Genomic DNA, 920,795 nt, shown 5'->3' with positions numbered 1-920,795 from the left:
TTCCGCATGGCCATCCACCGTCCGGCCAGCAGGTCCTGCAGGGCCTTGCGCAGCTCGTTGTCGGCCCCGGCCGGGTGGATCACCACCTGCTCGGCATCGTGGGCGGCCGTCTCGTCGAGGCTCATCGGAGGTCCGTCGAAGAGCGCGCGTGCATGGTGTCGGTGGGGCGTAAGGGTACGGCTGTGGTCACCCCGTCACTATGTGTATGGCAACCGGCACCGCGCAAGCGATTCCGGCCCGGAGGTACGAAAGTTGGCGGGTCCTCGCCACCACGGACCCGAAACGCGGACTCGTCGGGTCACGACGTGCGCACCCACGCGGTGACGGTTCTCGTCGCCCGGTGCCGCCGGGCTTCTCGCCCGCGCCGTCCGGCGGTTTCATGGTCTTCCGGCCTCACTCCGTCCGGAGGTGTCATGCGCTCGAGACCCGCCCTCAGCCGCCGTGCCCGCCGCCGCCTGGCCGCCGATGTCGCGCTGCTGGTGACGGCCGGGGCGTTCGCGCTCCCGCTGGTCTGGCTGCTGCTGGCGTCCGTGGACGCGGAGGCGACGCTGCGGGTGGCCGCGCCCGGCTCGCCCACGCTCGACAACTTCTCGGCGGTGTGGACGGACGAGATCACGTTCACCCCCATGGTCAACAGCCTGCTGCTGTGCGGGGGCGCCGCGGTGGTGACCGTCGGCTGCGCGGCGCTGGCCGCCTACCCGCTGTCGCGGTTCCGCTCGCGCCTGGTGCGACCGTATCTGCTGACGATCGTGTTCAGCACCTGTCTGCCGATCACAGCGCTCATGGTTCCGGTCTACGGGCTGTTCGTCCAGACGGACCTGATCGACACGCTGTACGGAACGGCGCTGTTCCTGGCCGCGACCCAACTGCCCTTCGCGATCTGGCTGATGAAGAACTTCATGGACGGGGTGCCGGTCGCGCTGGAGGAGGCGGCGTGGACGGACGGGGCGTCCTGGGCGCAGTCGCTGGCGCGGGTGATCCTGCCGCTGATGGGGCCCGGGGTCGCGGTGGTGACGATCTACAGCTTCATCATGATGTGGGGCAATTTCTTCGTGCCGTTCATGCTGCTCCTGACGCCTGATCAACTGCCCGCCTCGGTCAGCGTCTTCACCTTCTTCGGCAACCACGGCTCGGTCGCCTACGGGCAGCTCGCCGCCTTCTCGATCCTCTACTCCACGCCGGTGGTGCTGCTGTACGTGCTGATCGCCCGGCGGCTGGGCAGCGGCTTCGCGCTCGGGGGCGCCGTCAAGGGTTGAGGCCGGGAACCCATCACCCCGGTCGACTTCAGTCAGTTGCCGAAACGACTGGATACCAACTCAGTCATTTGTCATGCATGTGTAACCCTCTGCCGCTACGGTGCGCTTGTGCATCCGTCCATACCGGAAGAGCCCAGAAGTACGTCGTTTGATCCAACAGCCGCCCGTCGGCTGCGCGAGGCGTTGGGGATGACGCACGCGCACGTCTCGTACGGCATCCAGGCCGCCTACGGGCTACGGGTGTCACCGGCGACCGTCGCCGCCTGGGAGTTGGGGGAGGCGTTCCCCGACGAGAACGAGCTGATGGCACTGGCGGGGGCGCTGTGGTGCGCGCCCGGAGACCTCCTCGGAGCACCCGGCACGCTGCGCGAGCACCGGGTGGCCCAGGGCATCGCACCGGCCGACCTGGCCATGCGCATCGGCATGGACCCGTACGAGTACGAGCGGATGGAGAGCTCCGGGGTCTGGACCGGGAACGACGGCCAGGCCGCCAACCTCGCCGAGGTGCTCAAGCTTCCGCTGCGCGCCTTCTTCCAGGTCACCGGGCGCGACGAGGCGCTCGCCGGGCTGCTCCGCTCGGCGGTGGACACCCGTTGGCAGGCTTATGTGCGCAAGGTCGCCAAGCTGGTACCGCTCCCCAAGCCACGCATCGAGCAGGCCCTGAAGTCCCTGCACGGCGACTACCAGGCCCGGATGGCGGCCACCCTGGTGCGCGGCGCCACCGCCGACAACGCCGCCGCCGACGCGCGGGCCTTCCTCGACCACATCGTGGAACACTTCTGGGACCGGATCGACGCCGCCGGCTGACCGTGCGGGATCCGATCCGTGGGCCCGGTACGTACGTTCCTACGAAGCTCCTAGAACACAGACTCCGCCTCGTGCATCCGGTCCGCCGGCACCCGCTTGAGCTCGGTCACCGCGTCCCCGATCGGCACCATCACGATGTCCGTGCCGCGCAGCGCCGTCATCATGCCGAACTCGCCGCGGTGCGCGGCCTCCACGGCGTGCCAGCCGAAGCGGGTCGCGAGCACCCGGTCGTACGCGGTCGGGGTGCCGCCGCGCTGGACGTGGCCGAGGATGACCGGGCGGGCCTCCTTGCCCAGGCGCCGCTCCAGCTCGACCGCGAGCCGGTTGCCGATGCCGGCGAAGCGCTCGTGGCCGTACTGGTCGATCTCGCCCTTCTGGTAGTCCATCGTCCCCTCGGCGGGGTGCGCGCCCTCGGCGACGCAGATGACGGCGAACTTCTTGCCGCGGGCGAACCGCTCCTCGACCATCTTGCACAGGTCGGCCGGGTCGAACGGGCGCTCCGGCAGGCAGATCGCGTGCGCGCCGGCGGCCATGCCGGACTCCAGGGCGATCCAGCCCGCGTGCCGGCCCATGACCTCGACGACCATGACCCGCTGGTGCGACTCGGCGGTGGTCTTGAGCCGGTCGATGGCGTCGGTGGCCACGCCGACCGCGGTGTCGAAGCCGAAGGTGCGGTCGGTGGCCGAGATGTCGTTGTCGATGGTCTTCGGCACGCCGACGATCGGCAGGCCGGAGGCCGCGAGCATGCTGGCGGCGGTCAGCGTGCCCTCACCGCCGATGGGGATGAGCACGTCGATGCCGTAGTCGCGGGCGAGCTCCTTGGAGGTCTCGCACGCCTCGCGCAGTCGGGCGCGCTCCAGGCGGGAGGAGCCGAGGATGGTGCCGCCGCGGGCCAGGATGCCGCTGACCGCGTCGAGGTCGAGCTTGCGGTGCCGCCCCTCCAGGAGCCCCTTGAAGCCGTCCTCGAAGCCGATGACCTCGTCCCCGTGACCGGCTACCGCGCGGTGCACGACCGACCGGATCACAGCGTTGAGGCCGGGGCAGTCGCCGCCTGCGGTGAGGACTCCGATGCGCATCGTGCTCTGTCTCCTGCTGCCGACTGGTACGGACTGATCCAGTCCGATTGTTTCACGGGCCGGGCCGTGCCGCGTCCCCCTGACCTGGCGAGCGCTCTATCTACGGGCGCAGGTATTGTCAAGAGGGCAGGGCCCATCCATCGTGGTTTTTTCAGGCATCTTCCTGAGTTGCGGCCATCCACCGTGGCCGCGCCACCCGGACCTGCCCGCAGTGGAAGCAGACAGACGGATCGGAGAGCACGCGTGACGCGCAGCGTGTACGTGACCGGGATCGACCGTGGCGACGGGCGCCAGGTCGTGGAGCTGGGAGTCATGGAGCTCCTCACCCGCCATGTGGACAGGGTCGGTGTCTTCCGCCCCCTCGTCCACGACAACCCCGACCGCCTGTTCGACCTGCTGCGGGCGCGCTACCGGCTGAGCCAGGCCCCGGAGAGCGCGTACGGCATGAGCTACGAGGAGGCCGCCGCGCTCCAGGCCGAGCGCGGCACCGACGAGCTGGTCGCCCAGCTCGTCGGCCGCTTCCACGAGGTGGCCCGCGACTACGAGTACGTACTGGTGCTGGGCAGCGACTACGCCGCCACCAGCCTCCCCGACGAGCTGGGCCTCAACGCCCGACTGGCCAACGAGTTCGGCGCCTCGGTGATCGCCGTCGTCGGCGGCCAGGACCAGAGCGCGGAGTCGGTGCGGGCCGAGGCGCGCAACGCCTACCGCGCCTACGAGGCCCAGGGCTGCGACGTGGTGGCGCTGGTGGTCAACCGGGTCGTCCCCGCCGACCGCACCGCCATCGCCGAGCGGCTGGCCGCGCGGCTGCCCGTGCCCTGCTACGTGCTTCCCGAGGACGCGTCGCTCTCCGCGCCCACCGTCTCCCAGGTGGTGCGCACCCTCGGCGCCGAGGTGCTGCTGGGCGACGACGCCGGGCTCTCCCGCGACGTGCGCGACTTCGTCTTCGGCGGCGCCATGCTGCCCACCTTCCTGCCCGCGCTGACCGACGGCTGCCTGGTGGTGACCCCCGGCGACCGCGCTGACCTGATCGTCGGCGCGCTCGCCGCGCACAGCGCCGGCGCCCCGCCGATCGCCGGCGTGCTGCTGACCCTGGACGAGCGGCCGGGCGCCGACATCCTGGCGCTCGCCTCGCGGCTCGCCCCCGGCACCCCGGTGGTGTCGGTGCCCGGGAAGAGCTTCCCCACCGCCGAGCAGCTGTTCGCCCTGGAGGGCAAGCTGCACGCCGGCACGCCGCGCAAGGCGGAGACCGCGCTGGGTCTGTTCGAACGGCATGTGGACACCGCCGAGCTGACCAACCGCATCTCCGTCGCCCGGTCCAGCCGGGTCACGCCGATGATGTTCGAACACGAGCTGATCGAGCGCTCCCGCTCCGGCCGGCGCCGGGTGGTGCTGCCCGAGGGCTCCGAGGAGCGGGTGCTGCGCGCCGCCGATGTGCTGCTGCGCCGCGACGTGTGCGACCTGACGCTGCTGGGCGACCAGGACGCGATCCGCAAGCGCGCCGGCGAGCTGGGCATCGAGCTGGCCGAGGCGCAGATCATCGACCCGCAGACCTCCCCGCTGCGCGAGCGGTTCGCCGAGCTCTACGCCAAGCTGCGCGCCCACAAGGGCGTCTCCTACGAGCTGGCGTACGACATCGTCGCCGACGTCTCCTACTTCGGCACCCTGATGGTGCAGGAGGGCCTGGCCGACGGCATGGTCTCCGGCGCGGTGCACTCCACCGCCGCCACCATCCGGCCCGCCTTCGAGATCATCAAGACGGCGCCGGGCGCGCAGATCGTCTCCTCGGTCTTCTTCATGTGCCTGGCCGACCGGGTGCTGGTCTACGGCGACTGCGCGGTCAACCCGGACCCGAACGCCGAGCAGCTCGCCGACATCGCCATCCAGTCGGCGACCACCGCGGCCCAGTTCGGCGTCGAGCCGCGGATCGCGATGCTGTCGTACTCCACCGGCACCTCCGGCTCCGGCGCGGACGTGGACAAGGTGCGCGCCGCCACCGAGCTGGTGCGGCAGCGCCGCCCGGACCTGCTGGTCGAGGGCCCGATCCAGTACGACGCGGCGGTGGACGCGGCGGTCGCGGCGACCAAGCTGCCCGACTCCGAGGTCGCCGGCAAGGCCACGGTCCTGATCTTCCCGGACCTCAACACCGGCAACAACACCTACAAGGCCGTGCAGCGCTCGGCGGGCGCGGTCGCGGTCGGCCCGGTCCTCCAGGGCCTGCGCAAGCCGGTCAACGACCTGTCCCGCGGCGCCCTCGTCCAGGACATCGTCAACACCGTGGCGATCACCGCCATCCAGGCCCAGACCCCGACGTCCCCCGCCGCCCCGGCGGACCCCGCACAGAAGGCGCAGACCGCGTGAACGGCTCCCGAGTCCTCGTCCTCAACTCCGGCTCCTCCTCGCTGAAGTACCAGCTCCTGGACATGGCCGACGGCTCCCGGCTGGCGTCGGGGCTCGTCGAGCGCATCGGTGAGGGACCGGTCGCCGACCACGAGGCCGCCCTCAAGCAGGTCGCCACCGAGCTCGCGGGCCAGGGCCTCGGCCTCGACTCGCCGGCGCTGGCCGCGGTCGGCCACCGGGTGGTGCACGGCGGCACCCGGTTCACCGAGCCGACGCTGATCACCGACGAGGTGGTCGAGGAGATCGAGAAGCTGGTGCCGCTGGCCCCGCTGCACAACCCGGCCAACATCTCCGGGATCAAGGTGGCCCGCGGGCTCCGCCCCGACCTGCCGCAGGTCGCGGTCTTCGACACCGCCTTCCACTCGACCATGCCGGAGTCGGCCGCGCGGTACGCGATCGACACCGAGACCGCCGACCGGTACGGGGTGCGTCGCTACGGCTTCCACGGCACCTCGCACGCGTATGTCTCGCGGGCCACCGCCCGGCTGCTGGACAAGGACCCGTCCGAGGTCAACACGATCGTGCTGCACCTGGGCAACGGCGCCAGCGCCTCCGCGGTGCGCGGCGGGGAGTGCGTGGACACCTCCATGGGCCTGACCCCGCTGGAGGGCCTGGTCATGGGCACCCGCTCGGGCGACCTGGACCCGGCCGCCATCTTCCATCTGGCGCGGGTCGGCGGGCTGTCCACCGACGAGATCGACGCCCTGCTGAACAAGCGCAGCGGGCTGCTCGGCCTGTGCGGCGACAACGACATGCGGGAGATCGGCCGCCGCATCGGCGAGGGCGACGCCGCCGCCCAGCTGGCCTTCGACATCTACATCCACCGGCTGCGCAAGTACGTCGGCGCCTACGCGGCGGTGCTGGGCCGGGTGGACGCCGTCGCCTTCACCGCGGGCGTCGGCGAGAACTCGGCGGCCGTCCGGGAGGCGGCGCTGCGCGGCCTGGACGCCTTCGGCATCGAGGTGGACCCGGTGCGCAACGCCATCCGGGGCTCCTCGGCGCGGCTGATCTCCGCCGACGAGAGCCGGGTGGCGGTCGCGGTGGTGCCCACCGACGAGGAGCTGGAGATCGCCACTCAGACGTTCCAGCTGGTCACCGAGGCCAGCGCCTGATCATTGGGTTTTCCTACAGCTCGAATATTCCGCCCCGAAACAAACCCGATAGGATCCGCCTCATGCGCCGTTCCAAAATCGTCTGCACCCTGGGCCCCGCCGTCGACTCCTTCGAGCAGCTGAAGACGCTGATCGAGGCCGGCATGAACGTGGCCCGCTTCAACATGAGCCACGGGACCCACTCGGAGCACGAGGAGCGCTACCACCGGCTCCGTAAGGCGTCCGCGGAGACCGGTCACGCGGTCGGCGTGCTCGCCGACCTCCAGGGCCCGAAGATCCGACTGGAGACCTTCGCCGAGGGCCCGGTCGAGCTGGTGCGCGGTGACGAGTTCACCATCACCACCGAGGACGTCCCGGGTGACAAGACGATCTGCGGCACCACCTACAAGGGCCTGCCGGGCGACGTCGCCAAGGGCGACCAGATCCTGATCAACGACGGCAACGTCGAGCTGCGGGTCACCGCGGTCGAGGGCCCGCAGGTGCGGACGATCGTCATCGAGGGCGGGGTGATCTCCGACCACAAGGGCATCAACCTGCCCGGCGCGGCGGTGAACGTCCCGGCGCTGTCCGAGAAGGACGTCGAGGACCTGACCTTCGCCCTGCGGATGGGCTGCGACATGGTCGCGCTCTCCTTCGTGCGGGACGCCGCCGACGTGCGCGACGTGCACCGGGTCATGGACCAGGTGGGCCGCCGGGTGCCGGTGATCGCCAAGGTCGAGAAGCCGCAGGCGGTCGCCAACATGGAGGAGGTCGTCATGGCCTTCGACGGTGTGATGGTGGCCCGCGGCGACCTGGCGGTGGAGTACCCGCTGGAGAAGGTCCCGATGGTGCAGAAGCGGCTCATCGAGCTGTGCCGCCGCAACGCCAAGCCGGTGATCGTGGCGACCCAGATGATGGAGTCGATGATCACCAACTCCCGGCCGACCCGCGCCGAGGCGTCCGACGTGGCCAACGCCATCCTGGACGGCGCGGACGCGGTGATGCTGTCCGCCGAGTCCTCGGTCGGCCAGTACCCGATCGAGACGGTCAAGACCATGTCGAAGATCGTCCAGGCGGCCGAGGAGGAGCTGCTCTCCAAGGGCCTCCAGCCGCTGGTCCCGGGCAAGAAGCCGCGCACCCAGGGCGGCTCGGTGGCCCGCGCGGCCTGCGAGATCGCCGACTTCCTGGGCGCCAAGTCGCTCGTGGCGTTCACCAAGTCCGGTGACACCGCCCGCCGACTGTCCCGCTACCGCGCCCAGCAGCCGATCCTGGCGTTCACCACCGACGAGTCCACCCGCAACCAGCTGACGCTCAGCTGGGGCGTGGAGTCCTTCGTGGTTCCGTATGTGGAGAACACCGACGGCATGGTCGACCTGGTCGACGCCGAGCTGCTCAAGCTCAACCGTTACACCGAGGGCGACACCATGATCATCACCGCCGGCTCGCCCCCCGGCATCCCCGGCACCACCAACATGGTCCGGGTGCACCACCTGGGCGGCGGCCGGTAACCGCCGCGGCACGCCACGGCGTCGGGCCCGTCCCCTCTCACGGGGGACGGGCCCGACGCCTTTCCGCGCGGCTCCCGGACGGACGAGCGGTGGCTCACCCCTCGGTCTGGTAGAGGCGCATTCCCGGAATGGTCAGGTCCCCGCCGAACTGTCCCGCCTGCACCACCGTGACCTCGGTGAAGAACAGCTCGGGGAGGGTCAGCGGCGGCGGAGCCTTGGGCGAGAAGGTGACCGGGATGATCCCCAGCAGCTTGCCGCTCAGCTCCTCGGTGTACATCGTCACCGTGCCGTTGCGGATCGTGGAGGTGCTGCCCTCGCGGCCCGCCACATGCGTGGTGGTCCCGCCCGGGCCCTTCACCAGCTGGTGCAGGTCCTTGATGTCGACGCCCTTGGCGGTGAACTTCAGGACCTTCTTGACCTTCCCGCTGTACGTCTTCACCTCGACGATGCCGTCGTAGGCGAGCCCGTGCAGGCCGAGCCTGGACGTCTTGAGCGTCCACGGCTCGTCCGGCAGCAGGCTGGCGGTCGGCTCCGTCGGCGCGTTCTCGTACGCCTCGGCGTCGTAGGTCGGACAGGGGTACGACTCCTCGCCCTCGTCCTCGGCGCCGTCGCCCGGCTTCGGGGACGGGTCGGGGGTCGGGGTGGAGTCCGAGCTCGGGGTGGTGGTCGGGGACGGGGCGGGCGAGGTCCCGTCGCTCGGTTCGTCGCCCGGGTCCTCGTCCTTCTCGGCCCGGTCCGCCGCCTTGTCCTCGGCCTCGTCCTTCGCCTCGTCGGCGGTGTCCGCGGCCGAGTCCCCGGCCTTGTCGGTCGGGTCCGCGGTGGGGTCGGTGGAGTCCGAGCCTGGCTCGGTGCCGTCCTGTCCCGGCTGACCCGCGTGTTCGTCGTCCTCGCCGTTGAGGGCGTCCTCCAGCGGGTCGCCGAGGCCCAGCGGGTCGAGCGGATCGAGCGGGTCCAACGGGCTCTCGGGGTCGGTCTCGACGGGGTCGGGAGACTCCGTCGCCTCGTCCGCGGGGTCGGTCGGTCCGGTCGGGGCCGGCTTCGGCGTGGTGTCGTCGCCGGTCGGGTCGGGCGCGGGCGTGGTGCCGTCCTGGCCCGTGTCGCCGGTGTCCTCGTCGCCCGGCTTCTCCTCGTCCCGGCCGGTGTCGTCCCGACCCTGGTCGTCCCGGTCGCCGCCGGCGGGGTCCCGGGGCTTCTCGCCGTCGGGGCTCTCCGGAGTCCCGGGCTCCTCGCCCTTGGGGTCCTCGGTGTCCTTGCCCCGGTCCCGGTCCTGGCTCTCGTCCTGGTTCTTGTCCTGGTCCTTGTCCTTGTCCTGCTCGTCCCCCGCCTCGTCCGGCTGGGTCACGCACGGACCCGGCTTGAAGTCCTGCGCCCGGGGGTCGGCGCTGGCGAGCTGGGGGGTCAGCCCCATGCCCATGAGCACGGCCGTCGGCATCGCCGCCAGGGCGATCGCCTTGCCCGCGGGCATCTGCAGCCGGGTGAGGACCGACCTCTTCGGAGCCGCGTGGCGCGGTCCTGTTCTCGTGCGGCGCGGTTTGCCGGCGTCGGCCTCCCGCTCCTCATCACCCCGCACGGTGCCTCCCATTCATGGTCTCCTGCTCCGGCGCGGTCCCGGCCCCGGCCGGTTCCGGCGTGTTCTCACCGTCCTCGGCGCCCTTGTCGTCCACGCCGTCGGTGCCGTTCGGGCCCTCGAATCTCGCCACGCCGTCAGCGTCCTTCGCGTCGTTCGCGTCGCCCACGCCGTCCGCGGTCCCCTTCGGGGCACGCCGCCGTCCCTTGGCCGGCTGCCCACCGGACGCCTCGCCCGGCTCCCAGGCGACGCTCATGCCGCCCCCGAACAGGGCGAAGAGGAAGCCCACGACGAGCCCGCCGAAGTTGGAGACGACCAACGAGACCAGGCCGAGCAGGATCGAGGCGACCCCGGCGAAGACCCGTACGGCGGGTTGGAACCACATGCTGAGGCCCAGCACCACCAGCAGCACACCGATGATCAGTGACGCGGATCCGGTCGTGGTGCCGATCCGGAACTGCAACTGCCCGAAGGTGAGGTTGTGATACGGGAGGTACGCGATCGGCAGCCCGCCCAGGACGGTCAGCACCCCTGCCCAGAACGGGCGCTGCCAGCGCCACTCCCGGAACGACTGACGCCACTGGATCGAGTGGTTACGCGCCCCCGGCGACTCGGCACTCATCGAAAACAGCTCCCTGGGGCTGGCGATCTGGACGGTCGGAAGATGTTCGTGACGGACGATGGCGCGAGCGGGGCAGGGTGAGGGGCGGTGAAGACGACCCCCCACCCGCGCTCAACGCATCAGAAGCACTCGTGCTTGCCCTTGCTGACCTTCAGCGAGAGACCGGAGAGCTTGAAGGTGCCCGCGCTGGTCGCCCAGGCGGTCTGCTTGACGTCGCTCAGCGAGACCTCGTCGGCTTCCTGAGCGAATCCGTTGGGAAGGGCGGCGTCACCCTTGTTGATGCCGGGACCCTTGGTGGAGTCGGCAGCCGCCACACCGATGTTGATGTTCCGGAACGTGGCGTCCGCGTCGAGCTGGTCGAGGTCGATGTAGAGGTTCTTCGCCTCGACCTTCTTGCCGTTGGTGCCGGCCGACAGCTTCAGCGACACATCGCCGAAGAGCGGAACCGGAATGACCACCGACTGGCACAGGTCCCTGATCTCAGCGCTCTTGAACGCGGAGACCGCGACCGGGATCTTCTTGCCGCCGTGCTGCGTCTCCAGCGCTCCGTACTGGACGAAGCCCCGGCCTTCCAGCTGACCGGCGGAGACCTTGAAGTTCTGGCCGGACACGCTGAACGACGCCGCGAGCGCGCCCTGGGCCACGGCGACACCGATCGCGGCCGTCGCCGCAACGCTCGGAACCATGACGACGGCGAACCGCTTCCATCTGGTCCCGCCACGAGCCACGGACTGCATAACTGTCCTCCTTCTCGGACGTACATCTCCGGCCGGGGGCCGCCATGGCCTCCGGCCTGGGATGGGAGAAGTGCTACGTCCTCGGGAAGGAGAGCGCCCGGACCTCGGATGCCCGAACGCACCCGACATCGCCGGCGATCACCCCCGAGCGACAACCACTGGCCACGCTCTCGCGCAACCTGCTGGACAGGCCCTGCCGTCCTGGCAGAGACCCCCCTGTCCAAGGCCGGCGCCACTGCCGCCGGCCTCGCCCGGTGGGGACCCACCGCACCGCCGCGCCGACCGGCTGCCGGGCGTCGGGGATGGACCGAGCTTGGCCGATCGTGGTCCATTCCCGGCTGAGGCACAAGGGGTTCATTACTAGCGAGTAACGAACGGATAACCGGACTCCGTCGGCGCCCTGGAGAGTGGACACACAGGGTCGCCGGAGCAACGCGGGAAAGATGGGGAGATATACCTCAAGAACCCATAAAGAGGAGGCAGTTATTTACTGCCAGTAACAGCGGCCGCGATTACCAAGTTTTGGTAAAGCGCGGCCGCCGTACGGTGTGGAGACGTCGCGGTCAGAACAGGACGCGGGCCAGCGCGCTACGGGCGGTGACCACGCGCGGGTCATCCGCTCCGATCACCTCGAACAGCTCCAGCAGATGCAGCCGCGCCCGCTCGCGGTCCTCGCCCGCGGTGCGCCGCACGGTGTCGACCAACCGCCCGAAGGCGTCCTCCACATGGCCTCCCACCAGGTCGAGGTCGGCGGCGGCGAGCTGCGCCGCCGCGTCGGTCGGACGGTCGGCGGCCGCGGTGCGGACCGCCTGCGGGTCCATCCCCTGCACGCGCTCCAGCAGTTGGGCCTGGGCCAGACCCAACGCGGCCTCGGCATTGCCGGGGTCGTCGACGAGCACGTTCTGGTACGCCCGCACGGCGCCGCTCAGATCACCGGCGTCCAGCGCGTCGTGCGCGGCGGAGAGCGCGCCGTCGTGCGGGCCGGCCGGCCGCGCCGGGGCGGTCGGCTCGGCGCCCTGCGCGTCCGGGTCGACCGGCACTCCGACGATGCCGAACTGCTGCTCGGCGGCGGCGATCAGCTGGTCCAGCACCTGACGGATCTGGCCCTCGGGCGCGGCGCCCTGGAAGAGGGGCAGCGGCTGGCCGGCCACCACCGCGAAGACCGCGGGGATGCCCTGCACGCCGAACTGCTGGAAGAGCATCTGGTTGGCGTCGACGTCGATCTTGGTGAGCACGAACCGCCCGGCGTACTCCTGGGCGAGCCGCTCCAGCACCGGACCGAGCTGCTTGCACGGCTCGCACCACTCCGCCCAGAAGTCGATGACGACCGGGACCTCGGTGGAGCGCTGCAGGACCTCCTGCTGAAAGCTCGCCTCGTCGACGTCGATCACCAGACGGGAGGGGGCGGCGGAGACGCCGTTGCGCGCGGCGGCGGCGCGCGCCTGCTCCGCCTTCTGCTTCGCTTCCCCGGCCGCCTTCACCGCGGCGAGGTCGACCACTCCACTCATGGACATGTTCCGTGGCTGCATGAGTACATCCTCCCCCTTCCGCGCGGTCTTCGGAAAAGTGCGGCAAAAGTGCGGTCGGTACGTCGGTACACGCGATAGGTCCCACGCGGGCGTGCGAGGTCGCTATCCGGGCAAGACGAAGTTGCTGCGCCGGGTCCCCACCCGGCGCCAGTGGCTGTCGCTCTTACGCTACGAGCCGTAGCGTAACTGCAACCCGGCCCCGCGCGCGCCCCCGCCTCGGTGATCTGCCTCACGGATTCCGGCCGGCGGCAGCTGAGCTACTGACGGGTATCGTCACGGCCATGACCCCGTCCGCCCCGCGCCCCGGCTCCGCACGCCCCGGCCGCCCTCGCAGCGCCGAGGCCGACCGGGCCATCCTGGAGGCGACCCGCGCCGCGCTGGTGGAGCTCGGCTGGTCCAAGTTGACCATGGGCGATGTGGCGGCGCGCGCCGGAGTCGCCAAGACCACGCTGTACCGCCGCTGGGCGAGCAAGCACGAGCTGGTGGTGGACGCGGTCGCCGCGGTCTTCGAGGAGAACCTGGACCTGCCCGACCTCGGCAGCCTGCAGGCCGACATCGAGGCCGTGGTGCTGCAGTTCGCCGCGCTGCTGGAGCGCCCGGAGACCGGCATGGCGCTGATGGCGGTGGTGGCCGAGGCCACCCGGGACGAGGACCTGCGGCAGCGGATCCGCACCGCCCTGGTCGAGCGTCAGAAGTGTCTGGTTCTGCTCGGTCGGGAGCGCGCCCAGGCGCGCGGCGAGCTGCCGCGCGAGGAGTCCCCCGAGGTCTCCGCCCGCACCGTCGACCTCATCTTCGATGTGATCGCGGGGGCCGTGGTGCACCGCGCGATGGTCAGCGCGGAGCGGGTGGACGAGGAGTGGGTGCGGGCCTTCGCCACCCTCCTCATCCACGGGCTCGCCGCCGCGGCGGGGGCCGACCCCGCCACGACGGCGAACGACCCCGCCGCGGAGCGCGGGGGCGACGACCCCGCGGCGGGCTGAGCCTCAGAAGCCGGCCGGCTCCGTGTAGCCGCCCCACTCCTCGCGCAGGGCGCCGCAGATCTCGCCGAGCGTGGCCTCGGCGCGGACCGCGTCCAGCATCGGCGCGATCATGTTCGAGCCGTCCCGGGCCGCGGCCACCATGTCCTTCAGCGCGGCCTCCACCCGGGCGTCGTCGCGGGCCGCCTTGCGGGCCGCCAGCACCCGCACCTGCTCCCGCTCCACCTCGTGGCTGACCCGGAGGATCTCCAGGTCGCCGGTGACCGAGCCGTGGTGGCAGTTGACGCCGACGACCTTCTTCTCGCCCTTCTCCAGCGCCTGCTGGTAGCGGAAGGCGGACTCGGCGGTCTCGCCGGTGAACCAGCCGTCCTCGATGCCCTGGAGGATGCCGGAGGTCATCGGGCCGATGGGGTGCTGCCCGTCCGGCACCGCGCGCCGGCCGCGCTCCTTGATCTGGTCGAAGATCTTCTCGGCGTCGGCCTCGATCCGGTCGGTCAGCGCCTCCACGTACCAGGAGCCGCCCAGCGGGTCGGCGACGTTGATGACGCCGGTCTCCTCCATCAGCACCTGCTGGGTGCGCAGCGCGATCTCGGCGGCCTGCTCGCTGGGGAGGGCGAGGGTCTCGTCCAGGGCGTTGGTGTGCAGCGAGTTGGTGCCGCCCAGGACGGCGGCCAGCGCCTCGACGGCGGTGCGGACCACGTTGTTGTACGGCTGCTGCGCGGTGAGCGACACGCCGGCCGTCTGGGTGTGGAAGCGCAGCCACTGGGCCTTCTCGCTCTTCGCGCCGTACACGTCCCGCATCCAGCGGGCCCAGATCCGACGGGCCGCGCGGAACTTGGCGATCTCCTCGAAGAAGTCGACGTGCGCGTCGAAGAAGAAGGACAGGCCGGGGGCGAAGACGTCCACGTCCAGGCCGCGGGAGAGGCCCAGCTCCACATAGCCGAAGCCGTCGGCGAGGGTGTAGGCCAGCTCCTGCGCGGCCGTGGCGCCCGCCTCGCGGATGTGGTAGCCGGAGACCGAGAGCGGCTTGTACGCCGGGATGCCCGCGGCGCAGTGCTCCATCAGGTCGCCGATCAGGCGCAGGTGCGGCTCGGGCGGGAAGAGCCACTCCTTCTGCGCGATGTACTCCTTGAAGATGTCGGTCTGGAGGGTGCCGTTGAGCACGGAGGGGTCCACACCCTGCCGCTCGGCGGCGACCAGGTACATGCAGAACACCGGCACCGCCGGCCCGGAGATCGTCATCGAGGTGGTGACGTCGCCCAGCGGGATGTCCTTGAACAGGACCTCCATGTCGGCGGCCGAGTCGATGGCGACGCCGCAGTGGCCGACCTCGCCCAGCGAGCGGGGGTCGTCGGAGTCCCGGCCCATGAGGGACGGCATGTCGAAGGCCACCGAGAGGCCGCCGCCGCCCGCGGCCAGGATCATCTTGTAGCGCTCGTTGGTCTGCTCGGCGTTGCCGAAGCCGGCGAACTGGCGGATGGTCCAGGTCCGGCCCCGGTAGCCGGTCGGATACAGGCCACGGGTGTACGGGAACTCACCGGGCCAGCCGATCCGCTCGAAGCCCTCGACGGAGTCACCCGGCGGGGGGCCGTAGACGGGCTCGACGGGATCTCCGGAGAGCGTAGTGAAGTCGGCGTCGCGCTTGCGCGCGGAGTCATACCGAGCCTGCCAGCGCCGGCGGCCCTCTTCGATCGCGTGAGCGTCCATACCTTCGAATTTACTAGGACGTCCTAGTAAATGTCGATGGCTGACCGCCGTACGTGTGTACGGCGGTGTGGCGCGAGCCGCGGTCAGGCCTTGGCGACCAGGGGGGAATCGGTCTCGATCAGCGGCTTGACCTCGCGGGTCACCCGCGGCTCGACGAAGAAGGCGGCGACCGGGATACAGCCGACGAGCAGCACCCAGAGCAGCTTGCCCATCGGCCACTTCGCCTTGGAGCCCAGATCGAAGGCGAAGATCACGTAGATGATGAAGAGCACGCCGTGGATCTGCGAGATCACCATGGTGTCGCCGGTCTCGAAGCCGTACTTCAAGATGATCGCGCCGGTGAACACCAGCAGCCACACGGCGGTGACGTACGCCATCACGCGGTAGCGAGTCAGCACATTCTGCTTCATGCCGATGAGCGTAACGACCCGAATTGCGCGATCTTCGAGCGGGTCGCCCCCGCTCATCGCTCGGTGAAGTCCTCGGCCGCGATCCGCAGTGGCCGCAGCATCGAGAAGATCTCCACGCACTCCTCGTCGTCGTACACCCCGAGCCCGAAGTTCATCTCCATCAGGTCACGGGTGGCCGCCTCGACGACCTCACGCCCCTTCTCGGTGATCGAGGCGAGCGTGCCGCGGCCGTCGTTGGGGTTGGGCCGCTTATCCACCAGGCCCGACTTCACCAGCCGGTCGACGGTGTTGGTGACCGAGGTCGGGTGCACCATCAACCGCTCGCCGATCTTGGACATCGGAAGCTCCCCGGCCTTGGAGAAGGTGAGCAGCACCAGCGCCTCATACCGGGGGAAGGTCAGCCCGTACGGCTTGACCACCGCGTCCACCTGCGCCAGCAGGATCTGCTGCGCCCGCATGATCGAGGTGATGGCGGCCATGGACGGCACGGCACCCCAGCGCTGCTTCCAGAGCTCGTCGGCGCGGGCGATGGGATCGAAGGGCAGACTCAGCGGTTTGGCCACGGATACGACCCTACCGGCCGGTCATATGCCGGGCGGCTGAGTCTCGCTAAATGGACGGGACTCGGCCCGCCCGGGAAGGACCGTGGCGAGATGCCGCCCCTCCCGCGCGGGCGGTGACCTCAGTCCGCGTCGCAGAAGAGATCCTCAACCGTGGAGACGGTGAGCGCGCGGTCCAGCCAGCGCCCCAGACGCTCCAGGTCGGGGCAGTCGGCGATGGTCCTGCGCTGTTCGGGGGTGGTGAGGATCCCCCGATGGTCCAGCACCCGCTGGATCGCCTGCGCGCGCTCCTCCTTCCGCCCCTTGGCCCATCCCTCGGCCTTGCCCTCCAGGAAGGTCTGCTCGATGAGTGTGCCCCTGCCAGGGAAGTACGTACGCGGCATCAGCTTCCTCCAGGTGTCTCCCGCCTGGATATCGCCAGGCCACGAGGGAACGACCGTAGGACCGGAAAAGCACCGAACGGGTGGCCGCCGGGGGCGGCCACCCGTTCGAGTGAGGGTGGTTGGACGCGCGGCGCGTCCGTCGGCTACGTGGCCTGCGGCGGCTACGCGGACAGGTGTCGTTCGACCGTTTCGACCTTGGAGGTCAGACCGTCGGTGACGCCCGGCCGGATGTCGGCCTTCAGGACGACCGAGACACGCGGGGCGCGGGCCTCCACGGCGGCGACGGCGCGCTTGACGACGTCCATGACCTCGTCCCACTCGCCCTCGATGGAGGTGAACATCGCGTCGGTGCGGTTCGGCAGCCCGGACTCGCGGACGACGCGCACCGCGTCGGCGACGTACTCCCCCACGTCCTCGCCGACGCCCAGCGGGGTGACCGAGAACGCGACGATCATGCGTTGACGATCCCTTCCTTGCGGGCGCGGGCGGCGATCACGCTGGCCTCGGCCTCGCGCTTCAGCATGCGCTCGGCGAAGAAGCCGCCGGCGGGCAGGACGGCGAGCGCGAAGTAGATCGCGGCGGTCTTCAGCGACCACTTGGTGCGGTTCCAGGCGTCCAGCCAGAAGAGCACGTAGAGGACGAACAGCACGGCGTGCACCCAGCCCATCGGCCTCACCGCGTTGAACTCGGTGGTGCGCTTGAGCACCGAGCAGACGAGCAGCAGCAGGAAGGACACGGCCTCGGGCGCGGAGACCAGTCGGAGCCGACGCAGCGCGGTGGCGGTGTTGAAGTCCATGGAGCAGGCACCTTCGGTGGCGGGGGGCGAGGGACGGGAGCTTGTGCTTGGGTTCACAAGCTCGGTCCATTGTCGCAGCCACCCCGACGATCACCGCCCGGGGGTCTACCGTCGGATCCGTGGCTCAGTTTCGGCTCCAGGGGAGCAAGGTGCTCGCCGTCGACATGACCGGGGACTCCGTGCGGGCGAAGAACGGATCCATGGTCGCGTACGAGGGCGAGATGACCTTCAAGAAGAAGACCGGCGGAGGTGAGGGGCTGCGCGGCATGGTCACGCGGCGGCTCACCGGCGAGCAGATGGACGTCATGGAGGTGAGGGGGCATGGCACCTGCTACTTCGCTGACCGCGCGAGCGAGATCAACCTGGTGACGCTGCGCGGGGAGAAGCTCCATGTGGAGGCGAGCAACCTGCTGTGCGCGGACGCGGCGCTGCGCAGCGGCACCACCTTCACCGGGCTGCGCGGTTCCTCCCAGGGCAACGGCCTGTTCACCACCACCGTCGAGGGGACGGGCCAGGCGGCGATCGTCTCCGACGGCACGGCGGTGGTGCTGCGGGTCACCCCGCAGACCCCGCTCCAGGTCGACCCGGGCGCGTACATCGCGCACACCGGGAACCTCAAGCAGCACTTCCAGTCCGGGGTCAACTTCCGCACCGTCATCGGCGAGGGCTCCGGCGAGTCGTTCCAGATCCGCTTCGAAGGGGACGGCCTGGTGTACGTGCAGCCGAGCGAGCGGAACACGATCGGGGGCGAGACCTGATGGCCTTCACCGCGCTCAACTCGCGGATGGTCCAGGCGCGGCTGGCGCCGGGGCAGAAGCTGTTCAGCCAGCGCGGCGCGATGCTGGCCTACCAGGGGGACGTGCGGTTCACCCCCAGCGTCACCGGCGGCCAGGGCGGGGTGCTGGGCATGATCGGGCGGCGGGTCGCGGGCGAGGCGACCCCGCTGATGGTCGTCGAGGGCAGCGGCACGGTGATGTTCGGCCACGGCGGCCACCATGTGCACGTCGTCGACCTGTGGGGCGAGACCCTCTACGTGGAGGCCGACCGACTGCTGGCCTTCGACGGCACGCTGCGCCAGGGCACGGTGTTCCTGGGCGCGCAGGGTGGGGTGATGGGCATGGTGCGCGGTCAGGTCACCGGCCAGGGCCTGTTCACCACCACCCTGGAGGGCAACGGTTCGGTGGCGGTCATGGCGCACGGCGGGGTGATCGAACTGGGGATCACCCCGGGCCACCCGGTCCACGTCGACCCGCAGGCGTACGTCGCGCACCGCGGCGAGGTGCGCAACCGGCTCTCGACCGCGATCGGCTGGCGGGAGATGGTGGGTCGCGGCTCGGGCGAGGGCTTCCAACTGGAGCTGTCCGGCACCGGCACGGTGTACGTCCAGGCATCGGAGGAGAAGCTGTGAGCGGTCCGGCCGTCAGCGGTCCCGTCATCCACGACGCGCACTCGCTCCCGACCAACGACAACGTCAACCCGTACGCCTTCAGCGTGGCGCTGGACGGGCAGTGGTTCCTCCAGAAGGGGAAGATGATCGCCTACTACGGGCAGATCGACTTCCACGGGGTGGGGCTCGGCCGGCTGGACCGGCTGATCGCCGGCAGCTTCCACTCACCGCTGCACGCCGCGGACTGGGTGGTGGCCGAGGGGCGGGGCAAGATGGTGCTCGCGGACCGGGCGTTCGACGTCAACTCCTACGACCTCGACGCCGGCAACCTGACCATCCGCTCCGGCAACCTGCTGGCCTTCCAGACCTCGCTGGCGCTCAAGCAGTCCATCGTGCCGGGCTTCCTCACCCTCATCGGCACCGGCACCTTCGTGGCGGCCTCCAACGGCCCGGTGGTCTTCGTCGAGCCGCCGATCCGGGTGGATCCCCAGGCGCTGGTCGGCTGGGCGGACTGCCCCTCCCCCTGCCACCACTACGACCATCAGTACCTGCGGGGCTTCCTCGGCGGCGTCCGCGCGCACACCGGATGGGGTGGAGCCTCGGGCGAGGAGCACCAGTTCGAGTTCACCGGCGCGGGTACGGTGCTGCTCCAGTCCAGCGAAACGGTGATGCCGGAGCAGCCGACGGGAGCGAGCGGGGGTACCGGTTCGTAAGCGATAGCGTGCGGAGTGTAACGTCGAACGAGTGACCTCTAGTCCGACACATCCATTGGTTCGAAATTCAACTTCTCTAGGTAGAATACATCCTATGGAGACCGAGAACGGCACACGCTGGCTCAGCGACGACGAACAGCGCGCGTGGCGTGCCCATCTGGACGTCAGCAGGCTGTTGATGCACCAGCTCGAACGTGACCTCCAGCCATTCGGTCTGACCAACAACGACTACGAGATCCTGGTCAACCTCTCCGAGTCCGAGGACCACCGGATGCGGATGAGCGACCTCGCCGCGGCCACCCTCCAGTCCAAGAGCCGGCTCTCCCACCAGATCACCCGCATGGAGAACGCCGGTCTGGTGCGCCGCGAGAACTGCGAGTCCGACCGGCGAGGGCTCTACGCCGTGCTGACCGACCACGGCTGGGAGACCATGCGCACGGTCGCGCCGCACCATGTCGCCTCCGTACGCAGGCACTTCATCGACCTGCTGGACCCCGCCGACCTCCAGGCCCTGCGGGCGTCGCTGACGCCGGTGGCGGACCACCTGCGCAACCAGCGGTAGCCGCCTCGCGCCGTGGGCGGCCACGACCGGAACGACCGGTGAGGGGTGCCCCTCGCGCCCCGACGTGAGGGGTGCCCCCTCGGGCTCGTGGTCGCTACGACGGGGCGTTCGGCACCGCCGGGCCCCGACGTCGTGGCCGGTCGCCGTCGCGGCGGGACGCGGGGGCGTGCCCGCCCCGCGACCCTGCGCACCGCTCGGTGGCGCGGCATGAGAGCCAGGGTGCCCCTCGCGCGCCGACGTGAGGGGTGCCCCCTCGGGCTCGTGGTCGCTACGGGGCGTTCGGCACCGCCGGGCCCCGACGTCGTGGCCGGTCGCCGTCGCGGCGGGATACGGGGGCGTGCCCGCCCCGCGACCCTGCGCACCGCTCGGTGGCGCGGCATGAGAGCCCTCGGCTCCCGCGGCCGGCTCCGCCGTCGCCGTCCTCCCCGCGACCGAGGGCGGTGACCGGGCTGGGTCAGGAGGGCTCCTCGGGGAGGCGGAGTTCGAAGAGGGCGCCACCGGTGGGGGACTCGCGCAGCGTGAGGTCTCCGCCGTGGCGGCGGGCGACGTCGCGGGCGATGGCCAGGCCGAGGCCGGCGCCGCCGTCATCGCGGGCGCGCGCGTCGTCCAGCCGGACGAAACGCTCGAAGACGCGCTCGCGGTCGCCGGGCGGCACGCCGTCGCCGTCGTCGGCGACCGACAGCACCACCGCGGGCCGCTCGCCGGCCACCCGCCGCAGCTCCACCCGCACCTCGCCCCGCGCATGCCGCTGGGCGTTGTCCAGCAGGTTGCCCAGCACGCGCGCGAGCTGGCTGTGCGAGCCGGCGACCTCCACCCCGGGCAGCTCGCCGGTGCGTACCGGAACGCGGTCGCCGACACGCTGGGCGAGCTCCTCGCGCACCAGCTGGGCCAGTGCCACCCGGGCGGCCGGCGGCGGGCGCTCGCCGGCGTCCAGCCGGGCCAGCAACAGCAGGTCGGCCGCCAGCCGCTGGAGCCGCACCACGTCCTCCACGGCCCCGTCCACGTCCAGCAGCTCGGGGTGCGCGGCCCCCACCTCCAGCTGGGTGCGCAGGCTCGCGATGGGCGAGCGCAGCTCGTGGGAGGCGTCGGCGACGAACCGCCGCTGCCGCTCCACGGCCGTCTCCAGCGCGGCCAGCGTCTCGTTGGTGGTGCGCGCCAGCGCCGCGACCTCGTCCCGCGCCTCCGGCTCCGGAACCCGACGCGTCAGGTCCGTGCTCGCCGTGATCGCGGCCATCTCGCGCCGGATCCCCTCGACCGGCCGCAGCGCCCGCCGGGTCACCAGCCAGGTCACGGCCGCCACCACCGCCAGCAGCAGCGGCAGCCCGATGAGCATCGCGTCGCGCACCGAGCCGACCGCGTTCCGCTCGGTGGCCAGCGGCGCCCCGGCGTAGACGGTGACCGCCACCCCGTCCGGCGTGGCCGCGCGCACCGCGGCGAAGCGGTAGTCACCCGACTCGCCGTCCACGTCGGCGGAGCCGGTGGTGAAGCGCACGTTCTTGGAGATCTCCCCCGGGCCCGTGGGCGCCTCGTCGTCGTCGGCATCGTCGTCATCGCGGTCGCGGTCATCCCGGTCATCGCGGCCGGTGTTCCCGTCGGCCGGCGACGGCGGCGCGCTCGTGGGCCGTACGGAGGCGCTGCCGGTCCCGTCGATCGTCTGCAGGTCTTCGCTGACCGCCCGTACCCGCCCCGACTCGTCCACCACCTGCACCGGCGGCTCCTCGTCCAGCGAGAGCCGGTCGAAGGCGGTGCCGGTGGCGATCCGCGCGGCGACCTGTCGCGCGTCGACGTGGGCCTGAAGCTGCGTCTGGTCGCGCAGGTTGGCCCGGAGCACCCCGAGCACCGCCAGGCCGGCGGCGACCAGGGCGACGGCGACCACCAGCGTCGCCCCGAGCGCGGCCCGCGCCCGGACGGAGCCGAACCACCTAGCCACCGCTCACCAGCCGGTAGCCGGCGCCGCGCACGGTCTCGATCAGCCCGGCCCCCAACTTTCGGCGCAGGGCGCTGATGTAGACCTCGACGATGTTGGGGTCCCCCTCGTAGGCGAAGTCCCAGACGTGCTCCAGGATCTCGGCCTTGGAGACGACCTCTCCGGGGCGCACCGCCAGCTGCTCCAGGACCGCGAACTCCTTGGCGGTCAGCGGCACGGCCGTCCCGTCCCGCTCCACCCGCCGGGCGCCGCGGTCGACCGCCAGCCGCCCCAGCCGCAGCACGGGCGAGGCGCCGGGCCCGCGGCGGCGCAGCAGCGCGCGCACCCGGGCCAGCAGCACGACGTACGAGAACGGCTTGGTGAGATAGTCGTCGGCCCCGGTGTCCAGCCCCTCGGCCTCGTCGTACTCGCCGTCCTTGGCGGTCAGCATCAGGATCGGCACCTCGTGGCCGGCGGCGCGCAGCGCCGAGCAGACCCGGTAGCCGTTCATGCCGGGCAGCATGATGTCGAGGACGACCAGGTCGTACGTTCCCGTGCCCGCGCGGTGCAGTCCTTCCAGCCCGTCGTGCGCCACGTCCACGGCGAAGCCCTCGGCCGTCAGCCCCCTGGCCAGGGACAGCGCGAGCCGCTTCTCATCCTCCACGATCAGCAAACGCATGCGCCCACGATGCCAAACCCGACCTGAAGAGCCCTTCAGGCTTCTTCAGCCTGGCTTCAGCATCCGCCCGGCACGGTGGTGACACCTCGTTCGGACCACCGGGGTTCGAACGGCTCGGGAGGAGCAACCATGAAGCGCAACATCGTCATCGCCGGCATCGTCGCGGCCGTCCTCGTCGGCGGCGGCACGGCCACGGCCTTCGCCGTCGCGGGGGACGACCCGCACGTCTCCGCGCCGTCCGTCACAGCCGACCGCGACGACGACCGGCGGGACGACCGCGACGACCGGCGGGAGGACCGCGCGGAGGCCACCGCCGAGCTCGCCGCCCTCAAGGACGCGCGGATCGACGCGGCCGAGGCCGCCCGCGCCGCCGCCTCCCACGGCACGGTCACCTCGGTCGACCTCGACGACGAGGGCGCGCGGCACGCCTGGGAGGTCGAGGTCCAGGGCAAGGACCGCAAGGAGCACGAGCTGCGCGTGGACCTGAAGACGGGCAAGGTCACCCAGATCACGGACACCGAGCGCGGCGACGACTCGGACGACTGACCCGTCCGCCCGCCACCGCCGGTACACCCCCTCGGCGGCGGAAGGGGCGCCCCCGGGCCCCGCGGGCCCGGGGCGACCGGCCCACCGGGCCGGCTCAGCCCTGCGTCAGCCCGTCCACCAGCTCGTCGGCCGCCGCGTACGGATCCAGCTCGCCGCCGACGATCCGCTCCGCCAGCGCGTCCAGCCGCCGGTCGCCGTGCAGGTCGCCGATGCGCTGTCGCAGGGCCGTCACGGCGATGGTCTCGACCTCGCCGGAGGCGCGCCGCAGCCGCCGCTCGGCGAGCACACCGCGCTCCTCCATCCAGGCGCGGTGCTTCTCCAGGGCCTCGACGACCTCGTCGATCCCCTCGGCGCGCGCGGCGACGGTCTTGACGATCGGCGGCCGCCAGTCGCCGGGGCCGCGGGACTCGCCGAGGCCGAGCATGTGGTTGAGTTCCCGGGCGGTCGCGTCGGCGCCGTCCCGGTCGGCCTTGTTGACCACGTAGACGTCGCCGATCTCCAGGATGCCGGCCTTGGCGGCCTGGATCCCGTCCCCCATGCCGGGGGCCAACAGCACCACGCTGGTGTCGGCCTGGGCGGCGATCTCCACCTCGGACTGGCCGACGCCCACGGTCTCCACCAGCACCACGTCGCAGCCGGCCGCGTCCAGCACCCGGATGGCCTGGGGGGCGGCCCAGGCGAGGCCGCCGAGGTGGCCCCGGGTGGCCATGGACCGGATGTAGACGCCGGGGTCGGAGGCGTGATCGCTCATCCGCACCCGGTCGCCGAGCAGCGCCCCGCCGGAGAACGGCGAGGAGGGGTCGACGGCCAGCACCCCGACCCGCTTGCCGGCCCGCCGGTAGGCGGTGACCAGGGCGGACGTGGTGGTGGACTTGCCGACGCCGGGCGAGCCGGTCAGCCCGACCACGTAGGCGCCGCCGGTGAGCGGCGCCAACGCGGCCATGACCTCGCGCAGCTGCGGAGACGCCCCCTCCACCAGGGAGATCAGCCGGGCCACGGCTCGCGGCCGCCCCTGGCGTGCCTGCTCCACCAGCTCGGGGACGTCAACCATCAGCGCTCCGTTCCACACACTCGTACGACTGACTACGACCGTTTCAGGACCGACCCTGCTACGTCAGTGCCGCTTCTGGCTACATCTGTGCCCGTTCCGGTCCGCTCTGCTCCGTCAGCGCCCGCCGCGCCGCGCCACCGGAGGCCCCTCGGCGCCGCGCCACCGGAGGCCCCTCGGCGCCGCGCCACCAGAGGCCCCTCGGCGCCGCGCCATCAGAGGCCCCTCGACGCCGGACCGAACCACTCGGCGCCGCGCCGTGTCGCCCGGCACGGCGCCGAGCGCCCGTGTCACTTCTGCGGCACCCGGATGATCAGCGCGTCGCCCTGACCGCCGCCGCCGCAGAGTCCGGCCGCGCCGACCCCGCCGCCGCGCCGCTTCAGCTCCAGCGCCAGGTGGAGCACGATCCGCGCGCCGGACATGCCGATCGGGTGACCCAGGGCGATGGCACCGCCGTTGACGTTCACCTTTTCGGAGGAGACTCCGAGGTCCTTCATTGACTGGACGGTGACCGCCGCGAACGCCTCGTTGATCTCGATGAGGTCGAGGTCCTCGACGCTCAGGCCCTCCTTGCCCAGCGCGTGCAGGATCGCGTTGGAGGGCTGGGACTGGAGCGAGTTGTCCGGGCCGGCCACATTGCCGTGGGCGCCGATCTCGGCGATCCAGTCCAGGCCCAGCTCCTCGGCCTTGGCCTTGCTCATGACCACCACCGCGGCGGCGCCGTCGGAGATCTGCGAGGAGGAGCCGGCGGTGATCGTGCCGTTCTTGTCGAAGGCGGGGCGCAGCTTGGCCAGGGTCTCGACGGTGGTGTCGCCGCGGATGCCCTCGTCCTTCGAGAAGATCACCGGTTCGCCCTTGCGCTGCGGGATCTCCACCGGGGTGATCTCGGCCTCGAACAGGCCGTTCTTCTGCGCCGCGGCGGCCCGCTGCTGGGAGAGCGCGGAGACCTCGTCCTGCTCCTCCCGCTTGATGCCCAGCCGGCTGTTGTGGCGCTCGGTGGACGCGCCCATCGCGATGCCGTCGAAGGGGTCGGTGAGCCCGTCGTACGCCATGGCGTCGATCATCTCGATCGCGCCGTACTTGTAGCCCTCACGCGACTTGGGCAGCAGGTGCGGCGCGTTGGTCATCGACTCCTGGCCGCCGGCCACGATCACGTCGAACTCGCCGGCGCGGATGAGCTGGTCGGCCAGCGCGATGGCGTCCAGACCGGAGAGGCAGACCTTGTTGATGGTCAGCGCGGGCACGTTCATCGGGATGCCCGCCTTGACCGCCGCCTGCCGGGCCGGGATCTGGCCGGCGCCGGCCTGCAGCACCTGCCCCATGATCACATACTGCACCTGGTCGCCGCCGATGCCGGCCCGGTCGAGGGCCGCCTTGATGGCGATGGAGCCGAGGTCCGTCCCGGAGAAGGAGCGCAGGCTGCCGAGCAGGCGGCCCATGGGCGTCCGGGCGCCCGCGACGATCACGGAGGTAGAACCATGGGAACCAGAACCAGAGGTCATGGTGCTGCCCCTTCCACGAGAAGAAGGAAGTTAACGAGGGTTACCGTCAATGTACTGAGCGGTACCCGTCGGGTCACCGGGCCGTAGGTGTGATCGCGCGCACGTTGCGTAATCGGAGTCGCGAGCGGTGGACTGGGACCATGCTGACGCGAATCGACCACATCGGGATCGCCTGCTTCGACCTCGACAAGACCGTCGAGTTCTACCGTGCCACGTACGGCTTCGAGGTGTTCCACAGCGAGGTCAACGAGGAGCAGGGCGTGCGCGAGGCCATGCTGAAGATCAACGAGACGTCCGACGGCGGCGCCTCCTACCTGCAGCTGCTCGAACCGACCCGCGAGGACTCCGCGGTCGGCAAGTGGCTGGCCAAGAACGGCGAGGGCGTGCACCACATCGCCTTCGGCACCGCGGACGTGGACGGGGACGCGGAGGCCATCCGCGAGAAGGGCGTCCGGGTCCTCTACGACCAGCCGCGGCGCGGCTCCATGGACTCCCGCATCACCTTCCTCCACCCCAAGGACTGCCACGGTGTGCTGACGGAACTGGTGACGGCCGCGCCACCCACCGGGGCGGAGCACTGACCTACCCCTTCCCCTGCCGGTAGAGTGCAGGCTCGGCCGGGGTACGGGAACGGGAGACGGGATCAGCTACGGGGCCCGGCCCAAGCTTTGCCGATGATCTGACACCATTTCTTCGGAAGGGCCAGCTCCGTTACGACCTCACGTACGAGAAGTACGCAGGAACGGAGCCGGCTGCCAACGCGACCAGGGGACGGATGGGACCGCGCTGTGCGGGGCTACGACCGCTACGAGCCTGACGACCACCTCGCGAAGTTCGAGGCCGAGATGGAGCGGCTGAAGACGGAGCGGGAGAAGGCCGTCCAGCACGCCGACGACCTCGGCTACCAGGTCGAGGTGTTGCGCGCCAAGCTGCATGAGGCGCGCCGCACCCTGATGACCCGTCCCGCCTACGACAGCGCCGATCTCGGCTACCAGGCCGAGCAGCTGCTGCGTAACGCCCAGGCGCAGGCCGACCAGATCCGCGCGGACGCCGAACGCGAGGTGCGGGAGGCCCGCGCCCAGACCCAGCGGCTGCTCCAGGAGCACGCCGAGCGGCAGGCGCGGCTGGAGTCCGAGCTGCACGCCGAGGCGGTGGCCCGACGGCAGCGGCTGGACGAGGAGCTCGCCGAGCGGCGCTCCACCGTCGAGTCGCACGTCAACGAGAACGTGGCCTGGGCCGAGCAGTTGCGGGCCCGCACCGAGGCGCAGGCCCGCCGACTGATGGACGAGTCGCGGGCCGAGGCCGAGCACGCGCTGGCGACCGCCCGCGCGGAGGCGCAGCGGCTGGCGGAGCAGACCCGGCAGCGGCTGGGCTCCGAGGCGGAGGCGGCGCGCGCCGAGGCGGAGGCGATCCTGCGCCGCGCCCGCAGCGACGCCGAGCGCATGCTCAACGCGGCCGGGGCGCAGGCCCAGGAGGCCACCGACCACGCCGAGCAGCTGCGGTCCGCCACCACCGCCGAGTCCGACCAGGCACGGCAGCAGGCGGCCGAGCTGACCCGGACCGCCGAGACCCGGATGCAGGAGGCCGACGAGGCGCTGCGCCGGGCGCGGGCGGAGGCCGAGAAGGTGCTCGCCGAGGCCAAGGACGCGGCGGCCCAGCGGCTTTCGGCCGCCGAGACCGACAACGAGCAGCGCAGCCGCACCGCCAAGGCGGAGATCGCCCGGCTGGTGGGCGACGCCACCAAGAGCGCCGAGGCGCTCAAGGCCGAGGCCGAGCAGCTGCGCGACGACGCCCGCGCGGAGGCGGAGCGGGTGCTCGCCGAGGCGCAGGAGGCCGCCCGCGCGAAGGCCGCCGAGGACTCGGCGGCGCAGCTGGCCAAGGCCGCCCGTACCGCCGAGGAGGTGCTGACCAAGGCGTCCGAGGACGCCCGCGCCACCACCAGGGCGGCCGCCGAGGAGGCCGAGCGGCTGCGGCGGGAGGCCGAGGCGGAGGCGGACCGGCTGCGCGCCGAGGCGCACGACACCGCCGAGCAGCTCAAGGGCGCCGCTCAGGACGACACCAAGGAGTACCGCGCCAAGACCGTCGAGCTCCAGGAGGAGGCCCGGCGGCTGCGCGGCGAGGCCGAGGCGCTGCGCGCGGAGGCGGCCGAGGAGGGCGAGCGGATCCGCGCCGAGGCGCGCCGCGAGGCCGTCCAGCAGATCGAGGAGGCCGCCGGCACCGCCGAGGAGCTGCTGACCAAGGCCAAGGCGGACGCGGAGGAGACCCGCACCGGCGCCACCGCCGAGAGCGAGCGGGTGCGGGCCGAGGCCGCCGAGCGCGCCTCGGGGCTGCGCAAGCAGGCCGAGGAGGCCCTGGAGCGGGCCCGTGAGGAGGCCGAGGAGCTGGTCTCCACGGCCGAGGAGCAGGCCGGCCGGGTGCGGTCGGAGGCCGCGGACGCCGCGGCGCGGCTGCGCGAGGAGACCGAGGCGGCGCTGACCGAGCGGCGCACCGAGGCCGAGGCCGAGCTGTCCCGGCGGCACCAGGAGGCGGAGGCGCGGGTCGCCGCCGCCGAGGAGGCGCTGCGCGAGGCGCGGGCCGAGGCGGAGCGGCTGCGCCGGGAGGCCGGCGAGGAGACCGAGCGGCTGCGCGGCGAGGCCGCGGAGCGGCTGCGCGCCCTCCAGGAGCAGGCCGAGACGGAGGCCGAGCGGCTGCGTGCCGAGGCCGCCGAGGACGCCTCCACCGCCCGTGCCGAGGGCGAGGCGGCCGCGGGCCGGCTGCGCACCGAGGCGGCCGCGGAGGCCGAGCGGCTGCGCACCGAGGCGCAGGAGAGCGCCGACCGGGTCCGCGCGGAGGCCAAGGCCGCCGCCGAGCGGCTGGGCGCCGAGGCCGCCGAGGCGCTGGGCGCCGCCCAGGAGGAGGCCGCCCGGCGGCGCCGCGAGGCCGAGAAGCTGCTGGGCGACGCGCGCGACGAGGCCCAGCAGGAGCGTGAGCGGGCCCGCGAGCAGAGCGAGGAGCTGCTGGCGACCGCCCGCAAGCGGGTCGCCGACGCACAGGAGGAGGCGCAGCGGCTGGTCGACGAGGCCGAGGAGCGCGCCACCGAGCTGGTCGCCGCGGCCGAGCAGACCGCCCAGCAGGTGCGGGACTCCGTCGCCGGGCTGCACGAGCAGGCCGAGGAGGAGATCGCCGGGCTGCGCTCGGCGGCCGAGCACGCGGCGCAGCGCACCCGTACCGAGGCCCAGGAGGAGGCGGACCGGGTCCGCGCCGACGCGCACGCGGAGCGGGAGCGCGCCGCCGAGGACGCCGTCCGGATGCGCGCCGAGGCCCAGCAGGAGCTCGAAGCCGCCGAGTCGCTGGCGGAGCGTACGGTCACGGAGGCGATCACCGAGGCGGACCGGCTGCGCACCGAGTCCCGCGAGGAGGCCAACAAGCGGCGCACCGACGCCGCCGAGCAGGCGGACCTGCTGGTCACCGAGGCCACGAACGAGGCCGAGCGACTGGTCGCCGACGCCACCGCGGAGGCCGAGCGGCTGCGCGCCGAGGCCGAGCGGCTCACGACCGAGGCACGCGAGGCGGCCAACAAGCGCCGCAGCGAGGCCGCGGAGCAGGCCGACCGGCTCATCGCCGAGGCCACCAACGAGGGCGAGCGGCTGGTCACCGCGGCCACGGCGGAGGCGGAGCGGCTGGTCTCCGAGGCCACCGGCGAGGCCGAGCGGGTGCGGGCCGAGGCCGAGCGGATGGACACCGAGGCGCGCGAGGCCGCCAACAAGCGCCGCAGCGAGGCGGCGGAGCAGGCCGACCGGCTCATCGCCGAGGCCACCAAGGAGGCGGAGAAGCTCACCTCCGAGGCCACGAGCGACGCCAAGCGGATGCGCGCCGAGGCCGAGCGGGTGGTCTCCGACGCCAACGCACGGGCGCAGCAGCTGCGCACCGAGGCCACCGACGCGCGTGCCACCGCCGAGCAGGACGCCGCGCGCACCCGCGCGGACGCGCGCAGCGACGCCAACAACATCCGTTCGGAGGCGGCGCAGCAGGCCGACCGGCTGCTCACGGAGGCCATCAACGAGGCGGAGAAGCTCACCTCCGAGGCGCGCGAGGACGGGAACAAGCGCCGCGCGGACGCCGCCGAGCAGGCCGACCGGCTCATCGCCGAGGCGACGGACGAGGCCGAGCGGCTGCGCAGCGAGGCCGCCGAGGCGGTCAACTCCGCCCAGCAGCACGCCACGCGCACCCGCGCGGAGACCGAGAAGGCCGCCGCCGCGGCGGCCAAGGAGGCCGAGCGACTGGTCAGCGAGGCGCGCGCGGAGGCGGAACGCACCGGCGACGCCGCCCGCGAGGACGCCAACAAGCGCCGCGCGGAGGCCGCCAAGCAGGCCGACCGGCTGGTCAGCGAGGCCAGCAGTGAGGCCGAGCGGCTCGCCAAGGAGGCCCAGGAGGCGGCGCTGCGCACCGCCACCGCCGCCGAGGAGCAGGCGGACACGATGGTCGGCGCCGCCCGCAAGGAGGCCGAGCGCATCGTCACCGAGGCGACCGGCCAGGGCACCGGCATCGTGGAGAAGGCCCGCGCGGACGCCGACACCATGCTGGCCGAGGCCCGCGGGGACGCCACCGCGATAAGGGAGCGCGCCGACGAGCTGCGCGCCCGCGTGGAGTCCGAGGTGGAGGAGCTGCACGAGCGGGCACGCCGCGAGTCGGCCGAGCAGATGAAGGCCACCGGCGAGCGCGTCGACAAGCTGGCCGCGATGGCGACGGCCCAGCTGGTGGAGGCCGAGGAGAAGGCGAAGCAGATCGTCTCGGACGCCGGCAGCGAGGCCAACAAGGTCCGCATCGCCGCCGTCAAGAAGGCGGAGTCGCTGCTCAAGGAGGCCGAGCAGAAGAAGGCCGACGCCACGCGCGACGCCGAGCGGGTGCGCGCCGAGGCGCGCGACGAGGCCCGGCGCATCGTCGAGGAGGGCAAGCACGAGCTGGAACAGCTGGTGCGCCGCCGCGAGGACATCAACGCCGAGATCTCCCGCGTCCAGGACGTGCTGGAGGCCCTGGAGTCCTTCGAGGCCCCCTCCAGCGGGGGCAAGGGCGGCAAGGACAACGGCAACGTGAAGGCGGCCGCGGGCGCGGGCTCCGGCCGCTCGGGCGGCAAGTCGTCGGGCTCCTGACCCGCCGGCCCCGGGACCGACGGTCCCGGGGCCCCGCACCACCGCCGAACGAGCCACCCCGCCCCACCACCGGCGACCGGCGGCCCACCCATCGGGACACCCGGCCCACCGACCGGACGGGCCGAACCACCCACCACGACCGGCGACCACACCCGGCCGGAGCCCCACGACCGGCGACCACCCGCGCGCCGGAGCACCGCACCACCGGTCCCGTAGCCACACACCAGCACCGAACGAACCACCCGACTCACTACAGTGACCGGCGCCCGACCGCACCGGAACGCGCAGCGCCCGGACCACCGCCCGGACGGGCCGACCACCACGGCCCGCGACCACCACGCGCGCCGGAGCACCACAGCCCCCGACCAGACGCGCGCCGGAGCACCACGGCCACCCGACTCCCGAGCTACCCACCGGACGGCCCGAGGCCACCAGCAGCCCGCGGCCACACACGAGCGCCGGAGCGCCGGACCACCCACCCCCGCAGCCACGGGCCACCGGCGGTGTGGCCCCGGGCCACCCGGCCCGCGGACACACGCGCCGACTACCGGCCCGAAGGGGCACGGGACACCGGGCGGTCGGCCCGGGCCACCGGTGGTCGCCACGGGCCCGGCGGGCTTTCTGGCCGCGGGGCGGCCGAGCGCCGGCCCCGGACCGTGGAGCCTCCAGCCGTGGGCGGCCGCCCGGACCGGCGGAGCCTGCCACCACCACCCCGCCGCGACGGCGAACAACCACCGCGGCGGGATCCGGCGGTGCCGAGCCGGCGGCTCCGGCCAGGGGCTACGACCGTCGTGACGGTGGCCAGTAGGGCTCGGGGAGCTCGCACGGCCGGGGATGGCCGCAAGGCCGGGGGCCCGCAAGGCCGGAGTCCCGCGAGCGGGGTGTCTCGTAAGACCGGGGCCAAGCAGGGGCCGCTGAGGCCCACCCGCGCTCAGCCCGCGGGGATCCCGCGTACGACGCGACGTTTCACGTCTCAGGCCCCTTCGGCGCCCGCGCGGCGCCCCTCGCGCGAGCGCCCCTCGCGCGAGGGGACCTCAGGGGGTGCCCCGACGGCGATATCTGGCCACTCGCGGAGCGGTCTCGCCGTCCACCGCTCCGGCGGCGTCACCCGCGCGTGCACCGACCGTCGACAACGCGGGCGGCTCTCCTCTGCTAGGGAGGTGGCTGACCGACCGTTCGGAGGGCGCGGGCGCGGGCCGCGCGGGGCGGTATGCCCGTTCCCGGCCGGGATTTCCCCGCGTATCCGGTGGGAAAATGTCGCCCGGACGGACGCAACAGGTCACCCGCATGGCGAGAATTCGTCACTCGGGCGGACGCGGCCGTTCATCTCCTCATACATGAACGCGCAAGCCGGCATGCGGAATACGGCCCGGCGGCGGAGCGAAGGCCGTCCCGAGGCCGCGGCGGGCGCGTATCGTCCCCGTCATCCCGGAGGGTGACAACTCGCGCGTAAAGCCGCCACTCAAAAGGCTGGACATTCTCCATATCAAACCGGCATTGACTCGATGACACGCCGCTTGGACCCCTAGGATTCCTTCTATCACCTCACCGGTCTCTTTCGACAGGAACCCCATGAGCGACACTTCCTCCCCCTTCGGCTTCGAGCTCGTGCGGCGTGGATACGACCGCGGTCAGGTGGACGACCGCATTACGAAGCTCGTCGCCGACCGAGACAGCGCACTGGCCCGTATCACCGCGCTCGAAAAGCGCATCGAGGAGCTGCACCTCGAAACGCAGAACGCGCAGGCCCAGGTCGCCGACGCCGAGCCGTCCTACGCCGGCCTCGGCGCGCGCGTCGAGAAGATCCTTCGGCTGGCCGAGGAGGAGGCCAAGGACCTGCGCGAGGAGGCTCGCCGCGCCGCCGAGCAGCACCGCGAGCTCGCCGAGTCGGCGGCCCAGCAGGTGCGCAACGACGCGGAGTCGTTCGCCGCCGAGCGCAAGGCGAAGGCCGAGGACGAGGGCGCCCGCATCGTCGAGAAGGCGAAGGCGGACGCGGCCACGCTGCGCGCGGAGGCGCAGAAGGACGCGCAGTCCAAGCGTGAGGAGGCGGACTCGCTCTTCGAGGAGACCCGCGCCAAGGCCGCCCAGGCCGCCGCGGACTTCGAGACCAACCTCGCCAAGCGGCGTGAGCAGTCCGAGCGCGACCTGGCCTCGCGTCAGGCCAAGGCCGAGAAGCGGCTCGCCGAGATCGAGCACCGCGCGGAGCAGCTGCGGCTGGAGGCCGAGAAGCTCCGCACCGACGCCGAGCGCCGCGCCCGGCAGACCGTGGAGACCGCGCAGCGCCAGGCCGAGGACATCGTCGCCGACGCCAACGCGAAGGCGGACCGGGTGCGCAGCGAGTCCGAGCGCGAGCTGGCGGCGCTCACCAACCGCCGCGACAGCATCAACGCCCAGCTGACCAACGTCCGCGAGATGCTGGCGACCCTCACCGGTGCCGCCGTCGCCGCCGCCGGCTCCCCCAGCGACGACGAGACCACCCGCGGGGTCCCGGCCCAGCAGGGTCGCTGACGCCGCCGTACACCCGCCTGGTCGAGGGGCCCCGCCATCACCTCCGATGGCGCGGGCCCCTCGTCGCGGTGAGCGCCCCGGTGCCGCCGCGCGGCCTCAGCCCCTACGGCCGGCCACGACAACGCCCCGCGGACCTGGTCCCCCGTCCGCGTGACACCGGGTGCGATCCGGCACATCCCACGCATAGCGTGGACGCGTGATCGAGCTCGACGGGCTGACCAAGCACTATGGCGAGAAGCTCGCCGTGGACCACCTCACGGTCACCGTCCGACCGGGCGTCGTGACGGGTTTTCTGGGGCCGAACGGGGCCGGGAAGTCGACGACGATGCGGATGATGCTCGACCTCGACAATCCCTCGGCCGGCACGGTCCGCATCGACGGCAGGCACTACCGGCAGCTCTCCGACCCGCTGCGGTCGATCGGCGCGCTGCTGGACGCCAAGGCGATGCACGGCGGCCGCAGCGCCTACAACCATCTGCTCTGCCTGGCGCAGAGCAACGGCATCCCCCGCGCCCGCGTCTCCGAGGTGCTGGACGTCGTGGGCCTCACCCCGGTCGCCGAGAAGCGCACCAAGGGGTTCTCACTGGGTATGGGGCAACGGCTGGGGATCGCCGCCGCGCTGTTGGGCGATCCGCAGGTGCTCCTCTTCGACGAGCCGGTCAACGGCCTCGACCCCGAGGGCATCCACTGGATCCGCAACCTGATGAAGCAGCTGGCGGCCGAGGGCCGCACCGTCTTCGTCTCCAGCCATCTGATGAGCGAGATGGCCCTCACCGCCGAACACCTGGTGGTCATCGGGCAGGGGCGGCTGCTCGCGGACACCTCCATGGCCGACTTCATCGCGCGCAACGCGCGAGCCTATGTGCGGCTCCGGTCACCGGAGCCGGAGCGGCTGCGCGAGGCGTTGGCCTCGGCCGGGTACGCCGCGGTGACGGTGGCGGACGGCAGCCTGGAGGTGGCGGGCGACGAGGCGGCCCGGCTGGGGGACCTGGCCGCCGCGCAGGGGATCACGCTGCACGAGCTGAGCCCGCAGCGCGCGTCCCTGGAGGAGGCGTTCATGAGGCTGACCGCCGAGTCGGTGGAGTACCACGCGCACGCCGCGGGCGAGGGCCCGGCGCGCGGCTGGGGCAGCGACTGGCCGCCGCGGTCCGCCCCTCGGCGGGAGCGGTGAGGCGATGGCCGGGGTCGTCGGACAGGTGCTGCGGTCGGAGTGGACCAAGATCAGGTCGGTGCGCTCCACGGTGTGGACGCTGGGCGTGGCGGCGGTGGTCACCATCGCGCTCGGCGCGCTGATCAGCGGGCTGGTCAGGAACGACTACGCCACCATGCCCGCGCGCGACCGGCTCGCCTTCGACCCCACCTACGTCAGCTTCGCCGGGATGGGACTCGGCCAGCTGGCGATGATCGTCTTCGGGGTGCTGGTGGTCTCCAACGAGTACAGCACCGGCATGATCCGCACCTCGCTGGCCGCCGTGCCGCAGCGCGGCACCTTCCTGTTCTCCAAGGTGACGGTCGCCGGACTGCTGGCGCTGGTCGTGTCCATGGTGACGAGCTTCATCACCTTCTTCGTCGGTCAGGCGATGTTGGGCCCGTACGCGGCGCAGCCGCGCGACCCCGGGGTGCTGCGCGCGGTCGTCGGCGGCGGCCTGTACATGACGCTGATCACGGTCTTCTCCATGGGCGTGGCCACCATGCTGCGCAGTCCGATGCTCTCCCTCGGCGTGCTGATGCCCTTCTTCTTCCTGGTCTCCAACATCCTCGGCAACGTCTCGGCGACCAGGGAGGTCGGCGCCTACCTCCCGGACCAGGCGGGCCAGAAGATCATGCAGGTGGTCACGGTCGAGGACGACGCCCCGTACGGGCCGTGGGGCGGGTTCGCGATCATGGCGCTGTGGGTGGTGGCGGCGCTCGCGGCGGGATTCGCGCTGCTGCGGAAGCGGGACGCCTAGCGGCGCTAGGGTCGTATGTCGTGACCGACCGCACCCTGGAGGCGCTCGGCTTCGCCGAGCTGCCGTACGAGCGGCCGCTGACCTACCCCGGCCGCACCATCGTGGAGCCCGTGCTGCTGTACGGGAACGAGCTGTGGCCGCTCCGGCCGACCCCGGGCCGGCTGGGGAGCTGGCGGGTGCTGTGCCCCGCCGGTGCGCCGGACGCCCCACCGGACAGGCTCCCGGACGCCGCACCGGGTAGGAGATCGGCCGGGGCCTCGGACGCGACACCGGACAGGACGTCGGACGGGGCACCGGGCGGGACATCGGACGGGGCGCCGGGCGGGGCCTCGGACGGGGTGGAGGAGCCGCTGGACGCGGTGCTGACCCGGCTCGGCCAGCCGCCCACCGGCGCCCGTCATCCGCTGCTGACCGTCGGCTCCAACGGCTCCCCCGCGCAACTGCGCGCCAAGCTCGCCCGGCTCGGCGGGGCCACCGCGCTGCCCATGCTGCGGGCCCGGGTGCGCGGCATCGGCGTCGGGGTGACCGGGCACATCAGCATCTCGGGGTATGTGGCGGCCGCGCCGTACGCGGATCCGCGGGTGGTGAGCGACCTCGTGCTGTGCTGGCCCGACACCGCGCAGCTCCAGGCCGTGGACGCCAGCGAGAGCGCCGCCAACTACCGACGGCTGCTGCTGCCGGGAACGGACTTCCCCATGGCGCTGCCCGGCGGCGAGCGGCTCGGCGGGGCGTATCTCTACGCCAGCGTGCGCGGAGTGCTCGCGGGGCCCGACGGAAGGCCGCGGCACGGCGGCGGGGAACAGCACGCCCTGCTGACCGCGCTGCTGGCCGACTCGGCGCGACTGCGGGAGCTGCTCGGCCCGGACCCGGAGCGCTGGGTGGCGCGGGTGCGCGGGGACGCGGCGGTGCGGGCCGCGGGGACCCGGATCCTCCGCGAGGAGGGCTGGCTGCTGCCCCAACCGACCCTGGACGACTACGCCGACACCCGGGGTGAGCTCTGGCCTCGTAGTTACGATCTGCTCACGACAGGGCCATGACGGGAACCGTCAACACGGGGCTATCCTCCTAACCCTCACCGGGGCGTCTGCCCTGAGCCATTCGCGAAGGGCGGAGAATGATCGAGGCAGTCGGCCTGACGAAGCGCTACGGCGACAAGACGGCCGTGTACAACCTGTCGTTCCAGGTGCGGCCCGGAGCCGTCACCGGCTTCCTGGGGCCGAACGGCTCCGGCAAGTCGACCACGATGCGCATGATCCTGGGCCTGGACGAGCCGACCTCCGGTCAGGTCACTGTGGGCGGCTATCCGTTCCGTCGGCTGCCGAACGCCCCGCGCCAGGTCGGCGCGCTCCTCGACGCCAAGGCCGTGCACGGCGGCCGCAGCGCGCGCCAGCACCTGGTGTCCCTGGCACAGCTGGCCGGCATCCCGGCCCGCCGGGTGGACGAGGTGCTGGGCGTCGTCGGCCTGCAGAACGTGGCACGCAAGCGCTCCAAGGGCTTCTCGCTGGGCATGGGCCAGCGGCTGGGCATCGCCGCGGCGCTGCTGGGCGACCCGCAGGTGCTGCTGTTCGACGAGCCGGTCAACGGCCTGGACCCCGAGGGCATCCTGTGGGTCCGCAACCTGATGCGGCAGCTGGCGGCCGAGGGGCGCACCGTCTTCGTCTCCAGCCACCTGATGAGCGAGATGGCGCTCACCGCCGACCACCTGATCGTGATCGGCCGCGGGCAGCTGCTCGCCGACATGAGCGTCAAGGACTTCATCTCCCACAACTCGGCGGACTTCGCCCGGGTGCGGGTGCCCGACCAGCAGCCGGAGCAGCGCGAGAAGCTGACCGCGGCGCTGAGCGAGGCGGGCGGCCAGGTGCTTCCGGAGCAGGACGGCGCGCTGCGGGTCACCGGGCTGCCGCTGCCGCGCATCAGCGACCTGGCACACCAGGCGGATGTGCGGCTGTGGGAGCTCTCCCCGCACCAGGCGTCGCTGGAGGAGGCGTACATGCGGATGACGCAGGGCGCCGTCGACTACCGCTCCACCGTCGACCAGCGGGCCGGGCTCCAGCCGCAGCCGGATCCCTACGCCCCCGTCCAGCAGCCCGGGCCGGTGCCGCCGCAGGTGCTCCCCGCGTTCACCCCGCCGCCCCCGCCGGGGCAGGGCGGCTACCCGCCGGCGCCGGGCGGCCAGGCGCCGAACCCCTACGCGGCCGCGCCGGGCCAGGCGCCGCACCCGTACGCGCAGCCGGCCCAGGCCGCGGCGCCCGCCGCTCCCCCGGCCCCGCCTGCGGCCCAGGTCCCCGCCGCGCCGCCGGCACCCGCCCAGGCCGCGCCCGCCGCCCCCGCAGCCCCCGCCGATCTGAACAAGCGCGACAACGAGGACGCCCGATGACGACCCCGTACCAGCAGCAGCCGGCCCAGGCCCCGGCTCCGGTGCCGGCACCGCCCGGAGCGGCGCCGGTGCCCCCGCACGGCACCCCGCCGCAGGGCATGCCGCCGCAGCAGGGCATGCAGGCCATGCCGCCGCAGGGCGCCCCGCAGGCCATGCCGCACGCCATGCCGCAGGGTGCGCCGCAGGCCATGGGGCAGGGCGCGGCGCCGATGGGCGGCTACGTCTCGGCGATCCCGATCCGCCGCGCCCACCTCGGCGACGCCCTCGCCTCCGAGTGGACCAAGATCAAGTCGGTCCGCTCGACCATGTGGACGCTGGGCGTGATGATCCTGCTGGTGGTCGGCGTCGACTTCGCCACCGCGGCGGTCGTCGCCGACAGCGACGCCAATCTGGAGGGAGAGTCGCCGCTGGGCATCGGCTTCGTCGGGGTGCTGCTCGGCCTGCTCTGCGTGATCACGCTCGGGGTGCTGGTGATCGCCTCGGAGTACGGCACCGGGATGATCCGCACCACGCTCACCGCCTGCCCCAGCCGGTCCCGGGTGCTGACCGCCAAGGCGATCGTCTTCTTCCTGGTCGCCTTCTCGATCACCACCGCCACGGCCTTCCTGGCCGCGCTGATCAACGACTCCATGCTCGGCAGCATGGAGGGCGCTGGCGAGTCGACCGGTGAGGACTGGTTCAAGGCGACGGTCGGCATCGGGCTCTACGTGGCCATGCTGGGCCTGCTGGCGCTCGCCGTGGGCGCGCTGATCCGGCACTCCGCCGGCGCGATCACCATCATGATCGGCGTGGTGCTGCTGCCGCTGGTGCTCGCGATCTTCATGCAGGGCGAGGGGCTCACGGACCTCCGGGACGCCATGCTGGAGTACTCGATCCCCAACCAGCTGGGCGTGATGTACGCCAACACCGTCTCCGACACCGGCCCCTCCGGCTGGGATCCGCTGTGGATCATCACCGGGGTGACCGCGGCCGTCATGGCCTGCGCCTACGCGCTGCTGAACAAGCGCGACGTCTGATCCCCGCCGACGCGGCCCGGCACCCTCGGCCGCCGCCCCGGGAGCTCAGTACCTCGGGGCACTTCGAGACCGCTGGAGCCGCGCGCTCCGGCGGTCTCGCGCGTTCCAGCACGCCTTGTGCCAGTGCCGGCGGTCGTCGGCGCCGCCGTCGCCACGCCAGGCCACCACATGCGGCACCCCCGGCGGGATCTCCTGGTCGCAGCCGGGGCAGCGGTAGTACTTGGCCGCGGCGAAGCCGCCGACCTGCCGGACCATCCACTCCTCGCCCTGCCACGTCTCGGTCCGCTCCAGCCCGTAGCGCTCCGTCGGCTCGGACGGCTCGGCGGCGCGGGCGGCGGGCAGGCCGCCGCCCTGCGGGCGATTTCGGCGTGGGGACATGGGATACCTCGGGCGTCGTCGGACGGTGAAGCCACGGACTGTCACCAGGTTACGCGTCACCGTCACGCTGCGGGGTACGCGTTATCCACAGCCACTCTCCGATCATCATCCAAAAATTCTTGCCAGGCCGTGCCTTTGGCACGTGTCAGGCGTTATTGCCGGTGAGGGGTCGAGCATCCGGGGCCAAGCCGAGAACCGCGAGAGAGGCGGAGAGCGACATGCGCGTGGGGGCTTTCATCCTGGCCGCCCAATTCCCCGGCCAGGGACAGGGCGAGGCGCTGCACCGTGCGGTGCGGTCCGCCGAGACCGCCGAGGCGTCCGGCCTGGACGCCGTCTGGCTCGCCGAGCACCACTTCGTTCCCTACGGCGTCTGCCCGTCCGCCGTCACGCTGGCGGCGCTGCTCCTCGGCCGCACCCGGCGGATATCCGTGGGCACCGCGATCAGCGTGCTGCCCACCGCGCACCCCGTCGCCCTGGGCGAACAGGCCGCGCTGCTACACCTGTTGTCCGGCGGCCGCTTCACCCTCGGTGTCGGCCGCGGCGGCCCATGGGTGGACCTTGAGGTCTTCGGCGCCGGACTCGCCGCGTACGAGAAGGACTTCCCGGAGTCGCTCGACCTGCTGCTGCGCTGGCTGCGCGAGCCGTGCGTCGGGGCGGACGGCGAGCGGTTCCGCTTCCGCGAGGTGCCGGTGGTGCCGCGCCCCCGCGAGGGGCTGGACGGGCCCGGCTCCACCGGCCCCGGCGTCGTGGTGGCCTGCACCTCGCCCGGCAGCGTGCGGCTCGCCGCCGAGCGCGGGCTGCCGATGCTGCTGGGGATGCACAGCGGGGACGAGGAGAAGGCGGAGATGGTGGCGCTGTGGCGGGAGTGCGCGCTGGCCGCCGGTCACCCTCCGGAGTCGGTCGGGGCGACGGAGCACATCTCGGCCGGGGTGGCGCAGATCGCGGACGGCCGCCCGGAGGCGGCCGAGGTGCTCCTCAAGGCGATGCCCGGCTGGTTACGCCAGGGGCTGGCCGCGCACCGCACGATCGACGGCCGGCAGCGGCGGATGCGGGATCCGCACGGATACGCCGAACTGCTCTGCCGGCTGCATCCGGTGGGCCCACCCCGGCTGTGCGCCGACCGGCTCGCGGCGACCGCCGAGCGCACCGGAATCCGGCGCTTCGCGCTGTTGGTGGAGGGTTCGGGCGATCTGGCGACCACGGAGGAGAACGTACGGCGGCTGGGGCACGAGGTGCTGCCGCTCCTCGGCTGACGGCGCCCGCCACGGCGCGTCGTGCCGGGCCCCGCGCCGCTGGGACCCGCCCGGTGGGTCTCGGCGCGTGCTGCCGCTCCTGACCTCAAGCACCTCCCCGCTCGCGGAGCGGCAGCCGACGGCTGTCAGCAGTCGCGCAGTTCGGGGGACTGGTTGAGCAGCTGACCTCTGATGGACGTGAAGCGGGCGAGTCTCTCGTCCGCGGACGCGTCCAGGGGGAAGACCGCCACCCGATGGCAGTTCTGGAAGGCCAGTCGTACCCCGAAATGACGCTGCAGCGCGCCCCGGATCGCATCACTCGCCAAGGCCCGCAACAGCTGACCACGCGCCTGCTCGTCCGGCGGCGGCGTCTGGTTGTCGGCGAAGTCACCGCCGTCGACCTTGAGCTGGGCCACCAAAGAGCTGATCATCTCCCATGCGTACGGCAGGGAGGTCCGGACGCAGTCGACGAAGGCGGCTTCGTCGACCTCGCCTCGCTCGGCCTGTTCGAGGAGGGCCGGTGAGACGTCCAGCGACATGGGGTTTCTCCTCTCGCGACCCCAGAGCACAGGGTCTCAGGGACGGGCGGACGGCCGCGACGCAGGGTGCACAGCCGACGACCATCCGCTTCAACCCTAATTCGGCCACCGCACCGGCACCAGGAGAATGCACACACAACCAGCCAGGGCCGAACAGGTCGATCGCTGGACGAATCGCGTCGACCCCCCGCCGTCGAGTAGCGTTGCCCACCATGCGTCTCGTCATCGCCCGTTGCTCCGTGGACTACGCGGGCCGGCTCACCGCCCACCTCCCGTCGGCACCCCGCCTCATCCTGATCAAGGCCGACGGCAGTGTGTCCATTCACGCGGATGACCGGGCCTACAAGCCCCTCAACTGGATGTCGCCGCCGTGCACCCTGAAGGAGGGGGACGGCAGTGTCTGGACGGTGGTGAACAAGGCGGGCGAGAAGCTCATCATCACCATGGAGGAGATCCTTCACGACTCCTCGCATGAGCTCGGGGTGGACCCCGGACTGATCAAAGACGGCGTGGAAGCGCACCTTCAGGAGCTGCTCGCCGATCGGATCGAGACACTTGGCGATGGCTGGACGCTTATTCGGCGTGAATACCCCACTGCCATTGGCCCCGTGGACATTCTCTGCCGGGACGCCGACGGGGCGACCGTCGCCGTCGAGATCAAGCGCCGCGGAGAGATCGACGGCGTCGAGCAGCTCACCCGCTATCTCGAGCTCCTCAACCGCGACCCGCACCTCGCCCCCGTCAAGGGCGTCTTCGCCGCCCAGGAGATCAAGCCCCAGGCCCGCGTCCTCGCGACGGACCGGGGCATCGGGTGCGTCGTCCTCGACTACGACGCGTTGCGCGGCGTGGAAGACGACAAGCTGCGCCTGTTCTGACCCACGGCTTCCCGGCCCGGGGCACCCCTTGAGGGGCCCCGGGCCTTGCCTTTTCCCCTGCGGGGGGCGAGTCGCGCGTGGGGGCCGAGCCCCCTCCATGCCTTGTTCGGCACCGCGCCTTGTTCGGCACCGCGCCTTGTTCGGCACCGCGCCCTGTTCGGCACCGCCGGACTCCGCCGTCACGCGTCCCGCCGTCGCGGCGGAATGAAGCCGCTGGCCGTCGCCGGCGACCGGAGGCCAGCGGACCCCAACCCGCCGCGCCCTGTTCGGCACCGCCGGACTCCGGCGTCACGCGTCCCGCCGTCGCGGCGGAATGAAAGCCCCCGCCCGGGCTTGCGGGGAGGCGTCAGGCCGTCGGGGTTTCCGGGGCCGGCTCGGGGGCGGTGGCGGTGGTGGGGAGGGGGCCGGTGGCGGTGCTGGGCGGGTTGGTGGGCGGCGTCGTCGGCGGGGTGGTCGGCGGCGTCGTGGGGGGAGTCGTCGGCGGGGTGGTCGGCGGCGTCGTCGTCGGGGTGGGGCCGGTGGTCCTGGTCGGCGTCGGGCTCGTGGTCGGCGGGTCGGTCGGCGTGGTCGGCCGGCCGGTCGGGCTCGGCGATCCGCTGGGCTCGTCGGAGCCGGACGGCGAGGGGTCACCGCTCGTCGAGGGGTCGCCGGGTTCGGCGCTGCCGGAGGGCGAGGCACCGGAGGCCGACGGGATCGGGGCGGCACCGCTGACGCCGGGCCGCGGCTGCTGGTCGCCGCCGTCCGGCACCGGCTCGTCGGCGGTGAGCCCGTCGTCCTCGTCCTGCTGGGACGCCGACTGGCCCGGCTTGCCGGGGTTCGCCGGATTGCCCTCGTCCTCGTTCCCGGAGGTGGCGCCCAGGGTGACGACGGTGCCGAGCACCGCCACCAGCAGGGCGCCGGCGCCCGCCGCGACCAGGTTCCGCCGGGCGCCGGTCAGGGCCATCCACGGCAGCGTACGCCGCGGCTTGCCGCCGCTTGGGGGAGCGCCCGCGCCGCCGGCGGCGCTCGCGCCGGCCGTGCCGCTCGCGCCGCCCGGGAGGCCGGTGGGGGCCGCGCTGGGCGGCGGGGGGGCGGAGGTGACCGCCGTGGTCGTGTTGTCCCCGGGCAGTGGTGCCGGGACGCCGCCCGGCGGAGAGGCGGACTGTTCGGTGCGGGCGTCCGGGACCTCCTCGCCCGGCGCGGTGCCTCCGGGCGCTGCCGGGGCCGGTCGCGTCGGGCCGCCGGAACGGTCGGCGACCAGGGCCAGGGCGCGCCGCCCGGCCACCGCGCCGCGCCGGTCGGAGAGCACGCCACGCAGGCCGATGGATGCCTCCAGCTCGGCCCGCGCCCGGTCCAGGTTGCCGCTGCACAGCGCGAGGACGCCCAGCTCGTGGTGGAAGTACGCCTCCTCGGCGACCTCCCCCGCCAGTCGGGCGGCCTCCTGGCCGTGCCGCAGGGTGCGCTCCCAGGCGCCCCAGGCCAGCGCGCCGGCGAAGGCGGGCGCGGCGGTGCGGGCCAGCAGCACGGCGGCGCTGGTCTGCGCGGCCACCCGAGCGGCGATCAGGGCGGACAGGGTGGCGAGGACGGCGTCCGCCTCCAGGGCGACGCGCTCGGCGGCGACCGAGGGGTGGCCGGCCCACCAGGCGTAGTGCTGGGCGACGCCGAGCGCGTGCTCGGGCGCCTCCTCGGCGTACCCGGCGGCGGTCAGCTGGGCGACCACGCCGCCGGCGAGCCGGTAGTGCGGCCCGGTGGCGGTGATCAGGCCGCAGCCCAGCAGTTCGCCGATGGCGGCGTCGGCGTGGGTGTCCCCGGTCAGGGCGGGCAGATGGGACTGGTGGGGCAGCTCGCCGCCGAGGGCGACCGCGAACCGCAGCGCGTGGCGGGCGGCCTCGCTGAGCCGGGAGGCCAGCAGGGCGGCCGGGGCGACGCCCTCGGCCAGGGTGGGCAGCGGTACCGTCTCGCCGCCGTGGGCGTCGTCGGTCTCCGCCGTCTGGGCGGGGACGGGCGCCTTGGTGAGGTCGCCGTAGCTGTCGAAGGAGCCGGGCGCGGCCCGCAGTTCGTCCAGTTGCCGCAGCAGCGCCCCGGCCTGGACGAAGCGCAGCGGCAGGCCCTCGGACTCGAACCACAGGTCGGCGGCCCAGTCGGCCTCCTCCTCGGTGAGCGGGCGTCGGGCGGCCTGCTCCAGCAGTTCCAGGCAACCGTTCTGACTCAGCCCGCTGAGGAACATCTCCTCCAGGTGCGAGCCGGCGGAGGGTGCCGGAACGTCCGGGGTGACGGAGATCAGGAAGGCGCACTCGGGCGTGGCGTCGAGGAACTCGTCCAGGGCCGCGCCGCCGAACTCCAGGTCGTCCAGGACGACGACCGCGCCGATGTCGGCCACCGCGGCCAGCAGCTCCTCGCGGTCGGGGCGGTGGACGGAGCCGCCCGCGCCGTAGACGGCGGCGTACAGCTCGTGCAGCAGGTCGGCGGAGGTGCGGTGGTGGCCGGTCAGTCGCACCACGCCGTCCGGGGCCAGCTCCGCGCAGTCCTCGGCGACGGCGTCCAACAGCACGGTGCGGCCGGCGCCGGAGGGGCCGGTCAGCCGCACCGAGCGGCCGCGGGAGAGCAGTCGTACCAGCCGCTCCCGCTCCTCCTCGCGCTCCAGCGTCGGCAGCTCGGGCAGGCCGCCGGGGCCGGTGGGCGGCTGCGGGGCGGCGGCGCGGCGCAGCTCGGCCCGCTCCTCCTCGGTGTGTCGGCGCGCGCCCGCGGGTCGGCGGCTGGGCGGGCAGGGCTCTATCTCGCTGCCGTCGATCGGGTTGACGGTGACCAGCAGATCGCCGGAGACCAGCTGGGTGGTGCGGGCGGGTCCGGACGGCGGGGTCAGCTCCCGCGGCGGTACGGCGCCGCCGTCGCCGGCGCGGGGCGCCGGGTCCTCGTGACCGTGCTCGTCCGGTCCCGCGGGTCCCATCGTCGTCGGGTCCATGGCCTAAGCCCCCCAGGTGCGTGGTGGCGTGCTGTGTTCCTCCCCGGCTGGTCAGCACTCACTCCCGGTGCCCGCCGAAGGCAGTGGGTGTGCGGTGGAGAACCGAACCCCAGAACTTCCCACAGTATCCACCGAGCGCGACGGGCCGTGTGGCACCCCGGTCGGTCCGTCCGCGGCGTGAGACCGCTCATACCGCCGGTCGGCGGACCCGCTCGACGGCCCCGCCCGGGACCCGGCGGGCCCGAGCGCTCCGGGCTCCGCGGCCGGCCGGCCCGAACACCCCGGGCTCCGAGGACCGTGGCCCGTCGGGTGTCGGGGCACCGGTGAGGGAGGCTCCGTGCTCCCGCTGGTCGGCGGTCCCCCGGGTCGGCGGCCGGGGCGCCGTGGCGGCCCGGCCGTCAGACGCGCGGCAGGGACTCGGCCTCCAGCCCGCCCTCGATGGCCAGGATGCGGTGCAGCCGGGTGGCCACCAGCAGCCGCTGCATCTGGGGCGGCACACCGCGCAGCACGAGTCTGCGGCCCGCCCGGCCGGCCCTGCGGTGCGCACCCATGATCACGCCGAGGCCGGTGGCGTCCCAGGAGTCCAGCTCGGTGAGGTCGAGCACCAGGTCGCCGTGGCCGGCGTCGATGGCCGAGTGCAGGGCCGTACGGGCGTCCGCCGCGCTGCGGACGTCGAGGCGGCCCCCGACGACCAGCTCGGCGTGGTCGCCCCTGATATGCATATGCGCTCCCCTGATGTGGTGCGTGTTGTCAAAAAGTTCTATAGAACTGACTGCCTCTCACACGGCAAAGTTGCCGCCTGTAAGCGAACCGATACCGAATTCACCCACGAGGGTGAAGTTCGGACGCGCCGCTGACCTGATACTGCGTCAGCGTCAGCTGATACGGCCGCGCACCGCGCGCGGCGGGCGCCCACCGGACGCCCGCCACGCGCGGGCCGCGCCCGTCGGTCGGTCAGTGCTGGTAGAAGCCCTGCCCGCTCTTGCGGCCGATATCACCCGCATCGACCATTCGGCGCATGATCTCCGGCGCCGCGAACTTCTCGTCCTGGGACTCGGCGTAGATGTTGTCGGCGGCGTGCAGCAGGATGTCCACGCCGGTCAGGTCGGTGGTGGCCAGCGGGCCCATGGCGTGCCCGAAGCCCAGCTTGCAGGCGATGTCGATGTCCTCGGCGGTGGCCACCCCGGACTCGTACAGCTTGGCCGCCTCGTTGACCAGGGCGATGATCAGTCGGGTGGTGACGAACCCCGCCACGTCGCGGTTGACGACGATGCAGGTCTTGCCGACCTCCTCGGCGAAGGCGCGGGCCCGGGCCAGCGTCTCGTCGCTGGTCTTGTAGCCGCGCACCAGCTCGCAGAGCTGCATCATCGGCACCGGCGAGAAGAAGTGGGTGCCCACCACCCGCTCCGGGCGGCTGGTGGCGGCCGCGATCTTGGTGATCGGGATCGCGGAGGTGTTGGACGCCAGTACGGTGTCGTCCTTGACCAGCCCGTCCAGGGTGCGGAAGATCTCCCGCTTGATCTCGATCTTCTCGAAGACGGCCTCGACCACGATGTCGGCGTCGGCGGCGGCGTCGAGGTCGGTCGTGGTGGTGATGCGGGCCAGGGCCTGGGTGGCGTCCTCGGCGGTCAGCTTGCCCTTGGAGACGAACTTCTCGTAGGACGCCTCGATACCGCTCTTCCCCCGCGCGAGGGCCTCGTCCGTGACATCACGCAGCACGACCTCGTACCCGGCCTGGGCCGAGACCTGAGCGATACCGGACCCCATGAGTCCGGCCCCGATGACGGCGAGCTTCTTCGCCACGACACACACCCTCTCCTCGACGTATGTGCCGGACCCTAGTGCCCGTCCGGGCCCCGTGCAGCCCTAAGTAAGGCGCGTCACGGTGTGTTCTTCACCGCATAGTTGAGGGTGCGCTCGCCCAGCAGCGACTCGACGGTGTCCAGCGTGCCGAGGACGGTGCGGGCCACCTCCTCGGGCTCCCCGCCGGCCGCCACCAGCCGCAGCACCCCGTTGACCACGACGCTGGAGACCCAGGACAGCTGACTGGCGATGAGCATCGGCAGCGGGTCGTCCTCGTCGGCGCCGGTCTCCTCGCGCAGCGTGCGTCCCACGGCCTGGCAGATCAGCTCCTGCATCGTCAGGATCCGGGCGCTCAGCGCGGTGGACTCCCTGATGACCTCCATGAAGCGCCGGAAGCCCGGGTTGAGGCCGTCGGCGGTGCCCTCCTCCAGGCTGGTGCGCAGGGCCCGCAGCACCGCGTGGGCGGCGGACTCGCCGACCTCACGCCCCTCGATGGCCCGCGAGAGCCGGTTGACCTGCTCGTCCTGGCGGTCGAAGAAGAGGTCCTCCTTGGCCGGGAAGTAGTTGTAGACGGTGTTGACCGACACGTCGGCGGCGTCGGCGATCTCGGCGATGGTCACCGCGTCGAAGCCGCGCTCCAGGAACAGCCCCGTGGCCACGTCCGAGATGTGCTGCCGGGTCTGTCGCTTCTTCCGCTCCCGCAGCCCCTCGGTGCGCGGTGCCGCCGCCTGTGCCCTGCCGTCCATGTCCCCATCCTAGCTTCGATGGGCTCGCTCAATTTTTGTAGTCATTGCAATTTTTAAGTGGCTATGTTTTTCTGGCGCCATGCCGAACCGACCCAGCGTCGTCACCACCGGGCTCGCCCGGACCTTCCAGACCAGGCGCGGCCCCGTCGAGGCCGTGCGCTCCGTCGATCTCACCGTCGAGCGCGGCGAGATCCTCGGCTTCCTCGGCCCCAACGGGGCCGGTAAGACCACGACCCTGCGGATGCTCACCACGCTGCTGCCGCCGACCGGCGGCAGCGCCACCGTCGCCGGCTGCGACCTGGCCCGCGATCCGGCCGGCGTCCGCCGGAGGATCGGATACGTCGCCCAGTCCGGGGGCGTGGACCCGGCCGTGTCGGTGCGCGAGGAACTCACCACCCAGGGGCGGCTGTACCGGCTCTCCAAGGCCACGGCCGCCGCCCGCGCCGAGGAGCTCGCCGCCGAGCTGGACCTGACCGGGCTGCTGGACCGGAGGTGCTCCGCCCTCTCCGGCGGCCAGCGCCGCCGGCTGGACATCGCCATGGCCCTCATCCACCGGCCCGAGGTGCTCTTCCTCGACGAACCCACCACCGGCCTGGACCCCGGCAGTCGGGCGGACCTGTGGGACCTGATCCGCCGCGTCCGCGCCGAGCGGGGCACGACCGTCTTCCTCACCACCCACTACCTCGACGAGGCGGACGCCCTCGCCGACCGGCTGGTCGTGGTCGACGGCGGCCGGATCGCCGCCGAGGGCACCGCCGCCGCGCTCAAGGAGGCGTACGGCGGCTCGCCCGACGCCAGCCTGCAGGACACCTTCATCGCCATCACCGGACGCGGTGCCACGCCGGACGCCCCGGCCGCCCCGGTCGCGGTCTGACCGGCCCGGCCCCACGGAGGAACCCACCCATGTCCCCTGTCGTCTCCGACACCGGCCTGATCTTCGGCCGCTATCTGCGGCAGGCCCTGCGGTCCAGGCTGGGCCTGGTCTTCGGGCTGCTGCAACCGCTGCTCTTCCTGGTGCTGTTCGGCCCGCTGCTCAAGCGGGTCGACCTCGGCGGCCGGGGTGACGCCTGGCAGACCCTGGTGCCCGGCCTGCTGGTCCAGCTCGGGCTGTTCAGCGCCGCCTTCGCCGGCTTCGGCATCCTCATCGAGAAGCAGCTCGGGATCATCGAGCGGATGCGGGTCACCCCGGTCAGCCGGCTGGCGCTGCTGCTCGGCCGGGTGCTCAAGGACGTCGTCCAACTCTTCGCGCAGTCCGTGCTGCTGGTGCTGGTCGCGGTCGCGATGGGGCTGCGCGCCCCGCTGCCGGGCGTGCTGATCGGCTTCCTGATCGTCGGCGCGTTGACCGTCTCGCTCGCCGCCCTGTCGTACGCGCTGGCCATGCGGGTCGCCACTCCCCAGGAGTTCGCCCCCGTCGTGAACGCCGTCAACCTGCCCGCGATGCTGCTCTCCGGGCTGCTGCTGCCGATGTCGCTGGCCCCGCACTGGCTCGACGTGGTCTCGCACTTCGTGCCGTTCCGCTACCTGGTGGAGGGCGTGCGTGCCGCCTATGTCGGCGCGTACGGGGACGGGAAGGTCGCCCTGGGCCTGGCGGTGGCCGCGGCGCTCGCGCTGGCCTCCGTGACGCTCGGCACACGGGTGTTCCGCAGAACGGGCGCCTAGTTCGCGCGTACGCTCGGGGCATGGTCAATCTCACCCGCATCTACACGCGAACCGGGGACAAGGGCACCACGGCCCTCGGCGACATGAGCCGCACCGCCAAGACCGACCTGCGGATCTCCGCGTACGCCGACGCGAACGAGGCCAACGCCGCGATCGGGGTGGCCATCGCGCTGGGCGCGCTGCCCGCCGAGGTCGCCGAGGTCCTGACCCGCGTGCAGAACGACCTGTTCGACGTCGGCGCGGACCTGTGCACCCCGGTCGTCGAGAACCCCGAGTACCCGCCGCTGCGGGTCGAGCAGTCCTACATCGACAAGCTGGAGGCGGACTGCGACCGCTTCCTGGCCGACCTGGAGAAGCTGCGCTCCTTCATCCTCCCCGGCGGCACCCCCGGCGCGGCCCTGCTGCACCAGGCGTGCACGGTGGTCCGCCGGGCCGAGCGCTCCACCTGGGCCGCGCTGGAGCGGTACGAGGACTCCATGAACCCGCTCACCGCCACCTACCTCAACCGCCTCTCCGACCTGCTGTTCATCCTGGCCCGGACGGCGAACAAGGAGGTCGGGGACGTGCTCTGGGTGCCCGGCGAGAACCGCTGAGCGGGATCCCACCGGCTGCCGGGCACCGGACGGCCGGGCGGCCCCGTCCACCCGGCCGTCCCGCCCGCCGCGGGCGGCGCGTCGTCAGAGGAGCGTCCGGGACCGGTCCTCGGAGCCGGTCGCGGTGGTCACGGAGGGTGGGGCGGACTTGGGCCACAGGGTGTAGCTCAGCGCGATGACCGCGTTGACGCCCATGACGAACAGCATCCGGATCTGCCACTGGCGCAGCGAGCCGGTCTCCCCCTCCCCGCCGACGTACCAGACGGCGGCCTGGAGCAGCGCGATGGCGATGGCGCAGGCGAGCATCCAGCGGCCGGCCTCCCGCCACTCGTACGCCATCCGCTCCCGGCCGTACTTCGGCTTCGCGGCCGGCGGCGGGCCGCCGGCGAAGCGGTGGGCGAAGCGGACGTCGGCCCACTTGATCATGCGATGGCCCATGGCGACGGTGAAGCCGATGTAGACCGCGGCGAGTCCGTGCTTGAAGTCCGGCTCGGCGCCGTTCTTCAGATCGACGGCGGTCACCACCAGCAGCGTCAGCTCCAGCAGCGGCTCGCACAGCAGCACCGCCACGCTCGCCCGGGGCATCTTCGCCAGGTAGCGCAGCGCCAGGCCACCGGCCAGCAGCACCCAGAAGCCGACCTCGCAGATGACGATCAGCGTGACGATCACGACGCCGTCCTCCCACTCTCTCGTCCGTCGTGCACCCCCCAACCGTCTCGCGGCCGACGGCCCGCCGCGTCGTCTCCGTAGAGGAATCCGGACTGCATCCTTCGATGTACCGCCCGCGCCCCACACCCACCCGCGCGGGGAGGTCCGCACCCGTCCGACGTGCTGAGATGGACGCATGCAGCTGCGCCGCCCCGCCCGCCCCCACCGCGACGACGTGCTGATCGCCATTGCCGGGCTGCTCGGCGGGCTGATCCTGCTGGGGCTGGGGCTGACCAACGGTCCGATGCTGCTGGAGCTGCCCGGCTGGACCGTCCTGGTCGCGCTCCTCGCCATGTGCGGCGCCGAGCTGCTGCGCCGCACCGCCCCGCACACCGCGCTGACCATCGGCACGCTCGCGCTGGCCCTGGATCTGTGCACCCGCGGGCTGATCGCGAACATGGTGATGTTCACCGACCTCATGTACGCGGCCGTGCTGTACGGCAGCCCGTCCCTGGCCCGGCGGCTCCCCCGCACCTCCGAGCTGCTCACCGTGCTGGCGGCCGTCGTGCCCCTGGCGATCTTCCGCGAGCCCGAGGCGCTGCTCCTCGGCGTCGGCACCGGGGTGCTCACGGTGGCCCCGGCCTGGACCGGCGCGATCATCCGCAACCACCGCGACGCGGCCGAGGCGGCCAAGCTGCGCGCCGAACAGACGGCGCTGCTGGCCGAGATGGACCGCACCCAGGCGGTCCAGGCCGAACGCGCCCGGATGGCGCGGGAGCTGCACGACATGGTGGCCAACCACCTCTCCGCGATCGCCATCCACTCCACCGCCGCGCTCTCCATCGACGAGCCCACGGCGACCCGGGAGGCGCTCGGGGTCATCCGGGAGAACAGCGTCCAGGGGCTGGCCGAGATGCGTCGGCTGATCGGGCTGCTGCGCGACGCGGGCGCCGAGGCCGAGCCGGCCGCCGCGCCCACTCTGGAGGGGCTGGACGCGCTGCTGGAACGGGCCCGGACCACCGCCGAGGCGGCACGCAGCGCCTCGGGCGGCGTGCGGCGGCCGGGCGAGGCCGCGGGCGGGCTGGAGTTCACCCTGTGTGACGAACGCTCCCCCACGGCGCCCCCGCTGCCGACGCCGGTGGAGCTGGCCGCCTACCGCATCGTGCAGGAGTCGTTGACCAACGCCGTCAAGCACGCGGGGCCCGGCGAGGTGCTGGTGACCCTCGGCCACGCGGACGGAGGGCTGCGGGTCCAGGTCACCAGCGCCTACGGCGACCGGCCCGGCCCCTCGGCGCCCGGTTCGGGCTCCGGGCTGCTCGGCATGGAGGAGCGGGTGGCGCTGCTGGGCGGCGCGTTCACCGCGGGGCCCGTGGCCACCGCGGCGGGGCACAGCAGGAGTTGGCAGGTCACGGCGGTTCTGCCGGTGGATGAGGAGACGACCCCATGATGATGACGGAGCCGGCTGAGACCGCTGAGCCCGCGGCCGGACCGGTGCGCGTGCTGGTCGCCGAGGACCAGTCCGCCGTGCGCGCCGGGCTGGTGCTCATCCTGCGCTCCTCCCCCGGCATCGAGGTGGTGGGCGAGGCCGCCGACGGCGAGGAGGCGGTGCGGTTGGCGCGCGAGCTGCGGCCGGACGTGGTGCTGATGGACATCCAGATGCCTCGGCTGGACGGCGTCTCGGCCACCCGCCAGGTGGTCTCCGAGGGCGTCGCCGATGTGCTGGTGCTGACCACCTTCGACCTGGACGAGTACGTCTTCGGCGCGTTGCGCGCCGGCGCGGCGGGCTTTCTGCTCAAGGACAGCGAGGCGGCCGACCTGGTCCAGGCGGTGCGCACGGTGGCGCGCGGCGAGGGCCTGATCTCCCCGGCCGTGACCCGCCGTCTGATCGCCGAGTTCGCCCGCCCGCGGCCGGCGACGCGGTCCGCGGCCGACCCCGCCGTGTTGGAGGTGCTGACCCGGCGTGAGCGCGAGGTGCTGGTGTGCCTGGGTCAGGGCCTGTCCAACGCCGAGATCGGGCGCCGGTTGGTGATGGCGGAGGCCACCGTCAAGACCCATGTCAGCCGACTGCTGGGCAAGCTGGAGCTGCGCAGTCGGGTGCAGGCGGCGGTGCTGGCACAGGAGTTGGGTCTGTGATCCGCCGCGGCTGACGCCCCGGCAGACCCTTCCGTTTCTCTGGTCCAGACCTCTTGACCGATGGTCCAGACCTTTCTACGCTCCCTGAACACTGCGGTGAGCACCCCACGACACGCTCGCTCACCGGGCGGCGCAGGTTCCCCCGTACTACCCGACCCCCCCGTACGAGGAGCACCCGTGAGTTCAGGAACCTCCATACGCACCACACCCCCACGACCCCCACGGCACAGAGCGACCGCGGCCCTCGCCGCGCTTCTCCTCCCCCTGGCGACCCTCGTCGGCCTGGCCTCGGCAGCCCCCGCGCACGCCGCGGAGTCCGCCACCGCCACCTACACCAAGGCCGCCGACTGGGGTGGCGGCTTCGAGGGGCGCTGGACGGTGAAGAACACCGGCACCACCACCCTCAGCGGCTGGACCGTGGAGTGGGACTTTCCCGCCGGCACCACCGTCACCTCCTCCTGGGACGCCGACGTGACCGGCGGAAGCGGCCACTGGACCGCCAGGAACAAGGGGTGGAACGGCACCCTGGCCCCCGGCGCCTCCGTCACCTTCGGCTTCAACGGCACCGGATCCGGCTCCCCCAGCGGCTGCACGCTCAACGGCGCCTCCTGCGACGGCGGCTCAGCACCCGGCGACGCCCCGCCCTCCGCCCCCGGAGCGCCCACCGCGAGCAGTGTCGCCGACACCTCGGTGAAGCTGAGCTGGACGGCCGCCACCGACGACAAGGGCGTCAAGAACTACGACGTGCTGCGCGACGGCACCAAGGTCGCCACGGTCACCACCACCTCGTACACGGACACCGGGCTGACCGCCGGCACCGACTACAGCTACACCGTCCGGGCCCGCGACACCGTCGACCAGACCGGCCCCGCCAGCGGCGCCACCGCCGTCCGCACCACCGGCGGGGACCCCGGCCCGGGTCCCGGCCCCGGTGACAAGGTGAAGCTCGGCTACTTCACCGAATGGGGCGTCTACGGCCGCGGCTACCACGTGAAGAACCTGGTCAGCAGCGGCACCGCGTCGAAGATCACGCACATCAACTACGCCTTCGGCAACGTCCAGGGCGGCAGGTGCACCATCGGCGACGGCTACGCCGCGTACGACCGGGCGTACAAGGCCGAGGAGAGCGTGGACGGCAAGGCCGACACCTGGGACCAGCCGCTGCGCGGCAACTTCAACCAGCTCAAGAAGCTCAAGGCGAAGTACCCGCACATCAAGGTGCTGTGGTCCTTCGGCGGCTGGACCTGGTCCGGCGGCTTCGGCCAGGCCGCGCAGAACCCGACGGCCTTCGCCCAGTCCTGCTACGACCTGGTCAACGACCCGCGTTGGGCCGGTCTCTTCGACGGCATCGACCTGGACTGGGAGTACCCCAACGCCTGCGGTCTGAGCTGCGACACCAGCGGCCCGGCGGCGTTCCGGAACATGACGCAGGCGATGCGCGCCAAGTTCGGGAACAAGCTGGTCACCGCCGCGATCACCGCGGACGCCTCCTCCGGCGGCAAGATCGACGCGGCCGACTACGCCGGCGCCGCGCGGTACGTCGACTTCTACAACGTGATGACCTACGACTTCTTCGGCGCCTGGGCGGCCAAGGGCCCGACGGCCCCGCACTCGCCGCTCACCTCGTACGACGGCATCCCGCAGCAGGGCTTCACCTCCGACGCGGCGATCCAGAAGCTGAAGGCCAAGGGCGTGCCGGGCGGCAAGCTCAACCTCGGGGTCGGCTTCTACGGTCGCGGCTGGACCGGCGTCACCCAGAAGGAGCCCGGCGGCACGGCCACCGGACCGGCGCCCGGCAGGTACGAGCAGGGCATCGAGGACTACAAGGACCTCAAGGACCGCTGCGCCGCGAGCAGCACCGTCGCCGGCACCGCGTACGCGCACTGCGGCAGCGAGTGGTGGAGCTATGACACCCCGGCCACCATCGCCGGAAAGATGAACTATGTGAAGTCCCAGGGCCTGCGCGGCGCCTTCTACTGGGAGTTCAGCGGCGACACCGCGGGCGGCGAGTTGGCGTCCGCCGTCAGCGACGGTCTCCGGTAACCCGGAAGCCCGGCCATGAAACCGGCCGGGGAGGCGGTGTCGCCCCCGCCTCCCCGGCCTCCATGCGTCTACGCCGGCCGCGGGCCCCTCAGGTCTGAGCCCCACGGGACGTGCGGCGACGGGTCGTCGATCGTCTGCGGGCCCGTGGTGGCCGGTCGCGCAGTTCCCCGCGCCCCCTTCGGGGCCGGTACCCCCACCCAGCGAGGCACTTCTTCTTCAGGCCACATTGACGCGTTGCCCGGGAGGAGCCGCCTCCAGCCAGGCCAGAAAGCCGGTCAGCGCGTCCTCGCTCATCGCCAGCTCCAACCGCGTGCCGCTGTGCATACAGGCGAGGACCACGGCGTCGGACAGCAGTGCGAGCTCTTCCTCGCCCTTGGGCGTACGGCGCTCCAGCACCTCGATGGACGAGCGCTCCAGCACGCGGCGCGGCCGGGGAGCGTAGGAGAAGACGCGGAACCACTCGATCCGGTCACCGCTGTAGCGCGCGACCCCGTACACCCAGCCCTTGCCGCTGGGGTCGGAGTCGGCCTCCGGGGCGTTCCAGCGCAGACTGCAGTCGAACGTCCCGCCGGACCGCTGGATCAGCCGTCGCCGCAGGCCGAAGACGAAGAGTCCCACCAGTACGAGCGCGACGACCACGCCGCTCACGAGCAGAGCGAGGACCATCTTCACCGACCTCCTCGCGTCATCCGGAAAAACCGCACCTGTATATCGCCTCAGCCGCGGACCGCCCTGGAGAATTCCAGCGCGATCCGCGGCTGAGGATCTGGACTGTCAGCGGCGGGCTCAGCGCTCGCCCGTCGCGGCGACCAGGCGAACCTCGGCGCGCCGCTCGGCGGCGGCGTCCGCCTCCGACTTGGCTCGCTCCAGCGCCCGCTCCGCGCGCTCGACATCGATCTCGTCGGACAGCTCCGCGATCTCCGCGAGCAGCGAGAGCTTGTCGTCCGCGAACGAGATGAAGCCACCGTGCACCGCGGCGACGACGGTCCCGCCGTCGCCGGTACGGATGGTCACCGGGCCGGACTCCAGCACACCGAGCAGCGGCTGGTGGCCGGGCATGACGCCGATGTCACCCGATGTGGTGCGCGCGATGACCAAGGTGGCCTCGCCGGACCAGACACTCCGGTCCGCCGCGACCAGCTCGACGTGCAGCTCAGCAGCCAACGTGGCTCCTCGGGTCTCCACCCGCCGGACATGACGGGTGTTGGGTCAAAGAATAACGGGCGTACGGAGAGGGGCGGGACGCGGCCCGCCCCTCTCACGCAGGCTCAGGGCTCCCCGAACACGAGGTCGGGGAGCACCGGACCTTAGGAGACGCCCAGCTCCTTGGCGTTCTTCTTGAGGTCCTCAAGGCCACCGCACATGAAGAAGGCCTGCTCCGGGAAGTGGTCGAACTCACCGTCGCAGATGGCGTTGAACGCCGCGATGGACTCGTCCAGCGGAACGTCCGAACCGTCGACACCGGTGAACTGCTTCGCCGCGTGGGTGTTCTGCGACAGGAAGCGCTCCACACGACGGGCGCGGTGGACGACCAGCTTGTCCTCCTCGCCGAGCTCGTCGATGCCGAGGATGGCGATGATGTCCTGGAGGTCCTTGTACTTCTGCAGGATGCCCTTGACGCGGGAGGCCGCGTCGTAGTGGTCCTGCGAGATGTAGCGCGGGTCCAGGATCCGGGAGGTGGAGTCCAGCGGGTCCACCGCCGGGTAGATGCCCTTCTCCGAGATCGGACGCGACAGAACGGTGGTCGCGTCCAGGTGGGCGAAGGTGGTCGCCGGCGCCGGGTCGGTCAGGTCGTCCGCGGGGACGTAGATCGCCTGCATCGAGGTGATCGAGTGACCACGGGTCGAGGTGATGCGCTCCTGGAGCAGACCCATCTCGTCGGCCAGGTTCGGCTGGTAACCCACCGCGGACGGCATGCGGCCGAGCAGGGTGGACACCTCGGAACCGGCCTGGGTGAAGCGGAAGATGTTGTCGATGAAGAACAGCACGTCCTGCTTCTGCACATCGCGGAAGTACTCCGCCATGGTCAGACCGGCCAGGGCGACGCGCAGACGGGTGCCCGGGGGCTCGTCCATCTGGCCGAAGACCAGCGCGGTCTTGTCGAGAACGCCGGACTCCTCCATCTCCTGGATGAGGTCGTTGCCCTCACGGGTGCGCTCACCGACACCGGCGAACACGGAAACACCCTCGTGCAGCTTGGCCACACGCATGATCATTTCCTGGATGAGGACGGTCTTGCCCACACCCGCGCCACCGAACAGACCGATCTTTCCACCCTTGACGTACGGGGTGAGAAGGTCGACGACCTTCAGGCCGGTCTCGAACATCTCGGTCTTGGACTCGAGGTCCTCGAACTTCGGGGCCTTGCGGTGGATCGCCCAGCGCTCGGACTCCTGGCCGTTCGTCTCCGGGACGTTCAGCACCTCACCGAGGGTGTTGAACACCTTGCCCTTGGTGAAGTCACCGACCGGGACGGTGATGCCGTCGCCGGTGTCGGTCACCACGGCCTGGCGCACCAGACCGTCGGTGGGCTGCATGGAGATGGCGCGGACGACGCCCTCACCGAGGTGCTGCGCGACCTCGAGGGTCAGCGTCTTCTTCTTGCCCTCCTCGGCCGGGTCGGCGACCTCGACGGTCAGGGCGTTGTAGATCTCCGGCATCGCGTCGACGGGGAACTCCACGTCGACGACCGGGCCGATGACCCGGGCGACGCGGCCCGTGGCGACGGCCGTCTCAACAGTGGTGGTCATAACTCTCAGTCACTCCCCGCGGTCGCGTCGGCCAGGGCGCTGGCGCCACCGACGATCTCGCTGATTTCCTGGGTGATGTCGGCCTGGCGGGCCGCGTTGGCAAGCCGCGTGAGCGACTTGATGAGCTCCTCGGCGTTGTCGGTCGCCGACTTCATCGCCCGGCGGCGGGCGGCGTGCTCGGAGGCGGCCGACTGCAGCAGGGCGTTGTAGATGCGGCTTTCGACGTACCGGGGCAGCAGAGCGTCGAGGACGTCCTCGGCCGACGGCTCGAAGTCGAACAGCGGCAGCAGCTCGCCCTTCTTCTCCGTCTCCGTCTCCGCCTTGGACTCGTCGAGGCTGAGCGGCAGCAGCCGACCGTCGGTCGGCGCCTGCGTCAGCATCGAGACGAACTCGGTGAAGACGATGTGCAGCTCGTCGACACCGCCCTCGGCGGTCTCCTTGGTCACGGCCTCGATGAGCGGGGCGCCGATCGCCTTGGCGTCCGCGTACGACGGGTTGTCGGTGAAGCCGGTCCACGACTCCGTGATCGCACGGCCACGGAAGCTGAAGTACGCCACACCCTTGCGCCCGACGACGTAGTTGACGACCTCCTTGCCCTCGGCGACGAGCCGCTCGGTGAGCTGCTCGGCCGCCTTGATGGCGTTGGAGGAGTAGCCGCCGGCCAGACCGCGGTCGCTCGTGATGAGCAGCACCGCGGCCCGGGTCGGGGCCTCCGCCTCAGTGGTCAGCGGGTGCTTGGTGGTGGAACCGGTCGCCACCGCGGTCACCGCGCGGGTCAGCTCGGTCGCGTACGGGGTCGAGGCGGCGACCTTGCGCTGCGCCTTGACGATCCGCGACGCGGCGATCATCTCCATCGCCTTGGTGATCTTCTTGGTGGCGGTGATGGTCTTGATGCGGCGCTTGTAGACCCGAAGCTGGGCGCCCATGCTCAGCCCTCACCCAGCAGCTTGCCGTCCGAGGTCTCGAACTGCCGCTTGAAGGAGGCGATGGCGTCGGCGACGGCCTGCAGGGTGTCGTCCGACATCTTGGCGCCCTCGCGGATGGAGGTCATCAGGCCCTTGTGCTCGCGGTGCAGGTAGTCCAGCAGCTCGCGCTCGAAGCGGCGGATGTCCTCGACCGGAACGTCGTCCATCTTGCCGGTGGTGCCGGCCCAGATGGAGACGACCTGGTCCTCGGTGGAGTACGGGGCGTACTGGCCCTGCTTCAGCAGCTCGACCATGCGCTTACCGCGCTCCAGCGCCGACTTCGAGGCCGCGTCCAGGTCGGAACCGAAGGCGGCGAACGCCTCCAGCTCGCGGTACTGGGCCAGGTCGACACGGAGGCGACCGGAGACCTGACGCATGGCCTTGTGCTGGGCGGAGCCACCGACACGGGAGACCGAGATACCGACGTTCAGCGCCGGGCGCTGGCCCGCGTTGAACAGGTCGGACTCCAGGAAGCACTGGCCGTCGGTGATGGAGATGACGTTGGTCGGGATGAACGCCGAGACGTCGTTCGCCTTGGTCTCGACGATCGGCAGACCGGTCATCGAGCCCTTGCCCATCTCGTCGGAGAGCTTGGCGCAGCGCTCCAGGAGCCGGGAGTGCAGGTAGAAGACGTCACCCGGGTAGGCCTCACGGCCCGGCGGGCGGCGCAGCAGCAGGGACACGGCGCGGTAGGCGTCGGCCTGCTTCGAGAGGTCGTCGAAGACGATCAGAACGTGCTTGCCCTGGTACATCCAGTGCTGGCCGATGGCCGAGCCGGTGTACGGGGCGAGGTACTTGAAGCCGGCCGGGTCGGACGCCGGAGCCGCGACGATCGTCGTGTACTCCAGGGCGCCGGCCTCCTCCAGCGCGCCGCGCACGGACGCGATGGTGGAGCCCTTCTGACCGACGGCGACGTAGATGCAGCGGACCTGCTTGTCCGGGTCGCCGGAACGCCAGTTGTCGCGCTGGTTGATGATCGTGTCGATCGCCAGGGCGGTCTTGCCGGTCTGGCGGTCACCGATGATCAGCTGGCGCTGGCCGCGGCCGATCGGGGTCATCGCGTCGACGGCCTTGAGGCCGGTCTCCATCGGCTCGTGAACCGACTTACGGGCCATGACGCCGGGAGCCTGGAGCTCCAGCGCACGGCGGCCCTCGGTCTCGATCTCGCCGAGGCCGTCGATCGGGTTGCCGAGCGGGTCGACGACGCGACCCAGGTAGCCCTCGCCTACGGCGACGGAGAGGACCTCACCGGTGCGCTGCACCGGCTGACCCTCCTCGATGCCGCTGAACTCGCCGAGGATGATCGCACCGATCTCGCGCTCCTCGAGGTTGAGGGCGAGACCGAGCGTCCCGTCTTCGAACTTCAGCAGCTCGTTCGCCATGGCCGAGGGCAGACCCTCGACCTTCGCGATGCCGTCGCCGGCAACGCTGACCGTACCGACCTCCTCGCGCGAGGCCGCGTCCGGCTTGTACGCCTGGACAAAGTTCTCCAGCGCGTCCCGGATCTCCTCCGGCCGGATCGTGAGCTCCGCCATCTGGGTTCCCTGCTCTCCTTGTTGGGCCCGAAGTGTTTCTGGGGGGTCTGGGGCCTGCCCCCGCGGCGATGCGCCGCGGGCCCCCAGGACTGCGTCGGCCCAACTCGGGCCGCTTACATGCTTGTTGAGTTGGTGGCTGCGTCAGCCGGCCATCCGCCGCGACGCCTCTGCGAGACGGTCCGCGATGGTGCCGTTGATGATCTCGTCGCCGATGCGCACCAGCACTCCGCCGTGGACCTCGGGGTCCACGTCCAGGTTCAGGTGCACCCGACGGCCGTAGATCTTGGCCAGGGCCGCGCCCAGCCGCTCCCGCTGCCGGTCGCTGAGCGGAACCGCCGAGGTGACCACGGCGACCACCCGGTCGCGACGCTCCGCGGCCAGCTTGGAGAGGGCGGTGAGGCCCGCTTCCAGGCTACGGCCACGCGGCTGAGCCACAAGGCGGACCACGAGTCGCTCGGTCACCGGGTTGGCCCGGCCGCCCAGCAGCCTGCGCAGCAGCTCGGCCTTGGCCTCACCGCTCACCGCGCGATCGGTCAGCGCGGCCCGCAGCTCGGTCGAGGAGGCGACGATCCGGGAGAACCGGAACAGCTCGTCCTCGACGTCGTCGAGGGTGCCGCGGCGCTGCGCGGACACCAGGTCGGCGCTGGCCGACAGCTCCTCGAGCGCGTCCACCAGGTCGCGCGACTGCGACCAGCGGGACCGGACCATGCCGGAGACCAGGTCGACGGCCTCGCCGCCCACCTGGGTGCCCAGCAGCCGCGCGACCAGCTCGGCCTTGGCCTCGCCGGTCTGCGCCGGGTCGGTGAGGACCCGGCGCAGCGACACCTCGCGGTCGAGCAGCGTGGTGACGGAGGCCAGCTCCTCGGCGAGCTTCGCCGCGTCGACGGAGGTGTTGTCCGTCAGCGCGTTGAAGCGCTCGCGTGCGGCGGCCAGTGCCTCGCGGCTGGCTCCCATCATCGGGCGGCCTCGACCTTCTCCTCGGCCTTCGCCTCGAGCTCGTCGAGGAATCGGTCGATGACCCGGCCCTGCCGGGCGGAGTCCTCAAGCGCCTCGCCGACGAGCTTGCCGGCCAGGTCGGTGGCGAGCTTGCCCACGTCCTGGCGGAGCGTGGCGGCGGCCTGCTTGCGGTCGGCCTCGATCTGGGCGTGACCGGCGGCGACGATCTCCTCGCGCTGCCGCTGCCCCTCGGCGCGCATCTCGGCGATGAGCGCGGCGCCCTGCTCCTGCGCCTCCTGGCGCATCCGGGCGGCCTCGTGACGGGCGTCGGCGAGCTGGGCCCGGTAGTCCTCGAGAACCTGCTGCGCCTCGGCCTGGGCGGCCTCGGCCTTCTCCATGCCGCCCTCGATCGCCTCACGGCGCTCGTCCAGAACCTTGTTGATGTTCGGGAGGAGCTTCTTGGCGAGGAAGAAGAGGACGATAGCGAAGGCGATCAGGCCGATGACAAGCTCTGGGATCGGCGGGAGGAGGGGGTTCTCGGCCTCCCCCTCGGACGCCAGCTGTACCAGGGCGTTCACATCAGTGCCTTTCGTCGGAATCGGCTGTTCGTACGCCTAGGTCAGTCGACCGGGTAGACGAACGGCATGACCAGACCGATCAGGGCGAGCGCCTCACAGAAGACGAAGCCGAGGATCTGGTTGGCGCGGATCAGACCGGCGGCCTCGGGCTGACGGGCCATGGCCTGGGTGCCGTTACCGAAGATGATGCCGATGCCGACGCCGGGGCCGATCGCCGCAAGGCCGTAGCCGATGGCACCGAGGTTGCCCTGGATGTTGACTGCGGCGAGGGTCTGGAGAGCGGACATGCCGTTTCTTCCTTCTCTTTCACGGACCGGTGGGGGTTGGCCACCGGACGGCTAGTGGGGTCTGGGGGTGGCTGCTCGGGCTCAGTGGTGCTCGGCGAGCGCGCCCTGGAGGTAGCTGCAGGCCAGGAGGACGAAGACGTACGCCTGCAGGGCCTGGATGAACAGCTCCAGCGCGGTCAGCAGGATCACCAGGACGAACGAGACACCGGCGTAGGCGATGCCGATCCCGTTGAGCAGGTACCAGCTGGCGATGGTGAAGATCAGCAGCAGGACGTGGCCTGCGAACATGTTGGCGAAGAGCCGGACCGCGTGGGTGAACGGCCGCACGAACACGTTGGAGAGGAACTCCAGAGCCATGACCAGCGGCAGCACGCCGCCCAGCGACTTGTCGTAACCGGTGATGTTCTTCAGGCCGCCGACGAAGCCGTGGCGCTTGAAGGTCACGCTCATCCAGAGGATGTAGACGATCGCGGCCAGCGCCACCGGGTAGGCGATGATCGAGGACACCGGGAACTGCGCGACCGGGATGATGGACCAGAGGTTCAGGATCCATACGAAGAAGAACAGCGAGACCATGAGGGGGACGTACTTGTCGCCCTCCTTCTTGCCCAGGGCCTCGTAGACGATGCCGCGGCGCACGAAGTCGTAGCCCGCCTCGCCGACCATCTGCAGCTTGCCCGGCACCACCTTGGCGCGGCCGAAGGCCGCCCAGAAGAACCCGACGACGACGATCGTGCCCAGCAGCGCGAGCAGCATCGGCTTGTTGAACTCGAAGCCACCGACGGTGAAGATCGGGTCGAACGTGAACGAGTGAAGCCCTGGGGCCGGGAAGCCGCACCCATCGAAGATGTGGCAATCGGTCTCGAAGGCGAGCGTCTGGTCAGAACTCACCGCGAGCTCCTTCAGCGTGGCGCATGGGTACGGCAACCTCGTTGTGTCGGCGCGGCGGACGGCCACGGAACGGCACTGGACTGGTCTTACGGGTGGGGGTGCGGCTGGTCGGCACGGGGCCGAGGTGCTTGTCGGACATCAGCTGCATGGGCGCCGATTCCGTCCCGGGAAACTGGGGGGTTCGGCTACCTGCGCCCGCTGTGTCTCAGATGGCACCGGACGATAGCAGGTGAGCGCGGACGCCCTTATACCGGCCCTACTGATCACGACGGGGACCCGGCAGGCGAGGCGTTCTTCGCCCCGCCGGAGGTCCGTTCATCCTCGGCTTCCGGCTGCACGTAGAAGATCTTGGCCTTCATATGGGAACGCGCCTGGGCGGCGACCCACACCAGGGTCGCGGCCAGCAGGGAGAAGGCGAAGGCGCGGGTGTTGAACAGCGAGGTGTTCTGGAACACCGACAGCACGACGGCCATCAGCAGGAACTGCACGACGAAGAGGGCCAGCCCCATGGACTGGAACAGGTGCGGAAACCGCTTGGCGGTCTGCTCCAGCACCACCACGCCCATCGCCATGAAAGCGGTCGCGATGGCGGTGCCGAAAGCGGCCCCCACCGCCCCTTCGCCGCCGGCGAGCACCGAGCTGACAGCGACGGCGACACCACCGGTGATGGCGGTGGGCACGGCGCAATTCAGGAGCGTTCGGGCGTCGTTGGACTGCATGAAGGGTTCTCCGGCTGAGAGTCGGATGCAACGAATCGTCGTGGACGAGCGTATCCCCGGGATCGAGAGGGATCTCGCCGCGAAAGACCGCCGCACTACGGTCTTTCGGCTCTAGCACCGGGTTTAGTGAACGGTATCACAAACTATTTGATGAGGTCTTTACCTAGTTGGTGTGCTGCCTATCACACGGGAGAGTTAAAGCGCTGATCAGGACCCTGACGTGCGAAGAGTTCTCTGCTATGCGCCGAGTCCGGACCCGGCGGAGGAGTTCGGGGCGGGCGAACGGTCTGCCGAAGGGTGTTCTACGGGTGACGCTCAGGCACCGATCTTGGGTCCGTGGGAGAACCGCGACCGGTCCCCGACGGCGGTGGCCCCGTGCGCGCCGGCCGGCACCGGCGTCCGCTCCGACGCCTCGGACGACGCTTCCGGTTCGGTAACGATGGGCGCCGGCTCGACCTCGACGGCCTCACGCCGGGCCGACCGGCGGTACCGCGGCGGGACGAACCGCTCGGCCCAGCGCGGCGCCCGCGGGGTGAACCGCGGCAGCAGCAGCAGGACCAGCCCCACCGCGCTGAGCGCCACGATCGTCAGCACGATCCACATGCTGGTGGAGTTCACCGAGAAGGCCACCGCGCCGAAGGCGATCAGCGCCGACCAGAAGTACATGATCAGCACGGCCCGGCTGTGCGAGTGGCCGATCTCCAGCAGGCGGTGGTGCAGATGGCCGCGGTCCGCCGCGAACGGCGACTGCCCGCGCCAGGTGCGCCGCACGATCGCCAGGATCAGGTCGGCGACCGGCACCGCGATCACGGTGAGCGGCAGCAGCAGCGGGATGTAGACCGGGACGGTGGCGTGCACGGCGGCGCGCTCCGAGCCGTCGTAGTACAGCTTCATCGCGTCCGGGTCCACCTGGCCGGTGATGGAGATGGCGCCCGCGGCCAGCACCAGACCGATCAGCATCGACCCGGAGTCGCCCATGAAGATCCGGGCGGGGTGCATGTTGTGCGGCAGGAAGCCCAGGCACATGCCCATGAGGATGGCGGCGAACAGCGTCGCCGGGGCGGCCGACTCCAGGCCGTAGCCGAACCAGATGCGGTACGCGTACATGAAGAACGCGGCGGCGGCGATGCACACCATTCCGGAGGCCAACCCGTCCAGGCCGTCCACGAAGTTGACCGCGTTGATGGTGATGACCACCAGCGCCACCGTCAGCAGGGTGCCCTGCATGGGGGTGAGCGAGACGGTGCCGATGCCGGGCACCGGGAGCCAGAGGATGGTCAGGCCCTGGAGCACCATCACACCCGCGGCGATCATCTGACCGCCGAGCTTGATCAGCGCGTCCACGCCCCACTTGTCGTCCAGCACGCCCAGCAGCCAGATCAGCCCGGCGCCGGAGAGCAGCGCGCGCGGCTCGTTGGACAGCTCGAAGACCTCGTTGAGGTTGGTCAGATGCGCGGCGACCAGCAGGCCCGCGCACAACCCGCCGAACATGGCGATCCCGCCCAGCCGCGGCGTCGGCTCGCGGTGCACGTCACGGGCGCGGATCTCCGGCATCGCGCCGGCGGCGATGGCGAACTTCCGAACCGGCCCGGTCAGCAGGTAGGTGACCGCGGCCGTGACGCACAGAGTCAGCAGGTATTCACGCACAGGCTGCCCCAGGGGTATCGCTGGCCATCACAGCCCCACACCATATCCTCGCCCGGGCCGTAGCCTCGCGCGCACGTCCTCAGCGTGCACTCATCGAGACACGCCTGCCGGTCGAACGGTTGCCTCCGCGACGGTCGGACCGTCCGGATACGGCGGGAACCCGGACGTCAGCTCGGCCACCTCCTCCCGCACCCGCCCCTCCCGCAGGGCGGCCGCCAGGAGCTTGGCGATCCGCTCCATCTCGGCCTCGCCCATCCCCTGCGTGGTCACCGCGGCGGTGCCCAGCCGGATGCCGATGGCGCAGCCCCCCGGCTCCTCGGGCCCCGGGACCGCGCAGAGGTCCAGCACGATGCCGGCCGCGGCGCAGCGGCCGCGGGCCACGTGCCCGTCCAGGCCCAGCGGCGCGGTGTCCGCGGTGATCAGATGGGTGTCGGTGCCGCCGGTGGTGATCACCAGCCCCTCGTCGGCGAGCGCCTCGGCCAGCGCCCGGGCGTTGGCCACCACCTGGTGGACGTACGTGGCGTAGCCGGCGGTCGCCGCCTCCCCGAAGGCGACCGCCTTGGCCGCCACGGTGTGCATCTGCGCGCCGCCCTGGGTGAAGGGGAAGACGGCGCGGTCCACGCGGTCGGCGAGTTCCGCGCCGCAGAGCAGGAACCCGCCCCGCGGGCCGCGCAGCACCTTGTGGGTGGTGGCGCACACCACGTCCGCGTACGGCACCGGGTTGGGCGCCGCGCCGCCGGCCACCAGGCCGATGGGGTGCGCGGCGTCGGCGATCAGATAGGACCCCACCTCGTCGGCGATGTCGCGGAAGGCGGCGTAGTCCGGGTGCCGGGGGTAGGAGATGGAGCCGCAGACGATCGCCTTGGGGCGGTGCTCGCGGGCCAGCCGGCGCAGCCGGTCGTAGTCGATCAGGCCGGTGATCGGGTCGACGCCGTAGCCGACGAAGTCGAACCAGCGGCCGGAGAAGTTGGCCGGCGAGCCGTGGGTGAGGTGGCCGCCGTGCGGCAGTCCCATCGCCAGCACCGTGTCCCCGGGCCGCAGCAGCGCCGCGTAGGCGGCGAGCACCGCCGAAGAGCCGGAGTGCGGCTGGACGTTGGCGTGCGGGGCGCCGAACAACCCCTGGGCGCGCTCCACCGCGATCCGCTCCGCGAGGTCCACCACCTCGCACCCGCCGTGGTGCCGCGCGCCGGGGTACCCCTCCGCGTACTTGTTGACCAGCGGGGAGCCCAGCGCGGTGAGCACCGCGGGTGAGGTGAAGTTCTCCGCCGCGATCAGCTGGAGCCCGCTGCGCTGTCGCTGCGCCTCGCCCAGGAGCACGTCCGCGACCTCGGGGTCCACCCGGCGCAGCGCGTCCAGATCGGGCACCCAGGAGAGGCGGCCGGTGCCTCCCCTCGCGGGCGCGGGGGTGACGGCCATACGTACTCACAGCCTCTGGGAGGAAGGGGACGGCGTCACCCCCAATGTAGGCCGCTCGCGGCGCGACGGCGCGGCAGAGGGCCGCTCAGGCCCCTTCGACGCGCCACGCCGCGGACTCCGGCCTCCGGCCCCGGACGTCGGCCGCGCGCGTCGGCCGCGCGCGTCGGCCTCGTGACGTCGACCTCATGACGTCGGCCGCGGTTCGGCAGCGCCTGGAGGGGCGCGGGGCCGTGACATGTGCGGCTCCGCCGCGCGGGCGCGACCGGCCATGACGGCCCGCGGACGAGCGGCGGCCCGTCACGGCACCTCCCGCGGAGCGCTCAGGCGCGGGCCGGGACCCCCGTCAGGGCCGTGACCACGGGGTCCAGCGCCTGGTGGATCTCGTCACCGATGGACCGGAAGTACGTGATCGGGGCGCCGTAGGGGTCGTGGACCTCGTCCGCCTCCTCGCTCGGGGCGAGCAGCCAGCCGCGCAGCGCGGCGGCGGCCTGCACCAGGGCGCGGGCACGCGCCACGACGCCGCCGCTGCCCTCCGGGTCCGGGAGGGTGGCGGGGTCTATGGCCCGCACCAGCCGGTTGAACTCCTTGAGCGTGAAGGTACGCAGGCCCGCGGAGTGTCCCATCGAGATGACCTGGGCGCGGTGGTCGCGGGTGGCGGTCAGCACGAGGTCGGCGCGGATGACGTGCTCGTCCAGCAGTTCGCGGCCGATGAAGCCGGCCGGGTCGGCGCCGAAGTCGGAGAGCACGGTCGCGGCGTGGGCCTCCATGGGCGCGCCCTCGTGTCCCCAGGTGCCGGCGCTCTCCACGATCAGCCCGTCGACGGCGGAGGCGCCGAGCCGGTGGGTGAGGGCATGCCGGGTCAGCCGCTCGGTGATGGGCGAGCGGCACACGTTTCCGGTGCTGACGTGGAGGATGCGGAAGGCGTCGTCGCGGCGTGTGCCGTCGTCGTCGGTTCGGGGTCCCGCTATGCCACGCCCCTCGTCAGGGGCTGTCAATTGGCCACCTCGAGGTCGGGTACGACCTCGCGGAGCTGCTCCGCGGAGAGCGCGCCGGCGCGCAGCAGGACCGGCACCTTGCCGGTGACGTCGACGATCGAGGAGGGCACGGCGGCCGGCGTCGGCCCGGCGTCCAGGTAGACGGAGACGGAGTCGCCGAGCATCTCCTGGGCGGCGTCGCAGTCCTGCGGGGACGGGTGCCCGGTGAGGTTGGCGCTGGAGACGGCCATCGGGCCGAACTCGGTCAGCAGCTCGATGGCGACCGGGTGCAGCGGCATCCGCACCGCGACCGTGCCGTGGGTCTCGCCGAGGTCCCAGGTCAGCGACGGCTGGTGCTTGGCGACCAGGGTCAGCGCGCCGGGCCAGAAGGCGTCCACGAGCTCCCACGCCTGCTCGGAGAAGTCGGTGACCAGACCGTGCAGGGTGTTCGGGGAGCCGACCAGGACCGGCGAGGGCATGCCCCGGCCGCGTCCCTTGGCCTCCAGCAGGTCGCCGACGGCCTCGGCGTTGAAGGCGTCCGCGCCGACCCCGTAGACGGTGTCGGTGGGCAGCACGACCAGCTCGCCCCGGCGGACGGCGGACGCGGCCTCGCGCAGACCGGTCTTCCGGTCCGTCGCGTCGCTGCAGTCGTAACGCCGTGCCATTTAGCGGTCCTCCTCGTACGTGGCCATTGTTTCCTCCGCGCGGCGTGACCCGGCCGGCGGTGCTGGGGTCTCCGTCACGGCATGGCCCTCCGCGCCGTGGCGAACCGGGGTCGGTTGTTGAGGTCGGGGTGGTCGGCCGCGTCGGCCCAGCCCCGCTCCTCGGTGAAGATCCAGGGCACCTGCCCGCCCTGGGTGTCGGCATGCTCGATGACGACCACACCGCCGGGGCGCAGCAGCCGGTGGGCGGTGCGCTCCAGGCCGCGGATGGTGTCGAGGCCGTCCTCGCCCGAGAACAGCGCCAGCTCCGGGTCGTGGTCGCGGGCCTCGGGGGCGACGTACTCCCACTCGGTGAGCGGGATGTACGGCGGGTTGCTGATGACCAGGTCGACCTGGCCGTCCAGCTCGGGCAGCGCGCCGAGCGCGTCGCCGTGGTGCAGCTGCACCCGGCTGCCCTCGATGTTCTTCCGGGCCCACTGGAGGGCGCCCTCGTCCAGCTCCACGGCGTGCACCCGGGACCGGGGCACCTCCTGGGCCAGGGCCAGCGCGATCGCGCCGGAGCCGGTGCACAGGTCCACGATGAGCGGCTCCACCACGTCCATGGCGCGCACCGCGTCTATGGCCCAGCCGACCACCGACTCGGTCTCCGGGCGGGGCACGAAGACGCCGGGACCGACCTGGAGCTCCAGATAGCGGAAGAAGGCGCGGCCGGTGATGTGCTGGAGCGGTTCGCGGGCCTCGCGGCGGGCGACGGCCTCCCAGTACCGGGCGTCGAAGTCGGCGTCGGCGACCAGGTGCAGCTCACCCCGCTTGACGCCGTGCACGAAGGCGGCGAGCTCCTCCGCGTCGAAGCGCGGGGAGGGCACGCCGGCGTCGGCCAGCCGCTGGGTGGCCTGGGCCACCTCTGCGAGCAGCAGATTCACGTTGGTCCTCTCCCGTCGTCGTCACGGCCGAGCTCGCCGGTGCCGCCCGGTCCGGGCGGCTTCGTCGAGGCCAAGCCTGTCAGAGCCTGTCTGAGCCTGTGGGCGTGATGCCTCAGCTCGCGTCGCCCGCGGCGGCGAGCTTGGCGGCGGAGTCGGCGTCCACGCACGCCTGGATCACGGCGTCCAGCTCGCCGTCGAGCACCTGGTCCAGGTTGTACGCCTTGAACCCGACCCGGTGGTCCGAGATCCGGTTCTCCGGGAAGTTGTAGGTGCGGATCTTCTCGGAGCGGTCAACCGTGCGGACCTGGCTGCGGCGGGCGTCCGCGGCCTCCCGCTCCGCCTCCTCCTGAGCGGCGGCCAGCAGCCGGGAACGCAGGATGCGCAGCGCCTGCTCCTTGTTCTGGAGCTGGCTCTTCTCATTCTGGCAGGAGGCGACGACGCCGGTGGGCAGGTGCGTGATACGCACCGCCGAGTCGGTGGTGTTGACCGACTGGCCGCCGGGGCCCGACGAGCGGTAGACGTCGATCCGCAGGTCGTTGGGGTTGATCTCCACGTCGACCTCCTCGGCCTCCGGGGTGACCAGCACGCCGGCGGCGGAGGTGTGGATGCGGCCCTGGGACTCGGTGGCGGGCACCCGCTGCACGCGGTGCACCCCGCCCTCGTACTTCAGCCGGGCCCACACGCCCTGGCCGGGCTCCGGGTTGCCCTTGACCTTCACCGCGACCTGCACGTCCTTGTAGCCGCCCAGCTCGGACTCGGTCGCGTCGATGATCTCGGTCTTCCAACCGGCGCGCTCCGCGTACCGCAGGTACATCCGCAGCAGGTCGCCGGCGAACAGCGCCGACTCGTCGCCTCCGGCGCCCGCCTTGACCTCCAGGATGACGTCCTTGTCGTCGCTGGGGTCGCGCGGCACCAGCAGCAGCCGCAGCTTGTCGGTGAGCTCCTCGCGCCGCGCCTCCAGCTCCTTCACCTCGGCGGCGAAGTCGGGGTCGTCGGCCGCGAGCTCGCGCGCGGTCTCGATGTCATCCCCGGTCAGCTTCCAGGAGCGGTAGGTGCCGACGATCGGGGTCAGCTCTGCGTAGCGCTTGTTGAGCTTGCGGGCTGCCGCCTGGTCCGCGTGCACGGCGGGGTCGGCGAGCCGCTTCTCCAGGTCGGCGTGCTCGCCGATCAGTTCTTCGACTGCCTCGAACATCGGGTTTCCTCAGCGTGGAAGGGTCAAGCGGGGGTCGGGTCTGCCGGACGACAAAGCGCCGGTCCGGTCGCCCAGGCAGACCTGGGTGACCGAAGACCGGCGCGATGTGGGTCGCTACTTCTTGGCGGACCCGGCGTTCTTGCCGAAGCGGGCCTCGAACCGCGCCACGCGGCCACCGGTGTCGAGGATCTTCTGCTTGCCCGTGTAGAACGGGTGGCACTCGGAGCAGACCTCGGCACGGATGGTGCCTTCGGCGAGGGTGCTACGGGTGGTGAACGAGGCGCCACAGGTGCAGCTGACCTGCGTCTCGACGTACTCCGGGTGGATGTCGCGCTTCAAGGGTTTCTCCTAGGTTCGGGAGGGCACCGGGTCGCAGCGGCGGGTTGCCGTACGTGAACCGGGGCCGACGTACCAGTCTGCCAGTACTGGCCGCATCCCCCAAAACCGGGGGTGGGCGCCGGGTATTCCCGACCGCCGCCGCCGGGCGGCGACGGGCGGCGACCGGCGGGGTCAGGCGTCCTTGACGACCTTGGCGGCGTCGGTCTCGTCGCCGGCCGAGCCCTTGGTGGCGGACTTCGGGATCGGCTTGTCGGCCCGCAGCGCCTTCCAGACCTGCTGGGCCTTGGCCTCCATGGGCAGCACCCGGTTGGGGTCGTTCGGGTCGTACATCACCGGCAGCGTCACCATCTTCAGGTCCTCCGAGCCGATGCCCTTCAGCCCGCTCGCGAAGCTGAGCAGCTTGTCGACGGAGGCGAGGTCGGAGTCGGTGGTGAGCGCCTTGGTGGAGGTGTCGGCCAGGTCGTAGAGCTTCTTCGGGCTGCTGAACAGCCCCACGCCCTTGATCTGGTCGAGCAGCGCCTTGATGAACGCCTGCTGGAGCTGGATCCGGCCCAGGTCGCTGCCGTCGCCGACGCCCTTGCGGGTGCGCACCAGGCCCAGCGCCTGCTCGCCGTCGAGGGTGTGCTCCCCCGGCTCCAGGTCGAGGTGGCTGTCCTTGTCGTGGATGGGCTCGGTGGTGGTGATGTCCACGCCACCGAGCTCGTCTATGAGGTCCTTGAACCCGGAGAAGTCGACCTCGAGGTAGTGGTCCATGCGGATGCCGGTCATGGACTCCACGGTCTTGACCGCGCAGGCGGGGCCGCCGACCTCGTACGCGGTGTTGAACATGGCGCGCCGCTGGGCCGGGGTGGTGGTCCCGTCCTTGGTGCAGGCGGGGCGCTCGATGAGGGTGTCGCGCGGGATGGAGACGACGCTGGCCGTCTTGTGGCCCTGGTAGACGTGCACCATCATCGCGGTGTCCGAGCGCGAGGAGCCCTCGTCCTGCCCGTACTTGCCGTTCTTGCCGGCGCGGGAGTCGGAGCCCAGGACGAGGATGTCCATCGAGCCGTCGTCGATGTCGGCGGGGCGGTCGGTGCCCAGCTGCGCGTTGATGTCGACGCCGGTGAGGTTGCCGTTGAGCTTGTAGTAGACGTAGCCGGCGCCGGCGCCGCCGACCACCAGCACGCCGGCCAGCGACCAACCGGTGATCATGAATGCCTTGCGGCGGGTGCTGCGGGTCTTGCGGCGGCGGCCGGTGGCGCCCCCGGCACGACGGCGGCCTGCCGCCTGCCCCGTGCTGTTGCTGTCCTCGGCCATGGGCTCCTCTGTTCTTCCTGTTCCGGCTTGCCCCGTGTTGCCCCCTGCCGTTCAGACGACGGGTCGTGCGCAAGGGTTGCACACGGCAGATTTAGGACTTTCTTAGATCGCGCGGGAAGACCCGATCGGGGTCGGCCCACCCCGACGGGCGTCACCTGCGGTTTCGGCCGGGAGCGGCGCCCCGGCCCGCGCCAGGGCCACGGCCACACGCTGTGTCACAGATCTCAGCGATGTCACCGACGGCGGTGGGACCGCGACGGCATGCGAACGGCCGAGGGCCCTCTACGTCGGTGAACGTAGAGGGCCCTCGGCCGTCGAGCGGGGTGCCGATCAGTCGTTGCCGTTGCCCGGGGTGGGCGTGGTCTTGGCGATCTGCATCAGGAACTCGGCGTTGGACTTGGTCTGCTTCATCTTGTCCAGCAGCAGTTCGATGGCCTGCTGCGAGTCCAGCGCGTGCAGCACCCGGCGGAGCTTCCAGACGATGTTCAGCTCCTCCGGAGCCAGCAGGATCTCCTCCTTGCGGGTGCTGGAGGCGTCCACGTCCACGGCCGGGAAGATGCGCTTGTCCGAGAGCTTGCGGTCCAGCCGCAGCTCCATGTTGCCGGTGCCCTTGAACTCCTCGAAGATCACCTCGTCCATCCGCGAGCCGGTCTCCACCAGCGCGGTGGCGAGGATGGTCAGCGAGCCGCCGTCCTCGATGTTGCGCGCCGCACCGAAGAACTTCTTCGGCGGGTAGAGGGCGGTGGAGTCGACACCACCGGACAGGATGCGACCCGAGGCGGGCGCGGCGAGGTTGTACGCACGGCCCAGACGGGTGATCGAGTCCAGCAGGACGACCACGTCGTGACCCAGCTCCACCAGGCGCTTGGCGCGCTCGATGGCCAGCTCGGCGACGGTGGTGTGGTCCTCGGCCGGGCGGTCGAAGGTCGAGGAGATGACCTCGCCCTTGACCGACCGCTGCATGTCGGTGACCTCTTCCGGACGCTCGTCGACGAGGACGACCATCAGGTGGCACTCGGGGCTGTTGCGGGTGATCGCGTTGGCGATCGCCTGCATGATCATGGTCTTACCGGTCTTCGGCGGGGCCACGATCAGACCGCGCTGGCCCTTGCCGATCGGCGAGACCAGGTCGATGATCCGGGTGGTCAGGCCGCCCGGGTCCGACTCCAGACGCAGTCGCTCCTGCGGGTAAAGGGGCGTCAGCTTGCCGAACTCCGGCCGGCCGCGGCCGGATTCGGGCGCCATGCCGTTGACCGAGTCCAGGCGGACCAGCGCGTTGAACTTCTCGCGCCGCTCGCCCTCGCGCGGCTGGCGGACCGCACCGGTGACGTGGTCACCCTTGCGCAGCCCGTTCTTACGGACCTGAGCCAGGGAGACGTAGACGTCGTTGGGGCCCGGCAGGTAGCCGGAGGTGCGGATGAAGGCGTAGTTGTCGAGGATGTCGAGGATGCCCGCGACCGGGATCAGCACATCGTCCTCGGCCACCTGCGGCTCGCCGGCGAACTCCTCGCGCCCGCGGCGGCCCCGCCGGTCGCGGTAGCGGCCACGGCGCCCGCGGCGCCCGCCCGCCTCGTCGTCGTAGTCGTCCTGCTGGCCGCCCTGCGCGCCGCGGTCCTGGCGCTGCTGACGGCCGCCCTGCTGGCCGGCCTCGTCGCCCTTGCCGCCGCGACGGTCGCCGCGCTCACCGCGGTCGCGGTCGCCCCGCTCACCGCGCTCACCCCGCTCACCGCGGTCGCGCTGGCCGCGCTCACGGCGCTCGCCCTTCTGGCCGCGCTCGCCGCGCTCCGCGCGCTCGCCGCCCTTGGCGGGCTTGCCCTCGGCGGTGTCCACCGCGGCCTCGGCCGCGGCACCCGCCCGGACCTCGACCTTGACGTCGGACTTGGCCTCGGTCGCGGCCTCGGCGGCGTCGGGGCTGCCGGAGGGCGCGGTGACCCGACGGCGGCGACGCTCGCCGGCCGGCTGGTCGTCGCTCACCGGCTGGCCGGGGATGTCGATCTGCTGCTGCGCCTCGGCGTCGGCGGCCTTGGCGGCCTTCGCGGCCTTGGCCGCCTTGGGCGCGGCCTCGGCCTCCTCGCCGGTGCGGGCCTTGGAGGTGGCCCGGCGCTTGGGCTTGGCGGCCGGCTCGGCGGCGGGGGCGGCCTCGGCGGCCCCGCCCTGTGCCTGCTTGTCCTTGATGACCTCGATCAGCTGGCTCTTGCGCATCCGCGCGGTACCCCTGATGCCGAGGCTGGAGGCGAGCTGCTGGAGCTCGGCCAGGACCATGGCGTCGAGGCCGGTGCCAGAGCGGCGCCGACGCGGGGCACTACCGGTGGCAGCACCGGTGGCAGGCGCGGCGGGAGCGTCCGTGGCGGGCGCGGCGGCGTTGCCGACAGAGCTGTCGGAGGTGCCGGCGGCGTTCACGCCCATCAGATCGGTGGTGTCGCTCACGAAGGGTCCTTCCCTGGAGCGGGCGTCGGCCTGTCTGGCTCGGCGACCGGTTGTGCTGTCCGGCTGTAGTCCTCATTCGTGCGGACCGGGCCGGGGCGGTGGTCCGCCGCGTACGGCGGAAAGATCAAATTCATGGTTCCGGCGCGACGGAAAGGCTTTCGTAGGAGTCCGTCACACCTGTTCCGGAGCGTGCTCGTCACTGCTCAGGCAGGCTGCTCAGGCAGTCGGGGAAGCTCCCGGAAGAAGGGTGGTCCCTGATGGGGACACTGAGCACTGCGCCTCCGAGGCCATGCACCATCGGTATCGGAAGGCATCCAGTGCAGACTTGAGATTAACACTACCGGATCCAACAAACATTCCCCCTCTCAAACAAGTCCGGCGATCGCGTTTCCGTGTCGCCCCGGGTCTTCCCCGGAACCGCCGCGGGTCAGGTCAGCGGCAGGACACTCGCTCCCCGGGCGTCGAGAGCCAGCCGGTTGGCCGCCCACCCCTCGCCCGCCAATCGTGCGACCTTGTCGGCCGCACCGTCCTCGACCAGCGCGAGGACCGTGGGCCCCGCACCGGAGATCACCGCCGCGACGCCGTCCGCGCGCAACCGGTTGACCAGCGCCATGCTCTCCGGCATCGCGGGAGCACGGTACTCCTGGTGCAGCCGGTCCTCGGTGGCGGCCAGGAGCAGCTCGGGACGCCTGGTCAGGGCCTCCACGAGCAGGGCGGAGCGGCCCGCGTTGACGGCCGCGTCCACATGCGGGACCGTGCGCGGCAGCAGCCCGCGCGCGGTCTCGGTCAGCACCGGCCGGCTGGGCACGAAGACCACCGGAACGATGGAATCCGCCGGATCCATCCGGATCGCCCGGGCGGCTCCGGCGTCCGTCCAGGCCAGGGTGAAGCCGCCGAGCAGACAGGCGGCGACGTTGTCCGGGTGACCCTCGATCTCGGTGGCCAGCTCCAGCAGCGCCGCGTCGTCCAGCTTCTCGGCGCCACCTATCGTCACCGCGCGGGCCGCGACGATCCCCGCGCAGATGGCGGCCGAGGAGGAGCCGAGCCCCCGGCCGTGCGGAATGCGGTTCGCACACACCACTTCCAGCCCTCGCGGCTGCCCGCCGAGCAGGTCGAAGGCGGTGCGCAGGGACCGTACGAGCAGGTGGTCCTCGTCGCGCGGCAGGCTGTCCGCGCCCTCACCGGCGATGTCGATATGCAGCCCGGAGTCGGCGACCCGGACCACGACGTCGTCGTAGAGCCCCAGGGCCAGGCCGAGGGCGTCGAAGCCGGGGCCGAGGTTGGCGCTGGAGGCGGGGACGCGCACCCGGACAGCGGCGGCGCGGAACGCTGGACCGGCCATCGCTCGATGACTCTCCTTGTGTGACTGCGAATTCTCGAATTCGAAGAGGTACGGAACACCGCCAACGGCCGTGACACGGAGGTACGGCAACGCCGCGCAGGAAGACAACAGATGGTGCTCTGCTGGCTCTGCGTCGGGGCGGATTCAGTACAGCCTATCGAAGGAAGGTTCTGTGGCGACATAGGGCGCACAGGAGGCGCACGATGCGTGTCGCACGCCGCCCCGTGCTTCGCCGTGGCGCGGTGGAGTCGGTTGCCTTGCCGCCTCCCGGTACTTCCTCGGTGTCAGCCGCCGTGACCTGCGGTGACGCGGGTCCGCAGCGGGCCGCGAGACGCCCCTTACGGCCGCCGGGGACGCTCCCGCACCCCCGGCCCGCGGACCCGGTGCCGTGCGGGGATGTCGAGCGTTCGACGCCCCCGCACGGACCGGTACGGACATCGGGCCCCGGCCCCCGAGGGGTGCGGCCGGACACCGCACCCGCACTCGCCGGCGCACCGGCGCCGTGTCGACGCCGGACGGGACAGGGGACGGGCCGGCCGAGGGCCGGGCCCGCTCCCGGGCGAGACCTCCTAGGCGAGGCCGAGGCGCTCGGCGGCCGCGGCCGCGTCCACCGGCACCGGAACCGCCTGCGGAGCACCCGCCACCGCCCAGTCCGGGTCCTTGAGACCATTCCCCGTCACGGTGCAGACGATGCGCTGCCCCGGGTCGACCTTGCCCTCCTCGGCCGCCTTCAGCAGCCCCGCCACGCTCGCCGCGGAGGCGGGCTCGACGAAGACGCCCTCCTGGGCGGCGAGCAGGCGGTAGGCGGCGAGGATTTGACGGTCGGTCACCTCGTCGATGAAGCCGCCGGACTCGTCGCGGGCCCGCTCCGCCTGGGTCCAGGAGGCCGGGTTGCCGATGCGGATCGCGGTGGCGATGGTGTGCGGGTCCTTGACCGCCTGGCCGCGCACCAGGGGCGCCGCGCCGGACGCCTGGAAGCCCCACATGCGGGGGGTGTGGGAGGCGATGCCGTCCCCGGCGTACTCCTGGTAGCCCTTCCAGTAGGCCGTGATGTTGCCGGCGTTGCCGACCGGCAGCACATGGATGTCGGGCGCGTCGCCCAGCATGTCGACGATCTCGAAGGAGGCGGTCTTCTGCCCCTCGATGCGCGCCGGGTTGACGGAGTTGACCAGCGCCACCGGGTAGTTCTCGGACAGGCCGCGGGCGAGCGTGAGGCAGTCGTCGAAGTTGCCGTCGACCTGGAGGATGCGGGCGCCGTGCACCAGCGCCTGCCCCATCTTGCCGAGCGCGATCTTGCCCTGCGGGACCAGCACGGCGCACACCATGCCGGCCCGTACGGCGTAGGCGGCCGCGGAGGCGGAGGTGTTGCCGGTGGAGGCGCAGATGACGGCCTGCGCGCCGGCCTCCTTGGCCTTGGTGATGGCCATGGTCATCCCGCGGTCCTTGAAGGAGCCGGTCGGGTTGGCGCCCTCGACCTTCAGATGGACCTCGCAGCCGGTGCGCTCGGAGAGCACCTGCGCCGGCACCAACGGGGTGCCACCCTCACGCAGCGTGACGACCGGGGTGTTCTCGTCGACCGGGAGGCGGTCGCGGTACTCCTCGATGATGCCCCGCCAGCCCTGCCAGCGGGCGCCGCTCACCGACGAGTGATCTGCAATAGCGTTCATGTCTTCCTTGGCTCCCCTAGCTCCGCTGGCTCCCGTGCTGCCCTGAAGGGTCCCCTGAGTCTCCGGTCCGGCGGTCATTCGCCACGCTCGCCTTCGACGCGCATCATGCTGGCGACGTCACGGACGGTGTCCAGACCGCGCAGCGCCTCGACGGTCGCGGAGAGCGCGGCGTCGGCGGCCCGGTGGGTGACGACGACCAGCGAGGCCTCGCCGGCCTTGCCCTGCTGGCGGACGGTGTCGATGGACACGCCGTGCTCGGCGAAGACGGTGGCGACCTGCGCCAGCACACCCGGCTTGTCGGCCACGTCCAGGCTGATGTGGTAGCGCGTGACCACGTCGCCCATCGGGCTCACCGGCAGCCGGGTGTAGGCGGACTCGCCCGGACCGGTGGTGTCCGCCAGCTTGTTGCGGCAGGCCGCGACCAGGTCGCCGAGGACGGCGGAGGCGGTCGGCGAGCCGCCCGCGCCCGGTCCGTAGAACATCAGCTGGCCGGCGGCCTCCGCCTCGACGAAGACGGCGTTGTACGCCTCACGGACCGAGGCCAGCGGGTGCGACAGCGGGATCATGGCGGGGTGCACCCGGGCGGTGACGGACTTGCCGTCCCCGGCCCGCTCGCAGATGGCGAGCAGCTTGACGGTGCAGCCCATGCGCTTGGCCGAGGCGATGTCGGCGGCGGTCACCTCGGTGATGCCCTCGCGGTGCACATCGTCCAGGCGCACCCGGGTGTGGAAGGCGATGCCGGCCAGGATCGCGGCCTTGGCGGCGGCGTCGAAGCCCTCCACGTCGGCGGTCGGGTCGGCCTCGGCGTACCCCAGCGCGGTGGCCTCGTCGAGCGCCTCCTGGTAGCCCGCCCCGGTGGTGTCCATCGCGTCGAGGATGAAGTTGGTGGTGCCGTTGACGATGCCCAGCACCCGGTTGACCTTGTCGCCGGCGAGCGACTCGCGCAGCGGCCGCACCAGCGGGATGGCGCCGGCGACGGCAGCCTCGTAGTACAGGTCCCGGCCGTGCTCCACGGCCGCCGCGTGCAGCGCGGCGCCGTCCTCGGCCAGCAGCGCCTTGTTGGCCGAGACGACGCTGGCGCCGTGCTCGAAGGCGGTGGTGATCAGCGAGCGGGCGGGCTCGATGCCGCCGATCACCTCGATGACGACGTCGAGGTCGCCGCGTTTGACCAGCGCGGTGGCGTCGGTGGTGATCAGCTCGGCCGGGATCCCCTCACGGACCCGGTTGGGCCGGCGCACGGCGACTCCGGCGAGCTCGACCGGCGCGCCGATGCGGGCCGTGAGGTCGTCCGCGTGCGTCGTCATGATGCGCGCCACCTCTGAGCCGACCACTCCACAGCCCAGCAGCGCCACTTTCAGCGGACGCGTACGCATCATCCGACCTCACTTCTCATTCATTCTTGCGACGCGTCTCTTCTTGTGACGCGCCGGGAGCGCCCGAGAGGACGCACCAGTCTTGCTCACGGAGGACGCTTCGCCTCCGTGGATCCATTATCCGAGATTCATTTCTCGGGTACCGACACCGTGCCGTTCACCCGGCGGGCGGCACCGGTTGAACGGCGCGCCCGGGGCCCCGGGGCGAACGACGAACCGAGCCCCGTTCGCACGGGGCCCCGAGCCCCGGGCGAACGGAAGACCGGGCCGATCCGCCCCGCCAGCGCCCGGTCGCGCCCGCTCACCGCCCGGAGCCGCTCACCCCACATCGAGGCGCAGCAGGTCCTCCTCAGTCTCCCGCCGGACGATGACCCGGGCCGCGCCGTCCCGCACCGCGACGACGGGCGGGCGCAGCGCGTGGTTGTAGTTGCTGGCCATGGAGCGGCAGTAGGCGCCGGTGGCGGGCACGGCGATCAGATCGCCGGGCGCGATGTCGGCGGGCAGGAAGGCGTCGCGCACCACGATGTCCCCGGACTCGCAGTGCTTGCCGACGACGCGGACGAGCAGGGGTTCGGCGGTGGAGGTGCGGGAGACCAGCGCGACCGAGTAGTCGGCGTCGTAGAGCGCGGTGCGGATGTTGTCCGACATCCCGCCGTCCACGCTGACATACGTCCGCAGCCCCGGCAGCTCCTTGACCGTGCCCACCTCGTACAGCGTGAACGTGGTCGGCCCGACGATGGCTCGGCCCGGCTCCACGGAGAGCCGGGGCACCGCCAGCCCGGCGGTGCGGCACTCGCGCTCCACGATCTCGCGCAGCGCGCGGGCGATCTCGTGCGGCTCACTCGGGTCGTCATCCGGCGTGTACGCGATGCCGAGTCCGCCGCCCAGGTCGATCTCGGGCAGTTCGACGCCGTGCTCGTCGCGCACCTGCTTCAGCAGCCCGACGACGCGGTGCGCGGCGACCTCGAAACCGGAGGTGTCGAAGATCTGCGAACCGATGTGCGAGTGGATGCCCACCAGTTCCAGCCCGTCGAGCTTCAGCGCCCGCCGGACGGCCTCGGCGGCCTGCCCGTTGGCCAGCGCGATGCCGAACTTCTGGTCCTCGTGCGCCGTGGCGATGAACTCGTGGGTGTGCGCCTCGACGCCGACGGTGACACGGATCTGGACCCGCTGACGCCTGCCGAGCCGCTCGGCGATGTGGGCGACCCGGACGATCTCCTGGAAGGAGTCGAGCACGATGCGCCCGACGCCGGACTCGACGGCGTACCGGATCTCGGCCTCGGTCTTGTTGTTGCCGTGCAGGGCGATCCGCTCGGCCGGCATCCCGGCCGCCAGCGCGGTGGAGAGCTCGCCGGCGGAGCAGACGTCGAGGTTGAGCCCCTCCTCGTGCAGCCACCGCACGATGGCGCGGGAGAGGAACGCCTTGCCGGCGTAGAAGACGTCGGCGGCCTCGCCGAACGCCTCCCGCCAGCTGCGGCAGCGGGCCCGGAAGTCCTCCTCGTCCAGGATGTACGCCGGCGTGCCGAACTCCTCGGCGAGCCGGGTCACGTCCAGCCCGGCGACGGTGGCGACGCCGTCCTCGTTCCGGTCGACCGTACGGGACCAGACCCGGGGTTCCAGGGCGTTCAGATCGGCGGGCGGTGCGAAGTAGTGCCCCTCGGGCAGCACGTCGGCGTGGCGGGGTCCTGCGGGGTGAGCGGAACGACTCATGGTGTCTCTGGACTCCTCAGAGATGTGCGGGTGCGCTGATGCCGAGCAGGTGCAGGCCGTTGGCGAGCACCGTCCCGGCCGCGTCGGCGAGCGCCAGCCGGGAGCGGTGCACGGCCAAGGGTTTCTGCTCGCCGCACGGCAGCGCGGGACACGCGTCGTGACAGCGGAAATAGGCGTCGGCCACGGCTTCGAGGTACCGCGCGACCCGATCGGGCCCCCGGTCCCGGGCGGCGGCCTCGACGATGCGGGGATAGTCCGCGAGCGCCTGAGCGAGACCGGTCTCGGCGGGGTGCTCGTAATCCCCCGCGAGGGGCTCGATCCCCAGGTCGCGCCCGTTCCGGAGCAGGGCACGGGTACGGGAGTGGGCGTACCGGACCCGGAAGAGCGGGTTGCTCTCACGCTGGGCGAGGAGGCGAGCGGGGTCGAGATCGGGAACGTCGTGCGGGGCGGGCCGCAGCAGGGCCCAGCGCAGCGCGTCCTCGCCGAGGAGGGGGAGGAGCTCGTGGAGGGGGGCCGCGACGTCGCGGACGTGGACGTGGACGCGGTGGACGCGGAGGCGGTGCGGGTCGGCGGAGCCGCTCGTGGCGGCGGAGGCGCTGGTGGCGGAGGCGTTGGTGGCGGCGGAGGCGCTGGTGGCGGAGGCGCTGGTGGCGGAGGCGTTGGTGGCGGCGGAGGCGCTGGTGGCGGAGGCGACAGCGGCGCCGTCGACGACGGCGCTGTAGACGACTGCGGTGCTGTCGACGACCGCGGTGCTGTCGACGGCCACGTCGCCCATGCCCCGGTCACCCATGACTGCGTCGCTGTCGGCTGGGTCATCGACACGCGCGCCGGAGGCGAGGGCGAGCCGGCACACGGCCTCACCGACGACAACGGCCCGGGCCCGCCCGTCGTGCGTGATCCTCAGCCGGTGGCCGTCGAGCCCCTGGTTACGCCCGTAGTCGGCGCCCCGCTCGCGGATCAGCTCGACAAGACGGGCGTGGGAGTCCCCGGAGAGGGTGATGTTGAGGAAGCCCGGCCCGGCGATGTCGACGCCGCGGATACCGGGTTCCCGTAGGAGCCGCCGCCGCAGTACCTCGGCCACGTCGCGGGGGGCGAGGCCATCGCCCCGGGCACCGCCGGCGAGCCGGAGGGCCACGTTCGTCGCGTAGTCCCCACACCCGGGCCACGGCGGGCTCTGCACGACGACCCGCTCCGGCACCGCCACCCGCAGCTCGTCGGCCTCGACGGCGCGACGCACTGTGCGCAACACGATGCGGGAGAGCTGGGCGGGGGTCACGGCACAAGCGTATGGGAGGAGGGGGGTGGGGGCGCGAACCGGTTTCGCGTGGTGGGACGGGGTGACGGCGGGGGAAGCCGGAGGGGCGAGGGTCAGGGGGACCAGCGACGGATCACCGGGGCTGGGCTCGATCACCCGGCGCGGGATCACCCTGCGCTGGGCCCGACGGGCTCCGCATCGCCAGGGGCCGCCGCCCCTGGCACCCCCTCCCCTTCCCTCTTCCGCAACAGCTGCCGAACCAGCCGCACCAGCTCCGAGGGCTCGAACGGCTTTGCCAGAAACGCGTCCACCCCGGCCGCGAGGCCCTCCTCGACCTCCAGCTGCGTACACGCGCTGACGAGCGCCACCGGTACGTCGCACGTACGCGCGTCGGCGCGCAGCAGCGCCGCCGTCCGCACTCCCCCGAGCCGCGGCATCACGACATCGAGAGTGATCACATCGGGCCGCACCTGGTGCACGATCTCCAGACATTCGGCACCATCGACCGCGGTCACGACCTCGAAGCCCTCAAGCTCGAGATTGACCCTGATCAGCTGCCGGATGACCTTGTTGTCATCGACAACAAGGACCCGGCCGGTCAAGCCAGGCACATTCGAAGAGTAGGCGCGCCACCGCGGCCGCGTCCGGGTTTTCCCCACTTCCACCACGTGCGGGGGACCTTTTCCCGACCGCCTGCGACAGCCTCCCGCGATGCGCTAGCCCCCACCGCCGACGGCCCCATCCTCACCCACCCGACGCCCGTCCCGGTACTCGTTCCTGATCACCCTCTCGGAGCTGGTAGTGTTCTACCCGTCGCCGCGAGCAGCAGCGACGAAGCCCCCGTAGCTCAGGGGATAGAGCAACGGCCTCCGGAGCCGTGTGCGCAGGTTCGAATCCTGCCGGGGGCACTTCGCATGAAGTGCCAGAAGACCCCGCCACCAGCCAAGACGCTGAGGCGGGGTCTTTGTGTATGTGCAGGCGGGTGCAACCGTGGGCGGCCGTATGTCGGGGGCCGTGGACTATTCGTGGACAGGCCCACTCGGCGGTTTCGCAGGTCAGGCCAGGGAAACGCGAAGACCCCCGGACAGGTCCGGGGGTCCGTTGTGGCGCGAGTGAGGGCCGAGCGGGCTCAGTCGGTGTCGTCGTCCTCCTGGTCGCCCTCGTCCATCAGTTCGGCGCAGGAAGCATGCCCACCAGCCGGGGCGGCATGAGGACGACACGGTCTCGTCCGCAGACCGGTTCTTCAGGCCGCGGTAATCGTGCACAGAGTCGCTTCCGATCCACCGCTTGCCGACGGCGGGGCGGCTCCTCTCCAAGATCAGCGAACCCCATCCTTCTCCGGAAGGGTGCAGTCCTGCCGCCGCAGAGCGACTGCCATACCCGACCCCAAACCGGGCAGGCCACCAGCCAAGGCCGCTCCGCCGACCACGCTCGTCTGTCTGCCGAAAAGTGGACGGATTGACCCACCATCCGGAGTCAGGAAGCCGCCAGGAATACAACGGATAGCAGATAGGGGACAAACAAGACGAGAATCCCATAAATGCACCACATCACTGGCCAGGACTCCCAACTCCTGGAGACCCGCTACCCGCCGAGCCCGGAGGACGCGTTCCGCGCCGTTGATCAACTGTGGCGTGCGGACCTCCACGGCTACGAACCCCTTCTGGCGTCGGAGCCCTCACTAGCGGCGTGGAGTGAGGCGTCACTCCGGTGGCTCGTCGCTCCCGAACCCGCGTTCCCGGCGACGCCCGGCCGGAGCGGCGTGCGCGTGGGTCTGGCTGACGTGGCAATGATCAAGCCCACCAGCGGCATGTTCGCCGAGCTCGATGACCGCTTCGGCGGCGAGCACGCCCGCCATTCAGTTGTGCAGTACCTCAACTGCGATGTCGCGCCCCTGCTTACCGGGCAGTACACGGAGGCCGTGGGGCGCGCTCTGTTCTCCACGGTCGCGGAGTCCACACTGCTGGCAGGCTGGATGTCGTACGACGCCTGCCAACACGGCTTGGCCCAGCGCTACTTCCTCCAGGCCCTACGGCTGGCCCAGGACGGCGACGACCGCCGGCTGGCCGGGAGCATCCTGTCCGCGACGAGCCATCAGGCCACGTTCCTGGGCCACTTCACCGAGGCGGCGACCCTCGCCCGGGCAGCGCGCATGGGTATCGCCGGCGTGGCGACGCCGACGCTCATGGCACAGTTCCACGCCATGGAGGCCCGAGCACTGGCCCGTACCGGCGACACCCGCGCCTGCGAGCTCGCCCTCACCGAGGCGACGAAGGCCCTGGAGAGCCGCAACAGCAGCGACGAACCGGAGTGGATCACCTACTTCGACGAGGCAGAGCTCGCCGCCGAGGCCGCGCACTGCTTCCGCGACGTGAGCAGTGCCCGCCAGGCCGTGGCCCACGCGGAGAACGCCATGAGTGGCCACCACGTACGGAGCGACTTCTTCGCGACGATGGTGCTCGCTGACGCGCGCCTTCGAGCCGGCGAACCGGAGGAGGCTTGCCGCGTGGCGCTGGACGCGCTGGACCTGGGCGAGCAGCTCAGGTCGGCGCGTTGCGTCAGCTACCTCGCGGAGTTCCGCACGCACCTGGCAGCCATTGGGAAGATGCTCACCTCTCGCGACTTCTACGAGCAAGCCGACGAGCACCGCCTCTGGCGAGCAACCGATACCGTCCCCCTGTCCTGGCAACCAGTGAGTTGAAATCTCGCCTCTCTGTCTCGTTTCGAAAATATACAGCCGGGTATTTACTTGCGGCAGACTGCCATCGTTCGAGAACCGGGCTCGGGGGAAGGTATGGGCGAGGTAATTTTGGGGCTCATTTGCGCCCTGCTCGGGTCAGGCGCCACCATGCTGGCACCTGCCATTACTGCACGAATCACGAAGAAGCATGAAAGAGAAGCAGAAGCCGAACAGAGAGAGAAAAGGAAGCGCGACGTTCTATTTGACCGCCTCGTCATCCTGCGCGATTCGACACGGGAAGAAGTACATGAGTTCTATCTCATGCATACCGACTCCAGCTTAGCCAGACACATGTCACAAACTGCATTTGTGCACGCTTCCGTGTACACGGATATTGCACAGAGCGTTGGACGTGAGTACCCCAACGTCGCCTCAAGATACTTTGATTATGTACATTCACTGAAGTCGGCACACAGAAAGCTCGAGGAAGCGCGGGGGCGAAACGGCAGCCTGCCATGGAGGAGGATTACAGATGGCACTTTGCCCTGGATGCGTTGGAGCTCTGATGCGGAAAGACGCCTGACGGAGGCCCATGAAGAACTCAAAGACAAGCGGACCCTGCTTAGACGAGAGTTGCAGCAAGCCGCAAACGACCTTGGGTACGAATTCCTCTTAAGCGAGGAAGCCGATTGGGCATACAGGATGCCTTAGTCGCCCATAACAATGGACACTGGAGTCGCCACGCATTAGTCCACTGGAAGGTCGGAGAAGACGTACGCCGCAGCCGGGGCGGTCGGCTCCACGACTTTAGGCAGCTGCTTTGGCGCGAGCCTCGAAGATCAAGACCTCAAATCTGACACCTCCGGGCAGGTTCACAAGCCTGACAGAACCAGCCGCCCATCGACACTCCGCCGAGCTCACGTGCGCGGTGACACCTGGCCAGCCTTCCGATCAGCCAGGTAAAGCTGCGCCGGATCTCCGCCCCTCGCCCCTAACGAGCGGCGTCGGTCGCACCCAATTATCGCCGCAGCGTCATTCAGCTGGCCCCACTTCCTTGCTCGTGAGCCTCTTTTGCCTGTCTTCGCCCACGTTTAGCCCTGCCCAGGAAACCCCTCTTGCCCTCATCTTCAATATCAAAGATTTCATGCATGCGCGTGCCCGTTGTCAAAATATCTGTCGCGATACGCATCAACAACTTTTCTTTATGTTCATCGCTTAGTTTGCCAGTTACACGCTCAGCGGTGAGAAAGTAGTTGTTCAGAACGGGCTGATTGAAATACTGATTTAGCTGCCTAATTGAACGATCATAAACATCAAGGTAAGTCTTGCTTAGATACCCCGTCAAAGCTGCACTTACAGCAGCCAGGGAGCCGAGGAAGAATCGATCGGCGCTCGAGTCCCTGGCGAACGATGCAACAAACGTCGCCACAATTACACCCAGCCCGATACTCATAGCAGTCAAGGCCGCTCGAAATGATTTGTTCGCCTGCCTGGTTGCAATTTCATGGTATTGCTCCAGCAATACGCGATTAAAGTTAATCAGGCTTGGCAATTCAACTCGCTCCCGCAACAGGTCGGCGGCTGTATCAAGCCTCTTAATCTCTTGCTGCCGTTCACGTTCACGGCGCCTAATCGCCATGATTGTTGTGATGAAACCTGCAGCGACTGCGACTGCAGCCAGACCCAATACGATCTGCCACGCCCATGGAGGCGCCTTGGAGTCTTCCTTATCGCGCCCAAGGGAGAAAAAGATCAGGAGGACTGTAATTCCGCCGGTCCACCCAACGACTTTCAGCCATACCTCGGCGCTGGTGGCGGTATGCTTTTCTTGCTCATTTGCGGTAGGGGGATTTTCTTGCTCAGAGATCGATTGGCCTGATTCTTGGAATTCATCCGCGCGCTCACCCTCATTAGTCTCATCGAGTTTATCGTTCACCAATCCTCCTGTCTTCTAACGTAGGATCCGGAAGCACGATGCCACTCTCGGCGTTCCATGCCAGAAGCGCCAAGGGGGATTAGGCCTTCTGGTCGAAGCATTGGGGCGGCGATCGGTACGATCACCCCTTCAGAGTCTTGTACGAGGGCCGCCCGCCGAACTCCGACGGCGGCGCTCAACGCCGCCGCACAAGCGCACTAAGACGAGCAGGGAACGGCGAGGAATCACCTGGGAAGTGCCTCCGACGTGCGCGGGAACAAGGACCTAGACAATCCTCATTCTCGCTGATCAGAGGCACTTTTCGCTTATTTGATCACTGCCGGACGGCGCAGCCCGTGAAAGCGCGAGGTTAGAAGGGGCGCCAGTCTCGTCGGCTGGCGCCCGTCCTGAGAGCGTTCACCCGCCGCGTGAACTCTTCGGCCGCCTCGGTACTCGTGGTGACCTGGTGGCCGAGCCACACGACCATCATGAGCTCGCGGACGTCGGCAAGGACCGGGTATCCCGGCCAGTTCATCAGGTCGAACCCGTAGTGGTAGACGAACGACTCGTACTCGGCCCGCGTGTGCCAGCCGAAGCGCTCGTAGTAGATCGCGGTGAGGACGAGATCCCACTCCCGCGGCGCCAGGGCGAAGCCGTCCAGGTCGACCAGGATCGCTTGACCAGCGCGGTGGCGGATCACGTTGCCAATGTTCGCGTCCCCGTGGATCATGCCGAAGGGCAGCACGAAGTCCAGGCCGTCGTACGCCTTGTGGAGCTCGCCAGCCCGCTCCTCCAGGAAGGTCCGGTCGTCCTTGCCGACCCCGTCGAGGGCCCTCAGGCCGGCGTCCAGCCGGGCGAACGGATCGAAGTACGGCAGGCCCAGCGACTCTGGCTCTTCCAGCCAGTGCAGCCGCCGCAGCAGGTCCGCGAGCTCATCCAGCCTCGCGTACTCCTCGTCATCCTGAGCGCTCTCCCAGAAGGTGACGACCCTGCCTCCGGCCTCAAGCGGCTGGCGCACCCGCGGCAGCACCCGTGTCGCGGGAAAGTCCTCCGTCTCCAGCCAGCGAGCGACCCGCACGGCCCGGGTCATCTCCCCCAGGCTGCCGGGTTCACGGGCGATGCGGACGACCGCGGAGATGGAGGCGAGCCGGTAGACGGCATTGGAGCCGAGCCTGAGCAGCTCAGCGCCCGCGGGGTCCAGGCCCGCCGTTCGACATGCCTCTTGGAGAACGGCACTCGCGCTACTCCCTGTGAACTTCGTAGCCCCGTTCGGGGACCCTCCATCACCCGAGATCATGCGCCGACGCTATCGCTCGCCGAAGCCACTCCGACAGAGACCCACGTAATCACGACGTAATGATCTTGCGTTGGGAAGTGGATCGGCCTGGCCGCCTCCAGGTCAGGGGCTACCTGCGCTGGCGATCTCCGATGGGCTCCGGAGCCGTGTGCGCAGGTTCGAATCCTGCCGGGGGCACTTCACCGAAGTACCGAAAGACCCCGCCACCAGCCAAGACGCTGAGGCGGGGTCTTTGTGTATGTGCAGCCGGATGCCACCGTGAGCGGCCGTATGTCAGTGGTCGTGGCGTATTCGTGGCGGAGAGATCAGCGTGTTTCCGCAGGTCAGAGCAGCGAAATGGACTTGGCCCCCAAGCAGCCACCCAGAGGACTGCGCGGGGGCACCCGACCCCCACTTACAGACCGTGCTCCGCTTCACCACTCTGCCAGCCCAGGTCCTGGGCGAGCCTTCCCAGGAACTCAGCAGCGGCGCCCGGATGCCTCTCGAAGGGCCCTTCCAGCCGGGCCGCATTGATGTAGGCCCCGATCGGCGACTTCGGCTTGTAGAGCATCACTTGCTCCGACCTTCGAGCGGGCAGCGGCGACGGGAGATGCTCGAGTTCGTGCTTCTGGAGCCAGGCGCTGATTTCTCCAGCGCGATCCCTGCTCAAGCGATTCCATGCAGGCTCGTAGTGATGCAGGAGCCATCCCATGTCCACTGACATGATCCAGTTGCCTTCTTCCAGCATACGCAGGATGACATCGCGCCGATCTTGCAATTTCCCCCCTTGGATCTTGCGGTGGGAGGATTCTGGCACTTCACGCAACCTCTTGCCACGCGTACGACGACAACCGCGTTGAGGTACTTCGGATGCCAGGAGAGGGAGCTGAGGTCTCCCTCACCCAGTGGCAGTCGGCAGCCGTCAGGGGAAGGTCAATTCGCTGAGCTCGATGACCGCTTCGGTGGCGAGCACGCCCGCCATTGAGCGGTGCAGTACCTCAGCCACGATGTCGCGCCCCTGGCCACCGGCCAGTACACGGAGGCCGTGGGGCACGTACTCTTCTCCACGGTCGCGGAGTCCACGCTGCTGACAGGCTGGATGTCGTAGGACGCCTACCAAAACGGCTTGGCCCAAAGCTACTTCCTCCAAGCCCTGCGGCTGGCCCTAGATGGCGACGATCGTCGGCTGGCCGGGAGCATCCTGTCCGCGACGAACCATCAGGCCATGTTCCTGGGGCCACCTCACCGAGGCGGCGACCTTGCCCGGGCCGCGCGCAAGGGCATCGCCGGGGTGGCGACGTCGGCGCTCATGGCCCAGTTCCCCGCCATGGAGGCCCGAGCACTGCCCGTACTGGCGACACCCAGCCTGCGAGTTCGCCCTCACCGAAGGCTTGCCGCGTGGCGTTGGACGCGCTCGACCTTGGCGAGCAGCTCAGGTCCGTGAGCACCTGGCGGCCATCGGGGGCGAAGCCCAGGGGAGCCGTGATGTGCCACAGGCTTTCGTGATCCACTGGATACGGCTCATGGCGACGGAGGCCAGTCGACCAGGGAATCGAAGACTAGGTAAAGGACGATCACGGAGAAGGGCGTAAGCAACGCAAGGGCACTGCGGATGCTGCGATGGCGCTGCTGCCACGGCAAGCACCAACTGCTGAGGAGCAGTCCCAGAGGAAGTAGGAGACCGTAGAAGAACACCTTGCCAGCGTTGAAAGCACTCGCATTGCACTGCCTGATCTCGGCACTGGTTCCTACATCGCATGACATCCCGGCAAATGCGACGCCCATTGAGCTGAGGAGAGCCGCAGGAAGCGTGAGCAGCGTGGAGAGTAGCGGGGCGATCCACGCGCCCCGGTGCGGGGTGTGCGATGTGGTGTCGGTCATGGCACCAGCCAACCTGGTTCTGCGAGGGCATCGCGTGAGTTGTCGTACTCATGTGCCGGCGATATCGGCTCTAGGCCATGCGCTCTCGTGGGGTGGTCAGTCGTGCAGCCTGTAAGGGCCTGTGCACGCGAAGCCGCCCAGGTGCTCGCGGGGTCGCGGGGCGGCAGCGGGACCGGACGGGTATCTTCCTCGGCTCGGTTCTTGAGCCCCTGTCGTCGTCGCGAGCCGGCCGAAGGCCCCTGATCATGTCCGGCCCCAGCCCGGGGAGCTACGGAAATCGCCGGCACCCCGCTGCCACAGCACTGATCGATTGCCTGGCCGCAGGTCGCAGGGGCTCGGGGGCGGGTCACTTCTGCTGTTCGGAGCTCTAGAACGTGATCACCGACACCGAGTTCGAGGCGAAGTTGGTCACGTAGACCCGGCGTCCGTCCGGGGACACCGCCACCCTGTCCGCCGCCTCGCCGACAGGAATGGGGTCGCCCACGGTGCGGTCGGTGGCGGTGTCGATCACCGAGACCGAGTCCGAGGTGTAGTTGGCCACGTAGACCCGGCGCCCGTCCGGGGAGACCGCCACACCTCCCGGCTGAGCGCCTACGGGGATGAGGTCGCCCACGGTGCGGTTGGTGGCGGTGTCGATCACCGACACCGAGCTCGCGTAGTCGTTGGTCACGTAGAGCCGGCGCCCGTCCGGGGACACCGCCACCCCGTTCACCACCTCGTCTAGGGGGATGGGGTCGCCCACGGTGCGGTTGGTGGCGGTGTCGATCACCGACACCGAGAAACTGGTGGTCACGTAGGCCCGGCGCCCGTCGGGGGAGACCGCCACCCCGTCCGGCTTGTCTCCAAGGGGGGTGCGGTTCGTGGCGGTGTCGATCACCGACACCGAGCGGGAGATGCTGTTGGTCACGTAGACCCGGCGCCCGTCCGGGGACACCGCCACCTCCGCCGGATCCGTGCCGACGGGGATGGGGGCACCCACGGTGCGGTCGGTGGCGGTGTCGATCACCGACACCGAGTCCGGGCCGTAGTTGGCCACGTAGGCCCGGCGTCCGTCCGGGGAGACCGCCAAACCTATCGGCAAGTCGCCGACGGGGATGGGATCGCCCACGGTGCGGTCGGTGGCCGTGTCGATCACCGACACCGAGCTCGAGTCGTAGTTGGCCACGTAGACCCGGCGCCCGTCCGGGGACACCGCCACCCCACCGGGGCCGGAGCCGACCCCGATCGAGGACACGGAGGTCGGTGCAGTGGGCAAACCAGTGGTGGGTGCGGCGGTAGGGGTGGGTGCGGTGCCAGCGGGCTCGGGACTCGGCGAGCCGGGCTGGGTCGCGTAGATGATGCCGCCCACCACGACCAGCAGCGCGAGTACCGCCCCCGCAATGAGCCCGACCCGCCGGCGCCAGAGCCTCGACGGGCCTCGCGACAGCCGGCTCGCGCCGCCCGCTCGCGGCAGTTCCGGGGCCCGGCCAGCCGGTTCCTCCGGCTCGGGCGGCCGCGCGGGCTCGGGCGACAGCGCCGGCTCAGTCAGCGGGGTCAGCTCGGTCGGCGGGGTCGGCTCGGGCGGCGGCGCCGGCTCAGTCAGTCGGGTCGGTTCGCGCGGTGGGGTCGGTACTTGGGTTGTTGGTGCCGGGGGCCGGGGTGGTGGCTCGGGTGATGGGGTCGGGAATTGGGTGCGTGTTGGTTCCGGGGTGGGGGGCCGTGGCTCCGGTGGCGGCCGTGCCGGGAGAGTCTGGTTCCGTGCGCTGGGAGGGTGGGGCTCGGCGGCGATGGGAGTGAGCAGCCGTGCGACCTCGGCGCCGTCCATCCGCCGGGCGGGGTCCTTGGCCAGCAGCCCGAGGAGTACCGAGGTCAGGTCCGCTGCCCGCTGCGGCGGCGTGGGGTCTTCGAAGAGCAGGGCGGTCAGCGTGGCGTAATCGGAGCCGCGGTCGAAGGGGCCGGTCCCCTCCACCGCGAAGTACAGGGTGGCGCCGAGCGCGAACAGGTCGGAGGTGGGGGTGGGCTCCTCGCCGCGGGCTCGTTCCGGGGCCATGTAGGGCGGGGTCCCGACGATCCCCGCGGTGCTGGTCAGGCGCGGCTCACCGGAGCTCAGTTCCAGCGCGATGCCGTAGTCGGTCAGCAACACCCGGCCGCACTCAGGGCGATGCCCGGGCTGCGGGCTGGAGCGGGTCAGGAGGATGTTGGACGGTTTGACGTCCCGGTGCAGGACGCCGAGCCGGTGGCCCTCCAGCAGGGCGTCCAGGACCGCCAGCCCGATCCGCGCGACCTCGGGGGGCGGCAGCGGCCCGTGGGCGCGCACCACCGCCTCCAGGTCGCTCGCGCCGGGAACGAACGCCATGACGATCCACGGCAGGCCGCGCTCCTCCACGATGTCGTGCACGGTGACGACGTGGGGATGGTCGCGCAGTCGTGCGGCGTGGCGGGCCTCGCCGCGGGCCCGGGCGATCCGGCTGCTCACCTCGGACTCCGGGATGCCCGGCGGCAGATTGATCCCTTTGAGGGCGACCTCGCACGCCAGTTCCTGGTCGTGGGCGAGCCACACGCGCCCCATGCCTCCGGCCCCGAGCTGACGCAAGAGCCGGTAGCGCCCGGCGATCACGCGCCCAGCGGCCTCGCCCGCTCCTGTCATGGCGCTTCCTCTTCCAGGATGGCCAGCAGGGTTCCGCAGCGATCACAGAAAAGCTCCTTCTCCTGGTATCGCACATGCCCGAAGAACGGGCAAATCGCACAGAACGCGCATCGTCCGAGCCTCAAGGGCCTGCGGTACCGCAGCGAGGTACCGCACCCCCAGCGTCTGTCTCCAGCCGTTGGTGCCCCTCGACAGCCTTGATCTGACCGGTACGACCGCCGCCGACTGATCCCGCTTGAGCCACGGATCGTAGATTGGCCCGATGGGCCTTTTCGACAGACTGACCGGCACCAAGCGTCCCGGCGACGGTGTCGCACCCCTTTCGGCCGAGGAAGTCCGGGTGGCGCTGCTCGGGCTCAACGGGCCGGACGTGCCGTACGTCGTGCGTAACGGCACGCCTGGTGAGGGTGCCGACCTGGTGGCCGAGTTGCGGATTCGGGACCCTGCCTGGCGCACCTTCTTCGCCAGGACCCAGCTGAGCCGGACCATCAAGACCCGTATGCGTCTGGTGCCGGCGGACCACGAGGTCCGTGCCATGGACGAGCAGTTGGAGGTCACGTGGTTCGGGGATACGCCCAGGGTGGCGCCGCCCCGTGAGCACTCCCGCGGGCAGGTGAACACGGTTTCCCGGGACTGGACGATCGAGCGGGGGGCCGACGGCCGCCTGGGGATGTCGGAGGTGTTCCGCTTCGACACCGCGGAGATGAAGGACCCCCTGCGGGACGCGGTGCTCGGCAGTGGGTGGGCATGGCGCGGGGTCGTGTTCAGGCTGTGACCGGCCCCCGTCACCGTCGTCAAAGACTGAGCCCCCCGACCGGCACGCCCCGGCACCCGGAAGGCCGGGTGCCGGGACGGTGTCGGGGGGCGTGAGGCCGTTGTCGTCCGGGCCTCCGTCGGGCGACGTCAGGCCGTTGCCGGTGCCCCTTCCGACGTGGCGGTGGACGCCGGCGTGATCTGGAGGAAGCCCGCCACGCACATGCGCTTGAGGAGGCGGGTCTGGGGCGGGGTGAGCCGGCCGGAGATCTCGCCGTATTTGCGGGGGCCCTGCGTCAGGAGGTCCCAGAGTTCGGTCACCCCGTCCATGCGGACGTCGGCGTCGATGGTGGTGCCGTGTGGGTCCTCGGTGGAGTAGATGCGCTTGCAGGGGACGGTGTCGCGCAGGGGTGACGGGGATGAGGCGTGGTTGGTGACGGGGTTGCGCCAGTAGTCCGTCATCCCCGCCATGATCGGGGGCGGCAGCTGGATGTTGGCGGGCGGGTTGGTGGCCTTGAAGCCCGGTACGAGCAGGGTGACGCTGTCGCGGATGGCCGTGGTGGGGGCCAGGGCGATGAGGGCGTCGTCGGTGAGGTCGGCCGGTTCGGCCAGGGCGGAGGCGGCCAGGTACGGGCCGGTGGCGTCGAGGTCCTCCACCTTGCGGCTGCCGTGGGTCAGGACCTCCAGCAGGGCGGGTTGGAAGGCCGTGTTGAGCAGGGCGTCGAAGGTCTGCTCGCGGATGCCGAGGTCGGCGCCGGTGCCGCGGGTGTTCCAGTAGACGCTGCCCGGGTTGTTCTTGGCGATGGCGTGGTACCACTGGTCGATCATCAGCGCGAAGGTCTCCGCGGTGCCGTGCCACTTGGCGTTGTAGTCGTGCCACAGATGGCGCTGGTCGCTCTCGTCGAGGCTGCCGTCGACCGTCTTCTGGAGCAGCAGGGCGGCCGCCGCGGCCTGGGTGAGGGCGACGGCGACGCCGGAGGAGAAGAGCGGGTCCACGAAGAACGCGGCGTCGCCGACGAGCAGGTGCCGCTCGTCGTAGTCCGCGAACTCCTCGGCGACGCGCGAGTAGTTGGTCGCGGTGAGCATGTCGTCCGCGACCGGCACGGCGTCGGCGATCAGCTCCTTGAGGTACGGGACCTGGCGCACCGTCTCCAGGAACGTCTTCTGGTCGGTGAAGTCGCGGCCCGGCTCCTTGAGGACGGCCGGGTTGGTGACGATGCCGATGGAGTGGGTGAGGACCCGCCTACCGTTGATGATCTTGGGCACCGGGATGTACCAGCACCAGCCGTCGCGGAAGGCGAAGCAGCCGATGGGCGAGAGGTTGTCCGCGGTGAAGATGTTCCAGTCGGCTTCGAGGTTCTGGGTCTGGCCGCAGTGGGTGAAGTGCTGCCAGATGGCGATGTTCTTGAAGTGGGAGAGCCAGCCGCGCTTGTTGCGGGCGGCGGAGACGCTGCTCTGGCGACCGGAGGCGTCGACGAAGTACCCGGCGCGCACCTCGGCCCCCTCGCCGAGGCGGACCACGCCGCCACGCGCGTCGGGCTCGTACGCCGTGACGGCGACGCCCTGGAAGACGTCCACGCCGACGTCGGCCGCGTGGTCCAGCAGGATGTGGTCGAACTCCGCCCGGTTGACATGCATCGTCCAGCGGAACACGCCGTCCTTCTCGTACGGGGCCCGGTCGAACATGGCGATGCTGGGCTGCTCCGGATCCCAGGCGTAGATGCCGCCGAACTTCTTCACCCAGCACGGACTGGCGAGCACCTTGGCCAGCGCCCCGCTCTCCTGGAGTGCCGGGACGACCGGGTGGGCGAAGGACTCGCCGATGTGCTCGCGCGGGAAGACCTCCTTGTCGAAGATGGCGACCCGGAGATCGGTGCGCTGGGCGAGCAGGGCGCCGAGGGTGGAGCCGGCCGGGCCACCGCCCATGATCACGACGTCGTAGTACTCCCTCACGGTGTCTGACCTTTCGTTCGCTGTCGGGTGGATGTGCCGGTGGTGCGTCGGGAGGTCTGGGGAGAGAAGGGGGGCGGCGCTGGACCTGGTCACGCCGGAGGGTGACGTGCCGAGCTGACGTGACGAAACGAACTCGTGCCACGGCCGGGCCGGTCGGGGGGCGCGTGTCGGGTGTGCGGTGACGTCTCGGTGCCCGCGAACGTCCGTGAGTGCTCGGCATCGGCGGTGGGACACCCCGATACGGCCCTCCCGGCCCGTCGGGCGAGGGTGAACGCGACGTGGGGCTGCGGGAAGCGGCGCGGGCCCCTACCGCGTGCGCGGGGTGCGGGCGCCTGACGTGTCGCGCCGGGCGTCGGAGGAGCCGCGCGCGGGGCCGTGGTGGCGACGGCGGCCCTCGCGCGAGCCGTCGCCGAGGCCGGTATGCCGGGTCAGGTCCTCATGAGCCATGATGCGATACCCCCCGCTCCTCGCCCCCTCCCGGGAGGCGACGTCTCGACCGTACGGGGCGCGACGGTCGCCGTCCATGCGCGTTCGCCGATCGGCGCGAGAAATCTCGTACAGGGGTGGGCGGTTGGCCACCGGCGCGCGCGTGACCGGGGCGTACGGGGGCGGATACGGCCTGGTCAGCCTCCCCGTGCGGGACCGCGCCCGCCCCTGCCGTCGGCCCGCGCGCGCCTTCGCCCCCGCCGTCGGGCCGCGGCCCGTCCCGCCCCTCGCGCGCGGGCCGGCGCGGGGCGCGGCGCCAGCCATTCGGTTCAACCGCGCAGGACGTCCCCTACGGCCCGTGCTTGCCTGGAGGTCCCGACGCGCCGCGTCGGGCATCTCAGACGACCCGAAGGGATTCCGGTGGACATAACCCGCTTCTCCGCCGCCGTCGCGACCACCGCCGTCGCCGTTCTCCTCGGCACAGCCGGGGCCACCGGCGCCCACGCCGCGCCCGCCGACGACCCCCCGGCCAAACCGCCCTGCTTCGTCACCGAGAAGCTGGGGCTCGTCAACGAGCCCTGCGATCCGCAGAAGGGACCCAAGGGCGGCTACGTGAACGGCTTCACCGACTGGGAGGTGGTCGCGCAGACCAACCTGCTCGTCGCCCCCGGTGAGGCCGCCCAGACGATCGTGGAGTGCCCGGAGGGCAAGAAGGTCCTCGGCGGCGGATTCTTCGGCAACACGGAGGCGGTGAAGACCATCAGGTCCTTCCCCCAGGGCTCCGAGTACGCCGCGTGGATCGTGTTCGTGGTGAACGAGGGCGATGTCCTCGGCTCGTATGACGCCTACGCGATCTGCGCGGACGTCGACGGCTACGACAACGACTGAGGCCGGCGGCCGAGCCGTGGCGGGGCGGCGGGGTGCCGCTCCGCCACGGGGCCTGCGCGCGCGTCCCGCATCCGGATCGGGCCCAGCGGCCGCGTCCCGTCCCGCGTCGGGCCCGGCGGCCGCGTCCCGTGCCGCGCCGTCCCGCCGGGCGGCTCCCCACAGGGCGGCTCCACACAGGGCGGCTCCACTCCTCCTGGCTCCCCTCCGCGCGGCCGCCCGCGCCGCGGCTACGCCCCCGGGACGCATTCGGCACCCTGGGCGGCCGCGGTGCGCGCCCGCATCGTCGCCAGCACGTCGTCGCGGTCGTAGAGCACCTGGCGGCCGTTCCTGCGGCGCCGCCACCGGTGGGTGTTGGCCAGCCAGTAGACGGTGCCGGAGGCGATGTGCCAGCCGGTGGAGATGTCCCGCGCGGTCAGCCCGACCGCGCGGCCGGGCCGCGGCGGCGCCTCGTGCAGGGTGTGCCACATCTCGGACGACCAGGTGTGGGCGTGGTCGACGGAGCAGGTGATGGACGGCCGGCCCGACGGCGCCGCAGCGTCGAGGTGGGCCACCAGCGTTCCCCCGCAGCCGGGCCGTACGCAGGTGCCGACGGGCACGTTCCGGTCGGTGCGGCCGGACAGCACGGTCCAGGCGGCCCGCACCAGTTCGTCGGTCTCCGCCACGAGGTCCCCCGCCGCCTCGTGATCGGCCAGCCAGCCGGCGTGCTCGGCGAGGAAGGCGAGGAGCGCCGGGGTGTTCCGCGTCGGGGACGGCACCCGGCGCGCCTCACTGACGACCGCCACCCAGCTCGCCAGCACCCCGCAGATGTCGCTCCTGACCTCCAGGGCACCGGTGTTCAGCGGGATGCCCGGCGATCCCCGCTCGCGCACCTTCTCCGCAAGCAGGCGGGGGCGGGAGGAGGTGAGGGAGTGGGTCAGCTCGTCGTGCAATTCGCCGAGGGCGGTCAGGTTGGCGGCGATCCGGCGGCGGGTCGCCTGCGCACTCGAGCTTGAGGCGGGAGAGCCATAGGCGGAAGAGCCGTAGACGGAAGGGCTGGATGTGGAAGGGCTGGATGTGGAAGGGCTGGATGCGGAAGGGCTGGATGCGGAAGGGCGGGAGGCGGAAGGGCTGGATGCGGGAAGAGGGGCATGCGCGTGCGGCATAGGGCGTCCTCGACTAGCGGTACGGCATCGGCACCAACGAGCCTGAGGGGCCGCGCTACCAGGTCGATCCCCATTCGTTCCCCCTCGGACACGGGGAGCGGGAACGCGGGTCCGCCGCGGGCCTTCGCTCACCCCCGCCCGGGCGCGGAGCCGTTGGCGTCGGGCGCGGGCGGGCCGGCCCCACGCGATCGGCCCCATCGCGCCGTACGAGCCGCCCGACCCGGCCTGACCTGGGCCTGGTCGCCTCCCTCGGCGCCCTCTCCCGCCCGCCGCGGAGCGGACCGCGGGGGCCGGGGCCGGTCGGCGGCCGGGGCGGCCGTCACCGCCGACCCCGCCGGCGCCGTCGCGGTGCGGGTGTCCGCAGGGTGGAGGGTGCGGGGGCGCCGCACGCTCAACAGCAGGACGCAGCTCCAGACGGCGGCCGCGGCGAGCGCCAGCGCGTACCGCGCGCCGTCGCGGGAGTCCGCCATCCCCCAGGTCGCCGAGGCCAGTGCGGGGCCGAGGGCGAAGCCGAGGCTGCGGGAGAGCTGCGCCAGGGAGCCGGCGATGCCCATGGCCCCCGGCGGCGCCGCGCTCATCACCAGTGTCTGTGTCGGCCCCCCGTACAGGCCCGTGCCGGCCCCGGCGACGGCCAGCCGCCAGGCGATGTCGCCCTGCGTCCAGCCGTCGCCGCTCCTCAGGGCGAGCAGGGTGAGCCCGGAGGCGGTGACGACCGCGCCGACGACGGCGACGGGTCGGGGACCGTAGCGGTCGGCGAGGCGTCCACCCAGTGGACCCAGGAGGGCCATGGCGAGCGGGAAGGCGAGCACCGTGAGGCCGGTGGAGGTCGCGGAGAGCCCGCTGTCTTCCTGGAGCTTGAGGGCCACGACGTAGTGCATGGCGGTGAAGCCGGCGGCGAGCGCGCAGATCGCCGCATAGCCGCCGAGGACGCCCGACGCCCGCACCGCGTCCACCACGGGTCGCGCGCCGGGGCGGCGCCGCCACCACAGGGCCAGCGGCACCGTGGCGAGTGCCAGCAGCAGCCAGCCGGGGGCGGTCGGGGCGAAGGTGAGGGCGAGGAGGAGGGAGGCCACGGCGCCGCCGAAGAGGGCGGCGTCGGTGAGGGGCCGCCGGCCGGGCGCGGTGACCCGGCCCGGCCCGGGCAGCACGCGGGCCACCACGAGGAGCGCGAACAGGCAGACGGGGAGCTTGACCAGGAGGACGGCGCGCCAGCCGAAGGCGTCCAGGAGCACCCCGCCCAAGGCGGGGCCGGTGACCGCGCCCAGCGGCCCGAGGGTGGCCGGGACGCTCATCGCCCGGCCGCGCCGCTCCGGCGGCACCGCGCGCATCACCAGGACCGGCATGAGCACGAACAGCAGCGCCGCGAAGCAGCCCTGGGCGATGCGGGCGACGGCCAGCCAGGCCATCCAGGGCGCGGCCGCGGAGACCAGGCTGAACAGGGCGAATCCGGAGACCGCCAGCAGCAGGGCGGGGCGCGGCCCGATGCCGCCGTTGTCGCCGCTGCCGCCGTCCAGCCACCGCCCCGCCGGTAGGAGCAGGGCCACGACGGCGAGTTGGTAGCCGAGCACCGCCCACTGGGCCATGGACGCGGACACGTCGAGGTCCGCGGCGATGTCCGCCAGGGCGATGGTGACGATGGTCATGTCGAGCATCGCCACGAACGACAGGGCGCCCGCCAGGGAGACCAGGATCCAGGGGTGGCGGCCCCCGGCGAGGAGTTCGGCCGGCCGGCGGGGAGCCGTTTCGCGCTGTGGCATCGCTTCGTCCCCTCCCTCCCCCTCCCGACCGGGTCGGTGCGGGAGGCTCGCGGCCGGTGGCTACGGAGCGGTAGTCGCGGGCGGGCCGGGGGGAGTTCCCCGCGGACCCCGCCGGGGCGGCTCACCCCGTGCGAACGGCCGGAAAACAGTCGTCTGTCCGGATCGGTGGGGTGGCGCCGCGGTGAGCCACCTCAGGAAGTCGCCCGCCGGGGCGTGTGGGTTCCCGCTCGGCGACGGGAGAATGCTCACGTCGTGATGCGCCCCAACACCACTGGCACCTCTGGGAATTCGTGCCAGCATGGACGTCAGGGCCGCAGAAGGAGACCACATCCTCGCCGCGACACGGGCCCGTGCTCTGACCATCCGTCAGTCGTTGACCTCCGGACATCCCCCGAGCCGGAGTGCGCGTCTGGCGGCCAGGGCACGGCATCGGGTCGCCTCGCGAGGGTGCCTGAACGGCCCTGGAGCGCCCCGACCGCCCCTGCTGGACCCCGACCGGCCGCAACCCCCGTACGGCCAGCCGGATTCCGGTCCTCTCCCCGGGCCTTTCGAAGCCCCGAGGGGCGGTACGGGTGCGCGCTCGCCGGAGCCGGCGGGACCCGCCCCGAGGCGGGCCCGACCGGTCCTCCGCCGCGCCCACGCCGCGCCCCGCCGGCATCCGACATCAACGGCATCCGGCATCCGGCATCCGGCATCCGGCATCCGGCATCCGGCATCACAGGTGTACAGCACCGGAGTTGAGACAGCTCAGCAGCGTGCGCGCCTGCACATTGACGTAATGCCCGTGCGCGGTGAGCGAGTTGAGCTGCCCGACGGTCAGCCAGCGGTAGCCCGGCGGCTCGGCGAGCGGCGCCGTGTCCTCGTCGGCCGCCACGAACAGATAGCGGATGTCGGCGTCGAGGAACCGTCCGCCCTCCTCCGAGTGCACGGCTGCGTAGTGCGCGCTCCCCCGCTCGACCGCCGCCAGCACCGGGTCGAGGAACCGCGGCCGGTCCTCGGGCGGCAGCGGGTCCCAGTTCTCCGGCGTGCACTGGACGGTCGGGGCCAGCTCGATGGTGTCCAGGAAGCCGGCCTCGACCTTGGCGTGGGCCAGCAGGTGCGGCACATCGCCGACGCGGCGGAACAGAAAGGCCGCCACCCCGGTGCCGCGGGGTTCGATCAGCGGCTGGGACCACCCGGTGACCTCGCGGTTCCCCGCCTCGACCGTCACCCCGACGACCCGGAAGAAGCGGCCGTCGGGGCGCTCCAGGCGGCTCGCGCCCCGCGTCCAGCCCGCGACCTCGGCCAGCGGCACTAGGCGGGCCGTGACCTCGTGCCGGGCCCGCTCGGCCGTGAACCAGGACAGCACCTCGGTGTCGGAGTGCAGCGCCCCCGGTTCGACCACCGCCATCGGGAAGCAGGAGAGGACGGTGCGCGCGTCCATGTTGACCACGTGGTCGAGCCGCAGCAGCTCGCCGAGTTGGCCGAGCGTCAGCCAGCGGAAGTCCTCGTCGGGCGGGACCTCGTCGACGGTCTCGACCAGCATGTTCCGGTTGGACTTGCGATAGAACCAGGCGCCGTGCTCCGACTGGAGCGAGTCGGCCAGCACCCGGCCGCGGGCGGGGTCGGTGAAGTGCTCCAGGTGCTTCACCCGGGCCCCGCGGTGCACCCGCTGGTAGTTGCTGCGGGTGGCCTGCACGGTCGGCGACAGCTGGAGCAGGTTGGGGTTGCCCGGCTCCATCTTCGCCTGCATGAGGAAGTGCAGCACCCCGTCGAACTCCTTGGCGAGGATGCCGAGTATCCCCACCTCGGGCTGGTGGATGATCGGCTGCCGCCAGCCGTGGAACGGCCCCTCGTCGACCGTGACGGAGAGGCCCTCGACGGAGAAGTAGCGACCGCTGCGGTGGACGAGGTTGCCGGTGTCGGGCGCGAAGGACCAGCCGTCGAGTCGGTCCAGCGGCACCCCGCGGACGGCGAAGCGGTGGGCGCGCGCCCGTTCCGCCAGCCATCCGACGACGTCCGCGGTCCGCATCTGGTGGCCGTGGCCCGTCGCGGCCGCGGACCGGGCCAGCCGCGCGGGCAGTTCCTGCGCGGTGCGCGGGCGCAGCGCCGCGGCCCAGGTCACCCCCGGCTCCCCGCGGCCCGTTCCTCACCCGCGGGGCCGGGGCGCGCCCGCAGCGCCTCGTCCGCGAGGTGGTCCACCGTGCGGCGCAGCGCCTCGCTGAACGGGGTCTGGGGGGACCAGCCGGTGGCGGAGCGGAAGCCCGACGGGTCGATGATGACGTCGGAGAAGTCGCCGGCCTCGGAGTGGGCGGGCGGTTCCACCGACACGACGGGCACGGGCGGCTTGCCGGTGCGCCACGCGACCAGCGCGGCCAGCTCCTCGAAGACCGGCCCCAGCGGCCGGGCCTCGCCGGTGCCGAGCAGCCAGTGCCGCCCGGTGAGCGCGTCCAGGTGGTCGACGCCGGCGGCCAGGGCGCGGGCCAGGTCGTCGATGTACAGCAGGTCGCGCCGGACGGTGCCGTCGTGCCACATGGTGATCGGGTCCCCGGCGAGGGCTCGGCGGGCCATGGCTGAGACGACGCCCCGGTCCCGGGCGGTGGAGTGCGGGCCGTAGCCGAAGACGGTGGGCAGCCGCACCGAGGTCCCGCGCAGCACCCCGCGGGCGCTCGCGGCGAGCAGCAGCCGCTCGGCGGCGAGCTTCTGCCGGTCGTAGGCGCCGGCCGGGCGGTCCTCCTCGCTGCCGTCGAGCACCGGCTTGTCGGTGGGGCCGACCTGGGAGGCGGCGCCGGTGAACAGCACGCCGGGCGGCGGTCCCGGCTCGCGGTCGGCGAGGGCGGCGACCAGGTCCCGGACCAGGCCCACGTTGACGCGCTCGGCGGCCGGGTCGCCGTCCTCGACGCGCCAGGTGGCGGTGGCCGCGCTGTAGAGGGTCGCGTGCACCACGATGTGGGCGCCGGCCACGGCGGCGGCCATCTCGCCGGGTTCGGTGAGGTCGGCGGCGCGCACCTCGATCTCGGCGCGGGCGTCGGCCGGGACGACGGCGGGGCGCCGGGAGACGGCCCGGACGCGCACCGGACGGCCGGCCAGCTCGCGCAGCAGGGCCGAGCCGACGAAGCCGGTGGCGCCCAGCAGGGTGATCAGCGGCGGGTTCACTGCCACAGCGCGGCCTCCACCCTCCGGCAGGTGTCGTACTCCGGGAGCAGCCCCTGCCGCTCGGCCTCGCTCAGGGTCGGCGCGGCGGCGTCGCGCGGGGACTGGGCGAGCGCGTGGCCCTGGGGAACGGGCAGGCCGAGCTTCGGGTCGAGCGGGGAGACGGCGAGCTCGTGCTCGGGGACGTACCCCTCGGACATCACGTACACGACCATCGAGTCGTCCTGGAGGGAGAGGAAGGCGTGCCCGACGCCGACCGGGATGTACAGGGCGCGTGCCTCCTCGCCGCCGAGTTCGGTGGACTCCCAGCGGCCGAAGGTGGGCGAGCCGAGCCGCAGGTCGACCAGGTAGTCCTGGACCCGCCCGTAGGGGCAGTAGACGTACTTGGCCCGTCCCGGCGGGGTGGTGGTGTAGTGGATGCCGCGGAGCACCCCGCGGGCGGACAGGTTGTGGCTGATGTCCTTCACCGGGAAGAGCGGCCGGCCCTGGCTCTCGGCGAACGCGGCGTCCTGGAAGGGGGAGGTGAACAGTCCGCGGTCGTCCTTGTGGACGGGGGGCGTGAACGCGTAGGCCCCCTCGATCCCCAGCTTCTGCACCTGCATGGTGGCGGTTCCTTCCGCGTACGGCACGACGCCGCGCGCCGGGCGTCGTGGGTCATGGCGCTGACGGGTCTGCGGGCGGGGCGCGGTCAGAGCGCGGCGAGCACCTCGCGCAGCGCGCCGACGACCTTGTGCTGCAGCCCTTCGGGCAGCGAGGGGTACATCGGCAGCGAGAAGATCTCGCCGGCCAGCTTCTCGGTGACCGGCAGGGAGCCCTCGCGATATCCCAGGTGCGCGAAGCCGGACATGGTGTGCACCGGCCAGGGATAGCTGATGTTGAGGTGGATGTCGTACGCCTTGAGGGCCTCGATGATCTCTTCGCGCCGGGGGTGGCGGACCACGTACACGTAGTGGACGTGGGTGTTGCCCGGGTTGGTGGTGGGCAGCAGCAGCCCGCCGGGGCCGGTGAGGTCCGCGAGCTGCTCCTCGTAGCGGCGGGCGACGGCGTCGCGGCCGGCGATGTACGCGTCGAGCCGGCCGAGCTTGCGGCGCAGGATCTCGGCCTGCACCTCGTCCAGCCGGGCGTTGTGCCCGGGGGTGCGGACGACGTAGTAGACCTTGTCCATGCCGTAGTAGCGCAGTTGGCGCAGGGCGCGGTCGGTCTCCTCGTCGCGGGTCAGCACGGCACCGCCGTCGCCGTAGGCGCCCAGCACCTTGGTCGGGTAGAAGGAGTACGCGGCGGCGTCGCCCAGGGTGCCGGCGAGGGCGCCGTGGTGGCGGGCTCCGTGCGCCTGAGCGCAGTCCTCCAGGATTTTCAGCCCGTGCCGCGCGGCGATCCGCCGCAGCGGCTCCATGTCGGCGCACTGCCCGTACAGGTGCACCGGCAGCAGCACCTTGGTGCGCCCGGTGACGGCGGCCTCGACCTGGTCGGTGTCGATGAGGAAGTCCGCCTCGCGGACGTCGACGAAGACCGGGGTGGCGCCGGTGGAGACGATGGCGACGACGGTGGGCGCCGCCGTGTTGGAGACGGTGATCACCTCGTCGCCGGGGCCGACGCCGAGCGCCTCCAGCGCCAGCTTCAGGGCGTTGGTGCCGTTGTCGACGCCGGTGCACAGCCCGCCGCCGTGGTAGCGGGCGAACTCCTCCTCGAAGCCCCGGACGCTCTCGCCGAGCACGAGGCGGCCCGAGGCGAAGACCTTCCCGACGGCGTCGAGGATGTCCTCCTTCTCCCTCTCGTACTCGGGCAGGTAGTCCCAGACATAGGTGACCATGCTTCTCCTCGGGTGCGCGGCGGGGCCGGCGGGGGTGGCGGACGGCGGTCGGGGTCGGGGCGGGCGCGCGGGCAGGTGGCGGACGGAGGTCGGGGTCGGGGCGGGCGGGTGGTGCGGGGCTCACCGGCCCGTGGTCGGCGCCCGGTGCCGGACCGCCTTCCACCACTCGGGGTTGTCGCGGTACCAGGCGACGGTGCGGGCGAGGCCGTCGGCGAGGGTGTGCCGGGGGGCGTAGCCGAGCTCGTCGCGGATCTTGCGGTCGTCGAGCGCGTACCGCAGGTCGTGCCCCTTCCGGTCGGGCACATGGCGGATCATGGAGGCGTCGGCGCCGCACAGGTCCAGGATGCGCTCGGTGAGTTCGAGGTTGGACAGCTCGTCGCCGCCGCCGACGTGGTAGACCTCGCCCGCCCGGCCCCGCTCCAGGACGAGGTGGACGGCCCGGCAGTGGTCCTCGACGTGCAGCCACTCCCGTCGGTGACGGCCGTCGCCGTAGACCGGCACCGGCTCCCCCTCCAGGAGGTTGGTGACGAACCGCGGGATCACCTTCTCCGGGTGCTGGTGGGGGCCGTAGTTGTTGGAGCAGCGGGTGACGGACACGTCCAGGCCGTGGGTGCGTCGGTAGGCGCGCGCGATGAGGTCGGAGCCGGCCTTGGAGGCGGCGTAGGGGGAGTTGGGCAGCAGCGGCGACTCCTCGGTCCACGAGCCGGTGGCGATGGAGCCGTAGACCTCGTCGGTGGAGACGTGCACCACGCGCTGGACGCGGGCGTCGACGGCCGCGTCCAGGAGGGTCTGGGTGCCCAGGACGTTGGTGCGCACGAAGTCGGCCGCCCCGTCGATGGAGCGGTCGACGTGCGACTCGGCGGCGAAGTGCACGACCGCCTCCTGGCCGGGCAGCAGCTCGGCCAGCAGCCGGGCGTCGCAGATGTCGCCGTGCACGAAGGTCAGGCGCCGGTGGGCGGTCGGCAGGTTGTCGCGGTTGCCGGCGTAGGTGAGCTTGTCGAGCACGGTCACGGTGTGCGCGGCGGGCCCGTACGCCCGGCTCAGCAGGGCGCGCACATAGGTCGAGCCGATGAAGCCGGCCCCGCCGGTCACCAGGATCCTCACGAGCCCTCCCCGCGCCGGGCGTTGCCGGTGATCTCCATCAGATACCGCCCGTAGGGCGACTTGGACAGGGCGAGGCCCAGTCGGAAGCAGGTGTCGCGGTCGATGTACCCCATGCGCCAGGCGATCTCCTCGATGCAGCCGATGCGCACGCCCTGGCGGTCCTCCAGGATGTGCACGTACTGGCTGGCGTCGGCGAGCGCCTCGTGGGTGCCGGTGTCCAGCCAGACGAAGCCGCGGCCCAACTGGACGAACTCGACCTTGCCGCGCTCCAGGTAGGTGCGGTTGACGTCGGTGATCTCCAGCTCGCCGCGCTCGGAGGGGCGCAGCGAGCGGGCGATGTCGACCACGTCGTTGTCGTAGAAGTACAGGCCGGTGACGGCCAGGTTGGAGCGGGGCTCCGCGGGCTTCTCCACCAGGCCGATCAGCCGACCCTCGGCGTCGATCTCGCCGACGCCGTAGCGCTCGGGGTCGCGCACCGGGTAGCCGAACAGGACGCAGCCGTCGACGTCGCGCGCGCTGGTGCGCAGGATCTCGCCGAAGCCGGGGCCGTGGAAGAGGTTGTCGCCGAGGACCAGCGCCACGGAGTCGTCTCCGATGTGCTCGGCGCCGAGGATGAAGGCGTCGGCCAGCCCCCGGGGCTTGTCCTGCTCCGCGTAGCTGAGGGTGAGTCCGAGGATGGAGCCGTCCCCGAGGAGCCGCTGGAATCCGGGGACGTCGCCCGGGGCCGAGATGATCTGGATCTCGGTGACTCCGGCGAGCATCAGCACCGACAACGGGTAGTAGATCATGGGCTTGTCGTAGACCGGCAGCAGCTGCTTGGAGACGCCCAGGGTGATGGGGTGCAGCCGGGTTCCATGGCCGCCGGCGAGGATGATTCCCTTCATCGTCCGGTCCTCCCGGTTGGGTTTCCGCGCGGCCGGTCGGGCCTGCCGGGGGCCGTTCCGTGCCGCGCGGGGGCGTACGGGGGCGTGCGCGGTCCGTGGCGACCGCGCGCCGCGCACGTGGACCGCGGACCGCGGGCTGTGGACCGCGGACCGCGGCGACCGTCGCCCGGACGGGGGCGCGCCCGGGCGCGGGTGCGCCTGGGCGCGGGTGCGCCTGGGCGCGGGTGCGCCTGGGCCGGCGTGCGGCCCGAGCGGCCCGCGGAGACGGGCGTCCTGCGCCGCGGCCGTCCTACGCCGCGGCCGCCTCGGACTCCTCGCCGCTGCCGCGGCCGTCGCCGACCGCCTCGTAGTGGCTGGGCCGGCCGTCCTGGTGCACCACCCGACCGAGCTTCTCCGCCTCGCGGCGGTGCATCAGCTCCCAGCTGCCGTCGGGGCGGTGCAGCAACACCGAGTGCCACGGCGTGGTCCAGGCGTCGGCCGCGCCGAGCAGCCGGATGCCGAACTTCACCTCGCCGCGGTTCTGCGGGTGGATGGAGAGGCGCACATTGCCCGGATACGCCTCGGCGATCAGCTCCCCCCAGGCCCGGCTGCGCAGGATGACCTCGTAGGCGCGCCGTCGGCACTCGCGCTGGAGCGCGGAGCGGGTGCCCTCCCAGTCCGCGGTGTCCTCCACCAGGAAGCGGGTGATGCCGCGGTACATGCGCAGGGTGGAGTCGTTGACGCGCACCTCGGCCCGCAGCTCCTCCAGGGAGGGGCCGAGGTTCTCGGCGGCGGTCTTGCGCTTCTCGTCGTAGGAGAGGTCGGGGCCGTAGACATCCCGCAGGTCGAAGGTGTCCAGGTGGTCCCCGAGGCCCTCGGTGCGGATCATCTCGCGCAGTTCGTCGCCGTAGGCGTCGATGTGCTCGTCGGGCACCCCGATGACGTCACCGAAGATATGGCCGTCCGAGCAGACGAGGATCTTCGCGCCGGGGGCGTACACCTCCTCGATCCGGAGGCACAGGGAGTGCAGAAAGCGCAGCGCGAGCCGCTCGCCGTGGTCCGGAAGATGGCTGAACACCTTCTCCGTGTTGGGCGACTTGCACGGGAAGCCGGGCAGGCTGAAGATCACCGGCTGGCCGTTCCGGACGAAGGCGGCTATCTGCCGCAGCTGCTCCGGGAAGTGGTGGGTGGTGTCCAGGTGGGTATCGGTCTCGACGGTGCGCCGATGCGGGAGCAGCAGCGCCAGAATCGCGTGGCTGACGCGCTCGACCTCGGGTAACAGGGCTGCTGAGGTGGGCTGGGACATGGCTGTGTCGGCTCGCTTTCGTGATTCGTCCTGCTGGTGGACGCGCACTCCCCACGGGCGGCTCGGTCCGCCACCGGCGCGCGTGCGTTTCCGGTCGGTGCTGCGCTCCGGTCAGTGCCGTACGGGGCAGCCGGTGCGAGACGGTCCCGTCGGCCCGTAGGCGACGGGAAGCTGGTTGACGCCGCGCGCGAGGACGGCGCCGACCCAGACGAGTCGGTCGTCGGGGACGGCCAGCCGCACCCGTGGCAGCCGGGTGAGCAGCGCGCGCAACGCGATCTGGAGCTCGATGCGGGCCAGGGCGGCACCGGGGCAGAAGTGGACGCCGTGGCCGAAGGCGAGGTGCGGGTTGGGGCTGCGGTCGAGGTCGAGCGTGTCCGCGTCGGGGAAGCCCTCCGGGTCCCGGTTGGCGGCGCACAGCGAGACGATGACCGAGTCCCCGGCGGGGATGCGGGTGCCGAGGAGGTCGGCGTCCTCGGCGAAGAACCGCCAGGTGGTGAGCTCGAAGGCGCTGTCGTAGCGGAGCAGTTCCTCCACGGCGCGCGGCAGCAGGTCCGGGTCGGCGCCCGGCCCCCCGCCAACGGCCCGCTGGAGCCGTCGGAGCTGCTCGGGGTGGCGCAGCAGGGCGATGAGGGCGGTGGTGATCTGGTTGGTCACCGGCTCCTGCCCGGCGACCAGGAGCTGGAAGACGATGGAGTCCTGCTCCTCCTTGGTGATCTCGCCGTTCGCGCAGGCCCGCACGAGCTTGGTGAGCAGGTCGGCGCCGGGGTTGCGGCGCTTGTCCTCGACGACCTCCGTGATGTAGTTCTGCAGGCCGCGCAGGCGTCCCTCGTAGACGGGCCGCTGGGGGTCGGTGGGCCCGACGGGCTGCACCACCTTGCCCCAGTCGCGGTCGAAGCGCGCCGCCAACTCCGGCGGCAGTCCGATCACTTCGCACAGGACGCGGAACGGGAAGTGGGCCGCGAAGGCCCCGACCACGTCGATCACTCCCGCGGCGGAGTCGCCGGCCTCGGTGGAGTCGCCGGCCCCGGCGGAGCGACCAGCAGCCCCGGTCGAGTCGCCGACCTCGGTCGAGTCACCGGCCCCGGTCGAGTCCCCGGCCTCGGCGGTCCCGGGGGAGCCGACGGCGGCGTCGAGGAGTTCGGCGGCGATCTCCTCGAACCGGCCGCGCAGCCGCTCGACGTGGCGGGGCAGGAACGCCTCGGCGACCATCTTCCGCATCACGGTGTGCTTGGGCGGGTCCTGGTGCAGCAGATGGACCTGGAGCTGCGAGTGCTGCGGCTCGGGCATGATCGCGGCGCGCTCGCGCCAGGCGCTGTTGCCGAGGTCGTGGTTCTTCCCCAGGCGGTCGTCGTTGAGCGCCCGGTGGGCCGCCTCGTAGCCGGTGACCAGCCAGGCGTTGACCCCGCTGGGGAAGTTGACCCGGTGCACGGGGCCCTCTTCGCGAAGCCTCCGGTACAGCGGATACGGGTCGGTCTTGTACTCGGGCCCGTGCAGGGGCAGGGGTTCTGGAGCTGTCATGGCGTGCTGCTTCCTTCCTTGGGCGACCGCCCCCGCCGGGGCGGGCCAAGGCGGGAGGACGCGCGGGCGGTCGAGAGCGGGCGGAGGACGCGCGGTCAGGCGGAGGAGGTGCGGAGGAGGTGGGGGCCGGGGTCTGCGGGCACGCCGGGCGCGCCGGGGTCCGTGGATGCGCCGGCGCCCCTGTCCGTACGAGGGCCGGCGGGACGCGTGGTCTCGGCGGGCCGACGGGTCGTGGTGGGCCTACAGCGGGTCGACGGGGTCGTCTCCCCGGGCGGCCGCCGGGATCCGTGTTCCCCGGAGCGGCTGGGGCCCGGAACACCCGGGATGCCGGTGGGGTCGCGGTGGTGTGGCGATTTCGCGGCCCCCTGGGGCGGGGGACGACGTCCGTGACGTTGGAGCCGCGGATCCGGTCCGCGCGGCGTCGGGTCCGGTCCGCGCGGCGCGGATCACGCGTGGAGCGCTCCGTCGCGGTGCTGAACGCCGCCCGATGTCCGCTCGTCGAAATCGCCGCGATCCGCATATCCGCCGCGCCGTGTGCGGCCGCGGCACGTCCTCGGCGGTGGTTCCGGCGCTCCATCAGGGAGCACACGTCACCAACACTGAGCGAGTATTCTTGGCCAATGGCGGTGCGTCAAGCGGGATTTGTTCATTCCGCGCGCCAATCCGTTCCAGCCAGAATTGAACGGCCGACTGGCCAGAATAATCGGCCCTAATCGCCGCGCTCCTCCCATAGAGTTCGCTGCCATGATGGCCTCACGGGGGAGCGCTGTCCGGTTCGGCATTCTCGGCACGTTGACGGCGCGGGTCGGAAGACACCACCTGTCCGTGGGCGGGCCACGGGCGCGCGCACTCCTGGCCGCATTGCTGCTGGAGGCGGATCGGCTGGTGCCGATATCGCATCTGGTGGAGGCGGTATGGGCACAGGACCCACCGGCCACGGCGGAACACCAGATTCGCAAAATAGTCGCCGATCTACGGGCGCGAATTCCGGGCGGCCATCAGATGCTGCTGACCGACGGACCGGGATATCGGCTGGTGATCGCCGAAGACCAGCTCGATGTGATCGCCTTCGACCGGGCGCTGGACCGGGCACGGCGGTGCGACACCGTCGAGGCCGAGGTGGACGCGCTGGAGACCGCCCTCGCCCTGTACCGGGGGCCGGTGCTCCCGGACTGTCGCAGCGCGGTGCTGACGGCCGCGGCGGCCGTACTGGAGGACCGCCACCTCACCGCGCGGGAACGGCTGCTCGAACTGCGGCTGGCCCAGGGGCGCGCCCACGACGTGGCGGGGGAGCTCATCCCCCTGGTGGCGGAGCACCCGCTACGGGAGTCCCTCAGCGCGCTGCTGATGGTGGCCCTGTACCGGGTGGGCCGCCAGGCCGACGCGCTGCGCGTCTACCACACGCTGCGCAACCTCCTCGCCGAGCAGCTCGGCATCGACCCGAGCAGCGAGGTCAACCACCGCTACCGGCAGATCCTGCGCGGCGAAGCCGCCCTCGGTCCGCCGTCGACGCGGCATGAGCGGCCCGCGCTCCGGCCGCGCCCGACCAGGCCGCGCTCGCTCCCCCACGACCTGCCGGACTTCACCGGTCGCGAGGCCGAGTTGAGCCGGCTGCTGTCGTACGCCGCCGACGACGCCCGGGAGACCGTGCGGATCATCGCGATCGACGGGATGGCGGGCAGTGGGAAGAGCACGCTGGCGGTGCGCGCCGGGCACCGCCTCGCCGACCGCTACCCGGATGGTCAACTCTTCCTCCCGCTGCACGGCTTCAGCCTCGACCACGAGCCGGTCGCGCCGCGCGACGCGCTGGGCACGCTGCTGCGGGCGGTCGGTGTGCCGGCCGAGCAGATCCCCGGGGAGACGGCCGACCGGGAGGCGCTGTGGCGGGGGTTGACCGTCGGCCGCCGGTTCCTGCTGCTGCTGGACGACGTCGGTGCCTCGGAGCAGGCGCGCCCGCTGATCCCGGGCGGCGCGGGTTGCCTGGTGCTCCTCACCAGCCGCCCTCGACTGGCCGGGCTGGACGGCGCCACCGCGCTGCCGCTGCCGCTCTTCACGCCCTCCGAGGGGCTGGCGCTGCTGCGCCGGGTGCTCGGCCCCGAGCGGGTGCGGGCCGAACAGCGGGCGGCGGCGGAGCTGGTCGCGCTGTGCGGCCGGCTCCCGCTCGCGCTGCGCGTCGCCGCGTCCCGGCTGGCCAACCGCCCACGCTGGCCCCTGGGCCACCTGGCCGACCGGCTGCGCGACGACCGGACCCGGCTCGACGAGCTGACCGTGGAGGGGCGCGGTGTCCGGGCCTCCCTGGGCCTCTCCTACGCCGCGCTGCCCGCCCGGCACCAGGCGCTCTTCCGGTCTCTGGGCGCCTACCCGGGCCGGGACTTCGACGGCCCCACCGCCGCCGTGCTGGCGGGGTTGCCGCCGGGGACGGCGGAGGCGCTGTTGGAGGAGCTGCTCGACGCCCGGCTGCTCGTCCAGCACACCCCCGGTCGGTACTCCTTCCACGACCTGGTCCGCGCGCTGGCCCGGGCCACGGCGGACGCCGAGCCCGCGACCGCCCGGCAGGCGTCGCACCGGCTGCTCGACCACTACCGGAGGGCGGCCGACGAGGCCGCCGCGTCGCTGCGGCCCGGTCGCGAGCCGTCGCGGGCCACGCCCCGTCGCCCGCCACCCGCATGGGGCGCGGCGGACGCACCCGCCTGGTTCGCGACGGAACGGGCCAATCTGCTGGCCGCGCTGGACCGGGCCGAGGAGGGCGGTTTCGACAGCCACGCCGCCCGCCTGGCCCGCGCCGTCGCCGGCTGCCTGCGGGTCCTGGGCCGTCCCGGGGAGGAAGTGGACCTGCGCCGCCGGGCGGCGGCCGCCGCCCGGCGGCTGGGCGACCCGGCACGAGAGGTGGCCGACCTCGCGGACCTGGCCGGCGCCTACGGGGAGTCGGGGAACCGCGCGGAGGGGGTGCGGACCGCGCGGGCGGCACTGGCCCTCGCCGAACGCGTCGGCGACCGGCTGGGCTCGGCGCTCTGCGTCACCCGACTCGGGCTGCTCGCTCAGGCCGCCCGGCGTCACCGCGGTGACGCCGCCGCCCTGCCACGCGCGCTGGCGCCCCGGGGCCGCGCCGGCCCACGGCGGACACCGGCGTCTTGGGGCCCCGCCGGCCCCCGGCGGGAGGCGGCGCCCCGGGGACGCGCCGGCCCACGGCGGGTGCCGGGCGCCGTGCCGCCCGCCGCCGACGCGGCACGCGCCGCCCGCGGCGGGCGCTCCGATCCGCCGTACGACCGCGCGGCGACCGCCCCTCGCGGAGGGACCGGGGGCGGTCGCGGGGCGCCGCCCGCACCGGCCGTCGGCCCGCCCGCCGCCGCGAGGACGCCCCGGCCCGGTGCGGTCGCGGAACCGCCGGCCGAGGTTCCCGGTCCCGTGCGGCGCGCCGTACGGCCGGGCCGCACGGGCCCGGTCCCCCGCCGCCGCGGCGCCGAGGTCGCCGGGCCCGCGAACCCCGGGGGCGGGCGTGGGCTGCCCGACGTCCGTGCGGCCGACGACGGCACCCGCGGCGGCGCGATCCCGGCGACACCAGGGCCGCCGCGGCGCCTCTCCGGCGGCCCCGGGGTGCTCTCCCCGGCCCCCGGCACCGCGCCCGGCACCGCGCCCGGGACCGACCGGCGTCTGCCCGGCGGCCGTCGGCTCCGGGCCCGCCGGCTCGTCCGCCGGGACGGTCTGCGCGGGGTGCTGGCCCGTGCCCTGGCCGGCACCGCCCCCGCGCGCGCTCGCGACGCGGTCCCCCAGCCGACGGCCGCCGACCCCGCTCACAAGCCACGGCAGCCGCCAGCCCCGTCCCGCACGGAGGACAGCTGCCCGCTCGGGCTCCCGCCCACGTCCCGGCCCGTCGCCGCGGAACCGCCGCCGGCCCCCACACCGAAGCGACTCGTCACCTGAGCGCGCACGCCGTCACCCCACCACGCCCACGACACGGCCGTACGGCGCGGCACCCGGGCCACGCCCCTCGCCACCACCGCGCACGCCGCCCGAAGCCGCGTACCGCCACCCCGCCCGCACGCGGCACCGCCATACGCCGTGCGGGGGAGTCCAATCGGACTCCCCCGCACGGGTTGCCGGGCCGGCGATTGGCGAACTCACAGGTCGGCCGGCTGGCGGGTTGCCGGACCCGTGAGTTGCCGCACCCACGGGCGGCCCCCGGGTTGGCCGGCTCACGAGTTGATGGCCAGGGAGCTGCTGGCCACCCGGGCTGCCCAGCCCACCGATTGCCCGGCCCAAGGGATCCCCGACCCAAGGGTGGTGGGCGGCCCGCGAACCGCCCGGCCCAAGGCTCACAGGTTGCCTGGCCCGCGGGCTGGCCGACCCGGCCCGCCGGTTGCCCGGCCCGCCCGTTGCCGGGCCCGTGGGGCGGCGGGCCCACGGGCCCACAGGGGCGGCCGCGCCGGCGTTCCGGGTCCGCGCCCCGCCGGCGAGGCGCGTCGTGGGATCAGTGGGACGGGGCGAGTACCTCGCCCGTCGTCGCGTCGCGCACGGTGATGGCCTCCATCGGGCAGGTCTCCGCGGCGTCCAGCATGCTCTCGTCCGGTCCGATCACCTCGTCGACGGGGCGTGCCCGCCCGGCGTCCAGCCGCATGCGGCCGTTCGCCGTGCCGAGGCAGAGTCCCGTGCCGGCGCACGAGAGCCGGTCCACTTCGATCCGCCACTGGTCCTGGGACATCTCTTCGCTTCCTTTCGCCGCCCTCCAGTCCGGTACTGCAGGGTCACTGGGCAACAGCGGTCGCGGCCGGGGCCGGGCGGGACGGGCGTCAGCCCTTCGCCGAGCCGGCGAGGTCGACCAGCCGGTCGACGACCGAGTGCGGGGACGGCATGTGCCGGATCTCGTCGCGCACCTCGGCGGCGGCCGTCCGGATCGCGGGGTCGGCGAGGACGGCCTCCAGCACCTCCGGGCCGAGCTCCTCCGGCTGGACGATCCGGCCCACGCCGCGCCGGGCGATCGCCTCCGCGACGACGGGGCGGCCCAGCCCCTTGAAGGCGGGCATCACCTGCGGCACGCCGAGCGCCATGGCCCCCAGGGCCGTGCCCGGTCCGGCGTGGTGGATCACCACGGAGGAGCGGGCCAGCAGCGAGACGTACGGGACCCAGTCGAAGGCGTGGACGTTGCTCGGCAGCGGGCCGAACCGCTCCAGGTCCACGGTCGGCAGCACCACGACGAACTCGGCGTCCATCTTCGGCGCCGTCGTCAGGATCCGCTCCATGATGGTCGCGGCCTCGCCGGGCACCGGGCCGCTGCCCAGGGTGACGGCGATACGGGGGACCTCGGGCCGGCTGTTGAGCAGGTCGTAGACCGGCTTCGGCAGGGCCCCGCTGCCGTTGTAGGGGACGAAGCCCATCGACCACAGGCCGGGGCCGGTCGGGATCAGGCTCGGCGGGGTGAGGTCGAGGGTGGCGCGGACGGCGGGCAGGTCGACGCCGTGTCGCTCGAAGAGGTCGGCGTGCACGTCCCGCAGCATCTCCGCGGGCGGGTTGATGAAGCCGAAGCCGTGCTGCACCGCGGGCACGCCCAGCTTGGCCGCCGCCACCAGCCCGGGCGTGAGCAGCGGCGAGTGCAGCACGAGGTCGGGCTGCCACTCCTCGGCCGTGCGGATGACGGCGTCGACCATGTCCGGCTGGAGCCGGAGCGCCATGGCGACCGCCCCGCCCACCGTCTCCAGATAGCCGGCGCCGGCGGCCTCCTGGGTCAGCTTCGCCGCGACCTCCGGATGGGTGGCCGCCAGCTTGCCCAGCATGGCGCCGAGCGAGAGCCCCGGGGCGACGTCCACGGTGCGGGCGCCGGCCTCGCCCAGCGCCAGTCCGGGGCCGCTGGAGGCCACCAGCACCTCGTGGCCGGCCAGTTGCAGTGCCCAGGCCAGCGGCACCATCGGGTAGGTGTGTCCGGTTCCCGGAGTGATCGTCATCAGAAAGCGCACGGCTGGGACATCTCCGTTCGAGACGGGAAGGGGGCGGAAGGACGGAGCCCGAAGGCGGAAGGACGGAACCCGAAGGGCGGAAGCGCCGAGGGCGGAGGGACGGTCGGCGGAGCGAGGGACACGATCAGCGGAGCGACGGGACGGGAGACTCCGGGCGGAGTCCGATCGCCATGGCGCGCGCCGGTCCGGCCTGGAGCACGGGCAGGCGCTTGAGCAGGCGCAGCACCACCGGGGTGGTGGATCTGCCCTCGCCGCGCACCCACGGTTCGAGGAAGCGCGTCTGGAGGAAGCGCTGGATCCGCTGGGTCTGGGCGGTCGGACGCATCCGACGGCGCTCCACCCGCCCCAGGTGTTCCTCGGTCAGCGTTCCGGACCGCAGCGGCTCGGCCAGGATGTTGGCGGCGGCGACCGCGTCCTGGATGGCGAGGTTGATCCCGACGCCCATGATCGGCGACATGGTGTGGGCGGCGTCCCCGATGCACAGCAGCCCGGGGCGCCACCACCGGCGCAGCCGGTCGATCTGGATGTCGAGCACCTTGACGTCGTCCCAGCTCGCCACCGTGTGGACGCGGTCGGCCAGGAAGGGCGTGAGGGTGACCAGGGTCTCCCGGAACCGGTCCAGGCCCTGCGCCCGGATCTCGTCGTATCCGCCCTTGCGGACCGCGATGGCGGCCTGCCAGTGGGTCTGCCGCTCGATGCGGACGAACAGCTGCCCCTTGGACAGCCGACCCACCATGCCGCCCGGGTCCCCGTCCCTCTTGGGGAGCTTGAACCAGAGGATGTCGATGCCCGAGCCGAAGACCCGGGGCTCCATGCCGGCGCTCTCGCGCAGGGCCGATCGCCGGCCGTCGGCGGCCACCGTGAGCTCCGCCCGGAGCTCGTGCTCCCGCCCCTCGGTGTCCCGGTAGCGAAGGCCGTTGACCCGTCCTTCGGCGGTGGTCACCCCGGTGACCTCGCTGTGGCGCAGCAGTTGGAAGTGGGGGAAGTGACTCGCCTCGTCGAGCAGGAAGGTGAGGAAGTCCCACTGGGGCAGGAAGGTGATGTACGGGAACTCGCCCGGCAGTCTGCGGAAGTCGGCGAGCGTGTACGGCCCGTCGTCGGTGACGACCTGGAGGCAGTGGATCCGCTGGTGCGCGAGCTTGGAGAACTTCTCCTGGAGGCCCAGCTCGCCCATGAGGCGCAGGGTCGAGGCGTGCACGGTGTCCCCCCGGAAGTCCCGGAGGAAGTCCCCGTGCTTCTCCAGGACCACCGTGTCCACGCCGGCCCTGGCGAGCAGCATGCCGAGCATCAGTCCGGCGGGGCCCGCGCCGGCGATCGCGCACGTGGTGTGGCGTACGTCCATGGTCTCCCTCACTCGGTGGCGTACGGGTCGACGGGGCGCGTCACCCGCCGCTCACCACTCGACGAGGAGGGACTCGGGAGCGCGCGCGATCAGTCCGGGCTTCCACGGGACCTCCTCCACCGGGCCGGCCAGCCGCAGTTCGGGGAAGCGGGCCATGACCCCCTCCAGGGCGACGCGCAGTTCGGCCCGGGCCAGGCTCGCCCCGAGGCAGAAGTGCATTCCGTGGCCGAAGCCGAGATGGGGGTTGCTCTCCCGGTCGAAGCGGATGGTCTCGGGGTCCTCGAAGACCCGCTCGTCACGGTCGCCCGCGGCCCGTTGGAAGATCACCGTCTCGTCCTTGCGGATGAGCACCCCGCCGATCTCGACGTCCTCGGACGCCCGGCGCGGGAAGCTGCCCACGGAGCGCAGCGGAATGACGCGCAGCATCTCCTCGATGGCCGCGTCCATCAGTCGCGGCTCCGCGCGGAGCCGCACATAGAGCTCGCGCTGGGCCAGCAGCAGGAAGCAGACGTTGGAGATCATGCTCAGCGAGGTCTCATGGCCGGCCATGAGGATGCCGATACCGGTCCGCACGGCCTCCGTCTCCGAGAGCTCCCCCGCGTCCAGGGCCTGGATCAGCACGGAGATCAGGTCGTCGGAGAGGTCGTCACGACGCTTGGCGATCAACGCGCGGAGGAAGTCCTCCAGCCCGTCGCGGGCCTCGTCGATCTCCTCCTTGGTGTGGGCGGAGGTGGCGACGAACACATCGGAGTAGCGGCGGAACTCCGCCCGCTGCCCGTAGGGGACGCCGAAGAGCTCCACGATCATGCGCACCGGAAGCGGAACGGCCAGGCTCCGTACGAGGTCGCCGGGTGGACCGGCGGCCTCCATGGCGTCGAGTTCCGCCGTCACCAGGTCGCGCATGCGGTCGGCGAGTTGGGAGACCAGCCGGGGACGGAAGGCGTGCGCGACGACCTTCCGGATCCGTCCGTGGTCGGGCGGATCCATGCTCAGCAGGTTGCCCGGCCGCAGCGGCAGGGGCGTCACCCGCGCGGTGTCCGGGGCGGTGGCGGCATGGGAGCTGAAGCGCGGGTCCGCGAGAAACTGTTTGATCTCGTGATATCCGGTGATCAGCCATGCCTCGCCGCCGTAGGGCATCGTCACCCGGGATATCGGTTCGGTGCGGCACAGCTCCAGATAGCGCGGATGCAGGTCCAGTTTGACGACGGGTCCGAAGGGATACCGCGGCGCCCCGTCGGTTTCCGTGACGGTCATGGTTGCCACCTTCTGCTTGGATGTCGGCGCGCCGGGAAATCCACGACGATCGGTCAGCCACGGCGACGTGTACGGAATCCGGCGTTCAGTTCTGAGGGATCATGACGATCGACAGTGAGGAGAACTTCGATGCCCTCACGGGCGGAACTGATCGGTCCTGGACCGCGGTGCGTCGACGCGCGCCGCGACCGGCCTCTGGTAACGGAAATCCTCCCACACGGCCGTGCGGGGCCCCGGTGTTCGTCCGTGAATTCCGGGGGCGAATGATCAACCCCCGGGAGGAATTCGGAGTGGCCGGGTGAACGGGCCGCCGACGCCGGGCGGAGATCGAAATACGAGAAGAGGGCCCCGCTTCCGCGCCGTCGAGACCGTCGAGGCGGAAAGGGGGCCGCTCGGCGTTTCGGCTTCGGTGGACCCCGGCCGGGGAAGCCGTGACGGCGGAACGGGCGCGCGGTGCCCGGGTGAGCGGGCGCGCCCGCTCACCCGGGCGGAACGGCCGATTCAGGCGCGGGTGGAGCGTCGGCTCACTCGGGAATCGCTCTCGACCAGATCGGCGAACCTGGTCCAGACGTCGGCGCACTCCCGCGCCAGCTTCACCACCCCGTCGGCGCAGTGCGGGGGGATGGCGGCGACCACCTTGGCCCAGACCGACGATTCGATGTCGTGCACGGCCAGGCAGCGCAGCAGGAAACGGCCGGACTGGGAGAGACGCACCGCCGGGTCCTTGCGCAGCCGCTCCAGCAGTTGCCCGGAGTCGGACGACTGCGCGTCGGGGAGGTCGAGTCGACGCTCCGGCGTCCGGGCCGGCGCGCTGCGGGCGCGCGGCACCGGGTCACGCCCGACGAGGATGCGCCGCTTGACGTCGTGTGCGGTGCCCAGCGAGATCCCGGCGGCCCGGGCGATCTCCCGCAGGGTGGCGTCGGGGCGCTCCCGCAGCAACTCGCCGGCCCGCTGCCGGCCGTGCGCCACGTCGTCGCGGTGGCGCTTCCCGTCCCGTCCGACTCGGGTGTTCACGTGAGGAATGTCGGCGGTTGAACACCGGATGCGGGCCACCGTGCGGGCCGAGAGGGCGGTGACGGAGGCGACGTACCGGTCCGAGAGCGCCGGGTTCTCCTTCAGGATCCGGTTGGCGGCGGCGACCCGGTCCCGGTAGGTGAGCGGCTTGCCGTGGGAGATGTTGAGACTGACCGCGGTGGCGAAGACCCTCGCCTCCGGCAGGTCCAGAAGGTACGCGCTGATCGTCGCGTCGCCGCGCAGCCGGGCCGCGGCCACCCGGTGCATTCCGTCGATCACCCGCCCGGTGGCGCGGTGCACGACAATGGGAGGCAACTCGGCGCCGAGAGTGCCGAGGAGTTCCACATACTCGCGGTCCAGGCCCGTGGCCCGGGGAGAATCCGCGGGAAGCAACGAATCGATCATCACTTCCGCGCAGGCCGCCGTGGCCGGATCGAGGGATGTGCGCTCACCTTCCCGCGCACCGGCCCCCTCGGGAATTAACGTCCGAATGGAATCTACGCCACCGTTACACATCGCATCCCCCGTGTGTGATCCATGTGGCAACGGTCGCACGTTAGCAAGCACCCCATTCCTTGGCAATGACCTTACTCAGCGTAAAAGCGGCCGGGGAGGCACTCGGCGGACGCGGCGCACACGGCTCACGCCGGGCGCCCGATGAGAAGGCGAACGCCCGTTCCCGCCGGGGAAGTCGCGGCCAGGGCCGGCGTGGAGCGACCGACGGGGCCGGCGTCGATCCGGGCGTTCTCGGCCAGGGCGAACCGACCCCGTTCAGCGCGTCCTTACGGATCACTTCCGGTTGTACAGGCGCACGGTGACCGATCCGAATACCGCGACGAACGCGGCCGACCAGCCCAGCGTCCAGGCCACGTCGACACCCGGCCACGCGCCGTCCATCAATCCCCGTACGGCCGAAGCGACATGCGTGACCGGGCTGTTGTCGACGAATGCCCGCAGCCATCCGGGCATGGTTTCCGGTTTGACGAAGATATCGCTGAGGAAAGTGAGCGGAAAGATCAATGCCATCGACATGCCCATCACCGACTTCTCCTCGCGCAGCAGCATGCCGAACATGGTGCCGAGCCAGGAGAACGCGAACGCGAACAGGATGAGCAGCACGATGCCGGCGACCACGCCCACCACCCCGCCGTCCGGGCGGAAGCCCATGACGAGGCCGACCGCGAGGATCACCGTCGAGGCGACCGTGTAGCGGACGACGTCGCCGAGCAGATAGCCGACCACCGTGGCGGGCCGCCAGATCGGCAGCGTGCGGAAGCGGTCGAAGACGCCCTTGCCGATGTCGGTGTTGATGGCCATGCCCGTGTACATCGTGGTCATCATGACGGACATCACCAGGATGCCCGGGAGCAGATACTGGACGTACTCCCGCGGGGAGCCGGCCAGCGCGCCCCCGAAGAGGTAGGTGTACATCAGCACCAGCATCACCGGGAGCGCGGTGACGTCGAACAGCTGCTCCGGTATGTGCTTGATCTTGAGCATGGCCCGCCAACCGAAGGCCAGGGAGGCCGAGACCGGGCCGACCCGCGGCGGTCTCCCCTCGGCGACCAGCAGTTCGGCCAGGGACCGGGCGGAGACCGGGGCGAGGTCGTCGCCGTGGGCGGTGGGGTCGCCGGTCGTCGCGGTGCTCATGCCGCCTCCCCCGCGACGCCCTCGGACCCCCGGTCCGGCCTGCCGGTGAGCGCGAGGAAGACCTCGTCGAGGCTGGGCTGACCCAGCGAGAAGGTGTCCACGAGGATGCCGCGGCGGGCCAGTTCGGCGAGGACGTGCGCGGCCCTCTCGGCGGCGTCCCGGTCATCGCCGTCGCCGACCCGGGCGGCCAGCGCCAGCGGATCGGGCTCGCGCTGCACCTCGGCGCCGAGCGCCAGCTCCAGGATCCGCGCGGCCTGCGCCCACTGCTCGGGGTCGCGCAGCCGCAGCCGCACCGAGCCCGCGCCGACCGACGCCTTCAGCTCGCCCTTGGTGCCCTCGGCGATCACCCGCCCCCGGTCGATGACGGCGATCCGGGCCGCCAACTGGTCGGCCTCGTCCAGATACTGGGTGGTCAACAGCACCGTCGTGCCCTGCGCGACGATCGCGCGGACGATCTCCCACACCTGGTTGCGGCTGCGGGGGTCCAGGCCCGTGGTGGGCTCGTCCAGGAAGAGCAGGTCGGGGGCGTTGAGGAGGGAGGCGGCGATGTCGAGCCGGCGCCGCATGCCTCCCGAGTAGTTCTTCACCTGCCGGTCCCCGGCCTCGACCAGGCCGAACACCTCCAGCAGCTGCCCGGCCCGCTCCCGCGCCGCCTTCCGGGAGCGGCCCGTCAGCCGGCCCAGCAGTATCAGGTTCTCGGTCCCGGTCAGGTCCTCGTCGAGCGAGGCGTACTGGCCCGTGAGGCTGACCCGGCCGCGCACGGTGTCCGCCTCCCGTACGACGTCATGGCCGAAGATCCGGGCTTCGCCGCCGTCCGGGCGCAGCAGCGTCGCCAGCATCTTCACGCTGGTGGTCTTCCCGGCGCCGTTCGGCCCGAGCACGCCGTAGACCGTGCCCGCGGGAACGGTCAGGTCGACCCCGTCGACGGCGCGGTTGGCGCCGAAGCTCTTGACCAGGCCCACGGCCTCGATCGCCGGGCCCGACGAAGGGGCTCGTCTGCTCATCTTCCGGTCCCTCCCGAGTCGTCCGGGTCTCTCGTGAAGCGCCAGGCCACGCGTCCGGTGGGTCGTGCTCCGCCGCCCGGCCCCGACGCCCACGGTCGGGGCACCGCCCCGAATCCCGTCCTCCGAGGATGGGGCAGGACGGGCGGTCAGGGGATGGAATCGGTCGAACACGCCCGACCCACCGGGGCCGCTCACCCCTGGGGGACGCTCCCGGCGGTGGTCTTGAGGGTCTCGGGGTGACGGTTCAGCTGGTGCAGGACGAGCATGCCGCCGACGCCCGGGACGAAGGCGCGCCAGCGGACGCCCGTCGAGCCGGCGACGGTGGACGCGAAGGTCATCGCGATGACCACCAGGTAGGCGGAGCCGTGCACCGGGCCGCCCAGTGAGGTGATCACCTTGACGTGGGCGGTGAACAGGTTGACGAAGAGGATCAGGATGGAGGCGGCCTCCACCGCCGCCGCGATCCGCAGGGCACGCATGTTCCTCACACTCCCGTCGTGGAGCCGGGGCGAACGATCATCAGGACCACCACGACCGCCCACAGCAGGTTGAAGACCCCGGTGACCATCGCCAGCCGAGCGGCGGCCGCCTGGAGCCCCTCGCCGGCGGCCGCGCCCTGGGCCGTATCCCCGCCCTCGGTCGCACCCTCGCCCCCGGTCCCGGCGCCGGCGCCGACCATCGCGAGCAACCGCTGCTGATGTGGGATCACGGCCACGGCGAGCATCACGGCGGCGACCGCGGTGAGGATCATCGACACGATCAGCCAGGCGTCGCCGAGGACGCCCAGTTGCGCCCCGGTGGCGATGCCGAAGACCGGCACGACGAGCCCGGCGACGGCGTAGCCGCGGCAGACCCGGTGCAGGAACGCCGCGACACCGGCGGCGCGCCGGTCCTCACCGTCCATCACCGACTGCTTCGCGTAGCGCGGGAACAGCGAGGCGGCCAGGGTGATCGACCCCACCGCCACGATCGCGGCTAAGACATGGACGGACAGAAGCAGCTTGGTCACGTGCGTGCCTCCAAGCGAACTCAATAAGTTGACAGCCAATAGGTAGCACACCTACATCTTGGCTGAGTAGGCTTCACGGACATGAAGGCAGACGCGGTACGAGGCCACCTCGACGGACTCCTGCTCGCCGCGCTCGAAGAGGGCCCCCTGCACGGTTACGCGATCATCGCCGCCGTACAGAAGCGCAGCGGCGGGGCGCTCGAGTTGCGCACCGGCACCATCTATCCGGCGCTGAAGCAGTTGGAGCGGCTCGGACTGCTGCGCAGCAGCTGGGACTCGGTGGGCGAGCGTCGGCGACGCTGCTACGAACTCACCGAGGCGGGGCGTCGCAGCCTGGCCCATGAGCGCACCGCCTGGCGGGAGTTCACCACGGCGATCGGCTCGGTGCTGAACCCCGCCCCCGCGTCGCCCGGGCTCGCCACATGAGTGCCGCGCCGAGCACCGACGGCCCCTCCGAGGACCCCATCGAGCGGTATGTCGCGACCCTGTCGGCGGCGCTGCAGGGACCGGCCCGTGACAAGGCCCGGCTGGTCGAGGAGATCCGCGACGGGCTCGACGACGCCGTGGCGGCGCACACCTGCGAGGGGGTCCCCTACGAGCGCGCCGCCCACGCGGCCATCACCGAGTTCGGCTCGCCGGACAATCTGGTGCCCAGCTGCCAGCGGGAACTGACGATCGCCCAGGCCCGGCACACCGCCCGGGCCGCCGCGCTGGCGGTGCCCTTCGCGATCGCCTGCTGGCTGGTGATCCGGACGGCCGGCGACGACCGCGCCTGGGAGCTGAGCCGCGCCACGCAGCTGCTGACGGCGCATCTGGTCGGCGTCGCCGCCACCGCGGCGGCGCTGGCCGGTGCCACCTGGGCGGCCACCGGCCCGCTCGCCCGCTGGCTGCCCACCCCGCCCCGGCTGCCGCTGGCGGTCGCCTGGACCGGCACGGCCGCGAGCGTGGCCATGGCCGTCACGGCGCTGGTGCTCGTCACCCTGTCGGCCGCGGTCACGAACTGGCCGCTGGCCGTGGCCGCCGGTCTGCTCGCGGCGGCGTCGCACGCCGTGGTGGCGGCGTCGGCCCGCACCTGCCGCCAGTGCGCCCGGCTCCGCGCCCCCTCCTAGACGTCCGCCGATTTCCGTTCCCGGGATATCCACCGCCGGGACCGCCGGGCCTTTCCCCGGGAATGGACCCCACTCGGCGATGAGTCGTCAGATTCCGCATTCGTCGCCGATAGCCCCTTCCCGGATCGGGAGGGAACACTCCGCACACCGGCTCACTCCACGGACACGGCGCGTCCGCACCCGATACGGCGATCACGCCGCGCCGCCACGCGAGGCGGCGGTCCAAGCCGTCCACCCGCCCCGCCGCACCACACGTCCGCCACGCCAGCACCTCTTCTGCTTTGCCAGTGCACAGAAAAGAGGCCCCTGACGCGCCCTACGGGGTCCACTCCCTCGCCACCGGGGTGGACACAGGCCAGAAGGCCCCCTGGGACATCTGCCGAAAGTCCCAGGCAACCGGACAGATGGAATCGGACTCTTGGGACTTAGGGCACATAGTTACCCCCGGTGACCGAGGTCACAGGTTTGCTGGCGGGAATGTCACTCAGCGCCCGCCTTCAGCACACTTTCCGTCCACATTGTCACGCCGCGCAGCGCACGGTCGGCATTCCGCAAGATCTTCTTTCGCTCTCGGGAAGAGATCCGGAGCGCAGCGTGACAGAAAACCCCGAAAAGGCCCCGTGTCGATCTTTTCGGGAAATCCCGACGCTTGTGGGCCGCGAAATCCATGTGTTTTGGTTACGGCCGTTCCCTTCGCAATCACTGCGGGGGAACCCAAAGCCGGAACGCCTAGTCCTGCCGCCGGCCGAGGAGTGTCCACGAACACACGACGGCAGGAGCGGGGGACCCAGGTAAGTCGCCGGGTCGCGCCACGAAGCGCGACACGGCTTGGGGTGAAGACGTGCCGCGGCCCATGAGGCCGCTCAGGGCACGGCCGGGCAACTCCAGCCCGAACCCGACAGCTCACCTCGCAGGCGTGGGAGAGGAACACCCCTATGTCTGTCGGTCGTCACCGTCGTATCACCCCTGGTCGCATCGCCAAGCTTTCCCTCGCTCTCGTCGCCGGCGGCGCCGGCATCGCGATGCCGCTCGTGGGTGCCACCACGGCCAGCGCCGCGTCCGTCGAGACCTGGGACAAGGTCGCGATGTGCGAGTCCACCGGCAACTGGAGCATCAACACCGGCAACGGCTTCTACGGCGGTCTGCAGTTCACGCAGTCCACGTGGGAGGAGTTCGGCGGCACCGCATACGCCTCGCGTGCGGACCTCGCCACCAAGGACCAGCAGATCGCCATCGCCGAGAAGGTGCTGGCCGTGCAGGGCCCCGGCGCCTGGCCCGTGTGCTCCGTCAAGGCGGGCCTGACCAAGGGCGGCCCGGCCCCGGCCATCTCGCCCGACGGTGACTCGGCCACCTCCACCCCGGCCCCCTCCACCCCGGCCCCCGCCGCCCCGGCCCCGGCCGCCCCGGCCGCCCCGGCCGAGGACGCCGAGCCCGCCCCGGCCCCGAAGGACGACGTCCCGTCCGAGGCCCCGAAGAACACCGAGTACACCGTCGCCGGCGGCGACTCGCTCTTCTCGATCGCCCAGGCGCACGACGTCGAGGGTGGCTGGGAGGCCGTCTACAAGGCCAACCGCGAGGTCGTGGGTGCCAACCCGAACCTGATCTTCCCGGGCCAGAAGCTCTCCCTCCAGGGCGAGGCCGCGAAGCCCGCCACCGGCGAGGCCGCCCCGGCCGAGGCTCCGGCCGCCCCGGCCCCGGCTGCCCCGGCCCCGGCCGAGGCCCCGGTCGAGGCCCCGGTCGCCTCCGGCTGGACCGCGCCGGTCGCCGGCCCGCTGGGCACCCCGTACCACAAGGCTGGTTCCGCCTGGTCCAGCGGTTACCACACCGGCGTCGACTTCCCCGTCGCCACCGGCACCACCCTCAAGGCCATCGGTGACGGCGAGGTCGTCTCCGCCGGCTGGGGCGGCTCCTACGGCAACGAGGTCGTCATCCGCCACGCCGACGGCAAGTACAGCCAGTACGCCCACCTGTCGCAGCTGTCCGTCTCGGTCGGCCAGACCGTGACCGGCGGCCAGCAGGTCGGCCTCTCCGGCTCCACCGGCAACAGCAGCGGCCCGCACCTGCACTTCGAGGTCCGCACCGCTCCGGGCTACGGCTCCGACATCGACCCGATCGCCTACCTGCGCGCGCACGGCGTCAACATCTGAGTCTGAGCATCACCCGAAGTGCCCGGTCCGCCCCACGCGGACCGGGCACTTCGGCGTTTCCGCGCCGGTAGCCTCTCGGCCATGTCCTTCGAGAGTGCCCGGCCCGCTCCCGTTCCCCCTCACGACAAGGCCCGGGATGGCCGTACGGTCCCCGAACAGGCCGAGGCCACCCCGCCCGGGGAGCCCGCGGCCGCGCCCCGGCCGTCCCCATCGGTCCGGCGCGCGCGGCGGTCCCGGCGCGAGGGACTTCCCCGGGCCGTCCTGGCCTGTCTGCTCTGCGCCTGCGCCGTCAGCACGCTCTTCCTGCCCGTCGCCTTCCACGAGGACCGTGCCGCCCAGGCGTGCGGCTCCGTGCTGTCCCCGCATGTGGCACGGCAGGGCGGCGGCGAGGCGCGCTACGGCCACGAGTGCGCCGCGCTGCGGACCCAGCGCCTGGGGTACGCCGCCCTCTTCCTGGCCGGCGCCGTCGTCACGCTCGCCGTCGCCGGCTCCATGACGGGGCGGGGCCGGGGGCGGAGCGAGCGGCAGCGCCCCGCGGCCCCGCGCCAGCAGGCGCGGCGGCCCTCCGCCGCGCACGCCAACGGCCGGGCGGGGCCCCCTACGGACCCCCGCCCGGCCGTCTCCTAGCGGCTCAGCCCGCGAGCGCCGCCGCGCCCGCGCTCGCGTACTTCTCGTCCAGGTCGCCGCTGGGCGCGCCGGCGACGCCGATGCCCGCGATCGGCGCGCCCTTGGCCGGGGCCTGCACCGGCACCGCGCCCGCCAGGAACAGGGTGCCCGGGATGTCCTTCAGGTTCGGCGCCTGCTGGAGGCGCTTGACCAGCTCCGAGGTGGGGGCGTTCCAGGAGACGGCCGTGTACGCCTTGCGCTGCGCCGACTCGTACGACTGCGGGCCCGCGCCGTCGCCGCGGAGCACCACCACCGTGTTGCCGTTGCGGTCGACGACCGAGACGGTGATCCGCTGGCCGTCCTTCTCCGCCGCGTCGAGCGCCGCCTGGGCGGCCTCGGTCGCGGCGTCCACGGTGAGGTGGGTGGACTGGTAGGTCGCCTTCTTGGCGGCGGCGGCCGGCGCGGCGACCGGGGCCGCCGGCTGGCTCTCCTCGGTGCCCGCCGCGTTCGCTGACACCACGCCCAGCGTTCCGCCGCCCAGCAGCGCCGCCGCCACCGCCACCGTCAGCACCCGCGTGTTCTTCGCCATGAGTCTGCCTCTCCTTTTTCATGCCTGCCTGAGGACTCGCCCCGATCCTCCGGCCGGGCACTCCCCCGCCACATCGCCGTACCCGCCGACCCCGCCATCGGCCGATCGGTTGATGCGCCGGTGATCCGCGCAGGTCACGATGGGGTGATGAGGCACGAGCAGGACCCCGACGCGCGCTGGCTGGCCGCGGTGATGCACGCGGCGTTCTTCCTGTTGCTGGCCGCCTCGCTGACCCGCTTCCTGCTGCGCCACCCCGGCGAGGCCCGCACGCCGTGGATCATCGCGCTCAGCGTCGTGCTCGCGCTGCTGTACGTGCTCGGGCCCGCCCTCGGCTTCCGGCCCACCCCGCGGCGCCTGGCCTGGCTCGGCACGGTGGTCGCCGTCTGGGTGGTGCTGGTGCTGCTGGCGCCGAGCTTCGCCTGGTGCGCGGTCCCCCTCTTCTATACGGGGCTGCGCGCGCTGCCGCCGCGCGCGGCCCTCGCCCTGGTCGCGGTCCTCACCGCCCTGGTCGTCGGGGCGCAGCTGCGGCTGTCCTCGGGCTTCGACCCGAACCTGGTGCTCGCCCCACCCGCGGTCGCCGCCGTGGCCACCGCCGTCTTCGTCCACATGGATCGGCAGGCCGAGCGGCTGGCCGCCACCGAGCGGCGCGAGGGCACGCTCGCGGAGCGGCAGCGGCTGTCCATGGAGATCCACGACACCATCGCGCAGGGGCTGTCCAGCCAGCAGATGCTGCTCCAGGCGGCCGAGCGGGTCTGGGACACCGACCCGGACGCGGCCCGCGCCCATGTGCGCACCGCCGCCGGCGTCGCCGAGCGGGACCTCGCCGAGGCCCGGCGCTTCGTTCGGGGGCTGGGGCCGGCGGACCTGGCCGAAGGCGGCGGGCTCCCGGAGGCGCTGCGCGCGCTGACCCGGCGGGAGTCCGCCCAGCACGGGTCCGCCCGCGGCGGGCCCCATGTGCGCTGTCTCATCGACGGCACTCCGCTCCCGCTGCCCGACCACGTCCAGTCGGCCCTGCTCCGTATCGCCCAGGGAGCCCTGGCCAACGTCCGCGAGCACGCGGAGGCCGAGGCCGCCGTGCTGACCCTCAGCTACCTCGGCGACCAGGTCGTGCTGGACGTGGCGGACAACGGGCGTGGGTTCCGCCCCGGTGCGGCGGCAGCGGCGGGCGGCGCGACGGGCGAGGGGAGCGTGCGCGGGCACGGGCTGCCCGCCATGCGCGCCCGGGCCGCCCAGGTCGGCGGCACCCTGACCGTGGAGTCCGCCCCCGGCGAGGGCACGGTCGTCTCGGCCGCCGTCCCGCTGGGCCAGGCCCCGCCCCCCATGTCCCGCACGCCCCGCGGCGGCCCCGGCACCCAGGAGGAGACATCATGAGCGCGGTCCGGACGATCCGGATTCTGCTCTGCGACGACCATGTGGTGGTGCGCGCCGGGCTGCTCGCGCTGCTGAGCAGCGAGCCGGACATCGAGGTCGTCGGCGAGGCGGGCAGCGGTGAGGCGGCCGTCGCCCTGGCGGCGCGGCTCGGCCCGGACGTCGTGCTGATGGATCTCCAGCTCGGCGCGGGCATCGACGGCGTCGAGGCGACGCGCCGGATCGTCGCGGCCCGGACCGGAGGCGAGGAACCGGCCCGGGACCGGGCCCCCGACGCGCCGGTCCCCGGCTCCGGCCCCCATGTCCTGGTCCTCACCACCTATGACACCGACGCCGACATCAGCCGCGCCATCGACGCCGGCGCCACCGGCTATCTGCTGAAGGCCGAGCGGCCCGAGGCGCTGTTCGCGGCCATCCGGTCCGCCGCGCAGGGGCGCACCGCGCTCTCCCCTCCGGTAGCCAGCCGGATGATGGCCCGCATGCGCCAGCCGCGCCCGGCGCTGACCGGGCGTGAGCTGGACATCCTCGGTCAGCTCGCGCGGGGGCTGAGCAACCGCGAGATCGCCCGGGCGTTGTTCATCAGCGAGGCCACCGTCAAGACCCACCTCGGGCGCGTGTACGACAAGTTGGGCGTCGACACGCGGGCGGGCGCGGTCGCGGTCGCCAAGGAGCAGCGGCTGCTCCCCTGATCCCGACCGCGACGCGGGCCCGACTCCTAGCCGCCGATCCGCCGGCCGTCCACGGTGACCGTCGCCACCGTGTCGTAGAACGACAGACAGCCCTTGATCGGGGCGACCGTCTCGATCGGATCGAGGTAGGACCACACCACGTCCCGGCGGACGACCGCCCCGGCGTCCGCGCCGTCCCCGACATACGACCAGTACGAGGCGACGCCCTTGTACGGGCACACGGTCCGCGAGTCGGTCGGCTCCAGGAGCGTCAGGTCCACGTCGTCCGGGGGGAGGTAGTAGCGGACCGGCAGGCCCGTCTCGTGGACCAGCAGCGGGCGCCGGGACTCGGCGACCAGGCGGCCGTCGATCTCCACCCGTATGTGCTGCGAGCCGGGCGCCACCTCGACGCGGTGGCTGGTCCGGGGGTGCGTGATGTTGCGGTGGTGGGACGGCACGGGAATTCCCCTCCCTGACTCCTGCGGGCTTCCGCGACTGCGGAGGCTCGTTGGTAAGACGCCGGCCCGGTGCCTCCTATTCCTGGATTCCCGGCCCCGTCCGGGGGATCCCTCATTCCTCCGGGAGGCTGTCCCACGCCTCGCCGCCCGGGTGCAGTTCGTACCCCTCCGCCGCCGCGATGGCCTGGGCCTGCGCCCTGCTGCGCAGCGGCACCTCGTGGGTCTCGCTCGTGACCTCGGCGTGGGTGCCCTCGTCGTCGGCGACGGCCTCGATCGAGTGCGTCTCGTAGATGGCACGCCCCGCCTCGGACGTGCTCCAGACCACGTACATGCTCCTTGTCATCGGGCTCACTCCCCGGGCGACCGGACCGGACGGAAGAGTTCCCCCGGTCCCAGGATCCCACCTGCACGGCATTCCTCACCGGCGTTGGCGCCGGATTGCCGCGTGTCGCCCCCGTTGGCCGGTCCCGGTCAGGGGTGTGCCCCAGGTGCCCGACCGCCGGCGGCGATCATCACGGTGAGCCAGGCCAGCACCGCCAGCGCGCCCCCGCACCACATCACACTGGTGACGCCGAAGCCGTCGGCGGCCCGCCCGCCGAGCAGCGCGCCCAGCGAGATCGCCACGTTGAACACCCCGACGAAGAGCGCGGAGGCCGCCTCGCGGGCGCGGGGGGCCGCGGCCAGAACCCAGGTCTGCGCGGTGACCGACACGCCTCCGTAGGCCAGCCCCCACAGCACCAGTAGCGCCGCGGCGCCCACGGCGGTGCCGCCCGCGAGCGGGGTCAGCAGCTCCGCGGCGGCGAGCAGGGCGATGATCACCGCGAAGGTGTGCCGGGGGTCGCGGTGGGCCCGGGCGCCGGCGAGGAAGTTCCCCACGATGCCGGCCAGCCCGTAGGTCAGCAGCAGGGTGCTGACCAGGCCGGCCCCGACCCCGGCCACGTCCTCCAGCACCGGCCGGACATAGGTGTAGGCGCCGAAGTGCCCGGTCACCAGCAGGAGCGTGGTGATCAGCCCCGCTCGCAGCCGGGCGTCGCGAAAGAGTCCGGGCACCTGGCCGAGCCGGATCGGCTCGTCGGCGGCGGGCAGCGGCGGCAGCAGGACCGCCATGGCCACCGCCACCACCAGCGCCAGGGCGGCCATGACGGCGAAGGCCGCCCGCCAGTCGGCGAGGTCGCCGACGAGGGTGCCGGCGGGCACCCCGAGCACGGACGCCACCGCGATCCCGCTGAAGATCAGTGAGGTGGCGTGGCCGACGGACCGTTCCGGCACCAGCCGGGGCGCCAGCCCCGCCGCCAGCGACCAGACCCCGCCGATGCTCACGCCCACCAGCACCCGGGCGACCAGCAGCACGCCGAAGTCGGGCGCCAGCGCCGAGAGCAGATTGGCGGCGGCCAGCAGCGCCATCAGGGCGCACAGCACGATCCGCCGGTCCAGCCGGCCGACGCCGACGGTCAGCAGCGGGGCGGCGACGGCCGCGACGATCCCGGGCACGGTCATGGTCAGGCCGACCGTGCCGGCGGAGACGTCGAGCGTGGAGCCGATGGCGGTGAGCAGACCGACCGGGAGCATCTCGGTGGTGACGACGGAGAAGGTGCCGACCGCCACCGCCAGCACGGCGGGCCAGCGGGGACGATCGACGGCGGTCCGGGCCGGACCCGAAGCGCGCTCGGCAGGCGTGGGGGGAGACATGGGTGGTGCGGACCGGCCCGAGTCGGGCGGGGGCGTGGGGAGTTCTGTTCTGTCGACCATGAATCCAGCGAACAACCGTGCGCTTTCGGGAACAACGGCGAAGCTCTCACCCTTCTATGAGTCAGGCTCATCGATCCGAGGGAGTGGCGGGTGGACATCGGCGGCGGCTTGGCCATACGGGAGCTGGAGTGCTTCCTCGTGCTCAGCGAGGAGCTGCACTTCGGGCGGACCGCCGAGCGGCTGTACGTGTCGCAGGGCAGGGTGAGTCAGCTGCTGCGCTCGCTGGAGCGGCGGATCGGGGCCCGGCTGCTGGAGCGCACCAGCCGCCGGGCGCGGCTGACCCCGCTGGGCGAGCGCCTGCTGGCCGAGCTGACCCCCGCGTACGCCTCGCTGTACGGGGCGGTGGAGTCGGCGCGCGCGGCGGCGCGCGGGCTGGACGGGGTGCTGCGCGTGGGGTTCCTCGGCACCGCCGACGAGGGGGTGATGGGCGCGGTCGCCGACTTCCGGGACCGCCACCCGCGCTGCGAGGTGGAGACGGTGGAGATCCCGCTCGGCGACCCGTTCGGCGCGGTGCGGGGCGGGGCGGTCGACGCGGCCATCGTCAGCCTGCCGGTCGCCGAGCCCGACCTGGCGCTGGGCCCGGTCTTCTCCCGGCAGCCGCAGACCCTGGCGGTCTCGGTCCGGCACCCCTTCGCCGGGCGGGCCTCGCTGAGCGCCGAGGAGCTCGCCGACTGTCGTGTCATCGGCGTCGCCGGCCCGGCGCCGCGCTACTGGCGCGAGTCGATGGCCCCCAGCACCACCCCCGACGGCCGGCCGGTCCCGCGCGGCCCCGAGGTGAGCACGCTTCAGGAGGGGTTGACCTCGGTGGCGGCCGGCCGCGGCGCGATGCTGTTCTGCGCGCCCACCGCCCGGCGACACGGGCGCGGCGATGTGGCCTTCGTGCCGGTGGAGGGGCTGCCGGAATCGGCCCTGGGGCTGGTGTGGCGCCGCACCCACGAGACCGAGCGGGTGCGCGCGTTCAGCCGTGCCCTGGCGGACCGCGTGACGGCCGCCGGCTGACGGTTCGGCTCGACGGGCCGGCCGGCCGGGACGACGACCGACCCCCGGTCGCCCGCGGGACGGGGGACGGGGGAACGGGGGCGGGGACGGGGGGCCATGGACCGGGGACGGCGGACGGGGACGGCCCCGAATGACACCCAGATAACGGGATCTAACGGACATATACCCCACCGCTTGCTACATTCCCCGCCATGAGCGCCACCGTCACCGATGCGCCTCCCACCCCGCCGCCGCCCCCGTCCTCGCCCTCCCTCCGGCCCGCCAAGCGCCGAGGCGTGGAGCTCGCGCTCATCCTCGTCGCCGCCCTGATCTGCGTGTTCGGCTATGTGGTGGTCGGCGTCGCCGTCCGGGGCGGCGTCCCACACGACGCGAGCCGCTACGGCACCGGACTCGGCGTGCTCGCGCTCGCCGCGCACCTGGCGGTCCGCCTCCGCGCCCCGTACGCGGACCCGCTGCTGCTCCCCATCGCCGTGCTGCTCAACGGCCTCGGGCTGGTCCTGATCTACCGGCTGGACCTGGCCACCCCCGGCGACCGGGCCGCCCCCGCCCAGCTGGTGTGGTCCGCCCTGGGCGTGGCGCTCTTCACCGCCGTCGTGCTGCTCCTGCGCGACCACCGGGTGCTCCAGCGCTACGCCTACGTCTTCGTCGCCGCCGCGCTCGCCCTGCTCATCGTGCCGATCTTCTTTCCGCCCATCAACGGCGCGACCCTGTGGGTCCGGGTCGCCGGCTTCTCGATCCAGCCCGGCGAATTCGCCAAGGTCGCGCTCGCCGTCTTCTTCGCCGCCTACCTCGCCGCCAACCACCACGCCCTCGCCTACACCGGGCGCCGGATCTGGCGGCTCCAACTCCCCACCGGCCGGGTCCTCGGCCCGATCCTGGCGATCTGGCTGATCAGCGTCGGGGTGCTGGTGCTGGAGCACGACCTGGGCACGTCGATCCTCTTCTTCGGCCTGTTCGTGATCCTGCTCTACGTGGCCACCGGCCGCACCGGCTGGATCGCGGTCGGCCTGGTGCTGGCCGCCCTCGGCGCCGCCGCGGTCACCTCCTTCGAGCCGCACGTCGCCGCCCGCGTCCACGACTGGCTGCGCCCCTTCGCCAGCATCGAGGCGGGCGACGGCGCCAACCAGCTGGCCGAGTCGCTCTTCGCCTTCGCCGCCGGCGGCGTGCTCGGCACCGGACTGGGCGAGGGCCACTCCGCCCTCATCGGCTTCGCGCTCAAGTCCGACTTCATCCTGGCCACCGTGGGCGAGGAGCTGGGCCTGGCCGGCCTCAGCGCGGTCTTCCTGCTCTACGCGCTGCTGGTGGCCCGCGGCTTCCGCGCCGGTCTCCGCCTCAGCGACCCCTTCGGCCGACTGCTCGCGGTGGCGCTCGCCTCCATCCTGGCGCTCCAGGTCTTCGTCATCTCCGGCGGCGTGACCGGGCTGATCCCGCTCACCGGCATGGCGCTGCCCTTCCTGGCCCAGGGCGGCTCCTCCGTGGTCACCAACTGGATCATCGTCGCGCTGCTCATCCGGGTCAGCGACCGGGCCCGCGGCCCGCAGGGCGGCGACGCGGGCGGACAGGAGGTCCCGGATTGACCCGCTACATCAGGCGCACCTCGGTCTTCTGCCTGCTTCTGCTGCTGGCGCTGCTGGTCAACGCGGGCCGCATCCAGGCTTTCGAGGCGCGGAGTTACGACCACAACCCGGCCAACCGCCGCCCCACCATCGCCCGTTACGACCATCCGCGCGGCGACATCCTCATCGGCCGGACCACGGCCCGCAGGCCCGACGGGCTGCCGGGCCGCCGGACCGAGTGGCAGCCGATCACCGGCTCGCGCGACACCGGCCAGCGACTGCGCTACGAACGCACCTATGTCGACGGCCCGATGTACGCGCCGGTCACCGGCTTCTCCTCGCAGATCTACGGCACCTCGCTGGTCGAGCGGGCCGCCGACGCCGTGCTCTCCGGCGCCGATCCCCGCCTCGCCCCGTTCCCGCTGTGGAGCCGGCTCACCCGGGCCCGGCCGCCCGGCGGCGATGTGCGGACGACCATCGACCCGGCCGTGCAGCGCGCCGCGTTCGCCGCCCTGGGCCGTAAGAAGGGCGCGATCGCCGCCATCGAGCCGGCCACCGGGAGGATCCTCGCCCTCGTCTCCACCCCCTCCTACGACCCCGGCGCGCTCTCCGGCACCGGCGCCGACGTCCTGCGGCACTGGGCGCGGCTGAACGCCGACGCCGACCGACCCATGCTCAACCGCGCCATCCGGCAGACCTATCCGCCCGGCTCCGCCTTCAAGGTGGTCACCGCGGCCGCGGCGCTGGAGTACGAGACCGTCACCGACATCGACGCCCGGACCGACAGCCCCGACCCGTACCGCCTCCCCGGCACCGTCACCCGGCTGGGGAACCACACCGGCGGCTGCGAGGACGCCTCGCTGCGCCGGGCCTTCGCCCGCTCCTGCAACACCGTCTTCGCCCGGGTCGGGGCGCGCACCGGGCTGGACGCGATGGCCACCACGGCGGAGGACTTCGGCTTCAACGACGCCTCGCTCACCATTCCCTCCCGGGTGGCCGAGAGCACCTTCGCCACCGAGATGGACACCGCGCAGCTCGCGCTCTCCTCGATCGGCCAGTACGAGACCCGCGCCACCCCGCTCCAGATGGCCATGGTCGCGGCGGCCGTGGCGGCCGGCGGCGATCTGATGCGGCCCTATCTGGTGGACCGGGTCACCACCGCCGACGGGACCCCCCTCGCCACCGCGCACCCCCGACTGCTGCGCCAGCCGATGAGCCCCCGTACCGCCGCCCAACTGCGCCGGATGATGATCAGCGCGGTCACCGACGGCACCGGGGCGGCGGCCGCGCTGCCCGGCGCCACCGTCGGCGGCAAGACCGGCACCGCGCAGCACGGCGTGGGCAACGCGGGCATGCCGTACGCCTGGTTCATCGGCTGGGCCCGCGCGGACGGCGCGCCGCAGCCCGCCGTGGCCACCGCCGTGGTCGTCGAGGACGCGGCCGCCCGCCGCGACGACATCAGCGGGGCGCGCGCGGCGGCCCCCGTCGCCCGCGCGGTGCTGCGGGCGGCGCTGGGAGACGCGCCGCCCCGCGGCGCGCGCCGCTGAACCCCAGGGCCGTCACAGCTCCCGGCGCATACAGATCCTGGGCCAACGGTCCAGCCCATGGGCGTTCTCCAGCCGGCGGATCTCCCGCAGGCCGGGGGTCAGCTCCGCCTCCCGCAGCGCCCGGAAGCCGCAGCGCGCGGCGTAGTACGGCGCGTTCCAGGCCACCTCGGTGAAGGTGGTCAGGGTGAGGGCGGCCACACCGTCGGCAGCCGCCTCCCGGGCGACGTGTTCGATCAGCGACCGGCCCACGCCCCGCCGCGCGGCGTCCGGATGCACCGACACCTGCTCGACGTGCACATTGCCGTCGACCGGATCGGTGATCAGATACGCCACGGGGACGTCGTGCTCGTCCACCGACACCCAGGCCCGCCCCTCCCGCTGGTAGCGGGCCAACTCCGGAACGGTGAGGGGCTCGTCGTCGGCGATCTCGTCCATGCCGATGTCCCGGAAGCAGCGCCCCGCCGCCCGCTCGATGTCCTGGAGGACCGGGATGTCGTCGAGAGTGCTCGTTCGAATGCGCACCCCGCCATCATGCGCCACGAGCACCCCGGCCCGGGCCGGAGGGGTCAGATCTTGGGAAAGCTGAAACCGTAGCCCTGCTCCTTGAGCCAGGGCAGCGTCTGCTCCAGCGCGGCCACGGTCTGCTCGCGCGGGCCGCCGGCGTCGTGGAAGAGGATGGTCGGACCGTTGGAGATCTCGGTCTTCACCGTCTGCACGATCGCGGCCGTGCCCGGCAGTTCGAAGTCCTTGGTGTCGACGTTCCAGCCCAGCGGCCGCATGCCGTGCTTGGCGGCGATGCGCCGGCTCTCCGGAGTGAAGGCGCCGCCCGGCGCCCGGTAGTAGCGCACCTTGGCGCCGCCCGCCGCGTCCTCGATCAGCTTCTTCGCCTCCAGGATCTCCTTCTCCTGGTAGGAGACCGGCTTCCGGTCCATCGCGGTGTCGTGGCTCATGGAGTGGTTGCACAGCCGGTGCCCGGCGGCGACGACCTGCTTGACCAGGTCGGGGTGGGCCTTGGCCTGCGGGCCGACCATGCAGAAGGTCGCCTTCACCCCGTTGGTCTCCAGGACGCGCAGGACCTTGGGGGTCCACACCGGGTCGGGCCCGTCGTCGATCGTGATGTTCACGGCCTTGCCGCCGCTCTCGGGCGCGTGCTCGATGCTCTCGTCGACCGGCCCGACGCTCTCCTCGCCCCCGCCGGCGCCGGGGCGGCTGCGCTGCTGCTCCGCGGCCCGTGCGTCCTGTCGGCCGCTCTTCTCCGTGTCGCCGCCGGTCAGCGCCATCGTGCCCACCGTCGCGGTGATCATCGTGAGTGCGGCAGCCGCCACCATCGCGATGCGCCGCCGCCGGTCTGCGACTCGTCCCAGTCGTTCCATGAGCCGGTGCCCCCTCCTGGTTCGGTGCGCACCAGTGCGGCAGGACTGAACGCGCGTTTCCCCTCTTATCGCCCTCGTAGACGGGCGGCGGCGGGGCCCGGTTCCGTGTCCCGGACACCGATTGTCTGACTGTGCGCCAGGTCACGACTCGGCAAAGGCGGGCGCCGGGCATGAGTCGGGGGCCCACCGTCGCCGCGGTGGGCCCCCTACCGCGTCCGCCCCAACGGACGCGGAAAGATCCGGATCGGTGATGTTGTGAGCACGACCAGATCGGACTTAACCGAAACTAGTGAGCGAATGTCACCGAATGATCATGACGTGGTCACGGCCGCTCGACCGTGATCACGCACCCGCCGGCGGCGGTCAGCCCTCCCCCGCGGCGCCCTGGGCGATCGCCTCGGAGACCTCCGCCACCCGTTCCGCCTCCTCCGCCGCGAACCGCTCGGCGTCGAGCTTGTCGGCGAGTTCCTCGTCCTGGTTCATCAGCAGGTCGAGGTTGCTGTCGCCGAGCTCCAGGACGCCCATGTCGACATAGGCGCGCTGCAGCCGCTCACCCCACAGCCCGATGTCCTTGACGCAGGGGACGATGCGGCTGAAGAGCAGCTTGCGGAAGAGATGGGTGAACTCGTTCTGCTCGCTGTACTCCATGGCCTCCGCACGGGCGATGCCGAAGTCCTGGAGGACCTCGACGCCGCGCATGCGATTGCGCATCAGATAGCAGCCCTCGATGACGAACTCCTCACGCTCCCGGAGCTCGGCCTCGGACAGCTGGCGGTAGTAGTCGCGCAGGGCCATCCGGCCGAACGCGACATGGCGCGCCTCGTCCTGCATCACATAGGTGAGGATCTGCTTGGGCAGAGGCTTGTCGGTGGTGTCGCGGAGCATGCCGAAGGCGGCGAGCGCGAGGCCCTCGATGAGCACTTGCATGCCGAGGTAGGGCATGTCCCAGCGGGAGTCGCGCAGGGTGTCGTCGAGCAACGACCGGAGCTCGTCGTTGATGGGGTAGAGCAGGCCCAACTTCTCGTGCAGAAAGCGGGAGTAGATCTCGACGTGCCGGGCCTCGTCCATGGTCTGGGTCGCGGAGTAGAACTTGGCGTCCAGATCGGGGACGGCCTCCACGATGCGGGCGGCGCAGACCATGGCGCCCTGTTCGCCGTGCAGGAACTGGCTGAACTGCCAGGCGCCGAAACGCTTCCGCAGCTCACCCTTGTCCTTTTCGGTCATCTTCGACCAGTGGCGCGTTCCATACAGCATCAGTGACTCATCAGGGGTGCCCAGTGGGTCGTGCGGATCCACCTCGAGATCCCAGTCGATGCGGGTGACCGCGTCCCACTGCTTGTCCTTGCCCTTCTGGTAGAGGGCGAGCAGCCGTTCGCGGCCGTCGTCGTATTCCCAGTTCAGGCGGGCGGTGCTGGTAGCCGGGACCGGCCAGATCGGATCCCCGGGCTGCTGTGCGTAGAGTTCCCGCGTCGACATCTCGACGCCTCCTTCGCCTTCGCCTCGCTCCCCCGTTACGGATGGACATTTCGCAGGCTCACACGTTTGTTGTCGGATGGTCAACAACTGCGCCGCGAGGTATTGACGGCCTTGCTGACAGGCAGTCTCATAAGAAGCTCACCACGGGTAGCGACGAGTGAGGTGCTTCTCAGCCATGACGTCCACGATCGAACCCCCCGCCCCGCGGGACGCGCTCGGGCCGCTCAAGGACCGCGAGCAGGTGGCCGAGCGGCTCCTGGAGTCGTCCGCCCGGCACTCCTTCGACCCGGACACCGAGCTGGACTGGGACGCTCCGCTGGCGGAGGGGAAGTGGTTCTGGCCGCCGGAGCTGGTGTCGCTGTACGACACCCCGCTGTGGCGGAGGATGTCGGAGGAGCAGCGGATGGAGTTGGCCCGGCACGAGGCGGCGGCGCTGGCCTCACTGGGCATCTGGTTCGAGATCATCCTGATGCAGCTGCTGGTGCGGCACATCTACGACAAGCCGGTGACCAGCGCGCATGTGCGCTACGCGCTGACCGAGATAGCCGACGAGTGCCGCCACTCCAAGATGTTCGCGCGGATGATCCAGAAGTCCGGCTCGCCGACGTACCCGGTCGCCCCGCTCCACCACAACCTCGCCCGGATCCTGAAGACGGTCTCCACCACGCCCGGCTCGTTCGCGGCCACGCTGCTGGGCGAGGAGATCCTCGACTGGATGCAGCGGCTGACCTTCCCGGACGAGCGGGTGCAGCCGCTGGTCCGCGGGATCACCCGCATCCACGTGGTGGAGGAGGCGCGCCACGTCCGGTACGCACGCGAGGAGCTGCGCCGCCAGATGGTGACCTGCCCGCGCTGGGAGGCGGAGTTGACCCGGCTCAGCTCCGGACAGGCGGCCCGGGTCTTCGCGGTGGCCTTCGTCAACCCGCGGGTGTACGAGAACGTCGGGCTGGACCGGCGCGAGGCGGTGGCGCAGGTCCGGGCGAGCGGACACCGGCGCGAGGTCATGCGGTCCGGCGCCAGGCGACTGACGGACTTCCTGGACGACATCGGTGTGATGCGCGGATTCGGCCGCAGGCTGTGGCGCAGCTCCGGGCTGCTCGCCTGACCGCACGCGGCCGGCACGCCGCCCGGAGCACGCCGGACCGGGCCCGAGGCCACCGGGTTCGACGCCCGGACGGGCGGTTACCCTGCCTGTCATGACGACAGGCAGCGCCCCCGCCGCCGCGCGGCGCGGCGCCTACCGCAGGCTCAGCGTCGAGGAGCGGCGCGCCCAACTGATCGGCGCCGCGCTCGGGCTGTTCGCGCGGCGCACCCCCGAGGACGTCTCCCTGGACGACGTGGCGGCCGCGGCGGGCGCCTCCCGACCGCTGGTCTACCGCTACTTCCCCGGCGGCAAGCAGCAGTTGTACGAGGCCGCGCTGCGCAGCGCGGCCGATGAGCTGGAGCTGTGCTTCGCCGAGCCGCAGAGCGGGCCGCTCACCCGGCGGCTGGGTCACGCGCTGGACCGGTACCTGGCCTTCGTGCAGGAGCACGAGGCGGGGTTCAGCGCGCTGTTGCAGGGCGGCAGTGTGGTCGAGACCTCGCGCACCAACGCCATCGTCGACGAGGTGCGGCGGGCGGCCGCCGAGCAGATCCTGCTGCACCTGGGGGTGGCCGCGCCGGGACCGCGGCTGCGGCTGATGGTGCGGACCTGGATATCGGCGGTCGAGGCGGCCTCGCTGATCTGGCTGGACGAGCAGAAGCAGGTGCCGGTCCGGGAGCTGCGGGACTGGCTGGTCGATCACTTCGTGGCGCTGCTGACGGCCACCGCCGCCGGCGATCGGCAGGCGGCGGACGTCATGCGGGCGGCGCTGGAGCTGGAGCGGGCGGACGGCCCGGCCGGCTCGCTGGCCCGGCGGGTGCTGCCGGTGGTGGGCGGGGCGGTACACCTGTTGGCCGAGGGCGACGCCCCGGCGTAAGACTGGGGGCGTGAGAAGCGAAGAGATGCGGTTCATCGGCGGGCCGATGGACGGGCGGGTGCTGCCGGTGATGGTCGGCGCCACCGGGCAGCCCCCGAAGACGTACGAGATCCCGGTGCCGGGCGAGGACGACCGGCCGGCGGTGGTCCACGTCTACCGACGGGTACCGGCCTCCGTCTCCCCGCGGCTCGGGGTGGTGCGCGGCTGGGCGTACGAGTACGAGCCGGAGGGCAAGCCGCGCGGCGGGCCGAAGTGGCCGTGGTCGAAGCCGGACCCCCGCTAGCCCGCCCGGAGCGCGCCGGCGGACGGCGGCGCACCCCCGAAGTGCCCGGCTTACGCCGTACGGGTGGCCGTATTGGTCTGAGTCGCCCATACTTGTACTGATATACAACCAGCCATGACACGATCTCCTCCTGAGGCGATACGCCGGAGGTGAGGAGATGTCAGGGCGTCTTCGCCGCACGATCCGTGCGGTCTCCCTGGCCGCCACCGTCGCGCTCCTTCCCCCGCCGACGGTGGCGGTCGCCGATCCGCCCGAGGCCGAGGCGTCGGTGGCCGATCTGCTCATCCGGCTGCAGGGCCTCTACCAGAAGGCCGAGGAGGCCACCGAGAAGTTCAACGAGGTCGAGGAGAAGCTGTCCGCCCAGCGGAAGCGGACCTCGGCGGCGACCAGGCGGCTCGCCGGCGCCCGTACCGCGCTGGTTGCCAGCCGTGAGGCGGCCGGGCGGCTGGCGCGGGAGCAGTACCGGGGCAGCGGCGGGCTCGGCCCCACCGTGCAGGCGCTGCTGGCCGGCGACGCGAAGGGGGTCACCGACCGGCGCCATGAGATGCGGCGCGCCTCCACCCGGCAGGCGGCGGTGGTCGAGCGGCTGATCCGCGGCGAGCGGCGGGCGGACCGGCTGGCCCACACGGCCCGCGAGGCCCTCGAGAAGCGGCAGGCGCTGGCCGCCAAGCGCAAGAAGCAGCGCGACAAGGTCACCAGTCGGCTCAAGGAGATCGAGGAGACGCTGAGCTCGCTGACCGACGAGCAGCTGGCCGAGCTGCGGCGGGAGGAGGAGCGGGAGACCGACGAGGCCCAGCGCGAGCTGCTGGAGTCCGGGCTGCTGGGCCCGGTGGGCGGGCCGGCCCGCGCTCCCTCGACGGACGGGCGCCAGGCGCTGCGGTACGCGGTCCGACAGCTCGGCAAGCCGTATGTGTGGGGCGCCGAGGGGCCGGCCTCCTTCGACTGCTCCGGGCTGACCTCACGCGCCTGGGCGCAGGCCGGGCGCCCCATTCCGCGCACCAGCCAGGAGCAGTGGCGGCGGCTCCACCGCGTCCCGCTCCGCGAGCTGCGCCCCGGCGACCTCGTGCTGTACTTCCCCGGCGCCACCCATGTCGCCCTCTACGCCGGTGCCGGCATGGTCGTCCAGGCGCCACGCCCCGGCACCGCCGTCCGCCTCTCCCCCATCGCCGGCAATCCGCTGCTCGGCGCGGTGCGCCCCGACCACACGCCCCGGAAGGCGTCCCGCAAGCCCGCGCCGCGGCCCGCGTGACGCGCCCCCGGGAGGGGCGTCAGCCGGCCGCCGCCGCCACGAAGGCCGCCGTCTTCTCCGGCTCGTAGAGGAAGTGCTCGAAGTCCGACGGGTCGTCGAAGCCGTTGGCGAAGCGGTCGGCGACGGCCTGGTGGGCCATGCCGGCGCCGAGCAGGTTCACCACGTGCTCCGGCGGCGGGGCCAGCATCGTGTTGGTCCACTGGGTGACGTGCCGCGCGGTGGCCCAGAAGCGGTCGAAGGTGGCCCGCATCCAGTCGGCGTCGAACGGCTTGTCACCGTGTTCGAGGATGCTGTCGAGGTAGCCGGCCGCGCACCTGGCCGCGGTGTTGGAACCCTGGCCGGTGATCGGGTCGTTGGCGACGACGACATCGGCGACACCGAGCACCACCCCGCCGCCGGGCAGCTCGCCGACGGGGTGCCGCACGGTGGGGGCGTACCGTCCGGCCAGCGTGCCGCCGGCGTCCGTCAGCTCGACCTCGGTGGCCCGGGCGTACTCCCAGGGCGTGAAGGTCTCCATCAGCTCCAGGGTCCTGGCCAGGTGCTCGGCCGGGTCGTCGAGGGGCTGGAAGACGTCCAGCGGGCCGCCGGGGACGCCCTCCCAGAACAGGATGTCGGCGCGTCCGGAGAGGGTGAGGGTGGGCATGACGAACAGCTCGCCGACGCCGGGCACCAGGTTGCAGCGGACCGCGTCGAACCCCGGGTGCTCCGGGCGCGGCCCGAGACCGTGCACATAGGCGACGGCGAGCGCGCGCTGCGGGGTGGTGTACGGGGAGCGGGCCGGGTCGCGGTCGAAGAGCTCCACCAGCTCCCCCTTGCCCGCCGCCACCAGCGTCAGGTCGTAGGTGCGGGTGAGGAAGTCCAGGTCCGAGACGGTCGCCCCGTGGATGACCAGCTTGCCGCCACGCTGCACGAAGGTGTCCATCCAGCCGGCCATCTTCAGCCGCTGGTCGACGGACTGGGCGTAGCCTTCGAGCCGCCCCACCCAGTCGATCGCGCGCCCGCCGTCGGGGCCCGCCACCGAGATGCCGAGGCCCTCGATGCGCGGCGCCCGGCTCTCCCAGAAGTTCAGCCCCAGGTCCCGCTCGTGCTGGAGGGCGGTGTGGAACATGCACTGGGTGGACATCACCCGGCCGGAGCGGACCTCGTCCGCCGTCCGGTTGGACATCACGGTGACCTCGTAGCCGTGCGACTGCAGGCCGAGGGCGAGCTGGAGACCGGACTGACCGGCTCCGACGATCAGTATCCTGCGCATCACGACTGCCTTTCCACACTCATTCGGGGGTCAGGTCGAGGGCGAAGCCCACCAGCGCCAGCAGCGCGTCGATCACGGTGATCCGCTGGCGGGCGTCCATGATCACTAAGGGTGTCTCCGGGGGCACCGACAGCGCCTCCCGCACGTCCTCCGCCTCGTGCCGCGGCGTCCCCTCGAAGTGGTTGACCGCGACGGCGTACGGCAGCCCGCAGCCTTCGAAGTAGTCCAGCGCCGGGAAACAGTCCTCCAGCCGACGGGTGTCCGCCATCACCACCGCGCCGATGGCGCCGCGCACCAGGTCGTCCCACATGAACCAGAAGCGCCGCTGGCCGGGGGTGCCGAAGAGGTAGAGGACCAGATCGGTGTCGAGGGTGAGGCGGCCGAAGTCCATGGCGACGGTGGTCGTGGTCTTCCCCGGCGTCGCGGCGGTGTCGTCGACCCCCTCACCGGCCCGGGTCATCAGCGCCTCGGTCCGTAACGGGGTGATCTCCGAGACCGAGCCCACGAAGGTCGTCTTGCCGACGCCGAAGCCTCCCGCGATCACGATCTTGGTGGCGACCGGGGCCCGGGAGCGGTCCGTCTGCCAGCTCCGCAGCCCCTCCTCCGCGGCGGGCGGGAGCGTCACCGCCCCGGCCGCGGCTCCCGTCTCAGAGCCTGCGCAGTCCACCGAGCACCCTCTCCAGCAGCGCGCGGTCGGGCTGCCCGGGGCCGCGCCCGGTGCCGTAGACGCGGATCCGGCCCTGGTCGGCCAGGTCGCTCAGCAGCACCCGGACCACCCCGAGCGGGATCTTCAACAGCGCCGCTATCTCCGCCACCGAGCGCATCCTGCGGCACAGCTCCACGATCGCCCCGACCTCGGGCAGCACCCGCGGGCCGCGTCCGGTCGGGGACGCCTCCCGGCGCTCCTCGAACCCCTCCAGGGCGGCCACGAAGGTCTCCACCAGCAGCACATGGCCGAAGCGGGTGCGACCGCCGGTCAGCGAGTACGGGCGCACCCGCTTCGGGCGGCGCCCCGCGCCGCGTATGGGAAGGCCGGGAGCGGCCGCCGTCACTGCGTGGTCTCCATCGACTTCCGCAGCTCGCTGCGGAGTTCGGGGGTGAGCACATGGCCGGCGCGGCCGACGAACAGGGCCATGTGGTAGGCGACCACGGTCATGTCGCAGTCCGGGGCCGCGTGCACGCCGAGCAGCGAGCCGTCGCTGATCGACATGACGAAGAGCATCCCGTCCTCCATCGCCACCATCGTCTGCTTGACGTCGCCGCCGTCCATCAGCCGGGCGGCGCCGAGGGTCAGGCTGCCCAGGCCGGAGACGATGGTGGCCAGGTCGGCCGTGGAGCCCTTGGGGCCGTCCTGCGCCGCCGGATCGCCGGTCGTCACCGTTCGGTACTGGGGGTCGGACGAGAGCAGTAGCAGGCCGTCGGACGAGACGACGGCGACCGAGCGTACGCCCGGCACCTCCTCGACCAGATTGGCGAGCAGCCAGTGCAGATTACGAGCCTCGCTGCTCAGGCCGTACGTGCTGCTCCCACTGGGCGCGTTCAACTCTGTGCCTCCTCAACCGTGCCACTCTCGTCCTGCGCCCCCGTACCTGCCCCGCAGCCGCTTCCTTGAACGTGCTGTCGAGCCGTCCCGTCAGAGATCACGCCGGGGCGGGTCGGTCCGCTCCCCGACCTCGGCCTCCGCGTCCCGCCGTCCCTGGCGCGCGCCCCGCTGGAATCCGCCGAGCCGGCGGCGGAGCTCCTCCGCGTCCACGCCGCCCCGGGCGCGCTCACGGGTGGTGGGCGCCGGCCGGGTCACCGCCTTCGGCGTGCGCTTGGGCAGCCCCTTGGCGGTGACCGGCCGCTCGCCGACCGGCCCGCCGGGCGGCGCGGCCTCCCCCGCCTCCGCACGCCCGGGCTCGGGCCGTGCCGGGAGCCCCGGCGCGAGCCGATCCGCCACGGCGGGCCGGGCGTGCTCGTCGGGCGCCACCAGGGCGGGGGCGGTGGCCGGCGGCGGCGCGGCGTCCTCCGCGGGCGACGGTGCCGCGGCCCACGGCTGCCCGGCGACCGGGGTCCCGCCGCTGGGCGTGCGCTCGGCGCCGGGCGCCGGGACACCGGCGACCGGGGTGTGCTCCGCGCCGTCCGGCGCGGCCGGAACGCCGGCGACCGGGGTCGGTTCGCCGCCCGGCCCCTCCTCCGGCTGCCGGGGCGCCGCCAGGTCGCCCCGGACGGCGGCGAGCTGGATGGTCCGCTCGGCGGCCACCACCAGCGGGTCGGCGCCCGGCTCGACGTCCACCTCGATGTCCGGCACGAACTCCGGCTCCACCTCGACGCCCGGCGCGAACCCCGGCTCCGCCGCGGCGGCGGCCGGCTCCGCGTGCTCCTCCGCGGGGTGCTCCCCGCGGTACGGAAGTCCGGCGCCGTCGACCGCGCGGTGCCGACCGGGCAGCTCGTTGGAGTTCGCCTCGGCGACGGAGCCGGGGAAGGACGGGCCGGAGCCGGGGGCGTCGGTCGGGTCCGGGACCGCCGGCGGGACGGCCGGGTCGGCGGGGACGGCGCCGGCGGGCGGGGCCGCCAGGATCTTCACCGGCAGCACCACCACCGCCGCCACGCCGCCCTGCTTCTGCTCGCGCAGCTGGACCCGCACCCCGTGCTTGGCGGCCAGCCGGGTCACCACGTACAGCCCGAGCCCCAGCGGATCCTCCGCGTCGGGCCCCTGGCAGTAGTCCGGCACGGGCTCGGCCAGCCGGGCGTTGAGCTCGTCGAAGCGCTCCGGCGTCATGCCGATGCCCTCGTCCTGGACGGAGAGCATCAGCTCGCCGGTCTCCAGCAGCCAGCCGGAGACCTGCACATGCGCGTCCGGCGGCGAGAACGCGGTGGCGTTCTCCAGCAGCTCGGCGACCAGGTGGCTGACGCTGTCGGCGGCGAACCCGGCGACGTAGGAGTGCGGCGGCAGGGACTGGATCTGCACCCGGTCGTAGCGCTCGACCTCGCTGATGGAGGCGCGCAGCACATCCAGCAGCGGGACCGGGCCCGGGTGCGTGGCCTTGTGCTCGGAGCCGGCGATGACCAGGAGGTTCTCGCTGTAGCGGCGCATGCCGGTGGCGAGGTGGTCGAGCTGGAAGAGGGTCTCCAGCCGGTCGGGGTCCTGCTCCTTCTCCTCCAGGCCCTCGATGATCGCGAGCTGCCGCTCGATGAGGCCGAGGTTGCGGAGCGCGAGGCTGACGAAGCTGCCGTGCACCCGGGCCCGCAGGCCCTCCAGCCGCGCGGTGACCTCGTCCCGCTCCTGGCGCAGCTCGGTGCGCTCCTCGGCGAGCCGCCGCCGCTCGGCGACCAGCCGGGTGCGGTCGGCCTCCAGCGTCGCGGCCCGCTCGTGCTCGGCGCGTACGGCCTTCAGCAGCGCGTTGACGCTGTGCACGGTGTCCGCGTACTCGTCGTCGCGCCCCTTGAAGGCGATCGGCTCCTCGGTCGTCGGGTCGGCCGCGACCCGCCGGGCGCCCAGCCGCAGCGCGGCCAGCGGGCGGGTCATCGAGCGGGCGCCGGAGATCCCGGCGCCGAGCGCGAGGAGCAGAGACAGCCCGGCCAGCCCGACGCGGATCTCCAGGGCGGTGACATCGTCGTCCCGCAGCCCTTCGAGCCGCGCGACCTCCGCGGTGACCAGCGCGGCCTCCACGCCGCGCATCCGGTCGATGCGGCCGGACAGGGCCGACTCGACGCGGTCCTCACCCAGCAGCAGGTCGGTGCCGGAGAGCCGGGGCTGGTCCAGCAGCCGGGCCAGCAGCCGCTCCGCGCTGGCGACCTCGGTGCCGTTGACGGTGCTGTCGAACCGCTCCCGCGCGGCGGTCGGCGCGAGCTGCTTGAAGTCGGCGAGCGCGGCCTGCTCGCGGAGGTCGGTGCGCTGCGCGGCGGCGGTGAGCGTGGGCTGACCGCCTTCGCCGGTGAGGGCGGCCAGCAGCAGGCCCCGGGTGGCGGACGCCTCCTCGTTGGCCCGCCCCAGTGCGGCCAGCGCCCGCGCGCCGCCGTCGTCGACCCGCTCGGGCATCCGACGGGCGAGACCGTCGGCGAGGGCGTGCAGCGCCTGGACGGTCTCGGTGTAGTCCTCGAACACCTGGAGCGCCGAGCCGCGCCCGGTCAGCGCCTGCTGTCGGGTCTTGGGGAGGTCGTCCAGCAGTCCGCGCAGCGCGGCGGGGGCGTCCGGGCGGACCTCGGCGACCTGACGGTCGACGCGGGCCCGCTGGCTCTCGGAGACGCCGGCGCCGGAGGCGGTGGAGCGGCCGGCGGCGACGAACTCGGTCATGGCGTCGCGCTCGTCCGCGAGCGAGTGGGCCAGGGCCACGGCGGCGCGGTTGGACTCGGCGAGCTCGACGAGCCGCTGGGAGTCGTGCGTGTCGTCGACGGCGGCGAGAACGGCGGGGGCGCCGGCCGCGGCGACGGCGACGGCGACCACCGCGACGGAGACGACCAGACGGTTGCGCACGCGCGCCGAGGGGCGGCGCGACGGCGCGTCAGCGCCCGCGGCCGGGCCGCCCGACGTGTTCTGACCGCCCTGTCCGTTCAGCGTGCTGTGCTCGTCGTTGCTGCCCCGAAGCCGCTTCTTCCGCACCGGTGCTCACAATCTTTTCTCGCCCGACCCGCTGGGGAAACCAGGGGGTGACGACGGTTCAACAACTGCGTGGCCCCGCCCCTGGTACGGATTCCGACCCTTCCAGGACCGCTGTGAGGCGGGCGCGCATCAAATGCCCGGCCACCTGAACGAGTGAACCGCATGCCGAAGTTGACCATCAACTTCCGACTATGGACTACACACGCCGGACCGGCTCGGCAGTTGGAAAACGCTCCCAGGTCCTGGCAGGATTCGCCCCCGCGCCCTCCCGGACGTGTGAATTCCCGCACCAATCCGACATCTGACGGGCATCGAACCCCTGAGCGGGCCCGCGCGTAAGACCTCCCGGACACCTTCCGGGCGGGCCCGACACGCGCGACGGAGCCGCCCTCCCGGCCCGGCACACTGGCCGCATGCGCATAGAACTCGCGACCGCGCCCGGAGACCCTCAACGCCCCAACGAGGACTACGCGTCAGTAGCGCTACCGGCGTCGGGCCACGGCGGGGCGCTGGTCCTGCTGGACGGAGTCACCCCACCGCCCGACGGCGACGACGGCTGCACCCACGGCGTCCCCTGGTTCACGGCCCGGCTGGGCGGGGCGCTCCTCGAACTGTCCGGTTCACGGCGGGACACATCGCTGGCGGACTGCCTCTCGGCCGCGATCGAGCGAACCACCGACACACACGCTCAAACCTGTGAAATTTCTCACGCGCTCACGCCCCAGGCCACGGTGGTCACCGCCCGCTGGGACGCGGAGCGGGTGGAGTACCTGGTGCTGTCGGACTCGGTCCTGCTGATCGAGGCGCCCGACGGCACCGTGACGCCCGTCCTCGACGACCGCATCGACCGGCTGCGGGCCGCCGGCCGTCGGCTGGCCCCGCTGCGCAACATGGAGGGCGGCTTCTTCACCGCCGCAGCCGACCCGGCCGTCGCGGCCCGGGCGGTGACCGGATCGCTGCCGCGCGGCTCCGTGCGCACCCTCGCCGCGCTCACCGACGGGGCCACCCGCTGGGTGGAGGTGTTCGGCGAGGGCGACTGGACCCAGCTGACGGCCCTACTCCGCAAGGAGGGCCCCCAGGCGCTCATCGACCGGGTGCGCGCGGCGGAGGACGCGAACCCGGAGTCGGCGGGCGCCCTCTACGGAAAGGCGCACGACGACGCGGCGGTGATCCTGGCGGAGCTGTGACCAGACCCGGACCGCTGATCTCCTAGGTCGGATCCTCCCCCGCCGCCTGGGCCGCGCTGTTGAGCCGCCGCAGCAGCCGGGCCAGCTCGGCGACCTCGTTCCGCTCCCAGGACGCGAGGCGGTGGGCGTACTTGGCGCGCCGGGCGTTGCGCACGCTGCGGAAGCGCTCCCGACCCTCGCCGGTCATCTGCACCAGGAAGGCCCGACCGTCGGCGGGGTCGGGCGCCCGGGCGACCAGCCCGAGCTGCTCCAGCGCCCGCAGCTGGCGGCTCATGGTCGCCTTGCCCACGCCGAAGTAGGCGGCCAGGTCGGTGGCCCGCTGCTGTCCGGCGTCGTCCAGCCGCAGCAGCAGCCCGTACGCGGCGGGCTCCAGATCCGGATGCACCTCGCGGGCCATCTCCCCGGAGGAGGCGCGGGCGCGGCGAAGGAAGACCGCCAGTTCGCGTTCGAGGGCCAGGAACGCCTGGTCCACTCCTCGTACCTGCTCGGCCGGTGACACGCCCCGCCTGGAGGGGGTGGACCCGGTCTCGGCCCCGGTATTGTGCACGTCAGCGACCTCTCCGGATTTTCAGCTGGATGAAAGTTTCCTTCAGCCGTGGCCGTCGCCCCAGCTCGGCCAGTATTTCGCAGGATTAGACCAACGGCAGCAACCAGGCCCGCTTCGCAAGGGGTTTCTACGCCCGTAGCACGGAGCATGACATGGGCACACCAATGTGACGAGCCGGGGCGGGACCACACTCCCCCACCTCCGTTCACTCCTCCGGTTCACTTCCTCCGCTCACTCCGTCTCTCCCTCTCCCCCCACCTCCCCCCACCGAGGCTTTCGGAGGCATGCCATGCCTGTGCTCAGACCGGGACCGCGCCGCCGCACGTCGACCGCGCTCATCGGAGTCCTGACCGCCCTGGCCACCGCGCTGGCCCTGACCGCGACCCTGCCCGGCACGGCCACGGCCGACGATCGGCGCCCGTCCCCACAGGCCCAGGACCACTGGGCGGGGTCGCAGATCATCAAGCACGAGGGCCGCGCCCCGGCGGACGACGGGGACGGCTCCGGCTGGGAGCTCGCCGGCGTCGAGGGCGTCGACGTCAGCAGCCACCAGGGCAACGTCGACTGGGCGACGCTCTGGAACAGCGGTGTCCGCTTCGCCTATGTGAAGGCGACCGAGGGCACCACGTACAAGAACCCCTACTTCGCCCAGCAGTACAACGGCTCCTACAACGTCGGCATGGTCCGCGGCGCCTACCACTTCGCGCTGCCCAACGTGTCCAGCGGCGCCACCCAGGCGGCCTACTTCGCCGGCGACGGCGGCGGCTGGTCCAAGGACGGCAGGACGCTGCCCGGGGCGCTGGACATCGAGTACAACCCGTACGGAGACGACTGCTACGGCAAGAGCCACAGCGCGATGGTGAGCTGGCTCAAGGACTTCGTGAACACCTACCGGGCCCGCACCGGCCGTGACCCGGTCATCTACACCTCCACCAGCTGGTGGAAGCTGTGCACCGGCAACAACGCCTCGTTCGGCTCCGTCAATCCGCTGTGGATCCCCCGCTACGGCTCCTCGGTCGGCGAGCTCCCGGCGGGCTGGGGCTTCCACACCATCTGGCAGTACACCTCGTCCGGCCCCTACGTGGGCGACCACAACCGCTTCAACGGCGCGTACGAACGGCTCCAGGCGCTGGCGAAGGGGTGACGTTCTCGGGCGCCGCGTCCGGCGGGTTCCCCCGATGGCTCAGTCGCGGGGGAACTCGTCGGTCTGCAGTGTGAGCCCGAGGACCGTGTCCGTCAGGTCGACGGGGGTGCCGAAGTCACGGGTCACCTTGGTCAGGTACTCGCCGTCCTTGGGCGTCAGGAAAAGGTGCCACCTGCCGGTGTACGGGTCCGCGATCAGGTAGACGGGGATCTCGCCTTCGGCGTAGGCGTCCAGCTTCTTGCCGTAGTCGTTGTCGGCGGTCTCGCGCGAGATCACTTCCAGGACGAACTCGACGTCCTGATAGCGCCAGCGACGCCCTTCCTCCTGCTTGGCGTCGTCTGAGAGCTTGAAGAGGTCGGGGCAGAAGCCGTTGCGGTAGCCCGGAAGGTCGAGGCGGACATCCATCTTCAGCTTGCTTCGCCGCCCGAAACAAGCTCCCAGCTGGAACAGCACATCCTTGACGATGTCCGAGTGCGTGTCCCTCTGCGGCGACATGGCAACAGCCCCCTCGACGATCTCCGCCTTGAAACCCTCGGGGATGTCGTCGTACAGAAACTCGAACATCTCGTCCAAGTACTGCCGGTCGCTGTCGCCCATCTCGACCTCGATCCTGCTGTCAATCAGCTCGATGGTCACCGTGCGCTCCTCCCCGCTGCCGCACATCGCAGGCAGCCGCGCAGTACAACGATACGCACGGCGACCGGGTCACGTGCGTAACCCGGGACCCCGCTCGCGCGAGGCCCCGGGCCGCCCGATCGCGTCCGTCACGCCGCGACCGGGAGCTCCGCGGTGGCGGTGGCCGGCGTCAGGGCCAGCTCCAGCACCTGTCGCACGTCGGAGACGGGGTGGACCTCCAGCTTCGCCAGGACCTCGGCGGGGACGTCGTCCAGGTCGGGCTCGTTCCGCTTGGGGATGATCACGGTGGTGACCCCCGCCCGGTGGGCGGCCAGCAGCTTCTGCTTGACGCCGCCGATGGGCAGCACCCGCCCGGTGAGCGAGACCTCGCCGGTCATCGCCACCTCGGGCCGGACCTGACGGCCCGACAGCAGGGAGGCCAACGCCGTGGTCATGGTGATGCCGGCGCTGGGACCGTCCTTGGGAACGGCGCCCGCCGGCACATGGAGGTGGATGCCACGCTCCTTCAGATCGGCGACCGGCAGCTCCAGCTCGGCCCCGTGGGAGCGGAGGAAGGAGAGCGCGATCTGGGCCGACTCCTTCATCACCTCACCCAGTTGGCCGGTGAGGGTCAGCCCGGCGCCGCCGGTCTCCGGGTCGGCCAGGGACGCCTCGACGAAGAGGACGTCGCCGCCGGCGCCGGTGACCGCCAGGCCGGTGGCCACGCCCGGCACGGCGGTGCGGCGCTCGGCCGGGTCCTGGGCGGACTCGGGGGTGTGGTGCGGGCGGCCGATGAGCGGCCGCAGTCCGTCCACGTCGACGGTGACCGGCAGCTCCCGCTCACCGAGCTCGTGCTGGGCCGCCACCTTGCGCAGCAGCCGGGCGATGGAGCGCTCCAGGGTGCGCACGCCCGCCTCGCGGGTGTACTCCCCCGCCAGGCTGCGCAGCGCCTCGTCCGCCACCACGACCTCGCCCGGCTCCAGGCCGGCCCGCTCCAGCTGGCGCGGGAGCAGGTGGTCGCGGGCGATGACGACCTTCTCGTCCTCGGTGTAGCCGTCGAGGCGCACCAGCTCCATGCGGTCGAGCAGCGCCTCCGGGATGGCCTCCAGGACGTTGGCGGTGGCCAGGAAGACCACGTCGGACAGGTCGAGCTCGACCTCCAGGTAGTGGTCCCGGAAGGTGTGGTTCTGCGCCGGGTCCAGGACCTCCAGCAGGGCGGCCGCGGGGTCGCCGCGGAAGTCCGAGCCGACCTTGTCGATCTCGTCCAGGAGGACGACCGGGTTCATCGAGCCGGCCTCCTTGATCGCCCGGACGATCCGACCGGGCAGCGCGCCGACGTAGGTGCGCCGGTGGCCGCGGATCTCCGCCTCGTCGCGGACGCCGCCGAGCGCCACCCGGACGAACGTCCGGCCCATCGCGCGGGCGACGGACTCGCCGAGCGAGGTCTTGCCGACGCCGGGCGGGCCGACCAGCGCCAGCACCGCGCCGCCGCGCCGACCGCCGACGACGCCCAGGCCCCGGTCGGCCCGGCGCTTGCGCACCGCCAGGTACTCCACGATGCGGTCCTTGACGTCCTCCAAACCCGCGTGGTCGGCGTCGAGCACGGCCCTGGCGCCCCGGATGTCGTAGGCGTCCTCGGTCCGCTCGGTCCACGGGAGCTCCAGCACGGTGTCCAGCCAGGTGCGGATCCAGCCGCCCTCGGGGCTCTGGTCGCTGGCCCGCTCCAGCTTGTCGACCTCCTTGAGGGCGGCCTCCCGCACCTTGTCGGGCAGGTCGGCGGCCTCCACCCGCGCCCGGTAGTCGGCAGCCTCGTCAACCTCGGCCCCGGGTCCGCCGTTGAGCTCGGCCAGCTCCTTGCGCACCGCCTCCAACTGACGGCGCAGCAGGAACTCGCGCTGCTGCCTGTCGACGCCCTCCTGGACGTCCTTGGCGATGGACTCGGCGACGTCCTGCTCGGCGAGGTGGTCGCTGAGCCAGCCCACGGCCATCTTCAGCCGGGCCACCGGGTCGGTGGTCTCCAACAGCTCGACGCGCTGGGCGAGGGTGAGGAAGGGTGAGTAGCCGGAGTTGTCGGCGAGCTGGGCGAGGTCGTCGATCTGCTGCACCCGGTCCACCACCTGCCAGGCGCCGCGCTTGCGCAGCCAGCTGGTGGCGAGGGCCTTGTACTGGTTCATCAGCTCGGTGACCGAGCCGGGCAGCGGGTCGGGGACGACCTCCTCGATCGGGGTGCCCTCCACCCACAGCGCGGCGCCCGGCCCGGTGGTGCCGGCGCCGATCCGCACCCGGCGCACGCCGCGGATGAGCGCGCCCGGGTCGCCGTCGGAGAGTCGGCCCACCTGCTCGACCGTGCCCAGCGTGCCCAGCGCGGCGTAGGTGCCGTCGACCCGCGGCACCAGCAGCACGCGCGGCTTGCCGCCCTCGGAGCGGGCGGCGGCCTGGGCGGCCTCCACGGCCGCGCGCACCTCGTTGTCGGACAGGTCCAGGGGCACCACCATGCCGGGAAGCACGACCTCGTCGTCGAGCGGCAGCACAGGCAGGGTGAGCGGTGTGGACAGCGAAGCCATGATCTCCCCTTCGGCAGGCAAGTTGAGCTATGTCGACTCAATGCATGCGCCGCCGCCGATGTTCCCCGGGCGGGCCGAAGTGGTGTTCGCTGTGAGCGATCGACCCCTCAGGCCGCGGGCGTTCGCGGGAAGGCCCGCCGGTAGTCGGTCGGGGTGATGCCCACGTGCTGGGTGAAGTGGCGGCGCAGATTGGCCGCCGTGCCCAGCCCGCTGAGCTCACCGATCCGCTCGACCGGCAGGTCGGTCGTCTCCAGCAGGACCTGCGCCCGGGCCAGACGCTGGTGCAGCAGCCACTGCAGCGGGGTGCTGCCGGTGGCGGCCTGGAGCCGGCGGAAGAGGGTGCGCGGACTCATCGCGGCGCGCCGGGCCAGGTCCTCCACGGTCAGCGGCTCGTCCAGGTGCTCCCTGGCCCACTGCAGGACCGGTCCCAGACCGTCGCCGTCGCTGGTGGGCACCGAGCGGTCGATGAACTGCGCCTGGCCGCCCGGCCGGTGCGCCGGCACCACCATCGACCGCGCCAGCTGGTTGGCGACGTGCGCCCCGAGGTCACGTCGGACCAGGTGCAGGCACAGGTCCAGGCCAGCGGACATCCCGGCGCTGGTGAGCACGTCGCCGTCGTCCACGTAGAGCACCGAGTCGTCGACGCGCACCCCCGGGTAGCGGCGGGCCAGCTCGGCGGTGTGCGCCCAGTGCGCGGTGGCCCGGCGGCCGTCCAGGATGCCGGCGGCGGCCAGCGCGAAGGCCCCGTTGCACAGCGACACCATCCGGGCCCCGGCGGCGGACGCCGCGCGCAGCGCCTCGATCAGCTCCCCGGGCAGCTCGGCGCCCTCGGTGACGCTCGCCTCGGGGACCGAGGTGATGATCACGGTGTCGGCGCGGGCCAGCTCGTCCAGGCCGTACGGGGTGGAGACCCCGAAGCCCGCGCGGGTGGGCGCGGCTCCCGGCCGTGACCCGCACAGCCGCAGCTCGTACCAGCTCTCGGCCAGCTCCGGCTGCGGGCGGCCGAAGACGGCACAGGCGATGCTCAGTTCGTACAGGTCCCAGAGCGGGATGTCGGCGTCCTCGATGACGGCGACCGCCACGGAACCGGGGCCGCTCTTGGGAGGGACGGGGCGCACGGCGCTCGCGGAGTTCATGATCACGAGCGTAGGGCGGCCGGCCGCGGACTGGCAGGAATTTTGCGAGAGCCGTCATCCCCGCCACTGTCGGCGGCCGGAGCGCGGTGCGAGCGTGAAGGGGTGCTTGATCGACAAGCGCCGTCGACCCCTTCGTCGACCTCCTCGTCGACACCTCCGCGTCGACCCCCTTCCCCCTCGCGAACCAGGAGCGCACACCATGAGCCCATCTCCCGCCTCCCCCGCCTCCGTCTCCGTCCTCGGCCTCGGTTCGATGGGCCGGGCCCTGGCCGAGGCCATGCTGCGCGCGGGCCACCGGGTCACCGTCTGGAACCGCACCGCGGGCCGGGCCGACGCGCTGGTCGCCCAGGGCGCCCGGCCGGCCGCCGACGCCGCGGAGGCCGTCGCCGCCGGCGAGCTGGTGATCATCTGCGTCCTCGACTACACCGCGGTGCGCGAGATCCTCGACCCGGTGGGCGCCGGGCTCGCCGGCAAGGTCCTGGTGAACCTCACCTCCGGCTCGCCCGAGCTGGCCCGCGAGACGGAACGCTGGGCGGACGGGCTCGGCGCCACCTACCTCGACGCGGCGGTCATGAACACCCCGCCGGGGGTGGGCAAGCCCGAGTCGATGTTCTTCTACTCCGGCGCGCTGGACGCCTTCGACGCGCACCGCGCCACGCTCTCGGCCCTGGGCGACCCGCTGCACCTCGGCACCGACCCCGGCCTGTCCTCCCTCTACGACACCGCCCTGCTGGGCGTGATGTGGTCGGCGCTCGGCGGCTGGGCGCAGGGCGCGGCGCTGCTGGCCGGGGACGGGGTGACGGCCGAGGCGTTCACCCCGGTCGCGGTGCGCTGGCTGGGTGCCGTCGCCGGGTTCATCACCACCTACGCGCCGCAGGTCGACGCCGGCCGCTACCCCGGCGACGACGCCACGCTGGACGTGCACCGCGTCGCCATCGAGCACTTCGTGCACGCCAACGAGGCGGCGCGGCTGGACACCACGCTGCCCCGACTGCTGCGCGACCAGATCCAGCGCGCCATCGACGCCGGCCACGGCGCCGACAGCTACGCGGCCGTCGTCAAGGGGCTCGCCGAGGAGGGCGCGTGACGACCCCCGCGCGGACCCCGGACCCCGGACAGGCCACGCCCCTCGCGCGGACCGCGGCCCCGGAGCGGCTCGCGGCCCCCGCGCGGGCCGCGACCGCGGGGGCGGCACCGGCCCCGGACTGGCCCGCCCTGGTGTCCGCGGCCGCCATCGAGTGCAGCAAGGTCCTGGCGCGGGGCGCCGCCCAGGACTGGTCCCGTCCCGCCGGCGACGGCGACCTGGAGTGGAGCTGTCGCGCGACGCTCGACCACCTCGCGCTGGGCCTCGTCGCCTATACCGGCCTGCTCATCGCCCAACCCTCCGACCGCTTCGTCACCCTCTTCGCCTCCCTCGACGAGCAGGCGCCGATCCCCGCCTGCCTCGAGGGGATCCGCATCGCGGCCACGGTGCTGGCCTCGACCGTCCGCGACGCGGCTCCGAACGCGCGGGCCTGGCACCCCTGGGGCACCTCCGACGCGCCGGGGTTCGCCGCGATGGCGGTGGTCGAGCTGACCGTCCACACCTACGACATCGCCCGCACCCTCGGGCTGGACTGGCGCCCGCCGGACGCCCTGGCGGCCCCGGCGCTCGCCCGCCTCTTCCCGGAGGCCCCGGCTCCGCCCGAGGGTCCGGGGGCGGCCCTGCTGTGGTGCGCCGGCCGGGCGACCCTGCCCGGGCTGCCCCGACGTACGGAGTGGCGGTGGCAGGGGACCGTGCGGCCGCCGGGGTCGACGGGCTGAGCCCGGCGGGCGCCATTGGCGGCCGGGCCCGAGCCGCCCCGCGGCCCCGCCTCAGGGGGAATCGCGCCGGCGCCGTGGGCGGCCACCCGCCGGGGCGGGTCAGCGGGTGGCGGTGCGGCGCAGGTGGACCTGGCGGACGTACGGCCAGCAGGCCAGCCCGACCAGCAGGGCGATGGCGTGGCCCCAGTCGGTGAGCGGGTCGGTGGAGTCCCACAGCGCGGTGGCCAGCATGCCGCCGACGACGGCCAGCATCGACCAGCGCGGCCGCGGGCGCAGCAGCCCGGCCAGCGCGCCGACGCTCGCCATCAGCCCGTAGCTGATCCCGTAGTCCAGTCGGTTCAGCGAGCTCTCCGGCAGATGCCCGACGGCCACCGACACGGCGACCGGCACCTCGGTGAGCACCGTCGCCGCCACATGCCCGGACAGGAAGATCGCCGCGGTGCGCGGCCCCCCGACGCGACGCTCCAGGGAGGTCAGGACGGACAGGAACACCAGGATGGACGGCGACAGCAGCCCGCCCGCCACCCAGGCGCCGCTCGCCAGCAGCACCAGCAGCGGGCGTTCGGCGAGGTGGGAGACGTCCGTGCTCGATCCGGCGAGCAGCGCCCGCACCGTCTCCGGGTCGCCCAGGTCCGCGAAGACGCTGGTCGCCAGCAACAGCAGCCCGTAGCCGAGGGTGAACGGGGTCCGGGCGGGCGTGGGCACCAGCCGCGCCAGCGCCCGCGCGGCGCGGGCCGGCCGCGCGGCGCCGGGTGTGCGGGGCCGCGCGGGCGCGCCGAGCTGCGGGGTGCTGACGGCGGGAGCGGTGCTCTTCCGGCCCCGGACCGGGCGGGGCAGCACGCCCCGGCGACCACGTGGCGGCGGGGCCGGCGCGGTGCCCGGCAGAGCCGTCCGGCCGTCGCGGCGCGCGTGCGGGGTGGGGGCGACGGGCCTGCGGGGCTTGCGCCCACGCGGCGGACGCGGCCCGAGCGGCGCGGGGGCCCGACGGGCGGCGCTCCGCGGGCCGGGGGCGTCGGCGCCCGCTCCGGCCCGGCCTCGCCCGCCAGCCGGCGACGGGGACGGCGACGGGGACGGGGTCGCGACGGTCGCCCCGGCCGTGCCAGGACCGTCGGACGACGGGGAGTCGGCGGCAGGGGCGGAGGCGGCAGGTCCGCTCCGACCGGACCTCCGGACCCGCGTCCCCCGCTCACGGCCACCGGCCGGCGGCCGCGGCGCGGTGGCACCGGGGGCCGCTGTCGGGGCGCCGGGGGTCGCGCGGGTCGGGGCCGGCGTCTCCGCTCCCGGGGCCGGGTCGGGCGCCGAGTGCGGCCCGCACCCCTCGTCCGGCGAGGGAGACCGGTTCGACCGGGACGGCGAAGCCGGCGAAACCGGCGAGGGTCGTGAAGACGGCGAGCGCGGCGAGGGGCGCGGAGACGGCGAGCTCGACGCGGCCTCGGGGGGCCGGGGAGGTCGACGGCGCGGGGTGCGGCGGGGTGCCGGTCCGGCGGCGAGAGGCGCCGTCGCCCGGGCGCTCACGGGCGGCGCGTCGGTCGTGGCCGGGGCCGGCCGGCCCGCCGGCCGTGTCTCTGAGGCCGACGACTCGAACGCTCGCTCCCGGGTCACTTCGCGCGACTCCTCCCTCACGCACGACTCGGTGACAACAATTGACCATGAAGCCGTGGGACGGCGGCGAGCGCTGATGTGATTGCCATCACATTTCACGGCTCGCGAGCAACCTGACCCGCGTCGAACACATCGCTTCGAACCCTGGAGGCCCGCACATGCCACCGCCCTACGAGGCCAGCCCCGTCGAGCACGCCGCCGACCGGCGGCCGGTGACCCTGGAGCGCAGGACTGGGCCGTTCGGGGAGGTGGTGCTGCGGCGGCGGGACGAGACGTACGAGATCATCGCCAACGGGGTCTTCCTGATGGACACCTCCGACGGGCGCTCCGAGCGGCTGCTGGTGCACGCCGCGCTGGCGGCGCTGCGCACCCCGTCCGACCACCGGGCCCCGCACCTGCTCATCGGCGGCCTCGGGGTCGGCTTCTCACTCGCCGAGGCGGCCGCCGAGCCGCGCTGGGGACGGATCACGGTCGTCGAGCGTGAGGCCGCGGTGATCGACTGGCACCGCGAGGGCCCGTTGGCGGAGATCTCCGCCACGGCGCTGGCCGACCCCCGCACCGAGATCGCCCACACCGACCTGGTGGCCCATGTGCGCGCCGCGACCCCCGGGTCCTACGACGCCCTGTGCCTGGACATCGACAACGGCCCGGACTGGACCGTCACCGAGGACAACGACGGGCTGTACACCCCGACGGGGTTGGCCGCCTGCCGTGCCGCCCTGTCACCCGGCGGAGTGCTCGCGGTCTGGTCCGCGCGGCCGTCGTCCGTTTTCGAAACAGCCTTGCGGAATGCCGGTTTCACAGGCGTACGAACCGAAGAGATCGCCGTTGCCCGTGGTGTCCCCGACGTGGTCCACCTCGCCGTTCGGGGCGCGTAGCCGAGCCCCTCGCGATGCCTTTACGCTCTTGCCTTACGAACGCGACCGGTACGGGCGGTGACCGTCCGGGTACGCGGGTACGAAGGACGACGCAGGGGCGGGCGTATGGAGCAGACACACACGACCCACAACGGCGCCGCCGCGACCACACCGGGCGCGCAGCGCAGAGTGCTGGTCGTCGAGGACGATCCGACGATCGTGGACGCCATCGCGGCCCGGCTGCGCGCCGAGGGGTTCCAGGTGCAGACCGCCGGCGACGGCCCGGCGGCGGTGGACACGGCCGAGGCCTGGCAGCCGGACCTGCTGGTCCTCGATGTGATGCTGCCGGGCTTCGACGGCCTGGAGGTGTGCCGTCGGGTGCAGGCCCGGCGACCGGTGCCGGTGCTGATGCTCACGGCACGCGACGACGAGACGGACATGCTGGTGGGGCTTGGGGTCGGCGCCGACGACTACATGACCAAGCCCTTCTCGATGCGGGAGCTGGCGGCGCGGGTGCACGTCCTGCTGCGCCGGGTGGAGCGGGCGGCGCTGGCAGCGCACACCCCGCGCAGCGGCATCCTGCGGCTGGGCGAGCTGGAGATCGACCACGCCCAGCGCCGGGTGCGGGTTCGTGGCAACGATGTCCACCTCACCCCCACCGAGTTCGACCTGCTGGTGTGCCTGGCCAACACGCCGCGCGCGGTGCTCTCCCGGGAGCAGCTGCTGGCGGAGGTGTGGGACTGGGCGGACGCCTCCGGCACCCGGACCGTGGACAGCCACATCAAGGCGCTGCGCCGGAAGATCGGCGCCGAGCGGATCCGCACCGTGCACGGCGTCGGGTACGCCCTGGAGACCCCCGCGGCATGAGACTCCCGCCGGGACGGGCCGCCTGGAGTCGGGTATGGGAGGCGCTGCGGCCCTTCGACCCCTACCGGTCGGTGAAGGCGGCGCTCGGGGCGCTGGTCATCGGCTCGGTGATCATCACCACCCTGCTGGTGTTCGTGGCCGCGCACTCCGACACCGAGCTCCGCGTCATCACGATCTTCTCGATCATCGCCTCGCTGCTGATCACGCAGTTCGTGGCGCACGGGCTGTCCGCCCCGCTGGACGAGATGACCGAGGTCACCCGGGCGATGGCGCACGGGGACTACACCCGGCGGGTGCGGGCGGCCGAGCGCCGGGACGAGTTCGGCGCCCTGGCCACCGCCTTCAACCGGATGGCCGCCGACCTGGAGGCGGTGGACACCCACCGCAAGGAACTGGTGGCCAACGTCTCGCATGAGCTGCGCACCCCGATCGCCGCCCTGCGGGCCGTGCTGGAGAACGTGGTCGACGGCGTCTCCGAGGCGGATCCGGAGACCATGCGGATCGCGCTGCGGCAGACCGAGCGGCTGAGCCGGCTGGTGGAGCAGCTGCTGGACCTGTCCCGGTTGGACAACGGGGTGGTGCCGCTGCACGCCCGACGCTTCGAGGTGTGGCCGTATCTGGCCGGCATCCTCAAGGAGGCGAGCATGGCCAAGAGCGCCGCCTCCGATCCACGCGCCGGTTCCCACTCCCGCAAGGACGTCCACCTCAACCTGGACGTCTTTCCTCCGGACCTCACCGCGCACGCCGACGGCGAGCGGCTGCACCAGGTGGTCGCCAACCTGATCGACAACGCCGTGAAGCACAGCCCGGCCCACGGCCGGGTCACGGTGCGCGCCCGGCGCGGCGACGGCGCCCAGAGCCTGGAGCTGGAGGTCATCGACGAGGGCCCGGGCATCCCCGAGGCGGAGCGCCATCGGGTGTTCGAGCGCTTCAACCGGGGCGGCCCCAAGGCCGCCGGCCAGGGCCAGGGCTCCGGGGGCGACGGGGGCACCGGCCTGGGGCTGGCCATCGCCCGCTGGGCGGTGGATCTGCACGGTGGCCGCATAGGGGTGGCCGAATCCCCTCGTGGCTGCCGGATCAAGGTCAGCCTTCCGGGTGTCGATCGCGACCCGGGTTGACCTGCCGTGCCGTAGGGTCGAGAGCGGAAGCACACATTCGAGCGGTGTGAGGCGCGCTTTTTGCGTACCCGCGTGCGGACCGTACGGATCAGACAGGGCCGAAATGACGGGTGTTTCCCGCCGTGCCGCGCCCCGAAACCCGTCGATCAATGTGACATGCACGACGATGACCTGTGCGACCTGCACGTAAGGGGCCAAGAGGCGTAGCCTTTATTCCCGCTGTCCACCACCTTAGGAAGCGGAAGAGGGCGGTTGCCGCCGTGTCGCCACAGTCCCCCAACACTTCGAGCGTCTCGACCGACAAGGACGGGCAAGGGAAGACCCCTGCCGACGCCTTCGGTCCCAATGAGTGGCTCGTCGACGAGATCTACCAGCAGTACCTCCAGGACCCGAACTCGGTCGACCGAGCCTGGTGGGACTTCTTCGCCGACTACAAGCCTGGCAAGGACACGAGCTCTGCGGTGGCCGCGCCATCGCAGGCCGTGAGCGGGGGTGCCGCGCCCGTCGTGCCGGCCCCCGCCGCCTCGGGGGCGGCGGGCACCACCGCCGCCGCGCCGGCCACGCCGCCGGCCCCGACCGCCGCGAGCGGCACCGCCGCCGCGGGGGCGGCGGGTGCCGCCCCGGCCGCCGCCAGGCCGGCCGCACCGGCGAAGCCCACCGCGCAGGCCCCGGCCGCGCCGGCGAAGCCCGCCGCCGCCAAGCCCGCGGCCGCCGCCAAGCCGGCCGCCGCCGCGCCCGGCGGTCCGGAGTTCGTGACGCTGCGCGGCCCGTCCGCCGCGGTCGCCAAGAACATGAGCGCGAGCCTCGACCTCCCGACCGCGACCAGCGTGCGGGCCGTCCCGGTCAAGCTGCTCTTCGACAACCGCATCGTCATCAACAACCACCTGAAGCGCGCCCGGGGCGGGAAGATCTCCTTCACCCACCTCATCGGCTACGCGATGGTGCGTGCGATCAAGACGATGCCGTCGATGAACTACTCCTTCGCGGAGAAGGACGGCAAGCCGACGCTGGTCAAGCCGCCGCACGTCAACCTCGGTCTCGCCATCGACCTGGTGAAGCCGAACGGCGACCGCCAGCTGGTCGTCGCGGCGATCAAGAAGGCCGAGACGCTGAACTTCTTCGAGTTCTGGCAGGCCTACGAGGACATCGTCCGCCGCGCCCGCGCGAACAAGCTGACGATGGACGACTTCACCGGCGTCACCGTCTCGCTGACCAACCCGGGCGGCATCGGCACCGTGCACTCCGTGCCCCGCCTGATGCCCGGCCAGTCCGTGATCATGGGCGTCGGCGCGATGGAGTACCCGGCCGAGTTCCAGGGCACCTCCCAGGACACCCTGAACAAGCTGGGCGTCTCCAAGGTGATGACGCTGACCTCGACCTACGACCACCGCGTCATCCAGGGCGCCGCCTCCGGCGAGTTCCTGCGCATCGTCTCGAACCTGCTCCTCGGCGAGGACGGCTTCTACGACGACATCTTCGAGGCGCTGCGGATCCCGTACGAGCCGATCCGCTGGCTGAAGGACATCGACGCCTCGCACGACGACGACGTCACCAAGGCGGCGCGCGTCTTCGAGCTGATCCACTCCTACCGGGTGCGCGGCCACGTCATGGCCGACACCGACCCGCTGGAGTACCGCCAGCGCAAGCACCCGGACCTGGACATCACCGAGCACGGGCTCACCCTGTGGGACCTGGAGCGCGAGTTCGCCGTCGGCGGCTTCGCCGGCAAGTCGATGATGAAGCTGCGCGACATCCTGGGCGTGCTGCGCGACTCGTACTGCCGCACCACCGGCATCGAGTTCATGCACATCCAGGACCCGAAGCAGCGCAAGTGGATCCAGGACCGCGTGGAGCGGCCGCACGCCAAGCCGGAGCGCGAGGAGCAGCTGCGCATCCTGCGCCGGCTGAACTCGGCCGAGGCGTTCGAGACCTTCCTGCAGACGAAGTACGTCGGGCAGAAGCGGTTCTCGCTGGAGGGCGGCGAGTCCGTGATCCCGCTGCTCGACGCGGTGATCGACGCGGCCGCCGAGTCGCGCCTGGACGAGGTCGTCATCGGCATGGCCCACCGTGGCCGGCTCAACGTGCTCGCCAACATCGTGGGCAAGTCCTACGCACAGATCTTCCGCGAGTTCGAGGGCAACCTCGACCCGAAGTCGATGCACGGCTCCGGCGACGTGAAGTACCACCTGGGCGCCGAGGGCACCTTCACCGGCCTGGACGGCGAGCAGATCCAGGTCTCGCTGACCGCCAACCCCTCCCACCTGGAGGCGGTCGACCCGGTCGTGGAGGGCGTCGCGCGCGCCAAGCAGGACATCATCGGCAAGGCGGGCACCGACTTCACCGTGCTGCCGGTGGCGCTGCACGGCGACGCGGCCTTCGCCGGCCAGGGCGTCGTCGCGGAGACGCTGAACATGTCGCAGCTGCGCGGCTACCGCACCGGCGGCACCGTGCACATCGTCATCAACAACCAGGTCGGCTTCACCGCCGCGCCGGAGGCCTCGCGCTCCTCCATGTACGCCACCGACGTGGCCCGCATGATCGAGGCTCCGATCTTCCACGTGAACGGTGACGACCCGGAGGCCGTGGTCCGCGTCGCGCGGCTGGCCTTCGAGTTCCGCCAGGCGTTCAACAAGGACGTCGTCATCGACCTGATCTGCTACCGCCGTCGCGGCCACAACGAGTCGGACAACCCGGCCTTCACCCAGCCGCTGATGTACGACCTGATCGACAAGAAGCGCTCGGTGCGCAAGCTCTACACCGAGTCCCTCATCGGTCGCGGCGACATCACGCTGGAGGAGGCCGAGCAGGCGCTGCAGGACTTCCAGGGCCAGCTGGAGAAGGTCTTCACCGAGGTCCGCGAGGCCACCGCGACCCCGGCCCCGGCCGAGGTCCCCGAGCCGCAGGCGGAGTTCCCGGCGGCGGTGCAGACCGGCGTCTCCCAGGAGGTCGTCAAGCGCATCGCCGAGTCCCAGGTGAACATCCCCGACCACGTCACCGTGCACCCGCGACTGCTCCCGCAGCTCCAGCGGCGCGCGGCCATGGTCGAGGACGGCACCATCGACTGGGGCATGGGCGAGACCCTGGCGATCGGCTCGCTGCTGATGGAGGGCACCCCGGTCCGGCTCGCCGGCCAGGACTCCCGCCGCGGCACCTTCGGCCAGCGCCACGCGGTGCTCATCGACCGTGAGACCGGCGAGGACTACACCCCGCTGCTCTACCTCTCCGACGACCAGGCGCGCTTCACCGTCTACGACTCGCTGCTGAGCGAGTACGCGGCGATGGGCTTCGAGTACGGCTACTCGCTGGCCCGCCCGGACGCGCTGGTGATGTGGGAGGCGCAGTTCGGCGACTTCGTCAACGGCGCGCAGACCGTCGTGGACGAGTTCATCTCCTCCGCCGAGCAGAAGTGGGGCCAGACCTCCGGCGTCACGCTGCTGCTGCCGCACGGCTACGAGGGCCAGGGCCCGGACCACTCCTCGGCCCGTCCCGAGCGCTTCCTCCAGCTGTGCGCCCAGGACAACATGACGGTCGCCATGCCGACGCTGCCGTCGAACTACTTCCACCTGCTGCGCTGGCAGGTGCACAACCCGCACCACAAGCCGCTGGTCGTCTTCACCCCGAAGTCGATGCTCCGGCTCAAGGCGGCCTCCTCGAAGGCGGAGGAGTTCACCAGTGGCGGGTTCCGCCCGGTCATCGGCGATGACTCGGTGGACCCGGCGGCGGTGCGCAAGGTCGTCTTCACCTCCGGCAAGGTCTACTACGACCTGGTGGCGGAGCGGGAGAAGCGCGGCATCACCGACACCGCGCTGATCCGGCTGGAGCGGCTGTACCCGCTGCCGGGTGCGGAGCTCCAGGCGGAGATCTCCAAGTACGCGGGTGCCGAGAAGTTCGTGTGGGCCCAGGAGGAGCCGGCGAACCAGGGTGCCTGGCCGTTCATCGCGCTCAACCTGATCGACCACCTGGACCTGGCGGTGGGTGCCGACCTGCCGCCGGCCGAGCGGCTGCGGCGGGTCTCCCGTCCGCACTCCTCGTCCCCGGCGGTCGGTTCGAACAAGCGCCACCAGGCCGAGCAGCAGGCCCTGGTCAGCGAGGTCTTCGACTGCTGACCGAGGCGCCCGAGCAAGGCGTCGTGCACCGGAAGGCCCGGTCCCCGCACACCGCGGGGACCGGGCCTTCCGGCGTACCGGGCGTACTAGGCTGTTCGCATGTACTTCACCGACCGTGGCATCGAGGAGCTGGAGAAGCGGCGCGGCGAGGAGGAGGTCACCTTCGAGTGGCTCGCCGAGCAGCTGCGCACCTTCGTCGACCTGAACCCGGACTTCGAGGTGCCGGTGGAGCGGCTGGCCACCTGGCTGGCCCGCCTCGACGACGAGGACGACGAGGAGTAAGCGCTGCCGTAGCGGCACGCACGGCGCCGGCGGTCCGCGGCGCCCGCGGTCAGGCCACGGCCGGCCCCCGGCCCGGGGCGGGCGCCGGTGCCTCGTGGTCCAGCCGGGGGTCGCAGCTCAGCACGGCCTGCTGGAGCCGCTGCAACCGCAGCGACGGCTCCAGGCCGAGCTCCTCGGCCATCGCCAGCCGCAGCCGCTGGTAGACGGCGAGCGCCCGGGTGCGCTGGCCGGAGCGGTGCAGGGCGAGCATGTACTGGCCGTGCATCCCCTCGTGGAAGCGGTGCTCGACGATGAGCGCGGCCAGGTCGCACAGCGCCTCCTGGTGGCCGCCGAGTCGCAGCCGGCACTCGATGCTCCGCTCGGTGACGGTGAGTCGGGACTGTTCCAGCCGGGCGACCGCCGCCTGGAGCGGTCGGCCGTGCGCCACATCCATCAGGGCCGGTCCCTGCCAGAGCCGCAGCGCGCGCCGGAACGCGGACTCCGCGGTGCGCTCGTCGCCGCCCTCCAGCGCGCAGTCCCCGGCGGACACCAGGTCGCGGTAGGCGTGCAGATCCAGCTCGCCGGGGCGCAGCAGGAAGGCGTAGCCGCCGGGCCGGGTCTGCAGCACGTCGCGGGCGACGGCCGCGGGCGTGGTGGACAGCGTCTCGGCGAGCAGCTTGCGCAGATGCAGGATGTAGGTCTGGAGCGTGGTCGGCGCGGTGCGGGGTGGTGCGTCGCCCCACAGCTCCGCCATGAGCGCCGACACCGGCACCACCCGGCCGTCGTTCAGCAGCAGCAGCGACAGGACCTTCCGCGGTTTCATCGCGGTCGGGACCGCGGACCTGGTGCCATGGTGCAGCGTCAGCGGTCCGAGAACGTGTCCGAACATGGGTGCCACCTCCTCACACGTCACCTGCGGTACGCGCGGACGAACAGCTCGGCGGCCTGCTCGCAGATGTCCGCGGCCTCACGGCCGGTCAGCGGGCGGGTGCCGTACATGGACTGGTGCAGGCCCTGTTGCACCAGGAGCGCCACGAACTGACGGGCTCCGGTCTCCGGGTCGGGGACGCTCAGCTCACCCCGCGCGTCACGGTGGCGAAGCGTTTCAGCAAGGGCGGACACCAGTTGCCGGGGCTCCCCCTCGGCGCAGGCCGGGCGCAGCCAGGGGTGGCGCGCGACCTCGGCGATGACCAGCCGGCGCAGCGCGGAGGCGCGCTCGTCCAGCAGCACCTGGAGCACTCGGTGGCCGAAGGCGGTCAGCGCCGCGCGGGCGTCCCGCTCCGCGTCGTCGTCGGGCCCCGCGGCGCCGGGCGCGAAGCCCTCCGCCACCCGTCGGCGCTCGCCCTCGACCGCGGCGATGAACAGGGTCTGCTTGTCGCCGAAGTGGTTGTAGACCGTCTGCTTGGACACCCGGGCCTCGTCGGCGATGACGTCGACGCTGGCCCGTGCGTACCCCTCGCGCAGGAAGACCGCGACGGCGGCCTCCAGGATGGCCTGCCGCTTGGCGGGCTGCGGGCCCGCCGGGCGTCCGGGGGCGCCGCGTCGTGGCGACGCCTCCCGCGTCCGTGGCCCGCTGTGCGTGCGCATCGCCCGCCGTCCTCTCGCCGTCCCGGCCACTTCGATTATCTGACTGTCCCTCAGTCTGCCCTTGCCATCAGTGGACTTGCGAGTCTAGCCTTCCAGATCTGGACTGGACCAGACCGTCCAGTCCAGTTAATTCGCCCTCTTACCGCCCCCGAGGAGAGGTCCATGAGCGAACTCATCACGCTGCCGGCCGAGGTGCAGGACCAGCTGTTCCGCACGGCCCGCACCGCCCACACCTTCACCGACGAGCCGGTCACCGACGAGCAGGTGCGGGCCGTCTACGAGTTGGTCAAGTACGGTCCCACCTCGCTGAACCAGCAGCCGCTGCGGGTGGTCCTGGTGCGGTCGCCGGAGGCGCGGGACCGGCTGGTGCCCCTGATGACGGGCCGCAACCAGGAGAAGACCGCCAAGGCGCCGCTGGTGGCGGTGGTCGGGGCGGATCTGGACTTCCACGAGGAGCTGCCGCGGCTGGTGCCCTTCATGGAGAACCCCCAGGCGCTGTTCGCGGACCCGGCCGCGCGGGAGGAGTCGGCGCGGTTCAACACCGCGATCCAGATCGGCTACCTCATCGTGGGGGTGCGCGCCGCGGGGCTGGCCGCCGGGCCGATGATCGGGTTCGACGCGGACGCCGTCAGCGCCGAGTTCTTCCCCGACGGCCGGCACCGGGCGCTGTGCGTGGTCAACATCGGCCGGCCGGGGCCGGACGCCTGGATGGGGCGGCTGCCGCGACTGGCGTACGAGGAGGTCGTCAGCACCGTCTGACGACACGGGGCGGGACGGGGCGGCGGGGAGCGGCACCGGGGCCCGCGGCGCGCCGCCCCGGCAGCGGCTGGAAAACGTCGGTGGGGCCGCCGGGCAGGACCCGGCGGCCCCAGCGGGGAGGCTCAGCTGTCGAGCAGCTCGTTGAAGACGACGGTGTCGAAGATGTCCTCCACGCGGGTCGCCTTGCCGTCCCGCATGGTCCAGGAGTGCACGAAGTCCAGGGTGGCGGTCCTGCCGCTGAGCGAGGTGACCTGGCGGGTGCCGAAGACCACCACCCGGTCGCCCTGCTCGATGAACTCCCGGGGTTCCAGCCGCATCCCGCCGAGCACCGCGGGGACCCGCGCGAGGAAGGCGCGCACCCCGTCATGGCCCAGCTTGGTGCCGCCCAGCCCGTACTTCTCCAGTCCGTCGGGGTGGACCCACTCCACGTCGGGGTGCATGGCCGACAGCAGACCGTCCGGGTCGCCGGTCCGGAATCCGGCGTAGGACCTCTGGATGGCCTCGATGTTCGGGGACGCCACGGTGATCCGGTCTCCTTAGGCTTCGTCGCGCCGCGTCACGTGCTGCGTCGCACGCGGCTTCACATGATCGGGGTGCAGCCCCTCCAGTGTGCGCCGGATGCCCTCCCGCCACGAGACCCGACAGGGGCCGGTCAGCTCCCGGCGCCGGGTCGGGTCGAAGCGGTAGGTCTCGCGGGTGACCTCGCTGGGGACCAGACGGGCCGGCACCCCGGTGAGCTCCTCCAGGTGGCGCACGCAGTCGGTCATGCCCATCGGCTCGTCGCCGCCCCAGTTGACCAGGGTCGCCGGCGTGGTGGCGGCCGCCCACAGGGCCGGGACCTGGTCCACCAGGTCGTCGGTGTGGAGCGGGGAGCACCAGTTCTGCCCCTGGCGCGGCACCGGTATCGGCTCGCCCGCCAGCATCCGCTTGAAGTAGAGCATCGGCACCCCGCCGTAGCCACCCGGGCCGTAGGCGATGTTGAGCCGGGCGATGGTGGTCGGCAGGCCCAGCACCGCGGCGAAGGCGCGCACCGCCCCCTCCGCGGCGATCTTGCCCACCGGGTAGGCCGGCAGCCAGTCCGCGACCCCGTCGACCGGGTCGTCCTCGGTGTAGGCGTGGTCCAGGGACTGCCGCTTGTAGAGGGCCCCGGTGGACACGAACAGGAACGCCTCGGCGGTACGACAGTGGTGCATCAGACGCCCGCAGGCCAGCGAGTTGACCTCGATGGCGGCGTTGACGTCACCGTCCTCGCCGCGGCGGACGGCCGAGTGCAGGACATGGGTGAAGTCGGTGGGCAGTCCCACGTAGTCCGCCCCCTCCAGGTCGTCCATGTCCCAACGGCGGGTCACGATGCCCTGGGCGCGCAGCGCGTCCTCGACGCCCGGGGTGCCGAAGCGGCCCACGCACCACACCTCGTTGCGGCGCGCGAGCGCCTCGGCGACCGGCCGGGCGACCTGCCCGGTGCCGCCCGTGATCAGGATCTTCTTGCCTTCCATCCGCTGCCCGCTCCTTAGCTGATCCGCTGTCGTCACCCGCCGACGTGCTCTCGGTCGGCGTCGCCCAGGGCGCGGTCCAGCTCCCGGCGCAGCACGGCCTGGAAGGTCGCGACGTGGCGCGGTCCCATGAGGGTGTAGTGCTCGCCGGGGACGTCGATGTACCGGTTCGCCCCCGTGGTGTGGTCGTCCCAGCGCCGGATCTCCTTCTCCAGCCAGTCCGCCTTGGTGCCGCGCAGCGGGGTGGCGTAGAAGACCGTCATGGAACGGACCTTTCCGGATGGAGTGTAGGTGCGCCCCAGATCGGTCAGTCCATCGGCCAGCTCGGCCCAGGCGGCGAACTTCTCCTGGTCCAGGTCGAGCTCGGCCAGTCGGCCGGGCGGGGCGAGCTCCATGAAGCGGGCGAGCTGCTCGGCGCGGGGCAGCGGTCGCAGCACGGCGGGCAGCTCCAGCGACTGCTGCTTCCCGATCAGGTCGAGGAAGAAGGCGAGGTTGGTGGCGGTCTCGATGAAGTCGAGCTCGTTCATCCGGTACTTGATGTGCGGGGGCAGGTTGAAGCTGCCGACGAAGTCGACCCGCTCGCCGAGCGCCTCCAGCGCCTTGGCGATCTCGAAGGCGACCGCGCCGCCGTAGGAGTAGCCGGCGACGGCGTAGGGGCCGTGCGGCTGGCGGGCGCGGATGGCGGCCACATACGTGGAGACCATCTCCTCGAAGCTCTCGAAGGGCTTCTCGCCCTCGTTGAAGCCGCGGGCGCGCAGCGCGTAGAACGGCCGGTCGCCGGCGAAGTACTTGGCGAGGTTGACGAAGACGAGCACCTCGCCGACGCCGGGGTGGACACAGAACAGCGGGGTCTTGGCGCCACCGGTCTGCAGCGGCACGACCGGGTCGTACTCGGCCACCCGGCGGCCCCCGTCGGCCCCCGGCCCGGCGTCGACGCGGGCGGCCAGCGCCCGTACGGAGGGGGCGGTCAGCACGGTGATCACCGGCAGGTCGGGCACACCCAGCCGCTGGTCGACGCGGCGGCGCAGCCGCAGGATGTCCAGGGAGGTGCCGCCGAGGTCGAAGAAGCTGGCGGTGGCGCTGATCCGGTCCGGGGTGGTGCCGAACATCTCGGCGTAGATCTCGGCGAGGACCTGCTCGGTGCCGGGACGGGGCGGGGTGTGGCCGCCGAGCCGGCGGCAGGTCAGCTCCGCGACATGGGCGGCGACCTCGGCGTAGCCGCCGCTCTCCAGCGTCTGCCGCATCCGGCGGCGCAGCGTCTTGCCGAGGCTGGTCTTGGGGAAGGCGTCCTTGGGCAGCGGCAGGATCACCGACGGCCGGAAGCCCCAGAGCATGACGGTGGTGGCGCGCACGGCGGTCAGCAGCCGGTGCAGCTCGGCCTCGTCGGCGGCGGTCTGGGGGCGGTCCGGCGCCGGGAGGGCCGCGGCCTCGGCGTGGAAGGCGATCACGAGCTGCTCGGTGTCGCTGCCCGGCGCGCGGGTGGGGAAGGCCGCGACATGGCCGGGCGTGATGCCGTCGAGCTGCTCCAGCGCCGTCTCGATCTCCTGGCTGAAGTAGTTGACGCCGTTGACGATGATGCTGTCCTTGCTGCGCCCCTCGAGGCTGAGCCGGCCGTCGACGACGCGGCCCAGGTCGCCGCTGCGGAACCAGCCATCGGGGGTGAAGGCCGCCGCGGTGGCCTCGGCGTCGTTGTAGTAGCCGCGGGTGATCATCGTGCCGCGCAGCTGGAGCTCGCCGACCTCGCCCTCGGGCAGCGGCCGGTGGTGCTCGTCCGCGACCCGGATCTCCAGGCCCCGGACGGGCCGGCCGAGGTTGGCGAAGGCGGCGCCCGCGTCGGCCGCGGGGAAGTCACGGTTGTAAACGCTGCCGGCGCAGGTCTCGGTCATGCCGAAGGCCGGCCAGAGCGCGGAGCCGCGCAGCCCGTGCGCGGCGTAGCCGGCGAGGAACTCCTCACCGGTGGCGACGACGTTGGCCTCACCGCCGCTGACGATGTGGCGCAGCGCGCCGAGGTCGAGCCGCTCGCCGCTTTCCGTCAGCCCGTGCGCCGCCTCGTTGAGCGAGCCGAGGAGGAAATTCGGCGTGAACGTCATCGTGACCCGGTGCCGGGAGACGATGCGCAGGAATTCCAGCGGGTTTTCCAGAACGGTCCGGGCCGGCGCGTGCCATTGCGTGGCGCCCACCGCGAGCGGCAGCAGGTGCGCTTCGAGGAGCGCGGCGACATGGTCGAAGGAAATCCAGTTGAAGGTGGTGTCCGCGGCGGTGAGACGCTGCGTTTCCGCCTTCCCCGCCATGGAGGCGAGCAGATTTCCATGGGTCAGCATGACCGCCTTGGCATTGCCGGTGGAGCCGGAGGTCAGCACCAGCAGCGCGAGGTCCTCGGGCGCGGCCTGATGGTCCGGGGCCGGCGCGTGGTCGCCCCGCAACTCCTCCAGCAGGGCCGTCCCGCGCCCCGGCACCACGGGCAGCCCGGCGGCCAGCGCCTCGGTGGTGACCAGGAGCGGCCCGTCCAACAGCCGGTCGAGGTGGGTGAGCTGGGCGGCCCAGCGGGTGACGGTGCCGGGCGGTTGTACCAGCGGACAGGGGACGAAGCCGCCCAGCAGGCAGGCCCAGAAGACGGTCACGAACTCCCGCTGGTCGGGCACGAGCAGGGCCACTCTGTCGCCCGGCCGCAAGCCCCGTTCGCGCAGTCCGCCGAGCATTTCCCGCGCCTCGGCGAGGAGTTCCGGATAGGACTGCGATATCGCCCCGCCCGCCGCCTCGGCGGAGATATAGCGGAGGCCGGCGGCCGGGTGGTCCCGCGCCGCCCGAACGAGCAGTTGAATGACGGATCGCCCGTCCCCCGACCCTTCCCGTTCTTCGGGTTCTCCTCGCTCGGAGAATTCCGCGAATACTGTTCCCATCGGCCTCACCGACCCCTTCCCTCCCTTGGGTTGGCCATGAAGGTAACAGTTCGAACATATGCCCTCCACGACCCTCTAGCGGCGCTCTAGCGGGGCTCTACGCCCCGGCGCCTCTTGACGCCCGCTTGACCGCTCCTTGGTCGTCCCTTGGTCGTGATCAAGCCCTCACCCTCCGTTCGGCGACCGCCTTGACTTCCGATATTCGCGATATATCGTGAAGACAGAGATACGCGATATGTTGCGCAGGCGTAGCGGCCCGCCCTGCGGGCGGAGGTGCCGTACCTGGGAAGGTCAGGGATGTCAGCCCGGTCCGAGTGGTCGATCGAGGAGCCGCGCAGGCTCACCTTCGACGAGCCCGCCTCCGCCCTCCAGGTGTGGATCGTCGGCGGCACGGTCAACGTCGTCGGCACCGACGACGGCCCGGCCCGACTGGAGGTCTCCGAGATCGAGGGGCCGCCGCTGGCCGTCACCCACCAGGACGGCACGCTGTCGGTCGGCTATGACGACCTCCCCTGGAAGAGCCCGCTGAAGTGGCTCGACCGGAGGGAGTGGACCCGCACCGCGCACCTCACCCTCGCCGTGCCCAGCGGAACCGCCGTCTCGATCGGCGTCGTCGGCGCCGACGTGGTGCTCTCCGGCCTGTCCGGCCGCGCCGAGCTGCGCGGCGTCTCCGGAGACCTCACCCTGGTCGGGCTGGCCGGCGAGGTCTCCGCCCAGACCGTCTCGGGCCGGGTCGAGGCCCAGTCCGTCACCGGAGAGCTGCGCTTCCACTCCGTCTCCGGCGACCTCACCGTCGTCGAGGGCGCGGCGGTGCACGCCGACTCGGTCAGCGGGAACATGGTGCTCGACCTCGCCCCGCACCGGGCCGCCCGCGGCACCGACCTCCGACTGACCACCGTCTCCGGTGAGATCGCGGTCCGACTGCCGCGGCCCGCCGACGCCCGGGTCGACGCCACCACCACCAGCGGCGCGGTCTCCTGCGCCTTCGAGGACCTGCGGGTCAGCGGCGAGTGGGGAGCCAAGCGCATCACCGGCACGCTGGGTTCGGGCCGCGGCAGTCTCCGGGCCACCAGCGTCTCCGGCGCGATCGCCCTGCTGCGCCGCCCGGACGCTCCGACCAGCCCGGAAGGGAAGCCCCTCTGATGTCCCCCGTCTTCGCCCACGGCCGACTGCGGCTGTACCTCCTCAAGCTGCTGGACGAGGCTCCGCGCCACGGCTACGAGGTCATCCGTCTGCTGGAGGAGCGCTTCCACGGGATGTACGCCCCCTCCGCCGGCACCGTCTACCCCCGGCTGGCCAAGCTGGAGGCCGAGGGACTGGTCAGCCACACCACCGAGGGTGGCCGCAAGGTCTACGCGACCACCGACGCCGGACGCGCCGAACTCGCCGACCGGAGCGGCGAACTCGCCGAGCTGGAGGTGGAGATCCGCGAGTCCGTCGCCGAACTCGCCGCCGAGATCCGGGAGGACGTCCGCGACTCCGCCAGCGACCTGCGGCGGGAGATGCGCGAGGCCGCCCGGCGGACCCGCACCGGCCCCGACGCCGCCGACGTCCCGACCGGGGAGTGGGACCGAGGCGTCCCCGACCACGAGGCGTGGCGGGCCGCCGAGGAGGAGATGCGGCACGCCAAGGACGAATGGCGGGAACAGGCCCGTCGCGCCAAGGAGGAGTCCCGGCGCGCCCGACAGGACGCCCAGCGGGCCCGTCGGCAGGCCAGGGCCGCCGAGGAGCAGGCCCGCGAGGAGCTCCAGGCGTTCGCCCGGCGGCTCCAGGAGCAGACCCAGGAGCACCTCCGCTCGGGCGACTGGCAGCGCGCGGTCCGCGAGGGCCTGGCCGAGGTCTCGCGCGGCCTCGGCCGGCTCTCCCGCCAGGAGCCGGACCCCGCCCCCACCGACCGCGGGCCCGACGGCGGGGAGTCGAGGACGACGGGCCGGGGCCCGAAGGCCGCCGAGGAGCGGGACCGCACGGCCGAGTCCTCGGGGTCGACGGGGCCGGCGGGGTCGGCGGGGTCGAAGAGGGCGGCGGAGCCGGCGGGGGCGGCCGACCCCGAGCGGAGGGTGGAGCCCGAGTGGTCGCGCGAGTTCCGTACCACCGGCGACCCGGCGCGCGACCTGGACCGACTGCTGGACCGCTTCCGCGACGACATCCGCGACACGGCCCGCGACCACACGGTGAGCGAGGACACGGTGGCCGAGGCCCGGCGGCGGCTGGCCGAGACGGCGGCGGGCATCAACGCCCTGCTGCGCCGCGCGGGGCGGGATTGACGGGTTCGGGTTAGGGTCAACTCGTCGGCGATCAAGCGACGTTACCCCGGGAGGCCCGTCATGACAGCAGCCCTCGCCCGCAGGATGTGGCACCAGCTGGAGCCGCTGCACGCCTGTCTGTACTTCTCTCCGCAGGCGAACGAGGAGGCCGCCGCGCTCGGCTACGACCTGTCCTCCCGCTGGCCGAGCTACTTCGCCTGGCGCGCGGCCCCGCTCGGCGCGGCGGGACCCGAGCTGGTCACCGCCACGTTCTTCGGCTTCGCCCCGGGGATGGTCGCCGAGCACGTCCCCGCCGTCTGGCGCACCGCGTCCCCCGAGGCCGTGCTGGACGCCCGGCTCCGCGCGGTGGATCGCACCTTCCGGGCGCTGTTCCCGGAGCGGCTCGCGAGCCCGGAGCTCGCGGAGGCCGCGGAGCTGGCGCGGGAGGCCGCCGAGCACGCCACCACCGCCGCCCGCCCGCTGGCGGCCGCCAACCGCGACCTGGGCTGGTCCGACGAGCCCCACCTCGCCCTCTGGCAGGCCGCCACGGTACTGCGCGAGCACCGTGGCGACGGCCATCTCGTCGCCCTGCTCGCCGCCGACCTCGACCCCTGCGAGTCCCTGGTCTCCTTCGCCGCCGTCGACGCCGCGCCCGAGGCCAACTTCGCCTCCCGGGGCTGGAGTCCGCGCGAGTGGTCGGCCGCCCGCGCCCGGCTCGTCGAGCGCGGCTGGCTGGACGCGTCCGGCAAGGCCACCGCGCGCGGCCGGGAGGGACGGGACGCCGTCGAGCGCCATACCGACGCGCTGGCCACCGCCCCGTGGCGGGCGCTGGGCCCGGCACGCTCCGAACGACTGGCGGAGCTGGTCCTTCCGCTCGTCGGCGCGATCTTCGAGGCGGGGATGCTGCCCACCCAGGGCACGCTGGGGATCGGCCGGATCCAGGTCGCCTACGCGTAAGCGCTCCGCGGAGTGGGTGGACACCGTGCCCGACGCACTGCGGACCGACGCCCAACCCGGGCTGCTGAGCGCCCACTTCCGCCTGCTCGCCGACGGCGCGGAGCACCTCGGCTCCGCCGCCGACCGGGTGGTCAACTACGCCGAAGGGCGGCGGGGTCCGGAGGCCGCGACGGCGGCGGGCCACCGGCGGCGACGGCTCACACCGTCGACCGCCGGCGGCGAGGAATCACACCGTCAGCACGATCTTTCCGAACTGGTCGCCGCCCGCCATCTTCTCGAACCCCTCGCGTGCCCGGTCCAGCGGCAGCACCGAGTCGATGACCGGTCGTACCCCGTGCGCCGCGCAGAAGTTCAGCAGGTCCTCCAGCTCCTCCTTGGTGCCCATGGTCGAGCCGACGACCTTCAGCTCCAGGAAGAAGATCCGGTTCAGCTCGGTGGACTTGGGGTCGGGACCGGAGGTGGCCCCCGAGATCACCAGCGTGCCGCCGGGCCTGAGGGACTTGACGGAGTGCGACCAGGTGGCGGCGCCCACCGTCTCGATGACGGCGTCCACCCGGCGCGGCAGCCGCTCCCCCGGCTCGTACGCGCCCTCGGCGCCCAGGTCCACCGCGCGCTTGCGCTTGGCCTCGTCCCGGCTGGTGGCCAGCACCCGCAGCCCGGCGGCGGCGCCCAGCACGATCGCGGCGGTGGCCACCCCGCCGCCGGCCCCCTGGACCAGCACGGTGTCACCGGGGCGCACCCCGGCGTTGGTGAACAGCATCCGGTAGGCCGTCAGCCAGGCGGTCGGCAGGCAGGCCGCCTCCTCGAAGGAGAGCTCCTTGGGCTTGGGCAGCAGGTTCCAACTGGGCACGGCGACCTGCTCGGCGAAGGTGCCCTGGTAGCGCTCGGTCAGGATGGAGCGCGGCTCGCGCGGGCCGACCCCGTGGCCGGTCTGGCCGATGACGGAGTGCAGGACGACCTCGTTGCCGTTCTCGTCGATCCCGGCCGCGTCGCAGCCGAGGATCATCGGCAGCGACTCCTCACCGAGGCCGACCCCCCGCAGCGACCACAGGTCGTGGTGGTTGAGGGACGCGGCCTTGACGTTGACGATGGTCCATCCGGGACGGCGCTCCGGAGCCGGTCGTTCCCCCAATTCCAGTCCGTTGAGCGGCTGATCGCGGTCGATGCGTGCGGCGTAGGCAGCGAACATGACCTTGACGATAGGCCGCGACGGGGACGCGGCGGAACCTCGCGGGGATGTGACACGCGCCGCGTCCCCCGCCGGCAGCAGGGCCCTTCCGGCGGCATGCCGGGCGCGTCGACCGGCGCGGGCACGGCGGTCGTCCGCCCGTGCCGGCGTGTCCTGGCCGTCGACCACGCCCGCGCGTCACCGGGGGTACGCGAAGGGCCGGGCCCGCCCCCTCCCCGAGGGGCGGCCCCGGCCCGGGCACGCCGTGTCACCGCCTCAGCGTCAGCGCGTCAGCGCGTCAGCCGTGACGGGAAACGCCGTCAGCGACGGGCGACGCCCTCCGCGCGGGCGGCGGCCGCGACGGCCGCGGTGACGGCCGGGGCGACCCGCTCGTCGAACGGCGAGGGGATCACCTTGTCCGCGCTCAGCTCGTCGGCGACCACGGCGGCGAGCGCCTCGGCCGCGGCGAGCTTCATGCCCTCGGTGATCCGCGAGGCGCGGACCTGGAGGGCGCCGGCGAAGATGCCGGGGAAGGCGAGGACGTTGTTGATCTGGTTCGGGAAGTCGCTGCGACCGGTGGCGACGACGGCCGCGTACTTGTGCGCGACGTCCGGGTGGATCTCCGGCGTGGGGTTGGCCATCGCGAAGATGAAGGCGCCCTCGGCCATGGTGGCGACCGCGGACTCCGGAACCGTGCCGCCGCTGACCCCGATGAAGACGTCGGCGCCGTTCAGCGCGGTCTCCAGGGAGCCGCTGAGGCCCGCCTTGTTGGTGAAGCCGGCCAGCTCGCGCTTGACGTCGGTGAGGTCCTCGCGGTCGGCGGAGACGATGCCCTTGCGGTCGCAGACCGCGACATCGCCGAGGCCGGCCTCCACCAGGATCTTGGCGATCGCCACCCCGGCCGCGCCGGCGCCGGAGATGACCGCGCGCAGCTCGCCCAGGGCCCGGCCGGTCAGCCGCGCGGCGTTGCGCAGAGCCGCCAGGGTGACCACGGCCGTGCCGTGCTGGTCGTCGTGGAAGATCGGGATGTCCACGCGCTCCTGGAGCTTGCGCTCGATCTCGAAGCACCGCGGCGCCGAGATGTCCTCCAGGTTGACGCCGCCGAAGGACGGCGCGAGCCGGGCGACGGTCTCCACGATCTCGTCGACCTCGCGGCAGTCGAGCGCGATGGGCACCGCGTCCACGCCGCCGAACTGCTTGAAGAGGATCGCCTTGCCCTCCATGACCGGCAGCGACGCCTCCGGACCGATGTCCCCCAGGCCGAGCACCGCGCTGCCGTCCGTCACCACGGCGACGACCTGGGACTTCCAGGTGTAGTCGTGGACCAGGTCGGGCTGCTCGGCGATCGCCTCGCAGACCTTCGCCACGCCAGGCGTGTAGGCGAGAGACAGATCGTCCTTGTCGCGCACCGGCACGGTGGCCTCGATCGCCATCTTGCCGCCCCGGTGCAACGCGAAGGCCGGGTCGATCAACCCACCGGCCTCGGTGCTCTCGGTGGCGCCGTCGGTGGCGCTGAGAGGATTAACGATCTCCGCTGACATGTATGTGACCCCTTTGTCGTATTGCTGTCGAGGGTAGTCCGCTCCTGCTGTGCGGAACGGGCGGGCACCGCGTTCGCCCTCCCGACGCGGTCGGCTGACCGCGCACGGAGTCGCACGCCGGGCGCATCGCACATGCGCCCTGAGCCCCGGGTGAGGGGTGTGATCGCCTGTTCTACCGGAAGGACACTTCCGGGGACGAGCGGGTTCTGTCGCCTTGCGTCACCGGCCGGTCGCCGATGTGGTGGGGTCGCGGTAGGGATACGCCGCGTTAACGCCGATTCACACTGGAAGCAGGGCAAGCGCAACCAGTCGGGCCCAAACGCGCTGAATGTCCATCTCGTGAGATGAAGTGCGCGTGATGAAACTCTCGATCCGCCTTTTTTCACCACGGTCCGGCCCGGTGTTCCGGCCTGGTGTGCCACGGGGATCACCCGTTATCCGATTTTGACATAGTCAGCCGGTCGATTGCGCCCGTCCGGATGGCAAGATGCCGCAAACGCAAGAGGCCGCGACACTCAAAGGTGTGTGTCAGGCCTTTCGGCTCTCCCTCACTCGCAGGAGGATCCACTCATGACCGCAAGCACCACCCGCCGCTCATCCGGGGCCCACAGGCGACTCGCCTCGGTCGGAGCGACAGCGGTCATCGGCGCCCTGCTGCTGACCGGTTGCGGCGACCAGCGCGACAAGCCGGGCCAGGTGGACTCCACCAACAAGGCCCCGCTCTTCGGCATGCTGCCCAAGGACATCCAGAGCGCCGGTGTGATCGAGGTCGGTTCCGACATCAACTACCCGCCGGTCGAGTTCCGCAAAGCCGGCAAAGTCATGGGCATCGATCCGGACCTCGCCGAGGCGATGGGCAAGCAGCTCGGCGTGGAGATGAAGTTCTCCAACGCCACCTTCGACACCCTCCTCACCGGCATGAAGGCCGGCCGCTACGACATAGCGATGTCCGCGATGACGGACAACAAGAGCCGCCAGGAGGGCACGGACCCGGAGACCGGCAAGAAGGTCGGTGAGGGCGTCGACTTCGTCGACTACATCACCGCCGGCGTCTCGATCTACACCCGCAAGGGCGACGACCAGGGCATCAAGGACTGGGAGGACCTCTGCGGCAAGACCATCGTGGTCCAGCGCGGCACCGTCTCGCACGACCTGGCCAAGAGCCAGTCGAAGAAGTGCGAGGACGACGACGAGAAGAAGATCAAGATCGAGTCCTTCGCCAACGACACCGAGGCCCAGACCCGGCTGCGCGGCGGCGGCGCGGACGCCGGGTCCAGCGACTTCCCGGTCGCCGCCTACGCGGTGAAGACCTCCGGCGGCGGCGACGACTTCGAGATCGTCGGCGAGCAGGTCGAGGCGGCCCCGTACGGCATCGCGGTGAGCAAGGACGACGCCCAGCTGCGTGACGCCCTCAAGGCCGCGCTCGACGCGATCATCCGCACCGGCGAATACGAGAAGATCCTCAGCAAGTGGGGCGTCGCCGACGGCGCGGTCACCGAGGCCAACATCAACAGCGGCAAGTGATCCCGACCGCTCCCCACTTTCCGCTGAAAGGCAATTTCCGTGAGTGTTGACATCGAGAAGTCGGAGCCGCAGGATGCTCCGCCGCCCGCCCCGGAGGACATGAAGGCCATTCCGGTCCGCCATTACGGCCGTTGGGTCTCCGCATTCGTGGTGCTCGCGCTGCTGGTGTCGCTGGTTTACGCCTTCTCCCAGGGCAAGGTCAACTGGGGCGCGATCCCCGACAACTTCTTCAACGACCAGGTTCTCGAAGGTGTCGGGAAGACCATCTGGATCACCATCGCCTCGATGGTGCTCGGTGTGGTCCTGGGCGTCATCCTCGCCGTCATGCGGCTGTCGAAGAACCCGGTGACCTCGGCCATCGCCTGGGGTTACATCTGGTTCTTCCGCGGCACCCCGGTCTATGTGCAGCTGCTGCTCTGGTTCAACCTGGGCCTGATCTTCGAGTACATCAACCTGGGCCCGATCTACCAGGACGAGTGGTCGGACTTCATGACCCCGTTCCTGGCCGCGCTGCTCGGCCTCGGCCTGAACGAGGCCGCGTACATGGCGGAGATCTGCCGTGCCGGTCTGCAGGCGGTCGACGAGGGCCAGACCGAGGCCGCGCACGCGCTCGGCATGAGCCACGCCAAGACGCTGCGCCGCGTGGTGCTGCCGCAGGCGATGCGGGTGATCGTGCCGCCGACCGGCAACGAGTTCATCAACATGCTCAAGACGAGCTCGCTGGTGATCGCCGTGACCTACTGGGACCTGTTGCAGGCGGCCCAGAACCTCGGCCAGATCACCGGTGCCCCGGGCGAGATGCTCTTCCTCGCCGCGGCCTGGTACCTGATCCTGACCTCGGTGCTCAGCGTGGGCCAGTACTACCTTGAGAGGTACTACGCCAAGGGCGCCACCAGGAGCCTGCCGCCCACCCCGCTCCAGCGGATCCGCGCCCAGTTCTCGTCCCGTCGCCCCTCTGGAGGTGCCGCATGACCGCCATGGTGAAGGCCGAAGGCGTCCACAAGTCCTACGGCGCGGTCCAGGTCCTCAAGGGGATCGACCTGGAGGTCGCCCCGCGTGAGGTGTTCTGCCTGATCGGCCCGTCCGGCTCCGGCAAGTCCACCTTCCTGCGCTGCATCAACCACCTGGAGAAGATCAACTCCGGTCGGCTGTACGTCGACGGCGAGCTGGTCGGCTACCGCCAGCAGGGCAACAAGCTCTACGAGCTCAAGGACCGCGAGGTCGCCGCCAAGCGCCGCGACATCGGCATGGTCTTCCAGCGCTTCAACCTCTTCCCGCACATGACGGCGCTGGAGAACGTCATGGAGGCGCCCATCCAGGTCAAGGGCGAGTCCAAGGCGGTGGCGCGGGAGCGCGCGCAGAAGCTGCTGGACCGGGTCGGTCTGGGCACCAAGGGGGGCAACTACCCCTCGCAGCTCTCCGGCGGCCAGCAGCAGCGGGTCGCGATCGCTCGGGCGCTGGCCATGGAGCCCAAGCTGATGCTCTTCGACGAGCCCACCTCCGCGCTCGACCCGGAGCTGGTCGGCGACGTGCTCGACGTGATGCGCGGGCTGGCCGAGGACGGCATGACGATGGTCGTCGTCACGCACGAGATGGGCTTCGCCCGCGAGGTCGGCGACTCCGTCGTCTTCATGGACAACGGCGTGGTGGTCGAGTCGGGCAACCCGCGTGACGTGCTGACCAACCCGCAGCACGAGAGGACGAAGTCGTTCCTGTCGAAGGTCCTTTAAGCAGACGCCGGGGGCGGTGCGGACAGCGGTCCGCACCGCCCTCGCGGCATCGCCGGAACAGCTCCGGTCCCTCCGTCGGCCGCTCCTCCGTGGGCGGCCGGGACGCCGCGGCCCGGCTACTTCAGCGCCAGCACCAGCCCGTCGGTGACCGAGCACCACACGGCCCGCGCCTCGTCGAAGCCGGCCTCGCGCAGCGCGGCCGCGTGCCAGGCGGGCGGGTACATCGGGTCGTCGCCGTGGTCGTCGCCCGCGCTCGGATCGCCGTAGCGGGCGAAGCGCTCGGCGGTCACCTCGGCGAGTGCCGGGTCGGCCGCGAGCGCCCGCCACCAGTCGGCCCAGTCCTGAGCGCCCGCGTCCTTGGCCCGCTGTCGCGCGGCACGCCGGTAGCTCCGCTCCGCCGCGTTCAGCCGTGGGGTGGACTCGTCCGGCATGTGGTCGGCGTTGAGGAACACCCCGCCGTCGGGCAGCAGTCGGGCCAGCTGTCCGTAGAGCGTCCGGAGCGCCGCACCGTCCATCCAGTGCAGGGCGGTCGCGGTGAGCACGGCGTCGTAGGAGGAGTGCGGCAGGGCCTCGGTCCACCGCGGGTCCAGCAGGTCGACGGTGACGAACCGGACCCGCGGCTCCGCGGCGAAGGAGCCGCGCGCGATGGCCAGCAGCGCCGGGTCCCGGTCCACGCCGACGCTGGTGGCGCCCGGGAAGCGGCGCAGCAGTCGGGCGGAGATGGAGCCGGTGCCACAGGCCAGGTCGAGCACCCGGGGCTCGGGGCCGACCAACGCCTCGACGGAGTCCAGCATCACCCGGAACCGCTCCTCGCGATCGGGCAGATACCACTCCTGCTGCCGGTCCCAGCTGTCCTGCCAGGCCGTCCAGTGCGGTGCGGCGGCCACGGTGTCAGCCATGACGCCCCCCTTCCGTAATACCCTCGTTAGTACAGCATCTATTACCGACCATAGACCGCCCTTGTAAGGACCTCAAGTGGAACTGGCTTATTACTCCGATCTCGCCGTGCGGCTGGTCAACACCGAGGAGGCCCAGCGCGGCACCGACTCGCTGACCACGGTCGACGCCGTGCGCACCCTCGTCGGACACACCCAGTCCGCTCTGGCGCGGCGCACCACCGACGCGGACGTGACCCGGCTGCGCGCCGTCCGGGCCCGACTGCGCGCCGTCTTCGAGGCGGCGGCCGAGGGGGACGAGGTACGGGCCGTGGACCTGCTCAACGCGCTGATGTTGGAGTTCCCGGTCAGCCCGCAGATCTCCGGGCACGAGTACCGGGACGAGGACGGCCGCCCCAAGTGGCATATGCACATCGCCGACCACGCGACCAGCGCCGGCGCCGGCTATGCCGCGACCGCCTCCATGGGGCTCGCCTTCCAGCTCACCGAGCTGGGGGTGGACCGGCTCGGAATCTGCGAGGCGGCACCCTGCCGCAAGGTGTATGTCGACACATCGACGAATCGTTCACGGCGCTACTGCTCCGACCGCTGCGCGACCCGGGCGAACGTCGCCGCCTACCGCGCCCGCAAGCGCCTGAACGCCGAACGGCCCGCCCCCGCCGCGCCTCCCGCCCCGCGCGACCAACGGCCGGCGGAGACCAGCCGCACCGCGGAGGGGACCCAGGACAGCGCCCCGACCACCGAGAGCTGACCGCCGCCCGCCCACGGCGGCGGCCGCAGCCGCAGCCACACCCGCGCCACCACCAGGTCGTCCGGCACCATGCCGAACTCCCGGCTGTCGTTCTCCACGTACGGGTTGTCCCCCAAAACCCACCAGCCGCCCTCGCGCCGCTCCACCGCGCGCTTGACGATCAGCAGGTCCTGTCGGAACGGGTGGCGCATCACCACCACGTCGCCCGCCCGCACCACCGCGCCGTACCGCATGACGAGCTGGTCGCCCGGGCTGAGCGTCGGCACCATCGACGGGTTGTGCACCTCGGCGAGCCCGATCCGCAGCAGACCGCGGCGCTCGCGGTCCTGCTCCTGCCCGCGATCGTGCACCTGCTCCTGCATCCCGGCACCTCCGGTCCGATCCTCCACCAGCCCCAGGCTCCCACCGGACTTTTGACCTAAGCCCCCCGGGGCACCCGAGAAAAGCCTTCCCTCACGGAGTAATCTCGCACCTGAGAAGACGATCACGAGGAAGGACAGCTTTTATGCTCTCCCGCCTGTTCGCGCCCAAGGTGAAGGTCAGCGCCCACTGCGACCTTCCCTGCGGCGTCTACGACCCGGCCCAGGCCCGCATCGAGGCCGAGTCGGTCAAGGCCGTCCAGGAGAAGTACCAGGCCAACGAGGACCCGGACTTCCGCACCCGCGCCCTCATCATCAAGGAGCAGCGCGCCGAGCTCGCCAAGCACCACGTCTCGGTGCTGTGGAGCGACTACTTCAAGCCGCCGCACTTCGAGAAGTACCCCGAGCTGCACCAGCTGGTCAACGACACCCTCAAGGCCCTGAGCGCGGCCAAGGCGTCGAACGACCCGGCCACCGGCCAGAAGGCGCTGGACCTCATCGCCCGGATCGACGAGATCTTCTGGGAGACCAAGAAGGCGTGAGGCGCTGACGCGGCGCCACGACACACGGCGCGCGGAGCGTACGAGGGCGTCCGGTCGAGCCACCGACCGGGCGCCCTCGCGTATGCGCGCCGCCTCGGGTGTGCGCCGTCGGGTCAGAAGCGCCAGCGGGTCTGGCCGTAGGTCCCCTTGCGGAAGCCGAAGGCGGTGCCGGGAGCGACCTCGAAGACCAGCGCCGTGCCCGCGTCATGGTGGAAGGCCCCGTCGCGCACCTCGAAGCGCCACCCGCTTCCGTACTTCTCCTCGTACGCCGCCGCCACCCGGCGCAGCCGACCGTCGTCGGTCACCGGCAGCGCGGCGCCCTCGACCACCAGGTCGAGCCCTTCACGCAGCGCGTTGGTGCCGGTGGTGAGCACGCAGTTGGGGTTGGCGGCGAGGTTCCCGGCCTTGCGCTCCTCGGGGCCGGTGCAGAAGAAGAGGGCGCCGTCCAGCCAGACGCACAGCAGCGGGGTGACGTGCGGGCGGCCGTCGGGGCGCACCGTGGAGAGCCAGTACAGCTCGGCGGCCGCCAGCAGGGCGCGGGCCTCCGACCAGTCGGTGGGGACCGCGTCGGGGTCGCTGTAGCGGGGGTCCAGCTCAGTCGTCGGGCGCGGTTCGGCCATGCCCGCCTCCCTCCGGGATCAGCTCTCCGGGCCGAGCCCGCCGAGCGCCTCGCCCACGGTGGGCACCGGGGCGAAGGCGTCGATGAGCCCGCTCGCCCGCAGCGTACGCAGCACCCGCCGGTCCGCGCACACCAGCCGCAGCCGTCCGCCGCGCTCCCCCACCCGGCGGCGGGCGCGACACAGCAGGGAGAGCCCGGAGCAGTCCACGAAGGTGGCGGGGCTCAGATCGATGACGACGGCCGGTGCCGCCGGCGCGGTGGCCAGGTCCAGTTGCCGGCCGATCTCCACGATGCCGTCGAGGTCGACCTCGCCGTGGAACTCGACCACCGTGCAGGTGCGGGTGCGGTAGGTATGGGCATGGGCGTACGAAGGGGACATGAGCGCTTACCTGGGGGGAACGGGCGGCGGCACCGAGGCGGTGGTGGCCTGGCCGCGAGCGTAGGGGTGTGACTCCCGGTTACCACCGTGCAGAAACCATTTTCACGCGACCGAAAGCACACGATCGAGTGATGTGAAGTGCCATGTATTGACACTCACTCGGGGAGGCTTCTCACCCTTCACGCGGCGGAGGCGAGATCTTCCAGGACCTCGAACGCGCCGTCCAACCGGACGACGCGGAGCAGATCCCGCACCCGGGAGTCGCCGATGACCAGACGCAGCCGGCCGCCGCCGGCCAACACCCGGTTCCGGGCCCGGCACAGCACGGACACCCCGGCGCAGTCCATGAAGGTGACCTGCCGCAGATCCAGGATCAGGTCGAGTCGCTCGGCGCCGGTCAGCGCGTCCATGCGCGGCGCTAAGCCCGACGCGGCGAGGATGTCCAGCTCGCCCGAGATCTCCACCAGCGTGACCCCGCCCAGCGTCTGCTCCCGGACGCCGATGTCGGGCCGTTCCTCGACCATGCCGAGCCCCCCTCTCGGGGCAGTGCCTGCAATAGGTGACATACCCATCTAACGGCACGGCACTCAATCCCAGCCCCACAACCTGCACCCGCCCGTCGGCCCCGGATCCACCGACGGCCACCCCACCGAACAGGGGGTACGCTGGAACGGACAATTCCGGCCATTGACCGCACCGGCCTCGGCGTCCGACCGCAGCGACCCGCCGGCCCGCCCCCTCGCGATGCGGCACGGCACGAGATCCACAGGCGCACGGCTCCGCGGACAGGGGAGTGAGAGCGATGGAGAACCTCGTCACGGTGATCGTGATCCTCGCGGTGATCGCCCTGGGCGCCCTGGTGATCCATCGGGCCAACACCCAGAACTCCAACCGGATCTCAGCCCTCCGCTACGACCGCTACGGCCACGCCCAGCCGGGCACCGGCGGCCCGTCCCACAGCGTCATGTACCGCCCCGAGCGCCACCACCACCGACTCCTGGAGTGGTTCCACGCCCGCCGCCGCGCCGCCCGGGGTCGCGACCGGCACGCCTGACCCGCGGCACGTTCCCTCCGTGGGCCCCTTGACTCCTTGCCCCCTTGCCCCCTCGGCAACTTCTCCTGGAACACGGGGGTTTGGGCGTGACGGCCACCCGAAACGTTACTCATCAGTAATTCAATTGCCTCCTTGCGTCCACTCCCGGCCGTGAACATGCCAGGCGGGCGGTGGCACTCCGGCCACCGCCGTTCCGTTGCCGGACCCAAGGAGATCCCCCACATGAGCGCACGCAGCTGGGGACGCCGTCTCGGTGTCACCACGGCCGCCGTGGCCGCCACACTGGGCATGGCCGCGACCACCACCCCCGTCGCCCAGGCCGCCACCGGCTCCGCCACCCCGACGGTCGCCCGGACCGTCACCGGCTCCGCCGGCACCGCCACCGCGCTGCCCACGATCAACCCCAGCGGCGTCGACTACGACACCTGGCAGCGCGATGTGAAGGCCGTCATCGACCCCGCCTTCCCCTACGTCGAGCAGCGCACCGAGAACGCGGCGGGCCAGAAGCAGGCCATCGTCCTCGACATCGACAACACGTCGCTGGAGACGGACTTCCACCTCTTCCTGAAGTACCCCACGCCCGCCGTGCGGCAGGTGCTGCAGCTCGCCCAGTACGCGCACGCGCGCGGCGTGGCGATCTTCTTCGTCACCGCCCGGCCGGACATCCTCGACCTGCCCACCCGGTACAACCTGGAGAAGGTCGGCTTCCCGGTGCAGGGCCTGTACGTGCGCCACCTGCCCGACCTCTTCGACGAGAAGAGCGAGTTCAAGACCGCCAAGCGGGCGGAGATCGAGGCCAAGGGCTACACGATCATCGCCAACATCGGCAACAACACCTCCGACCTGGTGGGCGGGCACGCCGAGCGGACGTACAAGCTCCCCGACTACGGCGGCAAGCTGTCGTAGCCCCGCGCTGGTGACCGTCCGGCCGGCCGCTCACCCCCGAGCACCGGCCGGATTCCGCGCACCGGCCGTACACACCTCTTCTGACCTGCGCGAAAGGGCGAAAGCTCCAGATCTTCCGGCGGAACATTGGCGGATATCCGCCCACCCGGCTTCCGGTCCGCCCCCAAGACTGGATCCACCGCAGGACGGGGTGCGCCGGCACCCGCATCAGAGGGGGACCCACCCGATGACCGGATCACATGTTCTGGCCCTCGGCCACTACCAGCCCGCGAAGGTGCTCACCAACGAGGACCTCGCGGCCATGGTCGACACCAGCGACGAGTGGATCCGCAGCCGGGTCGGCATCCGTACCCGGCACATCGCCCGACCCGACGAGACGGTGGACGAGATGGCCGCGGCCGCGGCCGCCAAGGCGCTCGCGAACAGCGGCGTCGCCCCCGAGGACATCGACCTGGTGCTCGTCGCCACCTCCACGGCCCTGGACCGCAGCCCCAACATGGCCGCCCGGGTCGCGGCCCGACTCGGCCTCGGCTCCCCCGCCGTGCTCGACCTCAACGTCGTCTGCGCCGGCTTCACCCACGCCCTGGCCACGGCCGACCACACCATACGAGCCGGGGCGGCCACCCGCGCGCTCGTCATCGGGGCCGACAAGTTCACCCAGGCCGCCGACTGGACCGACCGCTCCACCTGCGTGCTGCTCGGCGACGGCGCCGGCGCCGCGGTGGTGGCGGCCACCGACGCGGTCCCCTCGCTGGCCGGCCGCGGGCCGGGCATCGGCCCGGTGGTGTGGGGTTCGGTCCCGGAGATGGGGAACGCGGTCCGCATCGAGGGCACGCCGCCGCGCTTCGCCCAGGAGGGCCAGGCCGTCTACCGCTGGGCCACCACCCAGCTGCCGCCGATCGCCCGCCGCGTCTGCGAGCGGGCCGGGATCACGCCCGAGGAGCTCGGCGCGGTCGTGCTGCACCAGGCCAACCTGCGCATCGTCGAGCCCTTCGCCCGCAAGCTGGGCGCGGTGAACGCGGTCATCGCCCGCGACGTCACCGACTCCGGCAACACCTCCGCCGCCAGCATTCCGCTCGCCCTCTCCAAGCTCGTCGAGCGCGGCGAGGTCGAGTCCGGCGCCCCGACGCTCCTCTTCGGCTTCGGCGGCAACCTGTCGTACGCGGGCCAGATCATCCGCTGCCCGTAACACCTCACCGCGCCATCCCGCCCCGCCCCGCCGTGCCGGCGTGCCGTGCGGGGCGCCGCCATGGGGCGTCCGATTCGTTCAAGACCGGGCCACGGCCGGCTTCCTACGCTGCCCGTATGACTCCGCAGATCAACGCCGTCTCCATGGTCGTGGCCGACATGGCCGCGTCCCTCGCCTTCTACCGCCGGCTCGGCCTGGACATCCCGGCCGACGCCGACCGCGAGCCGCATGTCGAGGCGGTGCTGCCGGGCGGGCTGCGCCTGCTGTGGGACACCGAGGAGACCGTCCGTTCGTTCGATCCGGACCGGGACCCGGGCCCGGCCGGCTCCGGACGGCTCGGCCTGGCCTTCGCCTGCGAGGGGCCGGCCGCGGTCGACGCCGCCTACGCCGAGCTGGTGCGGGCGGGCGCCGAGGGGCACAAGGAGCCCTGGGACGCCTTCTGGGGCCAGCGCTACGCGGTGCTCCGCGACCCGGACGGCAACACCGTCGACCTGTTCGCCCCGCTGGCCTGAGCCCTCGCCCCTGCCCAGCCCTGTTCCCGCCCACCCCTGGCCCCGGCGGCCGAGGGCGCTAACCGGCGGCCGAGGGCGGCCGCGGTCGGCCGATCAGCCGTCCCAGCGGCAGCCCGGTGAAGGCCCGCACCTCGCGCGCCAGGTGGGCCTGGTCGGCGTAGCCGACGGCGGCCGCGACCTCGGCGTACGGGGTGCCGCCGCGGGCCGCCTCCAGCGCGCGGTTCAGGCGCAGCACGCGCGCCAGCGTCTTCGGGCCGTACCCGAAGGCGACGAGCGAGCGGCGGTGCAGCTGGCGGGCGCTCAGCCCCACGGCGTCGGCGACGGCGGCCACCGCGCGGCCCCCGCGCAGCCCCGCCACCACGGCGGCCAGCACCGGGTCCGGCGGGTCCGCCGCCCGCAGCCGCTCCGCCGCCACCGCCTCCAGGACCCGGCCCACTCCGGCACCCCCGAGGTCGCTCCCCCGGGCCCCGTCGCCTCCGTCCTCGTGTGCCAGCGCCATCCGCTCCATCAGCCGCCGCACCTCCGCGGCCGACCACAGGGCGTCCAGGGGCACCCGCTGGTCGCGCAGCTCATGGGCCGGCACCCCGAGCACGGCCGGGCCGGTGCCGGGGGCGAAGCGGATGCCGGTGTAGCGGCTGCCGCGCGGGGCGGCGGGCAGGTGGGCACGGGTGTCGGGGCCCGCCACGAAGAGCCGGGCCGTGGGGTCGCCGTCGCTCCAGATCAGATCCGTGCAGCCGTCCGGCAGCACCGGCCGGGACACGTCGTCGGCGGCGACCGTGCGCGTCCACAGCACCGCGCCGGCCGGCAGCACGGCCGGCCACTCCCGGTACGTCACGACTCAGGGGACCTCGCGCAGGTACATCGCGCCACAGGAGTGGCAGAAGGGCACTTCCACCGTGCCCCAGTCGTCCGCGGGCCGTGTCTCGGAGTCGGCGTCGAGCTCGCGGCCGCACATCGCCACGGTGCCGACACCGCGCACCATGTGCCAGATCTTGACCGGCGCGCCGGCCACCCGACCCGAACTCCCCTCCTCGTACTCGGCGCGCATCTCGTGCTCCATGGCGGTACACCTCCTGTACCACCAGATTGCGCACGCGACCGGCCGTTTCGCCACCTCAGCCGGGCGGGCCCGACAGGCGGCGGGCTCAGAAGACCGACCATCCGGTCAGCGTGGTGAAGTGGTCCAGGGCCGAGACGCCGGCCACGGAGTTGCCGCGCGCGTCCAGCCCGGGGCTCCAGACGCACAGCGCGCAGCGACCCGGCACCACCGCGACGATGCCGCCGCCGACGCCGCTCTTGCCGGGCAGACCCACGCGGTAGGCGAAGTCGCCGGCGGCGTCGTAGGTGCCGCAGGTGAGCATCACCGCGTTGATCCGCTTGGCCTCGCTCCGGGTCAGCAGCCGGGAGCCGTCGGAGCTCACCCCGTGCCGGGCCAGGAAGCCGGCCGCCAGCGCCAGGTCACGGCAGCTCATCTCGATCGAGCACTGCCAGAAGTAGTGCTCCAGCAGGGTGGGCACGGGGTTGTCCAGGTTGCCGTAGCTGGCCATGAAGTGGGCCAGGGCCGCGTTGCGGTCGCCGTGCTCGGTCTCGGAGGCGGCGACGGCGGCGTCGAAGGCCAGCTCCGGATTGCCGCTCTCCGCCCGCAGGAAGTCCAGCATGGTGGTGCTGGCGTCGCCGGTCAGGGTCTGCAGCCGGTCGGTGACCACGAGGGCGCCGGCGTTGATGAACGGATTGCGCGGGATGCCGTTCTCGTACTCCAGCTGCACCAGGGAGTTGAAGGGGTTGCCGGACGGCTCCCGGCCGACCCGCCGCCACAGGGTCTCGCCGTCCTGCGCCAGCACCAGCGCCAGGCTGAACGCCTTGGAGATGCTCTGGACGGAGAAGGGGACCTCCCAGTCGCCGACGCCGTAGACGCTGCCGTCGGCGTCCGCGATCGCCATCCCGAACCGGCCCAGCTCCACCGAGGCCAGTGCCGGGATGTACCGGGCCACTTGGCCCCGACCGATCTCCGGTGCCACCCGCTTGGCGACCTCGTCGAGTACTGCCTGGTAGTCCATCGTGCGGTGCTTCTCCTGGGCATGGCGGCGCGTCGTCCGGACGTCGTCGGCCGGATCAGTTCGCACGATATCCGAACGCAACCCGGTCGGAATCCGAACAGTTCACCACTTTCGCCTCATCGGGGATACAGCTGGTCTACCGGCGGCAGCGACGGGCTGTCGCCGCCCAACCAGGAACGGAGGCGGCCATGGCCCCACCCATGTCCGCGCGTCGTCTACTCGAGGCCCTGCGCGACGAGGGCCTGCACGTCGTGGAGGTCGGCGACTGGCGCCACCACAACCGCAACCACATCGGCCCCTGGGGGCCGGTGCACGGCGTGATGATCCATCACACCGTCACCAGCGGCGCGCAGACGACCGTACGGATCTGTCGCGACGGCTACGAGGACCTGCCCGGCCCGCTGTGCCACGGCGTGATCACCAAGGACGGCCGGGTCCACCTGGTCGGCTACGGCCGGGCCAACCACGCCGGAGCGGGCGACGACGACGTGCTGCGCGCCGTCGTCGCCGAAAACCGGCTGCCGTCGGACAACGAGGCCAACACCGACGGCAACCGCCACTTCTACGGCTTCGAGTGCGAGAACCTCGGCGACGGCGTGGATCCCTGGCCCGACGCCCAGCTCACGGCCGTCGAGAAGGCATCGGCCGCGATCTGCCGGGCACACGGCTGGACCGAGCGCTCCGTCATCGGCCATCTGGAGTGGCGACCCGGGAAGTCCGACCCGCGCGGCTTCGCCATGGGCTGGATGCGCGAGCGCATCGGCGCACGACTGAGCTGACCGACACCGGGTCGCGGGCGGTCCTTCCTCCCCCGGCTACCGCTGGGAGCGCCCCCCGGCGGAACGGGCGGGCACGACCCGACCACGACCTGACCACGGCCCGCGACGACCGTACGGCTCCCGGGCCCGAGGCGGGGGCACGGTGCCCGCGTGACAATGGGCGGGTGACCAGCCCCACCGCGCCGATCGACCCCGTCGACCCCGGCGACCTCGCCGACCCCGACGTGCTGCGGCCGCGGCTGCCCTCCCCGCTCCAGGAGATCGAGGACGAGCGCTTCGCACGCCGCGGCGTCCGCCTGCTCCTCAAGCGCGACGACCTCATACATCCGGACATTCCCGGTAACAAGTGGCGGAAGCTGGTTCCGAACCTGCGCGCCGCCGCGGCGGCGGGGCACTCCACGCTGCTCACCTTCGGCGGCGCGTACTCCAACCATCTGCGGGCCACGGCCGCGGCCGGGCGGCTGCTCGGCTTCGCCACGATCGGCGTGGTGCGCGGCGAGGAGCTGGCCGACCGGCCGCTCAACCCGTCCCTGGCGCGCTGCGCGGCCGACGGCATGCGGCTGCACTTCGTCAGCCGCGCGGAGTACCGGCGGCGCACGGACCCGCTGCTGCTGGACGCGCTCCGCGAGCGCTTCGGCGCCTTCGCCCCGCTGCCCGAGGGCGGCAGCAACGCCGCGGCCGTGCACGGGTGCGCCGAGCTCGGGCGCGAGCTGCGCGGGCTGGCCGAGGTGGTGGGCGTGGCCTGCGGCACCGGTGGCACGCTGGCCGGACTCGCCGCCGGACTGGCACCGGGGCAGCGCGCGATCGGCTTTCCCGTCCTCAGGGGCGGCTTCCTCGACGCGGAGGCGGAGCGGCTCCAACGCGCGGCGTTCGGCGCCCGCACCGGCGACTGGCGGCTGGAGGACCGCTTCCACGGGGGCGGCTACGCCCGACAGACCCCGGAACTCGACGCCTTCGCCTCGGACTTCGCCGCCCGGCACGGGCTGTCGCCGGAGCGCGTTTACGTGGCCAAGATGCTGTACGGGCTGACCGTGCTGGCCGAGGAGGGCGCCTTGACGCCGGGCACCACCGTCGCCGCGGTGATCACCGGCGCCCCGGAGCCGGGCCCGCCCGCCTGACCCCCGCACGGCACCCTCACCGGAACGGGTCTCGGTCCCCGCCGACACGTCGACTGGCAGGCCCGGTCGACATGTCGACTGCCCGGTGGTCGACTACTCGGCCACCTCCTCGCGGTGTGCCGCCGCCTCCTCCAGGTCGAGCCGGCGCAGCAGGGTCCGCAGCATCTCGTCGTCGATCCGCCGTTCGTTGCGCAGCTCCACGAAGACCTCCCGCTCCGCCTCGATCGCCTCCCGCGCGAGTCGACGGTAGGTGGCGTCCACCGACTCGCCGGTCTGCTCGTTGACGGCGCCCAACCGCTCCCACACCGAGTTGCGGCGCCGCTCCAGCACCGCGCGGAGCCGCTGGGCGAGCGGCGCCGGCAGAGCGTTGCGCTCGTCGGCCAGCAGCTCGTTCAGGCGTCGCTCGGCGGCGCGCGACGCTTCGCTCTGGGCCTGGGCCTCGGCGAGGGTCTCGGCCCGGCTGTCGCGGACGGGCAGCGGCAGCACGCGGATCAGCGGCGGCAGGGTGAGCCCCTGGACGACCAGGGTGCCGATCACGGTGGTGAAGGTCAGGAACAGGATGAGGTTGCGGGCCGGGAAGTCCCCGCCGCCGTGCACCACCCGCGGAATGGAGAAGGCGATGGCGAGCGAGACCACCCCGCGCATCCCGGCCCAGCCGACGATCAGCGGGGCGGTCCAGTCCACCCCGGGCTCGCGCTCGCGGACGCGGGAGGAGAGGGCGCGGGGGACGAAGGTCGCGGGGAAGACCCAGACGAACCGCACGACGACGACGGCGAGGAAGAGGACCACCGCGTACCAGACCGCCGCCCCCGTCCCGTAGGCGTCCAGGCCGCCGAGGACCACGGGCAACTGCAGACCGATGAGCGCGAACACCGCCGACTCCAACAGGAAGGCGACCATCCGCCACACCGCCGCCTCCTGGAGGCGGGTGGCGAAGTCGACCTGCCAGGCGCGGTGGCCCAGATAGAGCGCGACCACCACCACCGCCAGCACTCCGGAGGCCCCGACCTCCTCGGCGACCGTGTAGGCCACGAAGGGGATGAGGAGGGAGAGGGTGTTCTGGAGCAGCGGATCGGTCAGCCGGGTGCGCAGCCCGTGCAGCGGCACCATCAGGACCAGGCCGACCCCGACCCCGCCGACCGCGGCCAGCGCGAACTCCCGGAGCCCGTCGGCCCAGGTGGCCCCCTCCCCCACCGCCGCCGCCAGCGCGACCTTGTAGGCGGTGATCGCGGTGGCGTCGTTCACCAGGGACTCGCCCTGGAGGATGGTGGTGATCCGGTGCGGCAGCCCCGCGCGGCGGGCGATGGCGGTGGCCGCGACGGCGTCCGGCGGGGCGATCACCGCGCCCAGCACCAGCGCGGCGGTCAGCGGCAGGTCCGGCACCACCAGATAGACGATCCAACCGACGACGAGCGTGGCGAAGAGCACGTAGCCGACCGAGAGCAGCGCGACCGGCCGGAGGTTGGCGCGCAGCGCGAGGTACGAGCTGTCCAGCGCGGCGGTGTGCAGCAGGGGCGGCAGCACCAGCGGCAGTATGACGTGCGGGTCCAGGGTGTACTCCGGCACGCCGGGCAGGTAGGAGGCGGCCAGCCCGGCCGCGACCAGCAGCAGCGGCGCGGAGACGGGGGTGCGGCGGGCCGCGCCCGCGACGGCGGCGCTGCCCGCGACCAGCAGCAGGAGTGGAGTGGCGTCCATCGCTCGGCCCGTCCCCCTGATCGTCTTCGCGGTCGCCCACCGCGTCCCGGTGTCTAACCTGGCCATCATGAGCGAGTGCCCGCACCTGGCCGAACTGCCGCGCCCCGAACCGGAGCCGCTGACGGAGAGCTGCCCGGAGTGCCTGGCCGTCGGCAGCCACCCGGTGCAGCTGCGGCTGTGCCTGACCTGCGGGCACGTCGGATGCTGTGACTCCTCCCCGCACCGGCACGCCACCCGGCACTTCACGGAGACCGGGCATCCGGTGATGCGCAGCTTCGAGCCGGGCGAGAGCTGGCGCTGGTGCTACTCGGATCAGCGGCTGATCTGAGCCGCGCCGACACCTGCCGCGGGGCCGGTGGCGCCGGGTAGCCTTCCCTTACATGATCCGCTCGGCATCAGGGGACGTGGCGGACTGTCCGGCGCGGGGAGGTGCGCGGCGAGCGACCGGCGACGGGGAGGCGGAGGCAACCCCGGCGGTGAACCGCGGCGCGTTCCACGCCGACGAACAAACGATCAACGAAACGACATCGCTTTCGAATTGAGACCCACAACCCCTAGCCACGTTCCGTACTCAGGGTCTTACCATGAGTGACATCGCGGGCTGTCGGGCCGACCTCGCTCACGGCGGGAGCCCTGCTCCGTCCGGGCGACAGCGGGCCGCAGATCGCGATAGCGTCGCAGCCGAACCATGTGCCGCGCTCGACCGTTAATCCCTTGACCATGGGGGCGCAGTCGGCGCTCGTGTCAGCTCGGCTCAACCAGCTTTGCCACCTTGGAGGTGAGGGTGTCCCAGATCGCAGGCGAGCCCGGGACCCAGGACTTCGTGGAAGTCCGGCTGCCCGCTGCGGGTGCCTATCTGTCGGTGCTGCGGACGGCGACAGCCGGCCTCGCGGCCCGCTTGGACTTCACCCTCGACGAGATCGAGGATCTGCGCATCGCCGTCGACGAGGCCTGCGCGATCCTGCTGCAGCAGGCCGTGCCCGGCTCGGTGCTGAGCTGCGTTTTCCGCCTGATCGACGACGCCTTGCAGGTGACCGTCTCGGCTCCGACCACGGACGGTCGCGCCCCCGAGCGCGACACCTTCGCCTGGACGGTGCTCTCCGCACTGGCCGGCAAGGTCGACTCCAGCGTCGCCGAGGACCGCACGGTCAGCATCAGCCTGTACAAGGAGCGCGGCGTCGGCCCCGGACAGCCGTGACGGAAAGGGGGGCTCCGTGAGCACCGCATCATCGCGGGGAGTGCGTACCCCGGCCATCCCGCAGCAGCCCGCCCGGCCGCAACCCGCGGACCAGGAGGAGGCCGCAGGCGACCGACCAGAGCGGGCGGACCACATGGACCAGCACCAGCACGAGACGTGGCAGCAGCAGGACCCGCACGACCGCAGCGGCGCGCGGGCCCTCTTCGTCGAGCTGCGCACACTCCCGGAGGGCTCCGCGGAGCGCGCCGAGCTGCGCAACCACCTGGTGCGGATGCACCTGCCGCTGGTGGAGCACCTGGCCCGCCGCTTCCGCAACCGCGGGGAGCCGCTGGACGACCTCACCCAGGTCGCCACGATCGGTCTGATCAAGTCGGTGGACCGGTTCGACCCGGACCGCGGCGTGGAGTTCTCCACGTACGCGACCCCCACCGTGGTCGGCGAGATCAAGCGCCACTTCCGCGACAAGGGCTGGGCGGTGCGGGTGCCGCGCCGGCTCCAGGAGCTGCGGCTGTCGCTCACCACCGCCACCGCCGAGCTGTCCCAGCGACACGGCCGCGCCCCCACCGTGCACGAGCTGGCCGAGCACCTGAGCATCTCCGAGGAGGAGGTGCTGGAGGGCCTGGAGTCGGCCAACGCGTACAGCACGCTGTCACTGGACGTCCCGGACACCGACGACGAGTCGCCGGCGGTCGCGGACACCCTGGGCGCGGAGGACGAGGCCCTGGAGGGCGTCGAGTACCGGGAGTCCCTCAAGCCGCTGCTGGAGGACCTGCCACCGCGCGAGAAGAAGATCCTGCTGCTGCGCTTCTTCGGGAACATGACCCAGTCGCAGATCGCCCAGGAGGTCGGCATCTCCCAGATGCACGTCTCCCGGCTGCTGGCCCGCACCCTGGCCCAGCTCCGGGAGAAGCTCCTCGTGGAGGAGTGATCCTGGTGCAGGAGTGATCCTCGCGGGCAAGCGATCCTCGTGGCGGAGCGACGGGGGAGAACGAGGTGCGACGGGGCCCCGGGCCGTGCGGCCCCGATGCGTGGAGCGGCCGGCCCCTCAGGCCCGGGGGCCGATGCCCAGGGCCTCGGTGGCCGTCGGGTTGATCAGCAGCGCCAGCACGGCGAGGGCGACCGCGGCGGTCACCACGCCGATGGCGATGAGCAGGCCGCCGTTCTGGACCAGCGTCCAGGCCACCGGGAGCGCCATGATCTGAGTGATCATGGCGGGCCCGCGGCTCCAGCTGCGGCGCCGCCACAGCCCGCGGGCGGCGGCCAGCGGGATCAGCGCGAGGGCGAGCACGGTCAGCGCGAGCATCTCCGCCTGCTGCGGACTCTCCGGATCGCCGATGATCCCCATGATCAGCAGATAGACGCCGAAGCCGATGAGCACCGCGCCCTCGACCGCGGAGAGCAGGGCGGCCGCGGTCACCCGCCGCGGCCGCGGGCCGCTGGGGGCGGAGGCGACGTCCGCGCCGGCCGTACCGGCCGCTTCCTGACGCGGAACCCGGCCGGCCGCCGAGGCTCCGGAGGCGCTCCCACCGGCAGCGGTCTTCGCGGCGGTCTTCGCGGCAGTGGCCTTCGCGCCGGTCTTCACGGCGGTGGACGACGCCGCGCCGGGCTTGCCGGGGGCGGACTTCGCGGGGGCGGACTTCTTCCTGCTCACCTCAGCAGGGTAGCCCGCACCGCGGGGGACGGGGGCCGCCCCGGGGGATTGCCGGTACCGGCAGGTAGGTAGGCTTTTCGCATGCGCGCACTCCTCGTGGTCAATCCGGCAGCAACCACCACCAGTGCACGCACCCGCGACGTGTTGATCCACGCCCTCGCCAGCGATCTGAAGCTGGACGTCGCCACCACCGAGTACCGCGGCCACGCCCGCGACCTCGCCCGCCAGGCGGCCGAGAGCGGCACCTATGAGCTCGTGGTGGCCCTCGGCGGCGACGGCACGGTCAACGAGGTGGTCAACGGTCTGCTCCATGACGGCCCGGCCCCCGACGCGCTGCCGCGCCTCGCCGTGGTCCCCGGCGGCTCCACCAACGTCTTCGCGCGCGCCCTCGGGCTGCCCAACGACGTCGTCGAGGCGACCGGCGCCCTGCTGGACGCGCTGCGCGACGGCAGCGAGCGCACGGTGGGCCTGGGCCTCGCCGGCGGCACGCCGGGCACCCGGGACGAGGCGGTGCCGGCCCGCTGGTTCACCTTCTGCGCCGGGTTCGGGTTCGACGCGGGCGTGGTGGGCCGGGTCGAACAGCACCGCGAGCGCGGCAAGCGGTCGACGCACGCGCTGTATGTGAGACAGGTCGTACGGCAGTACCTCAGCGAGCCCCACCGCCGAAATGGCGTGATCACGCTCAACCGACCGGGCGAGGACCCGGTCGAGGAGCTGGTGCTGTCCATAGTCTGTAACACCTCGCCGTACACCTACCTGGGCAACCGCCCGCTGTACGCGTCGCCGGAGGCGTCCTTCGACACCGCCCTTGACGTGCTCGGACTCACCAAGCTGTCGACGTCCGCGGTGGCCCGCTACGGCACCCAGCTGGTGACCTCCACCCCCGAGCGCGGCCCCCGCGGCAAGCATGTGGTCTCGGGACACGATCTGACGGACTTCACCTTGCAATCGCAGGTTCCACTGCCCTTCCAGATGGACGGTGACCACCTGGGGCTGCGTACGAGTGTGACGTTCACAGGCGTACGCCGTGCACTGCGTGTGATTGTGTGAGCGGTAAGCCCTAAAGTCCTTTTAGTCGAACGTTTAGCCTGCCCTCCACCCCCTGGAAGTACGGCTGTGACTCAACCGACACCAAGGAATCAAAAAAAACTTGCTGGAAGGGGTTGTATCCGCCGCCGAGGTTTGCGAATCTCTTCATGGCGATCGGGACGGCCGCACGAAGCCCCCTTGAGAGCCCGAACCCCCTCCTCTCCCACGGGACCGCACCAGCCCCAAACTGGTTGTTGGCCCTTCCCTTGCGGAGGGATTCGTGAAAGCGTTCACATTCACAAGCAACGTTCAGTAACACGAGGAGATGGAGCAGCCATGGACTGGCGTCACAACGCCGTTTGCCGCGAGGAAGACCCCGAGCTGTTCTTCCCCATCGGCAACACCGGTCCTGCGCTGCTGCAGATCGAGGAAGCCAAGGCCGTCTGCCGCCGCTGCCCCGTGATGGAGCAGTGCCTGCAGTGGGCGCTGGAGTCCGGCCAGGACTCCGGTGTCTGGGGTGGCCTCAGCGAGGATGAGCGCCGTGCGATGAAGCGCCGCGCCGCCCGCAACCGGGCGCGCAACGCCAGCGCCTGACGCAGCCCCTCGGCCCCCGAGCCGCAGCGCGCAGTACCCCGATGCGCAGAACACTCTGAGCTTTGAGCCCCGGAGACGTACGGATAACCGTACGGACCGGGGCTCAGCGCTTTTCCCGACGTGGGGCGTCGGCCTCTCGGACGCCGGGCGGTGACATCACGTGCGGGACGCGGTTCGGTGACGTTCGGGACGCGGGGCGTCGGCCCGGGCGATACGGCCGACGGCGTACGCCGCCCGGTGGGGCGGCCCTTCGCGACACGGCGGGCCGGCGCGCCGGTTCGGCGGACCGGCGCCGCGAGGGCCGGTTCGCCCGCCGGGGAGTTCGCGCCGGGGGTCGACATGTCGATCCGTCAAGGACACGATCCCCGCGTCAGCACTCGTACGCGCGTACGCCGGTCAGCGCTTCTGGACCCGTACCGGAATGTCGAGCACCACACGGGTGCCGCGCTCCGGGGCCGGGAGCATGTCGAAGGTCCCGCCGAGCTCGCCCTCCACCAGCGTCCGGACGATCTGCAACCCGAGGTTGCCCGTGCGGCGCGGGTCGAAGCCCTCGGGCAGACCGCGGCCGTCGTCCTGGACCGTGACCCGCAGCCGGCTGTCGCTGCGGGTGCCGCCGCGCACCGCCGACACCTCGACGGTGCCCTGCTCCCCCGGCCCGAAGCCGTGCTCCAGGGCGTTCTGCAGCACCTCGGTGAGGACCATGGACAGCGGGGTGGCCACCTCGGCGTCGAGGATGCCGAAGCGCCCGTTGCGGCGGCCCGCCACCCGACCGGGGGAGATCTCGGCCACCATGGCCAACACCCGGTCGGCGATCTCGTCGAACTCGACCCGCTCATCCAGGTTCTGGGACAGGGTCTCGTGCACGATGGCGATCGAGCCGACCCTGCGCACCGCCTCGTTGAGCGCCTCGCGGCCCTGCTCGGAGTCCATCCGGCGGGCCTGGAGCCGCAGCAGGGCGGCCACGGTCTGGAGGTTGTTCTTCACCCGGTGGTGGATCTCCCGGATGGTGGCGTCCTTGGTGATCAACTCCCGCTCGCGGCGGCGCAACTCGGTGACGTCGCGCAGCAGGACCAGGGAGCCGATGTGGGTGCCCTTGGGCTTGAGCGGGATGGCGCGGAGTTGGATGACCCCGTCGTTGGCCTCGACCTCGAAGGCGCGCGGCGCCCAGCCGCTGGCCAGCTTGACCAGCGCCTCGTCCACCGGGCCGCGGGCGGGGGCCAGTTCGGCGGTGGTCTCGCCGAGGTGGTGGCCGACCAGGTCGGCGGCGAGGCCCAGCCGGTGGTAGGCGGAGAGGGCGTTGGGGCTGGCGTACTGCACGATCCCGTCCGCGTCGAGCCGGATCAGTCCGTCGCCGACGCGCGGCGAGGCGTCCATGTCGACCTGCTGGTCGGGGAAGGGAAACGATCCGGCAGCGATCATCTGGGCGAGGTCGGAGGCGCTCTGGAGATAGGTCAGCTCCAGCCGGCTGGGGGTGCGCACGGTCAGCAGATTGGTGTTCCGTGCGATCACTCCGAGCACCCGGCCCTCCCGGCGGACCGGGATGGACTCGACCCGGACCGGGACCTCCTCCCGCCACTCCGGATCGCCCTCGCGGACGATCCGGCCCTCGTCGAGGGCGGCGTCGAGCATCGGCCGGCGCCCGCGCGGGACGAGGTGGCCGACCATGTCGTCCTGGTAGGAGGTGGGGCCGGTGTTGGGACGCATCTGCGCGACCGAGACGTAGCGGGTCCCGTCCCGGGTGGGGACCCACAGCACGAGGTCGGCGAAGGACAGGTCGGAGAGCAGCTGCCACTCCGAGACCAGCAGGTGCAGCCATTCGAGGTCGGAGTCGCCGAGTGCGGTGTGCTGGCGTACGAGGTCGTTCATGGAGGGCACACCGCGAGCCTACCGGCGGCGGGGGTTTACTCTTTCTATGGACAATCGTTGGCAGCCCATGGACAGACCAGAGTGGTCTAGTCCAGAATGTTCAACGGCGCAATAGACATGGGCCCCGGATCCGACGGGTTGACCGAGGAGTCGACCGAGGGGTTGGGACGCCCGGCGCACACTGAGTTTCGCAGGACTTCCGCCCTCCCCGCACAGGAGGGTGGATCGAGGCACCGGCGCTCTCTGCCCTGACTGCGCCGCGGGCCTCCGATCGGCCGGCCGACTGGACCGGCCGATGCAACTCCGGGCTGCGGTGCCGGGCGGGTTGAGGGTCCCGTTCTGGCGCCGCGGCCCGCGGGTCGTTTCGGGCCTCTCCCCCTTCGCCCCGCCTCCCCCGGATGTCCCCGATCCGTCCCGGTCAGCCCCGGCCAACGTCCCGATCGGTCTCCCGGTCAGCCCCGGTCAACGCCCCGATCGGTCTCCCGGTCAGCCCCGCTCAACCCCGGTCGACCGGCGCTCGGCGCTCGGCGCTCGACCGGCCCGCGGTCGCGGTCTCCGCGCGCGCCGCGTGGTCCGCGCCGTCCGCCGCGGGCGGGTGCGGCCAGGCCCGCATCGAGAGCTCGGCCACCGCCTCCAACGTCTCCCGGGCCGCGCCGTCCCGGGCCTGCTGGGACATGCCCTGGAGCACGGCCGCGCAGTAGACCGCGAGCAGGTGCGCGTCCGTGTCGGCGGGCAGCTCGCCGACCGCGACGTCGGCCCGGATCCGGCGCTCGATCAGCTCGATGGTGTGGTTCCGCCGCCCCTTCAAGCCCTGAAGGACCTCGGCCGACTGCGGCGTGCAGTTGGTGGCGGCCGTGATGATCATGCAGCCGCGGGGGTGGCCGGGCAGGGTGTGCGAGGCAGCCGCCTCGCGGAGCAGCCGGGCCACACCGCGGCGGGCGGTCGGCTCCTCCGTCAGGGCCGGAGCGAGGTAGCCGCCGAACTCCTGGACGTACGCCTCCACGGCCTCCTCGAAGAGGGTCTTCTTGTCGCCGAACGCGGCGTAGAGGCTGGGCGCCTTGATGTGCATCACGCGGGTGAGGTCCGCGATGGACACCGCCTCGTAGCCACGCTCCCAGAACTCGATGGTCGCGGCCCGGAGCGCGGCGTCACGGTCGAAGGAGCGGGGGCGACCCCGCCGGCCCGTTCGCTCATCCGTTCGCTCGTTCGTGGCATCCATGAGGGCAATTCTATAGCGGTCGCTAGAAAACGTGCTACGGTCTTTCTGTATCGACCACTACACAAAGGGAGGGCGGGCGACCATGGGCGCGCTCACGGGAAAGACGGCACTGGTCACGGGCGGCAGCCGGGGCATCGGGCGGGCGATCGCCGAGCGACTGGGCCGGGACGGCGCCCGCGTGGCGGTGCACTACGGGCGGGATGAGGCGTCGGCCAAGGAGACCGTCGCCGCGATCGAGGCGGCCGGCGGCGAGGCGTTCGCGATCAAGGCGGAGCTGGGCGTCCCGGGCGACGCGCAGGCCCTGTGGGCCGCCTTCGACGCCCACGCCGAGGGGCTGGACATCCTGGTGAACAACGCCGGGATCGACGGCGTGCGGGAGTCCATCACCGGGCTCTCGGAGGCGGACTTCGACCGGGTCTTCGCGGTCAACACCAGGTCGCCGTTCTTCGTGACCCAGCAGGGGCTGGGCCGGCTGCGGGACGGCGGGCGCATCGTCAATGTGTCGACCGGCCTGACCCATGGCGCCGCGATGCCCGAGCTCATCTCGTACTCGATGACCAAGGGCGCGCTCGACGTCTTCACCGCGCACCTCGCCAAGGAGGTCGGCCAGCGCGGCATCACGGTCAACGCGGTGGCGCCCGGCGTCGTGGACACCGACATGAACGCGGGGTGGCTGCGCGGCGAGGAGAACGCCGGGTCGCGTCAGGCCGCCTCGTCGATGTCCCCCTTCAACCGGGTGGGCGAGCCCCGTGACATCGCCGATGTGGTGGCCTTCCTGGCCTCGGACGACAGCCGCTGGGTCACCGGCCAGTGGATCGACACCACCGGTGGCGCGCTGCTGTGACCGCGGTCGCGGGTCCGCCCCCGCGTGCGGGGCGCGGGGGCGGACCTCGGCGGGTCTCCTTCAGCGGGTCTCGGTGACCTTCGCCAGGGCGCGGGGGGCGTCCGGATCCTGGCCGCGCGCGATGGTGACCTCGTAGGCCAGCATCTGGAGCGGCAGGATCTCCAGGATCGGCTGGACCTCCTCGGCGACGCCGGCGGTGGGCAGGGCGAAGCCCGCCGACGCCCTGTCGACCTCGGCCTGAGTCCCGATCACCACCAGGTCGGCACCGCGGCCGCGCAGCCGCTCCAGAACCGGTTGCAGGGCCTGGCCGCCCCTGCCCTCGGTGACGATCGCGATCACCGGGGAGATGTTGTCGACCATGGCCAGCGGGCCGTGCAACAGGTCGGCCCCCGAGTAGGACAGCGCCGGGATGTAGCTGGTCTCCATCAGCTTCAGCGCGGCCTCCTTGGCGCTGGGATAGCCGTAGCCACGGGAGGTCAGCACCATGCGTTCGGCGAAGCGGTAGCGGGCGGCGAGCTGTCTGACCTCGGCCTGGCGGTCGAGGATCTGCCGGGCGAGGCCCGGCAGGCCCTGGGCGGCCGCGCCGTCGCCGCCGCGCAGCCCCTCCACGAAGAGGTACAGCGCCAGGAGTTCGGCGGTGTAGGTCTTGGTCGCGGGCAGCGCCTTCTCCGGGCCGGCCAGGACGTCGATGTGGAACTCGGAGACGGCGGCCAGCGGCGAGTCGGCGTTGTTGGTCACCGCCAGGGTGATCGCGCCGGCTTCCCGGGCGGCCCGGGTGGAGGCCACCAGGTCCGGGGAGCCCCCGGACTGGCTGACCGTGATCACCAGCACATCGGTGAGCTCCTGCCGGGCCTCGTAGGCGGTGGTGGTCGACATGGAGGTGAGGCCGCACGGCTTGCCCAGCCGCACCTCCAGCAGGTACTTCGCGTACAGCGCCGCGTTGTCGGACGTCCCGCGGGCGGTGAGGAGCACGAACCGCGGGGCCCGGGCCGCGATCCGCTCGGCGACCTCACGGATCCTCGGCGCGCCCTCGTCGAGGATGCGCTGGAGCACGGCGGGCTGCTCTGCCATCTCGGCGGACATGTGCCGGCCCGGCTGCTCGCCGCGGCGCTGGTCCAAAGTCATGGCGGACATGCTGTGGCCTCCAGGTGGCTGGGCGGGCTGGGCGCGGGTGCGGGTCCCTCGTTCCGGGTCAGCCGCCGGCTCCGACGATGACCTCCGCCGCGGCCCGTCCACAGACGCGGGCGGCGCCGTGCGTCGCGAGGTGCAGGGCCCCGGCGGGCGGCGCCTGGGGCACGCCCATCTCGACCACGACCGTCTCCGGCCGGGCGGCGAGCAGGCCGTGCAGGGCGTCCGCCATCCAGGGGTGCCGGTGGACGTCGCGTACCACTGCGACGATCCTACGGTCCGCCGCCGCGCCCAGCACGTGTGCGACCACGGCGGACGGCTCCCCGGGTTCCGCCGTCGTTCCACCGGGCTCTCCGTAGGTGGCGGTGGTGGTGCCGGGCAGCAGCCGGGTGAGCTCGGCGGCCACCCCCCAGGGGGTCTCGTCGCCGACCGCGATGTTCGCCATCGGGGTGAAGGCGGCGACATGGGCGGGGCCGGTCAGCGGCTCGTACGGGGCGGCCCCCGCGGTCACCCGCAGCGCGCGGCGGGCGGCCGCGAGCCCCACCTCGGGGTCGGCGGCGGCGAGCGCGGTCCCCTCCGCCGCGCCCGGGCCGCCGGCCTGCCGCGCCCACCGGCCCAGGGCGCGCACCCGGGCCGCGGCCTCCGCCAGCCGCTGCTCGGAGATCTCGCCCGCGCGCACCGCTGCCACCAGCGCGTCGCGCAGCCGGAGCACGGTGGCCTCGTCGGCCAGCCCGCCGCCCACGCAGATCGCGTCGGCCCCGGCGGCGATGGCCAGCACGCTGCCGCGCTCCAGGCCGTGGACGGCGGAGATGGCCCGCATCTCCATGCCATCGGTGACGATCAGTCCGTCGAAGCCGAGGCCGCCCTCGGCGACGGGGCCGCGCAGCAGGCCGTGCAGCGCGGCGGGGCTGAGGGTGGCGGGCAGCTCGGGGTCGAGCGCGGGCAGCAGGATGTGCGCGCTCATCACCGCCTTGGTGCCGGCGGCCACCGCGGCCCGGAAGGGCACCAGTTCGCGCTCGGCCAGGGTCTCCAGGTCCGCGTCGATGTGCGGCAGGGAGTGGTGGGAGTCGACGGCGGTGTCGCCGTGGCCGGGGAAGTGCTTGGCGCAGGCGGCCACGCCCGCGCCCTGGAGGCCCTCGACATAGGCGGCGGTGTGTCGGGCCACCAGGTGCGGGTCGGCGCCGAAGGAGCGGACCCCGATGACCGGGTTGTCGGGGTTGGAGTTGACGTCCGCGGAGGGGGCCCAGTTGAGGTTGACGCCGCACGCGGCGAGCCGTCGTCCCAGCTCGGCGGCGACGGCGCGGGTCAGCTCGGTGTCGTCGACCGCGCCGAGCGCGAGGTTGCCCGGGAAGGAGGAGCCGGTGCGCACCTCCAGTCGGGTGACGTCGCCGCCCTCCTCGTCGATGGCGACCAGCAGGTCGTCGCGTTCGACGCGCAGTCGGGCGGTGAGCGCGGCCAGTTGCTCAGGCGAGTCGATGTTGCGGCCGAACAGCCCGACCGAGACCAGCCCCTCACCGAGGCGGCGCAGCAGCCAGTCGGGGGCGGTGGTGCCGGTGAAACCGGGCTGTAGGACGGCGAGCGCGTCCCGGGTGAGGGTGTCGGTGGAGTGTGCGAGCGTCGTCATGGAGTGGCGTCATCCCTTCACCGCGCCGGAGGTGAGACCGCCGACCGCCTTGCGTTGCAGGAACAGGAAGAGGAGAAGGATCGGGATCGCGAAGAGCGAGGCCGCGGCCATGGTGGCGCCCCAGTCGTCGCCGAAGGCGGTCTGGAACCTGGACAGCCACAGCGGAAGGGTCTGTGCCTCGGCCTGCTTGTTGAGGATGAGGACCAGGGGGAACTCGTTCCAGGCGGTGATGAAGCCGAAGAGCGAGGTCGCCATCAGCCCGGGGGCCAGCAGCGGGAAGATCACCTTGAGGAAGGCCTGGGGGCGGGTGCAGCCGTCGACCATCGCCGACTCCTCCAGCTCCTTGGGCACCGCCGCGACATAGGCGCGCAGCGTCAGCACCGTGAAGGGCAGCACCATGACCATGTAGAAGAGGGTCAGCGGCAGCAGGCTGTTCAGCATGTCGCCATCCCGGACGATCATGTAGATCGCGATCACCATGACCTCCCAGGGGGCCATCTGCGCGATCATGAAGGTGAGGATGAAGCCGCGGCGCCCCCTGAACCGCATCCGGGCGATGGCGAAGGACGCCAGCAGGGCGATCGCCAGCGAGAGCAGCACGGCCGCGAGGGTGACGGTGAGGGAGTTCTGGACCAGGGTCCAGAAGTTCGGCGCGTCCACCGCCGTCCTGAAGTGTTCGAGGGTCGGGTGGGTCGGGAACCAGACCGGGTCCTCGGTGACGATGTCCGACGTCGGCTTGAGGGCCGTGTTGAACATCCAGTAGACGGGGAACGCGAAGACGACGAAGAGGACGACGGCCGTCGCGCCGGGCCAGATCCGCCCGAGCGGGGAGCGCTTCACGACTCGTCCTCCTCTTGCTTGAGCACGATGCGCAGGTAGTAGGCGGTCAGCACCAGCAGGATCAGGATGGTGAGCACGGAGATCGCCGCGCCCATGCCGTAGTGCTGGTTGCCGACGCCCTCGACGAAGGCGTAGACGGGGAGGGTCTCGGTGAGCCGGTCCGGACCGCCCTCGTTGATCGCGAAGACCTGGGCGAAGGACTTGAACACCCAGATGACCTCGAGGAAGGTCGTCGCGAAGAGGAACGGCTTGAGGAAGGGGAAGGTCACCGAGGTGAAGCTCTTCCAGGTGCCGGCGCCGTCCAGCGCGGCGGCCTCGTAGAGCTCCTTGGGGATCGTGGTGGTCGCGGCGTAGAGGTTGATCGCCACGAAGGGGATCGACTGCCACACGATCAGCAGGGTCACCACGAAGAAGGTGGAGAACTGACTGCCGGTCCAGTTGTAGTCCGCCATCGCGTGCCAGCCGAGCCTGTCCAGCACCCAGTTGACCACGCCGAACCGCTGGGCGAAGAGCCACTGGTAGACGGTGGTGGCCGCGACGACCGGCATCGCCCAGGCCAGGACGAGGCCGACCGACAGCAGCAGCCGCATCCGGGTGCCCAGCCGGGCGAGCAGCAGCCCGATCAGGGTGCCCAGCACCATGATCAGGACCACGTTCACGGCGGTGAAGACGACCGAGCGGCCCGTCACCCGCCAGAAGTCCTCGCTGGTGAGCGCCTCGCGGTAGTTGTCGCCCCCGTTCCACTCGGTGAGGTGCTGGATCAGCTGCCGCATATTGAGGTTCTGGAACGACAGCATGCCGTTCTTCACCAGCGGCCAGCCCAGCAGCACCACGGTGGCGGCCACGGCGGGGAGGAGCAGCAGATAGGGCGCGGCGCCGCTCGGTCGCCGCCGTCCGCCGCGCGCGGGACCGGGCCGCGGCCCCGCGCTCTCGCGGACGTCGGCGGGGGGACCGGCGACCACCCGTTCGGTCTGCGCCGACGTGCTCGTCATCGCTTTACTGCTCCTGGCTGAGGCGCTTGTTCAGCTCGTCCTCGACCGACTCGGCGGCTTCCGCGTGCGACTTGCCGTTCAGCACGGCGGTCATATAGGTCTTGATCGGGTTCGGCGGGTTCTCCACCGCGGCCCACTCCGGGATCAGCGGGGTGGTGCCACCGCTCTTGGCGGCCGGCGCGGCGGCCTCGGCCGGGGCGTTGCCCTTGAGGGCGGTCTGCAGCGACTCCTTGTTCGGAATCACCCCGCCCTCCTTGGCCAGCTGGCCCTCGAAGGCGTCGGAGAGAGCGATCTTCAGGAACTCCTTGGCCAGCTCCTGCTTCTCGCTGCCGGCGGCGACGGCGAGGTTGGAGCCGCCGAGGAAGACGCCCTCGGGCTTGTCGGCGGTCTCACCCGGAATGGTGAAGTAGCCGATCTCCTTCTCGATGGCCGGGTTGGCCTTGATGGCGGTGGCCGCCTCCCAGCCCATGCCGATGAAGGCGCCGGTCTTGCCCTTGGCGAAGACCTCGGCCTGCTGCGGGGTGGCCTCGTCCTTGTCCTTGGGCGCCTTGCTGAAGGACTGGTACTGCTTGTAGATGTCCATCGCCTTGCCGACCTTGGGGTCGGCAAGATTGGAGACCCAGGTGTCGCCGTCCTTCTTGACCAGCTCGGCGCCGGCGCCGATGGTGAGGCCGTCGAAGAAGTACCAGTTCTGGCCCGGCATGTAGATCGGCTCGGCGTCCGTCTTCTTCTCGATCGTCTCCAGCGCCTTGAAGAAGTCGGTGCGCGTCTTGGGGGTCTCCTTGATCCCGGCGTCCGCCCAGACCTTCTTGTTGTAGACGACCACCCGGCTGGCCGCGAACCACGGGGCGGCGTACTGCTTGCCGTCGTAGACCGCGGACTCGTTGAGCGACGCGGACCAGTCCGCCCCGATCGTCTTCTTGAGGTCGCCCAGTTCGGCGAGGCCACCGGTCTGCGCGTAGGCGGGGGTGTGGGTGTTGCCGATCTCGATGACGTCCGGCGGGCTCGACTCCGACAGCGCGGTGGTCACCTTCTGCTGGATGCCGTTCCACTGCTGGATCTCGATCTTCAGCTTGGCGCCGGTCTTCTTCTCGAACTCGGCCTGCACGGCCTTGGTCCAGCCCTCGGGCGTGGATCCGTCCATGGCCCAGAGCGTGAGCGTCTCGCCCTTGAAGCCGTCCGCCCCCGACTTCTCGTCCTTGTCGTCGCTGGACCCACAGGCCGCGACGCTCACCAGCATTGCCGCGACACCCGTCGCCGCTATGAGCCCACGCTTCACAGCACTCTCCTCAAAGGACTGGAAGTGGTCTTTAATGGTTTAGACCAGTGTCCGCAGCTTGGCCTAGACCTTTAGGGGTGTCAAGGGTGTATAAGAGTCGCTGTCGGGTCCGTTACCGGACCGACATCTGACGACATCGGAGCTGAGAGGCCGCCTGGGCCCGGGACCGTGCCACCATGTGAGCCGCTGAGGACGGAGGAGCCGGTGACGGCAGCAGGACAGGAGTCGGGAAGGCGCGCGATGGATACCGAAGAGGCGACGACCGAGGGCGGAGCGGGCGCCAACGGGACGGCGCGCACCGCCCGCGTGCCCAAGTACTACCGCCTCAAGCGGCACTTGCTGGAGATGACGGAGACGCTCCCGCCGGGCACTCCGGTCCCACCGGAGCGCACGCTGGCCGCCGAGTTCGACACCTCCCGCACCACGGTGCGCCAGGCCCTGCAGGAGCTGGTGGTGGAGGGGCGCCTGGAGCGCATCCAGGGCAAGGGGACGTTTGTCGCCAAACCAAAGGTCTCCCAGGCGCTGCAGCTGACCTCCTACACGGAGGACATGAAGGCCCAGGGCCTGGAACCCACCTCGCAGTTGCTGGACATCGGCTATGTCACCGCCAACGACCGGCTCGCCGGGCTGCTGGACATCGCCCCGGGCGGCCGGGTGCTGCGCATCGAGCGGCTGCGGCTGGCCAGCGGCGAGCCGATGGCGATCGAGACCACCCATCTGTCCGCCAAGCGCTTCCCGGCGCTGCGGCGCAGCCTGGTGAAGTACTCCTCCCTGTACACGGCGCTCGCCGAGGTGTACGACGTGCGCCTGGCGGAGGCGGAGGAGACCATCGAGACCTCGCTGGCCACGCCCCGCGAGGCCGGGCTGCTGGGTACCGACGTGGGGCTGCCCATGCTGATGCTCTCCCGCCACTCGCTGGACACCGACGGCCAACCGGTGGAGTGGGTGCGCTCGGTCTACCGGGGCGACCGCTACAAGTTCGTGGCCCGGCTGCAGCGCCCCGGCGACTGACCCCGGCGCGCCCTCACCGACGCGAGCCGCGGCGATCCGCCCCGACTCGCCCCTGGTCCAGGCACGGTTGACGCACCGTCGGCGGCACGGTTTGCCATACCGATATGCGGACAGGTAGTGACGGCCACGGTACGGCTGGCCTAGATTTCCTGCGCATTAAGCAGGTGATCAGTCGACGGGACGGAGCGCCGCCATGCCAGCCACCACCGGACCATCCGGGCCACAGGACAAGAGACCGGTCATCACGCCCTCGCGCGTGGTGGCCGGCGTCTGTCTGATCGTGCCGTTCTTCGCGATGCTGTGGGTCGACTCCTACGCCAGGACGGACCCGTCCTTCATCGGCATCCCGTTCTTCTACTGGTACCAGATGCTGTGGGTGCTGATATCGGCCGTGCTCACGACCGTCGCCTACGTCCTGGTCCGCCGGGAGCAGCGGGCGGCGCGGGCCGCGCGTGAGGCGGGGGCGGAGCGATGAGCAACGACGTCAACGGCGTCGCGCTCGCCGTCTTCATCTTCTTCTTCCTCGGCGTCACCGTCATGGGCTTCATGGCCGCGCGCTGGCGGGCCGCCGAGAACTCCGAGAACCTGGACGAATGGGGCCTGGGCGGACGCAGCTTCGGCACCTGGATCACCTGGTTCCTGCTCGGCGGCGACCTCTACACCGCCTACACCTTCGTGGCCGTCCCGGCGGCGGTCTACACGGCGGGCGCGGCCGGCTTCTTCGCCGTCCCGTACACCATTCTCGTCTATCCGCTGATCTTCACCTTCCTGCCCCGGCTGTGGTCGGTGTCGCACAAGCACGGATACGTCACCACCGCCGACTTCGTCCGCGGGCGCTTCGGTTCCAAGGGGCTGTCGCTGGCCGTGGCGGTCACCGGCCTGCTGGCCACCATGCCGTACATCGCGCTCCAGCTCGTCGGCATCCAGGCGGTGCTGGACGTGATGGGGGTCGGCGGCGGGGAGAACACCAACTGGTTCATCAAGGACCTGCCGCTGCTCATCGCCTTCGGCGTGCTCGCCGCGTACACCTACTCCTCGGGGCTGCGCGCCCCCGCGCTCATCGCCTTCGTCAAGGACGCCCTGATCTACCTCGTCATCGCGGTGGCGATCATCTACATCCCGATCAAGCTCGGCGGCTTCGACGACATCTTCGCCAAGGCCGGTGACGCCCTCTCCGAGACCAACGACGCCGGGAAGCCACGCGGCGCGCTGGCCCCGGGGGACGCCTCGCAGTGGGCCTACGCCACCCTGGCGCTCGGCTCGGCGCTGGCGCTGTTCATGTATCCGCACTCGATCACCGCGACGCTCTCCAGCCGCAGCCGCGAGGTGATCCGCCGGAACACCACCATCCTGCCGCTGTACTCGCTGATGCTGGGGCTGTTGGCGCTGCTCGGGTTCATGGCGATCGCGGCGGGCGTGAAGGTGGACAACGCGCAGCTGGCCATCCCGCAGCTGTTCGAGGACATGTTCCCGGACTGGTTCGCGGGAGTGGCCTTCGCCGCGATCGGCATCGGTGCGCTGGTCCCGGCGGCGATCATGTCGATCGCCGCGGCCAACCTCTTCACCCGCAACATCTACAAGGACTTCCTGCGGCCGGACGCCACGCCCGCGCAGGAGACCAAGGTCTCCAAGCTGGTGTCGCTGCTGGTGAAGGTGGGCGCGCTGGCCTTCGTCCTCACCATGGACAAGACCGTCGCGATCAACTTCCAGCTGCTGGGCGGCATCTGGATCCTGCAGACCTTCCCGGCGCTGGTGGGCGGTCTGTTCACACGCTGGTTCCACCGCTGGGCGCTGCTGGCCGGCTGGGCGGTCGGCATGGTCTACGGCACGGTCGCGGCGTACGGCGTGGCCAGCCCCACCCAGAAGCACTTCGGCGGCAGCCAGAAGGAGATTCCGGGCATCGGCGAGATCGGCTACATCGGTCTCACCGCCTTCGTCCTCAATGTCGTCGTCACCGTCGCCCTGACCCTGGTGCTGCGGGCGCTGAAGGCGCCCCAGGGCGTGGACGAGACCTCGCCCGAGGACTACACGGCGGACGTGGGCGACCCGGGCGTCGCCGCCGAGCTGCCGCCGGCGACGGCGGGCGCCCCCGGCGGGCACTGACCCCGTCTCACTCCGTCCGTGTGGGCCGGGCCGGCCCCTCCCCGCCGTCGGCCCGGCCCACACGGCGCCACCGCCCCCGTCGCCGTTCGTCCCCGTTCGTCCCCGTCCCCGTCACCGTTCGCCGTCGTCCCCCTCGTCAAGCCCAACCGTCCACGTCTGCGCATCATTCCCCCAGCCTGGTGAAGGGCCGCGACCGGCCACCCCGCCCCCGGCCCCTCGGCCGCCGCGGCCGAGCACGCCGAGCACGCCGAGCACGCCGAGAGTCGACCACCGGCCCCGGGGCGCGGTCGCCTTCGTGGGTGAGGGCGGGGCGTACGCGAACCTGGCGCGCCCCGGCGAGGCGGAGTTCCGCATGCTGGCCGTGCGGTCCGCCGCGCGCCGCCGGGGCGCGGCGGAGGCGCTGGTGCGCGCCTGTCTGCGGCGCGCCCGCGAGCTGCGGCGGGACCGAGTCGTGATGTCCAGTCAGACCGATATGACGGCCGCCCACCGGCTCTACGAGCGACTCGGCTTCGTTCGCACACCAGAGCGGGACCGGTCCGTAGTGCCCGGTCTCACACTGATCACCTTCGCCCTGGAGCTCTCGCCGGAGGGGTGAGGGCGCGGCGGCGCGGTAGCGTGGAGGGGCAGGGGCGCGGCAGGCTCGCCGCGCCCCCTCTGCATGCCGTGTGCCGACCCCGCGGATGCCCCGTGCCACCGGCGGAACAGCGCGCCCAGGGCCGTGTGCGCCGCGCGCCGGACCCGCCCCCGGCGCGTACGCCAGCGCACTGCCTCACCCACCGGGAGTAGCACGACAGTGCGAAACGCGTAACCGCGGGACACAACATGTGGGGGCGCATGCGAAGGTCAACACAAGATGTATGCTCATCCTCGCTGTCGTCGCAGGGGAATCCGGCGCGAATCCGGAACTGTCCCGCAACGGTGTACGTGTGCCTTTTTGCGTACATGTGAGTCCGACGACCTGCCGACAGCCTCGAAGACGTCCGGGCCTCGTGGGTTGGGCAGGTGGACGCTGCGCGGTGTGCCTTCCGTTCGGTTCGGCATGCCCGCACGCGGCCATCGCGCACCACCCCTCCGCAGGCCCCCAGCCGAGCGAGGGAGAGCATCCCGTGACCATCGCGCCCGCCGATCCGGTCTCAGAGGCAGCGGACCCGAAGGCCGTAGCCGACGCACCGGGCACCGCCCTGCTGCGCACCCTGACGGACCTCACCGCGGACCTGCCCGCCACCGACCCCGGCAAGGTCGCGGCCGCCGCCCTGCGCGGCCGCCACGCCGGTTCCGACGAGGCGGAGCTGCGCACCCTCGCCATCGAGGCGGCCGCCGGTCTGATCGCCGAGGAGCCCGAGTACTCCAGGCTCGCCGCGCGCCTGCTGACCATCGCCATCGCGGAGGAGGCGGCCGGGCAGGGTGCGGTCTCCTTCTCCGCCTCCGTCGAGGTCGGGCACCGCGAGGGCCTGATCGCCGACACCACGGTCGAGTTCGTCCGCGCCCACGCCGCGCGACTGGACGCGCTGGTGGAGAAGACCGTCGCCGACGGCGCCGACGACCGCTTCGGCTACTTCGGCCTGCGCACCCTGCACAGCCGCTACCTGCTGCGCCACCCGATCACCCGTCAGGTGGTCGAGACCCCGCAGCACTTCCTGCTGCGCGTGGCCTGCGGCCTGGCCGAGGACCTCTCCGAGCGGGCGCTGGAGGACGTCTGCGAGCTGTACGGCCTCACCAGCTCGCTCTCCTACCTGCCCAGCTCCCCCACGCTCTTCAACTCCGGCACCCGCCACCCGCAGATGTCCTCCTGCTATCTGCTGGACTCCCCGCTGGACGAGCTGGACTCCATCTACGACCGCTACCACCAGGTGGCGCGGCTGTCGAAGCACGCCGGCGGCATCGGCCTGTCCTACTCCCGGATCCGGGCCCGCGGTTCGCTGATCCGCGGCACCAACGGCCACTCCAACGGCATCGTGCCGTTCCTGCGCACCCTCGACGCCTCCGTCGCCGCCGTCAACCAGGGCGGCCGGCGCAAGGGCGCGGCCTGCGTCTACCTGGAGTCCTGGCACGCGGACATCGAGGAGTTCCTGGAGCTGCGGGACAACACCGGTGAGGAGGCCCGCCGCACCCACAACCTCAACATCGCGCACTGGATCCCGGACGAGTTCATGCGCCGCGTCGAGACCGACGCCGAGTGGTCGCTGTTCTCCCCGGCCGACGTGCCGGAGCTGGTGGACCTGTGGGGCGAGGAGTTCGACGCCGCCTACCGCAAGGCCGAGGCCGAGGGCAAGGCCGTCAAGACCATCGCCGCGCGCGTGCTGTACGCCCGGATGATGCGCACCCTGGCGCAGACCGGCAACGGCTGGATGACGTTCAAGGACGCCGCCAACCGCACCGCCAACCAGACCGCCGAGCCCGGCAAGGTCATCCACTCCTCCAACCTCTGCACGGAGATCCTGGAGGTCACCAACGACGGCGAGACCGCCGTCTGCAACCTCGGCTCGGTCAACCTCTCCGCGCACCTCGGCGCCGACGGGCAGATGGACTGGGAGCGGCTGGACGCCACCGTCCGCACCGCCGTCACCTTCCTCGACCGCGTCGTGGACATCAACTTCTACCCGACCGAGCAGGCCGGGGCGTCCAACAGCCGCTGGCGGCCGGTGGGTCTGGGCCTGATGGGCCTCCAGGACGTGTTCTTCAAGCTGCGGCTGCCGTTCGACTCGGCCGAGGCCAAGGAGCTCTCCACCAGGATCTCCGAGCGCATCATGCTGGCCGCCTACGAGGCCTCCTGCGACCTCGCCGAGCGGCACGGCCCGCACCCGGCCTGGGAGGAGACCCGCACCGCCCGCGGCGTGCTGCACCCGGACCACTACGCCGCCGCGCGGCGCACCTGGCCGGAGCGCTGGGAGGCGCTGCGCACCCGAATGGCGCAGACCGGTATGCGCAACTCGCTGCTGCTGGCGATCGCCCCGACCGCCACCATCGCCTCCATCGCGGGCGTGTACGAGTGCATCGAGCCGCAGGTCTCCAACCTGTTCAAGCGCGAGACGCTCAGCGGCGAGTTCCTCCAGGTGAACTCCTACCTGATCGACGACCTGAAGAAGCTCGGCGTCTGGGACGCGCAGACCCGTGAGGCGCTGCGCGAGTCCAACGGCTCGGTCCAGGACTTCAACTGGGTGCCGCAGGACATCCGGGACCTGTACCGCACCGCCTGGGAGATCCCGCAGCGCGCGCTGATCGACATGGCCGCGGCCCGCACCCCGTTCCTGGACCAGAGCCAGTCGCTCAACCTGTTCATGGCCTCGCCCACCATCGGCAAGCTCAGCTCGATGTACGCGTACGCCTGGAAGCAGGGCATCAAGACCACGTACTACCTGCGCTCGCGTCCGGCCACCCGGATCGCCCAGTCGGCGCGCGCGTCCTCCCCCATCCCCGTCCAGCAGGCGGCCCCCGACGCCGAGGCGATCGCCTGCTCCCTGGAAAACCCCGAGTCCTGCGAGGCCTGCCAGTGAACGCCCAGTCGTCCGACGACCGTCCCAAGAACCTGCTGGACCCGGGGTTCGAGCTGACGCTGCGGCCGATGCGGTACCCGGCGTTCTACGAGCACTACCGCAACGCGATCAAGAACACCTGGACGGTGGAGGAGGTCGACCTCCACTCCGACGTGGCCGACCTCGCCAAGCTCTCCCCGGGTGAGCAGCACCTGATCGGCCGCCTGGTGGCGTTCTTCGCCACCGGCGACTCGATCGTGGCCAACAACCTGGTGCTGACGCTCTACAAGCACATCAACTCCCCCGAGGGCCGGCTGTACCTGTCGCGGCAGCTCTTCGAGGAGGCCGTGCACGTCCAGTTCTATCTGACGCTGCTGGACACCTACCTGCCCGACCCGGACGACCGCGTGGCGGCGTTCGCCGCGGTCGAGAACATCCCCTCGATCCGCGAGAAGGCGCAGTTCTGCTTCAAGTGGATCAACGAGGTCGAGAAGCTGGACCGACTGGAGACCAAGGCGGACCGGCGTCGGTTCCTCCTCAACCTGATCTGCTTCGCGGCGTGCATCGAGGGCCTGTTCTTCTACGGCGCCTTCGCGTACGTCTACTGGTTCCGCTCGCGCGGCCTGCTGCACGGCCTGGCGACCGGCACCAACTGGGTGTTCCGGGACGAGTCCATGCACATGGACTTCGCCTTCCAGGTCGTGGACACGGTCCGCGAGGAGGAGCCGGACCTCTTCGACGACGACATGGGCAAGCAGGTCACCGCGATGCTGGAGGAGGCCGTCGAGGCCGAGCTGCAGTTCGCCCGTGACCTGTGCGGCGACGGCCTGCCGGGCATGAACACCGACTCGATGCGCGAGTACCTGCAGTGCGTCGCCGACCAGCGGCTGGCCCGCCTCGGGCTGCCGGTGCGCTACGGCTCGGAGAACCCGTTCGCCTTCATGGAGCTGCAGAACGTCCAGGAGCTGACCAACTTCTTCGAGCGGCGCGCCTCGGCGTACCAGGTCGCGGTCGAGGGCTCGGTCTCCTTCGACGACGACTTCTAGGAAGTCCCCGGCGGGCGTCCTCCGCGCAGGACGCCCGCCGGAACCCGCCTCCACGAGACGACGGAAGGGGGGCCGCCCACCGGCGGCCCCCCTTCCGTATGCCCTGTCGTCGACGCGTCAGTCGTTGGGCACGGTCTCGTAGCGCGGCGTGCCCTCGGCCATCTGCCGCAGCACGTCCTTGCGGTCGCGCTTGGAGAGCCGGTCGATGTAGAGCCGCCCGTACAGGTGGTCGGTCTCGTGCTGGAGGCAGCGCGCGAAGTAGCCGGTGCCCTGGACCGCGATCGGCTTGCCCTGGGCGTCCTGGCCGCGGACGACCGCGTAGTCGGGGCGGGCCAGCGGGGCGTAGGCGGTCGGCACCGAGAGGCAGCCCTCGTTGGAGTCGTCCAGCAGCCGGCGCTCCGCCGGCACCTCCTCCAGCACCGGGTTGCAGACCACGCCGACGTGCCGGACGCCCTCGTCGTCCATGCAGTCGTAGACGAACACCTTCAGGTCGACGCCGATCTGGTTGGCGGCCAGACCCACGCCCTCGGCGGCCCGCTGACTGGCGAACATGTCGTCGACCAGCGCGGCGAGCGAGTCGTCGAACTCGGTGACGTCCTTGCACTCCCGGTGGAGCACCGGGTTGCCGACGACGGTGATCGGGCGGGCGGTGCCACGCTCGCGGTGCGCCCGCTCGCGCTCCTCCGTGTCCACCGTGTCGTCGATGAACTCGTCGCCGACCTGCTGATCCGTGTCCTGCTGTGCCATGGTCCGCCGCGCGCCTTCCTGAAACCGTCAAACGTCCGCCATACAGGGTACGTGTCGTGGAGCGCGGCGGGGGCGGGCCTCAGCAGACCTCTTCCAGGTCCCGCCATTCGCGCGTATCGGGGCTGTCCGCCACCCACCCGTCCAGCAGACCGCGCACCAGCCCGGCGGGGGCGGCGATGCCGCACTCCCGCTCCGGCGCCCACAGCGAACCCGAGCCGGCAGTGCGGTGTCCCAGCGGCCCGGGATGGCCCGGTTCGCTGTGGTCGTGCGGGTCCAGGTGCTCGCCGTCGCCCTCGTCGCTGGGCATCCGGCTCTCGGAGCAGGAACGACACAGCAGACGGACGGAGGACGACCAGTCCTCGGCGGCGAAGCCGGCGTCCGCGGCCAGCCGCTCCAGCGCGTCCCGGTCGGCCTCGGTGGCCGCCTCCAGCAGCACCACCCAGGTCGGCACCGGCGAGGGCGCCCACAGCTCGATCTCGTCGAAGACCGGATAGGCCCGGGTGGAGCCGTCGGCGCCGGTGATGGTGCGCTCGCCGTGCGGCACGCCGTCGTGCAGCACCACCTCGCCCCAGCGGCGCCCGGAGGACGGCAGCGGGATGGACAGCACCTCGATCCGGGCCGGGTCCAGCCGACGGCCCCAGACCACCTCGGCCTCGCCCTCCGGCGACAGCCGCACCGCGGCGCTCCCCAACTCCATGCCGAGCGGCTCGCCGGCCGCCAGGCCCGCGGCCTCACCCGGCACCTTCAGCCCGTACGCCTGCCAGGCGCGGCGGGCCAGCGGCCAGTCCTGCAGCGCGGTGGCGGCGATGCCCACGTTCCACCAGTCCGGCGCGCCGGTGGCGCGGTCCAGCAGGGCGACGGCGCGCAGCCCGGCGGCGCGGGCCTGCTCCCAGTCGTGCCGGAACTTGTGCAGCAGCGCGAGGTTGAACCACGACTCCGACAGCCACGGCTCCATGTCGGCGGCGCGGGTCAGCAACGCACCCGCGTCCTCATACCGGCCGTCGCCGATGAGGGTGAACGCGCGGTCCGTGGCCTGCCGCCACGACGCGGAGGGCCGGTGCCGTACCTTGCCGAAGATCTTCACGATTCCCGCCTGCCGGTTTCTCCGTAGTCCCGCATCAGATGCCTTAGCGGACGGCTTCGCCCTCCCCTGACGACAACCTGCCACACATTCGCGGACATCTCAGCCCGGCCCCCTAAGATTCGGTGGTCGGGGTCCGACCCCTTCCACGCCTACCTCCTTGCCGCAGGTGAGCGGCCGACACCCCTCATTCGCATCCAACCATGCCCTTTCGGGGACCCGCTCATTACCCACGGGTTCGACTCGGTGCGCGGGTCGTGCGCGGTCACCCGTCCGGGCAACTTCCCGCTCCCCCCGCATAGTCACTTGCCCGGTCCGCCCCGCGCCAGAACCCTGGCCAGAGCCGCCACCACCGCCGGGTCGAAATCACGCGCGGTGCCCAGCCGCAGCCGCTCCAGGGCGCGCAGCGCGGCCCCCGGCTCGCCGCCCGGGCGGCCGGCGGGCGCGGCGTCACAGGTCAGCTCGGCATAGGCGTTGGCCACCCGCACGATGCGGGCGGTGAGCGGCTGTTCGCGGTACGGCTCGGCCTGTCGCTCGACGATCACCGCCACCTGCGCGGGCACGCCCGTCTGTCGTACGACGGCGCCGCCCAGCAGGGCGATGCGCTGCTGCTCGGCGGCGGGAAGCTGCTCGGTGGCGCCGGCCGGCACCGGGTCCACCAGCGACAGCTGTCCGATGTCGTGCATCAGGGCCGCGTACTCCACCATCGTCAGCTCCTCGCCCGGAAGGCCCAGCTCCCGGCCGACGGCCCGGCTGAGCCCGGCCACCCGGCGGGCGTGGCCCGCGGGGGTGTAGCCGGCGATCTCGGTGGCGCGGGCGAGGGAGGCGATGGTCTGGCGGTAGGTGGCCCGCACGTCGGCGTAGCGCCGAAAGGAGTACTGGGTGAGCAGCAGCGGCAGTGAGAAGACCGGCAGCGCCCACAGCCCGGCCACGCGCACCGCCAGCACCATCACCACCGCCGTGGCGCAGATCGCCGATCCCGCCCTGGGGAGTGCGCGCAGCTCGTCGCGGAGCAGCGGCCCGTACCGCCAGCCCGCGCGGGCGCGCGCCAGCGCGGCGGCCAGGACCGCGTCGCACAGCGCGGCGAGTGCCAGCAGCAGGAGCAGACAGAGGAGGTGAAGCAGGTGGTGGAGAGGGGGGAGGTGGGGAGAGCCGCCCCGGGGCGGCGGCCCGGCGGCCAACCGGAGGGCGAGGTCGAGCGGTTGGCAGCAGGTGGCGGCGAAGGCGACGGTCAGCACCCGGCGGGCCAGGTGGTCCAGCCCCGCCGAGCGGCCCCGGGCAAGCCGCGGCACGAGGGCCACCAGCCCGGCGGCGACCACCACGGCCACCGCCTGGAGCACTCCGTGCGGCTGCGGCAGCGCGGCGGGCGGGCGATCCGGTCCCGGCGGTGCGAGGGGCGCGCTCAGCAGCGCGTAGGCGAGCGCCGCGGCTGCGGCCACGGGGGCGGGCTCGCGGACGACGGTCCACGGATCGCGCGGCATCGTTTCTCCGCCGCTCGGGCCCCGGCCGCCGCCCCCGCCGCTCCCGGGGGCGTCCACCCACCGGAACGCCTCCCCTGCCGCGATCATCGCCGCGAAGGCCAGCGCCATCCCCGGCTGGGCCACGCCCTCCCACCGCACCCAGCCCAGGCCCGCCGCCGCGAGCACCCCGGCGGCCCCGTAGACCAGGGCGACCGTCAGCCTGCCGGGGGCCCGCCGCGCCCGAGCGGCCCGCCGGGCGACGCGGTCAGCGCGGGCCTCGCGTCCCGCGTCGACGGCCCCGGCCCGGCCGGCGGCGCCTTCCGCCCGGCGAGCCTTGGCGCCGGCGGTGCGGTCCGCGCGGTACGCGCCTTTCCGTAACGCCCACCGCGCGGGGCGGCACACGGAGCCGAAGGCCGGCGGGGTGCGTCCGGGCATGGCGGTGGTCCCGCCGGCCGGCGTCGGGAGGCCCTGGGCGCGGCCGGCGGGGGGCGTGGGTTCGGGGGGTTCGCTCATCCGCGGCCTCCCGAGGGCGGGGCGCCGAGCCGGCGGTCGGGGACGTCCGCGGGGTGCGGCGGTCGATGTGGCGGGACGTTTCCGCGGGGCACGGAGGCCCCCGCGGTACGCGCCGTGCCGGGCGCGCACGCGGCCCGTTGCCCGGGACCGCGGTCACCGGCGTACGACGGCGCGTCGGGGCCGTACGCCGCCGCCTCGCCCCCGAGGGGGGCGTCGGCGGTGACGGCGACGTGCCAGCCGTGCCGGTCCAGTGCCCTGGCCAGGGCACGGACCATCCGGGGGTCGAACTGGGTGCCGGCGCAGCGGTGGAGCTCCTCGACGGCCTTCGCCACGGGCCGGGCCCGGCTGTACGAGCGGTTGGAGGTCATCGCGTCGAAGGCGTCCGCGACGGCCACCACCCGGGCGCACTCGGGGATGTCCCGCCCGGCGAGACCGTAGGGGTAGCCGCTGCCGTCCAGCCGCTCATGGTGGTGGAGGATGGCCGCGCGGGCCTCCTCCAGGAAGCCGATGCCGCGCACCATCTCGTGGCCGTACTCGGGGTGCAGCTCGATGACACGGCGCTCGTCGGGGGTGAGCGGGCCCTCCTTGCGGAGCAGCCGGGTCGGGACGCCGAGCTTGCCGACGTCGTGCAGGATGCCGGCGATCCGCAGCACCTCCAGTCGGTCGCCGGTCATGCCGAGCTCACGGGCGATCATCACGGACGCCCGGCCCACGCGTTCGCTGTGCCCGCGCGTGTAGCCGTCCTTGATGTCGACGGCCTGGACGAGCGCCCTGATGGTCGCCTGGTGGGCGGTGCGCTCGCGGTGGTAGAGCACGAAGACGGAGGCGGAGACGCCCATCGGGAACAGCACCAGCAGCGCGGCGGCCGGCCCGTACGCGCTGCGCCACAGCACCGCCATGGTCAGCCCGGCCAGTCCGTGGACCAGGTGCGGACCCAGGGAGCGCGGCAGGGCGCCGCACCAGGCCGCGCGCGGTGCGTGGCGCTCGGCGGCGACCAGCACCCCGCCCTCCAGCCCGACGCGGACCAGGCAGAAGACCACGGCGGCCGCGGTGGCGGGCGCCAGCGCGTACGGGAGGTCGGTCCGGGCGAGGGCCGCCGGCCCTCCGGTGAGCCCGAAGGCGTACGCGGCGGCGGCGGAGGCGAGGGCCAGATGGGCGGCGCGCCAGATCCGCCGCACCGCCGCGGGCCGGCGCTCCACCCGGCCCAGCAGCCCGCCGCCGACGGCGACCAGCGCGGCGGCCGGCGGCGGCAGCAGCATGGCCGCGGCGAGCAGCACCGGTCCGCCCCACTCCGCCGGCGGGCCGACGCGGGTCGCGGCGTAGAGCAGGGCGAGCGGGACGAGGGTGACCCAGGGGGTGCCCGCACCGGGTCGGGTGGCGAGGGCCGCGCACCCCACCAGGGTGAGTGCGGCCCCGAGGATATACGCGCGTGCCCCCAACGGAAGTGTCCGCATGGTGCCGCTCTCCTCCCCATCGGCTCAGGATCGGGAGAATATGTGCGCTCCGAGCGGGAGGGCAGGAGCATCGGGGGATTAGGCCGCACGCGCCGAGCTAATGCACCCATGAGGGTGAAATCGGGGGGCGTCCGGAGTGTCCGGGTGGCGTCCGGAGTGTCCCGCGCGGCGGGAATCACCCGGCACACGCCGACGGGCTCGTTCCCTCGCGGACGCGATCACGGGGTCGCCCATCCCGGCGCCGGGATCGGCGGCGGCGGCCGCCGGGGGGGCGTCGCCCCGACGGCTCAGTCCTGCGCCGCCGTCGGACGCTCCGCCTCCGCGGGCGCCACGTCCGGCACCGCGCCCGAGATGTCCATCTCGGGCGCCAACTGTCCGGACCTGATCAGCTCGATGCGCCCCATGACCTTCGATCGCAGGTCGCTGGGCACGTCGTCATGCCCACAGCAGCGCTTGACGAGCTTCTTCACGGCCTGCTCCAAGCCGTACTTCTCCAGGCAGGGCGAGCACTCGTGGAAATGCACCTCGAACTTGGCGCAGTCGCCGTCGGGCATCTCGTGGTCCAGGAACTCGTAGAGGTGGTCGAGAACCTCGGAGCACTCCATCTCGTGCGGCTCTTCGCAGCTCATGAGTCCGAGCCTTTCCGATTGTGCGCGTCGTCAGCCGCGGCGCCGGCGCCCGCCGGAACCAGCCCGCGCCCACGGGCATAGTCCTCCAGCAGACCGCGCAGTTGGCGGCGCCCACGGTGCAGACGAGACATCACCGTACCGATGGGTGTACCCATGATGTCCGCGATCTCCTTGTACGCAAACCCCTCCACGTCCGCGAGGTAGACCGCGATGCGGAACTCCTCCGGGATCGCCTGCAGTGCTTCCTTCACATCGGAGTCGGGCAGGTGGTCCAGCGCCTGCGACTCGGCCGAGCGCAGACCGGTGGACATATGGGACTCGGCGCGCGCCAGCTGCCAGTCCTCGATCTCCTCGGCGGCGCTGCGCTGCGGCTCGCGCTGCTTCTTGCGGTACGAGTTGATGAAGGTGTTGGTCAGGATGCGGTACAGCCACGCCTTGAGGTTCGTGCCATCGCGGAACTGGTGGAAGGACGCGTACGCCTTGGCGTACGTCTCCTGGACGAGGTCCTCGGCGTCGGCCGGATTGCGCGTCATGCGCAGCGCGGCGGAGTACATCTGGTCGAGGAACGTGAGGGCGTCCCGCTCGAAGCGCGCGTTACGCTCCGCGGCCGTCTCGGCGCCGGTGGCGCCGAACGCCCCGGTGGTCTCGGGGCGCGCACCATCGAACCCCGCGCCCGTGCCGTCGGTCCCTGCGTCGGTCCCAGTGACCTGACCCACCTCCTCCAACACCCCGGCGGGGCCGGATGTGGACCCGCTTGAATCGGAGAATAGACGACGATCCGGTCCGCTCGCCGCTTCAATCTTGGCGGCATGAACCGCCTGCAGCTGCGACCAGTCGAGGTCAGCGGCCTGCGGGCGGGCCGGGCAAGCAAGCGAACCCATGCGGGGAACTCCCTCTCCTCGACGTTCCGATGTCGAGAAGAACACCCGTCACCCTCATCTCATTCCCGACCCCGGCCTGTCATCACCCCAGGGTCTCTTCGAGCCACTCGGCGACCGCCTCCGTGATCACCGCGAGCGCCTCCTCCTGGGAGATGCCGGCCGTCTTCGGCACCGCGAAGCCGTGGTCGCCATGGTTCACCGGCACCAGGCGCGGCGGCGGGTCCGCCGACTCCCCGGACGGCGGGAACTCCTCCGGGCGACCGAACGGGTCCCGCGAGCCCTGCACCACCAGTGTCGGCACCCCGGCCGCCAGCAGCTCCTCCGCCCGCGACCGCTCCGGCTTGCCCGGCGGGTGCAGCGGGAAGGCCAGTGCCAGTACCGCGGCCGCCCCCAGCTCCCGCGCGGTGCGACAGGCGACCCGGGCCCCGGCGCTGCGCCCGCCCGCGACGACCGGCAGCCCCGGTGCGGTCAGCGCCGGCCACAGGGCGGTCCACGCCGCGTCCAGCGTCTTGGGCGCCGGCGCGACCTTCTTTCCGGCCACCCGCCACGGCTGCTCCACCAGGGCGACGGTGACGCCCCTGCCCGGCAGGGCGGCGGCCAGCGCGCGCAGGTCGGGCGCCTCGATCCCCCCGCCGGCGCCATGGCCGAGGGCGAGCACGGCGCGCGCCCGCGGCGCGCGATGCCAGGTGACGCGTGCCTCGCCGGCGGGCGTCGGCACGGTCTCGGTGACGGTCCCCACGGTGCTGGTGCTGGTCTTCGCTGCGGTCACGCTCCCCATCCTGCCGCGAGGCCGGCCGAAGCCGAAGCAGGCGGCGTCGGGCTCCCGGGGGCGCCGACCGCCGCGCGGAGTCGCGGAGTACACCGTGTGGGCGTCGGGTCCGCCGCGCGGGAGTCGGCGTCCGCCGCGCGGGGCCTCAGAAGAGGGTGCCCTCTTCCGGCGCCTCCAGTTCCTTCAGCAGCTCCGGGCCGTTGTTGCGCACGTCACTGACGCCGGTGGAGACCGGATAGGCCCGCAGCAGCCCGGCCGGCGGCGCGACCAGCAGCTCCCGGAGGCCGTCGGGGTCGCTACGGGTCGGGTCGAGCCAGGCGCCCCAACGGTCCGGCGGCAGGATCAGCGGCATCCGGGGGTGGATCTCGGCCAGCGAGCGCGGGCCCGGCTCGGACTCCGGCCGTTCGGCGGCGCCCGCGAAGGGCTCCTTGTCCGCCTCGGTGGTTATCACCGTGCACGTCACCCACCAGGCGCGCGGGTGGTCGTCGGGGAGCGTGCGGTCCCGCCAGAACTCGTAGAGCCCGGCCAGCGCCATCACCGAGCCGTCGGCGGGGGTGACGAAGTACGGCTGCTTGCGGGGGCGCTTGCGTCTGCCCTGCTCCTCCAGCTGCCGCTCGGCGGCCGCGGTGACCCACTCGTAGTAGCCGTCCGCGGGCAGCAGGCAGCGCTGGGAGAGAAAGGGACGGCGGAAGGACGCCTTCTCGTGCACCGTCTCCGCCCTGGCGTTGATCATCTTCACACCGACGTCCGGCGACTTCGCCCAGGAGGGCACGAGACCCCAGGTCAGCGAGCGCAGCTGGCGAACCGGACGCCGGTCCTCGGCGTCTTTGAGGGGGCGTTCGAGCACCGCGTACACGTTCTTCGTCGGAGCGACGTTCCAGTCCGGATCCAGCGTCTCCGTCGGCTCCCACTTCTCCACCCCGAAGAGCCCGACGAGATCCTCCGGGCGCCGGCTCGCTGCGTATCGACCGCACATAGGTGCCACACTGCCACGACGCCCGCACCGCGTGGCACCGAACCCGTCACCCGAGGAGCCGCCGACCCATGACCCCGATGGCCACCACCAGCGCAGCCGACCTGTGGGACCGCGTCGTCGGCACCCAGCCCGCCCCCTCGACGCTGCTGGTCCTGGCCACCGGCTCGATAGCCCTGGCCGTCGTCGTCTTCCGCACCACCTGGTTGATCGCCCGCAACGCCGTGACCATCGCGCACGAGGGCGGCCACGGGCTGGTGGCGCTGCTGACCGGCCGCACGCTCCAGGGCATACGGCTGCACTCGGACACCTCGGGGCTGACCGTGTCGCGCGGGAAGCCGACCGGCCTGGGCATGATCCTCACGGCCGCGGCCGGCTATGTCGCCCCCTCCCTGCTCGGCCTCGCCGGCGCCTGGCTGCTCGCCTCGGGCCACATCACCGCACTGCTGTGGGGCGCCACGGCGCTGCTCGCCGCCATGCTGGTGATGATCCGCAACGCCTACGGCATGCTGACCGTGGTGCTGGCCGGTGCCGCCTTCTTCCTGGTGTCCTGGCTGACCGGGCCCGAGGTGCAGGCCGCCTTCGCCTACGCCGTGGTGTGGTTCCTGCTGCTGGGCGGCGTCCGCCCGCCCTTCGAGCTCCAGCGCAAGCGCCGGTACGGGGAGGCGGCGGACTCCGATCCGGACCAGCTGGCCCGGTTGACCCACGTGCCCGCCGTCGTGTGGCTGCTGTTCTTCCACATCGTCACCCTCAGCTCGCTGATCGGCGGCGGCCGCTGGCTGCTGGGACGATGACCGGGGCGCCCGAAGAGGGGCGCGGGGCCCGCCATCCCGCCGAGCGCTCCCCCTACCTCTCCTATCAGCGCTGTGTTTCGACAGGGTTTCGCCACTTTTGATCAGGATTCCCACCCGCGACGAACCACTAAAGTGAAGGCCATGACCGGCACTGAGACTTCCCCGGGCGTCCACCCCGCCCTCTGGCCCGCACCGCTGGCACACGGAGCGGTCGACGCGACCGTGACCGTGCCCGGCTCCAAGTCGGTCACCAACCGCGCCCTGGTGTTGGCCGCGCTGGCCGCCGAGCCCGGCTGGCTGCGCCGTCCCCTCCGCTCCCGCGACACCCTGCTGATGGCCGAGGCGCTGCGCGCCATGGGCGTCGGCATCGAGGAGGGCGTGGGCCCGGACGGCACCGGCGAGGCGTGGCGGGTCATCCCCGCCGGGCTGCACGGCCCGGCCACCGTCAACGTCGGCAACGCCGGCACCGTGATGCGCTTCCTGCCGCCCGTCGCCGCGCTGGCCGACGGCCCGATCCACTTCGACGGCGACCCGCGCTCCCACGAGCGCCCGCTGCACGGCGTGATCGACGCGCTGCGCGCCCTGGGCACCCGGATCGACGACGACGGGCGCGGCTCGCTGCCGATGACCGTGCACGGCGCCGGCGCCCTGGACGGCGGCCCGGTCAGCATTGATGCTTCTTCCTCGTCCCAGTTCGTCAGCGCGCTGCTGCTGTCGGCGCCCCGCTTCAACCAGGGCGTCGAGGTGCGCCATGTGGGCGCGGCCCTCCCGTCGCTGCCGCACATCCGGATGACCGTGGACATGCTGCGCCTGGCGGGCGCCCGCGTGGACACCCCGGAGTCGGGCGGCGAGCCCGACGTCTGGCGGGTCGCGCCCAGCGCGCTGCTGGGCCGGGACCTGACCGTGGAGCCCGACCTGTCCAACGCCGCGCCGTTCCTGGCCGCCGCGCTGGTCACCGGCGGCCGGGTGACCATCCCGGACTGGCCGGAGCACACCACCCAGCCGGGCGACGCGCTGCGTCGGATCTTCACCGACATGGGCGGCTCCTGCGAGCTGACCGAGGCGGGGCTGACCTTCACCGGCACCGGCCGGATCACCGGCATCGACGCCGATCTGCACGAGGTGGGCGAGCTGACCCCGGTGATCGCCGCGGTCGCCGCGCTGGCCGACTCCGAGTCCGTACTGCGCGGCGTCGCCCATCTGCGGCTGCACGAGACCGACCGGCTCGCGGCCCTGGCCAAGGAGATCAACGAGCTGGGCGGCGACGTCACCGAGACGGAGGACGGGCTGCACATCCGCCCGCGCCCGCTGCACGGCGGCACCTTCCACACCTACGAGGACCACCGGCTGGCCACCGCCGCCGCGGTCATCGGTCTGACCGTCGACGGCGTCCTGGTCGAGGACGTCGCCACCACCGCCAAGACCCTGCCGGACTTCCCCGGGCTGTGGACCGGGATGCTGGGAGCCGCCGGCGAGCCCGGGGCCCCCGCGGCCGCCCCGAGAGGCTGAGGGCAGCGCGATGCGCCGGTACGGCAAGCACACCGACGAGGACGACGTCCGGGTCCGCCCCAACCGCAAGGGCAACCGACCCCGGACGAACATCCGTCCCAAGCACGAGGACGCGGCCGACGGCTTCGTGCTGACGATCGACCGCGGCCGGCTCACCGTGCTCGTCGAGGACCGCACGATCACCGCCATGAAGGCCCGTGAGCTGGGGCGCAAGGCGGTGGTGGTCGGGGACCAGGTCTCGGTCGTCGGCGACCTCTCCGGCGCCAAGGACACCCTCGCCCGGATCGTGCGGGTGCAGGACCGCAGCTCCGTGCTGCGCCGCACGGCCGACGACGACGACCCGTACGAGCGGGTGGTGGTCGCCAACGCCGACCAGCTGGCGATCGTCACCGCGCTGGCCGACCCCGAGCCGCGGCCGCGGCTGATCGACCGGTGTCTGGTCGCCGCCTACGACGGGGGCCTGGAACCGCTGCTGGTGCTCACCAAGTGCGACCTGGCGCCGGCCGGGCCGCTGCTGGAGACCTACGAGCCGCTGGGCGTGCCGTACGTGGTCACCAGCCGCGAGGAGCTGGCCGACGGAGAGGCCGCCGAGCGGGTCCGGGAGCGGCTGAAGGACCGGGTCACCGCCTTCGTCGGCCACTCCGGAGTCGGGAAGACGACGCTGGTCAACGCGCTGGTGCCGGAGCGCAAGCGGGCCACCGGGCGGGTGAACGCGGTGACCGGTCGAGGCCGCCACACCACCACGTCGGCGCTGGCGCTGCCGCTGCCCGGCGGCTCGGGCTGGGTGATCGACACCCCGGGCGTGCGCTCCTTCGGGCTGAACCACATCGACCCGTCCCGCGTCATCCACGCGTTCCCGGACCTGGAGCCGGGCACCGAGGGCTGCCCGCGCGCCTGCAGCCACGACGAGAAGGACTGCGCGCTGGACCAGTGGGTGACCGACGGGCACGCCGACCCGGCCCGGCTCTACTCGTTGCGCCGGCTGCTCGCCACCCGGGAGCGCCGCGAGGGCGACTGATCCGCCGCCGCCCGCGCGGAGCGCCGTTCGACCGCGGGGCCGACGCCGGACCGCGCGGGGAGGCCGATCGGGCACGTTTGCGAGGCGCCCACCGAGGTAAATGCATAAGCGCACCAGGCGGGGCAGATCAGGGCGCACCGCCGAGGCGGCGCGGGAGGCGAACCGATGGCGTGGTTGCTGGTCGTGGTCGCCGGTCTGCTGGAGACGGGCTTCGCCGTCTGCCTCAAGCTCTCGCACGGCTTCACCCGAATCTGGCCGACGGTCGCCTTCTGCGTCTTCGCGCTCGGCAGCTTCGGGCTGCTGACGCTGGCTCTGAAGAAGCTCGACGTCGGTCCCGCGTACGCGGTGTGGACGGGCATCGGCGCCGCCGGCACCGCGATCTACGGCATGGTCTTCCTCGGCGACCTGGTCTCCACCCTCAAGATCGTCTCGATCACGCTGGTGATCGTCGGCGTCATCGGGCTCCAGCTCGCGGGCTCGGCCCACTGACCGGCGGCAGCACCCCGCGCACCAGGTCCGCCACCGTCTCCGCTCCGGCGGGGGCGACGACACAGCTCAGCGCCAGCCGGGTGGCGGCCTCGCAGGCCCGCCCCAGCTCGTCCGCGCTCCCCTCGGGCCAGTCGCCCTCCAACAGCGTCACCGCGCGGTCGCGCACCTGGGCGAGCAGCTCCACCGGCGACGGCAGCGCCTCGGCCACGCCGTGGCGCTGCGCCGGAAGGGGGCCCGGCCGGGCCGGGGACGGCAGCCGGTCGCTCCAGCAGCCGGTGAGGGCGGCCCGCACCAGCGGGTTCTCGTGGGCCGCGCGGACCGTCCACAGGGCCGCCGCGGCCAACCGCTCCCCCGGGTCCGCACCGCCCGCGCCGGCGCCGGACAGCGCCCGCTCGACGCCGCACAGGTAGGCGTCGGCCTCGCGCCGCACCAAAGCGCGGGCGAGCCCCTCCTTGCTGCCGAACTCGTTGTAGAGGGTCTGCCGGGAGACCCCGGCGGCCGCGGCCACATCGACCATCCGCACCACCCCCCATGGGCGTCCGGCGAGCGCGGTGAAGGCCGCGTCGAGTAAGGATTCACGCGCTGTAGGCATGGTCGCCTCCCAGGCCATCCGCCCCCTTCGGCGTTCGTGCGCACAGAATTGACGCACCGCCAGACGGTGTCAATAGCTCCCGCGCGCGACGAGCCGACCGCCCCGGAGCGGGAGCAGGTGGCCCCCGAGGGTCCCGGTCGATACTGTTCGGCCATGCCCGACTACCACGATGACCTGCGCCTCGCGCATGTGCTGGCCGACTCCGCCGACGCCGTGACCATGGAGCGGTTCAAGGCGCTCGACCTCAAGGTAGAGACCAAGCCGGATATGACTCCTGTGAGTGAAGCCGATCGGGCGGCCGAGGAGCTGATCCGCGCCCAGCTGCAGCGGGCCCGGCCGCGCGACGCGGTGCTCGGCGAGGAGTTCGGCGGCGAGGGGTCCGGGCCGCGCCGGTGGGTGATCGACCCGATCGACGGCACCAAGAACTATGTGCGCGGCGTCCCGGTGTGGGCCACGCTGATCGCCCTGATGGAGCGCGGCGAGGACGGCGACCGGCCGGTCGTCGGCGTGGTGTCGGCACCGGCCCTCGGGCGCCGCTGGTGGGCGGCGAAGGGGCTCGGCGCGTACACCGGGCGCAGCCTGTCCGCCGCGACCCGGCTGCGGGTGTCCCAGGTGGGAGCGCTGGCCGACGCCTCGTTCGCCTACTCCTCACTCAGCGGCTGGGAGGAGCGGGGGAAGCTCGACGGCTTCCTGGACCTGACCCGGGCGTGCTGGCGGACGCGCGGCTACGGCGACTTCTGGTCGTACATGATGGTCGCCGAGGGCTCGGTGGACATCTGCGCCGAGCCGGAGCTGTCGCTGTGGGACATGGCGGCCAACGTGATCGTGGTGGAGGAGGCCGGCGGCCGCTTCACCGGACTCGACGGGGTGCCGGGGCCACACGGCGGGGACGCGGCGGCCTCCAACGGGCTGCTGCACGAGGAGCTGCTGAACCACCTCGGCTGACGCTCGGGGCAGCGCCCCGAAAGGCGCACCGCGCGGGCGCCGTTCACCGAAAGGGCGCTCCCGCACGCCCTCTTGTCGCGTCCACCCGCCCATGTGAACATGAGACTCCATCGCTTGTGAACTTGTGAATCCCTTCACGGGCAACCCGTTGCCGGGGTGTGCGTCGAAGGGGTCGCCAAGGAGGTGGCTCCATCCATGCCCATGCTCGTCCGTGACGCCATGAGCTCGGTGGTCCTCACCATCGGCCCCGCCCACACGCTCCGCCAGGCCGCGCGGCTGATGTCCGCGCGCCGGGTCGGCGCGGCCGTCGTCCTCGATCCCGACACCAGCGGGCTCGGCATACTCACCGAGCGCGACATACTCAACTCCCTGGGCGCCGGCCAGGACCCCGACCGGGAGACCGCCCACGCCCACACCACGACCGACGTCGTCTTCGCCGCCCCCGAGTGGACCCTCGACGAGGCGGCCGGCGCGATGACCCACGGCGGCTTCCGCCATCTGATCGTGCTCGACGAGCGCGAGCCGGTCGGGGTCGTCTCGGTCCGCGACATCATCCACTGCTGGACCCCGGACCGAGGGCCCGCCGCCGCGCTGGCGGGGCGGGCGTAGAACGTCCGGAGAGGCCGGAGCCCACAGGCGTCCGGCCTCTCCGGCTCATACGGTAAGCCGCCGTCAGCCGCGCAGGGCCTGGACCGCGGTCTCCAGCCGCTTACCGTAGTCGGCGTCCGCCTGGCGGAAGTTGTCGATCGCCCGCTGGACGATGTCGTCGCGCGAGACCTGCGCGATGAACCCGGCGAGGTTGGCGATCAGGCGCTCCTTCTCGTCCTCCGACATCAGGCGGTAGAGGTTGCCCGCCTGGACGAAGTCGTCGTCCTCGGCGTGCGAGGGGGCCACATGGTCCCCGGTGTGACCGGTCACCGCGATCGGCTGCCACAGCGGCCGGTCGGTCTGGGCCGGGCCGCCGAAGCTGTTCGGCTCGTAGTTCTTCCGGCCGCCGTGCCGACCGTCGTACAGGAGGCCGTCCCGGGCGTGGGTGCGCGCCTCCGTGGCGTGCGGGCGGTTCACCGGCAGGTGGTCGGCGTTGATGCCGACGCGGTAGCGGTGGGCGTCGCCGTAGGCGAAGAGACGGCCCTGGAGCATCTTGTCCGGGGACGGCCCGATGCCCGGGACGAAGTGCGCCGGCGAGAAGATCGACTGCTCGACCTCGGCGAAGATGTTCTGCGGGTTGCGGTTGAGCTCCAGCTTGCCGATCTCGATCGGCGGGTAGTCCTCGTGCGGCCACACCTTGGTGAGGTCGAACGGGTTGAAGCGGTAGGTCGCCGCCTCGTCCGCCGGCATGATCTGCACCTGCACGGTCCAGGTCGGGAACTCGCCGCGCTCGATGGCCGTGCGCAGGTCGCGCTGGTGGCTGTCCGGGTCCTGACCCGCCAGCACGGCCGCGTCCTCAGCCGTCAGGTTCCTGATGCCCTGGTCGGTCTTGAAGTGGTACTTGACCCAGAAGACCTCGCCGTCCGCGTTGTTCCACTGGTAGGTGTGCGAGCTGTAGCCGTTCATGTGGCGGTACGAGGCGGGGATGCCCCGGTCGCCGAAGAGCCAGGTCACCTGGTGGGTCGACTCGGGCGACAGGCTCCAGAAGTCCCAGACGTTGTCCGCCTCCTGTGAGCCGGTGTACGGGTCGCGCTTCTGGGTGTGGATGAAGTCGGGGAACTTGATGGCGTCCTTCACGAAGAACACCGGGGTGTTGTTGCCGACGAGGTCGTAGTTGCCCTCCTCGGTGTAGAACTTCAGCGCGAAGCCGCGCGGGTCGCGCACCGCGTCCGCCGAACCGAGGTTGCCCGCCACCGTCGAGAAGCGCAGGAAGGTCTCGGTCTGCTTGCCGACCTCGGACAGGAACGCGGCGCGGGTGTACCGCGTCACGTCGGCGGTCACGGTGAAGGTGCCGTACGCGCCGGCGCCGCGGGCGTGCACGACCCGCTCGGGGATGCGCTCGCGGTTGAAGTGCGCCAGCTTCTCCAGCAGGTGCTGGTCCTGGAGCAGCACCGGGCCGCCGATGCCCGCGGACTCGCTGTTCTGGTTGTCGGCGACCGGAGCCCCGGCCTCCGTGGTGAGCGGTCCGGCGATCTCGCTCTGAGCGGTCACGTGAGCCTCCTGCGTCTCGTCCTGTCCCTTGGCCTGAGCCGAGATCGATCCTACATTGGACTTTGTCTAAGTCAAGAAGATCTGGAAAGTCATACGGGATCCGGCCATGGACGAGCCACTGGTACCCTGGCCTTATCTGACTGATGGGTGAATGGCATGAGTGACCTGCTGGAACGGCTCCGAGGACGCGGCTGGAGGCTGACCGCACAGCGTCGGGTCGTCGCCGAGGTCCTCGACGGGGACCACGTGCACTACACCGCCGACGAAGTCCACGCCCGCGCGGCCGAGCGGCTGCCCGAGATCTCGCGCGCGACCGTCTACAACACGCTGGGCGAGCTGGTGTCGCTCGGCGAGGTTCTCGAGGTCAGCACGGACGGCCGCGCCAAGCGGTACGACCCGAACGCCCACCACGCCCACCAGCACCTGATCTGCTCGCGCTGCGGCACGATCCGCGACGTCCACCCGGCCGGCGACCCCCTCGCCGACCTCCCCACGGAGGAGCGATTCGGCTTCGCGGTCTCCGCGGTCGAGGTCACCTACCGCGGGCTCTGCCCCGACTGCTCCTGAGCCCGTCCTCCGGCCACTCACGGCCGGAGGTCGACGGCGCGGCGCGCGCGGTGGTCCTCCGCTCCGCGCGGGGCGGCGCCGCGGAACGTGACCGCTTCTCCGCGGACGCAAGCGTCTTCCCCGGCGAAACGCGTCTCCGCGCGGCGCGAAACGGCGAGGCGAAACGACGAAGGGCCCGGATCCTGAGGATCCGGGCCCTTCGCCATCAGTAGCGGGGACAGGATTTGAACCTGCGACCTCTGGGTTATGAGCCCAGCGAGCTACCGAGCTGCTCCACCCCGCGTCGGTGAACCAACTTTAACCCGCTTCACGAGAGCAGAGCAAATCGCTTCCACCAGCCCCTCGGGCGCACGGGGTCGGAACGCCGGGGATGCGGGGGTCGACGCCGGCGTGCGCCACCGCGCTCGGGGCGCGGAGGGCGCACGGACCAGTCGGCGCGGGGCGCCCCTCGGGCGGCCGCCGCACCGCCGGGTGAGCGCGGTGCGGCGCGGAGGCGGCGGGTGAGCGCGGTGCGGGCGGGGCGACGGCGGGTGATCGTGCGGCGCGCCGGGGCCCGGGTACGCCGTCGGTGAGGCCACCGCGCGGCCGGAAGGCGTTCCTCAGCGGTCGGGCCGGAACGGAGCGCTCCCAGGTAGGCCGTACGCGCGTGACAGCCGTGCGGCCGCTCCCTCTGTCGGCCCCGGTCTCCTGCGGGAGGACGCGGACACGGACGCGGAATCGGTCGTCAGGTCGTCAAGCAGTCAGGTGGTCAGGCCGTCAGGCCGTGAGCTCCTGCTGGAGGGCGTCCCGGAGGCGAGCGGCTCGCTCGGCGACCTCCGCCGGGCCCAGCTCCACGGCACGGGCGCACCACTGCTGTCCCTCGACGAGGTGTCCGCGGCGGGCCGAGAGAAGGGCCAGGCGGAGGGCTGCCCGGCCGTGGCCGGCCTCGGCGGCGCGCACCCACCACACGGCGGCCTCGGGCTCGCTGCCCTCCCGCGCGAGGAGCAGCCCGAGGTTGAAGGCTCCGTTGCTGCTGCCCGCCTCGGCCGCGGTGCGGTACCAGCGGGCCGCCTCGACGACCTCGCCCCGCGCGGCGGCGAGCATGCCGACGCGCACCTGGGCGCGCCGGTGGCCCTGGCGAGCGGCGCGCTCGTACCACTCCTCGTACTCGGGGCGGGCGTCCTCGGCGTCACCGCCGGTCCCGGCCCCCTTGGCGACCTTGGACCCCTTGGCGCCCTTCCCGCCCTTGTCGGTCCGGACGTCCTTGCTCTTGTCGCTCTTGTCGCCCTTGTCCGCCCTGTCGGACCGGGCCGCCCTGCCGGTGGGCCCGTCGGACGCGTCCGGCTGACCAGCCGCCGCCTTGGCAGCGTTGTCAGAACGGTCGCCCCCGGCCCCCTTCCCCGCGCCGGCGGCTCTGGCCGCCTTCTCCCGGGCCTCCTCGTCGGCCGCCGCGCGGTCCAGCAGCGCACCCAGCCGGAAGGCGGCCTCCGCGCTGCCGCCGCCCGCCGCGCAACGCAGGTGTCGCTCGGCCGCGGCGTCGTCGCCGTCCCGCAGGAGGGCGATGGCGACCTGGAGGGCCGCCTCGGTGTGCCCGGCGGTGGCGGCCCGCTCGTACCACTGGTGCGCCTGCGCGTCCTCGCCGCGACCGGCGTGCAGGATGCCGAGGTTGAAGGCGGCGTCGACGCTGCCCGCCTCGGCCGCCTTGGAGAACCACGGCTCGGCGCCCGCCGCGTCACCGCGCTGGAGGAGCAGTACCGCCAGCGCGTTGGCGGCCTCGCGGTGCCCGGCGTAGGCGGCACGGCGGTACCACTGCTCGGCCTGGGCGGCGCGGCCCTGCTCGGCGCAGAGCAGCCCGAGGTTGTAGGCGCCGTTGGTGTCACCGGCGTCGAGCGCCGCGCGGTACCAGCGCTCGGCGGTCTGGGTCTCGCCGCGGTCGGCGTGCAGCGCACCCAGCGCGTTGGCCGCGTTGCCGTCGCCGTCCTGGGCCGCGCGGTGCCACCAGACGGCCGCGCTGTCGGCGTCACCGGCGTCCCGCAGCAGGAAGCCGAGCGCGCAGGCGGCGCGGGCCTCGCCGTCCTTGGCGGACATCAGATACCAGCGGCCGGCCTCGCGGGTGTCGCCGCGCTCCTCCAGGAGCGTGCCGAGGTGCAGGGCGGCGCGCCGGTGGCCGCGGGCGGCGGCCTGCCGGTACCACTGCTCGGCCTCCGGCTCGCGGGCCCGCGCCAGCGTGTCGTGCGGGGCGCTGGACGGGCCGCGCTCGGGGTCGGGCTCGCGCTGGTCGAGGATGCGGGCGAGGCGGTACGCGGCCTCGCGGTGGCCGCGCTCCGCGGCGGCCCGGAACCAGCGCTCCGCGCCGATGTCGCTGCGGTGCTCCAGCAGGTCGGCGAGGGCGTACGCGCCGAGGGCGTGGCCGGACTCGGCGGACTGGCGGAGCCAGTACTCGGCGGCGGGCTCGTCGCCCTGCTCGCGGTGGTGGCGTCCGAGCGCGTGCGCGGCCGCGGCCGAACCGGCGACGGCGGCGATGCGCCACCAGTTGGCGGCCTCTTCGGTGGAGCCTCGCTGGTGGAGAAGGACCCCGAGGTTGTTGGCGGCGGCGCGGTCGCCCGCGGTGGTGGCGGCGCGCAGGAACGGCTCGGCTCCGTCCAGGTCGCCCCGGCGCAGCAGCAGCGCGCCGAGCACGCTCATGGAGGCGGTGTCACCCGCCTCGGCTCCCGTGCGGTACCGCGTCTCGTCTTCGGCGTCCTCACGCGCGTGCAGATACCGCCCTGTCTCCAACAGACTTGCCCTGTCCCCCATAAATTCCATCGTCGCACCACCCGCAACCCGCGTACACCTGGTATACCGCAGCCAGTGAGGTCACTTCAGCGTTTTGTCGACATGCCCACAGAGAGATAAGTCAAACGCGAGAACCCCCGTTACCTGGTGCACGACACACGACAAGGCCCGGATCCGTTGAGGATCCGGGCCTCGTCCTTTAGTAGCGGGGACAGGATTTGAACCTGCGACCTCTGGGTTATGAGCCCAGCGAGCTACCGAGCTGCTCCACCCCGCGCCGTTGTGTGTTTACCGTACCACGGCGCGAGATGGGGCCTTCAGCTCTCCTCCGACCGGCCCTTCTCCTCGGGCTTCTCGTCCTGTTGACCGTCCGAGCCGCCGTCCGGCTTCTGGTCCTGCTGCGCGTCCGCCGCCTTCTGGGCCTTGTCGGCGCGGTCCAGCGCCGCCTTCAGGTCCTTCTGGGCCTGCTCGTACGCGGACCAGTCCGGGCCGCCCTCCGCCTGGAGCGCCTTCTGGCCGGCCTCGTACGCCTTCTGCGCGTCGTCCAGGGCCTGCTGCACCGACGGGTTGGTGGAGCCCGGCCGCGAACTGTCGCCGCCCGGTGGCTCCTCAGGCGCGTCGGGCGCCTTCGCCTGGTCGAAGACGGCGTCCAGGGCTTCGCCCAGGGTGTTCTCGAACTTCGTCTTGCCGTTGTACGAGACACCCACCCGCTTCAACAGCGGATACGCGTTGCGGCCTTGGGCGTAGACGGGCTCGATGTACAACATCCCGCCTTCGAGTGGCACGGTCAGCATGTTGCCGTAGGCGATGCTGGAGTCGGCGCCCTTGAGGTCGCGGACGAAAGTGGCCACCTTGTTCAGGCTGTTGAGCTTGTTCTGCACCTGCTCCGGGCCGTCCACGTCCTTGGTGACCCGCAACAGCCTTATCTTGCCGTAGTCGTTGCTGGCGGCATCGGCGTCGACCGCCATGAACGCCCCCAGGTTGGGGCGCCCGCTGGGCGTGAAGGTCGTCGTCAGCGAGAACTTCTGCTCGGCCTGCCCGGGCATCTTCATGCTCAGGTAGTACGGCGGAACGGCGCTGTCGCCACGGGTGGTGGTCGGGTCGTTCGGCACCTGCCACGCGTCACTGCCGCTGTAGAACTGCGTCGGGTTGGTGACGTGGTAGCGGGTGAGCAGCTCACGCTGGACCTTGAACAGGTCCTGCGGGTAGCGCAGGTGCTCCATCAGGCTGTCGCTGATCTCGTCCTTGGACTTGACCGTGCCCGGGAACGCCTTCTTCCAGGTCTTGAGGACCGGGTCCTCGGTGTCCCACTCGTAGAGGTTGACCGTGCCGTCGTAGGCGTCGACGGTCGCCTTCACCGAGTTGCGGATGTAGTTGACCTTGTTCTGCTGCGCGACCACCTCACGCTGCCCGTCGGTCAGCGAGTCGGCCGTGGTGTCCCCCAGCGTCGTGCGGGACGCGTACGGGTAGCCGTTGGTGGTGGTGTAGGCGTCGACGATCCACTGGATCCGGCCGTCGATCACCGCCGGGTAGGCGTCGCCGTCGATGGTCAGCCACGGGGCGACCGCCTCGACGCGCTCCTTGGGCGTGCGGTTGTAGAGGATCTTCGAACCCTTGCCGATGGCGCCCGAGTAGAGGATCTGCGGCTCGCCGAAGGTCAGCGCGTACGCCGCGCGGTTGACCGGGTTGGAGAGGTCGACCCCGCCCTTGCCCTTGAAGCTGGTGGTCTTCTCGCCGTTGGCCTCGTAGTCCAGCTCCTTCTGCGGACCGCCGACGATCGAGTACTGCTCGGTCTTCTCGCCGTAGTAGATCCGCTGCTGGTACGTCTTCTGGTCACCCCTGGTCGGCAGCCCGGACTCGGTGAAGTTCGGGGAGCCGTTGGCGTCCGTGGAGGTGCCCTTGGCCGTGATCACGCCAAAGCCGTGGGTGTAGGTGAAGTGGTCGTTGATCCAGTTGTGCTTCGGGATGCCCTTGATGTTGAGCTCGCGCAGACCGACGACCGTGTCCTGGCCGTCGTAGCGGTCGACGTCCAGGGTCGCCGGGAACTGGTAGTACTTCCGCTTCTGCTCCAGCTGCTGGAACGTCGGCGAGATGATGTTCGGGTCGAGCAGCCGGTAACTGGCCGCCGACTCGGCGGCCGCCCGGAGCTTCGTCTTGTCGTCGCTCGTGCCCTGGCCGGCGTAGTCCTTCACCTCGGCGTCGTCGATGCCGTACGCCTTACGGGTGGCCTCGATGTTCTTCTTGATGTACGGCGCTTCCTTGGCCTGCTCGTTCGGCTGGACCTGGAACTTCTGCACGATCGCCGGGTACAGCCCGCCGATCAGCACCGCCGAGAGGACCATCAGCCCGAAGCCGATCACCGGCAGCTGCCAGGTGCGCCGCCACAGGGTCGCGAAGAACAGCCCCGCGCAGATCACCGCGATGCAGAACAGGATCGTCTTGGCCGGCAGATAGGCGTTGGCGTCCACATAGCGGAGGCCGGTCCAGCTGTCGGTGGCCTTGAAGTCGCTCTCCTTGACCGCCAGGCCGTACCGGTCGAGCCAGTACGCGACCGCCTTGAGGGCGACGAAGATGCCCAGCAGCACCGAAAGGTGGCCGGTGGCGGCCCCCGTCGCGCGGGAGCCGGGGCTGGTGATGCGCAGCCCGCCGTAGAGGTAGTGCACCAGGGCGGCGGCGATCAGCGACAGCACCGCGGCGGCGAAGCCGAAGCTCAGCAGGAAGCGGTACCAGGGCAGGTCGAACGCGAAGAAGGACACGTCCTTGTGGAACTGGGGGTCCTTCTCGCCGAACTTGACGCCGTTGGCATACAGCAGCCAGGTGCGCCACTGGCCGGACGCGGACGCGCCGGCGATCAGGCCGACGATCGCGCTGACCGCCACCAGCACCCAGGTCTTGTAGGGCGCGATGCCCATGCGGTAGCGGTCCAGGTTCTGCTGCTCCAGCGACATCGCGCTCAGCGGCGGACGCAGCCGGTGGGCCAACCAGATGTTGAAGCCCACGGCCAGCGCCATCAGCAGGCCGAAGACCGAGAACAAGCCGATCTTGGTCCACAGGGTGGTGGTGAAGACCGACGAGTAGTGGACCGAGCGATACCACAGCCAGTCCGTCCAGAACCCGGCGAACATGACGAAGAGCATCGCCAGCACGGCCAGCACACCCAGGGTCAGGAGCAAGGTCCGGACGCGCCGGGACGGTCGGCCGACTCTGATCCGTGGCCCCGTGGGGCCTCCGCCGCGGTCCGGCATCTGGAAAGCCAAGGTGCGCACCTCGAAGATTCGATGTCGATAGAGCTCAGTCGAGCGAGACCCGAGATAGTAGGGCCCACTGGTGCAACTTACTCAGGCTTTACCCAGTTCCCGTTTTCGGGTCCGATCAAGGCACGATATTGCCCATGTCCAACCTTCCCGACCCCGCGGCATCCTCCGATGCCTCCTCCGAGTCCTCCCCCGGCTCGACGCCGATGGCCGCGAGCCCGCTGACCCGTGCCGTGCTGGAGATCGACGACTACGCCTCCGGCCTGGGCTGGGACCAGCCCGCCCGGCTCTTCGCGCTCGTCGACACCGCCCGGCTGCGCGCGCAGGAACCCGCGCTCGCCGCCCAGCTCGGCCTGGACGAGGAGACGGCGGGCCAGAGCCCCGCCGCCTCGCTCACCCCGATCGAACAGGACGAGTTGCCCGCCGGCGCCCAGCTGGACGAGTTCCTCGCCACCATCGCCTGGCCCGACGCGGTCGTCGGCTGCGCGCTGACCGTGGAGCGGCTGATGCTGCCGCCGACCGCCGAGGGCTCGATGCCCGAGGGCCTGAACCAGGCGCAGCTGGCCCGCTGGGTCGCCAAGCACCCGGAGCGCAAGGAGGTCCGCATGACGGTCGCCGTGCTGCGCGACGGGACCCGCGAGTCGGCCGTGCGGCTGCGGGAGAAGGACTCGCCGACCGAGGTGCTCACCGGACCGGACCTGGTGCCGGGGCTGGCCGAGGCGCTGTCGGCGACGTTCGAGGAGTAGCCGGCCGCCCGGTGCGACGGGCCGACGCGGCGGGCCGACGGCCGGCCGCGTCAGCCCCGCGGGGCTGCTTCCCGGGGCCGCTGCGGGGGCTGTTCCCCACGGGCCGCGGCGGGGGGCTGTTCCCCACGGGCCGCGGCGAGGGCTCGGGACTCAGGGCCTCAGCCCTTGGTGCAGCTCGGGAGCTCCTCGGTGTCGCCCTCGCTGATGTTCCGCAGGGCCTTCACCGCGTCGTCGATGGTGTCGACCTTCACCAGGGTGAGGCCGCCGGGGGTGTCCCTGGCCGCCGCCGCGCAGTTGTCCTTGGGGGTCAGGAAGTACTCGGCGCCCTTGCTCCGCGCGCCCACGGTCTTCATCTCGACGCCGCCGATCGGGCCGACCTTGCCGTCCGGGTCGATGGTGCCGGTGCCCGCGATGAACTTGCCGCCGGTCAGGTCCTCCGGCGTGAGCTTGTCGACGATGCCGAGCGCGAACATCAGACCGGCGCTGGGTCCGCCGACGTCCGCCAGCTTGATGTCGATCCGGAACGGCAGCGTGTAGTCGACCCCGGGGGCGATGCCGACTATCGCGCGGTCGTCACGGTCGTCCTTCGCGGTGGTGAGAGTGACCGAGACCGCGTCCTCGGCGTTCGGCTCCTTGCCGTTCTTCCGCGCCTCGGCGGCCGCCTTGGCCGGGATCACGGAGACGACCACCTTCTCGCCGGGCTTGTGCTCCGCGATCAGCTTGGCGACCTCGTCGCGCCGCCGCACCGGCTTCTCGTCGACGGCCTTGATCAGGTCACCGGCGTGCAGCTTGCCCTCGGCGGGGGTGCCCTTGAACACGGACTGCACCACCACGTGCTCGGTGACCTTGATCTTCAGCTCCCGCAGCGCCGCGACCTTGGCGCTGTCCTGGGACTGGGTGAACTCCTCGGCGTTCTCCTGATCCACCTGCTCCGCTGTCTTGTTCTTCGGGTAGATGGTGTCGCGCGGGACCACCAGGTCCTCGTCCGATGCCCAGCCGTAGAGCGCCTCGAAGAGGTTCATCTTGTAGTCGGCGCCGGTCACGCGGACCGTCGTCATGTTGAGGTTGCCCCGCGACTCGTACGTCTTGCGCCCGTTGATCTGGAGCACCCGCTCGCCGTCGTGCTCACCCAGGGTGTCGTACGTGGGCCCCGGCGACATCTCCGCGTACGGCACGGGGATCAGCAGCCCCGCGCACAGCAGCGCGATCAGCATCAGAAGGGAGGCGAGCATCGTCGCGGTGCGGCGTGGCATGGAACGACAGTACGGGACGGCCATGACGGTCCACCTTCGGGGCCGGTCCGTCCGGGGCCCCCGGGGCAGGGGCGGCGGCGGGTGCCGGCCGCGCGGGGCGTGATCCGTGGAGCCGCCGGCTGAGACGTCGCTTCAGAGGGCGTCGGAACCGGAATGCGTCCGCTGCATCGCCTCGCGGAACCGCTCATAACCGGCCAGCTCGGCGCCGTCCCCGGTCTTCCGGTTGCGCGTGGCCCAGCTCGCGTATACCGCGGCGATCCCCGCGGCCGCGACCGGAATGAGCAACCAGAGAAGCGCAGCCACAGCGGCCTCCCGACCCCTTACCCAAGAGCTCCTGACAGATGAGCAGATTAATCCTCCGCCAGCTCAACGCTCACGCCAGGGTACGTGTTACGCAACCGCACACCACGCCCCTGCTCCCTCACCGGCGGCACCCCCGAAAACGCCCCACGCCGGGCGTGGAACCGCCCCTAAGAAGGCAGTACCACAACGAGGCGCTACGCGCCCACCCGCCCGATCGTCGCGCGCCCCCTAACGAGGCGCTACGCGCCCACGCCGACCCTCGAAGCGCTACGCGCCCACCCGCCCACCCGTCGCCCGACCACCACCCCTCAACGAGGCGCTACGCGCCGACCCGCCCACCCGTCGCCCGACCACCACCCCCCAACGAGGCGCTACGCGCCGACCCGCCCACCCGTCGCCCGACCACCACCCCCCAACGAAGGGCGCTACGCGCCGACCCATTCTTCTGTGCCGTCCGAGAAGTGTTGGTGCTTCCAGATCGGGACCTCGCGCTTGAGGTCGTCGATCAGGCGGCGGCAGGCGGCGAACGCCTCCGCGCGGTGCGGGCAGGAGACCGCCACCACGACCGCCAGATCGCCGATGGTGAGATCGCCGACCCGGTGGACGGCGGCCAGCGCGCGCACCGGGAAGTCGGCCGCCACCTTCTCGGCGACGCGGCGCAGCTCGGCCTCGGCCGTGGGATGGGCGGAGTAGCCGAGCCCGGCGACCCCGGCGCCGCCGTCGTGGTCACGCACGGTCCCGACGAAGAGCGCGGTACCGCCCGCGGCGGCGTCACCGACCGCCCCGAAGACCTCGTCCACCGACAGCGGGGTGTCACGGATCGCGAGGAGCCGTATCGGGTCGTCTGCCGCCCGCTCACCGGGGTGGTCGTACGTGTGTGCCATGGGGTCCATCGTGCCGCACCCGTTCTCGCGATCGGAATACCGTATCGCGGAATCCGACTTTCACCAGGCGCCCCCGGGACGGGCTCGCGCCTCGGAGAGGGGCTAGCGGACCGGACGTCGGCTCGCGGACCGGACGCCGGCTCGCGGATCAGATGCGGCGGCGTGCCTTGCGGGCCCGGCGCACCAGCGCCGCGGTGCCCAGCAGCGCGACGGTCGCTCCGGCGGCCCCCGCGGCGGTGGCGTCCTTGCGACCCAGCCGGCGACCGGCGACCGTGTGTCGTCCGGAGACCTCCTCCAGCAGCTCGGCGAGGACCTCCTCGTTCGTCCACTTGGGCCGCCAGCCCGCCGCGTGCAGGCGGCTGCCGCTGACCGCCCAGGGGTGCATGGTGTACTCGAGGTCGCCGGCCGGTGACGGGGTCAGCCCGAGCCGGTGCAGCCGGGAGGCGGCCCCCAGCGCGACGGCCGACGGCAGCTCCATGCGCCGGATGCCGGAGAGCTCCTCGACCTCCTCCTGCTCCAGCCAGCCGTCGCAGGCCACCGCCAGCTCGCCCTCGACCTTCTCCAGCGCCGCGTACTCCAGGGCGCTGACCAGGTCCTCCACATGGCAGAACTGCCAGGTGGGGCGGGATCCGGCGACGACCAGCAGGCGCGGGGACTCGAAGTAGCGGGTGAGCGCGGTGTCCGTGCCGCCGACGAGGATCGCCGGCCGGAGGATGGTGACGTTCAGCCCCGGGTGCGCACGCGGTGCGCGGCGTCCCAGATGTTCTATCTCCAGCAGGTCCCCGACGCCGGTGGCCTCGGCGGTGGCCCGCAGCTCGGCGTCCTCGGCGAGCGGAACATCGTTGTCGGCCAGCGCGCCGTAGACCATCGCCGAGGTGCACAGCACCACCCGGCGCACCCCGGCGGCCGCGGCGGCCGTCAGCACCGTCTGGGTGCCGCGCACGTTGTACGCGGTCCGCGCGGCCGCGTCGGTCCCCAGATCCAGGTCGACGGCGAGGTGGACCACCACGTCGGCGCCGCGCAGCTTGTCCGCGATGGCCGGGTCGCGCACGTCCAGGACGTGCCAGTGGGCGGTGAGCGCCTCACCGCGCCGCTCGTCGATGGCCAGGACCTGCTTGACCTCCGCGGACTCGGCGAGCCGCTGCGTGAGCAGTGCTCCGACCCCGGACGCGGCTCCGGTCACCGCCACGACGGGACGGCGGGCGGCGTGGGCCGTATCGTTTCGCGCTGCGCGAACTTCTCGGTCTGGGGAACTCACCGGGCGACTCCAGCGGTTGTCTTCAGTACACACGCGATGACGCGTACGTACGAGGTGACGTCCATCCTGCCGCAGGCCATGGATCGGCGGAGCACCGAGCCCGGAAACCGGCGAGGTGTCTACGCTGGGTGGTGATGTCGGGCATTCGCCGCCGGCCGGAGCCGGCGGCCCTACGAGCCGAGGAAACCCGTGAGTGACACCCCATTCGGATTCGGCCTTCCGCCGGAGGAGCCGGAGGACGGCGACAACGGTAAGAAGAAGGACGGCCAGAGCGGCGGCCCGAGCCCGCAGAATCCGTTCGGGTTCGGCGCCGGCGGTGCCGGCGGCGCGGACAACCCCTTCGCCGCGATGTTCGGCTCGCTCAACCCCGGCGACCTGGGCGCCGCCTTCCAGCAGCTGGGCCAGATGCTCTCCTACGAGGGTGGCCCGGTGAACTGGGACATGGCCAAGGACATCGCCCGGCAGACGGTCGCCCAGGGCACCGCCGACGGCTCCAAGGACGCCAGCGTCGGGGCCGCCGAGCGCTCCGCGGTGGAGGAGGCCGTGCGCCTCGCCGACCTGTGGCTGGACGGGGTGACCTCGCTGCCGTCCGGCTCCGGCACGGCGGTGGCCTGGAGCCGCGCGGAGTGGATCGAGGCGACGCTGCCGGTCTGGAAGGACCTGGTGGACCCGGTCGCGGAGCGGGTCGGCTCGGCCATGGGCGATGTGCTGCCCGAGGAGATGCAGGCCATGGCGGGCCCGCTGCTCGGCATGATGCGGTCCATGGGCGGCGCGATGTTCGGCAGCCAGATCGGGCAGGCACTGGGCGTGCTGGCCGGCGAGGTGGTCGGCTCCACGGACGTCGGGCTGCCGCTGGGCCCGGCCGGCAAGGCGGCCCTGCTGCCGGTGAACATCGCCGCCTTCGGGTCCGGTCTGGGCATCCCCGAGGACCAGGTGCGGCTCTATCTGGCGCTGCGCGAGGCCGCCCACCAGCGGCTGTTCGCCCATGTGCCGTGGCTGCGCTCGCACCTGTTCGGCGCCGTCGAGGGCTACGCGCGCGGGATCAAGGTCGACACCGCCAAGCTGGAGGACGCGGTCGGCCAGCTCGACCCGACCCACCCCGAGCAGCTCCAGGAGGCGCTGCAGCAGGGCATGTTCCAGCCGCAGGACACCCCGGAGCAGAAGGCGGCCCTGGCGCGGCTGGAGACCGCCCTGGCGCTGGTGGAGGGCTGGGTCGACGCGGTGGTCCACGCGGCCGCCGCCCCGCACCTGCCCGCCGCCGACGCGCTGCGCGAGACGCTGCGCCGCCGTCGGGCCACCGGTGGCCCCGCCGAGCAGACCTTCGCCACGCTGATCGGCCTGGAGCTGCGGCCGCGACGGCTGCGCGACGCCTCCCGGCTGTGGGCCTCGCTGACCGACGCCCGCGGCATGGAGGGGCGCGACGGGCTCTGGGAGCACCCGGACATGCTGCCGACCGCCCAGGACCTCGACGACCCGGACGGCTTCGTCCACCGCGAGCATCTGGACTTCTCCGAGCTGGACAAGATGCTCGGCGAGGCGGCCCAGAGCGGCGGCACGGCCAAGCCGGCCGCCGACGACTCGGACACCCGTGGCGCCCAGGGCGAGGGCCGGGACGGCGAGGGCGACGACGCCCGGTGAGCCTGCATGAAGACGCCGCCCTGGTGCTCCGCGGGTTCCCGGGCCAGCCAGAGCTGCGCGAGCTCTACCTGGACCACCTGGCCGGCCACGCGGACGGGATGTGGAAGGCCTGTGAGGCGGGGCACATCACCGCCAGCGCGCTGGTGATCGACCCCTCGCGCGGGCGCGTGCTCCTCACCCTGCACCGGAAGCTGCGCATGTGGCTCCAGATGGGCGGGCACTGCGAGCCCGGCGACGCCACCCTGGCGGACGCGGCGCTGCGCGAGGCCACCGAGGAGTCGGGCATCCAGGGCCTCTCCCTGCTGCCCGTCGGGCCGGTGCGGCTGGACCGCCACCCCATCCCGGCGCCCTGCAACTGGCACCTGGACGTGCAGTACGCGGCGGTGGCGCCGCCCGGCGCCGCCGAGGCGATCAGCGATGAGTCCCTCGACCTGCGCTGGTTCGACTACGACGAGGTGGCGGGCGTGGCCGACACGTCGGTCGTCCTGCTGACCGAGGCGGCGCGCGCGGCGCTGTAGCGGCGCCGGCCGCACCGCCCGCCCAGGCATGTGTAAGGGGCGGCCTCCCTGGGAGGCCGCCCCTTACACGTACGCCTCGGGCGTCGGTGGAACGATCAGCTCCAGACGTTGCCCTGGTTCTGGCCCCGGGCGCCCTGCTGGCCCATGCCGAACTGGGCGGCCGCCCCCTGGCCGATCGTCGCGTTCTGCGGCGGGAGCTGCTCGCTGGGCTGGACGAGCGCGTAGCCCTGGCCCAGGAAGCTGAGCTCCCAGCCCTCGCCGGTGTTCCCCCGTCGCCGCCACACGCCCGAGGAGTGCGTCTGGGCCTGCATCTGGACCCGCAGCGAGCTGGACCAGGCGACGATCGCGTCGGCGTCGGCGTTGACGTACTTGTCCGGCGTGACCTGGAGAACCAGCGGTTGACCGGAGGTCATCAGGGCGACCTTGCCCTGCCCGGAGATGTTGAGGTTGTACTTGCCGGAGCCTGAGATGCCGAACTGGCTGTCCACCGCGATCACTTCCCAGTGCAGGGTGGAGTCCAGCGCCAGCACGTAGGCGCTGTCGACGGTCAGCCCGTCCCGGTCGACGTCCACGATGTGGATGTACTGGGCGAGATTGGCGAAGTAGACGCTCCCCTGGCCCGAGCAGCGCATCAGGTCCAGGCCCTCGCCGGTGTTGGCGCGGGCACGCCGCTGCGACTGGGTCTGGAACTCGGCGTCGAACTCGATCAGCCCCTGGTAGGCGACCATGGCCCCCTTGCGAGCCAGGACGTCCTCGTGGCCGCTGAGGGTGACCCGCAGCAGCTGCGGGTTCTGGATCGCGTACCGGTCCTGCGACTGGTTCTCGGTGTGGGCGAAAAGCGGGCTCTGCATGGTGTGGTTCGCTCCCCCTCAGCCCCGGGCCCGGAGCCGGTCGGTACTGTCCTCGCTGGGCTGCACGACGACGAAGCCCTGCCCGGAGAAGCCGAGCTGGTACGCCTCGCCGCTGCCCCGGCCGATCATCGACGAGGCCTTGAAGCTGCGCTTGCCCTTCATCTTGAGGCTGGTGGACCAGGCGACGAGCGCGTCCGGGTCCACGTACGTCTCGTCCTCGCCGCGCCCGCAGTCGACGACGATCGGCGTGCCGCGCGAGGTGAGCGCGACCCAGCCGGTGCCCGAGACGGCCACGTTGAACAGGCCCTGTCCGGCGAACTTGGCCATGCCCTTGACCCGCTGGACGCCCCACTGGAGGTGCGCGTCGAAAGCGAGCAGGTTGGTGCCGTTGACGGAGAGCGAGTCGCCGTTGAGGTTCACGCAGACGACGTCCGCGCCGTAGTCGGCGAGGTAGAGCAGCCCGTCACCGCTGCACTTCATGAGCGGGGCGCCCTCGCCGGTGAGCCACTGGGAGGCCATCTGGCGCACGGCGGGCGGGTTCGGCTCGTACTGGACGAAGCCCTCGTACGCCACCATCGAGCCGGTCCGCGCGAACAGGTCCTGGCCGCTCCGCATGGCGACCTTGAGCATGCTGCTGCCGTGGTTCTCCATGCGGGCGGCCACCGGGGTCGGGGCGTAGCCCGCGATCATTTGCTGGTCCATGACGGGCTCCCTCAGACCTCGTAGGGCTGGACGACGATGAAGTTTCCGGGGGCACCCCGGAACTGGAGGTTCACGGCCTCCCCGGTGTGGCCCGGGTAGGACGTGCGGCGCAGCCTGACCTGGCTGGAGATGATCACCTGCGAGCCGGCGGACCAGGCGACGATGGCGTTGCTGTCCGCGAAGGTGGTCGGGGTGACCGGCAGCACGACCGGGGTGCCCTGGGTCTTGACGACGAGGGTGCCGGTGCCCTGGAACTGCATGGTGAACAGCGCGCCGCCGGGGATGCCGTGGCCCTCGATCCTGCGCACCTCGTACTGGAGCGACTCGTCGAAGGCGAGCACGCTCTCGGCGGAGACGCAGATGGCCTCGCCCTGGAGCTCGATCGGGTGGACTTCCGCGGCGTTCTCGGCGAGGAAGACCTGACCGTAGCCGGAGCAGCGCATCAGCTGCATCTCCTGGCCGGTGGAGTTGCCCACGATCCGGCCGCGGAAGCCCGCGCCCTTGTAGCCGAAGTCGACCTTGCCCTGGTACAGCACCATGGAGCCCTGCCGGGCCAGCACGGGCTGGCCGCCGATGCTCAGGTCGACGCGGACCAACTTGGGGTTCTGCGAGGTCCAGCGCTGGCCGGTGGGCGCCTCGCGGTACTTGGCGAGCGCGGCCTGCACACCGGGCGCGGCGGCGCCCTGCGGGGCCGCCCCCTGCGGGGGCATGCCGGGCGGGGCCATGCCCTGCGGCGGCATCCCGGGCGGGGCCATGCCGGGCTGCTGGCCCGGGAACTGGCCGGGCTGGCCCGGCTGGCCGTACGGGCCGGGCTGGGCCGGGTACTGGCCGGACTGCTGCCCGTACGCCGGCTGGGCGGGCGCGCCGTGGCCGTACTGCGGCGGCTGGCCGGGCTGGCCGGCCGGCGGAACGGTGCCGCCGGGCGGCGTCAGCGGCCCGACGAGGGTCGGCGCCGTGTGCACCTGCTGCGGGGTGCCCTGCTGCGGCGGCGCGGCCGGCGGCGGGGTGCTGCCCGGCGGCGGCGCGAAGCCCTGCGCGGCCGCCGGCTGCGGGGCCGGCGGCACCGGCGGAGCCGGCTGCGGCGCGGTCGCGCCTGGCGGCGGGCCGAAGTCGGGGGTCGGCTGCGGCGGCGGGGCGGGCTGCGGGGGCGCGGCGGCACCCGGCGGCGCGAAGGACGGCGCGGGAGTGGGCTGGCCCGGCGGGGCGAAGCCGGGGGCGCCGGCCGGTTCGGGCGCCGGCGTGGGCTCCTCCTCGGCGACCTCGCCGCCGAAGTTCCGCAGCAGCGCGTCCAGGCCGCCGTCGAAGCCCTGGCCCACGGCGGCGAAGCGCCATACGTCCTTGAGGTAGAAGTCGCCGAGCATCACGGCTCGCTCGGTGCTGAACTCCGCTCCGGTAAAGGAGTACCGCACGACCTCCTCGCCACCCGCGACGACCCGGATGTAGCCGGGGCCGATCTGCGACATCTGGCCCTCGCCGTCCAGCGTCGCCGTGAAGGACAGCTTGTGGATGTGGGACGGGATGCCGTCGAGGGTGACCCGGAACGACTCGGCGTCGCCCGCCTGCGGCCCGAGCTGCTGAATCGCCTCTTCGGGGGACTTGGGCTGGTTGTAGAAGATGAAGTACCGGTCGTCGGAGAGCCGCTCGTCGGCGTCGAGTCCGAAGCAGCTGATGTCGAAGGTGAGCCCGGGCCCGGCGATCTGCACACCGACGTACAGGTCCCTCCCGGCTGTCAGGTCACTGATCTTGGCCTTGTGGCCGCGCTGGAATTCCCTGGCCATACGTTACGACCGTCCCCCATCCCGAACCGGTGAGTGCATTGCGCGCCAGGCTAACCGCTGCCGCCGACTGTGAGCGACGCCGGGGCGAGGGGGCTCGGTTCCTGCCCGTCGAGCCGTGCGCGCCGTCCGCCCACGCCGTAAGCGCCGCTCAGGCGGTCGACGCACGCCGTTCCTTGGCGTGACGCGCCCCCACTGGCGGGGCGCGAGCCACCTCCGGGGCGGGCCGGAGGCGGCAGTCGAGGGGGGCGGGAGCGGCGCCCGGGGCGGGACCGGTGCGGTGGCCGAGATGGGCAGGACCAGCCGCGATGGGCGGGGCGGGCAGGGGCAGCTGGGTTGAGCAGGGCGCGGGCGTCTTCGGGCTCCGCTGGGGAGCGGTACCCCGGCACGAGGCGCGCGGGCGTCTCCGGGACCAGCCGGGCGTCAGCCGGGGCGCCGGGCGCGGGCGTCCTCGGCCCACTGGGGACGGCACCCGGGGCGAGGCGCGCGGGCGTCTCCGGGACCGGCCGGGCGCGGGCACCGGTCCCGGGCGTCCTCGGCCCGCTGGGGGCGGGCGTCTTCGGCCCGCTGGGCGCGGGCGTCCTCGGCCCGCTGGGGACGGCACCCGGCGCGAGGCGCGCGGGCGTCTCCGGGACCAGCCGGGCGTCAGCCGAGGCGCCGGTCCCGGGCGTTGCCAGGGAGCGGCCCCGGCGCCGGCCGTCGGCCCGGGCGGGCGTCCGCCTGGAACGCGCGCGCCGACCGCGCGGGTCGCGTCTCCGCCGCTACTCGCGGCGCGCGGCGGGGAGGTGCGGCAGCCTGCCCGCGGCCACCACGCCCTCCAGATAGCCGCGCGCCCGCTCGGTGCGCGGATAGGGCTCCAGAAGCCGCCAGAAGTCCGGACCGTGACCGGGCACCAGCAGATGCGCGAGTTCGTGGAGGAGCACGTAGTCCACGACGTACTCCGGCATGCCCTGGAGCCGGTGGGAGAGGCGGATGCTGCCCTCGGCCGGAGTGCACGAGCCCCAGCGGGTGTTCTGGTTGGTCACCCAGCGGACGGTGGCGGGCCGGGCCCGACCGCCGAGGTACTGGTCCGACAGCCGCTCGGCGCGGTCGGCCAGCTCCGTGTCGCCCAGCATCCGCTTGCTCTCCTGGGCGGCGAGCTTGTCGAGCATCACGCCCACCCAGCGCCGCTCCTCCGCCTCCGACATGCGGGCCGGGATGAGGACCACGGTGCGGTCGCCCTCGCGGTACGCCGAGACCGTCCGGCGGCGCCGGGAGCTTCTGCGGACCTCGACCGCGCTCGCGCGGGAGCCGCGGGCCTGCGGGCTCGGGGCGCCGGGCGGTGGCGGCGCCGCACGGTCCGGGGGCGTCTCGCCGGCGAGGCGAGGGGAAGGGTCGGCGGGCACGCCCCGACGTTACCCGCTGACGGTGGCGGAAGTCCCGCCCCGCACGCCGTGGCCGGGCCGACCGCCACCCGCCCACGTTCGTACGACTAATGCGCGCGGCTGTGGATAACTCCGGGCGGCGTGGGCGGCGGGGCGCGCATGCTGTGGGCGTGGCGCCGCCGTGGCGCGACGCGGATCCGCTGGGGACACCGGCGGATCCGCCCGAGGGGGACGGGGGATCACGGTCATGCATCCGATGCTCAAGCCCGCGCTGCGGCGCGGCTGGCGAAGCCGGGACACGGTGCGGTTCGGGGTGGCCCCGGCGCACGCCGTGGTGCTGGGGCCGCTGGACACCGCCACCGGCTGTTTCCTCGAACTGCTCGACGGCACCCGCGGGCTGCCGCTGCTGCGGGAGGAGGCACGGGCGATGGGGCTGCCCGAGGGGCGGGCCGACGCGCTGGTGGAGCGGCTGGCCGCGGCCGGGCTGCTCGACGACCCGACGGGCGGCGGGGCGGCGGCGCAGGCGCTGCGGGAGCGGCGCGGCGTGTTGGAGCGGCTGCGCCCCGACCTGGCCTCGCTGTCGGTGCTGCACCCCGTCCCGGGCGCGGCGCTGCGGGCGCTGGCCGCGCGGCGGGAGATGCGGGTGCGGGTCAAGGGCGCCGGCCGGGTCGGCGCGGCGGTCGCGGCGGTCCTCTCGGCCTCCGGCGTGGGCCGGGTCGAGGTGATGGACGGCGGCCGGGTCGAACCCTGGGACGTGGCGCCCGGCGGGCTGACCGCCGAGGACATCGGCGAGCGGCGGGATGCGGCGGCGCGGCGGATGGTGCGTCGGGCCGCCCCCGAGGACCGGGCGCGCCGGACGGTGCCCGCGGCTCGGCGCCGGGACACCGCCGGCGAACCGGGCCTGACGCTGGTGGTGATCGCGCCCCGCGACGGGCTCGCGGCGTACGCGCCGGACCCGGCCGAGGCCGAGCCGCTCATCGCCGCGGGAATCCCGCATCTCTACGCGGGGGTCATCGAGGCGACCGGGGTCGTGGGGCCGCTGGTGCTGCCGGGCAGCACCCCCTGCGCCGGGTGTGTGGCCGCGAGGTCCGCGGAGCGGGAGTCGGACTGGCCCCGGATGGTCGCCCAGTGGCGTTCGGGCCGCCGTCCCGCCGCTCCGGCCTGTGACACGGCGCTGGCGACGGTGGTCGCGGGGTTCGCCGCGGTCCACGCCTTGGGCTTTCTCGACGGTCAGCTTCCTGCCAGCGCCGGTGCCCGGTTGGAGCTGCCGATGCCCGCTGCCGCCTGGCATCCACGCCCGTTCGAGGCCCATCCGGAGTGTGGCTGCGGAGCGGCGATGTCAGGGGATGGGGGATATCCCGCAGGCTCTCGGACGCCGCACGCAACAATGGCCGGGTGACCGGCGTCCGCTGGGTGGGCGACGGGACCCGGGGGTGCCGTTCCCCGGGATGGCTCGGTTGCAGGTAGTTGGAGGGGCGCATGACTGATCTTCCGCGCAAGGCGATCACCCGTACCGCCAAGTTGGCCTCGCTGCCACTCGGCTTCGCCGGGCGTGCCACCTGGGGTCTCGGTAAGCGGATCGGCGGCCGGTCGGCGGAGATCGTCGCCCGAGAGCTGCAACAGCGCACGGCGGAGCAGCTGTTCAAGGTCCTCGGCGAGCTGAAGGGGGGTGCGATGAAGCTGGGCCAGGCGATGTCGGTCTTCGAGTCGGCGCTGCCCGAGGAGATCGCCAGGCCCTACCGCGCCGCTCTGACCAAGCTCCAGGAGGCGGCGCCGCCGATGCCGGCCCGTACGGTGCACACCGCCCTGTCGGAGCGGCTCGGCCCGAACTGGCGCGAGCTGTTCCTGGAGTTCAGCGACAAGCCCGCCGCGGCGGCCTCGATCGGCCAGGTGCATCGCGCGGTGTGGCACGACGGGCGCGAGGTCGCGGTCAAGGTGCAGTACCCGGGAGCGGGCGAGGCGCTGCTGTCGGACCTGAACCAACTGAGTCGCTTCGCCAAGGTGCTGGGGCCGCTGGTGCCCGGCATGGACCTCAAGCCGCTCATCGCCGAGCTCCGCGACCGGGTGTCCGAGGAGCTCGACTACGGCCTGGAGGCGCAGGCCCAGCGGGCCTACGCGGAGGAGTTCGCCGACGACCCCGACGTCCTGGTCCCGGACGTGGTGCACCAGGGCGACCAGGTGCTGATCACCGAGTGGATGGAGGGCACGCCGCTCTCCCAGGTGATAGCCGAGGGCACGCCGGAGGAGCGGAACCGGGCCGGACAGCTGCTGACCCGCTTCCTCTTCTCCGGGGTGTCCCGCACCGGGCTGCTCCACGCCGATCCGCATCCGGGCAACTTCCGGCTGCTGACCTCCGACGCCCCGGACGGTCCGGCCGAGAAGTGGAGGCTGGGCGTCCTGGACTTCGGCACGGTGGACCGGCTTTCCGAGGGGCTTCCCCCGACCATCGGCATCGCCCTGCGGCTGGCGCTCGCCGGCGAGGCCGACGCGGTGTACCGGCTCATGCGGGAGGAGGGGTTCGTCAAGGAGAAGTTCGAGCTCGACCCCGACGCCCTTTTGGCGTACCTGCTGCCCATCATCGAGCCCGCGCAGGTGGAGGAGTTCGCGTTCACGCGCGGCTGGATCCGCGGCCAGGCCGCGCGACTGGCCGACCGCAAGTCCCCCCTGTACGAGCTGGGCAACCAGCTCAACCTGCCGCCGTCCTACCTGCTCATCCATCGGGTCAGCCTCAGCACCATCGGCGTGCTCTGCCAACTCGACGCCACGGTGGGGATGCGGGGAGAGCTGGAGGACTGGGTGCCCGGCTTCCTGGCGGAGGACGACAGCGACGACGGCGTGATGGAGGACGCCGCCGAGGAGATCGGGGAGGACGGCGACGAAGCCGACCCGGAGGGCCCCGCGGAGGACGCGGCGGAGGACGCCGAGCGGGGGGCCACGGCGGACGGCGGGCCGGCGCGGGCCGAGGGGGCATCCGCCTGAGGGCCCCGACCGAGCCGCCCGGGCCTGGGCGTCTCCGCTCACGCACCGGCGGTGCGGTGCGGCTCGCCTCCGGCCTCGGGAGGGTCGGGGGCGCGCCTCACCACCAGGAGGAGTCGAGACGGCCCTCGATCGCCCGGAGGTTGGCGCGGGCGCAGTCTTCGCAGAAGTAGCGGCGCGTGCCGTTCTCCACGGAGCAGGTCCAGGTGAGCGGCGTCCCCTCGGCGACGGCGCCGCAGCGGGCGCACACCGGGTTCTCGGACTCCAACGGCACGGGGTCATGCGTCTTCTGGTCCACCTGGCGACGATATCCCCGCCCGTGGTGGGGACCGTGCTAACGCGCCCTCAATCACCCCCCTTCGGGGGGAGGAGAGGCCGAAGGGCCGGTCACGTGAACCGGCCCTCGGGTATGCGGGTGTGGTGGTGTGCCCACCGGGACTCGACGTCGGTGTCCCGGAGGTCAACGCCCCGGTGGTCAGTGCATGACCGCCATCGCCAGAGCGCGGCGGGCGCGGCGCGAGGCGCGCTCGGCTCGGCGCTGCATCCGACGGGCGGTCACCAGCCGGAGCGCCGTGCGTTGGGAGTCGGCCTCCCGCAGACGATCTTCCATCTGTGCGCGAGCCAGAGCTTCTGGGATGAGTTGCATGGCGCGGGTCCTGTTCTGGCGCGACTCGATCACGCCGGTGGTGGTGCGTGCGGTGGTTTCTGGGGATCGCTCGTCAGTGGACGGCGTCATGATCAGTTCCTGCTTCTTCGGGTCGTGCGCCGCTGGGCGGTCGATCGTGCCGGCGGAGATCATGCCGAGACCGGGTTCTTGCGCGGGCGGCCACGCGGCCGCTTGCGGGCCACGACGACACCCTGGACGAACAGCTCGCCGCCCCAGACGCCCCACGGCTCGCGGCGGTCCTTGGCGCCGGCGAGGCAGGCCTCGCGGAGCGGGCAGGTCTGGCAGAGCGACTTGGCGTACTCCACGTCCTCCGGGGACTCGGCGAAGAAGACCTCCGGGTCGTAGGAACGGCACGGGACGGCTACGCCGAGGTTCTCGATGGCGTCATCGAGATCGGTGAGGGCGGTGAGCGAGGTCAAGGGGTCCTCCGAGGAGTCAGGCGGGGGGATCAGGTCGGTCGATACGGACGGGGTGTGCGCCTTGAGTTGCACGGGTGTGTTCCTCGTCTCTTCGTTCCGGCTGGTGGCCGGGCTGGTGGCAAATCAAAAGGGCCGCGGATCCCGGTAGGGGTTCCGCGGCCCTGGAAGGTGCCGACCTGATCCTGGATCAGGTGCGATAACTCCAGGGTTTGAGCCCACGGAAGGCCCACATCGGGTGCTGCTGCTGAACGGTCGTCAGGGATCCGGCACCATTGGCCGCCACCGCGAAGGCAAAGGCATAGGTGGGCGCCGTCGCCGTGGTCACTGCCTCAGGTGCCTGGGTCGGTCGCTCACTCACGACGGATTCCAGGACGGAGGACAGACCGGTGCCCCGGAAACGCGAAGCGTCGAGCGGGCAGGCGGCGATGACCGGGCGATCGGTCATTTTGATCGTCTTGATGAAGCTGGTCATTGTCTCCGCCTCCTCTCGGCGTCTCGGGGGGCTGGCCGTAGCCAGTCCACGGGGCTTTCAGTACAGCAGTACAGCAGGTTCGAACGCGCCCCGAAAGGCTCGTTCTCTCCTGCTCGGAAGGCTATGGGTACGGCCTCCGCGTGCGCAAACTATTTTTCCAGCGAGTTCTTTTCGTCTGCGCGGGGCGTCTCGCCACTACAGAGCGCGAGGACTTCGGCACCGAACGCGTCGAGCTTCCGCCTCCCCACACCAGAGATGGCGGAAAGCTCCACTTCGGTTCCCGGAACGGCCTCCGCGATCGCGAGCAGTGTCTTGTCGGTGAAGACGCAGTAGGCCGGCTGGCCCAGTTCGCGGGCGCGCGCGGACCGCCACTCGTGCAGCCGCTCATAGAGGCCTTCGTCCAGCTCGCAGGGGCAGTCCTCGCAGCGCATGAGCTTGATCTCGCCGGCGTCGGTCAGCGTCCTGCCGCACACCCGACAGCGCGCCGGCGCCCGGCGCCGGCGCGGCCCGCCGCCCCGCTCCCCGGGGCTGTGGGCCGAGGACGGCGCCCCCGACTCCAGGCTCGCCCCTCGGCCGCCCGCGGAGGCGGCACGGCCGCCCGCCGGCACGGTCCCCGGGCGCAGCCCGTGCAGAAAACGGCTGGGGCGCCGCCCGCCACGGCTGCCCGGGGCCCGTGACAGGGCCCAGGAGAGGGAGAGATGGCGGCGCGCCCGGGTGACCCCTACATAGAGGAGTCGCCGCTCCTCCTCGATCTGCTCGTCGGTCCTGGCGTAGGTGATCGGCATCATGCCCTCGGTGAGGCCGACCAGGAACACCGCGTCCCACTCCAGGCCCTTGGCCGCGTGCAGTGAGGCGAGCGTCACACCCTCCACCGTGGGGGCGTGCTGTGCCGCGGCCCGCTCGTCCAGCTCGGCGACCAGGTCGGCGAGGGTGGCCCGCGGCCTGGACCGGACGAAGTCCTCGGCGAGCCGTACCAGCGCCGCCAGCGACTCCCAGCGGTCCCGGGCCGCGCCGGAGCCCGCCGGCGGCTCGGCCGACCAGCCGCGGGTGCCCAGCACCGCCCGCACCTGCGAGGGGACGTCCACCTCCGTCAGCGTCGGGTCCGCCGCCCCGGCGCGGGCCGCGCCGCGCAGCAGCAACCCGGCCTCGCGCACCTCGGGCCGCTCGAAGAAGCGCTCGGCGCCGCGCAGCTGGTAGGGCACCCCGGCGTCCGCCAGGGCCTGCTCGTAGAGCTCGGACTGGGCGTTGACCCGGAAGAGCACGGCGATCTCGCTGGCCCGGACGCCGGAGTCGAGCAGCGCCCGGATGCGCCGGGCGACGCCCTCGGCCTCGGCGGGCTCGTCCCCGTATTCCGTGTAGCCGGGGGCGGGCCCCGGCTCGCGCTGCGAGACCAGCTCCAGGCGGTGCTCCGCGGCACGGCCGCGCGCCTGGGCCAGCACCCCGTTGGCCAGGTGCACCACCTCGGGGGTGGAGCGATAGTCACGGACCAGCTTGACCACCGTGGCGCCGGGGTGACGCCGGCGGAAGTCCAGCAGATGGTCCGGGGTGGCGCCGGTGAAGGAGTAGATCGTCTGGCTGGCGTCACCGACCACGCACAGGCTGTCCCGGTCGCCCAGCCACAGCTCCAGCAGCCGCTGCTGGAGCGGGCTGACGTCCTGGTACTCGTCCACCACGAAGTGCTGGTACTGGCGGCGCACCTGGTCGGCGATGTCGGGCCGGTCCTGGAGCACCGCCACCGTGAGCAGCAGCACGTCCTCGAAGTCGATCTGGCCGCGCTCGCGCTTGAGCTCCTCATAACCCGCGTACACCCGGGCGATCTCGGCAGGGTCGCGCGGGGCCTCGCGGCCCGCCCTGGCGGCGGCCGCCGGATAGTCCTCGGGGACGGTCTGGGTGACCTTGCACCACTCGATCTCGCCGGTCACATCGCGCAGCTCGGTGCGGTCCAGCCGGAGCCGGCAGCGCGCGGCGGCCTCCGCGACCAGCTGCGCCTTGCGCTCCACCAGCCGGGGCAGCTCGCCGCCGACCGCCTTCGGCCAGAAGTACTGGAGCTGGCGCAGCGCGGCGGAGTGGAAGGTGCGGGCCTGGACGCCGGCGGCGCCGAGTTGACGCAGCCGCCCCCGCATCTCCCCCGCCGCGCGGTTGGTGAAGGTGACGGCGAGCACACTGGCGGGCTGGAGGATTCCCGCCTGCACCCCGTAGGCGATCCGATGGGTGATGGCGCGGGTCTTGCCCGTGCCCGCGCCGGCCAGCACGCACACCGGACCGTGCAGCGCGAGGGCGACCTCGCGCTGCTCCGGGTCGAGCCCCTCCAGCACCGCGTCGGCGTCACGCGGCGTCGCCGCGTACTCGCTCGGCGCGGAGACCGGCGGGAAGAGGGTGGAAGGCGTTGCTGGTGTCACCCCGCCATGCTGCCAGGTCCGCCGGGACACCTGAGCCGGTTGTCCACAGGTGAGTGGTCGCGGTCATACGAATACCGGTCCCCCGCCCGCCATCGGATGTCCATCCGGCGTCTACCGTTGACCCCCGCGGCCGGCGGGCCACGGCGGGGCCGGGCCTCGCCCACGCCTCGCCCGCGGTCCGGCGCCCGGCGACCGACGACCGGTGCGGAATGCGACGTTTCGCACATCGGGTCGGCATTGCGGGGGACGGGCCCGGGAATGGTGCGGTCCGGCCGCACGTTGGACCACTGGAACCGCGCCAAGCGTCCCCTCACCCCTTTAAGGAGCACCGAGACCGATGTCGGGCACTGTGACGATGTACAGCACCACCTGGTGCGGCTACTGCCGCCGTCTGAAGAGCCAGCTGGACCGCGAGGGCATCACCTACCACGAGATCAACATCGAGCAGGACCCCGAGTCGGCCGCCTTCGTGGAGAAGGCCAACGGTGGCAACCAGACGGTTCCGACCGTCCTGTTCGCCGACGGCTCGACGCTGACCAACCCCTCGCTCGCGCAGGTGAAGGCGAAGATCAGCGTCTGACCGGCCGTCGGTGCGGCGCGCCCCGCGGTCCGCGGGTGTCAGCCCTGGCGGCCGACGCCCGACGGCAGGGGCTCGCCGTACCAGCGTTCGATCAGGTGGGCCGCGATCGAGATGCCGGACGGAGGGAGCACCTCCCCGACCTCGAACGCGGCCCGCAGCTCCTCTCGGGAGAACCAGCGCGCCTCGTGTATCTCCTCCCCGTCCACGTCGATCCGGTCGGACGTGGCGCGCGCCATGAAGCCGAGCATCAGGCTGGACGGGAACGGCCAGGGCTGGCTGGCCACGTACTCGACCTCGCCGACGGTCACGCCCGCTTCCTCGGCCACCTCGCGGACGACGGCCTGTTCGATCGACTCCCCCGGCTCGACGAACCCGGCCAGCGTGGAGAAGCGCCCCTCGGGCCAGTGCATCTGGCGGCCCAGCAGCGCCCGGTCGTGCTCGTCGGTCACCAGCATGATCACGGCGGGGTCGGTACGCGGGTAGTGCTCGGCGCCGCAGGCAGGGCAGCGCCGGACGTGGCCCGCGGCCGCGATGACCGTGCGCTCGCCGCAGCGCGAGCAGAAGCGGTGCAGCCGCTGCCAGTTCTCCAGCGCCACGGCATGGGTGAGCAGCGCCGCGTCGCGGTCGGAGAGCAGCGCGCCCGCCTCCCGCAGTCCGGCCGGCCGCGCGGACTGGTCCATCCGTCCCGGCAGGGCGTCCTTCTGCAGCGCGAAGTAGCGCACGCCGTCCTCGTCGGTGCCGAGGAAGTAGCGGTGCGTCTCGGTGAGCGGGGCCTCGAAGGCCGGGGTCATGACCAGCTCGGTGCGGCCGTCCGGGCCGTCGTCGACCAGCGCCTGGCCCCCGGAGACCACGAACACCCGGGTCGTGGGGTGGCTCCAGGCCGCCGCCAGCCATGCCTCGTCCAGGCGATGGTGTGCCGCGCGGTCGATCCCGCTGGCGCTGGTGAGCGCGATCGGACGGTCGACGGTGCGTTCGGTCCAGATGGTCACGACGGTTTCCCACTCCCCCTATGACGGCTCGTTCTCTTGCTCGCCCGCATCACGGCGCGGGCCGTCCGGCCGGTGCGGGGCGCCAGGTGTCCGCGAGGTCCCCCCACAGGTACGCGGTGGTCTCGACGCCCTTCATCAGCAACTCCAGCTCGACCTTCTCGTTCGGCGCGTGCCAGCCGTCCGAGGGCACGGAGATCCCCAGGAAGAGCACCGGCGCGCCGAGCACGTCCTGGAGGTCGGCGGCCGGTCCCGAGCCGCCCTCGCGGGTGAACCGGATCGGCTGCCCGAAGGCCCGCCCCATCGCCCGCACGACGGACTGGAGGGCCGGGTGGTCGAGCGGGGTGAGACAGGGTCGGGTCGCGCCCCAGAAGGTGATCTCGTGCCGGATGCCGGCGGGCAGCCGCTCGGCCACCCAGGCGCGCACGGCGTCCTGGACGCGCTCCGCGTCCTGGCCCGCGACCAGCCGGAAGGACAGCTTCAGCTGGGCGGTGGACGGGACGATGGTCTTGCCGCCCGGGCCCTGGTAGCCGCCGCCGATGCCGTTGACCTCGGCCGTCGGGCGGGCCCAGATCCGCTCCAGGGTGGTGTGGCCCGCCTCGCCCAGTGCGGCGCGCGAGTGGGCGGTGCGCAGCCAGACGTCCTCGTCGAAGGGAAGCTCGGCCAGGAGTTCGCGCTCCCGGTCGGTGAGCTCCACCACTCCGTCGTAGAAGCCGGGGACGGCCACCCGGCGCTCGGAGTCGTGCAGCGCGGCGGCCAGCCGGGCGGCCTCGGTGGCCGGGTTGGGCACGGCGCCGCCGAAGGAGCCGGAGTGGATGTCCTGGTCGGGCCCGTACAGGTCGATCTGGCAGTCGGTGAGGCCGCGCATACCGGTGCACACGGTCGGGGTGTCCTCGGACCACATGCCGGTGTCGGAGACGACCACCGCGTCGCAGGCGAGCCGGGCGGCGTGCGCGCGCACCAGGTCGGGGAAGTGCGGGGAGCCGGACTCCTCCTCGCCCTCGACGAGCAGCTTGAGGTTGACGGCCGGGGCGGTGCGCCCGGTGGCGTGCAGATGGGCCCGCAGCCCCAGGGTGTGGAAGAACACCTGGCCCTTGTCGTCGGCGGCGCCCCGCGCGTACATCCGGCCGTCCCGGACGACCGGTTCGAACGGGTCGGTGTGCCAGCCGTCCTCCCGCGCGGCGGGCTGCACGTCGTGGTGGCCGTAGACCAGCACCGTGGGCGCCTGCGGATCGCCGGAGGGCCACTCGGCGAACACCGCCGGAGCACCCGCGGTCTCCCAGATCTCCACCGTCGGGAAGCCCGTCGCCGTCAGCCGGCCCGCAAGCCACTCGGCACTGCGCCGGACGTCGTCGGCGTGACCGGGATCGGCCGATATGGAAGGAATGCGCAGCCACTCGGCGAGGTCGTCGAGGAAGGCGGCACGGTGGCCTTCGACGTAGGCGCGGACAGCGGCGTCCGGGGTGGTGCTCATGCCGACGAGCCTATCCGGCCCACGCCGCGGGCCGGGCAGCGAGCTCTGAGGCGCTCGTCACCCGACGCCGCCCTCGTCCGCGCCCCCGGCCCCGGCCCCGTCCAGCCCGCCCTCGTCCGCACCCTCGGCCCCGTCCGGGCCGACCCCGGCCGGGCCCCCGGTCTGATCCGCTTCCCCGGTCCGGTCTCTCCGCTCCACGCCCCCGGCCCCGCCGACCTCCGCGGCGCCCTCCGGCACGGCGGGCTCGCCCGTCAGGATGCGTTCCAGCTCCGCGCGGTCGGGCAGCGACCGCGGCCGAACGATCTCGCCGCCGCGCACGTACAGGAACGCCGCCGTGACCGCGGACAGCGGCACGCCGCGCTGCTCGGCCCAGGCGACCCGGTAGACGGCAAGCTGGAGCGGGTCGGCGTCGTGGAACCGCCCGGTCTTCCAGTCGACGATCTCGTAGCTGTCCCCGCGCGGGCCGCGTTCCCGGTAGACCGCGTCGATGCGGCCGCGGATCGTACGGCCGGCGAGCACCAGCTGGAACGGCGCCTCGACGCGATACGGGGTGCGTCGCGCGTACGGGGTGCGGGCGAACGCCTCCTTGAGGGCGGCCAGCTCCCGCTCGTCGGCGATCTCCGCGCCGGCCAGTCCCTCGTCGTCGCCACCGGGCAGCTCGTCGGGACCGAGCATGGGCAGCGGCAGCTCCTCGAAGCGCGACTCCACCCACGCGTGGAAGCGGGTGCCGCGCCGCGCGGCGGGCTGCGGCGGGCGCGGCATCGGCCGGGCCAGCTCCCGCGCGAACCCGTCGGGGTCGGCGGCCAGCCGCAGCAGCTGCGAGGCGCTCAGCACCGGAGGGACGGGGACGTCCCGCACCACCGCGCGGGCGCGCCGCAGCTCGCCGGCGAGCGCCTCCAGGTCGCGGTCCCAGGAGGCGGCCAACCGCGCCTCCTCGGGCAGCAGGCGTTCGCCGCGGCGCCACCGCCCGCCCCCGGGCGCGGCCGTCCCGCGCGGGGCGCCGTCCGCGGGCCGGGGCCGTGCGTGGGGTATGACCGCGCGCGGCCGGCCGCGGTCACCGCCGCTCGGACCGGGGTCGGCGTCGGGGTGCGACGAAGGCTCGGGAGCCCCGCCGGACACGGGCGGCACGGCGTCCGCGATGTCGTCGGCGTCGCCTATGCCGTCGCCGCCCTCGGTGTCGTCGGCGTCCCCCATGCCGTAGGCGTCCCCGGTGTCGTCGATGCCGTCGGTGTCCTTGAGGTGCGCGCGGTCCTCGACCTCGTCGGCGCGGGCGACGTCGGCGGGCGCGCCGGGGGCGGCCTGGGCCGGCAGGCGCACGCCCGCGGCGGGGGCGGGGCGCTCCGTGCTCCAGGCGTCCCAGTCGGCGGGGTCCTCCGCCCCCTCGGCGTACGGGTCGTCCTCGGGCGGCTCGTCGCCATAGGGGGCGCCCCCGTACGCGTCGCCATACGAGCCGTACGGGTCACCGTGGGGCGCGTCCGCGTGGGGGGCGCCGGCGTGGGGCTCGTCGCCGAACGGCCCTCCGTAGGGCTCGTCCTCGGGCTCGTCGTCCGGTGGCGGCGGCCAGTCCGGGTCCGAGGTGGTCGCGGGGTGCTCGACGTCATGGGCGACCGGGCCCCGCGCGGGGGCGGCGGCGTCCTGATCCGCGGCGGCGCCGTCCGCGACGGCCTCATACACGTCGTCCTCGTACCCGCCGCTCTCCTGGGCGGCGCGCGCCGCGGCCTCCAGTCGCCTCAGGTGGCGCAGGACGATGTCGCGGGCACGGCGGCGGCGGGCCAGGGCGTCCGGGTCCAGCGGAAGCGGCCAGGCGCTGTCGGCGGTGTCCGCGCGGAGCGCGGGATTCTCGTCCTCGTCCCCCGGCCGGTCCGCCCACGCCTCCACCTCGCCGTGGGCCGGGTCCGTCTCGCAGTGCGCGCGCAGCGCCTCCAGGAAGGCGGACGGCCCACGCGGGCGCTTCTGGGTGGGGCCCCACCAGTGGCCGGAGCCCAGCAGCAGGGAGCGGGGGCGGGTGAACGTCACATAGCCCAGCCGCAGCTCCTCGGTGTGCTGGTGCTCCTTCATCGCCTCCTTGTAGGCCGATATGCCCTTGCTGTCCCAGGCGTCGACGTCCGGAAGTGTGGCGGCGTCGCCGCGCAGGGCGTGCGGCAGCACCTTGGCGTGCGCCGTCCAGGACTCGCGCCCCTGCTCGCTGGGGAACTGCTTGGCGACCAGGCCCGGCACCGCCACCACGTCCCACTCCAGGCCCTTGGACTTGTGCGCGGTGAGCACCTTGACGGTGTTCTCCCCGCCGGGCAGGGCGTTGTCGAGCCCCTTCTCGTACTGCGCGGCCGTGCGCAGGAAGCCCAGGAAGGCCAGCAGGGTGGTCTCCCCGTCCAGGGCGGCGAAGTTCGCGGCGACGTCGAGGAAGTTGCCGAGCGTCTCGCGGCGGCGGGCGGCGAGGGCGTGCGGCGAGGCGGAGAGCTCGACCTCCAGGCCGGTGACGGCCAGCACCCGGTGCAGCACGTCCATCAGCGGGTCGGCGAGCGAGCGGCGCAGCTCGCGCAGCTCGGCGGCGAGCCGCGCGAAGCGGACCCGGGCCTCGGCCGAGAAGGGCAGCCCGTCCTCGTGGCCGCCGTCGCCCAGGAAGGTGTCGAGCCCGTCGGCGAGCGAGACCACCTCCGCCGGGTCGACCCCCTCGACGGCTTCGGCGAGCCTCCGCTGGGCGTCCCGCGCCGCGTCCCCGCTCGGCTCCTCGCCGGCGCGGCCGTCGCGCACCAGCGCGCGGGCGCGCCGGCCGAGCAGCGCCAGGTCGCGCGGGCCGATGCGCCAGCGCGGGCCGGTGAGCAGCCGGACCAGGGAGGCGTTGGCCGACGGGTCCTGGAGCACCTCGCAGACGGCGACGAGGTCGGCGACCTCCGGCAGGTGCAGCAGACCGGAGAGGCCGACCACCTCCACCGGCACGTCCCGCTCCACCAGGAAGCCCTGGATCTGCGCGAAGTCGGTGGCCGTGCGGCACAGCACGGCGATCTCGCCGGGGGCCGTCCCGGTGCGCACCAGGTGCGCGATCGAGTCGGCGAGCCAGGCCAGCTCCTCGGCGTGGGTGGGCAGCAGGGCGCAGCGCACCACACCGTCCCGCTCGGCGCCCGGGGCCGGGCGCAGCGCCTCGACCCCCTCGTGCATGGCCCGCAGCGGCGCGGCCAGCCCGTTGGCGAGGGACAGCAGCCGGCCGCCGCTGCGCCGGTTCTCGCTGAGCGCGAAGCGCCGGGCCGGCCGGCCGTCGGCGTGCCGGAAGTGCTCGGGGAAGTCGTCCAGGTTGGCGACGGAGGCGCCGCGCCAGCCGTAGATGGCCTGGCACGGATCGCCGACGGCGGTGACCGCGTGTCCGGTGCCGCCGCCGAACAGCCCGGACAGCAGCAGCCGCTGGGCGACGGAGGTGTCCTGGTACTCGTCCAGCAGGACGACCGCGAACTCCTCCCGCAGCATCCGGCCGACCTCCGGGCGGCCGCGGGCCAGGGTCGCCGACAGCGCGATCTGGTCGCCGAAGTCCAGCACGTCGCGGGCGCGCTTCTGGTCGCGGTACGCCTCGACCAGACCGAGCAGCTCGAGCCGGGCGCGGGCGGCCTCGGGCACCCTGCGTAGGTCGGCGTTGCTGAGCCTGGTGCCCTCCAGGGTGCGCAGCAGCTCGGTGTCGTGCGCGCGCAGCCGCTCGGCGGGGACCAGGTGCTCGGCCAGCTCCGCGTCGAGCGCGAGCAGGTCGGTGACGAGGTCCGCGAAGGGGCGGGTGAGCGCCGGGTAGGGGCCGGGCGCGGTGCGCAGCACCCGCGCGGCGAGCTGGAAGCGGGTGGCGTCGGCGAGCAGCCGCGCGGAGGGTTCGAGGCCGACGCGGAGCCCGTGGTCCTTGAGGAGCTGCCCGGCGAAGGCGTGGTACGTGGAGATCCGCGGCTCCCCCGGCGGCTGGTCGGGGTCGATTGGGTCCGGGTCCGTCACGCCCGCCTTGACCAGGGCCTTGCGCACCCGCTCCGCCAGCTCCCCGGCGGCCTTGTTGGTGAAGGTGAGGCCCAGCACCCGCTCCGGGGCGACCTGCCCGGTGCCCACCAGCCAGACCACGCGGGCGGCCATCACCGTCGTCTTCCCCGACCCGGCGCCGGCCACGATCACCTGCGGAGCGGGCGGCGCGGTGATACACGCCATCTGCTCCGGGGTGAACGGGATGCCGAGGAGCTCCTTGAGCTCCTCGGGGTCGCTGAGATGTGGGGACACCCTGCGAGGCTAACGGGTGGCTCCGACATCCCCGACCACCTTCGTCCGGCGGCCCCGGTCACTCCACGATGTGCCGGCCCTCCGGCTGGGCGCTGCACGAGGCCCGGAAGGCGCAGCGGGCGCAGTGGTCGCCGGTGCTGGGGGCGAAGCGCTCGTCCAGCACGCGGCCGGCGGCCGTGGCGAGGAGCTCGCCGACCCACTCTCCGGCCAGCGGCTCCTGGGCCTGCACCTTGGGCAGGCCCTCCCCGCCGTCCCTCTTGGCGGCCCCCTGGCGCAGCTGGACGAGCTCGGCGCCGCCCGGCTCCGGCCTGGTCGCGCCCGTGTCCTCCGCGCGGTCCGCGTCCCCCGCGCGGACCCCGTCCTCCGCGCGGACCGTGCCCTCCGGGCGGACCCCGCCGTCCCCGCCGCCGCCCGCTCCGTCCGCTCCGTCCGCGCGGTCCCCGTCGGCCTTGTCGCCCGAGAAGAGGCCGTCGACGGCGCCCTCCCGCACGGCGAGCTGGTAGACGGCCAGCTGGGGGTGGCGGGCGACCGCGTCGCGCGCGACGGGCTGCTTGCCGGTCTTGAAGTCGACGACGTACGCGCGTCCCGCGCGGTCGGTCTCGACACGGTCCATGCTGCCGCGGATGCGCACCTTGTAGTCGTCGGCCTCCAGGGTGACGTCGAAACCGTGCTCGGTGGCGACGGGGACGCGGCCGCCGCGCTCCATCACGTGCCAGTGCAGGAAGCGCTCCAGGGCGGCCCGCGCGTTCTCCTTCTCCTGCCGCGACTTCCAGGGCGCGTCGAAGGCGAGCGCGTCCCATACCGAGTCCAGCCGCTCCATCAGCACGGAAAGGTCGGCCGGGGTCTGCCCGGAGGCCACCTCGTCGGCCAGCACGTGCACCACGTTGCCGAAGCCCTGGGCGGCGGTGGCCGGCGCGTCCGCCTTCACCTCGCGGCCCAGGAACCACTGCAGGGAGCAGGTGTTCACCAGCTGGTCGAGGGCGCTGCCGGACAGCGCCACCGGCCGCTCGGGGTCGCGCAGCGGCACCGCGCTGCGCGTCGGCTCCTCCAGGCCCCACCAGCGGTACGGGTGGGCCGCCGGCACCAGCGGCTGCCCCTCGTCGTCGCGCAGCGCCGCCAGCCGGGCCAGCCGGAGCGCCGCGGCGTCGCGCAGCGCCTCCGACGCCTCGGGGTCCACGGTGGTCGCCCGCAGTTCGGCCACGAGCGCGGCCACCGACAGCGGGCGGCGCGGCCGGTGGGTGACGTCGACCGCCTCCACGCCCAACTCGCCCAGGAACCGGGACGGCTGGTCCCCGTCCTCCGCGGCCGCCTTCACGGCGGTGACCACCAGGCGCTGCTTCGCGCGGGTCGCCGCCACGTAGAAGAGCCGCCGTTCCTCGGCCAGCAGCGCTCCCTGGGAGAGCGGTTCGGCCAGACCGTCCCGCCCGATCCGGTCGGCCTCCAGCAGCGATCCGCGCCGCCGCAGGTCCGGCCATAGGCCCTCCTGCACGCCCGCGACCACCACCAGCCGCCACTCCAGGCCCTTGGAACGGTGCGCGGTCATCAGCCGCACGGCGTCGGGGCGCACCGCGCGGCGGGTGAGCGTGTCGGCGGCGATGTCCTGCGCGTCGAGCTCTTCGAGGAAGTTGAGCGCGCCCCGGCCGCCGCTGCGCTGCTCCGCGCGGGCGGCGGTTTCGAACAGCGCGCACACCGCGTCGAGGTCGCGGTCGGCGTTGCGCCCCGCGGCCCCGCCCCGGCGGGCGGCCCGCTCCAGCCGGCCCGGCCAGGACGTGCCGTCCCACAGCGTCCACAGGGCCTCTTCGGCGGTCCCGCCGGCGGCCAGCAGCTGTCGCGCCGTGCGCAGCAGCTCCCCCAGCTGCCGTGCGCCGCGCGCGTACGCGGAGTCGTGCGCGACCAGGCGCTCCGGCTCCGCGAGCGCCTGCGCCAACAGCTCGTCCGACGGCGGCGGCACGGCCTGGCCCGCGGCCCGCGCCTCCTCCCGCAGCGCCCGGCCCAACCGGCGCAGGTCGGTGGCGTCCATACCGGCGAGGGGCGAGGCGAGGAGGGTCAGGGCGGTCTCGGTGCCGAGCCAGACGTCTCCCGGCGCGGGGTCGTCGATCTGCTCGTCGCCGGCGGAAGCGGCCCGCGCCCTGGGGGCGTCGTCGCCTCCCGGGGCGGGGTCGTGGGTGTCCTCACCGCTGTGGGCGGGGGTCCGCGCCTCCGACGCGGGGGATTCGTCCGCCCGCCCGACGCCCCCCTCGCGCGAGGGGGCGCCCGTGGGGGTGTCGGTCAGGGCGGCGGTCGCGGCGGCGCGGAGGGCGGTCAGCAGGGGGGCCACGGCGGGTTCGTGGCGAAGCGGGATGTCGTCGCCGTCGATGTCGACGGGGACGCCGGCGGCGGTGAGGGCGCGGCGGAGGGCGGGCAGGGAACGGGCGCCCGCGCGGACCAGGACGGCCATCTCGCTCCAGGGCAGGCCGTCTTCGAGGTGGGCGCGGCGGAGCACGTCGGCGATGTTGTCGAGCTCGGCGCCTGCCGTCGGGTACGTGTACACCTCGACGTGGCCCCCGGGGCGCTCGGCCGTCAGCTCCCGGTGGGCCCGCACCGCGTCCGCCGGGAGGCGGGTGAGGGGCATCCGGCGGGCGATGAGCCGGGTGGCGGCCAGGAGCGCCGCGCCGGAGCGGCGGCTGGTGCCGAGCACCTCGACCGGGGCCGGGTCCCCGTCGGCGCGCTGGAAGGAGTGCGGGAAGTCGAGGATGCCGTTCAGGTCGGCACCGCGGAAGGCGTAGATCGACTGGTCGGGGTCGCCGAAGGCGACGAGGGTGCGGCCACCGCCCGCCAGCGCCCGCAGCAGCCGTGTCTGGGCCGCGTCCGTGTCCTGGTACTCGTCCACGAAGACCGCGTCGTAGCGGCCGGCCAGCCGGCCGGCGACCTCGGGGCGCTCGGCCAGCAGCACCGCGCGGTGCACGAGTTCGGCGTAGTCGAGCACCCCCTGGGCGTCCAGCACGTCGAGGTACTCGGCGAGGAAGGCCGCCGCGGCGCGCCAGTCCGGCCGTCCGGTGCGGGCGGCGAAGGCGTCCAGCGCGTCGGGGCCGAGCCCCAGTTCGCGGCTGCGCGCGAGCACCGCGCGGACCTCGTCGGCGAAGCCGCGGGTGGTCAGGCAGGCGCGCAGCTCGTCCGGCCAACGGACCGCGGCGCGCCCCTCGCGCTCCAGCTCGGTCTGGCCGGCGAGCAGCTCGCGGACGACGACGTCCTGCTCCGGTCCGGACAGCAGCCGCAGCGGATCGGCGAAGAGGTCGGCGTCCTGGTGGGCGCGGACCAGTGCATAGCAATAGGAGTGAAAAGTCGTGGCCTGGGGTGCGTGTGCGCCCCCCAGGCGCGCCGCCATCCGGTCCCGCAGCTCCACCGCCGCCTTCCGGCTGAAGGTGAGCACCAGGACCCGCTCCGGGTCCACGCCCCGCGCGACGCGCGCCGCCACGGCCTCCACCAGCGTGGTCGTCTTGCCGGTGCCCGGCCCCGCCAGCACCAGCAGCGGCCCTCGGGTGTGCTCAACCACGGAGCGCTGTCGGGCGTCCAGGACAGGAGGAGTCACCGGCTCCGGTGGGGTGCGCACCAAGCGGTACGGTCCCTGGGAAGGCTCTCCCCCGCGCGGCTGCCCCATGGATCGCGATCGCGCGGACGACGGACGCGGCTGCCGCGTCTGCCGCGGTTGTCGCTGCCCCGCGAGGGACGAGGAGGAGGAGCTCACGTGGATCGCCGGTCCTGGTGGGTGTGCTGGGTGTGGTCGGGCGGACCCGCCTGCCGTACGGGGCGCACGGCACCCGCGCGCCGGGAGGTGGCCGGGCGGTGACGGGGGCCGGTGTGCCGTGGGCGCCTGGCGCGCCGCGAGCGGCGGAGGTCGCCCCCGACGCTACGCCAGGGAAGGCGCCTCGCGCATACGCCTCCCGACGTACGGACGGTGTCCTCCCGCGCCCCGGCGGAGGCGTCCCGCGCGTCCGAAGTGGTGGGAACGGGAGCCTCCAGCCGCTCGTGGGTGCCGGCGGCCCCTCCGCCGACCGCGTCCGAAAGCCCCCGCCCGTCCCGGCCGCGTCCGCTCGACCGCCGGTCCTCGGCGCCCGGATCGCGCCCGGCGCGCATGGGTGGGCCCGCTCGCGGAAGGTGTCAGGTGTGAGGGATGTCTCCGTGGTGCCCGTCGAGCCCGTCGCGCCCCTGGTGCCGGCGGTCCGTGTCGGACGCCCCGTCCCAGCGCGCCCGGGCGAGGTCCACGCGCGGCAGGTGGCCTTCGGCGGAGCGGGCCGGTCCGCGCAGCGGGGTGCCCTCCTCGCGGTAGTGGGCGAGGGCGCGGAGCTCATGGCCGGGCAGCAGGGTGCCGTCCGCGCGGATCACACGCCACCAGGGGACGGCGCCCCCGTAGAGCGCCAGCACGCGGCCGACCTGGCGCGGGCCGCCCTCCTCCAGCCACTCGGCGATGTCGCCGTAGGTCATCACCCGCCCGGGCGGGATCAGCTCGACGACCTCCAGCACCCGCTCCGCGTACTCGGGCAGCTCCCCGCCGGGCGGCTCGTCGGCGCGGACGGGCCGGTCGCCGGCGGGTCGCTCCCGCCGCTCGTTCCGCGGCCGGCTCCGCGTCTCGTCCCGCGGACCCCTCCGGCCCCTGCTCTTCGGACTCCGGTCGTTGCTCTGCGGACTCATCCGAACCATCCTGCCGCACCCCACCGACACCACAGGCGACACCGGCCCCAAGCCGTCACCGTACGTGCGCCATCCGACCACAGGGCGTACGATCCGAATTTCACGCCCCCGAAATGCACCCTGATGCCCACCTCCGCAGCCCGGGCGTGCCACCATCTTCCGGGCGGTGACTGGTGATACGAGATCGAGAAGAGACGGCCGAGCAACAGGGTGCGCAGCCTCCGGAGGAGGCCCGCGCCCCTGACGCGCTGCCGCGCTCCGACACCCGGAAACCGGCCGAGGCGCTGGCTCCGCGCCTCCCCGGCGCGGGCGAACAGCGGCCCTCCACCGGGGACGCGGACCGCTCGCACGGCGCACCCGACGCAGGCGCCGACCGCCCCACGGGCGCCGGCCCGTCGTCCCCCGCCAACCGACCGGCCGACCCGGACCGACCGTCCCACCCGGACCGATCGTCCGGCCCCGAGCGACCGTCCGGCCCCGACCGGTCGTCCCGTGCCGACCACCCCGCGGGTGCCGGCTCCTCGTCCCCCGCGCGGCGCCCGACCGCCGCGGCGGACCCGCCCGAGGCGGACCCCGCCCCCGGCGCGGACCGTTCCTCCGGGGCGGGCAGGAGCGGCGACGGACCCGAGCCGCCCGGTGTGGACCGGGTCTCCGGGGACGAGCCGCTGCTGCCCGCGCGGGTGCACCGCCCCTCCGACCTGCTCCGGCTACTGCTCGGCATCCTCGGCATCGCGGCCGTCCTGGCCATCGCCGCCTTCGCCCACCGGACCACCCAGGGCCTGGAACAGGACATCGGCCAGAGCACCGACGACGCGCCCCGGCTGCTGATCGACTTCGCCGGCTTCTCGGCCAGCGTGGCGGTGCTCATTCTGCCGGTGGCCTTCGCCATCGAGCGGCTGATCAAACGGGACGGGCTGCGCATCGCGGACGGGGTGCTGGCCGCCGTGCTCGCGCACGGCGTCTCGCTCGCCACCGACCTGTGGGTGGCCGAGGGCGCCCCGCAGTCGATCCGTGAGGCGCTCACCCAGCAGTCGCCGGGCGGCACCCTCAGCGACCCGGTGCACGGCTATCTGGCGCCGGTCATCGCCTATATGACCGCGGTCGGCATGGCCCGCAGGCCACGCTGGCGCGTCGCCATGTGGTGCGTCCTGCTGCTGGACGCGTTCGCCGTCCTGGTCGGCGGCTACACCACCCCGTTCTCCATCATCATCACCGTCCTCATCGGCTGGACGGTGGCCTTCGGCACGCTCTACGCCGTCGGCTCGCCCAATGTGCGCCCCACCGGCCAGCACCTGCTGGCCGGGCTGCGGCGGGTCGGCTTCAACCCGGTCAGCGCGGCCCGCGCGGAGGACGTCCAACCCCCGGCCGGCCAGGCCGACGAACAGACCGGCGGAGCACGGGCGGGCACCGGCCAGCCGGCCGCCGCCAACCATGTGCCGCCCCCCGAGCGCGGCCGCCGCTACCTCGTCACCCTGGAGGACGGCCCGCCGCTCGACGTCACCGTCGTCGACCGCGAGCAGCAGGCGAAGGGCTTCTTCTGGCGGGTGTGGCAGCGGCTGGCGCTGCGCAGCATCACCCAGCCGCGCGGACTCCAGTCGCTGCGCGAGGCGCTCGAACAGGAGGCGCTGCTGGCGTACGCGGCCATCGCCGCCGGGGCCAACGCGCCCAAGCTGATCGCCACCTCCGAGCTGGGCCCTGACGCCGTCATGCTGGTGTACGAGCACACCGGCGGGCGCCCCCTGAACTCGCTGCCCGACGAGGCGGTCACCGACGAGCTGCTGGCCGGCGCCTGGCACCAGGTCAGGGCGCTGCACTCGCGGCGCATCGCGCACCGCAGGCTCGACGGGGAAGCCCTGATGGTGGATCGTTCCGGCACGGTGATGCTCACCGACCTGCGGGGCGGCGAGATCGCGGCGGGCGACCTGGTGCTGCGCATGGACATCGCGCAACTGCTGACCACGCTCGGGCTGCGGGTCGGCGCCGAGCGCTCGGTGGCCGCCGCGGTCGCCGTGCTCGGCCCGGACACCGTCGCCGACAGCCTGCCGCTTCTCCAGCCGCTGGCGCTCAACCGCTCCACCCGCGCGACGCTGCGGCAGCTCGCGCGGGAGCGCGCCGAGCGCGAGCGCGAGGCGGTGCTGGAGGCCTCACGCGCGGCCAAGGAGGCCAGAGAGGCCGAGAAGGCCGACCGCGTGGAGAAGGCGGCTCGCGCCGAGCAGGCCGAGGCGGCCGAGGGCGCCGGGCGAGCCGAGCGGGCGGAGCGGACCGAGAAGGCGGACCGCAAGGCGCTCAAGGCGGAGCGGCAGGCCGAGAAGGCCGAGCAGCAGGCCCAGAAGCGGGCCATAGACGAGGCGCTGGAGGAGGCGCGCGAGGAGGACCTGCTCTCCCAGATCCGGCAGCAGGTGCTGCTGATCCGTCCGCAGGCGCCCATAGAGCCGGTACGGCTGGAGCGCATCAAGCCGCGCACCCTGGTCAGCTTCGTGGCCGGCGCCTTCGCCGCGTACTTCCTGCTGTCCCAGTTCACCCACATCCAGCTGGGCACCGTGGTCGGCGGCGCCAACTACATCTGGGTGGTGATCGCGCTGCTCTTCTCCGCGCTCACCTATGTGGCCGCCGCGATCAGCCTGCTCGGCTTCGTCCCGGAGAAGGTGCCCTTCTGGCGCACCGTGCTGGCGCAGGTCGCCGCCTCGTTCGCCAAGCTGGTGGCGCCGGCCGCGGTGGGCGGCGTGGCGCTCAACGCCCGCTTCCTCCAGCGGGCCGGGGTGCGGCCGGGGCTGGCGGTGGCCAGCGTCGGCGCCTCGCAGCTGTTCGGCCTGGCCAGCCACATCATCCTGCTGATGACCTTCGGCTACATCACCGGCACCGAGCGCACCCCGGCGCTCTCCCCGTCCCGCACGGTGATCGCCGGGCTGCTGACGGCCGCGGTGCTGGCGCTGGTGGTGACCGCGATCCCGGCACTGCGGAAGTTCGTCGCCACCCGGGTGCGGTCGCTGTTCGCCGGCGTCGTGCCGCGCATGCTGGACGTGCTCCAGCGCCCGCAGAAGCTCTTCGCCGGCATCGGCGGGATGCTGCTGCTGACGGCCGCGTTCGTGATGTGCCTGGACGCCTCGGTCCGGGCGTTCGGCGGCGAGCTGAGCTACGCCAGCATCGCGGTCGTCTTCCTCGCGGGCAACGCCCTGGGGTCGGCGGCGCCCACCCCCGGCGGCGTCGGCGCGGTCGAGGCCGCGCTGATCACCGGTCTGACCTTCGCCGGGCTCCCCTACGAGACGGCGACGCCGGCGGTGTTCCTGTTCCGGCTCATGACCTTCTGGCTGCCGGTGCTGCCCGGCTGGCTGTCCTTCTCCCACCTCACCCGCAAGGAAGCGTTGTAGCGGCCCGCGCGGGCCGCCGTCGCCGCAACCGAGCGGCCCGCTGGTGCGTCCACCCCCTACGCCCCCCGTCTTCGACCCGACCAGCCCTGGTAAGGAAACATCCGACATGTCACGCTCCTCACGCACCATACGGACCAGGGCGCTGGTCTCCGCGAGCCTCGTGATCGCCCTCGCCACGCTCACCGGCTGCAACGGCGACGACGGCGACAAGGACAAGAAGGGGGCCGGCTCGGGCTCGGACACCCCGTCCTCCTCCGGGCTCCCGGCCTCGCTCACCGGCCAGAAGCCGGACTGGAAGAAGTGCGCCGCGCCCACCGCGTCGCAGGGCATCGGCGAGGCGCCGGGCAGCGACTGGGAGTGCGCCACGCTCAAGGCCCCGCTGGACTACGCCAAGCCCGACGGCGAGACCATCGACCTGGCGCTGATCCGCGCCAAGGCCACCGAGCCGAAGAAGCGCATCGGCTCGCTGGTCTTCAACTTCGGCGGCCCCGGCGGCTCCGGCGTCTCCTCGCTGCCCAGCTTCGCCCAGGACTACGAGAACCTGCGCTCCCGCTACGACCTCGTGAGCTTCGACCCGCGCGGTGTGGGCGAGAGCGCCGGAGTGACCTGCCTGAGCGACAAGGAGCTCGACGCCTCCCTCGAGATCGACGGCACCCCCGACGACGACGCCGAGCTCAAGACCGCCCTGGCCGAGCACGCCAAGTACGTCGCCGGCTGCAAGGAGAAGTCGGGCAAGGTACTGCCGTACGTGGACACCGTCAGCGCGGCCCGCGACATGGACCTGATGCGCGCGGTGCTCGGCGACAAGAAGCTGCACTACTTCGGCATCTCGTACGGCACCGAACTCGGCGGCGTCTACGCGCACCTGTTCCCGAAGAACGTGGGCCACGCCGTGCTGGACGCGGTCGTCGACCCGACCGAGGACCCGGTGTCGGGCGCCCTGGGTCAGGTCAAGGGCTTCCAGCTGGCGCTGGACAACTACATGAAGGACTGCGCCAAGAAGGGCAGGATGTGCCCGACCGGCAAGGGTGGCGCGGAGGGCAGCGAGAAGATCGCTTCGCTGCTCAAGGAGATCGACGCCAAGCCGCTGCCCACCCGGAGCGGCCGTGAGCTCACCGGCGACCAGGCGCTGAACGGGATCGCCGCCGCGCTCTACTCCGAGGAGGCGTGGGAGTTCCTGTCGATGGGCCTGACCGAGGCGTCGAAGCTGCGCCGGGGCGACATGCTCCAGCTGCTGTCCGACTCGATGACGGGCCGCCACGTCAGCGGCCGGTACAGCAACATCCAGGCCGCGAACACGGCCATCAACTGCGTGGACGACAAGCAGCGCTACACCGTCGAGGACGTGAAGGCGAAGCTGCCGGAGTTCCGCAAGGCCTCGCCGGTCTTCGGCGAGTTCCTCGCCTGGGGCATGCTGGGCTGCACCGACTGGCCGGCGGCGGGCACGACGGACGGCCCGGAGGTCTCCGCCAAGGGCTCGGCGCCCATCCTGGTCATCGGCAACACCGGTGACCCGGCCACCCCGTACGAGGGCGCGCGCAAGATGGCGCGGGAGCTGGGCGACGGCGTGGGCGTAGAACTCACCTTCAAGGGCGAGGGCCACGGCGCCTACAACAGCGGCAACGAGTGCATGACCAAGGTCGTCGACGGCTATCTGCTGGACGGGAAGGTGCCCGCGGAGGGCACCACCTGCTCCTGACGGGCCGATCGACCAACCGACCGAGGGCCGGCCCCCGTGTGGGGGCCGGCCCTCGGCGTTCGTCCTGTCGCCCCGGGCGCGTCGGCGCGTCCCGCGGGCCCGGTGCTAGTAGACCGGCTTCTCGGGCTCGATCTGGTGGACCCAGCCGATCACGCCGCCGCCGACGTGGACGGCGTCCGCGAAGCCCGCGGACTTCAGCACGGCCAGCACCTCGGCCGAGCGCACGCCGGTCTTGCAGTGCAGGACGATCTTCTTGTCCTGCGGCAGGTCCTGGAGGGCGGCGCCCATCAGGAACTCGTTCTTCGGGATCAGCCGGGCGCCCGGAATGGAGACGATCTCGTACTCGTTCGGCTCGCGGACATCGATGATGTCGATGTTCTCGCCGTCGTCGATCCACTCCTTGAGCTGCTTGGGAGTGATGGTGGAGCCGAGGGCGGCCTCCTGGGCCTCCTCGGAGACGACGCCGCAGAACGCCTCGTAGTCGATCAGCTCGGTGACGGTCGGGTTCGGGCCGCAGACCGCGCACTCCGGGTCCTTGCGGACCCTGACCTGGCGGTAGGTCATCTCCAGGGCGTCGTAGATCATCAGACGGCCGACCAGCGGCTCACCGGTGCCGGTGAGCACCTTGATGGCCTCGGTGACCTGGATCGAGCCGATGGAGGCGCACAGCACGCCCAGCACGCCGCCCTCGGCGCAGGAGGGCACCATGCCCGGCGGCGGGGGCTCCGGGTACAGGCAGCGGTAGCAGGGCCCGTGCTCGCTCCAGAAGACCGACGCCTGGCCGTCGAAGCGGTAGATCGAACCCCACACATACGGCTTGTTCAGCAGCACGCAGGCGTCGTTGACCAGATAGCGGGTGGCGAAGTTGTCGGTGCCGTCCACGATCAGGTCGTACTGGGAGAAGATCTCCATGACGTTGTCGGCTTCGAGCCGCTGCTCGTGCAGCACGACGTTCACATACGGGTTGATCCCCAGCACCGAGTCACGCGCGGACTCGGCCTTGGAGCGACCGATGTCCGACTGGCTGTGGATGATCTGCCGCTGCAGGTTCGACTCGTCGACCTCGTCGAACTCCACGATGCCCAGGGTGCCCACGCCGGCCGCGGCGAGGTACATCAGCGCGGGCGAGCCGAGACCGCCCGCGCCCACACACAGCACCTTGGCGTTCTTCAGCCGCTTCTGCCCGTCCATGCCCACATCGGGGATGATCAGGTGGCGGGAGTACCTGCGGACCTCGTCGACGGTGAGCTCGGCAGCCGGCTCGACCAGGGGTGGCAGCGACACGGGGACTCCGTAAGAGGTAGGAGCGTGTTTGTTCTCCTCGTAACACTGCCACGGCCCATCTCATTCCGAGACACCCGGTCCGACTCGCGAGACGATCTCGTCCCAGTAGCCGGGCAGCGCCTCCCAGGGATCGGCGGCCCCGGTGTCCTCGCCCGGCCGGGTGGTGTGATCGGTGAAGTAGATCGTGCCGGCGCCCTGCCAGCGGGCGATGCGCAGCGCCTGCTCCAGGTGTGCGCGCGGAACGCCGTGCACCAGGTGGCAGAAGCGCTCGGGAGCGTGTCGCGCGGTCCACTCCGCGGCCTGGGACCAGCGGTACTCGGCCCAGCGGCCGCGGAAGGTCACGAGCTGCTCGGCGAGGTCCGCGTACCCGGGGTGCGGATGCACGCCGTGGCCCAGCACGAGGTGGGCGCCGGACCGCAGGGCGCGCAGCGTCGTCGTCGTCCGGCGCACCCCGGTCAGGCCCGAGCGCTCCACCGGACAGCGGTCCAGATAGAAGCCGTCGACCCGGTACCAGTCGAGGAAGCGGTGCGCCTCCGCGACCAGTTCGCCGAACGGGCGGGCGCCGAACCGCAGGTCCAGGTGGCCGAGGAGGCACACGCCCGCACCCCGCAGCCGGCTCGCGGCGCTGAGGCAGTGCGGGTCGCGGCGCGCCCCCGGCCCCCGCGCGACGTTGAGCACGGCCCAGTGCAGCGGGGTGCCCGCGCGGGCGAGTTCGGCCCATTCGCGGGGGGCGACGAGGGGGTGGGCACAGCCGGGCACTCCGAATCCCAGGCGACCCGCGGCGGGTATCGGGGCGCGGCGCGGGCCGGTGGAGGTCAGATGCGACACGCCGCCTCCATCCAGATGTCGGCGAGCGACTCCTCCAGGTTGATCCGCGGCCGCCAGCCGAGCCGGTCCCGCGCGGTGCGCACGTCCGCCTGCTGCCAGACGCCGCAGCCGTCCGGGTAGGGGAACGCCGCCGTGGGCGGGGGCGTCGCGGCGCCCCCCTCGGCCGCCGCGCCGAGGCCGACGGCGGCCGGGACGTGCCCATGGGAGTGGCCGTGCCCGTGAGGGTGGCCATGCCCATGGAGGTGGCCGTGGACCGGCCCGTGGCCCGCGGCCGCGAGCTGCTGCGCGGTCGGCTGGTGCAGCGGGTTCCGGGACTGCGGCGGGGCGTCGACCTCGTGCAGCGCGCCGGCGAAGCCGGCCACCCGCGCGAGCACGGCGGCCGCCTCGCGCAGCCGCACCGCGCGCCCGGTACCGATGTTGACCACGCCCTGGGCGGCCGACAGCGAGGCGGCGTGCACCGCGCGGGCCACGTCCCGCACGTCCACGAAGTCCCGCTGCACTCCGAGGCCGCTCAGCTTCAGCTCGCTGTCTCCGCCCTGGATCGCCCGGCGCATCGCCTCCGCCAACCGGCCCAGCGGCGAGCCGGCGGGGGTGCCCGGGCCGACCGGTGAGAAGACCCGCAGCACGATCGCGTCCAGGCCGGAGCCCAGCACCAGCTCGGTCGCCGCCAGCTTGCTCACCCCGTACGGCCCCCCGGGGCGCGGCACGGCGTCCTCCGCCGTCGAGGAGCCGGGCTGTGCGGGTCCGTACTCGGAGGCGCAGCCGATCTGGACCAGCCGCGCGGCGCAGCCGCTGCGGCGCAGCGCCTCGCAGACGGTCGCCACGGCCACGGTGTTGTGCCGGGTCAGCTCGCGGGCGCCGCCGCGGGTCGCCCCGGCGCAGTTGATGACGACTCCGGGGTGGACGGCGTCCAGGAACCGGGTCAGCGCCCCGGGGCTGCCGGTGGACAGGTCGAAGCGGACGTCGGCCTCGTCGCCTCGGCCGAGCGCGGTGAGCTGGACGGACGGGTCGGCGAGCAGGTGGTCGGCGACATAGCGGCCCAGGTAGCCGTTGGCGCCGAGCAGCAGGACCCTCATCGGTCACGCTCCCGCCGTGGTGCGGGGTGGACGGTCATCTTCGTCGCTCTCCTCGTGGGTCGTGGGTCGGTCGTCGCCGGGACGGCGTGGCGGGGCGTGGAGAGCGGCGGCGTCCCGGAGAGGCGTTCGGCCGGCGGGCGTGGGAGCGTGGCCGGACCGCCGGAGGCGGCATGGCGGAGGTCCACCGCCGCAGGCCCGTTCCCCGCCACCCCCGTCGGCCCGCTCCCCGCCGGGCCCGCGGGCCCGGCGCCGTGACCGTCCGCGCCCGGCGCCCGCGGGCCGACATCGCCGCCCCGCGCGGCCCCCGCGTCGCCGCACCGGTCCCGCGAGAGCGGACGCGGCGCGCGCTCCCGCGGCGCGACGGCGGTCAGCGGGTCCGCGGCCCGCGTGAGGCCGACGCCGCCCGGCGCGCCGGGTGTGCGGCAGGTGTCCTCCAGCTCGCGCGGCGTGTGCTCGCAGCGGAGCGCGACGGGCGGCCCGCCGCGCCCGCGGGCGAGTTCGGCAAGGCCCTGGGGAACACTGGCGAGTTCGGCGAGGCCGTGGGGAACGCTGGCGAAACGGTCCGCCTGAGCCCGCTCGCCACCGGCTCCCCGCGCGGTTCCGGCCCCGAAGCCGGCCCGCTCGCCGCCCGTGTCCCCGACGCCCGTCCCGGCCGTCGCCCCCGCCGCGGTCACCGGCGCGATCACCGACGCCCGGACGTACTCGGCGAACCGGCGTCTCTCGCGCCGCCCGCACGCACCACGCGCCCCCCGTGCCCCGTGCACGCCGCCCGTGGGCCGGGCCGGCTCGCCCCCCGCGGGCGCGGTGCGCGCCACGCGTGCGGGGCCGGGGAGGCCGCTCCCTCCCGCATGGCCCCCGGTGTGTCGACGGGCACTCCGCGGCGACACGTGAACCTCGAGATCGTGCTGGTGAGGGCCCCGGAGGAGCCGGTCCCACCACGGCCCGGCCTCGCCGGACGCATACGGACAGCCGCCCTCCGTGAGCAGTGCCACGCGCACGAGCGCACCCCCGATCCTCCCCGGCCGTTCCTGTGGGAAGCCGCCGTGCGGCGGCGGGAGCACGTTATGCGCGCATGCCGGTGGTGCGGCGGACGGTTGTCCGTCGCACCACCGGAAGGGGTGAACACCCGTGACCTTCACCCCGCGCACGCGTTATTGCGCAACGCGCCGGAGGGCCCCGGAGTCAGTGCCTCCGCTACACCGCCGCCGGGGTTCGCTCAAGCAGCGGCACCGCGGCCAGCAGCCGCTGGGTGTACGGGTGTTGGGGATCGTCGTAGACCGCGTCGGCGGTCCCCTCCTCGACGATCCGTCCGGACCGCATCACGGCCACCCGGTCACTCACCTGGCGGACCACCGCGAGGTCGTGCGCGATGAACACCAGGGACAGGCCCAGGTCGCGCTGGAGCTCGCCCAGGAGCCGGACCACCTGCGCCTGGGTGGTGACGTCCAGCGCGGACACCGGCTCGTCGCAGACGATGAGCCTCGGCTCGGGCGCCAGCGCCCGCGCGATGCCCACCCGCTGCCGCTGCCCGCCACTGAACTCGTGCGGGTAGCGGTGGTACCAGGCGGGGTCGAGGCCGACCCGCTCCAGCAGCTCCCGCACGCGCGCGACCACCGCGGCGTCGTCCAGCCCGCCGGCCGCGCGCAGCGGGTCGGCGATGGACTCGCCGATGCTGCGGCGCGGGTTGAGCGAGGAGACGGGGTCCTGGAAGACCATCTGGAGCTCGCCGCGGAAGGGGCGCAGCGCGCGCTCGGGCAGCGTCCCGATGTCCTGCCCCCGGTAGCGCAGCGTGCCGGCGCTGGGCTCCAGGAGCCGTACCAGCATCCGCCCCAGCGTGGTCTTGCCCGAGCCGGACTCGCCGACGACGCCGAGCGTCTCGCCGGGCCGCACCGTCAGGGAGACCCCGTCCACGGCGGCGAACTCGGCCTTCCTCCTGCCGAAGACGCGTCGCAGGTCGACCGCCTCCACCAGCACGTCCTCGTCGGCGACCGCGGCACCCTCCGCCGGCCGGGCCCCCGCCGGGGCGACTGTCGCCGTGGCGGCTGTCGCCGTGGACACCGCCGACGTCGAGACCGCCGGCTTGGGGGCCGTCGCCCGCGCGGTCTCCCCCAGCCCACCGACCGCCCGCGCGGCGTCCACAACCGAGCCGCCCTCCCGCGCGGCGTCCACGCCCGAACCGCCCTCCCGCGCGGCGTCCACGCGCGGGATCGCGTTCAGCAGCGCGCGGGTGTAGGGCTCGGCGGGCGCGGCGAGCACCGCACCCACCGGGCCGTGCTCGACCGCCCGGCCGCCCCGCATGACCAGCAGCTCGTCGACGTTGCCGGAGGCGACCGCCAGGTCGTGGGTGACCAGGATCAGCCCCATGCCGGTCTCCGCCCGCAGCTCGCGCAGCAGGTCGAGGACCTGCGCCTGCACGGTGACGTCCAGCGCCGTGGTCGGCTCGTCGGCGATCAGCAGCCGGGGCCGCAGCGCCAGCGCCATGGCGATCAGGGCGCGCTGTCGCATGCCTCCGCTGAACTCGTGGGGGCGGGACCGCGCGCGGCGCGCCGCGTCCGGGATGCCGACGCGGTCCAGCACCTCCACCGCCCGCGCCCGCGCGGCGCGCCGTGAGGCATCGCGGTGGTGCACCCGGTAGACCTCGGCGATCTGGTCGCCGACGGCCAGGTACGGGTCGAGCGAGGAGAGCGGGTCCTGGAAGACCATGGCCGCCACTCCTCCGCGCACCCGGCGCAGCGCGGCGTCGTCGGCGGCGAGCACGTCGTGCCCGGCCACCCGCACCGCGCCGCCGACCCGCGCCCCGGTCCCCCGGTGCAGGTCGAGCAGCGCGTAGGCGACCGTGCTCTTGCCGGAGCCGGACTCGCCGACGATGCCCAGCGCCTGCCCGGCGCCCAACTCGAACGAGAGCCCGTCCACGGCCCGTACGTCCGCGCCCTCGGTGACCGGGAAGGCCACCGTGAGGTCCCGCACCCGCACCAGCGGATCGGTCATGTCAGGGCCACCCTTCGATCGGTGACGGCGTAGAGGATGTCCGCGACGATGTTGGCGAGCGCCACGGCGGCGCCGGTCACCAGCACCACGCCGACGATCACCGGCAGGTCGATCACCCGGACCGAGTGGACCAGCAGCTGCCCCAGGCCCGGCAGGCCGAACAGCGTCTCCGTCAGCACCGCGTTGCCGAAGATCGTTCCCAGGTCGAGCGCGCTGAGCGCGATGACCGGGGACAGCGCGCCGCGCAGCGCGTGTCGGCCGACGAGGGAGCGCTCGCGCACCCCGTACGCGCGGAACGTGCGGATGTGGTCCTCGGCCAGCGTCTCCAGCACCGCGCTGCGGGTCAGCCGGGCGTACTTGGCCGACTCGATGAGCGCCAGCGCGGTCCACGGCAGCAGCATGTTCCACGCCCACTGCTCGGGGTCCTCGGTCAGCGGCACATAGGACGGGAACGGCAGCCACCGCAGATAGGCGCAGAAGAGCATGAGCAGCAGCAGCCCGATGACGAAGACGGGGGTCGCGGTCCCGGCCAGCGTCAGCGAGGTCAGCACCCGGTCGGTGATCCCGCCCCGGCGCAGCGCCGAGACCAGCCCGGAGCCGACGCCCAGCAGCAGCCACAGCGCCATCGCTCCGAAGGCGAGCGAGGCGGTGACCGGCAGTCGCTGCGTGATCAGCTCGGTGACCTGCCGGTCGTTCTGGTACGAGAGGCCGAAGCAGGGCGCGTCGCAGTGCAGCACCGCGGTGCCGGTGGAGTAGTCGTGGCCGACGAACAGGCCCTGGAGGAAGTGCCAGTACTGCACGTACACCGGCTCGTCGAGGCCGAGCTGCTCGCGCACCTGGGCGATCTGCCGCGGGTCGCAGCGCGGGCCGCAGGCGAGCTTCGCCGGGTCGCCGGGGGCGAGGTAGAAGAACGCGTAGACGAGGACGGACAGCGCGAGGAGCACGAACAGCGCCCCGCCGATCCGCCGCAGCACATAGCCGGTCACGTCAGCTCCTTCTCGACTCCGGCCGCGGATCCGGTCGCCGCGCCGACGGGCGCCACGGTGGCCGCGGAGGCGGTGGCCGCGGAGGCGGCGGACACGGAAGCGGCGGAAACGGAAGCAGCCGACGCGGAAGCCGCGGACGCCGAAGCGCCGCCCGCGCGGTCCGCCTTCCGCTTCGCGCGCCCGGTGCCCACCCGCAGCCGCGAGGCCGCGCGCGGGTCGAGCGCCGCGCGCAGTCCGTCGCCCAGCACGGTGAAGGCGAGCACGGTGAGGAACAGCATCGAGGCCGGCAGCAGCACGTACACGGGGTCCGCGCGGAACCAGGTGGTCGCCGACGACAGCATCTGCCCCCAGGACGGGGTCGGCGGCTTGACGCCGACGCCCAGGAACGACATCGCGGCCTCCACGGTCATGTTGACCGGCACCAGCAGCGCCGCGTAGGTGATCACGGGCGCGGCGAGGGAGGGCAGCAGCTCGCGGCGGGCGACCCGCCATGGCCCCGAGCCGGCGAGCCGGGCGGCCGCCACGAAGTCGAGGTTCTTCAGTGCCAGCGTCTGCGCCCGCACCACGCGTGCGACGTTCACCCAGCCCAGCAGGCCGATGACGATCGCGATCAACAGCGGGCGGGGGAAGTCGGCAGGGGCGATCGCGGTCAGCGAGATGGCGATGACCAGCATCGGCAGCGAGACGAAGATGTCGCCGAGGCGGGTGAGCAGGGAGTCCGCCCACCGGCCGCCGAGCCCGGCGGCCAGCCCCAGCAGCAGCCCGAGCAGCACCTGCACCGCGGTGGCGCCGACGGCGACGGCCAGCGAGACCCGGGCGCCGTACAGCAGTCGGACGAACAGGTCGCGGCCGGTGCCCGGCTCGACGCCCAGCCAGTGGTCGGCGCTGACGCCACCGAAGGCGCCCAGCGGCACCCCGCCGCGCGCGGAGTCGACCAGGTCGTCGTGGTAGGCGTCCGGGTCCTGTCCTTCCAGGGCCGCCAGCAGCGGGGCGGCGAGGGCGAGCAGGAGCAGAAGCGTCAGCACGGCGGCGGCCGACACGGCGGACGGCCGGGCGCGCAGCCGCCGCCACACCTGTCGGGCGCCGGAGGCGGGGGCGGTCACGGCCCCCGCCTCGCGGGTGATGAGCGGATCCTTCATTACTTGACCGCGACCTGCGAGACATCGAGCACACCGGTCCAGTCGCTGACCACGATGTTCTTGACGTCCTTGCCGTAGAGGCGCTTGTAGACCGGGTGGAACAGCGGCACGGTCAGCGCCTGCTCACCGATCCTCTTGTCCAGCGCGCCCCACCGCTCGGCCGCCGCGTCCAGGTCGGTCAGCTTGTTGATCTCGTCGATCTCCTTGTTGACGGCCTTGTCGTTCAGGAAGGCGTGGTTGTAGTTGGAGCCGTCCTGGACGATCTGCCGGCCGTCGAAGACGGGCGCGATGAAGGGGCCGCCGGAGGGCCAGTCGGCACCCCAGTGGGCGAGGAAGAGACCCGGCTCGTCCTTGGCGCTGTGCACCTTCTGGTCGTACTCGTTGTCCTCCAGCCCCTGGAGCTTGACCGTGATCCCGGCCTTCTTCAGCCCGTCCTGGATGGCGGTGGCGATCTCCGGGCTGGTCTCGAAGTCCTTGTCGGTGGAGTGGGTGAGGGTGATGGTCAGCCCGTCCTCGTAACCGGCCTCCATCAGCAGCTCCTTCGCCTTCTCCGGGTCGCCCGCCTTGCCGGCCGGGAAGTGGTCGTACGGGGTGTGGCCGAAGGACTTCTGGTCGGGCAGGAAGGTGGTGGCGGGCTCGGCGAGCGAGGATCCGCCGGCGGCGTTGACGACGCTGGTGCGGTTGATCGCGTAGGAGATCGCCTGGCGCACCTTCGGGTCGTCGAAGGGCTTCACCTTCGGGTTGAAGGCGAGGTAGTTGGTGTAGCCGAAGTGTCCCGTGCCGACCCGGCCGGCCAGTTCCTTGTCGCCGCCGATCTGGGCCAGCTCGGCCGGGCCCAGATTGGTGTCGGTGGTGACGGCGGCCGCGTCCGCGCCACTGCCGGTGGAGAGCCGCTGGTTGATCACGGCGGAGTCCAGGCCGGACCGCACGTCGATCGTGTCCGGATAGGCGTGCCGCTCCTCGTCGGTCTTCTCGGACCAGTGCGGGTTGCGCTCCAGCACCAGGTGCTCGCCGTCTCCGGTGTTCTCGACGACCTTGTACGGGCCGGAGGAGACCGGGTGCTCCTCGTACGTGGTGCCGGTGTCCTTGGCCTTGGGCACCGGGGCGAACTGCGTCTGCGTGGCCAGGTAGGGGAACTCGCCCTCGGGCTTGCGCAGATGGAAGACGATGGTCTTCTCGTCGGGGGTCTCGATCGAGTCCAGGCCCTTCTTCTCCTTGTACGGGCCCTCGTAGGAGTCGCCGCCGACCAGCCAGTCGCGCAGGTAGGGGGCGCCGCCGGAGAGCTCGGCGGCGAAGGAGCGCTCGATGCCGTACTTGATGTCGGCGCTGGTGATCGCCGTCCCGTCCTCGTACTTCAGCCCGTCCTTCAGCGTGTACGTCCACACCGTGGCGTTCTTGCTGGGCTTGCCGAGGTCCGTGGCGAGGTCGGGCACGACCTTGGCGCCCGCCTCGCCGCCCTCGCGGTTGCGCGTGGTGAGGGTGCGGAAGACCAGCGAGGGAACGTTTCCGCCGCCGGAGGTGTACAGCCGCGCCGGGTCGAAGTCCTCCTGCGGCTGGGAGTTGAGGATGGTGAGCGTGCCGCCGCTCGAAGGTCTCCCCCCGCCACCGCTCTTGCTGTCGCCGTTCTTGTCCTCGGGGCCGCAGGCGGCGGCAGCGCCGACGAGGACGACGCTGACGGCGGTGGCGGCGACGCGGCGTGCGGTGACGGACAGACGAGACATGACGGTGGGGCCTTTCGCAGCAGGAAACGCCGACAGAAGGCGGTGTGATGGGCGCACGGGCGAAAGCGAGCGCGAGAGGACCGCCCCCGGCGGACGGGTGGGAACGCGCACGACGGCGCGGGGAACGCGGGGAGTTGGGCGGGTCTCAGCGACAGTCGATGTCGGCGACCGCGTGCGCGGCCACGCCGATCAGCGCCAGCTCAAAGGCGGCGATGTCGGAGGCGTGGCGGTGCGGCATGCGCAGAAGACTGAACGAATTCGCGACCCAAGGCAAAACCGTCTCGCTATCAGAGACATAACGTCTCGCGATGCGGTAAGCAACGGGGAGCGGCCCGCCGCGCCGCGGCCTCCGGGACGCCTCGGCGATGCGGTCCTCAGCCCGACATCCGGAGGGTGGACACCGCCATGGACGTTCGCCGGCGGCGCGAAGGCCGCCGGTCACACCCGACACACGGCTGTGACACGGCCATGGACACGGGGACACCGCTATGGACACGCCACGGACGACTCCGTGGCGTGTCAGGGACGGCCGGCGGTCACGCGAGACACCGGGTGGGCGGCGGGGCGAGCGCCCCGGAACCGGCCCGCGACCCGGCGGGGACGATCAGCCGGCGCCGGCGCCGGAGCCGGTTCCGCCCTCGCCCGCGGCTCCCTTGGGGAACGGCCAGGGGTTGGGTCGGCAGGTGGCGCCGTCCGTGGTCAGGAACTTGGTCTGCTGCATCATCACCGGCGCCAGCGCGCCGTCCTCGGCGCACGTCTCGTGGCCGTGCCCGAGCCGGTGCCCCACCTCGTGGTTGATCAGCATCTGGCGGTACGCGTGCATCGCGCGGTCGCCGAAGGTCTCCGCACCCTGGGCCCAACGGAAGGCATTGATCATGACGCGCTCGGTGGACGCCGAGTCGCAGGAGACGTTCTCCTGAGCGGTGTCCAGGTCCGACTTCGCGCACCACTTCGCGGTGGTCCCCGGGCTCGCCAGGGTGATCACGAAGTCGGCCCGGCCGGAGGAGACCCGCTCGAAGCCGCGTCTGCCGTCGTGGCTCCAACTGCGGTCGTCGTTCAGCGTCTTGTGCACGGCCTCCGCGAACAGCTCACCGTCCAGCGGCAGGCCCTTCTCGACGTCCACGCGGTAGCGCTTCACCTCGCCGCTGATCGCGCGCGGGGGCTTGTCGTGCCCGGCGACGGTCGTGAAGGAGCCGGACCCCCGCAGCTTGGGGTCGAGCGGATACGTCTTGGCCATCTTCTGGTCGTACGTCAGGGCGGCGGCGCGCACGGCCCCGTTCGGCGTGGCCCGCCCCTTGCCGCGCGAGGCGGTGTCGTCGGCGCCGCGCTCCACGTCCTGGCGGGTGCCGGTGTCGCCGGCGCCCTTCTTTCCATCGGCGACCTGCCCCGCCACCACGACCGCCAGCACCGTGGTCACGGCCGCGGCGGCCACTCCGGTGATCGCCCGGGCCTTGCCGCCCCGGCCGGCGGAGGTCGTCCCGCGGGCGCGCCCCGAGACGCCCGTGCCGGAACCGCCGCCCGCGCGGGCGGGCCCGGGAGTCCGCGACCCGTCCTCGGATATGCCTGATGCGCCGGGTATGGAGCCGGCGTCGCCGTGTCCCCCGCCGTGCGAGGCGGGGCCCCGGGTGTCCCAGGCCGGGGCGCCGGGGCCGTCGAACGCGTCCAGGTGCTCCCTGCGCGGCCCGGGAATCCGCACGCCGCCCTGCGGGGCGGTGGGGATCGGCGACTCTCCCAGCGCGCCCCAGCCGCCGCCCGGCTCACGCTGCTCGGGGTGGCCACCCCGCGCGGACGCGCCTCGCGGTGAGCGCGCCGTCCCGTGCGGCGGCGTGCCCCACTCGGCCCCGGCCGCGGGGCCCGCGGGGGAGGTGGCGGCGGGGGTGGATATGGAGGCGCCGGGGATCGCCGGGCCGCCCCGGGCCGCGTCGGCGGCTATGGAGGCGCCGCCGGGAGGGGGCCCGCCGGGAGCGAAGGCGTCCACGGGCAGGGCGTGGCCGCCGGCTTCCTGGACCGCGGCGTATCCGCCGGTGTCCTCGACCGTCGGATACCCCCCGGTGTCAGGCGTCGCGGCGTACCCGCCGGAGCCCTGGGGCGTCGCATACCCGCTGGGGTCGTAGCCCTCCGGGTAGCCGACGGCGTCGTATCCGCCGGAGCCGTAGGCGGCGGGCGACCGGCCCGCGTCGTACCCGAGGGGGTAACCACCGGACTCGTACTCGCCGGTGTCGTACTCCCGGATGCCGTACGCCGCGTCGTACCCCCCGGTGTCGTATCCGGCGGGCGATCCCGCGTCGGGATCGCCGGACCCCTCGCGGCCGTCGCGTCCCTCCCGGCTGCCACGTGCGCTGTGTTTACCCACGTGCCGCACCGCTCCCGTCACGTTCCTCGGCCATGTCGTCCATTTCCGCGCCGGCGCCGGCGCCGCCCCCGCCGACCTCATCGAGCAGCCCGATGACCGCCCGCGCGACCTCTTCGGGGTACTCCATCATCGCGACATGCCCCGCGTCGACCAGGGTCAGCAGCCGGGAGTCCCGGAACGCGGCGCTCGCGCGGTGCGCCATACGGTGCCCGACCAGCCGGTCCCGCAGACCATAGACCAGCAGCGTGGGCGCCAGCACCCGCTCCGCCTGGCGCCACAGGGAGTGCTGGCCGCCCAGGGTGTAGGCGTCCACGACGCCCCGCGCGGAGCGCGCCATCGCGTCCCAGAAGTAGGGGAGCTCGGCCCGGCGCTCCTGCTCGGCCACGGCCGCGGCGAGCGCCTCCGGACTCACTCGGGAGGGGTCGCCGTAACAGAGCGCGAGCACCTCACGGGTGCGCCGCTCCACGGTCCAGTCCTGCGTCGCCCGGACGAAGAGCCGCGCGGCACCGGGGAGCGCCAGCAGGGCGGTGGGCCAGGCGGTGCGCTGGGCGCGCAGCTCGGGCAGGGCCGGGGAGATGAGGGTGAGGGTGCTCACCAGGTCGGGCCGGACCGCGGCGACGCGGGTGACGATCGCGCCGCCCATGGAGTTGCCGAAGAGGTGCACCGGGCCCCGCTGGCTCGCGTCCAGGTAGCGGATGACGGCCCGGGCGTGACCGGTGAGGGAGTAGTCGCCGTCGTCCGGCGGCGGGGAGTCGCCGAAGCCGGGCAGATCGAGAGCCTCGGAGTCGACGCGGTCCGCGAGCAGCTCCATCAACGCGGACCAGTTGAGAGAGGAGCCGCCGAGGCCGTGCACGTACAGCGCCGGCGGCAGGCCCGCGCGGGACGGCGGGCGAGACCGCACGGAGAGCGTCAGCCCAGGCAGACTCGCGGTCCGCAGCGCCTCCCCCGCTCCGACCCGCACGGCCCGCACGGGCGGCACCACGGGCACTACGGTGCCGGCATCCGGCGACTCTGTCGAAGACATGCGGCAATGTTACGAGACGATCACGTAGGCGATTGTGTGTTCGCCGTCACAGACCGCATAGCGTCTGGAACCGACCTCTCCTAGGCTCGTAGACATAAGTGCGACCGCACCCGCAATCCGCCGAGAGGCCGGTGCCCATGCCAGTCGACCCGAACGAACCCGAGAGCTTCGAGGATGAGGCGGACGCCACCCCGATCGACGTCGAGGCCCCCGAGGCCGACGCCGCGGAGCAGCAGGCCGACCTCTCCCCACACCGCGACGATCCGCTGATCGGCGTCGACCGGGAGTCGGCGAACGACGCCGACCGCGCCGAGCAGGCCCGCGTCGTCGAGCTCAACGAGGACGAGTACCGATGACCTGCACCTTTTGTCGGCTTCCTACAGAGTCCGATCCGTGAAATTCTCCGCACGGACCGCGCGCGTCCCAGTTACCCAAAAGTACGATGGCGTGCGCGGTGCACACCGCGCATGAACAATCCATGGGAGGCGGCGTGACAGCCATCGAGCAGACCGAGGTGCGCGCACGAGGCACGCGCCTTCCGCGCCGAGCCCGACGCAATCAACTCCTGGGTGCGGCCCAGGAGGTCTTCGTGGCCCAGGGCTACCACGCGGCGGCGATGGACGACATCGCCGAGCGCGCGGGCGTCAGCAAGCCCGTGCTCTACCAGCACTTCCCCGGCAAGCTGGACCTCTACCTGGCCCTGCTGGACCGGCACTGCGACGCGCTGCTCCAGGCGGTGCGCACGGCGTTGGCGTCCACCTCGGAGAACAAGCTGCGCGTCGCCGCGACGATGGACGCCTACTTCGCGTACGTCGAGGACGAGGGCGGCGCCTTCCGCCTGGTCTTCGAGTCCGACCTGACCAACGAGCCGGCGGTGCGCGAGCGCGTGGACCGCGTCTCGATGGAGTGCGCCGAGGCCATCAGCCAGGTCATCGCCGAGGACACCGGGCTCTCCAAGGACGAGTCGATGCTCCTCGCCGTCGGCCTGGGCGGCGTGTCCCAGGTCGTGGCGCGCTACTGGCTCTCCAGCGAGAGCACGGTGCCGCGCGAGACGGCGGTTCAGCTGCTCACCTCGCTGGCCTGGCGGGGCATCGCCGGCTTCCCGCTGCACGGCAACGAGGCCGCGGAGCGCTGACCCGCCACCGGTGACGTCATAACGCCACCCCGCCCGTGGACCACCGTGCGCCGCGGAACGGCGGGGGCGGACGCGGGGGTGGCGGACGCGGGGGTGGCGGACGCGCGGGACGCTCCGGCCCGCATCGGATCGCGTGTTCGCTGCGGGCGTGCGCCCAAGCGGCTCGGCTGATCCCCACGCCGGGCTAATGTGTGCTCCGTACGGCGCGGTAGGCCGCGCACCTCAACTGACCGTCGGAGGGACATAGCCGTGGAGGTCAAGATCGGCGTGCAGCACGCGCCCCGCGAGATCACCCTGGAGAGCGCGCAGTCTGCCGAGGAGGTCGAGCGCGCGGTGTCCGACGCGCTCTCCGGCAAGGCGCAGCTGCTGAGCCTGGTGGACGACCACGGCCGCAAGGTCCTGGTCCCGGCCGACCGCCTCGCGTATGTCGAGATCGGCGAGCCGACCGCCCGCAAGGTCGGTTTCAGCGCGCTCTGAGCGTCGGCCCGCACGGGCCGGAACGGCGGCGGGGTCCGGTGTACGCACACCGGACCCCGCCGCCGTTTGTGCAGATCGTGTGTGCGCCCAGGGTTGCCCGCCGCGGACCGCGGGTAAGACCTGCCACGACCGGGCGCTCCTGGCGCCCGGCGGCACTCCGGTCAGCTCTGGTCCACGGGAGGGACGCGCCATGATCCTGGTCTGGGAAGCGCTCGGCTCGGTCGTCATCGGCCTCGCCCTGGCGTACGCGGCGCTGCGCCGGCTGCCCCGGCGGCTTCCTCCCCGATCCCTGGTGCTCTCCACCGGCCCGGTGGCCGCCCTGCTCGGCGCGCTGCTCACCCACGCCGTGCTCGGCCCCGGCCACACGCTCGCGACCCTGATCGCGGCCTTCGGCATGACCGCCGCCATGCTCTCGGTGCTCATCCGCACCGATCCGCGCCTTCGCCGATCAGCCACGGCGTGACCCCTCGGGCCCGTGCGGCCCGAGGGACACCTGAGGGCGGTGCGGCGGGCGGTCCGGCCGGCGACCCTAGGCCGCCAGCCCCAGCGCGGCCATCCGCTTGGTGTGGGCCTCGGTGATCCGCGAGAACATCCGGCCGACCTCCGCGAGGTCGAACCCGTCCGCCACACCGCCCACGAGCATCGTCGACAGCGCGTCGCGGTCCGCGACCACCCGCTGGGCCTGCGACAGAGCCTCCCCCATCAGTCGCCGCGCCCACAGCGCCAGCCGCCCGCCGACCCGCGGCTCCGCCTCGATCGCGGCCCGCACCTTCTCCACGGCGAAGCTCGCGTGGCCGGTGTCGTCCAGCACGCTCAGCACCAGCGCGCGGGTGTCGGCGTCCAGCCGTACCGCCACCTCGCGGTAGAAGTCGCTGGCGATCGAGTCGCCGACGTACGCCTTGACCAGGCCCTCCAGCCAGTCGGAGGGGGCGGTCTGGCGGTGGAACTCGTCCAGCGCCGCCGCGAAGGGCTGCATGGCCTCTGTCGGCTCCTCGCCGATCGCGGCCAGCCGGTCCCGCAGCTGCTCGAAGTGGTGGAACTCGGCGGAGGCCATCTTCGCCAGCTCGGCCTTGTCGTCCAGCGTCGGCGCCAGCTTGGCGTCCTCCGCCAGCCGCTCGAAGGCGGCCAGCTCGCCGTAGGTCAGGGCACCGAGCAGGTCCACCACGGCGGCCCGGTACTGCGGGTCGGCGGAAGCCTGCGCCCAGTCCTGGGCGGCGATGCCGGTGGCGGTGGGCTGCCCGGCGTCGGCGGACTTCCCGGCGTCGGCGGTGGTGTTCTCTGGCTTGTCAGGCGTCTCCATACGGCGCACAATAGCCCGCTGGTCGCCGCTGGGAAGGGCCTGGTCAGCCAGCACCCTCCTCCTCTCACGTTCGGCTGCCCGGTCACACATGGGCGTTTCCGGGGTACAGTGGTATAGAGCCCGTCGAGTATCGGCGGGTCGTTCCACGAATGCGGATGCCCGGTCGGTGGCCCGATCGGCTCCAAACCGACCGCCTTCCGCGCGCGCATCGACTGCATGCGCGTAGGAAGGACCCGCTCGTGGCGTGAGTGCTGGAGCGAAGGCAGTGGTCCCGCGCCGACATCGGCCGCCACTTCGCGCGGCCGGCCCACCTGGGCGCGGTGCGACCCCTTTCGCCGCCTCACGCCGCGTCTCACAGAAGAGGCAAACATCCTGACTACTTTCCGAGACCTCGGGATTCTCCCCGAGACCGCCGAGGCCCTGGAAGCCGTCGGCATCACGTCCCCGTTCCCCATTCAGGAGATGACCCTTCCGGTCGCCCTCTCCGGCTCCGACGTCATCGGCCAGGCCAAGACCGGCACCGGCAAGACGCTGGGCTTCGGCCTCCCGCTGCTGGAGCGCGTCACCGTCCCCGCGGACGTCGAGGCGGGTCGGGCCAAGCCCGAGCAGCTGACCGACACCCCGCAGGCGCTCGTGGTCGTCCCCACCCGCGAGCTGTGCCAGCAGGTCACCAACGACCTGCTCACCGCCGGCAAGGTGCGTAACGTCCGGGTCCTCTCGATCTACGGCGGCCGCGCGTACGAGCCCCAGGTCGAGGCCCTCAAGAAGGGCGTCGACGTGGTCGTCGGCACCCCCGGGCGACTGCTCGACCTCGCCGGGCAGAAGAAGCTGACGCTCTCCTCCGTCAAGGCCCTCGTCCTCGACGAGGCCGACGAGATGCTCGACCTGGGCTTCCTGCCCGACGTCGAGAAGATCATCCAGCTGCTGCCGGCCAAGCGGCAGACCATGCTGTTCTCGGCGACCATGCCGGGCCAGGTCATCTCGCTGGCGCGGCGCTACATGTCGCAGCCCACTCACATCCGCGCCACCGCGCCGGACGACGAGGGCGCGACCGTGGCCAACATCACCCAGCATGTCTTCCGGGCACACTCGCTCGACAAGCCGGAGATGGTCGCCCGCATGCTCCAGGCCGATGGCCGCGGGCTGGCGATGATCTTCTGCCGTACCAAGCGCACCGCCGCCGACATCGCCGAGCAGCTGACCCGTCGCGGCTTCGCCGCCGGCGCGGTCCACGGCGACCTCGGCCAGGGCGCCCGCGAGCAGGCGCTGCGCGCCTTCCGCAACGGCAAGGTCGACGTGCTGGTGTGCACCGACGTCGCCGCGCGCGGCATCGACGTCGAGGGTGTGACGCACGTCATCAACTACCAGTCGCCCGAGGAAGAGAAGACGTACCTGCACCGCATCGGCCGCACCGGGCGCGCGGGCGCGTCGGGTACCGCCGTCACGCTGGTCGACTGGGACGACATCCCGCGCTGGCAGCTGATCAACAAGGCGCTGGAGCTCTCCTTCCACGAGCCGGAGGAGACCTACTCCACCTCGCCGCACCTGTACGAGCTGCTGAACATCCCCGAGGGCACCAAGGGCATCCTGCCGCGCGCCGATCGCACCCGCGCCGGGCTGGCCGCCGAGGAGATCGAGGACCTCGGCGAGACCGGCGGCCGCGGAGGCCGCGGCCGTGGTGGCCGTGCGGAATCGTCGTCCAGCGAGGAGCGCCCCAAGCGGACCCGCACCCCGCGCCAGCGGCGTCGCACCCGCGGCGGCGTGGACCTCGACGCGACCGCGACCGGCGCGGAGGCCGCGCAGACCGCCGTCGACACCGCCGAGGGGACCACGGCGGCCGGCGACACCGTCGATGTGCCTCGTCAGCCCCGCCGTCGGCGCCGCACCCGTACCGGTGCGGGCAGGGCGACCACGGAGACCGTGGCCGTCGAGGCTCCCGCCGCCGCGCCGGCCGCCGAGGCCGTCGTCGCCACCGCGGAGGGCCCGGCCGAGGTGATCGCGGAGGCCGGCACGGCCGCCGAGGCCGCCCCCGCCAAGCCCCGCCGCCGCCGTACGCGCGCCGCCGCGGCGACCCCGGCGGAGGCTCCCGCGGCCGCCCGGTGGAGACGGTGGAGGCGCCCGCCGAGGCCGCCGAGGCCCCGGCCAAGCCGCGCCGCCGCACCCGCGCCAAGGCCACCGCCGCGGAGGCCGCCGAGGTCGCCGTGGAGACCGCCGAGGGCAGCACCGAGGCCACCGAGGCCCCGGCCAAGCCCCGTCGCCGCACCACCCGCGCCAAGGCCACCGCCGCGGAGGCCGCCCCGGCGGAGGCCGCGTCCGAGGAGGCCAAGCCGGTGCGCCGGCGACGGACGACGCGCGCCGCGGCAGCGTCGGCCGAGTCGACGGCGAACGCCGAGAGCTGACGCCGGCACAGCGCCCGGAGGAAGGGCCCGATCCGCGATGCGGGTCGGGCCCTTCCGCGTGCCGCCCCCAACCGTCGGGACACGCCCGCCGGACAGGCCCTACCCTCGGGGCCATGAGCACACCGCCCACCCTCACGCTCCCTCCGTGCGCCGGCGCCTACCGGCTGGAGACGGCGCGCGGATCGTTCGCCGTGCACGACGCGCGCCCCGTCCCGGAGGCCGGGCCGGTGCGCGGCACGGCGCTGCTGGTGCCCGGCTTCACCGGGAGCAAAGAGGACTTCATCGCGCTCCTGGAGCCGCTGGCCGCCGCGGGCTTCCGCGCGGTCGCGGTCGACGGGCGCGGCCAGCACGAGAGCGGCGGCCCGCGGGACGAGGCCGCGTACGCACAGGACGAGCTGGCCCAGGACGTCCTGGCGCAGGCCGCCGCGCTCGGCGGCGGTCGGGTGCATGTGCTGGGGCACTCGCTGGGCGGGCTGATCGTGCGCGCCGCCGTGCTGCGCGACCCCGCCCCGTTCGCCTCGGTCACGCTGATGAGCTCGGGGCCGGCCGCCATCTCCACCCCGCAGCAGGCCCGCACGAAGCTGCTGCTGGACGCGCTCGCCGTACTCGACATGGAGTCGGTCTGGCAGGCGATGCGGGAACTCGACCCGCCGGAGGCGGCCGAGTCGGGCACGCCCGCGGACATCCGGGAGTTCCTGCACCGCCGCTGGCTGGGCACCGTGCCCGAGCAACTGATTGCCACCGGGCGGCAGTTGGTGTCCGAGCCGGATCGGGTGGCGGAGCTGGCGGAGACGCCGCCGCCCAAACACGTGCTCTCCGGAGAGGCCGACTACGCCTGGCCGGTGCCGCTGATGGACGCGATGGCCGAGCGGCTGGCGGCGCACCGCACGGTGATCGCGGGTGCGGATCACTCCCCCAACGCGGAGCGGCCGCGCGACACGGCCCAGGCGCTGTCCCGCTTCTGGCAGGGTGTCAGCGTGGACGGTTGATCCGTCGACGGCGGCGCCCCGCGGCCGTCGACGACCGTGACGTCGCACGGCCGGGACCCGCTCCGGCCCACCGCCGGGCACGGCCCTCGCGTGCGGTCGTCCGGCTCAGTACTGCGCCTGGAGGTGCTCCCAGAAGCCGTCGCGCAGCGCGCGCCGCAGGTCGGCGTGGGCGCGCAGGGAGAGCCGCAGCAGCTGCTCGGCCTCGATGAGCAGCTCCTGGTCGACCGAGCCGGGCAGATAGGGCCGGCCCGGGAGCAGGTCGGCGAGCGCCTCGCGACCGCGCGAGGAGAGCCACTGGGCCGCGACCTGGGCGCCGACGAACCGCACCTCGTCTCGGGGCGGCACCGCCCCGCCGCCGGGTTGCTCGCCGTGCGACTCGTAGCCCACCGCGCGGCGGGTGAGGTACGGCTTGCAGAAGTCGAGGTCGAAGATGCGCTGGCTGTCGACCTCCCACAACAGGGGCTCGGCCTGGTTCCGTCCCTCGACGGCCTCGATGCCCCACAGGTGCACCCGCGCGCCGTAGCCCTGCGCGGCCTCGACGGCGGAGACCAGGTCCTCATCCCCGCCGATCAGCACGGCGTCGCCGATGGCGCGGTGCCGGGCGAGGGATTCCAGGTCGTTGCGGATGAGGGAGTCGACGCCCTTCTGCTGGTTGTTGGCGTTGAGGTTGCCGAGCCTCACCTTGACGTCGGGGAGCTCGGCGATGCCCTGCTGCTCGGCGGTGTGGATGCGCCGCCGGGCGCCGTCGTACCAGTAGACCCGCAGCAGTCTGCTGTCCGGGAAGATCATGCGGGCCTTGTCGATGAACGCCTCGATCAGCCCCTCGGCGTCCAGTTCGAAGGCTCTGCGGTCCTCGGTGCCCGCCACCAGCCGACCGGTCGCCGCGTAGACATACCCCGCGTCGACGAATATCGCGTGGGTGGAGGGCGTGGTCGCGACCTCGGCGAGCACCCGTTGCAGCAGCTCGTTGGTGCGGTCGAGCGCGGCGACGATCCCACTGAGGTCCGGCTGCGCGGAGGGCTGCGGCTGGCCCGAAGGCGTGACGTGATTCATACGCGGCTCATTGTCCTGGCGGTTGCGCGGGCCGCACAAGGCGTGCTGCCCGCAACAAATCCTTTACGCATCAGTAATTAGTCTCGCGAAAATTTTCGTTAGCGTAGGGAATGTTTGCAGGGTGCACCCCGTTGTACACCTACGGAGCGCACGGCACGGTAGCCGTACGCGTCCATTCCATCAGTTCTCCGCAGGAGGATCAGACGAAGGGAGAAGCCATGCGCTTCGAGATCATGCGCCTCGACGACACCGACGGCCTCGCCGTGGACAGCACCGTCGTGGACGCCGCCTCCGTCGACCGGATCGTGCAGCAGGCCGCCGCGATAGGCCAGCGCATCTACATCCGCCCAGCCGAATCCGCCGTCCGGTAACCGCCGGGCCGCCACGGCACCCCACGAACGTCGAAGCGCCCCCGTGCCCGTGTGCACGGGGGCGCTTCGTCGCCGCGTTGAACAGCGCAGGTCAGACGGTGGGGCGAGCGGGCGGCGTCAGGACGACTGGATCACCTGGGTGACGCCGTTGATGATCTGCTGCACCGCCAGTGCCGAGAGCATCATGCCCGCCAGACGGGTGACCAGCACCACGCCGCCGTCCTTGATCACCCGAATGATCAGCAGCGAGTAGCGCATGGTCAGCCACAGCACCACGTGCATCGCCACGATCGCCGCCCACACGGAGATCTGACCGCTGACGCCGTCCGCGTTCTGGACGGCGAGGATCACCGAGACGATGGCGCCGGGCCCGGCCAGCAGCGGCATGCCCAGCGGCACCAGCGCGGCGTTCACGTCCTTCGTCTGCGTCGGCTCCTCGGACTTCCCGGTGAGCAGGTCGAGCGCGATGAGCAGGAGCAGCAGTCCGCCGGCGATCATCAGCGCCGGGACCGAGACATGCAGGTAGTCGAGGATCTGCTGGCCCGCCACGCCGAAGACGGCGATGACGCCGAAGGCGACCGAGGCCGCCTGCCAGGCCATCTTGCGCTGCGTCTTGACCGGGCGCCCGGAGGTCAACGCCAGGAAGATCGGCGTGATTCCAGGCGGGTCCATGATGACAAAAAGGGTGAGAAAGAGGGATCCGAAAACGGCGGTGTCGAACACAGTGATGGCCTTGCGAGGTGGTACGAGCAGGGGCGGTGGCGGCCGCGCGGGGGCGCGGGCGCGCCGGCGGCACTGAAGAAGTCGGGAGGGGAAGCAGGCGAACGGGGTCGAGCACGGGGGACGCCGCCGATGCGGGGGCGCGCCGCTTTCGCGCGGGACGCGTCGCTCGAACGGCACAGCCGGTGGTGACGACCGCGCCGGACCCGTCGGCTCCGCTCAGCGGAGGCCCGGGGCGGATCGGCCGCCCGCGCCCGGGACCGGGAACGCCCCGGTCGCGCGGCGCGTGATCTCGCCGTAGATCTCGGGGTCGGTCGTGTACTCCCCGAGTCGACAGGTCTTGCGGCTGCCGTGGTAGTCGCTGGAGCCCGTGGCGAGCAGGTTGAAGTCGGCGGCCAGGCCGCGCAGCCGGGCGCGGGTGGCCTCGTCGTGCTCCATGTGATCGATCTCGATGCCGTCGAGGCCCGCGGCGGCCAGCTCGGCTATCGCGCTCTCGGGCACGCACTGCCCGCGCTTGACGGCCAGCGGGTGCGCGAAGACGGCGACCCCGCCCGCGCCCTTGATCAGCCGGATCGCGTCGAAGGGGTCGAGCTCGTGCTTCTCCACGTACGCCCGGCCGCCGTCCGCGAGCCAGTCGGCGGTGAAGGCGTCCGAGACGCTCGCCACCACGCCCAGCTCCACCATGGCGGTGGCGACGTGCGGACGTCCGACGGCCACACCTTCCGATGTGCCGCTACTCCGCCCGCTCGGGATACCGGCGATCTCGGCGACCCGCTCCCAGGTGATCGGCACCCCCAGCTCCCGCAGCTTGGCGACCATGCCCTGGGCGCGCGGCACCCGGTCGTCGCGCACCAGCTCGCGCTCGCGGGCCAGCTCGGGCTCGTGCGGGTCGAAGAGGTACGCCAGCATGTGCAGGCTCACGCCGTCGAGTCGGCAGGACAGCTCGGCTCCGGTGACCAGGGTCAGCCCGGGCGGCAGCGCGGCCTTGGCCTCGTCGTGGCCGGCGACCGTGTCGTGGTCGGTGAGGGCGACGACGTCCAGCCCGGCCGCGGCGGCGGCGCGCACCAGTTCGGCGGGGGTGTCCGTGCCGTCCGACGCCGTGGAGTGGGTGTGCAGATCGATGCGCACGACGCGTACTCCAAGCTGTGGCAGACGGGGGGACGGGACGCTCTACTCTACCGGGACTTGGGCACGTCCCCGGAACGGCGTCATCCGCCCGGAAGATCCGCGGCGGTGACGCGGCGGCGGCATCGGACGCGCGGTCCTCGGGCGAGGTCGCCGGGACCCGCTCCCGCCCTTCCCGGCGCGCTTAGCCGATGATCCGGGGCGACAGCGCCCCGCACGGCAGCAGATCCGTCTCCGCCCCGGCGTCCCGCAGATCGGTGAGGACCAGTTCGTCATAGAGCATCAGCCCGGACTGCTCGGGCCAGACGACCGCCCACAACCACAGTCCGCGCGCCTCACCCGCGAACACCGCGCGGTCGTCCGGCGTGCCCTCGACATGCCACAGCGGGGTCGGCCGCCCGGCGGCGAGCACCTTGACGTGCGGCGGCCGGTTCACACACATGGACGGGCCCGGGTCCGGGCCGTCGATTCCCGCATAGCGCGCGCCGAGCCCCACGCCGAGCTCCTCGGCGATGAGCAGCAACTCCCCCGGACCGCCCAGCGGGCCGGGGCCGGAGCAGGCCACGGCGGTGGCCCGGCCGCCACTGCGGTCGTCACCCGCGGCGGCCACGCCGGTGAACAGCCAGCCGATCGGCAGTGGCCACGGCATCCATACCGGCACCCGCGCGCGGTTCACCACGACCGCCAGCGCTTCGACGCTCGGCGGCACCACCGGCTGCAGAGGGTGCACGGTGCCGTGCACGCCGCACTGCCAGGAGTCGGCAAAGAGACCGGGCGCCCGCACCCGGCCACCGCACTTCGGGCAACTGGGTTCGCCCCTCATAGGGCCCCACGGTCCTCCGTGGTCGCCGTCACGTCAAGGACGATCACCCGTCCGGAGGGAGTCTCCGCCCATGCGGCCCGCACCCGGACGCCTGACGCCCGCCCGAACGGCGCCCGGTCCGCGCGGCCCGCGCGCACCGCCCCGGTCGCCGCCCCGCCGCCGCGCCCTAGTCGCTCAGCCGCACGCCCTCGCGTAGCGGGTCCCGCAGATCGGTGCCGTGGCGCAGCCAGCGCTCCCGCAGGGCCGCGGCGCCGTGCACCCGCTTCCAGGCGGCCTCGTTGGGCGTCATGGGCAGCAGCGGGAGGAAGCGCACGGGCTCGCGCGGCGGGTCGAGCTCCAGGTCGGGTACCAGACCGCCGGGTTCCGCGACCAGCACCGAGCTGAAGGGCGCTCCCGGCCACAGCGGCTCGCCGAGGTCCAGGGAGTTGCCGGGGGCCACGACCAGGCCCTCGACCTGGGGCGAGGCGGCGAACACGGCCAGCGGGCGGAGCACCTTGTCCAGGGCGGCGCCGGGCACACGGCCGACGCGCACCGACAGCACCAGCTCCGCGCGCGGGCCGCGCAGCGGGTCGGCGACGACGGCGGTGGGGTCGGTCATCGGGCGGTCCGACATCCCGAGCGTGGCGTAGCGGACGATGTCCTCCCCGCCCGTCGCGTCCGCCGGCCCGTCGCCCGGCCCACCGCTGAAGCGGAGCACCTCGATGCGGTCCGTGCCCAGGAAGGTCACCGCCGCGCGGGCGTCCGGCTCACCCAGCGCGGAAAGCAACCGGGCCTCGACCAGCTGAAGAACGTCAGACATGGACTGAGCATAGGTCGCGTATCGAACAAGCAAAGCGGCGAGTAAACGTTCTGTCGGCTGGTAGCCTTGACGCCTGCCCAGGAGAGTACGTCGTCCCCCAGCGGGGACCGGCCGGAGGAGGTGGGGCTGCGGTGGATCCTAGTCGACCGTGCAGTACCGACTGCTCTTCCGTCCTCCCACCTGGTCGCGTTCTCCGGTGCCCTTGATGATCCCAGCCCTTCCGTACCCCACCGCTCAGCGGTGAAACCCAGGAAGTGGCCCGGCGCCCGCAGCACTTGACGGTAGACGACGGTTGAGCGTCTCGCCCCGCTTTACCCCGTTCTTCTGCGTAATTCCGCGAAGTCCCGTCAGTGTCACCGCGCACTGGAGCGCCGCCCGCTTTGCGGGCGTACGGCCGTGATCCTTTCCGTACGTCCACCTTCCGGGCCGCGCTGCGCCCCGCGCGAGACACGCTGACGGCCGGCCCGTGAAGGAGCCCGCCATGTCGATGATCCGCGACCTGCGCGCAGCCGTCCGCCCCGCCCTGCGGCGCGGCCACACCCCGCACGAGTACGACCGGTACGACACCACCCGTGACCCCTCGGCATCGAGCGCGATCGTCGACTGCGCCGTCTACCGCGAGGGGAAGCGGGTCAGCGACCACATCACCCCGTCGGAGGCGATGGCGCGGGTGCGCGCCGAGGGCGGCTTCGCGTGGATCGGGATGCACGAGCCGACGGAGCATGAGTTCGCCGGCATCGCCAAGGAGTTCGGGCTGCACCCGCTCGCCGTGGAGGACGCGGTGCACGCGCACCAGCGCCCCAAGCTGGAGCGGTACGACGACACCCTGTTCACCGTCTTCAAGACGATCCACTACGTGGAGCACGCCGAACTCACCGCCACCAGCGAGGTGGTGGAGACCGGTGAGGTGATGTGCTTCACCGGCAGGGACTTCATCGTGACCGTCCGGCACGGCGGCCAGGGGTCGTTGCGCGCGCTGCGGCACCGACTCCAGGACGACCCGGAGCTGCTCGCCAAGGGCCCCTCGGCGGTGCTGCACGCCATCGCCGACCAGGTGGTCGACGGCTACATCGCGGTCGCGGACGCGGTGCAGGACGACATCGACGAGGTGGAGATCGACGTCTTCAGCTCCGGGCCCAGCGGCGGTGCCGCACGCGGCGGCGACGCCGGCCGGATCTACCAGCTCAAGCGGGAGGTACTGGAGTTCAAGCGCGCCGTCTCCCCGCTGCTGCGGCCGATGCAGCTGCTGAGCGAGCGCCCGATGCGGCTGGTCGACCCGGACATCCAGAAGTACTTCCGCGATGTCGCCGACCACCTGGCGCGCGTCACCGAGCAGGTCGTCTCCTTCGACGAGCTCCTCAACTCCATCCTCCAGGCCAACCTGGCCCAGGCGACGGTCGCCCAGAACGAGGACATGCGCAAGATCACCGCCTGGGCGGCGATCATCGCCGTCCCCACCATGATCTGCGGTGTCTACGGCATGAACTTCGACCACATGCCGGAGACCCACTGGCGGTACGGCTATCCGACGGTGATGACCGCCATCGTCGCCATCTGCTGCGTCATGCACCGCAGTTTCAAGCGGAACGGCTGGCTGTAGCACGTCACGGAGTCCCGGGCGGGGCACGCCGGCCGGCCCCGCTCAGGAGCTCTCCTTGCGGCCCGCCGCGATGACCAGGGCCAGCCCGCCCAGGATCACCACCAGCGCCGGGTAGGCGGCCGCCGGCGGGGTCTGCCCCAGCCACACCGCGGCGATGAGGGCCGCGCCCGGCGTCTCCAGGAGAATCGCGGTCGAGGTCACCGACGGTCCCAGGCCCTTGACCACCCGATTGATCAAGGTGTGGCCGAGCAGCTGCGCGGTGACCGTCAACAGCGCCAACTTCAGCCAGGTCTCTCCGCTGTAGCCGCCCAGCGAGGCACCGGTCAGCAGGCAGGTGACCAGGAGCAGGACCGCGGTCGTCGTATAACAGACGTACGTGTAAGCCGTGGTGCTCGCCGTACGCCGCACCTCGGAGCCCAACAGCACATAGCCGGCCGCCGCCATGCCGCCCGCCAGCGCCAACGCGTCGCCGGCGAGCGCCCGGGGCGACAGCGACAGGTCCACTCCGGTCAGGATGACCACGCCGAGGAAGGCCAGCACCATGCCCGCCCAGGCCAGCGCGTGCGGGCGGTGACCGCGCAGCCGCAGCACCAGGGCCGTCCAGATCGGGGTGGTGGTGGCGAGCGCGGTGGACGAGGCCACGGACGTCATGCGCAGGCTCGGCAGCCACAGCCCGAAGTGCAGCGCCAGCAGCGCGCCGGAGGCGACCGACAGCAGCAGCGCCCGGCGGCCGAGCGTCCGCAGCTCCATCCGGTGCCGGCGGCGCAGCAGCACCAGCGGGCTCAGGGCCCCGACCGCCATGGCGTTCCGCCAGAACGCCACCGCCAGCGCCGGGGCCACCGTGCCCGCGATCAGCGGCGCCGACAGCGAGACTCCGGCGATCGCGACGGCCAGCAGCACGATGTCCAGCCGCACGGCGGCGGCCGACGGTGAGGCGGCGACCTCAGCGGACGGCGCCGAAGCGGGGGTGGTGGCCGCAGCTCGGGTACGGGCGGTATGCACACGCCCAGCGTAAGGGGCATAAGTGCACTATGAAACTGTCGTTTCGCATCGCGGGACGCGGCGGGCCGGGACCGGTGGCGGGGGATGCGGCTGAGGCCGGTGGGTCGGGTCGGTTCCGGTCCGGGGCGCCTCCGGGGCGGCATGATTTACGGGCGACGACTCCGAGCCGAGTCCTCGCCCCCTCTTTGCCCACACATCACGCGTGAGTGCCCCGAAGGCACCCCTCCCCGTCCCCTCCCGTGTCGCGCGGACCGGGCCCACCGCCATCGGGGCGGGAACCGACCGGGGAGGTCAGCCGTGTCGCTTCTTGCCGCGGCGCCGGGCCAGCAGCTTCGGCAGGGCGGCGGGGATGGGACGACGTGTGATCGCCGAGGTCGCCAGCGGGGGCGCGGCCAGGGAGCCGTCGGGCTGCTCGGCCACGGGCCCCTCGGTGGGCTCCAGGCGCAGCACGCGGCACTCGCGGGCCCAGCGGTCGGTGATCCGCTCGGCGTCGGGCGCGTTCAGTCGCTTGCCCTTGAGCTCGTCGACCGCGGCGGTCCACGCCTCGGAGCCGGGTGCCGTCTCGACGACGCGGGCGGTCCAGCCGACCAGGCGGCCGCCCTTGTCCTTGCTGCGCACGGTCACCGTCGCGGTGCCGCCGTCGACCAGGCCGAGGCCCTGGAGCGGCTGCTCGCCGGGGCCGTCGCCGACCAGGCAGGCGGCGCCCTCGTGCCAGACGTGCCACAGGGCCCGCTCGGGCCCCTCGGAGCCGCGCACCCAGATCAGGCCGGACTTCTTGGCGGCCTCCTCGATGAGGGCGCGGTCCATCAGCGTCTGCGTCATGGGCTCACCTTATGTCGGGCGACGGTGCGCCGGGCGACTGCGGGAGGGGACGGGGAGGGGCGCCTCCGGGGCACTCACGCGTGATGTGTGGGCAACACGGGGGCACGATCGCGGTTCGGAGTCGTCGCCCGTCAATCATGCCGCCCCGGAGGCGCCCCGGACCGGAACCGACCCGACCACCCACCCGGGCCCGCCACCCGACCGCCTTGAACAGAGTCCCCGCCGGAGGCGCTACGTACTGGCCGGGATCTGCTGGCCGTAGTCGACGACCTGGGTCTTCTCCGGGGCGGCCAGGGTGAAGTCCCTGTTCCAGTCGTTGAGGGTGATCACGCCGGCGCCTCCGGCGCGGCGCAGTCGGAGCGGGTAGGGGTCGCCCTCGAGGGAGACGTCGAGGGAGCCGCCGGAGCCCGCGCCGCCGCTGATGCGGATGGTGCGGACGCCGCCGACCGAGCCCCGGTTCCCCACGGTGATCTCGCCGTGCAGCCCCAGCAGCCCGTCGAGCAGCAGCCCCTTGTCCGTGAAGCCGCTGAGCTGCTTGTAGGAGGGGTCGCCGACCGGCACCTTGACGTACTTGCCGTCGAGTTTCCGGGCGGCCGCCCCGTCCGCCTCAGACGGCTTACCGGCCTCCTGGTGGGTCCAGAAGCCCGCGTCGGCCTTCAGGTAGAGGTCCTGCCCGACCCGCAGCAGTTCGAAGGTGCCGCCCTGGCTGGAGACCTGGCCGGTGCCGCCGTTCCCCTTCAGCCGCATGTCGAGCGTGAAGGTGCGGCCCTTGCTGACCAGCGTGCCGGACAGATGCACCGAGCCCGCGCCGCCCGCGGCCTTGCGGGCCTTGCTCTCGATCTTCGTGGCGGGGAGTTTGCCGACGCCGTTGGTGCCCGCGTCGGGGTCCTTGCCCCCGTCGCCGCCACATCCCGCGAGCGCCATGGCCAACCCCGCGCACATCGCCCCCACGACAGCCGTGTTCCGGATGCGCACGTCTGCTCTGCCTCCTGATGCCGGTGCAGTAGGGCAGCGTACCCGTGCCGTCTACGCCCACTCTCCCGGCCTCCGGGGCGCGGCCCCCGCACCACCGGAGACGGCCCTCCGCTCCCTCCTGAAGGGCCGCCCGGGGGCATCCGGTGCGACCGGCGGCGGAGTGCCGCGCGGCGCGTTAGCCTGAATCCGACTTGAGCGGATATCAGGGTATTCAGGTGCTCGGGGAGGTGCGGCGTGGGACCAGGCGGGTCCAGGGTGTTCGTCTCGCACCTGGCGGGCGTCGCCGTCTTCGACCCCAACGGCGACCAGGTGGGGCGGGTCCGGGACATCGTCGCGATGCTCCGGCTGCGCGGCCGCCCGCCACGGGTGCTGGGCATGGTCGTCGAGGTGATGAGCCGGCGGCTGATCTTCCTGCCGATGACCCGGGTGACCGGCGTCGAGCACGGCCAGGTCATCACCACCGGCGTGGTCAACATGCGGCGCTTCGAACAGCGCCCCACCGAGACCCTGGTCCTGGGCGAGCTGCTCGACCGGCGGGTGCGGCTGGTGGAGAGCGGTGAGCAGGTCACCGTCCTGGACGTGGCGATGGTGCAGCTGCCCGCCCGGCGCGACTGGGAGGTCGACAAGGTCTTCGTCCGGCGCGGCAAGGGCGGGGCGCTGCGGCGCCGGGGCGAGACCCTGACGGTGGAGTGGTCGGCGGTCAGCGGCTTCTCACTGGAGGAGCATGGCCAGGGCGCGGAGAACCTGCTGGCCACGTTCGAGCAGCTGCGCCCCGCCGACCTCGCCCATGTGCTGCACCACCTGTCCGCCAAGCGCCGCGCGGAGGTCGCGGCCGCGCTGGACGACGACCGGCTCGCGGACGTGCTGGAGGAACTGCCCGACGACGACCAGGTGGAGATCCTGGGCAAGCTCCAGGAGGAGCGGGCGGCCGACGTCCTGGAGGCGATGGACCCGGACGACGCGGCCGATCTGCTGTCCGAGCTGCCGGAGGATGACAAGGAGCGGCTGCTGGCCCTGATGCGGCCGCAGGACGCGGCGGACATGCGCCGGCTGCTGGCGTACGAGGAGCGCACCGCGGGCGGGCTGATGACCACCGAGCCGATCGTGCTGCTGCCGGACGCCACCGTGGCGGACGCGCTCGCGCGGGTGCGCAATCCGGACCTGTCCCCGGCGCTGGCCGCGCAGGTGTACGTGTGCCGGGCGCCGGACGAGACGCCGACCGGCAAGTACCTGGGGACGGTGCACTTCCAGCGGCTGTTGCGGGACCCGCCGTTCACCCTGGTCAGCGCGTTGGTCGACAGCGATCTGCGGCCGCTGCCGCCGGACACCGGGCTGCCCACGGTGACCAGCTATCTGGCCACGTACAACATGGTGGCCGCCCCCGTGGTGGACGAGAGCGGCTCGCTGCTGGGCGCGGTGACCGTCGACGACGTGCTGGACCATCTGCTGCCGGAGGACTGGCGGGAGCGGGAGCTGCAGGCGGGTGAGGAGGTGCCGGGGGCCGCCGTCCCGAAGGGTCCGGGCCGGACCCCGGCCGGAGGGCGTCGATGAGCGCGACCGCGGAGGCCGCCGATGAGCGGTGAGCGCAGCCGTCTGGACCAGCCCAGAGGCCGCCGTCGTGGCTGGTTTCCGCGGTGGGACCCGGAGGCGTTCGGCAAGGCGTCCGAGCACATCGCGCGGTTCCTGGGCACCGGGCGGTTCATCGCCTGGATGACGGTCTTCGTCTTCGTCTGGGTGGTGTGGAACACCACCGCACCCGGCCATCTGCGCTTCGACCCGTTCCCGTTCATCTTCCTGACGCTGATGCTGTCGCTCCAGGCGTCGTACGCGGCCCCGCTGATCCTGCTGGCCCAGTACCGGCAGACGGACCGCGACCGGGTGGTGGTCGAGCAGGACCGGGCCCGGGACGAGCGGTCGATCGCGGACACGGAGTATCTGACCCGCGAGGTCGCGGCGCTGCGGATGGGGCTGGGCGAGGTCGCGACCCGGGACTGGATCCGCTCCGAGTTCCAAGAGCTGATCAAGGAGCTGCGGGACGTGGAGGAGCGGCGCGCGCCGCTGGGGGACGCGCCGCCGGGCGGCCGCGTATTCCCGGTGGACGACCCCTCCGGGAGTGAGGAACGCGACCGCTGACGACCTTTCCCGAGGCCGGCTACCGCGCCGTACCATTTCGGCATGGCTACCGACACTCCCCCATCCGCTCCGTCCGAAGAGGCGGTGCGCGCCGCACTCGCGACGGTCAACGACCCGGAGATCCACAAGCCGATCACCGATCTCGGCATGGTCAAGTCGATCGCGATCGCGGCTGATGGGACGGTCGCGGTGGCCGTCTATCTGACCGTCTCCGGCTGCCCGCTGCGGGACACGATCACCAAGAACGTGACGGAGGCGGTGTCCCGGGTCGCCGGCGTGACCGGCGTCACCGTCGAGCTCGACGTGATGAGCGACGAGCAGCGGCGCGAGCTGGCGACCTCGCTGCGCGGCGGACAGGCCGAGCGCGAGGTGCCGTTCGCCAAGCCCGGCTCGCTGACCCGGGTGTACGCGGTGGCGTCCGGCAAGGGCGGCGTCGGCAAGTCGTCGGTGACCGTCAACCTGGCGGCCGCGATGGCCGCCGACGGGCTGAAGGTCGGCGTCGTGGACGCCGACATCTACGGCCACTCGGTGCCCCGGATGCTGGGCGCGGACGGCCGCCCGACCCAGGTCGAGAACATGATCATGCCGCCGTCGGCGAACGGCGTGAAGGTCATCTCCATCGGCATGTTCACCCCGGGCAACGCGCCGGTGGTGTGGCGCGGCCCCATGCTGCACCGCGCGCTGCAGCAGTTCCTGGCGGACGTCTACTGGGGCGACCTGGACGTGCTGCTGCTGGACCTGCCGCCGGGCACCGGCGACATCGCCATCTCGGTGGCGCAGTTGGTGCCGAACGCCGAGATCCTGGTGGTGACGACCCCGCAGCAGGCCGCCGCCGAGGTCGCGGAGCGGGCGGGCTCCATCGCCGTCCAGACGCACCAGAAGATCGTCGGCGTCGTCGAGAACATGTCCGGGCTGCCGTGCCCGCACTGCGACGAGATGGTCGACGTGTTCGGCACCGGCGGCGGTCAGCTGGTCGCCGACGGGCTGTCCCGGACCACCGGCACCAACGTCCCGGTGCTCGGCTCGATCCCGATCGACGTGCGGCTGCGCGAGGGCGGCGACGAGGGCAAGCCCGTCGTCCTCAGCGACCCGGACTCCCCGGCCGGTAGCGCGCTGCGCGCCATCGCCGGCAAGCTCGGCGGCCGCCAGCGCGGGCTGGCCGGGCTGTCGCTGGGCATCACCCCGCGCAACAAGTTCTGATCGACGCGCGGTCCCGTGTCGCGGCGGGTCACCCGCCGCGACACGGGCCCCCGCCCACGGGTAAGGGGCGGCCTCCCTGGGAGGCCGCCCCTTACCCGTGCGGAGAGCCGCCGTCCGCGGCGCCGCTTCAGGTGTAGCTGGCGATGTCCTTGACCACCGAGAAGCCGAGACCGTAGGCGCTCATGCCACGCCCGTACGCCCCCAGGTGCACGCCCTCGCGCGCGGAGCCGGCCAGCACCCAGCCGTACTCCGACTCGCGGTAGTGGAACGTGGCCGGCTCGCCGTCCACCGGCAGCGACAACTGCGACCAGCCCTCGCCGCCCAGGTCGTCGGCGAGCTCCCAGGCGATCGCGGTCTGCTGCTCCAGCCAGTCCTGGCGCAGCGCCCGCTCCATCCGCGACGGCCAGGTGCACGACAGCAGCCCCGAGCCGGCCAGCCAGGCCGCGGAGGAGACCGAGGTGGCCTCCAGCACGCCGGTGCCGTCGGCGCTGCGCCGCAGCGGGCGGCTGGCGACGGTCACCACCACCACGAAGCGCTGGCGGTCGCGTGCCTCGGCGTCCGTCTCGGCCCGCAGCGACGGCTCGTCGCCATGGCCGGTCGAGCCGTGCTCCACGGTGCCGTCGGCGCTGGCGCCGACCTGCATCAGCCGGCGCGGCCCCGTGAACGCCTCGTCGAGCCCGTACCAGGGGAACGCGGCCATCAGATAGCCGTCGATCGTGCGCCGAGCGTCAGCGGGCATTCCCTGGGCGGCCTGGGCGACCTGCGTGGCCGCCGCGCCCGGTGCACCGGTCGCCACCTCTTGTACCCCTGACCGACCCGTCGTCTCCATCTGCGCGGAGCCTCCTTGCTGCCCTGCCTCGTGGGCGGCCCGCCCCCCTCGGGCGACCTCTCACCCCGGACAAAGGGAGGATAGCCATACGGGTCAACCACGCCCGGCAGGCCAGGGGCTCAGGTGGCGTCCGAGTCGAACGGCGGCCGCTCGACCGCGCCGCCGGAGTCCCGCTTGCGCAGCAGGTCGGAGCCGTTGGAGGAGCTCGCTCCCGAGGCGGGCGCGGGGAGGGCCGGGCCACTCGCCCGGTCGCTCTCCCGACCGTTCACCGCGTCGGCGACCTCGGCCATCTCCTTGCGGAGGTCGAAGCCGTTGCGGATCTCCTTCAGGCCGAGCTCGTCCTTGTCGAGGAGGTGCTTGCGCGCGAACGTCTTGGGGTTCAGGTCCTCGAACTCGAAGTCCTTGAACTCGGGCCCGAGCTCCGAGCGGATGTCCTGCTTGGCGTTGTCGGAGAACTCCCGCACCTTGCGGATGAACCCGGCGACGTCCTGGATCACCTTCGGAAGCTTGTCCGGGCCGAAGACGAGCACCGCAAGGATGATGAGCGCGATCAGCTCTAGGGGTCCTATGTCGAAGAACACCTTGCAGCTCCTTGATACGTCTGTGGCCGCGGATCCAGGCCAATGAACACGGTACCTGTCTCTGTGTGCCTCCCGGGAGACGCCCGGGCCAACACCGGGTGTCCGGAGCCCGGTCCGGCGGGCCGCAAACGGTCCGCACCGCCGGGGGCCCGCGCGGGCGACGGGCGGCTCAGCCGCCGGCCGTACCGAGGATGAGGGAGACCGTCCGTTCCCGGCCGTCCCGCTCCAGCGTCAGCTCCAGCCGGTCACCGGGCCGGTGGCCCCGGATCTTGACGATCAGCTCCCGCCCGCTGTGCACCCGCACCCCGTCCACCTTGGTGATCACATCGCCCGGTCGCACCCCGGCCCGGTCCGCGGGTCCGCCCGGCTTCACGGGCTCGCCGCCGTCGGTCTTGGTCTCGACCCGCGCGCCGTCGCCGGCATAGCCGGTGTCGAGCGTGACACCGATCACGGGATGGGTGGCCCGGCCGGTGTTGATCAGCTCCTCCGCGACCCGCTTGCCCTGGTTGATGGGGATCGCGAAGCCCAGTCCGATGGAGCCGCCCTGGCCGCCGCCCAGCCCGGCGCCGTCGTCGGCCGCGCGGATGGCGCTGTTGATGCCGATCACGCGCGCCTTGGAGTCCATCAGCGGCCCACCGGAGTTGCCCGGATTGATCGGGGCGTCGGTCTGCAGCGCGTCGACGTAGCTGACGTCGCTGCCGTCCGCCTTCTCGCCGCCGGCGGTGATCGGCCGCTCCCGCGCGCTGATGATGCCCGCGGTGACGGTGCCCGCCAGGTTGTACGGAGCGCCGATGGCGACGACCGGGTCGCCGACCCGCACCGAGTCCGAGTTGCCCAGCGGCAGCGGCCGCAGCCCGGAGACGCCGTCGACCTTGATCACCGCAAGGTCGTAGCCGCCGTCCCCGCCGACGATGCTCGCGCGGGCGACCTCGCCCCCGTTGAACGTGACCGATATGTCGCCGTTCGAGCGGGCCCCCTCGACCACGTGGTTGTTGGTGAGGATGTGGCCCTTGGCGTCGAGGACGAAGCCGGTGCCGGTGGCCTCCTCGGAGCCGCCGCCCACGTGGATGGTGACCACGCCCGGCAGCGCTCTTGCGGCGATCCCGGCCACGCTCTCCGGGTCGCGCGCGCCCTCCTCGGCCGGCGGCTGGGACAGCTCCACACCATCGCCGCTGATGCCGCCGTTGCGCTCCATGTAGGCGCCGATGCCACCGCCGACGCCGCCCGCGACCAGGGCGATCAGCAGCGCCCCGGTGACGAGCAGGCCACGGCGGCGGGGCCGGCCGGCCCCCTCGGCCGGTCCGGCCGGCACCGCCATCCGCGGCGCGCTCCACGGGTCGTAGCTCATCCAGCGCGACTGCGCCGCCGTCGGCGCCACCGGGTCGACGACCGCCGGGGCCGGGAGCGGAGCCGGAGCGGGGAGCGGGGCCGGGGCCGGGGCCGGCTGCGGAAGCTGGGTGCCGTGCGCCGGCGTCATGCCCGCGTGCGGGGCCGGCTGCGGCTGGTGCAGCACCGGGGCGGGCGGCGGCAGCTGGGTGCCGTGCGCCGGCGTCATCCCCGGGTGCGGGGCGGGCGCGGGCGCCTGGTGGGCCGCCGGCGGGAGCCGGGTGCCGTGCGCCGGCGTCACACTCGGCCGCTGCACGGGCGGCGCGGGCGCCCACGGCCCCGGGTCCCCGTACGGCGGGGTCCCGTAGGGATCCGGGGCGTGCAGCGGCTTGGGCCGCTGGGCCCGCGGCTCCGCCGGGGTGGAGGGGACGGCGTCGGCGGCCGGGGCCTCAAGCGCGGCGGCCTCCGCCTCGGCCCGCACGGGCTCGGTCGACGCAGGCGCGGTCGACGCAGGCGCGGTCGCCACGGAGTCGGTCGCCACCGCGTCGGTCGCCGAGGAGACGGCCGGCAGGGATTCGGTCGGCACGGCGTCCATGGAGACGGTCGTCCCGGCCGCGGCGGCGTCCGGCACGGCGTCCTCCGGCTCGGCGTCCTCCGGCTCGGCCTCCGCGGCCTCCACGGCGTCCGTCGTCCGCTCGACGGGGCGCGCCCCGGAGACGTCGCTCTCGGGTGCGACGGTCGACGGGAGCGTGTCGCCGGCCGGCGCGTCCTCGAAGGCCCCGGTCACGGGCCGTACGTCGGCGTCCTGGGCCTCGGGGGCGGTGGGCGGGTGCGACGGGCCTCCGGGGGCCGACCGCGGTGCGTGGTCCGATGACGGCGCGGCGGGCCGACCGGCGCTCGGGCGGCTCCACCACTTCGGCTTGGGCCCGGGGGCCTTCCCCTCGTCCATGATCTCCCCAGAGTCTTCCGCGACGCGGCGCGGACTGCACAGCTCGGGACATGCCTTGCGTCCCCGCTACGGGTCGATGGCGCTGCCCCGAAGCGATTCAACCAGGTCTCGCGGGGCTTGCGCAGTGTCCCCGACCGCGCCGGCGGACGGGGACCGAGCGCTACTCGGAGCCCGCGGTGGCCCGGACGGCCTCCGAGGCCCGCGGGGTGGCCGCGGACGGGCCGGCCTGCTGGCGCGGTGCGGCGGGCTCGGCACTGCCGCCGGGACGCAGCTGCTGGCTGGCCGACAGCACCGGCTGAACCACCGGCGGCAGGGCACCGCTGGCCGGCAGCCGGGAGACGTTGTACGGCGGGTGGGCGGGCGAGACGACCCCACCGGCGGTGTTGGTGAGCACCCCGGGACGGGAGCCCCGCTGCCGGGCGTCGGCGGCCGGCGCGGCCACGTCGGCCGGGGACACCGAGCGGTCCGAGCCCCCCGCACGGCCGCGGGAGGGCGCCGGGCCCTCCACCGGCAGCGCGCTGCTCAGCGCGAACGCGGCCAGCGAGACCGCGCCCGCCGCCGCGAAGGCGAACCGGCGGCCACGCGCGGACGAGCGCCCGACCTCATGGATGCGGAAGCCGCCCTGCCGCGCGGTGGGCGCGGCGGCCGGCAGATAGGCGAAGGGCTCCTCCCGCATGCCGAAACCCCCGGAACCGCCGAACGGGCCGTCCGACCCGCCCGGCCCGTCCGCTCCGCCCTCGCCCGGCCCTCGGCCGTCGGCGAGCCCGCCGGCAGGCAGCGCCTGCAGCCGGGCCAGCAGCCCTTCCGATGGCGGCGGTGGCGCCGACCGCGCGAAGACGCTCTTCAACTGCCGCTGTGCATCGGCCTCCGCCTTGCACCGGCAACACGTCGCAAGATGCGCGAGCACCCGCTCGCGCGCATCATGCCCCAACTCGCCGTCGACCAGAGCCGCAAGGCGGTCGCCGAGATGCTGCTCGGCGGGGGACTGACCGCCTGATCGGGTCACGCGATTCCGACCTCCCCGCTGAGCCCGAAGCCACCGGCCCCGGGCGCGACGGCCACGGCCGCGCGCTGCTCGGCGCGGGCCACGGGAGAGCGGTGCTTCAGCGCCTTGCGCAGGTGCGAGCGGCCGCGGTGGATCCGGCTGCGCACGGTGCCGAGCTTCACGCCGAGCGTGGCGGCGATCTCCTCGTACGACAGACCTTCGATGTCGCACAGCACGACGGCCGCCCGGAACTCCGGAGCCAGGGTGTCCAGCGCCTGCTGGATGTCGGCGTCGAAGTGGGTGTCGTTGAAGTGCTGCTGGGGAGAGGGCTCGCGGCTGGGGAGCCGCTCGGCCGCGTCCTCGCCGAGCGCGTCGAAGCGGATGCGCTGACGGCGACGGACCATGTCCAGGAAGAGGTTGGTGGTGATGCGGTGCAGCCAGCCCTCGAAGGTGCCGGGCGTGTAGGTCGACAGCGAGCGGAAGACGCGGACGAAGACCTCCTGGGTGAGGTCCTCGGCGTCGTGCTGGTTGCCGGTCAGGCGGTAGGCGAGGCGGTAGACCCGTGCACTGTGCATGCTGACGATCTCCTCCCACGTGGGAGGGGTCCACGCCGGGGCGTCCGCATCGCTGGCGAAGGTCGCGGTGGTGGCGGAGTCGGCGGAACGGGAACGGTCAGCGTTGTCGGTCACGGATTTCGGCTCGACCGCCGACCCGCGAAAGCGCCACAGCACTCTCCGGTCACCGGCCGCAGCCGCACCTCCCCTGTCGGCTCTGGTGGTGTCCAGTAGAGCCCCTACCATATCCACCTCGCCCGTTAGCTCCGGATAAGCATTTTTGACCTGCATTTGGTCTTGGTCTCCACGGGGAACGACCCGCCGCGCGGCCGCGCCGCACGGCGCCTTTCCGCACCGCTCCCACCCCCGGTACAACGCCCGGTCCCATCTGCGGGTTCCCGCGTTCAGCGGATACAGTCACGGGTGCGTCAACTACGGGGACAGGAGAGGGCCATTACCGGCAACCGGCAGACGAGCTGGGCGTTCGCCGATGCGTTCGTCGCCGAGGACGCAGCCCTGCGCTGGGCCCGTGACCGGGCCCGCGAGGCCGGGCTGCGCTCGGTGTCGTCCGGCACCGGCGCTGCGCTGCGGCTGCTCGCCGCGGCCGCCGACGCCAAGGCCGTCGCCGAAATCGGCACCGGGACCGGGGTCTCCGGCATCCACCTGCTGCACGGGATGCGGCCGGACGGCGTGCTGACGACGGTGGACAGCGAGCCGGAGCGGCAGCAGTTCGCCCGCCAGGCGTTCCGCGCGGCCGGCTTCGCCGGCAACCGCGCCCGCTTCATCCCCGGCCGGGCCCTGGAGGTGCTGCCGCGCCTCGCCGACGGGGGCTACGACCTCGTCTTCTGCGACGGCGACCCGCTGGAGAGCCTGGACTACCTCGCCGAATCGTTGCGCTTGCTGCGGCCGGGCGGACTCGTCTGCTTCGAAGGTGTCTTCGCGGACGGGCGCACGGTGGACTCCGCGGTGCAGCCGGCCGAGGTACTGCGGGTGCGCGAGCTGCTACGCACCGTACGGGAGTCCACGGTCCTCCAGTCCTCGCTGCTGCCGGTGGGCGACGGCCTGCTGTGCGCGGTGAAGCGCGGTTGAGCCTGCCGGCTGGGCTGGTCGGGCCGCATGCGGGGTGCCGCCGAGTGCGGGGTGCCGCCGAGTGCGGGGTGCCGCCGAGTGCGGGGTGCCGCCGAGTGCGGGCTGGCGGCTAGTGCGGGCTGAAGGCTAGTGCGGGCTGGCGGCTGCGGGTCGTGCCGAATGCGGGTTGCTGGCTGCGGGTCGCGCTGACTGCGGGATGGCGACTACGCCGGTCGCGCTGACCGCGCGGTGTCGGCCGCAGGCCGTCGGTGGCTGGGCGCGCAGTTCCCCGCGCCCCTGCGGGGCGCCATCCCGACCGCCGCGTTGGACACCGGCCATACCAGTCGCACCAACCGCACGCTGCCGGCCGCGGGCCGTCGGTGGCTGGGCGCGCAGTTCCCCGCGCCCCTGCGGGGCGCCATCCCGACCGCCACCCCGACCGCCGCGTTGGACACCGGCCATACCAGTCGCACCAACCGCGCGGTGCCGGCCGCAGGCCGTCGGTGGCTGGGCGCGCAGTCCCCGCGCCCCTGTGGCGGGGCCTCGACATACCGCTGCCCCGGCGGCCGGGGCGTCGCGTATTCGCGTACGGACCGGCTGCCGGGGCAGAACTCGCGGTGGAGGTGGCGGGCCAGGCTGTGTCAGCCGACGACCTTCTTCAGGGCCTCACCGAGCTCTTCGGCTTCCTGCGGTGTCAGCTCGACGACGAGTCGACCGCCGCCTTCGAGCGGAACGCGCATGACGATGCCCCGCCCCTCCTTGGTCACCTCGAGCGGGCCATCGCCCGTCCGCGGCTTCATGGCCGCCATGCTCGTTCCCCTTCCTGAAACCAGCTCATCGCAGCCGACAACCCAGGTGTCACCGGCATCGAACACATTGCTCCCCGTCATTATCCCGCATGGCGCGACCCAATGACCAACATCGAGCGGCAACCCCTGAACGACGCGTTCTGGCAAAACCACCCAATTCGGGGAGCGGAGTGTGATCGTCCGAGTTCGCCGGGCCCGAACGACGGGTCGGTTCTTTGACGCAGGTCACATGTCGGGTCACCTGTAGCCGTGAGTGATCTCCGGCATGCTGAGCGCTGACCCGCAGCGCCACCGTGCCCACCGACGGAGAGGGACCCGCCATGGCCGACACCGTGCTCTACGAGCTGACCGACGGACTCGCGACGATCACGCTGAACCGTCCCGACGCCATGAACGCGCTGAACACCGAGGTGAAAGAGGCGCTGCGGGACACCCTGCGGCAGGCGGCCGAGGATCCGGCGGTCCGGGCGGTGCTGCTCACCGGCACCGGCCGGGCGTTCTGCGTCGGCCAGGACCTCAAGGAGCACATCGGGCTGCTGGCCGAGGACCGTGAGCGGGGCGGCGAGGGCCGCACCATGCGGACCGTAGGGGAGCACTACAACCCGATCGTGACGGCGATCGCGACCATGCCCAAGCCCGTCGTCGCGGCCGTCAACGGAGTGGCGGCGGGCGCCGGGGCGGGCTTCGCCTTCGCCGCGGACTACCGCCTGGTCGCCGACACCGCCTCCTTCAACACCTCCTTCGCGGGCGTCGCGCTCACCGCCGACTCCGGGGTGTCCTGGACCCTGCAACGGCTGGTCGGCCCCGCCCGCGCCGCCGATCTGCTGCTCTTCCCCCGCGGCATCAGCGCCCAGGAGGCCCTCGACCTCGGCATCGCCGCCCGGGTCGTGCCCGCGGCCGAGCTGGCCGCGGAGGCTCGGGCCGTCGCCCGCCGGCTGGCCGAGGGCCCCACCGGCGCCTACGCCGCCATCAAGGAGTCCCTCGCCTACTCGGCCGCCCACGGGCTGCTCGACTCCCTCGCCAAGGAGGACGAACTCCAGGGCCGCGCGGGGGCGTCGGAGGACCACCGGATCGCGGTCGAGGCGTTCGTCAAGAAGGAGACGCCGCGCTTCCTCGGCCGCTGACCCGCTCCGGAGGTGACTGCCGCGGCTACGCGCGGCTGTGGCAGTCGGCCAGGTGGTCGTTGACCAGGCCGCAAGCCTGCATCAGGGCGTAGGCGGTGGTGGGGCCGATGAAGCGGAAGCCGTGGGCCTTGAGCGCCCGGGCCAGGGCGGTGGACTCCGGCGTGATGGCCGGGACGTCCGCGGAGGTGCGCGGGACGGGGCGGCCGTCCGGGTCCGGGGCGTGGGACCAGATCAGCGCGTCCAGCTCACCCGGCGCCAGTTCGGCCGCCGCCCGGGCGTTGGCTATCGCCGCCGCGATCTTGGCGCGGTTGCGGATGATGCCCGGGTCGGCGAGCAGCCGCTCCGCGTCCTCGTCCGCGAAGGCCGCGACCTTGGCGATCTCGAAGCCCGCGAAGGCCGCGCGAAAGCCCTCCCGGCGTCGCAGGATGGTCAGCCAGGACAGGCCGGACTGGAACGCCTCCAGGCAGATCCGCTCGTAGAGGGCGTCGTCGCCGTGGACCGGCCGGCCCCACTCGGTGTCGTGGTACGTGCGGTAGTCCGCCATGGAGTCGCCCTCCAGGCCCCACGGGCAGCGCGCCAGCCCGTCCGGTCCGGCGACCACTCCCTTGCCGTCGCTCATGCGTCCTCCCCCTCGCTCCGGTCACTCTCCTCCGCGGCGTCGCGGGGATCGGTCGGCTCCCCGGACTCGCGCAGCGCCCGCGCCCCCGCCAGCGCCATCTCCAGCTCCGCGATACGGGCGTCGCGCTCGGCGAGCTCCGCGCCGAGCCTGCCGAGGACGTCGTCCACGTCGGCCATGCGGTAGCCCCGCACGGTCATCGGCAGCCGCAGCGCCTCGACGTCGGCCCGGCCCAGCGGGCGGTCGTAGGGCAGCGGTACGTCGAGCCGGTCCGGCGGGGCGTCGGCCAACACCGCGCGCTCGCCCCCGCCGACCACGACGAGCGTGACCGCGCCGACCACCGCGACCAGCGCGATGAGCAAGAACCAGAACACGACCACCACTCCCCGACATCAGCTGACGTCTCACGTCTGCACCGATCGTGCCATGCCGCGCCGACAGTGCCGACGACGGCACCGAGCGCCCCGGCCGTCCGGCGGGTCCAAGGCGGCTAAGGTCGCTTGCGGATCGAGGACGAGGAGTACGACGGATGCTGCGGCTGGGACGGCGTGAGTTCGGCGAGCACGATCAGGTGATCATGGCGATCGTGAACCGGACGCCGGATTCCTTCTACGACCAGGGCGCCACCTTCCAGGACGAGCCGGCCCTCGCCCGGGTCGAGCGGGCGGTGGCGGAGGGGGCCGCGATCATCGACATCGGAGGCGTCAAGGCCGGGCCCGGCGAGGAGGTGAGCGCCGCGGAGGAGGCGCGCCGGACGGTCGGCTTCGTCGCCGAGGTGCGCCGGCGCCACCCGGACGTGGTGATCAGCGTCGACACCTGGCGGCACGAGGTCGGCGAGGCGGTCTGCGAGGCGGGCGCGGACCTGCTCAACGACGCCTGGGGTGGGGTGGACCCCAAACTGGCGGAGGTCGCGGCGCGCTACGACGTCGGGCTGGTCTGCACGCACGCGGGCGGGGTGGAGCCGCGCACCCGGCCGCACCGGACCGCGTACGACGACGTCATGGCGGACATCCTGAAGGTCACGGTCGGGCTGGCGGAGCGCGCCGCGGCGCTCGGGGTGCGCCGGGACGCCATCCTGATCGACCCGGGCCACGACTTCGGGAAGAACACCCGCCACTCCCTGGAGGCGACCCGGCGGCTGGACGAGATGGCGGCGACCGGCTGGCCGGTGCTGGTGTCGCTGTCCAACAAGGACTTCGTCGGCGAGAGCCTCGACCGGCCGGTCAAGGAGCGGCTGCTGGGCACCCTGGCGACGACCGCGGTGTCGGCCTGGCTGGGCGCCCGTGTCTACCGCGTGCACGAGGTGGCCGAGACGCGGCAGGTGCTGGACATGGTCTCCGCCATCGCGGGCCACCGCCCGCCGGCGGTCGCCCGCCGCGGCCTGGCGTGACGGGCGCCGACATCGCGGACGGCGGGCGTCCGGGGCACGCCCTGTGCGCCCGCCGTCCGACGCCTCAGATGCCGATCTCCTTCGTCATCAGCGCCACCGCCTCCTCCACGTCGTCGGTGATGTGGAAGAGCTCCAGGTCCGCCGTGGACGCCTTGCCCTGGGCCACCAGGGTGCCCCGCAGCCAGCCCACCAGGCCCTGCCAGTAGTCGCTGCCGAAGAGGACGATCGGGAAGCGGGTGACCTTCTTGGTCTGCACGAGGGTGAGCGCCTCGAAGAGCTCGTCGAGGGTGCCCAGCCCGCCGGGGAGCACGACGAAGCCCTGGGCGTACTTCACGAACATCGTCTTGCGGACGAAGAAGTAGCGGAAGTTGACGCCGATGTCGACGTACGGGTTGAGGCCCTGCTCGAAGGGGAGCTCGATGCCGAGGCCGACGGAGACGCCGCCCGCCTCGCAGGCGCCCTTGTTGGCGGCCTCCATGGCGCCGGGGCCACCGCCGGTGATCACCGCGAAGCCGGCCTCGGCCAGCGCCCGGCCGATGCGCACCCCGGCCTGGTACTCGGGCGCGTCCCTGGGGGTGCGGGCGGATCCGAAGACGCTGATGGCGCGGCCCAGTTCGGCGAGCGCCCCGAAGCCCTCCACGAACTCCGACTGGATGCGCAGCACCCGGAACGGGTCCTCGTGCACCCAGTTGGTGGTCGGCTGGGTGTCCAGCAGATGCTGGTCGGTCGTGCCCGGCTGCACCTGGTCCCGACGGCGCACGATCGGGCCCAGCCGCTGCTCGTGCAGCGTCCGCTCGTCCTCGGCGTTGCCCATGGGGTGCTCCCTCCGCTCGCTCCTCCCCGTCCGTGGACGGGGAGGATCTTTGGTTCAGCGTAGGCCCCCGCCGATGAAGGACAAGGGAATTCTCCCGGGCCGCCCCCTTACGAGATCCTTCGGCCGACGCCCCTTCACCTAGCGGCCGGGGCGGGTCCGGGCGCGCGGGCGTCGGCCCGCGACGACTACGCCGACAGCCAGGCCCGCAGCCGCTCTTCGCAGTGGAGGATGCGCTCGGCGACGACGTGCTCATCGCGCTTGTGGGCGTAGAGCGCGTCGCCGGGGCCGTAGTTGACCGCGGGCACGCCGAGGTCGCCGAAGCGGGAGACGTCGGTCCAGCCGAACTTGGGCCGCGCGGTGCCGCCCACCGCGGCCATGAAGTCGACCGCGGCCGGGTGGCCGAGGCCCGGCAGGGCGGCGCCGGAGTGGTCGTCCACGACGAACTCGGCGATCGGGCAGTCCGCGAAGACCTCGCGCACATGGGTGATCGCCTCCTCCGCGCTCCGGTCGGGGGCGTAGCGGAAGTTGACCGTCACCGTGCAGGCGTCCGGGATGACGTTGCCGGCCACCCCGCCCTCGATGTGCACGGCGTTGAGTCCCTCGCGGTACTCCAGGCCGTCGATGAGCACCCGGCGCGGCTCGTAGGAGGCGAGTCGGGCCAGGATGGGGGCGGCGGAGTGGATGGCGTTGGAGCCCATCCAGCCGCGCGCGGAGTGGGCCCGCTCGCCCGCCGTGCGCAGCAGCACCCGCAGGGTGCCCTGGCAGCCGCCCTCGACCTGGGCGTCGGAAGGCTCCAGGAGCACCGCGAAGTCGCCGGTCAGCCAGTCGGGGTGGGCCTCGGCCACGTGGCCCAGCCCGTTGAGGTGCGCGGCGACCTCTTCGTTGTCGTAGAAGACGAAGGTCAGGTCGCGGTTGGGCGCGGGCACGGTGGCGGCGATGCGCAGCTGCACGGCGACGCCCGACTTCATGTCGCTGGTGCCGCATCCCCAGAGCACCCCGTTCTCGTCGAGCCGGGAGGGGACGTTGTCGGCGATCGGCACGGTGTCGATGTGCCCGGCCAGGATGACGCGCTCGGCGCGGCCCAGCCGGGTGCGGGCGACGACGTTGTTCCCGTGCCGGTCGACGGTGAGGTGCGGCAGGGCGCGCAGGGCCTGCTCGATGGCGTCGGCCAGCGGGCCCTCCTGTCCGCTGACGGAGGGGAAGTCGACGAGCCGGGCGGTCAGCTCGGCGGCGTCCACGCCGAGGTCGAGCGGCGGGTGGGCGGTGGGCCCGGAGCCCGGCTCGGCGGTGGCGTCGGGGGTGGGGTCGGCGGCGTCGCGTTCGGGATGCTCCATGGCTGCGACCCTAGCCCGTCGGTGCCTGGGCGGTCGGGGTCGCTCGTCACTCCAGTAACGTGTGCCGCGTGCCCCCTGCCATCCTCACCAGCCGCGCCCGCCTGCTGCGTGCCGGGGTGGCCTGTGCCGTGCTGCTGGCGCTGGCCGGCTACCTGGTGGCGCACCTGCTGTCGGGCGGCTCGGGTCCGCCGCGCTGCGTCGCGCGCACCGAGGGCGAGACCGTCGCGATCGATCCCGAGCAGGCGGTGAACGCCGCGACGATCGAGGCGGTGGCCGCCGCGCGCGGGCTGCCGGAGCGGGCGGTGACCATCGCGTTGGCCACCGCGCTGCAGGAGTCGGGGCTGCGCAACATCCAGCGCGGCGACCGGGATTCGCTGGGTCTCTTCCAGCAACGCCCTTCTCAGGGCTGGGGCTCGGAAAAGCAGATTCTCGATCCCGTGTATTCCGCAGGCGCGTTCTACGACCAGTTGGTCAAGGTTCCCGGGTATTCGCGGCTGCCGCTGACCGTCGCCGCGCAGCGGGTACAGCGCAGCGGTTTTCCGCAGGCGTACGCGAAGCACGAGACGGAAGCGGTGGTCCTCACCGATGTGCTCACCGGGCGGACGCCGGGCGCGTTCACCTGCCCGGGGCCGCCGGATGACGGGACGCCCGGCGATCCGGTCCGGGTGCGGGCCGAGCTGAAGCGGGAATTCGGCGCGGGCGTGCTGCCGGGCGGAGGCTCCGGCAGGGGTGTGCCGGAGGGCTCGTCGAAGGCGGAGATCGTGCTGCCGGTGCGGGTCGAGGCCGGGGACGAGCCGCGGCGCCGGGGCTGGGAGCTGGCGCACTGGGCGGTGGCCCACTCGGCCGGGCTGCGCATCGAACGCGTCTCGTACGGGGACCTCGTGTGGTCGGCCGCGAAATCCGACAAGGGCTGGCGGAAGTCCGGGGAGAATTCCGGTTCCGAGGTACGGATCACGCTCGCGCAATAGTGCGGCGCATCACCCGTCAGAGGTGTACGGGGAACGCGTCGCTGACGCGGGGTGATGGTCGAGGGCGATATCGACCGATCATGGCGCTCCCCAGCCGACAGGGCGGAAAGACGTTTCTTCAAAGGCAATTCACTACCCGGGAATCGCCCGTTTTGCCCCGAAGCGGATAATGCGATGCATTGCCAATTCTTTACTGCTGTTCACCGCAACTTTCGGGACCGTCGAGCGGTATTCACTGCGTCCGGCCGCCGGACAGCGAACACGCCGATACGGCGCATGCCCGACCGGTGCGGCACACCGCCCGACCGGTACGGCAGATGCCGATACGGCGCATGCCAACGTCCCTCCGTCAAAGGAGCATCATGTCCCTCCCCCTCTCGCGTCGGATCGCCCGAGCCGCGCTGCTGGTCGCCGCGGGTGCCGCCCCCCTCGTGGGCGCCGTCGGCGCCGCGAACGCCGCTGAGATGCCGCAGACCGGGCTGGGTGGGCTGAACTCGGCGCAGGCCCCCGACACCACCGAGGTCGCCAAGGGCGCCGCCGCGGCCGGCGGCCAGGCGCTGGGCAAGACGCTGCCCGCCGCGGGCAAGGCCGCCGGCAAGGTCGTCTCCGACAGCATCTCCACCGACGCGGTGCCGCTCGACGCCGCGACCCGCGCGCTCGGCTGACCCCGCGGCAGACACCGCCGCCCCCGGCGGCGCGTACGCGGCGTCCCGTCACGAAGGGGCCCGGGAAGCACACGCTCCCCGGGCCCCTTCGTGTTGTCCGCGCACGTCCGTCGGGCGGACGGCGCCCTCGTCGCGGGTCGCCGCAGCGGCCGTCAGCCCGCCAGTCGGCGCACCGCGGCCTCGACCCGCTCGTCCGTCGCCGTGAAGGCGACCCGGACGTTCCGCGCGCCCGCCGTGCCGTAGAAGTCGCCGGGGGCGACCAGGATGCCCAGCTCGGCGAGGGCGCCCACGGTGTCCCAGCAGGGCTCGTCGCGGCTCGCCCACAGATAGAGCGACGCCTCGCTGTGCTCGATGCGGAACCCGTACCCCTCCAGCGCCGCGCGCAGCGCCGACCGGCGGCGGGCGTAGCGCTCGCGCTGCTCGGCGACGTGGGTGTCGTCGCCGAGCGCCGCCACCGTCGCGGCCTGCACCGGGGCGGGGACCATCAGCCCGCCGTGCTTGCGCAGCCGCAGCAGCTCGCCGAGAACCTCCGCGTCGCCCGCGAGGAAGGCCGCGCGGTAGCCGGCGAGGTTGGAGCGCTTGGACAGCGAGTGGACCGCGATCAGGCCCGTGAAGTCGCCGCCGCACACCTCCGGGTGCAGCACGGAGACCGGCTCGGCCTCCCAGCCCAGCTCCAGGTAGCACTCGTCGCTGACCAGCAGCACGCCGTGCTCACGCGCCCAGCCGACCGCCGCCCGCAGCTCGTCCTTGCCCAGCACCCGGCCGGTGGGGTTCGAGGGCGAGTTCAGCCACAGCAGCCGCAGCCCGGTCGGGTCCAGCTCGATCCCCGCGGCGCCGGCCGCGAAGGTCCCGGCGTCGTAGACCACCGGCTCCGCGCCCACGAGTCGGGCGCCCACCTCGTACGTCGGGTAGGCCAGCCGAGGGAAGGCGACCCGGTCGCCGGGGCCCAGGCCCAGCTGGGTGGGGAGCGAGGCGACCAGTTCCTTGGAGCCGACCACCGGCAGCACGTTGGCGTGCGACACCGCCGTGGCGCCGAGGCGCCGCTCCACCCAGCCGGCGAGCGCGTCGCGCAGCGCGGGGGTGCCCCACACCGTGGGATAGCCCGGGGAGTCCGCGGCACCCGCCAGCGCCTCGCGGATCAGCGCCGGGACCGGGTCGACCGGGGTGCCGACCGACAGGTCCACGATGCCGTCAGGGTGCGCCGCGGCGGTCGCCTTGTACGGTTCGAGCCGGTCCCAGGGGAAGACCGGAAGCCGGTCGGAGACGCGGGCGGGGACTGCGGGCACGTGCACTCTTCTCTCTTCTCAAACGCCTCGGTCCCGTACGGCGGAGAGGCCATACGGGACCGGGGCGGCGCTTGGGGTAAGCCTGACTGCCGTCCTGGGCGCGTCAGCCGTTCTGCGGCGGGAGCGCGGCGATGAAGGGGTGATCCCGTTCGATCAGGCCGAGCTTGGAGGCGCCGCCGGGCGAACCGAGCTCGTCGAAGAACTCGACGTTCGCCTTGTAGTAGTCCTTCCACTCCTCGGGAGTGTCATCCTCGTAGAAGATCGCCTCGACGGGGCAGACCGGCTCGCAGGCACCGCAGTCGACACATTCGTCCGGGTGGATGTACAAGGACCGGTTGCCCTCGTAGATGCAGTCGACGGGGCACTCCTCGATGCATGCCTTGTCCTTGACGTCGACACAAGGCTGCGCGATGACGTAGGTCACGCTGTCGTTCCTCCTCGATAGGGCTGGCGGACCGATTTGCGGCTCCGCCTTGTGGCGCGCGGGAGCGCGGCGTCGTCGATGCCCGCACCTAGTATCTCCGTTCTTGGGCGACAGACGAACATGAGGGGCGGAGGAAGCTGTGGATTTCACCACCGGCGGACTGCTTGAGGTCCGCATTACCCCCGCTGACGTGGGAAAACGCGTTTCGGTGCGACGACGCTCGGATACCGGGGGAGGGCATCCGACGTTCACCGACACGGTCGGTGTGCTCACATCGTGGACCGCCGGAGTGCTGGAGATCACACGGAGAACCGGAGAGACCGTCCGGATCGCGGAATCCTCGCTGGTCGCGGGCAAGGTGGTGCCCGCCGCTCCGGCCCGGCGCCGGGGCCCCGCGGCCACCGCGCGGGAGCTGGACCGGGTCGCCGCCCGCGGCTGGCCGCCGCTGGAGCGGGAGGCGCTGGGCGACTGGGAGCTGCGGGCCTCCGGCGGATTCACCCGGCGTGCCAACTCGGTGCTGGCGGTCGGCGACCCCGGCCTGCCCCTGGACGCCGCCCTCGATCGGGTGACCGACTGGTATGCACAGCGCGGCCTGCCGGCGTATCTCCAGGTCAGCACGGGTGCCGAGGGGACCCAGGAGCAGCTGGCCGCCGAGTTGGCGCGACGCGGCTGGACCCGTGAGGTGCAGGCGGAGGTCCGGATCGCGGCCCTGGCGCCCCTCGCCGACCTGCCCGGCGACCTCACGCGGGTGACGGTCTCCCGCGACATCGACGACGCCTGGCTGCGGCGCTACCAGCGCTTCACCGAGCCCTCCCCCGCGGTGCGCGGCGTGCTGCTCGGCGGCCCCTCCGTCTGGTTCGCCGCCCTACCCGGCGACGGCGGCGCGCCGGGCGAGGCGGACGAGGCGGGGGGCACTCAGGTGCCGGCCGCCATCGGCCGGTGCGTGGTCGACGGCCGCTGGGCCGGCTTCGCGGCGGTGGAGACCGACCCCGCGCGGCGCCGCCAGGGCCTCGCCTCGCTGGTGATGGCGGCACTCGCCAGGCAGGCCCTGGAGGAGGGCGCCTCGGCTGCGTACCTCCAGGTGGAGACGGACAATGGCGGTGCGCGCGCCCTCTACGACGGGATGGGCTTCACCACCCATCACGCCTACCACCACTGGCGCGCACCCCACGAGGGGCCCCGCTGAGCGGGTACGAGGCACGTATGTCAGGCATGGACGAGATAACGGGCCGGCGGCGCCGCTTCGCCGAAGCAGCGCGCGAGGAGCGCCCCGACCTGGCGCTGCTGTGCCTCCTGGTGGGCGCGGAGGCCGATCCGGAGCTGGACGAGACGGGCATCGACGCGGCGCAGATCGAGCTGGACCGGCTGGCCGGGCTGCTGCCCTACGCTCCCGGCGACCCGGAGGCGTGGGCGACGGCGGTGGCGCGGCTGCTGGGCGAGCGCTGCGACTTCCGGGGCGCGCCCGCGGACTACCGACGGCTGGAGTCCTCGCTGCTCCACCAGGTGCTGCGGCGCCGCCGCGGGCTGCCGATCCTGCTGTCGGTGGTGTGGCTGGAGGTGGCCCGGCGGGCCGGCGCGCCGGTGTACGGGGTGGCGCTCCCCGGCCACTTCGTCGTCGGCTTCGGCGATCCCCACGGGCGGCATGTGCTGGCCGACCCCTTCGACGGTGGCCGCCCGCTGAGCGGTGAGGACGCCGCCTTCCTGGTGGCCGGCGCCACCGGCGCCCCGCTCGACCCCTCGATGATGGCCCCGGCCACCCCGCTGGAGATCGTGCTGCGGGTGTTGAACAACATCCGTGCCTGGGCGGCCGCCCGCCCCGAGCGCACCGACGTCCAGCTCTGGGCCGTGGAGCTCTCCCTGCTGCTGCCCAGCCATCCGGCCCGGCTGCGCTACGAACGCGCCCAGCTCCTGGTCCAGCGCGGCGACTTCACCCATGGCGCCCAGGAGCTGGAGGACTACGCGGAGGTACTGGCGCCCATGGAGCCCAACACCGCGGAGTCCCTCCGCCGCCAGGCCCGCGCCGCCCGCGCGATGCTCAACTGAGAGCCGGCCGCCAGGCCGCCGCCTCGGGGTTCGCCCCGCGATCGATACGGCCGAGCCCCCCGCACCGCGATCGGTACGGGGGGCTCGGCCGCGTCCGCGCGCACCCCGGCGGGGTCCGCGGGCGTCGCCTAGTTGGGGCTGAGCGGAATGACGGCGACCCGCTTGGCCGGGTCCTTCTCCAGCAGCGCCTGCCGCATCGCGCCGACCACGTCCTCCGGCGTGACGGGGGTCTTGCCGCCCGTCCCACGCTCGATGAGCACGCCGTCGAAGGCGTTGCCGTACAGCGCCTTGACCGCCTCCAGGTCGTAGTGCTCCTGGAGCCTGCCGTCGACCACCCGCATGGAGAGGATCTTCGGCAGCGAGCGCTCCGGCCCGAACTGGATGGATCCGGTACCGGCCTTGACCGTGACGATTCCGGACATCGCCGGCTCCGCGAAGGACTTCATCTTCGCGTCGATCTCGGAGTTGGCGATCTTCGGCTCACGGGTGACGACCGGCAGCACGACCGCCTTGTCCTCACCGGTCTCCGCGCGGTGACGGAAGGCGTCGGACACCGCCTTGACGGCCGCGTCGACGTTCAGGCCCTTGCCCGGCTTGCCGTAGACCGCCTGGGCCTTGCCCGGGACGAACTCGATCGTGCCCTCGCTCGAGGTGCCCGACTCGCCCGCCAGCCGCTCCAGGGCGTCGGACAGCTTCTCCTCGTCGACCACGACCGGGTCGCCCGCGGTGCGGGTGGAGCCGACGAGGGAGCCGATGACGTTGACCGGGTTGTAGTCGCGGCCGGAGACGTCCCGGACGGTGCCCTCGGTGTCCAGCGACAGGCCCGCGACGGACGGCTTGAGCTGGTGCTGCTCGCCGTCGACGGTGACCTTGAGCGGCGCCGAGGCCCGCTTGCCCAGGGTGTCGTCCAGTTTCTGGACCGCGTCCTCCTTCGAGGAGCCTCCGATGTCGATGCCCAGCACGGTGGTGCCGTTGGGCACGTCCGCGTGGTTCAGCACCAGGCCCGCGGCGTACGCGACGCCGACCACGCCGACCAGCCCGGCGCCGACCATGACCAGCTTGGAGCGGCCCTTCTTCTTCGCCGGCTTGGTGGACTTCTTGCCCGACGCCGCGGGCGGCGCCGGCGGCGCGGCCGCCGGGGCGGGGGCCGGGCCCGGGGTTGCCGCCGAGGCGGCCGCCGGAGCGGCGGCCCGGCCGCTCGACGCCGTGCTGGGCGCGAAGGTCAGCGGCCCGGCCTGGCCGCCGGAGAAGTCGGGGACCGCCGACGAAGAGGACTTCGACGACGACTTGCCGGACGGCTTCGACCCGGCCCCGGGCTTCGCCGCCCCGTTCTGGGCGGGCTTGGCCGGCGCCTTCTTTTTCTTCTGCGCCGGCGGTGCCGAGGGGATGCCGCTGACCAGCGTCTCGCCGGAGACGTGCGCACCGGGCACCCCCCCGCCGGGCGTGGGATCGGCGTCGCGGAACAGGTCGTTCCCCGCGAACGGCGCGGCACCCGTGGTGGCCCCGAGGCCGCCGGAGAGCGGTGCCCCGCTCGGCGGGGTGGGCGGCTGTCCCGGGAAGCCCCCGTCCATGCCGGGGCCGGTCGCCGGCGGAACCGGCATGTCACCGCCGGCCGGACCGGTGGTCGGGCCGGCCGGACCGGGCGGGAAGGGAGGCAGCGGGTGCTGTCCGGTGGTCCCGGCCGGGCCGCCGAGGCGCAGCTCCGGGGTGATCGCGGTCGGCGCGCCCTGCGTCGGGTCGGCGCCCGCGAAGCCGTCACCCGGGAACCCGCCGCCGGGGTAGCCACCCGGGGCGCCGCCGGAGAAGCCGTCGCCGGCGCCTGCCGGGTAGCCCTCGGCCGGGCCGCCGGGGAAGCCGCCCGCCGGGGCGCCCGCGTAGTCCTGGCCGGCGCCTGGGAAGTCCTGGGGCACACCGGCGAAGTCCTGGGGCGCACCCGGGTAGTCCTGGGGCGCCCCCGCGAAGTCCTGGCCGCTGCCGGGAAAGCCCTGCGCGGTGCCGGGGAAGTCGGTGGTGGAGCCGCCGGCGAAGCCGTTCTGGCCTCCGCCGCCGTAACCGTTCTGGGGAGCGCCGGAGAAGCCGTCCTGAGGCGCGCCGGCGAAACCGTCCTGAGGTGCGCCGGAGAAGCCGTCCGCCCGGCCCTCCGCGTAGCCGTCCGCGAAGTACGGGGGCTCGGACAGGCCGGCGCCCGGCTGCGGGGGCGTGGGGAACGCCTGGGTGGTCTCCGGGCCCGCCGGGTCCACGGCCGGCGCGGGCTGCGGGGGCAGCGGGGTGCTGCCGGTGACCGAGGAGGCCCCGGCGGAGCCGGACCCGCCGCGCGACTTGCGCGGCGCGAACCAGTCGCTGGTCTCGGCTTCCTTCTTCTCCTTCGCCTCCGGCTTCGGCTTCGGCGCGTCCTGCGCCGGCACGCCCGCGGAGACCTGGTCCCCGCCGACGACGGCCATCGCCACGGTGGCGTCCGGGCGCGCCGTGGCGCCGGTCCGCTCGTTGCCGCCCCGCTCGCCGCCCTCGTCGCCTCCGGCGGCGCCGTCGTCGCCGACGGGCTTGCGCATGACGACCGGCGGAATGGGCCGGGAGCCCGGAATGTTGATCCGGATGCGGGTGGTCAGGGTCGTCTCGGTCTTCGGTTCCTCGGGCCTGGCCGCGCCCCGCGCCTCCTCGTCGGCACCGCCGAGCGGGCCGTCCTGCGACGGGTACGGGCGGGATCCGTACGGCGGGGTCCCCGACGGGTAGGCGGCGCCGCCGCGACCCCGAGGCCCGGAAGACGAACTGTCAGATTCACGGCTCAATGCAGGTTCTCCCAGTTAACTCCGCCGCCCGTCAGGACCTCGTTGGGGTTCCTCCTGCCGAAGGCCAGGGGAAAGCTCGGCGGCGCGCACCACCATACTGGGCACCGCGGACGCGCACGTGGCGACCGTCTTATCGCCGAAACCAGCGTGACCGCGACACGGCGCCCAACCCCTTAGGGACGTTACGTCGAAAAGGTCGCGTCACTTACCAAGTCGGACTGCCGACCTGCCCGGTTGCGGCACCTTCGGCATCGTGGCGCACATCACACCGGCGAGCATTCCGCCCAGCAGGAAGACATACGAGCCGATCCCCACACCGAAGACGAAGTCGCCCTCCGGACGGCTGGCGGTGAGCATCAGCACCACGATCACCCAGGTCACGGCCGGGGCGACCCCGCCCAGCCGGGTGCGGGTGAGCTGCACCCCGCCGTAGCACAGCGCCGCGATCCCCAGCAGCGCCAGCAGCAAACCGCCGGGGAACCAGGCGGCTTGCACCAGGGCACCGGCGATCCCGACCAACGCCCCCAGCACCGCCAGCCCCAGATACGCCGACACGCGCAGCGCGACCCCGTCGCGCTCGCCGGTCACTCGGCCACCCCCGCGAACAGGTCGTCCTCACGGTCGGCGGCGGCGGTGCCCCGCACCAGCCGGTAGTACTCGGTCGTCAGCAGCGGCTGCCCCAGCCCGTTGGAGAGCGCGAAGAAGGGTTCGTGGACCTCGATCTGGGTGGCGTGCGCACGCATCGCGGCCGCCTTCTGACCGGCGTACGCGGTTCCGTCGATCACCGCCGTGACCTCCTCGTCCTCGACCACGCCGGGCACGTCGCCCACCGCTCCGACGCCGGGGAAGGGGCCCCGGTCGCCGAGCGCGCGCAGCCGGGCGAAGCCGTCTTCGGCGACGCCGCGCGGCACGCAGTTCCAGTAGATCTTGGCGATGTCATGCGGTTCGCCCAGCTCCGGGCGGTATGCCGGGTCCGCCGCGAGTTCGGCGGCACGCATGGCGACCCGGTGCGCCTTGATGTGGTCGGGGTGTCCGTATCCGCCGTGGTCGTCGTAGGACACCAGCACCTGCGGACGCACCTCGCGGACGACGGGGACCAGCGCGGCCGCGGCCTCGTCCAGGTCCGCCCGCCAGAAGGAGTCCGCGCGGTCGTTGTCCGGCAGCCCCATCATCCCGGAGTCGCGGAACCGGCCCGGCCGTCCCAGGATCCGGTGGTCGGCGACGCCCAGCTCCTTCATCGCCGCCGCGAGTTCGCCGAGGCGATGGGCGCCCAGGCCGTCCTCCCGGTCGGCCACCAGATGGGCCAGCTCCGCCGGGATCACCTCGCCCTGCTCGCCGAGGGTGCAGGTCACCAGCGTGACATGGGCGCCCTCGGCCGCGTACCTGGCCATGGTCACGCCATTGTTGATCGACTCGTCGTCCGGGTGCGCGTGCACCAGCAGCAGACGACGGGCGGGAAGGACGGTCATGAAGGACAGCCTACGAGCCGCGCGCCGGATTCGGTCGACAGGTGAAGATCAGCACGACAGATGGACCGCGGAGGGTCGCGGTTGACCGCGGGGACGATCGGCGGAGTCCGGGCGCGCGGCGGACGGAGGGATCAGATCTTGACGTCGCCGATCATGTCTGCGACGTTCGTGGTGAAGTCGTCAATGGTCGGGGCCACGGACGAACTGGCGAGGTAGAACCCCAGCAGCACGCAGACGACCGCATGGCCCGCCTTCAGCCCTGACTTCTTGACCAGCAAGTAGACGATGATCAGCAGTAGCACCACCGCCGAAATCGAGAGTGCCACAGCGGCTCACCTCCAGGTACGCGCGTTTGACGGTCCACATGTCGATGCCACGTGAGTCATACCCACTATGCGCAAAGGATCATAACTTCGGGTGCGTGCGCATGACTCGGTGCACGGGAGCATGACAGGGGCGCATGCCTGTTCGCACTTGCCAGTTGGGCCTTCGAGCGGTAGCGGAGGCAGCCTCTCGCCGGCGCCGTAGGCTCGGTTCATGACCGGACAACTCTCGTTCCCGCGCCAGTACGCCCGCACTCAGCGCTTCTCCCTCGGCGCGCCCCGCGCGTTCACCGTGGCTCCCGACGACTCGCGTGTCGTCTTCCTGCGCTCCCGTTCCGGCACCGATCGAGCGAACCTGCTGTGGGTGCACGACCTGGAAACGGCCCGGGAGTACCCGGCCGCCGACCCCGCGGCGCTCCTCGGCGGGGTGGACGAGGAGTTGTCGGCGGAGGAGCGGGCGCGCCGGGAGCGCAGCCGTGAGGGCTCCGCCGGCGTGGTCGGCTACGCGGTGGACCAGTCGGTGCAGTTGGCGGCTTTCGCGCTGTCGGGGCGGTTGTTCGCCACCGAGCTGCGCGCCGGTGACACACGCGAACTCCCCGTCGCGGGCCCGGTGGTGGATCCGCGCCCGTCCCCCGACGGGCGCCGGATCGCGTACGTCGCTCAGCGTGCGCTGCGCGTGGTGGAGGCCGACGGCTCCGGCGACCGCGCGCTGGCGGCGCCGGAGTCGGACGAGGGCACGGTCTCCTACGGTCTGGCGGAGTTCATCGCGGCCGAGGAGATGGATCGCGCGCGGGGCTTCTGGTGGTCGCCGGAGAGCGACGCCCTGCTGGTGGCGCGGGTCGACGACGCCTTGGTGCGGCGTTCCTGGATCTCCGATCCGGCGCACCCCGGGCAGCGGCCCGTCGAGGTCGCCTATCCGGCCGCCGGCACCCCCAACGCCGAGGTGACGCTGGTGCTGTTGGGGCTGGACGGGTCGCGCACGGAGGTGGAGTGGGACCGGGAGCGCTTCCCCTATCTGGCGCGGGTCCACTGGTCCGCGTCCGGGCCGCCGCTGCTCCTGGTGCAGTCCCGCGACCAGCGCGGCCAGCGCTGTCTGGCGGTGGACACCGCGACCGGCGGCACCAGCACCGTGCACGCCGACGAGGACCCGGTCTTCCTGGACCTGTTCCCCGGGGTGCCGGCGTGGACCCCGGACGGGCGGCTGGTGCGGATCGCGGACGAGGGCGGCGCGCGGGTGCTGATGGTCGGCGACCGGCGGCTGACCTCCGGGGCCCTGCATGTGCGCGCGGTCCTCGACATCGGCGAGGACGACGTGCTCTTCTCCGCCTCCCCGGACACCGAGGAGGCCGCCGCACGGGGCGGCGACACGGCCGGCGAGCGGACGGGCGAGGTGGTCGTCTACCGGGCGTGGTTCCGGGGCAGCGGAGACCAGGGCGGCTGGGAGGCGGTCGGCGAGCGACCGCGGGCCGTGCACTCCGCGGTGCGCGGCGGCGAGGTGATCGCCCTGACCCGTGCCACGCTCGATCGGCCGGGCGGCACCGTCGAACTGATCCGCCCGGGGTACGACGGCGCCAAGCGGCCGCGGGAGTCCGTGGTGGCGGAGATCTCCTCACACGCCGAGCGTCCGGTGATCACCGCCCGTCCCCGGCTGCTGCCGGCCGGCGAGCGTCGCATCCCCTGCGCGGTGCTGCTCCCCGAGGGGTACCGCGAGGAGGACGGTCCGCTTCCGGTGCTGATGGATCCCTACGGGGGCCCGCACGGCCAGCGCGTCGTGGCCGCGCACAACGCGCACCTGACCTCGCAGTGGTTCGCCAACCACGGCTTCGCGGTGATCGTGGCCGACGGCCGGGGCACCCCCGGCCGCTCCCCCGCCTGGGAGAAGGCCATCCGCGACGACCTCGCGCGAGTGACCCTGGAGGACCAGGTCGACGCGTTGCGGGCGCTCGCCGCCGACCACCCGCTGGACCTGGACCGGGTCGCCATCCGCGGCTGGTCGTACGGCGGTTACCTGGCGGCTCTCGCGGCGCTGCGCCGCCCGGACGTCTTCCACGCCGCCGTCGTCGGCGCCCCGGTCACCGACTGGCGGCTGTACGACACCCACTACACCGAGCGCTATCTGGGCGACCCCGAGCGGCAGCCGGCGGTCTACGCCGCGAACTCGCTGGTCACCGACGAGGGGTTGGCGGAAGCCGCGGAGCCGGCCCGGCCCATGATGATCATCCACGGGCTGGCCGACGACAACGTGGTGGTCGCCCACTCGCTGCGGCTGTCCTCGGCGCTGCTCGCCGCGGGCCGCCCGCACGAGGTGCTCCCGCTCTCCGGCGTCACCCATATGACCCCCCAGGAGCAGGTGGCGGAGAACCTGCTGCTGCTCCAGGTGGACTTCCTCAAGCGGTCGCTGGGCATGGCCTGACGGCCGTCCCCGGCCGGTGACCGCCGTGCCCGCGCGGCGGCCGCCGGCCGGGGCGGCGCGCTACCAGGCCGGCGGTCGGGACGGCGGGGGCGGAGGCGGGGTGGTCGGCGGGGCGGCGGGCGGCGGGCCGTACCCGCCGCCGTCCGGATACCCGCCGTCCGGGTACCCGCCGCCGCCCGCGTAGCCCCCGTCCGCGTACCCGCCGCCACCCGCGTACCCGCCGCCGTAGCCCTCCCCGTAGCCCGGGGCGGAGCCGGGGTAGCCGTAGCCGGGCGCGGGGTCGGGCCGGCCGTACCCGTCGTAGCCGCCGTAGGGCGCGGCGCCCCCGTACGGCGCGGTGTGGGCCCACCCGGTCGACCAAGGCCCGCCCGGGGCCGCCCGCTGGGCCAGCGCGACCAGCGCGACCAGCCCGGCCAGCAGCTCGAAGAAGGAGGTGAGCACGGCGAGCACCTCGCGGGTGCCCAGCTCGCCGAAGTGTTCCAGGTAGTCCGCCTTGGTGAAGGCGGAGACATCGCTGATGCCGTCCGCGAGCAGCAGCGCGCCCGCGATCATCCCCAGCGGCCGGGCGTACCCGGAGCGGGCGCCGGCGGCGACCGCGGCGAAGAGCGCCAGCACCACGAGGACCCACTCCCACCAGGCGAGGGGCGGGGCGAGCAGCGTGGGCAGCAGGGCCTCGCCGCTGAGCAGTCGCTTGTAGGTGTCCCACTCCAGCTCCTGCGCCCAGTAGAGCTGCCAGGCGCCCAGCACCACCCCGGCGGCCACCAGGAAGATCAGGCCGGTGACCGCGCCTCCGGTGGTGGGCGGCGCCGGCGGCTCGTCCCGCGGGTCCGCGCCGGGCGGGCCGTAGCCGCCGCCGTACCCGGGACCGTGGGCAGCGGCGCCGTAGGAGGGCGCGTCAGCCGGCGGGCCGTAGGGCGCGCCGTAGCCGCCCGGTCCGCTCCCCGGTCCCGCCGGGCGGCGTGCGGCGGCGACGGTGAGCAGCAGGGCGGCGCCGAGCAGCACGCCCGCCCAGGCGGTCAGCTGCGCCCGGGACTTGAGCTCCTCGGGGGCGGCGTCCATCCAGTCGGAGTTGAGGTTCCACAGGCTGGGGAGGCGCAGCGCGATGACCACGACGGCGAGCGTGCCGAGGGCGCCCGCGGCCGCGGACGAACGCAGCGCGGTGGCGCCCACGACCAGGCACAGGACCACGATCACCAGGTCGGCGAGTGAGGAGCCGAGGACTCCGTAGCCGTAGCCGACGAACCGGCCGCCCAGCCCGGACCAGGTCCACCACACCTGGCTGGACTTCTCCACCTCGTCCAGGTCCCTGATGATCCAGGCGAGCGATACCAGCCCCAGTACGGCGCAGACGACCGCGCCGAAGACGCGCGCGCCGCGCGTGAGTATGCGTGTCTGCCCCATGACGGTAGGTATCCCCCGCCGGTCCGGGGTGCCAATCACCTTCGACCGGCCGGGACGACATGGCTCGCCCCGGCCGGTACACGGCACCCGCACGGCCGTACGCCCTCCAGCGTGCGGCGTCCGTATATCGGCATCGAGACGGACAAGTTGCCTTCCGGTTAACACCTTTGATGGGATTTCACCTCTTCGCGTCGGGGAAGTCGAGCCCCTGGAGGACATCCGCCACCGCCCGCCCCTTGACGGTGCCTCGCCTCCGTTGCGACAGTCCGCTCAACCCGGAGTGAGGGGCCGGGTACGCAACGCGGGCAGACCGAGCAACGGGGGCGCGCGATGACAGGTCCAGCACAACCCACGGCCGATCCGCCGGCCGACGGGCCGCCGCCCGCGGCCGTCCCGGCGCGGCGCGCGGCCGGGTCGGATCCCCACGCGGCCGGGGCGGAGCGGACCGCGGCGGGGCCGGTGGGGCGATCGCCCGGCCAGTTGATGTGGCGCCGCTTCCGACGCGACCGCACCGGCGTCGTCTCCGCCTACGTCGTGCTGTTCTTCTTCCTCGCGGCGCTGCTGGCCCCGCTCATCGCCCGGCTGTACGGCAAGGATCCGTACACGACCTACGGCCTGGACCGGCCCGGGCTGCTCAACGAGTTCTACTACCCGGTCAAGCCGAACGGCGGCATCGACGGCGAGTTCTGGTTCGGGATCGAACCGCAGCTCGGCCGCGACGTGTTCACCCAACTGCTGTACGGCATCCGCACCTCGTTGCTGATCGCGACCGTGGTGACGGTGCTGTGCGTGCTCACCGGCATCGTGATCGGGGTGACCGCGGGCTATCTCGGGGGCCGGGTCGACAGCGTGCTGGGGCGCTTCATCGACCTGCTGCTGGCCTTCCCCGCGCAGCTCTCCTTCGTGGCCTTCACGCCGGTGGTGTACGCGCTGTTCGTGAGCCCGGAGAAGGAGACCCCGACCTCACTGCGGGTGATCACACTCGTCCTGGTGATGTGGGTGCTGGGCTGGATGGGGCTGGCCCGGCTGCTGCGCGGCCAGGTGCTGAGCCTGCGCGAGCGGGAGTTCATCGAGGCGGCGAAGGTCACCGGGGCCTCTCCGTGGCGGATCATCCGCAAGGAGCTGCTGCCCAACCTGTGGACGCCGATCCTGGTGCAGTCCACGCTGATGCTGCCGAACTTCGTGACCGTCGAGGCGGCACTGTCCTTCCTCGGGGTGGGCATCGTGGAGCCGACCCCCGACTGGGGCCGGATGTTCGCCACCGGCTCGCGCCACTACCAGAACGACATCACCTACATGTTCTTCCCCGGCATCGCCATGGTGATCTTCGTGGTCGCCTTCAACCTGCTCGGGGACTCGGTACGGGACGCGTTCGATCCGAAGACGAAGCGCTAGCGGGCCAGGGGCCCGCCGCTACCAGCCAGGGCAGGTGGAACGATCATGACCTCAGATCCCTCGACCCCCCGGGGCCCACGGCGCGCGCGGCGCGGAGCGCGGCCGGCCGCCGCCGCCCTGACCGCCGCGGTCCTGACGCTCTCCGCGTGCAGCAGCGGCGGCGGAGGCGGCGACCCCGACGACGACCCGAGCCGCAAGACGGACAAGAACCGGGCCGAGAACTACTCGCTCGGCACCAAGGCCGACTCCACCGGGCCCGCCGCGCCGGTCCCCGGCGCCAAGGAGGGCGGCACGGTCAACGTCCTTCAGCGCGACGCCTTCACCCATCTGGACCCGGCGCAGATCTACTACGCCGACCAGCTCAGCGTGCAGATGCTCTACAACCGCTCGCTGACCACGTACAAGATCGACGCGAACGGTCGGGTCAAGGTCGTCGGCGACCTCGCCACCGACACCGGCACCTCCTCCGACGGCGGCCGCACCTGGACCTACACCCTCAAGGACGGCCTGAAGTTCGAGGACGGCTCGCCGATCACCTCCGCGGACGTGCGGCAGAGCGTGGAACGGCTGTACGCGAAGTTCGCCACGGACGGGCCGCAGTACATCCCGCAGTGGCTCTCCGGGGAGGGCCAGTCCTTCCGCAAGGCCCTGCCCGACGGCCCGTACAAGGGCGACCACCTGCCCGACGACGTGCTGGACACCCCGGACGACAAGACGGTCGTCTTCCACTTCCGCGAGCCGCACGCGGACACCCCGTACGCCGTGGCCATGCCCAACATCGGCGCGGTCCCCGCCGAGCCGGGCAAGGACACCAAGGAGCGCTACGACACCCACCCGGTGGCCTCCGGCCCGTACAAGATCGGCACGCTGAAGGCGGGCAAGTCGCTGACGCTGGTGCGCAACGAGCACTGGGACCCGAGGACGGACCCGGTGCGCCACCAGTACCCGGAGCGGTTCGCGGTCAGCTTCGGGGTGCAGGAGCCGGACTCGGCGCGCCGGCTGCTGGCCGAGCGCGGCAGCGACCGGCAGGCGATGTCCTTCACCAACGCGGTCACCATCGAGGCCGGCCCCTCGGTACTGAAGGACGACGCGACCAAGGACCGCACCTTCAACGAGGTGCAGCCGTACGTCGACTACATGGCGATCAACATGGATCGGATCAAGGACAAGAAGGTCCGTCAGGCGCTGGCCTACGCGCTGCCCAACCATCAGATCCTGGGCCAGCTCGGCGGCGCCCGGGCCGGTCAGGTCGCCGGCAACCTGCTCTCCCCGTCGCTGGCCGGCTGGAAGGACATCGACCCCTACGGCAAGAAGAAGTTCCCCGCCGGGGACACCGCCACCGCCAAGAGGCTGCTACGCGAGGCGGGCAAGGAGGGGCAGGAGATCGTCTACGCCTACCCCAACACCACCGAGTACCAGAAGATCTCCGTGGTGGTCACCCAGGCGTTGGAGAAGGCCGGATTCCGGGTGGAGAAGAAGGAGATCGACTCCAACAACTACACCACCGAGATCTCCAAGGTGGACAACGGCTTCGACATCTACCGCGCCTCCTGGGGGGCCGACTGGCCGGTGGGCTCCACGGTCGTCCCGCCGCTGTTCGACGGCCGTAGCGTGGTCGACGGCTCGCAGAACTACTGGCACCTGCGCAACGGCCTGGTGAACGCCGAGATCGACCGCATCAACAAGATCACCGATGTCGAGGCGGCCGCCGACGAGTGGGTGAAGCTGGCGGAGAGGATCCTCACCGAGGACGTCCCGGCGGTCCCGATCTTCTACAACCGCCAGTGGTCCATCTGGGGTTCGGGGATCGGCGGGGTGAAGTACCACCCGGTGTACGGCACGGCCGCGCCGACCGACGTCTACGTCAAGTGACCCCTGCCGATGCTGAGGTTCCTGTGGCGCCGGACGCTCGGCGCGCTCGTCATCGTCCTGGCCATCAGCGCGATCACCTTCTTCCTGTTCTTCGCGCTGCCCACCGAGCCGGCCCAACTGGCCTGCGGCAAGAACTGCGGGCCGGAGGCACTGGCGATCATCGATGAGAACCTGGGGCTCGACGAGCCGGTCCCGGTGCAGTACTGGCACTACCTGGTGGGCATCGTCGCCGGGCGGGACTTCGACATCGGCCACTGCGACGCGCCCTGCCTGGGCTACTCGTTCCGCAACAACCAGCCGGTGTGGGAGACCATCCTGGACCGCTATCCCACCACGCTGTCCCTGGCCTTCGGCGGCGCCGTGGTCTTCCTGCTCGTCGGCGTGTCCATCGGCATGCTCGCCGCCGCCCGGCGCGGCACCGTCGTCGACAAGCTCCTCAGCTCGCTGTCGTTGATCGGCAACTCGCTCCAGGTCTACTTCGTCGGCACCATCGCGCTGTGGCTGCTGGTGGACTCCTGGGACCTGATCGACCGCCCGGCGTACGTGCCGATCACCGACGATCCGGCGGGCTGGTTCGGCGGGATGCTGCTGCCCTGGCTGGTGCTCTCCATCATCTTCATCGCCAACTACAGCCGGATGACCCGCTCGCAGATGATCGAGCAACTGGACGAGGACCATGTGCGCACCGCGCGGGCCAAGGGGCTGCCCGCGCGGACGGTCTTCTTCCGCTACGCCTGGCGGGGCGCGATGGCCCCCATCGTCACGCTCGTCGGCATCGACCTGGGCTCGCTCTTCGGCGGCGCCATGGTCACCGAGTTCACCTTCACCCTGCACGGGCTGGGCCGGCTGGCGGTGGAGTCGGTGACGGAGAAGGACCTCCCCATGCTGATGGGCGTCATGCTCTTCAGCTGCACCGCGATCGTGATCGCCAACATCATCGTGGACGCGCTCTACGCCGTCATCGACCCGCGTGTGCGCCTGGCCTAGGAGTGACGACCCACGTGACCAGCACCCTGACCGAGCGGCCGGGCGGGGGCGGCGACGCCGCCCCGTTCCTCTCCGTGACCGAGCTCTCGGTCCGCTTCGCCACCGAGGACGGCACCGTGAAGGCGGTCGACGGCCTCTCCTTCTCCCTGGAACGCGGCCGCACCCTGGGCATCGTCGGCGAGTCCGGCTCCGGGAAGTCCGTCACCAGCCTGGCCGTGCTGGGGCTGCACGACCCGCGCCGCACCACCGTAGAAGGCGGCATCCGGCTGGCCGGGCAGGAGCTCACCGGCGCCGGTGAGCGCACGCTGGAGCGGCTGCGCGGCAACACCATGGCGATGATCTTCCAGGACTCGCTCACCGCGCTCTCGCCCTACTACACGGTGGGTCGGCAGATCGCCGAGCCCTACCGGCGCCACACCGGGGCCTCCCGGCGCGAGGCCCGGTCGCGCGCCGTCGAGATGCTCGACAAGGTCGGCATCCCCAACCCCCGGCTCCGGGTGGACGACTACCCGCACCAGTTCTCGGGCGGCATGCGCCAGCGCGCGATGATCGCGATGGCGCTGGTCTGCGATCCCGAGCTGCTGATCGCCGACGAGCCGACCACCGCGCTGGACGTGACGGTGCAGGCGCAGATCCTGGACCTGCTGCGCGACCTCCAGCAGGAGACCGGCTCCGCGATCATCCTGATCACCCATGACCTGGGGGTGGTCGCGGGCGCCGCCGACGAGTTGCTGGTGATGTACGCGGGGCGGGCGGTGGAGCGGGGCGCGGTGCGCGAGGTGCTGCGCGACCCGCGCCACCCGTACACCTGGGGGCTGTTGGCCTCGATGCCCCGGCTGGACTCGGCGGTCGACACGCCGCTCACTCCGATCCCCGGCGCCCCGCCCAGCCTGCTCGCCCCGCCGCCGGGCTGCCCCTTCCATCCGCGATGCGGCTTCACCGAAGAGGTGAGCGGGGAGCGCTGCCGAACCGAGCGGCCCACGCTGCCACCGGGGCGGGGGGCCGCCTGTCATCTGACCGAAGGGCAGCGGGGGCGGCTGCGGGGGGCGCCGCGATGAGCGAGGAACTGCTGGTCGCGAAGGGACTGGCCAAGCACTTCCCGGTGCTGGGCGGGTTTCCGTTCCGGCGCCGGGTGGGCGCCGTGCGGGCGGTCGATGGGATCGACCTGACGGTCCGCGCGGGCGAGAGCTTCGGGCTGGTGGGCGAGTCGGGCTGCGGCAAGTCCACCACCGGGCGGCTGCTGACCCGGCTGCTGGAACCCACGGCGGGCCGGATCGCCTACCGAGGCGAGGACATCACCCACGCGCGTCGTCGCGCCCTGGCCCCGATCCGCTCCCAGATCCAGATGATCTTCCAGGATCCGTACTCCTCACTGAACCCCCGACAGACGGTGGGCACGATCATCTCCGGCCCGATGGAGATCAACGGCATCCGCCCACCGAGCGGCCGCGAGGCACGCGTACGCGAGCTGCTCGAAGTGGTCGGCCTCAGCCCGGAGCACTACAACCGCTTCCCCCACGAGTTCTCCGGCGGCCAACGCCAGCGCATCGGCATCGCCCGCGCACTGGCCCTGGAACCGAGCCTCATCGTCGCGGACGAACCCGTCTCGGCGCTGGACGTCTCCATCCAGGCCCAGGTCGTCAACCTGCTCCAGCAACTCCAGCGCGAGCTGGGCATCGCCTTCCTCTTCATCGCCCACGACCTGGCCGTGGTCCGACACTTCTCCCACCGGGTGGCGGTGATGTACCTGGGCAAGATCGTGGAGGTGGGCGCCCGGGACGAGATCTACGGGCGACCCAGGCACCCCTACACACACGCCCTGCTGTCGGCGGTCCCGGAGGCGGACGCCCTGATCGCCGCGGACGAGGACGGCGGGGGGCCCGCCGCCCGTCCCGAACGCATCCGCTTGGAGGGCGACGTCCCCTCCCCCGTCACCCCGCCGTCGGGCTGCCGCTTCCGGACACGCTGCTGGAAGGCACAGGAGAAGTGCGCGCAGGAGGAGCCGCCGCTGGCCCGCGCGGAGGGAAGCGCGGAGGGTCACCTGACGGCTTGCCACTTTCCAGAGGCGCTTACGCTCGCGGGGCGGGGCGAGGATGTGGTACTGGATCCGGCGCTGCGGGCCACCGAGTCGAGGGATGGGACGACACCGGGCTGAGCAGGCTGTTGTCAGTCTGTCCACGACAAATCAGTAGTCGTTCGGATTCACACCTTCAGGGGAGCGATAGCCCGGGGATACAACGGCGAAGTAGATGAGGTCTTCCTGGGAAGCATTCGGAGATTGTTTGGGCTTGGTGCTCCTGATCAATAGTTCAGCGTGCACTGAAAAATCATCCTTCTCATGGATGGCTTTGATCTGCAACTGGCGCGCCTTGGAATTTGCGTGACCATACTTCGTAAGTCGCCATCCCTTCTTCGGCAGCTCGTCATGCAAGCGCTCGAACCCGCGAGTCAACTCTTCCGGGGAGAGCTTCGAGACAGACCAGAAGTGCTGAACGTTGTACTCCCCGTCCTCCCGGTCGTAGGTCGCTACTCCAGGACCACCCGGCGAGACTTTTCCACGAAGTCTGACGGCGTCGAGTAGGTCACTCGACAACTGACTGGCCAATTTTTCCGCCGCTGCGGGGTGAACTTCCTTCAAATCCTCACCAGAACGCCCCATAGAACTACACCCCACGATGTTGAGGAGGACTGCAGTGACAGCGAGAGCCAAGCCAAGGCGACGCATTTTCCGCACCTGAGGAACACTAGTCATCGACGAGCTCCACTTCGTCATAGAGCCCCGCAACGACTCTGGCCTGATTCAGGATACTGAGACTCGGCTCCTTCTTCTCCCGATCGTAGTCCCAGTATCCGCTATGACCCTCCGTATCAGTAGCCATCTGGTTGGCGCCGAAACTGTCGTCACTTGGAATGGCCTTACCGAAAGGGCCCAGCCATCCCTGGAACCAACGGCCCGCTTCCGGTACCGCATCACCGTCGGCATCCTCATTCCACACATGCCCCTTGGGCACGTCCAACCTCTCAGCCTTCTGCACCTCAACAGTCGGACTTCCCGCGAAGACTATGTCGTCCGCGCCCAAGTGCCCCTGACGAGCGGCGGAACCGATGAGCGTGCACCCGTAAGAGTGCCCAATCGCGGTGATACGGCTATCCGCTCCCGAAGTGTTGGCCGCATTGAGACCATCGATGAATTTGTTGAATGCGGGCGCCCCGTCGTCTGCATATTTATAGCTGAGAGCATCACTTTGAACAGTCTGTGGCGCATCATAACCGACCCAGGTGACGGTCGAGAGATTCTTTCCCTCCACTAGCGGGCTAGCCGCCGCATACATTTTGACCATGCGGTTAATGTCCCCTTCGAGATTACCGATCCCCGATTTGGTGCCAGGGACATATACAGCGGCATGGTCAGCGGTGTCGGGATTCCCATTGGCGATGATGGCACGCCCTCCGCCTTCTGTGCTGAAACCCAGCAGATACGCCTCGGGCAGACTCTCCTTGCCTCCTGTTCTATCGAAGCGGCTCTGGATTTGATCCATGCCCTTGATCTGCTCCTCCAATCTCTTACGCTTGGCGTCCCACTCATCCCACTCGTGGCTCGTGATGGTCACGGCCTCCTTGTGCTGAATGGTCTTGGGTCGACCTCCTTTCGGCTCGCTCGCGTTATGGCGAGCCAGAGCTATTTCAATCTCGGCACGTTTCTCGGCCAGCACGGTGCGGTTCGCCTCATTTCGCACTTCTGCTGGAAGGCCGTCGAGGCCACCGATACTGTCGGGCTGCAGAGTGATCAGGGCATCCTGCTGGTCCGGGGACAGACCCTTCCACCACTTGGCGTTATCTGCCGGACTACCGTTCTTGGGCAGGTGCTTGATGTCGCCCAGATAGTGCTTCGCGGCCTTGCGGACGCCCTCCGTGTCCCCCTTCGCGTCGATCCAGTCCTCGTCGGACACCGTCAGATCGTCATCCGCCCTCAGCTGCCGTAGCTTCGGCGCCCACAGCTCGTCCGACTCCGTCGCCTCCTGGATGGCCTGGGCGATGCGGTTGGCGATCTCCGCCGCCTTGCTGTAGTTCGGATTGGGGTTGAAGTTGGCTGCCTGGTCCTGAAGCGACTTCGCCGGGTCGGGTGACTCGTCGATCCCCGCGAAGCCGGTTTTGGATCGCTTCGCGATACCGGCGACGCTGCCGCCCGCCGGAAGCTTGCCGTCCGTTCCCTTCTCGCCTGCCGCCGGATAGCTGACCGAGCCGTCGGAGTTGACGGTGAACTTCTGGGCCTCCGCGTCGTCGACCGCCTTGTCCAGCTTCCGCTTCGCCTCCCGCAGATCCGCGGCCAGCGCGTTGAGACCCGTGCTCACCAGGCCGCACTCGACCTGGACGTAGTGGAAGTTCTTCGAGAGCTCGGACAGCTGTCCCAGAGCCGCCGTCAGAGCCTGCCCCTCGAGATCCTCCCGCATCTTGGCGGTGATCTGCCGCTCCAGAGCCTCCTTGGCGTGCTGCGCCATGTTGCTCGTCGACTGGTAACCGTCGGCCGCGCCCTCGAACTCGGCGGGGTTGAGCTTCTTCAGCGTCGTGTAGTCCACGGCTTCGGATCACCCCTTGCCCTTGCCGCCGAGGGCCGGGGTGTCGTCCTTGCCGACCTGGAGCATGTTGAACCCGGTGGCAACATCCGTCTCGTACTCGGCGAAGTTGTTCGCCGCGTACTGGAGTTGCGACTGAAGCCCCGTGCACCTGCCGGCCACATCGGTCAGGTACGTCTTCCAGGAGTCGTACACGTCCCGCTGAGCCACCGCGCTCTTCACCCCGCCGGCTCCACTGGTGTCCCCCGCGCCTACACCCTTCTGGCCCCCCGCCAGCTTCGTCTTGGCGGTGCTGATGTTCTGTTCGAGCTTGCCGACGCTGCTCGCGGCCGTCGTCCAGGCCGTCTTGCTGGTCTTGAGGTCCTCCGAGCCACCCCCACCGGCCTTCCCCTCCGCACTCGCCAGGTTCATCCCGAAGCTCGCAAGGACCCCGCCCGCCATGCCACCCGTACCCTTCTGCGTTCTGTCACGACACAACCACGGAGAGCGTAGAAAGGATGTCGATCAAGGACATGAGTACGCGTACTCAGTTCGGCGAATGCAGAGGACAAGTCCTGCGCGAGGCCGCAGGCGGCCGGTACCGTGACGATGAAGCCCGCGAAGCGGGCCGCTGTGGGGACGGTGGTGCGCCGTCGCCGGTCTCCGGGGCCAGGACCCACGCCGACTGGTCGGAAGAGGACTCCTCCTCGGACGATCCCCGGCGAGGACGTGAACCATCCCCGGCCCTCACCGGCCGTCGTGCCTCGCGCCTCCTGACTACGGCGGTCCGGGGCTTCGCGGTGCCGTCTCCGGGCCCTCCTCGGCGAAGTGACACGCCGACGGGTGTGCGGCGGGGACGTCCAGGTCGCGGAAGACCGGGGGGACCGCGAGCAGCGGTACCTCCAGTTCGCAGCGCAGTCGCGCCTTCCAGCAGCGGGTGCGGAAGCGACAGCCCGACGGGGGGTTGGCCGGAGAGGGGACCTCGCCCCGGAGCAGGATCCGTTCGCGCCGGTGGCGCGCCTCCGGGTCCGGGACGGGGACGGCGGACAGGAGCGCCTGGGTGTACGGATGGGTGGGGTGTTCGTAGATCTGGGTGTCGGTCCCGATCTCGGCGAACCGGCCCAGGTACATCACCGCGACCCGGTCGGAGATGTGCCGCACCACCGACAGGTCGTGGGCGATGAAGACGTAGGCGAGGTCGAACTCGTCCTGGAGGCGCTCCATCAGGTTGACCACCTGGGCCTGTACGGAGACGTCGAGGGCGGAGACCGGCTCGTCGGCCACGATGACCTCGGGGCGCAGCGCCAGCCCGCGGGCGATGCCGACGCGCTGCCGCTGGCCGCCGGAGAACTGGTGCGGATAGCGGTTGACGTACTCGGGGTTGAGGCCGACGACGTCGAGCAGCTCCTGGACGCGGCGGCGGCGGTCGCCCTTGGGCGCCGCCTCCGGGTGGATCTCGAAGGGCTCGCCGATGATGTCGCCGACCGTCATCCGGGGGTTGAGCGAGGTGTACGGGTCCTGGAAGACCATCTGGATGTTGCGGCGGACCGCCTTGAGGGCCCGGCCGGACAGCTTGGTGATGTCCTCGCCCTTGAAGAGGACCTCGCCCGCGGTGGGTCGCTCCAGCGACGCCAGGAGCTTGGCGACGGTGGACTTGCCGCAGCCGGACTCGCCGACGATGCCCAGCGTCTCCCCTCGGCGCAGCTCGAAGGAGACGCCGTCCACGGCCCTGACCGCGCCCACCGGCTTCCTGACCACGACGCCCCGGGTGAGCGGGTAGTGCTTGACCAGGTCGCGCACGACGAGGACGGGGTCATCGCCGCTCATCGAGGGTCTCCTTCCAGAAGTGGCAGGCGCTGGCCCGGTTCGGGGCGACGTCGGCGAGCGGAGGCGGATCGGTGCGGCAGACGTCCCGGGCGCGGGGGCAGCGCGGGTGGAAGGGGCAGCCCGACGGGAGACGCCCCGGGCCGGGCGGCAGGCCCTTGATGGCGTACAGCTCGCCGCCCCGGCGGTCCAGGCGGGGGACGGAGTCCAGCAGGCCGCGGGTGTACGGGTGGGCGGGTGCCGCGTAGAGCTCGGCCACGGGCGCGGTCTCCACGATCCGCCCCGCGTACATCACCACGATGGTGTCGGCGACGTCCGCCACCACCCCCAGGTCGTGGGTGATCAGGATCAGCCCCATGGCGCGCTCCCGGCGCAGCTCCGCGAGCAGCTCCATCACCTGGGCCTGGACGGTCACGTCCAGCGCGGTGGTGGGCTCGTCCGCGATGATCAGGTCCGGCTCCAGCGCCAGCGCCATCGCGATCATGATGCGCTGTCGCATGCCGCCGGAGAACTGGTGCGGATAGTCCCCCGCCCGGTCCCGGGCGGCCGGGATGCCCACCCGTTCCATCAGCTCCACCGCCCTGGCCCGGGCGTCCCGGCGCGACATGCCCCGGTGCACCCGGTACATCTCGCCGAGCTGGGTGCCCACCGGCACCACCGGGTTGAGCGCGGAGAGCGCGTCCTGGAAGACCATCGCCATCTGGGCGCCGCGCACCCTACGCCGCTCCTCGCGGCCGGCGGTGAGCAGGTCGCGCCCCCGGAAGAGGACTTGACCGCCGGTCACCCGGGCCGGTGGGGAGTCGAGGATGCCCATCACGGCCTGGGCGGTCACCGACTTCCCGGATCCTGACTCGCCGAGCACGGCGAGGGTGCGCCCCGCGTCGACGGCGCAGCTGACGCCGTCGACGGCCCGCACCACGCCCTCTCTCGTGCGGAACTCGACCCGCAGGTCCCGCACCTCCAGCAGCCTGGTCATCGCGCGAACTCCTCAGCGCAGCTTGGGGTCGAGGGCGTCGCGCACCGCGTCGCCGAGCATGATGAACGCCAGCACCGTCAGGCTCAGCGCGCCGGCCGGCCAGAGCAGCATGTGCGGGGCGTTGCGGATGTGGCTGGAGGCGGCGGAGATGTCGATGCCCCAGGAGACGGTGGGCGGCTTGAGCCCCACGCCGAGGAAGGACAGCGTCGCCTCCAGCGCGATGTAGGTGCCCAGCGCGATGGTCGCCACGACGATGACCGGGGCGACGGCGTTGGGGGCGATGTGGCGCAGCAGCAGCCGGGCGTCGCCCGCCCCGAGCGCCCGCGCGGCCTGTACGTAGTCCGTCTCCCGGGCGGTGACCACCGAGCCGCGCGCGATGCGGGCCAGTTGCGGCCAGCCCAGCAGCACGATGAAGCCGACCACCGGCCAGATCGATCCCCCGGTCACCACGGAGAGGAACACCAGCCCGCCCAGCACGATCGGGATGCCGAAGAAGACGTCCGCCACCCGGGACAGCAGCGCGTCCCCCCAGCCGCCGTAGAAGCCGGCCAGCCCGCCGAGCAGACCGCCCAACAACAGGACGCCGGCGGTGGCGCAGACGCCGACGGTCATGGAGGCACGCGCTCCGTACACGGTGCGGGTGTAGACGTCGCAGCCCTGCGCGTCGAAGCCGAAGGGGTGGCCGGGTGAGGCGCCCTCCTGGGCCCGGGCCAGCTCGCAGTGGAGCGGGTCGCCGGTGGCGACGGACTGCGGCCAGACGGCGATGACCAGGAGGAAGAGGATCAGCAGGGCGGAGACCACGAAGACCGGGTTGCGGATCAGGTCGTGCCAGGCGTCCGACCACAGCCCCCGGGGCCGCTCCGACGGGTCGCCGCGCCGCCGTCTCCCGGGCCCGCGCTCCAGCGTCTCGGCCTCGCCGGTGGCCAGGTCCAGCGCGCCGCCGCCGGTGGGCGCGATGGCCTCCCGACCGTCGTACGGGAGCTGCTCAGGCATAGCGGATCCTCGGGTCGAGCACGGCGTACAGGAGGTCGACGAGCAGGTTCGCCAGCAGGAAGATCAGCACCAGGATCGTCACGAAGCCGACCACGGTGGGCGAGTTCTGCCGCAGGATGCCCTGGTAGAGCTGGTAGCCCACGCCGTGGATGTTGAAGATCCGCTCGGTGACGATGGCGCCGCCCATCAGCGCGCCGATGTCGGCGCCGATGAAGGTCACCACCGGGATCAGCGAGGTCCGCAGCAGATGGCGGGTGATGATCCGGCGCCGCGGCAGCCCCTTGGCCACGGCGGTGCGCACATGGTCGGCGCGGGCGTTCTCGACGATCGAGGTGCGGGTGAGCCGGGTGGTGTACGCAAGCGAGGTCAGCGCCAGCACCAGCCCGGGCAGCAGCAGCTCGCCCAGCGGCGCTCCGGGCGGCACCGTGGGGCTCACCCAGCCCCACTCCACGCCGAACAGCAGCTGGAGCACATAGCCGCTGACGAAGGTGGGCACGGAGACCACGACCAGCGTCAGCAGCAGCACCGAACTGTCCAGCGCGCGTCCGCGGCGCAGTCCGGTGAGGACGCCGAGGCTGATGCCGACGAGCAGCTCGATGAAGACGGCGACCAGGGTGAGCCGCAGGGTGACGGGGAAGGAGAGGGCCATCAGCGCGGTGACCTCGTCGCCGTTGAAGGCGGTGCCGAAGTCGCCCCGGAAGATCCGCCCCATGTACAGCAGGTACTGCTGCCACAGCGGCTCGTCGAGGTGGAGCTCGGCGCGGATCCGGGCGGCGGTGGCGGGGTCGGGGGCCCGGTCGCCGAAGAGGGCGGCGACCGGGTCGCCCAGCGCGTAGACCATGAAGAAGATGAGGAAGGTGCTGCCGAAGAACACCGGAATCATCTGGAGCAGTCGCCGGAACACATGGTGGCGCATCGCTCAGCCGACCCTGATCTGGTGGTAGACGGGGACGCTGAACTGGTTGAGGGCGACGTCGCGCAGTCGGCTGGAGTAGCCGGCACTGCCGTTCTGGTACCAGAGCGGGATGGCCGCCATCTGGTCCCGCACCACCTCCTCGGCCCGCTGGAAGACGCGCACCGCGCGGACGGGGTCGGACTCGGCGTTGGCCCGGTCGATCAGCCGGTCGAACTCCGGGTCGCTCCAGTCGCCGTCGTTGGAGGAGGCGTCGGTGTAGTACAGCGGCTGGAGGAAGTTCTGGATCAGGGGGTAGTCCATCTGCCAGCCCGCGCGGAAGGGGCCCTTCATCGACTTGGCGGCCATGCGGTTGCGGAAGTCGGCGAAGGTGCCGACGGGGTTGCCGACGCACGCCCGGTCCCGGCGCAGCGCGTTGTTGACGCTGTGGCACACCGCGTCCACCCACTCCCGGTGCGAGCCGGTGTCCGCGTTGTAGGTGATCGTCATGCGCCCGCCGGGCAGCCCGCCGCCCTCCTCGATCAGCCGGCGGGCCCGCGCGGGGTCGTAGCGGCAGGCGGGCCCGCACAGCCCGGCCCGGTAGCCGCCGTCCGGGCCGAGGACCGGGGAGGTCCAGTCGGTGGCGGGGGTGCGGGTGCGGGCGAAGATCCGCCGGGTGATCTGCTCGCGGTCGATGGCCATCGAGATGCCGGTGCGCACCTTGACCGCGCCCGGCCCGGTCCAGTCCTTGTCGTAGAACGGGAAGGCGAGGGTCTGCAGGATGCCGGCGGGCTGGTTGACGTACCGGCCGCCCAGGTCGCTTCTGACGTTCTTCAGCTGGGCGGCGGGCACGTCGTCGACCAGGTCGAGGTTGCCGGCCTGGAGGTCGGTGTAGGCGGTGTTGCCGTCGGTGTAGACGCGCAGGTCCACGCCGTTGTTGCGGGCCTTGTCGGGGCCGGGGTAGCCGCGCCAGGTGCGCAGCCGCATCGCCCAGCCGCGGTCGTACGAGGCCACCTGGTACGGCCCGTTGCCGATGGGCTTGTCCAGCCATGCCCGGTGGTCGTCGAAGAACGCGCGGGGCAGCGGCGCGTAGGCGTTGTAGCCGAGCGTCTCCGGCCAGGTGGAGAACTTCTGCCGCAGGGTGACGGTGAAGGTCCGGTCGTCCTTGACCGACAGCCCGGACAGGGTGCGGGCGGTGGGGGCGCCGTGGTCCGGGTGGACCTTCTCGTAGCCCTGGATGTACTCGAAGAAGTAGGCGTTGCGCTGCCTGTTGTCGAGCAGCGCGGCGTAGTTCCAGGCGTCCACGAAGGAGCGGGCGGTGACCGGCTCGCCGTTGCTGAAGGTCCAGCCCGGCTTGAGGGTGACGGTGTAGTGCCGCTGGTCGTCGGTGTCGATCCGCTCGGCGAGCATGTTCCGCGCCTCGCCGGTCTTCGGGTCGTAGCTCTTGAGCCCGCGGAAGATCATGTCGAGGACCTTGCCGCCCTGGACCTCGTTGGTGTTGGCCGGCTCCAGCGGGTTGGGCGGGTCGCCCCAGGAGGAGCGCACCACGCCGGGGGCGATGCCGTCGGCCTCGACCCCGCCGCCGCAGCCGGCGACGGCCGGCGCGGCCAGCACGGTCAGCGCGACGCCGGCGGCCCGGGCGACACGGGCGGGTCCGCGCATGGGGTGCCTCCTCGAAGCCGGGACTCCTCCCGACTTAACCCCACATGACCCTTCCGACACGGCGTGTGACGCACCTTACGGGCCGGCCGGCCGGAGGACACGCCATCGACCGGGTGAAAGGCGTCCGCGCCGGGTATGGAGCAGATAGTTCTCCGAAGTACGCAGTACCCCACAGACGCACCTCACCGATGAGCGAACGGGGATACTCCGCGGTGATCGAGGACCTACCCACGATCGGGGTCGAGGAGGAGTTCCTCCTGACGGATCACGGCACTCGGGCGCCGGTGTCCTGTGCCCCGGTGGTCATCAAGCGCGCTCGGGAGAGCCTCGGCGACCAGGTCGGCGACGAGTTCGTGCCCAGCATGCTGGAGACCCGCACCCGACCCGTCGCCACCCTGGACGACCTGCGTCGGGAGCTGCTGCGGCTGCGCGCGGGCGTGGCCGCGGCCGCCGCCGAGGTCGGCTGCCGGGCGGTGGCCTCCGGCACCCCGGTGGTGCCGGCCAGGGGGCGCCCCGAGGTCACCGACAAGGACCGCTATCTGCGGATGGTCGCCGAGTACGGCCCGCTCGCCACCGGCGACCAGGGCCTCGCCGTCTGCGGCTGCCACGTCCACCTCGGCGTCGCCGACCGGGACGACGCGGTGCGGCTCGGCAACCATCTGCGCGGCTGGCTGCCCACCCTCCAGTCGCTGGCCGGGAACTCGCCCTTCTACGCCGGCCAGGACTCCGGGTACGCCAGCTGGCGGACGATGCGCTGGGCGCAGTGGCCCGGCAGCGGCCCGACCCCGCATCTGCCGGACGCCGCGGCCTACGACGCGCTGGTCGACTCCCTGGTCGACTCCGGGATGCTGCTGGACCGCACGATGGTCTACTGGTACGCCCGTCCCTCCGAGCACTTCCCCACGGTCGAGCTGCGGGTCGCCGACGTGAGCGCCGCGCCGGAGACGGTGCTGCTGCTGGCCGCCCTGGCCCGGGCGTTGGCGGCCGTGCTGCTGACCGAGGTCCGGCGTGGGACGCCCGCCCCCGCCATCCCCGATCCGCTGCTGCTCGCCGCGCACTGGCGCGCGGCCCGTGACGGTCTGGCCGGCGCCGGGGTCGACCTCGGCAGCGGCCGGCCGCGCCCCGCCGTCGATCTTGTCGACGCGCTGGTCGAGCGCGCCGCCCCCGGCCTGGAGGCTGCCGGGGACCTGGCGCTGGTCCGCGAGGTGTGGGGCCGGCTGCGCACGGACGGCGACGGGGCCTCCCGGCAGCGGGCGGCCTTCCGCCGCCGCGGCCGGCTGGGCGACGTGGTGGACGAGCTGGCCCTGTCGGTGGAGGGCTGAAGTGGCCCCCCGAGATGCGGCGCCATGGCGCCGGCTGTCAGTGGAAGCCGAGCATGCCGGGTGAGTCGATGTCGACTGTCACGATGCCCGGTGGATAGGCGTTTTCGTGGCCGGTCAGCAGAATCGACATGCCGGTGGACTCGGGACGCGGCAGTGCGCAGTACAGGGCGTGACAGATATCCGGGCCCCCGTAGCCGTCACGGATCATCGTGCCGACGCTCACAGAGGCGACCGTGTCGAGGTTGTCTACGACAACAGAGGAGTAAGCGAGCACACGGCGGGAGATATCTTGTCCGTCTGCTTCGGCTTGCATCAGACACATGGCCGGGACGCTCAGGCGGTCGCTAGGCGTGTGAGCCATGTTGCTCGCGAGCACGTTCAGCGTCTTGTGGCCACCGGCGAGCGCCTTGACCGCACTCGTATCGAGAATGATCACGCCGCGACGCCCCGAGCGGCTCGGACCTTCTCGGCCGCGATCTTGTAGATATTGCCCAGCACGTCGGGCGCCTGATCGAACTCCTCGTCGCTCATGTCGACGCCGATCACACGACGTGCGACCTCCCGGTCGGCTGCCAGCCTCTCGGCGCGTTGCGCGGCGGTCGGCTGCTCGGCTGCCAACGCCTCGACCAACTGGCCGATGGTCAGGCCGCGTTCCTTCGCGAGCTCAGCGAGATGATCACGGGTCTCCCGCGAAACCTGAATCGTCGTCGTTGCCATAGCACCAATGTAGCCCGCCCATGGCGCTGGCCCGCCGTGTCAGAGACGATTGCGCAGATACTCCGAAAGCCCCACGGTCCACGCGGTGAACTCGCCCCGATCGCCCACCCGCCCCTCGCACAGGAAGGCGACCTGGGCGTCGCTGAGCCGGTTGGGGCCGGGCATGTCCAGCATGCGCGCCATCGACTGGAGCACGGTCGCCAGCCGCTCGGCGTCCGCATGGCTCAGCATGACCAGCGCGTGAGTGTGGCCGAGCGTGGTGGAACCGGGCATCGGGGCCTCCTCCCGTCGGACCGCCGGCCCCCGTGTTTCACCGTACGACCGCCCCGGTCGCCGTCGCCACCGGCCCCGGAGGGCGGCGCACACGACGGACGCCCGGGCCGATCGGTCGGTGACCGATCGGCCCGGGCGTCTCGCGGCGCGCGGCCCGCTGAGCGGGCGCACCGCCCCTCAGCGGGGGCGGTCAGGCGTGGACGACGTCCTTCTCCTCCGCGAAGTGGCACGCCGAGGCGTGGGCGGCCAGCGAGTCCGAACCCTTGAAGCGCTCGGGGATCGCCAGCACCGGCACCTCCTTGGCGCACTTGTCCTCGGCCTTCCAGCAGCGGGTGCGGAAGCGGCAGCCCGACGGCGGGTTGGCCGGGGAGGGCACGTCGCCGGTGAGGATGATCCGCTCGCGACCCTCACGGGAGTCGGGGTCCGGGACCGGGACCGCCGACAGCAGCGCCTGGGTGTAGGGGTGCGTCGGGTGGTCGTAGATCTCGGCGTCGGTGCCGATCTCCGCCATCTTGCCCAGGTACATCACGCCGACCCGGTCGGAGATGTGCCGGACGATGGACAGGTCGTGCGCGATGAAGATGTAGGACAGGTTGAACTCGTCCTGGAGCTTCTCCATCAGGTTGATGACCTGCGCCTGCACCGAGACGTCCAGCGCCGAGACCGGCTCGTCGCAGATGATGATCTCCGGGTTGAGCGCGAGGCCGCGGGCGATGCCGATGCGCTGGCGCTGACCGCCGGAGAACTGGTGCGGATAGCGGTTGATGTACTCCGGGTTGAGGCCGACGACCTCCAGGAGCTCCTGGACCTTGCGGCGCCGGTCGCCCTTGGGAGCCACCTCCGGGTGGATCTCGAAGGGCTCGCCGATGATGTCGCCGACCGTCATCCGCGGGTTGAGCGAGGTGTACGGGTCCTGGAAGACCATCTGGATGTTGCGGCGCACGGCCTTCAGGGCCCGACCGGACAGCTTGGTGATGTCCTGGCCCTTGTAGAAGACCTCGCCGGCGGTGGCCCGCTCCAGCGTCATCAGCAGCTTGGCGACGGTGGACTTGCCACAGCCGGACTCGCCGACGATGCCCAGCGTCTCGCCCTGGTAGAGGTCGAAGGAGACGCCGTCGACGGCCTTGACCGCGCCGACCTGCTTCTTGAACAGGATGCCCTGGGTCAGCGGGAAGTGCTTGACCAGGTTGCGGACCTGGAGGATCGGCTCCCCCCGCTCCACCGGCGCCTCGATCGCCGCGACCGCCTCCTCGACGGTCTCGGTCCGCGCCACCTCCACCTCGGAGACGGCGTCCTCGGCGGACTCCTTGGCCACGGCCCCGTCGTTCTTCTTCGGCTCAGCCATGGATCGTCTCCTTCCAGAAATGGCACCCGCTGCCGCGGCCCGGCAGCTCGGCGCCGTCCCGCTCGGTGACCTGGTGCAGCACCGGCACCTCTTCCCGGCAGATGTCCTGCGCCTGGGTGCAGCGCGGGTTGAAGGCGCAGCCCGACGGGATCCGCAGCAGGTTGGGCGGCAGGCCCTTGATCGCGAACAGCTCCTGGCCCTTCTGGTCCAGGCGCGGGATGGAGTCCAGCAGACCCTTGGTGTACGGGTGCGCCGGGCGCTTGTAGAGCTCGTGCACCGGGGCGGTCTCCACGATCCGTCCGGCGTACATCACCGCGATCTTGTCGGCGACGTCCGCGACCACGCCCAGGTCGTGGGTGATCAGGATCAGACCCATGTTGTACTCGCGCTGAAGCTCCGCGAGCAGGTCCATCACCTGGGCCTGGACGGTCACGTCCAGCGCGGTGGTCGGCTCGTCCGCGATGATCAGGTCCGGCTCCAGGGCCAGCGCCATCGCGATCATGATGCGCTGCCGCATACCGCCGGAGAACTGGTGCGGGTAGTCCCCCACCCGCTCCTTGGCGGCCGGGATGCGCACCCGGTCCATCAGCTCGATGGCCTTGACCTTGGCCTCCTTCTTGGAGAGGCCCTGGTGCACCCGGAACATCTCGCCGAGCTGGTAGCCGACGGAGAGCACCGGGTTGAGCGAGGAGAGCGCGTCCTGGAAGATCATCGCGATCTTCTGGCCGCGGAGCTTGCGGCGCTCCTCGGCGGACATCTTGAGCATGTCCTGGCCGCGGAAGAGGATCTCGCCCTGCGGGATCTTCCCCGGCGGCATGTCCAGGATGCCCATGATGGCCTGCGCCGTCACCGACTTGCCGGAGCCGGACTCGCCGAGCACGGCGAGCGTCTCGCCCGAGTCGACGGAGTAGTTGACGCCGTTGACCGCCTTGGCGACGCCGTCACGGGTGTGGAACTCCACATGCAGGTCGCGGACTTCGAGCAGCGGGGTGCCGCCCTCGTCCGCACCGCGCGGGGCGGGCACGGCGTCGGTCTTCTCGATCGTGGTCACGTACGCCTCCCTCAGCGCAGCTTGGGGTCGAGGGCGTCGCGCACCGCGTCGCCGAGCAGGATGAACGCCAGCACGGTCAGGCTCAGGAAGGTCGCGGGGACGAGCAGCACGTGCGGGGCGTCGCGCAGGGTGTTCTGCGCGTCGGAGATGTCCACGCCCCACGACACGGTCGGCGGCTGGAGGCCGATGCCCAGGTACGACAGGGTCGCCTCGGCGGAGACGTATCCGCCCAGCGCGATGGTGGCCACCACGATCACCGGGCCGATGGCGTTCGGCAGGATGTGCCGCAGGAGGATCCGGCTGGTACCCGCGCCGAGCGCACGCGCCGCCGTCACGAAGTCCGCCTGCTTCTGGGTGATGACCGCGCCGCGCATGACGCGGGCGATCTGCATCCAGCCGAAGGCCGCGAGCGCCAACACCACGGTCCACACGGTGCGGCGGGTGAACGCCTGCAGCAGGACCATGCCGCCGAGCAGCAGCGGAATGCCGAAGAAGACGTCGGTGAGGCGCGACAGAAGGGCGTCGACCCAGCCGCCGAAGTAGCCGGCGAACATGCCGAAGAGGCCGCCGAACACCGTCACCGCGAGGGTCACACAGGTGCCGACGATCACCGAGGCGCGGGCGCCGTGGATCGTCCGGGCGTAGACGCTCTGGCCCTGGCCGTTGTAGCCGAACCAGTCGTCCTGGAAGAAGTGCGACCACTGCGGGGAGCCCAGGTAGTGGTTGCGCAGATCGGCGTGGCGCGGGTCGGCGCCGGTGAACAGGCTGGGCACGGCCGCCATGAGGACGAACAGCACCAGCAGCGCGGCGGAGATCCAGAACAGCGGGGAGCGGCGCAGCTCGCGCCAGGCGTCGTCCCACAGGCTGCGGGCCTTCTCGTGCCGCTCCTTGTCCCCCGGACCGGGCACCACGTGCTTGCGGTCCACCTGCTTCTCTTTGTCCAGCGCGGGCTGGGCGGCCGCCACCGCCGCCTGGGTGTGGGCCGTGGAATCGTAGAACTCAGGCATAGCGGATCCTCGGGTCCAGGACGGCGTACAGCAGGTCGACGACCAGGCTGCTCACGAGGTAGACGAGGACGAGCACCGTCACGATGCCGACCACGGTGGGGCCTTCACTGGTCTGGATGGCCCGGAAGAGCGTGTTGCCCACGCCCTGGACGTTGAAGATGCCCTCGGTGACGATCGCGCCGCCCATCAGCATGCCGAGGTCGGTGCCGAGGAAGGTGACGACGGGGATGAGGGAGTTGCGCATCAGGTGCACGCCCAGGATTCGGCGTCGCGGCAGGCCCTTGGCCATGGCGGTGCGCATGTAGTCGGCCCGCAGGTTCTCCACGACGGTGGTGCGGGTCAGCCGGGTGACGTACGCCAGGGAGAGCGCGCCGAGCACCAGGGCCGGCACGAACAACTGCCCCAGGTTCATGGAGTCCTGGACCGTCGGGGTGATGACCCCCCACTTCATCCCCAGGAAGAACTGGGCGAGGAAGCCGATCACGAAGACCGGAATGGAGATCACGACCAGCGTGATCACCAGCACGAACTGGTCGAGGAACTTGCCGCGCTTGAGACCCGTCAGAAGGCCGAGGGCGAGGCCCGCGACCACCTCGATGGCGAAGGCGAGCAGAGCCAGCCGGATGGTCACCGGGAAGGCGTCGGCCATCAGGTCGGCGACGGGACGGCCGGTGAAGCTCTGCCCGAAGTCGCCCTGGAAGAGGCCGGTGAGGTAGTTCCAGTACTGGGTGAGCAGCGGGTCGTCCAGCCCGTACTCATGGCGCAGTCTCTCGACCGTCGCCGGATCGGCCGCCTTGGAGCCGAAGAGGGCCTTGATGGGGTCGCCGGGCAGCGAGTACACCATCAGGAAAATGAGCAGTGTGGTCCCGATGAAGACCGGGATCATCTGGAGCAGTCGCCTCGCGACATAACGCCCCATGTTGTCCTCCTGTCGCCGACGGGCCAGCGGCCGCCCGGCCCAGGGACATGTGTCCGAGGGCAGGCGGCCGCTGAGCCTGCGTCACTGCAAGCGTGTCCCGGTTACTTCTTGACCTCGACCTCGGTCCAGATCGCCTGGCGGAAGGTGTCGAACTTGACGTTCTGCACCTTCGTGGAGTGGCCGGCGTTGGTGTGGTCGAAGAAGAGCGGGATGGAGGGCATCTGCTCGGAGAGCTTCTTCTCCACCTGGTGGTAGAGCTTGTTCGACTCCTCGATGGTCTTGGCCTTGTCGGCCTTGTCCATCAGCTCGTCCAGCTCCTTGTCGCTGAACTCCATGTCGTTCGCACCGGCACCGGTGCGGTACTGCTCGGAGATGAAGTTGGAGATGTTCGGGAAGTCCTGGACCCAGGCCATCCGGAACACGCTGTTCATCTTCCGGTCGGTGATCTCGGTGCGCAGCTGCTGGAAGGTCGACCGGGGGTCGGCGACGCACTCGACACCGGCGTTCTGCCGGATGTCGTTGCAGACCGCCTCCGCCCACTCCTTGTTGCTGCCGTCGGCGTTGTAGGCGAGGGTGAGCTTGTTGCCCGGGACGCCGCCGCCCTCCTTGATGAGCTTCTTGGCCTTCTCGGGGTTGAAGGTGCAGAACTCACCGCAGGAGTTGGGCTGGTAGCCCTCGACGACCTTCGGGGTCCAGCCGTCGGCCGGGTCCTTCGAACCCTTGAGGGCCGTCTTGGCGATGGTCTCGCGGTCGATCGCCATGGAGATGCCCTGGCGGACCTTGGCCTTCTCCGGCTTGCCCCACTCCTTGTCGTAGAGCGGGAACGCGATGTTGGTGTTGCCACCGAACATCTGGTCCGTGGCGCGGTCGCCGAGGTCGTTCTTGTACTGCGCCAGGCTGCCCGGCGGGATCTGGTACATGATGTCCAGCTTGTCGGACACCAGGTCGTTGTAGGCGCTGTCTTCCTTGTTGTAGAACTTGAAGATCACGCCGCCGTTCTTCGGCTTGTCGCTGCCCTTGTAGTTCTTGAACCGCTTGGTCTTGAACTGGACCTTGTGCTCCCAGTCCCCGTCCATCTCGTACGGGCCGTTGCCGATCGGGTGCTCACCGAAGGCCTTGGTGTCCTTGTAGAACGCCTTGGGCAGCGGGTAGAACGCGTCGTAGAACAGCCGGTCCTTGAACGTCGCGACGGGCTGCGACAGTTCGATCGTGAACTCGTGCTCGTTGACGATCTTCAGGCCTGACATCTTGTCAGCCTTGGGGTCACCCTTCTCCGGGTGGACCTCCTCGTAGCCCTTGATCGGCGCGAACCAAGAGGCGTTCAGCTGCGCGTTCTTGGCGTTGGCGCCCCAGTTCCAGGCGTCCACGAAGGAGGCGGCCGTCATCGGCTCGCCGTTGTGGAAGGTCCAGCCCTTCTTCAGCTTGACCGTGAAGAGCTTGTTGTCCTTCGTCTCGACGCTCTCGGCCGCCTGGTTCTGCAGCTTGCCGTCGATGTCGTAGTCGACCAGACCACGGAAGAGGTTCTTGACGATGTAGCCGCCGCCAACCTCGTTCGTGTTGGTCGGGATGAGCGGGTTCTGAGGCTCGACGTTCTGGTACGTGTACGTACCGTTCGGGTCGACCTCCCCCTTCCCGCTGTCGCTGTCACCGCCGCCGCCACAGGCGGTCGCGGCCATGGCCACGATCGACGCCATCGCGACCCACTTGGCGCTCTTGGCTCCGCGCATGGGTATGCCTCCTCAGGAGTCCACTGTCACTACGAGGGAGGGCACCGGGTGCACGCTGACACCCCTGACAGCGACGGAACCTGGAACCCCCCAGTGCGCTCGTAGGCCAGCGCTCCCCACAGCGCGTGACCCATTGACCCGAGCTCGATGGACCCCATGATTGAGCACCCGCGCCTTGTAAACCACACTTAAAGGGTCTCGCTTTGGTCACATCGTCTACGCGCGGAGCCTCGAAATCCGGACAAAGGCACCGCAGACAGACACCCGCGAAACGGACTGTTAACGCATCATCCGGACCCCCGGCTCCGATATCCGAACCAGGGCGTAGCGATATTCCGTTGACGAGCGGGTCCTCAAACAGCAGCAGCCCGGCCCCGCTGAAACGGATTCAGAGGGGCCGGGCCGTTGCCGACAGTGAGCACCGGGCGCCCCCGGCGACGGGGGCGCCGGGGCGTCAGGAGTGCTTGGCGCGCGAGGCGGTGCGGGCCCGCTCCTTCTGGTCCAGGACCACCTTACGGATACGGACCGCCTCCGGGGTCACCTCGACGCACTCGTCGTCGCGGCAGAACTCCAGCGACTGCTCCAGGGAGAGCTTGCGCGGCGGGACGATCGCCTCGAAGGAGTCGGCGGAGGAGGAGCGCATGTTGGTGAGCTTCTTCTCCTTGGTGATGTTCACGTCCATGTCGTCGGAGCGGGAGTTCTCGCCGACGATCATGCCCTCGTACACCTCGGTGCCGGGCTCCGTGAAGAGCACGCCGCGCTCCTGAAGGTTCGTCATCGCGAAGGCGGTGACGGCGCCCGAGCGGTCGGCGACCAGAGACCCGTTGTTACGGGTGGTCAGGGTGCCGAACCACGGTTCGTGGCCCTCGTGGATGGAGTGGGCGATGCCCGTGCCACGGGTGTTCGTCAGGAACTCCGTACGGAAGCCGATGAGGCCGCGGGACGGCACGACGAACTCCATGCGGACCCAGCCCGAGCCGTGGTTGGACATGTTGTCCATACGGCCCTTGCGGACGCCCATGAGCTGCGTGACGGCGCCCATGTGCTCCTCGGGCACGTCGATGGTCATGCGCTCGACGGGCTCGTACGTCTTGCCGTCGACCTCCTTGGTGACGACCTGCGGCTTGCCGATCGTCATCTCGAAGCCCTCGCGGCGCATCTGCTCGACGAGGATGGCCAGCGCCAGCTCACCGCGGCCCTGCACCTCCCAGGCGTCCGGCCGATCGGTGTCCAGGACGCGCAGCGAGACGTTACCGATCAGCTCGCGCTCCAGGCGGTCCTTGACCTGGCGGGCGGTGACCTTGCGGTCCTTGACGGCCGCCTTGGCGTCCGCGCCCTTGCCGGTGCCACCGCGGCCGACCAGCGGCGAGGTGTTCGTGCCGATGGTCATCGAGATCGCCGGCTCGTCGACCTTGATCAGCGGCAGCGCGATCGGGTTCTCCGGGTCGGCGAGGGTCTCGCCGATCATGATGTCGGGGATGCCCGCGACCGCGCAGATGTCGCCCGGTCCCGCCTTCTCGGCGGGCTTGCGGGTGAGCGCCTCGGTCATCATCAGCTCGGTGATGCGGACGTTCGCGATGGAGCCGTCACGCTTGATCCAGGCGACGGTCTGGCCCTTGGCCAGCTCGCCCTGCTCGATGCGGAGCAGCGCGATACGGCCGAGGAAGTTGTCCGCGTCGAGGTTGGTGACGTGGGCCTGGAGCGGCGCGGCCTCGTCGTACGTCGGGGCCGGGACGTGCTCCAGGATGGTGGAGAAGAACGGCTCCAGGTTCTCGCTGTCGGCCGGGACGGTGCCGTCCTCCGGCTTGGTCAGCGAGGCGATGCCGTCACGGCCGCAGGCGTAGACGATCGGGAACTCGATCTGGTCCTCGTCCGCGTCCAGGTCGAGGAAGAGGTCGTACGTCTCGTTGACGACCTCGTCGATGCGGGAGTCCGGACGGTCCGTCTTGTTGATGCACAGGATGACGGGCAGGCGCTGCTGCAGGGCCTTGCGGAGCACGAAGCGGGTCTGCGGCAGCGGGCCCTCGGAGGCGTCCACGAGCAGCACGACCGCGTCCACCATCGACAGGCCGCGCTCGACCTCGCCGCCGAAGTCGGCGTGGCCGGGGGTGTCGATGATGTTGATCGTGATCGGGGCCCCGCCGTCCTTGGGGTGGTACTTCACCGCCGTGTTCTTGGCGAGGATCGTGATGCCCTTCTCACGCTCCAGGTCGTTCGAGTCCATCACTCGGTCGTCGACCTGCTGGTGCGCGGCGAAGGCACCGGCCTGCTTGAGCATGGCGTCGACGATGGTCGTCTTGCCGTGGTCGACGTGGGCGACGATGGCGACGTTACGGATGTCGTGGCGCGTGGGCATACGAGCGGCGCTTCTCCCGGAGTATGTGGATGGCCACGCGTACGGTCCGGCACGCGCGCCCGCCGGGCAGATCACGCCACGGCCTCACCCCATCGTACGGGGCCGCCGGGCACTCGGCGCGCCCGCCGACTGTGAGCTTGGCCGCCTCGGGCGGGGGCGCCTCCCGCGGGGGCCCAGGACAACAGCCGGTTCGGCACCGCCGGGCGCCTCCAGCGGGGGCCCAGAACACGAAACGGCCGGTTCGGCACCGCGGGGCGCCTCCGGCGGGAGCCCAGAACACGAAACGGCCGGTTCGGCACCGCGGGGCGCCTCCGGCGGGAGCCCAGGACACGAACGGTCGGTTCGGCACCGCCGGGCTGCGGCGTCGTGGCCGGTCGCCGTCGCGGCGGGACGGGATGCCGCGACCGCCGCCAGCGAGCCCTACGGCGCGGGGCGCCTCCCGGCGGGAGCCCAGGACACGAACGGTCGGTTCGGCACCGCCGAACTGCGACGTCGTGGCCGGTCGCCGTCGCGGCGGGACGGGATGCCGCGACCGCCGCGAGCAAGCCCTACGGGGGTCACCGGCGGGAGGTGGCGGGGGTGCGGAAGCCGATGTCCTGGTAGCGGGGGGTGGCGAAGCCGAAGGCGCCGGCGTTGACCACGTCCTTGCGGACCGCGACCAGCTCGGGCCGCTGGTAGAGCGGGATCGACCCCGCGGCGGCCCAGATGCGGGCGTCGGCGCGGGTCACCAGGGTCCGGCCGGCGTCGGCGTCGAGCTCCGCGACGGCCTGGTCGAAGAGCTGGTCGATCTGGTCGGTGCCGACCCGGCTGTAGTTCTGCTCCACCACCAGGGAGCCGTCGGCGGCCGCCTGCGGTTTGGCGAAGACGGGGCGGGCGTCGGTGGCCGGGAAGGCGGTGGCGGGCCAGGAGTAGAGGGCCAGGTCGAAGTCGCCGGAGGCGATGTAGTCGCGGAAGTAGCTGTCGTCGGCGACCGTGGTGATCTCGGTGCGCACCCCGATCCCGTCCAGCATCCGGGCGATCCCCTCGCCCGTGGCCCGCAGCTGCGCGGATCCCGGCCCGGACGGCAGCACGAACCGCAGGCTCAGCGGCCTGCCCTTGCGCATCAGGGTGGGGCTCGTGCCGCCGCGGGCGTCGGCCTCGCCGCCGCGGCCGTCGCTGTGGGCCTGGAGCGTCCCGTTCCTGCGGTGCCCGGCGCGACCGCCCGGCCGCCAGCCCGCCTCGGCGAGCAGCGCCTGGGCGGCCTGGGCGTCCCGGACGCCGACCGCGTCGCTGTTGTCCTGGTAGCCCTGCTGGGCGGTCATGAGCAGATGGCTGCCCAGGGGTCGCGCCGGCAGGCCGTGCGGTGCCAGGGCGGCCTCGGCCAGCGCCCCGCGGTCGATGGCGCGGGCCACCGCGCGGCGCACCCGGTCGTCGGCCAGCGGGCCGGAGGCCCCGTTGAGGGCGAGCTGGGTGTACGCGGGTTCCAGGGCGGTGCGCACGGTCAGCCGGCGCAGGGTGCCGCGCTCGGCCAGCTCCCGCCGGTACTCGGCGCGCGCGTCGGGCGGCCCGTACCGCCCCACCCAGGCGCGCAGTGCGGCCGCGGAGCGCTCGCCGTCGCTGAGCGGCCGGCCGGCGCGGCGGACGACGCCCGCGGCGGCCGGGTCGACCCCGGCCAGGTCCAGGTCGCCGGCGGCCAGCGCGGCGGCTCGCTGGTCGCGGGGGACCGCGCGGAAGACCAGCCGGTCCAGTCGGGCGGGCCGCGCCCACCAGCGGGGGTTGCGGACGAGGGTGACCGACCGGTGGTCCCCGGTGGGCGGCCGGCGCATCGCGAAGGGGCCGGCGCCGACCGGCAGCCCCTCCCGGGCGGCGTCGTTGAAGGCGTCGGGGTCGCCCATGACGCTGCGCGGGTACAGCGGCGTGAACAGCGCCCGCCAGTCCGCGTAGGGCTTGGCGAAGGTGACCTTGACCTGGCGCTTTCCCTCCGACTCGATCTTGGCGATGCGGTCGTAGCCGGCGTTGCGGGCGGTCCAGTAGGCGTTGTCGGTGCCGCGCAGCGCCTTCCACTGGGCGGCGAAGTCCTCCGTGCCGATCGGGCGGCCGTCGCTCCAGACGGCGTCGGGATCGAGCTCGTAGACGACGACCTGCCGGGGCTGCCGCCGCACCACCTCCGCCGAGCGGAGGTAGTCGGCGTTGCGGCGGGGCCGGCCCCGCGGGTCCAGGGTGAAGAGCGCGGGCAGCACCGCGCCGGCGATCCGCTCGGTTCCGGCGTCGGCGTCGGCCTGGAAGGCGTTGAAGGTGCTGGGCGGCGCGTCGAGCGCCCAGCGGAGGGCGCCGCCCTGGCGCACCTGGGCCCGGGGAGCGGTGGCCAGGTCCTGGGCTCCGGCGGTCGATCCGGAGTCGCCGTCCGAGCCGCAGCCGGTCAGCACGGGCAGCGGGAGCAGGACCCCCGCGGCGAGCAGCGCGACACCGCGGCGCTTGTCGATGGACATGGCTCGTAACCTCCGGGATGTGACCGGCCAATGACACGCTTTGTCGGCTTTGTCATGTTTTGCCGCTCATCGCATATACTGCTCACACACTGAAATCGATGGTTCACACGACGGCACGCCGACACGGCGACGGCGGGGTCAAGGCCACCTGACCGGACCAACGACTCCGGCGTGCGCATCGGCGCTCGACGGCGCGTTCACGCCGGTAGATCCCCGCAATCGCGAACGGCGTCTTCCCAACCACGTCAGAGACGCGCGACACTCGCTGTCGCATGAGCGTCGCCCGCAACCGCGGAAGTGAGGGCAAGTCATGTCCCTGAAAGACGACTTGACAGCAGCTCAGCGCTGCCTCGACGACCTGGGCCGCGCGGTCGACCGGCTGGAACGGCAGGTCGGCGGGTCCACGGACATCCGGCGCCTCCGCAGCGACACCGACCATCTGCGCGAGGACCTCGACCTGCTGCGCGCGGCCGTCCCCGGCGCCGGCACGCCGAGCGGCTCCGCGCCGGGCGCGGCCGGACGGTCCGCGCCCCCGTCGACGGCGAAGGGCCCGGACATGGTGCAGGTCCCGGACACCCCGTACGACCCGACGATGTGGCGGGACTCCGACGACGAGGGGCTCGGGCTCCACGACCGCCACGCGCCGTAGGGACGCAGGCGCACGCTCAGCGCAGCCGCCCGAACCCCCACCACCGGACCGCGGAGTCCCTCTTGGCCACTGGTACGGACCCCCAAGCCCCTGCGCGAACACGCGGCGTGCACGAGCCGTCGCGTGCCGCGATCCGCGAGCGCCACCTGCGCGGCGACCGCTGGTGGCTGGCCCCGGCGGCCACGACCGCCGGGCTGCTCGCCTTCGTCGTCTACTCGACCTGGCGGGCCTTCGCCGACGCGGACTACTACGCCGCCCCCTACGTCTCGCCGTTCTACTCCCCCTGTCTGGCGGAGCACTGCGAGCCGATGCGCGCCGGCCCCAACTGGGAGATCGTGGGCAACTGGTGGGGGCTCTCCCCCGCGCTGCTGATCCTGATCTTCCCGCTGGGCTTCCGGCTGACCTGCTACTACTACCGCAAGGCGTACTACCGCGGCTTCTGGTCCTCGCCGCCGGCCTGCGCCGTGCCCGAGCCGCGCTCCCGCTACACCGGCGAGACCCGCTTCCCGCTCATCCTGCAGAACAGCCACCGGTACTTCTTCTACGCCGCCGTGCTGGTCGCCGGCATCCTCACCTACGACACCGTGCTGGCCTTCCGCGACGAGCACTACGACTGGGGCCACATGGGCCTGGGCACCGTGGTCTTCCTGGTGAACATCGTGCTCATCTGGGCGTACACCCTCTCCTGCCACTCCTGCCGGCACATCATCGGCGGACGGTTGAAGCACTTCTCCCGACATCCGGTGCGCTACCGCATGTGGGGCTGGGTCAGCGGGCTCAACGCGCGCCACGCGCAGTTGGCGTGGGCGTCCCTGGTCAGCGTCGCCCTCGCCGACCTCTACGTCTACCTCGTGGCCAGCGGCGCCTTCGACGATCCGCGGTTCTTCTAGGAGAGGTGCCCACTGATGACGCACGTCGACCGGCAGGCATGGGACGTGGTGGTGATCGGCGCGGGGGGCGCCGGGCTGCGCGCCGCCATCGAGGCGCGCGAGCAGGGCTGCCGCACCGCCGTGATCTGCAAGTCCCTGTTCGGCAAGGCCCATACGGTGATGGCCGAGGGCGGCATCGCGGCCAGCATGGGCAACGTCAATGAGCACGACAACTGGAAGGTCCACTTCCGCGACACCATGCGCGGTGGGAAGTTCCTCAACGACTGGCGGATGGCCGAGCTGCACGCCCAGGAGGCACCGGACCGGGTCTGGGAGCTGGAGACCTGGGGCGCGCTCTTCGACCGCACCCCCGACGGCCGGATCTCCCAGCGCAACTTCGGCGGCCATGAGTACCCGCGGCTGGCCCACGTCGGCGACCGCACCGGCCTGGAGCTGATCCGCACCCTCCAGCAGAAGATCGTCTCCCTCCAGCAGCAGGACAAGGAGGAGTACGGCGACTACGAGGCGCGCCTGAAGGTCTTCCAGGAGTGCACGGTCACCCGCGTCCTCAAGGACACGGCGCCCGACGGCGGCCCCGGCGCCGGCCGGGTGGCCGGCGTCTTCGGCTATGAGCGCGAGTCCGGCCGCTTCTTCGTGATCGAGGCCCCCGCCGTGGTGCTGGCCACCGGAGGCATCGGCAAGTCCTTCAAGGTGACCTCCAACTCCTGGGAGTACACCGGCGACGGGCACGCGCTGGCGCTGCTGGCCGGGGCGCCGCTGATCAACATGGAGTTCGTACAGTTCCACCCCACCGGCATGGTCTGGCCGCCGTCGGTCAAGGGCATCCTGGTCACCGAGTCCGTGCGCGGCGACGGCGGGGTGCTGCGCGACAGCGACGGCAAGCGGTTCATGTTCGACTACATCCCGGACGTCTTCAAGGAGAAGTACGCGGAGTCCGAGGACGAGGCCGACCGCTGGTACGAGGACCCCGACCACAACCGCCGGCCACCCGAGCTGCTCCCCCGCGACGAGGTGGCCCGCGCCATCAACGCCGAGGTCAAGGCGGGCCGCGGCTCCCCGCACGGCGGGGTCTTCCTCGACGTCTCCACCCGGATGCCGGCCGAGGTGATCAAGCGCCGGCTGCCCTCCATGCACCACCAGTTCAAGGAGCTGGCCGACGTCGACATCACCGCCGAGCCCATGGAGGTCGGGCCCACCTGCCACTACGTGATGGGCGGGGTCTCCGTCGACCCGGACACCGCGGCCGCCACCGGGGTACCGGGGCTCTTCGCCGCCGGCGAGGTGGCCGGCGGCATGCACGGCTCCAACCGGCTCGGCGGCAACTCGCTCTCCGACCTGCTGGTCTTCGGCCGCCGGGCGGGACTGTACGCGGCCCGCCTCGCGGCCGGGCTGCGCGCGGCGGACCGGCCGGTGCCGGACCCGGCCCAGGTGGACATGGCGGCCGCCGAGGCGCTGCGCCCGTTCAGCGCGGAGGGCGGCGCCGCCCAGCCGTCGGGCGACGGGCCCGCAGCCCCGGCCGAGAACCCGTACACCCTCCACCAGGAGCTCCAGCAGTCCATGAACGACCTGGTGGGCATCATCCGGCGGGCCGAGGAGATGACCGAGGCGCTGCACCGGCTGGCCGGGCTGCGGGTGCGCGCCCGGCGGGCCGGCGTCGAGGGCCACCGGCAGTTCAACCCCGGCTGGCACCTGGCCATCGACCTGCGCAACATGCTGCTGGTCAGCGAGTGCGTGGCGCGCGCCGCCCTGGAGCGCACCGAGAGTCGCGGCGGGCACACCCGCGACGACTGTCCGGAGATGGACCGGCTGTGGCGCCGGGTCAACCTGGAGTGCCAGCTCTCCGACCCCACCGCCGGGCTCGCCGCCACCGATCCGCAGCGCGGCCAGATCAGGCTGGCCCGCCGGGAGACCCCGCCCATCAGGCCCGACCTGCTGGAGTTGTTCGAGAAGGACGAGCTGGTGAAGTACCTGACGGACGAGGAGCTGACCCAGTGAGCGGCTATCAGGCGCACTTCAGGGTGTGGCGCGGCGACGCCGACGGCGGGGCGCTGTCGGACTTCCAGGTCGAGGTGCACGAGGGCGAGGTGGTCCTGGACATCGTGCACCGACTCCAGGCCACCCAGGCCCCCGACCTGGCGGTGCGCTGGAACTGCAAGGCCGGCAAGTGCGGCTCGTGCAGCGCGGAGATCAACGGCCGGCCGCGGCTGATGTGCATGACCCGGATGTCGGTGTTCGAGCGCGCCGAGACGATCACCATCACCCCGCTGCGGGCCTTCCCCGTCGTGCGGGACCTGGTCACCGACGTCTCGTTCAACTACACCAAGGCGCGCGAGGTGCCGTCCTTCATCCCGCCGGAGGGGCTGGGACCCGGCGAGTACCGCATGCGGCAGGAGGACGTGGGCCGCTCCCAGGAGTTCCGCAAGTGCATCGAGTGCTTCCTGTGCCAGGACACCTGCCATGTGGTGCGCGACTTCGAGGAGAACAAGGCGCCCTTCTCCGGGCCCCGCTTCCTGATGCGCGTCGCCGAGCTGGACATGCACCCGCTGGACGCCGCCGCCGAGCGCGGCCTGGACCGCAAGCGCACCGCCCAGGACGAGCACGGCCTGGGCTACTGCAACATCACCAAGTGCTGCACCGAGGTCTGCCCCGAGGGCATCAAGATCACCGACAACGCCCTCATCCCCCTCAAGGAGCGCGCCGTCGACCGCAAGTACGACCCGCTGGTGTGGCTGGGCGACAAGATCCGCCGACGTAAGTGACCCTGGTTTTCCGGCAGGGAACTCCGTCCCGCCACAACGGCGAGCCCATCGGGCGGGCCCCGGGAGAGGGCGCCCCCTTCGAACGGCGGCGGGATGAGGGCGCCGTCCTGGCTTGAGATGCCGCCCAGGGGGGTCGCCCGGGGCTGCCCCCGGGGTCAGAACAGGCTGAGCAGGGCTTCCACCTCGCCGGCGCCCGCGGCCTCCCCGCTGGGGAGGGCCAGCTCGAACCAGACGGTCTTGCCGCGGGGGGTGCGGCGGCTGCCCCAGGAGGCGCTGAGCAGGCCGACCAGCTGGAGCCCGCGGCCGCCCTCGTCGGTGTCACGGGCGCGGCGGCGGCGTGGCTGGACCAGACCGCCGTCCCACACCTCGCACACCAGCGTGCGGTCCAACAGCAGCCGCAGCCGGATCTCGCCCTCGCCGTACCGCAGGGCGTTGGTGACCAGCTCGCTGACGAGCAGCTCGGTGGTGTCCACCAGCGCTTCCAGCCCCCAGCTCCGCAGCTGCTCGCAGGCCAGCTCGCGGGCCCGGCCGACCGAGCGCGGCTCGCTGGGCAACCGCCAGTCGCCGACCGAGCCGGCCGGCAGGCCCTGCACCCGGGCCATCAGCAGCGCGATGTCGTCCTCGCCGTGCTGGGTGTTCAGGCGGGTCAGCACGTGGTCGCAGACGTCCTCCAGCGAGCCCTCGGGGCGGCCGAGGACGGCGGCGGCCGAGGCGCGGTCGCTCAGGGCCGTGCGGAACGCCGCCAGCCCCTCGTCCAGCGCGTGGTCACGCGACTCCACCAGCCCGTCGGTGTAGAGCGCGAGCAGGGCGCCGTCGGGCAGCTCGATCTCGGTCTCCTCGAACGGCTCGCCGCCCACGCCCAGCGGCATCCCGGGCGCCACCTCCACCAGCTCCGCGGGCCGCCCGGGGGTGACCATCACCGGCGGCAGATGGCCCGCGTTGGCGAAGGTGCAACGCCGGGTGACCGGGTCGTAGACGGCGTAGACGCAGGTGGCGAGGTAGACCTCGGACAGGTCCGAGGGGCCGTCGAGGTGCGTGCCGCGACCGTGCGGGGAGCGTGAGCCGCGGGGGGCCGCGGACCGGGCTCCGGCGCGGGAGCCGCCGGGGGCGCCCAGGCCGCGGGCGATCTCGTCCAGCGCGGAGAGCACCTCGGCGGGCTCCAGGTCGAGCAGCGCCAGGGTCCGCACGGCGGTGCGCAGTTCGCCCATGGCGACGGCGGCGCGCAGTCCGCGGCCCATCACGTCGCCGACGACCAGTGCGGTGCGGTGCCCGGGCAGCTCGATCACGTCGAACCAGTCGCCGCCCACCTCGGTCGCGGTGTTGCCGGGCAGATAGCGGCAGGCGATGTCCAGGCCGGCCGCCTCCGGGTCGCCGGGGGGCAGCAGGCTGCGCTGGAGGATCAGGGCGCGCTCGTGCTCCCGGCGGTAGAGCCGGGCGTTGTCGATGCACACGGCCGCGCGGGCGGCCAGCTCCACCGCGAGCGCGGTGTCCCGCTCGCCGAACGGCTCGCTCCCCTTCGTGCGGGAGAACTGCGCCAGCCCGACCACCACGTCGCGGGCGACCATCGGCACCACCAGCGTGGACTGCGGGACGGCGGCGCCCAGTTCGGGCTCGGCCCCGTCGCGGCCGGCGACGACCCGGGCCTGGGCGGTGCGCAGGGCGTGCGCGCAGGGCGAGTTGAACGGGTAGCGGTGCACCTCGCCGACCTGGATGGGCTTACGGGTGCCGGTGAGCGCGTCCTCCGGGCGATCCACCCGACAGCGGTCGAAGAGTGCCAACGGGCCGTCGGAGACGGCGCTGGAGAAGGCGACCCGGCGCAGCTCGGCGCTGCCGTCGGCGGCTCCGGGCGGCCGCTCGTCGCCGGTCAACAGGTCCTGGTAGAGGTCGACCGAGGCCAGGTCGCAGAACTGCGGCACGGCCACGTCGAGGAGTTCGCGGGCGGTGGTCTCGAGGTCGAGCGAGGTGCCTATTCGGGCCCCGGCCTCGTTCAGCAGGGCCAGGTTGCGACGGACGCCGGCGGCCTCCAACTCGGCGCGGCGGCGGCCGGTGACGTCGGCGGCCAGACCCGCCACCCCGATCGGCCGGCCGGAGCCGCTGTGCAGCCGGTACAGCGATATCGACCAGCGGCGCCGCTCCGGGCCGGTGGGGACGGTGCCGACCAGCGGCATGTCCGTCACCGTCTGCCCGGTCTCCAGGACTTGGCGTATCGCGGTGCTGAGCCGGTCGGCCTCGCCGCGCGGCAACAGGTCCTCCGGGAGCATGCCCCGGTAGGCGTCGGCGGGGCGGCCGAAGACCGTCGCGAAGCGCTCGTTGACCCGCAGCATCCGCAGATCCGTACCGCAGAAGAAGAAACCCAGGGGAGATTGACCGAAAACGGCCTGCGACGCCGCGAGGTCGGTTTCCAGGCGGCGCAGCGCGCCCACGTCGACGGCGACGCACAGCGCCGAGCGTTGGCCGAGCTCCGCGGCGGCGGGCATCACATAGATCTCCGCCAGACCGTAGCCGCGTGGGCTGTCGGGGTTGCGATAGGGCACCAGGCCCACCCACTCGCGCCCGTCGAGGATCTCGGCGACCTTGCGGTGACCGAGATCACGCAGCTCGGGTGGGACGAACGCCTCCACCGGGTCCTTGCCGATCGCCTGTCGGGCCGTCAGTCCCAGCAGTTCGGCGGCGCGTTCGCTCCAGTGGGCGATGCGGCCGTCCGGCCCCAGCGAGAAGGAGGCCACGCGGATGTAGTCGTAGATCGATCCAGGCGGGCTGCTCTGCCACATGGGTGGTACAGCCTTACCCTCGGGCATCTGCGCCCCCGCTGGCTTCTCGCTCACGCGCCCGTCCCCTCCGGCTCAGGTCTCGGACCGGCCTCAGATAGCTGAGTATCCAGTACGCCGGCTATCCGGAGCACGCCCTTCACGATCACAGCACGGTCTCATCGGCTGGTTCGGTTCCCACGGCCACATTGCGCCCTCCCCCGCGGACCCGTGGATTCGACGGGGTCCGCGACGATCGATCAGTGCTCCCCCTGTCTCCTAACCGGGCAGGGCCAGCTCGAACCACACGGTCTTCCCCGTCTTCCCACACCGGGTCCCCCAGCGGATGGACGCACAGGCCACCAGTTGGAGCCCGCGCCCGCCCTCGTCGTCCGGGGTGGCCACCCGCTCGTGCGGCGGGTCCTCCACCGGGTCGGAGACCTCGACCACCAGCACCCGGCCCTCGACCGGGGTGGCGCGGCTGCGCATGCGCAGGCTGATCGGGCCGCTGGTGTACCGCATGGCGTTGGTGACCAGCTCGCTGACCAGCAGCTCGGTCACGTCGATGACGGCGTGCAGCCCCCAGTCCGACAGCGCCTCGCGGACCAAGGCGCGGGCCGTGCGTACCGACCCCGCTTCCGCGGGAAAGCTCCATTCGGCGAAGACCGGCGTGGATGCCACGGCCCCTGCGGCCTCTGCGCTCTCGCTCACGCCGATCACATCCCCGACCGCCCATGCATTACCCACCGGATTGTCCAGCTTCGAGGCGGTTAATCAGCACATACCCGATAATCCGGGGCAACTATCGTCTGGCCGGGCGCACGGTGACACTTTCGGCACATGTTCTACGCGACGCTTACGCGCCCTTGACGCCACGACGGCCCCCGGCGTGCAGGACCGGGGGCGGGCCTCGACACCCCGCCCGAGAGCGACGACCCGCCTCCACGAGGCGGTGCCACGCGGCTCCGCACGCGGGGCGCGGCGGTGAGCGGGACGGGACCGCGGCGGGGTGCGGCCGCGGGCGGACGGTGCCCCGGAAGCAGGGGTGCCGGTATGGCGCGGCCGCGCCTCGGCTCACGCGGGAGAACGGCACGACAGCCGCCACCGCCCCCGCCGGAGAGCGACACGGCGCCGGCCTCGGCTCACCGGGGAGCACGGCACGGCGCCGGTTGCGGCCCGCACGGGAGCACGGCGCCGGCTTCGGCTGGCACGGGCGTGACCGGCCACCGCCCCGCGGGCGCTTCGGAATCCGGAAGGGCGGGGGCTACCAGGGCGAACGTGCGAGCGCGGCCGCGACCGCCGGGCGGTCCTGGTCCAACCAGTCCACCTCGTGGATCCGCTCCGGGGTCAGCCAGCGCACCTCGTCGTGGTCCTGGAGCGGCCGGGGCTCGCCCGCGCTCAACCGGGCCGTCCAGACGTGGAGCACATAGCCGGGCTTCAGCGGCCACTCCCCGGTCAGCCGCTCCAGCGGCTCGACCTCGATGCCGAGTTCCTCGCGCAGCTCGCGGACGAGGGTCTCCTCCGGTGTCTCCCCGGGCTCGGCCTTACCGCCCGGCAGCTCCCAGCGGCCGGCGAGCTCGGGCGGAGCGCTGCGCCGGGCGGCCAGCAGCCGCCCACGGTCGAACACCGCTCCGCCCACCACCACACGCACCGTCATGCGCGGCACGATACGGCAGGCGCGGTAGCGCGCTCTCTACGACCGCCGTACCGGTCACGGCGCCTATCGGGAGGCCGCCGTGCGCTCGACGACGTACAGCTGCTGGTGCCCGCGGGCCTGCAGCCGGTCGGCGACCTGCTGTGCCTCGTTCTTCGTGGCATAGCGGCCGACGCGATAGCGGTTGCCGCTGTCGTCCTGGCGGATGACGAGCCATGGCAGGACGGCGCCGCTCTCACTCATCGCTAGTGTCCCTCCGCTTCGTACTGCTCGGTACGGCTCCGGCGTACGCCCCCTCGGGCCTGGTGGAAACCCCGATCCGCATATGCCTGAGCGTACGCCCAACCTTTACTCAACGGATACGGAATTTCACAAAGAGGAACGCATCCGGCCAGCCGCAGACGCTCCGCACAACGCGCGGGCCCCGCGCTCCACCCTGAGGTGGGACGCGGGGCCCGGAAGCCGTCGGCCTCGGTCAGACGCCGGCGGGCGCCTTCTCCCGACCGTCCTCGGCCGTGGCGTCGCCCGCCCCGGCCTCCTGCTTCGACGCCAGCATCTCCTGCTCGACCGCCACGAGGGTGGGGTTGCGCCAGGCGCTCTGGACACCCCAGTAGTAGAAGGCCAGCGCGATCAGCGAGACGACGAGGATGTCCCAGCCGGGGGCGAGGTAGCCCTTGCCGCCGAACTCGGTGCCGCCGGCCCACGAGACCAGCGCCATGACCAGCAGGTAGAGCACCATCCAGGCGCCCGCCACGAGGTGCGGCTTGAGCTCGGCCCACGGCTTGCGCAGCTCGTACCAGGCCCAGATCGGCAGGCCGATCGCCATGATGAAGATGACCTTGCCGGTGAGCGGCCAGCGGGCCCAGTACATGACCAGCGAGCCGAAGATCATCGCGATCGGGGCGATCACCGGCATGGCGCGCAGCTTCACCGGGCGCGGCAGGCCCGGGGCCAGCCGGCGCATGGCCATCACGGCGACGGGGCCGGTGATGTACGAGATGACCGTGGCCACACCGACGATCTCGGCGATGGAGCCCCAGCCGCGGAAGACCGCCAGGAAGAGGAAGGCGACCGCCAGGTTGAGCAGCAGCGCCGGGCGCGGCACGCCGGTCTTCGGGTCGACCTTGCCGAAGACGCCCGGCAGGTGGCCGTTCTCCTGCACGCCGTGGATCATGCGCGAGGTGGTGGCGGCGTAGATCATGCCGGTGCCCGAGGGGGACACGAAGGCGTCCGCGTAGAGCAGGATCGCCAGCCAGTTCAGCGACCAGGCGGTGGCCAGGTCGGCGAGCGGGGAGTTGAAGGTCAGTCCGCCCCAACCCTCGCCGCCCGCGAGGGCGTCGGCCGGAACGGCCATCAGGAAGGCGACCTGCAGCGCGATGTAGATGACCAGCGCGATCAGGATGGAGCCGATGACGGCCTTGGGCAGCGACTTGCCCGGGTTGCGGGCCTCGGCGGCCATGTTCAGCGGCGACTGGAAGCCGTTGAAGGCCCAGACGATGCCCGCCACCGCGACGGCGCTGAAGACCGAGCTCCAGCCGTTCGGGGTGAACCCGCCGTGGTCGGTGACGTTGCTGGTGTCGAAGTGAGCCCACATCAGGGCACCCGCCGTCAGGACCGGGACGACCACCTTGAAGACGGTGATCGCGGTGTTGGTCTTGGCGAACAGGGTGATCGCGAACCAGTTCAGGAAGAAGTAGAAGAGCAGCAGCACGGAGGCCAGCGCGAGGCCGGTGCCGGACAACTCCTTGCCGTCGTACAGCTCCTTGGCCCAGCCGAAGTCCCAGGAGCTCATGTACTGGATCGAGGCGGTGGCCTCACCCGGGATCACGGAGACGATCGCGATCCAGTTGGCCCAGGCGGCGAGGTAGCCGGCGAGCGAGCCGTGGGAGTACTGGCCGTAGCGGACCATGCCGCCGGCCTTGGGGAACATCGAGCCGAGCTCGGTGTAGGTCAGAGCGATGGTCAGCGCCACGATGGCACCGATCACCCAGGAGAAGATCGCGGCGGGGCCCGCCAGCGCGGCGGCGCGCTCAGCGCCGAAGAGCCAGCCGGAGCCGATGATCGACCCGAGGCCGACCGCGGTGAGGGCCACCGTGCCAAGTGACCGTCGGTAATTCGAGTGGGAACCCTGTTCGGTGCTGCTCAACGTTCCTGGCACTCCCTTCGCCCCTGCGAGTTGGGACGCGGACGCCCCTGCGAGTTCGGACACAAACCGCAGCATCCTATGAGCGAAAGGGATGATCGTCTTCCGCAAAAAGCCCCTGACCTGGCGTTCTGTGAGGTTTGCAACACTTCTCAACCCCGTCCGGCGCCGATACCCGGACGGGGTCGAGAGGGCCCCGAAGGGCCACCGAAGGGGGCCGCCGAACCCCATCGGAGCCGCGACGACGACCGCACTCCGGCAGGTTATGCGGCGGACATGACAATCGACGGGGTGCGCCGTTGCGCCGCCGTTACGACGCCGGGCGGGGCGTTAACTCCCGGCTACGCCGCGACACCCGCGCGACGCGGGCCTCATGACGCGGAGCCATCACGACAAGGGGAACACGACACCGGGGCACGACAATCGGACGTGACACGGGGCATCACGGGGCGGGCTCGGAGGAGGGTGCGGGACTCCTCACGCACCGCCGTGAGGGCGAGAACCCCGAACCGACCGACCCGGCGGCGCCCACCCTCCTCAAGTCGGCCCACCGAGAGGACGGATGGGCGCCGAAGCGCCGCCCCCACGGCCTATCACCCGTCACCTCACCGGCAGGTGATAGGCGATCCGATACCGCTCCGCCAGCGTCACCACGTCCGCCGTCTCGACCGGCCGCCGGCCCACGAAGAAGGTGCGGGACACGACGAGGACCGCGTGTCCGGGGACGCCGCCGAGAGCCAGGGTCTCCTCGGCGAGGCCGGGGCGAGCGCTGACCTCCTCGGCCACGTTGTCCACCACCAGCCCGATGGCGGCCATCCGGTCGACCACGCCCCGCCCGGCCAGCGGCCCCTCCTCGGGGAGCATCACGGGTGTGCGGCCGGTCACCGCGAGCGGCTCCCAGGAGGTGGAGAGCATGGTGGGCTCCCCCGCCGAGCGGAAGACATAGCGGGTGCGCATGACCTCCTCGCCCGGCTCGATGCGCAGCCGCACGGCGACCTCCGTGGACGCCGCCCCCCGCTCGCTGCTGGACTCCCAGGTCCCGCGGGTCTGCTCGTCGGCCTGCTCCTGCCGGAACGGGGTGCAGCGGGTCGGGCTGCGATAGCCCGTACGGGAGAGCCGGCGCTGCACCGGCTGCTCGCGCACATAGGTGCCGGAGCCGGAACGCCCCTCGACCAGGCCCTCGGCCATCAGCACCTTGCGGGCCTCCAGGGCGACGGTGTCGGAGACCCCGTACACCTCCCGGATACGGGCCTGGGACGGTAGTCGGGCGTGCGGCGGGAGCTCACCCCCGACGATTTTCTTCCGGAGGTCGTCGGCAACTCGGAGGTATGCGGGCTGCTCACCGAAGGCCACGGGCACTCCCAGGGATTTGACAGTCGGCAACAGCTTGGCAACCCAGGGTTGCGAGCCGCAACTGAAGGCCAAAGCATCACCAGATGTGGTGAACCGCAGCTCAGGAAGGTTTAGGCGACGAGTGACATGAATCGGCGGTAAGCAGTTCGACAACGACGGGACGCGCCAGTTGAATTGCAGTCAAGCGATCACGCGTCCGAACCTTCCAAGCCGAGGAGCGCCGTCCGTGCGTCCGTACGTGCCCCGTCGTTCTCCCCTGCGGGCCCTGTGCGGCGCGCTGTTGGTACTCGCCTGCACCGCCACCGGGTGCAGCGGCGACGCCGACTCCAAGGAGGGGGCCGCTGCGGCCCGCCCCGGGGCCGCCGGCGCCGGCGACCCGCTCTTCCCCAAGCTGGGGAACGGCGGCTACGACGTGACGCACTACAAACTGACGCTGGACTACGCACCGGACGACAACCGCCTCAAGGGCACCGCCGAGATCACCGCCCGCGCCACCGAGCCGCTCAGCTCCTTCAACCTCGACCTGGCCGGCCTGACCGTGCGCAAGGCCACCGTGGACGGCATGACCGCGACCTTCACCCGCGGCGGCACCGAACTGACGGTCACGCCCAAGTCGTCGCTGTCCAAGGGACGGATCTTCAAGGCCAGCATCCGCTACGACGGCACGCCGAAGACCATCCACGACCCCGACGGCTCGATCGAGGGCTGGATCGAGACCGACGACGGCGCCGTGGGGCTGGGCCAGCCGACCGGATCCATGGCCTGGTTCCCGGGCAACCACCACCCCTCCGACAAGGCCGCCTACGACGTCGACGTCACCGTGCCCACCGACTACACCGCCGTCTCCAACGGCGAGTTGGAGAGCCGGGAGGCCACCGGCGAGCGCACCACGTACCGCTGGCACACCGGCGAACCCATGGCCAGCTATCTGGCCACCCTCGCCGTCGGCCAGTTCGAGGTCACCGACACCGTCACCGACGGCGACCTGCCGCAGTACAACGCCGTCGACTACGACGAGGTCGACGCCAGCCGGAAGGTCTCCGAACAGGTCTCGGAGATCATCGACTGGCAGAGCCGCCGCTTCGGCCCGTACCCGTTCTCCTCCACCGGCGCGATCGTCGACCGCAACCCGGACGTGGGCTACGCCCTGGAGACCCAGACCAAGCCGTACTTCGGCGCGGCCCCCGACGAGCTGCTGCTCGTCCACGAGCTGGCCCACCAGTGGTTCGGCAACTCCGTCACCCCGCGCTCCTGGCAGGACATGTGGCTCAACGAGGGCTTCGCCACCTATGCGGAGTGGCTCTGGGAGGCGGACCACGACGGCCGCTCGGCCGATGAGATCTTCCAGGACTTCTGGGACGGCACCGACGACCAGAGCGAGGGCATCTGGGCCTTCCCGCCCGGCAGTCCGCCCAGCGCCGAGGCGGTCTCGGACTCCCCCGTCTACGGGCGCGGCGCGATGACGCTGCACAAGGTCCGCGAGGCCGTCGGCGACGACACCTTCTTCTCCATCGTGCGCACCTGGCTGAAGCGGCATCGGCATGGCAACGCCGACACCAGGGCGTTCATCGCCCTGTGCGAGAAGGAGTCGGGCAAGGACCTGAGCGAGATCTTCGACGTCTGGCTCTACGGGAAGGGCAAGCCGGACCGCCCGTAGAGCGGTGGGCACGGCCGGAGCGGCGCCGACGACGGCCGTGTCGCGCCGCCGTGGACCCCCGGTCGCGGGGGTGCGGTCAGGAGCGGGCGCCGGTGTACGCGGTGAGCAGCAGCGCCACGTCGTCGGGGCGGTCCTCGGCGCGACGGGCCTCCTGGACGACGGTGTCGGCCGTGGTCTCCAGGGTGTCGGGCGAGCCGCGGGCGAGGGCGTCGGACAGGGCCTGGATACCGGTTTCGATGTCCTGGCCCGGCTGCTCGACCAGGCCGTCGGTGTAGAGGGCGAGGACCCCACCGCGGGGCAGTTCCAGCGGGGTGACGGGGTAGCCGGCCTCGGCCTGGACGCCGAGCATGACGCCGCCGGGCAGGTCGAGGACGTCGGTGCGGCCGTCGGGGTGGCGCAGCACGGGGGGCGGGTGGCCGGCGCGGACCGCGTGGCCGTGGCCGGTGCTCGGGTCGAGTTCGATGTAGCAGCAGGTGGCGCAGACGCCGGCGTCGAGGTCGGCGAGCAGTCGGTTGGTGCGGCCGACCACCTCCCGCGGGCCGATCGCGCTGGTGGCCAGGGCGTTGACGGCGCTGCGGAGCTGGCCCATGACGGCCGCGGCGGCGACGCTGTGGCCCTCGACGTCGCCGATGACCAGCGCGACGCCGGAACCGGTCTCGATCACGTCGTACCAGTCGCCGCCGATCTCCATGCCCTGGGTGCCCGGCAGGTAGCGGCCGGCGGTGCGCAGCCCGGCGATCGGCGGCAGCCGGTGCGGCAGCAGGGCGTCCTGGAGACCGCGGGCGAGGGTGAACTCCGCGTCGTAGAGCCGGGCCCGCTCCAGGGCCTGGGCGACCAGTCCGCCCAGCGCCGTCAGGGCGGCGCGCTCGTCGGGGGTGAAGGTGTGCGGGGCGACGTAGCCGAGGATGCAGGAGCCGACGGGGTGACCGGAGGCGATCAGCGGCAGGAAGGCCCAGGATTGCATCCGGTCCAGGGCGATGCCGGGGTAGGCGCCGGAGAGCAGCTGGCGCGACTCGAAGAAGATCGGCGCACCGAAGGTGAGGGCCTCCACGCCGGGAAGGTGGGCGTCGAGGGAGACGCCTTCGAAGGGGTCGAGGAAGCCCTCCGGGTAGCCGGACTCCCAGGCCAGGTGCATGCGCCGGTCGCGTACCAGGTACAGCGCCACCTCCTGGCCGCCGAACGCGGGCAGCAGTTGGTCGGCGACTGCCCGGCAGACCTCCCGCACGGTGACGGCCTCGGTGAGCACGCTGGCCATCTGCACGACGTGGTACAGGGCGCCGGGGCGGGTCGGGGTGAGCTGGGCCGTGGCGGCGTCGACGGGGGAGGACGGCTCGTGGGCCGTGGCGGGGGTGTGGCCCTCGTGGGCGGGCGGGGGGTCGCTGGGGAAGACGCGGCCGGTCAGGCCGTGTACGTCGGGGTAGAGGATGAAGCCGAGCCATTCGCCGGCGGGGTGGCGGACCAGGAAGGAGGTGGGCTCCTGGGAGAGCATGGCGGCGCGGTAGCGGTCCTCGTAGGCGGGGTCGGAGAGCCAGGTCAGCACGCGCCACGGGTACCGGCCGAGCAGCTCCTCGCGCGGGCAGCGCAGCAGCTGTTCGCAGCGGTGGTTGGCGTAGACGGTGCGGCCGTCCTGGTCGAGGGAGAAGACCCCGTCCGGCAGCCGCTCGGCGGCCTCCGCGGCGATGGGGCCGGAGACGGCGTCGACGACCAGGGCCAGGACGCGGTGGCTGGGCCGCCCGGCGTCGTCCACTCCCCGTACGCCCCGCCCCCACAGCTCGACGGGCCGGTACCGCCGCTCGCCCTCCCGCGCCTCGCACACCCGAAACCTGCGGCCCCTGATCCACCGCCCCTCCCGGGCGTCGCGCTCGGCGGCCCGCAGCTCGGGCAGGTCGTCGGAGCAGACGCGGCCCTTGAGGTGGTCGATCGTGCCGTCGGAGTCGGCCGGGTCGATGCCGAGGACCGCCCACCCGTCCTCGTCGGCGGTGAAGGCCCCCGAGTCCAGGTCCCAGTCGAACATCCCCATCTCCACGGCCAGCACCTCGGCGGGCAGCCGCACCCCCACCGGATCTCCGTCGTACTCCAGCGGCCGGTCCGCGGGCACCCCGCCGAGCGCGGCCCCCACCTCCTCGGCGGCCGCCCCTAGCCGCATCCGGTCGGCATCGGGCGCCGCCCGCAGGCGGGCCGCCCGCGCGGTGGACCACTTCACGAAGAACACGCCCACGACCTCGCCGTTCGCCCGTACCGGCTGGTACTCGGAGGCGAAGGGGTAGGGCAGCCCCACCGACATCTGCGGGAACCGGCGCATGGTCTCCCCCTCGTCGGCCAGGTGCACCGGTTCCCCCGTCCGGTAGGCGGCCGACATGGGCAGCGCCCCGCTCACCGGCACCCGCCACCACGCCTTCATCAGCGACCGCGGCACCCCCGCCACCACCGTCAGCACCAGCGACCTGCGATCCGGCGAACGCAGATAGACCCCGCCCCCGTATCCGCCCGCCGCCCGCACGGCGTCCACCAGATGGGCCGCCAGCACCTCCCCCACCTCCGCGCGGCCGCCGACACCCGGGCCTTCCACACCCATCTCGCGCCCTCCCGGTACGGACGCATACGCGTCCTACGTACCAGGATGTGCCACGGTGGGGTGATCGGCGCGGCGGGTCGCCGTCATGGACTCTCGCCGCACCCACCCTCCGTAACGGCGTGCGCGCGCGGCGAAGGTGCCGCGGACTCCGGGATGATCACCCTGCGGCCCGTCCTGGAGGTCTACCCCTGGACGGTTTCGCCCTCTGGCCGGTCTCCGCCCCCGAGCCTGCCGCTCCACGGCGCGCTCGGCCCCACCGAGGTCGGCACGGTGGTGATGGGCATCGCCGCCCGCAACGACACCGACCCCGCGACCGACGGCCGCCCGGCACGCCCCGCCGACCCGCCGACCCGCCGACCCGCCGACCCGCTGGAGAGCTTCCTGCACGGGCTGCTCACCATGGACCCCCTCTTCGCCGGCGGCGGCCTCCGCGTCACCGACACCACCACCGGCGCCACCCCGCTGCCGGGCCGCTGCAACGGGCCGGAGGAGCGAGGCGACTGGCTCGCGGTCGTCGACGGCGCCGGCCTGGCTTCCTTCGGCCACGCCCCCTCCCCCATGGCCGAACGTCTCGGCGACGTCGCCCGGTTGACCGTCGACACCGAACAGGACGACAACCCCGTGATCGAGCTGCCCGCCCCCGAACTGCGTCACCTGCCCCGACGCGGAACGCGACCTGCCCGACTTCCTCCACCTGGCCACGGCCTGGACCACCCACCGCCACCGGACCACGCCGCCTTGGTCTCAGCGGCGATCGCCCGCGCTTTGGCCCTGGGCGCGCCGGGTGTACCCCCGAAGGCATAGCCCGCCGCCCACCCGCCGACCCCCTGCGCGCCCCCACCCTCCTGTGAGGTGGGCGCCGGGGTCAGCCCGTCACGAGGCCCGCGGCCTCCCCACTCGTCGCAGTTTGCTGGGACGACCTCTGTCACCATGTAGCGGTGACACCTGCGAGGAAGAGTCAAGGAGTGGCAAAGTCACTCTAGCTCCGCAGGTCAGAAAGAGTGGTCCCCGCGCAGGCGGGGGTGGTCCGCGCGACGGCGGTTCCCGCCCCGGGAGCACCGCGTGGTCCCCGCGCAGGCGGGGGTGTTCCGGCGCTGGAGATCCCGCAGAGCAGCCGGACATGCGCCGATGGAACGGCAGGACAACACGCCTCCGTGCCCGTGCAATCGCTAGGGTTTGTCCCATGACCGCACTGCCCGACTGGATGCGCCCGCCGCGCGCGGAAGGCTGGTTCGCGGAGGATCTCGACCGCCTCCCCGAGGCGCCTCGCCACACCGAGCTGATCGACGGAGCTCTCGTCTTCAGGATGTCGCCGCAGAGGTGGTGGCACGGCCACCTCGTCACCATGCTCACCGTCGCCCTCATGGAGCAGGCGCCTGCCGACGTCAGAGTCGGCCGAGAGATGACCGTCAAGCTCGATGAGCGCAACCGGCCTGAGCCGGATCTGCTGGTGACGACGGCCGACTTCGATGGCGACCGCACCTGGTTCGCACCGGACGAAGTACGACTCGTCGTCGAGGTCGTCTCCCCCGAGTCGGCCCACAGGGACCGCACGGTCAAGCTCCGCAAGTACGCGGAGGCCGGCATCCCCCACTACTGGTGCATCGAGGACGAGGACGGTGCACCCGTCGTCCACATCTACGAACTGGACGAGCCAACCCGCGCCTACGCGCCCGCCGGCATCTTCCGAGGCTCGCTCCAGCGCCCGGTGCCCTTCCAGGTCAGCCTCGACCTGGACAAGCTCAGCCTGCCTCGCCGCACATGACCAGAACGCCGAACGGGTCGGACTCGCCAGAGTCCGACCCGTTCGACCTGCACGCTTCAATGCCGTGGCGAACCAGCACGATCGCGACCCCCCGGCGATCAGTAGTGGTAGCGGGCGGCCAGGATAATGATCTCCCGATCCGTGACCACGTAGACGAGGCGGTGCTCGTCGTCGATCCGCCGCGACCAGGCGCCTGGCAGGTGGTACTTCAGCGGCTCGGGCTTGCCGATTCCGGTGAACGGGTCACGCAGGACGTCCTCGATGAGCTTGTTGATCCGGGCGAGCATCTTGCGGTCGTTTTTGAGCCAGGACGTGTAGTCCTCCCAGCCGCCTTCTTCGAAGACGAGCCTCACGCGTCACCCTTCTCGGCACGCGACGCATCAGGGTCGATGAGTTCTCGCTCGGAGAGCCCCATACCACCAAGCGCGTTCTCGTACGCCTTGAGCAGTCGGCGGGCGTTCGCCGGCGAGCGCAACAGGTAGGAGCCTTCACGCAGGGCGGCGTAGTCCTCAGCCGAGACGAGTACGGCGTTCCCGTGCTTGGAGACGATCTCGATGGCCTCGTGATCGTCGTTGACCTTCTTGATCAACGGGAAGAGAGCCTTGCGCGCCTCGCTGGCAGTGATCGACATCGACTGAACTCCCTCCATGACTGGTACCACATAACGTACCACCGAGCAGACGCCGGGCAGGCCGAAAAGTCAGCACCAGGTCAGCACGGAAAGGAGAACGGGGCTCGCCTCCCTAGAGGCGAGCCCCGTTCGACCTGCACATTTGACAGATCAATCTAGCTCAAGGTAACCGGAAGGTCACAATTGAAGCGGGACGTCAGACGCAATGCTCCGACCTGCGGAAGCGTCGATTCCGAAGCCCATATCCAGCACCGATCCAGCACGGTGCAGGTTCACCCAGTACATCCAGCACGCGCAGCCACGGCGAAGGGGCCCGCCCTCCCCCCGACAGGCGTTGTGTACACATGGGACACTCGGTACGCTTGGGCGCATGACGCAACCACTGCCCATAGAGTCCATCCGCGACGTGCGCGCACATTTGGCGGAGGTCGTGGAGCGCGCCGACCGCGACGACGTACCCACGGTGATCACGCGCCGCGGCAAAGAGGTCGCCGCCGTCGTCTCCATCGAGGTACTACGCAAGTACCAGGAGTGGGAAGAGCGCGAGATCAATCGGATCATCGACGAGCGCATGGCCAACCCCGCACCTGGCATCTCGATCGAGGACGTCATGAGGGAGACGCTGGCGCGCAGTGAGTGAGTACCGAACCGTCTTCCGCCCCGAGGCGCAGGCCGAGCTTCGGAAGATCCCGCGCGAGATGGCGCTGCGCATCCTGGCCAAGCTGACCGAGCTGGAAAGCGATCCACTCGGCTTCAACACCACCGCACTCGTGTCCCAGCCAGACCGTCGACGACTGCGAGTCGGCGACTACCGCGTCGTCTACACGATCGACAACGGGGAACTGGTGGTCTGGGTCGTTCACGTAGGACACCGATCGACCGTCTACGACACCTGATAGCCGCTGACAACACGTCAGAACATCCAGCACCCATCCAGCACGGTGACGACGAAAGGGTCGGACTCGACAGAGTCCGACCCCTTCTGACCTGCACGGACCAGTTAGGTCACGTGCGGTATGCGCGCGACTACACGTTGAAGCGGAACTCCACCACGTCCCCGTCCTGCATCACGTACTCCTTGCCCTCCATGCGCGCCTTGCCCGCCGCGCGGGCGTCGGCGACGGAGCCGGTGTCGACCAGGTCGGCGAAGGAGATGACCTCGGCCTTGATGAAGCCCTTCTGGAAGTCGGTGTGGATGACACCGGCGGCCTCGGGGGCGGTGGCGCCCTTCTTGATGGTCCAGGCGCGGGCTTCCTTGGGGCCGGCGGTCAGGTAGGTCTGGAGGCCCAGGGTGTCGAAGCCGACGCGGGCGAGGGTGGCCAGGCCCGGTTCCTCGGCGCCGACGGACTGGAGGAGCTCCATGGCGTCCTCCTCGTCGAGCTCGGCGAGGTCGGCCTCCAGCTTGGCGTTGAGGAAGATGGCCTCGGCCGGGGCGACCAGGGCGCGCTGCTCGTCCTTGAAGGCGTCGTCGGTCAGCTCGTCCTCGTCCACGTTGAAGACGTAGAGGAACGGCTTGGTGGTGAGCAGGTGCAGGTCGTGGAGGAGCTCCGTGCGCTCGCTGCCCTGGACGATCCCGTGCGCGAAGAGGGTCTCGCCCTTCTCCAGGATCTCCTTCGCCTCCTCGACGGCCTTGACCTTCGGGGCGACGTCCTTCTTGATCCGGGACTCCTTGACCAGGCGCGGCAGCACCTTCTCGATGGTCTGGAGGTCGGCGAGGATCAGCTCGGTGTTGATCGTCTCGATGTCGTCCTTGGGCGACACCTTGCCGTCGACGTGGACGACGTTCTCGTCCTTGAAGGCCCGGATGACCTGGCAGATCGCGTCGGACTCGCGGATGTTCGCCAGGAACTTGTTGCCCAGGCCCTCGCCCTCGCTGGCGCCGCGCACGATACCGGCGATGTCGACGAAGTCGACGGTGGCCGGCAGCACCCGCTGGGAGCTGAAGATCTCGGCCAGCTTGTGCAGGCGGGCGTCGGGGACGCCGACGACGCCCACGTTGGGCTCGATGGTGGCGAACGGGTAGTTGGCCGCCAGCACGTCGTTCTTGGTCAGGGCGTTGAACAGGGTCGACTTGCCGACATTCGGCAGACCGACGATTCCGATCGTGAGCGACACGTGGCGACTTCCCGTAGCGGATAAGAGCGGATATGAAGGCCCGTGCAGGCCGGTCCACCAGTCTACGGGGCCGTCCCGCGACCCCACCCCGTACCGGCGCGCTCACCACGACCGCGCTCTAGCCGACCCTCCCGTCCGGCGTCAAACCCTGAGCCCAAGGTGGCTCAAACCGCGTGTCTGGGGACAGATTCCGCCCGTCCCCCCGCCTACGTTGGTCGAGTGGAGGACTACAGGAGGCGCCCGCAGCGGCCCATCCCCCGGCCCGGGCGGCCCAGGACCGGCGCCGGACCGGGGCCTGGGCCGGGAGCACGGGGACGTACGGCGGCCGCCGGGACCGGCGCGCCTCGACGCCCGGCCGGCCGGCGCCCTCCGCCGTCCCGCCCCGCGGCCGCGGCATCCCCCGCCGCGGCCCTCGCCATCCGGCTCCGGCGGCTGCCCCGGCCACGGCTCACCGGGTTCGGGGCCGGGCTGCTCGCCGTGCTGACCATGGTCACCATCGGCGGCCTCGACGTGCTGCTGTTCTCCGGTTCGCCCGCCGTCTACGGGGTCGTCTACGTCCTGACCTGCATCGGCTGCGGGCTGTGGGTGCGCCCGCTGGACCTGGTCACCGCGCCGGTCGGGATGCCCATCGCCTTCGCCGCCGGCCTGGTGCCGATCAACGACGGCGGTGACGGGCTCGGCGGCCAGGCGGTGGGCGTGTTCACCTCGCTGTCGCTGCACGCCGGCTGGCTCTACGCGGGCACCGTGCTCACCGCGCTGATCGTCCTCGTACGGCAGGTGGCCCGGGTCAGTCGGAGGCGGCGGCGGACGAGGTCGGGCGGGCGCCCGTCTCCGCGGCCGGCGATCCCGCCTTCCCCGCAGCGGCCATCGCGGCTCCGACGATCCCCGCGTTGTTCTGCAGCTGGGCAGGGACGATCTCGGCCCTGACGTGTCCGATCAGCGGCAGGAACTTCTCCGCCTTGCGGCTCACCCCGCCGCCGATCACGAACAACTCGGGCGAGAAGAGCATCTCCACATGCGCGAGGTAGCGCTCCACCCGCCGCGCCCAGTGGTGCCAGCTGAGGTCGTGGTCCTCCTTGGCCCTGGTCGAGGCGCGCTTCTCGGCGTCCACCCCGTCCAGCTCCAGATGGCCCAGCTCGGTGTTGGGCACCAGCCGGCCGTCCGTGAAGACCGCGCTGCCGATGCCGGTGCCGAAGGTCAGCAGGATGACCGTGCCCCGACGGCCGCGTCCCGCGCCGAAGGTCATCTCCGCGATGCCGGCCGCGTCCGCGTCGTTGACCACCGTGACCGGCGACCGCAGCTCTTCGCTCAGCATCCCGGCCGCGTCCACACCGATCCAGCCGTTGTCGACGTTGGCCGCCGTACGCGTCGTGCCGTCGGTCACCACGCCGGGGAACGTCACCCCGACCGGCCGGCCGCGCCAGCCGAAGTGGTCCGCCACCTCGCGCACCGACTCCACGACCGACTCCGGGGTCGCCGGGTGCGGGGTGAGCACCTTGAACCGGTCGTCCGAGAGGTCTCCGCGCGCCAGGTCCACCGGAGCGCCCTTGATGCCCGAACCGCCGATGTCCACGCCGAATACGTTCATGAACTTCAGGCTAGGGCCGTTCGGGGCCGCTCACCGCCTCGGCGGTCGGATCGGGACACCTGGCCGGGCACCCGGCACGGCGCACGTCACCCGAACGCGTCGTCATCCGACGACGACCACCCTCGTCACCCGAACGCCGGCGTCACTCCTCGACCGCTGCCGCCGCCTCCGCGCGCAGGTCGCGCCGCAGCTCCTTCGGCAGCGAGAAGGTGATCGACTCCTGCGCCGCCGTGACCGTCTCCACGTCGTCGTAGCCGCGCTGGGCCAGCCACTCCAGGACGCCCTCGACCAGGATCTCCGGCACGGAGGCGCCCGAGGTGACGCCGACCGTCCGCACGCCCTCCAGCCACGCCTCGTCGATCTCCTCGGCGAAGTCCACCAGGTGCGCGTCGCGCGCGCCGGCGCCGAGGGCGACCTCGACCAGCCGGACGGAGTTGGAGGAGTTCTTGGAGCCGACGACGATCACCAGATCGGCCTCCGCGCCCATCTGCTTCACCGCGGTCTGGCGGTTCTGCGTGGCGTAGCAGATGTCGTCGCTGGGCGGGCTGACGAGCTGCGGGAAGCGCTCCTTGAGCGCGTCGACCGTCTCCATCGTCTCGTCGACGGACAGGGTGGTCTGGGAGAGCCACACCACCCGGGAGGCGTCGCGGACCTCGACGTTCTCCACGTCCTTGGGGCCGTCGACCAGCTGGATGTGGTCCGGCGCCTCGCCGCTGGTGCCGATGACCTCCTCGTGGCCCTCGTGACCGATGAGGAGGATGTCGAAGTCCTCCTTCGCGAAGCGCACGGCCTCCTTGTGGACCTTGGTGACCAGCGGGCAGGTCGCGTCGATCGTCGCCAGCTTGCCGCGCTTGGCCTCGTCGTGCACGACCGGCGCCACACCGTGCGCCGAGAAGATCACGATATTGCCCGGGGGTACCTCCTCCGTCTCGTCGACGAAGATGGCGCCCTTCTTCTCCAGGGTCTTGACCACGTACTTGTTGTGGACGATCTCGTGGCGCACATAGATCGGCGCGCCGTACTGCTCCAGGGCCTTCTCGACGGCGATCACGGCGCGGTCCACGCCCGCGCAGTAGCCACGGGGGGCGGCGAGCAGGACCCGGCGGGAGGGCGTTGCAGTCATGTGCTCCATCGTAAGGCCGTGGCGCAGCCTCCGAAGCGCACGTCGGTGGCACAGACTGGGGCCCGCACGACGAGGCTGGGAGGCGGGCGGGATGGCGGCTGAGGCGGACGGCACCCTGCGGCGCGTCCTCCGCTTCCGCGATCTGGTCGTCTACGGTCTGCTCTTCATCGCCCCCATGGCCCCCGTCGGCGTGTTCGGCACGCTCGACGCGAAGTCGCACGGCGCGGTGGCGCTGGTGTACGTCGTGGCGACGGTGGCGATGGCCTTCACCGCCTACTCGTACGCCCAGATGGTGCGGGTCGCGCCGGTCGCCGGATCGGTGTTCACCTACGCCCGGCTCGGGCTCGGCGAGAGCGCGGGCTTCGTCGCCGGGTGGATGGCGCTGCTGGACTACCTGCTGATCCCGGCCGTCGCGTATCTCTTCTCCGGGATCGCGATAGAGGCGCTGGTGCCGGCGGTGGACCGCTGGGTGTGGACCGCCGTCGCCGTCGTGATCACTACCGGGCTGAACCTGTGGGGAGTGCGGGCCGCCGCGCTCGCCGGCCTCCTGGTGCTGGCCCTGGAGATCGCGGTGCTGATCGTCTTCGTCTCGGCCGCCGTGGTGCAGCTCGCCGCGCACGGCGCGCGCCGCGACTGGGTGTCCCCCTTCACCGGTCAGGGCCCGTTCTCCACCTCCGCGGTGCTCGCCGCGGTGTCGGTCGCGGTCCTCTCCTACCTCGGTTTCGACGCGATCGCCTCCTTCGCGGAGGAGACCACCAGCACCGCCTGGGTGGCGCGGGCCGTGCTGACCTGCCTGGTGGTGGCGGGCCTGCTCTTCGTCGTCCAGACCTATCTGGCCGCCCTGCTCGCGCCGATGTCCGCCGCCGAGCTGGCCGAGGAGCCGGCGCGGCAGGGCTCCGCCTTCTACGACACGGTCGACGCCGCGGTGGGGTCCTGGCTGCACGACCTGGTGGCTCTCAGTAAGGCGGTGGGCGCCGCGTTCGCCGCGCTGGCGGGGCAGGCGGCGGCCGGCCGGCTGCTGTTCGCGATGGGCCGCGACCGGCGGCTGCCCCCCGTTCTGGCCAAGGTCGGCGGGCGCAGCGGGGTGCCGGCGCGGGCCCTGGTGGTGGCGGCGCTGGTCACACTCGTGGCGGCGGTCTGGGCCGCCCGGAGCGACGAGGGTCTGGACCGGCTGGTGTCCATCGTCGACATCGGCGCGCTGTCCGCCTTCACCCTGCTGCACGCCTCCGTGATCGGCTGGTTCTGGGTCCGCCGCCACGCCGACCGCCCGCACGTGGTGCGCCATGTGGTGGTGCCGCTGCTGGGCATGGGGGTGACCGTGGCGGTCATGGTCGCGGCGTCGGGGGTGGCGCAGGTGGTGGGCGCGGTGTGGCTGGCGGTGGGCCTGGTGGTGCTCCTGGCGGAGTTCCGGCGGGGTACGACGGGGTGAGCCATCGGCCCCGGGTCCCACCATCTGACGGCCGCGGTGGCCCGATGGGCCTGACGGCCCTGGCGCCCCCGGCGACGCCGGCGGCCCCGGCCGGCCCCACCGGCGGGAAGCCGGGAACCCGCCCGGGTCCACCGCCGCGCGGGCTACGCTCAGCCGCATGGCCGTGCACACCTCCCCCGACACCCCCATCCCCGTAGGCGAGGTCTCCCGTCTGATCGGCGGCTGGATCGACCGCCTCGGTGCGGTGTGGGTCGAGGGGCAGATCACGCAGCTTTCCCGGCGTCCCGGCGCCGGGGTGGTGTTCCTGACGCTGCGCGACCCCAGCTACGACATCTCCCTCTCGGTGACCTGTTTCCGCTCGGTCTTCGACCGGGTCGCGGACGTGGTCTCCGAGGGCGCCCGCGTCGTGGTGCACGCCAAGCCGGAGTGGTACGCCCCGCGCGGGCAGCTGTCGCTGCGGGCGGTGGAGATCCGGCCGGTCGGGGTGGGCGAGCTGCTGGCGCGGCTGGAGCAGCTGAAGAAGTCGCTGGCGGCGGAGGGGCTCTTCGACGCCGAGCGCAAGCGCCCGCTGCCCTTCCTGCCGCAGCTGGTCGGGCTGGTCTGCGGCCGGGCCTCGGCCGCCGAGCGGGACGTGCTGGAGAACGCCCGACTGCGCTGGCCCGCCGTGCGGTTCGAGGTGCGCAACGTCGCCGTGCAGGGCGTGCACGCGGTGCCCCGGGTGGTGGAGGCGGTCCGCGAGCTGGACGCCCACCCGGAGGTCGACGTGATCGTCGTGGCGCGGGGCGGAGGCAGCGTGGAGGACCTGCTGCCGTTCTCCGACGAGCAGTTGGTGCGGACGGTGGCCGCCTGTCGTACGCCGGTGGTCTCCGCGATCGGGCACGAGCCGGACTCGCCGCTGCTCGACCTGGTCGCGGACCTGCGGGCGTCCACGCCGACGGACGCGGCGAAGAAGGTCGTGCCGGACGTGGGCGAGGAGCTGTCCCGGATCCAGCAGTTGCGCGAGCGCGCGCTGCGCTCGGTCACCGGCTTCCTGGACCGCGAGGAGCGGGGCCTGTCGGCGGCGCTGGCCCGGCCGTCGATACAGCGCCCGCACCGGATGGTGGACGAGCGCGCGGATCAGGTGGCGGCGTTGCTCGACCGCGGCCGCCGCACCCTGGGCCACCTCCTGGACCGCGCCGACTCGGAGCTGGCGCACACCCACGCCCGGGTGGTGGCGCTCTCCCCCGCCGCCACCCTGCGCCGCGGCTACGCGGTGCTCCAGCACGCCGACGGTTCGGTGGTCCGTACGGCGGACGAGGTGACCGCCGAGGAGCCGCTGCGCGCCCGGGTCGCCGAGGGCGAGTTCACGGTCCGCGTCGCCGACCGCGACCCCGCATAGGGTGGGGCGCATGGCGACAACAGACGAGATGGCGGGCGAGTCCGCTCTCGGATACGAGCAGGCACGGGACGAGCTGGTCGAGGTCGTGCGCCGGCTGGAGGCGGGCGGGACCACGCTGGAGGAGTCGCTCGCCCTGTGGGAGCGCGGCGAGGAGCTGGCGCGCGTCTGCCGGCGCTGGCTGGACGGTGCCCGGGCGCGGCTGGACGCGGCGCTGGCGGGACAGCAGGCCGCCGAGGGCGACGGCGAAGTGGACCGCGAGGGCTGCGAGGAGTAGCCGCCGAGCGGGCCGGGAGCCACCGCGCACCGTACGGAGCCCCCGAACCGAACCCGTCGCGCGCGGGGCGACGAGCGGACCTGTCAGGGGTGGGGGGACCGCTCGGTCCCGTCATGGCCGATGAGACGGCGAGGAGCTGTGAGGTTGCCCACCCGGCCGCCGATTTAGTTGAAAGTTAATACATGGCGAGCCATAGTGGTTTTACGTTCAACCACACCCTCAGGGAGCGCCCCATGTCCCTCACCCTCGACGCCGCCGCCCAGGACCTGCTCTTCCGCGAGGCCCGCACGGCCAACACGTTCACCGACGAGCCGGTGACCGAGGAGCAGATGCAGGCGGTCTACGACCTCGTGAAGTACGGCCCCACCGCCTTCAACCAGACGCCGCTGCGCATCGTGCTGGTCCGTTCCGCCGAGGCCCGTGAGCGCCTCGTCGCGCACATGGCCGAGGGCAACCAGGCCAAGACCCGGACCGCGCCGCTGGTGGCGATCCTGGCCGCGGACAACGAGTTCCACCACGAGCTCCCGGAGCTCTTCCCGCACTTCCCGCAGGCCAAGGACGTCTTCTTCACCGAGCGCGCCGCCCGTGAGCGGGCCGCCGGCCTCAACGCCTCGCTCCAGGCCGGCTACTTCATCCTCGGCATCCGCGCGGCCGGTCTCGCCGCCGGCCCGATGACCGGCTTCGACGCCGAGGGTGTGCGGAAGGAGTTCCTGGACGACGACCACACCCCGCTGATGGTCGTCAACATCGGCAAGCCGGGCGAGAACGCCTGGCACCCGCGCTCCCCGCGGCTGGCGTACGACCAGGTCGTCACCACCGTCTGAGCACCCCGAACGGCCCCGCTCCCCCCGGCGGGGTCATCCCGGGCCCTCAACCCCCCGTGGGGCCCGTCGGCCGCCGCGCTCAGCCCTTGCGGGCGTCCAGCGCGGCGGCCATCTTCGTGAGCTGGGCGAACGACGCCGTGCCGGTGACCACCGTGGTCACGCCCTTGCCCTCGCGCACCAGCGCGTCGTACTTAGGCCCCTCGTAGCGCCGCCAGGTCTCCCCGGCGATCCGCTCGGTCTTCTCGGTCTTGCGGGCGGACTGCGTGACCTCGTCGACGAACGGCCCCGGGCGGCCGTCGCTCTGCTCGATCGCGACGTACTCGCGGTCGGGGTCGAGGAAGCCCAGGTGCCAGACGGCGCCGACGTCGCTCTGCGGGGTGTAGCGCACCGAGGTGGCCCGCCAGCCCTTGGGCAGGGCGCCGTCCTTCGGGGCCGCCACCGGGTAGGACGCCGCGCGCCGGACCGTCTTCAGGTCCACCTCGTAGTCGACCGTCTTGATCGGGTCGTTGTTCTCGTCGTGCGGGACGCCGAAGACGTAGATGCCCGCCGCCGCCAGGCTGCTCACCGACAACGAGAGCACCATGTTCCGCACCGACTGCTTGCCACGCATACCTGCCATCCGCCTATCGTCCCCCATACCGGGTCGGAGCCGGACGACACCCCCCGCCCCCGCTCTGACCTCGGCCTTCCCGGAGTGTTGACGCTGCTCATGCGTGGGGCGCTCTGCTCACATTCGCAATCAGCGGATAAAGTCATGAGCACCCTCACCGGCCGTCGCCGTACAGAAAGGTGCGCTCCGATGTCCGAGCACCATCTTCCGTCCCAGCTCGAAGTCAGCCCCGAGGCTCCCGACCGCAACCTCGCTCTCGAGCTGGTGCGGGTGACCGAGGCCGGCGCCATGGCCTCCGGGCGCTGGGTGGGGCGCGGCGACAAGAACGGCGCCGACGGCGCCGCCGTCAAGGCCATGCGCGCCCTGATCCACACCGTCTCCATGAACGGCGTCGTGGTGATCGGCGAGGGGGAGAAGGACAACGCCCCCATGCTCTACAACGGCGAGCGCGTGGGCGACGGGACCGGCCCCGAGTGCGATGTGGCCGTGGACCCGGTGGACGGCACCACCCTCACCGCCAAGGGCATGGCCAACGCCGTCTCCGTGATGGCCGTCGCCGAGCGCGGCTCGATGTTCGACCCCTCCGCGGTCTTCTACATGGACAAGCTCGTCACCGGCCCCGAGGCCGCCGAGTTCGTCGACATCACCGCGCCGGTGGACGTGAACATCCGGCGCGTCGCCAAGGCGAAGAACTCCAGCCCCGAGGACGTCACCGTCGTCATCCTGGACCGCCCCCGCCACGAGGGCATCGTCAAGGAGATCCGGGAGACCGGCGCCCGCATCAAGTTCATCTCGGACGGCGACGTGGCCGGCGCGATCATGGCGGCCCGCGAGGGCACGGGCGTGGACCTGCTGATGGGCATCGGGGGCACCCCCGAGGGCATCATCGCGGCCTGCGCGATCAAGTGCCTGGGCGGCACCATCCAGGGCCGGCTGTGGCCCAAGGACGACGCCGAGCGGCAGCGCGCCCTGGACGCGGGCCACGACCTGGACCGGGTGCTGTCCACCGACGACCTGGTCCGCGGCGACAACGTCTTCTTCGTCGCCACCGGCATCACCGACGGCGAGCTGCTGCGCGGGGTGCGCTACCGCTCGGAGACCGCCACCACGCAGTCGCTGGTCATGCGCTCCAAGTCCGGCACCATCCGGCAGATCGACTCCACGCACCGGCTGTCCAAGCTGCGCGCCTACTCGTCGGTCGACTTCGAGCGCGCGCGCTGACCGCGGGAGCGGCCGAACGGCGCTGAGGAAGGCCCGGCTCCGTACGAGCGGCGCACCGGCGGCCGTCGAACCCCCTGTGGTCGTTCGACGCCGCCGGACTCCTGCCGTCGGGGCGCTCCCCGTCGCGGCGGGACGCATCGTCCGCGGCCCCGCGCCGGTCGCCGTGTGCCGCAGGCGCGGCGTCGCCGGCGCGGCGGCACGCCGCCGGCGTGGGCGGGTCGTCGCCGGCGTGGGCGGGACGTCGCCAGCGTGGGCGCGTCGTCGCCGAAAACGCGTCGGGCCGGGTCCCGCGGTCAGGGGCGGGACCCGGCCCGATGCCTCTTCGGCTCGGTCACCCGGCGGCGGCGATCCGCACCGCGCGCTGCAACTCCGCCTCGCGCCGGCGGCGGCGGGCCAGGACGACGCGGCGCTCCGCCGCGGTCAACCCGCCCCACACCCCGTACGGCTCGGGCTGCAGCAGTGCGTGCTCCCGGCACTCGACCATGACCGGGCAACGGGCACATACGCGCTTCGCGGCTTCTTCCCGCGACAGCCGGGCGGCGGTGGGCTCCTTCGAGGGAGCGAAGAAGAGCCCGGCTTCGTCCCGGCGGCACACCGCCTCTGAGTGCCAGGGGCCGGCCTGGTCCCGAGCGGGGATGCGCTGCGGGGGCAGTGCGGCGTCCTGCAGGGGCTGATGCGGTTGCAGCACGGTCTACTCCTGACGACGGCTCCGGTGGTCACCCTTGCCCGTCTCACGAGGTACGGCCCCCTGTGCACCCCCATCAGCCGTACGAGAGACGACGCACCAAGCCTTACCCGCTGTGCGCGTGCTTATGCACACCGTTGTCTTTCATGTGACCGCAGCTGTTCACGGCCACCCCTCAGGCCCCATGCGCGTCAGGGGTTACGCCGAGGCGGGGTTGCCAAACGGGCCCCGCTTCCTGTCGTCTCCCCGCGCGGACCTCTCCCGGTCAGGTGCGGAGGTTCTTCAGCCGCCGGCCCGGGACGGGGCGGGTCTCGACCCCGCCGAAGAGGGCGAAGCCGGTGACGACGATGACCGGCGCGGAGGGGTCCGGGGACTCGATGGTCTGGACGTCGAAGCCGCCGAAGACGCCGGTTCCGGTGCCACGGAGGGAGACGTTCTCCGGGATCCTGATCTCCACGCCGCCGAAGACCGCGGTCGCGTTGATGACGATCTCCTGCTGCTCGAAGACCGCCTCGGTCAGATCGACCTCGACGCCGCCGAACAACGCGAACGCGTTGGTGCGGCGCCGCACCCGCCACCGCCCCTTGCGCACCGCGGCGCCGAAGACGGCGACCAGGTTGTCGGCCGCGGTGGGGGAGGGAGAGGGCGGCCGTGGGGCGTGGGCGGCGCGCGGGGCGGCGGTACCCGCCCTCGGGGGGAGGTCACCGACCAGCGGTCCCAGCTCGCCCCGGGTCTTGGCCCGGTAGGTGGCGTCGAGCCGCTCGGCGTGCTCCTCGGCGTCCAGCCGGCCCTCGGCGAGCGCCTCGCGGAGGATGTCGGCGACGCCGTCGCGGTCGGCGTCGGAGACACGGAGGTCGGCCTCCGCGACGGGCGCCGCGGCGTCGGGCTTCGTCGCGGCGTCGGGCTTCGTCAGGGGCACCGGCTGCTTCTCGTCCACGCGGCCAGCGTAGCGACACGCGATAGATCGCGATAGCCCGGTGCGCGGGTGGCGACGGGACCGGACCAACTGAGCCTTACCTCACAAGCTCCACCGCCGGCGCGCGTTCTACGCTGGTGGACGCGTTGTCGAAGGTGCCAGCGCGTAGCCGTCTGTCGAGTGAGGAATGGCCGCGATGCCAGAGTTCGCGTATACCGATCTGCTGCCCCTGGGCGAGGACACCACGCCCTACCGGCTGGTGACGTCCGAGGGCGTGAGCACGTTCGAGGCCGACGGACGCACCTTCCTCAAGGTCGAGCCGGAGGCGCTGCGCCGGCTGGCCGCCGAGGCCATGCACGACATCTCGCACTATCTGCGCCCCGCGCACCTCGCCCAGCTGCGCCGCATCCTGGACGACCCCGAGGCCTCCCCGAACGACAAGTTCGTCGCGCTGGACCTGCTGAAGAACGCGAACATCGCGGCGGCCGGGGTGCTGCCGATGTGCCAGGACACCGGCACCGCGATCGTCATGGGCAAGCGCGGACAGAACGTGCTCACCGAGGGTGGCGACGAGGAAGCCCTCTCGCGCGGCGTCTACGACGCGTACACCGAGCTCAACCTGCGCTACTCCCAGATGGCCCCGCTGACCATGTGGGAGGAGAAGAACACCGGCTCCAACCTGCCGGCGCAGATCGAGCTGTACGCGACCGACGGCGGCGCCTACAAGTTCCTCTTCATGGCCAAGGGCGGCGGCTCCGCCAACAAGTCCTTCCTCTTCCAGGAGACGAAGGCCGTGCTCAACGAGGCGAGCATGATGAAGTTCCTGGAGCAGAAGATCCGCTCGCTGGGCACCGCCGCCTGCCCGCCGTACCACCTGGCGATCGTCGTCGGCGGCACCTCCGCCGAGTACGCGCTGAAGACCGCGAAGTACGCCTCCGCGCACTACCTCGACGAGCTGCCCACCGAGGGCTCGCCGCTGGGCAACGGCTTCCGGGACAAGGAGCTGGAGGAGAAGGTCTTCGAGCTCACCCAGAAGATCGGCATCGGCGCGCAGTTCGGCGGCAAGTACTTCTGCCACGATGTGCGCGTGGTGCGCCTGCCGCGGCACGGCGCGTCCTGCCCGGTGGCGATCGCCGTCTCCTGCTCGGCCGACCGCCAGGCGGTGGCGAAGATCACCGCCGAGGGCGTCTTCCTGGAGCAGCTGGAGACCGACCCGGCGAAGTACCTCCCGGACACCACGGACGAGGAGCTGACGAAGGGCGCGGGCGCGGATCTGGACGCGGTCGCCATCGACCTCAACCAGCCGATGGACGCGATCCTCGCCGAGCTGACCAGGCACCCGGTCAAGACCCGGCTCTCGCTGACCGGCACGCTGGTCGTGGCCCGGGACATCGCGCACGCGAAGATCAAGGAGCGGCTGGACGCGGGCGAGGAGATGCCCACCTACCTGCGCGACCACCCGGTCTACTACGCCGGCCCGGCCAAGACCCCCGAGGGGTACGCCTCCGGCTCGTTCGGCCCGACCACCGCCGGCCGGATGGACTCCTACGTCGAGCAGTTCCAGGCCGCCGGCGGCTCCAAGATCATGCTCGCCAAGGGCAACCGCAGCAAGCAGGTCACCGACGCCTGCGCCGCGCACGGCGGCTTCTACCTCGGCTCGATCGGCGGCCCGGCGGCCCGGCTGGCGCAGGACTGCATCAAGAAGGTGGAGGTCCTGGAGTACGCCGAGCTGGGCATGGAGGCCGTCTGGAGGATCGAGGTCGAGGACTTCCCCGCCTTCATCGTCGTCGACGACAAGGGCAACGACTTCTTCACCGACCCCGGCCCCGCCCAGCCCTTGGTGACCAGCATCCCGGTCCGCCCGGGCGGCTGACCGCCCCGCACCGGGGCCTCTCCCCGGTCACCGGCCCCTCTGGACGGGCCCGACGCCCGTCCAGAGGGAGCCGACGCCACGGCCCCGCTACCGCTTTCCGACCTCGCGCCTCAGGTCGTCCACGGTGTCCACACCGGTGAGCCCCTCGGTGGAGACGGCGTGGATCCGGCCCTTGGGGCCGACGGTGTAGAGCCCCTGTTCCGGGTTGATCAGGCCGTATGGAGCGTCGCGGTGCGCGGAGAGCAGCAGCGCGTACTCGGTTCCGTCCTTGGCCAGGGTGGTGGTGTTGACCTCCCGGTAGGTGGTCTCCTTGATCGCCCCTCCCAGCTGGCTGACCTCGATGGTGTCCCCGACTCCGACGTTCCCGGAGACGACCTTGGAGACCCGGACGGTGGAGACGGTGACGATCACCGGTTCCACCTGGCGCGCCTCCTCCTCCGACAGGCCCGCCTGCGGGTTGGTCATCGGATCACCCGAGGTCGAGACCTTCGGCCACGACTTCTCCACCCGAGAACGGACGACCTTCCCGGTGACGATCGCGTCGGCCTCGTCGACGGCCTCGCCCAGCGACCGGTAGGCCGGGTAGTCGGCCTCGTAGGTCACCGTGTCCGTCGCCTTCGACGCGTCGTCGCCCGATGTCGAGTAGACGGCCGCGGTGACTGCCAGGAGCAGCGCCACCGCTCCGCCGCCGAGGGCGTTCCGCCGCGCGCTCATCCGTACATCCTCTTCACCTCGGCCACGTCGTACGGCTGCGGCTTCTGAATTCTCACCCGGTCACGGCCGTGCTTCATCAAGGACGCTTTTCTCGTACCGGGATTGTCGTCGAGATTCAGCGCGTGCCCCAGCTCATGGGTGGCCGTGCTGCGACTCCACTCCCGCATATGCGTGCCCGACTTCCGGGCGAGCTGATACGAGTTGGCCTTGATCGTGAACTGCCGCCAGGGTCCGCTGTATTTCTTGGTGTACAGCGCGAGCCAGTCCTCGTTCTCATAGCGGCCCGCCGTGAACTTGTTGGGCGAGTCGGTGGTGCGTCGTATCTTCGCGCCGGCGCCGCTGGTGTGCCAGTTCGCACGCGCGGTGTCGAACTGCGCGGTCCACCAACTGTTGACGCCGACGGTCTTGACGGTGAACGACCGGCTCGGCATGCCGCAACCACAGGAGTCGGCCTCGGCGGCACCCGCTCCGCCCAGAACGATCCCCATGGTGAGAACGGTGCAGGAACCGGCCGCCAGCGCGGCGCGCCGGAGCGCGCCCCGGACGTGGCGGTGCCTCACGACCGTTCTTTCCCCCGTAAGCGCATTGCTCATGTTTCCCCCTGCCTTAAGGCACATGCTCAGTAGTACAGGTAAAGCGCGTAACCGCTGCCCTGGGTTTTGCAGTTCCACGGCACGCCGGCGGTGTGGCCGTCCGCGACGCACTTCGACTGGGACGCGTAGTAGCCCGCGTAGTGCCAACTCTTCAGGGCGATCGTCGACCCCGACGGCGCGGCGGGTGCGGCGCTCGCCGCGCCCGCCGTCGCGATTCCGGCACCGAAGAGCAGGGCCGCGGTCATCCCCACGGCGGCGACATTCCTTTTCACCTGAGACACGGTTTCCCCTCGACAGGAAATAAAAATGCGTGTGTCGCGCCCCGGTTCAGGAGCGCCACAACGCATCCTGACCCATTCGGAAACCCATTCGGAAGGGCTCATTGATGTGAACGGAGACGTGATTGATAACCTCCCCGCATGGGGGTGGACGGCTGGCCGTCCAGAAGGGGGAATCGTGACGAGCGAACCGAGCCCGCATCAGTTACGGCTGCTGCTCGCGCTGGCGGAGGAGCTGCACTTCGGCCGGGCGGCCAAGCGGGCGTTCATCAGTCAGCCCGCGTTCAGCCGGCAGATCCGCGCCCTCGAGGGCCACCTGGGGGTGACCCTGGTGGAGCGGTCCACACGGCAGGTGCGGCTGACGCCGGCGGGGGAGGCGCTGCTGCCCCACGTGCGGGCCGCCGTCGACGCCGTCGAGGATCTGCGCCGCGCCGCGGAGGAGCTGGCACGCCCGCCGTCGGACCGGGTGGTGCTCGGCTCCTACATTTCGGCCCTGCCCGCCCTGCGCATCCTGCTCGACGAGCTCCGTGGAGGCCGCCCGGGCCCGGAGGTCGAGTGGCGCGCCGTCGACAACATCGAGCAGGTGAGGGCGCCGCTGGACGGAGAGGTCGACGCCGTCATCTGCTACGGGCCCATGCCCGCGGGGTTCGAGACGCTGCGGCTGGGCAGCGACGCGCGGTTCGCCTGCGTCCCCGACGCCCATCCGCTGGCGGGGCGCGCGTCGGTGACCCTCGCGGACCTCGCCGACCTGCCCGTCATCGGCTTCTCCCCGCGGGTGCCGCGGGAGTACCGCGCGTTCTGGGCGGTCGATCCGCGCCCGGACGGCACCCCGGTGCGGTACACCGACCACACGGCGACCACCCTGGAGGACTGCGTCTCGCTGTGCAGCCTGGGGCACGGCACCCGCTTCATCACCGAGAGCAGCCTCGCCCTCATGCCCAGGCCCGGCGTCCGCTTCGTGCCCGTCACCGACCTGTCCCCGTGCACGGCTCTGCTCGCCTGGCCGGCGTCCCGGCCGGTCTCCCCCGCCTTCGGCGCGATCCTGCGCCTGCTGCGCGCCCACGCCCGTACGACGGACGAGGACACCCTCCGCCGCACCGGCCGACGCTGGTGGAACCCGGCCTGATCCGCGGGGGCCGCGCCGAGCGTGGTTCCGCCCCCGACCGTGGAGGCCGGGGGCGGGACCAGCCGTGGCGGACGAGCGGCGGCTACGCGAAGCGCTGCGCCGCCCCGCCGTCGCACTTCTGGAGCCGTACCGGATCCTTCGGCGCGGCCAGGGTCAGGCACAGGTCGGGCGCCGCCGTCGGGCGGAGGGTGCCGGCGGTCCGGGTGAACGTCTGGTTGGCGCCGCCGTGGCAGTTCCACAGGACGAGCGCGGCGCCCGCCGTGTACCTGCCGTCGGGCACGTCCACACAGCGGTCCTGGGTGAGCGCGGTGTGCAGCGAGCCGCGCTTGGCGTCGTGCCACCACTCCTGGTTGCGGCCGCCGTGACAGCCCCAGCCGACGACCTTGGTGCCGTTGGCGCTGCTCGCCGCGGTGGCGTCGACGCAGGAGCCGGTGGCGGCGTTCCTCAGCGGGCGGTAGACGTCGTCCCAGGCGCCCTGGAAGAGCACCGGCCTGTTGCCGGAGGCCACGTCGGCGCAGCTCGCCTCGCGCCACCCGGACGCGTACAGCTGGGTCAGGCAGGACGCGAAGGCGCCGTGGCCCCGGAAGTTGGGGTGGAAGGACTGTCGGACCGAGTTGGAGTCCGGCGGGAAGGGGTTGGTCAGGTCGACGTAGAGACCTCGGGCCCAGGTCTCCTCCATGCACACCTCATGACCGTGGAAGAGCCGCGAGTTGTCCAGGTAGACCGCGCCGGTGCGCTGGGCGACCTGGCGCATGCCGCGCTCGAACAGCGGCACCGCGGTGTCGCGACCCCAGGCGGAGTCCGAGGTGTAGCCGGTGCAGCCGCCCGGCAGCTTGCCCGGGTAGTTCGGGTTGTCCTCGACGTCGGGCCCCACCGGGCTGGGATAGCCCATGACCACCAGGCGGTAGTCGCCGTCGGCGTACCCGGCGTCGCGCATCACGGTGCGCAGGTCCCGCACGGTCGCCTCGACCTTGGGCACCAGGGCGTCGACGCGGGCCCGCCAGCCGGGGTCGTACTTGGGCTCGCAGGTGCCCTGGAAGGTGAACCAGCGCACCACACAGTCCGTCATGACCGGTCCGAACTGCAGGTCGTCGTTGGCCCCGGCGACCAGCAGCACCATCTTGATCCGGGTGTTGCGGGCCTTGATCGCCAGGTTGTCGCTCTGCACCAGTTCGTCGGCGTACTGCTTGCCGCCGCCGATCCTGATGTTGCCGGTGTACGCGCCCGAGCAGGCCACGTTGTAGGTGACGTCCGCCGGAATGCCGGTGCGGTGGATGGCCGCGTCGGGCGAGCGGTGGCACCAGTTGTCGGGGCCGTTGGTGCCCGGCTCGTAGGTGCCGACGCCCTCGCCGGATATCTCGCTGTCGCCCAGCGAGATCAGCGCCGACTTGCGCCCGCTCAGCGGCCGCTCGGCGGAGTCGCCGTAGAGCCTGACCGCCTCGGCGGCGCGGATCTTCTCCAGTTCCGGGGAGAGCGGGGTGGCCGTGGTGGGGGCGGGCCCCGCGGCGGGGACCGTGGTGGGGGTGGCGGCGGCGGGGGTGGCGGCCAGCCCTCCGAGGGCGGCGGCGAGGGCGGTGAGCGCCGCCAGCAGGCCGCGTCGGGTCCGGGCGCGGCGTCTCGGGTGGAGGGGATGGATCGCATGGGCTGTGCGCGTCATTGCGCCTCCCGTGGGGTGGGTGTCGTGGCGGTATTAACCAGCCGGTAGTGCAATTTGGGAACACCGGGAACCGGACAAACGCTGGACTTCACAGGTGCTCTACAGGAGGTGGGTCGACGATGACCGCAGCGGGCGGCGAGAACGGCACGATGGGCGAGCGGGACGGCTCCGGCGGGGCGCACCGCGTCGAGCGCGACTCGATGGGTGAGGTGCGGGTGCCCGCCCACGCCAAGTGGCGTGCGCAGACGCAGCGTGCTGTGGAGAACTTCCCGGTCAGCGGGGAGCGGCTGGAGCGGGCGCACATCGCGGCGCTGGCCCGGATCAAGGGGGCCGCCGCGCGGGTCAACGCCGAACTGGGCGTGCTGGACAAGGACATCGCCGAGGCCATCGCCGACGCGGCGGTCGAGGTCGCCGAGGGCCGCTGGGACGACCACTTCCCGGTGGACGTCTTCCAGACCGGCTCCGGCACCTCCTCGAACATGAACACCAACGAGGTGCTCGCCACCCTCGCCGGCGAGCGGCTGGGCCGGTCGGTCCACCCCAACGACCATGTCAACGCGAGTCAGTCGTCCAATGACGTGTTTCCGTCTTCCATCCACATCGCCGCCACCGCCGCCGTCATCGGCGATCTGATCCCGGCGCTGGACCACCTGGGCGCGGCGTTGGAGCGCAAGGCGGCGGAGTTCGCGGACGTGGTCAAGGCGGGGCGCACCCATCTCATGGACGCCACCCCGGTGACCCTGGGTCAGGAGTTCGGCGGCTACGCGGCGCAGGTGCGGTACGGGGTGGAGCGGCTGCGCGCCTCGCTGCCCCGGCTCGCCGAACTGCCGCTGGGCGGCACCGCCGTCGGCACCGGCATCAACACCCCGCCGGGCTTCTCGGCCGCGGTCATCGCCGAGGTGGCCCGCGCCACCGGTCTGCCGCTGACCGAGGCCCGCGACCACTTCGAGGCGCAGGGGGCGCGGGACGGCCTGGTGGAGACCTCCGGCCAGCTGCGCACCATCGCGGTCGGCCTCACCAAGATCTCCAACGATCTGCGCTGGATGGCCTCGGGACCGCGCACCGGGCTCGCCGAGATCAACCTGCCCGATCTGCAGCCCGGCTCCTCGATCATGCCGGGGAAGGTCAACCCGGTCATCCCGGAGGCGGTCCTGATGGTCGCCGCCCAGGTCGTCGGCAACGACGCCACCGTGGCCACCGCCGGCGCCGCCGGCAACTTCGAGCTGAACGTGATGCTGCCGGTCATCGCCAAGAACCTGCTGGAGTCGGTGCGGCTGCTGGCCAACGCGGCCCGGCTGCTGGCCGACCGCACCGTCGACGGGATCACCGCCAACGTCGACCGCGCCCGGGAGTACGCGGAGTCCTCGCCCTCCGTGGTCACCCCGCTCAACCGCTACATCGGCTACGAGGAGGCCGCCAAGGTCGCCAAGAGGTCGCTGGCGGAGCGGAAGACCATCCGCGAGGTGGTCATCGAATCGGGCTATGTCGAGCGCGGCGCACTGACGCTGGAGCAGCTCGACGAGGCGCTGGACGTGCTGCGGATGACCCGGCCCTAGGCCACGTCGGACCCGGTCCCGGGGGTGTTCGCGCGCCCCGGGACCGGGTCCCTCGCCGCTGCCGGCACCGGGCCCGTACCGGCGGGCTTCACCGACCGCTGCGGCTTACGTCACGGCACCGAAACCACGACCCCCCTAAGATCTGCGCATGACAGCGGACACGGTGGAGACCACGGGCACGGCAGGCGGCACCGCCCCTTGGGCGCCGGGGGACCACATCCTGTGGCGCTACCGCGGCAACGCCACCGACCGCATCCACATCTGCCGTCCCGTCACCGTCGTCCAGGACAGCCCGGAGCTGCTGGCGGTCTGGCTGGCGCCGGGCACCGCCTGCGTCCGGCCGCGGCTGGCGGACGGCACCTCGGTGCACCGCGAGCCGCTGCCCACCCGCTACACCAAGCCGCGCACCACCGCGCGGTCGACCTGGTTCGGCACCGGGGTGCTCAAGCTGGCCCGGCCCGACGAGCCGTGGTCGGTGTGGCTGTTCTGGGAGCACGACTGGCGCTTCAAGAACTGGTACGTGAACCTCGAGGAGCCGCGCCACCGCTGGAGCGGGGGTGTGGACTCCGAGGACCACTTCCTGGACATCGCGGTCTACCCGGACCGCAGCTGGGAATGGAAGGACGAAGACGAGTTCGCGCAGGCGCAGCGGGCCGGGCTGATGGCCGCCGAGCAGGCGGCGCGGGTACGGGCCGCGGGCCGGGCCGCCGTCGAACTCATCTCGTCCTGGGGCGCGCCGTTCCAGGAGGGCTGGGAGGACTGGCGGCCGGACCCGTCCTGGACCGTCCCGGCGCTCCCGGCCGACTGGGACCGCGCCCCGAAGCCGCTCGGGTCATGAGGCGCCGCGAACCGCTTGCTGTACCCCTGTGTTTCAAACGTAGGATCGTCGTCCGGAAGACTGCGCCGGCGACGGCGGAAACAGAGAATGCGAAAAGCGGAAATTGACGCATCGAATGTTCCGGATGCAGCCGCGCGAACGGCGGGTGACGCGGAAGATTTGACGCACCGCCACATAGGCGGCACTCGGCGCATGGTCACAGGAGGGGCGGAGTCGTGAGCGGTGACGGCGGCTACGACGGCATGGGGGAAGGTTACGCGGGCTTCGACCGGTTAGCGCTGGACCGTACCGGCCAGGCGGAGGCGTTCGACGCCATCGGCGACCGGTATGACGTGGCGTTCCCGCACAAGGAGGGCCAGCTCCACACCGGTCACTGGCTCGCCTCGTCCCTCCCCGCCGGCTCTCGGGTGCTGGACGTCGGCTGTGGCACCGGGCTGCCCACGGTCCGTCAGCTGGTGGACGCGGGGCACGAGGTGGTCGGCGTCGACTTCTCCCCCGGCATGCTCAAGCTGGCCCGGGAGAACGTGCCCGCGGCCGCCTTCCATCTGGTGGACCTCGCGGATCTGCGGCCCGGCGGCCGCTTCGGCCCGCGCGGCTCGCACGACCTGGGCACCTTCGACGGGGTCACGGCCTTCTTCTCGCTGCTGATGCTGCCGCGCGCGGAGATTCCGCACGCGCTGCGGACGCTGCACGCCCTGCTGAGACCCGGGGGCCTGCTGGCGCTTTCCATGGTCGAGGCGGACGTGGACGACTTCTCGATCCCGTTCCTGGGGCACACGATCCGGGTATCGGGTTACCTGCGGGACGAACTGCGGCAGGTCGTGCGCGACGCGGGGTTCGAGATCGCCGGGGAGGAAACCCACGCGTACGCCCCGGCCAGTACGGATGTACCGCCCGAGATCCAGCTCTTCCTGCACTGCCGACGCCGTGACTGACACGGTGCGCCCGAGCGAGCAGGGCGCGCGGCCCCGGACGGATGGAAACCCACGCGTGACGGAGCACCCGATCTCCCCCGACGAACGGCAGGCCGCCCCACCTGCCGCGGCTTCGGACGTCCCGAACCCGACGGAGCGCCGGCGGCAGCGTCCACAGGCCGAGGCGTCCGCCCCCCGCACGGCCCAGCGCCCCGCCACGGCGCCGGGCCGCGATGTGTCGCGCGCGGGCACGGGCACGGGCCGGGCGGCCGGCGAGGTCGCCCCGTGTCCCGGCACGGACGCCGGGGGCGACGGCCGCCGGGACCGCGCCGTAGAGGTGACGGTTCTTCAGGACGCGAGCGGAGGTGTGCCTTCCGACCACCGGTCGGAGCACGGGTGGGACACCGGCCGTGAGTCGGGCCCCCGAGGCGCCCTCGGCTCCGCCGCCGCGGCCGGGTCCGGGCGCGGTTCGGGGCCCGGACCCGGTCCCGGCTCGGGGCCCGGCTCCGGCTCCCGGGAGACGCGGGGCGAGCGGCCCGAGGAGCACCCGGGCCGGCCCGACGACGCCACACGGCGCGCCCCGGGCCCCTCCGGTGTGCCCGGCGAGCCGGCTCCGGCGGATCCGGGCCGGCCCTCCCGCCGACGGCCGTCCCGCTCCCCGGAGCGAGCCGAGGCGCCGCGGGACGAGGCGCCCGGCACCCCGACCGAGCCGCTGCCGGTCCCCGGCGCCCGCCGAGGCCGGGGCACCGCCCGCCGCCGGACCGACGACTCCCGCACGCCCCATGGCCACGACCGGGCCGACACCTCCGGCGTCGACGCCTCCGGCCGTGCCCGACGGGCCCCGGGCCGCGAGCCCGCGGCCCAGGACCCGCACACCACCGCCCGCCCCCACGGGCCCGCCGAAGGCGACGCCCCCCGCCGCGACCGGGGGCAGGACCGGGACCGGCGGACCGAGGGCCGCGCCGACGGCCCGAAGGGCCCGCGCGGGCGGACCGCACGCACCGGCGACGCCCCGGAGGACGTCGCCGCGTCCGGGGCCGAGCACGGCACGGCGGGCGGCGGGACGCCGGCCGGAGGCGCGGACGACGCCGCGCACCCGCACGGGCGGAGCGGCGCGGCGCTCGACCATGACCGGCGGGCCGCGGAGCGCGCGCACGACGCCGCCGAGTCCTCCGAAGGGGGCCGGCGGGCGGGCCGTACGCGCGGGCGGACAGGGCGGGACGGCGGTACGGACGGGGCGGCGGACGGTTCGGCCGGCCCCCGCTCGGGGCGGCCGCGGGGTCGCGCCACGGGCTCGGAGGGTGGACGTGAGGGGCAGCAGTCGGCCGGTGTCGGCCAGGGGACCGAGGCGCACGGGCGCCCGGACCAGCGTGGCGCGGCCGGGAAGCGGCCGGCGCGTGACGGGGGCGGCACCGGCGGCGGCGGGTCCGCACCGGGTGCGGTGCCCGGGGCGCGCCGGCGGGCGAGCGGCGGTCGGGCCGGACGAGACCGGGAGGCCGCGACGCACGCGGCGGGGCAAGGACGTGGCGAGATGACAGGCGATGCCGGGCAGGTGGGACAGATGGCGGCTGTGGGCGAGGCCACCCGGGTACCCCCGGCCGACTCCTCGCGGACGGTGCCGCCTCCGGGCGGCAGCGACGTACCGGAGTCGGCGGCGGCCCGGGACCGGGGTGGCGACCGGCTGCGGTTCGTCGGCGCGGCCACCCGCCGCATCGCGCGCGGCATAGACCTCGACGAGATCGTGCTGGGCCTGTGCCGGGCCACCGTGCCGACCTTCGCCGACGCGATCCTGGTCTACCTGCGCGACCCGCTGCCGGTCGGCGACGAGCGCCCGGTGGGCCCGGTGGTGCTGCGGCTGCGCCGTACCGACCGGATCCCGGAGGAGCCGGACACCGAGGGGGTGCGGATGCCGCTGCTGCCCGCCCAGCCGGACCTGTCGCCCTTCATGGCGGGCGGGCCGGCCAGCGAGCTGTGCGAGGTGGAGCCGGGCGGCCCGCTGGCCGAGGTGTTGCGCGGGGTGCGTCCGGTCTTCGGCGACTCGCCCGCCGCCCGCGCCGCGCTCCCCGAACTGCTCGGGGACGGGCGTTCGGTGGCGACGGGCCAGCGCACCGTGCTGGCGCCGTTGCGCGGCCGCCGGCGGGTGATCGGCGCCGCCGTCTTCGTACGGCGTCTGGACCGGCCGCCGTTCGAGAACGACGACCTGCTCGTCGCCGCTCAGTTGGCCACCCACACCGCGCTCGGTGTGGACAAGGCGGTGCTGTACGGCCGCGAGGTCTACATCGCGGACGAGTTGCAGCGCACCATGCTGCCGGACTCCCTGCCGCAGCCCACCGGGGTCCGGCTGGCCAGCCGCTATCTGCCCGCCGCGGAGACGGCGCGGGTCGGCGGCGACTGGTACGACGCGATCCCGCTGCCGGGCAACCGGGTGGCGCTGGTGGTGGGCGACGTCATGGGGCACTCCATGACCTCCGCCGCCATCATGGGGCAGCTGTGCACCACCGCGCAGACCCTGGCCGGGCTGGACCTGCCGCCGCAGGAGGTGCTGCACCACCTCGACGAGCAGGCGCAGCGGCTGGGCACCGACCGCATGGCGACCTGCCTGTACGCGGTCTACGACCCGGTGGCGCACCGCATCGTGGTGGCCAACGCGGGCCATCCGCCGCCGGTTCTGCTGCACCGCGGCGGCCGCGCCGAGGTGCTGCGGGTGCCGCCGGGCGCGCCGATCGGGGTCGGCGGGGTGGACTTCGAGGCGGTGGAGCTGGACGCGCCCGCCGGCGCGACCCTGCTGCTGTACACCGACGGCCTGGTCGAGTCGCGGATGCGGGACGTGTGGACGGGGATCGAGCAGCTGCGGGAGCGGCTGACCGCCACCGCCCGGCTGACCGGCTCCAACCCGCCGCCGCTGGAGCCGCTGTGCGACGAGGTCCTGGACATGCTGGGCCCCGGGGACCGGGACGACGACGTGGCGCTGCTGGCCGCCCGGTTCGAGGGGATCGCGCCCAGCGACGTCGCGTACTGGTTCCTGGACCCCAAGGCCCAGACGGCCGGGCAGGCACGGCGGCTGGCCCGCCGGGCGCTGGCGCGCTGGGGCCTGGACGAGCTCTCCGACTCGGTCGAACTGCTGGTCAGCGAGGTGGTGACCAACGCCGTGCGGTACGCGGAGCGGCCCATCACGCTGCGTCTGTTGCGCACCGACGTGTTGCGCTGCGAGGTGGGCGACGACGTGCCGCAGCTGCCCCGGCTGCGCCAGGCTCGCCCCTCCGACGAGGGCGGGCGTGGGCTCTACCTGGTCAACCGGCTGGCCCGGCGCTGGGGCGCGACCCGGTTGAGCACGGGGAAGGTGGTCTGGTTCGAGCTGGCGCACCCCACGGGGTGAGCGGCGGGGCGGGTGGTCCCGCCCCGCCGACACATTCTGGACGCTCTCGTCGCAGTCCGCGGCGAGCCCCGCGCAGCACCTGACAGACACGACCCGGCCCCGCCGCGTACCGATGGGGTACGGGGCGGGGCCGGGTCGTGTCGCGAGCGGGGGCCGTCAGTCCTGACGGCGGAGTTCGGGCTCCGGGTCTTCCGTGCTCGGCTCGTCCGTGGGTTCCTGCGTCGGCGTCTGCGTGGTCTTCGTGGGCGTCGGCGTCTGCGTGGTCCTCGTCGGCGTCGGAGTCGTCGGAGACTGGGTCTCCTTCGTCTTCGTCGGCGTCGGAGTCTCCGTCTCCTTGGTCTTCGTCGGCGTCGGAGTCTCCGTGGTGGGCTTGGAGGTCGGCGACTGCGTCTGCTGCGACGGCGTGCGCACTGGGGAGGCGGCCGGGCCGAGGTCGGTCTCCAGGTCGAACGTGGCGGCCTCCTTGCCGCTCAGCGCGGCGTTCATATAGGCCGCCCAGATCTTGGCCGGGAAACCGCCGCCGTTGATCCGCTTCTCGCCGGCCACGCCGTACATCGCGACCTGGGCGCCCCGCTTGACCTCACCCTTGTCCTCGGGCTGCTCGCCGAACATGGCGACCGCGGTGACCAGGTTCGGGGTGTAGCCCACGAACCAGGCGGACTTGTTGTCGTCGGAGGTGCCGGTCTTGCCCGCGACCTCCTGGCCCAGGCTCTGCACCTCCTTGCCGGTGCCGTCGTCGACGACGCCGGTCAGCAGCTTGGTGACCGCGTCGGCGCTGTCCCGGCTGATCGCCTGGCCGCCGACCGGCTCGGGCAGCCCCTCGACCTCGGCGTCGCGCTTCACGGCGGACTTCACCACCCGGGGGGTGACCAGCTTCCCGTGGTTGTCGAGGCTGGCGTAGACGCCGGCCATCTCCAGCGGGCTGGCGCCCATGACGCCCAGCGTCATCGAGGGACGCTCGACGAATCCGCTCGCCTTCGGGTCCATGCCGAGCTTGACCGCGGTCTGCTTGACCCGGTCGACGCCGACGTCGGCGCCCATCTGGGCGAAGACGGAGTTGACCGAGTGGGCCATCGCCTCCCGGACGGTGATCGGGCCGAAGTCGACGTTGTCCTCGTTCGGCGGCGCGAAGGGGACGGAGCCGCCGACGACCGGGCGCCGGCTGTCGCCGTCGTAGATCGTGTTGGACCGGATCGCGACGCCGTCGCGGGTCTTGGACCCGTCCTCCAGCGCGGCGGCGTAGACCAGCGGCTTGAAGGTGGAGGCCGCCTGGTAGTCGGTGCGGGTGGCGTTGTTGACGTAGTGCTTGGTGTACCCCGCGCCGCCGTAGAGGGCGAGGACCTCGCCGGTCTTCGGGTCGACGGAGGCGGCGCCGGTCTGTGCGACCGCGTCCACCGGGCGCTTCTTCGGGTCGAGCCGGTCGGTCAGCTGGTCCTGGACCGCGGTCTCCAGCTGCTTCTGCTGGTTCTTGTCGATGTTGAGGGTGATCGTGTAGCCGCCGGCCGCGAGCTCTTTCTCGTCCACCCCGGCCTTGTACAGCTCCTGGTTGGCGGCGTTGACCAGATAGCCCTTGCGGCCTTCGAGGCCGGATATCGGGCGCGGCTCGATGGGTATGGGGAACTTCATCACCTTGCGCCGGCCGGCGTCGAGCCACTCCTTCTCGACCATGTTGTCGAGGACGTAGTGCCAGCGCTCCTTGACCAGCTTCCTGCCGTTGGGCCCGGCCGCGTGCCAGTCGTACTGGCTGGGGGCCTGGAGCACCGCGGCGAGGTAGGCGCCCTGCTCGACGGTGAGCTTCTCGACGGGCTTGTTGTAGTACGCCCGGGCGGCCGCCTGGATGCCGTAGGCGCCGCGGCCGTAGTAGCTGGTGTTGATGTATCCCTCGAGGATGTAGTCCTTGGACTTCTCCTTGTCGACCTTGAGGGAGATGATCAGCTCCTTGACCTTGCGGCTGACCGTCTGTTCCTGGCTCAGGTAGTAGTTCTTGACGTACTGCTGGGTGATGGTCGAACCACCCTGCTTGCCCTTGCCGAGCATGGTGTTGATGATGCCGCGCGCGGTGCCCGAGATGGAGACGCCGGAGTCGGTGTAGAAGTCCTTGTTCTCCGCGGCGACGAAGGTGTGCCGCACCTCCTCGGGCACCTTGGAGAGGGAGACCAGCTCGCGGTTGACGTCACCGGTGCGGGCCAGCGGGGTGCCGTCGCGGTAGGTGTAGACGTTGCCCTGGGCCTTGGCCAGCGCGTTGGCCGGCGGGATCTTGATGATCAGGTAGAGCGTGATGAAGGCGCCGATGACCAGGACGCACACCGTCAGGAAGTAGAGCAGCAGCAACTTCCAGGTGAAGAAGCGGCGTATGCCTTTCTTCTTGGTCTTCCCCTTCGCGGCTCTCTGCGCCGCGCGGGCGCCCTTCTGCCGCGCCCGTCGCTCGTCCGCTCGGCCCATCGTGTCCCGCCGCTCCAGTCCGTTCCTTCTGCCCCCAAGCCAGCTCATGAAGCTAACACCGCTTCTGTCATCAAACGGGGGCCCATCACACCTTTTCCGGGCGTGACAAACAGCACCCGTCCCACGGGAACTGACGCCCGAGTTGCACCCAGGGTTGTGCGGGGCATTAAAGTGATAGCACTTTGCTAGACCAGGCAGATCACTTTGGGGGGACCCTCATGTCCGCGACCGACCTCTCCGCCCCGGAGCCGGCGATCCGGGAGCGCGCCGCGCACAGCGTCCACGGCGGCCTCGCCCTGCTGGCGGGGCTGACCGGCATGCTCGCCGGCTCGGGCGCCATCTACGCGGGCGCGGCGTTCCTCGCCGACGGCAAGGGCGGCGGCCTGGGCGGCGGGCTCATCGCCACGGGGATCGTGCTGGCCCTGGCCGGGATCGTCTCGCTGTGCGGGCTGAACACGGTGGCGCCGGGCGAGGCCCGTGTCGTCCAGCTCTTCGGCCGCTACCGGGGCACCATCCGCGAGGACGGCCTGCGCTGGGTCAACCCCTTCACCAGCCGGGAGAAGATCTCCACTCGGGTGCGCAACCACGAGACCGCGGTGCTCAAGGTGAACGACGCCTACGGCAACCCCATCGAGGTCGCCTCGGTGGTCGTCTGGAAGGTGCGGGACACCGCGCGGGCGCTGTTCGAGGTCGACGACTTCGAGGAGTTCGTGGCGACGCAGACCGAGGCCGCCGTGCGGCACATCGCCATGGAGTACCCGTACGACGCGCACGGCGAGGCCGAGCTGTCGCTCCGGGCCAACGCCGACGAGATCACCGAGAAGCTCGCCGTCGAACTGCACGACCGCGCCGAGGCGGCCGGTGTGCAGATCGTCGAGTCCCGCTTCACCCACCTCGCGTACGCTCCTGAGATCGCCTCGGCGATGCTCCAGCGACAGCAGGCGGGCGCGGTCGTCGCGGCGCGCCAGCAGATCGTGGAGGGCGCGGTCGGTATGGTCGAGCAGGCCCTGGCGCGGATCGCGGAACAGGACATCGTGGAGCTGGACGAGGAGCGCAAGGCGACCATGGTCAGCAATCTGTTGGTGGTGCTGTGCGGCGACCGCACCCCCCAGCCGGTGATCAACACGGGCTCCCTCTACCAGTGACGGCACCCCGGTGACGGATGACGCACGTCCCACGGATCCCGGCCCCGAGAACGGGCCGGGCCCGGGACCGGATGAGCCCTCCACCGAGGGGACGCCGCGGGCACGCCCCGCGCGGCGCGCCCCCCAGCGCAAGCAGATGCTGCTGCGCCTCGACCCCGCGATCCACGACGCCCTCGCCCGCTGGGCCAACGACGAGTTCCGCAGCGCCAACGCGCAGATCGAGTACCTCCTCCGCAAGGCACTGGCCGACGCGGGGCGCCTCCCGAAGACGGCGGGCCCCCTGCCGCGACGGGGCCGGCCCCCCAAGGACTGACGCCCGCCGACACGGCGGGCGTCGTCCGTTTCCGAGACCCAACCCCCACCCGATTCTCACCGAATCCGCTCTGACCTGCGGAAACTCACTACTCTCTCCGTCTATACACTCCACGTATACGCATGATGTAGAGTTCCGGGCATGTCAATCGGCCACACCTTGCTCGGACTCCTGGAGTCCGGTCCGCGCCATGGCTACGACCTGAAGCGGGCCTTCGACGAGCGTTTCGGACACGACCGCCCACTGCACTACGGGCAGGTCTACTCGACCATGTCGCGGCTGCTGAAGCACGGCCTCGTCGAGGTCGACGGGATAGAGCACGGCGGCGGACCCGAGCGGAAGCGCTACGCCATCACCGACGCGGGGATCACCGACGTCGAGCAGTGGCTGGCGCAGCCGGAGAAGCCGGAGCCGTACCTCCAGTCGACGCTGTACACCAAGGTCGTGCTGGCGTTGATGACCGGCCGCGACGCCGCCGACATCCTCGACGTGCAGCGCGCCACCCATCTGCGCCTGATGCGCGACCTCACCCAGCGCAAGCGCGGCGGCGACCTCGCCGACCAGTTGATCTGCGACCACGCCCTGTTCCACCTGGAGGCCGACCTGCGATGGCTGGAGCTGACCGCGGCCCGACTCGACCAGCTCGCGAAGGCGGTGCGCGCATGAACCCCGACGGCTCCCTGCTCGGCGCCGCCAGCCTGGTCAAGGCGTACGGCCCCACCCCCGCGCTCGACGGCGCGAACTTCTCCATCCACGCCGGCGAGGTCGTCGCCGTGATGGGCCCCTCCGGATCCGGCAAGTCCACCCTGCTGCACTGTCTGGCCGGCATCGTCCGCCCGGACGCCGGCGCCGTGCACTACAACGGCCGCGAGCTGTCCGCGATGTCGGACGCCGAGCGCAGCGCGCTGCGCCGCGGCGAGTTCGGCTTCGTCTTCCAGTTCGGCCAGCTCGTCCCGGAGCTGACCTGCGTGGAGAACGTGGCGCTGCCGCTGCGACTGAACGGGGTCAAGCGCAGGGAGGCCGAGAGCCGGGCGGCCACCTGGTTGGCGCGGCTGGAGGTCGACGACGTGGCGGGCAAGCGGCCCGGCGAGATCTCCGGCGGTCAGGGCCAGCGGGTGGCGGTCGCCCGCTCGCTGGTGACCAGTCCGCGGGTGGTCTTCGCCGACGAGCCCACCGGCGCCCTCGACTCGCTCAACGGCGAGCGGGTGATGCAACTGCTCACCGAGGCGGCCCGGGACACCCAGGCGGCCGTCGTCCTGGTCACCCACGAAGCGCGCGTGGCCGCGTACTCCGACCGCGAGGTCGTGGTGCGCGACGGCAAGGCGCGCGACATGGCGGGCGTGGGATGAGCGTCGAGCACGACACCCGGCGGACCGGCCCCAGCGGCCGCATAGGCGTCGCCCGCTGGGCGGCCGACCTCGCGATGGGCGCCCGGTTCGCCCTGACCGGCGGCCGCGAGGGCTGGACCCGCACCATCCTGACCTCGCTCGGCGTCGGCCTCGGCGTCGTCCTGCTGCTGATGGCCGCCTCGGTGCCGAACCTGATCCCGGCCCGGGAGCACCGCGGCGACGCCCGCTCGGTCCTCATGGTGTCGAACGACGCGGAGCCCGCGCGGGGCCCCGACACCCTGATGGTGAGCAGCACCGGCACCCAGTTCCACGACCGGGACATCTCCGGCGTGCGGCTGAGCCCCGACGGCGCCAAGGCCCCCCTCCCCCCAGGCGTTGACCGGATGCCCAGGCCCGGCGAGATGGTGATCTCCCCCGCGCTGAAGGAGTTCCTGGACTCCGAGCCGCTGCTGAAGAAGCGCTTCGCGGAGCGGATCGTCGGCACCATCGGCGACGAGGGCCTGCTGGGCCCGCAAGAGCTCTACTACTACGCCGGGGCCGAGGCCGCCGAGACGACCTTCTCCGACTCGGGGTTCCGCCGCATCGACCACTGGGGCACCACCACCCAGAGCGGCCCGCTGCCGCCGCCGCTGGTGCTGCTGATCATCGTCGGCTGTGTGGTGTTGCTGCTCCCGGTGGCCATCTTCATCGCCACCGCCGTGCGCTTCGGCGGCGAGCGCCGGGACCGGCGGCTGGCCGCGCTGCGCCTGGTCGGCGCCGACAGCCATATGACGCGGCGGATCGCCGCGGGCGAGGCGGTGTTCGGCTCGCTCGTCGGGCTCGCGGTGGGCGGCGTGCTGTTCCTGCTGGTACGCGGGTTCATCGAGGGCGTGGAGATCCAGGGCGTCAGCTTCTTCTCGCACGACGTCCGGCCGTCCGCGCCGCTGGCCACGCTGATCGCCCTGGCGGTGCCGGCCGCGGCCGTGCTGGTCACCCTCTTCGCGCTGCGCGGCATCGCCATCGAGCCGCTGGGCGTCGTCCGCAACACCCGACCCCGGCGCCGCCGGCTGTGGTGGCGGCTGCTGCTCCCGATCCTCGGCTTCGGCCTGCTGGTGCCCCTGATGGGGAACAGCCTCGTCGGAGACCGGGAGACCTACCAGGTCGCCGCGGGCGCCGTGCTGGTGCTGGTCGGTACCACCGCGCTGCTGCCCTGGGTGATCGAGGCCGCGGTCGAGCGCTTCCGCGGTGGTCCGGTGCCCTGGCAGCTGGCCACCCGCCGGCTCCAGCTCAGCAGCGGCACGGCGGCGCGCGCGGTCAGCGGCATCACGGTCGCGGTGGCCGGCGCCATCGCCATCCAGATGCTGTTCGTCAGCGTGCAGGACGAGCAGACTCAGGACACCGGACAGGACACCCGTCGGGCCCAGTTCTCCACCGCGATCCCCGTGCGCGACGGCGCGGACGCCCAAGCGGCGCTGAAGAAGTTCGGCGCCACCCAGGGGGTGCGCGAGGTGCGCGGCCTGGTGTCCGCCAGCGCCGCGGAGCTGTCCGCCGGGAAGAAGCCCGTGAAGGACCCCGCCACCACGGGGCTGTACGTCGGCGACTGCGCCGCGCTGCGGGAGGTCGCGCGGATCGACGGCTGCAAGGACGGTGACGTCTTCTACACCCTGTACCCGGACGACCCGAGCTCCGCCTTCATCAAGCCGGGCGCCAAGCTCAACCTGGAGACGCCGCGCTACTCCTGGGCGGGCGAGCTGGAGCCGCAGCGCACCGCCCGGCCGTGGACCATCCCGGCCTCGGCCCGCGAGGTGCCGACCCGGCCGGACCCGATGGGCTGGGAGACGATCGGCGTCCTGGCCACCCCGGGCGCCGTCGACATCCCCGCGCTCAGCGAGCCAGAGGCCATCGCGTGGCTGACCCTGGACCCCGGCGACGCCGAGGCCGTCGAGCACGTCCGCAACACCGACGCCGAACTGAACCCGCAGATGCGCGGGTGGGCGATGATGTCGACCCAGGAGTCGCGCGAGTTCGCGAGCATCCGCCGCGGGCTGTTCATCGGGGCCACGGCCACGCTCCTGCTGATCGGCGCCAGCATGATCGTCTCCACCCTGGAGCAGCTTCGCGAACGCCGCCGACTGCTGTCGGTCCTGGTCGCCTTCGGCACCCGGCGCTCCACCCTGAGCTGGTCCGTGCTGTGGCAGACCACCGTCCCGGTCGCCATCGGCCTCGCGCTCTCCATCACCGGCGGACTCGCCCTCGGCGCCGTCCTGCTGAAGATGATCGAGCGGCCGATATCCGTGGACTGGGCCGGGGTCCTCATGATGACCGGCATCGGCGCGGGCGTGATCGCCCTGGTCACCCTGGTCACGTTGCCGCCCCTGTGGCGGATGATGCGCCCGGACGGTCTCCGCACGGAGTAGCCGAACGGCGCCGGCCACACGACGGTGGGGGCGGGAGGGGTGACCCTCTCGCCCCCACCCGCACAAGCAAAACCCCGCCGCGACGACGAGCACCCCCACGGCGCAGTCCAGCGGTGCCCCACCCCCCACAACCCACGCGACAAGACAGGCCGGGGAACCCCGCCGCGACGGCGAGCACCCCCACGGCGCAGTCCGGCGGTGCCCCACCCCCCACAACCCACGCGACAAGACGGCCCCAAGCCGGGAGGCTAAACCGTGAAGCGGACCGGCAGCGGCTTCAGCGCTCCCCGTAGCGCGACGGCGAACGCCTCGAACTCCTCCGCGCGCGCGGCGCCCGCGCGCATCGCGAGGCCGATCCGCCGGGACGGGGCGGGGTCGCTGAAGTAGCCCGTGGCGAGTTCGGCGCTGCGGCCGGTCTCCACGGGCACGGCGGTGCGGGGCAGCAGGGTCACCCCGAGCCCGCCGGCGACGAGTTGGACCAGCGTGGAGAGCCCGGCCGCGCTGGTGGTGCCGAGGGCGCCCTCCGGGCGACCGACCTCGCGGCAGATGTCCAGGGCCTGGTCGCGCAGGCAGTGCCCCTCGTCGAGCAGCAGCAGGTCCAGGGACTTCAGCGCCTCGCGGGGGATGTCGCCACGGCCGCCGAGCCAGTGGTCCTTGGGGGTGACGAGGACGAAGTCCTCGTCGAACAGGGGCAGCTCGGTGACGCCGGGGGCGCCGAGCGGGACCGCGAGCAGCAGCAGGTCGAGCCGGCCCTGGGCGAGGCCGTCCAGCAGCGAGGCGGTCTGCTCCTCGTGCACCTGGAGGTCGAGCTCGGGGTAGCGGTCGTGCACCAGCCGCAGCACGGTGGGCAGCAGATACGGGGCGACGGTGGGGATGACGCCGAGCCGCAGCACACCGGTGAACGGCGCCCGGGCGGCCTCGGCCTCCTCCATGAAGTCGCCGACGGCGTCCAGCACCGCCCGCGCGCGCACCGCCAACCGCTCCCCCGCCGCGCTGAGCAGCACCTTGCGGGTCGTACGCTCCAGGAGCTGCACCCCCAGGGTGTCCTCCAGGGCGGAGACCGCGCCCGAGAGGGCGGGCTGGCTCATGCCGATGGCGGCCGCGGCGTCGCGGAAGTGCAGATGTTCGGCGACGGCCACGAAGGCACGCAGCTGGGAGAGGCTGGGCTGACGCGGTTTTCCCACACCGCCGCCCGGGCCGAGAGAGACGCTCACTGATAACTCCTTCCGATCAGCAGCACCCAGTCTAGCTATTTCACTGATCAATGCCTTGTATGGCAGGGTTGTCACGTCCAACCCCAGGAAGGCCCGAACCGGGACTTTCTTCGCTGCAACCTGCACAAGGAGAGCGCGTGCTCACTGTCGGTGACAAGTTCCCCGAGTACGACCTGACCGCCTGCGTGTCGCTGGAGAGCGGCAAGGAGTTCGAGCAGATCAACCACAAGTCCTACGAGGGCAAGTGGCGTGTGGTGTTCTTCTGGCCGAAGGACTTCACCTTTGTCTGCCCGACCGAGATCGCCGCGTTCGGCAAGCTGAACGAGGAGTTCGCGGACCGCGACGCGCAGATCCTGGGTGTCTCCGGCGACTCCGAGTTCGTCCACCACGCCTGGCGCAAGGACCACGCCGACCTGCGTGACCTGCCCTTCCCGATGCTGGCCGACTCCAAGCACGAGCTCATGCAGGGCTGTGGCGTGGAGGGCGAGGACGGCTTCGCGCAGCGCGCCGTGTTCATCGTCGACCCGAACAACGAGATCCAGTTCACCATGGTGACCGCCGGCTCCGTGGGCCGTAACCCCAAGGAGGTCCTGCGGGTCCTCGACGCCCTGCAGACCGACGAGCTGTGCCCCTGCAACTGGAGCAAGGGCGAGGACACCCTCGACGCGGTCAAGCTGCTGGCCGGTGAGTGACCGTGGCTCTCGATGAGCTGAAGTCCGCGGTACCGGACTACGCCAAGGACCTGAAGCTGAACCTCGGCTCGGTCATCGGCAACTCCCCGCTTCCGCAGCAGCAGCTGTGGGGCACCGTGCTGGCCTGCGCGATCGCCTCGCGCTCGGCCCAGGTGCTGCGCGAGCTGGAGCCGGAGGCGAAGGCGAACCTGTCGCCGGAGGCGTACACGGCCGCCAAGTCGGCCGCCGCCGTCATGGCGATGAACAACGTCTACTACCGGACCCGGCACCTGCTGTCGGACCCGGAGTACGGCAACCTGCGTGCGGGCCTGCGGATGAACGTCATCGGCAACCCGGGCGTGGAGAAGGTCGACTTCGAGCTCTGGTCGCTGGCCGTCTCCGCCATCAACGGCTGCGGCATGTGCCTCGACTCGCACGAGCAGGTCCTCCGCAAGGCGGGCGTGGAGCGCGAGACGATCCAGGAAGCGTTCAAGATCGCCGCGGTCCTGCAGGCCGTCGGCGCCACCCTCGACGCCGAGGGCGTGCTCGCCGGCTGACCTGTCCGCCGGCCCGGAGCAGAACGAAGGGGCGGTTCCCCCAGCACCCGCTGGGGGAACCGCCCCTTCCGCGTTCCGTCCGTACCGTGTTCCGCCCGCTCCGCCTTCCGGCCCCTTCCGCCCGCCGAGGTCGGCCGTCGGCCGCGGCCGCGGCAGGCCCCGGCCGGGAAGCGACTACTCCGCCGGCTCGTTCCGCTCGCGCGACGCGATCGGCGGCGGCACCGGGGCGATCGACAGCGCCGAGGCCCCGTGCGGTCCCGGTGTCCCCGCCCTCGCGGCCTCCTTGGAGTACGCGCGCAGATAGCCCACCACCGTGTTGGCGACCGCGACCAGCGGAACGGCGACGACCGCGCCGCCGATGCCGCCGATCAGGGAGCCGGCGGCCACCGAGAGGACCACGGCGAGCGGGTGGACGCTGACGGCGCGGCCGAGGATGAAGGGCTGCAGGATGTGGCCCTCGATCTGCTGCACGGCCAGCACCACCACGAGCACCATGGCCGCCGTGAAGACGTCCTGGGTCACCAGCGCCACCACCACCGCGAGCGCGCCGGAGATCACGGCGCCGACCAGCGGGATGAAGGCGAAGAGGAAGATGAAGACAGCGAGCGGGACGGCCATCGGGACGTCGAGGAAGTAGATGCCGACACCGATGAAGATGGCGTCGATCAGAGCCACTATCACCGTTCCGCGCACATAGGCCGTCAGCGTCCGCCAGGCGCGCGGCCCGGCGCCCGCGACGCCCTCGCGCGCCGCGGCGGGGACCAGCTTGAGCGTCCAGTTCCAGATCTTCGGGCCGTCGTAGAGCAGGAAGAGCGTGCTGAACATCGCCAGCAGAATGCCCGTCAGCACCTCCACGACGACCGTGACGCCCTCCAGACCGGCCGAGGTGATCTCCTCGGTGTTGTCCCCGATCGACTCGCGCAGGTTCTTGGCGATGTCGTTGATCTGGTTGTCGGTCACATGGAACGGGCTGTGCAGCAGCCAGCGCCGCAACTCGTCGATGCCGTCCTGCACCCGCTGGGAGAGGTCGTCCAGGTTCTCCATGACCTGCCACACCACGAACCAGCAGACCAGACCCATGACGACGAAGCCGGAGACGAAGACGATGGCGGTGGCCAGGCCGCGCGGCACCCCGCGGCGGCGCAGCCGGGCCACGGTCGGCTCCAGCAGTGCGGTGATGAGCAGGGAGACGGTGAAGGAGAGCACCACCAGCTCGACGGCGCTGATGACCCGCATCAGCACCCAGACGGTGCCGGCCAGGACCAGCAGCCGCCAGCCGACCTCGGCGGCGACGCGCACTCCGTAGGGCACGGCGGCCACCGGATCGGGGCCGGGCGCCGCGAGCGGGGCGTAACCGGACGGCGTCTGAGCCCGCTCGGACCCGGGCTCGGCGACGCCGGCGGGCGCGCCGGGCCCGTCCGCGCGCGTGGTGCGGTCGTCGGCTCCGGAGGCGCCGGGGGTGTCGTCGGAGGCCGCACCGCGGCCGCTCGACGAGGGACCGCCGGCGCGCGTCTGCTCCAGCGGGGTCCGCTCGCGCTCCCGCACGTCGCGTTCCTCGCGCTCCCGCTCTTCACGTTTGGCTTCGAGCCGGTCAGAGAGCCGCGTCAGGCCGGCCCCCAGCCTGCCGACCCACTTCGGCAATCTGGACATCGTTCTTTCCCTACCCCCGCTCCCCGCAGTCGTCGGGATGACGTTACCGGAGGACGCGCCAAGCCCCCGTTCGGTTGCGAACGGGGGCTCGGTGACGTCTGGTACCGGTGCGCCGCCGGATGCGACGGCCTACCGGGGGCTACGGGCCTAGTACCAGTGGTTGGCCTGCCAGAACGACCAGGCGCCGCAGGGGCTGCCGTAGCGTTCGTCCATGTAGCTGAGGCCCCACTTGATCTGGGTGGCCGGGTTGGTCCGCCAGTCGGCGCCCGCGGAGGACATCTTGGAGCCGGGCAGCGCCTGAACGAGGCCGTACGCGCCCGAGGAGGGGTTCGTGGCCTGGTAGTTCCAGGTGCTCTCGTGGTTCACGATGTTGCTGAAGCACTGGAACTGGCTGGCGGGGACGATCTGCCGGGCCATCGCCTGCACCTCGGCGACCGTGTACGAGCTCTGCTGCGGGAAGGACTCCTGGCGCGGCGCGGAGCGGCTCGCGACCTGCTCCTCCTCCTCGCGCTCCTTGGCTTCGCGCTCGGCCTCGGCCTCGGCCTTCTCCTTGGCCTTACGCTCGGCCTCGGCCTTGTCGGCGGCGGCCTTCTTCGCCTTGGCGTCCTTCGCGGCCTGCTTACGCGCGGCTTCCTCGGCAGCCTTCTTCGCCTCGGCGTCGGCGGCGGTGGACTGGATGTCCGCCTGCGCCGTCAGCGAAGCGGTCTGGACCTGGGCCTGCTGGCCGGCGGGTATCTCTGCGAGGAGCGTCGCATCGGCGGCGGCCGCCTCGACGGGCTCGGCGGAGCTCTTCTGCTCGCCGCCCGCGGCGACGCCGACGACGGCGCCCACAGTGGTGACCGCGGTGGCCGACGCCACTGCGAATCCCCGGACCGAAATCCGGCTCACACGGTTTCCTTCCAGCATCGCCCACTTAGGTGACCTCGCGGGCGCAATCGTGCCCCTTGGCGCTGGCCTCCCCTTGTTCCGACCCCGGTTGGTGACGGGGACCGACTGGTCACGGGAGGCACGGGCCCGGTGGTCCCCCGCTGGGAGGGCCGTGGTGCTTCGGGCGGCATACGGCGGGTGTTGAGTTGTGGTACTGCTGATGCTCCACACCGCTGGGGGTGCTGATGTGCCGTATGCGGGGCCTGACAGGACCCACACCCTGCCGGAAGGCGACACCCGGAGGCAATTCTCTGTTGCGTGTTAAAGCTCACACCCCGTTTACGCCAGCGGTTTCAGGAAATCCTCCGCGCACCAAGGCGCCGCGCGACTAAGCTTCTTGGCTTCTCGCGCGGCGCCTCGATGGCGACAACGTCCCTTTTACGCCCTAGACATGGACATCCTCCAGCATTTCGGTCACCAGGGCGGCGATCGGGGAGCGCTCGGAGCGGTTGAGAGTGACATGGGCGAAGAGCGGGTGGCCCTTGAGCTTCTCGACCACCGCCACCACGCCGTCGTACCGGCCCACCCTCAGATTGTCGCGCTGGGCCACGTCATGGGTCAGTACGACCCGTGAATTGGCACCGATCCGGGACAGAACGGTCAGTAGGACGTTGCGCTCCAGCGACTGCGCCTCGTCGACGATGACGAAGGCGTCGTGCAGCGAGCGGCCGCGGATGTGAGTGAGCGGCAGGACCTCCAGCATGCCGCGCCCCACCACCTCCTCGATCACGTCCGCGGTGGTCACCGCGGAGAGCGTGTCGAAGACCGCCTGCGCCCAGGGGCTCATCTTCTCGGCCTCGGTGCCCGGCAGATAGCCCAGCTCCTGACCGCCCACCGCGTACAGCGGCCGGAAGATCATCACCTTCCGGTGCTGTCGCCGCTCCAGCACCGCCTCCAGCCCGGCGCACAACGCCAGCGCGGACTTGCCGGTGCCGGCCCGGCCGCCCATGGAGACGATGCCCACGTCCGGGTCGAGCAACAGGTCCAGCGCGATGCGCTGCTCGGCGCTGCGGCCCCGGATACCGAACGCCTCCCGGTCGCCGCGCACCAGCCGCACCGTCCCGTCCGCGGTGACCCGGCCCAGCGCCTTGCCCCGCTCGGACTGGAGCACCAGCCCGGTGTGCACGGGCAGCCCCACCGCCTCGGGAACCTGGACGGCGGACTCGGCCGCGTAGAGCTCGTCCACCCGCTCGGCGGTGACGGACAGTTCGGCCATCCCGGTCCAGCCGGAGTCGGTGATGGCCAGCTCCGCGCGGTACTCCTCGGCGAGCAGGCCGACCGAGGACGCCTTGATGCGCAACGGCAGGTCCTTGGAGACGACCGTGACGTCATACCCCTCGGCCTGGAGGTTCCTGGCCACCGCGAGGATCCGTGAGTCGTTGTCCCCGGGCCGTCCGCCATGGTTGAGGAAGGCCGCGGGCAGGACACCCGGATCGGAGTGGTTGAGCTCGACACGCAGGGTGCCTCCCAGCTCGCCGATGGGGATCGGGGCGTCGAGACGGCCGTGCCGGATGCGGTACTCGTCCAGCAGGCGGAGCGCCTGCCGGGCGAAGTAGCCCAGCTCAGGGTGGTGCCGCTTGGCCTCCAACTCCGTGACCACGACGACCGGGAGCACGACCTCATGCTCCTCGAAGCGGGCCATGGCGTTCGGATCGGCCAGCAGGACGCTGGTGTCGAGAACATAGGTGCGCCGGTCGTGCTCGCGGCGCTTCTTGCTGGTCACCACGGGTGGACGAACCCCCTCGGGAGAGGTTGGGGTGCGACGGCGTCGCGGGGGAATGGACCGGGCAGGACCCCACGCGGGGCCGAGCACCGGCCCTCCGCGTCATACGCACGATCCGCACAGTCGTCCGTGAGCAAAGGGCCTCCCGGGCGGACGGCCCCATGCCGCCCGCTGGCAGTTCGACACCCCCATGGACAGTTGGGCAGGGCGTCGACCTGCCAGGGATATTCCCTCGATCGTGCAAACCCATGCAACGGCATATGACGGCAGCCACGTGAACGTTGTGCGACACGGGTGCCAACCGTGTCCCGGGAGACCGCTGAGTCGAACCCCCGCACGCCGCCACCCTCACGGCAGCGCGCGCACTCCGACCCCGCGCGCACCGGCGGCCGAGCCGAGGGGCGCGCGGCGCCCTGAGGCGAACCGAGCCCCGAGGTCAGTTCCCGTAACGCCGGTGCCGCGCGGCGTAGTCCCGCAGCGCGCGCAGGAAGTCCACCTTGCGGAAGGCGGGCCAGAAGACCTCGCAGAAGTAGTACTCGGAGTGCGCGCTCTGCCAGAGCATGAAGCCCGAGAGGCGCTGCTCGCCGCTGGTGCGGATGACCAGGTCGGGGTCGGGCTGGCCGCGCGTGTAGAGGTGCTCGGAGATCATGTCGATGTCGACGATCTCGGCGAGCTCCTCGAAGGTGGTGCCCTTGTGGGCGTGGTCGAGCAGCAGGGACCGCACCGCGTCGGCGATCTCCTGACGGCCGCCGTAGCCGATGGCGACGTTGACCAGTATCCCGTCGACGTGGTCGGTGGCCTGTTCGGCCTGCTTCAGCACGGTCTGGGTGTGCGCCGGCAGCAGGTCCATGGTGCCGACGTGGTGCACCCGCCAGCGGCCGTCGGCCGCCAGGTTGCGCACGGTGTCCTCGATGATGGCCAGGAGCGGGAGAAGCTCCTTCTCCGGGCGGTTGAGGTTGTCGGTGGAGAGCATCCACAGGGTGACCACCTCGACATCGGTCTCGGTGCACCAGCCCAGGAGTTCCTGGATCTTGTTGGCCCCCGCCTTGTGGCCCTGCTCGGGAGAGCCGCCGGAGGCGCGGGCCCAGCGGCGGTTGCCGTCGAGGATGACGCCGATGTGCTTGGGCACCTGCGCATGGTCGAGGCGGCCCTCCACCCGGCGTGCGTAGAGCCCGTACACCAGGTCGCGCAACTTCACGTCTTCCAGCCCCTCCATGCCATGACCTGCGCTGTGCGCCTTGCTGTGCTTCGCGCCATACGCCCTTGCCTCGCGCTCCGCGGCCTCGCGGCGTGCCGGCTTCGGCGGTCCGCGTCTCGTGCTGTCGCGCCGCGCAGCTCGCTCTGCCGCCATGCCGTGGCCCTGGCGGTCCGCACCGAGGGCGCCACCCTACTGCGGGGGTGGCGCGGGTGGCGAACCTGGGGCGGTGCGAGCCTGTAGCGTCCGTGTGACACCCCGCGAACAGGATCATCCATGAGCGACACCACCTCTCCCTACGCGGCCGCCGCCGACCGCTATGCCGCGATGGAGTACCGCCGCAGCGGGCGCAGCGGCCTGAAGCTGCCCGCCGTCTCGCTCGGCCTCTGGCACAACTTCGGCGACGACCGCACGCTGACCTCCCAGCGTGCCATCCTGCGTCGCGCCTTCGACCTCGGCGTCACCCACTTCGATCTGGCCAACAACTACGGGCCGCCGCCGGGCTCCGCCGAGCTCAACTTCGGCAAGCTGCTCGCTCAGGATCTCCGGCCGTACCGTGACGAACTCATCATCTCGACCAAGGCCGGATATGAGATGCACCCCGGGCCGTACGGCGAGTGGGGATCGCGGAAGTACCTGATGTCCTCGCTCGACGCCTCGCTGCGCCGGATGGGCCTCGACTACGTGGACATCTTCTACTCGCACCGCTTCGACCCGGACACCCCGCTGGAGGAGACGATGGGCGCCCTCGCCTCCGCCGTCCAGCAGGGCAAGGCGCTGTACGTGGGGGTGTCCTCGTACGGCGCGAGCCAGACCCGCGAGGCGGCGCGGCTGCTGCGCGAGATGGGCGTGCCGGCGCTGATCCACCAGCCCTCGTACTCGATGATCAACCGCTGGATCGAGGACGACGGGCTGCTGGACACCCTGGAGGCGCAGGGCATGGGCTGCATCGCCTTCGCCCCGCTGGCCCAGGGCCTGCTCACCGACAGGTATCTGGACGGGGTCCCGGCGGGTTCGCGGGCCGCCCAGGGCAAGTCGCTGGACCCGGCGCTGCTGACGGAGGACACGGTCCGGCGGCTGCGCGGGCTGAACGAGATCGCCGCGCGGCGCGGCCAGTCGCTGGCGCAGCTGGCGCTCGCCTGGGTGCTGCGGGACGAGCGGATGACCTCGGCGCTGATCGGGGCGTCGAGCGTGGCGCAGCTGGAGGCGAACGTGGCGGCGCTCGGCTCGCCGAAGCTCACGGCCGAGGAGCTGACCGAGATCGACTCCTATGCGCGGACCACGGAGGGCGTGAACATCTGGGCGCGCCGAGGCTGAGGCCGGAGCCGCGGTAACGGGTGTGTCCGCGGCCGGATCCCTTCGGTCGCGGGCGGCCGGCGGTCGCGGAGCGGGAACAGGGCGGGAACGGGACCGGGCGGCCCGAGATCCGGGGATCCGGGCGTCACGGTGGCGGATCAACCGCGGATGGTGACCCCGTGGCGGGTCCGCATCCGCCGCAGTTCCCAGAGCGAGACGGCCGTCACGGTGAGCGGACCGCCCAGCAGCGAGCACAGCTGGACCTGGACCGGCCCGTTCGGCATGCCCTGGTCGATCAGGTTGAACAGGGCGAGCACCCAGACCAGCACGCCGGTGAGCACCGCGGGCAGCGCGGCGTGCACATGGGCGGTGTTGAAGGCGCTGCGGGCGGCGTGCGCCGAGGCGAAGAAGAGGAACGGCAGCCCCCAGAGCAGTACCGCGATCATGGCCAGGGCGATGGCGATGTCGAGCGCGCCCTGGTAACCCCCCGACTGGGCGGCGAGGCTCCCCGCCCAGATCGACCCGCCGAGGGCGATCACGGTCAGCAGGTACCAGCCGATGGTCTTCAGCGGGACGCCCAGCCGGGAGCGCAGCACCCGGCGCCGGTGCGGCGGCGCGTAGAAGATGAAGGCGAGCATGACCAGCGGCCCGGTGACGATGAGCAGGACCGGGGTCACGAGGAGATTGCCGACGCTGTTCTCGGCCGCCTCGTTCCAGCCGTCCTCGGGCCCGTAGGCGTAGGCGATCCCCAGGGTGGCCAGCAGGCCGAGCAGTGATCGGGTCAGCTGTACGCGGTCCACGACGGGGTCCACGATGCGGCCTTCGCCCTGGTGCTTGAACACCTTCTCGGCCGCCCGGTTGGCCGAGCGGAGCACCGGGACGAGCCAGCCGACGAAGGGCACCCGCCACCACAGACGGCGCCGGCGCGGCGCGGGACCCGGCGGCGGGCCGGGGTAGGGCGTGGGCGGCGGGCCGTACGGATCGGTCACCTGCGGGGGACCGTACGGATCGGTCACCGGCGGAGGTCCATACGGAGCCTGCCGTGCCCTGTGTCCGGAATTGTTCGGCGGACCCCATCCCCCCGTGGCCATGACCCCTCCCCTTCACCTGCGCTGATGGCAACAGCGCGGGAGTCTAGGGCACGGTTTCGGCCGTGCCCCGGGGCTTCGGTGAACGCGGGGCGCGCGGGAGGGCGGCGGGGCCGGGGCGGCGCGGGGCATGAAAAACGGGCCGGTCCGTGGGGGGGATACGGACCGGCCCGAGGGGGGGCTTCCACCATAACCCTTTGTAAGGGGTGCTCGATGCATCGACGGGGGTGACCGGGTGTCGCGCGCTGACGGCCGGCGGTCTCGGACGGGGGCGGAGGCGGGGGTCAGGCCGCCCCCAGGCCGCCCAGGAGCAGCCCCGCACCGGCCCCGATGATCATGAAGGGTCCGAAGGCCATGGCGGTTTTCCGGCCGGCGTGTCGGGTCAACACCAGGGCCATGCCGTAGCCGGACCCCAGCAGCAGCCCGGCGAAGGCGCCGAGGAAGAGGACGGGCCAGCCGTACCACCCCAGAGCGATACCCACGGTCAGCGCCAGCTTGACGTCACCGAAGCCCATCCCGCTCGGGCTGATGACGAAGAGGAGGAGGTAGCCGCCCCCGAGCACGAGCCCGCCGAGCAGCGCCCGCGGCCAGGAGCCCGCCCCGTGCGGCAGCGTTTCCGCCACGGCCAGCAGGGCGGCCGTGGCCGCGGCCATCGGCAGGGTGAGCACGTCCGGCAGCCGGTGGACGGCCCGGTCCACCCCCGCCAGCAGCACGCCCGGTGGGGCGAGGAGCAGCCAGACCGCGAGCTCCGGCCGCGCCCCGACCGCCGCCGCCAGCGCTCCGCAGACCAGCGCGGTCCCGAGCGCGGCCAGCGGCGCGCTCAACCCGTACGCGCGCTCCCCGGGCCGGCAGGCGCCGCACCGCGCGGGGCCGAGCCAGCCCCCGGCGACCCCGGTGATCGGGTGCCCGCGCGGGCACTCGGACCGCCACGGCTCCTCGGCCGGCACCGCCAGCCGGTGCAGCGGGCGGGGCACGAGCAGCCCGGCGGCGGCTCCGTACGCGGTGGCGGCGGCGATCAGCAGGGCGGGCACGGGGCAGAGCCTACGGAAGCGGCGGCTGGTAGAAACAGTGCCAACGAGTCGCGAGGGGGCGGGAGATGGGGCGAGCGTGGCAGGACGGCGCCGGAACGCTGCACGTGCCGACGGGTGCCGTACCGCTGGAGATCGCCGCGTCCTACCGGGCCCGCACCCGGGGCCTGCTGGGTCGCGACGGCCTGGACGGCGCGCTGCTGCTGACCCCGGCGGGCGGGGTCCACACCTTCCGTATGCGCTTCCCCATCGACGTCGCCTATCTCGACCGGGAGCTGACCGTGCTGTCCGTACGGACCATGCGCCCGGGCCGACTCGGCCTGCCACGGCCGCGGGCGCGCCACGTACTGGAGGCGGCGGCGGGGGCGATGGCGGGGTGGGGTGTGCGGAGGGGCGTACGGCTCACGGTCGAGCCGGGCTGACGGCCGGTGCGGTCAGAGGGCCGCGAGGGCGGTCTCCACGGCGCCCTCCAGCCCGGCCCGGTCACAGCCGGCCTGGGCGGAGACACGCAGCCCGCTGATGGTGGCGATCAGAAAGTGCGCCAGCCGGCCCGGGTCGCCGCCCCGGTCGAGGTCGCCGGCGCGCTGCCCGGACTCGATCACGGCGCGAAACGCCTCGAAGCGCGCCTGGTAGTCCCTCTTCAGCAGCTCGGCGATCTCCGGATCACGGCCCGACAGCTCGATCGCGGTGTTGACGAAGAAGCAGCCGCGCCCGGTCGACGCCGCCACCCAGTCGACGTCGCTCTCGCCGTACACCTCGGCGACGATGTCGGTCATCATCGTGCGGATCTTCTCGCGCGCCGACAGGTCGGATCCCAGCAGTTCGGCCTGCTGCTCGGCGCGCAGCTCGACATAGCGGGCGAAGGCCCGGCGGAAGAGGTCGTGCTTGCTCTTGAAGGTGTTGTAGATCGAGCTGCGTCCCAGCCCCGTCGCCTCGCACAGCTCCTGAGTCGACGTCGCCTCGTACCCGGCGGCCCAGAACGCCCCCATCGCGGCGTCGACCGCACGCTGCTCGTCGAACGTCCTCGGTCGTGCCATGCGCCCAGCCTAACACGTTTTAGACCACCCGATCCATTACATCCCGAGCGACCCGCCCCCTGGCTCCATCGGGAGGAGGCTGACGGACTACCCGTCCCGCGAGAAGCTGACCTCCACCCGCCGGTTCTTCCTGCGCCCCTCCTCGGTCGCGTTGTCCGCGATCGGGTACTGCTCGCCGTAGCCGCGGATCTGGTAGTCGACCGTGGAGTCGAGGCTCTTGGACAGTTCCCGCTGGACCGCGTTGGCGCGTTCCTTGGAGAGGTCGTCGCCGTGGGCGGAGGAGCCCAGGTTGTCGGTGAAGCCGAAGACGCGGACGGTGGTGGCGCCCTGCTCCTCGACCTCGTCGGCGATCACCTTGATGCGCGCGCTGGCCTCGCGCGAGAGCCTCGCGCTGTTCTTGTCGAAGAGGACCTCGGCCTGGAGGGCGAACTTCACCCTGGTGTTGGTGTCCTCGCGCCGCTCGTCGCCGGTGGCGGTCTCCACGACGACCTTGATGTCGAGGACACGGCCGGGGGCCAGCTCGGCGCCCTCCTTCAGCCGCAGATCGGCGTCGTCGGCGTCGATCTCCACAGGAGGCGTGGTGTCGGCGGGGGCGCCGGGGCCGCCGTCGGCGTGGGCGGCGGGCGACGGGACGGCGAGCAGGAGCGTGGCGGCGAGGGCGGCGACGGCCGCCTGGGAGCGGATGCGGTTCCTCGACATCAGCGGTTCACCCGGAGATCTCGATGCTGACGGACGGCATGGTGGGGAGTTGGAAGTCGACCGTGCTGACATCGTCCGGCGGGGCGGGGAACTGGGCGAAGATGGGTCGACTTTCGTTGGGCTTGATGTTCATCAAGCCTGTGGTGCACAGGCACTGTCCGTCCGTGTCACGAAGGACCAGATACCGCTTCTTGCCCGCCTGGTCGACGAGAGAGGCTCCCGAAACGGAGGTGGGGGACCTGAGCTCGGTCTCCTTGGACCGCCACATCAGCGCGTCGAAGGGCTTCGTACCGCGGTTGGTCACCGTCCCCTGGACCGTCACGAATCCGCCGCTGTCCCGCGTGGCTGACGCCAACGTGACGGTGACACCGTTCGGCCCCTTCAGCTCTCCGATCGACTCGGTCCCGTCGGACACGGCTTCACCGCCATCGGTCTCCGCGAGCCGGGAGGGCCTCTTGGACTCCGCGCCTTGTTTACCGCCCTTGCCGTCCCCCTCCTCGTCACCACCGCCTCCGCAACCGGTCAGCGCCAGGGCTGCGGTGGTCGCGACCGCCACCATGAACACGCCCCTGAGAGGCTTCGTCGTACGCCGCATACTCATGAGTGCGCAGTCCTTCGCGTATCGATCGACGGTCGGCTGATCAACGGGTCAGTTTCACGGTGAACAGGTCCTTTCCCTCGGGGAAGTCCTCAGGGTGATCAGGGTCGATCTCCACCTCAGCGCCTTCGCACAGGAGGCGAATCGAAGACTCCTCTTCCGTGGGCTCGTCCTTGTCGTCATCCCCGGCGTCCCCGCCGTCCTCGCCATCGCTCTCGCTGGGAGCAGGCTCGGTAGGTGTCTCGGACGGTTCGTGGACACAGCGCGGCTCCACGACCGCCTTGGCGCCGGCCGTCGCCCGCTTGTCCTCGGTGCCGGGGATGACCGACTTCCCTACGGTGTGCAGTGTCTCCACACTGACGGCGAAGGACACCGGCAGGTAGCCCGGGTCGCACGCGCGCAGCCGCGCGTCGTTCTTCCCCGCGAACCACTCGGCGTCGGCGCAGGGATCCTCGGGAACCTCGAACCTGGCGTCCAGGATGTCGTCCCAGGGGGTGTCGCGCGCGATCGCGTCCAGGAGCGCCACCCGCAGCTGGTCGCGGTAGCTCTGCGCGGCCGCCAACGCGGCGGCGTCGGCGGCGGTCTGGCCGCCGTTCCTGGTGGCCCCGGCCTGACCCACCGCGAAGAAGGCGAGGGCGAGGAAGAGTAACCCGGCAACCGCGGTGAGGTAGATGGGGAACGCCTGCCCCGCGTCACGGCCGGGGCGAGCGGTCACCCGGTCGATCAACCGGTGATCTTCCGGATCTCTTCCGAGATCGCGCTGGCGATCATGCTTCCGAAGTCCGTGGTGATCAACACCATGGCGATGGCCACCACCACGGCGATGACGCCCAGATACTCGACCGAGGTCTGGCCCCGGTCCGTCAGGCGGACCGTCAGACGGTTCCGCCACCGGTCGTTCCGCACCGTACGCTTTCCCATCGCATTCCCCTCCACGCGTGGCCGCCCCCCTGTGGGCCGGCGCTCCGCCCCCCGTGGCGCCGCTGGCGACACGAGCAAAGTACGCCCGAACACCGGCCGCGGAACAGGGCACGCGGGGGCATTGCTTTCCGCTCCAGGGATGTTCGAACCGTGGCCGGCGGGCCGGGTCAGCGTGGTCCACCCCTCTCACCCCCTTCCGGGTGTTCCGTAGACGACTGTGCCATACCCCGTTGCATACGCGAAGGTTCTTGTCTCAATGGAAACGGTTTCGAGACCGCCGCCGAAGAGCGCAGCTGATCGTGGTGGGGAGAGGTGTGTTGGGAGGTGTGCGGCGTGGCCTGCGGTGCGACGGGGGGCATCATGGAGTGTTCCTCTCGCTGCGGTGTGCATGCGTCATTCCCCCGTGATGTCGCCGAAGTTGGTGCCGGATCCGATGAAGAAGCCGGCGATCAGCAGGATCACCGTGCCCGGCACCATGAACGTGGTGATGATGACGGTGGCTTTGGGCACCGCGCGGGCGGCGCGGCGGCGGGCGTTCTGCGCGTCGGTGCGGCGCATGTCGTTGGCGATGGCGATCAGCGTGTCGACGATCGGCGCACCGAGGTCCTCGCCCTGCTGGAGCGCCGTCACGAACTGGGCCACCTGCTCGGAGTCGTTGCGTTTGCGTAGTTCCTCGAACGCCTGGCGACGGCTCACGCCCATGTCCATCTGGCGGAGGGTGATCCGCAGCTCGTCGGCCCACGGCCCCTCGTACCGCTCCGCCACCCGATCGAGTGCCTGGCGGAAGCTCAGGCCCGCGCTGACGACCACCGCCAGCACGTCGAGGAAGTCCGGCAGGGTGCGCTCGATCGCGTCCTTCCGCTCCCGCACCGCCGCCCAGATCCCCACCTCGATCCAGAACAGCCCGAAGGCGCACAGCAGCAGCGCCAGCAGGAGCTGACCCTCGGCCAGCATCACCAGGGCGCCGCCGAAGCCGAGTGCCCCGTAGACCGCCCTCCGGGCCGCGTAGCGGTCCACCGTCAGGCCGCCGGGGTTGCCCGCCCGGTCGATGCGACGGCGGACCTTGGCGACCCGGCGCTCGCCCATCAGCCGCAGCACCAGCGGGGCGTAGCGCATGCCCAGCCGGTCCACCGCCGAGCCGACCACCGTGGTCCGCGTCGAGCCGACCTCCAGCGCCACCGCCAGGTCGCTCGGCAGCTTGGCCTCGCCGCGGTAGAGCGCGACCCCGTACGCGACGCCCGCCACCGACAGGGCCATCGCCAGGGCCAGGATCAGTCCCATCGTCTTCGCGCTCCCCCGCTACACATCGATCTTCGACAGGCGGCGGATCAGGAAGAACCCCGTCCCGTACAGCCCGAAGGCGACCACCACGGCCGCCTGGCCCCAGAAGCTGTCGGTCATCCGCTCGATCGACCCGGTCGAGATCCTGTCCATCAGCAGCAGCGTGCCGACGCCCATCAGCGGCACCACATAGGCGGTGGCGGTGACCTGGGACAGCTGGGTGCGCACCTCCCGACGGGTCTCCTTGCGCTCCTCCAGGGTCTGGGTGAGGTTGCGCAGCGAGGTGACGACCGTGCCGCCCGCGCGGTGGGAGAGCACCAGGGTCGTGACCAGTACGACCAGCTCGCGGGAGGGCAGTCGGTCGGCCAGCTCGCCCAGCGCCTCGTCGACGGAGTGCCCGACGGCCAGCTTCGCGGCCACCTTGGCCAGCTCCTCCCCGGCCGGAGCGTCCATCTCGTCGGCCGCCATGCCCAGCGCCGTGCGCAGCGCCAGGCCCGCCTGGGTGGCGTTGGCCAGGATCCGTGCCAGCTCCGGCAGTTGGTTGATGAACCGTTCGATCCGCTTCTGTCGTTGCCAGGTGAGGAAGGCGAACGCCGACCACACGGCGACCAGTGCGGCGATCGGCCCGAAGAAGGCCGCGAGCGCGGTGGCCGCGATCAGCCACAGCCCGGCCGCCGCGCTCGCCGTGTAGACGACGAACTCGGCGGGGCTCGTGGTCAGGCCCGTCGCCGCCAGCCGCCGCTCCAGCCGCCGGCCGACGGCGGTGGCGCGCAGCCTGCGGTCCAGCCGGGCGAAGCGGCGCCGGTGTCCGGCGCGGGGCGCCGGCCCCGCGTCCGAGAGCCGCTCGATCAGCGCCTGCCGCTGGGCCCGCCCGGAGGCGTAGGTCTGGACGCCCACGACGGCCAGCGCACCGCTCAGCAGGGTGCCGCCCACGGTCAGCAGGGCCGGGTCAGCCACGGTGACCCCCCGGCCCGTCGTACGTTCCGCGGCCCGGCGCGGCGCGGGTCGTCAGCTCCGCCGGGAGGGCGGCGACCCCGAAGGCCGCCGGTACCGGCTCGTTGGCCAGCCGCAGTCGGTCGGCGAGGCGCTCGGGCAGCGGGAAGTGGTCGAAGCGGCCGCGGATGGTGCGGTCGGCGCCCATCGGCTCGGGGCGGAAGCGGGCGACGGTGGTGATGCGGTACTCCTCGTGGCCGTGCGAGTCGAGCAGGGCGATCTCGCTCACCTTGCGGGTGCCGTCGGCGTGTCGGGCCAGCTGGACGACGCAGTCGACGGCGCTGTTGATCTGGTCGCGCAGCGCCTCGTACGGGATGGCGACGTCCGACATGGAGGCGAGCGTCTGCAGCCGCATCAGCGCGTCCTCGGCGCTGTTGGCGTGCACCGTCGCCAGCGAGCCGTCGTGGCCGGTGGACATGGCCTGGAGCATGTCGAGCGTCTCCCCGCCGCGCACCTCGCCGACGATGATCCGGTCGGGGCGCATGCGCAGCGAGTTGCGCACCAGGTCGCGGATGGTGATCCGGCCCTTGCCCTCGACGTTCGGGGGACGGGACTCCAGCCGGATGACGTGCGGCTGTTGGAGCTGGAGCTCGGCGGCGTCCTCGACGGTGATGATCCGCTCGCCCTCGGGGATCAGCCCGGAGAGCGCGTTGAGGAGGGTCGTCTTCCCCGCTCCGGTGGGGCCGGAGACGACGATGTTGAAACGGGCCCGCACCAGCGCCGCCAACAGCAGCAGCATCTGCTCGTCCAGGGTGCCCATGCCGATCAGTTCGCGCAGGGTGTAGACGCGGGGGAAACGCCGGATGGTGAGGGTGGCGCCGGTCAGGGAGAGCGGCGGCAGGATGACGTTGACCCGTTCGCCGGACGGCAGTCGGGCGTCCACCATCGGGTTGGACTCGTCGACGCGACGGTTGACGGTGGAGACGATCCGCTCGATGGTCTGCATCAGCTGCTCGGGGGAGGCGAAGCGGACCGGGACCCGCTCCATGCGGCCCGCCCGCTCCACGAAGATCTGGTCCGGGCCGTTGACCATGATCTCGGTGATGGAGGCGTCCTCCAGCAGCGGCTCCAGCACGCCGAGGCCCAGCGCCTCGTCCACCACCCGGCGGATCAGCTGGGCGCGTTCGGCGGTGGACAGCACCGGGCCCTCGCGGCTGATGATGTGCCCCAGCACCCGTTCCAGCCGGGACCGCCGGTCGGCGGCGGCCAGCGAGGACATCTCCGCGAGGTCGATCTCCTCCAGCAGCTTGGTGCGGTAGACGGCGACCAGCCGGCCGTCCTGGCGCCCCTCGGCCGGGCCCTCGGGGGCCGCGATCCTCGACCGCAGGCTCATGCGTCCCCTCCTCCGTCCGACAGCCCACCGTCCGACAGTCCACCGTCCGACGGTCCTGCCTCCGACGGTCCGCCGGCCGTCGACCCCCTGCCCGTCGATCCACCGTCCGCCAGTCCCCCGCCCGTCAGTGCGTCGCCCGTCAGGGCCTCGTCCGCCGGGCAGGGCATGGTGGCCTCCCGTCGTGCCTCGTCGAGCCCGATGCCGGGCAGCAGCCGCGGGATCCGGACCGTGACGGTGGCGTGCGCCTCCGCGCTCCCGTCGCAGGAGCTCCAGTCGATGCTGGTGTCGTCGGCCAGCCAGCCGCTGACCGCCGCCCGGCCCGCCGCGCCCGGACTGCTCACCGGGTCGTCCAGGGAGGCGGTGCGGGCGGCCGCCCGGGCCGCCGTGCCCGCCTGCTGCGCGGCGTAGGCGGCCAGGCCCAGCTGCACCCCGGCGAGCGCGATCACCAACAGCAGCGGCAGGAAGCCGATCAGCTCGATGGAGGCCATGCCCCGGTCCCGCGCGGCGCGGTCCCACCGCCGCGGGAAGCCCGCCGCGCGGGGCGCGCCCCCGCCCTGCCGCGCGCCCGGCCGCCGGGTGCGGGCCTCCCCCCGATCCACCGCCCGCCGAGGCCGTCGTCGCGCCGTCATCGCCCGGCCTCCTCGACCGCGCCGGCGGAGCCCGTGACGTGCCAGGGGAAGTCGACGGCGCCGGGGAAGAGAAGGGGGACCTTCAGGTCGACGGTGACCCTTCGGACGTCGCCGTCCACGGCGCCGCAGGAGACGTCCGCGGTCCAGGCGTCGGGGAGGTCCTCGGTGGCGGCGGCCGCGCAGTCCTCGCCCACCGCGGCGGCGCGGGCGCCCGCGTCGGCGGCGTTGCCGGCCAGGGAGTAGGTGTAGCCGACCAGGACGCACTGCCAGATGGCGATGAGCACGACGAGGATCACCGGCAGTACGCCGATGAACTCGACGGTGACCTGTCCGCGGTCGCCGCCCCGGCGGCGGCCGAAGCGGCCGTTGCCGGGCACCTGGGTGAGGGCCTCGGGACCGGTGCCGGCGCGCGGGTCCGGGGCCGGGGCGCCGCCCGCGCCGGGGCCCGCGCCCAGGGCGCGGCGCCGGCGCAGCCCCGGCAGGGAGCGGTCGGCCGGCCCGGCGTGGCCGCCGCGGTGGCCGCGGCCGCCGCCGGTGGCCGCGGCCGGGTCGACCAGGCCGAGCTCCCCGGCCAGCCCCCACAGCGCCTGTCGGACCGTGGACTTGGCATCGAGGTCGTGCATCCGGCCGGAGTCGACGGCCGGTTGCAGCTCCTTGTAGCCGGCGGGGACGCAGGTGCGGGCGCACCGGGTGCCGGTGGCCCGCTCCACCAGGGCGGGTTGGATCTCGGCGCCGCGGGTGTGCCGGTTGACCAGGGTGAGGGTCTCCTCCGCCTTGCGGATCTGGAGCCGGTCCCAGAGTCGGACCATCCGCTTGGTGGCGCGCACGGCGACCACGTCCGGGGTGGTGACCAGCAGCGCGGTGTCCGCGATCTCGATGGTGGCGGCGCCGGCCGTGGTGATCTGCGTGCCACAGTCCACGACGACGACCTCGAAGCGGGCCCGCAGCGCGCCGATGATCTGGCGGGCCGCGGTCTCGCCGACCTCCTCGCCGCGCTCGCCCTCCCCAGGCGCCAGCAGCAGCCCGAGCCCGGTCTGGTGGGTGAAGACCGCCTCCTGGAGCACGCGCGGAGTGATGTCGGCGATCTGCGCCAGGTCGGCGATGGAGCGGCGGAACTGCACATCGAGGTAGGAGGCGATGTCCCCGGACTGGAGGTCCATGTCGACCAGCGCCACGCTGCGGCCGGCGGACCGGGCGGCGAGGGCCAGTTGGACGGCGGTGACGGTGGTGCCGACGCCGCCCTTGGCGCCGACGACGGCGACCAGCCGCCCGCCCGGTCGGGCCGCGGCCAGCGGGTCGCCGCCGCCTCCCAGATGGCGGCGGACCCCCCGGGCCCACTGGGCCGCGGCGTGCACGCGCGCGGCCAGCTCGTCGTAGGTCAGGGGCAGCGCGGCCAGCCCGCGGGCGCCGGAGTCCATGGCGGCGGAGTAGAGCGCGGGGCCGGCGTCCGCGGTCATCAGCACCACGCCCACGGCCGGGAAGCGCAGCGCCACCTCGCGGATCAGCTCCAGCGCCGGCACCGGTCCGATCCGCTCGTGCACCAGCACGACCTGCGGCAGCTCCTCCACCGAGGCCGCGGCCAGCGAGGCGAGCGTGTCCAGCAGTCGGGTCGAGTCGCCGACCGGGGCGAGCGGCTCGACGTCGGGGAGCTGGCCGAGCAGTCCGCCGACCGCGCGGGCGGCGTCCGGTTCGCCGACAGCCGGAAGGATTGTGATGGTCACCGTGGCCGCCTCCTGCTACTTGTCGGCGTCGAGGGTGTACGTGCGGTCGGCGGGGTCGACGGGGTCGGGGGCGCCTCCGGGGGCGATGAGCGCCAGTCGGACATGGGAGGCGAAGGACTCGGCGTAGGCGACCCGCTGGGCGTCCCGGGTGTCCAGGGCGAAGGTGATGGGCACCGCCTTGTCCAGCCGGCGGCGCTCGTCGCGGTCCGGCTCCAGGGCGGTGAGCTCGCCGACGTCGATGACCCGGGCGGTCGAGACGATGAGCTTGGAGACCGGCTTGTCGTCCTGCTTCCGGCCCTCGAAGGTGGCGTAGATGTTGACCTGGTCCCCCGGCCTGATCTTGCCCGCGACGCCGGTGGCCGCGTCGATCATGATGGCGATCTCCTGCTGGCCCGCTCGGAGGGCGGGGCGATCCACGATCATGTCGGCCTGGAGCAGCGAGCCCTTGCGCAGCGGGGTGACGGCGATCTTCCCGCGGAGCTCGGCGAGGTCGGTGACGGCGGTGTCCGGCAGCCATCGCTCGGGCATGGAGACCTTCTCGAACTCGCCCGCGTCCAGCGTCTCGTAGGCGGGGATGTCCGTCTTGAGCTTGTACGCGGTGGTCTCGGGGCCGACCTTCGACTCCACGTCGTTGATCACGGACAGCACTCCGGCGAACGCGCCGACGGCGCACAGGACCGACAGGAGCAGCAGGATCACTCCGCGGCGCTGGCGAGCATTCATGGACGGGCAACCTCGTTCGGGAACGGGACGTCAGTGGCTGGTCAGGGCGGGTCGGGCGGCCGGGGCGAGGGCGGGCGCCGGGTCGGAGCGGGGCACCGGGCAGGAGCAGAACGCGCAGCGGTCCCCGATGAGTTCGAGGCCGCACCAGTGGCACTCCTCCCGCCGTACGGAGGCCACCAGCTGGTAGAGGACGGACAGGTCGGGAATGGCCGCGGCGAACTCGGTCAGCCGGCCGGTGCCCCACCAGCGGGGCGACTCGCCGGGCAGCTCCACCTCCTGGACACCGGTGACCCGCCAGCCGGAGGCCAGCGTGCCGGTGATCCAGTCGGCGCCGTGGCCGCCGTGCTGTCCGCGGGCGAGCGTCAGCTGGGTGGCGTAGCCGGGGGCGGGCGGCTCGTCCGCCCCGCCGCCCACCGTGACCAGCCGCGGGGTGGGGTGGGCGATCACCCCGAACCGGGTGCCGGGCACCCAGGACCTGACGTGTGAGCCCAGCCCGACGGGCACCCGGTCGAGACGGGCGACCGAGCCGAGTTGGGCGCCCGCGTGGATGTAGTGCGCCAGCAGCCGGGCCGCGCAGCCCAGTACCCCGGGGCTGAAGTCGGCGACGGAGAGCTGGCGCAGTTGTCGGGCGAGCACGCCCACCGCCAGCGGTGGCAGGTCCAGGGCGAGCAGCGCGATGCGGTCGCTCTCCAGCAGGGAGCGCACGGTGTGCAGCCGCCGCACCAGGGGCGCGGGGGACGCGGCGGGGTAGAGCACCACCAGATAGCCCTGCTGGTCGAGGAGGGCGGCGGTCTCGGCGAGCGCGGTGTCCAGGGACTGGGCGTCGGGGTGCGGCAGGACGACGCCGGACGGCGTCTGACCGTCCGGCAGCGCGTGACCGAAGGTCGGTGGCAGCACCAACTCCCGGCTGGTGACGGCAATCGCGGTGGGCACGTCGGCTACCCCGTTCACTTCGGGCGCCGGGGCGAGCGGCGGCCGCAGGTCGATACTGCCCTGTGCTGGTGCAGCAGCACTTTATCCACGAATGCGGCGGGAGAGAACAGGCCAACGGTCTCGTCCACAAGCCTTGACAACCCGATTGGTCTGGACCAACTTTATCGGCCAAACGGTGGCCACCGTAAGCGAGTTCCTCTCCTTCACCCCCCGCATCACCACTCCCCCACGGAGGCAGTCATGGACCGTGCGCCACGCGCCGGATTCCCCGCAGCCGCCCTCGTCCGCCGACGACTGACCCGGGCCCTGGCGGCCGGTGCCGCCGGCACCCTGGCGGTCGCGGGCCTCGTCGCGCTCGGCGGGCCGGCCCGCGCCGCGGCCGACCCCAACCTCGCCCGGAACCCGGGCTTCGAGAACGGCCTGAGCGCCTGGACCTGTTCGGGCGACAGCGGCACCACGGTCGGCAGCCCGGTACACGGCGGCTCGGCCGCGCTGAAGGCGACGCCGGCCGGTACCGACAACGCCCGGTGCTCCCAGACGGTGAGCGTCGAGCCCGGCTCCTCGTACACCCTCAGCGCCTGGGTCCAGGGCTCGTACGTCTATCTGGGCGCCGGCGGCACCGGGACCACCGACGTGTCGACCTGGACCGCCTCCGCGCCCGGCTGGCAGCAGCTGTCCACGTCCTTCACCACCGGCCCGAACACCACCTCGGTGACCGTCTACACCCACGGCTGGTACGGGCAGCCGGCGTACCACGCGGACGACATCAGCCTGAGCGGGCCGGGCGGGGGCGACCCCGGCGAGCCGATACCCGGCGCGCCCACCGGCCTGGCGGCGGGCACCGCCACCGCCACCTCGGTCGACCTGTCCTGGAGCCCGGTCGGCGGGGCCACCGGCTACCACGTCTACCGCGACGGGACGAAGGTGCGGGCGGTGAGCGGGACCTCGGCGACGGTGACCGGACTGACGCCCAAGACCTCGTACCGGTTCGAGGTGACCGCGACCAACGCCGCCGGCGAGTCGCCGAAGTCCGCCCCGGTCACGGCGACGACCACGGAGGGCGGCGGCGGGCCGACCGTGCCCCGGCACGCGGTGACCGGCTACTGGCAGAACTTCGACAACGGCGCCACCGTGCAGCGGCTCAGCGACGTCCAGCCGAACTACGACATCATCGCGGTGGCCTTCGCCGACGCCACCAGCCGGCCCGGGGCCGTCACCTTCAACCTCGACTCGGCCGGGCTCGGCGGCTACACGGTCGCCCAGTTCAAGGCCGACATCAGGGCCAAACAGGCGGCGGGCAAGTCGGTGATCATCTCGGTCGGCGGCGAGCGCGGCACGGTCGGCGTCAACGACGCCGCCTCCGCCGCCAACTTCGCCGACAGCGTCCACGCGCTGATGCGGGAGTACGGCTTCGACGGGGTCGACATCGACCTGGAGAACGGCCTCAACGCCACCTACATGACCCAGGCGCTGCGCTCGCTGTCGCAGAAGGCCGGGCCGAAGCTGGTCATCACCATGGCCCCGCAGACCATCGACATGCAGTCGACGTCCAACGCGTACTTCCGGACCGCGCTCAACATCAAGGACATCCTGACCGTCGTCAACACGCAGTACTACAACAGCGGTTCCATGCTGGGCTGCGACGGCAAGGTCTACTCCCAGGGCACCGTGGACTTCCTCACCGCCCTGGCCTGCGTCCAGCTCGAAGGGGGACTCGACCCGTCCCAGGTCGGGCTCGGCACCCCCGCGTCCACCCGCGCGGCCGGCGGCGGCCACGTCGCCCCGTCGGTGGTGAACAACGCGCTGGACTGCCTCACCCGGGGCACCGGCTGCGGCTCCTTCAAGCCCGCGAAGACCTATCCGGGGCTGCGCGGCGCGATGACCTGGTCCACCAACTGGGACGCCACCGCCGGCAACACCTGGTCGGGCGCGGTCGGCCCGCATGTCCACGGACTGCCGTAGCGGAGGGTCCGCCCCGACGCGCCACGGTGCCCGCCCCGCGAGGGGCGGGCACCTTCGTCAGGCGACGGGTCAGGGCCGGGGCAGCACGCAGCCCGGCCGGTTGAGGTCGATCTTGTTTCCGGTGCCGACGCAGGCGGCGACGAGATAGGTCTGCTGGGCGTAGTTGATGCCCCGGCGGACCGTGACATTGCCGCTCTCGTCGACCTCGCACGGGTTGTTGACCGTGCACCGCTCGCCGTCCTCGTTGCCCGTGTTGTTCACGGCGACGACCTTGCCGGTGGCGGCGTCGACGACGGGCGAGCCGGAGGTGCCGCCGATGGTGTTGCAGGAGGGGGTGTAGCGGACCGAGTCCTTCCAGGTCCACGAGCCCTCACGCATCCGGTACACGAAGCCGTCGATGTCGCAGGTGTAGATCCGCTTCCAGTATCCCGACACCACCTTGATGGCGGTGCCCCGCACCGGGTGGTCGGCGGAGAGGCTCAGCGCGTCGATCTTGTAGCGCTGCTTGATCTGGGCGTAGGTGGAGCTCAGCTGGTACAGCGATATGTCGGTGTCGGTCATGGTGGCGTACGCGACCTTGGTGGCGCGCAGCGTTCCGACGCCGCTTCCGGAGGAGTTGAGCAGGGTGAAGGACCGGCTGGAGGCCCGGTCGACGATGACCTGGCCCGCGGCGGGCATCCCGCCCTCCAGGCAGTGACCGTTGGACAGGACGAGGGCGGGGTCGGTGTCGACGGAGTTCGGCAGCCGCACCACCGAACCGGAACAGTTGCTCAGCGCCACCGTGCCGGCGAAGTCGACGGCCTTGCCCTTGGCCTCCGCGCGCTGGGCGGCCGGGGCCCGGTCGGGGGCGGGGTTCGGGGCGACGGCCTGGGCGGTGCCCGCGCCGACGAGTGAGGCGCCGGCGAGGAGCAGCGTCGCGAGCGCACCGACGAGAGGTCTCTTCATGGGGGGTTCCTCTCCACACCGAAGTGGTTCGGTTTTGACATGCGCATTGTTGGTCTCGGCGGGCCGTGCGGCAATCCAACGCACGGAAGCCGGACGGAAGTTGGCGGATTCCGAGCACCCCGCCACTCTTGACCCTGTCATGCCCATGGCCGAACACTGAGCGCAGTCGCACCTTTCACCCCCCTCAGGAGACCTCATGCGACTTCGCATACGCGGAAGGGCCGGCAGACGCGCCACCGCGCTGGCGGCCGTGCTCGCACTCGCGCTCGGCGCGCCGCTCGTCGCCCAGGCCGACGACTCCGACCCTGCGCCGGCGTCCCCCACGACCCGGGCCGAGGAGACGCAGCGGCAGTACGAGGTGGCGGGCCGGACCACCGCCGCCCAGCGCACCGCCATCGCCTCCACCGGCGTCTCCATCGACGAGGTGGACGCCCGCTCCCTGGTGATCACCGCCGACGCCGCCCAGGCCAGGGCGCTACGGGCGCTCGGCCACCGGCTGACCGCGCTGCCCGGGCCCCCGGCCCGCACCGGCGGCAAGGCCGTACGCCCCTTCGACTTCCCGCCCGCCGACTCGAAGTACCACACCTACGCGGAGATGACCGCCGAGATCGACGCCGCGGTCGCGAAGTACCCGAACATCCTGAGCAAGCGCGTGATCGGCAAGTCGTACCAGGGCCGCGACCTCGTCGCCCTCAAGATCAGCGACAACGTGGGCACCGACGAGGCCGAGCCCGAGGTGCTGTTCACCCACCACCAGCACGCCCGCGAGCACCTCACGGTGGAGATGGCGCTGTACCTGCTCCGCGAGTTCACCCAGGGCTACGGGAAGGACTCCCGGGTCACCGGCGCCGTCAACGGCCGCGAGATCTGGATCGTGCCGGACCTCAACCCGGACGGCGGCGAGTACGACATCGCCACCGGCTCCTACCGCAGCTGGCGCAAGAACCGGCAGCCCAACTCCGGCTCCTCCTCGGTCGGCACCGACATGAACCGCAACTGGAACTTCAAGTGGGGCTGCTGCGGCGGCTCCTCCGGCTCGACCGGCTCCGACACCTACCGCGGCACCGCCGCCGAGTCCGCCCCCGAGGTGAAGGTCGTCGCCGACTTCGTGCGCACCCGGGTGGTCGGCGGGAAGCAGCAGATCAAGGCGGCGATCGACTTCCACACCTACAGCGAACTGGTGCTCTGGCCGTTCGGCTACACGTACAACGACACCGCCCCGGGCCTGACCCAGGACGACCACGACGCCTTCGCCACCGTCGGCCGCAAGATGGCCGCCAGCAACGGCTACACCCCCGAGCAGTCCAGCGACCTCTACATCACCGACGGCACCATCGACGACTGGCTGTGGGGCAACCAGAAGATCTTCGGCTACACCTTCGAGATGTACCCGCGCGGCGGGGGCGGCGGCTTCTACCCGCCCGACGAGGTGATCGAGCGGGAGACCGCCCGGAACCGGGACGCGGTGCTCCAACTGCTGGAGAACGCGGACTGCATGTACCGGTCCATCGGCAAGGAGCAGCAGTACTGCGCGGCGAGGTGACGCACGCTCGTACGTGACAGGGGGGCGGCCCCGCGCTCGGGGCCGCCCTCCTTGGTGGCTGCTGGGGTGGTTCAGCGAGCCGGCGTCTCGCCGCGCCCGACGGCCCCGACGAAGGACGCCCAGGCGGCGGCGCTGAACACGAGGGCCGGGCCGTCTGGGTGCTTGCTGTCGCGGACGGGGACGACACCGGGGATGCCGTCAGCCACCTCGACGCATTCGCCCCCGTTGCCGTAGCTATAGCTGGACTTGCGCCAGGCGGATTCATGTATGCGGGTTGGGCTGGTCATCAGTGCGTGTCCTTCAAGATGGAGTCAATGAGAGGGGCCGACTCGTATGGCGGCAGTGCCGATGCCTGGAGGAGATCGTAGGCGCGGTTCGCCTCGGCGACGTCTTCCGTTTCGACGAGCAGGTAGCCCTTCGGGACGCCATCCACGTGCACGACGTCGGCGCCCTCATCGAACGACAGGACTGTGAGCGGGCCGCACCAACACGAGTAGGCACTCTTCGCTTCCGGCACGATCTGGACCATGTGCGGCGGGGTTTCCGCCAGGTCGCGAAGCCGTTTGAGCTGCTCTCGCATGATGCGGGCATCGCCGATGGTTCGCTTGAGGATCACCTCGTCAAGGATCATCCAGAGCGCGGGCGGGACCTCGCGGGTGAGGACGCGCTGCCGCTCCATGCGCGCTGTCACAAGGTCCTCGACGTTGCTCGCGCGGGCTCCACGGAAGATGGCTCGGGCGTAGTCCTCCGTCTGCGCGATCCCAGGGACAAGTTGGCAGTGGAACATGCGGATGGCCGACGCGTTGCCCTCCAGCTCGACGTACTTGCGGAACCACGGCGGGTACGCGTAGCGCAGCACCAGCGGCGCCAGCCTGGCGAACCGGCCACCCGAGTGCGGGAACAGCCGGTCACATGCCTCGGCGAAGTCCAGCGTGGGCACGCGCTGGCCCGCTTCGATCTTCGCGACGAGCGAGTACCCACAGTGCGCCTCCTTGCCCAGCTCCTGCCGGGACAAGCCGTTCCGCTCGCGCTCCAGGCGTACCTCGGCACCGAAGTGCGCCAGTGGTGAGGAAGTCGGGTCACTCGGGTTTACGTAGTCACTCTCGACGCTCAACGGAACTCCCCTTGCGCTTTGGACGGTTGAGCCAGTCCAGCTTCTCCCTCTAGCGAGCGTACGCGCAGCGCGCAACGCTTGCACTACACACAGTCACACCCGCCTCAATGGGGTGCCGGGACGCAGAAGACCCCGGCGACCGTGCAGCCGGCCCCGGGGCGTGGCCATCAACTTCAAGGGAGTTGACGACGTGAGAGACCATATCCGAACGATCTTCGAACCGCTGCTGGGCTTGCTTCTGCCCCCGCCCGGGCGGCACCGGGCCGGCGGGCCCCGGCACGCCATGCCGCGCCGCATGCGAGTAGCGGCGGTGGTCCGGTGAGCGGGGAGCGACAGGACAGGGACCGGGAGCAGCCCAGCCTCGCCGATCTCGGTCGGCGCGGGGACGATCTGGCCGAGCGGATCCGCCGGCACCTGGGGCCCCAGAGCGGCGCGCGGCGCGTCACGTACCGGTTTCGCGAGCACACCATCGGCCTGGACCGCCGGCCGGAGGCCGAACCACACTCGTTCACCATGCAGTGCGCGGACTGCGGGGACCACAGCGCGCCGCACGGCAGTGGTGAGGGCGGCACGGAGTGGGCCGTGGCGCACCTGAAAGCCCACCCCGGGCACCTCGCCTATCGGGAGATCATCACGCGCCCATACCGGTTCGAGCCGGGGGTGTGGCGATGAGCCTGCCGTCGTCGCGCTGGCGTATCGGGCCCGTGCCCGAACGACGTCCCAGCCGCACCGAAGAGGGCGACGTCACGCTGTCGTTCCCGATCAGCCACGCGGGGAAGCCCGTCGCCGTGGCCCCGCTGACGCTGACGGCCGCCGAGGCGGAGCAGCTCCACGCGGCGCTGTGCCACGCCCTGGCCGGGCACCCGCCGCCCGACGACGCACCCGCCTGCCGCCAGCCGTGCGGGCGGACCGTCGTCCGCTGGCCGTAGCGGCGACCGGCCGCCCGTCTCGCCGCGTGGCGAAGGCGGGCGGCCCCGCACCGGGCCGCTCGGTGTCGCCGAGGGGCCCCGGAACCGCGCTCCCGCGCGGGCGGGACCGCCGTTGACCTGGCACTTGCCGGGATGTTAGACAGCCATAAGCGACACATGCAATGACCGTCGCACATGGTGCAATTCAGCTCTTATGGGAGGCTCCCTTGGCCGCCGCGCACTCCGCCGGGCACTCCGCCGCGCACTCCACCGAGAAGCCCGCGGACGACGGCGACGCGCAGCGCGTCGCCCGGCTGGCCGGCGCCCTGGCCGACACCCGGGTGGACCACCGCTTCAAGGGGCTCCCGCCGAACGCCGACGGGCTGACCGTCGGGGAGCTCGCCGCCGAGCGTCGCTCGCTGTTCAGCGGCGGCTTCACCACCCCCGTGCTGGCCCTGTCCGCCGAGGCGCTGGAGCACAACCTGGCGCTGATGGAGACCTACGCGGAGCGGCACGAGCTCGCCTTCGCCCCGCACGGCAAGACCACCATGGCGCCCGAGCTGTTCGCGCGTCAGCTGGAGCGGGGCGCCTGGGGCATCACCGCCGCCGTCCCGCACCAGGTGCGCGTCTACCGCGCCTTCGGCGTACAGCGGATCTTCCTCGCCAACGAGGTGGTGGACGCGGCGGCCCTGGCCTGGCTGGCGGCGGAGCTCGACGCCGACCCCGACTTCCGCTGCGTCCTCTACGTCGACTCGGTGCGCGGCGTCGAGCTGATGGACGCGGCGCTACGCGAGGCCGCAGCCCGGCGCCCGGTCGAGGTGGTCATCGAGCTGGGAGCGGGCGAGGTCGCGCGCACCGGCGTGCGCACCGAGGCGGAGGGCGCGGCGGTCGCGGCCGCGGTGGCGGCCGCGCCCACGCTGCGGCTGGTGGGCGTCGCCGGATACGAGGCCCAGGTGCCGCAGGCCGACGGCGAGCGGGTGCGGGCCTGGCTGCGCCGGCTGGTCGCGCTCGCCGCCGACCTGGACAAGGCGGGCCACTTCGCGGAGCTGGGCGAGCGGGACGAGATCGTCGTGAGCGCGGGCGGCAGCGAGTGGTTCGACGCGGTCGCGGACGTCTTCGCCGAGATCCCCACCCTGTCCCGCCCGGTCTTCAAGCTGCTGCGGTCCGGCGCGTACATCTCCCATGACGACGGCCACTACGAGGAGCGGACGCCCTTCAACCGGGTCCCCGAGGAGGGCGCCCTGCACCCGGCCTTCCGGCTGTGGGCGCAGGTGATCTCCCGGCCCACCGCGGAGCAGGCGTTCGTCAACGCGGGCAAGCGGGACGTCGCGTACGACCTGCACCTGCCCGCGCCGCGGCTGGTGCGCTCCGCGCGGACCGGCGAGGTGCGGCCGGCCACCGGCATCACCGTCAGCGGCCTCTCGGACCAACACGCGTGGCTGCGCATCGAGGAGGGCGCGGAGGAGGCGGCCGGGGCGGAGCTGGAGGTCGGCGACTGGGTGGCGCTCGGCCTGTCGCACCCGTGCACGACCTTCGAGAAGTGGCCGCTGATCCCGCTGGTGGAGGCGGACGGCACGGTGACGGACTACATCCGCACCTTCTTCTGATTCTTTTGCCGCGCTCCGTGCCCTCCGGGGCGCACCGGCCGCCGCCGGGGCGCCCCGGCGGCCTCCGACCTTCGCGACGGCCTCTCCCATGAGAGGCGTCCGGGAGCCGGGGTGCTGTCCCTGGAGGAGTGCGTGGCGCATCTCACGTCCCGTACGGCGGCCCGGCCGCGGCTGCCGGATCGGGGCCTGATCCGGCGAGAGCCACCGCGCCGACCTGGTGCTCTTCGGTTCCGACGCCGTCGCGACCGGCGCCACTTTCGAAGCTCCTCGGGCCCTTCCAACCGGCATCCCTTATGTCCTGATCGCGGGACGCTTGGTCATCGAAGGCGGACGCCGTACGGATGCGCTCGCGGGGCGCACGGTACGCCGGACCGCGCGGGGGCGGGGAGCGGCGCGCCCGGCGGAATTCTGAGTTCCGCCCACGGCTCCGGGTGGCGAGAAACACCGCGCGGGGCCCGGAGCGCCCCCGTAAGGTGGCCGACATGCAGGTGATCCAGTCCACGAAGCTCGCCAATGTCTGCTACGAGATCCGGGGTCCGGTGCTTGAGGAGGCGATGCGACTGGAAGCGGCAGGTCACCGCATCCTCAAGCTCAACACCGGCAACCCGGCGGCCTTCGGCTTCGACTGCCCGCCGGAGATCCTCGAGGACATGCTGCGCAACCTCGGCGACGCGCACGGCTACGGCGACGCGAAGGGGCTGCTGTCCGCCCGGCGCGCGGTGGTGCAGCACTACGAGACCAAGGGCATCGAGCTGGACGTCGAGGACGTCTACCTCGGCAACGGCGTCTCCGAGCTGATCCAGATGTCGATGCAGGCGCTGCTCGACGACGGCGACGAGGTGCTCGTCCCGGCCCCCGACTATCCGCTGTGGACGGCCTCGGTCTCGCTCGCCGGCGGCACGGCGGTGCACTACCGGTGCGACGAGCAGGCCGACTGGTACCCGGACCTGGCCGACATCGAGCGCAAGGTCACCGACCGCACCAAGGCCATCGTCGTCATCAACCCGAACAACCCCACGGGCGCGGTCTACGACGACGAGCTGCTGCGCGGGATCACCGAGATCGCCCGCCGGCACAACCTGATCGTCTGCTCCGACGAGATCTACGACAAGATCCTCTACGACGACGTCACCCACACCCCCACCGCCGCCATCGCCCCCGACCTGCTGACCCTGACCTTCAACGGCATGTCCAAGGCGTACCGGGTGGCCGGCTACCGCAGCGGCTGGCTGGCGGTCTGCGGCCCCAAGGCGCACGCCGCCAGCTACATCGAGGGCCTGACCATCCTGGCCAACATGCGGCTGTGCGCCAACATGCCGGCCCAGCACGGGATCGCCACCGCCCTCGGCGGCCGGCAGTCGATCCACGACCTGACCCTGCCGGGCGGCCGGCTGCTGGAGCAGCGCGACGTGGCGTACGAGCTGCTCACCCAGATTCCCGGGGTCAGCTGCGTGAAGCCCAAGGGCGCGCTGTACGCCTTCCCCAGGCTCGACCCGGCGGTCTACAAGATCAAGGACGACCGCCAGATGGTGCTGGACCTGCTGCGCGCCGAGAAGATCATGATCGTGCACGGCACCGGCTTCAACTGGCCCGAGCCGGACCACTTCCGCATCGTCACCCTCCCGGCGGCCAAGGACCTGGCCGACGCGGTGACCCGGATCGGTAACTTCCTGGACGGCTACGGCCAGCCGTAGCGTTCCGCGAACGCTCGCGACGATCGAGGCCCGGCCCTTCCGGCCGGGCCTTCGCCGTACCCCGGTGACGCTCCGCAGCCGAAGAGATCGCTGTAGCAGACTCAACTTTAGACAGCGTCTAAGTTAGGATGGCCTCCTGAACCTTTGGAGGCCATCCATGTACGAACCGATCCGCACCAAGTCGGTCCACGCCATGGCCGCCGTGCCCGACTTTCCGCACCGCTCCCGCGAGGAGGAGCTGGAGATCAGGCTCGCCGGGCATCTGACGGCGCTGCTGACCGTGACCGACGAGCTGCGCGCCCTGGCGCCCGACCCGGCCCTCGACGACGCCGCCCGGCGGGTCGCCGCGCAGGTGGCGCGGCTGCGCGCCGGGCGGGCGCCGCTGCGGGCCGCGCCGACGCCCGGCGCCGGGACCGACGCCCCGGCGCGCCTCACCGCGCTCCACCAGCGCGCCCACACCCTGGCCGGCCAGGCCCTGGTCGTCGCCACCTCGCTCGCCGACCACCAGGGCGCGGCCCTGGCGGCGGAGCGCATGACCTCCCACGCCTCGGCGATCGGCCTGGCGGCCTAGGCGCACAGGCTGGGGCGGGGCCCCGCGCGGTGCGCGGGACCCCGCCTCGACCTCACCCGCCCGGCCCGCCCGACCCGGGTCCGGGCGGGTGGCCCGGTGTGGCGTCTAGCCCAGACGCTCGACCAGCGCGCGGTACTCGTCCCACATCTCCTTGGGCGTGTGGTCGCCGAAGGTGTTGAGGTGCTCGGGGACCAGCGCCGCCTCCTCACGCCAGACTTCCTTGTCCACGGTGAGCAGGAAGTCGAGGTCGGCCTCGGCCAGGTCCAGGCCCTCGGTGTCCAGCGCGTCCCGCGTCGGCAGGATGCCGATCGGGGTCTCGACGCCCTCGGCCTTCCCTTCCAGGCGCTCGACGATCCACTTCAGCACCCGGCTGTTCTCGCCGAAGCCGGGCCAGACGAAGCGGCCGGCGTCGTCCTTGCGGAACCAGTTGACGTAGTAGATCTTCGGCAGCTTGGCCGCGTCGGCGTCCTTGCCGACCTTGACCCAGTGGCCCATGTAGTCGCCCATGTTGTAGCCGCAGAACGGCAGCATGGCGAACGGGTCCCGGCGCAGCTCGCCCACCTTGCCCTCGGCGGCGGCGGTCTTCTCGCTGGCGACGTTGGCGCCGAGGAAGACGCCGTGCTGCCAGTCGAAGGACTCGGTGACCAGCGGGACGGCGCTGGCGCGCCGGCCGCCGAAGAGGATGGCCGAGATCGGCACGCCCTTGGGGTCCTCCCACTCGGGCGCGATGATCGGGCACTGCCCGGCCGGGACGGTGAACCGGGCGTTGGGGTGGGCCGCCGGGGTCTCGCTGTCCGGGGTCCAGTCGTTGCCCTTCCAGTCCGTCAGATGAGCGGGCTTCTCCTCGGTCATGCCCTCCCACCACACGTCGCCGTCGTCGGTGAGCGCGACGTTGGTGAAGACCGAGTTGCCCCACAGGGTCTTCATGGCGTTGGCGTTGGTGTGCTCGCCGGTGCCCGGCGCGACGCCGAAGAAGCCCGCCTCGGGGTTGATCGCGTACAGCCGGCCGTCCTCGCCGAAGCGCATCCAGGCGATGTCGTCGCCGATGGTCTCCACGGTCCAGCCGGGGATCGTGGGCTCCAGCATGGCGAGGTTGGTCTTGCCGCAGGCGGAGGGGAAGGCGGCGGCGATGTACTTCGGGCCGGCGGCCTCGCCCTGCGGCGGGGTCAGCTTGAGGATCAGCATGTGCTCGGCGAGCCAGCCCTCGTCCCGCGCCATGACGGAGGCGATGCGCAGCGCGTAGCACTTCTTGCCCAGCAGCGCGTTGCCGCCGTAGCCGGAGCCGTAGGACCAGATCTCGCGGCTCTCGGGGAAGTGCGAGATGTACTTGGTGGTGTTGCACGGCCACGGGACGTCGGCCTGCCCGGGCTCCAGCGGGGCGCCGAGGGTGTGCACCGCGCGGACGAAGAAGCCGTCCTCGCCGAGCTCGTCGAGGACCGGCTGGCCCATCCGGGTCATGGTGCGCATGGAGACGGCGACATACGCCGAGTCGGTGATCTCGACGCCGATGGCGGACAGCGGCGAGCCCAGCGGCCCCATGCAGAAGGGCACGACGTACATCGTGCGGCCGCGCATCGAACCGCGGAAGACGCCCTTCTCGCCGGCGAAGACCTCGCGCATCTCGGCCGGGCTCTTCCAGTGGTTGGTCGGACCGGCGTCCTCCTCCTTCTCGGAGCAGATGAAGGTCCGGTCCTCGACGCGCGCCACATCGCTGGGGTCGGACGCGGCGTAGTACGAGTTGGGGCGCTTGATCGGGTCGAGCCGCTTGAAGGTGCCCTTGGCGACGAGCTCCTCGCACAGGCGCTCGTACTCGGACTCGGACCCGTCACACCACACGATCTCGTCGGGCTGGGTGAGGGCGGCGATCTCCTCGACCCAGGCGATCAGCTCCTGGTGGCGGGTGGGAAGGGTGCCAGGGGTGAGGGGAGCCGCATTGCTGCGCGCCACGATCGCTCCGTTCCGCCGGATGGGTGTTCCGGCGTGATGTCTTGAGGGTTTGGGCGGATATGTGCACGTATATCCGATATGGAGACAGCTACCCCTTGGGGGCTGCGACCCGGATGCACAGCTCATCCGGTGCCGACCGCGCTCATTTGATCATCCGACCCCTCAGCCGATCTGTCCAGAGGGCACCTCCGTGACCATCACCACTCGATACCGGGCCGTAACCTACGGTGGCGTAGGTAGCATTACGCCATGACTGCCACCGCGCCCGACGCCGCCGTGGACTCCCTCCCGGGAGGATCCGAACTGGCCGCCCCCCTAGGGGAGACGGCCCTACCGATGCCGCTCAAGCCGAGACTGCGAGGGTGGCTGCATGCCGGGATGTTTCCGGCCGTCCTGATCTCGGGCGTGATTCTGACCGCCCTCGCCGACAGCCCGCGCGGGCGCCTGGCCTGCGCGATCTTCACCCTGACGGCCTGTGCGCTGTTCGGGGTGAGCGCGCTCTACCACCGGGGCGACTGGGGCCCGCGGGCCTCGGCCGTGCTGCGCCGGCTGGACCACGCGAACATCTTCCTGATCATCGCGGGCACCTACACGCCCTTCACGCTGCTGCTTCTGCCGGAGGGCAAGCAGCAGTTGCTGCTGTGGCTGGTCTGGGCCGGCGCGCTGGCCGGGATAGCCTTCCGGGTCTTCTGGGTCGGCGCCCCGCGCTGGCTCTACACCCCCTGCTACATAGCGCTGGGCTGGGCGGCGGTCTTCTTCCTCCCCGACTTCATGCGCACCGGCGGCATCGCCGTCATGGTCCTGATCATCGTCGGCGGTGTGCTCTACAGCATCGGCGCGGTGATCTACGGGACCAAGCGGCCGAACCCCTCACCGCGCTGGTTCGGCTTCCACGAGGTGTTCCACTCCTTCACCCTCGCGGCCTTCGTCGTGCACTACGTCGGGGTGTCGCTGGTGGCCTACCAGCACGGCTGAGCCAGCGCACCGTCACCCCCTGAGCCGAGCCCCGGCCCGGGCGGAGGTGAGCCTTCGGGCCCGCCCCGCCCGGGCCGCTGTTTTCACGGCCCCCGGGCGGCGCCCCATGGGCCCTGCCAGGACGCGGCGGGGCCTCGTGACAGCCGGTCGGCACCCTGACGGCACCCTGACGGGTCAGGGCAGGCGAGTCAGGCAGGCGGCCAAGGCACGGGGCAGGCGGGTCAATGCACGGGGCAGGCAGGCGGCTCGGGGCGGGCGGGTCAATGCACGGGGCAGGCGGGGCAGGGCGGGCGGGCCGATCTCAGGACCGTCCGACGATCAGTGAGGCCAGCACCTTGGGCTCCCCTGTCGGCGCGTCACACGTGAAGTTGCGGCAGACATAGGCCGCGGGACGCTCCTTGAAGAGCGGACGGTCCGCCAGCAGCGGCAGTTCCTCCGAGCCGGGCGGGCCGACGGCGACCACCGCACCGGGGGCGGTGCCCAGCAGGGCGGTCCGGTGCAGGGCACGGGTGGCCGGGTCCTCCAGCGAGCCGACGACGGCGATCTCACGCGGCCCGTCGAACACCGCCTCGGCCACCGCCAGCCCCCAGCCGATGAACCGGGGCACGCGCGACCCCAGCGCGGTGACCACGCCCAGCGCTCTCTCGGCGGCCTCCCGGTGCCGGCTGGAGCCCGTGAGGGCCGCGTACGAGAGCAGGGCGCCGGCGGCGGCCGTCCAGCCGGAGGGCGCCGCGTTGTCCGTCGGGTCCTGGGGGCGGCGGATCAGCGCCTCGGCGTCGTCGGCGGTGTCGTACAGGGCGCCGTCCGGGGCGGCGAAGTGTCGCAGCACCGTGTCCAGGAGCAGCCCGGCGAACTCCACCCAGACCGCCTCCCCGCTGACGGCCGCGAGCGCCAGGAACCCCTCGGCCACATCGGCGTAGTCCTCCAGGACGCCCGCGTGGGTGCCGGCCTGGCCGTCCAGGGAGGTGCGGGTCAGCCGCCCGTGGTAGTCCATGTGGGTGCGCACCAGCAGATCGGCGGTCTCGGTGGCGGCCTCGATCAGGTCGGGGCGGTCGAAGTACGCGCCCGTCTCGGCCAGCGCGGCCACGGCCAGCCCGTTCCACGCCGCCACGATCTTGTCGTCCCGGCCGGGGCGCGGCCGCCGCTCCCGGGCCTCCAGCAGCCGCTGCCGCACGGAGGCCACCCGAGCGGCGTCGACCAGCGGCTCCCCGTCCGGCAGTTGCAGCACCGACGTGCCGTGCTCGAAGGTGCCGTCCTCGGTCACCCCGAAGTACCCCTCGGCGAACCGCCCGTCCTCCTCGCCCAGGACCTCGCGCAGCCGCTCCGGCGTCCAGACGTAGAAGGCGCCCTCCACATGCGCGCCGCTGCCGTCGTCGCTGTCGGCGTCGAGCGCGGAGGCCAGGCCGCCCTGATCGGTGCGCAGCTCCCGGACCATGAAGTCCGCCGTCTCCAGGGCGATACGACGCGCCAGGTCGGAGCCGGTGGCGCGCCACAGATGGGCGTAGACCCGGCACAGCAGCGCGTTGTCGTAGAGCATCTTCTCGAAGTGCGGCACCGTCCAGCCGCCATCCACCGCGTAGCGCGCGAAGCCGCCGCCGAGCTGGTCGTAGATGCCGCCGCGGGCCATCGCCTCGCAGGTGGCCTGCACCATCTGGAGCGCGCCCTCGGAACCGGTGCGCGCGTGGTGCCGCAGCAGGAACTCCAGCACCATGGACGGCGGGAACTTCGGCGCTCCCCCGAAGCCGCCGCGCACCGCGTCGAACTCTCTGGCCAGCCCCATCAGCGCGGCGTGCAGGTCGTCCTGGCCCGGCGGGTGTGGCGCGTCGAAGGCCAGGGTGCGCCCGGCGAGGTCCCGCACGATCCGCCCGGCGACCTCGGCCACCTCGTCCCGGCGGTCCGCCCATGCCGTCCGCACCCCCTCCAGGACCTGCCGGAAGGACGGCATGCCGTGGCGGGGCTCGGGCGGGAAGTAGGTGCCGAAGTAGAAGGGCTCGGCCTCGGGGGTGAGGAACACCGTCATGGGCCAGCCACCCTGCCCCGTGGCCGCCTGCACCGCCTCCATGTAGACCGCGTCGACGTCCGGCCGCTCCTCCCGGTCGACCTTCACGGACACGAAGTGCTCGTTGAGGTAGGCGGCCGTCTCCTCGTCTTCGAAGCTCTCGTGCGCCATCACATGGCACCAGTGGCAACTCGAATAGCCCACGCTGAGCAGCACCGGCACCGCACGGCGGCGGGCCTCCGCGAACGCCTCGTCGGACCACGGCAGCCAGTCGACCGGGTTCTCGGCGTGCTGGAGGAGGTAGGGGGACGTCTCGTGCGCCAAGCGGTTGGACATGCCTCCATCTTCGCGCATCCGCTCGATCCCGCCCGTGTTGTCCACAGGCGTGGTGCGCGCGTTGTCCACAGCTCCACCGGCTGCCTTGCGCGGAGGTGGGCGGGTCGGTTAAGCGGGCCGCCGCCGGGCCCCGGGCCCGGCGGCGGTGTCCCGTACTCCCTTCGGCCGACGGTCAGCGCAGCGTGCGGAAGAAGCCTCGGACGTCGTCGACGAGGAGGTCGGGGGCCTGGAGCGAGGCGAAGTGGCCGCCGGCGGGGATGTCGGACCAGTGGGTGATGCGGTGCGAGAGGGCGGCGAGGCCCCGGATGGCGTGGTCGCCGAGGAAGTTGGCCACCCCGGTGGGCACCCCCGAGGGCTCCGGGCGCACGCCCCAGCCGTCGGCCCCGGCCTCGCGGTAGAGCCGGGCCGCGGAACCGGCGGTGCCGGTCAGCCAGAGGGCGCTGACGTTGGTCAGCACGGCGTCGCGGTCGGCCGGCGTCTGCTCCGTACGGGTGGGGTCGTGGTCGACGAACCATTCCAGGTTCCACGCCAGTTGCCCGGCCGGCGAGTCGTTGAGGGCGTAGGCCACGGTCTGCGGGCGGGTGCTCATCTGCGTGGCGTAACCGGAGTGGCCGTACCACCACGCTTCGTTGGCCAGCGCCTGCTCCCGTTCGGCGGCGGTCAACAGCTCCAGTTCCTCGGGGCCGGTGGCGATCGCGGCGTCGGCGAGGGCGTTGACGTGCACGCCGATCACCTGCTCGGGGGCGACCCGGCCGAGCTGGGGCGAGACGATGGCGCCGAAGTCGCCGCCCTGGGCGCCGTAGCGCTCGTAGCCGAGACGGCGCATGAGTTCGGCCCAGGCGCGGGCGATGCGCCCGGTGTTCCAGCCCTTCTCCCGGGTGGGTCCGGAGAAGGCGAAGCCGGGGACGGAGGGCGCGACGACATGGAAGGCGTCGGCCGGGTCACCGCCGTGCGCCCGGGGGTCGGTGAGCGGGCCGATGATGTCCACGAAGTCGTTGACGGTGCTGGGCCAGCCATGGGTGATGATCAGCGGGGTGGCGTCGGGCTCCGGGGAGCGGACGTGTAGGAAGTGCACCCGCTGGCCGTCGATGACGGTGGTGAACTGCGGAAAGCCGTTGAGTCGGGCCTCGTGCGCGCGCCAGTCGTAACCATCGGCCCAGTAGCCGACGAGCTCCTTCAGATACGGCAGGGCGACGCCGTAGTCCCAGCCGGCCCCGGGCAGTTCGTCGGGCCAGCGGGTCCGTGCCAGCCGGTCGCGCAGATCATCGAGATCGGCCTGCGGAATGTCGATACGGAAGGGCGTGATCGCCGGGTCCTGTTCCGTGCTGTGGTCCATGTGGATCACGCTAGGAACCGTTGCGGTCAGTCAGTGTCCGCAAGAAGTCGGGGACTGATCGGTGAGACAGCGGAAGCCCGTCGCCGCGGGTGCCCGCCTCGTCGCACCGGGGTGCCCCTTACGCGGACGGGGTGAGGCACCTCGGCGCGGGCTGAGCGGCTGAGCGGAGTGGGGGCGCCGGGGGGCGCGGAGCGGACCGGGGCGGTGGTGCCGGGGTGCCCGGCCGCGCGGAGGGCCGGTGACACGGAAGCCTTCCGGGACAGTGCGCGGAGCCGGCCCGCCGCGCGGGCACGGCTGGAGTGCGTGGGCGTCGCGGGAGCGCGCGGGCGGTCCGCGGCCTGGCGGCGGGTGAACGCCCCGCCGCGCGGGCGCGGGCGCAGCGCGCCGGCAGGTCCACGGCCCGGCGGCGGGTGAACGCCCCGGCGCGCGGACATACGGCTGACGCCCGGGACTACGGCCGAGGTCTGGTGGGAGGTGCGGCCAGGCACGCGACGGCCGGGACGCAGCAGCCAGCCGCATCACCCCGACATGGCCGCCGCCCAGGCAGAGGCACAGCCGTGGCCGCCGCCCCAGGCGCAGGCTTGACCGCCGCTCCCGGCATGGGCGTGGCCCGCCGGGCCCCCGGCACGGGCATGGCCGCCGGGCCCAGGCGCAGGTATGGCCGCCCGGCCCCAGCACCGGCATGGCCGCCACCCCGGGTCACGGCCGCCGGTCTCCGAGCACCACCGCCGAGGGTCTCCGGGCACGGCCGCCGGTCTCCGGCGTCGCCGAAGCGCGGCCGGGCCGTCGGGGCTCGGGGCCCGACGGTTCGACCGCGCCGTTCCGCGATCGGCTCTCGCCGACCGGCGCCGGCTAGGCGCTCTTGTCGTCCGGGGTGGCCTTCGAGGGCTTCGCCGCCGTGGACGCCGCCACGGCGCCCGCGCCCGCGCCGGCCGTGGCCGGCTCCGGGTGCTCCTCGAAGTTCACCTTCCCCATGTGCTTGTTCATCGACTTCATCAGGAACCACACGGCGACGCCGATCACCGCGAACACGATGAAGCCGAGGACGCCCGGCGTCACCTTGTTCTTGTCCAGTTCTTTGGCGAGCTGGAAAGCGGTGGACGCGTGCGTCATGGCCAGGGAGCTGGTCGCGCTCATCATGGGCTCAATTGTTGCGGATGCCCGCGAAGAGGTCGTCCTCGGGGAGGGAGGTATCCACCAGGGACCTGGCCAGCTCGTACTCCTCCGTCGGCCAGACCTCCTTCTGGATCTCCATCGGGACCCGGAACCAGCCGCCGTCGGGGTCGATCTGGGTGCGGTGCGCGATCAGCGCCTTGTCGCGGATCTCGAAGAAGTCCGCGCAGGGGACGTAGGTGGTCAGGGTGCGCTCCCGCTTCTGGAAGGACTTCCAGCGCTCCAGCCACTCCCCGTACGGCGACTCCAGGCCGCGCTCCAGCAGCGCCTCGTGCAGCGCGACGGTGCGCGGCCGGTTGAAGCCCTGGTTGTAGTAGAGCTTCAGCGGCTGCCACGGCTCGCCGGTGCCCGGATACTTCTCCGGGTCACCGGCGGCGTCGAAGGCGACCATCGAGATCTTGTGGGTCATGATGTGGTCGGGGTGCGGATAACCGCCGTTCTCGTCGTACGTGGTGATCACGTGCGGCCGGAACTCGCGGATGAGCTTCACCAGCGCCCCGGCCGCCTCGTCCACGTCCTGGAGCGCGAAGCACCCCTCGGGCAGCGGCGGCAGCGGGTCGCCCTCGGGCAGTCCGGAGTCGACGAAGCCCAGCCACTCCTGCTTGACGCCGAGGATCTCGCGCGCCTCGTCCATCTCCTTCTTGCGCACCTCGTGGATGTGCTCCTCGATGTACGTGTCGCCCTGGAGCTTGGGGTTGAGGATGGAGCCGCGCTCGCCACCCGTGCAGGTCGCGACCAGCACGTCCACCCCCTCGGACACGTACTTCGCCATGGTGGCCGCGCCCTTGCTCGACTCGTCGTCGGGATGGGCGTGCACGGCCATCAGTCGCAGCTGCTCAGTCAAGGCTCGATCCTCATTGATTCGTCGCGGAAGGCGGCTTCTATAGTGACCCAAATCGGGGACGAATAATTCCGGGCCCCATGAGGAGGAACGATCATGGCGACGGTGCCAGCGGGCAAGCCGGAGGGCCGCTACGGCCGGTCCGCCGACGAGCGCGCCGACCGCAAGCTGAAGATCATCGGCGGGGTGCTCGGCACCGCGCTGCTCGGCGTGGTCGTCTGGTCGGGCTACTCCTACATCACAGGCCAGGACGTCAGCGGCCGTCTGATCGGTTTCCAGGTGGTCTCGGACGACGTCGTCAAGGTGCACCTGGAGGTCCGCAAGGGCAAGGACGACACCGGCGTCTGCACCCTGCGCTCCCGCGCCGAGGACGGCACCGAGGTCGGCCGCCGCGACGTCACCTTCGACCAGCGCACCGAGCAGGTGGACGAGATCGTCACCATCCACACCACCGAGCGCGGGACCAACGCCGAGCTGGTCGGCTGCAAGAACACCTCCGACGGCTGACCCCGCCCCCGCGGCCCGTCCCGGCAGGCCATCCGCGCCACGCCACCGGTCCGCCCCCTCGCCGCGCCCCTCCCGCCGTACGCCGCCCTCCCGCCCGTACGCCGCCCGCGCGGCGGCGAACCCGCGTCGGGGGCTCCGCGCGGCCAGCGGCGGAACGGCTGATTCCCTTCCCGTACGCTCCGAACGCTCCCCGCGCCCCCGCCCCTCCATGTCGCCCGCCTCGCCCGCACGGCGGTCGACACGACGCCGCCGGCGACGGCCCGTCCGAAGTCGGGTTTCTCTTCCCGTCCGACATCGGCCTCCGCGCACGGGCGAGTGATTCTCGACACCGCCGCTCTGACCAGGACTGTTGCGTTTCATACGCATTCATTCCGCTGCCCTCCTCCCCCTTTTGCGCCGTAATTGTTAGGCTCGTGGTTTCGCCCGGCTTTGAAGGCGCACCCTTCTGAGTAGGGCGTTGATTTGTATTCCCAGCACCTACGAGGAGCACCTGTGACCCAGACCAGCGAGAGCGTCACCTGGCTGACCCAGGAGGCGTACGACCAGCTCAAGGCCGAGCTGGAGTACCTGTCGGGTCCCGCACGTGTCGAGATCGCGAAGAAGATCGAGGCTGCCCGCGAGGAAGGTGACCTGCGGGAGAACGGCGGGTACCACGCCGCCAAGGAAGAGCAGGGCAAGCAGGAACTCCGCGTGCGGCAGCTGACGCAGCTCCTGGAGAAGGCGAAGGTGGGCGAGGCCCCCGCGGACACCGGTGTGGTGGCCCCCGGCATGGTCGTCACCATCGCCTTCGACGGCGACCCGGACGACACCCTCACCTTCCTGCTGGCGTCGCGCGAGTACGCGAGCACGGAGATCGAGACCTACTCGCCGCAGTCGCCGTTGGGCGCGGGTGTGAATGGCAAGAAGGTCGGCGAGGACGCCGACTACGAGCTGCCGAACGGGAAGACCGCCACCGTGCGGATCCTGGACGCCAAGCCGTACCACGGCTGACACGGGTTCGCGTGACCCCCCGGCCGCCTTGCGCCGGGGGGTTTCTCGCGTCCTGGAGCCGTCAGGAGGCCCCGCGCGCCGCCGGGTGTCCACGGAGCCCCGCGGACACCCGGGACCCGGGACCCCGCCGACGCGCGCCCCGCGCGGCCGTCGACGCGCGCTACGCGGCGGCCGAGCGGTACTTGCGCACCGCCAGGGTCCGGAAGCAGCCGATGATCAGCAGGGACCACAGCAGCGAGGCCTGGATCGGGTGCTGCATCGGCCAGGCGTCCGGCACCGGGTAGCCGGGCGGGAGGTTGCCGAACAGCTCCCGGCACGCCTGCACGGTGGCGCTGAACGGGTTCCACTCGGCGATGTGCCGCAGCACGGTGGGCATGCGGTCGGCGGGCACGAAGGCGTTGGAGACGAAGGTCAGCGGGAAGAGCCAGATCAGGCCACCGGAGGTGGCCGCCTCCGGGGTCCGCACCGACAGCCCGATCAGCGCCCCGATCCACGAGAACGCGTGCCCCAGCAGGAGCAGCAGGCAGAAGCCCGCCAGCGCCTTGAGGAGCCCCTCGTGCACCCGCCAGCCCACGATGACCGCGACGACGGCCAGCACCACCAGCGTGAGCGCCGTCTGCACCAGGTCGGCGAGGGTGCGGCCGGTGAGCACCGCGCCACGGGCCATCGGCAGTGACCGGAAGCGGTCGATGAGGCCCTTGTGCATGTCCTCGGCGATGCCGGCGCCGGCGCCCGCCGTGGCGAAGGTGACGGTTTGCGCGAAGATTCCCGCCATAAGGAATTCGCGGTAGACCGACGGGTCGGTGGAACCGCCGACGGCGATCGAACCGCCGAATACGTAGCTGAACAGCACCACAAACATAATCGGCTGGATAAGTCCGAAAATGACGACTTCGGGGATCCGGGCCATGCGGATGATGTTCCGCTGGGCGATGACGAGCGAGTCGCGCACCGCCTGAACGGGCCCACCGCGCGGGCGCGGGGCCACGATGGCGGTGCCGCCCGAACCGCCGACCCCGCCGACCCCGCCGGAGCCGCCGCGACCGCTCGTACCGGTCTTCCGTACCACGCTCATGGCGCGACCTCCCCGTTCCGCTCGCCCTCGGAGGCGCCGGTCTCGGCGGTGTGCCCGGTCAGCGAGAGGAACACGTCGTCCAGGGTCGGACGGCGCAGCCCGATGTCGTCGATCTCCACACCCCGCGCGTCCAGCTCGCGGATCACCTCGGCGAGGAGCTTGGCCCCGCCGCTGACCGGGACGGTGACCTTCCGGGTGTGCCCCTGGACGGTCGTCTCGCCCTTCCCGAGGGTGCGCAGCACCCCGACGGCGGTGGGGATGTGCTCGCCGTCGTGCACCACCACCTCCACCCGCTCGCCGCCCGTCTGGGCCTTGAGCTGATCGGAGGTGCCGCGGGCGATCACCCGCCCGTGGTCGACCACCGCGATGTCGTCGGCGAGGTGGTCCGCCTCCTCCAGGTACTGCGTGGTCAGCAGCAGCGTGGTGCCCTGTGCCACCAACTCCTGGATGACGTCCCACAGTGCCTGCCGATTGCGCGGGTCGAGCCCGGTGGTCGGCTCGTCCATGAACATCACCGGCGGGCTGACGACCAGGGCGGCCGCCAGGTCGAGTCTGCGGCGCATGCCGCCGGAGTAGGTCTTGGCCGGGCGGTCCGCGGCGTCCGCGAGGTTGAACCGCTCCAGCAGCTCCCCCGCGCGGGCCTTCGCCTCGCGCCCGCTCATCTGATAGAGCTGGCCGACCATTCGCAGGTTCTCGCGGCCGGTCAGATACTCGTCGACGGCGGCGAACTGACCGGAGAGGCCGATGGCGCGGCGCACGTCGTTGGGGTGCTTCAGCACGTCCACCCCCGCGACCCGCGCGGTGCCGCTGTCGGGCCGTAGCAGCGTGGTCAGCACGCGCACCGCGGTGGTCTTGCCCGCCCCGTTCGGGCCGAGCAGTCCGAGCACGGTTCCTTCGGGTACGTCGAGATCGACACCGTCCAGAGCCTTGACGTCACCGAAGGTCTTCACCAGACCCTCGGCATAGATGGCGCCTGGCATGTACTCCCCCAGATTCTTGGGTGACTCAGACAAGAATCGTACGTTTGCCGGATTAATCCCGCCGGTTGGCGGAATGTCGTACGCCCTGGAGAACCCTTTCTGCGCGGTGCGGCCCGCTCGTGGAAACCTCCCGTGTCAGGGCATCACCGTGTAGCCGGCCACGCGCAGTGCTTTGGCGACCGCCCCGCAGTGCTCCGGTCCCTCCGTCTCCAGGTGCAGCTCCACCTCGGCCTCCGTGAGCCCGAGCCGCGGATCGGTTCGTACGTGACTCACGTCGAGGACGTTGGCGTTCGCCTCGGAGAGGACCCCCAGCAGGGTGGCCAGCGCTCCGGGGCGGTCGGTGAGCCGCAGCCGCAGCGACAGGTAGCGCCCCGCCGCGGCCATGCCGTGGCGCAGGATCCGCTGGAGCAGCAGCGGATCCACGTTGCCGCCCGACAGCACCGCCACCACCGGCCCCGCGAACTCCTCGGGATCCGACAGCAGCGCGGCCACCGGGCTGGCTCCAGCCGGCTCCACCACGAGCTTCGCCCGCTCCAGGCACAGCAGCAGCGCGCTGGAGAGTGCGTCCTCGGACACGGTACGGATGTCGTCGACGAGATCACCAATGATTTCGAACGGTATGTCGCCGGGCCGCCCCACCTTGATGCCGTCGGCCATCGTCGTGGGCGCCTCGATGGAGACCGGACGACCGGCGGCCAGCGAGGGCGGGTACGAGGCGGAGCCGGCCGCCTGGACGCCCACCACGCGCACGTCCGGCCGCAGCGCCTTGACGGCCACCGCGACCCCGGCCGCCAGCCCTCCGCCGCCGACGCCCACCAGGACGGTGCGCACCTCCGGGCACTGCTCCAGGATCTCCAGGCCGACCGTGCCCTGCCCGGCGATCACATCGGGGTGGTCGTAGGGGTGGATGAAGACCGCGCCGGTGCTGCGCGCGTACTCCTGAGCGGCGTGCAGCGTCTCGTCGAAGCTCTGGCCGTGCAGCCGCACCCGCGCCCCGTAGTCACGCGTCGCGGCGACCTTCGGCAGCGGCGCGCCCTTCGGCATGAACACCGTGGAGGCCACGCCGAGCAGGGAGGCGGCGAGCGCCACGCCCTGCGCGTGGTTGCCGGCGCTGGCCGCCACCACGCCGGCCCCCCGCTCCTCCGGCGACAGCCCCGCGATCCGCACATAGGCGCCGCGGACCTTGAACGATCCGGTCCGCTGGAGGTTCTCGCACTTGAAGTGGACGGGCGCGCCGAGCAGTCCGGTCAGATAACGGCTGCCCTCCAGCGCCGTCGTCCGAGCCACTCCCGACAGGATCTTCTGGGCCTCACGCACGTCATCGAGCGTGACCGCTGGTGCAACTCGTGCCATGGTGCCAGTCTCGCAGCTCGCCTCGTCGGCGTGACGGCCGCCAGGCGGAGACGACAGGTTTGTGCAGCGCGGGTACGGGGAACGCCGCGGCCGCGTACTCTGTGCCCCATTCCACAGACCACCGCACGAAGTGAGCTCCAGGCCATGCCCACCTCTTCGGACATGACGACTCAACTCGATACGAACGTCACGGAGGTCGCGAACCCCGCGAACGTCCTCGACACCCTGCAGCACCAGGTCGCGCTCTTCGCGCGCCGCGCGGAGCAGACCCGCCTCGGCGGCCTCGGCCAGGCGCGGAACTCCATGGACCGCGCCGCGTACCTGCTGCTCAACCGACTTGACCAGGAAGGCCCGATGGGGGTCAAGGCGCTCGCCGCGGGCATGGGGATCGACTCCTCGACCGTGACCCGGCAGGTCGCCCCGCTGGTCGACTCCGGCATGGTGAAGCGCACCTCGCACCCGGAGGACGGCCGCGCGGTCGTGCTCCAGCTCTCCCAGCGCGGCAAGGCGCGGCTGGAGGAGGTGCGGTCCTCCCGACGCGAACTGATGGCGGTGGTGACCGAGGGGTGGACGGCGGAGGAGCGCGACGCCTTCTGCGAGTTGCTCACCCGGTTCAACACCGCGCTGTCGGCCATCCACACCTCCCTGCCGCAGGCCGCTCCCGCCTCTTGACCGCGCGGGCGGGCCTGGCGTGTGCTCTTAGGGAGGCGCGTTCCTCATGGGCCGGCCGCTTCCGGCCGCGAACCGCACCCCGTGCCCCGGGTGACGCGCCGAGCGGACACGGGAGGCGCTGTTGCGAGAGCGACGGGCGGTGCGCGAGCTCCGTCGGGCCCGGGAGTTCGATTCCTTCGTGGCGGGCGCGGGCGGGCGGCTGCTGCGCGCCGCCGCGCTGCTGACGGGCGGGCCCTTCGGCTCCTGCGAGGCCGCCGAGCGGCTGCTGGCCGCCGCCCTGGCCCGTACGTACGCCTCCTGGGTCGCGGACCGGCCACGCGGCGAGGATCCGTACGACCGCGCCCGCCGGGAGCTCGCCGCCCGCTTCGCCCACACCGCCTGGCAGTACCGCCGCCCGCGCGGTGGCGTGCTGGGTCGCCTCACCCCGCAGGAGCGCCTGGTGCTGGTGCTGCGTCTCCACGAGGGCGTCGCGGAGGAACAGGTCGCCGCCGTACTGGGTCTCTCGCCCGAGCGGGTCCGGGTCGTCTGCGCCCGCGCGGTGAGCGCGGTGCACGGCGGCGTCGCGCGGCCCCCGCGCGGCGCGCGGGCGCCGAGTGGGCCCGGTGGCCGCGACGGCGGACCGGAGGGCGGATCGGGGGACGTCCCGGGGCGGGCGGCCGGGGTGTCGGCGACCGGCGCGGGAGCGGCCCGGTGAACGCGCACGAACGCAGGACGGACCGGGTGCGGCGGCTGCTGGACGCGCCGCCGCACCCCGTCACACCGCCCTGGCTGGCCACCGTGGCGGCCGCGCGGGGCCACCGGATCCTGCGGCGGCGCCGCGCGGTGCGCGCCGTGGGCTGGTGGCTGCTGTGGCTCGCCGTCGTCGCCTTCGCCGTGTGGGCGTCGCTGACCGAGCCGTGGCACGTCGCTCCAGCGGAGACGACGCCTCCGCTGGAGGGCTGGTGAGCGTCCGGTGGGCGGGCGCCGCTCGGCACCCGCCCATCGCGCGGGGGTCAGCCCAGCGCCTGGGTGAGGTCCGCGATCAGGTCGTCCGCGGACTCGATGCCCACCGAGAGACGGACCAGGTCGGCGGGGACCTCCAGGGCGGAGCCCGCGGTCGAGGCGTGGGTCATCCGGCCCGGGTGCTCGATGAGCGACTCGACGCCGCCGAGGGACTCGCCGAGGGTGAAGAGCTTGGCGCGGTTGCAGACCTCGACGGCCGCCTCCTCGCCGCCCGCGACGCGGAAGGAGATCATCCCGCCGAAGCCGCGCATCTGCTTGGCGGCGATCTCGTGGCCCGCGTGCTCGGGCAGCCCCGGGTAGTAGACCTGCGCCACCTTGGGGTGCGAGGTGAGCAGCTCGGCGACGCGGGCGGCGTTGGCGCCGTGCCGGTCCATGCGGACCGCGAGGGTCTTGATGCCCCGCAGCACCAGCCAGGAGTCGAACGGGCCGGCGACCGCGCCCATCGCGTTCTGGTGGTAGGCCAGTTCCTCGCCCAGCTCGGCGTCGGACGTCACCAGGGCGCCGCCGACGACGTCGGAGTGGCCGCCCATGTACTTGGTGGTGGAGTGCACCACGACGTCCGCGCCCAGCGCCAGCGGCTGCTGGAGGTAGGGGCTGGCGAAGGTGTTGTCCACGACGAGGCGGGCCCCGGCGGAGTGCGCGACCTCGGCGAGGACGGCGATGTCGCTGATGCCCAGGAGCGGGTTGGAGGGCGTCTCCACCCAGATCACCTTGGTGCGGGGACGCAGCGCGGCGCGCACCGCGGCCGGGTCGGAGGTGTCGGCGACCGACCACTCCACGCCCCACCGCTCGACGACCTTGGCGAAGAGGCGGAACGTGCCGCCATAGGCGTCGTTCGGGATGACGACGTGGTCGCCGGGGACCAGCAGGGTGCGCAGCAGGCAGTCCTCGGCCGCCAGCCCGGACGCGAAGGCGAGGCCGCGGCGGCCGCCTTCCAACGCTGCCAGGTTCTCCTCCAGGGCGGTACGGGTGGGGTTGGCGGAGCGGCTGTACTCATAGCCGCCGCGCAGGCCGCCCACGCCGTCCTGCTTGTAGGTGGACACCTGGTAGATCGGCGGGACGACGGCGCCGGTGAGCGGGTCCGCCTCCTGGCCCGCGTGGATGGCGAGCGTCTCGAAGCTGTCGAAGTCGGTCATGTATCCGAGCGTAGTCGCCGCCCCGTGGTCGTCGCCCGCCCCGGTCCGCGGCGCGGATGCATACGCTGTAGGAGCGGCTCGCGCGGCACGCGCCCGCAGGGCGTGTCCGCACACCGCGCTCCGCGCGGGCGCACGACACCTCCGACTCTCACGGGACAGGCCATGGAATACCTCCTCATCCTGATCGGCATCGTCATGATCGGCGGGGTGATCGTCGTGCCCGCCCTGCGGAGGATGCGCGGGAACCAGGAGGTCCTTCAGGCGGCGACGCGCGCCGGCGACCCGAACGCGTACGGCTTTCTGCCCCCGGAGCGGCTCGACGTCCGGCTGCCCGGCCCCGACCAGCAGCTCGCCGACGTCCTGGAGGAGATCCGCCGCGGCCGGGACTGGCAGCCGGCGGCGCGGCTGCTGGCGCTCACCGAGGCCGGCTCGGAGCTGCGCTGGCAGCGCGTCCTGACGCTGGCGGGGGCGGCGGCGCACGAGCTGGCGCAGGCGCCGGGCGAGGGCGGCATGTGGCTGCGGACCTGGCGGGTGGAGGCCCCGAAGGACCCGGGCGGCGCGGCCGTGCACGCCCAGTTCCTGGTGGCGCGGGCGCTGCGCGACCCGTCCTCCGACGACTTCCGAATGATCATGGAGGAGGCCCGTACGGTCTGCGCCGAGGCGGCGCTGCTGGCCCCCGGCGACCCGGTCCCGCACATCACCGAACTGGCCGTCGCGCGCGGACTCGCCTACCGTCAGGCCGACTTCGAGGAGCTGTGGGCCAAGGTCACCAAGCTCGCGCCGCAGCACATGGGCGCCCACCTGGCGGCCCTCCCCTACTGGAGCGCGTCCTGGCACGGCTCGCAGGACCAGGCGGAGGGCTGGGCCCGCGCGGCCGCCGGCTCGGCGCCGGAGCGCAGCCTGCTGCCGGCGCTGCCGCTGTTCGCCGTCTTCGAGCACCTGCCGGAGGTCAACCTGGTGCGCGGGCTCTACCAGAGCGCGGTGGTCTCGGAGGCCATCGAGGGCGCCCGGTTCGCGGTGCACCACGCCCCCGCCGACCACCCGGTGCTGCCCCATGTGCGGCACCTGCTGGCCTGGTTCCTGGTGCAGGCGGAGCGCTACGGGGAGGCGATCGAGCAGCTGCGGCGGGTGGACGGACACGTGGGTGCGCTGCCGTGGTCCCTCAACGAGGACCCGGCGGTGGCGTACGTCGCCTACCGCACGGTGGCGGTGTCGGGCTGGGAGTCCCAGGGCGGCACCCCGGCGACGCTGCCGCGCTGACGGCCGGCGTCCCGCACGCGTGGGCGTGAGAGCCGGGACCGGGACGCCGGGTGCGACGAGGTGGCCGGCGTCCCGCACGCGCGGGCGTGAGGTCCGGTCCGGCCGTCACGGCCCGCCCGACGCGATCGCCCGCACGGGAACAGACGCGGGGCCGGCCCGAGGAATGCGGGCGGGCCCCCGGGCGTTCTACGGGTGGCTACGCCCAGCGACCCCGAGGGAGCGCCGAGATGCTGTTCCACCGCCACAAGTCCCACCTGCCCTCCCCCGAGGAGGCTCTGCGCGGTCGCGCGGAGCCGCAGTTCGCGCTGCCCGAGCGCCACACGGTGCTCGGCAACCCGCTGGCCGGCCCCTACCCGGAGGGCCTGGCCGTCGCCGACTTCGGCCTGGGCTGCTTCTGGGGCGCCGAGCGGAAGTTCTGGCAGGCCCCCGGCGTGTGGACCACCCTCGTCGGCTACCAGGGCGGGCACACCCCGAACCCGACCTACGAAGAGGTCTGCAGCGGCCTGACCGGCCACACCGAGGCGGTCCGCGTGGTCTTCGACCCGTCCGTGACCTCCTACGGGTCGCTGCTGAAGGTCTTCTGGGAGGCCCACGACCCCACCCAGGGCTTCCGCCAGGGCAACGACGTCGGCACCCAGTACCGCTCCGCGGTCTACACCCACGGACCCGATCAGCAGCGCGAGGCGGAGGCGTCCCGCGCGGCCTACCAGACCGTCCTCCGACAGTCCGGCTACGGCGACATCACCACCGAGATCCTCCCCGCCGGCCCCTTCCATCCGGCCGAGCCGTACCACCAGCAGTACTTGGACAAGAACCCGGCGGGCTACTGCGGGATCGGCGGCACGGGCGTCTCCTGCCCGGTCGGCGTGGCCCGCGCGGGCGACGCGTGATCCCCCGCGCGGACGACGCGTAGCGCCGCGCCCCAGGGCAGCGAGGGCGGTCGCGACCCCGCGGCCGCCCTCTCGTTTTGCCAAACATTACGTAATTACGTAATCTCAAAGCATGGAGCTGGAGGAGCGGGTCGCCGCACTGGAGCGCCGGCTCGCGGCGCTGGAGGAGGCGACGGGCCGGGGCACCGGCCCGGACGGGGCCGAGCGGGCGCGGGAGGAGGCGGGGGACGCCGAGTTCTGGGCGCTGGAGGGCCTCAAGGCGCAGCTCGCGCGGGAGGACCTGCGAAGCGGTGGGGTGCTGTTCACCGGCGCGGTCCGGCTGCCGCCGGGCGAGCGATACGAGTGGCAGTACGGGCTGCCGACCGAGGCGCTGCTGGAGGAGGACTGGTCGACGGCGGCCGAGTCCTTCGCGGCCCTGGGTCACGCGGTGCGGATGCGGCTGCTGCGCGAGATCCTGGGCGGCCGCCGCACCGTGGCCGAGCTGGCCGAGCTCGACGGGCTCGGGACCACCGGGCAGATCTACCACCACCTGCGCCAACTGACCGCCGCCGGCTGGCTGCACACCACGGGCCGCGGACGGTACGAGGTGCCCGCCGGGCGGGTGGTGCCGCTGCTGGTGGCGCTGGCCGCGGCGCGCCCCTGACGCGGGCTCCGACGGACCGGGCCCACGGCGCCTCCTCGACGGCGTCGCCGGCCCGGCGCCCGCGGCGCTCCCTGAGCGGTCGAGACGACCACCCGACCGCGCGACGCCCTTTCCACACACGACCTCTGGGGGAACTTCCATGCGCAAGGCAGGCATGGTGCTGTACCGGTGCAGCTGGATCGTCTTCATCGGCTACTGCACGGCGGGCTTCTTCTACGACCTCCCGTACCTCTGGGGCTGGATCCCGCTCGGGCTGGCGCTCACCCTGGCCTCCGTGATGAACCGGCGCCCCGGCGAGGGCGCGCAGCCCGCGTCCACGGCCGCCGGCGGGGAACGCCCGACGGGGACGGACCCGGAACCCAGGGCCGAGGACGCCGTCCACGCCGGAAGGCCCGCTCCGGTCGAGGTCGACCCGCCCGTCAGCGGCCGCTGGTCGGCCCTGAACAGCCCGGCCGACTCGGTGCCCAGCCACGGCACCCACGCCTACGGACAGACGTACGCGATCGACATCGTGGCCGAGCCGGCGGACGGCGCCCGCCCAAACTTCGGCTGGTGGCCCCTGGCCCGCCGCAACCGCGCCTTCCCGGCCTTCGGGGCCCCGCTGCTCGCCGTGGCCGACGCGACCGTCGTCCGCGCCACCGACCGACAGCGCGACCACCTCAGCCGCAACTCGTTCCCCGCCCTGCTCTACCTGCTCGTGGAGGGGATGTTCCGCGAGATGGGCGGCCCGAGCCGGATCACCGGCAACCACCTCGTCCTCGACCTGGGCGACGGCACCTACGCCATGTACGCGCATCTGCGGCGCGGTTCGCTGACCGTCCGCGCGGGCGATCGCGTCCGCGCGGGCCAGCGACTCGCCCGCTGCGGCAACTCCGGCAACTCCAGTGAGCCGCATGTGCACTTCCAGCTGATGGACCACCCGGACCTGGACGTGGCCCGTGGAATCCCCTTCACCTGGCGGGGAGTCGGCGTCCCGCGCGGAGGCGAGGTCTTCACGGTCGCCGAGCACGCGACCGTGTGACAGCCCGCCGACCGACGAAGCGACCGCCGCGACTACAGTCCCCCCATGGACTGGGCGGAGCGCATACGGAACCTGCGGCAGTGGTCGCAGAACGGACGGCGTGCCCCACACAAGCCGCTGCTCGTGCTCTACGCGCTGGCGCGGTTCCAGCGCGACCCCGACGCCGCCCTGCGCTTCACCGAGGTGGAGGCCGACCTCCAGCGGCTGTTGGAGGACTTCGGCCCCAACCACCGCACCTCGCCCGCCTATCCCTTCCACCATCTGACGAGCGACGGCGTCTGGGAGGTGCGGACCCACGCCGGCCCCGGCAGCCCCGGCACCACCGTCGGGCTGCTGCGGTCCAGCGGCGCGGCGGGACGACTGGCGCCGGGCCTGCGCACCGAACTGTCGCGGGACCCCGCCCTGCTGGGCCGGCTGGCCCACCTGCTGCTGGAACGGCACTTCCCGCCCTCGCTGCGCACCGACATCGTGGACGCCGTCGGCCTGGACCTGACCGCCGCCGACGGCGCGTGGCCGCCGGCGCCCCCGACCCCCGAGGCGCGGCGGCGCGACGCGGAGATGCGGCGGCGGGTGCTGGTCGCCTACGCGCACCGCTGCGCCTTCTGCGGCTTCGACGGGGTCCTCGGCCGCTCCCCGGTCGGGCTGGAGGCGGCACATGTGCGCTGGTGGGCGCATGCCGGACCGGACGAGGTCTCCAACGGGCTGTGCCTGTGCTCGCTGCACCACAAGCTGTTCGACTCCGGCGTGCTGGGGCTCGACGGCCGCCACCGGATCATGGTCTCTCAGCAGTTCGTCGCCCGGAGCGAGACCGGCCGTACCCAGGTGCTGGACCTCGGCGGGCGTGAACTCATCGGCCCGCGGCCCGGCAGCGAGCCGGTCGCGGCCGCGCACATCGCCTGGCACACGGAGCAGGTCTTCCGCGGCGACGCCCGGGTGCCGGCCTAGCCGACCACGCCGCCCGGACCATGCGACGCCCGGCTACGCGCCGGCCTCCGCGGCCAGGGCCTCCCGGAACACGGCGGCCTTCTCGGCCGGGTCGTAGTCCGGCCCGACGCCGTCCACGATGACGATGTCGCCGACCACATGGTCGGTGCGCAGCGGGAGGATCTCCTGGTAGGCGGGGGACGCGTACCAGCCCTCGGCCTCGGCGCGGCCCGGGAACTCGATCAGCACCACGCTGCCGCGCCACTCCCCCTCGACGACGTCGAGCGCGCCGCCGTGGACGAGGAAGCGCCCCGCGTACGGGTCGAGGGTGGCCTGGATCTTCTCCACGTAGGCGATGAGGTCGGTGTGCGGCCGGCTGTCGCGGAAGTGGGCGAGGGCGTAGGCGGTCATGGCTGCTCCTGGGCATGGGGGCGCGGTGGCGGAGGGACGGACGGGCTTCGGCGAGTGATCGCCGCCGGGGCGGTGGCCCCGGCCGTGGCCCCGGCTGGTGTCTCCACCCTGCCGCGCGCCGCGAGTGGGGTCGATTACCTCCGGCGTAAGGGCGAGGGCTCCGCGGGCGGGAGGCTTCCCCGGGCGGCACGGAAGTCCCCGACGTGAGACGGCCGTCCACGCCCGAGGCGTTGTCAGTGCGCTGCACTAGTCTGCCTGGCATGGGATCAGCGCCTTCGGACTCACGCGCCGACCGCGCCGATGACGTGCTCGCTCTGGCCCGGCTCGCCGCGAAACCGCGGGCCGTGCGCGCCATCCTCGGCTGGCTGACGCGCCGTGCGGGCGGCGTCGTCGTCGCGCTGATCGGCACCGACGGCTCCGTGCTGGCCACGGCGCCGGACGGACCCGCGTCCGACCACGGGCACGGGGACGGCCACCGACACCACCACGGGCCCGCCGCCCACGGCGGCGCGGCGACCGAGCGTGCGCTGGCCGCCGCCGCGACAGCCGTCGTCGACCTGCACCGGCGCGGCACGCCCTCCGCCGTGCTGGCCGGCGGCGAGACCGGCGCGGCCGGGCCGCTGCACCTGGTCGCCCTCGGCCTGGAGGGCGCGCCCGGCGAGGCTCCGTACCTGGCCGTCGTGGGTCCCACCGGCACCCCGCGGCAGCTCAGCGTGGTGCTCGCCGACGCCGCCCGGACGCTCGCGCTGTGCTGGCGGCTGGAGCAGGTCGAGCTCCACCGCCGACGAGTCGAGCTGGCCGAGGGGCATAGCCGCGAGGCCGTGCTGCACCTCCTCATGGTGGGCAGTGTGCCCGCCGCCCAGCGCATCGCCGGAGCGCTCGGTTCCGAGCTGCCCCCGCTCAACCGGGTGTACGTCATCGAGTGCCCGGGCTCGCGCAGGCGGGAGATCGCCCGGTGCATCACCCGCGCCACGCGCGGCCGGACGTGGATCGTCCCCTGTCCGGTGCGCCCCAACCATCTGATCGCGCTGGTCTCCACGGAGGCGGACGCGGAATCGAACCACCGGCCGGACCCGACCCGGTGGCCGGACGCGACCCCGCCGGGGGACGTGACCCGGCCGACGGACGCCCCCGGCGGCCGAGGCGCCGACGGAGCGGGCGCCGCCGAGCCGGGCGCGCCGGACGCGCCCCTCGACCGGCTGATCATCCAGCACATACCCGGCTGCCGGGTCGGGGTCAGCGCCCCGGTCGCGCTGCGGGAGACGCCGGTCGGCTACGAGCAGGCGTTCCACGCCCTGGCGGTGGCGCGCGGCGCGCCCGAGGGGTGCGCGAGCTTCGGCCGGCACACCGACGTCAGCGCGCTGTCCACACCCGAGGGGCGGCTGTGGGCGGCTGAGTTCCTGGCCCCCTGTCTGCGCTACGAGCCGCCGCGCCGCGCCGACCCCGGGCCCCAGGAGCTGCTGGGCACCCTGGGCTCGTGGCTCAGCTTCGGCGGGGCGGCCAGTCGCCACCTCAAGATCCACCGGAACACGCTCGCCGCCCGGGTGCGCCAGCTCGACGAGTTGCTCGGCCGCGACGTCAGCCGGCGGCTCGCCGATCAGTCGGCCGCCTGGCTGGCGCTCCAACTGCACGCCGGCGCGCACTGGCAACTCCCCGCCGGCCGCCCCGGACCGAGCACGCTGGACACCGTGCTGACGACCCCGGCCGCCGCCGTGTGGGCCAAGGCCCAGCTGCTCCCGCTGGAACAGTCCAAGGTCACCGCCGGGCCCGAGACGGTGGGCGCCTGGCTGCGCGCCGACGCCCGCCTCCCCGCCACCGCCGCCAGCCTCGGCATCTCGCTGCCCGGCACCCGCAAGAGGCTGGCCAGGGCGGAGGAGGCCCTGGGGCGCTCCCTGCTGCGCGCCCCGAGCGCGAAGTACGAGCTCTGGCTGGCGATGCGGGCCCTGCGGCGCGTCTGAGCCCGCCGCTCGCCGCTCGCCGCTCGCGCCACGATCCGTTCGGATGCCGCCGGGGTCTCGGCCGGTACGCCGCCGCGGCCCCGGTCGGAACGCCGCCACGACCGCTCGACCAGAAACCCGCCGCGAGCCCGGCCGGAACGCCGCCGCGGTCCGCCACCGGCGCTTCGGTACGGACCGGGTGGCCCCGGCCCCGAGCGCCCTCGCGCCCGCTCCCACACTCGGCGAGGGCGACGTACCACACCGGTCCCGGCGATCACCGTTCGAATGACAACCGATGGCGGGTACCACTGTGCACAGTGTTCCTCGCGGTGCGGGGCCCGGCGGCCTAGCGTCCTGGGTACGCCCCGGCGGGCCGCCGCCCGAGTCGACCTCGCAACCTCCCTTGAGGGCCGTGCTGGATGCCCCCCATTCCGCGCGGCCACGACCAGCCGGCCCGCCGGGCGTCTCGTTCCCACCGCCGGTGCCCGGCGCACCCGGCCCGTGGGCCATGGACGGCCGCGCGATCACGGGGGTATCGCGCGGCGGCTCCCCCTTCCGACCCGCCCGCCCGCGGCCCGCACGACGGGCGGCGGGCGGCGGGCGGCCGGGCCACCAGCCGCCCTCGCGCTCCCGCCCCCGCCCCCGCTCTCGCTCTCGCTACGAACCCACGATCGTGGTCAGGAACTCGCCGGTCCACGCCAGCAGTTCGCGTCCCACCACCGGCTTGCCGCCCACGCGGGCGGTGGTCGGGCGCGGCACCAGGATCTGCTGGGTGGCGGGCTTGAGGACCGAGCGCGGGTGGAGCCGCTTCAGCCGCAGCTCCTGGGACTCGCGCAACTCCACCGGGCCGAAGCGGACGTTGGAGCCCTGGAGGGTGATGTCGGTGACGCCGCAGGCGCGGGCCAGCATCCGCAGCCCCGCCACCAGCAGCAGGTTCTCCACCGGCTCGGGCAGCTTGCCGTAGCGGTCGGTGAGCTCCTCGCGGACCGCCTTGATGTCCTCCTCGCTGGTGGCCGAGGCGATGGCACGGTAGGCCTGGAGGCGGAGCCGCTCGCCGGGCGCGTAGTCGTGCGGGACGTGTGCGTCGACCGGAAGCTCGATCTTGACCTCCAGCGGGGCCTCCTCGGGCTCGCCGCCGGCCTCCAGGGAGGCGCGGTAGTCGGCGACGGCCTCGCCGACCATCCGCACATACAGGTCGAAACCGACGCCCGCGATATGGCCGGACTGCTCGCCGCCGAGCAGGTTGCCGGCGCCGCGGATCTCCAGGTCCTTCATCGCCACGTACATGCCCGCGCCCATCTCGGTGTGCTGGGCGATGGTCGCCAGCCGCTCGTGGGCGGTCTCGGTCAGCGGCTTCTCGGGCGGGTAGAGGAAGTAGGCGTAGCCGCGCTCCCGGCCACGGCCCACCCGGCCGCGCAGCTGGTGGAGCTGGGAGAGGCCGAAGTTGTCGCCACGCTCGACGATGAGGGTGTTGGCGTTGGAGATGTCGATGCCGGACTCGACGATGGTCGTCGACACCAGGACGTCGAACTTCTTCTCCCAGAAGTCGACGACGACCTGTTCCAGGGCGGTCTCCGACATCTGGCCGTGCGCGGTGGCGATCCGCGCCTCGGGCACGACCTCGCGCAGCCGGGCGGCCGCCCGGTCGATGGACTCGACGCGGTTGTGGATGTAGAAGACCTGGCCCTCGCGCAGCAGCTCGCGGCGGATGGCGGCGCCGATCTGCTTCTGCTCGTACGGGCCGACGAAGGTGAGCACCGGGTGGCGCTCCTCCGGCGGGGTGGTGATCGTCGACATCTCGCGGATGCCGGTGACCGCCATCTCCAGGGTGCGCGGGATGGGCGTGGCGGACATGGTCAGCACGTCGACGTTGGCGCGCAGCTTCTTCAGCTGCTCCTTGTGCTCGACGCCGAAGCGCTGCTCCTCGTCGACGATGACCAGGCCCAGGTCCTTGAACCTGGTCTCGGAGGAGAACAGCCGGTGGGTGCCGATGACGACGTCGACGGAGCCCTCGTGCAGCCCCTCCAGCACCGCCTTGGCCTCGGTGTCGGTCTGGAACCGGGAGAGCGCCTTGACCACGACCGGGAACTGGGAGTACCGCTCCGAGAAGGTGCCGAAGTGCTGCTGCACCAGCAGGGTCGTCGGCACCAGCACGGCGACCTGCTTGCCGTCCTGCACCGCCTTGAAGGCCGCGCGGACGGCGATCTCGGTCTTGCCGTAGCCGACGTCGCCGCAGATCAGCCGGTCCATCGGAACCGACTTCTCCATGTCCTCCTTGACCTCGGCGATGGTGGTGAGCTGGTCGGGTGTCTCCACGTACGGGAAGGCGTCCTCCAGCTCGCGCTGCCAGGGGGTGTCCGGGCCGAAGGTGTGGCCGGGGGCGGCCATCCGCGCGGAGTACAGCTTGATCAGATCGGCGGCGATCTCCTTGACCGCCTTCTTGGCGCGCGCCTTGGTCTTGGTCCAGTCGGCGCCGCCGAGCCGGTGCAGGGTGGGCGCCTCGCCGCCGACGTACTTGGTGACCTGCTCCAGCTGGTCGGTGGGGATGTAGAGCCGGTCGCCGGGCTGGCCGCGCTTGGCCGGGGCGTACTCGACCAGCAGATACTCGCGGGTGGCGCCCTGGACGGTGCGCTGCACCATCTCCAGGTAGCGGCCGACGCCGTGCTGCTCGTGGACGATGAAGTCGCCCGCCTGGAGGGTGAGCGGGTCGATGGTCTTGCGGCGCCGGGCCGGCATCCGCGCCGCGTCCTTGCCGGCGGCCTTCTGCCCGGACAGGTCGGTCTCGGTGAGGACGGCGATCTTGCGGACGGGGTCGACGAAGCCGTAGTCGATCGAGCCGCAGGCGACGTGGACGACCGCCTCGGTCAGGTCCTCGGCCCGCGCGACGTCCACGTCCAGCCGGGCCGGGACGCCCTCCCCGCCGAGCACCTCGACGGTGCGGGCCGCGGGGCCGTGGCCCTCGGTGACGTACATGACCCGCCAGCCGTCGGCGAGCCAGCCCTTGGTGTCGGCGACGGCTGCGGCGGTGTCACCGCGGTAGGTGGTGGTCGGCTGCATGCCGAGGGTGAGGGTGTCCCCCGCCGCGTCAGCGGCCGAGGTCAGCGTGAGCTCGGCGTCGGCGGCGAACGGCGAGACCGACCACCACATCATGTCCAGCTCGCGGGCCCGGTCCCGGACGTCGGCGATGCCCCACAGCGAGGCCGCGCCGAGGTCGATCGGGGCCTCGCCGCCGGAGGCCGAGGCCGCCCAGGACGCCTGGAGGAACTCCTGCGAGGTGGCGACGAGGTCGGCGGCGCGGGTGCGGACCCGCTCGGGGTCGCAGACGACGGCCATCGCGCCCTTGGGGAACACGTCCAGCAGCAGCTCCATGTCGTCGACGAGGACGGGGGCGAGGGACTCCATGCCCTCCACCGCGATGCCCTCGGCGATCTTCCCCAGCAGCTCGCCGAGCTCCGGGTGCGCCTCGGCGAGCTCCGCCGCCCGCGCCCGCACGTCCTCGGTCAGCAGCAGCTCGCGGCAGGGCGGCGCCCACAGTCCGTGCTCGGCCACCTCCAGCGAACGCTGGTCGGCGACCTTGAAGTAGCGGATCTCCTCGACGTCGTCGCCCCAGAACTCGACGCGCAGGGGGTGCTCCTCGGTGGGCGGGAAGACGTCGAGGATCCCGCCCCGGACGGCGAACTCGCCGCGCTTCTCGACCAGTTCCACCCGCGCGTACGCGGCGGCCGCGAGCCCGTCCACGACCTCTTCCAGGTCGGCCGTCTGCCCGGTCCGCAGGCTCACCGGCTCCAGCTCGCCCAACCCCTTGACCTGCGGCTGGAGCACGGAGCGCACGGGCGCGACGACCACCGAGACCGGCCCCGCCGTGGGGTCGTCCGGGCTGGGGTGGGCGAGCCGGCGCAGCACGGCCAGTCGCCGACCCACGGTGTCCGAGCGCGGGGAGAGCCGCTCGTGCGGCAGCGTCTCCCAGGCCGGATACTCCACCACCTCGTCGGCCGGCAGCAGCGAGCGCAGCGCCGCCGCCAGGTCCTCGGCCTCCCGCCCGGTCGCCGTCACGGCCAGCACCGGCCGTCCGGCCTCCCGCGCGAGCGCGGCCACCGCGAAGGGCCTCGCGGCGGGCGGGCCGACCAGGTCCACCTGCGTCCGATTGCCGTCTCCGGCGGCCCGCACCGCCTCGGCGAGCGCGGGATCCTTGATGACGGCGTCGAGCAGACCGTGCAGGGTCATGAGGCAGTTTCCGTCCCGGGGTGGACAACGCGAATCACCCGACACGTCACACGGGCCGGGGTATCCCAGACTACGACGCCACACCGCCACCCGCGGCCGGACGCCGATCCGCGCCTCCGGCACCGGGGGTCGGGGTCAGAAGGGCCAGGGAGTGACCTGGACGATGTACAGGCGCTGCTGCCGTACGACGGTCAGGTACTGGAACATCCCACTCGGGAGGACTTCCTCACGCAACCCGGGTGACCGCCCCTGGTACGCGGTACCGTTCAAAAAGAGGGCGGCAGCGGCCCGGACCAGTTCGTCCGCGCGCTCTTCCACCTGGGCGACGAAGGCGAGATTCGGCGTCTCGCCGATGACATGACGGGCGTCCGGGTCGTACTCCCAGCCCCAATCACCCATCGCGGCCCTCGGCACGGGTCACCTCGGCACGGGCGATGTCCATGATCTGCCGGATCTCGTCCATGGCGACCCGCCACCCGGGATTCTCACGTTCGAGGGTCTGGGCGGCGTGCTCGGCGGCGCGCAGGCGCCGGGCGACCTCGGGGAACCGCTCCACCTCGATCACGGTGGCCCACTTCAGCTGGAACATGGCGATCGGCCCGAAGCTGTTGGACTGAGTCGCCATCGTGAAGACGGTGTCGCGCTCCGTCGTCATCTCCGCCAGCCGAGACGGCGCGACCTGCGCGAGCGCGGCGCGCAGCGCGGGAAACGTCTTCTCGGGTCTCGGGATGAGCGCCCCACCGTCGTGCGCCGGCAGTGTGGTCATGAGTCCTCCAAGGGGTCGCCCGATCACCGTACGGCAATCGGACGGGCCCATGAGTCGGATCGCGGTAGCCGACCCGCGGCCGGGGCCGGGCGGGATCAACCGAGAAGCCCGGCCCGGTGCGCTCCCCCGTGGGCGCACCGGGCCGGGCCTGTTTCTCCGGTCGGTGGATCAGTACTCGATGGTCAGTGCTCGATGGATCAGTGCTCGATGGATCCGTACGCGGTGGATCAGTCCGTGGCGATGGCCTTCAGGATGTTCATCCGGCCGGCCCGGAAGGCCGGGGCCAGGGCGGCGACCAGGCCGACCACGGCGGAGCCGAGGAAGACCGTGATGATCGTCGGCCACGGGATCTCGAGGGTCTTCAGACCCTCCAGGGCCAGCAGCTTCTGGGCGGTGGCGCCCCAGGCCATGCCCAGGCCGATGCCGAGCAGGGCACCGAAGAGGGCGATGACGACCGACTCCAGGCGGATCATGCGGCGCATCTGGCGGCGGGAGAGGCCGATGGCGCGCATCAGGCCGATCTCGCGGGTCCGCTCGACCACCGACAGGGCCAGGGTGTTCACCACACCCAGGATGGCGACGATGATCGCGAGGGCCAGCAGGCCGTAGACCAGGTTGAGCATCTGCCCGATCTGGTCCTCCATGAGCTTCTTGTAGTCGGTCTGGTCACGGACGTCGATCTGCGGGTTCTTCTTGAGCGCCTTCTTGAGCGAGGCGTACGCCGCTTCCTCCTGGCCGTCCTTGGCCTGGGCGAACATCATGATGCTGGTCGGTACCAGCTCGGCCGGCAGGTAGCGCTCGACGGTGGTGATGTTGGTGTAGAGCGCGCCCTTGTTGAACGAGGTGTCGTCGGAGGTGATGACGGTGACCTTGAGCTTGGCGGTCCTGCCGCCCTTGAAGGCGACGGTCAGGGTGTCGCCCTTCTTCACCTTGTGGTCCTCGGCGAAGCCCTCGTTGACCGACATGGCGTTCGGGCCGTAGGCGTCGGAGAGCCTGCCCTCGACGACGGGGGTGCGCAGGTCCTCGGCGAACGAGGGGTTGGCGGCGGACAGGTCCTTGGTGCTGGTCTTGCCGTCGGGCGTGGTGATCTTCACGCCCTCGATCTCCTTCAGGCGGGTGACGCTCTTCAGACCCTTCGCCTGCTCCACCGACTTCTCGATCGCCGGCGAGATCGGCTGCTGGAAGTCGCCGGGCTGGATGATGAAGTCCGCACCCACCGACTTGTCCAGCTCGTCGCTGGCCGAGGCGACCATCGAGGAGCCGACCACCGACAGGCAGGCGACCAGCGCGAGGCCGATCATCAGGGCGGAGCCGGTGGCGCCGGTGCGGCGGGGGTTGCGCAGGGCGTTGCGCTCGGCCATGCGGCCGATCGAGCCGAAGGCGCGGAGCACCACCACGGAGACCGCGCGGACCACGACCCCGGCCAGCAGCGGGCCGATGACGATGAAGCCGACGAGGGTGAGCAGAACGCCCAGACCCAGGAACATCGAGCCGTCGGCGGCCTTGTCCGCGCCCGCGGCCATCGCCAGGGCGGCGGCGCCGGCGGCCGTGACCAGCAGACCGATCGCGCCGCGGATGCGGCCGGCCTTGGCGTCGACCGGCATGCCCGCCTCGCGCAGCGCGGCCATCGGCGAGATCTTCCCGGCCCGGCGGGCGGGGATGTAGGCGGCGAACACCGTGACGACGATGCCGATGGTCAGGCCGACGATCGGGGTGGTGGCCTTCACCGTCAGCTCGTCGGTGTCCAGCTCCAGACCCGCGCCGGCCATGAGCTTCATCAGGCCGACGGCCAGGCCGACGCCGCCGAGGACACCCAGGAGGGAGCCGACGACGCCGAGCAGCAGCGCCTCGACGAGCACCGAGCGGTTGATCTGCTTGCGGCTGGAGCCGATGGCGCGCATCAGCCCGATCTCCCGGGTGCGCTGGGCGACCAGCATGGAGAAGGTGTTGACGATGAGGAAGATGCCGACGAGGACGGCGATCCCGGCGAAGCCGAGCATCGCGTACTTCATGATGTCGAGGAACTCACCGACGTCCTCACGGTTCTCGTCGGCCGTCTCCGCCTTCGTCTGCACCTTGAGGCCGGTGCCGAACTCGGCGACGACGTTCTTCTTCAGCTGCTCGTTGCTGACGCCGGGGGCGGCGGTCAGGGAGATGCTGGTGTAGGCGTCCTTGACGCCGAGCACGCGCTCCTGGACGGTCTTGTCGTCCAGCAGGACCAGGGTGGAGCCGGGGTTGGTCACCGTGAAGGTGACGATACCGACGATCTTGGCCTTGAAGTCGCCCGGAACGGCGATGATGCGCAGCTCGTCGCCGATCTTCAGCTTCTTCTTGTCGGCGGTGTCGGAGTCCAGCAGCACCTCGGTCGGACCGCGCGGCGCGTGACCGGAGGTCAGCTCGACGGCCCGCTGCTCCTCCTCGTCCCAGTTGGCGACGATGGTGGGGGCGCCGGAGCTCGGGCCGATCTTCTCGTCGTTCTCGTCGACGACGGTGGCGGAGGTGCTGGTGGCCTCGCCGTGGGCGGACTTCACGCCCTTGACCCGCTGGAGCTCCGCCACCTTGGCGGCGGGCAGGGTCACCGGGACGCGGGTCCGCTGGACCTCGTCCCCGCTCGGCGCGTTCTTCGGGGAGACGGTGACGTCCGGCGAGGTGGCCGCGAAGAGCTTGTCGAAGGTGGCGTTGGTGGTGTCGGTGAAGACGAGCGTGCCGCACACGAACGCCACCGACAGCAGGACGGCGATGGCGGAGAGCGCCATGCGTCCCTTGTGCGCGAGGAAGTTGCGCAGCGAGGTCTTGAGGACGGTCACGACACCCGCCCGCGCGCGTCGAAGCTCTTCATGCGGTCCAGGACCTGGTCGGCGGTCGGGTGGTGCATCTCGTCGACGATCTTCCCGTCGGCCAGGTACAGCACGCGGTTGGCGTAGGAGGCCGCGACCGGGTCGTGGGTGACCATGACGATGGTCTGGCCGAGCTCGTCGACCGAGCGGCGCAGGAAGCCGAGGACCTCGGCGCCGGCGCGCGAGTCCAGGTTTCCGGTCGGCTCGTCACCGAAGATGATCTCGGGCCGGGCGGCCAGGGCACGGGCCACGGCGACGCGCTGCTGCTGACCGCCGGAGAGCTGGTTGGGGCGGTGCTTGAGCCGGCCGCCGAGGCCGACGGTCTCCACCACCCGGTCCAGCCAGGCGCGGTCCGGCTTGCGGCCGGCGATGTCCATCGGGAGCGTGATGTTCTCGATGGCGTTGAGCGTGGGCAGCAGGTTGAACGCCTGGAAGATGAAGCCGATGCGGTCCCGGCGCAGTTGGGTGAGCTTCTTGTCCTTGAGCCCGGTGATCTCGGTCTCGTCGATGTAGATGTGCCCCGAGGTGACGGTGTCCAGGCCGGCGAGGCAGTGCATGAGCGTGGACTTACCGGAGCCGGAGGGACCCATGATGGCGGTGAACTGGCCGCGGGCTATGTCCACGTCCACGCGGTCGAGGGCGACGACCCGGGTCTCCCCGGAGCCGTAGGCCTTCACCACCTGGCGGGCCCGGGCGGCCACAGCCGTATGTCCTCCGCTGCCCCCGGTCTTGGGAATCGATACAGCCGTCGTCACGGTCCTTCTCCTCAGTAGGTCTGCGGCGATCGTCCTACCGTGACGATCACCTACATCAGCGTGCGGTACGGGGGGTCGGTGCCGCGATGGGGCTTGGCTCCGTATTCACGGTGGGGCTAGCCCCACCCCCCAGGTCGTGTCTTCCGTAAGCCCTCCGTAAAGACGCAGGTCCACACTAGGGAGGCTGAACCCCCCTGATCGTCCTCCGCCGGGACGAACCGCGGGTAGGAGCTGAGCCGGTGGATCCCCTAGGGGGTTACGACTTACGGCGTACCTCCGCCTCGGGGTCGACCCTGCACCCTTACGTGACGTCAGGCGCAAGTCGCCGCGGCTCCACGGCGCCGGCCGCGGCGGACGCGCTTCCCTCCACCGACCCCCGCGTGGAATCGTGAGCCCTACATCAATCAACGAAGGGGGCAGGCTCGGTGGGTGGCATCGCAGGGCGTCGGACGGATGCGGACCCGGTACCTCCGATACCCGAGGCGGCCGCCTTACCCCCCTCCTCCGACCCCCGCCGCCCCGTCGTCGCGGCCCTCATGCTGGCGATGGCGCTCGCCGCGCTCGACGCCACGATCATCTCGACCGCGGTCCCCCAGATCGTCGGCGACCTCGGCGGCTTCTCCGTCTTCTCCTGGCTGTTCTCCGGCTATCTGCTCGCCGTGACCGTCACCCTCCCGGTGTACGGCAAGCTCTCCGACACCTTCGGCCGCAAGCCGGTGCTCGTCTTCGGCATCGCGCTCTTCCTCGTCGGCTCGCTGCTCTGCGCCGGCGCCTGGGACATGGCCTCCCTCATCGCCTTCCGCGTCGTCCAGGGGCTGGGCGGCGGCGCCATCCAGGGCACCGTGCAGACCATCGCCGGCGACCTCTACGGCCTCAAAGGACGCCCCAGGATCCAGGCCCGGCTCTCCACCGTGTGGGCGCTGTCCTCGGTGGCGGGCCCGGCCGTCGGCGGCGCCCTGGCCGGCTACACCAGCTGGCGCTGGATCTTCCTGATCAACCTCCCGGTCGGCGCCCTCGCGCTCTGGCTGGTCATGCGTCATCTGCACGAACCCGCCCGGCCGACCCGCGAGCGCCCCCGCGTCGACTGGGCCGGCGCCCTCGCCATCTTCGCCACCGGCGGACTGCTGCTGACCGCGCTGGTCCAGGGCGGGGTGGCCTGGGACTGGCTGTCGGCCCCGTCGCTGGCGATGCTCGGCGGCGCCGCGGTGTGCGCGGCGGCGACCGTGCTCATCGAGCGCCGCGCCGCCGAGCCGATCATTCCGGGCTGGGTCTGGCGCCGCCGCACGATCGTGGCGGCCAACCTCGCGCTCGGGGCACTGGGACTGGTGATCATCGCACCGAGCGTCTTCCTGCCCACCTACGCCCAGTCGGTCCTCGGCCTCGGCCCCGTCGCCGCCGGCCTGGTGCTCTCCGTCATGACGCTGAGCTGGCCGATCTCCGCGGCGCTCAGCAACCGCGTCTACAACCGGATCGGCTTCCGACGCTGCGCCATCCTCGGCATCTCGGGCGCGGCGCTGACCCTCTTCGCCTTCCCGTTCCTCCCCTACCCCGGCGCCGCCTGGCAGCCCGCGCTGCTGATGCTGGTCCTCGGCGCGGCGCTCGGCCTGTTCCAACTGCCGCTGATCGTCGGCGTGCAGTCGTCCGTCGGCTGGGAGGAACGCGGGACGGCGACCGCCTCCATCTTCTTCTGCCGCCAGGTCGGGCAGAGCGTCGGCGCGGCGCTCTTCGGCGCCATCGCCAACGCCACCCTCACCGACCGGCTCGCCGACGCCCCCGCCGAGATCCGCCCCGGCCTCCCGGAGGACCTGGACTCCGTGTCCCACGCCCTGGAGCACCCGGAGGGCCTCACCGACCAGGCCGCGGAGTATCTGCGGCGCGCGGTGGACACCGCCGTCGACCACGTGTACGTGGGCTCCGCGGCCGCCGCCGCGGCGGCGGTGCTGGTGCTCTTCTTCGTGGCCCCACGGGTCTTCCCGATCCGGGAGGACGGCGAAGAAGGCGAGACGGCGGACGAGGAAACCGCGTAGGGCGCGATCCGCGACCGACCGGGCACCCGAACTCGTCCCGGGAGGCGGCCGGCTCCCCTGAGCGGCCGGGCCGAGTCGCCGCGCCGGCCCCGGGCCTACTCGCCGGACGGGCCGCGCTTGGCCGGGCCCGGAACCCGGCCCGTCGGGGGCGCGGTGGGCCGTTCGACCACGACGGTCTCCTCGTTGTCGGGGTCGGGGACGGCGGCGAGCTCGGGATCGGGGGTGGGCGGTCGCCCGGTGAGGGCGGCCAGGCTGTTGCGGACGTGATCCAGATGGGACTTGAGCTCGTCGCGGCGCGCGGTGTGCTCACGCAGCGCGCGCTCCGTGTCGCGCTCCACCCGCTCCTGACGGATCCGCGCCTGGGCGATCAGCTCCGCCCCGCGCGCCTCGGCCTCCTCCTGCTGGTAGCGCGCCGCGTCCCCGGCCGTCGCGTGCGCGCGCTCCGCGTCGGCCAACCGCATCCGCGCGTACTCCTCCAGCTCCGCGATCCTGGTGTCCATCGCCGCCTCCTGCCCGGCGACCTCCCGACTCACCGCCTCCCACCGCTCGTTCAACTCCCGCTCCTGCTCGGCGAGGACCGCCGCGGAGCGCTCCCGCGCCTGCCGCAGCTCCGCCAGCGCCGCACCGCGCCACTCCTTGGCGTCCTGACGCGAGGCCACCCGCAGCTGGTGCACGATCTCCTGCGCCGCCTCCAGGGCCTGCCGCTCCCACTCCTGGGCCTCGGCCCGGACCCGGTCGGCCTCCTCCCGCGCGGCGTCCCGGATGGCGCGGGCGGCCGCCTCGGCCGACTCCCGCGTGCGGTCCGCCACCGCCCGCGCCTGGCCCCGCAGGTCGGCGGTCTCCTGCTCCACCGTCAACAAAATCAGCCGGGCCCGGTCCCCCAACGTCTCGTACGTCTGCGGGCCGAGCTGCGCGACGACCTCACGCAGCCGCTCCGCCTCCGCGGTCATCTCGTTGACCAGGACGGTCAGCCGCGCGGCGCGCTCCCAGGCCGCGTCGCGCACCTCCGACACGGCGGTCACATAGCGGTCGACCTGCTCGGGACGGTAGCCACGGCCCCGCCCGACGGCAGAGAACCCATGAGGTGACACCGACGGACTCATCCTTCGACCCCTTTGGTACGGCCGGCACGGCGGTAGGCGGTACGGCAGCTACAGGTACAGCAGGTACGGCGCACATCTTGGTAGATCACAGCGAACCGCTCATAACGCGACACTCCGCTTATCTCTCCGGTGTCTCTCCACCACCCCTCCGGTCAAGGATGCGTCATTTGATGTCAGAAGTCGGAATCGCAATCCGGACGACCGACCACCGGCGACCGACGACCGACCACACGAGGGCCGACCACACGACAACCGACCGCCGACGACTGACGAGAGACGACCGACGAGAGACCACGGAAGCCGGAAACGACGAGGCGCCCGGCCGAATCCACCGGCCGAGCGCCTCGCACCCTTCACACCCGTCACATCACCGCGTCAGAGCAGGCCGTCCCACATCTGCTCCAGCAGCACCGCCCACCAGTTGTCCGGCGCCGACAGCGCCGCCGGGTCGAGCGCGGCGAGCTGCGCCTGGAAGTCGACGGTCCAACGACCCGCCTGCTCCGGCGTCAACCCGTACCGCAGCCGCCACATCCGCCCGAGCAGCCCCATGCAACGCACGAACTCCGGCAGACCGGTGTTCACGAACTGCGGCGGCACGGGCTGACCACCCGGGCCCGCCTCCAGCGGCACCGCCACGATGTGCGCCGTGCCGTACTGCACGCACAGCTGACGGCCGAAATCGCTCCCCATCACCAGATACGAACCGGCGTCGACCGCGGGCTGCACGCCCCGCTCCGCCGCCAACTCCGCGAGCGTGGGCACCGGGCGGCCCGGCTGCGCCTGCGCCCAGAAGAACGGACCGAAGTCCAGCGGCAGCCCCGCCCACACCAGCGTCTGCGCGACCACGTCAGGGACCCCCATCCGGGAGACCGCCCGCTGGTCGAAGCGGAAGACGCCCTGCGGGCCGAACGCCTGCATCAGCTCCTGCGCCAGCCCCTCCGCCGGGGCGGGAGGCACCCGCTGCACCTGGTTGGGGTGCGGCAGCGGCACCCGGTTCGGCGCCGGCCGCGCCGGCCCGTCCGCGACCTGGTGCAGCTCACCCTGGTGCTCGATGAGATGGCGCACGCCCTGCTGCCGGGTGGCGTGGTCGCGCCCGTACGCGGCGGTGTGGCTGATCCGCACCTGCGGCCAGGTCTCACGGATCATGCGCGCGCAGTAGCCGCCGGGCAGATCACACGACTCCAACTCCGTGTGCAGCTCCAGCACCTGCTGCGGCGGGACGTTCATCGCACGCAGCTCGTGCAGGATCTGCCACTCCGGGTGCGGCGTGCCGGGCGCCGAACGACGGATCACCTGCTGCTCCGAGCCGTCCTGCGCGCGGTAGCGCAGCACCGCCATGTAGCCCGGCCCCACGGTCGGCAGACCGGTCGGCGCCTGCGGGTGGCCGTACGGCGGCTGCCCCGCCCCGCCCCCCGCGGGCGGCGGGGTGGCACCGGGGCCCGGCGGGGCCATGCCCGGTACGCCCGGTCCGCCGGGCCCGCCCGGAACACCGGGCGGGACAGGAGCGCCGGGCGCGCCGGGAGCACCCGGGACCCCGGGAGCGGCGGGAGCGCCGGGCACCCCGGAGGCTCCGGCCAGCATCGTCGCGGCGGCATGCACGCCACCGGGCGCACCGGGCGGCAGCGGACCCGACGGGCCCGGGGCACCGGGGACACCGGGGCCGGCGGCACCGGGCACGCCAGGCGGCAGCGGGCCGGACGGGGCGGGGGCGCCGGGAGCACCCGGAACCCCGGGAGGACCGGGCACACCGGGCTGGCCCGGGACCCCGGGCGCGGCCGGCACGCCGGGGGGCTGGGCACCGTGCGGAGCACCGGGGGCGCCCGGAGCGCCGGGCGGGCCCGCGAGCATCGTGGCGGCCGCGTGGACGACCCCCGGGGCGCCGGGAGCGTTCGGCGCGGGAACGCCGGGCGCGGCAGGGACACCGGGACCGCCGGGGACACCGGGCTGACCGGGCGGCGGCGGCCCCGCCTGGCCCGGCTGACCGGGCACACCGGGCGGCGGCACACCGGGGCCGGGCACGCCCGGCACACCCGGCTGGCCCGGGACGCCCGGGGCACCGGGGCCACCGGGAGCCCCCGGACCGCCGGCGCCCTCCGAGCCGAGCGCCGAGACGAGCTGCGTCGGCACATAACCGCCCCCCGGGGCACCCGGCGCACCCGGGCCCGACGGCGGAGGCACGGGCCCCGCCGACGGCCCCGGCACACCCGGCGGCGCGGGCGGGGGCGGAGGCGGGGTCGGCGCGCCGCCGACGGGCGCCGGGCCGGCCGGGGGAGCGGAGGCGAGGTCGCCGGCGCCATGCTGCGACAGGTCGAGCGCGGGCGCGACGGTGGTGGGCGGCAGCGCGCTGCCGCTGGACATCAGCTGGGTCTTGGCGTCGGAACGGATGCCCGGCGGCGGGGTGTCCTCGTCGTCGGAGCCCGCCAGCGGCGGCGCGAAGACCGTGGCCGGCGGCACCACCGAGAACTCGGCATCATCCGCGACGGAGTTCGCCTGCGCCCACGGCATCCCGCCGGACGACGGCGCCGCGTCGGCCGCCCCCGGTGCGCCGCCGGCCGGCGACGCACCCGGCTGGACGCCCGGGGCGGGCGTGGCCCAGGGGCCACCCGCGGACTGACCGGAGACGGACTGACCGGAAACGGGCTGACCGGACACGGACTGATCGGAGGCGGACTGGCCGCTCGGGGACGACGAGCCGGCTGGGCCGACGCCCGGCTGACCGGACCGCCCGTCGGTGCCCTGCGCGGGCGCCGCCCACACATCGGCCCCCGCGGACTGACCGGTGCCGGCCCCCGCGTCGGCGGGGACGGCGTCCGCCGGCGCCGCCACGGCACCGGACACCGGCCCCGAGCCCGCCGGAGCGGCCGAGCCCGCCCCGCCCGACGTGCTCCCCGACCGCCGGTCCGGAATGCCCATCGCGTCGGCCGCGTCCTGGAGCCACTGCGGCGGGGTCAACAGGAAGGAGGTGGCGTTGAGGTCGACGCGCTGGGGCGGGGTCTCGGCGGGAGCCGGCTCGGCCTCGTCCGCCGTGCCGTACTCCTCCTCGTAGCGCCGGATGACCTCGCCCACCGGCAACGCCGGCCACAGCGTGGTCTCACCGCTGTCGCGGGCGATGACCAACCGGACGCCGTCGGAACCGGAGTCGGAGACCGGCCCGCCCTCACGGTCCTCGGCCCAGGCGACGAAGCCCAGGTCGAACTCGCGGACCCGCACCTCACGTTGCTGGTAACCGGGCACGTCGCCGTTGATCCACAGCTCGGCGCGCTCCTGCGCCTGCGCGAACGTCACCATCGGGGTCACCCCTCCACCGGAACGGCGTACGCGAAACCGCCGTCCACCATCAGATGCGCCACGGTCTCCAGCTCCGGCGGATTGCCCGCGAGCCGCAGCAGGAAGGCGTCGAAGTCGTCCCCACAGGGCAGCAGCAGCCGCTCCACGCGGTCCTGCACCGTCCAGCCGTCCTGGTCACGCGCGTCGTCGTAGGCGCAGAACCACACCGAGCCGATCGCGTCACCCTTCACCTTGACCGCGATCAACCCGCCCTGGACGACGCAGACGCCCAGGAAGTCCTTGGTGAAGTGGTCGCGCAGACACTTGTTGACGTAGACCAGGTCGTTGACGGCCGCCTCGTCGCGGACCGTGAAGAACGGCTGGTCCACCAGCAGCCCCAACTCGGGGTCGAGCGCGGCGCCGACGGGCGCGCAGCCGCCGGCCGCCTTGAGGAAGGCGCGGTAGGGCGCGGGCAGCCGGTAGCCGAGGTCCTCCTCGACGCCCAGCACCTGCTCCTCGGTGACCGACAACCCGCGCTTGGGCAGCCCGAAGTGGACCGGGCGGGTCTCCTGGAGCGGGCGGGTGCCCCGCTTGTCCTGGTCCACGGTGGCGGTCGCGAGCCCGGCATGGTGCCGCAGCAGCGCCTTGATCTCCGCCGGAACCAGCTCCAGCCGGCGGGTGCCGGCGACATGGTGCCAGGTCCAGCCGTGCGGGGTGGCCACGGAGGACAGCCCGTCCCAGAGATCGTGGCCGGCGGCGTGCAGCGCGGCATTGGCCGAGACGAAGTCGGTCAGCCGCAGCTCGTCGACGCCGAACCCCTCGGGCGGTTCGGCGATTTCGGCCGCTGCCCGAGCATAGGGCGAGAAGTCCGGAAAGCCGTCTTCGTCCACCCGGACCCCTCTGGGGTAACGGGCGGCCCGCACCGGGTCCGGGAAGTGCACGACCTGCCCGGCGTAGGCCGTGTTCGGTGGCGCGGCATGCTGCCCGAGCCGACCTGTCGTCATGGCGGTTGCCCCCTGCTGCTGCTGGCTACTACGGACAGACTATGCGGTGCCGTCCACCGGGGAGCCCGGGCCGGTCACCCGCCCGCACCACCCGCACACCGCCGCGTAGCCCCGCGCCGGTCACCCGCCCGCACCACCCGCACGCCGCCGCGTAGCACCGGGCACCCACCATCACCACGCCCCGCGCGAAGACGCGTACGAGACCCACCCGACTTCCACAGCACCCGTCCCATTTGGCAGTCTGACCCCCTCAACAGGGGGATTGCGCGTGGATCGCGTGGATCGCGCGGGGAGGGAACACAACAGCATGGGAATCACGGAGGGTCGCGGCACCGAGGCCGGGCCCACGGCGGCCGTCGAGACGGCCCCGGGGGCCGCGCCGGGCCGGGGCGACACCCCGGCCAGACGGACCGCCACCACGGGACCCGCACGGCCCGTCCCTCCGGGGCGCACGCCCACACCCGCCGCACCGCCCCCGGCCACCGCGCCACCCGCCCCCGGACCCGGACCCGGCGACCCCCGGCTCGCCTGGGGCGGCGGAACCGACCTCGCCACCGGAGTCCCACCCCTGCGGCACCGCCGCGACGGCATCCTGCCCGCCGTCGGCGCCGCACTCTCCGTCCGCGGCGAGACCCTCACCTGCACCGCCGGCAAGTCCGACCAGCCGCCCACCCTGCACCCGCTCGTCCAGGACTTCTTCGACACCCTGCCGACCGGGCAGCGCGAGCGCTTCACCGGACGCTGCCCCGAGGCGATCCTGCTCAGCCGCCACCTGACGACGGCCGAGGGCTCACGCAGTAAACGCGCCTCCCGAAAACCGCTCTCCCCCAACGAGGCCCGCCGCTCCCTCAAACACGCGAAGATCACCGCCCGACACATCCGGGAGGACGGCGACCCCAGGCACGGCAGCTACGCTCCCCCCTGCCGCTCCTGCACGGCGCTGCTGGCCCACTTCGGCGTCCGCGTCATCGCCGGTCCGGCCGCCGCGCCCGACCACGGCAGCGGCAACGGCAACGTCACGGACAGGGGCTGATCGATGCGAGCGTTCGACCGTACGGCGACCACCCGCTTCCCCGCCCCCGTCGACGCCGCCCTGCGCGAGGCGGGCTGGCAACCGGGACGCTGGGACATACGACAGGCCGAGGTGTGGGCCGACGCGCTCCGCGCGCACACCTCACCCGCGGGCCACCGACACACCGTCTTCCCGGCGGCCGTCGAGGCGTGGGCGGAGTTCGGGGCACTGCGCGTCCAGCCACCGGCCGGCGGCCGACAGATCGCGCCCACTCCCTTCCTGATCGACCCCCTCACCGGCCTGCACCTCGCCCGCACCCTCAGCGACCTGGGGCGGGCCCTGGGCACCGAGATGTGCCCCCTGGGCGAGGAGGCGGACGGACAGGCCCTGCTCACCATCGACGCCGAAGGCCGCGTCTACAGCCTCGACCACAGCGGCGACTGGTTCCTGGGCCCGGACCTCGACGCCGCCCTGGCGACCCTGATCACCGGCGTCCAGCCACCCCGACTGCCCCGCGGATAGCCTCCGAGCGGGACCGGCACGCCCGGCGCCCCACCCGATCACCGGCCCCAGGCCCAGCACGGCGACGACGCGGGAACAGCGCGGAACAGCGCGGAATGGCGCGGCCACGCACCGTCGACGCACCGCTCGGCGCCCCGGCGCGGAGACGGCGCGGGCACGACCCGCCGACGGCGCGGCACGACCGCCCGACGGCGCGGGCGACAGCCGAGGCCATCGCACCGCGCCCGCGCTACACCGACCTCGCTGCCTCGTCGGGCTCCACCACCCGCTCCGCGGCCTGGGCGCGCTCCGCGCGGGCCGCACGGTCCGGAATCACGGCCGAGACCCGGAAGCCGCCGGCGTCGGTGGGGCCGGAGACGAAGCCACCACCCAGCGTGGTGACACGTTCCTTCATGCCGACCAGCCCGTTGCCGCCGCTGGGGAGACCCGCGTCGGCGGCCGCGCGGTCCGACGGGCCGTTCTCGACCAGGACGGCGACCTCCGAGACCCGACGGGCGAGCCGCACCCGCGCCTCGGCACCCGGAGCGTGCTTGTGCACGTTGGTGAGCGCCTCCTGGACCACCCGGTAGGCCGTCTGCTCGACCCGCGGCGCGTACCGCCGGTCATCGCCCTCCAGAGACAGCTCGACGACCATCCCCGCCATCCGGGACTGCCCGACCAGCGCCTCCAACCCGTCCAGCCGAGGCCCGCCGGCCGCCTCGTCGGCGGCGGCCGAGGCGGCCGCCGCGACCGAGGCCAGCGGGGCCGGCTCGTCCCGGCGCGCCGCCGAGGACTCGGCCGGCCCCTCGTCGGCACGCAGCACCCCGAGCATGGTGCGCAGCTCCGTGAGGGCCTGCCGGCCCATGTCGCCGACCAGCGCGGCGTTCCTCGACGCCTTCTCGGGATCCTTGAGGGCCACCGCCTGGAGGGCCGCGGCATGCACCACCATCAGGCTGACCCGGTGCGCCACCACGTCGTGCATCTCACGCGCGATGCGGGTGCGCTCCTCCTTGCGGGCCCACTCGGCGCGCTCCGCCGCGCGGTCCGCCAGCAGCGACAGCTCGCGCTCCAGGCCGTCGGCCCGCTCCCGCAGGCTCTCCACCAGCCGGCGCCGGGCGCCCACGTACAGGCCCAGCAGCACCGGCGGGGCGGTCAGGCCCAGCGCCATGAGGACGGAGACCAGCGGCGGCACCCACATCGGCGGGGCGTAGTCCTCGCGCGCCATGTCCCGCTGGAAGCCGACCATCGTGATGATCAGCGTGCCCGTCACGGACATCCCGGCCAGCACCGCCGTGATCTTGCGCGGCACCTCCGAGGCGGCCAGCGTGTACAGGCCCACCACCCCGAGGACGAAGCCCATCTCCGCGGGGGTGATGGCGATGGAGATCAGCACGATCGCTATCGGCCAGCGCCGGCGCAGCACCAACGTCGAGCCGATGACCAGACCGAGCAGGGCGCCCAGCGCGGCCGGCAGCCGGGCCTCGTCCGCGAAGGAGGCGCCCTCGATGGCGCACTCGACCGCCGATATCAGGGCCAACACGACATCGAGCACCACGCTCCGCCGCCGCGACCACCACCACAATCCCCCGGGCGCGCCCCGCGCGTCCGACTCGACGGTTTCCCCCGTTGCGCTCATAGCCACCAGCGTACGGGGGGTCGCCACCGGTTTTCCGGTGCGCGCGCCCGGCCGTGACGGGTGCCGACGCGAGCGAAACCCGAGCCTTCACTCGAACTGGTGAATGGGTCGGATTTTCGATACACGCGTCCGCATAGCGAACAAGGCTGTCTATATGAGCGAAACACCATGCCACACGGACGGCGCCCTGACGGCCCCCGCACCCGCCTGGACCAAGCGCAGCAACGCCAAGGACGCAAGGCGTCTAAAGGCTCGCGAACTGCGCTCGCAGGGCATGACATACGACGAAATCCGAGCGGAGTTGGGGGCATCGAAGAGTTCGATCTCGGCATGGGTCAGGGACCTACCAAAGCCCGCACCTCGCTGGACCGAAGTGGAGCGCATGCAGCGCCTGGACAAGGCCCAGACTGCGTTCCGCAAGGGGCGAGACGACGAGCGCCGCCGCCTGACCCAAGAAGCCACACAGCAGATCGGCAGCATTAGCGATCGCGAACTGTTACTGATTGGCGCCGGTCTGTACTGGGCGGAGGGCTCGAAGGACAAGGACTACGCCCGGCGGGAAAGCCTCACCTTCATCAACAGCGATCCGCGCATGATCCGGATCTACATCCGCTGGCTCAAGCTACTGGGAGTGGAGCGTCATCGCATGCGCTGCAGCCTGCACATCCACGACTCCGCGGACCTGACAGAGGCGACTCGGTTCTGGTCCGAGCTCACCGGCGTCCCTGTTGAAGAGTTCCTCAAGCCATGCATCCGAAAGGACAACCCTGGCACAAACCGACTAAACCGGGGCGAGTCTTACCGAGGATGCTTGAGGATCTACGTCACGAACAGCGCTCGGCTGTACCGACAGGTCGAAGGGTGGTGGCAGGGCATCACGGACTGGGCCAGCGCGCCCTCAGCAGACCCTCCGTCCGGTATGGTCTGACCCACCGGTCCCCCGTGGTGTAACCCGGCAGCACACCAAGTTTTGGTCTTGGCAGGTCAAGGTTCGAATCCTTGCGGGGGAGCCCGAAGTTCGAATGTAGGGGGTCCTGACCATCCAGGTCAGGACCCGCCCGCGTTCCCTCCTCGATACCTGTCGGTATCCTGCGGGTGTCCACCCCCGAAGCCGAAGGGCACACCCGTGAGCGCCAACCGCCCGGCAGCCGTCGTCGTCCTCGCAGCGGGTGAGGGCACCCGCATGAAGTCGTCGACTCCCAAGGTCCTGCACGCCATCTGCGGCCGGTCTCTCGTCGGTCATGTGGTCGCCGCCGCCCGGGCGCTCGACCCCGAGCACCTCGTCGTGGTCGTCGGCCACGCCCGCGAGCAGGTCGCCGGCCACCTCGCCGAGACCGAGGCGGATGTGCGCACCGCCGTCCAGCACGAGCAGAACGGCACCGGTCACGCGGTCCGCATGGGCCTGGAGGAGCTGGGTCGGGACGGCGTCGCCCTCGACGGCACCGTGATCGTCGTCTGCGGCGACACCCCGCTGCTGACCGGCGAGACCCTCACCGTCCTGGCCGCCACGCACGCCGCCGACGGCAACGCCGTGACCGTGCTGACCGCCGAGGTCCCCGACGCCACCGGCTACGGGCGCATCGTCCGGGCCGCCGACGGCGCGGTCACCGCGATCGTGGAGCACAAGGACGCCACCGACGCGCAGCGCGCCATCCGGGAGATCAACTCCGGGGTCTTCGCCTTCGACGGCCGGTTGCTGGTCGACGCCCTCGGCAAGGTGCGCACCGACAACAGCCAGGGTGAGGAGTACCTCACCGATGTGCTGGGCATCCTGCGTGAGGCCGGGCACCGGGTGGGCGCCTCGGTCGCCGGGGACCACCGTGAGATCGCCGGTATCAACAACCGGGTGCAGTTGGCCGAGGCTCGTCGGATGCTGAACGAGCGGCTGCTGCGGCGGGCCATGCTCGACGGCGTGACGGTGGTGGATCCGGCGACCACCTGGGTGGATGTCACCGTCACGTTCGAGCCGGACGCGCTGATCCACCCGGGTACCCAGCTGCTGGGGGCCACCCATGTCGCCGCCCGCGCGGAGGTGGGCCCGAACTCCCGGCTGACCGACACGACGGTCGGTGAGGGTGCCACGGTCGGTTTCTCGGTCACCGACGGGGCCGAGGTGGGTCCGGGCGCGAGTGTCGGCCCGTACGCCTATCTGCGGCCCGGGACGAGGCTCGGCAGCAAGTCCAAGGCCGGCACCTTCGTGGAGATGAAGAAGGCCGATCTCGGCGCCGGCTCGAAGGTGCCGCACCTGTCGTACGTGGGTGACGCGACCATCGGTGAGCAGAGCAACATCGGTGCCGCCAGCGTCTTCGTGAACTATGACGGGGTGGCCAAGCACCACACCACCATCGGCAGTCACTGCCGTACCGGCTCGGACAACATGTTTGTGGCTCCGGTCACGATCGGGGATGGCGCCTACACCGCCGCCGGCTCGGTCATCACCAAGGACGTGCCCCCGGGTTCGCTCGCTGTCGCCCGTGGCCAGCAGCGGAATATCGAGGGCTGGGTGGCTCGCAAGCGTCCCGGCAGCGCCGCCGCCGAGGCCGCTCAGGCCGCCCTTCAGGAGGACGAAGGCGACAAGTGACATGTGCGCGGACACTCCGAGCGGGGCGTACCGTTAAGAGGCGCGTCAAGCACGCATCGATAGCACATGCAGTGAAATCCAAGGAGACTGTGCTGTGACCGGGATCAAGACGACCGGCGAGAAGAAGCTGATGCTCTTCTCCGGCCGCGCCCACCCCGAGCTGGCCGAGGAGGTCGCGCACGAGTTGGGCGTCCACCTGGTCCCGACCAAGGTGTTCGACTTCGCCAACGGCGAGATCTACGTCCGTTACCAGGAGTCGGCGCGTGGCGCGGACTGCTTCCTGATCCAGAGCCACACCACTCCGATCAACAAGTGGATCATGGAGCAGTTGATCATGATCGATGCTCTGAAGCGGGCCTCGGCCCGGAGCATCACCGTGGTCATCCCCTCCTATGGCTACGCCCGTCAGGACAAGAAGCACCGTGGCCGTGAGCCGATCTCGGCCCGTCTGATCGCCGATCTCCTGAAGACCGCGGGTGCGGACCGGATCGTCACGGTGGATCTGCACACCGACCAGATCCAGGGCTTCTTCGACGGCCCGGTGGACCACCTGTTCGCGCTGCCGGTGCTGGCCGACTACGTGGGTTCGAAGGTCGACCGCTCCAAGCTCACCGTCGTGTCTCCGGACGCGGGCCGGGTGCGGGTCGCCGACCGCTGGTGCGACCGTCTGGACGCTCCGCTGGCGATCGTGCACAAGCGTCGCGACAAGGACGTGGCCAACCAGGTGACCGTCCACGAGGTGGTCGGTGATGTGAAGGGCCGCGTCTGCGTCCTGGTCGACGACATGATCGACACCGGTGGCACCATCTGCGCCGCCGCCGAGGCGCTGTTCGAGAACGGTGCCGCGGACGTGATCGTGACCGCCACGCACGGCATCCTCTCCGGTCCGGCCGCGGACCGGCTGAAGAACTCCAAGGTGAGCGAGTTCGTCTTCACCAACACCCTGCCGACGCCGGGTGAGCTGGAGCTGGACAAGATCACCGTGCTGTCGATCGCGCCGACCATCGCCCGCGCGGTGCGCGAGGTCTTCGAGGACGGCTCGGTCACCAGCCTGTTCGACGACTGAGGTCGGCCGCGTGTCCGGTTTACGGATCGCCGCTCGTCTCCCGCTGAGGCCACCCCGGACCCGGGGTGGCCTCAGCCGTTTCGGTGTGTGGGCGGTCTTCGGGGGCTCGAATTGGTCCTTCTCCGGTCGGACGGTAGAATCGCTGAGTTGCTCGGCGAGGGAGGCCGTGGCGGTTGATCCGCTCGGCTGCTCCGTTATCGACGCGCTCTTCGTAGAGGTAGTGGTCTGTCGTGGGTCGGGTGACGGCCACCGTTCCAGCTACTACGAGGAGTGCATCATGGCCGAGGTCAAGATCTCCGCTGAGCTGCGCAAGGAGTTCGGCAAGGGCGCTGCCCGCCGTATCCGTCGTGCCAACAACATCCCGGGCGTCATCTACGGTCACGGCTCCGAGCCGATCCACGTGACGATGCCGGGCCACGCGCTGTTCCTGGCGCTGAAGACCCCGAACGTTCTCATCGGCCTCGACATCGAGGGCAAGAACGAGCTCGTCATCCCCAAGGCCGTGCAGCGCGACCCGCTGAAGGGCTTCATCGAGCACGTGGACCTGCTGCTGGTCAAGCGCGGCGAGAAGGTCACCGTCGAGGTTCCGGTGCAGACCGAGGGCGAGCTGGCCCCGGGCGGCAACCTGCTGGAGCACGTCCTCAACGCGCTGCCGGTCGAGGCCGAGGCCACCCACATCCCGGAGTCGGTCACCGTCTCCATCGCGGGTCTGGACGCCGGTCACTCGATCCTCGCCAAGGACGTCGAGCTGCCGAAGGGCACCGTCCTGGCCATCGAGGAGGACGCCGTCGTGCTGCAGGTCGTCGCCGCGCAGGCCGAGGCCCCGGTTGAGGGTGCCGCCGAGGCCGAGGGCGCCGAGGGCTGATCCCTCCCCCTGTGACACCGCTGGCTGCCGCCCCGCTCCGCTGGAGTGGGGCGGCAGTCGTGTATGCCTGGTAACAACCCCCATCGAGAGGCGAGAGATGGACGACGCAGCGAGCCCCTGGCTCATCGTGGGACTCGGCAATCCGGGTCCCGAGTACGCCGGGAACCGGCACAACGTGGGCTTCATGGTGGCCGATCTGCTCGCCGAGCGCATGGGCGGCCGCTTCAAGGCGCACAAGTCGCGCGCGCAGGTGGTGGAGGGGCGGGTGGGTCCGCCGGGTCCGGCGGGCCGTCGGGTGGTCGTCGCCAAGCCGATGTCCTTCATGAACCTCTCGGGCGGCCCGACCACGGCGTTGCGCGACTTCTACAAGGTGCCGGTGGAGCGGGTGGTCGCGGTCCATGACGAGTTGGACGTCGACTTCGGGGCGTTGCGGCTGAAGCTGGGTGGTGGCGACAACGGTCATAACGGCCTGAAGTCGATCACCAAGTCGGTGGGGCGGGAGTACTACCGGGTCCGCTTCGGTATCGGGCGTCCGCCGGGGCGGATGGATGTGGCGGCGTTCGTGTTGAAGGACTTCTCCGCCGCGGAGCGGAAGGAGTTGGACTACCTGGTGGATCGGGCCGCGGACGCGGTGGAGGCGCTGGTGTTGGAGGGGCTGGAGCGGGCGCAGAGCACGTACAACTCCTGACGGACGTCGAGCAGACAGGGAAACTAGAACACCAGCACGGGAAGCTCACATTCACCGGATTGTTACCGCTGGTAATTGGGGCACTGTCTCCCTTTTGGGGCGCATGGGGCGCAAAGACCGTTGACGGTCTGCCGGGGGCACAGGACAGTGGGCTGGCCCACCCCCCGACTTCCCCACGAGTCAATCCGGAGCTGGTATCCCATGCAGATCATCATCGCCGTCGCCGCCGCCATCGTCCTGGTGGGCGGCATCCTCATCGTCCGTCGGATGTCCCGCGGCTGAGACCGGCTCCCCCACGGCGCTCCGCGGCGCCGGAAAAAGCCCGTCCCCCGGCGGGGCCGCTCCCTGAGCGCGGCTCCGGCGGGGGACGTCGTGCGTCACCGGCCGCGGGTCAGCCGGTGTTGCGCAGCCCGGCCGCCACGCCGTTGACGGTGAGCAGCAGCGCCCGGCCCAGCAGCGGGTCCGCCTCCTCGCCGCGCTCGCGGGCGACGCGCTGGCGGTGCAGCAGGGCGACCTGGAGGTAGGAGATGGGGTCCAGGTAGGCGTCGCGGACGTGGAACGTCTGCTGGAGCACCGGGCTGGCGTCCAGCAGCTCGGCCTCGCCGGTGACCCGCAGCACCTCGCGGACGGTGAGCTCGTGCTCGGCCCGGATGGTGTCGAAGACGTGCTTCAGCTCGTCCGGCACCAGGGTGTCCACGTAGTGCTGGGCGATCCGCAGGTCCGTCTTGGCGAGCGTCATCTCGACGTTGGACAGGAAGTTGCGGAAGAAGTGCCAGTGCTGGTGCATCTCGTCCAGGACGGTGTCCAGGCCGGCCTCGCGGGCCGCCTTGAGCCCGGAGCCGACGCCGAACCAGCCGGGCACGATCTGCCGCGACTGGGTCCAGCCGAAGACCCAGGGGATGGCGCGGAGCCCGTCCAGCCCGGCGCCGGAGTCCGGGCGGCGGGAGGGGCGGGAGCCCAGGTGCAGGTCGGCGAGCTGGTCGACCGGGGTGGAGGCGAAGAAGTAGGCCGGCAGGTCGGGGTCGTCCACCAGTCGCCGGTACGCCGCGTGGGCGGCGTCCGAGACGGTGTCCATGGCCGCGTCCCAGCGGGCCAGGGCCTCCACGGACTGGCGCGGGGCGGTGTGCAGGGCCGACGCCTGGAGGGTGGCGGCGACCGTCAGCTCCAGGTTCTCCCGGGCCAGCGAGGGCACCAGGTACTTGTCGGAGATGACCTCACCCTGCTCGGTCACCTTGATCTCGCCCTCGAGGGTGCCCCAGGGCTGGGCGAGGATCGCGTCGTGGGTGGGGCCGCCGCCGCGGCCGACGGTGCCGCCGCGGCCGTGGAAGAGCCGCAGCCGCACGCCGTGCCGGTGGGCGACGTCGCGCAGCAGCCGCTGGGCGCGGTGGATCTCCCACTGGCTGGTGGTGATGCCGCCGAACTTGGAGGAGTCGGAGTAGCCGAGCATGACCTCCTGGACGTCGCCGCGGAGGGCGACCAGCCGGCGGTAGGAGGGGTCGGAGAGCATCTCGTCGAGCAGCTGGTCGGCGATCCGCAGCTCGTCGGTGGTCTCCAGCAGCGGCACGATGCCGATCTTCGCCCAGCCGGCGTGCAGGTCGATCAGCCCGGCCTCGCGGGCCAGCACCGCGGCGGCGAAGACGTCGTCCGAGCCCTGGCACATGGAGATGATGTACGACTCCATGACCTCGGGGCCGAAGCGTTCGAACGCCTCACGGATGGTGTGGAACACGCCGAGGGTCTTGGCGCCGGCGGCGTCCAGCGGGGCCGGGGTGGGGGCCAGCGGCCGGCGGGAGCGCAGTTCCTTGGCGAGCAGCTTGGCGCGGTAGTCGCGCGGCATGTCGGCGTACCGCCAGGACTCCTCGCCGAGGCGGTCGAAGAGCTGGCCGAGGGCGTGGTGGTGGGCGTCGGCGTGCTCGCGCACGTCCATGGTGGCGAGCTGGAGGCCGAACGTGCCCAGGGTGCGGATGGTGCGCTCCAGCTGGCCGTCGGCGATCAGCTGGCCGCGGTGGGCGCGCAGCGACTCCTGGATGAGCTGGAGGTCGGCGACGAGCTCGGCGGTGCCGAGGTAGTCGCGGCCTTCCTGGTGGGGGGTGCCGGCGGCGAGCCGCTCCCGGGTGTTGAGGAGCTTCTGCCGGACGCAGGTGGCCTTGAGGCGGTAGGGCTCTTCGGCGTTGAGGCGCTTGTAGCGGGGGCTGATCTCGGGCAGCAGCTCCAGGTCGCGCTGGAGGGAGGCGAGGAGCTCCTCGGTGGCGCCGCTGTTGCGGATGGAGTTGGAGAGCGCCTTGCGCAGGTCGTCGACGGCGTCGAGGGCGTCGGTGATGCCGTGCTCGTGCTGGAGGATCAGCACCTCCCAGGTCACCTCGGGGGTGACGTTGGGGTTGCCGTCGCGGTCGCCGCCGATCCAGGTGCCGAAGGTGAGCGGGCGGGTGCCGGCGGGGAGCGGGGCGCCGACCCGGTCCAGTTCGGCGATCAGGTCCTCCAGGACGTCGCCGACGGCGCCGGCGTGCAGCTCGTCCAGGTAGTAGATGGCGTTGCGCGCCTCGTCGGCGGGCTCGGGGCGGGCCACCCGCAGCTCGTCGGTCTGCCACAGCAGGTCGATGTTCTCGGCCAGTCGCAGGTCGGTGCGGCGGGTGTCGCCGTTTCCGGCGTGGGCGTCGAGCAGCTCGGCGACGCGGCGCAGCTTGTTCAGCACGCTGCGGCGGGCGGCCTCGGTGGGGTGGGCGGTGAAGACGGGGCGGACGTTGAGGCGCTCGACGGTCTGCCGCAGGTGCTCGGGGTCGGCTTCCTTGAGCTGGTCGGCGGTGCGGGCGAGGATCGAGCCCTCGGCGTCCCGCTTGGCGCGCAGCTCGCGGCCGCGGTGCACCTGCTCGGTGACGTTGGCCAGGTGGAAGTAGGTGGAGAAGGCCCGTACCAGCTTGGCGGCGGTGGGCAGGTCGGTGGAGCGCAGCAGTTCGGCCGCGGCTTCGCCGTCGCTGCGGGTCAGCGCGCGGACGCGCTCGACCAGTTCGAGGAGTTCGGGGCCCTCCTGGCGGACCAGCGTCTCTCCGAGAAGGTCTCCGAGACGGCGGATGTCGGCACGCAGGGCGGCGTTGGTGTGGTCGGCACTGCTCACAGGTGTCGGCTCCTTGCGATGAATGAGCACGTCTGGCGGGGTGCGGACCGCGCTGTCCGACGCCACCCAGGATAGGCGGCGGACGGCGCGCTGGGTCGCCAGCCCTGTTGCCGCGCTTCCGCGCCCTGCCATACTTACGAGGCCGTAGGTTACGGATCCGTAGCCTCGCCCCGCAGAACCCCCGTCCCCCGAACCCCCGCGAGGGAACTCCATGACTGCAAGCCCCGACGTGGTCGAAGACGCGCCGAAGGCCCAGGAAACCCCGCTCCCGTCCGCCACCCTGGGCGGGGACAGCAAGCGGTCCATCGAGCAGCTCACCCTGCTGCTCTTCATCACCGTGCCCTTCGTGGCCCTGCTCGCGGCGATCCCGCTGGCCTGGGGCTGGGGCGTCAGCTGGCTCGACCTCGGTCTGATGGTGGCGATGTACTACATCGGCTGCCATGGCATCACGATCGGCTTCCACCGCTACTTCACGCACGGCTCCTTCAAGGCCAAGCGCCCGTTGCGGATCGCGTTGGCGATCGCCGGTTCGCTGGCGGTGGAGGGGCCGCTGGTGCGGTGGGTCGCCGACCATCGCAAGCACCACAAGTTCTCCGACGCCGAGGGGGACCCGCACTCCCCCTGGCGGTACGGGGAGACGGTGCCGGCGCTGATGAAGGGCCTGTGGTGGGCGCACATCGGCTGGATGTTCGACCAGGAGCAGACCCCGCAGCAGAAGTACGCGCCGGATCTGGTCAAGGATGACGTGGTCCGGACGATCTCCCGCCAGTTCGTGCTGTGGACCGCGGTCTCGCTGCTCATTCCGCCGCTGGTCGGCGGCCTGGTGACCTGGTCCTGGCAGGGCGCGCTGACCGCGTTCTTCTGGGGGTCGCTCGTCCGGGTGGCGCTGCTGCACCATGTGACCTGGTCGATCAACTCGATCTGCCACGCGGTCGGCAAGCGCCCGTTCAAGTCGCGGGACCGCTCCGGCAACGTGTGGTGGCTGGCGGTGCTGTCCTGCGGCGAGTCCTGGCACAACCTGCACCACGCCGACCCGACCTGCGCCCGGCACGGGGTGCTCCGGGGCCAGCTGGACTCCAGCGCCCGGATCATCCGCTGGTTCGAGAAGGCCGGCTGGGCGTATGACGTGCGCTGGCCGAGCGAGTCGCGGATCGACGCCCGCCGCACGGAAGGTGCCCGAGGCAAGGAAGGTTCCGCGAAGGCGGCATGATTGACGACGTGGCGATCGACAGCAACACCAGCAACAACAAGAACCGGCCCACGGGCTCGGGCCGGCGCGCCCGCCGCGTCCGGATGACCGGCAAGGAGCGCCGGGAGCAGCTGCTGGACATCGGTCGCACGCTCTTCGCGCAGCGCGGCTTCGAGGGCACCTCGGTGGAGGAGATCGCGGCCAAGGCCGGCGTCTCCAAGCCGGTGGTGTACGAGCACTTCGGCGGCAAGGAGGGGCTGTACGCGGTGGTGGTCGACCGCGAGATGCGCCAGCTGCTGGACATGGTGACGGGCGCGCTGACCGGGGGCCATCCGCGTGAGCTGCTGGAGCAGGCCGCCTTCGCGCTGCTGGACTACATCGACCAGTACACCGACGGCTTCCGGATCCTGGTGCGGGACTCTCCGGTGGCCCAGTCCACGGGCACCTTCGCCTCGCTGATCAGCGATATCGCCACTCAGGTGGAGGACATCCTGGGTCTGGAGTTCAAGGCCCGGGGTTTCGACCCGAAGCTGGCCCCGCTGTACGCGCAGGCGCTGGTGGGCATGGTGGCGCTGACCGGTCAGTGGTGGCTGGACGTGCGCAAGCCGAAGAAGGCCGAGGTGGCGGCGCATCTGGTGAATCTGGCCTGGCATGGGCTGGACGGCCTGGAGCCGAAGCCGCGGCTGATAGGTCACCGCAAGAACTGACGGGAAGCAGCCGCCTGGCTGGGGGCCCGCCCCGGGCGCGGGGCGGGCCCCCAGCGCGTATGCCGGTCATCCCGCGGCCACGGGGCTGTCCTACGCGCTCAGCCTGCGGGCGTTGACGAAGATGCGCCGGTGGGGGAACGGCGTCCCGTAGGGCCCGGCCGGATATGCCTTGCGCAGCAGGTCCCGGTACTGGGCGAGGAACTCCTCGGATGCCTCCGGGTCGTCGTGCAGTTCGGTCAGCACGGGTCGCAGGGCGGTGCCCTTGACCCATTCGAGGACCGGGTCCTGGCCGTCCAGCATCGGCACGTAGACGGTCTCCCAGGCGTCCACGGCGCAGCCGAGCGCGGTGAGCCGTTCCAGGTAGTCGACCGGGTCCAGGATGTGGACGAAGCGGCGTCCGAAGCCCTCCAGGCGCTCTCGCCACTGCGGGGCGTCGCAGAGCTCGCCGAGCAGGGCGTGGCTGGGTGAGGTGAAGTTGCCGGGCACCTGGAAGGCGAGGGTGCCGCCCGGGGCGAGGGAGTCGACCCAGCGTTCGAAGGAGCGGGCGTGGTTGGGCACCCACTGGAGGGCCGCGTTGGAGACGATCAGGTCGTAGGTCTCGCCGGGCTCCCAGTCGGCGGCGTCGGCGGACCGGAAGTCGAGGCGGCCGCCGCCGGGGGTCTCGCCGGCGTGACACCGGGCCTCCGCGAGCATCTCGGCGGAGTTGTCGTAGCCGGTGATGTGCGCGCTCGGCCAGCGGTCGGCGAGCAGCGCGGTGACGTTTCCGGGGCCGCACCCGAGGTCGGCGATCCGGATGGGGCGCCCCGAGGCGGCCGGCGGCTCCGCGATGCGGGCGAGCAGGTCGAGGAAGGGACGCGTCCTCAGGCTGGCGTGCCGTAGGTACTGCCGCGGATCCCAGATTGGAGCGACGTGCATGTTCGAGCCCCCTAGCAGGAACGGATGACGCTGAAGCGGAACGGTCCGCTTACCCGCCATTCGATGCCCAGCCGCCCCACAGAGTATCTCTTGACATCAAGAGACTTCATGTCGACAGACCAACTACACTGATCGCCATGGAGGACGAGGTCGATCGGCTGGTCGCGGCGTGGCGCCGGGAGCGCCCTGACCTCGACGTGGAACCGCTGGAGGTGCTCAGCCGGGTGAGCAGGCTGGCCCGCCACCTCGACCGGGCGCGCCGGCTGGCCTTCGCCGAGCACCAGCTGGAGCCGTGGGAGTTCGACGTCCTGACCTCGCTGCGTCGGGCGGGCGCCCCGTACCAGCTCTCACCTGGGCAGTTGCTCACCCAGACGCTGGTGACCTCCGGGACCATGACCAATCGCATCGACAGATTGGCCAAGAAGGGCCTTGTCGAGCGGCTGCCCGACCCCAGTGATCGTCGCGGGGTTCTGGTGCGGCTCACCCGGGAGGGGCGGGACCGGGCGGACCAGGCGCTGGCCGGGCTGCTCGCCCAGGAGCGGGCGATCCTCGCCGAGCTCTCCCGTCAGCAGCGGGGCGAACTGGCCGGGCTGCTACGCCAGCTGACCGCCCCGTTCGACAACATCCCCGGCTAGGTCGACGGGGCCCACACCCGCCCGGCGGGCCAGCGCGACGGCCGCCAGCGTGGAGTGCACCCCGAGCTTGCCCAGCACGTTCTGCATGTGTGTGCGGACCGTGTGCGGGGAGAGGAAGAGCCGCTCGGCGACCGCCTTGCGGCCCAGCCCCGCCACCATGCAGCGCAGCACCTCGCGCTCGCGCGGGGTCAGCGACTCCACCAGCCGCTCGCTCTCGGTGCGGTGTTTGCGGGCCGCGGTCAGCTCCCGGAGCACGCCGGTGAGCAGCGCCGGCGGCAGATGCGTCTCGTCTCGCAGCACTCCGCGGATGACCGCGAGCAGCCGGGAGAGCGAGCAGTCCTTGGCGACCCAGCCGGAGGCCCCGGCCTGCAGCGCCGCGGCCGCGCGGCGCGGGTCGTCGCGCTCGGCGAGCACCACGGTGCGGACGGCGGGGTGCGCGGTGCGCACGGCGCCGACCAGGGAGATCCCGTCCACGCCCGGCCGGCCGCCGACCGCCCGGCCGTTGGTCCCCGCCGGGCCGGCGTCGCCCGCCATGGACGCGGCGGCCGCGTACGCGGGTTGCGTCAGGTCGGCGGTCGCGGTGCCCAGGTCGGAGTCGACCAGCATCACGTCGAAGCGGCGCCCCTCGGTCGCCCCGCGCTCCAGGCAGCGCAGCGCCGCCGGGCCGCTGCCCGCCGCCGCCACGTCCACGTCCTGCTCCGCGGCCAGGGCGGCGGCCAGCGACTCGGCGAAGATGCGGTGATCGTCCACTACGAGAACCCGGATGCGTGCCACAGCCCCACCCCCCATGTCGCCGGATGCGATGAGCCAGTGCGGGTACGGCGCCCGGTGCCGGATCGCTCGACCACACGGCCGCCGCCGTACGGTGATGCCACCCCACCCCGGGCGTCGTACCTGCCTGTCTCGCCCCCTGATGAGCGTCGGCCCCCACCGACGCCTAGCTCAGCGTACGGCCGGGATCCGACATCGGAGGCGAAACCGCAAAACTGCCTGGCCGCCCCCGTTCACGATGGGGTGAGTGTTCCGCAAAGTGGCGGAAGTCAACCGCCCATGACGAAAAATGATCGCCCCAATGCGAGCTCCCCACCGGCCACCGCAGGCGCATCGCAGATCATCACCCGCCCCGCGGCGGTCTCGCTCAGGCCAACCGTCGCGCCCCCGGCGAGGGCAGCGTCGAGAAGACCCGCGGGGCCCGGTGGCCGGCGGCGGCGAAGGCGTCCCGCACCACCCGGCCGATGCGCTCCGCGTCCGCCTCCGTGACCAGCACGATCGCCGAACCGCCGAAGCCGGCTCCGGTCATCCGGGCACCCAACGCGCCCGCCGCGTCGGCCGACTCGACCACCAGGTCCAGCTCCGGGCAGGAGACCTCGAAGTCGTCGCGGCAGGAGGCGTGGCCCGCGGTCAGCAGCGGGCCGACGGCGCGGACCTCGCCGGCGTCCAGCAGCGCGACCGCCTCCTCCACCCGTCGGTTCTCGGTCACCACATGCCGGACACGGCGCCGCAGTGTGTCGTCCTCGCCCAGGTCCGCGAGGGCCGATTTCAGTTGCACGTAGGGGATGTCACGCAGGGCACGCACCCCGAGCGCCCGCGCGGCCGTCTCACAGGAGGCGCGCCGATTCGCGTACGCGCCGTCTGCCAGCTCGTGTCTGGCCCCGGTGTCGACCACCAGAAGACGCAGTCCATGGGCCGCCAAATCGAACGGTACTTGCCGCCGGGTCAGCAAGCGAGTGTCCAGGAACAGCGCGTGCCCCGCGGTGCAGCAGGCGGACGCGGTCTGGTCCATGATCCCGCAGGGGACGCCCACGAACGCGTTCTCCGCCCGCTGGCACAGCCGGGCCAGCCGCTGCGGCGCGAGCCCCAGCTCGTACAGGTCGTTGAGCGCGGCCGCGGTCGCCACCTCCAGCGCGGCCGACGAGGACAGCCCCGCCCCCGTCGGCACCGTGCTGTCGAAGTGCACGTCCGCGCCGCCCACGGCCAGGCCCGCCTCACGCATCGCCCAGGCCACCCCCGCCGGGTAGGCCGCCCAACGGGCCGCCGCCCCGCGCGGCGCGGCGGTCGGCGCCAGCTCCGCGACACGCAGCTCGATCACGCCGGCCGCGGGCACGCCCCCGGAGTGCAGCCGCAAGCGCCCGTCGGCGCGCGGCGCGGCCGCGGCCAACGTGGTGTGCGGCAGCGCCAGCGGCATCACGAAGCCGTCGTTGTAGTCGGTGTGTTCGCCGATCAGGTTGACCCGGCCCGGCGCCGCCCACACCCCGGCCGGCGGGCCGCCGTAGACCGCCGCGAAGGCCGCGGCCGTGCGCTCCGGACCGTGGCCGGCGCCGTGCGGGTCGCTCATGCGCTCTCACCGCGCCGGGCGAACTCCCAGGCGTCCGCGACGATGCCGGCGAGGTCCGCGCGGCGCGGGCGCCAGCCGAGGCGGTCCCTGGCGCGCTCGGCGGAGGCGACCAGGACGGCCGGGTCGCCGCCGCGGCGGGGCGCGACGACCTCGGGGACGGGGTGGCCGGTGACCCGGCGCACGGTCTCGACGACCTCGCGCACCGAGAAGCCGTTGCCGTTGCCGAGGTTGCAGATCAGGTGCTCGCCGGGGCTCACCCGGCGGTCCCCGGCGCCCTCGCGGGCCGCGTCCAGCGCCAGCAGATGGGCGTCGGCGAGGTCGGCGACGTGGATGTAGTCGCGGACACAGGTGCCGTCGGGGGTCGGGTAGTCGTCGCCGAAGACGGAGATCGCCTCCCGGCGGCCCTGGGCCACCTGGAGGACGAGCGGGATCAGGTGCGACTCCGGGTCGTGACGCTCGCCGTAGACGACGCCGTCGGCCGCGCGGTGGGCGCCGGCCACGTTGAAGTAGCGCAGCGACACCGCGGCCAGGCCGTGGGCCGCGCACTCGCCGCTGATCATGTGGTCGACGGCGAGCTTGGTGGCGCCGTACGGGTTGGTCGGCGCGGTCGCGGCGTCCTCGGTGATGGGGGTGGTGGCGGGCTCGCCGTAGGTCGCGGCGGTGGAGGAGAAGACCAGGGTGCGCACGTCCGCGTCGCGCATCGCGGCGAGCAGCGCGGCGGTGCCGCCGACGTTGTTGAGCCAGTACTTCTCGGGGTCCACGACCGACTCCCCGACCTGGGAGAAGGCGGCGAAGTGCAGCACCGCGGCGTAGGAGCGGTCCAGCCACTTCGCGACGTCCTGGACGCGCCCCTCGACGAACTCGGCGCCCGCGGGCACGCCGGCCCGGTGTCCGGTGGAGAGGTCGTCGACCACGGTGACCTGGTGGCCCGCCTCCAGCAGATGCGCGGCGACGACGCTGCCCACATAGCCCGCGCCGCCCGTCACCAGGTACTTGTTGGTCATGTGCTCGCTACCTCTCGCAGTCGCTGCGCCGCGGCCTCCGGCGGCACGTCGTTGATGAACACACTCATGCCGGATTCGGAACCCGCGAGGAACTTGAGCTTGCCGGCAGTGCGGCGAATGGTGAAGAGCTCGAGGTGGAGCGCGAACCGGTCGCGGTCGGCCGCCCGGAACGGCGCCTGGTGCCAGCCGGCGACGTACGGCGTAGGGGGCTCGGCGTCGCCGAAGATCCGGTCGAACCGCCTGAGGAGTTCCAGATACACCTCCGGGAACTCCGCGCGGGCCGCCTCGTCCAGCGCCCGCAGGTCCGGTACCCGGCGCTTCGGGTAGAGGTGCGCCTCGTACGGCCAGTGCGCGGCATACGGCACGAAGGCCAGCCAGTGTTCGCCGTCGAGGACGATCCGCCGGCCGTCCGCCCGCTCGTCGGCCAGCACGTCGTCGAAGAGGTTGCGCCCGCCGGTGCGCTCGCGGTGCGCGGCGAGTGAGCGCAGCATCGCCTCGGTGCGGGGGGTGGCGAAGGGATAGCCGTAGATCTGGCCGTGCGGGTGGCCGAGGGTCACGCCGATCTCCGCGCCCCGGTTCTCGAAGCAGAAGACCTGCTCGACCGCGGGGAGTCGGGCCAGTTCGGCGGTGCGGTCGGTCCAGGCGGCGAGCACCAGTGCGGCCTGCCGCGGGGTGAGGTCGGCGAAGGAGGCGTCGTGCTCGGGGGTGAAGCAGACCACCTCGCACCGCCCGGCATCGCCGACCAGCGACGGGAAGCGGTTCTCGAAGACGACGACGTCGTAGTCGGCGGCCGGGATCTCGCTGGGGCGGCCGGGGCGGGAGGGGCACAGCGGGCACTGGTCGGCGGGCGGGTGATAGGTGCGGCCCTGGCGGTGCGAGGCGATCGCCACCCGGTCGCCGAGCAGCGGGTCGAGGCGGATCTCGGAGGTGGTCGCGGGGGGTTCCGGCGGCCGCCGGTCGACGGCGTCGCGCACCGCGTCGTGGCCTGAGTCGTAGTAGATCAACTCACGCCCGTCCGCCAGCCGGACCGCCGTCTTCCGCACCGGGACTCCTCGCCGCTCCTCAACTACTCAACATAAACAAACACAATGAACCACGACTCAACAGCGGCGTCAATGCGCCCGTGATTCCCGGACATACCGAGATGATTCGGCTACGTTCATCACGATCCAACAAAGAGACTCAACATAACTGTTCAGAAACTGAACAGAGAAGCGTACGTTCCTGTGCGTTCCCGTGCTGGCAGCGGACTCGAAAAGAGTGATTCGATGCAGTACTTGGCTGACGGGCTGCGACTCCCCACCAACGGGCTCGACTACACGATCCTGGGCATCTACTTCGTCGTCGTCCTGGGCATCGGCTACTTCGCCCGGCGCAGCGTGAAGACCAGCCTGGACTTCTTCCTCTCCGGGCGGTCGCTGCCGGCCTGGGTCACCGGCCTGGCCTTCGTCGCCGCCAATCTCGGCGCCACCGAGATCCTCGGCATGGCCGCCAACGGCGCGCAGTACGGCGCCTACACCGTGCACTGGTACTGGGTCGGCGCCATCCCCGCCATGGTCTTCCTGGGCCTGGTGATGATGCCCTTCTACTACGGCTCCAAGGTCAGGTCCGTCCCCGAGTTCCTGCTGCACCGCTTCGGGCCCTCCTCGCACCTGCTCAGCTCCCTGATCTTCGCCGTCTCCTCGGTGCTGATCGCCGGCGTCAACCTCTACGCGATGGCGATCGTGCTGGAGGCGCTGATCGGCTGGCCGCAGTGGGTCGCGATCGTGGTCGCCGGCTTCTTCGTCCTCGCCTACATCACGCTCGGCGGCCTGTCCTCCGCCATCTACAACGAGGTACTGCAGTTCTTCGTCATCCTCGCCGCGCTGATCCCGTTGACCGTCGTCGGTCTCAAGCGGGTCGGCGGCTGGGACGGGCTGTCGGACACCCTCACCGGCAGCCACGGCGACGACTTCCTCTCCGCCTGGGGCGGCACCGGCATCGGCGAACCCAACCCGCTGGGCGCCAACTGGCTGACCATCGTGCTCGGCCTGGGCTTCGTGATGAGCTTCGGCTACTGGACCACCAACTTCGCCGAGGTGCAGCGGGCCCTGTCGGCGCGCAACCTGTCGGCCGCCCAGCGCACCCCGCTGATCGCCGCCTACCCCAAGATCCTCATCCCCATGGTGGTGGTCGTCCCCGGGCTGATCGCCCTGGCCATGGAGCCGACGCTGGGCAAGGAGGGCAGCGACCTCCAGTACAACGACGCCATCCCGCTGCTCATGCGCGACCTGCTCCCCAACGGCGTCCTGGGCGTCGCGGTCACCGGCCTGCTCGCCGCGTTCATGGCCGGCATGGCGGCCAACGTCTCGTCCTTCAACACCGTCTTCACCAACGACATCTGGGCCGCGTACGTGGTCAAGGGGCGGGAGGACCGCTACTACCTGGCGACCGGCCGGGTGGTGACCGCGATCGGCGTGCTGATGGGCATGGGCACGGCCTTCATCGCCTCGTCCTTCAGCAACATCATGAACTATCTGCAGACGCTGTTCTCGTTCTTCAACGTGCCGCTGTTCTGCGTCTTCATCATCGGCATGTTCTGGAAGCGGTCGACGGCCGCGGCCGGCTTCTGGGGCCTGCTGTCCGGCACGGTCGCCGCGATGGTCAACTACTTCTGGTTCTACAAGCAGGGCGTCGTGGACATCCCCAGCGACCAGGGCGCCAACTTCGTCTCCTCGATCGTGGCCTTCGTCGTCGGCGGCGTGGTGATGGTGGCCGTCTCGGCGTTCACCCGGCCCAAGCCGATCGAGCAGCTGGCGGGCCTGGTCTACGGCACCCGCTCCCCCGGCATGGCCGAGCCGCCGGCCGCCGGCGACGACGCCTGGTACCGCAAGCCGGCGCTGCTGGGCTGGGGCGCGATCGTCCTGGCGGCCGCCTGCTACATCCCGTTCTCCATCTGACGCCGCTCCACCGGACGCCGAGGTGCACCCATCATGAGCGAGTACGAGTACCAGCACGACGTCGAGGAACTGGAGCGCAGGTCGGCCACGGCGGCCCGCCTCTTCGACATCCGCCGCATCATCGGCGGCCTCTTCGTCGTCTACGGCATCATCGTCACCATCGCCGGCCTCACCGCCTCCGACGCGGACCTGAAGAAGGCCCAGGACATCAACATCAACCTCTGGACGGGCATCGGCATGCTCGCCCTCGGCGCGTTCTTCCTGGTCTGGGCGTGGCTACGGCCGGTCGTCCACGCCCCGCCCCTCCCGGAGCCGGAGGAGACCCCGGACACCCCCGCGGAGTGACGCGGCGACACCGCTTCCACCGCGACGGCGAGGCCCCCGACAGCCGGCCCGGCGGTGCCGGACCCACCGCCACCGCCGGAACACACGCCGAAGCCGACACCGAGGCCGACCGGAGGGGGAAACGCCTACCGCACCGCGCGCCCCGCGCCCGAGGGGCCGCCCACGCCACCGGCGGCTCCGGCGGCTCCGGCCCGGTCGAGGAGCCCCGTGCGGGCCGCCAGCGCGGCGGCCTCCAGCCGGGAGCCGACGCCGAGCTTCATCAGAACGCGCTGGACATGGGTGCGGGCGGTGCTGGGCGCGATGCCCATGCCGGCGGCGATGAGGCGGGTGTCCTCGCCCTCGGCGACCCGCACCAGCACCTCGACCTCGCGCGGCGTGAGCATCTGGAGCAGCCGGGCGCCCTCGTCGTCCGGCTGCGCGGCCGGATTGAGCAGCTCCGTGAAGGCGCCCTGGAGGAGCTGCGGGGCCACCGCCGCCTCGCCCGCCCGCGCCTTGACCATGGCCCGCTCCACGCCGTCGATGCGCTCGTCGTGCCGCACATAGCCGGACGCGCCGGCGGCGAAGGCGGCGGCGATACCGCGCGGGCTCGGGACCGGCCCGAGCACCACCACCGCGACCTGCGGCCGTTCCCGTTTGATCCGCACCACCGGTTCGAAGGCGCCGGGTTCGGCCGGTGTCGACGTGCCCAGCAGGCACACCTCCGGCGCCCGGCTGACCACCAGTTCGGCGGCCCCGGCGCTCGGCGCCGCCGCCGCGAGCACCCGGTGCCCGCGCAGCTTCAGCGCCGAGGCGAGCGCCTCAGCGAGCAGCCGGTGGTCGTCGACCACCATGAGTCGCACGCCCATGAGCTCCCCCCCATTCGCCCAGGGAAACGAGTCCCTGGGCCCTTGTGGCCCCCTTGCTCTGCCGTTCGCGCTAACGATAACGACCCCGCATCGTCACAGCCCGTGAGCCCTTTGTTCCGGGAAGCTACACGGTTGTTCGACCTCGCGCGCCCCTTACCGGGAAGAAGCCCCCCGGAATGCCGAAATCCCGGCCAATGGCGCCTACTTGACATCACGTCAGCGTCCGAAAGGGATCGTTCCGCTACCGTCGAGCGACCCCTTTATACGGCAGCGGCCCCGCCGGCACAGCAGTGCGGGCGGGGCCACGGCGATCATTGGCCGGCGGCGGAAGATCAGCTGGAGGCGCCGAAGACCATGGCGAGCGGGTCGTCCTTGTCGTACTTGCTGGACGGCTTGTCCGCGTAGACGGCCCCCAGGTAGAGACGACCGTTCCCGTAGACCACCCATTCGTGGTTCGGGGCGAAGTCGCCCTCCAGCTCGGCGCTGGCATCGGGGTTGCGCAGCAGCTGCGACTTCTCGTACTTCGTCGGGTGGATCCGCCAGACGCCGCCGCCCTTGGAGTAGCTGCTCTCCTGGTAGACGATGACGTAGCCGTCCTTGTCCACGCCCAGCGGCACCAGGGTGGCCTCCGCGACGCCGTCGGCCTTGCCGACCGCCTTGCCCGTCTTCAGGCTGAAGGCGACGATCTCGTTCTGCGCCCCGGAGTTGGAGCTGGGGCGCTCCTCCGTGGCCATGAACAGCGTGTCGGCCTCCTTGCTGACGGCGAGCTGGGCGCAGCCCTCCACGTTGACCGACTCGCACTTGGCGGTGTACTGGCCGTTCAGCGTGGCGATCTTGCTGCGCAGCTTGCCGGCCTTCGCGCTGTCGTCGATGACGAGGAAGTCGGAGACCGCCGCGCCCGTGGAGTCACCGGCGTCGAAGCCGATGATCAGCGGGTCGGTGGAGGCCACGTGGACGTACTCGATGCCCGAGGGCACCGTGTAGGAGGACTTCACCGCGCCGGAGGTCGGGTCGACGGTCTGCACCTCGATGCGCGGGTTGCTGTAGTCGCCGCACTGGTGGACCGCGACCAGCTTGTCACTGCCGCCGGCGTAGCCCTGGTCGGCGCAGTCGTCGCCCTCCGTGGGCTTCCACAGCTCCTTGCCGGCCAGCGACCAGGCGGCGCCGCCGCGGGATCCGCCCGCGGCCACGGTGCCGCCGCCGATGGTGACCTCGTCGAAGGTGACGCGGTCGCCCTCCTCGGCGATGTGCTTCTTCCACACCATCTTGCCGGCGTTGAGGTCGATGAGGCCGACCTCGGAGCAGCTCGCGTAGTCGTCCTTGTTCTTGGGCTTGTGGTCCTCGAAGAGCACCGCGGTCTTGCCGTCCTCGGTGACATGGGCCGAGGACCAGCAGATCTCGCCGTCCAGCGGGATCTTCCACTTGCTGCTGCGGCCGTCCGGCGAGAAGCCGAGGATCTCGTTGACGCCGGCCTTGGCGAAGACCGTGTCGGTCGTCCAGACGCCGGGGACCTTGAACAGGTCGTCGACCTTGGGCATGGGCACCTTGGCGAGCAGCTCGGCGTCGACCGTCTCCGCGGGGGGGACGTCCTTGAAGGGGTCCTTGCCGCCGTTCTTGCCGCCCTCGCCGCCCTCGGTCCCGCCCTCGCTGCCGCTCGCGGTGGGGCCGGGCTTGGGCTTGGGCTCGGGGTCGTCCTTGGTGGCGAAGAAGATGCCGACGCCGGCGGCGAGCGCGACCGCGACCACCGCGCTGACGATGACCATCATCCGCTGCTTGGACTTGCCGCTCCCGCCCGGGGTGCCGGGCACCGTGGGGTAGCCGCCGGAGGGGTACGCGCCCGGGGGCGCGGCCTGCGGCGGGTAGCCGTACTGCTGCTGCGGGCCGGTGGCGAACGGGGAGGGCATGCCCACCTGGGTGGGCTGTGCGTGCACGGGCTGGCCCGGGAGGCCGCCCGGCGGCGGGGTCTGCGGCGCCGACGCGGGAGCCTGCGGATAGCCGTAGCCACCGGCGTTCTGCGGCGGAGTCTGCGGCGGCTGGCCCGGGAAGCCGCCCGGCGGCGGGGTCTGTGGCGCCGACGCGGGAGCCTGCGGATAGCCGTAACCACCGGCGTTCTGCGGCGGGGTCTGCGGCGGCTGACCCGGCGCCTGGGCGGGGGCCTGCGGCGGATAGCCGTAGCCGCCCGCGTTCTGCGGCGGGGTCTGCGGCGGCTGACCCGGCGCCTGGCCGGGGGCCTGCGGCGGGTACCCGTAGCCGCCCGCGTTCTGCGGGGGCTGGCCGGGCGGAGGGGTCTGCGGTGCGCCGAAGCCGCCCCCGGGCGAGCCAGGGGGAGGCTGGTTGGGCGGCTGGGGCGGCTGTGACATCGGGTATTTCCTTCTCGCGCGGGCTCAGCGGCCGATCGGTCTCCCCCGCGATCCCGAGGGGCACCTCCCGGCGACAGCTGGGAGAGGATCAAAACCCCTCGGGAAGGAGCGAATCGGACATGAAACCCGCCAGTCAACGGCTGGCAAGCGGGAGTTCTTTGTATCACCCGACCCGTGCGCCCCACGGGCTGGTCTCACCGGGACCGCCGGCCGAGACCCGCCCGTGATGAGGTTGTTGCAGGTGCGGCACCGCACCTCCACGCGCCCCTCACACCTCGTCGGCCAGCTCCAGCCAGCGCAGTTCGAGCTCCTCCCGCTCGCCCGCCAGCTCGCGCAGCTGGGCGTCGAGGCCCGCGACCTTCTCGAAGTCCGTGGCGTGCTCGGCGATCTGCTCGTGCAGCTTCGTCTCCTGCTCGCTGACGCGGTCCAGGCGGCGCTCGATGCGCTGGAGTTCCTTCTTCGTGGCCCGGGTGTCGCCGCCGCCCTTGGGCTTGGCGGGCGCGGCGCCGCCGCCCGAGGCCCCGGCCCCGGGCGTCGCGGCCGCGTTGGCGGCAGCGGCGGCCGCCTCGCGCCGCTCCAGGTACTCGTCGATGCCGCGCGGCAGCATCCGCAGCGTGGCGTCGCCCAGCAGCGCCAGCACCCGGTCCGTGGTGCGCTCGACGAAGTAGCGGTCGTGGCTGATGACCACCAGCGAGCCGGGCCAGCCGTCGAGCAGGTCCTCCAGCTGGGTGAGCGTCTCGATGTCGAGGTCGTTGGTGGGCTCGTCCAGGAACAGCACGTTCGGCTCGTCCATGAGCAGCCGCAGGATCTGCAGCCGGCGCCGCTCACCACCGGAGAGGTCGCCCACCGGAGTCCACTGCTTCTCCTTGGTGAAGCCGAACTTCTCGCACAGCTGGCCCGCCGTCATCTCCCGGCCCTTGCCCAGGTCGACGCGGTCCCGCACCTGCTGGACGGCCTCCAGCACCCGCTTGTCCGGGTCGAGTTCGGCGACGTCCTGGGAGAGGTAGGCGAGCCGCACGGTCTTGCCGACCACGATCCGGCCCGCCGCGGGCTGCTTCTCGCCCTCGGTGCGGGCGGCCTCGGCCAGCGCCCGCAGCAGCGAGGTCTTGCCGGCGCCGTTGACGCCGACCAGACCGATGCGGTCGCCGGGGCCGAGCTGCCAGGTCAGGTGCTTCAGCAGCACCTTCGGGCCGGCCTGGACGGTCACGCTCTCCAGGTCGAAGACGGTCTTGCCCAGACGCGAGCCGGCGAAGCGCATCAGCTCGGAGGAGTCGCGCGGCGGCGGCACGTCCGCGATCAGCTCGTTGGCCGCCTCGATACGGAAGCGCGGCTTGCTGGTGCGGGCCGGGGCGCCGCGGCGCAGCCAGGCCAGCTCCTTGCGCATGAGGTTCTGCCGCTTGGCCTCCTCGGTGGCGGCGATGCGCTCCCGCTCGGCCCGGGCGAAGACGTAGTCGCTGTAGCCGCCCTCGTACTCGTGGACGACGCCGCGCTGCACGTCCCACATGCGGGTGCAGACCTGGTCCAGGAACCACCGGTCGTGGGTGACGCAGACCAGCGCCGAGCGGCGGGCGCTCAGGTGCCGGGCGAGCCAGGAGATGCCCTCCACGTCCAGGTGGTTGGTGGGCTCGTCCAGCACGATCAGGTCCTGCTCGGCGATGAGCAGCTTGGCCAGCGCGATCCGGCGCCGCTCGCCGCCGGAGAGCGGGCCGATCACCGTGTCCAGGCCCTGCGGGAAGGAGGGCAGGTCGAGTCCGCCGAACAGCCCGGTGAGCACGTCGCGGATCTTGGCGTTGCCGGCCCACTCGTGGTCGGCCAGGTCGCCGATCACCTCATGCCGGATGGTGGCCGCCGGGTCGAGGGAGTCGTGCTGGGTGAGCACGGCCAGCCGCAGCCCGCCGGCGTGGGTGACGCGGCCGCTGTCGGCCTCCTCCAGCCGGGCCAGCATCCGGATCAGGGTGGTCTTGCCGTCTCCGTTGCGGCCGACGACGCCGATCCGGTCGCCCTCGTTGACGCCGAGGGAGACGCCGTCGAGCAGCGCACGGGTGCCGTACACCTTGCCGACGGCTTCCAGATTGACGAGGTTGGTGGCCATCTCACTCCTGCTCATGCGGTTCGATCGGGCTTCCGACCGGCATCCCAGGGTAGTCGCCGCGCGCGGTGTACCGAGTACGGCGGCGGAGCCGGCCGGGCACCGGTCTGAGTAGCTCTCCGGGCCACGGGTCTGAGTAGCTCTACGGATGCCGCCCCTCGCCGGGCCCACCTAGCGTCGCGGCATGGACCGCCTCGTCACGGTGGCGCGCCTGCTCGGCCTGATCCTGCTGTGGGCCTTCGCGGCGCTCACCTTCTGCCTCACGCCGTGGATCGCGATGTCCGGCGACAGCTGCCACGACGGCGACCCGCGCTTGGTGTGCACGGCCGTCGGCCGGCAGGCAGCCGTCTACCTCCCGGTGTACACCTCGGTGGGCGCCGCCCTGGTCGGCACCTGGGGCGCCCGCTCGCGCCGCCCCCGGGCCGCGCTCGGCTGGGTGCTGTCGATGGCCGCGCTGGCGGCCGTCTGGGCGGTCCAGCCGGTGTTCGTGTCCTGAGGCGGGGAGCCGGCGACCGGCTCAGCCGGCGACCACCCGGGCTCCCTCGGCCGGGCCGGTGGCCACCCGGGCCGCGCGGCAGCTTCCGGAGGCGAGCAGGGAGGCGGCCACGGCCTCGGCGTCCTGGCCGTCCTTCACCAGGAACGCGCAGGTCGGGCCGGAGCCGGAGACCAGGGAGGCCAGCGCGCCGGCCTCGGTGCCCACCCGGAGCGTCTCGGCGAGGGAGGGGCGCAGCGAGACGGCGGCGGCCTGGAGGTCGTTGTCGACGGCGGCGGCCAGCGCGGCCGCGTCGCCGGTGCGCAGCGCCTCCAGCAGGGCGGCGGACGGCTCGGGGTCGGGGACGGCGGCGTCGCCGCGCAGCCGGTCGCACTCGCGGTAGACCGCGGGCGTGGACAGGCCGCCGTCGGCGACGGCGAAGACCCAGTGGAAGGCGCCGCCGACCTCCAGCGGGGTGAGCAGCTCGCCCCGGCCGCGGCCCAGCGCCGCCCCGCCGATCAGGCTGAACGGCACGTCGCTGCCCAACTCGGCGCAGATCTCCAGGAGTTCCTCGCGGGAGGCACCGGTGCCCCACAGCGCGTCGCAGCCGACCAGGGCGGCCGCCCCGTCGGCGCTGCCGCCGGCCATGCCGCCGGCCACCGGGATGTCCTTGGCGATGTGCAGGTGCACGCGCGCCTCGCGCCCGTGCCGCTCGGCGAGGGCGAGCGCGGCGCGCGCGGCCAGGTTGGTCCGGTCGGTCGGGACCTGGTGCGCGTCGGCCCCGGAGACGGTGATCCGGAGCTCGTCCGCGGGCGTGACGGTGACCTCGTCGTAGAGCCCCACGGCGAGGAAGACGTTGGCCAGGTCGTGGAAGCCGTCGGGGCGCGGGCCGCCGACCGCCAGCTGCACGTTGACCTTGGCCGGGACCCGTACGGTCACGGAGTCGGGCGCGCTCACCGCGCGGCTCCCTTCTGCGCCGCGCTCAGCACGGCCGCGTTCCGCGCCGCGCTCGGGGCGCGGCTGTTCCCTCTGCGCCGCGCTCACCGCGCGGGCACCCGTGACGAACGCCCGGCGCCGCGCTCAGGACGCGGCGTTCTTCTGTTCGGCGATCGCCGCGAACTCCTCGACTGTAAGGGACTCGCCGCGTGCCTGGGGCGAGATGCCGGCGGCGACCAGGGCCGCCTCGGCCGCGGCGGCGGAGCCCGCCCAGCCGGCGAGGGCGGCGCGCAGCGTCTTGCGGCGCTGCGCGAAGGCGGCGTCGACGACCGCGAAGACCTCGTCCCGGGTGGCGCTGGTGGCGAGCGGGGCGGTGCGGCGGACGAGCGAGACCAGGCCGGAGTCGACGTTGGGGGCGGGCCAGAAGACGTTGCGGCCGATGGCGCCGGCCCGCTTCACCTCGGCGTACCAGTTGGCCTTCACCGACGGGACGCCGTAGACCTTGGAGCCGGGGCGGGCGGCGAGCCGGTCGGCGACCTCGGCCTGGACCATGACCAGGGTGCGGTCGATGGTCGGGAAGGTGGCCAGCATGTGCAGCAGCACCGGCACGGCGACGTTGTACGGCAGGTTGGCGACGAGCGCCGTCGGCGCCGGGCCGGGCAGCTCGGTGACCCGCATCGCGTCGGAGTGCACCAGCGCGAAGCGGTCGGCGCGGCCGGGCAGCCGGGCCGCGACCGTGCTCGGCAGCGCGGCGGCGAGCACGTCGTCGATCTCCACCGCCGTCACCCGGTCCGCGACCTCCAGCAGGGCCAGGGTCAGCGAGCCGAGGCCGGGGCCGACCTCCACGACCACGTCGTCGGGGCGGACGTCGGCGGTGCGGACGATCCGACGGACGGTGTTGGCGTCGATGACGAAGTTCTGGCCGCGCTGCTTGGTCGGGCGCACGCCCAGCACGGCGGCCAGCTCCCGGATGTCGGCGGGCCCGAGCAGCGCGTCGGCGCCGTCGGCGTCGGGCGCCCCGGCGGGGGCGTGGCCGGCGCTGGGACCGGTGCTGTCGGCGGGCTCGGGGAGGCCGGCGGGATCGGCGGGATCGGTGGAACTCACTGGTGAAGTCTACGGCCGCAGTGCGGCCAGGCACTCGCGCCCCGTTGCACGTACAGCCGCTTGGCGCGGTAGGTCTGCTCGGCGGCCGGGGCGTCCTGCGGGCGGCCGCGGCCGCCCAGCGACCGCCAGGTGGGCTCGTCGAACTGGTACAGCCCGCCGTAGGTCCCGGAGGCGTCCACCGCGTTCGGCCGGCCGCCGGACTCGCAGACGGCCATGGCCCGCCAGTTGAGCCCGTCGGCGGCGCCGACCGAGGTCGGGATCGGCTTGGTGCCCACCCGGACGATCTGCGCCACCGCCTCCCGCACCGTCTCGACGCCCACCTGCCGCGGCCGCTGCGGCACGCCGTTGACCGTGCGCACCGCGTAGGTGATCCGCCGCACGCCCGGCCGCCCCAGCCGCTCCACGATCTCGGTGCCGCGGAAGACCGTCGGGTCCTCCCGTCGCGCGGTCAGGAAGGGGATCGTCACCTCCCGGGTCTCCTGCCCCGCGGTGATCCGCATGACCGAGATCGTCTGGCCGTCGCGCGGGAAGTCGTCGAGCGGCACCGAGGTGGTGTCCTCGCCGTGCAGCGCCAGGCCCGCCTCCCACACCGCCTCGCGGACGGTCGCGGCGTTGGTGCGGACGGTGTGCTCGCGGCCGTCGGCCACGAAGGTCACGGTGCGTTCGGTGCGCACGTCCAGGGTGAGGCCGCGGCGCGAGATGGCGGCGGAGCGGGAGGCGGACAGGTAGGCCCCCTCGGCCCGCACCCCGAGCTGGCGCAGCGCGCCGTCGACGGTGCGGGCGGTGGTCCACACCTCGCGGCGCTCGCCGTCCAGGGTGAGGGCGACCGGTCGGCCGTAGCGGACGGCGACCTCGTCGCCGCTGCTGAGCGGCCGGTTCGGGGCGGGCGCCACCAGGTCGTGGCGGCCCACCGCCACCCCCTCCTCGGCCAGCAGCTCCCCGACGTCGTCCGCGAAGGTGTGCAGGCTGCGCGGGGCGCCGTCGACGCTGAGCAGGACGGCCTTGTCCTCGGAGACGAAGGCCGAGGTGCCGCCGGCGAGCGCGGCGACGACCAGCGCCTGCGGCAGCAGCCGGCTCATGGGGGCGGGGCGGTCGACGGCGCGCCTGCGGCGGGTGGCGCGGTGGCTGTGGTGCGCATGGCTCACTGCGGGCACTCCACGTTTCCTGGCGGGCGGGTCCGGTGCGGGTCCCGGACCTTAGCGGAGCGACCGTGACTGTCCCAAGCGACACCACTACGCGGCGTGGCCGCCGCCGACCATCACCCCAACGGGTAGCCGAAGGCGCGCGCCGTGTTGGCCCCGACGGCCGCGGCCAGGTCGTCCTCGGGCATTCCCTTGACCGCCGCCATGGCGCGCAGGGTCACGGGGACGAGGTACGGCGCGTTGGGCCGCCCGCGGTACGGGGCGGGGGTCAGGAACGGGGCGTCGGTCTCCACCAGGACCAGCTCGGCGGGGGTGACGGCGAGCGCGTCGCGCAGCGGCTGCGCGTTCTTGAAGGTGACGTTGCCGGCGAAGGACAGGTAGTAGCCCTTGTCGGCGCAGACCTTCGCCATCTCGGCGTCCCCGGAGTAGCAGTGGAAGACGACGGTGTCGGGCGCGCCCTCCTCGTCCAGGACCCGCAGCACGTCCTCGTGCGCCTCCCGGTCGTGGATGACCAGGGCCTTGCCGTGCCGCTTGGCGATGTCGATGTGGCGGCGGAAGGACAGCTGCTGGGCGGCGACGCCCTCCGGGCCGGTGCGGAAGTAGTCCAGCCCGGTCTCGCCGACCGCCCGCACCTGGTCCAGCGCGGCCAGCGCGTCGATCTCGGCGAGGGCCGCGTCGAGCCCGGCGGCGCCGCCGGGCTCGCGCGCGCCCTGCCGTGACCAGCCGTCCGGGTCCCCGTGCACGATCCGGGGCGCCTCGTTGGGGTGCAGCGCGACCGCCGCCCAGACGTCGGGGTGGGCGGCGGCCGTCTCGGCCGCCCAGCGGGACCCCGCGATGTCGCAGCCCACCTGGACCACGGTCGTCACCCCTACGGAGGCGGCCTTGGCCAAAGCCTCCTCGACGGTGCCGTCCTGCATGTCCAGATGGGTGTGCGAGTCGGCGACCGGCACCCGGAGCGGCTCCGGGAGCGGCGGCGCGGCGTCCTTGGCCGCGCCGGAGGGGTCCTGCTTGGTGCTGGGGCTCATGCCCGCGATCCTACGAAGCCGGCCGGGACCCGGGCCAACGGCTTACGCGGCGGCACCCCGCTCGGGGGCGGCCACGCTCGGGGGCGGCCACGCTCGGAGGCGGCCACGCTCGGAGGCGGCCACGCTCGGAGGCGGCCACGCTCGGGAGCGGCCACGCTCGGGAGCGGCCACGCTCGGGAGCGGCCACGCTCGGGAGCGGCCACGCTCGGGAGCGGCCGCCTCCACCCCGGCGTTCGACCGGGCTACTTCCCCTCGCGGTGGTGCTGGAAGGGGTGGAGCAGGTCGGACAGGTGCCAGCCGCGCGCGGCCCCCTCGCCCGGCGCGTCCACGTGCACCGGCCCGGGCGGCTCGTGCCGGACCGGCTCGGGGGCGCGGTGCAGCTCCTCGATGCTGGCGGCGACGGACGAGACCTGGCCGGAGCGCATGATGCGCACGACGTGGGCGCCACAGTTCGCGCAGGTCGGACGGGTCAGCGGGGAGGGGACGCGCTCACCGTCCGCCTTGTAGACGACGAAGGGGTGCCCCTCGGCGTCGATGTGGTGCTCTATCTCGTACGCCTGCTCCCAGCCGTGGCCGCACTTCATACAGGCGAAGGCGTACGCCTCGTGGGCGATCTCCCCGGTCATCGCCGGGCCGGTGGGGTGGGTCGGGGCGTGGGCCGTGGTGTGCGCACCACTCGAAGTGCCCGCGATCTCGCTCATGGCAGCTCCTCTTGTCCGCTGGACAAGTCGTTCCGGGATCGGTCATCCGGTCCCGGTATCCAGTGGACGCCCTCCGAGGCCGGACCGCAGCATCCCTTCCACCTCTTGGGGCAGATTTGGCGAGGCGATGCCAATCCGCCCCGCGGGTGCGGTCCAGGCTTTGCCTTTCACGATAGCCCTTTACCTGATGGTGGGCTTTTCGGCCGCGTGGCAGGGATATTCCAGCCGCGCCCTGGTCCTTCCAGCCACGGCTGAGCGGGCCTTTCGGCCATGGCCCAGCGTCCGCGGACCCCCTCAGCCGCGCGCGTCCCCGGCGCCCGCGTGCCCCGCGCCCGTGCCCCCGGCGCCCGCGTCCTTCTTCGCGGCCACCACCGCGTCGAACACCTCGCGCTTGGGCACCCCGACCTCGACGGCGACCGCCGCGATGGCCTCCTTGCGGCGCTCGCCGGCCTCCTCCCGCACGGCGACCAGCCGGGCCAGCTCGGCGGCGTCCAGCTCCTGGGGCGCGCGCTCGGCGGCCCCTTCGACCACGACGGTGATCTCGCCGCGCACTCCTTCGGCCGCCCACGTGGCCAGCTCCGCCAGCGGGCCGCGGCGGACCTCCTCGTAGGTCTTGGTCAGCTCCCGGCACACGGCCGCGCGCCGGTCGGCGCCGAAGACCTCGACCATCGCGGCGAGGGTCGCGTCCAGGCGGTGCGGCGCCTCGAAGTACACCAGCGTGCGTCGCTCCTCGGCGACCTCGCGCAGCCGGCCCAGCCGCTCGCCCGACTTGCGCGGCAGGAAGCCCTCGAAGCAGAACCGGTCCACGGGCAGCCCGGACACGGCCAGCGCGGTGAGCACCGCGGACGGCCCGGGGACGGCCGTGACCTTGACGCCCTGCTCCACGGCCGCCGCCACCAGCCGGTAACCCGGGTCGGACACCGACGGCATCCCCGCGTCGGTCACCAGCAGCACCCGGGCGCCCCCGGTCAGCGCTTCCACCAGCTCGGGGGTGCGGGCCGCCTCGTTCCCCTCGAAGTACGACACGACCCGGCCGGTCGGCTGCACCTCCAGCGCCTGCGTGAGCCGTCGCAGTCGCCGGGTGTCCTCCGCCGCGATCACATCCGCGGCCGCCAGCTCCGCCGCCAGTCGTGGTGGCGCGTCCGCGGTGTCGCCGATGGGGGTCCCTGCGAGTACGAGTGTTCCGGTCACGCCCCCATCCTCCCAGGCCCCACGGGTCTCTCGCGGCGGCGGTGCCGGTCCGCCCGCCCGGACCGACACCCCTGGCTCTCCTCCACTGCGGCGGGGCCGGTCGCGGACCGGGGCCCGGACAAGGGCGGGTGGGCGGGAAGGGGCGGACACCGGCGGGAGGAATCCGCACACAGCGGACCCCACACAGGCCCGTTCCCTACGATGGCGCGGTGACGAGTGACACCGCGACCATGGCCCAACGCGGCCGCGCCGCAGCTCCGCAGCCCAGCTGGCAGCTCCGGCTGCGCCGCTTCGGGTACGCCGGGCGGCCACACTCCGACGTCCGGGACCGGCTGGTGCCGCCGTACCCGGAGCCGGACAAGCGGCTGTGGGCGACGCTGGGCGCGAGCCCGGCGGCCGCCGACCGGCTGGCGCGGTGGACCGGCTGGGCCGGCCCGCTGCTGGTGGCGCTCTTCGCCGGGCTGCTGCGCTTCTGGAACCTGAGCAGCCCGAACAAGGTCATATTCGACGAGACGTACTACGCCAAGGACGCCTGGTCGCTGCTTCAACTGGGCTACGAGGGCACCTGGCCGGCCAAGGGCGCCAACGAGCAGATCCTGGCGGACCCGCAGCGCATCCCGCTCAGCGACGCCGCCGGATACGTGGTGCACCCGCCCGTCGGCAAGTGGGCCATCGCCGTCGGCGAGCAGCTGTTCGGCCTGACCCCCTTCGGCTGGCGGTTCATGGTCGCGCTGCTCGGCACCCTCTCGGTGCTGATGATCTGTCGCATCGGCCGCCGGCTGTTCCGCTCCACCTTCCTCGGTTGCCTGGCCGGCGCGTTGCTCGCCGTCGACGGCCTGCACTTCGTGATGAGCCGCACCGCCCTGCTCGACCTGGTGCTGATGTTCTTCATCCTGGCGGCCTTCGGCTGTCTGCTGGTGGACCGGGACGCGGCGCGGGCCCGGCTGGCGGCCGCGCTGCCGGTCGGCCCGGACGGGGTGGCGCGCCCGGACGCCGAGGTCGCCGCGCGGTTGAAGCTGGGGCTGCGGCCCTGGCGGATCGCGGCCGGGGTGTGCCTGGGCCTGGCCTGCGGCACCAAGTGGAGCGGGCTCTACGTGCTGGCCGTGTTCGGCCTGATGACGTGGTTGTGGGATGTCGGTGCCCGGCGCACCGCCGGCGCCCGGTCCGGCTACCTCGCCGCCGGCCGGCGCGATCTGCCGTGGGCCTTCCTGTCGCTGGTGCCGGTGGCGATCGGCACCTATGTCGCCTCCTGGGCCGGCTGGTTCGCCAACAGCGGGACGTACAGCGAGAAGACGGGCTGGCGGCAGAGCGGCTACTTCCGCCACTGGGCGGAGTCCCCGAAGCCCGGCGGGGGCGGCTACAGCGACGACGGCGCCTTCTCCTGGCTGCTCAATCCGCTGCGCAGCCTGTGGCACTACGAGCGGGAGGTCTACGACTTCCACGTCGGCCTGGACGACCCGCACATCTACGAGTCCAACCCGTGGAGCTGGCTGGTGCAGTCCCGGCCGGTCTCCTACTTCTACGAGTCGCCGGCGGCCGGCGTCGACGGCTGCCCGGACGGGGCGAAGGGCAAGTGCGCGCGGGAGGTGCTGGCGCTCGGCACCCCGCTGCTGTGGTGGGCGGCCTGCTTCGCGGTGCTGTACCTGCTCTACCGCTGGGCGCTGCGCCGCGACTGGCGGGCGGGGGCGATCCTGGCCGGGATCGTCGGCGGCTATCTGCCGTGGTTCCTGTACCAGGACCGGACCATCTTCTCCTTCTACGCCGTCGCGTTCGTGCCGTTCCTGTGTCTGGCGGTGGCCATGATGGTGGGCGCGCTGCTGGGGCCGCCCCGGGCGACCGAGACCCGGCGGGTGCTGGGGGCGATCGGCGCGGGCTCCCTGGTCCTGCTCATCTTCTGGAACTTCGTCTACTTCTTCCCGATCTACACCGGCCAGGCGATCCCCATGGACGAGTGGCAGTCCCGGATGTGGCTGGACACCTGGGTGTGACGGGAGGGGCGATCTGACCCCTGCCGGGTTTCTCGGTAAGGTGCCCCGCACCGCGCCGCTTCATCAGGTGATGAAGGGCTTTTTGAAGGACTGTGGGGGTTCTCGGATGCGGAGTGGTGCCAGAGCCGCGATCATCGCGGGCGCAGTCAGCGCCGTACTGGTCGGGGTCAGCGGCTGCGGAGGCGGCGAGGACTCGTCGGCGTCCGGGACGCGGAACACACGGGACGGCGGCGCGGACGAGGCCCCCGCCGCCAAGCGGGTGAAGACCGGTCCGCTCAGCGCGGAGGAGGTGACGACCGCCTCCGGTGACTTCCTCGCCGCCTGGGCCGCGGGCGACACCGCCAAGGCCGCCGGGCTGACGGACGACAAGAAGGCGGCGGCCGCGGCGCTGGCCGCGTACCGCAAGGACGCCCACATCGCGAAGGTGACGCTGAAGCCGGTGCCGGGCGGCGGCTCAGGCGCCTCCGTGCCCTTCTCGGTGGCCGCGGAGATCGGCTACGGGAAGCTGCGCGCCCCGCTGGCGTACCGGTCCGCCCTCACCGTGGTGCGGGACGAGGCCACCGGCGAGGCGGTCGTCGACTGGAAGCCCTCGGTGCTCCACCCCAGGCTCGGGGCCGGGGACCGGCTGAGGACGGGCCCGGCGGACGCCCCGCCCATCAAGGCGGTCGACCGCGACGGCAAGGAGCTGCGCGCCGCCGAACACCCGGCGCTCAAGGGCGTGCTGGCGGGGCTGCGCGAGCGGTACGGCAAGAAGGCGGGCGGCACGGCGGGCATCGAGACCTGGATCGCCCGTGGCAAGGGCGCCAAGGGCGCCAACGGCAAGGCGCTGCCGGACGAGACGCTGAAGGTCCTCTCCAAGGGCACCCCCGGCACCCTGAGGACCACCATCGACGCCGGCCTCCAGAAGGCCGCCGAGCGGGCGGTGAACAGGCGGTCCAAGGCCGCGGTGGTGGCGATCAAGCCCAGCACCGGCGAGATCCTGGCGGTCGCCAACTCCCCCGCCGAGGGCTTCAACCTGGCCCTCCAGGGCTCCCTGGCCCCGGGTTCCACGATGAAGGTCATCTCCTCGGCGCTCCTCATCGACAAGGGCCTGGCCTCCTACGGCAAGGCCCACCCGTGCCCCAAGTACTCCTCGTACGGCGGCTGGAAGTTCCAGAACGACAAGAAGTTCGAGATCCGCGGCGGGACCTTCGCGCAGTCCTTCGCCCGCTCCTGCAACACGGCCTTCATCAGCAAGGCGGCCAAGCTCGCCGACGACGACCTGACGAAGGAGGCCCGTGACGTCTTCGGCATCGGCCTCAACTGGCAGACCGGCGTGGCCACCTTCGACGGCGCGGTCCCGGTCCAGAAGGACGCCCCCAAGGCCGCCTCGCTGATCGGCCAGGGCGGTGTGCGGATGAACCCGCTCAACATGGCGTCGGTGGCCGCCACGGTGCGCAGCGGCACCTTCCGGCAGCCGTACTTCGTCTCCCCGAAGCTGGACGGCCGCCCGATCGCCAAGGCCGCCCGCTCCCTGAAGCCGGCCACCGCCAAGCAGTTGCGCGACCTGATGAAGGTCACCGCCACCTCCGGCACCGCCGCGCAGGCGATGGCCGGCGTCGGCGGTGACGCCGGCGCCAAGACCGGCTCGGCCGAGGTGGACGGCCAGGAGAAGCCCAACGGCTGGTTCACCGCCTACCGCGGGGATCTCGCCGCGGCCGCCGTCGTCCCGGCCAGCGGCCACGGCGGCGACACCGCCGGCCCGATCGTGGCCGCGGTGCTGCGGGCGGGCTGACGAGGCGTGACGCGACGGTGCCCCGGACGGGATCTCCCGCCCGGGGCACCGTCGCGTCATGTGCTGGAGCCCGCGTCGTCTGTCGGTGTCCGCATGCCCGGGTCCGCACGCCCGGCGCCACGGGCGGGTCCGCATGGCTCTACCGCGGCGCTCACGCCGCCTTCAGGGCGGCGATCGCCCGGCCGCGCAGCGCCGTCCGCACCGGCAGCCCCGTCGCCAACAGCGTCAGCAGCAGGGTCGCCCCGGCGACGGCCGACGTGAACGGCAGCGGCAGATACGGCCAGGGGGAGCCGAAGGCGGTGTGCAGCATGGGGGCCAGGGTGGCCAGGGCGATGGCGGCGCCGAGCACGAGCGCCGTGAGGGAGACGACGCACGCCTCCCAGGCGGCCATCGCCAGGGCCTGCCGGCGCAGGGTGCCCACCACCCGTAGCAGGGCGATCTCGCGGCGGCGGTCGAAGGAGATCATGGCCAGGGTGTTGGCGGCGGCGATGGCGGCGAAGCCCGCGTACAGCCCCGTGCCCGCGTAGTCGAGCCAGACCTCGCCGGGGGTGCCCGCGGAGCCGGTGTGGTGGGCGGCCGTGGTCCGCATGGCGATCTTGGTGAGGCCGAAGGCGACGACCAGGGTGAGCGGGGTGAGCGCGGCGGCGAAGCGGCGCGGCTGGGAGCGGACGTTGAGCGCCGCGAGACGGGCGCTGCCGCCGAGCCGGCGGGCGGGCGCCGAGACCAGCCGGGCCGCGGGCGCCACCAGGCGCGGGCCCAGCAGCCCGACCCCCGCGCAGAACAGGAGCAGCACCAGGAAGGCGCCCTCGCTCGCCTCGTCCGCCGGTTGGCGCGCCAGCAGCACGGAGAGCGTCACGCCGCCCAGGACCGTCAACAGGCCCAGCGCGCACCGGAACCACCCGAGCCCGGGGCGTCCGGCCGCCGCCTCGGCCGCGGCCCTGGCCGGGCGGAGCAGGGAGAAGCGCAGGGAGCCGAGCGCGGCGGCGAGGGCCGAGGTGACCACGGCGACGGCCAGGCACACCGGCAGGGCCGCCCAGTGGTACCGGAACGCCATCTCGGCCGGGATCAGGCCGTGGTCGCGCATCCCCTGGAACCAGAGCCGTCCCAGGACCGCCCCGAGGCCACAGCCCGCGAGCGCCGCCGGCAGCGTGACCGCGAGCGCCTGGAGCACCACCGCGCGGCGAATCTGCCGGGGGCGGGCGCCGATCGCGCGGACGAGGGCGAACTCCCGGTGCTGCTGCGCCACGGCCGTGCTCATCGTCGACGCGAGCACGAATATCGACATATAGATAGAGCCCACCAGCAGGACGGCCGCCATGTCCCGCACGCCGCTCTCCGCCACCTCCGCGCGGACGCCCGCCGGCAGCCCGTCCCCACTCGTCGCCGTGAGCACGGTGGTGGAGGCGCCCACCACGGTCGCGGCGAACAGCGCCGCGACGGCGGTCCCGGCCAGCGCCGGTCGATGGCCGCGCAGGGCGGAGACGGTCAGTCCTGTGATCATTCCTCAAGCCTGGTAGGCCCGCCGGGGGTTGGCCATGGAGCGAGCCCGCGCTTTCGGGGTGGGGTTGTCCCCACCCCGAAGGCCGGACGGACAGGCCGGAGGCGAAGCCCGCGTGGACGGCCCGGCTCCGGCGGGGCCCGCGCCACCGCCGTGGCGACGCGGGCGGCGGACCGGCCGTCACGCGTCGTCGGCGTGACGAAGATCGCGTCGCGGGGCGGCTCCGGCCGGCGCTAGCGTCGCCCCATGCCCACACCGGACACCGCCGCCCGCCCGTTCGTCCCGGTCGCCCTCCGTCGCATATCCCGGCGGTGACCCCGCTCGTCGCGGCGGCGGTCCTGGTCGCCGCCGTCACCCACGCCTCGTGGAACGCCATCGCGCACGGCATCAAGGACCAGTTGCTCGCCTTCACCCTGGTGAGCGGCGGCGGCGCGCTGTGCGGACTGGCCCTGCTCCCCTTCGTGCCGTTGCCGGACGGCGGCGCCTGGCCGTATCTGATCGCCTCCGCGGTGCTGCACGTCGTCTACTACGCGCTGTTGATGCGCTCCTTCCGACTGGGCGACTTCGGCCAGATGTATCCGATCGCGCGCGGCACCGCGCCGCTGGTCGTCACCGTCCTCGCCGCCGCCTTCGCGGGCGAGCGGCCCGACGGCTGGCAGACGGCCGGAGTCGTCGTCGCCTCGGCGGGGCTGGTGGGCGTCGCCCTGTGGGGCATCCGCGGCTCGGGGGCGCGCCCGCACTGGCCCGCCCTGGCCGCCGCCGTCGCCACGGGGCTGTCGATCGCCGGCTACACCGTCGTCGACGGGCTCGGCGTCCGCGCCTCCGGCAGCTCGATCGGCTACATCGCCTGGCTGATGGCCCTGGAGGGCCTGGCGGTGCCCGCCTACGCCCTGGCCGTACGGCGCGGGTCGCTGCCGCGCCAACTGCGCCCGTTCGCCCGGCGCGGGCTGCTGGGCGGGGCGCTCTCGGTCTTCGCGTACTCCCTGGTGCTGTGGGCTCAGACGCGCGCCCCGCTCGCCCCGATCGCCGCGCTGCGCGAGTCCTCGATCATCGTGGGGGCGGCGATCGGCACGGTCCTCTTCAAGGAGCGCTTCGGCGGGCCGAGGATGGTCGCCGCCGGCCTGCTGGTGGTCGGCATCGGCCTCATGCTGCACGCCGGCTGACGCGGGTCGGCCGGCGTGCGGTGGTGGGGGATGAAGGTGACGTGGACAGGGGAGCCCGGGCGCCTCAGACCTTCAGCCGCTGCACATGCTCGTGCGTGTGCTCCTCGATGTCCTTGACCGCCGCGTGGAGCAGTTGGTGCGACAGGTCCGAGAGCGCCCGCGCGGCCGCGAGCTCGTCCCCGATCGCGGGCACGTTCTCATCGGCCGGGTTGGTGCGCGCCTGTCCCTCGCCGACCAGCGCCCCGGCGCCTTCCTTCCCGGTCAGCCGGGCCTCGCACATGGTCACACGGTCCATGGAGGTGATGCTCAGCTGCACATTCCAGTTCTTGCCCATCATGGTCCGCCTCCTCTCGCCTCCTCTCATGGTCGCGCCACCGGGCCCGGGCGGCGACTCGTGCCGGGGCGGGACACGGGCCACGGGCGCCGCCTTGGGCGGGCGCGCGGCGGGCGCGGATCTCAGACCGCCATCCGCTCCTGCCGGGACTCGCTCTCCTCCAGCAGCCGGGCGGCGATGTGGTCCAGCGCGTGGTCCAGGAGGACGCGATCGGCGGGATCGCCGGCGTCCCAGTCCTCCAGGTGCTCGTCGAGCCAGCCGCGCCAGGCGGCGCTGAGCCGCTGGATCTCGGCACGGCCGGCGCGGGTGAGGGCGAGCCGGCCGTCCGCGGAAAGACGCGCGTAGCGGCCGGCGACGAGCCGGTCGAAGGCGGGCCGCAGCACCTCCGGCGGCATCCGGTGCGCGGCGGCCACGTCGCCGAGCCGGGCCTCCCCGCGCAGATGCTCCCGCCAGTGGATCTGGCCCAACGCCCATGCCTCGGCCGGGCCCAGCGGGGAGCCGGAGCGGGCCAGCAGCTGACGGCTGACGGGCTCCTCGGCGTGGCGCAGCACGTTGGCCACCGCGCGCTCCAGCTGCCGTTCGGGGTCGGGGGTGTCCGGGGCGGAGAAGCCCTCGCCCAGGTCGACGGCGCCCGCGCGGGCGCTGTCGCGCAGCGGGACCTCCTTGAGGAACCAGGCGATGACGAAGCCGGCGGCGGCGACGGGCACCACCCACTGGAAGACGTAGCCGATGGTCTCGGCGTACGCCTCCACGACGGGTCGCCCCTGGGCCGGCGGCAGGGCGGTGAGCGCCTGCGGGTCCCGGACGGCGGCCGGCGGCACGTCGGGGGACTCGGCGAGCGCCGCGCGGAGCTCGGATTCGAGCCGACCGCTGTAGAGGGTGCCGAAGACCGCGGTGCCGAAGGAGCTGCCGAGGGTGCGGAAGAAGGTCACGCCGGAGGTGGCGGTGCCCAGCTCGTGGTACGGGACGGTGTTCTGCACCGCGATCGTGAGCACCTGCATGGCCAGCCCGATGCCGGCGCCCAGCACGAGCATGTACAGCGACTCCAGCCACACCCCGGTGTCCGGGCCCATGGTCGCCATGAGATACAGCCCCAGCGCCATCACGGCGGTGCCCGAGATCGGGAACAGCCGATAGCGGCCGGTGCGGCTGACGACGACGCCGGAGAGCACGGAGGTGCCCAGCAGGCCGACGATCAGCGGCAGGGTGCGGACGCCCGACTCTGTGGCGGAGACCCCGTCGACGAACTGGAGGTACGTCGGCAGGTAGGTGAGCGCGCCCAGCAACGAGAAGCCGACGATGAAGCTGAGCAGCGAGCAGACCGTGAAGACGGGGTTGCGGAACAGGCGCATCGGCAGCATCGGCTCCCGCGCCCGCAGCTCGACCAGGACGAAGGCGGTCAGCAGCACCGCGGAGCCGGCGAGGAGACCGACGACCTCCGCCGATCCCCAGGGGTACCGGGTGCCGCCCCATTCGAGCCCGAGCACCAGCCCGGACGAGCCCAGCGCCACCAGCACGATCCCCAGGTAGTCGATGACCGGGCGGACCGCGGCCCGGACGACGGGGATCTGCCGTGCCGCCATGGCGATCATGACGATGGCGACCGGGACGTTGACGTAGAAGCACCACCGCCAGGAGGCGTGGTCGGTGAAGACACCGCCCAGGGTCGGGCCGACGACGGTGGTCACACCGAAGACCGCGCCGAGCGCGCCCTGGTACTTCCCGCGCTGCCGCAGCGGGATCACGTCCGCGATCAGCGCCATGGCGGTGACCATCAGCCCGCCGCCGCCGACGCCCTGCACGGCGCGGGCGACGATCAGCAGCAGCATGCTGTCGGCGGCGCCGGCCAGGATCGAGCCCGCGATGAAGACGACGGCGCTGACCTGGAAGACGACCTTGCGGCCGAAGAGGTCGCCGAACTTCCCCACCAGCACGCTGGAGACGGTCTCGGCGAGCAGATAGGCGGTCACCACCCAGGCCATGTGCCCGCCGCCGCCCAGATCCGCCACGATCGTCGGCAGCGCCGTGGAGACGATCGTCTGGTCGAGCGCGGCCAGCAGCATGCCGAGCACGATGGTGACGAAGACCAGGTTGGTGTGGCGGCGGTCGAGGGCGGGCGGGGCCGGGGCGGCGGAGGGCTCCTCGGTGGCCGTGGTCATGGAACCTCGCACCTCCCGACGCCCCCGAGGCGGACTGCTCCCCTCAGCATTCGGCGAAATGTCCCCCACTGCCACTTGTGGACCCGCGCGCGGCGCGGCCGGGGTCGCACCGGTGTGCGCCGAGCACCGTCACGCGAGGTGGGCGCTCTTGCAAAGGCTTTGCAGCTGAGCCCATTATCGAACGGATTCAGCCAGCCCGGCTGCATACCGCCCCCTCCTCCCCCGAGCGGAGCCCGCCATGCACGTCCCCGACGGATTCATCGACGCCCCGGTGTCGGTGGCGACCGGCGCGGTCGCCACCGCGGCCGTCGCGGTCTGCCTGCGCGGCGCCCGCCGCGAGCTGGACGAGCGCACCGCCCCGCTGGCCGGGCTGGTCGCCGCCTTCGTCTTCGCCGTGCAGATGCTGAACTTCCCGGTCGCCGCGGGCACCAGCGGCCACCTGCTGGGCGGGGCCCTCGCCGCGATACTCGTCGGCCCCTACACGGGGGTGCTGTGCCTGTCCGTGGTGCTGCTCATGCAGGGCGTGCTGTTCGCGGACGGCGGCCTGACGGCACTGGGCGTCAACATCACCGACATGGGCGTGGTCACCGTCCTCGTGGCCTTCGCGCTCTTCCGCGGTCTGCTGCGGATCCTGCCGCGCACCCGGCGCGGGGTGACCGTCGCGTCGTTCGTCGCCGCCCTGGTCTCCGTCCCGGCCGCCGCCATCGCCTTCACCGCCCTGTACGCCGTCGGCGGCACCACCGACGTCGCCCTCGGCAAGGTCTTCACCGCCATGGTCGGCGTCCACCTGCTCATCGGCGTCGGCGAGGCCGCCATCACCGCCCTCACGGTGGGCGCCGTCGTCGCCGTCCGCCCCGACCTCGTCCACGGCGCGAGCGGCCTGGAGCGGCGGCTCGAACTGCGGGTCTCGCCCCTGTCACCGGCGACGCCGCTGTCACCTTCGACGCCGCGGAGCGCGGAGCCGACCGCGCGGAACGCCGGGCCGACCGTCCCCACCGAGACCGCGCGCCCGGACGGCGCCCCCACCCGGGCGGAGGACGTCCCGGCCCGGTCCGGGCGCCCGGACGGCGCCGCGGACCGCGGCCACCCCGGCCCGGCGCCCGCCGCGAGCGGGTCCGCGGACGCCTCCCGTACGGACCCGGCGGCGGCGCCCGCGCGAGCCGCGGCGCCTGCCACCGCCCCCGCCCCCGCCCCGCGCGGGACGCGGCGGGTGTGGCTGGCCGGGGTGGCCGCGGCCCTCCTCTGCGCCGGCGTGGTCAGCTTCTACGCGTCCAGCAGCCCGGACGGGCTGGAGAAGGTGGCGCAGGACCACGGCATCGACGCGAAGACCGAGGAGCACGCGGCGAAGGACTCGCCGCTGGCCGACTACGGAGTCGAGGACGTCTCCGACGCCCGGCTCTCCGGCGGTCTGGCCGGGGTGATCGGCGTGGCGGCGACGCTCGCCGTGGGCTCGGGGGTCTTCGTCGTGGTGCGCCGTCGCAGGGGCACGACGGCCGCCGCCCCGCGTGCCGACCGCGAGGCCCCGCGTGCCGACCGCGAGACCGAGGCGGTCTGAGATGGGAGCCGGCCACGCCCACCGCCTGTACCGGGCGGGTGACTCGCCGGTGCACGCGCTGCCCCCGCAGTGCAAGATCGCGGCGGTCTTCTGCTTCGTCCTCGTCGTGGTCTCCACCCCGCGCACGGCGCTGTGGGCGTTCGCGCTGTACGCGGCGGCGCTGGCCGCCGTCGCCGCCGTGGCCCGGGTCCCGGCGGGGCTGGTGCTGCGCCGGATGCTGATCGAGGTGCCGTTCGTGGCGTTCGCCGTGCTCCTGCCATTCGTCGCCGAGGGGCCCCGGGTGGAGGTGCTGGGGCTGTCGCTCAGCGAGTCGGGACTGTGGGGCGCCTGGAACGTCCTGGCCAAGGGCACCCTGGGCGTCGCCGCATCCGTGCTGCTCGCCGCCACCACCGAGCTGCGGGCGCTGCTGCTCGGCCTCCAGCGGCTGCGGATGCCCCCGCTGCTGGTCCAGATCGCGTCGTTCATGATCCGCTACGGGGACGTCGTCACCGACGAGATGCGCCGGATGCGCGTCGCGCGGGAGTCGCGCGGCTTCCAGGCCCGCGGAGTCCGCCACTGGAGGGTGCTCGCGCGGTCCGCCGGCGCGCTGTTCATCCGCTCCTACGAGCGCGGGGAACGGGTCCATCTGGCGATGGTCAGCCGGGGCTACACCGGCACCATGCCGGTGATCGACGAGGTGACGGCGACCCGCGCCCAGTGGGCGTGCGCCGCCGCCCTCCCGCTGGCCGCGCTGGCCGTGTGCGTCCCCGCGTGGGCGCTCGCAGGGGGTGGCTGACGACGGACGAGCACCGCGCCCCCGACCTGACCCGGCGGCCGACGCCGCGCCCCACGCCGATCGGATGGACCCGTAGATGACCGCCCCGTCCCCCGCCCCCGCCTCCCTTGAGGTGTCCCGCCTCGCCTATGCCTACCCCGACGGCCACCAGGCCCTGTTCGGCGTGGACCTCGCCCTCGCGCGCGGGGAGCGCGTCGCGCTGCTCGGCCCCAACGGCGCCGGGAAGACCACCCTCGTGCTGCATCTGAACGGCATCCTGAGCGGCGGCACGGGCACCGTGACGGTGGCCGGGCTCCCGGTCGGCAAGCGGCATCTGGCGGAGATCCGGCGCCGGGTCGGCATCGTCTTCCAGGACCCGGACGACCAGCTGTTCATGCCCACGGTGCGCGAGGACGTCGCCTTCGGCCCGGCGGCGGCCGGGATCCGGGGCGCTGAGCTGGCGGATCGGGTCAACCGCGCCCTGGAGCGGGTCGGCATGGCGGAGTTCGCCGACCGCCCGCCGCACCACCTCTCCTTCGGCCAGCGGCGCCGGGTGGCGGTGGCCACGGTGCTGGCCATGGAGCCGGAGATCCTGGTCCTGGACGAGCCGTCCTCCAACCTCGACCCGGCCTCACGCCGCGAACTCGCCGATATCCTGCGCTCGCTGGAGGTCACGGTGCTGATGGTCACCCACGACCTGCCGTACGCGCTGGAGCTGTGCCCCCGCTCGGTGGTGCTCAGCGAGGGGGTCATCGTGGCCGACGGCGCCACCCGCGACCTGCTCTGCGACGAGGAGCTGATGCGCCGGCACCGGCTGGAGCTGCCGTTCGGCTTCGATCCGCGCTCGGTACCCGCCCCGGCATAAGCCCTCCCGCGCGGGCGTTGCACCATGGCAGCACACACGTCAGGCACAGCAGGTACGTCAGGCAGGGCAGGAGTACGCATCAGTGGTGGACGTCCAGGGCACGGTGGCGGACGGCTTCGAACCGGTTCGGGACGCCTTTGCCGAGAACTTCGCGCGGCGGGGTGAGCGGGGCGCGGCCTTCGCGCTCTACGTGGAGGGGCGCAAGGTCGTCGATCTGTGGGGCGGCGTCAGGGACGCGGACTCCGTGGCGCCGAACGCCGACGGCGGGGTCGACACCGGCGGCGGGGACGGCGAGGCCGGGGACGCCGTGGAGCCCGCGCCGTGGACGCGGGAGACCGCGCAGGTGGTCCGTTCCGTCACCAAGGGCGTGGCCGCGGCCGTGCCGCTGCTGCTGCACCAGCGCGGCCAACTGGACCTGGACGCCCGCGTCGGCTCGTACTGGCCCGAGTTCAAGGCCAACGGCAAGGAGCGGGTGCTGGTCCGGCACCTGCTCTCGCACCGGGCCGGGGTGCCGGCCCTGGACACCCCGCTGACCCCCGACGAGGCCGTCGACGGCGTCTCCGGGCCCCGGGCGGTCGCCGCGCAGGCGCCCGCCTGGGAGCCGGGCACCGACCACGGCTACCACGCCCAGACCTACAGCTGGCTGCTGGGCGAGCTGGTGCGCCGGGTCACCGGGCGCACCCTGGGCCGCTGGGTGGCCGAGGAGATCGCCCGGCCGCTCGGCCTGGGGCTGTGGATAGGGCTGCCGGAGTCCGAGCGCGGGCGGGTGGGCCGGATAGCCGGCGTGGAGCCGCCGGCCGCCCCGGCCACCGCCGGTGAGCCGCGGCTGCGCCCCAAGCGGTCGGTCGCGGAGGCGTACCAGGACCCGGAGTCGCTGACCCGGCGCGCCTTCGGCGCCATCGCCCCGGCCCCCGACGAGAACGACGCCGCCTACCGCGCGGCCGAGCTGGCCGCCTCCGGCGGCGTGGCCACCGCCGACGCGCTGGCCCGCTTCTACGCGGCGCTGATCGGGCCGGTCCCCTTCGGTCGCCGGCTCTTCGCCCCCGCCACCGTCACCCTGGCCCGCACCGAGGAGTCGACCGGCCCCGACCGGGTCCTCGTCGTCGGCACCCGCTTCGGCCTCGGCTACATGCTGCACGGCCCGGCCTCCCCGCTGCTGGGCCCCGGCTCCTTCGGCCACCCCGGGCGCGGCGGCTCCCTCGCCTTCGCCGACCCCGCCACCGGGGTCGGCTTCGGCTATGTCACCAACGGCATGCGGCGCGGCGTCACCGCCGACCCCCGAGCCCAGGCCCTCGTCCGGGCGGTCCGCGCGGTCGTCACCGCCTGACGCCCGGCCGGCGGGCGGCTCCGTCGGCCCCTGTTGATGTTGGCGGGCCCGACCGTCACGCCCCACCGCCGGCCGCGCGGCGCGCGCCCGCATCGTGAACCCCGCGTGAAACGGCCGCGGCGGCCCCCGCTCGATGAGCGAGGACCGCCGCGGCGATCTGTCCTGTCGGCCGGTGGCCGAACGGGGTCAGACGCGGGTCAGCTCCGCGTCCGCGTCGCCCTGCCGCTGACCGGCGGCGGGGGACTCGGTGGAGAGCTGCTTCTGGAGCTGCTCACCCTCGACGTCGACGTTGGGCAGGACCTTGTCCAGCCACTTCGGCAGCCACCAGGCGGACTTGCCGAGCAGGGCCATGACGGCCGGGACGATGGTCATACGGACGATGAAGGCGTCGAAGAGGACCGCGATGGCCAGGCCGAAGCCGATCATCTTGACCATCGACTCGGGGGAGCCGATGAAGCCGGCGAAGACGGCGATCATGATGATCGCGGCGGCGGTGACCACGCGGGCGCCGTGCCGGAAGCCGGTGACGATCGCGTCGGACGGGCTCTCCCCGTGGACGAACGCCTCGCGCATCCGGGTGACCAGGAAGACCTCGTAGTCCATCGCCAGACCGAACACCACACCGATCATGAAGATCGGCATCATGCTCATGATCGGGCCGGTCTCCTCGACGGCGAAGAGGCTCGCGCCCCAGCCCCACTGGAAGACCGCGACCACCGCGCCGAGCGCCGCGACCACCGAGAGCAGGAAGCCCAGGGCCGCCTTCAGCGGGACCAGCACCGAGCGGAAGACCGCCATCAGCAGCAGGAAGGCCAGGCCGACGACGAGCGCCAGATACGGCAGCAGCGCGTCCTGCAGCTTCTTGGAGATGTCGATGTTCATCGCGGTGGTGCCGGTGACCAGGACCTCGGCGCCGGTGTCGGCCTGGATCCTGTCCGCCTCGTCGCGGATGTCCGCGACGAGCTCCTCGGTGTCGTGGCTGCTCGGCTTGTACTTGGAGATGACCGTGAGCATCGCCGCGTCGCCGGCCTTGTTGTACGACTGCGGGCCGACCGGGGAGACCATGGCCGCGCCCTTGAGCCCGGAGATGGCCTTGGCGGCCTTCTTGACCGACCCCTCGCGGTCCTTGGCGTCCTTGACGTCGATGGCGACCATCAGCGGGCCGTTGAGACCGGGGCCGAAGCCCTCGGAGACCAGGTCGTACGCCTTGCGCTTGGTGGAGCTGGTGGGCTGGTAGCCGTCGTCCGGCAGGCCGAGCTCCAGGCTTCCCGCCGGGATGGCGGCGGCGCCGAGGCCGATGACGCCCAGCGCCAGGATGGCGATCGGGCGACGCAGGATGAGGCGCGCCCAGCGGGTGCCCGCGTTCGGCTTGTCGGAGCTGGCGTAGGAGCCGGTCTCCTCCTTGCGCCGACGGGCCTTGCGACCCCAGATGCGCTTGCCGGCGAAGCCCAGCAGCGCGGGGATGAGGCTGATGGCGATCAGGACCGCGATGGCGACCGTGCCCGCGGCGGCGAAGCCCATCTTGGACAGCACCGGGATGTTGACCACGGCCAGGCCCGCCAGGGCGATGACGACGGTCAGACCGGCGAAGACCACCGCGGAGCCCGCGGTGCCCACGGCCCGACCGGCCGCCTCCTCGCCTTCCCGACCCTCGGCCAGCTCGGCGCGGTAGCGGGAGACGATGAACAGCGCGTAGTCGATGCCGACCGCGAGGCCGATCATCATCGCCAGCGTCGAGGTGGTGCTGGACAGCCCCAGCGTCGAGGCCAGCGCGGTGATCGAGGAGATGCCGATGCCGACGCCCATGATGGCGGTCAGCAGCGGCATGCCGGCCGCGAGCAGCGAGCCGAAGGTGATGGCGAGCACGACCGCGGAGATGGCGATGCCGATGATCTCCGTGGAGCCCTGCTCGGGCATCTCCTCCAGCGCGTCACCGCCGATCTCCACCTGGAGGCCGCTCTCGCGGGCCTTCTCGCCCGCGTCCTTCAGCGCCTCCTTGGAGTCCTTGTCCATCTCCATGGCGTTGACCTTGTAGGTGGTCAGGATGTACGCCGTGGAGCCGTCCTTGCTGACGGCGTTGCTCTTGAACGGGTCGGCGACCGAGGCGATCTCGTCGGAGCCCTTGGTCAGGTCCTTGATGACCTCGTCGACCTTGGCCTTGTTGGCCTTGTCCGTCATCTTCTGGCCGTCCGGCGCGCGGAAGACCACGCGCGCGGTGGCGCCCTCGGCACTGATGTCGGGGAAGCGCTCTTCCAGGAGGTCGAAGGCCTTCTGGGCCTCGGTGCCGGGCACGGAGAAGTCGTCGTTGCCGGGCGGGCTGGCGGTACCGGCGCCGACTCCCGCGACCACCAGTAGTGCCACCCAGATCAAGGCGACGAATCGTCGCCTTCTGAATGCGAAACGGCCGAGTTTATAGAGGAAGGTGGCCACGAGGAGAGACGCTCCCGTCGTATAGACAAATAGCAGGTTGCGGAGAACCAGCCCGGCGACGAGAGCGGCGCGCCAGGTGGCGTGGGTGTGCGGTTGTCGGTGTGCGGTTGTCGGGGTGCCACTGGGGAGAGGCTCAGGCGCCGAGAGCGGGGAGGATCACGGCGTCGATATAGGTGAGCAGATAGTCGGCGTCCGCCGTCCGGTCGTCGATCAAGGGACGTGCGACGAACGCGCCGCACAGCATGTGCGGCACATAACCGAGGGCGGGCGCGTCCGCGGCGATCTCACCGCGGTCGACGGCGCGCTTCAACAGCGCGTCAAGGGCGGCGACTTCGGGGGCGATCAACAGCTCCCGCAGCGCCTGACTCAGGTCCGGATTCTCATGGGTGGCATGGGCGAGACCCCGCATGAGGGCCGCGTCCTGCTCAGTCCTGTCACTCCCGCAGATCACCACCTCACGCAGGTCGCCGCGGAGCGACCCGGTGTCGATGTTCTCCAGCGGAACCGGCTTGGTGTGCCGCAGTGCGGTGGCCACCAACTGCGGCTTGCTTTCCCACTGTCGATAGAGTGTTGCCTTGCTGGAGCGCGTACGCGCGGCGATGGCGTCCATCGTCAAGGCGGCGTAACCGACCTCCCGGAGGAGCTCGACCACCGCCTCGTACAGCTCGCTCTCCCGCTCAGGGGTGAGCCGGCTGCGGCGTGTACGGGGCTTGGCCCCCTGCACGGTCGGCATGGCGCGCACCCCCTGGCTCCAGCCTCGGATCAAGACATCCGAACGAAACGGTTTCGTACGCTTAAAGTGTACGTCATACCGTCTACCGCCGCGCGCGATTATGTGCTCGTACGCCGGTGTCGTCGGTCACAGAACCGAGTTGCCGTCGTTGCCACGGCCCGAAAGCATGGTGGTGTGAGCGACGCACGCGGGGCCTCCGGCCCGCTCGAAGCGACACCGTCCGCATCCGTGCCCGGTGGACCGGGCGGCGGCGCGCCGGGGGCCCGGGGGACGGACGCGGGCGACGGGGCGTACCTGCGCTATCCGCACCTCCACGGCGATCTGATGTGCTTCGCGACCGAGGACGACCTGTGGCTGGCGCCGCTGGCGGGCCCCGGGGAGCCGGCCGGCCGGGCCTGGCGGCTGACGGTGGACCGGACCCGGGTCGGCCACCCCCGCTTCTCCCCGGACGGGAGCCAGATCGCCTTCACCACCTGGCGCAGCCTCGACCCGGAGATCCATCTGGTCCCGACGGAGGGCGGATCGGCGCGGCGGCTCTCGTACTGGGGCAGCACCGACACGCGGGTGTGCGGGTGGACGCCGCCGGAGAACGGGGTCTCGCACATCCTCGCCGTCAGCTCGCACGGCCAGCCCTTCCCGTACTTCTCCTGGGCCTACAAGGTGCCCACCGACGGCGGCCCCGGCGGCCGGCTGCCCTGGGGACCGGTCTCCGACATCGCGGTCGCGGACGTCGCGGGCGAGCACCGGACGCTGCTGCTCACCGGCAAGCCGCCGCACGAGCCGGCCTCCTGGAAGCGCTACCGCGGCGGCGCGATGGGGCGCATGTGGCTGCACGGCGCCCGGCTCCTGCCGGACCTGTACGGACACCTGGACGCGCCGATGTTCGTCGGCGACCGGATCGCCTTCCTCTCCGACCACGAGGGCGTGGGCAACCTCTACTCCTGCCTTCCCGACGGCACCGACCTGCGCCGCCACACCGACCACGAGGACTTCTACGCCCGGCACGCCGCCACCGACGGCTCGCGGGTGATCTACCAGTGCGCCGGCGACCTGTGGCTGGTGGAGGACCTGACGCCGCGGGCCCGGCCACGCCGGCTGGAGGTGCGGCTGGGCGGGCCGCGCGCGGGGCGGCGCCGCTATCAGGTGCCGGCCGCCGCGCATGTCGACTCGCTGACGGTGGACACCACCGGCCGGGCGAGCGCGGTGTGCGTGCGCGGCAGCCTGTACTGGCTGACCCACCGGGACGGGCCCGCGCGGTCGCTGGTGGACACCCCGGGGGTGCGGGTGCGGATGCCGGAGATGCTGGCGGCCGGCGGACAGGTCGCCTACGTCACCGACGCCGAGGGCGAGGACGCCATCGAGATCGGCCAGCTGCCGCGCGCCGCCGGGCCGGGGCGGCCGCGCCGGCTGGCCGTGGGGCGGCTGGGCCGGGTGCACGAGCTGGTCGCCTCCCCGGACGGCAGGCGGCTGGCGGTGGCCGCGCACGACGGCCGACTGCTGCTGATCACCCTGGCCGACGCGGTCGGCGGCGAGGGCGTGACCGCGGCCACGGCCGAGGAGGGCGGCACCGAAGGCGAGTCCGAGGCGACGACGGCGACGGTGACGACGGCGACGACGGCGGCCACAGCTGGGGACGAGGTCAGCGAGCTGATCCGCTCCGCCAACGGCCCGGTGCGGGACCTCGCCTTCTCCCCCGACTCCGACTGGCTCGCCTGGTCCCACCCCGGCATCGGCCGCACCCTGCGCCAGATCAAGATCGCCAGGCTGCAGGACCGCACCGTCGTGGACGTCACCGACGGGCGCTTCGAGGACGAGAACCCGGTGTTCACCCGCGACGGCCGCTATCTGGCGTTCCTCTCCTGGCGCGGCTTCGACCCCGTCTACGACGTGCACACCGGCGACCTGTCGTTCCCGCTGGGCTGCCGCCCCTATCTGGTGCCGCTGTCCTCGGCCACCCCCTCCCCCTTCGCCCTCTCCCCCGAGGGTCGGCCGGCGGCCGGCGGACTGGATCCGGACGAGGCCGTGCCCGAGGGCGACGGGCATGTGATGGTCGAGGTGGAGGGGCTGGCGAGCCGGGTGACCGTCTTCCCGGTGGCCGCCTCGAAGTACTCGGCGCTGTGCCCGGTGGCCGGCGGCGGGCTGGTCTGGCTGCGCTGGCCGATCTCCGGCGCGCTCGGCGAGACCTTCGCCAACCCCACCGACACCTCCGGCCGCCCCACCCTGGAACACTTCGACCTCGCCAAGGCCAAGCGCGCCGAACTCAGCAGCAGCCTGGACTGGTTCGTCGTCAGCGGCGACGGCTCCCGGATGGTGCTCAACGACGAGGGCGAGCTGCGCGCGGTACCGGCCACCGAGTCCGGCGACAGCGACTCCACCGTCTACATCGACATGCGGCGCATCCAGCACGAGGTCGACCCCGCGGCCGAGTGGCGCCAGGCGTACACGGAGGCTGGCCGCATCGTCCGCTCGTACTTCTGGGACCCGGGGATGTCCGGCGTCGACTGGGACGGGGTGCTGGAGCAGTACCGCCCGCTGGTCGAACGGGTCGCCTCCCCCGACGAGTTCGCCGACCTGCTGCGCGAGGTCCTGGGCGAGCTGGGCACCTCGCACGCCTATGTCGTCCCGGCCCGGCGCAACGAGGGCCCACGCCACTACCAGCGCCCCATCGGGCTGCTCGGCGTCAACTTCGTCCGCACCAAGGAGGGCGCCTGGACGCTGGGTCGGATCCTGCCCGGCGAGTCCTCCGACTCCCGCGCCCGCTCCCCGCTGGCCGGCTCCGGCATACGCGAGGGGGCCGTCCTCACCCATGTCGACGGGCGGCCGGTGGACCCGGTCACCGGCCCCTTCCCGCTGCTGGCCGCCGCCGGCGGCACCACCGTGGAGCTCACCTTCGCCTCGTCCGACGGCGCCGGTCCGCCGCGCCGGGTGGCCATCATGCCGCTGATCGACGACCGGCCGCTGCGCTACCAGCACTGGGTCGCCAAGCGCCGCGCGGTGGTGCGGGAGTTGAGCGGCGGCAAGTGCGGCTACCTCCACATCCCCGACATGGGCGGCTCCGGCTGGGCGCAGTTCAACCGCGATCTGCGCCGCGAGATGTCGCTGCCCACGCTGATCGTCGACGTCCGCGGCAACGCCGGCGGCAACATCAGCGAACTGGTGGTGGAGAAGCTCACCCGCACCATCATGGGCTGGGACCTCACCCGCGACGCCCGGCCGGTCTCGTACACCAGCAACGCCCCGCGCGGCCCGATCGTCGCCGTCGCCGACGAGATGACCTCGTCCGACGGCGACATGATCACCGCGGCCTTCCGGCTGCTCGGCATCGGCCCCGTCGTCGGCCTGCGCACCTGGGGCGGCGTCGTCGGCATGACCGGCCGCCACCGACTGATCGACGGGACGGCGATCACCGTGCCGATGAACGCGGCCTGGTTCGAGGCGTACGGCTGGGATGTGGAGAACCACGGCGTCGAGCCCGACATCGAGGTGGAACGCACCCCGCTGGACTGGGCCGAGGGCCGCCACAAGCAGCTCGACGACGCCGTCCGCGTCGCCCTGGACCTGCTGGACCGCCACGGCTCCGCCGAGCCCCCGGACTACTCGAACGTCCCGGACCGGCGCCGTCCGAAACTGCCGCCGCGGGCGGGCGGTTAGCGGCGCCATCGGGCCATCCGGGTGGGCCCGCGGGCAGACCGGCGACGCCGTCGGGCAGATCCGGTGCCGGCGGGCAGGCAGCGACCAGGGGCGCACCCCGTCACCGGGATGCGCCCCTGAGCAGCACAGGTAGGTAGGTGCACCTGGGGGTGCGCCTCAGTCGGCCGCCGTTACAGCGGCTCGTCCAGGTCGTCCAGGCTCTGCTGCTGTGGCTGCTGGCCGCGCTGGCCCTGGCCGCGCATGTCCTTCTCCTCGGACATGTTCTTGCCCTTGCGCTGCTGGCCCTTCTGCTTGGCCTGCTGTGCCTTCTCGCGCAGCTTGTCTCCGGCCTCCTGGCCGCGCTGCTGCGCCTCCTGGGAGGTCTGCTGCAGCTTTTCCTTGCCCTGCTGCGCCTTGCGGCTTATGTCGTCCTGCATGCCCATCGAAGTCACTCCTCGGTGGCTGGGGGTTGGGCCTCGATCAGCCTGACATGCCGGTACATACGGCGCATTTCGATCAGTCACGCACGGTCACGCATCGGCGGCCGGCGCGGCCGCGTCGCCGGTGCGCTCCGCCTCCGTGATCTCGTCGCGAGGCCGTCCCGCGCGCGGGACGGCCGTCCGCTGCCGGCGGGTCCGCTCGTCCGCCGCGCCACCCGCGCCGACCAGCCCGCCGCGCACCTCGCCCAGCCGCGGTCCGAAGCGCCGCATCTCGCGCCGCCCGCCGATGCCCGTCAGGACCGGCAGCCCGCCACGGAGCGGCTGCATCCCGCGCAGCCACCACTGCGCGTACACCTGCGCGGACCGGCGCTCGATGCCGGCGACGAGCCGGTCGACGGCCGGCCCCAGCGGGTAGGTGCGGTTGACCGGCCACGGCAGCCGGGCGCGCAGCTCGCGCATCACCGGGTCCTGGTCGGCGCCGCGCACCATGTCGGTGTCCGTCCAGCTCAGATAGCCGACGCCGACCCGTACGCCACGGTGGCCGACCTCGGCGCGCAGGCTGTGCGCGAACGCCTCGACGCCCGCCTTGGAGGCGCAGTACGCCGTCATCATCGGGGTGGGCGCGAGCGCGGCCAGCGAGGCGATCTGGAGGAGGTAGCCGCGGCTCTCCAGCAGCGCGGGCAGGAAGGCGCGCGCGGTGGTGGCGCTGCCCAGCAGGTTGACCTCGACCACCCGCCGCCAGGCGGCCTCGTCGGAGTCCAGGAAGGGTCCGGCGACGGCGACTCCGGCGTTGGCGACGACGACGTCCACCCGTCCGAAGCGCTCCCGCACCTCGGCCGCCACGCGGGTCATCGCCTCGTGGTCGGTGACGTCGGCGTGCCAGTGGCCGCACGCGGTGTGCAGCCGGTCGGCCACCTTCTTCAACTCGTCCGGCTCCAGGCCGACGAGGGCCACCGTGGCGCCCCGCGCGGACAGCTTGCGGGCCAGCAGCTCGCCGACGCCGCGCGCCGCGCCGGTCACCACCGCGACCCGCCCCTCCAGAGGTCCCTTGCCGCCGCTCATGCCGTGGGCTCCTTCGTCTCGTCCGTCTCGTCATGCCGATGGGGGCGGAGGTCGTCCGACGCGCCGTCAGCCGTGCCGCCGACGCGGGGCGTGAGGTGGTGCAGGACGAGGTCGCGAATCCGGTCGGCGACCGTCGCCCCGTCCTCCACCGGCGTCATGTGGCCGACCCCCGGCAGCTCGGTGACGCCCACGCAGTGCGGGAGCAGCGCGGCCAGGGCGTACGCGTGGCGCACGGGGGTGAGCCGGTCGGCGGCGCCGTGCACGATCGCCGTCGGCACCGCCACCCGTGTCACCCCGCGGTCCAGGTCCAGCTCGGCCAGCACCCGCCCCCAGTCGGCGCGCACCCCGCGCGGGCAGCCGGCCACGATGCGGGCGCATGCCTCCACCATCTCCGCGGAGGCGTCGCGTCCCAGGGTGATGTAGCGCAGCACCCGGCGGCCCAGCGGCGCCAGCGGGCTGGCCGGGGCGCGGGAGGTGAGGATCGCGCGGTGCAGCGCCGTACGGAGCCGGCCGGCCCGCAGCGGCACCACGTGCGACCGCGCGGGCAGCCGGGAGCTGCCGGTGCTGCACAGCAGCACGGCCGCGGCGTGCGCGCGGAAGTGCGGACGGGCGGAGGCGGCCATCAGGGTCATGCCGCCCATGGAGTGGCCGGCGAGCACCGCGCGTTGGCCGGCGGCGGAGTCCAGGGTGGCCTCCAGCACCGCCTCCAGGTCGTCGGCGAGAGCGTCGGTGGAGCAGCCGCCGGGCCGGGCGACGGGGCTACCGCCGTGCCCGCGCAGGTCGTAGGTGATCACCCGGTGGTCGACGGCCAGCTCGCGGATGACCCGCGCCCAGAAGGCGGTGGAGCACGTCCAGCCGTGGACCAGCACCACCGCGGGGGCGCCCTCGGGCCCGTGCACCTCGACGTGCAGCCGGGCGCCGTCGGCCGAGGTGACGGTGAGCTCGCGGGCGGGGACCGGAGGTGCGAACGGCCCGGAGCGCATATGCGGCGTACGGCGCGGACGGAGGGGGCTCACGCGGCCACCTCCGCGGCGCCGGCACGACCGGCGTCCGTACCACCGGCATCGGCGTCACCGGCGTCCTCACGGCCGGCATCGACATCACCCGCGTCCGCGCGGCCGGCATCGACACGACCGGCATCCGTACGGGCTGCGTCCGCACGACCGGCATCCGTATGGCCGGCATCGGCATCACCGGGAACGGCCCGACCGGCGTCCGCACCACCCGCACCCGCACGACCCGCATCCGCACGGCCGGCAACGGCGCGATCCGCGTCCGTACGAGGGGCGTCCGTACCGTCCCCGCCCCCGGCCCCGCCGCCGTCCCCGGCGGTGGCGTGCCGGGTGGCCGGGACCGTCTCCGTGCGGGACGGGGCCCCGTCCCGGCCGCGCAGCACCTCGTACTCCGCCAGGTCCACCCGTCGCGTCACCCTCCTGAACTCGCCCGTGGTGCCGGGCCAGACCGTCGTGTTGCGGCCCTCGGCGTCGAGGTACCAGCTGGTGCAGCCGCCGGTGTTCCACACCGTGCGGCCCATGCGCCGCTGGAGGCCGGCCGCCCAGGCGTCCACCGCCGACTCGCGCGCGTCCAGCGCCGCCCTGCCACGCGGGCCGCCGCCGAGTCGGTCCAACTGCCGCATGTAGTCGGCGAGGTAGTTCAGCTGCGCCTCGATCATGAGGATCATCGAGCTGTTCCCGAGCCCGGTGTTGGGGCCGATGATCATCATGAAGTTGGGGAAGCCGGCGATCGAGCCGCCGCGCAGCGCCCGCATGCCCGTGTCCCGCCACTCCTCGGCGAGCGTGGTGCCGCGAGCGCCGGTGACGCGCTCGGCGAGCGGCATGTCGGTGATCCGGAATCCGGTGCCGAAGATGAGCGCGTCGGCCTCGGTGGTGGTGCCGTCGGCGGCCACCAGCGTCGAGCCCCGCACCTCGGCGAGGCCGGAGGCGATCAGCCGCACATTGGGCCGGGACAGCGCCGGGTAGTAGTCGTTGGAGAGCAGGATGCGCTTGCAGCCGATCCGGTAGGACGGGGTGAGCCTGGCGCGCAGCTCGGGGTCCTTGATGGACCGGGCCATGTTGCGCTGGGCGAGGCGCTCGACGAAGCCCAGTTGGCGCGGCCGCTTGGTGAAGGCGCTGACCTGGAGTTCGCGCATGCCCCACAGCAGCCCGCGGCGGAGCGTGCCGGTGACCGGCACCTTGGCGTGCAGCCACTGCTCGACCTCGCTGATGCGGCGGTCGGCGCGCGGCAGCACCCAGGCCGGGGTGCGCTGGAAGAGCGCCAGCCGTGCCACCTCCGGCTGGATGGCCGGCACGATCTGGATGGCCGAGGCTCCGGTGCCCACCATCGCGACCCGCTTGCCGCGCAGGTCGACCTCGTGGTCCCAGCGGGCGGAGTGGAAGACCGCGCCGGGGAAGGTGTCCAGGCCCGGGATGTCCGGGATCCTGGGGTCGGAGAGCGGCCCGGCGGCGGAGACGACCATGTCGGCGGTGAGCGTGCCGCGGCTCGTCCCCACCTCCCAGCGCAGCGCCTCGGTGTCCCAGCGCAGCGCGCGCACCTCGGTGTGGAAGCGCAGGTGAGGCCGCAGCCCGAAGGTGTCGGCGACCCGCTCGAGATAGGCCCGGATGTGCGGCTGGCCGGAGAAGTTGCGCGGCCAGCCGGGGTTCGGGGCGAAGGAGAAGGAGTACAGGTGGGAGGGCACGTCACAGGCGCAGCCCGGGTAGGTGTTGTCCCGCCAGGTGCCGCCGACCGACCCGGCCCGCTCCAGCACGACGAAGTCGGTGATGCCCTCGCGGCGCAGTCGCACCGCCGCGCCCAGGCCGCCGAAGCCGGACCCGATCACCGCCACCCGTACGTGTCCCGGCGTCAGCTCGTCCGCGTGTGCCGGCGTCAGCTCGCCCATGCCGCCGCTCCTCCCGAGTCATTCGAGCGAAACCCTAATCGTGCCAGCGATCACTGGCACGATCGGAGCGTAGAGCAGGGAGCTACCCAGCGGTAGTGGGTTGACCGGTCGAGTTACCGCCGGTCTCGGCCGCCCCGACACCACCTGGCCGCCCTTCGCGACCTCCGGCTGCATAGGCTGGCGCCGTGGCGAACAGCGATCCCCAGCGCGCGAGCGGGCGTGAGTACCGGATGGACGAGCTGGCCGAGGCGGCCGGCATCACCGTCCGTACGCTGCGTTTCTACCGGGAGCGCAAGCTGATCCCACCGCCGCGCCGGGAGGGTCGGATCGCCTGGTACAACGAGCACCACCTGGCCCGGCTGCGGACCATCGGCGCGCTACTGGAGCGCGGCCACACCCTGGGCGGCATCGCGGAGCTGTTGACCGCCTTCGAGAGCGGCCGGGACGTCGCCGAGCTGCTGGGACTGGCGGGCGCGGCCATCACCGTCCCGTGGTCCGAGGAGCAGGCCGTCCGGCTGACCCCCGAGGAGCTCGCCGACCGCTTCGCGGGCGAGGTCACCCCGGAGAACCTGGCCGCCGCCCTGGACGTGGGCTATCTCGCGGTGGACGGCGACGAGATCGTCCATGTCAGCCGCCGGCTCCTGGACGCCTCCACGGCCCTGGTCGGCAGCGGTATCCCGCTGGCCGCCGTGCTGGCCGCCGGCCGGGAGCTGCGCGTCCACGTCGACGCCATAGCCGAGACCTTCACCCGTCTGATCACCACCCATGTCCTGGCCGATGTGATCGCCCACACCGCGGACGGCGCCACGCCCACCGCCGCGGAGGTGACACGGATCACCGAGACGGTCGAGCGGCTGCGCCCCACCGCCAAGGCCGTGGTCGACGCCGAGATGTCGATGGCCATGGACCGCCGGATCCGAGCGGAGCTGGACGCGTGGGTCGCGGAGCACCGACCTGAGGCAGGCGACCCGGGCGAACCGGGCGAGTCGTCGGCGGCGCGCTGAAGGGGCGCGGGGCCGTGACGTGTGCGGCTCCGCCGTGTGGGCGCGCGGCCGTGCCGTGAGCGGCTCCACCGCGCGGCGAGACCGGCCCCGGCAGTGCCCGAAGGGGCGCGGGGAACCGCGCGACCGGCCACGACGCACCCGCGGACGGCTTACCGGACGTCCGGCGAAGCGCTCAGCGCGCCGAGCCGTACGAGACCGTCACCGGGGCGTGGTCCGACCAGCGCAGCTCGTGGCTGGCGGCGCGCTCCACGACGGCCTTCAGGGCGCGCCCGGCCAGCCCCTCGGTCGCCACGTGGTAGTCGATGCGCCAGCCGCTGTCGTTGTCGAAGGCGCGGCCACGGTAGGACCACCAGGAGTACGGGCCCTCGGTGTCCGGGTGCAGGGCGCGCACCACGTCCACGTAGGCGGCCTCGTCGAAGACCCGGCCGAGCCACTCCCGCTCCTCGGGCAGGAAGCCGGCGCTCTTCCGGTTGGCCCGCCAGTTCTTCAGGTCGGCCTCGCGGTGGGCGATGTTCCAGTCGCCGCAGACCAGCACCTCGCGACCGCCGGCGGCGGCCCGCTCGCGCAGCCCCTTGAGGTAGGGCAGGAACTCGGCCATGAACCGCTCCTTCTCGTCCTGCCGGGGGGTGCCCACCTCGCCCGAGGGCAGATAGAGGCTGGCCACGGTCACGCCGGGCAGGTCGACCTCGACGTAGCGCCCGCCGCCGTCGAACTCGGCGGACCCGAAGCCGACCCGTACGGCGTCCGGCTCCCGTCGGGAGTAGACGGCGACCCCGGCCCGCCCCTTGGCGGCGGCCGGCGCGTGCACGGTGTGCCAGCCCTCGGGCTGCCGCACCTCGTCCGTCAGCTGGCCCGGCTCGGCCCGCACCTCCTGGAGGCAGACCACATCGGCGGAGGTCGCGGCCAGCCAGGGCAGGAAGCCCTTCTTGGCGGCGGCGCGCAGGCCATTCACATTCACGGACGTCACGGTGAGCATTCCGGCACGATACCGACATCCGATACGTACTCGCGTTCGCACCGGCCCCCGCCGTACGATCCGCGGAATGGACATCCGGCCTATACGCTTCGACCACCCCGACGCCGTCAAGCTGAGCGACCAGGTGCAGCAGGAGTACGCCGAGCGCTACGGCGAGGGCGATCTGACCGCGCTGGACCCGGCGGACTTCGCGCCGCCGCGGGGTCTCTTCCTGATCGCGTACGACGAGCGGGACCGGCCCGTCGCCTCCGGCGGCTGGCGCTCGCAGGACCGGAACGACGAGGGGTTCTCGGACGGCGACGCCGAGCTCAAGCGGATGTTCGTGGTGCGCGGGGCCCGCGGGCAGGGGCTGGCGCGGCGCATCCTGGCCGTCCTGGAGGAGAACGCCCGGGAGGCCGGGCGGGCCCGGATGGTCCTGGAGACCGGCATCAAGCAGCCGGAGGCGATCGCCCTGTACGCGTCGAGCGGCTATGCGCCGGTGCCGAAGTTCGGCTTCTACCGGGAGTACGAGGACAGCCGCTGCATGGGCAAGCCGCTGCCACAGGACGGCTGAGGCCCGGTTGAGCGGGGGTCGAGCGGGGCAGTGAGCAGGGGCGGGCACTTGTCATGCCCACGCCCGCACACCCCCCACTCAGGAGGCCCCCATGTCCTCAGGCAAGACCCTCCGCGCGTTATCCGCCGCCGTGCTGAGCGCGGCCACGCTGGTCGCCGCCCAGACCACGGCCGCGGCGGCCCCGGCCTCGACGCCGACACCGAGCGCCCGGGTCGCCACGTACGACGCCAGCGGCTCCGCGGAGTTCCGCTCCGCGGTGGACCGGGGCGCGGCGATATGGAACGAGAGCGTCACCGCCGTCCAGCTGCGCCCGGCCACGGCGGGCCAGCGCGCCGACATCCGCGTCCTCGCCGACAACGGCTGGCCCCGCGCCATCCCCGCCGGCCTCGGCCGAGGCACCGTCTACATCGGCCGCCAGGCCGTCGACCAGGGCTACGACACCATCCGCATCTCCTCCCACGAGCTCGGCCACATCCTCGGCCTCCCCGACCGCAAGCCGGGCCCCTGCTCCAGCCTGATGTCCGGCTCGACGGCGGGGACCTCCTGCACCAACCCGTATCCGAACGCGGCGGAGAAGGCGGAGGTCGAGGGGGACTTCGGCGGACGTTTCGCGCGGCGCTCGACGGACGTCGCCCGGAACGTTCCGATCAGGGACTGACGTGGGGCGCTCCCCCACCCGCCGGGGCGGGCAGCCGCCCGCCCCGGCTCTCGGCGACCCGCAGGACGTCGGTGAGGGCCTCGGTCAGCCGGCGGGCGAGGAAGCGCGGCTCCCCGGCGTCGACCTTGCGGTCGTCCAGCATGACGCGCGCGTGCCCGAGCAGCTCGCCCGCCATCCGCAACTGCGCCGCCTCCATCTCGTCCGCCACCTTGGTGAGCAGACCACTGCCGTCGGAGTCGAGATAGCAGGGCGTGCCGTTGGGACCGGGCCAGGGCAACAGGCGCAGGGGTGTCGTGGGTTCCTTGGCGGCAGGGTCTGGCATATCGGCGCTCCTTGTGGCGTTGACCATGTCTCGCGCATCTGGTGACTTCATCGAATTACCTCCGTTGTTCTCGGGGAGGGGCCATCTGGGAGGCCAGAGAGGGGCCAGACTGAGGCGAGAGAGGGGGCCAGGATGAGTGGTGATCGACGCCAGCAGTTCGGCGCCTACCTCACGCGACTCCGACGAGCCACGGGCAGAAGCCAACGTCAGTTGGCGGACCGGTTGTGCGCATTGTCGGGTCTGCAGTCGGTGACGAGGAACGAGGTGTCACGTTGGGAGCGCGGCGGGCGCGTGCCCGACGCCTGGCTGACGTTCCTGGCACAGGCCCTGGACACCTCGCCGAGCGAACTGGCCCGAGCCGCCGCCTATGCGCGCGGCGAAACGGATATCGCTCCCCCAGGACCGGACACCACACTGGCCGCCCTGTTGCCGCAGGGCGACCCCTTGGCTCCCCTGACAGCGCGGACGGGGCAACGACTCGGCCACGAGGCGGTGGCTCAGCTGGCGGACCGGGTGCACGCGTTACGGCTCGCCGATGACGTGCTCGCCGGTGGCGACCTGATCGCGCCGGCCTTCCGGCATCTGGGCGCGGCGGTACGGCTCTACCGCGAGAGCACGTACGCGGAGGGAGTCGGGCGCGCGCTGCTCGCACAGATCGGCGAACTGGCCCAAATCACCGGGTGGATCGCGAGCGACGCCGGTCGGCACGAGCAGGCCGAGCGCGCGTACCGCATCGGCATCGCGGCGGCGCGGCAGGCGGGCGATCGCCCGCTGACCGGCCATCTCGCCGGAAGTCTGGCCTACCAGTTCAGCAACACGGGCCGGCTACGGGAGGGTGTCGAGCTGGCTCGCGCAGCCCTCGCGGACGCGGGACCGGAGACCCCCGGGAAAGCACGGGCCCTGTTCCTGGACCGGATCGCATGGGCGCACACTCGCGCGGGCGACGCGCAATCGGCGATGCGCGCCCTGGACGAAGCCCATGAGGCCCTGTCCGAGGACCAGGAACCGGCACCGCTGTGGGCGTACTGGGTGAGCCGCGCAGAGCTGCGGGTGATGGATGCGCGGGTCTACACCGAACTGCGCCGCCCTCTGCGCGCCGTACCGCTGTTGGAGGATGTGCTCACGCAGTACGACGCCACGCACACGCGCGAACTCGCCCTGTACCGCTCGTGGCTTGCCATCGCCCTCGCCGACGCCAACGAGCCCGAGCAGGCGGCGGCGGAGGCCCAGCGCGTGATCTCCCTGTCCGGCGACGTCAGCAGCGAACGGGCCGCAGAGCGCTGCCGCGTCGTATTGCGCCGACTGAGCACCTTCAGGGACGTGCCCGAAGTGCGCGGCCTGCTTGACGAGCACGGGCACCTGCTGAGCGTCTGAGGCGTGACCACGCCGTAGCGGGGATCAGCTCCGGACCGGGGACGGGCAGGGGTTACCCCCTCAGCGATCAGCAGCCCGCGCGGGGGCGTCCGGCAGCACGCCCGCCGCGCGGGCGGCCCGCAGCCAGTGGGGGAACTCGCTTGTCAGGGCCTCGTAGAGGGCCGTGTCCGGCAGGGCGCGGGGGTCAGTCCCGGCGGGGAAGAAGCCCGCGTTGTCCACGGGGCGGCGGGCGGGCACGGGAAGCTCGTCGAGTCCGCGCAGAAAGGCGAACTCCTTGCCGTCCGGGTCGCCGAAGCCGATGAACTGCCAGAAGATCGGCAACCGCGCGGCGACGCACAGCGCGCGCTCGGCGGCCGCGCGCGAGGTGGGTCCGCCGTCGGTCTGGAAGACCACCAGGGCGGGGGCGGTCCCGCCGCGGGAGGTGTGGTGGTCGATGACGGCCCGCATCGCCAGGTGGTAGTTGGTCTGGCCCATGTGCCCGTAGCCCGTGTGCAGCGCGTCGATCCGGCCCGCGTAGTCGTCCAGACCGATGTCCGCGACACCGTCCACGTCGGTGGAGAAGAAGACCACGGGGACCGTCCCGTCGTCGTCCAGGTGCGCCGAGAGTCCGAGCACCCGCTCGGCCAGGTGCTGCACCGTGCCCTGCCGGTAGTGGCGGCGCATGCTGCCGGAGCGGTCGAGGACGAGGTAGACGGCGGCGCGCTGCCCGTCGAGCCCGGACTTCTCCAGCGAGATCCGTGCCGTCTCGTAGAGGTCGACGAGGCCCGGCGCCGCCGTCCGTATCTTCTCCAGGCTGATCGCGGAGGCGGCCGCGTCCAGGCCGGTCGCGGAGCCGGGCGCGGCGGGGCGCGGGCGCTTGGTGTAGTCGATGGTCGCCGTGCGCCGGGGCCGCTTGGTGTAGTCGATGGCCATACCGGTCTCCAGTTGCCGAGGTCGGTCCCCAGACTACGATCGAAATAGGCGCTCATGAGGGCGAATCGGCCCGCGTGAGCGGCGCGTACCAGCCCCGAGAGGCCCCCGGGAAGGGGGCGGGAGGGGGCGAACCCCCATGGCACCGGGTGGGCTTCCGGGCCCCGCCCTGGAGGCGTTGCGTACTCGCATGACCGGCGAGGTGATCGTGCCGGACGACGGCGCCCCGTACGACGAGGCCCGTACGGTCTTCAACGCGATGATCGACCGACATCCGACGGCGATCGCCCAGTGTGAGACGGCCGAGGACGTGGCCGCGGCGATCCGTTGCGGACGTGAGCACGGACTGCCGATCGCGGTCCGCGGCGGCGGACACAGCGTGGCGGGGATGGCGCTCGCCGACGACGGCCTGGTGGTCGATCTGCGCCGTATGCACGCGGTGACGGTCGACCCCGACCGGCGCACCGCGCGGGTCGGCGGCGGTGCCACCATGAGCCACCTGGACCGCGCGACGCAGCCGTACGGGCTGGCGACGACCGGTGGCCGGGTCTCCACCACCGGCGTGGGCGGCTTCGTGCTGGGCGGCGGAACCGGCTGGGCGGACCGGATGTTCGGCCTCGCCTGCGACAACCTGCTCGCCGTCGACCTGGTGACGGCGGAGGGCGACACGGTCCGGGCGAGCGAGGACGAGCACCCGGAGCTGTTCTGGGCGCTGCACGGCGGCGGCGGCAACTTCGGGGTCGCCACCTCCTTCACGCTGCGACTGCACCCGCTGCCCCTGGTCACCCTGATGCTGTTGATGTGGCCGCCCGAGGCCGGCCCGGACGTCCTGCGCGACTACCGCGACTTCCTGGAGTCCGCGCCCGACGAGGTCGGCGGCGGGTTCATCTATCTCACCGCCCCGCCCGAGGAGTTCGTCCCGCCCGAGCTGGTCGACACCCTGGTCTGCGTCGTCCTCGTGACGTACGCGGGCGACGCACCGCGGGCGCGCGAGGCGGCCGCGCCGCTGCTGGGCCTCGGCCACCGCGCCGAGATGGTCGCCGAGCTGCCGTACGCCGACCTCCAGTGTCTGCTCGACGACCCGCCCGGCTACCGCAACTACTGGTCGGCGGAGCACCTCGACTCCCTCCCGGACCAGGCCGCCGGGGTGTTCTGCGCCCGCGCGGCCGACATGATCTGCCCGTCCCCCTCCCAGCACGTGCTGTTCCCGCAGGGCGGCGCGGTGGCCCGCGGCCCCGCCGACTACCCCGTCCCCTGGCGTACCGCGCCCTGGGTGGTGCACCCCTTCGGGCTGTGGTCCGACCCCGCCGACGACGAGCGCGGCAGGCAGTGGGCCCGGCAGACCCGGGCGGACGTCCAACCCTGGTCCAGCGGGGCCGTCTATCTCAACTTCATCGGCCGGGAGGGCGAGCAGCGCGTGGTGGCCGGGCTGGGCCCGGAGAACTACCGACGGCTTGCCGCGGTGAAGGCCACGTACGACCCGGACAACGTCTTCCAGCTCAACCACAACATCAAACCCGCCTGACCTCACCCATTCGAGGGATCCCGGGTATGCCCGGCTGACGCCGCGGCAATGACGGGAGGTATGGCCCTTCGCCGCGCGCCGCGCACCCCCGCGCACCCCACCGCGCTCACCGCCCTGCTCGGCCTCGCGTCCCTGGTGGCGTCGCTGCTCGCGGTGGCGCCCGCCACGGCGTCCGCCACCCCCGGCGCCGGGCCCGCGGACCCGGCGCGCGTGACCACCCGGAGCGGCGTGCTGCGCGGCACGGTCACCGAGTCCGGGCGGAGGTTCCTGGGCGTGCCCTACGCGGCGCCGCCGGTGGGCGCGGCGCGCTGGCGGCCGCCGCGACCGGTGCCGTCCTGGGACGGGGAGCGGGAGGCCACGCGGTACGGGTCCGCCTGCGCGCAGCGGGCCGACGAGGCGCTCGGCGAGCCGGGCACCACGCACGAGGACTGCTTGTATCTGAACGTGTTCACGCCACCCGCCGGCGGGGCGGGCCGACCGGTCCTGGTGTGGTTCCACGGCGGCGGCTTCGACGCGCACTCGGCCACCCCGTACGACGCCTCGCGGCTGGCCCGCACCGGGGACCTGATCGTCGTCACGGTGAACTACCGGCTGGGGCCCTTCGGTTCGCTGGCCCTGCCCGAGCTGACCGCGGAGGAGCCGAACACCGGCTCCGGCAACTACGGCCTGCTGGACCAGCAGGCCGCGCTCCGTTGGGTGCGGGACAACGCGACGGCCTTCGGCGGGTCGCCGGAGCGGGTCACTCTCGCGGGACAGTCCGCCGGCGGGCTGAGCGTCTGCGCCCAGCTCGTCTCACCGGGCGCCCGCGGCCTCGTCCACCGCGCCGCCCTGCACAGCGCCCCCTGCGCGCTCGCCCCCGCCTTCCGTGACGCCCCCGCCGCCGAGGCGGCGGGCCGTGACTTCGCCGCCCGCGCGGGCTGCGGCGGCATGGGAACGGCCTTGGCGAGGAAGAAGCCGTTCTCCGCGCGGCGGACGACGGCCGGCGGGAAGGCCACCGGGGCGAGGGGCGCCGACGTCGTCGGGTGCCTGCGCGCCACTCCGGCCGCCAAGCTGCTGGCCACCCGGCCACCCTCCGGGGTCGCGCCCTGGAACCCGGTCGCCGGCACCCCGGTCCTCCCCGAGCACCCCGCACGGGCCATCGCCGCCGGCCGCTACACGAAGGTGCCGGTGCTCACCGGATCCACCCGCGAGGAGGGAACCGTCTACGCGGCCAACCTGGAGGCCGGCGGCACCAGGCTGAACGCCCTCACCTACCCCCTCGCGCTCGCCGCCGCTTTCGGCACCCACGCCCCGGGCATCGCCCGCCGCTACCCGGCCTCAGCCTATGGAGGCGACCACCGACTGGCCTACGGCGCGGTCCTCACCGACGCCCTCTTCGCCTGCCCCACCCGCAGGGTGGCGCTGTCGTTCGCCGCCTCGGCGCCCCGCACCCACGCCTACGAGTTCGCCGACCCCGCCTCGCCCAACCTCTACGCCCTCACCCCCGACTTCCCGCTCGGCGCCTACCACGGCGCCGAACTCTCCTACCTCTTCGACTACACCCGCCCCGACGGCACCACTCCCACCCCGCACGCCCCGGCCCAGCGCCGCCTCTCCGACACCGTCCTCGCCTACTGGGCCCGCTTCGCCACCACCGGCAACCCCTCCAGCGCCACCTCCGGCGCCTCTGGCGCCCCCTCCGGCTCCCTCGAGACCCCGCCCTGGCGCCCTCTCTCCCCCGCGGCCTACCGCCCGCTCTCCCTGGCCCCGGACGCCATCGCGCCGCGGCCCGACTTCACCTCGGCCCACCACTGCGACTTCTGGGCGACCGTCCCCACGGCGCCGCGCGCCTGGCCGCGGTTCGGCGGCTGACCCCGCCCGCACCCGCTCAGTCCGGCACCGCCAGGCTGTACCGCAGCTTCTCCCTGGCCCGGGCGCCGAGCCGGTCGTAGAAGCGGGCCGCGCCCTCGTTCCAGGTGGGCGTCTGCCACTGGACCTCGGCGAGACCCAGCTCACGCGCCTCGGCCGCCACCGCCTCCACGAGCCGCGCGCCCAGGCCCAGGCCGCGGTTGCCGGAGCGGAGGAAGAGGCAGTCCATGTGCAGGTACTCACGCCCCTCCCAGGTGGAGAGTTCGGGCGCGCATGTGGCGTAGCCCACGATCTCCCCGTCGGACAGCTCCGCGACCAGGCAGCGCAGCCGCGGCTGAGGGGTGTCGAAGAGCAACGCGGCCAGCCGCTCCGCGAGTCCGGGCGCGGGCGGCGCCGCCCGTTCGTACGCGGCGTGCTCCGCGGCCAGTTCGGCGACCCGCGCCAGATCGGCCGGGAGCGCCCGGCGCACCCGCGCGGCCCGCGATTCCTCACGATCATTCATCCGGCCATCATGCAGGCAGCGGACGCGGCGGGAAGAGAACCCCGGAAAAGCGAAGATCCCGCCCGATCTATCAGATCGGGCGGGATCTCACCGTGTTGTGGACCTGAGGGGATTTGAACCCCTGACCCCCTCGATGCGAACGAGGTGCGCTACCAGTCTGCGCCACAGGCCCTTGCAACGAGTGAAACTCTAGCATCCCCATCCGGGTGCTTGGAAATCCGTTCCTCGCTGGTCAGTGGAGCGGGGCCGTCACTCGTTCGCCGCGCGGGGGCGGTCCTCGTCGGCGTACTGGTCGAAGAGCGGGGTGCGGCCGCGCTCGCGGGAGCGGCGGGCCGCGGCGGAGGCGGTGCCCGCGCGGGGCGCGGGGGCGGGCGCCGGGTCCGGGTCGGCGGTGGGCTCGGCGGCGCTGGAGCGGGCCGAGCTCCAGGCGTCGGGCGCGTCCAGGTCGACGCTGCCGGTGGCGCGCGGGGCGACCGGCGCGGTGACGTACGTGGGCAGCGGGACCGGGACCGGCTCCCAGCTCTCCCCCACCGCCGGGCCACGCTCGCGCTCCCGCTGCTGGTCCACCCACTCAGCGTGGTCGGTCTGCTCCACCAGGGCCCGCGCCGAGGCGGAGGGCTCCGGAGGAGCCGCCAGCGGCTCGCGCTCCGGGCGGGACGGGGCGGGGTGGGCGGCGTGCGGCGGGTGCGACTCCTCGCCGACCGCGCGGGCCGCCGGAAGCGTGACGGCGGTCGGGTCGGCCGCCGCGGGGCGCGGGCGCAGCTGGCGCTCCCGCAGCCGCTGGGCTGCCAGCTCGGCGCGGCGCTGGTCCATGGTGAAGGTGAACCGGCGGCGCTCCTGAACGCGCAGATGGGCGATGTAGGCGCTGAGCAGCACGGCCGGCGCCGCGGGAGCCCACAGGAAGGCGAGGCCGCCGACGGCGGCGACCACCGCGCCCAGGGTGAAGGCGAGGAAGAGCATCACCGTCGTCCGGCGACGCCGGGCCAGGACCTTGGCGCGGCGCATGCGCTGGATCGCCGGAGCCTCACCCCGCCGGGCCGCTCTCGCCTCTCGGACCTCGGGCGCCACCGGCTCCGGACCGGTCGCGGTGTCGACCCCCGGCCGGGGCTCGACACCGGGCCGCGGCTCGGCGCCGGGGCGGAGGTCCGCACCAGGGCGGAGGTCCGCGCCGGTTGCGGGGTCGACGAAGGCCCGGACGTCGACCAGGTCGGTCACGGCGTCCGGGTCGGCCACGCTCCGCTCGGGTTCCACGGGATCCGCCCCCGAGTGAGGGGGGTCCGCTTCCTCGGCGGCGCGAGCCTCCAGGTCCTTGGCGTAACGGCGCTCCATCCCCGCCCTACCGGACAAGAGCCGGATGGCGGTGCTGAAGCGTTCCGTCGGACGGGCTTCGTTGAGCTCGTCCTGCCTACGGAGCCACATGGGCACCAGGTAGGCGGCCCAGGCCCCGACGATGACGGCGTAGATGAGGCCACTGCTGCTCACGGTGACACGGTAGAGGGGTCCGCGCGAGCCCATCCGCCAATTGGCGCGGTGTGTCGCACGATCTGGCTGATATCTCGAACATTTTTTGTGATTGTTGAGATGAGCAGACAGGAATTGTGTTCAATTGATGACTCATTTCGAACACATTTTTTATTTCTGCGAGGCCGTGCCGGAAGCCCCAGGCCGGGTCCGGTGCCAGCGCGCCAGCAGCCCCTCCGGCACCTCCTCCGCCGTCAGCGCGAACACCAGGTGGTCGCGCCAGGCCCCGTCGATGTGCAGATAGCGGGGGCGCAGCCCCTCTTCGCGGAATCCGAGTTTCTCCACCACCCGGCGGCTCGGCACGTTCTCCGGCCGGATGCAGACCTCGATGCGGTGCAGCCCGACCGTGCGGAAGCAGTGGTCCACCGCGAGCGCCACCGCCGTCGGCATCACCCCGCGGCCGGCGACCGCCTCGTCCACCCAGTAGCCGACGTGGCCGGAGCACATCGAGCCCCAGGTGATCCCCGCCACGGTCAGCTGTCCGGCCAGCTGCCCCCGGTACTCGATGACGAACGGCAGCATCCGTCCGGCGTGCGCCTCGGCGCGCAGATGGCGCACCATCTGCCGGTAGGTGGGGCGCTGGGTGACCGGGCCGCCCGGCGGAGGCGGCGGGATCGTCGCCTCCCAGGGGCGCAGCCACTCGCGGTTGCGTTGATTGACCTCACGCCAGGCGCGCTGGTCGCGCATCCTTATGGGGCGGAGGACGGTGTCGCCGTCCGCCAGTTCGATCGGCCAGGGGGCGTTCAGCTGGGGCTCCCTGGAAGGTCACCCGAGCCTTCGGGCCCGGCGGGTCCACTCGACGAGCCGGGACCGGAAGACGCGCTCGGCGGCCCGGCGTGACAGGTCCCGCGCGGGGAGCCACCCGGCGATACGGCGTCGGCCGGTCCGCCCGTTGAGCCGGCGTCGGCGGGGCTGGGGTGGTCGCCGCCGTGCAGCTGCTCGACGGCGTGCGTCAGCAGGCGGCCCAGCACCGCGAGCCCGTCCCGCACCCCGCCCGTGGAGCCCGGCAGGTTCACGATCAGGGTGCTCCCGGCGACTCCGGCCAGGCCCCGGGAGAGCGCGGCCGTGGGGACCTTCGCGAGGCCCTCGGCGCGGATCGCCTCCGCGATGCCGGGCACCTCGTAGTCCAGGACGCGGCGGGTGGCCTCGGGAGTGCGGTCGGTGGGCGAGATGCCAGTGCCGCCGGTGGTGACCACCACCGCGTACCCCGCCGCCACCGCCTCGCGCAGCGCCCGCTCCACGGGGTCGCCGTCCGGCACCACCCGCGGGCCGTCCACCGCGAAGCCCAGGTCCGTCAGGCCCGCCGCCAGCAACGGGCCGCCCTTGTCCGGGTAGACGCCCGCGGACGCCCGGTTGGAGGCGGTGACGACCAGAGCCCGCCGGGCCTGCGGGGCGGTGCCGCCCCGCGCGGCCTCGTCATGGACGTCCGTGGCCGCCGCCGGCGCCCCGGGGGCCGGGACCCGCCCCGACTCCGGCGGCGTCGGCACACGCTCCGCCACCGGCCTCCGTACGTCCGGCGCGTCCGAGCCGGACGAGGCGGCTGCGGCGGCCGCGGCGGCCGCGGCGGCGAGGGTGGTGTGCGGGGCGTCCGTCTCCATGGCCTTCATGGCCGTGGCCGCTGTGCCCGGTGGCTTCATGCGCGGTGCCAATCTCCCGACTTTCCGCCGGTCTTCTCCTCGACCCGTACGTCCGTGATCACCGCGGCCTTGTCGACCGCCTTCACCATGTCGACCACGGTGAGCGCCGCCGTGCTGACAGCGGTCAGGGCCTCCATCTCGACTCCCGTGCGGTCGGTGGTCCTCACGGTGGCGGTGATCTCCACGGCATCGTCGGCCACCGACAGGTCCACCGTCACGCCGGACACCGCGAGCGGGTGACACAGCGGGATCAGCTCCGGAGTGCGCTTGGCTCCCATGATGCCCGCGATCCGGGCGGTGGCGAGGGCGTCGCCCTTGGGCACCCCCTCGCCGCGCAGCAGCTCCACCACGCGTGGTGAGACGAGGACCCGGCCGCTGGCGCGGGCGGTGCGCGCGGTGACCTCCTTGGCCGAGACGTCGACCATGCGCGCCGCGCCGGCCTGGTCGAGATGGGTGAGATGGTCCTGGGGGCTGCTCATCGTTCTCCCGGTCCGGGCCCGCCGGCCGGGCCGGGTGGCGGGGGCCATCGGCGGGGCCGTGCGGCTGTCATGGGAGGACACCGTACCCGCAGCGGGGCGGGCCTAGCCGAGCAGGACGACGTCGAGTTCGGTGCCGGGCGCGACCTCGGTCGTGTCCTCCTCGATCACGATCAGAGCGTTGGCGTGCGCGAGCGCCTTCACCAGGTGCGAGCCGGCCCCTCCCACCGGGGTGACCGTGCCCCGCGCGGGGGCGCCCTCCGCGCCCGGCTCCGGCGCGTACCAGCCGCGCAGGAACTGGCGGCGGCCGGCCGGGGAGGAGGCGATGCCCTCGGTGCACACGGCCCGCACCGTGGTGCGGTGCACCGACGGCAGCCCCAGCAGGGTGCGGATCACGGGCCGTACGAACAGCTCGAAGGACACATAGGCGCTGACCGGGTTGCCGGGGAGGGCGAGCAGCGGGATCCCGTCCGGGCCGACCTTGCCGAAGCCCTGCGGCTTGCCGGGCTGCATGGCCAGCTTGCGGAAGTCGACCTCGTCCATCGCCTCCTTGACCACGTCATACGCGCCGACGCTCACCCCGCCGCTGGTGACGATGGCGTCCGCGCGGACCAGCTGGTCGTCGATGGTGGACCGCAGCGTGGCCGCGTCGTCGGCGACCGCGCCCACCCGGTAGGCGATCGCGCCCGCGTCCCGCGCGGCGGCGGTGAGCTGGAAGCTGTTGGAGTCATGGATCAGGCCGGGGGTCAGCTCCTCACCGGGCGGCACCAGCTCACTGCCGGTGGACAGCACCACGACCCGCGGCCGGGGGCGGACGGTGACCGTGGCCCGGCCGATCGCGGCCAGCAGGCCGATCTGGGTGGGCCCCAGGACCGTGCCGGCCGGGAGCGCCAGCTCGCCCGCGCCGACGTCGCTGCCGCGCCTGCGGACATGCCGCCCCGCCTCGGCGCCGCGGTGGACGCGCACCTGCCCGCCGGCGCCCTCGGGGGCCGTGCTGTGCGCCCGCATGCCGGTGACCGGGCCGGCTCCGCCTCCGCCGTCGGTCCACTCCACCGGGATCACCGTCTCGGCGCCCGGCGGCAGCGGCGCGCCGGTCATGATGCGCGCGGCCTGGCCGGGGCCCACCTTGGGCAGCCGACCGCTGCCCGCGGCGACATCGCCGATGACCTTGAGCACCACGGGGTGCCCCTCGGAGGCGCCCGCGACGTCGGCCGCGCGGACCGCGTAGCCGTCCATGGAGCTGTTGTCGAAGGGCGGCAGGGCGCCGGGCACGGTGACGTCCTCGACCAGGACGCAGCCCTGGGCGTCGAGCAGCCTCAGCTCGATCGGCTCCAGCGGGCGCACCCGCTCCAGGATGTCGGCGAGATGCTCGTCCACCGACCACACCCGGTCCGCGGCCTCCGCATCGACGGAGGCGTCAGCCCCGGCTTCGGCCCCGCCTTCGGCGGCCGTCGCCATGCCCTCAGCCCTGTCGACGTCGGCGGGCCGACCCTCGGCAGGGTCGGAGTCCCGTTCGGGGTCCCGGTCGGCGACCCCGGCCGCGCCTCGGTGCTCCGCCGCCCGGCCCTCGGCGCGGTCCCGCGGCGCGCTGTCCCGCTCCGCGGCGCCGGTCCGGTCGTCCGCCCCGCCCGGCGCCCCCGTGCCCGGGGAGCCGGCGTCGGAGTCGGGGCGGGGGTCGTGCTCGGCGGCCTGCGCTGCGGTGCTGCTCAAAGTGCTACATCTCCTCGGTGACGTAACGGCGAAGCCAGTCCCGGAACTCGGGTCCCAGGTCTTCACGTTCGCACGCAAGTCTGACAATGGCACGCAGATAGTCGCCACGGTCGCCGGTGTCGTAACGGCGCCCCTTGAAGACGACGCCGTGCACCGGGCCGCCGAGGCCCGGATCCGCGGCCAGCGCCTGGAGCGCGTCGGTGAGCTGGATCTCGCCGCCGCGGCCCGGTTCGGTGGTGCGCAGCACGTCGAAGACCGCGGGGTCGAGCACGTAACGGCCGATGACGGCGTAGTTGCTGGGCGCCTCGGCGGCGGTGGGCTTCTCGACCAGCCCGGAGACCTGGACCACGCCCTCCTCGAGGGTCGGCTTCACGGCGGCGCAGCCGTAGAGGTGGATCTGGGCCGGCTCGACCTCCATGAGGGCGATGACACTGCCGCCGTGCTGCTCCTGGATGTCCACCATCCGGGACAGCAGCGGGTCGCGGGAGTCGATCAGGTCGTCGCCGAGGAGGACCGCGAAGGGCTGGTCGCCGACGTGCGGGGCGGCACAGAGCACCGCGTGGCCGAGCCCGCGCGGGTCGCCCTGGCGCACGTAGTGCATGGTCGCCAGCTCGCTCGACTCGCGGACGCGGGCGAGCCGGGTGTCGTCGCCCTTGCGGGTCAGCGCCTCTTCGAGTTCGTAGTTGCGGTCGAAGTGGTCCTCGAGCGGACGCTTGTTACGGCCGGTGATCATGAGGACGTCGGAGAGGCCGGCGGTGACGGCCTCCTCCACGACGTACTGGATCGCCGGCTTGTCGACGACCGGCAGCATCTCCTTGGGGGTGGCCTTTGTGGCCGGGAGAAAGCGGGTTCCAAGACCGGCGGCAGGGATGACAGCCTTGCTGATCCGAGTACGCGATTGAGTCATGCCCCGAACCCTATCCGGTGCCTTTGGGCAGATGATGACGGTCCGGAGAATATGACATGAGACAAGGAATTTGTGCACTCACGTGATCACGACTGACGGTAATAAAGCGGAGTTGCGACGACACCTCCTTTCGGTGAGGTCCGGATTGCCAACGGGTGACGTCGAGGCGGCCGAGGCGGCCCTCGCGCGGCGCGCGGCGGAGCTGCCGGAGCTGGCCGACGCGCGGACGGTCGCCGCGTATGTGTCGGTCGGACGCGAGCCGGGCACTCGGGCGCTGCTGGACGCGCTGCTCGCGCGGGGCGTGCGCGTGCTGCTGCCCGTGCTCCTGCCCGACAACGATCTCGACTGGGGCGTCTACCGGGGCGCGGAGGGGCTGCGCCGCGCCTCCAGGGGCCTGCTGGAGCCGGACGGGGGACGACTGGGGCCGGACGCGGTCCTCGACGCCGACGCGGTGCTGCTGCCCGGACTCGCCGTCGACCGGCACGGGATCCGCCTGGGACGCGGGGGTGGCTCCTACGACCGGGTCCTGGCCAGGATCGCCGCGGCGGGCGCCCACCCGGCCCTGGTGGTGCTGCTCTACGACACCGAACTGCTGGAGACGGTGCCTCGCGACCCGCATGACCGACCGGTGCAGGCGGCGGTGACGCCCTCGGCGATCCACAGGTTTACGGAGCCGCCGCGCTGAAATAGGCGCGGGTAACGCGGGTAATGGGTGCCGCGCCTATCCGGGCGGCCGAGGCGTCTTCACCGCCGCTGGAATTACCGGTTCACCCCGGCGGCGGAAAGGGAAACAGCCCCGCCGATCTCGTAAAACGATGATCAGCGGGGCTGTTCGGGTGTCGGCTCCCGACCGCGTCAGACGGTCATGTCCACCGCGCTCGCGGGGTCCCGGTCACGCCGGGTGTCCTGGTCACGCTGGGTGTCCAGCGCCCTTTGGGCGTCCCGGTCACGCCCGGACCCCGGTCGCGTCCAGGGGAGCCCGGTCGCGCTCACGGCGTCAGCGCCAGCTCGTCGTCGGTGCCCTCGTCGACAGCCTTCTTGCTGAACACCCAGGGCAGCAGCTCGCCCTTGGCCCACTTGTCCGTCTGGTCGGTGTAGTGGTCGTGGTAGGCGTGACCGGAGGCGCCGGTCAGGTTGATCCAGCGCGACTTGTCCATGTCCTGGAGGTTGACCACCATCCGCATCGACGGGACCCAGGAGACCTCGTAGCCGCCCGCCGCGTTCCAGCCGGTCGCGTTGACCGCCGCCTCACCGCCGCTGAGGTTCCAGGGGCCGCGGTTGAGCAGCCACTGCACCGCGCCGGGGCCCTCCTTGCCCATGGTCTGGTTCTTGAGGGTGAGCCGGTGCAGCCGGCCCCAGCTCCAGCCGTCGATGTCCTTGCCGAGCTTGGCGGTGAGCTCGTAGCGCGCGTCCTTCATGGCCTTGGCCAGGAGCTCGTCGCGGTTGGTGGCGCCGGGGTCGGCCTTGGTGCCGGAGGTCTTCCACCACTCGTTCTTCTTGTCGTCGAGGATCGAGCGGACCACCTCGTACCAGCGGTCGCCGCCGTCGGGCTGCGCCGAGTCCGCGTCGCGCTGGCCGCACTCGCGGACCGTACGGGTGTTGCCGTCCAGGTCCTCCACCGGGCCGGAGTCGTCGGCCGGGCGGACCCGCAGACACTGGCCCTCGACGCGCATCTCCTTGGGCAGCTTGTTCCCGAAGGCGAGCATCAGGGTGTTGCGCCAGACGGCGTTGAAGTAGGCGGCGGCCGCCGAGTCGGAGTCCTGGGTGTAGTCCCAGCCCTCCAGCAGCTGCTGGGCCTCGCGGACGTACTCGTCCTTGATGTCGATCTTCAGCAGGAGCGGCGTCAGCAGCTCGGCGATCTCGCTGCTGTTGTCCATCTGCATGGACTGCATGTCGTCCATGGAGATCTTGCCGTTGTCCTTGATCTTGGACTTGATGAGGTCGGTGATGCGCTGGCTGCGCGCGCCGTAGCCCCAGTCGTTGGTGAGCAGGTAGGGGTACTTCTCCTGGTCGATCACGGCCTGGTTGGCGGTGACGATGTAGCCGCGCTTGGGGTCGTAGTCCCAGGGCATGGCGTCCTGGGGCACGTAGCCGGTCCACTGGTAGTCGGGGTCCCAGCCGGGCGCCGGGTAGCGGCCGTCGGGCTTGGGGCCGGTGGCCTTGCCGTCGCCGCGGATCGGGATCCGGCCCGGGGCCTGGTAGCCGATGTGGCCCTCGGTGTCGGCGTAGATCAGGTTCTGCGAGGGGACGGCGAAGTCGCGGGCCGCCTTGCGGAAGTCGGAGAAGTTCTTGGCGGTGTTGAGCTGGAAGACCGCGTCCATGGTCTTGGACGGCTCCAGCGCGGTCCAGCGCAGCGCCACCGCGTAGCCGTCGCCGCGGTCCGGGGCGACGTTGCCGACCGGGGCGTTCTCGCCGACCTTGTCCAGCTCGTGGTCGAGCGCGTCGTCACGGTCGGAGACCAGCGGGCCGTTCCGGGTGGAGCGGACCGTGATCGTACGGTCCTTGCCGCCGGCGACCTTGATGGTCTCCTTGCGGATCTTGAACGGCTTCTGCTTGCCGCCGAACAGGTAGGTGTTGGCGGTGACCTTCTCCAGATAGAGGTCGGTCACGTCGGCCCCGAGGTTGGTCATGCCCCAGGAGATGTCCTTGTTGTGGCCGATGACCACGCCCGGCATCCCGGAGAAGGTGAAGCCGGCGACGTCGTACGGGCACGCCTGGCTCACCTTGTTGCAGTGCAGGCCCATCTGGTACCAGACGGACGGCAGCTGAGGGGCCAGGTGCGGGTCGTTGGCGAGCAGCGGCTTACCGGTGGTGGTGTGCGCGCCGGAGACCACCCAGGAGTTGGAGCCGATGCCGCTGCCGTTGGGGCCGAGCAGCGCCGGGACCTCCTCAAGGCTCTTGGAGAGCCCCGCGAGCTGGGTCTGGACGCCCTGGGTGGCCTGGTTGGTCTGGGCGGCCTGGTTGGCGCCCTGGGTGTTCGTGCCCTGGGTGCCGCCCCGCGTGGCCCCCTGGGCGCCGCCCGGGGTGCCGGCGGGCGTGCCGGGGTTGGTGGCGCCCGGGACGTCGGCGCCCGGGGTGCCCTGCGCGTCGCCGGCGGCGCCGGTCGGCGGGGTCCCCTTCGGGTCGAAGTCCCCGGTGATGGTGTCCACCGCGCCGCCGTCGACGATCGGCTTGTTGCGGTCGACCGGGTAGGACGGGTACAGCTGCTCGATCTGCTTGCGGCTGAGGCGGTTGGAGGCGAGCGCGCGGTCGATCTCGTCCTGCATGTTGCCGCGCAGGTCCCAGGCCATCGCCTTGAGCCAGGCGACGGAGTCGATCGGGGTCCACTTCTCCGGCTTGTAGCCCTCGTGCACGAAGTCCAGGGCCGCGTACTCGACCGAGAGCTCCTTGCCCTGATGGTCCTTGAGGTACGCGTTGACTCCGTCGGAGTAGGCCTGGAGGTACTTCTTCGTGGCGGCCGACAGCTTCTTGTCGTACTCCTCCTGCGCGACCCGGTGCCAGCCCAGGGTGCGCAGGAAGGCGTCGGTCTCCACCTGGTCCTCGCCGAACATCTCCGAGAGCCGTCCCGCCGTCATGTGACGGCGCACGTCCATCTCCCAGAAGCGGTCCTGCGCCTGCACGTAGCCCTGGGCGCGGAAGAGGTCCTCGGGGGTGTCGGCGTAGATCTGCGGGATCCCGTAGCCGTCACGCTTGACCTGAACCTTCCCGGAGAGTCCCTTGAGCTGGAGGGTTCCGGTGGTCTCCGGGAAAGAGGCGCGTACGGTGCTGACGCTCCAGTACGTGCCGTAACCGACACCCGCCACGAGAAGCAGCACTACTGCGATCACGAGCAGGCGGACACGGCGGCCCTTCTTCTTTCGAGAGGGGCCGTTTTCGTTGGCGGGCATCGCTGTCCTTCGAGGGGCAGGGTGGTCCTGGAGTGCTGGAGCAACCATAGGCGCAGCGGCCGCGCCGCCCTTCAGCGGATCTGGCCAGAGGTCGCCGAAGGCGGCTCCGCGCGGGGTCGACTAGGGGCCCGACGAGAGGACCGACGAGGAGGCTCGCGTCAAGAACCCGTAAAATGTTAGGTAAGGAAACGAAGTTTCGGTGGCCGCAGCGAAACGTTTCGGCCGAAATGCGCAGAAGGGATCGGCCCCTGACTGTCCAGCACCTCAACCAACTCCTGCTGCTCTGCTCGCTCGTCCTGCTCATCGCCGTCATCGCGGTCCGGGTCTCCTCGCGCAGCGGGCTGCCCACGCTGCTCATCTACCTCGCCATCGGCGTGGTCGTGGGCGAGGACGGCATCGGCGTCACCTTCGACGACGCCCAGCTGACCCAGGTCCTCGGCTATGCCGCGCTGGTCGTCATCCTGGCCGAGGGTGGTCTCGGGACCAAGTGGCGGGAGATCAAACCGGCCCTGCCCTCCGCGATCGCCCTGGCCACGGTCGGCGTGGCGGTGAGCGTGGGCGTCACCGCGACGGCCGCGCACTATGTCGTGGGGCTCGACTGGAAACAGGCGTTGATCATCGGCGCCGTGGTCTCATCCACGGACGCGGCGGCGGTCTTCTCGGTGCTGCGCAGGGTTCCCCTCCCCTCCCGCCTGACGGGTGTTCTGGAAGCCGAGTCGGGGTTCAACGACGCCCCGGTCGTCATCATGGTGGTGGCCTTCTCCGCCCATGGCCCCGTCGACCACTGGTACCAGCTGATCGGCGAGATCACGCTGGAGCTGGCGATCGGCGCGACCATCGGCCTCGCGGTCGGTTGGTTGGGGGCGTACGGGCTGCGCCACATCGCACTGCCCGCCTCGGGTCTGTACCCGATCGCGGTGATGGCCATCGCGGTCGTCGCCTACGCGGCCGGCGCGCTCGCCCACGGCTCCGGCTTCCTCGCCGTCTATCTCGCCTCGCTCGTCCTGGGCAACGCCAAGCTGCCGCACTGGCCGGCCACGCGCGGCTTCGCCGAGGGGCTCGGCTGGATCGCCCAGATCGGCATGTTCGTGCTGCTGGGCCTGCTGGTCACGCCGCACGAGCTGGGCGACGACCTCTGGCCCGCGGTGATGGTCGGACTGGCCCTGACGGTGGTGGCCCGGCCGGTGTCGGTGTTGGTCAGCCTGACCCCGTTCCGCACCTCATGGCGGGAGCAGGCGTTGCTCTCCTGGGCCGGACTGCGCGGCGCGGTGCCGATCATCCTCGCCACCATCCCCATGGTCGCCGAGGTGGCCGACAGCAGGCGGATCTTCAACATGGTCTTCGTGCTGGTGATCGTCTACACCCTCCTCCAGGGCCCGACCCTGCCCTGGGTGGCCACCCGGCTGCGGCTGGGCGAGAAGGACACGACGTCCGACCTCGGCATCGAGTCCGCGCCCCTGGAGCGGCTGCGCGGGCACCTGTTGTCGGTCGCCATCCCCGAGGCATCGAAGATGCACGGCGTGGAGGTCTCCGAGCTGCGCCTGCCCACCGGGGCCGCGGTCACCCTGGTGGTACGGGACGGGACGAGCTTCGTGCCCTCGCCGTCCACGGTGCTGCGGCGCGGTGACGAACTGCTGGTGGTGACCACGGACCCGGTACGGGACGCGGTCGAGTCCCGGCTACGGGCTGTCGGCGCGGGCGGCAAGCTCGCCGGCTGGCTGGGCACCGGCGGACAGGAGACGCTCGACCAGCGCCCCGTATCGCGGGAGCGGGCGGAGCGCCGGAGGCGGGGCGAAGGCCGGGAGCGGGACGGTCGAGGCGGCCGGAACGGCGGACGCGGATAGGACGCCCGGGCCGCCGGCCCGTGGGGTGGCCGGAGAGGCCGGCGGCCGCGCGGAGACGTCGGCGACCGCGCGGAGGCGCCGGGGGCCGCGCGGAGGGCAGGCGTCGTGGGGAAGGCGCGGAGACGCCGGTGGCCGCGCGGAGGGCAGGCGTCGTGGGGAAGGCACAGGTCGTCGCGCGGAGGCGCCGGGGGCCGCGCGGAGGGCAGGCGTCGCGCGGAAGGCGCAGGTCGTCGCGCGGAAGGCGCGGAGACGCGCATCACAGGCGAGGGATCACCCCGAAGCGGAAGCACGGTTGCCAAAACGGAGGCGCCGGTTAGCATATTCGGGCACTAATCACACCAACTCTGTCTGATGCAGAGCTGGCGCGACCGCACGGCGGCCACCGTCCCCCCGTCTGATGGGTGACTGGTCCGGTATCTACCACGGTCCCGCGCGAGAGAGGACAGCTCTCGGCGCGCTCCCTGGGAGATCCGGTCGGGCGTGCTACCAGACGGCAGAAAGGCTCGGCCGTGGCGTCCACGGTCACCCCTCGTAAGGCGTCGTCGCATCCCGACGCGCCCGAACCTTCGGCAGCCGAAGGCAAGCGCCCCGGATACGGGCAGCTGCTGCGCACCCCGGGCGCCTGGACCTTCCTGCTCCCCGGCTTCCTCGCCCGCCAGCCGTTCGCGATGCTCACGATCGGCATCGTGCTGCTCGTCGAGCACACCACGGGCTCCTACGGCACGGCCGGCGCGGTGTCGGCGACCGCCGGTGTCTCCATGGCCCTCTTCGCCCCGCAGAGCGGAAAGCTCGCGGACCGGTTCGGTCAGGCCGCGGTGCTGCTGCCCGGCGTCCTGGTGCACGCCTCCGCGATCGGCCTGCTGATCACCCTGGCGCTGCTGCACGCCCCGCTGTGGGCGCTCTTCGTGGCGGCCGTGCCGGCCGGTGCCTCGGTTCCGCAGGTCGGTCCGATGGTCCGCGCCCGCTGGGCGGCCAAGCTGGACGGCTCGCCCCTGATGGCGACCGCGGCCGCCTTCGAGTCGGTCACGGACGAGTTCACCTTCGTGATCGGCCCGGTGCTGGCGACCGCGCTGTGCGCCGGTGTGCACCCGGCGGCCGGTCTGATCGCCGAGGGTTCGCTGACGGTGATCGGCGGCCTGCTGTTCGCCGCGCAGCGCGGCACCCAGCCGCGGCCGAGCCTCGCGGCGGCCGGCGCGGCCGTCGACGGCGAGGAGCGTCGCTCCGCGCTCTCGGTTCCGGGCGTACGGGTGCTGGCGGCGATCTTCCTGGGCATCGGCGCGGTCTTCGGCGGCATGCAGGTCTCCATGACGGCTTTCACCCAGGAGATCGACCAGCCAGGCATCAACGGCGTCCTGTACGGCGTCTTCGCGGCAGGAAACATGATGGCCGGCATCGCCTGTGGCGCGATTCACTGGCGCCGCGGCCCGCAGCAGCGACTGCTGATCGCCTACCCGCTGCTCACCCTCGCCACCGCGCCCCTGTGGGCGGCGCAGGCGGTGCCGCTGCTGGGCGGCCTCGGCCTGCTGGTCGGCCTCTGCATCGCGCCGGCGCTGATCACCGGCTACACGCTGGTGGAGTCGCTGGTCCCGGCGAGCTCCCGCACGGAGGCGTTCACCTGGCTGACCGGCGCGGTCGCGCTGGGCCAGGCGGCGGCCGCCACGACCGCCGGCCAGCTGGCGGACGGCTTCGGTTCCCACGCCGGCTTCACCGTCCCGCTGATCGGCACCGGGCTGGCCCTGATCGTCCTGCTGTCGCTGCGCGGACAGCTGACCCCCGCGTCGACCGGCCGGGTGGCCGGCTCCTCGGCCGCGGGCGCCGCGAAGGAGCAGTCGGACGGGGATGCGCGGGGTGGGGTCGGTCACCGTGTGACCGTCTCAGTGGACTGAGGCGCAGGAATACTGCACTATGGAACGTCGTTAGCACTCATTGAGTGAGAGTGCCAGGAGGAGTAAGTGCCGACCTATCAGTACCAGTGCACCGAGTGCGGCGAAGGCCTTGAGGCGGTGCAGAAGTTCACCGACGACGCGCTGACCGAGTGCCCGAACTGCAAGGGACGCCTGAAGAAGGTGTTCTCCGCGGTCGGCATCGTCTTCAAGGGCTCCGGCTTCTACCGGAACGACAGCCGTGGTGCCTCGTCGAGCAGCACCCCCGCCAAGTCGTCCACGACCTCGTCGAAGAGCGACAGCAGCTCCAGCGCGTCGTCTGCCTCGTCGACCTCGTCTTCGTCGTCGACCGGGTCGTCGTCCGCCTCGACGTCGACCGGCAGCGGCTCGGCCGCCTGACGCGACTGACACCGCCCGGCACCGCCCGAGTGGCCACACCGGCCATGCCTGGGGCATCGCCTTCCGTCGGCCCCCGTCGTCTCCCCGCGAGACGACGGGGGCCGACGTGCGTGTGCGTGCGGGTATCCGCGGGCGCCAGGGAGCACGTAGGCGGCCAGGCCGCGTTCGGCGCGTGCGTGCGCGTACGCGCGGGCGCCGGCGGCCGCACCCGCGCGGCTAGGGTGTGCGCATGGTCGAGACGAGCAACGCGCGGGCTGAGATAGGGGTCATCGGCGGGTCGGGGTTCTACTCCTTCCTCGATGACGTGACCGAGATCACGGTGGACACTCCGTACGGGCCGCCGAGCGATTCGCTGTTCCTCGGCGAGATCGCGGGCCGGCGGGTCGCCTTCCTCCCCCGCCACGGGCGCAAGCACCACCTGCCGCCGCACCGGATCAACTACCGCGCCAACCTGTGGGCGCTGCGCTCGCTCGGCGTACGGCAGGTGCTCGGCCCCTGCGCCGTCGGCGGACTGCGGCCCGAGTACGGCCCGGGCACGCTGCTCGTTCCGGATCAGCTGGTGGACCGCACGAAGAGCCGCGCACAGAGCTTCTTCGACGGGGAGCCGCTGCCGGACGGTCGGGTTCCGAACGTGGTGCACATGACCTTCGCCGACCCGTACTGCCCGGCCGGACGGAAGGCCGCGCTCGCGGCGGCGCGGGGGCGCGACTGGGAGCCGGTGGACGGCGGCACGATGGTCGTGGTCGAGGGCCCGCGCTTCTCCACCCGCGCGGAGTCGCGCTGGCACGCGGCACAGGGCTGGTCGGTGGTCGGGATGACCGGGCACCCCGAGGCGGTGCTCGCCCGTGAACTCGAGCTCTGCTACACCTCGCTGTCGCTGGTCACGGACCTGGACGCGGGCACCGAGACCGGCGAGGGCGTCTCGCACGGCGAGGTGATGCACGTCTTCGCCCAGAACCTGGAGCGGCTGCGCGAGGTCCTCTTCGACACCGTGCGCGAGCTCCCGGACTCCCGAGGCCGGGACTGCCTGTGCAGCCGCGCGCACGACGGCTGGGACCTGGGGATCGACATCCCGTAGCCCGCGCACGGGGAAGGCACGGGCACGGTACCGGGACGGGGGTAGGGGGCCACGAGGCGAGCGGACCCACAGGGAGCCCGCTGTCCCGCCGAGCGAGCTGAACACGGGGTGGCTCACCCATGCGGATGACCGAGTTGTCCACAGGCGCTCGGTCGTCCACAGGCCGGAGCGGGATCGGTCGGGGACGGGCATCGTGAGGGGACCGAACTCCCTCGCGACAGGCGGTGTCTGCCATGTCCGTCCGGCCCTCCTCCCCTTCCGCCCTCTCGGCCTCCTCCGCCCTCTCAGCCTCCTCCGCCCTCTCGGCGCACCCGGCCTACCCGGCTTCCTCCGCCTCCGCTCTCTCCACGTCCCCCACGTCCTTGAGGTCCTCAGCGTCCTCGGCGTCCTCAACGCTCTTCCCCCGCTCCGCCCCGCCCGTCCGCGAGGTGCCGGAGTTCGGCCCGGTGCGCGTCCGGCGCCGCGGCTGGGCACCTCACCGGCACCGAACGCGGCGGGGCGTGCGACGACGACAGCGGCCGGTGGCGGCGGGTCTGGCGATGACGGCCGCGGCACTCGCGGTCGCCGCCTCGCACGGTGCGGCGCGAAGCGACCCGGCGGACCGCCGTGTGACGTCACACGCCGCCGCGGCGCGGGAGTCGGGAGAAGGACCGGCTCGGCACCGCGCCGACCTGGTGTCGGCACCGGTGCGGATCGCGGACGCGGGGGCGGCGCGGCTGCTGCGCCCGGGCGACCGGGTGGACGTGCTGGCGGCGGCCGGTTCGGCGGAACCCCGTGTGGTCGCGCGTGGCGCGCGGGTGGCCCAGGTGCCCGGGGCGCGGGCCGACGCGGCGGATCGCGCGGCGGACGACGCGGCGGCCTCCGGCGGCCTCGCCGACGGCGATCTCACCGATGGCGGTCTCGCGGGTGAGGTGGGGAGCGGCGTCGGCGAGGGTGCGCTGGTGGTGCTCGCGGTGCCGCGCGCGACCGCCGCTACGCTGGCCGGCGCGTCCGTCACCGCACGGCTGGCGGTGACGCTGTGCTGACCCTTCTCCGTCGGCTGCTCGCTGTTCTCCGGGGTGGGGTGGGCATGTGGAGCGCCAGGTCCTACGCTGCCGTGCAGTGCGGAAGGCCCCGTTCCAGACTTCCTCGCAATCACCTGGAGCGGCGCGAGAACAGAACGAGGGGGCGGGGTGCCCGAGGAGAAGAAGAGCGTGCTGGAAGGCTTCAAGGCCTTCCTGATGCGCGGGAACGTGATCGACCTGGCCGTGGCGGTCGTGATCGGCGCCGCGTTCACCGCGGTCGTCAACAGCCTGGTGAAGGGCGTGATCAACCCGATCGTCGGCGCCTTCGGCACCAAGGACCTGGACAGGTACCGCTCGTGCCTCAAGGGCCCCTGCGAGACGAACGCGGCGGGCGACGTGATCCGCGGCATCCCCATCCTGTGGGGTTCGGTGCTGAGCGCGGTGCTCACGTTCCTGATCACCGCGGCGGTCGTCTACTTCCTGATGGTGCTGCCCATGGCGCGCTATCTGGCGCGCAAGGCCGCCAAGGAGCGACGGGAGGACGAGGCGCACGCGGAAGTGGAGGCCACCGAGATCGAGCTGCTGCGGGAGATCCGCGACGCGCTGGTGGCCCAGCGGAACGACGCCGTCGAGCTGGCGGCCCAGCGGAACGGCGCCGGCGAGACTCCGCGCGTGTCCGAGTCGGAGCGCCGGTAGGGGCGCCCGAGCCCTACAGGTGGTGGGGCGGCTTCTCGTCGAGGAAGCGCGCGAGATCGGCGGCGCTGTCGGCGCCGCCGGGAGCCCGCTCACCCCACCCGTGGTCCGTATCGTCCGAGGACTGCTGGGCGAGAGGATCGTCGAAGATCAACGCTGCGGCCGGATCGCGCGGTCCAGGGGCGGGGGCGGTACTCATACGTCCAGAGTACGACCGCCCGCCCGGGCCGCCCGCATCGCAGCCCGCGCCCACCGGTCCACCCACCGGTCGACCCATCGGTCCACCCGCCGGTCAGCCTGCCGGCCCGCCCTCCGGTCAGCCCAGGGCCTCGTGCCACCACAGGTCGCGACCCGGTGTCCACGACACGGGGCGCGGGGCGCGGTGGACGACCAGGACATTGCGCACATCGGGGCAACCGCCACCGGCCAGCGCGCGGTCGACGACGGGCTTCAGCGGCTGCACCTCGCCGCCGCGCTGCTCGGCGTCGGCCGTGATCAGCACCGCCGCTCCCAACTCGCGGACGCGCTCGCGGAGTTGCTGGGCGGGGACGCCGACCGGGATGCTGGAGCGCACGGCGTCGAGCCGGCCGCAGGCAAGGGTGACGATCACGGACTCGGGGACCAGGGGCAGGTGCACCGCCACCCGGTCCCCCGCCCGGACCCCGAGCCGTTCCAGGGCCGCCGCCGCCCGAGCCGCCTGGTCCAACAGCTCGGCGTGCGTCAGCTCCTCGGCGCCGCCCGGGTCGCTGATCCAGCGGAGCGCGACCCTGGCGGCCTGCCGGGCGGCGGCGGCCAGGGCTGGCTGCTCTTCCGTCCGAGCGAAACGGGACACGGCGTTCTTCCTTCGGGCGGGGGCTATCGGCATGCCGCAGAGCCTTCCGGTCGACGATCAACGTCTGCTCAACGTCCGATATACGTCGCGCCGGATCGCAAGGTATTGGATCATCTTTCGTGTAGCAGACATATCACCGCACTCCGCACGTCGGCAGGGGCATCCGATATGAGCGACGACGACACCGGCAGCGAGCCCCGCGGGCCCGGTGGCCCGGCGGGTGAGCCACCGCCGATCAGCGCCTCCGGCGCTGGTGGGGAGCGGCAGGGCTTCGGCCGCGGCGGCCCCGCCGCGCCGTTGCGCCGGATGACCGCGCGCCGTCGGGACGAGAGCCATCGTGCGGCCACTCCGCTGGAGCTCTTCTTCGACCTGTGTTTCGTGGTGGGCGTCGCGCAGGCGGGTGCCCAACTGGTGCACGCGGTGGCCGAGGGGCATGTCAGCGCCGGCGTCCAGGGCTATCTGATGGTCTTCTTCGCCGTGTGGTGGGCCTGGATGAACTTCACCTGGTTCGCCTCGGCGTACGACATCGACGATGTGCCGTACCGGGTGGTCACACTCATCCAGATCGCGGGTGTGCTCATCCTCTCCGCCGGGGTGCCGCGTGCCTTCAACGACAACGACTTCACGGTCGTCTGGTTCGGCTATCTGGTGATGCGGCTGGCGATGGTCTCGCAGTGGCTACGGGCGGCGCGGTCGACCACGGGGGGCGAGCGGACCACGGCGCTGCGCTACGCGGAGGGGGTGACGCTGTGCCAGGTCGGCTGGCTGGGGCTGCTGTTCCTGCCCGACGCGTCCAAGAAGTGGCTCTTCCTCGCGATGGCGATAGTCGAGCTGAGCGTGCCGCTGTTCGCGGAGCGCGTGCGGCAGACGACCTGGCATCCGCACCACATCGCCGAGCGGTACGGCCTGTTCACCATCATCGTGCTGGGCGAGACCATCTTCGCGGCGACCGTCGCGGTGCAGTCGGCGCTGGACGAGACCGACGAACTGGGCCTGCTGTGGCCGATCACCCTGGGCGGGCTGCTGATCGTCTTCTCCGCCTGGTGGATCTACTTCGCGGTGCCCATCCATGAGCATCTGGCCTCCAATCGGGAGGCGTTCCTGTGGGGGTACGGCCACTATCTGGTCTTCGGCTCGGCGGCGGCCATCGGCGCGGGCATCGAGGTGGCGGTGGAGCAGGCCGTCGACAAGGCGCACATCTCGACGCTCGCCGCCTCGGCGGCCGTCACAGTGCCCACCGCCCTGTATCTGACGACGGTGTGGCTGCTGCACTCCCGGCACTACAAACGGGGCGTCGGGCAGGCGATCCTGCCTCTCACGGCGGTGCTGGTGCTCGCGTGCACCTGGGCGGGGACGCTGGCCGTGCTGGCGGCCGGGCTGGTCTGCGGGGCGTGTGTGGCCGCCGGCGTCACCATCTCCACCCGGCAGCAGCCCGCGCACTGACCGGTCCACGCGCGGCCCCCTCCTCGCGAATCAGGGGGCGGCCCGCGGGCGGGGCCAGGGGATGGCCTGCGGGCGGGGCCAGGGGATGGTGCGCGGGGCACGGGGTACGGATGGGGGCATGGCTGACATGGCTGAAGCTGAGAGCGCCGCCCAGAGCGCGGGTTCCGCCCGCCCGGGGCCGGTCGACGCGCTGACCGATGTGGCCGGTCTGCGCGTGGGTCACGCGCAGCGCACCGGCGACGGCTGGCTGACCGGCACCACGGTGGTGCTCGCCCCCGAGGGCGGCGCGGTGGCCGCGGTGGACGTGCGCGGCGGCGGGCCGGGCACCCGCGAGACCGACGCCCTGGACCCGCGGAACCTCGTGCAGCACATCGACGCCGTCGTGCTGACCGGCGGCAGCGCCTTCGGCCTCGACGCCGCCTCCGGTGTCGCCCGGTGGCTGGAGGAGCGGGGCCGCGGCTTCCGGGTGGGTCCCGACCCGGCGCAGGTGGTGCCCGTCGTCCCCGCGGCGGCGCTGTTCGACCTGGGCCGGGGAGGCGACTGGCGGGCCCGGCCGGACGCGGCCCTCGGGCACGCGGCGGCCGAGGCGGCGGCGCGTACCGGGCCGGGCGCCCCGGTGGCGCAGGGCAACACGGGGGCGGGCACCGGCGCGGTCGCCGGGGACCTGAAGGGCGGCACCGGCTCGGCCAGCGTGGTGCTGCCGTCCGGGGTGACGGTCGCCGCGCTGGCGGTGGTCAACGCGGTGGGCTCGGTGTTCGACCCGCGGACGGGGGTGCTGTACGGCCTGGTGCCGGAGGTGGTGGCCGCCCGGGCGGACGCGGCGCGGGGTGAGCGGGCCACGGCGGTGGACGGCTACGCGTCGTATGTGCCCTCGCCCGAGGCGCACGCCGACGCGGTGCGGCGGCTGGCGGCGACGCGGGCCGAGTCGCTGCGGCGGTTCATCGCGTCGGCGCACCCGCCGTTGAACACGACGCTCGCCGTGGTCGCCACCGACGCCGAGCTGACCCGTGCTCAGGCGCACAAGCTGGCCGGCACGGCCCACGACGGGCTGGCGCGCGCCGTACGGCCGGTCCACATGCTGTCCGACGGGGACACGGTGTTCGCGCTGGCGACGGGGGGCCGGCCGCTGCTGCCGGCGTCGGGGCGGGCGGGCGACCCGGCGTTCGCGGTGCACCGGGAGGCGGGGGCGCTGAACGAGGTGCTGGCGGCGGGGGCGGATGTGCTGGCCCGGGCCGTGGTCAAGGCGTTGTTGGCCGCGGAGGGCGTGGACGGTCCGGGCGGGGTCTTCCCCGCCTACCGCGAGCTCTACGGCCCGCCCCAGTGAACGCGCCGGGCCGTCGCCCGGTTGCCGGCACCCGGGGTCGGCCAGCCGTCGCATGCTTCTTCGTCCGCTCGTGCGCCTCCTGGCGCGCCCCCTGAGCCGCTGGGACCATGCCGACATGACCGATCCCGGCACCTCGGCGGATGCCACGCTGGCCGAGCAGTTCCGGCGCATGGACGCCGACCGCGACGGGCTGATCGGTTACGCCGACTATCTGCGGCTGCCACAGCAGGTCCTGGACGCCGCCGGCGTCAGCGGCGACTCCCTCAAGGGCGAGGCGCTGCTGGACGCCATCGAGCAGCAGTGGAACCGGCTGCTGCGCCTGGCCGACCGGGACGGGGACGGCGCCATCTCCCTCGACGAGTACATGGCCGCCCGCAACGACCCCCGCTTCCGCTCCGCCGACCGCCCCGGCAAGGGCGCCACCCTGCGCGCCCTGTTCGAGATCGCCGACGCCGACGGCGACGGGGCGCTCAGCATGGCGGAGTTCGTCGAGGTGGCCTGCTTCATGGCCCTGCCGAAGCAGGAGGCGGAGAAGGTGTTCATGACGCTGGACACCGACGGGGACGGCCGCGTCGGCTTCGAGGAGTTCGCCCGGGCCGTCAAGGTGCTCCACGGATCCTGAGACGCCCCCTCCCGCCCGGACCACAGAAAAGAGGGCCCCGCCCTGCGCCCGCCCGTCACGGACGCACGGCCACCGCGTCGACCTCGAAGAGCATCCCGGGGAGGGCGAGCGAGGCGACGCCGATCAGCGTCTGCGCCGGCGGGCGGTCGCCCCAGATCTTGCGGATGGGACCCACGAGGGCCTCAAGCTTGTCGGTGTCGTGGTCGACGATGTAGGTGCCCAGCCGCACCACATGACTGAAGTCCAGCCCGACCGCCTCCAGCGCGGTGCCCAGGTGCGTGAAGGCGGTCTCCACCTGCGTGGCGAAGTCCTCGGCGACGACGCCGCCCTGCGCGTCGGAGCCGTACTGGCCGGCGATGTGCACGACCTCGCTCGGGCGGGCGGCGACCACATGGCTGTAGCCGAAGGGGACCGGGTCGTGCAGGGCGGCGGGGTTGGTGATGGTGAGCGACATCGTTCTGCTCCTCCAGGTCATGCGGCGGCCCGCCCCACTCGGCGTGGCGCCGCGGCTCGATATCTAGATACTAGACATCCAGAATGAACCTGGATAGTAGATATCTAGATTCCTGGGACAACGAAGGGCCCGACAGATGAGCGGGGCGGGAGAGAGACGAGAGAGCCCCGGCGCTGGGGGGGAGTTGCGCCGAGGCTCTCGCTCTGGGTGGGTCGCCCCGCCTGGCCGACCCGGATCACTACGGCCGCGCCGCTCGCGGACCGCGCGTTCGGGTCGGACGGCGTGCCCGACGGGACCCGCGGCACAGGGCGGCCGCGGCTCAGGCGGCCGCGTCGAACCCCGTGGCGTGGGCCATCTTCTTCAGCTCCAGCAGCGCGTGCTTCTCGATCTGACGGATCCGCTCCCGGGTGAGGCCGTGCTCCTTGCCGACCTCGGTGAGCGTGCGCTCGCGGCCGTCGTTGATGCCGTACCGCGCCTTGATGATCGAGGCGGTGCGGTCGTCGAGCCGGCCGATGAGGCCCTCCAGCTCCTCGCTGCGCAACAGCGTCATCACCGACTGCTCGGGCGAGACCGCCGAGGTGTCCTCCAGCAGGTCGCCGAACTGCGTCTCGCCCTCGTCGTCCACCGACATGTTCAGACTGACCGGGTCACGGGCCCAGTCGAGCACGTCCGAGACCCGCTCGGTGCTGGAGCCGAGCTCGGCGGCGATCTCCGCGTGGTCCGGCTCACGGCCGTGCTCGCGGTTGAACTCCCGCTGCACACGGCGGATCCGGCCGAGCTCCTCGACCAGGTGCACGGGGAGCCGGATGGTGCGCGACTGGTCCGCGATGGACCGGGTGATCGCCTGGCGGATCCACCAGGTGGCGTACGTCGAGAACTTGAAGCCCTTCGCGTAGTCGAACTTCTCAACCGCGCGAACCAGTCCGGCGTTTCCCTCCTGGATCAGGTCCAGCAGGGGGAGACCGCTGCGCGGATAGCGGCGGGCGACCGCCACCACCAGGCGCAGGTTGGAACGGATGAAGACGTCCTTGGCGCGGTCGCCTTCGGCGGCTATCGCCTCCAGCTCCTCGCGGCTCGCGCCGGCAGCGTTGCCATCGGTTATCTCGCCGTCCAGGATCTGCTGGGCGTAGACACCCACCTCGATGATCTGGGACAGCTCGACCTCCTTCGCCGCGTCGAGCAGCGGGGTGCGGGCGATCTCATCGAGATACATACCGACCAGGTCGCGGTCGGCGATCTCCCCGCCTGCGGCGCGAACACTGCTGGCCGCCCCGTCAGCGCCGCTGTTGGTGGCCTGACGACGGGCGACGGCACGGGTTGCCATGCGGGTTGCTCCCTTGCGGTGAGTCGGTCGCGGGACACTGGACGAAGCACCTTCCGGGCCCCTGACGGACCTCTTCCTGTGCCCCGTCCACTGGAATCAACGAGTGGAATCCGGACAGAATTCCCCTCGGTGCCCACGTTTTTGCGATCATGCAGTACCCTGTCCGGCCACACCGGGCGGCAGCGCGCCAGCGGAGTACGCGGAAGCGCAGGTCAGGACGGGTGTCAAGGTGCCGCCGCGACCCCTTCCGAAGATCGATTTCGCGCCGTCCCCACCGTGCTCTCCCGACCGTGAAGACGGCGCGCACCGGCTTCTGGTTGCTCCACGCCGCACGGCGCGACGCCGCCGCGCCCAGCCGACTTGCCGTGAGTGAGTGCCGGGTGTGCCCTGGATGTCTGGGAGGGGAATTCCGCGAGGGGAGCCGGAGAACCCGACTGAGCCGGGAGAGCGAGGAGCCAGCCATGACCGCACCCACCGCGACCCCGTCGCGACCACGGCACCACCGCCCCCACGCCCATATCCCGCACCTTCGGGTCAGAACCTCCTGGATTGCGCCCCTGACGATCGCCCTCTTCTTCGGCGCGTGGGTGGGCTACCTGGCGCACGAGGGCGCGAACACCACCGGCCCCGGGACCGCGATCCTCGCCCCCGTGATCCACGGCCTGATCGCCGCCGCCGTGATGGGCGGCATCTGCTACGCGATCGGTCGGTACCAGGGCGGGGTCCAGGACGAGACGGCCGCGATCTGGTACGGCTCGGTCCTCGGCTGCGCCATCGGCTACCTGTTCGCGATCAGCGGGGCCACCGTCTACAAGTCCGCGATGATGGGGCTCGGACTCGGAGCGATCATGGGTGTCAGCGCCTTCTACCTCTTCCACACGCGACGGGACACGCCCCTGCCGGGCCAGGGGCGGCGCGCCACCTCGCGGCACGGCTGACCCTCCCCCACGGCACGGCCGCCACGCAGACCCCGGAGCCACACGAGCACGGCCGCCACACCCGGGGCGCGAGGGCCTCCGCCGCCGTCACGCCCCCCTGGCGGCCTACGACGACGGCGAGGCCCGGCCCCGCCACCCGGCGACCGGGCCTCGCCTCGGGGACCGACCGCCCCGGCTCAGCCGAACTGGACCGACCGCTTGGCCAGCCCCATCCAGAAGCCGTCGATCACCGACCGCTGGCCGGACAGGTCGCCGGCCGCGTCCGCGGCGCCCATGGCGACGAACAGCGGGGCGAAGTGCTCGGTCCGCGGGTGCGCCAGCCGGCCCGCCGGAGCGCGGCGTTCGAAGTCGAGGAGGGCGTCGACGTCCTGCTCGCCCAGGGCCCGGCGGCCCCAGTCGTCGAACTCGGCCGACCAGCCCGGCACCGCTCCCCCGGCCGACTGCCGCAGCGCGGCCAGGTTGTGCGTGAAGAATCCGCTGCCGACGATCAGCACACCCTCGTCCCGGAGCGGGGCCAGCTTGCGGCCGATGGCCAGCAGCCGCTGGGGGTCGAGGGTGGGCAGGGAGAGCTGGAGCACGGGGATCTCGGCGGCCGGGAACATCTCGACCAGCGGAACGTACGCGCCGTGGTCCAGGCCCCGGCCGGGGATGTCCTGCACCGGCGTCCCGGCGGCGCGCAGCGTCTTGCGCACACGCTCGGCGAGCCGCGGCGCGCCGGGCGCGGCATAGCGCACCCGGTAGTAGTGCTCGGGGAAGCCCCAGAAGTCGTGGACGAGCGGCACCGTCGTGGTGGCGCCGAGCGCCAGCGGCGCCTCCTCCCAGTGCGCGGAGATCATCAGGATCGCCGCGGGGCGGGGCAGTCCGGCGGCCCAGGCGGCGAGTTCGCCGGGCCATACGGGGTCGTCCGCGAGCGGCGGCGCCCCATGGCTGAGGTAGAGGGCGGGCATCCGGCCGGTCGGCGGCTCCACCGTCGGCTCGGGCACGGAGAGGGACGTCATGGGTACGCCTCCATTTACTTGAACTCTCAAGCTATAAATCCCACTGTAACCTCCAGTTGTTTAATCTTCAAGAATGGGTAGCGGAATGAGATCGTGGGTGCCATGACGACCGAACCATCCGCAGCGGAGCCACGCTGGCTCAGCACCGACGAGCAGCGCACCTGGCAGGCGTACCTGCACGCGACCACGCTCCTGGAAGACCACCTCGACCGTCAGCTGCAACGTGACGCGAGCATGCCGCACATCTACTACGGCCTGCTCGTGCAGCTCTCGGAGGCCCCCCGGCGGCGGCTGCGGATGACGGTGTTGGCCCAGCAATCGAAGATCACCCGGTCGCGGCTCTCCCACGCCATCGCGCGACTGGAGAAGCACGGCTGGGTGCGGCGCGAGGACTGCCCCTCCGACAAGCGCGGTCAGAACGCGGTGCTGACGGACGAGGGGTACGAGGTGCTACGGCGGTCGGCGCCCGGGCATGTCGCCGCCGTCCGCTCGGCGATGTTCGACCGGCTCACCCCGGAGCAGGTGGCGCAGCTCGGCGAGATCTGCGGGATCATCGCCGAGGGCCTCCAGCCGGAGTGCGGGGACCTGCCCTGGCGCCGGTGACGCCGACCTCGGGCCCCGCCCGCCCCACCCCCGACGTCCCGGCCCGCCCCAACGCCACGACCCCGCCTCCGCGGACTGCGGAAGCGGGGCCGTGAAGCCGCACTCAAGCGCTGTGATCAGCGAGGCATGACGCCTCGCCCGGTAGGCCGTGCCACCACCCGATCAGTGCGCCATGACCGGAACCGGAACGTCCTCGACGGCGCCCTCGCCGTCCGCCGAGCCGCCCGCCTGACCGCCCGTGGTGGGCCGTCCGGCGTTGATGAAGGTGATCGCGACCGCCGCGGCCACCAGCAGGATGGCGAAAGCCCACCAGATGGCCACGGAGAAGCCGTGCACCATCGCCTTGAGCTCCAGCAGCTGGGGCGACGTGGCGGTGGCCTTGTGCGAGCTGACGTAGGCCGTGCTGGCGCTGGCGGCGATCGTGTTGAGCAGCGCGGTGCCGATGGCGCCGCCGACCTGCTGCGAGGTGTTGACCATCGCGGAGGCGACACCCGCGTCCTGCGGCTGGACCCCGTACGTGGCCAGGCTCATCGCCGGCATGAAGGCGGTGCCCATGCCCAGACCCAGCAGCAGGAAGGCGGGCAGGATCAGCGCCGGGTAGGAGGTGTCCAGGTCGATCTGAGTCAGCATCAGCATGCCGACGGCGGCGACCAGGAAGCCCGGGCCCATCAGCAGCCGCGGCGCGACCCGGGTCATCAGCCGGGTGCCGATCTGCGTCGAGCCGGTGATCATGCCCGCGATCATCGGGAGGAAGGCCAGACCGGTGGTGACCGGGCTGTAGTCCTTGACGATCTGCAGGTAGTAGGTGAGGAAGAGGAACAGGCCGAACATGCCGATGATGGCGAGGCCCAGCGAGATGTAGACACCCGCGCGGTTGCGCTCGGTGACCACGCGCAGCGGCAGCAGCGGCGCCTTCACCTTGCTCTCCACGACCACGAAGGCGAGCAGCAGCACGGCGGCGGCGATGAACAGACCGATGGTCCAGCCGGCCGTCCAGCCGTCGGACTCGGCGCGGGTGAAGGCGTAGACCAGCGCGACCAGACCGGTGGTGGCCAGGATGACGCCGGGGATGTCGAGCTTGGAGGAGTTGCGGGCCTCGGCCGGCTCATGGATGACGGCGACCGCACCGGCCGCGGCCACCACCGCGAACGGGATGTTGACGAAGAAGGTCCAGCGCCAGTCCATGTACTCGGTCAGCACACCGCCGAGGATCAGACCGACGGCGCCACCACCACCGGCGATGGCACCGAAGATGCCGAACGCCTTGGCGCGCTCCTTGGCTTCGGTGAACATCACGGCGAGCAGCGAGAGCGCTGCCGGGGCCAGCAGCGCGCCGAACACACCCTGCAGCGCGCGGGCGCCGAGCAGCATCCCGGTGTTGACCGCGGCGCCACCGAGCGCCGAGGCGACCGCGAAGCCGATGAGGCCGGTGATGAAGGTGGCCTTACGGCCCCACAGGTCCGCGATCCGGCCGCCGAACAGCAGCAGGCCGCCGAAGGCGAGGGCGTAGGCGGTGATGACCCACTGCTTGTTGCCCTCGGAGATGCCGAGGTCGGCCTGGGCCGAGGGCAGGGCGATGTTCACGATGGTCGCGTCGAGCACGACCATCAGCTGGGCCAGGGCGATGAATATGAGCGCCTTCCAGCGCCGGGGGTCGGGGGTGGGCGTCGCGAGCGACGCGTCTACGGACGGCATGCGTGGGCCTACCTAGCGGTGCGAGGACTAACAAACGGGACGTGTGGGGCACGCGGTGGGCACAACAAGCCGGCGGGGCCTACCACGTGAAGTTCGGTCAGGTATTCGATGCTACGAGGGGGGTCTGACAAGGACGGGCGTCACTGCCTGCGTCGCAGGTCCTCCAAAGTGGCGGCGGAACCGGATAGTTCGGAGCGCGCCGGCGTCATCAGGCCGTCGAGGAACAGCTGGAGATGCCGGTGCACGAATTGATCGAAGTTCACGCAGTCGCCACTGCCGGGCAGCGGGCGCGTGAGCTGGGTCAGCGCGACCATCAGGTCACCGACGCCGATGTCGGTGCGCAGTAGGCCGGCGTCGCGGGCGGCCCCCATGAGCGCCTCGACCCCGGCCTCAAGCCGATCACGGGCCGCCGTCTGCTCGGGGTGGTCCTTGTCGACCCCGTCGGAGAGCAACGGGCAGAGAGCGCCGATCCGTTCGTCCGCCGCCGCGTGCACAAAGCGTCGCAGCGCCTGGAAGGCATCGTGCTCCTCGGTTCGGGCCGCCTCGGCCTGGTCCGCGATGCGGTCCATGACCGAGAGGGTCACATGGTGGATCAGCTCGCGACGGTCCGCGAAGTGCCGATAGATCGTGGCATTGCCGACGCCCGCCCGTCGAGCGATTTCATCGAGCGAGACCTCCGCCCCGTGCTCGACCAGCACTTCGCGGGCCGCCGCGACGATCCGCTCCCGGTTGCGCAGCGCGTCGGCACGCAGTCGCGGGCGCGGCAGCTTCGCCGCGGCGGCGGCGACGGCGGCAGCGGCGACGCACCTGTCGGTCTTGGCAGCCATGCGGCACCCCCCTTTTTCTGATCCCCGTCGCTCGGTCTGTCGCTCCGGCGCTTCCGGTCTTTCTCCCGGACCCCGGTCCGGCGTAGCGGGGAGCGAGTCCCCGTTTCGCTCGGACAGTGGGTTAAACGGGGAGTGGGTCCCCGGATATTTCATGAACACGATGTGACCTGCGGCACACTTGTTCGCCGCCGTCGGTGGCGCGCTCCAGGCGGGCGCCCAGTCACCCCCCGACCCGCCACCGACCCGCCTCCGCGAACACGACCACCGGCCGGCCCGCGCGCCGGACCCACCACACCGCGCGTACCGTCGCAACCCGCCACGCCACCGCCACCCGTTCGGCGGCCCCGCGCGGGCGCCAGATCGCCCGGCGGCGCAGCGTGGTGGGGAGATGACGCCCAAACGCCCCCGGATACCCCCGGGCTTCCGAATACGGCGCAGACGCGCGGGTCCCCACATACGCGCGAGCGGCGACCACGCGACCGGCGACCACCCGACCGGCCACCACCGCCCGCACCGGACCCCGCGTACGCCGTACCAGGGCGGCGCGCCACCCCGTGGCCACACGCCGCCCCGCGGTCACACGCCGCCCCGCGGTCACACGTCGCGCCGGTGCCGCGCGCTCGCGACCGCCGCCGTCCTGCTGCTGGCCGTCGCCGCGCCGGCGGTCGCCCCGCACATCCCCGCCGCCCCGCGGGCGATCCACGCCCCCGCACTGCGCGGCTCCGCCGCCGCGGGGCGGGCGGCCTGCACCCCACCCCGCCCCCATGACGTGGCGATGTCGGAGGGGATGCCCACCGCCCCCGGCTACAGCCGGAGCACCGGCACCGTCCGGGCGCTCACCCTCATGATCGACTTTCCCGACGTGCCGGGCGAGGGCAGCGCGCGGGAGCGCTTCGCCGAGTTCTTCCCGCAGACCGCGCGGTGGTTCGCCCGCGGCTCCTACGGGCGACTCGACTACCGCGCGACGGCCCCGCTGGATCACTGGCTGCGGATGCCCCGGACGTTCCGCTCGTACGGCCTCCGGCGCGGCTCCGGCTTCGAGCCGGGCTACCGCACGCTGGTCCGCGACATCGCCGCGGCCGCCGACCACAAGGTCGACTTCCGCCGGTACGACCTGATCAACGTGCTGCTCACTCCCAACGCCGGGCCGCCGGCCGCGCGCACCGTGCTGTCCGTCACCTTCTCCGGGAACACCGACGCGCCCCGCGCGGACGGCGTCCCGCTGGCGAACGTCTCGTTCGTCTACAGCCGCCAGGACGACGGCAGCGGCTCACTGTCCAGGACCGGATTCCGCGTCCTGCCGCACGAGAACGGCCACAGCTTCGGGCTGCCCGACCTCTACACCGGCGGGGGTGGCGACAGGGTCGGACACTGGGACGTGATGTCCGAGGACTGGGGCGTCGGCAACGACCTGATGGCCTGGCACAAGTGGAAGCTCGGCTGGCTGACCCCGGCCCAGGTGGCGTGCGCCGCGCGTGCCGGCACCTCGACGCACACCCTCAGCCCGCTCGGTCGCCGCGGCGATGGCACCAAGCTGCTCTTCGTGCCCGTCTCGACCGCCGGCGGCTACACCGTCGAGGCCCGCACCAACGAGGGCAACGACGACGGCGTGTGCAAGCCCGGCGTCCTGGTCTCCTGGGTGGACGTCGGCCTGGGTTCCGGAGACGGCCCGATCACGGTGATCGACGCCTCCCCCAAGAGCCGCGGCTGCACCAGGGAACCCAATGTGCACCCCGGTCTGAGCGACGCGACGTTCACGCCCGGCGAGAGCCTGCGCGACGCCACGCACGGCATACGGATCGCCGTCACCACACGCGACGGGCGCGGCGCCTACCGCGTGGAGGTCACCCGCCGACCCCCGGCCGACCGCTGACCCGCCGTCCGACGACTCCGTCACGCGCCGACCCCCGTCTCGGTCATGTCACCCGGTGGGCCAGTGGTGCCGCCCCAGGCTGATCAGGAGGAGCTGCCGCTGGGCGGTACGCGCGATGCGTCGCACCGCCTCGGACTCCATGCCCGCCCCGGCGCCGGACGCGGCACCCGCCGAAGACGCCGCGCCCGTCGCCCCGACCTGGCGCACACCAGGACCCGACGTCACGTCAGTTTCCTTCTCTCCTATAGATACAGACGCCCCGTCAGCCACTCCCGCGACCGCGGGCGGCGTTTCCGCCCCCGCTCCCCCGATGTCCTCACCCGCACCCTCGCCCACGCCCTCTCCCGCGCCCTCCGGCTGCGCCTCCAGGAAGGCCGTCGCCGTCATCACCATGTGGTCGACGTAGAGCTCGGCGAGCATCCGCACGTCCTCCGCGCTCCACCCCTCCGCGGCGAGCTGCGAGGCCAGCGCCTCCGCGACCTCCTCCGCGAACCGGTCGAGCTGGGCGGCGATCGCCTCGCGCACCGGCCGCACCCCGCCGTGGCGTTCGCGGGCGATGAACCGGACATGGGCGGGGTAGCGGCGGACATGCTCGGCGACGGCCCGCACCGAGCCCTCGATCCGCTCCTCGTCCCCGTCCTGCTCGGCGAGGATCGCCCGGATCATGACGTGCAGGCTGCCCAGCGACTCCTCCACCAAGGCCACGCCGAGATCCGCCATGTCGCGGAAGTGCCGGTAGAACGCGGCCGGGGCGATGCCCACCACGCGCGTGACCTCGCGCAGCCCCAGGCTGCTCAGGCTCTGGTCGGCCAGCAGCCGCAGGGCGGCGTCCAACAGCGCCTGTCGGGTCTTCAGTTTCTGGGCCTGCCGGATGCCGAGCGTGTGACTCATGTCATTCAGTAAACAGCCGTTCGCCGACTTTGGCCAGCGTAGGATGGAGATGTCAGTGAACAGTTGTCATCTCAACTGTTCACTGAACCGAAACACGCGCGACACACGGCGCGGAACGCGACGCGCACGCACCCGCGCGCCGAACGCGACGCACAAGGACGCGACGCGCCGGACACACAGCACGCAGAAGCAGACGGTGCGCGGCAGCCGCCGCGCACGACACCGCAGGCCATCCTTACGAGAAAGGCCGCACATGCTCTTCCTGGTCGCAGTGCTCGCCCTCATGGGCATCGTGCTGGGCGCGGCGGCACACACCCCGCTCCCGGTCTTCCTGGCCGCCTCGGCCGCCATCGCCGTCTGGCTGCTGGCCTTCTTCCTCCGCGAACGCCTGACGGCCCGGCACACACCCGACACGCAGAAGGGACGCTGACCGATGGACCACGCCACGCTGACCACGCACACCGGACGTTCCTCGCACCCGGCACCTTCCCCGCGCCCGGCACGTTCCCCGCAACCGGCGCGCCTCGCGCCCAACCGCACGGCGTCGACCCGCGGTTCCGACCCCCGCGCGGACGCCGACGGGATGGCGGTGGCGTCGTTCGTCCTGGGCCTGATCGGGCTGCTGTTGTTCAATCTGGTCTTCGGCCCGTGCGCCATCGTCCTGGCCGGCCTGGCGCTCGCCCGGGGCACCGGGCGCCGCGGCCGGGCGCTGCTCGGGCTGACCCTGGGCATCGCCGACCTGGTCGTACTGGCGGTGCTCGTGACCGTGAACGACGCGGTGTTCTGGCACTTCGGAGGCTGATTCGGAGCCAGGAACGAGGCGTGGCACGGAACCCCAGACTGGACATCCGTTGAAGTTAGGCTAACCTAACCTCGACTTCGGTCCGGCGGGCCGTCCCGTGCCACGCTCCGTCCCCGCTCCACAGAAAGACTCCTCCCCATGCCCAACGCCAGAGCCCTCCCCCTCTCCCGCCGCGGACTGCTCGCCACGGGCGGCGCCGTCGGCCTCGGTGCCCTGGTCACCGCCTGTGGGAGCAAGGACGCCAAGGGATCCGACAAGTCGGGTGGCGCGGCGAAGAAGAGCGGTCCGTGGACCTTCACCGACGACCGCAAGACCAAGATCTCCAAGAAGAGCACCCCGCAGCGCGTCGTCGCGTACATCGGCTCGGCCGCCGCGCTCTACGACTTCGGCGTGGACAAGCAGATCGTCGGCACCTTCGGCCCGACCACGCTCAAGAACGGCGAGCCGGACAAGCAGGCCGGCGACCTCCCGGTCGACCAGGTGACCGTGCTCGGCAACGAGTGGGGCCAGTTCAACGTCGAGAAGTACGCGGCGCTCCGCCCCGAGCTGCTCATCACCAACATGTACGACCCGGGCGCGCTCTTCTACGTGCCGGACGACAGCAAGGACAAGATCCTCGGCCTGGCCGACAGCGTCGCCATCACCAGCGGCCGGGTCTCCATGCTGGACCCCATCAAGCGCTACGCCGAGCTCGCCGAGTCGCTGGGCGCCGACCTGAAGGCCAAGAAGGTCGTCGAGGCGAAGGCCCGCTTCGAGAAGGCCGCCGAGACCCTCCGCAAGACCGCCAAGGGCTCGAAGATCAAGGTCATGGCCTGCTCCGCCAGCGCCGACCTGTTCTACGTCTCCAACCCGAAGGTCAACGCCGACCTCATCTACTTCAGCGAGCTGGGCGTCGAGTTCGTCCAGCCGAAGAAGCTGGACCAGGGCGGCTACTTCGAGAGCCTGAGCTGGGAGAACGCCGACAAGTACGACGCGGACCTGCTCTTCCTCGACGACCGCACCGCGACCCTCCAGCCCAAGGACCTGAAGTCCAAGCCGACCTGGTCCAAGCTGCCCGCCGTCAAGGCCGGCCAGATCACCGGCTGGAGCAGCGAGCCGCGCTTCTCCTACGCCGGTGCCGCCCCGCTCATCGAGGCGCTCACCAAGGCCATGCAGGACGCCAAGAAGGTCAGCTGACGCCGACCCCGACCCACCACCGCACACCCCGGACCCATGGCACCCATGGCGCCCACGGCACTCACGGCGCGTGAAAGGAACACCCCTCTCACATGACCACCGCAGCCACCACCACCGCCGTTCCGTTCCGCTTCTTCGACGCGCGCGTCACCGGAACGCGATCCCTCGGCCGCTCCATGGTCAGGATCACCTTCGGCGGCCCGGAGCTCACCGAGTTCGCCACGGGCGGTCGCGACCAGAGATTCAAGCTCTTCCTTCCGCAACCCGGCCAGGACGCCCCCGTCGTCCCGGTCGAGGCGGGGGAGGAGTGGTTCTCCGTGTGGCGCGCCATGGACCCGGAGACGCGTGGGGTCATGCGCACGTACACCGTGCGCGACCAGCGCCGGGCCGACGACGGATCCGTCGAGCTCGACGTGGACTTCGCACTGCACGGTGCCGACTCCGCCGCCGCGAGCGGCCCGGCCGCCCGCTGGGCCGCTCGCGCCGAACCGGGCGACCGGGCCGTGCTCCTGGGCCCGATCGCCCCGGACAACGCCGGGGTGGACTTCCGCCCGCCGGCCGGCACCGACTGGGTGCTGGTCACCGGCGACGAGACCGCGCTGCCCGCCGTCTCGGGCATCCTCCGCTGGCTGCCCGCCGGCACCCCGGCCCGGGTCTGGATCGAGGTGCCGCACGCCGAGGACATCCAGCGCCTCGACACCGAGGCGGACGCCGAGATCGTCTGGCTGGTGCGGGACGGCGGCGACGGCCGCCCGCGGACCGGCCTGATCCCGGACGCGGTACGCGCCGCGAGCCTTCCCGAGGGCACCGCGTACGCCTGGATCGCCGGCGAGGCCGGCACCGTGCGGACGCTGCGTCGCCACCTGGTCGGCGAGCGCGGTTTCGACCGCGAGGCCGTCATGTTCACCGGCTACTGGCGCCGTGGCGCCACGGAGGAACAGCTCATCGAGGAAGCCGTGACCAACCCGGCCCCCAGCGAGGACTAAACGTTTCTTCGGGCTCCGGTCGGCCGCCGGCCGGGAGCCGCCGTCTCCCCGCACGCCTCCCCTCCCCGTAAGCCGCCCCCGTACGCCCCCGCCCGTACGAGGCCCTCCCTCCGCCCTCCAGACGCCCTCCCCCCGCGAAGCTCGCCGCGCACGGCTCCTCCTCACCCCGCACGGAGCGACCGCGCCGCCCTGTCTCCCGCCTTCCTGCTCTCCTCCACACCCCTCACCGCGTCGCCGGCCCGTCCGCACGACCCTCGACACCCTCCGGACGGGGCCCGGCCAGGGCACCCCCATGCCCGCTTCAGAAAGGACATTCCGTTGAGTCTCCTCGCGAGCACCTCCGAGGACCCGTCGACAGGAACCGCCACCGCACCCGTAGCCGGGGCGGCGGATGCCAGGTCGCACCTGTTCAATGACCGTACGGCGGAGAGCTACCGGCGCTCCGTGGCCGACGGCATCGCGCTGGTGGCCGACACCGTCGCCCGCACCGACCGCCCGTTCTCCGGCGTGACCCCGGACGAACTGGCCCCGCGGATATCCGGGATCGACCTGGACCAGCCGCTCGGCGACGCCGGCGCCGCGCTGGAGGAGCTGCAGGACGTCTACCTCCGCGACGCGATCTACTTCCACCACCCCCGCTACCTCGCCCACCTCAACTGCCCGGTGGTGATCCCGGCGCTGGTCGGCGAGGCGGTGTTGTCCGCCATCAACTCCTCGCTGGACACCTGGGACCAGAGCGCCGGCGGCACCCTCATCGAGCGCCGCCTGGTCGACTGGACCACCGAGCGTCTCGGCCTGGGGCCGGACGCCGACGGCATCTTCACCAGCGGCGGCACCCAGTCCAACTTCCAGGCCCTGCTACTCGCCCGCGAGGAGGCGGTCACCCAGGCCCTGAAGAACGCCGCCGAGCCGCTGACCCAGCACGACGTCCTGCCCCGGCTGCGCATCCTCTCCTCCGAGGTCAGCCACTTCAGCGTGAAGAAGTCCGCGAAGCTGCTCGGGCTCGGCCAGGACGCGGTCATCGCCGTGGAGACCGACCGCGACCGCCGGATGCGGCCCGCCGCGCTCGCCCGCGAGCTGGAGCGCTGCCACCGCGAGGGCCTGGTCGTGATGGCCGTGGTGGCCACCGCGGGCACCACCGACTTCGGCACCATCGACCCGCTGCCGCAGATCGCCGACCTGGCCGCCTGGGCCGGCACCTGGTTCCACGTGGACGCCGCCTACGGCTGCGGGCTGCTCACCTCCCGCACCCGACGCCACCTGCTCGACGGCATCGAGCGCGCCGACTCGGTCACCGTGGACTACCACAAGTCCTTCTTCCAGCCGGTCAGCTCCAGCGCGGTGCTGGTCCGCGACCGGGCCACGCTGCGCCACGCCACCTACCACGCCGACTACCTCAACCCGGAGCGCATGGTCGAGCGGCGCATCCCCAACCAGGTCGACAAGTCCATCCAGACCACCCGCCGCTTCGACGCGCTGAAGCTGTGGATGACCCTGCGCATCATGGGCGCGGACGGCCTCGGCGCCCTCTTCGACGAGGTCTGCGACCGCACGGCCGACGCCTGGACGCTGCTGGACGAGGACCCCCGCTACGAGGTCGTCACCAAGTCCCAGCTCTCCACCCTGGTCTTCCGCTACCTGCCCCCGGAAGGGGCGCTGCGGGAGCTGGCCGACGAGGCCAACCTGTACGCGCGGGACGCGCTGGCCGCCTCCGGCGAGGCGGTCGTGGCCGGCACCACGGTCGACGGGGCGCACTACCTGAAATTCACCCTGCTCAACCCGGAGACCTCGCTCGACGACATCGCGCACGTCCTGGACCTGCTGGCGGAGCACGCCGGCCGCTACCTGAACGAACACGCCGCCGCCCCCGCCCGCCGCGCCAGCTGAACGGAAGAACCATGTCCACCACCTACGACTTCGTCGGCATCGGCCTCGGCCCGTACAACCTGGGTCTGGCCTGCCTCACCGAGCCGCTCGACGAGCTGAACGGCGTGTTCCTGGAGAGCAAGCCGGACTTCGAGTGGCACTCGGGGATGTTCCTGGACGGCGCGCACCTCCAGACCCCGTTCATGTCGGACCTGGTCACGCTGGCCGACCCGACCTCCCCGTACTCCTTCCTGAACTACCTGAAGGAGTCCGGCCGGCTGTACTCCTTCTACATCCGCGAGAACTTCTATCCGCTGCGGACGGAGTACAACGACTACTGCCGCTGGGCGGCGGCGAAGCTCACCAGCGTCCGCTTCAACGAGACGGTGGAGACCGTCGAGTACGACGAGGCCGAGGAGGTGTACGTCGTGCGCACCGTCGACGGCGTCTTCCGCGGCCGCCGCCTGGTGCTGGGCACCGGCACCCCGCCGTACATCCCCGAGTCCTGCCGCGACCTGGGCGGGGACTTCCTGCACAACTCGCGCTACATGGAGCACAAGGCGGCGCTGCAGGCCAAGGAGTCCATCACCCTGGTCGGCAGCGGGCAGAGCGCCGCGGAGATCTACTACGACCTGCTGTCGGAGATCGACGTCCACGGCTACCGGCTCGACTGGGTCACCCGCTCCCCGCGGTTCTTCCCGCTGGAGTACACCAAGCTGACCCTGGAGATGACCTCCCCGGAGTACATCGACTACTTCCACGCGCTGCCCGAGGACACCCGCTACCGGCTGGAGACCGAGCAGAAGGGCCTGTTCAAGGGCATCGACTCGGAGCTGATCAACGCCATCTTCGATCTGCTCTACCAGAAGAACCTCACCGGCCCGGTCCCCACCCGGCTGCTGACCAACTCCGGGCTCCAGTCGGCCTCGTACGACTCGGAGAGTGGGACGTACCGCCTGGACCTGCGCCACGAGGAGCAGGGACGGGACTTCACCCTCACCACCGAGGGTCTGGTCCTGGCGACCGGCTACCGCTACCAGCCGCCGGCCTTCCTGGAGCCGATCCGCGACCGGCTGCGCTGGGACGCCCACGGCCGCTTCGACGTCGCCCGCAACTACAGCGTCGACACCACCGGGAACGGCGTCTTCCTGCAGAACGCCGGCACCCACACGCACAGCATCACCTCCCCCGACCTGGGCATGGGCCCCTACCGCAACTCCTGGATCGTGCGGGAGCTGCTGGGCCGCGAGGTCTACCCGATCGAGAAGGCCATCGCCTTCCAGGAGTTCGGCGCCCCGGAGGTGTCCCTCTGATGTCGGAGATCCTCTTCCGCCGGCACGACGACCGGCTCGGCGAGTTCGCCATCCGCCCCCTGGACCCGGACGCGGACGCGGAGCTGCTGCACGGCTGGGTGACCCACCCCAAGTCCGCGTTCTGGATGATGCAGGACCTGTCGGTGGCCGAGGTCGGCGCCGAGTACCGCAAGATCCACGAGCACCCGCACCACGACGCCTTCATCGGGCTGTACGAGGGCCGCCCGGCGTTCCTCGTCGAGCGGTACGACCCGTCGCGGCTGGAGCTGGTCGGGCTGTACGACGCGCGGCCGGGCGACGTCGGCATGCACTTCCTGTGCGCGCCCACCGACATCCCGCTGCACGGCTTCACCCGCGCGGTCATCACCACCGTCATGGAGCTGCTCTTCTCCGACCCGCGCAACCGGCGCGTGGTCGTCGAGCCGGACATCCGGAACAAGGCCGTCCATGCGCTCAACGCGGTCGTCGGCTTCGAGGTCGTCGGCCCGATCCAGAAGCCGGAGAAGGAGGCGCTGCTGAGCGTCTGCACCCGTGAGCGGTTCCTGGCCAGCCAGGGCCGCGGCGGCTCCAGCCTCACCGGCGCCGTCGCCCACCTCACCCCCGAGCGCTGGGAGCGGGCCGGCCGACTCCTCCTCCGCAAGGCGTTGGCCGAGTTCGCGCACGAGCGGCTGCTGACGCCGGAGCGACTCCCCGACGGCGGCTGGTCGGTGCGCGGCGACGACCGGAGCGTGGAGTACCGCTTCACGGCCTCGGTGCTGACCCTGGACCACTGGCAGGTCGACGCCGACTCCATCACCCGCCACCGGGACGGCGTGGAGCTCCCGCTGGACGCGCTCGACTTCTTCATCGAGCTGCGGGAGACGCTGGGGCTGAGCGACGAGATCCTGCCGGTCTATCTGGAGGAGATCAGCTCCACCCTCTCCGGCACCGCCTACAAGCTGGGCGAGGCGCGGCTGAGCGCCGCCGAGCTGGCCGAGGCCGACTTCCAGACGATCGAGACCGGGATGACCGAGGGCCACCCCTGCTTCGTCGCCAACAACGGGCGGCTGGGCTTCGGCGTGCACGAGTACCACGCGTACGCGCCGGAGGCGGCCAGCCCCCTCCATCTGGTGTGGCTCGCCGCGCACCGCGACCACTCCACGTTCACCTCCTGCGCGGACATCGACTACGACACGCTGATGCGCGAGGAGCTGGGCGAGGCGACCCTGGAGCGGTTCGCGCAGACCATGCGCGAGCTGGGCCTGGACCTGGCCGACTACCAGCTGATCCCGGTCCACCCCTGGCAGTGGTGGAACAAGATGTCGGTCACCTTCGCCGCCGAGATCGCCCAGCGCCGCCTGGTCTGCCTGGGCGAGGGCGACGACGCCTACCTGGCCCAGCAGTCCATCCGGACGTTCTTCAACGTCAGCGCTCCCGAGAAGCACTATGTGAAGACGGCGCTGTCGGTGCTGAACATGGGCTTCATGCGGGGCCTGTCCGCCGCCTACATGGAGGCGACCCCGGCCATCAACGACTGGCTGGCCCAGCTGATCGCCAACGACGTGGTGCTGCGCGCCACCGGCCTGACGATCATCCGGGAGCGGGCCGCCATCGGCTACCGCCACCGGGCGTACGAGGCGGCGACCGACCGCTACTCGCCGTACCGCAAGATGCTGGCCGCGCTGTGGCGGGAGAGCCCGGTGTCCGGCCTGAAGCCGGGCCAGAAGGTGGCCACCATGGCCTCGCTGCTGCACACCGACGCCGAGGGCGGGTCCCTGGCGGGCGCCCTGATCCGGCGCTCGGGGCTGGCGCCGGAGGAGTGGCTGCGCCGCTATCTGCGCGCCTACCTCACCCCGCTGCTGCACAGCTTCTACGCCTACGACCTGGCGTACATGCCGCACGGCGAGAACGTGATCCTGGTCCTGGAGGACGGCGTCGTCCAGCGGGCGATCTTCAAGGACATCGCCGAGGAGATCGTGGTGATGGACCCGGACGCGGCGCTGCCGCCGGCGGTCCAGCGCATCCGCGCGGAGGTCCCCGAGGACGTCAAGCTGCTGTCGATCTTCACGGACGTCTTCGACTGCTTCTTCCGCTTCCTGGGCGCCACGCTGGCCGAGGACGGGGTGGTGGACGAGGAGACGTTCTGGCGGGCGGTCGCCGAGTGCGTCATCGCCTACCAGGAGTCGGCGCCGCACCTGACGGACAAGTTCCGGCAGTACGACATGTTCGCCGAGGAGTTCACGCTGTCCTGCCTCAACCGGCTCCAGCTGCGCAACAACAAGCAGATGGTGGACCTCGCCGACCCGGCGGGCGCCCTGCAGTTCGTGGGCACCCTGCGCAACCCGATCGCGCGTTTCGCCCCCGGGGCCTGACCCCGGGGCCGCGCGCCCAGCCGCCGCCGGGCGGCTCCCACTCGCTCCCGCCTGTCATGCCGCCGCGCGGGGCGCGAGGGGAGCCGCCCGGCGGCCTTTCACGCGCGCCCTCAGCGCGCCTCCTCGCGCTGGTCACGCCTCTCGCGCTTGCCCGGCCCGCGGACGTGGTTCTCGGGGTAGGCGCACACCGAGCAGTACCAGCAGGGCGGGTAGGGGTAGGTGGTGTCCCACCACATGGGGTTGCGGCACGTCCCGCAGGAGGGCGGCGCGGGCTGGGAGCCGCTGGGCGGCGGCGCGGCGCGGCGGAGGCTCATCGCGGGATCGTCCCGCACCGCCGAGGCTCGGACCGCATCCCATGGCCATGGCTCACCCCATCGGGCGAAGGGGGGACGGTGGAATGCGTTCTTCGGTCTAGACCTATTGACGCTTGGTCTAGTCCTTTCTACGCTCCGTCTCACTGCGGGGTGAGCGCGACATCTTCATCTCCGGAGGGGCTCGGGGCGGTTCGGAGCGGGTCTCCGAGGCGACCTCCGAGGTGTGAGCTCCGGGGCGCGCCTCCCCGGGCGGTGCAGGTTCCTCACTCACCGGCCCGTGCGCGCACGCGCGGGCCGTCACACCCCCCGACGCGAGGAGCACCCTTGAGACGCGCACGACGCTCATCACGCTTAGGGACGGCGGCGCTGACCGCCTTCCTGCTGCCCGTCGCCGCACTGGCCGGCCTCGCCACCCCCGCCGCCTCAGCGGTCCCGATGGCCCCAACGGCCCCGACGGAGTCGACGGCGGCCGCGGCGGCCACCGCCACCTTCGCCAAGACCTCCAGCTGGGACGGCGGCTTCCAGGGCCAGTTCACCATCGAGAACACCGGCACCACGACCATCGACTCCTGGACCGTGGAGTGGGACTTCCCCTCCGGAACCTCCGTCGGCGCGTACTGGGACGCGCTGGTCACCGCCTCCGGCGGCCACCACACGGCCCGCAACCGCGAGTACAACGGCACCATCGCGCCCGGCGCCAGCGCCAGCTTCGGCTTCGTCGCCGGCGGCAACGGCGAGCCGTCCGGCTGCAAGCTGGACGGCGGCTCCTGCGACGGCGCGCCACCCGCCGACACCCCGCCGAGCGCCCCCGGAGCCCCCACGTCCACCGGCGTCACGGCCACGTCGATCTCGCTGAGCTGGCCGGCCGCCACCGACGACAAGGGCGTCAAGAACTACGACCTGCTGCGCGACGGGTCCGTCGTCGGCACGACCGGCACGACCTCGTACACGGACACGGGCCTGACCCCGGGCACCGCCTACACCTACACGGTGGTGGCCCGCGACACCGCGGGCCAGACGGGCCCGGCGAGCCCGCCCACCACCCTCCGGACCTCGGGCTCCGGGACCGACGAGCCGCCGGGCGCACCCGGCGCACCCCAGGCGAGCGAGATCACCCAGACGGGCCTCAAGCTGACCTGGACCGCGGCCACCGACGACAAGGGGATCAAGAACTACGACGTGCTGCGCGGCGGCACGGTCGTCGGAACCTCCGCCTCCACCTCGTACACCGACACCGGCCTGACCCCGGGCACCGACTACACGTACACCGTCGTGGCCCGCGACACCGCCGACCAGACAGGCCCGGCGAGCCCGCCCACCACGGTGCGCACCCAGGGCGGGGACACCCCCACCGAACGGGTCAAGGTGGGCTACTTCACCCAGTGGGGCATCTACGGCCGCGCCTTCCCGATCAGGAAGCTCGACACCAACGGCGCCGCCGCCAGGCTCACCCACATCAACTACGCCTTCTCCAACCTCCACCCGACCGAGCTGACCTGCCTCAACGGCGTCACCAAGGCCACCACCCCCAACCCCCAGGACCCCAACCAGGGTGACGGGGCCGGTGACTCCTGGGCCGACTACGAGAAGGGCTTCGCCGCCGGCGAGTCCGTGGACGGCGTCGGAGACACCTGGGACCAGCCGCTGGCCGGCAACTTCAACCAGCTGAAGAAGCTCAAGGCGAAGTACCCGCACCTGAAGACGACGATCTCCCTCGGCGGCTGGACGTACAGCAAGTACTTCTCCGACGCGGCCAGGACCGAGAGCTCACGCCAGAAGTTCGTCAAGTCCTGCGTCGACATGTACATCAAGGGCAACCTCCCGGTGGTCAACGGCCGCGGCGGCACCGGCGTGGCGGCCGGCGTCTTCGACGGCATCGACCTCGACTGGGAGTGGCCCGGCGCCGAGGGCCACCCGGGCAACCACTGGTCGCCCGAGGACAAGGCGAACAACACCCTGCTGTTCGCCGAGTTCCGCAGGCAACTCGACGCGCTCTCCGCGACCACGGGCAAGAAGTACCTGCTCACCGCCTTCACCCCGGCCGACCCGGCCAAGATCGAGGCCGGCTGGGACATCACCACCAGGGACGGCACGCCCAGCGTCTTCGACTACATGGACTTCGCCAACGTCCAGGGCTACGACTTCCACGGCTCGGGCAGCGACAACTCCTGGGAGCCCCACCGCACCGGCCACGCCGGCAACCTCTACCAGGACGCCCAGGACCCGTACACCACCAAGTTCAACGTCGACGACACGGTGAAGGTCTACCTGAACGCCGGCGTCCCGGCCCGCAAGCTCACCGTCGGCCTGGCCTTCTACGGCCGGGGCTGGCAGCAGGTCGAGGACGGCGGCGCCAAGGGCGAGTGGCAGAAGGCGGGCGGCGCCGCCCCCGGCCAGTTCCCCGAGGAGGCCGGCACCCGCGGCTACGACAACCTCATCGCCTCCGTCCCCAACCTGACCGTCCACCACGACGAGCAGTCCGTGGCCACCTACGGCTACACCAGCCCGAACGGCCAGTGGTGGACCTTCGACGACGCCTGGTCCATCGGCAAGAAGACCGCGTACATCAAGAGCAGGGGCCTCCTCGGCGGGATGGTCTGGGAGATGTCCGGCGACAGCGGCACCCTGATGACCGCCCTCGACACCGGCCTCCGCTGACCCTTCCCTTCCCCTCCCAGACCCTCCCCTCCCCCACACACCCGCACTGACCTGCGGAAAGGAGATTCTTGCCAGCGCGGAGGCGGGATCCGCTAGGCTAGTCGCCGGATCCGCGTGATCCCCCCGCCTCCGTAGCTCAGGGGATAGAGCACCGCTCTCCTAAAGCGGGTGTCGCAGGTTCGAATCCTGCCGGGGGCACCAGCGCTAACGCCCCGGAGTGATCATGCTCCGGGGCGTTTGTCATCCACTTCTGGCATCAACGGCAGCGGGCAGCCAGGCTGAGACCAGGGCCGGGCCGCCGCTTGAGCAGCAAGGCGGCCTCACGGTCGCACAGGGGGACGCCGCGCTATGAGGCCGGGTGTCTGTCGCGTTCACTGGCTCTTCGTGGAGATGTCGCGAGTGGCTTCGAGGAGGGGCAGCGGTCGGCGACCGTCTGATGTCGGGCTGTCGGAGGGCTCTCCCTGCGGCTGGATCGACATGACGACGACCACCTGGTAGTCGCCGGGGTGCTTGTCCACGTCGGACCATGTGGTGCCGGGGCAGAGGCTGTCGACCGTCAGAGTCCTGGTGTAGGGGCGCTGGCCGACGGGGTACAGGATGGCCGGCCCGCCGTCCGGACCGGTGTCGGCGTCGGGCTTCTGGCGGCCGACGATGACGCCGCGCTTGATCAGGAGGGCCGTGGGCGGAACATCGGCGATCGGCAGGCTGAGTGCCTGCGTCCGGTCGCGGGCGGTGATCTTGTAGGTGGTCCGCAGCGTGGAGCCTTGGCGTCGCAGGGACGTGACGGTCAGTTGCAGTGATTCGTCGGGGCCGCTGACGACGACTGGGCGTTCGATGGTGCCGCCACAGGGCAGGGAGCGGTCCTGGAGCTTCAGTGGCGGGGAGGTGGTGGTCGGGGCGGGGTGGGCCGGATCACCGGTCGCCGCGTCGGAATCGGCCCCGCATCCGGCGAGGGCGAGCAGCAGGACGGGGACGGCGGGCAGTAAGGAGCGACGCATGAGTTCCTCCATGAGGTGTCGAGAGCCGTGCGAGAGGAGAAGGAGAAGCCGGTCCTGAGGTCGGCCGTTCATCCGGCCAGGGGGGCGCGGGCGACGATCGATGAACCGGGGGCTCGAGTGCCGGAGGGCACGGCATCCTGGGTGACGAGGACGACGGCCACTTCGTAGCCGCCCTTCCACACGGAACTCCAGGAGGTTCCCGCGCACGGCCGGCCCGGCACTGGCGCGAGCCGGGCGCGGTGCGGACGGTCGGGGGTGATGGTCGCCCGGTTCGTGGTGCTCTCGGATGCCGGTCCGGATGGATCCTGACCGGCCACGACCCGGCCTTCCTTCAGGACGAGAATCCGTGGACCGCCGGACAGCACCGCTGGGGCGGTCGAGTTCACCGCGTAGGTGACCTCCGGGGCTCCATCCGGGGCCGTGCGCACCTCGGAGATACGGACGGTCACAGCTCCGCGGCCGGTACTCGCCGGCACTCTCGAGCCGCAGGTGTAATGAGGGAGCTCCGGAGCCGCGCCACTGGTCACCGGAGGCTGCCTGATCAGTGAGTCCGTCGGTGTCTTGATCTCCGGCGTCGAGTCGGACGGCAGCGTGTTCAGCACCATCGCGGCGGCCACGGCCAGGCCCGCCCCGGCCACGGCGGTGTACCGGACGCGTCGGCGCCGACGCACCCGGGCCCGGACGCGCTCGGTGTCGATCTCCATCGACGGGGTGCGTTGCGCGGCGGCCAGCAACTGTTCGCGCAGTTCCTTGGGGTTCATGTCTCCAGCCTTTCCTCCGCGACGTGATGTGTGGGTGGCCGCAACTGGGCGCCCAGCCGTGCCAGCGCGTCGCTCAGATGACGCTTGACCGTCCCCTCACCGCAGCCGAGCCGCGCCGCGATGCCCGCGGTGGACATGTCCTCGTAGTAACGGAGCACCACGCACGCCCGCTGCCTCGGCGACAGTTCACGCATGGCGTCCATAAGGTCGACCCGGTGCATGACGTCCGTGCTGTGGTCGGCAGCCGGCGCCGACGACACGAGCCGCGGAAGCGCGCGGAGCCAACGAGTTCGGCGCCGGTGCAGGTCCAGGTAGCGGTTGAGCATCGTGCGACGCACGTATGCCTCCGCCTCCCCCAGTTCCCACGCACGGCGGGGTCGGGAGAAGACCCGTACCAGTGCCTCCTGTACCAGGTCGGCGCCCTCCGCGCGGTTGCCGCACAGCAGGAAGCCGTACCGGTTCAGCTCCGCGCCGCGCTCCTGCGCGAGCTCGGACAGAAGCCTCGACCATTCGGCCACATCCCCTCCGATCCCCTCACCCGGTATCACGAACAACTCACCCGTCTGGTTGGGGGCCTTGCGGCCGAAGAGTTCGACGGGGCGGTCGCGGGCGGTCCCGCACGCGAGCCGTACGCACGTGCGAGGGGCACCACGGGCTCCGGGTGGGATAGCTCCGTGGTGCCCCTCGCGGTGGCGCCGGGTTACTGGTGATCGATCAGCGCTACTACGACGCGGGCACACGAAGGGCGCGCCGTGGGACGTGGTATTCGTACGGCTCGGGGCGCGCAGCGACGGCAAGCAGGTGCAGGACGTCGTGGGTGGCAACCCCCTTGCCACCGGGCGCGGTTACGCATTCCCCCGAGTCAGGCTGATCGGCTATCCGAACACGGACCGGCAACCGCTGACCTGCACCAACTCCACGACGCGGTTCACGCCTACCGACGGCACGCCCGGCTCGTACCTCCGGATCGCCTGTGACGACTACCGGTCGGGTACCAGTGGCGGCCCGTTCCTGGCGAACTTCAACCCGCACACGGGGAGGGGTGATGTGGTTGGGAGCATAGGCGGCTGGAAGACAGGTGGGCCCACCGCCGACATCTCCTACAGCCCGTGCTTCGGCTCCGACATCCGGCGACTGTACGACGCGGCTGTGGCCGGGTCCCCGCCCGACCGGCCCAGAGTGCTGCCGCGGTGATGGACCGGTGGTGAAGCGCGCCTACCCGGCAGCAGGCGAACACGGAAGGCCGCGGGAAGGGGCTTGGGGGCTCGTGCTAGAGGAAGCGTGCCGGATCGCCAGGACGAACCCGAAGACCGCAGACGCTGCCGCAACGGACCTAATCCGTCCGGTAGGAACAACGCGGCACTACCGATCCACGCGGTAGGGCCGCCGCCTTCCACACCGTCCCGGTACCTGGGCCAGGGCGAGCGCAAGCGCCACCTGGCGTGATGCAGCACCCTCGGTCATGGATTCGATCCCACTCCTCAAGCGGGTGTCGCAGGTTCGAATCCCGCCGGGGGCACCCAGCGCGAAGGCCGCGGACCGGTCATGGTCCGGGGCCTTCACGTGGGTGGCCGCACCGGCCGTGGTGAGGGCTACGGCATCTCCCACGCCGCGTTCGTGAAGGTCTTGCTTCGCATGAGGAACTCGCCGAGGTAGCCGTCATGGGGCAGGCCGGGGACCAGTACGTGGGTGGGGTGGTCGCCGACGTGGAGGTTGCCGATGGTCGGTTCGTCGAGGAGGCGCCGGACCAGGGCCTGGTCCGATGTGAGGGCGGTGAGCACGATCGTGTCGCGCAGCGGGGCCAGGCCGTCGGCGCGGCTCCACGGGGCGATCCACACGCAGGGGAACGGCATCTCCAGGCGGGTCTGCGGGGCGTCGGCGCGGTCGAGCTGGAACACCGCGGGGCGCAGCGCCGCGGCGCCGTCGCCGAGGTCGGCGACGATGGTGTCGCCGCCGAGCCACGGCGTGGCGCCGGCGGCCTCGGTGTGGAGGTGCTTCTCCAGGGCGAGGGCGGTGTCCAACCGCTTGACCGGCAGCACGGCCCGGTCGTCCTCCGGTGGCAGTGAGGGGAGGTCGGCCAGGCGGTCGGCGACGGCCTTGGCCACCGGGGCCGGGTCGCCTTCGACGAAGACCGCCGTGGTGTTGACGCAGCCGGCGCCGGCCTCCTGGCTGATCGAGTCGACGATCGTGTCGAGATGCCGCATGACGTCGGTGTCCGCGGTGATCAGGATCTTGGCCCGGCCCGGTCCGTGCGGCAGCACGGTGGTGCTGGCCCGGTACTTGTCCATCACGGCGTCGCCGCCGTAGACCATGGCCAGGTCGGCGCCTTCGACCAGGTCGTCGGCGACGGCATGGTCGGAGGGCAGGAGGATGACGTGATCCCTGCCGAAGCCGGCCTCGTGCAGGGCGGTGACCAGCCGGTGCGCGCTCAGCGGTTCGCGTCGCGAGGGGCGTACCGCGACGCGGTAGCCGAGTGCCAGCGCCTCCACCCACTGCGCGTGGATCCCCGGGTGGTTGCCGGCGGTGAGCACGGCGAACACATCACCCCGCCGGATCCACACCGCGGTGCCGGCGCCGTTCGACCCGTCGCGGCTGCCGCGCGGTCGGGCCTGGGCGGCGAAGCCGTACGCGCCGGCCAGGCTGGTCGCCGTGTTCCGGGTGGCCTCCCGCACGATCGAGATCGGCAGGCCGCTCACCCGGGCCACGGCGTGCTGGTACGCGTCGACGGACATGCCGTTGACGGTGGCGGTGGCGAACAGCCGGCCCGCCTCGGCCAGTGCCCGTACCCGCTCGTCCAACGGCGCCGTCTCCGCCCGCCGCAGCGCCGCCATGCCGCGCCGCGCGTACAGCCGCGGCACCATGCTCAGCTCCGCGATCGGCCGACCGGTGACGTCGTGGACGACGTCCCTCGCCTGCGCCCGATAGGGGCCCTTGGGGCCGAGGGCGTCGAGGTGGACCGGTGTCGGAGAACCGGCCATCGTCAGTACACCCCCTCGACGACGGTGGTGCCGTCGAACGTCGGGACCGGCTTGATGTCGGCGACCGCGTCGCCGCCGAGGCCCTCGACGGCGGGACGGCGGATCGCGGTGTCCCGTTCGAGGTTGTTCGGGATCAGCATGCTGCGGCTGATGTGGCTCATGACCACCTGACCGCGTTCGCCGTAGGGCACCGTCCTCCCGGTGTCCGGGTCGACGACCCTCATGCTGACGAACGGGTACGGCGGGTCGAAGGTGGACGGCTCGTCCGCGGCCAGCCCCGCTCGCTCGTACATACCGGCGCCGACCATGGTGCTCCCGTAGAAGCCGAGCAGTTGCGCCTCGGGGAACACCTCGTCGCGGAACAGGCTGCGGGTGTCGACGCTCATCGAGGCACCGCCCCAGATGAGGGTGCGGACCTTGCGGTTGATCAGTTCGGCCAGCTCCTCGTCGTCGGCCAACGCCTCCAGCAGCGGCGGCGTGGTGAAGACGACGCCGACGTCCTGGCTCCGCAGGATCCACCCGACCTGGTCGAGGACGTGTGCCAGGTACCTCTTCGTGTCCTCGGAGCGCCCCTCCCCGACGCACTTCTTGACCCACCGCGGGTCGAGGTCCACGGTGAGCGGCACTCCGCCCCGGCGGTGCGCCAGCGTCCGACCCATGGGGGCGAACATGTGCGGTCCGCTCGGGCCGATCGTCAGCCAGTTCACCCCGCGGGGAACACCGCGGTCGTCCAGGACCCCGCTGTGCCACGAGTTCAGCTGCTCGTGGAGGTCGGGAAGCCAGGCGACGCGCTTGGGCGCACCGGTCGTCCCGCCGCTCTCGAAGACGTCCAGCGGGATCGGCGCGTCCCCGTATCCCCGCGGGACGAGGTCTTCCACGCGGACGTCACGCAGCTCGTCGACGATGTTCGGGAACAGCGTCAGATCGGCCTCGGTACGGATGTCCTTGCGCGGGTCGAAGTCCAGGCTCTTCGCCCGCTCCAGCCAGAAGCGGGAGCCCGTCTTCGGGTCGAAGTGCCACTCCATGGCGGCGGCGAGCAGGTCCGGCATCGAAGGCGGCCGTTCCCACGGGGTGTCGAGCACCGGCAGGGGCCGTGCCGGCGCTGCCGCCCTCCTCCTGGGCTTGGTCGCGTGCTCGGTGAGGGCGTCGGCCACCGCCGTCGCCACCCGATCCGCCTCCTCGTGGCTCATCACCAGGGGCGGGCTCATCAGCACGGTGTTCGGGTTGTTGCGGATGATGACCCCGTTGCGCTCCCGGACCAGCGGCGGCACCCACTCGGCCGACAGCGGCTCCCCGGTGTCCGGGTCCTGGGCCAGTTCGATGCCGATCATGAGCCCGATCTGCCGGACCTGGCCGACGGTGGGCAGCTCCTCCAGCCGGCGCAGCCGGGCGCCGAGGTGGTCGCCGACCTCGACGGCGGCCGCCAGCAGGTTCTCCCGCTCCAGGATGTCGAGGTTGGTCAGCGCCACCGCGCAGCCGGTCGCGTGACCGCTGTAGGTGTACCCGCCAATGAACCCCTCGTCGCGGGTGACGACGTCGACCACACGGTCGGCCACCAGCAGGGCGCCCATGGGGAAGTAGCCCGAGGTCAGCCCCTTGGCGGTGACGATGAAGTCGGGCGTGACTCCCATCCGTTCGGCGGCGAACCAGTGCCCGGTCCTGCCGAACCCGGTGATGACCTCGTCGAGGATGAGGAGAATCCCGTGGGCGTCCAGCAGTTCGCGCACCCGCGGCCAGTAGTCGCTCGGCGGTTCGACCACGCCGGCCACGCCGAGGATCGGCTCGCCGATCATGACCGCGATCTTGTCCGCGCCGATCTCCTCGATCGTCTCCCGCAGCTCCCGCAGGCAGAAGTCGGTGGGGTCCTCGCCGCCGTACATCTCCGGGTGGAAGGGCATCGGCGGCGTCAGGTGCCGGACGTGGGGCAGCATCGGGCCGAAGCCCTGGTGGAACATGGGCATACCGGTCGCCGCGCCGCCGCCGTACGTGATGCCGTGGTACCCGAAGTTGCGGGCGAGGATCCACGTCCGCTCCGGCTCGCCACGTCGGTGGTGGTAGAGCCGGGCCATGCGCAGCGCGGCGTCGACCGCTTCCGCGCCACCGCTGGTGAAGTACACCCGCTCCATCGGGGAGGGCGCCAGGTCGATGAGCCGGCTCGCCAGCCTGATCGAGGGTTCGTTGGTGAACTCGTGGAAGCTGCTGAAGTACTCCAGTGTGGACATCTGCCCGGCCGCGGCCTCGACCAACTCGCGCCGCCCGTGCCCGACGTGCGCGAGCATGAGCCCGCCGGTGGCGTCCAGATACTCGCGGCCGTGCGCGTCGCGTAACCGGCAGCCGGAGCCCTCCACCATGATGATGCGATCGGTGACGTCACCGGGCAGGTGTGGATGGATCAGCCGGGATCGGTCTTGTTTCACCAGGACGTCCGCGTCTATGAGCGGTGCCCTCGTCGGGTCCAGTCGCGTCATCGCTTCCCCCATCGACGGTCGGTCGGGAGTTCCATTCCTGGTTCTCCGCGAAGGATCAGTCTGCAAGCCGAGACAGAGGGGAAGCGACAGGCTCGAACGAACCAGGTCATATCGTGGACAAAATCTTCTCCGTCAGTCGTCAGTCCCTCCCGTTCTCCGGCAGGGGCCCGCGCGTTACGAAGAGGGCGGTGCCGACGAGGAACGCGGTCGCGGCGGGGATCCAGGACCAGGGTTGGGCGCCCGGCTGGGCGGCCCAGGCCCACAGGGCGTGGGCGCGGCCGAGGGCGTCGCCGCGGGAGAGGTAGAGCATCGTGAGGTAGACGAGGGTGGGCGCCCAGCTGAGCCGGGCACCGATGACCGTGGCGGCGGCCAGGGCCACGCCCACCCCGCCGAGGAGGTTGCGGAGGAGCCCCCAGGTGCCGATGAAATCCGAGGCGGAGGGGGTCGCGAGCACCAGGGCGAGGCCGGCGATCAGGGTCAGGACGGTGAGGTGAGCCAGCCGGCGGGGCGGCCAGGGGCGGACGGCGGTCGCGTCCAGGGCCGGAGAGTGCTGGTACGTGCTGATGCCGATGGCGCAGGCCGCGAACACGGGGGCGAGCGCCTCGGCGCGGATCCGCTGCGCCGGGTCGAGGTAGACCTCGGGGACCTGGGCGCCGACGGTGGTCAGGGCCGCGACGGCGAGCAGGGCGAGCACGGTGCCGGGCAGGGCCCGCGACCGGGCGTAGAGGACGAGTCCGTGGGCGTGCGGGCGGGCGGTGGAGTGGTGGGTCACAGGGCGGGCACCTTTCCGGAGCAGGCGCGGGTGGCCGCGAAGTAGCGGCCGAGCCAGGCGCGTCGGCGATCCTCGTCCATGGAGGTGAGACGGGACCGCACTCGGGCCTCGGCGCGGGCGTTCTCGAGGGACTGCCGGTCGCCCCCTTCGCGCGCCCGTTGCTCCCAGCTCTCCCGCCTGCTGTCGCTGAGGTCGTTGGAGACCAGCCAGTCCCGCACGGCGTCGTGGAGGTGTTCGTCGGGTCGGTTCTCGCAGTCGGGGAGGAGCATCGAGGCGGCCTCCCAGGCGAACTGCTCGGGTTCGGCCAGCCCGCCCCGTACGACGTTCTGCCCGTAGTAGAGCTGCGGCAGTTGGAAGCGGTCGGGAAGGTGGTCCACGCCCTTCAGCCGGCCGGTGATGCCCGACAGTGCGGCCGACACCTGCGGCAGCAGGTCCTTCTTCTCCGCCTCGACGCACACGCGCGGCCTCGAGTCGTCGCAGACCTGCTCGCGCGCGTGGGCGGGCAGCTGCCACATGTCCTCGCCCGTCCGCGCCATCGGAACCGCCGCGGCGACCGCGGCGGCGAGCGGGACGACGGCGACCCAGGACCATCGGGGGCGCAGGGTGTGGGCGAGGGCCGCGGCGACGGCGAGGCCGCCGATCCACGCCATCATCGCCGGCGGCTGCCACCACACCGGCTCCACGCGGAAGCCGTCGTCGGCGGCCGGGCTGAGGAACCGGGCCGAGGAGTCGACGTCGGCGAGGAAGGCGAGCAGCAGATACGTGGCGGCGGCGAGGGCCGGCGCCGCCAGCCGCCATGGCGCGAGCCGGCCGACGACGGTGCCGATGACCGCCACGCCGGCGAGGAGCACCAGGTCCGCGGCGACCGGAGCGAAGATCGGTCGGCCGCCGGGAGCATACGGCCAGGTGGCCAGGTGCGACCCGGTCACCACCACGGCGTGGCCCACCACGGCCGCGAGCGCCACCGGCACCGCCACCACCAGGAACTGCGCGAACTCGCCTCTGGCCCCGGACGCGCGCAGCTCCGCCATGCGGCTGCGGCGCTCCCGCGCGCCCTGCCAGCATCCGGCGGCGGCCGTGAACGGCCCGAGCAGCAGGACGGCGGTGGTGTGCAGGTACTGGCGGGTCTCGGACCAACTCCCCTGCCAGTAATCCGCCTTGTCCGCCATGTACAGCGCCTCGGCCACGCACACCACCAGAGCGATCCAGCCGGCGGAGCCGCCGCGCACCTCGGAGAAGAGCGGGTGGCGGAGGCGGCGGGGCGGCGTTGTCACGGGGCGCGTCGCCCGGCGGCGGAGGAGGGAGGGGCGCTCATCGAGCCTCATCGGGCCACCCCTCGGGTGGCCGCCGCCCCGGAGCGTGCCAGACGCAGCGCGGCGGTGTAGCCACGCTCGATGGGGCTCCCGGCGGAGTCCCCGTCGTCCGAGCGCTCGCCGAGTGCGGTCAGGTCGTCCGGTCGTTCGCCGAGTGCGGCCAGGGAGTCCGGCGTGCCGCGGTAGGCCACCGTCCCGGACTCGATGAGGGTCACCTCGGTGCACGCCGCGGCCACGTCCTCCACCAGGTGGGTGGAGACGATGACGGTGGTGCCGTCCCGGCCCAGCTCCCGCAGCAGCGCGCGGAACTCGACCCGCTGTTCCGGGTCGAGGCCCGCGGTCGGTTCGTCGAGCAGCAGCAGGGCCGGATCGTTGACGATGGCCTGGGCGATGCCGACGCGCCGCACCATGCCGCCCGACAGGGTCTTCATCCTGGTGTCGAGGCGGTCCGTCAGCCCGACGCGGGCCGCGGCACGCTCGACCGCCGCCCCCGCCTCGGCCGCCGGCACCTCCTTCAGCCACGCGACGTAGGCGACGAAGTCCCGCACGGTGAAGCCCGGGTAGTAGCCGAAGTCCTGCGGCAGATAGCCCAGCCGGCGGCGGGCGGCGGACAGCTCCCGGTGCCCGGACAGCGCGCGGCCGAGGAGCTCGACCCGGCCGGCGGTGGGGCGGGCGACCGTGGCCAGGACCCGGATCAGGGAGGTCTTGCCCGCCCCGTTCGGGCCCAGCAGGCCGTGCACCCCGGGGTCGAAGTCCAGGTCGACGGAGTCGAGGGCGAGGGTTCTGCGGTGCCGGACGGTCAGTCCGCTGATGGTCAGTACGCTCACAAGGGTCTCCAGACGGTTCATACGCGGGGCCGGCCGGGGCCGGGCGCGAGGTCGAACGAGTGGCGGCGGAGGGCGACGAGCGCCGCGCACAGGGCGGCCGCCGCGGCCCAGCCCGCCTGCGCGCCGGCGCCGGACAGGCACCGGGCCAGGTGATCGGTCAGCGCCCTGTCCCAGGGCACGCCGCCTCCCCGCCGGTAGACGAGGAGCGCCGGCGCGAGGACCGCGAGGCCCCAGGCGCCGGCGAGGAGTCCGGCGGCCGCGGTACAGCCCAGGTACGAGCCGAGCGCCAGGCAGCCCAGCGTCAGCGCCAACCCCGGCAGCAGCCAGGCGGCGGCACCCGGCACCCCGGGCCCGTCCGGCACCACGGCGCCCGCCGCCGTCAGCAGCGGCAGGCTCACCGCGAGCACCGCCGCGCTCCGGGTCAGCAGCAGCCGCAGGCCACCGGAGGGGGAGGCGAGGGCGATCTCGTGCGCCGGGTCGGCGGACGGCCCGTAGGACATCGCCACCCCGGCCGGCGGCAGCAGCGGCGCCAGGGCGAGCAGCAGCGGCCGGACGCCGTCGACGTCCGCCCCGTACGCCAACCCCACCGCGCCCGCGCACACCAGCAACACCGCGATCACCCAGGCGCCGCGCAGCGCGGGGCCGGCGGCCCAGAGCACGCGGCCGAGCCGAGGCGTGCGGCCGAGCCGAGGCGTGCGGCCGGGCGGACCGGGGCGGCCGGGCGTGGAGGCGCCGAGTAGGCCCCCGGTGCGGTCGGGCAGACCGGCGCGGTCGGGCAGACCGGGGCGGTCGAACCGACGCGTGCGGCCGAGCAGACGCGTGCGGTCGGGCGGGCCATGGCGGTCGAGCCGCCGGGCGCGCGCCGGGCGGTCGGTGGCATGGGCCTCCCGCCGTGGGTCGGCCACCGTCGCCGGCAGCGCGCCCAGCAGCGTGCCGCGCACGTCCTCCAGCACCCGCGCCGCGTCTCCTCGCGAGCGCACCGCGGCCGACACCGCGGCCGCGCAGCCGCCACAGACCTCCACGTGCTTCTCCAGCGACCACTCCGCCGCCTCGTCGAGCGTCCCCGCCGCGTAGCGCGCGCTCATCACCCCGTCGACGTGCCACGTCCCGGCCGTCGGCCGCGCCCCGGCGGCTTCCGGGGTCTCGTGTCGACTCGTCACGCCAGACCTCCCAGCGGTGCGCGATCCTCGGACAACTGGGCAAGCGCGGCACGCAGTTCGCGGCGGGCCCGCATGGCCCGGGTCTTGACGGTGCCCTCGGGGATGCCGAGCAGTTGGGCGGCCTCCCGGGTGGTGAGCCCGTCCACGACCGTGGCCCTGAGCACCTCGCGCAACTCCGGCGAGATCCGGTTCAGGGCTGCCCCCACGTCGCCGTACTCCAAGCCGTCGAGGACCCGTTCCTCGGCGGAGGGTGCGACCGGTGGCGGCGCGTACTCCACCCGCTCGGCGCGCGCCTGGACCCGCTGCGCGTCCACCAGCCGCCGGGACGCGATCACCCACAGCCAGCCGCCGCACTCCGTGCCGCGGTGGGAGGCGGCGGACCGCCAGACGGTGAGGAAGGTGTCCTGGAGCACCTCGCGCACGGTCTCGGGGTCCGCGCAGCGTCGCGACAGCCGCGCGAACAGCCAGCCGGCGTGCCGGTCGTAGAAGGTGGCCAACGCCGTCTGGTCCCCTCCGGCGACGGCACGCAACAGGGCGGCGTCGTCGTCTCGGTCAGCCCTTCGTGGGCGGAACAGTCTCACGCCCCCTCTATCGCTCGCCGGAACCGGTTCGGTTCACGGGCGGCGTCGCCGGCGAAGACGGCCATGGGAAGGGTGTCGACCGGAGGGGGGTCATACGACGGGTGTCCCGCGAGGGGTGTCATACGAGGGGCGAGTCGGCCGCGACACGGCCGTCAGGACCGGAGGCGCCGGCACCCGCGCGTACCGAGTGAGGAGCGGAGCCTCCGCGTCCCGGGCGAGGGGCAGTGCCTCCCCGCCGTCACACCAGCCGCAGCGTCGCTTGCCCCGGCGGGTTGGCGACCGCGACGCGCATGCCGCAGCAGTCGCACCAGAACTCCCAGCCGTTCGCGTCGACCTCCTCGCTTCCGCACCCCATGCAGGGGTCGGAGACGAAGCACGCCGACTGTCCCAGTCCTGTCTGTCGAGGCCGGGCCAGCCGCTCCGCGGCGTAGCACGCGATGCACAGGCCGCCGCTGAGCCCCGGCAGCTTCATCGGCCTCGCGCGGCAGTGGTCGCAGGCCCGCTTTCCGACGGACTCGGTCGGCAGGGCGCGCAGTCGGTTCTCCTCGCTCACGGCCCTATTGTCACGCTGGCACCGGTCCTCCGCCCCCACATCCGGCGCATTGGCCAGGGCCGTTGGCCCGCGCGGCGCGGCCGGCGGCCGGAATTGGCCAGCGCAACTGAGCATCACGAAACGCGGTCGCGCCACCTGGACGCGAAGGCGCCCGGACGAGCCGGGCGTTCCCCCTCGAATCTCCGACAAGGCAGGCCACGCCAAGGACGCTAGATGTGAGGGGGGTCACATGGATCAAGACAATGGGGCAGACCGCCCCATATGGGCTTTGCATCCACGAACGAATGACCCTTCGCGGCTGTGACCTTCGCCGCGTCGGCGCACCCCGGACATCGGCCGCCACACCGCCCGCCGCGACGTTGTGGCTGATCACGCGCGTAGATACGTGCCGTCACCAACTCTTCGCTAGGAGTGGCGGATTGGCACAGCGGCGAGCGGACGGAAAGTCACCACTTCGGGCGTTACCCGGCGGATGGCGGGCCGAGTAGGGTGTGACTCCGTCACCCCCTCTCAGTGCCCGAACCCAGACACCTGGCCTACGCGCGCGGTCCAGGTTTCCGGGCCGCGCACGTTCACCACGCGAGAGGGATGACATACGCATGGCGTTCTTAGGGAAGAAGCGCAGGTTTGACTGGCGCCGGGCGGCGAAGGCCGCTCGCGCGGCCGCCGGCAGGGGCAGCGGCAAGGTGAAGAAGGGGACGGCGTTCGTCGCCGACCTCACCACGATCCTCGTCGCGATTCTCCACCTGCTGCGGCTGTAGCGCCGTGCCCCCGGCCGGGGTCACCCCCGACCGGAGCCACAGCCTGCGGCCATGAGCGGGAAGTCCGTCCCCGGCGCACTGGAAAGCATCAGGGGGCGGGCTTCCTTCATTTCCACATCCTCGGGCCCGTTCATGTACGTGATCGACATCACTCAACATGTGGGCGCGCTGCCATCATGCCGGTTTGTGCACTGCGCGGTCTACGCCCAGTTGCCACCGTTCACCCGATGGTGCGCAGCGCCATTACAGCCGTGAGTCGGGAGTGAGTGCAACAGCGGACGGACGGTCCAACTGCGCCTCACACCATGCGATATGCAGTGTCGAAACAGCGTTGCACCCGTGGTCACGCGGGTACGGCGGCCCCTGGCGCACCGGTTCGAAGGGGCCGTGCCGAGCCGCCGAGAGTGAGCAAGGTCATGCCCGCCGGTATCGCCCAGTGGACCTCAACCACTCGCCCCAACCTCGTTGTTGGGCGCTCCGTCGCCCGTCTTCGGCAGGTCCCCGCGCTCGACGCCCGCGCCCCCGTCCTCATCATCGCCCATGCCCCGGGGCGACTTGGGGAGTAGGGAGTCGATCTCGGCGTCGTCGGCCTGGTGGGCGGCCTCGGCTGCGGCGCGCAGCGTGTCGCGGTCGATCGAGGCGCGGTCGGCGTGGAGCCGGATGACGCGGTTCTCCTCGTTCCGTACGTACTCGTGCGCCGTCCCCGAGACGCGGTACTCACCCCGACCGTCCCGCTCGCAACGGACCTTCTCGCCGTTCGTCGTGGACCCCGCTATGGCGCAGTCGTCACTCCCGGTCCGCTTCTCGTCGACGGACAGCTGGATCGTCCCGCCGCCCTTCGCGGCGACGTAGGCGCTCTGGAAGCCGTGGTCCCCGTAGACGTTCACCGACTGCTCGGCCACGTCGAAGCCCTTCACCTCGGTCACATAGACCATGTCGAGCTGGATCTCCAACGCCTGTGCCCGCCGCTGGAGTTCGGCCCGGTCCGCGCCTCCCCCGTCGCCCGACTCCGTCCCGCAGGCGGTCAGGGCGAGGGGCAGCAGCAGAAGGGGCACCAGTGCCTGGCGTATGTGTCTCATGGGGGCATGGTGTCGCATCCGTGGGCGGCGAGCCCCCTCATCAGGCCCTCGGGGTCCGTGCCTGTCGCTCCTCCAGGAGCATGCGCAGCGGGCCGGGGCTCAGCGTGATCATCGGTGTGGGCCGGACCGGCGAGCCGCCGGCCGGCCGCAGCCGCCAGCGGGCGGCGACGGTGGCCAGGACGAGCAGCGCCTCCGTCATGCCGAAGCGGTCGCCGATGCACCTGCGGGCGCCGCCGCCGAACGGGAAGCCGGCGCCGCGCGGCAGCGAGGCCGCCCGTGCGGGCAGCCAGCGGTCCGGGTCGAAGCGGTCCGGGTCGGGGAAGACCGCCGGGTCGCGCCCCAGGGCGTAGGGGCTGATCACGAGGGTGGACCCGGCCGGCAGCCGGCGGCCGGCCAGCTCGACCTCGCGCGTCGTGATCCGGTTCAGCAGCCAGAAGGGCGGGTACTGCCGCAGCACTTCGGTCAGGACCCGCCGGGTGTACTCCAGCTCGGGCAGATCGGCGAGGCCCGGCGGGCGGCCGCAGAGCACCTCGTCCACCTCGGCGTGCAGCCGCGCCTCCACCCCGGCCTCCCCGCCGAGGACGTGGAACGTCCAGGCCACCAGGTTGGCCGTGGTCTCCACGCCGCCCAGCAGCAGGGTCATCACCTGGTCGTGGACCTCCCGCCGCGACATCCGCCCACCGGTCTCCTCGTCCTCGGCGTCGATGAGCAGGGACATCAGGTCCTCGCCGCCCCCCTCCCCCGCGCCGGTCGTCCCCTTTCCCGGCCCGCCGGCTGTCCCCTGGCCCGGCCCGCCGGTCGTCCCGTAGCCGGCGATCGTCCGGTCGATGACCCGGCGCAGCCGGGCGAGCGCCCGGTCGAAGCGGCGGTTGGCGGGCGTGGGCAGCCGGTGCAGCGCGTCGACCGGCAGGATGGTGCGGGTGAAGACCCCGCGGGTGATGACGGGCAGGCAGCGACGCAGCTCGGCGACGGCGTCGTCCTCGACGCGGCCGCGGAACATGGCGCGGACCGTGATCCTGGTGGTGAGCTCGTACAGCGCGGCGCCGACGTCGAGGATCCGTCCCGGCCGCCAGCGGCGGAGCACGGCGTCGATCTCCTCGCCCATCACGGCGGCGTATCCGGGCATCCGGTCGGGCTGGAACGCCTGCTGGAGCAGTCGACGCTGCCGCTGGTGGTCCTCCCAGGGGGAGGAGGCCAGTCCGTTCCCGATGATGGGCCGCACCTTGTCGAAGAGCGGGCCGCCCTTGTCGTAGGTGCGGGCGTCCCGGAAGACCTCGTGGGCCACCCCGTGCCCGCAGACCACATGGGCCGGGCGGGCGCCGAGACGTATCTCCACCAGCTCGCCGTGGCGCGCCATCGAGGTCAGGAAGTCCAGCGGTGCCCGGGCCAGCGGGATCGCGTGGCCGAGCAGCGGAAGCGCCCCCGGCGCCGTTCCCGCCCGAGGTCGCTCCACCCGCCGCGTCCATTCCGCCCGCCGCGCCCGTCCCGTACGCCCCGTTCGTCCGGTCTGTTGCGTCATCGCTGCCGCCCTTCGCTCAGCCTGGCGACCGGCGCGGCCAGGCTGATCCAGCCGGAGGTCGCCCCGTCCCAGACGTATCCGTCACCGAAATACCGCGGTGTGAGGTACTCGAACTCCTGGCTGCCGCCGATCAGACGGTCCAGTCCGTCGAGGTAGGTGCGGACGTCGGCGCGTGTCCCCAGCGGTCCGCGGCACACCGCCGCACGCGCGGCGAGGTACGACCTCTCGTGGTACTCGACCAGCCGGCAGACCCGGTTCACGGTCTGCTGGAGCGTGAGCCCCTCGTGCTGGCACAGCACCCGCAGGGCGTTGACGGTGTCCTGCCGACTGTGCTCCGTGCGCCACGAGAGCAGATCGTTGACGAGGATCAACTGCCGGACGCCATGGGCGTGCAGCTCCCTCAGCGACGGCTCGTCGACGAAGGGCGACATGTCGACCCCGATCGCGTACTCGGTGAGCAGCGTCATGAAGTCGAAACCGAAGCTGTGCGGTCGCCAGGTCATATAGCTCGCGTAGTCGGGCACCACGCCCGCCCGGCGGAGGGGGAACTCACCGGCCGTGCCGTCCAGGAAGGTCTTGAGGGCGGCGCCGAACCGATCGGCCTGACGCGGGCTGAGCCCCGGACCGATGCGCCGCCACAGATCGCAGGCGGCGCATCCGTACGGGAAGTCCGGGTCCGGCTCCGCGCCGGCGGAGAAGTCCTCCAGGATGCGGGCGAACTCCTCGCCGAGTCGGCGCCGGCTGGCGCCGAGCGCGGTGGGGTCCATGGCGAGGTCGTCGATGACGGTGACGAACTGGTAGAAGTCGACGACGTTGAGCGCGCGCGCCTCGTCGGCGGTCGGGACGGTGAGCGATCCGTAGAGCCCGTTCCGCTGCCTCAGGTACTTCAGCAACTCCTGCTCGTCGGCGAAGCAGTCCGCCAGGAAGCGGCGCACCCAGCCGTTGGACCGGAACTCGATCTGCGCGGCCTTGGGGTGGTAGGCGTAGGGCAGCAGCCGCGGAAGCTCGGGGAGGTAGAACTGCCCCTCCGCGCGTCGCCGGCCGCCGACCGCCGGGGGCCTGGTTCCGGTCATGAGCTCCTCACCCGGACCGGATGCGCACAGGGGAGCTCCACCGTAGGGATCTTCTCGGTGAGGAACGCGCCCGGAACGGCGTCGACGGTGGTCCGGATCTCCGCCGGATCCAGTGCCGACGCGGGCGGCTGCTGATGGACGAGTGATGCCTGTAACGCTGCGGTACTCATGGTGTTTCCCGCGGGGGAAGAGGAACGAGAAGGTGTCGAAGCGCGGGGCGTGCTCCGACCTCACGGAGCTTTCACCCGCGGATACGGCCGGAAACCCCGTCCGACCTTGACCTCCACCTCATGGCTCACGAAGCGAGGCGAAGAGCGGCGCGCCTTTCGAGCCGCACGCCCCTGGCCTGCGCACGTGTCGCACGACCGGCGCCGCGACCCGGCACATACGGCGACGGCGACGGCGTACGACACGGCACGAACGACCACGGCCGCTCCCCGCACCCGGCGCCACGCTCGCCACCGTCCCCACGGCCGACGGTCAGGCCGCGCTCCGCTGGTCGTACGCGTCAGGGCCCGGACGGGCGGGTGCCCGACCGGCGTGGCGTCCGCACCGCTACGCGCCCCACGTCCCCGCGCGGCGCGGCGGCAGACCGGCGGCCACCAGCTCGTCACTGGCCCGCCGCACCAGCTCCTCGGCGCCGCAGCGCACGGCACCCTGCACGCCCTGGTACAGCTGCGCGGCGGCCTGCGCCGCCCGTCCGTCGCGGCGCAGCGCGGCTCCGAGCTCCACCTGCGCGACCGCGAGCAGATGCGCCGCGGACGACCGCTCAAGGTGGTCGACGGCGCGCCGTAACAGGGCGATGGCCTCCGGGGGCTCCTGCACCCGGGCGGCCACGCACAGCGTGGAGCCGACGGCGGCATCGGTGCCGAAGCGCTCCGCCCGCCGTACCGCCTCCCTCGCCAACTCACGCGCCCGGTCCGGGTCCTCGGCGTGCACGGCGAGGGCCAGCTTGAGCATCCAGGGGCACCAGCTCGGATTGTGCACCCCGCGGGCGTCCAGCCGCCGGCCCACCTCGGTGAGCTCTTCCGCCGCCTCCTTGACCCGGCCCCGCGCGAGCAGCAGCTCGGCGCCGACGGACTGGGCGTCCGGGATGGTGACCGCGGACGGGAAGGGCCTGCCGAAGTCGTGCCGCGCGGCGAGGTCCTCGGCCGCCTCCGTCTTGCCGCGGGCGAGCAGGATCTCGATCAGGCTGCCGACGGCGTACCAGTGCACGGGAGCGCCGGGCGCGGCGCGGCCGGCCAGCCGCAGCCCGAGCCGGGCGAAGTCCTCCGCGTCGGTGAGCCGGCCCGCGCGGAAGTGGATGTAGCCCAGGAAGGAGTAGCCGAAGGCCAGCGGCACGCCGCGCTGGCCCTGTCGCTCGAACTCCGCGACGCCGATGGTGAAGAGCTCCTCCGCGCGGTCGGGCCGGTCGCAGTAGAGGAAGGTCAGCCCGACCAGCGCCGGCACCTCGAAGCCCCACTGCTCGTCGGTCCAGTTCATGCCGTCGGCCAGGGCACGCTCGGCGTAGTCCAGCACCACGGCGGCCGGCTCGCCGCGCAGCATCGCGTCCCAGGCGCGCAGCCCGAAGACGTAGCGCTCGGTCTGGTCGTGTCCGGTCAGCCGCTCGGCGAGCTTGGCCAGCCGACGCGAGTGCGTGGGGGTGTCCTGGTCCTGGGAGCTGAACGCGGCCATCATGAAGTGCTCGGTGTGCAGCCGGAGTCGGGTCGGGGCGTCGGTGGTCGCACGGGCCTCCTCCTCCAGCAGGCCCACCGCCTCGGGCATCCGGTCGCAGTAGGCGAGCGCCCGGGCGAGCCGGATGACGATGCCCTGGCGGAGCGCGCCGTCCGGGCCGGCCTCCTCCAGCGCCGACCGCAGGTTGTTCACGGCGGTCGCCGGGTCGTGCCACAGCGCGGGACAGCCGAGTTCGTAGAGGAGCGTGGCCCGCAGCTCCGGGAGCGGCGGCTCGCGCAGCGCCCGCTCCAGACAGCGGCGGGCGGCGTCGGGCGCTCCGGTGCGCAGATACTCCATGGCGGCCTCGCGGAGCTGGCCGACCACCCAGGGGTCGTCCTCCGGGTGGATCTCCATCAGATGCCGCGCGGCGGCGGCCGCGCCCTGCCCGGACTCGATGAGGTCCCAGGCCGCCTTGCCGTGCAGCGCCACGCGCGTGGCCGCCGGGATCGAGCGGTAGATCGCCGTCGCGATCAGCGGATGGGCCAGCTCCAGGTTGGGGGTGTCCTTCACCAGACGGGCGGCGCAGAGCCGTTCGGCGGCGTCCGCGGCCTCCGCCGGGCCCATGCCGGCTATCGACATCACCAGGCTCGGCGACGCCTCCGCACCGAGCACGGCGGCGGCCCGGGCCAGCCGTACGGCGGAGGAGTCGAGCCGCTCCAGCCGCGCCACCACGCTCTCGTCGGTGGCGGCGGCCATGGACGGCAGCAGGCCGGTGTTCTCGCGGGTCGGGGACAGCTCCTGCCCCTTGGCCTTGGCGATCAGCTCCAGGGTCCGGAAGGGGTTGCCCTCGGTGGCCTGCCACACCCCCTGGCAGAACGCGTCCTCCGCCTCGGCGCCCATATCGGCCCGGACCAGCTCGGCCACCGCGCCGGGGCTCAGCGGGGCCAGTCGGTAGGGGCGGGCGCCGCTGCCCGCGACCAGCTCGTCGAGCTCCGTGACGTCGGCGGTCTCGGCGGCCGCCGTCGGGTGGTCCTCGGTGCGGCAGGCGATCACCATGAGCACCGGAAGCTCATCCAGGCGGGACGTGAAGCCGCCGAGCCAGGCCAGCGACTCCGGGTCCGCCCAGTGCGCGTCGTCCAGCACCAGCACCAACGGGCCGCGCTGCACCGCCACGTTGATCAGCACCCAGTCCAGGCCGTCGCGCACACCCTGCGGGTCCGGGGCCGCACCGTCCTCGACGGGGCACAGCCCCACACAGGGGCCGATGATGTCGTACCAGGCTCCCAGCAACTCCCGGCGTTCGGCCTCGGGGTAGGAGGCCAGCAGGGGTTGCAGCAGCTGCCGCACGACGTGGAAAGCGACCGCGCGCTCCCGCTCGCCGCCCCGGGCGAACAGCGCGACGCACTCGCGCTCGGCGGCGAGCCGCCGCACTTCGGCCAGAACCGTGGTCTTGCCGACCCCGGCCGGGCCGGTGAACACCAGCAGTCCGCCGCGGTCGGCCTTCGGTCGCTGCACACCGGCGGGGGACCAACCGCCCAGGTCATCCAGCCGGGCCCGGACGGCGGCCCACTCGGCCTCCCGCTCCAGTGCCCTCGGAACTCGCCCGTCGGAAGCGGCCGCCGCACGTAGGAATGACGCCATCCACGAAGCGTATCGGCCACATCACACAACGCGAGGGAGAGTGGCAAGACTTCCCTTTCCCCTTGCGGTGCGGCGTGCGCTACTTCTACAATCCCCGGCGGTTTCGACCGTCAGCGGCAGGAGTTGGCGCCGGAACCATCGCCCGGGGAACGGGAGTCGCACGGATCGCCGTTCGACCCCCCGGGATCGGATCCCAACGAGATCCCCCGGCTTGAGCGACGCTCGTATGCCGCCGTATCGCACCCAGGCCACGCGGCCGCCGGCCTAGAGTGCCTCGAAGGACGCGGCCCGGCTCAACGTGGTGTGGAAGCGCCGCCAGTTGGTCGCCACGGTCTCGTCTCCCGCGGTGACGGTGAAGTCCTCCGGCGAGACGAAGGGAAGCCGGTCCCGGGTCTCCGCGTCGATCGCCTCCCAGGCGATGCGGTCCTGCTCATCCGGCAGTGACCGAGCCGCATATGTGGCACTGCCAGTTTCCGTTGTTGAGTCGGTGGCCATCCGTCGAGCCGCAGCTTCCGCACATATCGTGTCTCCTTCAGCGATTGCGCCCACCCCTCATGTCAACTCGCGACCGGTCACCCTCTGTTCCACATCTACGCCGCGGAGATGGGCCGCGGTCGAAATTCGGTCCGGTATCGGTCGCGAGGCGGCTGGACGACGGCACGAGGAGAGGTCGCGCGGCGGCGAGGGAAGGGGTCGCGCGGTGGTACGGGAGGGCTCGCGCGGCGGTCGAGCGCCCCTCGGCGAACGGGTCGCCGAGCGCTCGGCCGCGCGTGCCGGGCGTGCCGGGCGTGCCGGGCGTGCCGGGCGTGCGGCAACGTTCAGCGTGCGGTCGCCTTTCAGCGAGCGGTCACGTTCAGCGGCGGTCGCGTTGACAGGGCGGGTGCCGGCCGGGGATCAGTCGGGGTCAGTCAGGGTCATTCGGGGGTCACTCGGGCGTGCGCAGTCGGATGACCGTGACCGCCGCGTGCCGCGGGGTGGTGTCGGCCCGGACCTCCACGGTCAGTTCGGGCGGGACGGGGCGGTAGGCGACCTCCGCGCCGACCATGTCGTGCGCGATCGCTTCAGGCGCATCGGGCGCCACGGCCACGTCGGTCGCGGCCTCCGCGTCCTCGTCGGCCTCGGCTCCCTCGGCCGCCGACGCTCCGTCCCGCGCGTCCGGCGCGTCCCGCTGCAACCGGCGCAGCGGCTCGGCCAGTCGGGCGCGCAGCGCCGCGTCCAGCGGCGTGGAGACGACCGGGGTGTCGTCGCCGGGGAGGGCGAGCGCGAGGGCGCGGGGGCGGTAGCGCGGCCCCACCACACCGACCACCACCGCGTCCCGGGTGTCGGAGTGGCGGAGCTTGAGCCAGTACCGACCCGCGCGGTACGGCTGCGCCAGGTCCTTGACGACCAGCCCCTCGACGCCCACCGCGCGGAGGCTCTCGTACCACTCCGCGGCCTCGCCGCGGTCGGTGGTCATAGGCACGGGCTGGATCGGCGGGCCGTGCGACTCCAGGAGCGCCACCAGGGCGGCACGCCGCTCACCGTACGGGCGCGGCCGCAGATCCCGTCCCTCCGCCGCCAGCAGGTCGAACGCGGCGTAGGAGGCGGGGCGGCGGCGGGCCAGCCGGGCGGCGCGGGCGGGCGGCGCGGCGGCGCGCTGCTGCACGGCGGCGAAGTCGGTGCGGCCCTCGGTCCAGACGACGACCTCGCCGTCGAGCACCACCCCGGCCGGGAGCCGGAGCGCCGCCGTGACGAGGTCGGGGAAGGCACGGGTGATGATGCGCCCGGACCGCGCCTGCAACAACACCTCCTCCTCGGTCCGGAAGATCAGCACGCGGTGGCCGTCGAACTTCGGTTCGTAGGCCAGCCGCCGGCCGGCTGCCGGGGTCGGGAACGTCTGGATGGGGCGCGCCAGCGCCACCCGCACCGGCGGGGTCACGGCCGGGGCGGCGATCACGGCGCCGGCACCGCGCCCGCGCGGCGGGCGTCCAGCAGCGGGCCCAGCAGGTCGCCGTGGAGCTCCAGGCGCCCGGCCATGTCGTCGATGGTGAACTCCAACCGCTCCGGGCGCCGACAGCCGACCACCTCCTCCCAGGTGACCGGTGCCGAGACGGTGGGCCGCGCGCGGGCCCGCGCGGTGTACGGGGCGGCGGTGGTCTTCGCCGCGGCGTTCTGGCTGAAGTCGACGAAGACCTTCCCCGGCCGCAGCGAGCGCTTCATCTGGTACAGCGCCAGGCCGGGCAGCGCCTGCGACGCCTCGATCGCCAGCCGTTTGGCATAGGCGCTGACCTCCCGTGACGGCGTCGGTCGCAGCGGCGCCAGCAGGTGCAGCCCCTTGGAGCCGCTGGTCTTGGCGCAGGCGTCCAGACCGTCGGCGGCCAGCCGCTCGCGCAGCCACACGGCCACGGCGCAGCAGTCCACGATGGTCGCCGGCGGACCGGGGTCCAGATCGAAGACGATCCGGTCCGCGAGGGCGTGTCCGTCGTCGATCCGCCACATGGGGACGTGCAACTCGACCACCAGGTTGGCCGCCCACATCAGGGTGGGCAGGTCCTGGATGAGCACCTGTCGCGCGGTCTCGCCCTCGGAGCGGGGGACCTCGGCGGTGCGCACCCAGTCGGGGATGCCCGGGGGCGGGTTCTTGGTGAAGAACAGTTGGCCGTCCGGCCCGTCGGGGTAGCGCAGGAACGCCACCGGGCGACCTTGCACATGTGGGAGAAGCACCTCGGCGGTCGCCGCGATGTAGTGCAGCAGCTCGCCCTTGGTGGTGCCGCTGGCCGGATAGATGACCTTGTCGAGATTGCGCAGGACGACCCGTCGCCCCTCCACCTCTGTGATCGGCGACATACGATGAGAATCTCATAAAAGGGACCTGAAGGATTTGAAGGGACCATCTATGCGATCTATCTGGAATGGGGCCATTTCCTTCGGCCTGGTCAGCATCCCGATCAAGATGTACCCGGCCACGGAGGACCACGCGGTCTCCTTCCGGCAGATCCACACCACCGACAACGGCCGCATCCGCTACCGCAAGGTATGCGAACTGGAGGACGAGACCGTCGACTCGGCCGAGATCGGCAAGGCGTACGAGGACGCCGACGGCAGCCTGATCCCGATCACCGACGACGACCTCGCCGCGCTGCCGCTGCCCACCACCCATTCCCTGGAGATCGAGGCGTTCGTCCCGGCGAGCCAGATCGACCCCCTCCAGATGGGTGACGCCTACTACCTCGGCGCCCACGGGACCACGTCGGCCAAGCCCTATGTCCTGCTGCGCGAGGCGCTCAAGCGCAGCGAGAAGGTCGCCATCACCAAGTACGTCCACCGGGGACGGGAGCGGCTGGGCATGCTGCGCGTGGTGGGCGACACCATCGCCATGCACCGGCTGCTGTGGCCGGACGAGATCCGGGACGCCACCGGCCTGGCCCCGCAGGCGAAGGTGACGGTGAAGGACGCGGAACTCGATCTCGCCGACACCCTGATGGACACCCTCGGCGAGGTGGACATGGACTCGCTGCACGACGAGTACCACGAGGCGTTGGAGGAACTCGTCGCGGCGAAGGTCGCGGGGGCCACCCCGGCGGCCGAGCTGGGCGAGGCGCCGGCCCCCACCGGCAAGGTGGTCGACCTCATGGCGGCCCTCCAGGACAGCGTCCGCTCGGCCCGGAAGGCCCGGGGTGAGGAGGGCGAGGAGGTGGCGGGCGAGACCGAGGCGACGGTCACCCCGCTGCGCGGCCGCGGCCGCAAGGAGGCCGCCGCGGAGAAGAAGCCCGCCGCGACGAAGAAGGCGGCGTCCACGGCGAAGAAGGCCACCGGCGGCCGCGCCGCCGGCTCCGCCGCGAAGAAGCGCGCGGCCTCGGGTGGCACGGCCTCGGGCCGCGCGAAGAAGACGGCCGCCGCCAAGAAGACCGCGGCTCGACGCAAGCCGAAGGCGGCGTCCTAGACCACCCCGCTCGGGCGAACCGGGTGACGGCGCCCCGCGCGGACCATCCCAACCGGGCGGACCGCTGGGAGCGGGCGGGCCGATGGGAGCGGGTAGGCCGCTTGGAGCGGCCGACCGACCGGGCGGACCGGCCCGACCAGATGCGCCGGCCGAGCCGAGCGGGCCAGGCGTGCGTGGCATACCGGGCGTACCGAGCGGGCCAGGCGAGCGTGGCGCGCCGGGCCACCCAGGGAGGCCAAGCCCACCGGGCCGATCATGGGCACCGGGCCGGCCATGGGCATCAGGCCGACTGCGGACACCGGGCCGACCAAGGAGGTCGGGCAGACCGACTCGGATGGCCGGACCGAACCGACCGGGCGGACCGGCCAGGCCAGACGCCCCGGCCGAGCCGATCCGGCCCCGTCCACCCGGAGTACGGGGCGGCGACCCTGGCCGACCGAGGGCGCCGGACGCCTGTGGTCCCGGCGTACAGGACGGCGGCCCTGTCCGACAGAGGGCGCCTGGCGAGCCGCACCGGCCAGGCGGACCAGACGGGCCCGGCACACCGCACACGGCGGGCATCTCCGGACGGCCCGGCACGGAGGGACCGGCGGCGGGCCCGCCGCAGGCCGCGACGGGGACCGGCGCCGACCGCCGGGCGGCGGACGGCCGGTCAGGAGAAGTCAGCCGCATGGTCGGCGGCCCACTGAGCGAAGGTGCGCCCCGGGCGGCCCGTGATCCGCTCGGTCTCCGGGGAGATCTCGGCCGGGCGACCGACGGACGCGGCGAACATGGTGAGCAGCGAGTCCGCGATCTCCGCCGACACATGCCCGCCGGTCATCGCCTCGCGGGCGGCCTCCCGACTGAGCTCCTCATAGCGCAGCGGACGCCCGATGGCCTCGCCGATGATGCGGACCTGCTCGGCCTGGGTGATCGACTGGGGCCCGCTGAGGACCGGCGTGCGGCCGACGAGGTCGTCGGCGAGCAGGGCGCGGGCGGCGACCGCCGCGATGTCGGCCTCGTGGATGGGGGCGAGCTGGGCCTCGGCATACGGACCGCGCACCACGTCCCCGGCACGGATCTGGCCCGCCCACTGCCCGGCGTTGGAGGCGAAGGCCCCAGGTCGCAGATGCGTCCACTCCAGGCCGGTGGCCTCGATGGCGACCTCCAACGCGCGATGGTGTTCACCGATCTGGTTCCCCGGCCCGGCCTCCACCACCGCGGCGGAGGAGAGGGTCACGATGCGCCGCACGCCGTGCCAGACGGCCTGGCGGAGGAACTCCTCCGGGCCGCTGCCCCACAGCACGACGGGGTTGAGGAAGACGGCCGTGACGCCGTCGAACGGCAGGTCGCCGGGGCGCGCCACCCGCACCCCGGCGGGCATCCGCGCCACCTCGGGATCGCGGGTCAGCGCGCAGATCTTCGCCCCCGCCTCGACCAGCTCGTCCACCACATACCGGCCGACGTTTCCGGTAGCTCCGGTCACCACGATCACGACGTCACTCCTCGTCTTTCGCTGCTTCGTCTTGCCACGCTCTTGATCCTCCACCAGGTTCAACCATCCGGTTGAACTTGTCAACCAGCCATATGGATAAGAGGGCGGACGCCGGGCTAGTCTGAACCCGTGAGCGAGATGCCCGAGACGCCCAAGCGCCCCCGCCGCGCCCCAGCCCCCGACGCCCGAAAGCTCGACGCCGAGCGCTCCCGGCGGCTGCTGCTGGAGGCCGCCAAGGACGAGTTCGCCTCGAAGGGGTTCGCGGGCGCCCGGGTGCAGGACATCGCCGATCGGGCCGGCCTCAACAAGCAGCTGATCAACTACTACTTCGGCGGCAAGGAGGGGCTCTACGTCGAACTGGGCCGCCAGTGGCTGGCACACGAGGCGACCTTCAACGAGTCCTCCGTTCCCCTGGACGAACTCGTCCTGCGCTACCTCGACGACGCGTTCGCCGATCCACGCGGCACCCGGCTTCACGTCTGGCGGTCGCTCACCGACGAGGCGGGGAGCGAGGGGGGCGAGGACCGCGAGGACCTGTCCGACCTGCGGCGTCGGCAGGCGGCGGGCGAGCTCGCCGACGAGTTCGAGCCCGAGGCCGTGATGCTGATGTGCTACGCCCTGGTCGCGGCCCCCGTCGCGATGCGGCACGCGGTGGGCCGCATCTACGGCCTCGACCCCGACTCCCGCGAGTTCCGGGAGCGCTACGCCGACCAGCTGCGCCGCGTCATCCGCCGCATGGCCGGACCGGGCCCCGACCCGGCCGCGCGTCCCGACCCGGCGGAGTCCGACCCGGCCACGGAGCCCGCACACCACGCCCCCGGCCGCGCCCGTGGGTGACGCGCGGCGCCCCGGGGGCCACCCCGCCCCACCCGGCCCCCGCCACCTCGGGCAAACGCCGGACGCGCTGTCGTACCCCCCTCATAGAATTGCCCGCGTGACTTCCCGCGATCTCGACCCCGTTTCCGAGGCCGTTCCCGAGACCGGCGACGCCGCCCTGCGCGTGCTGCGCCGCGTCTTCGGCTACGACTCGTTCCGAGGCGATCAGCAGGAGATCATCGAGCAGGTGATAGCCGGCGGGGACGCCCTGGTGCTGATGCCGACCGGCGGCGGCAAGTCGCTCTGCTACCAGATCCCCGCCTTGGTGCGCGGCGGCGTCGGCGTCGTCGTCTCCCCGCTCATCGCGCTCATGCAGGACCAGGTGGACGCGCTGCGGGCGCTCGGCGTGCGGGCGGGCTTCCTCAACTCCACCCAGGACCTGGACGAGCGGCGGCTGGTCGAGGCCGAGTTCCTCGCCGGCGAGCTGGACCTGCTCTATCTGGCGCCGGAGCGGCTGCGCGTCGAGTCCACCCTGGCGCTCCTGGACCGGGGCACCATCGCGCTGTTCGCGATCGACGAGGCGCACTGCGTGGCCCAGTGGGGCCACGACTTCCGGCCGGACTACCTGGCGCTGTCCACACTCCACGAGCGCTGGCCGACCGTGCCCCGGATCGCGCTGACCGCGACCGCCACCGAGGCCACCCACGCCGAGATCGCCTCCCGGCTCCAGCTTCAGGACGCGCGCCACTTCGTGGCCAGCTTCGACCGGCCGAACATCCAGTACCACATCACGTCCAAGCAGGAGCCCAAGCGGCAGCTGCTGGAGCTGCTGCGCGCCGAGCACCCCGGCGACGCCGGGATCGTCTACTGCCTCTCCCGCGCGTCGGTGGAGAAGACCGCCGCCTGGCTGGTGGAGCACGGCGTGGAGGCGCTCCCGTACCACGCCGGGCTGGACGCGGCCACGCGCGCCGCGCACCAGGCCCGCTTCCTGCGCGAGGACGGCCTGGTGATGGTCGCCACGATCGCCTTCGGCATGGGCATCGACAAGCCCGATGTGCGTTTCGTCGCCCATCTCGACCTGCCCAAGTCGGTGGAGGGCTACTACCAGGAGACCGGCCGCGCGGGGCGCGACGGACTGCCGTCCACCGCCTGGCTGGCGTACGGGCTCCAGGACGTGGTGCAGCAGCGCAAGATGATCGACACCTCCGAGGGGGACGACGCCCACCGACGCCGTCTCGCCTCGCACCTGGAGGCCATGCTCGCGCTGTGCGAGACGGTGGAGTGCCGCCGCGTCCAACTGCTGGGGTACTTCGGGGAGAAGAGCGAGGTCTGCGGCAACTGCGACACCTGCCTCACCCCGCCCGAGTCCTGGGACGGCACGGTCCCCGCGCAGAAGCTGTTGTCGACCGTGGTCCGGCTCAAGCGGGAGCGGAACCAGAAGTTCGGCGCGGGCCAGATCATCGACATCCTGCTCGGTAAGAAGACCGCCAAGGTCATCCAGTTCGACCATGACGCGCTGAGCGTGTTCGGCATCGGCACCGAGCTGCGCGAGGGCGAGTGGCGCGGCGTCGTGCGCCAGCTACTGGCGGCCGGCCTGCTCGCCGTGGAGGGTGACTACGGCACGCTGGTGCTCACCGACGCCAGTGCCGAGGTGCTGCGCGGCCGGCGCCAGGTGCCGATGCGGCGCGAGCCGGAGAAGGTCGCCCGCGCGGGGCGTGACCGGGCAGACAAGGCGACCAAGGGCCGCAAGGCCGCCCCCGTGGACCTGCCCGAGGAGGCGCTGCCGGTCTTCGAGCAGCTGCGCGCGTGGCGCGCGGCCACGGCCAAGGAGCAGGGCGTCCCCGCGTACGTCATCTTCCATGACGCGACGCTGCGCGAGATCGCGATCGCGGGGCCCTCCTCACTGGCCGAACTGGGCACGGTGAGCGGCGTCGGCGAAAGCAAGTTGACCAAGTACGGGCAGGCGATATTGGACCTGTTGGAGGAGCTCGGCTAGCCCCTCCCGGGCGCGCCGGGCCCCTCGGCCGGCGGCTCCGCCTCGGCCGCCGGCCTTCCCTCGGTTGGCCGACCTCCCCAGACGGCTCTTCGAGGTCACCGGTTCCCTTCGACCGCCGCCCCTCCGAGGTCACCGGCTCCCTTCAACCGCCGACCCTCCGAGGTCACCGGCTCCTTTCCACCGCCGACTCTCCCGCCAGCCCCCTAAGACCGTGTCCTATGTGGTGAGGCGGATCGCGTGACCGAGCCTCTGCCTGCGATCCGGCTATGCGTCCGGTGAGGACCTGCCGGACCGTCCCCAGGTTGCCCGGGATCGACGGAAGGGGATGGGCCTCCATCGGCCCATCCCCCTCTCGCGCGCGGTTACCGGCGCGCGGTCAGCACCGAGCCGGGCCCCACCCACTGCGAGCCCTTGGCCGGGTGATTGCCGGGGATGTCGATGGTCCGGCCCGAGGCCGTGATGTCGTCCCCGCCGAACCGCTCGGCACCACCCGGGAGGTTCATGGGCACCCACTTTCCGCCGGTGCGGCGGAGCACGGTGCTGCCGGCGTGCTTCGTCTTTGCCACCAGGACGACGGGGTCACCCTGGCTGATGGTGACCGATGCAAGTCCCCTGGTCCCCTTCGGCAGCGGGACGTTGGTCCACTTCTTGCCGTCGTAGCGCAGCGCCAGCGCCCGTGAGGAGCCGTCAGGAGCTTGGCTCTTACCCACGGCCCACACCTGACCGTCCGGTCCGGCGGCGACCGTTTTCAGCCCTGCGCGCGCGGCACCGACGCCGGGAACGGCGACCTTGCTCCAGCTCTTGCCGTCGTAGTGCAGCAGCACCGGCTTCTCGGGCTCGGGGAAGCCCGTGCTGCCCACGGCCCACACGTCGTCGTCGGCAAGCACGGCGACGCCGTCCAGTCCCCAGCCGCCCTTGTCCCCCTCACCGATGTCCGGCAGCTTCTGCGCCTTCCAGCGGGTGCCGTCCCAGTGCCAGATCATCCCGTCTTGACGGGGGCCGACCTGCGCCCAGCCCACTCCCCAGGCGTCGCCGGGAGCGCGGGTGCCGACGGAGAGGATCCCGCCGTTGATGGTCCCCCGGGGCACCAGAGCGACAGCGGACTTCCACGCCTTGCCGTTCCAGAGCTGGGTCACCACGCCGCCGGCTTGGTCGGTGTAGTCGCCGCCCAGCACGGCGTTGCGCGGCGAGGAGGCGTCGACGTCGTTGAACCGGACGTCGTAGGACAGGGGCATGGGCGCGGTCCGCACCTGCTTCCAGCCGGGGCCCTTCCGTTCGTCGCGCTCCCACAAGGTGGGCGCGAACACGAAGTCGTTCTCCCCCTTGGGGACGAACCGCATGCCCGCCACCCACGTGGTGTGCGCGTCAGGCCGGGTGGTGGCGCTGAGCGTGGCGTTGCCCGGCGTCACCTTCGACTCGCTCCACCCGGAGGCGTGCGGCGAGGCCCCGGACGGAGTGGACGGGGCCGCGGTCGCGAACGCCGGCGCCGCGCTCGCGGCCAGCGTCAACGCGGCACACGCCGCCATGGCACCGCGGACCCCGCGGGTACGGATCATCTTTTTCACGTTGCTGCCTTTCACGTAGACGTCAGCGGACGGGCCCGTGCGCTCCTCCCCGCGGGGGCGCTGCGGCGCGACCGCTCCGCCATTCCAGCGGCTGTACGGTTGTTCAGCAGCCGTCTTCCGAAGCACTGAACAATGACGAAAGCGCTGGTGGCCGGGGGTGCGAGGGGGAGCAGGGCAACAAGTGAGGGACAAAAGGGGAGAACGGGTGGGCCGCCGTGAGAGGCCGGTGGATCCGAGCGCGGGTCCGGTTCAGCGCTTCGCCTACGAGCCGCGCAAGTTGCGTCAGGAGGCCGGAGGGCCGACCTACCGGGTGATGGCGCACCGACGGACCGGGCGGAGCTGGCGGCGGACGGGACACCGGGGGCCGCGTCGGACGACACGTCGGTGGTGTTGGAGCGGCGCACCCGCCACCGCTAGGAGGACATCCACCGCCTGCTGGAGAAACGCTGGACGGTACGTTCGAATCTAGGTTTAAGGCCCTCGGCTGCTCCGCGACCTCACTCCCCCCGACAGCCTCCCGGCCCCCGAACCGACCCTCGGACTCCTTCCGCACGCCGAGCCCGATCCCCGAGCCCCGACCCCTCGGACGGCTTCCGTCCCGGCCTTCCCCGCAACGGCTTTCGCTTCACTCCTTCCTCCTTGACGGCGGCGCTCCTACACTTCGCCGCGCTTCATGGACATGACCAACGCGACCGTCTCAACGGGCACCAGGGGGCTCCATGGCCATCACCGCAGGCAACCACGAACACACCGACCGCGACGACGCGAGGAGTCGGCGGAGCTTTCTCGCAACGGCAGGAGCGGCAGGGGTGGTCGCGACCGCCGCCCAGGTACCGCTCTCCGCGCCCCGGGCCACGGCCGCCACCCCCCGCGCGGGCCGGTCCCCGCGTACGGTGGCGATCTTCGGGGCCGGCACCGCCGGGCTGACCGCGGCCCATGAACTGGCCGAGCGCGGCTACCGGGTCACCGTCTACGAGCGCAAGAGCGCTCTCGGCGGCAAGGCGCGCAGCATGGATGTGCCCGGCACCGGGCGCGGCGGGCGCCTCCCGCTCCCCGGCGAGCACGGCTTCCGGTTCTTCCCCGGCTTCTACCTGAACCTCCCCGAGACGCTGAGCCGCATTCCCTTCCCCGGGAACCGCAACGGCTGCAAGGACAACCTCGTCGACGTGGCCGAGGAGCTCTTCGCGCGCTCGGGCGGCCGCCCGGACCTGCGGCTCCCCTTCCGCTCGGTGGAGGCTCCGCCCTCCCGGCTCACCCCCGACGCCCTGCTCCAGATGCTCACCGGACTGCTGGACACCACGCTCCGACTGCCCGCCTCCGAGGTCGTCTACTTCGCCCAGCGACTGCTCGTCTACCTGACCAGCAGCGAGCGGCGTCGCGTCGAGCAGTGGGAGCGGACCCGCTGGTGGGAGTACATCAAGGCCGAGCGGATGTCGGCCGACTACCAACGGCTGCTGGCCATCGGGCTGACCCGCAACATCGTGGCCACCAAGGCGGAGGAAGCCAGCACCCACACGGTGGCGCACATCTTCGAGGCGTTCCTCTTCTCCTTCCTCGGCCGCGGCAACGACGGCGAGCCCGACCGGGTGCTCAACGCTCCGACCAACGAGGCGTGGATCGACCCCTGGCTGCGCTACCTGCGCGCGCACGGTGTGCGCTTCGAGACCGGCTCACCCCTGCGCGAACTGCGCTACGAGAGTGGGCAGATCACCGGCGCGGTCGTCGAGGACGCCGCGACCGGCACCCGCCGCACGGTCACCGCCGACTACTACGTGAGCGCCCTGCCGGTGGAGCACGCCCGGGGGACCTGGGGGCCGCGACTACGCGCCGCGGACCCGCAGTTGGGCCGCTGCGACGCGCTGATGACGGACTGGATGACCGGCGTCCAGTTCTATCTGCGCGAGCGCACCCCGATCGTGCACGGGCACGTCAACTACCTGGACTCCCCCTGGGCGATCACCTCCATCAGTCAGGCGCAGATGTGGCCCGGCCGCGACTTCGCCGCCGACTACGGCGACGGCACGGCGGCCGACTGCTTCTCGACCATCGTCTCGGAGTGGGACCAGCCCGGGATCCTGTACGGGAAGACGGCCAAGCAGTGCACCAAGGAGGAGATCGTCAAGGAGGTCTGGGCGCAGATCAAGGCCGCGCTGAACGACAGCGGCCGCGCGGTGCTGCGCGACGACCTGATCCACTCCTGGTTCATGGACCCGGCCGTGGAGGGCCTCGGTGGGCCGCGCCCGACCAATGACGAGCAGTTGCTGGTCCACCCGGCGGGCACCCTGCACAACCGCCCCACCGCGCACACCGCCGTCCCCAACCTCTTCCTCGCCGGCGACTACGTGGTCAACGACATGGACCTGGCCACCATGGAGGGCGCCAACGAGACGGGCCGCGCGGCGGCCAACGCGCTGCTGAAGGCCGACGGGTCCGGCGCCACGCCCTGCACCGTCCAGACCCTGTTCCAGCCCCCGGAGCTGGCCGGGCTCAAGCGACATGACGAGACCCGCTTCCGCCTGGGGCTGCCGAACGCCTTCGACCTCGGCTGAGCGCCCGCAGGCAAAGGCCCGGCAAAGCACCGGAGGCGCTCGAAAAACCCGTGCCACACCAGGCAACCCATCCTCATGTGTCCCCATCTATCAGGGCGAAGTTCGGTTAAACGTGCTGACACGGGAGGAACCACCATGAAGCGCACGCACCGCCTGGCCGTCGCCGCCACCCTCGCCGCCGCCCTCCTCACCGGCGGTGCCGCCACCGCGATGGCGGCCACTTCGGCCCCGGTCAAGACCGCCCCGGCCAAGCCGCAGGCCAAGACGACGATCACCGCCAAGTCGTCGGTGGACATCGTGCGCGCCTGGCAGGAGTTCCGGGTGACCGGCAAGACCACCGGCATCAAGGCGGGCAGCAAGGTCTCCCTCCAGCAGAAGCAGCGCGGCAAGTGGGTCACCCTGCCGGCGAGCACCGTGGTCAACAAGAGCGGCGCCTACAGCCTGCGCGTCAAGCTCGGCGCCAAGGGCAAGAACGAGCTGCGCATGGCGAGCGGCTCCACCTACTCCGCCGCCTTCACCGTGGCGGTGCGCTGACCGCGCTCGGTACGCCCCGCACACCGTCCCCCGCCGGCCGGGCTCGACCACCGTCGAGCTCGGCCGGCGTCATGACCCGCAGAAACGGCACGACGGAGACGGCCACCAGGGCGGCGAAGGCGAGGAACGCCACCCGCGCGCCGAGCCCTTGGGCCAGCAGCCCCACCAGCCCCGCGCCCACCGGCATGGCCCCCCAGCTGAACAGGCGTCCCACCGCGTTGCAGCGGCCGAGCATGACGTCGGGGACGATCCGCTGGCTGATCGTTCGGGCGTTGACCGACCAGAGGGTGCCGCCCAGGCCGCCCGCGAAGGCCGCCGCCGCGACGGCCCACAGTTCGGTGGTCACGGCGGGCACGGCCATCATCGCGAAGGTGCCCACAAGGTCGGCGAACATCACCCGACGACGGCCGAAGAAGCGGTTGATGCGTGTGACGGCGACCGCCCCCACCAGCCCACCCACCCCGAGCGCGCTGAGCAGCATGCCGTACTCGTGCGAGCTCAGCGCCATGGTCTCGGTGGCGTACAGCGGCATCAGCGCCAACCAGGCGCCCCAACAGGCACACAGCGCGGTGAGGATGAGCGACATCGTGCGCAGCAGCCGCTGCCGCCACAGATAGCGCAGCCCCTCGACGATCTGACGATGCACGGTCGCGGTCCCCGTCACCGCCACGGATCCGGCCGCGGTCCCGGTCGTGACCTCGGCTTCGCCACCGGTCTCCACCCCCGACTCGACCGTGCCGCGCGCCGCGCGGAAGCGGCCGGTCAGCAACAGCAGGACGAGCGAGGCGGCGAGGTAGGCCACCCAGGTCGCACCGAGCGCGACCCCCGCGCCCGCGGCCAGCAGAAGACCGCCGACGAACGGGCCGCAGAACTCGTTGCAGACCGTCTCGGCCCCCGCCAGCCACGCGTTGGCCCGCTCCCGCCCGTCCTCCGGCACCAGTGCGGGGACCAGCGCGGCGGCCGCGGTGAGGGCGATGACCTCGGCGACACCGAGTACGACCGCCGCCCCACACAGCGTCCAGATGCCCGGCCGCCCGGTCGCCGCGGCATGGAGCAGCACCCCGATCGCCGACAGCCGCATGCCGTCGGCCAGCCACAGCAGCCGCCTCCGGTCGAACCGGTCGACGAGCACACCGACATGGAGCGCGACCAGCAGCCAGGGCAGCGTCAACGCCAGCGAGACCGCCGTCACCTGGGCCGGCGAGCCGGAGGCACGGGCGGCCAGCAGCGGCAGGGCGATCTTGGTGACGCCGTCCGCGAGGTTGGTGACCGCGGTGAAGAGCAGCAGTACAGCGGCGTTGCGGCGGGCGGACGCCCGCGGCGGGCGCGGCGCGTGGTCACTCATCGAGCGTCGGTTCCCCTCGTCCATCGATAACCAGCTATCGACTTTTACCGGTTAAGGCGCGCAGAGGTGAGTCTGACACGACACCCCCCGCCAGCGCTACCGGCAAAACGAATGACTGGTTAGCCAAGGGCGGTAGGCTGGGGCCGAGGAGGTGGCCATGCTGGAGGCCCCGGCCTCGGCCCTGCTGGTCGAGGCGTTCGCCAACACCGTCGACGTGGAAGAGGGGACCGACGACCTCTCCACGCCCGCACAGCTCGCGGACTGGCTGTGGGAGCGCGGGCTCACCGATCGCCACCGCCGGGTCGGCGCCGAGGACCACGAACTGTGCCTGCGGCTGCGCGCCGGGATCCGCGAGGAGCTCGGGACCCATGTCGGGGACGGCGCGGACGCGGCCGTCCTGGCGGCGGCCGACGCCGCGCTGCGTGAGCTTCCCGTCCTGGTGACGGTGGGCGGCGGCGCCTCCGCGCCCGTCCCCCAGCTGCCGCCGGCGCGACAGGCCCTGGCCCGACTCGCCATCGCCTGGGCCGAGCTGATCGCCACCGGCGAGGCCCATCGCCTCAAGCGCTGTGCCGAGCACAGCTGCGCCTGGGCGTTCTGGGACGTGTCCAAAAATCGCAGCCGCCGCTGGTGCTCCATGCGGGTGTGCGGTAACCGCACCAAGGCCCGCAAGCACGCGGCCAAGCAGGCAGCTGCCGCCGGCGCCGACACCCCGCCGGCGTCCACGCGCGCCGCGACCACGGAGGTACGCCCTTAGCGGCGGGATGCCCACGGGCGGGGCGTCCCGGCCCCGGCCGGCGGTGTACCGACAAGGCCGCCGGGCCCGCCGTACGCGCCCACTCGCGACCGCGCACGTCGACACCGCGTGGGCACCCGCCCGACGGCCCCACACCCACCCGCCAGCGTCCGCGCGACGCCCCACCCGCCAGCGTCCGCGCGACGCCCCGCCCGCACGCGCGCGCGTCGCCGGCCCGCGCACCACGGGCACCACGGGCACCCCCGGAGCCCCGAGCCCCCGCCATAGCCCCGGCCCCCCGGAGCCGCGGTCCCGGCCCGTAGCGGCGGGCTACGCCCGGACCCGCGAGCCCACTCAGCTCGCTCGCACGGGGAGCGCCGTCGGCTCGCTCGCGCGGGGAGCGTCGTCACGCGTCGCACGGATGCGCGCCGCCGCGCGGGGAGCGTCGTCACGCGTCGCACGGATGCGCGCCGCCGCGCGGGGAGCGTCGTCACGCGTCGCACGGATGCGCGCCGCCGCGCGGGACGCCACCGCCACCCCACCGGGCGCCACCGTCCACGCGAAGCCCGTCACCCCGTCCCAGGGTGGCCGACCCCGCGCCGACCTCGCGCCGGCCGGGCGCCGCGGGCACAGCCACGGCCGCCGCCGCGGCACGCCCGCACCACGCGACCGCGCGGCCGCGATGACGGCCCGAGGGGGGCCGAGATCGCGACCGCGCGGGTCGGGATGTCACCAGGCGCCGGCTACTCCACCAGCCCGTCCGGGCAGGGCGTGCCGCGCGGCAGCTCGTAGGGGGCGCCGATGCGGTAGATGCCGGGGCGCGGGGCGTGCAGCACGGTCCACTCGTCCTCCGGCTGCCCCTCCTCGGCCTCCTGGACCTGTCGGGTCAGACAGCCGTTGCGGTTGACGAGCGGGGCGTCGCCCTCACTGCTGGGCGGCTTGATCCGGTCGCCGTCTTCGTCGACCAGGGCCAGCCACGGCGAGTACTGCATGCGGATGAGCACCGGTCCCGGCGACTCGACCGAGATGACCAGCTCCTCAGCACCGGCACGCCGCACGGTCGCCGGCGGGTCGGCGATCGGTGTCGGATTGGCGACCTTGAAGAGCTTCCAGTTGGCGTCGGACCAGACCTCGTCGAGGTACGGCAGCCCGCCCGCGATGAGCTCGGTCTCCTTCCTGGCCGCCGTGTCCGGCTCGTCCGCGGGCAGCACGACGTAGTGCACCGCCATGCGGCCCAGCCACGCCCGGTAGCTGGCGGCCGTGAGCGGGGCGTCCTCATCGTCGTAGAAGATCGGGTTCCGCTTCAGGTCGGCCTGGCGGTTCCAGCCCCGCGCGAGGTTCACGTAGTCGTCGAGCGCGGAGGACTCGCGGTGGCTGCGTACCGGGACCACCTCGACCCGACCGCGATCCGCGTCGACCCGGTCCAGCTGGTCGATCAGCGGCGCCAGCTCCCGGTTCCAGGCCGCGGCGGGCGTGGTGTGGATGATGTCGTCGATGGTCTTCACCAGCTGCCAGGTGGTCACACCGACCACCGCCAGCACCAGCGCGAGCCACTTGCGGCCGTTCACCGTGGTGCGCAGCTCCGCGCGGGCGGGCCTGCGGTAGTAGGGGAGCGCGGCGACCAGCACCACGCCACCGAAGATCATCCCGAGCCGGGTGATGTTGGTACCGATCTGGGAGGGGATCAGCCAGGTGAGAAGGGTGCCCACGACGTAGAGCGCGCCACCCACCCGGACCGTCTGCCAGCCCTTGGGCACCAGCGTGAACACCGCGACGCCGGTGAGCACCGGAAGTATCGTCGACGCGAAGCCCATCGGCTGCGTGCCCGAGAACGGGAACAGCCAGGACGACAGGCCGACCACCAGCGCCGGGGTGACGCCCAGCGCGTACGCGGCGGGGCGCCGCTTGGACAGCCACAGCGCCGCCGCCACCACGCCCACGAACAGGCCCGCCACCGGGCTGGACATGGTCGACAGCGCCGCCAGCACGGCGGCCAACAGGGCCCGAAGTATCTTGTGCGTGTACCTCTGCGAGCGCCACCTGGTGGGCCACGCGAAGATCACGGCGATGGCCCCGAGGCCGAACATCGCGCCCAGCCCGAAGGTCACCCGGCCCGAGATCGCGTTGCAGATCAGCGCGAAGGTCCCGTAGAGCGTGGGCCACATCGGCCGGCGCACCGGGCTGCGCACCATCAGCAGCGCCAGCAGACCCGCCGAGATGGTGCCCGCGATCATCATCGTCGTACGAACGCCGAGGACGGCCATCAGATACGGCGAGATGATGCTGTAGGAGACGGGGTGCATGCCGCCGTACCAGGCGAGGTTGTACGCCGAGTCCGGGTGCTGGAGCGCGAACTCCGCCCAGGCGTCCTGCGCCGCCAGGTCACCGCCGCTGTTGGCGAGCAGCGCGACCCACAGCAGGTGCAGCAGCGCTGCGAGGATCAATGCGGCGGGCACGGGATGGAAGACTACGCGCCGGAGCAGCCCCGCACGGCCGGCGCGCTGGGGTGCGTCCCCGGCGTCGGCGGCGGTGGGAGTCGAGTCGTCGGCCTCCGGCCGGCGCGGCCCGGGTACCCGTATTCGCGCGGCGGCGCCACGCTTGTCGCTATCGCTCTCCTGGGCCCGCGTCGGATCCACGGTCGTCACTGCGGCACTCCCCGTCTACCCCCGAGATCTCCCCCACGCATCCACGTTGTCCCGGTTCGCTCCGGTTCCGCCGCGGCGGGGCGGAGCACGCGCGGAGGCGCTGGCGACGCTAGCACGCGGCGCCGCGCGGGCGCGCCCTCGGGAGAACGCGACCGGGGTGGCGACGGAGGTGAAAGAGGTGAGGGAGGCATAAGACGCGTGTTTCGTGTGAAGGGAAGGACGCCACACAGCCGCGCGGCGTTGAGTCGCACCGTGGTACGTCTCAACGCCGCGCGGCTGCACACCGCTGGGCTCAACGCGGAACGGACGGACCCGGCACGGCTCAGCCGACCCTGGTCAGCTTCGTTCCGAAAGACGGCTCGGACAGATCACTCTTGAGGGCCACCGGCACGCTCGCGCTGCCCGGCCCGCCGCCCGCGGTCAGCTCGCCCACGACGGTGCCCGCCTTGGCCGTGTGCGGCAGCGACCGCCCGCCCGCGGCGAGGGAGAACGTGACCTTGTGGCCGGCCCAGCCGACGCCCTTGAGGTCCTTGGTGGCCACCACCGGGGTACGGCCGCCGAGGCCGTCCTCGACATAGCCCACCACCTGGCCCTTCTTCACCAGGGTGTCCGTGACGAGCGCGCCGCGCGTCGCCGAGATCTGCTTCTGGACCTTGGCCAGGACCACGGCCAGGTGGGCGTTCGGGTCCTTGCTGTTGTGGTTGCGCTGGTCGAGGGTGACGCCGAGGATCAGCTGGTCCTTGCCGCCGACCGTCTTGTAGGCGGCCCACATCAGCGCGCCGCCGGCGGCCGAGCTGGAACCGGTCTTGATGCCGGCGGTGCCGGGCTCCGTGGTCACCAGGGAGTTGTTGTTGAAGATCCGGTCCTTGGTGACCGGGTCGTTGAGGCCGGGGATCCGGATGTTCTCCGTGCGCACGACCTGTCGGAAGGTCCGGTCCTTCATGACCTCCTTGGCCAGCTTGAGCTGGTCAACCGCGGTGCTCTTGGTGGTGGCCGACAGACCGCTGGGGTCGGTGTAGACGGTGTTCTTCATGCCCAGCTTCTTGGCGGTGTCGTTCATCTTCTTGACGAACGCCTTCTCGGAGCCGGCGTCCCACCGGGCCAGCAGCCGGGCGATGTTGTTCCCGGACGGGATCATCAACATCTCCAGCATCTGCCGCTGGCTGTACTCCTGCCCCGCGCTGACGGCGACCCGGGACTCGTCCGTGGCGTCCGACTCGTCGCCCGCCTGGGCGTCGACCTCGATCTTCGGGCCGGGCTTGTCCGCCTTGAGCGGGTGGTTCTGGAGGATGACGTACGCCGTCATCACCTTGGTGACACTGGCGATCGGCACCGGCTTCTGCTCGCCGAAGGTGCCCACCATGCCCGCGCCCTGGACCTCCGCGGCCGCCTGGCCCTCCTCCGGCCAGGGCATGGCGAACGGCGTGCCCTGGAAGGTGAACGCCGCCGAGTCCTTGGCGATCTTCAGCTGCGGAGTCGGCAGCGGGCGCATCGCCTGCACGGTGACGAAGACGATCGCCAGCAGGATGACCAGCGGGGTCCAGATCTTGATCCGCCGCACAATGGTGCGGGTGGGCGTCTCCGGGGGCGGCGGGGTGTTCGTGAGCTGCGCCAGCAGATCCAGCGGCGCCGGCTCGCCGACGCCCGGCGTGGGCGGCAGCGGCTGCTGCTTGGTCCGCTCGAAGTCGGGCAGCGGCGCCGGGGCGCCCTTGCCCGCCCCGGGCTTCGCGGGCGCGGCCGGCTTCGCCGGTGTGGTCGGCTTCGCGGGCGCGGTCGCCTTGGCCGCCGTGTCCGGCGTGGCCTCGGTGGAGCGGGCGGCCGCCGGCTTGGCGGGTGCCTGCCGCGCGGGCGCCGGGGCGTCGGCGGACCTCAGCGGCACGAAGGTGCTGGGCTTGCCACCCGGCGCGGCGGGCGCACCGGTTCCCGCGGCGGCACCGGCCCCGGCGGACGCGGCCGCACCGGCGGCCCGACCGGCTTCCGCGGCCTTGCCGGCCTCGACGCCCCTGCCCGAACCGGCCGCGGGAGCCTGCGGCGCCCGGAACGCGGTGGTCGGCTGGTCGGCGGGCCGACCGGTCGCCTTGCCGGCGCCCGCGCCGGCGGAGCCCGGGGCATCCGTGCCGGCGCCCTTACGGTCGGTGACGCCCCCGGCGCTCGCGCTCTCCTTCTTATCCGCGCTCGTCGCCGCGTCGGCGTCCGCGTCGGCGCCCCTGGCTCGCAGGGTGCCGAACACGGCGGTGGCCCGGTCGACGCCGCCGGAGGAGGCGGGAGAACCGGAGGGGGCGGGAGCGGAAGCGGCGGCCGATCGCGAGGTCGTGGGCTGCTCGCCGCCGCCGGCGGCGGACGCGCCCGCGCGGTCGGCCGCGGCGTCGGCGGCGGTGTCGGGCGACTTCTGGCGGAGTGCGCCGAAGAACGCCGTCGGCTGGTCGACCCGCCGGGCCGACGCCTGCTCGGCGTCCTTCTTGTCTGCCTCGTCGGCGCCCCGCTCCGTGCCCTTGGCCGCGTCCGCGTCGCCGGTCGCGGCGGAACCCGCGCCCGCGCGGGGCGCGGCGGAGTCCTTCGCGTTCTCCGCGCGGTCCGCGGTGCCGGCGCGGCCCGTCGCGGTCCTGCCCGCGTGTGCGTCGGCGTCGCGTGCGGCGGCGTCGGAATCAGCGTCGGAAGCAGAGCCCGCGGTGTCGGCGTCGGCGGGCTCGTTGGCGCTGGAGACCCAGGCCGCGACGGCCGCCCGAAGGCGCGCGTCGCCGCCCTCGACCGTCGCGGAGACGCCCGCGCGGCCGCTGGAGGCGGAAGCGTCCGGGCTCGCGGCCTCGGACGCGGCCTTGGCCGTGTCGCCGCCCCGGCCTCCGGGGCGCACCGGCAGCGGCTCCACGTCGTCGCCGGCGCCGTCCGGCTTTCCGTCCGGCTGGGCCACCGCACGCTCGGCCACCTCGCCTTCACGCTCGCGAACATCCTCCGCGGCGGCCTTGCCGCTCGCTTCGGCCGCGCCGCCCGATCCGCCCACGGGCGAGCCGTCGCCCGCCGGCGAACCGTCACGCGTGGTCGCGCCCTCGTCCGTACGCAGGGTCCTGAGCACCGCGGTCGCGCGGTCGACCGGGGGCTCGCCGGCGTCTGCCGCGCCTTCACCGGCGCCTGTCGCGTCGTCACCGGCGTCTGCCGCGCCGGTGCCGGCCGCACCGTCCGCGGCACCGGTGGCGCGGGTCGCCGCGCCGCGCTCACGCGCGACGGCGAGCCGCGGGTCGCGTTCGCCCTGAGTCGCCTCCCCCGACGACTTCTGCTGCTCCGACGTGTCGGGGGACTCGCCCGCCACCGATACCTCCTTGAAACTCGTCACGCGGCGATTCCCGCCGCCTCATGGCACGGCAATTTCACGCAGCGTTCTATCAAGTGTCCAGCGTCCCCACTACGCGTCAGCGCAGCGGGGCTGTCGTTACCGAACCGGTGCGCATTCACAGCACACCCGGGGCACCGCCGCCCTGCTAGACGAGAACGACATACCTGCTGGTTCCCACCCGAACCCCCCACGCACTCTCGACAGACCAATGTGAGAGGGGTCACCCTGTCATTCATCCACGCGGGGAGGCATGGATGGGCAGGAGCCGCAGAACAATTCCGGAGGAGCTTCTGCTGCTCGCCTTGGACCCGGCCACGGGCACCACGGCGCAGCCGCAGTCGCTCGACCTCGGTCTTGCCGGGGCGCAGCTAGTGGAGCTGGCTCTGGCAGGACGGATAGCCCCTGACGGGGATCGTATCGCCGTGGTGCTGCCACGGCCGACTGGAGATCCGACACTGGACTCCGCGCTTGAGTTGCTGCGTCGTCGTGGCAGCCCGGTGCGGGCGGTCCACTGGATCGGCGGGCCCCGGCTGGGGCTGCGTCAGACCTACCTCACACATCTGGAGCGGTGCGGCATGGTGCATGCCGTGGCGGGCCAGATGTGCGGAGTTCTGCCGACGACTCGCTATCAGGCGACCGACACGGCCATCAGCCGGGAGATCAGGACCCGGCTGGACAGCGCGATCCGCACCGGCGTGCCGCCGGACCCGCGGACCGCGGCACTCGCCGCCCTGGCCCACGCGGTCGGGCTCGGCAAGCACCTCTACCCCGGGAACGAGGGGCGTTCCTCGCGCTCCCGGCTCCGGGACCTGATCCGGCATGACCCGATGGGCGGGCTCGTGGCGCACGCCGTGATGGACGTGCAGAACGGTGTCGCGGCTCAGCCGAGGCGCGCGCCGGCCACGGCGCGACAGCCGGCGGTGCGTGCCACGGCCGGAGTTCCGGCCCAGCCGTCCCGCCGCGGGAGCATGGCCCGCGTGGGGGCCCGTTAGCACGCCGTCCCCAGGGCGTCGCGGGTCGTCGGCACGGCCATCGGCACGGCAGTACCAGCAGTTCGAAGCAATCGGCAGTAATCCGCTCCACCGCGACCCGACCGCGACACAGTCGCCACCGACCCGGTACGGGAGCCGCTGTCAGCGCGCGGGGTGGTGGACCGGCCGCCCCGGACGACGGCCGATCCACCGCCCCGCGCGCACGCGTGCGTACGGTGCCCGCTTTCGTACGTCCTGCTTCGTTACGGCCGTCAGCAACGCACCCGGCGAACACTCTGTGGGGCCGTTTCCCAGCGCGCTCACGACCGTTGGTGGCAGGCTGCTGACCAGCAGAAGGCAGCAGTACGAAGCCGGAGGTGCACGTCCCGTGACGTCCAATGTCGGCCCCACCGTCAGGCGACGCCGGTTGGGTCAAGAACTGCGCAGGCTCCGCCAGGAGAAGGGCATGACGGCGGAAGAGGTCGCCGAGGAGCTGATGGTCTCCCAATCGAAAATCAGCAGACTGGAGAACGGCCGTCGCAGCATCAGTCAGCGCGATGTGCGCGACCTGTGCCGGGTCTACAAGGTCGAGGACAAACACCTCGTCGATTCCCTGATGCAAATGGCCAAGGAGTCGCGCCAGCAAGGCTGGTGGAATGCGTTCGGCGAGGTTCCGTACAGCGTCTACATCGGATTCGAGAACGACGCGGCATCACTGCGGATCTATGAACCACAGGGATTGCCCGGTCTGCTGCAGACCCCGCGATACGCGGAGGCGGCCGTCACCGGCGTGCTGCCGGAAGCCGCTCAGGAACAGATCTCCCAGCGCGTTCAGGTGCGGCTCAAGCGGCAGGAGCGGATCAGCGACCCGCTCAATCCGCTGCGGCTGTGGGCGGTCGTCGACGAGGCGGCGCTGCGGCGCGTGGTCGGCAGCCCGCGCATCATGGCCGAACAACTGGAGCACCTGGTCCAGATGAGCCACGAGCCGCATGTGACCGTGCAGGTGCTGCCCTACGACGTGGGCGCGCACCCGGGAATGAGCGGCCAGTTCGCCATTCTGGAGTTCTCCGACGAGTCCGACACCAGCGTGGTCTACCTCGAAGGCGTCACCAGCGACCTGTACCTGGAGAAGCTCACCGACGTGCAGAGCTACAGCATGATGTACGAGCACCTGCGCGCCCAGGCGTTGAACGTGGAGCAGAGCCGCCGGTTCGTCCTGGAGGCGGCGCGCCAGCACCTGGAAGCCCGGTAAAACCGATCCATAACGTGCCGAACTGCCGAGGGGGGCCGGAGAGTACACCTCCGCGCCTGCCACACGGAAGAGGCCGATGGAATATGCCATCCGGTCGAGTGACTATCCCATTCTCCATCCGAGGCCGCCGAGTAGTGTCGATCACGCCTCCTTAACCGAGGCGGAACACCATCAACGAAACACCTCGAACGCATCGGAGTTGACGTGGCTATTCAGCGTGGAAAGCAGAGCATGTGGACCAAGTCCTCTTACTCGACCACCGGCGCGTGCGTGGAAGTGGCCTCTCCCACCGCGGTTGAGATCGCCGTGCGCGACTCCAAGAACCCGCAGGGGCCGGCGCTCGGCTTCGCCCCCGAGGCGTGGTCCGCATTCGTGACGGACGTCAACCGTGGGGCTTTCGACATCGATTGATACCCGCTGTCGTCTCCCTAGCGACAACCGCGCAGAGCCCTCTCGACCGGCCGCCGTCCCTGCCGAGGGGGCTCATTGCTGCGCTCTTCCGCCCCGCCGGTGGGGTGGGTGCCGAGTTCCGCATTTCCCACCCCACCCCGGCCGGAATTCCCCTCCCTCGGATCGGCGGCCGTTCGCGCCTCGATCCTTCGCCCCCCGCTCCGCCGCTCGGCCTCCGGCGCCCACATCCCGGACGATGTCGTTGCATGGTGAATCCTTCGCCGTAGGCTGCGGCCATCCGAGCCGCGAAGGAGCACCATGCGCACCGCCGTTCCCGATCTCGCCGCCCGCGCCACCTCGGTCGCCGGTTCCCCGGTACGTGACATCCTCGCCCTCACCGCACGCCCCGAGGTGATCTCCTTCGCCGGTGGGCTGCCGGCCCCGGAGCTCTTCGACGCGGACGGCATCGCCGACGCCTTCCGCCATGTCCTCGCGGCCGGCCCGCGCGAGGCCTTGCAGTACTCCACGACCGAGGGCGACCCCGGCCTACGGGCCGTCACCGCCGCCCGGTTGACCTCCCGCGGCCTGCCCACCGGGGCGGACGACCTCCTTGTCACCACCGGCTCGCAGCAGGCCCTGACACTGCTGGCGGCGGCCCTGTTGGAGCCCGGCGACACCGTGCTGGTGGAGAGCCCGACCTACCTCGCCGCGCTCCAGTGCTTCGGCTTCGCCGGCGCGCGCGTCATCCCGGTGCCCTGTGACGAGCAGGGCCTCGACCCGTGGGCGTTGGAGGACCTGACCGCGCGGGAGCGACCGAAGCTGCTCTACACCATCCCCACGTTCCAGAACCCCACCGGGCGCACCCTCCCCGCCGAGCGGCGCCGCGCGGTCGCCGAGGTGGCCCTGCGGCGGGGGCTGTGGCTGGTCGAGGACGACCCGTACGGCGAACTGCGCTTCGCCGGCGCACCGGTGCCCTGGATCGCCGCGGACCCGCGGGTCGCCGACCGCGCGGTGCTGCTCGGCAGCTATTCCAAGATCATGGCTCCCGGGCTGCGGCTCGGCTGGCTGCGGGCCCCCGAAACCCTGCGCCGCGCCTGCGTCGTCGCCAAGCAGGCCGCGGACCTGCACACCTCGACGGTGGACCAACGGGCCGCGGCGCGCTATCTGACCGTCGCCGATCTGGACGCCCACCTCGAACGGGTCCGCGGCGCCTACCGCGAGCGTCGGGACGCGCTGCTCGCCGGGCTGCCCGACGCCCTGCCGGAGGGTTCGCGGTGGAACGAGCCGGAAGGCGGCATGTTCGTCTGGGCCTCGCTGCCGCGCGGGTACGACGCCACGGAGCTGCTGCGCACGGCGGTACGGCACGACGTCGCCTACGTCCCGGGCGCGCCGTTCTTCCCCACCGAGCCGGACCCGGCGGCGCTGCGCCTGTCGTTCGTCACGCACACCCCGGAGGAGATCTCGGAGGGGCTGACCCGCCTGGCGGCGGCGCTGCGCGTCTGAGCCGCGACATCGGGGTGTGGCCTCCCTCGAAGGGCGGCTTCGGGAGGGGCTGAGAGGCACCCCGGGAGAGAGACACGAAGGGGCTTACTCAAGGGCAAAACGGGATCATTCCGCGCTATCCTGCCGCTCGCCACCGCCTCGCCTTCCGGTGACCGGGAGGCGAGGCTCCCCTGTCGGCGGGTCACGGGATGCCGGCGGCCCGCGCGGACCGCCCCGTGTCGCCCCCTGGAGGGTGGAGTCCCCGTGAAAGCCCTCCCGCGCCGCCGCCCCACCCTCTGGGCGGTGGTCTTCTGCCTGCTGTCCTTCACGGGCCTGTGGCTGGCGCAACGGGCCGCGCAGGTCTCGATGGTCGACCTGATGGTCTACCGCGCGGAGGGCTGGGCGGTGCGGACCGGCGCGGACCTGTACGACCTGCGGGCCACCCGCTATGAGCTGCCCACCACCTATCCGCCCTTCGCGGCCCTGCTGTTCACCCCGCTGAGCCTGCCGGCGGTCGGTGTCGTGAAGGTGCTGGCGACGGCGGTCAACCTCGCCCTGGTGGCCGTCCTGGCCCAGTTGTCGCTGCGGCTGGTCGGCGACCGCCTCCCGGTGCCGCGGCCGGCGGCCGCGCTGCTGGTGGCCGCCGTCGCGGTGTGGTGCGAGCCGGTGTGGTCCACCCTGCGGTACGGCCAGATCAATCTCCTGATCGCGGTGCTGGTGCTGTGGGACCTCACCGGGCGGCCCGGCCATCGCTGGGCCGGCGTGGGCATCGGGATCGCGACCGGGATCAAGCTCACCCCGGCGCTGTTCGTGGTGTTCCTGGCGCTGGCGGGGCTCGCGGCGCGTCGGGGGCGCCGGACATGGGGCCGACGGCACGGGGAACCGCGCCTCTCGAGGTCACCGCGGCCCCGGGAGGAGCTGCCACGGGAGGAGCTACGGCACGCGCGACCCGCCGGGCGGGAGGAGCTACGACGGGCGGGGGTGGCGACGGCCGCCTTCGCCGCCACCGTGGCGCTGGCGGGCCTGGTGCTGCCGCGCGACTCGCGACGCTTCTGGACCGACGTGGTGCTCTCCGCGGACCGGCCGGGCGACGTCGAGGAGGCCGGCAACCAGAACCTCCGCGGCGTTCTGGCCCGCGCCCTGCACACCGTCGACCCGGGCCTGTGGTGGCTCCTCGCCGCCGCCCTCGTCGGCTGCGCGGGCATGGCCGTCGCGGTCGGTGCCCACCGCGCGGGCGAGCGGTTGCCGTACGGCCCGGCCTGGTCCGCACTGGCGTGCGCGATCACCGCGCTGCTGGTCAGCCCGGTCTCCTGGTCGCACCACTGGGTGTGGGCGGTGCCCGTGACCCTGCTGCTATGCGCGGAGGCGCGCCGCCGACGCACCGCGCGGTGGGTCGGCGGGGCCGCGCTGACCGGGCTGCTCCTCTGCTCGTACGCGATCTGGTACCCGCCGCACGTCGTGCCCCGCCACGTCGAACTGCGTCTCGACGCGGGCCAGGTGCTGCTGACCGCGGCCTACCCCCTGCTGGGGGTCGCCTTCCTCGCCGTGGCCGGCTGTCTGACCGTACGGGCCCTGCGCACCCCGTCGGACGCGAGTGTCGCGCCGCGCGGGCTGTACGGGCCGCGCGGACCGCGCGCCCGCGCGGAGGGCGTGTCGCGCCGGCGGCCGTCCTACGCCCGCGGGTAGCGGGCCAGCCAGGCGGGCGCGGAGGACGCCGGGCCGTGCAGGGACGGCCCCTGGGTCATCTCCATGGCGAAGTCGTCCGCCAGTTGCAGCACCGTGGCACGCCCCTCCACCTCCGCCACCCACGCCGGCGGCAGCGCCGTGTCGCCGTGCAGCGCGCCCAGCAGGTTGCCGCAGATGGAGCCGGTGGAGTCGCTGTCGCCGCCGTGGTTGACGGCCAACAGCAACCCGTGGCGCACGTCTTCGGCGACCAGCGCGCAGTACACCCCCATGGCCAGGGCTTCTTCGGCGACCCAGCCCTCGCCGAGGGACTCGACCCGCTCGGCGGTCGGCAGCCCCTGCCGCACGGCGCCCAGCGCGTGCTTGAGGGCGTCCGTGGTCTCCTCGTGGTCGGGCCGTGTGGCCAGGTGGACCAGGGCGCGCTGGATGGAGCCGTCGAGGGTCTCGCCGCGGGCCAGGCCGTGCACGATCAGGGCGAAGGCGCCGGCCGACAGATAGCCGGTGGGGTGGCCGTGGGTCTGGGCCGCGCACTCGATCGCGAGTTGGAAGACGAGTTGCGGCTCCCACCCCACCAGCAGCCCGAAGGGCGCCGAGCGCATGACCGCGCCACACCCCTTGGAGTCCGGGTTCTTGGGCCGCTCCAGGGTGCCCATGGTCTCGTCGGCCAGCCCCGTCAGACAGGCCCGTCCGGGGGCCCGCTGCGCGTACAGCCACTCCTCTCGGGCGAGCCAGCCGTCGTCGTCCTTCCGCTCGTCCGGGCCCCAGTCGCGCTGGGTGGCGTACCAGCGGCGGTGGGCGGCGTGGATGTCGGTGGGCGGGTGCCAGGCGCCGGTGTCGCGCCGCACCTGGGCGCGGATCAGACCGTCGACGGTGAAGAGGGACATCTGCGTGTCGTCGGTGACGGTGCCCCGCCTGCCGTAGGCCGGGACGAAGTCGGTGACGCCCGGGGAGCCGTGCCGGCGCCGGATCTCGGCGAGCGAGTCGAACTCGATGCCCGCGCCCAGCGCGTCGCCGATCGCGCCGCCGAGCAGACAGCCGCGCACCCGGCTGCGGAAGTCCTGTTGTTCGGCCCGGCCCCACGCGGCCGCGGCCGCGCCGACGGAAGCGTTCACGGCCCTGCCCCTTTCGTAGCTTTCCGTAGCTTGTCTTCGGCTTTCTGTAGGCATACGTACGGACCCGAACTCGTTCTGCACTGTAATAGACCGCGAACGATCCCTTACCGTCTGGCTCGAAATGTGAAAGACGTCATCGCGGCAGGCTGTGACGGACCGTCCCATTCCGCTGAAGTCGCCGCAATCGCCACGTAGCCTGACCCCATGGCACACGAAATCGCGGTGGCCGACGGGGGCCGAGTACGAGAACTGTCGGCGGTTTTGGCCAGGGCGTTTCACGAAGACCCGGTCATGGCATGGATATTTCCGGATTCCGCCGGGCGGCGTCGCGCCCTCCCCCGGCTCTTCTCCGTGATGCTGCGCTTTCAGCACTTGCGTCACGGAGCGAGTGAATTCATCACCCCCGAGGGCGGCGGCCGGATCGTCGGAGGCACGCTGTGGGACCCGCCCGGTCAGTGGAAGCAGCCCTTCTGGCGGGAGCTGCTGGCGCTGCCGCCCTACGTCTGGGCCTCGCGGACCGGCACCCCGCGAGCCATCACCGTCGTGAACGCCATGGCGGCCGCGCACCCCGCCGAGCCGCACTGGTACCTGTCCATCATCGGTACCGACCCCGACCCGCGGTTCCGCGGCACGGGCGGCGGCACCGCGCTGCTGCGCTCCCGACTCGACCGGTGCGACCGCGCGGACCAGCCCGCCTACCTGGAGTCGACCAACCTGGCCAACGTCCCCTACTACGAGCGTTTTGGCTTCACGGTGGTGCGGGAGATCACCGTTCCGAAGGGCGGCCCGGTGGTCGCCGCGATGTGGCGCAAGCCGGGTGCGTGAGGGCGGTCGCCGGCCGTGACTACTCCATGCGCCGGTAGGTCGGGCAGTCTCCGGTGGTCGACTCACCACCGCACATCCGGAGCGTGTCCTGGTCCACGACCTCGATCGTCACATCGTGCGCCTGGTAGAAGCAGCTTCCGCCGCCCCCGGAGAGGGACACCGAGAGGACCCGCCCCTCGTACCGGCTCCCCTCGCCGGTGACGACGGCCTCCGCCGGATCCGTGTCCGGGCCGGAATTCTGCTCGCAGCCCGAGGGATCGGTACCAAAGGTCTCGACCGTCGTCCAGGTCACGTGGTAGCCACCGCCGTCGGCCGGCGCGACGAAGAGCTGGAAGCCACCCGTCTCGTCCTCGTAGTCGCCGGCGAGCGAGGGCTCCTGGCCGGATGTCGTGGGCGGGGGTGGCGCGGAGGTCTGCGTGTCCTGGCCACCGCCGGCGTCCGGACCGTCACCGCCACCCCCGCCACCCCCGCCACCCCCGCCGCCCCCGGCGCCCAAAGCGACCCCGGCGGCCACTGCCGCCGTGGCGGCGGCCGTCCCCACGAACAGCCCTACCGTGGCGGCGGTCGACAGGCCGCCGGACGGAGGCGTCTCGGCGGCCCGTGGGGCGGCGGCCAGGCGAGCGTCGCTCCAGCCTGCCGGAGCGCCCTGGACCCCCTCCTCCCTCGCGTCGCGGCGCCTCTCGCGGCCCTCGGCCGAGGACGCGGTGACGGCGGTCTTGACGAACAACAGCAGGGTGATCAGCCCCGCGACGATCCTGGCCTGCCACCTCCACAGGGAGAACAGCCAGCCGTATCTCTGCCTGAGCTCCTCGGACGCCGTCTCCAGGCGCTCCTTGAAGTCCGTCAGGCGGGCGGCCGTCGTCCGCGGCAGGGAGGGATCGTCGGCCTGGCATCGGCCCAACACCTCGCTGCCGAACGCGTAGTCGTGCAGACACCGGTGACGCCGGTTCCCCAGCGAGACGAGTGTCCCGAGCCCGAACACGTCGACCACCAGATAGCCGACCGACTGCCGCGCGGTCGCCCAGCCCAGCCCGGCCGGGGTGCGCGCCGGAGCGGCCCCGTCCAGGCGGCGCACCGTCAGGCCCCGCATGGCCTTCCCCACGGTCTGGCCGGTCAGCCACACCTCGGTCGCGAGGAGGCTGATGAACGCCAGCGCGAAGATCAACAGGAAGATCGCGAGGAACCCGAGCGTTCCCCAGCCCGTGCCCCACACCAGCCCTCCGGCCGCGATCACCCCCGGCACCAGCACCGCCATGAGGACGAACAGCACATCGGCGGCGAAGGCCGCCAGCCGTACGGAGTGGGGGGTCACCCGCAGCGCGTCCGCGCCCGGATCCCGCGGGATCGCCATACCGATCACCTCCCGCACCTCCACCATGGCACGGGTCGGTGATCGGCGCAGGCTCAGTCCTCCAGCACGGGGAGCAGCTCCGGCAGGTGTCCGTCCGAGGCCAGCGCCGCCCGCTGCCGCTCCTCCGGGACCTCGCCGTAGGTGGTGGTCCGGGGCCGGGCCGGACGGCCGGCGGCGTCGGCGATGGCGACCAGGTCGCGGATGGAGCGGTAGGAGCCGTAGGAGGAGCCCGCCATACGGGAGATGGTCTCCTCCATGAGCGTGCCGCCCAGGTCGTTGGCTCCGGACCGAAGCATCTCGGCTGCGCCCTCGGTGCCCAACTTCACCCAGCTGGTCTGGATGTTGGTGATGTGCGGGTGGAGCAGCAGGCGGGCCATGGCGGTGACCGCGCGGTTGTCGCGGACGGTGGGGCCGGGGCGGGCGATCCCGGCGAGGTAGACCGGGGCGTTGGTGTGGATGAACGGGAGCGTCACGAACTCCGTGAAGCCGCCCGTCTCCTGCTGGATCTCCGCCAGCAGCCGCAGATGTGACAGCCAGTGGCGCGGCTGGTCCACATGGCCGTACATCATCGTCGAGGAGGAGCGAAGGCCGAGTCGGTGGGCGGTCTTGACGACCTCCACCCAGGTGGCGGTCGGCAGCTTGCCCTTGGTGAGGATCCAGCGCACCTCGTCGTCGAGGATCTCGGCGGCGGTTCCGGGGATGGAGTCCAGGCCCGCCTCCTTCGCCGCGGTCAACCACTCCCGGATGGACAGCCCGGTGCGGCTGGCGCCGTTGACGACCTCCATGGGCGAGAAGGCGTGCACATGCATGCCGGGCACCCGCTCCTTGACCGCGCGGGCGATGTCGAAGTAGGCGGTCCCGGGCAGGTCGGGGTGGATGCCGCCCTGCATGCAGACCTCCACCGCGCCCACCTCCCACGCCTGCTCCGCGCGGTCCGCGACCTGGGACAGCGACAGGGTGTAGGCGTCGGCGTCGGTCCGGCGCTGAGCGAAGGCGCAGAACCGGCAGCCGGTGTAGCAGACGTTGGTGAAGTTGATGTTGCGGGTGACGATGTACGTCACCTCGTCGCCGACGACCGCCCGGCGCAGGTCGTCCGCGATCCGGCACAGGGCGTCCAGCGCCGGGCCGTCCGCGTGCAGCAGCGCCAGCGCCTCCGGGTCGGTGAGCTTGGTGGGGTCGTCGGCGGCCACCGACAGGGCCGCGCGGACGTCCGCGTCGATGCGCTGCGGCACCATGCCCGGCGCCGCCGCCTCGCGCAGCGCCTCCCAGTCGCCGTAGACCTCGTCGAAGTCGTCCCGGCGGTCGGAGGTTCGGCCCTCGGTGTCGATGGTGCGGTGCAGCTCGGTGCGGCCGGAGGCGGTGAACGCCTCCTCAGGCTCCTGCCAGGGCCGGCCCTCCACCACGGCGTCCTCGCGTGCCAGCCCGCTCTCCGGGTCGGCCAGCGCGCGGACGTGCGGCAGCAGCCGCGGGTCCAGCCAGGGCTCGCCGCGCTGGACGAACTCCGGGTAGACACAGAGACGCTCGCGCAGTGCGAAGCCGGCGGCGGCCGACCGCGCGGCGAGTTCCTCGATCTGCGGCCAGGGGCGCTCGGGGTTGACGTGGTCCGGGGTGAGCGGGGAGACGCCGCCCCAGTCGTCGATGCCCGCGCGGATGAGCCGGACGTACTCGGCGTCCACCAGGTTCGGCGGCGCCTGGAGGCAGCCGGAGGGGCCCATGATGTGCCGGGCGACGGCGACGGTGGCGACCAGTTCGTCCAGCTCGGCGTCGGGCATGCCGCGCATCGCCGTGTCCGGCTTGGCGCGGAAGTTCTGCAGGATCAGCTCCTGGATGCCGTGGTACGCGCGGGCGACGCGGCGCAGTGCGAACAGCGACTCCGCCCGCTCCTCGTAGGTCTCCCCGATCCCGATCAGCAGCCCGCTGGTGAACGGGACGGAGCTGCGGCCGGCGTCCTCCAGGACGCGCAGTCGAACGGCCGGCTCCTTGTCCGGGGAGCCGTGGTGCGGCCCGCCGGGCTCACTCCACAGCCGCGTCGCGGTGGTCTCCAGCATCATGCCCATCGAGGGGGCGACCGGCTTGAGCCGCTGGAAGTCGGTCCAGGACATCACGCCGGGGTTCAGGTGCGGCAGCAGCCCGGTCTCCTCCAGGATGCGGATGGAGATCGCGCGGACGTAGGCGATGGTGTCGTCGTACCCCGCGGCCTCCAGCCATTCGCGCGCCTCGGGCCAGCGGTCCTCCGGCTTGTCGCCCAGGGTGATGAGCGCTTCCTTGCAGCCCAGTTCGGCCCCGCGGCGGGCGATGGCCAGCACCTCGTCCGGGGACATGAACATGCCGTGCCCCGCGCGACGCAGCTTTCCGGGCACGGTGGCGAAGGTGCAGTAGTGGCACTTGTCGCGGCACAGCCGGGTGAGCGGGATGAAGACGCTCTTGGAGTACGTGATGACGCCGGGTCGGCCCGCGGCCTCCAGGCCCGCGTCCCGCACCCGCGCGGCGGAGGCGCACAGGTCCTCCAGGTCCGCACCGCGCGCCTGGAGCAGCACCGCCGCCTCGGCGACGTCCAGCGCGACCCCGTCACGGGCGCGCTTGAGCGCGCGTCGCATGGCGTTGGCGGTGGGGGCGGGCGACGGCGTTCCCTGCGCGCTGGTGGTCATCCCCCGAGCATACGAGCGAGCGGCGACAACTCCCGGGTCGCCGTGCGGCGGATGGTGTGGGGCTGGTCACGGCCTGTTTCACCCGGTCGGGGGAAGTCCGCCGCCGACTTCTGTCCCGCGTGCCCCGTCCACCCGGACGAACTCGCCACCGGACCGCCGGCGCGCTCCCTCACAGAAACTGCGCGTAGGCGTCCAGCGTCCGCAGTACCTCCCCCTCCTCGCCCGGCGGAAGCTGGACGACCACCTCCGCGATCCCCAGATCGCGGTAGTGCGCGAGCTTTCCCGCCGAGGGCAGCACGCCGTAGGGGACCACCGTGAGCGCCGCCGGGTCGCGCCCCGCCTCCTCCCACGCCCGGCGCAGCACGGGGAGGTTCTGGGTCAGCCCGCGGCCGCCGGTGGGCAGCCAGCCGTCGGCGTAGCGGGCGATGTGAGCGAAGAGCGTGGGGCCCGCGCCGCCGCCGAGGAGGGTGCGCGGGCCGGTCAGCGGGTCTCCCGCGGGCCGGTCGCGGCCGGGTTTGGGGTGGGCGTGGCTGGCCCGCACCGAGCCGAACTCTCCCTCGTACGCCGTGGGCTCCGGCGACCACAGCGCCCGCATCAGCGCCATCCGGTCGGCGACCAGGCGGCGCCGGGCGGACCAGTCCACACCGTGGTCGGCCGCCTCCTCCCGGTTCCAGCCGAAGCCGACGCCGAGGGTGAGACGGCCGTCGCTGAGGAAGTCGAGGGTGGCGACCCGCTTGGCGAGGGCGATCGGGTCGTGCTGGGCGACCAGGGTGACACCGGTGGCCAGCGCCAGCCGCTCGGTGACGGCGGCGGCCTGGGCGAGGGCGGTGAACGGGTCGAGCATCCGGCCGTACTCGCTCGGCGCGGGCTCGCCGGTGGCCGGTGCGCGGGAGGTCCGGGCGACCGGGATGTGCGTGTGCTCGGGGAGGTAGAGGCCGGCGAAGCCCCGCTGTTCCAGCTCTCGGGCGAGCCGGACGGGCCGAATGGTCCGGTCCGTGAGGAAGATGGTGGTGGCGATACGCAAGGTGGACATGGCGCGTGGCACCTCCCGCGTCGGCGGTGGGACGGCGGCTCTGGTCGCGGGCATGTTCCCGCACCGTCATCGAGTTATCCACAGGCGTTTCGCTTCGCGTCGCACCGGCGTACAACGGTGTCGTGGGGCACTTCCGACTCTCGGCTGATCCGATATCTGTGGGGGGCACCGGATGCGAAGGCGAGACGTACTGAGACTGTCGGCCCTCGCGGGCGCGACGGGCGGGCTGACGCTCGATCCCGTGACGTTCGCGCATGCGCGGGATCCCGGCGGCGCGGGTGAGGGGCCGGGCGCCGAGCGGGACGGCGGGCGCGATGCCGGGCGGGAGCGGAAGCGCACCGTCCGGGGCCATCTGCCCACCGGCGCTCCCGACTTCGTCTATCTGCCGGTCGAAGTGCCCGCCGGGGTGCGCGAGATCGCCGTTTCGTACACGTACGACAAGCCGTCCGTCCCCCCGGGCACCCAGGGGAACGCGTGCGATATCGGCATCTTCGACGAGCGGGGTGTCGAGCTGGGCGGGCGCGGCTTCCGTGGCTGGTCGGGCGGGGCGCGCTCGGAGTTCGCCATCAGCGCGGAGCGGGCGACCCCCGGCTATCTGCCCGGCCCGGTGCGCCAGGGCACCTGGCATGTTGTCCTGGGTCCGTACACGGTGGCGCCGCAGGGCCTGGACTACGAGGTGACGGTGGAGCTGCGGTTCGGGCCGCCCGGCGAGACCCCGGCGCCGGGATATCCGCCGCCGCGGGCCGGGGGTCGCGGCCGGGCCTGGTACCGGGGCGACTGCCATCTGCACACGGTGTACTCCGACGGGCGGCGCACCCCCGCCGAGGTGGCGGCCGCCGCCCGCGCCGCCGGGCTGGACTTCATCGCCACCACCGAGCACAACACCCATGCGGGGCATCGCGCCTGGGACGGCCTGTGGGGCGACGACCTGCTGATCCTCGCCGGGGAGGAGGTCACCACGCGCAACGGACACGTGCTCGCCCTCGGCCTCGACCCCGGCACCTTCATCGACTGGCGCTACCGCGCCCGGGACAACGCCTTCGGGCGCTACGCCCGTGCGATCCGACGGGCGGGCGGCCTGGTCGTCCCGGCGCACCCGCACGGCACCTGCGTCGGCTGCAACTGGAAGTTCGGCTTCAACGAGGCGGACGCGGTGGAGGTCTGGAACGGCGTGTTCGGGCCGGACGACGAGGCGAGCATCGCGGAGTGGGACAACACCCTGGTGGCGGCCGTCCGGGGGGCCGGGCGCTGGCTCCCGGCGATGGGCGACAGCGACGCGCACCGCGAGCCGCAGCCCGTGGGCTCACCGCAGACCGTGGTGCTCGCGGACGAGCTCTCGCGCGACGCCATCCAGGACGGGATTCGAGCGGGGCGCAGTTGGCTGGCCGAGTCCTCCGCGGTCGATCTGCGCTTCTCGGCGGCGGGCGGCCGGGGAAGGCACGCGGGCATCGGCGGCCGGCTGCGGGTCGCCCCCAAGGATCCGGTGACGGTGCGGCTGGAGGTCTCCGGGGCCGGGCCGGGCTGTTCGGCGCGGTTCATCACCGATCAGGGCCCGCTGTACACGACGGCGCTGCCCGAGTCCGGGTCGGGCACGGTGGAGTGGCGGACGACGGCCTCGTACGCGGCGTACGTCCGGGCCGAGATACGCCGCGCCCCGGCGGACGGCGGCGCCTCCGGGCTGCCGGGGCCGATGGTCGCCATGACCAATCCGGTCTTCCTCGGCGAGGACTGAGCGGAGGGCTGAGCTACCGCCGTCCGGCCGGGGGTCGGGGCGTCGGGTCCGCGCCGACCGGCCGGGGTGCCGGAGGCCGAGCTACCGCCACCCGGTCGAGGCGCCGGAGGGCTGAGCTACCGCCCGGCCGAGGCGCCGGGGGCTGGGCCGCCGCGGCCGGCTCGGGGGCTGGGCCGCCGCGGCCGGCTCGGGGCTGAGTGGCCCCGAGCCGGCCCGGGGCCCGGAGGGGGACTGAGCTCCCCCGGGGACCTCCCGGAGGAACTCAGCCGGCGAGGGCCGCACCCCGGGGACCTCCCGGGACACCGGCCCTCGGGTCTAGTCGGCGACGACCAGCGCCGGGGTGCTGCGGGTGAGCACCTCACCGCGGAAGAAGGCGGGGCTGCGGCGCTGCATCACCATCATGATCGCGACACCGACCAGCAGCAGCCCCACGCCGATGACGAAGACGCTGCCGACGCCGAAGACGGAGCTGCCGGTGCCGTAGGCGGGGTCCCACATGTCGTACAGCGTCTTGCCGAAGACGGCGGCCAGCAGCAGTCCGCCGAGGACCGGGAAGACGCCCTTGAACAGCGCCGCGCGGACGGAGGAGCGCAGCTCGCGGCGGAAGTACCAGGCACAGGCGAAGGCGGTGATCGCGTAGTAGAAGCAGATCATGAGGCCCAGTGCGTAGATCGTGTCGATCAGCACGTTCTCGCTCAGGAAGGTCATCACGGCGTAGAAGACACCGGTGGCGACGCCCGCGGCGATGGTGGCCAGACCAGGGGACTTGAAGCGGGGGTGGACCTTGGCGAAGGCCGGCGGCAGCGCCTGGTAGCTGCTCATGGCCAGCACGGTGCGGGCGACCGGGATGAAGGTGGTCTGGAGGCTGGCGGCGGCCGAGGCCAGCACGGCGACGAAGAGCAGCACGCCCAGTGCGGTGCCCATGACCGGGTCGGCCAGCGCGGCGAAGACGTTGTCGGAGGTGTCGGGGTTGCCGAGGCCCAGGCCCTTCTCGCCGACGCCGGAGAACATCTGGGCGGCGACCGCGGTCAGCAGGTAGGAGCCGACCAGCACCACCATGGCGAGCAGCGCGGCCCGACCGGGGGTCTTCTCGCTGCCGGCGGTCTCCTCGTTGACCGTCAGGCAGGCGTCCCAGCCCCAGAACATGAAGATCGACAGAGAGAGGCCGGCGGTGAAGGCGGCGAAGGACTGGACGGCGAAGGGGTTCACCCAGGTCCAGGAGAAGTCGATGGAGCCGGGGAGGTCGCCCGAGCGGGCCTTGCCGATCGCCATCGCGACGAAGACGGCCAGCACCAGGAGTTGGAGGCCGACCAGGGCGTACTGCACACCCTTGGTGGCGGTCATCCCCCGGTAGCTGATCGCGGTGGCGACGCCGATGAAGGCGAGGCAGGTGAGGACGTGGACGGGCTTGCTGTCGTCCAGGGCGGCGATCGATCCGCTGCCGGTGAGCTCGCCGAGCAGCAGGTAGAAGAAGGAGGTGGCGACGCCGGCGAGGTTGGAGAGCACGATGATGGTGGCGATCACCAGGCCCCAGCCGCACATCCAGCCGATGCGGGGGCCGAATGCCTTCACCGTCCAGGTGAAGGACGTGCCGCAGTCGGGGACCGCCTTGTTCAGCTCGCGGTAGGCGAAGGCCACCAGCAGCATCGGCAGAAAGCCGGCCAGGAAGACGGCGGGCATCTGGAGGCCCACCTCGCCGACCGTGGGGCCGAGCGTCGAGGTCAGGCAGTAGACGGGGGCGACGGTGGAGATGCCGATGACGGCGTTTCCCAGCAGCCCTACGGAGTTGCCGCTGAGCCCCTTGGCCCGCACGCCCTCCGCACCGCGTACGCGGGCGGCCGCACCGTCCCCGGCGGCCCCGACCCGCCCGGCCTCCGCGCCGCACCGACCGACTCCGGGTACCGCGCCTCCGGCCTGAGGCCGCGCTTCCACATGAACCATGAACAGGACGTTAAATGCTGCGGTTTCCTCATCCGGAATACTTGATTCCCCCAAGGATTCCTTTAATCAAGGGGCGGAAAACGAACTTCGATCAGGAGATGCAAAGGGAAATCCCTCCTCCGACCGATATTCAGAAGGGATCACTCGACACTTCCGTCATACGAAAACCGCAGCGGTGTCCGATTTACCCCCTGGAAAATTTTCCCGCGGCCGTCTCATCCCTTGGTACGGACGCTCCGCGTGTCCCGTCCGGAGCGCAGCACCCGCCCGGGCACCGCACCCGTCGCCACCTCGTCTCGGACGGTCTCCACCCCACCCACGCGCACGCTCACCACGCCCCGGGGACGCGAGTCCAGCCGGGGGCTGTCGCCGGGCAGGTCGCGCACCAGCGTCGCGGGTCCCGCACCGATCCGTTCCGGATCGAAGAGCACCAGGTCCGCGTGGTGGCCCGGGACGACCCGGCCGCGCTCGCGGAGCCCGAACAGCCGCGCGGGGTCGTCGGTCAGCATCCGCACCGCCCGCTCCAGGCCCACCAGCCGCCGGCCGCGCAGGCAGTCCCCCAGGAACCGGGTGGTGTACGGGGCGCCGCACATCCGGTCCAGGTGCGCCCCGGCGTCCGAGCCGCCCAGCAGCACGTCCGGGTGTTCCCAGGTGCGCCGCCGCAGCTCCCAGCTGGCCGGGTCGTTGTCGGCGGGCATCGGCCACAGCACGGTGCGCAGTTCGTCCGCGGCGCAGATCTCCACCAGGCAGTGGAAGGGGTCCTGCCCGCGCTCGGCCGCGACCTCGCCCACCACGCGCCCGGTCAGGCCCGCGTTGGCCGGTGCGTAGGTGTCGCCGACGACGTACCGGTCGAAGTGGGCCAGCCGTCGGAAGACGCCCGCCTCCGGGCTCGCGGCGCGCCGCAGCAGCTCGGCGCGGACCCGCGCGTCCCGCAGCCGCTCGATGCGCCGCGGCACCGGCAGGGCGAGCACCTCGCCCCACCCCGGGATCAGGTTGAGGGCGCAGAAGCTGCCCAGCGACATGTTCATCGGGGTGAGGATGGGCATGGTCAGCGCCACGATCCGACCGCCCGCGCGGCGGGCCGCCGCGCTGGGCTCCAGCTGCCGCGGGACCCGCTCGGGCGCGGCCGCGTCGATGGTGAGCACGTTCCAGTTCAGCGGGCGGCCCGCGGCGGCGGTCATCGCCACCAGCAGCTCGATCTCCGGGTCCGCGAACCGGTCCAGGCAGCCCGCCACGATCGCCTCGATCTGGGTCCCCTCGTGCTCCCCCACGGCCCGGGCCAGCGCGACGAGCTCCTCCGGCCGGGCGTGCCAGGAGGCGACCGGCCGCCCGTCCCCGTCGGTGTGAGTGCCCGACTGCGTGGTGGACAGCCCCCAGGCACCGGCGTCCATGGCCTCGTGCAGCAGCCGGAGCATCCGCTCCAACTGCGCCTCGGTGGGCTGCCCGCCCACCGCGTCGGCCCCCATCACATGGCGTCGCAGCGCGCAGTGCCCCACCATGAAGCCGGCGTTGACGGCGATCCGCCCCTCCAGGGCGTCCAGGTACTCCCCGAAGGTGTGCCAGTTCCACGGCGCCCCCTCTTCCAGGGCCACCAGCGACATCCCCTCGACCTTGCTCATCATCCGCCGGGTGTAGTCGGCGTCCTCGGGTCGGTCGGGGTGGAGCGGGGCGAGCGTGAAGCCGCAGTTGCCGCCGACGACGCTGGTCACCCCGTGCCCCATCGACGGGGTGGCGTACGGGTCCCAGAACAGTTGCGCGTCGTAGTGCGTGTGCGGGTCGACGAACCCGGGGGTCAGCACCAGCCCGGTGGCGTCCTCGACGCTCCGCGTCGGTTCGTCCGCCTCCCCGGCCGCCGCGACGACCGCGACCCGCCCGTCGCGCAGCCCGACGTCGGCCACCCGCGCGGGCGCCCCGGTGCCGTCCACGAGGGTCGCTCCGCGGATGAGGTGGTCGAGCATGTTCGGCTCCCTTCACGGCGATGGGGCGCGGGTGGGTGCGCGGTCGGGCCGCGACGGCGGGCCGGACGGGCGCGGGTCGCCCGTGCCGGGCCGGATCAGCTGGTCCGGCCGGCTCGGCCGGCTCGGCCGGGCGTCCGTCAGCCGGCGGCCCGGCGGAAGCGGGTGGTGCGGTGCACGGGATCGGTGTCGATCTTGGGGATGACGTGTTCGCCGATGAGGCGGATGGTGTTCAGGGTGTCCTGGTACGGAATGCCCACCGGCAGCCCGAAGGCGAGCTGGTCGGCACCGGCCTGCTCCCACCGCTTGCACTGCCGGAAGACCTCGTCGGGGTCGCCGCAGATCATCAGCTCCTCGGCGATGAGCAGCTCGATGATCTCCTCGGTGTACTCCGGGAGCAGCTGCGGCCACTCGGGGATGCCCTCGGGCCGGGGGAAGGTGTCGTGGTAGCGGAAGAGCAGCGACTGGAGGTAGTGCAGTCCGCCCGCTGCCGCCACCCGCACCGCCTCCTGGTGGGTCTCCGCGCAGACGGCGGTCGAGGTCACCATGACGTTGTCGTTGACGAAGCCGCCGACCGGCCGGGCGCGGGCGATCGCGGTCTTGTACGCCTCCAGGACCCACTCCATGTCGGAGACCTTCTGCACGCTGAAGCCGAGCACCCCGAGCCCCTTGCCGGCCGCCATGGCGTACGAGGACGGGGAGCCGGCGGCGTACCACATGGCCGGGTGCGCCGGGCCGTACGGCTTGGGCAGCACCCGGCGGGGCGGCAGCGACCAGTACCGACCCGAGAACCCCTGGTACTCCTCCTGGAGCCACATCCTGGGGAACTCGGCGATGGTCTCCTCCCAGATCTCCTTGGTGCGGTCCATGTCGGTGATGCCCGGCAGGAAGCCGAGGATCTCGTGGCTGCCGGCGCCGCGCCCGGTGCCGAACTCGAAGCGCCCGCCCGAGAGGTGGTCCAGCATGGCGGCCTTCTCGGCGACCTTGGCCGGGTGGTTGACCTGCGGCAGCGGGTTGAAGATCCCGGAGCCGAGGTGGATGCGATCGGTGGCGTGGGCGAGATAGCCGAGGAAGACGTCGTTGGCGGACAGATGGGAGTACTCGTCGAGGAAGTGGTGCTCACTGGCCCAGGCGTACTTGAAGCCGGACCGGTCGGCCTGGATGACGTACTCGCTCTCCTCAAGCAGCACATGGTGCTCGGCTTCGGGGTCGTCCCGGCGCCGACTCCTGGGGACGTACCCCTGGACAAAGATCCCGAACTCCACGGAGGTTCACCGCCTCGGTCCGCCGAACCACTCGGCCTGACGCAGACACCCCTCGATCTGACGCTGCGTCAGATATCAGATGTCGACCGACTCTGGCACCGGCCCCGGCAGAGGTCAAGACGGCGTACGGGAGGAGGAGGCGGCGTGGTCCACCCCGGCGTCCGTGGCCGTCCCGGCCTCCGTGGCCACCCCGGCGCCCGCGGCCACCCCGGCGCCCGTGACCGCCCCGGCGCCCGCGGTCTCCCCGGGGTCCGTGGCCACCCCGGGCCCCGGCGGCCGCTCCGGCGTCACGGGCTCCTCCAGGGGGCGCAGCAGGAGCCAGCCGAGCGCGGGCAGCGCGATCAGCGGCGCGAGGGCGGCCTGGAGCGAGACGGCGTCGGCGGCGGCGCCGACGAGCGGGCTGGCGAGACCGCCGACGCTCACGGTCAGACCGAGGGTGACGCCGCTGGCGGTCCCCATCCGCCGGGGCAGATAGTCCTGGCCCAGGGTGACGTGGAGGGAGAAGGGCACGTACAGCCCGGCGGAGGTGAGGGCGACGAACAGATAGAGCGGCGGGCCGGGCACGAAGACGACGCCGGCCACGGCGAGGACGGTCAGGGCGTAGGACCAGCGCACGACGGGCAGGCGGCCGAAGCGGGTGGCGAGCCGCCCGCCGGCCACCGTGCCGACCGCGCCCCCGAGGTAGAGGACGAACAGGGCCACGGTTCCGGAGACCTCCCCGCCTCCGGTGCGCTGCCGCACGTACAGCGACACGAACGCGCCCAGGCCGACGAAGACGATCGAGCGGCACACCACGGCGCCGGACAGCCGGGCGAAGGAGGCCCAGTCGTCCCGACCGGCGGCATCCTCCGTGCCCGGCGCGCGAACGGCCGGCGACGCCACGGCGGTCGGGGCGAGTCGGCGCAGCGCGACCACGCACAGCGCCGTGCCGGCGAGGGCGGGGAGGAGAAGCAGTGGGGAGGCGCGCAGGCCGCCGGTGGCGACGACGGCGGAGACCAGCAGCGGCGCCACGGCGAAGCCGAGGTTGCCACCGAGGGAGAACCAGCTCATCGCGGTGTGGCTACCCCGGCCGGCCACCCGCGCCACCCGGGCCGCCTCCGGGTGGTAGGCGGCGACGCCGATCCCGGACACCGCCACGGCCAGCAGGGTGAGGGCGTAGGAGTCGCCGACGCCGGCGAGCGCGACGCCGGAACCGCCGACGAGGACGGCGACCGGCAGCAGCCACGGCATGGGCCATCGATCGGTGAGCACCCCGAACAGCGGCTGCACCACGGACGAGAGCAGCGAGGCCGCCAGCACGATGCCGGACGCGGCGGCGTAGCCGTAGGCCCGCTCGGCGACGAAGTAGGGCACCAGCGCGGCCACCGCGCCCTGGTAGACGTCCACGCAGGCGTGGCCCAGGGACAGCAGCCCGATGGGCCCGAAGCGCGGGGAGGTGCGAGCGCCCCACCACGGGCGCCGCCGCGCCGCCGGTCGCGCGGCCCGGCGGTCGTTCCGCCGCCGGAGCCGCCAGGAGGACGTACCGGAGCGCGCACGGAGGGACGCACCAAGGGACACACGACGGGACGTACGAGAGGACGTGGGGAACTCGGGGATCGGCTCTCGGGAGGTCTGATTCGTCGACACCCGGCCATCGTCGCCACGCCGCACCCTGGCGCGCTTTCGATAAAGTGCCAAAGTATGCCGGTTATCCGCCACACCCCCGAGGCGCCCACCAGCACCCGGACGCTCGCCCCGGGCGAGAGCATCGACGCGCACCGCCACGACGACCACCAGATCATCTACGCCGGCTCCGGCGTCCTGGCCGTCACCACCGACGCGGGCACCTGGTTCGCCCCCGGCACCCGCGCCATCTGGGTGCCCGCCGGCTGCGCGCACGCCCACCGCGCCTACGGCCACCTCGACCTGCGTCTGCTCGGCCTGCCCGCCGACACCAACCCGCTCGGGCTGGAGGCCCCCACCGTCCTCACCGTCAGCCCGCTGCTGCGCGAGCTGATCCTCGCCTACACGCGCGACCCCCACGACGACACTCCCGAGCGGGGGCGGCTGCGCGCGGTCCTCCTCGACCAACTGCGCGCCTCACCACAGCAGCCCGTCCAGCTGCCCGCCCCCGCCGATCCCCGGCTGGCGGCGGTCTGCGAGCTGCTGCACCGCGACCCCGCCGATCCGCGCACGCTGGCGGGGCTGGGCGCCGCCACCGGCACCGGAGAGCGGACCCTGAGCCGTCTCTTCCGCCGGGACCTGGGCATGACGTTCCCGCAGTGGCGCACCCAGCTGCGCCTCTACCACGCCCTGCGTCTGCTCGCCGACGACGTGCCGGTGACCACCGTCGCCCATCGCTGCGGCTGGTCCTCCGCCAGCGCCTTCATCGACGTCTTCCACCGCGCGTTCGGCTACACCCCCGGCACCCACAACCGCCGCCACGGGCCACACGGGCACGGGCCACACGGACCACACGGGAGTGACCACGACGCTCCGGTCGTCCGACTTCGCCGCTGACGCACGTAGGCTGCCCGAACCGACCTTTCGTCACGATTGGGGTTATCCGTGACTTCTCGCCTCAACCCGTACATCAGCTTCTCCGGCGACGCGAAGCAGGCCATGGAGTTCTACCAGGAGGTCTTCGGCGGGGGCCTGGCCGTCAACACCTACGACGCCTTCGGCGCCGAGGCACCCCCCGGATACGCCGACAGGATCATGCACGCCATGTTGGAGACCGCCAGCGGCTTCACGCTGATGGGCGCCGACAGTCCGCCCGGTGCGGAGCACCGCCCCGGGAACAACATCTCGGTGAGCCTGAGCGGCGACGACGCGGCGGAACTGCGTGGCTACTGGGACAAGCTGTCCGATGGCGGCACCGTGTCCGTCCCCCTGGAGAAGCAGATGTGGGGCGACGTGTTCGGCATGTGCACGGACCGATTCGGCATCACGTGGATGGTCAACATCAGCGGACAGCACGGCTGATCCGACGCCCGCGCGCCGACGACCCCCACGGGTCGCCGACGGGTCTCCCACGGTTCTCCGGGGGGTCTCCGACGGGCTTCCGGCGGGTCTCCGGCGGGTCGACGATCGGCCGCCGGACCAGGCCCTACACGACCGAGGCCCCGGCCAGCCAGCCGCCGTCGACGACGAAGGGCTGTCCGGTGATGTAGGAGGAGTCGGCACAGGAGAGGAAGAGGGCGAGGGAGGCGATCTCGCGCGGCTGCCCGATCCGGGCGAGCGGCACCAGCTTGCGGTAGAGCTCGTCCACCGCGCGGGCCGTCTCGGCCGGGTCGGCGTCCGGGTCCAGCAGCGCGGGGTTGGTCATCGGCGTGTCGACGGCCCCCGGGCACATCGCGTTGACCCGGATCCCCCGCCCCGCCAGCTCTATCGCGGCCACCCGCGTCATCGCCACCACGGCGCCCTTGCTCGCCGCGTAGGCCGTGAGCAACGCCATGCCGGAGAGGGCGACGTACGAGGCGGTGTTGACGATCGTTCCGCCGCCGGCCGCGGCCAGCTCGGGCACGACGGCCCGCATCCCCAGGAAGGTGCCGGTCTGGTTGACCCGCACCACCGCCTCGAACTCGGCCAGCGGGGTCTCGGCCAGCTCGTTGAAGCGCAGGATCCCGGCGTTGTTGACCAGCCCGTCGACCTTCCCGAAGGCGTGCTTGGCGAAGGCCACGGCCGCCTCCCAGTCACCCTCCTCCGCCACGTCCAGATGGACGTAGCGCGCCGACTTCTCCCCCAGCTCCTTGGCGAGCGCCTCGCCCTGCCCGTCCAGCACGTCCGTCAGCACCACCCGCGCGCCCTCGGCGACGAACAACCGCGCCTCCTGCTCGCCCTGCCCGCGCGCCGCACCGGTGACGATCACCACGCGCCCGTCCAGCTTGCCCATACCGGCCTCCCGTCGTCGAGGTGCGGCTAGCCCGTCGAGGTGCGGCGGCTAGTCGTTGAGGTGTGGTGCGACCGTCGCGGCGAACGCGGCCATCTGGTCGGTCAGTTCGTGGACGTTCCGGCTGCGGAAGCGCACCTGGATCTGGTCCACGCCGAGCGCGGCGTACCCGCGCAGCGAGTCGGCGATCCGCTCCCCGCCGCCGCACAGCGTCCGCCGTCCGACGCGCCAGGTGGGTTCGCCGATGTAGCAGGGCTCGGTGATGGCCCCGATCTCGGCGGGCTCGGCACAGTCCGGATCGTGCTCGGCGGCCCGCTCCCGCAGCGCCCGCAGCCGCACGATCCGCCCGGCCAGCAGGTCGCGCGGGTCGCCCTGCGGCAGCCAGCCGTCGCCGCGTGCGGCCGCCCGGCGCACGGCGGCCGGGGAGGACCCGCCGACCCACACCGGCGGCCTGGGCCGCTGCGCGGGCCGCGGCGCCTGCCCCAGCCCGTCGAAGGCGAAGCGCTCCCCGGCGAACTCCGGGAACTCCTCCGGCCCGAGCGCCGCCTTGAGCGCGTCGATCGTCTCGTCCAGCAGCGCGCCACGGGCGTGGAAGTCCACCCCGAGGGCCGCGAACTCCTCCGCCACGTGCCCGGCGCCCACCCCCAGGATCAGCCGTCCACCCGAGAGGTGGTCCAGCGTCGCGTACTGCTTGGCGGTCAGCAGCGGGTGGCGCAGCGCCGCGACGGCGACATGGCTGAGCAGCCGCACCCGGGTGGTGGCCGCCGCGAGATACGCGAGGGTGGCCACCGGGTCGTACCAGACCGTGCCCATCGCGGCCGCCAGCCGCCGCGGGATGGCCACGTGGTCGCAGCAGCCGATGTAGGCGAAGCCCAGTCGGTCCGCCGCCCGCGCCACCGCCACCAGCTCGGCCGGCCCCGCCTCGGCCTCCCAGCCCTCCGCGTACAGGGTGCTCTGCGACTGGACGGGCAGCTGCATGCCGTAGCTCAGTCGCCCCTTCGGAAGGACCCGCATGCCGCCTCCCCGCGCCGTCCCGGCCGGACCACCGCCATCGTGATACCTGACGCGCCATCAGACAAGGGGGGTCGAGGAGGCCGACGCGCGGGGAACCGTGTCAGTCCCCCGTGCTGTCCTTGACGCGAGTGACCCCGATACGGAGAGGGCAGAGCACCCCATGAACCGCGAGCAGTGGCGACCGTTCCTGAAGCGCTGGAGCGAGGAGTGGGTCGACGCGCACGACCCCGAGCGGGACCAGCCGCTGGAGGCCGAGGTCGCGCGGGACCGCTGGCTCGGGTTCGCCCCGGCGACGGCCGAGGAGGTCGCGGCCGCCGAGGCCCGCCTGGGCCGCGCGCTGCCGCCCTCGCTCCGCGAGTTCCTGCTGACCACCGACGGGTGGCGGGACGCGGGGGTCTTCATCTACCGCCTCGCGGGCGCCGCCGAGCTCGCCTGGCTGGCCGACGCCGACGAGGACTCCGGCTGGATCGAGGCGTACAGCGACACCGAGTTCTTCGACGAGGAGGAGGACGAGGAGCCGGAGGGCAGGATCCTGGCCCGCTCCCTGCGGCTGTCCCTCGAAGGCGACGCCGCCGTCATGCTCCTCGACCCCGAGGACGTCGACGAGCGCGGCGAGTGGGCCGCCTACTGGCTCGCCTCGTGGTCGGGCAGCGGCCCCGAGCGCTTCGACTCCTTCCACGACCTCATGCACGACCAGTACGTCTCCTTCCACGCCCTCCGCCGCCCGCCGGGCGCCACCCGCGACCACTGGGACGCGGAGGTCGAGCGGGCCCGGCTCGCCGCGCTCGCCGGTGAGGTGGAGGCGCCCCTGGCGGTGCTGGAGGAGGCGTCCCGGTTCGGCAGCGACCGGGCCCGCCTGCTGCGCTTCCAGATCCTCGCCATGCTCGGCGACACGGACACCATCCGCCTGGACAGGGTCGCCGTCGTCAAGGAGGAGCGGGCGGACTTCCTGCACACGCCCCTCTTCACCCGCGAGCTGCTCCCGCTGGTCTACGCGGAGGAGCGGCAGGCCCCGATGTGGGGGAGCACCACTCTGAGCCTCCTCAAGAACGGCGGCCTGGAGGAGGGGCGCGCGATAGCCCTCGCCTTCGACCCCGACGAGTTCGACCCGAACCGCCTGACGTACGGCAATCCGGAGTTCGACGCGGCGGTGCACGACATCCTCGACCGGCTGGACGCCGAGGGGCCCGACGAACGGACCCAGGACGCCCTGTGGCCCGCGCTCCGGGCGGCCATCGCGCTCTGGCGCCCGATCAGCGAGGACCACATCGCGCCGGTCGCGCTCCGGGCGCACCCCGCCCTGGCCGAGATGATCACCGAGGAGCGCGGCCGCGAGATCCTCTCCACGCGCCGGGGCTCCTGAGTCGGAGGCTCACCAGCCCACCTTCACGCAGACGCAGTCGGCGTACCGCAGCAGCGTCGGAAGCACGGCCAGGCACTCCCGCCAGTCGGCTTCCGGCGCGTCGCGCAGACTCCGCACCCGGTCGAGGAACAACCGCAGCGTCTCCCGACCGGGGTCGCCGGGCGCGAGCCCGGTGTAGTACGCCTCGCCGTACGACAGGAGCGTCCGCGTCGACCCGCGCAGCACGCGCAGCACGGAGCGCCAAGTGCGCGGGTCCACCTCCGCGCCCTCCGCGCCCTCCGCGCTCTCCGCGTACGCGATGGCCTCCAGGATGCGGTCCCGGTCGTATGTGCGCAGCGCGCGCTCGATGTGCGCCCAGTCGTAGCTGTCCCGCACCACCGGCACCGTGGACCAGGTCCGCACCCCGCCATGGCTGGTACCCCACGCCCGCGCCACGGCCGCCATGGTGAACACCCCACGGGCCCGCGCCTGCCCCGGCGTACGGTCACCCACCTCGATCAGCAGCTCGCGGTCGCTCTCCGCGTACGTGAGCGTGAGGGTCACCATCTCGCCACGAGGGTGTTCCAGCGTGCTGGTCACTATTTCGCTGATCAGCAGCTCCACCCCGACGACGTCCAGCCGGCGCCGAAGCCCCCAACGCGCCAGGCAGGCCACACCCGTTCGGCGTAGCTCTCGAATGTTTTTCGGATCGGCGGCAACGGAGGCGCTGCTGCGCTTCATGTAACTGCCCTTCTAGCAGCGGACTTGACGGCTGCATGCGACCGGCAACCTGGCGCATCCAGCACAACTACGGTGCTGCAACGGCGATTTAATCGGCAAGCGAATCAGCGACCTACTTAGAATTGGCACGTGCCACAGCAACGGCATGGGCCCTTCTGAGAAGAGCAGGGGGCAGCGCACTCGGCACAGGGGCGCACCGACGCCAGACTGGACATCGTGGAGGGCACACAGGTGGCAGCACGACGAGGGGCAACGTTCCGACGCAGGGAGCTGGGAAAGGAGCTCCGCCGGTTACGCGAGAAGGCCGGGCTCACCGTCCAGGAGGCGGCCGACGGGTTCGGCTTCTCGGAGACCAAACTCAGTCGAGTCGAGACCGGCCACAACACACTTCCGCGCCTGGCGGACATGGAGAAGCTACTCGACCGCTACGGCGTGACAGACGTCGACGACCGGGAAGCCCTGCTGATACTGCACCGCGATTCGCTCAGCAGCGACTGGTGGTCTCCGTACCGGAACGTAATGCCCTCGGGAATGCCTCTGTACGTCGGACTGGAGATGGACGCCCGCGCGATGCGCACCTGGCACTCCCAAGTCGTCTTCGGGTTGCTCCAGACCGAGAGCTACGCGCGGGCCATGTTCCTGACGGCGAAGCCTGTCGAGGAGACGACGACAGAGTTCGTTGAGCATCACGTGCAACTTCGCGTGGCGCGCAAGCAGATCATCACTCGCGAGGACAGCCCCGTCGAGCTTCGGGTCATCCTCGATGAATCGGCACTGCGCCGCATGACGGGCAGCCCGAAGATCATGCGCGAGCAGTACGAGGCGATCGCCGAGATGTGTCAGCTCGACCACGTGACGGTGCAGATCATGCCCTGCTCCCTGGCCACCTACAGGGCTTCAGACAACTTCACGATTCTCGACTTCGACGGCGACGCGGCCTCGGTGGTCCAAGTCGACGTCCAGAACACCATCAGCGTCACCGACAAGCGGCGCGAGGTCTGGAAGCACAATCGCCGTTTCGACGTGATGCGAGAAGGAGCCCTGGCCCCAACTGAGACACCCCGCTTCCTCAGCAACCTAGCACGAGAGTTGGCCTAGCCATGCCCATAAACACCCACTGGTTCAAGTCCTCGTACAGCGGGCCGGAGGGGACCAACTGCATAGAGGTCGCCCTCCTGAACTCTGGTGAGAAGTGGTTCAAGTCTTCCGACAGCGGCCAGCAGGGAGGGGCCTGCGTAGAGATATCCCCCCGCCCCACCGAGATCGCCATCCGCGACTCCAAGGACAAGACCGGCCCCATCCTCGTCGTCCCCGCCCCCGCCTGGGCGGCCTTCGTCCGGGGCCTCCGCGACGACAGCCTCGGCCTACCCTTCAGGTGATCATTAGTCGAGCACGGGAATATTCACGCGCCGACATGGACGCCCGAACGCGCGGCTCCCTACCGTTCTCGGCAGGGCCGGGAGGCTCCCGGCCAGGAGGAGCCACCATGAGCAGTCGCGTGAAGCTCACCCGCCTCACAGGAAGCGGCTCGGGCGAGTGCGGTCAGAACGACTGTCCGAATGTCTACAAAGACGAGGCGGACGGCATGCTCGTCATCCAGGGGTTGACCTATCGCGGCTTTGCGCCGCCGACCGGGGAAGCACTGGTGAAAATCCCCGAGCGGGTTCTTCGGGAGGCCGCCCGTGCTCTTGGCTGGTGACCGCTGGCAGGCCATGTTCCGGGACTTCCGGCACGAGGCATGGCGGCTGGAGACGCTTCCGGTCTACCGAGTACCGCAGGAGGCGGATGAGTTCGCCCGCTTCCTGTCCGGAGAGCCTCTGGTGGCGCCGGAGTCCGACGACTGGACGGCACTCATTCGGCACCACCGGCGGAATGGCGGGACCGTGGGTCGCGTGCACGTCCTCACCCGCCCCCTGTCCGACTACCTGCGCTTCGAGTTCGCGCGCTATTACGCACCCCAGGTTCGCGCCGGAGAAGACATCCGCATCCTCGACGTCACGGATCGGGTCAGCCCACTCGCCGGCGTGCAGGACTTCTGGATGTTCGACCGGCGGACCGTGGTGCTCATGAACTACGAGCCGGACGGAACACAGAGGGACCGCCGGCTGCACGACGGTGACCCGAGCCCGTTCATCGAGTACCAGCGCATCGCCATAGCCGAATCCGTACCCTTCGAGGAGTACGTGAAGGGTTGACGTTCGAGCCGGAGCAGCTGGGCCGGTCGAAGGCGGACCTGGCCGAGACACTGCGGGACCTTCGCAAGCGAGCCGGTCTGAGTGGGGACCGGCTCGCCCGGCGTTGCGCCATGTCGCAATCCAAGATCTCCAAGATCGAGACCGGCAAGACCACTCCCACCCTCGTGGACGTCGAGCGGATCTTGCGGGCACTTGAGGCTTCACCGCAGCTCATCACCGAGGTGACCGCGCTCGCCAGGATCGCCAACACCGCATGGCAGGACGCCAGGGCGCTCCGACGGAAGGGGCTGGAGAAGAAGCAGGCGGAGTTGGCCGACCTGGAAAGGACGTCCACCGAGTTCCGTTTCTTCCTGCTTTCCATGATTACCGGCTTGCTCTCCACGCCGGAGTACGCGCGAGCCAGCCTGGATCATATTCCCGGAGATCACAGCAAGGCGATCGCAAAGAAGATCGCCCGACAGGCCGTTCTCTACGATGAGACGAAGAGATTCACGTTCCTGCTGACGGAGCAGGCGGCGCGGTGGCCCACCCTTCCCGCACCGGCCATGGCCGTGCAGATCGATCGCCTGGCGTCGCTTTCCCATCTGCGCAACGTCAGAATCGGCGTACTCCCCCTGGCGGGCCGCATGCCCGGGTGCCCTCTCAACACCTTCACGGTCTACGACGACCGCATAGCGACCGTGGAGGCGTCCAATGGGGCGTTGGTATTCCGTGACGCGCGGGATGTCTCCGCCTATCTGGAAGAGTTCGCCGCCTACGAGAACCATGCACGATTCGGAGACGAGGCCCGAGAACTCCTCGCCGAGTGGGCCTCCGCCTTCCGTCGTTGATCTTTAGGCGAGAAGGGAAATACCCCTGGGAACACCCTGAGTTCATCGCCATTCTGCGAGTGGCAACGCGGGGAATTCTCCCGCACCGGCAGCGCAGAAGGGGATACGGCGATGCGATTCGACTCCGATGCCACAGCGGCCACCTTCCGGCTGGACCCGGAGGATGACGGGCCCACCGAGGGCGGCCAACAAGGCGGATGCGGTGATGGTCAGGGCTGCGGCCGCCAGTGACCCACCCGAACAGCGACAGGACAGCGCAACGGCAGCCCCTGCCCCACGGCGGGGGCTGTCCCCGCAGCGACGAAGGCGAGACGTTGCACCATCACGGCTACAGCTGGCTCGGGTCGGGCCTCGACCTGCTCATGGACGGCCCCCGGCGGCCCCTTCACCCCGAATTCCGCATGAGCAAGGTCGTCCCGCTGGAGTTGGCTCACTGGCTCCTCAAACCCGCCTCCCTGATCCAGGGGACATGGAACGAACCGATGGAGGCAACCGACTGGTTCAGGGCGCACGTACGTATGTACGCGCCGTCGTTCGCCTCAGAACACCACCGCGACGAGACCCGACTCACTGAGAGAATCAGCCGCGCCGTGGAGGCGATGAGAAACGGGGAGGACGTCGCGGGCGGCTGGTATCTCACGGGGCAGGGGTTCCTGTCCGTATGCCTGATCGCCTGTAGCCCGCATCGGATGCGGCCCGACATCGCCTGCCCCCAGCGGTAGACGAACCACGTACCGCATCGCCGGCCAGCCGATCCCGGAGGAGACCCCGTGCGACGTAGGCAGCTTCTCGTACTGACCGCTCAGGCGGCCGCCGCCACGGCTCTGTATGGGCTCCCTCCGGCGGAGGCCACGGCCGCGTCCGGGGCCGCCGACCCCGAACCGGTGGCGGGCCCGGGCCCGAACCCGGACCCGGTCCCGGAGGATGACGCGTTGCCGCCGCTGCTCGTTCAGCCGGGTGCCGTCACCGTCGAGCAGGCCGTCATAGCCGTCCGGCTCGCCCTGACGGCCTCGCTTCTGGAGTGAGCCGCGCCCCCAGAGCGGTCGTAAACGGTATAAACCAGGCCATGAACGTTGACGGCTACACCCCGCCCGACCTCCACGGCACGACCGTCCTCGTCACCGGGGCCACCCAGGGCATGGGCCGGGCCCTGGCCGAGGCGCTGGCCGGGGCGGGGGCGACCTTGCTGCTGCACGGGCGTCGGCACGTCCGTATGGAGGAGGTCGCCGAGGAGCTGCGGGAGCGCCATCCGGGGGTCACGGTCCGGACGTACCTGGCCGACCTGGCGGACCTGGAGCAGGTGCGGGGGCTGGCCGACTTCGTCCAGGCGGCGGAGCCGCGGCTGCACGTGCTGGTCAACAACGCGGCCGTGGGCGGCGGCAGCGACACCTCGCGGCGGGAGGTGAGCCGGCAGGGGCACGAGCTGCGGTTCGCCGTGAACCATCTGGCACCGCACGTGCTGACCCGCGCGCTGCTGCCGCTGCTGTCCGTGTCCGCGCCCGCGCGGGTGGTCAACGTGGCCTCCCTGGGGCAGGCGCCGATCGACTTCCACGACGTCATGCTGGAGCGCGGCTACGACGGGATGCGGGCGTACTGCCAGAGCAAGCTGGCGCTGATCATGAACACCTTCGAGCTGGCGGCGGAGCTGGCGGACACGGGGGTGACGGTCAACGCGCTGCACCCGGCGACGCTCATGGACACGCGGATGGTCCAGGAGATCGGCCACCCGCCGGAGGCCGGCGTGGAGAAGGGCGTGGGGCCGACGCTGCGGCTGGTCGCCGACCCGGAGCTGGCCGGCGTCACCGGCCGCTACTTCGACCGGTTCGACGTCGGGCGCGCCGACGAGCAGGCGTATGACGCCTCCGCGCGGGCGCGCCTTTCCGAGCTGACCGAACGGCTCACCGCGCGGTACCTCGCCTGAGGTGTCCGGCCAGGCGCCCGCCGATGGACCCGCGGCTCAGCCCCCGGCCGCCCCGGCCCCGGCCGCTCCGGCCCAGAGCCCGTCCTCCGTCAGGCCCAGCAGCTCGATGGCGTTGCCCCGGACGATCCGTTCCACGACGTCCGGCGCCAGGTGGCCCATCTGGGCCTCGCCGACCTCTCGGGATTTGGGCCAGGTGGAGTCGGAGTGCGGGTAGTCGGTCTCGTAGAGGACGTTGCCGACGCCGATCGCGTCCAGGTTGCGCAGGCCGAAGGCGTCGTCGAAGAAGCAGCCGTAGACGTGCTCGGCGAAGAGCTCGGACGGCGGGCGGAGCACCTTGTCGGCGACGCCGCCCCAGCCGCGGTTCTCCCGCCAGACCACGTCGGCGCGCTCCAGGATGTAGGGGATCCAGCCGATCTGCCCCTCGGCGTACATGATCCGCAGATTGGGGAAGCGGTCGAAGGCCCCGGACATCAGCCAGTCGACCAGGGAGAAGCAGCAGTTGGCGAAGGTGATGGTGGAGCCGACCGCCGGGGGCGCGTCCGCGGAGGTGGAGGGCATGCGGGAGGAGGAGCCGATGTGCATGGCGATGACCGTCCCGGTCTCGGCGCAGGCCGCGAAGAACGGGTCCCAGGCGTCCGTGTGCACCGAGGGCAGTCCCAGGTGGGGCGGTATCTCCGAGAAGCAGACGGCGCGCACGCCCCGCGCGGCGTTGCGGCGCACCTCGTCGGCGGCCAGCGTGGCGTCCCACAGCGGGATCAGGGTGAGCGGGATCAGCCGCCCGCGCGCCCGCGGCCCGCACCACTCCTCGACCATCCAGTCGTTGTAGGCACGCAGGGCCAGCAGCCCCAGTTCGCGGTCCTTGGCCTCGGTGAAGGTCTGGCCGCAGAAGCGGGGAAAGGTCGGGAAGCAGAGCGCGGACTGGACGTGGTTGAGGTCCATGTCCGCCAGCCGCTCGGGGACGGAGTACGAGCCGGGGCGCATCTGCTCGTAGGTGATCGCCTCCAGCCTGACCTGGTCCCGGTCGTAGCCGACCGCCGTGTCGAGCCGGGTCAGCGGGCGCCGCAGGTCCTCGTAGACCCACCAGTCCGCCGGCGGTCCGTCGTCGCCGGGCTCCCCCATCCGCGGGGTGAAGCGTCCGCCGACGAAGGTCAGCTCCTTCAACGGCGCCCGGACGACGCGCGGCGCGACGTCCCGGTACTTCGCGGGGAGCCGGTCCCGCCAGACGTGCGGGGGCTCCACCGTGTGGTCGTCCACCGAGATGATCTTCGGGAAGCTCTCCATGGGGGCACCGTAGCGCCGATCTGACGAGGCGTCAGGAACCTGGACGGGGGTTCGGTGTCCGCACTCGTCTTCGCGTGTCGCGCGACCCGACGGCGTCCGCCGGCCGGACGGCCTCCTCCGCCGATCTCCGCTCGCGCGCCCGCGCGGCCCGCCGCGCCGCGGGGTGCGCCCACGGCCCGCCCCGGGGTGTCGTTGTCACCCCCGGAGCAGGGGTGGCCAACCCCCCTGACGCCGGGACGGGAACACGGCAGACTGGCGAGTGCAGCGAGGCACGTACGCGCGGGGGAGTAACACCATGGCCCAGGACGAGGGGCGTAGAGACGGTCGGGAGCACGGGCATCGCCCGCACGCGGTGCTCCGGGGGGAGGTCGGGCCCTGGGACGGTCAGGACCACCTCGCCATCGTCGAGACGCGGCTTGGCCTTGCCCTGGAGCGTGGGCGACACACCGAGTCGATCTCGGAGCTGACCGCGCTCACCGCGGCGCACCCGCTCCGGGAGGGGCTGCGCGAGCAGCTGATGCTGGCCCTGTACCGCAGCGGGCGGCAGGCCGAGGCGCTGGCCGTCTACGCCGACACCCGCCGGCTGCTGGCCGAGGAGCTCGGCGTCACGCCCTCCGCGCGGCTCACCGAGCTCCAACGGCGCATCCTCCAGGAGGACGCGGGGCTGGCGTTGCGCACCGCCGCGGCGGCGCCGGGGATGGCCGGGGCGGCGCCGGTCACTCCGGCGCAGCTGCCCGCCACGGTGGCCGACTTCACCGGGCGTGAGGCGTTCGTGGACGAGCTGTGCGAACAGCTCGCCGGGGCGCGGGACCGCGCGACGGCCGTGGTGGCCATCGCCGGCACCGGCGGGATCGGCAAGACCACCCTGGCCGTGCACGTCGCGCACGCCGCGCGGCACCACTTCCCCGACGGACAGCTCTACGTCGACCTCAGGGGTGCCGGCGGCTCCCCCGCCGACGCCGACGCGGTCCTCGGCGGCTTCCTGCGTGCGCTGGGCACCCCGGACGCGGCCATCCCGGACAGCCCCGAGGAGCGCGCCGCGCTCTACCGCTCCACGCTCGACGGCCGTCGGGTGCTGGCGCTGCTCGACAACGCCCGGGACGCGGCCCAGCTACGGCCGCTGCTGCCCGCCGCGAAGGGCTGCGCCGCGCTGGTGACCAGCCGGGCCCGGATGGCCGATCTGGAGGGCGCCCACCTCGTCGACCTGGACGTGATGAGCCCCGACGAGGCGTTCGCGCTCTTCACCCAGATCGTCGGCGAGGAGCGGGCGGCCATCGAGTACGAACACTCCACGCGGGTGGTGGCGGCCTGCGGGTTCCTGCCGCTGGCGATCCGCATCGCCGCCTCCCGGTTGGCCGCCCGCCGCACCTGGACGGTGACCGTGTTGGCCCGCAAGCTGGCCGACGAGCGGCGCCGCCTGGACGAGCTGCGCGCCGGAGACCTGGCGGTCAAGGCCAGCTTCGAACTCGGCTACGGACAGCTCGAACCCCACCAGGCCCGCGCCTTCCGCCTGCTCGGCCTCGCCGACGGGCCCGACATCTCGCTCGCCGCCGCCGCGGCCGTGCTCGACCTCCCCGTCGGGGAGACGGAGCCGCTGCTGGAGTCCCTGGTGGACATCTCGCTGCTGGAGTCGCCCGTCCCCGGCCGCTACCGCTTCCACGACCTGGTGCGGCTGTACGCGCGCGCCTGCGCCGAGCGCGACGAGCGGCCCCCGGCCGCGCGGGACGCGGCGCTCTCCCGCCTGCTGGACTTCTACCTCGCCACCACCGCGCGGGTGTACGCGATCGAGCGCCCCGGCGACCGCACCGTCGACCACCTCCAGACCACCGCGCGGGCGGGGCTGACCTTCGCCACCCCGGCCGAGGCGGTGGACTGGCTCTTCGCCGAGGGCGACGGCCTGATCGCGTGCGCGCGACAGAGCCTCGGCGGGGGAATGCTGCGCCGGGCCGCCGATCTGCTGGTCGTGGCGCTCGACCTCGCCGAGTCGGGGGCGAAGCTGCGGCCGTACGAGGACGCGGCCAGGGCGGTCTGCGAGGCCGCGCGCGCGGCCGGGGATCTCCGGGCCGAAGGGCGCGCCCTCACCACGCTGGGCGTGCTGAACAACTTCGTCGGCCGGTTCGAGGAGGCCGACCACGAGCTGCGGCGGGCCCTGGAGGCCGGGCGCGGCGCCGCCGACGTCACCGTGCTGTGCCGCGCCTCCAACCAGCGCGGCATCACGGCCCTCTACCAGCGCCGGCACCGCGCCGCCGAGGAGTACCTCACCCAGGCGTTGCGCGCCTTCCGCAGCATCGGGGACGAGGCCGGTGAGGCGAGCGTGCTGGCCAACCTGGCCCGGGTGAATCTGAACCTCTGCCGGACGGAGGCGGGGCTGGAGCTCGCCCAGCAGTCGCTGGCCATCTACCGCAGGCTCGGCGTCTCGCTTCGCCTGGCCAACGGCATGTACGCGCTGGGGATCGCGCTCACCCGCGCGGGTCGCTACGACGAGGCGGTGACCCAACTCAGCCAGGCCCTGGGCATCTTCCACGAGTGCCGGCAGCAGCGCTGGGAGGGCGTGACGCACTTCCGGTTGGCCGAAACCCACCTGGCGGCGGGCCGCCCGGCGCTGTCCGCCGAACACGCCGAGCGGGCGCTGGCGCTGCGCGGACTGGGCGGCGCGTGGCGGCGCGGCGCCTTCCTCACCCTCCTCGGCCGGGCGCTCGACGCGGTCGGGCAGAGCGGGCGCGCCCGCGCATGCTGGTACGAAGCGCTGGCCATCTACGAACAACTGGGATCACCCGAGCGGGACGAGGTGCGGGCGCTGCTTTCGGACGGCCCGCGCGGCGACCGGCTCGGCACCGCTCCGGAAGGCGGTAGCGGCTCTCGGCCCCCGCCACGACTGAGGCTGATAAACAGCACAGAGCTGATATCACGGAACATTTCTGACGACCCGCCAGCTGTCTGACTTCGGACAACTATCGCGGGGCCGACACAGAGAGCAAGCCCCTACTGACGCACGGGGCGTCAACAAGGCAAACTGACCGGTGCGACTAGCAGGCACAGGCAGGGGGAGACCATGACCGGCGACAGGGAGCGCGGGCAGCAGTTCCGCTTCGCCGTGCTCGGACCGGTCCGGGCCTGGCGGGACGGAGAGGCGCTCAACCTCGGCTCACCGCAGCAACGCGCCCTGCTCGCCGCCCTGCTGCTGCGCCGCGGGCGCACCGCCACCGCCCCGGAGTTGGTGGACGCGCTGTGGGCCGATGATCCTCCGCAGGCGGCCATCGCGGCCCTGCGCACCTACGCCTCCCGGCTTCGGAAGGCGTTCGGCCCCGATGCGGAGGTGCTGGTCAGCGAGGCCGGCGGCTATGCGATCCGCGCGGGCACCAGCGCCCTCGACACCGACATCGCCGAGCAGTTGGCGGCCGAGGCCGACAAGGCACGGCACTCCGGCGACCGGGCGCGGTCCCGCGAGTTGATCAACGAAGCGCTGGCGCTCTGGGACGGCGAGCCGCTCGCCGGACTCCCCGGACCGTACGCGGAGACCCAGCGCGCCCGGCTGGAGGAGTGGCACCGCTCCCTCATCGAGACCCGCCTGGACCTCGACCTGGAGGTCGGCCAGCACGCCGAGGCGGTCTCCGAGCTGACGGCGCTCACCGCCGCCTACCCCCTGCGGGAGCGGCTGCGCGAGCTCCTGATGCTGGCGCTCTACCGCAGCGGGCGGCAGGCCGAGGCGCTCGCCGTCTACGCCGACACCCGTCGGCTGCTCGGCGAGGAGCTGGGCGTCGACCCCTGCCCGGAGCTCTCCGAGCTCCACCAGCGCATCCTGCAGGCCGACGCCGACCTGGCGGTGCCCAGCACCGGCGCCGTCGAGCGCGCCGGCAGCGCCGCCCCCTCCTTCGTACGGCCGGCGCAACTGCCCGCCCGCGTGGCCGACTTCACCGGGCGAGCGGCCTTCGTCGACGAGCTCAGCGAGCAGTTGGTCACCGCGGAGGGCCGCGTCATGGCCGTCTCAGCGGTGGCCGGGATCGGGGGCGTCGGCAAGACGACACTGGCCGTGCATGTCGCGCACGCCGCGCGGCACCACTTCCCCGACGGACAGCTCTACGTCGACCTTCAGGGCGCGGGACCGGCCTCCGCCGAGCCGGAGGCCGTACTCGGCGCCTTCCTCCGCGCGCTGGGCACTCCGGAAGCCGCGATTCCGGACGGCGTCGAGGAGCGGGCGGCGCTGTACCGCTCCACCCTCGACGGCCGTCGGGTGCTGGCGCTGCTCGACAACGCCCGGGACGCGGCCCAGGTGCGGCCGCTGCTGCCCGGCACGGAGGGGTGCGCGGCGCTGGTCACCAGCCGGACCCGGATGGTCGGCCTGGAGGGCGCGCACCTGGTCGACCTGGACGTCATGAGTCCCGACGAGGCACTCATGCTCTTCACCCGCATCGTCGGCGAGGATCGGGTGGCGGCGGAGCGCGACGCGGCGATGGACGTCGTGGCGGCCTGCGGGTTCCTGCCGCTGGCGATCCGCATCGCCGCCTCCCGGTTGGCCGCCCGCCGCACCTGGACCGTGACCGTGTTGGCCCGCAAGCTGGCCGACGAGCGGCGCCGCCTGGACGAGCTGCGCGCCGGAGACCTCGCCGTCAAGGCCACCTTCGAACTCGGCTACGGACAGCTCGAACCCCACCAGGCCCGCGCCTTCCGCCTGCTCGGCCTCGCCGACGGGCCCGACATCTCCCTCGCCGCCGCCGCGGCCGTGCTCGACATGGACCTCGACGACACCGAGGAGCTGGTGGAGTCCCTCGTGGACACCAGTCTCCTGGAGTCGGCGGCCCCCGGTCGCTACCGCTTCCACGACCTGGTGCGGCTCTTCGCGCGCGCCTGCGCCGAGCGCGACGAACAGCCGCCCGCCGAGCGGGACGCGGCCATGTCCCGGCTGCTGGACTTCTACCTCGCCAGTGCGACCCAGGTCTACGCCGTGGAGCGGCCGGGCGACCGGCTCGTCCACCACCTGTCCCCCACGCAGCGCCCGGGACTCGCCTTCACGGGCAAGGACGCCGCGCTGGACTGGCTCTTCGCCGAGGCCGAGTGCCTGCTGGCCTGCGCCCACCAGTCGACCTCCAACGGGATGCTGCGGCGCGCGGTGGACCTGCTCCTGGCCGCCAAGGACCTGGCCGAGTCGGGCGCCAGCGCACGGCGGTACGAGCAGGCGGCGGCCCGCATCCGGGACGTCGCGCAAGCCGCGCGTGACCCTCTGCCGGAGGCCCGCGCCCGAACGGTCCTCACCTACGTGCACAGCGTCACCGGGCGGCTGGACCAGGCGGACGTGGAGGCGCAGCACGCGATGCTGCTCGCCGTCGTCACCGAAGACCCGCTGGCGCTGGGCCACGCCCCGATCGAGCGCGGCATCATCGCCATCTACCAGAGCCGATTCCAGGACGCCGAGGCGTACGTCAGCAAGGCGCTGACCGCCTTCCGCGCGGACGGCAACGAGCCGGGCGAGGCGAGCGCGCTGAGCAACCTCTCCCGCGCCTATGTCGGCATGGGCCGCACCCAGCTGGGCGTGGAGCTCGCGGAGCAGGCGCTGGCCATCTACCGCAGGCTCGGTGTCTCGCTGCGACTGGCGAACGGGATGTACGCGCTGGGGGTCGCACTCACCCGCGCGGGGCGCCTGGAGGAGGCACACGCCCATCTCACCGAGGCGCTCGCCATCTTCCACGAGAACCGCCAGCCGCTCTGGCAGGGCATGTCGCACTACCGGCTGGCCGAGGCGCAGCTGGCCGCCAACCGGCCCGCCCGGGCCGCCGAACACGCCGAGCAGGCGCTGGTGCTGCGGGGGCTGGGTGGCGAGTGGCGGCGGGGACAGTTCCTGACCGTCCTGGGTCGGGCGCTGGACGCCATGGGGCAGACGGACCGGGCACGGGCCTGCTGGAGCGAGGCGCTGGCCATCTACGAGCGTCTGGGGACCCCTGCCGAGCGCGATGAGGTCCGTGTGCTGCTGGCCCCGGTCGCGGTCGCTTAGCGGCGCCTATCTTCCGTTCATCGATCGTTTATCGGTGGACGCCATTCTCTATTTATCGATCCGTCGCGTCGGGGGGCAGGCGGGTCGACGTGAGGGCTCACCTCCCGGAGAGATCACTTCCGAAGGGTGAACGCGGCCCTGAGTGCCCGTCCGGCGACCCACGGGGGAGTTGCCGGGCGGGTCTCGCCGACCCCCTTGCACCGCTAGTCATGGAGTTGACGGACATGAGCGACACCAAGAAGCCCGAGACCGACGAGTACACGCCCATGGACAGCCACGCGGGCAGCGTCGGCACGGGCCTGATCACCCCGCAGGACAGTCACGCGGGGCGCCCGGGGAGCGGCGGCAAGCCCTTGCCGAAGGACAGCCACGCCGGCACGCCGGGCAGCGGCATCCTTCCCATGGACAGCCACGCCGGCAGCGTCGGGTCCGACCTGGTCACGCCGAGGGAACAGCAGCCCACCCCGCGGCCCGGGGACACCACCGCGGACGAGGACCAGATCACCACCAAGGACAGTCACGCCGGCAGCATCGACATCGGCGGCGGCGCCAGCCAGGACGGCCACGCGACGGCGCAGGACAGCCACGCGGGCTCCGGGCGGCCGTAGGTCGCCACGTCCGAGACGGCCGTCATCGCGGCCCCGGCCGCGATGACGGGCTACGGGGGAAAACCGGGGATATGCGAGGGGCGGCCCCACGGGGGAGACAGGGGCCGCACGGGGGACGGGCCCACGGGGGAGTCACGGGTCCGCTCCACACCGGCCCCACGGGGGAAGTCGGGGGCCGGACGGGAAGCGGGCCCACGGGGGGAGTCACGGGCCCGCTCCACACCGGCCCCACGGGGGAGAACAGGGGCCGGACGGGAAACGGGGGACGGGGGGGAACACGGGGGACGGGGGAAACACGGGGGACAAGGGGGACCATCGGGGGTGCGCAGGGATCGGCGACGATGGCAAGGAGGGGGAGCCATCGACGTCGATCCCTGCACATGTACCGCCTTCTGCTCGCATGAGGCGCTACGGGGGGATCGTTCCGTTCAGGCCAAGAAGCGGCCAGATTCCGGCCGCTTGGCCAAACACATAGTCCCATGCACCACTCCACTCCCATGATGGACCTCAACATCGTGGCTTTTGCAAAGGAGTTGGAATGACCCGCACCAGGAAGGCCGCAACCGTGTTTGCCATAGCCATAGCCGCCACCGTGGGCGCGACGAGCTCGGCGCTGGCCGACTCGCACCCCGGGAGCCCCGGCTCCAAGTCACCGGGCTCCATCTCGACCGGCCTCGACGGCGTGCTGGACCACCACTTCCCGGGCCCCGTCCCTGTCACCCCGGAGGACCACCACGCCGCCTGAGCCGCACCGCACCCCTCGGGGGCCGGGTCCACAGACCCGGCCCCCGTCGTGTTTCCGGCTCGCTCGCGCGGTGCCGCGATGGTTCGCCGAGGCGTTCGCAGCTTTACCCCTCGCATTGATGTCAGGGTCCAGAAAAGGCCACCCGAAGGTCGACAGCGGCCGCGTGTCCGGCAGTGGCCCCTTGACCGCGCGACGCGAGCTCAGGGCGCGGGTCGCACGCTCGGCCGGGTGAGAGGGCCTCGCGGCGACGCTCGCCCCGCGCGCTCAGTCGGGCACTCAGCCGCGCGCTCAGCGGGCACTCAGCCGGGCACTCGATCGCGCACTCGACCGGCGCTCAGCCGCGCGCCCGCAGCTCGGCCTTGAGCACCTTGCCGTTCGCGTTGCGCGGCAGTTCGGCCACGAAGGAGACATGGCGGGGGACCTTGTAGTTGGCCATCTCCCGGCGGGCCCAGGCGATCAGGTCGTCGGCGGTCAGCCGCGAGCCGGGGCGGCGGACCGCGTACGCCTTGCCGACCTCGCCGAGGCGCGGGTCGGGAACACCGACGACGGCCACGTCCATGAGGTCCGGATGGCGGGCGAGGAGCCGCTCGATCTCCGCGGGATAGGCGTTGAAGCCCCCGACGACGAACATGTCCTTGATCCGGTCGGTGATCCGCAGATTCCCCGCCTCGTCGAGGACGCCGACGTCGCCGGTGCGCAGCCAGCCGTCCGGAGTGACGGCCCGCGCGGTGGCGGCCTCGTCCTCGAAGTAGCCGGACATCACGTGGTAGCCGCGGACCAGGACCTCGCCGGGCACGCCCGGCGGCAGCGGGTTTCCGTCAGCGGAGGCCACCATGACCTCGGTGCCGGGGATCGCCCGCCCGGACGTCCGGGCGACGGTGGCGTCCGGGTCGCCTCGGCGGCACATGGTGACGGTGCCGGACGCCTCCGTCAGGCCGTACGCGGTCAGCACCGTGGGGACGCGCAGCTCCGTGCGGAGCCGTTCGACCAGCTCCAGCGGCACGACGGAGGCACCGGTGACGACCAGGCGCAGCGTCGACAGGTCGTGGGCGGCGCGGCCCGGGTGGTCGAGCAGCGACTGGAGGAGGGTCGGCGGCCCCGGCAGCACGCTGACGCGCTCGGCCGCGATGGCGGCGAGCGCCGCCTCCACGGAGAAGACCGCCTGGGGCACCATCACCGCCCCGCGCGTCAGACAGGCGATGACACCGGCCTTGTAACCGAAGCTGTGGAAGAACGGGTTGACGATCAGATAGCGGTCGCCCGTGCGCAGCCCCGCCAGTTCGCTCCAGGTGTCGTACACCCGCAGGGTCTGCGCGTGGCTGACGACGACCCCCTTCGGATGTCCGGTGGTACCCGAGGTGAAGGTGATGTCCGAGGGGTCGTGGGGGCGTATCGCCTCGGCTCTGTCCCATACGGCGGACGGCGGGATCGACTCCCCCGCCGCCAGGAACTCCCGCCAGCCGCGGAAACCCTGGGGGACGTCCGCGTCGACGCCGGTGTCGGAGGTGGCGACGGCACCGGGGCCGCCCGATCCGGGCAGGACGACGGCGTGGCGTAGATGCGGCAGGCCCGGCAGCGGGCCGCCGCGCCCCGGGCCGCTGGCCGCCGCGCGACGCAGAGCGGCCACATAGGAGGTGCCGAGGAAGGTTCCGGTGACGAAGAGGACCCTGGCACGGGTGCGGTGCAGCGCGTAGGCCGCCTCGACACCCTTGAAGCGCGTGTTGACGGGGACCAGCACGCCGCCGGCCGTCACCGCGCCCAGGGCGCAGACGATCCAGTCCGCGGTGTTGGGCGCCCAGACCGCCACCCGGTCGCCCGGCCGCACCCCGGCCGCCAGACAGCCCGCGGCCGCCCGCTCGACGCGTCGCCCCAGCTCGACGTAGGAGATCCGGGTGCGGCCCTCGACCACCGCGTCCGCCGGTCCGTGGCGCCGGGCGGCGGCCCGCAGCAGCGCGGGGATCGTGTCGGGGCTCCTCCCGGCTCCCGCCCCCTTCTCCGAGCCGGCCGCTGCGCGCATCGCTCCGCCTCCCCGTGTGCCTCGTGGCCCGGCGTGGGGGTTCCGCGGTCGCGCCCACAGCCTCGCCGTCGTCGTTGCCGTCGCCGTCGTCGTCGCCGATGCCACCGAGGTCCCCGCCGCCCCCGCCGTCGCGGTTCGCCGTTCGCCGTTCGCGTTCGCCGTTCGCCGTTCGCCGTTCGCCGTTCGCCGGAACCACCGTAACCACACCGGGCATTGCCGCGCCCACTGTTACTGACTACCCGTCAGATTAGCGCTAGCGTTGACCGCTGTCAGGACCGAGGCCGCCGGCCCGGGCGCCGCGGCCGGCCACGGAGGTGGACGATGGCGGCAACCCTCAAGGACGCGACGGCGATCGTCGGCATCGGCCAGACCGCCTTCGCCCGACACCTTCCGGAGCCCGAGAAGACCCTCGCCTGCCGCGCCGTCCTGGCCGCCCTCGACGACGCCGGGATCCACCCGTCCGAGGTGGACGCCTTCGCCTCGTACACGATGGAGGAGACCGACGAGGTGGAGGTGGCCAAGGCCATCGGGGCCGGCGATGTGACCTTCTTCAGCAAGGTGGGCTACGGCGGCGGGGGCTCCTGCGCCACCGTCGGCCACCTCGCCGCCGCGATCGCCACCGGGCAGGCGGACGTGGGCGTGGCCTGGCGCTCCCGCAAGCGCGGCAGCGGGCCGCGCCCCTGGACGGACACCCGCGCGCAGCTGCCGGTGCCGGCGCAGTGGACCCGGCCCTATGGACTGCTGCGCCCGGCCGACGAGATCGCGCTGCTCGCCCGGCGCTATATGCACGAGTACGGGGCCACCCGGGAACACCTCTTCCACGTCGCGCTGGCCTGCCGCAACCGGGCCAACCAGAACCCCGCCGCGATCATGTTCGAGCGCCCGCTGACCCGCGCGATGTACATGAACGCGCGCTGGATCAGCGAGCCGCTGTGCCTCTTCGACAACTGCCTGGAGACGGACGGCGCTCTCGCCTGCGTCGTCGTCTCCGCACGGCGGGCGCGCGACTGCCGGCACCGGCCGGTGTATGTGCACGCCACCGCGCAGGGCCTGCCCGCGCAGCACCACGGCATGGTCAACTACTGGACCGACGACCCGCTCGCCGGCCCCGCGTGGACCGCCGCCCGCAAGCTGTGGAAGTCCGCCGACCTGGGCCCCCAGGACGTCGACGTGGCGCAGATCTACGACGCGTTCACCCCGCTGATCCCGCTGTCCCTGGAGGGCTACGGCTTCTGCGGGCGCGGCGAGGGCGCCGCCTTCACCGAGGGCGGAGCCCTGGAGATCGGCGGCCGACTCCCGATCAACACCGGCGGCGGCGGGCTGAGCGAGGCGTACGTCCACGGCTTCAACCTCATCACCGAAGGCGTCAAGCAGCTGCGCGGCACCAGCACCGCGCAGGTGCCGGGCGCCGCCACCTGCCTGGTCACGGCCGGCGAAGGTGTCCCCACCTCCGCGCTGTTGCTGAGGAGTTGACCGCTCATGACCCCCAGTGTGAGGGCGACCACTGACAACGGGCTGCTGCTGCCGGTCCCCGATGCCGACGGGGCGCCGTTCTGGGCCTACGCCGCGCGCGGCGAGCTGCGCGTACCGGCGTGCGCGGACTGCGGCGAACCGCGGTTCCCGCCCCGGCCCTGCTGCCCGCACTGCCAGTCCTTCGCCGCCACCTGGCAGCGGATGAGCGGCCGTGGCCGAATCTGGTCGTATGTACTGCCCCACCCCCCGCTGCTCCCCGCCTACGCCGCCCAAGCGCCGTACAACGTGGTCCTGGTGGAGCTCGTGGACGCCCCGCGCATCCGCCTCGTGGGCAACCTCGTCACCGCGGCCGACGCCCCGCTGGGCGGCCTGGACCCCGCGCGGCTGCGCATCGGCGCACCGGTCAAGGTCGTCTTCCACGAGTTGGCGGACGGTGTGACCGTGCCGCGCTGGCTGCTGGAGCGGCCGTGAACGCGGTGCCGGGGCCGACGGAGAGCGGGGCGCGCGCGGAGGACGCGGTGCGCGGGCGGGGCCTTCCGAGCGGCCGGGGCGTGCGCACCGAGCGCCTGGAGGGCGGCGTCGTCGTCGTGACGCTGGACCGGCCCGAGCGGCACAACGCCATCGACCTGGAGACGGCGGCGCGGCTCCGCGCGGTGTGGCGCGAGGTCCGCGGGGACGACGCGGTGCGGGCCGCGGTGCTCGCGGGCGCCGGCGGGCGGGCCTTCTGCACCGGCGTCGACCGGTCGGTACGGGTTCCGCAGCCCTCGTCGCCGTACGCGCTCGACGACCCGCTGCTGGACGTCGGCCCGAAGGCGAACGACCTGTGGAAACCCGTGGTCGCCGCGGTCGAGGGCATGGCCTGCGGCGGGGCCTTCTACCTGCTGGGCGAGGCCGAGTTCATCGTGGCCGGCGCGGACGCGACCTTCTTCGACCCGCACACCTCCTACGGCATGGTCAGCGCCTACGAATCGGTGTTCATGGCGCAGCGCATGCCGCGCGGCGAGGTGGCGCGGATGGCGCTGATGGGCACGGCGGAGCGGATCTCGGCGCGCAGGGCCCATGAGATCGGGCTGGTCAGCGAGGTCACCCCGCGCGGTGAGGCGTTGCCGGCGGCGCTGCGTGCCGCCTCCGTCATCGCGACGTATCCGACGGAGGCGGTGCAGGGGACCGTCCGGGCGGTGTGGGCGGCGGGAGAGGCCGCGCGGGCCCAGGGCCTGGCCCACGCGCCGCAACTGATCGCGCTCGGCAACCTGCCGCCGGAGCGGCAGGCCGAGCTGTTCGCGGGCCGCGACCGCGCGAAGGACGTCAGGGTGCGCTGAGCCGTGGACCGTCGGCTCCCGCTGGGAGAACTCCCTCGGACGAACTCCCGCCGCGCGGGCTCAGCTGACCGAGGACTTCGTGGCCAGGCTGATCTGGCAGGTGAAGTAGGTCCGCTTGCTGAAGGTGTACGGAGACTCGGCCGTGAACGACTGGTTGCTGTTCGGCAGCACCGTGAGGGACTGCGAGTCGTAGCCGAGGAGGCCGCCGGTCGCGTCGTCGGTCCACTTGACGCTGATCGAGTAGCGGAAGCTCCGCGACGGGTCGGTGTTGGTGACCTTGACGTCGTAGACCAGCTTGCCCGACGACTGGTTGTAGTCGCAGTTGGTGGCGCTGGTCTCGCTGGTCGCGTCCGGGTTGTACGTGGGCGGCGCGGAGTAGGTGTAGGAGGGCGTCGGGTCGAGGCTGGGGATGTCGGACGGCCCGCCGGTGAGACCGGTGGAGGACGAGGAGTCGCCGCCCGTGCTGTCGCCGCCGGTGCTGTCGCCGCCACCGGAGGAGACGCCGCCCGAGGTGAAGCCGCCGGAGGAGCTGCCGCCGTCGTTGTCGTCGTCGCAGCCGCCGCCACCCGAGCGCCGAGCTCCGGTCAGCGCCACGAAGACGACCGCGACAGCCGCGACCACGCGTATATGACGGCGTTGCATCGGTTAAACCCCCGTTGTACAGACAGAATCCAGCCAACCAGAGAGCGGTTGACAAGTGCACGCCACCATAGCCAACGGCCCTTGCTACCCCCAAGTCACCTGCTCAGCGGGTGGACAGGCGTAGAAGCCGCAGGAAACACCGCCCACCGGCACACCGCGACGGGCCGCCCACCAGGCGCTCGGCGGCCCTCAGCGGACCGCCGCGGACCGCCGACGGCGGTCCCGCCTGGGGCCACCCCGAGGAGCCTGAAGCAGGCTCAAGCCGATAGAGCCCGGCGGCGACAGAGGTTGGCGAGGGCGCCACAGCGCCCCGTGCGACGCCGGCCACCGCCCCACCCGCCCCGACGGCGGCGGGCGCCGCAGCGACACCCGCGCGGGCGACGGCGACACCGGGTCCACGGCGGCGGCAGGCCCACGACAGCGCCGGGCCCGCGGCGCGAGATCGCGGCCATGCCCGGCCCGGCGGCGGAGGCCCGCGCTACGGCGCGCCGCCGCGCGGAGGCGGACGCCCCCGCTGCCAGCCTGCGTCGACGCCGAGGCGTACGCCCCGTTACCAGCCTGTGGGCGCGTCGAGACGTCCCGCTACCGGCCTTTGGGCGCGTCGAAGGCGGACGTCCCGCTACCGGCCTGCGGCCACGGTCACGCCACGGCGTACGCCCGTGCTACGGGCCCGCGGGCGCGCTACTGGCGGGCCGAGCGGGACTGGCCGGTGCCCTTCACCGCGTCCAGGGCGTACACGCAGCGGTCCTTGCTGCACGCGTACACGACACCCCCGGCGGCCACCGGCGAGCCGGTGATCTCCCCACCGGTCGCCAGCTTCCAGCGCAGCTGGCCGCCGGCCGCGTCCACCGTGTAGAGGCAGTGGTCGGCGGAGCCGAAGTGCACCCGGCCGTCGGCGACGACCGGCGCCCCGATGACCTCGCCGCCCGCCGCGAAGCGCCACTTGGGCGTGCCGGTGACCGCGTCCAGGGTGTAGAGCGCGCTGCCGCTGCCCAGGTGGATGGAGCCGCTGGCGACGAGCACCGGCGCGCTCGACTGGCGCGACTCGGTGGCGATGCGCCACCGGTCGCGGCCGTTGGCCGCGTCCAGGGCGTACACCGTGCCCAGGTAGTCGGCGATGTAGACGCCGCCGCCGGTGACCGCCGGGCCCGGTGCGTACGCGGGCGGGCTCAGGAACACCGCGGGGGCCTCGAACCGCCAGCGCACGTCGCCCCGCGCGATGTCGATGGCCAGCACGCGCGTGCCCGCGGCGACGTACACGACGCCGTCGGGGGCGGACAGCAGCCGGATCGGAACGCCGCCGCAGGAGGCGGCGTCGCCCACCGGGTAGGACCAGCGCTCGGCGCCGGTGCGCGCCTCCAGCGCGCGCAGCCGCGCGTCGGCCCACACGTACACCGTGCCGTCGTGGATGACCGGGCCCGACTCCGGGGTCTCGAAGTCGGTCTGGGCGCCCTGCATCTCCCACAGCAGCTCGCCGTTGGCGGCCTCCCACGCCTGGACGCCGCCACCACGCGTGCCGGTGACCACGGTGCCGCGGTCCACCTTCAGGGAGTACACCCAGCCGTCCGTGGACAGCCGCCAGCGCTCGGCGCCGTCCGTGGCGTCCAGCGCGTACAGCGTCGGGCCGTCGGAGGCGTGGATGCGGCCGTCGGACACGTCCATCGCCCAGGCCACGTCGCGGGTCTTGAACTGGCGGCGGCCGGTGGCCACGTCCAGCGCGTGCACCTCGAAGGAGGTGACGTAGAGCAGCCCGCCGGCGACTGTGGGCGTGCCCCAGACGTCGTTGGACATCCGGAACCGCCACGGGCGCCAGCGCGGCGGGCCCGGCGGCTCCTGGGGCGCGGCGGGTCCGCCCTCGTCCGCTCCCGGCGGAGCGGCCGGCGGCGGGGGCACGGCTCCCAGCGGTGCGCCGTCGGCGCCCGCGCGGGGCCCGGCACCGCCCGACGCGGGGGCGCTGGCGGGCGGCCGCACCCACTGCGTGGACTGGCCGGCGTCCTGCCGCGGCGGGGCGTCGAGCGCGTCGGAGACCCGCGGCCCGGGGCCGATGGGCACCTGTGAGCCGGGCAGCCGCACCTGTCCGTCGGGCCCGGGCGAGCCCCCGGCCGGCTCGCCGCCGTGCAGCGGAGCCCGCGCGGGGGCCTGCTGCGGGACGGGGCCCTGCTGGGCGGCGTGCGCGGGGGCGTGGGCGGCGGCGGCCGGGGCCGCGTGGCGCCCGGGCGGGCTCGCGGAGCTGACCTGGCTGGCCGGGCTCGCGGCCTCGGGCGCGCGCAGCCCGCCACGTGGGTCGCCCGCCGGCGAAGGCTCCCAGCCGGAGCCGCCGGCGGGCGCACCGGCGCCCTGCGGGGCGTATGAGGGCGGCCGCTCGGGTCGCTGCGGCACGGCGGACCGGCCGCCGGGCCCCGCCGGCACGCCCGCTCCGCCGCCGGGCCCGGACGGGCCGCCCGCTACGCCACCGGGCCGCCCACCGCGCCGGCTCTCGATGAGCGCGACCGCGCGGGCGGGCAGCCAGGCGGAGGCGGTGCCGCTGTCGTCACCGCCGGAGGCGAACAGGTGCGGCGCCAGCTGCGACTGGAGGTCGGCGGGGCTCGGGCGGCGGTCGGCCTCCATCTGCATGCAGGACTCGATCAGCGGCCGCAGCTCCTCCGGCAGCCCGGACAGGTCCGGGCCCTCACGGAGCAGCATGAAGACGGTCTCGACCGGGTTGGCGCCGTGGAACGGGGCGTGCCCGGTGGCGGCGAAGGTCAGGGTCGAGCCGAGCGAGAAGATGTCGCTGGCGCCCGTCACGCTGCGGGAGTCGCGCGCCTGCTCGGGCGACATGTACGCCGGCGTGCCCACGGCGACGTTGGTCATCGTCAGCCGGGTGTTGGAGACGCCGGAGGCGATACCGAAGTCGATCACGCGCGGGCCGTCCTCGACGACCAGCACGTTGGACGGCTTGAGGTCACGGTGGACCAGACCCGCGCCGTGGATGGACTGGAGCGCCTCGGCGATGCCGGCCGCCAGCCAGCGCACCGCCTGGGCCGGCAGCGGCCCCGCCTCGTTCACTATCTCCTCGAGGGAGGGCGCCGGCACGTACGCGGTGGCCAGCCAGGGCACGGCGGCGCGCGGATCGGCGTCCACGACCGCGGCCGTGTAGAAACCGCTGACCGCGCGGGCGGCCTCCACCTCGCGGGTGAAGCGCACCCGGAACAGCTGGTCCTCGGCGAGCTCGGTACGCACCGTCTTGATCGCCACCCGCCGGCCGGATGCCGAGCGGGCCAGATAGACCAGCCCCATGCCGCCCGCACCGAGCCGGCCCAGGACCTCGAACGGGCCGATCCGTCTCGGGTCGTGCTGCGTCAGCTGCTCCACCACTTGCCTGCCACCTCCCCGTAGGGGCTCGAAACTAACAGCCCCGTGCAGCGTCTCACCGACAAACCAACCGGCGGCACGCATCCAGCATTGTCCCTGGCGAAGGCGACCGTTGCGAACCCGGGGCCGATTCGTCGTGTCATCGACGGATACGACGAAGCCCGACACACCGCTCCAAGCGGTCCACTTCGTGCTGTTACGCCCCCTTGGTCACCCGGTCTGTGTCGATGACGGCGAACATCGCGCCCTGATTGTCGGCGACGATCGCGAATCTCCCGTACGGCGTGTCTTGCGGCGCGGCCATGGTCCGGCCGCCGAGCCGGGCGGCCGTCTCCACCGCCCCGTCACAGTCGGAGACCCGGAAGTAGACGAGGAAATGGGCCGGCATCTCGACGGGGACGGCCTCGGACAGGACCGCGCGACCCATGACCGCGGCGTCGGGTCCCGGCCGCGTGCCGGCCGGCGACCACACCGCGAAGTCGATGCCCTCCTCGCTCGCGTCCAGGCCCTCGTAGGCGAACACCGCGGAGTAGAAGGCGTCGACGGCCTCTTTGTCGCGATCGCGGACGTACACCTCGGTCCAGACGTAGGTGCCGGGCTCGCCGCTCTCCTGGAAGCCGGTGTGGGTGCCCGCCTGCCAGAGACCGAAGACCGCGCCCCCGGGGTCGGCCGCCGTCGCCAGCACCCCGAACTCCCCCATCGCCGTCGGCGCCGTGATGATCTGACCGCCCGCCGCGGCGATCCGCGCGGCGGTGCCGCTCGCGTCGGGCGTGGCGAAGTAGACGTTCCATACGGTGGGCATCCGACCGTCCGGCTTGGGCGTCAGCGCGGCGACGTTCTCACCGTGGTGGAACGCCTGGATGTACGAGCCGTACCGCTGGCCGCCCACCTGGAAGGTCCAGCCGAACAGCTCGCCGTAGAAGCGCTTGCCCGCCTCGACGTCCGGCAGCAGCGCGTCCACCCAGCAGGGCACGCCTTCCTGGAATGTGGCCATGGGTCCGGTCCCTCCCGTGTGCGGGGCTCACGGCGACCGCGGGTTCGCAGGTGTGCGGGTTCGCAGGTTCGCGGCGAGTGGATGGTTTACATGGTTTGCAGGGTTCGCGAGATACCTAGGGGATTACAGAAAATCACTGAGGATCACAGAGAATGACACGGGATAACAGAGAATGGTGATGAATGCGAGGAGTATCCCCGTCGACACGCTAACGGGGGATCGGCGCCAAAGGGCTCATCTGAGCGCGTGGCGCGCTCGTCCACCATTGTTGTCCACAGGCTGTTGATAAGAACATTCACCCGTATGGCGTAAGCGCTTGCCCACTGCCTGACGTCCGTCCCACACGTAGCGTATGCCCCGACAAAGCGCCTGCTCAGCGCGGTAGCCGCGGAATCACGGGGGCTAACCCCATTTGCACGCAGCCGAATCGCGCTCAGATCACCCCTCGGTAAGCTGACGGCATGACAGGACAAGTACGAACCGTCGACGGCCGAGTGGCCGGACGGCGCGGGCAGGCGACGCGGCAGAAGCTGCTCGACTGCCTCGGCGAAATGCTCAGCTCTTCCCCGTACCGAGACGTCAAGGTCATCGATGTCGCGCGCAAGGCCGGTACGTCACCCGCGACCTTCTATCAGTACTTCCCCGACGTCGAGGGCGCCGTCCTCGAGATCGCCGAGGAGATGGCGAAGGAGGGCGCGGCACTGACCGATCTGGTCGCCGGGCGCTCGTGGGCCGGCAAGGCCGGTTCGCAGGCGGCGGAGGAGCTGGTGGACGGCTTCCTCTCCTTCTGGCGCAGGAACGACGCGATCCTGCGCGTGATCGACCTCGGTGCCGCGGAAGGGGACAAGCGGTTCTACAAGATCCGCATGAAGGTGCTCAACGCGGTCACCAACTCCCTCACGGACGCGGTGAAGGACCTTCAGGCCAAGGGCAGGATCGACAAGGACTACAACCCCGCCGCCATCGCGGGCTCACTGGTCGCGATGTTGGCCGCGGTCGCCGGCCACCAGAAGGGCTTCCAGAGCTGGGGCGTCAAGCAGGCGGAGCTCAAGCCGAGCCTCGCGCTGATCGTGCACCTCGGTATGACCGGCCGAAAGCCGACCAAGTAGGCGCACCCGAGGCCCTATGAGGCGCGCCGATCGCATGCCGATCGAAGCCGTCGACTTATAGGACATTCCGATGAGGGTCTCCCGGCGAGTCCCCCAGCGGACGGGTTCGGCCACCCCCCACCTCCGCACCCCCCGCCCACGTCTCCACGGCCCCGCCGCCCACGCGGGACGGCCCTGACGGGCCCGTCGCCCCGTGTCCTGTCATCGCGGCGCCGGCCCCGGACCGTGCCCCCGACTTCCGCCCGGACCTCCGCCTGGGCTTCCACCCGGGCCTTGTCCCGGGCCCCCGCCTGGGCTTCCACTCGGGCCTCCGCCCGTGAGGCGGCGGCCCGCCCCGCCCGCGCCACTCCGCCCTCCCTCGGGGTTCCACCCGGCCGCGCGGGCGGTGAGTCGGAAGAGCCGTATCCGTCGGCCCGCGCGGGCCTGGTACGTCGCGTAGGGCGGCCAGAAGGCGAGAACCTCCCGCCACACCGCCTCCCGCTCGGCGCCCTCCAGCAGCCGCGCCCGCACCGGGATGTCGCGCCCCCGCCAGCTGATCTCCGCCTCCGGGTGCCTGAGCAGATTCCCCGTCCAGGCCGGTTCGACGGGGCGTCCGAAGTTGCTGCCGATGACGATCCACGAGCCGTCGGCCTTCGGCAGGCAGGCCAGCGGCGTACGACGGGGCAGGCCGCTCCTGGCGCCCGTCGTCGTCAGGATCACCCCCGGCAGCATGGAGGTCAGCGGCAGCACGCGGCCACGGGTCAGCCGGTGCACCGCACGGTCCATGACCGGGATGACACGCGGGGCGAACCTGGCGAACGCCCTGCTCGACGAGACCTTCTGCACCCAACGTCCGGCGCGCGTCGTCACACCGTCACCGCCTCCCGAGCCGAGGCCCTCGCCCCGGCCCTCGTCGTCGGCGCGAACAGCCCCGCCCGCTCCGCCGCGCCCGCCCGCAACCGGTGCACGGGCCCGAAGAGGAGCTCGTCGGAAGCCGCTCGCTTGAAGAACAGATGCGCCTCGTGCTCCCAGGTGAAGCCGATGCCTCCGTGCAGTTGGACGGCCTCCCCCGCCGCGGTCCGCAGCGCCTCCAGCGCCTGGGCGAGAGCCAGTCCGCCGGCCACCGCGCCGACCGCGCGGGTCACCCCGTCGCCGCCGCCGATGCCGTCCCCGAGGCCGTCCTGGATGCCGTCCCGAATGCCGTCCCGAATGCCATGGTCCGCGGCCGCGGCCGCTCGGGCCCGGGGACCGCCGTCGCCGATGCCGGCCCGGGGGCGGTCGGTGGCGGCGTCCGCCCGGGTGCCGTCCGTGGCGGCGCCCGCCCGGCTCCCCTCGGCCGCGCCCTGGGGGTCCTCATCGGCCACGCTCGCCGCCCAGGCCGCGTAGTACGCCGCGGAGCGGGCCGCCTGCACGCGGACGTGGACGTCGGCCAGACGGTGCTTGACCGCCTGAAAGGAGCCGATGGGGCGCCCGAACTGTTCGCGCGTCCGCGCGTAACGCACCGTCCGCTCCAGCACCTGGTCCGCGGCGCCCACCGCCTCCGCCGCCAGCACCGCCGCCGCGATACCGCCCAGCCGCACCAGCTCCGCGGCGCACGCGACCCAGTCGCCGGCGCCCAGCAACGCGGCTGGAGTGTCGCGCAGTTGAATGCGGGCCTGGGCACGGGTCTCGTCCAGCGCGGTACAGCGGGTGCGCACGAGACCGGACGCCGCGCGGGCAGGTCCGGGCGAGGTCTCACCCCGCGCGGGCCGCGATTGAGGGTGACGGCCGGGCCGGTCCTCGGCGTGGACGAGGAACAGCAGGGTGCGACCGCGCGTATAGCCACCGGTGCGGGCGGCGACCAGCAGCAGGTCGGCACGGTGGCCGTCGAGGACCTGGTCCACCTGCCCGTACAGCCGCCATCCGGCCGCCGTCTCGCGGGCCTGGACCCCGCCGGCCCGGCCGCCGCCGGCCCAGTCCCCGGCACCGGGTGTGCCCGTCCCGACCAGGCCGAGCGCCGTCGGGAGCCACTCGCCGGGCACCGCGAGGGCGGCCGTCAGCCGGCCTTCGGCGATGTGCGGCAGCAGGGCGGCGCGCTGGGCGGGGGTACCGAGCCGGGTGATGAGCGGGGCGGCCAGGACGGCGGTGGCCAGCAGGGGCGAGGGCAGCAGGGCGCGGCCGGCCTCCTCGGAGACCAGCGCCAGCTCCAGCGGGCCGCAGCCCACGCCCCCGTACGCGCGCGGTACCGCCAGACCGGCCAGTCCCAGGCGTCCGGCGAGCTGCCGCCACAGCTCGACGTCATGGCCCGGGCCGGCGCGGACCGCGGCCTTGACGTCATCGGGCGTGCAGCGTCGGGACAGCAGCACGCGCAGAGTACGACGCATCGCGTCCTGTTCCCGGGTGAATGCGGAGTCCATGGGCGCACCCCCTCGGATTCTGACGGGGCGTCATACTAGGGAGCTCGTGCGCACTTTCCCAGACCTCCGCCCATCGGAGTGAGCCGCGCGGGAGACGCCGCGCGCCCGCGCGGGGCGGCGGAGCCCGTTTGCCAGCATGAGCGGCGGCAGGCCGGCCACCACGGCTCACCTGAGGCGTCGGCGCCCCGCGCGACGAAGCGTCGAGCGTCCCGCGCGCCACGCGCCGGCACCCCGCGCGGCGCGCTTGCCCGCCCGAGGACGCGACGAGGATCGAGGAACGATGAGCGAGGTCAGCTCGTACGCCCAGGGGACCCCGTGCTGGGTGGACCTGAACGCCTCCGACCACGAGGCGGCGATGGAGTTCTACGGCGGACTGTTCGGCTGGGAGTACGTGGCCGACCCGGCCGAGTTCGGTCACTACACACAGGCCCAACGCGACGGCAAGCCCGTGGCGGGCATCGCGCGGCGCCCGGCCGCGGAGAACGGCGAGCCCCCGGCGGTCGCCTGGACACCCTATCTGGCCTGCGACGACGCCGAGGTGACGCTGTCCGCGATCCGCGCCGACGGCGGCGAGCAGATCACCGAGCTGATGGACGTCAGACCGATGGGCAGGGTGCTGGTGGCCATGGACCCCACGGGGGCGGTCTTCGGCGCCTGGGAGGCGGGGCTCCACATCGGGGCCGCACTCGTCAACGAACCGGGCACGGTGGTGTGGAACGAGCTGGTCACGGGCGACGCCCCACGGGCGCGCCGGTTCTACTCGACGGTCTTCGGCGTGCGGGTGGGCGAACCGGTGCCCGGCAGCCACGACTACACGCCCTTCTGCGTCGACGACCGCGAGGTCGGCGGCATCACGACGATGGGGGAGAAGCATCCGCCCGGGATCCCCCCGCACTGGAGGACCTACTTCGCCGTGACGGACCCCGACGCCACGGCCGCCGAGGCCACGCGCCGCGGGGGCACGGTCCTCCGCGCGCCGAGGGACACCCCGTACGGGCGCACGGCCGCGCTCCGCGACCCGCAGGGTGCCGCCTTCACAGTGATCACGGCCCCCTGAACCCGCCCTGATCCCACCCGCTGCGCCCGATCGCCGCGCCCTCGGCGGGTCGACTCATCTGATGTACCGTCAGATTCATGGCTGACGGCACGGGCGGCACCCACGGCAGCGGCAGCGGCGGTTCCAGCAACGGCAACGGCGGCGACGCGGGGGGCACCGGCCGCGTCGGCGGCGCGATACGGAAGGGCGGGCGGCGCGTCGCCGTCGTGGGGGTCGCGCTCGCGGACTGCGGACGCGTCGCGGACGCCACGCCCTACGCGCTGCACGCCCAGGCGGCCCGCCGCGCCCTCGCGGACAGCGGTCTGGACCGCTCCGTAATCGACGGCTTCGCCTCGGCCGGCCTCGGCACCCTGGCTCCGGCGGAGTTGGCCGGGTACCTGGGGCTGCGGCCCACCTGGGCCGACTCCACCTCCGTCGGCGGCGCCACCTGGGAGGTGATGGCCGCCCACGCGGCCGACGCCATCGCCGCCGGCCAGGCGCGCGCCGTACTCCTCGTCTACGGTTCCACCGCCCGCGCGGACCTGGCCGCGGGCCGTCGCACCGCCAACCTCTCCTTCGGGACGCGCGGGCCGCTGCAGTACGAGGCCCCCTACGGCCACACCCTGATCGCGAAGTACGCGATGGCCGCCCGCCGCCACATGCACCAGTACGGCACCACCCTGGAGCAGCTCGCCGACATCGCCGTCCAGACGCGGGCCAACGCCGCGCACAACCCGGACGCGCTGTTCCGTACGCCGATCACCGTGGACGAGGTGCTCGCCGGCCCGATGATCGCCGACCCCTTCACCAGGCTGCACTGCTGTGTCCGCTCCGACGGCGGCTGCGCGGTCCTGCTCGCGGCGGAGGAGTGCGTACCGGACACCGCCACACCACCGGTGTGGGTGCTGGGCTCGGGGACCTGCGTCTCGCACGGTGCCCTGTCGGAGTGGGAGGACTACACCGTCTCCCCTGCGGCCCGCGCGGGACGGGCCGCCTTCGCGCGGGCGGGCGTAGCGCCCGAGGACATCGAGGTGGCCGAGGTGTACGACGCCTTCACCTACATGACCCTGGTGACCCTTGAGGACCTCGGCTTCTGCGCCAAGGGCGAGGGCGGGGCGTTCGTCGCCCAGGGCCGACTGACCCTCGGTGGAGCCCTGCCCACCAACACCGACGGAGGCGGCCTCTCCGCCTGCCATCCGGGCATGCGCGGACTCTTCCTCCTCGTCGAGGCGGTACGACAACTCCGCGGGGAGGCCGGTCCTCGACAGGTGCGCCGTCCGGACGGCGGACCCCCACGGCTGGCGGTCGCCTCGGGAACGGGTGGCTGGTTCTGTTCCGCCGGGACGGTCGTCCTGGGGCGCGACTAGCGCCGCACGGCGCACGGCGCTCAGGAGGGGCAGGGTCTCCCGGCACCGGCGCACGGGACGCGGCGCGCGGGCCGCGGCAGACGGACCGGGACCACCGGCACAGGGCGCACGGGCACAGGAGCGCACGGGCACGGCGAGTGCCCGTACGGTCGCCCCGGTCGTCGCGCGGCAGGCGCCGACGGCCGCCACGCGGCACGGCGGCACCGTGCTGCACTATGGCGGAGACCACGACAGCTACCCGCGCGGGCGGGCTGCCACGCGGGCGGATGGCAGACGGCGAGCGAGCACGGGCGAAGGGCGGGCCATGGACGCGGAGCAGGGCGGCCGTAGGGATGGGGACGAGGACGAGGAGGGGCGCGCCTTCCGGCAGCTGCTGCACAGCCTCCGCGCGGGCGCCGGCGAACTGCCCGGGTTCGTCCCGGAGGAGGCCCCCGCGGAGCCGCTGCCGCTGTTCCGTCGCTGGCTGCGCGAGGCCGCCGAGGCGGGTGCGCCCGAACCGCACACCATGACCCTCGCCACTGCCGACGCCGACGGCCGCCCCTCCCTGCGCACGGTGATGCTGCACGACGCCGACGAGCGGGGCTGGCACTTCGGCAGCCACCGTACGAGTCGTAAGGGCCGCGAACTGGCACACCGCCCGTACGCCGCACTGGGCTTCTACTGGGCCGCGGTGGGCCGCCAGGTGCGCGTCAGCGGGCCGGTCACGACCGCCGGACCGGAGGAGAGCGCGGCGGATCTGCGTCGCCGCTCCCCCGACGCGCTGGTCGCCGCCCTGGTCGGGCGGCAGAGCGAGGTCCTCGACTCGTACGAGGAGCTGATCCGCGCCTTCGACACCGCGCGGGCGCGCGTGGCGCGGGAGCCCGACGCGGTGGCCCCGACCTGGACGCGGTACCTGCTGATGCCCGACGAGGTCGAGTTCTACCAGGGCGATCGACACCGCCGGCATGTGCGGCTGCGCTACCGCCGCCCGGGGGCCGCGGGTACGGACTGGCGTCGCGAACTGCTCTGGCCCTGAGGCTCGGCGCGCGGGCTCGCGCGGGCGGGGGCGATCGGCGCGGTGCCGATGCCGGCCACGCGGGAGCGGCGAGGAGCCGGCCGGGGGCTCGGTGATGTCAGGTGGGGCGAACGGCAATGCCGGGGAGCCTTGGGAACGGGTCGGTGGCGAGTCGGCCGTGGACGTGGATGTCGCGCGGCACTCCCCCGGTGTCGAACATCGCTCCGCGCAGCTCGCCCTCGTAGCGGTAGCCGCATCGCCCGGCCACCCGACAGGAGGCGTCGTTGCCGACCGCGTGCCCCAGCTCCAGCCGGTGCAGCCGCAGGTCGCCGAAGGCCCAGCGGGTCATCGCCTCCAGGGCGTGGGAGGCGATGCCGCGGCCTCGGGCCTCGGGCAGCACCCAGTAGCCGACGCGCCCGCTGCGGTGCGCGTCGAAGTCGATCATCCCGATGTTGATGTGGCCCAGCACGACGTCGCTGGTGGAGTCGGTGACGGCGAAGGAGGCGCCGACTCCGCGCTCCCAGTTGGCGGTGCGGGACGCCAGGAACTCACGGGCGCCGTCCTCGTCGGGCGGTGGCGAGTCCACGGTGTTCCAGCGCCGGAAGTCCGGGTCGGCCAGTCCGCGTCTGACGGCGTCCAGGTCCCGTCTCTCCCAGGGACGCAGCAGGAGCCCGTACATCTCCAACGCGACCGGCTTGAGCACGCGCCTCTCCTCCCGGCTCCGCCGCGCCCGGGGAGAACCCGACCGCGACCCACCCCGCAGCCCACCCCGCGGCCACCCCCGCGGCCATTCAACACGGCCGGAAGACGGGGACCGTCAACGGGGTTTCGGCCGCCACGCGGCGGAAGGAGACGCGGAGCGGCATGCCGACGCGCAGATCCTCCGCCGCGCAGTCGACGACCTCGGTCGCCAGCCGGGGCCCCTCGGCGAGGTCGACGACGGCGGCGGTGTACGGAACGCGGGCGGCGAACGGCGGCAGGTCGTTCCGGTGCACCACCGACCAGGTGTAGAGGGTGGCCGCGCCGTCGGCGCGCTCCCATCGGACGTCCTCACTCCAGCAGTGCGGACAGAACTCCCGCGGGTAGTGATGTGCCCGCGCGCACCTCGAGCAGCGGCGGATCAGCAGCCGGCCCCGCGCGGCCGCGTCCCAGTACACGCGGCTGAACGCGTCGACGTCGGGCAGGTCGAAGCGCGGCCCGTCACCGATCGGCACGGTGGAGCGCGGTGGCACCCCCTCCGACGGGTCGGAGCCCATGCCAGCACCCCCTTCTCCTGACACTGCGTCAGTTCACCGGAGCGCGCGCACCGGCGCAAGAGGGCGCATGCGCGCCCTGTGACCCATCCGCAACCGATTCGGAATCACTTTGACCGATACTCGTCAATTATCCGACTACGCTCACCTCCCATGGCCGACACAACCACCCACACCCCCTCCACACCCGTGTATGTGATCGGCGCCGGACCCGGCGGACTCGCCACCGCGGCCGCCCTCCAACGGCGGGGCGTACGCACCATCGTGCTGGAGCGGACCCACGCCGTCGCCTCGTCCTGGAGGGGCCACTACGACGAGCTGCGGCTCCACACCACGCGTCGCCTGTCGGCACTCCCCGGCCTGCCGATCCCCCGCGCGTACGGGCGCTGGGTATCGCGCGACGACTTCGTCCGCTACCTGGAGCAGTACGCGGACCACCACCGCCTGGACATCGTCACCGGCGTGGCCGTGTCCCGCATCGACCGGACGGCGGACGGCAAGGGGTGGCTGCTGCGCGCCACCGGCGGACGCGAGCTGACCTCGCGCGCCGCGGTGATCGCCACCGGCTTCAACCACACGCCCCGGATGCCCAAGTGGCTGGGCCGCACCGCCTTCACCGGCCAGCTGCTGCACGCCGGCGAGTACCGCAACGCACGCCCCTACGCGGGCATGGACGTGCTCGTCGTCGGCGCCGGCAACACCGGCGCCGAGATCGCCGTCGACCTCGTCAACGGGGGCGCCGCGCGCGTGCGCCTCGCCGTGCGCACCGTCCCGCACATCGTGCGCCGCTCCACGGCCGGCTGGCCCGCCCAGGCGTCGGGCATCATGATGCGGCGACTGCCGCCCCGCGTGGTGGACCGCGCGGCGCGCACCCTGGCGAAGGCGAGCATCCCGGACCTGGCCGACCGCGGGCTGCCGCGACCGGACACCGGGCTGTACTCCCGAGCCCTCCAGGGCGCGATCCCGGTACAGGACGTCGGGCTGGTCGCCGCGGTGCGCGCGGGCCGGATCGAGATCGTCCCGGCCGTCGACTCCTTCGACGCGGACAAGGTCATCCTGGCCGACGACAGCCGGATCAACCCACAGGTCGTGATCGCGGCGACCGGCTACGAGCGCGGCCTGGACCGCGTCGTCGGGCACCTGGGCGTGCTCGACTCCCGCGGACGCCCGCTCGCCCACGGCCCCCGCACCAGCCCCGCCGCCCCCGGCCTGCACTTCACCGGATACACCAACCCCATCAGCGGCATGCTCCGCGAGCTGGCCATCGACGCTCGCAAGATCGCCAAGGCCATCGCCCGCGGCGACAGCTGACCCGGCCGCCGACGCCAGACCTCAACCGGATCCGGACCCGGGCCCCAACCCGGGTCCCAACCGGGTGAGAACCGGGCCCGAACCGGACGCCGATCGTCACCGTACGTGATATCCACACCACCCCCATTCCTGACGTTACGTCAGTTCAGTAACCTGACATTGCGTCAGCTCTTCCTATTGGGCCAACCAGCAGGAGTGGGGCGAGATCACGATGCTCGGATCGACTCACGGCACCCTCACCACCAACTCCCGTCACGCCCGTGTCGTCGCCTGCGGCGAACACCCCGGGCCCGCCGTCCGCGTGCACGGCGTGGCCGCTCAGGACGGGGACGCGGACGTCAGCGGCCGGCCGCTGCACCGGACCATCCCCGACCTGGACCGCCTCTTCCGCCCCGAGTCGGTGGCGGTGGTCGGGGCGTCCGACGCCGAGGGACGCCCCAACGCCGGCATCACGCGGCAGCTGATCGGCTGGGCCGAGCGGGTGGGCGCCCGGATCCACCCGGTCCACCCCACCCGCTCCAGCGTCTTCGGCCTCCCCTGTGCCGCCTCCGTGGCCGACCTGCCCGGACCGGTCGACCTTGCCGTACTGCTCGTCGCCGACCCGCTTCCGGTGATCGAGCAGCTCGGCGAGGCCAAGGCGACTTTCGCCGTCGTCTTCGCCGCCGGCTTCGCCGAGACCGGCCCGGAGGGCGCCGCCGCGCAGGAGCGACTGGCGGACGCGGCGCACCGCTCCGGGCTACGGCTGCTGGGCCCCAACACCAACCTCAACGCCTTCGAGCGTTTCCGCGACGACCTCGACGGTCCGGCCATCGCCCTGATCACCCAGTCCGGCCACCAGGGGCGCCCCGTCTTCGCCCTCCAGGAGCTCGGCATCCGGCTCAGCCACTGGGCCCCGACCGGCAACGAAGCCGACCTGGAGTGCGCCGACTTCATCTCCTACTTCGCCGCCCGGCCCGAGGTGGGGGCGATCGCGCTGTACGCGGAGGGGCTCAAGGACGGCCGCTCCTTCCTGCTGGCCGCCGACCACGCCGCCCGCGCCAAGGTGCCGGTCGTCGCGGTGAAGGTCGGCAGGACCGAGGCCGGGGCCCGCACGGCCGCCACCCACACCGGAAAGCTGACCGGCGCGGACGCGGTGGTGGACGCGGCCATGCGGCAGTTCGGCGTGGTCCGCGTGGACGGCCTCGACGAGCTTCAGGACACGGCCGCCCTGCTGGCCCGCGCCCGTCCCCCGCGCGCCGAGGGCGTCGTCGTCTACGCGATCTCCGGGGGCACCGGCGCCCATGTCGCCGACCTCGCCGCGACGACGGGGCTCCCCCTCCCCGTGCTCTCCGCCGCGAAGCAGGCCGAACTCCACCAGTGGATACCGGAGTATCTGAGCGTCGCCAATCCGGTCGACAACGGCGGCCACCCGGTGGGCGACTGGCGTGGGCGGAAGATCATCGACGCGATCCTGGCCGACCCGGCGGTGGGGGTGCTGATCTGCCCCATCACCGGACCGTTCCCCCCGATGAGCGACAGGCTGGCGCAGGACCTGGCGGACGCGGCGGAGCAGACCGACAAGCTGGTGTGCGTGGTGTGGGGGTCCCCGGTGGGCACCGAGGACGCCTACCGCACCACCCTGCTCGGCTCGTCCCGCCTGGCCACCTTCCGCACGGTATCCAACTGCCTCACCGCCGTCCGCGCGTATCTCGACCACCATCGCTTCACCGCCGCCTACCGCTCCCCGTTCGAGGAGGTGCCCCGCGCCCTGTCCCCCTCCGCCCGCAAGGCGCGGGCGCTGCTCCGGCCGGGCCAGCAGCTCAGCGAGCACGCCGCGAAGCAGCTGCTGCGCGCGTATGGCATCCGCGTGCCGCGCGAACAGCTGGTCACCAGCGCCGCGGCGGCGGTGCGCGCCGCCGGACTGGTCGGTTACCCGGTGGTCCTGAAGGCGTCGGCCCCGCACCTCGCCCACAAGACCGAGCTGGGCCTGGTCAAGATCGGACTGACCTCCGCCAGCCAGGTCCGCGACGGCTACCGCGAGCTCCTCGACATCGCCCGATACGAGGAGATCCAGCTCGACGGCGTGCTGGTGTGCCAGATGGTGCGGCAGGGAGTGGAGATGATGCTGGGCGTCACCCACGACGACCTCTTCGGGCCCACCGTGACGACCGGGCTCGGCGGCGTGCTGGTCGAGGTGCTGGACGACGCCGCGGTGCGGGTGCCGCCCTTCGGCGAGGACCAGGCGCGCGCCATGCTCGGCGAACTCCGCGGCCATCGGCTGCTGGACGGTGTCCGGGGAGCGCCCCCGGCCGATGTGGACGCCCTCGTGGAGACCATCCTGCGCGTCCAGCGGATGGCCTTGGAACTCGGCGATGACGTGGTCGAACTCGATATCAACCCGCTGATGGTCTTGGAGCGCGGACAGGGCGCGGTGGCTCTCGACGCCCTGGTGATCTGCCGCTGAACCGCCCCACCGGACCCCATGGCGTCCCGACAGACCACGCGCCTGTACACCGCGCCATCCCGACGGACCACGCACCCGTACACCGCGCCATCCCGACGGACCACACACCCGTACACCGCGCCATCCCGACACACCACGCACCCGTACACCAGCCCGGCGGGCCGGGCGCCAGCCCGACAGGACCCACGCCCGTGAACCGCACCACCGATCTCCGCACCACTCCAACAGGCGCCACACCCGTGAACCGTCCCGCCGGAGCCCGCGCACCGACGGACCACGCGCCCTCACGCACCCGGCCACGCCCGGCCCCGCCCGCTGGAAAGGGGACTTCCCCATGTCCATGCACGACTCCCCCGTGTCCGCCGGCGCCTCCCCCGAAGCGCCGCCTGACTCCGTTGTACGGCACGCCACTGACAACGGCGTCTCGTGGCTCACCCTCAACCGCCCCTCGGCGCTCAACGCCATCACCCCTGACCAGCGCGAACTGCTGATCCAGCGACTCGGCGAAGCCTCCGCCGACCCCGCCGTGCGGGCCGTCGTCCTCACCGGCACGGGCAGGGGTTTCTGCGCGGGCGCGGACCTCGGCCGGTCCGCGACGGCCGAGCGCGTCGCGGGAGACGTGGCCCGGACGATCCGCGGTGGCGCGCAGCGCCTCATCGCCGCCGTCCTCGACTGCGAGAAGCCGGTGGTCGCCGCGGTGAACGGCACGGCGGCCGGCCTCGGCGCGCATCTGGCGTTCGCGTGCGACCTGGTCCTGGCGGCCGAATCAGCGGTGTTCATCGAGGTTTTCGTGCGCCGCGGCCTGGTGCCCGACGCCGGCGGCGCGTATCTGCTGCCCCGCCTCGTCGGCCCGCAGCGCGCCAAGGAGCTGATGTTCTTCGGCGAAGCGCTGCCCGCCGCGGAGGCCGAGCGTCTGGGGCTGGTCAACCGGGTCGTTCCGGACGCCGAACTGGCCGACACCGTCCGTACCTGGGCGCTTCGCCTGGCCGACGGCCCGACCCGCTCCCTGGCCCTGACCAAGCAGTTGGTCAACGCCTCGTTGGAGACCGACCGTGCGACCGCGTTCGCCGCCGAGGCGGCCGCGCAGGAGATCAACATGACGACCGCGGACGCGCAGGAGGGCTTACGGGCCTTCGTCGAACGCCGCAGACCCGAGTACCGAGGCCGCTAGGCCACGCCCCGGACCAGCCGGAACACCTTCCGCTCCGGAGCCGCCCCGGACCAGCTCGAACCTCCGAGCACCGCCCGGCCGGGATCCGAGCACCGCCCGGCCCCCGAGCACCGCCCGGGCCCGGGATCCGGGCACCGATCGCCCCGAACGGGCGGCAGCGGCGTACCCGTTGGCGCGCCGCACGCCTTCACATCTGACGACCCATCAGCTTAACTGGCGCCATGATGGGACACGCCGCGATGGCGGTCACCGCGGTCCGCTACCTGCGGTCGGCCGGGGCGCCGATCACGTCCCGGCGGCCGGTCGATCCGCTCCCGCCTCCCGAGCTCCGCGCCGTGCGCGACGACGAACACCCACCGCCGGATCAGCAGGAGTTCCGCCGTGTGCTGGGCCACTTCGCGAGCGGCCTCACGGTGATCACCGCGGAGGACGAGACGGGGCCGACGGGCTTCGTCTGCCAGTCCTTCGCCTCGCTCTCCCTCGATCCGCCACTGGTGGCCTTCATGGTGGGGCGTACGTCCACCACCTGGCCGCGTATCGCCCGCGCGGCGGCGTGCTGCGTGAACATCCTGGGCGCGGGCCAGGAAGCGTTGTGCCGCACGTTCGCGATGAGCTCCGCGCGGCGACCCGACAAGTTCGCGGGAGTGGCGTACCGACCGGCGCCCGTGACCGGCTCCCCCCTCCTCGACGGCGCGCCGGCGTGGCTCGACTGCGTGGTGCGCGCCGTGCACACCGGCGGCGACCATCTCATCGTCGTCTGCCGGGTGTCCGCGCTCGGCACCGACGAGTCCGCGGCGCTCACCGGCCCGCTGCTCTTCCACCGAGGCGGCTACGGGGGGTTCACCCCCCGACCCCAGGACCGCTGACCTCTCGTCCGACCCCGCGCCCACCTCCACGCATCGGCGCGTGTCACCCCTCGTACCTCGGGAAGGTGAGCACCGCGCGGGCCACGCGGCCGCGGCGGGTGTCGTCCACCGCCTTCGCGAAGTCGGCCAAGGGGTAGGTGCGGGTGACGAGTTCGTCCAGCATCAGCCGGCCGGCGCGGTAGAGCCGCGCGTAGAGGGCGATGTCGCGCTGTGGGCGGGACGAGCCGTAGCGGCAGCCGAGGATCGACTTGTCGAGGTACATCGAGGAGACACGGAAGGACGCTTCGGCGGTGGCGGACGGTACGCCCAACAGCACGGCTTGGCCGTGCCGACCGAGCAGGTCGACGGCCTGCCGGACGAGGCGTGCGCTGCCGACGCACTCGAAGGCGTGGTCAGCTCCGTGCGGCAGGATCCGGCGGACCTCGGCGGAGGAGTCCGGGGTGGCGGTGGCATCGATGAAGTGGGTGGCGCCGAAGCGTCGGGCCGGCTCCTCCTTGTGCGGATTGGTGTCGATGGCGACGATCAGCGACGCGCCGGCGAGGCGGGCCGCCTGGAGCACGTTGAGCCCGATGCCGCCGACACCGATGACGATCACGGTCTCGCCGGGGTCGACCCGGGCCCGGTTCAACACCGCCCCGACGCCGGTCAGGACGCCGCAGCCGATGAGCGCGGCCGAGGTGAAGGGGATATCGGAGGGGATCTTCACCGCCTGGACGGCCTTGACGACGGTGTGCTCGGCGAAGGCGGAGCAGGCCGCGAAGGCGTAGAGCGGGGCGCCGCAGGGTCGGGTGAAGGGCTGGCCCGGCCGGCCGATCGTCGCCCGGCACATGGTGGGGCGGCCACGAGCGCAGTCGGCGCAGTGACCGCAGTTGGCGACGGTGGACAGCGCGACGTGATCTCCGGGAGCCACATGTGTGACGTCGGGGCCGACCGCCTCGACCACGCCCGCGCCCTCATGGCCGAGTACGACCGGTACGGGGAAGGGGATGGTGCCGTCGATCACCGACAGGTCGCTGTGGCAGATCCCGGCAGCGGCGAGCGCCACCCGCACCTCGCCGGGGCCGGTGCCCCGTATCTCCAGGTCCTCGGCCACCCGGGCGCGGCGGCCGTCGAAGACGACACCCCTCATGGCTGCTGAGCTCCCCTCGTGTCCTCTCGGCGGCGCGCCGTCTCTCGCTCGGCGTCCTGGACTCTCTCCCCCGATCCGGACCGGGTCATGGTCAGGACGGCCAGACGACGGACTGGAGTTCGCTGTACGCGTGCAGACCGAACGAGCCGCCGTCGCGGCCGACGCCGCTCTCCTTGAAACCCCCGAACGGCGTCTCGGGGTGGCGCTGGACGGTGTTGATGCCGATGTTGCCGCTGCGCAGCCGGGCGGCGAGCTCCCAGGCCCGGCCGGCGTCGGCGCTGTAGATGTAGTCGTAAAGGCCGTAGGGGGTGCCGTTGGCGATCCGGACCGCCTCGTCCTCGTCCCCGAAGGGGAGGACCACCACGACCGGGCCGAAGATCTCTTCCTGCGCCACCGCCATGTCGGGGGTGGCCTCCGTGATGAGGGTCGGCGGTACGGAGAAGCCGGGGCCACGTGGCCCGGACTCGACGCCGCCGGGGGCGCCCCCGTCGCCACCTCGGACACCATTGCCACTTCGGACACCGCCGGCCCCACGGGAACTATCGGCCCCACGGGCACTGTCGCCTCCACAGGCACTGTCGCCCCCGCCGACCCCGCCGTCGCCGACGATCGCGCCGTCGCCGCCGATCGCGCCGTCGCCGCCGAGGGTGCGGCCCCCGCGGATGACCCGGGCGCCCTGTTCTCGGGCTCCGGCGACGTACGCCTCGACCCGGTCCCGCTGGGCGGCGGAGATCAGGGGGCCGACCATCGTGGAGTTATCCACAGGGTCACCGACCGTGAGCGACCCGGCGTAATCTGTGAGTGCGGCGACGAACGGCTCGTACAGCGATCGATGGACGAGTACCCGCGTCGGCGCCGTGCAGATCTGCCCACTGTGGAACGCCCAGGTCGAGCCGACCCCTCGCACCGCCGACAGGATCGTGCTCTCGTCGGCGTCCTCGAGGACGACGGCGGCGCCCTTCCCGCCCAGCTCCATCAGGGTGCGCGTCATCGTCCTTCCCGCGGACTCGGCGATCCGCTTTCCCACGGCGGTGGATCCGGTGAAGCTGACCATGTCCGTGTCCGGGTGGGCGACCAGGGCCGCGCCCACCTCGGCACCCGAGCCGGTGACGACGTTGAAGACGCCGTCCGGAAGCCCCGCCTCCTGGAATATCGGGCCCAGTTCCAGGCAGGCCAGGGGGTCTTGCGGGGCGGGTTTGGCGACGACGGTGTTGCCCATGGCGAGGGCGGGAGCGACCTTGCCCGCGAGATTGACGACAGGGAAGTTATAGGAGGTGATGCACGCGACGACACCTACGGGGCGGCGAACGGCGGCCGCGCCGAGCAGCCCACCGACGGCGAGCGGCGTGGCCCTGACGGGGCGCGGCGCGAGCGGGATGGTGTCGGACTCCACGGCACCGCGCGCATAGCGGCGGAACCGGTCCACGGCGGGAGGAAGTTGCATGGTGGTGGCCACGCGCATCGTCGCGCCGGTCTCCACCTGGAGGAGCGGCACCAGCTCACGGGCACGGTCGAGGAGCAGATCGGCGATCCGATCGAGGATCGCGGCGCGCTCGTTCGGCGCGGTGCGCGACCAGCGCTCCAGCGCCGCGCGGGCGGCTCGCGCCGCCGCGTCCACCTCCGCGGGGTCGCCGTCGGGGGCGTACCCGACGGGCTTCTCCGTCGCCGGGTTGATGATCGGGTAGTGGCCCCTGACGGGCGCCCGCCAGGAGCCGCCGATCCACTGCCCATAGCTCTTCGTCATGCCCGTGAGTCCTTCCGCCCGGGTGGGGGCAGCCGCCGTACGCCCTAGGGGTCGGCGTCCGCGGCGCCCCGTCCACCGCCTGGTCCGGGTCCTCGTTCCTTGGGGAGGTGAAGCACACGCTCGGCGATGATGTTGCGCTGGATCTCGTCCGAGCCGCCGTAGATCGTGTCCGCGCGTGAGAAGAGAAAGAGGCGTTGCAGGGCGTCGAGTTCATAGGGACGATCGGGCTCCCAGTCCGTCGGCCCGAGCGCCGCCGTGGCGCCCCGCACCTGCACGGCCAGCTCGCCGAGCCGCTGGTGCCAGCCGCCCCACAGCAGCTTGGCGACGCTGGGGGCGCCGGGACCCGCGGAGGCGCCGAGCGTGCGCAGGGCGTGCCAGCGCATGGTCTGCAGTTCGGCCCACTGCCGCACCAGCCGATCGCGTATCACGGGGTCGCGCGCGGCACCGGTGGTCAGGGCCAGCCGCACGATCCGGCTCAGCTCCTGGGCGAAGCCGATCTGCTGGGCCAAGGTGGAGACCCCGCGCTCCACGGCGAGCAGGCCCATGGCCACCCGCCAGCCGTTGCCCGGCCCACCGACGAGGTGTTCGGAGCGGGACAGCGCACCGTCGAAGAACACCTCGTTGAACTCGGCCGTCCCGGTCAGCTGGCGGATGGGACGGACCTCGACCCGACCGGGCTGGTCCATCGGAACCAGCAGAAAGGAGAGACCATGGTGGCGTTGTGAACCGGGCTCGGTGCGCGCCAGGACGAAGCACCAGTCGGCCTCCTGGGCCAGCGACGTCCAGACCTTCTGCCCGGTGACGCGGTAGCCGCCGGCCGCGTCGCGGACGGCGGCGGTGCGCAGTCCGGCGAGGTCGGAGCCCGCCCCGGGCTCCGAGTAGCCCTGGCACCACAGCTCCTCGCCCCGCGCGATGGGCGGCAGGAAGCGGTGGCGCTGCGGCTCGTCGCCGAAGGCCAGCAGGGTGGGCGCGAGGAGGTTCTCGCCGATGTGCCCGAGGCGGGCGGGGGCGCCGGCGCGAGCGTACTCCTCGGCCCAGACCACCTGCTGGGTCACGGTGGCGGCGCGGTTCCCGAAGCCGCCGTGGCCGCGGTCCCAGCCGAGGCCGATCCAGCCGCCCTCCCCCAACCGGCGCTCCCAGGCGCGCGGGGTGTCGTCGGCGGGGTGTGCGGCGAGCCAGTCGCGCGCCTCGGCGCGGAACCGCTCGTCCTCCGGTCCGAATGCGAAGTCCACGACGTCACCCGCCCTCTGGTGGTCTCATGCGTTGGGGCGGTGGTCGGCGGCCGCGGCGGCGGCCAGCTCCTCCAAGTGGGCCAGCAGGGGCATCGGGTCGGTTCCCACGGTGCCGGGGAGGAGTTCGGCGATGCGCTCCGGCGTCCAGCCGCCGTCGACGTACGCGGCGCGCAGCTCGCGGGGCTGCGCCCAGACGGCGATCTTGGACCCGGCGACGGTGTAGACCTGCCCGGTGATGCCCTCCCGGCGCGCCGGCTCGCTGAGCAGGTAGACGACCAGCGCGGCGACGTCCTCCGGTTCGCCGATCTCGGTCAGCTCCATCGGCACCTGGGCGGACATGCGGGTGCGGGCCACCGGGGCGACGCAGTTGGCCGTGACGCCGTACCTGTGCAGCCCGAGGGCGGCGCTGCGGACCAGGGAGATGATGCCGCCCTTGGCGGAGGCGTAGTTGGCCTGGGCGACGCTGCCCTGGTGGTTGCCGCTGGTGAAGCCGATCAGGGTGCCGGAGCGCTGGCGGCGCATCACGGCCGACGCGGCACGGAAGACGGTGAAGGTGCCCTTCAGATGGGTGGCGATGACCGGGTCCCACTCCTCCTCGGTCATGTTGAAGAGCATGCGTTCGCGCAGGATTCCGGCGACGCAGACGGCACCGTCGAGCCGGCCGAAGCGCTCCAGCGCGGTGTCCACCACGCGCTGGCCGCCCGCCATGGTCGACACGTCGTCCGTGACGGCCGCCGCCCGGCCGCCGCCCGCCTCGATCTCCTTGACCACCGCGGTGGCGACCTGGCTGGTGGGCTCGCCGCCGGCGAGCGAGACGCCGTAGTCGTTGACGACGACCTTCGCGCCCTCGGCCGCACAGGCCAGGGCCACGGCCCGGCCGATGCCGCGACCGGCGCCGGTCACGGCGACCACCTTCCCCGCCAGGAAGCCGTCCACGCCGCATCCCCTTCCGTCCGCTGCCGCCCCTCCGCTGCCGCCCGTCCGCCACGGTCCGTCCACTGCGGTGCGTCCGACACGGTCCGTCCGCCGCGGTCCGTCCGCCGTGGTGCGTTCCGGCGGTCCCCTCCGGGGATTCCCCTCCCGGAGTTTCTGACGGTCCGTTAGATTTTTGGGCAGACGACAGCCGAGCGCAAGCCCCGAGGAGGCCCCCATGCCCATGCCGGCCGCGTTCCACGAGATCGCCAAGCGCGTCAACAACTGGGGCCGCTGGGGAGCGGAGGACGAGATCGGCACGCTCAATCTGGTCACCGACGCGGTGGTGCGGTCGGCAGTCGCCACCGTGACCACCGGCCGCCGGATCCCGCTCGTCATACCGCTCCAGCACGACGGCCCACAGACCGGGTTGATCCCCGGGCGGATCAACCCGCTGCACACCATGACCGGCGTCAATGTCGAGCTGTTCGGCGCCGGCGCGGTCGCCACCAGCGACGACGCCGTGACGATGGGACTCCAGGCCGGTACCCACTGGGACGCCCTGGCCCATGTCTCGCACTCGGGCGTGCTCTACAACGGACGCCCCGCCGACTCCGTCAGCGCCCACGGCCGGGCGACGTTCGGCGGCATCGGCACCGTCCGGCACCTTGTCTCTCGCGGGGTGCTCCTCGATGTGGCGCGTGCCCACGGCGTGCCGGCGCTCCCCGGCGACCACGCGGTCACACCCGAGGACCTGGAGGCGGCCGAGGAGTTGGGCGGGGTCCGGGTCCGCGCCGGGGACGTCGCGCTCGTGCGGACCGGGCAGATGCGGCGGTATCTGGAGGGCGACAGGCAGGGGTACGCCTTCCCCTCCCCCGGTCTGTCGATCCGCACCCCGGAGTGGTTCCACGCCCGGGACGTCGCCGCCGTCGCGAACGACACGCTGACCTTCGAGATCGTCCCGCCCGAGATCGATGACCTCTGGCTGCCGGTGCACGCGCTCCACCTCGTCGAGATGGGCATGCCACAGGGGCAGAACTGGAATCTGGAGGAGCTGGCGGCGGCCTGCGCGCAGGAGGGACGGTACGCGTTCCTGCTGTCGGCGACGCCCGAGCCGTTCACCGGCGGAACGGGCGCGCCGGTGGCCCCGGTCGCCGTGCTCTAGCCACGCCGACCTCGTCACGAGGGGACGGGCGGATCGGTCGGGCGGCGGTGCGCCCATGCGCACCCCGAGCACGGCACGTCGCACCGCCACCCGTCTCCGGCGCCAACGCCCTGGTATCGCGCCGGGACGCGACCCGCACTCGCCGAGGACCAACCCTGCCGACGCAGGGGCCTCGGCGTCCCCTCGCGACGAATCGCTGCATCCAGGGTGATCACGGCGGCACGCCGCGTCAACACCTGGTCTGGACTTTGTGGGCTACACGCGGTTCGACACGGCGCACGACGGCTCATACGCCCCCGCCAGCACCGGCTCGCAGCGGTCCACTTCGCACCAGATGCGCTTGCCTGCGCCCTCGCGGTGCCAGCCCCAGCGGTCGGCGAGGCCGTCGACGAGCTCCAGCCCGCGCCCGTTGGTCGCCGCCTCGTCGGCGTGCCGCTGCCGGGGCGCGCGGGCGCTGGTGTCGGCGACCTCGACGCGCACGGTGCTCACCGCGGAGGAGCCGACCGGCGGCGCACCCTGGGACTGGCGGGGCAGGTGGATCACCAGCACGGCGGAACAGCCGGTGTGCACGACGGCGTTGGTGACGAGTTCGGAGATCAGGAGGATGAGGGTCTCGGCCAGCGGCTCATCGACGCCTATTCCCGAACCGGCGAGCCGTGAACGGGCCCACCGCCGGGCCCGACCCACTTCTGCGGGGTCAGGCCGGACCTCCATCTGCACCTGAAGCACCTGCACCGTTCACACCATCCGAACCGGCGGACACATGGCGTCACACCTCGAAAGGGTCACGGACTGTGACTCTCCTGCGAGACAGCATGGTTGACGTACAGTCACGCCAACAAGCGCTTCGGGCATATTCCAGCGCCAAGGAGTACGGGTGCTGCATACTGTGCGACGCACACCGCCGGGAGTCGAACAATGGCGCACCACGCGCCCCCGCTGCCCGCAAGCGGCGGGCATCGCATGCTCCGGCGCCGCCCTCCTGGCGACTCCGGGAACATCGCGCCTCGCAACCACTCGCACCCCACGGAGGGTACCCGAGCGGAACGCCGACTCCCCCTTGTGACGAGTCACACCTAGGACACAACCCGATATCAACGCTCGGTAACCTGCCCGGACTGAGAAGTCCAACGGTGTACGACGCCATCCCTCTCGCACCATCAATCCCCTCAAATCCACCCAAAAGCCATATCTCGCTCGTTCGTCAGCAGTGCCCTCGCGAGCTCCTCCTCCGCCTCGGCGGCGGTCGCCCACCGACTCGCCCGCAGCCACGCCCGCTTGAGATGGAGATGGACGTCGGACTCCCAGGTGAAGCCCGTTCCTCCGTGCACCTGGAGGCAGTCGCGGGCGTTGCGCACCGCCGCCTCGTCCGCGAGCAGCTTGGCCGCCGCGACCTCCGTCGGGTCAGCCGTCACCGCGGCGGCGTAGACGGCGGCGCGCGCCAGCTCCACCCGGACGAGCATCCGCGCGCAGCGGTGCTGTACGGCCTGGAAGGCCCCGATGGGCCGGCCGAACTGGCGGCGTCGGCGGGCGTGCTCCACGGCCGTCTCGACGGTACGGGCCGCGCTGCCCAGCTGCTGGGCGGCGGTGAGGAGAACGGCCTCCCGGCGCAGCACGGCCGCCGTCGGCGCGGAACGCCCACCCGCCGCCTCGCCACCGTCCACCGCGTCGGCCCCGGCCCCGGCCCCGGTCCCAGTCCCGGTCTTCCACCCGGCCATGCCCGGTGCGGCGGCCCGGTGCAGCGGCGTGGCCGGATCCAGCGAGCGCAGCGGCCGCGCGGAGCGCGCCAGCTCCTGGGCGGGCAGGACGCGTACCGCGGCGTCGTCGAGCACGAGCACGGCGTCGGAGGCGGTCAGATGCTCGACGAGCCGTCCGCCGGCGGACCCCGGGTCGTACGCCGTGACCACCGTGTCGCCCCGTGCCGCGCCCGGGACCAGAGGCGCCGCCAGATGGGTGGCGACGAGCGGCCCGGGGAGCAGGAAGCGCCCGGTCTCCTCGAAGGCCAGCACCGCCTCCGGCAGCGCAAGGCCGACCCCGCCGTCGGCCTCGGGGAGCCGTAACCCGAAGAAGCCGGCCGCTCCCAGTTCGCGCCACCACCTACCGACCATCCCGAAGGTCTCGCCGACCGCCCCGGAGACCGGCCCGACCGCCCCGGAGACCGGCCCGACCGCCCCGGAGGTCTCGCCGACCGCCCCGGAGGCCGGCCCGACCGCCCCGGAGGCCGGCCCGACCGCCCCGGAGGCAGCGCCCACCGGCCCCTCCGGCTCCGCCGGCCCCGCCCACCCCGCCGCTCCCGGCGGCCGCCCGGCCGCTTCTCCGGGCGGGCCGTCCACATACGCGCGCAGCGCCGCGCGGTCGGCATGACGGGACAGGATGTCCCGCACTCCGGCCCGCAGGGCCCGTTGGTCGTCGGTGAGCTGGAAGTCCATGCTTGGGTTCACCGTCCCCGCGGCAGGCCGAGGACGCGCTCGGCGACGATCGTCCGCTGGATCTCGGAGGTGCCGGCGGCGATGGTGTACGCGAGCGCGGAGAGCCGGGCCGCGACCCATTCCCGGTCGGCGTCGAGGGCGTCCGCGCCCAGCACCTCGGCCGCCGCCTCGAACAGCTCCTGCCGGGCGTCGGCGTAACGGAGCTTGAAGACGGAGGCGCCGGCACCCGGCACACCGCCCGTGCGCTGGGCCGCGGCGACGTTCCACTGGGTGAGCCGCCACAGGGCGGTGAAGTCGGCGTGCAGCCGCCCCAGGCGGCGGCGCAGCACGGCGTCGTCCCAGGTGCCGTTGGCCCGCGCGGCGCGGGCCAACTCCCCCAGTACGCGTCGGCAGGCGACGACCTCCCCCACGAAGGCGGTGCCGCGTTCGAAGGACAGGGTCACCATGCTCACCCGCCAGCCGTCGTTCTCCGCCCCGATCCGGTGGCCGACCGGCACCCGCACCTCGTCCAGGAAGACCTCGGCGAACTCCGCCGTGCCGGCGAGCGTGCGCAGCGGCCGCACCGTCACCCCCGGCGCGTCCATCGGCATCGCCAACCAGGTGATGCCCCGGTGCCTCGGCCCACCCCCGCCCCCGCCCGTACGTCCGCCCCCGCCCACAGCGCCGGCCACGTCCGCGCGCCCGCCCGCGCCACCGCTCCCTCCCGTACGTCCGTCCCCGCCCGCGCCGGCACTCCCGTCTGCCTCCGGCGTGGGGCCCGTCCGCACCAGCAGTTCGCACCAGTCGGCGACCTCCGCGTGCGAGGTCCAGATCTTGGAGCCGGTGATCACGTACGCGTCGCCGTCCCGCACCGCGCGGGTGCGCAGGGCCGCCAGGTCGGACCCGGCCTCCGGCTCGGAGAAGCCCTGGCACCAGACCTCGTCGCCGCGCAGGATCGGCGGCAGCCAGCGCGCCCGCTGCTCGGCCGTGCCCTCGGCGGCGATCGTCGGCCCGGCGTGCAGCAGGCCGACGAAGTTCGCGCCCACATAGGGCGCCCCGGCCAGCTCCGTCTCCTCCAGGAAGATCAGGTGTTGGGTCGGGGTGGCCCCGCGGCCGCCCGCCTCGACCGGCCAGTGCAGCCCGGCGTATCCGGCCTCGTACAGCATCCGCTGCCAGCCGCAGTCGTAGGCCCGCCGAGCGGGCCAGTCGGTCGGGTCGGGCCGGGGCGGCAGCTCGCGCAGCGCCTCGCCCAGCCAGGCGCGCAGCCGCGCCCGGAAGTCGTGTTCCTCCTCGGTGTCCGCCAGCTCCACCCGCGCCTCACCCGTCCAGGTCCCGAGCCACGCCCGGGTCACCAGCCACGCGCGGGTCCCCCACGACGTCCAGCCCCCGTTCCATGTCCCGAGCCACGCCCCGGTCCCTATCCCGGTCCGGATCCCGGTCCAGATCCAGGTCGAGCATCCGGATCGCGTTGCCCCGCATCAGCTTGTGGATCGTCTCCTCGTCCAACCCCCGCACATGCTCCAGCGCGACCTGCTTGGTGTGCGGGAAGGTCGAGTCCACGTGCGGATAGTCGGTCTCGAAGGTGGCGTTGTCGCGTCCCACCACATCGAGTGAGGCGACTCCGTGTTTGTCGCGGAAGAAACAACAGAAGATCTGCCGGTAGTAGTACGTGGACGGCGGCTCGGGGATGAGGTCGCGGACGCCGCCCCACGCGCGGTGCTCCTCCCAGACGTCGTCCATCCGCTCCAGGGCGTAGGGGATCCAGCCCATCTGGCCCTCGCTGTAGGCGAGCTTCAGCCGGGGGAAGCGAACCAGCACCCCGCTGAACAGGAAGTCGGCCATCGACGCCATGGCGTTGTTGAAGGACAGCGACGCCTGCACGGCGGGTGGGGCGTCCGGGGAGGCGGCGGGCATCTGGGAGGACGAGCCGATGTGCATGTTGACGACCGTGCCCGTCTCCTCGCAGGCGGCGAAGAAGGGGTGCCAGTGGCCCGAGTGGATGCTGGGCAGTCCGAGATAGGTGGGGATCTCGCTGAAGGTCACCGCGCGGACCCCGCGCGCCGCGTTCCGGCGGATCTCCGCGACGGCCAGCTCCACGTCCCACAGCGGGATGAGGCAGAGCGGGATCAGCCGCCCCGCGCTGTCGCCGCACCACTCCTCGACCATCCAGTCGTTGTAGGCGCGCACGCAGGCCAGGGCGACCTCCTTGTCGTGCGCCTCGGCGAAGGTCTGCCCGCAGAACCGCGGGAAGGTGGGGAAGCAGAGCGACGCCTCGACGTGGTTGAGATCCATGTCGGCCAGCCGTGCCTTCGGGTCCCAGCAGCCGCGCCGCATCTCCTCGCGGGTGATCCCCTCCAGCGTCATCTCGTCCCGCGAGAAGCCGACGGCCGCGATGATCCGCTTGTACGGGAACAGCTGCCCCTCGTACTCCCACCAGTCGGTCGGTGGACCGTCGGGGTCGGTGGTGATCCGGTACTTCCCGCCGACGTAGGCCAGCTCCCCGATCCCGGCCGTGAGCGGCCTGGGGCCCCGGTCCCGGTACTTCGTCGGCAACCACGTCTCGAAGAGGTGCGCGGGTTCGATGACGTGGTCGTCGACGCTCACGATGCGCGGCAGCTCCATGGCGCCTCCCGTCCGATGGGCTCTCGGATGCCGGCGACCGGGTCCGCACACACCCGAGAATCTGATACACCGTCAGAAATAGGCTAACCGCGCCGCCTCTGGACCAGCAAGGCGTGACGCCCTACCCTCCCCGCAGCGCGCGCATCTGACTAACCGTCAGCCAACGGAGGCGGCCATGCCCGACACCATGGCGGAACTCGGCACGTCAGCGACGCTGTGGGAGTTGCTCGACCGCCGCGCGGAGCTCACCCCCGACGCTCCCGCGCTGCTCCAGGCCGCCGACTCCGCCCGCCACGACCGGCGGATGACCTTCGGCATGCTGCGCGCCCGCGCGGAGCGCGTGGCGGCCGGACTGTTCGAGCTGGGTGTGAGGCCCCGCACCCGGGTGGCCTGGCAGCTGCCCACCCGCATCGAGACCGTCGTCCTGGCCATGGCCCTGGCCCGGCTCGGCGCGGTCCAGAGCCCGCTGATCCCCGCCTACCGCGACCGCGAGGCCGGCTTCGCGCTGCGCGCCGCGCGGGCCGCGTACTTCGCCGTCCCCGCGCGGTGGCGCGGTTTCGACCACATGGCCATGGCGCACCGGCTGGCCCTGCGACTGCCCGACCCCCCGCTGGTCTTCCCCGCCTACGACACCCTCCCCGAGGCCGACCCGGCGTCCGTGGCACTGCCCCCGCCGCCCGCCGACGGGACCGAGGTCCGCTGGATCTACTGGACCTCCGGCACCACCTCCGACCCCAAGGGCGTGCTGCACACCGACCGCGGCCTGATCGCCGCCGGCCGCTGCCTGGCCCGGGCGCTGCGGCTGCGCCCCGACGACGTCGGCTCGATGGCCTTCCCGTACGCGCACGTCGCGGGGCCCGACTACACCGTGCTGCTCCTGCTGACCGGCATCCCGGCCGTGCTGCTGGAGCACTTCGCGCTGCCCGGCTCGCTCGACGCCTACCGCCGCCACCGGGTGACGACCGCGGGCGGTTCCACCGCCTTCTACGCGATGTTCCTGGCCGAGCAGCGCAAGGACCCCGCGCGGCGGCTCCTTCCCAGCCTGCGGCTGCTGGCCGGCGGCGGCGCGCCCAAGCCGCCCGAGCTCTACCACGACGTCGTCCGCGAGCTGGGCTGCCAGCTCACCCACGGCTACGGCATGACCGAGGCCCCGATGATCACCATGGGCGCTCCGGACGACACCGCGGAGCACCTCGCCACGACCGAGGGCCGACCGCCCGAGGACATGGAGATCCGCGTCGTGGACGCCGCCGGTCTACCGCTGCCGGCGGGGGTGGACGGCGAGATACGGCTGCGCGGCGAGGCCGTGTGCGCGGGCTACCTCGATCCGGCGCATACCGCCGCCGCCTTCGACGCGGACGGCTTCCTGCGCACCGGCGACCTCGGCCACCTCACGGCCGACGGCCACCTGGTGCTCACCGGCCGCGCCAAGGACGTCATCATCCGCAAGGGCGAGAACATCTCCGCCAAGGAGATCGAGCACCTGCTGTACACGCACCCCGGCGTCCAGGACGTCGCCGTCATCGGGCTGCCGGCGCCGGACGGGGTGCGGGGCGAGCTGGTGTGCGCCGTCGTGGAACAGCCGCCGGAGGCCCGCCCGCTGACCCTCGACGACGTCACCGCCCATCTCCGCGCCGCGGGGCTGGCCGCGCACAAGCTGCCGGAGCGGCTGGAGGTCGTGGACGCGCTGCCGCGCAACCCCACGCTCCACAAGGTCCTCGCCTACAAGCTACGGGAGCGGTTCACGGCTCAGCCGCCGAAGACTCGGTAGGCGACGCCCCAGCGGTCACGACGCCCGGCCGCGAGCGACGCCCCGACGGTAGGCCACGCCCCGGCGCTGGGCGACCCCCGGCGCTGGGCGACCCCCGGCGCTGGGCGGGGCCTCAGCCGCCCCCGGTGCGGTAGGTCGCCATCGCCTGCTCGAAGAATCGCGCCACCGCGCGGCGTTCGCTGTCGGGGCCGATCACCTGGACGAGGTGGTAGCGGCCGTCGAGCAGCATCGCCAGATTCCGCGCGTACACCTGGCGGCCGCTGCTGTCGCGCCAGCTGAAGGCGCCCTCCGCCATCGCCGTACGACCGACGTCGGTGCGGCGCAGCCGGGACGAGGAGGACCACTCGGACTCCCGGAAGGCCGCCAGCTCGGGCTCCCTGTCCTGCTGGTACGCCATCGGGTCGGCGCCGAACCGCGACGCCTTGTCCCGCCCGGCGACGACCACCAGCTCGAAGTCGCCGCCCCGGTCCACGTAGCGGATCTGGCCGCGCGCGTTCTCCTCCCGGCGCTGCCAGTCCTCGTGCACCGCGATCTGGAAGCCCTTGGGGTCCTTGCGGACCACGAAGCCCTTGGCGAGCCCGTCCGGCGTCGTGGACTGCGGCTGCCGGGCGCTGGAGCCCGCCGGCCCGGCGCCGGTCTCGCCCTCGCCGCCGGCCGTGGTCCGGCTGGGCACCGCGGAGGTCCGGGTGCCCGTGGAGCCGGTGCGGTCCTCGCCCTCGCCCTCCTTCTCGGGCATGAACAGCATCGCGTACAGCACCACGGCAGCGAGCAGCAGCAGTATGGCGGTGAGCAGGATCCGACCCAGATGACGCGGACCGCGCGCGCCGCGCGGTCCGCGGGACCCGCCGCGGCCGCTGCCGAGCCGGGGCTCACGACTGATCCTGGGCTCCCGTTCCCGCCGGGGCTCACGGCCGCGGAGCGACTCGCGGTTACGGAGGGGCTCGCGCGGGCCGCCCGACAGCCGCGCGGTGCGCGGCTCGCGCGGATCGCCGCCCGTCCGGCCCGCCCGGGGCGTCTGCGCCCGCCCCCGCTTGTGCCGCCCGTGCGGGGGCACGCCCGCGGCGGCGTCGCCCCGGCCGCGGCCCCTGCGCACCAGCCAGCCGCGCCGTCGGACGATGGGCAGCCGCTTGGGGTCGACAGGGCCGCCCGCGCCCGTGGAGGGCACGACGACCGTACGGCTGCCGACGTCCGGCTCCGGCGCCGACCGGATCAACGAGCGCAGCCAGCCGCGCAGCTCCTCGACGTCCGGCCGCTCGGAGGGCTCCTGGCGCATCAGCGACTCGACGACGGGGCGCAGCGGACCGCACTCCTCGGCGTACGCGGGTGCCTCGGCGCACACCAGTTGCACCAGCTCGGCGGCGCTCTCCTCCGGGTACGGGGCGTGGCCCTGGACCGCGCGGAAGAGCAGCGCGCCGACGGCCCACAGGTCGGTGGCCGGGCCGACCGGCGGCGCCAGCTGCCAGTTGGCGTGGACCGGGCCCGCCTGCTCGGGCGCCCAGCGCTCGGTGACCGCCCCGACCACCAGGATGCGCGCCTGGCGGGCCCGCTCCGCGGCGAGCGCGCCGGCGGGGCCGTGCCCCTCGGCGCCGGCTCCGGCGGCCGCGCCGGGTGAGCCCGTCGGCTCGGCTCCCGGGAACCCCGTCTCGGGGAACGGCCGCGCGGCGGACGCCTCTCCCGGGAACCGGTCGTCAGGAGCGACCGCCCGCGCGCCCGCGCGATAGGCCGCGATCGCGCCCGCGCGGGGCGCGCGCAGCGGCTCGCGGTCGTCGTCGCCGGCGGACTCCCAGTCGCGCTCGGGCTCCTCGTCCTCGTCCCCCTCGGGCCCCTCCGCCGGATCCGCGGCGGGGCCGCGGTCGGCTTCGAAGGCGAGCGGGCCGTGCCCGGACACCGGGCCGGGGCCGGTGGCGGACTCGGCCCCGGAGCCCTGCCCGGCGGCCACCGCGGCCGCCGGCACCGGGTCGTAGCCGCACAGCGCCTCCTCCGCCGCGCCGGCCGCCAGGCCGGTGAGCATGGCGCGGCCGTCCTCGCAGACGAGGACCGTACGGGCGGTGATGTTGCGGTGGACCCAGCCGTGCGCGTGCAGGGCGCGCAGGGCGGTGAGGACGTCGGCGGCGATCTCGGCCGCGCGATGGGGCGCCAGGGTGCGCTCCGCGAGCAGCGCGGCCAGCGGGCGGCCGACGACGAACTCGCTCACTATCCACAGACTGCCGTCCTCCACGAAGACGTGGAAGACCTGGTCGAGCCTCGGGTGGTCGGGCAGTGCCGCGGCGGCCGTGGCAGCCTCGACGGCGCGTCGCACCAGAGGGTCGTCGACGCTCCGCGCGCCCGACCGCCCCATCCGACCGAGGGGGCCGCCGACGAGCCCACCGGCTCCGGGGCCGGCGCCGAAGCGTCCGTCCGCGCCGGCGCTCAGCACCTCGGCGTCGACGACCTCGGGCAGCGGGATCTGCCGGAGCTGGACCTCCTGGCCGCTGTAGGTGTCGAACGCGCGGGTCTCGACGAGCTCGTACTCGTCGGAGGGCGGCAACGGAAGGCGGTAGCGGTCGGCGAGCACACGTCCCGCGTAGTCGTCCACGACGCCTCCCCCAGCGCGCTCTCCCCGGCCCCCACGCGCAATCCCAGTCGTTTTCCCGCCTGTTGCGGCGTCATACGCCCACCGCCTATCACCATACGTGCCCGGGGCGGGCGCCGGGGGCCGGTCCGCTCAGCCCACCCGCGATTCCCCACCCGCGATTCCCGGTCCGGATGTCCCGGTCCGCGATGTGCCGGTCCGCGATGTGCCGGTCCGCGATGTGCCGGCAGCGCCCCGGATCAGTCGACGGACTTGAAGGACGCGAAAGCGGTCTTGCGGAGCGCCTGGCACTCCTCTTCGTCCCACTTGTCCTTCTCGCAGGTGATCATGATGGCGTAGCCGTGCGAGTCGTCCACCTTGAAGCCCCGGTTGAGCACCCGCACCCGGGTGCCGCCCTGGTCCCGCTCGAACTGCCAGTCGGCCACGGTCGGGAAGCCGCGCCAGTCGACCTCCTTGATGCCCAGCCCGCGGTAGCCGCTCATCGTCTGCCGGGCGCCGGGCTCGGCCGCCCGCCAGGCCGCCGCCGCGTCGTCCTTCGGGTTGGGGTTGAAGTCGATCTGCACCCGCGGGAACTGGTCCGAGGAGCGGTATATGCGACCGCCGCTGTAGTTCGGGACGGGGTGGCCGTCCCATCCCTTGGGCAGACCCATGACGAAGTGGAACGCCTCGTCCTGGAGTCGCTCGTAGCCGCTCGGCAGCGCGTCCTTGCCGGCGTCGCCCTTGTCGGCGTCCTTGTCGGCGTCCTTGTCCGCGTCGTCCTCGGGCTTCTTGTCGTCGGACTCGGCGTCGTCCGAGCCCTCCTCGGCGTCGCTCTGCGGCTCCCCGCCGGCCTGCCCCTGCTGGGAGTCGGCGGACGAGCCCGAGCCGTCCTTGTTCTCCACGCCCTTGTCGCCGGCGTCGCCCCGCTCCTTGTCGGCGCCCGCGCTGGCCCCGGTCGAGGCGGAGGTGTTCTTGGCGCCGCTGTTGTCGCTATCGCCGCCGCTGAGGACGATGGCGAGCACGGTGCCCACGATGGCCAGCGCCACCACCACGGCGATGATCACCAGGGTGCGGCGGGGCACCACATCGGTGATCGATGCGCGCGGCGGCGACGGCGGCGCGGGCGGGGAGACGGACGACGGCTCGGAGCGCCGGACGGAGGACGCCGCGCCACGCCCCGACCGCAGCCCGCCGCGCGTGCGGTCCGGGCGGTCGGCAGCCGTGCGGTCGGTGCGCTCTGGTCGGTCGGCGCGCTCCGCGCGGGGCGCGGCGGTGGGTCGGCGAGGGGCGGTGGGCGGCTGCGCCGGGGGCGGCGGCGTGGGCAGCGCCATCGTCCGGGTCGGTTCGGCGATCGCCGACACGCCCTGGGGCTCCTCCGACGCGTTCATCGCCTCGGTCAGCAGCGCCCGCGCGCCCGCGTCGTCCAGCCGCCGCTGCGGGTCCTTGTCGAGCAGGCCGTAGATGACCTCCTCCAGGGCGCGACCGGCGTTCTTCGGCGGGTCGACCGGCTCGGTCATCACCGCGGTGAGGGTGGCGATCGCGCTGCTCTTGTCGTACGGAGGGACGCCCTCCACCGCGGCGTACAGCAGTCCGCCCAGCGACCAGAGGTCGGCCGGCGGACCGGGCTTGTGGCCGCGGGCCCGCTCCGGGGAGATGTACGAGGGCGCGCCGACGAGCATGCCGGTGGAGGTGACCGACGGGTCGCCCTCCACCTGGGCGATGCCGAAGTCGGTGAGCACGACCCGGCCGTCGTCGGCGATCAGCACGTTGGACGGCTTCACGTCACGGTGCAGGATGCCCTCGCGGTGCGCGGCGCGCAGCACGTCGAGCACGGCCAGACCGACCTCGGCGGCGCGGCGCGAGGCCAGCGGCCCGTCGTCCCGCACCACGTCGGCCAGCGAGCGGCCCTCGATGAGCTCCATGACGATCCACGGCCGGTCGTCCTCGTCGACCACGTCGTAGACGGTGACGGCGCCGCTGCTGCGGATGCGGGCGATCGCCTTCGCCTCGCGCAGCGTGCGGGTGATGAGCCGTCGCTTCTCGTCCTCGTCGACGCTGGACGGGAAGCGCAGCTCCTTGACCGCGACGACACGCCCCAGCGTCTCGTCACGCGCCCGCCAGACCGTGCCCATGCCGCCTCGGCCGAGGACCCCGTCGAGCCGGTACCGCCCTGCGAGGAGGCGCCCGGTCGTGTCCTGCGTCTGCTCCGCCTCCGACATGCGACCCCTCTGGAAATTCTGCTAATCAACCCACCCTGGCAGAGCGACCATTGTCTCTCATCCGAAGAGCGGCGGAAGTCCCGGGTCCGCTCCGCGGCCCGTCAAGGGGGGAACGACCTGGGACGATCGGGTAATTCCGTACGAGACGAAGGGCCGGCGATGCAGAACCGCAACCGAGCGCTCCGCGTGGCGGCCGCGGTACTCGCGCTCGCCCTGGCGGCGACGGCGACCGGTTGCGGGTCGGCCGTGGAGCCGCGCGACGGGCGGCACGGCGACCGGAGCGAGGAGCGCCTCGCGGCCGCGCTGCGGCGGATGGTGGCGGAGGGCCCGGCGCCCGGCGGCGCGGTTCTGGCGGCGGTCGGCGGCCGGACCCGCTTCTCCGCCGCGGGGACGGCGGACCTGCGCACCGGCCGGCCGGTGGGCCGCACGGACCGGTTCCGGGCCGGCAGCCTCACCAAGACCTTCCTCGCCACCGTGGTGCTGCAACTGGCGGCGGAACGGCGGCTCGGGCTGGAGGACACGGTGGAGGCACACCTGCCGGGCCTGGTGCGCGGCCGGGGCAACGACGGCCGACAAGTCACCGTGCGTCAGCTGCTGTCCCACACCAGCGGGCTGTACGACTACACCCGCGACCCCGCCTTCGCGCGGCGCGCGTTCGGGGCGGACTCCGCGGAGCACCGACTCGACACCCACGCGCCGCGCGCCTTGGTACGGACCGCGCTGGCCCATCCGCCGTCCTTCGCCCCGGGCGACGGCTGGCGCTATTCCAACACCAACTACCTGCTCCTCGGCCTGATCGTGGAACAGGTGACCGGGCACCCGTACGCGGCCGAGCTGCGGCGCCGCGTCATCCTCCCTCTCGGGCTGACCGGCACCAGTCTCCCGGGCACCCGCGCGGGGCTGCCCGCGCCGCACGGCCGCGCCTACTCGGCCCGCGCGGGGGCCGGCGCCGGCTCAGCGGCCCCGCGCGACGTCACGGAGCTCAACCCGTCCGTGGCCGGGGCGGCGGGGGAGCTGGTCTCCACCCTCGACGACCTAGCCCGCTTCTTCGGGGCGCTGCTGGACGGACGGCTGCTGCCGGGCCCTCAGCTGCGCGCGATGCGCGACACGGCGGCCTCCGACGGTCGATACGGGCTGGGGCTGTATCCCGTGCGGCTGCCCTGCGGGGTGACGGTGTGGGGGCACAACGGCGTCATCAGCGGCTCGTACGCGCTGGTCGTCGGCGCGCCCGACGGCCGGCGGGTGCTGGCCTACCGGCTGAACGACGACGCGCGACCCGCGCGGGCGAGCGAAGGCGCACTGCTGCGGGCCGAGTTCTGCCCACCCGAGGCATAACGCCACACAAGCCGCAGCACACGGCGGCCAGAACACGGCCGGACCGACTGCACGCCGAACACCGACCGCCGCCCGCGCGGGAGACCGACGGGACACCGGGCGCCGGACACCGCCCCGCGCGGGAGACCGGACACCGGACGCCGCCCCGCGGTGCCAAAGCGCGCCCGGACCGGCTGGACACCGGGCACCGGGCACCGTCCCGCGTGCCTAGACCGGCTGGATGTCCGGTGCCCCCAGTCGCGCCGCGTCCGCCGTCTGGTCGTCGGGCTGCCGCTGCGACTCGCGCTCCGCCTCCACCCGCTTCTCGTAGTGCTCGACCTCCTTGTCGACGTGCTCCCGCTCCCAGCCCAGCACCGGCGCCATCAGCTCGGCGACCTCCCGGGCGCAGCGGGTGCCGCGGTCGAATGTCTCGATGGAGATCCGGGTGCGCCGGGTCAGCACGTCGTCCAGGTGCCGGGCACCCTCGTGCGAGGCGGCGTAGACGGCCTCCGCGCGGAGATAGTCCTCGGCGCCGCCCAGCGGCCGGCCGAGGCCGGGGTCGGCGGCGATGAGCTCCAGGACCTCGTCGGCCAGCGAGCCGTACCGCCGAAGCAGGTGCTCCACGCGGGCGACGTGCAGGCCCGAGCACCGGGCGATGCGGGCGCGGGCGTTCCACAGCGCCGTGTAGCCCTCGGCGCCGGCCAGCGGGACGTCCTCGGTGCAGCACTCGGCCACCCGGCGGTCGAGGCCGTGCACCGCCTCGTCCACGGCGTCCTTGGCCATCACCCGGTAGGTGGTGTACTTGCCGCCCGCGACCACCACCAGGCCCGGCGCCGGATGCGCCACGGTGTGCTCGCGCGAGAGCTTGCTGGTGGCGTCCGACTCCCCGGCCAGCAGCGGGCGCAGCCCGGCGTACACGCCCTGGACGTCCTCACGGCTCAGCGGCACCGCCAGGACGGAGTTGACGTGGTCCAGGAGGTAGTCGATGTCGGCGCTGGAGGCGGCCGGGTGCGCCTTGTCCAGGTCCCAGGGGGTGTCGGTGGTGCCGACGATCCAGTGCCGGCCCCAGGGGATCACGAACAGCACGCTCTTCTCGGTGCGCAGGATCAGCCCGGTGGTGGAGTGGATGCGGTCCTTGGGCACCACCAGGTGGATGCCCTTGGAGGCGCGGACGTGGAACTGTCCGCGTTCCCCGATCATCGCCTGGGTGTCGTCCGTCCACACCCCGGTGGCGTTGACCACCTGTCGGGCGCGGATCTCGAACTCGGCGCCCTCCTCCGCCGCCGGCGCCTCCAGGTCGCGCACCCGCACGCCGACCACTCGCTCGCCCTCGCGCAGAAAGCCGACCGCGCGGGTGCGGTTGGCGACCCGCGCGCCGTAGGAGGCGGCGGTGCGCACCAGGGTGGTGACGAAGCGCGCGTCGTCCATCTGGGCGTCGTAGTACTGCAGGGCGCCGACGAGGGCGTCCTTGCGCAGGCACGGGGCGACGCGCAGCGCGTGCCCGCGGGTGAGGTGGCGGTGGACCGGCAGGCCGCGGCCGTGGCCCGAGGAGACCGACATGGCGTCGTAGAGCGCCACGCCGGAGCCCGCGTAGAGCCGCTCCCAGCCGCGGCGCTGGAGGGGGTAGAGGAACGGTACGGGCCGCACCAGGTGCGGGGCGAGCCGCTCCAGCAGCAGCCCGCGCTCCTTGAGCGCCTCCCGCACCAGCCCGAAGTCCAGCATCTCCAGATAGCGCAGCCCGCCGTGGATGAGCTTGCTGGAGCGGCTGGAGGTGCCCGCGGCCCAGTCCCGCGCCTCGACCAGACCGGTGGACAGCCCCCGGGTGGCCGCGTCCAGCGCGGTGCCCGCGCCGACCACCCCGCCGCCCACGACCAGCACGTCCAGCTCCCGGTCCGCCAGCTGGGCCAGTGCCTCGGCACGCTCGGCCGGTCCCAGAGTCGGTGTCCTCATCGCTGCCTCCCGTTGCGGTGGCGGTGGGTGATCGGAGTCCCGTCCTCTTGTTCCTCTTGCCGTCTTGTCGATTCTGACCGCGGCCCGGGCGGACAGCCAGCCTGTGCGGGCCGCACGGGTCCGACACCCGGCCCGACATCGACGCAATACTGAATACGAGTCATATTTCCGCTTAGTCTGCAATTGAGCCTGTCACTGCGCCATCCGGAACGTCCCCGGGAAGGACCGCACGACGCCATGCCCGCAGATCTCGCCGTCATCGGACTCGGCCACCTCGGCCTCCCGCTCGCCCAGGCCGCCACCGCCGCCGGCCTGCGCACCGTCGGCTTCGACCCCGACCCGGACGCCGTGGCCGAGCTGCGCGCCGGCAGACCCCCGGTCGAGGGCTCGCTGTCCGCCGCCGAGGTGCGCCGGATGGTCTCCCGGGACTTCCAGGCCACCACCGACCCCGCCGCGCTCGGCCGGGTGCGCACCGCGGCGATCTGCGCCCCGACCCCGCTCGGCGAGGACCGGGCGCTGGACCTCACGGCGGTCGGCGAGGCGGCGCGCACCCTGGCCCCCCGGCTCGGCCCGCACACCACCGTTCTCCTGGAGTCCACCGTCTACCCCGGAACGACCGAGGAATTCCTGCGGCCGCTGCTGGAGGAGGGCTCCGGGCTGCGCGCCGGGCGCGACTTCCACCTCGCCTACGCCCCCGGCCGGCTGGACCCCGGCAACCGGACGTACTCCCTCGCCAACACCCCGAAGGTGATCGGCGGCCTCACCCCCGCCTGCACCGAGGCCGCGGCCGCCTTCTACGGACGCCTCGCGGAGAAGGTGGTGCGCGCCCGCGGCCCGCGCGAGGCCGAGATGGTGAAGGTGCTGGAGACCAACTACCGACACGTCAACATCGCGCTGGTGAACGAGATGGCGGTGTTCTGCCACGACCTGGGCATCGACCTGTGGGACGTGATCCGCTGCGCCGAGACCAAGCCCTTCGGCTTCCACGCCTTCCGTCCCGGCCCGGGGGTGGGCGGCCACGGCGTGCCGATCGACCCGAACTACCTCACCTACCAGGGCCGCAGTCTGGGCTACCCGCTGCGCATGGTCGAGCTGGCGCAGGAGGTCAACGGGCGCATGCCGCGGTACGTCACCCAGCGCTGCGCGACCCTGCTCAACGAGCACGGGAAGTCCGCGCGCGGCGCCCGGGTGCTGCTGCTCGGCGTCAGCTACAAGGCGGACGTGGCCGACCAGGAGGGCTCCCCGGCCCGTGAGATCGCCTCCCGGCTGCTGGAGCTGGGCGCCCAGCTGAGCTACCACGACCCGCACGTCCCCCAGTGGCGGGTGCTCGGCCAGCCGGTGCCGCGGGCCGACTCGCTGTACGAGGCCGCGGCCGCCGCCGACCTCACGGTGCTGCTCCAGCCGCACCGCACCTACGACCTCCAGGGGCTGGCGGTCAAGGCACAGCTGCTGCTGGACACGCGCGGCGCGAGCCCGGCGGGCGCGGCACACCGACTGTGAACCGCGCGGGCGCCGATGCCGCCGCGCCCCGCGCCCCGCGCCCGTCACCCGGACCCGACCGTACGGGCCTCACGCCGTCGGCCGCCCCTCGCCGGACCGCTGCCCCCCGCGCGGTGGGCGGGCGCCGCCGGCACCCGCCCACCGCGCGGGGTCAGCCAGGCCCGTCTCCCGTCTCACCCGCCCCCTCGGCCTGCTCCCGGGCCCTCCGACGCCGTCTGCGGCCGAGCTGGAAGAGCACCGCCAGCACGATCAGCAGCAGCCCGCCCAGAACGATGATCACCGCGCCCGAGTCCACCTCGCGGACGTCGGCGGTGAAGCCGATCGGATCGCCCCAGGGGCGGCCGTCGACGGTGGTGTAGAGGCGGGCGGTCATCCGCACCGGGCCGTTGGCATGGGCGCGGACCTCCACCCGTACGGTGCGGCTGGCCGCCCGTGGTACCCGTACCGGCACCGAGCCGTTGTCGACGCTCAGCCGCTCGGGCCGGCCGGAGGTCACCCGCACCTCGACCCCGTCGATCGCCTGCTGGAGGCCGTTCTCCACGGTGACCGGGATGGTGGCGGAGTCGCCGGCCACCGTCACGGTGGACTTGGGCACCAGCCGCACCGACTCCGTGGAGGCGACCAGGAAGCCGGACAGGCCCTCCTCGTACGCACGGGCCCCCGCGCGGTCGCCGCGCCAGCCGACGGAGACCGCGCGGGCGAGCGCGGCCCGCACCGCCCCGGTCGTGGCCTCGGCCTCGGACAGCACCTTGGCCAGCGTGTGCAGCCGCCGCTCGTCCCGGGCGACCGACCGCAGATAGCGGGGCGTCAGCTCGGTGGCGCGCAGCGGGAGCGGATAGTCCGCCGGCGAGCCCGCGGCGCCGGCCGGGGTCGGGTCCGCGAGCGCCGCGTCGAGCCGGGTCGGCTCCAGCCAGCCCGCCCGCTCCCCCTCCGTCAACGCCTCGGCGAGCGCCCGCGCGGGGGTGCCGGCGAGCTCGCGCGGGGGCACGACGACCAGTCCGCGCCGCGCGTTGGGCGCCTCCTCCACGGCCGTCAGGGTCTCGGCCAGCAGCCGCTGCCGGGCGGGCACCCGCCCGGTGCGCCGGCCCAGCAGGCCCCGGAGGGTGGTGTCGTAGGTCAGCGCGGTGAGCGAGCCGCCGAGCGCGACCGGGGTGTCGTCGGTGGCGCCCCACGGGCTGGTCGGCGCGCCGGTCAGCCCCTCCCCCGAGGTGAGGAGCGCGGGCAGACCGAGCCGCCGGGCCAACCCGGTGATCCGGTCGTCCAGCGCGCCGGCCACCGGCCAGCCCAGCCCCCCGCGCACCCGGACGTCCAGCTCGCCCTCGACCAGCGCCGCGCCCTGCCGCACGGAGGGCCAGGACGACGCCGGCAGGGCGCCGTCGTTGTGGGCGAGCGAGGCCAGGTCCAGGTCGGCGTAGGGCAGCACCACCACCTCCCGCCCGCGCACCGCCTCCCGCAGCGCCGCCAGCCACTCGTCCGCCGCCTGGCCGCCCTCGCCGGCCCGAGTGTCCCGTGGGTCGGTGGTGTCCGGCGTACGGGCGACCCGGTAGCCGTCGACCATGGCGCGCGCCTGGGCGATCAGATCGGGGTCGACGACCCAGGTGACGGGCCGGCCGGCGCCGGTCTCCACCAGCCGCCGCAGCCGCCCGCCCGGCCCGAGCGAGGCGGCCAGCGCGTCGTCCCGGAAGACCGGCTCGGCGCGCTCGCCGGTGCCCAGCGCCAGGGCCTGCATGTGCGGGACGTCGGTGAGCGGCCACAGCACGGTGGTGCGCAGCGGCAGCGCCTCGGGCGCGTCCCCCGGGTACCAGGGCAGAAACGTGCGGGCCAGGCCGCGTACGGTCCCCTCGCCGTCGGTCAGCGTCACCGTCAGGGCGTAGGCGCCGGGCTTCTCCAGCCCCAGTTCGTCCACCGGCAGAGTGAGCCGGAACCGGGCCTCGTCCCGGTCCCGGAGGGCGCCGACCCGCGCGGTGTGCCCGGCGACCTCCTCCCCGTCGGCCTCCGTCAGCTCACCCCGGGCGGCCACGGCCGCCAAGTCCCCGCGGGTGCCCAGCGCCCCCGCCGTCCCGATGCGCACCCCCACGTGCGCATCGGTCACGTCCCGGTCCGAGGAGTTGGCGAGCGTGCCGCCGACGGTGAGCTCCCCGCCCTCGCGCGGCACGGCGGGGGTGACGGCGTCGAGCCCGAGCGCCACCGGATAGTCCGCCCGCGCGGACGCCGACGGATGCGGGGCCCACGGCGCGTGCGCCGCCTCGACCAGCAGCGTCAGGAGGCCGAGCAGCGCGGCGCACGCCACCACCCGCGCGTACCCCGCGCCGCCCCGGCCCACCGCCACCACCTCGCCGCCCGCGCGCCCTTTCGCTCCGTACGCAACCGAGCATGGCCAGTCGAGGCCCGACCCGCGCGCCGACTACGTCAAACGCGGCGTGTACGGGCGCCAGGAGCGTGACGCCGCGCGAGGTCTCGCGCGGCGACGGCACGGCCCCCTCCGAGCCGGCCGCGGTCCGGCGGGCCCGGAAGGGGCGCGGGCCGCGGTTCACCGCGGCGGCCGCCGCGTGGGCGCGACCAGCCGCGACGGGCCCGCGGACGATCGACGGCCCGTCACGGCGCTCCCCCGCCGGGCGCCTGGCCGCCAGGCGTCACCGCACGGAGGCGATCCCCGCCGTCCGCGCGTGCGCGTCCAGGACGGTCCGCAGGGCGGCGAAGTTCTCCACACAGCGGCCGGTGCCGACGGCCACGCAGTCGAGCGGGTCGTCGGCGATCAGCACCGGGATGTCCAGCTCGCGGCTGAGCCGCGAGTCCAGGCCCCGGAGCAGGGCGCCGCCGCCGGTCAGCACGATGCCGCGGTCCATGATGTCGCCGGAGAGCTCCGGCGGGGTCTCGTCCAGGGTGGCGCGCACCGCCGCCACGATGGCGTCGACCGGTTCGGTCAGCGCGTGCCGGACCTCGTCGGCGGTGAGTTCGAGCAGCTTGGGCAGCCCGCTGACGTGGTCACGGCCGCGCACCGTGCACCGCTCCGGCGGCTTCAGCGCCTGCGTCTGCTCCGAGTCGCCTTCGCCGTCGGCCTTGGGCAGCTCGATGTGCTTGGTCCCGGACTTGCTCGCCAGCCCGGCGGCGAGCCAGGAGGCGGTGGGCGCGGCCGAGCCGATGTTCATCTTGATTTCCTCGGCGGTGCGTTCGCCGATGGCCATCGCGTACTGCTTCTTGACGTACGTCATGATGGCGGCGTCCATGGCGTCGCCGGCGGTGCGCACGGAGCGGGCGGTGACGATGCCGCCCAGCGAGATGACGGCGACTTCGGTGGTGCCGCCGCCGATGTCGACCACCATGCAGCCGGTGGGCTCGCTGACGGGCAGTCCGGCGCCGATGGCGGCGGCCATCGGCTCCTCGATGAGGTGCACCTGGCGGGCGCCGGCCTGGGTGGCGGCCTCGATGACCGCGCGGCGCTCGACACCGGTGATACCGGAGGGCACGCAGACCACGACGCGGGGCCGCGCGAAAAGCCGATTCCCCGTCACCTTCTTGATGAAGTGCCGCAACATGCGTTCGGCGATTTCGAAGTCCGCTATGACACCGTCGCGTAGCGGACGGACCGCCACGATATTCGACGGGGTGCGGCCTATGGTTTCCTTCGCGTCGGAGCCGACGGAGAGGACACTGCCGTCAATCGCGTCGACCGCCACGACGGACGGCTCGTTGAGCACGACCCCCTTCCCTCGCACATACACCAGCGTGTTCGCGGTGCCGAGGTCGATGCCCATGTCTCGTCCAGTGAACGACTTACTTTGCGCCATAAGTTGACATTATCTCTTATGCCCGATTCTTATCCATCGCCACCCGTGACCCTCGGCCACGGATCCATCCGACCGCTGCTAGCGTGCGTTCATGATCATGTCCGCGACGCGGACCCGCCGCGGAATCGCGGCAGGCGCGGCAGCCGCACTCCTCGGCGCTCTGGTGTTCGGCTTCCTCCAGGGTAAGGCCGGCGACCGCGCACTGGAGCTCAGCTACTGGGCCCTGTGCATCGGGCTGTTGGTCAGCGCCACCCGCCACAAGCCGGACGGCCGCGCCCCGTTGCCGGCGGACCCGTTCAGCGAGACGAGGTAATGGGCCGGAACGACATCACCTTCTACCGCGTTGCAGGGGCAGAGGGTTTCCTCGCCGCCAAGCGGATCGCCGAATAGGACGGCCGAACAGAGCGCCCGTATCCGCATATTGCGGACGGATAGTCACCGGACGTGTATCCGTCCGGTCCCAGGCATGTCACGGACGCCGAATCGACTTGTCTGGTTGTCATGGCCTCCTGTTACGTTGTGGCTCTGTTTTCCGCCGCGCTCCAAGAAGATGCACATCCCCGGAGCGCGGTTCCATCACCTTCATCCCCGGGGGATTTCGTCATGAGCCAGAACTGGCAGCAGCCTGGGCAGCCGCCGCAGCAGCCCCAGCCCGGCTACGGCTACCCGCAGCAGCCCACCGCTCCCCAGCCCCAGTACGGCGCTCCCCAGCCGCAGTACGGCGGCGGCTTCCCGCCGCCCCCGCCGCCGGCCGGCCGCCAGGGCAACCCGGCCGTCGCCATCGGCGCCGCCGTGGTCGCCGCCCTGGTGGGTGGGCTCCTGTACGCGTTCCTGCTGAGCGCCATGGCCGACACCGACGGCCGGGAGCCCGAGATCACGCAGTTCGCGTACGCGGGTGTCGCCGTGGGTGCGCTCGTCGGCGCCGCGGTTGCCAAGTTCGGCGGTCGCAACACGGGCCTGTGGGCGGTCGGCGCGGTTCTGGCGTTCGTGGGCGTCTTCATCGGTGAGCTCTTCGGTTACGCCATGGTCGTCGCCGACTTCCTGGGCAACCACGAGGAAGAGCTCAAGATGATGGGCAAGGAAGCGCCCTCGGCGACCGAGGTCTTCTTCGAGCACTTCAACTCGCCCCTCTTCGGCGGCCCGGGCGACGAGGGCCTCTTCGACGCCTGGAAGGAAGACGCCGACGCCATCACCTGGATCTTCATGGCCCTGGCCCCGGTGGCCGCCTTCGGCGCCGCCAAGAAGATCGCGGACTGATAACGCGACTCGCACCACGAGGGCCTCGACCGCGGCGCGGTCGAGGCCCTCGCGCATGCATTACGCGCTTGCCAGATCGCAAGCGAGCTCTGCGTGACGCTTCTTGACGCCGAGGTCCTTGAGTTCGATCCGGCACAGCATCTTCGGTATGCCCCCGCCCGGCTCACCCTTCTTACAGGCCAACCGCACCTTGGACTTCACGACGTAACCGTGATTCCGCAGGAACCCCTCACAGTCATTGGTACTGGCCTGCGCCGGAGAAGCCAGCGTAAGCATCCCTCCGACCAGCGCAGCAGTACCCACGAACCCGGCGAGCACCCTCTTCATACGGACCCCCGTACGTCACGCGGGACCAAGCCCCGCAGCCTTCAAGATCAACTTGCGGGACCGTACAGAGAAGCCGTTCCGCACACCAGTACGCACGGCGAAAATCAGCCACAACGGACGAAGGGCCCCGACCATCCGAGGTCGGGGCCCTTCGTGCCACTCAGCGCAAACCGGCTACCGCACAGCGCGCGGCGTCACGTCACCGCTGGTCGTGCTGCGACGGCGCCACCGTCACCTCGACCCGCTGGAACTCCTTCAGGTCGCTGTAGCCGGTGGTGGCCATGGCGCGGCGCAGGGCGCCGAAGAAGTTCATGGAGCCGTCCGGGGTGTGGGAGGGGCCGAGGAGGATCTCCTCCGTCGTGCCGACCGCACCCAGGTTCATCCGCTTGCCGCGCGGCACGTCCTCGTGGACGGCCTCCATGCCCCAGTGGTGGCCGCGGCCCGGCGCGTCGGTGGCCCGGGCGAGCGGGGAGCCCATCATGACCGCGTCGGCGCCGCAGGCGATCGCCTTGGGCAGGTCGCCGGACCAGCCCACGCCGCCGTCGGCGATGACGTGGACGTAGCGACCGCCGGACTCGTCCAGGTAGTCGCGACGGGCCGCGGCGACGTCCGCCACCGCCGTGGCCATCGGGACCTGGATGCCCAGGACGTTACGGGTGGTGTGCGCGGCGCCGCCGCCGAAGCCGACCAGGACGCCGGCCGCGCCGGTGCGCATCAGGTGCAGGGCCGCGGTGTAGGTGGCGCAGCCGCCGACGATCACCGGGACGTCGAGCTCGTAGATGAACTGCTTCAGGTTGAGCGGCTCGGCGGCGCCCGAGACGTGCTCGGCGGAGACCGTGGTGCCGCGGATGACGAAGATGTCCACGCCCGCGTCGACGACGGCCTTGGAGAACTGCGCGGTGCGCTGCGGGGAGAGCGCGGCGGCGGTGACGACGCCCGCGTCGCGCACCTCCTTGATCCGCTGTCCGATCAGCTCTTCCTTGATCGGCTCGGCGTAGAGCTCCTGCATCCGGCGGGTCGCGGTGCGCTCGTCCAGCTCGGCGATCTCCGCGAGCAGCGGCTCCGGGTCCTCGTACCGGGTCCACAGGCCCTCGAGGTTCAGCACCCCGAGGCCGCCCAGCTCGCCGATGCGGATCGCGGTCTGCGGCGAGACGACGGAGTCCATGGGAGCGGCGAGGAAGGGCAGCTCGAAGCGGTAGGCGTCAATCTGCCAGGCGATCGAGACCTCCTTCGGGTCCCGGGTACGACGACTCGGCACGACGGCGATGTCGTCGAACGCGTACGCCCTGCGGCCGCGCTTGCCGCGCCCGATCTCGATCTCAGTCACGTTGTGGCCTTTCCCTCTACGTATGCCGTTCCAGTATCCCCGACACGCGTCCGCGACACGGCGGAGCCCGCGGCCTGGCGGTCGCGGGCTCCCTCAAACGCGTTGCGCACTCCTCGCGCCCCGCGCTCCTACCGGCGGGAGTAGTTCGGCGCCTCCACCGTCATCTGGATGTCGTGCGGGTGGCTCTCCTTGAGCCCGGCCGCGGTGATCCGGACGAAGCGGCCCTTCTCCTTCAGCTCCGGGACGGTGGCCGAGCCGACGTAGCCCATGGAGGCGCGCAGGCCGCCGATGAGCTGGTGGGCGACGGAGCCCAGCGGGCCACGGTAGGGCACCTGGCCCTCGATGCCCTCGGGCACCAGCTTGTCCTCGGAGAGGACGTTGTCCTGGAAGTAGCGGTCCTTCGAGAAGGAGCGGGCCTGGCCGCGCGACTGCATCGCGCCCAGCGAGCCCATGCCCCGGTAGGACTTGAACTGCTTGCCGTTGATGAAGACCATCTCGCCCGGCGTCTCCTCACAGCCGGCGAGCAGGCTGCCCAGCATGACCGTGTCGGCGCCGGCGGCGATCGCCTTGGCGATGTCGCCGGAGTACTGGAGGCCGCCGTCGCCGATCAGCGGCACGCCGGCCGCCAGGCACGCCTGCGCGGCCTCGTAGATCGCCGTCACCTGGGGCACGCCGATGCCGGCGACCACGCGGGTGGTGCAGATCGAGCCCGGGCCGACGCCGACCTTGACGCCGTCCACGCCGGCGTCGATCAGCGCCTGGGCGCCGTCGCGGGTGGCGACGTTGCCGCCGACCACATCGACGTTGATGTTGGACTTGACCTTGGCGATCATGTCGAGGATGCCCCGGCTGTGGCCGTGCGCGCTGTCCACGACGAGGAAGTCGGCCCCGGCCTCGACCAGCGCCTGGGCGCGGTCGTACGCCTCGTCGCCGACGCCCACCGCGGCGCCCACGATCAGTCGGCCGTCGGCGTCCTTCGCCGCGTTCGGGTACTTCTCGGCCTTGACGAAGTCCTTGACCGTGATCAGGCCCTTGAGCACGCCGGAGTCGTCGACCAGCGGCAGCTTCTCGATCTTGTGGCGACGGAGCAGCTGCATCGCGTCCTCGCCGGAGATCCCGACCTTGCCGGTGACCAGCGGCATCGGGGTCATGACCTCGCGGACCTGGCGGCCCCGGTCCAGCTCGAAGGCCATGTCGCGGTTGGTGACGATGCCCAGCAGCTTGCCGGACTCGTCGGTCACCGGGACGCCGCTGATGCGGAACTTCGCGCATAGCGCGTCCGCCTCGTGCAGCGTGGCGTCCGGGCGCACCGTGATCGGGTCGCTGACCATGCCGGACTCGGAACGCTTGACCAGGTCCACCTGGTTGGCCTGGTCCTCGATGGACAGATTGCGGTGCAGCACGCCCACGCCGCCCTGCCGGGCCATGGCGATGGCCATGCGGGCCTCGGTGACCTTGTCCATGGCGGCGGACAGCAGCGGGATGTTGACCCGGACGTTGCGGGTGACCTTGGACGAGGTGTCGACCGCGTTCGGCAGCACCTCGGAGGCGCCCGGCAGCAGCAGCACATCGTCGTACGTCAGCCCGAGCATCGCGAACTTCTCAGGCACTCCGTCGACGTTGTCAGTCATGACACCCTTCCCATGCTCTTGCCCCAGCGAGGACTCCCATGCTAACGGGCTTCTCAGGTGTCCCATTCCACGACCACTGAGGGCCGCATCACTTGGAGGTTCGTACGGAACACCCGCACTCCACCGCCTTCACTACTGCTCGGCGAGCGCCCTGAGCCTGCTCAGCGCCCGGTGCTGGGCCACCCGCACCGCGCCCGGGGACATCCCCAGCATCTGCCCGGTCTCCTCGGCGGTCAGCCCGACCGCGACCCGCAGCAGCACCAGCTCGCGCTGGTTCTCCGGCAGGTTCGCCAGCAGCTTCCGGGCCCACTCGGCGTCGCTGCTCAGCAGCGCGCGCTCCTCGGGGCCCAGCGAGTCGTCCGGCTGCTCCGGCATCTCGTCCGAGGGCACGGCGGTGGAGCCGGGGTGGCGCATCGCGGCCCGCTGTAGATCGGCGACCTTGTGCGCGGCGATGGCGACGACGAAGGCGTCGAAGGGGCGGCCGGTGTCGCGGTAGCGCGGCAGCGCGCACAGCACCGCCAGGCAGACCTCCTGCGCGAGATCGTCCACGAAGTGGCGGGCATCGCCCGGCAGCCGCGACAGGCGGGTGCGGCAGTAGCGCTGGGCGAGCGGGTGAACGTGGGCGAGCAGATCGTGCATGGCACGCTCGTCGCCCTCGACGGCGCGTCGTACGAGGGCGCCGATGGCCTGGTTCTCCTCGTCGCGCATCGGTCCATGGTGCCTTGGCGCCACGCGGTCCACGGCACCGCCCTCGTAGTTGTGCACCGAACCGTTACGTGTCGGTGTTTTCGCACTCACGTCCCGTGCCTCCCCCTTTCGGGTATACCCACCCCGCGCCCACGACTCCACCGATGGCCGGTGCACCGACACCGATGACCGGTGCACCGATGGCTCGCGCCCGCGCCTTGGGGCACCTGAGGACACGGCCTGTCCGTCGTGAGGTCTCATCTGACCGAGCGAGGAGCCTCGGTCTCAGCCGGGGAGGAGTCACACCTCTAAGGATGCGGCATCCCGTGAGGTTTCGGCGTCCGGCGCCGGCGCGGTGCCGGCGCCGCACCGCGATCAGCGCACCAGGCCCCAGCGGAAGCCCAGCGCCACCGCGTGCGCCCGGTCCGAGGCGCCGAGCTTCTTGAACAGCCGCCTGGCGTGCGTTTTCACGGTGTCCTCGGAGAGGAAGAGCTCGCGCCCGATCTCCGCGTTCGACCGGCCGTGGCTCATCCCCTCCAGCACCTGGATCTCACGCGCGGTGAGGGTGGGCGCCGCGCCCATCTCCGCCGAGCGCAGCCGGCGCGGGGCCAGTCGCCAGGTCGGGTCGGCCAGCGCCTGGGTCACGGTGGCGCGCAGCTCGGCCCGGGACGCGTCCTTGTGCAGATAGCCGCGGGCGCCGGCGGCGACGGCGAGCGCCACCCCGTCCAGGTCCTCGGCGACCGTGAGCATGATGATCCGGGCGCCGGGGTCGGCGGACAGCAGTCGGCGCACGGTCTCGACGCCGCCGAGGCCGGGCATCCGTACGTCCATCAGAATGAGGTCCGAGCGGTCGGCGCCCCAGCGGCGGAGGACTTCCTCGCCGTTGGCCGCCGTCGTCACACGCTCGACGCCGGGCACGGTCGCGACCGCGCGGCGCAGCGCCTCTCGGGCAAGCGGGGAGTCGTCGCAGACGAGGACGGATGTCATGGCCGTCCTCCGCAGCTGATGCGCGTCACCTTGAGCCTCCAGGCTGGTACGTATCGTCACCTGAGCGATTGACCGCCTCGGACATCCGTCCGAGAGCTTTATTCATCAACCGCCTCCGCCCTCTCAACGACGGTCACCCGAAAGAGTTACGGGTTCGGCGGCCACCTTCGACACTCTACGTGAGGGCGCCGTCACAGAGCAGCTTCATCGCGCGGGCCGTCCTCTTCGGACGTCATGCCCTGTTCGGTGGCATTTGGCGACTTTGCTTCCAATCTGACGCGATGTGTGGCTACATTCGCAATGAGTCATATTTTCATCTGCTTACACATCAGATGTACGGTCATGAGCACTGCGTCCACACGAGATCGCAACGAGGGGATACGAAGCAATGGCCGATTTCTCCCGCCTTCCCGGTCCCAACGCAGACCTGTGGGACTGGCAGCTCCTGGCCGCCTGCCGCGGGGTCGACAGTTCGCTGTTCTTCCACCCCGAAGGTGAGCGCGGCGCGGCCCGCAGCGCTCGCGAAGCGTCGGCCAAGGAGGTCTGCATGCGCTGCCCGGTGCGCGCGCAGTGCGCGGCCCATGCCCTGGCGGTGCGGGAGCCCTACGGCGTGTGGGGCGGACTCACCGAGGACGAGCGTGAAGAGCTGATGGGGCGCGCACGCCACCGCGCCATCGCGGCGTCGGGCACCGCGGCGCACCACTGACGCCGCCCGACGCCGCCTGGTGCCGCCTGACGCCCCTGACGCCCCGACCTGCCGTCACCGCTCCGGAGACCCCGCCCGTACCCGGAAGACCCCGCCCGTACCCGGACACCCGCAGCCGCAGCCGCAGCCGCAGCCGCAGCCCACGATCCGCGCCCACCAGCGGCCACCCGCATCCGGCCCCCGTATGCGGCTACCCGTCCCCAGCGACCCGCCAGCCGCGCGTCCGGCGCCGGAAGCCGGCCGGTCGATCGGCCCCTGCCCGGGGCCGCCATGGCCGCGTACGGCCGAGGCCCAGCGGGGTGCACGGCTCCGCCGCGCGGGCACGACCAGCCACCACGGCCCCGCGGCCCGCTGTGCACGGCTCCGCCGCGCGAGCACGACCCGCCGCAACGGCCCCGCGGCCGGTCGACGGCCGTCACGGCACCTCGCGGGGCGCGCTCGGCGCGCCGGGTCAGCGGCGCGCCGCGTGCTCCAGTCGGTCCAGGGTCGCCACGACCGCCGGCACCCGGGCCAGGTCCGGCAGCGTCAGCGCCACCACCTCGCGCCGCACCGCGGGCTCCACCTGGACGGTGGCGGTCCCCTTCATCCGTACGGATTCCAGCGCCAGCTCGGGCAGCACCGCCACCCCGAGCCCCGCCGCCACCAGGCCGACCACCGCCGGCACGTCGTCCGTCGCGAAGTCGATGCGGGGGGTGAAGCCCGCGCTCTCGCAGATCTTCACCAGGTGGCGCCGGCAGCGCGGGCAGCCCGCGATCCACGGCTCGCTCTCCAGCTCGGGGAAGCCCACGGTCCCCGCCCCGGCCAGCCGGTGGCCCTCCGGGACGACGCCGACCAGCCGGTCGCCGAGCAGCGGGCGCACCGCCAGGTCGTCCCACTCGGCTTCCGCGGCCACCTCGGTTCCGGGGACCGCGCCGGGCAGCGTGGGGTAGCGGAAGGCCAGCGCCACCTCGCAGTCGCCCGCGCGGAGCATCTCCACCGAGCGCGGCGGCTCGGCCTCCACCAGCGAGACCCGGGTGCCGGGGTGGGCCGCGCGCAGCTCGGCCAGCGCGGTGGGCACCAGGGTGGAGCTGCCGCTGGGGAAGGAGACCAGCCGCACCCGGCCGGCGCGCAGCCCGGCGATCGCCGCGACCTCCTCCTCGGCGGCGGTCAGCCCGGCGAGGATGCCGGTCGCATGCCGCACCAGCGCCTCGCCCGCCTCGGTCAGCCGCATCTCACGGCCGGTCCGGATGAGCAGCGGAGTGCCCGCGGACTGCTCCAGAGCCCGCATCTGCTGGCTGACGGCGGGCTGGGTGCAGCCCAGCTCACGCGCGGCGGCCGAGAAGGAACCGGTGACGGCCACGGAGCGCAACACCCGCAGATGACGTGCCTCGATCATGCTTCGAGCATAAGCACCTCTTGGGGCGCTGGGGAAAATACAGCTCGCCGCTTTGGCCCGGTTCGGACTAACGTGCGGGCATGCAGCTGCTTTCGGTGAACCTGGCCCACCCGCGCTCCCCCGACTACACCGACGCCGCCTTCACCGGCATCGACAAGCGTCCGGCGCCCGGCCCGGTGGCGGTCTCGGCCCCGGGCCCCAAGGGGGTCGCGGGCAGCGGGCTCGCGGGGGACGAGATCGGCGACCTGCGCCACCACGGCGGCGACGACCAGGCCGTCTACGCCTTCGCCCGTGAGGACCTGGACACCTGGGAGCGGGAGCTGGGGCGCGAGCTGCCGGGCGGCGTCTTCGGGGAGAACCTCACCACGGCCGGAGTGGACGTGAACGGCGCGCGGATCGGCGAGCGGTGGCGCGTCGGCCGGGAGCTGGTCCTGGAGGTCAGCTCGGCGCGCGTCCCGTGCCGCACCTTCGCCGGCTGGCTGGGCCAGCAGGGGTGGATCAAGCGGTTCACCGAGGCCGCCGCGCCCGGCGCCTACCTGCGGGTGATCCAGCAGGGCGAGATCTCCGCCGGCGATCCGATCGAGATCGTGCACCGGCCGGAGCACGAGGTGACGGTCTCCTTCCTCTTCCGCGCCACCACCACCGAGCGCACGCTGCTGCCGCGCGTGCTGGCGGCCGGCGACGCGCTGCACCCCGAAGCGCGGCGCAAGGCGCTGGCCTACGTGGCCAAACAGGGCTCCTGACACCGCGTCACGTCGACCGGGCTTCCCGCGCCGGTGCCGCCCGAGGCCGATAGCGTGCGGGTATGACGACTGCACTGATTACGGGATCGACGGCCGGGATCGGCGCGGCCTTCGCGCGCCGGCTCGCGGCCGACGGGCACGACGTGGTGCTGGTGGCGCGGGACGAGAAGCGACTGCGCGAGCAGGCCGCCGAACTGCACGACCGGCACGGGGTCGAGGCGGAGGTGCTGCGCGCCGACCTGGCGGAGGACGCGGGCATCGAGGCGGTGGCCGCCCGACTGTCCGACCGCAGGCGCCCCGTCGACGTGCTCATCAACAACGCGGGGTTCGCGCTGCGCGGCCGCTTCCTGGAGGTGCCGGTCGCCGACGAGCTACGGATGATCAAGGTGCATGTCGAAGCGGTGCTCCGGCTCACCACCGCGGCCACCGACGCGATGCGGGAGCGTGGCCGCGGCGGCGTCATCAACGTCGCCTCCGTCGGGGCGTTCTTCCCGCGCGGGACGTACGGGGCCGGCAAGGCGTGGGTGGTGCAGTTCACCCAGGGGGCGGCGCGGGACCTGGCCGTCTCGGGAGTCCGGCTGATGGCCCTGTGCCCCGGCTTCGTGCGGACCGAGTTCCACCAGCGTGCGGGGGTGCCGACCGACAACGTCCCCGGCTGGATGTGGCTCGACGCGGATCGCGTCGTCGCCGCCGCCCTCAAGGACTTCGCCCGCGGCAAGTCCCTCTCCGTTCCCGACCCCCGCTACAAGGCCCTCATGGGGATCGCGAAGATAACGCCCCGTGCCGCGGTGTCCCGCATCTCCAACAACGCGGCCCGCCCCAAGAGGTGAGCCGTACCGGCGGCGCGGCCGGGTGAGTGAGCCCGCCCGGCATATGCCGGGGGGCGCCCGGTTCGGCCCCGCCGAACACCACCATCGGACGCCTCGCGACCCGAATGGCGCAGTCCGGCGGTGCCGAACGCCCCCGGCCACCCGCCGGAAAAACGGGCTTGGCCCGGACCCTCAGCGAGGGTCCGGGCCAAGCCCGTTACGTACGGTCCCTGACCGGGAGGTCAGTGCGCGTGGCCGTGACCGTGGCCGTGGCCACCGTCGGCCTCTTCCTCTTCCTTCTTCTCGACCACGAGGGTCTCGGTGGTGAGGAGGAGGGAGGCGATGGAGGCGGCGTTCTCCAGGGCGGAGCGGGTGACCTTGACCGGGTCGATGACGCCGGACTTCACCAGGTCGCCGTACTCGCCGGTGGCGGCGTTGAAGCCCTCGCCCTTGTCGAGCTCGGCCACCTTGGAGGTGATGACGTAGCCCTCGAGGCCGGCGTTCTCGGCGATCCAGCGCAGCGGCTCGACGGCGGCGCGGCGGACCACGGCGACACCGGTGGCCTCGTCGCCGGACAGGCCGAGGTTGTCCTCCAGCACCTTGACGGCGTGCACGAGCGCGGAGCCACCGCCGGAGACGATGCCCTCCTCGATCGCGGCGCGGGTCGCGGAGATCGCGTCCTCCAGGCGGTGCTTCTTCTCCTTGAGCTCCACCTCGGTGGCGGCACCGACGCGGATCACGGAGACGCCGCCGGCCAGCTTGGCCAGGCGCTCCTGGAGCTTCTCGCGGTCCCAGTCGGAGTCCGTGGCCTCGATCTCGGCCTTGATCTGCGCGACGCGACCGGCCACGTCCTCGGCGTTGCCGGCACCGTCGACGACCGTGGTGTCGTCCTTGGTGACGGTCACGCGGCGGGCGCTGCCCAGCACGTCCAGGCCGACCTGGTCGAGCTTGAGGCCGACCTCCTCGGCGACGACGGTGCCGCCGGTGAGGGTGGCGATGTCGCCCAGGATCGCCTTGCGGCGGTCGCCGAAGCCCGGGGCCTTGACGGCCACCGCGTTGAAGGTGCCGCGGATCTTGTTGACGACCAGGGTGGAGAGCGCCTCGCCGTCCACGTCCTCGGCGATGATCAGCAGCGGCTTGGAGCCACCCGCCTGGATGACCTTCTCCAGCAGCGGCAGCAGGTCCTGGATGGCGGAGATCTTGCCCTGGTGGATCAGGATGTACGGGTCATCCAGGACCGCCTCCAGGCGCTCCTGGTCGGTGACGAAGTACGGCGACAGGTAGCCCTTGTCGAAGGCCATGCCCTCGGTGAAGTCCAGCTCCAGGCCGAAGGTGTTGGACTCCTCGACCGTGATGACGCCGTCCTTGCCGACCTTGTCGATCGCCTCGGCGATCAGGTCGCCGACCTGCTTGTCCTGGGCGGACAGCGCGGCGACGGCGGCGATGTCGGACTTCTCGTCGATCGGGCGGGCGGTGGCCAGCAGGTCGTCGGAGACGGCCTTCACCGCGGCGTCGATGCCCTTCTTCAGGGCGGCCGGGGAGGCGCCGGCGGCGACGTTGCGCAGACCCTCGCGGACCAGCGCCTGGGCCAGCACGGTGGCGGTGGTGGTGCCGTCACCCGCGATGTCGTTGGTCTTGGTCGCCACCTCCTTCACGAGCTGGGCGCCCAGGTTCTCGTACGGGTCCTCGATCTCCACCTCACGGGCGATGGTGACGCCGTCGTTGGTGATGGTCGGGGCGCCGAACTTCTTGTCGATGACGACGTTGCGGCCCTTGGGGCCGATCGTCACCTTCACGGTGTCGGCCAGCTTGTTGACGCCACGCTCAAGGGCGCGACGGGCGTCTTCGTCGAACTTCAGGATCTTCGCCATGGGAGCTCTCAAGTCCTCTCGTTGCGATCCCAGGCCGCTTCGCCAGCGGCCGCCATCGCGTGAAAAAAGAACTGCGCCCCCGCCCCGGCCGTGTCAGACGCGGGAACCAGGGGCGCAGTTCGAAGGCAAAACTCGGTGATTACTTCTCGACGATCGCGAGCACGTCGCGAGCCGAGAGGACGAGGTACTCCTCGCCGTTGTACTTCACCTCGGTGCCGCCGTACTTGCTGTAGAGCACGACGTCGCCGACCTTGACGTCGAGCTCGACGCGCTTGCCGTCCTCGAAGCGGCCCGGGCCGATGGCCAGGACGACGCCCTCCTGGGGCTTCTCCTTGGCGGTGTCCGGAATGACCAGGCCAGAGGCCGTGGTCTGCTCGGCGTCCAGCGGCTGGACCACGATGCGGTCCTCAAGCGGCTTGATGGCAACCTTGGAGCTGGCGGTCGTCACGATCCGACCTCCCCCTTCGGAGATCTCACGGGGTTAACTGTCTGAGGTGGCGACCAGGTGGATCCGTCGTCGCGGGTGCCGGACCTGCCCGTCGCTGTGTTGGCACTCCCCTGTGTGGAGTGCCAGCCCCGAGACTAGGACGCGGTTAGCACTCAGTCAACTAGAGTGCCAATCGCGGGGGCGCGCCCACCCCTTTCACACCACCCCCGACGCCCCCACACGCTGAGGGAACCGCGTGTACGCGGCCCGGGTTCCCGACCGGGAGAATGAGCGTGTGGATGTTGACGTCTTCGACCGGCTGACCCGTTCGGATGAGGGGCAGGCGCTGCTGGCCGCGCTGCGCGACTTCGAGCCGAGGCAGGAGCTCGCGATCGCCACCCGGCTGCGCCGGGACCACCCGGCCGAGCTGGTGTCGGCGGCGTTGGAGCAGGCGCGACTGCGGCAGCGGGCGGAGCCGAAGTTCGGCGCCGACGCCTATCGGATGTACTTCACCCCCCATGGCGTGGAGCAGTCGACGCGGGCGCGGGTGGCGAACTACCGCGCGGAGCGCCTCGCCGCCCTGGGCGTCACCTCCGTGGCCGACCTGTGCTGCGGCATCGGCGGCGACGCGGTGGCGCTGGCCCGCGCGGGGATCGCGGTCCTCGCCGTCGACCGCGACCCGGCCACCTGCGCGGCCACCCGCGCCAACGCCGCGGCGCTGGGGCTGGAGTCGCTGATCGAGGTGGTCTGCGCCGATGTCGCCGAGATCGACACGACCCCGTACGACGCGGTCTTCGTCGACCCCGCGCGGCGCGGCGGCCGGGGCCGGATCTTCGACCCCGAGGCGTACTCCCCGCCGCTGTCCTGGGCGGTCGCCACGGCCCGCGCCGCGCGGTACGCCGCCCTCAAGATCGCCCCCGGGGTGCCGCACGAGGCGATCCCGGACGAGGCCGAGGCAGAGTGGATCTCGGACGGCGGGGAGGTGAAGGAGGCGGTGCTGTGGTTCGGCACCGCGCCGGGCGCCCGGCGCGCCACCCTGCTGCCGCACGGCGCGTCGCTGACCGGCCGTGGCCTGCCCGATCCCCCGGTCCGCCCGGTCGGCCGCTTCCTCTACGAGCCGGACGGCGCCGTCATCCGCGCCCATCTGGTGGCGGAGGTGGCCGAGGAGGTCGGCGGCGGACTGATCGACGAGACGATCGCGTACGTGACCTCCGACGAGCTGCGCCCCACCTCGTACGCCACCGCCTACGAGATCACCGATGTGCTGCCGTTCAACGTCAAGCGACTGCGCGCGCTGCTGCGCGAGCGCGGGGTGGGCGTGGTGACGGTCAAGAAGCGGGGGTCGGCGGTGGAGCCGGAGGAGCTGCGCAAGAAGCTCAAGCTCGACGGGGCACGCGGGGCGGCGTCCTGCACGGTCTTCCTGACCCGGGTCGCCGGGCACCCGAGCATGCTGCTGGGGCACCCGGCCTGACCCGTCGCCTTCTGGCCACCGCCTCAGGCCACCGCCTCAGGCCACCCCGCCCGGCACCTCGCCGGCGCCGCCGGGGGCCTCCGAAGGGCCGCCCGCGCGGGCGGCCGACAGGTCGCCCGTACGGCCCTCCGCGCGGTCGCCCGTACGGCCCCGGGGGCGGGGCTCCGCGCGGTCGCCCCGGAGGAGGAGCCAGGCGACCAGCGCCGCCACGGCCAGGAGCCCGCCCGCCCAGAGGTAGGCCGTGGCATAGCCGTCGACGAGACCGCGCGGGGTGGCGTCGTCGCCGGTGGTGTGGGAGGCGACCGTGGCGAGCACGGCCAGCCCCAGCGAGCCGCCGATCTGCCGGGAGCTGTTGATCAGACCGGAGGCCATGCCGGCCTCCGGCGCGGCGACCCCCGTGGTGGCGGCCGTGCCCATCGGCACCACGCACAGCCCGATCCCGATGCTGGCCGCCAGCGAGGGGCCGAGGACCGAGCCGGCGAAACCGCCGTCGACGCCGACCGCGAGCCCGAACCAGACGAAGCCGGCCGCCCCCAGCAGCCCACCCGCCAGCAGCAGCGTCGCCGCGCCCAGTCGCGCCATCGCGCGGGTGGCGAGCAGCGAGCCGAGCACCACGCCGGCGCTGAAGGGCAGGAAGGCGACGCCGGTGGCGATCTCGCCGTAGCCCAGGATCCGCTGCATGTAGAGCGAGGTGAAGTAGAAGGCGGCGAACTGGCCGGAGAAGAGCAGCAGGGTGAAGAGGTTGGCGGCCAGCACCGGGCGGAGCGTCAGCAGGCCCAGCCGCAGCAGCGGCTGGCGCACCCGCAGCTCGGCGACGGCGAACGCGGCCAGCAGCACCGCCGCCGCCCCCAGGGTGCCCACGGTCCACGCCGAGGCCCAGCCCTCGGTCTCGGTCCGCACCAGCCCCAGCACCAGTGCCGTCATGCCGGTGGTGACCAGCAGCGCCCCGGCGACGTCGAGTCGGGGCGCGGGCCCGTCACGCCGGTCGGACGCCACCGAGCGGACGGCGGCCGCGAGCGCGAAGGCCACGATCGGCACGTTGATCAGCATCACGGCGCGCCAGCCGGTCCACTCGGTGAGCACCCCGCCCACCAGCACCCCGACCGCACCGCCCGCGGCGCCGGCCATGCCCCACAGACCCAGCGCGCGGGACCGGGCCGGCCCCGCCGGGAAGGTGACGGTGATCAGCGCGAAGGCGACGGGCGCGAGCGCGGCGGCGCCCACCCCCTGCAGCGCCCGGGCGGCGACCAGGCCACTCGCCGCATCCACCAGTCCGCCGACCAGGCTGGCTCCGCCGAAGATCACCAGTCCGCCGACCAGGGTGCGGCGACGGCCGATGATGTCCGCCAGCCGCCCGCCGAGCATCAGCAGCCCGCCGAAGGCGAGCGCGTAGGCGTTGACCACCCACAGCAGGCTCTCCTCGCTGAAGCCGAGGTCCGCGCGGATGTCGGGTAGCGCGACGTTCACCACCGACATGTCCAGCGCCACCATGAACTGCACGGTGAGCGCCACCGCCAGCAGCCAACGCGCCTGTTTCGCCTGGTCGTTCATGGGTCTCGCATCCCCTCTTCGCCATTTGTGTACGCGTACACCAAGAAAGTGTACGCGTACACAAACGACAATGGGGCGGTGACGACGAAGAGTGAGGGCGGGCCGGACAGGCGGCGAGGGCGGAGCGGGATGGGCGGCGCGGGCGTGACCGCGGGATCGGGCAGGCCGACGGGCGGGCGACCGGCGCGCCTGGAGCTGGAGACGATCGTCGACACCGCGCGCCGCATCCTCGAAACGGAGGGCGTCGAGGCCCTGAGCATGCGGCGGCTGGCCAAGGAGGTCGGTTCCACGCCGATGGCGCTCTACCGCCACGTCCGCGACAAGGACGAGCTGCTGGCCCGCGTGCTGTCGGGAACGGCGGCCGCGCTGCCCCGCCCCGAACTGCCCCAGGACCCGCGCGAGCGACTGCTCGCGGTCTGCCTGCACATGCACGACCTCCTCAAGGCGCAGCCGTGGGTGGTGCAGGTTCTCAGCCTCGGCGACCTCACCGACCAGGGCGCGCTGTGGATGACGGAGGAGATCATCGACACCTCGATGGCCTGCGGCCTGAGCGAGCGCGACGCGCTGCACGCCTACCGCACCATCTGGCACTACGTGCTCGGCACCCTGATCTACCAGGCCGCCGTGGCCCGCCGCGCCGAGGACCCCGAGCGGCACCGCGCCTACCTGGACATGCTCGCGGGGGTGGACCCGGCCGAGATGCCACGGATGGCCGCGCTCGGCGGCCGCTGGGAGGAGCTGGCCGCGTCCTACGACGTCGCGAGCGGGCTGCGGGCGGTGATCGGGGGACTGCTGGCACAGGGAGGGGCTCTGGCACCGGGTGCCGACACACCGAGGTGAAAGGCCGCACCGAGAGGCCGCCCGTAGTAGTTTCACTCCCCACCGAGAGCCAGCCAACCAGCTTTTCCTATGGGGCAGTTGAGGCCCCGGGATGGGGTGAACGTGTCGTTGGACGCGCGATGGTCCGGCCGTCAGTCCGAATCCGATCCTCGTATGCGCCTCAACCACGCCGACGGGGTGACGACGGGCGGCGGCTCGGAGGGGTTGGTGGTGCACCAGGACGACCTGGGACAGGTCGGCCATGAGGCCCACACGCTGCACACCCGGCTCAGGAAGGCCGGCGACGTCGCCCAGGGATCCGAGGGCGACGGCTCGACGGCGAAGGCGGCGGCGACGCTGACCTCGCACGGCTTCGCGATGGGCGGCGCCCTGACCACCACCGCCTTCGTGTGGCGGCGCCAGGTCGAGACGCTGCTTCAGGCGTGCGCCCACATCTCCAACCACCTGGACTACACGAAGCAGTCGACGGCGCGGGAGGACGCGAAGATCGCCGCCTCCCTTCGCTACCGCGACGGCAGCACCGAGCCCGTCTCCGAGATCCTCGAACACTTTCGCTAAGGGACCGTGCCATGACGGGACTGACCTTCGACAGCCTCTACCACGTCTCCTTATCCAGCCTCGCCTCCTCGGTCCACGACTGGCAGGCGATGGTGAAGCAGCTCGACACCCTCGCGACCGACGCCTTCGAGGGGATGGCGCGGAAGGCGGAGGCCGCCCGCTGGAAGGGCGTGAACTCCGATGTCACCAGGCCCTTCATCCACAAGACGGCCAAGGAGTTCCGCGACGCCCACACCGAGGCGACCAGCATCTGGGCCGTCCTCAGGGATGCGCACGCCGACCTCGCGGCACTCCAGAAGACGCTGAAGAAGCTCACCGACGAGGACGCGAGGACGGCCGGCATCCGCGTGGTCGGCAGGGACGACGGCACCGTGTCGTGCGCCCTGCTGCGCGAGGCCGGGCAGAACGACGACCCCAGCCCGGCGGACCGCGACAAGCTGGCGCAGTGGGAAGGCCGCATCAACCGCCTGATCGCCGAGGCCCAGGAGATCGACGACTCCGTGGTGCGGGCCCTCGGCAAGAGCCATGGCCGCGACAACCACGACTTCGGCCACGCGAGGTACGACTCCCTGGACGACGCCCAGGCGGAGCAGGCGATCCACCTCGCCAGGAAGAGCCTCGCCGCGTACGAGAACGGCGAGAAACTCACCCGGAAGGAGCTCACCCGACTCCGGGACCTGCTCGCCCACAACCACGACGACCCCGAGTTCGCGGTCGCCTTCTACAAGACCCTCGGCCCCGAGGACGCCCTGCTCTTCGAAGCCCAGATCGCCGGCGACGCCTCGGCCCACGGCGACGCGACACGGCTCAGGCTGGCGCGAAGCATCCAGGACGGCATGGGCGAAACACTAGCGACCGCCACCCGGCCGCACGGGGAGGACAAGAACACGCCCTTCCGCGAGAGCCGGGACTACCTCGGCAAGCCCTGGTTGACCGAACTCCAGCGCGTCGGCCGCGAACGCCTCAACCCGGCCGTCTGGCACGGCCAGGCCAGGGTCACGGGCTACCAGGTCCTGGCGACGCTGCTGCGGCACGGCGAGTACGACAAGCGATTCCTGGTCCCCCTCGCCCGGGACATGGTCACGTTCGAACGCGAACAGGACGGCCGATGGCCCGTCCCGGACGGCAACTCCGGCGGCCGGACCCGCTTCGACCTCAACCTCGACAAGACGGGGGGTCCCGGCTGGGACCCGATGACCGGCCTCCTGGAAGCGCTCGGCCACAGCCCCGAGGCGTCGACCGCCTTCTTCCACGGCTCCACCGGCGGAGGTGACAGCGACCTCGAAAAGATCAGCAACCTCGACTACTTCCTGGGCGACGCCGACGGCGAGGGCGGCCGCGACTGGATCTCAGACAAGATCAACGGCCTGCAGCAGCCGGACGAGAAGAGCAAGGTCCCCGCGAAGGACGCGCTGGGGCACGCCCTGGAATCCGCCGTTTCCGGCCGCCCATACGGCAGCGGCGGCCCCCTGCTGAACCACACCGACGAGCAGGCGGAGCTGTTCCGCTCTGTGGTGGAGAGGCTGGGGTCCAACTCCGAGCTCATCAAACCGGACAGCGGTGAGTTCGCGCCGATCGCCGACAGCCTGGGCAATATGTCGGCGGAGTACATGCGGGATATCGACCGGGTGTTGGCGGGTGGCGACGACAATGACTACTTCTGGCATGACGGGGCGATCGCCGACCTGAGCGACCTCAGTGGAAAGGGGGGCGAGCTTCATGAGTTCCTGCACGCGGTCGCCCAGGATCCCAACGCGTACTCGTCCATCACTCACGCCCAGCAGGCTGTAGCCACTGAGGCCATGCAGAAGGCGATCGTCACCCGAGAGGACGTGGATCTCAACGACGTTGCGCCGGTGGCCGGAAAACCGGTCGCAACACTTTATGGAATCGTCGCCGACGGCCGCGCCGACGCGATCGCGGCATCCGATAACAGCGTGGAGAAGATCAGGGAGTACAACGAGAAGCTGGGGGCTGGAAGCGAATGGGCGGCGTTCATCCTGGAGAGGGCGGCGGAGCCTATCGCGCAACGAACACCGATCGTCGGCGAGGCCATGGGGTGGACCATCGGCGTCGTCAAGGATGCGGTCGTCGGACATTACTCCATGGATGAGGAGCAGGCAGCTAAGGAAATCGAGAGGGATCGAGTCAAATTCGTGAACTGGCAGGGCGAGGAGCTTGCAAAGGCCACGAAGCAGGCTTTCCTGCATGCGGCCGAACGGGAAGGTCTTGACCTCGAGAGCCGTGCTGTGGAGACCGCAGCCGGCGACGTGTACCAGGAAGCGCTCGACAGCTACTCGAACGGCAAGGGCCGAGCATGAGGCTTTCATGGATCCGCGGGAGAACCATGGGAACCGGCCTCGCCTTACTCCTCCTCGCCACCGGGACTTGGTGGGCAGCGAACCGGACACTGTCGAACGATGAAGCCATCGAGCTCCCCGAGAAAGTCTGTAACGGCCGCATCTCAGCGAAGAGCCTTGCCCCCCTCGTCCCCACCAAGGGGCAAAAATTCTCGGAAAGCGCATTCACGTTCGACGAGGCCCAGGAGCACGGGTACTGCCTCCTGGAGGCCGGCGGAGAAAGCGCATCGATCACCTACACCGCGGCGCCATCGAATAACTTACCACGCAAATGGATTCAAAAGCGTGGCCGTCCGGCCGCCCTGGGAGATCAGTACGGATACGTATCGGCAGCCGGGGAGGTCTTCATATACTTGCAGTGCACTACCAAATCCCCAGCCGTGGAAGAGAGACTGAAATCGGGCGTTGTCATATCTGTCTCAGCTAGCACCGTGCATGACGATGATCTCGAAGAACCGAATGTACAACTTCGGGCTCTCGCCGCGTTCGTCGCAGAGGCCGCCCGCGACCTCCACGGCTGGTACGGATGCGACGGCCCCACCCTCGCTGACGGCCCCGTGACCATCGACTGGAGCAAGTAGCCCTCGGGAACCCTGCGCGTTCAACGGTCGGCCGCTGTCGACGGTCGTCTGTGCCTGCACCCGCCATAGCGGCGGACGCGGGTCAGCGTCGGAGCCCGTAAGGCGCCGCAGGTCACACAACAGCACCGCCAGGGGGCGTTCACCCGGCCCGGGTACGGCTCCAATGGGTCGTACCCGACCTGACGGATCTCCCACTCGGCCCGCTCGGCGGCGGCCGCCACGTCCCAGCGGGGCGGCCGCCGCTCGCGGGGCGGGAGCGCCTCCGGCGCGGGCACGGCGGCGGAGTGGCCGCCGAGGAGGAGCCCGAGGCTGACCCAACGGCCGGTCACGGGGCCTTGCCCCTGGTCACCCGGCGGTGCGCCCGCACGAGCCGCCGCCCGGCCTCGCACGGCACGGGGGCGGAGCGGCAGGCCGCGCACTCTGTGAGGTGATCGAGGACCGCGCGCCAGGTCCTCTCGGCCACGGAAGGCTTCGCGTCCGCCGTACTCATCAGGCCCGCCCCTCCCGCAGGGCCCGCCGAGTGGCGGCGAGTTCGGCGAGCGGGTCGCGCCGCCGGGGGAAGCACGGGGCGCACGCCGCGCAGGCGTAGAACGTACGGCCCGCCCCGCTGGCCCCGTGCACGTCCCCCACGGCAACGGCGTCGGCGGTCAGCCGCTCGCAGCGCTGGCAATGCTTCACGGTCGTCATAGCGGCCAGCAGCGCGGTGTGCAGCCGGGCGGCGTCGGTGAGGCAGCGGTCAGACGTGAACGGCACACGCCAGTGCGGCCCCGGCCCGAGCGTACGATCCAGCGGCGGCACAGCCACGTACGCGCCCTCGCTCAGCACCCGCTGGAGCGTCCAGTCGGCGGCCGCGCCGAGAGGGACAAGCCAGTACCAGACCGCACCGTAGGTGTCCTCGATGACCGGCCCGCTCTCCCCGCCGAGCAGCGACAGCGCACGTTCGCCGATGAGCGTGGGCACCCGCACGGCGTCCCACCAGCGGCCGGCGGGCTGCGCTTCGATGTCCGACCCAGCGGGCGGCCGCCATACACGCCGCGCTGTGCGGCGGAGCGGAAGGGCACCTTCGATCGCAGGAATCTCCACCATGGGTTCTGCTCCTCATGTGGTGAACGGTCGGACACCTGAGTCCCCACGGACACAAGAGCCGCCATGGCTCGCTTCGAGGGAACAAGGTGACGGCTGACGCAACAGGTCGGCCATCCTGCAATGTCACGAATTCCGCCCCATCCCGAAACCCCGGCCCGATGAACATGGGTTTCCGCGAAAGTCCGGGGTTCTCTCCGCAGAGTGACCGGATGGTCACTACGCTCGCTCCCCACGGGACGCCCACTTGCGGAGGTAAGGGCCATGCCAGCACAGCATCGTCCGTCTTGCGCCAAGAACTGGCGGGAGCGAGCGGTCGCAGGCAAGTGGCCGGTCGAGCAGACCGTTGCGGAGATCCACGCGTGCTGCGGAGTCAGCAAGCTCCGAGCTCAGCGCCTGGCGCGCGGGTGGACCCTGGAGACAGCTGTGGCTGAGTACGCCGCAGAGTGCGCGCACGAACTCTCGAAAGCTCCCAAGTTGAGCCTCGACCAGTTGGCCCAGTGCGAAGTGGGAACGCTCAGCCCCAAGGCGGTCATGGTCGATCTGTTGTGCCGCCTGTACCGAACGGACGCTCAGGGCCTGGGACTGGCTGGTGACTACCGCCAGAGGGCCCACCTCCCCGAGGTCAGCCACCTCTCTCCGGCCGCCGAGTGGGCATACGCCGCACCAGCACCCGATCAGCTCCCCGTACCCGCACGTCAGGACGAGAGCCCGTTCGACCAGCTGATGGAATCCGCCCGCCGCTCCGTGGACCGCACCTTGGCATCCGCCACGGTGAGCGCCGCCCAACTCGATCTCCTCGACGAGCGCATCCTGGGCCTGCGACAGCAGTACCTCTACACACCTCCACGACCGATGTTGACGCTGCTGTTAACCGATCTGAGGGAGGTGCGGGAACTGGCCGCCGAGCGGCAGCCGGCCGCAGCACAGGTTCGGCTGTCAGAAATGACAGCCCTGCTGGCCACGCTCGTGGCCGACGCTCTGATGAAGTTGGGCACCCTTCGCCATGCACGGGCGTGGTACGCCACCGCACGCCTCGCTGCTGACGACAGCGGAAACGTGGAACTGCGCGCACGGGTCCGCGCCCAGGCCGCCATGCTCCCTTACTACTACGGGCCGTTGGAGACCGCGGTCGCCCTGGCTCGTGAGGCCCGCCTGCTACTGCACAACCGTCCTTGTGTCAGCGGCGCCTTCGCCGCGGCCGCCGAGGCCCGAGCCCTCGCCCGTCTCGGGGACGCCGCGGGAGCCGAGAGTGCCATCCGCGCCGCGCTCACCGTCTTCGAGCAGACCGACAATGGGCCGGATGACGACGCGTTCGCCTTTCCCCAGCGTCGTCTGTTGATGTATCTCAGTGGTGCCTTCACGTCTCTCGGTCGCAGCCGCAAGGCCCGTGAAGCGCGGAAGCAGGCACTGAGCCTCTACCCTGGTCGCACGGGTATCGACCCCGCACTCCTCCGGCTGGAAGAAGCCATCTGCCTCGCTCAGGACCGGAGCCCCAGCGAAGCGTGCCAACTCGCCGAATCCGTTTACCTCCAGGTGCCCGAACCTCACCGGACTCCGATCCTCGGAGCCCGGGCGCGGCACGTCATCGGCGTACTGCCACCAGCGATGAGGACCGGGCGCGCGGCCCGGAATCTCAGTGATCTCTTGGCTCTGACGCCGGGAACCATGTGACACACCGCTTCGTGTGGGTCAGCCTTAGTCCATGACGGATTTGGTACAGCTCCATGGCGGATTCGACGAGGCGGAGATGCACCATGTGCTGGACCGAGCCTGCGCGCAGGCCGGCCTCGACAGCGGTGGGGCAACGCTCCTACGCGGTCATACCAACGCCGTGGTGCGCCTGGCCAGCGCGCCGGTGGTGGTGAAGATCGCCCGGCGAGGAGCGGCCCAAGAGGGCGTTCGACGTACCGTCGCATTCGTACGGTGGCTGATGGAGCGGGGCTTCCCCACCGTCCCACTCCATTCGGTGCGGCAGCCCATCGTCGTAGACGGTCACCCCGTGACCTTCTGGACCTATCTGCCCCAGCCCGAGCACCCCGTCTCCGCCGCTCAGCTCGCCGCCCCACTACATGCCTTGCACCACCTTCCCCTTCCGCCAGTGCCGCTCAGGACGCTGGACAACGGCGCGGCGATCCGCACGTCGCTGGGTGCCACGACCTCGCTCGCGAAGGAGACACTGAGGTTCCTCACCCAGCGTGCCGAGGGGCTGGTGGACGAGCTCGGCAAGGTCAGCTTCAAGCTGCCGCACGCCGTAGTGCAGGGCGACCCCCAGCACCGCAACGCGCTCCACGACGGCGACCGCGTCGTGCTGTGCGACTGGGACACCGTCGCCCAAGGGCAGCCCGAATGGGATCTGGTGACCGTTGAGATCCACTGTCGACGCTTCGGCCATGGCCGGGCGCACTACCAACGGTTCGCCGATGCCTACGGCTTCGACGTCACTCAGTGGTCCGGGTACCAGGTCCTGCGCGACCTCCGTGAACTACGCATGATCACCACCAACGCCCGGAAGGCTACGCACACGCCTGGCACGCTGGCCGAAGTGGAACGCCGCATCACCGGCCTGCGGAGCGAAGACGCCGAATTGCGCTGGCACATTCTGTGACCCGCGCCGGAGGCGCCCGGCGATCGCGCGGTGAGCGTCCCGGTTGCGGGCCAGCTACCCCCAAGGCGTCAGCTTCCCGGGCTCCCCTGAACACCCGGGCGTCCCCCGGAACCCACCCCGGACGGGGTCGGCGTCGCGTGGTGGAGTTCGGTGACGGTGATCGCCGTGTCGAAGCCGAGGACCGGGTCTGGGCCGGTCGGAGAGCAGGCTCTCGTAGAGCGGGCGGTAATGGGCGATCTTGCGGGGGGTTCGGCCGTCGCTGCCATGGGTGGCGAGCAGCCTGCCATCCTCGGCGGCGAATCCGGTCATGGCGGTGTGGTCGATCCACATCTCCACGCCGGAGCGACCGAAGCCGAGAACGGTCTCCTTGCTGCTGGAGCCGGTGAGCCAACTGGTGCGGAGCCGGGCCGTGCCCTCGGTGCCACACGAGCGGTAGGCGGCGGTGCACCAGGCGCTCGCGCCGCCGTCCATCTGTTCGATGGAGGTGAGTGCGGTGAGTTCGACGAAGCGGGCGAGGGTGGTGAGCTGGTTCACTCCGGAGTCCATCCAGCTGGAGCCGTAGGAGGCGAACGCCTGCTCGCCGCGCAGGATGTACGGGTCGTAGAACGCCGAGGTGATGCCGGTGACCGGCCCCCATTCAGGGTGCGCGGTGATCTGTGCCGCGGCCCAGCGCACCTCGGGCGAGAACGCGAAGTGGTGCGCGGTGAACACACGGCCCCGGGCGTCGGCGGCCTCGTCCAGGGAGCGCAGCCGGTCGAGAGAGGCGAGATCGTGCACCAACGGCTTCTCCACCAGCACCCGCGCGGTGGAGCGGGTGAGGACCTGGGCGACCAGGTCGGCGTGGGTGTGGGTGGGCGTGGCGATGACGACCAGGTCGGGCTGATGGGCGTCGAGCGCGTCGGCCAGCCTCCGGTGGTGGGGCGGCTCGGTGCCGCGGAAGAGGGGCGGCCCTGCGGCGGGGTCGACGGTGAAGTCCAGCCGGGTATCGGACCGTTCGGCGAGGACTTCGAGATGGGTCTGGGCGATGATGCCGACCCCGACCAGACCGACCCGGACCACGTCACTCATGAAAGCCGTCCTCCTGCGGTGCTGCCGTCCACGTCGTGCGGCACGGTCGGTGCCGGTACGGCGCCCGCGGCGAGGACCGTGGTCGGCGGGATCACGCCGGCGCCACCACCTGGGCCCAGCGGCCGAGCGCCGCGGCCGGGCCGTCCACCCAGTCCACGGCCGGGTGCTGTCCTGCGGCGGCGTCGACGCCGTCGATCCACGAGGTGACGACCGGGACCCAGTAGGTGTTGCCGCCCGAGGTCCGGGTGCGTGCGGCGAGCTCGGTGCGGGTGCGGCGGGCGGCGTCCGGGTCGCCTGTCTGGACGGCGACCAGGATCTGGGCCACGTCCGCGAGGTTGTGGCCGCCCCGGTAGCCGATCCGGTCCGCTAGCCGCCGAGTGTCGGACACCTGCTGCGCGGAAACGGTGGACGCGGTGCCGCTCATGAACGCGGCCCGCAGATTCACTCGCGCCATCCGGTCCCCTCCGGCTCCCTCGTGGACCTGTGCTGGCGGCCCGTCAGGCCCCGGGACGACAGTAGCGCGCCGACACCCGGCCCCCACCGCATTCGGCGGCGTCTCACCGTTCTCGCGACTTCGCGCGCGTGGCCGCGTTCCTGTGCGGTGAGCGTGCCGTCGAGAGCCGGGCGGCTCCCGTCACGCGCGAGAGCCCCCTGGGCGGGAAGGCGCCCGACCGCCACGCGGCCGGGCCACCGTCCCAGGTGGGTTCGGTGGCCCGGTCGGGAGAGCCGTTCAGTCGGCGCAGCCGGGGACGCTGTCCTGTGGGCTGTTCAGTCGACGCAGTCGGGGACGCTGCCCTGTGGGGCGCAGTTGTTCGGCTTGTTGCGTTTGACGTGGGTGGCGTTCAGCGTGACCGTGCCGGACTCCTCGTAGATGCCGCCTCCGTCGCCGGCCCGGTTGCCCGTGACGGTGCCGTTGGTCAGGGTCGTGGAACCGACGGCGTTGAAGAGGCCGCCGCCCAGGGCGGTGCCGCCGCCGGAGGCGCGGGTCGTGTTCTCGCGGAGGTGCGAGCGATCGGCCGTCACGGTGCCGCCGAGACCGTTGATGACGCCGCCGCCCAGGGCGGTGCCCCCCTCCGGGGCACTGGCGGTGTTGCCGAGGACGTACGTGCTGTCGAGGGTGAGCTGCGCGACGGCGCCGAGGCTGATTCCGCCGCCCCTGGCGACGCCTTTCCTGGAGATGGCGTAGTTGTCGATGACGCGGCTGTGGGTCATCGACAGCACGCCTCCGTTCCCGACTCCGCCGCCGAGGACGGTGCCCTCCGGAGCGCTGGAGACGTTGGCGCGGATGACGGTCTCGTTGACGGTCATCGTGTCCGGTAGCGAAGTGGAGTTGGTCAGGGCGCCGCGCACCGTGCCGCCCGGGGCGCTGGTGTGGTTGTGGCTGATGCTGCTGCGGCTGATCTCCGCTCGAACGAAGCTGGTGATGCCGGCGCCGGAGGCGATGCTGTCGGTGCCCGCGGTGACGCGGACGGTGTTGTGGTGCACGCGACTCTTGTCGACCGTCAACGGGCCGTCGTTGGCGATCCCGCCGGCAGCGGCCTCGCTCGGGTCGGTGCCGGTGTACTCGGCGGTGTTGCCGCTGACCTCGGTGTCGTAGACGGTCGCCGTGTCGCCGTCGGTGTCGATGCCGCCCCCTTCGGCGTAGACAGTGGAGCTGGCGACGTTGTCGATCACCCGGCTGTGCTTCACCGCCAGGATGCCCTGGTTGTTGATGCCGCCGCCGCAGACGATGCCAGGAGGGAAGGGAGGGGCGGGGGCACCGGGGCAGTCGATGGCCCGGCCGCCCTTGATCGTGATCTTGTCGAGCGTCAGGCTGCCCGTGCTGTCCACCAGGAGGATGCGGAAGGCCGGGGCCGAGCGGGCGCGCGCGATCGTCGCGCCGTTGCCGTCGATGATGATCTCGCTGGTGATGGCCGGCAGGCCGTTGGCGGGGTTCGCCCCGTCCGGAACCGTCAGCTTGTACGTGCACCCGCGGGCCAGCCGAAGGGTGTCGGCGCCCGGGGAGCCGTTGGCCGTGTCGATCGCCGCGACGAGGTCGGGGACCGAGCACCGGACGTGCACAGCGCCGGCGGACTGGGCCGGCGGGGCCGGAAGCACCAACGCGGCGACGGCCGTCACCCCGGCCACGGCGGACAGCCGGCCCGCGGCCCGGCCCCGGTCACCGGGCCCCCGGCCCCTCGTTCGGCGGCTCCGCCAGGACATCAAGGACATGGGGGGCTCCTCTCCCATCCACGCGAAGGCACCCCGCGGGGCACCCCCGCGAGCACCCTTCGACCAGTGGTCCCGTCCGCCCGACAGAAGTCGGTGGCCCGGCACCGGAACCCCAGCCGATCACGTTCCCCCGCCACCGGCCCCCCGGCGTGGCCCGTACGAGCGAGCCCCGGTCGGCCGCACCGTGGTGGGAACGCCTTGGCGCGGGAGGGGCGGAGGAGGCGGCCGGCTCGGCTCGGCTCGGCTCGAAGAGGTGCGCATCGCGTGCCCGACGTCACCGAAACCCGCGACCTCGGGGTTCAGCGGTGTCCACCGCCGTGCCGGACCTGCGGATCGGCGGGCCGAGAACCGCCTCGACCTCGGTTGCCACGGCGGCCAGGAGTTCCTCGCCGAACAGGCAGATGGACTCTTCCCACGGGTGACCGAAGCTGCCCGTGCGGAAGTCCTCCGACAGGAAGATGGAGTAGTCCCCGTCGGGGCAGGGGCTCAGCGGCCAAGCCGGCCGCCCGGGGCCGCCGACCTCGTGCGGGGCGAAGCGGTACGACGTGTGCTGCCAGTCGAGCGCGAACAGCGTGCCCCGCGGGCCGACGCAGGAGGTCAGCCCCTGCCGGACCACCTCGACCAAGCGGTCCAGACGCGCGTATTCCGGGTCGTCGTCCAGCGCGGCAAGGCTCCAGGTGACCGACGCGACCGGTTCCTTGATGGCCGGCCAGCTGAACGGGCTCACCCCCGGCCGGAAGCGGAAATCCGCGGAGAAGCGATCCCAGACGCGTCGGTGCTCGGCCTCTGCCAGGACGGTCACGGGATCTTCGCTCATCCGTTGACCCTATTCGACGCCGGTACCGACGATCACCGGGCGCGGAACGGGCGGCGCTCGAGCCTCCCCGCGTCCTCCCCGTCCTCCGCGCCATCCGCCGGGCCGAGTTCCCGTCGCACCAGGCGGTAGTAGTCGACCGCCTTGAACATGCCCAGCGCCCCCGCCGCGGCGAGGGTGCCCGCCATGCCGAGGACGGCGGGGTGGCCCGGGCCGTCGGCGTCGGAGAGGGCGGTGGAGCCGCCCAACACCACGCCGGCACAGCCGAGTACCAGGGAGGGCAGCAGCCACAGCAGGGCGCGGCCGGGGGCGTGCCACAGCGGGACGGTCCGCGGGGTGTGTTCGACGGCCGCCCGGTCGTGCAGCTCCTCGCGCAGTTCGATGTCCTGGTGCACGCCGAAGGCGACGGCCAGGGCCGAGGGGACGACGATGACCAGGGCCAGGAACAGGAAGAGCCCGCCGGCCACGCGGTCGAAGAGCTCGTCCGCCGTCACGAAGCGGAAGCCCGGTATGGCCAGGGTCCAGCCGAGCAGCACCAGTCCGGTCAGCAGCCACAGCCACAGCACCCGTCGCAGCGCCAGGTAGCGGCGGGCCAGGCCGCGGAGCGCGGCGGTGCGGGCGTCACCGACGGCGGGGGCGGCAGGGGCGGTGGGGGCGTCATCGACGGCGTGGTCGTCACCGACGGTGGGGGCGTCACCGACTGCGGGGGAGGCACCGACTGCGGGGGCGACAGGGGCGGCGGATATGCCGTCGACGCCGTCGTCACCCGAGGCGGTGGCGGCGGATATGCCGTCGACCCCGTCGTCACCCGAGGCGGAGTCGGCCACACCGTCGGCGGCCGCCTCGGTGGGCTCGGGTATGGCCTCGGTGGGCTCGGATATGTGGGGCCCTGACTCCCGGCTCATCTCATTCCTCGACCGACTCGGACGTGAAGCGCCAGCGATGGACCGCGCGGCGCACCAGGTCGTCCGCCGGTTCGGGGAGTTCGGGCAGCTCCGCCGCGTCTTCCGGGGCGTCCCACCAGGTGATCACCAGGACGCGGTCGCCCGGCGCCCGGAAGGTCTCGCGGCGCAGCGGCCGCGCCGCGAGCTCCTGCCGCCGCGCCCACTCCAGCAGCTCGGCGCCCCGCCCCGCGGCGGCGGCCGCCTCCCACATCAACGCGACGGTCATGAGTACAGGTTGTCCTTGCTCAGCTCATGGAAGTGGTCGTGGTCGTGCCCGTGCCCCTGCCCGTGCGCATGACCGTGACCGTGATCATGATCGTGGCCGTGGGCGTCCTCGGCCCGCTCCACGCCCGGCACATGCGGGTCCGTCACCGGCAGCGAGGAGTCCGCCGAAAGGTCCCAGCTGGAGGCGGGCCGGTTCCGGGCCACCATCTCGGCGCCCAGGGCCGCGACCATGGCGCCGTTGTCCGTGCACAGCTTGGGCCGCGGTACGCGGAGGATGATGCCCGCGTCCGCACACCGCCGCTCGGCCAGCGCGCGCAGCCGGGAGTTGGCCGCCACGCCGCCGCCGATCATCAGGTGGTCGACGCCGTGGTCCTTGCACGCGCGCACCGCCTTGCGGGTCAGCACGTCGACGACCGCCTCCTGGAAGGAGGCCGAGACATCCGCGACCGGGACGTCCTCGCCCGCCGCCCGCTTGGCCTCGATCCAGCGCGCCACGGAGGTCTTGAGGCCGGAGAAGGAGAAGTCGTACGCGGCGTCGCGCGGGCCGGTCAGACCGCGCGGGAAGGCGATCGCGGCCGGGTCGCCCTCGCGCGCGATCCGGTCGATGACCGGCCCGCCGGGAAAGCCCAGGTTGAGCACGCGGGCGATCTTGTCGAACGCCTCACCCGCCGCGTCGTCGATGGTCGAGCCCAGCGGCCGGACGTCCGAGGTGATGTCCGGCGCCAGCAGCAGGGACGAGTGGCCGCCGCTGACCAGCAGCGCCATCGTCGGCTCGGGCAACGCGCCGTGCTCCAACTGGTCGACGCAGATGTGCGAGGCGAGGTGGTTGACGCCGTACAGCGGCTTGCCCAGCGCGTAGGCGTACGCCTTGGCCGCCGAGACGCCGACCAGCAGCGCTCCGGCGAGGCCGGGGCCGGCCGTGACGGCGATGCCGTCCAGGTCGCGGGCGGAGACGCCGGCCTCCTTCAGGGCGCGCTGGATGGTGGGGACCATCGCCTCCAGGTGGGCGCGGCTGGCGACCTCGGGGACGACGCCGCCGAAGCGCGCGTGCTCGTCGACGCTGGACGCGACCGCGTCGGCGAGCAGGGTGTGGCCGCGGACGATGCCGACGCCGGTCTCGTCGCAGGAGGTCTCGATGCCGAGGACGAGAGGTTCGTCAGCCATGGGTCTCAGTTCCTTGTGCGGGTCCCGGTGCCTGTCCCGGCACGCTGGACGGATCGGTCAGGGACGGGTCGGTCAGTCTCATCACGAGGGCGTCGACGTTGCCGGGCTGGTAGTAGCCCTTGCGGAAGCCGAGGGGTTCGAAGCCGAAGCGCTCGTAGAGGCGCTGCGCGCGGGTGTTGTCGACGCGCACCTCCAGCAGCACCTCCCGGCACTCGAAGGCGGTGGCGGCGGCGAGCAGGTCGGTCAGCAGCCGGGCGCCGAGCCCGGTGCCCCACTGGTCGCGGACGACGGCGATGGTCTGCACGTCGCCGGTGCCGTCGATCGCGGCGAGCCCGGCGTAGCCGACCAGCCGGCCGTCCGCCTCGGCCACCACGTAGTGCCGGGTGGCGTGCGGGCCGCGCGCGTGCGCCAGCTCCGACCAGAACATCCCACGCGACCACGCGTCCTCGGGGAACAGTTCACGCTCGAGCTCCAGTACCCGCTCGATGTCCCACCAGCGCATCTCGCGCAAGGCGACGGCGGCGCTCACTTCGGGGTGACCACCTTGTAGTTCTTGGGCACCTGCGCGTCGGGGCGGCGCAGATACAGCGGCCGGTCCGGCAGGAAGCCCCCGGTCTCCACCGACTCGCCGGCGGCGAGCTTCTCGGCGGCGAGCGAGGCCAGCGCGGCGGCCGACTGGTGCTCGGGCATGCCCGGCGGCACCTCCCCGAAGGAGTCGGGGTACAGCAGCGCGCCCGCGCCGACGGCCGGCAGCCCGGCGACCCGCTCCTCGATGTCGGCGGGCCGGTCCACCGCGGCCTCGGTGACCCGGCTACGGGCGTCGTCGTAGCGCGCCCAGTAGACCTCCTTGCGCCGCGCGTCCGTGGCGACGACGAAGGGCCCGGTCAGCCCCGCCTGCCCGGCGGCGTAGGCGAGTCCGTCCAGCGTGCACAGCCCGTACACCGGGATGTCCAGCGTCGCGCCGAAGGTGGCCGCGGTGACCAGGCCGACCCGCAGGCCGGTGTACGGGCCGGGGCCGACGCCGACGACGAGACCGGTGACGGCGTCGAGCCGGTGGCCGGCCTCGGCCAGCACCCGGTCGACGGCGGGCAGCAGCAGTTCGCCGTGGCGGCGCGCGTCGACCTGGTTCGACTCGGCGAGCACTCTCGTGCCGTCGTGCAGGGCGACGGTGACGGCGGGGGTGGCGGTATCAAGGGCGAGCAGCAGCACAACAACAGCGTACGGCGCGCCGCACCGGGCTCCGTCCCCCGGCGGCCGCGGGCGACGGCTCCCGGCCACGGCCGTGCCTCCCCGGCCCGGCCGTCGGGCCGCTCGGCCGGTCAGACGTTCGCCGCACGGGGCGGCGCCACCCGCGTGGAGGCGCGGTGACGACATGGTGACCGTACAAACACACTGTCAGCTTCCCGAGTGCTACGGTCGCCCTAACGGGAGAGATCGGCCGGAAGCACGGTCGTACGAAAGGTGACGCAGCGTGGCGCGCAGTAGCACCGGAACGGCCGTGGCGGCTCTCACCGCCGCGGCGCTCGCCGGGGTCGGCTTCCTCGCGTACCAGGCCGACGCGACCGCTCCCGACCACCCCACCGTCGCCCGCGGGGACGGCAGCGGCGGCCGCGGCAAGGACGACGCCGAGGACAAGCGCAAGGACAAGGCGTCGGCGAAGAAGCTGCCCGCCGACTCGGGCAACGGCCGCCGCGTCGTCTACGACCTCGACGCCAAGCGGGTGTGGCTGGTCGGCGCCGACGAGCGGGTGATGCGCACCTATCAGGTCTCCCCCAGCTCCGTGAACCCGGATCCGGACACCTACGCGGTCAGCTCACGCGCCCAGGGCCTCGTCGGCTCGGACGGGGTGCAGATCGAGCACGTGGTGGTCTTCCATCAGGAGAACGGCGTGGTCTTCGGCTTCAGCGCGGCGGTGGACGGCTCGACGCCCAACCCGGACTCGCCCAAGAAGACGGGCGGCATCCGCGCGGCGCGCGATGACGGCTCGGCGCTGTGGGACTTCGCGGTGACGGAGACCAAGGTGGTCGTCGTCCCGTAGTCCGGCGACGTCGTCCCGTGGTACGGAGGCGCGTGGCTAGTACGGCGGCGTCGTCCCGTAGTACGGCGGCGGCGCGTGGCCCCTGGCGGTCCGGTGACCTGTGATCCCGTGGCCGCGCGGCGCTCCGGCGTCTCGTAACGGTCCCGCGGCTCGTAACGGTCCCGCGCGGGGCGCACGATTCACCGTCGTGGTCACTCACGTTCGCGGTCACCTTCGTGGTCACTCGCGTACGCGGTCATCGTCGTGGTCACGTACGCGGCCTTCGGCGCAGGGCGTTCGCCTCGCACGCGCCGGCGCTCGTGGCATCGCGCGGCGTCTCCCGGCATCTCGCCGCAGCCAGAGCACTCGGCGCACACCCCTGAGCCGCTCGCGCCTTCACACCCCCGAAAACGCTCCCACGCGCCGACGGCCCACGGGTCATGGACGCCCGCTTTGCTGACGTATCGGGTGGGGCCGGCCGACCTACGCCGCGTCCCGTCCCTCACTCCGCTCGCCGTCGTCCGGACGGCGGCGCGCCGAAGCGCCCGACGCGGCCTGCCGCACCAGCTCCGTGGGCTGTTCGGGAGGGGTGGAGACCGCGCTCGCGGCCGCGCAGGACGCCAGCAGATCACTCATCGACGGCCGCTTGTCGCGCCTGGTCGCCACGGCAGGGGGCTCGTGTGTCGGCATGGACGCCTCCTGGGTCCTGGGGCGGACTGCCGGGTTAGGCACACCTAACCAAGGCACTACCCCCCATGTGACCACGCCCGGCGCCAGGCGCGCAACATCTTCCCGACGTCTTGTCGGAATACGGGAACGACGGAACGAACGACGGAACAACGGCGGAACCCAGGAGTCGCCGGGACGTCAGGGGCCGGGAAGTCGAGGCTCGCGGGCGCGCCGGGGAGTCAGCCGGCCAGCCCCGAAAGATCGGCCTGGGCCCAGCGCCGCCCGATCCCGGTCACCGCGACCTCGCGCACGTCGTCGGCGCTCGGGTCGGTCACATGCGCCGCGTCCGCGCCGACCGCGCGGTGGATGACGACGTGCAGCCGGTCGTCCGACAGGTCCTCGACCTTCCCGTCGCCCCACTCCACCGCGACGATGGAGTCCGGCAGCGACACGTCGAGGTCCAGGTCCTCCATCTCGTCCAGTCCGCCGCCCAGCCGGTAGGCGTCCACGTGGACCAGTGGCGGGCCATCGCCCAGGGAGGGGTGGACACGGGCGATGACGAACGTCGGCGAGGTCACCGCGCCGCGCACGCCCAGGCCCTCGCCGAGGCCGCGGGTCAGCGTCGTCTTGCCCGCGCCGAGCTCGCCGCTGAGCAGGAGCAGGTCTCCGGGGCGCAGCAGCTTCGCGAGTCTGCGCCCCAGCTCCCGCATCTCGTCGGCGGTCGTGACGGTCAGCCTGGCCACGGCGTCACCGGGCCCCACGCGCGGGTCGTTCATACCGGCCGATGGTACGCGGCCGCACGCCCCGAGGCCGCCTCGCGCGGGCCCGTCCACCCACGGCCGCGCTCCGCGCGGGGACCGGTATCCGCCCGCGCGCTCCGGACGCCCGCGCGGGGGCGCCGGTACGGCCGCTTCGCAGGATCGCCGCCCGCGCGGAGGTTCGCCCGTTCGTGGGAGGGGGCGATCACGCGTCCGCCGTCCAGGTCGATGCCGGCCCGCTCCGACGCCGGCCCCCACCGCTGGCGCCCCCGTCCGCCGCCGTCCCGTGCGCTACGCGCGGCGGCTCAGCGGGCGGAGCGGCTGCCGGGGGTGGCGTCGGGATCGGTGGCGTCGCCCGTCCGCGGCGGGACGACCGTACGCTTCGGGACCGCCGGGACCGCCGGGATCGGCGAGGCCGCCGGGCCCGCCGGGGCCGCGGCGCGCGAGGGGTCGGGGGCCGGGAGCGCGGCGTCGGCCACCCCCGCCTGGGCCAGCAGCTCGGCCAGGGCTGCGTTGACGGTGTCCGGGTGCTCCATCAGCACCAGATGGCCGGCGTCCGGCACGATGAGCAGCTCCGCGTCGGGGAGGGCCTCCGCGATGGCCTCGCTGTGCTCGGCGGGGGTGATCAGGTCCTTGTCCCCGGCCAGGACCAGCACCGGCAGCCCGTCGAAGGCGGCCAGGGCGTCCGCCGTGTCGTGCTCCACGAAGGCCGGGTAGAACTCGGCGACCACATCGATGGGGGTCGACTCGATGAGCCGCTCCGCGAACCGCGCGACGCCCGGGTCCACGTCCCTGGAGCCGAAGGAGTAGCGCTTCACGAGCCCGGCGAAGAGGTCGGCGGTCGCCCGCCGGCCGCGCTCCACCAGCTCGGCCTGCGCGCCCAGGGCGCGCAGCACCCCGGGCAGGACGCGCCGTACGGCCTTCATCCCGGCCGCGGGGAGGCCGAAGCTGACCTCGTCGAGCCGCCCGGCGGAGGTGGCTATGAGCGCCGTGCCGACGACCCGGTCCCGGATCAGCTCCGGGTACCGCGCGGCCAGCGCCATCACCGTCATGCCGCCCATCGAGTGCCCGACCAGCACCAGCGGCCCCTCGGGCGCGGCGGCGTCGAGCACCGCCTTCAGATCGCGGCCGAGTTGGTCGATGGTGACCGCGGCCCGCTCGTCGAGCTGCGCGTGGCCCCGCGCGGAGCGGCCGTGGCTGCGCTGGTCCCAGTAGACGGCGCGGACGGCGCCGCGCAACGCCGCGCGCTGGAAGTGCCAGGAGTCCTGGGCGAGGCAGTAGCCGTGGCTGAAGACCACGGTGACGGGTGGTGCCGCGGCCGGGGCCGTCGGGCGCCGCCCGAAGAGCCGCGCGGCGAGCGTGGCCGGGGCGGGGTCGGGCGACGGGGCCGCGGCCTCCTCGACCTCGTAGTAGAGCTCCGTACCGTCGTCGGCGACCGCGCGGCCCGGGGTGCCGCGCAGGGTGCCGTACGGGCCCTCGGCGTCCAGGGCGAGCCGCGCCTTACGGCGCACGCCGCGGCCGACCGTCAGCCGCTCGATGGCGACCCCGGCGGCCGCGCCCGCCGCGACCACGCCGATCGCGGCGCCGGCAACCCCGGCCCCGCGGCGCCAGCCGCCGGCCCCCGTCTCGCCCATGCCCGATGTCCCGTCAGTCCGCGTAGGCGCTGTCAGCGCTGGTTGAGATAGACGCGCGGCACCCGCGCGCCGATCCGGGTGACGATCTCGTACGCGATCGTACCGACGGCCTGCGCCCAGTCCTCGGCGGTCGGCTCGCCCCGGTCGCCGGGCCCGAAGAGCACCGCCTCGTCCCCCGCCTCGGCGAGGTCCCCGCCCAGGTCGACGACGAACTGGTCCATGGCCACCCGGCCCGCGACGGTGCGCCACTTGCCGGCGATCAGCACCGGGCCGGTGCCGGAGGCGTGCCGCGGGATGCCGTCCGCGTAGCCGACGGGCACCAGGGCGAGCGTGGTCTCGCCGGGGGTCGTGTAGCGGTGGCCGTAGGAGACGCCATGGCCGCCCGGCGCCCGCTTGACCAGGGCCAGCGAGGCGGTGAGCGTCATGACGGGGCGCAGCCCGAAGTCGTCGGGGGTGCCGAGCTCGGGGCTGGGCGAGATGCCGTAGGCGGCGATGCCGGCGCGCACCAGGTCGAAGTGGGTCTCGGGGAGCGTCAGGGCGGCCGCCGAGTTGGCGATGTGCCGCACCTCCGGGGTGACGCCCTGCTCCTCGGCGTACGCCACGAGCTCGCGGAAGGCCGTCAGCTGGGCCTCGATGGAGGGGTGGCCGGGCTCATCCGCACAGGCGAAGTGCGACCACAGGCCGGTCACCCGAACGGTGCCCTCCGCCTCGGCGGCGCGGGCGGCGGCGACCAACTCGGGCCAGTCGGCGGGCTGACAGCCGCTGCGGCCCAGACCGGTGTCGGCCTTCAGCTGCACCCGCGCGGTGCGGCCGCAGGCGCGCGCGGCGTCGGTGACCTCCCGCAGCGCCCACATGCCGCTGACCGAGACGTCGATGTCGGCCTCGATCGCCTCCCGCCACGGCCCGCCCGGAGTCCACAGCCAGCACATCAGCCGGTCCCGGTCGCCGGCCGCGCGGAGCGCGAGCGCCTCCTGCGGCGTGGCCGTGCCCAGCCAGCCGGCCCCCGCCTCGCGTGCCGCGCGGGCGCACGGTACGGCGCCGTGGCCGTACGCGTCGGACTTCACCACGACCATCAGCTCGGCCCCGGGCGCACGCTCCCGCAGCACGCGCACATTGGCGCGCACCGCGGCCAGATCGATCACGGCGTGGGCGCGAACGGGCCGCGCGGCGGGGCTGGACGCTGTCACTCCGGATTTCTCAGTCACCCCGCCAGTGTCTCAGGGCCCCCTGAGCGCCCCGCTCCCGGCACCGGAGCGCGACGCGGACCGGGGCACGGCCCGGGGCGCCGCGAGCGCCCACGGACGGCCCTGCGGACGCCCTGTGGACCGGCTCGTGGAGGGCTTGGGGATGGGCCTGGGACGTCCCGCGAGCCGGCGTGCGAACGGCCCGTGCGCGGCCCGGAGACCGGCCCGTGGCCGGCTCGGGGATGGCCTGTGGACGACCGCGTGTACCTGCGTGCGGCGGCCGTGGACCGGGGTCGGACGACCCATGAACCCGGCGTGGCGGCGCCCCGTGGACCGGCTCGTGTGGGGCCCTACCGACTCACGCGCGGGCCCCGGCTGGACCCGCCCGTGGCCGAACAGGCGAACGACCGTGGCCGGGCGCCGGACGGGCGTGGACGGGCGTGGACGGGCGACGAACGCCCTGTGGGCCGGCTCGCGGACGGCCGGGGAGCGGCTTGCTGGCGGCCCGGGACCGGCTTGGGGACAGCCTGTGGACGACCCCGCGAACCCCGTGCGGGGGCCCGTGCACCGGGATCATGGACGGTCTGTGGCCAACTCCGCGAACCGGCATGCGGCGGACCGGGGACCGAGGTCTCGGAGGGATGGCCCATGAACCGGCGTGGCGGCGCCCCGTGGACCGGCTCGGGTGCGGGCCGTACCGACCAACGCGCGGGCCCCCGCTGGACCACCCGTGGCCGAGCGGGCGAACGCCCCATGGCCAGGGGCGCCGGACGGGCGCCGGACGGGTGGTGGACGAGGCGTCAGCGGGCGGCGGACGTGGACGAAACCCATGCGGGGCGGGCGGCGAACGACCGCGTGTCAGCGCCGCGCACCGCCGGTTGCCGGGCCGCGAACGACCCCGTTGCCGCGCCGCGGACCACCGCGGCCCGGCGCCTCGCGCTGCCGTCGGACGGCCCCGCGCGGTCGCCCGTGGGTGGCCGTTTCACGCACCCGTTCCCTCTCTCGATGCGCCCCGCGCACGGGCGTTGGGGACACTGGGTCCATGAGGACTGGCTACAGCGTGGAGACCGTACGGGCCGCCGAGAAGGCGTTGATGGCGCGGTTGCCGGAGGGGGCGTTGATGCAGCGGGCGGCCGCCGGACTGGCCGCGGCCTGCTCGGATCTGCTGGGGAAGGTGTACGGGGCGCGGGTCGCGCTGCTGGTGGGCAGCGGGGACAACGGCGGGGACGCGCTGTACGCGGGCGCCCGGCTGGCCCGCCGGGGCGCGGGGGTCACCGCCGTGCTGCTCGCCCCCGAGCGGGCGCACACGGGCGGGCTGGCGGCGCTGCGGGCCGCCGGGGGCCGCGCGGTGGCGGCGGAGCCGGGCACGGCGGGCACGACGGCGCTCGCCCGCGCGGACCTCGTCGTGGACGGCGTCACCGGCATCGGGGGCCGGGGCGGGCTCCGCGCGGAGGCCGAGCGGCTGATCGAGGCGGTCCGCGCGCCGGTCGTCGCCGTCGACCTGCCCAGCGGCGTGGACGCCGACACCGGGGAGGTGCACGGCGCGGCCGTGCGCGCCGACGCGACCGTCACCTTCGGCACGTACAAGCCGGGGCTGTTCATCGACCCCGCGCGGGAGCACGCGGGCGCCCTGCGGCTGGTCGACATCGGGCTGGGGCCGTGGCTGCCGCCCGTGCCCGACGTCGAGGCGCTGCAGCACGCGGACGTGGCGGCGCTGCTGCCGCGGCCGGCGGCGGAGAGCGACAAGTACCGGCGCGGGGTGGTGGGCGTGATCGCCGGCTCCGCCCGCTACCCGGGCGCGGCCGTGCTGGCCGTGGCGGGCGCGCTGCGCGGCGGCGCGGGCGCCGTGCGGTACGTGGGTCCGGCCGCCGACGCCGTCATCGCCCGCTTCCCCGAGACGCTGGTGCACGCCGGCCCGCCCGGCAAGGCGGGCCGGGTGCAGGCGTGGGTGGTGGGCCCCGGGCTCGGCGACGGCGCGGAGGGCCGGCAGGCGCTGGACGAGGTCCTCGGCTCCGACGTCCCGGTGCTGGTGGACGCCGACGGGCTGCGGCTGATGCCCCGCGAACCCCGCCGGGAGGCGCCCACCCTGCTCACCCCGCACGCCGGCGAGGCGGCCGCCCTGCTCGGCACGTCCCGCGAGGAGGTCGAGGGCGCGCGGATGGCGTCCGCGCGGGCCTTGGCCGAGCGCTACGGCGCCACGGTGCTCCTCAAGGGCTCCACGACCCTGGTGACGAACGCCACGGGCCCGGTGCGGGCCAATCCCACCGGCAGCCCCTGGCTCGCCACCGCCGGCAGCGGCGACGTGCTCTCCGGGCTGACCGGCTCGTTGCTCGCCGCGGGCCTCTCCCCCCTCGACGCCGCCTCCGCCGGCGCGTACCTCCACGGCCTGGCGGCCCGCCGGGCCACCGGCCCCACCGGCGCCCCCATCACCTCCTACGAGGTCGCCAACGCCCTCCCCGACGCCTGGGCCGACGTCACCGCCTGACCGCCCCCGCCACCCGCCACCCGCCGCCGCCTCCGGAGGGACCGCCGAGGCCCGGGCGCCGGCCCACCGGTCGCACGACACAGGCCCGCCGAGACCCGGGCGCCGGTCATCCGGTCCTCCGGTCGCACAGGGGTCGCCCAGGCCCGGGCGCCGGCCCACCGGCCCCCACCGCACAAGCCCGCCGAGGCCGGGCCGGGCCGAGTCGACGGGACGCCGACGTGCGCCGGCGGGGCGGTCTGCCGGCGGTGGTCCGCCGACGCAACGCCGACGGTCCCCTCACCGGGACCGGGTCCGGGCTACCCCTCCGCGATGACCACCGCGGAGGCGACCCCGGCGTCATGGCTGAGGGAGATGTGCCAGCCGCGTACACCCAGCTCCGCCGCCTTGGCGGCGACCGTGCCACGGACCGTCAGGCGTGGCTGGCCGCTGTCCTCGGTGACCACCTCGGCATCGGTCCAGCGCAGACCGGGCGGCGCGCCGAGCGCCTTGGCCAGGGCCTCCTTGGCGGCGAAGCGGGCGGCCAGCGAGGCGATGCCGCGCCGCTCGCCGCTGGGGAGGTAGAGCTCCTGCTCCACGAAGAGACGCTCGGCCATGTGCGGCGTGCGTTCCATGGCGTCCGCGAACCGGCTGATCTCGGCGACGTCGATCCCCACCCCGATGATCACGCGCTCACCTCGACGCCGGCCGGACCCGCACCGTGCTCGACGAACCGGCTCATTCCACGGTCACCGACTTCGCCAGGTTCCGCGGCTGGTCCACCTCGTTGCCCCGCGCGGTCGCCAGTTCGCAGGCGAAGACCTGGAGCGGGACGGTGGCGACGAGCGGCTGGAGCAGGGTGGGGGTGGGCGGGATCTCGATGAGGTGGTCGGCGTACGGGGCCACCGCGGTGTCGCCCCGCTCGGCGATGACGATGGTGCGGGCGCCGCGGGCCCGGATCTCCTGGATGTTGGAGACGATCTTGTCGTGCAGCACCGAGCGACCGCGCGGGGACGGCACCACGACCACCACCGGCAGATCGTCCTCGATCAGCGCGATCGGCCCGTGCTTGAGCTCGCCGGCCGCGAAGCCCTCGGCGTGCATGTACGCCAGCTCCTTGAGCTTGAGCGCGCCCTCCAGGGCCACCGGGTAGCCCACATGGCGGCCCAGGAACAGCACGGTGTTCTTGTCCGCGAGGGTGCGGGCCAGCTCCCGTACCGGCTCCATCGTCTCCAGTACCTGCTCCACCTGGGTGCCGATGGCGGACAGCTCCCGGATCACCGAGTGGATCTCGTCGCCCCACTTGGTGCCGCGCACCTGCCCCAGGTACAGCGCCACCAGGTAGCAGGCGACCAGCTGGGTCAGAAACGCCTTGGTGGAGGCGACGGCGACCTCCGGACCGGCGTGCGTGTAGAGCACCGCGTCCGACTCGCGCGGGATCGTGGAGCCGTTGGTGTTGCAGATCGCCAGCACCTTCGCGCCCTGCTCGCGCGCGTGCCGCAGCGCCATCAGGGTGTCCATGGTCTCGCCGGACTGGGAGATCGCGATGACCAGTGTGCGCGGGTCCAGGATCGGGTCCCGGTAGCGGAACTCCGAGGCCAGCTCGGTCTCGCAGGGGATGCGGGTCCAGTGCTCGATCGCGTACTTGGCGATCATCCCGGCGTGGAAGGCGGTCCCGCAGGCCACGATCACGACCTTGTCGATCTCGCGCAGCACCGAGGCGGGGATGCGCACCTCGTCCAGCGACAGCACCCCGCTGGCGTCGATCCGCCCCAGCAGCGTGTCGGCGACCGCCTTGGGCTGCTCGGCGATCTCCTTGAGCATGAAGTAGTCGTAGCCGTCCTTCTCGGCGGCGGAGGCGTCCCAGTCGACGTGGTACGTCCGCACGTCGGCCGGCGCGCCGTCGAAGTCGGTGACGCTCACCCCGTCCCGGCGCAGCTCCACCACCTGGTCCTGGCCCAGCTCGACGGCTTCGCGGGTGTGCGCGATGAAGGCGGCCACGTCGGAGGCGAGGAACGCCTCGTCCTCGCCGACGCCCACCACCAGCGGGGAGTTGCGGCGAGCGCCGACGACCACGTCGGGCGCGTCCGCGTGCACCGCGACGAGGGTGAAGGCGCCCTCCAGCAGGCGGCACACCTGCCGCATCGCCTCGGCCAGGTCGCCGCAGGAGGAGAAGGACTCGGCCAGCAGATGGGCCACGACCTCGGTGTCGGTCTCCGAGGCCAGTTCGTGGCCACGGTCGGTCAGCTCGGCGCGCAGCGTGGCGAAGTTCTCGATGATGCCGTTGTGGACGACCGCGACCCGGCCCGAGTTGTCCAGGTGGGGATGGGCGTTGGCGTCCGTCGGCCCGCCGTGGGTGGCCCAGCGGGTGTGCCCGATGCCGGTGCTGCCGGTGGGCAGCGGACGGTCCGCCAGTTCCTTGTCCAGGTTGGCGAGCTTGCCCGCCTTCTTGGCGGCGGCCAGCCCGCCGTCGGCGAGCACGGCGACCCCGGCCGAGTCATAGCCGCGGTACTCAAGCCGCTTGAGGCCGGCGAGGACGACGTCGAGGGCGGACTGCCCTCCCACATAACCAACGATTCCGCACATGGACGCAGCGTACGACCCGTGTGCCGCGGGCGGACCACCGCCGCTGTGCCATCCGTGGGGCGCACCGGGCGGGTGTGGCACACGAGTGGGTCGCGCCGGGGGCGCTCCGCGGGGCGCACGAGGTGCATAATGCGCCGGAGCGGCCGGGGGGCCGCAGCCGACCGACGTTTCTGGGGGGATCCGTGCTCCGCTCCACCGTCAGCCGCTCAACCATCAGCCGCTCAACCATCAGCCGCTCAACCGTCAGCCGCTCCGCCGCCCGCGCCGCTGCCGCCACCCGCGCCGCCGCCGTAGCCGTCGCCCGCGCCGCCACCGGCGGCGCCACCGCCCGTCGCTCCGCGGTGAGCCGCTCCGTCGCCAAGCGCTCCGCCCGCACCGCGGCCACCGGTGTCCTGCTCGTCACCGCCGTGCTGGCCTCCGCCACCGCCTGCGGCTCCTCGGACCCGGACGACCCCAAGGGCGGCAAGGGCGAGTCCGCCGGGGACGACGGCTGGTTGGAGGTGCCGAAGACGCCGGTGAGCAGGGCCGTGGCGAAGATCGGGGAGACCAGCGCCCGGATCGAGGAGAAGGTCGAGCTCACCGACCGGGGCAAGACCTACCCGATCACCATCTCCGGCTCGTTCGACCTGGGCGGGGACAAGGGCCGGCTGTCGGTCGACTTCCCCAGCGGCGAGATCAAGCACATGGAGGAGGTCTTCGACGGCGACCGGGTCTACCTGACCCCCATCGGCAACGTGAAGAAGGGCCGCTGGGGCCAGGTCGACCGGCGGAAGGCCGAGGCGCACCACCTGCTGCGCGCCCCGGTCAACGACCCGGAACACCTGCTGCTCCAGATATCCACCATGCGGGGGGCGAAGAAGCGCGGCACGGAGACCGTCGACGGCCGCCCCGCCACCCGCTACTCGGGCACGCTCGACCGCGACACGCTCTCGCTGCGGCTGGCGGAGCGCGTCCGCACGGACATGGACGCCCTCATCGCCAAGCTGGGCGAGCTGCCCGTGACCGCGGACGCCTGGGTGGACGGCGAGGGCCGGCTGGTGCGGGCTCGGATCAGCTGCGACATGGGCGGAAACGCCGTGAAGATCACCATGGATCTGTCCGATTTCGGGCGGAAGGTCACCGCTCCGGTGCCTCCCGCCGGCTCCGTGCAGAAGATCGACGTCGCCGCCGGAATCCTCCCCGGCTGACGGGGTTCCCGCGCGGCGCGCCGGCGCCCCGGCGTCGCGGAACCTGTCGGTCCGGCCGCCGAGGCCCTCCTCCCTGGACAAAACCCCAGGTCACCGGGCGTGACCGACCCCACGCTCACCGCACGGCCGGACAGCCCCGACAATGAAGCTGTGATCACGTCTCCAGCGCGCCCCCCGCATCAGCGGCGCACCGAGTCGAGTCCCTACGTGGACCTGTCGCGCGCCGAGTGGAGCGCCCTGCGCGAGAAGACCCCGCTGCCGCTGAGCGCCGAGGAGGTCGAGCGGCTGCGCGGACTCGGCGACGTCATAGACCTCGACGAGGTGCGGGACGTCTACCTGCCGCTGTCTCGGCTGCTGAACCTCTACGTGGCCGCGACCGGCAGTCTGCGCGGCGCACTGAACACCTTCCTCGGCGACACCAAGAACGGCTTCGGGGCCCAGCCCGGCACCCCCTTCGTCATCGGGGTGGCGGGCAGCGTCGCGGTCGGCAAGTCGACCACCGCCCGCCTCCTCCAGGCGCTGCTGGCCCGCTGGCCCGAGCACCCGCGCGTGGAGCTGGTCACCACCGACGGCTTCCTCTACCCCAACGCGGAGCTGCACCGGCGCGGACTGATGTCCCGCAAGGGCTTCCCCGAGTCCTACGACCGCCGGGCCCTGACCCGTTTCGTCGCGGACGTGAAGGCGGGCAAGGAGGAGGTCTCGGCCCCGGTCTACTCCCACCTGATCTACGACATCGTGCCCGGCGAGCGGCTGACCGTGCACCGCCCCGACATCCTGATCGTCGAGGGCCTCAACGTGCTCCAGCCCGCGCTCCCGGGGCAGGACGGCCGCACCCGCGTCGGCCTCGCCGACTTCTTCGACTTCAGCGTCTACGTCGACGCCCGCACCGAGGACATCGAGCGCTGGTACCTCGGCCGCTTCCGCAAGCTGCGCGAGACCGCGTTCCAGAACCCCTTCTCGTACTTCCGCCGGTACACCCAGGTCTCCGAGGAGGAGGCGCTGGACTACGCCCGGATGATCTGGCGCACCGTCAACCGTCCCAACCTGGAGCAGAACGTGGCCCCCACCCGCGGCCGGGCCACCCTGGTGCTGCGCAAGGGCGCGGACCACAAGGTGCAGCGACTGAGCCTGCGCAAGCTCTGACCGGCCACGACACGGCTAGTCTGCGCTCATGCTGCACCTGAGAATGATCACTCCGGCCGACCGTACCGAGGACGTCATACGGATCGTGGAGCAAACGGTCGGAGCGACCCATCTCGCCGTGCTCACCGGTGCCGCGCGCAACCCTCGGGGCGACATCGTGCTCTGCGACGTGGCCCGCGAGGCGGCGGACGGGCTGCTGGAGCGGCTGCGCGAGGCGGGCATCGACAGGACGGGGTCGATCTCCGTGGAGACCATCGACCTGTCGCTGTCCAAGCGCGCCGAGAAGGCCGAGGAGGAGGCGCCCGGCGAGGGCGCCGACGCCGTGCTGTGGGAGCACCTGGCGGAGTCCACGCACGAGGAGTCCACCCTCAGCGTCACCTATGTGGCCTTCCTGACCGTGGCCACCATGCTGGCGGCCTGCGGGGTGATGCTGGACAACGCGATCCTGATCGTGGGCGCGATGGCGGTCGGCCCGGAGTTCGGCCCGCTGGCGGGCATCTCCACCGCGCTGGTGCAGCGCGCCCCCACCCTGGTGTGGCGGTCGCTCAACGCGCTGCTGGTCGGCTTCGCCGCGGCGATGCTGCTCACCGCCGGCTTCGCCTATCTGATGGACGTCTTCGGGCTCTTCGAACGCTCGATGGTCGAGGCGGCCCGCCCCAACACCGCCTTCATCTGGCAGCCGGACTGGATGTCCTTCGTGGTCGCCTTCCTCGCCGGCATCGCCGGAACGCTCTCGCTGACCTCGGCGAAGTCCGGGGCGCTGATCGGCGTGGCGATCTCGGTCACCACCGTGCCGGCGGCCGCCAACGCCGCGGTCGCCCTCAGCTACGGCGACTACGGCCAGACCTGGGGCTCCGCGGGCCAGCTGCTGGCCAACCTGGGTGGCATCGTCCTGGCCGGCACGCTCACCCTGCTCCTCCAGAAGCTGTTCTGGGCGCGCCACCACCAGCGGGTGAAGGTGTACTGACGACCGCCGGCGTGCGAAAGGCCGGCCCCCCGTCCCGGGCGGGGCCCGCCACCGAACCGGCGAGGGCGTCCTCGGGGCCGGACCCCGAGGACGCCCTCGCCGTATCCGCCGGGCTCTAGCCCAGCGCGGACTTCACCGCGTCCGCGAGCCGCCCGGCGACCGCGCGGGCCTGCTCGATGTCGGCGGCCTCGACCATGACCCGCACCAGCGGCTCGGTGCCGGAGGGACGCAGCAGCACCCGGCCGGTGGTGCCCAGCTCGCGCTCCGCCTCCGCGACCGCGGTGGAGACCTCGGCGCTGGAGCCGACCCGCGACTTGTCCACGTCCCGGACGTTGATCAGCACCTGCGGCAGCCGCTCCATGACGCTCGCCAGGTCGGCGAGGGTGCGCCCGGTGGCGGCGACGCGGGCGGCCAGCATCAGGCCGGTGAGGGTGCCGTCGCCGGTGGTGGCGTGGTCCAGCACGATGACGTGGCCGGACTGCTCGCCGCCGAGGGCGTAGCCGTGCTCCTTCATCTCCTCCAGGACGTAGCGGTCGCCGACCGCGGTCTGGACCAGCTGGACGCCCTCGCGCTCCATGGCCAGCTTGAAGCCGAGGTTGGACATGACGGTGCCGACGACGGTGTCCTTGCGCAGGCCGCCCGCCTCGCGCAGGGCGAGCGCCAGCACGGCCAGGATCTGGTCGCCGTCGACCTCCTGACCGGCCGCGTCCACGGCCAGGCAGCGGTCCGCGTCGCCGTCGTGCGCGACGCCCAGGTCGGCGCCGTGCTCGACCACGGCGGCCTTGAGCCGGTCCAGGTGGGTGGAGCCGTAACCGTCGTTGATGTTGAGCCCGTCCGGGTCGGTGCCGATGGTGATCACCTCGGCGCCGGCGCGGGCGAAGGCCTCCGGGGAGACCCGGGCGGCGGCGCCGTGCGCGCCGTCGATGACGACCTTGACGCCGTCCAGGCGGTTCGGGAGCACGCCGATGAGGTGGGCGACGTAGTTGTCGAAGCCCTCGTCGTAGCTGCGCACCCGGCCGACGCCGGCGCCGGTCGGACGGTCCCACGGCTCACCGGAGGCGTGCGCGCGGTAGGTCTCCTCGATGCGGTCCTCCAGCTCGTCGGCGAGCTTGTGGCCGCCGCGGGCGAAGAACTTGACACCGTTGTCCGGCATCGGGTTGTGGCTGGCGCTGAGCATCACGCCCAGGTCGGCGCCGAGCGCGCCGGTCAGGTACGCCACCGCCGGGGTCGGCAGCACGCCGACCCGGAGCACGTCGACGCCCGCGCTGGCGAGCCCCGCCACCACGGCGGCCTCCAGGAACTCCCCGGACGCGCGCGGATCACGGCCGACCACCGCCACCGGCCGATGGCCCTCGAACGTGCCCGCTTCGGCCAGCACATGCGCCGCCGCGACCGACAGGCCGAGCGCCAGCTCCGCCGTCAGGTCCGCGTTGGCGACGCCGCGCACACCGTCCGTACCGAAGAGTCGTCCCACTGGTGTCCTCCGAATTGCCCGGGGCGCGGCTCCGTCGCCCCCTGGAAGAGAAAGGTGTCCTGGAAAAAGCTGTCCAGTTGAAGAAAAGGTAGAGAGCCGGAGTCCAGACGCCGACGTCAGGGTGTACGCCCGACCCCTGGCTCCGATAGCCGAACGCCCCGGCAGCACGGATCGTGCCGCCGGGGCGTCGGCGTGGCGCGTGGAGCGCGCGGCGATACAGCCGGGGCGCGATTAGCGCTTGCTGTACTGCGGCGCCTTGCGGGCCTTCTTCAGACCGGCCTTCTTACGCTCGGTGGCGCGGTCGTCACGGGTCAGGAAGCCGGCCTTCTTCAGCGGGCCGCGGTTGTTGTCCACGTCCGCCTCGTTCAGCGCACGGGCGACACCCAGGCGCAGGGCACCGGCCTGACCGGAGACGCCGCCACCCGAGATGCGGGCGATGACGTCGTAGCGGTCGTCCAGCTCCAGAACCTTGAACGGCTCGTTGACTTCCTGCTGGTGCACCTTGTTCGGGAAGTAGTCCTCAAGCGAGCGACCGTTGATCTTCCACTGGCCGCTGCCCGGCACGATGCGGACGCGGGCCACGGCGTTCTTGCGGCGGCCGGTGCCGGCGGCCGGCTGCGGGTCGCCGAAGCGGGACGCGAGCGACTCGCTGGTGTACTCGGTCTCCTCGGACTCGAAGGTCGCGGTGCCCTCGAAGACCTCGGTCTCCTCGATCGGCGTCTCGGCGGTGGTCTCAGCCACGATTCTCCTCAGATTCTTTTCGTCTTAGGGGGTGGCCGGAACTACTGCGCGACCTGGGTGATCTCGAACGGGGTCGGCTGCTGAGCGCCGTGCGGGTGCTGGTCGCCCGCGTAGACCTTCAGCTTCGAGAGCATCTGACGGCCCAGGGTGTTCTTCGGGAGCATGCCCTTGACGGCCTTCTCGACCGCCTTCTCCGGGTTCTTGGCGAGCAGCTCGTCGTAGCGGACAGAACGCAGACCGCCCGGGAAACCGGAGTGGCGGTAGGCGAGCTTCTGGGTCCGCTTGTTGCCGGACAGGTGCACCTTGTCGGCGTTGATGATGATGACGAAGTCACCAGTGTCAACGTGAGGCGCGTACACCGGCTTGTGCTTGCCCCGCAGGAGGGAAGCGGCCGTGGAGGCCAGACGGCCCAGGACAACGTCCTGCGCGTCAATGACGTGCCACTGGCGCTGAACGTCGCCGGGCTTGGGGCTGTACGTACGCACGGTCGTAGCCTTCGCTTCTTCAGTGAGATGGGTACTGACAAGGCCACCCAGACGATCACGACAGCCCTGGCAACACATCGGTGACGCAAACCGTGTGCTTGCCGCTGGTCATCGGCCCGGTGGACCGGCGTAACGGCCTCTCACGTGAGAACGAGCAAGCCAATACGCATAACGAACCAGCAGAATACCGGGCCGCCGGGGACGGGTCAAAACGGGTGCCGCCGCCGCGGCCGGCTGAGGGCTCTTTCCACCGTACCGAGCCCTCCGGCGCCACGCGCCGGCGACCCGCGCCCCAAGCGGCCTCGCACGCGGGGAAGCCGGTGGTCACGACCGGTGCGACACCGCTCACCGGACGCCACCGACCCGGCCCCGAGGGGCCTGCCGGGGGTCAGCGGGCCCGAGCCACCCGGCCCTCGTCCCACACCGGCTCCGGGACCTCCCGCACCCGCCCGTCCGCGCCGAAGACGAGATAGCGGTCGAAGGAGCGGGCGAACCAGCGGTCGTGGGTGACGGCCAGCACCGTGCCCTCGTAGCGCTCCAGCCCCTCCTGGAGGGCCTCGGCGCTCTCCAGGTCGAGGTTGTCGGTCGGCTCGTCGAGCAGCAGCGCGGTGGTGCCGGCCAGCTCCAGCAGCAGGATCTGGAAGCGGGCCTGCTGCCCACCGGAGAGCTTCTCGAAGGGCTGGTCGCCCTGGCGCTCCAGCTCGTACCGGCGCAGCGCGCTCATCGCGGCGCCCCGGTCCTTGGCGTGCTCGGTCCACAGGATGTCCACCAGGGTGCGGCCGAGCAGCTCCGGGTGGGCGTGGGTCTGCGCGAAGTGACCGGGCACCACGCGGGCGCCGAGCTTCCACTCCCCGGTGTGGGCGACGTCCTCGCCGGCCAGCAGCCGGAGGAAGTGGGACTTGCCGGAGCCGTTGCCGCCCAGGACCGCGACCCGCTCCCCGTAGAAGACCTCCAGGTCGAAGGGGCGCATCAGCCCGGTCAGCTCCAGGCCCCGACAGGTGACCGCCCGCACGCCGGTGCGCCCGCCGCGCAGCCGCATCCGGATGTCCTGCTCCCGCGGCGGCTCCTGCGGCGGCCCGGCCTCCTCGAACTTGCGCAGCCGGGTCTGGGCGGCCTGGTAGCGGGAGGCCATGCCGTCGTTGTAGGCGGCCTTCTGCTTCAGGGTGAGTACCAGCTTCTTCAGCTTGGCGTGCTCCTCGTCCCACCGCCGGCGCAGCTCCTCGAAGCGGGCGAAGCGCTCCTTGCGGGCCTGGTGGTAGGTGCCGAAGCCGCCGCCGTGCACCCATACGTCGCTGCCGGCGGGGCTGGGCTCCACGCTGATGATCTTCTCGGCGGAGCGGGCGAGCAGCTCACGGTCGTGCGAGACGAAGAGCACGGTCTTGCGGGTCTCCCGGAGCCGCTCCTCCAGCCACCGCTTGCCGGGGACGTCGAGATAGTTGTCCGGCTCGTCCAGCAGCAGCACCTCGTCGGTCCCGCGCAGCAGCGACTCCAGGACCAGCCGCTTCTGCTCGCCGCCGGAGAGCGTGCGCACCTGCCGCCACTGGGCCCGCTCGTACGGGACGCCGAGCGCGGCCATGGTGCACATGTCCCAGGTCGTCTCGGCCTCGTACCCCCGGGCCTCGGCCCAGTCGGCGAGCGCCTGCGCGTACTGGAGCTGGGCGGCCTCGTCGTCGACCGTCATGATCGCGTGCTCGGCGCGGTCGACGGCGGCCGCGGCGGCCCGGATCCGCGGCTGGGCCACGGAGACGAGCAGGTCGCGCACGGTCCGCTCGTCCCGTACGGACCCGACGAACTGCGGCATCACCCCCAGCCCGCCGCTGACCGTGACCGAGCCGCCGTGCGGCTGCAGCTCCCCCGCGATGAGCCGCAGCAGGGTGGTCTTGCCTGCGCCGTTCGCCCCGACGAGCGCCACCGCCGCGCCCTCGCCCACCCGGAACGACACGTCTCCGAGCAGCACCCGGCCGTCCGGAAGGTAGTACTCCAGGTGCCCCGCCTCCACATGCCCCATAAAACGGGATTCTGACGGCGCGCCATGGTCCCCACCAACAGGTTTTAAGATGCGCGCCATGAGCTTTGGGCATGGGGGGCCGTACGGGCCTGGAGGTTCTCAGCCGCCTTCGCGACCGCCGGGGATGCCGCCGTCGCCGGGCGCACCGGCACCGGGGACATCGGCACCGGGGACACCGGACTGGGCCGCTCTCGCGGACGACACCGAGCGCCGCGACCGGCGCAGGCGCTGGCTGATGGTCGGCGGGGGCGTCCTGGCGGCGGGCGCGGTGGCGGCGATCGTCGCCACCGCGATCGTGGCCAGCGGCGACGACAAGGACACGGCGGGCTCGTCGGCGGGCCCGACCGCACCCGCCAAGGAGCTCCCCGCCGAATCCCCCACCCCCGAGCCGACCTTCTCCAACGTCGCCCCGCCGGCCCCGCTGGAGCCGCTCGACATCATCTCGGACAAGAAGCTCGACAAGGCGCCGCTCCGCGCGACCTCCCTCTTCCCCGAGAAGAAGGCCGCGTCCAACGGCCGCACCTACACCAGGGGCGCCACGACCGCCACGACGAACTGCGCCTCGGCCACCCGCGGCGGCCTGGGCCCCGCCCTGACGAACAACGGCTGCCGCCAGCTCTTCCGCGCCACCTACGAGAAGGACGGCGTGGCGGTGACGGTCGGCATCGCCGTCTTCGACACCCCGGCCGCCGCCGAGAAGGCCAAGTCCCAGGCGACCCCGGGCGTGATCTCCCTCCCCGGCGAGGGCGTCCCCGCCTTCTGCCGCGGCCCGGCCTGCCGCTCCAGCGCCAACGCCATCGGCCGCTACGCCTACTTCACCACCACGGGCTACACCAACGGCAAACCCGTCACCACCAAGGACCCCCGCCCCCTGGAAGCGGGCCGCGACCTCTCCGACTACGCGTTCCGCCGCATCCTGGCCCGCGGGGAGAGCCAGGCCCGAGCGGCGGCTTCGGCGGGGGCGTAGGGGCTGGCGGGGGCTCATGGTGGGGCTGCGGCGGCGAGCGCGTAGCCGGCGCAGCCCTGCTTTCAGATCGTGACCCACGGGCACGGCAAGTGGGACAGCCTCAACGACGAGTACGAAGAATCCGTGCTTTTGCCGTCGCTACTGCCGTCAGGCGGCGCGAGAGCCTGCTCGTGCTTGTCCGCCTCTGCCACGTCCGACTCTGCCTCCAGCGAGACGCCATCAGTACCCTCAGCACCGCCCTCGACGGCGCAACAAACGCCAAGGCCAGCCGAACTGACAGCGACGAACCATCTTCGCTTACGGCGCTCGTCCACTGACGTTGCCGTCAATTACTAGCGCCAGAAGACACTGAGACCCCGCCAACAGAGTGTTGGCGGGGTCTCAGATTCGCAACTGCGGATCGCAAGGAACCGATCTGGCTACTGGTTCAGTATCGGAGCATCAGCTTCACCAGCACCGTTCGGGCTTGAGCGTCTAGCCCTCGACGAGTTCATCCAATCTTTCCGTCGATTTCGGCGTACCCAGTTCCTGAGCGGCGACCACGAGGCGCTCATAGTAATTCGAGGAGATAGGTAGAGAATCCTCGTAGATCCATGAGCACATCGTATCGAACGCCAATTCCTCTTCGCCCACGTTCATCAAGTGGTGAACGTCAGCAATAACCTCTTCCGAAGTTAGAGGAGATTCCTCAAGGAGTTGCGAGATGAGAGATCGCAGGTACTTATATCGCTCCACGGGCCAGACTCCTTACTTCGGGAAGGCTGTGAGAACTCTGCCGGTTAGTGGTTCATAGCGAACCTCGATGTTAACCCCGCGGACCTCTCCGGTGATCGCCTGGACAGCAGGATCACCCTTCTTTGTTCGGAGAGTTCTCTCAGCATAATTGGCAGAGCCGGTCTTCCAGACACGCGTACTGTTTGGGCTTGTTGCCACATTCGCCACGGCATCCAGAATGTCGTCGTCGCTCCACCCCTTGGGGAACACCGTCTTCCCGGGAAGCCCGGGATAGGCATGCCCGTCAAGGATGTGCTGGGAATCCTTCTCCCCGATCAGCTGTCGACCGATCCCACAGTTGCTGTTGTGAACAAGGACGGGTGTGGCCCCCGCCAGCACATAGTACGTGTGGACGTCACTGACCGTCAGATTGTGCGTACGCTGCCGTTTCTCGAAGTGGCGGATGCCCTTCACCGTGACGGTGTCACCGTCGGGCGTCCGCAGGCTCACGCCTGGCTTGAGATCACCAGCGTCGACCCATGCACCCACCGACGGACTCCAGAACGGATGGTGGTCGGTGGCGATGATGGAGGATTCGCCGGCCTTGCCGGCAATGGTGAGGTCGGTGAACTGCTTATCGTCCTCGGTGATGATGGTCGCGACGATTTCGCGGGTGCTGGTTTCACCCGTTTCAGGATCTGTCGCCGCGACCTTGTCGCCTACCTTGACGTCTTCAATATTCTTCCGAGTGCCGTCAGCCAGAAGAACTGTAGCACCCGGGAGAAAGCTGTCACGGCTACAGGGGGTGACACTGTCTGCCTTCTTTCCGGCTTTCCCGCCCTTCTTCCCCCACTTGAACGGCTTGGCCCACCTGAACCAGGGAAGTTCGGCCGCACTCCAGGCACAGCCAGAGAGCTGTCCACCCTTGCACTTCCTCGGCTCTTCGAAGTCCGGAATGACCACGGCCTGGACGAAACTGAAACCGAAGTCCCAGCCGGCAGATGCACGATAATTTGCCTCTCGTCCCGGACACGTGCTTCCGCCAGTCGTGGAACCGCAACTGGTTTGCGGGTCGCCGGTCCAACCCCCTTGCAGCTGCTCGAGGGTCTTATCGAACGCCGCAGCGCAAGCTCCGCTACAATCAGTGCCCTCTCGGGAGCCAGTGTGCGGAGCCGGAGAAGACCCACCGTTCTTTTCCACCCAGTCGGTGATGTCGATCACTGGGTCATGAAAGAGCATGCCTGACGGGTCCGAGAAAGTCAGCGGGTTGTTGTTGCCGTAGCTGTAGCCGTGAATCTGCTGCGGATCGGTCAGATCCATGATCGGATCCACCGAAATGAACCGGCCGATCGCCGGGTCGTACTCCCGCGCCCCCAGGTGTGTCAGCCCCGTGCTTGTGTCGATCGTTCCGCCGACGAACCCGCGCGTCCCCGGCCACGATTTCGCCTTGTCCCCGCGCGTCGCGCCGAACGGCGCGCTCCTCCACTGCGTCAGCTCGAAGGTCGGTCCATCGACGGCGAGTTGGGCGGTGCCGTGGTGGTCGGCGAGGGTGAGGGAGACCTTGTCGTCGTCGGTGCGGACGGCCTGGTGGCCGCCGCCGAGGTCGGCGTAGCGGGTGGCCTTCGGCTTGGTGGCGCCCTTGGGGAGGGTCACCTCGGTGTGGCCGAGGTAGAGGGTGGTCTCCGTGGGGGTGCGACCGATGAGGCGGTTGCCGTCGGCGTCGTAGAGGTACTCGGTGACCTTGGCAGCACCGCCCTCGACCGGGTCGGTGACCTTCGTGAGTCGGCCTTCGGCGTCCCAGTCGAGCTTCTGCGCCGTGCCGCGGAGCTTGCGTTCCTCGGTGTTGCCGGTGGCGTCGTATGTGTAGGTCTCCTTGGCCGTGCCCGTGGGGCCGGTCGTGTCGACCTGGGTCAGGGTGTGCGGCTGGGCGCTCCCCGGCGACGGGTAGATGTAGCGACGTGTGGTGTCCTTGGCGTCACCGCCCGCAGGGTTGTGCTGCGTCTCGGTGAGACGGTTGCCGACCTTGTCGTAGGTGTAGGACAGCCAGTACGGGGCCGGGCCGCCGATCGCCTCGGCGGACGGGTCGTTCGAACACGACTTCGCGGACTCGGTCCACGCCTCGGTCAGGCGTCGCAGGTGGTCGTAGGCGAAGCACTGGGTGTCGGTGCCCGAGCGGGAAGTGTCGGAGACCGAGGTGACGTTGCCGATCGGGTCGTAGCCGTAGGTGGCGAACTGGTCGACGCCCGGAACGTCCTGGCGGTCCACCCGACTGCTGGACAGGCGCTGGGTGCCCCACTCGTAGGTGTTGGTCACCCACGTCTTCTTGTCACCGGTGGTGCTGCCGCCTATCTCGTACTGCAGGGGCTTGCCGGTCAGGCTGTAGGTGGTGGTGGCTGCCATGCCCCGGTTGTCGGACGCCTTGATCCGGCGCAGCGTGCCGTCCTCGTACTGGTACGTCGCCGAGCCGCTGGGCAGGGAGCCCGCCGGCGAGTACTCGAATCCGGCCACGAGGCCGTTGGCGTGGTAGCGGGTCGCGGACTGGTAGGTGCCCGCGAGCCTGCCTTCACTTTCGGGGATGACGACGGCCGTCATGGTCGGCTGGTACAGCCGGTCGTACTCGGTGACCTGGGTCGTGTACGCCGCGCTGCCCACGTAACGGGTGGACTCGGCGAGCTGTCCCTTGGCGCCGCTGACGGTGTCGTAGGTCCACCGCGCCCGCAGCTTGCCGTCGGCCGCGCCCTCACGCAGCTCGGTGCGGCGGCCGAGGCCGTCGTAGACGCTGACGAGGATGCTGTTCTTGGCGTCCTTGGTCTGGGTCAGCTGACCGTGGTCGTCATACCAGCTGGTCGTGACGCCCTTGTCCGGGTCCTTGTCGTGCGTCTTGCGGCCGAGCTGGTCGTAGCCGTACTGCCACACGTTTCCGGCCGGGTCGGTGACCTTCGCGAGCTGGCCGGCCGGGTGGTACGCGTACGTCGTCCGGTCGACCGGGCCTCGCCCGTCGCGCTGCGTGTGCTGGAGGAGCTCGACGGTGCGGCCGCGACCGTCGATGACCGTGGTGGTGGTCGTGCCGCCTTCCGGCGGGATGACGGTGGTGCGGTCACCGCCGTACTGGGTGCGGGTGACGGCCAGTTCCTTGCCGCCGTCGCCGTTGCCGGCGATCTGCTTGGCCTCGGTCTCCCGGCCCAGGCCGTCGTAGGAGTGGCGGGTCTGGGTCTCGACGCTCAGCGCGTTCTCGGGCTTGAAGAGACCCTTCTGGGGGTTCCCCTCGGTGTAGTAGGGGGCGAAGGTCTTGGCGGTGAGGCCCCGCTCGTCGTAGAAGACGTCGGTGAGCAGGCGACCGCCGTTGGGGCCGGGCGCCTGGGTCTGCCGATCGCGCAGGAATCCGTCGTAGAGCGTGAAGGACGGGATCTGCGCGCCGCCGCCCTGAGTCAGGGTCTGGGTGCGGACCGCGACCGGCTGACCCTCCTCGACGAAGTAGCTGAACTCGTAGCTCGGCAGCATGTCGGTGCGGCGGTTGGCCAGCCACACCTTGGTGGATCGGCCCAGCGCGTCGTACGCGAAGTCGGTGCGCTTGTTGTTGGTGTCGATCTGAGCGGCGGGCTGGCCGCGCAGCGGCTCCAGCTCCGTGGTGGTGGTCTGCTCGGTGGACTCGTCGCCCTTCTTGGCGGGCGGTGTGGTGACCTTGGACTGCGTCGGGAAGCCGGTGGCCGGGCTGTAGGTCGTCGTCGTCGTGCGGCCGTCGGTACGGGCGACCCGCGTCGGAGCCCCGGTTCCGGTCGCGGTGACCGTCGCGGTGATGTCGGTCGCGGTCAGCGAGCGGCCGTAGGAGTCGTACGTGGCGCCTGACTCCAGGTAGGTGGCCTTCGTGCCGTCGTACTCCTTGAGCGTCGCGGTCGCGGTGGCGTCGCCCCTCGTCGGGGCGGCGCCGTAGTCGCCGCCGTCATAGGCGGTGCGGACATCCGAGATGACGTCGTTGAGGCGGTCGGGGGTGCCGTCGCACCTGACCGCGACGGTCTCCACCCGGGAGGGCAGCGTCAGGATGTTGGCACCCGGGTTGTCCGCGTACGTCGTACGCGTGCACTGGTCGTCCTTGGCGGTCGAGTCGTCCCCGAAGTCGTCGACCTGGGTGGCCCGGCCTGCGACCGTGTCGAAACTCGTCGCGGTACCGGTGGTGCGCCAGTCGTCTCCGTTCCCTCCGTCAAGGGAGGTGAAGTTCCTGGTGTGGGCCTTGCCGGTGAAGTTCGCGGTGACCGTGCCCCAGGACCGCTTGCGCTCGGCGGTCTGGTGGTGCCAAGGGCGGTTCACGGTCTTCTCCAGGACCTTTCCGCCCGGCCCGGAGAACGCGGCGGTCTTGTACTCGAAGCCCGCGAGCGCGTCATGGTCGGTGATCGGGTCACCTTCCCCCGTGCTGAGGGAGACCTTCACGGACCTCGTCCCGCCGGACGGGGCCTCTCGGTCCCCGTCCATGCCGCGTAGGAAGTAGTGCTCCTTCTGCGACTTCATCCCGCCGGCCGCCTCCTGGCCGCCGGTCTGCACCCGCACGTGCCCGTAGCCGCGCCACTGCGACCAGGTCTTGTGCTTCTCCTTGGTCAGGCCGTCATCGTCGTCGTAGTGCCAGGCGGCGCCGTCGAGGTAGGTGTAGCGGGTGACCTGGTCCGGAGCCCCGCCGGTACGGTCGGTCTCGGTGACCGAGTCGACCACGTACTTGTTGAACCACTCCTTCTCCGGCTCGTCCGTCGAGTCGCCTCCGGAGAACTGCGGGAAGCAGCGGGTGGTGTTCGTCTGCGGCGTCGGCAGGCTGTCCCGGGAGCAGGCAGGAGCCGAGTAGTCGACGTCGAGCTGACCGCCGACCTCGTCGGCGACCGTGGAGACCCGGGCCTTGATGAAGGGGGCCTTGCCGTCCCCGGTCTTGTCGAGCCGGTTGGCCAGCTGGGTGTAGGCGAACGTCGTCTTCGGAAGGGTGAGGGGAGTGGTCGACGTGTGCCCGGTGCGCTGGACCGAGTCGAGCAGCAGTTGGTAGTCGACGTCGGCCGTGCCCCAGCGATGACCGAGCTTCCAGGAGTCGACCTTGGCGTACGCCCCGTCCTTGAGGACCTGGGTGGTGACCTCGGTCAGCCGCTTGCGGGTCCAGAAGGTCGGTGACAGCCGACCCTGGTCGCACTTGGTGCCCGCCTTGCAGTTCAGGTCCCAGGGCGTGTCGTACCAGTACTGACGCTTGCTGTCGATGGTGTCCGCCGCGCAGGTCACGCCGGACTGGGGAATGCACCGTTCGGTGTTGGCGAAGGTGACCTTCGCCAGCGCCTTGTCCTTGTACAGGTCGGTGTAGTTCAGCCCGTACTCGATGCGGTCCAGGTAGCCGCCGCGCACGTACGGGGTGTCGTCCTCGTCCTTGAGGTTGCGGCCGTAGGAGTTGGACTCCTTCTTGTAGTAGTACGCCAGCGCGTTGCCGTGGGTGTCCACGACGTAGTCGAGATTCCAGCGCCAGGCCTGCTGGCACCAGGCGTCCTTGAACGCGGCGGCGTGGCACGCCTCGCCGGAGTCGTCTCCGTAGACCGGCGTGGTCCACGTCGAGTCGGTGGTCTGCTTGCCGGACGCCCAGCCGTTGAGCTTGTGGTAGCCGAAGTAGTACTTCACGCCGTGCGGGTCGATCAGACGCCAGTACTCGTTGTCGTCGTCGCCGTTGTCACGGGCGGCGCCGGTCAGGCGCTTGATCCTGGTTCCGTCGTCCTGCTTGAGCTTCCACTCGTCCTTGCCGGTCGGCACCAGCTCGCCGCTCTTGCCGTTGAACGAGATGAAGGCGTTGTCATAGCCCCAGCACAGGTCGCCGGGCTTGTTGCCGTCGCTGTTCTTGACGCCGTCCTCGGAGCACGGCTTGTAGCGGCGCTCGATGTAGCCCGGCCACAGGTCGAAGCCGTCGCCGACCCACGAGGACTGGTTGTTGGTGCCTCCGGTCCGGCCGTCGATGGCGCTCGAGGAGTACGAGAGGCCCACGTTCGGCTTCAGCCCGCCCGGCACCTCCGGCACGGGCATGTCGTACGACCAGCCGAAGTTGCCGGTGTTCAGGTCGGTCGACCAGGTCGCGGAGGGAGACAGCGAGGTGGCCTTGTAATCGCCCTTCTCGCTCTTCTCGGCGGCGACCGCGGCCAGCACGGTCGCTCCGCGGGCGCGCAGCGGCACGGCGGAGGCGGTGAGCGTCCGCTTCTCCGTGTCGTTGACGGCCGGCACCGGCTTGCCGGTGCGGCAGCCGGCCTTGTCCGGCGTGGTCAGGGCGCAGGCGGGCAGCTCAAGGAGGCTCAACCGGGAGGCGTAGCCGCCGCCGAACGCCTCGGCGAAGGCGGAGTAGTCCACGCTCACCGCGTGCTTACCGCCGGACGCGGCCGCGGCCTTGCCCTGGGTCTTCGGGGTGAGGCGGAAGAGCAGGCCGTCCACTCCGGCGCGCGCCGTCTGCTTGCGGTCCAGCACCCGCACCTCGACACCAGGGCGGGTGGTGTCCTTCGGGGCCGCGGCCTTGGCGGACCCCGCGGAGCCGGCTGCCGGCGCGAGAGAGATCGGCAGATCGCCGGCGCGGGTGAACCCCGTCGAGCGCTTCAGCGACGTCTCCGGCGCGGGGACCACGGCCGAGCCGCCCTTGGGCCACACCGCCTTCGGTGCCCGCTGTGGCACCTTCGGCCCCTTCTCCAGGGTCCGTGGCTTGCCCGCACCCGCGTCACCGCCCTCGACCGGCTGTTCCGCGACCGGCAGATCAGGACGCCCCTCGTCGTCCGCCACGCTCTGCGGAGCGGTCACGGCCTGCAGCAGCGTGGCGATCATGACGGCGGATATCGCCATCGCCCCTCTGCGACGCAGCACGCCGCGTCTCCGGAGCCTCGGCCTACCCCTCATCCCCTCATCCCTCTTCTCCTTGCAGCGCCGATATGGCAGCGCTGACCGCGCGCCGGAGCTCATGGCTCCGGCGCGACGGTGTTCGTCAACGGCTCAGGCGTCAGTCGCTCGGTACTTCGGTGGGCATCCCGAGCCTGGCCTGTGCCAGCCGCGCGATCTGGCTCTCGGACAGGGATCCCTGGAAGGTCCAGACGTCGTCGACCGATCCCGGCCAGTACTCCCCCCAGGCGCCCGCGGACTTCGCCCGGCCGATCTGCAGGGACTTCGTCGCCTGGAACGTCAGCACGTTCTCCGCCCACGGCACCCGGTCGGCGCACGTCGAGTCGTCCGCCTCCCCGTCGCCGTTGGCATCGCTACAGGCGATCTCCTGCAGTCGGCCGTCCACGTACAGGCGTGCTTCCTTGGCGAAGCCGTCGTAGACCAGGGCCAGATGGGTCCAGTCCGTCACGCTGGAGAACTGGTCGTTGTCCACGTGCGCCAGCGAGGCGTCCGCGGCGTCCTTGTTCGGCAGCGTGATCCGCCAGCGCCCCCGTCCGGTGGCCTGGCCCGCGTCCGGCACGTACCGCACGACGAAGCCGCTGTGATGGCTTCCCTCGGCGCTCACCAGGGCGGCGCTCTTCCTGGGGGTGGCGGCGGCCTGCGCCCAGGCGGTGACCGTGTAGCTGCCGCTGGTGTCGACCGGCACCGTGTCCGAGGCCGCGTAGTCGTTCACCCCGTCCAGTTGGAGCGCGCCCTTCTCGACCCTTCCCCTACCGACAGTCGCGCTGCCGACCAGCTTCATCGGATTGCCGTCCTTGGGGAGATCATCGGGCGAGGTGAGCGGCGTGCCCGAGGCTTCCTCGAAGCGCCAGCGCCCCTTGACCTCCGGGCTTTGTTTGAACAGCTGGCGCACCTCGCCGGATGAGACCGGCCGGGCGAAGAGACGCACGTCGTCGATCTGGCCCTGGAAGAAATTGCCCGGAGTCTGCGCGGAGGCACCCGCGCCGACGAACATGGGTCCGGCCGCGCCCCAGGAGCCGCCGAGCTTCACCGAGCCGGCCGACGTGCCGTTCACGTACAGGGTCAGGGTGTCGGCGATCGTGTCGTGCACGCCGACGAGGTGAGTCCACGAGTTGGCGTACGCCTTGGCGCCGTCCGGCTGCATGACGCGTACGGAGGTGGCGTCCGCGGTGTCCGCCGAGTGCTGGTTGAGCACCCACCGGTCGTACGCGGACGAGTAGTACAGCTCGAAGCCCGCCTTCTGGTTGCCGCTCTGTGCGATGGCGACCGCCGCCCGGTCTGGCTTGGTCTTGGGCAGCTTCGCCCAGAGCGACACCGCGAAGCTGCGCGTGGTGTTGAGGTGGGGTACGCCGACGCGGGCGTAGTCGTCCACTCCGTCGAGCCACAGAGCCTTGCGCGAGATGCCCGGCGTTCCGGCCTTGGCGCCGCCGTGGAACCGGGCGGGCAGGACGTCGCCGTAGCCGTTCACGGTTGCGTCACCGGCCTGCTCGTCCAGGCCGAAGACCGCGACGGCGGGCCGCCCCGGGTCGCCGACGCGCTGCTTGGCGTAAAGCCGCTCGACCTCTTCCGGCGCGATGCCCTTGTCGAAGATCTGCAGCTCGTCGATGGTGCCGGGGAAGAACAGGTCCGGCTTGCCGTCGTAACCGGTCGCGCCGATCTGCAAGCCGCGGCGCGCGTTCCACGCGGTGGTGTGCGCGGTCTCCCCCACCTGTTTGCCGTTGACGAACAGCTTCAGCCGCTGCGCGACGGAGTCGTACGTGCCCACCAGGTGGGTCCACTGGCCGGCCTTCACGCCGCCCGGCTGTGCCGGCATCACGCGGACGATGCGGGCCTGGGGATCGTCCGAGGCCCACTGGTTGAACGCCCACCGTTGGTACGCGGACGAGTAGTACAGCTCAAAGCCCGGCCGGTGGTTGCCCGGCTGCGCGGCGACGACCGCCCCGCGGTCTTTCGGGACTTCGGAGAGGTTCACCCAGGCGGAGACGGTGAAGCCACCATGGGTGTCCACCACCGGGGTGTCCGTGCTGGCGTATCCCGTGGTCCCGTCCAGCTTCAGCGCCGTGCCCATCGCGCCCGGGACGCCCAGCTGCGCTCCGCCGTGCAGTCTCGTGGCACGGGGCGGCGCGGAGCCCGCGGCGGCCGTCGCTCTCGGGTCCTCGTCGAACCGCCAGATCGCGCGCTCCGGTTGCCCGGCCTTGACGCGGAACTGATAGGTACGGATCTCCGAGGCGTTTCCGGCCTTGTCAAAAGCCTGGGCGGTGACGAAGTTCAGTCCGGGCTTCGCCGGCAGGACCTTCACCACCTTGGCGGCGCCGCCGGAGGTCGTGATCTCGTTCTTGGCCGACGGACTCTGGTTGATCCCGTACCGGTACCGGGTGACGTCCGCGGAGGAGGAATCAAGGGTGAAGTCGCCGTACTGGCCCACCCCGTCGAGCCACGGGTCGTCCGGGTTCTCCGGGTCGGAAGCCGGGTACTGGTCCGAGGACACGCCCGGGGCCTTGGGCACACTGGAGTCGTAGGAGAAGTAGCAGCTGGTCGGCGATCCCGCGGACGACCACGGGGAGTACTGGGACCCGTCGTAGGAGCGGACGTACCACGCGATCGTCTTGTTCATCGGGATCGTGGCCGGGAGGTGGGCCCGGAAGTCCGAACCCGACTTCTTCGAATTCGTCCGGCCCGGCTTCCAGCGGGGAATGGTGCCCTTGCCGTCTCCGGAGTCCCACGCGGCCTGGAACTCCACCGAGACCCTGTCGCCGTCCGGGTCGGTGACGTTGTTCGCGTGGAGCCAGCCGTTGCTGCGAACGCGGGGCGCGTCGTCCGGCCCCACGCACCTGCCGCCGTACTCCATGAGGAGCTGGCTCGTCTTGATCTGCCGGGGTGCCCGGTTGTACTTCACCCGCAGGTGCGCCTTGTCGGAGAACCGCTTCCAGGCATAGCGGTCGGACTCACTGGTGGCGCGCAGCCCGAAGGTCATCGTGGGCCACTTCTTGTTCGCCGCCTCCTGAACCGCGCTCTTCACGTCGAACTCGGCGTCACCAGCGGCGCAGCCGTCCCAGCCGTACGCGAAGGACCGTGTCGCCAGTTTGTCCAACCAGAAGTTTGAATGATCCTGCGAGTTCCAGGTGGTCGACGCGTCGATGTCCTTGGTCCGCCACAGTTGCACCTCGCGGTCGGAGCAGGACGCCGACCAGGTGTTGCGGACCACGAACTCAGCGGACAGCACCGTCTTGCCGGCGTATGTGGACGTCGGGATGCGGTAGAAGAGCCGCTTGGTGTCCTGCGGGTTGCAGTAGTGCCACTCGCAGTAGCCCAGGCCCTCGTCGGACTTACCGTTGAACTTCCACTGCGGGGCGTTGGCCCAGTACTTCGACGCCATCGTCCAGGCCGTGGCACGCGGCGTGTGCCACTGCGGGTCGAGGTAGACGGGGTAGACCGTGTCCCGACCCTTGAGGACCTCGTGGTCGGGGGTCAGCACCAGCCGCTCGCCACTGGCGGGCACGTCCACGTCGATGGGCGCCAGCTTCCCCGACTCGCCCGCGCCCGGTTCCCGCGTCGCGTTTCCGGGCTCGGCCGCCTCCCGGGCCTTCCGCGTCTCAGCCTTGGGCGCCACCGCCCTGAGCCCCGACGCCTTGAGCGCCGCCGCGTCGAGCGCCGCCTTCGGTGCCGCGGCACTCGAGTCCCACATCAACGGCGCCGACGCCTCGAACACCGCCGTCTTCGCGCCCTCGTCGATCGCCTCCAGGCCGCCCGTGGCGGTTTTCTGCACCTGCACCCCGTCGGCGGCCATCCTCAGCTGCAGCTTCTCCAGTTCCGGGTTGGCGGCCGCCTCGGCCGACTTCACCACCAGCAGCTGCGAGAAGCCGTCGACCTGCGCCGACAGCCGGAGGTCCACACCTGGCAGCACCTCCGGATACGTCGCGGTCGCACCGTCCAGCGTCGGCGCGGGGAGCTCGGTCGGCCAGGACAGGGACAGCTCGCGGCCGACGCGCTGCAGCTGCACCATCGGGCCTTTGCCGCCGCCGGAGAACGCCACGTCCACCGTCGCGACCTTCGGGGCGACCATCCCGTCGCCGTCCTTCGCCAGGTCCGTGTCGACCGGCTTCCACTCACCGCCGACCCGCGCCCGCACCGGCCGCAGGTACTCGTTTGCTTCGAACTGGCCGTCGGGAGTGGCGAAGACGTCGCGGGTCTCCCCGCGCAACGCCGCTACCTCGACCTTCTCCCCGGTGCGCTTGGCCTGCTCCAGCGCCTCGTCCTCAGGGGACGTCTGAGAGCTCCCCGCGCCGTCCGATCCCGTGTCGTCGACCCCCGGCCCCGACACCGCCGAGGGCCCGGCCCTCACCGCCGTCTCCGCCGCGGCCTCACTCAACCCACCGGGCAGCAAGCCCATCGACAGGCTCACCCCCAGCCCACCGACGGCCATACGAAGCCGGCCGCGTCTGCGCGCATGACGAAACATCCCCCGGGCCCTCCCCAAGCCCATATGGCCACATTGTGAAGACCAAGTGGCCAGGTCAAGGACAGAACGTAGAGCAGCGGTGACGCTCTGGTCTATGTCAGTAAACGAAAAATAAAGGACAGATCATCCTTTATGTCACTCAAGCTCTCATGTGACATACGTCGCCGTTTAGTGCCCAAGGAAACCGATTCAGTCAGTTTTCGCTCATGGGAGCCACGGCGACTCAGAGCCGGATGCGCCCCCTATGACCGTGATCACACTTCGCACCCGCCAAGCAACCACCCCACGCCCACAGCGACTCCCACATACGGGCGCACTCCGTCATAATCGCGGCGCCCCTAGGCGACCACGGCCGTGCGCAAACCCCGCGCAGGCCCCGTGACCTGGGGAAACGACAAGTGAAGATCAGCTTCCTGATTTACAACGCGTATGGGATCGGCGGGACGATCCGATCGACCGTCAACCTCTCCCGCGCGCTGTCCGAACGTCACACGGTCGAGATCGCCAGCGTGTACCAGCCCGCGGACGCGCCCCAGTTGGACATCGCCGAGAACGTGCGTCTGGTGCCGCTCATCGACTGGCGGCCCGAGTCGGCCGGCTACGACGGGGAGGAGCCGGCCGCGAAGGACCCGAGCGCGATGTGGCAGGACACCGGGGTCGCCTTCGGTCCCATGCCGCCGTCGCGGCTCACCGACGAGCGCGTCGCGGCGTATCTGCGATCCACCGACGCCGACGTGGTCATCGCGACGCGGCCCGTCCTCAACGGCTACCTCGCGCGGTACGGCGACGAGCGGCTGGTGCGGATCGGGCAGGAGCATCTGACGTTCAACTCGCACGTGGAGCGGATGCGCGAGGACCAGAACGCCGCGCTCGCCGAGCTCGACGCCTTCGTCACCGTGTCGGAGGCGGACGCCGGGATCTACCGGGACGCGCTGCCGCGGGTGTCGACGCGGATCCTGTGCATACCCAACGGCGTGCCGTCGCCCGCCGTCGAGCCGTCCGACAACGCCTCGAAGGTGATCGTGGCCGCCGGGCGGCTGGTGGAGGTCAAGCGCTACGACCGGCTGATCGACGCCTTCGCCAAGGTGGCGGCGGAGCGCCCGGACTGGAGCCTGCGGATCTACGGGCGGGGCAAGCAGAAGAACGCGCTGCGCAAGCGCATCGACCGGCTGGGGTTGTACAACCGGGTGCGGCTGATGGGGGCCGTCTCCCCCATCGAGACCGAGTGGGCCAAGGGCGCGATCGCCGCCGTCTCCTCGGACGCCGAGTCCTTCGGCATGACGATCGTCGAGGCCATGCACTGCGGGGTGCCGGTGGTCGCCACCGACTGCCCGTACGGCCCCGGCGAGATCATCACGAACGGGGAGGACGGCGTCCTCGTCCCCCTGGACGGCGGCGTCGACGCCTACGCCGCCGCGCTGCTCCGGCTGATCGACGACCGCGACACGCTCCTTCGCATGGCGGCCAAGGCCCGCACGACGGCGGCGACCTACGACCCCGCCGTCATCGCCGGCCGCTACGAGCGCCTCATCGAGGAACTCCGCGCGGGCCGCCGACAGGACCGGGAGCAGCCGCGGCCGGCCGGGTTGCTGCGCCGGATGCGTTCCAGCCTGCGGCGGGCCCTGCCCGACACCACCCCCGCCCCGCAGGTCGAGGAGGCTCCGGAGGCCGCCCCCGCCGCCCCCGCCGTCACCCGCGCGCACGCCCGCGCCACCGCGCAGGGCGGGGTGACCGTGCGGCTGCGCACCGCCGAGCTACCCGACGGGCCGCTCGATTTCGTCACCCGGCTGCGCCGCGACCCGGAGAAGCGCGAGATACGGCTGCCGCTGCTGACGACGGATGAGACGGGCGCCTGGACCACCGTCACGCTGCAGCGCGCCGAGCACGTGCTGCCCGAGGGCCGCTGGGACTGCTACGTCGCGGTGCGCGACACCGACAAGCGGCGCCGGCTCACCGCCGAGTTGGTGGAGCAGGCACGGCTGGTGACGCTGCCGCTGGCCACCGGCTCCCGCGGCGTGTCCGCCCTCATCCCCTACACCACCAGCGACGGCTACCTCGCCCTGCGGGCCTGGCTACGGCCGGCCCACGCGGAGGTGGAGGAGGTGGTGGTCGGTCAGAACGCCTTCACCGCCACCGCGGCGCTGCACCGCGCCACCACCGCGCAGGCGACCGAGCTGACCTCGGAGGCCGTCGTCGTCGCCGCCTCCCGGCAGGACCGCGCGTACGACATCGTCATGCCGGCCCGTCCCCTGGACGCCACCCGCTTCGAGTTCACCCTGCCCTACCCCAACGCCCTCGCCCGACGCAGCGTCGAGCAGGACCTGTGGGACCTGCGGCTGCTCACCGCGCCCGACGCCCGGCCGATCCCCATCGGCCGCATCGCCGGGGACGTGCCGGACCGGAAGTCGACCGACGTCCACCCGGCCACCCTCATGGACCACCCCGAGCGGGGGGCGACCCGGTTTCGGCCGTACTTCAACGCCGGCAACAACCTCACCCTCAGCGCCCGCGACCACGAAACCGAGGACTAGGGGCAACTCTTCTCCGCGGCAACGGAGTTCCGCGGAACCCGACTATCGGGGCCTGATGACAGAACTCCGTCAAAGGTTGCCTCCCATTCCCCCAATGTGGCTCATCCCCCATCACTCCCCCCAAAAGCAACCTTTCCTTCGCTGACCAGTCTTATTCACCAGCCGGTCCGCATCCTGCCCCCGCGGACCGGCTCCCATCACCAGAGGGAAATCCGCGGAGCGTACGGCGGAGGGGAGGGCGCCGCGGCCGCGGGGGCGCCGCGCGCACACCACCATGAGGATTGCGTTTCTGCTGCAGAACGCCTACGGCATCGGCGGCACCATCCGGGCGACCTTCAACGCGGCGAACGCCCTGGCCGCCCGCCATGACGTCGAGATCGTGACCGTGTGGCGCACCCAGGACGAACCCCGGTTGCCGCTCAGCCGGAAGGTCCGGCTGACCCCTCTGATCGACAAGCGCGAGGGGGTCAAGGGCAGCGACGCCGGGCACGAGCTGATCGGCAAGCCGACCTCGCTCGTGCCGCCGGTGGAGGCCAACGGGGCCAGCTTCGACCAGCTCACCGACGAGCGCGTCGCCGAGTATCTGAGGACCACCGACGCGGAGGCCGTGGTCGCCACCCGTCCCGGACTGGTGATGTACCTGGCCGAGTTCGGCATCCCCGGCCGCTATCTGCGGATCGGTCAGGAGCACCGCATCTACGGCACCCACGAGCCGAGGATCCGGGCCGCGCAGGACGCCGCCATCCCCAAGCTGGACGCGCACACCACCGTCTCGGAGGCGGACGCGGTCACCCACCGGGAGCGGTTCCCGCACGCCACGACGCGCATCATGTGCATCCCCAACGCCTCCCCGGCCGCCCCTGTCGAACCCTCCGACGGCAACGCCAAGCTGGTCGTCGCCGCCGGTCGGCTGATCCCGGTGAAGCGGTACGACCTGCTGGTGGACGCCTTCCGCCAGGTGGTCGACGAGCGGCCGGACTGGAAGCTGCGGATCTACGGACGCGGACCGGAGCGCGCCAAGCTGCGCGCCCAGATCGACCGGCTCGGCCTCAGCGACCACGTCTTCCTGATGGGCCCCTACTCCCCCATCGAGCCCGAGTGGGCCAAGGGCTCGATCGCCGCCGTCACCTCCCGCGAGGAGTCCTTCGGCATGACGATCGTGGAGTCCATGCAGTGCGGCACCCCGGTGGTCGCCACCGACTGCCCGCACGGGCCCGGCGAGATCATCGACCACGGCAAGGACGGCCTGCTGGTCCCGGTCGGCGACGTCGACGCCATCGCCAAGGGGCTGCTGACCCTCATCGACGACGACCGGCTGCGCCACGCCATGGGCGCCGCCGCCCAGGTGAACGTGCAGCGGTACGCCCCCCAGAGCATCGCCAAGCTCTACGAGCAGCTGGTCGCCGAGTTGCGTGGGGAGGAGGAGGTCGCCGCCACGCCCACCGTGCAGCGGGTCCGGCCCGCCGCCCCCCGCACCCCGCTCACCCGCCGGCTGCGCCGCACCGCCGGCCGGATCGTGCGACCGCTGCGCCGCCGGATGCACGGCACCCCGGCGCCCCAGAAGCACGGGGCCCAGCCGTCCGCCACCGCCACCGCGCTCGCCGCCGTGGCCCGGCCGCTGCGGGCCAAGCCGCTGCGCCCCAAGGCGACCTGCCGGGTGGACGCCGCCGGCGACCTCGTGGTGCTGCTCAACCGCTCCGGCATGTCCGGAGAGAACCTGCTGCTCACCGCCACCCTGCGCGGCGACGACCCGCGGCAGATCGCCGTGCCCATCCAGCGCCCGGAGAACGACAAGGGCCCCTGGACCGCCCGAATATCCCGCCGCGAGCACCGGCTGGTCGAGGGGCGCTGGGACTTCCATGTGGTCCGGCGCGACGACAACGCCCGCCGTCGGGTCGCCTCCGAGATCGTGGAGCAGCGCGGCCTGGTCGATCTGGCGCCGCTGCCCGACGCCCCGTTCGCCTGGTGGATCCCCTACACCACCGTCAAGAACTGCCTGTCGATCCGCACCTGGCTGCGCCCCGCGCACGCCGAGGCCCGCAGCCTCAGCCTCGACGGCGGCTCGGTCACCGTCGAGGGCACCCTGCACGGCGCCCGGTTCACCGCGGCCGATCTGCCGGTGGTCGCCGCGGTGCCGCGGGTGGCCGCGAACCCCGCCTTCGACACCGACGTCACCGTGGTGGACGAGACCACCTTCCGGTTCACCGTCCCCTACACCGGCACACTGGCCGCCGTGCGCGAGGAGAACGCGGTCTGGGACCTCTCGCTGCGGCTGGCCCCGGGCACCCGGCCGATCCGCATCGGCCGGCTCACCGGCGACATCGTCGAGCGCAACAAGACCGACGTCTATCCGTTCGCCGACGTGCCGTCGACGGACGGGGCGTCAGGAGAGCCGCGACTGGCCCGGGTCCGTCCGTACTTCACCGTCACCAACGACCTGGCCGTCAGCTCCGGGCCGGTGCCGGAGCAGAGCGCGTAGCCCGCCGGCGCACGGCGCCCGCACCGCCACCGGGCGGGTGCCGTCGGCCGGTGATGCGGCGTCAGCAGCAGCCGGCGGCGCCGGATCCGGCGACGACCGGCAGCGACCGCTTGTTCCGCGCCGCCTTGTTACGCTCCGCCAGCTGGTCGTCGGCCGGGTAGCCGACCTCCTCCAGGGTCAGCCCGTGCGGCCGTACGACATGCACCGCCGAGTCGCGCACCCGCGCGGCCAGCACCGTGGCCGGCCAGCGCGGCGGGCGGTGGCCGTCGCCCACGAAGAGCAGGGCGCCCACCAGGGAGCGGACCATGTTGTGACAGAAGGCGTCGGCCCGCACCGTCGCGGTGATGACGCCGTCCGCGTCCCGCTCCCAGCTCAGCTCCTGGAGGGTGCGGATGGTCGTCGCGCCCTCGCGCCGCCGGCAGTACGCGGCGAAGTCGTGCTCGCCCAGCAGCCCGCGCGCCGCCTCGTTCATCGCGTCCACGTCCAGCGGCCAGTCGTGCCACAGCACATGGCCGCGCAGCAGCGGGTCGACCCCACCGGGGTGGTCCACCACCCGGTAGGCGTAGCGGCGCCAGATCGCGGAGAAGCGGGCGTTGAAGCCGGGCGGCGCCTCGGCGACCCGCCACACCCGCACATCATGCGGGAGCCGGCCGGCCAGTCGGCGCAGCAGCTTGTCGCGGTGCTCGGCCCACAGCTCCACGGGCAGATCGACGTGGGCCACCTGGCCGCGGGCGTGCACCCCGGCGTCGGTGCGGCCGGCCACGGTCAGCTCGTACGTCTCGGCGGACCGCGTCACCGTGCGGATCGCGTCCTCCAGCTCGCCCTGGACCGTGCGGGTGCCCTGCCCGCGCTGCTTGGCCCAGCCGGAGAACTCCTTGCCGTCGTAACTCAGGTCCAGCCGGACCCGTACGAAGCCGGGCGCCGCTTCGTCGCTCACGTCACTCTTCCTCTCACAGCGCTCTGCTGAACGGAACGGGCCCGCCCCCAGAAATGGGGGCGGGCCCGCACACCGGCCTCAAGGGGCTCAGGCGTCCTTGTTCTCCTCGGCCGGGGCCTCGGCGGCCTCGTCCTTGGTCAGGTCCGCCTTGGCCTCGGCCTCGTCGGCCTCCTTGACGGCGCGCTTGGTCGCGGCCTCGGCCTCGGCAACGGTCGCCTTCTTGGCGATCTCGCCCTCGACGAGCTCGATCACGGCCATCGGGGCGTTGTCGCCACGACGGTTGCCGATCTTGGTGATACGGGTGTAACCACCCGGACGCTCCGCGAAGCGCGGCGCGATCTCGGTGAACAGCGTGTGCACGATGCTCTTGTCCGTGATCGTCTGCAGCACCAGGCGACGGTTGTGGATGTCGCCCTTCTTCGCCTTGGTGATCAGCTTCTCCGCGACCGGACGCAGGCGGCGGGCCTTGGCCTCGGTCGTGGTGATGCGGCCGTGCTCGAACAGCGCCTTCGCGAGGTTCGCGAGAAGCAGACGCTCGTGCGCGGCGCTGCCGCCCAGACGGGCTCCCTTGGCGGGACGCGGCATGGTGTTTCTCCTCTATCTCTGCACCGGCCGTACCAGGTACCGGTGTCAGTCACCGACGAGCGAATGCCCGCCGGACGTCATGCGAGCCGGATGGCTCAGTACTGCTCGGTCTCGACGAAGCCGGCGTCCGCGTCGTCGTCGGCGCCGAAGGCGTCGGCGGCAGCGGTCGGGTCGAACCCGGGCGGGCTGTCCTTGAGGGCCAGGCCCATGCCGGCCAGCTTGGCCTTGACCTCGTCGATCGACTTCGCACCGAAGTTGCGGATGTCGAGCAGGTCCGCCTCGGAGCGGGCCACGAGCTCACCCACGGAGTGGATGCCCTCGCGCTTGAGGCAGTTGTAGGAGCGGACGGTGAGCTCCAGCTCCTCGATCGGCAGCGCCAGGTCGGCGGCGAGCGCGGCGTCCGTCGGGGACGGACCCATGTCGATGCCCTCGGCGTCGACGTTCAGCTCGCGGGCCAGACCGAACAGCTCGACCAGGGTCTTACCGGCGGACGCCATGGCGTCGCGCGGGCGCATGGCCTGCTTGGTCTCGACGTCGACGATCAGCTTGTCGAAGTCGGTGCGCTGCTCGACACGGGTCGCCTCGACCTTGTAGGTGACCTTGAGCACCGGCGAGTAGATGGAGTCGACCGGGATGCGGCCGATCTCCTGGCCCACCTGCTTGTTCTGGACGGCGGAGACATAGCCGCGACCGCGCTCGACGGTCAGCTCCATCTCCAGCTTGCCCTTGCCGTTCAGGGTGGCGAGGACCAGGTCCGGGTTGTGCACCTCGACACCGGCCGGCGGGGCGATGTCCGCGGCGGTGACCAGGCCGGGGCCCTGCTTGCGCAGGTACATCACGACCGGCTCGTCGTGCTCCGAGGAGACGACCAGCTGCTTGATGTTGAGGATGAGGTCGGTGACGTCCTCCTTGACGCCCGGCACGGTGGTGAACTCGTGCAGGACACCGTCGATGCGGATGGACGTGACCGCCGCACCCGGGATCGAGGAGAGGAGCGTACGACGCAGGGAGTTGCCGAGGGTGTAGCCGAAGCCCGGCTCCAGCGGCTCGATCACGAACCGCGAGCGGTACTCGTCGACGACCTCTTCGGTCAGGGAGGGACGCTGAGCGATCAGCATGTGTGGATCAGATCCTTCAGTCGTGGGCGCCCGCTATTTGACGCCCCTGATACTGACGAGGGTACGGGCGGCACGGCTCGAAGGTGAGCCGTACCGCCCGTATCCGTACTGCGCGGGTGAGCGCGACGCGTCAGACGCGGCGGCGCTTCGGCGGACGGCAGCCGTTGTGCGGGGTGGGGGTGACGTCCTGGATCGAGCCCACCTCGAGGCCGGTGGCCTGGAGGGAGCGGATCGCGGTCTCACGGCCGGAGCCCGGACCCTTGACGAAGACGTCGACCTTGCGCATGCCGTGCTCCTGCGCGCGGCGAGCGGCCGACTCGGCGGCCATCTGCGCGGCGAACGGGGTGGACTTGCGCGAGCCCTTGAAGCCGACGTGGCCGGCGGAGGCCCAGGAGATCACGTTGCCGGTCGGGTCCGTGATGGACACGATCGTGTTGTTGAACGTGCTCTTGATGTGCGCGTGGCCGTGAGCGACGTTCTTCTTTTCCTTGCGGCGCACCTTCTTGGCAGCGCCCTGACGACCCTTGGGGGGCATGTCTTACTCCTGAAGGAGGGAGGTGGTCGGTCCTACAGCGAAGACCGCTGATGAGCGTCCGCTGTGGACTACTTCTTGCCCGGCTTCTTCTTACCGGCGATCGCGCGACGCGGGCCCTTGCGGGTACGAGCGTTCGTGCTGGTGCGCTGGCCGTGGACCGGCAGACCGCGACGGTGGCGGAGGCCCTGGTAGCAGCCGATCTCGACCTTGCGGCGGATGTCGGCCTGGATCTCGCGACGGAGGTCACCCTCGGTCTTGAGGTTGGCGTCCACGTACTCGCGGATCTTGACCAGGTCCTCCTCGGACAGGTCACGAACGCGGGTGTTCGGGTTCACACCGGTGGCGGCGAGAGTCGCCTGCGACTGGGTGCGGCCGATACCGAAGACGTAAGTGAGTGCGACCTCCACGCGCTTGTCGCGCGGGATGTCAACACCGGAAACGCGTGCCATTGACTGGCTCCTGTTGATACTCGGGGGTCTTCCACAGAACCGCTCCTGGCCGCCGTACGAGGTACGGTCCAGGTCTCCGGCCCCCGCCGGAGGTGTCGCCAATCACTGACGTGACCGGGCGGGCTCTGCGTATGAACGTTTGCTATGCGTCGCGCGATGAACTGCGAGGTGCAGGTCGGTGTGCGTCAGCCCTGGCGCTGCTTGTGGCGCAGGTTGTCGCAGATGACCATGACCCGACCGTGGCGGCGGATCACCTTGCACTTGTCGCAGATCTTCTTGACGCTCGGCTTGACCTTCATGGGACTGAGGCTCTCCGGGTCGTGAGATCTACTTGTAGCGGTAGACGATCCGTCCGCGGGTCAGGTCGTACGGAGACAGCTCCACGACGACCCGGTCATCGGGCAGGATGCGGATGTAGTGCATGCGCATCTTGCCGCTGATGTGCGCGAGGACCTTGTGACCGTTCTGGAGCTCCACCTTGAACATCGCGTTCGGCAGAGACTCGATCACGGTGCCCTCGATTTCGATGGCGCCTTGCTTCTTGGCCATGTCCTGCTTTCGGGATCGGCTACCTTGATCGACTTTCGGCATGCCGAAAGACATGCGTGAGCCGACGTGTCAGTCTACGTCAGGCCGGAGAGAAAGACGAATCCGGGGCAGCCTGCCCGGCGGACATGATCGATACGCCGTCGGAGAGTGAAAGATCGTTGCGCCGCGGACACCGCGCGCCCCCACGATCGGCACCCCCGGACCGCTACGCCAGCGGGTCGGGCGCGGCCTCGACGCCGTACTCGGCCAGCTTGGCCTTGCCGCCGTCCACGGCGGTGAGCACCAGCGGGCCCTCCTCGGTCAGCGCGACCGAGTGCTCCCAGTGCGAGGACCAGGAGCCGTCGTCCGTCTTGACGGTCCAGTCGTCGGCGAGCACATGCGTCTTCGCGGTGCCGAGGCTGACCATCGGCTCGATCGCGATGCAGAAGCCGGGCACCAGCTTCGGGCCCTTGCCGCGCTTGCGGGCGACGTAGTTCAGCAGATGCGGGTCCATGTGCATCTCGCTGCCGATGCCGTGCCCGCCGTAGTCCTCGATGATCCCGAACTTGCCGGAGCCGTGCTCACCGGCGGCCGGGCGCGGCTGGCGGCGGATGTACCCCTCGATGGCGCGGGAGATGTCGACCAGGCGGTTGCCCTTGCGGACCGCGGCGATGCCCGCCCACATCGACTCCTCGGTCACCCGGCTGAGCTCGACCAGCTCCGGTGCGTGACCGCTGCCCACGAAGGCGGTGAAGGCCGCGTCCCCGTGCCAGCCGTCCACGATGGCCCCGGCGTCGATGGAGATGATGTCGCCGTCCTTGAGGACGGTCTCGGTGTCCGGGATGCCGTGCACCACGACCTCGTTCACCGAGGTGCAGATGGTGGCGGGGAAGCCGCCGTACCCCAGGAAGTTCGACTTCGCGCCGTGGTCGGCGATGACCTTGCGGGCCACGTCGTCCAGGTCCTTGGTGGTGGCGCCCGGCACCGCCGCCTCCGCGCAGGCCCGGTGGATGGCCGCGACGACCAGCCCCGCCTCGCGCATCTTCACGATCTGCTCGGGGGTCTTGATCTCGACCATTACCGCTGACGCCTTCCTCTACCTGTACGTGTCTGTACGACGACTGCATCCATCTTGCGCCACCCGGCCGCCCACGGCCACGACGGACCCGTCACACCATACGGCGGCCGAAACCCCTCAGGGCTTCGGCCGCCGTACGCACAGGTCTGACGCCGATCGCGGGACCGGTCCCGGTGACGGGAGCCGGCTACGCGTCCTTGTTCGAGGCCCCACCCGGCAGCGCGTCCATCGCGCGCTGGGTGACCTCGGCCACCTTGCCGAGCGCCGAGATGGTCACGACCAGGCCCTGGGCCTTGTAGAAGTCGATGATCGGCTCGGTCTCGCTGTGGTAGACCTCCAGCCGCTTGCGGACCGTGTCCTCGCTGTCGTCATCGCGCTGGTACAGCTCGCCGCCGCACGCGTCGCAGACGCCCTCCGCGGCCGGCGGGCTGTAGCTGACGTGGAAGACGTGGCTGCTGTCGTTGCGGCAGATCCGACGGCCGGCGATCCGCTTGACCACCTCGTCCTCGGGGACCTCGAGGTCCAGGACGGCGTCGAGCTTCTGCTCGTTCTCGGCCAGGATCCGGTCCAGCGCCTCGGCCTGGGCCAGGTTGCGCGGGAAGCCGTCCAGCAGGAAGCCGTCCGCGGCGTCCGACTGGTCCATGCGGTCCTTGGCCATGCCGATGGTGACCTCGTCCGGCACCAGCTGACCGGCACGCATGTACTCCTGCGCCTTCTGGCCCAGCGGCGTGCCCTGGCTGATGTTCGCGCGGAAGAGGTCGCCCGTGGAGATGTGCGGGATAGACAGGTTCTTGGCGAGGTACGCGGCCTGCGTACCCTTGCCAGCCCCAGGAGGCCCGACGAGGACGATTCGCATCAGCGGAGGAACCCTTCGTAGTGTCGCTGCTGAAGCTGGCTCTCGATCTGCTTCACCGTCTCGAGACCCACACCCACGATGATCAGGATGCTGGTGCCACCGAACGGGAAGTTCTGATTTGCTTTGAGCGTCACCAGCGCCACGGTGGGCACCAGAGCGATCAAGCCCAGGTAGAGCGAGCCGGGCCACGTAATGCGGTTCAGCACATAGCTCAGGTACTCCGCGGTGGGGCGACCAGCCCGGACTCCCGGGATGAACCCACCATACTTCTTCATGTTGTCAGCAACTTCTTCGGGGTTGAAGGAGATGGCGACGTAGAAGAAGGCGAAGAAGACGATCAGCAGGAAGTAGGTGACGATGTAGATCGGGTGGTCACCGTTGACGAAGTTGCGCTGAATCCAGACGGCCCAGTCCGCGTTGGAGTTGCTGAACTGGACGATCAGCGCCGGAATGTAGAGCAGCGACGAGGCGAAGATGACGGGGATCACACCCGCCTGGTTCACCTTCATCGGGATGTACGTCGAGGTGCCACCGTAGGAACGGCGACCGATCATGCGCTTCGCGTACTGCACCGGAATGCGGCGCTGCGCCTGCTCGACGAAGACCACCAGGCCCACCATGGCCAGACCGCAGGCGATGACGAGGCCGAACTCCAGCCAGCCGTCCATGATCTTGCCGGACTGCTTGATCTGCCACAGGGAGGCCGGGAAGCCGGAGGCGATGGCGACGAACATCAGGATCGACATGCCGTTGCCGATGCCGCGGTCGGTGATCAGCTCACCGAGCCACATGACGACCGCGGTGCCCGCGGTCATGCAGATGACCATCGTGATGGTGGTGAAGATCGCCTGGTCCGGGACGATCTCGCCGCGGGCGCTGCAGTTCGGGAAGAGCGAGCCGCTGCGGGCGGTGGCCACCAGGCCGGTGCCCTGCAGGATGGCGAGCGCCACGGTCAGGTAGCGGGTGTACTGCGTGATCTTCGCCTGACCGGCCTGGCCCTCCTTCTTGAGGGCTTCGAGGCGCGGGATCACCACCGTCAGCAGCTGCAGGATGATGCTCGCGGTGATGTACGGCATGATGCCGAGCGCGAATACGGTGATCTGCAGCAGTGCGCCACCGCTGAACATGTTCACCAGGCCGAAGAGACCCTGCTGGGCCTTGGCCTCGTCCATGCACGTCTGAACGCTCTGGTAGTCGACACCCGGGACCGGGATGTGTGTCCCGAGCCGGTACAACAGAATGATGCCCAGCGTGAACAGCAGCTTCTTGCGCAGGTCGGGTGTCTTGAACGCCCGGGCGAACGCGGTGAGCACGGTGCCTCCTGCGCCCCCCGCGTGCATAGCGCGAGAGGTGACGGTCTTGAGGGTCGACGAATACGGAAACAGCCGCGCGGACATGCCGCGCGGAAGGTAACAACGCACGCCACCTTACCGGCGAGTGCGCCCCCCTTGGAACGACCAACCGGGGATGCCCCATTTCAGGGGCATCCCCGGCCGATTGTGCATCGGGCTCAGACGAGCTCGGTGACGGTGCCGCCGGCAGCGGCGATCTTCTCCTTGGCGGAGCCGGAGACGGCGTCAACCGTCACCTGCAGCGCCACGGAGATCTCGCCGGTGCCGAGCACCTTGACGAGCTGGTTCTTGCGAACCGCACCCTTGGCGACCAGGTCGGCCACCGTGACCTCGCCACCCTGCGGGTAGAGCGCGGCCAGCTTGTCCAGGTTCACGACCTGGAACTCGGTGCGGAACGGGTTCTTGAAGCCCTTGAGCTTCGGCAGACGCATGTGGAGGGGCATCTGCCCACCCTCGAAGCGCTGCGGAACCTGGTAGCGGGCCTTGGTGCCCTTGGTGCCACGACCGGCGGTCTTACCCTTGGACGCCTCACCACGACCGACACGGGTCTTGGCGGTCTTGGCGCCCGGGGCGGGCCGGAGGTTGTGGACCTTCAGCGGGTTGTTCTCCGCCATGTCAGTCGACCTCCTCGACCGTCACGAGGTGGCGGACGGTGTGCACCATGCCGCGGAACTCGGGGCGGTCCTCCTTGACAACCACGTCGCCCAGCTTCTTCAGGCCGAGCGAACGCAGGGTGTCGCGGTGGTTCTGCTTGCTACCGATGTACGACTTCGTCTGCGTGACCTTCAGGCGAGCCATTACGCACCCACCCCGGCACGCGCCCGCAGCAGAGCGGCGGGAGCGACGTCCTCGAGCGGCAGGCCACGACGGGCGGCGATCTCCTCGGGGCGCTGCAGGCCCTGAAGAGCGGCCACCGTGGCGTGCACGATGTTGATCGGGTTCGACGAACCGAGCGACTTGCTCAGCACGTCGTGGATGCCCGCGCACTCCAGCACGGCGCGCACCGGGCCACCGGCGATCACACCGGTACCGGGGGAAGCCGGCTTCAGCAGCACGACGCCCGCGGCCTCCTCACCCTGGATCGGGTGCGGGATGGTGCCGGCGATCCGGGGGACCTTGAAGAAGTGCTTCTTGGCCTCCTCAACGCCCTTGGCGATGGCGGCCGGCACCTCCTTGGCCTTGCCGTAACCGACACCCACGGTGCCGTCACCGTCGCCCACCACGACCAGCGCGGTGAAGCTGAAGCGACGACCACCCTTCACAACCTTGGCGACGCGGTTGATCGCGACAACGCGCTCGACGTAAGCGGTCTTCTCGGCAGCTGCGCCGCCGTCCCGCCGGTCCTTCCGGTCCCGCCGCTCGCCGCCACCGGCGCCGCCACCGCGGCGCTGGGGTCCAGCCATTGGATTTACCTCTCTCGTTTGTCCGCTAGCTCCGGAACCGGGGCTTAGAACTTCAGCCCGGCCTCGCGGGCGGCGTCCGCCAGGGCGGCGATGCGCCCGGCGTACTGGTTGCCACCACGGTCGAACACGACGGCCTCGACGCCGGCGGCCTTGGCGCGCTCGGCGACCAGGGAACCGACCTGCTTGGCCTGGGCGCTCTTGTCGCCCTCGCCACCGCGGATCGACGCGTCCAGGTGCGACGCCGACGCCAGGGTGTGGCCCTTGATGTCGTCGATGACCTGGGCGGTGATGCCCCGGTTGGAGCGCGTCACGACCAGGCGCGGACGCTCAGCCGTGCCCGAGATCCGCTTGCGGATCCGGATGTGGCGACGCTTGGCGGCAGCACGCTTGTAAGCATCGCCCTTAGCGATCTTCACACCGTATGCCATGGCTTACTTACCAGCCTTTCCGACCTTGCGGCGGATGACCTCGCCCGCGTACTTCACGCCCTTGGCCTTGTACGGGTCGGGCTTGCGCAGCTTGCGGATGTTCGCGGCGACCTCGCCGACCTTCTGCTTGTCGATGCCCTCGACGCTCAGCTTGGTCGGGGACTCCACCTTGAAGGTGATGCCCTCGGGGGCCTCCACCACGATCGGGTGGCTGTAGCCCAGGGAGAACTCCAGGTTGGAGCCCTTGGCCTGGACGCGGTAACCGACACCGCTGATTTCGAGCGCCTTGGTGTAGCCCTGGGTCACGCCGGTGATCATGTTCGCCACCAGCGTGCGGGACAGGCCGTGCAGGGCCTTGTTCTGACGCTCATCGTTCGGGCGGGTGACAACGAGAGTGTTGTCCTCACCCTTGGCGATCTCGATGGGCGCGGCAACGGTGTGCGAGAGGGTGCCCTTGGGGCCCTTCACTGCGACCGTACGGCCATCGATGGTGACGTCCACACCAGCGGGAACCTGGATGGGCAGCCGTCCAATACGCGACATGGCTTTTCCTCCGTTCCCGGGTTACCAGACGTAGGCGAGGACTTCCCCACCCACGCCCTTCTTCTGAGCCTGCTTGTCGGTCAGGAGACCGTGGGACGTGGAGATGATCGCCACGCCCAGGCCGCCGAGGACCTTCGGCAGGTTGGTGGACTTTGCGTAGACCCGCAGGCCCGGCTTCGAGATCCGCTTGATGCCGGCGATCGAGCGCTCGCGGTTCGGGCCGAACTTCAGCTCGAGGACGAGGTTCTTGCCGACCTCGGCGTCCTCGACCTTCCAGCCGGTGATGTAGCCCTCCTGCTGGAGGATCTCCGCGATGTGCGACTTGATCTTGCTGTGCGGCATCACGACGGAGTCGTGGTACGCCGAGTTCGCGTTTCGCAGACGCGTCAGCATGTCTGCGATCGGATCGGTCATGGTCATGATGGCCTTCGGCCTCTCTCGCCGGGGTTTCCTATCTGCGCCATCCCTCTCCCCCAACGAGGTGGGGACGGGTGCGGCGCGGGGACCTACGGCGTAGTAAGACGGTCATGGGCGGCGGGCGCCCAACCCTTCTACTCTACGTGAGCGTCAGGGTCATTCAGGACGAGCGCCCGCCATCCATTTGCTTACCGAGAGCCCGGTACCAACCCAAAAGGGCTGGTTACCAGGAGCTCTTGGTCACGCCCGGCAGCTCGCCACGGTGAGCCATCTCACGAAGGCACACGCGGCAGAGGCCGAACTTGCGGTAGACGGAGTGCGGCCGGCCGCAGCGCTGGCAGCGGGTGTACGCGCGCACGCCGAACTTCGGCTTGCGGGCGGCCTTAGCGATCAGAGCCTTCTTCGCCACGGTCAGTTCTCCTTGAACGGGAAGCCGAGGTGACGAAGCAGGGCCCGGCCCTCGTCGTCGTTGGTCGCCGTGGTCACCACGGTGATGTCCATACCCCGGACCCGGTCGATCTTGTCCTGGTCGATCTCGTGGAACATGACCTGCTCCGTGAGACCGAAGGTGTAGTTGCCCCGGCCGTCGAACTGCTTCGGCGACAGACCACGGAAGTCGCGGATGCGCGGCAGCGCGAGCGACAGCAGGCGGTCCAGGAACTCCCACATGCGGTCACCGCGGAGGGTGACGTGGGCACCGATCGGCTGGCCCTCACGCAGCTTGAACTGCGCGATGGACTTGCGGGCCTTGGTGACGGCCGGCTTCTGACCGGTGATCGTGGTGAGGTCACGGATGGCGCCCTCGATCAGCTTGGAGTCGCGGGCGGCGTCGCCCACACCCATGTTGACCACGATCTTGGTCAGACCCGGGATCTGCATGACGTTCTCGTAGGAGAACTCCTCACGCAGCTTGCCGGCGATCTCTTCGCGGTAGCGCGTCTTCAGACGCGGCGCGTTGGTGGTGGCAGTCATCAGATGTCCTCACCGGTCCGCTTGGCAACGCGGATCTTGTTGCCGTCCTCGTCGAAGCGGTACCCGACGCGGGTGACGACCTTGTTGCCGTCCTTCTCCACCACGAGCTGAACGTTGCTCACGTGGATCGGGGCCTCGACCGTGATGATGCCGCCGGTCTTGGAACCACGGGCGGTCTGGCCGGCCTTGGTGTGCTTCTTGACCCGGTTGACACCCTCGACCAGGACGCGGTCCTCGCGGGGGTAGGCCTCGATGACCTTGCCCTGCTTGCCCTTGTCCTTACCGGTGATGACCTGGACCAGGTCGCCCTTCTTGATCTTCATCGGTTACAGCACCTCCGGCGCGAGCGAGATGATCTTCATGAACTTCTTCTCGCGCAGCTCACGGCCCACGGGGCCGAAGATACGGGTGCCGCGGGGGTCGCCATCGTTCTTGAGGATGACGGCCGCGTTCTCGTCGAAGCGGATGTACGAGCCGTCCGGGCGGCGGCGCTCCTTGACGGTGCGCACGACGACGGCCTTGACGACGTCGCCCTTCTTCACGTTGCCACCGGGGATCGCGTCCTTGACGGTGGCGACGATGACGTCACCGATGCCCGCGTAGCGGCGACCGGAACCGCCGAGAACACGGATGCAAAGGATCTCCTTCGCACCAGTGTTGTCGGCGACGCGCAGTCGCGACTCCTGCTGGATCACGTCTATCTCCTGATCGTCTGCCGGTTCCCGGCAGGGGCTTGGTGTGTCAAGCCCCTGCCGAGCCTGGCGGAACTGTCCAGAAGGCGAATGCCTTCAGGAATTACTTGGCCTTCTCGAGGATCTCGACGACGCGCCAGCGCTTCGTCGCGGACAGCGGCCGGGTCTCCATGAGGAGGACGCGGTCGCCGACACCCGCGGCGTTCTGCTCGTCGTGCGCCTTGAGCTTGTTGGTACGGCGGATGACCTTGCCGTACAGCGCGTGCTTGACGCGGTCCTCGACGGCGACGACGACGGTCTTGTCCATCTTGTCGCTGACGACCAGACCCTCACGGGTCTTGCGGAAACCGCGCTGGGTCTTCTCAGTCACATTCTTCTCGCTCATCAGGCGCTCTCCACCGTCTCGATGCCGAGCTCGCGCTCCCGCATCAGGGTGTAGATCCGGGCGATGTCCTTGCGGACGGCCTTCAGCCGGCCGTGGTTCTCGAGCTGTCCGGTCGCCGCCTGGAAGCGGAGGTTGAACAGCTCCTCCTTGGCCTCACGAAGCTTGGCAACGAGGTCCTCGTTGTTCAGCTCGCGCAGCTCGGACGCCTTGGTACCGGCCGCCATCACGACTCACCTGCCTCGCGCCGAACGATCCGGCACTTCATCGGAAGCTTGTGCGCGGCGCGGGTGAGCGCCTCGCGAGCAGTCTTCTCGTTCGGGTAGGACAGCTCGAACATCACCCGACCGGGCTTGACGTTCGCGATCCACCACTCCGGGGAACCCTTACCGGAACCCATGCGGGTCTCGGCCGGCTTCTTCGTGAGCGGCCGGTCCGGGTAGATGTTGATCCAGACCTTGCCGCCACGCTTGATGTGGCGGGTCATGGCGATACGAGCGGCCTCGATCTGCCGGTTGGTGACGTACGCCGGGGTGACGGCCTGGATGCCGTACTCGCCGAACGCCAGCTCCGTGCCGCCCTTGGCCATACCCGACCGCTTCGGGTGGTGCTGCTTGCGGTGCTTGACCCTACGGGGGATCAGCATGGGGGTCAGGCCTCCGTTCCGGTGCTCTCAGCAGCCGGAGCAGCGGACGCGGCGTCGGCCTTGGGGGCCTCGGCGGCGGCGTTCTGCTGCTGCGGCTTACGGCCACGGCCACCTCGCTCGCCACCACGGCGCTGCGGGCGGTCGCTGCCACCACGCGACGGGCGGTTGCCGGCGCGGGCGGCGGCGTTCTCGGCGCGGACCTCGGCGATGTTCTTCACGTCGCCCTTGTAGATCCACACCTTGACGCCGATGCGGCCGAAGGTGGTCTTGGCCTCGAAGAAGCCGTACTCGACATTCGCGCGGAGGGTGTGCAGCGGCACACGGCCCTCGCGGTAGAACTCCGAGCGGGACATCTCGGCGCCGCCGAGACGGCCACCACACTGGATCTTGATGCCCTTGGCGCCCGCCTTCATGGCCGACTGCATGCTCTTACGCATGGCGCGGCGGAAGGAGACGCGGGAGGAGAGCTGCTCGGCGACGGCCTGCGCGACCAGCTGAGCGTCGACCTCGGGGTTCTTGACCTCGAGGATGTTCAGCTGGACCTGCTTGCCGGTGAGCTTCTCCAGGTCGCCACGGATACGGTCGGCCTCCGCGCCGCGACGGCCGATGACGATGCCCGGCCGGGCGGTGTGGATGTCGACGCGGACGCGGTCACGGGTGCGCTCGATCTCGACCTTGGAGATGCCGGCGCGCTCCATGCCGGACGTCATCATCCGACGGATGGCGACGTCTTCCTTGACGTAGTCCTTGTACAGCTTGTCGGCGTACCACCGGGACTTGAAGTCCGTGGTGATGCCGAGCCGGAACCCGTGCGGGTTAACCTTCTGGCCCATTACCGGGTTCCTTCCTTGCTGCTGACGACCACGGTGATGTGGCTGGTCCGCTTGCGGATCCGGTAGGCACGGCCCTGGGCGCGCGGCCGGAACCGCTTCAGGGTCGGGCCCTCGTCGACGTACGCCTCGCTGATGAACAGCGTGGAGGCGTCGGTGTGGTCGTAGTTGTGCGCGGCGTTGGCAATGGCGCTGTCCAGCACCTTGCCCACCGGCACGCTCGCGGCCTGCGGGGCGAAACGCAGGACCGCCTGAGCCTCCGTGGCATCCATGCCACGGATGAGGTCCACCACGCGGCGGGCCTTCATGGGCGTGACGCGGATGTACCGCGCCTGGGCCCTGGCTTCCATGGTTGTCCCTTCGGTGTCAGTCATAGTCGTCTTCGCTATTCCGCAGATCAGCGACGACGCGACTTGCGGTCGTCCTTCTCATGGCCGCGGAAGGTGCGGGTCGGCGCGAACTCGCCGAGCTTGTGGCCGACCATCGACTCGGTGACGAACACCGGGACGTGCTTGCGGCCGTCGTGCACCGCGATCGTGTGGCCGAGCATGGCCGGGACGATCATCGAGCGGCGGGACCAGGTCTTGATGACGTTCTTGGTGCCGGCTTCGTTCTGGACATCCACCTTCTTGCTCAGGTGGTCGTCGACGAAGGGCCCCTTCTTGAGACTGCGCGGCATCTAAACCCGCTCCTAGCGCTTCTTGTTCGTCTTGCGGCGGCGGACGATGTACTTGTTGCTGGCCTTCTTCGGCGAGCGAGTACGTCCTTCCTTCTTGCCCCAGGGCGAGACCGGGTGGCGACCACCGGAGGTCTTGCCCTCACCACCACCGTGCGGGTGGTCGACGGGGTTCATGACCACACCGCGGACGGTCGGGCGAACGCCCTTCCAGCGCATACGGCCGGCCTTGCCCCAGTTGATGTTCGACTGCTCGGCGTTGCCGACCTCGCCAACGGTGGCGCGGCAGCGGACGTCGACCAGGCGGACCTCACCGGACGGCATACGCAGGTGGGCGTAGGCGCCCTCCTTCGCCAGCAGCTGCACGGACGCACCGGCGGAGCGGGCGAACTTGGCGCCGCCGCCGGGACGCAGCTCGATGGCGTGGATGGTCGTACCGACCGGGATGTTGCGCAGCGGCAGGTTGTTGCCCGGCTTGATGTCGGCCCCGGGGCCGTTCTCGATCCGAGCGCCCTGCACCAGACCGGCCGGCGCGATGATGTAGCGCTTCTCGCCGTCGGCGTAGTGCAGCAGCGCGATGCGCGCGGTGCGGTTCGGGTCGTACTCGATGTGAGCGACCTTCGCCGGGACGCCGTCCTTGTCGTGACGACGGAAGTCGATGACGCGGTACGCGCGCTTGTGACCGCCACCCTGGTGGCGAACAGTGACGCGACCGGCGTTGTTACGACCGCCCTTGCTGTGCAGCGGGCGGACCAGCGACTTCTCCGGCGTGGACCGCGTGATCTCGACGAAGTCGGCGACGCTGGCGCCACGACGGCCCGGAGTCGTCGGCTTGTACTTGCGGATACCCATTTCTCAGTCCTCGTCCGATTCCGGACGACACGGACTCCTAGTTAGGAGACCGGGCCGCCGAAGATGTCGATACGGTCGCCCTCGGCGAGGGTCACGATGGCGCGCTTGGTGTCCTTGCGCTTGCCGAAACCGGTCTTGGTGCGCTTGCGCTTACCCTGGCGGTTGATCGTGTTCACCCCGGTGACCTTGACCGAGAAGACCGTCTCGACGGCCTGCTTGATCTGGGTCTTGTTGGCACGCGGGTCGACGATGAACGTGTACTTGTTCTCGTCCAGCAGCGCGTAGCTCTTCTCGGAGACGACCGGCTTGACCAGGATGTCGCGCGGGTCCGAGAAGGTCTTGCTGGTGATCGTGGCCTCAGACATCAGGCCTCGCTCCCTTCGGTCACAGCGGCCTTGGGGCCAGCGACGAAGGTGTCGAAGGCGGCCTTGGTGAAGACCACGTCGTCGGAGACGAGCACGTCGTACGTGTTCAGCTGGCCCGGCTCCAGGATGTGAACCTGGGGCAGGTTGCGGGCCGACAGCCACGCGACCTCGTCCGAGCGCTCGGCGACCAGGAGCACGTTCTTGCGCTCGCTGATCTTGCCCAGCAGGGCCTTGGCGGCCTTGGTGGACGCCGAACCGTCAACGACGCCGGTCACGACGTGGATACGGTCGTGGCGGGCCCGGTCGGAGAGGGCACCGCGGAGGGCGGCGGCCTTCATCTTCTTCGGGGTGCGCTGCGAGTAGTCACGCGGCACGGGACCGTGCACGACGCCACCACCGGCGAACTGCGGCGCGCGGGTCGAACCCTGACGGGCGCGACCGGTGCCCTTCTGGCGGTAAGGCTTCTTGCCACCACCACGGACCTCGCCGCGGGTCTTGGTCTTGTGCGTGCCCTGGCGGGCAGCGGCCAGCTGCGCGACAACGACCTGGTGGATCAGCGGAACGCTGACCTGCGCGTCGAAGAGCTCAGCGGGGAGCTCGACGGTCCCGGCCTTGTCGCCTGCCGGCGAAAGGATGTCAATGGTGCTCATCGGTTACCTCAGGCCCCCTTGGCCGCGGTACGGACCAGGACGAGGCCGCCGTTCGGACCAGGAACCGCGCCCTTGATGAGCAGCAGGCCCTTCTCCGCGTCAACGGCGTGGACGGTCAGGTTCTGGGTGGTGACCCGCTCATTGCCCATGCGGCCGGCCATGCGCAGGCCCTTGAACACGCGGCCCGGGGTGGCGCAGCCACCGATGGAGCCCGGCGAGCGGTGCTTGCGCTGGGTGCCGTGGCCAGCGCCGAGGCCGGCGAAGCCGTGGCGCTTCATGACACCGGCGGTGCCCTTGCCCTTGCTGGTGCCGGTCACGTCGACCTTGACACCGGACTCGAACACCTCTGCGGTGACCTCCTGGCCGAGCGTGTACTCGCTGGCGTCAGCGGTACGCAGCTCCACCAGGTGGCGGCGCGGGGTGACGTCCGCCTTGGCGAAGTGACCCTTGAGGGGCTTGTTCACCTTGCGCGGGTCGATCTCGCCGAAGGCGATCTGGACGGCGTCGTAGCCGTCCACGTCGTTGGTGCGGACCTGGGTCACGACGCAGGGACCGGCCTTGACGACGGTGACCGGGACGACACGGTTGTTCTCGTCCCACACCTGCGTCATGCCGAGCTTCTCGCCCAGGACGCCCTTGATCTGCTTAGCCATCTCGCGCGTCACCTCAGAGCTTGATCTCGATGTCGACGCCCGCCGGCAGGTCGAGGCGCATCAGCGAGTCAACCGTCTTCGGGGTGGGGTCGAGGATGTCGATGAGGCGCTTGTGCGTGCGCATCTCGAAGTGCTCGCGCGAGTCCTTGTACTTGTGCGGCGACTTGATGACGCAGTACACGTTCTTCTCAGTGGGCAGCGGCACCGGGCCCGCGACCGACGCACCAGTGCGGGTCACCGTCTCGACGATCTTCTTCGCCGAGGAGTCGATGACCTCGTGGTCGTAGGCCTTGAGCCGGATGCGGATCTTCTGTCCCGCCATGGCTACTTCGTAGTCCTGTCTCTCGTAACGCTCTGGGACCCGATGCGTTCGCGTCCTTCTCCGACCCACGCGGTCGGGCGTGTCGCGCCCCTTCCGGCAAATCTCCCTGGGGAGGTTCCCTGCGAAGGGGGCGTGGGGGAAGAACACCCACCGGGCGCCTGGCTGGGGCCCCGCTGACACTTCCCGGAAGATTCCCGTACTTCCGCCCCTGATAAGAGGCGACGAGTACTGCGGGACTCGCTTCCAGTCCTCCCGGCGGGAGGCGCGCAGCATCGGCACTCAACCGAGCAACCTGAACAGTGTGCCATACGGGCAGGAAGGCGCGCCAATCGTGGCCGAAGACCGTACCCGCGCGGAGGCGGTTGTCAAACTCGCCGCAGCGTGACGGTCTTGATCATTTCGTGACCGGCAATATCACGCCACAGAGCAACCTGGGAAGATCCCGGACCGTCCTATATCACGCTGAAGCAGCCGGGGACTGAGTGCTGCACGACGGGACGGGGTCACCCAGATGGCTGCTCTTTCCGGGGAGGACTCCCCGCGATACGCCGCGCCGCGGCACACCCTCTCACGCCGACGCACCCTGGGCGCGCTGGCCGCCGTGACCGCGGCCACGGTCGCCGGATGCAGCTCCGAGGGGCGCAAGGCCGCCACCGCGGCCCCGGTGCGGTCCGTGGACCCCCACTCGGCGGAGCCCTTCCGGTCCGCCAGCGGCAGCGGCGACACCCTCCTGCTCCAGGTACTGGCCCACCCGGACGACGATCTGTACTTCATGAATCCCGACGCGCAGCACATCCTGCGCTCGGGCACGCCCGTCGTCAGCGTCTACGTCACCGCCGGCGAGGCCAAGGGCATCAACCGGGTCTACGGCGGCCCCATCCCGAAGCCGGACAAGCCCGGCTACTCCTCCGCCCGACACCAGGGCCTGCGCCAGGCGTACGCCGAGATGCTGGGCCTGGACCGGTTCACCCGCTGGCGCCGCTCGGTGATGACGCTGCCCGGCGGTCTCCGCGCGGAGAGCAATGTCCTGACCAACGGGCGGCAGAAGGTCCAGCTGGTCTTCCTCAACATCGCCATGCTGTCCGACAACGGCGTCCGCGTCCCCGACCTGTGGGAGGTCCCGGGCACCGAGGCGGACACGCTGGTCGCCACCGGCTCCCCGCTCCAGGACTCCGACACCTACGACCACGAGGCGCTGGTCGACGTGCTCGCCGGGCTGATGGACCGGTTCCGGCCGACGGTGATCCACACCCTGGACCCGGACCCCGACTTCCAGATCCACGACGCCACCCACCCCCGGGACAACGACCAGCCCGGGTGCTCCGACCATCGCGACCACACCCCGGTGGCCCTGTTCACCTGGAAGGCGATCTCCCAGTGGGTGGCCGACGCCTCCCGCCGGGACGGCCGCGCCCCGCGCTTCGTCACCACCGCCTTCCGCGGCTACTACAACCAGCGCTGGCCGCACAACCTGCCGATCGAGATCGTGCGGAACAAGGCCCACGTCGTCTCCACCTACGGCGGCTCCCCCACCTGGCCGTGCGGCAACACCGCGGGCTGCGGCGACTACAGCCAGGGCGGCAACCGCCCGCTGGTCAACCGCAAGGGCTGGGTGCGCTCCACCCACCACCGCTACCCCGGAGCGCTGCCCGCTCCGCAGCTCGACCGCGACGGGCGACTCATCGCCTACGGCGTGTTGGGCACCCAGGCCGTGCGCTGGCGGGAGACCGGCAAGGGCACCGGGCGCTTCGGCGCCCCCGAGAACCTCGGCGGCGGCCCGCTGGCCCCCGCGTTGCACGTGGTCAGGGACACCGCCGGGCGACAGCTGCTCTTCGGGCTGCGCTTCACGGACCTGGCCGGCCAGGGCGGCCCCAACCGACGGGACATCGTGGTGCTGGAGCAGCGCGCCCCCGGTGGCTCCTTCCGCCCCTGGCGGGCGCTGGGCACCCCCGAACTCCTGCCCTCGCGCGGGCGGCGGGTCGGCGCGCCCACCGCCGTCGCCACCCCCGACGGCCGCGTGCACCTGTTCGTCCGCACGGCCGACAAGGGCATCGCCACCCGCGTACGGGAGGCCGACGGCCGCTGGGGGCCCTGGCAGGACCTGGGCGGCGGCGAGATACAGGACGGCCTGAGCGCCCTGGTCGACCGCGAGGGCCGCATCCACGTCTTCGGGGGCGGCCGGGACACCGTCCACCACTGGTCCCAGGACTCCCCCGGCGGTCCGGTCTTCGCCCGACCGCTGACCGGTCTGCCGCGCCCCGGCAACCAGCCCGGGGCGGCGCTGGCCCCCGACGGCTCCGTCGCCGTGGTCTACCGCGCCCCCGCCACCGCCCAGCCCGCCGTGCACACGGTGCTGTCCGCGCACGCCCCGGGCGAGACCCCGCTGCGCTTCTTCGAGGGCTACGGGCCGGTCACCGCGCACACCGTCCGCGCGGGCGGCCGCGACACCCTGCTGCTCCTCAGCCGGGCCATGGACGGCGAGGTGCAGCTGCGCTACGGCACCAAGCCCGGCACCCGTCCCCTGCGCTCCCCCGGCCATCTGGTGCCGGTCGGCGCCCCGACGCTGCTCCCGGGCGACGAGGCCCATGTCGCCGTGGTCGGCATGTCCCCGGCGGCCACCCCCTGGATCTGGCGCCCCCAGGCGACCTCCCGCGCCTGACGGTGCGGCCAGGCCGCGTGCGCGGCCATGAGGCGGCAGGCCCGTCGTGCCGCCCCGTACACGAAAAAGACCTGGGCCCCGCCTGCCGTTTCCGGCGGGCGGGGCCCAGGTGCGGTTGCCTTCAGGCAGCCTCAGGTCACTTGTTGATCTTGGTGACCTGGCCGGCGCCCACGGTCCGGCCACCCTCACGGATGGCGAACTTCAGGCCCTCCTCCATGGCGACCGGCTGGATCAGCTCGACCGACATCTCGGTGTTGTCGCCCGGCATGACCATCTCGGTGCCCTCGGGGAGGGTCACAACGCCGGTCACGTCCGTGGTACGGAAGTAGAACTGCGGGCGGTAGTTGTTGAAGAACGGGGTGTGGCGGCCACCCTCGTCCTTCGACAGGATGTACGCCTGAGCCTCGAACGAGGTGTGCGGCGTGACCGAGCCCGGCTTGATGATGACCTGGCCGCGCTCGACGTCCTCGCGCTTGATGCCACGGAGCAGCAGACCGACGTTCTCACCGGCCTGGCCCTCGTCGAGCAGCTTGCGGAACATCTCGATGCCGGTGACCGTGGTGGTGGTCTTCTCGGTCTTGATGCCGATGATGTCGACGGTCTCGTTGACCTTGAGGACACCACGCTCGATACGACCGGTGACGACGGTGCCACGACCGGTGATCGTGAAGACGTCCTCGATCGGCATCAGGAACGGCTTGTCGACATCGCGCTCCGGCTGCGGGATGGCCTCGTCGACGGCGTTCATGAGCTTGAGGACCGACTCGCCCCACTCGGCGTCGCCCTCGAGCGCCTTGAGCGCCGAGACCTGGACGACCGGAACGTCGTCGCCCGGGAACTCGTACTCGGAGAGGAGCTCACGGACCTCGAGCTCGACGAGCTCCAGGATCTCCTCGTCGTCCACCATGTCGGCCTTGTTCAGGGCGACGACGATGTACGGAACGCCGACCTGGCGGGCCAGGAGCACGTGCTCCTTGGTCTGCGGCATCGGGCCGTCGGTGGCGGCGACCACGAGGATGGCGCCGTCCATCTGCGCGGCACCGGTGATCATGTTCTTGATGTAGTCCGCGTGACCCGGGCAGTCGACGTGCGCGTAGTGACGCGACTCGGTCTGGTACTCGACGTGCGCGATGGAGATGGTGATACCGCGCTGACGCTCCTCAGGAGCCTTGTCGATCTGGTCGAAGGCCGAGGCCTCGTTCAGGTCCGGGTACTTGTCGTGCAGCACCTTGGTAATCGCCGCGGTGAGCGTCGTCTTACCGTGGTCGATGTGACCGATGGTGCCGATGTTGACGTGCGGCTTAGTCCGCTCGAACTTCGCCTTCGCCACTGGGGTCCTCCTGTGGAGTGGTTCTGTAACGCATCCACACTTTGCGGATGGGTTCAGGTGTTCTTACCGAACCGGCCAGGACCCCGAGGGGGATGCCCTTCGCCGTATTCGAATGGTGGGCCGGCGCCCGGGGCCCACCGCAGACCGCCTGAGCGGCGGTCTGCGGCGGTATGCCCCGATGCCTGATAGCTCCAGCCTAAAGGGGTGGGTAACGAGAGGTGTTACTCGCCCTTGGCCTTCGCGATGATCTCCTCGGCGACGTTCTTGGGAACCTCGGCGTAGGAGTCGAACTGCATGGAGTAGCTGGCACGGCCGGAGGTCTTGCTGCGCAGGTCTCCGACGTAGCCGAACATCTCCGAGAGCGGAACCAGGCCGGTGACCAGCTTGGCGCCGGAACGGTCCTCCATGGACTGGATCTGACCGCGACGGGAGTTGATGTCGCCGATCACATCGCCCATGTAGTCCTCGGGCGTGGTGACCTCGACCTTCATCATCGGCTCGAGCAGGGCCGGGCTGGCCTTGCGGGCGGCCTCCTTGAAGGCCATCGAACCGGCGATCTTGAACGCCATCTCCGAGGAGTCGACCTCGTGGTAGGCGCCGTCGAGCAGCGTGACCTTGACACCCGTGAGCGGGTAGCCCGCGAGCACGCCGAACTCCATGGCCTCCTGGCAACCCGCGTCCACGGACGGGATGTACTCCCGCGGGACACGACCACCGGTGACCTTGTTCTCGAACTCGTACCCGTCGCCCTCGAGCGGCTCGAGCGCGATCTGCACCTTCGCGAACTGGCCGGAACCACCAGTCTGCTTCTTGTGCGTGTAGTCGAGGCGCTCGACGGCCTTGCGCAGGGTCTCGCGGTACGCGACCTGCGGCTTACCGACGTTGGCCTCGACCTTGAACTCGCGACGCATACGGTCGACCAGCACGTCCAGGTGCAGCTCGCCCATGCCGGAGATGATGGTCTGGCCGGTCTCCTCGTCAGTCTTGACGCGGAAGGACGGGTCCTCCTCGGCCAGGCGCTGGATGGCGATACCCAGCTTCTCCTGGTCGCCCTTGGACTTCGGCTCGATGGCGACCTCGATCACCGGGGCCGGGAAGTCCATGGACTCCAGGATCACCGGGTTGGTCGGGTCGCACAGCGTCTCACCGGTGGTGGTCTGCTTCAGGCCCATGACGGCGACGATGTCACCGGCGCCCACCGACTCGATCTCCTCACGCTTGTTGGCGTGCATGCGGTAGATCTTGCCGATGCGCTCCTTCTTGCCCTTGACGGAGTTCTGGACCTGCGATCCAGACTCCAGGCGGCCGGAGTACACGCGGACGAAGGTGAGCTTGCCGAGGTGCGGGTCGCTCATGATCTTGAACGCCAGCGCCGACAGCGGCTCCTCGTCGGACGGCTTGCGCTTGACGACCTCGTCCGGGTTGCTGACCGCCTGGCCCTCGATCGCCTCGATGTCGATCGGGGAGGGCAGGTAGCGCACGACCGCGTCGAGCAGGGGCTGGACGCCCTTGTTCTTGAACGCGGTGCCACAGAACACCGGGGTGACGGTGGTGCCGCCGCCCTTGCCGGAGTTGATGGTGATACGGCGGATCGCCGCGTACAGCTGCTCCTCGGTGGGCTCCTGGCCCTCCAGGTACAGCTCCATCATCTCTTCGTCGTTCTCGGCGACGGCCTCGAGCAGCTTGCCGCGCCACTCGTCAGCAGCCTCGACGTGGGTGGCCGGGATGTCGACGACGTCGTACATCTCGCCCTTGGTCGCCTCGGCGGACCAGACCAGGGCCTTCATGCGGACCAGGTCCACGACGCCCTTGAAGTCGGCCTCGGCGCCGATCGGGAGCTGCATGACGATCGGGGTCGCACCGAGCCGGTCGACGATCATGTCGACACAGCGGTGGAACTCCGCGCCGGTGCGGTCCAGCTTGTTGACGAAGCAGATGCGCGGCACGCCGTAGCGGTCGGCCTGACGCCACACGGTCTCGGACTGGGGCTCGACACCCGCCACACCGTCGAACACCGTGACGGCACCGTCGAGCACGCGCAGCGAACGCTCCACCTCGACGGTGAAGTCGACGTGGCCCGGGGTGTCGATGATGTTGATGGTGTGGTCGACGTCCTCCAGCGGCCAGTGGCAGGTGGTCGCGGCGGACGTGATGGTGATGCCGCGCTCCTGCTCCTGCTCCATCCAGTCCATCGTCGCGGCGCCGTCGTGCACCTCGCCGATCTTGTAGGACACGCCGGTGTAGAACAGGATCCGCTCGGTGGTGGTCGTCTTGCCCGCGTCGATGTGGGCCATGATCCCGATGTTGCGGACCTTGGCCAGGTCAAGTGAAGTGGTGGCCATGTGGCTCAGTCTTCTCTCGGTTCTCGATGGGGGTAGCGACTACCAGCGGTAGTGCGCGAAGGCCTTGTTGGACTCGGCCATCTTGTGGGTGTCCTCGCGACGCTTGACGGAGGCGCCCAGACCGTTGCTGGCGTCCAGCAGCTCGTTCATGAGGCGCTCGGTCATGGTCTTCTCGCGACGGGCGCGGGAGTAGCCCACGAGCCAGCGCAGCGCGAGGGTGGAGGCGCGGCCGGGCTTGACCTCGACCGGAACCTGGTAGGTCGCGCCACCGACACGGCGGGACTTGACCTCGAGAGCCGGCTTGACGTTCTCGAGCGCGCGCTTGAGCGTGATGACCGGGTCGTTGCCGGTCTTCTCGCGCAGGCCCTCCATGGCGCCGTACACGATGCGCTCAGCGGTGGAACGCTTGCCGTTCAGCAGGATCTTGTTGATCAGCGAGGTGACAAGAGGAGAGTTGTAGACCGGGTCGATGATGACCGGGCGCTTCGGGGCGGGGCCCTTACGAGGCATTCTTACTTCTCCTTCTTGGCGCCGTAGCGGCTGCGAGCCTGCTTGCGGTTCTTGACGCCCTGCGTGTCGAGCGAACCACGGATGATCTTGTAGCGAACACCCGGAAGGTCCTTCACACGACCGCCACGCACGAGCACGATCGAGTGCTCCTGCAGGTTGTGGCCCTCACCCGGAATGTAAGCGGTGACCTCGATCCCGCTGGTCAGACGCACACGCGCGACCTTACGCAGGGCCGAGTTCGGCTTCTTCGGGGTGGTCGTGAAAACACGCGTGCAGACGCCGCGGCGCTGGGGCGAACCCTCCAGTGCGGGCGTCTTGTTCTTCTCGACCTTGTCCTGCCGGCCCTTGCGGACCAGCTGCTGGATCGTAGGCACCGTTTCTCCGGTTTCTGTGTGCCAGTCTCAGTAAAGCTAACCTGGGGTTTCTCCGACCCACGCGGTCGGGTGTGTCGCGAACCTCATACGCTTCCGCCGAGGCGAAAGGTGCGTATTTGGTAGGCGTCTCGGCCTCGGCATCCCGTGCGGACGAGTGCACGCACAAGGACCCGGGCACACCCCAGGCACAAGGTCTGAGCGTACCTACCTCATCCACTTCGGTCAAAACAAATGCCCCCCGCCGGGACACGCCGGACCTCCACCGATTCGCCGCCGCCTCCCCCCACGGGCGGTCCGACCGGTACGACGGGGTCCGCGCCGAGGAGCCCCTACGAGCCCGCGGGGGCCGCACGGCCCGCCCCGCGGCCACCGCCCGGCACCGACGTCGCACCGGGGCCCGCGACGGCCGGAGAGGCCCCGTAGGACGCGCCCACGGCCGTGTGCCCGCCGGCGGCGGGGCGCGGGCGCCCCGGAAAAGCCGCAGGGCGGCCACCCCCACGGGGGTGGCCGCCCTGCGTCGCCTGTGGCGTCTTACTGGTTGTACGGACCGTAGTCGTAGTCCTCCAGCGGGACGGCCTGGCCGGTGCCGGTGCCGAAGGGCGAGTAGTCGATGTCGTCGTAACCGACGGCCGAGTACATCGCGGCCTTCGCCTCCTCGGTCGGCTCGACCCGGATGTTGCGGTAGCGGGACAGGCCCGTACCGGCCGGGATGAGCTTACCGATGATGACGTTCTCCTTGAGGCCGATCAGGGAGTCCGACTTAGCGTTGATCGCCGCGTCGGTGAGCACCCGGGTCGTCTCCTGGAAGGACGCCGCCGACAGCCAGGACTCCGTCGCCAGCGAGGCCTTGGTGATACCCATCAGCTGCGGACGGCCGGAGGCCGGGTGGCCGCCTTCCTGGACCACGCGACGGTTCTCGGTCTCGAACTTCGAACGCTCGACGAGCTCGCCCGGCAGCAGCTCCGCGTCGCCGGACTCGATGATCGTCACGCGGCGGAGCATCTGCCGGATGATGATCTCGATGTGCTTGTCGTGGATCGACACGCCCTGGCTGTTGTAGACCTTCTGGACCTCGCCGACCAGGTGGACCTGGACGGCCCGCTGGCCGAGGATGCGCAGCACGTCGTGCGGGTTGGTGGCACCCACGGTCAGCGCCTGGCCGACCTCGACGTGGTCACCCTCGCTCACCAGGAGACGGGCTCGCTTGGAGATGCCGAAGGCGGTCTCGTCGGAGCCGTCGTCCGGGGTGACGATGATCTTCTTGGTCTTCTCGGTCTCCTCGATCCGGACGCGGCCGGCCGCCTCCGAGATCGGGGCGACACCCTTGGGCGTACGGGCCTCGAAGAGCTCGACGACACGCGGCAGACCCTGGGTGATGTCGTCACCGGCCACACCACCGGTGTGGAAGGTACGCATCGTCAGCTGGGTACCGGGCTCACCGATGGACTGGGCGGCGATGATGCCGACCGCCTCACCGATGTCGACCAGCTTGCCGGTGGCCAGCGAGCGGCCGTAGCACATGGCGCAGGTGCCGACGGCGGACTCGCAGGTGAGCACCGAGCGGGTCTTGACCTGCTCGACGCCGTGCTTGACGAGCTCCTGGATGAGGACGTCGCCCAGGTCGGTACCGGCCGGGGCCAGCACCTTGCCGTCGACGACGATGTCCTCGGCGAGGCAGCGCGCGTACACGCTGGTCTCCACGTCGTCCGTCTTGCGGAGCGTGCCGTCCGCGCCGCGGGACGCGATGGCCAGCTTGAGGCCGCGCTCGGTGCCGCAGTCCTCCTCGCGGATGATGACGTCCTGCGAGACGTCGACCAGACGACGGGTCAGGTAACCCGAGTCGGCGGTACGGAGGGCGGTGTCCGCGAGACCCTTACGGGCACCGTGGGTGGAGATGAAGTACTCCAGCACGGAGAGACCCTCACGGAACGACGCCTTGATGGGCCGCGGGATGGTCTCGTTCTTCGCGTTCGACACCAGACCACGCATACCGGCGATCTGCCGCATCTGCATCATGTTTCCTCGGGCACCCGAGTCAACCATCATGAAGATGGGGTTCGTCTTGGGGAAGTTCGAGTTCATCGCCTCGGCGACCTCGTTGGTCGCCTTGGTCCAGATCGCGATGAGCTCCTGGGTGCGCTCGTCCTTGGTGATCAGACCGCGCTCGTACTGCTTCTGGACCTTCTCGTCCTGCGCCTCGTAGCCCGCGACGATGGCCTTCTTGGCCTCGGGGACGACGACGTCGGAGATCGCGACGGTGACACCGGAGCGGGTGGCCCAGTGGAAACCGGCCGCCTTCAGGTTGTCCAGGGTCGCCGCGACGATGACCTTCGGGTAGCGCTCGGCGAGGTCGTTGACGATCTCGGAGAGCTGCTTCTTGCCCACCGAGTAGTCGACGAACGGGTAGTCCTCGGGCAGCAGCTCGTTGAAGAGCGCGCGGCCCAGCGTGGTGCGCAGCCGGAAGCTGTCACCCGGCTGCCACGGGGCAGCCTCGACACCCTCGTCGCCCTCCTCCGTGACCGGCGGGGTCCAGCCACGCGGCGGGACGGTGCCGATCGGGAAGCGGATGTCGACCTTCGCCTGGAGCGAGAGCTCCCGGGCGTCGAAGGCCATGATCGCCTCGGCGGTGGAGCCGAAGGACCGGCCCTCGCCCACGACCTCGCGCTCCTCCTCGTCGGTGGTGAGGAAGAACAGACCCAGCACCATGTCCTGGGTCGGCATGGTCACCGGACGGCCGTCGGCCGGCTTGAGGATGTTGTTCGAGGACAGCATCAGGATGCGGGCCTCGGCCTGGGCCTCCGCGGACAGCGGGAGGTGGACGGCCATCTGGTCACCGTCGAAGTCCGCGTTGAACGCGGTGCAGACGAGCGGGTGGATCTGGATGGCCTTGCCCTCGACCAGCTGCGGCTCGAAGGCCTGGATGCCCAGACGGTGCAGGGTGGGCGCACGGTTCAGCAGCACCGGGTGCTCGGCGATGACCTCTTCGAGCACGTCGTACACGACCGTGCGGCCGCGCTCGACCATGCGCTTCGCCGACTTGATGTTCTGCGCGTGGTTGAGGTCCACCAGGCGCTTCATCACGAACGGCTTGAAGAGCTCCAGCGCCATGGCCTTGGGCAGACCACACTGGTGCAGCTTGAGCTGCGGGCCGACGACGATGACGGAACGGGCCGAGTAGTCGACACGCTTACCGAGCAGGTTCTGACGGAATCGACCCTGCTTACCCTTCAGCATGTCGCTGAGGGACTTCAGCGGACGGTTACCGGGGCCGGTCACCGGGCGACCGCGGCGGCCGTTGTCGAACAGCGCGTCGACGGCCTCCTGCAGCATCCGCTTCTCGTTGTTCACGATGATCTCGGGGGCACCGAGGTCGAGGAGACGCTTGAGGCGGTTGTTGCGGTTGATCACACGGCGGTACAGGTCGTTCAGGTCGGAGGTCGCGAAGCGGCCACCGTCCAGCTGCACCATCGGACGCAGGTCCGGCGGGATCACCGGGATGCAGTCCAGCACCATGCCGTTGGGGCTGTTGCGGGTCTGCAGGAAGGCGGAGACGACCTTCAGGCGCTTGAGCGCACGGGTCTTCTTCTGGCCCTTGCCGGTCCGGATGATCTCGCGGAGCCGCTCGGCCTCCTCATCGAGGTCGAAGGACTCCAGGCGCTTCTGCAGCGCCGCGGCGCCCATGCCGCCCATGAAGTAGGTGCCGAACCGGTCCCGCAGCTCGCGGTAGAGCAGCTCGTCGCCCTCGAGGTCCTGGACCTTGAGGTTCTTGAAGCGGTTCCACACCTCGTCGAGGCGGTCGATCTCGCGCTGCGCACGGTCGCGCAGCTGCTTCATCTCACGCTCGGCGCCCTCACGCACCTTGCGGCGCACATCGGCCTTGGCGCCCTCGGCCTCCAGCTCGGCCAGGTCGGACTCGAGCTTCTTGGCGCGGGCCTCCAGGTCGGCGTCGCGGCGCTGCTCGATCTGCTGACGCTCGACGGAGACGTGGGCCTCCAGCGAGGGCAGGTCGCGCGTACGGCGCTCGTCGTCCACCCACGTGATCATGTAGGCGGCGAAGTAGATGACCTTCTCGAGGTCCTTCGGGGCGAGGTCGAGCAGGTAGCCCAGCCGCGACGGGACGCCCTTGAAGTACCAGATGTGGGTGACGGGGGCGGCCAGTTCGATGTGGCCCATCCGCTCACGACGCACCTTGGCGCGGGTCACCTCGACGCCGCAGCGCTCACAGATGATGCCCTTGAAGCGGACACGCTTGTACTTGCCGCAGTAGCACTCCCAGTCCCGGGTCGGACCGAAGATCTTCTCGCAGAAGAGTCCGTCCTTTTCGGGCTTCAGGGTGCGGTAGTTGATGGTCTCCGGCTTCTTGACCTCGCCGTGAGACCACTGCCGGATGTCGTCCGCGGTCGCCAGGCCGATCCGCAGCTCGTCGAAGAAGTTGACGTCGAGCACTTGTCGTCAATCCCTCTTTCAGGGTCGTGCCCCTCGCGCTAGCGAGAAATCTTGTCGGGGCATTGTGGTCTGACTTGGGGGTCCGGGGACGGCCGGGGCTTGAGGGCTCTCAAGCCCCGGCCAGACCCGTCAGACCTCTTCGACGCTGCTCGGCTCGCGCCGGGACAGGTCGATACCGAGCTCCTCCGCAGCGCGGAAGACGTCCTCATCGGTGTCACGCATCTCGATGGACATGCCGTCGCTGGACAACACCTCCACGTTGAGGCACAGGGACTGCATCTCCTTGATGAGCACCTTGAAGGACTCGGGGATGCCGGGCTCCGGGATGTTCTCGCCCTTGACGATGGCCTCGTAGACCTTCACGCGGCCGGTGACGTCGTCGGACTTGATGGTCAGCAGCTCCTGGAGGGCGTATGCGGCGCCGTAAGCCTCAAGCGCCCACACCTCCATCTCACCGAAGCGCTGGCCACCGAACTGAGCCTTACCACCCAGCGGCTGCTGGGTGATCATCGAGTACGGACCGGTGGACCGGGCGTGCAGCTTGTCGTCCACCAGGTGGTGCAGCTTGAGGATGTACATGTAGCCGACCGAGATCGGGTCCGGGAACGGCTCGCCGGAGCGGCCGTCGAACAGCCGGGCCTTACCGGAGGGGAGCACCAGGCGCTCGCCGTCACGGTTGGGCACGGTGTGCTCGAACAGACCCGCCAGCTCGTCCTCGCGGGCACCGTCGAAGACCGGGGTCGCGACGTTGGTGCCGGGAGCGACCTCGTCGGCGCCGATCGCCTGGAGCCGCTGCATCCACTCCTCGCTGCCCTCGACCTTCCAGCCTCGGGAGGCCAGCCAGCCGAGGTGGATCTCCAGGACCTGTCCCGGGTTCATTCGGGACGGGACACCCAGCGGGTTGAGGATGATGTCGACCGGGGTGCCGTCCTCCAGGAACGGCATGTCCTCGACCGGCAGGATCTTGGAGATGACACCCTTGTTGCCGTGGCGGCCGGCGAGCTTGTCACCGTCGGTGATCTTGCGCTTCTGCGCGACGTAGACGCGGACCAGCTGGTTCACGCCCGGCGGCAGCTCGTCGCCCTCCTCGCGGTCGAAGACGCGGACGCCGATGACCTTGCCGGTCTCGCCGTGCGGCACCTTCAGCGAGGTGTCACGGACCTCACGGGCCTTCTCACCGAAGATCGCGCGCAGCAGGCGCTCCTCCGGGGTCAGCTCGGTCTCACCCTTCGGGGTGACCTTGCCGACCAGGATGTCGCCGGCGATGACCTCGGCGCCGATGCGGATGATGCCGCGCTCGTCGAGGTCGGCCAGGACCTCCTCGGAGACGTTCGGGATGTCCCGGGTGATCTCCTCGGGGCCGAGCTTGGTGTCACGGGCGTCGACCTCGTGCTCCTCGATGTGGATCGAGGAGAGGACGTCGTCCTGCACGAGGCGCTGCGACAGGATGATCGCGTCCTCGTAGTTGTGACCCTCCCACGGCATGAACGCGACCAGCAGGTTCTTGCCGAGCGCCATCTCACCGTTCTGGGTGGACGGACCGTCGGCGAGCACCTGGCCCTCGATCACCCGGGCGCCCTCGTCGACGACGACCTTCTGGTTGAAGGAGGTGCCCTGGTTGGAGCGGGAGAACTTGGCCACGCGGTAGGTGGTGTACGTGCCGTCGTCGTTGGCCACCGTCACGTAGTCGGCGGAGACCTCCTGGACGACACCGTCCTTCTCGGCCTTGATGACGTCGCCGGCGTCGACCGCGCAGCGGTACTCCATGCCGGTGCCGACCAGCGGCGACTCCGCCTTGATCAGCGGAACGGCCTGGCGCATCATGTTCGATCCCATGAGCGCGCGGTTGGCGTCGTCGTGCTCGAGGAACGGGATCATGGCGGTCGCGACCGACACCATCTGGCGCGGCGAGACGTCCATGTAGTCCACGTCGGCCGGGGCCACGTAGTCGATCTCGCCACCACGGCGGCGGACCAGGACGCGGGCCTCCTCGAAACGGTTGTCCGCGGTCAGCGGCGCGTTGGCCTGCGCGATGACGAAGCGGTCCTCCTCATCGGCGGTGAGGAAGTGCACCACCTCGGTGACGACACCGTTCTCGTCGACCTTGCGGTAGGGGGTCTCCACGAAACCGAACGCGTTGACCCGGCCGTACGAGGCCAGCGAACCGATCAGACCGATGTTCGGGCCTTCGGGGGTCTCGATCGGGCACATGCGGCCGTAGTGCGACGGGTGGACGTCACGGACCTCGAAGCCGGCCCGCTCACGGGAGAGACCACCCGGGCCCAGCGCCGACAGACGACGCTTGTGGGTCAGACCCGACAGCGGGTTGGTCTGGTCCATGAACTGGGACAGCTGGCTGGTGCCGAAGAACTCCTTGATGGAGGCGACGACCGGCCGGATGTTGATCAGGGTCTGCGGCGTGATCGCCTCGACGTCCTGGGTGGTCATCCGCTCGCGGACGACGCGCTCCATACGAGCCAGACCGGTGCGGACCTGGTTCTGGATGAGCTCGCCGACGTTGCGCAGACGACGGTTGCCGAAGTGGTCGATGTCGTCGGTCTCGACGACGATCGTCTGACCGTTGGCGCCGACCGTCTCGGCCTCGCCCGCGTGCAGCTTCACCAGGTACTTGATCGTCGCGATGATGTCGTCGACGGTCAGCACACCGGCGTCGAGCGGGGCGTCCGCGGCCAGCTTCTTGTTGACCTTGTAGCGGCCGACCTTGGCCAGGTCGTAGCGCTTCGGGTTGAAGTAGAGGTTCTCCAGCAGCGTCTGCGCGGCCTCACGCGTCGGCGGCTCGCCCGGGCGCAGCTTGCGGTAGATGTCGAGCAGCGCGTCGTCCTGGCCCTGGGTGTGGTCCTTCTCCAGGGTGGCGCGCATGGACTCGTACTCGCCGAACTCCTCGAGGATCTGCTCGGTGGTCCAGCCGAGCGCCTTGAGCAGGACGGTCACGGACTGCTTGCGCTTGCGGTCGATGCGGACACCGACCATGTCGCGCTTGTCGACCTCCATCTCCAGCCAGGCACCCCGGGAGGGGATGATCCGGGCGGAGAAGATGTCCTTGTCGGACGTCTTGTCGATGGAGGAGTCGAAGTAGACACCCGGCGAGCGGACCAGCTGCGACACCACGACACGCTCGGTGCCGTTGATGACGAAGGTGCCCTTGTTGGTCATGAGCGGGAAGTCGCCCATGAAGACCGTCTGGGACTTGATCTCGCCGGTCTCGTTGTTGGTGAACTCGGCGGTGACGAAGAGCGGCGCGGCGTAGGTGAAGTCGCGCTCCTTGCACTCGTCGATCGAGTTCTTCGGAGGCTCGAAACGGTGGTCGCGGAAGGTCAGCGACATCGACCCGGAGAAGTCCTCAATCGGGGAGATCTCCTCGAAGATCTCCTCCAGACCGGACTTGGTGGGGACGTCCTGACCGCTGTCCAGCGCTGCCTCGACGCGAGCCTTCCAGGCCGCATTGCCGAGCAGCCAATCGAAGCTCTCGGTCTGCAGCGCGAGGAGGTTCGGAACCTCGAGAGGCTCCTTGATCTTCGCAAAGGAGATGCGCAGCGGGGCGGTGCTGGCGCCGTTGTTCGTATTGGCGGTCGAGGCGTTGCGCGAGGCGGCCAAGAGGGGGTCCTTCCGAGGGCTCGGACTCACTACGCGCGTACCGGTCCCACCGCACACATCGAGACGAAATCCCAGGTCAGGGCACTTCAATCAGCTGTGTTCAACGGTGGGCATGCCCCTGGTGACGGGCAGGGAGCAGCTAACAGGCAGCGCAAAGGGTCAGTGTAGCCACTCGGCACACTGATGTCCAGAGCAGGGTTTCGGAGACCGTCGCTGCTCCCACTCTTCCTCCGGAAGGCAATCTCTCCACCCGGGAGGGTTGCCCCTCATTGTCACTCAACGCCAACCGCGAGCTACGCGCTGAAGGCGCATTTCGATACTGCCCACTCTGGCACCGATCCATGCCTCGAACCTGGATCGGTGCTGACGTCGCGTCCTGAGAATTGCGCGCTGCGTGCCGTTCGTCAAGGCCCCGCACTCCGGTGAGATCGTCACAGGACGTGGCGGTGGGCAACGAAGATCACCATACCTGTCGGGGCGGAGAAGGCAACGCAGCCGTCACGGGAACGCCGAAGGGCGACCACCCAGACGGGTGATCGCCCTTACGGTACGACCGAGTGGGCCCGCGCCGTGCGACGCGGAGCCCCACTAGGCCGTGAGGGTCACTTGACCTCGACGGAGGCGCCGGCGCCCTTGAGGGACTCGGCGGCCTTCTCGGCCTGCTCCTTGTTGACCTTCTCCAGGACCGGCTTCGGGGTGCCGTCCACGAGGTCCTTGGCCTCCTTCAGACCCAGGGAGGTCAGCTCGCGCACGACCTTGATGACCTGGATCTTCTTGTCGCCGGCACCGGTGAGGATGACGTCGAACTCGTCCTTCTCCTCGACGGCCTCGGCGGCAGCGCCACCGGCGGCACCACCGGCGACGACGACCGGCGCGGCAGCGGCGGCGGTGACGTCGAACTTCTCCTCGAACGCCTTCACGAACTCGGAGAGCTCGATGAGGGTCATCTCCTCGAACTGCGCGAGCAGCTCGTCCTGGGTGAGCTTCGCCATGGTGGCGGTCCTTCCACTAAGTCGGCGGGTGCCGGATGTACATGTGAGGCGGGCGTGCGCCTTACGGCGTTACTGCGTCGACGTCTGGCCCGCTGTGACCGCCGCCGCTCAGGCGGCGGTCAATGTGCGAGCCGAGTTACTCGGCACCGCCCTGCTCGGCCTGCTTGGCGCGCAGCGCGTCCACGGTGCGGACGAGCTTCGACGGCAGCGCCTGGAAGACAGAGGCAGCCTGGGACTGCTTGCCCTTCATGGCACCGGCCAGCTTGCTGAGCAGAACCTCGCGGGACTCAAGGTCCGCAAGCTTCTTGATCTCGTCGGCGGACAGCGCCTTACCTTCAAGGACACCGCCCTTGATGACGAGAGCGGGGTTCTCCTTGGCGAAGTCACGAAGACCCTTCGCCGCCTCGACCGGGTCCCCGGTCACGAAGGCAACGGCGGTCGAGCCCTTGAGGTGCTCGTCCAGGGTGATCCCGGCCTCATTGGCCGCGATCTTGGTCAGCGTGTTCTTCACCACACGGTACTGCGCGTTGCCACCGAGCGAACGGCGCAGCTGCTTGAGCTGCGCAACGCTAAGCCCGGTGTACGAGGTCACAACAGCGGCGTTGGAGCTACGGAACTTGTCCGTGATCTCCTCGACAGCTGTGGCCTTGTCGGGCCTCGCCATGAGCCTCGGCCTCCTTCCGGGTGGTAACGGACCGCGTAGCGTCGGGAAGGCGGCTGGGCAAAACGAAACGCCCCGGCGCAGGCGCGCGGGGCGTGACTCAACCGAATGAATCCATAAGGAATCACCCGGGAGTAGCTTCCACAGTCACCTGCGCAGGTCGCCCGCAGCTAGCGGATCCTTCGGCCGCCGCGCCCCATGGAGAGGCACAGCAACGACCAGCGGTCTTTGGCTTCCGTGGAAGCGTACGCGAATGGTGCTTCGGCAGGCAAATCAGCTCTGCGGGAGCGCGTCCTCGAAGTTCATGGTGTCCCCGGCGGGCGGCTCCTCCACCGAGACGTCCGTGCCGTAGTCGGTGTAGTAGACGGTGGAGTCGTACGCGCCGCTGGTGCTGTCGGCCCGCTCGCGCTTCTTGAGCAGCAGGTCGTTCTCGTCGACCCACACGTCGATGGTCTCGGTCTCCATGCCGGCCTGCTGCAACTGCTCCTGGAGGCTCTTCAGGTCCTGCTCGGTGAGGTCCTTGGACTGCATCTTGGCCAGGTCCGCCACCTTCACCGTGCCGGTGTAGTGGGTGGTGTCGATGCCCCGGACCTTCTCCTCGCCCATGCTCTTGACCTTGCCGGTGGCGACGAGCAGCTGGACCGCGCGGGCCGGGTCGGTGTTCTGCATCTGGTCCTGGAGGAACTTGCCGGACGCGCCCGCCTGCTTGGCGAGGGTGGCGTAGTCGTACTTCATCCAGTGCTTGCCGCCGGCCTTGGGGTCGGCCGCCAGGGCGTCACCGAGGTTCACGAACATGGCGTCCGGGGTGTAGCGGGCCTCCATGGGCTTCTTGTCCATGGGAGTGCCGGAGACCGCGCCGCCGGTCTGAATGATGGTCATGGTGGCGCGCATGCCGTCCGACCAGTCCATCTGGCCCTTCATCGAGGTGGTCGCGGGGCCCATCTGGGTCGTCCCCTCGACCTTGGCGGAGTTCTGCTTCCGCGTGTGCTCCGAGACGTTCTGCAGGGCGCTCAGCGCGTTGCCGGCCGCCGGGCCGACCTTGTCGCCGCCGGTGCTGTTGCCGCCGCCGGCCTTGTCCGAGTCGGAGCCGCAGGCGGTCAGGGCTATCGCCAGCACGGCGACGCTCGCGGTCGCCGCGACGCGGCCCTTCAGACGAGTCGTGTGCACAAGTCCCCCTCGTTTTGCTTCTTGCCGTGAACACGCGGGGAAGCAGCCTAGCGGAGATGGGGGACGGCGCAACGCGGCGAGCCCGGTCCCCCGTTGGGGGGACCGGGCTCGCGTCGATTTCGCTGCTACGCGACCGCCGTCAGGCTCAGACGGTCTCGTCCTCGACGAGGAGGTTGCGGGTGCGGTTCGAGTCGACCTGGATGCCGGGGCCCATCGTGGTGGTGATGGTGGCCTTCTTGATGTAACGGCCCTTGGCGGCGGACGGCTTCAGACGCAGGATCTCCTCCAGCGCCGCACCGTAGTTCTCCACGAGCTTGGCGTCGTCGAAGGACACCTTGCCGATGATGAAGTGGAGGTTCGAGTGCTTGTCGACACGGAACTCGATCTTGCCGCCCTTGATCTCGGTGACGGCCTTGGCGACGTCCGGAGTGACGGTGCCGGTCTTCGGGTTCGGCATCAGACCACGCGGACCGAGCACGCGGCCGAGGCGGCCGACCTTGCCCATGAGGTCCGGGGTGGCGACGACGGCGTCGAAGTCCAGGCGGCCCTTGGCGACCTCGTCGATGAGCTCGTCGGCGCCGACGATGTCGGCGCCCGCGGCACGCGCGGCCTCGGCACGGTCGCCGGTCGCGAAGACCAGGACCCGGGCGGTCTTACCGGTGCCGTGCGGAAGGTTCACGGTGCCACGGACCATCTGGTCGGCCTTACGCGGGTCGACGCCCAGACGGAAGGCGACCTCGACGGTGCCGTCGAACTTGGTGGCGGAGGTCTCCTTGGCGAGACGGACGGCCTCGAGCGGGGCGTACAGACGCTCCCGGTCGATCTTCGCGTCCGCGTTGCGAAGAGTCTTGCTGCGCTTCACTGCTGCTCCTGCGGTTCAGGGGTGGAGTCGTGGTCCGGGCCAGCGCCTGGCCCTGCCACTGAAGACGTACGGGGCTGAACTCAGCCTTCGACCGTGATGCCCATGGAGCGGGCGGTGCCGGCGATGATCTTCTCGGCGGCGTCCAGGTCGTTGGCGTTCAGGTCGGGCATCTTGGTGGTGGCGATCTCGCGGACCTGGTCGCGGGTGATCTTGGCGACCTTGGTCTTGTGCGGCTCGCCGGAGCCCTTCTCCACGCCCGCGGCCTTGAGGATCAGCTTCGCGGCCGGCGGAGTCTTGGTCACGAAGGTGAAGGAACGGTCCTCGTAGACCGTGATCTCCACCGGCACGACCATGCCACGCTGCGACTCGGTCGCGGCGTTGTAGGCCTTGCAGAACTCCATGATGTTGACGCCGTGCTGACCCAGCGCGGGGCCGACCGGCGGAGCCGGGTTCGCGGCACCGGCCTGGATCTGGAGCTTGATAAGCCCCGTGACCTTCTTCTTCTTGGGAGGCATGCTCTCTCCGGGTCCTGTATTCCTCGCTCGCCGCCGGACGCTTCGACCCGGTGTCGACGGTCGACCGCGCTCGGGCCCTCACTCGGACCTCCGCGCGCTCTCCCCTTCGACACCGGCGCGCCCTTCGGCTCGCTCGGCGTGTGAGAGGTTTTCCGCCTCCGGTCCGGATCATCCGGATGGAGGCATACCGCACAACGATAACGGGTAAGGCTATGCGGCTAAAAACCGAGCAGGTCAGGCAGTCCCCCGGCTGTCACCGGGAGGCGCCCCGAGGGGCCCGCCTGACCTGTTCGGACGTCTGGTATCCGGAAGGACGATCAGTTCTTCTGGATCTGGTCGAAGCTCAGCTCGACCGGGGTCTCGCGGCCGAAGATCTCGACGAGGCCCTTGACCTTCTTCGAGTCGGCGTTGATCTCGTTGATGGTCGCCTGGAGGGTGGCGAACGGACCGTCGGTGACGGTGACCGAGTCGCCGACCTCGAAGTCCAGCACCTGGACCTCGACCTTGCGGCTGGGCGCCGGGCGGCCCTCGGCCTCGGCGGCCTCCTTGGCGGCCTTCGCCTCGGCCTCCGGGGCGAGCATCTTGACGATCTCGTCCAGGGTCAGCGGGTACGGGTCGTAGGCGTTGCCCACGAAGCCGGTGACACCCGGCGTGTTCCGCACGACGCCCCAGGACTCGTTCGTCAGGTCCATGCGCACCAGCACGTAGCCGGGGAGCTTGTTCTGGCGGACGGTGCGGCGGTCGCCGTTCTTGATCTGGACGACCTCCTCCTGCGGCACCTCGGCCTGGAAGATGTAGTCCTCGACGTTGAGCGAGACGGCGCGCTGCTCGAGGTTGGTCTTCACGCGGTTCTCGTAACCCGCGTAGGTGTGGATGACGTACCACTCGCCGGGGAGGGTGCGCAGCTCCTCGCGGAGGGCGGCGACCGGGTCGACGGCCTCGGCGGCCGGCTCCTCGGTCTCCTCCTCGGCGGGCTCCTCGTCCTCGGCTTCCTCGGCCTCGTCCTCGACGGACTCCTCGTCCTCGACGTGGAGCGCGGCCTCCTCGGCCGCCTGGCCCGCCTCGGCGTCGACAGCCTCGACCTGGTCGTCGTCGGCCGCCTCGACGATGTCGAGCTCGTCCTCCACGGACTCGACGGGCTCGTTCAGGTTCGGGTCAGACACGGTGGCTGCTTCTTCCTGGCTTCAAGAGGGGTGGAACGAGTGAAGGGGCAGCCCGGTGGGGGCCGCCCTCACGTATGAGCTAGCCGAAGACGTACTTGACGGCTTCGCTGAACCCAAAGTCAATCACGGTAACGAGGCCGATCATGATGACGACGAAGACGATCACCACCATGGTGTACGTCGTCAGCTGGCCGCGCGTCGGCCAGACGACCTTGCGGAGCTCGGCGACGACCTGGCGGTAGAACAGCGCGAGGCGACCGAGAGGGCCCTTCTTCCCGCGCTTGCCACCGCGGCGACCCTTCTTGGCCGCCACCTCGTCCTCGGGACGACCGCTCTCAGGCGTCGCGGTGGAGCCAAGGGCTTCCGTCACTCGTCCTCACCTGAATCCGGATCGTGGCCGTGCCGCGTCCGGCCCGGCCGTACAGCGGTGCTTCCCGCATTACGCATGTGATACACGCGCATCCTCATGAAGATGCGTGTAGCAGGGCCGGAGGGACTTGAACCCCCAACCGCCGGTTTTGGAGACCGGTGCTCTACCAATTGAGCTACGACCCTTTGCGGCTTCACCAACCTACCGCATCCGACCGGCTGCACGGAGTGTGCGGGGCGGAAACGATGGCGTGTGTGGCCAACGACGGATGAGTGTACGTGTTCTGCGGCCGGGCGTCGAACGAGATATCCGCCGAGTTCGCCGCGACCCCGGTTCCCGGCCCCGTTTCCGGCCTGCTTCGCGGCCCCCATCCAACCGGGGAAACCCCGTGGTCAGCCGCGGATACGGCCCGGAAATCCCCGGCGGGACACGCCGTGGGACGCGTCCCGAAACCCGTGTGTCCCGGCCGTCGCGAGGATGCGACGATGCATGCATGAGCGCTGCTACTCCTGCCCCGTCCGCACCCACCGACCGCCGGGTCTCGGCCCGCGTCGGGTCGATCTCCGAGTCGGCCACCCTCGCCGTCGACGCCAAGGCCAAGGCCCTCAAGGCCGCCGGCCGCCCGGTGATCGGCTTCGGCGCGGGCGAGCCGGACTTCCCCACCCCCGACTACATCGTCGAGGCCGCGGTGGAGGCCTGCCGTGACCCCAAGAACCACCGCTACACCCCCGCCGGCGGTCTGCCCGAGCTGAAGGCCGCGATCGCCGCCAAGACGCTCCGCGACTCCGGCTACGAGGTCGAGGCGGCGCAGGTGCTCGTCACCAACGGTGGCAAGCAGGCGATCTACGAGGCGTTCGCCGCGATCCTGGACCCGGAGGACGAGGTCATCGTCCCGGCTCCGTACTGGACCACCTACCCCGAGTCCATCCGGCTGGCGGGCGGCGTCCCGGTCGACGTCGTCGCCGACGAGACCACCGGCTACCGGGTCTCGGTGGAGCAGCTGGAGGCGGCGCGCACCGAGCGCACCAAGGTGCTGCTCTTCGTCTCCCCGTCCAACCCGACCGGCGCGGTCTACAGCCGCGCCGAGGTGGAGGCGATCGGCCGCTGGGCGGCCGAGCACGGGCTGTGGGTGCTGACCGACGAGATCTACGAGCACCTGGTCTACGGCGACGCGGAGTTCACCTCGCTGCCGGTGGTCGTGCCCGAGCTGCGCGACAAGTGCATCGTGGTCAACGGCGTCGCCAAGACCTACGCGATGACCGGCTGGCGGGTGGGCTGGGTCATCGGCCCGAAGGACGTCGTCAAGGCCGCGACCAACCTCCAGTCGCACGCCACCTCCAACGTCTCCAACGTCGCCCAGCGCGCGGCGCTCGCGGCGGTCTCCGGCGATCTGACGGCGGTCGACGAGATGAAGGTCGCCTTCGACCGGCGGCGCCGCACCATCGTGCGGATGCTCAACGAGATCGAGGGCGTGTTCTGCCCGGAGCCGGAGGGCGCGTTCTACGCCTACCCGTCGGTCAAGGGGCTGCTGGGCAGGGAGATCCGCGGCAAGCGGCCCGCGACCTCCGTCGAGCTGGCCGAGCTGATCCTTGAGGAGGCCGAGGTCGCGGTGGTCCCGGGTGAGGCCTTCGGTACCCCGGGCTACCTGCGCCTGTCGTACGCGCTCGGCGACGAGGACCTGGTCGAGGGCGTCTCGCGGCTCCAGAAGCTGCTGAGCGAGGCGCGCGCCTAGGCGGACGCTCCCGGCGGGTCCGGGACCGGTTGCGGGGCCCTTCGGGGCCCCGCACGCGCGTTCGGGGATGTGCTCCTGTGGGGAATCCCCTTCCGGTTCCGGTGTCCGATACGGCAGGATCTTGGGATGTTGCAGTCCCCTGGAGACCCCCCTCGGCACGACCGGGCAGTCCCGCCCCACGGGGCACCCGGCACGCGAGAGCTGCGCCTGTTGCCCAAGGCGCACCTGCATCTGCACTTCACCGGCTCGATGCGACCCGGCACCCTGCTGGAGCTGGCCGACAAGTACGGCGTCCACCTGCCGGAGGCGCTCAGCTGCGGCGAACCGCCCCGGCTACGGGCCACCGACGAACGCGGCTGGTTCCGCTTCCAGCGGCTCTACGACATCGCCCGGTCCTGTCTGCGAGAGCCGGAGGACATCCAGCGGCTGGTGTTCGAGGCCGCCGAGGAGGATGTGCGGGACGGCTCGCAGTGGCTGGAGATCCAGGTCGATCCGACCTCGTACGCCCCGCGGCTGGGCGGTCTGATCCCGGCCATGGAGATCATCCTGGACGCGGTGGACCGCGCGGCGCGCGACACCGGCCTGGGCATCCGGGTGCTGGTCGCGGCCAACCGCATGAAGCACCCGCTGGACGCGCGCACGCTGGCCCGACTGGCGGTGCGCTACCGCGACCGCGGGGTCGTCGGCTTCGGCCTGTCCAACGACGAGCGGCGCGGCCTCGCGCGGGACTTCGACCGGGCCTTCGCCATCGCGCGGGAGGGCGGGCTGCTGGCGGCGCCGCACGGCGGCGAGCTGACCGGCCCGCACAGCGTCCGGGACTGCCTGGACGATCTGCACGCGGCCCGCGTGGGGCACGGCGTGCGCGCCGCGGAGGACCCGCGCCTGCTGCGCGAGCTCGCCCAGCGCGGCGTGACCTGCGAGGTGTGCCCGTCGTCCAACGTGGCTCTCGGGGTCTACGAGCGCCCGGGTGACGTGCCGCTGCGCACCCTCTTCGAGGCGGGCGTGCCGATAGCGCTGGGTGCCGACGATCCGCTGCTCTTCGGTTCCCGGCTGGCCGCCCAGTACGAGCTGACACGCGTGCACCACGGCTTCACCGACACGGAGCTGGCCGAGCTGGCCCGCCAGTCGATCCGCGGCTCGGCCGCGCCGGCGGAGGTCCAGAAGCAGGTGCTGGCGGGGATCGACGACTGGCTGGCGGGCTGAGGCGGCACCGGGCCGGGCGCGGGCCGCTACCGCCCTCGTACGGCCCGGTGGCCGGCCGGGAGCCCTGTGGCGCCCGCGTCGGCGCCGCCGGGCCCGGTAGAGCCCGTGGGCGCCCCGTGACGCGCCGCGATCGGCGCCCGGGGCGGCGGGGCCCGGTGGCCGGCCGCGGCGCGGGGTCGTCCCCTCCCCTGGCGCGTGGGCGGGTCCCTAGAGGCTCACGCCGACCGTGACGGGCTCGTTGACCAGGGTGACCCCGAAGGCCGCGTGGACGCCGTCGCGGACCTCGCGGGCGAGCGTCAGCAGGTCCTCGGTGGTGGCCCGGCCGCGGTTGGTGAGCGCGAGCGTGTGCTTGCCGGAGATGCGGGCCGGACCGTCCCCGTAGCCCTTGGTGAAGCCGGCCTTGTCGATCAGCCAGGCGGCGGAGGTCTTGATGTGGCCGTCGCCCGCCGGGAAGGCGGGCGGGGCGACGTCCGGGCCGAGCCGCTCGGCCACGCGGCCCAGGAAGGCGGCGTGCTCGGCCTCGCTGAGGATCGGGTTGGTGAAGAACGACCCCGCCGACCAGGTGTCGTGGTCTTCCGGGTCGAGCACCATGCCCTTGCCCGCGCGGAGCTTCAGCACGGTCTCACGGGCGGTGGCGGCGGGCACCCGGTCGCCGACCTCGACACCGAGCACCCGCGCGGTCTCGCCGTACTTGATCGGCGCGGAGAGGCCGTCCGCGTCCTCCAGGGCGAAGCGGACGCGCAGCACGACGAAGCGGGTGGGGTCGTCCTTGAAGCGGCTGTGCCGGTAGCCGAAGCCGCAGTCCGCGTTGGGGATGGTCACGACCTCGTCGGCACGCCGGTCGTAGGCGACGACCTCGGTGATCGTGGCCGAGACCTCCTGGCCGTACGCGCCGACGTTCTGGATCGGCGTGGCGCCGGCCGAGCCCGGGATGCCGGCCAGGCACTCGATCCCCGCCAGACCCGCCTCGACGGTGCGCGCCACGGCCTCGGACCAGTTCTCGCCGGCGGCCAGTTCCAGGTGGGTGCCGTCGAGGGTGAAGCCGGTGGTCGCGATGCGCAGCGCGGTGCCGGCGAAGCCCTTGTCCGAGATCACCAGGTTGCTGCCGCCCCCGATGATCAGCAGCGGGGTGCCGGCGGCGTCCGCCTCGCGCACGACCGCGATCACGTCGTCGTCCGTGGTGGCCGTGACCAGCCGGGTGGCCGGCCCGCCGAGCCGGAAGGTGGTCAACGGGGCAAGCGGGGCGTCATGGAGTTCCTGCACCCGCACAAGGGTACGGGGTGCCTTTCCGGCGGCCCGGCCGGCCGAGCCGGCCGGCGGCTCCTACACGGCCGACGGGACCGGGGCGGGCGCCTCGGGTGTCTCCGGCGCCTCGGAGCGTGCCGGGGCCTCGGAGACGGCGACCGCGCGGGACGGCAGCAGCAGGGCCGCCACCGCCGCCAGGGCCACCGCGGCGGCGCCCACCCACAGCGCCGGCGCGATGCCGTCGACGAAGGCGGCGGGCGACTCGTAGCCTCCCCGGGACGCGAAGACGGAGGCCAGGACGGCGACGCCGAGGGTGCCACCGACCTCGCGGAGCGCGTTGTTGGCGCCGGAGGCGATGCCCTGCTCCGCCGGGCGGACGCTGGACATGACCAGGTTGGCCGCCGGAGCGAAGTACAGCGCCATGCCGATGCCGCTGACGACCAGCGCGGGCAGCTGCGCGGCATAGGAGACGTCGGCGTCCATGACAAGCGCGAAGAGCGCCAGACCGACCGACTGGAGGGCGAGCCCCACGGCGACGACGGGACGGCCGCCCACGCGGTCGGAGAGGTATCCGGCGATGGGCGCGACGATCATCGGCATGCCGGTCCAGGGCAGCATCCGCAGCCCGGCCTCGGTGGGCGAGTAGCCGCAGACCTGCTGGAGGAACTGGCTGAGCAGGAAGATCGAGCCGAACATCCCCAGGAACATCAGCAGGCTGGCCGCGTTGATCGCCGAGAAGGCGCGGCCGCGGAAGAGCCGCATCGGCAGCATCGGGTCGCGGCCGCGGACTCCGTGGCGGACGAAGGCGACGAGCAGCGCCGCGCCGACGATCAGCCCGGTGAGCACCCGGCCGCTGGTCCAGCCGTGCGGGGTGGCGCTGACCAACCCGTAGACGATGCCGAAGAGGCCGAGGCTGACCAGGACGGTGCCGGGGACGTCGAGCCGGGCCCCGGGCGCGCGGGACTCGTTCAGCCGCAGTCGGGCGAGTGGCAGCAGGGCGATGCCGAGCGGCACGTTCAGCCAGAAGATCCACTGCCAGGAGACATGCTCGGTGAGGCCGCCGCCGATGAGCGGGCCGCTGGCGACGGCGAGCCCGTTGACGGCGCCCCAGACGCCGTACGCCATGCCCCGGCGCTCGGCCGGCACCGCGCTGGTGAGCAGGGTCAGGGTGAGCGGCATCATGATCGCCGCGCCGACACCCTGCACCGCGCGGGCGGCGATCAGCCCGTCGAGGCCGGAGGCCATGGCGGCGACGGCCGAGGCCCCGGTGAAGATCGTGAGACCGACCAGGAAGAGCCGGCGGCGTCCGTAGCGGTCGCCCAGGGCGGCGCCGGTCATGAGCAGCACCGCGAAGGTCAGGGTGTAGGCGTTCACCGTCCATTCGAGGTCCGCGAGGCCGCCGCCGAGGTCCTCACGGATGGCCGGCAGGGCGGTGGTGACCACGAGGTTGTCCAGGGCCGCCATGAAGCCGGCGACGCTGGTGACGACGAGTGCCCAGACGGCGTCCCCGCGCCGGGCGAGCTGGTGCTGTTCCATGAATCCCCCTGAAGATTAGTTATTGCTTACTAACTTTCGCGCTCATGACGATGCGCGGGCGGGGACCCGGACGAACGAGGGCCACTCCCCCGCGGCGGTCCGCCGTCGACCGACCCCCGCCCCGCGCGGTCTCGCTACCGCCCCTACTCGACCGGGATCTCGGAGAAGTCGGACCAGACCCGGTGATCCGGCGGGAAGCCCAGCGAGGCCAGGACGTTGATCAGCATTCCGTAGGCCATGAACTCGGTCGTCTCGCCGACGTCCGCCCCCAGGGCCAGGTGGGACGAGTCCCACAGCTCCGCCCAGCTGGCGCGGATCGCCTCGCCGAACTCGCGGTCCCCCGCCGCCTCGGCCGAGGCCACGGCGACGTAGACCTGCATCTGCATGAGCAGCCGCTCGGGGTCGGCGAGGAGCTTCTTGTAGGCGTCGGCCATGGCCATGTGCGCGCCCTCGGGCGGCACGTCGCGCGCCGCCTCCGCCATCGCCTCCCGGGTCTCCTGGAGGCAGCGGGTGGCCGCCGCCAGGAAGATGGCCTGCTTGTTCGGGAAGAGCCGGAACAGGTACGGCTGCGAGACACCCACCCGACGCGCGATCGCCTCGGTGGACGTGCCGCGGTAGCCACCGCGCGCGAACTCGGTGATCGCGGCCCGGATGACACTCTCGCGCCGCTCTTCCGCGCTCATTCTGACCATGGAAGGGAAGTTAGTGGCCAATCACTAACACGTCAAGGTCGAAAGCCGCCCCCGGTCCGTGGGGCCGGGGGCGACGGAGGCGCTTGCGGTGCGCCGCGAGGGCCGCGTACACCCGCGCGAAGGCGAACACGTGCCCGCGCGGGCGCCGGCGGACGACCGCGACCGCCGCGCGGGCGCGGTCAGGCGAGGGCGACCACCGCGCGGGACATGCCGAGGACCTTGCGCCCCTCGTTCATGGCCACCAGGTCCACGCGGACCGTGCGGGCCTCGTCGTCGAGCTTCACGGCGACCTTGGCACTGACCTCGATCAGGCTGCCCTTGTCGTCGTTGGGGACCACGACCGGCTTCGTGAAGCGCACCCCGTAGTCGACCACCGCGGCCGGGTCGCCGGCCCAGTCGGTCACCACGCGGATCGCGGACGCCATGGTGAACATGCCGTGCGCGATGACGTCGGGCAGGCCGACCTCGGTGGCGAACTTCTCGTTCCAGTGGATCGGGTTGAAGTCGCCGGAGGCACCCGCGTACGCGACGAGTGTGGCGCGGTTCACGGAGAAGGTCTGCGGCGGCAGCTCGGTGCCGACCTCGACATCGGCGTAGGAAACCTTCGCTGTCATCTACGTCACTCCTGCCCGGCGGCGCGCGCCACCAACTTCGTGTGCGAGACCACCACGAGCTCGCCGTTCTCGTCACGCAGCTCGTTGCGGACCAGCAGCACGTCGTTGCCGGCCAGGGACTTGATGTCCTCGATGGTGGCGACGACGGTGAGACGGTCCCCCGCGTGGATCGGCCGGTTGTAGGCGAACTTCTGGTCGCCGTGCACCACCCGGCTGTAGTCCAGCCCCAGCTCCGGGTCCTCGACGGCCTGCTGCGCGACCTTGGTGGTGATCGCGAAGGGGAAGGTCGGCGGCGCGATCACGTCCGGATGACCCAGCGCCCTGGCCGCCTCGGGGTCCACATAGGCGGGATTCGGATCGCCGATGGCCTCGGCGAATTCACGGATCTTCTCCCGACCGACCTCATACGGCCGGGTGGGCGGATAGGTCCGCCCGATGAAGGACGGGTCGAGTGCCATCGCTCGGCACCTCCTTGCGCGTGTCGCGGCGTGTCGCGGCGTGAAGGGTGAAACCACAACAGCACGAGGCCGCCCCCGCGGTGGGGGCGGCCTCGTGGGTGAGACTGGGTTATCGCGTCTCGCGGTGCGCGGTGTGCGCGTTGCAACGCGGGCAGTGCTTCTTCATCTCAAGCCGATCCGGGTCGTTACGCCGGTTCTTCTTGGTGATGTAGTTCCGCTCCTTGCACTCCACGCAGGCCAGCGTGATCTTCGGGCGGACGTCGGTGGCAGCCACGTGAGTGCTCCTTGACGAACGGATGGATTAACGCAGAAAGAGTAGCCGATCGAAGGACCGACCCCGCAATCGGCTACTAGCAGTAGCGGTGACCGGACTTGAACCGGTGACACAGCGATTATGAGCCGCTTGCTCTACCGACTGAGCTACACCGCTGAGATGCGATTGGCTCCCGTCCGGCCGTAACCGGGCGGGAAACCTCACACACCAGAGCCCCAATACGGAATCGAACCGTAGACCTTCTCCTTACCATGGAGACGCTCTGCCGACTGAGCTATTGGGGCGAGCGATGAAGACATTACACGCTTGGCCGCCGAAGGTGAAATCCGTATCGGGGCCGCCGAACCGCTGTCGCCACAACGCCCTCTCAGGGCCCCGCTTCCCCGCGCGACGCGCCGGGAGCCGGGCCGCGCCGGCGCGCCCTTGACGCTCCGCAACCGTGACGGGTGCCGAGCCTCCGCCCCTCGGGCAGCGGGCAGCGGGCCGGGCGGGAACCGGCTGCGAGCCCCGCGCCACGCCCGCCCGTGGCCGGGCGTGGCGCGGGAGCCCCAGGCGCGGCCTGTGTCGCGGCAGGCGGTTGGCGGGGGCGTCGGGCGGGTGACGCCGAACACATGCCCCTGGGAGGGCCATCGGGACCTGGGCGCGGCCCGGCTCGGAGGGTTCGCGACACCGTCGAGCCGTAGGGGCCTGGAGACCGGCGGAGTGCGGCAGGGGAGGCCGGAGGCGGGCGCGCGTGGCCCGGGAGGCCAGAGGCGGGCTGATGCGGCTCGGGAGAGGCCGCCGACACACGGGTGGGTACGGCCGGGGGAAGCCCGACACGGGCGGGACGCGGCCGGAGAGGCCGGACACGGGCGCACGTGGCCGGGGAGCCGGAGGCGGACGGATGTGCCCCACGGGGCCCGGAGGCGGACAGATGCGGCCCGCAGCAGGCCCGACACGGGCGGGACGTGGCCGGGGAAGCCCGACGGGTGGACGCGGTCGGAGGCAGCCCGACACGGACGGACGCGGCTGGGAAGCCCCACACACGGGTGGACGCGGCCGAGGGCAGCCCGACACGGGCGGGAGCGGCCCCGGAGGCCGGAGGCGGGCGAATCGGCCCCCAGGGGGCCCGGTTGGGCTTGGACGCCCTCCGGGCCCGGAGGCGGGCGGACGCGGCGTGACGGGGTGTCCGGGCCTGGCGCCGCGGTGACAGGCCGTGAGGAGCCCGAGCGGCCCCAAGCGGCGCCGTCGGAGCGCCTCAGGGATCGGAGGCCACCAGGGCGCGTTCCCGCGCCTCGTTCGAGCTCCTCGCCGGGCGGCGGCCCCGGCTCGCGTCCAACGGGCCGGGAGCGGCGGGCGTCGCGGGCGGTGACACCCGCCGCGCGCCCCCGGCCCGTCGTCACGCGTGGCCGCGTGCGCCCAGGAGCCGGGAGTGCCGGCCCCCGCCCGGCGGCATCGCGCCGCCCTCCCGGTCCGGACCGCACCGGCGCTCCGTCCGGGGAGGGCACCGGTGCGGTCGGCGTGCGGTCCGCGCCGGAGCCACGCCAGGAGCCACGGGTGCGGGACGCCGGGGCCACACCGGTACGACTATTCGCCTCCTCCTCGAAGCCGCCCGCGCGGCGCCCTAGGCTCGGAACACGCTGAGTGATCTTGGCCACGTGCGCGCCACCGCGCCCTCGACCGCGCCCCGCGTACGCCCCTCCCGCGACCCACTCGCCACTTCCAGGAGTGCGATGCCCGACAGTCAGCCCCAGCCGCAGCCTCAGCCGCACCAGCCGCGCCACCCCGCCCGCAGCGAAGGCGCGGCCCCGGAGGCCGCCACGCTGGTGCTCGGCGGCGCCCGGCTCGCCGACGGCCGCACGGTGGACGTGCGGCTCAGCGGCGGTCGGATCGAGGCGGTCGGCACGGCGGGCAGCCTGACCGCCCCCGCCGCCCGCGTGGACCTCAACGGCTACCTGCTGCTCCCGGCACCCGCCGAGCCGCACGCGCACTGCGACACCGCCCTGACGGCGGACGTCGAGGGCCCGCTGTCGTACGCGCCCGAGGACATCCAGCGCCGCACCACGGAGGCCGCGCTGCTCCACCTCGGCCACGGGGCGACCGCGCTGCGCACCCACGTCCGCATCGGCGGGGTCCACGGGCTGCGCTCGCTGGAGGCGGTGCTGTCCGCGCGGCGGGCGCTGCGCGGCCTGGCGGACCTCACGGCCGTCGCGGTGCCCCGGGTGCTGACGGGGGCGGCCGGGGCGGACGGGCTGGCGATGTTGCGGGACGCGGTGAAGATGGGCGCGCCGGTGATCGGGGGCTGCCCGGACCTCGATCCCGACCCGACCGGCCACGCCGAGGCGGTCCTGAGCGTGGCCGCCGAACACGGCTGCGCCGTGGACCTGCACACGGACGGCACGGACCCGGCGCGGCTGTCCCGACTGGCGGCCATGGCGGGCGGGCTGCGCCCGGGCGTGAGCATCGGTCCGTGCGGCGGCCTGGGGCTGCTCCCGCGCGAGGTGGCGGCCCGCGCGGCGGACCAGTTGGCGGCCGCCGGCGTCACGGTCGTCTGCCTGCCACAGGGCGACTGCGGCGGCCTGGAGGAGCGCGCCGCGCCGAGCGGCCCCGCGCGGGCCGCCCGCGCCGCCCACTGCGCCCCCGCGCGGCTCCTTCGAGCGGCCGGCGTACGGGTCGCCGCCGGCAGCGGCGCGTTGCGGGACGCGGCCAACCCCGTCGGCCGCGGGGACCCCCTGGAAGCGGCCTATCTGCTCGCCTCGCGCGGGGAGCTGCGCCCCGAGGAGGCGTACGACGCCGTCTGCGGCAGCGCCCGGGCCGCCATGGGGCTGGCGGAGGTACGGGTGGAGGCCGGCTTCCCCGCGGAGCTCCTGGCCGTCCGGGGTGAGGGCGTCGCGGCCGTGCTGTCGCTCGCCTACAGCCGGATCGTGGTGCACCGTGGGCGCGTGGTGGCGCGGACCAGCGCGGTCCGGGAGTACTGCGACTCGGCCGTCGCGGTCGCCTTGGATCTGCCGCGCCAGTCCCGGGCCCGCGACGGCGGCGGCAGCGGTTCCGGCGGCCCACAGCAGCCGGGGTAGGCGAAGGAGGCCACCGCTCGGAACGCCGAACGGCCCGCCGCGGCGTCAGCCGCGACAGGGCGGCGTTATGGCGTCACCACCGCCCACCGGCGGCCGGCCGGTGTCGCCGGCCGGTGTGCGGCCGGGGGAACGCCCCGCGGAGAGCCAGGCCCGAGCGACCGGGCGAGCGCACGCCGACCGCCACCGTGGAGGCGACCGGACGGCGCCGGGTGCGACCACGGCCGGGCAGGGCAGGGCACCGAGCCCACCAGGCGGGGCCGCCGCGTCAGGGCACGTCGCGACGGCGGCCGGCCGGCGCGCTCGGTCAGGAGCAGTCGGAGAGCCGCCCTCGGGAGTGAGCGCGATCAGCCGGACGGACGCACAGCGCCCGCCACCGCCGCCCCGGCGCGGGGCCGGCGGACGCGCGAGGCCGGTGAGAGGGCGCAGGGCCCGCCGACAGGCGCGTCGCGGCCACGTCCGGGACGGATCAGCGGCCTATGGCACCACCACAGGCCGCGCTCGCCCAGGGCGACCGTGGCACGACCGCTCGCGACCGCGACGCCAGGCACGAACGCACCGGCAACCGGCGCCGCCGCGCGAAGCGTCAGAGCAAGGCGTCCGCGCGAGGCGTCCGGGCGACGGCAGCGACCCCGGGCTCGTCGTCCGGTCCCGGGGTCGCTGACGCGTCGGAGCGTCAGACGCTCTCGTCCGAGAGGTCGTCGTAGCCCAGGTCCTCGTCCGAGAACTCCTCGTAGCCCAGGTCCTCCTCCGAGAACTCCTCGTAGCCGGCGTCCTCCGGGTCGCCCGGCTCACCCCCGGGGCCGAAGGGGCCGAAGCCGAACCCCATCGCCAGGTCTTCGAGGTGGATCTCGGTGGCGCCGGACGGGGCGGTGATCTTGTTGCCCTCGCCGAACGTCACCGAGAGGCCGAACTTCTCGCCCTTCTTCAGGTCGTCGATGAGCGGCGCGAGGTCGGTGGTGGCGCCCGCCAGCTCGCCGTTCCTGACCGCGAAGTCGATGGAGATCTTCTTGTTGGGGAGCCCCTTGAGGTCCTCGTCGGTCGGCAGGCCGTCGGAGCCGCCCGGCATCTCCTTGGAGAAGGTCCGGAGCTTGTCGACCATGCCGGTCAGCAGGGTCCGCACCGGACCGGTGGCGACCAGGTGCTGGGCGCCGTCGCGGCTGCCCTCGTCCTTGATCTTGATCTCACGGTTGAAGAGCTTGCGGAGGCCGTCCAGGAGCTTCCGCTCGGCCTTGTCGGCCTTCTTCCCGTCCTTGTCGGCGCCGCCGGCCTCGCCGGCCTCCTTCAGCTCCTTGGTGTCGAGCTTGACCCAGTCGCCGGTGAGCACCGCCTTGATGCCCTTGGACCCGTCTTCGGGCACCAGCGCGTCGATGTCCTCGGCGCTCGGCGTGGGGACGCCGGTGATCTCGCCGAACTTCTTCACGTCGAGGCGGTAGTAGGCCATGTCGTCGACGACGCGGTACTCCGCCAGGTCGCTGTCGCCGATGCCGATGGACAGGCCGGCGCCGACCATGTCCTTCTCGCCCGCCTTCGCGAGCGGCTTCTTCGCCTGCGCGGAGAAGGTGAACCGCAGGTCGGCCAGGTGCTTCGCCTGCTTCAGGGTCAGCGGCTCCGACTCGGGGTCCTTCTTGGACAGCTCGACGAGCGTTTCGGGCTTCGCGTCGAGTTCGAGCGTCATGGCCACCGACGACCGTTCGCCGAGCTTGTCTGCGGCGTTGGAGAGCTTCTTCCCGGCGGAGATGTTCTCGACGGCGCCGCAGGCGGCGACGCCGGCGGCCAGCACGGCGGTGCAGCCCGCGGCGGCTATGGACCTGCGGAGGGTGGTGGAGGCGGAAATGACGGTCTCCTCGGTTGACGCGAAATCGCTGCTTCAGACGCGCGAGCCCCGCGGAGGGTTGCACGGCTCCGGAAGGTCACCAGCGTACGGTCGGGATCATGCGCACAGTCATCGCTGGTGGACATGGTCGGATCGCGCTGCGGCTGGAGCGGCTGCTCGCCGGGCGCGGTGACGAGGTCGCGGGTGTCATCCGTCGGCCCGAGCAGGCGGGAGACCTGTTGGCGGCCGGGGCCGAACCCGTCGTCTGCGATCTGGAGACGGCGACGGTGGCCGACGTCGCGCGGCACCTGGAGGGCGCGGACGCGGCGGTCTTCGCGGCGGGCGCGGGCCCGGGCAGCGGCGCCGCGCGCAAGGAGACGGTGGACCACGCGGCCGCGGTGCTCTTCGCGGACGCCGCGGAGGCGGCCGGGGTGCGGCGGTACGTCGTCGTGTCCTCGATGGGAGCGAACCCCGCCCTCCCGGCCGAGCCCCCCGCGGGCATGGACCCGGTCTTCGCCGTCTATCTGCGGGCGAAGGGCGCCGCGGACGCGAACGTGTCGGCCCGCTCCGGCCTCGACTGGACGATCCTGCGGCCGGGCCGGCTCACGGACGACCCGGGCACGGGGCTGGTGACCCTCGCCGAGCACACCGGTCGCGCCGCCGTCTCCCGCGATGACGTGGCCGCCGCGCTGGCGGCCCTCCTGGACGAGCCCCGCACCGCCCGCCGCACCCTGGAGCTGATCAACGGCTCGGACCCGGTGGTGGAGGCGGTGCGGCGGGTGGTGGCGGGGTAGCCCGAACCGGCGGTCAGAAGCCCACGCGGGTGCCCTCGTCGGCCCGGGCCACCGACTCCTGCCCGAACCGCTTCTCGTACGCCGAGCGGATGCCCTCGATCCGCGGGTCGTTGATCCGTGCCTCGGCGACCGGGTACAGCAGGGTCAGCACGTACGACCGCTCGCGCTCGATCCTGCCGTTCTCGTCGCGCCACTGGCCGCGCCCGTCCTGGATGGTCAGTCCGGCCGGGAAGTTCGGCGTGACCTCGCGGTCGACGAAGTCCATGAACTGCCGGTCGGTGACCGGCGCGCCGCCGTCGGGGCGCTCGGTCCCGAAGAACAGGCGGGTCTCCACGTACGGCTTGCCGCGGGAGGCGGCGGCGGAGACCGGGGGCGCGGCTCGGTCGTCGTCCAGCGCGGCGTACGCGGTGACCGGTGTGGCGGCCGCGAGGATGAACGCCGCCCCGAGGGCGGCGGTGCGGGCGCGCGGCTTCTTCGTCGGCACGGGGGCGTCCCTTCGTAGGGCCCGGCGCGTCGGGCGCCGGGGTTTCCCCGGGCTCTGCCCATCGGGCGCCCGGTTCAGCCCTCCGGCCGCTTCGCCTGCTGCGCCCGCTGCGCCTGCTTCGCCCGCAGGGGCGTGACCCCGACCCGGTCCGCGGCGGGCGGCCGGACCGGCCTCCGCCGCGCCTCGGCCGGGGTCGTTCGCCTCGGTCGTCTCCACGGTCGAGGTCGGTCGCCTCGGCTGTCGCCTCGGTCGAAGTCGGTCGCCTCGGTCGTCGCCTCGGTCGTCGCCTCGGTCGAGGTCGGCCGCTCGGGCCGGGGTCGGTCGGCTCAGCCCGCGGGGCGCGGGGCCCGCCGGTCGATCGCCTCGGCCGAGGTCGCCCCTCCCGCCGAGAGGCCGCCGCCCCGGGCCGAGGTCGTCGGCTCAGTCGCCTCACTCGCCCCGGCCCAGGGCGTCGCCTCGGCCGAAGGCGGCGACGTCACTGCCGCCGCAGCTCCTTGACCTCACCCTGGGCCTTGGCCGTCAGCTGCTCGGCGAGGTCCGTCAGCGCGCGGGCACCCGCCAGCTCCTCACCGATCCGGCGTTCGTCCGGGTCCTTGCGGTCCCGCGTCGCCTTTCCGTGCGCCCGGAGCTCCGCCCCGTCCCGCAGCCGCAGCAGCGCCGCCGCCTTGGTGTGGGTCTCGTCTTCGTCGAACTCGATTTCCACATGCCAGCCCGCAACCTCCACGATCAGCACCTCCGCGACGAAGCTCTGGAGCACCTGGGCCGACAAAACGTAACCGCTCACTCACGCACCGCCGTCGCTCACTGGTCCGGGAATCCCGAAGACCACCCGTCCGGGGGCGCCGACAAAGTGCCGCGAGGCGTCGAGGCGGAATGCGGAAAGGGCACACGAAAAGACCCCCGGTGAACTGCTTTATCGCAGTTCACCGGGGGTCTCACCCAGTGTGGCGGCGCCAGGATTCGAACCTGGGTAGGCTAAGCCGACGGATTTACAGTCCGCTCCCATTGGCCACTCGGGCACACCGCCTGGGACATCACCGTGGTCGCCCCTTCTTTCGTCGGGACTCCCTGGCAACGACGTAAACCATACCCGATGTTCGGGGGTGTTTCGCCACTGGGTTGATCCCCGCTCGATCATGGGTTGGGTGGCTAGGCTGGCCCGTGCGGTCCGGGCGGACCGCACCCATGACCGATCTACGTACGAGGAGCCAACTCAATATGGCCGACTCCAGTTTCGACATCGTCTCGAAGGTCGAGCGGCAGGAGGTCGACAACGCCCTCAACCAGGCGAGCCGCGAGATCTCCCAGCGCTACGACTTCAAGAACGTCGGGGCCTCCATCGAGTGGTCGGGCGAGCGCATCGAGATGCGTGCCAACTCCGAGGAGCGGGTCAAGGCGATCCTCGACGTCTTCCAGTCCAAGCTGGTCAAGCGCGGGATCTCGCTGAAGGCGCTGGACGCGGGCGAGCCGCAGGCCTCCGGCAAGGAGTACAAGATCTTCGCCACGCTCCAGGAGGGCATCTCCCAGGACAACGCCAAGAAGGTCGCCAAGATCATCCGCGACGAGGGCCCCAAGGGCGTCAAGGCGCAGGTGCAGGGCGACGAGCTGCGGGTGTCCTCCAAGAGCCGGGACGACCTGCAGGCCGTCATCGCGCTGCTCAAGGGCAAGGACCTCGACTTCGCGGTGCAGTTCACCAACTACCGGTGAGACGGCGGGGCGGCGGCCGGTGCCGTCGCCCGGTGTCTCCACCGCGTCCCAGGACCCCGTCGGCCCGGCCGGCGGGGTCCTGGCTCGCTACGGGGCCTGCCCACGACCCCGCGCACAGGCCTCCGCGCGCACGCCCCCACCCACCGGCGGCACGCCCCCCGGCGTCAGCGTCGCGCGCCGAACGGCTCGTCGGTGCGGACGATCTCGTGGCCCAGCGGGGTGAGCGAGATCGGGATGAGCTTGAAGTTGGCGAGGCCGAGCGGGATGCCGATGATCGTCAGACAGAGCAGCACGCCGGTGACCACGTGTCCGAGCGCCAGCCACCACCCGGCGAGCACCAGCCACAGCACATTGCCCACACAGGAGGGGGCGCCCGCGTCGCGGCGGAGGACGGCGGTGCGGCCGAAGGGCCACAGGGCGAAGCCGGCGATGCGCCAGGAGGCGATCGCGAAGGGGATGCCGATGATCGTGATGCACAGGATCAGTCCGGCGACCAGGTAGCCGATGGCCATCCAGAAGCCGCAGAGGACCAGCCAGACCAGGTTGAGCAACGTCTTCATCAGCGGTGACCTGCCATCTGTTCCAGGCGGGCGATGCGCTCCGCCATGGGCGGGTGGGTGGAGAACAGCTTGGCCATGCCGGGACCCGGCCGGAACGGGTTGGCGATCATCATGTGGCTGGCCGTCTCCAGTCGCGGCTCGGGCGGCAGCGGCAGCGCCTTGGTGCCGGCGTCGAGCTTGCGCAGGGCGCTGGCGAGGGCGAGCGGATCGCCGGTGAGCTGGGCCCCGGAGGCGTCCGCCTCGTACTCCCGGGAGCGGCTGACGGCCAGTTGGATGAGCGCGGCGGCGATCGGACCGAGGATCATGATCATCAGCATGCCGAGGAAGCCGGGGCCCTCGTCGTCGTCGGAGCGTCCGATGGGAATCAGCCAGGCGAAGTTGACCAGGAACATCACCACGGAGGCGAGCGCTCCGGCGACCGACGAGATCAGGATGTCGCGGTTGTAGACATGGCTGAGCTCGTGTCCGATCACCCCGCGCAGCTCGCGCTCGTCCAGGATGCGCAGGATGCCCTCGGTGCAGCACACGGCGGCGTTGCGCGGGTTGCGACCGGTCGCGAAGGCGTTGGGGGCGTCGGTCGGGGAGATGTAGAGCCGGGGCATGGGCTGCCGCGCGGCCGTCGACAGCTCGCGGACCATCCGGTAGAGCTGCGGGGCCTCGAACTCGCTCACCGGCCGGGCGCGCATGGCCCGCAGCGCCAGCTTGTCGCTGTTCCAGTAGGCGTACGCGTTGGTGGCCAGCGCCACGAAGACCGCGATGATCAGGCCCGTACGGCCGAAGAGACCGCCGATCACGATGATGAGCGCGGACAGGCCCCCGAGGAGTACGGCCGTCTTGAGCCCGTTGTGCCGTCGGTGCACGGTACGCCCTCCAAGTGGTGCGGCAGGGGAACCCTTTGCCTGGTGTATCCACTTTCCAGTGGACCCTCCTGATCTGGTCAACGCCAGATGAGCAGGGCTGGTTCCCTTGCGCACGCGCGGCGGCGGCTGGGCCGTCGGGGTGGTCCGCGGGCCGGTGGGCGCCCGGCGGCGCACCCTTTCCGGCGCGTCCCCGCGCGGGCATGGCCCTCGCCCGGCACGCCGACCGGCGCTCCGCGCGGGAGCGCTCTACGGCGCGGCGCTCCCTACGACTACAGCAGGGTGCCGGAGGCGAAGCGCAGGACGAGCTGCGGGGCGCCCGACAGGACGACGCCCAGGACCGCGGCCAGGCCGATGGCGGCGGTGAGCGGGGCCGGGATGCGGACGGGGACCACGGGGCCGGGGGCGCCGGCCTCCGCCGGCTTCCCGGGCGCGGCCTCGGCCCGCTCCTCCGGCGTTCGGAAGAGGATCGCCGTCCACTGGAGGTAGTAGTAGAGCGCGATCACGACGTTGATCGCCATGATCACCGCCAGCCAGCCCAGCCCCGCGTCGACCGCCGTCGAGAAGACGGTGACCTTGGCGAAGAGACCGATGACGCCCGGCGGCAGGCCGGCCAGGCAGAGCAGGAAGAAGCCGAGCGAGAGGGCGGCCAGCGGTCGGGAGGCGTACAGCCCGCGGTAGTCGGCGACGCGGTTGGCCGCGTGGCTGCGGGCGACCAGCGCGGCGACCGCGAAGGCGCCGAGGTTCACGGCCGCGTACATGAGCGCGTACGCCACGGTGGAGCCGATGGCCTCCCGGGCGTCCCGCGCGGTGTCGGCGTAGCCGGCGGCGGCGATCGGCACCAGCAGGTACCCCGCCTGGCCGACGGAGGACCAGGCCAGCAGACGGACCGCGCTGTGCGCGCGCTCGGGGCGCTGGCGCAGCGCGGCGACGTTGCCGGCGGTCATGGTGGCCGCGGCGAGCACGGCCAGGGCCGGTCCCCACACCTCGTCGTAGGAGGGGAAGGCGAGGACGGTGACCAGGATGACGCCGGTGAAGCCGACCGCCTTGCCGACGACCGAGAGGTAGGCGGCGACCGGCAGCGGCGCGCCCACGTAGGTGTCGGGCACCCAGAAGTGGAAGGGCACGGCCGCGGTCTTGAAGGCGAAGCCGACCAGGGTCAGCACGACGCCGGCCTGGGCGAGGGTCTCCAGCCGCGGGTCGACGCGGGTGAGCCCCTCGGCGATCTCGGACAGGTGGAGGCTGCCGGTGGCCGCGTACAGGAAGCTGACGCCCAGCAGCGTGACGGCGGTCGCGGTGACCGAGGAGAGGAAGAACTTCAGGGCGGCCTCGGAGGAGAGCCGGTCCCCGCGGCGCAGGCCGACCAGCGCGAACGCCGGCAGCGAGGCGACCTCCAGGGCGACGACGAGGGTCGCCAGGTCACGCGAGGCCGGCAGCAGGGCGGCGCCCGCGGCCGAGGAGAGCAGCAGGAACCAGAACTCGCCGGCGGGGAGTCGCTGGTCCTCCACCGCGTTGACGGAGAGCAGGGCGGTCAGCAGGGCGCCGCCGATCACCAGGAACTGGATGGCGAGCGCGAAGTGGTCGGCCGCGTAGCTGCACACCCCGGTCTGCCCCGAGGTGGTGAGGCAGAACGTCCGGCGGTCGCCGTCGAGCAGCGGCAGCAGCGAGAGCCCGGCCAGCACCAGGCCGCCGATCGAGACCCAGCCCAGCAGCGGCTTCCGGGCCTCCGGAAGGAACAGGTCGGCCACGAGGACGGCCAGGGCGACGACGGCCGCGATGGTGGGCGGGGCGATGGCGAGCCAGTCGACGGACTGGACGACGCTCGCGGCCCCGTCCGCCGCGAGGGCGGTCGTGGGGGCGTGGACGGTCATCGGGGTCATCAGCTACCGCCTCCGAGGAGGTTCTGCACGGCCGGGTCGGTGAGGCCGAGGAGGACCGCGGGCCACAGTCCGGCGAGGACGGTGAGGGCGACGAGCGGGGTCCAGGCCGCGAACTCGTACGGGCGGACGTCGACCGCGGCGCCGGCGCCGCCGGCCGGGGCCGCGGTACCGGCCTCCTCGGCCGGGTCGCCCATGCACACCCGGCGCACGACGATCAGCAGATAGGCGGCGGTGAGCAGGGTGCCGAAGGCCGCGAAGGCGAGGTAGGTCAGGTACGCGGGGCGGCTGAGGCCCGCGGCGGGCTCGAACGCGCCGAACATGGCGAGCATCTCGCCCCAGAAGCCGGCCAGTCCGGGCAGGCCGAGGGAGGCGACGGCGCCGAAGGCGAGCAGCCCGCCCAGGCGCGGGGCCCGGCCGTAGAGCGCCCCACCGGTACGCCCGGCGAGGTGGTCGAGGTCGGTGCTGCCGTACCGGTCCTTCACGGCGCCGACCAGGAAGAACAGCAGGCCGGTGATGAGGCCGTGGGCGACGTTGGCGAAGAGCGCGCCGTTCACCCCGGTGGGGGTGAGGGTGGCGATGCCGAGCAGCACGAAGCCCATGTGGCCGACGGAGGAGTACGCGATCAGCCGCTTGAGGTCGCCCTTGGCGCCCGCGCGGGCCAGCGCCAGGCAGGCGAGCGACCCGTAGATGATGCCGACGACCGCGAAGGCGGCGAGGTACGGGGCGAAGGTGTGCGCGCCCTCGGGGGCGATGGGCAGCACGATCCGCACGAAGCCGTAGGTGCCCATCTTCAGCAGCACACCCGCCAGCAGCACGGAGCCGACGGTCGGGGCGGCGGTGTGGGCGTCGGGCAGCCAGGTGTGCAGCGGCCACATCGGCGACTTCACGGCCAGGCCGACGCCGATGGCGAGGACCGCGATGAGCTGCGTGGTGTGGCTCAGTCCGGCGCCGTTGTCGGTGGCGAGTGCCACCATGTCGAAGGTGCCGCCCTTGAGCCCGACGAGCAGGAGGCCCAGCAGCATCACGACCGAGCCGAGCAGCGTGTAGAGGATGAACTTCCAGGCGGCGGCCTCGCGCCCCTCGCCGCCCCACCGGTTGATGAGGAAGTACATCGGGATGAGCACCATCTCGAACGCCAGGAAGAACAGCATCAGGTCCAGGACCGCGAACGAGGCGAGGGTCCCGGACTCCAGCACGAGCAGCAGTGAGACGAACGCCTTCGGGGACGGGCCCGCGGGCATGTTCACGTAGCTGTAGACCGCGCAGAGGAAGGTCAGCAGCGCCGTCATCACGAGGAGGGGGAGCGAGATGCCGTCCACGCCGAGGTGGATGCGGATGTCCAGCGCCGGGATCCAGCTGATGTCGGTCTGGGCCTGCATCCGCGCCGGCTGGTCGTGGTCGAAGCCGACGGCCAGGGCGACGGCCGCGGCCAGGACCGCGCCGGTGACGGTGACGCCGTGCCGCAGCACCGCCTGGTCGGGGTCGCGGCCCCTCAGACCGGGCGGGGCCGGGAGCAGGGCGGCGACGGAGCCGATCAGGGGGAGGACGACTACGGCCGCGAGGAGGAGCTGCATAGCGGTGTCATTCACGGGTCAGGCTCCGGCTGCGACGAGGACGGCGGCGACGGCCAGCACGAGCGAGCCCGCGAGCAGCGCGCTCAGATAGGTCTGCACATTGCCGGTCTGGGCGCGTCGGACGGCCGCGCCCAGCAGGCCGGGGGCGGTGCCCGCGCCCCGCACGTACGCGTCGACGACCTCGCGGTCGAGGAAGCGGACGAGCGTGGCGGCGGCCCGCACGGGGCGGACGAACAGCGCGGTGTAGACGGCGTCGAGGTGGAACCCGGCCGCCGCGTGCGGGTGGAGCGGGCCGAGCAGCAGCCGGCCGGGATCCACATGGTCGGGGGCCGCGGCGCCGGCCGGGTACGGCTGCTCGTGGGTGTACGGCTGCTCGTGGTCGGCGATGGCCCCGGCCTCGACCAGGGCGGGCTCGGCGCCGGCCGCCGCGGGGGCGGGGCCGGCGGTCGGCACGAGCGGGGCGGGGGCCGCGAGCGCGGCGGTGCGCCGCCAGGCCCCGTAGGTGACGAGCCCGCCGGCCAGGGCCAGCCCCGTGCCCACCAGGGAGGTGGTCAGCGTCGGGTCGAGGGAGCGGTCGTCGAACCAGCCGGGGAGGTGGTTGAAGAGCAGTCCGGAGGTGAGCGCCGGGACGGCGAGCACCCACAGGACGAGGTTCATGGCGAGCGGCACCTGCTTGGCCGACGGCTCGGCGGGCTCGGCCGCGGTCCCGGACGCCGGAGGCCGCGCGGCCTCCGCGGCTTCGGCGGCGCGCGTCGCCCGGCCCGGGTTGCCGGCCAGCAGCCACAGCCGGGTGGCGTAGGCGGCGGTGAGCAGCGCCGTGAGCAGCCCGGCGACCAACACGGTCCAGCCGGCCGCGGCCGGGATGCCGTGGGCGTGGCCGAGCGCGGTGTGCTCGGCGGAGCTGAGCACGGCCTCCTTGGAGAAGAAGCCGCTGAACGGGGGCAGCGCGGCCAGGGCGATCAGGCCGACGGTCAGGGTTCGGTAGGCGTCGGGGGCGAGCCGGCGGACGCCGCCGGCCCGCGCCATCTCGGTCAGCGAGTTGGTGCCCGCCACATAGATGATCACGCCCGCGGCCAGGAACAGCAGGGCCTTGAACGCGCCGTGGGTCATCAGGTGGAACACGCCCGCGCCGCGGTCGCCGACGGCGAGCGCACCCGTCATGTAGCCGAGCTGGCCGATGGTGGAGTAGGCCAGCACCCGCTTGATGTCGTCCTGGGCCAGGGCGCACAGCGCCGAGCCGATCATGGTGATCGCCGCCATGATCCCCATCACGACCAGCGCCGCCGCCGAGGAGGTGAAGACGGGCAGCAGGCGCGCGATGAAGTACACGCCGGCGGCGACCATGGTGGCCGCGTGGATCAGCGCGGAGACCGGGGTGGGGCCCGCCATCGCGTCCGGCAGCCAGCTGTGCAGCGGGAACTGCGCGGACTTGCCCGCGACTCCGGCCAACAGCAGCAGCGCGATGAGGGTCGGCTGGTCGAGCTGGAAGTCGGAGACGGAGGAGGTGAGCCGGTCGTAGATGGTGCTGATGCGGAACGTGCCCGCGTCCGCGGCGAGCGCGAAGACGCCGATCAGAAAGGGCACGTCGCCCAGCTTGGTGACCAGGAACGCCTTCAGCGAGGCGGAGCGGGCGGCCGCGGTCTCCCAGTAGTGGCCCACCAGGAAGTACGAGCAGATGCCCATGATCTCCCAGCCGACGAGCAGCACGATCAGGTCGTCGGAGTAGACGACCAGCAGCATCGCGGCCGTGAAGAGGGAGACCAGGGCGGCGTAGGAGGGGTAGCGCGGGTCGTCGCGCAGATAGCCGGTGGAGAAGATCTGCACGCAGGAGGCCACCACGCCCACCAGGACCGCCACCAGCGCGGCGAAGCCGTCGATGTGGAACGCGAGGTCGATGGGGATCGAGCCGGTGTCGGCCAGTCGGACGGAGCCGCCGACCGGGTCCCCGCCGTTCTGCCGGACCGCGACGACGGTCGCCAGCGCGGCCGCGGCCAGCGCGGGCAGCACGGCGAGGGGCCGGACGAAGCCGGGGGCGCGGCGGCCCAGGAGCAGGCCCGCGACGGCACCGAGGAAGGGCAACAGCGGGACGAGGGCGGCGGTGGTCGTGATCGTCACGCGGCGGCCTCTGCCTTCTTCTCCGCGGACTCCCCCGCCTCGGGCAGCCCGGTCCCGGGTCGCTCCGCGAGGTCGGTGAGCCTGTCGACGTCGGACGTGCCGCGGTTGCGGTAGACCAGCAGCACGATGGCCAGTCCGATGCCGATCTCGGCGGCGGCGATGGCGATGGTGAAGAGGGTGAGCGCCTGGCCCGCGTGCAGCGTGTCGCGGAGCCAGACGTCGAAGGCGACGAGGTTGAGGTTGACGGCGTTGAGCATCAGCTCGACCGACATCAGCACCAGGATGGCGTTGCGCCGGGCCAGGACGCCGTAGAGCCCCGTGCAGAACAGCAGGACCGCCAGGACGGCGGGGTAGGCGAGGTGCATCAGCGCGTCGTCTCCTTACCGTGCCGAGTCTCCCGGCGGTTCTCCCCGATCTCGGCGCTCTCGGCGTTGCCGCCGTTGCCGCCGTTCTCGCCGTTCCTGCCGTTCTTGCGGGACAGGACGATGGCGCCGATCAGCGCGGCGAGGAGGAGGACGGACAGCGCCTCGAAGGGCAGCACCCAGTGCCGGAACAGGCTCTCGCCGGAGACGGCGGTGGAGCCCTGCACGCCCTGGTCGAGGTCGATCCAGGTGGAGCGGAAGGCGTCGACGACCACCCAGACCAGCGTTGCGGCGGAGGCCACGGCCACCGCGAGCGCGACCCAGCGGTTGCCCGAGTCGGCGTCGGGCGAGCGGCCGATGGGCGCCTTGGTCAGCATCAGTCCGAAGAGGAGCAGCACCACCACGGAGCCGACGTAGATCAGCACCTGCACCCAGGCGATGAACTCGGCGGTGAGCAGGAGGTACTCAACGGCGAGCCCGCCGAGCGCCACCACCAGCCACAGGGCCGCGTGGACCAGCTGCCTGGTGGTGACGGTCAGCACGGCGGCGCCCAGGGTGGCGAGGCCGACCAGAAGGAAGACGATCTCGACGCCCGTGGGCGACAGGAAGCCGTGGCCGGCGGCCGCGAGCGTCATGCGTCGCCCTCCTGCCCGGTGCGGTTCTCCAGCTCCGAGGCGAGCTTGTCGGCGGTCTTGCGGGCGGCCGCGATCTCCTTGGGCTCCTCGGCCCCCGGGTCCAGCGCCGGCGGCGCCGGTACCGTCCACATCCACTCGCGCAGCTTGTCGCGCTCATGGGTGAGGTCGCGGATGTCCGTCTCCGCGTACTCGAACTCCGGCGACCAGAACAGCGCGTCGAAGGGGCACACCTCGATGCAGATGCCGCAGTACATGCAGAGCGAGAAGTCGATGGCGAAGCGGTCCAGCACATTGCGGCTGCGCTCCCGCCCGCCGGGGGCGGCGGGCGGCACCGTCTCCTTGTGGGAGTCGATGTAGATGCACCAGTCCGGGCACTCGCGCGCGCACAGCATGCAGACCGTGCAGTTCTCCTCGAACAGCCCGATGACCCCGCGCGTACGCGGCGGCAGATCGGGCTGCACCTCCGGGTACTGCGCGGTGTGCGACTTCCGGGTCATCGTCCGCAGCGTGACCGCCAGGCCCTTGGCCAGGCCGGAACCGGGGAACCGCCGGGGTCGCCCGGAGGGCGTCGTCGAGGGCTGGTGGTCGGGCGACGGGAGGGACATCAGGAGATCACCACCTTGATGACGCCGGTGAGGGCGATCTGGGCGAGGGCGAACGGGATGAGCACGGTCCAGGCGAAGCGCTGCAGCTGGTCCTCGCGGAGCCGCGGATAGGTCACCCGGAGCCAGATCACGACGAAGGCGAGGAGGCCGGTCTTCAGCAGTGTCCACAGCCAGCCGAGGTCGTCGGCGAACGGTCCGTGCCAGCCGCCCAGGAAGAGCACGCTGGTCAGCGCGCACAGGACGACGATGCCCGCGTACTCGGCGAGCAGGAAGAGGGCGAAGCGCAGGCCGGTGTACTCGGTGTACGCACCGAAGATGATCTCCGAGTCGGCGACCGGCGCGTCGAACGGCGGGCGCTGGAGCTCGGCGAGTCCGGCGGTGAAGAAGACCAGTCCGCCCACGATCTGCCAGGGCACCCACCACCACTCGAACTCGTGGAGGATGCCCGGCAGCGAGACGGTGCCGGCGGCCATCGCCACCGAGGCGGCGGCCAGCAGCATCGGCAGTTCGTACGCCATGAGCTGCGCGGCCGTGCGCAGGCCGCCGAGCAGCGAGAACTTGTTGGCCGAGGCCCAGCCCGCCATCAGCGAACCGAGCACGCCCACGCCCATCACGGCGAGCACGAAGAAGATGCCGGCGTCGACGAACCTGCCGACGGCGTTGTCCGGGCCGATCGGGATCGCCACCAGCACCAGGAGATACGGGAGCAGGGCGACGGCCGGCGCGAGCTGGAAGATGCGCCGGTCGGCCCCGGCCGGGACCACGTCCTCCTTCTGCGCGAACTTCACCCCGTCCGCGACCAGCTGGGCCCACCCGTGGAAACCACCGGCGTACATCGGCCCGAGCCGCCCCTGCATATGGGCCATGACCTTGTGCTCGGTCTGCCCGATGACCAGGGGAAACACCAGGAAGGCGAGGAATACGGCGAGCAGTCGCAGCCCGACGTCGAGGACGTCGTTCACCTGTCGCCTCCATCGTGTCCGGGGTCGGGGTCGGGGTCAGGGGTCGGGGTGGGAGCGGGGCCCGGGTCGGGGCTGCCGGGCGCCTCGGCGCCCGAAGCGGGGGCCGCGCCGGAGGCGTCCTCGGCGGCCGCGTCCCGAGCCTCCCGCGACGCCCCCTCTGCCGCGTCCTCGGCGGGCTTGGACTCTGTGGCGGCGTCCTCGGCGGGCTTGGACTCTGTGGCGGCGTCCTCGGCGGGCTTGGACTCTGTGGCGGCGTCCTCGGCGGGCTTGGACTCCTTTGCGGCGTCCTCGGCGGCCGTGTCGGGCTCGTCGAACGCCGGGCGGGCGTGGTGCCAGGGCGCGTCGGCCGAGCGGGTGCGCGGCGGAGCGGGGCGCGCCGCGGTGCCGGCGGCCGGTGCCGCCGACCCGCGCGGCTGCGCGGCGGCGTCCGTCGTCTCTGAGGCGTCGGCGGCTGTCTGTGAGGCGTCGGCGGCCTTCGCCGACTCCCCGGCCGCAGCCGAGGCCGCGGCTGCCGCCCGCTGGCTTGCCGAACCGGCGCCGGCGCTGCGCGCGCGGCGCGGACCGGCCGGTGCGGCGGTCTGCGGCGGGCCGGCCGCGGCGTCGGGCTGCGGGGCGTCGGGCCGTGGGGCGTCGGAGGTCGGCGGTGCGGCCGCCGGGCGCTGGCTCGCCGAACCGTCGTCGGCACTCCGCGCGCGGCGCGCCGGTGCGGCGGTTCCGGGCTGACCAGACGCCTGCTCGGATGCCTGCTCGGTCGTGGGCTCCGCCGCGCCGCGCTGGCTCGCGGAGCCGGCGCTCGCGCTCCGCGCGCGGCGCGGGGTGGTGGCCGGCGCCGCCTCCGCGGCAGCCGGGCTCGTCGCGGCGGCGCCGGTGGACTGGCTCGCGGAGCCCGCGGCGGCGGTACGGGTACGGCGTGCCGGGCGCTCGCCCGCCGCCGCACCCGCGGCGCGGGCGCCTCGGGCCGGGCGGGCGGGGGCCGCGGGGAGCTGGCCCTTGAGCGGGCCCCACTCGTTGGGGTCGGGAACGCCGGGCGGAAGCATCTGGCGGCGCTTGGGGCCGCCGTGGTCGGACTCTCCCGGCTCCTTGGCGCCCGGCCATGCCTTGGCCACGCGCGCGGCCAGCACGAAGTCCTTGCGCAGCGGGTGCCCCTCGAAGCTGTCCGGGAGCAGCAGCGGCGCCAGGTGCGGGTGGCCGGTGAAGCCGATGCCGAACATCTCGTGCGTCTCGCGCTCGTGCCACGCCGCGCCCGCGTACACGCCGGTGGCGGTGGGCAGCGCCGGCGCCTCGTGCGGCACGGTGGTCCGTACGAGCAGGCGCCGTACGGTCGTGGCGCCGCCCTCGGCCGGCCTGGCGGAGGGCCCGGCGCCGGGGAGCGCGACGACGTGCGCGGCGACGCGGAAGCCGGTGCCCGGCTCGTCGACGGCGCTCAGCCAGTCGAAATAGGTGCAGCCCAGCGTGGAGCGGGCGGCCTCCAGGGCGGTCAGCCACGCGGCGGCGGGGACGTCGACCGTGAGCAGGTCGTAGCTCTCCTCGGCCGTGGCACCCGCGCCGAAGATCTCGTCGGCCGGGCCGGGCAGCCAGCCGACCGGCGGCTCCGCGGGCTGCGGCTCTGTGGTTCCAGCGGGCTCTGTGGTTCCAGCGGACTCAGTGGTTCCAGCGGACTCAGTGGTCCCGTGGGCCGCAGCGGTCCCGGTGGCCTCAGCGGTCCCGCCGGCCCCAGCGGTCCCGGGCGCTTCAGCGGTACCGCCGGTACCGACGGCCCCAGCGGTCTCGGCCTCGATGGTCTCGGCGGCCGGCGGGCCCGCGGGCCGTTCGTCGCGTTCGGTCATCGGTCGCCCTCTCCACGCGGGGCGTCCGGACTGTCCGCGTCCGGCGTGCCCGCGTCCGGAGTGACGGCGGCGCTTGTCGGAGCGGCGCCGGGCGGCGGCGGAGGCATGATCAGCCCGCTGCGCAGGGCGCTTGAGGAGGCGCGCCCCGTGCCCGCGCCGGGGGCGGCGTACCGCTCGCCCAGCGACTCGTCGGCGATCTTCTCCTGGAGCTTGAGGATGCCCTGGAGGAGGGCCTCGGGGCGGGGCGGGCAGCCGGGCACGTAGACGTCGACGGGGATGATCTGGTCCACGCCCTTGGTCACGGAGTAGGAGTCCCAGTAGGGACCGCCGCAGTTGGAGCAGGCGCCGAAGGAGATCACGTACTTCGGCTCGGGCATCTGCTCGTACAGCCGCTTCACCGCGGGCGCCATCTTGTCGGTGACCGTGCCAGAGACGATCATGAGATCGGCCTGGCGGGGGCCGGGCGCGAACGGGATCACGCCGAGCCGGATGAAGTCGTGGCGGGACATGGACGCCGCGATGAACTCGATCGCACAGCACGCCAGCCCGAAGTTGAAGACCCACAGGCTGTAGCGGCGGCCCCAGTTCAGGACCACCTTCATGGGCTCGGGGGCGAGGCGCGACAGCACGCCCAGGCGCCGCGGCTCCGGCAGGAGCTCGGGGGCCGCGGAGGACGCGGCCGCGGGCGTGGCGGCGCTGGCAGCGGGGGTGGCCGACGAGGCGTTCGCGGGGGTCACTGGAGTCCCGGGAGTCACAGGGGTCACGTCCATTCGAGGACGCCCTTCTTCCATGCGTACAGGAGGCCCACGGCGAGGAAGCCGAGGAAGATGAACATCTCCACCAGCGTCGTGGCGCCGAAGCCGGGTGCGGCGAACACCGTCGCCCACGGGAAGAGGAAGATCGCGTCCACCGCGAAGATCACATACAAGAAAGCGTAGACGTAATAGCGGATCTGGGTGTGGGCCCAGCCCTCGCCGACCGGATCCACTCCGCATTCGTACGTGAGCAGCTTCTCGGGCGTCGGGACCACGGGCCGCAGCAGCCGCCCGGCCCCGAAGGCCACGGCGACGAAGAGGACGCCGACCACGCCGAGCAGGCCGACCACCGAATAGCTGTCGAAGTAGTCGGCCGCGAGTTGGACATGCTGGACACTCATGGTGCGCACGGTCGCCTCCGGCACGTGTCCGCCCCTCGCTCCCTGTCCTGCCCGCTGGCGCTGGCCTGCTGCTCGTCGACGTTGGGATATTCGACGATCCGTACGGACGGGAGTCTAGGCCCTGCGGGAGCCGGGGTGGGTCGGCCGTCCGGCATGCGACGGCACCACCCCGCCGGCGGCCACGCGCGTCCCCCGCCTCTCCCCCACCTCTATGCCCACTGGGTAGCCGTCCACGCACACCCCGCACACGTGGCGTGCACGCTTTGTCGCAGACATGGTGGTGCGCCCCCGCTCACGCGCCGCCTCGTGCCGTGGCGACCGCCGCGGGGGCGCGTTGCGCTGTCGTGACCATGGACGCCGCTGTGCGCGGTGAACGGCACGGTCCGCGCGGTGCCCCGTAGGACCGCGCGGGCTCCTGTACGGCCGGCCCGGTGGGGCTTCCCGTACAGACGGCCCGCGCGGTGCTTCCGTAGGGCCGCCCCGCGCGGTGCTCTCTTAGGGGCCCGCCTTGGCTGCGGGCCCGCGCGGGCGGCAGTCTGTGCCGTATGACCGCCCGCTCAGACGCCGGTGAGGCCGCCGAGGCCGACCGGCTGCCGACCCCCACTCTCCCGATGCCCGTGCACACCTGGAAGGAGATCGCCTATCTCCTGGCGAATCTCCCGGTGGCGATCGTCGGCTTCACCTTCGTGTCCCTGTGGCTGTACGCGGGCGTGCTGCTCTCGATCACGGTGGTCGGCCTGCCGCTGCTGACGCTCGGCCTGGCGGGCAGCCGGCTGCTCGGCTCGTTCGAGCGGCGCCGGGCGCGCTCCCTGCTGGGCGTGCGCATCGACGAGCCCAGCCCGCTGCCGCGTCGCAAGGGCGGCGACTTCTTCTCCTGGCTGTGGCAGGCGCTGAAGGACCCGGTGGCCTGGCGGAGCACACTCCACTCGATCATCCGACTGCCCTGGGGCGTGCTCACCTTCACCGTCGTTCTCGTCGCCCTGTTCATCGCCTGGCCGGTGCTGCCGTGGATCGCGCGCGGCCTGGCCGACGCCGACCGCATGATGGCGCGCACGCTGTTGTCGCCCTCCGACGAGCTGGAGCGGCGGATCGCCGAGCTGGAGTCGGATCGGGGGACGGTGGTCGACACCGCCGCCGCCGACCTGCGCCGCATCGAACGCGACCTCCACGACGGAGCCCAGGCCCGCCTCGTCGCCCTCGCCATGGACCTCGGCCTCGCCAAGGAAAAACTCCTCGAAGACCCCGAAGCCGCCGCCCGCATGGTCGACGACGCCCACGGCGAAGTGAAACTCGCCCTCCAAGAACTCCGCGACCTCGCCCGAGGCATCCACCCCGCCATCCTCACCGACCGCGGACTGGACGCGGCGCTGTCCTCGGTCGCCGCGCGGTGCACCGTGCCCGTGAAGGTCTCCGTCGACCTGGCCGACCGCCCGGCGCCCGCCATCGAGGGCATCGCCTACTTCACCGTCTCCGAGCTGCTCCAGAACATCAGCAAGCACAGCCGGGCGCGGACCGCGGAGATCGAACTGTGGCGGTCCGCCGACCGGCTGCTGATCCAGGTGCGGGACGACGGGCAGGGCGGCGCCAGCGTCGACGCCGGCAGCGGACTGGCGGGCCTGGCCGAGCGGCTCCGCTCGGTCGACGGCCTGTTCGCCGTCGACTCCCCGGTCGGCGGCCCGACGACGGTCACCGCCGAGCTGCCCTGGCGGAACCGGGTCGCGAGCGGCGGCGCCAGGACCGCCTAGCGGGTCCCGGACGGGCGGTTCCCGTACGAGCGGAATCCGGAGCCGGGTTCTGGTGCGGCGCCGGGCCGGGACCCCGCCCCGGCTCCGCGGAGCGAGATCACCCGAGGTAGGGCTAACCCCACCATGAAGAGACCTACCGGCTCCATGGTCCGAGGAGTCGCGCTCCGCCACGCTGGAGACAGTCTGGAGATCATCCCAGCGAGGAACCAGTTGCGGAGGACGGACGACGACATGGCCAGCGCATACGGACCGGAGACCAGAGTGGAGTCCCGGAGTGGGGTGCCCGCGGTGCTGCGCGCGCCGTTCGAAGGCCGTGCCTGGCGGGAGTTCCTGTACCTGCTGCTGAGCCTCCCGATGGCCGTGGTGTCGTTCACCTACGCGATCGCGATGCTCTCCCTGGGCGTCGGGCTGCTGATCACCTTCCTCGGCATCCCGGTGCTGGGCGTCGCCCTGGCGGGCTGCCGCGGTCTCGGGGTCGTGGAGCGGGTGCGGGCCCGTGCGCTGCTCCGGCTGGACGTGGCCGAGCCGGAGCCGGTCCGGGTCGCGAGCCGGAAGAAGGGCTCGGGCGGGGTCGTCGGCTGGGTGGTCGCCCTGCTCAAGAGCGGCACCTCCTGGCGCCATGTGCTCTACGCGATCCTCCACTTCCCCTGGGCGATATTCGGCTTCGTCGTCTCGGTGACGCTGTGGACGCTCGGCTGGACCATGCTCACGTACCCGCTGTGGAAGTGGACCCTCCCGGAGTACGGGGACCAGCCCGGTATTCAGCTCTACGGCAACGAGGACGGCACCGAGAACATCTACCTCGAGACCCCCTTGGAGGCCGCCCTGACCTCGGCTTGCGGCGCGCTGCTGGTGCTCGCCTCGCCCTGGCTGTTCCGCGGGCTGACCGCGGTGGACCGGCTGCTGGTCTCCGGGCTGCTGGGGCCGTCCCGGCTGGCGACGCGGGTCTGGGAGCTGGAGTCGGATCGGGGGACGGTGGTCGACACCGCCGCCGCCGACCTGCGCCGCATCGAACGCGACCTGCACGACGGGGCCCAGGCCCGCCTCGTCGCCCTCGCCATGGACCTCGGCCTCGCCAAGGAAAAACTCCTCGAAGACCCCGAAGCCGCCGCCCGCATGGTCGACGACGCCCACGGCGAAGTGAAACTCGCCCTCCAAGAACTCCGCGACCTCGCCCGAGGCATCCACCCCGCCATCCTCACCGACCGCGGACTGGGCCCGGCGCTGTCCGCCGTGGCGGCGCGCTGCACGGTCCCGGTGCACGTCATGGTGGACCTCCCGGAGCGGCCCGCCCCGGCGATCGAGGGCATCGCGTACTTCACCGTGTCCGAGCTGCTCCAGAACGTCAGCAAGCACAGCCGGGCGCATCGCGCCACCATCGACGTGTGGCGGGCCGAGGGTCGGCTGATGCTCCAGGTCACCGACGACGGGGTGGGCGGCGCCGTCCTCTCGGGCGGTGCGGGGCTGGCCGGGCTGGCCGAGCGACTCGACGCGGTGGACGGCATTCTCGTCGTCGACTCGCCGCCGGGCGGCCCCACCGCGATCACCGCGGAGCTGCCCTGGCGCGGCTGAGCCGCCGCCCACTCGCACCGCCCGCTCCCACCGCCCATCCTCACGCGCCCGCCCGCATCGCCCGCCTCCGCCGCCTCCGCCGCCTCAGTCCCCGCCGCCCCGGCCGTCGCCCGCCTCGTCCCCCCCGTCACCCGCGCCCGTTCCCCGGCGCGGGTGACGGGGTTGTCCACAGCCGGCCGTCGCGCCACGCAGGTTGTCCACAGGGTGCGCGGGCCCTGGGGGAATCCTGGAATGCTGGACCCACGAACCGTTGACGTGGGGGTCAGAAGATCGTGGAGGACAAGGTGCGGGTGGTCATCGCCGAGGACTCGGTGCTGCTTCGGGAGGGCCTGACCCGGCTGCTGACCGACCGGGGGCACGAGGTGATCGCGGGCGTGGGGGACGCCGAGGCGCTGCTCGCCTCGATCAAGGAGCTGGCCGCCCAGGGGGAGCTGCCGGACGTGGTGGTGGCCGACGTTCGGATGCCTCCGACACACACGGACGAGGGGGTGCGGGCGGCGGTGCGGCTGCGCCGCGACCACCCGGAGCTGGGCGTGCTCGTGCTGTCGCAGTACGTGGAGGAGCAGTACGCGACGGAGCTGCTGGCCGGCAGCAGCCGTGGCGTCGGCTATCTGCTCAAGGACCGGGTGGCGGAGGTCCGGGAGTTCGTGGACGCGGTGGTGCGGGTCGCCAGCGGCGGCACCGCCCTGGACCCCGAGGTGGTCGCGCAGCTGCTGGGCCGCAGCCGCAAGCAGGACGTGCTGACCGCGCTCACCCCGCGCGAGCGCGAGGTCCTGGGCCTGATGGCGGAAGGACGGACGAATTCCGCCATCGCCAAGCAGCTCGTGGTCAGCGACGGCGCCGTCGAAAAGCACGTCAGCAACATCTTCCTCAAGCTCGGCCTCTCCCCGAGTGAGGGCGATCACCGTCGGGTGCTCGCGGTGCTGACGTACCTCAATTCCTAGAAGCCCACACCTGACATCAGATCAGGCCCATCGGGAGATCCTTGCTGGTAGAGCGCGAGTCGTAGAACCGACGACCGGTGAGGGAGGGCCGCTGGATAAGGGACCACGGGGCGACCAGAGGGCAACAAAGCGTGACAAAAAGGTGTCCGATACGGGCGTCCATCATGTGATCTATTCAGGGATGGACACCCTTACCGACGTACGATGGCCATGGGACAACCGGTCGGCACCGACTGTCCACAAAGCGTCGCCTCTAGGGAGGTCCGAAGCAGTGACCAGCCAGGTCAGTAGCCCGGCCGAGCAGGCCGAACCAGCCGAGCAAGAGGGCGAGCACACGCTCGTCGGGGGCCAGCGGCAACCGGATGGCGCAAAAGAGGTACGCCGTCTGGATCGGGTGATCATCCGGTTTGCCGGTGACTCGGGTGACGGAATGCAGCTCACGGGTGACCGGTTCACCTCGGAGACGGCGTCGTTCGGCAATGATTTGTCCACGCTGCCGAATTTCCCGGCCGAGATCCGGGCGCCCGCCGGGACGCTGCCGGGCGTGTCGAGTTTCCAGTTGCATTTCGCGGACCACGACATTCTCACGCCCGGTGACGCGCCGAATGTGCTGGTCGCGATGAATCCGGCCGCGCTGAAGGCGAACATCGGCGATCTGCCGCGCGGCGCGGAGATCATCGTGAACACCGACGAGTTCACCAAGCGGCCGATGGCCAAGGTGGGGTATGAGACCAGTCCGCTGGAGGACGGGTCGCTGGACGCCTACCGGGTCCATCCGGTGCCGCTGACCACACTGACGATCGAGGCGCTGAAGGACTTCGGGCTCAGCCGGAAGGAGGCCGAGCGCAGCAAGAACATGTTCGCGCTCGGGCTGCTGTCGTGGATGTACCACCGGCCCACCCACGGGACCGAGGAGTTCCTGCGCAAGAAGTTCGCGAAGAAGCCCGCGATCGCGGAGGCGAACGTCGCCGCCTTCCAGGCCGGCTGGAACTTCGGCGAGACCACGGAGGACTTCGCCGTCTCCTACGAGGTCGCCCCCGCCACCTCGGCGTTCCCCGCCGGCACCTACCGGAACATCTCCGGGAACCTGGCGCTGTCGTACGGCCTGATCGCCGCCTCCCGCCAGGCGGATCTGCCGCTCTACCTGGGGTCGTATCCGATCACCCCGGCCTCCGACATCCTCCACGAACTGTCCAGGCACAAGAACTTCGGCGTGCGGACGTTCCAGGCGGAGGATGAGATCGCCGGTATCGGCGCGGCGTTGGGGGCGGCGTTCGGCGGCTCGCTGGCGGTGACCACCACCTCCGGTCCGGGCGTGGCGCTCAAGAGCGAGACCATCGGTCTCGCGGTGAGCCTGGAACTGCCGCTGCTGATCGTGGACATCCAGCGCGGCGGCCCCTCCACCGGCCTGCCCACCAAGACCGAGCAGGCGGACCTGCTCCAGGCGATGTACGGGCGCAACGGCGAGGCGCCGGTGCCGGTGGTGGCCCCGGCCACCCCCGCGGACTGCTTCGACGCCGCCCTGGAGGCCGCGCGGATCGCGCTGACCTACCGCACCCCGGTGTTCCTGCTGTCGGACGGCTACCTGGCCAACGGCTCGGAGCCCTGGCGCATCCCGGAGGTGGAGGACCTGCCGGACCTGCGGGTGCAGTTCGCCACCGGGACCAACCACACCCTCGACGACGGCACCGAGGTGTTCTGGCCCTACAAGCGCGACCCGCAGACGCTGGCCCGCCCCTGGGCGGTGCCGGGCACGCCGGGGCTCGAGCACCGCATCGGCGGGATCGAGAAGCAGGACGGCAGCGGGAACATCTCCTACGACCCCGCCAACCACGACCACATGGTGCGCACCCGTCAGGCCAAGGTCGACGGCATCGCCGTGTCCGACCTGGTGGTCGACGACCCGAGCGGGGAGGCGCGGGTCCTGGTGCTCGGCTGGGGTTCCACCTACGGCCCGATCACCGCGGCCGTCCGGCGCATCCGGGCGTCGGGGGGCGTCATCGCGCAGGCGCACCTGCGTCATCTGAACCCGTTCCCCGCCAACCTGGGAACGGTGCTGGCCGGTTACGACAAGGTGATCGTGCCGGAGATGAACCTGGGTCAGCTCGCCACCCTGATCCGCGCCAAGTACCTGGTGGACGCCGAGTCCTTCACCCAGGTGCGGGGCCTGCCGTTCAAGGCGGAGCAACTCGCGACCCACCTCGCGGAGGTTATTCAGCACAGCCTCAAGGAGGCCATCAATGACTGAGACGATGGAAGGGACCTCGGCCTTCGAGGCGCTTTCCCTGGTGCCGAAGGCGGACGCCAAGCAGTCCATGAAGGACTTCAAGTCCGATCAGGAAGTGCGCTGGTGCCCTGGCTGCGGTGACTACGCCATCCTCGCCGCCGTGCAGGGCTTCATGCCCGAGCTCGGCCTGGCGAAGGAGAACATCGTCTTCGTCTCGGGCATCGGCTGCTCCTCCCGCTTCCCGTACTACATGAACACCTACGGGATGCACTCCATCCACGGCCGCGCCCCGGCCATCGCCACCGGGCTGGCCAGCTCGCGCCGGGATCTGTCGGTGTGGGTGGTCACCGGTGACGGGGACGCCCTCTCCATCGGAGGCAACCACCTGATCCACGCGCTCCGGCGCAATGTGAACCTCAAGATCCTTCTTTTCAACAACCGCATCTACGGACTGACCAAGGGCCAGTACAGCCCGACCTCCGAGGTCGGAAAGATCACCAAGTCCACGCCGATGGGCTCGCTGGATGCCCCGTTCAACCCGGTCTCGCTGGCCATCGGCGCCGAGGCGTCCTTCGTGGCCCGCACGGTCGACTCCGACCGCAAGCACCTGACCGAGGTGTTGCGTCAGGCCGCCGCCCACCCCGGCACCGCGCTGGTCGAGATCTACCAGAACTGCAACATCTTCAACGACGGAGCCTTCGAGGTCCTCAAGGACAAGGAGCAGGCGCAGGACGCCGTCATCCGGCTGGAGCACGGTCGCCCCATCCGCTTCGGCGCCGACGGCGGCAAGGGCGTGGTGCGCGACCCGGCCACCGGCGACCTCAAGGTCGTCCCCGTCACCGCCGAGAACGAGGCGGACATCCTGGTCCACGACGCCCACGCCGCGTCCCCGACCACCGCCTTCGCGCTGTCCCGGCTGGCCGACCCCGACACCCTGCACCACACCCCGATCGGTGTGCTCCGCAGCGTCGACCGCCCGGTGTACGACACCCAGATGGCCGACCAGCTCGACGCCGCCATCGAACAGCACGGCAAGGGGGACCTGGCCGCCCTGCTCGCGGGTAACGACACCTGGACGGTCGTCGGCTGACACCCGCCGAGGCCCGCGCACGTCACGTGGGCGAACCGGTAGCGGGCCCGCGCACCTCGCGCGGGCCCGAACGCCGAGGGGCGCCGGGCCACGCCCGACGCCCCTCGCCCTTTCCGCGCGCCCTTCACCAGCCCGCCACGCCCCTCCACCACGTCCGGCCCGCCACGCCGCTCCACCACGTCCGGCCCGCCGCGCCCCTTCACCACGTCCGCCTTCCGGCCGCCTCGCCTTCCGTCGCGCCGCCTTCGCTCACCGCCTGTTTCCCCCGCCGCCTCGCCCCTCCCCCTTGTCGGCCCCTCGCCTCGCCGCTCGGTCGCGCGACGAGTCCCGGTCGCGGGGCGACCGCGACGCCCCTCGGGCCGCTCACCGGATCGGGTCGACCTGCCCGGCACCGTGCCGCCTCGGTCGGCCCGGGCGAAGCGGCTCCTCGGGGACGGTGGGGTCGGCGTCCCGCGACGCCGCCGTCTCGGCGGCCCGCTCCGCGATCATTCGTGCCAGGGGCTCGGGCAGCCAGCTCGCACCGCCCCGCGGCGCGTCCTCGGGCAGCGCCTTGTCGAGCCGGCGCGCGGTCGGCCGCCGGGCCGGGTCCTTCGTCAGGCAGTCGCGCAGCAGGTCGGCGAGGTGTCCGTCGAGGGCGTCCACGCCCTGGAGGTCGGCCGCGCCGTGCACGGTGCGGTACAGCACCCCGTCGACCCCGCCGGTGCCGAACGGCGGGCGGCCGGTCGCCGCGTAGGCGAGCAGGCAACCGAGCGCGAAGACGTCGCTGGCCGGCCCGACCTCCGTGGCGCGCGCCTCGGCCTGTTCCGGCGCCAGGAAGCCCGGCGTGCCGACGATGACGTCGTTGGAGGTCATCGAGGTCAGGGGCGTGCCGAGGACGGGGCCGGCGGACTCGGTCCGCGGACTCTCCCAGCCTCGCGCGATACCGAAGTCGATCAGCCGCGGGCCGTCCACGGCCAGCAGCACGTTGCAGGGCTTCACATCGCGGTGGACCAGTCCCGCCGTGTGGACCGCGTCCAGCGCGCGGGCCAGCCGCTTGCCCAGCACGCGCACGCTGCGTACGGGCAGCGGCCCGTGTGCGGCGACCGCCTCCGCCAGGGAGGGGCCCGGCACGAAGACCGTGGCCAACCAGGGCTCGGCCGCGTCCGGGTCGGCGTCGGTGACCGGCACGGCCCAGGGGCTGCTCACCCGACGGGCGGCCGCGATCTCCCGGCGGAAGCGGGCCCGGAACTCCGGCTCGGCCGCGTACTCGGCCTGGATCACCTTGATCGCCACCAGCGCTCCGGCCGGCGTACGGCCGAGGTAGACCACGCCCATGCCCCCCGCGCCCAGCCGCCCCAGCAGACGGTGGCCGGCGACCCAGGTGGGGTCGGAGGGCAGCAGCGGCTCGGTCACGACCGGGCCTCCCGGGCGCTCCGGGCCGCGACGCGGATCGGCGGGGCGGTGCCGCTCCCCGGGGCAGCGCGCCCCGTCCGGTCGGGGGCCGGGCAGGCCGCGTTCCGCGGGTGCCCTCGCGGGGCGGGGACGGTGTCGGCGGCGGTGGGGCGCCGACCGCGCCTGGCCCAGCCGCCCGTTCTCTCGTACTCCACGAGACCCCCAGCGGGTCCTGCGTTCCCCGGGTGTTGTGCCGATGGTACGGGCAGGAGCGTGAACCGGCCCCGTAGGAGGAGTGATTGGTTCCTGACGCGGCGCATCGGGCGGGGCGCGACGCGCCGCGCGGCGCACGTGTCATGACCGTATTCCGATACGGAAATGACACGAGTCGTCCACGGCGTTACCTTCGACGAGTTGCCACGCTCAGGGGAGGACATGTGAAGCCGCAGAACGAGCAGCGCGCCGGGCTCGCGTACGGCTTTGCCGCGTACGGCATGTGGGGGCTCTTCCCGCTGTACTGGCCGCTTCTGGAGCCCGCCGGCGCCGCCGAGATCCTCGCCCACCGCATGGTGTGGTCGCTGATCGTGGCCGTCGGCATCGTCGTGGCGCTGCGCCGCTGGTCGTGGATACCCCAGCTGCTGCGGCAGCCCAAGCGCCTGGCCTCCATCGCCCTCGCGGCCTGCGTGATCTCCCTCAACTGGGGCACCTACATCTGGGGCGTCAACTCCGGCTACGTCGTCGAGACGTCCCTCGGTTACTTCATCAACCCGCTTGTCAGCATCGGCTTCGGCGTGCTGCTGCTGCGTGAACGGCTGCGTCCGGCGCAATGGACGGCCGTGGGCATCGGCCTCGTCGCCGTGGTGGTCCTCGCCGTGGGATACGGCAGGCCGCCGTGGATCGCGCTCATCCTCGCCTTCAGCTTCGGGACGTACAGCCTGGTCAAGAAGCAGGTCGGGCTGGACGGACTGGAGTCCTTCGCCGCCGAGACCTCGGTGCAGTTCCTGCCCGCCCTCGCGTTCCTGCTGTTCACGGGCGCGCAGGGCGAGACGACCTTCGCCGGCGAGGGCGTCGGCCACGCCTTGCTGCTGATGGCCACGGGCGCGGTGACCGCGGTCCCGCTGATCTGCTTCGGCGCCTCGGCGGTACGGCTGCCGCTGTCGACGATCGGCCTCATGCAGTACCTCGCCCCGACCTCCCAGTTCGCCCTCGGTCTGCTGGTCTTCCACGAGTCGATGCCGCCGGAGCGGTGGGCGGGCTTCGCCCTCGTGTGGCTGGCGCTGACGCTGCTGACCTGGGACGCGCTGCGCACCGCGCGGCAGGGGCGACTGGCGCGGGCACGGGCACGGGCCCGGGCGGAGGCCGAGGCCAAGGCCGCCGCCGACGCGACCGCGACGCCGGCGGCTACGGCCACGACTCCGGCCACGGCCACGGCCACAGGGACGACTACGGCCACCATGGACGCCGCCACGGCCGTGACCGGCACGGGCACCGGCACCGGCACCGGCACCGCCGACCCCGCGGCATCGCAAACCGCCCCCTAACGGACAGCCCACCCGTCGTGGGGATCGATATCCGGCAAGCCGTGTCCGATTCCCGTCTTGACGCGGACACAACCACACACGGAGCATCAGCTCACATCACTCAGCTCCGCAGCTTCGCCGATCGACCGCTCCTCGCTCCACCCACCCTCCCCACGGGCACGTGCACCACCTTTCGTCACGTTCATTCCGTCCTCCCACCGTTCGGAATTCGGAGCCCCCCATGACACCTTCCGCGCCCCTGCGCACCCATCGGCCCACCCCGCGAAGATCGCTGATCCGCCGTGCCGCCGGTGCGGCCGTCGCCGCCGGTGCGGTCGCGGCCCTGGTCGCCACCGCCGCGGTGCCCGCGAACGCGAACCCGGCCGCCTCGGCGCCCGCCGCCCAGGCCGCCCCCGCCGCCGTCGCCGCCCCGGACATCCCGGTCGCCAACGTGAAGGCGCACCTGAACCAGTTGCAGTCCATAGCCACCGCCAACGGCGGCAACCGCGCCCACGGCCGGGCCGGTTACAAGGCGTCGATCGACTACATCAAGGGCAAGCTGGACGCCGCCGGATTCACCACCACGGTGCAGCAGTTCACCTCCAGCGGCGCCACCGGCTACAACCTCATCGCCGACTGGCCCGGCGGCGACCCCAACCAGGTGGTGTTCGCGGGCGCCCACCTGGACTCCGTCACCAGCGGCCCGGGCATCAACGACAACGGCTCCGGTTCGGCGGCCGTGTTGGAGAACGCGCTGGCCGTGGCCCGCGAGGGCCTCAAGCCCAAGAAGCACCTGCGGTTCGGCTGGTGGGGTGCCGAGGAGCTCGGCCTGGTCGGCTCCCGCTACTACGTGAACAACCTGCCGACCGCCGAGCGTTCGAAGATCTCCGCGTATCTGAACTTCGACATGATCGGCTCGCCCAACCCCGGCTACTTCGTCTACGACGACGACACGCAGCTGGAGTCGCTGTTCAAGGACTGGTTCGCCGCCAAGGGCGTGCCGACCGAGATCGAGACCGAGGGCGACGGGCGCTCCGACCACGCGTCGTTCAAGAACGTCGGGGTCCGGGTCGGCGGCCTGTTCACCGGCGCCAGCCGGTCCAAGACCGCCGCCCAGGCCCAGAAGTGGGGCGGGACCGCGGGCCAGGCGTTCGACCGCTGCTACCACTCCTCCTGCGACACCATCAGCAACATCAACGACACCGCGCTGGACCGGAACAGCGACGCCATCGCGCACGCCGTGTGGACGCTCGCCGGGGACGGCGGCACCACCCCGCCCGGCGGTGACGCCTACGAGAACACCGCCGACGTCGCCATCCCGGACAACGGCTCCGCGGTGACCTCGCCGCTCTCCGTCACCGGGCGGACCGGGAACGCCCCGTCGAACCTCCAGGTCGGCGTGGACATCAAGCACTCCTGGCGCGGCGACCTCGTCGTCGACCTGCTGGCGCCGGACGGCACGGCCTACCGGCTGAAGAACTCCAGCGGCTCGGACTCGGCGGACAACGTGATCGCCACCTTCACCGTCGACGCCTCCAGTGAGACGGCCAACGGCACCTGGCAGCTGCGGGTGCAGGACGTCGCCGCGCAGGACACCGGCTACATCGACAGCTGGAAGCTCACCTTCTGAGCCCTGTCGAGCACCGGCCGGCCCGATCAGGCTGAGTGAGCACATCGCCCGCGGGAACGCCCGCGGCGCCCGGCACCTCCGGGCGCCGCGGGCGTGCGTCGTTCCAGCCCGGTCACCCTCCCCCGGTCCCCCGGCCGCGCCCCCTCGGTCACCCTCCCCGGGGCGTGCTTCCCACGGTCGCCGTCCCCCGGCCGCACTTCCTCGGTCACCCTTCCTCGGTCGCGTCGTCCACGCCGTGGTGGCGCGCGCGCAGGGCGCGCACCTTGTGCCGGTTCCCACAGCGCCGCATCGAGCACCAGCGCCGCTGGCCGGGGCGCGAGGTGTCGACGAAGAGCAGATAGCAGTCATCGGCCCCGCACTCGCGTATGCGGTGGGCGTGCGGCCCGGAGAACAGCTCGACGGCGTCGCGCGCCACCGTGGACAGCACCTGGGCACCGGTCGCGGGCCGCGCCCAGCCGCGCTCGGCATCGCCCACGAGCACGGGCGCCAGCGGCGCCGCCGCGGCGGCCTCGTTGACCACCGCGACGTCGGCGGGGCTCACGGCGCGCCCGTGCGCCCGGTCGGCGGTCAGCCGCCACAGCGCGTCCCGCAACCGGCGCGCGGCGGTCAGGTCGGCCGCGGTCACCACCGTCTCGGGCGTCGGATGCAGTCGGCTGCGTGTCACCCAGTCCACCAGGTCCGCGGGCTCGTGCAGCGACTCGTACCGGGCGAAGGCGGCGGGGCCGCCGGTGACCAACAGCTCCAGGCACAGGGCACCCGGGTCGAAGTGATAGGGCACCCCTTCGGGTGAGTGCAGGACCAGACCCATTGCATGCTCGACCATGTAACCACTATAACTGGTTACGTGCCCCGGTCAGGGGTGCACCGGACACTCCGACCGACGGGGGAAGCGATGGCACTGCACTGGAAGCTTGTGATCGACGCGGCGGACCCGCACCGGCAGGCCGTCTTCTGGGCGGAAGCGCTCGGCTATGTGGTGGAGGACAACAGCACGCTGATCGAGCGCCTGCTGGGGTACGGCGCGATCAGCGAGGACCTGCTCACCGAGTTCGAGGGGCGCCGCGCCTGGCGGGATCTGGTGGCGGTGCGGCACCCGGACGATCCGTTCGACGCGGAGACCGGCACCGGTCTGGGACGGCGCATCCTCTTCCAGCGGGTACCCGAGCCGAAGACGGTGAAGAACCGGCTCCACCTGGACCTGCACGGCGCACCGGGCGAGCGGGAGGCCGAGGTGAGACGGCTGGAGGCGCTGGGCGCCACGCTCGTCCGACACGTCAAGGAGCCGGGCGGCGAATGGAGCGTGCTGACCGACCCCGAGGGCAACGAGTTCTGCGTGCAGTAGCGCCGCGGGCCGGTCAGCTGTTGACGTCCCGCGCCGTGAACCGCGCCCAGGCCGCGGAGCCGAACACCGCCGCGTACAGCCCCTGGAGGCTGAGGTTCTTGACCACCTCGTCCCAGTAGACGGGGTCGCGCAGCAGGTCGGCGAAGCTGAGCCAGTAGTGCGGGAAGAGGTAGGGATGGACGACGTGCAGCTGCGGGATGGTGTCCACGATCTGCACCGTGATCAGCAGTCCCACGGTCGCCGCCATGGCGGCGATGCCGCTGGTGGTGAGCGTCGAGATGAACAGGCCGAGCGCCGCGATGCCCACCAGTGAGGCGGCGACGACGCCCGCGACGCCCATGGCCCGCAGCAGTCCGTCCCCGAAGGAGACCCTGGTGCCGGAGATCAGGGTGACCTCGCCCAGTGGGAAGAAGGCGGCACCGACAGCCAGCGCGGTGACCGCCACCACCAAGGTGGCGACCAGGCAGAAGACCAGAATCGAGAAGAACTTGGCGAGCAGCAGCCGGGTGCGGCCGGCGGGGGCCACCAGCAGATAGCGCAGCGTTCCGCCACCGGCCTCACCGGCGATGGAGTCGCCCGCGATGACGCCGATCGCCATCGGCAGGAAGACCGGCAGCGTCGCGGCGAGGGAGGCGAAGACCAGGAAGAGACCGTTGTTGGTGACCTGGGCGATGAAGGCCGGGCCCTCGCCCTCTCCCCCGCCGCCCCCGCCGATGGTGCCGCCGTCGCTGGTCTCGATCTTCACCGCGATGCCGACCAGTATCGGCACGGCGGCGAGCACGCCCAGCAGCGCCAGGGTCCGCCAGCGCCGGAAGGTCACACCCAACTCGCTGCGGAAGAGCCCCAGTGACCAGAGGGGGTTGGCGCGCACCCGCGCGGGGCCCGAGGGGCCGCGACCGCCCGGCCCGCCGGCCTCTCCGCCGACGACCCCGCCGGTCTTCGGTGGGCGGGCCGCCCCGGCCGCCGCTCCGTCCACATCGACCCGCGACCGAGCCCGCGACTCAGCCCCCGCCCCCACTCGTGACTCAGCCCGTGACTCAGCCCGCGACATCGAAGCCCTCCCCCGTCAGTGCCACGAACGCGTCCTCCAGCGAGGCCCGTTCGGTACCGAATTCCCGCACCCGCACCCCGGCGCGTACCAGGGCGGCGTTGACGTCCGCCAGGTCCGGCGGGTCCGCCGTGGGCAGCTCCCCGGTGACCCGGTCGTCCACGACCACCAGGTCCGTCACGCCGTGCTCCTTGAGGACGCGGATCGCGTCGGCCGGGTCCGGGGTGGTGACCCCCAGCCGTCCGCGGCTGGCGGCCACGAGCTCGGCGACCGTGCCCTGGGTGATGAGCCGACCCTGGGACATGACCGCCGCATGCGTGCACACCTGCTCGATCTCGTCCAGCAGATGGGAGGAGAGGAAGACCGTGGTGCCGTCGTCGGCCAGCTCCCGCACCAGGGTGCGGATCTCCCGCATGCCCTGCGGGTCCAGGCCGTTGGTCGGCTCGTCGAGGATGAGGAGTTCCCGTGGTTGCAGCAGAGCGGCGGCGAGTCCCAGGCGCTGCTTCATCCCCAGCGAATAGGCGCGCGCCTTCTTCCGGGCCGCGGCCGCCAGTCCGACCCGGTCCAGCGCCGCGGCGACCCGCGCGGCCCGAGTGCTCGGGTCGGCCGTGGGATCGGCGGCGTCGAACCGGAGCAGATTGTCCCGGCCGTTCAGGAAGGGGTACAGGGCCGGGCCCTCGATCAGGGCGCCGACTCGGGGCAGCACGCTGCGCGCGGCCCGTGGCATCGGCTCGCCCAGCAGCCGCGCCCGGCCGGAGCTGGGTTCGATGAGCCCCATCAGCATGCGGATGGTGGTCGTCTTCCCCGACCCGTTGGGCCCGAGGAACCCGAAGACGCTGCCGCGGGGCACGGACAGGTCCAGCGCGTCGACCGCGAGCTGTCCCCCGCGGTACCGCTTGGTGAGCCCGCGCGTCTCGACCGCGGCGTCGCGGCCCGCGGCGGTCGACGCCACGGGCGGGTCCTCGACGGACGGCTGGTCCACGAGCTCTCCTTCGTCGTGGTGCGGTTCGTGGCGCGGCGGGGCGCGGCCGGGGACTGCCCGGTCGCGCCCCGCCGCACGCGGTTCGTCGGTGTTACTTGGCGGCGTTCGCGGCGTCGACCAGGGCGTCCTTGTCGACGGCTCCGACGAACACCTTGCCGTCGTCGGTCATCAGGGCGTTGACCAGGCGGGTGCTGAACACCGTGCCGGAGCCGAAGTCCCCCTTGACCTTGCTGCCCAGGCCGCTGAAGAGGTCGGCCGCGGCACCCTCGTCGCCCGAGAGCTCGGCGTCGTCGGGCAGGGCCGGGGCGCCGCCGGGGAGCTTGAGTTCGGCGATGGAGCCCCAGCCCTCGCCGATCACGTTCAGCCCGGAGAAGTCGGCCGCGGCGTCCTTGCTCCAGGCGCCGTCGGCCCCGTCCGCCCCGGCCTCGCGCTCCAGCTCGTCCTGCTCGGTGACCTTGGCGCCCTTGGGCGGGGTGAACTCGAAGCTGCTCGCCGCCGGCTTCCCGAAGTCGACCTTGGTGAAGCCGACATCGACGACCGCCTTGCCGCCGCTCTTCGGGTTCAGGGTGAGCTTCAGCGGCACGCCGTTGTCCGCGTCGACGGCTATGCGCACCGAACCGATCGTGGAGCCGCTCTGCTTGGGCTCGATGAGCAGCTGGTAGGCGTCGCGACCGGCGACCCTGGCGGTGCCGTCCACCGACACCTCGGTGGTGTCGTCCACGGCGGCCAGCGCCTGCTTGGCCAGCTCCTGGGGCGTGGCGTCCTGGAGGCCCTCGGGCAGCTCGTGCTCGCCCTCGGCGTCCTTGTCGGCCGCCTCCTTGGGCGCCTTGGCGTGGTAGGCCGTGTTGCTGGCGCTGTCGTACGCCCACACCTCGCCGGCGTTGTGGATCAGGCTGTACTCGGCGGCGTCCTCGAGGATCGACACCCGCTGTCGCTCCGGCCCGTCGACGGCCACCCGCAGCGTGTGCGAGCCGGACGCCAGCTCGGGGAGCTTGGACTCGGGGCTGGCCGACGCCCCGTCGTCCGAGGCCCCGCCGCCCAGGCTCATGCCCGCGGGCATCGAGGGGAGGCCGAGGTCGGTGGTGATCTTCACCGAACCGGACAGCCGCTGGGCGTCCGAAGCGGCGATCTTGCTGATGAGCTCTTCGGCCGAAATCTTCGGCAGGTCGGGGTCCCCGCTGTCGGCGAGCGCCGGGACCAGCCCGATCGTGGCCGCGGCCACGCCGGCGATCGCGGCCGGGACTGCGTACCGAACGGCCTTGTGACGTCGGACGGGACGCTCGTCGTCCCAGAAGTCGTCGTCGGGGGCCTGTGCCGGTCGGATCCGTGCCATGGGTGCTCTACCTCCGTGGTCGGCGGCGGTTGTCAGCTCTGCACTCGTCCACCTCTCGGGCCATTGTCGCCCGATCCGCCGTGTGGTGGTGCTTTCATCCCACCAAACGGGCCCGCCCTACGCGTCAGACCGCGGGATCAACTTCGTGTACTGCTGCGGTATGAGGCCGGGTCACCACGCGGCGGAACCCCTAGGGGACACCGGACCGATGCCGTGCACACGCATCCGGCGGGGGCTCAGCCCCGTCGCACGCGCCCCAACACGCGTGTCCCGGACGGTCGCACGCCGGGTGCCACCCCGGCCGGAACGGCGCGGCGGCGGGTGTCCGGGGCCGGTCGGCACCGCCGGGGCCGTGCCCCGGGTCGCGGCTCAGCCCGCGCGGTGCACCACCGCGTCACACAGGCCCTCCAGCGCGGCCTTGGCCGGACCGGCGGGCAGCGGGGCCAGCATGGCGCGGGCCTCGGCCGCGTAGCGCACCGTGTCGCGCCGCGCCTGCTCCAGCGCCGGGTGGACGCGCAGCCGGCGCAGCACCTCGGCGAGCAGGGCGTCGTCCGTGAGGTCGCCGTCCAGCATCCGGCACAGCTCGCGGTCCTCGGCGGAGCCGCTCGCCTCGGCCTGGGCCCGCAGCCGCAGCACCGGCAGCGTGGGGATGCCCTCGCGCAGGTCGGTGCCCGGCGTCTTGCCCGACTCATGGCTGTCGCTGGCGATGTCGAGGACGTCGTCGGCGAGCTGGAAGGCGGTGCCCAGGCGCTCGCCGTACTGCGTGAGGATGTTGACGATCGCCTCGTCGGCGCCGGACATCATGGCGCCGAACCGCCCGGAGACCGCGATCAGCGAGCCCGTCTTGCCGGCGATCACGTCCAGATAGTGGTCGATCGGGTCGCGCCCGTCGCTCGGCCCGGCCGTCTCCAGGATCTGGCCGGTGACCAGCCGCTCGAACGCCTCGGCCTGGATCCGGACCGCCTCCGGACCCAGGTCGGCGAGGATGTGCGAGGCGCGGGCGAACAGGAAGTCGCCCGTCAACACCGCCAGCGAGTTGCCCCAGCGGGCGTTGGCGCTGGGCACGCCGCGGCGCACCTCCGCCTCGTCCATCACGTCGTCGTGGTACAGCGTCGCCAGGTGCGTGAGCTCCACCACCACGGCCGAGGGGACCACCCCCGGCGCGTGCGGGTCGCCGAACTGCGCCGCCAGCATCACCAGCAGCGGCCGGAACCGCTTGCCACCCGCCCGAACCAGGTGCTGGGCGGCGTCCGTGATGAACGGGACGTCGCTCTTGGTGGCCTCCAGCAGGCCCTCTTCCACGGCCGCCAGTCCGGCCTGGATGTCGGCTTCCAGAGTCTGGTCCCGCACGCTCAGCCCGAAGGGCCCGACGACGGTCACGAGGGGTACTCCTGTCTGCCTACGATCACGCGGAATGTCGATGTGTCGCTGTCTCCACTAAAAGGCAGCGTATCCGGTCGAGGATCGATCATCGTGGGCGCCTTCCCGGCTTGTGCGCCCTCTCACTTCCGCTACCGCGTAGACGGGCTTCCACCCCTGGTTTCCGGTGTGGCCCACATCACCCGCGCATCGCCGCTCGCTCAGCCGTGCGCGGCCGCCACCGCCCTCGCCAGTCGGGGCGAGGCGTACTCGGTCCCGCACACGAAGCGCATGATCGGGCCGAAGCTCGCCGCGGCCGGCAGTCCGGTGAAGTACAGCCCAGGCACCGACGAGCCGTACCCGGCGTCCAGCCGCGGCCCGCCCGCGCTCACCGCCACCCGGGTGCGCAGTTCCGGGCCGAGGAAGCCGAGCGCGGAGAGATCCATCCGGTATCCGGTGGCGGCCAGCACATGGTCGCCGGAGACCTCGCCGACCCGGCCGCCGCCACCGAGCCGCAGCACCGGCCGACCGTCCTCGACCTCGGCCCGCGTGATCTTCACGCCGGCGGTGACCCGCACCTTGCCCGCGAAGCGCTCCCGCAGCCACCAGGCGCCGAGCGGCCCCAGCACCCGCCGCACCAGGAACTGTCGGGCGGGCGCCGGCAGATGCCGGAACGCCTCCGCGTGGTACGAGAACGCGTACAGCGACCAGGCCCGGCCGAACGGCGACTCGGGCCGCAGCCGCGGCTGCCGGTCCGGCGGCGCGCCGAAGGCGACCGCGCCGTGCCGGCGCGCCACCACCCGCACCGTCGCGCCCGCCTCGGCCAGCAGCACCGCGCTCTCCAGGGCCGACTGCCCGGCGCCCACCACCACGACCTCGCGCCCGGCGAAGCGCCGCAGGTCACGGTGTTGCGAGCTGTGCGAGACGGGGCCCGTGGGCGAGGGACCGTCCGGCGCCATGGCGGCCAGCTCGGGGGGCAGATGGGCGAGCCCGGTCAGCCCGGTGGCGACCACGACGGCCCGCGCCGCGCACTCCTCGCCCGAGTCCAACTTCAGCTCGAAGCGGCCGCCCCGCCCGCCGGGCCGGTCCACCGAGACCACCCGCACCTGCTCCAGCTCCGGCACCAGCCGCTCCTGGAACCACAGTCCGTAGGCCGCGAAGGTCTCGACCGGGATGATGTCCCAGTCCGACTCGTACCGCACCCCTCCGGTCTGCAGGCAGTAGTCGAGCAGCGTGTGCCCGGGCTGCGGCGCGTCGATACTGGAGGCGGCCGGCGTCGACTTCAGCAGCATCCCGGCCGGCATATGGGAGCGCCAGCTCACCATCGGCGCACCGAAGACGCGGACCGGGATGCCGCGCGCCCGCAGATGGGCGGCGGTCGACAGGCCGAATGGACCGGCCCCGATGACAGCTACCGGATCGCTCACGAGTCCCCTCCCCAGGACGGTTTCCGTCACAGACTCGCGCCCGAAGCCGCTGGCCCCTCCAGCGTGGGGTCACAGCCTTCTGGCGCGCCACATTTCGTACAGATGCCTCGCTCCCGGCCGGACAAACCGCGCGAGCATGGTGAAGAACGGCTTCAGGTCGTCGCGCGCCAGCCAGGCCAACTCCGTGCCGGTGGCGCGCGCCGGCGCGTGCGGGGTGGTGTAACCGCTGCGTCGATAGGCCAGCATGGCCGGCAGGTCGATGTTCTCGACCGTGAAGCGGTGGCCGTCCCGCTGGTCGGCCTCGGGGACCTTGCGCCCGGTCAGGTCCAGGTGCTGGGCCCGCACCACGTCGATGCCGGCCTCGTTCTCGAAGAGCCGGAACTGCGCGCCCATACGGGGATTGAAGTCGAGCAGCTTGTACCGGCCGTCGCGGCGGTCGAAGCGCCAGTCGAGGTCGACGATCCCGCTGAAGCCGATCCGCTTGATGAACTGCGCCGCCATCTCGGCCAGTTCCGGGTTGTCCACCACGTACGCGCACGCGGTCATGCCCGCGTGCGGCGGCCAGGAGCGCACCTTCACGCCGGTGAACAGGGCGAGCGGGGTGGACTCGGCGTCGAAGTAGGCGTGCACGACCCAGTCCTCGGCGTGCTCACGCGGCAGATACTCCTGCAGGATCACGCCGGGTCGCGGCCCCCAGGTGCGGGCCAGGGCGAGCAGCTCGCGCGGACCCTCGATCCGGGTGGTGCCGCCGACGGCCGGCTGCCGGCGGCGCTCGAACGCCGCCCGGTTCTTGGCCACCAACGGGAAGGTGGCGTCGGCCGCGAACTCCGCTATCTCGGCGTACGAGCCGGGGCAGACCGCCTCCGGGGACGGCACCCCGTGCTCCACGCACAGCTCGTACAGCCCCTGCTTGCTGGCCAGCCGGCGCGGCAGCCCGGGGTCGACCCGGGGGATGAGGAAGTGGTCGGCCAACTCCACGGAGTACTCCGCGACCAGGACCGCCGCCTCCTCGTCGGTGGGGATGAGAACCGCCGGCCGCCCGATGCGCCGACCCACCCGCAGCAGGCCCTCCACCAGCTGCTCCGGCCGTTCGGTGCCGGTGGTCGGCCAGACGAAGGCCCGCTCCAGATAGCGCGAGACGGCGGCGGGGGTCCAGCGGTCCTCGGTGATGGCGTACATCGGGATGCCGAGCCGGCCGAGGCTGCGGATCGCCCCGACCCCGCCGTGGTGCAACGGGTAGTCACCGATCTTCACGATCAGGCTGGGCACGGTCCGGTCCGCCGTGAACGGCACCTGGCTGCTCGCCACCAGTCCCCCTCGGTCACTCCAGCGCAGTGGCCCCCCCACTGAGCGTGACCCGACTAAGGACGCTACTTGGGAATGTCAGATTCCAGCAAGGACTATCGGGACATTGCCATCTCTTTAGTCTCCAGTCACCACAGGTCACCCGGGCGTCGCCGCGTCGTAGTCTGTGGCCGGCCCCCACATCCGGTACGTCACTTCCATAGGCACCCGGCCATTCGGCCACCCCGGCCACGAGGAGAAGGCGAGGCAGCCCCATGCCGCGACAGAGCCCGCTCGACCTGCCCCAGGACCACCCCTTCGGGCCGCACAACCTCCCGTACGGCGTGTTCAGTACCGACGGTTCCACGGAGCGGCGGATCGGAGTCCGCTACGGCGACCATGTGCTGGACGCCGGCGCCGCGGCCGCCGCCCACGGCTCGCCCCACGCCGAGCTGCTCAGCCGGCCCCTGCTGAACCCGCTGCTCGCCGCCGGCCGCCCGGTCTGGCGCGAGGTGCGCGCCCAACTGCGCGCCTGGCTCACCGACCCGGCGCACCGCGCGACCACCGAGCCGCTGCTGCGCCCGCTGGACGAGGTCGCCCTGTACCTGCCGTTCGAGGTCGCCGACTACGTCGACTTCTACGCCAGCGAACACCACGCCACCAACGTCGGTCGGATGTTCCGCCCGGACGGCGAGGCGCTGACCCCCAACTGGAAGCACCTGCCCATCGGTTACCACGGCCGGGCCGGGACGGTGGTGGTCTCCGGGACCCCCGTGGTCCGCCCGCTCGGCCAGCGACTGCCCTTCTCCGAGACGTCCCCGGTGTTCGGCCCCACCCAGCGGCTGGACATCGAGGCCGAGGTCGGCTTCGTGGTCGGCACGCCCACCACCCTCGGCGAGCGCGTCCCGCTGACCGCCTTCCGTGAGCACGTCTTCGGCGTGTGCCTCCTCAACGACTGGTCCGCGCGGGACGTCCAGAGCTGGGAGTACCGCCCGCTCGGCCCGTTCCTCGGCAAGTCCTTCGCCACCTCCGTGTCGGCCTGGATCACCCCGTTGGACGCCTTCGACGCCGCCCGCACCAGCCCTCCGGAGCGGGACGAGCCGATGCTGCCCTACCTCGACGACTCCGCCGACGAACCGGGCGGGCTCGACATCCACCTCGAGATCGCCATCAACGGCCACCCGGTGGCGCATCCGCCCTTCTCCACCATGTACTGGACGGCCGCGCAGCAACTGGCCCATATGACGGTCAACGGCGCCTCGCTGCGCACCGGCGACCTCTACGGCTCCGGCACCGTCAGCGGCCCGCTCCCCGAGCAGCGCGGCTGTCTGCTGGAGCTGACCTGGTCCGGCCGCGACCCGCTGGAACTCCCCGACGGGAAGCGGACCTTCCTGGAGGACGGCGACGAGGTGCGGCTGACCGCCTGGGCGCCGGGGCCGGACGGGGTGCGCGTGGGCCTCGGCGAGGTGCTCGGTCGGGTCGTTCCGGCGACTGACTGAATCCCACCACTGCTGCTACCTTGACGTGTTCCCGCTCACGAACCGAGGGAGAAGAGAACGTGCGCAAGGCAGCACAGATCACGGGGGCGGCGCTGATCGCCGCTGTGCTGGTGACCGGTTGTTCCAGCAGTGACGACGGTGGCAAGAAGAAGAAGGACCCCGTCGGCGGGCAGCAGTCCGGCGCGCCGACGGGTGAGAACGGCGGAGGCGCGGACGTCACGGCCGCCGACCTCCGGGGCGGCTGGACCACGGACGCCACCCACGCCGACGACGGTCTGCTGATCCTGTCCGTCGCGGAGAAGACCGCGATGCTCTTCGGCAAGACCTCCTGCACCGGCACGGTCGCGGACGAGTCCAAGCCGGTGACGCTCAACTTCACCTGCAAGGACGGCGCCAGCGACTACACCAAGGGGACGGTCGAGAGCGCCGACGGCAAGACGCTCACCATCGCCTGGGCGTCCGGCAAGAAGAGCACCTTCACCAAGTCCGCGGCCCCGAGCGGCATGCCCACCGGGATGCCGACCGGGATGCCGACGGACCTGGACATCCCGACGGACCTGGATGTGCCGACGGACCTGGACGTGCCGACCGGGCTCGACCTGGGCTGACCCGGACACGCCGGGTGCGGGGGCGCCGACACTGGCGCACCCGACCCGGCGTACGGCCGGAACCGCTACCGCTCACTCACCACGACACTCACTCACCTGGGGCCCTCGAAGGTCTTGCCCTCGATCTGCTTCCAGTGGTCGTGGCACTTCAGGCGCAGGGGCTTGTGCTCGATCCGACAATGGGTCTCAAAGAGCTTCTCATGCGTCGTGATCACGGCGACCCGCAGCTTGTGATCCGACTTCAGGCTGAGGTCGATGTCGCAGGGCGTCCCCTTGATCCCCTTGTCCCAGAGCTTGTGCCAACGCACCCAGTCGCGGCCGTGGTCGTCGCTCTTGCCGTCATGGCCGTTCTTACCGTGGTCGTGGCCGCTCCCCTCCTCGTGGTCATGGAGAAGGGCATAGGCGCGGTGACTGTCGCCACGGTCGTCCCCGTGGCTGTCACCGTCATCGTGCTCGCGACCGTCGCCGTGGTGGTCACCGTGGTCGTCGCCGTAGTGGTCACCGTGGTCGTCGCCACGACTGCCGTGGTCGTCGCCGTAGTGGTCACCGTGGTCGTCGCCGTGGTCGTCGCCACGAGTGCCGTGGTCGTCGCCGTGGTGGTCGCCGTGGTCGTCGTGGCCATGGCGAGTTCCGACGAACACGTCGTCGTCCACGATGACGCCGAGGAACTCACCCCACTCCCTGCTGGTGGTGTCGACGGCTTCGCAGCGGTGGTGGCCATAACCGTCGTCGGCCGCCGGAGCGGCCGACGCGGCCGCAGGGAACATCGCCCCTGCTGCTATGACGGCCAGAGGGACCGCCAGGCGGGCGGCCGGGCGGCCGCGGCGCAGGGCCATGCTCGTAACTTCGGATCTCATTCGATGCTCCTTGCCTGTTCCGAAGCGTGGGAGGCGTTAACACGCGCTCCTAGGCATGTATCGGAAGGGCACGCCGAGCATCTTTACTATCTGCCTACTAATACCCTCGGCTGGCGCAGCACTCGCACTCCAACGGCTCAGCGGACGAAGACCCCGGCGCTGCTCGCGAGATCCAGGAAGTACTGCGGGGCGACGCCCAGGACCAGGGTCACCACGACGCCCACGGCGATCGCGGACGAGGTCAGCGCGCTGGGCACGGCGACCGACGGACCGTCGGCCCGAGGCTCGCTGAAGAACATCAGGACGATCACGCGGATGTAGAAGAAGGCGGCGATGGCGGAGGAGACGACGCCGACCACCACCAGGGCGCCCGCGCCGCCCTCCGCCGCCGCCTTGAAGACCGCGAACTTGCCGGCGAAGCCGCTGGTGAGCGGGATGCCCGCGAAGGCCAGGAGGAAGACCGCGAACACGGCGGCCACCAGCGGGGAGCGTCGGCCCAGCCCGGCCCACTTCGACAGGTGCGTGGCCTCGCCGCCCGCGTCGCGCACCAGGGTGACCACGGCGAACGCGCCGAGCGTCACGAAGGAGTAGGCGGCGAGGTAGAAGAGGGCCGAGGAGATGCCGTCGGGGGTGGTGGCGATGACGCCCGCCAGGATGAAGCCGGCGTGGGCGATCGAGGAGTAGGCCAGCAGCCGCTTCACATCGGTCTGGGTGACCGCGACGATCGCGCCGCCCAGCATGGTGAGGATGGCCACCCCCCACATGACCGGACGCCAGTCCCAGCGCAGCCCCGGCAGCACCACGTACAGCAGCCGCAGCAGCGCTCCGAAGGCGGCGACCTTGGTGGCCGACGCCATGAAGCCGGTGACGGGGGTGGGGGCGCCCTGGTAGACGTCGGGCGTCCACATGTGGAAGGGCACGGCGCCGATCTTGAACAGCAGACCCATCAGCACCATGGCGCCGCCGATCAGCAGCAGCGCGTCGTTGCCCATGGTCTGGGCCAGCGCCGGGTCGAGTCGGGTCACCTCGCCGTCGACGACGTCCGCGATGCCCGCGTAGCCGACGGTGCCCGCGTAGCCGTACAGCAGTGCGATACCGAAGAGCAGGAAGGCGGAGGAGAAGGCACCCAGCAGGAAGTACTTGACCGCGGCCTCCTGGGAGAGCAGCCGGTGCCGGCGGGCGAGCGCACACAGGATGTACAGCGGCAGGGAGAAGACCTCCAGCGCCACGAAGAGCGTCAACAGGTCGTTGGCCGCGGGGAAGATGAGCATCCCGCCCACCGCGAACAGCAGCAGCGGGAAGACCTCCGTGGTGGTGAACCCGGCCTTGACCGCGGCCTGTTCGGCCTCGCCGCCCGGCACCGCGGCCCCCTGCGCGGCGAAGGAGTCGACCCGGTTGCCGTGCTCCACGGGGTCCAACCGCCGCTCGGCGAAGGTGAACACCGCCACCAGCGCGACCAGCAGAACGGTCCCCTGGAGGAAGAGCGCGGGGCCGTCGACGGCGATGGCGCCCATCGCGGCGACCCCGGCCTCGGTGGTGCCGTAGTCACCCACCGCCAGGCCCAGGACGGCCGCGAAGGCGGCGGCCAGCGCCACCACGGAGGTGAACAACTGGGCGGCGTAGCGGTGCCGGCGCGGCAGCAGCGCCTCGATGAGGACGCCGACCAGCGCGGCACCGAGGACGATCAGCGTCGGGGACAGCTGGCCGTACTCGATGTCCGGCGACGGGATCTTGTCCGGCCGTTCCGCCGCCGTCGTCCACAGGCTGTGGACAAGCGAAGCGCTGGTCACTTGGCACCTCCGGAAGCGTGGTCGCCCTGCGGGCGATAGCCGAACCAGCCCGCGTCGACCGTGACGGGGTGATCCGGTTCGGGGTCCTTCTCGTCCACCACCGACAGCGTGTGGTCCACGGCCGGGTCGACGATGTCGGTGACCGGCTTCGGGTAGACGCCGAGGAAGATCAGCAACGCGATCAGCGGCGCCACCACCACGAGTTCACGGGGCCGCAGGTCGGGCATCCCGCGCACCTCGTCCCTGACCGGGCCGGTCATGGTCCGCTGGTAGAGCACCAGCACATAGAGCGCCGCGAGGATGATCCCCGCGCTGGCGATGACACCGAGCGCCGGATAGCGGCTGAACGTGCCCACCAGCACCAGGAACTCACTGATGAAGGGGGCCAGTCCGGGCAGCGAGAGGGTGGCCAGGCCGCCGATCAGAAAGGTGCCGGCGAGCACCGGGGCCACCTTCTGCACCCCGCCGTAGTCCGCGATCAGACGCGAGCCGCGCCGCGTGATCAGGAACCCGGCCACGAGCATCAACGCCGCCGTCGACACCCCGTGGTTGACCATGTAGAGGGTCGCGCCGCCCTGGCCCTGGCTGGTCATCACGAAGATGCCCAGGATGATGAAGCCGAAGTGCGAGATCGACGCGTAGGCGATCAGACGCTTGATGTCGCGCTGCCCGACGGCCAGCAGCGCGCCGTAGATGATGCTGATCACCGCCAGTACGAGGATCACCGGTGTGGCCCAGGTGCTGGCCTCCGGGAACAGCTGGAGGCAGTAGCGGAGCATCGCGAAGGTGCCGACCTTGTCGACGACCGCCGTGATCAGGACGGCGATGGGGGCGGTCGACTCGCCCATCGCGTTGGGCAGCCAGGTGTGCAGCGGCCACAGCGGCGCCTTGACCGCGAAGGCGAAGAAGAAGCCGAGGAAGAGCAGCCGCTCGGTGCCGGTGGCGAAGTCGAGTCGGCCGTCGGCGCGCGCCTCGGCGATCTGCTGGAGCGAGAACGTGCCGGTGCCGAGGTCGTCCGCGGTCACCGCGTACAGCCCCACCACGGCGGCCAGCATGATCAGGCCGCCCGCCAGGTTGTAGAGCAGGAACTTCACCGCGGCGTAGGAGCGCTGGGTGGCCGACTCCTCCGCGGACCGGCCGCCGGCCCGGTCTCCGAAGCCGCCGATGAGGAAGTACATCGGGATGAGCATGGCTTCGAAGAAGATGTAGAAGAGGAAGACGTCGGTGGCCTCGAAGGAGATCACCACCATCGCCTCGACCATCAGGATCAGCGCGAAGAACCCCTGGGTGGGGCGCCAGCGGCGGTCCGGCCGCCCCGCCCCGGAGCCGCCGTCGCTCTCCAGCGGGTCGGCGTCGTGCCAGCCGGCCAGGATGACGAAGGGGATGAGCACGGCGGTCAGCGCGACGAGCACCACCGCGATGCCGTCCACCCCCAGCTCGTACCGCACGCCGAAGTCCTCGATCCAGGCGTGCGACTCGGTGAGCTGGTACTGCGCGCCGCCGGGTTCGAAGCGGACCAGCGCCACCGCGGCCAACGCCAGGGTGGCCAGCGAGAAGAGCAGCGCGGTCCACTTGGCCGCGGAGCGCTTGGCGGCGGGCACGGCGGCGGTGACGACCGCTCCGATCGCGGGCACCGCGGCCATGGCCGTCAGCAGGGGAAATGACATAACTCAGACCGCCCTCATCAGCAGGGTCGCGGCGATGAGCACCGCCGTACCGCCGAACATCGAGACCGCGTATGAGCGGGCGTAGCCGTTCTGGAGCCGTCGCAGCCGCCCGGAGAGGCCGCCGACGCCGGCCGCGGTGCCGTTGACGACGCCGTCGACCAGGGTGTGGTCCACATAGACCAGACCGCGGGTGAGGTACTCGCCGGGCTTGACCAGGACGACGTGGTTGAAGTCGTCCTGCAGCAGATCGCGACGGGCCGCCCGGGTGAGCAGGCTGCCGCGCGGCGCGGTGCGCGGCACCGGGCGCCGCCCGTACTGCGCCCAGGCGAAGGCCACGCCGATCGCCAGCACCACCATGGTGGCGCCGGTGACGGTGGCGGCGCTGAGCGGGGAGTCCCCGTGGCTGTACCCGGTGACCGGCTCCAGCCAGGTCACGAACGCGTCGTTGAGGCTGAACAGCCCACCCGCGAAGACGGAGCCGAAGGCGAGCATGATCATCGGGATGGTCATGGACTTCGGGGCCTCGTGCGGGTGGTGCTCCGCCGGGTCCCAGCGCCGCTCGCCGAAGAAGGTCAGCAGCATGACGCGGGTCATGTAGTACGCGGTGATGGCCGCGCCCAGCAGTGTCGCCGCGCCCAGGATCCAGCCCTCGGTGCCGCCCTTGGCGAAGGCCGCCTCGATGATCTTGTCCTTGGACCAGAAGCCGGACAGCCCCGGGAAGCCGATGATGGCGAGGTAGCCGAGGCCGAAGGTGACGAAGGTGATCGGCAGATACGTCCGCAGGCCGCCGTACTTCCGCATGTCGACCTCGTCGTTCATGCCGTGCATCACCGATCCGGCGCCGAGGAACAGCCCGGCCTTGAAGAAGCCGTGGGTGACCAGGTGCATGATGGCGAAGGCGTAGCCGATCGGTCCGAGCCCGGCGGCCAGGATCATGTAGCCGATCTGCGACATGGTCGAGCCGGCCAGCGCCTTCTTGATGTCGTCCTTGGCGCAACCGACGATCGCACCGAAGAGCAGCGTCACCGCGCCCACCGTGACCACCGCGGTCTGAGCGTCGGGCGCCGCGTTGAAGATCGCGCCGGAGCGGGTGATGAGGTAGACGCCGGCGGTGACCATGGTCGCGGCGTGGATGAGGGCCGAGACCGGGGTGGGGCCCTCCATCGCGTCCCCGAGCCAGGACTGCAGCGGCACCTGCGCCGACTTGCCACAGGCGGCCAGCAGCAGCATCAGCCCGATCGCGGTCAGCTTGCCCTCGCCGGCCTGCTCGGCCGAGGAGAGCACCGGGGCGAAGGCGAAGGTGCCGAAGGTGGTGAACATCAGCATGATCGCGATGGACAGACCGACGTCGCCCACCCGGTTGACGATGAACGCCTTCTTGGCCGCGGTGGCCGCCGAGGGCTTGTGCTGCCAGAACCCGATGAGCAGGTACGAGGCGAGGCCGACGCCCTCCCATCCCACGTACAGCAGCAGGTAGTTGTCGGCGAGGACGAGCAGCAGCATCGCCGCGAGGAAGAGGTTGAGGTAGCCGAAGAAGCGGCGGCGGCGCTCGTCGTGCTCCATGTAGCCGATCGAGTAGATGTGGATCAGCGTCCCCACACCGGTGATCAGCAGCACGAAGGTCATCGACAGCTGGTCGAGTTGGAAGCCGACGTCCGCCTGGAAGCCGTCGACCGGGATCCAGCTGTACACCGTGGTGTGCAGCGTCCGGTCGTGCTCGTCGCGGCCGAGCAGGTCGGCGAAGAGCACCACGCCGATCGCAAAGGAGACGGCCGCGAACGCGCAGCCGATCCAGTGCCCCGTGCGGTCCAGTCTCCGGCCGCCGCACAGCAGCACGGCCGCGCCGAGCAGCGGGGCCGCGACGAGCAATCCGATGAGGTTCTCCACGTGAACGCGACCCTTCTAGAGCTTCATCAGGCTGGCGTCATCGACCGAGGCCGAGTGGCGGGTGCGGAAGACCGTCACGATGATGGCGAGGCCGACCACGACCTCGGCCGCGGCGACCACCATCGTGAAGAAGGCCACGATCTGGCCGTCGAGGTTGCCGTGCATCCGGGAGAAGGTGACGAACGCGAGGTTGCAGGCGTTGAGCATCAGCTCCACGCACATGAACAAGATGATCGCGTTCCGCCGGAGCAGCACCCCGGCGGCACCGATGGTGAACAACAGCGCGGCCAGGTAGAGGTAGTTGACCGGATTCACTGGGCCGCACCCCCGGAGTTGGAGTTGGCGGAGTTCGCGGGCTCCTCCGAGTCGCCGTCGCGCGGGCCGGGCGGACGCTCCGCGCCGCCGGGCCGCGCGGCCCCGCCCTCGGCCTTCTGCTGCCGCCAGTCGATGGCCCGCCGCTCCAGGGCCGCCAGCGCGGCCAGCGACTCGGCGGAGACGTCCCGGATCTGGCCGCGGGCGCGCAGCGTGCGGTTGACCGAGAGCTCGGCGGTGGTGCCGTCGGGGAGCAGTCCGGGGATGTCGACCGCGTTGTGCCGGGCGTAGACGCCGGGCGCGGGCAGCGGCGGGAGCTGGGTGCCGCGACGCACCCGCTGCTCGGACAGCTCGCGCTGGGTGCGGGCGCGCTCCGTGCGCTCGCGGTGGGTCAGCACCATCGCGCCGACCGCCGCCGTGATCAGCAGCGCGCCGGTGATCTCGAAGGCGAAGACGTACCTGGTGAAGATCAGTTCGGCCAGGCCCTCGACGTTGCCGCCGGAGTTGGCCTGGCCGAGGCCGTTGAAGGAGTTCAGCGAGGCGTTGCCGATGCCGGCGCAGAGCAGGATGCCGAAGCCGAGGCCGCAGGTGGCGGCGAGCCATCGCTGCCCCTTGATCGTCTCCTTCAGCGAGTCCGCGGCCGTGACGCCGACCAGCATCACCACGAACAGGAAGAGCATCATGATCGCGCCGGTGTAGACGACGATCTGGACGACACCGAGGAAGTACGCCCCGTTGGCCAGGTAGAAGACCGCCAGGATGATCATCGTCCCGGCCAGCGACAGGGCGCTGTGCACGGCCTTCCTCATCAGCACGGTGCACAACGCGCCGGCCACCGCGACGACCGCCAGGATCCAGAACTGGACGGCCTCGCCGGTGGAGGTGGTCGTGGTCGCGGCGAGGTTCACGCTCCCGCCCCCTGTTCCTCCGACTGCTCCGCCGACAGGCCCTCGGGCCGCTCGCCCTTGGAGACCGCGACCTGGCGCCGGGTGCCGGGGGCGGCCTCGGAGACCAGGCCCCGGTAGTAGTCCTGCTCGTCCATGCCCGGGAAGATGGCGTGCGGGGTGTCGACCATCCCCTCGTCCAGCCCCACCAGCAGCTCTTCCTTGGTGTAGATGAGCGAGGCGCGGGTCCGGTCGGCGAGCTCGTACTCGTTGGTCATGGTCAACGCCCGGGTCGGGCACGCCTCGACGCACAGCCCGCACAGGATGCAGCGCAGGTAGTTGATCTGGTACACCCGGCCATACCGCTCGCCCGGGGAGTAGCGCTCCTCGTCGGTGTTGTCCGCGCCCTCCACGTAGATGGCGTCGGCCGGGCAGGCCCACGCGCACAGCTCGCAGCCGATGCACTTCTCCAGCCCGTCCGGGTGTCGGTTGAGCTGGTGGCGGCCGTGGAAGCGAGGGGCGGTCGGCTTCTTCTCCTCCGGATACTGCTCGGTGAAGCGCTTCCTGAAGATGTTCCGGAAGGTCACACCGAAGCCGGCGACGGGGTTCTGCCGGGGGTTCCGGGGCTCCACCGGCGTGCCGCCGTCGGACACGGCCCCCGAAGACATGGCGTCAGACACCGTCGACCTCCTTTCCGTCACTCTCAGTATTGGCGCCGCCACTGACAATCAGCTCGCGATCATGGCGCCGGCGTCGGCGCGGCACGGGTGGCAGGGTCTGTCCGGGCAGCGGCGGCACCGGGTGACCGCCGGCCATCGGGTCGAAGGGGGGCTCCGGGGTCCGGGCCGCCTCGGCCTCCGCGCGCTTCTCCTCGCGGTCGCGGAAGACGTCGACGACGAAGGAGACGAGCAGCAGCACGAGGACCGCGCCGCCGACGTACAGCACGATCTGCTGGAAGTCGTAGTCCTCGTTCCGCAGTGCCCGGACGGTGGCGACCAGCATCAGCCAGACCATGGAGACCGGGATCAGGACCTTCCAGCCCAGCCGCATGAACTGGTCGTAGCGCACCCGCGGCAGCGAGGCGCGGATCCAGATGAAGACGAAGAGCAGCGCGCTCACCTTGACCAGGAACCACAGCAGCGGCCACCAGCCGTGGTTGGCGTCCGCCCAGAAGGCGGTCAGCGGCCACGGCGCCCGCCAGCCGCCCAGGAAGAGGGTGACCGCGACCATCGAGACGGTGACCATGTTGATGTACTCGGCGAGCATGAACATCGCGAACTTGATCGAGGAGTACTCGGTGTTGAAGCCGCCGACCAGGTCGCCCTCGGACTCCGGCATGTCGAACGGCGCGCGGTTGGTCTCACCGATCATCGCGACGATGTAGATGATGAACGAGACCGGCAGCAGCAGCGCGTACCAGCGGTGTTCCTGGCCCTCGACGATGGCCGAGGTCGACATGGAGCCGGAGTAGAGGAAGACCGCCGCGAAGGACAGCCCCATCGCGATCTCGTAGCTGATCATCTGCGCGCAGGAGCGCAGACCGCCCAGGAGCGGGTAGGTGGAGCCGGAGGACCAGCCGCCGAGCACGATGCCGTAGATGCCGACCGAGGCGACCGCGAGGATGTAGAGGATCGCGATCGGCAGGTCGGTCAGCTGCATCGGGGTGCGGTGGCCGAAGACCGAGACCTCGTTGCCGGCCGGGCCGAAGGGGATCACCGCGACCGCCATGAAGGCCGGGATCGCGGCGACGATCGGCGCGAGGACGTAGACCACCTTGTCCGCGCGCTTGACGACCACGTCCTCCTTGAGCATCAGCTTCACGCCGTCCGCGAGGGACTGCAGCATGCCCCAGGGGCCGTGCCGGTTGGGGCCGATGCGCAGCTGCATCCAGCCCAGCACCTTGCGCTCGAAGACGATGGCGATGAGCACGGTCACCATCAGCAGCGCGAAGCAGAAGACGACCTTGATGAGGATGAGCCACCAGGGGTCGTGTCCGAACATGGACAGGTCCTCGGCGGCCAGTCGCCAGGCCGGCACGCCGGGCCGGAACTCCGTGGCCGGTGTGGTCACGAGCGCACCTCCGATACCTCGGCGCCGACCTCGGGGGCGGCCGCGCCGATGCGGACGAGTTCACCGGGGCGGGCGCCGGTCTCCCGCGCCACGCCGCCGCCCACCGACCGGAGCGGCAGCCAGACCACCCGGTCCGGCATCGGCGTGACGCACAGCGGCAGCCGGACCGTGCCCGAGGGGCCGGTGACGTAGAGCGGATCGCCGTCCCGGACGCCGGTCTCCGCCGCGGTGGCCGCCGACAGTCGGGCGACGGCGGCGTGCCGGGTCCCGGCCAGCGCCTCCTCGCCCTCCTGGAGCCGGCCGGCGTCCAACAGCAGCCGGTGGCCGGCGAGGACCGCCTGGCCGGACTCGGGGCGGGGCAGCGGCCGCGCGGTCGACAGCGGATCGGGGGCGTACGGGCCGTCCCAGCGCCCGAGCCGGTCCAGCTCCCGGCGCACCGCGCCGACATCGGGCAGACCGAGCGGCGCCTCCAGCGCGTCGCCGAGCATGTGCAGCACCCGGGCGTCCGCCGGGATGTGCGCCCGGGTCGCCTGGGCGGGCTTGACGGCCGCCTCGAACGGCCGCGCCCGCCCCTCCCAGTTGAGGAAGGTGCCGGGCTTCTCGACGACCGCCGCCACGGGGAAGACCACATCGGCCCGCGCGGTGACCTCCGAGGGCCGCTGCTCCAGGCTCACCAGGAACCCGATCTCGTCCAGCGCCTCGATCGCCCGCGCGGGGTCGGGCAGGTCCGCGACGTCGAGGCCGGCGACGAGCAGCGCCCCGAGCTCGCCACTCGCCGCCGCCTCGATCATCTGGCCGGTGTCCCGGCCGTACTGGTGGGGCAGTCCGGCCACGCCCCAGGCGGTCGCGGTCTGCTGCCGGGCCCGCGGATCGGTGGCCGGGCGGCCGCCCGGCAGCAGCCCGGGCAGCGCCCCGGCCTCGACCGCCCCGCGCTCCCCGGCGCGGCGCGGGATCCACGCCAACCGCGCACCGGTGGCCCCGGCCAGCCGCACCGCCGCGGTCAGCGCGCCGGGCACGCCCGCCAGCCGCTCGCCGACGACGATCACCGAGCCGTCGGCCCGCAGCGCGTCGGCCGCGGCCTGCCCGGCGCCGTCGAGCCCGGTGCCCGCGGCCAGCGCGTCCAGCCACTCGGTCTCGGTGCCGGGGGCGGCGGGCAGCAGCGTGCCGCCCGCCTTGGTCAGCCCACGGGTGGCGTGTGTGGCGAGGGCGAAGGTGCGCTGGCCGTGCCCACGGTGCGCCTTGCGCAGCCGCAGGAAGACGCCCGGCGACTCCTCTTCGGCCTCGAAGCCGACCAGCAGTACGGCCGGGGCCCGCTCCAGCGTGGTGTACGTCGGCCCGTCGCCGGAGAGGTCGCGGCCGCGGCCGGCGACCCGCGCGGCGAGGAAGTCGGCCTCCTCCGCACTGTGCGTGCGGGCGCGGAAATCGATGTCGTTGGTGCCGAGCGCGACCCGCGCGAACTTGGCGTAGGCGTAGGCGTCCTCGACCGTGAGTCGACCGCCGGTCAGCACCCCGGTACGGCCCCGCGCGGCGGCCAGCCCCTCCGCCGCGCGGGCGAGCGCCTCCGGCCAGCCGGTCGGCTCCAGCTCACCGGAGTCCGGGTTCCGCACCAGCGGCATGGTCAGCCGGTCGGGCAGCTGGGCGTAGCGGAAGGCGAAGCGCCCCTTGTCGCAGATCCACTCCTCGTTGACCTCGGGGTCGTTGGCCGCCAGCCGGCGCAGCACCTTGCCCCGTCGGTGGTCGGTGCGGGTGGCGCAGCCGCCGGCGCAGTGCTCGCAGACGCTGGGCGAGGAGACCAGGTCGAAGGGGCGGGAGCGGAAACGGTATGCCTTCGAGGTGAGCGCCCCCACCGGGCAGATCTGGATGGTGTTCCCGGAGAAGTACGACTCGAAGGGGTCGCCCTCGCCGGTGCCGACCTGCTGTAGCGCGCCCCGCTCCAGCAGCTCGATCATCGGGTCGCCCGCGATCTGCTGGGAGAAGCGGGTGCAGCGGGCGCAGAGCACGCAGCGCTCCCGGTCCAGCAGCACCTGCGTGGAGATCGGGACCGGCTTCTCGAAGGTGCGCTTGCGGCCCTCGAAGCGGCTTTCGGGATCGCCGGTGGACATCGCCTGGTTCTGCAGCGGGCACTCGCCGCCCTTGTCGCACACCGGGCAGTCCAGCGGGTGGTTGATCAGCAGCAGCTCCATCACCCCGCGCTGCGCCTTCTCGGCGACCGGGGAGGTGAGCTGGGTCCGGACCACCATGCCGTCGGTGCAGGTGATGGTGCAGGAGGCCATGGGCTTGCGCTGGCCCTCGACCTCCACGATGCACTGGCGGCAGGCGCCGGCCGGGTCGAGCAGCGGATGGTCGCAGAAGCGCGGGATCTCGATGCCGAGCAGCTCGGCGGCGCGGATGACGAGGGTCCCCTTGGGCACGGAGATCTCGATCCCGTCGATGGTGACGGTGACCAGGTCCTCGCGCGGCACCGCAGCCTCTCCCCCTCCGGAGGGAGCATTCGTGGTGATGGTCATGCGTTCACCTCCAGTGGGTGGTGGTCCTGGTCGGCCCAGACGGTGGACTTCGCCGGGTCGAAGGGGCAGCCGCGGCCGGTGATGTGCTGGACGTACTCGTCGCGGAAGTACTTCAGCGAGGAGAAGATCGGGGAGGCGGCGCCGTCGCCGAGGGCGCAGAACGACTTGCCGTTGATGTTGTCGGCGATGTCGCCCAGCTTGTCGAGGTCCTCCATCCGCCCCTTGCCGGCCTCGATGTCGCGCAGCAGTTGGACGAGCCAGTAGGTGCCCTCGCGGCAGGGGGTGCACTTGCCGCAGGACTCATGGGCGTAGAACTCGGTCCAGCGGGTCACCGCCCGCACCACACAGGTCGTCTCGTCGAAGCACTGCAGGGCCTTGGTGCCGAGCATGGAGCCGGCGGCCCCCACCGCCTCGTAGTCCAGCGGCACGTCGAGGTGCTCGTCGGTGAGGAGCGGGGTGGAGGAGCCGCCCGGCGTCCAGAACTTCAGCCGGTGGCCGGCCCGCATACCGCCGCTCATGTCCAGCAGTTGGCGGAGCGTGATGCCGAGCGGGGCCTCGTACTGGCCGGGGTTGGCGACGTGTCCGGAGAGCGAGTAGAGCGTGAAGCCGGGGGACTTCTCGCTGCCCATCGAACGGAACCATTCCTTGCCCTTGTTGAGGATCACGGGGACGGAGGCGATGGACTCGACGTTGTTCACCACGGTGGGGCAGGCGTACAGACCCGCGACGGCCGGGAAGGGCGGCCGGAGCCGAGGCTGACCGCGACGCCCCTCCAGCGAGTCGAGCAGCGCCGTCTCCTCGCCGCAGATGTAGGCGCCGGCGCCCGCGTGCACGGTGATGGTGAGGTCGGGGAGGCTGTCCAGGCCCAGCTGCCGGCTGCGCCGCGCGCCGTCGCCGAGGTAGCCCGCCTCGTACGCCTCGCGCACCGCCTCGTGCAGCCGGCGCAGCACCGGCACGACCTCGCCGCGCAGGTAGATGAAGGCGTGCGTGGAGCGGATGGCGTGGCAGGCGATGGCCATGCCCTCGATCAGCGCGTGCGGATTGGCGAAGAGGAGTGGGATGTCCTTGCAGGTGCCCGGCTCCGACTCGTCGGCGTTGACGACGAGGTAGTGCGGCTTGCCGTCGCCCTGCGGAATGAACTGCCACTTCATGCCGGTGGGGAAGCCCGCGCCGCCGCGGCCGCGCAGCCCCGAGTCCTTGACCAGGGCGATGACGTCGTCCGGGGCCATGGCCAGCGCCTTGCGCAGGCCCTCGTAGCCCTCGTGGCGGCGGTAGGTCTCCATGGTCCAGGAGCCGGGCTGGTCCCAGAACGCGGACAGGACGGGGACGAGCAGCTTCTCCGGGCTCGTCTCGTCGATCGCGGCTGCCACGGTCATCACTTCCCCTCCTCGGTGACCGGTCCGGACGGGTGGTCGGGGTCGGAGGCGGAGGTCTGCTGCGGGGCGTCGTGCGAGCTGGGGTGGCCGGGCGGGATCTCGTCCGCCGGGTAGTCGGAGGCGCGCTGCGAGACCACCCGGCCGGGGGCGGCCTCCCCCTTGGCGAGCCGCAGCCCGACCAGCGAGGCGGGGCCCGCCCCTCCGGTGGCCTCGACCGCGCCGGGCCGGGTGTCGGGGAAGCCGGCGAGGATCCGCGCGGTCTCCTTGTAGGTGCAGAGCGGGGCGCCGCGGGTCGGCTCGACGGTGCGGCCCGCGCGCAGGTCGTCGACGAGTCGCTTGGCCGACTCCACGGTCTGGTTGTCGAAGAACTCCCAGTTCACCATCACCACCGGCGCGAAGTCGCAGGCGGCGTTGCACTCGATGTGCTCGAGGGTGACCCGGCCGTCCTCGGTGGTCTCCCCGTTGGCCAGCCGGAGGTGCTCCCGGAGCGCCTCGAAGATGGCGTCGCCGCCCATCACCGCGCACAGCGTGTTGGTGCAGACCCCCACCTGGTACTCGCCGGAGGGCCTGCGCCGGTACATCGTGTAGAAGGTGGCCACGGCCGTCACCTCGGCGGTGGTCAGCCCCAGCTGCTCAGCGCAGAACCTGATGCCGGTGCGGGTGACATAGCCTTCCTCGGACTGCACCAGGTGCAGCAGCGGCAGCAGCGCGGACCGGCTGTCCGGGTAGCGTGCGATCACCTCCCGGGCGTCGCCCTCCAGCCGGGCCCGTACCTCGGCCGGGTAGTCGGGTGCGGGGAGCTGTGGCATCCCCAAGGTCACGTCTGTCACCGGTCGACGCCTCCCATCACGGGGTCGATGGACGCCACGGCGACGATCACGTCGGCGACCTGGCCGCCTTCGCACATCGCCGCCATGGACTGCAGGTTGGTGAAGGACGGATCGCGGAAGTGGACGCGGTACGGGCGGGTGCCGCCGTCGCTGACCACGTGCACGCCCAGCTCGCCCTTGGGGGACTCGATCGCCGCGTACGCCTGCCCGGGCGGGACCCGGAAGCCCTCGGTCACCAGCTTGAAGTGGTGGATCAGGGCCTCCATCGAGGTGCCCATGATCTTCTTGATGTGGTCCAGGGAGTTGCCGAGCCCGTCCGGGCCCAACGCCAGTTGCGCGGGCCAGGCGATCTTCTTGTCGGCGACCATCACCGGTCCCGGTCGCAGCCGGTCCAGGCACTGCTCCACGATGCGCAGCGACTGGTGCATCTCCTCCAGCCGGATCAGGAAGCGGCCGTAGGAGTCGCAGGTGTCGGTGGTGGGGACCTCGAAGTCGTAGGTCTCGTAGCCGCAGTACGGCTGCGCCTTGCGCAGGTCGTGCGGGAGGCCGGTGGAGCGGAGCATCGGCCCGGTGACGCCGAGCGCCATGCAGCCGGCGAGGTCGAGGTAACCGACGTTCTGCAGGCGGCCCTTGAAGACGGGGTTCCCGGTGGCGAGCTTGTCGTACTCGGTGAGGTTCTTACGGAATTTCTTCACAAAGGCCCGCACCTGGTCGACCGCGCCGGGCGGCAGGTCCTGGGCGAGCCCGCCGGGGCGGATGTAGGCGTGGTTCATCCGCAGGCCGGTGATCAGCTCGAAGAGGTCCAGGATCAGTTCGCGGTCCCGGAAGCCGGTGAACATCATGGTGATCGCGCCGATCTCCATGCCGCCGGTGGCCGCGTAGACCAGGTGCGAGGAGATGCGGTTGAGCTCCATGAGCATGACGCGGATGATGTTGGCGCGCTCGGGGATCTGGTCCTCGACGCCCAGCAGCCGCTCGACGCCCAGGCAGTACGCCGTCTCGTTGAAGAGCGGCGTCAGGTAGTCCATCCGCGTCACGAACGTGGTGCCCTGCGTCCAGTTCCGGAACTCGAGGTTCTTCTCGATGCCGGTGTGCAGGTAGCCGATGCCGCAGCGGGCCTCGGTGACCGTCTCGCCGTCGATCTCCAGGATGAGCCGGAGCACGCCGTGCGTGGACGGGTGTTGCGGGCCCATGTTGACGATGATCCGCTCGTCGTCGGCCTTGGCCGCGCCGGCCACGACCTCGTCCCAGTCGCCGCCGGTGACGGTGTAGACGGTTCCCTCGGTGGTCTCGCGGGAGCTGGCCGAGGGGGTCGACCGCGGCCCGGAGGGCTCCGACGAGGGGTGGTGGCCGGGCGACGGGCGGGCGTTGGTTGCAGACATCAGCTGTACGACCTCCGCTGGTCGGGAGCCGGGATCTCGGCGCCCTTGTACTCGACGGGAATGCCGCCGAGGGAGTAGTCCTTACGCTGCGGGTGGCCCTGCCAGTCGTCGGGCATCATGATCCGGGTGAGGGCGGGATGACCGTCGAAGACCAGGCCGAAGAAGTCGTAGGTCTCGCGCTCGTGCCAGTCGTTGGTCGGGTAGACGTCGACGATCGACGGGATGTGCGGATCGGCGTCGGGGGCGCTCACCTCCAGCCGGATCAGCCGGTTGTGGGTGAGGGAACGCAGGTGGTAGACGGCGTGCAGCTCACGGCCCTGGTCGCCGGGGAAGTGCACCCCGCTCACCCCGGTGCAGATCTCGAAGCGCAGCGCGGGATCGTCCCGCAGGGTCCGGGCGACCCGGGGCAGGTGCTCGCGCGCGATGTGGAAGGTGATCTCGCCGCGGTCCACGACCGTCTTCTCGATGGCGTCGGCGGGCACCAGACCCTGTTCTTCGAGGGCCCCTTCGAGCTCGTCGGCGACATCGTCGAACCAGCCGCCGTACGGGCGGGTCGAGGCGCCCGGCAGCCGCACGGTGCGCACCAGCCCGCCGTAGCCGGAGGTGTCGGCGCCGTTCTCGGCGCCGAACATGCCGCGGCGCACGCCGATCGCCTCGCCGGTCCGGGCACGCGGGGCCGGGACCTCGTTGCCGGATCCGTTCCGCCCGTCCGTCACGTCGCCGCTCACCGCAGCAGCCCCTTCATCTCGATCGTCGGGAGTGCCTTGAGCGCCGCTTCCTCCGCCTCGCGGGCCGCCTGCTCGCGGTTGACGCCGAGCTTCTCGTGGCGGATCTTCTCGTGCAGCTTGAGGATGGCGTCGATCAGCATCTCGGGGCGCGGCGGACAGCCGGGCAGGTAGATGTCGACCGGCACGATGTGGTCGACGCCCTGCACGATGGCGTAGTTGTTGAACATGCCGCCGGAGGAGGCGCACACGCCCATCGAGATGACCCACTTGGGATTCGGCATCTGGTCGTAGACCTGGCGCAGCACCGGGGCCATCTTCTGGCTGACCCGCCCCGCCACGATCATCAGGTCGGCCTGGCGCGGCGAGCCGCGGAAGACCTCCATGCCCCAGCGGGCGAGGTCGTAACGCGCGGCGCCGGTGGCCATCATCTCGATCGCGCAGCAGGCGAGCCCGAAGGTGGCGCCGAAGACGGAGGACTTGCGGGCCAGGCCCGCGGCGTTCTCCACGGTCGTCAGCAGGAACCCGCTCGGAAGCTTCTCTTCGATACCCATGCGAATAGTCCCCTTGATCCCGGTTAATCCCACTCCAGCCCGCCACGACGCCAGACGTAGGCGTAGGCGACGAAGACGGTGAGCACGAAGAGGAGCATCTCCACGAGCCCGAAGAGCCCCAGCGCGTCGAAGGTGACGGCCCAGGGGTAGAGGAAGACGATCTCGATGTCGAAGACGATGAAGAGCATCGCCGTCAGGTAGTACTTAATCGGGAAGCGACCCCCGCCGGCCGGCTGCGGGGTCGGCTCGACACCGCATTCATAGGCTTCGAGCTTGGCCCGGTTGTAACGCTTGGGGCCGACGATCGACGCGAGGAAGACCGAGACGATCGCGAAGCCTGCCCCGAGGGCTCCCAGTACGAGGATGGGCGCGTATGCGTTCACCGTCCTCGCTCCCTTCAGTCGACGATGACTGGTTGGCGGACCGTACAGAGCGTGGTCACCACCTCACGGAGATCGTGTCCATGTGAGGCAGTTCACAAGCCCGATTCGCCTGCATCCTATGCCCGCCGGTCTGTGATCTGCGACACGGGGTACGGGAACGTCTTTGTGATCTCCACCACCTGACGAAGGATCATGAAGTCGGATGAGCGGTGATCTACGCACACGAAGCGTCCGAGCGCTCACCACTAGTGACATTCCGAGGCTTCGACGCAGGTGAGAGCGGTGCTTGCATTATCAAGAATGGCACGCCCAAGCAAATTCGTATGCTCGGTCGTCAACTGATATAGGGGCGCCATCCCCGCGAGGGACTTGGCTTGATCCACCGCTCGTGAAGCGGCGCGCGAGCGCGACCCACCCCCGACGGCGACCGCGGGACGAGACGGCGCGAGTGACGTATGCCACTTCACAGCCACTTGTAGATCTCGATTTGACGGGAAACCTTGGCCCGGCTCGCCAGAAGGTGATAAGCGGCCCCGCGGCCCGCTCGAGCCGCAAAAAGCCATGCGTATGCACATGATCGAGAATTTCGGACACTCGGCGCGGGGGCTCGGTTACGGCCACGCGGAGTGATTTTCAGTCGTGCACACGTCAAATGTGGCGCACTCCACTTTTGTTGATCTCAACCAGCGGCCCCTGATAGCCGTTTACCCATGTCCCCGAACGCACACATACCCAGCCACCGGAAGCCCCGCACCGCCGCCTCCACGCGTGCCCTCCGCGCCGGGGTGACCGGTGGCATCCTCACACTCGCCGTCGCCGGCACCTCCTCGATGACCGCCAACGCCGCGGAGGCGGCCCCGGTGGAGTCGACGCTGGAGATGCCCACCGTCAGCGCCACGCTGGCGAGCACCGCCGCGCAGGCCGCCGACTCCACCGAGCAGGCAGCGTTCGGTTACGAACTCCAGGCGCAGCAGGACGAGGCCGACGACCAGGCCCGCTCCGCCGTGAAGAAGGCCAAGGCGGAGGCCGAGGCCAAGCACAAGGCCGAGCAGGCCCGCGCCGAGGCCGCGCGCAAGGCGGCGGAGCGCCGCGCCGCGCAGGAGAAGGCCGAGCAGGAGCGGGCGGCCCGCTCCGCCGAGCGCACCTCGCTCAGCACCAAGTCCACCCAGGACACCAACACCCCGGCCACCCCCGAGGCGGACTCCCCCTCGTCGTCCACGCCGGCCGGCGGTAACGTCGCGACGGTCATCAGCTTCCTGAAGGCCCAGGTGGGCAAGGCGTATGTGCTCGGTGCCACCGGCCCGTCCGCGTATGACTGCTCCGGCCTGACCCAGGCCGCGTTCAACCAGATCGGCATCAGCCTGCCGCGCGTGTCGCAGAGCCAGTCGACCGTGGGCACGCAGGTCTCGCTGGACGCCCTGCAGCCCGGCGACATCCTCTACTGGGGCAGCGCGGGCAGCGCGTACCACGTCGCCGTCTACATCGGCGACGGCAAGTTCATCGGCGCGCAGAACCCGAGCACCGGCATCGTCGAGCGCGACCTGAGCTACGACATGCCGACCGGCGCCGTGCGCGTCCTCTGACGACGGCACCGCGGACCCGCCTCGACGAACCACACCTCGACGAGCGGTCCACGAGCACGGGCGAGGGCCGCCGATCCCACCGGGGATCGGCGGCCCTCGGCCGTGTCGCCGCCCGGTGCCCGCGTCGCCGACCCTCCGCCCGGCCGGTCGCCGCCGGGCCGCCGTGCACCGGCGCTCAGCTGCCGGCGTAGATCGCGTGCGCGAACTCGGCGATCTGCGCGTCGGACAGGTGCTGCGCCAGGTCGGCCTCGCTGATCATGCCGACCAGCCGCTTGTTCTCGATCACCGGCAGTCGCCGGATGCGGTGGTCCTCCATCTCCCTCAGCACATCGCTGACGTCGGCATCGGACCGGATCCACCGTGGGGTGCCCTCCGCGAGGTCCCCGGCCGTCATCTTCGCCGGATCGTGGCCGTGCGCGATGCAGCCGAGCACGATGTCGCGGTCGGTGAGGATGCCGCACAGCCGGTCGTTGGCGTCGGCGATCGGCAGCGCCCCGACGTTCAGCTGCGCCATCACCTGCGCCGCGCGGCTGAGCGTCTCGGTGGCGAGGATCCACTGCGCACCCCTGTGCATGATGTCTCCGGCGGTGGTCATGTCTGCCTCCTCCCCGGGCCCGCCGGCGGGGTGTCGGCCCAAGGGCCCGATCCGGTGTCGCCGCGGCTGGCGCGCGCGACGCCCCCCACCCATCATCACCGGCCCCGCGGGCACTCGCGACCGGCGACCGTCGGTGCCCGGTGCCGGACTGAGACGCGGGGAGGGCCGTGGCCTCCGCGACGCGCCGTCGAGGACGCCCGCTCCGCCTGGACCCTCTACTTCCAGACCGCCGACGCCGACGCGACCGCCAAGGCGGTCGAGCAGGCGGGCGGCGTCGTGCGCGTCGCGACCATGGACGTCTTCACCGAGGGCCGGCCGGCCCGCCTACACCGACCCGGCGGGCGCGGAGTTCGCCGTCTGGCAGCCGGGCGAGACCCAGGGCGTGGACGTGGTCAACGACCCCGGCGCGCTGTGCTGGAGCGAGCTGCACACGCCCGACCCCGCCGGCGCCCGCGCGGGACGGTCTTCGGCGTCATCGAGAGCGACTACCCGGAGGCGTCGTAGCCCGGGACGGGTCCGGCGACCCACGTCGTAGCGCGGGACGGGGACGAGCGACCCGCGTCGCGGACGGGCCGGCGGGCCGTCGAGCGGTGGAGCGCCGGCCGGCGAACGAGCGGCGGCGTGAGGGCCCTTGACGGCCAGCCAGGCACCCGTACGTCAGGTGATCGGACGTTCGGACGTCGGGTGTCGGGTCGCCAGACGCCCGGGGCCGTCGGTGACCAGGCGACCAGGCGACCAGGCGACCAGGCGACCAGGCGATCAGCGGAAGGCGAGCACCACGACCAGTCCCGCGGCGACGCCGAGCACCACGGCGCCGACGCCGTAGGACAGCCGATGGAAGCGCACCACCGGCAGGAGGTGGTCGACGGCCAGGCGCCCCGGCCCGGTCAGCGCCAGACCCGCCGCGACGGCGAGCAGCACGATCTCGAACTCGACGCCGGTCGGCAGGAAGAAGGCGCCGGCCCACCGGGTGGCGATGGCGTTGATCATGATGCCGATGATCCCCGCCGCGGCGAGCGGGGTGAGCAGGCCCAGGGCGAGGCCGAGGCCGCCGACCGTCTCGGTGAGCGCGGCGAGCAGCGCCATGGGCTGCTCGTGCTCGTAGCCGTACGCGGCGAAGCCCTGGGCCGTGGCGTCGAGGCCGGGTCCGTTGAACCAGCCGAACAGTTTCTGGGTGCCGTGACCGGCCATCGTGAGGCCGACCACCACCCGTATCAACAGCAGCCCGATGTCACAGCCGAGCCGCGCGGTGGTGGGAGCGGGAGGGGGAGCGTGAGAGTGCGACATGGGGGTCTCCTGAACGTCCTCGGGCCCGCCACCGACCGCCCCGGGATCGGTAGGCCCGCCCGGTCGTCTCTCTTCGATGGTAGGAGCGCGCTGACCGGGGGGCTACGGAACCGCGGGGGTGCCGAGGGTCCCCGACCGTCACCCCGGGCGCCACCGGACGCCACGCGGCCGCCGAGGCGCTCCAGGACCACCGGTGGGCCAAGGGTCGGGACGCCGGGGGATCGCTTCGGTGTCCCGCCCCATGCCCCGCCGCACTCAGGACGGTCCCGGCCGTCCGCCGGGACCGTGCGTGCGCACGACCGGTCAGGCGCGCGGGGCCACCTTGGTCAGCCCGTTGATCACGCGGTCCATCGCGTCGCCGCCCTGCGGGTCGGTGAGGTTCGCCAGCAGCTTCAGCGTGAAGCGCATGAGCAGCGGGTGGGTCAGACCGCGCTGGGTCGCCAGCTTCATCACCTTCGGGTTGCCGATCAGCTTCACGAAGGCGCGGCCGAGCGAGTAGTACCCGCCGTAGGTCTCCTTGACGATCTTCGGATAGCGCTGCAGGGCGATCTCGCGCTGCGCGGCGGTGGCACGGGCCTGCGCCTGGACGATCACGTCGGCCGCCAGCTGCCCGGACTCCATCGCGTAGGCGATGCCCTCGCCGTTGAAGGGGTTGACCATCCCGCCCGCGTCGCCGACCAGCAGCAGCCCGCGCGTGTAGTGCGGCTGTCGGTTGAAGGCCATGGGGAGGGCGGCGCCCCGGATCGGCCCCGTCATGTTCTCCGGGGTGTAGCCCCACTCCTCCGGCATCGAGGCGCACCACGCCTTGAGCACCTCGCGCCAGTCCAGCTCCTTGAAGGAGCTGGAGGTGTTGAGCACGCCGAGTCCGACGTTGGAGGTGCCGTCGCCCATGCCGAACACCCAGCCGTAGCCGGGCAGCAGCCGCGGCTGGGCGCCGCGCCGGTCCCACAGCTCCAGCCAGGACTCCAGGTAGTCGTCCTGGTGCCGGGGCGAGTTGAAGTACGTCCGGACCGCCACGCCCATCGGCCGGTCCTCGCGCCGGTGCAGCCCCATGCCCAGCGAGAGCCGGCTGGAGTTGCCGTCCGCGGCGACCACCACCGGGGCGTGGAAGGTGACCGGGGTCTTCTCCTCCCCCAGCTTGGCCCGCACGCCCGTGATCCGGCCCGTCCGGTCGTCGATCACCGGGGCGCTCACGGTGCACCGCTCGTACAGCCGCGCGCCGGCCTTCTGGGCCTGCCGCACCAGCTGTTCGTCGAAGTCGTCACGCTTGCGGACCAGGCCGTAGTCCGGGAAGGAGGCCAACTCCGGCCAGTCGAGCTGGAGCCGCACGCCGCCGCCGACGATGCGCAGCCCCTTGTTGCGCAGCCAGCCCGCCTCCTCGGAGACGTCGATCCCCATCGCGACCAGCTGCTTGGTGGCCCGCGGGGTCAGCCCGTCGCCGCACACCTTCTCGCGCGGGAACGCGGTCTTCTCCAGCAGGAGGACGTCGAGTCCCGCCTTGGCGAGGTAGTAGGCCGTGGTCGAGCCGGCCGGACCGGCCCCGACGACGATCACCTCGGCGCTGTACTCGGAGCCGAAGGTCCCGGCGGAGGCGCTCTCGATGCTTGCGGTCTCGCTCACGGAGGTCTCCCGAAGACTCGATGGCTGGGTGCCGGTCGCCCAAGGCGGTCGCAACAAGGCACAGGACACGTGCAGTCTATGGGGGGCCTACTCCCAGACCTCAGAAGGGCCACCCCCCATGACCGTGCCCATAGCCCAGCCGTCCATTCGGCTGCGCGTGCCCCGTCCCGACGACGCGACCGCCTGGCACCGGGTCTTCGACCACCCCGACGTCATGGAGTTCCACGGCGGGTCCGCGCAGGACCTGGCCCATGACGAGGAGTTCACCGAGCGCCAGCGCGAGCTGGCCGCCGAGCACGGCTTCTGTCTCTACACGCTGCTGGACGAGACCGACCAGGTCCTGGGGTTCACCGGCGCGCAGCCGTGGCCCCAGCCCTGGGGGCCGGTCGGCGAGATCGAGATCGGCTGGCGGCTGGGCCGTGCCTTCTGGGGCCTGGGGTACGCCACGCTGGCCGCCGAGGCCACCCTGGAACGCGTGCGGGCGGCCGGGGTGGACCGGGTCGTGGCCATGGTCGACGCCCGCAACGAGCGGTCCCTCGCGGTGACGCGGCGGCTGGGCATGCGGCGCGCGGAGACATACGTCTCGCCGGTGTCCGGGGTGACCGCCGTCTGCCACCGGCTGGAGCTGTGACGGCGACCCGGCCCCGGTGACCGGGCCTGGTGACGGGGGCCGGTCACCGGGCTCGGGTCCACCGTGGCTCGGTCGGTTACGCCTTGGTGCCCCGGTGCAGCGCCACCACGCCGCCGGTGAGGTTGCGCCAGGCCACCCGCGACCAGCCGGCCTTCTGGAGCTTCCGGGCCAGTCCCGGCTGGTCGGGCCAGGCGCGGATGGAGTCGGCGAGGTAGACGTACGCGTCGGGGTTGCTGCTGACCGCCCTGGCGACCGGCGGCAGCGCGCGCATCAGGTACTCGGTGTAGACCGTGCGGAACGGTGCCCAGGTGGGGGAGCTGAACTCGCAGATCAGCACCCGACCGCCCGGCTTGGTCACGCGCAGCAGCTCGCGCAGGGCGGCGTCCGTGTCCTGGACGTTGCGCAGCCCGAAGGAGATCGTCACGGCGTCGAAGACGTCGTCGGCGAAGGGCAGCCGGGTCGCGTCGCCGGCCGTCAGGGGCAACTGGGGATGGCGCTGCTTGCCCTCCCGCAGCATCCCGAGCGAGAAGTCGCAGGGCACCACGTAGGCGCCGTCGGCCATGAAGGGCAGCGAGGAGGTGCCGGTGCCGGCGGCCAGGTCGAGGACCCGCTCCCCGGCCCGGGCGTCGATCGCACGGGCGACGGCCTTGCGCCACAGCCGGGCCTGCCCCAGGGACAGCACATCGTTGGTGAGGTCGTATCTCGCCGCCACGTCATCGAACATCGCGGCGACTTCGTGCGGCTGCTTGTCCAAGGATGCTCGGGTCACCCACCCATTGTTCACCTCGCCCACGGCGGGGCGTGCGGCGGGGGCACGCGCGGCGAGCCGCGGCCGTGCGCCTCAGCGGCGGCGGTGCACCAGTCGCCCGGCGAGGACGGTGGCCACGCAGGTCGCCGCGCCCCGCTCGACCAGGGTGGGTTCGTCGGGCACGTCGAAGACCGCGAGGTCGGCGCGGCCGCCCGTGATCAGCGGGCCGGCCGCCGTGCCGGCCAGGTCGTGGCCGGCGTGGAAGGGGTCGAGGTCCGGCTCGCCGGGTGCGTCGCCCGGGGCGCCGAGCGGCGGGACGACGACCAGCCCCGAGCGGGCCAGCGCCACGTTCACCACCGGGTCGGAGAAGTTGCCGACCACCGTCGTGGTGCCGTGCCGGAGCAGTTGCTGCACCCCGCGTCGCACACTCCCCGCCCAACGCGTCGCGTCCATGTCCAGGTCGCTCAGCTCCGACCCCGTCAACGGCCGCTCGCCCAGGAGGTGGAACTCGCGCGGGTCCGGGTAGTAGCACCGCTCCAGCAGCCACTTGCCGTGCCACTGGCGCAGCCCGGGGGTGAGCAGCCCGGGCCAGCGCCGCGCCCGGGCGCCGGGGTACGCGGCGGCGATCCGCTCGTACGGGCCGAAGTCGGCGATCCGACCGTCGTCGACCGCCACCGCCCCGCCGGGCACCGGGTCGGCCCCGGCGCCGGGCAGCAGCAGGTCGGCGGCGTGGAGGGTGAGCATCTCGGCGGCGCGGGCGGCGGCGAACTCAGTTGGTGCCGACGAGCTTGAGCTCGGGGTGGGCGGTGCCGCCCTCGATCGCGGTGGAGGACAGGTGGGAGACCACGCGGTCGTCGACCGGGTCGTCGGCCGGGTCCTCGTGCACCACCAGGTGCTCGTAGGTGGTGGCGCGCTGCGCGGGGACCCGTCCGGCCTTGCGGATGAGGTCGATGAGCTCCATCCGGTTGGAGCGGTGCTTGGCGCCCGCCGAGGAGACCACGTTCTCCTCCAGCATCACCGAGCCCAGGTCGTCCGCGCCGTAGTGCAGCGAGAGCTGACCGGCCTCCTTGCCGACGGTCAGCCAGGAGCCCTGGATGTGGGCGATGTTGTCGAGGAAGAGCCGCGCGATGGCGATCATGCGCAGGTACTCGAAGATCGTGGCCTGCGTCCGGCCCTTCAGGTGGTTGTTCTCGGGCTGGTAGGTGTACGGGATGAAGGCGCGGAAGCCGCCGGTGCGGTCCTGCACGTCGCGGATCATCCGGATGTGCTCGATCCGCTCCGCGTTGGTCTCTCCGGTGCCCATCAGCATGGTGGAGGTGGACTCCACGCCCAGCCGGTGCGCCGTCTCCATGATCTCCAGCCAGCGCTCGCCGGACTCCTTGAGCGGCGCGATCGCCTTGCGCGGCCGCTCCGGCAGCAGTTCGGCGCCGGCGCCGGCGAAGGAGTCCAGGCCGGCGGCGTGGATGCGCTGGACGGCCTCCTCGACGGACACGCCGGAGATGCGGGCCATGTGCTCGACCTCGGACGCCCCCAGCGAGTGGATGACCAGCTGCGGGAACTCCTTCTTGATGGCCGAGAAGTGCTTCTCGTAGTACTCGACGCCGAAGTCCGGGTGGTGGCCGCCCTGGAACATGATCTGCGTGCCGCCGAGCTCCACGGTCTCCGCGCAGCGCCGCAGGATGTCGTCGAGGTCGCGGGTCCAGCCCTTGTCGGTGGCCTTCGGCGGCGCGTAGAAGGCGCAGAACTTGCAGGCCGTCACGCAGACGTTGGTGTAGTTGATGTTCCGTTCGATGATGTACGTCGCGATGTGCTCGGTGCCCGCGTACCGCCGGCGACGGGCGGCGTCGGCTGCCGCGCCCAGCGCGTGCAGCGGTGCGGACCGGTACAGGTCGAGCGCCTCCTGCGGGGTGATCCGACCACCGGCGGCGGCGCGGTCGAGCACGGACTGGAGGTCGGCGTTCTCGGTCACCGTGGTGTCCCTTTCGGAGGGTTTACAGGGCTTGCAAACGGACTGATCCAGCCTACGCCCAGCACCCCGGGCCGCCCGCGCGGGGCCGTCAGTCCAGCCTGCGGAGCGTGCCGCTCGGGTTGCCGCCCGGCTCGTCCCGGACCGTGTAGCGGATCGAGCCGTCGCTCCTGAGCGCGAACCGCTCCTCGGCGGAGCCGAGGCTGCAGTTCTCCTCCCGGTCCTCCGGTTTCACCCGCGAGTCCAGGACCAGCTCCTTGGCCGTCGCCGACACCAGCTTCCACTTGCTGTGGCACACGAAGAGGGTGACGTCCTGCCGCCCGCTGGCGACCTGGGCCCCGGTCCGGCCCTGCCGGATGGTGATGGTCAGCTCGCCGGCCGGCAGGCCGGAGTCCGCGGTCAGCGACCCCCGCCAGGTGCCCAGGAACGCCTTGGGCACCGCCCCGGGCCCGCCGGGCGAGGGGGTGCCGGAGGGCTGCGCGCTCGGCTCGGGCCGCGGGGCCCCGGTCTCGGATCCGCCGCCGGGGCGGGAATCCGGCGACGCCGGGCGGGCGCTCCCCTTGTCCGCGGAGTAGTCCCTGGCGTCGCCCGGGCCGTCCGGCAGTCCGTTCACCGCGAACACGGCGACGGCCAGCGCGCCCGCGACCGAGAGCACCAGGGTGCAGCTGAGCGCCTTCGGACGGCGCCGCCCGCCGACGGAGGCGGTGAGGGACAGCCGGCGTCCGGCGGGCGCCGGATCGTCCTCGGGAGTGGCCGCGGCGGCCACGGGGCCCGGGGCCGGGGCCGCCGGTCCGGACGGTCCGCCCGGTCGCGGCGGCGCCCCCGGCGGGGCGGGGACGCCGTCGTACGAGGCGCCGGGCTCCCTTCCGTGCGCGGGGTCCGGGACCCTCCCGTGCCCGGGGCCCTTCTCGTACGAGGGGTCCGGCGGGCCGAAGGCGCCCAGGGTAGGCCCGGGCCCGGCGTCCTGGACGGGCGCGGGGCCGGTGCCGGGAGTGGCGGGGCCGGTGCCGGGGGTGGCGGGGCCGGGCGGGGCCGCCTCCAGGTTGAGGAGTTCCACGGCCTGCCTGCTGACCCGCTCGACCAGCGGGGCGGGCAGCCAACCCGGCCCGACCAGCCCGGCGGCGCCCCGGTCCGGGGCCAGCCGGTGGAGGATCCGCTCGGGGGTGGGGCGGGCGGACGGGGCCTTGGCGAGGCAGGCGGCGACGAGATCCCGCAGCTCTCCGGTGAGGCGCGGTCCGAGGACCGCCTCCTCGTGCACCACCTTGTAGAGCAGCGCGGCCGAGCTGTCGCCGGGGAAGGGGCCCTCCCCGGTCGCCGCGTACGCCAGCACCGCGCCCAGCGAGAAGACGTCGGCCGCGCCCGCGACGTCCTTCCCCAGGATCTGTTCGGGCGCCATATAGCCGGGCGAGCCGATCGAGGCGCCGGTGGAGGTGAGGGAGACCGTGCCGTCGACGGCGCGGGCGATGCCGAAGTCGATCAGCCGCGGGCCGTCGAGGGTGAGCAGCACGTTGGAGGGCTTCACATCGCGGTGCACCAGGCCCAGGGCGTGCACCGCGGCCAGGGCCTCGGCGAGGCCGGCGGCCAGGGCCCGCACGGACGCCTCGGGCAGCGGCCCGGAGTCGGCGACGGCCTGGGTGAGGGAGGGCCCCGCGACATAGCCGGTGGCCACCCACGGCACCCGGGCCTCCGGGTCGGCGTCCAGGACCGGTGCGGTCCAGGCGCCGCCGACCCTGCGGGCCGCGGCGACCTCGCGACGGAACCGGGCCCGGAACTCCTCGTCCAGGGCGAAGTGCGGGTGCACGATCTTCACCGCGACGGTGCGTCCGCCGGCGCTGCGCCCCAGATAGACCCGGCCCATGCCGCCCGCACCGAGCCGGCCCAGGAGCCGATACGCCCCGACGGCCTGCGGGTCTTCCTCGCCCAGCGGATGCATCGCGTGGCCTCCCCCCTGAGTACGCCGATCCAGCTTAGGCGGGGCCGGCCGCTCAGGGGGCGGTTGGGGCGCGTCGGGGTGGAGCGGGTGGTGTCGGGGCGCTCCGCTCAGCCGGACGCCTGGGCCGGCAGCAGGTCGACGCGGACGTCGGCCGGGTAGCCGGCCGCCGGTCCGGTGCGGGCGGCGAACTCCCGGATCCCCTTGAGCTGGGTCTCGCCGAGGCTGAAGTCGAGGGTGGTGAAGTAGCGCTCCAGGACCGGGGCGTCCAGGGCCTCCCAGCGGGCGGCCTGCTCGGCGACCTTGGTCACCTCTTCCAGCGAGAGGTCGCGCGAGGCCAGGAACGCCTCGTGGATCTTGCGGACGATGCGCGGCTCGCGCTCCAGGTACTCGCGGCGGGCCGCCCAGACCGCGAAGACGAACGGCAGGCCGGTCCACTCCTTCCACATGTGGCCGAGGTCATGGACCTGAAGGCCCAGCTTGGGGGCGTAGTGCAGGTTGGCGCGCAGCGCGGCGTCGCCGATGAGCACGGCGGCGTCCGCCTCCTGCATCATCAGGCTGAGGTCCGGGGGGCACGTGTAGTAGTCGGGGCGCACCCCGTACCGCTCGGTGAGCAGCAGCTTCGCCAGCAGCACCGAGGTCCGGGACGCCGAGCCGAGCGCGACGCGCCCGCCGTCCAGCTCCTCCAGCGGGACCTGGGACACGATCACACAGGACATCACCGGCCCGTCGCAGCCGACGGCGATGTCGGGGAGGACGACGAGGTCGTCGGCGTGGCGCAGATACTCGACCAGGCTGATGGGGCCGATATCCAGGTCGCCGCGGGACAGCTGGTCGTTGAGCGCGTCCGGGGTCTCCTTGGTGAGCTCCAGGTCGAGCAGCGTGCCGGTGCGGGCGAGGCCCCAGTAGAGGGGCAGGCAGTTCAGGTACTGGATGTGGCCGACCCGCGGCCGGCTCCGGCGGTGGCCGTTGGCGGTGGCGGCGGCAGGGGCTGAATTGTCCACATGCGGAGGCTAGCCCCGGCCCTCCGGGCGACCGTGCGCAGGGTGCGCTCCGGGCGCGTCATCAGCCATGCGACCTGCGAACATTCCCCAGAGCGACGGAGTGGAAACTCACCCTTCACGTGACCTTTCGCTCTTTCCCCGCGAGAACCGCACGTGCTAGGCTCGCCACCAAGTTGCAGTTTGGTTTCCCTTGCAGTACAGAGCCTGCGGAGCATGTAACCCGCAGGCTTTTGTAGTTTTCAGACTTCTTGCACTTGCAGGTTCTGGAGCAGGGCAACCCTTTGGCCCAAGGAGGGCTTATGGCTACCGGAACCGTCAAGTGGTTCAACGCCGAGAAGGGCTTCGGCTTCATCGCCCAGGACGGCGGCGGCCCCGATGTCTTCGTCCACTACTCCGCGATCAACGCGTCTGGCTTCCGCTCCCTTGAGGAGAACCAGACCGTGACCTTCGACGTCACCCAGGGCCCGAAGGGCCCGCAGGCGGAGAACGTCACCCCCGCGGTCTGAGTATGCGGTCCGGCCGTGCTTCGGCACGGCCGCCGATCAGCACCCAAGGAGCCCTGCCTCCCGCTTCGGCGGGGGCAGGGCTCCTGCCCTTTTCGCCCGCCGCCCGCCGCGCGGGCTCCGCCCGGCCCTGGCCTTCCCGCAGCCCCCGATGCACCGCACACCCTCGGCGCCATCAGGCGCCTCCTCGGACCGCCGTGCTCCCGTGCGCCGTGTTTTCGCGCGCCGCGCCCCCTTCGTGCCTCGCGCTCCGTGGACCGCCCCCGGTCCCCCAGAGCCCCGTCCCCAACGGGCCGGGAGCGGTGGTCAGGAGCGCCGCCCGCACCGGGCCCGCCCCGCCCCGCCGGCCGGGAGGGCCAGGACGGGGCAGTGGCCGGGCAGGCTCAAGGGGCCGGGTCAGCCCGGTCCTGAGCAGGTCGGTCCGGACCGTCAGTGGTCGTCCCAGTGGCCGCCGTGGGCGGCGTGGCGGTGTCCGTTGTGGACGTAGTCGACGTGGTCGCCGTGCTGGATCTGCTGGTGCCCACAGGTGGGACCGTGCTGGTGCTCGTGGTCGCCGTGTTGGGTGTGGTCGGTGCGCTCACACTCGTCCCAGTGGCCGTCATGGGCACGGTGCACATGGCCGTCGTGGGCGTAGTCGAGGTGGTCGTCGTGGGCGATCTGCGGATGTCCGCAGTCCGGCCCGTGCTGATGCGGGTGCTCCGGGTGCTCCTTGTGTGCCACAGCCGTCATGTCATAACTCCTGGTAGCAGACACCTTTTGCCCCGGTAATCGACTATACGCTCGCCTCCCTCATCGCTCTTCGTCGTAGAGCCGTTCGATGGCGTCGGCGAAGTCGCGTGCGATGGCCGCGCGCTTCAGCTTCAACGAGGGCGTGAGATGCCCCGACAGGTCCGTCCACTCCACCGGCAGCACCTGGAAGCGGCGGATCGACTCCGCGCGGGAGACGGTCGTGTTCGCCTCCTCGACGGCGCGCCCCACCTCCGCGAGCAACTCCTCGTCCGCGGCCAGCCGCCGCGGCGACACCCCCTCCTTCCCACGCATCCGCCGCCAGTGCGCGAGACCGTCCGGATCCAGTGTGATCAGCGCCGCGACATACGGGCGGTCGTCGCCGAGGACCATGCACTGGCCGATCAGCGGGTGCGCCCGCAGCCGGTCCTCCAGCGGGGCCGGAGCCACGTTCTTCCCGGTCGCCGTGATGATCAACTCCTTCTTCCGGCCGGTGATCGTGAGATAGCCGTCCTCGTCCAGCGCGCCGATGTCACCGGAGGCGAACCAGCGCTCGGCGGGGGCGCCGGGCGCCGCGCCGCGCCCCGCGTCCCAGTAGCCGGTGAAGACCTGGCCGCCGCGCAGCAGCACCTCCCCGTCCTCGGCGATCCGCACCGCGCTCCCCGGCAGCGGCCAGCCCACCGTGCCCAGCCGGGGCCGGAGCGGCGGCATCAGCGTCACGGCCGCCGTGGTCTCCGTCAGGCCGTACCCCTCGAAGACCTGGATACCCGCGCCCGCGTAGAAGGCGGCGAGGCGCCGGCCGAGCGGGGAGCCGCCGCAGATGACGTGGCGCACCTTCCCGCCCAGCGCGGCCCTGATCCGTCGGTAGACCAGCGGTTCGTACAGCGCGCGGGCGAGGCGCGGGCCCAGCCCCGGGCCGCGTGCGGACTCCGCGCCCTCCGCGTACCGGATCGCGACGCGCGCGGCGCGGTCGAAGGAGGCGGCGCGGCCCATCCGCTCCGCGGTGGCCCGCCCGGTGTTGTAGATCTTCTCCAGGACGTAGGGGATGGCGAGCAGGAACGTCGGTTGGAAGCCGGCCAGATCGGGCAGCAGGTCCTCGCTGCGGATGCTCGGGGCGTGGCCGAGCCGGACCCTGGCCCGCAGACAGCCGACGGCGACCATCCGCCCGAAGACGTGCGACAGCGGCAGGAACAGCAGGGTGGCTGCCGGCTCCTTGCCGGCCGACCGGAACACCGGGTGGAGCAGCTCGATGGAGTTGTCCACCTCCGCGAAGAAGTTGGCGTGGGTGAGCACGCAGCCCTTGGGGCGGCCGGTGGTGCCGGAGGTGTAGATGAGCGTGGCGATGTCGTGCGGTCCGCGCTCCGCCCGGCGCCGGGTCACGGCCTCGTCGGGCACCTCCCGTCCCGCGGCCGCGAGTTGGCCGATGGCCCCGGTGTCCAGCTGCCACAGCTGGGCCAGCCGCGGCAGGCCGTCGCGCACCGTGGTGACCAGCCGGGCCTGCTCGACGTCCTCCACCGCACAGGCGGCGGCGCCGGAGTCCTGAAGGATCCACCGCGTCTGGAGGGCGGACGAGGTCGGATACACCGGGACGGTGACCAGGCCCGCCGCCCAGGCGGCGAAGTCCAGCAGGGTCCACTCGTAGCTGGTGCGGGCCATGATGGCGAGCCGGTCGCCGGGGCGCAGGCCGTGCGCGATCAGCCCCTTGGCGGTGGCGAGCACCTCGGAGGCGAAGGTCGCCGAGGTGACGTCGCGCCACCGTCCGTCCGGCTGCTTGCGGCTGAGGACCGCCTCGTCGGGTGCCTCGGCGGCGTTGTCGAAGGGGATGTCCGCCAGGCTGCCGTGCGTCACGGCGGGGGCGAGCGCGGGGACGGCGGCCTGCTGGACCACCCCGGCGACGATGTGCACCCGTGGCGGGACGAGAGTGGGGGTGGGGACTGGTGCGGTCGGTGCTGGCTGCTGTGGCATGGCAACTCCTGACCCGTCAGTAACTTCACGCAAACGTAGGGCGGGCCCGAGCGGTGCGGGAACCCTTGTGACGCGGGGAGTTCGGGGAGATCCGACGGATGGAGTCGCGGGGTCGGCCGACGGACAGAGGAGCGGGTCGGCGGGCCGACTCGTGAGCGGGGCGACGGGCCGATTCCCGGAGAGGAGCCGGTGGGCTCGGGTGAGGCGGCCCCCACCGGCCTCACCCGATCGGCCGAGTCCACGGCCCCCACCGGCGCGCGGCTTACTTGACCGGGGTTATGGCGATGATCTTCGTGGCGTCGTGCGCGGCGAGGATGTCCAGCTTGGTGACGCTTCCATCGGCCCAGGCCAGCTTGACCAGCGCCGAGTAGTTGTCGCCGTTCCCGTTGTCCGTGACGGACCACTTCGTCGGCACGTTCTGAGCGCGGAGCACGCCGTCCGCGCCGTTCTTCTTCGCCCAGGCGGCGAGCTCCTTCTGGAGGCCGGCGCTCAGATAGTGCTTGCGCAGCGCGGAGGCCAGCGCGGCGCCGCCCTCGTCGTTCCGCGCGTCGATGTACGCCCCGAAGAAGTCACCCACTCGGGTGAGTGGGGAGGACGGGCTGCCGGAGACCGTCTCCGGGAACGCCTGCTTCGTCTTCACCGCGACCGCCCGCGTCCCGGCGGCGCTCTGGTGTCCGTCGCCGGAGGCCAGCGCCGGCACGGCGGCGACGGACAGCGACAGCAGGGCGGCGGCCGCGCCCCCGGCCAGCAGGGTCTTCCGCGCGATACGCCTCGTGCTCATCTCGATGCCTTCCTCTTCCCCCGCTCCCCCTGATGCCCGAACATGCGCCGCATCGACACAGCCCGTAACTTGAGGCTCACGGATCCGTGACGCTGCCGACCCCGGCAGCGCTCTGTCTCTCACTGGGTTCACGCCCCGCGGCCCAGGAACGTTACCGACGGCTTGCGGCAGATCTCCGCCCGCCCGTAGCCGGGCCCGGACAGGTCTCCGCCGGCCCTCCGCGCAGGCGTAGAAGGGATGTCCGCACGTGATTCGTGAGCGCAGCACCCCCAACGGCACACCCGTCCGCACATCCGCCGGTACTCCCGTCCGCACTCCCGCCGGCACGCCGGTCCGCACCTCTGCCGGCCGCACCCGGCGCCCGCCGCCCTTCGGCATCCACCGGCGGCGGCCGGTACGGCCCCTGGCGGGGGCCTGGTCGGCGGCCGCCTCGCTGGCCGCCGCCGCGTTGTGCGCCGCCACCCCGGCCTACGCCTCCCCGCCGACCCCCGACCCGGCCGCCTCATCGGCCGCCGCGCCGTCGAGCGCCGCCCAGCAGGCGTACGCCTGCGTCGACGAGCCGAACACCGCCGGCTCGGTGGAGGGTTCGGTCCTGGCGTACGAGCTCGCCACCAAGTACACGGCCGAGTGGGACAAGGCGCGCGCCGAGTGGAACGCCCTCGGCAAGGTCGACATCAAGCCCGACGATCCGGCGACCACCACCGACGTCGACGTCGGCGACGTGGACCGGAGCGACGTCGGCTGGTCCGGGCTGTGGCAGAACAACGGCAACGGCGCCGACGCCATCACCTTCAACGACCACTACCTGCACAACTACACCGCCGACGAGAAGCGCGGCGTCGTCGCCCACGAGATCGGCCACGCGCTCAAGCTGGGCCACCGGGCCAACCCGGAAGCGGTCATGTACTGCAACGACGCGCGCACCGCCTACGGGCCGTCGCAGATCGACATCGACCACTACCGCAGCATCTGGGGCGCCTCCCAGGCCGCCGCCCCCGAGCCCGCGCGGCGCGCCGTCGCGGAGACCGGCGGCGACCCGCCGCACCACACCTACGCGGTGCGGCTGGACACCCCGGCCCGCGCCTGCGGCTGGGCCGACGACGTGTTCGTGGGCACCGTGGTGGCCAAGGAGGGCACCCGCCGCACCAACGGGGGTCGGCTGCTGTGGACCACGTACCAGGTCGAGGTCGTCAGCACCCTCAAGGGCAAGGTCAGCGGGAGCGTCCGGGTCGCCCAGGAAGGAGGCCGGGACCCGCTGCACCCGCAGCAGACCACGGCCGGCCAGGCCCCCGAGCTGGAAGTCGGCCGCACCTATGTGCTCGCCACCCGCATCGCCCCGGACGGCTGGCACACGGCGCCGTCCAACTTCACCCCGGTGCCGGTCCAGGCGGACGAGGGCAGTTCGGCGACGGACGCACCGGCCGCGTGGGCCGATGCGGTTCGACACCCGGAGCACCAGAACGGCGCCTATCCGTCGGACCTGTCCCGCGCCCCCGACCCGCAGGCGTGGTACACGAAAGCTCGCATCAACTGAAATCGGCTGAAACATGCGGGGATTCCGGATGCTCCCGGCCGGCCTCCTGGCCGCACTCCCCGCCGGATTCCAGCCCCGCGCCCCCGTCGTGGTCCCGCGCGCGACCTCGCTCGTCGCGCTCGGGAGCACGGCCCCTGCCGTGCTCCCGGGCGCGCGCCCGGTCGGCTTCCGGGACGCGGTCCCGGTGGTGCTCCGGGAGCCGCTCTCGATCGGGTGACCAGCCCTGTCCCGCCATCAGGTTCCCCAACCCGGCCCATGCGAAGTTCATCAGCGTGGCGGCCGTGTCCTCGACCGAGGGGCCGCGGCCGGCCGCCTCGGCACCGTCGGCCCGCGCCCACTCGGCCAGCGACTCGGCCGCGCCGACCAGCGCCTGCGCCAGCCCGGACAGCTCCGCGGCGGAGGGCTCCGCGGGGCAGCCGGCCTCCCGCGCGGCCGCCGATATCAACCCCGCCACCAGGGCGACGATCTCCGCCCTCAGCCCCGCGACCTCCCGCGCGAAGGGTTCGCCGAGCGTACGCGCCTGGAGGTGCAGCAGCGCCCAGCCGTCCGGGTGCGCGGCCGTGTGGGCGAAGAAGCCGTGCAGCCCGCTCCACAGCCGACGGTCGGCGGACGCCCCCGGCTCGACGGCGTCCCGTACGGCCGCGACCAGCGCCGCCGCCTCGCGTCGGACGCAGGAACCGAACAGCTCCTCTTTGGAGTTGAGGTACAGATACACCAGTGGCTTCGAGACCCCGGCCGACTCGGCGATCTCGTCCATCGACGCGATCCGGTAGCCGCGCCGGGCGAAGGTCCGCACGGCGGCGTCCAGCATCTGTTGCTCCCGCACCGCCCGCGGCACCCGTTTGCTCTTCACCGCATTCACGCGAAACGCCCCTCCCAAGCCCCCGCCTGACCCGTTCCGTTGACTGTTCCATTGCCTGGTTCCGTCACGCTCGGGTAATCGTACGGGCACGCGAAGCGACGAAGGGCGGGCATCGGCCAGCGGGTGCGACTCCACGGCTCACTCCCGCTCACTCGCGCTCGCACGTCCCCGGCACCCGCGGCAGGCCCATGACGACGCGACAGGCGTCGACGCCGGGCCCGCCGTCCACGGCTCCCTGGTTGATGCCGACGAACAGGTCGTCGTCGCCGTCGCCACCGCGCACCCGGCCGGAGGGCTGGAGGAGTCCGCCCACCTCGATCCGGTCGGCGGCCTCCCCGCCCTCCACCGATCCGAACACCCCGGCGGCCGCGTCGAGGACGAGGGTGTCCGCGCCGCGGGCGCCCCGGACGTCGGCTCCCTCGGCCACGAGGGCGTGGTCGAGGAGGTCGACGCGGTCGTCGTGCCGGCCGCCCGTCACCCGACCGAGGACGGGGCCGTCGAGGGCGAACCGGTCGTCGTGGAACTGGCCGTCCAGAGAGCCGCGGGCCTCCACGGAACCGGTCGGCGTGAGCGTGACGGCGTCCTCGCCGTCACCGCCGCGCACCCCGCCCGCCACGGGGCCGGTGAGGGCGATGGCGTCGTCCCCGGCGAGGGCGTCGACGAGGTCGCCGTCGTCCACCGAGGAGCAGGTGATCACGTCGTCGCCGGGGGTGCCGACGATGGCCGGGCCGGTCACCTGTCTGCCGTTGACCACGCAGGACGTCGCCGCGTGCGCCGGGGTGGCCGTCAGGCCCGCCAGCGGCATGGCCAGCGCCGCCGCGGCGGCGGCCGTACGGAGCGTCCAGCGGGCCTTCGCCGCGGCGGACCACAGGGAGGCCGATCGCGGGGAGGCGAGACGGCGCGCCGCGAGACGGCGGGCGGCGCGGCGGCGGGACGCGGGTGAGTGCGGCATGGGGGCCTTCCGTGGGGGTCGGGCCGCCGGGCCGCATGGCACCCGAGCGGCGATTACACATTGCGTCGACATGAGTACTGTCGGTGGCGGCATTTATGCTCGACTGTGACTTGAGCACCGCCTCCCGGCCCTCAACGGTCGCGGAGGACGGACGAGTTGAGGGGAGGCCGTAATGGGACACGACCGCGACATCCGTTCCCGCCCGGCGCCGGGACCCGCCGCCGACGGCGGGCGACGCGGACGCGCGGATCTCCGGGCGGCGATATGCCGCCGCTGACCGGACGGGTGCCCTAGATTCCTCGGTGCCGCGGTCCGATCGGGGACCACCCGTCGGACGGCGGCCGTGAGCCTGTTCGGCGGAGGAGGCGGGCACGGGTGTGCGGCGTGGCGGGCTGGGTCGACTTCGCGCGGGATCTGACGGCGCACCGCGCGGTGGTGCGGGGCATGACGGCCACCCTGGCCTGCCGGGGGCCGGACGACGAGGGGCTGTGGAGCGGCCGCGGCGCGTTGCTGGGCCACCGCCGGCTCGCCGTCATCGACCTGGTGACGGGCCGACAGCCGATGTCCCACGCGGAGGCGGTGGTCAGCCACAGCGGTGAGATCTACAACTACCGCGCGCTGCGCACGGAGCTGACCGCGCGAGGCCATCGGTTCCGTACGCGCAGCGACACCGAGGTGGTGCTGGCGGCCTACCGCGCGTGGGGCGAGGGCTTCGCCGAGCGGCTGGAGGGCATGTTCGCGCTGGCGCTGTGGGACGAGAAGGCGGAGCGGCTGCTGCTCGTGCGCGACCGGATGGGCGTCAAACCGCTCTACTACTACCCCACCCCCGCCGGGCTGCTCTTCGGCTCCGAACCCAAGGCGATCCTGGCCCACCCGCAGGCCGAGGCGGTCGTCGACCTCGACGGGCTGCGAGAGCTGTTCGCGCTGGCCAAGACGCCGGGGCTGACGGCCTACCGGGGGATGTGCGAGGTCAAGCCCGGCCATGTGCTGCGGCTGACCCGCGCGGGGCTGCGGCAGCGCCCGTACTGGACGCTGCCCACCGCCGAGCACACGGACGGCTGGGGGCGGACCGTGGACACCGTGCGGGAGCTCCTCGACGAGGCCGTGACCGGGCAGCTCGTCGCCGATGTGCCGCGCTGCACGCTGCTCTCCGGCGGCCTGGACTCCAGCGCCGTCAGCGCGCTGGCCGCCCGCCGTCTGGCGGCTCGCGGGGCGGGGCCGCTCGCCACGTTCGCCGTCGACTTCGCGGAGCCGGACGCGCCGACGCCCCAGGGCAGCCCCGACCGCCCGTACGCCCACGCGGTCGCCGCGCACCTCGGCACGGACCACACCGACATCGTTCTCGACGCGGCCGATCTGGCCGATCCGCTGCACCGCACCGCGACCCTGACGGCACGCGACCTGCCGGACGGTCGCGCCGAGCGCGACACCTCGCTCTACCTGCTGTTCTCCGCCATCCGCGGCCATGCCACGGTCGCCCTCTCGGGCGAGTCCGCGGACGAACTCTTCGGCGGCTACGCGTGGTTCCACGACCCCCGGGCGCTCACCAGCGGCACCTTCCCCTGGATCGCGGAGGACGGCACGGGCTTCGCGGGCACCCTGGACCGGCTGCTCGCCCCCGCCCTCCGCACTCGGCTGGGGCTCGCCGCCTACCGACGCGAGCGGCACCGGGAGGCGCTCGCCGAGGTGGAGCACCCGCCCGGCGCGGCCGACCCCGCCGAACGACGCCATCGCGAGGTCACCCACCTGGCGCTCACCCGCTTCGTCCCGCGGCTGCTGGACCGCAAGGACCGCATGTCCATGGCCGCCGGCCTGGAGGCGCGCGTCCCCTTCTGCGACCACCGGCTGGTGGGCTACGTCTACAACACGCCCTGGTCGCTGCGGGCCCGGGGCGGCCGCGAGAAGAGCCTGCTGCGCGCGGCCACCCGCGACCTGCTCCCGGCGCACGTCGCCGACCGCCGCAAGAGCCCCTACCCCGCCACCCCGCACCGCGCCTACACCGAGGCCGTACGCGCCCAGTTCACCGCCCTCGTCGCCGACCCCGACCAGCCGGTGCACCCCCTGCTCGACGCCGACTGGGCGGCGGAGACCACCCGCACCGCCCCCGCGACCGCCCTGGAGGACTACCTGGCACGCTTCGGCATGGAGTGCGCCCTGCTGCTCAACACCTGGCTACGGCGGTACGCGGTGCGGCTGGAGGTGTGACCGGCCGCCGGCGTCCTCGGGTGTCGCCCCGGCCCGCGCCCTGACCGGTCACGCGTCGGCGAACGGATCCCCCAGCACTCCGGCGAGCCGGATCAGACCCGGCCCCTCGCCGGCACGGTCGCCGGCACCGACCGAGGCGTAGACGGTGTAGGTCCACCCGCGTTCGGCCGCGTGCGGCGAGGCCCAGGCCAGGACGTCGTCGACGTCGACCTCGCCCAGCACCTCGTACTCGTGCGCCGTGGCCGCGGGCACGTCCCAGAACGAGACGCGATAGCGGGCGTGGTCCTCTTCCCAGGCGGTGTCGCGGGGGTCGATGCGGCGGATGTCCATGATCCTCAGCCTAGGCGCGAGGCTCCGACGCTCTGCCGTCGCCGGTACCGCTCCACCCGCTCCGTCGTTCCGGGGGACGACGCGAGACCGCGCGCGGCGATCCGGCGTCCACACGGCGCGGCGCCCCCGGCCTCGGAAGACCGGTGGCGCCGCCGCCCCGTGAACGTCCCGCTGCGCTAGGCCGCCGGCGCCGGAAGGGGCGCCTTCTGGTCGGCGTCGCCCACCTCGTAGCCCTCCAGGAGAGAGCCGCTCGCGGAGTCGTACGCCTCGCGGTCGAGGATGTCCTCCCGCGCGGAGACGAGGATGGGGATGAGCGCCTGTCCGGCGACGTTCGTCGCCGTCCGCATCATGTCCACGATCGGGTCGATGGCCATCAGCAGGCCCACGCCCTCCAGCGGGAGGCCGAGGGTGGAGAGGGTCAGGGTGAGCATGACCGTGGCGCCGGTGAGGCCGGCGGTGGCGGCGGAGCCGATGACGGAGACGAAGGCGATCAGCAGGTAGTCGCCGATACCCAGTTCGACGTCGAAGATCTGGGCGATGAAGATCGCGGCGATGGCCGGGTAGATGGAGGCGCAGCCGTCCATCTTGGTGGTGGAGCCGAAGGGCACCGCGAAGCTCGCGTACTCCTTCGGAACGCCGAGGCGCTCGGTGACCCGCTGGGTGACCGGCATGGTGCCGACCGAGGAGCGGGAGACGAAGGCCAGCTGGATGGCGGGCCAGGCGCCCTTGAAGAAGTTGAGCGGGTTGACCTTGGCGACGGTGGCCAGCAGCAGCGGGTAGACGCCGAACATGACCAGGGCGCAGCCGATGTAGATGTCGGCGGTGAAGGTGGCGTACTTGCCGATCAGGCCCCAGCCGTACTTGGTGATCGCGAAGCCGATGAGGCCGAGGGTGCCGAGCGGGGCGAGCCGGATGACCCACCACAGGGCCTTCTGGAGCAGCTCCAGGACGGCCTGACTGAGGGTGAGGATCGGCTGGGCCTTCTCGCCGAGCTGGAGGGCGGCGATGCCCGCCACCGCCGCCATGAAGACGATCTGCAGGACGTTCAGCTGGGTGAAGGGCGTCACCACGTCCTGCGGCACGATGCCGGTCAGGAAGTCCAGCCAGGAGCCGGCGTGCTCGGGCTTGCCGCCGTCCTTGGGGGTGAGGCCGGTGCCGGAGCCGGGGTTGGTGAGCAGGCCGATGGTCAGGCCGATGGCGACGGCTATCAGCGAGGTGACCATGAACCACAGCAGCGTGCGGGCGGCCAGCCGGGCGGCGTTGTTGACCTGCCGCAGGTTGGTTATGGAGACCAGGATGGCGAAGAAGACGAGCGGGGCCACCGCGAGCTTCAGCAACTGGACGAAGATCGAGCCGGTCTTGTCGAGGGTGGTGGCGAGCCACTCGACGTCACCGCTGCGGGCGGCCCAGCCGAGGAGTACGCCCAGCACCAGGCCGAGCAGGATCTGGGCCCAGAACGGGACCTTGGGCAGGCGGAGCGACGACGAGGACGTCTTGGCTTCGGGCGACAACGGACACACTCCGTGGGTGGGGTCCATGGGGGGTGGGTGGGGGCATGAAAAAAGCCGGGAGGTCCGTGCGGATCTCCGGCCGCTGTGCTGACGGGGCGCGCGGGCGTTGCGGCGGATCAGCGGCGACAGGCCGCGGAGCGGCATCGGCTGCGGCAGCGACAACGGCAAGGACCTGCGGGCAGGCGCACCGCGA

At 72.2% G+C, this 920,795-nt stretch carries 791 protein-coding genes, 10 tRNA genes, 12 pseudogenes and 2 riboswitches (1 of these 815 running past the window's edge); of the genes and pseudogenes, 312 read left to right on the top strand and 501 right to left on the bottom strand.

Annotation, left to right across the window (positions count from 1 at the left end):
- Positions 1-125: the start of a hypothetical protein gene (locus tag CD790_RS04345; RefSeq protein ID WP_144381599.1), read on the bottom strand. It extends 910 nt beyond the left edge of the window; only the first 125 of its 1,035 coding nucleotides appear in the window; its start codon is at positions 123-125; its stop codon lies beyond the left edge, outside the window.
- A 288-nt stretch (positions 126-413) separates the two neighbouring features.
- Here CD790_RS04345 and CD790_RS04340 point away from each other — a divergent pair, with 288 nt between their 5' ends.
- Together CD790_RS04340 and CD790_RS04335 are read left to right on the top strand one after the other, a co-directional pair.
- Positions 414-1,256, top strand: a complete 843-nt coding sequence (locus CD790_RS04340) for a carbohydrate ABC transporter permease (RefSeq protein WP_144381598.1) — start codon at positions 414-416, stop codon at positions 1,254-1,256.
- A 189-nt stretch (positions 1,257-1,445) separates the two neighbouring features.
- A complete protein-coding gene (locus tag CD790_RS04335) occupies positions 1,446-2,063 on the top strand; it encodes a helix-turn-helix transcriptional regulator (RefSeq protein ID WP_260867307.1) in 618 nt (205 codons plus the stop codon).
- Positions 2,064-2,113: 50 nt separating this feature from the next.
- Here the strand turns inward: CD790_RS04335 and CD790_RS04330 are convergent, their stop codons facing one another.
- Positions 2,114-3,139 (bottom strand): ATP-dependent 6-phosphofructokinase, encoded by a 1,026-nt coding sequence (locus tag CD790_RS04330; RefSeq protein ID WP_144381596.1) that lies wholly within the window; start codon positions 3,137-3,139, stop codon positions 2,114-2,116.
- A gap of 243 nt (positions 3,140-3,382) precedes the next feature.
- On the opposite strand from CD790_RS04330, the gene pta reads away from it, so the two are divergent.
- The 3 genes from pta to pyk all read left to right on the top strand — a co-directional run bounded on the left by pta (position 3,383) and on the right by pyk (position 8,138).
- A complete protein-coding gene (gene pta / locus CD790_RS04325; RefSeq protein ID WP_144381595.1) occupies positions 3,383-5,500 on the top strand; it encodes a phosphate acetyltransferase in 2,118 nt (705 codons plus the stop codon).
- Positions 5,497-6,651 (top strand): acetate kinase, encoded by a 1,155-nt coding sequence (locus CD790_RS04320; protein WP_144381594.1) that lies wholly within the window; start codon positions 5,497-5,499, stop codon positions 6,649-6,651. The genes pta and CD790_RS04320 overlap by 4 nt, the downstream gene beginning before the upstream one ends.
- A gap of 62 nt (positions 6,652-6,713) precedes the next feature.
- Complete coding sequence (gene pyk / locus CD790_RS04315) at positions 6,714-8,138, top strand: pyruvate kinase (protein ID WP_144381593.1); 1,425 nt, start codon at positions 6,714-6,716, stop codon at positions 8,136-8,138.
- A 94-nt stretch (positions 8,139-8,232) separates the two neighbouring features.
- Here pyk and CD790_RS04310 read toward each other — a convergent pair whose 3' ends face one another.
- The 4 genes from CD790_RS04310 to CD790_RS04290 all read right to left on the bottom strand — a co-directional run bounded on the left by CD790_RS04310 (position 8,233) and on the right by CD790_RS04290 (position 12,593).
- On the bottom strand, positions 8,233-9,720 hold the full coding sequence (locus CD790_RS04310) for a hydrogenase expression protein HypF (protein ID WP_144381592.1): 1,488 nt from the start codon (positions 9,718-9,720) through the stop codon (positions 8,233-8,235).
- The gene (locus tag CD790_RS04305; RefSeq protein ID WP_144381591.1) at positions 9,698-10,327 is read right to left on the bottom strand and encodes a DUF6114 domain-containing protein; all 630 of its coding nucleotides are present in this window, start codon (positions 10,325-10,327) and stop codon (positions 9,698-9,700) included. The genes CD790_RS04310 and CD790_RS04305 overlap by 23 nt, the downstream gene beginning before the upstream one ends.
- A 119-nt stretch (positions 10,328-10,446) precedes the next feature.
- Entirely contained in the window at positions 10,447-11,064 is a 618-nt protein-coding gene (locus tag CD790_RS04300) for a DUF6230 family protein (RefSeq protein WP_144381590.1), read from the bottom strand.
- A 563-nt stretch (positions 11,065-11,627) separates the two neighbouring features.
- A complete protein-coding gene (locus CD790_RS04290; RefSeq protein WP_144381589.1) occupies positions 11,628-12,593 on the bottom strand; it encodes a tetratricopeptide repeat protein in 966 nt (321 codons plus the stop codon).
- Positions 12,594-12,874: 281 nt separating this feature from the next.
- Between CD790_RS04290 and CD790_RS04285 the strand changes: the two genes are divergently transcribed.
- Positions 12,875-13,573 (top strand): TetR/AcrR family transcriptional regulator, encoded by a 699-nt coding sequence (locus tag CD790_RS04285; protein WP_144381588.1) that lies wholly within the window; start codon positions 12,875-12,877, stop codon positions 13,571-13,573.
- A gap of 3 nt (positions 13,574-13,576) precedes the next feature.
- Here CD790_RS04285 and CD790_RS04280 read toward each other — a convergent pair whose 3' ends face one another.
- The 6 genes from CD790_RS04280 to CD790_RS04255 form a co-directional block, all read right to left on the bottom strand.
- Positions 13,577-15,277 (bottom strand): methylmalonyl-CoA mutase, encoded by a 1,701-nt coding sequence (locus CD790_RS04280; protein ID WP_144381587.1) that lies wholly within the window; start codon positions 15,275-15,277, stop codon positions 13,577-13,579.
- Positions 15,278-15,360: 83 nt separating this feature from the next.
- Positions 15,361-15,687 (bottom strand): DUF3817 domain-containing protein, encoded by a 327-nt coding sequence (locus CD790_RS04275; protein ID WP_186318857.1) that lies wholly within the window; start codon positions 15,685-15,687, stop codon positions 15,361-15,363.
- A gap of 53 nt (positions 15,688-15,740) precedes the next feature.
- Positions 15,741-16,250, bottom strand: coding sequence for a MarR family winged helix-turn-helix transcriptional regulator (locus CD790_RS04270; protein ID WP_144381586.1), 510 nt, complete (start codon positions 16,248-16,250; stop codon positions 15,741-15,743).
- Positions 16,251-16,369: 119 nt separating this feature from the next.
- Positions 16,370-16,630 carry a hypothetical protein gene (locus CD790_RS04265; protein ID WP_144381585.1) on the bottom strand — a complete coding sequence of 87 codons (261 nt, stop codon included), beginning with the start codon at positions 16,628-16,630 and terminating at the stop codon, positions 16,370-16,372.
- Positions 16,631-16,791: 161 nt separating this feature from the next.
- Positions 16,792-17,085, bottom strand: coding sequence for an MTH1187 family thiamine-binding protein (locus CD790_RS04260; protein WP_014176340.1), 294 nt, complete (start codon positions 17,083-17,085; stop codon positions 16,792-16,794).
- On the bottom strand, positions 17,082-17,426 hold the full coding sequence (locus tag CD790_RS04255) for a DUF3817 domain-containing protein (protein WP_144381584.1): 345 nt from the start codon (positions 17,424-17,426) through the stop codon (positions 17,082-17,084). Before CD790_RS04255 ends, CD790_RS04260 begins: the two co-directional genes overlap by 4 nt.
- A 119-nt stretch (positions 17,427-17,545) precedes the next feature.
- On the opposite strand from CD790_RS04255, the gene CD790_RS04250 reads away from it, so the two are divergent.
- The 4 genes from CD790_RS04250 (at position 17,546) to CD790_RS04235 (ending at position 20,088) form a co-directional block, all read left to right on the top strand.
- Positions 17,546-18,184 carry an AIM24 family protein gene (locus CD790_RS04250; protein WP_144381583.1) on the top strand — a complete coding sequence of 213 codons (639 nt, stop codon included), beginning with the start codon at positions 17,546-17,548 and terminating at the stop codon, positions 18,182-18,184.
- Entirely contained in the window at positions 18,184-18,834 is a 651-nt protein-coding gene (locus tag CD790_RS04245) for an AIM24 family protein (RefSeq protein ID WP_144381582.1), read from the top strand. Before CD790_RS04250 ends, CD790_RS04245 begins: the two co-directional genes overlap by 1 nt.
- Positions 18,831-19,526 (top strand): AIM24 family protein, encoded by a 696-nt coding sequence (locus CD790_RS04240; RefSeq protein ID WP_144381581.1) that lies wholly within the window; start codon positions 18,831-18,833, stop codon positions 19,524-19,526. The genes CD790_RS04245 and CD790_RS04240 overlap by 4 nt, the downstream gene beginning before the upstream one ends.
- A gap of 94 nt (positions 19,527-19,620) precedes the next feature.
- Positions 19,621-20,088, top strand: a complete 468-nt coding sequence (locus CD790_RS04235; RefSeq protein ID WP_144381580.1) for a MarR family winged helix-turn-helix transcriptional regulator — start codon at positions 19,621-19,623, stop codon at positions 20,086-20,088.
- 454 nt (positions 20,089-20,542) lie between these two features.
- On the opposite strand, the gene CD790_RS04230 is transcribed toward CD790_RS04235, so the two are convergent.
- Entirely contained in the window at positions 20,543-22,018 is a 1,476-nt protein-coding gene (locus CD790_RS04230) for a HAMP domain-containing sensor histidine kinase (protein WP_144381579.1), read from the bottom strand.
- A complete protein-coding gene (locus CD790_RS04225) occupies positions 22,011-22,673 on the bottom strand; it encodes a response regulator transcription factor (RefSeq protein WP_144381578.1) in 663 nt (220 codons plus the stop codon). Before CD790_RS04225 ends, CD790_RS04230 begins: the two co-directional genes overlap by 8 nt.
- A gap of 129 nt (positions 22,674-22,802) precedes the next feature.
- Here CD790_RS04225 and CD790_RS04220 point away from each other — a divergent pair, with 129 nt between their 5' ends.
- Positions 22,803-23,219: a PepSY domain-containing protein gene (locus tag CD790_RS04220; RefSeq protein WP_144381577.1), complete on the top strand. Its 417-nt coding sequence runs from the start codon at positions 22,803-22,805 to the stop codon at positions 23,217-23,219.
- 94 nt (positions 23,220-23,313) lie between these two features.
- Here CD790_RS04220 and meaB read toward each other — a convergent pair whose 3' ends face one another.
- Together meaB and CD790_RS04210 are read right to left on the bottom strand one after the other, a co-directional pair.
- Complete coding sequence (gene meaB, locus CD790_RS04215) at positions 23,314-24,270, bottom strand: methylmalonyl Co-A mutase-associated GTPase MeaB (protein ID WP_144381576.1); 957 nt, start codon at positions 24,268-24,270, stop codon at positions 23,314-23,316.
- Between the two features lie 287 nt (positions 24,271-24,557).
- On the bottom strand, positions 24,558-25,769 hold the full coding sequence (locus CD790_RS04210; RefSeq protein ID WP_144381575.1) for an acetyl-CoA C-acetyltransferase: 1,212 nt from the start codon (positions 25,767-25,769) through the stop codon (positions 24,558-24,560).
- A 140-nt stretch (positions 25,770-25,909) separates the two neighbouring features.
- Here CD790_RS04210 and mce point away from each other — a divergent pair, with 140 nt between their 5' ends.
- From mce to CD790_RS04170, 8 genes are all read left to right on the top strand, one after another.
- On the top strand, positions 25,910-26,350 hold the full coding sequence (gene mce, locus CD790_RS04205) for a methylmalonyl-CoA epimerase (RefSeq protein ID WP_144381574.1): 441 nt from the start codon (positions 25,910-25,912) through the stop codon (positions 26,348-26,350).
- Positions 26,351-26,557: 207 nt separating this feature from the next.
- Complete coding sequence (gene scy / locus CD790_RS04200) at positions 26,558-30,898, top strand: polarized growth protein Scy (RefSeq protein ID WP_144381573.1); 4,341 nt, start codon at positions 26,558-26,560, stop codon at positions 30,896-30,898.
- Positions 30,899-32,470: 1,572 nt separating this feature from the next.
- Complete coding sequence (locus tag CD790_RS04195) at positions 32,471-33,406, top strand: cellulose-binding protein (protein WP_144381572.1); 936 nt, start codon at positions 32,471-32,473, stop codon at positions 33,404-33,406.
- A gap of 196 nt (positions 33,407-33,602) precedes the next feature.
- Positions 33,603-34,577 carry an ABC transporter ATP-binding protein gene (locus CD790_RS04190; RefSeq protein ID WP_144381571.1) on the top strand — a complete coding sequence of 325 codons (975 nt, stop codon included), beginning with the start codon at positions 33,603-33,605 and terminating at the stop codon, positions 34,575-34,577.
- 4 nt (positions 34,578-34,581) lie between these two features.
- Positions 34,582-35,355 (top strand): ABC transporter permease, encoded by a 774-nt coding sequence (locus CD790_RS04185; protein WP_144381570.1) that lies wholly within the window; start codon positions 34,582-34,584, stop codon positions 35,353-35,355.
- Between the two features lie 20 nt (positions 35,356-35,375).
- Positions 35,376-36,392 (top strand): hypothetical protein, encoded by a 1,017-nt coding sequence (locus tag CD790_RS04180; protein WP_144381569.1) that lies wholly within the window; start codon positions 35,376-35,378, stop codon positions 36,390-36,392.
- Between the two features lie 77 nt (positions 36,393-36,469).
- Positions 36,470-37,732, top strand: a complete 1,263-nt coding sequence (locus CD790_RS04175) for an ABC transporter ATP-binding protein (RefSeq protein ID WP_144381568.1) — start codon at positions 36,470-36,472, stop codon at positions 37,730-37,732.
- Between the two features lie 164 nt (positions 37,733-37,896).
- Positions 37,897-38,748, top strand: coding sequence for an ABC transporter permease (locus CD790_RS04170; RefSeq protein WP_260867346.1), 852 nt, complete (start codon positions 37,897-37,899; stop codon positions 38,746-38,748).
- Between the two features lie 45 nt (positions 38,749-38,793).
- Here the strand turns inward: CD790_RS04170 and CD790_RS04165 are convergent, their stop codons facing one another.
- The gene (locus tag CD790_RS04165; RefSeq protein ID WP_144381566.1) at positions 38,794-39,126 is read right to left on the bottom strand and encodes an ATP/GTP-binding protein; all 333 of its coding nucleotides are present in this window, start codon (positions 39,124-39,126) and stop codon (positions 38,794-38,796) included.
- A 218-nt stretch (positions 39,127-39,344) separates the two neighbouring features.
- Between CD790_RS04165 and CD790_RS04160 the strand changes: the two genes are divergently transcribed.
- Entirely contained in the window at positions 39,345-40,379 is a 1,035-nt protein-coding gene (locus CD790_RS04160) for an LLM class flavin-dependent oxidoreductase (protein ID WP_144381565.1), read from the top strand.
- 125 nt (positions 40,380-40,504) lie between these two features.
- Here CD790_RS04160 and CD790_RS04155 read toward each other — a convergent pair whose 3' ends face one another.
- Entirely contained in the window at positions 40,505-40,897 is a 393-nt protein-coding gene (locus CD790_RS04155; RefSeq protein ID WP_144381564.1) for an SCO5389 family protein, read from the bottom strand.
- 212 nt (positions 40,898-41,109) lie between these two features.
- Here CD790_RS04155 and nucS point away from each other — a divergent pair, with 212 nt between their 5' ends.
- Positions 41,110-41,772, top strand: coding sequence for an endonuclease NucS (gene nucS / locus CD790_RS04150; protein WP_186318856.1), 663 nt, complete (start codon positions 41,110-41,112; stop codon positions 41,770-41,772).
- Positions 41,773-42,118: 346 nt separating this feature from the next.
- Here the strand turns inward: nucS and CD790_RS34395 are convergent, their stop codons facing one another.
- From CD790_RS34395 to CD790_RS04130, 4 genes are all read right to left on the bottom strand, one after another.
- Complete coding sequence (locus CD790_RS34395; RefSeq protein WP_186318855.1) at positions 42,119-44,713, bottom strand: ATP-binding protein; 2,595 nt, start codon at positions 44,711-44,713, stop codon at positions 42,119-42,121.
- Positions 44,714-45,111: 398 nt separating this feature from the next.
- Positions 45,112-45,435: an STAS domain-containing protein gene (locus CD790_RS04140; RefSeq protein ID WP_144381563.1), complete on the bottom strand. Its 324-nt coding sequence runs from the start codon at positions 45,433-45,435 to the stop codon at positions 45,112-45,114.
- Between the two features lie 232 nt (positions 45,436-45,667).
- Positions 45,668-46,516: a 3-hydroxyacyl-CoA dehydrogenase family protein gene (locus tag CD790_RS04135; RefSeq protein ID WP_144381562.1), complete on the bottom strand. Its 849-nt coding sequence runs from the start codon at positions 46,514-46,516 to the stop codon at positions 45,668-45,670.
- Between the two features lie 77 nt (positions 46,517-46,593).
- Positions 46,594-47,262, bottom strand: a complete 669-nt coding sequence (locus CD790_RS04130) for a TetR/AcrR family transcriptional regulator (protein ID WP_144381561.1) — start codon at positions 47,260-47,262, stop codon at positions 46,594-46,596.
- Positions 47,263-47,341: 79 nt separating this feature from the next.
- On the opposite strand from CD790_RS04130, the gene CD790_RS04125 reads away from it, so the two are divergent.
- Genes CD790_RS04125 through CD790_RS04115 form a run of 3 tightly spaced genes read left to right on the top strand, consistent with a single transcriptional unit; the run spans position 47,342 to position 49,514 of the window.
- Positions 47,342-48,136 carry an ABC transporter ATP-binding protein gene (locus CD790_RS04125; protein WP_144381560.1) on the top strand — a complete coding sequence of 265 codons (795 nt, stop codon included), beginning with the start codon at positions 47,342-47,344 and terminating at the stop codon, positions 48,134-48,136.
- Positions 48,137-48,165: 29 nt separating this feature from the next.
- Positions 48,166-48,921: an ABC transporter permease gene (locus CD790_RS04120; protein WP_144381559.1), complete on the top strand. Its 756-nt coding sequence runs from the start codon at positions 48,166-48,168 to the stop codon at positions 48,919-48,921.
- A 20-nt stretch (positions 48,922-48,941) separates the two neighbouring features.
- Positions 48,942-49,514 (top strand): cob(I)yrinic acid a,c-diamide adenosyltransferase, encoded by a 573-nt coding sequence (locus tag CD790_RS04115; protein ID WP_144381558.1) that lies wholly within the window; start codon positions 48,942-48,944, stop codon positions 49,512-49,514.
- An 84-nt stretch (positions 49,515-49,598) separates the two neighbouring features.
- On the opposite strand, the gene CD790_RS04110 is transcribed toward CD790_RS04115, so the two are convergent.
- Positions 49,599-50,183 carry a hypothetical protein gene (locus tag CD790_RS04110; RefSeq protein WP_144381557.1) on the bottom strand — a complete coding sequence of 195 codons (585 nt, stop codon included), beginning with the start codon at positions 50,181-50,183 and terminating at the stop codon, positions 49,599-49,601.
- A 175-nt stretch (positions 50,184-50,358) separates the two neighbouring features.
- Between CD790_RS04110 and CD790_RS04105 the strand changes: the two genes are divergently transcribed.
- The 3 genes from CD790_RS04105 to CD790_RS04095 are packed head-to-tail and all read left to right on the top strand — an operon-like array spanning position 50,359 to position 54,338.
- The gene (locus tag CD790_RS04105) at positions 50,359-51,609 is read left to right on the top strand and encodes a sensor histidine kinase (protein ID WP_144381556.1); all 1,251 of its coding nucleotides are present in this window, start codon (positions 50,359-50,361) and stop codon (positions 51,607-51,609) included.
- Entirely contained in the window at positions 51,606-52,295 is a 690-nt protein-coding gene (locus tag CD790_RS04100; protein WP_144381555.1) for a response regulator transcription factor, read from the top strand. The genes CD790_RS04105 and CD790_RS04100 overlap by 4 nt, the downstream gene beginning before the upstream one ends.
- A gap of 60 nt (positions 52,296-52,355) precedes the next feature.
- Complete coding sequence (locus CD790_RS04095) at positions 52,356-54,338, top strand: glycoside hydrolase family 18 chitinase (RefSeq protein WP_144381554.1); 1,983 nt, start codon at positions 52,356-52,358, stop codon at positions 54,336-54,338.
- 216 nt (positions 54,339-54,554) lie between these two features.
- On the opposite strand, the gene CD790_RS04090 is transcribed toward CD790_RS04095, so the two are convergent.
- From CD790_RS04090 to CD790_RS03970, 25 genes are all read right to left on the bottom strand, one after another.
- Complete coding sequence (locus CD790_RS04090; protein WP_144381553.1) at positions 54,555-55,004, bottom strand: DUF2550 domain-containing protein; 450 nt, start codon at positions 55,002-55,004, stop codon at positions 54,555-54,557.
- A gap of 120 nt (positions 55,005-55,124) precedes the next feature.
- A complete protein-coding gene (locus CD790_RS04085; RefSeq protein WP_144381552.1) occupies positions 55,125-55,502 on the bottom strand; it encodes a F0F1 ATP synthase subunit epsilon in 378 nt (125 codons plus the stop codon).
- Positions 55,503-55,645: 143 nt separating this feature from the next.
- Entirely contained in the window at positions 55,646-57,088 is a 1,443-nt protein-coding gene (atpD, locus tag CD790_RS04080) for a F0F1 ATP synthase subunit beta (protein WP_144381551.1), read from the bottom strand.
- 5 nt (positions 57,089-57,093) lie between these two features.
- The gene (locus CD790_RS04075) at positions 57,094-58,014 is read right to left on the bottom strand and encodes a F0F1 ATP synthase subunit gamma (protein WP_144381550.1); all 921 of its coding nucleotides are present in this window, start codon (positions 58,012-58,014) and stop codon (positions 57,094-57,096) included.
- Between the two features lie 2 nt (positions 58,015-58,016).
- Positions 58,017-59,588 (bottom strand): F0F1 ATP synthase subunit alpha, encoded by a 1,572-nt coding sequence (gene atpA / locus CD790_RS04070; RefSeq protein WP_144381549.1) that lies wholly within the window; start codon positions 59,586-59,588, stop codon positions 58,017-58,019.
- Positions 59,589-59,729: 141 nt separating this feature from the next.
- Positions 59,730-60,545 carry a F0F1 ATP synthase subunit delta gene (locus CD790_RS04065; RefSeq protein WP_144381548.1) on the bottom strand — a complete coding sequence of 272 codons (816 nt, stop codon included), beginning with the start codon at positions 60,543-60,545 and terminating at the stop codon, positions 59,730-59,732.
- Positions 60,542-61,102 carry a F0F1 ATP synthase subunit B gene (locus CD790_RS04060; RefSeq protein ID WP_144381547.1) on the bottom strand — a complete coding sequence of 187 codons (561 nt, stop codon included), beginning with the start codon at positions 61,100-61,102 and terminating at the stop codon, positions 60,542-60,544. The genes CD790_RS04065 and CD790_RS04060 overlap by 4 nt, the downstream gene beginning before the upstream one ends.
- Positions 61,103-61,143: 41 nt before the next feature.
- Positions 61,144-61,389: a F0F1 ATP synthase subunit C gene (locus CD790_RS04055; RefSeq protein WP_144381546.1), complete on the bottom strand. Its 246-nt coding sequence runs from the start codon at positions 61,387-61,389 to the stop codon at positions 61,144-61,146.
- An 81-nt stretch (positions 61,390-61,470) separates the two neighbouring features.
- Positions 61,471-62,280: a F0F1 ATP synthase subunit A gene (atpB, locus tag CD790_RS04050; protein WP_186318854.1), complete on the bottom strand. Its 810-nt coding sequence runs from the start codon at positions 62,278-62,280 to the stop codon at positions 61,471-61,473.
- A gap of 263 nt (positions 62,281-62,543) precedes the next feature.
- Positions 62,544-62,999 carry a hypothetical protein gene (locus CD790_RS04045; protein WP_144381545.1) on the bottom strand — a complete coding sequence of 152 codons (456 nt, stop codon included), beginning with the start codon at positions 62,997-62,999 and terminating at the stop codon, positions 62,544-62,546.
- A 315-nt stretch (positions 63,000-63,314) separates the two neighbouring features.
- On the bottom strand, positions 63,315-64,646 hold the full coding sequence (locus CD790_RS04040) for an MraY family glycosyltransferase (protein WP_260867302.1): 1,332 nt from the start codon (positions 64,644-64,646) through the stop codon (positions 63,315-63,317).
- Positions 64,647-64,736: 90 nt separating this feature from the next.
- Complete coding sequence (gene glyA, locus CD790_RS04035; RefSeq protein ID WP_144381543.1) at positions 64,737-66,062, bottom strand: serine hydroxymethyltransferase; 1,326 nt, start codon at positions 66,060-66,062, stop codon at positions 64,737-64,739.
- A gap of 320 nt (positions 66,063-66,382) precedes the next feature.
- Positions 66,383-67,057 (bottom strand): protein-tyrosine-phosphatase, encoded by a 675-nt coding sequence (locus CD790_RS04030; protein WP_186318853.1) that lies wholly within the window; start codon positions 67,055-67,057, stop codon positions 66,383-66,385.
- Positions 67,054-67,701: an L-threonylcarbamoyladenylate synthase gene (locus CD790_RS04025; protein WP_144381542.1), complete on the bottom strand. Its 648-nt coding sequence runs from the start codon at positions 67,699-67,701 to the stop codon at positions 67,054-67,056. The genes CD790_RS04030 and CD790_RS04025 overlap by 4 nt, the downstream gene beginning before the upstream one ends.
- Before the next feature lie 74 nt (positions 67,702-67,775).
- The gene (prmC, locus tag CD790_RS04020; RefSeq protein WP_144381541.1) at positions 67,776-68,621 is read right to left on the bottom strand and encodes a peptide chain release factor N(5)-glutamine methyltransferase; all 846 of its coding nucleotides are present in this window, start codon (positions 68,619-68,621) and stop codon (positions 67,776-67,778) included.
- Between the two features lie 112 nt (positions 68,622-68,733).
- Entirely contained in the window at positions 68,734-69,813 is a 1,080-nt protein-coding gene (gene prfA, locus CD790_RS04015) for a peptide chain release factor 1 (protein ID WP_144381540.1), read from the bottom strand.
- Positions 69,814-69,927: 114 nt separating this feature from the next.
- Positions 69,928-70,152 carry a 50S ribosomal protein L31 gene (gene rpmE, locus CD790_RS04010; protein WP_144381539.1) on the bottom strand — a complete coding sequence of 75 codons (225 nt, stop codon included), beginning with the start codon at positions 70,150-70,152 and terminating at the stop codon, positions 69,928-69,930.
- Positions 70,153-70,323: 171 nt separating this feature from the next.
- Complete coding sequence (locus CD790_RS04005; protein WP_144381538.1) at positions 70,324-71,448, bottom strand: LCP family protein; 1,125 nt, start codon at positions 71,446-71,448, stop codon at positions 70,324-70,326.
- Between the two features lie 330 nt (positions 71,449-71,778).
- The gene (rho, locus tag CD790_RS04000) at positions 71,779-73,875 is read right to left on the bottom strand and encodes a transcription termination factor Rho (RefSeq protein WP_144381537.1); all 2,097 of its coding nucleotides are present in this window, start codon (positions 73,873-73,875) and stop codon (positions 71,779-71,781) included.
- Positions 73,876-74,302: 427 nt separating this feature from the next.
- The gene (gene thrB / locus CD790_RS03995) at positions 74,303-75,217 is read right to left on the bottom strand and encodes a homoserine kinase (protein WP_144381536.1); all 915 of its coding nucleotides are present in this window, start codon (positions 75,215-75,217) and stop codon (positions 74,303-74,305) included.
- Positions 75,218-75,786: 569 nt separating this feature from the next.
- Complete coding sequence (thrC, locus tag CD790_RS03990) at positions 75,787-76,884, bottom strand: threonine synthase (RefSeq protein ID WP_144381535.1); 1,098 nt, start codon at positions 76,882-76,884, stop codon at positions 75,787-75,789.
- A gap of 74 nt (positions 76,885-76,958) precedes the next feature.
- The gene (locus CD790_RS03985; RefSeq protein ID WP_144381534.1) at positions 76,959-78,260 is read right to left on the bottom strand and encodes a homoserine dehydrogenase; all 1,302 of its coding nucleotides are present in this window, start codon (positions 78,258-78,260) and stop codon (positions 76,959-76,961) included.
- Positions 78,261-78,575: 315 nt separating this feature from the next.
- The gene (gene lysA, locus CD790_RS03980; RefSeq protein ID WP_144381533.1) at positions 78,576-79,967 is read right to left on the bottom strand and encodes a diaminopimelate decarboxylase; all 1,392 of its coding nucleotides are present in this window, start codon (positions 79,965-79,967) and stop codon (positions 78,576-78,578) included.
- A gap of 16 nt (positions 79,968-79,983) precedes the next feature.
- Positions 79,984-81,243 (bottom strand): ArgS-related anticodon-binding protein NrtL, encoded by a 1,260-nt coding sequence (nrtL, locus tag CD790_RS03975; RefSeq protein ID WP_144381532.1) that lies wholly within the window; start codon positions 81,241-81,243, stop codon positions 79,984-79,986.
- Between the two features lie 146 nt (positions 81,244-81,389).
- Positions 81,390-81,881, bottom strand: coding sequence for a response regulator (locus CD790_RS03970; RefSeq protein ID WP_260867345.1), 492 nt, complete (start codon positions 81,879-81,881; stop codon positions 81,390-81,392).
- Between the two features lie 177 nt (positions 81,882-82,058).
- On the opposite strand from CD790_RS03970, the gene CD790_RS03965 reads away from it, so the two are divergent.
- From CD790_RS03965 to CD790_RS03950, 3 genes are all read left to right on the top strand, one after another.
- A tRNA-Arg gene (locus CD790_RS03965) sits at positions 82,059-82,130 on the top strand.
- 632 nt (positions 82,131-82,762) lie between these two features.
- Positions 82,763-83,923 (top strand): hypothetical protein, encoded by a 1,161-nt coding sequence (locus tag CD790_RS03955; RefSeq protein WP_260867301.1) that lies wholly within the window; start codon positions 82,763-82,765, stop codon positions 83,921-83,923.
- A 93-nt stretch (positions 83,924-84,016) separates the two neighbouring features.
- Entirely contained in the window at positions 84,017-84,613 is a 597-nt protein-coding gene (locus CD790_RS03950) for a hypothetical protein (RefSeq protein ID WP_144381531.1), read from the top strand.
- A 325-nt stretch (positions 84,614-84,938) separates the two neighbouring features.
- Here the strand turns inward: CD790_RS03950 and CD790_RS03945 are convergent, their stop codons facing one another.
- From CD790_RS03945 to CD790_RS35505, 5 genes are all read right to left on the bottom strand, one after another.
- The gene (locus tag CD790_RS03945) at positions 84,939-85,838 is read right to left on the bottom strand and encodes a TRADD-N-associated membrane domain-containing protein (RefSeq protein ID WP_144381530.1); all 900 of its coding nucleotides are present in this window, start codon (positions 85,836-85,838) and stop codon (positions 84,939-84,941) included.
- A gap of 349 nt (positions 85,839-86,187) precedes the next feature.
- Positions 86,188-87,114: a phosphotransferase family protein gene (locus tag CD790_RS03940; protein WP_144381529.1), complete on the bottom strand. Its 927-nt coding sequence runs from the start codon at positions 87,112-87,114 to the stop codon at positions 86,188-86,190.
- 394 nt (positions 87,115-87,508) lie between these two features.
- On the bottom strand, positions 87,509-87,841 hold the full coding sequence (locus CD790_RS03935; RefSeq protein WP_144381528.1) for a hypothetical protein: 333 nt from the start codon (positions 87,839-87,841) through the stop codon (positions 87,509-87,511).
- A 773-nt stretch (positions 87,842-88,614) separates the two neighbouring features.
- Positions 88,615-88,974: a hypothetical protein gene (locus CD790_RS03925; RefSeq protein ID WP_144381527.1), complete on the bottom strand. Its 360-nt coding sequence runs from the start codon at positions 88,972-88,974 to the stop codon at positions 88,615-88,617.
- A gap of 367 nt (positions 88,975-89,341) precedes the next feature.
- Positions 89,342-91,600 (bottom strand): serine/threonine-protein kinase, encoded by a 2,259-nt coding sequence (locus CD790_RS35505; RefSeq protein ID WP_144381526.1) that lies wholly within the window; start codon positions 91,598-91,600, stop codon positions 89,342-89,344.
- 262 nt (positions 91,601-91,862) lie between these two features.
- Here CD790_RS35505 and CD790_RS03915 point away from each other — a divergent pair, with 262 nt between their 5' ends.
- Entirely contained in the window at positions 91,863-92,375 is a 513-nt protein-coding gene (locus CD790_RS03915; RefSeq protein WP_144381525.1) for a hypothetical protein, read from the top strand.
- A gap of 128 nt (positions 92,376-92,503) precedes the next feature.
- Here CD790_RS03915 and CD790_RS03910 read toward each other — a convergent pair whose 3' ends face one another.
- The gene (locus tag CD790_RS03910) at positions 92,504-94,306 is read right to left on the bottom strand and encodes an NAD(P)/FAD-dependent oxidoreductase (protein ID WP_222108216.1); all 1,803 of its coding nucleotides are present in this window, start codon (positions 94,304-94,306) and stop codon (positions 92,504-92,506) included.
- Between the two features lie 846 nt (positions 94,307-95,152).
- On the opposite strand from CD790_RS03910, the gene CD790_RS03905 reads away from it, so the two are divergent.
- A complete protein-coding gene (locus CD790_RS03905; protein WP_144381524.1) occupies positions 95,153-95,620 on the top strand; it encodes a hypothetical protein in 468 nt (155 codons plus the stop codon).
- Between the two features lie 227 nt (positions 95,621-95,847).
- On the opposite strand, the gene CD790_RS03900 is transcribed toward CD790_RS03905, so the two are convergent.
- The 10 genes from CD790_RS03900 to CD790_RS03850 form a co-directional block, all read right to left on the bottom strand.
- Positions 95,848-96,549 carry a hypothetical protein gene (locus CD790_RS03900; protein WP_144381523.1) on the bottom strand — a complete coding sequence of 234 codons (702 nt, stop codon included), beginning with the start codon at positions 96,547-96,549 and terminating at the stop codon, positions 95,848-95,850.
- A gap of 341 nt (positions 96,550-96,890) precedes the next feature.
- Positions 96,891-98,519: an MFS transporter gene (locus tag CD790_RS03890; protein ID WP_144381522.1), complete on the bottom strand. Its 1,629-nt coding sequence runs from the start codon at positions 98,517-98,519 to the stop codon at positions 96,891-96,893.
- A gap of 715 nt (positions 98,520-99,234) precedes the next feature.
- Entirely contained in the window at positions 99,235-100,623 is a 1,389-nt protein-coding gene (locus CD790_RS03885; protein ID WP_260867300.1) for an NDP-hexose 2,3-dehydratase family protein, read from the bottom strand.
- On the bottom strand, positions 100,620-101,660 hold the full coding sequence (locus CD790_RS03880) for an NAD(P)-dependent oxidoreductase (protein WP_144381521.1): 1,041 nt from the start codon (positions 101,658-101,660) through the stop codon (positions 100,620-100,622). Before CD790_RS03880 ends, CD790_RS03885 begins: the two co-directional genes overlap by 4 nt.
- Positions 101,651-102,253 carry a dTDP-4-dehydrorhamnose 3,5-epimerase family protein gene (locus CD790_RS03875; RefSeq protein ID WP_144381520.1) on the bottom strand — a complete coding sequence of 201 codons (603 nt, stop codon included), beginning with the start codon at positions 102,251-102,253 and terminating at the stop codon, positions 101,651-101,653. Before CD790_RS03875 ends, CD790_RS03880 begins: the two co-directional genes overlap by 10 nt.
- A gap of 86 nt (positions 102,254-102,339) precedes the next feature.
- On the bottom strand, positions 102,340-103,461 hold the full coding sequence (locus tag CD790_RS03870; protein ID WP_144381519.1) for a DegT/DnrJ/EryC1/StrS aminotransferase family protein: 1,122 nt from the start codon (positions 103,459-103,461) through the stop codon (positions 102,340-102,342).
- A gap of 120 nt (positions 103,462-103,581) precedes the next feature.
- Positions 103,582-104,565, bottom strand: a complete 984-nt coding sequence (gene rfbB, locus CD790_RS03865; protein ID WP_144381518.1) for a dTDP-glucose 4,6-dehydratase — start codon at positions 104,563-104,565, stop codon at positions 103,582-103,584.
- The gene (rfbA, locus tag CD790_RS03860) at positions 104,562-105,449 is read right to left on the bottom strand and encodes a glucose-1-phosphate thymidylyltransferase RfbA (protein ID WP_144381517.1); all 888 of its coding nucleotides are present in this window, start codon (positions 105,447-105,449) and stop codon (positions 104,562-104,564) included. Before rfbA ends, rfbB begins: the two co-directional genes overlap by 4 nt.
- 289 nt (positions 105,450-105,738) lie before the next feature.
- A complete protein-coding gene (locus CD790_RS03855) occupies positions 105,739-106,734 on the bottom strand; it encodes an L-tyrosine/L-tryptophan isonitrile synthase family protein (RefSeq protein ID WP_144381516.1) in 996 nt (331 codons plus the stop codon).
- Positions 106,735-106,845: 111 nt separating this feature from the next.
- Positions 106,846-108,252, bottom strand: coding sequence for a cytochrome P450 (locus tag CD790_RS03850; protein WP_144381515.1), 1,407 nt, complete (start codon positions 108,250-108,252; stop codon positions 106,846-106,848).
- 885 nt (positions 108,253-109,137) lie between these two features.
- Between CD790_RS03850 and CD790_RS03845 the strand changes: the two genes are divergently transcribed.
- Positions 109,138-112,173: a BTAD domain-containing putative transcriptional regulator gene (locus CD790_RS03845; protein WP_186318852.1), complete on the top strand. Its 3,036-nt coding sequence runs from the start codon at positions 109,138-109,140 to the stop codon at positions 112,171-112,173.
- Positions 112,174-112,720: 547 nt separating this feature from the next.
- Here the strand turns inward: CD790_RS03845 and CD790_RS03835 are convergent.
- The 9 genes from CD790_RS03835 to CD790_RS03795 form a co-directional block, all read right to left on the bottom strand.
- The gene (locus CD790_RS03835) at positions 112,721-112,951 is read right to left on the bottom strand and encodes a ferredoxin (RefSeq protein ID WP_144381513.1); all 231 of its coding nucleotides are present in this window, start codon (positions 112,949-112,951) and stop codon (positions 112,721-112,723) included.
- Between the two features lie 88 nt (positions 112,952-113,039).
- Positions 113,040-114,200 (bottom strand): nucleotide disphospho-sugar-binding domain-containing protein, encoded by a 1,161-nt coding sequence (locus CD790_RS03830; RefSeq protein ID WP_144381512.1) that lies wholly within the window; start codon positions 114,198-114,200, stop codon positions 113,040-113,042.
- 124 nt (positions 114,201-114,324) lie between these two features.
- A complete protein-coding gene (locus CD790_RS03825) occupies positions 114,325-115,542 on the bottom strand; it encodes an FAD-dependent oxidoreductase (protein WP_144381511.1) in 1,218 nt (405 codons plus the stop codon).
- 51 nt (positions 115,543-115,593) lie between these two features.
- A complete protein-coding gene (locus CD790_RS03820) occupies positions 115,594-116,796 on the bottom strand; it encodes a cytochrome P450 (protein ID WP_144381510.1) in 1,203 nt (400 codons plus the stop codon).
- 501 nt (positions 116,797-117,297) lie between these two features.
- Positions 117,298-118,203: a ParB/RepB/Spo0J family partition protein gene (locus tag CD790_RS03815; protein WP_186318851.1), complete on the bottom strand. Its 906-nt coding sequence runs from the start codon at positions 118,201-118,203 to the stop codon at positions 117,298-117,300.
- Between the two features lie 396 nt (positions 118,204-118,599).
- Positions 118,600-119,460 (bottom strand): ABC transporter permease, encoded by an 861-nt coding sequence (locus CD790_RS03810; protein ID WP_144381508.1) that lies wholly within the window; start codon positions 119,458-119,460, stop codon positions 118,600-118,602.
- Complete coding sequence (locus CD790_RS03805) at positions 119,457-120,464, bottom strand: ATP-binding cassette domain-containing protein (RefSeq protein WP_144381507.1); 1,008 nt, start codon at positions 120,462-120,464, stop codon at positions 119,457-119,459. Before CD790_RS03805 ends, CD790_RS03810 begins: the two co-directional genes overlap by 4 nt.
- A gap of 191 nt (positions 120,465-120,655) precedes the next feature.
- The gene (locus tag CD790_RS03800; protein ID WP_144381506.1) at positions 120,656-120,943 is read right to left on the bottom strand and encodes a DUF3817 domain-containing protein; all 288 of its coding nucleotides are present in this window, start codon (positions 120,941-120,943) and stop codon (positions 120,656-120,658) included.
- Positions 120,944-120,948: 5 nt separating this feature from the next.
- On the bottom strand, positions 120,949-121,473 hold the full coding sequence (locus CD790_RS03795; RefSeq protein WP_144381505.1) for a hypothetical protein: 525 nt from the start codon (positions 121,471-121,473) through the stop codon (positions 120,949-120,951).
- Positions 121,474-121,554: 81 nt separating this feature from the next.
- On the opposite strand from CD790_RS03795, the gene CD790_RS03790 reads away from it, so the two are divergent.
- From CD790_RS03790 to CD790_RS03775, 4 genes are all read left to right on the top strand, one after another.
- Positions 121,555-121,899 (top strand): PadR family transcriptional regulator, encoded by a 345-nt coding sequence (locus CD790_RS03790; protein ID WP_144381504.1) that lies wholly within the window; start codon positions 121,555-121,557, stop codon positions 121,897-121,899.
- Entirely contained in the window at positions 121,896-122,582 is a 687-nt protein-coding gene (locus CD790_RS03785) for a permease prefix domain 1-containing protein (protein WP_144381503.1), read from the top strand. Before CD790_RS03790 ends, CD790_RS03785 begins: the two co-directional genes overlap by 4 nt.
- A 716-nt stretch (positions 122,583-123,298) precedes the next feature.
- Positions 123,299-123,512: riboswitch (cyclic di-AMP (ydaO/yuaA leader) on the top strand.
- A 5-nt stretch (positions 123,513-123,517) separates the two neighbouring features.
- Entirely contained in the window at positions 123,518-124,729 is a 1,212-nt protein-coding gene (locus CD790_RS03780) for a transglycosylase family protein (protein ID WP_144381502.1), read from the top strand.
- A gap of 81 nt (positions 124,730-124,810) precedes the next feature.
- Positions 124,811-125,356 carry a hypothetical protein gene (locus tag CD790_RS03775; protein ID WP_144381501.1) on the top strand — a complete coding sequence of 182 codons (546 nt, stop codon included), beginning with the start codon at positions 124,811-124,813 and terminating at the stop codon, positions 125,354-125,356.
- A gap of 4 nt (positions 125,357-125,360) precedes the next feature.
- On the opposite strand, the gene CD790_RS03770 is transcribed toward CD790_RS03775, so the two are convergent.
- Positions 125,361-125,924, bottom strand: coding sequence for a heme-binding protein (locus tag CD790_RS03770; RefSeq protein ID WP_144381500.1), 564 nt, complete (start codon positions 125,922-125,924; stop codon positions 125,361-125,363).
- 147 nt (positions 125,925-126,071) lie between these two features.
- Between CD790_RS03770 and CD790_RS03765 the strand changes: the two genes are divergently transcribed.
- Both CD790_RS03765 and CD790_RS03760 read left to right on the top strand, forming a co-directional pair.
- On the top strand, positions 126,072-127,295 hold the full coding sequence (locus CD790_RS03765; RefSeq protein WP_144381499.1) for a sensor histidine kinase: 1,224 nt from the start codon (positions 126,072-126,074) through the stop codon (positions 127,293-127,295).
- Positions 127,292-127,981, top strand: coding sequence for a response regulator transcription factor (locus CD790_RS03760; protein ID WP_144381498.1), 690 nt, complete (start codon positions 127,292-127,294; stop codon positions 127,979-127,981). Before CD790_RS03765 ends, CD790_RS03760 begins: the two co-directional genes overlap by 4 nt.
- A 26-nt stretch (positions 127,982-128,007) precedes the next feature.
- Here the strand turns inward: CD790_RS03760 and CD790_RS03755 are convergent, their stop codons facing one another.
- From CD790_RS03755 to CD790_RS03745, 3 genes are all read right to left on the bottom strand, one after another.
- Positions 128,008-128,418 (bottom strand): DUF427 domain-containing protein, encoded by a 411-nt coding sequence (locus CD790_RS03755; RefSeq protein WP_260867299.1) that lies wholly within the window; start codon positions 128,416-128,418, stop codon positions 128,008-128,010.
- Positions 128,419-128,530: 112 nt separating this feature from the next.
- Positions 128,531-128,749 carry a hypothetical protein gene (locus CD790_RS03750; protein WP_260867344.1) on the bottom strand — a complete coding sequence of 73 codons (219 nt, stop codon included), beginning with the start codon at positions 128,747-128,749 and terminating at the stop codon, positions 128,531-128,533.
- Positions 128,750-128,889: 140 nt separating this feature from the next.
- Positions 128,890-130,107, bottom strand: a complete 1,218-nt coding sequence (locus CD790_RS03745) for an MFS transporter (protein ID WP_144381896.1) — start codon at positions 130,105-130,107, stop codon at positions 128,890-128,892.
- A gap of 150 nt (positions 130,108-130,257) precedes the next feature.
- On the opposite strand from CD790_RS03745, the gene CD790_RS03740 reads away from it, so the two are divergent.
- The 3 genes from CD790_RS03740 to CD790_RS03730 all read left to right on the top strand — a co-directional run bounded on the left by CD790_RS03740 (position 130,258) and on the right by CD790_RS03730 (position 134,269).
- On the top strand, positions 130,258-131,166 hold the full coding sequence (locus CD790_RS03740) for a LysR family transcriptional regulator (protein WP_260867298.1): 909 nt from the start codon (positions 130,258-130,260) through the stop codon (positions 131,164-131,166).
- A gap of 191 nt (positions 131,167-131,357) precedes the next feature.
- Positions 131,358-132,743, top strand: coding sequence for an FtsW/RodA/SpoVE family cell cycle protein (locus tag CD790_RS03735; protein WP_144381496.1), 1,386 nt, complete (start codon positions 131,358-131,360; stop codon positions 132,741-132,743).
- Complete coding sequence (locus CD790_RS03730) at positions 132,740-134,269, top strand: penicillin-binding transpeptidase domain-containing protein (protein ID WP_144381495.1); 1,530 nt, start codon at positions 132,740-132,742, stop codon at positions 134,267-134,269. The genes CD790_RS03735 and CD790_RS03730 overlap by 4 nt, the downstream gene beginning before the upstream one ends.
- Before the next feature lie 12 nt (positions 134,270-134,281).
- On the opposite strand, the gene CD790_RS03725 is transcribed toward CD790_RS03730, so the two are convergent.
- The 3 genes from CD790_RS03725 to CD790_RS03715 all read right to left on the bottom strand — a co-directional run bounded on the left by CD790_RS03725 (position 134,282) and on the right by CD790_RS03715 (position 137,118).
- Positions 134,282-134,791 (bottom strand): GNAT family N-acetyltransferase, encoded by a 510-nt coding sequence (locus CD790_RS03725; RefSeq protein ID WP_260867297.1) that lies wholly within the window; start codon positions 134,789-134,791, stop codon positions 134,282-134,284.
- 44 nt (positions 134,792-134,835) lie between these two features.
- A complete protein-coding gene (locus CD790_RS03720; protein WP_260867296.1) occupies positions 134,836-135,642 on the bottom strand; it encodes a polysaccharide deacetylase family protein in 807 nt (268 codons plus the stop codon).
- A gap of 363 nt (positions 135,643-136,005) precedes the next feature.
- On the bottom strand, positions 136,006-137,118 hold the full coding sequence (locus CD790_RS03715) for a ferritin-like domain-containing protein (RefSeq protein WP_144381494.1): 1,113 nt from the start codon (positions 137,116-137,118) through the stop codon (positions 136,006-136,008).
- 175 nt (positions 137,119-137,293) lie between these two features.
- Between CD790_RS03715 and CD790_RS03710 the strand changes: the two genes are divergently transcribed.
- The 4 genes from CD790_RS03710 (at position 137,294) to CD790_RS03695 (ending at position 140,608) form a co-directional block, all read left to right on the top strand.
- Positions 137,294-138,223 (top strand): diiron oxygenase, encoded by a 930-nt coding sequence (locus CD790_RS03710; RefSeq protein ID WP_144381493.1) that lies wholly within the window; start codon positions 137,294-137,296, stop codon positions 138,221-138,223.
- A gap of 91 nt (positions 138,224-138,314) precedes the next feature.
- Entirely contained in the window at positions 138,315-139,076 is a 762-nt protein-coding gene (locus CD790_RS03705) for a TetR/AcrR family transcriptional regulator (protein WP_144381492.1), read from the top strand.
- A 10-nt stretch (positions 139,077-139,086) separates the two neighbouring features.
- Complete coding sequence (locus tag CD790_RS03700) at positions 139,087-139,359, top strand: hypothetical protein (protein WP_144381491.1); 273 nt, start codon at positions 139,087-139,089, stop codon at positions 139,357-139,359.
- A gap of 157 nt (positions 139,360-139,516) precedes the next feature.
- Positions 139,517-140,608 (top strand): C40 family peptidase, encoded by a 1,092-nt coding sequence (locus CD790_RS03695; RefSeq protein ID WP_144381490.1) that lies wholly within the window; start codon positions 139,517-139,519, stop codon positions 140,606-140,608.
- 19 nt (positions 140,609-140,627) lie between these two features.
- Here CD790_RS03695 and CD790_RS03690 read toward each other — a convergent pair whose 3' ends face one another.
- The 5 genes from CD790_RS03690 to CD790_RS03670 form a co-directional block, all read right to left on the bottom strand.
- On the bottom strand, positions 140,628-141,860 hold the full coding sequence (locus tag CD790_RS03690; protein ID WP_144381489.1) for a styrene monooxygenase/indole monooxygenase family protein: 1,233 nt from the start codon (positions 141,858-141,860) through the stop codon (positions 140,628-140,630).
- A gap of 19 nt (positions 141,861-141,879) precedes the next feature.
- Positions 141,880-142,527: an ATP/GTP-binding protein gene (locus CD790_RS03685; RefSeq protein ID WP_144381488.1), complete on the bottom strand. Its 648-nt coding sequence runs from the start codon at positions 142,525-142,527 to the stop codon at positions 141,880-141,882.
- Complete coding sequence (locus CD790_RS03680) at positions 142,508-142,912, bottom strand: DUF742 domain-containing protein (RefSeq protein ID WP_144381487.1); 405 nt, start codon at positions 142,910-142,912, stop codon at positions 142,508-142,510. Before CD790_RS03680 ends, CD790_RS03685 begins: the two co-directional genes overlap by 20 nt.
- Positions 142,909-143,403 (bottom strand): roadblock/LC7 domain-containing protein, encoded by a 495-nt coding sequence (locus tag CD790_RS03675; RefSeq protein WP_144381486.1) that lies wholly within the window; start codon positions 143,401-143,403, stop codon positions 142,909-142,911. The genes CD790_RS03680 and CD790_RS03675 overlap by 4 nt, the downstream gene beginning before the upstream one ends.
- 90 nt (positions 143,404-143,493) lie before the next feature.
- A complete protein-coding gene (locus CD790_RS03670) occupies positions 143,494-146,442 on the bottom strand; it encodes a nitrate- and nitrite sensing domain-containing protein (protein WP_144381485.1) in 2,949 nt (982 codons plus the stop codon).
- 413 nt (positions 146,443-146,855) lie between these two features.
- Between CD790_RS03670 and CD790_RS03665 the strand changes: the two genes are divergently transcribed.
- Complete coding sequence (locus CD790_RS03665; RefSeq protein ID WP_144381484.1) at positions 146,856-147,629, top strand: protein phosphatase 2C domain-containing protein; 774 nt, start codon at positions 146,856-146,858, stop codon at positions 147,627-147,629.
- Positions 147,630-147,651: 22 nt separating this feature from the next.
- Here CD790_RS03665 and CD790_RS03660 read toward each other — a convergent pair whose 3' ends face one another.
- Positions 147,652-148,128, bottom strand: a complete 477-nt coding sequence (locus tag CD790_RS03660) for a MarR family winged helix-turn-helix transcriptional regulator (RefSeq protein WP_144381892.1) — start codon at positions 148,126-148,128, stop codon at positions 147,652-147,654.
- Positions 148,129-148,465: 337 nt separating this feature from the next.
- Between CD790_RS03660 and CD790_RS03655 the strand changes: the two genes are divergently transcribed.
- The gene (locus tag CD790_RS03655) at positions 148,466-149,320 is read left to right on the top strand and encodes a lysozyme (protein ID WP_144381483.1); all 855 of its coding nucleotides are present in this window, start codon (positions 148,466-148,468) and stop codon (positions 149,318-149,320) included.
- Between the two features lie 39 nt (positions 149,321-149,359).
- On the opposite strand, the gene CD790_RS03650 is transcribed toward CD790_RS03655, so the two are convergent.
- From CD790_RS03650 to CD790_RS03640, 3 genes are all read right to left on the bottom strand, one after another.
- The gene (locus tag CD790_RS03650; protein WP_313956465.1) at positions 149,360-149,956 is read right to left on the bottom strand and encodes a Uma2 family endonuclease; all 597 of its coding nucleotides are present in this window, start codon (positions 149,954-149,956) and stop codon (positions 149,360-149,362) included.
- 128 nt (positions 149,957-150,084) lie between these two features.
- A complete protein-coding gene (gene lon, locus CD790_RS03645; RefSeq protein ID WP_144381481.1) occupies positions 150,085-152,499 on the bottom strand; it encodes an endopeptidase La in 2,415 nt (804 codons plus the stop codon).
- Positions 152,500-152,606: 107 nt separating this feature from the next.
- Positions 152,607-153,635, bottom strand: coding sequence for a GlxA family transcriptional regulator (locus tag CD790_RS03640; RefSeq protein ID WP_144381480.1), 1,029 nt, complete (start codon positions 153,633-153,635; stop codon positions 152,607-152,609).
- A gap of 199 nt (positions 153,636-153,834) precedes the next feature.
- On the opposite strand from CD790_RS03640, the gene CD790_RS03635 reads away from it, so the two are divergent.
- Positions 153,835-154,722: an NAD(P)-dependent oxidoreductase gene (locus tag CD790_RS03635; RefSeq protein ID WP_144381479.1), complete on the top strand. Its 888-nt coding sequence runs from the start codon at positions 153,835-153,837 to the stop codon at positions 154,720-154,722.
- A complete protein-coding gene (locus CD790_RS03630; RefSeq protein ID WP_313956464.1) occupies positions 154,719-155,438 on the top strand; it encodes a maleylpyruvate isomerase N-terminal domain-containing protein in 720 nt (239 codons plus the stop codon). Before CD790_RS03635 ends, CD790_RS03630 begins: the two co-directional genes overlap by 4 nt.
- Positions 155,439-155,537: 99 nt before the next feature.
- Here CD790_RS03630 and CD790_RS03625 read toward each other — a convergent pair whose 3' ends face one another.
- The gene (locus tag CD790_RS03625; RefSeq protein ID WP_144381478.1) at positions 155,538-156,278 is read right to left on the bottom strand and encodes a rhomboid-like protein; all 741 of its coding nucleotides are present in this window, start codon (positions 156,276-156,278) and stop codon (positions 155,538-155,540) included.
- A gap of 920 nt (positions 156,279-157,198) precedes the next feature.
- Here CD790_RS03625 and CD790_RS03620 point away from each other — a divergent pair.
- The 5 genes from CD790_RS03620 to CD790_RS03600 all read left to right on the top strand — a co-directional run bounded on the left by CD790_RS03620 (position 157,199) and on the right by CD790_RS03600 (position 164,270).
- Positions 157,199-157,918: a spermidine synthase gene (locus CD790_RS03620; RefSeq protein WP_144381477.1), complete on the top strand. Its 720-nt coding sequence runs from the start codon at positions 157,199-157,201 to the stop codon at positions 157,916-157,918.
- A gap of 105 nt (positions 157,919-158,023) precedes the next feature.
- Positions 158,024-158,764 carry a response regulator transcription factor gene (locus CD790_RS03615; RefSeq protein WP_144381476.1) on the top strand — a complete coding sequence of 247 codons (741 nt, stop codon included), beginning with the start codon at positions 158,024-158,026 and terminating at the stop codon, positions 158,762-158,764.
- The gene (locus CD790_RS03610; protein WP_144381475.1) at positions 158,761-159,882 is read left to right on the top strand and encodes an ATP-binding protein; all 1,122 of its coding nucleotides are present in this window, start codon (positions 158,761-158,763) and stop codon (positions 159,880-159,882) included. The genes CD790_RS03615 and CD790_RS03610 overlap by 4 nt, the downstream gene beginning before the upstream one ends.
- Before the next feature lie 260 nt (positions 159,883-160,142).
- On the top strand, positions 160,143-163,988 hold the full coding sequence (locus tag CD790_RS03605) for a multifunctional oxoglutarate decarboxylase/oxoglutarate dehydrogenase thiamine pyrophosphate-binding subunit/dihydrolipoyllysine-residue succinyltransferase subunit (RefSeq protein WP_144381474.1): 3,846 nt from the start codon (positions 160,143-160,145) through the stop codon (positions 163,986-163,988).
- A 99-nt stretch (positions 163,989-164,087) separates the two neighbouring features.
- Complete coding sequence (locus CD790_RS03600) at positions 164,088-164,270, top strand: DUF6104 family protein (RefSeq protein WP_005312030.1); 183 nt, start codon at positions 164,088-164,090, stop codon at positions 164,268-164,270.
- A gap of 49 nt (positions 164,271-164,319) precedes the next feature.
- Here the strand turns inward: CD790_RS03600 and CD790_RS03595 are convergent, their stop codons facing one another.
- Together CD790_RS03595 and CD790_RS03590 are read right to left on the bottom strand one after the other, a co-directional pair.
- Positions 164,320-165,138 carry an AfsR/SARP family transcriptional regulator gene (locus tag CD790_RS03595; protein WP_144381473.1) on the bottom strand — a complete coding sequence of 273 codons (819 nt, stop codon included), beginning with the start codon at positions 165,136-165,138 and terminating at the stop codon, positions 164,320-164,322.
- Positions 165,139-165,158: 20 nt separating this feature from the next.
- Positions 165,159-165,836: a TetR/AcrR family transcriptional regulator gene (locus tag CD790_RS03590; RefSeq protein ID WP_144381472.1), complete on the bottom strand. Its 678-nt coding sequence runs from the start codon at positions 165,834-165,836 to the stop codon at positions 165,159-165,161.
- Positions 165,837-165,998: 162 nt separating this feature from the next.
- On the opposite strand from CD790_RS03590, the gene CD790_RS03585 reads away from it, so the two are divergent.
- Positions 165,999-166,595 (top strand): malonic semialdehyde reductase, encoded by a 597-nt coding sequence (locus tag CD790_RS03585; protein ID WP_144381471.1) that lies wholly within the window; start codon positions 165,999-166,001, stop codon positions 166,593-166,595.
- Positions 166,596-166,717: 122 nt separating this feature from the next.
- Here the strand turns inward: CD790_RS03585 and CD790_RS03580 are convergent, their stop codons facing one another.
- The 3 genes from CD790_RS03580 to CD790_RS03570 are packed head-to-tail and all read right to left on the bottom strand — an operon-like array spanning position 166,718 to position 170,988.
- On the bottom strand, positions 166,718-167,116 hold the full coding sequence (locus tag CD790_RS03580; RefSeq protein WP_144381470.1) for a nuclear transport factor 2 family protein: 399 nt from the start codon (positions 167,114-167,116) through the stop codon (positions 166,718-166,720).
- A gap of 15 nt (positions 167,117-167,131) precedes the next feature.
- Positions 167,132-168,091 (bottom strand): NAD(P)-dependent oxidoreductase, encoded by a 960-nt coding sequence (locus CD790_RS03575; RefSeq protein WP_144381469.1) that lies wholly within the window; start codon positions 168,089-168,091, stop codon positions 167,132-167,134.
- 32 nt (positions 168,092-168,123) lie between these two features.
- On the bottom strand, positions 168,124-170,988 hold the full coding sequence (locus CD790_RS03570) for a non-ribosomal peptide synthetase (protein WP_144381468.1): 2,865 nt from the start codon (positions 170,986-170,988) through the stop codon (positions 168,124-168,126).
- A gap of 297 nt (positions 170,989-171,285) precedes the next feature.
- On the opposite strand from CD790_RS03570, the gene CD790_RS03565 reads away from it, so the two are divergent.
- From CD790_RS03565 to CD790_RS03555, 3 genes are read left to right on the top strand one after another with little or no spacing between them, the layout of a single operon-like run.
- Positions 171,286-172,131 carry a DUF4097 family beta strand repeat-containing protein gene (locus CD790_RS03565; protein WP_144381467.1) on the top strand — a complete coding sequence of 282 codons (846 nt, stop codon included), beginning with the start codon at positions 171,286-171,288 and terminating at the stop codon, positions 172,129-172,131.
- Complete coding sequence (locus CD790_RS03560) at positions 172,131-173,252, top strand: PadR family transcriptional regulator (protein ID WP_144381466.1); 1,122 nt, start codon at positions 172,131-172,133, stop codon at positions 173,250-173,252. The genes CD790_RS03565 and CD790_RS03560 overlap by 1 nt, the downstream gene beginning before the upstream one ends.
- Positions 173,253-173,312: 60 nt before the next feature.
- Positions 173,313-174,188 carry an SCO6745 family protein gene (locus CD790_RS03555; RefSeq protein WP_144381465.1) on the top strand — a complete coding sequence of 292 codons (876 nt, stop codon included), beginning with the start codon at positions 173,313-173,315 and terminating at the stop codon, positions 174,186-174,188.
- Between the two features lie 226 nt (positions 174,189-174,414).
- Here the strand turns inward: CD790_RS03555 and CD790_RS03550 are convergent, their stop codons facing one another.
- Positions 174,415-175,377: a zinc-binding dehydrogenase gene (locus tag CD790_RS03550; protein ID WP_144381464.1), complete on the bottom strand. Its 963-nt coding sequence runs from the start codon at positions 175,375-175,377 to the stop codon at positions 174,415-174,417.
- 299 nt (positions 175,378-175,676) lie between these two features.
- The gene (locus CD790_RS03545) at positions 175,677-176,897 is read right to left on the bottom strand and encodes an NADP-dependent malic enzyme (RefSeq protein ID WP_144381463.1); all 1,221 of its coding nucleotides are present in this window, start codon (positions 176,895-176,897) and stop codon (positions 175,677-175,679) included.
- Positions 176,898-177,467: 570 nt separating this feature from the next.
- On the opposite strand from CD790_RS03545, the gene CD790_RS03540 reads away from it, so the two are divergent.
- From CD790_RS03540 to CD790_RS03530, 3 genes are read left to right on the top strand one after another with little or no spacing between them, the layout of a single operon-like run.
- On the top strand, positions 177,468-178,421 hold the full coding sequence (locus CD790_RS03540; RefSeq protein ID WP_144381462.1) for an ABC transporter substrate-binding protein: 954 nt from the start codon (positions 177,468-177,470) through the stop codon (positions 178,419-178,421).
- Between the two features lie 39 nt (positions 178,422-178,460).
- Entirely contained in the window at positions 178,461-179,393 is a 933-nt protein-coding gene (locus tag CD790_RS03535; protein ID WP_144381461.1) for an amino acid ABC transporter permease, read from the top strand.
- Complete coding sequence (locus CD790_RS03530; RefSeq protein WP_144381460.1) at positions 179,390-180,151, top strand: amino acid ABC transporter ATP-binding protein; 762 nt, start codon at positions 179,390-179,392, stop codon at positions 180,149-180,151. Before CD790_RS03535 ends, CD790_RS03530 begins: the two co-directional genes overlap by 4 nt.
- 116 nt (positions 180,152-180,267) lie before the next feature.
- Here the strand turns inward: CD790_RS03530 and CD790_RS03525 are convergent, their stop codons facing one another.
- On the bottom strand, positions 180,268-181,050 hold the full coding sequence (locus CD790_RS03525; RefSeq protein ID WP_144381459.1) for a class I SAM-dependent methyltransferase: 783 nt from the start codon (positions 181,048-181,050) through the stop codon (positions 180,268-180,270).
- Between the two features lie 76 nt (positions 181,051-181,126).
- Here CD790_RS03525 and CD790_RS03520 point away from each other — a divergent pair.
- Positions 181,127-181,618, top strand: a pseudogene (locus tag CD790_RS03520) (CGNR zinc finger domain-containing protein); the annotation flags it as partial.
- A 44-nt stretch (positions 181,619-181,662) separates the two neighbouring features.
- Here the strand turns inward: CD790_RS03520 and sodX are convergent.
- On the bottom strand, positions 181,663-182,160 hold the full coding sequence (sodX, locus tag CD790_RS03515) for a nickel-type superoxide dismutase maturation protease (RefSeq protein ID WP_144381458.1): 498 nt from the start codon (positions 182,158-182,160) through the stop codon (positions 181,663-181,665).
- Between the two features lie 143 nt (positions 182,161-182,303).
- Between sodX and sodN the strand changes: the two genes are divergently transcribed.
- A complete protein-coding gene (gene sodN / locus CD790_RS03510) occupies positions 182,304-182,699 on the top strand; it encodes a superoxide dismutase, Ni (RefSeq protein ID WP_144381457.1) in 396 nt (131 codons plus the stop codon).
- A 113-nt stretch (positions 182,700-182,812) separates the two neighbouring features.
- Here sodN and CD790_RS03505 read toward each other — a convergent pair whose 3' ends face one another.
- The 3 genes from CD790_RS03505 to CD790_RS03495 all read right to left on the bottom strand — a co-directional run bounded on the left by CD790_RS03505 (position 182,813) and on the right by CD790_RS03495 (position 184,221).
- Positions 182,813-183,319 (bottom strand): pyridoxamine 5'-phosphate oxidase family protein, encoded by a 507-nt coding sequence (locus tag CD790_RS03505; RefSeq protein WP_144381456.1) that lies wholly within the window; start codon positions 183,317-183,319, stop codon positions 182,813-182,815.
- Between the two features lie 18 nt (positions 183,320-183,337).
- On the bottom strand, positions 183,338-183,697 hold the full coding sequence (locus CD790_RS03500; RefSeq protein WP_144381455.1) for an STAS domain-containing protein: 360 nt from the start codon (positions 183,695-183,697) through the stop codon (positions 183,338-183,340).
- Positions 183,698-183,876: 179 nt separating this feature from the next.
- A complete protein-coding gene (locus CD790_RS03495; protein ID WP_144381454.1) occupies positions 183,877-184,221 on the bottom strand; it encodes an STAS domain-containing protein in 345 nt (114 codons plus the stop codon).
- A 278-nt stretch (positions 184,222-184,499) separates the two neighbouring features.
- Between CD790_RS03495 and CD790_RS03490 the strand changes: the two genes are divergently transcribed.
- The 4 genes from CD790_RS03490 to CD790_RS03475 all read left to right on the top strand — a co-directional run bounded on the left by CD790_RS03490 (position 184,500) and on the right by CD790_RS03475 (position 187,358).
- Complete coding sequence (locus CD790_RS03490) at positions 184,500-184,751, top strand: hypothetical protein (RefSeq protein ID WP_144381453.1); 252 nt, start codon at positions 184,500-184,502, stop codon at positions 184,749-184,751.
- A 222-nt stretch (positions 184,752-184,973) separates the two neighbouring features.
- Positions 184,974-185,657, top strand: coding sequence for an HAD family acid phosphatase (locus CD790_RS03485; protein WP_144381452.1), 684 nt, complete (start codon positions 184,974-184,976; stop codon positions 185,655-185,657).
- A 226-nt stretch (positions 185,658-185,883) separates the two neighbouring features.
- Positions 185,884-186,846, top strand: coding sequence for a beta-ketoacyl-ACP synthase III (locus tag CD790_RS03480; protein WP_144381451.1), 963 nt, complete (start codon positions 185,884-185,886; stop codon positions 186,844-186,846).
- Positions 186,847-186,962: 116 nt separating this feature from the next.
- Positions 186,963-187,358 carry a VOC family protein gene (locus CD790_RS03475; protein ID WP_144381450.1) on the top strand — a complete coding sequence of 132 codons (396 nt, stop codon included), beginning with the start codon at positions 186,963-186,965 and terminating at the stop codon, positions 187,356-187,358.
- Positions 187,359-187,416: 58 nt separating this feature from the next.
- On the opposite strand, the gene CD790_RS03470 is transcribed toward CD790_RS03475, so the two are convergent.
- The 3 genes from CD790_RS03470 to CD790_RS03460 form a co-directional block, all read right to left on the bottom strand.
- Positions 187,417-188,193 (bottom strand): helix-turn-helix domain-containing protein, encoded by a 777-nt coding sequence (locus CD790_RS03470; protein ID WP_144381449.1) that lies wholly within the window; start codon positions 188,191-188,193, stop codon positions 187,417-187,419.
- Positions 188,194-188,196: 3 nt separating this feature from the next.
- Positions 188,197-188,418, bottom strand: coding sequence for a hypothetical protein (locus tag CD790_RS03465; RefSeq protein ID WP_144381448.1), 222 nt, complete (start codon positions 188,416-188,418; stop codon positions 188,197-188,199).
- 85 nt (positions 188,419-188,503) lie between these two features.
- The gene (locus CD790_RS03460) at positions 188,504-189,415 is read right to left on the bottom strand and encodes a glutaminase (protein WP_144381890.1); all 912 of its coding nucleotides are present in this window, start codon (positions 189,413-189,415) and stop codon (positions 188,504-188,506) included.
- 188 nt (positions 189,416-189,603) lie between these two features.
- Here CD790_RS03460 and CD790_RS03455 point away from each other — a divergent pair, with 188 nt between their 5' ends.
- Together CD790_RS03455 and CD790_RS03450 are read left to right on the top strand one after the other, a co-directional pair.
- A complete protein-coding gene (locus tag CD790_RS03455; protein WP_144381447.1) occupies positions 189,604-190,194 on the top strand; it encodes an N-acetylmuramoyl-L-alanine amidase in 591 nt (196 codons plus the stop codon).
- A gap of 164 nt (positions 190,195-190,358) precedes the next feature.
- On the top strand, positions 190,359-191,312 hold the full coding sequence (locus CD790_RS03450) for a 1-aminocyclopropane-1-carboxylate deaminase/D-cysteine desulfhydrase (RefSeq protein WP_399216886.1): 954 nt from the start codon (positions 190,359-190,361) through the stop codon (positions 191,310-191,312).
- A 93-nt stretch (positions 191,313-191,405) separates the two neighbouring features.
- Here the strand turns inward: CD790_RS03450 and CD790_RS03445 are convergent, their stop codons facing one another.
- Positions 191,406-193,007, bottom strand: a complete 1,602-nt coding sequence (locus tag CD790_RS03445) for a Na+/H+ antiporter (protein ID WP_144381446.1) — start codon at positions 193,005-193,007, stop codon at positions 191,406-191,408.
- A 67-nt stretch (positions 193,008-193,074) separates the two neighbouring features.
- On the opposite strand from CD790_RS03445, the gene CD790_RS03440 reads away from it, so the two are divergent.
- The 3 genes from CD790_RS03440 (at position 193,075) to CD790_RS03430 (ending at position 195,133) form a co-directional block, all read left to right on the top strand.
- Positions 193,075-193,335 (top strand): UBP-type zinc finger domain-containing protein, encoded by a 261-nt coding sequence (locus CD790_RS03440; protein ID WP_144381445.1) that lies wholly within the window; start codon positions 193,075-193,077, stop codon positions 193,333-193,335.
- Between the two features lie 456 nt (positions 193,336-193,791).
- Positions 193,792-194,205: an anti-sigma regulatory factor gene (locus tag CD790_RS03435; protein WP_144381444.1), complete on the top strand. Its 414-nt coding sequence runs from the start codon at positions 193,792-193,794 to the stop codon at positions 194,203-194,205.
- Positions 194,206-194,221: 16 nt separating this feature from the next.
- On the top strand, positions 194,222-195,133 hold the full coding sequence (locus CD790_RS03430) for an RNA polymerase sigma factor SigF (RefSeq protein ID WP_260867294.1): 912 nt from the start codon (positions 194,222-194,224) through the stop codon (positions 195,131-195,133).
- 117 nt (positions 195,134-195,250) lie between these two features.
- On the opposite strand, the gene CD790_RS03425 is transcribed toward CD790_RS03430, so the two are convergent.
- Positions 195,251-195,787, bottom strand: a complete 537-nt coding sequence (locus tag CD790_RS03425; protein WP_144381887.1) for a hypothetical protein — start codon at positions 195,785-195,787, stop codon at positions 195,251-195,253.
- Positions 195,788-195,937: 150 nt separating this feature from the next.
- On the opposite strand from CD790_RS03425, the gene CD790_RS03420 reads away from it, so the two are divergent.
- Positions 195,938-196,906, top strand: coding sequence for a diacylglycerol kinase family protein (locus CD790_RS03420; RefSeq protein ID WP_144381443.1), 969 nt, complete (start codon positions 195,938-195,940; stop codon positions 196,904-196,906).
- Between the two features lie 315 nt (positions 196,907-197,221).
- Positions 197,222-197,479 carry a WhiB family transcriptional regulator gene (locus tag CD790_RS03415; RefSeq protein WP_003953983.1) on the top strand — a complete coding sequence of 86 codons (258 nt, stop codon included), beginning with the start codon at positions 197,222-197,224 and terminating at the stop codon, positions 197,477-197,479.
- 396 nt (positions 197,480-197,875) lie between these two features.
- Here CD790_RS03415 and CD790_RS03410 read toward each other — a convergent pair whose 3' ends face one another.
- Together CD790_RS03410 and CD790_RS03405 are read right to left on the bottom strand one after the other, a co-directional pair.
- Positions 197,876-199,345, bottom strand: a complete 1,470-nt coding sequence (locus CD790_RS03410) for a sensor histidine kinase (protein WP_144381886.1) — start codon at positions 199,343-199,345, stop codon at positions 197,876-197,878.
- A 496-nt stretch (positions 199,346-199,841) separates the two neighbouring features.
- Positions 199,842-200,564, bottom strand: coding sequence for a TetR/AcrR family transcriptional regulator (locus CD790_RS03405; protein ID WP_144381442.1), 723 nt, complete (start codon positions 200,562-200,564; stop codon positions 199,842-199,844).
- A gap of 82 nt (positions 200,565-200,646) precedes the next feature.
- On the opposite strand from CD790_RS03405, the gene CD790_RS03400 reads away from it, so the two are divergent.
- Positions 200,647-201,408, top strand: coding sequence for an SDR family oxidoreductase (locus CD790_RS03400; RefSeq protein WP_144381441.1), 762 nt, complete (start codon positions 200,647-200,649; stop codon positions 201,406-201,408).
- Between the two features lie 60 nt (positions 201,409-201,468).
- Here CD790_RS03400 and CD790_RS03395 read toward each other — a convergent pair whose 3' ends face one another.
- From CD790_RS03395 to CD790_RS03375, 5 genes are read right to left on the bottom strand one after another with little or no spacing between them, the layout of a single operon-like run.
- Positions 201,469-202,542 carry an SIS domain-containing protein gene (locus tag CD790_RS03395; RefSeq protein WP_399216883.1) on the bottom strand — a complete coding sequence of 358 codons (1,074 nt, stop codon included), beginning with the start codon at positions 202,540-202,542 and terminating at the stop codon, positions 201,469-201,471.
- A gap of 58 nt (positions 202,543-202,600) precedes the next feature.
- On the bottom strand, positions 202,601-204,160 hold the full coding sequence (locus tag CD790_RS03390) for a glycoside hydrolase family 3 protein (RefSeq protein WP_144381439.1): 1,560 nt from the start codon (positions 204,158-204,160) through the stop codon (positions 202,601-202,603).
- 9 nt (positions 204,161-204,169) lie between these two features.
- A complete protein-coding gene (locus CD790_RS03385) occupies positions 204,170-205,000 on the bottom strand; it encodes a carbohydrate ABC transporter permease (RefSeq protein ID WP_144381438.1) in 831 nt (276 codons plus the stop codon).
- Entirely contained in the window at positions 204,997-205,992 is a 996-nt protein-coding gene (locus CD790_RS03380; RefSeq protein WP_144381437.1) for a carbohydrate ABC transporter permease, read from the bottom strand. The genes CD790_RS03385 and CD790_RS03380 overlap by 4 nt, the downstream gene beginning before the upstream one ends.
- A 4-nt stretch (positions 205,993-205,996) precedes the next feature.
- Positions 205,997-207,271 carry an extracellular solute-binding protein gene (locus CD790_RS03375; RefSeq protein ID WP_144381436.1) on the bottom strand — a complete coding sequence of 425 codons (1,275 nt, stop codon included), beginning with the start codon at positions 207,269-207,271 and terminating at the stop codon, positions 205,997-205,999.
- Between the two features lie 240 nt (positions 207,272-207,511).
- Between CD790_RS03375 and CD790_RS03370 the strand changes: the two genes are divergently transcribed.
- The 6 genes from CD790_RS03370 (at position 207,512) to CD790_RS03345 (ending at position 214,904) form a co-directional block, all read left to right on the top strand.
- Complete coding sequence (locus CD790_RS03370; RefSeq protein WP_144381435.1) at positions 207,512-208,282, top strand: GntR family transcriptional regulator; 771 nt, start codon at positions 207,512-207,514, stop codon at positions 208,280-208,282.
- A gap of 193 nt (positions 208,283-208,475) precedes the next feature.
- On the top strand, positions 208,476-208,757 hold the full coding sequence (locus CD790_RS03365) for a DUF3311 domain-containing protein (RefSeq protein WP_144381434.1): 282 nt from the start codon (positions 208,476-208,478) through the stop codon (positions 208,755-208,757).
- Positions 208,754-210,385 carry a monocarboxylate uptake permease MctP gene (gene mctP, locus CD790_RS03360; RefSeq protein ID WP_144381433.1) on the top strand — a complete coding sequence of 544 codons (1,632 nt, stop codon included), beginning with the start codon at positions 208,754-208,756 and terminating at the stop codon, positions 210,383-210,385. Before CD790_RS03365 ends, mctP begins: the two co-directional genes overlap by 4 nt.
- Before the next feature lie 295 nt (positions 210,386-210,680).
- A complete protein-coding gene (locus CD790_RS03355) occupies positions 210,681-210,980 on the top strand; it encodes a GNAT family N-acetyltransferase (RefSeq protein WP_144381432.1) in 300 nt (99 codons plus the stop codon).
- A 245-nt stretch (positions 210,981-211,225) separates the two neighbouring features.
- Positions 211,226-211,366: riboswitch (cobalamin riboswitch) on the top strand.
- Between the two features lie 125 nt (positions 211,367-211,491).
- Complete coding sequence (locus CD790_RS03350; protein ID WP_144381431.1) at positions 211,492-213,879, top strand: ribonucleoside-diphosphate reductase subunit alpha; 2,388 nt, start codon at positions 211,492-211,494, stop codon at positions 213,877-213,879.
- Between the two features lie 68 nt (positions 213,880-213,947).
- A complete protein-coding gene (locus CD790_RS03345) occupies positions 213,948-214,904 on the top strand; it encodes a ribonucleotide-diphosphate reductase subunit beta (protein WP_144381885.1) in 957 nt (318 codons plus the stop codon).
- A gap of 117 nt (positions 214,905-215,021) precedes the next feature.
- Here CD790_RS03345 and def read toward each other — a convergent pair whose 3' ends face one another.
- The 8 genes from def to CD790_RS03305 form a co-directional block, all read right to left on the bottom strand.
- Complete coding sequence (def, locus tag CD790_RS03340) at positions 215,022-215,651, bottom strand: peptide deformylase (RefSeq protein ID WP_144381430.1); 630 nt, start codon at positions 215,649-215,651, stop codon at positions 215,022-215,024.
- Between the two features lie 79 nt (positions 215,652-215,730).
- The gene (locus tag CD790_RS03335) at positions 215,731-216,735 is read right to left on the bottom strand and encodes a hypothetical protein (protein WP_144381429.1); all 1,005 of its coding nucleotides are present in this window, start codon (positions 216,733-216,735) and stop codon (positions 215,731-215,733) included.
- 299 nt (positions 216,736-217,034) lie between these two features.
- Complete coding sequence (locus CD790_RS03330; RefSeq protein ID WP_399216988.1) at positions 217,035-218,321, bottom strand: HD-GYP domain-containing protein; 1,287 nt, start codon at positions 218,319-218,321, stop codon at positions 217,035-217,037.
- A 380-nt stretch (positions 218,322-218,701) separates the two neighbouring features.
- Positions 218,702-220,159, bottom strand: coding sequence for an HD-GYP domain-containing protein (locus CD790_RS03325; protein ID WP_144381428.1), 1,458 nt, complete (start codon positions 220,157-220,159; stop codon positions 218,702-218,704).
- 287 nt (positions 220,160-220,446) lie between these two features.
- Positions 220,447-220,788, bottom strand: a complete 342-nt coding sequence (gene rsrA / locus CD790_RS03320; RefSeq protein WP_144381427.1) for a mycothiol system anti-sigma-R factor — start codon at positions 220,786-220,788, stop codon at positions 220,447-220,449.
- Positions 220,785-221,504: a sigma-70 family RNA polymerase sigma factor gene (locus tag CD790_RS03315; protein ID WP_186318880.1), complete on the bottom strand. Its 720-nt coding sequence runs from the start codon at positions 221,502-221,504 to the stop codon at positions 220,785-220,787. The genes rsrA and CD790_RS03315 overlap by 4 nt, the downstream gene beginning before the upstream one ends.
- 247 nt (positions 221,505-221,751) lie before the next feature.
- Entirely contained in the window at positions 221,752-222,438 is a 687-nt protein-coding gene (locus CD790_RS03310; protein ID WP_399216877.1) for an alpha/beta family hydrolase, read from the bottom strand.
- 145 nt (positions 222,439-222,583) lie between these two features.
- A complete protein-coding gene (locus CD790_RS03305) occupies positions 222,584-223,414 on the bottom strand; it encodes an SOS response-associated peptidase (RefSeq protein WP_144381424.1) in 831 nt (276 codons plus the stop codon).
- A 77-nt stretch (positions 223,415-223,491) separates the two neighbouring features.
- On the opposite strand from CD790_RS03305, the gene CD790_RS03300 reads away from it, so the two are divergent.
- The 4 genes from CD790_RS03300 to CD790_RS03285 all read left to right on the top strand — a co-directional run bounded on the left by CD790_RS03300 (position 223,492) and on the right by CD790_RS03285 (position 227,221).
- Positions 223,492-224,205 (top strand): M50 family metallopeptidase, encoded by a 714-nt coding sequence (locus tag CD790_RS03300; RefSeq protein WP_144381883.1) that lies wholly within the window; start codon positions 223,492-223,494, stop codon positions 224,203-224,205.
- 141 nt (positions 224,206-224,346) lie between these two features.
- On the top strand, positions 224,347-225,714 hold the full coding sequence (gene aroA / locus CD790_RS03295) for a 3-phosphoshikimate 1-carboxyvinyltransferase (protein WP_144381423.1): 1,368 nt from the start codon (positions 224,347-224,349) through the stop codon (positions 225,712-225,714).
- 10 nt (positions 225,715-225,724) lie between these two features.
- Entirely contained in the window at positions 225,725-226,732 is a 1,008-nt protein-coding gene (gene rsgA, locus CD790_RS03290; RefSeq protein WP_144381422.1) for a ribosome small subunit-dependent GTPase A, read from the top strand.
- Between the two features lie 165 nt (positions 226,733-226,897).
- Positions 226,898-227,221, top strand: a complete 324-nt coding sequence (locus CD790_RS03285) for a multidrug efflux SMR transporter (RefSeq protein ID WP_144381421.1) — start codon at positions 226,898-226,900, stop codon at positions 227,219-227,221.
- On the opposite strand, the gene CD790_RS03280 is transcribed toward CD790_RS03285, so the two are convergent.
- Positions 227,187-227,813 (bottom strand): TetR family transcriptional regulator, encoded by a 627-nt coding sequence (locus CD790_RS03280; protein WP_144381420.1) that lies wholly within the window; start codon positions 227,811-227,813, stop codon positions 227,187-227,189. The genes CD790_RS03285 and CD790_RS03280 overlap by 35 nt on opposite strands.
- 153 nt (positions 227,814-227,966) lie before the next feature.
- On the opposite strand from CD790_RS03280, the gene hisN reads away from it, so the two are divergent.
- Positions 227,967-228,758, top strand: coding sequence for a histidinol-phosphatase (gene hisN / locus CD790_RS03275; RefSeq protein ID WP_144381419.1), 792 nt, complete (start codon positions 227,967-227,969; stop codon positions 228,756-228,758).
- 201 nt (positions 228,759-228,959) lie between these two features.
- Positions 228,960-229,367, top strand: coding sequence for a cyclic nucleotide-binding/CBS domain-containing protein (locus CD790_RS03270; RefSeq protein WP_144381882.1), 408 nt, complete (start codon positions 228,960-228,962; stop codon positions 229,365-229,367).
- A gap of 63 nt (positions 229,368-229,430) precedes the next feature.
- On the opposite strand, the gene CD790_RS03265 is transcribed toward CD790_RS03270, so the two are convergent.
- Positions 229,431-230,897: a catalase gene (locus CD790_RS03265; protein ID WP_144381418.1), complete on the bottom strand. Its 1,467-nt coding sequence runs from the start codon at positions 230,895-230,897 to the stop codon at positions 229,431-229,433.
- Positions 230,898-231,053: 156 nt separating this feature from the next.
- Between CD790_RS03265 and CD790_RS03260 the strand changes: the two genes are divergently transcribed.
- The gene (locus tag CD790_RS03260) at positions 231,054-231,464 is read left to right on the top strand and encodes a Fur family transcriptional regulator (RefSeq protein ID WP_144381417.1); all 411 of its coding nucleotides are present in this window, start codon (positions 231,054-231,056) and stop codon (positions 231,462-231,464) included.
- A gap of 209 nt (positions 231,465-231,673) precedes the next feature.
- Here the strand turns inward: CD790_RS03260 and CD790_RS03255 are convergent.
- From CD790_RS03255 to CD790_RS03240, 4 genes are all read right to left on the bottom strand, one after another.
- A tRNA-Met gene (locus CD790_RS03255) sits at positions 231,674-231,747 on the bottom strand.
- A 473-nt stretch (positions 231,748-232,220) separates the two neighbouring features.
- Complete coding sequence (locus CD790_RS03250) at positions 232,221-234,248, bottom strand: tetratricopeptide repeat protein (protein WP_144381416.1); 2,028 nt, start codon at positions 234,246-234,248, stop codon at positions 232,221-232,223.
- A 173-nt stretch (positions 234,249-234,421) separates the two neighbouring features.
- A tRNA-Met gene (locus tag CD790_RS03245) sits at positions 234,422-234,495 on the bottom strand.
- Between the two features lie 40 nt (positions 234,496-234,535).
- A complete protein-coding gene (locus CD790_RS03240) occupies positions 234,536-237,463 on the bottom strand; it encodes a UPF0182 family protein (RefSeq protein WP_144381881.1) in 2,928 nt (975 codons plus the stop codon).
- Positions 237,464-237,609: 146 nt separating this feature from the next.
- Between CD790_RS03240 and CD790_RS03235 the strand changes: the two genes are divergently transcribed.
- Entirely contained in the window at positions 237,610-238,218 is a 609-nt protein-coding gene (locus CD790_RS03235; protein WP_144381415.1) for a PPA1309 family protein, read from the top strand.
- 158 nt (positions 238,219-238,376) lie between these two features.
- Here the strand turns inward: CD790_RS03235 and CD790_RS03230 are convergent, their stop codons facing one another.
- The 4 genes from CD790_RS03230 to CD790_RS03220 all read right to left on the bottom strand — a co-directional run bounded on the left by CD790_RS03230 (position 238,377) and on the right by CD790_RS03220 (position 241,916).
- Positions 238,377-239,471 (bottom strand): PDZ domain-containing protein, encoded by a 1,095-nt coding sequence (locus CD790_RS03230; protein ID WP_144381414.1) that lies wholly within the window; start codon positions 239,469-239,471, stop codon positions 238,377-238,379.
- Positions 239,472-239,603: 132 nt separating this feature from the next.
- Positions 239,604-239,774 (bottom strand): hypothetical protein, encoded by a 171-nt coding sequence (locus CD790_RS34390; protein ID WP_186318849.1) that lies wholly within the window; start codon positions 239,772-239,774, stop codon positions 239,604-239,606.
- A gap of 425 nt (positions 239,775-240,199) precedes the next feature.
- A complete protein-coding gene (locus CD790_RS03225) occupies positions 240,200-240,658 on the bottom strand; it encodes a molybdenum cofactor biosynthesis protein MoaE (protein ID WP_144381413.1) in 459 nt (152 codons plus the stop codon).
- Between the two features lie 148 nt (positions 240,659-240,806).
- Complete coding sequence (locus CD790_RS03220) at positions 240,807-241,916, bottom strand: SDR family oxidoreductase (protein ID WP_144381412.1); 1,110 nt, start codon at positions 241,914-241,916, stop codon at positions 240,807-240,809.
- A gap of 189 nt (positions 241,917-242,105) precedes the next feature.
- Between CD790_RS03220 and CD790_RS03215 the strand changes: the two genes are divergently transcribed.
- Complete coding sequence (locus CD790_RS03215) at positions 242,106-243,554, top strand: zinc-dependent metalloprotease (protein WP_144381411.1); 1,449 nt, start codon at positions 242,106-242,108, stop codon at positions 243,552-243,554.
- Complete coding sequence (locus tag CD790_RS03210; protein WP_144381410.1) at positions 243,551-244,072, top strand: NUDIX hydrolase; 522 nt, start codon at positions 243,551-243,553, stop codon at positions 244,070-244,072. The genes CD790_RS03215 and CD790_RS03210 overlap by 4 nt, the downstream gene beginning before the upstream one ends.
- Before the next feature lie 95 nt (positions 244,073-244,167).
- Here CD790_RS03210 and CD790_RS03205 read toward each other — a convergent pair whose 3' ends face one another.
- The 4 genes from CD790_RS03205 to CD790_RS03190 all read right to left on the bottom strand — a co-directional run bounded on the left by CD790_RS03205 (position 244,168) and on the right by CD790_RS03190 (position 248,785).
- Positions 244,168-244,923, bottom strand: coding sequence for an AIM24 family protein (locus CD790_RS03205; protein WP_144381409.1), 756 nt, complete (start codon positions 244,921-244,923; stop codon positions 244,168-244,170).
- 18 nt (positions 244,924-244,941) lie between these two features.
- On the bottom strand, positions 244,942-245,625 hold the full coding sequence (locus tag CD790_RS03200; RefSeq protein WP_144381408.1) for an AIM24 family protein: 684 nt from the start codon (positions 245,623-245,625) through the stop codon (positions 244,942-244,944).
- A gap of 11 nt (positions 245,626-245,636) precedes the next feature.
- A complete protein-coding gene (locus CD790_RS03195) occupies positions 245,637-247,403 on the bottom strand; it encodes a TerD family protein (protein WP_144381407.1) in 1,767 nt (588 codons plus the stop codon).
- 758 nt (positions 247,404-248,161) lie between these two features.
- The gene (locus CD790_RS03190; RefSeq protein WP_144381406.1) at positions 248,162-248,785 is read right to left on the bottom strand and encodes a M48 family metallopeptidase; all 624 of its coding nucleotides are present in this window, start codon (positions 248,783-248,785) and stop codon (positions 248,162-248,164) included.
- A gap of 226 nt (positions 248,786-249,011) precedes the next feature.
- Here CD790_RS03190 and CD790_RS03185 point away from each other — a divergent pair, with 226 nt between their 5' ends.
- Positions 249,012-250,163: a ThiF family adenylyltransferase gene (locus tag CD790_RS03185; RefSeq protein ID WP_144381405.1), complete on the top strand. Its 1,152-nt coding sequence runs from the start codon at positions 249,012-249,014 to the stop codon at positions 250,161-250,163.
- Positions 250,164-250,243: 80 nt separating this feature from the next.
- Positions 250,244-251,743 carry an AarF/ABC1/UbiB kinase family protein gene (locus CD790_RS03180; protein ID WP_144381404.1) on the top strand — a complete coding sequence of 500 codons (1,500 nt, stop codon included), beginning with the start codon at positions 250,244-250,246 and terminating at the stop codon, positions 251,741-251,743.
- Positions 251,744-251,840: 97 nt separating this feature from the next.
- Here CD790_RS03180 and CD790_RS03175 read toward each other — a convergent pair whose 3' ends face one another.
- From CD790_RS03175 to CD790_RS03155, 5 genes are all read right to left on the bottom strand, one after another.
- Entirely contained in the window at positions 251,841-252,038 is a 198-nt protein-coding gene (locus tag CD790_RS03175; RefSeq protein ID WP_144381403.1) for a hypothetical protein, read from the bottom strand.
- Positions 252,039-252,215: 177 nt separating this feature from the next.
- A complete protein-coding gene (locus tag CD790_RS03170; RefSeq protein ID WP_144381402.1) occupies positions 252,216-252,539 on the bottom strand; it encodes a hypothetical protein in 324 nt (107 codons plus the stop codon).
- Entirely contained in the window at positions 252,536-252,898 is a 363-nt protein-coding gene (locus CD790_RS03165) for a WhiB family transcriptional regulator (protein ID WP_144381401.1), read from the bottom strand. Before CD790_RS03165 ends, CD790_RS03170 begins: the two co-directional genes overlap by 4 nt.
- 115 nt (positions 252,899-253,013) lie before the next feature.
- The gene (locus CD790_RS03160; protein WP_144381400.1) at positions 253,014-253,298 is read right to left on the bottom strand and encodes a hypothetical protein; all 285 of its coding nucleotides are present in this window, start codon (positions 253,296-253,298) and stop codon (positions 253,014-253,016) included.
- A 149-nt stretch (positions 253,299-253,447) separates the two neighbouring features.
- Complete coding sequence (locus CD790_RS03155) at positions 253,448-255,697, bottom strand: ATP-dependent DNA helicase UvrD2 (RefSeq protein ID WP_144381399.1); 2,250 nt, start codon at positions 255,695-255,697, stop codon at positions 253,448-253,450.
- A gap of 337 nt (positions 255,698-256,034) precedes the next feature.
- Between CD790_RS03155 and CD790_RS03150 the strand changes: the two genes are divergently transcribed.
- Entirely contained in the window at positions 256,035-256,277 is a 243-nt protein-coding gene (locus CD790_RS03150; RefSeq protein WP_144381398.1) for a mycoredoxin, read from the top strand.
- Positions 256,278-256,315: 38 nt separating this feature from the next.
- Here the strand turns inward: CD790_RS03150 and nudC are convergent, their stop codons facing one another.
- The 5 genes from nudC to CD790_RS03125 all read right to left on the bottom strand — a co-directional run bounded on the left by nudC (position 256,316) and on the right by CD790_RS03125 (position 267,494).
- The gene (gene nudC / locus CD790_RS03145) at positions 256,316-257,266 is read right to left on the bottom strand and encodes an NAD(+) diphosphatase (protein ID WP_144381397.1); all 951 of its coding nucleotides are present in this window, start codon (positions 257,264-257,266) and stop codon (positions 256,316-256,318) included.
- A gap of 49 nt (positions 257,267-257,315) precedes the next feature.
- Positions 257,316-258,737, bottom strand: a complete 1,422-nt coding sequence (locus CD790_RS03140) for a dipeptidase (protein ID WP_144381396.1) — start codon at positions 258,735-258,737, stop codon at positions 257,316-257,318.
- A 57-nt stretch (positions 258,738-258,794) separates the two neighbouring features.
- The gene (locus tag CD790_RS03135) at positions 258,795-262,973 is read right to left on the bottom strand and encodes an ATP-dependent DNA helicase (protein ID WP_144381395.1); all 4,179 of its coding nucleotides are present in this window, start codon (positions 262,971-262,973) and stop codon (positions 258,795-258,797) included.
- A gap of 58 nt (positions 262,974-263,031) precedes the next feature.
- The gene (locus CD790_RS03130; RefSeq protein ID WP_260867292.1) at positions 263,032-266,610 is read right to left on the bottom strand and encodes an ATP-dependent DNA helicase; all 3,579 of its coding nucleotides are present in this window, start codon (positions 266,608-266,610) and stop codon (positions 263,032-263,034) included.
- 500 nt (positions 266,611-267,110) lie between these two features.
- Positions 267,111-267,494: an MGMT family protein gene (locus CD790_RS03125; protein ID WP_313956472.1), complete on the bottom strand. Its 384-nt coding sequence runs from the start codon at positions 267,492-267,494 to the stop codon at positions 267,111-267,113.
- Positions 267,495-267,814: 320 nt separating this feature from the next.
- Here CD790_RS03125 and CD790_RS03120 point away from each other — a divergent pair, with 320 nt between their 5' ends.
- Together CD790_RS03120 and CD790_RS03115 are read left to right on the top strand one after the other, a co-directional pair.
- On the top strand, positions 267,815-271,009 hold the full coding sequence (locus CD790_RS03120) for a lysylphosphatidylglycerol synthase transmembrane domain-containing protein (RefSeq protein WP_144381392.1): 3,195 nt from the start codon (positions 267,815-267,817) through the stop codon (positions 271,007-271,009).
- A gap of 106 nt (positions 271,010-271,115) precedes the next feature.
- Entirely contained in the window at positions 271,116-272,708 is a 1,593-nt protein-coding gene (locus CD790_RS03115) for an alpha/beta hydrolase (protein ID WP_144381391.1), read from the top strand.
- A gap of 105 nt (positions 272,709-272,813) precedes the next feature.
- On the opposite strand, the gene moeZ is transcribed toward CD790_RS03115, so the two are convergent.
- The 10 genes from moeZ to CD790_RS03070 all read right to left on the bottom strand — a co-directional run bounded on the left by moeZ (position 272,814) and on the right by CD790_RS03070 (position 286,107).
- Positions 272,814-273,992: an adenylyltransferase/sulfurtransferase MoeZ gene (moeZ, locus tag CD790_RS03110; RefSeq protein WP_144381390.1), complete on the bottom strand. Its 1,179-nt coding sequence runs from the start codon at positions 273,990-273,992 to the stop codon at positions 272,814-272,816.
- Between the two features lie 60 nt (positions 273,993-274,052).
- Positions 274,053-274,820 carry a spherulation-specific family 4 protein gene (locus CD790_RS03105; RefSeq protein WP_186318847.1) on the bottom strand — a complete coding sequence of 256 codons (768 nt, stop codon included), beginning with the start codon at positions 274,818-274,820 and terminating at the stop codon, positions 274,053-274,055.
- Positions 274,808-275,896, bottom strand: coding sequence for an NAD-dependent epimerase/dehydratase family protein (locus CD790_RS03100; RefSeq protein WP_144381389.1), 1,089 nt, complete (start codon positions 275,894-275,896; stop codon positions 274,808-274,810). The genes CD790_RS03105 and CD790_RS03100 overlap by 13 nt, the downstream gene beginning before the upstream one ends.
- Before the next feature lie 1,194 nt (positions 275,897-277,090).
- Positions 277,091-278,884, bottom strand: a complete 1,794-nt coding sequence (locus CD790_RS03095; RefSeq protein WP_144381388.1) for an ABC transporter ATP-binding protein — start codon at positions 278,882-278,884, stop codon at positions 277,091-277,093.
- On the bottom strand, positions 278,881-279,870 hold the full coding sequence (locus tag CD790_RS03090; protein ID WP_144381387.1) for an ABC transporter permease: 990 nt from the start codon (positions 279,868-279,870) through the stop codon (positions 278,881-278,883). The genes CD790_RS03095 and CD790_RS03090 overlap by 4 nt, the downstream gene beginning before the upstream one ends.
- Entirely contained in the window at positions 279,867-281,009 is a 1,143-nt protein-coding gene (locus tag CD790_RS03085) for an ABC transporter permease (protein WP_144381386.1), read from the bottom strand. The genes CD790_RS03090 and CD790_RS03085 overlap by 4 nt, the downstream gene beginning before the upstream one ends.
- Entirely contained in the window at positions 281,009-282,730 is a 1,722-nt protein-coding gene (locus CD790_RS03080; RefSeq protein ID WP_144381385.1) for an ABC transporter substrate-binding protein, read from the bottom strand. Before CD790_RS03080 ends, CD790_RS03085 begins: the two co-directional genes overlap by 1 nt.
- Positions 282,731-282,875: 145 nt before the next feature.
- The gene (locus CD790_RS36575; protein ID WP_313956456.1) at positions 282,876-282,968 is read right to left on the bottom strand and encodes an Ms4533A family Cys-rich leader peptide; all 93 of its coding nucleotides are present in this window, start codon (positions 282,966-282,968) and stop codon (positions 282,876-282,878) included.
- Between the two features lie 366 nt (positions 282,969-283,334).
- The gene (locus CD790_RS03075; RefSeq protein ID WP_260867291.1) at positions 283,335-285,083 is read right to left on the bottom strand and encodes a DUF3152 domain-containing protein; all 1,749 of its coding nucleotides are present in this window, start codon (positions 285,081-285,083) and stop codon (positions 283,335-283,337) included.
- Positions 285,076-286,107 (bottom strand): alpha/beta fold hydrolase, encoded by a 1,032-nt coding sequence (locus CD790_RS03070; RefSeq protein ID WP_144381384.1) that lies wholly within the window; start codon positions 286,105-286,107, stop codon positions 285,076-285,078. The genes CD790_RS03075 and CD790_RS03070 overlap by 8 nt, the downstream gene beginning before the upstream one ends.
- 137 nt (positions 286,108-286,244) lie before the next feature.
- On the opposite strand from CD790_RS03070, the gene CD790_RS03065 reads away from it, so the two are divergent.
- The 4 genes from CD790_RS03065 to CD790_RS03050 all read left to right on the top strand — a co-directional run bounded on the left by CD790_RS03065 (position 286,245) and on the right by CD790_RS03050 (position 288,182).
- Positions 286,245-286,463 carry a hypothetical protein gene (locus CD790_RS03065; RefSeq protein ID WP_144381383.1) on the top strand — a complete coding sequence of 73 codons (219 nt, stop codon included), beginning with the start codon at positions 286,245-286,247 and terminating at the stop codon, positions 286,461-286,463.
- Between the two features lie 134 nt (positions 286,464-286,597).
- Positions 286,598-287,242: a TetR/AcrR family transcriptional regulator gene (locus tag CD790_RS03060; protein ID WP_144381382.1), complete on the top strand. Its 645-nt coding sequence runs from the start codon at positions 286,598-286,600 to the stop codon at positions 287,240-287,242.
- Positions 287,243-287,491: 249 nt separating this feature from the next.
- Entirely contained in the window at positions 287,492-287,719 is a 228-nt protein-coding gene (locus tag CD790_RS03055; RefSeq protein ID WP_186318846.1) for a DUF3107 domain-containing protein, read from the top strand.
- 190 nt (positions 287,720-287,909) lie between these two features.
- Complete coding sequence (locus CD790_RS03050; protein WP_313956455.1) at positions 287,910-288,182, top strand: hypothetical protein; 273 nt, start codon at positions 287,910-287,912, stop codon at positions 288,180-288,182.
- A 66-nt stretch (positions 288,183-288,248) separates the two neighbouring features.
- Here CD790_RS03050 and CD790_RS03045 read toward each other — a convergent pair whose 3' ends face one another.
- Entirely contained in the window at positions 288,249-289,019 is a 771-nt protein-coding gene (locus CD790_RS03045; protein WP_144381381.1) for a ferritin-like fold-containing protein, read from the bottom strand.
- Between the two features lie 462 nt (positions 289,020-289,481).
- Here CD790_RS03045 and CD790_RS03040 point away from each other — a divergent pair.
- Positions 289,482-291,403, top strand: a pseudogene (locus tag CD790_RS03040) (DEAD/DEAH box helicase); the annotation flags it as partial.
- A gap of 128 nt (positions 291,404-291,531) precedes the next feature.
- Positions 291,532-292,407 carry an alpha/beta fold hydrolase gene (locus CD790_RS03035; protein WP_144381380.1) on the top strand — a complete coding sequence of 292 codons (876 nt, stop codon included), beginning with the start codon at positions 291,532-291,534 and terminating at the stop codon, positions 292,405-292,407.
- A gap of 105 nt (positions 292,408-292,512) precedes the next feature.
- Here the strand turns inward: CD790_RS03035 and CD790_RS03030 are convergent, their stop codons facing one another.
- Entirely contained in the window at positions 292,513-293,460 is a 948-nt protein-coding gene (locus CD790_RS03030) for an NYN domain-containing protein (RefSeq protein ID WP_144381379.1), read from the bottom strand.
- A gap of 218 nt (positions 293,461-293,678) precedes the next feature.
- On the opposite strand from CD790_RS03030, the gene CD790_RS34385 reads away from it, so the two are divergent.
- The gene (locus CD790_RS34385) at positions 293,679-293,831 is read left to right on the top strand and encodes a hypothetical protein (protein ID WP_186318845.1); all 153 of its coding nucleotides are present in this window, start codon (positions 293,679-293,681) and stop codon (positions 293,829-293,831) included.
- A 117-nt stretch (positions 293,832-293,948) separates the two neighbouring features.
- On the opposite strand, the gene CD790_RS03025 is transcribed toward CD790_RS34385, so the two are convergent.
- The 4 genes from CD790_RS03025 to CD790_RS03010 form a co-directional block, all read right to left on the bottom strand.
- Positions 293,949-294,554, bottom strand: coding sequence for a MarC family protein (locus tag CD790_RS03025; protein ID WP_144381378.1), 606 nt, complete (start codon positions 294,552-294,554; stop codon positions 293,949-293,951).
- 216 nt (positions 294,555-294,770) lie between these two features.
- Positions 294,771-295,679 carry a PHP domain-containing protein gene (locus CD790_RS03020; protein ID WP_144381377.1) on the bottom strand — a complete coding sequence of 303 codons (909 nt, stop codon included), beginning with the start codon at positions 295,677-295,679 and terminating at the stop codon, positions 294,771-294,773.
- A 181-nt stretch (positions 295,680-295,860) separates the two neighbouring features.
- The gene (locus tag CD790_RS03015; protein ID WP_144381376.1) at positions 295,861-296,499 is read right to left on the bottom strand and encodes a DUF6758 family protein; all 639 of its coding nucleotides are present in this window, start codon (positions 296,497-296,499) and stop codon (positions 295,861-295,863) included.
- A 166-nt stretch (positions 296,500-296,665) separates the two neighbouring features.
- Positions 296,666-297,298 (bottom strand): suppressor of fused domain protein, encoded by a 633-nt coding sequence (locus CD790_RS03010; protein ID WP_144381375.1) that lies wholly within the window; start codon positions 297,296-297,298, stop codon positions 296,666-296,668.
- Between the two features lie 481 nt (positions 297,299-297,779).
- Here CD790_RS03010 and CD790_RS03005 point away from each other — a divergent pair, with 481 nt between their 5' ends.
- Positions 297,780-298,898, top strand: coding sequence for a magnesium and cobalt transport protein CorA (locus CD790_RS03005; RefSeq protein WP_144381374.1), 1,119 nt, complete (start codon positions 297,780-297,782; stop codon positions 298,896-298,898).
- Positions 298,899-298,940: 42 nt separating this feature from the next.
- Here CD790_RS03005 and CD790_RS03000 read toward each other — a convergent pair whose 3' ends face one another.
- From CD790_RS03000 to CD790_RS02990, 3 genes are all read right to left on the bottom strand, one after another.
- Positions 298,941-299,900, bottom strand: coding sequence for a DMT family transporter (locus CD790_RS03000; RefSeq protein WP_144381373.1), 960 nt, complete (start codon positions 299,898-299,900; stop codon positions 298,941-298,943).
- 291 nt (positions 299,901-300,191) lie between these two features.
- Entirely contained in the window at positions 300,192-300,722 is a 531-nt protein-coding gene (locus tag CD790_RS02995; protein WP_144381372.1) for a hypothetical protein, read from the bottom strand.
- 231 nt (positions 300,723-300,953) lie between these two features.
- The gene (locus CD790_RS02990) at positions 300,954-301,697 is read right to left on the bottom strand and encodes a hypothetical protein (RefSeq protein WP_186318844.1); all 744 of its coding nucleotides are present in this window, start codon (positions 301,695-301,697) and stop codon (positions 300,954-300,956) included.
- Positions 301,698-301,931: 234 nt separating this feature from the next.
- Here CD790_RS02990 and CD790_RS02985 point away from each other — a divergent pair, with 234 nt between their 5' ends.
- The 3 genes from CD790_RS02985 to CD790_RS02975 are packed head-to-tail and all read left to right on the top strand — an operon-like array spanning position 301,932 to position 305,030.
- Positions 301,932-303,248 carry a magnesium transporter MgtE N-terminal domain-containing protein gene (locus CD790_RS02985; protein ID WP_144381371.1) on the top strand — a complete coding sequence of 439 codons (1,317 nt, stop codon included), beginning with the start codon at positions 301,932-301,934 and terminating at the stop codon, positions 303,246-303,248.
- A gap of 21 nt (positions 303,249-303,269) precedes the next feature.
- Complete coding sequence (locus CD790_RS02980) at positions 303,270-303,830, top strand: DUF1003 domain-containing protein (protein WP_144381370.1); 561 nt, start codon at positions 303,270-303,272, stop codon at positions 303,828-303,830.
- A 42-nt stretch (positions 303,831-303,872) separates the two neighbouring features.
- Positions 303,873-305,030 (top strand): Mrp/NBP35 family ATP-binding protein, encoded by a 1,158-nt coding sequence (locus CD790_RS02975; protein ID WP_144381369.1) that lies wholly within the window; start codon positions 303,873-303,875, stop codon positions 305,028-305,030.
- Between the two features lie 127 nt (positions 305,031-305,157).
- Here the strand turns inward: CD790_RS02975 and CD790_RS02970 are convergent, their stop codons facing one another.
- From CD790_RS02970 to sigE, 5 genes are all read right to left on the bottom strand, one after another.
- Positions 305,158-305,859 carry a hypothetical protein gene (locus CD790_RS02970; RefSeq protein ID WP_399216862.1) on the bottom strand — a complete coding sequence of 234 codons (702 nt, stop codon included), beginning with the start codon at positions 305,857-305,859 and terminating at the stop codon, positions 305,158-305,160.
- A gap of 119 nt (positions 305,860-305,978) precedes the next feature.
- Complete coding sequence (locus CD790_RS02965) at positions 305,979-306,440, bottom strand: sec-independent translocase (RefSeq protein ID WP_144381368.1); 462 nt, start codon at positions 306,438-306,440, stop codon at positions 305,979-305,981.
- A 169-nt stretch (positions 306,441-306,609) separates the two neighbouring features.
- A complete protein-coding gene (locus CD790_RS02960) occupies positions 306,610-308,715 on the bottom strand; it encodes a S1C family serine protease (RefSeq protein ID WP_144381367.1) in 2,106 nt (701 codons plus the stop codon).
- Positions 308,716-308,875: 160 nt separating this feature from the next.
- Positions 308,876-309,562 (bottom strand): hypothetical protein, encoded by a 687-nt coding sequence (locus tag CD790_RS35500; protein WP_186318843.1) that lies wholly within the window; start codon positions 309,560-309,562, stop codon positions 308,876-308,878.
- A 155-nt stretch (positions 309,563-309,717) separates the two neighbouring features.
- The gene (sigE, locus tag CD790_RS02950; RefSeq protein ID WP_144381365.1) at positions 309,718-310,500 is read right to left on the bottom strand and encodes an RNA polymerase sigma factor SigE; all 783 of its coding nucleotides are present in this window, start codon (positions 310,498-310,500) and stop codon (positions 309,718-309,720) included.
- A 177-nt stretch (positions 310,501-310,677) separates the two neighbouring features.
- Here sigE and CD790_RS02945 point away from each other — a divergent pair, with 177 nt between their 5' ends.
- Positions 310,678-311,343: an O-methyltransferase gene (locus tag CD790_RS02945; protein WP_144381364.1), complete on the top strand. Its 666-nt coding sequence runs from the start codon at positions 310,678-310,680 to the stop codon at positions 311,341-311,343.
- A gap of 620 nt (positions 311,344-311,963) precedes the next feature.
- Here the strand turns inward: CD790_RS02945 and CD790_RS02940 are convergent.
- The gene (locus CD790_RS02940) at positions 311,964-312,131 is read right to left on the bottom strand and encodes a DUF3117 domain-containing protein (protein WP_086831452.1); all 168 of its coding nucleotides are present in this window, start codon (positions 312,129-312,131) and stop codon (positions 311,964-311,966) included.
- A gap of 320 nt (positions 312,132-312,451) precedes the next feature.
- On the opposite strand from CD790_RS02940, the gene CD790_RS02935 reads away from it, so the two are divergent.
- Positions 312,452-313,255 carry an enoyl-CoA hydratase/isomerase family protein gene (locus CD790_RS02935; RefSeq protein ID WP_144381362.1) on the top strand — a complete coding sequence of 268 codons (804 nt, stop codon included), beginning with the start codon at positions 312,452-312,454 and terminating at the stop codon, positions 313,253-313,255.
- A 25-nt stretch (positions 313,256-313,280) separates the two neighbouring features.
- On the opposite strand, the gene CD790_RS02930 is transcribed toward CD790_RS02935, so the two are convergent.
- Together CD790_RS02930 and CD790_RS02925 are read right to left on the bottom strand one after the other, a co-directional pair.
- The gene (locus CD790_RS02930; RefSeq protein WP_144381361.1) at positions 313,281-313,874 is read right to left on the bottom strand and encodes a DNA-3-methyladenine glycosylase I; all 594 of its coding nucleotides are present in this window, start codon (positions 313,872-313,874) and stop codon (positions 313,281-313,283) included.
- Positions 313,871-314,245 carry a DivIVA domain-containing protein gene (locus CD790_RS02925; protein ID WP_144381360.1) on the bottom strand — a complete coding sequence of 125 codons (375 nt, stop codon included), beginning with the start codon at positions 314,243-314,245 and terminating at the stop codon, positions 313,871-313,873. The genes CD790_RS02930 and CD790_RS02925 overlap by 4 nt, the downstream gene beginning before the upstream one ends.
- Positions 314,246-314,400: 155 nt before the next feature.
- Here CD790_RS02925 and folP point away from each other — a divergent pair, with 155 nt between their 5' ends.
- Positions 314,401-315,261, top strand: a complete 861-nt coding sequence (gene folP, locus CD790_RS02920; protein ID WP_144381359.1) for a dihydropteroate synthase — start codon at positions 314,401-314,403, stop codon at positions 315,259-315,261.
- Positions 315,262-315,325: 64 nt separating this feature from the next.
- On the opposite strand, the gene CD790_RS02915 is transcribed toward folP, so the two are convergent.
- On the bottom strand, positions 315,326-316,075 hold the full coding sequence (locus CD790_RS02915; RefSeq protein WP_144381358.1) for a TIGR00730 family Rossman fold protein: 750 nt from the start codon (positions 316,073-316,075) through the stop codon (positions 315,326-315,328).
- A 185-nt stretch (positions 316,076-316,260) separates the two neighbouring features.
- Positions 316,261-317,409, bottom strand: coding sequence for a succinyl-diaminopimelate desuccinylase (gene dapE / locus CD790_RS02910; protein WP_144381357.1), 1,149 nt, complete (start codon positions 317,407-317,409; stop codon positions 316,261-316,263).
- A 59-nt stretch (positions 317,410-317,468) separates the two neighbouring features.
- Here dapE and CD790_RS02905 point away from each other — a divergent pair, with 59 nt between their 5' ends.
- Positions 317,469-318,377 carry a hypothetical protein gene (locus CD790_RS02905; RefSeq protein WP_144381356.1) on the top strand — a complete coding sequence of 303 codons (909 nt, stop codon included), beginning with the start codon at positions 317,469-317,471 and terminating at the stop codon, positions 318,375-318,377.
- 362 nt (positions 318,378-318,739) lie between these two features.
- Positions 318,740-319,042, top strand: a complete 303-nt coding sequence (locus tag CD790_RS02900; protein ID WP_144381355.1) for an ATP-binding protein — start codon at positions 318,740-318,742, stop codon at positions 319,040-319,042.
- A gap of 152 nt (positions 319,043-319,194) precedes the next feature.
- Here CD790_RS02900 and dapC read toward each other — a convergent pair whose 3' ends face one another.
- Together dapC and fdxA are read right to left on the bottom strand one after the other, a co-directional pair.
- Positions 319,195-320,328, bottom strand: a complete 1,134-nt coding sequence (gene dapC, locus CD790_RS02895; protein ID WP_144381354.1) for a succinyldiaminopimelate transaminase — start codon at positions 320,326-320,328, stop codon at positions 319,195-319,197.
- 103 nt (positions 320,329-320,431) lie between these two features.
- Entirely contained in the window at positions 320,432-320,752 is a 321-nt protein-coding gene (gene fdxA / locus CD790_RS02890; RefSeq protein ID WP_144381353.1) for a ferredoxin, read from the bottom strand.
- A 139-nt stretch (positions 320,753-320,891) separates the two neighbouring features.
- Between fdxA and CD790_RS02885 the strand changes: the two genes are divergently transcribed.
- Both CD790_RS02885 and CD790_RS02880 read left to right on the top strand, forming a co-directional pair.
- Complete coding sequence (locus CD790_RS02885; RefSeq protein ID WP_144381352.1) at positions 320,892-321,938, top strand: GNAT family N-acetyltransferase; 1,047 nt, start codon at positions 320,892-320,894, stop codon at positions 321,936-321,938.
- 26 nt (positions 321,939-321,964) lie between these two features.
- Positions 321,965-322,795 carry a tetratricopeptide repeat protein gene (locus CD790_RS02880; RefSeq protein ID WP_399216856.1) on the top strand — a complete coding sequence of 277 codons (831 nt, stop codon included), beginning with the start codon at positions 321,965-321,967 and terminating at the stop codon, positions 322,793-322,795.
- Positions 322,796-322,923: 128 nt separating this feature from the next.
- Here CD790_RS02880 and CD790_RS02875 read toward each other — a convergent pair whose 3' ends face one another.
- The 4 genes from CD790_RS02875 to CD790_RS02855 form a co-directional block, all read right to left on the bottom strand.
- Positions 322,924-325,581 (bottom strand): hypothetical protein, encoded by a 2,658-nt coding sequence (locus CD790_RS02875; RefSeq protein ID WP_186318842.1) that lies wholly within the window; start codon positions 325,579-325,581, stop codon positions 322,924-322,926.
- Positions 325,582-325,782: 201 nt separating this feature from the next.
- A complete protein-coding gene (locus CD790_RS02865) occupies positions 325,783-326,169 on the bottom strand; it encodes a DUF6113 family protein (RefSeq protein WP_144381348.1) in 387 nt (128 codons plus the stop codon).
- Positions 326,166-327,050, bottom strand: coding sequence for an N-acetyl-1-D-myo-inositol-2-amino-2-deoxy-alpha-D-glucopyranoside deacetylase (gene mshB, locus CD790_RS02860; RefSeq protein WP_144381347.1), 885 nt, complete (start codon positions 327,048-327,050; stop codon positions 326,166-326,168). The genes CD790_RS02865 and mshB overlap by 4 nt, the downstream gene beginning before the upstream one ends.
- 131 nt (positions 327,051-327,181) lie before the next feature.
- Complete coding sequence (locus CD790_RS02855; protein ID WP_144381346.1) at positions 327,182-327,376, bottom strand: hypothetical protein; 195 nt, start codon at positions 327,374-327,376, stop codon at positions 327,182-327,184.
- Between the two features lie 211 nt (positions 327,377-327,587).
- Here CD790_RS02855 and CD790_RS02850 point away from each other — a divergent pair, with 211 nt between their 5' ends.
- The gene (locus CD790_RS02850) at positions 327,588-329,786 is read left to right on the top strand and encodes a S9 family peptidase (RefSeq protein WP_144381345.1); all 2,199 of its coding nucleotides are present in this window, start codon (positions 327,588-327,590) and stop codon (positions 329,784-329,786) included.
- 60 nt (positions 329,787-329,846) lie between these two features.
- Here CD790_RS02850 and CD790_RS02845 read toward each other — a convergent pair whose 3' ends face one another.
- The gene (locus CD790_RS02845) at positions 329,847-331,187 is read right to left on the bottom strand and encodes a hypothetical protein (RefSeq protein ID WP_144381344.1); all 1,341 of its coding nucleotides are present in this window, start codon (positions 331,185-331,187) and stop codon (positions 329,847-329,849) included.
- A gap of 330 nt (positions 331,188-331,517) precedes the next feature.
- On the opposite strand from CD790_RS02845, the gene CD790_RS02840 reads away from it, so the two are divergent.
- From CD790_RS02840 to CD790_RS02820, 5 genes are read left to right on the top strand one after another with little or no spacing between them, the layout of a single operon-like run.
- Complete coding sequence (locus CD790_RS02840) at positions 331,518-332,582, top strand: ABC transporter permease (protein ID WP_260867289.1); 1,065 nt, start codon at positions 331,518-331,520, stop codon at positions 332,580-332,582.
- Positions 332,583-332,627: 45 nt separating this feature from the next.
- On the top strand, positions 332,628-334,454 hold the full coding sequence (locus tag CD790_RS02835; RefSeq protein WP_144381343.1) for an ABC transporter substrate-binding protein: 1,827 nt from the start codon (positions 332,628-332,630) through the stop codon (positions 334,452-334,454).
- 9 nt (positions 334,455-334,463) lie between these two features.
- Positions 334,464-335,441 (top strand): ABC transporter permease, encoded by a 978-nt coding sequence (locus CD790_RS02830; protein WP_144381342.1) that lies wholly within the window; start codon positions 334,464-334,466, stop codon positions 335,439-335,441.
- Positions 335,442-335,455: 14 nt separating this feature from the next.
- Positions 335,456-336,499: an ABC transporter ATP-binding protein gene (locus CD790_RS02825; RefSeq protein WP_144381341.1), complete on the top strand. Its 1,044-nt coding sequence runs from the start codon at positions 335,456-335,458 to the stop codon at positions 336,497-336,499.
- Positions 336,496-337,596: an ABC transporter ATP-binding protein gene (locus CD790_RS02820; protein WP_144381340.1), complete on the top strand. Its 1,101-nt coding sequence runs from the start codon at positions 336,496-336,498 to the stop codon at positions 337,594-337,596. Before CD790_RS02825 ends, CD790_RS02820 begins: the two co-directional genes overlap by 4 nt.
- A gap of 30 nt (positions 337,597-337,626) precedes the next feature.
- On the opposite strand, the gene CD790_RS02815 is transcribed toward CD790_RS02820, so the two are convergent.
- From CD790_RS02815 to CD790_RS02780, 8 genes are all read right to left on the bottom strand, one after another.
- Positions 337,627-338,193, bottom strand: a complete 567-nt coding sequence (locus CD790_RS02815; protein ID WP_144381339.1) for a hypothetical protein — start codon at positions 338,191-338,193, stop codon at positions 337,627-337,629.
- On the bottom strand, positions 338,186-340,018 hold the full coding sequence (locus CD790_RS02810) for an alpha/beta hydrolase (RefSeq protein WP_144381338.1): 1,833 nt from the start codon (positions 340,016-340,018) through the stop codon (positions 338,186-338,188). The genes CD790_RS02815 and CD790_RS02810 overlap by 8 nt, the downstream gene beginning before the upstream one ends.
- 9 nt (positions 340,019-340,027) lie before the next feature.
- A complete protein-coding gene (locus CD790_RS02805) occupies positions 340,028-340,456 on the bottom strand; it encodes a hypothetical protein (protein WP_144381337.1) in 429 nt (142 codons plus the stop codon).
- Positions 340,457-340,771: 315 nt separating this feature from the next.
- Positions 340,772-341,821 carry an ABC transporter ATP-binding protein gene (locus CD790_RS02800; RefSeq protein ID WP_144381336.1) on the bottom strand — a complete coding sequence of 350 codons (1,050 nt, stop codon included), beginning with the start codon at positions 341,819-341,821 and terminating at the stop codon, positions 340,772-340,774.
- Positions 341,808-342,794, bottom strand: a complete 987-nt coding sequence (locus CD790_RS02795) for an ABC transporter ATP-binding protein (RefSeq protein WP_144381335.1) — start codon at positions 342,792-342,794, stop codon at positions 341,808-341,810. Before CD790_RS02795 ends, CD790_RS02800 begins: the two co-directional genes overlap by 14 nt.
- A 12-nt stretch (positions 342,795-342,806) precedes the next feature.
- A complete protein-coding gene (locus CD790_RS02790; protein WP_144381334.1) occupies positions 342,807-343,787 on the bottom strand; it encodes an ABC transporter permease in 981 nt (326 codons plus the stop codon).
- The gene (locus CD790_RS02785; RefSeq protein ID WP_144381333.1) at positions 343,780-344,703 is read right to left on the bottom strand and encodes an ABC transporter permease; all 924 of its coding nucleotides are present in this window, start codon (positions 344,701-344,703) and stop codon (positions 343,780-343,782) included. The genes CD790_RS02790 and CD790_RS02785 overlap by 8 nt, the downstream gene beginning before the upstream one ends.
- 3 nt (positions 344,704-344,706) lie before the next feature.
- Entirely contained in the window at positions 344,707-346,341 is a 1,635-nt protein-coding gene (locus CD790_RS02780) for an ABC transporter substrate-binding protein (protein WP_144381332.1), read from the bottom strand.
- Positions 346,342-346,529: 188 nt separating this feature from the next.
- Between CD790_RS02780 and CD790_RS02775 the strand changes: the two genes are divergently transcribed.
- Entirely contained in the window at positions 346,530-347,663 is a 1,134-nt protein-coding gene (locus tag CD790_RS02775; protein ID WP_144381331.1) for a glutamate--cysteine ligase, read from the top strand.
- Positions 347,664-347,700: 37 nt separating this feature from the next.
- Here the strand turns inward: CD790_RS02775 and CD790_RS02770 are convergent, their stop codons facing one another.
- From CD790_RS02770 to CD790_RS02725, 10 genes are all read right to left on the bottom strand, one after another.
- Positions 347,701-348,099 (bottom strand): hypothetical protein, encoded by a 399-nt coding sequence (locus tag CD790_RS02770; protein WP_144381330.1) that lies wholly within the window; start codon positions 348,097-348,099, stop codon positions 347,701-347,703.
- On the bottom strand, positions 348,096-348,380 hold the full coding sequence (locus CD790_RS02765) for a hypothetical protein (protein WP_144381329.1): 285 nt from the start codon (positions 348,378-348,380) through the stop codon (positions 348,096-348,098). Before CD790_RS02765 ends, CD790_RS02770 begins: the two co-directional genes overlap by 4 nt.
- A gap of 39 nt (positions 348,381-348,419) precedes the next feature.
- Positions 348,420-348,653: a hypothetical protein gene (locus tag CD790_RS02760; RefSeq protein WP_144381328.1), complete on the bottom strand. Its 234-nt coding sequence runs from the start codon at positions 348,651-348,653 to the stop codon at positions 348,420-348,422.
- Positions 348,654-348,843: 190 nt separating this feature from the next.
- Positions 348,844-349,998 (bottom strand): ABC transporter ATP-binding protein, encoded by a 1,155-nt coding sequence (locus CD790_RS02755; protein WP_144381327.1) that lies wholly within the window; start codon positions 349,996-349,998, stop codon positions 348,844-348,846.
- Entirely contained in the window at positions 349,991-351,049 is a 1,059-nt protein-coding gene (locus tag CD790_RS02750; RefSeq protein WP_144381326.1) for an ABC transporter ATP-binding protein, read from the bottom strand. Before CD790_RS02750 ends, CD790_RS02755 begins: the two co-directional genes overlap by 8 nt.
- A gap of 11 nt (positions 351,050-351,060) precedes the next feature.
- A complete protein-coding gene (locus tag CD790_RS02745; protein ID WP_144381325.1) occupies positions 351,061-352,056 on the bottom strand; it encodes an ABC transporter permease in 996 nt (331 codons plus the stop codon).
- Positions 352,049-352,975 (bottom strand): ABC transporter permease, encoded by a 927-nt coding sequence (locus CD790_RS02740; protein ID WP_144381324.1) that lies wholly within the window; start codon positions 352,973-352,975, stop codon positions 352,049-352,051. Before CD790_RS02740 ends, CD790_RS02745 begins: the two co-directional genes overlap by 8 nt.
- 101 nt (positions 352,976-353,076) lie before the next feature.
- Positions 353,077-354,702 (bottom strand): ABC transporter substrate-binding protein, encoded by a 1,626-nt coding sequence (locus CD790_RS02735; RefSeq protein WP_144381323.1) that lies wholly within the window; start codon positions 354,700-354,702, stop codon positions 353,077-353,079.
- A 454-nt stretch (positions 354,703-355,156) separates the two neighbouring features.
- Positions 355,157-357,058 (bottom strand): translational GTPase TypA, encoded by a 1,902-nt coding sequence (gene typA / locus CD790_RS02730; RefSeq protein WP_144381322.1) that lies wholly within the window; start codon positions 357,056-357,058, stop codon positions 355,157-355,159.
- 557 nt (positions 357,059-357,615) lie between these two features.
- On the bottom strand, positions 357,616-359,526 hold the full coding sequence (locus tag CD790_RS02725) for an ABC transporter family substrate-binding protein (protein WP_144381321.1): 1,911 nt from the start codon (positions 359,524-359,526) through the stop codon (positions 357,616-357,618).
- 310 nt (positions 359,527-359,836) lie between these two features.
- Here CD790_RS02725 and CD790_RS02720 point away from each other — a divergent pair, with 310 nt between their 5' ends.
- The 4 genes from CD790_RS02720 to CD790_RS02705 all read left to right on the top strand — a co-directional run bounded on the left by CD790_RS02720 (position 359,837) and on the right by CD790_RS02705 (position 363,824).
- Complete coding sequence (locus tag CD790_RS02720; RefSeq protein WP_144381320.1) at positions 359,837-360,175, top strand: hypothetical protein; 339 nt, start codon at positions 359,837-359,839, stop codon at positions 360,173-360,175.
- 62 nt (positions 360,176-360,237) lie between these two features.
- The gene (locus tag CD790_RS02715) at positions 360,238-361,065 is read left to right on the top strand and encodes a hypothetical protein (RefSeq protein WP_144381319.1); all 828 of its coding nucleotides are present in this window, start codon (positions 360,238-360,240) and stop codon (positions 361,063-361,065) included.
- Positions 361,066-361,080: 15 nt separating this feature from the next.
- The gene (locus tag CD790_RS02710) at positions 361,081-363,060 is read left to right on the top strand and encodes a fumarate reductase/succinate dehydrogenase flavoprotein subunit (protein WP_144381318.1); all 1,980 of its coding nucleotides are present in this window, start codon (positions 361,081-361,083) and stop codon (positions 363,058-363,060) included.
- Positions 363,057-363,824, top strand: coding sequence for a succinate dehydrogenase/fumarate reductase iron-sulfur subunit (locus tag CD790_RS02705; protein ID WP_144381317.1), 768 nt, complete (start codon positions 363,057-363,059; stop codon positions 363,822-363,824). Before CD790_RS02710 ends, CD790_RS02705 begins: the two co-directional genes overlap by 4 nt.
- 155 nt (positions 363,825-363,979) lie before the next feature.
- Here CD790_RS02705 and CD790_RS02700 read toward each other — a convergent pair whose 3' ends face one another.
- The 6 genes from CD790_RS02700 to CD790_RS02675 all read right to left on the bottom strand — a co-directional run bounded on the left by CD790_RS02700 (position 363,980) and on the right by CD790_RS02675 (position 371,721).
- Positions 363,980-366,595 (bottom strand): SpoIIE family protein phosphatase, encoded by a 2,616-nt coding sequence (locus tag CD790_RS02700; RefSeq protein ID WP_144381874.1) that lies wholly within the window; start codon positions 366,593-366,595, stop codon positions 363,980-363,982.
- Positions 366,596-366,850: 255 nt separating this feature from the next.
- Positions 366,851-367,291, bottom strand: a complete 441-nt coding sequence (locus CD790_RS02695) for an ATP-binding protein (RefSeq protein ID WP_144381873.1) — start codon at positions 367,289-367,291, stop codon at positions 366,851-366,853.
- Positions 367,292-367,835: 544 nt separating this feature from the next.
- Entirely contained in the window at positions 367,836-368,228 is a 393-nt protein-coding gene (locus CD790_RS02690; RefSeq protein WP_144381316.1) for a (deoxy)nucleoside triphosphate pyrophosphohydrolase, read from the bottom strand.
- A gap of 63 nt (positions 368,229-368,291) precedes the next feature.
- On the bottom strand, positions 368,292-368,468 hold the full coding sequence (locus tag CD790_RS02685) for an SPOR domain-containing protein (RefSeq protein ID WP_144381315.1): 177 nt from the start codon (positions 368,466-368,468) through the stop codon (positions 368,292-368,294).
- A gap of 232 nt (positions 368,469-368,700) precedes the next feature.
- Positions 368,701-370,317: an APC family permease gene (locus tag CD790_RS02680; RefSeq protein ID WP_260867288.1), complete on the bottom strand. Its 1,617-nt coding sequence runs from the start codon at positions 370,315-370,317 to the stop codon at positions 368,701-368,703.
- Positions 370,318-370,968: 651 nt separating this feature from the next.
- Positions 370,969-371,721: a GntR family transcriptional regulator gene (locus tag CD790_RS02675; RefSeq protein WP_144381313.1), complete on the bottom strand. Its 753-nt coding sequence runs from the start codon at positions 371,719-371,721 to the stop codon at positions 370,969-370,971.
- A 226-nt stretch (positions 371,722-371,947) separates the two neighbouring features.
- Here CD790_RS02675 and CD790_RS02670 point away from each other — a divergent pair, with 226 nt between their 5' ends.
- Positions 371,948-373,378: a M1 family metallopeptidase gene (locus CD790_RS02670; protein WP_260867287.1), complete on the top strand. Its 1,431-nt coding sequence runs from the start codon at positions 371,948-371,950 to the stop codon at positions 373,376-373,378.
- A 76-nt stretch (positions 373,379-373,454) separates the two neighbouring features.
- On the opposite strand, the gene CD790_RS02665 is transcribed toward CD790_RS02670, so the two are convergent.
- The gene (locus CD790_RS02665) at positions 373,455-375,953 is read right to left on the bottom strand and encodes a SpoIIE family protein phosphatase (protein ID WP_144381312.1); all 2,499 of its coding nucleotides are present in this window, start codon (positions 375,951-375,953) and stop codon (positions 373,455-373,457) included.
- Positions 375,954-376,106: 153 nt separating this feature from the next.
- Between CD790_RS02665 and CD790_RS02660 the strand changes: the two genes are divergently transcribed.
- Together CD790_RS02660 and CD790_RS02655 are read left to right on the top strand one after the other, a co-directional pair.
- The gene (locus CD790_RS02660) at positions 376,107-376,757 is read left to right on the top strand and encodes a hypothetical protein (RefSeq protein WP_260867286.1); all 651 of its coding nucleotides are present in this window, start codon (positions 376,107-376,109) and stop codon (positions 376,755-376,757) included.
- Between the two features lie 379 nt (positions 376,758-377,136).
- Positions 377,137-377,718: a Uma2 family endonuclease gene (locus tag CD790_RS02655; protein ID WP_144381311.1), complete on the top strand. Its 582-nt coding sequence runs from the start codon at positions 377,137-377,139 to the stop codon at positions 377,716-377,718.
- 98 nt (positions 377,719-377,816) lie between these two features.
- Here the strand turns inward: CD790_RS02655 and CD790_RS02650 are convergent, their stop codons facing one another.
- Positions 377,817-378,071, bottom strand: a complete 255-nt coding sequence (locus tag CD790_RS02650; RefSeq protein ID WP_144381310.1) for a Txe/YoeB family addiction module toxin — start codon at positions 378,069-378,071, stop codon at positions 377,817-377,819.
- A complete protein-coding gene (locus CD790_RS02645; RefSeq protein ID WP_144381309.1) occupies positions 378,068-378,349 on the bottom strand; it encodes a type II toxin-antitoxin system Phd/YefM family antitoxin in 282 nt (93 codons plus the stop codon). Before CD790_RS02645 ends, CD790_RS02650 begins: the two co-directional genes overlap by 4 nt.
- Before the next feature lie 370 nt (positions 378,350-378,719).
- Between CD790_RS02645 and CD790_RS02640 the strand changes: the two genes are divergently transcribed.
- Both CD790_RS02640 and CD790_RS02635 read left to right on the top strand, forming a co-directional pair.
- Positions 378,720-378,989, top strand: a complete 270-nt coding sequence (locus CD790_RS02640; RefSeq protein ID WP_144381308.1) for a type II toxin-antitoxin system Phd/YefM family antitoxin — start codon at positions 378,720-378,722, stop codon at positions 378,987-378,989.
- Positions 378,982-379,245: a type II toxin-antitoxin system RelE/ParE family toxin gene (locus CD790_RS02635; RefSeq protein WP_144381307.1), complete on the top strand. Its 264-nt coding sequence runs from the start codon at positions 378,982-378,984 to the stop codon at positions 379,243-379,245. The genes CD790_RS02640 and CD790_RS02635 overlap by 8 nt, the downstream gene beginning before the upstream one ends.
- Positions 379,246-379,375: 130 nt before the next feature.
- Here the strand turns inward: CD790_RS02635 and ychF are convergent, their stop codons facing one another.
- Positions 379,376-380,464 (bottom strand): redox-regulated ATPase YchF, encoded by a 1,089-nt coding sequence (ychF, locus tag CD790_RS02630; RefSeq protein ID WP_144381306.1) that lies wholly within the window; start codon positions 380,462-380,464, stop codon positions 379,376-379,378.
- Between the two features lie 486 nt (positions 380,465-380,950).
- On the opposite strand from ychF, the pseudogene CD790_RS36570 reads away from it, so the two are divergent.
- Positions 380,951-381,187 (top strand): annotated as a pseudogene (locus CD790_RS36570) (DUF6542 domain-containing protein); the annotation flags it as partial.
- Between the two features lie 64 nt (positions 381,188-381,251).
- On the opposite strand, the gene ppgK reads toward CD790_RS36570, so the two are convergent.
- Together ppgK and CD790_RS02620 are read right to left on the bottom strand one after the other, a co-directional pair.
- Positions 381,252-382,052: a polyphosphate--glucose phosphotransferase gene (gene ppgK, locus CD790_RS02625; RefSeq protein ID WP_144381305.1), complete on the bottom strand. Its 801-nt coding sequence runs from the start codon at positions 382,050-382,052 to the stop codon at positions 381,252-381,254.
- 142 nt (positions 382,053-382,194) lie between these two features.
- Positions 382,195-383,184, bottom strand: coding sequence for a 4-hydroxy-3-methylbut-2-enyl diphosphate reductase (locus tag CD790_RS02620; protein ID WP_144381304.1), 990 nt, complete (start codon positions 383,182-383,184; stop codon positions 382,195-382,197).
- Between the two features lie 82 nt (positions 383,185-383,266).
- Here CD790_RS02620 and CD790_RS02615 point away from each other — a divergent pair, with 82 nt between their 5' ends.
- From CD790_RS02615 to CD790_RS02600, 4 genes are all read left to right on the top strand, one after another.
- Positions 383,267-384,604, top strand: coding sequence for an APC family permease (locus CD790_RS02615; protein ID WP_144381303.1), 1,338 nt, complete (start codon positions 383,267-383,269; stop codon positions 384,602-384,604).
- 157 nt (positions 384,605-384,761) lie between these two features.
- Positions 384,762-385,982: an exodeoxyribonuclease VII large subunit gene (gene xseA / locus CD790_RS02610; RefSeq protein WP_144381302.1), complete on the top strand. Its 1,221-nt coding sequence runs from the start codon at positions 384,762-384,764 to the stop codon at positions 385,980-385,982.
- A gap of 10 nt (positions 385,983-385,992) precedes the next feature.
- Positions 385,993-386,256, top strand: coding sequence for an exodeoxyribonuclease VII small subunit (locus CD790_RS02605; protein WP_144381301.1), 264 nt, complete (start codon positions 385,993-385,995; stop codon positions 386,254-386,256).
- A 233-nt stretch (positions 386,257-386,489) separates the two neighbouring features.
- Positions 386,490-387,080 carry a malonic semialdehyde reductase gene (locus CD790_RS02600; RefSeq protein WP_144381300.1) on the top strand — a complete coding sequence of 197 codons (591 nt, stop codon included), beginning with the start codon at positions 386,490-386,492 and terminating at the stop codon, positions 387,078-387,080.
- 79 nt (positions 387,081-387,159) lie between these two features.
- Here CD790_RS02600 and CD790_RS02595 read toward each other — a convergent pair whose 3' ends face one another.
- The gene (locus CD790_RS02595; RefSeq protein ID WP_144381299.1) at positions 387,160-387,699 is read right to left on the bottom strand and encodes a DUF4245 domain-containing protein; all 540 of its coding nucleotides are present in this window, start codon (positions 387,697-387,699) and stop codon (positions 387,160-387,162) included.
- Between the two features lie 180 nt (positions 387,700-387,879).
- Here CD790_RS02595 and glpX point away from each other — a divergent pair, with 180 nt between their 5' ends.
- Positions 387,880-388,911 carry a class II fructose-bisphosphatase gene (gene glpX, locus CD790_RS02590; RefSeq protein WP_144381298.1) on the top strand — a complete coding sequence of 344 codons (1,032 nt, stop codon included), beginning with the start codon at positions 387,880-387,882 and terminating at the stop codon, positions 388,909-388,911.
- A gap of 331 nt (positions 388,912-389,242) precedes the next feature.
- On the opposite strand, the gene CD790_RS02585 is transcribed toward glpX, so the two are convergent.
- A complete protein-coding gene (locus CD790_RS02585; RefSeq protein WP_144381297.1) occupies positions 389,243-389,599 on the bottom strand; it encodes a WhiB family transcriptional regulator in 357 nt (118 codons plus the stop codon).
- Positions 389,600-389,861: 262 nt separating this feature from the next.
- The gene (locus CD790_RS02580; protein WP_144381296.1) at positions 389,862-390,533 is read right to left on the bottom strand and encodes a DUF1707 domain-containing protein; all 672 of its coding nucleotides are present in this window, start codon (positions 390,531-390,533) and stop codon (positions 389,862-389,864) included.
- A gap of 175 nt (positions 390,534-390,708) precedes the next feature.
- On the opposite strand from CD790_RS02580, the gene CD790_RS02575 reads away from it, so the two are divergent.
- On the top strand, positions 390,709-392,385 hold the full coding sequence (locus tag CD790_RS02575; RefSeq protein WP_144381295.1) for a fumarate hydratase: 1,677 nt from the start codon (positions 390,709-390,711) through the stop codon (positions 392,383-392,385).
- Positions 392,386-392,472: 87 nt separating this feature from the next.
- Here the strand turns inward: CD790_RS02575 and CD790_RS02570 are convergent, their stop codons facing one another.
- The 3 genes from CD790_RS02570 to CD790_RS02560 all read right to left on the bottom strand — a co-directional run bounded on the left by CD790_RS02570 (position 392,473) and on the right by CD790_RS02560 (position 393,973).
- Complete coding sequence (locus CD790_RS02570; RefSeq protein WP_144381294.1) at positions 392,473-393,099, bottom strand: hypothetical protein; 627 nt, start codon at positions 393,097-393,099, stop codon at positions 392,473-392,475.
- Positions 393,096-393,587 carry a hypothetical protein gene (locus CD790_RS02565; RefSeq protein WP_144381293.1) on the bottom strand — a complete coding sequence of 164 codons (492 nt, stop codon included), beginning with the start codon at positions 393,585-393,587 and terminating at the stop codon, positions 393,096-393,098. Before CD790_RS02565 ends, CD790_RS02570 begins: the two co-directional genes overlap by 4 nt.
- A gap of 131 nt (positions 393,588-393,718) precedes the next feature.
- On the bottom strand, positions 393,719-393,973 hold the full coding sequence (locus CD790_RS02560; RefSeq protein WP_186318839.1) for a hypothetical protein: 255 nt from the start codon (positions 393,971-393,973) through the stop codon (positions 393,719-393,721).
- Between the two features lie 175 nt (positions 393,974-394,148).
- Here CD790_RS02560 and CD790_RS02555 point away from each other — a divergent pair, with 175 nt between their 5' ends.
- Entirely contained in the window at positions 394,149-395,096 is a 948-nt protein-coding gene (locus tag CD790_RS02555; RefSeq protein ID WP_144381291.1) for a LysR family transcriptional regulator, read from the top strand.
- An 82-nt stretch (positions 395,097-395,178) separates the two neighbouring features.
- Here the strand turns inward: CD790_RS02555 and CD790_RS02550 are convergent, their stop codons facing one another.
- Positions 395,179-396,753, bottom strand: a complete 1,575-nt coding sequence (locus CD790_RS02550) for a ricin-type beta-trefoil lectin domain protein (RefSeq protein WP_144381290.1) — start codon at positions 396,751-396,753, stop codon at positions 395,179-395,181.
- 149 nt (positions 396,754-396,902) lie between these two features.
- On the opposite strand from CD790_RS02550, the gene CD790_RS02545 reads away from it, so the two are divergent.
- The 4 genes from CD790_RS02545 (at position 396,903) to CD790_RS02530 (ending at position 403,437) form a co-directional block, all read left to right on the top strand.
- Positions 396,903-398,309, top strand: a complete 1,407-nt coding sequence (locus tag CD790_RS02545; RefSeq protein ID WP_186318875.1) for a class II fumarate hydratase — start codon at positions 396,903-396,905, stop codon at positions 398,307-398,309.
- A 148-nt stretch (positions 398,310-398,457) separates the two neighbouring features.
- Positions 398,458-399,147 (top strand): DUF402 domain-containing protein, encoded by a 690-nt coding sequence (locus CD790_RS02540; RefSeq protein ID WP_144381288.1) that lies wholly within the window; start codon positions 398,458-398,460, stop codon positions 399,145-399,147.
- A 242-nt stretch (positions 399,148-399,389) separates the two neighbouring features.
- Positions 399,390-400,082, top strand: a complete 693-nt coding sequence (locus CD790_RS02535; protein ID WP_144381871.1) for a class I SAM-dependent methyltransferase — start codon at positions 399,390-399,392, stop codon at positions 400,080-400,082.
- Positions 400,083-401,502: 1,420 nt separating this feature from the next.
- A complete protein-coding gene (locus CD790_RS02530) occupies positions 401,503-403,437 on the top strand; it encodes a SpoIIE family protein phosphatase (protein ID WP_260867339.1) in 1,935 nt (644 codons plus the stop codon).
- A 156-nt stretch (positions 403,438-403,593) separates the two neighbouring features.
- Here the strand turns inward: CD790_RS02530 and CD790_RS02525 are convergent, their stop codons facing one another.
- Complete coding sequence (locus tag CD790_RS02525) at positions 403,594-405,879, bottom strand: transglycosylase domain-containing protein (RefSeq protein ID WP_144381870.1); 2,286 nt, start codon at positions 405,877-405,879, stop codon at positions 403,594-403,596.
- 218 nt (positions 405,880-406,097) lie between these two features.
- Between CD790_RS02525 and CD790_RS02520 the strand changes: the two genes are divergently transcribed.
- The 5 genes from CD790_RS02520 to CD790_RS02500 all read left to right on the top strand — a co-directional run bounded on the left by CD790_RS02520 (position 406,098) and on the right by CD790_RS02500 (position 411,082).
- Positions 406,098-407,024, top strand: a complete 927-nt coding sequence (locus CD790_RS02520) for an SPFH domain-containing protein (RefSeq protein WP_144381287.1) — start codon at positions 406,098-406,100, stop codon at positions 407,022-407,024.
- A gap of 10 nt (positions 407,025-407,034) precedes the next feature.
- A complete protein-coding gene (locus CD790_RS02515) occupies positions 407,035-407,337 on the top strand; it encodes a hypothetical protein (RefSeq protein ID WP_144381286.1) in 303 nt (100 codons plus the stop codon).
- Positions 407,338-407,478: 141 nt separating this feature from the next.
- Complete coding sequence (locus CD790_RS02510) at positions 407,479-408,003, top strand: PadR family transcriptional regulator (RefSeq protein WP_144381285.1); 525 nt, start codon at positions 407,479-407,481, stop codon at positions 408,001-408,003.
- Positions 408,000-408,686, top strand: coding sequence for an ABC transporter ATP-binding protein (locus CD790_RS02505; protein ID WP_144381284.1), 687 nt, complete (start codon positions 408,000-408,002; stop codon positions 408,684-408,686). The genes CD790_RS02510 and CD790_RS02505 overlap by 4 nt, the downstream gene beginning before the upstream one ends.
- A complete protein-coding gene (locus CD790_RS02500) occupies positions 408,683-411,082 on the top strand; it encodes an FtsX-like permease family protein (protein ID WP_144381283.1) in 2,400 nt (799 codons plus the stop codon). The genes CD790_RS02505 and CD790_RS02500 overlap by 4 nt, the downstream gene beginning before the upstream one ends.
- Before the next feature lie 248 nt (positions 411,083-411,330).
- On the opposite strand, the gene CD790_RS02495 is transcribed toward CD790_RS02500, so the two are convergent.
- Entirely contained in the window at positions 411,331-412,296 is a 966-nt protein-coding gene (locus tag CD790_RS02495) for a hydrogen peroxide-inducible genes activator (protein WP_260867285.1), read from the bottom strand.
- A 137-nt stretch (positions 412,297-412,433) separates the two neighbouring features.
- Between CD790_RS02495 and CD790_RS02490 the strand changes: the two genes are divergently transcribed.
- Entirely contained in the window at positions 412,434-412,988 is a 555-nt protein-coding gene (locus CD790_RS02490; protein ID WP_144381282.1) for a peroxiredoxin, read from the top strand.
- Between the two features lie 2 nt (positions 412,989-412,990).
- On the top strand, positions 412,991-413,524 hold the full coding sequence (locus tag CD790_RS02485) for an alkyl hydroperoxide reductase (RefSeq protein WP_144381281.1): 534 nt from the start codon (positions 412,991-412,993) through the stop codon (positions 413,522-413,524).
- Between the two features lie 174 nt (positions 413,525-413,698).
- Here CD790_RS02485 and CD790_RS02480 read toward each other — a convergent pair whose 3' ends face one another.
- The 4 genes from CD790_RS02480 to CD790_RS02465 all read right to left on the bottom strand — a co-directional run bounded on the left by CD790_RS02480 (position 413,699) and on the right by CD790_RS02465 (position 419,022).
- Positions 413,699-415,174 carry an AI-2E family transporter gene (locus CD790_RS02480; RefSeq protein ID WP_144381280.1) on the bottom strand — a complete coding sequence of 492 codons (1,476 nt, stop codon included), beginning with the start codon at positions 415,172-415,174 and terminating at the stop codon, positions 413,699-413,701.
- 147 nt (positions 415,175-415,321) lie between these two features.
- Positions 415,322-416,080 (bottom strand): transglycosylase SLT domain-containing protein, encoded by a 759-nt coding sequence (locus CD790_RS02475; RefSeq protein WP_144381279.1) that lies wholly within the window; start codon positions 416,078-416,080, stop codon positions 415,322-415,324.
- 406 nt (positions 416,081-416,486) lie between these two features.
- Positions 416,487-417,827 (bottom strand): PhoH family protein, encoded by a 1,341-nt coding sequence (locus tag CD790_RS02470; RefSeq protein WP_144381278.1) that lies wholly within the window; start codon positions 417,825-417,827, stop codon positions 416,487-416,489.
- Positions 417,828-418,260: 433 nt separating this feature from the next.
- The gene (locus CD790_RS02465) at positions 418,261-419,022 is read right to left on the bottom strand and encodes an isoprenyl transferase (RefSeq protein WP_144381868.1); all 762 of its coding nucleotides are present in this window, start codon (positions 419,020-419,022) and stop codon (positions 418,261-418,263) included.
- 273 nt (positions 419,023-419,295) lie between these two features.
- Between CD790_RS02465 and mgrA the strand changes: the two genes are divergently transcribed.
- A complete protein-coding gene (mgrA, locus tag CD790_RS02460; protein WP_144381277.1) occupies positions 419,296-420,336 on the top strand; it encodes an L-glyceraldehyde 3-phosphate reductase in 1,041 nt (346 codons plus the stop codon).
- Positions 420,337-420,473: 137 nt separating this feature from the next.
- On the opposite strand, the gene CD790_RS02455 is transcribed toward mgrA, so the two are convergent.
- On the bottom strand, positions 420,474-421,331 hold the full coding sequence (locus CD790_RS02455) for a hypothetical protein (RefSeq protein WP_260867284.1): 858 nt from the start codon (positions 421,329-421,331) through the stop codon (positions 420,474-420,476).
- Positions 421,332-421,687: 356 nt separating this feature from the next.
- Positions 421,688-422,434, bottom strand: a complete 747-nt coding sequence (locus CD790_RS02450; RefSeq protein ID WP_144381275.1) for an A24 family peptidase — start codon at positions 422,432-422,434, stop codon at positions 421,688-421,690.
- A 65-nt stretch (positions 422,435-422,499) separates the two neighbouring features.
- Between CD790_RS02450 and CD790_RS02445 the strand changes: the two genes are divergently transcribed.
- Positions 422,500-422,853, top strand: coding sequence for a DUF192 domain-containing protein (locus CD790_RS02445; RefSeq protein ID WP_144381274.1), 354 nt, complete (start codon positions 422,500-422,502; stop codon positions 422,851-422,853).
- A 12-nt stretch (positions 422,854-422,865) separates the two neighbouring features.
- Here the strand turns inward: CD790_RS02445 and CD790_RS02440 are convergent, their stop codons facing one another.
- The 12 genes from CD790_RS02440 to CD790_RS02385 form a co-directional block, all read right to left on the bottom strand.
- Positions 422,866-423,468, bottom strand: a complete 603-nt coding sequence (locus CD790_RS02440) for a TetR/AcrR family transcriptional regulator (RefSeq protein WP_144381273.1) — start codon at positions 423,466-423,468, stop codon at positions 422,866-422,868.
- A gap of 87 nt (positions 423,469-423,555) precedes the next feature.
- Positions 423,556-424,167, bottom strand: coding sequence for an OmpA family protein (locus CD790_RS02435; RefSeq protein WP_144381272.1), 612 nt, complete (start codon positions 424,165-424,167; stop codon positions 423,556-423,558).
- 7 nt (positions 424,168-424,174) lie between these two features.
- Entirely contained in the window at positions 424,175-424,768 is a 594-nt protein-coding gene (locus tag CD790_RS02430; RefSeq protein ID WP_144381271.1) for a hypothetical protein, read from the bottom strand.
- 40 nt (positions 424,769-424,808) lie between these two features.
- Positions 424,809-425,480 carry a pilus assembly protein TadG-related protein gene (locus CD790_RS02425; protein WP_260867282.1) on the bottom strand — a complete coding sequence of 224 codons (672 nt, stop codon included), beginning with the start codon at positions 425,478-425,480 and terminating at the stop codon, positions 424,809-424,811.
- 8 nt (positions 425,481-425,488) lie between these two features.
- The gene (locus tag CD790_RS02420; protein WP_144381270.1) at positions 425,489-425,686 is read right to left on the bottom strand and encodes a Flp family type IVb pilin; all 198 of its coding nucleotides are present in this window, start codon (positions 425,684-425,686) and stop codon (positions 425,489-425,491) included.
- A gap of 393 nt (positions 425,687-426,079) precedes the next feature.
- Complete coding sequence (locus CD790_RS02415; RefSeq protein WP_144381269.1) at positions 426,080-426,967, bottom strand: DUF5936 domain-containing protein; 888 nt, start codon at positions 426,965-426,967, stop codon at positions 426,080-426,082.
- A gap of 18 nt (positions 426,968-426,985) precedes the next feature.
- Complete coding sequence (locus CD790_RS02410; RefSeq protein ID WP_144381268.1) at positions 426,986-427,924, bottom strand: type II secretion system F family protein; 939 nt, start codon at positions 427,922-427,924, stop codon at positions 426,986-426,988.
- The gene (locus CD790_RS02405) at positions 427,917-429,293 is read right to left on the bottom strand and encodes a CpaF family protein (protein ID WP_144381267.1); all 1,377 of its coding nucleotides are present in this window, start codon (positions 429,291-429,293) and stop codon (positions 427,917-427,919) included. The genes CD790_RS02410 and CD790_RS02405 overlap by 8 nt, the downstream gene beginning before the upstream one ends.
- Positions 429,290-429,922, bottom strand: coding sequence for a TadE/TadG family type IV pilus assembly protein (locus CD790_RS36565; protein WP_144381266.1), 633 nt, complete (start codon positions 429,920-429,922; stop codon positions 429,290-429,292). Before CD790_RS36565 ends, CD790_RS02405 begins: the two co-directional genes overlap by 4 nt.
- Positions 429,919-431,643, bottom strand: a complete 1,725-nt coding sequence (locus CD790_RS02395; RefSeq protein ID WP_144381265.1) for an AAA family ATPase — start codon at positions 431,641-431,643, stop codon at positions 429,919-429,921. The genes CD790_RS36565 and CD790_RS02395 overlap by 4 nt, the downstream gene beginning before the upstream one ends.
- 15 nt (positions 431,644-431,658) lie before the next feature.
- Positions 431,659-432,366 carry a Flp pilus assembly protein CpaB gene (cpaB, locus tag CD790_RS02390; protein ID WP_144381264.1) on the bottom strand — a complete coding sequence of 236 codons (708 nt, stop codon included), beginning with the start codon at positions 432,364-432,366 and terminating at the stop codon, positions 431,659-431,661.
- Between the two features lie 30 nt (positions 432,367-432,396).
- Positions 432,397-433,299, bottom strand: coding sequence for a hypothetical protein (locus CD790_RS02385; RefSeq protein ID WP_144381263.1), 903 nt, complete (start codon positions 433,297-433,299; stop codon positions 432,397-432,399).
- Positions 433,300-433,539: 240 nt separating this feature from the next.
- Here CD790_RS02385 and CD790_RS02380 point away from each other — a divergent pair, with 240 nt between their 5' ends.
- The gene (locus CD790_RS02380) at positions 433,540-435,261 is read left to right on the top strand and encodes a chitinase (RefSeq protein ID WP_144381262.1); all 1,722 of its coding nucleotides are present in this window, start codon (positions 433,540-433,542) and stop codon (positions 435,259-435,261) included.
- A gap of 69 nt (positions 435,262-435,330) precedes the next feature.
- Here the strand turns inward: CD790_RS02380 and CD790_RS02375 are convergent, their stop codons facing one another.
- Positions 435,331-436,206, bottom strand: a complete 876-nt coding sequence (locus CD790_RS02375; protein ID WP_144381261.1) for a serine protease — start codon at positions 436,204-436,206, stop codon at positions 435,331-435,333.
- Positions 436,207-436,402: 196 nt separating this feature from the next.
- Between CD790_RS02375 and CD790_RS02370 the strand changes: the two genes are divergently transcribed.
- Positions 436,403-437,749 carry a M14 family metallopeptidase gene (locus tag CD790_RS02370; protein WP_144381260.1) on the top strand — a complete coding sequence of 449 codons (1,347 nt, stop codon included), beginning with the start codon at positions 436,403-436,405 and terminating at the stop codon, positions 437,747-437,749.
- 71 nt (positions 437,750-437,820) lie between these two features.
- On the opposite strand, the gene CD790_RS02365 is transcribed toward CD790_RS02370, so the two are convergent.
- Together CD790_RS02365 and CD790_RS02360 are read right to left on the bottom strand one after the other, a co-directional pair.
- Positions 437,821-438,036 carry a DUF397 domain-containing protein gene (locus CD790_RS02365; RefSeq protein ID WP_144381259.1) on the bottom strand — a complete coding sequence of 72 codons (216 nt, stop codon included), beginning with the start codon at positions 438,034-438,036 and terminating at the stop codon, positions 437,821-437,823.
- Positions 438,036-438,863 (bottom strand): helix-turn-helix transcriptional regulator, encoded by an 828-nt coding sequence (locus CD790_RS02360; RefSeq protein WP_144381258.1) that lies wholly within the window; start codon positions 438,861-438,863, stop codon positions 438,036-438,038. Before CD790_RS02360 ends, CD790_RS02365 begins: the two co-directional genes overlap by 1 nt.
- A gap of 318 nt (positions 438,864-439,181) precedes the next feature.
- On the opposite strand from CD790_RS02360, the gene CD790_RS36560 reads away from it, so the two are divergent.
- The 6 genes and pseudogenes from CD790_RS36560 to CD790_RS02330 all read left to right on the top strand — a co-directional run bounded on the left by CD790_RS36560 (position 439,182) and on the right by CD790_RS02330 (position 443,643).
- Positions 439,182-439,535 carry a hypothetical protein gene (locus tag CD790_RS36560; protein WP_313956452.1) on the top strand — a complete coding sequence of 118 codons (354 nt, stop codon included), beginning with the start codon at positions 439,182-439,184 and terminating at the stop codon, positions 439,533-439,535.
- Positions 439,536-439,567: 32 nt separating this feature from the next.
- Positions 439,568-439,792, top strand: a complete 225-nt coding sequence (locus tag CD790_RS02350) for a hypothetical protein (RefSeq protein ID WP_260867281.1) — start codon at positions 439,568-439,570, stop codon at positions 439,790-439,792.
- Between the two features lie 161 nt (positions 439,793-439,953).
- The gene (locus CD790_RS02345; RefSeq protein WP_144381256.1) at positions 439,954-441,378 is read left to right on the top strand and encodes an alanine racemase; all 1,425 of its coding nucleotides are present in this window, start codon (positions 439,954-439,956) and stop codon (positions 441,376-441,378) included.
- A gap of 108 nt (positions 441,379-441,486) precedes the next feature.
- Positions 441,487-441,790, top strand: a pseudogene (locus tag CD790_RS35490) (amidohydrolase family protein); the annotation flags it as partial.
- Positions 441,791-441,860: 70 nt separating this feature from the next.
- A complete protein-coding gene (locus CD790_RS02335; protein ID WP_144381255.1) occupies positions 441,861-443,072 on the top strand; it encodes a pyridoxal phosphate-dependent aminotransferase in 1,212 nt (403 codons plus the stop codon).
- 157 nt (positions 443,073-443,229) lie between these two features.
- Positions 443,230-443,643, top strand: coding sequence for a hypothetical protein (locus CD790_RS02330; protein ID WP_144381254.1), 414 nt, complete (start codon positions 443,230-443,232; stop codon positions 443,641-443,643).
- 105 nt (positions 443,644-443,748) lie between these two features.
- On the opposite strand, the gene CD790_RS02325 is transcribed toward CD790_RS02330, so the two are convergent.
- Positions 443,749-445,590 (bottom strand): phosphoenolpyruvate carboxykinase (GTP), encoded by a 1,842-nt coding sequence (locus CD790_RS02325; RefSeq protein WP_144381253.1) that lies wholly within the window; start codon positions 445,588-445,590, stop codon positions 443,749-443,751.
- Positions 445,591-445,839: 249 nt separating this feature from the next.
- Between CD790_RS02325 and CD790_RS02320 the strand changes: the two genes are divergently transcribed.
- On the top strand, positions 445,840-446,565 hold the full coding sequence (locus CD790_RS02320; protein WP_144381252.1) for a hemolysin III family protein: 726 nt from the start codon (positions 445,840-445,842) through the stop codon (positions 446,563-446,565).
- Positions 446,566-446,866: 301 nt separating this feature from the next.
- Here the strand turns inward: CD790_RS02320 and CD790_RS02315 are convergent, their stop codons facing one another.
- The 4 genes from CD790_RS02315 to mca all read right to left on the bottom strand — a co-directional run bounded on the left by CD790_RS02315 (position 446,867) and on the right by mca (position 452,253).
- Positions 446,867-448,900, bottom strand: a complete 2,034-nt coding sequence (locus CD790_RS02315; protein WP_144381251.1) for a thioredoxin domain-containing protein — start codon at positions 448,898-448,900, stop codon at positions 446,867-446,869.
- A 172-nt stretch (positions 448,901-449,072) separates the two neighbouring features.
- Positions 449,073-450,236, bottom strand: coding sequence for an epoxide hydrolase family protein (locus CD790_RS02310; protein WP_186318838.1), 1,164 nt, complete (start codon positions 450,234-450,236; stop codon positions 449,073-449,075).
- Between the two features lie 852 nt (positions 450,237-451,088).
- Positions 451,089-451,376, bottom strand: coding sequence for a hypothetical protein (locus tag CD790_RS02305; protein ID WP_399216834.1), 288 nt, complete (start codon positions 451,374-451,376; stop codon positions 451,089-451,091).
- Positions 451,377-451,380: 4 nt separating this feature from the next.
- The gene (gene mca, locus CD790_RS02300) at positions 451,381-452,253 is read right to left on the bottom strand and encodes a mycothiol conjugate amidase Mca (protein WP_144381250.1); all 873 of its coding nucleotides are present in this window, start codon (positions 452,251-452,253) and stop codon (positions 451,381-451,383) included.
- 93 nt (positions 452,254-452,346) lie between these two features.
- Between mca and CD790_RS02295 the strand changes: the two genes are divergently transcribed.
- Positions 452,347-452,757 (top strand): DUF4307 domain-containing protein, encoded by a 411-nt coding sequence (locus tag CD790_RS02295; protein WP_144381249.1) that lies wholly within the window; start codon positions 452,347-452,349, stop codon positions 452,755-452,757.
- 492 nt (positions 452,758-453,249) lie between these two features.
- Positions 453,250-453,747, top strand: coding sequence for a transcription elongation factor GreA (gene greA / locus CD790_RS02285; RefSeq protein ID WP_144381248.1), 498 nt, complete (start codon positions 453,250-453,252; stop codon positions 453,745-453,747).
- Positions 453,748-453,907: 160 nt separating this feature from the next.
- Here greA and CD790_RS02280 read toward each other — a convergent pair whose 3' ends face one another.
- The 3 genes from CD790_RS02280 to ilvA all read right to left on the bottom strand — a co-directional run bounded on the left by CD790_RS02280 (position 453,908) and on the right by ilvA (position 457,155).
- On the bottom strand, positions 453,908-454,822 hold the full coding sequence (locus CD790_RS02280; protein ID WP_144381247.1) for an ABC transporter permease: 915 nt from the start codon (positions 454,820-454,822) through the stop codon (positions 453,908-453,910).
- Positions 454,819-455,802 carry an ATP-binding cassette domain-containing protein gene (locus tag CD790_RS02275; RefSeq protein WP_144381246.1) on the bottom strand — a complete coding sequence of 328 codons (984 nt, stop codon included), beginning with the start codon at positions 455,800-455,802 and terminating at the stop codon, positions 454,819-454,821. Before CD790_RS02275 ends, CD790_RS02280 begins: the two co-directional genes overlap by 4 nt.
- A 135-nt stretch (positions 455,803-455,937) precedes the next feature.
- On the bottom strand, positions 455,938-457,155 hold the full coding sequence (gene ilvA / locus CD790_RS02270) for a threonine ammonia-lyase (RefSeq protein ID WP_144381245.1): 1,218 nt from the start codon (positions 457,153-457,155) through the stop codon (positions 455,938-455,940).
- Positions 457,156-457,299: 144 nt separating this feature from the next.
- Between ilvA and CD790_RS02265 the strand changes: the two genes are divergently transcribed.
- The 3 genes from CD790_RS02265 to CD790_RS34375 all read left to right on the top strand — a co-directional run bounded on the left by CD790_RS02265 (position 457,300) and on the right by CD790_RS34375 (position 458,772).
- The gene (locus tag CD790_RS02265) at positions 457,300-457,827 is read left to right on the top strand and encodes a MarR family winged helix-turn-helix transcriptional regulator (RefSeq protein WP_144381244.1); all 528 of its coding nucleotides are present in this window, start codon (positions 457,300-457,302) and stop codon (positions 457,825-457,827) included.
- Positions 457,828-457,948: 121 nt separating this feature from the next.
- Positions 457,949-458,521: a sigma factor-like helix-turn-helix DNA-binding protein gene (locus CD790_RS02260; RefSeq protein WP_186318837.1), complete on the top strand. Its 573-nt coding sequence runs from the start codon at positions 457,949-457,951 to the stop codon at positions 458,519-458,521.
- Positions 458,518-458,772: a hypothetical protein gene (locus CD790_RS34375; RefSeq protein ID WP_186318836.1), complete on the top strand. Its 255-nt coding sequence runs from the start codon at positions 458,518-458,520 to the stop codon at positions 458,770-458,772. Before CD790_RS02260 ends, CD790_RS34375 begins: the two co-directional genes overlap by 4 nt.
- Positions 458,773-458,819: 47 nt before the next feature.
- Here CD790_RS34375 and CD790_RS02255 read toward each other — a convergent pair whose 3' ends face one another.
- Entirely contained in the window at positions 458,820-459,965 is a 1,146-nt protein-coding gene (locus CD790_RS02255) for a cystathionine gamma-synthase (protein WP_144381243.1), read from the bottom strand.
- 162 nt (positions 459,966-460,127) lie between these two features.
- Here CD790_RS02255 and CD790_RS02250 point away from each other — a divergent pair, with 162 nt between their 5' ends.
- From CD790_RS02250 to CD790_RS02230, 5 genes are all read left to right on the top strand, one after another.
- Complete coding sequence (locus CD790_RS02250) at positions 460,128-461,225, top strand: hypothetical protein (protein ID WP_144381242.1); 1,098 nt, start codon at positions 460,128-460,130, stop codon at positions 461,223-461,225.
- Between the two features lie 227 nt (positions 461,226-461,452).
- Positions 461,453-462,115: a peptide-methionine (S)-S-oxide reductase MsrA gene (gene msrA / locus CD790_RS02245; protein ID WP_144381241.1), complete on the top strand. Its 663-nt coding sequence runs from the start codon at positions 461,453-461,455 to the stop codon at positions 462,113-462,115.
- A 112-nt stretch (positions 462,116-462,227) separates the two neighbouring features.
- On the top strand, positions 462,228-462,758 hold the full coding sequence (locus tag CD790_RS02240) for a helix-turn-helix transcriptional regulator (RefSeq protein WP_144381240.1): 531 nt from the start codon (positions 462,228-462,230) through the stop codon (positions 462,756-462,758).
- Between the two features lie 139 nt (positions 462,759-462,897).
- A complete protein-coding gene (locus CD790_RS02235; RefSeq protein WP_144381239.1) occupies positions 462,898-463,779 on the top strand; it encodes a M23 family metallopeptidase in 882 nt (293 codons plus the stop codon).
- 45 nt (positions 463,780-463,824) lie between these two features.
- Positions 463,825-464,724 carry a phosphorothioated DNA-binding restriction endonuclease gene (locus CD790_RS02230; RefSeq protein ID WP_144381238.1) on the top strand — a complete coding sequence of 300 codons (900 nt, stop codon included), beginning with the start codon at positions 463,825-463,827 and terminating at the stop codon, positions 464,722-464,724.
- 33 nt (positions 464,725-464,757) lie between these two features.
- On the opposite strand, the gene CD790_RS02225 is transcribed toward CD790_RS02230, so the two are convergent.
- The gene (locus CD790_RS02225; RefSeq protein WP_144381237.1) at positions 464,758-465,114 is read right to left on the bottom strand and encodes a DUF1330 domain-containing protein; all 357 of its coding nucleotides are present in this window, start codon (positions 465,112-465,114) and stop codon (positions 464,758-464,760) included.
- A 260-nt stretch (positions 465,115-465,374) separates the two neighbouring features.
- On the opposite strand from CD790_RS02225, the gene CD790_RS02220 reads away from it, so the two are divergent.
- A complete protein-coding gene (locus tag CD790_RS02220) occupies positions 465,375-467,072 on the top strand; it encodes a helix-turn-helix domain-containing protein (RefSeq protein WP_144381236.1) in 1,698 nt (565 codons plus the stop codon).
- Positions 467,073-467,708: 636 nt separating this feature from the next.
- Here CD790_RS02220 and mfd read toward each other — a convergent pair.
- The 5 genes from mfd to CD790_RS02195 all read right to left on the bottom strand — a co-directional run bounded on the left by mfd (position 467,709) and on the right by CD790_RS02195 (position 475,633).
- A complete protein-coding gene (gene mfd / locus CD790_RS02215; RefSeq protein WP_144381235.1) occupies positions 467,709-471,275 on the bottom strand; it encodes a transcription-repair coupling factor in 3,567 nt (1,188 codons plus the stop codon).
- A 135-nt stretch (positions 471,276-471,410) separates the two neighbouring features.
- Positions 471,411-471,689, bottom strand: a complete 279-nt coding sequence (locus CD790_RS02210) for a hypothetical protein (RefSeq protein WP_260867279.1) — start codon at positions 471,687-471,689, stop codon at positions 471,411-471,413.
- The gene (locus CD790_RS02205; RefSeq protein ID WP_144381234.1) at positions 471,667-472,041 is read right to left on the bottom strand and encodes a hypothetical protein; all 375 of its coding nucleotides are present in this window, start codon (positions 472,039-472,041) and stop codon (positions 471,667-471,669) included. Before CD790_RS02205 ends, CD790_RS02210 begins: the two co-directional genes overlap by 23 nt.
- Before the next feature lie 227 nt (positions 472,042-472,268).
- Positions 472,269-474,848 (bottom strand): ABC transporter permease, encoded by a 2,580-nt coding sequence (locus CD790_RS02200; RefSeq protein ID WP_144381233.1) that lies wholly within the window; start codon positions 474,846-474,848, stop codon positions 472,269-472,271.
- On the bottom strand, positions 474,845-475,633 hold the full coding sequence (locus CD790_RS02195; protein ID WP_144381232.1) for an ABC transporter ATP-binding protein: 789 nt from the start codon (positions 475,631-475,633) through the stop codon (positions 474,845-474,847). Before CD790_RS02195 ends, CD790_RS02200 begins: the two co-directional genes overlap by 4 nt.
- Before the next feature lie 425 nt (positions 475,634-476,058).
- On the opposite strand from CD790_RS02195, the gene CD790_RS02190 reads away from it, so the two are divergent.
- Entirely contained in the window at positions 476,059-477,660 is a 1,602-nt protein-coding gene (locus CD790_RS02190) for an MDR family MFS transporter (RefSeq protein ID WP_399216827.1), read from the top strand.
- A gap of 95 nt (positions 477,661-477,755) precedes the next feature.
- Here the strand turns inward: CD790_RS02190 and CD790_RS02185 are convergent, their stop codons facing one another.
- From CD790_RS02185 to CD790_RS02175, 3 genes are all read right to left on the bottom strand, one after another.
- On the bottom strand, positions 477,756-478,751 hold the full coding sequence (locus CD790_RS02185; protein ID WP_313956451.1) for a cellulose-binding protein: 996 nt from the start codon (positions 478,749-478,751) through the stop codon (positions 477,756-477,758).
- Positions 478,752-479,138: 387 nt separating this feature from the next.
- Complete coding sequence (locus tag CD790_RS02180) at positions 479,139-482,051, bottom strand: SUKH-4 family immunity protein (protein ID WP_144381230.1); 2,913 nt, start codon at positions 482,049-482,051, stop codon at positions 479,139-479,141.
- Between the two features lie 5 nt (positions 482,052-482,056).
- Complete coding sequence (locus tag CD790_RS02175) at positions 482,057-483,034, bottom strand: SMI1/KNR4 family protein (RefSeq protein WP_144381229.1); 978 nt, start codon at positions 483,032-483,034, stop codon at positions 482,057-482,059.
- 508 nt (positions 483,035-483,542) lie between these two features.
- Between CD790_RS02175 and CD790_RS34370 the strand changes: the two are divergent.
- Together CD790_RS34370 and CD790_RS02165 are read left to right on the top strand one after the other, a co-directional pair.
- Positions 483,543-484,067, top strand: a pseudogene (locus CD790_RS34370) (YwqJ-related putative deaminase); the annotation flags it as partial.
- A gap of 3 nt (positions 484,068-484,070) precedes the next feature.
- Positions 484,071-484,568, top strand: a complete 498-nt coding sequence (locus CD790_RS02165) for an SUKH-3 domain-containing protein (protein ID WP_144381227.1) — start codon at positions 484,071-484,073, stop codon at positions 484,566-484,568.
- A 229-nt stretch (positions 484,569-484,797) separates the two neighbouring features.
- Here the strand turns inward: CD790_RS02165 and CD790_RS02160 are convergent, their stop codons facing one another.
- Positions 484,798-486,183, bottom strand: a complete 1,386-nt coding sequence (locus tag CD790_RS02160; protein ID WP_144381226.1) for a sensor histidine kinase — start codon at positions 486,181-486,183, stop codon at positions 484,798-484,800.
- A gap of 154 nt (positions 486,184-486,337) precedes the next feature.
- On the opposite strand from CD790_RS02160, the gene CD790_RS02155 reads away from it, so the two are divergent.
- From CD790_RS02155 to pth, 6 genes are all read left to right on the top strand, one after another.
- On the top strand, positions 486,338-487,111 hold the full coding sequence (locus tag CD790_RS02155) for a hypothetical protein (RefSeq protein ID WP_260867277.1): 774 nt from the start codon (positions 486,338-486,340) through the stop codon (positions 487,109-487,111).
- An 8-nt stretch (positions 487,112-487,119) separates the two neighbouring features.
- A tRNA-Gln gene (locus CD790_RS02150) sits at positions 487,120-487,193 on the top strand.
- A gap of 116 nt (positions 487,194-487,309) precedes the next feature.
- Positions 487,310-488,764: a bifunctional UDP-N-acetylglucosamine diphosphorylase/glucosamine-1-phosphate N-acetyltransferase GlmU gene (gene glmU, locus CD790_RS02145; protein WP_144381225.1), complete on the top strand. Its 1,455-nt coding sequence runs from the start codon at positions 487,310-487,312 to the stop codon at positions 488,762-488,764.
- Positions 488,765-488,858: 94 nt separating this feature from the next.
- The gene (locus CD790_RS02140) at positions 488,859-489,830 is read left to right on the top strand and encodes a ribose-phosphate diphosphokinase (RefSeq protein WP_144381224.1); all 972 of its coding nucleotides are present in this window, start codon (positions 488,859-488,861) and stop codon (positions 489,828-489,830) included.
- A gap of 277 nt (positions 489,831-490,107) precedes the next feature.
- Positions 490,108-490,695, top strand: a complete 588-nt coding sequence (locus CD790_RS02135; protein ID WP_144381861.1) for a 50S ribosomal protein L25/general stress protein Ctc — start codon at positions 490,108-490,110, stop codon at positions 490,693-490,695.
- A gap of 97 nt (positions 490,696-490,792) precedes the next feature.
- Positions 490,793-491,383: an aminoacyl-tRNA hydrolase gene (pth, locus tag CD790_RS02130; RefSeq protein ID WP_144381223.1), complete on the top strand. Its 591-nt coding sequence runs from the start codon at positions 490,793-490,795 to the stop codon at positions 491,381-491,383.
- A 391-nt stretch (positions 491,384-491,774) separates the two neighbouring features.
- Here pth and ppc read toward each other — a convergent pair whose 3' ends face one another.
- Positions 491,775-494,495: a phosphoenolpyruvate carboxylase gene (gene ppc, locus CD790_RS02125; protein WP_144381222.1), complete on the bottom strand. Its 2,721-nt coding sequence runs from the start codon at positions 494,493-494,495 to the stop codon at positions 491,775-491,777.
- Positions 494,496-494,706: 211 nt separating this feature from the next.
- Between ppc and CD790_RS02120 the strand changes: the two genes are divergently transcribed.
- Together CD790_RS02120 and CD790_RS02115 are read left to right on the top strand one after the other, a co-directional pair.
- Positions 494,707-495,705, top strand: coding sequence for a fatty acid desaturase (locus CD790_RS02120; RefSeq protein WP_144381221.1), 999 nt, complete (start codon positions 494,707-494,709; stop codon positions 495,703-495,705).
- Positions 495,702-496,391: a TetR/AcrR family transcriptional regulator gene (locus CD790_RS02115; protein WP_144381220.1), complete on the top strand. Its 690-nt coding sequence runs from the start codon at positions 495,702-495,704 to the stop codon at positions 496,389-496,391. Before CD790_RS02120 ends, CD790_RS02115 begins: the two co-directional genes overlap by 4 nt.
- Positions 496,392-496,481: 90 nt before the next feature.
- Here CD790_RS02115 and CD790_RS02110 read toward each other — a convergent pair whose 3' ends face one another.
- Entirely contained in the window at positions 496,482-497,306 is an 825-nt protein-coding gene (locus CD790_RS02110) for a trans-aconitate 2-methyltransferase (RefSeq protein ID WP_144381219.1), read from the bottom strand.
- Between the two features lie 137 nt (positions 497,307-497,443).
- Between CD790_RS02110 and CD790_RS02105 the strand changes: the two genes are divergently transcribed.
- A complete protein-coding gene (locus CD790_RS02105) occupies positions 497,444-497,941 on the top strand; it encodes a MarR family winged helix-turn-helix transcriptional regulator (protein WP_144381218.1) in 498 nt (165 codons plus the stop codon).
- On the opposite strand, the gene CD790_RS02100 is transcribed toward CD790_RS02105, so the two are convergent.
- The 4 genes from CD790_RS02100 to galT all read right to left on the bottom strand — a co-directional run bounded on the left by CD790_RS02100 (position 497,900) and on the right by galT (position 502,323).
- Positions 497,900-498,715 carry a response regulator transcription factor gene (locus CD790_RS02100; protein WP_144381217.1) on the bottom strand — a complete coding sequence of 272 codons (816 nt, stop codon included), beginning with the start codon at positions 498,713-498,715 and terminating at the stop codon, positions 497,900-497,902. The genes CD790_RS02105 and CD790_RS02100 overlap by 42 nt on opposite strands.
- 364 nt (positions 498,716-499,079) lie before the next feature.
- Positions 499,080-500,276 carry a galactokinase gene (galK, locus tag CD790_RS02095; RefSeq protein ID WP_144381216.1) on the bottom strand — a complete coding sequence of 399 codons (1,197 nt, stop codon included), beginning with the start codon at positions 500,274-500,276 and terminating at the stop codon, positions 499,080-499,082.
- Positions 500,273-501,280 carry a UDP-glucose 4-epimerase GalE gene (gene galE, locus CD790_RS02090; RefSeq protein ID WP_144381215.1) on the bottom strand — a complete coding sequence of 336 codons (1,008 nt, stop codon included), beginning with the start codon at positions 501,278-501,280 and terminating at the stop codon, positions 500,273-500,275. Before galE ends, galK begins: the two co-directional genes overlap by 4 nt.
- Positions 501,277-502,323, bottom strand: coding sequence for a galactose-1-phosphate uridylyltransferase (galT, locus tag CD790_RS02085; RefSeq protein WP_144381214.1), 1,047 nt, complete (start codon positions 502,321-502,323; stop codon positions 501,277-501,279). The genes galE and galT overlap by 4 nt, the downstream gene beginning before the upstream one ends.
- Positions 502,324-502,548: 225 nt before the next feature.
- On the opposite strand from galT, the gene CD790_RS02080 reads away from it, so the two are divergent.
- Positions 502,549-504,219, top strand: a complete 1,671-nt coding sequence (locus tag CD790_RS02080) for a sodium:solute symporter family protein (RefSeq protein WP_144381213.1) — start codon at positions 502,549-502,551, stop codon at positions 504,217-504,219.
- A gap of 33 nt (positions 504,220-504,252) precedes the next feature.
- Positions 504,253-504,564, top strand: a complete 312-nt coding sequence (locus CD790_RS02075) for a hypothetical protein (RefSeq protein ID WP_144381212.1) — start codon at positions 504,253-504,255, stop codon at positions 504,562-504,564.
- Between the two features lie 125 nt (positions 504,565-504,689).
- Here the strand turns inward: CD790_RS02075 and CD790_RS02070 are convergent, their stop codons facing one another.
- The 3 genes from CD790_RS02070 to CD790_RS02060 all read right to left on the bottom strand — a co-directional run bounded on the left by CD790_RS02070 (position 504,690) and on the right by CD790_RS02060 (position 509,861).
- A complete protein-coding gene (locus tag CD790_RS02070) occupies positions 504,690-505,409 on the bottom strand; it encodes a LuxR C-terminal-related transcriptional regulator (protein ID WP_144381211.1) in 720 nt (239 codons plus the stop codon).
- Positions 505,410-505,741: 332 nt separating this feature from the next.
- Complete coding sequence (locus CD790_RS36555) at positions 505,742-507,769, bottom strand: hypothetical protein (protein ID WP_186318835.1); 2,028 nt, start codon at positions 507,767-507,769, stop codon at positions 505,742-505,744.
- A gap of 268 nt (positions 507,770-508,037) precedes the next feature.
- Positions 508,038-509,861, bottom strand: a complete 1,824-nt coding sequence (locus CD790_RS02060) for an ABC-F family ATP-binding cassette domain-containing protein (protein ID WP_144381860.1) — start codon at positions 509,859-509,861, stop codon at positions 508,038-508,040.
- A 181-nt stretch (positions 509,862-510,042) separates the two neighbouring features.
- Here CD790_RS02060 and CD790_RS02055 point away from each other — a divergent pair, with 181 nt between their 5' ends.
- Complete coding sequence (locus tag CD790_RS02055) at positions 510,043-510,354, top strand: hypothetical protein (protein ID WP_144381210.1); 312 nt, start codon at positions 510,043-510,045, stop codon at positions 510,352-510,354.
- A 21-nt stretch (positions 510,355-510,375) separates the two neighbouring features.
- Here CD790_RS02055 and CD790_RS02050 read toward each other — a convergent pair whose 3' ends face one another.
- The 6 genes from CD790_RS02050 to rsmI all read right to left on the bottom strand — a co-directional run bounded on the left by CD790_RS02050 (position 510,376) and on the right by rsmI (position 516,429).
- A complete protein-coding gene (locus CD790_RS02050; RefSeq protein WP_144381209.1) occupies positions 510,376-511,287 on the bottom strand; it encodes a 4-(cytidine 5'-diphospho)-2-C-methyl-D-erythritol kinase in 912 nt (303 codons plus the stop codon).
- Between the two features lie 123 nt (positions 511,288-511,410).
- Positions 511,411-512,256 carry a 16S rRNA (adenine(1518)-N(6)/adenine(1519)-N(6))-dimethyltransferase RsmA gene (rsmA, locus tag CD790_RS02045; protein WP_144381859.1) on the bottom strand — a complete coding sequence of 282 codons (846 nt, stop codon included), beginning with the start codon at positions 512,254-512,256 and terminating at the stop codon, positions 511,411-511,413.
- Positions 512,257-512,366: 110 nt separating this feature from the next.
- Positions 512,367-513,515: a ubiquitin-like domain-containing protein gene (locus tag CD790_RS02040; RefSeq protein WP_313956450.1), complete on the bottom strand. Its 1,149-nt coding sequence runs from the start codon at positions 513,513-513,515 to the stop codon at positions 512,367-512,369.
- A gap of 113 nt (positions 513,516-513,628) precedes the next feature.
- Entirely contained in the window at positions 513,629-514,537 is a 909-nt protein-coding gene (locus CD790_RS02035) for a TatD family hydrolase (RefSeq protein ID WP_144381208.1), read from the bottom strand.
- 242 nt (positions 514,538-514,779) lie between these two features.
- Entirely contained in the window at positions 514,780-515,238 is a 459-nt protein-coding gene (locus tag CD790_RS02030) for a hypothetical protein (RefSeq protein ID WP_186318834.1), read from the bottom strand.
- Positions 515,239-515,532: 294 nt separating this feature from the next.
- Positions 515,533-516,429 carry a 16S rRNA (cytidine(1402)-2'-O)-methyltransferase gene (gene rsmI, locus CD790_RS02025; protein ID WP_144381207.1) on the bottom strand — a complete coding sequence of 299 codons (897 nt, stop codon included), beginning with the start codon at positions 516,427-516,429 and terminating at the stop codon, positions 515,533-515,535.
- Positions 516,430-516,659: 230 nt separating this feature from the next.
- Between rsmI and CD790_RS02020 the strand changes: the two genes are divergently transcribed.
- Together CD790_RS02020 and CD790_RS02015 are read left to right on the top strand one after the other, a co-directional pair.
- Complete coding sequence (locus CD790_RS02020) at positions 516,660-518,417, top strand: dolichyl-phosphate-mannose--protein mannosyltransferase (protein WP_144381856.1); 1,758 nt, start codon at positions 516,660-516,662, stop codon at positions 518,415-518,417.
- 106 nt (positions 518,418-518,523) lie between these two features.
- Positions 518,524-520,191: a penicillin-binding transpeptidase domain-containing protein gene (locus CD790_RS02015; RefSeq protein WP_144381206.1), complete on the top strand. Its 1,668-nt coding sequence runs from the start codon at positions 518,524-518,526 to the stop codon at positions 520,189-520,191.
- Between the two features lie 151 nt (positions 520,192-520,342).
- On the opposite strand, the gene CD790_RS02010 is transcribed toward CD790_RS02015, so the two are convergent.
- Entirely contained in the window at positions 520,343-521,692 is a 1,350-nt protein-coding gene (locus CD790_RS02010) for an ABC transporter permease (RefSeq protein WP_144381205.1), read from the bottom strand.
- A gap of 308 nt (positions 521,693-522,000) precedes the next feature.
- Between CD790_RS02010 and CD790_RS02005 the strand changes: the two genes are divergently transcribed.
- Positions 522,001-522,852, top strand: a complete 852-nt coding sequence (locus tag CD790_RS02005; RefSeq protein WP_144381204.1) for a DMT family transporter — start codon at positions 522,001-522,003, stop codon at positions 522,850-522,852.
- Positions 522,853-522,916: 64 nt separating this feature from the next.
- Here the strand turns inward: CD790_RS02005 and CD790_RS02000 are convergent, their stop codons facing one another.
- Both CD790_RS02000 and CD790_RS01995 read right to left on the bottom strand, forming a co-directional pair.
- On the bottom strand, positions 522,917-523,189 hold the full coding sequence (locus tag CD790_RS02000; protein ID WP_144381203.1) for a DUF1876 domain-containing protein: 273 nt from the start codon (positions 523,187-523,189) through the stop codon (positions 522,917-522,919).
- A 119-nt stretch (positions 523,190-523,308) separates the two neighbouring features.
- Positions 523,309-525,345, bottom strand: coding sequence for an MDR family MFS transporter (locus tag CD790_RS01995; protein WP_144381202.1), 2,037 nt, complete (start codon positions 525,343-525,345; stop codon positions 523,309-523,311).
- Positions 525,346-525,583: 238 nt separating this feature from the next.
- Here CD790_RS01995 and CD790_RS01990 point away from each other — a divergent pair, with 238 nt between their 5' ends.
- The 4 genes from CD790_RS01990 to CD790_RS01975 all read left to right on the top strand — a co-directional run bounded on the left by CD790_RS01990 (position 525,584) and on the right by CD790_RS01975 (position 529,846).
- Entirely contained in the window at positions 525,584-526,900 is a 1,317-nt protein-coding gene (locus tag CD790_RS01990; protein WP_144381201.1) for an energy-coupling factor ABC transporter permease, read from the top strand.
- Between the two features lies 1 nt (position 526,901).
- Complete coding sequence (gene cbiQ / locus CD790_RS01985) at positions 526,902-527,675, top strand: cobalt ECF transporter T component CbiQ (protein WP_144381200.1); 774 nt, start codon at positions 526,902-526,904, stop codon at positions 527,673-527,675.
- A gap of 76 nt (positions 527,676-527,751) precedes the next feature.
- A complete protein-coding gene (locus CD790_RS01980; protein WP_144381199.1) occupies positions 527,752-528,519 on the top strand; it encodes an energy-coupling factor ABC transporter ATP-binding protein in 768 nt (255 codons plus the stop codon).
- Positions 528,520-528,601: 82 nt separating this feature from the next.
- A complete protein-coding gene (locus CD790_RS01975) occupies positions 528,602-529,846 on the top strand; it encodes a serine hydrolase domain-containing protein (RefSeq protein ID WP_144381198.1) in 1,245 nt (414 codons plus the stop codon).
- Positions 529,847-530,032: 186 nt separating this feature from the next.
- On the opposite strand, the gene CD790_RS01970 is transcribed toward CD790_RS01975, so the two are convergent.
- Complete coding sequence (locus CD790_RS01970; protein WP_144381197.1) at positions 530,033-532,276, bottom strand: MMPL family transporter; 2,244 nt, start codon at positions 532,274-532,276, stop codon at positions 530,033-530,035.
- Between the two features lie 133 nt (positions 532,277-532,409).
- Complete coding sequence (locus CD790_RS01965) at positions 532,410-533,009, bottom strand: TetR/AcrR family transcriptional regulator (protein ID WP_144381196.1); 600 nt, start codon at positions 533,007-533,009, stop codon at positions 532,410-532,412.
- A gap of 324 nt (positions 533,010-533,333) precedes the next feature.
- Here CD790_RS01965 and CD790_RS01960 point away from each other — a divergent pair, with 324 nt between their 5' ends.
- Positions 533,334-536,660: a S41 family peptidase gene (locus CD790_RS01960; RefSeq protein ID WP_144381855.1), complete on the top strand. Its 3,327-nt coding sequence runs from the start codon at positions 533,334-533,336 to the stop codon at positions 536,658-536,660.
- A 170-nt stretch (positions 536,661-536,830) separates the two neighbouring features.
- Here CD790_RS01960 and CD790_RS01955 read toward each other — a convergent pair whose 3' ends face one another.
- The 4 genes from CD790_RS01955 to CD790_RS01940 all read right to left on the bottom strand — a co-directional run bounded on the left by CD790_RS01955 (position 536,831) and on the right by CD790_RS01940 (position 541,037).
- Positions 536,831-537,076 carry a hypothetical protein gene (locus tag CD790_RS01955; protein WP_260867276.1) on the bottom strand — a complete coding sequence of 82 codons (246 nt, stop codon included), beginning with the start codon at positions 537,074-537,076 and terminating at the stop codon, positions 536,831-536,833.
- Between the two features lie 93 nt (positions 537,077-537,169).
- Positions 537,170-538,141, bottom strand: coding sequence for an SDR family oxidoreductase (locus tag CD790_RS01950; protein ID WP_144381195.1), 972 nt, complete (start codon positions 538,139-538,141; stop codon positions 537,170-537,172).
- Positions 538,138-539,124: an alpha/beta fold hydrolase gene (locus CD790_RS01945; RefSeq protein ID WP_144381853.1), complete on the bottom strand. Its 987-nt coding sequence runs from the start codon at positions 539,122-539,124 to the stop codon at positions 538,138-538,140. Before CD790_RS01945 ends, CD790_RS01950 begins: the two co-directional genes overlap by 4 nt.
- A gap of 29 nt (positions 539,125-539,153) precedes the next feature.
- Complete coding sequence (locus CD790_RS01940; protein ID WP_260867275.1) at positions 539,154-541,037, bottom strand: NAD(P)/FAD-dependent oxidoreductase; 1,884 nt, start codon at positions 541,035-541,037, stop codon at positions 539,154-539,156.
- A gap of 230 nt (positions 541,038-541,267) precedes the next feature.
- Here CD790_RS01940 and CD790_RS01935 point away from each other — a divergent pair, with 230 nt between their 5' ends.
- Positions 541,268-542,041 carry a MerR family transcriptional regulator gene (locus tag CD790_RS01935; protein ID WP_144381852.1) on the top strand — a complete coding sequence of 258 codons (774 nt, stop codon included), beginning with the start codon at positions 541,268-541,270 and terminating at the stop codon, positions 542,039-542,041.
- Positions 542,042-542,213: 172 nt separating this feature from the next.
- Here CD790_RS01935 and CD790_RS01930 read toward each other — a convergent pair whose 3' ends face one another.
- Complete coding sequence (locus CD790_RS01930; protein WP_186318833.1) at positions 542,214-543,017, bottom strand: exodeoxyribonuclease III; 804 nt, start codon at positions 543,015-543,017, stop codon at positions 542,214-542,216.
- 67 nt (positions 543,018-543,084) lie between these two features.
- Between CD790_RS01930 and CD790_RS01925 the strand changes: the two genes are divergently transcribed.
- Entirely contained in the window at positions 543,085-543,570 is a 486-nt protein-coding gene (locus CD790_RS01925) for a GNAT family N-acetyltransferase (RefSeq protein WP_144381193.1), read from the top strand.
- A 91-nt stretch (positions 543,571-543,661) separates the two neighbouring features.
- The gene (locus CD790_RS01920; RefSeq protein WP_144381192.1) at positions 543,662-544,228 is read left to right on the top strand and encodes a snapalysin family zinc-dependent metalloprotease; all 567 of its coding nucleotides are present in this window, start codon (positions 543,662-543,664) and stop codon (positions 544,226-544,228) included.
- On the opposite strand, the gene CD790_RS01915 is transcribed toward CD790_RS01920, so the two are convergent.
- Positions 544,218-544,550 (bottom strand): hypothetical protein, encoded by a 333-nt coding sequence (locus CD790_RS01915; RefSeq protein WP_144381191.1) that lies wholly within the window; start codon positions 544,548-544,550, stop codon positions 544,218-544,220. The two genes, CD790_RS01920 and CD790_RS01915, sit on opposite strands and share 11 nt — an antisense overlap.
- A 132-nt stretch (positions 544,551-544,682) precedes the next feature.
- Here CD790_RS01915 and CD790_RS01910 point away from each other — a divergent pair, with 132 nt between their 5' ends.
- Positions 544,683-545,924 carry a helix-turn-helix transcriptional regulator gene (locus CD790_RS01910; RefSeq protein WP_144381190.1) on the top strand — a complete coding sequence of 414 codons (1,242 nt, stop codon included), beginning with the start codon at positions 544,683-544,685 and terminating at the stop codon, positions 545,922-545,924.
- Positions 545,925-545,984: 60 nt separating this feature from the next.
- Here the strand turns inward: CD790_RS01910 and CD790_RS01905 are convergent, their stop codons facing one another.
- Entirely contained in the window at positions 545,985-546,836 is an 852-nt protein-coding gene (locus tag CD790_RS01905; RefSeq protein ID WP_144381189.1) for a VWA domain-containing protein, read from the bottom strand.
- Positions 546,837-546,972: 136 nt separating this feature from the next.
- On the opposite strand from CD790_RS01905, the gene CD790_RS01900 reads away from it, so the two are divergent.
- Both CD790_RS01900 and CD790_RS01895 read left to right on the top strand, forming a co-directional pair.
- Positions 546,973-548,358 (top strand): FAD-binding oxidoreductase, encoded by a 1,386-nt coding sequence (locus CD790_RS01900; protein ID WP_144381188.1) that lies wholly within the window; start codon positions 546,973-546,975, stop codon positions 548,356-548,358.
- A 60-nt stretch (positions 548,359-548,418) separates the two neighbouring features.
- Positions 548,419-550,209, top strand: a complete 1,791-nt coding sequence (locus tag CD790_RS01895; RefSeq protein ID WP_186318832.1) for a carboxylesterase/lipase family protein — start codon at positions 548,419-548,421, stop codon at positions 550,207-550,209.
- A gap of 16 nt (positions 550,210-550,225) precedes the next feature.
- On the opposite strand, the gene CD790_RS01890 is transcribed toward CD790_RS01895, so the two are convergent.
- The 8 genes from CD790_RS01890 to galU all read right to left on the bottom strand — a co-directional run bounded on the left by CD790_RS01890 (position 550,226) and on the right by galU (position 556,959).
- On the bottom strand, positions 550,226-550,708 hold the full coding sequence (locus CD790_RS01890) for a GNAT family N-acetyltransferase (protein WP_144381186.1): 483 nt from the start codon (positions 550,706-550,708) through the stop codon (positions 550,226-550,228).
- Positions 550,709-550,806: 98 nt separating this feature from the next.
- Positions 550,807-550,880, bottom strand: a tRNA-Ala gene (locus CD790_RS01885).
- A gap of 77 nt (positions 550,881-550,957) precedes the next feature.
- Positions 550,958-552,190, bottom strand: a complete 1,233-nt coding sequence (locus CD790_RS01880; protein ID WP_144381185.1) for a hypothetical protein — start codon at positions 552,188-552,190, stop codon at positions 550,958-550,960.
- A gap of 150 nt (positions 552,191-552,340) precedes the next feature.
- A complete protein-coding gene (locus tag CD790_RS01875) occupies positions 552,341-552,976 on the bottom strand; it encodes a GNAT family N-acetyltransferase (protein ID WP_144381184.1) in 636 nt (211 codons plus the stop codon).
- Complete coding sequence (locus tag CD790_RS01870) at positions 552,973-553,716, bottom strand: molybdenum cofactor biosynthesis protein B (RefSeq protein ID WP_144381851.1); 744 nt, start codon at positions 553,714-553,716, stop codon at positions 552,973-552,975. The genes CD790_RS01875 and CD790_RS01870 overlap by 4 nt, the downstream gene beginning before the upstream one ends.
- Before the next feature lie 146 nt (positions 553,717-553,862).
- The gene (gene moaC, locus CD790_RS01865) at positions 553,863-554,345 is read right to left on the bottom strand and encodes a cyclic pyranopterin monophosphate synthase MoaC (protein ID WP_144381183.1); all 483 of its coding nucleotides are present in this window, start codon (positions 554,343-554,345) and stop codon (positions 553,863-553,865) included.
- Between the two features lie 102 nt (positions 554,346-554,447).
- Positions 554,448-555,800 carry a gephyrin-like molybdotransferase Glp gene (gene glp / locus CD790_RS01860; protein WP_144381850.1) on the bottom strand — a complete coding sequence of 451 codons (1,353 nt, stop codon included), beginning with the start codon at positions 555,798-555,800 and terminating at the stop codon, positions 554,448-554,450.
- Positions 555,801-556,056: 256 nt separating this feature from the next.
- Positions 556,057-556,959 (bottom strand): UTP--glucose-1-phosphate uridylyltransferase GalU, encoded by a 903-nt coding sequence (gene galU / locus CD790_RS01855; protein WP_144381182.1) that lies wholly within the window; start codon positions 556,957-556,959, stop codon positions 556,057-556,059.
- Between the two features lie 82 nt (positions 556,960-557,041).
- Between galU and CD790_RS01850 the strand changes: the two genes are divergently transcribed.
- A complete protein-coding gene (locus tag CD790_RS01850; RefSeq protein WP_144381181.1) occupies positions 557,042-557,644 on the top strand; it encodes a 5-formyltetrahydrofolate cyclo-ligase in 603 nt (200 codons plus the stop codon).
- Positions 557,645-557,948: 304 nt separating this feature from the next.
- Here the strand turns inward: CD790_RS01850 and CD790_RS01845 are convergent, their stop codons facing one another.
- Positions 557,949-560,846, bottom strand: coding sequence for a penicillin acylase family protein (locus tag CD790_RS01845; RefSeq protein ID WP_144381180.1), 2,898 nt, complete (start codon positions 560,844-560,846; stop codon positions 557,949-557,951).
- A gap of 227 nt (positions 560,847-561,073) precedes the next feature.
- Here CD790_RS01845 and CD790_RS01840 point away from each other — a divergent pair, with 227 nt between their 5' ends.
- The 6 genes from CD790_RS01840 (at position 561,074) to mscL (ending at position 567,750) form a co-directional block, all read left to right on the top strand.
- The gene (locus CD790_RS01840; protein WP_144381179.1) at positions 561,074-562,690 is read left to right on the top strand and encodes a potassium/proton antiporter; all 1,617 of its coding nucleotides are present in this window, start codon (positions 561,074-561,076) and stop codon (positions 562,688-562,690) included.
- A gap of 509 nt (positions 562,691-563,199) precedes the next feature.
- Positions 563,200-564,576, top strand: coding sequence for an MFS transporter (locus tag CD790_RS01835; protein WP_399216807.1), 1,377 nt, complete (start codon positions 563,200-563,202; stop codon positions 564,574-564,576).
- Between the two features lie 66 nt (positions 564,577-564,642).
- Positions 564,643-564,972, top strand: a complete 330-nt coding sequence (locus tag CD790_RS01830; RefSeq protein WP_144381178.1) for an FmdB family zinc ribbon protein — start codon at positions 564,643-564,645, stop codon at positions 564,970-564,972.
- Between the two features lie 229 nt (positions 564,973-565,201).
- Positions 565,202-566,050, top strand: a complete 849-nt coding sequence (locus CD790_RS01825) for an S-methyl-5'-thioadenosine phosphorylase (RefSeq protein ID WP_144381177.1) — start codon at positions 565,202-565,204, stop codon at positions 566,048-566,050.
- Between the two features lie 608 nt (positions 566,051-566,658).
- Positions 566,659-567,075, top strand: coding sequence for a hypothetical protein (locus CD790_RS36550; protein ID WP_313956448.1), 417 nt, complete (start codon positions 566,659-566,661; stop codon positions 567,073-567,075).
- Positions 567,076-567,222: 147 nt separating this feature from the next.
- Positions 567,223-567,750, top strand: a complete 528-nt coding sequence (gene mscL / locus CD790_RS01815) for a large conductance mechanosensitive channel protein MscL (RefSeq protein ID WP_144381175.1) — start codon at positions 567,223-567,225, stop codon at positions 567,748-567,750.
- 13 nt (positions 567,751-567,763) lie between these two features.
- On the opposite strand, the gene CD790_RS01810 is transcribed toward mscL, so the two are convergent.
- A complete protein-coding gene (locus CD790_RS01810; protein ID WP_144381174.1) occupies positions 567,764-567,946 on the bottom strand; it encodes a hypothetical protein in 183 nt (60 codons plus the stop codon).
- Between the two features lie 117 nt (positions 567,947-568,063).
- Positions 568,064-568,579, bottom strand: a complete 516-nt coding sequence (locus tag CD790_RS01805; RefSeq protein ID WP_260867273.1) for an AMP-binding protein — start codon at positions 568,577-568,579, stop codon at positions 568,064-568,066.
- A 168-nt stretch (positions 568,580-568,747) separates the two neighbouring features.
- Here CD790_RS01805 and CD790_RS01800 point away from each other — a divergent pair, with 168 nt between their 5' ends.
- The 3 genes from CD790_RS01800 to CD790_RS01790 all read left to right on the top strand — a co-directional run bounded on the left by CD790_RS01800 (position 568,748) and on the right by CD790_RS01790 (position 571,968).
- Entirely contained in the window at positions 568,748-570,022 is a 1,275-nt protein-coding gene (locus tag CD790_RS01800; RefSeq protein WP_144381172.1) for a low temperature requirement protein A, read from the top strand.
- A gap of 127 nt (positions 570,023-570,149) precedes the next feature.
- On the top strand, positions 570,150-571,346 hold the full coding sequence (locus CD790_RS01795) for a P1 family peptidase (protein WP_144381848.1): 1,197 nt from the start codon (positions 570,150-570,152) through the stop codon (positions 571,344-571,346).
- A 115-nt stretch (positions 571,347-571,461) separates the two neighbouring features.
- Positions 571,462-571,968 (top strand): EF-hand domain-containing protein, encoded by a 507-nt coding sequence (locus CD790_RS01790; RefSeq protein ID WP_186318830.1) that lies wholly within the window; start codon positions 571,462-571,464, stop codon positions 571,966-571,968.
- 55 nt (positions 571,969-572,023) lie between these two features.
- Here the strand turns inward: CD790_RS01790 and CD790_RS01785 are convergent, their stop codons facing one another.
- Together CD790_RS01785 and CD790_RS01780 are read right to left on the bottom strand one after the other, a co-directional pair.
- Complete coding sequence (locus CD790_RS01785; protein WP_144381171.1) at positions 572,024-572,422, bottom strand: RidA family protein; 399 nt, start codon at positions 572,420-572,422, stop codon at positions 572,024-572,026.
- Between the two features lie 319 nt (positions 572,423-572,741).
- On the bottom strand, positions 572,742-573,746 hold the full coding sequence (locus CD790_RS01780) for an RNA polymerase sigma factor RpoD/SigA (protein ID WP_144381170.1): 1,005 nt from the start codon (positions 573,744-573,746) through the stop codon (positions 572,742-572,744).
- A gap of 461 nt (positions 573,747-574,207) precedes the next feature.
- On the opposite strand from CD790_RS01780, the gene CD790_RS01775 reads away from it, so the two are divergent.
- Positions 574,208-574,684 (top strand): hypothetical protein, encoded by a 477-nt coding sequence (locus tag CD790_RS01775; protein ID WP_144381169.1) that lies wholly within the window; start codon positions 574,208-574,210, stop codon positions 574,682-574,684.
- 176 nt (positions 574,685-574,860) lie between these two features.
- Here the strand turns inward: CD790_RS01775 and CD790_RS01770 are convergent, their stop codons facing one another.
- Positions 574,861-575,682: a dioxygenase gene (locus CD790_RS01770; protein ID WP_144381168.1), complete on the bottom strand. Its 822-nt coding sequence runs from the start codon at positions 575,680-575,682 to the stop codon at positions 574,861-574,863.
- Between the two features lie 102 nt (positions 575,683-575,784).
- On the opposite strand from CD790_RS01770, the gene CD790_RS01765 reads away from it, so the two are divergent.
- Positions 575,785-576,285 carry a MarR family winged helix-turn-helix transcriptional regulator gene (locus tag CD790_RS01765; protein ID WP_144381167.1) on the top strand — a complete coding sequence of 167 codons (501 nt, stop codon included), beginning with the start codon at positions 575,785-575,787 and terminating at the stop codon, positions 576,283-576,285.
- A gap of 162 nt (positions 576,286-576,447) precedes the next feature.
- Here CD790_RS01765 and CD790_RS01760 read toward each other — a convergent pair whose 3' ends face one another.
- Together CD790_RS01760 and CD790_RS01755 are read right to left on the bottom strand one after the other, a co-directional pair.
- The gene (locus CD790_RS01760; protein ID WP_144381166.1) at positions 576,448-577,980 is read right to left on the bottom strand and encodes an MFS transporter; all 1,533 of its coding nucleotides are present in this window, start codon (positions 577,978-577,980) and stop codon (positions 576,448-576,450) included.
- A 140-nt stretch (positions 577,981-578,120) separates the two neighbouring features.
- The gene (locus tag CD790_RS01755; protein WP_144381165.1) at positions 578,121-578,807 is read right to left on the bottom strand and encodes a TetR/AcrR family transcriptional regulator; all 687 of its coding nucleotides are present in this window, start codon (positions 578,805-578,807) and stop codon (positions 578,121-578,123) included.
- Between the two features lie 388 nt (positions 578,808-579,195).
- Between CD790_RS01755 and CD790_RS01750 the strand changes: the two genes are divergently transcribed.
- Positions 579,196-580,680 (top strand): M6 family metalloprotease domain-containing protein, encoded by a 1,485-nt coding sequence (locus tag CD790_RS01750; protein ID WP_144381164.1) that lies wholly within the window; start codon positions 579,196-579,198, stop codon positions 580,678-580,680.
- A gap of 333 nt (positions 580,681-581,013) precedes the next feature.
- Here the strand turns inward: CD790_RS01750 and CD790_RS01740 are convergent.
- Positions 581,014-581,571 (bottom strand): annotated as a pseudogene (locus CD790_RS01740) (TetR family transcriptional regulator); the annotation flags it as partial.
- A gap of 253 nt (positions 581,572-581,824) precedes the next feature.
- Here CD790_RS01740 and CD790_RS34365 point away from each other — a divergent pair.
- From CD790_RS34365 to CD790_RS01710, 8 genes and pseudogenes are all read left to right on the top strand, one after another.
- On the top strand, positions 581,825-582,001 hold the full coding sequence (locus CD790_RS34365) for a hypothetical protein (protein ID WP_186318829.1): 177 nt from the start codon (positions 581,825-581,827) through the stop codon (positions 581,999-582,001).
- A 3-nt stretch (positions 582,002-582,004) separates the two neighbouring features.
- Positions 582,005-582,373: a DUF4190 domain-containing protein gene (locus tag CD790_RS35480; protein WP_260867272.1), complete on the top strand. Its 369-nt coding sequence runs from the start codon at positions 582,005-582,007 to the stop codon at positions 582,371-582,373.
- Positions 582,374-582,511: 138 nt separating this feature from the next.
- Complete coding sequence (locus CD790_RS01730) at positions 582,512-583,549, top strand: ABC transporter substrate-binding protein (protein ID WP_144381163.1); 1,038 nt, start codon at positions 582,512-582,514, stop codon at positions 583,547-583,549.
- Between the two features lie 92 nt (positions 583,550-583,641).
- Positions 583,642-584,535, top strand: a complete 894-nt coding sequence (locus tag CD790_RS01725; RefSeq protein ID WP_144381162.1) for a siderophore-interacting protein — start codon at positions 583,642-583,644, stop codon at positions 584,533-584,535.
- A 318-nt stretch (positions 584,536-584,853) separates the two neighbouring features.
- Positions 584,854-586,422, top strand: a complete 1,569-nt coding sequence (locus CD790_RS01720) for an aspartate aminotransferase family protein (RefSeq protein WP_144381161.1) — start codon at positions 584,854-584,856, stop codon at positions 586,420-586,422.
- Between the two features lie 11 nt (positions 586,423-586,433).
- Entirely contained in the window at positions 586,434-587,714 is a 1,281-nt protein-coding gene (locus CD790_RS01715; RefSeq protein ID WP_144381160.1) for a lysine N(6)-hydroxylase/L-ornithine N(5)-oxygenase family protein, read from the top strand.
- Positions 587,714-588,196 (top strand): annotated as a pseudogene (locus CD790_RS35475) (GNAT family N-acetyltransferase); the annotation flags it as partial. The gene CD790_RS01715 and the pseudogene CD790_RS35475, both read left to right, overlap by 1 nt.
- Positions 588,197-588,256: 60 nt before the next feature.
- Complete coding sequence (locus tag CD790_RS01710; RefSeq protein ID WP_260867333.1) at positions 588,257-590,065, top strand: IucA/IucC family siderophore biosynthesis protein; 1,809 nt, start codon at positions 588,257-588,259, stop codon at positions 590,063-590,065.
- Between the two features lie 110 nt (positions 590,066-590,175).
- Here CD790_RS01710 and CD790_RS35470 read toward each other — a convergent pair whose 3' ends face one another.
- On the bottom strand, positions 590,176-590,379 hold the full coding sequence (locus CD790_RS35470; protein ID WP_260867271.1) for a hypothetical protein: 204 nt from the start codon (positions 590,377-590,379) through the stop codon (positions 590,176-590,178).
- A gap of 324 nt (positions 590,380-590,703) precedes the next feature.
- Between CD790_RS35470 and CD790_RS01705 the strand changes: the two genes are divergently transcribed.
- On the top strand, positions 590,704-593,037 hold the full coding sequence (locus CD790_RS01705) for a glycoside hydrolase family 18 chitinase (RefSeq protein ID WP_260867270.1): 2,334 nt from the start codon (positions 590,704-590,706) through the stop codon (positions 593,035-593,037).
- Positions 593,038-593,162: 125 nt separating this feature from the next.
- Positions 593,163-593,238, top strand: a tRNA-Arg gene (locus CD790_RS01700).
- A gap of 170 nt (positions 593,239-593,408) precedes the next feature.
- Here CD790_RS01700 and CD790_RS01695 read toward each other — a convergent pair.
- The 3 genes from CD790_RS01695 to CD790_RS01685 form a co-directional block, all read right to left on the bottom strand.
- Positions 593,409-594,035, bottom strand: coding sequence for a hypothetical protein (locus tag CD790_RS01695; protein WP_144381157.1), 627 nt, complete (start codon positions 594,033-594,035; stop codon positions 593,409-593,411).
- Between the two features lie 68 nt (positions 594,036-594,103).
- A complete protein-coding gene (locus CD790_RS01690; RefSeq protein ID WP_144381156.1) occupies positions 594,104-594,796 on the bottom strand; it encodes a hypothetical protein in 693 nt (230 codons plus the stop codon).
- Positions 594,793-595,314: a sigma-70 family RNA polymerase sigma factor gene (locus CD790_RS01685; protein ID WP_144381155.1), complete on the bottom strand. Its 522-nt coding sequence runs from the start codon at positions 595,312-595,314 to the stop codon at positions 594,793-594,795. Before CD790_RS01685 ends, CD790_RS01690 begins: the two co-directional genes overlap by 4 nt.
- 283 nt (positions 595,315-595,597) lie before the next feature.
- Here CD790_RS01685 and CD790_RS01680 point away from each other — a divergent pair, with 283 nt between their 5' ends.
- The gene (locus CD790_RS01680) at positions 595,598-595,990 is read left to right on the top strand and encodes a hypothetical protein (RefSeq protein ID WP_186318828.1); all 393 of its coding nucleotides are present in this window, start codon (positions 595,598-595,600) and stop codon (positions 595,988-595,990) included.
- A gap of 398 nt (positions 595,991-596,388) precedes the next feature.
- Here the strand turns inward: CD790_RS01680 and CD790_RS01675 are convergent, their stop codons facing one another.
- The 8 genes from CD790_RS01675 to CD790_RS01640 form a co-directional block, all read right to left on the bottom strand.
- Complete coding sequence (locus CD790_RS01675; protein WP_144381154.1) at positions 596,389-597,774, bottom strand: aldehyde dehydrogenase family protein; 1,386 nt, start codon at positions 597,772-597,774, stop codon at positions 596,389-596,391.
- Positions 597,775-597,776: 2 nt separating this feature from the next.
- On the bottom strand, positions 597,777-600,242 hold the full coding sequence (locus CD790_RS36545) for an aminotransferase class III-fold pyridoxal phosphate-dependent enzyme (RefSeq protein WP_313956447.1): 2,466 nt from the start codon (positions 600,240-600,242) through the stop codon (positions 597,777-597,779).
- 139 nt (positions 600,243-600,381) lie between these two features.
- Positions 600,382-601,014, bottom strand: a complete 633-nt coding sequence (locus tag CD790_RS01665; RefSeq protein WP_144381153.1) for a hypothetical protein — start codon at positions 601,012-601,014, stop codon at positions 600,382-600,384.
- Entirely contained in the window at positions 601,011-602,339 is a 1,329-nt protein-coding gene (locus CD790_RS01660) for a hypothetical protein (RefSeq protein ID WP_144381152.1), read from the bottom strand. Before CD790_RS01660 ends, CD790_RS01665 begins: the two co-directional genes overlap by 4 nt.
- A complete protein-coding gene (locus CD790_RS01655; RefSeq protein ID WP_186318827.1) occupies positions 602,336-603,175 on the bottom strand; it encodes an ATP-binding cassette domain-containing protein in 840 nt (279 codons plus the stop codon). The genes CD790_RS01660 and CD790_RS01655 overlap by 4 nt, the downstream gene beginning before the upstream one ends.
- A complete protein-coding gene (locus CD790_RS01650; RefSeq protein WP_260867269.1) occupies positions 603,172-604,314 on the bottom strand; it encodes a zf-HC2 domain-containing protein in 1,143 nt (380 codons plus the stop codon). The genes CD790_RS01655 and CD790_RS01650 overlap by 4 nt, the downstream gene beginning before the upstream one ends.
- Positions 604,311-604,895, bottom strand: coding sequence for an RNA polymerase sigma factor (locus CD790_RS01645; protein ID WP_144381151.1), 585 nt, complete (start codon positions 604,893-604,895; stop codon positions 604,311-604,313). The genes CD790_RS01650 and CD790_RS01645 overlap by 4 nt, the downstream gene beginning before the upstream one ends.
- 238 nt (positions 604,896-605,133) lie before the next feature.
- Positions 605,134-605,448: a hypothetical protein gene (locus tag CD790_RS01640; protein ID WP_144381150.1), complete on the bottom strand. Its 315-nt coding sequence runs from the start codon at positions 605,446-605,448 to the stop codon at positions 605,134-605,136.
- Between the two features lie 599 nt (positions 605,449-606,047).
- On the opposite strand from CD790_RS01640, the gene CD790_RS34360 reads away from it, so the two are divergent.
- Positions 606,048-606,209 (top strand): hypothetical protein, encoded by a 162-nt coding sequence (locus CD790_RS34360; RefSeq protein WP_186318826.1) that lies wholly within the window; start codon positions 606,048-606,050, stop codon positions 606,207-606,209.
- Positions 606,210-606,652: 443 nt separating this feature from the next.
- On the opposite strand, the gene CD790_RS01635 is transcribed toward CD790_RS34360, so the two are convergent.
- The 7 genes from CD790_RS01635 to ligD form a co-directional block, all read right to left on the bottom strand.
- Complete coding sequence (locus CD790_RS01635; RefSeq protein ID WP_144381149.1) at positions 606,653-607,288, bottom strand: hypothetical protein; 636 nt, start codon at positions 607,286-607,288, stop codon at positions 606,653-606,655.
- Positions 607,289-607,328: 40 nt separating this feature from the next.
- Complete coding sequence (locus tag CD790_RS01630) at positions 607,329-608,741, bottom strand: cytochrome P450 (protein WP_260867268.1); 1,413 nt, start codon at positions 608,739-608,741, stop codon at positions 607,329-607,331.
- 62 nt (positions 608,742-608,803) lie between these two features.
- On the bottom strand, positions 608,804-609,880 hold the full coding sequence (locus CD790_RS01625) for a terpene synthase family protein (RefSeq protein WP_144381147.1): 1,077 nt from the start codon (positions 609,878-609,880) through the stop codon (positions 608,804-608,806).
- Positions 609,881-610,435: 555 nt separating this feature from the next.
- Positions 610,436-613,174 carry an AAA family ATPase gene (locus CD790_RS01620; protein ID WP_144381146.1) on the bottom strand — a complete coding sequence of 913 codons (2,739 nt, stop codon included), beginning with the start codon at positions 613,172-613,174 and terminating at the stop codon, positions 610,436-610,438.
- A 264-nt stretch (positions 613,175-613,438) separates the two neighbouring features.
- Positions 613,439-613,669, bottom strand: coding sequence for a hypothetical protein (locus CD790_RS01615; protein ID WP_144381145.1), 231 nt, complete (start codon positions 613,667-613,669; stop codon positions 613,439-613,441).
- A 430-nt stretch (positions 613,670-614,099) separates the two neighbouring features.
- Positions 614,100-615,110 carry an ATP-dependent DNA ligase gene (locus CD790_RS01610; RefSeq protein WP_399216799.1) on the bottom strand — a complete coding sequence of 337 codons (1,011 nt, stop codon included), beginning with the start codon at positions 615,108-615,110 and terminating at the stop codon, positions 614,100-614,102.
- Complete coding sequence (gene ligD, locus CD790_RS01605; RefSeq protein ID WP_144381144.1) at positions 615,107-616,000, bottom strand: non-homologous end-joining DNA ligase; 894 nt, start codon at positions 615,998-616,000, stop codon at positions 615,107-615,109. The genes CD790_RS01610 and ligD overlap by 4 nt, the downstream gene beginning before the upstream one ends.
- 49 nt (positions 616,001-616,049) lie before the next feature.
- On the opposite strand from ligD, the gene CD790_RS01600 reads away from it, so the two are divergent.
- The gene (locus tag CD790_RS01600) at positions 616,050-617,096 is read left to right on the top strand and encodes a Ku protein (RefSeq protein ID WP_144381143.1); all 1,047 of its coding nucleotides are present in this window, start codon (positions 616,050-616,052) and stop codon (positions 617,094-617,096) included.
- Between the two features lie 652 nt (positions 617,097-617,748).
- On the opposite strand, the gene CD790_RS01595 is transcribed toward CD790_RS01600, so the two are convergent.
- Positions 617,749-618,570 carry an NAD(P)H-binding protein gene (locus CD790_RS01595; RefSeq protein ID WP_144381142.1) on the bottom strand — a complete coding sequence of 274 codons (822 nt, stop codon included), beginning with the start codon at positions 618,568-618,570 and terminating at the stop codon, positions 617,749-617,751.
- A gap of 138 nt (positions 618,571-618,708) precedes the next feature.
- Between CD790_RS01595 and CD790_RS01590 the strand changes: the two genes are divergently transcribed.
- Both CD790_RS01590 and recQ read left to right on the top strand, forming a co-directional pair.
- Entirely contained in the window at positions 618,709-619,407 is a 699-nt protein-coding gene (locus CD790_RS01590) for a TetR/AcrR family transcriptional regulator (protein ID WP_144381842.1), read from the top strand.
- A 97-nt stretch (positions 619,408-619,504) separates the two neighbouring features.
- Positions 619,505-621,382: a DNA helicase RecQ gene (gene recQ / locus CD790_RS01585; protein WP_144381141.1), complete on the top strand. Its 1,878-nt coding sequence runs from the start codon at positions 619,505-619,507 to the stop codon at positions 621,380-621,382.
- Between the two features lie 362 nt (positions 621,383-621,744).
- On the opposite strand, the gene CD790_RS01580 is transcribed toward recQ, so the two are convergent.
- Positions 621,745-622,938 (bottom strand): hypothetical protein, encoded by a 1,194-nt coding sequence (locus tag CD790_RS01580; protein WP_144381140.1) that lies wholly within the window; start codon positions 622,936-622,938, stop codon positions 621,745-621,747.
- A 214-nt stretch (positions 622,939-623,152) separates the two neighbouring features.
- On the opposite strand from CD790_RS01580, the pseudogene CD790_RS36750 reads away from it, so the two are divergent.
- The 3 genes and pseudogenes from CD790_RS36750 to CD790_RS01565 all read left to right on the top strand — a co-directional run.
- Positions 623,153-623,278: pseudogene (locus CD790_RS36750) on the top strand (XRE family transcriptional regulator); the annotation flags it as partial.
- Between the two features lie 388 nt (positions 623,279-623,666).
- The gene (locus CD790_RS01570) at positions 623,667-625,496 is read left to right on the top strand and encodes an FAD-dependent oxidoreductase (protein ID WP_144381139.1); all 1,830 of its coding nucleotides are present in this window, start codon (positions 623,667-623,669) and stop codon (positions 625,494-625,496) included.
- Between the two features lie 135 nt (positions 625,497-625,631).
- On the top strand, positions 625,632-626,030 hold the full coding sequence (locus tag CD790_RS01565; protein WP_144381138.1) for a hypothetical protein: 399 nt from the start codon (positions 625,632-625,634) through the stop codon (positions 626,028-626,030).
- Here CD790_RS01565 and CD790_RS01560 read toward each other — a convergent pair.
- Positions 626,011-627,375 (bottom strand): MFS transporter, encoded by a 1,365-nt coding sequence (locus CD790_RS01560; RefSeq protein ID WP_144381137.1) that lies wholly within the window; start codon positions 627,373-627,375, stop codon positions 626,011-626,013. The genes CD790_RS01565 and CD790_RS01560 overlap by 20 nt on opposite strands.
- A gap of 157 nt (positions 627,376-627,532) precedes the next feature.
- Between CD790_RS01560 and CD790_RS01555 the strand changes: the two genes are divergently transcribed.
- The gene (locus CD790_RS01555) at positions 627,533-628,129 is read left to right on the top strand and encodes a CGNR zinc finger domain-containing protein (protein WP_144381136.1); all 597 of its coding nucleotides are present in this window, start codon (positions 627,533-627,535) and stop codon (positions 628,127-628,129) included.
- A 722-nt stretch (positions 628,130-628,851) separates the two neighbouring features.
- Here the strand turns inward: CD790_RS01555 and CD790_RS01550 are convergent.
- Positions 628,852-630,753 (bottom strand): MFS transporter, encoded by a 1,902-nt coding sequence (locus CD790_RS01550; RefSeq protein ID WP_144381135.1) that lies wholly within the window; start codon positions 630,751-630,753, stop codon positions 628,852-628,854.
- Between the two features lie 322 nt (positions 630,754-631,075).
- Complete coding sequence (locus CD790_RS01545) at positions 631,076-634,081, bottom strand: D-alanyl-D-alanine carboxypeptidase family protein (protein ID WP_260867267.1); 3,006 nt, start codon at positions 634,079-634,081, stop codon at positions 631,076-631,078.
- 254 nt (positions 634,082-634,335) lie between these two features.
- Here CD790_RS01545 and CD790_RS01540 point away from each other — a divergent pair, with 254 nt between their 5' ends.
- From CD790_RS01540 to CD790_RS01520, 5 genes are all read left to right on the top strand, one after another.
- A complete protein-coding gene (locus CD790_RS01540) occupies positions 634,336-635,073 on the top strand; it encodes a GPP34 family phosphoprotein (protein ID WP_144381134.1) in 738 nt (245 codons plus the stop codon).
- Positions 635,074-635,440: 367 nt separating this feature from the next.
- Positions 635,441-636,304 carry a helix-turn-helix transcriptional regulator gene (locus tag CD790_RS01535; RefSeq protein WP_144381133.1) on the top strand — a complete coding sequence of 288 codons (864 nt, stop codon included), beginning with the start codon at positions 635,441-635,443 and terminating at the stop codon, positions 636,302-636,304.
- A gap of 204 nt (positions 636,305-636,508) precedes the next feature.
- On the top strand, positions 636,509-636,715 hold the full coding sequence (locus CD790_RS01530) for a DUF397 domain-containing protein (protein ID WP_144381132.1): 207 nt from the start codon (positions 636,509-636,511) through the stop codon (positions 636,713-636,715).
- 297 nt (positions 636,716-637,012) lie between these two features.
- Positions 637,013-638,197, top strand: coding sequence for a PLP-dependent aminotransferase family protein (locus CD790_RS01525; RefSeq protein WP_144381131.1), 1,185 nt, complete (start codon positions 637,013-637,015; stop codon positions 638,195-638,197).
- 243 nt (positions 638,198-638,440) lie between these two features.
- On the top strand, positions 638,441-639,862 hold the full coding sequence (locus tag CD790_RS01520; protein ID WP_260867266.1) for a glycosyltransferase 87 family protein: 1,422 nt from the start codon (positions 638,441-638,443) through the stop codon (positions 639,860-639,862).
- Here the strand turns inward: CD790_RS01520 and CD790_RS01515 are convergent.
- A complete protein-coding gene (locus CD790_RS01515; protein WP_260867265.1) occupies positions 639,847-640,971 on the bottom strand; it encodes an ADP-ribosylglycohydrolase family protein in 1,125 nt (374 codons plus the stop codon). The two genes, CD790_RS01520 and CD790_RS01515, sit on opposite strands and share 16 nt — an antisense overlap.
- A 204-nt stretch (positions 640,972-641,175) precedes the next feature.
- On the opposite strand from CD790_RS01515, the gene CD790_RS01510 reads away from it, so the two are divergent.
- Positions 641,176-641,796 carry an N-acetyltransferase gene (locus CD790_RS01510; RefSeq protein ID WP_144381129.1) on the top strand — a complete coding sequence of 207 codons (621 nt, stop codon included), beginning with the start codon at positions 641,176-641,178 and terminating at the stop codon, positions 641,794-641,796.
- 19 nt (positions 641,797-641,815) lie between these two features.
- Here the strand turns inward: CD790_RS01510 and CD790_RS01505 are convergent, their stop codons facing one another.
- The 3 genes from CD790_RS01505 to CD790_RS01495 all read right to left on the bottom strand — a co-directional run bounded on the left by CD790_RS01505 (position 641,816) and on the right by CD790_RS01495 (position 646,819).
- The gene (locus CD790_RS01505; RefSeq protein WP_186318825.1) at positions 641,816-643,147 is read right to left on the bottom strand and encodes an RDD family protein; all 1,332 of its coding nucleotides are present in this window, start codon (positions 643,145-643,147) and stop codon (positions 641,816-641,818) included.
- Positions 643,148-643,200: 53 nt separating this feature from the next.
- Positions 643,201-645,795, bottom strand: coding sequence for a bifunctional FO biosynthesis protein CofGH (locus CD790_RS01500; RefSeq protein ID WP_144381127.1), 2,595 nt, complete (start codon positions 645,793-645,795; stop codon positions 643,201-643,203).
- A gap of 169 nt (positions 645,796-645,964) precedes the next feature.
- Entirely contained in the window at positions 645,965-646,819 is an 855-nt protein-coding gene (locus CD790_RS01495; protein ID WP_144381839.1) for a TIGR03619 family F420-dependent LLM class oxidoreductase, read from the bottom strand.
- Between the two features lie 181 nt (positions 646,820-647,000).
- Between CD790_RS01495 and CD790_RS01490 the strand changes: the two genes are divergently transcribed.
- A complete protein-coding gene (locus CD790_RS01490; protein WP_144381126.1) occupies positions 647,001-648,560 on the top strand; it encodes a CehA/McbA family metallohydrolase in 1,560 nt (519 codons plus the stop codon).
- A 315-nt stretch (positions 648,561-648,875) separates the two neighbouring features.
- Here the strand turns inward: CD790_RS01490 and CD790_RS01485 are convergent, their stop codons facing one another.
- The 4 genes from CD790_RS01485 to CD790_RS01470 form a co-directional block, all read right to left on the bottom strand.
- Positions 648,876-650,501 (bottom strand): APC family permease, encoded by a 1,626-nt coding sequence (locus tag CD790_RS01485; protein WP_144381125.1) that lies wholly within the window; start codon positions 650,499-650,501, stop codon positions 648,876-648,878.
- Positions 650,502-650,716: 215 nt separating this feature from the next.
- Complete coding sequence (locus CD790_RS01480; protein WP_144381124.1) at positions 650,717-652,459, bottom strand: amidohydrolase family protein; 1,743 nt, start codon at positions 652,457-652,459, stop codon at positions 650,717-650,719.
- Positions 652,460-652,596: 137 nt separating this feature from the next.
- Positions 652,597-653,721 carry an LLM class flavin-dependent oxidoreductase gene (locus tag CD790_RS01475; protein WP_144381123.1) on the bottom strand — a complete coding sequence of 375 codons (1,125 nt, stop codon included), beginning with the start codon at positions 653,719-653,721 and terminating at the stop codon, positions 652,597-652,599.
- A gap of 114 nt (positions 653,722-653,835) precedes the next feature.
- Positions 653,836-655,137 (bottom strand): MFS transporter, encoded by a 1,302-nt coding sequence (locus CD790_RS01470; protein WP_144381838.1) that lies wholly within the window; start codon positions 655,135-655,137, stop codon positions 653,836-653,838.
- A 264-nt stretch (positions 655,138-655,401) separates the two neighbouring features.
- Here CD790_RS01470 and CD790_RS01465 point away from each other — a divergent pair, with 264 nt between their 5' ends.
- Together CD790_RS01465 and CD790_RS01460 are read left to right on the top strand one after the other, a co-directional pair.
- Entirely contained in the window at positions 655,402-656,220 is an 819-nt protein-coding gene (locus CD790_RS01465; protein ID WP_144381122.1) for a helix-turn-helix transcriptional regulator, read from the top strand.
- A 48-nt stretch (positions 656,221-656,268) separates the two neighbouring features.
- Positions 656,269-656,685 (top strand): VOC family protein, encoded by a 417-nt coding sequence (locus CD790_RS01460; protein ID WP_144381121.1) that lies wholly within the window; start codon positions 656,269-656,271, stop codon positions 656,683-656,685.
- Between the two features lie 124 nt (positions 656,686-656,809).
- Here the strand turns inward: CD790_RS01460 and CD790_RS01455 are convergent, their stop codons facing one another.
- Together CD790_RS01455 and CD790_RS01450 are read right to left on the bottom strand one after the other, a co-directional pair.
- Positions 656,810-657,595: an SDR family NAD(P)-dependent oxidoreductase gene (locus tag CD790_RS01455; protein ID WP_144381120.1), complete on the bottom strand. Its 786-nt coding sequence runs from the start codon at positions 657,593-657,595 to the stop codon at positions 656,810-656,812.
- 48 nt (positions 657,596-657,643) lie between these two features.
- Positions 657,644-658,606 carry a TIGR03619 family F420-dependent LLM class oxidoreductase gene (locus tag CD790_RS01450; RefSeq protein ID WP_144381119.1) on the bottom strand — a complete coding sequence of 321 codons (963 nt, stop codon included), beginning with the start codon at positions 658,604-658,606 and terminating at the stop codon, positions 657,644-657,646.
- Between the two features lie 160 nt (positions 658,607-658,766).
- Here CD790_RS01450 and CD790_RS01445 point away from each other — a divergent pair, with 160 nt between their 5' ends.
- On the top strand, positions 658,767-659,969 hold the full coding sequence (locus CD790_RS01445; protein WP_144381118.1) for an SMI1/KNR4 family protein: 1,203 nt from the start codon (positions 658,767-658,769) through the stop codon (positions 659,967-659,969).
- Between the two features lie 9 nt (positions 659,970-659,978).
- Here CD790_RS01445 and CD790_RS01440 read toward each other — a convergent pair whose 3' ends face one another.
- Positions 659,979-660,689, bottom strand: a complete 711-nt coding sequence (locus CD790_RS01440) for an ATP-binding protein (protein WP_144381117.1) — start codon at positions 660,687-660,689, stop codon at positions 659,979-659,981.
- A gap of 216 nt (positions 660,690-660,905) precedes the next feature.
- Here CD790_RS01440 and CD790_RS01435 point away from each other — a divergent pair, with 216 nt between their 5' ends.
- The 8 genes from CD790_RS01435 (at position 660,906) to CD790_RS01400 (ending at position 665,635) form a co-directional block, all read left to right on the top strand.
- Entirely contained in the window at positions 660,906-661,787 is an 882-nt protein-coding gene (locus tag CD790_RS01435) for a helix-turn-helix transcriptional regulator (protein WP_260867264.1), read from the top strand.
- Positions 661,788-661,789: 2 nt separating this feature from the next.
- On the top strand, positions 661,790-662,068 hold the full coding sequence (locus tag CD790_RS01430) for a DUF397 domain-containing protein (protein WP_144381116.1): 279 nt from the start codon (positions 661,790-661,792) through the stop codon (positions 662,066-662,068).
- A 107-nt stretch (positions 662,069-662,175) separates the two neighbouring features.
- Positions 662,176-662,388, top strand: a complete 213-nt coding sequence (locus CD790_RS01425; protein WP_144381115.1) for a hypothetical protein — start codon at positions 662,176-662,178, stop codon at positions 662,386-662,388.
- Positions 662,372-662,884 carry a DUF6879 family protein gene (locus tag CD790_RS01420; RefSeq protein WP_144381114.1) on the top strand — a complete coding sequence of 171 codons (513 nt, stop codon included), beginning with the start codon at positions 662,372-662,374 and terminating at the stop codon, positions 662,882-662,884. The genes CD790_RS01425 and CD790_RS01420 overlap by 17 nt, the downstream gene beginning before the upstream one ends.
- Positions 662,881-663,714, top strand: coding sequence for a helix-turn-helix transcriptional regulator (locus CD790_RS01415; protein WP_144381113.1), 834 nt, complete (start codon positions 662,881-662,883; stop codon positions 663,712-663,714). Before CD790_RS01420 ends, CD790_RS01415 begins: the two co-directional genes overlap by 4 nt.
- Before the next feature lie 401 nt (positions 663,715-664,115).
- Entirely contained in the window at positions 664,116-664,436 is a 321-nt protein-coding gene (locus CD790_RS01410; RefSeq protein ID WP_260867263.1) for a hypothetical protein, read from the top strand.
- A gap of 48 nt (positions 664,437-664,484) precedes the next feature.
- Positions 664,485-664,739: a hypothetical protein gene (locus CD790_RS01405; protein ID WP_144381110.1), complete on the top strand. Its 255-nt coding sequence runs from the start codon at positions 664,485-664,487 to the stop codon at positions 664,737-664,739.
- 41 nt (positions 664,740-664,780) lie between these two features.
- A complete protein-coding gene (locus CD790_RS01400) occupies positions 664,781-665,635 on the top strand; it encodes an SDR family NAD(P)-dependent oxidoreductase (protein WP_144381108.1) in 855 nt (284 codons plus the stop codon).
- A 36-nt stretch (positions 665,636-665,671) separates the two neighbouring features.
- Here the strand turns inward: CD790_RS01400 and CD790_RS01395 are convergent, their stop codons facing one another.
- A complete protein-coding gene (locus CD790_RS01395) occupies positions 665,672-666,916 on the bottom strand; it encodes an amidohydrolase family protein (RefSeq protein WP_144381106.1) in 1,245 nt (414 codons plus the stop codon).
- 295 nt (positions 666,917-667,211) lie between these two features.
- On the opposite strand from CD790_RS01395, the gene CD790_RS01390 reads away from it, so the two are divergent.
- From CD790_RS01390 to CD790_RS01370, 4 genes are all read left to right on the top strand, one after another.
- Positions 667,212-669,857 (top strand): BTAD domain-containing putative transcriptional regulator, encoded by a 2,646-nt coding sequence (locus CD790_RS01390; protein ID WP_144381104.1) that lies wholly within the window; start codon positions 667,212-667,214, stop codon positions 669,855-669,857.
- Between the two features lie 111 nt (positions 669,858-669,968).
- Entirely contained in the window at positions 669,969-672,902 is a 2,934-nt protein-coding gene (locus CD790_RS01385) for a BTAD domain-containing putative transcriptional regulator (RefSeq protein WP_144381102.1), read from the top strand.
- 224 nt (positions 672,903-673,126) lie between these two features.
- On the top strand, positions 673,127-673,510 hold the full coding sequence (locus tag CD790_RS01380) for a hypothetical protein (protein ID WP_144381100.1): 384 nt from the start codon (positions 673,127-673,129) through the stop codon (positions 673,508-673,510).
- A gap of 538 nt (positions 673,511-674,048) precedes the next feature.
- Positions 674,049-674,255: a hypothetical protein gene (locus CD790_RS01370; protein ID WP_144381096.1), complete on the top strand. Its 207-nt coding sequence runs from the start codon at positions 674,049-674,051 to the stop codon at positions 674,253-674,255.
- 334 nt (positions 674,256-674,589) lie between these two features.
- On the opposite strand, the gene CD790_RS01365 is transcribed toward CD790_RS01370, so the two are convergent.
- The gene (locus tag CD790_RS01365; RefSeq protein WP_144381094.1) at positions 674,590-676,272 is read right to left on the bottom strand and encodes a FadD3 family acyl-CoA ligase; all 1,683 of its coding nucleotides are present in this window, start codon (positions 676,270-676,272) and stop codon (positions 674,590-674,592) included.
- Positions 676,273-676,593: 321 nt separating this feature from the next.
- Here CD790_RS01365 and CD790_RS01360 point away from each other — a divergent pair, with 321 nt between their 5' ends.
- From CD790_RS01360 to CD790_RS01350, 3 genes are all read left to right on the top strand, one after another.
- The gene (locus CD790_RS01360) at positions 676,594-677,745 is read left to right on the top strand and encodes a lipid-transfer protein (protein WP_144381092.1); all 1,152 of its coding nucleotides are present in this window, start codon (positions 676,594-676,596) and stop codon (positions 677,743-677,745) included.
- 6 nt (positions 677,746-677,751) lie between these two features.
- The gene (locus CD790_RS01355; RefSeq protein WP_144381090.1) at positions 677,752-678,216 is read left to right on the top strand and encodes a Zn-ribbon domain-containing OB-fold protein; all 465 of its coding nucleotides are present in this window, start codon (positions 677,752-677,754) and stop codon (positions 678,214-678,216) included.
- An 80-nt stretch (positions 678,217-678,296) separates the two neighbouring features.
- The gene (locus CD790_RS01350; protein WP_399216982.1) at positions 678,297-679,064 is read left to right on the top strand and encodes an enoyl-CoA hydratase/isomerase family protein; all 768 of its coding nucleotides are present in this window, start codon (positions 678,297-678,299) and stop codon (positions 679,062-679,064) included.
- Between the two features lie 60 nt (positions 679,065-679,124).
- On the opposite strand, the gene CD790_RS01345 is transcribed toward CD790_RS01350, so the two are convergent.
- The 3 genes from CD790_RS01345 to CD790_RS01335 form a co-directional block, all read right to left on the bottom strand.
- Positions 679,125-679,685, bottom strand: a complete 561-nt coding sequence (locus CD790_RS01345) for a hypothetical protein (protein ID WP_144381088.1) — start codon at positions 679,683-679,685, stop codon at positions 679,125-679,127.
- Positions 679,686-680,387: 702 nt separating this feature from the next.
- A complete protein-coding gene (locus tag CD790_RS01340) occupies positions 680,388-683,060 on the bottom strand; it encodes a serine/threonine-protein kinase (RefSeq protein WP_144381086.1) in 2,673 nt (890 codons plus the stop codon).
- Between the two features lie 193 nt (positions 683,061-683,253).
- On the bottom strand, positions 683,254-684,051 hold the full coding sequence (locus tag CD790_RS01335) for a VOC family protein (RefSeq protein ID WP_144381084.1): 798 nt from the start codon (positions 684,049-684,051) through the stop codon (positions 683,254-683,256).
- 461 nt (positions 684,052-684,512) lie between these two features.
- On the opposite strand from CD790_RS01335, the gene CD790_RS01330 reads away from it, so the two are divergent.
- Complete coding sequence (locus tag CD790_RS01330; protein WP_144381083.1) at positions 684,513-685,160, top strand: TetR family transcriptional regulator; 648 nt, start codon at positions 684,513-684,515, stop codon at positions 685,158-685,160.
- A gap of 378 nt (positions 685,161-685,538) precedes the next feature.
- On the opposite strand, the pseudogene CD790_RS01325 reads toward CD790_RS01330, so the two are convergent.
- Both CD790_RS01325 and CD790_RS01320 read right to left on the bottom strand, forming a co-directional pair.
- Positions 685,539-686,009 (bottom strand): annotated as a pseudogene (locus CD790_RS01325) (nitroreductase family deazaflavin-dependent oxidoreductase); the annotation flags it as partial.
- The gene (locus tag CD790_RS01320) at positions 686,006-687,535 is read right to left on the bottom strand and encodes an acyl-CoA dehydrogenase family protein (RefSeq protein ID WP_144381081.1); all 1,530 of its coding nucleotides are present in this window, start codon (positions 687,533-687,535) and stop codon (positions 686,006-686,008) included. The gene CD790_RS01320 and the pseudogene CD790_RS01325, both read right to left, overlap by 4 nt.
- Positions 687,536-687,815: 280 nt before the next feature.
- Between CD790_RS01320 and CD790_RS01315 the strand changes: the two genes are divergently transcribed.
- From CD790_RS01315 to CD790_RS01305, 3 genes are all read left to right on the top strand, one after another.
- Positions 687,816-688,592 carry a VOC family protein gene (locus CD790_RS01315; RefSeq protein WP_144381079.1) on the top strand — a complete coding sequence of 259 codons (777 nt, stop codon included), beginning with the start codon at positions 687,816-687,818 and terminating at the stop codon, positions 688,590-688,592.
- Between the two features lie 77 nt (positions 688,593-688,669).
- A complete protein-coding gene (locus CD790_RS01310; protein WP_144381077.1) occupies positions 688,670-689,938 on the top strand; it encodes a thiolase C-terminal domain-containing protein in 1,269 nt (422 codons plus the stop codon).
- A gap of 304 nt (positions 689,939-690,242) precedes the next feature.
- Complete coding sequence (locus CD790_RS01305) at positions 690,243-690,953, top strand: pyridoxal 5'-phosphate synthase (RefSeq protein ID WP_144381075.1); 711 nt, start codon at positions 690,243-690,245, stop codon at positions 690,951-690,953.
- 97 nt (positions 690,954-691,050) lie between these two features.
- On the opposite strand, the gene CD790_RS01300 is transcribed toward CD790_RS01305, so the two are convergent.
- Together CD790_RS01300 and CD790_RS01295 are read right to left on the bottom strand one after the other, a co-directional pair.
- Positions 691,051-691,635: a GNAT family N-acetyltransferase gene (locus tag CD790_RS01300; protein ID WP_260867262.1), complete on the bottom strand. Its 585-nt coding sequence runs from the start codon at positions 691,633-691,635 to the stop codon at positions 691,051-691,053.
- An 88-nt stretch (positions 691,636-691,723) separates the two neighbouring features.
- Positions 691,724-692,188: a Zn-ribbon domain-containing OB-fold protein gene (locus CD790_RS01295; RefSeq protein WP_144381073.1), complete on the bottom strand. Its 465-nt coding sequence runs from the start codon at positions 692,186-692,188 to the stop codon at positions 691,724-691,726.
- 150 nt (positions 692,189-692,338) lie between these two features.
- On the opposite strand from CD790_RS01295, the gene CD790_RS01290 reads away from it, so the two are divergent.
- The 4 genes from CD790_RS01290 (at position 692,339) to CD790_RS01275 (ending at position 697,976) form a co-directional block, all read left to right on the top strand.
- Positions 692,339-693,496, top strand: coding sequence for an NAD(P)/FAD-dependent oxidoreductase (locus CD790_RS01290; RefSeq protein WP_144381071.1), 1,158 nt, complete (start codon positions 692,339-692,341; stop codon positions 693,494-693,496).
- Between the two features lie 211 nt (positions 693,497-693,707).
- Entirely contained in the window at positions 693,708-695,939 is a 2,232-nt protein-coding gene (locus CD790_RS01285) for an acetate--CoA ligase family protein (RefSeq protein ID WP_144381069.1), read from the top strand.
- A 340-nt stretch (positions 695,940-696,279) separates the two neighbouring features.
- The gene (locus tag CD790_RS01280) at positions 696,280-697,110 is read left to right on the top strand and encodes an enoyl-CoA hydratase/isomerase family protein (protein ID WP_144381833.1); all 831 of its coding nucleotides are present in this window, start codon (positions 696,280-696,282) and stop codon (positions 697,108-697,110) included.
- Positions 697,111-697,331: 221 nt separating this feature from the next.
- Positions 697,332-697,976, top strand: a complete 645-nt coding sequence (locus tag CD790_RS01275) for a flavin reductase family protein (RefSeq protein ID WP_260867260.1) — start codon at positions 697,332-697,334, stop codon at positions 697,974-697,976.
- 43 nt (positions 697,977-698,019) lie between these two features.
- On the opposite strand, the gene CD790_RS01270 is transcribed toward CD790_RS01275, so the two are convergent.
- The 4 genes from CD790_RS01270 to CD790_RS01250 form a co-directional block, all read right to left on the bottom strand.
- Positions 698,020-699,105 carry a Zn-dependent alcohol dehydrogenase gene (locus CD790_RS01270; RefSeq protein WP_144381067.1) on the bottom strand — a complete coding sequence of 362 codons (1,086 nt, stop codon included), beginning with the start codon at positions 699,103-699,105 and terminating at the stop codon, positions 698,020-698,022.
- Between the two features lie 91 nt (positions 699,106-699,196).
- Positions 699,197-700,849 (bottom strand): aldehyde dehydrogenase, encoded by a 1,653-nt coding sequence (locus CD790_RS01260; protein ID WP_260867259.1) that lies wholly within the window; start codon positions 700,847-700,849, stop codon positions 699,197-699,199.
- Positions 700,850-700,893: 44 nt separating this feature from the next.
- Positions 700,894-702,081, bottom strand: a complete 1,188-nt coding sequence (locus CD790_RS01255) for an acyl-CoA dehydrogenase family protein (protein ID WP_144381065.1) — start codon at positions 702,079-702,081, stop codon at positions 700,894-700,896.
- 24 nt (positions 702,082-702,105) lie between these two features.
- The gene (locus CD790_RS01250; protein WP_144381063.1) at positions 702,106-703,017 is read right to left on the bottom strand and encodes an SDR family oxidoreductase; all 912 of its coding nucleotides are present in this window, start codon (positions 703,015-703,017) and stop codon (positions 702,106-702,108) included.
- 214 nt (positions 703,018-703,231) lie between these two features.
- Here CD790_RS01250 and CD790_RS01245 point away from each other — a divergent pair, with 214 nt between their 5' ends.
- Positions 703,232-704,158 (top strand): cyclase family protein, encoded by a 927-nt coding sequence (locus CD790_RS01245; protein WP_144381062.1) that lies wholly within the window; start codon positions 703,232-703,234, stop codon positions 704,156-704,158.
- Positions 704,159-704,413: 255 nt separating this feature from the next.
- On the opposite strand, the gene CD790_RS01240 is transcribed toward CD790_RS01245, so the two are convergent.
- From CD790_RS01240 to CD790_RS01220, 4 genes are all read right to left on the bottom strand, one after another.
- The gene (locus CD790_RS01240; RefSeq protein ID WP_144381060.1) at positions 704,414-704,893 is read right to left on the bottom strand and encodes an ATP-binding protein; all 480 of its coding nucleotides are present in this window, start codon (positions 704,891-704,893) and stop codon (positions 704,414-704,416) included.
- A gap of 434 nt (positions 704,894-705,327) precedes the next feature.
- Complete coding sequence (locus CD790_RS01235) at positions 705,328-706,587, bottom strand: acyl-CoA dehydrogenase (RefSeq protein ID WP_144381058.1); 1,260 nt, start codon at positions 706,585-706,587, stop codon at positions 705,328-705,330.
- Positions 706,588-706,595: 8 nt separating this feature from the next.
- Entirely contained in the window at positions 706,596-707,876 is a 1,281-nt protein-coding gene (locus CD790_RS35465) for an acyl-CoA dehydrogenase family protein (protein WP_260867332.1), read from the bottom strand.
- A 7-nt stretch (positions 707,877-707,883) separates the two neighbouring features.
- Positions 707,884-709,188, bottom strand: coding sequence for an amidohydrolase family protein (locus CD790_RS01220; protein WP_260867258.1), 1,305 nt, complete (start codon positions 709,186-709,188; stop codon positions 707,884-707,886).
- A gap of 175 nt (positions 709,189-709,363) precedes the next feature.
- Between CD790_RS01220 and CD790_RS01215 the strand changes: the two genes are divergently transcribed.
- Positions 709,364-710,959, top strand: coding sequence for an AMP-binding protein (locus tag CD790_RS01215; protein WP_144381056.1), 1,596 nt, complete (start codon positions 709,364-709,366; stop codon positions 710,957-710,959).
- A 112-nt stretch (positions 710,960-711,071) separates the two neighbouring features.
- Here CD790_RS01215 and CD790_RS01210 read toward each other — a convergent pair whose 3' ends face one another.
- Positions 711,072-713,534: a protein kinase gene (locus tag CD790_RS01210; RefSeq protein ID WP_144381054.1), complete on the bottom strand. Its 2,463-nt coding sequence runs from the start codon at positions 713,532-713,534 to the stop codon at positions 711,072-711,074.
- 236 nt (positions 713,535-713,770) lie between these two features.
- Complete coding sequence (locus CD790_RS01205) at positions 713,771-715,729, bottom strand: serine/threonine-protein kinase (protein WP_144381052.1); 1,959 nt, start codon at positions 715,727-715,729, stop codon at positions 713,771-713,773.
- A 159-nt stretch (positions 715,730-715,888) separates the two neighbouring features.
- Between CD790_RS01205 and CD790_RS01200 the strand changes: the two genes are divergently transcribed.
- Complete coding sequence (locus CD790_RS01200; RefSeq protein ID WP_144381050.1) at positions 715,889-717,064, top strand: serine hydrolase; 1,176 nt, start codon at positions 715,889-715,891, stop codon at positions 717,062-717,064.
- A 207-nt stretch (positions 717,065-717,271) separates the two neighbouring features.
- Here CD790_RS01200 and CD790_RS01195 read toward each other — a convergent pair whose 3' ends face one another.
- Positions 717,272-718,993, bottom strand: a complete 1,722-nt coding sequence (locus CD790_RS01195) for a glycerol-3-phosphate dehydrogenase/oxidase (protein WP_144381048.1) — start codon at positions 718,991-718,993, stop codon at positions 717,272-717,274.
- Positions 718,994-719,230: 237 nt separating this feature from the next.
- Between CD790_RS01195 and CD790_RS01190 the strand changes: the two genes are divergently transcribed.
- Positions 719,231-720,493: a nucleotide sugar dehydrogenase gene (locus CD790_RS01190; RefSeq protein WP_144381046.1), complete on the top strand. Its 1,263-nt coding sequence runs from the start codon at positions 719,231-719,233 to the stop codon at positions 720,491-720,493.
- 151 nt (positions 720,494-720,644) lie between these two features.
- On the opposite strand, the gene CD790_RS01185 is transcribed toward CD790_RS01190, so the two are convergent.
- Together CD790_RS01185 and CD790_RS01180 are read right to left on the bottom strand one after the other, a co-directional pair.
- Positions 720,645-722,816 carry a DUF6049 family protein gene (locus CD790_RS01185; RefSeq protein ID WP_144381044.1) on the bottom strand — a complete coding sequence of 724 codons (2,172 nt, stop codon included), beginning with the start codon at positions 722,814-722,816 and terminating at the stop codon, positions 720,645-720,647.
- Positions 722,817-723,126: 310 nt separating this feature from the next.
- Complete coding sequence (locus CD790_RS01180; RefSeq protein ID WP_144381043.1) at positions 723,127-724,281, bottom strand: rod shape-determining protein; 1,155 nt, start codon at positions 724,279-724,281, stop codon at positions 723,127-723,129.
- Between the two features lie 91 nt (positions 724,282-724,372).
- Here CD790_RS01180 and CD790_RS01175 point away from each other — a divergent pair, with 91 nt between their 5' ends.
- Together CD790_RS01175 and CD790_RS01170 are read left to right on the top strand one after the other, a co-directional pair.
- Entirely contained in the window at positions 724,373-724,594 is a 222-nt protein-coding gene (locus CD790_RS01175) for a hypothetical protein (protein ID WP_260867257.1), read from the top strand.
- A gap of 290 nt (positions 724,595-724,884) precedes the next feature.
- Positions 724,885-725,538, top strand: a complete 654-nt coding sequence (locus CD790_RS01170; RefSeq protein WP_144381041.1) for a hypothetical protein — start codon at positions 724,885-724,887, stop codon at positions 725,536-725,538.
- A gap of 60 nt (positions 725,539-725,598) precedes the next feature.
- Here the strand turns inward: CD790_RS01170 and CD790_RS34355 are convergent, their stop codons facing one another.
- The 5 genes from CD790_RS34355 to CD790_RS01150 all read right to left on the bottom strand — a co-directional run bounded on the left by CD790_RS34355 (position 725,599) and on the right by CD790_RS01150 (position 730,497).
- Positions 725,599-725,739, bottom strand: coding sequence for a hypothetical protein (locus tag CD790_RS34355; protein ID WP_186318824.1), 141 nt, complete (start codon positions 725,737-725,739; stop codon positions 725,599-725,601).
- Between the two features lie 325 nt (positions 725,740-726,064).
- Positions 726,065-727,192 carry a GuaB3 family IMP dehydrogenase-related protein gene (locus CD790_RS01165; protein ID WP_144381039.1) on the bottom strand — a complete coding sequence of 376 codons (1,128 nt, stop codon included), beginning with the start codon at positions 727,190-727,192 and terminating at the stop codon, positions 726,065-726,067.
- A 128-nt stretch (positions 727,193-727,320) separates the two neighbouring features.
- Positions 727,321-728,823, bottom strand: a complete 1,503-nt coding sequence (gene guaB / locus CD790_RS01160; protein WP_144381037.1) for an IMP dehydrogenase — start codon at positions 728,821-728,823, stop codon at positions 727,321-727,323.
- Between the two features lie 132 nt (positions 728,824-728,955).
- Positions 728,956-729,531, bottom strand: coding sequence for a sigma-70 family RNA polymerase sigma factor (locus CD790_RS01155; protein WP_144381035.1), 576 nt, complete (start codon positions 729,529-729,531; stop codon positions 728,956-728,958).
- Positions 729,532-729,885: 354 nt separating this feature from the next.
- On the bottom strand, positions 729,886-730,497 hold the full coding sequence (locus tag CD790_RS01150) for a response regulator transcription factor (RefSeq protein WP_003948568.1): 612 nt from the start codon (positions 730,495-730,497) through the stop codon (positions 729,886-729,888).
- A 388-nt stretch (positions 730,498-730,885) separates the two neighbouring features.
- On the opposite strand from CD790_RS01150, the gene CD790_RS01145 reads away from it, so the two are divergent.
- A complete protein-coding gene (locus CD790_RS01145) occupies positions 730,886-731,203 on the top strand; it encodes a WhiB family transcriptional regulator (RefSeq protein WP_144381033.1) in 318 nt (105 codons plus the stop codon).
- Positions 731,204-731,654: 451 nt separating this feature from the next.
- On the opposite strand, the gene CD790_RS01140 is transcribed toward CD790_RS01145, so the two are convergent.
- A complete protein-coding gene (locus CD790_RS01140; protein WP_144381031.1) occupies positions 731,655-732,578 on the bottom strand; it encodes a LysR family transcriptional regulator in 924 nt (307 codons plus the stop codon).
- A gap of 80 nt (positions 732,579-732,658) precedes the next feature.
- Between CD790_RS01140 and CD790_RS01135 the strand changes: the two genes are divergently transcribed.
- Entirely contained in the window at positions 732,659-733,321 is a 663-nt protein-coding gene (locus CD790_RS01135; protein WP_144381029.1) for an MOSC domain-containing protein, read from the top strand.
- Positions 733,322-733,383: 62 nt separating this feature from the next.
- On the top strand, positions 733,384-734,151 hold the full coding sequence (locus tag CD790_RS01130) for an SDR family oxidoreductase (RefSeq protein ID WP_144381027.1): 768 nt from the start codon (positions 733,384-733,386) through the stop codon (positions 734,149-734,151).
- Between the two features lie 221 nt (positions 734,152-734,372).
- Here the strand turns inward: CD790_RS01130 and groL are convergent, their stop codons facing one another.
- Both groL and groES read right to left on the bottom strand, forming a co-directional pair.
- Positions 734,373-736,001 (bottom strand): chaperonin GroEL, encoded by a 1,629-nt coding sequence (gene groL, locus CD790_RS01125; protein ID WP_144381025.1) that lies wholly within the window; start codon positions 735,999-736,001, stop codon positions 734,373-734,375.
- 139 nt (positions 736,002-736,140) lie between these two features.
- Positions 736,141-736,449: a co-chaperone GroES gene (gene groES, locus CD790_RS01120; RefSeq protein ID WP_006130737.1), complete on the bottom strand. Its 309-nt coding sequence runs from the start codon at positions 736,447-736,449 to the stop codon at positions 736,141-736,143.
- Between the two features lie 274 nt (positions 736,450-736,723).
- Between groES and CD790_RS01115 the strand changes: the two genes are divergently transcribed.
- Complete coding sequence (locus tag CD790_RS01115; RefSeq protein WP_260867256.1) at positions 736,724-737,899, top strand: class I SAM-dependent methyltransferase; 1,176 nt, start codon at positions 736,724-736,726, stop codon at positions 737,897-737,899.
- 36 nt (positions 737,900-737,935) lie between these two features.
- Here the strand turns inward: CD790_RS01115 and CD790_RS01110 are convergent, their stop codons facing one another.
- Positions 737,936-739,450 carry an MFS transporter gene (locus CD790_RS01110; RefSeq protein WP_144381021.1) on the bottom strand — a complete coding sequence of 505 codons (1,515 nt, stop codon included), beginning with the start codon at positions 739,448-739,450 and terminating at the stop codon, positions 737,936-737,938.
- A 78-nt stretch (positions 739,451-739,528) separates the two neighbouring features.
- On the opposite strand from CD790_RS01110, the gene CD790_RS01105 reads away from it, so the two are divergent.
- The 4 genes from CD790_RS01105 (at position 739,529) to CD790_RS01090 (ending at position 743,789) form a co-directional block, all read left to right on the top strand.
- Positions 739,529-740,290 (top strand): TetR/AcrR family transcriptional regulator, encoded by a 762-nt coding sequence (locus CD790_RS01105; RefSeq protein WP_260867255.1) that lies wholly within the window; start codon positions 739,529-739,531, stop codon positions 740,288-740,290.
- A 153-nt stretch (positions 740,291-740,443) separates the two neighbouring features.
- Positions 740,444-740,848, top strand: coding sequence for a hypothetical protein (locus CD790_RS01100; RefSeq protein WP_186318822.1), 405 nt, complete (start codon positions 740,444-740,446; stop codon positions 740,846-740,848).
- Between the two features lie 11 nt (positions 740,849-740,859).
- On the top strand, positions 740,860-743,169 hold the full coding sequence (locus CD790_RS01095) for a DUF6571 family protein (RefSeq protein WP_144381017.1): 2,310 nt from the start codon (positions 740,860-740,862) through the stop codon (positions 743,167-743,169).
- Positions 743,166-743,789, top strand: a complete 624-nt coding sequence (locus CD790_RS01090; protein WP_144381015.1) for a hypothetical protein — start codon at positions 743,166-743,168, stop codon at positions 743,787-743,789. The genes CD790_RS01095 and CD790_RS01090 overlap by 4 nt, the downstream gene beginning before the upstream one ends.
- Positions 743,790-744,278: 489 nt before the next feature.
- Here the strand turns inward: CD790_RS01090 and CD790_RS01085 are convergent, their stop codons facing one another.
- On the bottom strand, positions 744,279-744,875 hold the full coding sequence (locus tag CD790_RS01085; RefSeq protein WP_260867254.1) for a hypothetical protein: 597 nt from the start codon (positions 744,873-744,875) through the stop codon (positions 744,279-744,281).
- 423 nt (positions 744,876-745,298) lie between these two features.
- On the opposite strand from CD790_RS01085, the gene CD790_RS01080 reads away from it, so the two are divergent.
- Positions 745,299-746,546 carry an XRE family transcriptional regulator gene (locus tag CD790_RS01080; protein WP_260867253.1) on the top strand — a complete coding sequence of 416 codons (1,248 nt, stop codon included), beginning with the start codon at positions 745,299-745,301 and terminating at the stop codon, positions 746,544-746,546.
- A 31-nt stretch (positions 746,547-746,577) separates the two neighbouring features.
- Positions 746,578-747,480 carry a phosphotransferase family protein gene (locus tag CD790_RS01075; RefSeq protein ID WP_144381014.1) on the top strand — a complete coding sequence of 301 codons (903 nt, stop codon included), beginning with the start codon at positions 746,578-746,580 and terminating at the stop codon, positions 747,478-747,480.
- A 54-nt stretch (positions 747,481-747,534) separates the two neighbouring features.
- Here CD790_RS01075 and CD790_RS01070 read toward each other — a convergent pair whose 3' ends face one another.
- From CD790_RS01070 to tsaB, 9 genes are all read right to left on the bottom strand, one after another.
- Positions 747,535-748,548, bottom strand: a complete 1,014-nt coding sequence (locus CD790_RS01070; RefSeq protein WP_144381012.1) for a Gfo/Idh/MocA family protein — start codon at positions 748,546-748,548, stop codon at positions 747,535-747,537.
- Positions 748,549-748,639: 91 nt separating this feature from the next.
- The gene (locus CD790_RS01065; protein WP_144381010.1) at positions 748,640-749,002 is read right to left on the bottom strand and encodes a hypothetical protein; all 363 of its coding nucleotides are present in this window, start codon (positions 749,000-749,002) and stop codon (positions 748,640-748,642) included.
- Positions 749,003-749,316: 314 nt separating this feature from the next.
- Entirely contained in the window at positions 749,317-750,759 is a 1,443-nt protein-coding gene (locus CD790_RS01060) for a hypothetical protein (protein ID WP_144381008.1), read from the bottom strand.
- 274 nt (positions 750,760-751,033) lie between these two features.
- Positions 751,034-751,576, bottom strand: coding sequence for a DUF2716 domain-containing protein (locus CD790_RS01055; RefSeq protein WP_144381006.1), 543 nt, complete (start codon positions 751,574-751,576; stop codon positions 751,034-751,036).
- Between the two features lie 32 nt (positions 751,577-751,608).
- Positions 751,609-752,478 (bottom strand): hypothetical protein, encoded by an 870-nt coding sequence (locus tag CD790_RS01050; protein WP_144381004.1) that lies wholly within the window; start codon positions 752,476-752,478, stop codon positions 751,609-751,611.
- Between the two features lies 1 nt (position 752,479).
- Complete coding sequence (locus CD790_RS01045) at positions 752,480-752,743, bottom strand: hypothetical protein (RefSeq protein WP_144381002.1); 264 nt, start codon at positions 752,741-752,743, stop codon at positions 752,480-752,482.
- Positions 752,740-753,906, bottom strand: coding sequence for a tRNA (adenosine(37)-N6)-threonylcarbamoyltransferase complex transferase subunit TsaD (tsaD, locus tag CD790_RS01040; RefSeq protein WP_144381000.1), 1,167 nt, complete (start codon positions 753,904-753,906; stop codon positions 752,740-752,742). Before tsaD ends, CD790_RS01045 begins: the two co-directional genes overlap by 4 nt.
- Complete coding sequence (rimI, locus tag CD790_RS01035; RefSeq protein ID WP_144381828.1) at positions 753,899-754,408, bottom strand: ribosomal protein S18-alanine N-acetyltransferase; 510 nt, start codon at positions 754,406-754,408, stop codon at positions 753,899-753,901. Before rimI ends, tsaD begins: the two co-directional genes overlap by 8 nt.
- Positions 754,409-754,431: 23 nt before the next feature.
- Entirely contained in the window at positions 754,432-755,115 is a 684-nt protein-coding gene (gene tsaB / locus CD790_RS01030) for a tRNA (adenosine(37)-N6)-threonylcarbamoyltransferase complex dimerization subunit type 1 TsaB (RefSeq protein ID WP_144380998.1), read from the bottom strand.
- 262 nt (positions 755,116-755,377) lie between these two features.
- On the opposite strand from tsaB, the gene CD790_RS01025 reads away from it, so the two are divergent.
- Positions 755,378-755,944 (top strand): hypothetical protein, encoded by a 567-nt coding sequence (locus tag CD790_RS01025; protein ID WP_144380996.1) that lies wholly within the window; start codon positions 755,378-755,380, stop codon positions 755,942-755,944.
- Positions 755,945-756,406: 462 nt separating this feature from the next.
- Here the strand turns inward: CD790_RS01025 and CD790_RS01020 are convergent, their stop codons facing one another.
- The 4 genes from CD790_RS01020 to alr form a co-directional block, all read right to left on the bottom strand.
- Positions 756,407-756,613 (bottom strand): hypothetical protein, encoded by a 207-nt coding sequence (locus CD790_RS01020; RefSeq protein WP_144380994.1) that lies wholly within the window; start codon positions 756,611-756,613, stop codon positions 756,407-756,409.
- Between the two features lie 218 nt (positions 756,614-756,831).
- Positions 756,832-757,368, bottom strand: coding sequence for a tRNA (adenosine(37)-N6)-threonylcarbamoyltransferase complex ATPase subunit type 1 TsaE (gene tsaE, locus CD790_RS01015; protein ID WP_144380992.1), 537 nt, complete (start codon positions 757,366-757,368; stop codon positions 756,832-756,834).
- A 287-nt stretch (positions 757,369-757,655) separates the two neighbouring features.
- A complete protein-coding gene (locus CD790_RS01010) occupies positions 757,656-758,984 on the bottom strand; it encodes an alpha/beta fold hydrolase (protein ID WP_144380990.1) in 1,329 nt (442 codons plus the stop codon).
- Between the two features lie 32 nt (positions 758,985-759,016).
- On the bottom strand, positions 759,017-760,189 hold the full coding sequence (gene alr / locus CD790_RS01005; protein WP_260867252.1) for an alanine racemase: 1,173 nt from the start codon (positions 760,187-760,189) through the stop codon (positions 759,017-759,019).
- 1,021 nt (positions 760,190-761,210) lie between these two features.
- On the opposite strand from alr, the gene CD790_RS01000 reads away from it, so the two are divergent.
- The gene (locus tag CD790_RS01000; RefSeq protein ID WP_144380988.1) at positions 761,211-762,653 is read left to right on the top strand and encodes an NAD(P)H-hydrate dehydratase; all 1,443 of its coding nucleotides are present in this window, start codon (positions 761,211-761,213) and stop codon (positions 762,651-762,653) included.
- Between the two features lie 296 nt (positions 762,654-762,949).
- On the opposite strand, the gene CD790_RS00995 is transcribed toward CD790_RS01000, so the two are convergent.
- Positions 762,950-763,318: a holo-ACP synthase gene (locus CD790_RS00995; protein ID WP_144380986.1), complete on the bottom strand. Its 369-nt coding sequence runs from the start codon at positions 763,316-763,318 to the stop codon at positions 762,950-762,952.
- Between the two features lie 49 nt (positions 763,319-763,367).
- The gene (glmS, locus tag CD790_RS00990; RefSeq protein ID WP_144380984.1) at positions 763,368-765,215 is read right to left on the bottom strand and encodes a glutamine--fructose-6-phosphate transaminase (isomerizing); all 1,848 of its coding nucleotides are present in this window, start codon (positions 765,213-765,215) and stop codon (positions 763,368-763,370) included.
- Positions 765,216-765,397: 182 nt separating this feature from the next.
- On the opposite strand from glmS, the gene CD790_RS00985 reads away from it, so the two are divergent.
- The 3 genes from CD790_RS00985 (at position 765,398) to CD790_RS00975 (ending at position 768,512) form a co-directional block, all read left to right on the top strand.
- Positions 765,398-766,402 carry an LppX_LprAFG lipoprotein gene (locus CD790_RS00985; RefSeq protein WP_144380982.1) on the top strand — a complete coding sequence of 335 codons (1,005 nt, stop codon included), beginning with the start codon at positions 765,398-765,400 and terminating at the stop codon, positions 766,400-766,402.
- Positions 766,403-766,552: 150 nt separating this feature from the next.
- On the top strand, positions 766,553-767,545 hold the full coding sequence (coaA, locus tag CD790_RS00980) for a type I pantothenate kinase (RefSeq protein ID WP_186318821.1): 993 nt from the start codon (positions 766,553-766,555) through the stop codon (positions 767,543-767,545).
- Positions 767,546-767,573: 28 nt separating this feature from the next.
- Positions 767,574-768,512: a DUF389 domain-containing protein gene (locus CD790_RS00975; RefSeq protein ID WP_144380980.1), complete on the top strand. Its 939-nt coding sequence runs from the start codon at positions 767,574-767,576 to the stop codon at positions 768,510-768,512.
- A 115-nt stretch (positions 768,513-768,627) separates the two neighbouring features.
- On the opposite strand, the gene glmM is transcribed toward CD790_RS00975, so the two are convergent.
- The 4 genes from glmM to CD790_RS00955 form a co-directional block, all read right to left on the bottom strand.
- Positions 768,628-769,986: a phosphoglucosamine mutase gene (gene glmM, locus CD790_RS00970; RefSeq protein ID WP_144380978.1), complete on the bottom strand. Its 1,359-nt coding sequence runs from the start codon at positions 769,984-769,986 to the stop codon at positions 768,628-768,630.
- 231 nt (positions 769,987-770,217) lie between these two features.
- Positions 770,218-770,727 (bottom strand): 30S ribosomal protein S9, encoded by a 510-nt coding sequence (rpsI, locus tag CD790_RS00965; RefSeq protein WP_144380977.1) that lies wholly within the window; start codon positions 770,725-770,727, stop codon positions 770,218-770,220.
- A 41-nt stretch (positions 770,728-770,768) separates the two neighbouring features.
- The gene (gene rplM, locus CD790_RS00960; RefSeq protein ID WP_144380975.1) at positions 770,769-771,212 is read right to left on the bottom strand and encodes a 50S ribosomal protein L13; all 444 of its coding nucleotides are present in this window, start codon (positions 771,210-771,212) and stop codon (positions 770,769-770,771) included.
- 388 nt (positions 771,213-771,600) lie between these two features.
- The gene (locus CD790_RS00955; RefSeq protein ID WP_144380973.1) at positions 771,601-773,220 is read right to left on the bottom strand and encodes an ABC-F family ATP-binding cassette domain-containing protein; all 1,620 of its coding nucleotides are present in this window, start codon (positions 773,218-773,220) and stop codon (positions 771,601-771,603) included.
- 235 nt (positions 773,221-773,455) lie between these two features.
- On the opposite strand from CD790_RS00955, the gene CD790_RS00950 reads away from it, so the two are divergent.
- Positions 773,456-774,187 carry a hypothetical protein gene (locus CD790_RS00950; RefSeq protein ID WP_313956444.1) on the top strand — a complete coding sequence of 244 codons (732 nt, stop codon included), beginning with the start codon at positions 773,456-773,458 and terminating at the stop codon, positions 774,185-774,187.
- Positions 774,188-774,661: 474 nt separating this feature from the next.
- Here CD790_RS00950 and CD790_RS00945 read toward each other — a convergent pair whose 3' ends face one another.
- From CD790_RS00945 to CD790_RS00935, 3 genes are all read right to left on the bottom strand, one after another.
- Entirely contained in the window at positions 774,662-774,922 is a 261-nt protein-coding gene (locus tag CD790_RS00945) for a MafI family immunity protein (RefSeq protein WP_144380970.1), read from the bottom strand.
- Between the two features lie 12 nt (positions 774,923-774,934).
- The gene (locus tag CD790_RS00940) at positions 774,935-781,783 is read right to left on the bottom strand and encodes a polymorphic toxin-type HINT domain-containing protein (RefSeq protein WP_399216793.1); all 6,849 of its coding nucleotides are present in this window, start codon (positions 781,781-781,783) and stop codon (positions 774,935-774,937) included.
- 100 nt (positions 781,784-781,883) lie between these two features.
- Positions 781,884-786,173, bottom strand: coding sequence for a LamG-like jellyroll fold domain-containing protein (locus CD790_RS00935; RefSeq protein WP_260867251.1), 4,290 nt, complete (start codon positions 786,171-786,173; stop codon positions 781,884-781,886).
- Positions 786,174-786,640: 467 nt separating this feature from the next.
- Here CD790_RS00935 and CD790_RS00930 point away from each other — a divergent pair, with 467 nt between their 5' ends.
- Positions 786,641-788,773: a glycosyltransferase gene (locus CD790_RS00930; protein ID WP_144380968.1), complete on the top strand. Its 2,133-nt coding sequence runs from the start codon at positions 786,641-786,643 to the stop codon at positions 788,771-788,773.
- A gap of 274 nt (positions 788,774-789,047) precedes the next feature.
- Complete coding sequence (locus CD790_RS00925; RefSeq protein WP_144380966.1) at positions 789,048-791,252, top strand: glycosyltransferase family 4 protein; 2,205 nt, start codon at positions 789,048-789,050, stop codon at positions 791,250-791,252.
- A gap of 61 nt (positions 791,253-791,313) precedes the next feature.
- Here CD790_RS00925 and truA read toward each other — a convergent pair whose 3' ends face one another.
- From truA to rpsJ, 31 genes are all read right to left on the bottom strand, one after another.
- Positions 791,314-792,189 (bottom strand): tRNA pseudouridine(38-40) synthase TruA, encoded by an 876-nt coding sequence (gene truA, locus CD790_RS00920; protein ID WP_144380965.1) that lies wholly within the window; start codon positions 792,187-792,189, stop codon positions 791,314-791,316.
- Positions 792,190-792,276: 87 nt separating this feature from the next.
- Positions 792,277-792,774, bottom strand: a complete 498-nt coding sequence (gene rplQ / locus CD790_RS00915; protein WP_144380963.1) for a 50S ribosomal protein L17 — start codon at positions 792,772-792,774, stop codon at positions 792,277-792,279.
- A gap of 95 nt (positions 792,775-792,869) precedes the next feature.
- Positions 792,870-793,892, bottom strand: coding sequence for a DNA-directed RNA polymerase subunit alpha (locus CD790_RS00910; protein WP_144380962.1), 1,023 nt, complete (start codon positions 793,890-793,892; stop codon positions 792,870-792,872).
- Positions 793,893-794,022: 130 nt separating this feature from the next.
- Entirely contained in the window at positions 794,023-794,427 is a 405-nt protein-coding gene (gene rpsK / locus CD790_RS00905; RefSeq protein ID WP_003948617.1) for a 30S ribosomal protein S11, read from the bottom strand.
- 68 nt (positions 794,428-794,495) lie between these two features.
- On the bottom strand, positions 794,496-794,876 hold the full coding sequence (gene rpsM / locus CD790_RS00900) for a 30S ribosomal protein S13 (protein ID WP_144380960.1): 381 nt from the start codon (positions 794,874-794,876) through the stop codon (positions 794,496-794,498).
- 185 nt (positions 794,877-795,061) lie between these two features.
- Positions 795,062-795,175, bottom strand: a complete 114-nt coding sequence (gene rpmJ / locus CD790_RS00895) for a 50S ribosomal protein L36 (RefSeq protein WP_003956441.1) — start codon at positions 795,173-795,175, stop codon at positions 795,062-795,064.
- 28 nt (positions 795,176-795,203) lie between these two features.
- The gene (gene infA, locus CD790_RS00890) at positions 795,204-795,425 is read right to left on the bottom strand and encodes a translation initiation factor IF-1 (protein ID WP_003956442.1); all 222 of its coding nucleotides are present in this window, start codon (positions 795,423-795,425) and stop codon (positions 795,204-795,206) included.
- Positions 795,426-795,630: 205 nt separating this feature from the next.
- Positions 795,631-796,482 carry a type I methionyl aminopeptidase gene (map, locus tag CD790_RS00885; RefSeq protein WP_144380958.1) on the bottom strand — a complete coding sequence of 284 codons (852 nt, stop codon included), beginning with the start codon at positions 796,480-796,482 and terminating at the stop codon, positions 795,631-795,633.
- 187 nt (positions 796,483-796,669) lie between these two features.
- Complete coding sequence (locus tag CD790_RS00880; RefSeq protein WP_144380956.1) at positions 796,670-797,338, bottom strand: adenylate kinase; 669 nt, start codon at positions 797,336-797,338, stop codon at positions 796,670-796,672.
- On the bottom strand, positions 797,338-798,651 hold the full coding sequence (gene secY, locus CD790_RS00875) for a preprotein translocase subunit SecY (RefSeq protein WP_144381824.1): 1,314 nt from the start codon (positions 798,649-798,651) through the stop codon (positions 797,338-797,340). Before secY ends, CD790_RS00880 begins: the two co-directional genes overlap by 1 nt.
- Positions 798,652-798,848: 197 nt before the next feature.
- Positions 798,849-799,304 carry a 50S ribosomal protein L15 gene (rplO, locus tag CD790_RS00870; RefSeq protein ID WP_144380955.1) on the bottom strand — a complete coding sequence of 152 codons (456 nt, stop codon included), beginning with the start codon at positions 799,302-799,304 and terminating at the stop codon, positions 798,849-798,851.
- Between the two features lies 1 nt (position 799,305).
- On the bottom strand, positions 799,306-799,488 hold the full coding sequence (gene rpmD / locus CD790_RS00865; RefSeq protein ID WP_144380953.1) for a 50S ribosomal protein L30: 183 nt from the start codon (positions 799,486-799,488) through the stop codon (positions 799,306-799,308).
- Positions 799,488-800,093: a 30S ribosomal protein S5 gene (rpsE, locus tag CD790_RS00860; protein WP_144380951.1), complete on the bottom strand. Its 606-nt coding sequence runs from the start codon at positions 800,091-800,093 to the stop codon at positions 799,488-799,490. Before rpsE ends, rpmD begins: the two co-directional genes overlap by 1 nt.
- A 44-nt stretch (positions 800,094-800,137) precedes the next feature.
- A complete protein-coding gene (gene rplR, locus CD790_RS00855) occupies positions 800,138-800,521 on the bottom strand; it encodes a 50S ribosomal protein L18 (protein ID WP_144380950.1) in 384 nt (127 codons plus the stop codon).
- 3 nt (positions 800,522-800,524) lie between these two features.
- Positions 800,525-801,064 carry a 50S ribosomal protein L6 gene (gene rplF / locus CD790_RS00850; protein WP_144380948.1) on the bottom strand — a complete coding sequence of 180 codons (540 nt, stop codon included), beginning with the start codon at positions 801,062-801,064 and terminating at the stop codon, positions 800,525-800,527.
- A 21-nt stretch (positions 801,065-801,085) separates the two neighbouring features.
- A complete protein-coding gene (rpsH, locus tag CD790_RS00845) occupies positions 801,086-801,484 on the bottom strand; it encodes a 30S ribosomal protein S8 (protein WP_135338458.1) in 399 nt (132 codons plus the stop codon).
- A 220-nt stretch (positions 801,485-801,704) separates the two neighbouring features.
- Positions 801,705-801,890, bottom strand: coding sequence for a type Z 30S ribosomal protein S14 (locus tag CD790_RS00835; protein WP_003956452.1), 186 nt, complete (start codon positions 801,888-801,890; stop codon positions 801,705-801,707).
- 2 nt (positions 801,891-801,892) lie between these two features.
- On the bottom strand, positions 801,893-802,453 hold the full coding sequence (gene rplE / locus CD790_RS00830) for a 50S ribosomal protein L5 (RefSeq protein ID WP_144380947.1): 561 nt from the start codon (positions 802,451-802,453) through the stop codon (positions 801,893-801,895).
- The gene (rplX, locus tag CD790_RS00825) at positions 802,453-802,776 is read right to left on the bottom strand and encodes a 50S ribosomal protein L24 (protein ID WP_144380945.1); all 324 of its coding nucleotides are present in this window, start codon (positions 802,774-802,776) and stop codon (positions 802,453-802,455) included. The genes rplE and rplX overlap by 1 nt, the downstream gene beginning before the upstream one ends.
- A 3-nt stretch (positions 802,777-802,779) precedes the next feature.
- Positions 802,780-803,148: a 50S ribosomal protein L14 gene (gene rplN, locus CD790_RS00820; protein ID WP_055718836.1), complete on the bottom strand. Its 369-nt coding sequence runs from the start codon at positions 803,146-803,148 to the stop codon at positions 802,780-802,782.
- A gap of 100 nt (positions 803,149-803,248) precedes the next feature.
- Positions 803,249-803,530, bottom strand: coding sequence for a 30S ribosomal protein S17 (gene rpsQ / locus CD790_RS00815; RefSeq protein ID WP_144380943.1), 282 nt, complete (start codon positions 803,528-803,530; stop codon positions 803,249-803,251).
- Entirely contained in the window at positions 803,530-803,754 is a 225-nt protein-coding gene (rpmC, locus tag CD790_RS00810) for a 50S ribosomal protein L29 (RefSeq protein ID WP_065963002.1), read from the bottom strand. The genes rpsQ and rpmC overlap by 1 nt, the downstream gene beginning before the upstream one ends.
- Positions 803,754-804,173 carry a 50S ribosomal protein L16 gene (rplP, locus tag CD790_RS00805; RefSeq protein ID WP_014178774.1) on the bottom strand — a complete coding sequence of 140 codons (420 nt, stop codon included), beginning with the start codon at positions 804,171-804,173 and terminating at the stop codon, positions 803,754-803,756. The genes rpmC and rplP overlap by 1 nt, the downstream gene beginning before the upstream one ends.
- Positions 804,174-804,178: 5 nt before the next feature.
- On the bottom strand, positions 804,179-805,006 hold the full coding sequence (rpsC, locus tag CD790_RS00800) for a 30S ribosomal protein S3 (RefSeq protein WP_144380941.1): 828 nt from the start codon (positions 805,004-805,006) through the stop codon (positions 804,179-804,181).
- Positions 805,006-805,353, bottom strand: coding sequence for a 50S ribosomal protein L22 (rplV, locus tag CD790_RS00795; protein ID WP_043264895.1), 348 nt, complete (start codon positions 805,351-805,353; stop codon positions 805,006-805,008). Before rplV ends, rpsC begins: the two co-directional genes overlap by 1 nt.
- Before the next feature lie 47 nt (positions 805,354-805,400).
- Positions 805,401-805,682 (bottom strand): 30S ribosomal protein S19, encoded by a 282-nt coding sequence (rpsS, locus tag CD790_RS00790; protein WP_014054167.1) that lies wholly within the window; start codon positions 805,680-805,682, stop codon positions 805,401-805,403.
- A 12-nt stretch (positions 805,683-805,694) separates the two neighbouring features.
- Positions 805,695-806,531, bottom strand: a complete 837-nt coding sequence (rplB, locus tag CD790_RS00785; protein ID WP_144380940.1) for a 50S ribosomal protein L2 — start codon at positions 806,529-806,531, stop codon at positions 805,695-805,697.
- Between the two features lie 41 nt (positions 806,532-806,572).
- Positions 806,573-806,896: a 50S ribosomal protein L23 gene (gene rplW / locus CD790_RS00780; protein ID WP_144380938.1), complete on the bottom strand. Its 324-nt coding sequence runs from the start codon at positions 806,894-806,896 to the stop codon at positions 806,573-806,575.
- On the bottom strand, positions 806,896-807,546 hold the full coding sequence (rplD, locus tag CD790_RS00775; RefSeq protein ID WP_144380936.1) for a 50S ribosomal protein L4: 651 nt from the start codon (positions 807,544-807,546) through the stop codon (positions 806,896-806,898). The genes rplW and rplD overlap by 1 nt, the downstream gene beginning before the upstream one ends.
- Before the next feature lie 8 nt (positions 807,547-807,554).
- Positions 807,555-808,199, bottom strand: a complete 645-nt coding sequence (gene rplC, locus CD790_RS00770; protein WP_144380934.1) for a 50S ribosomal protein L3 — start codon at positions 808,197-808,199, stop codon at positions 807,555-807,557.
- Positions 808,200-808,212: 13 nt separating this feature from the next.
- Entirely contained in the window at positions 808,213-808,521 is a 309-nt protein-coding gene (gene rpsJ, locus CD790_RS00765; protein WP_003948644.1) for a 30S ribosomal protein S10, read from the bottom strand.
- 511 nt (positions 808,522-809,032) lie between these two features.
- Between rpsJ and CD790_RS00760 the strand changes: the two genes are divergently transcribed.
- Positions 809,033-811,180, top strand: a complete 2,148-nt coding sequence (locus tag CD790_RS00760) for a PIG-L family deacetylase (RefSeq protein WP_144380933.1) — start codon at positions 809,033-809,035, stop codon at positions 811,178-811,180.
- Between the two features lie 136 nt (positions 811,181-811,316).
- Here CD790_RS00760 and tuf read toward each other — a convergent pair whose 3' ends face one another.
- The 14 genes from tuf to CD790_RS00680 form a co-directional block, all read right to left on the bottom strand.
- Positions 811,317-812,510 carry an elongation factor Tu gene (gene tuf, locus CD790_RS00755; protein ID WP_144380932.1) on the bottom strand — a complete coding sequence of 398 codons (1,194 nt, stop codon included), beginning with the start codon at positions 812,508-812,510 and terminating at the stop codon, positions 811,317-811,319.
- A gap of 221 nt (positions 812,511-812,731) precedes the next feature.
- Positions 812,732-814,852 carry an elongation factor G gene (fusA, locus tag CD790_RS00750; RefSeq protein ID WP_144380931.1) on the bottom strand — a complete coding sequence of 707 codons (2,121 nt, stop codon included), beginning with the start codon at positions 814,850-814,852 and terminating at the stop codon, positions 812,732-812,734.
- A gap of 39 nt (positions 814,853-814,891) precedes the next feature.
- Positions 814,892-815,362 (bottom strand): 30S ribosomal protein S7, encoded by a 471-nt coding sequence (gene rpsG, locus CD790_RS00745; RefSeq protein ID WP_135340137.1) that lies wholly within the window; start codon positions 815,360-815,362, stop codon positions 814,892-814,894.
- A 2-nt stretch (positions 815,363-815,364) separates the two neighbouring features.
- The gene (rpsL, locus tag CD790_RS00740) at positions 815,365-815,736 is read right to left on the bottom strand and encodes a 30S ribosomal protein S12 (RefSeq protein WP_003948652.1); all 372 of its coding nucleotides are present in this window, start codon (positions 815,734-815,736) and stop codon (positions 815,365-815,367) included.
- A gap of 531 nt (positions 815,737-816,267) precedes the next feature.
- On the bottom strand, positions 816,268-820,182 hold the full coding sequence (locus tag CD790_RS00730) for a DNA-directed RNA polymerase subunit beta' (protein ID WP_144380929.1): 3,915 nt from the start codon (positions 820,180-820,182) through the stop codon (positions 816,268-816,270).
- 129 nt (positions 820,183-820,311) lie between these two features.
- Positions 820,312-823,797: a DNA-directed RNA polymerase subunit beta gene (gene rpoB / locus CD790_RS00725; RefSeq protein WP_144380928.1), complete on the bottom strand. Its 3,486-nt coding sequence runs from the start codon at positions 823,795-823,797 to the stop codon at positions 820,312-820,314.
- Between the two features lie 602 nt (positions 823,798-824,399).
- The gene (rplL, locus tag CD790_RS00715; protein ID WP_144380927.1) at positions 824,400-824,789 is read right to left on the bottom strand and encodes a 50S ribosomal protein L7/L12; all 390 of its coding nucleotides are present in this window, start codon (positions 824,787-824,789) and stop codon (positions 824,400-824,402) included.
- A 136-nt stretch (positions 824,790-824,925) separates the two neighbouring features.
- Positions 824,926-825,453: a 50S ribosomal protein L10 gene (gene rplJ, locus CD790_RS00710; protein WP_144380926.1), complete on the bottom strand. Its 528-nt coding sequence runs from the start codon at positions 825,451-825,453 to the stop codon at positions 824,926-824,928.
- Between the two features lie 270 nt (positions 825,454-825,723).
- Positions 825,724-826,617, bottom strand: a complete 894-nt coding sequence (locus CD790_RS00705; RefSeq protein ID WP_260867250.1) for a hypothetical protein — start codon at positions 826,615-826,617, stop codon at positions 825,724-825,726.
- A 145-nt stretch (positions 826,618-826,762) separates the two neighbouring features.
- Positions 826,763-827,479, bottom strand: coding sequence for a 50S ribosomal protein L1 (gene rplA, locus CD790_RS00700; RefSeq protein ID WP_144380925.1), 717 nt, complete (start codon positions 827,477-827,479; stop codon positions 826,763-826,765).
- A gap of 80 nt (positions 827,480-827,559) precedes the next feature.
- Complete coding sequence (gene rplK / locus CD790_RS00695; RefSeq protein WP_020869305.1) at positions 827,560-827,994, bottom strand: 50S ribosomal protein L11; 435 nt, start codon at positions 827,992-827,994, stop codon at positions 827,560-827,562.
- 317 nt (positions 827,995-828,311) lie between these two features.
- Positions 828,312-829,157, bottom strand: coding sequence for a transcription termination/antitermination protein NusG (nusG, locus tag CD790_RS00690; protein WP_144380924.1), 846 nt, complete (start codon positions 829,155-829,157; stop codon positions 828,312-828,314).
- Between the two features lie 79 nt (positions 829,158-829,236).
- Entirely contained in the window at positions 829,237-829,527 is a 291-nt protein-coding gene (gene secE, locus CD790_RS00685; RefSeq protein WP_144380923.1) for a preprotein translocase subunit SecE, read from the bottom strand.
- 112 nt (positions 829,528-829,639) lie between these two features.
- Positions 829,640-829,712: transfer RNA gene (locus CD790_RS00680), tRNA-Trp, on the bottom strand.
- Between the two features lie 308 nt (positions 829,713-830,020).
- Between CD790_RS00680 and CD790_RS00675 the strand changes: the two genes are divergently transcribed.
- Together CD790_RS00675 and CD790_RS00670 are read left to right on the top strand one after the other, a co-directional pair.
- Positions 830,021-831,259 carry a pyridoxal phosphate-dependent aminotransferase gene (locus CD790_RS00675; protein WP_186318819.1) on the top strand — a complete coding sequence of 413 codons (1,239 nt, stop codon included), beginning with the start codon at positions 830,021-830,023 and terminating at the stop codon, positions 831,257-831,259.
- A gap of 126 nt (positions 831,260-831,385) precedes the next feature.
- Positions 831,386-832,462, top strand: coding sequence for an adenosine deaminase (locus tag CD790_RS00670; RefSeq protein WP_144380921.1), 1,077 nt, complete (start codon positions 831,386-831,388; stop codon positions 832,460-832,462).
- A gap of 207 nt (positions 832,463-832,669) precedes the next feature.
- On the opposite strand, the gene CD790_RS00665 is transcribed toward CD790_RS00670, so the two are convergent.
- From CD790_RS00665 to CD790_RS00630, 8 genes are all read right to left on the bottom strand, one after another.
- Complete coding sequence (locus CD790_RS00665) at positions 832,670-833,725, bottom strand: UDP-N-acetylmuramate dehydrogenase (RefSeq protein WP_144380920.1); 1,056 nt, start codon at positions 833,723-833,725, stop codon at positions 832,670-832,672.
- Positions 833,726-833,785: 60 nt separating this feature from the next.
- The gene (locus tag CD790_RS00660; protein ID WP_144380919.1) at positions 833,786-835,243 is read right to left on the bottom strand and encodes a DHA2 family efflux MFS transporter permease subunit; all 1,458 of its coding nucleotides are present in this window, start codon (positions 835,241-835,243) and stop codon (positions 833,786-833,788) included.
- A 143-nt stretch (positions 835,244-835,386) separates the two neighbouring features.
- Positions 835,387-835,935: a TetR/AcrR family transcriptional regulator gene (locus CD790_RS00655; RefSeq protein WP_144380918.1), complete on the bottom strand. Its 549-nt coding sequence runs from the start codon at positions 835,933-835,935 to the stop codon at positions 835,387-835,389.
- A gap of 179 nt (positions 835,936-836,114) precedes the next feature.
- Positions 836,115-836,549, bottom strand: a complete 435-nt coding sequence (locus tag CD790_RS00650; RefSeq protein ID WP_144380917.1) for a MaoC family dehydratase — start codon at positions 836,547-836,549, stop codon at positions 836,115-836,117.
- Positions 836,550-836,554: 5 nt separating this feature from the next.
- Positions 836,555-837,007 (bottom strand): MaoC family dehydratase N-terminal domain-containing protein, encoded by a 453-nt coding sequence (locus CD790_RS00645; protein WP_144380916.1) that lies wholly within the window; start codon positions 837,005-837,007, stop codon positions 836,555-836,557.
- 109 nt (positions 837,008-837,116) lie between these two features.
- Entirely contained in the window at positions 837,117-837,281 is a 165-nt protein-coding gene (gene rpmG / locus CD790_RS00640) for a 50S ribosomal protein L33 (protein ID WP_004571794.1), read from the bottom strand.
- Between the two features lie 83 nt (positions 837,282-837,364).
- Positions 837,365-837,437: transfer RNA gene (locus CD790_RS00635), tRNA-Met, on the bottom strand.
- Between the two features lie 55 nt (positions 837,438-837,492).
- A tRNA-Thr gene (locus CD790_RS00630) sits at positions 837,493-837,565 on the bottom strand.
- Positions 837,566-838,993: 1,428 nt separating this feature from the next.
- On the opposite strand from CD790_RS00630, the gene CD790_RS00625 reads away from it, so the two are divergent.
- The gene (locus tag CD790_RS00625) at positions 838,994-840,334 is read left to right on the top strand and encodes a hydrolase (RefSeq protein WP_144380915.1); all 1,341 of its coding nucleotides are present in this window, start codon (positions 838,994-838,996) and stop codon (positions 840,332-840,334) included.
- Between the two features lie 673 nt (positions 840,335-841,007).
- Here CD790_RS00625 and CD790_RS00620 read toward each other — a convergent pair.
- Positions 841,008-842,114: a hypothetical protein gene (locus CD790_RS00620; protein WP_144380914.1), complete on the bottom strand. Its 1,107-nt coding sequence runs from the start codon at positions 842,112-842,114 to the stop codon at positions 841,008-841,010.
- A 152-nt stretch (positions 842,115-842,266) separates the two neighbouring features.
- Here CD790_RS00620 and CD790_RS00615 point away from each other — a divergent pair, with 152 nt between their 5' ends.
- On the top strand, positions 842,267-842,941 hold the full coding sequence (locus CD790_RS00615; protein ID WP_144380913.1) for an NAD(P)H-binding protein: 675 nt from the start codon (positions 842,267-842,269) through the stop codon (positions 842,939-842,941).
- A gap of 13 nt (positions 842,942-842,954) precedes the next feature.
- Here the strand turns inward: CD790_RS00615 and CD790_RS00610 are convergent, their stop codons facing one another.
- From CD790_RS00610 to CD790_RS00600, 3 genes are all read right to left on the bottom strand, one after another.
- Positions 842,955-843,425 carry a DUF3574 domain-containing protein gene (locus CD790_RS00610; protein WP_144380912.1) on the bottom strand — a complete coding sequence of 157 codons (471 nt, stop codon included), beginning with the start codon at positions 843,423-843,425 and terminating at the stop codon, positions 842,955-842,957.
- A gap of 475 nt (positions 843,426-843,900) precedes the next feature.
- Complete coding sequence (locus CD790_RS00605) at positions 843,901-844,209, bottom strand: DUF1876 domain-containing protein (RefSeq protein WP_399216792.1); 309 nt, start codon at positions 844,207-844,209, stop codon at positions 843,901-843,903.
- A 161-nt stretch (positions 844,210-844,370) separates the two neighbouring features.
- Positions 844,371-844,452 (bottom strand) — tRNA-Tyr (locus CD790_RS00600).
- Positions 844,453-844,643: 191 nt separating this feature from the next.
- On the opposite strand from CD790_RS00600, the gene CD790_RS00595 reads away from it, so the two are divergent.
- Positions 844,644-845,132 (top strand): YajQ family cyclic di-GMP-binding protein, encoded by a 489-nt coding sequence (locus tag CD790_RS00595; protein ID WP_144380911.1) that lies wholly within the window; start codon positions 844,644-844,646, stop codon positions 845,130-845,132.
- Positions 845,133-845,296: 164 nt separating this feature from the next.
- Here CD790_RS00595 and CD790_RS00590 read toward each other — a convergent pair whose 3' ends face one another.
- The 12 genes from CD790_RS00590 to CD790_RS00535 all read right to left on the bottom strand — a co-directional run bounded on the left by CD790_RS00590 (position 845,297) and on the right by CD790_RS00535 (position 857,664).
- On the bottom strand, positions 845,297-845,692 hold the full coding sequence (locus CD790_RS00590) for a YccF domain-containing protein (RefSeq protein WP_144380910.1): 396 nt from the start codon (positions 845,690-845,692) through the stop codon (positions 845,297-845,299).
- Positions 845,692-846,552: a zinc metalloprotease HtpX gene (gene htpX, locus CD790_RS00585; protein ID WP_144380909.1), complete on the bottom strand. Its 861-nt coding sequence runs from the start codon at positions 846,550-846,552 to the stop codon at positions 845,692-845,694. The genes CD790_RS00590 and htpX overlap by 1 nt, the downstream gene beginning before the upstream one ends.
- Positions 846,553-846,821: 269 nt before the next feature.
- The gene (locus tag CD790_RS00580; protein ID WP_399216791.1) at positions 846,822-848,429 is read right to left on the bottom strand and encodes an NADH-quinone oxidoreductase subunit N; all 1,608 of its coding nucleotides are present in this window, start codon (positions 848,427-848,429) and stop codon (positions 846,822-846,824) included.
- Positions 848,429-850,003 (bottom strand): NuoM family protein, encoded by a 1,575-nt coding sequence (locus tag CD790_RS00575; protein ID WP_144381820.1) that lies wholly within the window; start codon positions 850,001-850,003, stop codon positions 848,429-848,431. Before CD790_RS00575 ends, CD790_RS00580 begins: the two co-directional genes overlap by 1 nt.
- Positions 850,004-850,021: 18 nt before the next feature.
- Positions 850,022-852,118, bottom strand: a complete 2,097-nt coding sequence (locus tag CD790_RS00570; protein ID WP_144380908.1) for an NADH-quinone oxidoreductase subunit L — start codon at positions 852,116-852,118, stop codon at positions 850,022-850,024.
- The gene (gene nuoK / locus CD790_RS00565) at positions 852,115-852,483 is read right to left on the bottom strand and encodes an NADH-quinone oxidoreductase subunit NuoK (protein WP_144380907.1); all 369 of its coding nucleotides are present in this window, start codon (positions 852,481-852,483) and stop codon (positions 852,115-852,117) included. Before nuoK (CD790_RS00565) ends, CD790_RS00570 begins: the two co-directional genes overlap by 4 nt.
- Positions 852,483-853,115: an NADH-quinone oxidoreductase subunit J gene (locus tag CD790_RS00560; protein WP_144380906.1), complete on the bottom strand. Its 633-nt coding sequence runs from the start codon at positions 853,113-853,115 to the stop codon at positions 852,483-852,485. The genes nuoK (CD790_RS00565) and CD790_RS00560 overlap by 1 nt, the downstream gene beginning before the upstream one ends.
- A complete protein-coding gene (locus CD790_RS00555; RefSeq protein WP_144381819.1) occupies positions 853,112-853,612 on the bottom strand; it encodes a 4Fe-4S binding protein in 501 nt (166 codons plus the stop codon). Before CD790_RS00555 ends, CD790_RS00560 begins: the two co-directional genes overlap by 4 nt.
- Positions 853,613-853,719: 107 nt before the next feature.
- A complete protein-coding gene (locus tag CD790_RS00550; RefSeq protein WP_144380905.1) occupies positions 853,720-854,682 on the bottom strand; it encodes a complex I subunit 1 family protein in 963 nt (320 codons plus the stop codon).
- Positions 854,679-856,508: an NADH-quinone oxidoreductase subunit C gene (locus tag CD790_RS00545; protein WP_260867249.1), complete on the bottom strand. Its 1,830-nt coding sequence runs from the start codon at positions 856,506-856,508 to the stop codon at positions 854,679-854,681. The genes CD790_RS00550 and CD790_RS00545 overlap by 4 nt, the downstream gene beginning before the upstream one ends.
- Positions 856,505-857,278, bottom strand: coding sequence for an NADH-quinone oxidoreductase subunit B (locus CD790_RS00540; protein ID WP_144380904.1), 774 nt, complete (start codon positions 857,276-857,278; stop codon positions 856,505-856,507). The genes CD790_RS00545 and CD790_RS00540 overlap by 4 nt, the downstream gene beginning before the upstream one ends.
- On the bottom strand, positions 857,269-857,664 hold the full coding sequence (locus tag CD790_RS00535) for an NADH-quinone oxidoreductase subunit A (RefSeq protein ID WP_144380903.1): 396 nt from the start codon (positions 857,662-857,664) through the stop codon (positions 857,269-857,271). Before CD790_RS00535 ends, CD790_RS00540 begins: the two co-directional genes overlap by 10 nt.
- Positions 857,665-858,209: 545 nt before the next feature.
- On the opposite strand from CD790_RS00535, the gene CD790_RS00530 reads away from it, so the two are divergent.
- The 5 genes from CD790_RS00530 (at position 858,210) to CD790_RS00505 (ending at position 865,242) form a co-directional block, all read left to right on the top strand.
- Complete coding sequence (locus CD790_RS00530) at positions 858,210-859,409, top strand: sensor domain-containing protein (RefSeq protein ID WP_144380902.1); 1,200 nt, start codon at positions 858,210-858,212, stop codon at positions 859,407-859,409.
- 231 nt (positions 859,410-859,640) lie between these two features.
- Positions 859,641-860,981 (top strand): sensor histidine kinase, encoded by a 1,341-nt coding sequence (locus CD790_RS00525; RefSeq protein WP_144380901.1) that lies wholly within the window; start codon positions 859,641-859,643, stop codon positions 860,979-860,981.
- A 284-nt stretch (positions 860,982-861,265) separates the two neighbouring features.
- Complete coding sequence (locus tag CD790_RS00515) at positions 861,266-861,925, top strand: response regulator transcription factor (protein ID WP_277744746.1); 660 nt, start codon at positions 861,266-861,268, stop codon at positions 861,923-861,925.
- A gap of 271 nt (positions 861,926-862,196) precedes the next feature.
- Complete coding sequence (locus CD790_RS00510) at positions 862,197-864,173, top strand: 2-oxoacid:acceptor oxidoreductase subunit alpha (RefSeq protein ID WP_144380898.1); 1,977 nt, start codon at positions 862,197-862,199, stop codon at positions 864,171-864,173.
- On the top strand, positions 864,166-865,242 hold the full coding sequence (locus CD790_RS00505) for a 2-oxoacid:ferredoxin oxidoreductase subunit beta (RefSeq protein WP_144380897.1): 1,077 nt from the start codon (positions 864,166-864,168) through the stop codon (positions 865,240-865,242). Before CD790_RS00510 ends, CD790_RS00505 begins: the two co-directional genes overlap by 8 nt.
- A 420-nt stretch (positions 865,243-865,662) precedes the next feature.
- Here CD790_RS00505 and CD790_RS00500 read toward each other — a convergent pair.
- Positions 865,663-866,634: pseudogene (locus tag CD790_RS00500) on the bottom strand (serine/threonine-protein kinase); the annotation flags it as partial.
- A gap of 416 nt (positions 866,635-867,050) precedes the next feature.
- On the opposite strand from CD790_RS00500, the gene rarD reads away from it, so the two are divergent.
- Together rarD and CD790_RS00490 are read left to right on the top strand one after the other, a co-directional pair.
- Positions 867,051-868,154 (top strand): EamA family transporter RarD, encoded by a 1,104-nt coding sequence (rarD, locus tag CD790_RS00495; RefSeq protein ID WP_260867248.1) that lies wholly within the window; start codon positions 867,051-867,053, stop codon positions 868,152-868,154.
- A 220-nt stretch (positions 868,155-868,374) separates the two neighbouring features.
- On the top strand, positions 868,375-869,763 hold the full coding sequence (locus CD790_RS00490) for a M28 family metallopeptidase (protein WP_144380894.1): 1,389 nt from the start codon (positions 868,375-868,377) through the stop codon (positions 869,761-869,763).
- 205 nt (positions 869,764-869,968) lie between these two features.
- Here CD790_RS00490 and CD790_RS00485 read toward each other — a convergent pair whose 3' ends face one another.
- Positions 869,969-870,586, bottom strand: coding sequence for an ABATE domain-containing protein (locus CD790_RS00485; RefSeq protein WP_144380893.1), 618 nt, complete (start codon positions 870,584-870,586; stop codon positions 869,969-869,971).
- A 69-nt stretch (positions 870,587-870,655) separates the two neighbouring features.
- Here CD790_RS00485 and CD790_RS00480 point away from each other — a divergent pair, with 69 nt between their 5' ends.
- Positions 870,656-871,105 carry a VOC family protein gene (locus tag CD790_RS00480; RefSeq protein ID WP_144380892.1) on the top strand — a complete coding sequence of 150 codons (450 nt, stop codon included), beginning with the start codon at positions 870,656-870,658 and terminating at the stop codon, positions 871,103-871,105.
- Positions 871,106-871,118: 13 nt separating this feature from the next.
- Here CD790_RS00480 and CD790_RS00475 read toward each other — a convergent pair whose 3' ends face one another.
- The 6 genes from CD790_RS00475 to CD790_RS00450 all read right to left on the bottom strand — a co-directional run bounded on the left by CD790_RS00475 (position 871,119) and on the right by CD790_RS00450 (position 878,562).
- Positions 871,119-872,156, bottom strand: a complete 1,038-nt coding sequence (locus CD790_RS00475) for an ABC transporter permease (RefSeq protein ID WP_144380891.1) — start codon at positions 872,154-872,156, stop codon at positions 871,119-871,121.
- Positions 872,143-873,105, bottom strand: coding sequence for an ABC transporter ATP-binding protein (locus CD790_RS00470; protein WP_144381817.1), 963 nt, complete (start codon positions 873,103-873,105; stop codon positions 872,143-872,145). The genes CD790_RS00475 and CD790_RS00470 overlap by 14 nt, the downstream gene beginning before the upstream one ends.
- A 121-nt stretch (positions 873,106-873,226) precedes the next feature.
- Positions 873,227-874,468 (bottom strand): sigma-E factor regulatory protein RseB domain-containing protein, encoded by a 1,242-nt coding sequence (locus CD790_RS00465; protein WP_144380890.1) that lies wholly within the window; start codon positions 874,466-874,468, stop codon positions 873,227-873,229.
- A 369-nt stretch (positions 874,469-874,837) separates the two neighbouring features.
- The gene (locus CD790_RS00460) at positions 874,838-875,848 is read right to left on the bottom strand and encodes a polyprenyl synthetase family protein (protein WP_144380889.1); all 1,011 of its coding nucleotides are present in this window, start codon (positions 875,846-875,848) and stop codon (positions 874,838-874,840) included.
- 200 nt (positions 875,849-876,048) lie between these two features.
- Positions 876,049-877,254, bottom strand: coding sequence for an FAD-dependent oxidoreductase (locus CD790_RS00455; RefSeq protein WP_144380888.1), 1,206 nt, complete (start codon positions 877,252-877,254; stop codon positions 876,049-876,051).
- Between the two features lie 69 nt (positions 877,255-877,323).
- The gene (locus CD790_RS00450; protein ID WP_260867246.1) at positions 877,324-878,562 is read right to left on the bottom strand and encodes an ATP-grasp domain-containing protein; all 1,239 of its coding nucleotides are present in this window, start codon (positions 878,560-878,562) and stop codon (positions 877,324-877,326) included.
- A gap of 251 nt (positions 878,563-878,813) precedes the next feature.
- On the opposite strand from CD790_RS00450, the gene fahA reads away from it, so the two are divergent.
- Together fahA and CD790_RS00440 are read left to right on the top strand one after the other, a co-directional pair.
- A complete protein-coding gene (gene fahA, locus CD790_RS00445) occupies positions 878,814-880,037 on the top strand; it encodes a fumarylacetoacetase (RefSeq protein ID WP_144380887.1) in 1,224 nt (407 codons plus the stop codon).
- A 59-nt stretch (positions 880,038-880,096) separates the two neighbouring features.
- Positions 880,097-880,645 carry a hypothetical protein gene (locus CD790_RS00440; protein WP_144380886.1) on the top strand — a complete coding sequence of 183 codons (549 nt, stop codon included), beginning with the start codon at positions 880,097-880,099 and terminating at the stop codon, positions 880,643-880,645.
- A gap of 92 nt (positions 880,646-880,737) precedes the next feature.
- Here the strand turns inward: CD790_RS00440 and CD790_RS34350 are convergent, their stop codons facing one another.
- The 15 genes from CD790_RS34350 to CD790_RS00365 form a co-directional block, all read right to left on the bottom strand.
- Complete coding sequence (locus tag CD790_RS34350; RefSeq protein ID WP_186318818.1) at positions 880,738-881,481, bottom strand: hypothetical protein; 744 nt, start codon at positions 881,479-881,481, stop codon at positions 880,738-880,740.
- A gap of 158 nt (positions 881,482-881,639) precedes the next feature.
- Positions 881,640-883,292, bottom strand: a complete 1,653-nt coding sequence (gene nuoN, locus CD790_RS00430) for an NADH-quinone oxidoreductase subunit NuoN (protein WP_144380885.1) — start codon at positions 883,290-883,292, stop codon at positions 881,640-881,642.
- Positions 883,289-884,959, bottom strand: a complete 1,671-nt coding sequence (locus CD790_RS00425) for an NADH-quinone oxidoreductase subunit M (protein ID WP_144380884.1) — start codon at positions 884,957-884,959, stop codon at positions 883,289-883,291. Before CD790_RS00425 ends, nuoN begins: the two co-directional genes overlap by 4 nt.
- Before the next feature lie 3 nt (positions 884,960-884,962).
- A complete protein-coding gene (gene nuoL, locus CD790_RS00420) occupies positions 884,963-886,846 on the bottom strand; it encodes an NADH-quinone oxidoreductase subunit L (RefSeq protein ID WP_144380883.1) in 1,884 nt (627 codons plus the stop codon).
- Between the two features lie 15 nt (positions 886,847-886,861).
- On the bottom strand, positions 886,862-887,161 hold the full coding sequence (nuoK, locus tag CD790_RS00415) for an NADH-quinone oxidoreductase subunit NuoK (protein WP_144380882.1): 300 nt from the start codon (positions 887,159-887,161) through the stop codon (positions 886,862-886,864).
- Positions 887,158-888,066 (bottom strand): NADH-quinone oxidoreductase subunit J, encoded by a 909-nt coding sequence (locus CD790_RS00410; RefSeq protein WP_144380881.1) that lies wholly within the window; start codon positions 888,064-888,066, stop codon positions 887,158-887,160. The genes nuoK (CD790_RS00415) and CD790_RS00410 overlap by 4 nt, the downstream gene beginning before the upstream one ends.
- Positions 888,063-888,710 (bottom strand): NADH-quinone oxidoreductase subunit NuoI, encoded by a 648-nt coding sequence (gene nuoI, locus CD790_RS00405; RefSeq protein ID WP_144381814.1) that lies wholly within the window; start codon positions 888,708-888,710, stop codon positions 888,063-888,065. The genes CD790_RS00410 and nuoI overlap by 4 nt, the downstream gene beginning before the upstream one ends.
- Positions 888,711-888,714: 4 nt before the next feature.
- Entirely contained in the window at positions 888,715-890,043 is a 1,329-nt protein-coding gene (gene nuoH / locus CD790_RS00400; RefSeq protein WP_144381815.1) for an NADH-quinone oxidoreductase subunit NuoH, read from the bottom strand.
- Between the two features lie 65 nt (positions 890,044-890,108).
- Positions 890,109-892,619 (bottom strand): NADH-quinone oxidoreductase subunit G, encoded by a 2,511-nt coding sequence (locus CD790_RS00395; protein WP_144380880.1) that lies wholly within the window; start codon positions 892,617-892,619, stop codon positions 890,109-890,111.
- Entirely contained in the window at positions 892,616-893,995 is a 1,380-nt protein-coding gene (gene nuoF / locus CD790_RS00390; RefSeq protein WP_144380879.1) for an NADH-quinone oxidoreductase subunit NuoF, read from the bottom strand. The genes CD790_RS00395 and nuoF overlap by 4 nt, the downstream gene beginning before the upstream one ends.
- Entirely contained in the window at positions 893,995-894,825 is an 831-nt protein-coding gene (nuoE, locus tag CD790_RS00385; protein ID WP_260867245.1) for an NADH-quinone oxidoreductase subunit NuoE, read from the bottom strand. Before nuoE ends, nuoF begins: the two co-directional genes overlap by 1 nt.
- Positions 894,822-896,207 (bottom strand): NADH-quinone oxidoreductase subunit D, encoded by a 1,386-nt coding sequence (locus CD790_RS00380; protein ID WP_144380878.1) that lies wholly within the window; start codon positions 896,205-896,207, stop codon positions 894,822-894,824. The genes nuoE and CD790_RS00380 overlap by 4 nt, the downstream gene beginning before the upstream one ends.
- Complete coding sequence (locus CD790_RS00375; RefSeq protein ID WP_260867329.1) at positions 896,207-896,923, bottom strand: NADH-quinone oxidoreductase subunit C; 717 nt, start codon at positions 896,921-896,923, stop codon at positions 896,207-896,209. The genes CD790_RS00380 and CD790_RS00375 overlap by 1 nt, the downstream gene beginning before the upstream one ends.
- 8 nt (positions 896,924-896,931) lie before the next feature.
- Entirely contained in the window at positions 896,932-897,486 is a 555-nt protein-coding gene (locus CD790_RS00370; RefSeq protein WP_144380876.1) for an NADH-quinone oxidoreductase subunit B family protein, read from the bottom strand.
- Between the two features lie 23 nt (positions 897,487-897,509).
- Entirely contained in the window at positions 897,510-897,869 is a 360-nt protein-coding gene (locus CD790_RS00365) for an NADH-quinone oxidoreductase subunit A (protein ID WP_144380875.1), read from the bottom strand.
- Positions 897,870-898,579: 710 nt separating this feature from the next.
- Between CD790_RS00365 and CD790_RS00360 the strand changes: the two genes are divergently transcribed.
- The gene (locus CD790_RS00360; RefSeq protein WP_144380874.1) at positions 898,580-899,452 is read left to right on the top strand and encodes a C40 family peptidase; all 873 of its coding nucleotides are present in this window, start codon (positions 898,580-898,582) and stop codon (positions 899,450-899,452) included.
- Between the two features lie 175 nt (positions 899,453-899,627).
- On the opposite strand, the gene CD790_RS00355 is transcribed toward CD790_RS00360, so the two are convergent.
- A complete protein-coding gene (locus CD790_RS00355) occupies positions 899,628-900,047 on the bottom strand; it encodes a CBS domain-containing protein (RefSeq protein ID WP_144380873.1) in 420 nt (139 codons plus the stop codon).
- Between the two features lie 189 nt (positions 900,048-900,236).
- On the opposite strand from CD790_RS00355, the pseudogene CD790_RS35460 reads away from it, so the two are divergent.
- Positions 900,237-900,501, top strand: a pseudogene (locus tag CD790_RS35460) (VOC family protein); the annotation flags it as partial.
- Positions 900,502-900,806: 305 nt separating this feature from the next.
- Here CD790_RS35460 and CD790_RS00345 read toward each other — a convergent pair.
- Entirely contained in the window at positions 900,807-901,334 is a 528-nt protein-coding gene (locus CD790_RS00345; RefSeq protein WP_144380872.1) for a DoxX family protein, read from the bottom strand.
- Between the two features lie 303 nt (positions 901,335-901,637).
- Positions 901,638-902,954 carry a geranylgeranyl reductase family protein gene (locus tag CD790_RS00340; protein ID WP_144380871.1) on the bottom strand — a complete coding sequence of 439 codons (1,317 nt, stop codon included), beginning with the start codon at positions 902,952-902,954 and terminating at the stop codon, positions 901,638-901,640.
- Between the two features lie 118 nt (positions 902,955-903,072).
- On the opposite strand from CD790_RS00340, the gene CD790_RS00335 reads away from it, so the two are divergent.
- Positions 903,073-903,585 (top strand): GNAT family N-acetyltransferase, encoded by a 513-nt coding sequence (locus tag CD790_RS00335; protein WP_399216790.1) that lies wholly within the window; start codon positions 903,073-903,075, stop codon positions 903,583-903,585.
- 76 nt (positions 903,586-903,661) lie between these two features.
- Here the strand turns inward: CD790_RS00335 and CD790_RS00330 are convergent, their stop codons facing one another.
- From CD790_RS00330 to CD790_RS00310, 5 genes are all read right to left on the bottom strand, one after another.
- Positions 903,662-904,354 carry a demethylmenaquinone methyltransferase gene (locus tag CD790_RS00330; protein WP_144380870.1) on the bottom strand — a complete coding sequence of 231 codons (693 nt, stop codon included), beginning with the start codon at positions 904,352-904,354 and terminating at the stop codon, positions 903,662-903,664.
- A gap of 72 nt (positions 904,355-904,426) precedes the next feature.
- Positions 904,427-905,077 carry an imidazolonepropionase-like domain-containing protein gene (locus CD790_RS00325; protein WP_144380869.1) on the bottom strand — a complete coding sequence of 217 codons (651 nt, stop codon included), beginning with the start codon at positions 905,075-905,077 and terminating at the stop codon, positions 904,427-904,429.
- A gap of 25 nt (positions 905,078-905,102) precedes the next feature.
- Entirely contained in the window at positions 905,103-906,302 is a 1,200-nt protein-coding gene (gene mqnC, locus CD790_RS00320) for a cyclic dehypoxanthinyl futalosine synthase (RefSeq protein WP_144380868.1), read from the bottom strand.
- A gap of 88 nt (positions 906,303-906,390) precedes the next feature.
- The gene (locus CD790_RS00315) at positions 906,391-908,232 is read right to left on the bottom strand and encodes a serine/threonine-protein kinase (RefSeq protein ID WP_144380867.1); all 1,842 of its coding nucleotides are present in this window, start codon (positions 908,230-908,232) and stop codon (positions 906,391-906,393) included.
- Positions 908,233-908,339: 107 nt separating this feature from the next.
- A complete protein-coding gene (locus CD790_RS00310; protein ID WP_144380866.1) occupies positions 908,340-909,233 on the bottom strand; it encodes a menaquinone biosynthetic enzyme MqnA/MqnD family protein in 894 nt (297 codons plus the stop codon).
- A gap of 299 nt (positions 909,234-909,532) precedes the next feature.
- Here CD790_RS00310 and CD790_RS00305 point away from each other — a divergent pair, with 299 nt between their 5' ends.
- Positions 909,533-909,739, top strand: coding sequence for a cold-shock protein (locus CD790_RS00305; protein WP_144380865.1), 207 nt, complete (start codon positions 909,533-909,535; stop codon positions 909,737-909,739).
- Between the two features lie 426 nt (positions 909,740-910,165).
- On the opposite strand, the gene CD790_RS00300 is transcribed toward CD790_RS00305, so the two are convergent.
- The 3 genes from CD790_RS00300 to CD790_RS00290 form a co-directional block, all read right to left on the bottom strand.
- Positions 910,166-910,465, bottom strand: coding sequence for a hypothetical protein (locus CD790_RS00300; RefSeq protein WP_144380864.1), 300 nt, complete (start codon positions 910,463-910,465; stop codon positions 910,166-910,168).
- A 60-nt stretch (positions 910,466-910,525) separates the two neighbouring features.
- Positions 910,526-912,427 (bottom strand): long-chain fatty acid--CoA ligase, encoded by a 1,902-nt coding sequence (locus CD790_RS00295; RefSeq protein ID WP_144380863.1) that lies wholly within the window; start codon positions 912,425-912,427, stop codon positions 910,526-910,528.
- Positions 912,428-912,689: 262 nt separating this feature from the next.
- Complete coding sequence (locus CD790_RS00290; RefSeq protein WP_144380862.1) at positions 912,690-913,208, bottom strand: hypothetical protein; 519 nt, start codon at positions 913,206-913,208, stop codon at positions 912,690-912,692.
- A 247-nt stretch (positions 913,209-913,455) separates the two neighbouring features.
- Between CD790_RS00290 and CD790_RS00285 the strand changes: the two genes are divergently transcribed.
- Positions 913,456-914,742: a hypothetical protein gene (locus CD790_RS00285; protein WP_144380861.1), complete on the top strand. Its 1,287-nt coding sequence runs from the start codon at positions 913,456-913,458 to the stop codon at positions 914,740-914,742.
- Positions 914,743-914,953: 211 nt separating this feature from the next.
- Here CD790_RS00285 and CD790_RS00280 read toward each other — a convergent pair.
- Positions 914,954-915,604: pseudogene (locus CD790_RS00280) on the bottom strand (TetR/AcrR family transcriptional regulator); the annotation flags it as partial.
- Between the two features lie 148 nt (positions 915,605-915,752).
- Positions 915,753-916,556, bottom strand: a complete 804-nt coding sequence (locus CD790_RS00275; RefSeq protein WP_144380860.1) for a hypothetical protein — start codon at positions 916,554-916,556, stop codon at positions 915,753-915,755.
- Positions 916,557-916,931: 375 nt separating this feature from the next.
- On the opposite strand from CD790_RS00275, the gene asnB reads away from it, so the two are divergent.
- Positions 916,932-918,761 carry an asparagine synthase (glutamine-hydrolyzing) gene (gene asnB / locus CD790_RS00270; RefSeq protein ID WP_144380859.1) on the top strand — a complete coding sequence of 610 codons (1,830 nt, stop codon included), beginning with the start codon at positions 916,932-916,934 and terminating at the stop codon, positions 918,759-918,761.
- A 48-nt stretch (positions 918,762-918,809) separates the two neighbouring features.
- Here asnB and CD790_RS00265 read toward each other — a convergent pair whose 3' ends face one another.
- Together CD790_RS00265 and CD790_RS00260 are read right to left on the bottom strand one after the other, a co-directional pair.
- Complete coding sequence (locus CD790_RS00265; RefSeq protein ID WP_144380858.1) at positions 918,810-919,091, bottom strand: hypothetical protein; 282 nt, start codon at positions 919,089-919,091, stop codon at positions 918,810-918,812.
- Between the two features lie 176 nt (positions 919,092-919,267).
- Complete coding sequence (locus CD790_RS00260; RefSeq protein ID WP_144380857.1) at positions 919,268-920,629, bottom strand: dicarboxylate/amino acid:cation symporter; 1,362 nt, start codon at positions 920,627-920,629, stop codon at positions 919,268-919,270.
- Between the last annotated feature and the right edge of the window lie 166 nt (positions 920,630-920,795).

It is taken from the genome of Streptomyces sp. SAJ15, assembly GCF_007595705.1.
In the GTDB taxonomy this organism is placed as follows: Bacteria; Actinomycetota; Actinomycetes; order Streptomycetales; family Streptomycetaceae; genus Streptomyces.
The sequence above is the reverse complement of the archived record's forward strand: the minus strand, read 5'-3'. Positions and strand labels throughout refer to the sequence as shown.

What these genes read in the sequence shown, in the direction of transcription:
- CD790_RS04340 (WP_144381598.1), top strand. Translation starts at nt 414, where the DNA reads ATGCGCTCGAGACCCGCCCTCAGCCGCCGTGCCCGCCGCCGCCTGGCC.
- CD790_RS04335 (WP_260867307.1), top strand. Translation starts at nt 1,446, where the DNA reads ATGACGCACGCGCACGTCTCGTACGGCATCCAGGCCGCCTACGGGCTA.
- CD790_RS04330 (WP_144381596.1), bottom strand. Translation starts at nt 3,139, where the DNA reads ATGCGCATCGGAGTCCTCACCGCAGGCGGCGACTGCCCCGGCCTCAAC.
- pyk (WP_144381593.1), top strand. Translation starts at nt 6,714, where the DNA reads ATGCGCCGTTCCAAAATCGTCTGCACCCTGGGCCCCGCCGTCGACTCC.
- CD790_RS04310 (WP_144381592.1), bottom strand. Translation starts at nt 9,720, where the DNA reads ATGGGAGGCACCGTGCGGGGTGATGAGGAGCGGGAGGCCGACGCCGGC.
- CD790_RS04305 (WP_144381591.1), bottom strand. Translation starts at nt 10,327, where the DNA reads ATGAGTGCCGAGTCGCCGGGGGCGCGTAACCACTCGATCCAGTGGCGT.
- CD790_RS04300 (WP_144381590.1), bottom strand. Translation starts at nt 11,064, where the DNA reads ATGCAGTCCGTGGCTCGTGGCGGGACCAGATGGAAGCGGTTCGCCGTC.
- CD790_RS04290 (WP_144381589.1), bottom strand. Translation starts at nt 12,593, where the DNA reads ATGCAGCCACGGAACATGTCCATGAGTGGAGTGGTCGACCTCGCCGCG.
- CD790_RS04285 (WP_144381588.1), top strand. Translation starts at nt 12,875, where the DNA reads ATGACCCCGTCCGCCCCGCGCCCCGGCTCCGCACGCCCCGGCCGCCCT.
- CD790_RS04280 (WP_144381587.1), bottom strand. Translation starts at nt 15,277, where the DNA reads ATGGACGCTCACGCGATCGAAGAGGGCCGCCGGCGCTGGCAGGCTCGG.
- CD790_RS04275 (WP_186318857.1), bottom strand. Translation starts at nt 15,687, where the DNA reads ATGAAGCAGAATGTGCTGACTCGCTACCGCGTGATGGCGTACGTCACC.
- CD790_RS04265 (WP_144381585.1), bottom strand. Translation starts at nt 16,630, where the DNA reads ATGCCGCGTACGTACTTCCCTGGCAGGGGCACACTCATCGAGCAGACC.
- CD790_RS04260 (WP_014176340.1), bottom strand. Translation starts at nt 17,085, where the DNA reads ATGATCGTCGCGTTCTCGGTCACCCCGCTGGGCGTCGGCGAGGACGTG.
- CD790_RS04255 (WP_144381584.1), bottom strand. Translation starts at nt 17,426, where the DNA reads ATGGACTTCAACACCGCCACCGCGCTGCGTCGGCTCCGACTGGTCTCC.
- CD790_RS04245 (WP_144381582.1), top strand. Translation starts at nt 18,184, where the DNA reads ATGGCCTTCACCGCGCTCAACTCGCGGATGGTCCAGGCGCGGCTGGCG.
- CD790_RS04235 (WP_144381580.1), top strand. Translation starts at nt 19,621, where the DNA reads ATGGAGACCGAGAACGGCACACGCTGGCTCAGCGACGACGAACAGCGC.
- CD790_RS04225 (WP_144381578.1), bottom strand. Translation starts at nt 22,673, where the DNA reads ATGCGTTTGCTGATCGTGGAGGATGAGAAGCGGCTCGCGCTGTCCCTG.
- CD790_RS04220 (WP_144381577.1), top strand. Translation starts at nt 22,803, where the DNA reads ATGAAGCGCAACATCGTCATCGCCGGCATCGTCGCGGCCGTCCTCGTC.
- meaB (WP_144381576.1), bottom strand. Translation starts at nt 24,270, where the DNA reads ATGGTTGACGTCCCCGAGCTGGTGGAGCAGGCACGCCAGGGGCGGCCG.
- CD790_RS04210 (WP_144381575.1), bottom strand. Translation starts at nt 25,769, where the DNA reads ATGACCTCTGGTTCTGGTTCCCATGGTTCTACCTCCGTGATCGTCGCG.
- mce (WP_144381574.1), top strand. Translation starts at nt 25,910, where the DNA reads ATGCTGACGCGAATCGACCACATCGGGATCGCCTGCTTCGACCTCGAC.
- CD790_RS04195 (WP_144381572.1), top strand. Translation starts at nt 32,471, where the DNA reads ATGAGCGACACTTCCTCCCCCTTCGGCTTCGAGCTCGTGCGGCGTGGA.
- CD790_RS04185 (WP_144381570.1), top strand. Translation starts at nt 34,582, where the DNA reads ATGGCCGGGGTCGTCGGACAGGTGCTGCGGTCGGAGTGGACCAAGATC.
- CD790_RS04175 (WP_144381568.1), top strand. Translation starts at nt 36,470, where the DNA reads ATGATCGAGGCAGTCGGCCTGACGAAGCGCTACGGCGACAAGACGGCC.
- CD790_RS04170 (WP_260867346.1), top strand. Translation starts at nt 37,897, where the DNA reads ATGCCGCAGGGTGCGCCGCAGGCCATGGGGCAGGGCGCGGCGCCGATG.
- CD790_RS04165 (WP_144381566.1), bottom strand. Translation starts at nt 39,126, where the DNA reads ATGTCCCCACGCCGAAATCGCCCGCAGGGCGGCGGCCTGCCCGCCGCC.
- CD790_RS04160 (WP_144381565.1), top strand. Translation starts at nt 39,345, where the DNA reads ATGCGCGTGGGGGCTTTCATCCTGGCCGCCCAATTCCCCGGCCAGGGA.
- CD790_RS04155 (WP_144381564.1), bottom strand. Translation starts at nt 40,897, where the DNA reads ATGTCGCTGGACGTCTCACCGGCCCTCCTCGAACAGGCCGAGCGAGGC.
- nucS (WP_186318856.1), top strand. Translation starts at nt 41,110, where the DNA reads ATGCGTCTCGTCATCGCCCGTTGCTCCGTGGACTACGCGGGCCGGCTC.
- CD790_RS34395 (WP_186318855.1), bottom strand. Translation starts at nt 44,713, where the DNA reads ATGGACCCGACGACGATGGGACCCGCGGGACCGGACGAGCACGGTCAC.
- CD790_RS04140 (WP_144381563.1), bottom strand. Translation starts at nt 45,435, where the DNA reads ATGCATATCAGGGGCGACCACGCCGAGCTGGTCGTCGGGGGCCGCCTC.
- CD790_RS04130 (WP_144381561.1), bottom strand. Translation starts at nt 47,262, where the DNA reads ATGGACGGCAGGGCACAGGCGGCGGCACCGCGCACCGAGGGGCTGCGG.
- CD790_RS04125 (WP_144381560.1), top strand. Translation starts at nt 47,342, where the DNA reads ATGCCGAACCGACCCAGCGTCGTCACCACCGGGCTCGCCCGGACCTTC.
- CD790_RS04120 (WP_144381559.1), top strand. Translation starts at nt 48,166, where the DNA reads ATGTCCCCTGTCGTCTCCGACACCGGCCTGATCTTCGGCCGCTATCTG.
- CD790_RS04115 (WP_144381558.1), top strand. Translation starts at nt 48,942, where the DNA reads ATGGTCAATCTCACCCGCATCTACACGCGAACCGGGGACAAGGGCACC.
- CD790_RS04105 (WP_144381556.1), top strand. Translation starts at nt 50,359, where the DNA reads ATGCAGCTGCGCCGCCCCGCCCGCCCCCACCGCGACGACGTGCTGATC.
- CD790_RS04100 (WP_144381555.1), top strand. Translation starts at nt 51,606, where the DNA reads ATGATGATGACGGAGCCGGCTGAGACCGCTGAGCCCGCGGCCGGACCG.
- CD790_RS04095 (WP_144381554.1), top strand. Translation starts at nt 52,356, where the DNA reads ATGGTCCAGACCTTTCTACGCTCCCTGAACACTGCGGTGAGCACCCCA.
- CD790_RS04090 (WP_144381553.1), bottom strand. Translation starts at nt 55,004, where the DNA reads ATGGTCCTCGCTCTGCTCGTGAGCGGCGTGGTCGTCGCGCTCGTACTG.
- atpD (WP_144381551.1), bottom strand. Translation starts at nt 57,088, where the DNA reads ATGACCACCACTGTTGAGACGGCCGTCGCCACGGGCCGCGTCGCCCGG.
- CD790_RS04075 (WP_144381550.1), bottom strand. Translation starts at nt 58,014, where the DNA reads ATGGGCGCCCAGCTTCGGGTCTACAAGCGCCGCATCAAGACCATCACC.
- atpA (WP_144381549.1), bottom strand. Translation starts at nt 59,588, where the DNA reads ATGGCGGAGCTCACGATCCGGCCGGAGGAGATCCGGGACGCGCTGGAG.
- CD790_RS04065 (WP_144381548.1), bottom strand. Translation starts at nt 60,545, where the DNA reads ATGATGGGAGCCAGCCGCGAGGCACTGGCCGCCGCACGCGAGCGCTTC.
- CD790_RS04055 (WP_144381546.1), bottom strand. Translation starts at nt 61,389, where the DNA reads ATGTCCGCTCTCCAGACCCTCGCCGCAGTCAACATCCAGGGCAACCTC.
- CD790_RS04045 (WP_144381545.1), bottom strand. Translation starts at nt 62,999, where the DNA reads ATGCAGTCCAACGACGCCCGAACGCTCCTGAATTGCGCCGTGCCCACC.
- glyA (WP_144381543.1), bottom strand. Translation starts at nt 66,062, where the DNA reads ATGGCCGTCACCCCCGCGCCCGCGAGGGGAGGCACCGGCCGCCTCTCC.
- CD790_RS04025 (WP_144381542.1), bottom strand. Translation starts at nt 67,701, where the DNA reads ATGGCACGGCGTTACGACTGCAGCGACGCGACGGACCGGAAGACCGGT.
- prfA (WP_144381540.1), bottom strand. Translation starts at nt 69,813, where the DNA reads ATGTTCGAGGCAGTCGAAGAACTGATCGGCGAGCACGCCGACCTGGAG.
- CD790_RS04005 (WP_144381538.1), bottom strand. Translation starts at nt 71,448, where the DNA reads ATGGCCGAGGACAGCAACAGCACGGGGCAGGCGGCAGGCCGCCGTCGT.
- thrB (WP_144381536.1), bottom strand. Translation starts at nt 75,217, where the DNA reads ATGGCCGGTCCAGCGTTCCGCGCCGCCGCTGTCCGGGTGCGCGTCCCC.
- thrC (WP_144381535.1), bottom strand. Translation starts at nt 76,884, where the DNA reads ATGAACGCTATTGCAGATCACTCGTCGGTGAGCGGCGCCCGCTGGCAG.
- CD790_RS03985 (WP_144381534.1), bottom strand. Translation starts at nt 78,260, where the DNA reads ATGATGCGTACGCGTCCGCTGAAAGTGGCGCTGCTGGGCTGTGGAGTG.
- lysA (WP_144381533.1), bottom strand. Translation starts at nt 79,967, where the DNA reads ATGAGTCGTTCCGCTCACCCCGCAGGACCCCGCCACGCCGACGTGCTG.
- CD790_RS03955 (WP_260867301.1), top strand. Translation starts at nt 82,763, where the DNA reads ATGCACCACATCACTGGCCAGGACTCCCAACTCCTGGAGACCCGCTAC.
- CD790_RS03950 (WP_144381531.1), top strand. Translation starts at nt 84,017, where the DNA reads ATGGGCGAGGTAATTTTGGGGCTCATTTGCGCCCTGCTCGGGTCAGGC.
- CD790_RS03940 (WP_144381529.1), bottom strand. Translation starts at nt 87,114, where the DNA reads ATGATCTCGGGTGATGGAGGGTCCCCGAACGGGGCTACGAAGTTCACA.
- CD790_RS03935 (WP_144381528.1), bottom strand. Translation starts at nt 87,841, where the DNA reads ATGCTGGAAGAAGGCAACTGGATCATGTCAGTGGACATGGGATGGCTC.
- CD790_RS03925 (WP_144381527.1), bottom strand. Translation starts at nt 88,974, where the DNA reads ATGACCGACACCACATCGCACACCCCGCACCGGGGCGCGTGGATCGCC.
- CD790_RS35505 (WP_144381526.1), bottom strand. Translation starts at nt 91,600, where the DNA reads ATGACAGGAGCGGGCGAGGCCGCTGGGCGCGTGATCGCCGGGCGCTAC.
- CD790_RS03915 (WP_144381525.1), top strand. Translation starts at nt 91,863, where the DNA reads ATGGGCCTTTTCGACAGACTGACCGGCACCAAGCGTCCCGGCGACGGT.
- CD790_RS03890 (WP_144381522.1), bottom strand. Translation starts at nt 98,519, where the DNA reads ATGCCACAGCGCGAAACGGCTCCCCGCCGGCCGGCCGAACTCCTCGCC.
- CD790_RS03875 (WP_144381520.1), bottom strand. Translation starts at nt 102,253, where the DNA reads ATGCAGGTGCAGAAGCTGGGGATCGAGGGGGCCTACGCGTTCACGCCC.
- CD790_RS03870 (WP_144381519.1), bottom strand. Translation starts at nt 103,461, where the DNA reads ATGGTCACCTATGTCTGGGACTACCTGCCCGAGTACGAGAGGGAGAAG.
- rfbA (WP_144381517.1), bottom strand. Translation starts at nt 105,449, where the DNA reads ATGAAGGGAATCATCCTCGCCGGCGGCCATGGAACCCGGCTGCACCCC.
- CD790_RS03855 (WP_144381516.1), bottom strand. Translation starts at nt 106,734, where the DNA reads ATGTCCCAGCCCACCTCAGCAGCCCTGTTACCCGAGGTCGAGCGCGTC.
- CD790_RS03850 (WP_144381515.1), bottom strand. Translation starts at nt 108,252, where the DNA reads ATGACAGCTCCAGAACCCCTGCCCCTGCACGGGCCCGAGTACAAGACC.
- CD790_RS03835 (WP_144381513.1), bottom strand. Translation starts at nt 112,951, where the DNA reads ATGTCCCAGGACCAGTGGCGGATCGAAGTGGACCGGCTCTCGTGCGCC.
- CD790_RS03825 (WP_144381511.1), bottom strand. Translation starts at nt 115,542, where the DNA reads ATGGACGTACGCCACACCACGTGCGCGATCGCCGGCGCGGGCCCCGCC.
- CD790_RS03820 (WP_144381510.1), bottom strand. Translation starts at nt 116,796, where the DNA reads ATGACCGTCACGGAAACCGACGGGGCGCCGCGGTATCCCTTCGGACCC.
- CD790_RS03810 (WP_144381508.1), bottom strand. Translation starts at nt 119,460, where the DNA reads ATGAGCACCGCGACGACCGGCGACCCCACCGCCCACGGCGACGACCTC.
- CD790_RS03805 (WP_144381507.1), bottom strand. Translation starts at nt 120,464, where the DNA reads ATGAGCAGACGAGCCCCTTCGTCGGGCCCGGCGATCGAGGCCGTGGGC.
- CD790_RS03800 (WP_144381506.1), bottom strand. Translation starts at nt 120,943, where the DNA reads ATGCGTGCCCTGCGGATCGCGGCGGCGGTGGAGGCCGCCTCCATCCTG.
- CD790_RS03790 (WP_144381504.1), top strand. Translation starts at nt 121,555, where the DNA reads ATGAAGGCAGACGCGGTACGAGGCCACCTCGACGGACTCCTGCTCGCC.
- CD790_RS03785 (WP_144381503.1), top strand. Translation starts at nt 121,896, where the DNA reads ATGAGTGCCGCGCCGAGCACCGACGGCCCCTCCGAGGACCCCATCGAG.
- CD790_RS03780 (WP_144381502.1), top strand. Translation starts at nt 123,518, where the DNA reads ATGTCTGTCGGTCGTCACCGTCGTATCACCCCTGGTCGCATCGCCAAG.
- CD790_RS03775 (WP_144381501.1), top strand. Translation starts at nt 124,811, where the DNA reads ATGTCCTTCGAGAGTGCCCGGCCCGCTCCCGTTCCCCCTCACGACAAG.
- CD790_RS03770 (WP_144381500.1), bottom strand. Translation starts at nt 125,924, where the DNA reads ATGGCGAAGAACACGCGGGTGCTGACGGTGGCGGTGGCGGCGGCGCTG.
- CD790_RS03765 (WP_144381499.1), top strand. Translation starts at nt 126,072, where the DNA reads ATGAGGCACGAGCAGGACCCCGACGCGCGCTGGCTGGCCGCGGTGATG.
- CD790_RS03760 (WP_144381498.1), top strand. Translation starts at nt 127,292, where the DNA reads ATGAGCGCGGTCCGGACGATCCGGATTCTGCTCTGCGACGACCATGTG.
- CD790_RS03750 (WP_260867344.1), bottom strand. Translation starts at nt 128,749, where the DNA reads ATGTACGTGGTCTGGAGCACGTCCGAGGCGGGGCGTGCCATCTACGAG.
- CD790_RS03745 (WP_144381896.1), bottom strand. Translation starts at nt 130,107, where the DNA reads ATGTCTCCCCCCACGCCTGCCGAGCGCGCTTCGGGTCCGGCCCGGACC.
- CD790_RS03735 (WP_144381496.1), top strand. Translation starts at nt 131,358, where the DNA reads ATGAGCGCCACCGTCACCGATGCGCCTCCCACCCCGCCGCCGCCCCCG.
- CD790_RS03720 (WP_260867296.1), bottom strand. Translation starts at nt 135,642, where the DNA reads ATGGAACGACTGGGACGAGTCGCAGACCGGCGGCGGCGCATCGCGATG.
- CD790_RS03715 (WP_144381494.1), bottom strand. Translation starts at nt 137,118, where the DNA reads ATGTCGACGCGGGAACTCTACGCACAGCAGCCCGGGGATCCGATCTGG.
- CD790_RS03710 (WP_144381493.1), top strand. Translation starts at nt 137,294, where the DNA reads ATGACGTCCACGATCGAACCCCCCGCCCCGCGGGACGCGCTCGGGCCG.
- CD790_RS03705 (WP_144381492.1), top strand. Translation starts at nt 138,315, where the DNA reads ATGACGACAGGCAGCGCCCCCGCCGCCGCGCGGCGCGGCGCCTACCGC.
- CD790_RS03695 (WP_144381490.1), top strand. Translation starts at nt 139,517, where the DNA reads ATGTCAGGGCGTCTTCGCCGCACGATCCGTGCGGTCTCCCTGGCCGCC.
- CD790_RS03690 (WP_144381489.1), bottom strand. Translation starts at nt 141,860, where the DNA reads ATGCGCAGGATACTGATCGTCGGAGCCGGTCAGTCCGGTCTCCAGCTC.
- CD790_RS03665 (WP_144381484.1), top strand. Translation starts at nt 146,856, where the DNA reads ATGCGCATAGAACTCGCGACCGCGCCCGGAGACCCTCAACGCCCCAAC.
- CD790_RS03655 (WP_144381483.1), top strand. Translation starts at nt 148,466, where the DNA reads ATGCCTGTGCTCAGACCGGGACCGCGCCGCCGCACGTCGACCGCGCTC.
- lon (WP_144381481.1), bottom strand. Translation starts at nt 152,499, where the DNA reads ATGGCTTCGCTGTCCACACCGCTCACCCTGCCTGTGCTGCCGCTCGAC.
- CD790_RS03640 (WP_144381480.1), bottom strand. Translation starts at nt 153,635, where the DNA reads ATGAACTCCGCGAGCGCCGTGCGCCCCGTCCCTCCCAAGAGCGGCCCC.
- CD790_RS03635 (WP_144381479.1), top strand. Translation starts at nt 153,835, where the DNA reads ATGAGCCCATCTCCCGCCTCCCCCGCCTCCGTCTCCGTCCTCGGCCTC.
- CD790_RS03620 (WP_144381477.1), top strand. Translation starts at nt 157,199, where the DNA reads ATGCCACCGCCCTACGAGGCCAGCCCCGTCGAGCACGCCGCCGACCGG.
- CD790_RS03615 (WP_144381476.1), top strand. Translation starts at nt 158,024, where the DNA reads ATGGAGCAGACACACACGACCCACAACGGCGCCGCCGCGACCACACCG.
- CD790_RS03610 (WP_144381475.1), top strand. Translation starts at nt 158,761, where the DNA reads ATGAGACTCCCGCCGGGACGGGCCGCCTGGAGTCGGGTATGGGAGGCG.
- CD790_RS03600 (WP_005312030.1), top strand. Translation starts at nt 164,088, where the DNA reads ATGTACTTCACCGACCGTGGCATCGAGGAGCTGGAGAAGCGGCGCGGC.
- CD790_RS03595 (WP_144381473.1), bottom strand. Translation starts at nt 165,138, where the DNA reads ATGTTCGGACACGTTCTCGGACCGCTGACGCTGCACCATGGCACCAGG.
- CD790_RS03590 (WP_144381472.1), bottom strand. Translation starts at nt 165,836, where the DNA reads ATGCGCACGCACAGCGGGCCACGGACGCGGGAGGCGTCGCCACGACGC.
- CD790_RS03585 (WP_144381471.1), top strand. Translation starts at nt 165,999, where the DNA reads ATGAGCGAACTCATCACGCTGCCGGCCGAGGTGCAGGACCAGCTGTTC.
- CD790_RS03575 (WP_144381469.1), bottom strand. Translation starts at nt 168,091, where the DNA reads ATGGAAGGCAAGAAGATCCTGATCACGGGCGGCACCGGGCAGGTCGCC.
- CD790_RS03570 (WP_144381468.1), bottom strand. Translation starts at nt 170,988, where the DNA reads ATGGGAACAGTATTCGCGGAATTCTCCGAGCGAGGAGAACCCGAAGAA.
- CD790_RS03565 (WP_144381467.1), top strand. Translation starts at nt 171,286, where the DNA reads ATGTCAGCCCGGTCCGAGTGGTCGATCGAGGAGCCGCGCAGGCTCACC.
- CD790_RS03560 (WP_144381466.1), top strand. Translation starts at nt 172,131, where the DNA reads ATGTCCCCCGTCTTCGCCCACGGCCGACTGCGGCTGTACCTCCTCAAG.
- CD790_RS03555 (WP_144381465.1), top strand. Translation starts at nt 173,313, where the DNA reads ATGACAGCAGCCCTCGCCCGCAGGATGTGGCACCAGCTGGAGCCGCTG.
- CD790_RS03550 (WP_144381464.1), bottom strand. Translation starts at nt 175,377, where the DNA reads ATGTTCGCTGCCTACGCCGCACGCATCGACCGCGATCAGCCGCTCAAC.
- CD790_RS03545 (WP_144381463.1), bottom strand. Translation starts at nt 176,897, where the DNA reads ATGTCAGCGGAGATCGTTAATCCTCTCAGCGCCACCGACGGCGCCACC.
- CD790_RS03540 (WP_144381462.1), top strand. Translation starts at nt 177,468, where the DNA reads ATGACCGCAAGCACCACCCGCCGCTCATCCGGGGCCCACAGGCGACTC.
- CD790_RS03530 (WP_144381460.1), top strand. Translation starts at nt 179,390, where the DNA reads ATGACCGCCATGGTGAAGGCCGAAGGCGTCCACAAGTCCTACGGCGCG.
- CD790_RS03525 (WP_144381459.1), bottom strand. Translation starts at nt 181,050, where the DNA reads ATGGCTGACACCGTGGCCGCCGCACCGCACTGGACGGCCTGGCAGGAC.
- sodX (WP_144381458.1), bottom strand. Translation starts at nt 182,160, where the DNA reads ATGCAGGAGCAGGTGCACGATCGCGGGCAGGAGCAGGACCGCGAGCGC.
- sodN (WP_144381457.1), top strand. Translation starts at nt 182,304, where the DNA reads ATGCTCTCCCGCCTGTTCGCGCCCAAGGTGAAGGTCAGCGCCCACTGC.
- CD790_RS03505 (WP_144381456.1), bottom strand. Translation starts at nt 183,319, where the DNA reads ATGGCCGAACCGCGCCCGACGACTGAGCTGGACCCCCGCTACAGCGAC.
- CD790_RS03500 (WP_144381455.1), bottom strand. Translation starts at nt 183,697, where the DNA reads ATGTCCCCTTCGTACGCCCATGCCCATACCTACCGCACCCGCACCTGC.
- CD790_RS03495 (WP_144381454.1), bottom strand. Translation starts at nt 184,221, where the DNA reads ATGGTCGAGGAACGGCCCGACATCGGCGTCCGGGAGCAGACGCTGGGC.
- CD790_RS03490 (WP_144381453.1), top strand. Translation starts at nt 184,500, where the DNA reads ATGGAGAACCTCGTCACGGTGATCGTGATCCTCGCGGTGATCGCCCTG.
- CD790_RS03485 (WP_144381452.1), top strand. Translation starts at nt 184,974, where the DNA reads ATGAGCGCACGCAGCTGGGGACGCCGTCTCGGTGTCACCACGGCCGCC.
- CD790_RS03480 (WP_144381451.1), top strand. Translation starts at nt 185,884, where the DNA reads ATGACCGGATCACATGTTCTGGCCCTCGGCCACTACCAGCCCGCGAAG.
- CD790_RS03475 (WP_144381450.1), top strand. Translation starts at nt 186,963, where the DNA reads ATGACTCCGCAGATCAACGCCGTCTCCATGGTCGTGGCCGACATGGCC.
- CD790_RS03465 (WP_144381448.1), bottom strand. Translation starts at nt 188,418, where the DNA reads ATGGAGCACGAGATGCGCGCCGAGTACGAGGAGGGGAGTTCGGGTCGG.
- CD790_RS03460 (WP_144381890.1), bottom strand. Translation starts at nt 189,415, where the DNA reads ATGGACTACCAGGCAGTACTCGACGAGGTCGCCAAGCGGGTGGCACCG.
- CD790_RS03455 (WP_144381447.1), top strand. Translation starts at nt 189,604, where the DNA reads ATGGCCCCACCCATGTCCGCGCGTCGTCTACTCGAGGCCCTGCGCGAC.
- CD790_RS03445 (WP_144381446.1), bottom strand. Translation starts at nt 193,007, where the DNA reads ATGGACGCCACTCCACTCCTGCTGCTGGTCGCGGGCAGCGCCGCCGTC.
- CD790_RS03440 (WP_144381445.1), top strand. Translation starts at nt 193,075, where the DNA reads ATGAGCGAGTGCCCGCACCTGGCCGAACTGCCGCGCCCCGAACCGGAG.
- CD790_RS03420 (WP_144381443.1), top strand. Translation starts at nt 195,938, where the DNA reads ATGCGCGCACTCCTCGTGGTCAATCCGGCAGCAACCACCACCAGTGCA.
- CD790_RS03415 (WP_003953983.1), top strand. Translation starts at nt 197,222, where the DNA reads ATGGACTGGCGTCACAACGCCGTTTGCCGCGAGGAAGACCCCGAGCTG.
- CD790_RS03410 (WP_144381886.1), bottom strand. Translation starts at nt 199,345, where the DNA reads ATGAACGACCTCGTACGCCAGCACACCGCACTCGGCGACTCCGACCTC.
- CD790_RS03405 (WP_144381442.1), bottom strand. Translation starts at nt 200,564, where the DNA reads ATGGATGCCACGAACGAGCGAACGGATGAGCGAACGGGCCGGCGGGGT.
- CD790_RS03400 (WP_144381441.1), top strand. Translation starts at nt 200,647, where the DNA reads ATGGGCGCGCTCACGGGAAAGACGGCACTGGTCACGGGCGGCAGCCGG.
- CD790_RS03395 (WP_399216883.1), bottom strand. Translation starts at nt 202,542, where the DNA reads ATGTCCGCCATGACTTTGGACCAGCGCCGCGGCGAGCAGCCGGGCCGG.
- CD790_RS03390 (WP_144381439.1), bottom strand. Translation starts at nt 204,160, where the DNA reads ATGACGACGCTCGCACACTCCACCGACACCCTCACCCGGGACGCGCTC.
- CD790_RS03380 (WP_144381437.1), bottom strand. Translation starts at nt 205,992, where the DNA reads ATGACGAGCACGTCGGCGCAGACCGAACGGGTGGTCGCCGGTCCCCCC.
- CD790_RS03370 (WP_144381435.1), top strand. Translation starts at nt 207,512, where the DNA reads ATGGATACCGAAGAGGCGACGACCGAGGGCGGAGCGGGCGCCAACGGG.
- CD790_RS03365 (WP_144381434.1), top strand. Translation starts at nt 208,476, where the DNA reads ATGCCAGCCACCACCGGACCATCCGGGCCACAGGACAAGAGACCGGTC.
- mctP (WP_144381433.1), top strand. Translation starts at nt 208,754, where the DNA reads ATGAGCAACGACGTCAACGGCGTCGCGCTCGCCGTCTTCATCTTCTTC.
- CD790_RS03345 (WP_144381885.1), top strand. Translation starts at nt 213,948, where the DNA reads ATGCGGTACCCGGCGTTCTACGAGCACTACCGCAACGCGATCAAGAAC.
- def (WP_144381430.1), bottom strand. Translation starts at nt 215,651, where the DNA reads ATGGCACAGCAGGACACGGATCAGCAGGTCGGCGACGAGTTCATCGAC.
- CD790_RS03330 (WP_399216988.1), bottom strand. Translation starts at nt 218,321, where the DNA reads ATGGCGCTGGCCTTCGCGGCGATGATCGCGGCAGGGGAGGCGTTCCGG.
- CD790_RS03325 (WP_144381428.1), bottom strand. Translation starts at nt 220,159, where the DNA reads ATGCGGACACTTCCGTTGGGGGCACGCGCGTATATCCTCGGGGCCGCA.
- rsrA (WP_144381427.1), bottom strand. Translation starts at nt 220,788, where the DNA reads ATGAGCTGCGAAGAGCCGCACGAGATGGAGTGCTCCGAGGTTCTCGAC.
- CD790_RS03305 (WP_144381424.1), bottom strand. Translation starts at nt 223,414, where the DNA reads ATGTGCGGTCGATACGCAGCGAGCCGGCGCCCGGAGGATCTCGTCGGG.
- CD790_RS03300 (WP_144381883.1), top strand. Translation starts at nt 223,492, where the DNA reads ATGGCCACCACCAGCGCAGCCGACCTGTGGGACCGCGTCGTCGGCACC.
- aroA (WP_144381423.1), top strand. Translation starts at nt 224,347, where the DNA reads ATGACCGGCACTGAGACTTCCCCGGGCGTCCACCCCGCCCTCTGGCCC.
- rsgA (WP_144381422.1), top strand. Translation starts at nt 225,725, where the DNA reads ATGCGCCGGTACGGCAAGCACACCGACGAGGACGACGTCCGGGTCCGC.
- CD790_RS03285 (WP_144381421.1), top strand. Translation starts at nt 226,898, where the DNA reads ATGGCGTGGTTGCTGGTCGTGGTCGCCGGTCTGCTGGAGACGGGCTTC.
- CD790_RS03280 (WP_144381420.1), bottom strand. Translation starts at nt 227,813, where the DNA reads ATGCCTACAGCGCGTGAATCCTTACTCGACGCGGCCTTCACCGCGCTC.
- hisN (WP_144381419.1), top strand. Translation starts at nt 227,967, where the DNA reads ATGCCCGACTACCACGATGACCTGCGCCTCGCGCATGTGCTGGCCGAC.
- CD790_RS03270 (WP_144381882.1), top strand. Translation starts at nt 228,960, where the DNA reads ATGCTCGTCCGTGACGCCATGAGCTCGGTGGTCCTCACCATCGGCCCC.
- CD790_RS03260 (WP_144381417.1), top strand. Translation starts at nt 231,054, where the DNA reads ATGAGTGACCTGCTGGAACGGCTCCGAGGACGCGGCTGGAGGCTGACC.
- CD790_RS03250 (WP_144381416.1), bottom strand. Translation starts at nt 234,248, where the DNA reads ATGGAATTTATGGGGGACAGGGCAAGTCTGTTGGAGACAGGGCGGTAT.
- CD790_RS03240 (WP_144381881.1), bottom strand. Translation starts at nt 237,463, where the DNA reads ATGCCGGACCGCGGCGGAGGCCCCACGGGGCCACGGATCAGAGTCGGC.
- CD790_RS03235 (WP_144381415.1), top strand. Translation starts at nt 237,610, where the DNA reads ATGTCCAACCTTCCCGACCCCGCGGCATCCTCCGATGCCTCCTCCGAG.
- CD790_RS03230 (WP_144381414.1), bottom strand. Translation starts at nt 239,471, where the DNA reads ATGCCACGCCGCACCGCGACGATGCTCGCCTCCCTTCTGATGCTGATC.
- CD790_RS03225 (WP_144381413.1), bottom strand. Translation starts at nt 240,658, where the DNA reads ATGGCACACACGTACGACCACCCCGGTGAGCGGGCGGCAGACGACCCG.
- CD790_RS03205 (WP_144381409.1), bottom strand. Translation starts at nt 244,923, where the DNA reads ATGCAGAGCCCGCTTTTCGCCCACACCGAGAACCAGTCGCAGGACCGG.
- CD790_RS03200 (WP_144381408.1), bottom strand. Translation starts at nt 245,625, where the DNA reads ATGGACCAGCAAATGATCGCGGGCTACGCCCCGACCCCGGTGGCCGCC.
- CD790_RS03195 (WP_144381407.1), bottom strand. Translation starts at nt 247,403, where the DNA reads ATGGCCAGGGAATTCCAGCGCGGCCACAAGGCCAAGATCAGTGACCTG.
- CD790_RS03185 (WP_144381405.1), top strand. Translation starts at nt 249,012, where the DNA reads ATGCATCCGATGCTCAAGCCCGCGCTGCGGCGCGGCTGGCGAAGCCGG.
- CD790_RS03180 (WP_144381404.1), top strand. Translation starts at nt 250,244, where the DNA reads ATGACTGATCTTCCGCGCAAGGCGATCACCCGTACCGCCAAGTTGGCC.
- CD790_RS03170 (WP_144381402.1), bottom strand. Translation starts at nt 252,539, where the DNA reads ATGATCTCCGCCGGCACGATCGACCGCCCAGCGGCGCACGACCCGAAG.
- CD790_RS03160 (WP_144381400.1), bottom strand. Translation starts at nt 253,298, where the DNA reads ATGACCAGCTTCATCAAGACGATCAAAATGACCGATCGCCCGGTCATC.
- CD790_RS03150 (WP_144381398.1), top strand. Translation starts at nt 256,035, where the DNA reads ATGTCGGGCACTGTGACGATGTACAGCACCACCTGGTGCGGCTACTGC.
- CD790_RS03140 (WP_144381396.1), bottom strand. Translation starts at nt 258,737, where the DNA reads ATGAGCACCACCCCGGACGCCGCTGTCCGCGCCTACGTCGAAGGCCAC.
- CD790_RS03130 (WP_260867292.1), bottom strand. Translation starts at nt 266,610, where the DNA reads ATGGGGCAGCCGCGCGGGGGAGAGCCTTCCCAGGGACCGTACCGCTTG.
- CD790_RS03115 (WP_144381391.1), top strand. Translation starts at nt 271,116, where the DNA reads ATGTCACGCTCCTCACGCACCATACGGACCAGGGCGCTGGTCTCCGCG.
- CD790_RS03100 (WP_144381389.1), bottom strand. Translation starts at nt 275,896, where the DNA reads ATGAGGGTCCTGCTGCTCGGCGCCAACGGCTACCTGGGCCGCTATGTC.
- CD790_RS03095 (WP_144381388.1), bottom strand. Translation starts at nt 278,884, where the DNA reads ATGACCGATCCGCTGGTGCGGGTGCGGGACCTCACGGTGGCCTTCCCG.
- CD790_RS03085 (WP_144381386.1), bottom strand. Translation starts at nt 281,009, where the DNA reads ATGAAGGATCCGCTCATCACCCGCGAGGCGGGGGCCGTGACCGCCCCC.
- CD790_RS03080 (WP_144381385.1), bottom strand. Translation starts at nt 282,730, where the DNA reads ATGTCTCGTCTGTCCGTCACCGCACGCCGCGTCGCCGCCACCGCCGTC.
- CD790_RS36575 (WP_313956456.1), bottom strand. Translation starts at nt 282,968, where the DNA reads ATGCCGCACCGCCACGCCTCCGACATCGCCGCCTTTGAGCTGGCGCTG.
- CD790_RS03070 (WP_144381384.1), bottom strand. Translation starts at nt 286,107, where the DNA reads ATGTCTTCGACAGAGTCGCCGGATGCCGGCACCGTAGTGCCCGTGGTG.
- CD790_RS03065 (WP_144381383.1), top strand. Translation starts at nt 286,245, where the DNA reads ATGCCAGTCGACCCGAACGAACCCGAGAGCTTCGAGGATGAGGCGGAC.
- CD790_RS03050 (WP_313956455.1), top strand. Translation starts at nt 287,910, where the DNA reads ATGATCCTGGTCTGGGAAGCGCTCGGCTCGGTCGTCATCGGCCTCGCC.
- CD790_RS03045 (WP_144381381.1), bottom strand. Translation starts at nt 289,019, where the DNA reads ATGGAGACGCCTGACAAGCCAGAGAACACCACCGCCGACGCCGGGAAG.
- CD790_RS03035 (WP_144381380.1), top strand. Translation starts at nt 291,532, where the DNA reads ATGAGCACACCGCCCACCCTCACGCTCCCTCCGTGCGCCGGCGCCTAC.
- CD790_RS03030 (WP_144381379.1), bottom strand. Translation starts at nt 293,460, where the DNA reads ATGAATCACGTCACGCCTTCGGGCCAGCCGCAGCCCTCCGCGCAGCCG.
- CD790_RS34385 (WP_186318845.1), top strand. Translation starts at nt 293,679, where the DNA reads ATGCGCTTCGAGATCATGCGCCTCGACGACACCGACGGCCTCGCCGTG.
- CD790_RS03015 (WP_144381376.1), bottom strand. Translation starts at nt 296,499, where the DNA reads ATGAGGGGCGAACCCAGTTGCCCGAAGTGCGGTGGCCGGGTGCGGGCG.
- CD790_RS03010 (WP_144381375.1), bottom strand. Translation starts at nt 297,298, where the DNA reads ATGTCTGACGTTCTTCAGCTGGTCGAGGCCCGGTTGCTTTCCGCGCTG.
- CD790_RS03005 (WP_144381374.1), top strand. Translation starts at nt 297,780, where the DNA reads ATGTCGATGATCCGCGACCTGCGCGCAGCCGTCCGCCCCGCCCTGCGG.
- CD790_RS02995 (WP_144381372.1), bottom strand. Translation starts at nt 300,722, where the DNA reads ATGACGCAGACGCTGATGGACCGCGCCCTCATCGAGGAGGCCGCCAAG.
- CD790_RS02980 (WP_144381370.1), top strand. Translation starts at nt 303,270, where the DNA reads ATGAGCGGTGAGCGCAGCCGTCTGGACCAGCCCAGAGGCCGCCGTCGT.
- CD790_RS02975 (WP_144381369.1), top strand. Translation starts at nt 303,873, where the DNA reads ATGGCTACCGACACTCCCCCATCCGCTCCGTCCGAAGAGGCGGTGCGC.
- CD790_RS02970 (WP_399216862.1), bottom strand. Translation starts at nt 305,859, where the DNA reads ATGGAGACGACGGGTCGGTCAGGGGTACAAGAGGTGGCGACCGGTGCA.
- CD790_RS02960 (WP_144381367.1), bottom strand. Translation starts at nt 308,715, where the DNA reads ATGGACGAGGGGAAGGCCCCCGGGCCCAAGCCGAAGTGGTGGAGCCGC.
- sigE (WP_144381365.1), bottom strand. Translation starts at nt 310,500, where the DNA reads ATGGTAGGGGCTCTACTGGACACCACCAGAGCCGACAGGGGAGGTGCG.
- CD790_RS02940 (WP_086831452.1), bottom strand. Translation starts at nt 312,131, where the DNA reads ATGGCGGCCATGAAGCCGCGGACGGGCGATGGCCCGCTCGAGGTGACC.
- CD790_RS02935 (WP_144381362.1), top strand. Translation starts at nt 312,452, where the DNA reads ATGGCCGACACCGTGCTCTACGAGCTGACCGACGGACTCGCGACGATC.
- CD790_RS02930 (WP_144381361.1), bottom strand. Translation starts at nt 313,874, where the DNA reads ATGAGCGACGGCAAGGGAGTGGTCGCCGGACCGGACGGGCTGGCGCGC.
- folP (WP_144381359.1), top strand. Translation starts at nt 314,401, where the DNA reads ATGCTGCGGCTGGGACGGCGTGAGTTCGGCGAGCACGATCAGGTGATC.
- CD790_RS02915 (WP_144381358.1), bottom strand. Translation starts at nt 316,075, where the DNA reads ATGGGCAACGCCGAGGACGAGCGGACGCTGCACGAGCAGCGGCTGGGC.
- dapE (WP_144381357.1), bottom strand. Translation starts at nt 317,409, where the DNA reads ATGGAGCATCCCGAACGCGACGCCGCCGACCCCACCCCCGACGCCACC.
- CD790_RS02900 (WP_144381355.1), top strand. Translation starts at nt 318,740, where the DNA reads ATGTCCCTCCCCCTCTCGCGTCGGATCGCCCGAGCCGCGCTGCTGGTC.
- CD790_RS02880 (WP_399216856.1), top strand. Translation starts at nt 321,965, where the DNA reads ATGGACGAGATAACGGGCCGGCGGCGCCGCTTCGCCGAAGCAGCGCGC.
- mshB (WP_144381347.1), bottom strand. Translation starts at nt 327,050, where the DNA reads ATGACCGTCCTTCCCGCCCGTCGTCTGCTGCTGGTGCACGCGCACCCG.
- CD790_RS02850 (WP_144381345.1), top strand. Translation starts at nt 327,588, where the DNA reads ATGACCGGACAACTCTCGTTCCCGCGCCAGTACGCCCGCACTCAGCGC.
- CD790_RS02845 (WP_144381344.1), bottom strand. Translation starts at nt 331,187, where the DNA reads ATGGGGCAGACACGCATACTCACGCGCGGCGCGCGCGTCTTCGGCGCG.
- CD790_RS02840 (WP_260867289.1), top strand. Translation starts at nt 331,518, where the DNA reads ATGACAGGTCCAGCACAACCCACGGCCGATCCGCCGGCCGACGGGCCG.
- CD790_RS02835 (WP_144381343.1), top strand. Translation starts at nt 332,628, where the DNA reads ATGACCTCAGATCCCTCGACCCCCCGGGGCCCACGGCGCGCGCGGCGC.
- CD790_RS02830 (WP_144381342.1), top strand. Translation starts at nt 334,464, where the DNA reads ATGCTGAGGTTCCTGTGGCGCCGGACGCTCGGCGCGCTCGTCATCGTC.
- CD790_RS02820 (WP_144381340.1), top strand. Translation starts at nt 336,496, where the DNA reads ATGAGCGAGGAACTGCTGGTCGCGAAGGGACTGGCCAAGCACTTCCCG.
- CD790_RS02815 (WP_144381339.1), bottom strand. Translation starts at nt 338,193, where the DNA reads ATGACTAGTGTTCCTCAGGTGCGGAAAATGCGTCGCCTTGGCTTGGCT.
- CD790_RS02805 (WP_144381337.1), bottom strand. Translation starts at nt 340,456, where the DNA reads ATGGCGGGCGGGGTCCTTGCGAGCTTCGGGATGAACCTGGCGAGTGCG.
- CD790_RS02800 (WP_144381336.1), bottom strand. Translation starts at nt 341,821, where the DNA reads ATGAGCGGCGATGACCCCGTCCTCGTCGTGCGCGACCTGGTCAAGCAC.
- CD790_RS02795 (WP_144381335.1), bottom strand. Translation starts at nt 342,794, where the DNA reads ATGACCAGGCTGCTGGAGGTGCGGGACCTGCGGGTCGAGTTCCGCACG.
- CD790_RS02790 (WP_144381334.1), bottom strand. Translation starts at nt 343,787, where the DNA reads ATGCCTGAGCAGCTCCCGTACGACGGTCGGGAGGCCATCGCGCCCACC.
- CD790_RS02785 (WP_144381333.1), bottom strand. Translation starts at nt 344,703, where the DNA reads ATGCGCCACCATGTGTTCCGGCGACTGCTCCAGATGATTCCGGTGTTC.
- CD790_RS02780 (WP_144381332.1), bottom strand. Translation starts at nt 346,341, where the DNA reads ATGCGCGGACCCGCCCGTGTCGCCCGGGCCGCCGGCGTCGCGCTGACC.
- CD790_RS02775 (WP_144381331.1), top strand. Translation starts at nt 346,530, where the DNA reads ATGAGCGAACGGGGATACTCCGCGGTGATCGAGGACCTACCCACGATC.
- CD790_RS02765 (WP_144381329.1), bottom strand. Translation starts at nt 348,380, where the DNA reads ATGGCAACGACGACGATTCAGGTTTCGCGGGAGACCCGTGATCATCTC.
- CD790_RS02760 (WP_144381328.1), bottom strand. Translation starts at nt 348,653, where the DNA reads ATGCCCGGTTCCACCACGCTCGGCCACACTCACGCGCTGGTCATGCTG.
- CD790_RS02755 (WP_144381327.1), bottom strand. Translation starts at nt 349,998, where the DNA reads ATGGCTGAGCCGAAGAAGAACGACGGGGCCGTGGCCAAGGAGTCCGCC.
- CD790_RS02745 (WP_144381325.1), bottom strand. Translation starts at nt 352,056, where the DNA reads ATGCCTGAGTTCTACGATTCCACGGCCCACACCCAGGCGGCGGTGGCG.
- CD790_RS02740 (WP_144381324.1), bottom strand. Translation starts at nt 352,975, where the DNA reads ATGGGGCGTTATGTCGCGAGGCGACTGCTCCAGATGATCCCGGTCTTC.
- CD790_RS02735 (WP_144381323.1), bottom strand. Translation starts at nt 354,702, where the DNA reads ATGCGCGGAGCCAAGAGCGCCAAGTGGGTCGCGATGGCGTCGATCGTG.
- typA (WP_144381322.1), bottom strand. Translation starts at nt 357,058, where the DNA reads ATGCCCACGCGCCACGACATCCGTAACGTCGCCATCGTCGCCCACGTC.
- CD790_RS02725 (WP_144381321.1), bottom strand. Translation starts at nt 359,526, where the DNA reads ATGTCCATCGACAAGCGCCGCGGTGTCGCGCTGCTCGCCGCGGGGGTC.
- CD790_RS02720 (WP_144381320.1), top strand. Translation starts at nt 359,837, where the DNA reads ATGTCCCTGAAAGACGACTTGACAGCAGCTCAGCGCTGCCTCGACGAC.
- CD790_RS02710 (WP_144381318.1), top strand. Translation starts at nt 361,081, where the DNA reads ATGACGCACGTCGACCGGCAGGCATGGGACGTGGTGGTGATCGGCGCG.
- CD790_RS02700 (WP_144381874.1), bottom strand. Translation starts at nt 366,595, where the DNA reads ATGTGGCAGAGCAGCCCGCCTGGATCGATCTACGACTACATCCGCGTG.
- CD790_RS02690 (WP_144381316.1), bottom strand. Translation starts at nt 368,228, where the DNA reads ATGACGGTGCGTGTGGTGGTGGGCGGAGCGGTGTTCGACCGTGGGCGG.
- CD790_RS02685 (WP_144381315.1), bottom strand. Translation starts at nt 368,468, where the DNA reads ATGAGTGAGAGCGGCGCCGTCCTGCCATGGCTCGTCATCCGCCAGGAC.
- CD790_RS02665 (WP_144381312.1), bottom strand. Translation starts at nt 375,953, where the DNA reads ATGGGTGTGGAAGGCCCGGGTGTCGGCGGCCGCGCGGAGGTGGGGGAG.
- CD790_RS02660 (WP_260867286.1), top strand. Translation starts at nt 376,107, where the DNA reads ATGATCACCCTGCGGCCCGTCCTGGAGGTCTACCCCTGGACGGTTTCG.
- CD790_RS02655 (WP_144381311.1), top strand. Translation starts at nt 377,137, where the DNA reads ATGACCGCACTGCCCGACTGGATGCGCCCGCCGCGCGCGGAAGGCTGG.
- CD790_RS02645 (WP_144381309.1), bottom strand. Translation starts at nt 378,349, where the DNA reads ATGTCGATCACTGCCAGCGAGGCGCGCAAGGCTCTCTTCCCGTTGATC.
- CD790_RS02640 (WP_144381308.1), top strand. Translation starts at nt 378,720, where the DNA reads ATGACGCAACCACTGCCCATAGAGTCCATCCGCGACGTGCGCGCACAT.
- ppgK (WP_144381305.1), bottom strand. Translation starts at nt 382,052, where the DNA reads ATGAACGTATTCGGCGTGGACATCGGCGGTTCGGGCATCAAGGGCGCT.
- CD790_RS02620 (WP_144381304.1), bottom strand. Translation starts at nt 383,184, where the DNA reads ATGGAGCACATGACTGCAACGCCCTCCCGCCGGGTCCTGCTCGCCGCC.
- CD790_RS02615 (WP_144381303.1), top strand. Translation starts at nt 383,267, where the DNA reads ATGGCGGCTGAGGCGGACGGCACCCTGCGGCGCGTCCTCCGCTTCCGC.
- xseA (WP_144381302.1), top strand. Translation starts at nt 384,762, where the DNA reads ATGGCCGTGCACACCTCCCCCGACACCCCCATCCCCGTAGGCGAGGTC.
- CD790_RS02605 (WP_144381301.1), top strand. Translation starts at nt 385,993, where the DNA reads ATGGCGACAACAGACGAGATGGCGGGCGAGTCCGCTCTCGGATACGAG.
- CD790_RS02600 (WP_144381300.1), top strand. Translation starts at nt 386,490, where the DNA reads ATGTCCCTCACCCTCGACGCCGCCGCCCAGGACCTGCTCTTCCGCGAG.
- CD790_RS02595 (WP_144381299.1), bottom strand. Translation starts at nt 387,699, where the DNA reads ATGGCAGGTATGCGTGGCAAGCAGTCGGTGCGGAACATGGTGCTCTCG.
- glpX (WP_144381298.1), top strand. Translation starts at nt 387,880, where the DNA reads ATGTCCGAGCACCATCTTCCGTCCCAGCTCGAAGTCAGCCCCGAGGCT.
- CD790_RS02575 (WP_144381295.1), top strand. Translation starts at nt 390,709, where the DNA reads ATGCCAGAGTTCGCGTATACCGATCTGCTGCCCCTGGGCGAGGACACC.
- CD790_RS02570 (WP_144381294.1), bottom strand. Translation starts at nt 393,099, where the DNA reads ATGAGCGCGCGGCGGAACGCCCTCGGCGGCGGAGCGGTGGCGCTGCTC.
- CD790_RS02565 (WP_144381293.1), bottom strand. Translation starts at nt 393,587, where the DNA reads ATGGGGATCGTTCTGGGCGGAGCGGGTGCCGCCGAGGCCGACTCCTGT.
- CD790_RS02550 (WP_144381290.1), bottom strand. Translation starts at nt 396,753, where the DNA reads ATGACGCGCACAGCCCATGCGATCCATCCCCTCCACCCGAGACGCCGC.
- CD790_RS02545 (WP_186318875.1), top strand. Translation starts at nt 396,903, where the DNA reads ATGGGCGAGCGGGACGGCTCCGGCGGGGCGCACCGCGTCGAGCGCGAC.
- CD790_RS02540 (WP_144381288.1), top strand. Translation starts at nt 398,458, where the DNA reads ATGACAGCGGACACGGTGGAGACCACGGGCACGGCAGGCGGCACCGCC.
- CD790_RS02535 (WP_144381871.1), top strand. Translation starts at nt 399,390, where the DNA reads ATGGGGGAAGGTTACGCGGGCTTCGACCGGTTAGCGCTGGACCGTACC.
- CD790_RS02525 (WP_144381870.1), bottom strand. Translation starts at nt 405,879, where the DNA reads ATGGGCCGAGCGGACGAGCGACGGGCGCGGCAGAAGGGCGCCCGCGCG.
- CD790_RS02520 (WP_144381287.1), top strand. Translation starts at nt 406,098, where the DNA reads ATGTCCGCGACCGACCTCTCCGCCCCGGAGCCGGCGATCCGGGAGCGC.
- CD790_RS02510 (WP_144381285.1), top strand. Translation starts at nt 407,479, where the DNA reads ATGTCAATCGGCCACACCTTGCTCGGACTCCTGGAGTCCGGTCCGCGC.
- CD790_RS02505 (WP_144381284.1), top strand. Translation starts at nt 408,000, where the DNA reads ATGAACCCCGACGGCTCCCTGCTCGGCGCCGCCAGCCTGGTCAAGGCG.
- CD790_RS02500 (WP_144381283.1), top strand. Translation starts at nt 408,683, where the DNA reads ATGAGCGTCGAGCACGACACCCGGCGGACCGGCCCCAGCGGCCGCATA.
- CD790_RS02480 (WP_144381280.1), bottom strand. Translation starts at nt 415,174, where the DNA reads ATGTCCAGATTGCCGAAGTGGGTCGGCAGGCTGGGGGCCGGCCTGACG.
- CD790_RS02475 (WP_144381279.1), bottom strand. Translation starts at nt 416,080, where the DNA reads ATGCTGGAAGGAAACCGTGTGAGCCGGATTTCGGTCCGGGGATTCGCA.
- mgrA (WP_144381277.1), top strand. Translation starts at nt 419,296, where the DNA reads ATGAGCGACACCACCTCTCCCTACGCGGCCGCCGCCGACCGCTATGCC.
- CD790_RS02445 (WP_144381274.1), top strand. Translation starts at nt 422,500, where the DNA reads ATGGGGCGAGCGTGGCAGGACGGCGCCGGAACGCTGCACGTGCCGACG.
- CD790_RS02440 (WP_144381273.1), bottom strand. Translation starts at nt 423,468, where the DNA reads ATGGCACGACCGAGGACGTTCGACGAGCAGCGTGCGGTCGACGCCGCG.
- CD790_RS02435 (WP_144381272.1), bottom strand. Translation starts at nt 424,167, where the DNA reads ATGTCGAGGAACCGCATCCGCTCCCAGGCGGCCGTCGCCGCCCTCGCC.
- CD790_RS02430 (WP_144381271.1), bottom strand. Translation starts at nt 424,768, where the DNA reads ATGAGTATGCGGCGTACGACGAAGCCTCTCAGGGGCGTGTTCATGGTG.
- CD790_RS02420 (WP_144381270.1), bottom strand. Translation starts at nt 425,686, where the DNA reads ATGGGAAAGCGTACGGTGCGGAACGACCGGTGGCGGAACCGTCTGACG.
- CD790_RS02415 (WP_144381269.1), bottom strand. Translation starts at nt 426,967, where the DNA reads ATGGGACTGATCCTGGCCCTGGCGATGGCCCTGTCGGTGGCGGGCGTC.
- CD790_RS02405 (WP_144381267.1), bottom strand. Translation starts at nt 429,293, where the DNA reads ATGAGCCTGCGGTCGAGGATCGCGGCCCCCGAGGGCCCGGCCGAGGGG.
- CD790_RS36565 (WP_144381266.1), bottom strand. Translation starts at nt 429,922, where the DNA reads ATGACGGCGCGACGACGGCCTCGGCGGGCGGTGGATCGGGGGGAGGCC.
- cpaB (WP_144381264.1), bottom strand. Translation starts at nt 432,366, where the DNA reads ATGAATGCTCGCCAGCGCCGCGGAGTGATCCTGCTGCTCCTGTCGGTC.
- CD790_RS02380 (WP_144381262.1), top strand. Translation starts at nt 433,540, where the DNA reads ATGGACCGTGCGCCACGCGCCGGATTCCCCGCAGCCGCCCTCGTCCGC.
- CD790_RS02375 (WP_144381261.1), bottom strand. Translation starts at nt 436,206, where the DNA reads ATGAAGAGACCTCTCGTCGGTGCGCTCGCGACGCTGCTCCTCGCCGGC.
- CD790_RS02370 (WP_144381260.1), top strand. Translation starts at nt 436,403, where the DNA reads ATGCGACTTCGCATACGCGGAAGGGCCGGCAGACGCGCCACCGCGCTG.
- CD790_RS02365 (WP_144381259.1), bottom strand. Translation starts at nt 438,036, where the DNA reads ATGACCAGCCCAACCCGCATACATGAATCCGCCTGGCGCAAGTCCAGC.
- CD790_RS02345 (WP_144381256.1), top strand. Translation starts at nt 439,954, where the DNA reads ATGACCGTCGCACATGGTGCAATTCAGCTCTTATGGGAGGCTCCCTTG.
- CD790_RS02335 (WP_144381255.1), top strand. Translation starts at nt 441,861, where the DNA reads ATGCAGGTGATCCAGTCCACGAAGCTCGCCAATGTCTGCTACGAGATC.
- CD790_RS02330 (WP_144381254.1), top strand. Translation starts at nt 443,230, where the DNA reads ATGTACGAACCGATCCGCACCAAGTCGGTCCACGCCATGGCCGCCGTG.
- CD790_RS02320 (WP_144381252.1), top strand. Translation starts at nt 445,840, where the DNA reads ATGACTGCCACCGCGCCCGACGCCGCCGTGGACTCCCTCCCGGGAGGA.
- CD790_RS02315 (WP_144381251.1), bottom strand. Translation starts at nt 448,900, where the DNA reads ATGTCCAACCGCTTGGCGCACGAGACGTCCCCCTACCTCCTCCAGCAC.
- CD790_RS02310 (WP_186318838.1), bottom strand. Translation starts at nt 450,236, where the DNA reads ATGGACCACAGCACGGAACAGGACCCGGCGATCACGCCCTTCCGTATC.
- CD790_RS02305 (WP_399216834.1), bottom strand. Translation starts at nt 451,376, where the DNA reads ATGATGAGCGCGACCAGCTCCCTGGCCATGACGCACGCGTCCACCGCT.
- CD790_RS02295 (WP_144381249.1), top strand. Translation starts at nt 452,347, where the DNA reads ATGGCGACGGTGCCAGCGGGCAAGCCGGAGGGCCGCTACGGCCGGTCC.
- CD790_RS02280 (WP_144381247.1), bottom strand. Translation starts at nt 454,822, where the DNA reads ATGAGCGTGGTACGGAAGACCGGTACGAGCGGTCGCGGCGGCTCCGGC.
- CD790_RS02275 (WP_144381246.1), bottom strand. Translation starts at nt 455,802, where the DNA reads ATGCCAGGCGCCATCTATGCCGAGGGTCTGGTGAAGACCTTCGGTGAC.
- ilvA (WP_144381245.1), bottom strand. Translation starts at nt 457,155, where the DNA reads ATGGCACGAGTTGCACCAGCGGTCACGCTCGATGACGTGCGTGAGGCC.
- CD790_RS02265 (WP_144381244.1), top strand. Translation starts at nt 457,300, where the DNA reads ATGCCCACCTCTTCGGACATGACGACTCAACTCGATACGAACGTCACG.
- CD790_RS02255 (WP_144381243.1), bottom strand. Translation starts at nt 459,965, where the DNA reads ATGACCGACTTCGACAGCTTCGAGACGCTCGCCATCCACGCGGGCCAG.
- CD790_RS02250 (WP_144381242.1), top strand. Translation starts at nt 460,128, where the DNA reads ATGGAATACCTCCTCATCCTGATCGGCATCGTCATGATCGGCGGGGTG.
- msrA (WP_144381241.1), top strand. Translation starts at nt 461,453, where the DNA reads ATGCTGTTCCACCGCCACAAGTCCCACCTGCCCTCCCCCGAGGAGGCT.
- CD790_RS02240 (WP_144381240.1), top strand. Translation starts at nt 462,228, where the DNA reads ATGGAGCTGGAGGAGCGGGTCGCCGCACTGGAGCGCCGGCTCGCGGCG.
- CD790_RS02235 (WP_144381239.1), top strand. Translation starts at nt 462,898, where the DNA reads ATGCGCAAGGCAGGCATGGTGCTGTACCGGTGCAGCTGGATCGTCTTC.
- CD790_RS02230 (WP_144381238.1), top strand. Translation starts at nt 463,825, where the DNA reads ATGGACTGGGCGGAGCGCATACGGAACCTGCGGCAGTGGTCGCAGAAC.
- CD790_RS02225 (WP_144381237.1), bottom strand. Translation starts at nt 465,114, where the DNA reads ATGACCGCCTACGCCCTCGCCCACTTCCGCGACAGCCGGCCGCACACC.
- CD790_RS02220 (WP_144381236.1), top strand. Translation starts at nt 465,375, where the DNA reads ATGGGATCAGCGCCTTCGGACTCACGCGCCGACCGCGCCGATGACGTG.
- mfd (WP_144381235.1), bottom strand. Translation starts at nt 471,275, where the DNA reads ATGACCCTGCACGGTCTGCTCGACGCCGTCATCAAGGATCCCGCGCTC.
- CD790_RS02205 (WP_144381234.1), bottom strand. Translation starts at nt 472,041, where the DNA reads ATGACCACACTGCCGGCGCACGACGGTGGGGCGCTCATCCCGAGACCC.
- CD790_RS02180 (WP_144381230.1), bottom strand. Translation starts at nt 482,051, where the DNA reads ATGGTGACGTTCGCGCAGGCGCAGGAGCGCGCCGAGCTGTGGATCAAC.
- CD790_RS02175 (WP_144381229.1), bottom strand. Translation starts at nt 483,034, where the DNA reads ATGACGACAGGTCGGCTCGGGCAGCATGCCGCGCCACCGAACACGGCC.
- CD790_RS02165 (WP_144381227.1), top strand. Translation starts at nt 484,071, where the DNA reads ATGCGAGCGTTCGACCGTACGGCGACCACCCGCTTCCCCGCCCCCGTC.
- CD790_RS02160 (WP_144381226.1), bottom strand. Translation starts at nt 486,183, where the DNA reads ATGAGCGCAACGGGGGAAACCGTCGAGTCGGACGCGCGGGGCGCGCCC.
- CD790_RS02155 (WP_260867277.1), top strand. Translation starts at nt 486,338, where the DNA reads ATGAGCGAAACACCATGCCACACGGACGGCGCCCTGACGGCCCCCGCA.
- CD790_RS02135 (WP_144381861.1), top strand. Translation starts at nt 490,108, where the DNA reads ATGGCCGAGGTCAAGATCTCCGCTGAGCTGCGCAAGGAGTTCGGCAAG.
- pth (WP_144381223.1), top strand. Translation starts at nt 490,793, where the DNA reads ATGGACGACGCAGCGAGCCCCTGGCTCATCGTGGGACTCGGCAATCCG.
- CD790_RS02120 (WP_144381221.1), top strand. Translation starts at nt 494,707, where the DNA reads ATGACTGCAAGCCCCGACGTGGTCGAAGACGCGCCGAAGGCCCAGGAA.
- CD790_RS02115 (WP_144381220.1), top strand. Translation starts at nt 495,702, where the DNA reads ATGATTGACGACGTGGCGATCGACAGCAACACCAGCAACAACAAGAAC.
- CD790_RS02110 (WP_144381219.1), bottom strand. Translation starts at nt 497,306, where the DNA reads ATGCACGTCGCTCCAATCTGGGATCCGCGGCAGTACCTACGGCACGCC.
- CD790_RS02105 (WP_144381218.1), top strand. Translation starts at nt 497,444, where the DNA reads ATGGAGGACGAGGTCGATCGGCTGGTCGCGGCGTGGCGCCGGGAGCGC.
- galK (WP_144381216.1), bottom strand. Translation starts at nt 500,276, where the DNA reads ATGAGCGACCCGCACGGCGCCGGCCACGGTCCGGAGCGCACGGCCGCG.
- galE (WP_144381215.1), bottom strand. Translation starts at nt 501,280, where the DNA reads ATGACCAACAAGTACCTGGTGACGGGCGGCGCGGGCTATGTGGGCAGC.
- CD790_RS02080 (WP_144381213.1), top strand. Translation starts at nt 502,549, where the DNA reads ATGCAGTACTTGGCTGACGGGCTGCGACTCCCCACCAACGGGCTCGAC.
- CD790_RS02075 (WP_144381212.1), top strand. Translation starts at nt 504,253, where the DNA reads ATGAGCGAGTACGAGTACCAGCACGACGTCGAGGAACTGGAGCGCAGG.
- CD790_RS02070 (WP_144381211.1), bottom strand. Translation starts at nt 505,409, where the DNA reads ATGGGCGTGCGACTCATGGTGGTCGACGACCACCGGCTGCTCGCTGAG.
- CD790_RS36555 (WP_186318835.1), bottom strand. Translation starts at nt 507,769, where the DNA reads ATGTCACAGCCGCCCCAGCCGCCCAACCAGCCTCCCCCTGGCTCGCCC.
- CD790_RS02060 (WP_144381860.1), bottom strand. Translation starts at nt 509,861, where the DNA reads ATGGCCACCAACCTCGTCAATCTGGAAGCCGTCGGCAAGGTGTACGGC.
- CD790_RS02055 (WP_144381210.1), top strand. Translation starts at nt 510,043, where the DNA reads ATGGACCGCCTCGTCACGGTGGCGCGCCTGCTCGGCCTGATCCTGCTG.
- CD790_RS02035 (WP_144381208.1), bottom strand. Translation starts at nt 514,537, where the DNA reads ATGAGCCCCAGCACCAAGCAGGACCCCTCCGGCGCGGCCAAGGACGCC.
- CD790_RS02030 (WP_186318834.1), bottom strand. Translation starts at nt 515,238, where the DNA reads ATGAGCGAGATCGCGGGCACTTCGAGTGGTGCGCACACCACGGCCCAC.
- CD790_RS02020 (WP_144381856.1), top strand. Translation starts at nt 516,660, where the DNA reads ATGGCCCAACGCGGCCGCGCCGCAGCTCCGCAGCCCAGCTGGCAGCTC.
- CD790_RS02015 (WP_144381206.1), top strand. Translation starts at nt 518,524, where the DNA reads ATGCGGAGTGGTGCCAGAGCCGCGATCATCGCGGGCGCAGTCAGCGCC.
- CD790_RS02010 (WP_144381205.1), bottom strand. Translation starts at nt 521,692, where the DNA reads ATGATCACAGGACTGACCGTCTCCGCCCTGCGCGGCCATCGACCGGCG.
- CD790_RS02000 (WP_144381203.1), bottom strand. Translation starts at nt 523,189, where the DNA reads ATGATGGGCAAGAACTGGAATGTGCAGCTGAGCATCACCTCCATGGAC.
- CD790_RS01995 (WP_144381202.1), bottom strand. Translation starts at nt 525,345, where the DNA reads ATGACCACGGCCACCGAGGAGCCCTCCGCCGCCCCGGCCCCGCCCGCC.
- CD790_RS01990 (WP_144381201.1), top strand. Translation starts at nt 525,584, where the DNA reads ATGCACGTCCCCGACGGATTCATCGACGCCCCGGTGTCGGTGGCGACC.
- cbiQ (WP_144381200.1), top strand. Translation starts at nt 526,902, where the DNA reads ATGGGAGCCGGCCACGCCCACCGCCTGTACCGGGCGGGTGACTCGCCG.
- CD790_RS01980 (WP_144381199.1), top strand. Translation starts at nt 527,752, where the DNA reads ATGACCGCCCCGTCCCCCGCCCCCGCCTCCCTTGAGGTGTCCCGCCTC.
- CD790_RS01965 (WP_144381196.1), bottom strand. Translation starts at nt 533,009, where the DNA reads ATGCCGACCGTGCAGGGGGCCAAGCCCCGTACACGCCGCAGCCGGCTC.
- CD790_RS01960 (WP_144381855.1), top strand. Translation starts at nt 533,334, where the DNA reads ATGTGCTTCGCGACCGAGGACGACCTGTGGCTGGCGCCGCTGGCGGGC.
- CD790_RS01955 (WP_260867276.1), bottom strand. Translation starts at nt 537,076, where the DNA reads ATGCAGGACGACATAAGCCGCAAGGCGCAGCAGGGCAAGGAAAAGCTG.
- CD790_RS01950 (WP_144381195.1), bottom strand. Translation starts at nt 538,141, where the DNA reads ATGAGCGGCGGCAAGGGACCTCTGGAGGGGCGGGTCGCGGTGGTGACC.
- CD790_RS01945 (WP_144381853.1), bottom strand. Translation starts at nt 539,124, where the DNA reads ATGCGCTCCGGGCCGTTCGCACCTCCGGTCCCCGCCCGCGAGCTCACC.
- CD790_RS01940 (WP_260867275.1), bottom strand. Translation starts at nt 541,037, where the DNA reads ATGGGCGAGCTGACGCCGGCACACGCGGACGAGCTGACGCCGGGACAC.
- CD790_RS01935 (WP_144381852.1), top strand. Translation starts at nt 541,268, where the DNA reads ATGGACGAGCTGGCCGAGGCGGCCGGCATCACCGTCCGTACGCTGCGT.
- CD790_RS01930 (WP_186318833.1), bottom strand. Translation starts at nt 543,017, where the DNA reads ATGCTCACCGTGACGTCCGTGAATGTGAATGGCCTGCGCGCCGCCGCC.
- CD790_RS01925 (WP_144381193.1), top strand. Translation starts at nt 543,085, where the DNA reads ATGGACATCCGGCCTATACGCTTCGACCACCCCGACGCCGTCAAGCTG.
- CD790_RS01920 (WP_144381192.1), top strand. Translation starts at nt 543,662, where the DNA reads ATGTCCTCAGGCAAGACCCTCCGCGCGTTATCCGCCGCCGTGCTGAGC.
- CD790_RS01915 (WP_144381191.1), bottom strand. Translation starts at nt 544,550, where the DNA reads ATGCCAGACCCTGCCGCCAAGGAACCCACGACACCCCTGCGCCTGTTG.
- CD790_RS01910 (WP_144381190.1), top strand. Translation starts at nt 544,683, where the DNA reads ATGAGTGGTGATCGACGCCAGCAGTTCGGCGCCTACCTCACGCGACTC.
- CD790_RS01905 (WP_144381189.1), bottom strand. Translation starts at nt 546,836, where the DNA reads ATGGCCATCGACTACACCAAGCGGCCCCGGCGCACGGCGACCATCGAC.
- CD790_RS01900 (WP_144381188.1), top strand. Translation starts at nt 546,973, where the DNA reads ATGGCACCGGGTGGGCTTCCGGGCCCCGCCCTGGAGGCGTTGCGTACT.
- CD790_RS01895 (WP_186318832.1), top strand. Translation starts at nt 548,419, where the DNA reads ATGGCCCTTCGCCGCGCGCCGCGCACCCCCGCGCACCCCACCGCGCTC.
- CD790_RS01890 (WP_144381186.1), bottom strand. Translation starts at nt 550,708, where the DNA reads ATGAATGATCGTGAGGAATCGCGGGCCGCGCGGGTGCGCCGGGCGCTC.
- moaC (WP_144381183.1), bottom strand. Translation starts at nt 554,345, where the DNA reads ATGAGCAGCCCCCAGGACCATCTCACCCATCTCGACCAGGCCGGCGCG.
- glp (WP_144381850.1), bottom strand. Translation starts at nt 555,800, where the DNA reads ATGGCGACGGCCGCCGAAGGCGGGGCCGAAGCCGGGGCTGACGCCTCC.
- galU (WP_144381182.1), bottom strand. Translation starts at nt 556,959, where the DNA reads ATGACTCAATCGCGTACTCGGATCAGCAAGGCTGTCATCCCTGCCGCC.
- CD790_RS01845 (WP_144381180.1), bottom strand. Translation starts at nt 560,846, where the DNA reads ATGCCCGCCAACGAAAACGGCCCCTCTCGAAAGAAGAAGGGCCGCCGT.
- CD790_RS01840 (WP_144381179.1), top strand. Translation starts at nt 561,074, where the DNA reads ATGCGCAGAAGGGATCGGCCCCTGACTGTCCAGCACCTCAACCAACTC.
- CD790_RS01825 (WP_144381177.1), top strand. Translation starts at nt 565,202, where the DNA reads ATGGTCGAGACGAGCAACGCGCGGGCTGAGATAGGGGTCATCGGCGGG.
- CD790_RS01810 (WP_144381174.1), bottom strand. Translation starts at nt 567,946, where the DNA reads ATGAGTACCGCCCCCGCCCCTGGACCGCGCGATCCGGCCGCAGCGTTG.
- CD790_RS01800 (WP_144381172.1), top strand. Translation starts at nt 568,748, where the DNA reads ATGAGCGACGACGACACCGGCAGCGAGCCCCGCGGGCCCGGTGGCCCG.
- CD790_RS01795 (WP_144381848.1), top strand. Translation starts at nt 570,150, where the DNA reads ATGGCTGAAGCTGAGAGCGCCGCCCAGAGCGCGGGTTCCGCCCGCCCG.
- CD790_RS01790 (WP_186318830.1), top strand. Translation starts at nt 571,462, where the DNA reads ATGACCGATCCCGGCACCTCGGCGGATGCCACGCTGGCCGAGCAGTTC.
- CD790_RS01785 (WP_144381171.1), bottom strand. Translation starts at nt 572,422, where the DNA reads ATGTCGCTCACCATCACCAACCCCGCCGCCCTGCACGACCCGGTCCCC.
- CD790_RS01780 (WP_144381170.1), bottom strand. Translation starts at nt 573,746, where the DNA reads ATGGCAACCCGTGCCGTCGCCCGTCGTCAGGCCACCAACAGCGGCGCT.
- CD790_RS01775 (WP_144381169.1), top strand. Translation starts at nt 574,208, where the DNA reads ATGACCGCACCCACCGCGACCCCGTCGCGACCACGGCACCACCGCCCC.
- CD790_RS01770 (WP_144381168.1), bottom strand. Translation starts at nt 575,682, where the DNA reads ATGACGTCCCTCTCCGTGCCCGAGCCGACGGTGGAGCCGCCGACCGGC.
- CD790_RS01765 (WP_144381167.1), top strand. Translation starts at nt 575,785, where the DNA reads ATGACGACCGAACCATCCGCAGCGGAGCCACGCTGGCTCAGCACCGAC.
- CD790_RS01760 (WP_144381166.1), bottom strand. Translation starts at nt 577,980, where the DNA reads ATGCCGTCCGTAGACGCGTCGCTCGCGACGCCCACCCCCGACCCCCGG.
- CD790_RS01755 (WP_144381165.1), bottom strand. Translation starts at nt 578,807, where the DNA reads ATGGCTGCCAAGACCGACAGGTGCGTCGCCGCTGCCGCCGTCGCCGCC.
- CD790_RS01750 (WP_144381164.1), top strand. Translation starts at nt 579,196, where the DNA reads ATGACGCCCAAACGCCCCCGGATACCCCCGGGCTTCCGAATACGGCGC.
- CD790_RS34365 (WP_186318829.1), top strand. Translation starts at nt 581,825, where the DNA reads ATGCTCTTCCTGGTCGCAGTGCTCGCCCTCATGGGCATCGTGCTGGGC.
- CD790_RS35480 (WP_260867272.1), top strand. Translation starts at nt 582,005, where the DNA reads ATGGACCACGCCACGCTGACCACGCACACCGGACGTTCCTCGCACCCG.
- CD790_RS01730 (WP_144381163.1), top strand. Translation starts at nt 582,512, where the DNA reads ATGCCCAACGCCAGAGCCCTCCCCCTCTCCCGCCGCGGACTGCTCGCC.
- CD790_RS01725 (WP_144381162.1), top strand. Translation starts at nt 583,642, where the DNA reads ATGACCACCGCAGCCACCACCACCGCCGTTCCGTTCCGCTTCTTCGAC.
- CD790_RS01715 (WP_144381160.1), top strand. Translation starts at nt 586,434, where the DNA reads ATGTCCACCACCTACGACTTCGTCGGCATCGGCCTCGGCCCGTACAAC.
- CD790_RS35470 (WP_260867271.1), bottom strand. Translation starts at nt 590,379, where the DNA reads ATGAGCCTCCGCCGCGCCGCGCCGCCGCCCAGCGGCTCCCAGCCCGCG.
- CD790_RS01695 (WP_144381157.1), bottom strand. Translation starts at nt 594,035, where the DNA reads ATGCGTCGCTCCTTACTGCCCGCCGTCCCCGTCCTGCTGCTCGCCCTC.
- CD790_RS01690 (WP_144381156.1), bottom strand. Translation starts at nt 594,796, where the DNA reads ATGAACCCCAAGGAACTGCGCGAACAGTTGCTGGCCGCCGCGCAACGC.
- CD790_RS01675 (WP_144381154.1), bottom strand. Translation starts at nt 597,774, where the DNA reads ATGGCCGGTTCTCCGACACCGGTCCACCTCGACGCCCTCGGCCCCAAG.
- CD790_RS36545 (WP_313956447.1), bottom strand. Translation starts at nt 600,242, where the DNA reads ATGACGCGACTGGACCCGACGAGGGCACCGCTCATAGACGCGGACGTC.
- CD790_RS01660 (WP_144381152.1), bottom strand. Translation starts at nt 602,339, where the DNA reads ATGAGGCTCGATGAGCGCCCCTCCCTCCTCCGCCGCCGGGCGACGCGC.
- CD790_RS01655 (WP_186318827.1), bottom strand. Translation starts at nt 603,175, where the DNA reads ATGAACCGTCTGGAGACCCTTGTGAGCGTACTGACCATCAGCGGACTG.
- CD790_RS34360 (WP_186318826.1), top strand. Translation starts at nt 606,048, where the DNA reads ATGGCGTTCTTAGGGAAGAAGCGCAGGTTTGACTGGCGCCGGGCGGCG.
- CD790_RS01635 (WP_144381149.1), bottom strand. Translation starts at nt 607,288, where the DNA reads ATGAGACACATACGCCAGGCACTGGTGCCCCTTCTGCTGCTGCCCCTC.
- CD790_RS01625 (WP_144381147.1), bottom strand. Translation starts at nt 609,880, where the DNA reads ATGACCGGAACCAGGCCCCCGGCGGTCGGCGGCCGGCGACGCGCGGAG.
- CD790_RS01620 (WP_144381146.1), bottom strand. Translation starts at nt 613,174, where the DNA reads ATGGCGTCATTCCTACGTGCGGCGGCCGCTTCCGACGGGCGAGTTCCG.
- CD790_RS01615 (WP_144381145.1), bottom strand. Translation starts at nt 613,669, where the DNA reads ATGGCCACCGACTCAACAACGGAAACTGGCAGTGCCACATATGCGGCT.
- ligD (WP_144381144.1), bottom strand. Translation starts at nt 616,000, where the DNA reads ATGTCGCCGATCACAGAGGTGGAGGGGCGACGGGTCGTCCTGCGCAAT.
- CD790_RS01600 (WP_144381143.1), top strand. Translation starts at nt 616,050, where the DNA reads ATGCGATCTATCTGGAATGGGGCCATTTCCTTCGGCCTGGTCAGCATC.
- CD790_RS01590 (WP_144381842.1), top strand. Translation starts at nt 618,709, where the DNA reads ATGCCCGAGACGCCCAAGCGCCCCCGCCGCGCCCCAGCCCCCGACGCC.
- CD790_RS01580 (WP_144381140.1), bottom strand. Translation starts at nt 622,938, where the DNA reads ATGATCCGTACCCGCGGGGTCCGCGGTGCCATGGCGGCGTGTGCCGCG.
- CD790_RS01570 (WP_144381139.1), top strand. Translation starts at nt 623,667, where the DNA reads ATGGCCATCACCGCAGGCAACCACGAACACACCGACCGCGACGACGCG.
- CD790_RS01565 (WP_144381138.1), top strand. Translation starts at nt 625,632, where the DNA reads ATGAAGCGCACGCACCGCCTGGCCGTCGCCGCCACCCTCGCCGCCGCC.
- CD790_RS01560 (WP_144381137.1), bottom strand. Translation starts at nt 627,375, where the DNA reads ATGAGTGACCACGCGCCGCGCCCGCCGCGGGCGTCCGCCCGCCGCAAC.
- CD790_RS01555 (WP_144381136.1), top strand. Translation starts at nt 627,533, where the DNA reads ATGCTGGAGGCCCCGGCCTCGGCCCTGCTGGTCGAGGCGTTCGCCAAC.
- CD790_RS01540 (WP_144381134.1), top strand. Translation starts at nt 634,336, where the DNA reads ATGGGCAGGAGCCGCAGAACAATTCCGGAGGAGCTTCTGCTGCTCGCC.
- CD790_RS01525 (WP_144381131.1), top strand. Translation starts at nt 637,013, where the DNA reads ATGCGCACCGCCGTTCCCGATCTCGCCGCCCGCGCCACCTCGGTCGCC.
- CD790_RS01510 (WP_144381129.1), top strand. Translation starts at nt 641,176, where the DNA reads ATGGCACACGAAATCGCGGTGGCCGACGGGGGCCGAGTACGAGAACTG.
- CD790_RS01505 (WP_186318825.1), bottom strand. Translation starts at nt 643,147, where the DNA reads ATGGCGATCCCGCGGGATCCGGGCGCGGACGCGCTGCGGGTGACCCCC.
- CD790_RS01500 (WP_144381127.1), bottom strand. Translation starts at nt 645,795, where the DNA reads ATGACCACCAGCGCGCAGGGAACGCCGTCGCCCGCCCCCACCGCCAAC.
- CD790_RS01490 (WP_144381126.1), top strand. Translation starts at nt 647,001, where the DNA reads ATGCGAAGGCGAGACGTACTGAGACTGTCGGCCCTCGCGGGCGCGACG.
- CD790_RS01485 (WP_144381125.1), bottom strand. Translation starts at nt 650,501, where the DNA reads ATGGTTCATGTGGAAGCGCGGCCTCAGGCCGGAGGCGCGGTACCCGGA.
- CD790_RS01480 (WP_144381124.1), bottom strand. Translation starts at nt 652,459, where the DNA reads ATGCTCGACCACCTCATCCGCGGAGCGACCCTCGTGGACGGCACCGGG.
- CD790_RS01465 (WP_144381122.1), top strand. Translation starts at nt 655,402, where the DNA reads ATGCCGGTTATCCGCCACACCCCCGAGGCGCCCACCAGCACCCGGACG.
- CD790_RS01455 (WP_144381120.1), bottom strand. Translation starts at nt 657,595, where the DNA reads ATGGGCAAGCTGGACGGGCGCGTGGTGATCGTCACCGGTGCGGCGCGC.
- CD790_RS01450 (WP_144381119.1), bottom strand. Translation starts at nt 658,606, where the DNA reads ATGCGGGTCCTTCCGAAGGGGCGACTGAGCTACGGCATGCAGCTGCCC.
- CD790_RS01445 (WP_144381118.1), top strand. Translation starts at nt 658,767, where the DNA reads ATGAACCGCGAGCAGTGGCGACCGTTCCTGAAGCGCTGGAGCGAGGAG.
- CD790_RS01440 (WP_144381117.1), bottom strand. Translation starts at nt 660,689, where the DNA reads ATGAAGCGCAGCAGCGCCTCCGTTGCCGCCGATCCGAAAAACATTCGA.
- CD790_RS01430 (WP_144381116.1), top strand. Translation starts at nt 661,790, where the DNA reads ATGCCCATAAACACCCACTGGTTCAAGTCCTCGTACAGCGGGCCGGAG.
- CD790_RS01425 (WP_144381115.1), top strand. Translation starts at nt 662,176, where the DNA reads ATGAGCAGTCGCGTGAAGCTCACCCGCCTCACAGGAAGCGGCTCGGGC.
- CD790_RS01410 (WP_260867263.1), top strand. Translation starts at nt 664,116, where the DNA reads ATGAGCAAGGTCGTCCCGCTGGAGTTGGCTCACTGGCTCCTCAAACCC.
- CD790_RS01400 (WP_144381108.1), top strand. Translation starts at nt 664,781, where the DNA reads ATGAACGTTGACGGCTACACCCCGCCCGACCTCCACGGCACGACCGTC.
- CD790_RS01395 (WP_144381106.1), bottom strand. Translation starts at nt 666,916, where the DNA reads ATGGAGAGCTTCCCGAAGATCATCTCGGTGGACGACCACACGGTGGAG.
- CD790_RS01390 (WP_144381104.1), top strand. Translation starts at nt 667,212, where the DNA reads ATGGCCCAGGACGAGGGGCGTAGAGACGGTCGGGAGCACGGGCATCGC.
- CD790_RS01385 (WP_144381102.1), top strand. Translation starts at nt 669,969, where the DNA reads ATGACCGGCGACAGGGAGCGCGGGCAGCAGTTCCGCTTCGCCGTGCTC.
- CD790_RS01380 (WP_144381100.1), top strand. Translation starts at nt 673,127, where the DNA reads ATGAGCGACACCAAGAAGCCCGAGACCGACGAGTACACGCCCATGGAC.
- CD790_RS01370 (WP_144381096.1), top strand. Translation starts at nt 674,049, where the DNA reads ATGACCCGCACCAGGAAGGCCGCAACCGTGTTTGCCATAGCCATAGCC.
- CD790_RS01365 (WP_144381094.1), bottom strand. Translation starts at nt 676,272, where the DNA reads ATGCGCGCAGCGGCCGGCTCGGAGAAGGGGGCGGGAGCCGGGAGGAGC.
- CD790_RS01360 (WP_144381092.1), top strand. Translation starts at nt 676,594, where the DNA reads ATGGCGGCAACCCTCAAGGACGCGACGGCGATCGTCGGCATCGGCCAG.
- CD790_RS01355 (WP_144381090.1), top strand. Translation starts at nt 677,752, where the DNA reads ATGACCCCCAGTGTGAGGGCGACCACTGACAACGGGCTGCTGCTGCCG.
- CD790_RS01335 (WP_144381084.1), bottom strand. Translation starts at nt 684,051, where the DNA reads ATGGCCACATTCCAGGAAGGCGTGCCCTGCTGGGTGGACGCGCTGCTG.
- CD790_RS01330 (WP_144381083.1), top strand. Translation starts at nt 684,513, where the DNA reads ATGACAGGACAAGTACGAACCGTCGACGGCCGAGTGGCCGGACGGCGC.
- CD790_RS01320 (WP_144381081.1), bottom strand. Translation starts at nt 687,535, where the DNA reads ATGGACTCCGCATTCACCCGGGAACAGGACGCGATGCGTCGTACTCTG.
- CD790_RS01315 (WP_144381079.1), top strand. Translation starts at nt 687,816, where the DNA reads ATGAGCGAGGTCAGCTCGTACGCCCAGGGGACCCCGTGCTGGGTGGAC.
- CD790_RS01310 (WP_144381077.1), top strand. Translation starts at nt 688,670, where the DNA reads ATGGCTGACGGCACGGGCGGCACCCACGGCAGCGGCAGCGGCGGTTCC.
- CD790_RS01305 (WP_144381075.1), top strand. Translation starts at nt 690,243, where the DNA reads ATGGACGCGGAGCAGGGCGGCCGTAGGGATGGGGACGAGGACGAGGAG.
- CD790_RS01295 (WP_144381073.1), bottom strand. Translation starts at nt 692,188, where the DNA reads ATGGGCTCCGACCCGTCGGAGGGGGTGCCACCGCGCTCCACCGTGCCG.
- CD790_RS01290 (WP_144381071.1), top strand. Translation starts at nt 692,339, where the DNA reads ATGGCCGACACAACCACCCACACCCCCTCCACACCCGTGTATGTGATC.
- CD790_RS01285 (WP_144381069.1), top strand. Translation starts at nt 693,708, where the DNA reads ATGCTCGGATCGACTCACGGCACCCTCACCACCAACTCCCGTCACGCC.
- CD790_RS01280 (WP_144381833.1), top strand. Translation starts at nt 696,280, where the DNA reads ATGCACGACTCCCCCGTGTCCGCCGGCGCCTCCCCCGAAGCGCCGCCT.
- CD790_RS01275 (WP_260867260.1), top strand. Translation starts at nt 697,332, where the DNA reads ATGATGGGACACGCCGCGATGGCGGTCACCGCGGTCCGCTACCTGCGG.
- CD790_RS01270 (WP_144381067.1), bottom strand. Translation starts at nt 699,105, where the DNA reads ATGAGGGGTGTCGTCTTCGACGGCCGCCGCGCCCGGGTGGCCGAGGAC.
- CD790_RS01260 (WP_260867259.1), bottom strand. Translation starts at nt 700,849, where the DNA reads ATGACGAAGAGCTATGGGCAGTGGATCGGCGGCTCCTGGCGGGCGCCC.
- CD790_RS01245 (WP_144381062.1), top strand. Translation starts at nt 703,232, where the DNA reads ATGCCCATGCCGGCCGCGTTCCACGAGATCGCCAAGCGCGTCAACAAC.
- CD790_RS01235 (WP_144381058.1), bottom strand. Translation starts at nt 706,587, where the DNA reads ATGGACTTCCAGCTCACCGACGACCAACGGGCCCTGCGGGCCGGAGTG.
- CD790_RS01220 (WP_260867258.1), bottom strand. Translation starts at nt 709,188, where the DNA reads ATGGAGCTGCCGCGCATCGTGAGCGTCGACGACCACGTCATCGAACCC.
- CD790_RS01215 (WP_144381056.1), top strand. Translation starts at nt 709,364, where the DNA reads ATGCCCGACACCATGGCGGAACTCGGCACGTCAGCGACGCTGTGGGAG.
- CD790_RS01205 (WP_144381052.1), bottom strand. Translation starts at nt 715,729, where the DNA reads ATGTCGGAGGCGGAGCAGACGCAGGACACGACCGGGCGCCTCCTCGCA.
- CD790_RS01200 (WP_144381050.1), top strand. Translation starts at nt 715,889, where the DNA reads ATGCAGAACCGCAACCGAGCGCTCCGCGTGGCGGCCGCGGTACTCGCG.
- CD790_RS01195 (WP_144381048.1), bottom strand. Translation starts at nt 718,993, where the DNA reads ATGAGGACACCGACTCTGGGACCGGCCGAGCGTGCCGAGGCACTGGCC.
- CD790_RS01190 (WP_144381046.1), top strand. Translation starts at nt 719,231, where the DNA reads ATGCCCGCAGATCTCGCCGTCATCGGACTCGGCCACCTCGGCCTCCCG.
- CD790_RS01180 (WP_144381043.1), bottom strand. Translation starts at nt 724,281, where the DNA reads ATGGCGCAAAGTAAGTCGTTCACTGGACGAGACATGGGCATCGACCTC.
- CD790_RS01175 (WP_260867257.1), top strand. Translation starts at nt 724,373, where the DNA reads ATGATCATGTCCGCGACGCGGACCCGCCGCGGAATCGCGGCAGGCGCG.
- CD790_RS01170 (WP_144381041.1), top strand. Translation starts at nt 724,885, where the DNA reads ATGAGCCAGAACTGGCAGCAGCCTGGGCAGCCGCCGCAGCAGCCCCAG.
- guaB (WP_144381037.1), bottom strand. Translation starts at nt 728,823, where the DNA reads ATGACTGACAACGTCGACGGAGTGCCTGAGAAGTTCGCGATGCTCGGG.
- CD790_RS01155 (WP_144381035.1), bottom strand. Translation starts at nt 729,531, where the DNA reads ATGCGCGACGAGGAGAACCAGGCCATCGGCGCCCTCGTACGACGCGCC.
- CD790_RS01150 (WP_003948568.1), bottom strand. Translation starts at nt 730,497, where the DNA reads ATGACATCCGTCCTCGTCTGCGACGACTCCCCGCTTGCCCGAGAGGCG.
- CD790_RS01145 (WP_144381033.1), top strand. Translation starts at nt 730,886, where the DNA reads ATGGCCGATTTCTCCCGCCTTCCCGGTCCCAACGCAGACCTGTGGGAC.
- CD790_RS01140 (WP_144381031.1), bottom strand. Translation starts at nt 732,578, where the DNA reads ATGATCGAGGCACGTCATCTGCGGGTGTTGCGCTCCGTGGCCGTCACC.
- CD790_RS01135 (WP_144381029.1), top strand. Translation starts at nt 732,659, where the DNA reads ATGCAGCTGCTTTCGGTGAACCTGGCCCACCCGCGCTCCCCCGACTAC.
- CD790_RS01130 (WP_144381027.1), top strand. Translation starts at nt 733,384, where the DNA reads ATGACGACTGCACTGATTACGGGATCGACGGCCGGGATCGGCGCGGCC.
- groL (WP_144381025.1), bottom strand. Translation starts at nt 736,001, where the DNA reads ATGGCGAAGATCCTGAAGTTCGACGAAGACGCCCGTCGCGCCCTTGAG.
- CD790_RS01110 (WP_144381021.1), bottom strand. Translation starts at nt 739,450, where the DNA reads ATGAACGACCAGGCGAAACAGGCGCGTTGGCTGCTGGCGGTGGCGCTC.
- CD790_RS01100 (WP_186318822.1), top strand. Translation starts at nt 740,444, where the DNA reads ATGCGCCTCAACCACGCCGACGGGGTGACGACGGGCGGCGGCTCGGAG.
- CD790_RS01095 (WP_144381017.1), top strand. Translation starts at nt 740,860, where the DNA reads ATGACGGGACTGACCTTCGACAGCCTCTACCACGTCTCCTTATCCAGC.
- CD790_RS01090 (WP_144381015.1), top strand. Translation starts at nt 743,166, where the DNA reads ATGAGGCTTTCATGGATCCGCGGGAGAACCATGGGAACCGGCCTCGCC.
- CD790_RS01085 (WP_260867254.1), bottom strand. Translation starts at nt 744,875, where the DNA reads ATGGTGGAGATTCCTGCGATCGAAGGTGCCCTTCCGCTCCGCCGCACA.
- CD790_RS01075 (WP_144381014.1), top strand. Translation starts at nt 746,578, where the DNA reads ATGACGGATTTGGTACAGCTCCATGGCGGATTCGACGAGGCGGAGATG.
- CD790_RS01070 (WP_144381012.1), bottom strand. Translation starts at nt 748,548, where the DNA reads ATGAGTGACGTGGTCCGGGTCGGTCTGGTCGGGGTCGGCATCATCGCC.
- CD790_RS01065 (WP_144381010.1), bottom strand. Translation starts at nt 749,002, where the DNA reads ATGGCGCGAGTGAATCTGCGGGCCGCGTTCATGAGCGGCACCGCGTCC.
- CD790_RS01060 (WP_144381008.1), bottom strand. Translation starts at nt 750,759, where the DNA reads ATGTCCTTGATGTCCTGGCGGAGCCGCCGAACGAGGGGCCGGGGGCCC.
- CD790_RS01055 (WP_144381006.1), bottom strand. Translation starts at nt 751,576, where the DNA reads ATGAGCGAAGATCCCGTGACCGTCCTGGCAGAGGCCGAGCACCGACGC.
- CD790_RS01050 (WP_144381004.1), bottom strand. Translation starts at nt 752,478, where the DNA reads ATGAGCCGGGAGTCAGGGCCCCACATATCCGAGCCCACCGAGGCCATA.
- CD790_RS01045 (WP_144381002.1), bottom strand. Translation starts at nt 752,743, where the DNA reads ATGACCGTCGCGTTGATGTGGGAGGCGGCCGCCGCCGCGGGGCGGGGC.
- tsaD (WP_144381000.1), bottom strand. Translation starts at nt 753,906, where the DNA reads ATGGCTGACGAACCTCTCGTCCTCGGCATCGAGACCTCCTGCGACGAG.
- rimI (WP_144381828.1), bottom strand. Translation starts at nt 754,408, where the DNA reads ATGCGCTGGTGGGACATCGAGCGGGTACTGGAGCTCGAGCGTGAACTG.
- CD790_RS01020 (WP_144380994.1), bottom strand. Translation starts at nt 756,613, where the DNA reads ATGCCGACACACGAGCCCCCTGCCGTGGCGACCAGGCGCGACAAGCGG.
- tsaE (WP_144380992.1), bottom strand. Translation starts at nt 757,368, where the DNA reads ATGAACGACCCGCGCGTGGGGCCCGGTGACGCCGTGGCCAGGCTGACC.
- CD790_RS01010 (WP_144380990.1), bottom strand. Translation starts at nt 758,984, where the DNA reads ATGGGCGAGACGGGGGCCGGCGGCTGGCGCCGCGGGGCCGGGGTTGCC.
- CD790_RS01000 (WP_144380988.1), top strand. Translation starts at nt 761,211, where the DNA reads ATGAGGACTGGCTACAGCGTGGAGACCGTACGGGCCGCCGAGAAGGCG.
- glmS (WP_144380984.1), bottom strand. Translation starts at nt 765,215, where the DNA reads ATGTGCGGAATCGTTGGTTATGTGGGAGGGCAGTCCGCCCTCGACGTC.
- CD790_RS00975 (WP_144380980.1), top strand. Translation starts at nt 767,574, where the DNA reads ATGCTGCACCTGAGAATGATCACTCCGGCCGACCGTACCGAGGACGTC.
- CD790_RS00955 (WP_144380973.1), bottom strand. Translation starts at nt 773,220, where the DNA reads ATGGGGCATGTGGAGGCGGGGCACCTGGAGTACTACCTTCCGGACGGC.
- CD790_RS00950 (WP_313956444.1), top strand. Translation starts at nt 773,456, where the DNA reads ATGGTCGGCGGGGGCGTCCTGGCGGCGGGCGCGGTGGCGGCGATCGTC.
- CD790_RS00940 (WP_399216793.1), bottom strand. Translation starts at nt 781,783, where the DNA reads ATGAGGGGTAGGCCGAGGCTCCGGAGACGCGGCGTGCTGCGTCGCAGA.
- CD790_RS00935 (WP_260867251.1), bottom strand. Translation starts at nt 786,173, where the DNA reads ATGGGCTTGCTGCCCGGTGGGTTGAGTGAGGCCGCGGCGGAGACGGCG.
- CD790_RS00925 (WP_144380966.1), top strand. Translation starts at nt 789,048, where the DNA reads ATGAGGATTGCGTTTCTGCTGCAGAACGCCTACGGCATCGGCGGCACC.
- rplQ (WP_144380963.1), bottom strand. Translation starts at nt 792,774, where the DNA reads ATGCCGCGTCCCGCCAAGGGAGCCCGTCTGGGCGGCAGCGCCGCGCAC.
- CD790_RS00910 (WP_144380962.1), bottom strand. Translation starts at nt 793,892, where the DNA reads ATGCTGATCGCTCAGCGTCCCTCCCTGACCGAAGAGGTCGTCGACGAG.
- rpsK (WP_003948617.1), bottom strand. Translation starts at nt 794,427, where the DNA reads ATGCCCCCCAAGGGTCGTCAGGGCGCTGCCAAGAAGGTGCGCCGCAAG.
- rpsM (WP_144380960.1), bottom strand. Translation starts at nt 794,876, where the DNA reads ATGGCACGCGTTTCCGGTGTTGACATCCCGCGCGACAAGCGCGTGGAG.
- rpmJ (WP_003956441.1), bottom strand. Translation starts at nt 795,175, where the DNA reads ATGAAGGTCAAGCCGAGCGTCAAGAAGATCTGCGACAAGTGCAAGGTG.
- infA (WP_003956442.1), bottom strand. Translation starts at nt 795,425, where the DNA reads ATGGCCAAGAAGCAAGGCGCCATCGAAATCGAGGGCACCGTGATCGAG.
- map (WP_144380958.1), bottom strand. Translation starts at nt 796,482, where the DNA reads ATGGTCGAGATCAAGACCCCCGAGCAGATCGTGAAGATGCGCGAGGCG.
- CD790_RS00880 (WP_144380956.1), bottom strand. Translation starts at nt 797,338, where the DNA reads ATGCGAATCGTCCTCGTCGGGCCTCCTGGGGCTGGCAAGGGTACGCAG.
- rplO (WP_144380955.1), bottom strand. Translation starts at nt 799,304, where the DNA reads ATGGCGGAGAACAACCCGCTGAAGGTCCACAACCTCCGGCCCGCCCCG.
- rpmD (WP_144380953.1), bottom strand. Translation starts at nt 799,488, where the DNA reads ATGGCTCGCCTGAAGGTCACGCAGACGAAGTCGTACATCGGTAGCAAG.
- rpsE (WP_144380951.1), bottom strand. Translation starts at nt 800,093, where the DNA reads ATGGCTGGACCCCAGCGCCGCGGTGGCGGCGCCGGTGGCGGCGAGCGG.
- rplR (WP_144380950.1), bottom strand. Translation starts at nt 800,521, where the DNA reads ATGGCATACGGTGTGAAGATCGCTAAGGGCGATGCTTACAAGCGTGCT.
- rplF (WP_144380948.1), bottom strand. Translation starts at nt 801,064, where the DNA reads ATGTCGCGTATTGGACGGCTGCCCATCCAGGTTCCCGCTGGTGTGGAC.
- rpsH (WP_135338458.1), bottom strand. Translation starts at nt 801,484, where the DNA reads ATGACCATGACCGATCCGATCGCAGACATGCTGACGCGTCTGCGAAAC.
- rplE (WP_144380947.1), bottom strand. Translation starts at nt 802,453, where the DNA reads ATGACTGCCACCACCAACGCGCCGCGTCTGAAGACGCGCTACCGCGAA.
- rplX (WP_144380945.1), bottom strand. Translation starts at nt 802,776, where the DNA reads ATGAAGATCAAGAAGGGCGACCTGGTCCAGGTCATCACCGGTAAGGAC.
- rpsQ (WP_144380943.1), bottom strand. Translation starts at nt 803,530, where the DNA reads ATGAGCGAGAAGAATGTGACTGAGAAGACCCAGCGCGGTTTCCGCAAG.
- rpmC (WP_065963002.1), bottom strand. Translation starts at nt 803,754, where the DNA reads ATGGCGGCCGGTACCAAGGCGTCCGAGCTGCGCGAGCTGAACAACGAG.
- rplP (WP_014178774.1), bottom strand. Translation starts at nt 804,173, where the DNA reads ATGCTGATCCCCCGTAGGGTCAAGCACCGCAAGCAGCACCACCCGAAG.
- rpsC (WP_144380941.1), bottom strand. Translation starts at nt 805,006, where the DNA reads ATGGGCCAGAAGGTTAACCCGCACGGGTTCCGGCTCGGCATCACCACG.
- rplV (WP_043264895.1), bottom strand. Translation starts at nt 805,353, where the DNA reads ATGGAAGCCAGGGCCCAGGCGCGGTACATCCGCGTCACGCCCATGAAG.
- rpsS (WP_014054167.1), bottom strand. Translation starts at nt 805,682, where the DNA reads ATGCCGCGCAGTCTCAAGAAGGGGCCCTTCGTCGACGACCACCTGAGC.
- rplB (WP_144380940.1), bottom strand. Translation starts at nt 806,531, where the DNA reads ATGGGTATCCGCAAGTACAAGCCGACGACTCCGGGCCGTCGTGGCGCC.
- rplW (WP_144380938.1), bottom strand. Translation starts at nt 806,896, where the DNA reads ATGTCTGAGGCCACGATCACCAGCAAGACCTTCTCGGACCCGCGCGAC.
- rplD (WP_144380936.1), bottom strand. Translation starts at nt 807,546, where the DNA reads ATGAGCACCATTGACATCCTTTCGCCGGCAGGCGACAAGGCCGGGACC.
- rplC (WP_144380934.1), bottom strand. Translation starts at nt 808,199, where the DNA reads ATGGCTAAGCAGATCAAGGGCGTCCTGGGCGAGAAGCTCGGCATGACG.
- rpsJ (WP_003948644.1), bottom strand. Translation starts at nt 808,521, where the DNA reads ATGGCGGGACAGAAGATCCGCATCCGGCTCAAGGCCTACGACCACGAG.
- CD790_RS00760 (WP_144380933.1), top strand. Translation starts at nt 809,033, where the DNA reads ATGGCTGCTCTTTCCGGGGAGGACTCCCCGCGATACGCCGCGCCGCGG.
- fusA (WP_144380931.1), bottom strand. Translation starts at nt 814,852, where the DNA reads ATGGCCACCACTTCACTTGACCTGGCCAAGGTCCGCAACATCGGGATC.
- rpsG (WP_135340137.1), bottom strand. Translation starts at nt 815,362, where the DNA reads ATGCCTCGTAAGGGCCCCGCCCCGAAGCGCCCGGTCATCATCGACCCG.
- rplL (WP_144380927.1), bottom strand. Translation starts at nt 824,789, where the DNA reads ATGGCGAAGCTCACCCAGGACGAGCTGCTCGCGCAGTTCGAGGAGATG.
- rplJ (WP_144380926.1), bottom strand. Translation starts at nt 825,453, where the DNA reads ATGGCGAGGCCCGACAAGGCCACAGCTGTCGAGGAGATCACGGACAAG.
- rplK (WP_020869305.1), bottom strand. Translation starts at nt 827,994, where the DNA reads ATGCCTCCCAAGAAGAAGAAGGTCACGGGGCTTATCAAGCTCCAGATC.
- CD790_RS00675 (WP_186318819.1), top strand. Translation starts at nt 830,021, where the DNA reads ATGAGCGCTGCTACTCCTGCCCCGTCCGCACCCACCGACCGCCGGGTC.
- CD790_RS00670 (WP_144380921.1), top strand. Translation starts at nt 831,386, where the DNA reads ATGTTGCAGTCCCCTGGAGACCCCCCTCGGCACGACCGGGCAGTCCCG.
- CD790_RS00660 (WP_144380919.1), bottom strand. Translation starts at nt 835,243, where the DNA reads ATGGAACAGCACCAGCTCGCCCGGCGCGGGGACGCCGTCTGGGCACTC.
- CD790_RS00655 (WP_144380918.1), bottom strand. Translation starts at nt 835,935, where the DNA reads ATGGTCAGAATGAGCGCGGAAGAGCGGCGCGAGAGTGTCATCCGGGCC.
- CD790_RS00650 (WP_144380917.1), bottom strand. Translation starts at nt 836,549, where the DNA reads ATGACAGCGAAGGTTTCCTACGCCGATGTCGAGGTCGGCACCGAGCTG.
- CD790_RS00645 (WP_144380916.1), bottom strand. Translation starts at nt 837,007, where the DNA reads ATGGCACTCGACCCGTCCTTCATCGGGCGGACCTATCCGCCCACCCGG.
- CD790_RS00625 (WP_144380915.1), top strand. Translation starts at nt 838,994, where the DNA reads ATGCCCGACAGTCAGCCCCAGCCGCAGCCTCAGCCGCACCAGCCGCGC.
- CD790_RS00615 (WP_144380913.1), top strand. Translation starts at nt 842,267, where the DNA reads ATGCGCACAGTCATCGCTGGTGGACATGGTCGGATCGCGCTGCGGCTG.
- CD790_RS00595 (WP_144380911.1), top strand. Translation starts at nt 844,644, where the DNA reads ATGGCCGACTCCAGTTTCGACATCGTCTCGAAGGTCGAGCGGCAGGAG.
- CD790_RS00590 (WP_144380910.1), bottom strand. Translation starts at nt 845,692, where the DNA reads ATGAAGACGTTGCTCAACCTGGTCTGGCTGGTCCTCTGCGGCTTCTGG.
- CD790_RS00580 (WP_399216791.1), bottom strand. Translation starts at nt 848,429, where the DNA reads ATGACCCCGATGACCGTCCACGCCCCCACGACCGCCCTCGCGGCGGAC.
- CD790_RS00575 (WP_144381820.1), bottom strand. Translation starts at nt 850,003, where the DNA reads ATGCAGCTCCTCCTCGCGGCCGTAGTCGTCCTCCCCCTGATCGGCTCC.
- nuoK (WP_144380907.1), bottom strand. Translation starts at nt 852,483, where the DNA reads ATGCACCTCGCCTACCCCGCCGTCCTGGCGGTCCTGCTGTTCTGCACG.
- CD790_RS00560 (WP_144380906.1), bottom strand. Translation starts at nt 853,115, where the DNA reads ATGACGCTCGCGGCCGCCGGCCACGGCTTCCTGTCGCCCACGGGCGTC.
- CD790_RS00555 (WP_144381819.1), bottom strand. Translation starts at nt 853,612, where the DNA reads ATGACCCGGAAGTCGCACACCGCGCAGTACCCGGAGGTGCAGCCCGAT.
- CD790_RS00545 (WP_260867249.1), bottom strand. Translation starts at nt 856,508, where the DNA reads ATGACCGAACGCGACGAACGGCCCGCGGGCCCGCCGGCCGCCGAGACC.
- CD790_RS00540 (WP_144380904.1), bottom strand. Translation starts at nt 857,278, where the DNA reads ATGGACGTGACCCCTGTGACTCCCGGGACTCCAGTGACCCCCGCGAAC.
- CD790_RS00535 (WP_144380903.1), bottom strand. Translation starts at nt 857,664, where the DNA reads ATGAGTGTCCAGCATGTCCAACTCGCGGCCGACTACTTCGACAGCTAT.
- CD790_RS00530 (WP_144380902.1), top strand. Translation starts at nt 858,210, where the DNA reads ATGACCGCCCGCTCAGACGCCGGTGAGGCCGCCGAGGCCGACCGGCTG.
- CD790_RS00525 (WP_144380901.1), top strand. Translation starts at nt 859,641, where the DNA reads ATGGCCAGCGCATACGGACCGGAGACCAGAGTGGAGTCCCGGAGTGGG.
- CD790_RS00505 (WP_144380897.1), top strand. Translation starts at nt 864,166, where the DNA reads ATGACTGAGACGATGGAAGGGACCTCGGCCTTCGAGGCGCTTTCCCTG.
- CD790_RS00490 (WP_144380894.1), top strand. Translation starts at nt 868,375, where the DNA reads ATGACACCTTCCGCGCCCCTGCGCACCCATCGGCCCACCCCGCGAAGA.
- CD790_RS00485 (WP_144380893.1), bottom strand. Translation starts at nt 870,586, where the DNA reads ATGGTCGAGCATGCAATGGGTCTGGTCCTGCACTCACCCGAAGGGGTG.
- CD790_RS00480 (WP_144380892.1), top strand. Translation starts at nt 870,656, where the DNA reads ATGGCACTGCACTGGAAGCTTGTGATCGACGCGGCGGACCCGCACCGG.
- CD790_RS00475 (WP_144380891.1), bottom strand. Translation starts at nt 872,156, where the DNA reads ATGTCGCGGGCTGAGTCACGGGCTGAGTCACGAGTGGGGGCGGGGGCT.
- CD790_RS00465 (WP_144380890.1), bottom strand. Translation starts at nt 874,468, where the DNA reads ATGGCACGGATCCGACCGGCACAGGCCCCCGACGACGACTTCTGGGAC.
- fahA (WP_144380887.1), top strand. Translation starts at nt 878,814, where the DNA reads ATGCCGCGACAGAGCCCGCTCGACCTGCCCCAGGACCACCCCTTCGGG.
- CD790_RS34350 (WP_186318818.1), bottom strand. Translation starts at nt 881,481, where the DNA reads ATGGCCCTGCGCCGCGGCCGCCCGGCCGCCCGCCTGGCGGTCCCTCTG.
- CD790_RS00425 (WP_144380884.1), bottom strand. Translation starts at nt 884,959, where the DNA reads ATGTCATTTCCCCTGCTGACGGCCATGGCCGCGGTGCCCGCGATCGGA.
- nuoI (WP_144381814.1), bottom strand. Translation starts at nt 888,710, where the DNA reads ATGTCTTCGGGGGCCGTGTCCGACGGCGGCACGCCGGTGGAGCCCCGG.
- nuoH (WP_144381815.1), bottom strand. Translation starts at nt 890,043, where the DNA reads ATGTTCGGACACGACCCCTGGTGGCTCATCCTCATCAAGGTCGTCTTC.
- CD790_RS00395 (WP_144380880.1), bottom strand. Translation starts at nt 892,619, where the DNA reads ATGACCATCACCACGAATGCTCCCTCCGGAGGGGGAGAGGCTGCGGTG.
- nuoF (WP_144380879.1), bottom strand. Translation starts at nt 893,995, where the DNA reads ATGACCGTGGCAGCCGCGATCGACGAGACGAGCCCGGAGAAGCTGCTC.
- CD790_RS00380 (WP_144380878.1), bottom strand. Translation starts at nt 896,207, where the DNA reads ATGTCTGCAACCAACGCCCGCCCGTCGCCCGGCCACCACCCCTCGTCG.
- CD790_RS00370 (WP_144380876.1), bottom strand. Translation starts at nt 897,486, where the DNA reads ATGGGTATCGAAGAGAAGCTTCCGAGCGGGTTCCTGCTGACGACCGTG.
- CD790_RS00360 (WP_144380874.1), top strand. Translation starts at nt 898,580, where the DNA reads ATGTCCCCGAACGCACACATACCCAGCCACCGGAAGCCCCGCACCGCC.
- CD790_RS00355 (WP_144380873.1), bottom strand. Translation starts at nt 900,047, where the DNA reads ATGACCACCGCCGGAGACATCATGCACAGGGGTGCGCAGTGGATCCTC.
- CD790_RS00345 (WP_144380872.1), bottom strand. Translation starts at nt 901,334, where the DNA reads ATGTCGCACTCTCACGCTCCCCCTCCCGCTCCCACCACCGCGCGGCTC.
- CD790_RS00335 (WP_399216790.1), top strand. Translation starts at nt 903,073, where the DNA reads ATGACCGTGCCCATAGCCCAGCCGTCCATTCGGCTGCGCGTGCCCCGT.
- CD790_RS00325 (WP_144380869.1), bottom strand. Translation starts at nt 905,077, where the DNA reads ATGCTCACCCTCCACGCCGCCGACCTGCTGCTGCCCGGCGCCGGGGCC.
- CD790_RS00315 (WP_144380867.1), bottom strand. Translation starts at nt 908,232, where the DNA reads ATGCATCCGCTGGGCGAGGAAGACCCGCAGGCCGTCGGGGCGTATCGG.
- CD790_RS00305 (WP_144380865.1), top strand. Translation starts at nt 909,533, where the DNA reads ATGGCTACCGGAACCGTCAAGTGGTTCAACGCCGAGAAGGGCTTCGGC.
- CD790_RS00300 (WP_144380864.1), bottom strand. Translation starts at nt 910,465, where the DNA reads ATGACGGCTGTGGCACACAAGGAGCACCCGGAGCACCCGCATCAGCAC.
- CD790_RS00295 (WP_144380863.1), bottom strand. Translation starts at nt 912,427, where the DNA reads ATGCCACAGCAGCCAGCACCGACCGCACCAGTCCCCACCCCCACTCTC.
- CD790_RS00290 (WP_144380862.1), bottom strand. Translation starts at nt 913,208, where the DNA reads ATGAGCACGAGGCGTATCGCGCGGAAGACCCTGCTGGCCGGGGGCGCG.
- CD790_RS00275 (WP_144380860.1), bottom strand. Translation starts at nt 916,556, where the DNA reads ATGCCGCACTCACCCGCGTCCCGCCGCCGCGCCGCCCGCCGTCTCGCG.
- CD790_RS00265 (WP_144380858.1), bottom strand. Translation starts at nt 919,091, where the DNA reads ATGGACATCCGCCGCATCGACCCCCGCGACACCGCCTGGGAAGAGGAC.
- CD790_RS00260 (WP_144380857.1), bottom strand. Translation starts at nt 920,629, where the DNA reads ATGGACCCCACCCACGGAGTGTGTCCGTTGTCGCCCGAAGCCAAGACG.